Origin of the sequence: Mycobacterium sp. (assembly GCF_965229265.1) — a bacterium.
Lineage (GTDB): Bacteria > Actinomycetota > Actinomycetes > Mycobacteriales > Mycobacteriaceae > Mycobacterium.
The window spans coordinates 228,540-1,144,584 of the sequence record NZ_CBDDIY010000010.1 but is presented as its reverse complement, the minus strand read 5'-3'; the positions used below and the strand labels follow the sequence as shown (position 1 = coordinate 1,144,584).

Sequence of the window (916,045 nt, the reverse complement as noted above, 5' to 3'; positions counted from 1 at the left end):
CGAGAGCGAGAATCCGCGCACCCGGCTGACCCATTCGCTGGAGGTCGCCCAGATCGGCCGGGGGATGGCGGCACCGCTGGGCTGCGACGCCGACCTGGTGGACATGGCCGGACTGGCCCACGACATCGGCCATCCGCCCTACGGGCACAACGGCGAACGCGCGCTCGACGAGTTCGCGGCCTCCTGCGGCGGCTTCGAGGGCAACGCGCAGAACTTCCGCATCCTGACCCGCCTGGAGCCGAAAGTGCTTGACGCGCAAGGTCGCAGCGTGGGTCTGAACCTGACCCGCGCCGGGTTGGACGCCGTCACCAAATACCCGTGGTTCCGCGGGCAGCGGGGCCGCAAGTTCGGTTTCTACGAAGACGACCGTGAGTTGACGCAGTGGGTCCGCGCCGGCCTGCCGGAGCAGCGTCCGTGCCTGGAATCCCAGGTGATGGACTGGGCCGACGACGTGGCCTACTCGGTGCACGACGTCGAAGACGGCGTGATCTCGGGCCGCATCGACCTGCGGGTGTTGGCCGACGACGCCGCCGCAGCCGCCTTGGGGCGGCTGGGGGAGTCCAGCGGGGTGGGCGTCGACGACCTGGAGGCCGCGGCGCAGCGGCTGTCCCGCCTGCCGGTCGTCGCCGCGGTCGGCAAGTACGACGGCACGCTGACCGCATCGGTGGCGCTCAAGCGGCTGACCAGTGAACTGGTGGGCCGGTTCGCCTCGGCGGCGGTCACCTTGACCCACGAACTGGCCGGGCCGCAGCCGTTGACCCGTTATCAGGCAGACCTGCACGTGCCGGCGACGGTGCGCGCCGAGGTTGCGGTGCTCAAGACCCTGGCGCTGCAGTTCATCATGTCCGACCCCCGGCATCTGGAACTGCAGGCCCGGCAACGGGAACGCATTCACCGGGTGGCGCACAGGCTGCACGAGGGGGCACCGGCGACTCTGGACGCCATCTTCGTCCCGGAGTTCAACAACGCCGGCGACGATGCGGCCCGGATGCGGGTGGTCGTGGACCAGATCGCGTCCTTCACCGAAGGACGGCTGGAACGCATCGACGCGAACATCGGCGGCCCACCCGCGCTCTAGACTGTGGCGATGGCCGGTGCGCTCAGTGGGGACAGGAAGGGTCGGATCCCCGAACGCGATATCGCCGCCATCCGCGACCAGGTCCGCATCGAGGATGTCGTCGGCGACTACGTGCAGCTGCGCCGGGCCGGTGCCGACTCGTTGAAGGGCATCTGCCCGTTCCATGACGAGAAGTCGCCGTCGTTCCACGTTCGGCCCAATCACGGGCACTTCCACTGCTTCGGCTGCGGCGAGGGCGGCGACGTCTATGCCTTCGTCCAGAAGATCGAACACGTCAGCTTCATCGAAGCCGTGGAAATGCTGGCCGACCGCGTCGGCTACAACGTCACCTACAGCGGCGGTGGCACCAGCGTGCAGCGCGACCGGGGCAGCCGCAGCCGGCTGGTCGCCGCCAACGCCGCCGCGCAGGAGTTCTACACCGCCGCCCTGGACTCCGACGAGGCTGCGCCCGCCCGAAAGTACTTGACCGAGCGCAACTTCGATGCGACTGCGGCCCGGATGTTCGGATGCGGGTTCGCCCCGTCGGGCTGGGACTCGCTGACCAAGCACCTGATCCGCAAGGGCTTCGAATTCAAGGAACTCGAAGCCGCCGGGCTGTCCCGGGAGGGCAGGCGCGGCCCGATGGACCGGTTCCACCGCCGGTTGCTGTGGCCGATCCGTACCGCCAGCGGGGAAACCGTCGGCTTCGGCGCACGCCGGATCTTCGACGACGACCAAATGACCGCCAAGTACGTCAACACCCCGGAGACGGTGCTGTACAAGAAGTCCAACGTTTTGTTCGGTATCGACCTGGCCAAGCGCGACATCGCCAAGGGGCATCAGGCCGTCGTCGTCGAGGGCTACACCGACGTGATGGCCATGCACCTGGCCGGGGTCAGCACCGCGGTGGCCTCCTGCGGCACCGCGTTCGGCGACGAACACCTGGCGATGCTGCGCCGGCTGATGATGGACGACAAGTTCTTCCGCGGCGAGCTGATCTACGTCTTCGACGGCGACGCGGCCGGTCGCGCCGCGGCGCTCAAAGCGTTCGAAGGCGAGCAGAACCTGGCCGGGCAGAGTTTCGTGGCGGTCGCCGCCGACGGCATGGACCCGTGCGACCTGCGCTTGGCGCACGGCGACGCGGCGCTGCGTGACCTGGTGGCCCGGCGCACCCCGCTGTTCGAATTCGCCATCCGCACGGCGCTGGCCGAGTACGACCTGGATAGCGCGGAGAGCCGGGTGACCGCGCTGCGTCGCTGCGTGCCGATGGTCGCCCAGATCAAGGACCCCACCCTGCGCGACGAGTACGCCCGCCAGCTCGCCGGTTGGGTGGGCTGGGACGACGTGGCCCAGGTCATCGGCCGGGTCCGCGAAGAAGCCGGGCACAAGCCCGCCGCCCGCGGTGACAACCGGCGCGCGGCCCCGGCACGCCCCCGGGCCGCCGATGCCGGCGCGCGACGGCCCGACCCCCGCGATCCGACCCTGTGGCCGCAACGCGAAGCGCTCAAGTCGGCACTGCAGTACCCGGCGCTGGCTGGGCCGGTGTTCGACTCGCTGACGGTGGAGAGCTTCACCCATCCCGGCTACGCCGCGGTCCGAATGGCGATCGAAGCGGCCGGCGGGACCTCGTCGGGCGCCGCCGGTGCCCAGTGGATCGACCAGGTGCGCGAACAGGCCGGCGCCCCTGCCACCGAGAACCTGATCAGCGAGCTCAGCGTCGAGGCCATCCGGGTCGAAGACGAGGACAGACTGCCCCGCTACATCGGCGGTGTGCTGGCCCGGCTGCAGGAGGTCTGGGTGGGACGCCAGGTGGCCGAGGTCAAGTCCAAACTGCAGCGGATGTCCCCGGTCGAGCAGGGCGACGAATATCACGCCTTGTTCGGTGATCTGGTGGCGCTGGAGGCCTATCGGCGCAGCCTGTTGGAACAGGCCAGCGGCGACGACCTCACTGCATGAGCAGCAATCGCACGCTATGGTTAACGGGCAGCCTGTTTCCAGCGAAAGGTCAGATATGACTACCGCGAATACTCGTACCCGGCGTGCCGTCGCGATCGGCGCGCTCGCTGTGGCTGCTGCGGCGGTGCCGGCGATGGCCGAGCTCACGCACTCCACGGCCCCGATCACGTCGGCCGATGGCGGCACCTGCCTGGCCTGGTTCGGTTCCCGTGGCGACGGACAGTGCCTGTCGTACTCGAACAACAACGTCAGTGTGGGAACCCCGCAGCTCGGCGTCTACGGCCCTAACTCCAGCAATGGCGGCGGTATCGGTGTCTCTACCGGTCCGCTGCTGCCCGGGCAGACCATCAGCATCCCGCTGGGGTAGTCCGTATCCGTCCCGGCGGTCCGCGAGACCGACATCGGGGCTGTGATTTTTCCCCGACCCACGGATCCGTGAGGTCGATGTCGTCGTTACTCGCTCTCCGACCGCCGTGGCTGCACCACGGCGGTTTCTGCGTCGATCTCGGTGAGGGTGACCATCTTCGGATCCGGGTCGGGTGAGACCCGGTCGGCCAGCTTGCGGCGCCCGGCGTCGAGCACCGTCTTGGTAGCTGGATTGCCGGTCACTGCGCGGTAGGTGCCCACGATCTGCTCGTAGCGCCGGCGGCCCGCCTTCGAGCCCAAGACGTAGCCCACTCCCAGTGCAGCCAGAAACCGGATCACTGCGCTCCCTTCCGAAAACCTCGCCCCACCATCCTGCCTGACGCGGCGGGGTCGGCGCCCGGGCACCCGTTTTGGCGTCAGGGCCGCCCGGTAGGCTAGAGTCACTTCCCGGCCCGCAGCAGTGCAGCAGCGCTCAGCGGGAAGGTAGTCCCCTGTAGCTCAATTGGCAGAGCTTCCGACTGTTAATCGGACGGTTGATGGTTCGAGTCCATCCGGGGGAGCCAGCTTGGAATGACGAACAGTCGCGGTAACGACAACTCATCGATGACCTACGGCTGGCCGATGGGACCCATGTTCGGGTCCCCATGCCCGCTGGCGAGCAGCAGTATGCCGCCCACCGCGGCTGCCATGAATGTGGCGGCGAAGAGCACCAGCACCACCCACCGCCACGGCGTCATGGTGGCCATGCTGTCACGAAAGCGGCGGCCGGGGTTCAGTTACGGGTGTACTTATGACGGTGCTACAGCCACAGATACAGCCCCGACAGCAGCGACCACAACGCCACGCAGTACGCCTCGAAGGCCGCCCGCAGCGGAATCGGCGCGTGCCGCAGCTCCATGAAGTCCAGGCCCACCAGCCGCACCTTGATCGCGGCGATGCCCAGCACCGCGACAGCGACCAGTGAGCCGGTGCCGTGGTCGGCCCCCAGCGCCCACGACGCCAGCGTTGCGGCCACCAGGATCAGCCAGCTCACGCCGGCGCGGTTACGCATCAGGGCCCACATCAGCTCACCAGATACAGCAGTGGGTACAACACGATCCAGAGCAGGTCGACCAGGTGCCAGAAGCAGCCGCCGCCCTCGATGACCGCGAGCCGGGTGGCCGACAGCTCGGTGCGACGGGTCTGGGTGAGCATCAGCACCAGCACGACGATGCCCAGGCAGACGTGCAGCAGATGCAGCCCGGTGAGGATGAAGTAGTAGAGGTAGAAGTGATTGGCTCCGGGGCCGTACCCGGCCTGGGCCAGCGTGACGTACTCGAACACCTTGAGCGCCACGAAGATCACCCCGCAACCGATCGCCACCATCAGCGCCCGTGCGGCGGTGGCCCGGGCGCCGGTGCGGATCGCGCCGATCGCGGCTACGACGAACAGCGAGCTGGTCAGCAGCACCACGGTGTTGATCAGGCCGACGTTGACGTGCAGGGTCTTGCGGGCAGCGTCGAAAACCGCGGGTGCCTTCGACCTTTCCACCATGAAGGTGGCGAAGAAGACCGCGAACACCAGCATGTCGCCGAACAGGAACACCCAGGTGCCCTGTTCGCCCGGGATGCGGCGGGCGGGTGCCGACGGTGCGCCGGCCGCCGTCATGCTTGTTCGGCGCGTTGCTGGGCCGTGATCCCGCGCAGCAGCACGTAGGTCGTCGAGAACAGCCACAGCGTCAACGCCAGGCCGGGGATGTAGAACGCGAACACGCCATGCCAGGCCAGCGGCCCGTCGTTGAACACCACGACCACGCAGCCCGGCAGCGACAGCAGCGCCACCCAGAGGTTGAAGTAGCCGTACCAGCGGGGGAAGGTCTGCGGATCGGTGGTGTCGACGAATGCGGCGATCGCCAGGGTGATGTTCTGCACGATGATCGTGCCCACGATCCCGATGAACATCAGCCAGAACACGTCGTTGAGCGCCTGGGTGATCTCCGGCGGGCGGCTCTCGGGCCGGAACGCCGCGGCGGCCAGCACCAGGAACGGGAACAGCAGGGCCGGAACGAAGATCGTCGCCGCGAACAGCTGGGTGACCGTCAGCATTCCCCAGTGACCTTCGATGCGGCGGATGCGCAGCACGATGGTGGCCAGGAACGGCAGGGCGATCACCGAGGTCAGCAGGCAGCCGGCGATGCCGATGCGGATCCAGATCTTGTGGTCGACGAAGAAGTCGCTGACCTCCTGGGCCGACCACACCGGAGACAGCGGCGGGAACATCCGTGCCAGCCCCGAGAAACAGGTTCCGTAGAGGATGATCATGATCGTTCCGCACCATGCGCCGATGCGCTGCAGCCTGAGCTCCACGGCGGCGACGTTACTGGGGCCGCCACCGCCGCGGGGCGAGAATCAGCGAAGTTTTGTCAAAATTGCCAAAACGACTCACAGCTGCTCAGGGTGCAGCATCGCCGCCTGGCGCATCTGCTCGGGAATCCCGAACCCGTCGACCATCAGCTCGGCATAGGGCCGTAGGGTCCGGCATCGTTCGTTGATCCCGCGGGTGACGGCCTTGGCCCGCTCGGTGGACAGGAACCGGTGCTCGATGAACCACGCCTTGTCGTCCTCGATAACCGACAGCGCGTAGAGGTCGCACACCATGCCGAGGATGCGCCGGGCCTCCTCGTCCTGGCAGGCGTCGATACCGGCGACGAACGCCTCGAGCACGATTCGGTCGATGTGGGCGGTCGCGGTGTGCAGAACGTGGTCCTGCACGGAGTTGAATGCGTCAAAGGCCGCCATCTCCTTGGCCTTGCCCTGTAGCCGGCGGGCCACCGTCGAAAGCAGGTACTGCTCGCGGTCTTCGAACATCTTGACCTGCGTGCCGCGGTTGAACAGGCTGCCTTCCTCCTCGTTGTCCTGGCGGGAATCGAGGATGGTCTGCATGATCGCCTCGGCCGCAGTCCTTTTCAGCACCCGGTCGCCGGCGAAATTGGCGGCGAAGCGCACCCACTCCACCGGGCTCATGCCCTTGATGTCGTCGGCGTAGGCGGTCAGCAGTTCCTTGGCCACCAGCTGGGTCAGCACATGGTTGTCGCCTTCGAAGGTGGTGAACACGTCGGTGTCGGCTCGCAGCGCGATGAGCCGGTTCTCGGCGAGGTAGCCGGCCCCGCCGCAGGCTTCGCGGGCCTCCTGGATCGCGGCGCTGGCGTGCCAGCTGTTGGCGGCCTTGAGCCCGGCGGCGCGGGACTCCAGCTCGCGCTGTTCCTCGGCGTCGGGGCTGTCGGCGGTCTGCAGGTCGTGCAGCTTGGAGACCAGCTCGTTCTGGGCGAACTGCAGCGCATACGAGCGGGCGATCAACGGGAACAGCCGCCGCTGGTGGACCAGGTAGTCCATGATCAACACCTCGCCGCCGTCGCCTGGGGCGCTGAATTGCCTGCGCTGCAACGCGTATCGCACAGCGATGTCGAGTGCCACCCTTGCCGCGGCGGCCGCGCTGCCGCCGACGGTGACCCGGCCCCGAATCAGGGTGCCCAGCATCGTGAAGAACCGCCGGTCGGGGTTCTCGATCGGCGAGGTGTAGGTGCCGTCGGGTGCGACGTCGGCGTACTTGTTCAGCAGGTTCTCCCGCGGGACGCGGACCTGGTCGAACAGGATGCGGCCATTGTCTACGCCGGGCAGCCCGCCCTTGTACTGGCAGTCCGAGGTGGTGACGCCGGGCAGGTCGTTGCCCTGCTCATCCCGGATCGGCACGACAAGACAATGCACGCCGTGCGATTCGCCTCCGGTGATCAGTTGCGCGAAAACTGCTGCCACTCGCGCGGTTTCGGCCGCTCCGCCGATGTAATCCTTGCGCGAGGACGGGGTGGGGGAGTCGATCACGAACTCCTGGGTGGCCGGTTCGTAGGTGGCTGTCGTCTCCAGTGACTGCACATCGCTGCCGTGTCCGGTTTCGGTCATTGCGAAGCAACCCAGCAGGTCTAGGTCGATGATCCGCTGCACGTATTCCTTGTGGTGCTGCTCGGTGCCCAGGTTCTCGATGGCCCCGCCGAACAGGCCCCACTGCACACCAGCCTTGACCATCAGTGACAGGTCAGACATCGCGAGCATCTCGATGCGGGTGACCGCCGCCCCCACATCACCGTTGCCACCGTGCTCCTTGCGGAAGCCGTCCTCGGCGGCGCCGGCGGCGGCCATGATCGCCATCTGCTCGGCCACCTTTGCGCGGGCAATGGCGGTGTTGGGGGTGTAGTGCGGCCGGAAGACCTCGGTGGAGAGTTCGGCGCGCATGGCGTTCTTGACGTCTCGCCAGCGACCGTCAAGCGCGTTTCGGACATGCTCCGCAGTGGTGGTCATAGGTGAAAGTAGCCCGCCTGTTTCACCGGCAAACGTCGATGTGGCAAAGGCAGGTCAACCTGAGTAGATGTGAACCCGGCGGCCAGCGTTCAATAACGGACATGTCCGAGTACGACGCTGACACCACACCGCAGCGCGACATCGCCCTGCCGCACGACGTCGACCACTCGCACGCCGATGTCACCGGTGGTTGGTTACGGGCTGCGACGTTCGGCGCGATGGACGGATTGGTCAGTAACACCGCACTGATCGCCGGTGTGGCGGCCGGGGCAGGCCCGCAGACGGTGGTGCTCAGCGGCGTGGCCGGCTTGTTGGCCGGTGCATTCTCGATGGCGCTGGGCGAATATACGTCCGTCACGACAGCCAACGAGCAGATCGACTCCGAGGTGCGCACCGAACGGCTGGCGTTCGAGCGTCATCCGCACGCCGAGAAGATCGAACTCGTCGCCATGCTGATGGACATGGGATTGACCGAGGAGACCGCCCGCAAGGCCACCGAGGAGATCCACCTCGACGAGGAGAAGGCGGTGCATTTCCACCTCGCCCAGGAACTGGGCGTCGATCCGCGGGAGAAGCCGTCGCCGGTGGTGGCGGCGGTGTCGTCGTTCCTGCTGTTCGCCGTGGGTGCCATCATCCCGTTGCTGCCCTACCTGTTCGGTGCGCAATCGTTGTGGCCGGGCCTGGTGTGCGGCGGGGTGGGCCTGCTGGTTGCCGGGGCGGTGGCCGCACGATTTACCAAGGGCTCGCTCTGGCTGGGGGCCGGGCGGCAGTTGGCCTTCGGCCTTGTCGCGATCGCCGCGACCTATGCGGTCGGAAGACTCGTTGGCACGGTGATCTGAGTCAACAGGTAATAAGGTGACGCGGTGATCCGAAGCGTCGGGAAGCTGGGTCCGTTCAAGGTCGCCGGCGTGGTGACGTGGCGGCTGCGGTGGGACTTGGTGGCGATCCTGGTGGTCGCCGGCGTGTTGGTGCCGGTGCCTGACCCCACCCAGATCGACTACGCCGCCGCGGTGCTGTCCGTGCTGGGCATCGGTGCCTCGGTGTTCATCGGCTTCCGCAACACCATCGCCTACAACCGGTGGTGGGAGGCGCGCACCCTGTGGGGCAACATCATCATCAACTCCCGCGCCACCCATAACGGACTGTGCTCGGTCGATACCGGGTCCCCGGAGATGGGCACGGTCCTGGACCGGATGCGCCGCCGCCAGGCTCGCTACTGCTGGCAGCTGGCCGCCGAGCTACGCGGCGTCACGCCGATACCGGAGGTCGCCGAGCTGACGCCGGAGGATCCCGCCGGTATCAACGCCACCGATCTGCTGACCCGGCAGGCGGCCGATATCCAGCTGCTGTGCGCCGACGGCCGGATCGACTCGCAGGCCCGGGTAATGCTGATGACGGTCAACAGCGGGTTGGTAAGCGCGCAGAGCGGTCTGGAACGCATCCGCAATGAGCCCATCCCGGTGCACTACGAAATCTTCATCCGCGGAGTGGCCTGGTTCTTCGCGATCATGGCCTTCACCCGGCTGGACGGATCCACGCACCCGGTTGCCGGCGTGGTGATCGGCCTGCTGCTGATGGTCGTGTTCATCGGCGCCGAACGCCTCGGGCATTTCATCGAAAAGCCGATGAGCAACACCGTCTTTGACATCTCGATGTACCGCTTCTGCTCGACGATCACCGGCAACATGCTCGGCGCCGGACATCCGTTGGCTCAGCCGCGTGAAAGCGCGACGGCCACCGTCTGGATGTAGGCCCGTACCGGATCTCAGCGGTCGCCGGGGGCGGTGCCGAGATCGCCCAGCAGGCGATGCAGTGCCGCGACGGCATTGGACAGAATGTCGCGGTCTTCGTGCGAGAGCCGCTCGATGCGCGGGTCGATCACCGCGGCGCGGTCCGCCCGCACCTGCGCCAGGATCTGCTGACCCTTCGGGGTGATGCGGATGCGCACGGCGCGCGCATCGTCGGGGTCGGCGGTGCGGGCCACCAGTCCGGCGTCCTCCAGCCGGCGCACCTGCGTGGTCATCGTCGGCTGCGAGCAGTGGTCCAGCTCGGCCAGGTCGGAGATCCGCGCCTCGCCCTGGTCGTCGATCGTGCCCAGCAGCCGGGCCTGCGCCCACGGCAGCGGCAGCCGGATCCGCTGGGTGGCCAGCCGGTTGAGCCTGGCCACGACAGCGAGCAGCTCAGATCCCAGCTGGTCGGGTGGGGCGGATTCGGCGCCGGGCCGTTCTTGGATGGGCGTCGGGCTCATGCGCCCATATTTACATAGAATTACTATGTTGTCAGGTGTCCGCCGCGGTGGGTTTCCTCACAGCAAGCCTACGGGCGGCCCCGGCCCGGCAGGTCGAGCCGACTACCACGGCGTGCCGACTGGCAGAATCGGGTGATGACCGCGACGAGACCGGAGGCGCTGGAGCGGAAACCTCCCGGTCCGTCGACATCGGGCCGGCCGCTGCGTTCGCTGTCGCCGGTGGAAATGGCCCAGGCCGCCGTGATGGGGTCCCTGGCCGCCGCCCTGGCGATCATCTCGGTGGTCGTGCCGTTCGCCGGTGGTCTGTCGCTTCTGGTGACGGTGCCGATGGGCCTGCTCGGCTACCGCTACCGCATCCGCGTCCTGCTGGCCGCCACCTTCGCCGCGAGCATGGTGGCTTTCCTGATCGCCGGGATCAGCGGATTCATGGTGGTGCTCAACTGTGCCTACGTGGGCGGGCTCGCCGGCATCGTCAGGCGCCGCGGGCGCGGCACCCCGACCGTCGTCGCGGTCGGCCTGCTTGCGGGGGTGACTTTCGGCTGCTTCATCATCGCCGCACTGTCGGTGTTGGTGCGATTGCGCACCCTGACGTTTGAGGCGATGACGGCCAACGTCGACGGTGTGGTCGCGGTGATGTCGCGCTTCGAACCGTTCCGGCCGGCCGCCCAGGACGCCAAGCGGTTGTTCACCGTCGCCCTGGACTACTGGCCGGCGTTGCTGATGTTCTACGCGATCTTCTCGATCATGATCGTCACGCTGGTCGGCTGGTGGGCGCTGTCGCGGGTGCTGGATCGGTTGTGCGGGATCCCCGACGTCCACAAGCTCGAGGTCCCGGAGGAGTCCGGTCCCGTCGCGCCGGTTCCGGTCCGGCTGGTCGACGCCCGGTTCCGCTATCCCGGCGCCGACCGCGACGCCCTCACGACACTGAGCCTGACCGTCGATGCCGGCGAACACGTGGCCATCACCGGCGCCAACGGCTCCGGGAAGACCACGCTGATGCTTCTGCTGGCCGGACGGGAGCCCACCTCGGGTTCCATCGAGCGGCCCGGCGCCGTCGGGCTGGGTCGGCTGGGCGGCACGGCCGTGGTCATGCAGCACCCGGAAAGTCAGGTCCTGGGCACCCGGGTCGCCGACGACGTGGTCTGGGGCCTGCCGCCCGGAACGCACACCGACGTGGCCGAGGTGCTCGACGAGGTCGGCCTAGCCGGTATGGAGGAGCGCGACACCGGCGGACTGTCCGGCGGTGAGCTGCAGCGGCTTGCCGTGGCGGCAGCGCTGGCGCGGCGGCCCTCGATGCTGATCGCCGACGAGGTCACCAGCATGGTCGACCAGCGCGGACGGGAGGCGCTGCTCGCTGTGCTGTCCGGGCTCACCGAACACCACCGCATGGCGCTGGTGCAGATCACGCACTACAACAACGAGGCCGACACCGCCGATCGCGTGGTCAACCTCAGCGAGTCGTTGGACAACACCAACATGGTCGAGAGCGCTGCCGCACCCACCCCGACGGTGACCGCCGCCCCCAGCAGCGGTGTGCCGGTGCTGGAGCTCGACCACGTCTGCCACGAATACGCCAGCGGCACACCGTGGGCCAAGACCGCTCTGCGGGACGTCAGCTTCACCGTCAACGAAGGCGACGGTGTGCTGATCCACGGCGGCAACGGGTCCGGCAAGTCCACCCTGGCCTGGATCCTGGCCGGCCTGATCACGCCCACCACCGGCGCCTGCCTGGTGCGGGGGCGTCCCGCCGCCGACTGCGTCGGCGAGGTTGCGATCGCCTTCCAGGCCGCCCGCTTGCAGCTCTTGCGCGGCCGGGTCGATCTCGAAGTGGCCTCGGCAGCTGGGTTTTCCCCCGACGACAAGGCTCGGGTGGCCGCCGCGCTGGCCAAGGTCGGCCTCGATGCGTCCCTGGGCCGTCGGCGGATCGACCAGCTTTCCGGTGGGCAGATGCGCCGGGTGGTGATCGCCGGCCTGCTGGCCCGTTCGCCGCAGGCGCTGATCCTCGACGAGCCGCTGGCCGGTCTGGATGCTGCCAGCCAGCGCGGACTGCTGCGGCTCCTGACCGATCTGCGCCGCAACAGTGGACTGACGGTGGTGGTGATCTCGCACGATTTCGTCGGGCTGGAGGAGCTGTGCCCGCGGACCCTGCATCTGCGCAACGGCGTGTTGACGACGGCGGCGGGGGGCCCGTCGTGACGGAAGCCCGTCAGCGCCGCCCTGTGGTGCTGCTGCGCCCGGTGCCAGGCACGTCGGTCATCCATGAGCTCTGGGCGGGCACCAAACTGATTGTGGTTCTAGGGTTTTCGGCGCTGTTGGCGTTCTACCCGGATTGGGTTCCGATCGCGCTGGTGGCGATCGCCATCGCCGTCGCGGTTCGGCTGGCCCACATTCCCCGCGGCGCGGTGCCCTCGGTGCCGAAATGGCTGTGGCTGCTGCTGCTACTGGGCGGGGTGACCGCGGCGCTGGCCGGTGGGACCCCCGAGCTGCACCTGGGCTCATACGACATCGGGTTCGGCGGATTCTTGAAGTTCGTGCGCTTCACCGTCGTCTCCCTGGTGCTGGTGGCGCTGGGGGCGATGGTTTCGTGGACGACGAACGTCGCCGACGTCGCGCCCGCGGTGGCACGGCTGGGCCGCCCGCTGAAGATCTTCGGTATCCCGGTCGACGACTGGGCTGTGGCGCTGGCCCTGGCGCTGCGGGCTTTTCCGATGCTGCTCGACGAATTCCGGCTGCTCTACGCCGCCCGGCGGCTGCGGCCGCCACCGGTGCTGACCAGTCGCCGCGCCCAGCGCCGCCGGTGGGCGATCGAGTTGGTGGACCTGCTGGCGGCCGGGATCACGGTCGCGCTGCGGCGCGCCGACGAGATGGGCGACGCGATCACCGCGCGTGGCGGGACCGGTCAGATATCGGCGGCGCCGTCGGGGCCGCGCCGCGCCGACTGGGTGGCGTTGGCGGTCGCGGCGGCGGTGTGTGCGCTGTCCGTGGGCCTGCAGATGACGGTGCTCGCCGGGTTCTAGCGTGCGGCTGCGGCGTTCGCGGCGCGCTGGGCGGTAGCCAAGGTGGCCGCGACCGGCGCACGGCCGAGGAACATCTCGTCGAAGTAGGGCTTGATGGCCAGGTAGCCGGCGGCGAAGCCCGACCCGCCCGGAGCCGCGATCCGGGGGCCGTCGAGCACCGTGAAGAAGGGTGCGACGTCCACGCCCTTGGTCGACCAGTAGTCGAAGTACACCCGCTGGGCGGGCAGCACCGCGGGAATGGCCGCACCCTTGCGGCCGAGGTATTCATTGCCGCGGGTGCTGCCCAGCCAGGCCAGCACCTCGCGCACCGCCGCGGGGTGGGCGCTGGCCGGATTGCCTGCGGCGACAATGCCGTTGGTCACGCTTACCCGGCCGGCCGGCCCGCTGGGCAGCATCGCCACACCCCAGCGGAACGGCGCCTGTTCGGCGATCGGGGCCAGGTTGTAGGTGCCCGACTGGAACAGCGCCATCCGCCCCGACAGGAACTGGTTGCGGGAGAAGTCACCGTTGTCGTTGGTGTCCGAGGCCGGCGGGGCGACGTGATCGGTGTTGATCAGGTCGACGAGGTAACGGAATGCGTCGGCGGCCTGCGGGTTGTCGAAGGCGAATCGGTCCCCGTCGGAGAACACCCCGCCCGCGGAGCCGACGTAGTTGAGGTAGATGGCCTGCAGGTCGTTGGCCGCGTTGTAGCCCCACTGCCTGCCGTGGGTGAGCTTCGCGAGCAGCGGGCGCAGCGTGTCGCGGGCGGGGTCTGGGTCCCAGCGCAGGGTGTCCAGCTCGGCGGGGTCCACGCCGTCGGCGGCCAGCAGGTCGGCGTTGTAGTAGACCGCGATTCCGGCGTCGGTCAGCTGCGGCACGCCCCACAGCACACCGTTGCGGGTGAACTGGGCGACCACCGAGGAATCCCAGTCCGCACTGGGTTCGACGGCCAGCAGGCGGTGATTGTCGGCGTACGGGGCGAGGTTGGCGTTGTTGAGCCAGAAGATGTCGTCGGCACCGCCGCCGGCCACATCGGTGCGCAACGTGTCGAAGTAACTGGCGTAGGCGACGACGTTGGTGCGGACGTCGATGCCGGGGTGGGTGCGGGTGAACTCGGCGAAGGACTCCTGGTAGGCCGCCGCGACCTGCGGGTCCCACAGCCGCACCGTGATCACCGTCGCGCCGGAGGGCTCGCTGCTGCGGCCCAGCGCCCACACACAACCCACGAGAACCAGCACGACCGCGAGCAGGCAGGCGAGCAGCAGCGTCGATGAACGGGGTTTCACTCGGACCTCCGTGTGCCGAGATCGACACCAGGGTGGTCAATCCTGCTCAGACACAGCCATGGTGTCGATCTCGCGGCGATCATTTCAGGCCCGTCACCACGATGGAGCGCACGATGTGCCGCTGGAACATCAGGAACAGCACGAGCAGCGGAACGATCGCGACGGTGGTCGCGGCCATCACCAGCGTCCACTGCGCGTTGTACTGCGTCTGCAGGCCCGCGGTGGCCACCGTCAGCACCCGCCAGCGGCCGCCGCTGGTGATCACCAACGGCCACATGAATGAATTCCATTGACTGACAACGGTGATCAACGTCAGCGTCGCCAGGATCGGCTTGCTGGCCGGCAGGACCACGTGCACGATCAGGTCCAGGGTATTGGCCCCGTCCAGGCGGGCGGCGTTCACCAGGTCGTCGGGGATGCCGCGGAAGTACTCGCGCAGGAGGAAGATCGCATACGGCGAGCCGAACAGGAACGGCACCACCAGCGCCCAGAACGTGTTGCGCAGGCCGAGTTCGGCCATCATCAGATACAGCGGCACGACGGTGACGGTGGCCGGCACCATCAGCGTGGCGATGTAGACCCAGAACACGATGTCGCGGCCGGCGAACTCCAGCCGGGCGAACGCATAACCGGCCAGCACCGAGAACGTCAGCTGTCCCACCGTGATCATCGCGGTCATCAGCGCGGTGACCGCCAGCGCCCGGCCGAACCCGGCGTTGCCGAGTGCGGCGTAGTTGGCCAGCGTCGGGGGCGCCGGCAGCGCCAGCGGTGTGCCGGTGGCGAACTGCTGCGCCGAGGTGATCGAGGTGAGCAGGCCGAGCCCGAACGGGGCCATGGTGATCAGCGCACCGGCCAGCAACCCCAGGTAGATCAGCGCGTTACGTGAGGTCATAGCTGATCCGCCGACGGAAGTAGAGATGCTGGGCGATCGTCGCGCCCACCAGGATCACGAACAGCACCAACGCCATGACCGCGGCGCGCCCGATCGCCGCGGCGCCGAACGCCTCGGCGTAGATGCGATGGGCCACCAGGTCGGTGCGCCCGGCCGGGCCGCCGCCGGTCAACGCGTACACGGTGTCGAAGACCTGTGCAGCGCTGACGATGCCGGTGACCGAGACGAAGAACAGCGTCGGGCGCAGCATGGGCAGCGTGATGTGCCAGAACCGCTGCCAGCCGCTCGCGCCGTCGAGGCGGGCCGCGGCGTGGATCTGCGGCGGGATGGCCAGAATGCCGGCGAGGAAGAACAGCGTCACATAGCCGACGTTGGTCCACACCGTGACCGCCGAGACGACCGGCAGGGCCAGCCCGGGATCGGTGAGCCACTCGATGTTGCGGCCCAGCAGCGTGCTCACCGCCCCGTCGGTGGGGGCCAGGATCCAGTGCCACAGCACCGCCACGGCCAGCGGCGAGCACACCCAGGGCAGGACATAGATGGTGCGGAACGCCGCGCTGCCCGGAAGGTCACGGGCCAGCAGCGCGGCCGCGACCAACCCCAGCACGATCTGGACGGGCACCACGATCGCGATGAAGGTCAGGGTCACAAGCAGCGAGTTGCCGAAACTGGAGTCGGTGAGCACCGAACGCCAATTGTCCAGCCCGACATAGCGGATCGGGCCCAGCAGATCCCAGCGGTGCAGGCTCAGCCAGGCCACCACCAGCATCGGCAGCAGCAGGAAGCACACCACCCCGAACAGGCTCGGCGCCAGCAACGCGTACCCCAGCAGGCTCGAGCGCACACGCCGGGTCGTCACCCCAGCCATTAAAGCCGGTTGAGCGACCTGCCCGTTACGGTGGAGCGGTGAGTCCACGTGATGTCGACGCCGACTTCCTCGTCCTGCCGCGCCATGCGCTGGCCGAGGCCGCCCTGTCCGCGGCCCGCGCGGCCGGTGCCGACTACGCCGACCTGCGGATCCATGCGATCACCACCGAGATGGTGCAGCTGCGCGATGCCGAGCTGGAGAACGCGGTGACCGACCGGGAAATCGGCCTGGCCGTGCGGGTCATCGTCGACGGCACCTGGGGGTTCGCCTCGCACGCCGAACTGGCCCCCGAGGTCGCCGCCGAGACGGCGCGCCGGGCGGTGGCCGTGGCGAAGGCGCTGGCCGCGCTCAACGCCGAGCGTATCGAGCTGGCCGCCGAGCCGGTGTATGCCGAGGCCACCTGGGTGTCGACGTACGCGATCGACCCGTTCACGGTGTCGACCGCCGACAAGATCGGGTTGCTGGAGGAGTACTCGGGCCGGTTACTGGCCGCCGATGGCGTCGATCACGTCTCGGCGATGGTCGCTGCCGTCAAGGAGCAGGTGTTCTACGCCGACACGTTCGGCTCGTCGATCACCCAGCAGCGGGTGCGGATGATGCCGGTGCTGGAGGCGGTGGCCGTCGATGCGGCGGCGGGCAGCTTCGAGTCGATGCGCACCCTGGCCCCGCCGACCGCGCGCGGGTGGGAGGCGCTGGCCGGTGATCAGGTGTGGGACTGGGGCGCCGAGCTGGCCGAGCTGCCTGTGCTGCTGGCGGAGAAGGCCAAGGCGCCCAGCGTGGTGGCCGGGCCGACCGACCTGGTGATCGACCCGACCAACCTGTGGTTGACGATTCACGAATCCATCGGGCATGCAACCGAATACGATCGGGCCATCGGGTACGAGGCGGCTTATGCGGGCACCTCGTTCGCCACCCCGGACAAGCTGAACACCATGCGCTACGGCTCGCCGGTGATGAATGTGACCGCCGACCGCACCGTCGAATACGGCCTGGCCACCATCGGGTACGACGACGAGGGAGTGGCCGCTCAGAGCTGGGACCTGGTGCGCGACGGGATCTTCGTCGGCTACCAGCTGGACCGGGTGTTCGCGCCGCGGTTGGGCCAGGGTCGCTCCAACGGCTGTTCCTATGCCGATTCACCGCACCATGTTCCGATCCAGCGGATGGCCAACGTGTCGCTGCAACCCGGCGCCGAGGACCTGTCCACCGATGATCTGATCGGCCGGGTGAGCGACGGCATCTACATCGTCGGCGACAAGTCGTGGTCGATCGATATGCAGCGCTATAACTTTCAGTTCACCGGGCAGCGGTTCTACCGGATCCGGGACGGCCGGCTCGACGGCCAGCTCCGTGATGTGGCGTATCAGGCCACCACCACCGACTTCTGGAATTCGATGGAAGCCGTGGGTGGGCCGTCGACATGGCGGCTCGGTGGGGCGTTCAACTGCGGTAAGGCGCAGCCCGGGCAGGTCGCCGCGGTCAGCCATGGTTGCCCGTCGGCGTTGTTCCGGGGCGTGAATGTGCTCAACACCCGTGAGGAGGCCGGCCGATGAGCGCCAGCGAAGAGGTCAAATCGGGGTGCGGTAGGTGATCCCCGCACAGCAGGTCGTCGAACTCGCACTGGCCGCAGCGACCGCCGACGAGACGATCGTCATCGTCACCGACCGCGCCGAGGCGTCGCTGCGCTGGGCCGGCAACTCGATGACCACCAACGGGGTGTCGACCACCCGCTCCACCACCGTGATTTCCATTGTGCGCAAAGGCAATACGGCACACACGGGATCGATCCGCACCAGCGAGGTCGACCCGACGGCCATCGCCGCGCTGGTCGCCGCCGCCGAGCTGGCCGCCCACGCGGCCCCCGCCGCCCGCGACAGCACCGCGCTGCTCACTGGTGCGGGAACACCCGACGACTGGAACGAAGCCGTGCCCGAGACGGGCGCCGAGGTGTTCGCCGACGTCGCCGAGTCGCTGTCGGGCGGGTTCGCCGGCGCCGACCGGTTGTACGGCTACGCCCATCACGTGGTGGAGACGACGTTCCTGGCCACATCCACCGGGATCCGTCGCCGCTTTACCCAGCCGACCGGGACGGTGGAGATCAACGCCAAACGCGACGGCGCCAGCGCGTGGGCCGGGGTGAGTACACCGTGGTTCCTCGATGTGCCGACCGACACGCTGCTGGGGGACCTGGCGATGCGGCTGGGTTGGGCGAGCCGGACCGTCGAACTGCCGGCGGGTCGTTACGAGACGTTGATGCCGCCCTCGACGGTGGCCGACATGATGATCTACCTGGGCTGGTCGATGGACGGCCGCGGCGCCGAGGAGGGCCGCACGGCGTTGTCGGCCCCCGGTGGCGGCACGCGGGTGGGGGAGAAGCTCACCGCGCTGCCGCTGACGCTGTACTCCGATCCGTTCGCCGCGGGCCTGCAGTGTTCGCCCTTCGTCGCGGCGGCCAGCAGCTCCGAGACCGTCTCGGTGTTCGACAACGGGATGGACATCGGCCGGGTGGACTGGATCCGCGACGGCACCATCAACGCGCTGGCCTACCCGCGGTCGGCGGCTGCCGAGTTCGGCACCACCGCAGCTGTTCCCGCCGACAATCTGCTGATGACCGGTGGCACAACGGAATTGGCCGACATGGTGGCCTCCACCGAGCGCGGCCTGCTGCTGACCACCCTGTGGTACATCCGTACCGTCGACCCGACCACACTGCTGCTGACGGGGCTGACCCGCGACGGGGTGTACCTGATCGAGGACGGCGAGGTGACGGGGGCGGTCAACAACTTCCGGTTCAACGAGAGCCCGCTGGATCTGCTGCGGCGGGCCACCGAGGCGGGGGTGGCCGAACAGACGCTGCCGCGGGAGTGGGGTGACTGGGCGACGCGTGCGGTGATGCCGACACTGCGGATTCCCGACTTCCACATGTCCTCGGTCAGCCAGGCGCAATAATCGTCTGATGGCTGATGATCTCGACGCGGTGCTGACCGACCTGGTGGTGCAGTCACCGGCCGACCAACAGCGGCTGGTGGGACTGATCCGCGCGACGTGCGGCCAGACGCTGTCGCTGACGCCGCTGCCAGCACAGACTGCGGTGCATGCATCGGAATCGGATGCCGAGAAAGTGGTCGCCGATTTCACCGAGCAGTTCAGCATCGACGTGTCGGCGGTATCGGATCGACAGCGCGAGGCGCTGACCGGGGCGCTGGGTGCGGCTGCGTTCGGAGCTGTCGTGCAGATGTTCGTCGCCGACTTCCTGCCGCGGGTGCGCAACGGCCTGGAGTTGCTGGGCCTGCCGGTGAGCTGGGTGCCCGACGAGCCGGTGTGGGATGCCGGCATCGACGCCGCCGATGTGCTGTTCAACCGCCTGCTGCCGGGAGTGGCGCGGCTGCGGTCACTGGACCCGGTGACCTCGGAGGTAGTGCGGCTGCGTGGTGCCGTCGCGCACAACTGCCGGTTGTGCAAGTCGCTGCGGGAGGGCAATGCCCTCGACGCCGGTGGCAGCGAGTCGCTCTACGAGGATATCGAGCACTACGAGTCCTCCGAACTGCTGACCGACGCGCACAAGGCGGCGCTGCGCTATACCGACGCGCTGATCTGGTCCCCGGCGCGGATCAGCCCGGCGGTGGCGGCCGGTGTGCGGGAGAACTTCTCGCACGAGCAGGCCCGCGAGCTGACCCTGGACGTCATGCGCAACGCCAGCAACAAGATTGCGGTGGCGCTCAAGGCCGACGCCGCGCGCGTCGAGGAGGGGACCGAGCGCTACCTCATCGACGCGGACGGTCAGACCCAGTTCGCCTGAGCGCCGCCAGGGCCGCGTTGACGTCGTCGGCGGTGGTGGCCCACGAGCAGACGAAGCGCGCGGCCGGCTTGTGCGGGTCGGGCACGTGCACCAAGAAGTGCTGACGGACTGCGGTCAGGGCGTCGGGGGACAGGTCGACGAACACTTCGTTGGCCTCGGTCGGCGAGGCCAGGTGTAGGCCGAGGTCGGCCATTCCGGCGCTGAGCCGGGACGCCATGGCATTGGCGTGAGCAGCGCACCGTAGCCATTCGCCGTCACCGAGCATCGCCTCGAATTGGGCTGAGACGTAACGGTGCTTGCTGGCCAGGTGGCCGATCTGCTTCTGGATGAAGTCGATGCCGGGGAAGTGCTCGGGGCGGCGAACCAGGATGGCGTCACCGAACAACATGCCGTTCTTGGTGCCGCCCACGGTGACGATGTCGGCGTCTCCGATGGCACGTGCCGGTGTGATATCAAGGGCGGCAATCGCATTGGCGACCCGCGAGCCGTCGACGTGGACCAACAGGTCCAGATCGTGGGCGTGGTCGACGAACGCTGCGATCGCGTCCGGCTGCCAGACGCGGCCGTTCTCGGTGGATTGCGTGATGGTCACGATGCGGGGCTGGGAGTGGTGCACGTCGCCGCGACGGGTGATGCGCCGGTCCAGCAGGGTGGCGTCGATGATGCCGTCGTCGCTGGGCAGGGGCGCCAGGGTTGCGCCGGAGACCAGGACGGGACCGCCGGCCTCGTCGAGCAGAGAATGGGCGATGTCGCTGCACAGGATTTCGTGCCAGGGCCGGACCGCGGCGGCCAGGGCGATGATGTTGGCCCCGGTGCCGGTGAACGCGAACAGCACCTGCGCCTCCGGGGCGTCGAAGGCGCTCCGGATGACGTCGGCGGCGCGCTGGGTGATCGGGTCATGGCCGTAGGACGAGGTGGCGCCCTCGTTGGCGGAGACGAGCGCTTCGAGAGCCTTCGGATGGGCTGGGGCGGCGTTGTCGGAGGCGAAGGCGGCGGACGGGGTGGGCACCTGGTCATCGTCGCATCCCGCATCGGGTTGAGCAGAACCGTTGCTCGCCCGGGCGGCCGCCGCAACAATGTGGGCATGGCACAGGCCGAACCGCACAAGACCGACACCACGGCAGGGCTGGCACCGCTGGCCGGACGTCTCGATCAACTCGCCGAGCGGCTCGGGGTGAAGTCCGTTTTGGTGATGCGCTCCGAGCCGGATTCCATGGTGGTGGCCGCCACCGCGGGTGAGGCCACTCAGCATTACACCGTCGGCGCGGCCGGCAAGAAGGCGCTCACCGATACCGACCGGGTGCCGCTGTACTGCGAACGCGTGGTCGACGGTGACAGCGCGCTGTTCGTCCGCGATTCCCGCGACGACGCGACGTTCGCCGGAAACGAGGACGAGGTGGAGTTCGGCCTGCACAACTACCTCGGGCTGCCGATCCACGACGGTTCGGGCACGGTCGTCGGGACGGTCTGCGTGCTCGACGACTCGGCACGCGACTACACCGAGGAGCAGCGCTCCGAGCTGGCTGCGTTCGCCGGTGAGGTGGAGAACGTGGTGCGCGCCGACGACACCGCGCTGGGCTGAGCCGGTCCTGGTTCCGCCGGGACCGGGCGACATGCGACCATAGTTGCCGCACTGGGGGCGGTAGCTCAGTTGGTTAGAGCCGGGGACTCATAATCCCTTGGTCGCGGGTTCGAGCCCCGCCCGCCCTACCTCAGAGGCTGTTTTTCATGATTAGGTTTGTCGACTCATCGTTTATTCATCGCTTATACGGGCCGCCTGGGGTCCTCCGGTTGGGTTTTGATGACCTGGGCCCACGCGTTATGAACGGCAGTTAAAGCCTCCGTAGGCGAAACCGTGAGACGGGTCTGGCCTCCGAGCTGGTTCTGCCAGTCGGCCCGCGTTGGCGCGGTCGTGAAGTCGCGGAGGGCAGGCGGTCTGTTGGTAGGCCCATACCGGCGGTAGAGAGCCTCAGCTTCGGCATCGATAGCACCGATCCTGTCTAACGCCCACAGATCCCAAAGGTCGCGGGAAGCGTGTCGGTCAAACCATGTCGCTGTCTTGGACGCGGCGAAGGCGGGAAGCGTCGGCACCAACAGCACGGCGGCGGGTGCATCGGAATAACGCTGGACCAATGATCGCCGCTCCGTCGGCCACACGGTTCGGGTACGGGAGGACAGCAATTGGATCCTCACTGTCAGCCCCTCGGAGGTCCGCAGGATCGCCGCACTTGTGTCGGGAATGCTGCTGAGTGCTGGGTCCACCGTGAGTCGTCCGTGAGTACGGGCGAGTGCGCGGGGCAGAGCGGCGTCCAGGTCTGCCGCGACGGATTTCCGATCGCCGACTGCGATGAGGTCGATGTCCTCGCTCAGGCGCCCGTCCGAGAGGTGGGTGCGCGCGAGCGCCGTACCCCCGATGAAGTGAATCCTGTCGCCGACGTCCCGGCTGAGAAAGGCAAGGAGATGAGAGATGAGGTGGTCGCGCTCGACCTGTTCCGTTGCGACCCCGAATTGTTCGGCCACCGCGGTTTTTTCGTCGCTGTTCATTTCTGGGCCCAGGCTTCGGCCCGTTTCAGTGATGCAACGCGTCGTTGTTCAGCCGCCAAGGTCTGTAGGCGGCTCTGATCGCTGCGCTCGTACAGCGCCGCCACGGCGGACGGCACGTCGATCTCGGCGCCGCCTAGTCCGGGGCGGTGGGCAAGGTCCAGGATCGTCTGTTCGGGTGTGGTCACCAGTGTCGGTCCGAGCTCGGTGTCGTAGCGCTCGGCGTCGATGCCCTGAGTGTCGCGTTTGATAAATCGGACGACAGCTCTGCGGTCGGTTAACGCTATGGGGCGGTGCTGGGCAGGGGCGGCGACAATTGCGGTGGACAGGGCGCGTGGAATCGCGCCGTGCAGCCGTGCAGCGCTGATGCCCATGACGACGATGTCGGCCGGTGCATAGATTGCCGAAGCGATGCCGGCTGCCGCGGTTTCCAATCCTGGCGCCCATCCCTGCCCCACCATTGCGGGCGGCACGACCACGTAGTATCCGTCGGCGAGGCGATGGACTAGACCGCGTTCTCGGAGTCTGGCCACCTCGGCGCCAGGGTAGGCGTATGTGTGTTTCGCCTGTCTGGGGCGGAACGTGCCGAGTGGATGCGCGACGAGGCTTGGCGGTACTCCTGTGCTGTGCTTTCGCATCATCGTAAGCTCCTTAGATATGCAGATCATAGGCTAAAAACCTATGATCCGCATACCAACACCGCAGGATCAATGCGGTCCTTCTGGACCTTCGCTTCCGCACTTCTGGTGAACAGGGTCGCAAACCAGACGGCAGACGCCTCCAGATTGTCAGTGGCGTCACATACCGTCTGCTCCATGACTCTGATCGTTGCTGTAGCGACAGGAAACTTCGCGGTCCACGCCAGCGACCGTTATGTGAGTGTGCAGAAGACGCCAAGGAACCCTAGTGGCGACTGGGATGTCAACGCGAACAAGACAGTCATCGTGATGGGATCTGATTGCTGGGTCGTGTTGGGTTACACCGGCTTGGCGTACCTCGATGGAAAGCCCACCGACCAGGTAATCGCAGAGGCAATCAGCGGCTATGACGACTTATCGGGAGGGGCAGCATTTTCGCCGTGGTTCCCTGACCGACTGCCGCACTATCGCGAGATCCGGGACCGGGTTGAGAGCCGGATTGCCGCCGCCTATGCGCGCCTCCCAGCGGACGTCTCGACGAAGTATCCGACGTTGGTGCTCGCTTCAGGAGTGCAGCGCAAGGACGGTATAAGCGCGGGAGTGATGTTCCGAATAACCGTCCAAGGCAAGACTTCAGAGGCGGAAGAGCTGGCCTCAGGGCTCGCGTACAACCAGTTCTTCATTTCTGCGGTGGGAATGGTCAACGGACAGATCATCGATAAGGCGAAACATCGGATTGAAGGGTTGCAGCCGGGGACAGCTGAGGATATCCGGAACATCGCGATGGATGCGGTCATCGAGACAAGCCGAATGACTGACTTGGTCGGTAACGACGCTATGGGCGTTGTCTTGAGTAACGGCGAGCAAACGGTGGCTACTCATTTCCGACGATCAAGCTCGAAGAACCACGACGAACTCGTCCAGCGGATGAAAGAACATGAAGACACCTTCATCTACAGCGGTGTCACCGTGACTCCATACGTCCTCACACCGGGGATGATCTACGGGCCGTCAGCAGGTACTCCCGGTGGGTGGGCATCGACCTCAGGCTTCAAATTCAACTTCAGCGGGTTTGACGAGCCCGACAAGGTTGAAGGAAGGCCCGTAAAAGTTGTCTTCGCCGGCCAACCTCGCAAATCGAAGCCGTGAGCCTCGGGGTCTGTGACGCGCAGCTTTCACAGTGAACTTGAAGCCGATCCAACCAGGGAAAGTAATTTGCTTTCGAGCTGCGGACAGGCGCCCCCTTGTCCGCCGTGCTCGCCCGAGCCTCTGCGTACTCTACTTCTGCGGCACGGTTACGAAGTGAGCTGAAGACGCTCCGCTGTCGATGATCCGTCGTGCGATACCGAGCGTTCGGGAACGTATCCTCAGGGTTGATCGTTGGTGCGCACCGTTCGGTCCAGGAGATCTGCTACCTGGTTGTGGATTCGCCCGCGGCTCATGTACCGATCCTGGGTCATTGACACGTGGCTGTGCCCGAGGTGGTCGGCGCCGATGCGGGCCGACAAACCCTCATCGTCAATGAGTGTCGCGAGAGTCTTTCGGAAGCTGTGTGTAGTGGCGCCCTGGACGCCAAGCTGTTCTCTCACGGTGCGCCACTCTGCGGCGAAGTTGTTCGGGTCGCGCAAGGTTCCTGCAGTGGAGGGGAAGATCACCGCTTGCTCACCAAAGTAAGGCAGCCGACGACGCCGTCGAAGCATCGTGATCGCGAACTGCGGCAGGGGGATGGTGCGCCGGCCCGCGGCAGACTTGGTCTCGTCGACGCGGAAGATGCCCTCGCCTTTGACCCGAACTACTTTGCCAGTGACCGTCAGCAGACCGGTCTCGTCGTCGAAGTCCTCCCAGCGCAGCCCGAGCAATTCGGAGCGTCGCAAACCGGTGGCAACGAGGAGGGTGATCGGATCGACGAGGTCATGGTCTCGGCAGTAGTCGGAATTCGGCAAACGGACCAACAGGTCCCGCAGCTGGCCAGCGGTCAGAGCTGACGCACCTTTGGGCTGGCTCTTGGAGCGCAAGGGCTGAACGTCCCGGACCGGGTTTGTAGTGATCGCGCTCGCCATCACCGCGAGCTGAAGTGCGCCGCGCAGAATCGTTTTCGACTGCCTGGCCATTGTTGCCCCATGGGCGTTACGCATTGAGCGCAACGCGGCGTCGACTCGTGCAGGGGAAGATTCGCCAACGCGAAGTGCACCGATGAACTTCTTCAGCTTGGTGGTGGTGTAGCGGTAGGTCGCCATCGTCATCCGCGCGCGGCCGTCTTCCTCGAGGCGGTCGAGGTACTGGTCAACCAGGGCGGCCACTTTGGTGTCGGCGTTGATGCCGCCCTCGCTTGTGGATCGGTTGCGGTTCGCGAGTACGGCCAAGAGTTCTTCCTCAGCGAGCTTGCCGTATTGGTCGTACTGGCCGACCGGGCTCACCTTCTCCACGATGCGCGTGACGCCGTCAGTGTCGCGGTACCGACAGCGCGCCAGCCACTTACCACCGCCCTGATTGATGCGGTTGATCTTGCCATGGGTGCCTATCCGCAACGGCGGTCTACCGGCCACGGGTAAGCCATCCCGTGGGGCGGCTCCGAGGAATTAGGAGCGTCGAAAAGGGTTTCATCGAAAGCATTCCCGGCATCATCAACGAGTTGTGGACCGAACCGGCCTCGATCCATGAATGTACCGCGCGGATCTGACACGGCAGGGGAACCGCAAACACGGTCACGCAGAGTCTTGGTGCGTGTCTGGAATCCGCTCAGGGCGGTGATCGGTGACTTGTGCGGCTTCCCAGTCGCTTAGTCGGTACCGGACGTGCCTGCCAAACTTGGCATAGCGCGGTCCCGTTCCCTTAGATGCCCACTGGGCCGGCGTCTTGACCGGCAGCCCGTATCGGTCGGCAAGCTCTTGGCGGGTAATCCACCTGTCGTTGTGGGCAGTCTCCACCATGGCGACTTCTTTCACTCGTGGCCGACCACCGGAAGGCCTCCGTGTCCATGATTGATACGCCGCGAGGCTTGCGCGACGGTGAAGCGGAAATTTTGCAAGAGACGTGTCAAGGCTGTCGCCGCCCTCAGCCGCCTGCGTTACCCCCTACCGTCTGCCGCCCTGTATCAGAACATTTCCCGTTAATTCCCGGTGCTTACCAATGTATCCAAATAGTCTATGCCACAGAGCAACTCATCAATAACCGCATCAAATGACCATGGCACATTTGCACAAGGGTGTGCGAGATTGGCGGTAGCGAACGTCGCGTTCGCCGCCCGGCGGTACTGAGCGCCGAACGATCTCGGGTCCGAGAGGTGATCGACATGCTGACGATTGCCAAGCTGTCGGCCTGGTCGATCAACTACTACAACGACACTGCCCGCGCCGCCGTCGACGCCCAGAAGGCCGGCGGCGGCCTGGGGGAGTACTACTCCGAGCGCGACACTCGCACCCCAGTCTGGTTGTGCGCCGGCGATGCCCGCCGAGCGGCTGAATTGGTTGGATTGTCGGACCTCGACCGTGCCGGTGGAGAAGCCGAAACCGACACCGTGGTGCAGTGGTTGGTCGGTGGAGAATCGCCCAACGGCGCGTCGGGCCGAGGGTTCCGGAATGGCAGTGTGCATGGCTTCGATCTGACGTTCTGCGCGCCGAAGTCGGTGTCGCTGATCCGCGCCATTCGCGCAGACGACGTGACAGATAAGGCGATCGCTGACGCCCACGCGACCGCTATCTGCGAGGCGATGGAATACCTTGCAACCCATGCCGGATACACCCGCGTGCACAACCCGACGACGGGGGAGAAGGACCTCGTTCGGCTCCCCGGGTTGGTTGCGATTGCCTACCAGCACGAGACCTCCCGGGCTGGTGATCCGCACTTGCACACTCACGTCATCGTGCCCAACCGGCAAGCCCGCGACGACGGTCCGTTGGTGTCGATCGACGGCACGTCGCTCTTCCACGAAGCCAAGGCGGCAGGAGTCATCTATCAGGCGACGCTGCGCCGCGAACTTCACCGATCGTTGGGTTATGAATGGATGCCTGTCGACCCGTCAACGGGCATGGCCGAAGTCGCCGGCATCGACTCGAATAGCATTACCGCGTGGTCGCAACGCTCGTCTCAACTGCGTGAGTGGGCAGCCGGAAATCTCGCCGTGAGCGACGGGGGTGGACCGACGGCGGGGCAGCTCGCGACAGCTCAAAAAGCCACCCGCCCAAGCAAGCCAGAACAACTCGGCTGGACCGAATTACGGGCCGGGTGGCGCACCGACGGGCGCGGCCTCGGCATCGATTCCGCGGCGCATCGTCGGGCTCGCCGCGACCGACTCGCAGCGCACGGCCCCCGGTTTAATCGGCACCGGATCGCTAACGCTGCCGCCACGATCGAGAAGGCCGCGTTCACCCGCGCTGATCTCGTCGAGGTCATCGGGGCCCAGCTTCCGGTCGACACTGCACGCTCGCCGTGCGAGCTGGTCGAGGAAGCCGTGGATGAGATAGCGGTGCGGCTCACCGCCCCACGCCAGGCGCACCAGCGCGAGGGCCACGAGCGGTTCACCCTCGATCTGATCCTGGCCGAAGAAGCCGCCGTGCTCGACCTCGTCGACGCCCAAGATCCCCGGTCAATACTGTGGGGCTTGCCGAGCGACATCGACGGCTTGTCGCCGGATCAACAACGCGCAGTGGAAAACATCGCCGTCTCACCGTGGTTGGTCCAACCACTGAGCGCCCCCGCCGGAGCCGGCAAGACCACCTCCATGCGCGCACTGGCGGGCATGGCCCGTCGCCGCCGGGATAGCCGAGTCATCGTGCTCGCGCCGACAGGCAATGCGGTCGATGTCGCCGTCCGCGAAGGCGCTGGCGACACCGGCTACACGATCTCCAAAGCTCTCTACGGGCTCGACAACCGCAGCCTGACCCTGAGCCACAGCGATCTGGTGATCGTTGACGAGGCGGGCATGGTCGGCACCGACGATCTCCGCCGCCTGCTGGCCGCGACCACCGCCGCCGGGGCCAAGACAGTGTTGGTTGGCGATCAACACCAGCTGGCCCCAGTTAAGGCCCGCGGCGGCATGTTCGCCCAACTTTGCGCTGACCTGCCGTGGACGCAAAGGTTGTCCGAGGTGTGGCGGATGCTCGACCCCAAGGGGCGCGGCGCCTCACTGGCCCTGCGCGACGGCGGCCCAGCACCGGTGCGGCGCGCCATCGACTGGTACCGCGAGAACAACCGCCTGCATGCCGGAGACGAGATCGCCATGGCCACAGAAGCTTTAGAGGCCTACCGGCGCGACGTTAAGGCCGGAAAAGACAGCCTGCTTGTGTGCGACACCAAGGAGATGGCCGACGCGTTGAATCAGCGCATCCATGCCGACACTGTTGATCCGAATGCGCCCACCCTGACCGCCGCGCGTGAACACCGCATCGCGGTTGGCGACCTGATTATCAGCCGGCGCAACGACCCCACCATCGGCGTCTTACGCGCCACGGAAACGACCCAACACGCCGACCCAGTGCGTAACGGAAACCGCTGGAGCGTCTACGCCGTCGACCCCGACAACCAGCCCATCGCCGCCCGCCGCCTAACAGATGGCGCCCGCACCGTCTTCACCGGCGACTATCTACGCAATCACATCACCCACGGCTACGCCGTCACCGTCCACTCCGCACAGGGGGCCACCACCGACACCACACACGCTGTGCTGAGCGAAAACACAACCCGTGCACTGTTCTACGTCGCCATGAGTCGAGGACGCCGCGCCAACACTGCATACCTCACCGAGCTGCTCGGCGGCGACCAGCAGGCAGGTCACCACTCGCAAACCCAGCTGGACGACACGTTCCGTGGCACGGGTCAACATGCTGCCCAACTTGTTCGCGGAATCGTTGCCAACGACAGAGAACAGGCCCGCACTGCCCATGACATTGCAGCGGGGGCGCCTGGCGGCTCGGCGGATCTCGGCCACGTTTCAGCACTTCAGTCTCGACGGCTCCGGCAGATCACCTACAGCAGGCCCGCCGCACCAGAAGATTGGCAACGCAGCCGTTCGGGGGACGCAGACGAGGCCCATCGCGGGAAGAGCCAGAACCGGCAATCGGGACTGAACGACGGAGTCCAGCTCTAGACCGGGCATCCGAACGAGAACAGAGCACCAAGGGCTCCTCAACCGATACCAACACAGCGTCCGTCGACTTTCACTCCGGCCGCCTCTGCGACATGGGCGATATGCCCCGACCAACCCGACGATGGCTCCGCGAGGTGGCCGTGAGAACTTTCTTTACTGGTATCAACTGGCTCAACCGTGAGCGAAGATGGCCGCCCTGATCGGTAGCAAGGTCGTCGCACAGGTAGTTCCTTACTCGAATTGCAGAGGACGCCGACCCGCGCGACTGGAGTGCCGGAACTTGTCGGTATGCCGCCCTAGGGTGTGGTCGAGATCAAGACGATCAGAGGAGGAGGGACGATGGCAATACTTGCGACTTGTTTCAAAGATGCCTTGTCGGCCATCGAGCCGGACGAGGACAAAGAAAATGCCGCGACGGCACATGCGGAAGTACGCGACATGCTCACCGCTGACGACGGGCTGAGCAAATTGGGTATCGATCCCGTGCTGATCGGATCCTACGCGCGCAACGTATCGATCCGGCACGTCAAAGATGTAGATGTCTTCGCTCGTCTCTGGAAGGCTGACAACAGCCTTGCCCCTGGCAAGGCGCTCGACGTGTTCGAAAGAGTGCTCGCGGATGAGTACGAGGAGCGGGTAGAGCGGCAGCACCGATCTATCAAGGTCGACTTCCCTGACTTCGGCCTCACCGTCGATGCGGTGCCTGCGCGGCCTTGCGGCGACGACTGGGAAATCCCCAACAAGCCGGAGGATATGGAGCGGGCACAGTGGGTAACGACTAACCCCTTGAAGCTCAATGACCTCACGACGGAGCTCAACAAACAGTTTCTGTTGAATAGCAACGGCATCTATGTCCCCGTGGTCAAATTGGTGCGCCAGGTGCGCCGCCACTGGCTGGACAAGCAGCCCGGAGGCCTGTTTTTCGAATTGATGACGTACTGGTATTTCGAGAACGAGGAGCCTTCAGCGCAGTCGGTCGCGGAATACCTGACGCTGGCATTGGAGGGTATTGCCGCGATGCTGCCCGACGTAGCGGCGGACGGCCTGGATGATCCGGCACTGTCGGACAAGAAGATCTTGACCAAGGCGACGGCTGATGACCTTGCGGCAGCCGAGCAGAAGTTCGTCGAGGCGGCTGCCCTAGCCCGCTCCGCGTTTGACGACAACGACGACTGCAGTTCGGCAGTGAAATGGCGAGAGTTGTTTGGCACCGCATCGGACGGCGACGACGTATTCCCCCTGCCCAGCTACTGCAACGACGATGGGTCGCACAAAAAGTCCGCTGCGATAACGAGCGGCGCAACCAAGGTGCCAGCCGGGGATGACCGATACGCCTGACCGCGAACACGTTTGGGCTCTTGATAAAGAGCGCGGTGCCTTCAGGAGCGCGCTGGTCGGACTGGGTTTTTCGGACGACGGCACTGCGCTGCAGGGGCCAGTCACATGGACTGATGAGCAACAGGTTTCGCACACTGCGCGCGTCGAGGTCGTTATCACCGGCACCTTCCCCTTCGCCGCCCCGGCAGTGACCATTGTCAATGCCGGGCCAGAGTTCATGCCGACATTCCACATCGAGCGTGACGGCAAGTTGTGTCTGTGGCCAGATGACGTTCTGGTGCACGATGCGCCGTGGCGGGATCCGGCGATGTTCGTTGCCAAGGTGCGTGGTTGGTTTGCGCAAACCGCTGCCGGCTGGCCTGGCGATAATGACGCAGACCTCGAACGATACCTTCTGTCCAATCCTGATGTGATTGTCCTGTATGACAACTTGGCACTGCAGGACGACGGCTACTACCAAACCAGCAAGAGCAAGATCGGCGTCGTTACCGTTGGCGGCCTCCTAGCATGGCGGCCGAATCGCGAACGGATACGCCGTAAACGAATGCGCCGGCGCGAGCAAGACCTGCTGTGGGTGGTGGATGTCGGGCACGTCGACTGGCCGATCCGTTCATTCCAGGATCTGCAGGACGCCAGTGGACACGACTGCGAGCGAGTTCGCGGCTTGATCGCAGTCGACAGTGTCAAGTACGTGTTGGTTCGTTACCAACGGGGGGTGCGGAGTGCGGGGCTTGTTCTCGATTTCCCGAGTACGGATAACGATGGCGTGCCCCGGATAAGAGCGTGTGAAAGTGCCGACCAGAGTCTGGAAACCAGAGTGCTGCGGGCCGGTCCGGCGGCGCCAACCTACGCGGACAAGAAAGTGGCTGTCGTCGGCTGTGGCGCAATCGGTTCTCACGTGGCGGATCTGCTGTTTCGGTCCGGCGTTGCCCAACTGACACTTATCGACCCGGAGCGATATCACCCTGGCAACGTCGTCCGGCATACTGCAGATAACGCCTATGCGGGGGCGTCGAAGGTGGTCGCTGTCCGCATGCGGCTGGAGGCTACGGGCCTGGCCGTCGATAGCGTAGACATGCAAAGTGTTCTGCTTCACGATCCCGAGCAGGCGTTGGCTCTGGTAGCTGACCACGATCTGGTTGTCGATGCGACGGCCGCTGCGAAAGCCACCGCATTGCTTCGATGGGCTGCAGAGTCGACCGGCAAGAGTGTGGTGTCAGTGTGCGTCCAGCGCCAGGGTGGCATTGCTCGTGTTGATCGATTTCCGCTGCGAGACAGTGAAAGTCATCTTGAGGCCGTTGCGCATGTGCAGGGCGATGACCAGCAGCTGTACGAGCAGGGGTGCGGTAGCCCCGTCTCAACGACGCCGCCACTGGCGGTGGTCAAAGCTGCGACCACTGCGTGCCAGGTGGTGTTCGACGAACTGGCGGCAGCCCCAACACTGCCGGCCACGATGCTGGAAGTGATTGCAGTACAGGATGATGAGCCGTATACCGCGGTTGGGATGATGACATCGCGATGAAACGACTGATTACGAGGGTGCGCAAACGGAAGGCTGCTCTCCAGCTCGACGACACGGCGACGGCAGTGATACACGCTGCGGCCCAGGCGTCAACGCCCAAGGAAACCGGTGGCATTCTCTTGGGCTGGTGGGATGAAGACTGCATTGTGATTAGCGAAGCGGTTGAGGTCATCGACCCGGCTGCAACCAGCCACTCGTGGTGTCGGCGCGAAGCTGATGCGCAGCGGGCGCTCGAAGCTGCGATAGCTGCGAGTACCAACCCAGTTCTTGGTTACGTTGGCGACTGGCACTGCCATCCTGCTCCCGTCGGGGCGAGTCCCCAGGACCTCGCCGCGCTTGCCCGGTCGTCGCTGCAGTACCAACATCCACTAGCACTGATCGTCAGGCTGCCGGATGCCAGACTGATGGCGCATGCAGCGGCTCGCGGACGACAGTTGAGCGTTGAAATCCGCTACTAAACTTCTTGGCTCTGCTGGTAATACTTCCTGAGGTCGATGGCCGGGGGATTGCCCATCGCCTGCAATCTCGCCACAAGATCCACAAAGAAGCTGATCAACGATGTTTCAGTATCGCTCGTGGTGATGGTCGACGTTTCGGCGTCGCCGTAGACGACGGAAAACGATCCATCATTCAGGGCGCAGCCAAATTCGATCGTCGAGAGAGCTGCTGTTTCTTTTAGCGCATCGGCAAACGCCGTTCCGAATGGTGGCGACCAGGCTGATCTCGTGGTGACGATCCCGGCGAGAATTTGTTTCGAATCCACTTTCGTGGCAACGGTGTTGTTCATCTGCCGGATGGGTGCGCTGGTTCGCTTGAGGTCCCTTACGGACTTAGCTTTGACGCTCGCGTACGTCACGTGTGGCTTGTCGAGTTCTTGCTTTGTCTCGATAACAGCGAAAACACTTTCCGCTGGGACATACAGATTGGCGCCCTCATTGAAAACAATCGGGGAATAGTAGCGGTCGTAGATAATTATGTCGATGTACTGGCTTATCGAGCCATCATGATCGATCACGAAGCCCTTATCAACCTTGTATCGGTTGGGCAGGTACTTAGCGAGCATTTCACGCCACGCCTCCTCGGCATTATCGCCGCGGGCGTTTGGATGATCGTGCACGGAACTGGCGCCAAGCGACGCCAACAATTTTTGCTGGTGCGCTAGAAATAGCTCGCGTAGCTTGTTCTCATCGGGCATCTATTAATTTTAGCAGTTCCGTCCACGTCCAAGTGCAACGACAAAGATGTTGCGGCCTGCCTGTACTGGTGGGCGTCGCATGGCTAGATGAGAACGCAAGTTAGACTGTCTGATCGCAATTTAAGGGAGGACGCAACCTTCAGGTAGGTGATTACTGCCGGGCAAGGTCATCATCCTCGCCTGACTGTTCCGAATGTACGATACGATACGGTTGAAATAAGAGCCCTTGTTAAATGGTGATGTCGTAGATTCCGGGCTGACATATCCGATCCGGATTATGGTGCATGTAGACCATTCGATGACGATATGCTAATCTGCTGCCGTGCGCGACGAGGATGATGATCCAGTTACTCAGAAAGACCTTCACCAAGGTCAAAAGAAGATCCTGATTTGGGTTGGGATTATTGGCGCAACAGCGGCACTGATGGGAGCTCTAGTCGGTGGCAGTGCCACCATCGCATCCGGATTTATTACATCGCAGAAGTCCGACGAACGTGCAAAACAAGACTTCGCACGCAACACGAAAATTGAATTTTACGTTGAACTAAGCAAGCAGATGACGGCCATTGAAGCAGATCAACGCGAGATAAAGAGCCACTTCCGCGACAGTAAAATTGCTGACAAACTTAACACAGCTGAAGAGACCGCCGCGTTACGAAATGCGTTTCAGAAAATGGCTGCCGATACCAAGGACACCGTGGAGCTGGAGACACGCTGCGCTATCATATGCAACGAAGCGGTTCACCAAATCACTATGGGGATGTTCGCAGACGGTCGGTCCATTGGATACGTGGGAGCCGAGTACATGAATGCACTGGACGACCCGTTTGATATTGGGAACGGCGACTTTCTTCACGCGAACCTAACCACTTCCCTCCACGATATTGAGAAGAATAGTGGTGCTTTTATTGCCGAAGCCAAGCGAGATCTGGGTCTCTAACTAATCAGTACTGCAGCAGGATGGGGCGTCGGACTTGCTGGGCCGGAGACGCAGACATGTAGGCGGTGAAATGCTTCCCCGGTAAAGTCGTGCCATGTCACTCAATTCTGACGCTCAGCCCCTGAATAGCTGATGCCTTGAGACTTCGTCGAATATCGCTCTGTAGCCGCGTATGGCTTCGTCAGCGGCCTCGAGGTTTCCGGAAAATAATCCAGCCTTCAGCGGTGCCCAATCGGCTTGTTTCGCTGCGAACTCATCTTCGAGATCCTCAAGTGCACGGGACAATCCGCGCCGTGATCGATGCGTGACTCGACCAAACCAATTACCTTCGGGTCGGAGCCAGGAGGCGCGGTCGGGATTGCCGGCGTAACGTTGATTGGCGGAGTGCTGTGACACGACTCCCAGCATGACCTCTGCCGCATCGAACGCAACGTCGTATGTGTCGTCGTCGAGATACTGGTGGGCGAATAGTGGTCGCAAAATGATGTGTAGCCAGTCGGCAATCGGTGTGTGGTAATTGAATTCGCGGGCTTTCGCCAAGGCGGTCCCGGTGTCGAGGCCGTGTCTCTCCATCTGCGCCAACACCTGTGGCGTCATATCGAGACTTGAGAAGGCGGACCAAGGGTCTGCCGCTTCAACCAACGACTGCATCTTTCCGCTCATTGGTTCTCGCACCATTGTGTCAACCAGGAGCGTCTTTAAATTCGCCCATCGGTTCGGTTGACCGACACATGCGAGACCAACGACGAAAACCGCAATAAAGGGGGGGATGCGGCGGAGCTCTCCGAGATAGCCGCCGTTCAGCGGCGTCTTGAGCACCACTCCCCAGAGTGCCTGAAGCCCGGATGCCCACGGTGCCAGTGCCTCCGGGGTTTGCCCCCACCGCGCAGCCGCCTGAAGGGACCAGCAAAATGGTTCGACGGTCGGCCAGTACCGAGCGGCGATGGTTGCGACTGTCGCAATCTGCTGGTCTCTATCTCCGGCCCCGGTCTGTTCTGGAAATTGTCCGGGATCGCGGAGCGCCGTTAGCGTGCGCGCGACGTCCTGTGCGATGAGTGACGTCATCTCGATTTCGCGCTTATCGTCGCGGATCATCTCCTCGGTTAGCTGACGAAGCATCGACGGACGGTTTTCGGCTGTGGCTTCGCCAACCGATGCCTGAACGGTGGCCGGGTCCAGGGTTGGCGTACCCATCGCGGCTTCGATCGCGCGGACAAGCCTTACCGCTCGTTTGGTGTAGTTAGGGCCGAATAGGTCCACAGCTTGGTAGTCGTTGAGAGTCTTACCAGCTCCGATAGTGAGATCCGGCATCGCCGTGTCGTCGAATCGGATAGGAATCAACCAAGTGACACCTGGTTTCCGTAGTCGGACCTCTTCGACTGCGATAGTCAACTCTTCGTAGATGAATGACTTGTCCTTTTTCCAAACCTCAGCCGAGAAGCACCCTAGGAATATGACCGAATCCTTCCTAATGGCGTCGCGAATAGCGTCCTTCCAGTCGACGCCAGGTTCGAGATCGTCCTTATCCCGCCAGTAGGGGATGTTCGCCTCGGTCAGCACTTCGCAAAGGTGGTCGACCTCTTTTGCGTTCTGATGAACGTACGAGATGAAGACGTGCTTTCCTGCCTCGTCGGTTGCCACCTGCTGCCCCTGATTCTCACGCTTGTGTGACAACACGACATTATGCGATCCAGCCTCCGCTGTAATGGATTGAATCCCGAAGGCTCAATTCGGCGTGTTTTTCGGCCTTCAGCGTAAACAGTTTAGCTATGATCGCCACGCGGAAGGTTCATGGTTGGATGCCAACTGGGATTGCCCAAGAAAGGCTCCTTCCGGAGGCGATGGGTCGGGCCATGTGCCTCGAGACGAGACGGTGGCGGGAGCTTCCAACGATCTGCTCCCACATCCGGTCATCATTTATTCAGCGAGTATGAGCAGGACTCAACAGGAATGACGACGCTCGCCGAGACGGGATGTGACTCAAATCTGTTGTCCCGCAACCATAACTGACATCAGCCAGCATCGCTGAGAACCGCCCAGGAAGAATCCATTGGTCGCGGGTTCGAGCCCCGCCCGCCCTACTTCAGAGCCTGTCTTTCAAGATCAGTTTTTGAACGCTGTGACAAGAGCATCGCCGCTCGTGAAGCCGTATAACGCACAGTTCATTCAACAACCATTGAAATACTTCTAGAGGCGGTATACGCTGATCGCATGATTTCAATCAGCGTTGAAATCCTGGCTGGTGAGCCTCGCAGTAGTCACATCGCCGCCTGGCTTGGGGCGGGTGCGCTCACCGTCGGTGTGTGTGCGGCGCTGGCGAGTGGAACAGGGCTAGCCCACGGCGACACCGCGCAACCCGGCGCGGGCGGCAATGCCTCGGGCAGCAACGCCGGCCCCGCGAAGCCCGACAGCAACAGGACTCCCGGGGCGGCAACGTCCTCGGGTGGCCGAATACTGCCATCGTCCGACCTCACGGATGCGCCAAAGCGCAGAACTCCTCGGGTGCTTGCCACGGCCCACCGGCCCGGCCGGGTGTTCGCCGCGGATATTGCCGGGCGATCATCGGAAAGTTCGGCGGCGCAAGGGAATCCGTCATCGGCCAACCCCAGGCCCAGTGCGTCCCCGGAAGGGGGGACACAGCTATCGGTGCCTGGATCGACCAATAGCGTTGTGCGCGAAGCTGTTACAACGGGACCGACGGGCGCCTCGGCGGCGACCCGGCAAGCATCGCCGCAACCGACACCGGCAGAGATACCACGGCAGCCGTTGGCACCGAGTGCGGTGTTGGGCTGGGTCTACCGCGAACTGCGCTACACCCTCTTCAATCGGCCGCCCAGCATCACCGCGGTTCAACAGTCCCAGGACCCCCTGACCGGCGTCGTCGCCGGCCACATTAGCGACGGCACTCGTGACGCCGGGAGGTCGATCTACACGGTCAGCCAGCCCGACAACGCCCTCGTGCAGGTCAGCCCCGACGGGAGCTTCACACTCACTCCCGATTCCGACGTCGCTCACCGGGGAGGAACGGTCAGCTTCGCGGTGACGGCGGACAACGGCGCCGGCTGCCGGCTCTCGGGTCCACTGGGCTGGCTTCAGTCGGTAATCCATTCCGTTGCAATCAACCTCGGCATCAGTGGTCCCGACACAACTACCGCGGTAGTGACGGTCAATGTTGCGGCCACCAATCAACCGCCCGTCATCAATGGCTACACCGACAGCACGCCTGCAGGCGCCGGCACCGTCGCCGGCCAACTGCAAGCCGACGAACCCAACCACGACAGCCTCAACTTCAGCGGACCGACGACGAGCACGCTCGGGGGATCAGTGACCGTCAGCCGCGACGGCTCGTTCGCCTACGTGCCCACCGCCGAGATTCGCCACGCTGCCGCGGCCACCAACGCACCCGAGACGGCCACGACCGACAGCTTCACCGTCACCGTCGATGACGGCTACGGTGGCACCGACAGCAAGACGGTCACTGTCGCTGTCAGCCCTGCCAACGGTAATCCCACCGGCGGAGCAGTTGTCGACCTGCAGGTCGACAACATCATCGGATCCGTCACCGGATCGATCTGGGGTGTCACCGATCCCGATTCGGACTCGTTGACCTACAGCGTGAATCCGATCAGCGCGGGTGGCGGTTACGTGGATGTATTCAGCGACGGCTCCTTCACCTATAACCCCACGGCCGAACAGCGGCACGTTGCCGCCGCTTTGGGTGCGCCGTTCACCACCACCCACGACAGCTTCGCAGTCTTGGTCACCGACGGCCACGGCGGCGCTACCGCCATCCCCGTCATCGTTCCGATCGCACCGGAAGCCGACGAGCCGCCGACCGGCGAGGAGGTGTGACGCGCAATCGCGCGTGACCGTCCGCAGCACGGCGATGCGACGATGTAGCCATGACCGCAACGCTCGTCGCGAAGAATGTGGCCGGCGGATTCGCCCATCGCACCCTGTTCGATGGGGTGGACCTGACCGTGGCCCCGGGCGATGTCGTCGGTGTGGTGGGCGCCAACGGCGCTGGTAAGAGCACGCTGCTGCGGATCCTGGCCGGGGACCTGGAACCGCTCGAGGGTGCGGTCAGCATCGCCCCGGCCGACGCCTTCGTCGGCTGGCTTCCACAGGAACACGAACGGGTGCCCGGCGAGACCGTGGCCGCCTACATCGCCCGCCGCACCGGATGCGCCGATGCAACCCAGGCCATGGAGGCCGCAGCCGCCGCGCTGGCCGACCCGAGTTCTGCCGAGGGGGATCCGGCAGCGGTGTACTCGGCGGCCCTGGACCACTGGCTGGCCACCGGCGCGGCCGACCTCGACGACCGCCTGCCCGCAGTCCTGTCCGACCTGGGGCTGGACACCGAGGCCATCCGGCCGGATGCGACGCCGATGACGGCACTGTCGGGGGGACAGGCTGCGCGGGTCGGACTCGCGGCGCTGATGCTGTCACGATTCGACGTCGTGCTGCTCGACGAGCCGACCAACGATCTCGACCTCGACGGGCTGGCGCGCCTGGAGCAGTTCGTCCGTGAGCTGCGCGGCGGTGTGGTGCTGGTGAGCCACGATCGAGAGTTCTTAGCGCGCACCGTAACTCGGGTGCTCGAACTGGACATGGCCCAGAACACCGCCACCGTTTTCGGTGGGGGATACGAAAGCTATCTCGAAGAGCGGGAGGTCGGTCGCCGGCATCGGCGGGAACAGTACGAGGAGTTCGCCGAGAAGAAGGCCGACCTGGTCGCCCGCGCCCGCACTCAGCGGGAGTGGTCGAGCCAGGGGGTGCGCAATGCGATTCGCAAGGCACCTGACAACGACAAGATCCGCCGGCGCGCGGCCTCGGAGTCCAGCGAGAAGCAGGCGCAGAAGGTGCGGCAGATGGAAAGCCGGATCGCCCGCCTCGAAGAGGTAGCCGAACCGCGCAAAGAATGGGTGCTGGAGTTCACCATCGGCGCCGCGCCGCGCTCCAGTTCGGTCGTCGCGACCCTGGACGAAGCCGTTGTGCGACAAGGTGATTTCGTGCTGGGCCCGGTGTCCCTGCAGGTCGCCGCCGGCGAGCGGATCGGTATCACCGGACCCAACGGGGCCGGGAAGTCGACCCTGCTGCGGTTGCTGCTCGGCCGCCAGCAGCCCGACGAGGGCCGCGCCGGCCTGGGCGCCAGCGTCGCGATCGGCGAGATCGACCAGGCGCGAGCGGTTTTCACCGGCACCGACCGGCTGGTGGACCGGTTCGAAGCATTCGTGCCGTCCTGGCCGACGTCGGACGTGCGAACCCTGCTCGCGAAGTTCGGGTTGGCCGCCGACCACGTCGAACGCCCGGTCGACGAGCTCTCACCCGGTGAGCGGACCCGCGCCGGCCTGGCGCTGCTGCAGGCGCGGGGTACCAACGTTCTGGTGCTCGATGAGCCGACCAACCATCTCGACCTGGCCGCCATCGAGCAGCTCGAACAGGCGCTGGAGTCCTACGACGGGGCGCTGCTGCTGGTGACTCACGACCGCCGGATGTTGCAGAACGTTCGGCTGGATCGTTCCTGGGTGGTCCAGAACGGGCAGGTGACCTCGTTCACGACCGGCGCGGTCGGCTGATCGCGGCGAGTCAGGTCACTGGATCTGGCCGATCGCCGTCACCGCCTGCGTGTAGCGTCTCGCCTCGGCGGAGTGCGCCAGCGCCGGGTCGCCGTACTCGTCGGGGCGGGCGACGAAGACCGTGCCCAAGCCCAGTGCCGCGGCGGCGTCCAGGTCGTACGGGTGGGCGGCGACCAGCGCCGCGCGGCCCGGCGCGATGTCCAGAAAGTCCAGCGCCCCGAGGTAGACCTGCGGGTCGGGCTTGAACCGGCCGAACAGCTCCGCGGTGAAGTGCGCATCGAAGCGAAGGTCCAGCCGTCTGGCCAAGCCGATGACGGTCGCCATGTCGGTGTTGGACAGCGTGGCGGTCAGCGCACCGGCACGGATCACCGCCAAGCCGTCGCGGACATCGGGCCACGGGACCAACCGCTGCCACGCCGCGGCGACCCGCGCCGCGGTCGCCGCGTCCGGCGCCGGCAAGTCATACCCCTCAGCGATGGCGGCGAAGCCCGCCTCGTACTGGCCCTGCACCTTCTGCCACGGCCCGCCGCGTTGGTCGAGCGTTGAGACGCGGGTGAAGTAATCCGCCCGCCACGCCCGCGTGAGGGCGCCGGGGTCAACGTCGGGCCGGCCAAGCGCGCTCAGGTGATCCGCCACCGCGGCACGGACCGGAGTGTAGAAGTCGAGCAGCGTGCCTTGGACGTCGAACAGGTAAGCGTCGAATCGCACCGTGTTGTCCTAACACGGCGCCGGCGGGTTAGGTGTTCTGCAGTTCCCTTTTCCGCGCGTCACGAGCCAGCAGGCGGTCGCGTTGCTCTTCGAACTTGGCCACTTCGCCTTCCAACTTGGTCAGGTAGGCGGCGAGTCGCTCGCGGCGTTCATCGCCGACGGCGGTGAAGTCCGTTCGCTCGAAGATGCGCCACTTGCGCAGCGTCGGGCTGACGACCTCTTCGAGATGCTGGCGCGGATCGTAGATTCCATGCTTGGCCATCAGCACACCGTTGCGCCGGAAGTCGGGCATTCCGCGCCCGGGCATCCGGAAGTTCTCCACCACATCGGCCACAGCTTCCAGGGCCTGATCAGGCGCGACGTCCAGCGCTGCGCCACACACGTTGCGGTAGAAGATCATGTGCAGGTTCTCGTCGGCGGCGATGCGCGCGAGCATCCGGTCGGCGATCGGGTCGTCGCACACCTTGCCGGTGTTGCGGTGACTGACCCGGGTGGCGAGCTCCTGAAACGACACGTAGGCAACCGAGAGCAGGAAGTCGGTCTTGTGCCGCGCCTCTTCCTCAGGAGTGGCCGCGAAGCCGCCGGTCATGTGCGCCATGCGGGCCCGCTCCAAGGCGACCGGATCGACGGCGCGGGTGACGACGAGATAGTCGCGCAGCACGATGCTGTGCCGGGCCTCCTCGGCGGTCCACCGGCCAACCCACGTGCCCCACGCGCTGTCGAGAGAAAAATGCTGTGCCGCCTCTCGGTGGTAGCACGGCAAATTGTCCTCGGTCAGCAGGTTGGTGATCATGGCCGCTTTCGCGACCTCACTTAACTGCGACTGCTCCGGAGCCCAGTCGACACCGTCCATCGCGGCGAAGTTACGGCCGAGGTCCCAGGGCACGTAGTCGTGGGGGTGCCACTCAGTGCTTACCGACAGATGCCGGTTGAGATTGTCCTCGGCGATCGGCCCGAGTTCTTCGAGCAATTCGGAATCTGCCAACTGCCGCGACATCACACCTACCCCTGCTTTAACCAGCTGGGGCAAGTCGCCCGCGTGCCACATCTTATCCGGACGGCGAACGCTCCGCCGGACACCCCGTCCTCGTAGCGCGTGTTGCGCACCGTCGCTGGCGGCTCCACCGACCCCCGCGGCCGGCAAATTCTTGTTTCTGCGACTTTGCGGGCGGCGGCAAAGTCGCGGTCACACCGTCGCCGGCACCCGCCCCCGAGTGGCCGTTGCGCGCATCTCCTGGCGCAGGGTGGTGAAGTCGGAGATGGTCTTGGCCGCAACCGTCGCGACCGGACGGGCGTTGCGGCTGGTGGCCTCGGTCTTGGACACCATGATCACGCTGTCGATGTAGGGCTGGATGGTGGTGGCGTTCTGCACGGTGGCCACAATGACCAGCTGGAAGCCGAATTTGCGGAATGCCTGCAGCGCCTGCTGGGCGAACTGCGGATCGGATTTGGAGAACGCCTCGTCGAGCATGAGCTGTGCGAAAACCGGCTTGTTGTCGCCCCCGTCGGGGCTGGCCAGATTGAAGCTCAAAGCGCCTGCCAGGCAGAAGGCCATCAGCTTCTCCTGCTCGCCGCCGGAATTGTCGCCGGCGTTGCTGTGCGTACGGATCAGCTCCCCGGTGCGCACGTCCCATTCGGCGCAGTCGAAGGTGAACCGGTTGCGCACATCCAGGGCGTCCCGGGTCCAGGCCTTGTCCTCGGGAGCGGTCGACGCCAGCCGGTTACGCAGCTGCAGAATGTCGGCGTACTGGTCCAGAATGGCCTGCTTGTCGCCGAGCCCCACCTCGGCGATGCGCCGTGAGATCGCCCGGACGATCTCGGTCAGCTCGGCGACCGCGGTCAGGCTGCGCGGGGTGGCGCGCAGGGTCAGCCGGGTGCCGCTGTTGAACTCGACCGACCCAAGGCCTGTGTTGACCCGGTCGATCTGCTCGCTGATCCGCCGGGCCTCCTGCTCGGCCACCCGGTGCAACGTCAGGATCGCGTCGGGAGCCTGTTCGGTGACCAGCCGCATCATCCGTTCGTAGGCTTCGGGCAGTTCACGTTCGTCGATATGCCGGCACAGCGCCACGTAGTCGTGCACCCGCTCGTCGAACACATCGCTGTCGTTGGGGATGGCATCCGGGAACGCGGTGTCGAAGGTGTTGAGGATGCGGGCCAGCTCGTCGTAGGAGCGACGGCGGCTTTCGCGCAGCTGCTCGCGCTCGCGCCGGATCGCGGTGAACAGCGCGTCGCGGTGCGGTTCGGGACTGAGCACCTCCAGCGGCACCGGCACGTCGGCGGCGTAGCGGTTCAGCAGCTCGGTCAGCGGCTCGGAGACGAAGGCCGGCTCGAGGCGCTCCTGCAGCTCGAGTAGCCGGGTCCGCCGCCCGTCGAGGTCGTCGCGGCGGGTCTGGATGGCGCCGCGCCGCGTCATCAGGGTCTGGATCTGCTCCCAGCAGTCGTCGGCGCGTGCGGACAGCGCCTCGATGTCAGGATTGTCGGCCAGTAGCAGTTCGTACTGCTCACGCAGGCGGTCGGCGTGGCCGTCGGCGGTCTCGATGTCGATCTGGTTCCACTGCGGGTACTGGTCGCAGATCGCCTTGCACGCCGCGGCCCGGTCCCGCCAGCGTTGGCGCTGGGCGGCGATGTCGTCGGCGGCCCGCCGGGCCTGCTGATACGCCTCCTCGGCGCTGGCGAGGTCGACGGTCAGCGCGTCGATCTTGGTGGCGACGTCGCCCTGGTAGATGTAGTCGGCCTGTTTGAGCGGACGGCGGTCGTCCTTGATCGCCAGCCGCTCGGAGTCCTTGTAGAGGCCGGTGTCGGTGACCGCACGCCGGAAGCGGGAGAACACGTCAGGGCTGTCCACGCAGATGTGGTCGCCGGCCGCGGCGACGACGTCGGCGGCCTCGGCGGCGCACGGGTGGGTCGGGTCGACGACGAAAAGCTTGCCGGCCAACGTATTCGGCTCAGCCTCGACCGGTGCGGCCCCGACGAAACCAGCCCGGACGTGATGCAGTTGCAGGCGGCCGCCCATGTTGGTCTCGTTGACGAACCGCAGCACCGCCGCGTAGTGGGCATCGGGCACCAGCAGCCGCAGGCCCACCCCGCGCAGCACCTTCTCCACGGCCACCCGCCAGCGGCCCTGGTCGGTCCGCAGGTCCATCAGTTCGGCGATATAGGGCAGCTCACCAGGCTCGACCCCGACCGCAGCGCAGATGTGTTCGCGCATGGTGATCGCGAACTCCGGCAGGGCCGAGCCGACGTGCTCGACGCGCTTGAGTTCCTTGGCGGCGTCGTCGCGGGCGATGCGGGCTGACTTCTGGGCGTACTCGGCGTCGGTGGATGCCTCCCGGCCGCGGTCGAGCTTGGCCAGCAGTTCGGTGGCCTGCGTGCCGAGTTCGTCGCGCAGATTCCAGAAGTCGTCGGCGGTCTCGGGGATGTCGATGCCCTGCGCGGACAGCAGCGATTCGTAGGCTGCGCGCCGCCGCGACACCTGCTCGGCCTGCGCCTCGGCGCCGGCGACCTGCGACTGCAGCGGCCCTAGGTTGGCGCTGGATCCGCTGATCTGCGAGTTGAGTGAATCACCTTCGGCCTTAGCCAGATTCAGCTGGCGGGTGACGTCTTCGTACTCGTTGCCGAGCTGGTCGATGGTGGCGTCGAGCGACTCGATCTGCGGGCGGCACTGTGAAAGCCGGACATGGTCGGTGTAGGCCCGCACCATCGGCTGATCCACCAGGTCGATGATGCCCAGGTCGGAGGACTCCGAGGCGTAGCGCTGCTGGATCTTCTCGATATCGCCGAGGATCTTGCGCTTGCGCTGGGCGACGGCCAGCAGCTCGCGGGCCTCCACCAGCGGGTCGATCTGTTTGAGGGCATCGGGCAGCCGGGTCAGGCTGCTGGGCTCATCCAGCATGAATTCGCGGACGAACTGCTCCAGCCCGCCAACGCTTTTCAGCGACTTGGCCTTGCCGAGCAGCTGCTGGGCGGCATCGGAGGCCCGGATGCCGATGGTCGCGTAAAGCTGGGCGAGGTACTGGGATTCCACCTTGGTGGTGAAGCGCCACTCGTCGTCCTTGAACACGCTGGCATCAAAGCGCCCCGCCGCCCAGCGATTACAGACGTCCTCGATGTCGCGGTCGCCGTCGGCCAGCACGAAGCGGCTGGAGGAATCCGAGCGGGACTCGCCGGTCAACCATTTGAGCACCAGTCCGGTGACGGTCCGCCCGGTGTTGCTGGTGTAGGTGACGGCGACCGCCGACCAGGCGGTGCCGTCGCCGCGCAGGTACATCACCTTGCTGGCGCCGCCGTCGCTGCGCTGGCCCCAGGCCCCGCGGACGTACTTGTCGACGGTGCGCCGGCCCGCGTTGGAGCCGGCCGCCGAATTATCGCCGGAGGCATTGAAGTTGCGCCGGTTGAACGGTAGGAAGCCAAGTGAAATTGCATCCAGTAGAGAGGATTTGCCGCTGCCCGAGGCGCCGGCGATCAACGCGCCGCCGGCGCTGAACGGGATGCAGTGGTAGCCGTCGAACACGCCCCAGTTGATGACCTGCAGGCGGGACAGATGGAACTGCTCAGGCATCGAGTGCTGCTTTCTTCTGGTCCTGCTCGTCCACGTCCGCCGCGACACCGCCGCTGAGCAGCAGATCGAACTGCTGCTGCAGCTCGGTGATCACCGACGCCGTCATCACGGCGTTGATGACGGGGCTGACGGTGTAGCTGTCCTCGTCGTCGCGGGTCTTGCGCAGGATCTCCAGTGCGGTCAGTCGGGCGATGGCCCCGTCGATGCGGGCGGTGAAGGTGACCGTGTCCCGATCGACGCCGCCCGGCACCGCGGCGAACAGGCCGTGTACCTCGTCGCGACTGATCAGCACGTTCTGGTCTCCGGAGGCGCGCATCATCTGGGCCAGGTGCAGCGCCAGGATCGAGTCGTAGGTGCCCAGCGGCTCGCGACGCAAAAGCTTGGCGCCCCTTGCCGATTCGTAGCGCGCCTGCTCGACGAAGGCCACCCCGCCATTGTCGTAGGCGCCGTCGACGACGCGCAGTAGCAGGTCGAGTTCGGACAGTCGCACCGACAGTTGCGCACGGTATTCCAGCACCCAGCTGTAGAGGTCGCGATCGGCCTCGGCACTGATGTAGCGGCGGGTCAGCAGCTGTTGCAGCGCCCAGCATGCGCGGTCGGGCAGCTCGCTGACGTCGCCGTCGAACCGGGGCCGGCGTTGGTGCGGGGTGCGGGCGGTCTGGTCGACCTGGGGCAGCGAGCTGAAATCGATGTCGGCGTCGGTGCTCATACGCCGCTCCTCCTCATCGCTTCGCTCTGCATCGTCGCCGGCGGGCTCATACGCCGCTCCTCCTCATCGCTTCGCTCTGCATCGTCGCCGGCGGGCTCACGCACTTGCTCCCTGCAGGCTGGAGATCGGCTCGGTGAACATCAGGTGCGGAACCTCCATCTCGCGGTCGCGCCCGTCCAAGGACTGGAACCGCACGGTGACCGACTGGGATGCGCCGGTGGGAAGGGGCTGTTTGAGCGCCCACGACCACAGCACGATGACGTGGCCTAGGTAGGCGCCCTGCCCGTTGGCCGCCAGCAGGTCCACCGCGTCGGGCAGCGAGATCGGCCCGCCGGAGTCGATCGCGGTGTTGATCATCTCCGACATCGCCGGTGCGTCGACCTGGGTGGTCAGCGCGGCGAAGGAGGACAGGTCAACCTCGCCGTCGGCGACGTGGGCTGGTTTCGGATTGGACAGGTCACTGATCCGGAAGCTCAGCGCTCCAATCGAACTGATCGCGTGCCGGGCCAGCGGAAGTTCGATGTCGAGGCGGGAGTCGGTCAGCGAGGTCTTCAACAAGGCCCGGGCGGCGCCGATCGCGTCGCTGAGCTGACGGGCCACGCCGCGACTCTGCTCCAGGGTGCCGAACGCGGTGAACCGTTTGACCCGCTGGGCGCAGCGCTGCTGGATGCGTTCGACCTCGTCGATCTGGTGACCGACGAGCTCGAAGAAGCCGGCCATCACCTTGCGTAGCGCCGGGTCCAGCCCGGGCAGCGCCCCGGCGACCGCGGCGACGTCGGCCTCGAACTCGGCGCGCTGATCGGGATCGTTGATCATCCGCAGGAAGGCGCGGTGGCTGTCGCGGCCCTGAGAGTCCCAGGCCGCCTGATAGTCGGCATACATCTGGCGCTGGCGGTCCCGGTAGGCCAGGTTGCTGTCGATCGGCTCGTCGAGGGCGGCGGTGGCCTGTTCGATCATGGTGCCGTACTGGCCGATATCGGTGATCAGCCGTTCCATCTGCAGGGCGATGGCGTGAGCTTCGTCGTACATGTCGGTCATATCGGCGTCGCTGGGCGTGCGGTCGGCCATGGGGTCGTCACCGTCGAGGGCGTCGAGCTCGGCGTGCAGTGCCGCGATCTCGGCTTCGATCCCGGCGCGGATCCGGGCGGGGTCATTGCCCACGCGCAGGGCGATCTGCTTGAGGCGCGAGGCGATGCCATTGATCGAGCCGCCGGTGGCGATGGTGTCCTGGCGGCGCATGCCGCGCAGGAAGTCCAGCGCGCGACGTGCCTCCTGAGTCGGGTAGCACAAGTTGCGTTCAATCCCGGTGCGCTGATCGGCCACCCGGTGCAGCCAGCCTTGGCTGGCCCAGGACTTGATCAGGCCCAGGCCGGACTGCTCGCCGCCGGGGCGGCCCAGGTCGTCGAGGTCGCGCTCCAGGCGCACCACCAGCTCGGTCTCGGGAATCACCCCGCCGCTGAGGTGGCGCTCCATCAGGGTGGCGTAGAGACCGAGGTTGAGCGTGGCCAGGAGCCGGACCGTGGGGGAGCCCTGGATGTCGCGGTTGACGTCGAGAAGGTCGGCGACCGACATGGTCGTGTCGTCGTCCACTCGATCTCCTCCTCGATGTAGTTGGTCGGACGGTCCAAGATAGGCCACCGCGGCGACAGTGCGGGCGCAGGGAGACGGCGCGTCGGTGCAGCGAAACGTCGGCCGAGGCGTTTGCCGAGATGGGCTATCTCGCAGTGGTTGCACCGCACTGCGGCCGATCACGCGAAGCTCTGGTGCCAGAGTGAATATCGATTCCTGTGGTGTTCGTGAGGCTTGATCTAGCCAGCCGACGACACGCGCCGCGATCGAGGCTCGCCCGTGGGTATCCCCGGGTTGAGGCGGTAGCGCGTTTGCTCGCGGCGGGCGCCGGGGTGATTGTCGACGTGAAGGGGTCGGTCATGTTGCTGGAAAAAGAAGGCCGGATTACGCGGGCGTCACAATGCAGATTGTTGACAATTTTCTGTTGACGCTCCAGGAGGTGGGCATTAACGTTCCCTGACATGTCCTCCCGCCGACGGATGCCGTCGTTGATTGTCCTCACTACCGCCGCAATGACAGTGGTCGGCGGATGCAGTGGTTCCTCCTCTGACAACGCGCACTCCGCGCCGCCAAGCGTCATCATCCTCAGTGGAGATGGCATGGGGCCGCAGCAACGGACTGCCATCCAATACGCGCTCTACGGACTCGACGAGCGTCAGCCGATGGACGCGCTGCCGTACACGGGCTACCTCGACACCATTCCTGGCGACCCGGAATTCGCGGTCACCGATTCCGCCGCCGGGGCTACCGCATGGTCCATCGGCAAGAAAGTGCCCAACGGCACAACGGGTTTGGGCCCCAACGGGGAGAAAGTGCCGACGCTGATGGACATCGCCAGGCAGCGCGGCATGTCGACCGGATTGGTCGACGACCATGATGTCACCAACGCGACGCTTGCGGCTTTCGGGTCTCCGGTGCCTGATCGCGATCTAAAAGTCGACATCGCAAAGGGATATCTCGACAACGGCGTCGACGTGCTGTTCGGCGGTGGCGAGAAGTACTGGTACCCCGAGGGCGAGCCCGGCAAGATCCCCGACAAGGGTGAGGATGACGCCAGCGAGGGCAACACGAACCTCGTTAAGAGGGCGCAGGACCTCGGCTACCAATATGCCTATGATCAAAAGACTTTCGATGACCTCAAGGGGCCGAAGGCATTGGCGCTGGTGCAGGACAGCGCCAAACGGCGGTCCACCGAGGTCGAGGGTTATGACTATAAGACCGATCCCAACTATGTGGCGCCTGAGAAGATGGTGTCCAAAGCACTCGACATCCTTGGCAGCAACGAGAAGGGCTTCTTCCTGGTCATCGAAAGCGACGATCTCGATTCGGACGGTCACGAGCACGATGCGCAGAACATGATGCTTGCGGGCGAGTCGATGAACGAGATGGTCAAGGTGATCACCGAGTACCGGAAGGCTCACCCGAATGTCCTGCTGATCGTTACCGCCGATCACGAGACCGGCGGTATGGCGATCGAGAACGTCACCAACAACGACGGTGAGCCGGAGACCAACAGCGATCAGGTCGCCGACGACCCGGTGCCGTACTGGGCCGAAGTGCCGGAGAACATGCCGCTGCCCGGTGGCGGGGTGCCACACCGCAGCGGCCCGTTCACGATCAAGGGCACCAACCGAAAATTCAAGGTGGACTGGACGACTCCCGAGCACACCGGGACAATGGTGCCGGTGACCGCGGAGGGCCCTGGGGCAGAGAGATTCGTTGGTGTCCACCCGAATACCTACGTCTATGACGTGATCACCGAGCTATGGAGCAAAAGCTGAGCGGCCAGAACGGGGCGCTGGGGTGAGCGAGTCGTCGGCTCTTGTCGAAACCAGCGGCCTCGGCAGTGGGGGCAGTTCCATCACGTTCGAGCAGGTCAGCAAGATCTACGATGGTGAGGCGGCAAGCGGATCACGGGCAGTTGAGCGCGTCGACTTCGCCGTGGGCGCCGGGGAGTTCTTCTCGCTGCTCGGGCCGAGCGGCTGCGGCAAGACCACCACGTTGCGGATGGTTGCCGGCTTCGAGCACCCGACCTCTGGGCGAATCCTATTGGGGGACGATGACATCACGGGCACCCGCCCGGCCCGGCGACCGGTCAACCTGGTGTTCCAGGACTATGCCCTGTTCCCGCATATGACGGTCGCTGACAACGTGGCGTTCGGTCTCAAGGTCAAAGGGCTTGGCCGCCAAGAGTGTACGCAGCGAGTGACCGGCGCGTTGGCATCGATGCGCCTGACAGCGCTGGCGACCCGCCGACCGTCCCAGTTGTCGGGTGGCCAGCGCCAGCGGGTCGCACTGGCCCGTGCGCTAGTCAATCGCCCCAAAGCACTGCTGCTCGATGAGCCGCTGGGCGCACTCGACCTGCAATTACGCAAGGAGATGCAACTCGAATTGGCGCGGCTGCACCGCAGCACCGGCACGACCTTCCTCTACGTCACGCACGATCAAGAGGAGGCACTGACGTTGTCGGACCGCATCGCCGTGATGAACCAGGGACGTATCGAGCAACTGGCTGATCCCCGCACTCTCTATGAGCGTCCTGCGACGGCCTTCGTTGCGGGATTCATCGGCACCTCCAACATCCTGGTCCTCGACCGGCCGAGTCGCGTCGGGGGCAACTATGTCAGCGCGTTGGGCGCCGGCGACCGGCTCATCGCTCCGGCGATGGTGCCCTCGGTCGACGGATCGATTCAGGTGACTGTTCGCCCGGAGCGCATCTACCTGCACCCCAGCGAGGATGCCGAGGTGCCCGACGACCACAGCGCAGTGCGTGGCGTCGTGTCGGAACTGGTTTTCTGCGGATCCACCACCCACGTCACCGTCGAACTTCCGACCAGCGAGCAACTCGTCGTGCACGAATTGAGCAACGACAGCGATCTGCTCTCGATCGGTCGCGGCTCGAGAGTGCGGTTGTCATGGGCGGCCAGCAACACTCACGTCATTGGTGCAGTGGAAAAGCCGAGCCGGTGAGCCCGCCCGCTGGGTCTGGATGGGTGGACTGCCATGCCCATCTGCTAGCTGGCGTGGACGACGGACCGGAAACCGACAACCAGAGCCTGCAGATGCTCGAGGACGCGGCTGCAGGCGGTACCCGCTTGCTGTTTGTGACCTCGCACCTCGATGAGCGTTACCCATGGACGCCACAGCGGGACGACGACCTCCACAGAACATTCGAGCGGCTGCGCACGCTCGCCTCGGCGGTGCCCGGGTGTCCGGAACTGCGGATGGGCTACGAACTGGCACCCCGGCCAGGGACGCCGGAATTCCTCGCCGACCCGGCTCGCTGGCGGTTGCCCGGCACGGATGTCGTGCTGGTCGACGGGCCCGACGATATCGCTATGGAACACGATGCTGGCATTGTCGACTATGTCATGCGGGCAGTCTCGGAGGGCCTCCGGCCGATGGTCGCGCATCCCGAACGTCGCGCCTTCCTGCATCCGGGTGATCGCGACTTCGCCGACGCGCTGAAGTCCAAAGGTGCGATGTTGCAGGTTGACTCGGGTTCGTTGCTTGGGCTCGACGGGCCTGCGGTGGCCGCCGAGGCGCATCGGCTGCTTGCGGAGGGCCTCGTTGACGCCGTGGCCTCGGACGCCCATGAGGTGGGGGAGGCCGACCTGCGCCGGGTCCGCATCCAGCTGCACGAAATGTACGGGCCGGCTAGCGACGGCCTGCTCGATGGAACCAACCTGGAGGCACGATGACCACAATCTGGAACCGCAGAAGCGGGACAGCTGCCTGCGCGTCAGTCACGCTGTTGCTCGCCGCCTGCGGCGGAGGCGGCGGAGGCCACGAAAACTCCGCCAGCAAGGGCGAACTGCGCACGTTCACCTATTCGGACACCGTCGACCCGCAGATCCTCGATCCCTTCAAGAAGGCGCACCCTGATCTCGACGTGCGCACTGCGACCTTCGAAAGCCTCGACGAAGCCGCGGCCAAGATCACCTCGGGCTTCTCGACCGATGTGATCGAAGTCTGCCTCGACGAGGCGTCACCGCTGCTCGACAAGGAGCTGCTCGCGCCCATCGATACCGCCAAGCTGAGCAACTGGAAGGATCTTTCCCCCACCTTCCGTGACGCGCATGGTGTCAGCGTCGACGGCAAGGTCATCATGGTGCCCACCACGGCGGGGCCGCATGGAATCATCTACTCCACCAAGGCCTTCCCGGGTGGAGTGGATAGCTATGGCGCGCTGTTCGATCCTGCCAACAAGGGTAAGGTCGCCCTCGACGGCGGCTGGATCACCGCGCTCGCCGATACCGCCCTGGCCTCCGGTATGACCGATCCGCTTGCGATGACTGATGCGCAGGTCGAACAGATGAAGGACAAGATCCGCGGAGCCATAGCCGACGGCCAGTTTCGCACCATCGCTGAGTCCGACTCCGATATGGCCAACCTGTTCAAGTCCGGCGAAGTGGTGCTCGCCGACGGGGGACGCGGCACCGCGGAGGAGATCAACGCCAGCGGCGGCGAGGTGACCTGGGTCGCCCCCAAGGAGGGCACGCTGTCGTGGATCTGCGGGCTCGGCATCAGCGCCAAGGCCGCCAACCCCGACGCCGCGTACTCGTTCATCAACTACTACACATCCAAGCCTGCGCAGGCGATCGTGGGCGGTCTGGGCTATGTCATCACGAATCCGACTGCGCTCGAAGAGGTTCCTGAGGAACATCGCCGGACTGCAGATCCTGCCGACCTGACCGGCACTATCGCCCAGGTCGAGCCGTCGAATGCCAAGGTGTGGCGCAGCGCCTGGCAGGAAATCGAGGCGGGCGGGTGAGTGGTGCAGGCCGCTGGGGCACTGTGCTCGCGACCGCGCTCGTCGCCGTCGTGCTGGTGATTTTGGTCGGGCCCATCCTGCTGCTGGCGGTGTTCTCGTTCAACGACTCCTCGATCATTGCGTTGCCGTTCGAGGGATTCACCCTGAAGTGGTATCGCAACGCGATGACCGATCCCGATGTAGCTGATGCGTTGCGCCATTCGACAGTCCTGGCCGCAGTTGTCGCGCCGCTGTGCGTCGTTCTGGGCACCGCCACCGCGTGGGGCATCACCCGCTTCCGATTTCGAACGCGCGGCCTGTGGTCTGGTCTGGTCGGTGCGCCGCTGGTGATCCCGTGGCTGGTGATGGGTGTCAGCGGTCTGCTGCTCTTCGCGTCACTGGGCGTCGAGTTGTCGCTGCTGACGGTCGGAGCCATGCACATCGCGGTGACGTTCCCGTTGGTGACGGCGCTGGTGTCGGCTCGGCTTGTGCGTTTCGAGAAATCGCAGGAGGAGGCGGCGGTCGACCTGGGGGCCTCGCAGATGCAGTTGATGACCAAGGTTGTGCTGCCGCAGCTGGCACCGACTCTCGGTGCAGCGCTGATCTTCTCGTTCGCGTGGTCGTTCAACAACTTCGAGATCAGCTTCTTCAACGGCGGTTACGAGCAGACCTTCCCGGTGTGGGTGTACTCCGTGCTGCGCCGGTCGGACAATCTGCCCGTCGTCAACGCGGTGTCCACTGCCGTGTCCGCGATCCAGGTGGCGGTGGTCTACGGAATGTGGATGGGCCTCAAGGCTGTCAACGGTCGGCGGGGATCCGACGAGAGCCTGACCGATTTGGTCGCGGGGGGTATGCGGTGACCATGCGGTTGGAGGCTCCGGAGGTCCTGGTCGCAGAGCCCAACTTGCCCGCGACGAGACGCCGCGGGTGGCTGCCCGCGGCCTACCTGTCGGTGCCGATGACGGTGCTGGTTCTGCTGGTGCTGGTCCCGATGGCGATCCTGCTGCTGATCAGCCTCGGTATGGCCGTAGGGCGGGGCGAGAGCATCTGGTCGCTGGACGCCTACTCGAGCATCCTGACCGGCGCGCTGTACCGGAAGATCGCGATCACAACGGTGGTCATCGCCACCTCTGCGATGGTTGCGCAGCTGATCATCGGCGTGCCGTTGGCCTACGTGATGGCGTTCAAGGCGGGTCGCTTCGAGGTGCCGCTGCTCCTGGGGCTGGTGGTGCTGGACGAGCTCAATCCCGTGGTCCGCGTCTATGCCTGGCGAATGTTGTTGGGCCGTAACGGGATAATCAACAAGTTTCTGGAGTGGGTCGGGCTGATCGATCATCCGATCGACGCGCTACTGTTCAACCAGGGCACGGTAGTGGTGGTGCTCTCGACGGGGTGGATCACCTACACCGTGATCCCGCTCTACGCGGCGATGAAGGCGATCAACCCGACGCTGTTCCAGGCGGCGGCCGACCTCGGTGCGGGGTGGTGGACGATGACGCGGCGAATCCTGCTGCCGCTGGCCGCGCCGGGCATCTTCGTCGCCGTGCTGCTGGTCTACATCCCGCTCTTCACCGACTTTGCCACACCCAGCCTGGTGGGCGGCACCAGCGGCTACATGCTGGGGCAGGCGGTCAACGACTTGATCCTCCAACAGGGCGACCTGGCCCGGGGCGCGGCGTTGAGCAACCTGCTGCTGCTGGCTTCCGGGGTGGTCGCCGCGATCGCGTTCCGATTGTCTCGAATCAACAAGTTGGAGTGAACCTGTGAACCTCTTGCCTCCCGAACCCATCGCGGTTCCCGGGCCGCGCAGCGCGGAACTGCTTGCTGCGCAAGCCAAGATCTTCTACCCCGGGCTCTGGGCCGATGGTTACCCGTTCGTCGCGGCCACCAGGTCGGGCTGGACCGTCACCGATGTGGATGGCAACGAGTTCGTCGACCTGGTGAGCTCGTCGGCCTCGGTACCGGTCGGGGCTGGCCGCGCCGAGCTGGTCGAGCCCGCGGCGGCCGCGCTACTGAGCTATGGCAACGAGGACAGCCACGCGGTGTTCCACGATCTGATGCTGCCGTTGGCGTCGCGGCTGCTCGAGCTGGCGCCGAGCGGGATTACCCGCGTGGACATCTCGCTCAACGGGACGGAGTCGGTCGAGACCGCGGTCCGGGTGATGCGGCGGGCGACGGGTCGCCCCGTGATCCTCGGCTTCTTGGGTGGCTACCACGGTGAGACGACGACGACTGCGTCTCTGGGTGCCGAGCAGTCCGAGATCGGCCGGGGGCTCCGCGGTTTGGCGGGCGGATTCGTCCACGCACCGTATCCGAATGCCTACCGCAGCCCGTTCGGCGCGCCACGCGCCGCAGGGAGCGGTGACCCGACCGTCGACTTCATCCGCGACCACCTGCTGTTTCACCTCGTGGACCCGGCTGAGGTGGCCGGGGTGATTATCGAGCCGGTCCTGGGCTCCGGCGGCGTCGTGGCGCCGCCCGACACGTTCTGGCCGGCGTTGACCGAGCTCTGCAACGAGTACGGGTGGCTGCTGTGCCTCGACGAGGTGAAGACCGGGTTCGGCCGGACCGGTGCCATGTTCGCCGCGGACCTGTGGGGGCTACGTCCCGATCTGATGTGCTTGGGCAAGGCGATGGGTGGCGGCGTCATGCCGATCGGCGCGTTGCTGGGAAATGACCGTGCCCTGGGTAGTTTCGGTGACCTCTCGACTGGCAGCACTTGGTCGTGGCTGCCCGCGGCGTGCGCGGCATCGCTGGCCTACCTGGATCTGATGCAGCGCGAGGATGTGTTGGGCAACGTGCGGGGGCTGCACGACGTCGCGCTGGCCAAGCTCGGACCCTTGGTCGAGCGGATCCCACAGGTTGGCGACGTCCGGGTGCAAGGGGCGTTCACCGGTCTCGAGTTCGTCACCGACCCGGTGACCAAGCAGCGCGCCCCCGAGCTGCAGGAGGCGGTCGCCGCGGGTTGCCTCCGGCGCGGCGTCCTGGTCGCGTCCAGCACCACGAGCCTGAATATCCAGCCGTCGCTTACCATGTCGCCGCAGGCATACGCCCAAGCCCTGGACCGGGTCATCGCGGCCATCGACGAGGCCGGGTGAACGAGCGGCTGCGGGCAACCAGTGCCGCCACCCTGGCCAAAATGGCGGCCAAGGGCACACTGAAGCAACCGCCGGTGCTCGACGCCCCGCAGGGGCCGCACTCCCGGTTGGCGGGTGGCCGTGATGTGCTGGTCGCCTGCTCAAACGACTACCTCGGGCTGGCCGACGACCCACGGGTGACGGCGGCCACGGTAGCGGGGCTGCGGCGCTACGGTGCGGGGACGGCGTCGGTCCGGTTTATCTGCGGTACCTTCACCCCGCATCTCGATCTGGAGCGAGACATCGCGAACCTGGTCGGGACGTCGGCGGCGCTGACGTTCGTCTCGTGCTGGGACGCCAACGCTGCGGCGATCACCACACTGGCCGATGAGCAGACGGTGGTGTTGTCCGACGCGCTCAACCATGCGTCGATCATCGATGCAGTCCGGCTTTCGCGGGCAGGGCGCAAACTCGTCTATCCGCACGTGGACCTCGGCGCGCTCAACGAGGCATTGTCGGCACTGGGGGAGTGGGAGCGGCGCGTCGTCGTCACCGACGGTGTGTTCAGCATGGAGGGTGACGTCGCGCCCCTGGCGGATCTGATCGAGTTGTGCCGGCGCCACGACGCGGTGCTCGTCGTCGATGACTCGCACGGTATCGGTGTGCTGGGCGTCGATGGCCGCGGTACGGCTTCTGCTCAGGGCGTCTTGGGCGAGATCGACGTTCTGACAGGAACGTTGGGCAAGGCGCTGGGCGGCGCGGCAGGCGGATACGTCGCCGCGTCGACCGAGGTCGTGGAACTACTCGCCCAGGTCGCCCGACCCTCGCTGTTCTCCAATGCGCTGCCGGTGCCGACCGCCTGCGGTGCGCGCGAAGCGATCCGAATCCTGCGCACCGAGCCGCAGCGAGTCGCACGGTTGCATGAACTTGCTTCTGGTTTGCGGGCGGGGCTGCGGGCGGCGAAATTGGAGCCATTGCCGGGGGATACGGCCATCGTGCCGATCATCGTGGGTGACACGGCGAAGGCGGGCCGGATGAGTCGAGAGTTGCGGGAAGAGCACGGAGTGCTGGTCACGGGCTTTGGGTACCCGGTGGTGCCGGAGGGGGCAGCACGGCTGCGTATCCAGGCCAACGCTGGAATGACCGATATCGACGTCGCTACCCTGCTCAGGGCTATCGCCGTCGTGGCGGGCTGACCGAGGACACCGTTCGGTCAGCTGCCAACCACTATGCGTTCGAAGGCGATACGTTCGATCGCGTCTTCATCGAGCCCGATGCCCAGGCCGGGGTCGGCCGGTGCGTTGACGAGCCCGTCGGCTCCGGTGTTCAGGACATCGGCAACGCCGTGTTCGAAGGGCTCGACCGGCACTGCCTGCTCGAAGTAGGTCGTCCGGCCGAACGCCAGCGCCACGTGAAGATCGGCGGCCTGAATAGCGGTGTGGCCGTAGCTGATCAATTCGACATCAAGGCCCGACTTCGCGGCCACCCGGATCAGCTCGACCGCGGGTGTTGGCCCTCCGACGAAGGACACGTCGAACCGGACGGCGCTGAACGGCTCGAAGCGGAGGGCGTGTTCCAGCAACTCAGGGTGCCAGAATGCATCGCCGGCAGGAAGTATTGGTACGGAGCCGAACTCGTCGCGCAGAGTCCGATAATCCCGAAGCCGGAAGTCCGGTAGTGGCGCCTCGAACCACCGCGCCCCGACGGCATCGCACGCGGCGGCAACCACTCGCGCGCCGGGCAGGTCGTAGCGACCCTCCGCGTCGAACATCAGAACCAGATCTGGAAACGACCGCCGCAGGAGGTGCAGCAGGGCGGCGTCGCGCTCGGGCACGCCCCAGGCATGGATTTTCACGGCGGTATAACCGGATTCGACGAATCCGGCTAACGCCCGGGAGTATGAGTCCTCGTCGTCGTGGAGCGGCACCGACGCGTATCCGGGCAGCGACGTCGGCGTTGGGCCGCCGGCCAGCAATTCACGCAGGGGGACACCGCGGCGGCGGGCGGCCAGATCCCACAGGGCGGTGTCGATCGTCGAGCGGACGGCTGGCGGAAAGGGCGACGTTCCGCCTTCGGATACCAGGGCGTATACCTCGTCACGATCCTCGGCATCCTTGCCGACCAACCGCGGCAGCATTGATCGCAGCGTCTCTATCGGCGCACGGTCCCACATCCCAAACGTGTCGGAGTCGTAGGCGCCGATCCCGGTGTTGCCGTCGGCGTCGACGATGCGCAGCAACGTCGTCGTCGTGAAGACCGGGTCGGAAAAGGACGTGTACCGGAATCGCTCGACGTCGGGTCCCAGTGCCCATGCGTCAAGACGCGCAATCGCCGTCATATCCGGTAGATTACATTTTGTCGGCAAAATACACACTACACATTCAGTTGCTACTCTTCTGGCATGAGCGATCACGGTCCGTTGCGCCCCATCGAGGTCGGCCGGTCCTTGACCGAGGATGCCGCCGACCGGATTCGCGAGCAGATCATCCTCGGCGGATTCCGGCAGGGTGAACACCTCAAAGAGGCCCACATCGCCGAGCAACTCAACGTCAGTCGCGGTCCGGTACGTGAAGCGTTCAAGATCCTGCGCGCCGAGGGGTTGGTCGCCGAGGAGCCTCGCCGCGGGATGTTCGTGGTCAGCCTGACAGCGAAAGATGTCACCGATATCTACGGTCTGCGGGCGGCGGTCGAAGAACTGGCGGTGCGGCTGGTGTGTCGCGCCCAGGATCCGGAGGCTATCGCCACGCTGCGAGCCCGGGTGGTCGATATTGCCGAGGCGGCCGCGACCGGCGATGCCCCCGCGGTGGCCCGCGCCGACGTGGCCTTTCATCAGGCGTTGTGCACGGCGTCGGGCAACGGCCGCATCCTGGAGGTGTTTCTTCGCTACGTCCCGACGATTCGCGGGCTGCTGCGGCTCGACGAACGGATCATGCCATCGCTGGACGAGGTGGCCGGCCAGCATGAGCCGATGCTCCAGGCCATCGAGGCCGGCGACGAAGAGTTGGCGGCACAGTTGGTCAGGGACCATTCGTTGGAGGCCGGCCGTCTGCTGGTTGCGCTCCTGGGCGAGGTTGAGTAGTCGTCTCGCCGTAACCGGGAGGTTAATCCTTCTCGTAGATTGTTGACAATCTTCTGTCTGCGAAATAGTTTGGCGCCAACGTCCCGATCGGTGTGAGGAGTCATTCGTGAGAAACGCGCTGGCCATGGCGGTGATCTGTGCGGCGACGGCAATGCTGGCCGGGTGCGGCGGCGAGCCGACCGTCGCCGGTGCGGGCAAGTCCGATCCGTCCTACCCCACTTCGTCCATCACCGGCACCATCCGGCTGTACTCCTACGAGGACGGGTACGACGCCGACTATCTCCAGTCGTTCCACGAGAAGTACCCCAACATCACGCTGGACACGGCGTCGTTCGGTAGCAACGAAGAAGCGATCGCCAAGGTGAAGGCCGGCTTCCACGCCGACGTCATCAACACGTGCGTTGACGAGGGCGCACAGGAGGCTGTCGAGAAGGGCATCTACGCGCCGCTGGATACTGCCCGCCTGGAGAACTGGAACGACATCTGGCCGGCGATGAAGGAAATGCCCGGTGTCGTCTACGACGGCAAGTTCTACGTTGTTCCGGTTGACGCCGGCACCGGGGGCCTGATCTACAACGCCGACACCATCACCACGGCTCCGACATCGTGGAAGGACTTGTTCGACAAGAAGTATCGCGGGCGGGCGGCCCTCGAGGACAACGCGGTCACCGCGATCGACATCGGTGCCCTGGCATCCGGAATCACCGACCCGCTGAATATCGATGCGGCACAGCTGGACAGCGTCAAGAACTTCCTGATCGACAACCGCTCGCAGTTCCGAACCTGGTGGGGGGACCCGGGCGAGATTGCGGCACTGATCAAGTCGGGCGAGGTTGACATCGCTAGCGGATACACCAACATCGTCAAAGATCTGCAGGCAGATGGCGTCAATGTGCAGTTCGCCACGGCCAAGGAAGGCAAGACGCTGTGGACATGCGGCTACGGCATCAGTAGCACCATCGCCAGCGAGAACGTCGATGCCGCGTATGCACTGTTGAACTGGTACACCAGCCTGCCCGCACAGGTCTACGAGGCGACCAACTGGAACTACATGACGTCCAACAAAGGCATCGTCGACGCGGTGACGCCGGAGGTGCGCAAGAGCGCTTCCTTGGACACTCTGTTCGACCTCGCCGACGCCATTCCGGCCGCACCGCCGAAGAACCGCGACGCGTGGGTGAAGGCGTGGTCCGAGGTCAAGGCATCATGATCCGCCGCGGCACGTGCCAGTGAACCATGGTGATCCCGTCGCCGACCGTGCCTCCACGCTGAGTAGCGACGCCATCGCCGCGGCGGTGGATGAGCTGTTCGGTTTCCGCGGAACTGTACGGCGCCAATTCGACGGCGAACGCGACCAGACGGTACTCATCGTCGATGAGCTTGGCGCACAACGCGTTGCCAAAGCCTCACATCCCGCGGTGCCCGTCGACGAGGTGGATTTGGAGGGGCGCGCCGCGCTCTGGGCGCGCGCGGTCGACCCGGGACTGCCGGTCGCGGCGCCGCTGCACACCGTCACCGGCGCGCTGTACGGGCAAGCCGCCGGCCACGTGCTGCGCCTCTACGAGTGCCTGCCGGGAACGGCGTCACGCGACGGGGCGGCGTTGCGGCCGAGCGTGGTCAAGGAATTCGGTGCGACCGCCGCGCGCTTGGGTATGGCGCTGCGTGGGTTCTTCCATCCCGCGGCCGGGCGACGGCTGTTGTGGCACGTCGAGGCGCGTCACCGGATCGCCGACATGGCCGGTGCCGTGGCCGACCCCGCCGACCGAGTGCTGGTGCGCAACGCATTGGAAAGGTTCGAGCGCACCGTGGCGCCGGTGTGGCCGATGCTGCGCGCACAGCCCGTACATGCCGACCTCACGTTGGACAACGTGTTGCTCGACGACGCCGACCAGATCTGCGGGATCCTCGATTTCGGCGATCTGACACATACCGCGCTGGTGGCCGACATCGCCGAGGCGATGGCTTCGGTGGGGGCCACCCGCATCGGCGCCGATCTGTGGTCGACGCTTGCGCTGTTCCTCGACGGCTACACCGCGGTCAACCCGCTCGAGGCCGTCGAACGGGCCGTCCTTGCCGACACGGTCGCGGTGCGGATGGCCATCACTCTGGTGCTCTCGGCCAACCAGGCCGACCCGGATGCCGACAACTCCGCATACCTGCACAGCTGGGATAACGCGGCGCGCAACATTCTCCGCGAACTCGAAAGCGCCGATCCGGGAGATCTGTCCGCGGCATTCGGCACGCCGCCGCCGCGCCAGCCGGCCGCGACTCTGCTGAACCGGCGAGCCGCAGTGTTCGGGTCGGCGTTGGCCCCGCTGACCTACACGGAGCCCCTGATGCTGGTGCGAGGCTGCGGCGCATTACTTTTCGACGCCGACGGCCGCGAGTACGTCGATGCGTACAACAACGTGCCCGTTGTCGGGCACGGGCATCCTCGGGTGGCGAACGCCATCGCCGACCAGGCGCGGCTGCTGAGCACGAATCTGCGTTACCTACACCCGCGCGCCATCGGCTTAGCGGAGCGATTGGTCGCCACCATGCCCGCAGGGTCAGCGCTGGACACCGTGATATTTCTCAACTCCGGTAGCGAGGCGACCGACCTGGCGTGGCGCATCGCCGCGGCGGTCACCGGTCAGACCGGTGCGCTGGTCACCGACTTCGCCTATCACGGCGTCACCACCGCGACCACGGCGTTATCGCCAGAACAGTGGCGCGGCGGCTGGACTCCCGGCCATGTCGAACGCTTCGCCGTCGGCGATCCGATCGACGGTGCGGTGCGTCGGCTTGCGGCGGGCGGTCGCCGGCCGGCCGCGGTGTTCGTCGATCCGACCTACACCAGCGACGGAATCATGGTTCCGGGCCGTGACTATCACGCCGCGTTGTCCGCATCGGCCCACAGTGCCGGCGCGTTGGTCGTTGCCGACGAGGTGCAGGCCGGCTTTGGCCGGTCCGGGGATCACCTATGGTCGTTCGTCGGCGCGGGACTCACCCCCGATATCGTCACCCTGGGCAAGCCGATGGGCAACGGACACCCGGTGGCGGCGCTCATCGCGCGCCGGGCCGACGTCCAGGCACTGGCCGGGCAGACTGAGTTCTTCAGCACCTTCGCCGGGGGTCCGGTTGCCGCTGCGGCAGCGTCGGCGGTGTTGGATGTCATCGCCGACGAACGGCTGATGGAACATGCCGCGCACATGGGGGCGGCACTACGAAACCGACTGTCAGAGTGCGGGTTACCGGTGCGTGGCCGAGGTCTGCTGATCGGTGTCGAACTCGCCGATGCCGCCCACGCCGACGCGGTCCTGGACCGAGCGCGCAGAAACGGCGTGCTCATCGGCTCGACCGGCCAACGGTCCAACGTGCTCAAGGTCCGGCCGCCGCTGGTGATCACCCCGGAACAAATCGACCGGGTGGGTGCCGTCGTCGTCGATGCCATTGAAGAAACAACCAAGCAAAGGAGGGCAGATGCGTAGTCGAGAACAGTTCGAGGGGACTGATCGTTCACTGCAGCGGGCGTGGATCAAGGGTGCGGGGTTCACCGACGAGGAACTCAGCCAGCCGCTGGTGATGATCGCCAACACATACCAGGACTTCTCACCGGAAAACGCCCACTTGCGCATGGTCGTTGATGCCGTCAAGGCTGGAGTGCGGATGGCGGGCGGTACACCCATCGAGTTCAACACCTTTCATGTCACCGACAGCGAGGCGTTCGCCGCGCGCAGCATGCGCTATGTCCTGCCCAGCCGCGATGTAGTCGCCGATTCGATCGAACTCATGGCCGAGGGGCACGGTGTCGACGCGCTGGTGCTGCTGACGGGGGGCGACAAGCCCACGCCGGGGATGGTGATGGCCGCCGCTCGGCTCAATCTCCCGTCGATCCTGCTCTACGCCGGCGCTACCCGTTACGGTGTGCACCGCGGCAAGAAGCTATTCCTCGAGACCGTGTATGACGGTGTGGGGCAGGTGGTGCGTGGTGAGATCGACGGGGCGACCCTGAAGCATTGGGAGGACGAGCTTTTCCCCGGACCAGGGGCCGGAGACACCCTGACATCCGGCAACACTGCGGGGATTTACACCGAAGCACTCGGGCTTGCACTGCCGAACACCGGAACGCTGCCCGCGGGCTGCAACAAGCAGTTGCGGGCCGCTAAGTACACCGGGATGCGGATCGTCGAGCTGTTCCGCGACAATGTCCGCCCGCGGGACATCCTGACCGCCGCGGCGTTCGAAAACGCGCTGCGGGTGGCGCTGGCGGTGTCGGGATCGACGAATCTGGTTCTGCATTTCATCGCGATGGCCAAAGAGGCCGGTATCGAGCTGGACTTCGACACTATCGACAAGGTCGGACGGCAGACCCCGACGCTGGCGAAGCTGGCGCCGTCGGGACCCTGGGGCGTCACCGAGCTCGACGAGGCGGGTGGGGTACCTGCGGTGCTGCGCGAACTCGGCGATCTCATCGAGGGGTCAACAATCACGGTGTCGGGTCGCACTACTGGGGAAATTGCCGCTGCCGCAGAGAATCTCAATCCAGGCCTGCTGGCGAGCCGGGATGCGCCGCTCGCGCCGGAGGGGGCGATCTTCATCCTCCGCGGCAGCCTGGCACCCGACGGTGCGGTGGTCAAGGCATCAGGTGTGGCGCCCTCCATGTGGAACTTCGAGGGAACTGCCAAGGTCTTCGAGTCGGAGGAGGCTGCGATCGAGGCAATCCTTGGTGGCGAGGTCGTCGCAGGGACGGCGATCGTCATCCGCAACGAGGGACCGCGCGGCGGCCCGGGCATGCGCGAGATGCTCGGGGCCACTTCGGCGGTCGTGGGTATGGGATTGTCGGAGAGCGTCACGCTGATCACAGACGGCCGATTCTCTGGGGCCACGCACGGGCCGGCGATCGGATACGTCGGGCCGGAAGCAGCAGACGGCGGTCCGATCGGCTTGGTGCGCGACGGCGACCGGATCCTGATCGATCTGGCGAACCGGCGCCTCGACCTGGATGTACCCGCCGACGTCATGGACGAGCGGCGGGCCGCGTGGGTACGGCGCGCGCCGAGCGTGACGACGGGATACTTGGCCTTCTACGCAGAGCATGTGGCACCGGCCTGTCAGGGCGCGGTGATGCCGCGATGAGCAGAGGGGCACGGCGATGAGTACGCACTACGACGCGGTGATCGTGGGCGGTGGACACAACGGACTGGTCGCGGCCTTCTACCTCGCCAGGGCTGGGCTCAAGACGCTGGTGCTGGAGCGCCGGCCGTTCGTCGGCGGGGCATGTAACACCGAGGAATTCGCCCCCGGGTACCGGGCGTCGACCGGCGCCTATGTGTTGTCGATGCTGCGCGAGGCGATCTGGCAGGACATGGCATTGGAGCGGCGCGGCATTCACGTCGACCCCGCCGGCCCGACACTGAACCTCTATCCAGACGGGGCGAGCTACTACCTGGGTGACGATATGGCCGAAAACGTCGCGGCCACCAAGTACTTCTCAGAGTCCGATGCGCGAGCGTTGCCGAAGTTCGAAGACGATCTGTCCGAGATGGTGCAGGCGGTATTGCCGGTGTTCGACTGGACCGCCCCCGATCCACGGGTCAGAAGCCTCGACGACTTACGAGGACTGGCGCGGCTGGGCGGAGTCGGCATCCGCGCGCGTTCTCACCTCGACGAGTTGGCTCGGTTGTTCACCTCTAGCGCGCATTCGATACTCGCCGAGCGATTCGAGAGTGAGCACGTCAAGGCCGCCCTGGGCTGGCATGCGATCAACGACAGTGTCGCCGGCCCGTCGACGCCGGGGACGGCGTTCGTGCTGTTGCACGACCACGCCAGCGAGGAGACCGACGGCGGGGTGCGCCAGTGGGGCTTCGTACGCGGCGGTATGGGCCTACTGACCGAGGTCATGGCTGACGCGGCCAGAGAAGCAGGTGCTGATATCCGTTGCAATGCTGCGGTGCAGAACATCGTGACACGTGATGGACGAGCCATTGGGGTGCGGTTGACGTCCGACGAGGAAATAACCGCTGACCGGGTGTTGTCGAATGCCGATCCCAAGCACACATTCCTGACCCTGTGTGAACGCGCCGACTTGCCAGCTGACTTCGTCCGCCAGGTGGAGAGCTATCGGTGCATGGGGACCAGCATGAAGATCAACTTGGCACTGTCCGAATTACCTTATGTGGCAGGGCATCCGAAGGGTGGTGTGCAGCCCTACCACCGGGGCATCATGGAGGTGAACCCGTTCACCGCAGAGATGGATCTGCAGCAGGCGCAGGCGCAATACGGTCTGGCAGTGCGGGATTCCCACGTCGAGATCGTGTTCCCAACGGTGCACGACCCGTCGTTGGCCCCCGAAGGCAAGCACATCGCCACCATTGACGTGAATTCTCAACCGTTTCACCTGCGCGACGAGTCATGGGACGACATAAAGGACACCCGGGCTGACGAGGTGATTGCTCAGCTCGAAGGGCACTTTCCGGGGCTGAGCGGTCTGATCGAGCATCGTCAGGTGCTTAGCCCGTTGGACATGGAGCGCGTGATGGGCCTGAGCGGTGGGCACGCCTTACATGGTGAGATGTCGCCAGATCAGTTGCTTTTCATGCGCCCGGTCCGGGGGTGGGCGAAGTACCGCACGCCCATCGGCGGGCTGTACCTGTGTGGGGCCGGGACACATCCCGGTGGCGGCGTGACCGGTGCGAACGGCCGCAACGCGGCCAGGGAGGTGTTGCGCGACGCGAAGAGACGGCGACGACGGTGACGATGAGGCCCTTGGCTCGGGTATGAACAGTGCACACTCACGGCCCCGTTCGGCGCGCTGGCAGCGCGGCCGTCGCCGGTATTGATCCCGCCGGTAGTTCCTCTTTCATCCGCGACACCAGCAGCAGGTTGTAGCCCGCGGCTGAGGTGACGCTCCATCAGGGTGGCGTGGAAATCGAGTTTGGGCGCGGCCAGGAGCCGGACCGTGCGGTCTGGACGGGTTTGGTCACACTGGTCTCAGGAGTTTTCCTGCGCCTCGTTGGTCACAGCCCTGGGCGGCGCCGCGGGAGTTCGCACGCGACCGCGTACCCCCCCGACCCGGGCAAAGTGATGACCAAAGACCACTGTCGCCGCGTCAGAACTTTGCCAGAGTGGAATCAGCTATCGGTGAGCGGAGGCTCGGCGGGAGCGCAGGGGACAAGGGGGTCGCCATGCGTACGGCAGGCTGTTCGAGTGTATTCGCGGCGCTGGCGGTCAGTGCGGTAGCGGTCATCGGGGTCGCATCAGTGCCACCGGTGGTCGCGTTGACGGCCACGGCGCTCTTCATGGGCGGGACGGGTCATCCACTGAGCGTTCCGCAGGACACCACGGACTACATCTCGAGCTACATCCACGATGCCGACACCGGATATGTGGCGCCGTCGGGCCTGTGCACCGGCGGTTCACCCGGCTGCGCGCCGGCGGCGGTTTACACGCCTGAGCAGTTCAGATTCGATACGGGTCTGTGGGACATGCCCTTTGACGAGTCGGTTCAGGAGGGCATCGTCAATCTCGACGCGTGCCTGCGCGCAGCGCCCTGCACCGTCACCAAACCTCCGTTCACCACGACCGGCCCACCCGAGGCGCTGACCGACAGTTCCTATGTGGTGTTTGGCTATTCGCAGAGTGCGACGATCGCCGCCTACGAGAAGTACGACCTGATCGCCCACCCGCCGGCGGGCACGACGGTGAGTTTCATACTGACGTCAAATCCCAACCGGCCCAACGGCGGAATCCTCGAACGGTTCGTCGGGGTCTACCTACCCGTCATCGGTGTCAGCTTCAACGGTGCGATGACCACCAATTCGCCGCAGCCGACCCCGCTCACCACGGTCGACGTGGCGCGGCAATACGATCCGGTGTCCGACTTTCCCACCAATCCACTGAATCTGCTGGCCGACCTCAATGTCGCGTTGGGTTTTGTGTACTTTCACCCCGAGGCCGCGTACTTCGCGGTGGACGCCATCGAGCTCCAGGGCCAGTATCAGGACACCACCTACTACCTGGCCCCGGCCAAGACGCTGCCGCTGCTGATGCCACTGGAACAGATTCCGTTCATCGGACCACCTCTGGCGGCAACCCTGGATCCGCCCCTGCGGGTCTTGGTGGAGGCGGCCTACGACCGCACCATCAATCCGGGCAGCCCGACGCCGGCTAAGTACCTCTACTTTCCCAACCCGATCAAGACAGCGATCGATTTCCTGGTCGCCATTCCGACCGGGTGGGACAACGGAATTGCCGTCATCACCGGTGACCCGGCGAACCGCCCGTTCCACACCTTGCCCCAGCCCACATACGGTGTCGGCGGGCCAGCGGTGGACACCGGCGCGGTGGATCCCTATGGCCCACCGACTCCCTACGCGCCGACGCCGGCGTCAGCCACCGCGCCGCGGGCGGGCAGCCGGGACAGAGGGATGCTCGATCGGACACGGCCGGCCGTCCCGGTCGGCCAGCGCCACATGCTGCCGCGATCACGCGGTGTCGCCGAGCTGAATGGCGGCCCGTCACCGAATTCGCGCAATGGCCATTTGTCGCAGAAACCGGGCACCGGGCATTTCGCACGGTCGGGTCACCCGGCAACGGCGCAGGCGGCTGCCTGAACGGTGTCGGACCAGCGAGCTCTTTTCGTCAGGGTGCGGCTCGGTACGCCGAATACGGAGCGTCGCGGGTGTCGGTCTCGGACTAGTGACTGAAGCGTGCCACAGGGCGGCATCGAAATGGGCTTGAAGAATACCCTCGACACGTAATTCCAAACGCGCCGAGTCGGAGTTCTCGAAGGTTCGTACATGCTTCCCGTACGCCCGGGAATGTGACTGCAATGCCCGTGTTCCTGCTCAATGTCGACGGTAGCGCTGGCTGGGAAACTCGATGATCGCGGTAGATTTTTCCGCGGCCTGAGGAGCCAATAATTACCTATAAATGACGGATTACGTTTTCGACTACCAACCGGATGAGCATGTGCTTTCGGGATCACGATTCAATTAAGCTCACCGGGCTTCGCCTACCCGTGGGGGAACCCCATGCCGCGGGCGATGGCCGGGTGGCACAGCTATGGCGTCTGTCATGAGTGTGGTATCCCCAGCGAAGATATGGCGTTCTAGCTGCATGAACTGGGTGCAAGGACGGTGAGGCCGGGCCCGGTTAACTGCGTGGTCGAACCCCTGTGGCTGCCCTTGGCGATCGAGGTTGCCCGCCGCGATCGTCGCCTCCTTTCGATTATCCGAGCGGCGGAACTTAATTTGCCTTGCGTGGTGTACCTGTTTTTCCTGGTCATCGCAATATGATGGTTGACACAATCCAGGTCGCAGTCTACTGTGGGTATTAATCAGGTTTTTGGAGGATCTCATTAAGTCACCCGCAGCTAGGAAATTGCACAGCTTGCAAAGCCGTGCCCGGCTTCGGTCCATGAACCTCATGGCATTGTTTTAGCGACTTTCGCCAATCGCTGTACGCGTCGGGCATCACCGGCGACATTATTTCTCATACGGCGCTCCCTCTTTGTGATGCGTGAATCAATAGCGATTCCGCACTTTTTTGGGCCGGTAAAAGTTCGGCTCGTTCAACTTTGCGTTTAGCTCGATTGTAGGGCGCGAAGGTCATCTGCCCATACAGCGCAGTTCGGGCAAGCGCGCCAATGATTGAGGAACTGGAGCCCGCGAGACCCATAGTCCATCAACGTTTACCGGCCGATACGGCCAACAATCTCTAGAAAAACAGGAGTAAAACAATGAGAAAATACACCTATCCTTGTGCAGCAGGCATTGCGATGGTCGGAGCGGGCGCTGCGTTGGCGTTCGGGTCCGGTGCCGCGCAGGCGGCGCCTGCGATCTCGCCGGCATTGTCACCAGCGTCGAGTGTTCAGTCGACGACGGGCCTTCAGTGTCTGATGGCGGCCACAGGTTGTTCGGCTAGCAGCACGGTTGCGGCCAACACCTTTGCCTTCAGTTCGAACTCGCCCACGCCGAACATGCTGGTAGCCGCGGTGTTCGGCCCCAGCAACATCAACCAGCCGCTGTACGGCCTCATCGGGATTGCCGGACAGATCCCGATCGTCAACATCTTCATCGCCAACGGCACCAACGGGGCCGCGGGCTCGGGTGCCAACGGCGGCAACGCCGGGCTGCTCATCGGGTACGGCGGCATCGGCGGATCCGGAGCGGCGGGACTGGCCGGCGGTAACGGTGGCGGTGGCGGCCTGTTCTTCGGCAACGGCGGCAGCGGCGGTGCCGGTGGCACCAGTGCCGCGGGCGGCAACGGTGGAAATGCCGGTTCTTTGGCGCTGTTCGGCCACGGCGGTAATGGTGGCACCGGCGGGGCCGGCACACCAGGTACCGCGGGGGCAGCGGGTACCGGAACGGCAGCGGACGGAACGACTGGCACGGCCGGCACGACGACGGGCGCGACCGGGGCGAACGGTCTGAACCCGACCCCCAGTGGTGGTGCGGGTATCGAGGGAACAGTCGGCGCGACCAGCACAGTCACCGGGGGCGACGGGACTGCCGGCACTGACGGCAATCCTGGTGGTGCCGGTGGTGCCGGTGGCGCTGTGGCGGGCACTGCGCTCGTCGCGACCGGCGGGAACGGCGCTGTGGGTGGCGCAGGCACGCCCGGCGCCGATGGTGGCGTCGGCGGAGCAGGCGGCGCCTCGTCCACCACAGGGGACGGCGGCCTGGCCGTCGGCGGCAACGGCGCCAACGGCGGTAACGGCGGAACCGGGAACACCACCGGTGGTGCCGGTGGAGCCGGCGGCGCGGCGGTGAGCACGACCGGTGTCGGGACCGGCGGGACCGGCGGCAACGGCGGAAGCGGCGGAATCGGTGCGGCAGGTCAGCCTGGCGGAACCGGAAGCGCCGGCGGTGCCGGAACCAATGGTGCCAACGGCACCGCTGTAGGCGGCAACGGAACCGCGGGTGGACCCGCGGGTGTCGGCGGGAACGGCGGTCGTGGCGGGCTCTTCGGCAGCGGTGGTGCTGCGGGTAACGGCGGCACCGGCGGGACCGGCGGAGTCGGCGGAGCGGGCCAGGCCGGCGGTAATGGCGGCACGGGCGGCACGGGTGCGGCCGGTGGTACCGGCGGTAACGGCGACGTCGGCGGCAACGGCGGCGTGGGTGGTGCCGGCGGCGCCGGCACGGGCTCTGGCGGAACCGGCGTCGGTGGTACCGGCGGCACCGGTGGGTCGGGCGCCACTGGTGGTTCGGGCGGCACCGGTGGTACCGGTGGCGCCGGCGGCCCCGGTGGCACCGGCGGGACGGGTGCTGCAGGCGGCACCGGGGGAGCCGGTGGCAGCGGCGCTGCAGCCGGTACCCCCGGTAGCGGCGGGCTGTTCGGCCACATCGGCCGTACCGGCACTGCGGGTAGCAATGGCGCCACCGGTAACACCGGAGCGACCGGAGCATCCGGAGCCAACGGTGCGACCGGCAACACCGGCGCTACCGGCGCGAGCGGCACTCCCGGTGCCAACGGCACCGGCGGGGCCAACGGCGCCAACGGCGCTTCGTCCTAACCGGTAGAGCAGTGCCTCACTAGAGACATTGCAATTTCGGACGCTCGGGGCGTCGGCTACGGCCGGCGCCCCGAGTGCGCTGTCGACGCGGGCAACCCGACAGGTTTCAGCTCTGAAGGAGTGAGTAGGCGATGGACAGATTGGTCAGCGGGATGCGATACCCCGGCGCGGATCCGGGCGGGTCGCCGACCGACGACGTCGGTCGGCTGCTCCTGCACTGCGCCGATCGGCCTGGCCTGGTCGCGGCCGTCAGCTCCTTCCTGGCCAGGGCCGGGGCGAACATCATCTCGCTGGACCAGTATTCGACCCAGCAGTCCGGGGGAACATTCATGCAGCGCACCGTGTTTCACCGGTCTGGCTTGTCGGCGGTGCGCGACGACCTCGAGCGGGACTTTGTTGCGCAGGTGGCGTCGCGGTTCGATATGGCCTTCGCGCTCACCGAGGCGTGCTGGCCTAAGCGGGTGGCGATCATGGCCTCGACGGCCGACCACTGCCTGCTGGACCTGTTGTGGCGCAACCGCCGCGGCGAGCTGGACATGACGGTGGTGATGGTGATTTCCAACCATCCCGACCTGGCCGACCAGGTACGCCCGTTCGGCGTGCCGTTCCTGCATGTGCCGGCCACGGAAGGCATTCGGGCGCAGGCCGAGCAACATCTCCTGGACGCTTTGCGAGACAAGGTCGACCTGGTGGTGCTGGCTCGCTATATGCAGATCGTCACGCCCCACTTTCTGGCGCAGGTCGGTGTCCCCCTGATCAACATTCACCATTCGTTCCTGCCGTCGTTCGTCGGGGCGGCACCGTATCGCCGGGCGAAGGAGCGCGGCGTCAAACTCGTTGGCGCTACCGCTCATTACGTGACAGACGCACTCGACGAAGGCCCCATCATCGAGCAGGATGTCGTGCGAGTGGACCATCGCCACGACCTAGCGGATTTGACGCGCCTCGGTGCTGATGTCGAACGCGCCGTGCTGTCCCGGGCGGTTCTGTGGCACTGCCAGGACCGCATCATCCGAACCGGTAATCAGACCGTCGTCTTCTGATCGAGCCCTATCAGGACGCTGGCTGCGGCACTGGCGAGGCCGGCCGGCGGCGCACGATCTGCGGCCACCAGAACCACGGGCCCAGCAGTGCGGCGATCGCCGGTGTCATGAATGCCCGCACCACCAGGGTGTCGAACAACAGGCCGAGCCCGATCGTCGTCCCCACCTGGGCGACCACCACCATCGAGCTGACCGCCATCGAGATCATGGTGAACGCGAACACCAGGCCGGCCGCTGTCACCACCGAACCACTGCCACCCATCGCGCGAATGATGCCGGTATTGATCCCGGCAGGCAGCTCCTCTTTCATTCGTGCCACCAGCAGCAGGTTGTAGTCGGCGCCCACCGCCAACAAGATGATGACCGCCATCGCCATCACCATGAACTGCAGCTCCATGCCCAGGAGGTGCTGCCAGAGCAGCACTGACAACCCGAACGACGCCCCCAGGGACAGCACCACCGTTCCCACGATCACCGCCGCCGCCACGATGGCGCGCGTGATGATCAGCATGATGATGAAGATCAGCGACAGCGCGGCCACACCGGCGATCAGCAGGTCGTACTTATTGCCTTCCTGCATGTCCTTGAACGCCGATGCGGTGCCGCCCAGGTAGACCTTCGAGCCTTCCAGCGGCGTGCCCTTGATGGCCTCGAAGACGGCGTTCTTGATCGCGTCGATGCGGTTGATACCGTCGGCCGACAGCGGGTCCTCTTCATGCGAAATGATGAATCGCGCGGCATGACCGTTGGGGGAGATGAAGTTCTTGATGCCGCGCTTGAATTCGTCGTTGTCGAAGATCTCCGGTGGCAGGTAGAACGTGTCGTCGTTGAGCGAATCATTGAAAGCCGCGCCCATCGCCGATTGGTTCTCGCTCATCGCGGCCTGCTGGTCCTGCATGCCGGCCTGGCTGGCCTGCTGGGTCAGCATCATGATCCGCATCCGCTTCATCGACTCGACCGACGAACGCATCAGCGGAATCATCTGTGGCATCAGGCTATCCAGAGCATGCATGTCCGGTAGCAGTCCCTGGATGTCGTCGACCATGGTGTCGACCCCGTCCAGCGTGTCGAACACCGACCGCATCGACCAGCAGAGCGGGATGGTGAAGCAGTGCGGTTCCCAGTAGAGGTAACTGCGGATCGGGCGGAAGAAATCATCGAAGTCGGCGATGTGATTGCGCAGGTCGGCAATGTCTAGATACATCTGATCGGTCCTGGTCACCATGGAGTGCATGGTGTTGCTCATCTGCTCCATGAGGTTGATCATCTGCGTCATCGTGTTGATCGTCTGCTGCATCTGCTCACCCTGGACCAGCATGTCGGCCATCCGGTCCTGCAGGTAGGAGCGGTTCATCGTCTGGTTGGTACTGCCCATGCTCATCTGTGAGGGAATGGTGCTGTACTTCAACGGCTTTCCGGCAGGGCGGGTGATCGACTGCACGCGGCCGATGCCGGGGACCTTGGCGATGGCCTTGCTGATGCGTTCGATCACCAGGAAGTCCGCGGAGTTGCGCAGGTCCTGGTTGGTCTCGAGCAGCACCAGCTCGGGATTCATCCGGGCGATGGGGAAGTGCCGTTCGGCCGCCGCGAATCCCTCGTTGGCGGGCAGATCGGCCGGCAGGTATTTGCGGTCGTTGTAATTCGCCTGGTAGCCGGGCAGGGTGATCAGGCCGACCAGGGCGATCATGATCGTTACGAACAGGATGCCTCCGGGCCAGCGCACCACCGCTGCGCCCAGTCGACGCCAGAACCGAATTCGCATGGCCCGCTTGGGTTCGAGCAGACCGAACCGGCTGGCCACCGTGACGATCGCTGCGCCCAGCGTCAACGCCGACACCACCGCGACCACCATGCCGACGGCCAGCGGCACACCGAGGGACTTGAAGTACGGCAACCGGGTGAAGGACAGGCAGAACGTCGCCCCGGCGATGGTCATGCCCGAGCCCAGAACCACGTGGGCGGTGCCGTGGTACATCGTGTAGTAGGCGTCTTCGCGGCTCTGCCCGATGGAGCGGGCTTCCTGATACCGCCCGATCAGGAAGATCGCATAGTCGGTTGTCGCCGCGATCGCCAGCGTCACCAGCAACTGGGTCGCGAACGGCGACAGGCCGATCAGGTTGTGATAGCCGAGGAATGCCACCGCGCCGCGGGTGACGGTCAGGCCCAGGATCAGCATCACCAGCACCAGGCCGACCGTGATGATCGAACGGTAGAAGAACAGCAGCATCACGATGATCACGCCGATGGTGGTGAACTCGATGATCTTGATGCTCTTGTCGCCGGCATGCTGCTGATCGGCCTGCAGGGCGGGGCCGCCGGTCACGAAGACCTTGACGCCTGGCGGCGGCGACAAGCCGTTGACGATCTTCTGAACCGCCTCGACCGAATCGTTGCCCAGCGTCTCGCCCATGTTGCCGGCCAGAGCCACCTGGACGTAGACGGCCTTGGAGTCGGCGCTCAGCGCGCCGGCCTCGGTGAGCGGATCACCCCAGAAGTCCTGGATGTGTTGCACGTGCGCGGTGTCGGCCCGCAGCTTGGCGATCATCTCGTTGTAGAACCGGTGCGCGTCGTCACCCAGCGGCTGGTCGCCCTCCAGCACGATCATCGCCGAACTGTCCGAGTCCGACTCCTCGAACACCTGTCCTGAGCGCATCATCGCGATGACTGACGGCGCCTCCTTCGGCGACATCGACACCGCCCGCAGCTTGCCGACTTCCTCCAGCTGCGGCACCGACACGTTCAGCACAACGATCAGGCCGACCCAGCCGAGAATGATCGGCACCGCCAACCGGCGGATCCACCTCGCCAAACCCGGTCGGTGTGGCTGCTCGGCGGGGACCACGCGCTCTACGGTCGGGGTGCTCACCAGGCCCGCAAATCCTCACGTTGTCTGGCCGCGCACGGCGCATGCTGCACACAGCGGCGATTTACTTAGATAGTCATACCAGACGTCAGGGTGTCCGTGTGAGGTCGACAACGTCGACCTATCCGATGTTAGCGCCGCCGTCGGCGATGCGGTGGACGGCGTCGATGAAGGTGTCGATTTCGGTGTAGGTGTTGTAGAAGGCGAATGAGGGTCGGACGGTGGTCTCGACTCCCATGCGTCGCAGGATGGGTTGCGCGCAGTGGTGTCCGGCGCGTACCGCGATGCCTTCGGCGTTGAGGGCTTTGCCGACTTCGATGGGGTCGTGGCCGGCGAGCACGAAGGACAGCACGCTGGCTTTGTGGTCGGCGGTGCCGATCAGCCGCACCCCAGGGATGGCGGCCAACCTCGGGGTGGCGTAGTCGAGTAGGGCGTGTTCGTAGGCGGAGATGCGGTCGATGCCGATTTTCTCGACGTAGCGAATGGCCTCACCGAGACCGACGGCGTCGGCGATGTTGCCGGTGCCGGCTTCGAATTTGTTGGGCAGGCCCTGGTAGAGCGAGCGTTCGATGGTGACGTCGGCGATCATGTTGCCGCCGCCTTGCCAGGGTGGGGTTTCGGTCAACGCTTCTTCGGTGCCGTAGAGCACCCCGATGCCGGTGGGTCCGAAGATCTTGTGTCCGGAGAACACGAAGAAGTCGGCGCCGGTTTGGGAGACGTCGATGGGGATGTGCGGGATGGACTGGGCACCGTCGATGAGGACCCGGGCTCCGTAGCGGTGGCCCAGCTCGACGATCGTCTCGACCGGGGTGACCGTGCCCAGGGCGTTGGATACCTGGGTGGCCGAGACCAGTTTGGTGCGCGGACCCAGCAGGTCCTCGAACCGGCTGAGCAGCAGGTTGCCGGCATCGTCGACGGGGGCGACCTTGAGGATGGCGCCGGTCTGCTGGGCGATCATCTGCCACGGGACGATATTGGCGTGGTGTTCGAGGTTGGTGATGACGATCTCGTCACCGGGTTTGAGGTGTTTGCCGCCCCAGGCTTTGGCCACCAGGTTGATGGCTTCGGTGGTGCCGCGCACGAAGATGATCTGCTCGGCTTTGGGTGCCCCGATGAAGCGTCGTACCGCTTCGCGGGCTTCTTCGTAGGCGTCGGTGGCCCGGGCCGCCAACTCGTGGGCGGCGCGGTGGATGTTGGAGTTCTCGTGGGCGTAGAAGTAGGCCAGCCGGTCGATGACCGCGTGTGGTTTCTGGGTGGTGGCGGCGTTGTCGAACCAGATCAACGGTTTGCCGTTGACCGTTTCGGCCAGGATCGGGAAATCCGCGCGGATCGCGTGGACGTCGAAGATCTCATGGTCGTCGCGGATCTGGGGCACCGGTGCCGATAGCACCGGCGCACCGGCGGTGAAGTAGTACTTCGCCTCATCACCGCTGGGCCCTTCATCACCGCTAGGCAGGGAAGCCACCTTCGGTGCCGACAAGAAACTCAGATCCGGGATCCCCGGAACCTGCCCCGACCATCCCGGCACCGAACCCCGCGGCGCCACCGGCACCACCGGAACCGAACCAGCCAACACACCCGGCACCGTCGGTACGATCCCGGCCGGCACGGCGAACTCCTCCAGATGAGGTGGGGTGAACGGGTCGGCCACACCGGCAGCGGCGTGGCCGACCGCGGGAACGGTGCTCACATCCGGTGCGTTACCGCGTGGGGCGACCGGCACCGTCTGCGGGGGGATCGGTTCAGGCCCGGGGGAACTCGGTGTTGGCAGGGTCACCCCGGGCGCTTCAAGCAATACCGGCGGCGGCCCCAGCGGCGCTGCCCCGCCCGCGGCGCTGCCGTAGGACGCGGCGGCCGTCGTGTCGGGGACACTGCCCCGCGGGGCCGGTGGCACGCTTTGGGGAGGGCTGTCGTTGCCGGGTCGGAAACTGGTCGCCAGCAACTGGCTGGCCAGTGCGGCCAGTTCGGCCTCGCTGATCGGGAGCTCGCCTTCGGCGTCTACCGACCGATACTCACTTGTACTCATGGAACTGGTCCACCGCGACACCGTCGAGCACGGCCAGTGCGTCATCGGTGAGCACGGCCAGCGACGAGTACAGGGTCACCAGGTAGGAGGCGATCCCGGAGCGGTCGATCCCGGTGAACCGCACCGACAAGCCGGGGGCCTGCTCGCCGACCAGTCCCGGCTGGAACAGGCCGACCACACCCTGGCGCTCCTCACCGGTGCGCACCAGGATGAACTTCGTCTTGCCGTCCTCGACGGGCACCTTGTCGCTCGGGATGATCGGGATACCGCGCCAGGTGATGAACTGGGCGCCGAAGAGGTTGACCACCACCGGTGGCACACCACGCCAGGTGGCCTCACGACCGAACGCGGCCACACCCAGCGGATGAGTCAGGAAGAACGCCGGGGTCTTCCACACCTTGGTGATCAACGCATCCAGGTCGTCGGGAGTCGGGGCACCACCCAGCGGCTCGATGGTCTGCTCGGGTGTCACCTGGGACAGCAGGCCGTACTCGGCGTTGTTGATCAACTCCGACTCTTGGCGTTCCTTGATCGTCTCGATCGTCAACCGCAACTGCTGAGCGATTTGATCGTGCGGGCTCGAATACAGATCCGAGACCCGGGTATGCACGTCCAGCAACGTCGAAATCGACCGCAGCGTGATCTCACGCGGACTGGTCTGGTAGTCCACATAGGTCTGCGGCAGGGGATCTTCGAAGTTCTCCCCACCGACCTCGGCGTGAATCGCCACCCGCTCGGGATTGACCACCCGGTTGACCCGATAAATACCCGCCTCAACCGGAACCCAGCTCAATAGATGCAGCAGGAACCGCGGGGTAATCGTCTCCAACTGGGGAACGGTCTTGGTGGCATTGGCCAACTGCCGTGCGGCGGCAGCACCCAGTGCCTGCGATTCATTCTGAGCCGACGTCATCGAGATCCTCCACTTCTAGGGGTCGCGCCAATCATGAACGTACTCCGGCCCCCTGCAAAGAATTGGAACGCACCGTGATGCGAAGTCGGTCACCCCAAGCGGGCAGCGTGCCGTATGGTATTGGCATGCAACTGCACGCATCGCCGCGCTTTGATTACACGCGCTGCCTCGTCGTGCGCTTCTGTTGTTGTTGATTCTTCTGACGCCGTAATTCCCTGCGCTCAGGCCACCGCCTTCTTGGCGTGATGATCTGCGCTGCACGACGCACTCAGAGAGATCAACCCCATGGCAACGCTGTCTTTGCTCGCACCCGCACCCGCTCCCGCTGCGGTGATCGCCCAGCGGCGGGTACGGCCCACGCCCTCGACCGACCTGTCCCGGATGACCCGCTACCGCGGCGGCACGTACTCGCACACCGTCGGCACCGTTGTCTTCACCGACGGCACGTCAGCGCGCACCGATCTGATCCGGCTGAATCCCAACATCGAGGCCTACTCACTGGACTTCCGCGGAGTAGCACCGACCACGCCGTCGCGCTACCACGCCGACACCTGGTCTGCGGTACCGCATTTGCAGGCCCGCGCCCACGAAGCCGAGGTCGCCTGGATCCTGCGCAACTCCTACCCGGCCATCTCGACCACCACACTCAGCGACGATCTGCGTGCGGCCGGTTACGCCCTAGGCAGGCGCAACATCTCCGAGCACGAGGCGATCGCCGGTACCCAGGCCGCGATCTGGTATCTGACCAACGGCCTGTGCCTCGACGACCAGCCGCTCAACGTGCCCGCCCGGATCGCCAACAGCGCCGGGGCAGTCCACGTCGAATTCGACGGGGAGCGCCAGCTCGCCGGTTATGCCGCTGAGGTCTCGACCCACGACGGCGCCACCCTGACACTGCAGAAATCCCACGACGGACAGCACTGGCACGACGTCGCCGCCTCCGCCGTGACCGTGCCCGCCGGTGGTGGCCGGATCAGCAAGTTGCTCGGTGTCGGCGCCACGGTGGCTCATCAGGGGCCCGGACGCCGCGCCGGGGGATACCGGCACTACCGGCTGGTCATCGCCGGCGACGCCACGATCGCCGGCTTGACGTTTCGGCTCAACGAGTCACGGTTGTACCGCAACGCCGAACCCGTGGTCCACCTGTACAACTACCTGCTCAAGGGTGCCAGCGCGGCCCGGCGGGCGGCGGTGGTGCCAACGCTGGTGACTGCCGACGCCGGTGTCCACGACGGCCTGGTCGGCCCGTTCCGCCTGGACACCCCCGGTGTGGCTGCCGTCCGCTCTTCCGACGGATACGAGGTGGTCCGTGCCGACGGCGCCACCGTCACCAAATTCGTTGCGCCGCAGGAGGAATTTTTCCTGCGGTCCGCGTCGGAGGCCGATGCCGCGACGTTGACCGTCGAGATCCCCGGTGATCCGAGGGGATTCGGCGGCAAAGTGATCACCGGTGTGGCCCGCGACGAAGTCGCCGGTTCCTACACCCCGGTGGCGCTGGCGGTTCCCGTGCAGCTGGTGGTCGAGTTCGACCTGGACTGGGCTGCGGCGCGTCCAGTGGCGCACTCAGATCGCTGAATGCAGCGGCGGCGGGGTGCCGTGCAGCAGCGCCCGGCCGATGTGCTGGTATTTCCACCGGATCGGATCGTGCAGGGTGTGGGTGCGGGCATTGCGCCAGTAGTGGTCAAGGTTCAATTCAGCTGCCACGCTTCGTGTTCCACCGACCTCGAATAGTGCACTGGCTACGTCGTTGGCCGCCCGATCGGCCAGGATCTTCGCGCCCGCCACCGCCAGCGAGGCCTGCGCGGCTCGTTGCCCGGCGTCGAGGGGTTGGGCCCGGAACGCCGTGTCCACCGCGGCGCCGGCCACCGACAACGTGGCCTCGGCGGCTTGAACCGTCACCGCCAGTTCCCCGAATCGCTGGATCAGCAGGGGATCGTCGACTGCATTAGCGACGTTCGCCTCGAACCACGGCCGGCTCTTCTCGCGGACGAATGACGCGGCGGCTTCCAAAGCTCCCCGTGCGATGCCGACATCGATCGCGGTGTGCAACAGCTGGGCGTATGCGCCGTAACCGGTCGGTGCGTTGACCGCCGGGGCACGGGGGATGAGCGCTGCTCGCTCCACCAACACCTCATCGAAGATGACGGTGCCGCTGCCGGTCGTCCGCTGTCCCAACGCGTCCCAGTCGTCGATGATCTGTACCCCGGGACTGTCGGCCGGCAGAAATGCGATGTATTGGCCCTCGGCCAAACCGCTTTCGCCATCCGGGTCGTCGAGGCGGGTCAGCACCGCCAAGATATCGGCAAACAGCGAGCCGGTGCAGTAGTACTTGGCGCCGTCGATGCGGAACAGCCGGCCTGCCGGGCGCACCGTGGTCGCGATGTCTGCCACCGTCGGGCTGGTGCGCTCGGTCTGGGCATTGGCGATGCGGCCGCCCCGCAGCAGCCGCTCCGAATAGTGGCGGAGTTGCTCTGGTGAGCCGGCGAGGCGCAACAGATTGACGTAAACGAAGTGGCTGTGCGGTATTTGGGCGATGTTGGGGTCTGCGGCGGCCAGTATCCGAATGACGTCGGCGACAACGCTGGGCGGCAGGTCGGCACCGCCATAGGCGCCGGGCACGGTGATCGCCAGCAGACCGCTGGCGCTCAGCTGTTCGATCTGGGCGGTCGGCAGCTCACGCAGCCGGTCTCGATGGGCCGCGCCGACGGCGAAGTCGGCGGCCAGGTCGGTGGCGACGGCGAGGGCGGAGGCCGCCGAGAGGACGGGACAGGCAGAGGTCGCGGTCATGGTCGGTCAGACCGCCGCGGCCTTGACGGCGCGACTGACCTCTTGGCGCAGCCGAACGTACTCGGCGCTGCGGCGCAGTTCGTCGGGGTCGACGCCGGTTCGGGGCAGATCGACCGCCAGGTCGAGGGCAACCCGCCCGGGACGGTGGGTCAGCACCACAATGCGTGATCCCAGGAATGCCGCCTCGTCGGCGCTGTGGGTGACGAACACGGTGGTGCGGCCGGACTCGGCGCTGACCTGGCGGACGTCCTCCTGCAGGCGTTCCCGAGTCAGCGCGTCCAACGCGGCAAACGGCTCATCGAGCAGCAGCAGCGAGGTTTCCGGACGCTCGGAGGCCAGCGCCCGGGCGATCGCGACCCGCTGCTGCTGACCGCCGCTGATCTCCCAGATCTTGCGGTGCGCAATACCTTCCAGGCCGACACGCTGCAGGAGCTCGTCACGACGCTCGGCCCGGCGCTCCCGGGGGGTCCCGGCGTACTTCAGCGCCAGTTCGACGTTGCCGCCCACATTGCGCCACGGGAACAGGCGCGGCTGCTGGAACACCACGCCCGCGGTCTGGCCCGGCACCGGCCGGCGGCCCGACACCTTGACCTCGCCGTCGGTCGGCGACTCGAAGCCGGCGATCAACCGCAGTAGCGTGCTCTTGCCGCAGCCAGAGGCACCGACGAGCACCAGGAACGAGCCCGGTTCGACGTCGAGATCGACCGGTCCCAGCGCCGTCGTGGTGCCATAGCGGTGTTCGACCCGGCGGATCTGGATCCCGCCGTCGGTGTGCGCGCCCTGTGGTCCGGCGGCTGCCGGAGCGTCAGTGGCGGCTACGGCCTCACTTGGTGATGACATCGGGCAGTCCCTGGGTATAGATGGCGTCCTGGAACGTCTTCAGCGGGGCGGCCGATGGAATCTGCTTCTGCTCGGCAAGGAACTGCGAGGCGCTCTCCAGGTTGGCGGCGACATTGCCGGGGTTGCCCTGGGTGCCCAGCCACTGCGGCGACGCGACTTCCTGCGGAGTCAGGTACACACCCTGTTTGAGCTGACCCTCAACGTCGGCGGGGCTCAGGCCGATCTCGGCTGCGATGGCCTTGGCCGCCGCGGCGGGATCGTCGTGGATGACGGTCAGGGCCCGGGCCTGCTGCTTGCGCCAGACGTCGACGACCTCGGGGTGGTCCTTGGCGAAGGCGTTCGACACCGCTGCCAGATCGAGGGTCGGCTTGCCGTCCGTGGCCAGCTGACGGCTGGTGATCAGGTCCTTGCCGGTCTTGCGCAGCTGGTCCAGGGTGGGCAGCCAGGTATAGGCCGCCGCGATGTCGCCGCGTTCCCAGGCCGCCAGGATGGCCTGCGGCTGCAGGTCGATTAGCGCAACATCGTTGGGCGACAACCCGTTCTGGGCCAGCGCGGCCAGCAGGCTGTAGTGCGCGGTGGAGGCGAACGGGGTTGCCACCCGCCTGCCCTTGAGGTCGGCGATCGAGTTGATCCCGCTGCCGTTGCGGGCGACCAGCGCCTCGTTGTCGCCGGCCACGTCGAGCACGAAGGCGACGCTGTAGGGGATGTTCAGCGGTGCGGACAGCCCGCGGGCGACTGGGCTGGAGCCCAGCGCGCCGAAGTCGAGTTCCTTGGCGATGAACGCGGTGTTGACGTCGGCGCCGGAGTCGAACTTGACCCACTTGATGTTGTAGTCCGGCAGCGCATCCTCGAGCCACCGGTTGTTCTTGACGACCAGGTCCCCGCTGGGGAAGGTCTGATACCCGATGCGAAGCGTGGGCTTGCCCGCGTCCGACTTCTGATCAACCGAGCAGCCGGCCATGCCGATCATGGTGATGGCGGCGGCAGCCAGGGTGACGAGCTTCTTCAGGTTCATACCTTTCCTCTCCAGGGGACGGCGCGACGCTCGACCGAGCGCAGTAAACCGTCGATCACGAGCCCCGAGATGCCGATGGCGAAGATGCCGACGAGCACCACGGGAGTGTTGTTGTAATTGCTGGCGTCCTTGACCAGGCCGCCGATTCCGGGAATGCCGTTGAACAACTCGGCGGCGACCACCGACGAATACGCCATGCCGACCGCCAGCCGGATGCCGGTGAAGGTCTCCGGCAATGCGGAGGGAATGACGATGTCGCGCAACACGTCACGGCGGGACGCGCCGAGGGCTCGCGCGGCCTCCACCAGACTGACCGGGACGGCCACCACCGCCGCGGTGGTGGCCACCGCCGCCGGGGGCAGCGCGGCCAGCGCGAGCAGGGTGATCTTGGGTGCCTCGTCGATGCCCAGCCAGATGACGAGCAGGAAGAAATACGCCAACGGGGGCAGCGCCCGCAGAAACGTCAGCCACGGCTCGAGCACACTGCGGACCCACGGGATGGAGCCCATCAGCAGGCCGAGCACGACGCCGATGGCCACACCCACCACGACGCCGACGAAGACTCGGCGCAGGGTCATGTACAGGTGCTCCCACAGCAGGTAACCGGCGTAGCCGCGGACCCCGTCGTGGGTGGTCGAAATGTCGATGAAGGCGTGCCAGACCACGCTCGGGTAGGGCACGAAGGTCTGGTTCCAGATCCCGCTGGCCGCCGCTGCCTGCCAGAGGGCGAAGAACACCAGCAGCGACAGCAGGGGAAGGCCGACCCGGGAAAGCCACGTCGGCCATCTGCTGGCCGCCCCGGAGCCGCCCGCGGACGTACCGGGGGCGTCGGGGGGCGTGACATCGACGAACACACTCACCCGGACACCTTTGCCCGCTGGGAGGCGACTGTGAATGGCTACGCTCACCGCGAGTGAAACTCCGCGCAGGCAGTTGCGCTCACGTCGAAGCTAACCCTTTTCCTCCGGTGGGGCCGCGAGTGACATTGATGCGCACCCAGCCAAGGAGGTCCGACTGTGACGCAGCTGCACGACGGAATTGCGGTCTCAGACGCCGAGTCCGAACTGTTGCGCCGCCTGCACGAGGGTTCCCTGACCGAGATCGAGGTGGCCTGGAGCGACCCGTTCGGCCACGCCGCCGGAAAGCGCATCCCCGCCAAGCAATTCCTCGACCGTGCCCGGCACGGCTTTGCCTTCTGCGAGGCCGCGCTGGGCTGGAATACCGACGGCACCGTCATCGACGGCCTGCGGCTGACCAATTGGGATGGCGGCTACCCGGACGTGCACGCCATCCCGGACTTCTCCACGTTCAAGCTGCTGCCGTGGCGATCCGGCGTGGGCCACGTGATCTCCGACATCGTCCGCCCCGACGGCACGCCGTCGCTGCTCGACCCGCGCGGGGCGCTGCGCCGGGTGATCGCGCGGCTGGCCGCGCTGGGCTTCACCGCAAAGGTCGGTGTGGAGTTCGAGTTCTACCTGTTGGAGCCGGACGGCACGCCGATTCAGAACGACATCCACGCCTACTCGCTGGAGAACGCCAACACCCTGGATCCGGTGCTGTCCGACCTCTACGACGTCCTCGGCGTGTTCACCCGCCTGGAGGGCATCCAAACCGAGTACGGCCCGGGTCAGGTGGAGACCAACCTGGTGTACACCGACGCGCTGCAGGCTGCCGACGACGGCGCGCGGCTGAAGTACGCGGCCAAAGAGGTCGCCCGCAAGCACGGCAAGGTGGCCAGCTTCATGCCCAAGCCGTTCTCCGAGCACTCGGGAAGCTCTGCCCACCTGCATATTTCGCTGTGGCGTGACGGTGAGCCGGCGTTCGCTCCGGTGAACGGCCAGGAGAACGAGCTGGCCCTGTTCGCCATCGCCGGCCTGCTCGAGCATCTGCCGTCCATCACCTTGTTCGGGGCGCACTCGGTCAACGCCTACCGCCGCTATACGCCGGACTCGTTCGCCCCGGATACCGTCAACTGGAGCCGGGACAACCGCAGCGCGGCGGTGCGGTCGCTGGTGGAGGACCAGCCGGGCGCGACCCGAATCGAATTGCGTTCGGGCGCTTCGGATGCCAATCCCTACTGGCTGATCGCCGCGGCACTGGCCGCCGTCGTCGCCGGGTTGGAGGCGGGTCGCCCGCCGGCGCCGGCCGGGTCGGGCAACCTCTACGGCAAGGGTTCTCCGTTGCCGCAGTCGTTGGGTATCGCACTGGAATTGACCGCCCAGGACGACACCATCCAGGAGATCCTCGGCCCGGATGCGGTGCTCGACTTCATCTCGATCGCGCGCAGCGAGTGGCAGGCCTACACCAGCCACGTCAGCGACTGGGAGCGCCTGCGCTACCTGACCACCTCATGAGCGGCCCACGGTTTGGGGTATGGGCGCCGGTGTACGGCAATCACGGTGCCCGACGACACCCGGACGACCTTCCGGATGCCAGCTATCGGCGCACCCGCGACCTGCTGGTGCATGCCGAACGCCGCGGATACGACGCGACACTGGTAGCCCAGCACGTCATTCATCCCAGCGATACCGAGAACGACGTCCTGGAGACCTGGTCGACCCTGGCGGCGCTGGCCGAGGCCACCGAGCGGATTGAGTTGATCGGGGCGATCAAACCGCTGTTGTTCAATCCGCTGGTGTTCGCCAAGATCGCTGCGAACGTCGCCGATATCTCCGGCGGACGGCTATCGATCAACGTGGTCACCGGATGGTTTCTGCCCGAACTGGAGGGCCTCGGCCTCGATCCACTCGAGCACGACGACCGCTACGCCTACACCCGGCAGTGGTTGGACACCGTCGTCGACCTCTGGAGCGGCAAGCACGTCGAGATCGGTGGCCGGGGCGGACAGCAGGCCCTGGTGCGGCCCGTCCCGAAAGACGTCCCACCGGTGTATGTCGGCGGCGAATCCGAGCCGGGCCGGGAGCTGGGCGCTTCCCGCGGCGATGTGTACTTCATCAACGGCAGGCCGCTGGCGGACACCACCGCGCTCATCGAAGATCTGCGCAGCCGTCCCCGCGATCGCCAGCCCCTGCGATTCGGGTTGTCGGCCTTCGTGATTGCCCGCCCCACCGAGGCCGAAGCCAAAGCCGAAGAGGCGTATCTGCAGTCGCTGATCGACGCCGAGCAACGGCCGGAGATCTCCAGCGGCACCGACCCGAACACCGCCATGTACCAGGTGCTCGCCGGGACGCGGCGGATCGGCTCCAACGGTGGCACGCTGGCCGGCCTGGTCGGCAGCTACGAGCAGGTGATCGAGCGCATCGACGCCTTCCACGCGGCCGGGGTCGAGTTGTTCATGCTGCAATTCCAGCCGATCGAATCCGAGCTGGACCGTTTTGCCGACCACATCATCAGCCACTATCGCTGAAAGGCGTTCCACCCCTTATGACCGTCATTGCCGAGACATCCCAAGCGGCTCGCCCCGTCGCACCCCGCCCGCCGTTCACCAGTGAGCCGCTGGGCGGGACGCCTGCGCAGCGACTGAACCGGCTCGCCGCGGTGGTCGACGATCTGCGCCGCGCCGATCCCGCCGCTGAACGCGACCGCGTGCTGCAGTACGACGCCGTGGAGGCCATTCGCCGAACCGGCGTGCTGACCCTGCGGGTGCCGGCGCGCTACGGCGGGCCGGGCGGTTCGGTGCGCGACGTGCTGACCGCGGTGATCCAGATCGCCCGCGGCAGTTCCAATGTGGCGCAAGCCCTTCGGCCGCACTTCGGATTCGCCGAGCGGCTGCTGAGCAACCGTGCCGTCGAGGCCGAACGTCGGGAATGGTTCCCGCGCGTCAACGCCGGGGTGATCGTGGGCAATGCGATCACCGACGCCAAAGGCAAGACGCCCTCCGGCGCGGACACCACGCTGCTTGCCGACGGCGACGGTGTGCTCCGGCTCAACGGCTATAAGTTCTATTCCACCGGAACGCTGTTCGCCGACCTGATCGCCGTCTCGGCCAGCGACGCCCAGGGCCGCGACCTGCAGGCCATCGTGCCGGCCGGCCGCGAAGGAGTGGAGCTGTTCGACGACTGGGAGGGCTTCGGGCAGCGCACGACCGCCAGCGGTGGCACCCGGTTCACCAACGTCGAGGTGCTGCCACACGAAGTGACCACGGTCTCCGACGGCAACCATCTCGGTCACAGCACCGCGTTCCTGCAGCTGTATCTGGCCACGGTGGCGGCGGGTATCGCCGCGGCGGCCCGCGACGACGCCGTCTGGTATGTGCAGACCAAGGCGCGTCCGGCCGCCCATGCACTGGCCGACACCGCAGCCGGCGACCCCTTCACGCTGCATGCGGTGGGCGAGATCGCCGCCCACGCCTCGGCCGCCGAGGCGCTGGTGCTCAACGCCGCCGACGCGCTCGATGCGCTGGTTGACTCCGGACGCATCGACGACGCCGAGGAGTTGGCCCGGGTGGCGGTCGTCGTGGCCGAGGCCCAGTTGATCGCCGAGCGCCTGGCTCTGACCGCGGCTGAGCGGCTGTTCGACACCGGTGGTGCATCAGCGACGGCGCGCGCCCTCAACCTCGACCGGCACTGGCGCAACGTGCGCACGGTGTCCACCCACAACCCGCTGGCCTACAAGGCGCACGCGGCCGGCAACTACGCAGTCAACGGGGTCTGGCCACCGGCCAACGGGTACTTCTGATCACAGGCCGCCGAGGTCGTCGGGCACGTCGACGGCATAGGCCTGCAGGGTCGTCAGTGGGACGACCTCCACGGTCCGTTCATGGGTGCAGGCCAGCACCACCGGCGCGGCCCGGTCGTCGGCGTGGGCGCGCAGCCAGTTCAGCGCGGTGACGCACCAGCGGTCGCCGGGCACCAGGCCCGGGAAGCGGTACTGCGGCATCGGGGTCGACAGATCGTTGCCGATGGAGCGCTGGTGTTCGAGGAAGTCGGCGGTCACCACGGCGCAGATCGTGTGCCGGCCGGCGTCCTCGGGGCCCGTCGAGCAGCAGCCGTCGCGGTAGAAGCCGGTGAGTGGATCGGTTCCGCAGGGCTCCAGGGGGCCGCCGAGCACGTTGCGATCAGCCATGGGGTCAGTATCCAGGTCCCGGTTCAGTCCTCCAGCCGGGACCCACCGGGCGGCCGGTCGCGGGCACGCCACCCGCGGTAGCCGCGGTGCGCCGCCAACGCCCCGACGACGGCGGTGGCACACCAGACCGCGATTGCCGCATAGGCCAGTGGGGAAGACAGGTCCGAGATCGACGCGCCCAGGGCCGTGTACACGAATGCCCTCGGCGCCGAGCCGATGAAGGCCCCGACAGCCATCTGCCACAACGGCATTCCGAAAGCTCCGAACGCGTAAGAGGCCAGCGCGTCGGAGATGCCAGGGACGAAACGCTGGCCGACGACGGCCCACAGCCCACGCTGCTGAATCTGAGTGTCGATCCGGCGCGACCATTCGGCCCCCAGTAGGACCCGGGCGCTGTCCCGGCCGGCGCGCCTTCCGACCAGCGCAGCGATGGTCGCGGTGGCCACCGTGGAGCCCAAGGTGACGAAGGTGCCGAGTAGCGGTCCGAACAGCACTCCACTGCCGGCCGCCAGCAGCGGTCCTGGGACGAACACCGCAGCCAACACTGCCGAGACCGCAAGATAGGCAACGGGAGCGATGGGTCCGGTCGCCGACACCTCATCCCGGATGTGCGCGACGTCGATCACCCGGGAGATGGCGACGAGATAGAACAGGCCCAGTAGGAACGCGGCGAACAGCGTGAGTCGCAGAATGTGCGGCCACCGGCGAGGTGCGACGGGCAGGGGATTGTCGGCCATGCTGAGTGCCATTGTCCCCGACGGCACCGTCACCGGTCCTTCCCGGTCCCGCATTGGTTCGGTTGACTCGGGGCGATGACGGCGCGATTCCGCCCGTCGCCCCGAAGCGGGGCGAAAAGTCGTCCGCGACAATCGCAATCGATCCTCGTGCCGCTAGACCAGCGTGGTCTTGAGCGGACTGAGGTCGGTCTTCATCAGCACGACGTTGTAGTTGCCCCACAGCGACATGTTCCAGTACAGAGTGCTGACGTCGGGATCGTCGTTGTTGTCCACCAGCTTTCCGGTGCCCGACCACGGATGGATCATCGGTGCATACAACCCGGGGTAGGTCGTCGAGGTCGCGACGGTGATCGGCGCCGACCACTCGCCTTCGGGAGAGTCGGCGTAGCGCAGCTGGACGTTGTTGTTGCCGTCGCCATACATCATCACGTACTTGCCCAGATACTCGTTGTACTGCACCGACATCTCGCTGACGTTGCCGCCGGTCTTGGCGCCGAACAAGCCGCCCAGATAACCGCCTAGCACGTTGGGGTCGTTGGCCCAGTCGATGATGGGGCCGAACAGGCCTGCCGAGTGGGTGGAATCGCCGATGATCGGGGTGGCGGCGACGGGCTTACCGGTCACCCAGTCGTTGCCATTCCAGTACTGGTACTGCGACAGATCGGTGACGCTGCCGACGGCCACCCGGGAAAGATACGCCGACCCGGCCCGGCCCGACGGTGTCCCGAACGCATAGAGGTACTGGGTATCGCCGGGGGCAACCTGGTCGGCGGGCTGCAGAACATAAGCCGCCTGCTGGAAGTTCTGGTTGCCGGGGACATAGGGCTGCGACGAGCCGAACCAGCTCGCCGAGCGGATCGTGGAGGGCGCCAGCACCCACTTGTCGGTCGCCTGGTCGTAGACCGAGATCGCGGAGTAGTTGGTGGTCCACCGACCGGGGGTGTCCCACGACCTCACCGACATGTAGTTCACGTACTGCTGGTTGAGTACCGAGATCGCCGATGTCGGGATGACGGTGACCTCGGAGCCGAGGATCGGGAACAGTGCGCTGGGAGCACGCGGAATGAACTGGTAGGCATAGCCGGTTTGCAGCAGCTTCAGGCCGTTGGTCAGATTCGTGTCGGTGCTCAGCAGCAGGACATTTGAGCGCCAGTCGCCGGTCATGTTCGGTCCGCTGAAGGTGTCACCGAACGCCAACTGAATCTTGCCGGTCAGGCCGTTCTCCCACATGATGCCCAGGTCGGTGCCCCAGATGCCGAAGCCGGCGGTGTTGTTGGTCTGGGGCCAGCCGATGCCGGGATAGGCGCTGTTGACCTGGCCGGTAACCCAGCCGACCGGCGAGGACGGCAGGCTGCTCGGCGTCGAGGCCACCGCGGCCAACGCCGCGGCGTCGGCGGTCGGCGTGGTCGAAGCCGCCGGGGTGGCGGAGCCGGTGGATGTTCCACGTCGTGCCGACGCGGCCAGCCCGGACAGTGCCAGACCCGGATCGGGGGTCGGGGTGACCGGTGACTTGCCCGTGCCGCCGAGCCCGGCCGCCGACAGTAGCCGGGTGACCACCGGTGGGGCGCTGGGCTGGACCGGTGTGGCGACCGCGCTGGCCGTTAGTGCCTCCGCCGCCGGGGCCGGTATTGCGGTGGCGGCGCGAACGGCCCTGCTGGAGCCGCCGGTAGCGTCGGTGCTGCTGAGTGCGCCACCCGTCGCCGACACGGTGCTGCGTCGGGCACTCGCCTTCCCCGATGCGCGCGAGGAGGACCCGGGGGAGGCCGACGGTGTCGAGGGCTTGGCCGGCTTTGCCGACGAAGACCCGGTTGCCGACGAGCCGGGCGCCGACGGTCCCTGGGCCCTTGAGCCGGAATCGCCCGAGTCCGAGGAGTCGGCCCAGGCTGCGCCCGCGCCGCCGAAAATGGCCACCCCTACCCCGAGGGCGACCGCCAAGCCGCCGAGGCGACCCACGTATGCGGAGGCATTCTTCGTCGGACCCATCACTTCCACCCCTGTCGGATCAGTACACGTCACCGACTCCATCGCAAACCCCCCGGCATGCGTTTCCGCGAATGCGGTCAGTGCCTGACCAGACGGTACCGCATCTGGCAAACCTCATGGTTCACTCTGGCCACGAGCCGCGCAAACATCTTCACCGATCAGCGGGTCAGGAACGCGCCCATGGTGGGGATTACCCGCGGCACGCAGATAGGCCGCCACGGTGGCCCGCCCACGCTGCGGGGTGAACACCGCGGGGGGAGTAGAACACCGCATCGTCGTCGAGCAGGTCGTCGAGTTCATCGGTCTGGCCGCGCTCGATGAAGCTCAGCCAGCGCTCGATTACGCCGCCGTACGGCCGGACCGATCGCGGTGTGATGCGAACCCGGCCCGCCCGGCCGCGGTGACAGGTATTACACGTTCCTGACATCCCATCTATCAAGACTATCTAATAATGTCGTAGGATGGGTCGGGAAAGCCTGCGCGACAACGGCTATGGGTCGCGCGGCAGCGCTGCTGAGGATCGTCTGTCGAGATATGTGTCCAGTGACGGCACGATCGTCATTCCCGACGGGGTGACGGTGACATCGTTCCTCGCCGGTAATGCGGCCGCCGAGCGCGGCCGGGCCGCCTACCGCTTCGTTGATTACTCGCGCGACCGCGATGGCGCGTTCGACGAGCTGAGCTGGCAGAACCTGGAGGTGGCGGTGCGCGCGATCGCCGCGCGCCTTCGGCAGGTCACCGCACCGAACGATCGGGTTGCCATCCTGGCACCCCAGGGTTTGCACTACGTGGCGGGGTTTTTCGCTGCCATCCACGCCGGCACCATCGCGGTGCCACTGTTCGTACCCGCGTTGTCAGGTCACGCCGAACGTCTCAGGGCGGTGCTCGCCGATGCGCGTCCTCGGGTGGTGCTGACAACGACGGATGCGGCCGCAGCGGTACGGGAGATGTTGCGGGTGGTCCCGCTGGCCGACCGGCCGCGGGTGATCGCGATCGACGCTGTCCCGGCCGCATTGGCGCACGCCCTGACCGACATCGACCGGGTTGCCGACGACATCGCCTACCTGCAATACACCTCCGGATCGACCCGGTCGCCGGTGGGCGTGGAGATCACCCATCGGGCGGTGTGTACCAATGTCGCCCAAATGATCATGGCCGGTGGGCTGGACACGGGCGTTCGCAGCGTCAGTTGGCTACCGCTCTACCACGACATGGGATTGATCATGATCATGTTCCCGATGCTCTGCGGTGGTCAGATCACCCTGATGGACCCGATGGCGTTCCTGCGGCGGCCCTACCGGTGGATCCGGCAGCTTGCCGCCGAGGCGGCGCACGGCCGGACCTTCGCGGCCGCACCGAATTTCGCGTTCGCGCTGACCGCCGAACGGGGGCTGCCGCCAGCAGGTGAAGCACCGGACCTCAGCAATGTCGTCGGACTCCTCAACGGCTCCGAACCGGTGACCATGGAAGCGATCCAGAGCTTCGTCAACGCGTTCGCCCCCTACGGTCTGCCCGCGAGCGCGATCAAGCCGTCCTACGGCATGGCCGAAGCAACGCTGTCGGTGGCCAGCATCTCCCCACATGCCTGCGCATCGGCGGTACACCTGGACCGCGCTGCGCTGGGGGAGGGGCGTGCCGTTCGCGACGACGCCGGCGGACCCAGCACCGTCACGCTGGTCAGCTGTGGCCAACCAATCCCCAACGAGTCACTGGTCATCGTCGATGCCGATGCGGGAGCCGAGCTGCCTGACGGCAAGGTCGGCGAGATCTGGTTGCACGGCAACAACGTCGGGCGCGGCTACTGGGCGCGAGAGGATGAGACCCAGCGGGTCTTCGCCAACAAACTCCAGACCCGGCTGAAGTGCCGAAGCCACACAGAAGGTGTCCCGGACAACGGATGCTGGCTGGCAACGGGTGATCTCGGCGTATACCTCGACGGCGAACTGTACATCGTCGGGCGGTCGAAGGACCTCGTCATCCTCGACGGACGTAACCACTATCCCGTCGACATCGAAGAGACCGTCAGCCGGTCATCGACGGCAATTCGAGACGGCTACGTCGCGGCCTTTGCGACGGAGTCCGAGGCCCGACAGGGCGAACAGCTCGTCATTGTCGCGGAACGGGCCATCGGTTCGGGCCGGCTAGGCGTCGCCGACGTCGCCGAGGCGGTGCGTGCCGCGGTGTCGCGGATCCACCACCTGCGGGTCGCCGACGTCAGACTGGTGCCCGCCGGTTCCATCCCGCGGACGACGAGTGGGAAGCTCGCCCGCAGCGCGTGCCGAATCGCCTATATGGCAGGCGAATTCGACTGACTACTTGCTGCAGTTGACCGTGACGTAGGCGATGCCCTGGCTGCCAGCCGGGCCCGCGGTATCGATGTCGGTGACGGTGCACTGCGACAGCCCGCCATTGGGCACGCCGTTCTCGTACTGCAAGGAGACGTCATAGCCTGCGGCGTCGAGGTCGCGGATAGTGGCGGCCGCAGACTCCGAACCGGGCTCGGGGATGCTCGGTGGGTCGGCAATAGCCAAGGGCGCCAGCGTGATCGACGCACCGGCGGCGATCAATAGTGCGGCGACATAACGCAGTTCGAGCGACATCAGAGTCCTTCCTCGACGGCCGGCTCACGGGCCTGCGTCAAGGATGACAGCAAAGTCATGGCCAGACTTGCCGCTGTGCGAACGGCGGCTGAACAGGTATCGAACAGGGTATGTCCGGCGCCGCCGTCAGTGTGCGGCGTCACCGTGCGGTGTTGCGCTCACTTCCTGGCGATCCGCAGCAGCCGGAGCCGGCGGCCACGGTTGCGGCAGCGGGCGCTGGCGAACGTGCTGCGGCCACCAGAACCACCGGCCCAGAAGCGCCGCGATCGACGGGGTCATGAACGAGCGCACCACCAGGGTGTCGAACAACAGGCCAAGGGCGATCGTGGTTCCCACCTGACCGGCCACCCGCAGATCGCTGATCACCATGGAGGCCATCGTGAACGCGAACACCAGGCCGGCCGAGGTCACCACCGATCCGCTGCCGGCCATCGCCCGGATGATGCCGGTGTTCAGGCCGGCGTGGATCTCTTCTTTGAACCGTGCTACCAGCAGCAGGTTGTAGTCCGACCCCACCGCCAGCAGGATGATGACCGCCATCGCGATGACCATCCAATGCAACGGCAGCCCGATGATGTGCTGCCAGATCAGCACGGAGAGGCCGAACGAGGCGCCCAACGACAACACCACCGTGCCCACGATCACCGCGGCGGCCACCACACTTCGGGTGATCATCAGCATGATGATGAAAATCAGTCCCAGCGCGGCGATCCCGGCGATCAGCAGGTCGTAGTTGGCGCCGTGCTGCATATCCTTGTAGACCGAGGCGGTGCCACCCAGATAGACCTTTGAACCTTCCAGCGGGGTGCCCTTGATCGCCTCGAACGCGGCGTTCTTGATCTTGTCGATATGCGAGATGCCTTCCGGCGTCGCGGGGTCACCCTCGTGGGAGATGATGAACCGCACCGCTTTTCCGTCCGGTGAGACGAACATCTTCAATCCACGCTTGAATTCGGGATTGTCGAACACCTCGGGCGGCAGGTAGAACGAGTCGTCGTTCTTCGACGCGTCGAAGGCCTGGCCCATGGCGGTGGCGTTGTCCTGCATGGCCTGCATCTGATCCTGCATGCCACCCATGGTGGCCTGCATGGTCAGCATCGTCGTCTTCATTTCCTTCATGGTCGCGATCATCGGCGGCATGATCTGGACCATTTTCGGCATGAGGGTGTCGAGCTTGTCCATGTCGACGAGCATCGACGCGAGATCGTCACTGAGCGTGTCGATTCCGTCGAGAGAATCGAAGATCGACCGCATCGACCAGCAGATGGGGATGTCGAAGCAGTGCGGTTCCCAATAGAGGTAATTGCGGATCGGCCGGAAGAAGTCGTCGAAATTGGAGATGTTGTCCCGGATTTGGTTGGTGTCGGCGACCATCTGCTTGGTCTTGGTGACCATGCTGTGCGTGATACCGACCATGTCTTTGGTCAGGGCCAGCATCTGCTCCATCGTGTCGATGGTGACCTGCATCTCGTCGCCCATCTTCAGCATGTCCTTCATGCGGTCCTGCAGATAGGACATGTTCATCGTCTGGGTGGTGCCCTGCATGCTGATGATGAACGGAATCGACGTGTGCTCAATGGGTGTGCCGAGTGGACGGGTGATCGTCTGGACCCGGCCGATACCGGGGATATGGAAGATCGACTTGGCGACCCGATCCACGACCAGCATGTCGGCCGGGTTCCGTACGTCGTGGTCGGATTCGATCAGCAGCAACTCGGGATTCATCCGGGCCTGCGGGAAGTGCCGGTCGGCGGCGGCGTACCCCTCGTTGGCCGGAATGTCCTGGGGTAGGTAGTTGCGGTCGTTGTAGTTGGTCTTGTAGGACGGCAGGGCGAGCAACCCCACGAGCGCCAGCGCGATCGAGGCGACCAGGATCGGCGCGGGCCAGCGCACCACCGCGGTGCCCACCCGCCGCCAGAGGCGGGTGTTCATCCTGCGCTTGGGCTCGAACAGGCCGAATCGGCTGCCGACGGTGATGAGAGCCGGGCCCATGGTCAGGGCCGCCAACACCGCGATCAGCATGCCGATGGACAACGGGAAGCCCAGCGAGTTGAAGTAATTCAGCCGGGCGAAGTGCAGGCACAGCGTCGCGCCCGCGATGGTCAGGCCCGAGCCCAGGATGACGTGGGAGGTGCCATGGAACATCGTGTAATACGCGGTTTCGCGGTCCTCGCCGTCCAGGCGCGCCTCGTGGTAGCGCCCGATGAGGAAGATCGCGTAGTCCGTCGCGGCGGCGATGGCCAGCGTGGTGAGTAGGTTCACCGCGAACGTCGACAGGCCGATGACGTCGTTGTGCGCCAGGAACGCGATGATGCCCCTGGCCGCGGACAACTCCAGGAACACCATGACCAGGACCAGGATCGTGGTCATGACCGAGCGGTAGACCAGCATGAGCATCAGGAAGATGACGCCGATGGTCACGGCGGTGATCAACTGGACGCTCTTGTCGCCGGCGGTGTGCTGATCGTGGCTCAGCGCCGACGGGCCGGTGACATAGACCTTGAGACCGGCCGGCGGCGGATCGGCGTCGACGATCTTGCGGACAGCGTCCACCGATTCGTTGGCCATGGCCTCGCCCAGGTTGCCGGCCAGGTAGAGCTGGACGTAGGCGGCCTTGCCGTCGGCGCTCTGGGATCCGGCCGCGGTCAGCGGATCGCCCCAGAAGTCCTGGATGTGTTCGACGTGGGTGGTGTCGGCCCGCAGTTTCTGGATCAGGCCGTCGTAATAGTGGTGCGCCTCTTCGCCGAGCGGCTGGTCTCCCTCGAGCAGCAGCATCACCGAGCTGTTGGACTTGAACTCCTGGAAGTCGGCGCCGACGCGCTTCATCGCTTTGAGCGACGGGGCGTCGTCGGGGGCCAACGACACCGAATGCTGCTGGCTGACCACTTCGAGCTGCGGCACGGCGACATTGAGCACGACAACCAGGCCGAACCAGAACAGCAGGATCGGCACGGAGAACATCCGGATGAATCGGGGGATGGCGGGGTGGGCGCCGACGTGCTGATTGGTCATGCCGATTTCACCAGGCAGAAGGTCTGGGCGTTGACACCGGTGGAGGTCTTCTCATCCTTGAGCACACCGTCGACGAAGATGCGGCAGCCGATCGTGTCGGTGTCGCCCTGGGCGACGATGTTGGCGCTGGCCGCCGGGGCGGTCGTGGACAGCGTGAGCGACCACGGCAGCGTCGTGTCACGCACGATCTGCGGCTGCGCGTCGAGGTCGAGGTAGTTGATCGTCGCTACCGCACCCGCGGGGCCGAAGATCTCATAGGTGACCTGCTTGGGGTTGAACGGTTTGGTGTCGTTGGCCAAGCCGCTGCCGGGGCGCGTCAGCTCGGTCTTGCCGAACACCCCGTGCAATCGGAAGACGGCGAAACCGGCCAGCGCGACGACGACCGCGATGACCAACGGTATCCAAGCCCGCCTTAGTGCCTTGACCATAAAATCCCCGAGGAGGCTACGACGTCGACGACGCGGACAGCGCGTTGAACACTGCAGCGCCGATCGGGAGGGGGCCCGTCCGTGTCATCTCGATCCCATCTTCTCGCGCTTCTCGCGTCGCGACATGTTAGCCGATTTAACTGAGAGATTAGCCCACTTAATTGATCGGACGATACCCCCGGGTAGCTCCCGTAACCGACTCGCTTCCGGCATTCGTGCCTGAGGTCACATCCGGCCGAAGGGTGTGACGGGGCCCAACCTGCGACGGCGTCCGTGCGGCCCGTTTGGGCGCCGACGGCACGGTGCGGGAGAGCCGGATTCGGGTGTCAGGGAACCAATTGTGCCGGATGCCTGTCGCGACGGTGATTAGCTGGCCTACAATCTTGGCCATGAACGTAACGAGGCTTGCCATGGTCGCCGCTGCGGCCGTCGCCGCGCCCATCGTTTTGGCCGCGCCGTCGCACGCCGATCCGGACACCGACTTCGCCAATCAGCTGCACACCTTCGGGATCTACGGGCCTCGTGACTACAACGCGTGGATCGGCAAGATCACCTGCAAGCGATTGGCCACCGGCCTGGACAAGGATGCCTACGCCTCCGCCAAGTTCCTGGTCACCAATCTGCCGCTGGGCACCAACCAGGGCCAGGCGCTGCAGTTCCTCGGTGCGGCCATCGGCACCTACTGCCCCGACCAGGTCGGGGTGCTGCAGAGGGCGGCTATCTAGGGCGCCTGATGGCCCGCTCGGTCGACCGGACCCTGTCCGAGGACATCCCGGCCGCGCCAAACCAGGTCCGCGACCACTACGTCGACCTGTCCAACATCGCCGATGTGCATCCCCTGGTGGTGGGCGTCGAAACCCTGTCGCGCACCGAGAACGGGAACGGCTATACCCACATTTACCGGGTTCGCGACCGCATCCCGCTGGGCCCGGTGACCCTTCCGATCACCTACACGGCACAGCTGGAGGTGCCTAAGGCCGGCCCGGTGATCACGCAGGCACGCCAGTTTCCCCGGGTTCAGCTGGATGCGGTGGTCACATTCGACCCGATACCGACCGGGACCCGGCTGACCGAACGCATTCGATTCCGGGCGCCCTGGCCACTGCTCGGCATCACCGTCGGTCAGGCCGTCGCCGCACACACCGAGATGCTGGCCGGCATTCGGCGGCACTTCGATAGCTAGCCTGCGGTCTTGCCGTTGTCGACGTTGTACACCGCGCCGTGAATGGTTGAGGCGTCGTCGCTGGCCAGGAACGCGATGACCTTGGCCACGTCTTCTGGGGCCATCATTCCGCGGGGCGCGGCGATGCGCATGATGAGGTTCCAGTCGGCGTCCTCGGGGGTGGCGAAGTCGGTCACCTGCGGGGTGAGCATGCCGCCCGGGCACACCACGTTGACGCGCAGCCGGTCCTTGGTGAACTCGATGGCCAGTGCCTTGGTCAGGCCCACGAGCCCATGCTTGGCCGCGCAGTAGCCGGCCGAGTAGACCTCGCCCTCAATCCCGGCGATCGAGGCCACGTTGACGATGTTGCCGCCGACTTTCAGCAGGTGCGGAAGCGCGGCACGGCACAGATAGAACGGTCCGTTCAGATTGACCGCCAGGTCATAGTCCCAGTCCTCGTCGGCCACCTTCGCGGTGTGCCGCATCTGGTGAAACCCCGCCGCGTTCACCAACACGTCGATCCGGCCGAACCGTTCGACGCACAGGGCGACCGCATCCCGGCAGGCCTGCGCGCTGGTGATGTCCACCGACGCGTACCCACCGCCGGGAACCGATTCGAACACCGTCGCCATCCGTTCGGTGTCGCGCGCGATGCCGAACACTGTGGCCCCGCGCGCGGCGAACACCTGCGCCACCGCCGCACCCAGACCCGACGACGCGCCTGTCACCAGGGCGACCTTGCCGTCCAGTTGTGTCATGCCTCAACCCTTTCCGTCGGGATGCTCGGTTTCGATGGCCGGGCTGCTCCGCGGGCCACACCGGCCCGCATCGTCGCCGCGACGCCATCAATCAGGCATGTACGTCGCGAAGCCCCACCGCATTGCGCAGTCCTGAGCAGTTGTAGCACCCGACACACCCGACACAATCGGTGCACCGGACGCAACCCACACAAGCCGTGCAGCGGCGGCAGGCGACACAGGCCAGGCACGCCACGCACTTGCGCATCAGAACCGACAGAACGGTCAACACACTGCCGACGACGAGGGCACTGCCCGCGGTGGCGACCGAGCCGACGATGAGGGCACTGCCCGCGGTGGCGATCGAGCCGGTGACCGCCGCACTACCGGCGGTGGCGATCGAGCCGCCGACCGCCGCACTGCCGGCGGTGGCGATGGATCCGGCTACGACCGCGCTGCGGATGGTGCCGACCGACCCGGCAATGACGGCGCTGTCCGTGGTGGAGACCGAGCCGGCCACCGTCGGCGACTCGGGTGAGGTCACTACGGCAAGAGTTTTCACCGTCCGAGCATCTCAGCCCGCGGCCGGTCCTGCCGAGGCTATCGCCAAGCAGGGCGAACCCTCAGCACGTCGCGCCGTGGTTAGGTAGCGAGGAGTCTCCCGAACTGTTGCCCGGCACGTCGCGATCGACTCGGTATCTGCAGCTAGAACCGGTCGGCGAAAAAATTACGCGTACGTGACCATGTGCCCGCGGAGGGGGCGTTCGGGTCGGCGCTCGCCTTGAATTGGTACCGAGACGACGAGCACCTGATTGCAGCTGTGCCCCGAGGGGTATTGCAGGCGGGATGCTCGGCCCGGGCGGAATACGGGCCCTGACGGGGAAGGAGCAGCCATTGCGCGCATTCGACGCCGTCACTTTCGGCGGCGGGCGCATGCCAGCGCCAGGCGAATCGGCGGTCGGGACACCTGACGCGCAGTTCGAGATCTGGCGCAACGGCGTCCGGCAGGCTGCGCTGGCCCACGTCGGGCACTTCGTCGACACCCGGTGCGCCGCGCAACTGGCCGACACCGGCATCGATGTCGCCGCCGAGATCTTGGTGCAGTTCCTCAGCGGCGGCAAGTGTCTGCGGTCGACCTTCATGTACCTGGGCTGGCTGTGCGGTGCGCCAGCCGACGACGCTGCCTTGCGGGCCAGCGCGGCTCTGGAGCTGCTGCACGCTTTTGCGCTGCTCCAGGACGACGTCATGGACGACTCACCGCTGCGCCGCGGGCAGCCCTCCGCGCACGTGCAGTTCGGCCACTGGCACCGGGACAACGGGTTGTCGGGATCGCAGCGGCGGTTCGGGGCATCGGCGGCGATCCTGCTGTCGGACCTGTGCCTGGTGTGGGCCGAGCAGATGATGCGGGACAGCGGTGTCGCCGACGCGGCTTTGGCGCGGGCCTGGCGGCGGTACGACGCGATGCGCATTGAGCTTGCCGTCGGTCAATTCGCTGATGTCGCAAACGATGTCAGTGGTCTTCCCACCCTCGACGAAGTTCTCGACGTGGCGCGCCGCAAGTCCGGCAACTACACCGTGCGCCGGCCGCTGGAGATCGGCGCCGCGATGGGCGGCCGCGAAGACCTCATCGACGTCCTGGGGCAGTACGGCAACGCGGTGGGGGAGGCCTTCCAGCTTCGCGACGATATCCTGGGCGTGTTCGGTTCCCCGGCGGTCACCGGCAAACCCATCGGTGGTGACCTCGCCGAGCGCAAGGCAACCAGCGTGGTGGTGGCCGCCCACGAGATGGCCGATGCGGCCATTCGTCGCCAGTTCACCGACCTGACGAACGCCGACGATCTCGACGATGCCGACATCGCCCACTGGCGCAACCTGATCGTGGCCACCGGCGCGGTGGAATGGATCGAAGACATGATCGCCGAACGGGTAGCGACCGCGCGAGATCACGTCTGTGACAACAGAATCGACCCTTGGGTGCAGTCGGCGCTGGCCAACATGGCCGCGGTCTGCACGCTGCGGGTGACCTGATGAAGAGGAGCAATTGATGCGTACCGTACCCGGCGCGACCGGGCACGTCGTGGTGGTCGGCGCGGGCCTGTCCGGTCTGTCGGCGGCGCTGCAACTGGCCGGCCGCGGGCGTTCGGTCACCATCGTCGAGCGCTACTCGTTCCCGGGCGGGCGGATGGGGCAGTCCGACATCGGCGGCTATCGCATCGACACCGGGCCGACCGTGCTGACCATGCCCGACATCATCGAGGAGGCGTTCGACGCGGTCGGTGCCTCGATGACCGAGCACCTCGAGCTGCTGCCCGTCGACCCCGCCTACCGGGCCACGTTCGCCGACGGCAGCGCACTGGACGTGCATACCGACGGCGCGAAGATGGCCGCGGCGATCGAGGCGTTCGCCGGGCCCGAGCAGGCCGCCGGATACCAACGGCTGCGGGCCTGGCTCACCGAGCTCTACAAGCTGGAGATGAACGGGTTCATTGCCTCCAACTTCGATTCGCCGCTGTCGCTGCTGACTCCGCAGCTGGCCAGGCTGGCTGCCATCGGCGGCTTCCGGGGTTGGGAGCGGATGGTCGGCAAGTTCATCACCGACGAACGGGTGCAACGGATCTTCACCTTCCAGGCGCTCTACGCCGGCGTCCCGCCGCAGCAGGCGCTGGCCGCCTACGCGGTGATCGCCTATATGGACACCGTCGCCGGGGTGTACTTCCCGCGCGGAGGGATGCGTGCGGTGCCCGAGGCGCTGGCTGCCGCCGCGGTCGCCGCGGGGGTGCAGATCCGCTACGAATCGACCGTGACCGCCCTGGAGCGTTCCGGGTCGCGGGTGACCGCGGTGCGCACCAGCCAGGGCGACCGGATCGCTTGCGACGCTGTGGTTCTCACCACCGAACTACCGCTGACCTACCAGTTGCTGGGCCGCACCCCGCGCCGCCCGATCACGATGCGTCCCGCGCCGTCGGCCGTCGTCGTGCATGTCGGCTGCCCGGCCGTGGGCGAGCGGCTGGCGCATCACAACATCAGTTTCGGCGGACACTGGGCGCGCACCTTCGACGAGATCATCCGCGACGGTGTGTTGATGAGCGACCCATCCCTGCTGGTGACCCGTCCCACCGCCGGTGACCCGAGCCTGGCCCCGGCCGGACGTGATCTGCTCTACATCCTGGCCCCGGCGCCCAATCTCGAAGTGGGCGTGGTCGATTGGGCCTCGGATGGTGAGGCCTACGCCCGCCGGGTGGTGGCCACCGCAGCCGAGCGGCTGCTGCCCGGGCTCGCCGATGATGCCGAGATCCTCGACATCGTCACGCCTGCGGACTGGGCCCGGCAGGGAATGGCCGCCGGTTCGCCCTTCGCCCTGGCGCACACCTTCGCACAGACCGGTCCGTTCCGGCCCGCCAACACGGTGCGCGGCATCGAGAACGCGGTGCTGGCCGGTGGATCGACCGTGCCGGGCGTGGGCGTGCCCACCGCGCTGCTGTCGGGGCGGCTGGCCGCCGACCGCGTGACCGGCGTCGTCAACGACCGTTCAGCCGCACGCACCATCACCAGGTCGGGAAGCAGGTAGTGATGATTCACGCCGAGTTGCACGCCGCAGGTATCGACGACACCCGGCTGATCGAGTCCTACCGCTACTGCCGGCGTCTCAACGCTCAGCACGGTCGGACCTACTTCCTGGCCACCCGCCTGCTGGCGCCGTCGCAGCGGCCGGCCGTGCACGCCCTGTACGGGTTCGCCCGCTACGCCGACGACATCCTCGACGACATGGAATCTGACGCCGGGGTGGCCGAGCGTCGGGAGCGCCTCGACCGGTTGTCGGCGAAGTTCTTCAGCGGCACCGCTGACGCGAGCGAGCCGGTGCTGGCCGCTGTTCTGCACACCGCCCGCACCTACCGGATTCCCGTGGAGCTGTTCGACGACTTTCTGTCGTCGATGCGGATGGACCTGACCGTCACCGACTATCCCGATCGTGCCGCGCTCAACGGCTACATGCGGGGCTCGGCTGAGGTCATCGGACTGCAGATGCTGCCGATCCTGGGCACAGTCGTGCCGGCCGCCGAGGCCGAGCCGTACGCCGAAGCGCTCGGCCGGGCATTCCAACTGACCAACTTCCTGCGCGACGTCGACGAGGATCTGTCCCGCAACCGGGTCTACCTGCCGGCCGACGAACTCGCCGCCTATGGGGTGGACCGCGATCTGCTGACCTGGTGCCAGCAGAACCGCCGCACCGATCCGAAGGTGCGCGAGGCGCTGGCCGCCCAGCACGCCGTCACCCGGGAGGTCTACCGCGAGGCGCGCAAGGGGATCGCTCTGCTCGCTCCGCAGTCGCGACCCTGCGTGGCGACCGCGTTCACCCTCTACTCGGAGATCCTCGACCGCATCGAGGCCGTCGACTTCGCGGTGTTCAGCCAGCGCGCCTCGGTGGGTGTCGGCCGGCGGTTGCGGGTGTTCACCGGCGGCCTGATTCGGGCCCGGCGCGCCCGCAGGTATGGCGCCGCCTGATGGATCAGTGGCAGTACCTGATCACGGCGGGCGCCTGGCTGCTGGTCACCGCGGCTGTCGTGGTGATCGCGCGGGAATTGCTGCTATTGCCCACCGGCTTGTTGGGCAAGGCCGAATACTGGAGATCGACGGGCACGGCCGTGCTGCTGCCGTGGGAGAAGCAACGACGCTGCTCCGAGGAACGAGGAGACCGCCGGTGGTGAGTGTGGGCAATCGCGGGTTGCAGCGGGAGCAGGTGCCCGGGGCCTTCGACGTCGGTGCGCGCGCCTACGACCGGCTGGTGGGGGCCAACCCCGGCTATCACGACCACCTGCGGATCTCGGCGCGGCGGATGCGGATTCCCGACGGCGGGCGCGGGCTGCGGTTGCTCGACGCCGGCTGCGGGACCGGCGCCTCAACCGCGGCGCTGCTGCAGGCGGCGCCGCATGCCGAGATCGTCGCGGTCGACGCCTCGGCGGGCATGCTGGCCGAGGCGACCGCCAAGTCCTGGCCCGACAACGTCCGCTTCGTCCACAGCCCGATCGAGTCGATCGCCGAGGCCGGGGTGCACGGTCCGTTCGACGGCATCCTGGCGGCCTATCTGCTGCGCAACCTCGCCGATCCGGACGCCGAGCTGCGGGAGCTGCGCCAGCTGCTGCGGCCAGGGGGCACGCTGGCGGTGCACGAATATTCGGTGCGCGATTCCCGAGCGGCCAGGGCCATCTGGAACGCGGTGTGCTGGGGCATCATCATCCCGGCGGGCTGGCGGCAGACCCGTGACAGCACCCTCTACCGTCACCTGTGGCGCAGCGTGAACACCTTCGACGGCGCGGCCGGATTCCAGCGCCGGCTGGTGGCGGCGGGGTTCACCGGTGTGCACAGCGAGACGATGCCCGGCTGGCAGCGCGACATCGTGCACACCTTCCTCGCGGACGCACCGCAATGAACGATCCCCGTCGCGTCACCCACCCGGGTCCCGCGGGGCTTCGGCATGCCAGTGCGTTGCCCAGCACCCCGCGCGTCGTCGTGGTCGGCGGCGGCATCGCGGGCCTGGCGGCCGCGGCCGGGCTCGCCGAACGCGGTGTGGACGTTGAGGTGCTGGAGCGGCAGAACTATCTGGGTGGACGGGTCGGCGGCTGGACCGAGCGCCTCGACGACGGCACCGAGGTGGCCAACAACCGCGGTTTCCACGCTTTCTTCCGGCAGTACTACAACCTGCGAACGTTGTTGAGCCGCAGCGATCCCGGATTGCGGCGGCTGCGGGCCGTCGAGGACTATCCGCTGGTCGACGGCGAGGGCCGCCGCGACACCTTCCGCGGGCTGCCCAAGACGCCACCGTGGAACGCGCTTGCCTTCGCCCTGCGCAGTCCCACATTCCGGCTCCGGGATATGGTGCGGCTCAACGCTGTTGCTGCCGCACCGCTGGTCACGGTGTCGGTCCCGGAGATCTACGACCGTCTCGACGGCATCGACGCCGGAACCTTCCTGACCAACATCAACTTCCCGGTTGCCGCACGGCACCTGGCCTTCGAGGTGTTCGCACGCAGCTTCTTCGCCCGGCCCGAGCGGCTCTCGGCGGCCGAGTTGGCGACCATGTTCCACATCTACTTCCTGGGCTCCAGCGAAGGTCTGGTGTTCGACGTCGCCGAATCGAACTTCAACACCGCGCTGTGGGAACCGTTGGGGGACTACCTCAGTGGGCAGGGCGTGCAACTGCGCACCGGTGTGTCCGCCGACTCGATCAGCGTGGGTGGGGCCAGGGTCCTGCAAGTCCACGACTCGACCGGGGCGACGATCGATGCCGACGGCGTTGTGCTGGCCACCGACGTGGCGGGCCTGCAGAACATCGTGGCCGCCTCACCGGGACTGGGTGAGGACACCTGGCGTAACCAGGTGTCGGAGTTGCGCACCGCGCCACCGTTCGTCGTGCAGCGGCTGTGGCTGGACCGGCCGGTCCAAGCGGATCGTCCGGCGTTCCTGGGTACCGGCGGGCTGGAACCCGTCGACAACATCAGCGTGGTCAGCGCCTACGAGCGCGAAGCCGCCGAATGGGCACGCGCACACGGCGGTTCGGTGGTGGAGGTGCACTCCTATTCGGTGGTGGACCCGCCGCCGTTCGAAGGACTGCGGGAGCGCATGCTGGCCCGCCTGCATCAGCTCTACCCCGAGACCGCCGCTGCGGGCATCGTGCGGGAGACGCTGCTGTTGCGCGACGACTGTCCGCTGTTCTCGCCGGGTGCCTTCGCCAACCGGCCCACCGTGGACACCCCGGTGCCCGGTCTGATGCTTGCCGGCGACGGCATCCGCATCGACCTGCCGGTAGCCTTGATGGAACGAGCCGCCACCACTGGATGGTCGGCAGCCAACCGGTTGTTGGCCGGCTGGGGAGTCAGCGGGCACACGCTGCACACCGTGCCCGTGCAGGGCCGCTCGCCGGCCCTGCGCCGCCTGGCCGGCCGAGAAAGGGCCGCCCGATGAGCCTGAAAGCACGTATCTCCGCACGATGGCCGAAAGATATTCCACTGCAGGTCATTCCGAAGCTCGACTGGGCCCGGCAGCGGCCGACCTACCAGGACGCCCAACCCGGCCTCATCGACTCGGCCCTGCGCCGGGCTGCGGGAAGACCGTCCGGTAACTGGTTCGTCTTCGCCGCCAGCGCCGACGTGCGCACCGATCGGCCGTTCGGCACCAGGGTCGGCGGGGTGGAGATCGTCGCCTGGCGTGACCAGCAGCGCCGCCTGCATGTCGGGCCGGCCGCCTGCCCGCACCTGGGTGCCGACCTGGCCACCGGAAAAGTGCAGTGCGGCGGGTTGATCTGCCCCTGGCACGGCTTGCGGCTGGAAGGCGGTCGCGAGTTCGGCTGGAAGCCGCTGCCGTCCTTCGACGACGGTGTGCTGGTGTGGGTGCGGCTCGACCGGGTCGGCCAGGAGCCGCCACTGGACACCCCGGTAATCCCGGTGCGTCCGGTCGGCGCGCAGCTGGCGGCGGTGACCCGGCTGGAGGGGGTGTGCGAACCCTCCGACATCATCGCCAACCGGCTCGACCCCTGGCATGGTGCGTGGTTCCACCCCTATTCGTTCACCCAGCTCGAGGTGCTCAGCGCGCCGCCCGCCGATGCCGACGAGGATGCTGACCGCTTCCTGGTCGCGGTCACCTTCCGGATGGGGCGCCTCGGTGTCCCGGTGATCGCCGAGTTCACCGCGCCCGAGCCGCGGACCATCGTCATGCGGATCATCGACGGTGAGGGCGCAGGCAGCGTCGTCGAGACCCACGCCACGCCGATGGGCCCCGGATCGGACGGGCGCCCGCGCACCGCGGTGATCGAGGCGGTCGTCGCGCACTCCGACCGAACGGGCTTCCGGTACTCATTGCGCGCGGCACCCCTGATCACCCCGGTGATGCGGCTGGCGGCGACCCGGCTGTGGCGCGATGACCTCGCCTACGCTGAGCGCCGATTCGCCCTGCGCGACAATTCATCTGGCTAGGCGTCCCATGGTCGCCGGGGGCGAGGCCGGCGATCGCCGCGGGCTCCTACGGGGGGTGTTGACCAGGTTCAGCACCACATCGAACGGCCCTCCGTCGACCGTGATTGGCGTCGCGGCACACCCCGCACTTCCAGCGACCGGGACAAGTGACCCAACTACCCGCGACACGCGGTTAGTCTCCAGCCATGGCGAAGCGAATCGTGATCTGGGGTACCGGATTTGTCGGCCGGATGGTCATTCCCGAGGTGCTGGCCCACCCGGAGTTCGAGCTGGTCGGGGTCGGGGTCAGCAATCCGGCCAAGGTGGGTGTCGACATCGGGACGATCTGCGGTATCCCCGAAGTCGGCCTCGTGGCCACCGATGACGTCGACGCGCTGATCGCGTTGAAGCCCGACGCGCTGGTGCACTACGGGCCGACCGCGGCGCACGCCGACGCCAACATCGACCTGATCTCCCGGTTCCTGCGGGCCGGCATCGACGTGTGCTCGACCGCGATGACGCCGTGGGTGTGGCCCAAGATGCACCTCAACCCGCCGAACTGGATCGACCCGATCACCCAGGCCTGCGAGGCGGGCCAGTCGTCGTGTTTCACCACGGGGATCGATCCCGGCTTCGCCAACGACCTGTTCCCGATGACGCTGATGGGGCTGACCTCCCAGGTGCGCCTGGTCCGCGCTTCCGAGCTGCTGGACTACACGAACTACGAGGGCGACTATGAGTTCGAAATGGGGATCGGGCGCGAACCCGAGTTCAAGCCGCTGCTGGAGAACTCCGACATCCTGGTGTTCGCCTGGGGTGCGACCGTGCCGATGATCGCCTATGCCGCCGGAATCGAGCTCGACGAGATCACCACCACGTGGGAGAAATGGGTGACCCCGACCGAGCGCAAGACCGTCAAGGGCGTTATCCCGGCCGGCAACGTCGCGGCGGTGCGGTTCACCATCAATGGCGTCTACCAGGGGGAGACCCGGATTCAGCTGGAGCACGTCAACCGGATCGGCCAGGATGCCGCCCCGGATTGGCCCTCGGGCACCCAGGACGATGTCTATCGCGTCGATATCCAGGGCACCCCCACGATCTTCCAGGAGACCGCGTTCCGGTTCACCGACGGCTCCGGACGTGACGCGGCGACGGCCGGCTGCCTGTCCACGGGACTGCGCGCGCTCAATGCCGTCCCGGCCGTCAATGACCTGTCGGCCGGCTGGGTCACACCGCTGGATCTGCCCCTGATCCCGGGGCGCGGCACCATTCGCTGAGTAACGTCGTCCCCGTCCACGCCGACATCTCTGATGAATCCGATGATCGGCGCTGGGGCTACCCGTTTGCCGCGGGAAGCCCGGATTGGACGACATGACAGACCCAACGAGGCCGGCGATCGGCCTGTCCGTCGGGGCGACCATGCTGAGCGCGGTGACCCCGGAACGCTCGATCACCCGCAGGCCGGTGATCACGCTTTTCCGGCATCGCTCACCCGAGGTCGGCCTGCCGTCGGAGAACCCCCGCCTCGACGAGTCGGGCCTGGTGATCACCGACTTCGTCGACCGCGTCGGTGACCCGGTCCCCGTCGTGGCCGCCGACGGCTCGGTGCACCCCGCCGAGGCGTTGCTGGCCGACGCGCTGCGGGCGTTGGCCTACGCGGCGACCGCGGGCCGTCCTTTGCCGCCGGCCGCCGCGATCACCCACCCCGCGCACTGGCGCGCGCCGGCCGTCGACGCGCTACGCCGGGCGATTCGCCGCGTTCCCGAATGGTCGGCCGAGGAGCCGCTGCTGATCGCGGACACCGCGGCTGCGTTGACCGCGCTGCAGGCCGAACCCGGGCTCCCGGGTCGCGGCGTGGTCGCGCTGTGTGACTTCGGTGGCAGCGGCACCTCCATCACGCTGGTCGACGCCCGCCAGGCGATCGCCCCGACGGTTCGCCATCTCGACTTCTCCGGCGACCTCATCGACCAGGGCCTGCTGGCCCATGTGGTGGCCGAGCTGTCGGCCGGCGGGACGCTGGACGTCACCGGCACTTCCGCGATCGGATCGCTGACCAGGCTTCGGGCGGAGTGCCGCGCGGCCAAGGAGCGGTTGTCGACGGTGACGGTCACCGCCCTGCCCGCCGAGCTGCCCGGCTTCCGCGGCGACGTCCGGCTGACCCGTGCCGAACTCGACGAGGCGATCCGGCGCGCACTGTCCGAGCTGGTGGCCGCCGTGCAGGACACCATCACCCGGGCCGGGGTCCGGCCCGGAGACCTCGCCGCGGTGGCCTCCGTCGGCGGCGTCGCCGCTATCCCGGCGATCACCACGATGCTGTCTGAGCACCTTCGGGTGCCGGTGATCACCACTCCCCGCCCGGCCTTGACCGTCGCCATCGGTGCCGCGTTGCGGGCCGCCCGCGCGCCCGCCGACACCAGTGCCACCGCCCTTGCCCCGACCCCGGTGCTGGCTCCTGAGCCGGTGGAGCCCGGCCCCCCGACCGGCCGGGCGCTGGCCTGGTCGCAGGCGGCCGACCTGCCTGACCTGGCTCCGGTGGCCGACCGGGCGCCGGTGGGCGACCCGGTGCCGCCGGTGAGCGCGCGTCCGGAACTGGACTTCGAACCTGACCCCGCACCCGCCCAGGAGGCGGCCCCGCCGTGGTACCGGCGCCCGATGCCGGTGGTGGCCGCGGCCCTGCTGGTGATCGCCGTCGCCGGGGCCGGGACAGCGGTGGCGCTGCGCGCCGACAGCGGTGCCGCACCGGCGACGCCGACGCCGAGCATCACCACCACTCCGCAGGCCGCTCCCGCGCCCCCGGTCGACGCTCCAACCTCGGCACCCGTCGAGAATCAGGCGGTGCAGGCCACTGCGGCAGCACCGCCACCGCGCACCGTGGTGCAGGTCCCGGCGCCGGTCACCCAGACCCAGATCGTGCAGGCCCCGCCGGTCACCACCGAAGCGCCGCCACCGCCGCCGGTCACCGAGACCGAGACGACCACCGTGGTGACGACGACGGTGTCCACCCCGCCGCCGGTGACCGAGACCGCCACCGTCGCGCCGCCGACGTCGACTCAGCCGCCGTTCATCCCGACGATCCCGCCGATCCCGACGATTCCCGGGCTGCCGCAGATCTTCGTGCAACCGCCGTCACGCTGAGCGGCGGTGCTTGGCCAGCACCACGTTGGCCAGCGGGATGGACATCTGCTCGGGGGCCGCGGCGAGCCTGGCGGCCACCGCGGCCTCCAGCCGGCCGGCGAATTGCGCACCCCGCTCATCGATGGAATCCGGATTCAGCGCCGCGGCCAGCGTCGGGAAGATCGAAGCCCGAAGGAACCCAGCCCAATTCGCGCCGAACGCCTTCGCGTCGCCGTCGGCCTGGAACTGCGCCCAGAACCGGTCCTCGGCATTGAACAACTCCAGATGCTCGATCGACAGACCTTCGAACCGCCCGGACGGGGCGAACGGCGCCCGGAAGTCCTTCTCTTCGCGGCCCATCGAGGGGATGGACATGCGGCGGGCTTCCTCGGCGGTGACCAGACCTTCCTCGACGAACTGGCGCAGCGTGGTCACGATCGCGTCGAACGCGGATTTGAAGCCCGAGCCGCCGTCGGGCTCGAGCCCGACCGTCAAGACCACCAGCCGCCCGCCGGGAGCCAGTTCGCGGCCGCGGAAGGCGACGAACTCGTGCCAGTCCTCGGCGGCCTGACGGGCGTAGGCCTGCCGAGCCGTGTCGTCGGCGCTGTAGGAGATCTGCACGTGATCGGGGATGGGCATCGGGATCCGGCTCAACCAGTGCACGGCCCAGGAGCTCCAGCCCAGCACGATGCTGTCCGACGGCAGGATCTGCTGGTAGAACGAGCGGCCCACCGCCGAGGCGAAGGTGGCCCGGTCCTTGGTGAGATAGCTGTCCTGGTCCTGGCTCAGGGTGGTGAACAGTGCCGAGAAGTCGTTGTCGGCCACGTCGGTGTGCGCGACGAGGATGGCATGGTCGGGGCGGGTCCGCTTGCGCAGCACGGTGATCGCTGCCCCGATCGGCAATAGCGAGTTGTATCCGGTGGCCGCACCGTAGTCGGCGATGGTGATGGGGTGAGGCGTCCTCGGTAGTGGCACTGTTTGCGCCGCGTTCTCGAAAAGCGTTATTGCAGTGCGTAATCCGGCGGCCTGTAGTCGCGATGATGGGGTGTAGGTGGCGCTGTCCATCGGCTGCGGACGCACCACGATGCTGGACTCGGGCACGTCAGGACCGGCGGCGACGGTGCAGCAACAGCCCGACGACAACCCCCACCACCAGCATCGCTGCCAGCAGCAGCCACATCGGGGACTCCACGGTGATCCACAGGACGTGCACCCGCTGGCGGTCGCGGTTCTGGGCGATGAAGATCGCCGCCAACACCACCAGGGTGATGGCCAGCCAGTAGCGCAGGGCGAATCGCCGTACCGCGCCGCCCGGGCGCGGTGACACTTCGTCAGGGGACATGGTGACCTCCTGTCATTGCCGTCAGGAGGTGACGGTAGTCGCTGCCGGCTGGTTCGTCGGATAACTTACGCCGATGCCGATCGAGCCGGCCTTGGTGACCTGGCTGATTGGCGCCGCGGCGCAGCGCCCGGCGTGACACACTCTCGGCCATGGCCGGCGCCAAGTCCATCTCGCGCATCCTGGCGATCTCCGGGATCTTCATGATGGTGGTCGGCGGCATCGGCTTTATCGTCGTCATGGCGCTCAACGCCTTCGTACTCGACGAGTTCGACGCCTACGGCGAGGTGCCCATCCCGGGGTCCGGTCAGGTCCAGCTGCCCGCCGGTGAGGTGCAGATCAGCTTTCACACCTCGGTCACCGGGTCGCCGTCCAGCGGGTTCCCGCTGCCGGCATTACGCCTGAGCATCGTCCCGCCGGCGGGTGCCGCCGACCCGGTGCTGACCGAGAAGCACGGTGCCACAACAACGGTCAACAGTGACATGCATGCCCGGATCTGGGTCGCGCAGGTCGCCGCGGCGGGCACCTACCAGATCCGCACCGACGGACAGGTCAACGGCTACATCAACCCGCGGCTGGCGTTCGGCCGGGACAGTGATTACGACTACCTGCACTGGGTGTTCGCCGCGGTGTTCGGCTTCGGCCTGCTCGACATGATCATCTCGCTGGCGTTCCGCCGGCGGCGGGGACGCTCGCCCGAGGCCAGCCCGTTCGAGGTTCCCGTCACCACCTACCAGCCTGACCCCTACACACCGACTGACCAGGGCGTGCGGCTTGAACAGCTGAAGACGCTGGCCGCGTTGCGTGAATCCGGCGCGCTGACCAACGACGAGTTCGAGGCGGAGAAGCGCCGGATCCTCAACAGCTAGGCGTCTACACTCACCCGACGTGAGGGCTGTGAGTTGTGTGCACGGGACATTGTCGGTTGTCGAGCTGCCCGCTCCGGTGCCCGATGAGGGCCAACTGGTGGTCGATGTCCGCAGTTGCGGCATCTGCGGATCGGACCTGCACGCCAAGGATCACGCCGACGAATTGACCAGTGTCACTAATGAGGTCGGCTACGCCGACTTCATGCGCAGTGACACCCCAGTGGTGATGGGCCATGAATTTTCCGGCGAGGTCGCCGAACGCGGGCGCAAGACGCCCAAGGCGTTCAAGGTGGGGACCCGAGTGGTGTCCTTCCCGCTGGTGCGCGGCCACGGCGGCGTGCACCTGACCGGTCTGTCACCGCTGGCTCCCGGCGGCTACGCCGAGCAGGTGCTCGTCGAGGCCGCCATGACCTTCGCGGTGCCCAACGGGCTGTCCCTGGACATCGCCGCTTTGACCGAGCCGATGGCGGTTGCCCTGCACGCGGTGCGGCGCAGCGAGATCGCAAAGCGCGACACCGCGATTGTGATCGGTTGCGGGCCAGTCGGCTTGGGGATCATCTGCCAGCTCAAGGCGCTCGGGGTCGGCACCATCGTCGCCAGCGACTTCTCCCCGGGCCGTCGCGCACTCGCCGCCCGCTGCGGCGCCCACGTCGTCGTCGACCCCAAGGTGGACTCGCCCTACGAGAAGGCGGCGTCCAAGGGCGTGCTCAGTACCGCCCCGGCGCTCTACGAACTCGGCATGAGTTCCATGGAGAAGCTGCGCAAGCTGCCCCGCTGGGAGGTGCTCTACCGCGCCGCCGACGTGCTCGGCGCGGCCGGTCCGAAGCGCCCGGTGATCTTTGAGTGCGTCGGTGTGCCAGGAGTGCTCGACGGGATCATCGGTGCCGCCCCATTGAACTCTCGGGTGATCGTGGCCGGTGTCTGCATGGGTACCGACCAGTTGCGGCCGTCAATGGCCAACGTTAAAGAGGTCGACATACGGTTCGTGTTCGGATACACCCCGCTGGAGTTCCGCGACTGCCTGCACATGCTGGCCGACGGAAAACTGGACGTCTCGCCGCTGGTCACCGGCAAGGTCGGGCTCGACGGAGTCGCGGCAGCGTTCGATGCGCTGGGCGATCCGGAGACCCACGCCAAGATCCTCGTCGACCCCCGCAGCGCCGCGACCACGCCTTAGTGGCCGCGTGCGACCCATTCGTCGTAGTTCACCAGTTCGTCCCCGATGCGGGTGGTGTCACCGTGGCCGGTGTAGACGACGGTGTCGGCCGGCAGCTTGCCCAGCTTGTCCTTGATCGACCCGAGGATCGTCGGGAAATCGGAGAACGACCGCCCGGTCGCGCCCGGCCCGCCCTGGAACAAGGTGTCACCGGAGAACACCGCACCCAGCGCGGGGGCATACAGGCAGGTGGATCCGGGGGAGTGGCCGGGTGTGGCAATGGCGTGCAGCTCGATGCCGTCCGCCTTGAGTACCTGGCCGTCTTCGAGGGCGCGGAACTGCTTGTCGCCGTGCGTCGTTCGCCACAGCATCTCGTCGGCGGGATTCAGCAGGATCGGTGCGTCGAAGTCCGCACTGAGCTGGGGCGCGACGGTGATGTGGTCGTTGTGGCCGTGGGTGCACACCACCGCGACCACGTGCCGATTGCCGACCGCGTCCTCGATGGCCTTCGCGTCGTGGGCGGCGTCGATGACGATCACCTCGGAGTCGTCACCGACGATCCAGATATTGTTGTCGACTTCCCAACTGCCGCCGTCGAGTTCGAAGGTGCCGTGGGTGACCACCCGTTCGATGCCGCTCACAGCACGACCACCGAACGCAGCACCTCGCCGGCATGCATCTTGTGGAAGGCGTCTTCGATACCGTCCAGGCCGATGCGTTCGGAGACGAACTTCTCCAGTGGCAGGCGGCCCTGACGGTAGAGGCTGATCAGGGTGGGGAAGTCGCGCTCGGGCAGGCAGTCGCCGTACCACGAGGACTTCAGCGATCCGCCGCGGGAGAAGAAGTCCACCAACGGCATCTCGAGTGTCATGTCCGGCGTCGGAACACCAACCAGCACAACGGTTCCAGCCAGATCGCGGGCGTAGAATGCCTGCTTCCAGGTCTCCGGGCGACCGACCGCGTCGATCACCACGTCGGCCCCGAAGCCGTCGGTGAGGTCCTGGATGGTCTGGACCGGGTCGAGCTCGCGGGCGTTGATGGTGTGGGTCGCGCCGAAGTCGCGCGCCCAATCTAGCTTCTTGTTGTCGGTGTCCACGGCGATGATCTTCTTCGCGCCCACCAGGGCGGCCCCGGCGATCGCAGCATCGCCGACCCCGCCGCAGCCGATCACCGCGACGGTGTCGTCGCGGCCCACGGCCCCGGTGTTGACCGCCGCTCCGAGTCCGGCCATCACCCCGCAACCCAACAATCCGGCCACCGCCGGGTCGGCCTCCGGATCGACCTTGGTGCACTGACCTTCGTGTACCAACGTCTTGTCGGCAAAGGCGCCGATACCCAGTGCTGGGGTCAGCTCGGTGCCGTCGGTCAGGGTCATCTTCTGGGCGGCGTTGTGGGTGTTGAAGCAGTACCACGGGCGTCCGCGTTTGCAGGCGCGGCACTGGCCGCACACCGCGCGCCAGTTCAGGATGACAAAGTCGCCCGGCTCGACCGCGGTGACGCCCGCGCCGACCGATTCGACGGTGCCGGCGGCTTCGTGACCGAGCAGGAACGGATACTCGTCGTTGATCCCGCCCTCGCGGTAAGTCAGGTCTGTGTGGCAGACGCCGCACGCGATGACATCGACCACCACTTCGCCCGGGCCGGGGTCGGGGATGACGATGTCGACAAGCTCGACCGGGTCGCCCTTCTTACGAGAAATCACACCGCGCACTGTTTGACTCATGAGTCAAACCTTAGCGTGATGCGCCCGAAATGCCGCATGCCCGTCCCACTCTGGCGATACCGTGGAGGCTTGCTAACCGCGAGACTCGAAACCCAGACAGATCTGCTGGTCGTCGCCCGCGCAGCGTATCGCCGCGGCGATTGGGAGTCCAGCTACGCCGCGTTCTCCCGGGCCGGTGCCGTCGGCCCGTTGTCCGTCGATGACCTCGACACGATGGCGACGGCCGCGTGGCGGCTCGGACATGGCCGGGAGGCGATGCGGGTCGGCGAACTCGTCTATGTCCGGTTGACCCGGACCGACCCGGGCGCGGCGGCGACAAAAGCTGTCGAGTTGGGGTCAGCCTGGCTGGCCCGGGGTGAGCTTGCCGTCGGCCGGGCCTGGATACACCGGGCGCGGGGACTGCTCTCCGGTGCACCCGAGAGCCCCACGCTGGTGCGGCTGGCCTATCTGGAAACCATGGTGGCCGTGCTCAGCGACGATGCCGACCTGTTGAGCGATCGGTCGGCGGTGCTACGCGAGTTGTCGGCCCGGGTACCGGCGCCGGCCCCGGATCTCGGCGACCTGGTGGCCGCCGGAGAGGGTGACCCGCTGCTCGAACAGCGACTGGTGGCCGCGGCACGCGCGCTCCAGGAGGTCTACCCCGCGGTCGCCGGAGAGGCGCTGTACCAACTCGGTGACGTGCGCCGGCGCCGCGGTGATGTCGACGGCGCGCTCGCCGCGTACGCCGGCGCCCACACATTCGGCGTCGCGCCCCAGCCCGGAGCGGCCCTGTTGCGCTGCGCCCTGGGCGACGTGGACACCGCGCGGGCCGAGGTCGCGGTGGCGATCGCCACCGCTGACGCCCGCAGTCGCCCCCGTCTGCTGCGGGCGGCCGTCGAGATCGCCTTGGCGGGAGGTGATCTCGATGAGGCGCAGCGCTATCTGCGGGAGCTGGAGGCCGTCGACGCCGCCGACTTGCCGCTGCGCGGCGCGATTCTGGTGCGCCGCGGCCGCCACCACGAGGCGTTGACCGTGCTGCGCTCGGCATTGCGGGAGCACCGGATCCGGCGGTCGCCGTACGAGACCGCTCAGGTGCACCGGTGGATGGCCGAGGCGCATCGGGGTCTCGAGGCCGGGGCTTCGCAGTAGGGCGGGTTGTGCGCGGGTAGCCTGCACTCGATGTCCACGCCACTCGACCTGATCGCCGACTGGCCGGTGCCGGCCGCGTCGGCCGCGGTCGTGGGCCCCTCGGGGGTGCTGGCCACCTACGGGGACACGGCCCGGGAATTCAGGTTGGCGTCGGTCACCAAGCCGTTGGCCGCCCGTGCCGCCCAGGTGGCCATCGAGGAAGGCGTGGTTGACCTCGACTTCCCGGCGGGGCCACCCGGAAGCACGGTCAGGCATTTGCTGGCACACGCCTCCGGGCTCTCGATGCATTCCGCGCAGGTGATGGCCGAACCCGGTACGCGGCGGGTCTACTCGAACTACGGCTTCCAGGTGTTGGCGGAGACGATCGAGCAGAACGCCGGCATCGAGTTCGGCCAGTATCTGGCCGAGGGGATCTTCGAGCCGCTGGGCATGGTGGCGTCGCGGTTGGACGGCGGCGCGCCGGCAGCCGGTTTCGGTGCGGTGTCCACGGTGGCCGATCTGGCCTGTTTCGCCGGCGACCTATTGACGCCGCGCACGGTGTCGGCCCAGATGCACGACGCGGCGACCAGCGTCCAGTTTCCCGGCCTGAGCGGGGTGTTGCCGGGCTTCGGCGTCCAGCGACCGAACGACTGGGGGCTGGGCTTCGAGATCCGCGACGCCAAATCCCCGCACTGGACCGGCTCGGCCAACTCGCCGCGCACGTTCGGCCACTTCGGGCAGACCGGCACGTTTATCTGGGTGGACCCGGAGCGCGGGTTGGCGCTGGTCGTGCTGACCGCCCGGGATTTCGACGAATGGGCCAAACCGGTCTGGCCGACGCTGTCTGATGAAGTTCTGAGAGTGTACGGGCCGGACTAGCGCAACAGGCGCCTCACAAGGCACAATAAACACGCACGACACAACTGCATCCTCGGAAACACCAGGTCGTTGGGGAAGACGTCCCTCGTGGAGCCGAAGGAGAAGGTCATGCGTGCGTCGAACCAGTTCGCCGACGTGACGACTGGCGTGGTGTACATCCATGCCTCGCCAGCGGCGGTATGCCCACACGTGGAGTGGGCGTTGTCGTCGACCCTGAACGCCAGGGCGAACTTGAAGTGGACCCCGCAGCCCGCTATGCCCGGGCAGCTCCGGGCGGTGACCAATTGGGTCGGTCCGGTCGGAACCGGGGCACGGCTGGCGAACGCGCTGCGCTCGTGGTCGGTCCTGCGATTCGAGGTCACCGAGGATCCCAGCGCCGGCGTGGACGGCCAACGGTTCTGCCACACCCCGCAGCTGGGTCTGTGGAGCGGGGCGATGAGCGCCAATGGCGACACCATGGTGGGTGAGATGCGGCTTCGGTCGCTGATGGCATCGGGTGCGGACATGCTGGCTGCCGAATTGGATTCGGTGCTGGGCACCGCCTGGGACGAAGCGCTGGAGGCCTACCGCGACGGTGGCGACGGCGGCGAAGTCAGCTGGCTGAGCAGGGGAGTCGGCTAGACCGTCGGCCCGATGAGTTCGTCGGCGACCCACTGGGCCACGCCGTCGGGATAGGGATCCGACAGCCCGAGCACGAGGTGGCTGAATCCGGCCTCGATCGCCTGTGTGATCGCGCTGCGGGTGGTTGCCGGCTGGTCGTAGGACACCTGGATGTGCATCGAGCGGGTGACGGTCGCCGGGTCTCGGCCGATTTCGGTGCAGTAGCGGTCGAGCAGCGCGCTGCGGGACTGCGCGTCCTCGATGTCGCCGCCGGGAATGTTCCACAGGTCGGCGTGCTCCGCGGTAATTCGTAGCAGCCGGCTCGAGCGGCCACCGGTGATGATCGGCGGATGCGGGCGCTGGACAGGCCGTGGATTGCCGAACGCGCCGGTCAGGCGGATGTGGCTACCGTCGAAATCGAAGGGCCGGTCTTCGGTCCATAGTCGTCGGATCACGGTGAGTGCTTCGGCGAGTTCGTCCATCGACTGTGCCAGGTCGGGGTAGGGCAATCCGTGCGCGTCGTACTCGCGCCTTGCCAGCGGATGGCTGGGCCGAGAGCCGGCGCCGATGCCGAAGTCGAGCCGGCCCGCAGAGACGATGTCGACGGTCGTTGCGATCTTGGCCAGCATCGCCGGCGGGCGGAAGCGGTTGCTGGTTACTAGCAGCCCCAGTCGCAGTCGGTTGGTCTGGGCTGCCAGTGCCGACAGCAGAGTCCATCCTTCGAAAGTGGGGCCGTCGGTGTCACCGAAGATCGGCATCAGGTGGTCGAAGAGCCAGGCGTGCTCGATCTCCGGGACGACGTCGGCCGCGCACCAAACCCGCAGGATGTCGTCGTAGCTGACCTGTGACGGGGCGGTCATGATCCCGAATTGCGGGCGTGGGTTGGTCATCGAAACTCCGAGATCGGCCTACGATGGATAAACGGAACTGTGATCCGTCTGACGTTACGGAACGATGTTCCGCTTTGCAACCGGATGGAGGTGCGGTGACCGGTCGAACGACCACGGGCCCGGCGCCGCGCAAGCGGGCCGATGCCCGCCGAAACGAACAGACCCTGCTCGCGGCTGCGGCCGCCAGCTTCGTCGCGTCCGGCGTCGACGTGCCGGTGCGCGACATCGCGGCTCGGGCCGGCGTCGGCGTCGGGACCATTTACCGGCACTTCCCCACGCGGGCCGACCTCATCACCGCGGTGTACCGCCACCAGGTCGAGGCCTGCGCCGAGGCTGGGCCTGCATTGCTCGCCGAGAAGAGCTCACCGCTGGCGGCACTGACGGATTGGATTGACCTTTTCATCGATTTTTTGGTCACCAAGCACGGACTGGCTGCCGCGATGCAATCCGAGGCCGGTGCGTACGGCACCCTGCACGCGTACTTCCTGAGCCGGCTTCTTCCGGTGTGTGAACAGTTGGTCGCCGCGGCCGCCGCTGCGGGGGAAATCGTCGCCGACGTCGACGCCTATGGATTGATGCGCGGCATCGGCAACCTGTGCATCGGCGCTGAAACCGACCCCGACTACGACGCACGCCGCATGGTGCGGCTCGTCATCGCCGGTCTGCGTGCTCATCCGCACACTGGTTGAAGGCCGGTTACGGCACGGCAAGCCGGGACTGGACCGCGATGGCGACGGCGTCGCCTGCGAGTGACCGAGACCTTCCACGCACCGGGCGCATGTGCCTAGCCTGATACCCATGGTCCAGCTTCATGTCGAGAAGACGATCCCAGCACCGCCGGAGCGCGTCTTCGACTGGCTGGCAGAACCGTCGAACCTGGCCGCCGCACCGCTGGTGCTGCGGGCGGGCTGGGCGAAGAACTCACGTCCGCCCGGTGTCGGTGCGCTACGTGAGGTGATCGGGACCGGCATGTGGTTTCGCGAGGAGATCACCGCCTACGACCCGCCGCGCAGCTACTCCTACCTGATCGTCGCATCGGTTCCCGCCTTCGACCATGACGGCGGAACGATCACATTGACTCCGAACGGCAACGGCACACACGTCGACTGGGTCAGCACCTACACGCATCCGATCCGTGGCGGCGGGGCGGCGATGGAGGCCGTGAGCTCGCGGTTGCTGCCATGGAACTTCCGCGCGATCCTCGACCGCTGCGCGCGGGCGCTGGAGGGCTGAACCACGAAGGCCCGCCACCTGGTCGGTGGCGGGCCTTCGTGGTGGGGATCAGTGGCTGTGACGCACGCTGGTGTCGACGTGGGGCACGTAGACGTGCGGCTGGTTTTGCTGGTTCCAGATCACGTCGCTGAGATCGGCCTGGGCACTGCCGGCCAGCCCGAGGGCCGCCGCGACGAAACCGCTGGCGATCATTGCCGATGCTGCGAACCGCTTCATGATGTCTCCTTGTTGGTGTTAGCTGCCGGGTGTTGTTGGTGTCCCGGCTGGCGTGAGACCAACATTGCCGGATGCGGCCCTCGCGGAGAATCGGGCGATTCAGGGATTCCGTTGATGAATCGGCATCCTTCAATCGGAGGATGGCACGAAAATCTTCAGTGCGCCCGGCACCGCCGAGATCTCAGCGGGCAGCGGGCAGGCGTAGTCGCCGTCAGCGTAGGCGTTGATGCCGGGGGAGTCGACGGTGATCGTGCGGGCGCGATCGGTGCTGACCTCGTCGAGGTTGACGTGCGTGCCCTTGAACACCGTCGGGAACAACCGGATTAGCTTCGTGCGCGACGACGCGTGCACCATCGTGATATCGAGCAGCCCGTCGCGGTGATTGGCGCCCGGGCAGATCAACATGCCTCCGCCGTAGCTGCGGGTATTGCCGAAGGCCGCCAGCGTCAGATCGGTGACGATTTCGCGTTCCCCGTCGAGCACCATCCGAAATGGCAACGGCCGCAACCGATACATCTCGGCGACCATGGCCACGTTGTAGCGCATCCTGCCGTGCGGCCAGCTCATCCGGTTGACGCGGTCGCTGACCAACGAGTCGAACCCGGTGGCAGCCACTGTGCCGAACCACGTGCTGGTCCCGTCGACGCTCTGGATGTGCCCGAGGTCGACGGTCTCGAGGTGTCCGGCGGCGATCACGTCCACCGCGGCCTCCGGGTCGGCGGTCGGCAGGCCGTACTCCCGGGCGTGGTCGTTGCCGGTGCCGGCCGGGACGATGCCCAGCGGAATGTTCTTGCACGCCAACGCCTGAAGCGCCAATCGGATCACACCGTCGCCACCGATGACGACGAGCGCATCGGTGTCGTGACCGAGTGCCTCGTCCACGAGTTCGCGGGCATGGGCGGCGTCCCGGCCCACGATGCCGGTCACGTCGATGCCCAGTGCCTGAAACCGGGCCACCGCCCGCTCCGCGGCATGCGGGGCATTGCCATGACCTGACATCGGATTCGTCAGGACCGTGACATGCCTGATCATGGAATCAGCTTGCCGGGGTTGAGGATTCCCGCGGGGTCGATGGTCTGCTTGACCGCCTGCAGCACCTTGACGCCCAGCTCGCCGACCTCGGCGGTCATCCACCGGCGATGATCGGCGCCAACCGCGTGATGATGGGTGATGGTGCCGCCGGTGCGTGAAATCGCATCGGATGCGGCAACCTTGGCCGCCAGCCACTGCTCGGTGACATCACCGCGTTGGCCGGCCACGACCGTGAAGTACAGCGACGCTCCGGTGGGGTACACATGCGAAATGTGGCACATCACCAGAGCGGGCGTACCGCTTTCGGCGAGCGAAGTGGTCAGCGCCTCGGTCACGGCGGCCTTCAGCGTCCCCAGGTTGGACCAGGTGGTCGCCGTCTCCAACGTCTCGCACAGGGCCCCGGCGGCGAGCAATGAGTCGCGCAGGTACGGCGCGTCGAAGCGGCCGTGCTCCCAGGCCCGGGCCGGGGCTTCGCCCAGAGATGTCCCGCCCTGCGCCTCGAACACGGCGCGGGTTTCGGCGTGCCGGCTCTCGGTGTGCGCGGCGGTGCCCTCGAACACGGTGAGCGCCAGGCATCCGCCGGTGATGGTCTGCTCGCCGATGCTGCTGGTGGTCGCCAGGTTCACCCCGGTTTCGGCTTCGTCGGACAACCGCAGCACGGTTGCTCCGGTGCCGATCTGGGTCACCGCCCGGAGGGCGGCCGCTCCGGTGGCGAAGTCCGGGAAGGACCACGCCTCGTAGCGCACCGATTCAGGCACCGGATGCACGCGCAGCCGTACCCGGGTGATCACACCGAGAACGCCTTCGGACCCGGTGAACAGCTCGCGCAGGTCCGGTCCTGCCGCCGATTCTGGCGCGCGGCCCAGATCCAGCACCCCGACCGGCGTGACGACCGTCAGCCCCCGGATCATGTCGTTGAAGCGGCCGTACCCCGCGGAGTCCTGCCCAGAGGAGCGGGTGGCCGCATACCCGCCGATGGTGGCGAAGCGGAAGCTCTGCGGGAAATGCCCCAGCGAAAAGCCGTGCTCACCCAACAGTCGCTCGGCATCCGGTCCGGTCACGCCGGCGCCGAGTTCGGCCTGCATCGACACCGGATCCAGCCCGTGCAGTGCGTCCAGGCGGCGCAGGTCCAGCGAGACGACGGCGGCGAACTGGCCGCGGATCGGGTCGAGCCCGCCGACGACGCTGGTGCCACCGCCGAAGGGCACGACCGCGATGCCGTGCTGCGAGCAGTACCGCAGCACGGTGGCGATCTCGTCCTCGGTACCGGGAAGCAGCACCGCGTCGGGTGCGTCCTGATGGGATTGTTTGCGGCGCAACAGGTCCAACGTCGACTTGCCACCGGCGTAGAGCAGCCGGTCGCGGTCGCCGGTCCGGATGTAGCCGGCGCCGACGATTGCGCCCAGCCCGTCGCGGTGAATGTCGGTGAGCGCCGACGGGCTCACCTGCACCTCATCGATGGCCGGCGCCTTTACTTCGCTCGCGGTGACGCCGAGGGCTTGCTCGAGCAGCGTCCGGATTCCGTCGGAGAGTGGCTTGGCGGCCTCTGGATCGCCCCAGGCGTTCCAGGCCATCGGAGGGAGAAGGGTGCGGGCATCATCGCTCATGCGTTACAGTATTACAGATGCTGTCAATCAGTAACGACGAATCGGTGGATATCGGCGACCGGATCCTGGCTGCCGCGGCCACCTGCGTGCGCGATTTCGGAGTGGAGCGCGTCACCCTGGCCGAGATCGCGCGTCGGGCGGGGGTGAGCCGCCCGACGGTCTACCGCCGCTGGGCCGACACCCGCACGATCGTGGCCTCCCTGCTCACCGATCGCATCACCGATGCCTGGCGGGCGGTTCCGGCACGGGTGCCGGGCCGGCTCGGTCTGGTCGAGCGGATCGTGACGGTGGCGGGCCGGCTGCGCGACGACGAACTGATCACCTCGGTGCTGCGCTCCGCGCCCGACGTGGCGATCGTGTACATCACCGGACGACTCGGCACCAGCCAGCAGATCCTCATCGACCAGGTCGCCGACGAGTTGAGAGCGGCACAGGCCGACGGCAGCGTGCGCGCCGGCGACGTCCGCCAGCTGTCGGCGATGGTGCTGCTGATCGCGCAGTCCGCAGTCCAGTCGGCCCCGATCGTCGAACCCATCCTCGACGCGGACGCCCTGTCCGCGCAGCTGACCCACGCTCTGAACGGATACCTCGCCCCATGAGTGACCGCACCGCCCTCAACGCCGCCCGCCGCAGCACCGACCTGACCGACCTGGGTGAGGGCGGCCACGTCGACGTCGTCGTCATCGGGGGCGGAATCACCGGAACCGGTATCGCGCTCGATGCTGCCAGCCGCGGTCTGTCCGTCCTGCTGGTCGAAAAGCATGACCTGGCCTTCGGCACCAGTCGCTGGAGCTCCAAGCTGGTCCACGGCGGATTGCGCTACCTGGCCACCGGCAACGTCGGCATCGCGCGGCGCAGCGCCGTCGAGCGCGGCATTCTGATGACCCGCACCGCGCCGCACCTCGTGCACGCCATGCCGCAGCTGGTTCCGCTGCTGCCGTCGATGGGCCGCGGGCAACGTGCCCTGGTGCGAACCGGTTTCGCGGCCGGTGACGCACTGCGCGTGCTGGCCGGCACCAGATCGACCGTCCTTCCGCGTTCCCGGCGCATCGATGCCGCACAGGCGGTCGCAATGGTCCCGACCGTGCGTCGTGACGGCCTCGACGGCGGGCTTTTGGCCTACGACGGGCAGCTCATCGACGACGCCAGGCTGGTGGTGGCCGTGGCGCGTACCGCGGCCCAGCACGGCGCACGGATTCTGACCCGGGTGTCGGCGAAAGCCGCCACCGGCACCTCGGTGGACCTGGTCGATGAAGTCACCGGGGAATCGCTGGCAGTCAACGCCCGTGCGGTGATCAACGCGACGGGCGTATGGGCCGGGGAGGTCGACTCCTCGATCAGATTGCGCCCAAGTCGCGGAACGCACCTGGTATTCGACGCGACCTCGTTCGGCAATCCGACTGCCGCGCTGACGATTCCGATCCCCGGAGAGGTCAACCGCTTCGTCTTCGCGATGCCCGAGCAGCTCGGCCGGGTCTACCTGGGCCTGACCGATGAGGATGCGCCGGGGCCGATCCCCGATGTGCCCGAGCCGACCCCGGCCGAGATCGGCTTCCTGCTCGACACTGTCAACACCGCGCTCGGGGCCGCACTGCGGACCGAGGATGTGCAGGGTGCCTACGCCGGTCTGCGGCCGCTGATCGATACCGGCGAGGGCCGGACGTCTGATCTCTCTCGCGAGCACGCCGTCATCGAGTCGGACTCCGGGGTGTTCAGCATCGTCGGCGGCAAGCTCACCGAGTACCGGTACATGGCTCAGGACGCCCTCGACCGTGCGCTGGCGGCACGCTCGATCACGGCCGAGCCGTGCCGCACCCGCAACCTGCCGCTGGTCGGTGCTGCCGCCAATCCCGTTGCGACCCTTCGTACCACGAGTGAGCTTCCCGGTTCCCTGGTGGCCCGCTACGGTGCCGAGTCGCCCAACGTCATCGCCTCGGCCCGCTGCGACCGCCCGACCGCTCCGGTGGCCGACGGGATCGACGTCACCCGAGCCGAATTCGAGTTCGCCGTGACCCACGAGGGTGCGCTGAGCGTCGAGGACATCCTCGACCGGCGAACTCGCATCGGGCTGGTGGGCGCCGACCGGCAGCTGGCCGCCGGTGCTGCCGAGGAGTTGCTCGCCGCAACCAGTTAGGCGCCATCCTCGGTAGCTGGCGTGGACGGCTTCAGTGTCCAGTGCGACCATGCCCTGATGTCGAAGATCTACGAATACGTGCGTCATCCCCGCGTAGACGAGTTGCGCGCGAGCAGACCGGTCAAGACCCGTGACAGCCGCCGGCTGGACCACCCGAACGTCCTGGTCCGCTTCAACGCGAGATTCGGATTGCTGATCACCGTCACCGTCGGCACGATGTGGACCGCCTACGTGTTCACTGCACTGGCGTTGGTCGCGCTGCCTGACGCGGTCAAGCAGGGCACGTATTTCGTCGTGGTATGGCTGTCGAGCAGCTTCCTGCAGCTGGTGCTGTTGCCGATCATCATCGTCGGCCAGAACATCCAGGCCAAGTCGGCTGACAAGCGTTCCGAGGAGACCTACAAGGACGCCGAGGCGGTGCTCAAGGAGGCCGAGAAGATCCAGCAGCATCTACTCGCCCAGGACGAGGTCATTGCGGGGATCCTGCGCCAGCTCCAGAGCGCACCGCCGGCAGGCCCGGCGCCCGCGGCCAGCTGAGACGCCGGAGGCAGGTAGGCCCCGCACACAAAGCAGGCATAACCGGGCTCCGGAGTGGGCACTCAACCTCCATCGCGGAGCCGGAGGATGCCATGGCAGCCACACCAACCCTGAAAAAGGCGCTCAACCAGCGGCAGCTGAGGATGATTGCGATCGGCGGCGTGATCGGCGCCGGATTGTTCGTCGGGTCGGGGGTGGTGATCGGCGACTCCGGTCCCGGCGTGTTCATCACCTACGCGCTGTCTGGGGCGCTCATCGTGATGGTGATGCGGATGCTGGCCGAGATGGCGGTCGCTCGTCCCTCGACCGGCTCGTTCGCCGACTACTCGCGCGACGCGCTGGGCCAATGGGCCGGCTTCTCGGTCGGCTGGCTCTATTGGTACTTCTGGGTCATCGTGGTCGGCTTCGAAGCGATCGCCGGGGCGAAGATCATCGAATACTGGATCGACATCCCACTGTGGTTGAGCGCATTGGTCTTCATGGTCTTGATGACGGCGACCAACCTGTTCTCGGTGAAGTCCTACGGCGAGTTCGAATTCTGGTTCGCCGGGATCAAGGTCGCGGCGATTCTGGTCTTCATCGCAATCGGGGCCTGTTTTGTGTTCGGGTGGTGGCCGGGGAGGTCGGCAGACTTCTCCAACCTGACCAGTCACGGCGGTTTCATGCCAATGGGTGCCGGCGTGATCACCGTCGGCATCGTCACGGTGATCTTCTCCATGGTCGGACCCGAGATCGCCACCATCGCCGCGGCCGAGTCGTCAGAACCCGAGAAAGCCGTTGCGCGGGCATCTAATTCGGTCGTCGTGCGGATTCTGGTGTTCTATGTGCTCTCGGTCTTCCTGGTCGTGACGATCGTTCCGTGGAACGACGGGGGTGTGGCCGCGTCCCCGTTTGTTGCCGCCTTCAACAAGATGGGCATTCCCTACGCCGACGACATCATGAACGCGGTGGTGCTGACCGCCGTGCTGAGTTGTCTGAATTCCGGGATGTACACGGCGTCGCGGATGTTGTTCGTCCTGTCCGCTCGGCACGAGGCGCCCCAACGGCTGGTGCGGGTGACCGCTCGTGGTGTGCCGGCGAACGCCATCCTGTTCTCGTCGGTGGTCGGCTTCGCCTGTGTCATCGCCGCAGCCTTCGCCGAGGACACCATCTTCGCCTTCCTGCTCAATTCCAGTGGAGCGATCATCCTGTTCGTCTACCTGCTGATTGCCATCTCGCAGATCGTGCTGCGCTACCGCCACGGCGATGCCGAGCTGCGGCTGAAGATGTGGTTCTTCCCGTTGTTGTCGATTCTGACCATCGGCGCGATGTTGGCGATCCTGGTGCAGATGTACCTCGACGACGCGCTGCGCTCGCAGTTGCTCCTGAGCCTGTTGTCCTGGGTCGTCGTCGTGGTGCTGTTCGCCGTGACGAGGAGATTCACCGCAGATCGCCGGGCGGAGCGGCCCGCCGTCGCGGCGAACGCGCCCCGGTGATCGAGCCGGCTCAGTACCGGGTGGCGCTCTGCAACAGCGGGGGATAGACCGTCGAGGGTTCGCCGTCGACGGTGGTGCCGGCGAACTGCAGCATCGAGCGCGTCGCGCCATTGATGTCGGCCGGATAGTTCAGCGTCGGTGTCGACACCTCGTCGAGCAGTCGAAGCTGGTCGGGGGTCAGGCTCACCTCGACCGCTGACAGGTTGTCCTCGAGGTGCGACAACCGGCGCGCCCCCAGGATCGGCACGACCGTGCCCTGCCGCGCGCGCAGCCAGGCCAGCGCCGCCGCGGCCGGAGAGGTCGCAGCCGCTTCGGCGACGGCGTTGAGTGCGTCGATCACCACGAAGTCCGCGTCGCTGGGTCCGCCGACGAAGGCGGCGCGCGCGGAATCGTCGACGGTGCTCCCGCGCCGGTACTTGCCGGACAGGAACCCGTTCTTCAGCGGGCTCCACGGCACCAGCGCCATGCCCTGGTCGAGAGCCAGCGGGGCCAGCTCGCCCTCGACGGTGCGCGCCAGCAGCGAGTACTCCACCTGAAGCGCGATGAGCGGTGTCCAGCCCCGCAGCACCGCCATCGTTTGCGCCTGGGCCGTCACCCACGCCGGGGTGTTGGAGAACCCCACGTAGCGGACAGTGCCTGCACGCACCAGGTCATCGAGGGTGCGCATGGTCTCCTCGATCGGGGTGTTGCGGTCCCAGTTGTGTAGCCAGTACACGTCGAGGTAGTCAGTGTGCAGTCGGCGCAACGAGTCTCGGAGCTGGCCGAGGATCGCCGATCGGCCTGCGCCGCCGCCGTTGGGGTCGCCGGGGTGGAGGTTGGCGAAAAACTTGGAGGCCAGCACAACCCGGTCACGGCGGCCCGGGTTGGCGGCGAACCAGTCGCCGAGGATCTTCTCCGAGTGTCCGTTGGTGTAGAAGTTGGCGGTGTCGACGAAGTTGCCGCCGCGGTCCAGATACCCCGCCAGGATTCGCTCGGACTCCTCGACAGTGGTTCCGGCGCCACCGGCGTCCTCGCCAAACGTCATCGCCCCGAGGGCGAACGGGCTGACCCGCAGGCCGGAACGGCCGAGGCTGACATAGTGATCGAGTGCCATGATTGTCTCCCTTGCTGTTCTTATTGACCTCTCCATGGAAGACGAATGCGCAGTTCAGCGGTAGACCGATGCCCGCAAGCTATTGCACGATCCTGCTGATTATGGTCGGATCGCGGTATGGAGACTCGGGCGGATCAGCTGGCGGAACTCGGCGCGCTGATTGCCGCCCATGCCCGGCCCGACATGCGGACCGCCATCGACGGGCTGCTGCTGTCCACGGCGACGTCGTCGGCGGCACCGGACTACTCGTTGACGGAGCCGCTGGTCGTGGTGATCGCCCGCGGCGGCAAGCGACTGCTACTGGGCGAAGACATCTACGAATATCGCGCTGGACAGTGCCTCGTCGTCACCGCCGACCTGCCTGTCACGGGTCATTTCATCGAAACTGAGTATGGGTCAACGTCATTGGGAATGGCCTTGGAGTTGCGACCGGCGGTGGTCGCGGGTCTTCTGCTGCAAGCGCCGCCCGGGCGATGGACGCGCGGCCAGCTCGCTCACCCGGCGATGTCGACGGCCGACGCCGGCGCCGACCTGCTCGACGCCGTCGTCCGCATGATAAGACTGCTTGAGAGTCCCTCCGATGCAACGGTTTTGGCGCCGTTGATCGAACGCGAGATCATTTGGCGGTTACTCACCGGCCCGCAGGGTGACGTCGTGCGCCAGATCGGTGTTGCCGACAGCAACCTGTCCTATGTCAGCCGAGCCATCGATTGGATCAGGCATAACTACGCCGAGCCGATGCGCATCGAGCACGTGGCCCGGCTGGCGGGAATGAGCCCGTCGACGTTTCACCGGCACTTCCGTGCCGTTACGGCCATGAGCCCGCTGCAGTTTCAGAAACGCATCCGGTTACAGCAGGCGCGTTCGATGCTCGTCACGGACCCCGGCGACATCGCCGGCATCGGCCACCGGGTCGGATACGACAGCCCATCGCAGTTCAACCGGGAATACCGACGGCTCTTCGGCGTTCCGCCGGGGCAGGACGCGGTTCGCCTCCGGTCGGATGCGGCCTTCCCGAAGCGCGCGGTGATCTAAGCACCGAGACCGACGAAATGGCGCAACTTACTCGCACTTTGGCGCCCAAACGTTGGTTTGGGCGCCAAGGGCAGGTTACAGCGGGATGTTCTTGTGCCGCCCACGCCGGGCGGGGGCCTCGGCGAGCGCCTGCGTCAGCTTGCTGCGGGTGTGGGCGGGGTCGATCTTCTCGTCCACCACGCCGATCTCGATGGCGCTATCCACGCCGCCGGCGATCCGCTCGTGCTCGTCGGCCAGTTCCTCGTGCAGCGCGTCGCGCTCGTGGTCCGGCGCGGCAGCCAGCTTCTTCTTGTGCAGGATGCCGACGGCAGCCTTGGCACCCATCACCGCGACCTCGGCATCCGGCCAGGCGAACACCTTGGTGGCGCCCAGGGAGCGTGAATTCATCGCGATGTAGGCCCCGCCGTAGATCTTTCGCGTCACCAGCGTGACCCGCGGAACGCTGGCCTCGCCGAAGGCGTGCAGCAGCTTGGCGCCACGGCGCACGACACCGCCCCATTCCTGGTCGACACCGGGCAGGTAGCCGGGGACGTCGACGATGACCACCAGCGGGATCCCGAACGCGTCGCACAGGCGCACGAAACGCGCTGACTTCTCGGCACTTTCGGAGTTCAGGCAGCCACCGAGGCGCAGCGGGTTGTTGGCGATGACGCCGACGGTGCGGCCCGACAGCCGGCCCAGGCCGACGACGATCGAGGGCGCCCACTTGCCCTGGAACTCCTCGAACGGGGTGTCGGCGTCCAGCAGCGCCTCCACCAGCGGATGCACGTCGTAGGCGCGCCGCGGCGACTCGGGGAGCAGCGCGTGCAGGTCGGTGTCACCGGCTTCAGCCTTGCTGCGGTCGAAATGACCCTGCTGGGAGAACAATCCGACGAATCGGCGGCCGCGCGCGTAGGCGTCGGGCTCGTCGTCGGCGACGACGTGGCACACGCCGGACTTCTTGTGGTGGGTATCCGGGCCGCCGAGCGAGGCCATGTCGACGTCCTCGCCGGTCACGCTGCGCACCACATCGGGGCCGGTGACGAAGACCCGGCCCTCGCTGGCCATGATGACGATGTCGGTCAGTGCGGGACCGTAGGCGGCGCCACCGGCGGCGAAGCCGACCACGATCGAGATCTGCGGGATGTAGCCCGAGGCGCGGATCATGGCTTCGAAGACCAGCCCCACGGCATGCAGGGCACGCACGCCTTCGGCGAGCCGGGCGCCGCCGGAGTGCCAGATGCCCACGATCGGGCTCTGCTCCTCGATGGCGGTGTCGTAGGCGTTGACGATGTGCTGGCAACCCTCCACACCCATCGCGCCGCCCATGACGGTGCCGTCGGTGCAGAAGGCGATGGTCCGCACACCGTTGACGGTGCCGGCCGCGGCCAGCACACCCGAGCGGTCACGCTCGTGCAGCAGCTCGACGCTGCCGTCATCGAAGAATGCGCGGAGCCGAAGCATCGGGTCGCGAGGGTCGAGCGATTCGCCGACGGCCTGAGGGACCATGATCGTCATCTAAACCTCCTGTTGCGCGCGGATGTCGGTCAGCGCCTCGGTGTACCTGTTGTCAGTACTTGCCGAAAGCGATCGCGACGTTGTGACCACCGAATCCGAACGAGTTGTTGATCGCGTACTGGTAGTTGCCTGGCCGGGGTTCGCCGGCCACCACGTCCAGATCGATCTCCGGATCGAGGTTGCGCAGGTTGAGCGTGGGCGGCACGACGCCGTCCCGCAGCGCCAGCACGGTGAGGATCGACTCCACCGCGCCGACGGCACCCACCGAGTGGCCCAGCGCCGATTTGGGCGCGTAGACCGCCGGCCGGTGGTTGCCGAGCGCATTGTTGATCGCCTTACCCTCCGCGACGTCGCCCACCTGGGTGCCGGTCGCATGAGCATTGATGTGATCGATATCGGAGGGCTGCAGACCCGCGAGCTGGATCGCCCGGGTGATCGCGTGACCCGCCTGCTCACCGTTGGGGTCGGGCGCCACGATGTGGTACCCGTCCGAGGTGACCGCCGCCCCCATGATGCGCGCGAGGATGTTGGCCCCGCGCGCCTTGGCGTGCTCCTCGGTCTCGATGACCAGGAGCGCGCCACCCTCCCCGAAGACGAAACCGTTGCGATCCCGGTCGAACGGCCGGCAGGCGCCGGCCGGATCGTCGTTGGTGGTGGAGAGCACGATGCGCATCTGGGCGAAGCCGGCGATCGGCACCGCTTCGATCTTGGTTTCGACGCCGCCGCACACCGCAATGTCGGCTTCGCCGAGGACGATCTGACGCCACGCCTGGGCGATGCCCTCCGAGCCCGAGGCACAAGCCGAGACCGGGGTGATGACCCCGGCCTTCGCCTTGAGCTCCAACCCGACGGCCGCGGCCGGCCCGTTGGGCATGTACTTCTGCACGACCAGTGGTGACACCGCCCGCAGTCCCTTGGTTCGCATGTCGTCGTATGCGAACAGCATTTCCTCGGTCGACCCCATGCCGGTGCCGATCGACACCATCAGCCGTCGGGTGTCGATCTCCGGTGAGCCGGCGCTTTGCCAGGCCCGCCGACTGAGCACGGTGGACATCTTCTGCAGGTATGACAACCGCCGTAGCTCGACGCGTGTCAACTCGCTTTCGAAGTCCTCCAGCAGGTGTCCGCCGATGCGTACCGGGAGGTCGTACTCCTCGACGAACGGGTCCTCGAGTGTTCGGATACCGCTCTGTCCGTCGAGAAGGTTCTTCCAGGTGTTCTCGGCATCAACTGCCAGGGCCGTCGTCATCGCGATTCCGGTGACGACCACGTTGGGGAAGCCGCTCCCCGTTGACAGACGCGTCAATCGTGTCAACCCTGCCATTGCTTCCTGCTCGTCCTTTCCCCCCGGACCCGTCTCAGTAACGCCCGAAAGTGAGCGCCACGTTGTGTCCGCCGAACCCGAACGAGTTGTTGATCGCGTACTGGTAGTCGCCGTAGCGGGGTTCGCCCGCAACGACATCCAGGTTGATCTCCGGATCCGGTGTTTCGTAATTCAGCGTCGGTGGGATGACGCCATCGCGCAGCGCCAGCACCGTCAGGATCGACTCCAGCGCACCAACCGCACCGATCGAGTGGCCCAATGCCGACTTGGGTGCGTACACCGCGGCATGCTCCACACCGGCAACCCGGATGGCGTTGGCCTCGGCGATGTCACCGATCGACGTCGACGTGGCGTGCGCGTTGACGTGATCGATGTCCTTGGCAGACAGTCCCGCCGTCTCGATGGCGCGCTTCATCGCGTGGCCGGCCCGCAGGCCGTCCGGTGCCGGGGCCACCATGTGGAAGGCGTCCGACGTGATACCGGCACCCATCAGCCGGGCCAGCGGCTTGGCACCGCGGGCCAGGGCATGTTCCTCGGTCTCGATGATCATCATCGCGCCGGCTTCGCCGAAGACGAACCCGTCACGGTTCTTGTCGAACGGGCGTGAGGCGCCCTGGGGATCATCGTTGCGGGTCGACATCGCGCGCATCATCGAGAACGCTGCGATGGGCAACGCCTCGATGCCGCCTTCGACGCCGCCGCAGACGGCGAAGTCTGCGTCACCCATGACGATTTGACGCCAGGCGTGGGCGATGGCCTCCGAACCGGAAGAACAGGCCGAGACCGGGGTGATGACCCCGGCCCGCGCCCCGAGTTCCAGGCCGACGACCGCCGCCGCACCGTTGGGCATGATCATCTGAACGGCCAGCGGCGAGACCTTGCGGGGCCCGCCCTCGTTCATCAGGTCATAGGTTTCGACGATCTTCTCGCCGCCACCCAGGCCCGTACCGATGACCACCGAGAAGCGGTCCGGGTCGACCTCGGGGGCACCCGCGTTCTCCCAGAGCTTCGCGCCGACAAACTTCGCCATCCGCTGGACATACGACATCCGGCGGAAGTCGAGGCGACCCATGTGGTCGTCGACGGGGTCGGCGAGATGGCCACCGATACGAACCGGCAGATCCCATTTGGTGACGAAGTCGTCCTCGAGAATGCGGATTCCGCTCTCGCCGGCCAGCAAGCCCTTCCACGTGCTCTCAATGTCGCCCGCAAGCGCGGTTGTCGCGGTGACAGCAGTCACCACGACGCTGGGGAAACCGCCGTTAGCAGTGGAAGGTCTGGTCATTCCGCTGCAAACTTCTCACGCAGGGCGGCAGCAGCCTCGGGGTTCTCTTCCTCGAGCTTCTGGATGTAGGAGACGACGTCACCGACGGTGCGCAGGCCGGCGAGATCCTCATCGGGGATCTTCACGCCGTACTTGTCCTCGGTCTGCACAGCGATCTCCACCATCGACAGCGAGTCGATGTCCAAGTCGTCGACGAAGGACTTCTCCGGGGTGACCTCAGACGGCTCGATACCGGTGACCTCTTCGATGATCTCGGCGAGACCGGCGATGATTTCTTCCTGGCTGGCGGCCACAGTGTGGCTCCCTTCGTGATTGGTTGTGTTACTTCGTACTTGATCTGTTGTGTTACGTCGTAACGGTGTTGTGAACGTGCTCTATGTGATTGTTCTGGGCGGACGCCAGCTGGATTACAGCTCGGCGAGTCCGTCCAGATCTGCGGGTGCCTTGATGGCGTGCGTGGGTACGCCCCGAAGTTCTCGTTTGGCGATGCCGGTCAGAGCGCCCGCGGGCGGGAACTCGGCGATCGCTGTGACCTCTGCACCCTCGAAGAGCTGGCGCAGGGTTTGGGTGCACAGGTCCCAACGCACCGGGCGGGTCAGTTGCGCGACGAGCTTCTCCATCGCGTCTTGTCCAGAAGATACCGGCTGACCGTCGGCGTTGCTCAATAGTGTGGTCACGGGCTCGGAAACGGCCACCCCTGCTGCCGCAGCGGCATACCCGTCGAGCGCGGAGGCCATGTAGTGGGTGTGGAACGCACCGGCGGTGGCCAGCTGGCGTACCCGGGCCTTGGCCGGCGGGTCTTCGGCCAGCTTCTCCAGGGCGGCGATTGCTCCGGCGGCCACGATCTGGCCCGCGGCGTTGCGGTTGGCGGGGATCAGGTCCAGTGCTTCCAGGCGGGCCAGCACCTCGGCTTCGTCACCGCCGAGGATCGCCGACATGCCGGTCGGTTCGACGGCGCAGGCTTTGGCCATTTCCGCGCCGCGAACCGAGGCCAGCTTCACCGCGTCGTTGGGGGAGATGACACCGGCGATCGCGTAGGCCGCGATCTCACCGACCGAGTGGCCGGCCACGACCGTCTTCTTGCCGGCCAGCACGCCGCGCTTCACCAATTCGGCGTTGGCCAGCAGCGTCGCCGCTACGACCAGCGGCTGGGTGACCGCGGTGTCGGTGATCTCGTCGGCCGTGGCCGTCGTGCCGAGGCGGGCCAGGTCCAGGCCGCTGATCTGCGACCATGCTGCGATCTGGTCGGCGGCACCGGGCAGCTCTAGCCATGGGGCGAGCATGCCGGGGGTCTGGGAACCCTGGCCGGGGGCGAGCAACGCAATCACATGTTTAAGAGAACACTGTGAAACCCGTTTTTCGCGGTGTAAGAGATTATGAACCTGGTCTTAGGTTTTTGTAGGAAGTCCACAAAACTGCATGTGATGCGACTTTATTGATACCGCGCCGCTATCTGCTTACCGGTCAGATTGTGCCCGCCGGTACCGACCAGCGGTGGTGTGAGGGAGTTAACAGAGCCGTTTGCCATGGTCTGAGGTGGAGCCGGATATCCGAGTCGCCCGACGGTGGCGGCTACCCGGAGGATGTAGGCGTCGCGCGGCATCGTCGGATCCCGCCCGGTGAAGTCGGTGATGCGCTTGAGGCGGTAGCGCACCGTATTTGGATGAACGAACAGTTTTCGAGCGCACGCTTCGATGGCTCCGCCGCTGTCCAGGTACGCGTCCAACGTCTCGGTGAGCGCGGGGCCGGCATCGGCCAGCGGCCGCATGATCTCGGTGTGCAGCGCGGCGATTGCCGAGGCGTCGCCGAGTAGCGCCCGTTCCGGCAGCAGCTCGCGAGCCAGCACCGGGCGCGGAGCGCCGGTCCAGCCGACGACGGCGTTCATCCCCGAGATCGCCTCGCTGGCGCTGTGATAGGCCGCGGTCAGCATCGGCGCGGTCGGGCCGATCACCACCGGTCCGTCGGAGAACGCGGTGAGCAGATCGTTGAAGAACTTCTCGGTGGGCGAGAGCGGTCCGGAGATGATCGCGATGAGCCAGGTGCCGTGCACGTCGGCCAGCGTCGCGCGTCCGTAGCGCAGCGCGATGTCGCGCACGTCCTGGCTGGCCAGTTCCTCGCGGCCCTTCGGGGGAGTGCCGACCAGCACGGTGGCCGGGGAGGTGGTGTCCCAGTTGAGCGCGGCGGCGCGGGAGAGCAGCTCCGGGCCCGCGTCGCCGCGGACCACCGCGTCGACGACGCTGGACTCCATTCGGCTGTCCCAGGAGCCGCGGGCCTCGGCAGCGTCGGCGTACACGGCGGCCGCCGCGAACGCCAGGTCGCGGCTGTAGCGCAGGATCCCCACCGTCAACGCGGTGAGCTGCTGGTCGTTGCGGGCCAACATCGGCACGACCTCTTCGAAGAACTCCATCGTGACCCGCACCATCTCCACGGTCTGGGCCAGCGCGATCCTGCGGGTCAGCTCCTGGGGTACCAGCTCGAACGCCTGCGCCGTGTAGCCGACATCGCTGGACGGGTTGCGCAACCATTCCGCGAAGTTGACCACCGCGGCCTGCACCACCAGATGCACGCTGGCGCGCTGGGAGGCTTCCAGCTGACCGAAGAACGGCAGCCGCTCCTCCATGGCGTGCACCGCCTGGGTGGCCAGTCGCCCCGAGTACTGCTTGAGCCGGCGCAGCGTCGACTCCGGAACGTTGTCGAGCAGTTCCAGGGGCGAACGTGGCGGCTCGAACGGCGGGTTGTCGCTCACCCCTAAAATCTACGCCGGTTTTCTGGAAGATCCCGCTAAATGCCGTCGTCCGCGGGCCCACGCGACTCCGCGACAGTGCCGTTTCATCCGCGACACGCCGCGGTCAGCGGATGAAACGGCACACTCGCCCGTTAGGCGACTCCGGGGTCGCTGGTCTGCTCCGGTGCCGCCATCACGTCGTCGATCCGGTACTCCTGGGCCGCCGCGACGGCCACCGACGGATCGATCTCCCCGTCGCGGGCCAGCGCCTCGAGTACCGCCACCACCACCGACTCGGCATCGGTGTTGAAGTAGCGGCGTGCCGCGGGCCGGGTGTCGGAGAAGCCGAACCCATCGGTACCCAGCGTGACGTAGGTGTTGGGCACCCACGGCCGGATCTGCTCGGGCACCGCGCGCATCCAGTCCGATACCGCGACCGCCGGCCCGGCGGTATTGGCCAGGGCCTCGGTCACATACGGCACCCGCGCCGGGCGATCGGGATGGCGCAGCAGCTCCTTCTCGATGGCCACCCCGTCCCGGTTCAGCTCGCCCCAGCTGGTCACCGACCAGACGTCGGCGGCCACGTCCCAGCGCTCGGCGAGCAGATCGGCGGCGCGCAGCGCCTCCGGCATCGCGACCCCGGAGGCCAGGATCTGCGCGACGCTGGTCCGCTTCTGCGTCGCCGCGCGGTAGCGGTAGATCCCGCGCAGCAGCCCTTCGGGGTCGAAGTGCTCCGGCTCCGCCGGCTGGACGTAGGGCTCGTTGTAGATCGTCACGTAGAAGTAGACGTTCTCCGGGTTCTCGCCGAACATCCGCGACAGCCCGCTCTCCACGATGTAGGCGATCTCGTAGGCGAACGCCGGGTCGTAGGCCACCACCGCGGGGTTGGTCGACGCCAGCAGCAGCGAGTGCCCGTCGGCGTGCTGCAGGCCCTCACCGGTCAGCGTGGTGCGCCCGGCAGTCGCGCCGAGCACGAAGCCGCGGGCCATCTGATCGGCCGCGGCCCACAGGCCGTCACCGGTGCGCTGGAACCCGAACATCGAATAGAAGATGTAGAGCGGGATCATCGGCTCGTTGTGCGTTGAGTACGACGTGCCGACGGCGGTGAACGACGCCGTCGAGCCGGCCTCGTTGATGCCCTCGTGCAGGATCTGGCCGATCTCGCTTTCCTTGTAGGCAAGCATCAGCTCGGCATCGACCGCGGTGTAGAGCTGGCCGTTGCGGTTGTAGATCTTCAAGCTCGGGAACCACGAGTCCATGCCGAACGTGCGGGCCTCGTCGGGGATGATCGGGACGATCCGGTGTCCGATCTCCTTGTCGCGCAACAGCTCTTTGAATGTGCGCACCATGGCCATGGTGGTCGCCACATGCTGCTGGCCAGAGCCCTTCTTCAGCGGCTTGTACACATCGCGCGGCGGCAGGGGCAGCACCTTGGCCTTGGTGCGTCGCTCGGGCAGGAACCCGCCGAGGGCGCGGCGCCGGTCGATCAGGTAGCGGATCTCCGGCGCCTCCGGGCCGGGGTGGTAGTACGGCGGAAGGTAGGGATTCTCCTCGAGCTGGGCGTCGCTGACCGGGATCCGGATGGCGTCGCGGAAGTCCCGGAGATCCTGCAGGGCAAGCTTTTTCATCTGGTGGGTGGCGTTGCGGCCCTGGAAGTGGGCGCCCAGCGAGTAACCCTTGATGGTCTTGGCCAGGATCACCGTCGGCTGGCCCTTGTGCTCCAGCGCCGCCCGGTAGGCCGCGTAAACCTTGCGGTAGTCGTGCCCGCCACGCTTGAGATTCCAGATCTCGCTGTCGGTCATGTCAGCGACCAGTGCCTTGGTCCGCGGGTCGCGGCCGAAGAAGTGGTCGCGCACATAGGCGCCGTCGTTGGCCTTGTAGGTCTGGTAGTCGCCGTCGGGCGTGGTGTTCATCAGGTTCACCAGCGCGCCGTCCTTGTCGGCATGCAGCAGCGCATCCCACTCGCGCCCCCACACCACCTTGATGACGTTCCAGCCCGCGCCGCGGAAGAAGGACTCCAGTTCCTGGATGATCTTGCCGTTGCCGCGCACCGGGCCGTCGAGGCGCTGCAGGTTGCAGTTGACGACGAAGGTGAGGTTGTCCAGGCCTTCGTTGGCCGCGACCTGAATAAGGCCGCGGCTCTCGGGTTCGTCCATTTCGCCGTCGCCCAGGAACGCCCACACGTGTTGGTCGGAGGTGTCCTTGATCCCGCGGTCGTGCAGGTAGTGGTTGAACCGCGCCTGATAGATGGCGTTCATCGGGCCCAGGCCCATGGACACGGTCGGGAATTCCCAGAAGTCCGGCATCAGACGGGGGTGCGGGTAGGACGGCAGTCCGCCACCGGGGTGGCTGTGCTCCTGGCGGAAACCGTCGAGCTGGTCGGCGGTGAGCCGGCCTTCCAGGAACGCGCGCGCGTACACGCCGGGGGAGGCGTGCCCCTGAATGAACACCTGGTCGCCGCCACCGGGGTGGGCCTTGCCGCGGAAGAAGTGGTTGAACCCGACCTCGTAGAGCGCGGCCGAGGACGCGTACGTGGAGATGTGGCCGCCGACGCCCACGCCCGGTCGCTGCGCCCGGTGCACCATGATCGCGGCGTTCCAGCGGATCCAGGCGCGGTAGCGACGCTCCACGTCCTCGTCGCCGGGGAACCACGGTTCGAGTTCGGTGGGGATGGTGTTGACGTAGTCGGTGGAGGTCAGCGCCGGGATCGCGACCCGCTGCTCACCGGCGCGCTCGAGCAGGCGCAACATCAGATAGCGCGCCCGGGCCGGCCCCGACCGGGCCAGAAGATCGTCGAACGACTCCAGCCACTCCGAGGTCTCCTCGGCATCGATGTCGGGCAGATACGACGCCACGCCTTCGCGGATCACCCGGACACGATCAGATTCGGTTGGGCTGCTTGAGTTTTGGGCCAGATCATGGCGCGCGAACTCGGTGGTCAACATCAGCTCCTTAGTAGCTGGTGCAGGTTTTGCACCATCTCCTCCCTATCGTGCCGCACTTGAGGGGATACCGACGAGTAGTGCCGGGCAGGGGAACGGTGAATTTCTCGCGCCGCGCCGAGCTGGGCCGTTTGCCGGTAACCTTCCGGGCTGTGCTGATCAGAAGTGCCCGCAGGCTGCGGATCGGCGGACTGCTGGTCGGCAGTGCCGCCGCGGTGCTGGCCGGCGTGGTGGGTTGCACCACCGTGACCGGCGGAGAACCGGCGGTCAACGCGGGCGACGCACCTGCCTACCGGACGTCGGTGTCGGTGTCGGTGTCGGAATCGGCGGCCTCCTCCAGCGCTCGCGAATCCGAGCGGCAGGCCTCGTTGACCACGCAGGCCATGCACGACACCTGCGAGACCCTGTCGACCAGCAGCGCCGACGCGATCGACGCCGTCAACGCCTACGTCAGCGCGTTCAACCAGGGCGCCGCCGACGTCGCGGCCACCGAGGGACCTGCGGTGGACGCGCTCAATCAGAGTGCTGACGCGGTGGCCGGCAGCATGACCGCCGCGATCCCGCAGGAACTCACCGATGCGTTCACCAGCTGGGTCGACGGCGCCCGCGCGACGGCCAAGGCGATTTCCGCCCACGCGCCGCCGGGGGAGTTCAACAAGACCATCAAAGATCTCAATGACACCAGGTCGAATGCCTTGAGCTTGTGCGACGCGACGTACTGAATCGCACCGGACGGCGAGTAATCGCGCGCGTCGTGCGACGATAGGGCCGAGACAGCCGACCCTGATTTGAAGGAGGTTCCGACGGTGGTCGCGGAGGGTGGCCCCCCGAGCTATGCCCAGAGGCTGGGTATCCAGAAAGATCAGGTCATACAGGAGTTGGGCTGGGACGAGGACACTGACGACGACATCCGGGCTGATGTCGAGGACACCTCGGGCGGTGAACTGCTCGATGAGGACTCCGACGAAGTCGTCGACGTGGTTCTGCTGTGGTGGCGAGACAGTGACGGTGACCTCGTGGACCGCCTGATGGACGCTATCGCTCCGCTGGCCGACGACGGCGTCATCTGGGTGCTGACGCCCAAGACCGGGAAACCCGGTCACGTACTTCCGGCGGAGATCGCCGAATCGGCGCCGACCGCCGGGTTGATGCAGACCTCGTCTGCCAACCTGGGCGACTGGAGCGCCAGCCGACTGGTGCAGCCGAAGTCGAAGGCGGCCGGGAGGCACTCGTGACCGCTGAAGTCGGCACCGAGGCCCCCGACTTCACCCTCAAAGACCAGAACGGTCAACCCGTCACGCTCAGTGACTTCCGGGGCGCCAAGAACGTGCTGCTGGTGTTTTTCCCGCTCGCGTTCACCGGGATCTGCCAGGGCGAGCTCGACGAGATCCGCGATCATCAGCCCGTCTACGACAACACCGACACCGCCACCCTGGCGATCTCGGTGGGCCCCCCGCCGACGCACAAGATCTGGGCGACCCAGAGCGGGTTCCTGTTCCCCGTGCTGTCGGACTTTTGGCCGCACGGCGCGGTCGCCCAGGACTATGGGGTGTTCAACGCCGACGCCGGCTTTCCCAACCGCGGCACCTTCGTGATCGATCGGGCCGGGATCATCCGGTTCGCCGAATGCAAGCAGCCCGGCGAGGCCCGCGACCAGTCGGTGTGGACCGAGGCGCTGGCCGCGCTGACGGTCTGATCCGGATTTCCCTGTGCGCGCGGGATCCGTGTAACCTGCCCGGGCACGGGCGTGTAGCTCAGTGGTAGAGCTCTGGTTTTACACACCAGCGGTCGGGGGTTCGAAACCCTCCGCGCCCACCAATATCCGGCCAGCAGACGCTCGGCCGGTGCATGGGGACCGGCGCGATCACTGGGTGGCGGCTTGTTCCGAGTCCGGGAGCGGCGCCGAGGCGATGCCGTCGATCATCCGGCGCGCGCCGGCATCCGGCGGAATCGGCCGACCCTCGTCGTCGACTGGGGCGCCCGCCCACACCCGTAGTGCGTCCATCGCGGGGCCGAGGGCCCGTCCGCGTTCGGTGAGCCGGTAGGTCACGGTGATCGGCGGGCCCGGGTCCACGTCGCGTTCGGCCACCCCGATGGTCTGCAGTTCGGTGAGTCGCTCGCTCAAGACCCGCTTGGACAGGGCAGGCAGCGCGGCGTTCAGTTCGCTGAATCGGGCCGGGCGTTGCAGCAGCAGGTCGACGAGCAGTCCGGTCCAGCGCTTGCCGAGCAGACCGAAGACCTCCTCGGTGTACGAACAGGCTCGCAATGGTGGTCCCGCCTCAGACATGTCTTCAGGATACGAATCGGTGCCCGCTTGCAAACCTGGTTATAAAAAGTAACCTGATTGGAGTTGGGAACCATTGCCTGCCGGCGTGACGGGAGTGACAGCGTTGACCGATGAACCCGCGCTGACGACGGGGGCCGGCGATCCCGCGATCTTCGACCTCGTCATCCGCCGCGCACACGTCTTCGACGGTCGCCGGTCGCACGTCGGGCTCTACGACGTCGCGATCAACGGGACACAGATCGCCGCCGTCTCGGCCTTGTCGCTGCGAGGCGCAACAGAAGTCGATGCGGCCGCGGGCTGGGTGATGCCGGGCCTGATCGACACCCACCTGCACTTCTACGATGTCCGGGCGGTGTCCGACCCCGAATCGATGCGGGCGTTCGAGAAAGACGAACTTCCCGGCCGGCTCGAGCTGTTCCTTGCCCACGGCATCACCACCATCAAGTCGGTGGGTGATCCGACGGAGCAGATACTGGCGACCCGGGCCAGGATCGCTGCGGGTGTCTTGCGCGGCCCGCGTCTGCTGGCGACCGGCTGTGGCATCACCGGTCGCGACGGGCATCCTGCTGCCACCGTGTTCGGTCAGAATCCTTGGGCGCGAGAGCGATTCACCGGTGAGGTCGGTAGCGTCCGGCAGATGCGTGAGCTGGTGTACCACCTGGCCGACCAGGAAGTGGACGCGATCAAACTTCTCTGCGAGGGTGCGTGCGCCTGCGCCGGGCCCGCCACGTACGTGTGGCGGAATCCCGCCTTCCCGGCGGGCGTGGAGATCGTGCGGTTGCCTTCCGAGTTCCTTGAAGCGGGCATCGGCGCCGCACATGAGCGGGGGCTGAGGGTAACCGTGCACACCACCCAGCAGGTCGCGGCGCGTGAGGCCGTCACCGCCGGTGCGGACGGGTTGGAGCACGGGGTCACCGTTGAACCCATCACCGATCACTCGCTGATCGATCTGATGCTCGACCGCGGTATCACCTACACCCCGACACTGTGGGTCGACGACGCCGCGCATCCGGATGCCCGAGGGAACCTCAAGAAGGTAGCCGATGCCGGCGTCCATATCGCCCTGGGCAGCGACACCTTCTGTGGCCGCGGTCTTTTCGGGGCGAACACGCTGGAAGAGGCCGAGCTGATGGTCGCAGCGGGGATGACGCCGGAGCAGGTGCTGGTCGCAGGCACCGGTGCCGCAGCGCGCCAGTGCGTCCGCCCCGACCTCGGCGTGGTGGCGCCCGGCAAACGAGCCGACCTGATTGTGCTGGCCGCCGATCCCACCGAGGACATCGGCAACCTTCGTCAGCTCACGATGACGATCCTCGACGGCCGCATCGTCGTCGACAACCGCCAGACCTGACGGCGGCGTGACTACGGTCGGCCGACGAGAACGTGCTTCACCACCGGCATCAGCAGCAGAAGCCCGCGGGGCTCAGGCCAACTCGGCCAGGGCCTTGCGGGCCGCTTCGAGTTCGGCCTCCAGTGCGCTGACCCTGGCCGCTTGTTGCGAGCGCGCCTCCTCGATGACCTCGTCGATCGGGGCCGAGAGGTCCTCATGCAGTTCCTTGGCCGCCCGCGACACGGCGGCGGCCGCGACCGCCAGGCCCTTCGCGAGGTAGGTGCTGCCCTGCTTGAGCTCGGCGCGCCATTCACCGTCGGCGGTGCCGGTGACGGTCAGGGTCAGCTCCAAGGTCTTGGTCTTCTTGCCTGCCGCGCGCTTGGCCGGAGCCTTCATGGGCGCCGCATCGGCGGATTCGGCGATCGACGACGTGGCCGGGGCGCTCTCGACCGGTCGCAGCACGACGGGAGTGTCGGAATGGGTGTACGGCGCTTCTGGTGCCAGAGTGTCTACAGTCATCGTTGCGGGGATCTCCTCGTGAACATGGCCCGCGGTGCGCGGGCTGGACCGTGCGCCCATTAGAACACATGTTCGAGACGCTGCCAACCCGCTGGGGCCACGCGATCGCGGGTGGAGTATCCAAAGTGCTTATCTGGCAAGGGATTCGCGAACCTCGGACTATGGCGAATCCCGCCCGGGCCGGATGGCCCGGACGGGATCGGTGACGGCGACGTCGGGTGGTCCTACGGCGCGTAGCAGCGCTCGTCGCCGTTGTCGTTGAGCCAGCAGTTCGGGCTGATGAAGTGCGCGCCCGGGCCGGGGAGGTTGATGATGCAGGTGCCGTTCTCGAGGTGGTATCCGTAGCCACAGCCGTCGGCGGCGCTTGCGGTGGGGGCGAAGCCCAGGCCAAGGGCCAGGGCGCCGGCGGCGGCGGTACCGGCAAAGATTCCTGCAACGCGCTTGGTGATCCGTGCGGTCATGATGTCCTCCAAAGTGTTGTCGGGTTGTTCGGTCTGCTCGTGTTGAGCGAGGCTCGTGATGAATAGTGCGCTCGGTCACACCCGGCGTCTGTCCGCCAAGCGGACGGGACGGGGGGCGAATCTCGCGTACTCCGATCGGGGGACACCGATCGACCTCACAACCGGGAGGGCGAAGTCGAATGAACCAGTAAATCCGTTGCTAGACAACAGGATAGAGCCAGATGGCGGCTAGTCGGGTGGCCCGTAGATCGACTTGAGTTCCAGGTACGCAGCGAGGCCTTCTGGTCCCAACTCACGGCCGATCCCGCTGGCCTTCACCCCACCGAAGGGGGCCGTCGGGTCGGGCATGTAGTGGTTGATCCCCACCGTGCCCGACCGCACGCGCTGCGCAACCGCCATCCCGCGCAGGGGGTCGGTGGTCCACACCGAGCCCCCCAGTCCGTAGTCGTTGTCGTTGGCGATGCGCACCGCGTCGTCGTCGTCCTCGTAACCGATGATCGACAGGACCGGCCCGAAGACCTCCTCCCTGGCGATCGTGTCGGCGTTGTCGACGTCGGCGAAAACCGTGGGCGCTATGAACCATCCGGTGTCGAGTCCCGGTGGGCGGCCGCCTCCGGTGGTGCGTCGGGCGCCGTCACGTTCGGCGGTTGCGATGTACGCCTGGACCCGGTCGCGCTGGCGGGAGCTGGCCAGCGGACCGATCTGGGTGGCCGGGTCCAGTGAATCGCCGACGGTCAGGGATGCGGCCAGTGCAGTGACCGCCTCGACGACCTCGGTGTAACGCGAGCGTGGCGCGAGGATTCGCGACCCGATGAAGCATGTCTGGCCGTTGTTGAGAAGTGTTGCGGCAAAGAGCTTCTCGCCGATCACACTCAGATCGAGGTCGGCATCGTCGAGGATGATTGCCGCGGACTTGCCACCGAGTTCCAAGGTGACCGGACGCAACAAGTCTCCGCAGACCGCGGCGACCGCACGGCCGGCCTGGGTGGACCCGGTGAACGCGACCTTGTCGATTCCGGGGTGGGCGACCAGGTGAGCGCCCGTGTCGCGGCCACCGGGGACCACGTTGATCACCCCCGGGGGAAGGTCGGATTCGGCGACCGCCTCGGCGAACAGGACGGCGTCGAACACCGTCTCCGGTGACGGCTTGATGACGAACGTGCACCCCGCGGCCAGGCCGGGCGCGTACTTGAACGCGCCGAGCGACTGGGGAAAGTTCCACGGAATAATGGCGCCGACGACGCCGATCGGTGTCCGGGTGATGGTGGTCGAACCCCCGAGCAGCCCGCGTCGGTGGATCGTCCACGGCTCCGTGCGCGCCAGCTGCGCGTAGTAGCGCAGCAGCACCTGGGGGAAGACGGATTCCAGCTGCGTGGCGATCGAGATCGGCATGCCGTTCTGCGCGCTGACGGCACGCGCGAGGTCTCCGGCTCGCCGATCCAGGGCATCGGCAAGGGTTTCCATGGCCGCGGCCCGCTTGTCTGCCGGCCAGTGCGGCCAGCCGCTGGGATCGTCGAATGTGTCGCGGGCGGCCGCCACGGCCGCATCGACGTCGGCGGGCCCGGCCGCGGCAACGGTTCCCAACCGCTGCTCGTCGTTGGGGGAGACCACGACGATCTCCTCACCCGAACTCGGAGCGGCCCATCGGCCGCCGATCAGGAACATGTCGTGGTGGGTGCTCATGGGCCACAACGTAGTGACGCGGAGTCCGAATACCGTGCTATTCCAGTCGAATGCGCTCGAACGAGCGGCGGAAATATCCCTTCCGGGGGGCCTGCAGAAACGCACCCGCCCGGGCCAGTCGGCCCGGGCGGGATTAATCAGGAAGTCGTGGTGCTCAGTAGCAGCGCTGGTCGCCGTTGTCGTTGATCCAGCAGTTGGGGTGGCCGGGGTCGGCCTGCGCGCCGGGGCCGGGCAGGTTGACCACGCAGCTGCCGCCGTCGAGGTGGTAGCCGTAGCCGCAGTCTTGGGCGGCGCTTGCGGTGGGGGCGAAGCTCAGGCCCAGTGCCAGGGCGCCGGCGGCGACAGCACTGGCGAGAAATCCTGCGGCGCGCTTCGAGGTCTGTGCGGTCATGGTGTCCTCCGAGTTTGTGGGGCCTGCCCTGGCTGGCGAGGCACGAGATGAATACTGCGCCCGTGCCGGCCCGGCGTCTGTCCACCAAGCAGGCCCTTGCGGGGATGAACCGCGTGTACTCCGATTGGGGGACCTCGACCAGACGCGGCGCCTGCCAGACAAGCCTGGGTGATCCGGGCTAGGGGCGTGCCCTCGGTCAGCAGCAGCTATGGCGCGGTTCGTCAGCCAGATGCGCGTGCCGGCCGGGGTCGGCCCCGCCAACCGCGCCGGCGAACGCATCCAGGTCGATGCGCGCACCGCTCAGCCACGTCCCGCTGACCGCAGCCTTGTCGGCAAGCTCCGCGGGGTCGACCGCGTAGGGGTCGGCGGCCAGCTCGGTGAAATCGGCGAGCTTGCCCACCTCGATGGACCCAACGAGCTTGTCCCGGTGCAGGGTTCGGGCGGCGTCGATGGTGTGCGCGCGCAACGCCTGGTCGAGGCTGATGGCCTGATCGGCGCCGTGGACGTTGCCCGCCCGGGTGCGCCGCGTCACCGCTGTCTGAATGTTGAGCACGGGCGTCGGCGGGGACACCGACCCGTCGTTGTGCAGCGACACCACCGCCCCCGACGCCACCGCGTCGGCGAACGCCTGCCACCTGCTGCCGTGGTCGTGATCGAAGATCTGACCGTCTAGCAGCTCACCCCAGTAGTAGTACTGGAACGGCGCCATGGAGATGTGCACGCCCAGCCCCGCGGCCCGGTCGAACAGGGCTCGGGTGCCCGCCCCCAGATGTTCCAGACGCCAACGATGGTCGGTGCCGATCAGGTTGTGCCGGTTCAGCGCCGCCTCGTAGGCATCCAGGGCGAGCGTGATGGCCAGATCGCCGTTGGCGTGGAAGGCCATCTGCCAGCCGGTCGGGGCGGCGATGTCGAGGACCGCATCGAGCTGCTCGCGGGTGTAGTTCATCGATTGCGGCCCACCGGCCACCGTCGGGTCAATACCGGCGGTTCGGGTGGCGTCGGTGCTCAGGTACGGAAACGAGATCGCGATGTTGCCGATCCACGGTGAGCCGTCGGTCCACAATTTGACGCCCTGCTTGACCAGCAGTGTCTCTGCGGCGCTGAAGGTTTCGGCGTCGTTGAAGGTGGGCGTGGTCGACATCTCCCACATGCTGATCCGCAACGGGCACGACGGCGCGGCGGCCAGCGCCTCGTAGGCCGCCTTGAGCTTCGGGTCGTAAGTCATGTCGGAGGTCGAGGTGTAGCCGCCCCTGGACATCCACGCGTAGTACTCCGCGGCGCTGATCAGCGGGTTGCCCAGCTCGGTCAGGATCGGCCCGGCGACCGCCACCAGCACCGGGGTCTCGAAGCCCTGGCCGTCGAGGGAGCCGTCGGCATTACGGCCGAAGTGACCGCCGACCGGCTCGGCGGGCGGATTGACGTCCCAGCCGTAGCGCTTCATCACCGCAGTGTTGAAATACACGCCGTGGCCGGAGTTGTCGGTCACCACCGCGACCCTGCTGCCGAAGATGCGATCCAGCTCAGCGGCTTTGGGGGAGGGACGCTTGTGTAGCAACGCGTCGAAACCGGCGAACAGCAGCGGTGTACGGGGGTCGGTGCCGGCGATGGCGTCGGCGAAGACCGCTTCGACATCGGACCAGGTCGGCGCGTCCCACGGTGCAATCGACCGGGCCGGCGGCTGGGTAGCTACCCCGCTCATCACCGGATGGCTATGCGGCTCAATGAATCCCGGAACAAGGGCGGCGGCCCCGGTGTCGATCACCTCGGCGTCGGGGTGGTTGTCCCGGCACTCGTCCACCGATCCGACCGCGGCGATCCGGCCGTCCACGACCGCGACCGCATCGGCTCGCGGCTGGGCGCGATCCATGGTGATGATGGTCCCGGCCGTCAGGATCTGCTGGTTGGACATGGTCCCCCTTGGGTTGTTGTTCTGGCCTCAGACGATTGGTTGTCCCAGGCGGGCGCGGGCCCGCATGTCCCACAGGTACAGCTGGTAGCCGAAGACCCACGCGCGGTGCGGGATCAGCCGGTCGGCCAGTCGCAGCGCGCTCAGCAGCCACTCGAACCGACGCTGCCGGGCGGCACCCCACGGCAGGTGCATCATCGCGCGGAACTCCGGGGGCAGGAACCCGGTGGTGGCGAACAGGTTGAATCGGCCCAGCGTCGCACGCACCGGCCATGGCATGAATGCCATGGCGGCAACACCTTTGAGGTGCTCGCGCACCGGCGGGTCGATGCGCAGGTCGTCCAGGGACCGCTTCCAATACTCCTCGAAGGCGGCCCGGTCGGCGGGCCACATGTTCTCCCGTACCTGCAGCGTGGTACCCAGCCGGCTGGCGTCGGCATAGACCGCGTCGGCCGACGCGTCGTCCAGCGGGCCGTGCAGGAACTCGTGCTGGTCGACGTAGTAGCGGTACAGGCAGGCCGCCACCCACAGCTGCAGCTGCGGATCGAAGGCGCGGTAGGGGACCGGGCTGGTGGGCCCCGAGCGAACCTGGGCGTGGGCGGTGCCGACCGCGGCGCGGATCAGGGCCCGGTCGGCGTCGGTGCCGATGGTGGCCGCCGCCAGATAGGTGCCGGTGGTGCGGGCCCGCTTGATCGGATGCCGGTAGACGTTGCCGCTGTCCACCGGGCTCTCCAGGACCCCGTAACCGACGCCCGGACGAGCCAGCTGCATGACGATGTTGGCCGCGGGAAGTAACACCGCGGCCGGGTTGAGCAGGTCGGAAACCTGTCTCGGGCGTCGCGTCATCCCGGCCCCACCGGGGCAGTACACCACGTGTGAGAGAGTGCCGGGGTGTTTGCGCGCAGACGGTGGCGGGCCGTGGGGATCTTCACGGCCGCGCTGGCCGACGTGGTCCTGGCCGATCCGGCACGCGGCCATCCCGTCGCGGGGTTCGGTTGGTGCGCAGCCGCACTCGAAAAACTCAGCTACCGCGACAGCCGGTCGGCCGGGGTGCTGCACACCGGTGCGTTGTTGGCCGGGCTGGCCGCCGCCGGTGCGCTCGTCCAGCGACGGACACACGGTCCCGCGCTGGCGGCCGTGACCGGCGCCGCGACGTGGGTGGCGCTGGGCGGGACCTCGCTGGCCCGCACCGGCACCGCGCTGGCCGACCTGCTGGACGACGACGACATCGACGGCGCGCGAATACTGCTGCCGTCACTGTGCGGCCGCGACCCGTCGGTGCTCGACACCGACGGCCTGGCTCGCGCCGCGCTGGAATCGGTGGCCGAGAACACCTCAGACGCCCACGTAGCCCCGCTGTTGTGGGCAGCCGCCGGGGGAGTGCCCGCGGTGTTGGTCTACCGCGGGGTCAATACCCTGGATGCGATGATCGGGCACCGGTCGCCGCGGTACGCCCGGTTCGGTTGGGCCGCAGCGCGTTTGGACGATGCCGCGAACTACGTCGCGGCGCGGGTGGCCGGCGCGCTGGTGGTGGTGTGCGCACCGCTGGTCGGCGGTTCGCCGGGCGGGGCGCTGCGGGCCTGGCGTCGCGACGCGGCGCGCCACCCCAGCCCGAACGCCGGCGTGGTGGAGGCGAGCTTCGCCGGGGCGCTGGGCGTGCGACTCGGTGGCCCGACGCAGTACCGCCATCAGCTGGAAATCAGGCCGACCCTTGGCGACGGCCGGGTTCCTGGCGTGCAGGACCTGCGCCGCTCGGTACGGCTGTCGTTGGTGGTGCAGGCCGCCGCGGCCGGTCTCGCGGTGGGTCTTACTGCCGTCGGCCGTAGCGGTCGGCGAGCTTGTCCTCGACGGTGACCGGTGCCTCCGGCTTGGCGGCCGCGGCCGCGACCGCGGCGGCGTCCCGGCGGCGGGCCTGGATCTCCGAGTACACGAAATAGCCCAGCCCGATCGGGGCGACGATGCCGAACGCGATCCACTGGATCCCGTAGGACAGGAAGGGACCGGCATCCAGGCGGGGCAGCTCGGCGACGCCCAGCACGCCCGGCTGATTCTCGACCAGCTGCAGGTAGGACCCCGCCAGCGGCACTCCGGTGGTCCGGGTGATCAGGGCAGTGTCGATGGCGTAGACCTGGGTCAGGCCGTCCTCCTGGAACGGCGGCTTGTCCGCAGGTGCGGTCTCGGAGTCGCGCAGCCGCGCGGTAATCGTCACCGTCCCCGCCGGGACGGGCGCGATCTCGGGCACCTTGGACGCCTGCACCGGGCGCACGTAGCCCCGGTCGACCAGCACCGTCGGGCCGCCGTCGACCACGAACGGCACCAACACCTCGAAGGCCGGTTCGCCGCCGATCACCCGCAGCCGGGCCAGCACCTGCGCCGGCGCGACGTAGTGCCCGGTCGCTGTCACCTCGCGCCACTGTGCGTCCGGAGCCGACGAATTCTGCTGTGGCAGAAAGGTCGTCAGCGGAACCGGGGCCGCCTTCAGCGATGCCTCGATCTGGTTGTTCTCCCGGGTGGTCGTGCTGTTCTTGCCCAACTGCCAGGGCGCCAGCACGGTGAAGCACAGGTAGGCGAACGCCACCACGACCAGAGCCAGCGCCAGCCAGCCCGGCCGCAGCAGGAACGTCCAGCGCTTCATCAGCCGGTCAGCCCCTGTCCGGCCAACCGTTCGTCGACCCAGGCGTGCAGGCCGGGCAGGGCGGCCTCGATCACGGTGAAGGTCTCTTCGAAATCGGCGTGGTTGCCGTAGTAGGGGTCCTCGACATCCTGCGGGTGCGCACCCGAGCGCGGGTCGAAGGAACGCAGCAGCCGCAGCCGGTCCGGTTCCACACCCAGGTGGGTGAGCATCCGCAGGTGGTTGCGGCCCAGCGCGACCACGAGATCGGCCGCCAGGTGCTCGTCGCCGACCTGCGCCGCGCTGTGCTCGGTGGGGTAGCCGTGCTGGCGCAGGACGGTGTTGGCCCGCTCGTCGGCGCCGTCCCCGACATGCCAGTGCCCGGTCCCGGCGCTGCTCACCCGCACCAGGTTGGCCAGGCCGCGCTGGCCGATCTGGTGGGCGAACATCTTCTCGGCCATCGGAGACCGGCAGATGTTGCCCGAACAGACGAACGTCACGTGCAGGGGATCAGACACCGAGCACCTCGCGCAGGGCGGGCACGGTCGAGACGTGGGCGGCCGCGGCGTCGGCCAGGTGCGGCTCCAGGAAATCCGCCGCGCCATAGCCCCAGCCGACCACCACGGTATCGATGCCGTGCTCGGCCGCGCCCTCGACGTCGTGCGCACGGTCGCCGACCATGATAAGCCGCTCGGGCAGGGGCCGCAGCTGCTCCAGCGCGTGGGCCACCACATCGGCTTTGGCCGAGCGCGAGCCGTCGACGCTGGCGCCGGCGATCACGTCGAAGTAGTCGGACAGCCCGAAGTGCTCGAGGATGCGCCGCGCGGTCGGCTCGGCTTTCGACGTGGCGACCGCCAGGCGTACCCCGGCTGCCCGCAGGTCGCCCAGCAACTGGGGAATCCCGTCGAACGGGCTGTTCATCGCCCATCCGCGGCTGGTGTAGTCGGCGCGGTAGGCCGCGATCGCCTCGTCGGCACGCTCACCCAACCCCATGCCCAGCAGGGTCTGGTGCATCGGCGGGCCGACGATCCGACCGGCCAGGTCACCGTCGGGAACGTCGGCGCCGACCACGGCCAGTGCGTGCCGGAAACTGGCCACGATCCCTTCGGCCGAGTCGGTGAGGGTGCCGTCGAGGTCGAAGATCACCAACTGCGGTCGGGTGTCGGAGGCCGTGCGTGTCACGGCTCCATTGTCCCTGATCCTCGCGGGAAGCCGCCGGACGCCTCGGAATGGCTCTGAATGACTGCGGGCCGGCAGTGCGCACTACTGTGCTTGACGTGGCGGAGGTGCAGCGATGAGCGCTTGCGCGAAGAGCAGAAGGCCGCGATGAGCGCTTGCGCGAAGAGCAGAGGGCTGGGATGAGTGTGAAACTCGCCGAGGTGATCGCCGTGCTCGACGCCGCCTACCCGCCGGCCCTCGCGCACAGCTGGGATTCGGTGGGGCTGGTGTGCGGCGACCCCGACGACACCGTCGACACCGTGACGGTCGCCATCGACGCCACCGCGGAGGTGGTGTCGACCGTGGGTCCGCGCGGACTGCTGCTGGCCCACCACCCGCTGCTGTTGCGCGGGGTGGACACGGTGGCTGCCAGCACCCCGAAGGGCGCGCTGATCCACCAGTTGGTGCGCACCGGTTCGGCGCTGTTCACCGCCCACACCAACGCCGACTCGGCGAATCCGGGGGTGTCCGACGCGCTGGCCGAGGTCCTCGGCCTGAATGTGGACGGCGTCCTGGAGCCGGCCGCCAGCGGCTCGGACACCGATAAATGGGTGATCTTCGTGCCCGCGGCCGACGCCGAGGCGGTGCGCTCGGCGGTGTTCGCCGCCGGTGCCGGCCACATCGGGGGCTACTCGCAATGCAGCTGGGCCGTGACGGGCACCGGCCAGTTCCTGCCCGGCGCAGGCACCTCGCCGACCATCGGAACACGCGGGGCGCTCGAGCGGGTGCCCGAGGACCGAGTCGAGGTGGTGGCCCCGACACGCCTGCGTGCCCGCGTGCTGGAGGCGCTGCGCGCCGCCCACCCCTACGGGGAACCGGCGTTCGACGTGCTGCCCCTGGCGCCGCTTCCGGCACCTGTCGGGATCGGCCGGATCGGCACCCTGCCCCAGCCGCTGCGCTTCTCGGAGTTCGCCGCGCGGGTGAACGCGGCACTGCCCCGGACGACGTGGGGGGTGCGCGCCGCCGGCAACCCGGCGGCCGTGGTGTCGCGGGTGGCGGTGTGCGGCGGCGCGGGCGACTCGCTGCTGGCGGCTGCGGCCAAGGCCGGGGTCGACGCCTACGTCACCGCCGACCTGCGCCACCACCCCGCCGATGAGCACCGGCGCGGCAGCGGCGTCGCCCTGGTCGACGTTGCCCACTGGGCCAGCGAGTACCCGTGGTGTGCCCAGGCCGCGGCGCTGCTCACCCATCACTTCGGCGCGGCGCTGCCGGTCACGATCTGCGGCCTGCGCACCGACCCTTGGAACATCGAGCTCCACCCTGCGAAAGGCACATCGTGAAAGCTGAACTGGCACAGCAACATCTGCTCTACGAGCTGGCCGAGCTCGACGCCGAGCTGGGCCGCATGAAGCACCGCGCCGCCAACCTGCCCGAGCAGCAGAGCTACGAGCAGGTACAGGGCGAGCATCACGCCGCCAACGACCGGCTGGCCGCACTGAGCATCGCGATCGAGGACATCGATGCCCAGGTCTCACGCTTCGAATCCGAGATCGACGGTGTGCGCCAACGCGAGGACCGCGACCGTAAACTGCTGGACTCCGGCACCGTCAACCCCAAGCAGCTCGAGGAACTCCAGCACGAGCTGCATACCCTCGAGCGCAGGCAGGCCAGCCTCGAGGATTCGCTGCTGGAGGTGATGGAGCGCCGCGAGCAACTGGCCACCGATCAGGCCCGGGAACTGGCGAAAATCGATGGGCTGCACAATGATCTGGCCGCTGCACAGCAGGCCCGCGACGACGCACTGGCCGAGATCGACCAACAGCGCGGGCAGCGGATCTCCCGGCGGGAGGCCGTGGTGTCGGGCCTGCCAGCGGAGCTGGTGGACCTCTACGAGCGCCAACGGGCCACCGGCGGTGTCGGCGCCGGGCGGCTGCAGGGCCGTCGCTGTGGCGCCTGCCGCATCGAACTCGACCGGGGCGAGCTGGCCAGGATCTCGGCCGCACCCGACGACGAAGTGCTGCGGTGCCCCGAGTGCCGCGCGATCCTGTTGCGGGTCGGTGGGTTCGGCCAGTGAAGGTGCTCGTCGAAGCCGACGGCGGATCGCGCGGTAACCCCGGTCCGGCCGGCTACGGATGCGTGGTCTGGTCGGCCGACCACACCACCGTCTTGGCCGAGCACGGGCACGCGATCGGGATCACCACCAACAACGTCGCCGAGTACCGGGGCCTGATCGCAGGGCTGGAGGAAGCCCGCCGGCTGGGCGCGGACGAGGTTGGCGTGTCGATGGATTCGAAGCTGGTCGTCGAGCAGATGAGCGGGCGCTGGAAGGTCAAGCACCCGGCGATGGCCGAGCTTCATCAGCAGGCCCGCGCGCTGGCGTCGACCTTCGCGTCGGTCACCTACCGGTGGATCCCGCGGGCGCAGAACTCCTACGCCGACCGGCTGGCCAACGAGGCGATGGACGGCGCGATCCTGGGTGAGCCGGCCGAGCATGCGACCGTCGTCGATCCACCGGCCGGAGCCCTCGCCGTACCGCCCGCGGCCTGGACCGGCAACCAGGGCGCGCCCACCCGGCTGCTGCTGCTGCGCCACGGCCAGACCGAATTCTCCCGCCAGCGCCGGTATTCGGGGCGCGGCAACCCAGAACTCACCGACACCGGGCGCGCGCAGGCCGAGGCAGCGGCGCGGTATCTGGCGCAGGGTGGCGGGATCTCGGCGGTGGTCAGCTCGCCGCTGCAGCGGTCATACGACACGGCGACGGCAGCGGCCAAGGCGCTGGGCCTCGGCGTAGCTGTCGACGAGGATTTGATCGAAACCGATTTCGGTGCCTGGGAGGGGCTGACGTTCGCCGAAGCCAGCAAGCGGGACCCTGATCTGCACGGGAACTGGTTGCGCGACACCAGCCTGCGACCGCCGGGCGGGGAGAGTTTCGACGACGTCGCCGACCGCGTGCAGCGGGCGCGTACCCGCATCGTCGCCGAGCATCCGGGCGGCACCGTGCTCGTGGTGTCGCACGTGACGCCGATCAAGACGCTGCTGCGGCTGGCGCTGGATGCCGGCAGCAGCATCCTGCACCGGCTGCACCTTGATCTGGCCTCGCTGAGCATCGCCGAGTTCTACCCCGACGGCGGCTCCTCGGTGCGGTTGGTCAACCAGACCTCCTACTTGGGCTGAGGCGGCCGGGCTGAGCCGCTACGGCCGCAGGTGCACCCGTTCGCCGTGCGGGCCGAACAGGATGATGGCCTCCACCGGGCCGTCGACGGCGCCGAACCAGTGCGGGGTCCAGGTGCTGAACTCCACCGCTTCACCGGGGTCGATGACGAAATGCTGATCGCCGAGCATCAGCTGGAGCCGGCCGGTCAGCACGTAGAGCCATTCCTGGCCTTCGTGGGTGGGCAGCTCGGCCGGCGGGGTGCGTCGCCGCGCGCTGATGCGGATCTTGAAGGCCTGCAGTCCGCCGGCGCCGCTGTGGCGGGTCAGCGGCCAGTAGGTCACCAGGTGCCGGGTGTGCGACGGGGCTCGAACCCGCGGATCGGCCGGCGGTGGCGCCCCGAGCAGCTCGTCGGTGCTGACCGACAGCGCCGCGGCCAGCCGGGGTAGGTGGTCGAGGGCCAGCCTGCGCTTGCCTGATTCCAGCCGGCTCAGCGTCGAGACATCGATGCCGGCCCGGGAGGCGACGTCCTCGAGTGTCAGGCCGAGCCGGCCACGAAGCTCTCGGAGCCGTTTGCGCACCCGCAGGTCGATGTCGTCGTCCGCAGTCTTTGCCTGCATGGCAAAGAACGTTGCCACCTGGGCGCGGCGCCTGCAAGCTCGAGTCATGGATACCGAGCATGCGACGTCCGAGCAGCACCACGACCACTGGGAGGAGCGCTACGCGGAGAAGCCCCGGATCTGGAGTGGACGGGCCAACACCCGCCTCGTCGAAATCGTCAGCGAGCTGACCGGTTCGCGGGCCTTGGATCTGGGTTGCGGTGAGGGTGGCGACGCCATGTGGCTGGCCGAGCACGGCTGGGACGTCGTGGCCGTCGACGTCTCCAGCATCGCACTGGCCCGCGCCGCCGAGGACGCTCGAGCACGAGGTGTGCTGGAGCGCATCGACTTTCAACAACACGACCTGACGACGAGCCTGCCCGAGGGGCCGTTCGACCTGGTGTCGGCCCACTTCTTCCACAGCTTGGTGGAGATGGACCGACCTGCGATCCTGCGCCGTGCGGCCGCCACGGTGGCGCCCGGCGGCACGTTGCTGATCGTCGACCACGGTGGCGCGCCACCCTGGGCGCCCGAGGAGGTCCGCCACCACGTCTTCCTGTCGGCCGAGGAGGTGGTCGATAGCCTGGCGCTGGACCCCGAGCACTGGGAGCGGGTTCGGGTGGACAGTGTGGCGCGGACGGCAACCGGGCCGGACGGGCAGCCGGCCGAACTGCTCGACAACGTGATCCAGCTTCGGCGGAAGTGAGCGCTGGTTCGCCGAAGACAACGCGCAGGCGCTACGTTGTCTGAGCGGACGAGTTGGCCGGGCGGCCGCGGCTCACCCTTCGGGGGAGTCGAGGAAAGTCCGGACTTCACAGAGCAGGGTGATTGCTAACGGCAATCCGAGGTGACTCGCGGGACAGTGCCACAGAAAACAGACCGCCGCCGCCCTTCGGGGCGGCGGTAAGGGTGAAACGGTGCGGTAAGAGCGCACCAGCATTCCGGGTGACCGGGATGGCTCGGTAAACCCCACCCGAAGCAAGGCCAAGAGGCCGCACCTGGTGCGGCTGCGCAGGCGTTCGAGGGCTGCTCGCCCGAGCCTGCGGGTAGGCCGCTCGAGGCACCCGGCGACGGTGTGCCCAGATGGATGGTCGCCGCCGCCCTGCCGCGGTCAACCGTGGCAGGGCGGGACAGAATCCGGCTTACAGGCCAACTCGTCCGCCCTTTTGCCGTGGGCCTTTGCGTCTAGTGCGCCTTGCGCACGCTCTTGCGCAGTGCGTCGAGCGCGGCGTCCAGCTGCTCGCGGCACCTGTTAGCCAGGTCATCCTCGCGCTGGTAGAGCAGGCCGTAGGTGAACGTGTCCTCACCGGCAGCCTGCGCGGCGAGTGCCTGCTGGCTCAGGTGGGTGCGGCTGACGACACTGTCCTGGTGGTCGCCGAGCAGGGTCTGGATGGTCTTGGCCCGATCCGACACCTTGGGCTCACCGGTCGCGGCGGCGACGTAGCGCAGGCGTTTGGCGCCTTTGCGGATCCGGTGCAGCGCCTCGTCGTGGTGCTCGTCGGTGGCCCGGGCCGCGGCCTTGGCGGCCTTGCGAACCCGCCTGTAGGCCGCGTCGATGCCGACCTGCACCTGCGTCTCGCCGGCGGTGGCTTCCGGCGCTTGCGCGGCGACAAGCGCGTCCAGGGCGTCCAGCAGCCGGAAGTAGCGCGATGAGCGCATGGCCTGCAACGATCGCCGCAGACCGGCCTGGTAGCGGCGGCGTGCCCCGTCGACCAGGCGCTCGCGCACGGGGCCGCGGACCAGCTCGGGCGGCAATGCGTCCAGCGTCTCCTCGTAGCGGTCGGCGAGGACCTCGGCGTCGCGGGCCACGCCCAGCACCCCGGCCAGCTGGCGCAGCTCGTCGAGGATCCAGGCGTCGTCGGTCAGGCCGAAAGAGTCCTCCGATTCCTGCAGCAGGCTGCGGATCTTGCGGGTGACGACGCGCATCTGGTGGACCGAATCATAGGTGTCGGCCCGCACGGCACGGTCCCACACCAGCATCTGCTCGACCTGCTCGGCGACGGCCCGGTGCACCGGATCGGCCGACGGCTCCGGCCGCTCGGGGATGGCGGCCGCGGTGTCGAGCACCTTGGCCAGCTTCGAGCCATGCCCGGCGGGCGTGGCACCCGCGTCGAGCAGCCGGTTACCGAGCCGTTTAAGCAGGTCAGCGGCGCCGTCGGCCTCGCCGTCGGTCAACTCTAGTTCCCACTCGTGCCAGTGCTGCGCCTCGCCGTCGCTGCCATCGACCGGGTCGATCGCCCATGCGCTGACCTCGTCGTCGCAGAATTCGGCCAGCGCGGCGCCGTCGGCGCCGTAGAGCATGACCACGCCGCGGGTGGTCGTGATGCGTGCCACCGGCGCCACCGGCCGATCCCGCACGATCGCCAGCACGATGTCGCTGAGCTCCTCGGGCACCTCGGTCGGGCTGGCCTCCGCCTCCAACGGCGCGTGGACCTCGGTTCGCGCGTCCGGACCCGACGGCAGCTTGAGGTGCCAGCCGGCGTCGGGGCCACCCGTGCGCCGGCGCAGCGTGATCCGGTGCAGAGCCAGGTCTCGACCCGGTGTGTCGAAGTACACCGCGTCCAGAGACTGTGACGGCTGCCGCTCCACCCGTGCGACCGCGGAGAGACCTTCAAAGGACGGGAAAACCGTTGCCTCGGGAACGTCGAACTTGCTCTCCACCTCGACGTGGCGGGCTGTACCCGCAGCTCTAGCAGCCATCTTCACCTTCGCTCGCGACGATTACCGGTGGTACCCATTGCTGCACAGGGTGTCACATCCAGGTGAACACGATCCGGATCTCGGCGCAGCCGAGTGGTGAAATGCCCGCCCGAACCGAACCCGATACGCGGCGCGCCGGGGCGCAACGGCCGTACCGGCTCCACAGATCTTAAGATCTTCTTATGAGTCGCGGAACGCTTGGCACCCAAGGCCCGGGGACGCGCTTGAAACTCGAGGACTATCTCGACGCCGACGGCAATATCGTCCTGCCGCCTGAACTGACGTTGATGACCTTTCTCGACCACAATGTGCTCGAGTTCGGCGACAGCGTGGTGTACCGCTACCTCGACTACGACCACGATTCTTCGGGCAACGCCATCGAGCTGACCTGGCGCGAGCTGGGGGCGCGGCTGCGCGCGGTCGGCGCGCGGCTGCAGCAGGTGACCCAGCCCGGTGACCGGGTGGCGATCCTGGCACCGCAGGGCATCGACTACGTGGTCGGCTTCTTCGGCGCGATTCAGGCCGGCAACGTCGCCGTCCCGCTGTTCGCGCCGGAGCTGCCCGGTCACGGCGAGCGGCTGGAAGCGGTCATGTCGGACGCCCAGCCCTCGGTGGTGCTCACGACCACGGCGGCAGCCGACCGGGTGCAGAGCTTCCTGCGCAAGTCGCCACGCTCGCAGCGTCCCCGGGTGATCGCACTCGACGCGCTGCCCGAGTCCGTCGGCGCGACCTTCACACCCCCGCCACTGCACAGCGGGGATCTGGCCTATCTGCAGTACACCTCGGGGTCGACGCGCGCCCCCGCCGGTGTGGAGATCACCCACCGGGCGGTGCTGACCAACGTCGCGCAGATGATCATCTCGGTGGGGCTGGACTTCGACACCACCAGCGTCAGCTGGTTGCCGCTGTTCCACGACATGGGCCTGCTGATGATCATGTTCCCGGCGATGTTCGGCGGGCATCTGACGCTGATGTCGCCGACGGCATTCGTGCGCCGGCCCTACCGCTGGATCAAAGAACTCGCCGTCGAGGCCCAGTACGGCCGGACCTTCGCCGCCGCGCCCAACTTCGCTTTCGAACTCGCCGCGCAGCGGGGCCTGCCGCCCCGCGGCGAGGATCTCGACCTGAGCAACGTGGCCGGGCTGATCAACGGCTCCGAACCGGTCAACATCGAGTCGATCAACAAGTTCAACGCCGCGTTCGCCCCCTACGGATTGCCGTCGACCGCGGTGAAGCCCTCCTACGGCATGGCCGAGGCAACCCTGTTCGTCTCGACGATCGGGGCCGAAGATCAGGCCCGCGCAACGTATCTCGACCGTGCCGAGCTCGGCGTCGGCCGCGCTGTGCGGGTGTCGCCCGACGCGCCCAACGCCGTGCCCCAGGTGTCCTGCGGGCGCGTCGCGCGCAGCCAGTGGGCCGTTGTCGTGGACCCGGTATCCGAATCCGAACTCGCCGACGGCCAGGTGGGTGAGATCTGGCTGCACGGCGACAATGTCGGCCGCGGGTACTGGGGGCGAGATGTCGAGACCGAACGGTCGTTCCGCAACAAGCTGCAGGTGCGGCTGGACAGCGGCAGCCACGCCGACGGAGCCCCGGCCGACGCGACCTGGTTTCGCACCGGAGACATGGGCGTGCACCTGGACGGGCAGCTCTACATCACCGGCCGGATCAAGGATCTGGTGATCATCGACGGTCGCAACCACTACCCGCAGGACATCGAGGCCACCGTTGCCGCGGCCTCGCCGGCCGTGCGGACCGGGTTCGTGGCGGCATTCTCCGTGCCGGCCGAGGAAGGCGCGGGGGAGCGGCTGGTGGTCGTCGCCGAGCGCGCGCCCGGGGCGGGCAAGGCCGAGCCCGAGCCGATCGTCGAGGTGATCCGGGCGGCCGTCTCCCGCCGGCATTCGCTGCCGGTGGCCGACGTCCGGTTGGTCGCCGCCGGCGCGATCCCGCGCACCACGAGCGGCAAGCTGGCCCGCCGTGCCTGCCGCGACGAGTACCTGGCCGGCGTGTACGGGTCGCGCTAGACGCCTCGAGCGCAGCAGGTCGCTACCCGACCGGGCTGGACAGCGCGATCGGCGCTCCGGTTCGGTGGGCGATCTCGGCTTCGCTGACTCCTGGGGCCAGTTCGATCAGACACAACCCGGCTTCGGTCACATCAAGGACCCCCAGGTCGGTGATGATCCGATCGACCACCTTGCGACCGGTGAGCGGAAGGGTGTTCTCCGCCAAGATCTTCGGTGACCCGTCGCGGGTGCAATGCTCCATCAGGACGATGACGCGCCGGGCGCCGTGCACCAGGTCCATCGCGCCACCCATGCCTTTGACCAGCTTGCCCGGTACCACCCAGTTGCTGAGGTCGCCGTGCGCACTGACCTGCATCCCACCCAGGATGGCTACGTCGATCTTGCCTGACCGGATCATCGCGAAACTCGCCGACGAGTCGAAGAAGCTCGCCCCGCCCACGGTCGTCACCGTCTCCTTGCCGGCGTTGATCAGGTCCGGATCCTCCTCTCCGGCAGCGGGATAGGGGCCCAGTCCGAGTATTCCGTTCTCGGACTGCAGCACGATGTGGACGCCGGGGGACACCACCCCCGGCACCAGGGTCGGAAGCCCGATGCCCAGATTGACGTAATCGCCGTCGCGTAGTTCGGCGGCCGCGCGGGCCGCCATCTCGGTGTGGCTCCAGCCCATCACGGCGCCCCCGCTACGGTCCGCCGCTCGATGCCCTTGTCCGCGGCCTGCTCCGGGGTCAGCGCGACTACCCGGTCGACGTAGATTCCCGGCAGGTGAATGGCGTCGGCATCGAGGTCGCCGGGCTCGGCGAGCACTTCGACCTCGGCGATGGTGCGTTTGGCTGCCATCGCGCACAGCGGGTTGAAGTTGCGGGCAGCCTTGCGGAACAACAGGTTTCCGTGTCGATCACCTTTCCACGCGTGGATCAGTGCGACATCGGGTCGCAGCGCCTCTTCGCGGAGGAAGGTGTGCACGCCACCATCCCACGGCAGGCGCTCGGTGGGCCTGGCCGGAGACTTCACCGCCACCGATCCGTCCGGGGCGTAGCGGATCGGTAGGCCGCCATCGCCGATCTGAGTGCCGACCCCGGTTCGGGTGTAGAAGGCGGCGATTCCGGCCCCGCCGGCCCGTAACCGCTCGGCGAGTGTGCCCTGCGGCGTCAGCTCGATCTCGACCTCACCGGCCAGATACTGCCGCTCGAGTTCCTTGTTCTCACCCACGTATGAGGCGATGAGCCGGCGGATCTGGCGGTTTTCAAGCAGGAGCGAATTGCCCACCCCGGCGATACCGCAGTTGTTCGACACCAACGTGATATCCCGACTGCCGAGTTCAGCCAGCGCGGCGAGCAGTACGGCCGGGATGCCGCAGATTCCAAACCCACCGGTGGCCAGCATGATCGAATCGGGAATGTCGGCGACCGCCTCGGCGGCGGTGGCGACTGTCTTGTCCATGAATACCTTTCAGCGCAGGGTGGCCAGCTGGTCGAGGACGGTCTCCGGTGTCCCGGTGCCGGGGATCGTCGTCACCAGAACGTCTGTTGCCGGCACCGTGCCTCCGGATATCCAGAACTCCGGTGCAATGACGCCGACCGACGGCGAGCCCGGCTGGCCGACGATTCCGCCGGACTGCCACATGGCCAGTGACCAGTCGAAGTGGGCGGCGACGTTGGCCAGGGCGGTATAGGACTCCAGGTGCTCGGGTGAGCCGAACCTCGCCTGACGGGCGTCGAACAGAACCAGAGCCAGCGGAAGAGCTCCCAGTTGCCCCAGCCACTCGGCGATGTACATCGATGCGCTGTCGGCCCGGTCGGCGTCGACGTCATCGAGGGGATTGCCGGCCAGTCGGTGTGCCCAGTCCAGCCAGGATGCGGGCGAGGGGACGTGGAGCACCAGTGGCCGGGCGGATGTGGCGGCCACGGTGCCCAGCGACTCCAGAACCGCGGTGAGCAACCGCGGGTCGCCGAGCACCGTCCGCAGCGGATATCCGCAGCGCGAGCGCGCGCCCATCGCCTCGATCAGCTCCGGACGAGCCCCGCAATGAGCCTCGAAGACCCGGCGGATGTCGATCCACTGGGCGTCCGGATCGAGCAGACCGCGGACCTGGCCGAAATGCGCTGTCAGCGCGGCGGTGTCGGTCCACGGGATCGGCGCGCCCTGCCGGATCACCGCGGTGGAGTACTGCGCATCATCGATGAACAACGGTCGTTGCCGTCCACTGGGCGGGTCGGCGGCCAGCGTCTTCAACATCATGGTGAGTTCCTTGTCGTTAGCCGCGGATCAGGTCAGGCGGTTGACGGTCTCGCCGTACTTGGACTCCAATTCGGCGATGCGGGCCTCGAGTTTGTTGATCTTGACTTCGCGGCGGTCGGGAACCATCACGATCGGCAGCTTGTCGAGGGGCGCGGTGACGCGTTGCGGACCGTCGATGCTGTAGACCGTTGCCGTGATATCCGGGGCATCCTCGGTCCAGGTACCCCAAGATCCGTAGTAGGCAAGGTCTTTCGGTGGCTCCGCGGTGACGAAGCCCGCGCAGAACTCGGCGAACGGCTTGCCCCGCCGCAACCGTGCCTTGCGCGCCTCGACGCGGGCGGCCAGGGTCGCTGCCGCGTCGAGCCGGTAGGTGGCGGGATCGTAGCGCACCCCGAAGATCTCCTCGGCCACCTTCTGGCTGATCCGGCCCAGCTCGGCGTCGCGCACGACCGATTCCGGCAACCGCTCCAACGGATCTCCGTATCCGCCGCCGGCGCCCTGACTGATCATGTAGAGCTCGCCGTCCTTGGCGAGGTCGAACTGCAAACCCATGTGATAGGTCGAGTACCGGCCGTCCGGGAACGGCCGGGTGTTCATGACCTTCTCCATCGACAGGTCGAACGTCTTGTGGTCCCGGCGGAAATGCTCGTAGACATTGGTGCCCTTGACCATGGCCAGCGGATACGTACCGCATCCGTACCCGCCGTACATGCCGTAGATGGAGGAGAACTTCGCTCCCGAGGTCACCGTCATGAAGCCCCACTGGGGGCTGCCTTCCGCCGCGACGATCATCTCGTAACCCATGCCACCGGTGAACTTGCCGAAGCCCATGTTGTCCCGGACCAGCCGCTTGGCCACCAGCTGCATGAACGGCACCTCTTCTTCCATCACCTCCTGTTCGGCGGTGTCGGCCATGGCGCAGAACAGCGGCGAGACGGCATCCTCACCGTCGCGGAATGGCTTTGCGCCGCCGGGCATCCCGTTGAGATCGGCGCACAGATTGCCGACCATGTCACCGTGCTGGGTGATGCCTCCCCACAGGAACGTATTGATCTGATTGAACCAGTTGGCCACCACGTTGCTGTACTTGTGCGGCGTGCTGAACGACATCCGGCTGTAGAGCGCCTGCATGCAGGAGAAGCCGCGGAAGGAAGCCTGCAGCGATTGGCCCATGGGTGCGTCGTAGGACGCATCGGCCCAGCTGCCCTCGTCGGACACGATATCGATGCAGCTCATGGCGGCGGTGCAGCGCGGCAGGTCCGGCCACCAGAACGCCAGAATCGCCTGCATCATCATCGATTTCACCGAACACAGCGGTGAGTTGATGGCACGGTTGAGGATTTCTGGCCCGGTGCCGCGCAGATCGACGGTCATGTGATCACCCTTGACGGTGATGGTGCACGCAAACTTGATCAGGATGTTCTCCTTGAGCGTGCTGTCCATGAACTGATCGAACCGGTACGTGCCGTCCGGCAATTCGCTGATCCGGCGGCGCACCTCCAGGTCGACGTCTTCGACGGTCGTGCGCAGCGCAGCCACGAACGTGTCGACACCCACCTCGTCGATCACCTTGTCGACGCGCTCCATGATCTTGCGCACCGCGGTGATCTTGACCTTCAGGTCGGCGAGCTGCAGTTTGGGATCGCGAACCGAGTGCTGCAGGAACGTCAGCAGATCCCGGCGGAGCTCGCCGCGCTCGACGATCTTGAACGGGCTCATTCGCAACCCGTCGTCGAATGCCGTCTCCGATCCAGACGGCATGCCGCCGGGTTCGCATGCACCGTTCTCACCCTCGTGGATGGTCGCGGCGACCCAGGCGATGATCTCCCCGTCGCGCATGATCGGCATGATCATCGACTGGTCGGTGTTGTGCACGTTGCCGAATCGGGCGTCGTTGTGGATGAAGCCGTCACCGGGGTTGATGCCGACGGTCGGTTCGTCCTTCCAGTACTTCATGATGTAGCGGATCGGGTGGTGCAGGATCGCGCTGAATGCGATGACGCCGTGGCATGACAGGTACGAAACGTCCCCGGATCCGGTGTAGATGGCCGTGGTGAGGTCACCCCATTTGGCGCCGGGGGCGGCGCCCTGCGCCTCGCACATCTCATACCCCTCGTCGAGGGCGCCGGCGATGCGTTTGCGGATCCGTTCCACCTGCAGGCGGTCGACGCCGGCGGCGATGGCGGTCTCCTCGTGCAGGGAGCGCTCCGAAATACGGTGGCTTCGCATGATTTCCGGGTCGGGCCCGAGGAACAACGTGGTCTCGTCCATGAATTGGTCGACCCACTGCTGTTCCTCGGCCGTCAGGGTGCCTGCCGGACGTTCGTTGATGGCGGTCATGTGTGTGTCCTTTGCTCGGTTTCGGTTCAGTCCTGCAGGAACCAGACGGCGCCCTGGCTGGTGGGCTCCAGCCGCCAGCCGGGTTCGACGAGGAACGTGGTGTTTTCGGTGGTGACGATCGCCGGACCGGTGATCACCCGATCAGCGGTCAGCGCGTCCTGGTCGTAGACGGGGGTGTCGATGGGATCAGCGATGCCGATGAAGTGGGCCAGGCGAGAGCCCACCGGGGTCGCCGCGGTGCGACGTCCGCCGTCGCCGAGTGGCTCGAAGTTGACCACATCGCCGTCGACATAGGCGGCGACCCGCACCGTGTTGCAGCGGATGCCGGCTTCGGGGGCCGCCGAGGAGGCGCCGAAGCGGTGGCTGTACACGTCGCCGAACGTCTTGATGATGGCCAGCAGGTCCCCGACGCCGCCGACCCGGCGGATGTCGGGCAGTGCTACCGCCTGGGTGAGTAGCTGGTTGCCGTAGCGCATGTCCAGCTCGAGTCGGTATTTCACGTCGTCGGCCGAAAAACCCTGTCGGACAAGATCCTCGCAGCCGCGTGCCTCCAACTCGGCGATCACGGTGTTCAACTCGGCGTAATTGTCGTAGAGGGCCCGGGTGGTCGCGTTGTACATGGTGACGTGCACCCCGCGCTCGTGGAAGTGCAGCTGCTTCATGTTGCCCGCCCCGCAGGCCGAGAACACCGAGGAGAATGGTGGAGCGAGAACGCGTTTAATACCGGCGTGCCGGGCGACGCCGCAGGCGTGCAGCGGCCCGTTGCCGCCGTAGGCCAGCATGGTGAAGTCCTCGGGCAGATAGCCTCGGACCCGAAGTTCCTTGCCGATGCCGATGGCCATCTGTTCGTCGACGCCGTCCTTGATCACCCGGGCGACGTCGATGGGATCCATGTCGAGGTGGTCGCACAGCTCTTCTTCGATGGCGAACAGCGACCGCTTCGGGTTGAGCTTGATGTAGCCGTTGGCGTAGTTGTCCGGGTCGAGGTATCCCAGGAGCAAGTCGGCGTCGGTGACCGTTGGTTTGAGCCCGCCGCGGTCGTAACACGCCGGCCCGGGGTTGGAGCCCGCCGACTTCGGGCCGATCTTGACCGAGTTGTGGATGCGGTCGTAGGCCGCGATCGATCCGCCACCGGCACCGAGGGTGTCGAGGTGCACCATCGGCACCGAGACCAGCCAGCGGTCGATGGTGGGCAGGAAGTCGTAGTGCTTGACACCGCCCTCGGGTACCAGGCCGATATCGAACGAGGTGCCGCCCATGTCCGTGGCGATGACATGGCCGATTCCGGTCTCGTTCGAAAGGTGCTCGGCGGCGCCGACTCCGGCGATCGGCCCGGAGTGGATCGTCTGCAGTGCATCCGTGGAGTTCATCTGCGCCATGCCGCCGGAGTTGTGGATCACCAGCATCGGCTTGTCGTAGCCGAAGTCCCGCAGGTTGGTCGACAACTGGGCCAGCGCGTGGAACATGATCTCGTGGAGGTAGCCGTCGATGATGGTCGACGTGGCCCGCACGTACTCACCCTTGCGGCCGGACACCTGATGGCCGAGCAGCACCGGGATCGCGCCCAGCTCGTGCGGCGGGAACTCGTCGAGAATGATCTCCTGGACGGCCAGTTCGTGATCGGGGTTCTCGGTGGAGTTGACCAGTGAGACCACGATGGCCTCGGCACCGGCGTCGACCAGTTCACGCACCACGTTGCGGACGTCCTCGGGATCGAGGCGGGCCACCACCTTGCCGGCCGAGTTGATCCGCTCCTTCACCGAGCGGATCATCGCCCGCGGCACCAGCGGGTCGGGCCGTTCGGCGGCCGGCAGATTCTGCTGCATCCCGTAGTCGAGGCCCTCGCCGTAGCCGCGGCCGCGGGACAGCGGAATGGTGTCCTCGAATCCGTGGGTGACGATCGCGGCCACCTTCGGGCCGTTGCGCTCGATGAGGGCGTTGGTGCCCAGGGTGGTGGCGTAGCGCACCGAGTCCACCTCGGAAAGCACCGTAGAGCGGTCCAATCCGGCACGCTTGCAGGCCAAGTCGAGGGCGTCGTTGAAGCCGACGGCCAGGTTGTGGTGTGTGGTCAGGGCCTTGGCGTCGATGTAGATGTCGTCCCAGACGAAGAAGCAGTCGGTGAAGGTGCCACCGATGTCGACCGAAATGCGTTTCATGTGTTGATTTCTCCTGTCAGCTCAGTGCAGGTGGCCGATGGCCTTGAGCGCGGTGCCGGTTTGCGCGCGGAGCGCGGCGGTGTGTTTCTGGGCGTCTTCGCCCGGCCCGTAGTTGTGGACTTTCTCCGCGTCGAGTCCGCGTTGCTCCCACTGGGTGCGCAGCGCGGCCACGTCGACGACGATGTCGAGCAGCGGGGGATGGCCCGGGGGCAGGTACTCGCATTCGAGCTGTGTGCCGCATCCGGGGCAGTAGTACTCGAGGATCCGGCAGTAGGAGGGGTCTGGGCTAAACGTGTACTCGTAGCGGTCGGGGTCGAGTATCGGCTGGTGAATCTCGCGCGGGTCGCGGTCGTAGACCAATGTCCCCGGCTTGTAGTTCTCATGGGCAGAGCCCATGTCGTGTGCGCACACTCGGCATACCCAGCGTTCGGTGTCGAGGTCGATCACGAGATACTCGGTCATGGGTACTCGCATGGGAGCATTCCTTTCTAGCGGCTCTGAATAGCGTTGCTGTGGCGCCGTTTAGGCGTTATCGATGAGCAGGAGATCGCCGGCCGAGGTCACCTGGAAGGACCACCCGGGAAGCACTCGTGCGGTGAAGAACGAACCCTCGATGATGGCCGGGCCGATGCCGGCATGCCCGGGTTCGAGCTGGTCGAGCGCATGCACCGGTACCGTGTCGATGGTGTCGGTGGCCGAGCGCACGCGGCGCTGTCCGATCGACGGTGCCGGGGCGGTCTCGGTGACGGTGTCGCCCGCCAGGTCGGGATGCGGCAGCGCGGCGGTGGTACTCAATCGCAGCGACACCGCACAACCAGGGAAGTCGACGTCGTCGCCCGGCCGGTAGGGCAGCCAGGACACCGTGGCGTCATCGAGGTTCTCCACCAGCAGCTGCCACGACGTGTCGCACTCGGCCAGCGAATAGCCCTCCTGGAACATGTCCCGCTCGGCCCGCGTGCGCAGTGCGTCGTGGGTCTGCCGCGCCGCCTCGGCGCTGGGTTCGGTGACGATGACCTCGTAGGTCTTGCCGATGTCGGAGAACGAGATTCCGAACGCTGAAAACACCGCCGCGGTGCGCGGGATGAGGACCCGCTTCACACCGGCGAGGCGGGCCGCACCGGCCGCGCTCATGGGGCCTGCTCCGCCGAACGCCAGCAAGGTGGTATCCGCCTTGACCTGGTCGGCGAACGCGTCGGCAAGCGCCAGGAAATAGGCCTGCTCCATCCGGATCAGGGCTTCCTCCAACGAGATTCCCAGCGGGGTGGCGATCGCGTCGGTGATCGCCACCCGGGACCGGTCGGGGTCGAGGGTGAAGGTGCCGTCCAGGTACGTGTCCGGGTCCAGGATGCCGAGCAGGAGATTGACATCGGTGATGGTGGCCTGCTTGCCGCCGAAACCGAAGCAGGCCGGTCCGGGTGCGGCGCCCACCGACTGGGGGCCGACCACGATGGTTCCGTCGACCACCCTGATGACCGACGACCCGCCGACCCCGGCCGAGGACACATTGCTCAGCGGATAGGACATGGCGACGCCTTCGATGGTCCCGCGCTCGGCAATGGCCACCGCGCCGGATTCAACCACGCCGACGTCGGTTGTGGTCCCGCCGATGTCCATCATCAAGGCGTGGTCGAGTCCATACCTGCCGGCCAGTGCGGCGGTGCCTTCCAGGCCACCTCGCGGTCCCGAGGAATAGGTTTTCAGCGCAACAGATTTCGCTACTCGTGACGAAGCCCCGTCGTTGCGGTAGACCAGCAGCGGGTTGGCCACCCGGTAGTCCTTCAAGCGGCGCTCGGCTCCGTAGAGGAAGCGCTCCATGGTCGGGTGCAGGAAGGAGTTGACCACGCACGACCACACCCGGCGGGGGTGGCTGCGGTCACCGGCCAGTTCCCAGCTGTAGATCAGTGGCACCGAGCCGAGCAGGTGGCGGGGGAACTTCCGCAGCAGGATGTGGCGCAGCCGGTGCTCGTCCTCGGGCGTCGGACCGGCGACCACGATCCGCGCGGCGCCCAGGGTGGTGAGTCGGTTGATGCTCTGGACGGCGTCGAACTCGAAGGCGTCGTCATCGGCGTCGAGGGTCACGAGGCGGTTGGCGACCAGGCCTTCGAATAGCTTCTCTTCGGCCGGCGAGGTGCGCATCTGGTCGTCGAGCCCGGCGATCGAGGTGAGCACGCCGATCATCGGCCCGCGCCGTTCGACCAGAGCGTTGGTGCCCTGAGTGGTGGAGTAGCGGATGTGCTCGGTGGCGTGCAGCAGGCGGGTGAGGTCAGCGTCGCCGTAGAGCGCCGCGGAGGCCTTCTCGATGCCGGTGAACAGGCACTCGGACAGGTCGTGAGGCGTGGTCAGGGTTTTGGTGAAGGTGAAGCCAGCGCCGTCCCAGACGCAGATGTCGGTGAGGGTGCCACCGTTGTCGATGTTGATCAGAGTGCCCATGCGATGTTCCGTTCGTCTTCGCCTCGTGGGGTGCTTAACCGGATGAGGGGATGAGGCGGCGCACCAGTTGTGCGCTGTGCCACATCCGCTGCCACAACGTTGCCCACGTCTCAGCGCGGGCCGGTGTCCCAAGATGGGACATCCGGTGGGCTTTCCTGTGACGCAGATCTCGTCCACCATGGAGGCGTGACGCCGTCCAGAGGGAGGCAGTAATGCCCAACAGCGCGGCGCGGATGCTGCGGGTGGCGGCTGCCCGCGCGGACTTCCTTGAGTACGGCGGCGCCGGGTCGGCGGGAGTGTCCGACCTGGTAGCGGCATCGTGGGAGCGCAGTCAAGCGGCCGGAGTGGACGTCTCGCGACCGCACAGCGCCTTCGCCGGTGATGTCGACACCAGCTCACTGCTGATCCGCTGCGCCCAGCCGGTCCTGGCCCAGCTGGAGGCCGACACGGCCGACATGCCCCTGGTGATCGCACTGACCGACAACCGTGCCCGGGTGGTGCGCCGCATCGACAGTTCGACGGCGGTGGCCAGGCTGCTCGACCGGGTGGATCTGGCGCCCGGCTTCGACTATTCGGAGTCGACGATGGGCACCAACGGCATCGGGACCGTGTTCGAGGCTGGGCAGCCGGTCAGCGTCGTCGGCCCCGAACATTTCAGCGAGAACCTGCACCTGTTCGCCTGTACCGGGGCGCCCGTGATCGATCCGGTTACCGGCCGCGTCGAAGGCGTCCTTGACGTCTCGACACTGGCCGACGTCTGGAGCCCGGTGATGCACACGCTGGTCAAGAGCGCCGCCAAGGACATCGCACACAATCTGCTGCTGGACCGCAGCCAGTCCCAGCACGCGATCTTCGACACCTACCTGCGGGTGACGGCGCGCTCGGCGCGACAGGCGGTGTTCGCGTTCGGTGACTCCATCTTCATGGCCAACCCGGTCGCCCAGCAGCTGTTCGACGCCGATGAACAACGCACGTTGCGGGAGCACGCGACATTTCTGATGGGCGGCCGTGAACGTGCCAGCGACACCCTGGCGCTACCCGGCGGACAGCGGCTCGTGCACATCCGTGGCACGAGGATCCTGGCCGGCGCGGCGGTGGCCGGCATGGTGGTGATCGCCGACATCGTGTCGGACCGGCAGGCAGGTTCGCCGGCAGACTTCAGCGAACACCGGCTGCCGCCCATCGCGGTTGCCACGGCGCAGACCTCGCAGATTCTCGACGGTCTGAGCCGGCCGCGTGACTCGGTGGCCGCCGGTAACTCACCGGCCTGGCTTCGGGCCTGTGACGAGTTGCGCGAGGCGCTCGAACACGAGAAGCCGACGCTGGTGGTGGGGGAGCACGGGGTAGGCAAGTTCACCCTGACCGCCGAGTTGTTCCATTCCGTCTATCCCGGCGGTCGCAGTCTTTCGGTGGACGCTACCCAGCTTGGCGCCGAGGGGCCCCCCTCCGATATCCGGTCGTTGTTGAGCAGCCCCGACCAGCCCACGTTGCACATCATCCGCGACCTCGACCAGGCCAGCACGGACGGGGCCGACCGGCTCGAGGAGTACTTCTCCGCCGTCGAGCAGCTGACCGGGCCGGTGTGGGTGGTGGCCACCGTTGCCGATCCCTCCACGGCCGCTCTCGACGGGTCCGACCTGCCGTTCGGTGAGTTGCTGCATCATTTCGACGCGTCGATCGTCCTGCCGCCGCTACGGTGCCGCACCGACGATCTGCCCGCCATCACCGCCGGTTTGCTGCGCAATCTCGCGCCGCAGCGCAGAGTGCGGCTCAGTCCGGAGGCCCACCGGCTGATCGCGCGCTATTCCTGGCCGCGCAACATCGCCCAGCTGCGCGAGGCGCTGGTGCACGCGCTGCGCCGGCGGCCGGTGGGGGAGATCCAGGAACATGATCTGCCCGGTTACTGCCAGACGGTGTCGCGGCATGCGCTGACACCGCTGGAGACTGCCGAGCGCGACGCGATCGTGGCCGCGTTGCAGGACTCGAAGGGAAACCGGGTGGTCGCCGCCGCCCATCTGGGGATGTCGCGCTCCTCGCTGTACCGCAAGCTCAAGACGTACGGCATCACCGCCTAGCGCAGGCTGTTCGGCTAGCTTGCCAGTTGGCTGGTGAACTCGCCGGCCTTGTCCCAGGCGTGGCGTTCGGCGGCGAACGCCTCGGCCTGCTGGGCCCGGAACTCGGCGATGCCCTCGGCGTTGTCCCCCAGGAAGCGCTGATAGTCGGCCATCGAGAACTTGCCGTCGACGATCTCTACGTCGCCGCGTCCGGCGGCCATATCGGCCCGCAGGTCCAGTAGCTCCTCGGCGCTGACCGGATAGAACCCGATCCGGTCGAAATAGCGCAGCAGCCAAGGGGTTCCGGGTTCGAAGGACTGGGAGTTCTGCGGATGGCGGTGGTTCCACACCTGGGTGGTGCGCCCGACGAACTGGTATCCGCCAGGCCCTTCCATGCCGTAGATGCACAGGTAGGCACCGCCGATCCCGACGGCGTTCTCCGGTGTCCAGGTGCGGGCCGGGTTGTACTTGGTCGTCACCAGCCGGTGGCGCGGATCCAGCGGGGTGGCCACCGGCGCGCCAAGGTAAACGTCGCCGAGCCCGAGCACCAGGTACTGCGCGTCGAAGACGACGTCGTGCACCTGCTCGACGTCGGCCAGACCGTTGATGCGCCGGATGAATTCGATGTTCCACGGGCACCATGGGGCATCGGCCCGTACACCGTGGATGTAGCGCTGTATCGCCTCGTGGGTTGACGGGTCGTCCCACGACAGCGGCAGGCGGACGGTGCGGCTGGGGACCACCAGTTCGTCGGTGGCCGGCAGCGTTTCCTCGGTGCGTGCCAGCAGGTCGACCAACTCCGCGATGCTGAGCACGGCTGGGTCGAACTGCACCTGCAGCGACCGTACCCCTGGCGTGAGTTCGCTGACCCCGGGAATCCGGCTGGCCAGCAAGGATTCGTAGAGCACGTGCACCCGGGCTCGCATGGCCAGATCCAGCACCATGGGCCCGTACTCGACGAGCACACCGCCGTCGCCGTCGCGGCGCACGGTGACGGCGGTGCCATCGGCCCCGACGAACCGGGTCAGCACGCCGTCGTCGGCGTCGCTGGAGGTGGAGATGACCAGTGGCAGCGAGGCACGCCGGTCGGCGCCGATGCTGCCCAGCGACGGCGCGCGGTCGGCGCGGACGGGGACGAAACGCACCGTGTCGCCGGGGGCCATCTGGCCGAGTTTCCACCGGTCGCCGCGCACGACGGTGACCGGGCAGACGAAGCCGCCGAGGCTGGGCCCGTCGGGCCCGAGCAGGATCGGGGTGTCGCCGGTGAAATCCAAAGTGCCGACGCAATAGGCGTTGTCGTGGATGTTCGACGGGTGCAGGCCGGCTTCGCCGCCGTCGGTGCGGGCCCATTGCGGTTTGGGACCCATCAGGCGCACGCCGGTGCGATCGGAGTTGAAGTGCACCGTATAGTCCGTGCCGACGATCGTCTCCATGTCGGCGCGCGTGAAGAACTCCGGGGCGCCGTGCGGGCCTTCGGTGACAGCGACTTGCCAGCGGTGGCCGATCGCCGGCTGTTCGTCGATCGCGGCGCGGGCCGGCCGGGCCGACGCCGGACCGTCATCGTCGCCCGCGGTGAGCAGGTCACCGGCGCGCAGCGCGCGGCCCTCATGCCCGCCGAAGCAACCCATGGTGAATGTCGCGGAACTGCCGAGATATTCGGGCTCGGTCAGGCCTCCGGCGATCAGGACGTAGCAGCGCATGCCCGGGCCGTCGACGAAGCCCACGTCGAGCACGCCGCCGGCGGGCACGGTGACCGACTGCCACATCGGCACCGGCGTGCCATCGCGCGTCACCGGGGCGGCCGCTCCGGCAACGCAGACTCGGCCACCTTCGGGAAACCGCAGTGCCGGACCGGCTTTGGTGCACTCCAGACCGGCGGCACCCTCGGGGTTGCCAAGCACCCGGTTCCCGAGCCGGAACGACAGATCGTCCATCGGGCCCGACGGCGGCACACCCACATGCCAGTACCCCACGCGAGCGGGCCAATCCTGAACGGTGGTAAGCATTCCCGACCGCACCACCTCGATGGTTGTCATGAGTCGGTGATCACCATCCGCACCGGGGTGGGGTCGAACCCGTTGCACGGGTTGTTGATCTGCGGGCAGTTGGACACCAGCACGAGGGTGTCGGTGTCGGCGCGCACCGTCAGTGATTTGCCGGGCGCGGACAGGCCGTCGACGATACCCAGCGTTCCGTCGGCCTCCACGGGCACGTTCATGAAGAAGTTCACGTTGGAGACGATGTCGCGCTTGCCCATTCCCCACTTGGCCGCCTCGGCGAGGAAGTTCTCCGCGCACGCGTGCTGGTGGGCGGTGTGGTGGCCGTAGCGCAGCGTATTCGATTCCTTGGAGCACGCGCCGGCGATGGTGTCGTGGTTGCCCACCTCGTCGGCGACGATCGTCACCAGCGCCCGGCCGTCGGCGGCGCGTAGCACCGAGCCGGTGGTCAGAAAGATGTTGCGCTGCGCGGCGATCGTGGCTTGCGCGCTGTAGCGTCCGGTCGGATCGACGCGGTCACCGTCGACGGCATAGAACAGCGTGTCCACCGCCTGATTGCCGTGCAGGTCGATGATCTGCAGCGACTGTCCGGCCCGCAGGATGGCCGACCACGGGGAGCGGGCCGCCACGACGTCGTCAGTGATCATTGTGCTGCCGCCCAAGTGGATTCGGTGTTGAACAAGGCCCGGGAGTATTCCGGGTCGGAATTGACTGGGACGGAAAGTTCCTCGTCGGCTCGCCAGGCCACGATGTCCAACCCGGTGGTCGCGGGTTGCGGATCCAGAAGGTGGGCGGTGTTGACCACCGCGACCACGACGGGCAGGTGGATCAACAGGTCGACGGACGCGCCAGGCCCGGCCGAGCCGGTGAACGTCAGCGCACCGGAGTCCTCGACCCGTACTCCTTTGAACAGGGCCGCCGATGGTGCGACATCGCGAATGTCCATGCCGTGCTTCATGGTTGCGAGCAGCATCTTCTGCTGGCCGGCCGGTGGAAGGCCGCAGAGCAGGTCGTGGTGGCCGGAGCTGTCGGCGACGATGGTGGCCAGCAGGCGCCCCTGGTCGGAGAGCAGTGGATGGCCTACGCCGAGGTAGGCCTGCCAGGGGACCTTCATGGTGTCGGCGATGTTGAGCCGCTCCCAGGACGCGTCGGCGCGGAACAGCAACAGGTGCGCACAGGCGCCGCCGTCGGGGTCGGACAGCCGCAGGCGGGTGCCCCGTGAGACCACCCGTGAGACATACGACTCTGCAGGCACGGCCTCGGCCCAGACCAGCCGGCTGCCGTCGACGCCGTCGGGCAGGGTGGGCACCCGCATGCTGGCGGCGCTGGCCTGGGACCGCGCGTGCGAGCGGGCTCCGTCGGTTGACGCGGTGGTCATCTCGTTGCTCCTGTCCGGGCCCACGCTCGATTAACTGTCAACTGAAAGTTTTCCCAGGCGCGGTTCCCGGCGGGTGTCGCCGGTGTAACGACTGGGTTGACTGTATTTCTATCAAATGACAGGTAATGGTGCAGTGCCTGAATGCGACAATGGCCTATGCGCAGTGCGGGCCACGAGGGGCGGGGCCGTCCCCGGCTCGAACAATCTCGTCGACCGGGTAACACCGCCCGCGAGGAGATCCTCGACGCCGCCGCCGAACTGTTCACCACGATCGGGTATGCCGGGACCTCGACGCGCCGGATCGCCGACGCCGTCGGCATGCGCCAGGCCTCGCTCTACCACCACTTCGCCACCAAAGACGACATCCTGGATGCGTTGCTGGCCGGAACCGTCGACGAGGCACTGCGGCTGGCCGGCGAGCTGCTCACCCAGGATGGTTCGGCGGGGATGAGGTTGCACGCCCTGGTGGTCGCGGATTGCTCACAACTGTGTGGCAGTCGCTGGAATCTCGGTGCGCTGTATCTGTTACCGGAACTGCGCGTCGACCGGTTCGCACAATTCCGCGCCAACCGCGAGGAGTTGCGTCGCCGCTACCGGCAGCTGGCCGCTGCGGTGATCGCCGAGTGCGGTGGGAACGCCGATGCCGATGACCTTCCGTTCCGGTTGGTGGAGTCGGTGATCAACCGGCGCTCCGACAACGAGGAGTGCACACCGGAGACCCCCGCGGTGATCGCCGATGCCGCGCTCCGGATCCTAGGCTGGAATTGCTAACGTTCCGACCGTGAGCGACTATCAGACGTTGTCTTTCGAGCAGGCCGGCTCGATCGCGCGGATCGTGCTGAACCGGCCCGAGGCCGCCAACGGCATGAACGACGTCATGACCCGCGAACTCGCCGACGCCGCGGCGCGGTGCGGTGGAGCCGACACCAAGGCTGTCGTGCTGACCGGCGCCGGCCGGTTCTTCTGCGCCGGGGGAGACCTCAAGGCGATGGCGGCGTCCCCGTTGGGCCCGGGCCGATTCGTTAAGGGCATCGCCGATGACCTGCACCGGGCCATCTCGAGGTTCGCCCGGATGGACGCGGTGCTGATCACCGCGGTCAACGGGGTCGCCGCGGGCGCCGGTTTCAGCCTGGCCGCCGCGGGCGATCTGGTGCTGGCCTCCGACGGCGCGTCGTTCACGATGGCCTACACCAAGGCCGGGCTCAGCCCGGACGGCAGCTCGTCGTACTACCTGCCGCGCATTATCGGGGTGCGCCGGACCCAGGAGCTCATGCTCACCAACCGGACGTTGAAGGCCGCCGAAGCCGCCGACTGGGGTCTGGTCACCGAGGTTGTCCCCGCTGACGATCTGGAGGCTCGCGCTCAGGTGCTGGCCGAGCAGATAGCCTCTGCGGCAAAGGGTTCCGGTGCTGCGGTCAAGAAGCTGATGCTCACCACATTCGGTAGTGGGCTCGAGGAGCAGATGGAGCTGGAGGGCCGGCTGATCGCGGCGTGCGCCGACAGTGCCGACGGCCGCGAAGGTATCGACGCCTTCCTGAACAAGCGCGCGCCGGACTTCAGGTAGTCCTGGCGTCAGGAATGTCCGGCCGCAGATAACCGACGAGGCACAGGCAGATCAGGCCGGTTGCGAACAACGGCCACTGCAGCGCGACCACTGCAGCCGCTGCGAAGGCGCCGATGGTGGCGAACGAGCGCATGCGCATCAAACGTTTTACTCGAGCGGTGATGTCCTGGTGTGGCGAGCGGTCGACTGCCTCCCAGCACAGCGCCAAATAGGTCACGTTCACCGTCACGAAGACAGTCGCGTATAGGGCCACGGGAGCAGGCGCTAGGTGGGATTGGGCGATCCACTGCGTCGTGAACGGGATCAGCGATACTGCGAAGAGGTGGCCGAAATTGCACCACATAAGGCGGGGCGTGGCTCGCTGTGCATAGCTGAAGAGGTGATGGTGGTTCACCCAGACGATCGCAATGAACAAGTAACTGATCGCGTAGCTCACCCCGATGGGCCACAGTGGGAGCAAGGCGGACAAGGTCACTAATTCGGGAGCCCTGAGTTCGAGCGCCAACACCGTGATTAGTACCGCGAAGACGCCATCGGAGAACAGGCTGACGCGTTCTGGTGTGGTCTGCCGCTCGGTCATGGACCTACCGTTCCTAACTGGGCTGAATGACCCAAAATAAGTCAAGCGTTGCTTCTGGTCAACGAGAGAAGGGCTGGTGCTGCCGCCCCGCCAGGCGCATACTGGGCTAATTGGCCCATTTTATTGGGATGAATGACCCAGGTAAGGAGTCGGTATGCCGTCCGTTCACCATCGCTTCACAACTGTCGACGGCCGCCGCCTGTTCTATCGAGACGTGGGGCCGTCTGACGCGCCGACAATAGTTCTGCTACACGGCTTTCCGACGAGCTCGTACATGTTCCGTCAACTGATTCCGGCTCTTTCCGATCGCTTCCACGTGATTGCGCCGGACATGTTGGGGTTCGGACTGTCCGATGCACCGACAGTTGATGAGTTCGATTACACCTTCGACGCCCTCGCGTCGCTGACCGCCGGCCTGCTGCGCAGCATCGGTGTCGATCGGTACGCCATCTATGTCCAGGACTATGGCGCGCCGATCGGATGGCGCCTTGCGCTGGCAGACCCGTCGGCGATCACCGCTGTGATCAGCCAGAACGGCAACGCTTACGACGCCGGATTTGTCGACGATTTCTGGAAGGCGGTATGGGCCTACCGGGACCGGCCATCACCTTATACCGAGGGGCCGTTGCGTGGATTTCTGAGCCTGGAGGCCACCCGGTGGCAGTACGTCACGGGCGTGGCCGACGAGACGCTCGTCGACCCCGAAAGCTGGCACCACGACTACGCACTGCTGTCCCGTCCCGGAAACGACAAGATCCAACTTGCGTTGTTCCGCGACTACGCGACGAACCCCCCGCTGTATCCGAGGCTGCACGAGTACTTCCGTGAGAGTGCCGTGCCGCTGCTCGCCGTTTGGGGGCGGGGTGACGAGATCTTCGGCCCCGCCGGAGCGACCGCGTTCGCCGATGATCTGCCCGACGCCGAGATCCACCTGCTCGACGGTGGTCACTTTCTGCTCGAATCGGCTGTCGACCACGTCGCGGCACTGATGGTCGACTTCATGGAACGTCGGCTCGCGCGTTGAGGGCGTGAACAGGGAAAACTGCCGTAATCTAGGCCGATGTCTCCGCCGGCGCCCCACGACGATCGGCGCCTCACCATACGGGGCAGGGCCACCCGGGACAGGATTGTCGCGGCCGCAGCCGACGTCATCCTCGAGGAGGGGCTGTCGGCTCTGAACAACGAGAACCTCCGCCGGGCAGCTTCAGTGAGCGGCTCACAGCTTGCCCATTACTTCGCCGACAAACGTGCGCTGATCGCCGCAGTACTGGCCAAACAGATCGAGGTGGTGCTGGACTTCCATCGCCAGCCCAAGCTCCGGGGCCTGGAGTCACTCGATGATTTCGAAACCTGGATCGATCTCAATCTCCGTTACTTACGCCGCATTGGCTACGCCGGGACGCCGACCTATCACGCGTTGGCAGCGCAGCTGGCGAAGTCGGACGCGGAGACGCGCGCTACCCTGGCCGACGGCTACTGGGCATGGATCTCCTTCTTTGAGAAGGCTATTCAGCAGATGAAGGACCGACGGGTCCTGACTTCGAAGGCCGACCCACATCAACTGGCCGTGGTCTTGGTAGCAACGCACCAGGGGAGCGGCACGATCGCGTTCACCTATCGCCAGGAATGGCCGCTGGTCGACGGACTTCGCTTCGCGGTCAATCGGATTCGAGCCTATGCCACCGATTCCTCCCTGCGCACGCCCCGCCCCTCGCGACGGGTCCGCAGGTCCGTGCGCACCGACAGCGAACAGCTTGCCGAGCAGCGGTTCACCCGCAAAGGACTCGAGACCCGCGCGCGCATCATCGACACCACCGCCGCGTTGATGTTTCAGCGCGGAGCGACCGGAACGAGCATCGACGACGTGCGCACATCGGCGGGCGTAAGTGGATCGCAGATCTCGCACTACTTTCGGGACAAGAGTGACCTCACCCGCGAGGTCGTCGCCTCTCGTCGTCAAGCGGTCCGCGAGTATCACACCGACCCCAAATTCGGCTCGTTCGACAGTATTCGGGATCTCCAGGCGTGGGCCGATGCGTGCGTCGCAGACATCGACACGGTGTATCGGGTGGGTGGTTGCGTATATGGCTCATTGGCCGGTGAGCTGATCGACTCCGATGAGCGGATTCGAACCGACCTGGTTGCCGGGTACGACGAGTGGATCGGTCTTTTCGTCGCGGGTCTGACCGCAATGCGCGACCGCGGCGCCCTGACGCACGATGCCTCCCCGCGTCATCTGGCGGCTTGCCTGGTGATAGCGCATCAGGGCGGTGCGATGCTGACTCACGTCACCGGTGACCCGGAGCCCCTGCGCGCGAACGTCAATGCGGCCGTCGACTATGTGCGCAGCTTCGCTGCGCGGACGGCCGAGCCAAAACGCTAGCCGCTCGGTGCAGATCGGTCTGGACATTCTGGGTGGTGCAGCCCATAATAATGGGATACACAGCCCAATTAATTCCGCTCCGGAAGGTGCGCAGCATGGGTTTGGCTTGGCAGCAAGGCCCCTTGGCCGCCGGAACCATCGGCCACTTTCTCACTCCGGATCCACTTCCGGAGCGACTGCTTTTCGCCGAACCGCTGCGGCGTCGCATGAAAGTGCGTTTTGGTGAGCACTGGATCGCGCGCAGTGACGACGTGGTGCTGCTGCACGAGCCGGGCCGGTATCCGGTGGCGTATTTTCCGCGCGATGACATCGAGCCCGGAGTGCTGGCGGAGGAGGAACAACGGACCGAACACCTCGATCTCGGCGTGACGGCGTGGTTCACCGCGACCGCAGGACAGCGCAGTGTTCGGCGCGCGGCCTGGTGCCACATCGCACTTCCGGGCCATGCCGCCGTGTTGAACGGGCGCATCGCGTTCGCGTGGCGGGCGATGGATGCGTTCTATGAGGAAGACGATCGCATCGTCGGACATGCGGCCGACCCCTATCACCGCATCGACATCCGATCGACATCCCGGCACCTCGTGGTGCACGACGGGAACCGGGCTATCGCAGACACTCGTCGCCCGCATGTCCTCTACGAGTCGGGCTTCGCACCCCGCTGGTACGTGCCACGCGACGATGTCGACGAGACGGCGCTAACGCCTGTCAATGGCCAGACCTTCTGTCCCTACAAGGGTTTGGCCAGCTACTACAGCATCGGTGAGCGATCTCGCTGCGCCTGGTCATACGTCGATGCGTGGCCCGAGGTCGCAGCCGTTCGGGACTTGCTTTCGTTCGAACCCGACAAGGTCGATGTCAGGCTCGACGGGCAACGGTTACGGCTGGACCCTGGACAGACGGTGATCCCGCACGGGATCGACCGCGGGCTCGATGCCGACGAATTGTCACCTCCCTCCGGCCAACGGAAGGTGCGCACGCCGTGACCGAAGGCACGTACGACGTAATCGTGATTGGCGCCGGGCCGGTCGGACAGACCGTCGCAGATCGTTGCCGCGCAGCGGATTTGAACGTGGCGGTCATCGAACGCGAACTCGTCGGCGGCGAATGCTCGTATTGGGGATGCGTGCCGAGCAAAGCGCTCCTCCGTCCCGTGCTGGCCGTCGCCGACGTGTGGCGCGTCGACGGTGCGCGTGAAGCGGTGACCGGCGCACTTGACAGCCGCAGCGTGTTCGGCCGCCGGGATCGCTACGTGAGCAACTGGGATGACAGTGGCCAGGCGGACGCGGTGGTCGCGATGGGCGCGGATCTGTTCCGGGGACAGGGCCGCCTCGAGGGCGACCGCCGCGTGACCGTGACGTCGCCGACCGGCGAGGTTGTGTCACTGACCGCTCGCCATGCCGTGGTGATCAGTAGTGGCAGTGGCGCCGCCGTCCCGGACGTGCCCGGGTTGGACGAGGTGCATCCGTGGACCAACCGCGAGGCAACGGATTCCAGCGAGGTGCCACGCCGGTTGGCCATCGTCGGTGGGGGTGGGGTCGCGGTAGAGATGGCCACCGCCTGGCAGGGTCTGGGGTCCTCCGTCACGCTGCTCGTTCGCTCTCGCATCCTCGCGGGCATGGAACCGTTCGTCGCCGAAGAGGTCGAGCGCGGCCTCGGTGAGGCCGGCGTCGACGTGCGCACCGGGGTGAGCATCCGCAGACTGCGTCGCGACGACACGCACGGGATCATCGCCGACCTCGACGATGGCACCACTGTCGACGTCGACGAGGTGATGTTCGCGACCGGACGCACACCGCTGACCGAGGACATGGGTCTTGAGACTGTGGGCTTGATGCCGGGAACGTGGCTCGACACCGACGACACTTTGACGGTCACTGCCGTTGCAGGTGATTGGCTCTACGCCGCGGGCGATGCGAACCACCGTGCATTGCTCACTCATCAAGGGAAGTATCAGGCCCGGATCGCGGCCGCGGTGATCGTGGCTCGCGCGCGTTCCATTCCTGTCGACGCCGGCGCGTGGAGCACGTTCAGCGCGACTGCCGACACGCTGGCGGTCCCGCAGGTGTTCTTCACCGACCCCGAGGTGGGCTCCGTCGGAATGACCGAGCGAGCAGCGCGCGCTGCCGGATACCGGATTTCGGCGGTCGACGTCGAGATCGGCGACGTGGTCATGGGGGCGAAGCTCTACGCGGACGGCTACCGAGGCCGGGCGCGGATGGTCGTCGATGACAGCCGCGGCATTGCGCTCGGTGTCACCATGGTCGGGCCCGGGGTCGGCGAGATGCTGCATGCGGCCACCATCGCCGTGGCGGGTCAGGTGCCGATCGACCGCCTGTGGCACGCCGTGCCGTGTTTTCCCACTGTCAGCGAGCTTTGGCTGCGGCTGCTCGAGGCCTACCGGGATCGCGACAGCTAGAAGCTGTGCTCCTCGGCCGGGAAGGCGCCCGTCGCCACCTCTTCGGCATATTGTGTTGCCGCCCGGCGCAATTCGCCGCCGACATCACCGAAGCGCTTGACGAATTTGGCGGTCTTGCCGCTGGTGAGTCCGGCCATGTCCTGCCAGACCAAAACCTGCGCATCGCAGTTGGGTCCGGCGCCGATGCCGACGGTCGGAATCGTGAGCTTTCCGGTGATCTGGGTGGCGAGCTCGGCGGGGACCATCTCCATCACCACCGCAATCGCACCGGCTTCCTGGACCGCGATCGCATCGTGGACGGTCTGTTCGGCGGCGTCGCCGCGCCCCTGCACCCGGAAACCGCCGAGGCTGTTGACACTCTGCGGGGTGAACCCGATGTGGGCCACCACCGGGATGCCGGCGGAACTCAACGTCGCGATCTGCTCGGCAACCCGCTCTCCGCCTTCGAGCTTGACGGCGTGCGCGCCGGCTTCCTTCATGAACCGGGTCGCTGTCTGCAGCGCCTGCGCGGGCCCACCCTCGTAGCTGCCGAACGGCAGGTCGGCGACCACCAGTGCATGTTCGGCGCCGCGCACCACGCCGCGCACCAGGGGGATCAGCTCGTCGACCGAGATTTGAACGGTGGTGTCGTAGCCGTACACGACGTTGGCGGCGGAGTCGCCGACCAGCAGCACCGGAATCCCGGCCTCATCGAACGTGCGGGCGGTCGAGTAGTCGTACACGGTCAGCATGGCCCACTTGTGGCCTTCGGACTTCCACTTCTGCAGGTGGTGGGTACGAACCTTGGCGCGTGAAGCAGGGGGCACGCTGGCGGCGCCACCATAGACAGTCTGCTCAGACATCGTTGTCCCTAGTGATCGTCTCGATCGATCCTCGTGGCCCATCCGGGTCCCCGGGTTCGTTTGACGTTTTCCAGTGTGCCACCCGAGGGCGGTAGAGGTGAACGGCCGGTGAAGTGGACTTTCTCACACCGCCCTGCGGTGTCGGCGCACGGCGTTGCGGCAACGTTGCGCGATTGCTCACCGGCCTCCGGAGCGGAGACATACCATCGCATGGTGCAACATCTGCAACGGCTCAGTGGACTAGACGCCAGCTTCCTTTACCTCGAAACACCTTCGCAGCCACTGCATGTGTGTTCGGTCCTGGAACTCGACGCGTCGACAATCCCGGGCGGCTACACCTTCGACCGGCTGCGTGACGAAATGGCCTTGCGCGTCAAGGCGATACCGAGTTTCCGGGAGAAGCTGGCCAACAGCTTCCTCAACCTCGACCATCCGGTGTGGGTGGAGGACGAGGACTTCGACATCGATCGCCATCTGCATCGCATTGGCCTGCCCGCCCCCGGCGGTCGTGTCGAACTCGGCGAGATCTGCGGACACCTGGCCTCGCTGCCGCTGGATCGGCGTTACCCGCTGTGGGAGACCTGGGTCATCGAAGGGGTCGGCGGTACCGACGCCCGCGCCGGCGGACGGCTTGCGGTGCTCACCAAGGTGCACCACGCCGCCGTCGACGGGGTCACCGGCGCCAACCTGATGTCGCAGCTGTGCAGCACCGAGCCCGACGCCCCGCCGCCGGACCCGGTCGAGGACGAATTCGGTGCCACCAACCAGCTGCGGATCGCACTCGGCGGATTGGGCCGGTTCGCCACCCGCCCGATTCACCTGGCCACCAAGGTAGTCCCGGCCACGGTCAGCACGGTCGTCGACACCGTCGCGCGGGCCGTCGGTGGCCGGGCGATGGCGGCCCCGTTCGCTGCCCCGCAAACCCGGTTCAACGCCAGCATCACCGCGCACCGCAACGTCGCCTTCGCCCAGCTCGACCTCGAGGACATCAAGAAGGTCAAGAACCATTTCGGGGTCAAGGTCAACGACGTGGTGATGGCCCTGGTCTCCGGGGTGCTGCGGCACTTCCTGCTCGACCGTGGTGAGCTGCCCGAGTCGTCGCTGGTGGCGATGGTCCCGGTGTCGGTGCACGACCGGTCCGACCGGCCCGGGCGCAACCAGGTGTCGGGCATGTTCTCCAAGCTGGAGACGCAGATCGAGGATCCCGCCGAGCGGCTGACGGCGATCGCCGAGGCGAACACCACCGCCAAGGAGCACAGCTCCGCCATCGGGGCGACGCTGCTTCAGGACTGGAGCCAGTTCGCCGGCCCGGCCATCTTCGGGGTGGCGATGCGGGTGTACGCCAGAAGCCGGCTGACAGAGGCCCGGCCGGTGCACAACCTGGTGGTGTCCAACGTCCCGGGCCCGCAGATACCGCTGTATTTCCTGGGCGCCGAGGTGAGCGCGATGTATCCGCTCGGCCCGATCTTCCACGGGTCGGGACTCAACATCACCGTGATGTCGCTCAACGGCAAGCTCGACGTCGGTCTGATCGCGTGCCCGGAATTGCTGCCGGACCTGTGGGATATGGCCGATGACTTCGCGGTCGGGATGAAAGAACTGCTCGACTCGATCAAATGACCGCCTCCGGCGGGTCGGTGTGCGAGGCACCGCCGCACGACGTGGCAGCATGATTGCCATGAGGCTCTACCAACGACCGCGCGCCGTCCGCACCGCCCTGGTGCTCCCCGCCGTGGCCGCTCTCGTCGCGAGCGCCGGCTGCAGCACCATGGTGGCGGGAACGGCCGTCGTCGCCGGGCCGCAAATCGGAGCGCCGGTGCAGTGGGGCCCGTGCCGGGTGGCCGGCGGGGGTGGCGGCAACGCGCTGCCGATTCCGGCCGGCGCCGAGTGTGGCCGGATCGCGGTGCCGGTCGACTACGCCAAGCCGGACGCCGGGACCGCCGTGCTGGCGCTGATCCGCTTCCCGGCCACCGGCGAGAAGATCGGCTCGCTGATCATCAACCCGGGCGGCCCGGGGGAGTCGGGTATCGAGGCCGCGGCCAGCATCGTGGAGAACCTGCCCGCCGAGGTGCGCCAGCGGTTCGACATGGTGGGCTTCGACCCGCGCGGGGTGGCTGCCTCAACCCCGGCGCTGTGGTGCAACTCCGATGCCGACAACGACCGGATCCGGGCCGATCCGCAGGTCGACTACAGCCCCAAGGGCATCGAGCACATCGAGAACGAGACCAAGGCGTTCGTCCAGCGCTGCATCGACAAGATGGGCAAGGACTTCCTGGCCAACATCGGCACCGCCAACGTCGTGAAAGACATGGACGCGCTGCGCGCCGCGGTCGGCGACGACAAGCTGACCTACCTCGGCTACTCCTACGGCACCCGGATCGGTTCGGAATACGCCGAGGCGTACCCGGACAAGGTGCGGGCGATGATTCTGGATGGCGCCGTCGACCCCAATGCGGACCCGATCCAAGCCGACATCGATCAGGCGGCGGCCTTCCAGCAGGCGTTCAACGACTACGCCGCCGACTGCGCCAAGGATCCGTCCTGCCCGCTGGGCACCGACCCGGCCAAAGCCGTCGACGTCTACCGCAGCCTGGTCGACCCGTTGGTGAAGAAACCGTTGCCGACCGCCGACCCGCGCGGTCTGGGCTACAGCGACGCGATCATCGGCACCATCATGGCGTTGTACTCGCCGAACCTGTGGCGCCATCTCACCCAGGGGTTGACCGAGATGGAGAACGGCCGCGGCGACACCATGCTGGCGCTGGCCGATATGTACATGCGCCGTGATGCTCAGGGCCACTACACCAATGCCACCGATGCGCGTATCGCCGTCAACTGTGTCGACCAACCGCCGGTCACCGACCGTCAGAAAATCATCGACGAAGACCGCAGGATGCGTGAGGTCGCGCCGTTCATGAGTTATGGCGAGTTCACCGGGCACGCCCCGCTGAGCACGTGCGCGTTCTGGCCGGTGCCTGCGACGAGCACCCCGCATTCGGCGTCCGCGCCGGGCCTGCCGCCGGTGCTGGTGGTCTCCACGACCAACGACCCGGCCACGCCCTATCAGGCGGGTGTGGATCTGGCCAAACAATTGGGCGGCGCGCTGCTGACGTTCACCGGGACCCAGCACACCGTCGTCTTCCAGGGCAACACCTGCGTCGACAACTACGCCGCCGCTTACCTGGTCGATCTGAAGTTGCCGCCGCCGGGTGCCACCTGCTGAGTCTCGGAACCACTGAGCGCACAAGGCATTTACGTCTCCGTCAACCCTCGTTATCGAGCGGGACTGCATCTGAGATCGAGGTGTGACCGGCTCGCTGACACACCGGCGGCTCAACCGTGCGACGATGACAGCCATGGGACGCACGAGTCGGACCGGCTCGGCGCTCTTTATCTGCACCGTGCTGGCAGTCGGTGGCATGGCCCCGTCGGCCGCTGCCACTGGGGACCCCGGGGCCGGTCAGACGACGGCGCCGCAAGCCATGTGGAAGAGCTGTCACGAATTCCTCGGTGACGCCGCCGGCGACATTCCCTCCGCACGGTGCACGACCGTGCCGGTGCCCATCGATGACGCGGATCCCACTGGGCCCCAAGCGCAATTAGCGGTCATCAAGATTCCCGCCAGCGGTGAACGCATCGGTGCCCTGTTCGTGAACCCTGGCGGCCCGGGCGCCTCGGCGGTGGACTCGGCCGCCGGAATGGGCTACGCGCTGGCCGGCAGCCCGATCAACGAGCACTTCGACATCGTCGGGTTCGACCCGCGCGGTGTCGGATACTCGACTCCCCAGGTGCGCTGCCGCACCGATGCGGAGTTCGACGCGTGGCGACGCAATCCGATGGTGGACTACAGCCCGGCCGGGGTCGCCGCGATCGAGCAGTTGAATCGCGACTACGCCAAGGAATGCGCCGACAAGATGGGGACCGCGTTCCTCGCCGGGGTCGGAACAGCTTCGGCGGCAAAGGATATGGACGCCGTCCGCCAGGTGCTCGGCGACGACCAGATCAACTACCTCGGGTTCAGCTACGGCACCGAGCTCGGCACCGCCTATCTGGAGGAGTTCCCCGACCGGGTTCGCACGATGGTCCTCGACGGCGCCATCGACCCCGCGCAGGACACTTCTGACTCGATCATCCAGCAGATGACGGGATTCCAGGTGGTGTTCAACGACTATGCCGCCGATTGCGCGAAGTCCGCGGGCTGCCCGCTGGGCACCGATCCGGCGCAGTGGGTGAACCGCTATCACCAGTTGGTCGATCCGCTCGCCGTCAAACCGGGACCGGCCTCGGACCCGCGGGGCCTGAGCTATCAGGACGCGATCACCGGCACCTTCAATGCCCTCTACGCTCCCCAGTACTGGAAGTTCCTGACCAGCGGTCTGCTGGGCCTGGCCCGCCAGACCGACGCCGGGGACCTGTTGCTACTGGCCGACGAGTACGAGGGACGCGACCCCTACGGGCACTACAGCAACGGACAGGACGCGTTCAATGCGATCCGCTGTGTCGACAGCCCCACCCCGACCGATCCGGCGGTGTGGGCCGACATCGACCGGCGCACCCGCGAGTCCGCGCCCTTCCAGTCCTACGGCCAGTTCACCGGATTCGCGCCCCGGGATCTGTGCGCCTTCTGGCCGGTGCCGCCGACGTCGGCACCGCATCCGGCGTCACCCGCCCCGCCCGGCAGCGTCGTCGTCGTCTCCACCACCCACGATCCCGCCACACCGTATGAGGCCGGGGTCAACCTGGCCCGTCAGCTCAACGCACCGTTGATCACCTACGACGGCACCCAGCACACGGCGGTGTTCAACGGCAACCAGTGCGTGGACTCGGCGATCGTGAACTACTTGGTCGACAGGACCGTTCCGGGCAACCTGACCTGCTGAGAGTCAAGGCGCAGCAGCCCCGTAACACGGAATTAACACCCGCTGCATACGCTCGCGTCATGGACCGCCAGAAGGAATTTGTGCTGCGCACGCTGGAAGAACGGGACATCCGTTTCGTCCGGTTGTGGTTCACCGACGTGCTCGGCTTCCTCAAGTCGGTTGCGATCGCTCCGGCCGAGCTGGAAGGCGCCTTCGAAGAGGGCATCGGCTTCGACGGATCCTCCATCGAAGGTTTCGCCCGGGTCTTCGAATCCGACACCGTCGCGCGGCCGGATCCCTCGACGTTCCAGGTCCTGCCCTGGACCACCAGTGCCGGCCAGCATCATTCGGCGCGGATGTTCTGCGACATCACCATGCCCGATGGTTCACCGTCGTGGGCCGACAGCCGCCACGTGCTGCGCCGCCAGCTCGCCAAGGCCAGCGACCTCGGGTTCTCCTGCTATGTGCACCCCGAGATCGAGTTCTTCCTGCTCGAGCCCGGCCCGTACGACGGGTCGGTGCCGGTGCCGGCCGATAACGGCGGCTACTTCGACCAGGCCGTGCACGACTCGGCCCCCAACTTCCGCCGGCATGCCATCGACGCGCTGGAGCAGATGGGCATCTCGGTGGAGTTCAGCCATCACGAGGGTGCGCCCGGTCAACAGGAGATCGACCTGCGCTACGCCGACGCGCTGTCGATGGCCGACAACGTGATGACGTTCCGCTACGTGGTCAAGGAGGTCGCCCTCGGCGAGGGCGTGCGGGCGTCGTTCATGCCCAAGCCGTTCGCGGAGTATCCCGGCTCGGCCATGCACACCCACATGAGCCTGTTCGAGGGCGAGAACAACGCGTTCCACAGCCCCGACGACCCGCTGCAGCTCTCCGATGTCGCCAAGTCCTTCATCGCCGGCATCCTCGAGCACGCCAGCGAGATCAGTGCGATCACCAACCAGTGGGTGAACTCCTACAAGCGTCTGGTGCACGGCGGGGAGGCGCCGACCGCCGCATCGTGGGGCGCGTCGAACCGCTCGGCGCTGGTGCGGGTGCCGATGTACACCCCGCGCAAGGCCTCCTCGCGCCGTATCGAGGTGCGCAGCCCCGACTCGGCGTGCAACCCGTATCTCACGTTCGCGGTGCTGCTGGCCGCGGGGCTGCGCGGTGTCGAGAAGAACTACGTGCTGGGCCCGCAGGCCGAGGACAACGTGTGGATGCTGACCTCCGAAGAGCGCCGCGCGATGGGCTACCGGGAGTTGCCGTCCAGCCTGGGCATCGCGCTGTCGGAGATGGAGAACTCCGAACTGGTCGCCGAGGCGCTGGGCGAGCACGTCTTCGACTACTTCCTGCGCAATAAGCGCGCGGAGTGGGAGGACTACCGCAGCAACGTCACCCCGTTCGAACTGAAGGCCTACTTGTCCCTGTAGCCGGCCGCTTCCGCGCGCTAGGACAGGAGCAACCCGGGAAATCCGCGGTGCGCTACCGTCGTGCACGTGGCCAAACCAGCGACCCAGCGCCCCCGGGTGCCCGGTGTGGGTCGGCTCGGTCTGGTCGAACCGACCGCCCCGGCCGACCTGGCGACGCTGGGCTGGGACACCGACGCGCACGTGGAGTTGCTGTGGTCGCTGTCGCGGGCCCCGGACGCCGACATCGCGCTGCAGACCGTCGTGCGGCTTGCCGAGGCGCTGGGTCCCGACTGGCAGCAACTGAACGGCGCACTGCTCAAGGACCGTGGCCTGCGCGGCCGGTTGTTCGCAGTCCTGGGCTCGTCGCTGGCCCTGGGCGATCACTTGGTGGCCAACCCGCGTTCGTGGCACCTGCTCGAAGGTGCGGTGACGCTGCCCAACCCCGCACAGCTGCGCCGGTCGTTCGACGACGCCATCGCCGAGTCCGGACCGTTGGCCGCGGCGATCATGCCGCGGTTGCGCGCGCTCTACCGAGACCAGCTGTTGATCCTGGCCGCGCTCGACCTGGCGCCGACGGTGGAGAACGAGCCGGTGCTGGCGTTCTCCACGGTCGGTGAGCACCTGGCCGACCTGGCCGACGCCGCACTGGATGCCACGCTGACGGTGGCCGGCGCCTCGGTCTGCAAGGAGGGCGAGCAGCCGCCCCGCCTCGCGGTCATCGCGATGGGCAAATGCGGTGCGCGCGAACTCAATTACGTCAGCGACGTCGACGTCATCTTCGTCGGCGAGTTCGCCGATCCGCTGACCACCCGGGTGGCCGGGGAGATGATGCGGCTGGCCTCGGACACGTTCTTCGAGGTCGACGCCGCGCTGCGTCCGGAGGGCAAGCAGGGCGCCCTGGTGCGCACCCTGGAGTCCCACGTGGCCTACTACCAGCGGTGGGCCAAGACCTGGGAGTTCCAGGCGCTGCTGAAGGCCAGGCCGGCGGTCGGTGACCGGGAGCTGGGGCAGCAGTACATTGCCGCGCTGATGCCGATGGTCTGGACCGCTTGTGAGCGTGAGGATTTCGTGCCGGAGGTGCAGGCCATGCGCCGACGGGTCGAGTCGCTGGTGCCCGCCGAGGTGCGGGACCGGGAGATCAAGCTCGGCACCGGCGGCCTTCGCGACGTCGAATTCGCGGTCCAGCTGCTGCAACTCGTACACGGCCGCACCGACGATTCCCTGCATGTCGCATCGACGGTGGACGCCCTGGCTGCCCTGGGTACCGGCGGTTACGTCGGCCGCGACGATGCCGCCAACCTGACCGCGTCGTACGAGTTCCTGCGGCTGCTCGAGCACCGCCTGCAGTTACAGCGCCTCAAGCGCACGCACATGTTGCCCGCCCCCGACGACGACGAGGCGCTGCGCTGGCTGGCCCGGGCGGCGCACATGCGGCCCGACGGCACCCACGACACCCTTGGTGTGCTGCGCGAGGAGCTCAAACGGCAGAACCTGCGGGTGTCGCGGTTGCACGCCAAGCTTTTCTACCAGCCGCTGCTGGAGTCGGTCGGGCCCTCGGTGGGTTTCGCGCCCGGCATGACACCCGCCGCCGCCGAACGGCAGCTAGCGGCGCTCGGCTACGAGGGACCGCAGAGCGCGTTGACGCACTTGGGTGCGCTGGTCAATCAGAGCGGTCGCCGCGGCCGGGTTCAGTCGGTGCTGTTGCCCCGGCTGCTGGACTGGCTTTCCGACACCCCGGACCCGGACAGCGGTCTGCTGGCCTACCGGCGGGTCAGTGAGGCGCTGTCCGAACAGCGTTGGTACCTAAGCACGTTGCGCGATGAGAGTGCGGTTGCCAGACGCCTAATGCGGGTGCTGGGCACGTCGGCGTTCGTACCCGACCTGCTGATGCGCGCACCCGAGGTGATCCAGCAGTACGCCGATGGTCCCGGCGGTCCCAAGCTGCTCGACGTCGACCCCGATGCGGTGGCCAGGGCGCTGATCGCCTCGACCGCACGCCACCCCGACCCGCTGCGGGCCATCGCGGCCGCGCGCACCCTGCGCCGGCGGGAATTGGCCCGAGTAGCTTCCGCCGACCTGCTCGGCATGCTGGAAGTCACCGACGTGTGTTCGGCCCTGAGCTCGGTGTGGGTGGCCGTGCTGCAGTCGGCGCTGGAGGCGGTCATCCGGGCGAACACTCCCGCCGACGGTGTCCCGGCGCGGCTGGCGGTGATCGGCATGGGTCGCCTCGGCGGCGGCGAGCTCGGCTACGGCTCGGACGCCGACGTGTTGTTCGTCTGCGAGCCGGTCGATGGTGCCGACGAATCCCGCGCGGTGAAGTGGTCGGTGTCGGTCGCCGAGCAGGTGCGTACGCTGCTCGGAAGCCCCAGTGCAGACCCGCCATTGGAGGTCGACGCCAACCTTCGCCCCGAGGGCAGGCAGGGTCCGCTGGTGCGCACGCTGTCCTCCTATGAGGCGTACTACACCCAATGGGCGCAACCGTGGGAGATCCAGGCCCTGCTGCGCGCGCACCGGGTCGCCGGTGACCCGGACCTGGGACACCGGTTCCTGCTGATGATCGACAAGACGCGCTACCCGGCCGGGGGTGTATCGGCCGAAGCGGTCCAGGAGATCCGCCGGATCAAGGCCCGGGTGGACGCCGAACGGCTGCCGCGCGGCGCCGACCCCAACACCCACACCAAGCTCGGCCGGGGCGGGCTGGCCGACATCGAATGGACGGTGCAGCTGCTTCAGTTGCGGCACGCCCATCAGATCCCCGCGCTGCACAACACCTCGACCCTGCAGACGCTGGACGCCATCGGCGCCGCCGAACTACTCGCCGAGGAAGACGTCGACCTGCTGCGGCAGGCGTGGCTGACGGCCACCCGGGCGCGTAACGCCTTGGTGCTGGTGCGCGGTAAGGCGACCGATCAGTTGCCGGGTCCGGGCCGGCAGCTCAACGCGGTCGCGGTGGCCGCCGGCTGGCACGGCGACGACGGCGGAGAATTCCTGGACAACTACCTGCGAGTAACGCGCCGCGCAAAAGCGGTGGTGCTCAAGGTTTTCGGAAGTTAGAGGACGGCCGAGGCGGTATGGACATCGACTGGGACTTCATCAGCGACGATGAACACGAGCGGGTGGGGGCATTGCACACGCCGCTGACCGCGGCAGTGCGCCGGCTCATCGCGGCCAGCATTCGCACCGGGGCCGATGAGGAATCGATCGAGCGGGCTCGGCAGGCCATCGACGAGGTGAGCCAGCTGCTGGAGAGCGCACCGCCCAGTCGTCCGCGGCTGTTGCGGCACGCCGAGACCGGCCTGCCGGTGGTGTGGGGCAATCCCGCTGCGGGGCAGCACAATCCCATCGCACCACCGATGACGGCCCACCACGAGGGCGGCCGGTGCTGGAGCGAGTTCACTCTCGGCCCGGTCTACGAGGGGCCGCCCGGTCTGGTGCACGGTGGCATCTGCGCGCTGCTACTCGACCAGCTGCTCGGCGAAGTCGCCACCGACCAACTCAGCAAGCCGAAATTCACCGGCACGATCACGCTGAAGTATCTGCGAGGCACCCCGCTCGGGCCGCTTCGGGCCGAGGCCTGGGTGGAGCGCACCGAGGGGTACAAGACCTATGCGCGGGGGTTCCTCGCCGACGCGCAGGGACCAACCGTCGAAGCGGAGGGCGTGTTCATCATGCCGGCGTGGGCACGGGACGACGATTGGCAGGAGCGGCGCGATATGGGAGTTGCAGCGGGATGAAGTTCTATGTCAGCGTCGCCTTCTTGCAGACCAGCGAGGTCATCGAGATCGCCAAGGCGGCAGATGATCTGGGCTACGACGGCCTCGGCATTCCCGATCACGTGGTGAACCTGGAGACCTTGGCCACCCCGTATCCGTACACCAAGGACGGCGAGCGGCGCTGGCCGCCGTTCACCGACTGGCCTGACCCATGGGTACTGGTTGGCGCGCTCGCGCAGGCCACCGAGCGGCTCAAGTTCGTGACGACGGTGTACATCCCGGGGATGCGCGATCCCTATTCGGCGGCCAAATCGATTGGCACGGCCGCGTATTTGGCTGACGGTCGCGTCGAGCTCGGCATCGGGGTGGGCTGGTGCGAGGAAGAGTTCACGCTGATGGGCCAGCAGTTCGCCAAGCGTGGCAAGCGCACCGACGAAATGATCGAACTGATGCGTGCGCTGTGGCAGCCGGGCTGGACGGAATTCGACGGCGAGTTCTACAAGACTCCACGCCTGGAGATGATGCCGACGCCCCCGCACATCCCGATTTACAGTGGCGGGCTCTCCGATATCGCCCTGCGGCGCGCGGCGCGCCTCGACGGCTGGATCGGCGACCTCATCAGTCTCGATCAGGCGATCCTGCGTGTCGAGAAGTTGCGTTCGCTGCGCGCCGACAAGGGTTTGACCATGGACGGCTATCAGATCCTCACGCCGCTCACCGACGCGTTCACCATCCCGCACTACGAGCGGGCCGAGGCGGCCGGGATCACCGGCATCGTGACGATGCCGTGGATGTTCTACTGCGGTATGCATGCCCCGCTCGCCGACAAGATCGACGGATTGCGGCGCTTCCGCAAGGATCTCGCGCTGGACGCCTGACGTCAGACGGTGCCCAACCGAGCTTGTGTGCCGGTGGCAGTGGGTGACCGCTATCCCTCACCGCGGTGGGAACGGGCGGCATGCGAGCCGGTACCGTCCGCCTTCTTGCCAGTAGCCGCTCGCAGGCTGGCCTTCTTCTGTCCACCAACCTGGAGGCCGGTGGTGGTCCCCGACGGCGCGGTGGTCGCGGCCGCGGGCCGCTTGAAGCCGGCGATCGAGGCGCCGGTCACGGCGGCAGCGCGTGTTGAGGACGCTATCGAAGGGGCTGCCGGCGGGTAGAAGTGTTGCTTGGCCAGCTGTGCGATCGCAGAATCCGGGCCGAATGTTTCGCTGGCGGCGACGTAGATGACCGCACGAAGTCCGGCGATGAGGGCACGTGGGCCGGGGCCCGCCTGCGTACCGATCTCGAAGAAGTAGTTGTCGAGGTCGGAGCCGCCGAGGGTGTGCAGAGCCAGATCGGTGAGGTAGTAGGTGATTCCGGGCAGGCCGGTCAGGTAGACGCCGACGACGCCGGGGAAGTACGGATCGACCCCGCTATCGGACGATACGGCGGCCCCCCGAGAAAGGGCAGCCGATGATGGCATCGGTTGGAGAGGGGTGGCCATGTCGTTGAGGTTGGAGCCGTTGACGTAGCCGCCGTAGCCGACGGTGCCAGCCGTCTGGATGTTCTGGAGTGTTTGCTGCGTGCCCTGAATTGTTTGCTGGGCGCCTTGCGCCACGGTCTGGGCGGCTTGCTGAATCGGCGCCGCAAGGTCGGTGATCCAATTCGTGAGCGCATATCTGGCTTGGGACGCCGACACGGGGGCGTTAGCGATGGCCGTGGGGTTCGAGACTGGTGCGACAGTGATCGCGGTGGCGGCGGCAAGTGCCACCACTACGGTCGATGCTGGCAGCCGTCGAATGACCATCCAACGATCTCCTGTTCTCGTCGGGCGTTGTTTTGCTGGCTACTGCACTGATATTTGCTATGAAAGTAGCGGAGGCCCGAAGAGATGGCAATAGCTGCGATGTGAACGCACGTCGACGAACTCGCGATCGCACGTGGTGTCGTGCTAGCGACGACGGCGCGCGGCGTCCACTGTGTAAGCGCCGCCGCCGGTGAACACCAGCAGGAAGAAGGCGAAGCAGTACAGCACCGACAATTCGCCATTGTTGGTCAGCGGGATCCACCCGGCGTTGGCGTGCATGGTGAAGTATGTGAAAGCCATCGCCCCGGAGGCGATGAAAGCTGCCGCGCGCGTGAACAATCCGATGGTGATGAGAAATCCGCTGACGAACTCGATGATGCCGCCGTAGAAATCCGGCCACGACCCAACCTCGGCGGCCGGGCCGGAGGGCCAACCGAACAGCAGGCTTGCCCCGTGGCCGGCGAACAGCAAACCGAAGACGGCGCGGAAAAGACTGAGCACCGCCGGCGAGTACGAACTGAGTCGGTTATCGAGCTTCTCTGCCATGAAACCGACCCTACTAGCCGGGCGGTGGCAGTCAGCGCCTTGCGCGCGCGGCATCCAATGCGTAGGCGCCACCGCCGGTGAACACCAGCAGGAAGAAGGCGAAGCAGTACAGCACCGAGAGTTCGCCGTTGTTGGTCAACGGGATCCAGCCGGTGGGCAGGTGCTGAGTGAAGTAGGCGACAGCCATCTCACCCGATGCGATGAAAGCTGCTGCACGGGTGAACAATCCGAGTGTGATGAGGATCCCGGCGACGAGTTCGATGATCCCGGCATAGAAGCCGGGCCACGAGCCGATGGCGGCGGCGGGTCCAACCGGCCACCCGAAGAGCCAGTTCACTCCGTGGCAGGTGTAGAGCAATCCGAAGACGACCCGGAAAAGGCTGAGCACAGCGGGGGAGTAGCTAGTCAGGCGAGTGTCGAGGTTGTGGGCCATGCCCAGACCCTACTATTCGGACTGCAGTCCGGATAGTGCTCCTCCTGAGTTCACTGTGAGTTCTCTGGGAACTAACCTTCCACGGTGTCACGACCGATAGCCGTCGCTATGGTACTGGTCCATGCGGGGGATCAGTTTTGGCCGGGTGAAGCGACGTGTCTCGATCCGCGGCGTTGTGATGCTCGCGCTGACCGTGGTCGTCGGCGGCCTTGCATTCGCCACACTGCGCTATCAGCCGGCTCCACCCCCTGACGTTCCCGCCTCGAACCCGTCTACGGTCGTCGCGACGCCGACCGCGCCGCCGGCGCCCCCGGTGGTTACTCCGGTTCCGGCTTCGGCTTCGGCGGGTAAGTCCACCCCCACTGCCATCCCGCCGGCCACCAAGCCGCCGCGGCCGTAATTGCCGCCGGCATCGGCCGGATACCAGCGAGTCCACCCGCCCGGAAGTGATTGCTCACCGCCGAACGGGTGGACTCGATCAGGACTGCCGACGAATCGCTACACGTCGTAGTACAGCGCGAACTCGTACGGGTGAGGCCGGATCTGGATCGGCAGGATCTCGTTCTCCCGCTTGTAGGCGATGTACGTCTCGATCAGGTCGGGAGTGAACACGCCGCCCTCGGTGAGGTATTCGTGATCCTCCTCGAGCCGGTCGATCACCGCGGCCAGCGAGGTGGGCGCCTGCGGGATGCTGGCGGCCTCGTCCGGGGGCAGCTCGTAGAGGTCCTTGTCGACCGGGGCCAACGGCTCGATCTTCTTCTTGATGCCGTCGATCCCGGCCATCAGCATCGCCGCGAACGCCAGGTACGGGTTGCCCGAGCTGTCGGGGCAGCGGAACTCGAGGCGCTTGGCCTTCGGGTTGTTGCCCGTGATCGGGATGCGCACGCACGCCGAGCGGTTGCGCTGGCTGTACACCAGGTTGATCGGGGCCTCGTAGCCCGGCACCAGACGCTTGTAGGAGTTCACCGTCGGGTTGGTGAACGCCAGCAGCGACGGCGCGTGGTGCAGGATGCCGCCGATGTAGTGGCGGGCCAGATCCGACAGGCCGGCATAACCGGACTCGTCGTGGAACAGCGGCTTGCCGTCCTTCCACAGCGACTGGTGGGCGTGCATACCGGAGCCGTTGTCACCGAACAGCGGCTTGGGCATGAAGGTGACGGTCTTGCCGTTCGCCCAGGCAGTGTTCTTGATGATGTATTTGAACAGCAACACATCGTCGGCCGCGTGCAGCAGGGTGTTGAACTTGTAGTTGATCTCAGCCTGGCCGGCGGTGCCCACCTCGTGGTGACCGCGCTCCAGCGTGAAGCCGGCGTTGATCAGGTTGGTGGCCATCTCGTCGCGCAGATCGACGTAGTGGTCGTAGGGAGCGACCGGGAAGTAGCCGCCCTTGGGGCGGACCTTGTAGCCGCGGTTGGCCGAGCCGTCGGCCTCGAACGGCTCACCGGTGTTCCACCAGCCCGACTCGGAGTCGACCTCGTAGAACGTGCCGTTCATCTTGGAGTCGAACGACACCGAGTCGAAGATGTAGAACTCGGCCTCTGCGCCGAAGTAGACGGTGTCGGCAATTCCGGTGCTGGCCAGGTAGTTCTCGGCCTTGCGGGCGACGTTGCGCGGGTCGCGCGAGTAGGCCTCGCGGGTGAAGGGATCGTGGACGAAGAAATTCAGGTTCAGCGTCTTGGCGGCGCGGAACGGATCGATACGCGCGGTTTCGGGGTCCGGCAACAGCATCATGTCGGACTCGTGGATCGACTGGAAGCCACGCACCGACGAGCCGTCGAACGCGAGCCCGTCCTCGAACACGCTCTCGTCGAATGCGGACGCCGGAATCGAGAAATGCTGGACGACGCCGGGAAGATCGCAGAAGCGAATGTCGACGTACTCGACGTTCTCGTCCTTGATCTGCTTGATGATGTCGTCAGCGGTCTTTTCTGCCACTTACCACTCCTTCGTGCGGCCTGTCTTGCGCATGTCTAGGCACATAGGTTTGTTAACCCGCGGCTGACGCTATGAAGCTGATGTTGCCTGCCCGTCAAGGTCATGTTGCGCCAACGTTACGCATCCTAGGTCTCGGTGCGGCGGGGGGCGTCCCTTCAGGCCCGCATATCCTGGGGCCATGGCGCGTGAGATCGGATCCTGGCTGTCCGGACCCGAACCGGTCGATTCCGGTGGCGACAGCAGATATCTCGGCCAAGCGCTGGGGCTGCCTGAGACCGGCTCACGGTCGCTGGCGCGGACGGGGCGGCGGTTTGCGGCGCTGCTCGTCGACTGGCTGATCGCCTATGGGCTTGCCGCGCTGGGGATCACGTTCGGGCTGGTCACCACTGCCACGCTGTCGACTGCGGTGCTGGTGATCTGGTTCGTCCTCGGGGTGCTGTCAGTTCGGCTGTTCGCGTTCACCCCCGGTCAATTCGCGCTGGGGCTGATGGTGATTCCGGTGGACAACCGCTTGCACGTCGGAACGGGTCGCGCCATCGTGCGCGGCCTGCTTATTGCCCTCGTCATCCCGCCGCTGTTCACCGACGCCGACGGTCGGGGCTTGCAGGACCGGCTGACGGCGACCGCAGTGGTGCGGCGCTGACCAACACCTGTCACCCCGTGGTGGCATAATCGAACATGTGTTCGAGTCTTGGCGAGTCCGCGGACGATGTAGCGGTGGTGGCCGCGATCGAGGACGGCGCACGCCAGGAAGCCCGGGCAGCGGCGCGGCGCCTGGCCGCGATCGCGGAGTTGGTCCGCCGGCGGTGCGGCGACGACGACCACGCCTGGTGGGCCTGCGATGACTGGGATGCTGCGGCTGCAGAGGTTTCGGCGGCCCTGGGGGTCACCCACCATCGGGCATCGGTTCAGATGCAGCTGGCGTTGGCCCTGCGGGATCGGTTACCGCGGGTGGGTGCGTTGCTGGGCGAGGGCCTGCTCAGTTTTCGAGTCTGTGCGGCGATCGTCTGGCGGACCGACCTGATTCAGGACGCCGAGATATTGGCGCGCATTGACGCCGCGATCGCCGAGCACGCCCAGACATGGGGACCGATGTCGGATCTGGCCATGCAGCGCGCGATCGACAGCTGGGTGGATCGATATGACCCTGGGGCATTGCGCCAGAACCGAACTCGCGCGCGCGACCGGGAGATCGGCATCGGTGCCCGCTGCGCCGAGTCCGGGACCGCCGAGATCTGGGGTCGGCTGTACGCCACCGACGCCACCATGCTGGACCGGCGGCTGACGGCGATGGCGCGCGGGGTGTGCGACGAGGATCCGCGCACCGTCGCCCAACGCCGCGCCGACGCGCTGGGAGCATTGGCGGCCGGCTCGGATGGGCTGGCATGTGCCTGCGGATCACCGCAGTGCCCCGCCGCCATCGACGACGCCCGCGCGGCCGGCGTGGTGATCCACGTGCTGGCGGACGCCGACGTGCTCGATGCCGTCCCCGATCCGGCCATGTCCGGTGAGCGTCCGACCGCCGACGCCGAGCCGGCCGGTTCGCACCGAGCCGGTGGGGTGCTCACCGGGCGGGGCGGCATCGTGCCCGCCCCGCTGCTGGCAGAACTGATCCGGTCGGGTGCGAAGGTGCGCACTCTGCGCCGGCCCGGTGTGGACCCCGAGCCCGGGTACCGGCCCTCGACGGCATTGGACGAGTTCGTGCGGCTGCGCGATTTGACCTGCCGATTCCCCAACTGTGACGTCCCGGCTGAGTATTGCGACATCGACCACACCATCGCGTGGCCGTGGGGGCCCACGCACCCGTCGAACCTGAAATGCGAATGCCGAAAACACCACCTGCTCAAGACCTTCTGGCACGGCTGGCGTGATCGGCAACATCCCGATGGCACCGTCGAGTGGACCTCGCCGACGGGTAGGACCTACCTGACTCAGCCCGGCAGCCGCCTGCTCGTCCCGCGGTGGAACACCACCACCGCCGCATTGCCGCCGCTGTCTGGGAGGCCACCGGCGGCCATCGGCACCATGATGCCCACTCGACGACGAACACGGGCAGCCGAACGCGCGCGCCGGATCGCGGGCGAACGCAAACTCAACGATGTCCGGGTGGCCGAGCGGAATCGACCGCCACCGTTCTAGAGCTGGTGGCGGATCTGCCCGTTCATCATCGTCATGGTCACCTTCGCCGCGTGGATGTCATGCGGGTTGGCGTCAAAGATGTTGGCGTCCAACACGATCAGGTCGGCGAGCTTGCCCGCCTCGATCGATCCGACCTTGTCGTCCATCCGCAGTTGGTAAGCCGCGCCCATGGTGTTGGCATGGACGGCCTGGGCGACGCTGAGTCGCTGATCCTCCGGTGACAGCACCGGTGCATCTGGATTCCCGATCAGCTGGCGGGTCACCCCGATCTGGATGGAGTCGAGCGGCTTGTAGGTGGAGAAGTATCCCGCCGCCGGCCAGTCGGTGCCCAGCGAGATTCGTCCACCCGATCCGAGGACATCCTGCGGGCGATACAACAGGTCCTGGCGGGGCCGGCCATAGCGGGCGGCCATGTTCTGCAGGGTGTCGGGGTCGGCCGAGAGCCAGTTCGCCGAGAACTGGGCGACAACGCCGAGCTGGCCGAACCGCCGATTGTCGGAATCCTCGACGTACACCAGGTGGGCGATGGCATGCCGGCGGTCACGCGGGGGGTTCGCCGCGATCGCCCGCTCGATCGAATCGAGCGCCGTCCGCGCGGTGCGGTCACCACAGGCATGGACATGAACGTCGAAGCCCGCCGCGTCGACCGCACCGATCAGCTGATGCCATTGCTCTTCGCTGAACGGCGACGCCCCGACCGAATCGGGCTTGTCGGCGTAGGGCTCGATGAACCACGCGGTGTATCCGGCCTGGGTACCGTCGCCGACGATCTTCACCACGTTGACGTTGACCAGTTCGGTCGAGATCCGGCTGCGGATGTCGGTCAGCTTGGCGACCGCGTCGTCGACCGGCGGGGACTTCACGCTGTAGGAGGCCACCACGCGGAACGGCAGCGCGCTGCGCTTCTCGAGGTCGGTGTAGAGGCCGATCAATGCACCCTGGTCATCGCCGATGGGCGGCACCCCGGCGTCGAAGACCGTGGTGATGCCGGCCGCCGAGGCCTTGGGCAGCCACGTCTCGAGCAACCTCTGCATCGATTCCGCGGATATCGGCTCGACCGCGTTGACCAGGCTCAGGACGGCGTTGACCTCGAGCACGTAACCGGTCGGCACACCGTTCTCGTCGCGGGCGTAGTAGCTGAACCCGGGGATCGGATCGGCTGTGTCGCGGCTGACCCCGGCCATCTCCAGGGCCTTGCTGTTGGCCCACAGGCTGTGCCCGTCGATCGCGAAGAAGAACCCGGGCCGATCGGGAAGGATCCGGTCCAGATCGACGCGGGTGGGCCCGTCGGGGCCGAACATGTCCACGCGCCAACCGAATCCACGTACCGGGCCGTCGGGGTGGGCCCGCGCGTAGTCCTCGATCGCCGCTAGGGCGTCGTCTCCGGTGGGCACCTGCAGGTCGACACCGCTGGTCAGGAAGGCGCCCAGGAAGGGGTGGATGTGGCCCTCCACGAACCCGGGCATCAGCAGCCTGCCGCCCAGGTCGACGACCTTGGTCCGGGAGTCCGTGAGCGCCGTCGCACCCGCCTCGTCACCGACGTAGGAAATCGTGGTGCCCGTGACCGCGACGGCCTGTGCCCACGGCAGGGCGGGGGAGCCGGTGTAGATCGGCCCGCCGCGGAAAACGAAATCGGCGCTCTTCTGCGGCGCCGTCCCGGGCTTCGTGGCGCACGCACCGGCCGCACCGGCCGTTGCGGCCGCGACCGCGGTGACGGCAACCGCCCGCAGCGCCGTCCGCCGAGTCAGGCTCGCGGTCCCTATGGCGGCGAAGTGCGGTGCCCATTCGCACGCTGTACACATGTGATCTCCCCCGAAGTGTGTGTCTGTGGCCGTCGAAACCGGTCAGCGCCGGCGCACCGTGCGTTGCACACCCTTCATCTTGGCCTGAGCGGGCAACGGCCCCTTGGGCATGGCGGCCGGGCCCATCCGGGTGCCCAGCGCGGTCAGCTTCGACTCCAGCGAGTCCATCTGTTTGACCGTGATGTTGGCCGGCAGCCGGGTCAGGTGCCGCTCCAGCTTGGACAGCGGAACCTCGCCCTCGCCGTTACCGACGATGACGTCGTAGATCGGGACGTCACCGACGAGGCGGGCGGTGCGCTTCTTCTCCTGCGCCAGCAGCGGCTTGACCCGGGTCGGCGATCCCTCGGCGACGAAGATCACACCCGGGCGGCCGATCACCCGGTGCACCGCGTCGAAGTGGCCGGTGGCCGCAACGCCCGGAGTCACCCGCCACTTGCCCCGCAGGTTGTCCAGGGCCCACGCCGCCGCGCCCGTCTGGCCCTCCGCCTTGCGGTAAACCGACTTCTGCGCGCGCCGGCCGAAGATGATGAACGCCACCAACGCACCGAGCACGACACCCAGCGGGATGAGCATGTACATCGTGAATCCACCGACCAGCAGGCCGACGACCACGGCAGCGGCCACGATCAGCACAAACGCGCCGACCATGTAGGGCAGCAGCCGCTTGTCTTCCTTGCGCTGCATCTGGAACGCCTGCCACAGCTGGCTGCGTCGCTGCTTGGACGCGGCCTTGCGGGCGGCCTTCGCCTCGGCCTTGGCCGCCTTTGTCTCGGCGGTGGAACGGGATTTCGCCATAACTACCAAGAATACGGAAGCGCAATCAGCGCTGACCCGCGGTCACCTGGTCAGCTTGTGAGCGGCGGCGGCCTGTTGGTACAACCGGCCCGCCCGGTAGGAGGAACGGACCAGCGGACCGGAGAGCACCCCGGCGAATCCCAGGCCTTCGGCATAGGCGGCCAGCTCGACGAACTCCTCGGGTTTGACCCAGCGCTCGACGGGGTGATGACGCACCGAGGGGCGCAGGTACTGGGTGATGGTGACGATGTCGCAGCCGGCGCCGTGCAGATCGGCAAGCGCGGTATGCACCTCGTCGATGGTCTCGCCCATGCCCAGGATCAGGTTGCTCTTGGTGACCAATCCCGCCTGTCGGGCGGCGGTTAGCACGTCGAGGCTGCGCTGGTAGCGAAACGCCGGGCGGATCCGCTTGAAGATACGCGGCACCGTTTCGACGTTGTGCGCCAACACTTCCGGTCGCGATCCGAAAACCTCGGCCAGCTGCTGCGGGTCACCGTTGAAGTCCGGGATCAGCAACTCCACCCCGGTGCCGGGGTTGAGGGCCTTGATAGCGCGCACGGTTTCGGCGTACAGCCACGCCCCGCCGTCGGGCAGGTCGTCGCGGGCCACCCCGGTTACCGTCGCGTAGCGCAACCCCATCGCCGCGACGCTGTCGGCGACCCGGCGCGGCTCGTCGCGATCCAACTCGGCGGGTTTGCCGGTGTCGATCTGGCAGAAGTCGCAGCGGCGGGTGCACTGCTCACCGCCGATGAGGAACGTGGCCTCCCGGTCCTCCCAGCATTCGTAAATGTTGGGACAACCCGCCTCCTCGCACACCGTGTGCAGGCCTTCGCGGCGCACCAGGCTCTTCAGCGCGGTGTACTCCGGACCCATCCGCGCCCGGGTCTTGATCCACGGCGGCTTACGCTCGATCGGCGTCTCGGCGTTGCGGACCTCCAGACGCAGCAGCTTGCGGCCAGCCGGTTCAACGCTCACAGGGTCGATGCTACGTCAGTTGACACCGGCAGGCGGCCGTCGAGGGCGTCACACACCGCCTCGGCGACGCGGCCCCGGACGTCCTGCACCCCCACGTGGCGGCCGAGTTCTGCCGTTAGCGACGTCACCCCGGCATCGGAGATTCCGCACGGCACGATCGCCGAATAGGCGCCGAGGTCGCAGTCGCAGTTCAGCGCAAAGCCGTGCAGCGTCGTCCCGCGGGCTACCCGGATGCCGATCGCGGCGATCTTGCGGGCCGGGCGGCCACCGCCAGCCGGTAGCCATACCCCGGAGCGGCCGTCGACGCGGCCGGCGTCCAGGCCGTAGTCGTCACACACGCGGATCAGTGACTCTTCAAGTCGCCGAACGTAATTCAGCACATCAAGCGGCTCGCCCAGGCCGATGACCGGGTAACCGACCAACTGCCCGGGCCCATGCCAGGTGATCTTGCCGCCCCGATCGGTGTCGACCACCGGGGTGCCGTCCAGCGGGCGTTCGTGGGCTTCGGTGCGCTTGCCTGCGGTGTAGACCGCCGGGTGTTCCAGCAGCAACAGGGTATCGGGTCCGCCGGCCACCCGGGCCTCGGCCACCTCGCGCTGCAACTGCCAGGCGGCCAGGTAGTCGATGGCGCCGAGTTGGCGCACCTGCACCGCCGCTGAGCTGGATCGGATGGACTGCCGCACCCAACCAAACTACCCTTGGGCGGCCGCGGTGGCGTAGGCCAATGCCTCACCGATGGTGTTGTGGTGGAACACGAAGCCGGCCCGCTCCAGTGCGGCGGGGATCGCCCGCTGACCGCCAAGCAGACCTTCGTCGGCGAACTCGCCGAGCAGTGTGCGCAACGCGAATCCCGGCACCAGCCACGGCGTGGGCCGATTCAGGGCGCGGCCCAAGGCGGCGGTGAACTCCGAGTTGGTCACCGGCGCCGGCCCGGTGAAGTTGACCGGCCCGGCCAGGTCGTCGTTGTTGATCGCGAACAACAAGGCCCGGATCTGGTCCTCGAGGCTGATCCACGGCATGTACTGGCGTCCGCCGCCGAGCCGGCCGCCCAGGCCGAGGCCGAACAGCGGGCGCAGTCGGCCCAGTACCCCGCCGCCGGGGGAGAGCACCAGTCCGGTGCGGGCCAGCACCACCCGCACGCCGGCGTCCTCGGCGGGTAGCGTCGCCGCCTCCCAGTCGACGCACAGCCGGGCCAGGAAACCCGTTCCGGGCGGCGCGGTTTCGTCGACCACCCGGCCGCGGGTGTCGCCGTAGTAGCCCACCGCGCTGGCATTGATCAGGACCGGGACACCGGCGTCGACGACCGCAGCCGAGATCACCTCAGTAGGGGCGATCCGGCTGTCACGCAGGATCTGCTTGAACGAACCCGACCACCGCTTCTCGCCAACGTTCACGCCGCACAGGTTGATCACGGCGTCGACGCCGTCGAGCCCGGCCGGGTCGAATTCACCGCTGTCGGGATTCCAGTGCAGTTCGTCGCTGGTGGCCGGCGCGCGGCGCACGATGCGTAGCACCCGGTGATCTGCGGCGCGGAGTGCGGACACCAGCGCCGAGCCGATCAGGCCGGACGAGCCGGCGATCGCGACGGCGAGCCCGCTTGCTGGCTGGCCCATCTGATCAGAGCCCGAGGTCGGCCTCGAACGCCCCTTCTTCGAGCCGCCGCTTGACCGTGGTCAGGAATCGGCCGGCGTCGGCTCCGTCGATCAGCCGATGGTCGTAGGTCAGCGGCAGATAGCAGATCGACCGAACACCGATCGACTCGTTGCCGAACTCGTCGACAATGACCCTCGGGCGTTTGACGATCGCGCCGGTGCCCAGCATCGCCGCCTGCGGCGGTACCAGGATCGGAGTGTCGAACAGCGCGCCCTGGCTGCCGATGTTGGTGATCGTGAAGGTGCCACCGGAGAGCTCGTCAGGTTTGAGATTGCCGCTTCGGGCCCGGTCGGCGATGTCGTTGATCGCGCGGGCCAGGCCGGCCAGCGACAGATCACCGGCGTTGTGGACCACCGGGGAGAGCAGACCCTGCTCGGTATCGACCGCGAAGCCGAGGTTCTCGGCGTCGTAGTAGGTGATCTCCTTGGTGTCCTCGCTGTAGCTGGCGTTGATGTTCGGATGCGCCTTGAGGGCATCGATCACCGCGCGGGTGATGAACGGCAGGTACGTGAGGTTCACGCCTTCGCGCTCGGCGAAGCTCTTCTTCGCCTTGGCCCGCAGCGCCACGATCTTGGTCATGTCGACCTCGTGGGTCTGGGTCAACTGCGCGGTGGTCTGCAGCGACTCGCGGGTCTTCTTGGCGGTGATCTGCCGGATCCGGTTGGCCTTCTGTGTCGTGCCGCGCAGATGGGCCAGCGGCGAGGGGGCGGCCGCCGCGGGGGTGGCCGCGGGCGGTGCCGCGGCTGCAGCAGCCGCCGGTGCTGGCGCCGGCGGCGCCTTCTTGGCTTCGGCCGCGGCCAGCACGTCCTGCTTGCGGATGCGCCCGCCAACCCCGGTGCCCTTGACGGCGGCGAGGTCGATTCCGTTCTCGGCGGCCAGCTTTCGCACCAGCGGAGTGACGTAGGGGTTGCCGTCTTCGGTCGCACCGCCGGACTCCGCCGCGGGGGCGGGCGCCGCCTTGGGTTCCGGCTTCGGTTCGGGTGTGGGTTCCGGCTTGGGCTCGGCCTTGGCCTCGGGCTTCGGCTCCGGCTTGGGTTCGGGCTTGGGTTCGGGCTTGGGTGCCGGGGCGGTCGGCGCGGCGGCACCGGCGTCGCCGACCTTGGCCAGCTCGCCGCCGACCGGAACGGTCACGTCCTCTTCAGCGGTGATGCTCAGCAGGGTGCCGGCCACCGGCGACGGGATCTCGGTGTCGACCTTGTCGGTGGACACCTCTACCAGAGGTTCGTCGACGGCAACCGCGTCGCCGACCTTCTTCAGCCACCGGGTCACGGTGCCCTCGGTGACCGATTCGCCGAGTTCGGGCATGAGTACCGGCGTCGAGGATTCCGACGACTGCGGTGCTGCTTTCTCCGGCTCCGGCTCCGGTTCGGGTTCGACCTCTTCGGCGGCCGGCTCCGGCTGGGCTGCCGGCTCCTCGGCGGGCTTCTCTTCCTCGGCGGCCGGGGCAGGTGCGGACTCCGCTGCCTCGCCAGCCTCGCCGATCACCGCGAGCTCGCCGCCGACCTCGACCGTGTCGTCCTCCTGGGCGACGATCTTGGTCAGTACACCCGACGCCGGTGCGGGGATCTCCGTGTCGACCTTGTCGGTCGAGACCTCCAGCAGGGGCTCGTCGACCTCGACGGTGTCGCCCTCTTGCTTGAGCCACCGGGTGACGGTCCCCTCGGTGACGCTCTCACCGAGTGCCGGCATCTGGACGGAGACGGCCATTGTGTTGACTCCCTCGAACGGTCAGTCGTGCGGGTCGGATTTCTGGCATACCACAGCGTCGTGTACCCATCCTGTCATTGCCGGGCCGCTTGCACGCACTCAGGGCGATGTGTGTTTTCTCTGGCACCATCGATGCAAAGAACAGACGAGAGGAGTTCACCCAAGTTGGGGCTGTTCGACAGGTTCCGGCCTGCTCGCCGGGGCGAATCCGACGCGGCCGCCGATCAGCGGCATCTGCGCGAGTGGGCGGCGCAACGGACCGGGGTAGAGGCGTTCGTCGAACCCAAGACCAGCGTGACTCCGATGACGATCGTGCTGGTCGCCGCTGACGGCGAGTGGACCCGCCGGCCTTCGGGCGGTGCCACCGGCGCCCGGCGGATCGGCGAACAGCTCGCCATCCCGGTCTACGACGTGCAGAAGATCGGCTACCCGCAGCGGATGCGGGACTACGACGCGCGCCGCCGGATCGAGCGCCGCCGCGCGCTGCGCGAGGAACTCGACGAGCGTTGAGTGTCGTCTTGACACGTGCATCGTCGGGCGGGCAGGGTCAAACCCGGCCGGTACCAACGGTATGAGCTACTCATCGTCACAGTTACTCGGTGGCCACGAGCCACGAGCGGTTCGAGGGGTCTGATGGCTACGCGCTATGTCGACAGCAACGACGGCACCCGTCTCGCGGTCTATGTGGAGGGCAACCCCGACGGGCCGACCGTCGTGCTGGTCCACGGCTGGCCGGACTCGCATGTGCTGTGGGACGGCGTCGTGCCCCTGCTGGCCGAGAAGTTCCGCATCATCCGCTACGACAACCGTGGCGCCGGTTCCTCGTCGTCTCCGGCGAGGGCGTCGTCGTACAAGATGACCCACTTCGCCGATGACTTCGCCGCCGTGATCGCCGAACTGAGCCCCGACCGGCCGGTGCACGTACTGGCGCACGACTGGGGCTCGGCCGGCATGTGGGAATACGTCACGCGCCCGGAGGCCGTGGACCGGGTGGTCTCGTTCACGTCGCTATCGGGTCCGTGCGCCGACCACTTCAGCCGCTACGTCCGTGACGGACTCAAGCGGCCCTATCGACCGACGCTGTTCTCCCGCGCGCTGTCCCAGGCCGCACACCTGAGTTACATGGCGGGATTCTCGGTGCCGGTGGTGGCCCCGGCGCTGATGCGTGCCGGCGCCACCCGGCTGCGGCCCATCCTGACCCGGCACATCCCCGCCGACCATGTGCACCATGGGGACACCTTCACCTCCGACGTGGTCAACGGGCTGAAGATCTACCGCGCCAACTTTTTCCACTCACTGGCTCATGTGCGGTCCGACCGTCGCGTCGCGGTCCCGGTTCAGCTGATCGTCAACCTCGACGACCCCTACGTGCGACCCCACGTCTACGACGACACCCACCGCTGGGCGCCGCGGCTATGGCGGCGTGACATCCGTGCCGGGCACTGGTCGCCGTTCTCTCACCCGCAGGTGCTGGCTGCGGCCGTCACCGAACTGGCCGAGCACCTGGACGGCGGGCCCGCCAGTCGCGCGTTGCTGCGCGCCCAGGTGGGCCGGCCGCGAAAGTTCTTCGGCGACACGCTCGTATCGATCACCGGCGCGGGCAGCGGCATCGGGCGCGAGACCGCACTGGCCTTCGCCCGCGAAGGTGCGGAGCTGGTCGTCAGCGACATCGACGAAGCGGGCCTGGCCGAAACGGTCGCCCGGATCGGCTCACACGGTGGCCAGGCCCATCCCTACCGGCTCGACGTCGCCGACGCCGAGGCGGTCGAGCGGTTCGCCGAGGAGGTCTGCGCCACCCACGGTGTGCCCGACATCGTCGTCAACAACGCCGGAATCGGGGTGGCCGGGGCGTTCCTCGACACTCCCGCCGAGCAGTTCGACCGCGTGCTGGACGTCAATCTCGGCGGTGTGGTCAACGGATGCCGGTCCTTCGCGCGGCGCCTCGTCGAGCGCGGCACCGGCGGCCACATCGTCAACGTCGCCTCGATGGCGGCCTACGCCCCGCTGCAGTCGCTGAACGCCTACTGCACCTCCAAGGCCGCGGTCTACATGTTCTCCGACTGCCTGCGCGCCGAACTTGCCTCTGCGGGAATAGGTCTGACGACCATCTGCCCGGGTGTCGTCAACACCAACATCGTGTCCACCACCGACATCCACGCCCCGCACGGTAAGCAGGCCGCCGTACCCGGCCGGCGCGCACAGCTGGAGAAGATGTTCGAACTGCGCCGCTACACCCCGGACAAGGTGGCCAAGGCGATCGTGTCGGCGGTCAAGAAGAACAAGCCGATCCGGCCCGTCACCCCCGAGGCGTACCTGTTGTACGGCACGTCGAGGATCGCGCCGCAGGCGCTGCGCAGCAGCGCGCGGGGCACCGTCATCTAGCCGGCAGCTGCTAACCGTTCGCCGCGATGTCCTCCAGGACCGCGAACATCGTCCGCGTCGGCACCCCGGTACCGCCCTTGGGGGTGTAGCCCCACGGGCCCGACGTGTTGTAGGCCGGCCCGGCGATGTCGATGTGGGCCCACTGGACCCCCTCGGCGACGAACTCGCGCAGGTAGACACCGGCCACGAGCATGCCGGCGAAGCGCTGCGAACTGACGTTGGCCAGGTCGGCAACCGTCGACTTGAGGTCGTCTTTGAGTTCCTCGGGCAGCGGCATCGGCCAGGCGTTCTCGCCTTCGGTCTGCGAGATCCGCGCCACCCGGTCGCGGAACTCGTCGCTGCCCATCACCCCGGGAGTGCGGGCGCCCAGTGCGACGGTCTGCGCCCCGGTCAGGGTCGAGGTCTCGATCAGGTAATCCGGGTCGTCCTCGCACGCCCGCACGATCGCGTCGGCCAGGATCAGCCGGCCCTCGGCGTCGGTGTTGAGCACCTCGACGGTGATCCCGCCGTACTGGGTCAGCACGTCGCCGGGACGCTGCGCGGTCGAGGACGGCATGTTCTCGGCCATCGGCACGGTGGCGATCACGTCGATGGGCAATTCCTGCTGCGCGGCCAGCACAACGGTGGCGATCACCGCGGCGGCCCCGCCCATGTCGGAGGTCATGTGATGCATCGACGCGGCCGGCTTGATCGAGATGCCGCCGGTGTCGAAGGTGATGCCCTTGCCGACCAGCGCCACGGTCTTACTCTTCTTGCCCTTGCCGGCCTTGCTGCCCTTGTAGGCCAGCCGCACCAGGCGGGGCGGACGAGACGATCCCTGGCCGACCCCGACGATCCCGCCGAAGCCCGCCTTGGCCAGCGCCTTGTCGTCAAGCACCTCGACCTCCAGGCCGGCCGCCTCGCCCAAGGCCTTGGCGCGCTTGGCGAATTCGGCCGGGAACAGGTGGCTGGGCGGGGTGTTGACCAAATCGCGGGCGGTCGCCACGGCGGTGGCGATGGCCGCGGCGCGCGCGGCGTCCTTCTTGGCGCCGGCCGCGGTGCTCAGCGCGGTGATCTTGGCCAGGGCCGGCTCCTTCGGCGCGGTCTTGGCGCTGCGGAACTCGGTGAACCGGTAGCCGCCCAGGATCAGCCCCTCGACGGCGGCCTCCAGGTGTAGCTCCGTCAATGTCGTGACGACGGCCTCCACCCCGGACAGCGAACGCGCGGCCACCCCGGCGGCGCGCCGGATGAGGTCGGCGGGCCACTCGTCGCGCGGGGCACCCAGGCCCACGGCCAGCACACTGGCGACCGGGAGCGAGGGCACGTGCAAACGGGTCACCTGCTCGGCTCCGGCCTTGGCGCCCAGGGCGCGCAGGGCGACCTCGATCTCGCCGATCGCCTCGGCGTCGAGGAATGGGCCGCCGACAACCGCCGGCGAGCCGTTGCTCTCTGCACCGGTGACGACCGGGACGATCAGCACGGCCGAGCCCGCGCCGCGCTTGGGCAGGGAGGTCGCGACGCTGACGGTGGGTGCTGGATAACCGGGTTGGGTGCTCACGAGGATCAACCCTAGCGATGGGGGTTTACTGTTGTTGGCCGTGACCGACAATTCCGAGCTGTTGCACGGGCCCCTCGAGAGCCAACACCGCGAACTGGGTGCCACGTTCGCCCCGTTCGGCGGATGGCTGATGCCGGTGTCGTACGCCGGGACCGTCGGCGAGCACACCGCCACGCGCGAGGCCGTCGGCCTGTTCGACGTCAGCCACCTCGGCAAGGCACTGGTAGTGGGGCCGGGGGCCGCCGAGTTCGTCAACTCCGCGCTGACCAACGACCTGCGCCGGGTCGGACCAGGCAAGGCGCAGTACACGCTGTGCTGCACCCCCGACGGCGGCGTCATCGACGACCTCATCGCCTACTACGTCAGCGACGACGAGATCTTCCTGGTGCCCAACGCCGCCAACACCGCGGCCGTCGTCGCCGCCCTGCAAGAAGCTGCGCCGCAGGGTATCTCGATCACCGACGAGCACCGCTCCTACGCCGTGCTGGCCGTGCAGGGCCCGCGCTCGGCCGAGGTGCTCGACGCGCTGGGCCTGCCCACTGACATGGACTACATGGGTTACGCCGACGCTAGCTACTCCGGCGTGCCGGTGCGGGTCTGCCGGACCGGATACACCGGCGAGCACGGCTACGAGCTGCTGCCGCCGTGGGACTTAGCGCCGGTGGTGTTCGACGCACTGGCCGCCGAGGTGCGGGGCGCGGGCGGACAACTCGCCGGGCTGGGTGCCCGCGACACCCTGCGCACCGAAATGGGCTATCCGCTGCACGGGCATGAGCTGTCGCTTGACATCTCGCCGCTGCAGGCTCGCTGCGGCTGGGCCATCGGATGGAAAAAGGACGCGTTCTGGGGCCGCGAGGCGCTGCTGGCCGAAAAGGAGGCCGGCCCGCGCCGGCTGCTGCGCGGACTGCGGGCCACCGGGCGGGGCGTGCTGCGGCCGGATCTGACCGTGCTCAACGGGTCGCAGCCGGTGGGCATCACGACGTCGGGAACCTTCTCGCCCACCCTGAAAGTCGGTATCGCCCTTGCCCTCGTGGACACCGACGCCGGCATTGAGGACGGCGCGCTGGTCACCGTCGACGTGCGCGGCCGTGCGCTGGAATGTGAGGTGGTCAAACCACCCTTCGTCGAGGTGAAAACTCGCTAGCGGCCCGGTCTACAATCGCCGTATGACCAACGGCCCCCTCGAGTTCACGGTTGAGCGCAACGCAAATCCGGCGAGCGACGAGGTACGCGCCACCATTCTGGCCGACCCCGGCTTCGGTCGTTTCCACACCGACCACATGGTCTCGGTGCTCTACACCGACGAACTCGGCTGGCACGATGCGCGGGTGATGCCGTACGGGCCCATCGAGCTGGATCCGTCGGCCATCGTCCTGCACTACGCGCAAGAGATCTTCGAAGGTCTCAAGGCCTACCGCTGGGCCGACGGTTCCATCGTGTCGTTCCGGCCGGAGGCCAACGCGGCGCGGTTGCGCGCGTCGGCGCGCCGGCTGGCCATCCCGGAGCTGTCCGAAGAGATGTTCATCGAATCGCTGCAGCAGCTGATCGCCGTCGACGGGCAGTGGGTGCCGCCCGCCGGTGGCGAAGAGTCGCTGTACCTGCGGCCGTTCGTGATCGCCACCGAACCCGGCCTGGGCGTGCGGCCGGCCTCCGAGTACCGCTACCTGGTGATCGCCTCGCCGGCCGGCGCCTACTTCAAGGGCGGGGTCAAGCCGGTCAGCGTGTGGCTGTCCACCGAATACGTGCGCGCCAGCCCGGGCGGCACCGGGGCGGCGAAGTTCGGCGGCAACTACGCGGCCTCGCTGCTGGCCCAGGCCGAAGCCGCCGACCACGGCTGCGACCAAGTGGTGTGGCTCGACGCGATCGAACGCCGCTACATCGAGGAGATGGGCGGGATGAACCTGTTCTTCGTCTTCGGCAGCGGCGGCTCAGCCCGGCTGGTCACCCCCGAGTTGTCCGGCTCACTGCTGCCCGGCATCACCCGCGACTCGTTGCTGCAACTGGCCAGCGACGCCGGCTACGCCGTCGAAGAACGCAAGATCGACATCGAGGAGTGGCGCAAGGGCGTGACCGCCGGGGAGATCACCGAGGTGTTCGCCTGCGGTACGGCGGCGGTCATCACCCCGGTCTCCCACGTCAAGTTCGGTGAAGGCGAGTTCACCATCGCCGACGGCGAGTCGGGCGAGGTGACGATGGCGCTGCGTGACACCCTCACCGGCATCCAGCGCGGCACCTTCGCCGACACCCATGGCTGGATGGCCCGGCTCAGCTGAGTGCGGCCCTCCCGCCCACGCTGGCGGGATGGCGATCGGCGGGCCCGGTAGTCTGACGGCTCACCCGAGCGCCGGAGGAGCTGCAGTGTTCAAGGTCAACGAGTACTTCGATGGCGATGTCGCATCGATCGCCTTCGCGACCGCCGACGGCCCGGCGACCGTCGGCGTCATGGCGGTGGGGGAGTACGAGTTCGGGACATCGCAGCTGGAGATCATGACCGTGATCAGCGGCGCGCTGACCGTTCGGCTGCCGGGCCGCGATGACTGGGAAACCTTCGCTGCGGGAACGCAATTCACCGTGCCCGCGCAGAGCCGGTTCACGGTGCGTGCCGATGTGGAGACCGCCTACCTCTGTGAGTATCGGTAGCCTTCCCGGCAGGCTCACGGACGGATCACCAGACCGATCAGGGTCACGGTGGTCGCCACCTCGATCACCGCGCCCAACACGTCTCCGGTGATGCCGCCGAAACGGCGCGCGCAATGGGCGACCAGCAGCACGGTCAGTCCCACCGCGGCAAGCACCACCAGCGGCCCCTGCCAGACCCGGGGGGTCGCCACCACCGCGAGCCCCGCGGCAAGCACGACCCAGGCCGCGGCGACCGCGGCCGGCTGACTGCCCGCGACCAGCCCGCCCAGGGTGCTGCCCGCGGCTGCGGGCACCCCACGGCGACAGGCCAGCACCGCGGCCACCCGGCCGGTGGTCAGCGCGGTGAGGACGGCAACCGCCCCGGTCGGTCCCGACGGTGCCGCCGCGAACGCGCAGGCCTGTGCGACCAGCACCACGACGACGGCCGCCACCCCGAACGGACCCGCCGTCCCGTCGCGCATCACGCGCAGCGCCCGCTCCGGCGGGCCATAGCAGCCCAGGCCGTCGACCGTGTCGGACAGCCCGTCGATGTGCAACCCGCGCGTCATCAGCAGCACCGCGGCCACGGCCAGCACCCCGGCCAGGGTGTTGTGAGTCCCGAACGCCCACTCACCGGCCCACAGCGCCGCCGCCGCCACAGCGCCCAGCACCGCGCCCACCAACGGCAGCGCCGTCATCGTCGACCGCCCGACAGCTGCCCCGCGGGTCGGTACAGGAAGCACCGTTGCGAACGCGAAAGCAGTTGTCAGCGAACGGATCACAAGTCAGTCCGGGGTGCGTTCGGAGACGCCGGCGGCTTCGAAGGTGGCCATCGACGCCAGCGTCGCGACGGCCGCGCGCAGCATCGGTAGCGCCACCGCGGCGCCGGTACCTTCACCCAGTCGCAGGCCAAGGTCGACGATCGGCTCCAGCTCCAGGTAAGCCAGTGCCAGCGTGTGCGCCGGTTCGGTCGAGCGATGCCCGGCCTGCCACCAGGCCCGCGCCCCCGGCGCCAGCCGATCGGCGACCAGCGCTGCCGCGGTCACCACCACACCGTCGAGCAACAGGGGGGTGCGCCGCACCGCCGCCTGGGCACAGAAGCCGGCCATCGCGGCCAAGTCCGCGCCCCCGCACGTCCGCAACAGCCCGACCGGATCCGAGCGAAGCCGACGTCCCCGGTACATCGCGTCGCGCACCGCCGCGGTCTTACGCGCCCACGTCGCGTCGTCGATGCCCGTCCCGCGGCCCACCACCGCCACCGGCTCGGTGTCGGTCAGGGTCGCGATCAAAGCCGTTGCCGCCGTGGTGTTCCCGATGCCCATGTCGCCGGCGATCAGCAGATCGGCACCGGCGTCCACCTCGTCGTCGGCGATGCGCCGACCCGCCTCCAGTGCGGCGATCGCCTCGTCGGCGCTCAGCGCATCGGCCTGCGCGATGTTGCCACTGGAGCGCCGCACCTTGTGCGCGCCGATGGCCTCCGACACCGGCTTCGCACAGTCCACGGCGATGTCGACCACCCGCACCGTCGCACCCGCGATACCGGCCAGCACATTGATCGCCGCACCGCCGGCATCGATGTTGGCCACCATCTGCGCGGTCACCTCCGGCGGGTAGGCCGACACGCCGGTGCGCGCCACACCGTGGTCGCCCGCAAACACCACCACCCGGGCACGCTCGAACTGTGTTGGTGGACAAAGCCCCTGGCAGGAGGACACCCACACGGACAGGTCCTCGAGGCGGCCCAACGCACCCGTCGGCTTGGTGAGAATGTCCTGCCTGCGCTGGGCCGCTGCGGCGGCCCGGTAGTCGGGCGGTGTGACCGCGGGGAAATCCATCAGCTCGAAGCCTTCGTCGGTTTGACCCAGACCGGTAGCCCGGCAATCACCAGGACCACCTGCTCACAGCACTGGGCGAGTCGTTGATTCAGTGTGCCGAGTTCGTCGGCGAATCGCCTTCCGGACGCGGTCGGCGCTACCACGGTCAACCCCACCTCGGGGCTGACCAGGGCCAGCGGCGCGGCGAACCCGTCGACCGCGCTCACCAGCTCGTCGACGTCGGCGGTCACCGAACCGCCGTCCCAACCCCGGCGGTCCAGCGCGGCGGTCAGCCATCCGCCCAGATCGTCGACCAGGGTTGCGGCGGCGTCGTTGTCATGCAACAGCGTTGCCACATCGGTGGATTCGATCGTGCACCAGCTGCCGGGTCTACGGTCGCGGTGCGCGGCGACCCGCTGCGCCCAGGCTGGATCGGTGTCGGCGCCCGGCCCGGTCGCGATGTAGCGCACCGCAGGTTCGCCGGCGATCGCGGTCTCCGCCCATCGTGACTTGCCCGACCTGATCCCGCCGAGCACCAGCGTGCGCACTGTGTGGAATCGGCTCAGACGACTTTGGCGCCGCGCTCGACCTGAGGCCGGGGGGCGCGCATACGGCGCATCTGCGAGGCGCGGCCCGCTGCGTACAGTCCGAGCTTGAAGCCACCTTCGGTATTGTCCGGGAACTTCGCGTTGACCGCCTTGTTGACCTTGCGGCCCAGCAGCACCCCGTCGACGGCCATGACCGCCATCAACACCAGCATGGCCGGGGAGATGTAGAGCTGCACCTGCGGGACGGCCAGCATCACGAAGATCAGGAACAGCGCCGCGGGCATGAACAGGCCGAGCACATTGCGCCGGGCATCGACGATGTCACGGGCATAGCGGCGAACCGGCCCACGGTCGCGGGGGAGCAGGTAGGCCTCTTCGCCGCCCATCATCCGCTCACGGCGTTCGTTCATCGCCGCCCGGCGCTCGAGCTTGTCCGCTCGGCGCTCCTCCTTGGTCAGGGTGGCCCGCATCTCCTTGCGGCGTTTGCGGGCCTCCGCCGTCGTCATGGGGGCCGGGGCGACCGGACCGCGACGCTTGGCGGTCTCGCTGCGCTTCGGAGTGGGCCTGCCCTTGGGCGCGGTTGTACCCGGCGGCACAGCCGGCACGTCGACATCGGTCGGTTCGGCCTGCTTGGCGTCACCGTCGTCGTTCTTGCGGCCCAGCAGCTTCACGCCTGTCAGGTTACTTCGCCGCGCCGCCCGCTCGGAATGCACCTCGGCATGACCGGGCTTACCCTGCAGGAATGCGGGTGCTGATCGCGCCGGACTGCTACGGCGACAGCTTGACCGCCGTCGAAGCCGCCCAGTCCATTGCCACGGGTTGGGGGCAGGCCCGGCCCACCGACGAGCTCGTCCTGGCCCCGCAGTCCGACGGCGGGCCCGGGTTCGTCGACGTGCTGGCCAGCCGGCTCGGCGGGCGACGGACGGCGCGGGTATCGGGTCCGTTGAGCAGCGAGGTCGACGCCGAATGGGTGTACGACGCGCGAACCCATACCGCCTATATCGAGTGCGCGCAGGCGTGTGGCCTGACGCTGCTCGGCGGCGCACCCACCCCGGACACCGCGGTCGCCGCGCACAGCCGTGGAGTAGGCCAACTCGTCGGCGCCGCGCTGGATGCCGGCGCGGACACCATCGTCGTCGGCCTGGGCGGCAGCTCATGCACCGACGGCGGCCGCGGCCTCGTCGAGGCGCTCGGCGGCCTTGCCCAGGCGCGCGACAAGCTGGCCGGGGTCGAGCTCATCGCCGCCACCGACGTCGAACATCCGCTGCTGGGACCGATGGGCGCCGCCCGGATCTTCGGACCGCAGAAGGGCGCCGACCCGGCGACGGTGGAGATCCTCGAGCAGCGGATGACGGCGTGGGCCGCCCGACTCGACGCGCTCGCCGGCGACACGGTCAGCCCGCTGCCGGGAGCCGGTGCGGCCGGGGGACTGGGGGCGGCCCTGCTGGCGCTGGGCGCCCGCCGGGAATCCGGGGCGGCCGTCATCGCCGAGCACACCGGGTTGGCCGGCGACGTCGCGGCCGCCGATGTGATCGTCACCGGCGAGGGCCGGTTCGACGACCAGTCGCTGCACGGCAAGGTGGTCAGCGCGCTGGCCGGCGGGGCCGCGCGCCGGGGCACCCCGGTGGTGGTCCTGGCCGGGCAGGTCACCCTCGAGCCGGCGGCGCTGGCCGAGGCCGGCATCGCCGCGGCCTACGCCATCACCGACCACGCCGGGTCGGTGCAGCTTGCCATTGACGACGCCGCCAACCAGCTGGCCGGGCTGGCCCACGCGACCGCGGCCGATCTGCGCTGGCTGGCTCGGGAATAGCCGCCCGACAAGGTACCGTTGACCAGGTGGGCCGAATCCCCACGGGAACCCACACAGACATCTGCTTTGAGGGAGACGCAATGACTGTTTCCGATCAGTCGACCACGACCGAGACCGACACCCACGGCGCGGTCCTGACCGAGGCCGCAGCCGCCAAGGCCAAGGCGCTCCTGGACCAGGAGGGCCGCGACGATCTGGCGCTGCGCATCGCAGTCCAGCCGGGCGGCTGCGCCGGCCTGCGCTACAACCTGTTCTTCGACGACCGGACCCTCGACGGCGACCTGACCAGTGAGTTCGGCGGCGTCACCCTGACCGTCGACCGGATGAGCGCCCCCTATATCCAGGGCGCCACGATCGATTTCGTCGACACCATCGAGAAGCAGGGCTTCACCATCGACAACCCCAATGCCACGGGCTCGTGCGCCTGCGGCGACTCGTTCAACTGATTTTCTGCTCGACCCTCGACGGCCGCCCGGTCAGTACTGGGCGGCCGTTCGCAGTAGATATGAGCAGACCAGCAGCTGGTTGCCCTGGCGCAGCAGCTGCGCGACCCCCTGCTCTTCGCTACGGCCACCGCCGCGCGCCCCGGAAGTGGGGGCCACCCGCATGGTGAACAAGACCTGGGCCTGATAGCTCGACCACGGCACGATCGCGTCGATCGAGGACACCTCGGCGGCCGAGAACTGCCTGCTGAACGCATCGCTGGCCAGGCGCGCCAACGCCAGATCGGACTTGCGGTCTTTCACGCCGTCGTACATGCCGCACAAGTTGTTGCGTGCGATGACCTCGCTGTCGCCCTTGGACAGCGCGCTCAGATAGTTCTGGATCGCCGACTTGGTCGACGACTCGGTGAATGTGGTGCCCGCCGCCGTCCCCGGCCGCTCGGTGCGGATCGCCAGCACCGCCGCGACCACGACCACGACGAGCGCCAGCGCCAGCAGGCTCAGCCACAGCGCCTTGCGCCGGCGCGGCTTGGCGTAGGACACCGGCGGCGGCAGCGTCCCCGGGTACACGCCGGGATAGGGCCCCGACGGCCCCGGCGACCCTGCCGGGCCGAACGGTTCGTCGGGGTAGGGCTCCGAGTACGCCGGCTGGCCGGGAATCGGTTGACCCTGGGAGCCGCCCTGCTGGTGCGGCGGAATCGGGCCAGCCATCGATATATCTCCTGGGGTCATCAGGGCCCCGGACTTTCGGTCCCGGCCACAGCGCGGCCGATACCGGGGCCATTTGGTCGGCTCTCGTACGCAGGCTAGCGCACCGGGCTGGAAATAAACGGGCGGCGATACCCGGGTACCGTTACCTAGATTCTCTAGTGAATGAAGGGTGGACGCTCGTGACCATCGCGGTGACCGGATCCATTGCCACCGACCACTTGATGCGCTTTCCCGGGCGGTTCTCCGAGCAGCTCCTGGCCGAGCATCTGCAGAAGGTGTCGCTGAGTTTCCTGGTCGACGACCTCGTGGTGCACCGCGGCGGTGTCGCCGGAAACATGGCCTACGCGATCGGTGTCCTGGGCGGCAGCGCGGCCCTCGTCGGCGCGGCCGGGGTGGACTTCGCCGACTACCGGCAATGGCTGGAAGCCGCCGGGGTCGACTGCCGCGGCGTCCTGATCTCCGATACCGCGCACACCGCGCGGTTCGTCTGCACCACCGACGTGGACATGGCCCAGATCGCCTCGTTCTATCCAGGTGCGATGTCGGAGGCGCGAAATATCAAGCTAGCCAACGTCGTTGATGCGATCGGCACACCCGAGTTGGTGATCGTGGGGGCCAACGACCCCGACACGATGTTCCTGCACACCGATGAGTGCCGCAAGCTCGGCCTGGCCTTCGCCGCCGACCCCTCCCAGCAGCTGGCCCGGCTGTCCGGCGAGCAGATCAGAGCGCTCATCGATGGTGCGACCTACCTGTTTACCAATGACTACGAGTGGGACCTGCTGCTGTCCAAGACCGGTTGGACCGACAGCGACGTGCTGGCCCAGGTTGGCCTGCGCGTCACCACGCTCGGCGCCAAAGGTGTTGACCTGGTCCACACCGACGGCACCACCGTGCATGTCGACGTCGTCCCGGAGATCGCCCAGGTCGACCCGACCGGCGTCGGCGACGCGTTCCGCGCGGGGTTCCTGACCGGACGCAGTGCCGGGCTGAGCCTCGAGCGCTCGGCTCAGTTGGGCTCGCTGGTGGCGGTGCTGGTACTGGAGACCACCGGCACCCAGAACTGGACGTGGGACCTGGCGGTGGCCAAGACCCGGCTCGCCGGCGCCTACGGCGCCGCGGCGGCCGAGGAGATCGCCGCCGCGCTCGGCTGAGCGCCCTCGGCTAGAGCTGCACCGGGTAGTGCGGCTCGCTGATCGCCGGCGTCACGCTGTGCTCGACGAAGATCGCATGCCACAGCATGAAGATCAGCACCGTCCACAGCCGTCGGCTGTGGTCGCTGTCCCCGGCCCGGTGCTCGTCGAGCATCCGGCGCACCCCGGCGATATCGACCAGCTCGCCGGCCTGCGAGGCACCGATCGTCGCGTACGCCCAGTCCATCAGCTCACCCGAGCGCAGCCAGTGCCGGATCGGCACCGGGAAGCCCAGCTTGGCTCGGTGCAGAACGTGCGCCGGAACGATCGGCTCGAGGGCCCGGCGCAACGCGTACTTGGTGGTGGTTCGGGTGATCTTCTGGTCGAACGGCAGCCGGGAGGCCACCGCGAACACCTCGGGATCCAGGAACGGCACCCGCAGCTCCAGTGAGTTGGCCATCGTCATCTTGTCGGCCTTGACCAGGATGTCGCCGCGCAGCCAGGTGAACAGGTCCACGTGCTGCATGCGCGCCACCGGGTCCCAGCCGGTGGACTGCGCATAGATCGGTGCGGTGACATCGGTGTGCGTCCAGGCCGGGTTGAACTCGGTCAGCACCGCGCGCAGCTGCTCGTCGGAGAAGCTGCGTGCGTTGCCGTAGTAGCGCTCCTCGAGCGACAGCGAGCCCCGGTGCAGCAGGCTCTTGCCGCGCATGCCCTCCGGCAGCGGACGGGACGCCCGGCCCAGTGACTTGCGCACCGGTCGGGGAAGGTAGTCAAACGGCTTGAGCGACAACGGCTCCCGGTAGATCGTGTAGCCGCCGAAGAGCTCGTCGGCACCTTCGCCGGACAGCACCACCTTGACGTGCTTGCGGGCCTCGCGGGCGATGAAGAACAACGGCACCAGGGCGGGGTCGGCTACCGGCTCGTCGAGGTACCAGACGATCTCGGGCAGCGCGGCCACGAATTCGGCCTGGGTGACCACCTTGGTGACGTGCCGGGCACCGATCGCCTCGGCCGACGCCACCGCGACATCCACCTCGGAGAAGCCTTCGCGCTCGAAACCGGTGGTGAAGGTGATCAGCCGGGGGTTGTGCCGGATCGCCAGCGCGGCGATCGCGGTGGAATCGATCCCGCCGGACAGGAACGCCCCGACGGTGACGTCGGCGCGCATGTGCTTGGCCACCGAGTCCTCCAGGACCGCGGTGATCTCGTCGTACCGGGCCTGCTCACTGCCCGCGGCGAACGGGCGGGCGGTGAACCGGGGCACGAAGTACCGGCTCACCGTGGGCGCCTGGCCCGGCCGGATCACCGCATAACACCCCGACTCGAGCCGGCGGATGCCGCGGTGCAGTGTCTCGGGTTCCGGGACGTACTGCAGCACCGTGTAGTGCTGGACGGCCCGCTCGTCGATCCCGGTGTCCAGGCCGAGTTCGGCGGCCAGGCCAAGCAGGCATTTCTTCTCGCTGCCGACGGCGGTGCCGGCCGAGCCGGTCGCCATGAACAGCGGTTTGATGCCGAACGGGTCGCGGGCGCAGAACAGTTCTTCGTTGGTGGTGTCCCACAACGCGAAGGCGAACATGCCGCGCAGCCGGGTCAGCGACTCAATGCCCCAGTAGTGGTAGGCGGCCACGATCGCCTCGCCGTCACCGTCGGTGGCGAAGACCGCACCATGCTCGGAGCGCAACGCCTCGCGCAGTTCTAGGTAGTTGTAGATCTCGCCGTTGAACACCAGCACATAGCGGTCCGGTTCGTCGGGCGGTCCCCAGCGCAGCGGCTGATGGGAGTGCGCGATATCGATGATCGACAGCCGGTTGAACCCCAGGACGACGTTCTCGTCCGACCAGGTACCGGGTTCGTCCGGACCCCGGTGGCGCATCAGGTGCGACGCGCCGGACACCGCCTCGACCAGCTCGGAACTGACACCGGTTGCCGGGTCGGTAACCAGGGCCAGCAGTCCGCACACCGGCCCTAGTATGCCGTAACCGGCGGGGGGCGCCGACAGCGCGCCACACCCCGATTTCGGCTCCCGCTCGCCACCCCGGATCGTTGCGACATCGTCGACTCGACACCTGAATTGGAGGTGTGTCGGGCCTGGGGAACCCCCGTGGTCTACGCTGCGTAGTATTCGATTCGCGAAAAGTTCCCGCGATGAGAAAATTGCGGTTCATTAGGGCCATGAGCTGGACCTGAAACAGGAGGCGCCAAAGTGAAGACCCGCGGTTCCCGCTTCCGGGTGCTGGCGCTAGCCGTCACCTTCGGTGCGCTGGCGCTGACCCTGAGCGGGTGCAGCTGGCAGGAAGTGCTGGGCCTGGGCTGGCCCAAAGGCATCACCCCTGAAGCGCATGCCAATCGTGACCTGTGGGTCGGCTCCGTCATCGCCGCGCTGGTCGTCGGCGTCATCGTCTGGGGCCTGACCTTCTGGACCATGGCCTTCCACCGCAAGAAGAAGGGCGACGACGAGTTGCCCCGCCAGTTCGGCTACAACATGCCGCTGGAACTTGTGCTGACGGTCATCCCATTCCTGATCATCTCGGTGCTCTTCTACTTCACCGTCGTCGTGCAGGAGAAGATGACCCACCGGGACCCCAATCCCGAGGTCGTCATCGACGTCACGGCTTTCCAGTGGAACTGGAAGTTCGGCTACCAGAAGGTCGACTTCGCCGACGGCACGATGAACTACGACGGTGCCGACCCGGCCCGCAAGGCCGCGATGGTGTCCAAGCCCGAAGGCGTCGACGCCCACGGCGAGGAGCGCGTGGGCCCGGTGCGCGGCCTGAACTCCGAGGACCGTACCTACCTCAACTTCGACAAGGTCGAGACGCTGGGCACCAGCGACGAGATCCCGGTGCTGGTGCTGCCGGTCGGCAAGCGGATCGAGTTCCAGGTCGCCTCCGCCGACGTCATCCACTCGTTCTGGGTGCCGGAGTTCCTGTTCAAGCGTGACGTCTTCCCGAATCCGGAAGCCAACCACTCGGAGAACAAGTTCCAGGTCGCCGAGATCGAGGAGACCGGCGCGTTCGTCGGACGGTGCGCCGAGATGTGCGGCACCTACCACTCGATGATGAACTTCGAGGTCCGGGTGGTGTCCGCCAACGACTTCAAGGCTTACCTGCAGCAGCGCATTGCCGGTAAGACCAATGCCGAGGCGCTGCAGGCGATCAACCAGTCGCCGGTTGCGACCAGCACCCGCCCGTTCGACACCCGTCGGGGCGAGCAAGTGATCCCGCAGGCGAGCAAGTAGGGGACCGCAGATGCATATCGAAGCCAGGCTGTTCGAAATCCTGACGGCGTTCTTCGTCCTCGCCGCAGTCGTCTACGGCGTGTTGACCGCGATCTTCGGCAACGGCGGTATCGAGTGGGCCGGCACCACGGCGCTGGTGCTCACCGCCGGGCTGTCGCTGATCATCGGGACGTTCTTCCGCTTCGTGGCCCGTCGCCTCGACACTCGTCCCGAGGACTACGAGGACGCTGAAATCAGCGACGGCGCAGGTGAGTTGGGCTTCTACGCGCCGCACAGCTGGTGGCCGATCATGATCGCGCTGTCCTTCTCGACGGCCGCCGTCGGTGCCGCGTTGTGGCTGCCCTGGCTGATCGCCGCCGGCGTGGTGTTCGTCCTGGCCGCCGTCTCGGGCCTGGTGTTCGAGTACTACGTCGGCCCCGAGAAGCACTGATCCGCTCGGCGAAGGTCACAATCCAGGCGTCAGTTGGCGCCCAACGGTGTGCTGTGCGAACCTCGCCCGCCCGGTTGGGTAGGGTCTTGCCAGGGCAACGGGAGCCGTCGGCACGCTGTGTGCCAGTCCTTGGCCCGCGTGCCGCGGTGATGTAGTCGAAAGAGGACAGGCGAGCATGAGCGGGCCGAATCCGCCAGATGAGGAGTCGGGCGGTCAGCACTCGGATCAGCCGAGCGAGGAATACCGGGACGAGAGCAATACCGGCACGGGCTTTCATGCCTATTCAGCGCCGGAGTCCGAGCAGTACACCGCCGGGCCCTATGTTGCGCCCGACCCGGCGCTGTACGACTACGACAGTTACGAGCCGGGCACCGAACTGATCGACGACGTCAGCCCACCGAAGTGGCCGTGGGTTGTCGGAGTCACCGCGATCGTCGCCGCGATCGCGCTGGTGGTGTCGGTGTCACTGCTGGTGACCAGCACCGACACCAACAACCTGGCCATCCCGTCGACGACCACCACGGTCAAGCTGCCCCCGGTCCAGGACGAGATCACCACCACCGAGCCCCCGCCACCCCCGCCGCCGCCTCCGACGACCGAGGAGCCGCCGCCCCCGCCCCCCACCGAGACCGTGACGGTGACGACCGAACCGCCACCGCCCCCACCCCCGCCAGCTACGACGGAGGCCCCACCGCCCGTGACGACCACAACCGCACCGCCTCCGACGACCACCACAACGACGACGCCCGCCGGGCCGCGTCAGGTCACCTACTCCGTCACCGGCACCAAAGCGCCCGGTGACATCATCTCGGTGACCTACGTCGACGCCTCGGGGCGTCAGCGCACTCAGCGCAACGTCTACATCCCGTGGTCGCTGACGGTGACACCGATCTCGCAGTCCGACGTGGGCTCGGTGCAGGCGTCCAGCCTGTTCCTGGTCAGCAAGCTGAATTGCTCGATCACGACCAGCGACGGAGTTGTACTGTCGTCGAACCAGAACAACGCCGCACAGACAAGCTGCTGATGGAACGCGAAACTGAACTGCCGTTCTCCGGGGCGACCGACGAGGACAACCGGTCGCCGGAGACGGTCGACCGGCTCCTGGTTGGGGTCTGCGGGGCCATCTGGCTGGTGCTGCTTGCCGTCAGCGTGATTGCGATCGTCGCCTTGGTTGACATGAGCCGGGGGCATACCGTCGGTCCGGACGGCGGCAAGACGCCCTGGCTGCTGTACAGCATCATCGTCGTATCGGCGCTGATCATCGTCGGCGCGATCCCGCTGTTGATCCGGGCCAGGCGCACCGCGCTGGCCGACTCCCGGGCCGGTGCCGCACCCGCCAAGGCGCCCGTGGACCCGGTACCGCGCCCCGCTGCAGCCCCGGTGCGCCCCACCGAGGCGCCCACCGAGAAGCTGAAGGTGTTCGGGTCCACGGTAGATCCCTACGAGCGCTACCAGCCCGACTTCGCGCAGTCGTCGGCCTCCCGCCGCGCCGATCCGCTGATTCCGGCTACCCAGCTGGACCGGCTGTGGCTGCGCTGCACGGTGATGCTGACCGGTGCGATCGGTCTTGCGCTGGTCGGGGTTTCGACGGCGACCTACCTGCTCGCTGTGGACAACGAGACCGCGGCCTGGGTGGCGCTCGGCCTGGCCGCCGTCATCACTGTTGCGATGCCGGCAATCCCGGTGACCTACCTGCGCCAGTTGCATGGCGCGGTGGAGGAGTCTGTGCCGGCGGCGTGACGCCTGTTTGCCTGCGTGCCCTGTCGGCCTGAGCACGTCCCGAGTCTGTCCACCCCGGCGGTGTGGGTGCAGTAGGGGAGTGGGGCACGTCCCGAGTCTGTGCACACGGCATCGATTCTGTGCCCAGCGCGTGATTTCAGGCGGTTACCGCGATCTGGGCGCAGGCTCGATTGGCCGCACACAAAGCACACAAAGCACACAAAGCACACAAAGAAGCCCCGGGTCCGTAGACCCGGGGCTTCTTTGGTGAACTTCTAGTGCTGGCCGTTGCCGTTGGACTGGTCGTCCTGGCGCTCACGCAGGGCGGTCAGCGCCTTGAGTTCGTGAGCGTGTGCGGCTTCGTTGAGCGCGGCATCCTCGGAAGCCGGATCGGCGGTCAGGAAACTGCCGTGGCCGGGGCGGCCGCCCGAGCCCAGCTTGTTCATCCGCTTGGGCACCGCAGCGCCCTGGTACTCCAGCGGAATCGGATGGCCGTGATCATCGACCGGGCCCAGCGGCTGGTGCAGCTCGACATAGGCGCCGTGCGGCAGTCGCTTGATGATGCCGGTCTCGATCCCGTGCTCAAGCACCGCGCGGTCGCTGCGCTGCAGGCTGACCGCCCACCGGTAGGCGATGAAGAACACCAGCGGCGGCAGCACCAGCGAGCCGATCCGGCCGATCCACGTCGTCGCATTGAGCGAGATGTGGAACTTCAGTGCGATGATGTCGTTCATCGCGGCCAGGGTCCAGACCATGTAGAGGGCGATCGCCATGGCGCCGACGGCGGTGCGTGTCGGTGCGTCACGCGGACGCTGCAGCAGGTTGTGATGAGCGTCGTCTCCGGTGAACTTCTTCTCCAGGAACGGGTAGGCGATCAGCAGGAAGAAGACCAAACCCATCACCAGGGCGACCCAGAACGCCGCGGGCACGGTGTGGTGCCAGAAGTACAGCTCCCACGGCGGGAAGATGCGGGCCAGGCCCTCGGTCCACATCATGTAGAAGTCCGGCTGGCTGCCCGCCGACACCTGCGAGGGCTTGTACGGGCCGAGCTGCCAGATCGGGTTGATCTGCAGGACACCGCCCATAATGCCCAGGATGCCCAGGACCATCGCGAAGAACGCACCGGACTTCACCGCGAACACCGGCATGACGCGCACGCCGACCACGTTCTTCTCGGTGCGGCCGGGGCCGGGGAACTGGGTGTGCTTCTGGAACCACACCATCGCCAGGTGAATCCCGATCAGCGCCAGAATGATTCCCGGGATCAGCAGGATGTGCAGGGCGTACATGCGCGGGATGATGATCTCGCCGGGGAAGTCGCCGCCGAACAGCGCCCAGTGCATCCAGGTGCCGATCACCGGGATGCTCAGGGTGATCGACGACAGCGCGGCGCGCAGGCCGATGCCCGAGAGCAGGTCGTCGGGCAGCGAGTAGCCGAAGTAGCCCTCAAACATGGCCAGGATCAGCAGCAGCGAGCCGATGATCCAGTTGGCCTCGCGCGGGCGGCGGAAGGCGCCGGTGAAGAAGATGCGTGCCAGGTGCACCATGATCGCCGCGGCGAACATCAGGGCGGCCCAGTGGTGGATCTGGCGGACGAACAGGCCGCCTCGCACCTCGAAGCTGATGTCCAGCGCCGACTCGTAGGCCCGCGACATCTGGACGCCCCGCAGCGGCTGGTAGACGCCGTTGTAGGTGACCTCGGCCATCGACGGGTCGAAGAACAGGGTCAGGTAGACACCGGTGATCAGCAGGACCACGAAGGCATACATCGCGATCTCACCCAGCAGGAACGACCAGTGCGTGGGGAAGACCTTGTTCAGCTGACGCCGAACCGCGGCCGACGGGTGGTAGCGGGAGTCGATGGCGTCGCCCTGAGCAGCCAGGGCATCAGCGAGTTTCGGACTCATGATGTGCGCTCCCAGAATGCCGGTCCCACGGGCTCGATGAAGTCACCGTTGGCGACCAGATACCCGTCGGAGTCGATGGTGATGGGCAGCTGCGCCAACGCGCGCGCAGCCGGACCGAATATCGGCCGTGCGAAATGCAGTGCGTCGAACTGCGATTGGTGGCACGGGCACAGGATGCGGTAGGTCTGCTGCTCGTACAACGAAGCGGGGCAGCCCAGGTGCGAGCAGACCTTGGTGTAGGCGAACAGGTCACCGAAGTTGAAGCTCTCCTGGCCCTGACGCTTGACCACCCGCGGCATGTCCACCGGCTTGATGCGGATCAGCATCACCGGATTGCGCACGCCCAGCGCGATCTCGCCGAGCTTCTCGTGCGACTCCACCGTGGTGCCATCACCGTCGGATTCCCGCCAGGGGAACACGGTCTCCATGCCGCCGGCGTCGATGTCCTCCGGACGCATCTTGACGAACGGGGACTCGCCCGGCAGGCCGGTCGCGCGGGCCAGGTAGATGGTCTCGCCGGCGAAGCGTGGCGTCCACCCGGAGGTCCACAGCACCGCCTTCTTGCCCTCGGCGGTCGGCACGACGGGCTTCCACGGATTCTTGATCAGCCCACCGATGAAGGCCACCAGTGTGCCGGCCCCGAACGCACCGAGCCCGATGCCCAGCGACAGCCCGATCAGCTTGCGCCGCTTGACCGTCGAGCCCTCGAGCGCATCGGTGAGGTTGGCCACCACCGTCTTGCGGTCGAGTTCGGAGGACTGTCCGTCGTGGCGATCCTGAACCGAGATCTCCTCGGGAATGAACCGCTTCTGGTAGAGCACCGCGCCGATGCCGATCGCCAGGATCGACAGGCCGAAGGTCAGGCCGTAGAGCGGGGTGGCCAGGTTGTAGAGGAAGTTGCCCTTGGCGCCGTCCGGCTTGTACTCCCACGGCCAGAACAGGAACACCACCAGCAGAGCGAGCCCGCTGATACCGCCCAGGAGCAGCCACAACGCGACTCCGCGCTCGGCGCGCTTCTCGGCGCGGGTGCCCTCGACCGGCCAGCGCGGCTCCTTGAGGATGGTCTCGACGCCGTCGATCCGGCCGCCGAGTTCTACCAGCTCTTCCCGCGACATCGCCGCGAGCTGCTCGTCTGTCGGCTTGTTGACGTTCTCACTCATGCCCGTGCCCCGATCCACAGCGCCGCGGCGATCGCGGCGACCATGCCGATGATCCACATCGCCATACCCTCCGGCGCCGGCCCCAAGCCGCCGAGCCCGTACCCGCCGGGATTCGGTGTCTCAGTGGCCATCCGGACGTAGGCGACGATGTCTTTCTTCTCTTCCGGCGAGAGCTGCCGGTCGGAGAACTTGGGCATGTTCTGCGGGCCGGTCAGCATCGCGGTGTAAATCTGCGCGGGTGTGGCCGGCTCCAGCTCGGGGGCGTACTTGCCCGACGACAGTGCCCCGCCCTTGCCGGTGAAGTTGTGGCAGGAGGCGCAGTTCAGCCGGAACAGGTCGCCACCGCGGGCGACGTCGTTGCCCAGCAGTGAGTGGTCGGCAACCTGGCCGTTGGCGTCGCGCGGAACCAGCGGCCCGCCGCCGTTGGCCTGCACGTAGGCGCCGAGCGCGTCGATCTGAGCCTCATCGAAGACGGGGGCCTTGCGCGGGGCCTGTGCTTCGCCGCGCATCGCGGGCATGCGGCCGGTGGAGACCTGGAAATAGACCGCAGCCTCACCGACGCCGATCAGGCTGGGCCCGCGGCCCTGCACGCCTTGGAGATTGGCGCCGTGGCAGGTGACACAGGAGGTGTCGAACAACTGCTTACCGGTGCGCAGCAGCGCCGACTGCGATTCATCGGCGACCGCGACCTGCGGTGCGGGCGTCAGCGTGGCGGCGACACCGCCGGCCACTCCGAGACCGACCAGCAACAGCACCGCGCCGGTCAGACGGCGACGAAGCCGCCGACGCGACTTGTCACTCATCGGAGACCCGAACCGCCCCGATCTCTTGAGCATCGAACCCCTTCTCATCGGATGAAGTAGATCGTCGCGAACAGGGCGATCCACACGATGTCGACGAAGTGCCAGTAGTAGGACACGACGATGGCGGCGGTGGCCTGGGCCGGCGTGAACTTGCTCATCCGGGTGCGCAGCAACAGCAGCACGAAGGCGACGAGGCCGCCGACGACGTGCAGGCCGTGGAAGCCGGTCGCGAGGTAGAACACGCTGCCGTAGGCGCTGCCCGGGATCGTCGTGCCGTGGGTGACCAGGTGGTAGTACTCGTAGCCCTGGCCGAGGACGAAGAAGGCGCCCATTGCCAGTGTGATCGTGTACCAACGGCGCAGCCCGAAGACGTCACCTCGCTCCGCTGCGAATACACCCATCTGGCAGGTGAACGATGACGCGATCAGCACCAAGGTGACCGGGACTGCCTGATACAGGTTCAGTTCGGTCGGTGGCGGCGGCCATACCCCACCGGCCTGAGCACGGGCAGTGAAGTACATCGCGAACAGTCCAGCAAAGAACATCAGCTCACTGGAAAGCCACACGATGGTGCCAACACTGACCATATTCGGCCGGTTCAGCGAATGTACGCGCGATGTGATCGCAGTTCCCGAAGTGCCAACAGCGCTCGTCACATGAAGAAGTATGACGCTTTGTAGTTGTTGAGGTACACCCAGGGGCCGAATTAGTCATAACTGTCGTTGAACCGCCCGGTGGAGTTCCCGTCCGGCATGGGAATATCGGCACGTGACTCAGCCCGTTTCGCAGCCCGGTTCCGGCTCGTTCATTTCGTCATGGCCGCAGGTCCTGGACCGGTTGACGGCCGGAAAGGAGCTCGCGCCGGGGGAGGCCGGTTGGGCCATGGACCAGATCATGACGGGCGTCGCGACGCCGGCTCAGATCGCCGCCTTCGGCGTGTCGATGAAGATGAAGCGTCCGACGGCGGCCGAAGTGCGCGAGTTGGCCGACACGATGCTGGGTTACGCACTGCGGGTGCCGACCGAGGTGATCGGCACCGACACCGTCGACATCGTGGGCACCGGCGGTGACCGCGCCAACACCGTCAACCTGTCGACGATGGCGGCCGTCGTGGTTGCCGCGGCCGGTGTCCCGGTGGTCAAGCACGGCAACCGCGCCGCGTCGTCCAAGAGTGGTGGCGCCGACATGCTCGAGGCGCTCGGCGTGCGCATCGACCTGGGTCCCGACGAGGTGGCCCGCTGCGTGGCCGAGGTCGGCATCGGGTTCTGCTTCGCCCCGGTGTTCCACCCCTCCTACAAGTACGCCGGGGCGCCGCGCCGTGAGATCGGCGTGCCGACGGTGTTCAATCTGCTTGGCCCACTGACCAATCCGGCCAGTCCGCGAGCCGGCCTGATCGGCTGCGCATTCGGCGACCTGGCCGAGGTGATGGCCGGGGTGTTCGCCGCCCGCCGGTGCAGCGTGCTCGTGGTGCACGGTGATGACGGGCTCGACGAGCTGACCACCACGACCACCAGCACCATCTGGCGGGTGCAGGCCGGCACCATCGACAAGCTGACGTTCGACCCGCTGGGCTTCGGGTTTCCCCGGGCCCACATCGACGAGCTGGTCGGGGGGGAGGCGCAGGAGAACGCCGAGCAGGCGCGCCGGGTGCTCGCCGGCGCGCAGGGACCGGTGCGCGACGCGGTGATCCTCAACGCAGCGGGGGCGATGGTCGCCCACGCGGGGCTATCCAGCCACGCCGAATGGTTGCCGTCCTGGGAGGACGGGCTGACTCGCGCCGCCGAGGCGATCGATTCCGGGGCGGCCGAGCAGCTGCTCGCGCGTTGGGCGCGCTTCACCCAGCAACTCTGAGTCCAGCCGCTGGGTCTGCTCGGCGGCCAGCCGCGCCGAGCGTGCCGTGGCCGCCCACTGCTCCCACCGTCCCGCCGAGGCAAGGGGGGAGGCCAGACCCGTCGTCGCCGAGACGATGCGGACTCCCGGCGCGGCCAGCCAGCGGGCGATCAGCGCGGTCTCCTCGACCAGTGCGCCGCCCAGCGGGGCCGGCTGCGGCAGGACCACCTGGGCGCCGGCGCGCAGCGCCTCGACGACCGGCATCGGCGGCACCCCCTTTCGGGCGCAACCTCCCGCAGCCAGCTGGCCGTGCCGCACCACCACCAGGTGCCAGCCACTGGCACCGTCGGGCGCGGCGGCCACCAGTTCTTCGACGGCGGCCAGCGCCCGCAGCCGCTGGCCGCGCCAGAGCACGTCGATCGTGGCCGCGATGTGGTCGCGCAGCCGCGCCGCGGTCTCATAGCGGGCCCGCTCGGCCAGGTCGTTGACCTGGCCGACCGCGGCGCCGAGTGCGGAGTCGTCCAGCCCGTCGATCAGTGCGACGGCTCGCTGCGGTGCCGCGGCGTAGCCGGCCGCCGATAGTCCGCGCGGCGCTGGGCACGCGCCGATCTCGCGTTCCGGGCAGGCCGGTCCGTGCTCGGCGCCACGGCCGATGCGCGCCGTGCAGGTGCGCACGCCGGTGAACCGGGCGACGAGTTCGGCGGTGTCAGCGGCGTCGGCGCGGGACCGGAACGGACCGATCGCGCGGTCGTGCCGGGGCTGGCGCACGACCGACAACCGGGGAAACGCCTCGTCGGTCAGCACCACCCACCACCAGCGGTGCGGGAAACGGGAGCGACGGTTGTAGGGCGGGGCGTGCGCAGCCAGCAGTCGCAGCTCGCGGACACCCGCCTCGAGCGGGTGGGCGCACTCGACGTGGTCGACGGCCTGGGCCAGGCCCACCATCTCCTTCATCCGCCCGCGCGGATCGGCGCCGGTGAAGTACTGGCCCACCCGCCGCCGGAGATCGCCGGCCGTGCCGATGTAGAGCACCTCGCCGGCGGGGCCGCGGAACAGGTACACCCCCGGCCGGTGCGGCAGGTTGCGGGCCAGCACCCGCTTGCCGCGCTGGGCGTTGGAGATGTTGGGCAGGTAGCCGCGCAGGTCGGTATAGGTATGCACGCCCTGGTTACCGACCCGCTCGATCAGTGCGTGCAGCACGTCGACGGTGGCACGCGCGTCGTCGAGCGCGCGGTGGGTGGGCCGGGTCGCCGACCCGACCAGGGCGGCCAGGGTGGCCAGCCGCACGCTGGGTGCCTCTTCCCGGGTCAGGACCCGCCGCGCCAGTCGCACCGTGCACAGCACCGGCGGGCGCGGCCACCCGATCCCGCACTGTTCGGCGGCCGAGCGCAGGAAGCCGATGTCGAAGCCGGCGTTGTGGGCCACCAGGACCGCGCCGTGGGCGAACTCCAGGAACATCGGCAACACGGCCGCGATGGTCGGGGCGTCGCGCACCATCGCGGTGGTGATGCCGGTCAGCTGCACGATCTGCGGCGGGATGGCCCGCTGCGGGTCCACCAGCGTCGCGAACTCGCCCAGCACCTCACCGCCGCGGACCTTGACCGCGCCGATCTCGGTGATGGCGTCGCGAGACCCGTCGGCCGACGCGGTGGCGCGGCCGCCGGTGGTCTCCAGGTCGACGACGACGAACGTGGTGTCGCGCAGCGAGACATCGGCGGCCGGGTCGACGTCGGCGAAGCTCAGCTGCGCATCCCTCGGTGAGCCCGACACAGCCATTGACGGTAAGCAGCCACACCGACAGGACAGCGTCGCCACTCCGGGCGGCCGAACTTGTCGGAGCCTCCGGTTAGCGTGCGGCCAACTCAATGAGAGGAGACCCGTGATGGGTACGGAACCGTCCGAGCCGGTCGTCATCGACTGCGACGACTGTGCGGTGCGAGGGCCGGGGTGTCGTGACTGCGTGGTGAGCGTGCTGCTCGGCGTGCCGGAGACTTTGCTGGAGGACGAGCGAGCCGCGCTGGAAGTGCTCGCCGACGCCGGATTGGCGCCCCGATTGCGGCTGGTACCGATCCATCCGCAGCGGGGTCCGGGGCTGGCCAGTTGACGCACTGGTAGGTTGGTTGGCACGTGTGACTTCTGTGACGGGTGTGACTAGCACTCTTGTTAAATCTTCGTCTCACGTTGGACAAAGCCGATGCTGTTTCGTAACCTGTTCGAGACCTAAGGCAGCTCGATGCAGTGGCGTCGATCGCACTTAAAGGATGCGCAATCTTGAGGTTTAACCGCAGGTTCCTGACTGTTAGCGGTTTTCAACGCCCCATGGTCGGTGGGATTGCGGCGCTCACGGTCCTTTTCGCTGTTGTGTCCGGCACTGTGCACGCCGATCCGGCCGAAGACGGTGTGGCAAAGCTCAATGAGCTGTCCCGGCAGGCCGAGCAGCTCACCGAATCCATGTATTCGGCTCAGCTTGATCTTGACAAGAAGCTGCAGGTGCAGGCGGCGGCGGACCGTAAGCACACCGATGACCTGGCCGCCGCCGACGCGGCGAAGGCGCAGCTGGCTACTTATCAGGGTGCCGTCGACAAGTTTGCTGCCGCCGTGTACATGGGCGGGCGCACCGACGGTTTGAATGCCATCCTCACCGCGGAGTCCCCGCAGGGCCTCATCGACAAGATGGCCGTTCAGCGCGTCATGGCCACCGAGATGGCGGCCCAGATGCAGAGTTACCGAAAGCTCAGCCAAGAGTCGATGCAGGCCGAGGCCGAATCGGCCAAGTCCGCCGCCGACGCCAAGACAGCCGCCGAGCAGGCCGCGGCGGTCCGCGCTGACCTGCAGCGCAAGCAATCCCAGCTGCAGGTCCAGATCGCCGTCGTCAAGTCGCGCTATCAGACGCTGACTCCCGACCAGCGGACCGCGCTGGCCGCTCCCGGGCCCGTCCCGCCGCCGGAGATCCTGGCCGCACCCGCTCCGGAAGCGCTGCCGCCGCTCGAGGACGCACCCCCGCCGCCGCCGGACGCGCCGCCGGCCGCCGAGGTGGTCCCGATGGCCGCCGTCCCGGCTCCCGGCCCGTCCGGCGAACAGGCCGCCGTCGCCGTCCAGGCCGCCCTGACCCGCATCGGCGACCCGTACGTCTGGGGCGGTGCCGGTCCCAACGCGTTCGACTGCTCCGGCCTGGTGATGTGGGCCTTCCAGCAGGCCGGCATCTTCCTGCCGCACTCCAGCCAGGCGCTGGCCGCCGGCGGGCAGCCGGTGTCGATGGACCAGATGCAACCCGGCGACATCGTGAACTACTACTCGGACGCCTCGCACTCGGCGATCTACATCGGCGACGGCATGATGGTCCACGCGTCGACGTTCGGCCAGCCGGTGCGGATCGCCCCGGTGAACAACGCGCCGATCTTCAACGTCCGTCGGTACTGACGCCGGGCGCCGGCGTCCCGGGCGACTCGCTGACGTCCTGAGCATCGTGTTGGTCGCCGAGCTGCTGGTGGCGGCCAGCCTGCTCGCCACGTCCGACCCCCCGCCGTCCCCGCCGGCCGCGGCGACCATCCGGTCCGAGGCGAGCCCGCCCGTCGTGGGTGACGGCCGCACCGTGCGGTTGATCAGCCTCGGCGGGACCCGCACCGATGCGTTGCTCACCCGGATCCTCGGCGATATGGGCGGGGCGGTCGACGCCGTCGAACGGTTCTGGGGCACCGACTGGGACCACGAGATTGTCGTGATCGCGACCGACTCGCAGCCGCAGTTTGTCGCGCAAGCCGGCCTGGACCCCAACCGCCGGTGGTCGGACATCGCGGCCGTGTCGGTGGCTGACGGCGTGGATTTCGCCCGGCACAAGGCCGACGACCAGCGCATCGTGCTCGCCCCCGGCGCCGCGGACATGAGCGAGGCCGCCCTGCGGATCGTGGTGACCCACGAGCTGTTTCACCTGGCCGCCCGCGCCGACACCGCCCTGGACGCCCCGCGCTGGCTACTCGAAGGTGTGGCCGACTTCGTCGCTCGCCCGCCCACCCCGCTGCCGGCGGGCGCAGCCACCGACACCGCGCTGCCCACCGACGCCGACCTGGACACCGCCGGACCGCCGCGCGCGATGGGCTACGACCGCGCCTGGTGGTTCGCCCGGTTCATCGCCGACACCTACGGGGTCGAGTCGCTGCGCCTGCTCTACACGGCGGCGTGCGGTCCCGGGCACGGGGATCTCGCCACTGCGGTGCGCCGCGCCCTCGACACGGACATGCCCGAGCTACGCGCGCGCTGGGCGCAGTGGCTGAACCGATAGCGTAGGCGGCGATGACGCGAGTCCTGCTGGTCACCAACGATTTTCCGCCGCGGCGCGGCGGCATCCAGTCCTACCTTGAATCCTTCGTCAACCGGCTGGTGGCCGGTGGTGAGCATGAGCTCGCCGTCTATGCGCCGCAGTGGAACGGCGCCGAGGACTACGACCGCGCCGCCGCCTACCGGATCGTGCGGCACCCCGGCACCCTGATGCTGCCCGAACCCGGGGTGGACCGCCGGATGCGGGCGCTGATCGGCGAGCACGGCATCGAGACGGTGTGGTTCGGGGCGGCCGCACCGTTGGCGCTGCTGGCCGGCCGGGCCCGCGGCGCCGGGGCGCGCCGGGTGGTGGCCAGCACGCACGGCCACGAGGTGGGCTGGTCGATGCTGCCGGTTGCCCGCTCGGCTCTGCGCCGCATCGGCGACACCACCGACGTCGTGACCTTCGTCAGCCACTACACCCGCGGCCGGTTCGCCTCGGCGTTCGGCCCGAACGCGCGGCTGGAGCATCTGCCGCCCGGCGTCGACACCGATCGGTTCCGTCCGGACCGCGCGGGAAGGACCGAACTGCGCCGGCGCTACGGCCTCGGTGACCGCCCGACCGTGGTCTGTATCTCCCGACTTGTCCCGCGCAAGGGGCAGGACATGCTGATCAAGGCGCTGCCCGAGCTGCGGCGCCGAGTCGACGGCGCGACACTGGTGATCGTCGGCGGCGGTCCCTACGCCGACACCCTGCACACGCTGGCCGCCAAGCTCAACGTGGCCCATGACGTGGTGTTCACCGGTGCGGTGCCCAGCGCCGAGCTGCCGGCCCACTACGCGATGGCCGATGTCTTTGCGATGCCTTGCCGCACAAGGGGATCCGGGCTGGATGTGGAGGGCCTGGGAATCGTGTTCCTGGAGGCCTCGGCCGTCGGGGTGCCGGTGGTGGCCGGGCGTTCGGGCGGGGCCCCGGAGACGGTGCACGACGGCGAGACCGGTCGCCTGGTCGACGGGCGGTCCCACAACGAGATCGTCGAGGCCGTCGCGGCCGTGCTGAGCGACCCCGCGCTGGCCGCACGGATGGGGGAGGCCGGCCGGGAGTGGATCTGCCGGGACTGGAATTGGGCCACCCACAGCGCCCGGCTCGCCGAACTCCTGCATGGCCCCGGTCCCGCCATGTGACGATGTGCCGATGAGCCCGCCCCGAGGTGTTGTCGCCGCATTCGGCGGCCTGCTCGCGGCGGTCACGGCCGTCCTGGGGCCGGCCGGCACTGCGGCGGCCGACGACTGCCCCGACGTCGAGGTCATCTTCGCCCGCGGCACCGGTGAACCGCCCGGCATCGGCCGAGTCGGGCAGGCCTTCACCGATGCGCTGGCACCCCGGCTCGGGGGCCGGAGCCTGGACACCTACGCGGTGAACTACCCGGCCAGCCTGAACTTCCTGGCCGCCGCCTCCGGTGCCACCGACGCGTCGGCCCGCATCGCTGACATGACGGCGCGCTGCCCCCAGACCCGGCTGGTGCTCGGCGGGTTCTCCCAGGGCGCGGCCGCGGTGTCGATGCTGGCCGGGGTGCCGCCGGTGGGCGAGCGGATCGGCAGCATCGGCTCGGCCCCACCGCTGCCACCGGCCAGCGCGAACCAGGTCGCCGCGGTGGCGGTGTTCGGTAACCCGGGTGCCCGGTTCGGCACGCCGCTGTCGAGCACCGGGATATTCGCCGGCCGCGCGGTCGACGTGTGCTCGGCCGGCGACCCGATCTGCTCGGCCGGCCGCGATCGCGCCGCGCACAGCGCCTACGAGCTACCGCCGTATCCCGATCAGGCGGCCGGGTTCGTGGCCGGCCTGGTCTGAGCCGGCCAGGGCCGGGGCGTGGCCCCTACTTGGCGTAGATCGCGTCGATCTCCTCGGCGAACTTCTGCGCCACCACGTTGCGCTTGACCTTCAGCGTGGGCGTCAGCTCACCGGTCAGCACGGTGAAGTCGCACGGCAGGATGCGGTACTTGCGGATCGACTCCGCGTGCGACACATGGGTATTGGCGTCCTTGATGGCCACGTCGATCTCGGCGATCAGATCCGGGTCCACCCGCAGATCCTCGACCGAGGCCCCGGCGGGCTTGCCGTGGTGCTGCTTCCACACGTCGAACGCCTCGGGATCGATGGCGATCAGCGCGCCGATGAACGGCTGGTTGTCACCGACGGCCATGGCCTGGCTGATCAGCGGGTGCGCCCGCAGCGCGTCCTCGAGCACGGCGGGTGCGACGTTCTTGCCGCCCGCGGTGACGATGATCTCCTTCTTGCGCCCGGTGATCGACAGGAAGCCCTCGGCGTCCACGCTGGCCAGGTCGCCGGTGTGGAACCAGCCATCGACGATCGCCTCGCCGGTCGCTTTCTCGTTGCGCCAGTACCCGTCGAAGACCACGCCGCCCTTGACCAGCAGCTCGCCATCCTCGGCGACCTTCATGGAGTTGCCGGGCACCAGCTTGCCCACGGTGCCGACCTTGAGCTCACCGACCCGGTTGACCGTGATCGCCGCGCTGGTCTCGGTCAGGCCGTAGCCCTCGTAGATCGACAGGCCGACACCACGGTAGAAGTGGCCGAGGCGCTTGCCCAGCGGCGCGCCACCGGAGATCGCGGCATGGCAGTCACCGCCGAGTGCGGCCCGCAACTTGCCGTAGACCAGCCGGTCGAACACCGCATGCCCCAGCTTGAGCACCAGGTTGGGCGTCCCGGTCGCCAACGCCTCGCTGTAGGCGATCGCGGTCTTGGCGGCCAGCTCGAAGATGCGGCCCTTGCCGCTGTCGCGGGCATTCAGCTCGGCTGTGTTGTAGACCTTCTCGAATACCCGGGGCACCGACACCACGATCGTGGGCTTGAACACCTGAAGCATTGGAACCAGGTTCTTGATGTCGCTGGTGTAGCCGAGCGTCACCTTGTTGGCGAATGCGGTCATCGACAGGGCCCGGGCCAGCACGTGGGCCAGCGGCAGGAACACCAGGAGCCGTTCGTGCTTGCGCAGAAGTGTCGGGAAACACGCTGCGGCACCGCGGGTTTCGTAGAGCAGGTTGGAATGGGTCAGTGCCACGCCCTTAGGCCTGCCGGTGGTGCCCGAGGTGTAGATCAGGGTCGCCGGGTCGGTCGAGCGCAGCCCAGCCAGGCGGCGGTTCAGCTCGGCCGGGTCGGTGTTGGCCGCCGCCTCGGCCAGCTCGTCGAGGACGGTCAGCCCCGTCGACTCGATGCGCAGCGTCTTGCGCAGCGCGGGGAGTTCGTCGTGCAACTCCTTGACCATCTGAGCGTGCGCATCGGTCTCGGTGACGGCCAGCACCGCCGCCGAGTCCTCCAGCACCCAGCGGACCTGCTCGGCCGAGGAGGTCTCGTAGATCGGCACGGTGACCGCGCCGATCGACAGGATGGCGTAGTCCAGAATGACCCACTCGTAGCGGGTCGCCGACAGGATGGCCACCCGGTCCCCGGCCTGCACCCCCTCGGCGATCAATCCCAGCGCCGCCGACCGGATCTGGGCGGCCACCTCGGCGCAGGTGACGTCGACCCACGCGCCGTCGACGAGCCGTTGCAGGATCACATAGTTCGGGTCGTCGCGTTCGTGTTCGTACACGGAACTGACGACGCTGTCGTGCTCACCGATGGTGAACGGCGCCGGAACGCTGAATTCACGCACTTGTTCCCCTCGCAAAATGGCGGCTTGGTGATGTCCAGCCTAATCAACGGTGCGCCGTGGCTGTGACCGCCTTCACCGGACGGCCGGTTGACCGGCGTCACCGGCCGGTATGTGAAGCTGGTGACATGAGCAGCATCCAGATCGCCGACGAGACGTTCATCGCGGCCGATCCGGCGGCGGTGGGCCGTGCGGTCGCCGATCGGGCGAGCTGGCGGCGATGGTGGCCGGATCTGTGGCTGGAGGTCGTCGAGGACCGCGCCGACAAAGGGGTGCGCTGGACGGTGACCGGGCCGGTGACCGGCACCATGGAGATCTGGCTGGAACCGGTGCTCGACGGCGTGCTGCTGCACTACTTTCTGCATGCCGAACCGGCTGGGGTGGCGGCCTGGCAGTTGGCCAAGCTGAACCTCGCCAAACTGACCCACCAGCGGCGGGTGGCGGGCAAGCGGATGGCCTTCGGGGTCAAGTCCACCCTGGAGGCGTCGCGCCCGGTGGGGGTTGCGCCCGGCCGCTGATATCGGGTCACACCTCCGGCCGGGAGGGTACCGTTTGTGGCCGAGGCAGTCCGGCCGTGACGGGTCCGGAATTGAAGCGACGGGAATTGGCAAACAGTGGCTGACAAGACGGCGCAGACCATCTACATCGACGCGGATCCCCGCACCGTGATGGACGTCATCGCCGACATCGGTTCGTACCCCCAGTGGGTGTCGGAGTACAAAGAGACCGAAGTTCTCGAGTCCGACGACCAGGGCTACCCGCTGACGGCGCGGCTCCAGCTGGACGCCGCGGTCCTCAAGGACACCATGGTGCTGGCCTACGATTGGCCGGCCGATCGAACGTCGGTTCGCTGGTCGTTGGTTTCGAGTTCGCTGCTGCGGGCACTCGACGGTGCATACACGTTGACACCCAAAGGGTCTGGAACCGACGTCACCTATGAACTGTCCGTTGATCTGATGATTCCGATGATCGGCCTGCTCAAACGCAAAGCCGAGCGGCGGCTGACCGACACCGCTCTCAAGGACCTGAAGAAACGGGTCGAGGGCTGAGTGGAGCCAACTGCTGCCCCCGCCGACGATGCGGGCCCAACCCCTCCGGCCCGGATCAGCTTCTTCGTCGGCAAGGGTGGTGTGGGTAAGTCGACGCTGGCCTCGGCGACGGCGGTGCGCGCGGCGCTGGGCGGCGAGCGGGTATTGGCGGTCTCTACCGATCAGGCGCATTCGCTCGGTGATGTGCTCGGTGTGGCGGTGCCCCCGACCGGTGCCCGCGAACCGGTCCGGATTCTCACCGAGCAGGGCACCGACGACGCCGCGGGCGGCCACTTGGACGCGCTGGCGCTGGACACCCTGGCGCTGCTGGAAGCCCGGTGGCGGGCGATCGTCCCGTTGCTGGCCGCCAGATTCCCGGAGTCCGACCTCAAAGACCTTGCCCCGGAGGAACTCTCCACCTTCCCTGGTGTGCAGGAAGTGCTCGGCCTGGCCGAGGTGGCGGCCCTGGCCGACTCCGGGCGATGGGATTACGTCGTGGTCGACTGCGCTTCGACGGCCGACGCCATGCGGATGCTGACCCTGCCCGCCGCGTTCGCGATGTACGCCGAGCGGGGATGGCCCCGGCATCGGCGGCTGAGTGCGGCCGTCGAGAACGTCCACAGCGCAGCCACGGTGGCACTGGTCGAGACCGTCAGCGCCGCGCTCGAAGGACTGTCGGCGCTGCTCACCGACGGCGACCGGGTCGCTGCGCACCTGGTGCTCACCGCTGAACGGGTGGTGGCTGCCGAAGCGGTCCGCACCCTCGGCTCGTTGGCCCTGATGGGCGTGCGGGTAGCCGAGTTGATCGTGAATCAGATTCTGGTTCAAGATGATTCGTACGAGTACCGGAGCCTGCCCGCGCATCCGGCCTTCGACTGGTACGCCGAGCGAATTTCCGAACAGCAGTCGGTGCTCGACGAGCTCACCGCCGCGACCGGCGAGCTGCGCCTGGCGCTGGTCCCGCACCTGCCCGGTGAGCCGATCGGCCCCAAAGCGCTGGGCCAGCTACTCGACAGCGTCCGCCGCCGCGACGGCTCGGCCCCACCTGGGCCGCTTCGCCCCGTGGTGGACCGGGAATCGGGTTCGGGGCTCGATGCCGTCTACCGCATGCGGCTAGAGTTGCCCCAAATCGACTCCGGCGCGCTGACGCTGGGCCGGGTCGACGACGACCTGATCATCGGTGTCGCGGGAATGCGACGCCGGGTACGGCTGGCGTCGGTTCTGCGCAGATGCATCGTGATGGACGCGGCCCTGCGCGGCACCGAGCTGACCGTGCGCTTTCGACCCAACCCGGAGGTGTGGCCCGCGTGACCGGCCCCCACTCCGACATCGGGCCCGAGCTGCGGGCGCTGGCCCAGACCATCCTCGACCGGCTGGATCCGGCGATCCGCGCGGGCGCTGCGATGGCCGCCGGTGCCGGCGGCGGGCCGGGCAAGTGTCAGCAGGTGTGGTGTCCGGTCTGCGCACTGGCCGCGCTGGCCAACGGCGAGCAGCATCCGATGCTGACCCTGATCGCCGAGCACAGCGTGGCGCTGATGACGATGGTCCGGGCGATGGTGACCGAGACGGGGCCGGCCGAGCCGGGGCCGGACACCCCGCCGGACGGGCCGCGGCCCGATCCCGGAACCGGGGCGCCACCCCGCTACGAACACATCCCGATCGTCGTCGAGGAATAACGCCGGCGATCCGGCCACGACCTGTGGTCGGTCTATGCAGGGCTGGGTAGAGTTGGCCGAAAGCGCGCGGCCCGAGCGGGAGGCTCCATGTGGTATTGGCTGTTCAAGTATGTCTTCATGGGACCGCTACTGGCCTTCCTCGGTCGGCCGAAAATCGAAGGGCTCGAACACGTTCCGGATTCCGGCCCGGCGATCCTGGCCAGTAATCACCTGGCGGTGGCCGACAGCTTCTACCTGCCGCTGGTCGTGCGGCGGCGCATCACGTTCCTGGCCAAGTCGGAGTATTTCACCGGCACCGGCATCAAGGGCTGGTTCACCCGGTGGTTCTACACCGTCGCCGGTCAGGTCCCGATCGATCGCACCGACGCCGACGCCGCCCAGGCCGCGCTGACCACCGCGGAGCGGCTCCTGTCGCAGGGCAAGCTGATGGGCATGTACCCCGAGGGCACCCGCTCACCCGACGGCCGGCTCTACAAGGGCAAGACCGGGTTGGCCCGGCTGGCCCTGGAGACCCAGGTCCCCGTGATTCCGGTCGCGATGATCGGAACCGACGTCGTCAACCCGCCGGGGTCGAAGATGTGGCGGTTCGGCCGGGTGACGGTGCGCTTCGGCAAGCCGATGGACTTCTCGCGCTTCGACGGCCTGGCCGGCAACCGCTTCATCGAGCGCGCGGTCATCGACGAGGTCATGTACGAGCTGATGAATCTGTCCGGCCAGGAATACGTCGACATCTACGCCGCGACCCTGAAGAACAGCGACGCGGCCGAGGTGGCTACGCCGGGTACACCAGGTCAGCCACCGGCGCGGATCCCGGAGACCGCCGCGGGTTAGCGGCGGGTCGGGTGACGGTCAGCCCAGCCACGATCAGCACTGCCAGCGCCCACCACACATAGGACATCCCGAGCAGCTGGCGCCACCACGACGCCGTCTCCTCGTGGTGCTTGGGCAGCAGCTCCAGCGGAATCCACACCATCAGGGCCACCCCGACGGCGGTCACCACGGCCAGTGCGGCGTTGCGCCGGCGATAGGCCACCACGGTCGCCGTGATGACCGTCGGTAATGCCCACACCCAGTGGTGCGACCAGGACACCGGTGAGACCACCAGGCCGAACAACGCCACGCACATCAGCGCCAGCATCGGCTCGTCTCCTGACTTCCCGCCATCCGCGGGGGCGGCCGCCAGCAACCGGCGAACCGCCCAGATCGTCAGGGCCAGCACCGCGAAGCAGGCCAGCGTCCACCAGAGGAAGTGGATGCTCTTGTCGAGCCCGAGCCGCGCCAGCGCCCCGGCGATGTTCTGGTTGGTGTTCAGGGCCGCACTGCCGATCCGGTCGGTGTGGCGCACCGTGGTCGTCCAGTACTCCACCGAGTCGCGCCAGGCCAGCAGGCACCCCAGCAGGCTGGCGAGCAGGAAGGAGCCCAGCGCGGTCAGCGCGGCGCGGCCGTCGCGGCGCAGGGCGAAGTAGAGCAGGAACACCGCGGGGGTCAGCTTGAGCGCGATCGCCACGCCGAGCAGCAGCCCACGCGGCCAGGGCGTGCGGCGGGGCACGCAGTCGGCGATCACCAGGGTCATCAGCACCACGTTGATCTGGCCGAAGGCGAAGTTCGCGTCGATGGGCTCCAGATAGACCGCCGCCAGCGCCACGATGCCTGCCGCCAGCCAGCCGCGGCGCAGCCAGGCCGGCTCCCGCGTCAGCGTCGAGGCCGGCCAGACATCCAGCCGGGTCAGCACGATCCAGGTGGACACCAGCAACAGCACCAGCGTGATCACCGTGATGGAGACGCTGGCCGCGTTCAGCGACACCCAGGCGAACGGGCTGAACACGATCGCGGCCAGCGGGGGATAGGTGAACGGCAGGTCGAGCCCGATCCGGGTGGGAAAGGTCGTGTCGCCGGCGTAGAGCGGACGCCCATCCAGCCAGGCGCGCCCGCCCATCCGGTAGACGTCGATGTCGATGCGGTAGGGGATGTGCCCGAACAGCTGCCAGGCCGCATACCCCAGGCCGGCGACCACCAGCAGCTGCATCACCCGCCAGCTCGCAACGAGCCAGGGACGCGCCCGGGGCGAGGCCAGGGCCCGCCCGGCCACACTGCCCACATCGGGCGACTGCCGCATCCTCATGTCGCGACCAGACTATCGGTGCGCGCCCGACGCGCCGGAGATATCCCCGCCGCGGCGAACACATCGGCGCTCTACCGGCGTATCTTCTGTCCCCGTGCCCTTCCACCTGCACTTCGACGTCGTCGCCCCGGGGCGCGTACCGCTGATGTGGTGCCTGATCGCGTTCATCCTCACCTTTTTCGTGACCCGCACGATCGTGCGCTACATCCGCCGCAACGCCGACAACGACGCCCCCCGCAAGTGGTGGCAGCCCCGCAACATCTCCGGCGGCGGCGGGCTGCACATCCACCACGTGGTGATCGGCGTCGTGCTGGTCCTGCTCTCCGGCGTCACCATGGTGACCTTGGCCGTCGACGGGACAGTGTCGGAATTCACCGTCGCGTCAATCGTTTTCGGGATCGGCGCGGCCTTGGTGCTCGACGAGTTCGCGCTGATCCTGCACCTGGAGGACGTCTACTGGTCCGAGGACGGCCGCACCTCGGTGGACGCCGTCTTCGCCGCCGTCGCGGTGGCGGGCCTGCTGGTCATGGGGTTCAGCCCGCTGTCGTTCTTCGACATCGGCATCTGGCGTGACGACACCTCCGTGGCGGCGCGGGTCACCGTGATCGCGCTGGCCGCGTTCACCCTGGCCCTGGCGGTGGTCGTCCTGCTCAAAGGCAAGCTGTGGACCGGGCTGGTGGGCATGTTCATCACCCCGCTGCTGTTCATCGGCGCGATCCGGCTCTCCCGCCCGCACGCCCCCTGGGCGCGCTGGTTCTACCAGGACAACGGCCCCCCGACGACGATGCCGAGCGACGAAGGAGCGAGGAGAAGTCGGACAATCAAGGCGAAGAAGATGCACCGGGCGCTGGAGCGGGAGCGCTACATGCGCCGCCCGGTGGTGCAGGCCAAGCTGTGGCTGCAGCACATCATCGCCGGCGAGCCCCGCTTCCCCGAGGATGCCGAGGTGGACGCCGAACTCGACCGCGAGATCCACGCCGCACCGGCGCCCGCGCAACCCGGCGGCACTGCGGTTGCACCGCAGGTCGCGGCCGAGTCGGGATAGGGTGCGGCCGGTGCGGTATTTCTACGACACCGAGTTCATCGACAACGGCCGGATCATCGACTTGATCTCGATCGGGGTGGTGGCCGAGGACGGGCGTGAGTTCTACGCGATCTCCACCGAGTTCGACCCCGATTCCGCCGGCCGGTGGGTCCGCACCAATGTGCTGCCCAAGCTGCCGTCGCCGTCTTCGCAGCTGTGGCGGTCCCGGCGCCAGATCCGGGAGGGCCTCGAGGAGTTCTTCAACATCGACGGCGACGAGCCGATCGAGCTGTGGGCGTGGGTGGCCGCCTACGACCATGTGGCGCTGTGCCAGCTGTGGGGACCGATGACCAGCCTGCCGCCCCAGATCCCGCGGTTCACCCGTGAACTGCGCCAATTCTGGGAGGACCGCGGCTGCCCGCGGATGCCACCGCGGCCGCACGACACCCACGACGCGCTCGTCGACGCCCGGCACAACATGCGCCGCTACGTGCTGATGACCACCGGCATCGACGTCGGCGCCACACCTGCCGGCACCACTTCCCGCAGGTAGCCTGCTCCGCCGCTGGTCAAAACCCGGTGTCGCGCCCAGTTACCATGGATGGGTGAACTGGACCGTTGACGTACCGATCGAACAGCTGCCCTCGCTGCCGCCGCTGCCGGGCGATCTGCGCGGGCGCCTCGATGCCGCGTTGGCCAAGCCGGCGGTCCAGCAGCCCAGCTGGGACGCCGAACAGGCCGCGGCAATGCGGACGGTCTTGGAGAGTGTGCCCCCGGTCACCGTCCCCTCCGAGATCGAGAAGCTCTCCGGCCAACTCGCCGCCGTCGCCCGCGGCGAGGCATTTTTGCTGCAGGGCGGCGACTGCGCCGAGACGTTCGCCGACAACACCGAGCCGCACATCCGCGCCAATATCCGCACGCTGCTGCAGATGGCGGTCGTGCTGACCTACGGCTCGAGCATGCCGGTGGTCAAGGTCGCCCGCATCGCCGGCCAGTACGCCAAGCCGCGCTCGTCGGACACCGACGCGTTGGGCCTGCGGTCCTACCGCGGCGACATGGTCAATGGCTTCGCACCCGATGCCGCTGTGCGCGAGCATGACCCGTCCCGGCTGGTGCGCGCCTACGCCAATGCCAGCGCGGCGATGAACCTGGTGCGCGCCTTGACCTCCTCGGGTCTGGCCTCGCTGCACCTGGTGCACGACTGGAACCGCGAGTTCGTCCGCACCTCGCCGGCCGGTGCCCGCTACGAGGCCCTGGCCAGTGAGATCGACCGCGGCCTGAAGTTCATGAGCGCCTGCGGGGTGAACGACCGCAACCTCGACACCGCCGAGATCTACGCCAGTCACGAGGCGCTCGTGCTGGATTACGAGCGCGCGATGCTGCGGCTGTCCGAGGAGTTCCCGGTCTCGGCACCCGAGTCGCGGCTCTACGACCTGTCGGCGCACTACGTCTGGATCGGTGAACGCACCCGCCAGCTCGACGGCGCGCACATCGCCTTCGCCGAGGTGATCGCCAACCCGATCGGGGTGAAGATCGGCCCGAACATGACCCCGGAGTTGGCCGTCGAGTACGTCGAGCGGCTAGACCCGCAGAACAAGCCGGGGCGGCTGACGCTGGTCAGCCGGATGGGCAACCACAAGGTTCGTGACCTGCTGCCGCCGATCATCGAGAAGGTGCAGGCCACCGGCCACCAGGTCATCTGGCAGTGCGACCCGATGCACGGCAACACCCACGAGTCCTCGACGGGCTACAAGACCCGCCACTTCGACCGGATCGTCGACGAGGTGCAGGGCTTCTTCGAGGTGCACCATGCGCTGGGCACCCACCCCGGCGGCATCCACGTCGAGATCACCGGCGAGAACGTCACCGAATGCCTCGGGGGCGCGCAGGACATCTCCGACACCGATTTGGCCGGCCGCTACGAGACGGCCTGCGACCCGCGACTGAACACTCAGCAGAGCCTGGAGCTGGCGTTCCTGGTCGCGGAGATGCTGCGCGGCTAGCGCCGCTAGGACGCGCGGGCGGTGAAGATCCCGGCCGCGGGGTCGGCCGTGATGGTGTCGCTGGCGGTGTCGTAGTCGAACAATTCGCCGTAGCGGCCCCACCCGATGGCGGTATCGAGTTGCTGGCGGGCGTCATCGGGCCCGAACCCCCGCCGCAGCAGATCGAGGAAGAATCCGGCGCGCAGGCTGCCGTCGGACGAGGTGGCCAGGGCGCGGCAGATGGTTCGCACCAGGGGCGCCCGCTGGCGGGCTTGGGTGGCGAAGATCTGCTTGCTGGTCTGGATGTCGGCGGTGGTGAATTCCCTTCCAATCGAAGATAATTCGAGATCACCGTCGCTGACGTGGAGGAATCCGAGCATCGCGGCGGCATCGACGAGGGGCAGCAGGTCGTCGATGTCGAAGTTGAGTTCGGCGGCGATGTCGGGCAGGTCGGCGCGGCCATCCTGGGCGTACACGATCTCCACCAGCCCGGCCAGCCCGCCGACGGTGGCATTGGGCAGCGGTCTGGCTGTGGGCGTAGCGTCGACGGGTTCGGTTGTGCCGGTGACTGTTTCGATGCCGGTGAGCAGGCCGTAAAGCTTGTCGACGATGCTCTCGAAGGCCCGGGAGCGCCGATCCCTCGGCCGGTCCAGCTCGACGGCCACTTCGGCGCGGATGTGCCCGGGGTTGGCCCCCAGCACGATCACCCGATCGGCCAGCAACACCGCCTCCTCGATGTTGTGGGTCACCAGGCAGATCGATTTCGTCGGAAACTCTTTGGCACCCCACAGCGTCATCAGCTCGTTGCGCAGGTTCTCGGCGGTGAGCACATCCAGCGCCGAGAACGGCTCGTCCATCAACAACAGGTCGGGTTCGAGGACCAGTGCGCGGGCGAAGCCGACACGCTGACGCATGCCGCCCGAGAGTTCCTTGGGATAGGCCGATTCGAAGCCGTCCAAGCCGATCACGTCGATAGCCTTCAGCGCGCGCTGTCGTCGCTCCTGTGGTCCGACACCCCGGGCCGCCAGTCCGAGTTCCACGTTGTCCTGGACCGTGAGCCAGGGCATCAACGCGAACGTCTGGAACACCATCGCCGTGCCGGGGTTGGCGCCGTTGAGTTCGGTGCCGCGGTAGCGCACCGCCCCGGAGCTCGGGGCGATCAGGCCCGCGACGGTGCGCAGCAGGGTTGACTTACCCGAGCCCGAACGCCCCAGCAGTGCCACGATTTCGCCCTCGATCAGGTTCAGACTGATGTCGTCGAGCACCAGCAACGTGTCACCGGCGGCGCCGGTGAAGCTCTTGGTGACGTGGTCCAGCGAAATGATCACCTGGTCACGACCGGTCATGAGGTCACCTCCATCGAGAGATTGTCAGGCCAGCGAGTAGCGACGTTCGGACAGTGCGTACAGCCGTCGCCAGAACACCCGGTTCGTCAGTACGACAAAGAAACTCATCACAATGACGCCGATGAGGATGCGACCCCAGTCCCCGGTGGCGGTCGCCTGGGTGATGTAGGAACCCAGGCCGGTGGCGGTCAAGGTGGAGCCGTGATAGCTGACGACCTCGGCGACGATCGACGCGTTCCAGGCACCGCCGGCGGCGGTGATACCGCCGGTGATGTAGCTCGGGAATATCGCCGGCAGGACGAGCTTGCGCCACTTCAGCGCCGTGGGCAGCATCAAGTTGGCCGACGCCTCCCGCAGGTCGTTGGGGATCGCGCTGGCCCCGGCGATGACGTTGAACAGGATGTACCACTGTGAGCCCAGCGCCATCAGCAGGATTCCGCCGATGTTCAAACCGATGCCGGTAGCGATGAGTGCCGCGGTCACCAGCGGGAACAAGAAGTTGGCCGGGAAGGATGCCAGCACCTGAACGACGGGCTGGGCCAGGCGCGAGACCCGCGGATTCATCCCGATCCACACCCCGACCGGCACCCACAACAGCGTGGACACGACCAGCACCACGATCACCCGCGCGAAGGTCGCCAGACCCAGCAGCAGCGCATGGCCCACCTCGCCGAAGCCGACGCCGTCGGCGATGTAGGTGACCACCCGGAAGGCCCCATAGGCCACGACGGCGGCAACGGCGAGCGCGAACACCACATCGCCGAGCCGGCGACGGATCGGCGCTGCCCGAAGCGGCCGGTCGGCGATGCCGAACACCGACATCACCCGGTCAAGTGGCTGGATCAGGCGTCCCAGCGGCCGACCGACGACCTCCGGTATCCGCGAGCGGCGCAACACATCCAGGGTGACACTGCGCGGCGCTTCGGCGGCCTCGGACTCCTCGACGCGGAACCGTTCGGCCCATGCGGTCAGGGGGCGCCAGAACAGCACATTGACCGAGATGACGAGCACCACCATCAATGCGACGGCGAGCATCACCTTCGTGAGGTCGCCCTCGTCGCTGGCTGCCGCCACGTAGGCGCCGATACCCGGCAGGGCGAACTGGTGGCCGTTGACGCTCAACGCCTCCGAGGCGGTGAGGAAGAACCACCCGCCGCCGAAGCTCATCATGCCGTTCCAGACCAGCGGAATCATGCCCCCGGGCAGGTCAACACGCCAGAACCGTTGCCAGCGCGACAGCCGCAGCAGTCGGGATGCCTCGTCGAGGTCGCGGGGCTGGGACTTCAGCGAGTAGTAGAAGGCGAAGGTCATATTCCACGCCTGGGAGGTGAAGATCGCGAAGATCGACGCACATTCCAGACCCAGTTCGGAACCGGGGAACAGGGCGATGAAGCCGGTCACCGTGATCGACAGGAAGCCGAGGATGGGTACTGACTGCAGGATGTCGAGTACCGGGATGAGCACCTTCTCGGCGCGCCGGGAGCGCGCGGCCGCTGTTGCGTACACGAACGTGAACAGCACCGAGAGCCCAAGCGCGGCAAACATTCTCAGCAGTGATCGGGCGGCATAGTAGGGCAGGTCAGCGGGGTCGGTGGATACCGACTCCGGGGCGTGCTGGACCGTCCACGGCACGTCGGCGCTCGAACCGATCCGAATGATCAGCCACAGCAGCGCCGCGGCGCCGACGAAGACGACCACGTCGGCGACCCGGCTGGTTGCCGGACGGGCCAGGGCACCCCGGCTGGGAAACGTGGTAGACGCCATGCGCGATCACCCCTCGGACAGTGTCGACGGGCACAGAGCGGCCCAGGATCTCGTGGGTTATCCATGCCTGCCGCGCATCGACCACACCGTCGATGCCGGGTCCGCCGGGAAGCGGAAGTCAGCGGCGCGCGAGCGGCAGCCGGGCATGGTGGTGGGTACTGTTTCCCTCGCCCATGTCTGTCACCTCCGCTCGCCATCCGCTGGAATGCACCGCGCCTTTCGGCGCCGGCCAAGTAGATCGCACGTTGACGGCGGGGTCAACTCCGAATCTGCTGTGGAAGCGCTGACAACGGCGCGCGCCGACGCTGTTTCCATTCCGTTCAGCCGGTGTGCGCCAATCGTTTACCGACCGCGGGCCGGCTGGGCCGCCACCGACGCCGGTGAGGACGGCCTCGTCGACGGCCGCTCGATGATCGTCGAGGACGGCCCGCCGACCCGGTAGCGCGCACCGCGGTGTTCATCAGGCAGCCGGTCGCCATTGCCTAACAGCTTGTTGCGCAGCGTTCCCGGCGCATAATCGGATTGATAGGCCCCGCGTTCGGTCAGCACCGGCACCACGTGCTCGATGAAATCGGCGAACGTTCCCGGCGTGACCGCATAGGCGATGTTGAACCCGTCGACATCGGTCTCCGCGACCCACTCCTGCAGCGTGTCGGCAACGTGGCTGCCTGAGCCCACGATGCGCGGGCCGATCCCACCGATCTCGCCCCATTCGGCGATGTCGCGCACCGTCCACTCGCCGCCGTCGGGATCGGCGGACTGGAATGCGGTCACCGCCGACAGGATCGCGTTGGAATCGACGTTGCCGATCGGCTCGTCGAGCCCGTATCGAGCCAGATCCACTCCCATCCAGCCGGACATGAACACCAGCGCCCCTTCGGGATTGCCGTAGGACAGGTACTCGGCGTGCTTGGCGTGCGCTTCCGCGTCGGTCGCGGCGGTGACCACGGTGGTCAGGTTGAAGATCTTGGCGGCATAGGGGTCGCGGCCGGCCAGCTCGAGTTCGCGGCGAATCGTCGTAACCGTCTTGGCCAGAATCTCTTTGGTGGGTGCAGCGGTGAAGATCGCCTCGGCATTCTCGGCGGCGAACCGGACCCCGCGCGGCGAGGAGCCGGCCTGGAAGATCACCGGCGTGCGTTGTGGCGACGGCTCGGACAGGTGCACGCCGGGCACACTGAAATGGCTACCCTCATGGCCGATGTGGTGCACCTTGGCCGGGTCGGTGAACACGCCACGCTCGCGGTCGCGGCGCACCGCGTCGTCCTCCCAGGAACCTTCCCACAGCTTGTAGAGCACTTCCAGGTACTCGTCGGCGTGGTCGTAGCGGGTGTCGTGGGCGGGCTGATCGGTCTGCCCCATGTTGCGCGCGGCGGCCGGCAGGTACCCGGTCACCACATTCCAGCCGATCCGGCCCTTGGTGAGATGGTCGAGCGTGGACATCCGGCGGGCGAACGGATACGGGTGTTCGAACCCGGTGCCGGTGGTCAGTCCGAAGCCCAGGTTCTTGGTCACTAGCGCCATCGCCGACACCAGCAGCAGCGGGTCGTTGACCGGGATCTGTGCGGCGTGGCGGATTGCGGCCTCGTCGCTGGCGCCGTACACGTCGTAGGTGCCGAGCACGTCGGCGATGAACAAGCCGTCGAAGCGACCGCGTTCGAGCAGGGTGGCCAGTTCGGTCCAGTACTCGAGATCCTTGTACCGCCAGGATTGGTCGTCGGGGTGGCGCCACAAGCCGGGGGATTGGTGGGCGACGCAGTTCATGTCGAAGGCATTGAAGCGGATCACGCGGGTCACGCCTGAATGCTCGCCCACGGACCGCCCGCCGTCACGGGTTGAGCTCAAAGGGATTGTATTACGCGCGGTTACGGCGCTGCTATTGTCCGATCAACGCCTGCAGGTTGGTGCCCAGCGTCCACGCACCCGCGGCCACCAGTCCAGTCAGGATCAAGACGATCAGCACCCAGAATGTGAGCGCCCGCCGGGCGCGTTGCCGCTCCAAGATGAAGTCGGTGATATCGATACCGGCGAAATGGCTTGCCATGTTTGCATATTCATCGTCGAACGGGGCCGAATCCGGGGTGGGCTGCCAATCCGCAGGATTATGGGTCAGCGCTCGGGTGGGATTCTTGATCGGCGGTACGGTGGTGGGCTGCTCGGACAACCGGCTGTGAAACGCCGTCGCTGCGGCATGCTGGGCGGAGTTCTTCGGCGCCGGCACACGGAATTTCGGCAGCGCCAGCTCCAGGGCGATCGCATCGAGGTCTTCGGCCATCTCCTCGGCGTCGGCAAACCGGCCCCCGGGGTCGCGTGCGGTCGCGCGCGCGACGAACTCGTCGAACTGTGGCGGCACCCCGCTGATCGCGGCGCTGGGCGGCGGGACGTCGTGGTCCACCCGCTGGTAGGCCACCGTGAGCGGGTTGTCGCCGGTGAACGGTGTTGCGCCGGTGATCAATTCGTAGGCCAGGATGCCCACCGCGTAGACGTCGCTGCGGGCGTCGGCGACACCGCTGCCGACCTGCTCGGGAGACAGGTAGGCGGCGGTGCCCAGCATCACGCTGGTCGAAGTGATGCCGGCCTCGGCCACCGCGCGCACCAGCCCGAAGTCGACGAGCTTGACCTCGCCGTCGTCAGAGATCAGCACGTTCTCCGGCTTGACGTCGCGGTGCACCAGTCCGGCGTGGTGGGCCACCGCCAGACCGCCCAGCACCGGCCGCAGCACCGCCACCGCGGCGTGCGGGGGCATCGGTCCGCGCTCGCGGAGCAGTTCGCGCAGGGTGCCGCCCTCGATGAGTTCCATCACCAGGAACGGGTGGGTGGCGTCCAGACCCTGGTCGTAGACCGCGACCAACCCGGGGTCCTTGAGTCGGGCCACCGCACGTGCCTCCCGCTGGAACCGGGTCAGGAACTGGCTGTCGCCGGCGTAGCGCGCGTCCATCACCTTCAGCGCGACCGGCCGGTCCAGCCGGACGTCCAGACCGCGGTACACCGTCGACATACCGCCGGTGGCGATCTTGGCCTCGACGCGGTACCGGCCTTCCAGCAACACGCCTTCCAGGGGGTCCGACGTCACCGACACATGGTATGCCGCGCCGATAGCCCGCCCGATTCGTCGCCCCGACCGCGTGTCACCGCAGCCCCGACGGCCCTAGACTGGCTGGGTGAGCAGCATTCCGGCCGGTGACGACGTTCTTGACCCCGATGAGCCCGCCTATGACCTCCCGAAAGTCGCCGAACTGTTGGCTGTGCCGGTGACCAAGGTGCATCAGCAGTTACGGGAGGGCCATCTGGTCGCGATCCGTCGCGGTGGTGTCCCGATGGTGCCGAAGGCGTTTTTCTCCGAGAGCGGTCACGTAGTCAAGAGCCTGCCGGGACTGCTTGCGGTCCTGCGCGACGGCGGCTACCGCGACACCGAGATCCTGCGCTGGCTGTTCACCCCGGACCCGTCGCTGACGGTGACCCGGGACGGGGCGCGCGAGTCGATCAGCAACGCCCGTCCGGTGGATGCGCTGCATTCCCACCAGGCCCGCGAGGTGGTGCGGCGCGCCCAGGCCATGGCCTACTGAGCTCAGGGACCTACTGAGCTCAGGGGCCTGCCGGCACGCCTTCGGTGTCCTCGACGGTGTCGGTCTGCGGCGGGTCCTCGGGGCGTTGTAGCCAGTACCAGGCCGCCAACGCGCAGGCGGTGGCCAGCAGCACGTGCAGCCACGAATACATGCCGTGCGAGCCGTCCGGCTTGAAGATCACCATGATCCAGGTGGAGAACCCGGCGATCAGCGCGATGGCGGCCCGCGACTGTGCCAGCGCGGACAACACCGCCAGCGGCCAGGTGTAGTACCAGGGCAGCGCCGCCGGGACGAACAGCACGACGACCAGCATCGCCCACGCGATACCGGTCAGCGCCTCGCGGTCGTCGTGGCGAAACCGCCACCACAGCAGCGGAAGTGACACCGCGATGATGCCGATGCCGGCGATCCGGGTGACGTCGAGCACGGCGTAGAAGTTCACCGGGAAGAACAACCCGCCGATCGCGTTGGTGAGGTTGGCGATCGCGGTCGGAATCGTCAGCCAGTTGATGATCTTCACCGAACCGGCCAGCGCGGTCAGCCACCCCAGTCCCACCCCGGCGACCCAGGACAGCACGGCGAACACCGCGACGAAGATCGCCACCGACGCCGCCGATGCGGTGGCGAAAGCCTTTGTGGCCGAGATGTTCTTGTGGTCGCGCAGGTGGCGCATCCACACCCACACCATGAACGGTAACGCCAGCACGGCGGTTGCCTTGACCGCGACGGCGACGGCGATCAACGCCGCACCGGCGGCGTGCCGGTGGGCGAAGGTCAGCGCGATACCGGCCATCATCAGGCCGACCATCAGCATCTCGTTGTGCACGCCACCCATCAGATGAATGATCACCAGGGGATTGAGGACACAGATCCACAGCGCGACCGCGCCGTTTCCGCCGACGTGGCGGGCCACCCGGGGGGCCGCCCAGATCAACAGGGCCAGGCCCGGCAGCATGCACAGCCGCAACAACATCGTGCCGGACACCACATGGTCACCGACCAGGGTGGTGACGAACCTGGCCACCAGGATGAACGCCGGACCGTAGGGCGCGGTGGTGGTGGTCCAGATCGGACTGACGTTGTCCAGCAGGGAGTTCTGATTCTCCACCGGCCCGACGGCGTAGGGGTCGAGGCCGTCGCGCAGCAGGGCGCCCTGGGCCAGGTAGGAGTAGGTGTCGCGGCTGAACAACGGCACGCTCAACAACAACGGCGCCAGCCAGAACCCAGTGGTGACGATCATGGAGTAGTCACTGACATCGCGCCGGATGACCCGTCGGCCCATCCAGAGCCAGGCGACCAGCATCACCACCACACCGCCCCACAGCAGTACCGACGACACCACCAGCCCGTGGCCGAATCGCAGCCAGGACAGGTGCAGCGACTCCAGCAGCGGGTCGTGCAGACGGGTACTCCCGGCGCCCAGCCCGCCGAGGGTGATCAGCACCGCGCCGAGGAATCCCAGCAGGGCCGGACGGCCCTCGTCACCGGCGCCGAAGGCCACCAAACGCGCAAATCCGGTCGTCGGTGTGGTGGGGGCGGTGGCGGACATGGTCTAGGCCGACCGGTTCGCGGCCAATCTGGCGAGTTCGGCCAGGCCGGCTTTCGCCGGTGCGTTGATCGCCGCGCCCTCCAGCAGGCCCAGGGCGCGGGTGGTGAGTACTTCGATGCGGTCCTCCACCGCTGCCAGCGCTCCGACCGACTCGATCACCCCGCACAGCTGGCGCACCTGGGCGTCGGACAGGTCGGCACCCACGCCGGCGCGCAGCAGCTCGGCGCCGGCCGGATCGGATGCGGCGGCCCGCTCGACGGCCTCGGCCAGCAACACGGTGCGCTTACCCGACCGCAGGTCGTCACCGGAGGGCTTGCCCGTCACCGCGGGGTCGCCGAACACGCCGAGGACGTCGTCGCGCAGCTGGAAGGCGACTCCGAGGTCGGTGCCGAGCTCGTAGAAGATCTGCTGCACGTCGGGCCGGTCGGCGGCGGCCGCCGCGCCCAGCTGCAGGGGACGAGAGATGGTGTAGGACGCGGTCTTGAAGGTGTTGACGCGCATCGCCGAGTCAATCGACTCAGCGCCGCTGGACTCGGCCGCGATATCGAGATACTGCCCACCCAGGACCTCGGTGCGGATGTCGGACCACACCCGCTGGACGCGGCGCTGGCCGTCGACCGGCAGACCGACACCGGCGACGATGTCGTCGGCCCACACCAGTGACAGGTCTCCGAGCAGGATCGCGGCCGATCGCCCGAACTGCTCGGCGGACCCGCGCCAGCCCCGGCTGCGGTGCAGCTCGGTGAAGTGCACGTGGGCCGTCGGCCATCCGCGGCGGGTGGCCGAATCGTCGATCACGTCGTCGTGGACCAGTGCACAGGCGTGCAGCAGTTCCAGCGCCGAGAACAGCAGCATCGCATCGTCGGTCACCCGGGTGTCGGGCTCGGCGGTCACCGCGCGGTAGCCCCAGTAGGCGAACGCCGGGCGCACCCGTTTGCCACCGCGCAGGACGAAGTCCTCCATTACGGCGATGAGCTCGTCGTAGTCGGTCCCGATATAGGCCGCCGCCGCGCGGCGTTCGGCAAGGTAGCCCCGCAGTTGCTCGGTGACGGCACTGGCCAGCTCGACGGCTGACGGAGCTGCTGCTTCGACGCTCAGCGCGGCGCCCCTTTCTGTGAGTGCTACCCGGCTTGAAGTGGGTGCAACCAGAGTAGAGCGTCGGAGTGGCTTCGCCCTACCGAGGCCTGCGGAGCCTTCGCTCGGCGGGTCGCGGTGGTCGCCGGCCACTATCCTTCTCGGGGTGAACAGCACCGGGCCCGCGGGCGGCCAGCCGACGTCGGTGGTGGACCGGATCCGTGCGGTGGCGCGGGGCCAGGTGCCGTTTTCCGTCGAGTTCTACCCGCCGCGCGACGAGGTCGCCGAGGCCCGGCTGTGGCGGGCGGCGCGGTTCTTCGAGCCACTGTCGCCGGCGTTCGTCTCGGTCACCTACGGTGCCGGCGGGTCCACGCGCGACCGGACGATCCGGGTCGTCGGGCAGCTGGCGGGGGAGACGACGCTGTTGCCGGTGGCCCACCTGACCGCCGTCGGGCACAGCGTTGCCGAGCTGCGCGCGCTGGTAGGCGCCTTCGCCGACCGGGGGATCACCAATCTGCTGGCCCTGCGCGGCGATCCGCAGGGGGGCGTGCACAACGAGTGGGTCAAGCACCCCGACGGGCTGGAGTACGCCGTCGAGCTGGTCGAGTTGATCCGTAGCCTCGGTGACTTCCGGGTCGGTGTCGCCTCGTTCCCAGAGGGACATCCGCGGGCGATCGACCTCGAGCACGACACCGCCAACCTGGTCGCCAAGTTGCGAGCCGGTGCCGAGTACTCGATCACCCAGATGTTCTTCGACGTCGAGGACTATCTGCGGCTGCGCGACCGGATTGCGGCGGCCGACCCCGAGCAGGCGGCCAAGCCGATCATCCCGGGCCTGATGCCGATCACCTCGCTGGGAACGGTGCGCCGCCAGGTCGAGCTGTCCGGCTCGCAGATTCCGGCCGGCGTGCTGGACCGGCTGACCGCGGCGGCCGGCGACGGGGAGACGGAGAATCGCGACGAGGTGCGCAAGGTCGGCATCGAGCTGGCTACCGCGATGAGCCGGCGGCTGATCGACGAAGGCGCGCCCTGCCTGCACTTCTGCACGCTGAATTTCGCCCGGGCGACCAGCGAGGTGCTGGCGAACCTGGGCATGACGGTCAGCGTGTAGGCAGCCGGGTCAGTCGTCGGAGGAATCCACGGCGGCGAACCGCGGCGAGCGGTCCCGGCTGAGCCAGGCCAGCGTCCCCACGACGCCCACGACGACCAGCGTGGCCAGCCCGAGCCACAGTGCCGCGCCGGTGAACGACCGGGTGCTGGGGTCGGTGTAGCGGGCCTGCGCGCTCATCGTCGACACCACGCCGGGCTTGAGCTTCCACTCCACGATGTCGGTGTCGACGCGGTCGCCGTTGGTGGAGGTCACCTCGCCGGGGAACGACACAGTGAACTGCACGTCGGCGTCGGAGTCGGAGACGCTGGTCAGGTCTACCCGGCCCTCCAGGATCACCAGGTCACCGGCGCGTCGCAGGGAGATGTCGACGCCGGCCGCCTCCCGGTTCAGGTCGGCCAGCTGCGGCAGCTCGGCGAAGGTCAGGTTGGAGAACACCGCTTCGGAGCCGACATAGCCGTCCGAGTCGTACTTCGATACCGAGACCTTCTGGCTGAACGGCACGTTCAGGTCGAACTGGGGCCCGCTGTCGCTGGTGTCCTTGGCCTTTGCTGCGGCAATGATCTGACCCGAGACCTGGTCGTCGGGGGACACCGTGATGGAGGCATGGACGCGCACACAGCCGACCGCCAGCGGCGCCACGAGGAGCAGCAGCAACGCCAGCGCACGCAGGCGAAGACCGCGGGATCGGGTACGCACGAGGGGTATCGTGCCAGACCCGCGCCTACAGCGGCAGGCTGCGGCCCAGGATGGCGAACGCCCGCGGGTCGCCGGCGAAGTGGTAGCCGCGGATGACGTCGGTGAAACCCAGCCGCCGGTACAGCCGCCAGGCGCGGTTGGCCTCACCGCTGATCTCTGGGGTCGACAGCAGCACGTTGGCCTCGCCCCGGCCGGCCAGCAGCCGGCGGGCCAGCGCTTCGCCGAGGCCACGGCCCTGCGCGCGGGGATGGATGTGGAGCTCGGTGAGCTCGAAATAGTTGCCCATCAGCCGGCTGATCTCCTGGTCGGGCATGCCGATCCGGTGCAGCCCCGACACGACCTGCTGTTGCCACCATTGATCGGGCGCCCCGCAGTAGCCGTAGGCGATGCCCAGCAGCGGCGCGGCCCGCAGCTGCTCTGCGCTGGCCTCCTCGCCCGGGGCGGTGTCGGTCTCCACCGCCGCGACGGCCTTCCAGCCGTGCCGTCGGGTGTGTTCCATCCACATCGCCGACCGCTGGCCCTCGGTGCCGCGCGGGTATCGCATCGCGTCGACGTACACCGTCAGGGCGTCATGCAGCCGGTATTGCATATCAGTGGGCGACAGATCGATGAGGAAAGTCGCCAACGCCTCGGTGTCCTTCGTGGTCTGCGGATCGGTCATGGTTCACCGCCATTATCGGTCCGGTCCCGGCCGGCCTGTCGGGGTGAGGTGGTGACGGCCGCCTGACGTGGCGGTGGGGTTAACAGAACAACCCCTGGACACGGCTACAATCGGGTGGACCAACTAGGTGGTATGGCGCACCGTCACCTCGTATCATTTAGTTAGTTGCCCCGTAATTGCTGGGCAGTCAAGTTTTATCGGAATCGTGACCGGCCGTGTCGGCAAGGAGGGACGAATGCCACTCTCCGATCATGAGCAGCGCATGCTCGATCAGATCGAGAGCGCTCTCTATGCCGAGGACCCCAAGTTCGCCTCGAGTGTGCGGGGCGGAAATCTGCGGGCTCCCTCCACGCGCAGGCGACTACAGGGTGTCGGTCTGTTCGTGATCGGCCTGGCGATGCTCGTCGCCGGCGTGGCGTTCAAGGCCACCATGATCGGAAGTTTCCCGGTCCTGTCCGTAGTCGGTTTCGTGGTGATGTTCGGCGGCGTCGTGTTCGCGATCACCGGTCCGCGTGTCGTCGGCGGCAAGGACCGCCCGACCGGGCCGTCCTCGGCCGGTCCGCGTCAGCGTCGGGCCAAGGGTGGCGGCGGGTCGTTCACCAGTCGTATGGAGGACCGCTTCCGGCGTCGTTTCGACGAGTGAGCGGGAGTCCCTCCCACACGGGGTAGCCAGTCGGCTGCCCCGTTTTTGTTTGCCTTCCACCTGCCAGGTTGGCGGCTGCCGACACGACGGCGATGAGTCGCCGCGCGGGCGGGCGGGCCTCCAGGGCGGCTCTCGGTATGCCGCCCCACCTCGCCCCACCGACCCCTGACCAGGGAGTTTGGTGTCTTCTGTGGTGTGGCTTGGCCGCCGCACCGGATGGTTGTGGCAGAAAGTGGAGGAACTCGCCCGAAATGCACCGCCACAGTGGAGCAAAGTGGGGGAATGTGGGGTATCGTGGCGGCTAACGGAGCGACGGAAGCTCCGGGGCGGTAGGAGCAAGGAGATGTGCGCAGCATGTTTCTCGGCACCTACACACCCAAGCTCGACGACAAGGGGCGGCTGACACTGCCCGCCAAGTTCCGCGACGCACTGGCAGGAGGGTTGATGGTCACCAAGAGTCAAGACCACAGCCTTGCCGTCTACCCGCGGGCGGAATTCGAACAGCTGGCGCGGCGGGCCGCGCAGACCTCCCGGAGCAATCCGGAGGCTCGCGCCTTCCTGCGCAATCTGGCAGCCGGCACCGACGAACAACACCCCGATTCGCAAGGCCGGATCACGCTGTCCGCCGACCACCGGCGCTACGCCAACCTGAGCAAGGAATGCGTAGTGATCGGCGCGGTCGACTTCCTCGAGATCTGGGACGCCCAGGCCTGGCAGGAATACCAGGAGACCCACGAAGAGAACTTCTCCGCGGCCAGCGATGAAGCACTCAGCGACATCATTTGACCTGGCCGCCCAGCCGGAGGTGGTCCGTGCATCGTGGTCTCTGCCCGAACCGACCCTGACGTACTTCCCCAACGCCAGGTTCGGACTCTCGGACAGGGACCTCGATGCACCGGCACACCCAAGCCCGATTGGTGCGGCGGCGCACCCAGTCCTACCCGGAGGCTCCGTCGTGGTTGACGCATCCGACCACGGGCACGTCCCCGTCATGCTGGAGCGCTGCGTCGAGATCCTCGCCCCAGCGCTGACCCGCCCCGGCGCGGTCCTGGTCGACGCCACCCTCGGCGCCGGCGGCCACGCCGAGCGTTTCCTATCCACCTTTCCCGACCTGCGGCTGATCGGACTCGACCGTGACCCCGGGGCGCTGGCGATCGCCGGCGCCCGGCTGGCCCCATTCGCCGACCGGGTCACCCTGGTGCACACCCGCTACGACGGCATCGCCGATGCGTTGGCCGAAGCCGGCTGTGCCACAACGGATTCCGTCGACGGTGTGCTGTTCGATCTGGGTGTCTCCTCGATGCAGCTCGACCAGCCCGAGCGCGGCTTCTCCTACGCCAAGGACGCCCCGCTGGACATGCGGATGGACTCCGAGGCCCCGTTGACCGCCGCCGAGATCCTCAACACCTACGACCGCCGCGCGCTGACCGACATCCTGCGGCGCTTCGGCGAGGAGAAGTTCGCCCACCGGATCGCCGGGTTCATCGTCGAACGCCGGCAGCAGGCCCCGTTGTCCACCACGGCCGAACTGGTCGAGATCATCTACCGCGCCATCCCGGCACCGGCCCGCCGCACCGGCGGGCACCCCGCCAAACGGACCTTCCAGGCGCTGCGGATCGCGGTCAACGCCGAACTCGATTCGCTGAGCGCGGCCCTGCCCGCGGCCCTGGCCGCGCTGCGACCGGGTGGACGCATCGCCGTGATGGCCTATCAGTCCCTGGAGGACCGCATCGTCAAGACCACCTTCGCCGCGGCGACCGCCTCGCGCAGCCCCGAGGGTCTGCCCGTCGAACTGCCCGGCCTGGAGCCGGAATTCATCGGGATCACCCGGGGCGCCGAACGCGCAGACGCCGACGAGATCGAACGCAATCCGCGCAGTGCCCCGGTCCGGCTGCGGGCTCTGCAGCGTGTGGCTCCGGGCAACCCGGGACGGGGAGGAACAAGCTGATGAAGGTCGGGCGCAAGGCAGCCGATACGGCGGATCGCGAGGACGTCAAGGCCAAGGGGGCGCGTAAGGACGGCGCCGCCAAGAAGGGCAAGGTCGCGACGCGCTCCCGGGCCGACTCGCCGGTCCGGAGCCGACGCGGCACCGACACCGCGGCGCGGGGCGGGCGGGCTCGCGGTACGGGCTCGGCCCGGCGCCCCCACGAACCGCGCGGGCTCAAGCAGGGTCCGCAGACCGCCCCGGCTCCTCGGCCCGCCGAACGCCAGGCCCGGCCCACCAGCACCAGTCAGGCCAAGGCGCGGGCGAAGGCCCGTAAGGCCAAGGCCCCCAAGGTCGTTCGCCCGCCACTGCGGGAGCGGCTGATCGCCCGGCTGGCCACCATCGACCTGCGTCCGCAGACGCTGATGGCCAAGGTGCCGTTCGTGGTCCTGGTCATTGGGTCGCTCGGCGTCGGGTTGGCCATCACCCTGTGGCTGTCCACCGATGCCGCGCAGCGGTCCTATCAGTTGAGCACTGCTCGAGCCACCAACCAGGCGCTGTCCCAGCAGAAGGAGGCCCTGGAGCGTGACGTGCTGGAGGCCGAGTCGGCGCCGGCACTGGCCGAGGCCGCCCGCAACCTCGGCATGATCCCGTCGAAGGACACCGCGCATCTGGTGCAGGATCCGTCCGGTAACTGGGTGGTGGTGGGCAAGCCGAAGCCGGCCGAGGGGGTGCCGCCGCCACCGCTGAACAACAAGCTGCCCGACGACAAACCGGTTCCCGCACCGGCCGCGCCTGCTGCTCCCCAGCCCAAGCCGGGCAGTTCGCCGGAGGTTCCGGTGCGGCTGGTCCCGCTCAACACCCTGCCGGTGCCGGGGGCGGTGCCGCTGGCCGGGCTGCCGCCCGCCGCCGGCCCCGAGGTGCCGGTGCGCGCGCCGTCGCCCACCGACCACGTCCCGGCGGCGACCCTGCCCGGACCGGCGACCCTGCCCGGACCGGTCGCCGACGTGCCGCCCGCGCTCGTCGCGCCGCCCGCCGACGTCCCGCCCGCCGCACCGGCCGCCGTCGTCCCGCCCGCCGCACCGGTGCCCGTCGTCCCCGCACCGGTCGCGCCGGCTCCCGACGCCGTCGCGCCCGCCATGCCGGCCGTTCCGCTTGCCGGGGGCGCTCAGTGAGTCGCGCCGACAGGTCGACAGCCCGGCCGGTCAAGGCCAAGCGGCAGCGCGCCAAGGCCGTCAAAGCCGCGCCGGAGACCGGCCCGGGCCGCCCGGCCAAGGCGCGGCGCACCCGGGAACTGGTCCAGAGTGGCGTGCGCACAGCATCATTCGTGTTCCGGCACCGGGCGGGCAACATCGTCATCTTCGTCGCCCTCATGGTGGCGGCCGCCCAGCTGTTCAATCTCCAGGTCCCGCAGGCCGCGGGCCTGCGCGCCGAGGCCGCCAGCCAGCTCAAGGTGACCGACGTGGAGAAGGCGGTGCGAGGCAGCATCGTCGACCGCAGTTTCGACAAGCTGGCCTTCACCATCGAGGCCAGGGCGCTGACCTTCCAGCCGACCAAGATTCGCAAGCAGCTGGCCGACGCCAAGCAGAAGTCGCCGACGGCACCCGATCCCGACAAGCGGCTGACCCAGATCGCCACCGAGGTGGCGGGCAAGCTCAACAACACCCCCGACGCGGCGACCCTGCTGAAGAAGCTGCGCAGCAACGAGACCTTTGTCTACCTGGCCCGCGCCGTCGACCCGGCGATCGCCGACGCGATCATCAAGAAGTTCCCCGAGATCGGTGCCGAACGTCAGGACCTGCGCCAATACCCGGGTGGAGCGCTGGCGGCCAATATCGTCGGTGGCATCGACTGGGACGGCCACGGCCTGCTCGGCCTGGAGGACTCGATGGACTCCGCGCTGGCCGGCACCGACGGCTCGATCACCTACGACCGCGGTTCCGACGGCGTCGTCATCCCCGGCAGCTATCGCAACAAGCACGACGCGGTCAACGGCTCCACCGTGCAGCTCACCCTCGACGACGACATCCAGTTCTACGTCCAGCAGCAGGTCCAGCTGGCCAAGGACGTCTCCGGTGCCAAGGACGTCTCCGCCGTGGTGCTGGATGCGAAAACCGGTGAAGTGCTGGCGATGGCCAACGACAACACCTTCGATCCGAGCCAGGACATCGGCCGGCAGGCCGACAAGCAAATGGGCAACCTCTCGGTGACCTCGCCCTACGAGCCGGGGTCGGTCAACAAGATCGTCACCGCCTCCTCGGTGATCGAGTACGGCCTGTCCAATCCCGATGAGGTACTGCAGGTTCCGGGCTCCATCAACATGGGCGGCGTGACGGTCAACGACGCCTGGAACCACGGTGTCATGCCCTACACCACCACCGGCGTGTTCGGAAAGTCCTCCAACGTCGGCACCCTGATGCTCGCCCAACGGATCGGGCCGGAGCGCTACTACGACATGCTCGGCAAGTTCGGCCTGGGTCAGCGCACCGGAGTCGGACTGCCCGGTGAGAGCGCCGGCCTGGTTCCGCCCATCGACCAGTGGTCGGGCAGCACCTTTTCCAACCTGCCCATCGGACAGGGCCTTTCGATGACGCTGCTGCAGATGACGGGCATGTACCAGGCCATCGCCAACGACGGACTGCGGATACCGCCGCGCATCGTCAAGGCCGTCATCGCCGCCGATGGCACCCGCACCGAGGAGCCCCGCCCCAACGGCATCCGGGTGGTCTCGCCCGACACCGCCCGCACGGTGCGCAACATGTTCCGCTCCATCGTGCAGCGCGATCCCATGGGTTATCAGCAGGGCACCGGCGCAGCGGCGGCGGTCGACGGCTACCAGATCGCCGGCAAGACCGGCACGGCCCAGCAGATCAACCCCGCCTGCGGCTGCTACTACAGCGACGTCTACTGGATCACCTTCGCCGGCATGGCGCCCGCTGACGACCCCCGGTACGTGATCGGCATCATGATGAACGCCCCGGAGCGCAACGCCGACGGCTCGGCCGGTCACTCCGCTGCGCCGCTGTTCCACAACATCGCCGCCTGGCTGCTGCAGCGGGAGAACATCCCGCTCTCGGCAGACCCCGGCGCCCCGCTGATCCTGCAGGCCACATAGGCGGCGAGCCGCGGTTGCTGGGTAGGGTGGCAACCCGATGACCAACGCCTTGCGCCCCCGCACGACGCCGGGTCTGACGTTGCCGACGCTGGCCGCCCGGGTTGGCGCGGTGCCCGTCGCCGGCGGTGCGGCTCCCGATGTGCGGATCACCGGCATTACCCTGCGCGGTCAGGATGCCCTCGCCGGTGACCTGTTCGCCGCCCTGCCCGGCTCGTCGGCGCACGGCGCCCAGTACACCGCAACAGCCATCGAGGGCGGCGCCGTCGCGGTGCTCACCGACCCGGACGGCGTGGCCGTCATCGGCCGCACGCTCGGCGAGCCGGCGCCCATCCCGGTGCTGGTGCATCCGCAGCCCCGCTCGGTGCTGGGCGCGCTGGCCTCGGCGGTCTACGGCCATCCTTCGGACCGGGTGGTGGTCCTCGGTGTCACCGGAACGTCGGGCAAGACCACCACGACGCACCTGATCGAAGCCGGCCTGCGCTCGGCCGAGCGCACGCCCGGCTTGGTCGGAACCGTCGGGGTCCGGATCGCCGGCGCCGACGTGCCCAGCGCACTGACCACCCCGGAGGCACCGGCCCTGCAGGCGTTGCTGGCGGTGATGGCCGAACGAGGCGTCGACACGGCCGTGATGGAGGTGTCCAGCCACGCCCTGGAACTGGGCCGGGTGGACGGCATCCGCTTCGCCGCGGGCGGGTTCACCAACCTGTCGCGCGACCACCTGGATTTCCACCCGACGATGCAGGCCTACTTCGATGCCAAGGCCCGGCTGTTCGACCCGTCGTCCCCGGTGCATGCGGCCGTCTCGGTGATCTGCGTCGACGATGACGCGGGCCGCGACATGGCCCGCCGCGCCGTGGACGCGGTGACGGTCAGCGCCGACGGGCACCCGGCGGACTGGCGGGCCGAGGATGTCGTCGTCCTCGACAGCGGCGCGCAGGATTTCACCGCGGTGGACCCGGCCGGGGTACACCACCGGCTGCGGATCGGGCTGCCGGGGCGCTACAACGTCGCCAACGCCCTGCTGGCGTTGGCGATGCTCGACGCCGTCGGGGTCTCACCCGAACAAGCCGGACCGGGCCTGCGGGACGCGTCGGTCCCCGGTCGGTTGGAAGCCGTCGAGCGCGGCCAGGACTTCCTCGCCGTCGTCGACTACGCGCACAAGCCCGGTGCGCTGCAGGCGGTCCTTCAGACACTGCGCCGCCCCGGTGCCCGGCTGGCCGTCGTGTTCGGCGCCGGCGGCACCCGCGACGCCGGCAAGCGTGCCCCGATGGGTCGCATCGCCGCCGAACTCGCCGATCTGGTGGTGGTCACCGACGACAACCCGCGCGACGAGGAGCCGGCCACCATTCGGGCGGCCATCCTGGCCGGCGCCGTGCAGGCCGAGCGGGAGCCGGCGGCCGACATCGTCGAGATCGGCGACCGGCGCGCGGCCATCCGCCACGCCGTGGCCTGGGCGCGCCGCGGCGACGTCGTGGTAATCGCCGGCAAGGGCCACGAGACGGGCCAGACCGCTCACGGTCAGACCCGGCCGTTCGATGACCGCGAGGAGCTGGCGCTGGCCCTGGAATCGCGCGGGGCGCGGTCATGATCGCGCTGAGCGTCGCCCGGATCGCCGAGATCGTGGGCGGCCGGCTCGCCGACATCAGTCCCGCCGACGCCGCCGAGGCGACGGTCACCGCGACCGTGGAGTTCGATTCCCGGGCGATCACCCCGGGTGGGCTGTTCCTGGCGCTGCCGGGCGCCCGCTCCGACGGCCACGACTTTGCCGCGACCGCGATCGGCGCCGGTGCCGTCGCGGTCCTGGCCGCCCGCCCGGTAGGGGTGCCCGCCATCGTCGTGCCGCCGGCTCCGGCCGCCGACGCCGGGGCCAGCGTGCTGGAGCACGACGTGGACGGCTCCGGTGCCGCGGTGCTGGCCGCGCTGGCCGCGCTGGCGTCGGCGGTGGCCGCCGAACTGGTGGCCGGCGGGCTGCGGATCATCGGGCTCACCGGATCGTCGGGCAAGACCTCGACCAAGGACCTCATCGCCGCGGTGCTGCGCCCGCTGGGCGAGGTGGTGGCCCCGCCCGGCTCCTTCAACAACGAGCTCGGCCACCCGTGGACGGTGCTGCGCGCCACCGATGACACCGACTTCCTGGTCCTGGAGATGTCGGCGCGCCATCCCGGCAACATCGCCGCGCTGGCCGCGATCGCCCCGCCCTCGATCGCGGCGGTGCTCAACGTCGGCACCGCGCACCTCGGCGAGTTCGGTTCGCGAGAGATCATCGCCGAGGCGAAATCCGAACTGGTGCAAGCGGTCCCGGCCTCGGGTGTGGTGATCCTCAACGCCGACGACGCGATGGTGGACGCGATGGCGGGCAAGACCGCGGCCCGGGTGGTCCGCGTCGGGCAGGCGGCCAATGCCGATATCCGCGCGGTCGACATCGAGCTCGACGAGCTGGCCCGGCCTCGCTTCACGCTGCGCACCGCCGACGCGGCGGTGCAGGTGGCGCTGGCAGTGCACGGCGCGCATCAGGTCGGCAACGCGCTGACCGCCGCGGCGGTCGCGATCGAGTGCGGGGCGAGCCTGCCCCAGGTCGCCGCCGCGCTGGCCGAGGCCGGCCCGGAGTCGCGGCGCCGGATGGACGTGCGCACCCGTGCCGACGGGGTCACCGTCATCAACGACGCCTACAACGCCAACCCCGACTCGATGAAGGCCGGTTTGCAGGCGCTGGCCGTGATCGCCCGGGCGGGTAGCCGAGCCGACGATGCGGCCGAGGAACGAGGCCGAGGAGGAGCGAGGCAGGCGGGTGGAGCGGGCAGGCGGCGCAGCTGGGCCGTCCTTGGCGAGATGGCCGAGCTGGGGGAGGAGTCGATAACCGAGCATGATCGAGTCGGTCGGCTCGCCGTGCGCTTAGATATCAGTCGACTCGTCGTCGTCGGAACTGGGAGGCCCATGAGCGCCATGCATCACGGTGCAGTCATGGAGGGCTCCTGGGGTTCGGAAGCCGTCATGGTCGACGATGCCGACGCGGCCCTCGCGCTGCTGCGCGCCGAGCTGCAGCCCGGCGACGTCGTCCTGGTCAAGGCGTCGAACTCGACCGGTCTCGGCCCCCTGGCCGAGGCGCTGCTGGCCGACCCGGCGACGCCGCCCGGTGGGGATGAGCGCCGATGAGACTGATCCTCATCGCCGTCGGCATCTCGCTGGCGGTGTCGATTCTGCTGACTCCGGTCCTCATCCGGCTGTTCACCCGCCAGGGCCTGGGGCACGAGATCCGCGAGGACGGCCCGCCGAGCCACAAGACCAAGCGCGGCACGCCGTCGATGGGCGGGGTGGCGATCATCGCCGGGATCTGGGCCGGCTACTTCGGCACCCACCTGGTCGGCCTCGCGCTCGACGGCGACGGGCCGTCGGCCTCGGGCCTGCTGGTGCTCGGGCTGGCGACCTCGCTGGGCGCGGTCGGGTTCGTCGACGACCTGATCAAGATCCGCCGGTCGCGCAACCTCGGCCTGAACAAGACCGCCAAGACCGTCGGGCAGATCACCGCCGCGGTGCTCTTCGGGATCCTCGTGCTGCAGTTCCGCAACAGCGACGGGCTGACTCCGGGCAGCCCCGAGCTGTCCTATGTCCGTGAGATCGCCACCGTCACGCTGAGCCCGCTGCTGTTCGTCCTGTTCGTGGTGGTCGTCGTCAGTGCGTGGTCCAACGCGGTGAACTTCACCGACGGCCTGGACGGCCTGGCCGGCGGCAGCATGGCCATGGTCAGTGCCGCCTACGTGCTGATCACGTTCTGGCAGTACCGCAATGCCTGCGCCACCGCACCCGGACTCGGCTGCTACAACGTGCGCGACCCGCTGGACCTGGCGCTGATCGCGGCCGCCGCCGCCGGGGCCTGCATCGGCTTCCTGTGGTGGAACGCCGCGCCGGCCAAGATCTTCATGGGCGACACCGGCTCGCTGGCGCTGGGCGGCATCATCGCCGGCCTGTCGGTCACCAGCCGCACCGAGGTGCTCGCCGTGGTGCTGGGTGCGCTGTTCGTCGCCGAGGTGACCTCGGTGGTCGTGCAGATCCTGGCCTTCCGCACCACCGGGCGCCGGGTGTTCCGGATGGCCCCGTTCCATCACCATTTCGAGCTGGTCGGCTGGGCCGAGACGACCGTGATAATCCGGTTCTGGTTGCTCACCGCGATCGCCTGCGGGCTCGGCGTGGCGCTCTTCTACGGCGAGTGGCTTTCGGCCATCGGGGACTGACGTGCACGCCGGGCTCGAACCGCTGACCTCGGGGGCGCAGGTTCTGGTCACCGGTGCCGGCATCACCGGACGCGCGGTGGTGGCCGCCCTGGCAGCCCTGGACGTGCACATCCGGGTGTGTGACGACAACGTCGACGCCTTGACGGCGTTGGTTGCCAACGGTGTCGACACGATCGACCCGGCCGCGGCCGTCGCCGTGATCAGCGACTTCGCACTGGTCGTCACCAGCCCCGGCTTTCCGCCGACCGCGCCGGTGCTGGCCGCGGCCGCCGCCGCGGGAGTCCCGATCTGGGGTGACGTCGAGCTGGCCTGGCGCCTCGATGCGGCGGGTCACTATGGGCCGCCGCGACGGTGGCTGGTGGTCACCGGCACCAACGGCAAGACGACGACGACCTCCATGCTGCACGCCATGCTCGTCGCCGATGGTCGCCGTGCCGTGCTGTGCGGCAACATCGGCGACCCGGTGCTCGACGTCCTGGACCAGCCGACCGATCTGCTGGCCGTCGAACTGTCCAGCTTCCAGCTGTTTTGGGCGCCTTCGCTGCGTCCGGAGGCCGGTGCGGTGCTCAATGTCGCCGAGGATCACCTCGACTGGCACGGCGGTTTCGACGCCTATGCCGCGGCCAAGGCCAGGGCGCTGGCCGGCCACGTCGCCGTCGTCGGCCTCGACGACCCGGCCGCCGCCGCGCTGCTGCCCGCCGCGCCCGCCCCGGTCAAGGCCGGCTTCCGGCTCGGCGAACCCGCCGAGGGCGAGCTGGGCGTGCGCGACGGCATGCTGGTCGACCGGGCCTTCGCCGATGGCGTCGAACTCGCGCCGGTTGCCTCGATCGCGGTGGCCGGGCCGGTGGGTGTGCTCGACGCGCTGGGCGCCGCCGCGCTGGCCCGGGCGGTCGGAGTGCAGCCCGCGTCGATCGAGGCCGCGCTGGCCGCATTCCGGGTCGGGCGGCACCGCGCCGAGCAGGTGGCCGTGGTGGACGGGGTGGCCTACGTCGACGATTCCAAGGCCACCAACCCGCACGCCGCACAGGCGTCGGTGCTGGCCTATCCGCGGGTGGTGTGGGTGGCCGGCGGCCTGCTCAAGGGCGCCTCGGTCGACGAGATGGTCGTGCGGGTCGCGGACCGGCTGGTCGGCGCCGTGCTGATCGGCCGTGATCGCGGTGTGGTTGCCAAGGCGTTATCGCGACACGCGCCCGATGTCCCGGTCATCGAGGTGGTGACGCGGGAGGATGCTGTGGTGCATGGGACTAATGAGTCAGCTGTTACTCATGAGACTCGAGTGGTCGACGCGTCCGGTCCCGGCCTCAGCACCCGGGTGATGGCCGAGGTCGTCGTCGCCGCCGCCGGCCTGGCTCGCAGTGGCGACACGGTGCTGCTGGCACCCGCCGGCGCCTCGTTCGACCAGTTCGCCGGGTACGCCGACCGCGGTGATGCGTTCGCCGCCGCCGTACGCGCCGCGGTTCGGTAACGGTCGTGGCCTCCCTGTTGTCCCGGCTACGCCGGCGCGGTTCCGCCGATGCCGCTGACGCCGAGCAGACCCCGGACACCGACGTCGAGCCGGCCACCGAGCCGGTCGCCACCGCCAAGGCCCACAGCGGCCCTCGGTTCGAGGTGCACCGCAGGTTCGGCACCTGGCTGGGCCGGCCGATGACCTCGTTCCACCTGATCATCTCGGTCTCGGCGCTGCTAGTCACCCTCGGCCTGACCATGGTGTTGTCGGCCTCCGGCGTGCACTCCTACGACGAGGACGGCTCGCCGTGGGCCATCTTCGGGCGGCAGGTGTTGTGGACGCTGGTCGGCCTGCTCGGCTTCTGGGTCGCGTTGCGGCTACCGGTGAACTTCCTGCGCAACACCGCATTCTCGGCGTTCGCCCTTACCATCGTCATGCTGGTGCTGGTGCTCATCCCGGGCATCGGGCACGAGTCCAACGGCACCCGAGGCTGGTTCGTGATCGCGGGCCTGTCCATGCAGCCCTCGGAGCTGACCAAGATCGCGTTCGCGGTCTGGGGCTCGCACCTACTGGCGACCCGCCGGCTGGAACGGGCGTCGCTGCGCGAGCTGCTGATCCCGCTGATCCCCGCCGCGGTGATCGCGCTGGCCCTGATCGTCGCCCAGCCCGACCTCGGCCAGACCGTGTCACTGGGCATCATCCTGCTCGCCCTGCTCTGGTACGCCGGCCTGCCGCTGAAGGTGTTCCTCAGTTCACTGGGGGCCGCGGTCGCGGCCGCGGCCGTGCTGGCGGTGTCGGAGGGCTATCGCTCCGACCGGGTGCGGTCCTGGCTGGACCCTAGCGCGGATGCGCAGGGCGCGGGCTACCAGAGCCGGCAGGCGAAGTTCGCGCTGGCCAACGGCGGCGTCTTCGGTGACGGGCTGGGCCAGGGCACCGCCAAATGGAACTACCTGCCCAACGCGCACAATGACTTCATCTTCGCGATCATCGGCGAGGAACTCGGCTTCGTCGGCGCCTTCGGCCTCTTGGCGCTGTTCGGCCTGTTCGCCTACACCGGGATGCGGATCTCCAAGCGCTCGGCCGATCCGTTCCTGCGCCTGCTCACCGCCACCGCGACCATGTGGGTGATCGGCCAGGTATTCATCAACGTCGGCTACGTAATCGGCCTGCTGCCGGTGACCGGCATTCAGCTCCCGCTCATCTCCGCGGGTGGAACATCGACGGCCACAACACTTTTCATGATCGGACTGATGGCGAACGCGGCCCGGCACGAACCCGAGGCGGTGGCGGCGCTGCGCGCCGGGAGCGACGACCGGATGAACCGGGTGCTGCGGCTGCCCCTGCCCGAGCCCTACGTACCGTCGCGGGTGGAGGTGCTGCGCGACCGCTTGAGTTCCAAGCCGCAGAACGAGCGCGCGGCCAAGCCCGCCAGGACGGCCAAGAAACCGGCCAGCAAGCCCGCCAGGAAGCCGGCCCGCCAACCACACGCCGCGCGCGAACGCGCCGCATTGCCCGCCAAAACCCGGACGGCCCAGCGACCCACCCGGCGCTCAGGGCATCATGGTGACGCCGCACAACACGGCGCGCAGTATGACGGGAAACAGGGAACTGGCCGCACACGGCGGTCCCGCGCATTGGAAGGTCAGCGTTACGGGTGAGCGTCTCGGGGGTTGGCGGCGGTGCGAATCGCAGCGACTCGGGCATTAGCAGCAGGGATGGGGACGCATCGGTGTCGGTCGTTCTCGCCGGTGGTGGCACCGCCGGTCACGTCGAGCCGGCGATGGCGGTAGCCGACGCGCTGCGGGCTCTCGACCCGTCGATCCGGATCACCGCCCTGGGCACCGCGCGGGGCCTGGAGACCCGGCTGGTTCCCGACCGCGGCTACGACCTCGAGCTCGTCACCCCGGTCCCACTGCCACGCAAACTCAATGGGGATCTCGTCCGACTGCCGCTGCGGGTGCGCCGCGCGGTGCGCGAGACCCGGTCCGTGCTCGACGATGTTGCCGCCGACGTGGTGATCGGATTCGGCGGCTACGTGGCGCTGCCGGCCTACCTGGCCGCCCGGGGCGGGCCGGTGCACCGGCGCCGGGTTCCGGTGGTGGTGCATGAGGCCAATGCCAGTGCGGGCCTGGCCAACCGGGTCGGGGCCCGCACCGCCCGCCGGGTACTCGCGGCGGTGCCCGACTCCGGGCTCGAGCACGCCGAGGTGGTCGGCATGCCGCTGCGCGCGTCGATCACGGCGCTGGACCGGTCCGCGGTGCGCGCACAGGCCCGCGCCCATTTCGGCTTCGCCGACGACGCCCGGGTGCTGCTGGTGTTCGGCGGCTCGCAGGGCGCGGCGTCGATCAACCGGGCGGTGTCGGCGGCGGCGGGTGAGCTGGCCGCGGCGGGCATCTCGGTGCTGCACGCACACGGACCCAAGAACACCCTGGACCTGCCTTCGTCGCACCCCGGCGCCCCGCCCTATGTCGCGGTGCCCTACCTGGACCGGATGGACCTGGCCTACGCCGCCGCCGACCTAGCGATTTGCCGGTCCGGCGCGATGACGGTGGCCGAGGTCTCCGCGGTCGGGCTGCCCGCGGTCTATGTGCCGCTGCCGATCGGCAACGGCGAGCAGCGGCTCAACGCGCTGCCGGTGGTCGAGCCCGGCGGCGGCCTGCTGGTCGCCGACGCCGACCTGACCGCCGACTTCATTTCCCGCGAGGTGGTGGGCCTGCTCACTGATCCGGCGCGGCTGGCGGCGATGACGGCCGCTGCGGCCCGGGTCGGCCATCGCGACGCCGCGCGGCGGGTCGCCGAGGTCGCCCTGGACGTGGTGCGTGCGGCCAGGGCGGGCCGGCGATGAGCGCGTCGACCGGACCGCGGCCCTTGCCGCCGGAGCTGCAGCGGGTGCACATGGTCGGCATCGGCGGCGCCGGCATGTCCGGTATCGCGCGCATTCTGTTGGACCGGGGCGGTCTGGTGTCGGGATCCGACGCCAAGGAGTCCCGCGGTGTGGTCGCGTTGCGGGCGCGCGGCGCGGCGATCAGCATCGGCCACGACGCGGCCAATCTCGACCTGCTGCCTGGCGGTCCGACCGCAGTGATCACCACCCATGCCGCGATCCCCAAGACCAACCCCGAACTGGTCGAGGCCGGGCGCCGGGGGATTCCGGTGATCCTGCGGCCGGTGGTGCTGGCCAAGCTGATGGCCGGCTATCGCACGCTGATGGTCACCGGCACGCATGGCAAGACCACGACCACCTCCATGCTCATCGTCGCGCTGCAGCACGCCGGGATGGACCCGTCCTTCGCCGTCGGCGGCGACCTGGGGGAGGCCGGCACCAACGCGCACAACGGCAGCGGCGGCTGTTTCGTCGCCGAGGCCGACGAGAGCGACGGCTCGCTGCTGGAATACACCCCCGACGTGGCGGTGGTGACCAATATCGAGGCCGACCACCTGGATTTCTTCGGCAGCCCGGAGGCCTACACCGCGGTGTTCGACGCCTTCGTCGAACGGATCGCCCCCGGCGGTGCGCTGGTGGCGTGCGTCGACGATCCCGGCGCCGCCGCGCTGGCCGAACGCAGTGCGGCTGAGGTTCGGGTGTTGCGCTACGGCAGCGCGCCCGATCCGGAGTTGGCCGGGCGGCTGGTGGAGTGGGAACAGCACGGCACCGGGGCGGTGGCTCACATTCAGCTGGCCGGCGAGGCCCACCAGCGGGTGATGCGGCTGGAGGTGCCGGGCCGGCACATGGCGCTCAACGCGCTGGCCGCCCTGCTGGCCGCGGTCGAGGCGGGCGCCCCGGTCGACGACGTCCTGGACGGGCTGGCCGGATTCGAAGGGGTGCGGCGCCGGTTCGAGCTGGTCGGTACGGCCCACGGGGTGCGGGTCTTCGACGACTACGCCCATCACCCGACCGAGGTCCGCGCGGCGCTGACGGCGTTGCGAGCCGTCGCTCAGCAGGACCGCACCGGCCACCCAACCATCACCGGAGCCCGCAGCATCGTCGTGTTCCAGCCCCACTTGTACTCGCGGACAAAGACTTTCGCACTCGAGTTCGGCAACGCGCTGGACATCGCCGACGAGGTGTTCGTGCTCGACGTCTACGCCGCGCGGGAGCAGCCGATGGCCGGGATCAGCGGGGCCACCGTCGCCGAGCATGTCAGCGTGCCGGTGCACTACATCGCCGACTTCTCATCGGTGGCGGCGGCGGTGGCCGCGGCGGCCCGGCCGGGTGACGTCGTGGTCACGATGGGTGCCGGTGACGTGACGATGCTCGGCCAGGAGATCCTCGCGGCCCTGCAGGACAGGGCCAACACCTCGATACCCGGGCAGGATCGATGACCCAGGCCGGTGACGAGCCGCCGGCCGAGCCGGCGCCGATCCTGCCCAAACCGACATCTGGGCGGGAAAGTCCGAGTGGGGACGTGCATAACGTCGATCTCGACGACGCCGAACCCGACGCTGACCCCTCGGGCGGGGACGAGATCGCCGAGCCCGAAACCGCCGACGACGCCGATCTGGAGGGGCCCCGGCGGCGGGAACGCCGTGAACGCGCCGAGCGCCGCGCCGCCCAGGCCCGCGCGACGGCGATCGAAGAGGCTCGTCGGGAGGCCAAGCGGCGCGTCGCCGGCCCGGTGGTGGAGGCGCCCAAGCCGTTGGGCAAGCGGGCCGTTCGCGGGCTCAAGCTGTTGACCTGGCTCATCGTGCTGACGCTCGTCAGCGTCGGGCTGGGCCTGGTGCTGTACTTCACCCCGGTCATGTCGGCGCGCTCGCTGGTGGTCACCGGGATCGGGGCGGTGACCCGCGACGAGGTCATCGACGCGGCGAAGGTGCAGCTGGGCACCCCGTTGTTGCAGATCAACACCGACCAGGTGGCCGATCGGGTGGCCGGCATCCGCCGGGTGGCCAGCGCTCGGGTGCAGCGGGAGTATCCCTCGACGCTGCGGATCACCATCGTCGAGCGGATTCCGATCGTGGTGAAGGACTATCCCGACGGGCCGCACCTGTTCGACCGCGACGGCGTCGACTTCGCGACGGCACCGCCGCCGCCGGGCTTGCCCTACATCGACGTCGACAACCCCGGACCCACCGACGCTCCGACCAGGGCGGCCCTGGAGGTGATGACGGCGTTGCGCCCGGAGGTGGTGGCTCAGGTCAGCCGGGTGGCCGCACCGTCGGTGGCGTCGGTCACCCTGACACTCACCGACGGCCGCACCGTGGTGTGGGGGACCACCGACCGCACCGACGAGAAAGCCGAGAAGCTGGCGGCGCTGCTGACCCAGCCGGGCAAGGTCTATGACGTCTCCAGCCCGGACCTGCCGACCGTCAAGTGATTCGGGCCGGGGCGCTGTGACCGATCCGCCGACAAATTCGCGCCGCGACACGTCGGCGCGCCTCCCCAATCCAGGGCGGGGCGCCCATACCGTTCTGTTTGCGCGGCACTACTTGACATAACTCTAAGCCTCTGGTTGAGGTTGAGGGTTTGCCCAAACCGACGTCGCGGCACCCCGATCCCCACCAGGGAGGAAGACAGACGATGACCCCCCCGCATAACTACCTCGCCGTCATCAAGGTCGTTGGCATCGGCGGCGGCGGCGTCAACGCCGTCAATCGAATGATCGAGCAGGGACTCAAGGGCGTGGAGTTCATCGCGATCAACACCGACGCCCAGGCGTTGTTGATGAGCGACGCCGACGTCAAGCTCGACGTCGGCCGCGACTCCACCCGAGGATTGGGTGCCGGCGCCGACCCCGAAGTCGGTCGCAAGGCAGCCGAGGACGCCAAGGATGAGATCGAAGAGCTGCTGCGCGGCGCCGACATGGTCTTCGTCACCGCTGGTGAAGGTGGCGGCACCGGCACCGGCGGCGCGCCGGTGGTCGCCTCGATCGCCCGCAAGCTCGGCGCGCTGACCGTCGGCGTGGTGACCCGCCCGTTCTCCTTCGAGGGCAAGCGCCGGTCCAACCAGGCCGAGGCGGGCATCCAGGCACTGCGCGAAAGCTGCGACACCCTGATCGTCATCCCCAACGACCGGCTGCTGCAGATGGGCGACGCGCAGGTGTCGCTGATGGACGCGTTCCGTAGCGCCGACGAGGTGCTGCTCAACGGCGTGCAGGGCATCACCGACCTGATCACCACCCCCGGTTTGATCAACGTCGACTTCGCCGACGTCAAGGGCGTGATGAGCGGAGCGGGCACCGCCCTGATGGGCATCGGCTCCGCGCGCGGTGACGGCCGCGCCCTCAAGGCCGCCGAGATCGCCATCAACTCCCCGCTGCTGGAGGCGTCGATGGAGGGCGCCCAGGGCGTGCTGTTGTCGGTGGCCGGCGGCAGTGATCTCGGTCTGTTCGAGATCAACGAGGCCGCCTCGCTGGTGCAGGACGCCGCCCATGCCGACGCCAACATCATCTTCGGCACTGTGATCGACGACTCGCTCGGCGACGAGGTCCGGGTCACCGTCATCGCGGCCGGTTTCGACTCGGCCAGCCCCAGCCGCAAGCCGGTGGTCGGGGGAGCGGCTGCCGCGGGCCAGCCGATCGCCCCCGGCGCGGCGGGCAAGCTCAGCTCGTCGCTGTTCGACCCGATCGACGCCGCCAGTGTGCCGGTGCACACCAACGGCGCGACGGTGAGCATCGGCGGCGGCGACGACGGCATCTCCGACGACGACGTCGACGTGCCGCCGTTCATGCGGCACTGACGCTTTCCCCACCTCCGCGATACTGGGTTTGTGACAGTCATCCGCCGCGTGACCACCACCCGAGCCGGTGGCGTCTCGGCACCGCCGTTCGACACCTTCAATCTCGGTGACCACGTCGGCGACGACCCGGCCGCCGTCGCGGCCAATCGCGCGCGGCTGGCCGCCGCGATCGGGTTGGCCGACGACCACGTGGTGTGGATGAATCAGGTGCACAGCGCCCGGGTGGCGGTGGTCGACGAGCCGAGGTCCGATGCCGTCGACGACACCGACGCCCTGGTGACGACGACCCCGGGGCTGGCGCTGGCCGTCGTGACCGCCGATTGCGTCCCCGTGCTGATGGCCGACGCGCAGGCTGGTGTGGTGGCCGCGGTCCACGCCGGGCGGGTCGGCGCTGCCGACGGCGTGGTGCTGCGCACCCTCGAGGCGATGCTGGCCAAGGGTGCCCACGCCGAACACATCTCGGTGTTGCTCGGCCCGGCGGTCAGCGGCGCCAACTACGAGGTGCCCGAGCAGATGGCCGCCGATGTCGAAGCGCGGTTGCCCGGCAGCCGCACCACCACCTCGCGCGGCACGCCGGGCCTGGATCTGCGCGCCGGCATCGCCCGGCAGCTGGCCGGTGCCGGTGTGCGCGCCATCGACGTCGACCCGCGGTGCACGGTCGCCGACCGCAATCTGTTCAGCCACCGCCGCGCGGCCCCGACCGGGCGGCTGGCCGCCCTGGTGTGGATGCAATGACCGCCGCGACCGACCGCGAGACCGAACTCGCCACCGCGCTGGCCGCACTGCGGGAGCGCCTCGCCCGCGCGGCTCAAGCCGCCGGGCGCACCACCGACGACATCGCACTGCTGCCGATCACCAAGTTCTTCCCGGCCGCCGACGTGGCGATCCTGTGGCGGCTGGGCTGCCGCAGCTTCGGGGAGTCCCGCGAGCAGGAGGCCTCGGCCAAGATCGCCGAGTTCACCGACCTCACCGGGGCCGGAGCGGCGCAGGTGCGCTGGCACATGGTCGGCCAGGTCCAGCGCAACAAGGCCAAAGCCGTTGCGGCATGGGCGGACGCGGTGCACTCGCTGAGCGCCGCCAAAGTGGCCGCAGCATTGGACCGCGGCGCGCTGCAGGCCCTCGATGAGGGCCGTCGGAGTGCACCGCTGCGGGTGTTCGTCCAGATCAGCCTCGACGGGGACACCTCGCGCGGCGGCGTCGACGTTGCCGATCCGGCGGCCGTTGACGCCCTCTGCGCACAGGTTGCCGCGGCCGAGGGGCTGCGCCTGGTCGGCTTGATGGCGGTGCCGCCATTGGGTGCCGATCCCGACACCGCGTTCGCGGCCCTGGCCGTCGAACACCGCCGGGTCAGGCAGAACCATCCCGAGGCGACAGAGCTGTCGGCGGGGATGTCCGGTGACCTGGAGGCCGCCGTGCGACACGGATCGACGTGTGTGCGTGTCGGTACAGCTCTTATGGGACCACGTCCTCTAACGTCTCCCTGAGTAGTCACTCCAGTCACATCTTCATCACAGACACCGCGCTTCACGTTTTCCAGAAGGGTCCAGCGATGAGCACACTCCACAAGGTCAAGGCCTACTTCGGTATGGCTCCCATGGACGACTATGACGACGAGTACTACGACGACGATGACCGCGGTGCCGGCCGCGGCGCGCACCCGCGGCGCGCCGATCGGTTCGCCGACGACGACTACGAGCGGGGCTCGCGCTACGACGATCTCCATCCGCGGGCCGGTCGCGAGTACGACGACCCGCGCGAGGCCGACTACGCGCCGACGGGCGGCTTCCGTGCCCAATATGGCGACGAGCCGCGGTTCCGCCCGCGCGAGTTCGAGCACCCGCACGACATGCCCCGTTCCCGGTTCGGTTCGCTGCGCGGTTCGACCCGCGGCGCCCTGGCGATGGACCCACGCCGGATGGCCGAACTGTTCGAGGCCGGGAGCCCGATGTCGAAGATCACCACGCTGCGCCCCAAGGACTACAGCGAGGCACGCACCATCGGCGAACGCTTCCGCGACGGCCAGCCGGTGATCATGGACCTGGTCTCGATGGACAACGCCGACGCCAAGCGGCTGGTCGACTTCGCTGCCGGTCTGGCCTTCGCGCTACGCGGCTCCTTCGACAAGGTGGCCACCAAGGTCTTTCTGCTGTCGCCGGCCGACGTCGATGTCAGCGCCGAGGAGCGCCGCCGGATCGCCGAGGCGGGTTTCTACAGCTACCAGTGACCGGGGTGCAGTGCTGGCACTCCGCCGAGTAGGTAGGCTGACGGCGTCGCGCTGGGGGCAAACCAGCGATGTCGGCAATGTCACATCCGCTGTTGATTAAGGACCGGCTCTACTTGTCGCTGTTCTTCGAAATCCTTGGCTTCGTGCTGTTCGTGTTCTGGCTGCTGCTGATCGCCCGGGTGGTCGTCGAGTTCATCCGGTCGTTCAGCCGGGACTGGCACCCGCATGGGCTGACCGTCGTCGTCCTCGAAGTGATCATGACGGTCACCGATCCGCCGGTGAAGCTGCTACGTCGCCTTATCCCGCAGCTTACGATCGGCGCCGTACGGTTCGACCTGTCGATCATGGTGCTGCTGCTGGTCGCCTTCATCGGGATGCAGCTGGCCTTCAACGCGGCCGCCGCCGCGGCTTGAGTGGTGCCGCTCGTGGTGGCGGAAGATAACGCAAAACCCCGGGGCGGGCGATTAGCCACGCCGAAAAAGTGGTACGGAAAGTTTGAAATTAGCTCTTAATTATCGGTCTCAAGGGCGACCGGCGGTTCTGGTGTGACAGGATGGACGCCAGTTACAGTACGGAACGACGAACGTAAGACGCGTTCTACACTTTGCAGACCGGTTCGACCGTCCAGACCCGAGGGGGCAGATGATGCCGCTTACACCGGCCGACGTGCACAATGTGGCGTTCAGCAAGCCGCCCATCGGCAAGCGTGGCTACAACGAGGATGAGGTCGACGCCTTCCTCGACCTGGTGGAGAACGAGCTGACCCGCCTCATCGAGGAGAACTCCGACCTGCGCCAGCGGGTCGCCGAACTCGATCAGGAGCTGGCGGGAGCCCGCAGCGGCGGCGCGGTCGCGCAGCCCACCCAGGCGATCCCGCTCTACCAGCCCGAGCCCGAGCCCGAGCCAGCCCCGGCGCCGCAGCCGGCGCCGAGCAGCGCCGCCAGCGAGGAGCAGGCCATCAAGGCGGCCCGCGTCCTGGCCCTGGCGCAGGACACCGCCGACCGGCTGACCGGCACCGCCAAGGCGGAGGCCGACAAGCTGCTCGCCGACGCGCGTGCCAACGCCGACCAGATCCTGTCGGAGGCCCGCCACACCGCCGAGACCACGGTCGCCGACGCGAAGCAGCGCTCCGACGCGATGCTCAGCGATGCCCAGACCCGCTCGGAGACCCAGCTGCGGCAGGCTCAGGAGAAGGCCGACGCACTGCAGGCCGACGCCGAGCGCAAGCACTCCGAGATCATGGGCACCATCAACCAGCAGCGCACCGTCCTGGAAGGCCGGCTCGAGCAGCTGCGCACCTTCGAGCGCGAGTACCGCACCCGGCTCAAGACCTACCTGGAATCACAGCTCGAAGAGCTCGGCCAGCGCGGGTCGGCCGCCCCGGTCGATTCCGGCGCGACCACCGACGGTGGCGGGTTCAACCAGTTCAGCCGGGGCAACAACTAAGCTCCTGTCGGGCTGTGCGGCCTCAGAACCAATCTGCTTTCGAGCGGTCGGAGGGTGATCGATGCTGATCGTTGCGCTGGTGCTGGCAGTGATCGGCCTCGCGGCCCTGGTCACCGCCGTCGTCACCAGCAATGAGCTGGTCGCGTGGGTGTGCATCGCGGCCAGCGTGATCGGCGTGATCCTGCTGATCGTCGACGCGATCCGCGAACGCCAGGGTCGCCGCCTCGACGAGGCGGCCACCGCGGCCCCGGCCTCCGAACCCGAACCCGAACCCGCCGAGTCGTCGGCGACCGCGGAGACGGTGGCCTACTCCGAGACCGATGAAACCGTCGACTCGACCTATTCGACCTTCGATGCCGAATATCCCGAGGACGACTTGGCCGCCGAACAGCATCCCGACGAGTTGGTGTCCGACGAGCCGGAGTCGGACCTGCCCAGCGACGACGAGCCCGAGCTGCCGGAGCCGGCCGAAGAGGCCGCCGTCCACCCGGTCAACGAGTCCGAAACCCCCCAGTCCGACACCCCCCAGTCCGATACCCCCCAGTCCGACACCCCCGAGTCCGATACTCCCGAGTCTGGGGAGGGGCAGCCCGACGGTGACACGGCGGCCACCGACCCGACGTCGGACGAGCCAGCCTCCCGCTGACCTGCGGCGGCGTCGTCGCCGTTTCGATCTGCGCCCCCCGGGCAATCCAGCGCGCCTGCGGCTCCGAATCCCTGGACGACTACACCAGGGCCACCCAAAGGACACCATGGGCATCGAATACGCCAGCGTCGTCGACCATCCGCTCCAGGAGGTGTTCGACTGGCACACCCGGCCGGGCGCCATGCGACGACTGGTGCCGCCGTGGCAGCCCATGCGCGTCGTGGCCGAGACCGAGTCGCTGGCCGACGGGCGCGCCGTCCTCGGTCTGCCCGGTGGCCTGCGCTGGATCGCCCAGCACGATCCCGCAGGCTACGACCCGCCACGCCAGTTCGTCGACGCCCTGTCCTCGGACGGCCTGCTGACCCTGGCGCCGCGGATCATCGGCTGGTGGCGGCACACCCACCGGTTCAGTGCTGCCGGACAGGACCGCACCCGGGTGCACGACACGGTGGACACCACCGTGCCCGGAGCCGCACTGCGCGCCACGTTCGCCTACCGCCACCGCCAGTTGGCCGACGATCTCGCCGCGCACCGCGACGCTGCGCAGGCCGGTGCCGGCCAGCTGGCCGTCGCGATCACCGGCTCGTCGGGTCTGGTGGGCGCCGCGCTGGGCGCCCTGTTGACCACCGGCGGTCACCGCGTCATCCGGCTGGTTCGCCGCGATCCCGCTCGTCCCGACGAACGTCGTTGGGAACCAAGCGATCCCGCCGCCGATCTGCTGGACGGGGTCGACGCCGTCGTCCACCTGGCCGGTGAGTCCATCGCCGGACGCTTCACCGACGCGCACCGGGCGGCGATCCGGGATTCGCGGATCGAGCCGACCCGGCGGCTGGCCGAGCTGGCCGCCGCGCCCGGGCCGGGGCTGCGCACATTCGTCAGCGCCTCGGCGATCGGCATCTACGGCTACGACCGCGGCGATGCCGTGCTCTGCGAGGACAGCACCCGCGGTGACGGTTTCCTTGCTGACGTGGTCGCCGACTGGGAGGCCGCGACGGCACCGGCCGTCGATGCGGGCGTGCGGACCGTCGCGGTGCGCACCGGCATCGTCCAGGCCGCCGCGGGCGGAACGCTGCGGCTGCTGCGACCGCTGTTCGCGGCGGGTCTGGGTGGCCGGCTGGGCAGCGGCAGGCAGTGGCTGTCCTGGATCGGTCTGGACGATCTGCTCGACATCTACTACCGCGCCCTCTACGACACCAGGCTTGAGGGCCCGGTCAACGCCGTCGGCCCGAATCCGGTGCGCAACAGCGACTACACCAAGGCGCTGGCAGCGACACTGCATCGTCCCGCGGTGCTGCCGGTGCCCTCGATCGGTCCGCGGATCCTGCTCGGTGGGCAGGGCGCCCGGGAACTCGCCGAAGCCGATCAGCGGGTGCTGCCGACCAAGCTGCAGTCGTTGGGGCACCGGTTCCGGCATACGACGGTGGCCGACGCGCTGGCCCACCAGCTGGGTCACGACCCCGCGCCGGGCGTGCTGTGAGTGTCAGCCGAGCTTGCGGGCCCGCCAGGAGTGCAGGCTGCGCAGCAGCGAGTTCTTCTTGTATTCGTGACCGGCCATCCGGCCGAGGATGTCGTCGAGCGTGACGACGGCGTCGGCGATGTAGGGCCCCTTGTTGAGCATGACGCACTCGGCCCGTTCGGCCATGGCCGCGTCACTGATCTCCGCGCGCGACGGCTGTCCGGTGTTGGCGAGCTGTTCGAGCACCTGCGTAGCCCAGATCACCGGCAGATGCGCCGCCTCGCACAGCCACAGCGTCTCCTCCTGCAGCTCGGCCATTCGCTCGTAGCCGGTTTCCACCGCCAGGTCGCCGCGGGCGATCATCACCCCGACCCGGCGCCGGCGCATCGCGGTCAGCATCAGCTGCGGTAGCTGCTCGAAGGCTTGGCGGGTCTCGATCTTGAGCACCACGCCCAGCTCGGTGTCGCCGAGCCGGCTCAGCTCCTCGAAGAGCCGGATCACGTCGACGGGTTCGCGGACGAACGAGAGCTGGACGAAGTCGGCGAGCTCGGTCACCACCGGCAGGTCGGCGCGGTCCTTGTCGGTCAGCGCCGAGATCGGCAGGTCGGTGTCGGGCACGTTGATTCCTTTGCCGGCCCGCAGTTTCACCGAGCCGTGCGGCGGATGGTCGATGCGCACGTCGAGGCTGTCCTGGGCGAGGGCGATCACCTCACCGCCGAGCTTGCCGTCGTCGAAGAAGACCCGCTCGCCCACCTCGGCGTTGTCGAACACCTCGGGCAGCGTGCACCCGATCCGCGGCGGCTGGTCGTCGTCGACCGGCGCGGGGCTGCAGTCCCGGGTCAGGTGCACCACATCGCCCGCGGTCAGCCGGATGCTCTGCTCGACGGCGGGCAGCTCGCCGACGTCAGCGGCATCATGTGGGCCGGCCACCAGGACCGTCCCGGTCCCCAGGTAGGTGGTCTTCTCGGTGCTGACGATGAACCCGCCGGGTGCGGCGGCCGCCAGCAGCAGGCGACGCTTGGAGCCGCGGGTGTCGCGCAACACCACCTCGTCGCCCTCGGCGCGGCGGGCCAGCCAGTCGCCGTCGACCGGCACCGTCACCAGACCGGGTTCGGGCGGGCGGGCCGGGCGGCGGTCGTTGGTCAGCCAGCCGCGCGCGGCGGCCACCACCTGGCCCTGCGCGTTGCGGCTGGGCCGCAGCCGGGTCACCTGCGGCCCGGGCTCGAGCGGTCCGGTCCGCAGCTTCGGACCGGCGAGGTCCATCGCCACCAGGCACGGCCGCCCGGCAGCGGCGGCCGCCGCCCGCACATTGGTGGCCATCGCCTTCCACGCCGTCGCGTCGTCGTGGGCGCAGTTGATCCGGGCGATGCGCATTCCGGAGTCGATCAGGGCGCGCACCAGGGCGGGGTCGCCGGCCGCCTCGGAGGGCAGGGTCACCATGATCCGTGCGGCCCGGTCGTCGGGCGCGGGGCCCAGCAGTTCGGTGGCGTTGCGCTCGAGCAGCTGGGCGCCCCGCTCGACGTCGACGACGGCGGGCTCGCCCGGGTCCCAGCCGCGACCGCGTATCGCCGTGATCGCAGCCGAGACGAGCCGCAGGGTCGCCTGTACGTGGGCCTCGCTGCGACCCAGCGAGGACAGTCCGAGTTCGGTCAGCTGTTGCTGCAGGTCTCGCAGGTCCACCTGGCGAAGTGCCCAGTAGTGGACCAAATTGATTGCACTGCAGCGATTTTCGCGAGCCACCGGATCGATCCACGGTTGCCAGCGCAGTTCGGCGTCGGCCAGCCGGGCCAGCAGGGCATCGACCTCGTCCTGTAGTCGGTCCAGCTGGTCAGCGTCGGCGGGCATGTATACCGACGCTAGTGAGGTCAGGTTGCGATCAGGTGAACGCTTGGGGGGATGTGACTTTAGGCCTTTGCGGCCGTCGTCCAATGGCCCATGCGCGGGCGCGGATCGTCGACAACGATGACTGCATGGCACCCAGCGACACGGTCGTGCTCGACGGTGCGGGATTGCACCGCTTGGTCGATGAATTGCGCACCCGCGGTTACCGGGTGGTCGGACCCACGCTGCGCGACAACGCGATCGTGCTGGCCGAACTCGACAGCGCCGACGATCTGCCCAACGGCTGGGGCGTCGACGTCGCACCGGGCACCTACCAGCTTCGCCGCCGCGACGACCGGGCGGCCTTCGGGCACTCGTCGGGGCCGCAGTCCTGGAAGCAGTACCTGCACCCGCCACGCCAGAAGATGTGGTCCTGCGGGCCCGACGGGGTCGGCGTCGCGGACGAGCCCGAACCCAAGTACGCCTTCCTCGGAGTGCACGGCTGTGACCTGGCGGCCATCGGCGTGCTGGACCGGGTGCTCTCCGGCGACGATCATCCCGACGGATCGTATGTGGGGCGGCGCCGCCAGGCCTTCGTGGTCGCGGTCAACTGCACCGAACCGGGCCGGCTGTGCTTCTGCGCATCGATGGGCACCGGTCCGGCCTGCGACCGCGGATACGACCTGGTGTTGACCGAGCGCCTCGACGGCGCCGAACCCAGCTACGTCGCCGAGGTGGGCAGCCCGGCGGGCGCGGAGGTACTCGCCGCGGTGCCGGCCCGGGCCGCCGGGGCGGCCGAGGTGAGCGCGGCGGCGGCCGACGTCGCGGCGGCGGCGGAGAAGATGGGGCGCCAGATGCCGGCCGGGGATCTGCGGGAGCTGCTGGTCGCCTCGCGGGAGTCCCCGCACTGGTCGGAGGTCGCCAGCCGGTGCCTGACCTGTGGAAACTGCACCATGGTCTGTCCGACGTGCTTCTGCACCAGCACCTCCGACGTCACCGACCTCACCGGCGAGCACGCCGAGCGCTGGATGGAGTGGGCCTCGTGCTTCGAACTGGACTTCACCTTCGTCCACGAGGGTCCGGTCCGCACCTCCGGCCCGTCGCGGTACCGGCACTGGCTGACCCACAAGCTGTCCAGCTGGCACGACCAGTTCGGCACCTCGGGCTGTGTCGGCTGCGGACGGTGTATCGCGTGGTGCCCCACCGGGATCGACATCACCGAGGAGATGGCCACGTTCGCCCGGCTGGCGGAGAACGACGATGAGTGAGACGGTGACCCGCGGCTGGGCGCCGCGATCGTCGGCGATGGCGCCGCTGCCGTACCGGGTGCGGTCCCGGGAGGCCGAGAACGCCGACTCGGTAACGCTGTGCCTGGAGCCGGTGGCCACCGAGCTGTCGGCGCCGCGGCCGGGGGAGTTCATGATGCTCTACGCGTTCGGCGTCGGCGAGGTCGCCATCTCGGTCAGCGGCGACCCGTCCCGCTCCGACGGCACCATCACCCACACCATCCGCTCGGTCGGTGCGGTCAGCGCGGCGTTGTGCGCGGCGCAGCCGGGTACCACCATCGGGGTGCGCGGACCGTTCGGCACCAGCTGGGGTCTGGATGCCGCAACCGGGCGCGACCTGGTCATCGTCGCCGGGGGGGTGGGCCTGGCCCCGCTGCGTCCGGTGGTGCTCGGTGCGCTCGCAGACCGGGACCGCTACGGCCGGGTCGTCGTGATCGCCGGTGCCCGGTCCCAGCGCGACTTCCTCTACACCGCGGAATTGCAGCGCTGGCAAGAGGATTCGCGCCTCGAGGTACACCTGACCGTCGACGTGCCGATCCAGGGCTGGCCGGGGGAGACCGGATTCGTCACCGAACCGCTGCGGCGCCTGGCACTGGCACCCGACCGGGTGACGGCCTTTCTGTGCGGGCCGGAGCCCATGATGCGATTCGGGGCGATGGCCTTGCTGGACAAGGGAGTAGCGCCGACCGATATCCGAGTGTCGTTGGAGCGCAACATGCAATGCGGCATCGGGTGGTGCGGGCACTGCCAGCTCGGCCCGCTGCTGGTGTGCCGGGACGGTCCGGTTGTCGGCTACGACGTGGCTCGCCCGCTGCTGGAAGTCAAGGAGCTTTGAGATGCCCAGCCTTGCCGTGTGGAAGTTCGCCTCCTGTGACGGGTGCCAACTGACCCTGCTGGACTGTGAGGACGAATTGTTGACGCTGGCCGAGCAGGTCCAGATCGCGGCGTTCGCCGAAGCCTCCAGCGCGTTCGTGGGCGGCCCGTATGACCTATCCCTGGTCGAAGGGTCGATCACCACGCCCTCCGACGAGCGCCGGATCCGCGAAATACGGGAGCAGTCAACAATTCTGGTGGCCATCGGGGCATGCGCGACCGCCGGTGGCATCCAGGCGCTGCGCAATTTCGCCGATGTCGCCGAATTCACCTCCGTGGTCTATGCCCGGCCCGACTACATCCACACGCTGGCCACCTCCACCCCGGCGTCGGCGCACGTCACCGTCGACTACGAACTGCGCGGCTGCCCGATCGACCGGGGTCAGCTGCTCGACACCCTGGCGGCGCTGCTGGTTGGGCGCGAGCCGCGCCTGCCCGCGGCCACCGTGTGCACCGAATGCAAGCGGTCCGGGGTCACCTGCGTCACGGTGGCCGAGGGCATCGCCTGCCTGGGCCCGGTGACGCACGCCGGCTGCGGCGCGCTGTGCCCGCGCCACCATCGCGGCTGTTACGGCTGCTTCGGCCCGATGGCCACCCCGAACATGCCGGCGATGATCCCGCTGCTGCACCGCGACGGGCTGTCCGGCCCGCAGGTGGACCGGGTGTTCGAGACCTTCAACGTCACGGATTTCGACGCGGAACGGAACCCACGATGAGCCAGGCCCGCACCATTCGCGTCGGCGCCCTCACCCGGGTGGAGGGAGAGGGCGCCCTGCACGTCGAGCTGCGCGACGGGGTTCCCGAACGCGTCGAGCTCAACATCTATGAGCCGCCGCGGTTTTTCGAAGCCTTCCTGCGCGGGCGTGCCCACACCGAGCCACCCGATCTCACCGCGCGGATCTGCGGGATCTGCCCGGTGGCCTACCAGATCAGCGCCTGCAACGCGATCGAGGACGCCTGCGGGGTGAGCTTGGATCCCGCGCTGGTGGCATTGCGGCGCCTGCTGTACTGCGGCGAGTGGATCCACAGCCACGCCCTGCACATCTACATGCTGCACGCGCCGGATTTCCTGGCCGAGCCCGACATCATCGCGGTCGCCAGGAACCACCGGGTCGCCGTCGAGCGCGGGCTGGCGCTGAAGAAGGCCGGTAACCGGCTGATGGAGCTGGTCGGCGGCCGTTCGATCCACCCGATCAACGTGCGGTTGGGCGGGTTCTACTCGGTGCCGGCCAAGGCTGACCTGAAACCGGTGGCCGAGCAGCTGCGCCGCGCGCTCGACGACGCGCTGGCCACCGTGACCTGGGTGGCCGGCTTCGACTTCCCGGACCTGAGGATCGACCACGAGTTGCTGGCCCTGACCTCGGACCGCTACGCGATCGAGGACGGCACGATCGTCCGCAGCGCCGGAACCCCTTTTCCGGTAGCCGAATTCAGCGACCACGTGGTCGAGACGCAGGTGCCGCACTCCACGGCGCTGCATGCGACCCTGGACGGCGGGCGGCACCTCACCGGCCCGCTGGCCCGGTACTCGCTGAACGCCGCGCAGCTGACCGGGGCGGCGCGGCAGGCCGCCACGGCCGCCGGTCTGGGCGACGAGTGCCGAAACCCGTTCCGCAGCATTGTTGTTCGTGCTGTCGAGACGGTGTATGCGGTCGAGGAGGCGTTGCGGATCATCGATGCCTACGAGCCGCCGGCGCGGCCGTTCGTGGAGGTGGCGGCCCGACCGGGGGTTGGGCACGGGGTCAGCGAGGCGCCGCGCGGGCTGCTCTACCACCGCTACGAGATCGACGACCAGGGACTGATCAAGGCGGCCGTCATCGTGCCACCTACCGCCCAGAACCAGGCGGCCATCGAGGACGACCTGACTCGGGTGGTGCTGGCCGGTGCAGACCTCGACGATGCCGCACTGACGGCGATGTGCGAGCGCACCATTCGCAACTACGACCCGTGCATCTCCTGCGCCACCCACTTCCTCACGCTGACGGTGCGCCGCCGGTGACCGTGGTCGTCGTCGGGATCGGCAACGACCATCGCCGCGACGATGGGGTCGGTCCCGCCGTGGCGACCGCACTGGCCACCCACCCATTGCCCGGGGTTCGGGTGCTGACGTGTGCGGCCGAACCGACGGCGATCCTCGACGCCTGGGACGGGGCCGCGCTGGCCGTGGTCATCGACGCGGTCGCGGGCCCGGACACCGTGCCCGGCCGGGTGCGCCGGTGCACCGCGGCGGACCTCGCGGGCGCCGGCGGGATCAGTTCGCACGACCTGAGCCTGGCGCAGACCTACGAGCTGGGCCGGGTTCTCGGCCGCGCGCCGGGGTGTCTGGTCGTGGTCGCGATCGACGCGGCCGACACCGGCCACGGAACGGGCTTGAGTCCGGCGGTGGCGGCGGCGGTGCCCTATGCCGTGGAGTTGGTGCGCGCCGAGATCACCGGGCGGTCATGATCGGGTCGCGGCGAGGGACTGATCGGCGGCCCTGCCCAGGAAGCCGCGCACCAGACGCCTGAGCCGGCGGGCGGCGTCGTCGACATGATGGGTGGTGTGGGCGCGCAACTCCTCGGAATGCAGCCCGAGTTGCGCCAGATCACCGCCGCCCTCCCGGGTGCTGTCGTCATCGATCCACACGTCGAGCAACCCGTGGTCGAGCTCGGGGTGGAACTGCAGGCCCATCGCCCTGCCGAGGACGAAAGCCTGTGAGGCACGGTCGTTTCGGGCGATCTCGGTGGCTCCCGGCGGCGGGGTGAAGCGGTCGAAATGCCACTGGAACCACGGGCCGTCGGGCACCAGGTCGGGATCGCTGCTGTGCACGTGATGCCAGCCGATCTCGGGATCGGTGGAGCGCGCCACGGACCCGCCGAGGGCGGTGGCCACCAGCTGGCCGCCGAAACATACCCCGAGAACACCGGCGCCGGCGTCGACCGCTCGTCGCACGACGTCGATCTCGGTGGCCACCCACGGCAACCGGTCGTCGTAGACCGCCCAGCGCGAGCCCAGCGGCACGACCACGTCGTAACCGGTCGGGTCGGGGAAGGTGACGTCGAAGGTGGGATCGTCGGCCCGGTGCGCCGGCACCACCTCGAATGTGTCGACGTCGAAGCCGAGTTCGGTGAACGTCTCGCCGAGCAGCGCCTCGGGGGCGTTCGGATCGTTGTAGATGAACAGAACCTTGCGGGGCACGGGAATACGGTACGGCAGATGGCGCGCTACACGCAGTCCGAGGCGCCGTCGACGACTACCACCGCGCCGCTGGTGTAGCTGCTCTGCTCGGTGCACAGGAACGCGACGGCCGGTGCGACCTCGCCGACGGTGCCCATCCGCCCGGCCGGAATGTGGGCGATCTCGGCGGCGACGATCTCCGGCGCGGCGTGCATCGGCGCGGTCATCGGGGTGTCGATGGTGCCCGGCGCGACCGCGTTGACCCGGATTCCGTGCCGGGCCCACTTGACCGCCAGATTGCGGGTGACGTTGACGATGCCGGACTTGGCGGCCCCGTAACCGGGGACCAGGGGGACCGCACGCAGGGCCGACATCGAGGCAAGGTTGACCACGCTGGCCCCGCCGGGCGCGGTCGAGGCCCGCAGCGCGCGGCGCAGCGCCACGGTGAGCCGGTAGGGCCCGGTGAGGTTGACCGCGACGGAGGCGGCGAACCCCTCGGGGGTGGATTCGTCGAGTCCGCCGGGAAAGTTGGCGCCGGCGTTGTTCACCAGGATGTCGAGCACGTCGATGCCCTGCGCCAGGCTGTCAATGGATGCATTGTCGGTGAGCACAAGTTGGCGGTAGGCCATCCCGGACAGCTCGGCGTCATAGTCGGTGGCGCTGGCTCGGGTCCCGGTGACGGTGACCTCGGCCCCGGCGTCGCGGAACAACACCGCCACGGCATGCCCGATCCCGCTGGTGGCGCCGGTGACCAGGGCACGGGTTCCGGTGAAGTCGAAGCTGATCGTGGCGCTCATGAGTACCTCTCGATCTGCGTGGTCAGCCAGGCGCTCTCCCAGAAGTTGATGCTGGCGGCCAGGAGATGTTCGTGGGCGGCTCGTAGGACCGCCCGAGCGTCGCTGTTCTGGGGGCTGACCCCGGTGACGAGTTCGGCGATGTGGATGGACTCCAGTGCCCGCCCGGCCGCCAGATGGGCGCGGGCGCGGGTGACCAGGGCCTCGGTGCCGGCCAGTTCGACGAGGTCGGCGCCGACTGATTCGGGGCCCACCGGGTAGAGCTCGGTGGTCGAGCGGTGGTGGAACCAGCCGGAATAGTTCTCCCAGATCGCCCGCACGTCCCAGGCCACCTTGCCGTAGCCCTGGCCGACCTCGAGGTGCTCGGGCAGGGTGATCTCGCGCATCAGGGTCCGCACGTCTTTGCCGGCGTTCATCCCGGCCACGGTCTCGTCGTGCAGATAGCGGACGGCATCACGCAGCCGGGTCAGTTCGGCGTCGATCCGCTCGGCGCCGGTGATGGGCTCGAAGTGTCCGGTGAGCAGGATCTCGGGCTGTAGACGGCGGACCCGTTCGATGGTGTCGATCACCGTCAGCGCGTCGCGGTAGCGATCTCCGCGCATGGTGACCAGGTTCGGGATGTGACCGAAGACGGGTCCGAAGGTATTGCTGCACAGGCAGATTCGCTCCTCCGGTAGCCACACCACCAGGGAGTCGGTGGTTTCCCCGCCCGGGGTGGCGATCAGCTCGAACCGCCGGTCGCCGACCTGAAGCGTCATCTGGTCCTCGACGGTGAGGTCGGCGGTGGCGGTGCTCTGCGGTGGCAGTTTGCGGCCGAAACGGGCCTGGATCGCGGCGATACCCGCGGCGAGCCGGCCGGAGAATGCGAAGGCGCTGCGGTTGGCGCGGTAGGGCAGCAGCCGCTCGTTGTCGTCGCGCCAGGACTCCCAGTTCGCCTGTGCGACAACCGTGGTGTCTGGATCGCGCAGCGTGTCCAGGCCGCCGACGTGGTCGTAGTGGCCCTGGGTGATCAGGATGTAGCGCACCGGTGAGGAGTCCACCGCATCGAAGTTGGCTCGGTGCACCGGGCCCTCGAAACCCATGCCGGTGTTGACCACGACCCGCCCGTCGGAGGTGGTGAGCAGGTAGGAGTTGGTCAGCCCGGGGGAGCACCAGATCCCGGGTGCGACGCGTTCGGCGTGTTCGGCAGTCGCCGGGCGCATGGCGTCGGCGCCGGGACGGCTGCGGTAGATGGGCTCCACGGTCACCTCGTCATATCTCGGGGTCACATCTCGGGCTGGACGTCGAAACGCTGGAAGTAGAAATCGAATCGGGCCCGCAGCTCCTCGGGGCGGACCCCGAAATGACCGGTGAGGTCGTAGGGGATCGTGCCCTTGGCGCCGCGCCGGTTGTGATCGACATAGGCCTGGAATCGGTTGGCCACCTTGGGCCCGATCTCGACTCCAGCGCGCCGGTAGAAATCCTCGAGCACCGGCATTTCGTTGCCGTTGAGGTGGTGGAAGCCGATGTCGACGCTGCGCTCGGCTGCCACCAGATCACGGTCGCGCACGCAGGCGCTCAGCAGGCGATGGATCCGGTCGGTCCAGTACTCGACCAGCCAGTCGGGCTCGATGCTGTTGCGGCGCAAGCGATCCGAGTACGCCATCATGGTGATGGCCGACTGGATCACCGCGACCGGATCGCGGTGGGTGAAGGCGACGGTCGCGTCGGGGAACGTGGTCGTCAGCGGACCCAGTTGCTCGGCGTGCTGCGGCGACTTGAGCACCCAGGTGCGTGGCCCGCGCAGGAACGTCAGAGCCTGCAGCACCGTCTTGAGGTAGCCATAGTGGCGGGTTTGGTCCAGGCCGAGATAGAAATCGCGCCAGGCTGGCACCCGGGCGTGCCATTCGAGCACGTAACCGGCCATGTCGAGGTCGAGCAGTTCCACCTCCTCCTCGATGGCTTCCGGAAAGCGGTCGTGCATTGCGGCCACGTACGGGGTGGTGGCCATCAACGCCTGGTGTTCGGCGTTGGCCCGGGCATAGCGGGGATCGATCCCGAACACGTCGGGTCCCTGTCCGCGGGCGGGAATCGGCTCCTCGCTTTCCCAGTACGGCAGCGCGCGCCGGCGCGGGTCCTGCGCGATCAGGTTGACCAGGTGCGTCGTCCCGGACCGCGGCATGCCCACCACGATCAGCGGCGCCTCGATCGGGATGGACCTGATCTCGGGATACCGCGTGAGCAGGTCGGTCAGCGACAGCCGGTTGCGCAGCCGGCGAACGATCCTGGCGCGCAACGTACTTCGGCTGAGCTGGCGTAGTCCGGTGTCGGACTCGATGGCGGCGACGTGCGCGGCGAGCCGGCCGGCGAATCCGTCGTTGTCGGCGAGGTCGTCGGCCCCCGCCTGGCTGGCGGCTTCGGTGAGCATCGCCTCGATGTCGAAGGTGACCGCCCGCGCCTCGGTGTAGTCCAGGATCTGGCGCTGGGTGCCGGTCAGCACCGGCGCGGTGAGGTCGTCGAGGTTGAGCGGCTCCGTCGACGCCATCACCACACCCCTTGTGAACGTCGAATATTCGACGTACCGTTCGGAAATATGACGCTCAAGGTAGACCCTGCCGACCGCGTGGGTCAAGCGTCCTCGTCCCCGCCCACCGAGCGGGTCATCGCCGTCATGGAGATGCTGGGCGCCGATCCGGGCCGGCGTTTCTCGCTGGCTGAGATCACCCGCAGCCTCGACATCAGCCGGGCCACCGGCCACGCCATCCTCGCCACGCTGGCCGCACACGACTGGGTGGTCCGGGATCCCGGTAGCGCGAAATACACCTGGGGGCCGGCGATCGCCAGCCTGGCCAAGCCCGCCGACCTGCACCTGTTTCGCGGCGAGCTGGAAGAACTGGCCGCCGCGACCGACACCCAGGTGTACCTGGCCCGGCGGGAGGGGAACAGCCTGCTGATCGTGGATGTGGCTGGGGAGACGCTGACCGCCCCGCGGATCGGGCGGGGCACCAGGACGCCGTTTGTGGCGCCGTTCGGGCGCGACTATGTGGCGTGGTCGAGCCCGGAGTCCCAACGCGCGTGGCTCGAGGCGATCGGCGCGCCCAGCGCGGCGTTACGCGCGCGAATCATCGCGGTCCTCAACGAAACCCGCCACCGTGGGTTCGTCGTGGAACGCCTCACCCGGGAGTACGTCCGAGTCTATTCGGCGCTGCGCGCACTCGGCGGCGACGGCGAGGTGGACGCGATCACCGCGCAACTCGCCCGGGCCTTCGCCGATCTCAGCGTGATCGACGTCCTGCCCGGGGAGCTGGGCGACGGCCTCACCCACCGCATCGCCACGGTCTCGGCGCCGATCACCAATGCCGATGGTGTGGTGACGATGTCGGTCACCGCGGCCCCGTTCGCCGCGCTGGACGCACCGGCCATCGCCTCGCTCGGGCAGCGGGTCCGGGCCACCGCGACCGCCATCGGAGGCCGGCTGAGCCGCTACGGGGATCAGGGGTAGGCCCGTCGGCGGAGGTACCCTGGAGCGCAGCAAGCCGCGCGATCGCGTGGCGCGACAGGTGGGACATGAAGGCGTTGTGCACCGCCCTGGTATGGGTGGTCGTGGCTGCCCATTTCGCGTTTCTGATCTACCTGCCCAGCGGGGGTTTCCTGGCGCTGCGCTGGCGCCGCAGCATCTGGCTGCACGTGCCGGTCGTGCTGTGGGGGATCGGCAGCGTGGTGCTGCACTTCTGGTGCCCGCTCACCGCGCTGGAGCAGTGGGCGCGTCCGCGCGCCGGCATGGCGCCGCTGGGCTCGGCCGGGTTCATCGACCACTACATCACCGGCGTCATGTATCCCTCCGGCGGCACCGGCTACGCCCAGGCGGCGGCCTTCCTCGCCGTGGTGACGTCGTGGATCGCCTACGCGGTCACCTCGGGCCGCGGACGGCCGACGTCCGCGCCGGACCAGCCCTCGGCACGCCAGCACACCCAGTCGATCTCCACCAGCGCGCCCACCGCCAGCCCGGTGGTGCCCACGCAGGTCCGGCTCGGCAGCCGGTCGGGAAACCACGGCGCGTAGGCGGCGTTGAAGGCGGCGTAGTCCGACCAGTCGGTCAGATAGGCGCGGACCGACACCACGTCGGCCAGCCCGCCGCCGCACAGTTCGGTGACCCGGAGCAGATTGGTCAGCACCTGCTCGGTCTGGGTGGCCACGTCGTCGCCGACGAGAGCCCCGGTGGTGTCGGTCGGCATCTGCCCGGTGACGTAGAGGGTCGGTCCGGCCGCGGTCGCGTGGGCGAACGGTGCCACGGCGGGCGGCACACCGTCGGCCGGGGTGAAGGTGAACGCCTGGATGCCGCTGCTCATGCCGGCCGATTCTGCCAGCGCGGGAAGCAGCGCTTGTCAATGCGGGCGTGCACCCCCTGGCGCTGATCGACGACCTGGGTCACGGTGAAGTCCACCGCCACCGACATGAACGAATAGGCGTCGGCGCGGGACAGCCCGAAGTGGCGCCCCAGCAGATCGAGCGCGCGCAATGTGGCGCTCTTCATCGCCGCGTCCAGGCTGTCCCCGAAGCCGTGCACCAGCAACTCGGTCGCGGTCTCCAGCACCGGCACGGTGAACGGCAGGTCGCGGCGAATCGTCACGCGCAGCAATCCGTTCAGCGACGACTCCAGGGCGGTTCCGCTGACCTCCCCATCACCCTGGGACACGTGCGGATCGCCGAGCGACAACAGCGCACCGGGCACCTGCACCGGGTAGTACATCCGGCCGCCGGCGCCGATCCGCCAGTTGTCGACGTTGCCGCCGTGGTCCCCGGGCGGCACCGAGGACACCCGCACCGGCTCGGCCGGGGCGACACCCATGGTGCCGAAGTGCGGGCGCAGCGGTACGACGACGCCGGGAAGCGCGGGCTGGCGGCTGGTGGGGTCGGGCGCCACGATGGTGCCGGGTTCGTTGGCCAGCGGGGTCGCGGTCCAGTCGTAGCCGAACAGGGCGCGGCCCAGCAGCGCGTCGACGTCCAGTTCGTAGACGGTGACCCGCTCGACGGGGATCTCGTTGTACAGATACCCCCAGTGCCCGGCGAGGTTGGAGCCGTAGGGCAGCCGCGGGGTGGCCTCCAGGATGTCGACCTGTAACACGTCGCCGGGGCGAGCCCCGGCGACGGCGATCGGGCCGGTGAGGATGTGCGGGCCGGGCCCGCGGTCGCTGACGTCGGCGAACAGCTGCGAAATGCCTTCGTCCATCAGCAGATCCGGCGCATCGCCGGCGTGGTGGGTCACTGCCTCGATGGCCACCAGATCACCGGAATCGACGGTGATAGCGGGCGTCTGCCGCGGGTCGAAGTACCCCCAGTGCACCGTCTGAGCCGTCGCCGGAAGGTGGTGCACCGTCATAAGCGTCAGATCATGCCAACAAAGCCGGCCCGGCGCGCGGTGAGAACGGCCCGCTCACACCGGGTGGTAGCGGCGCTCAGGCCGGCCCGCCCCGTACTGCAGCCGCAGCCCCAGGGCGCCGGTGCGTAGGAAGTACTCGAGATAGCGCCGGGCGCTGACCCGGGAGATGCCCACCAGGTCAGCGCATTCGGCCGCCGACACCTCACCGGCCCCGCGGACCGCGTCGAGCACCAGCCGGCCGGTCTCGGCGCCGAGTCCCTTGGGTAGCGGCGCCGGTTCATCGCCGGTCGGCGGGCGCCCGAACAGGGTGTCGACGAAGTTCTGGTCGATGCCCTGGGCGGAGCCCAGCGCGTCGGCGCGGGTCGCGAACGACGCCAGCTTCGTTCGCAGCTGCTCGAACTCGAATGGCTTGATCAGATAGTCGGCGGCACCGCCGTCGAGGGCACCGCCCACGGTGTCCAGTTCCCGTGCGGCGGTGATCATGATGACGCCCACCGGATCGCCCTGGGCACGCAACCGCTGCAACACCTGCAGGCCGGTCATGTCGGGCAGGTAGACGTCGAGCAGGATGAGGTCGGGCCGCAGCCGGTTCGCGGCGTCGAGCGCGGCCGCTCCGGTGTGGGCCACCTCGACGGTGCGGAATCCGTCGATGCGGTCGACGAACCGGCGGTGGATGTCGGCGACCATGAAATCGTCGTCGACGACGAGCACCTCACGCATGACTGACCGATTCGATCCGCGGCAGCCGCGCGACGAACACCGCACCGCCACCGGCGCCGTCACGCACATCGGCGGTGCCGCCGTGCTGGGCGGTGATCAGCCGGACCAACGCCAGGCCGATGCCGCGGCCACCGGTAACCTCCGGTTTGGAGGTCACGCCCCGGGAGAAGATCTGGCCGCGTTGGTCGTGCGGCACACCGGGTCCCGAGTCGGCGACGGTGATGAGAAGCCCGTCGGCGTCGTCGATGTGTACGGTGACGCGGGCCTCAACTGTGCCCTCCGAGGCGTCGACGGCGTTGTCGATCAGGTTGCCCAGCACGGTGATGACGTCGGTGGCCAGCGCCGGACTCAGCGTGCTCAGGTGCGAATCGTCGGCCAGCTGCAGCGACACGCCGCTCTCGGCGGCCAGCGTGGTCTTGGCGATCAGCAGGGCGGCCACGGCGGGATCTGAAATCCGTTGGGTGACAGTATCATTGATCTCGGCGCGGCGACGCGTCAGTGCGCCCACCAGGTCGCGCACCGAGTCGTACTCGCCCAGCTGAACCAGCCCGGAGATGGTGTGCAGCTGGTTGGCGAACTCGTGGGTCTGGGCGCGCAGCGTGTCGGTCACGCTCTTGTGTGAGGACAGCTGGCCCTGCATGGAGGCCAGTTCGGTGCTGTCACGCATGGTGGTGACGGTGCCGATGCGCTGGCCCTGGCTGGTGGCCGCCCGCCGGTTGAGCGCCAGCACCCGGTGCGGTGTGGCGATCACGACGTCATGACCGTCTTCGCCGGAGAGCAGGAAGTCGGCCACCGCGGGGTCGATGCCGGCCTCCCGCACGGCGCGGTTGACCGCGTCGGCGCCGATCCCGAGCAGCTCCTGGGCGCTGTCGTTGACGACGGTGATCACCCCGTCGGTGTTCACCCCGATCACGCCCTCACGGATGCTGTGCAGCAACGCCTCCCGGTGCTCGGCCAGTCCGGCGATCTCGGCGACCTCGAGGCCGCCGGTATGGCGTTTGATCCGGCGCGACAGCAGCCAGGACGCGACCAGACCCAGCGCCGCGCCGAGGCCGAGGTAGACCAGCAGCCGTTCACCGGCACCGCTGAGCAGTTGCCACACCGAGGGATAGGGCTCACTGACCGACACCACCGAGAGCACCCGGCCGTCGGTGGACAGGATGGGGACCTGACCGACGAGCGCGTGGCGGCCGTCGACGTCGAGGTCGCCGAACCAGGCCCGGCCCTCCACGACGCGGCTGGGGCCGAAGTCGGCCCGTTGCCCGACCCGCGACGGGTCCGAGGACACCCGCACCAGCCCGGCCGGATCGATCAGCTCGGCCAGGCCGGCCCCGGACAGGGCCACCGCCCGGTCGACGTCGGGTGCCAGTAGCCGCGCGGCGAACGGATCGGCGTAGCGATCCCGCACCAGTGGGGTCGAGGCGACGTTCTCGGCGACGGCGATCATCCGCTGCCCGCGTACGTCGCGGAACTCCTTGCTCGACTGGGCAACCGACACCGCCGCCACCGCGATCAGCACGACCGCCACCACGAGCAGCTGGAACACCAGGAACTGGCCCGCCAGGCTCCGGCCGCTACGCATCAGCGATGACCACAACGACCACAACTTCCTTTACGTCCCAAAGGGTGACCTGCGTCACTTCTGACTACCAGTATTGCTGACTATCACAGGCAGGCGAACTCTTCCGACGACGAAATGGGGTCGACGAATGGTGCGACGACACGCGAAGCGGCTCGTGGTGGTCGCCACCGCGCTGGCCGTGACGGTGCTGCTCGCCGGCTGCGGTGTGACGCGCGGCGACGATCCGTCGGGTCTGCACCGGCTGCGCATGATGGTGCCCAACAGCCCCGGTGGCGGCTATGACCTGACCGCGCGGACGGCGGTGAAAATCATGGAGGACCAGGACATCACCGGCCGCGTCGAGGTGTTCAACGTGCTCGGCGCCGGCGGCACCGTCGCGATGGCCCGCCTGATGAACGAGCGGGGCAACGGTGACTTGATGATGACCATGGGCCTGGGCGTCGTCGGCGCCACCTATACCAACGGGTCCAAGATCAAGGCCTCCGATGCGACGGCCATCGCCAAGTTGATCGAGGACCCCGGGGCGATCTTCGTTCCCGCCGATTCGCCGTTCAAAACGGTGGGCGACTTCGTCGCGGCCTGGAAGGCTGATCCGAGCAGGGTCACGATCGGCGGCGGCTCCTCGCCGGGCGGCCCCGATCACCTGTTCCCGATGGAAGTTGCAAAGAAGGTCGGCATTGACCCGAAACAGGTCAACTTCATCACCTATGACGGCGGCGGGGACCTGCTGACCGCGCTGCTCGGCAAGAAGATCACCGTAGGAACCTCCAGCCCTGGCGAGCTCATCGACCAGATCGAGGCGGGCGAGCTGCGGGTGCTCGCGGTGTCCAGTCAGGAACGCGTCGAGGGTATCGATGCGCCGACGCTCAAGGAGGCCGGTATCGACCTCACGTTCGCCAACTGGCGGGGAGTCCTTGCGCCGCCGGGCATTTCCGACGATGCGAAGGGTGCGATGGTCAAAGCGCTCGAAGAGCTGCACGGCACTGCGCAGTGGAAGGAGGCGTTGGTCAAGAACGGCTGGACGGACGCCTTCGTCACCGGTGCTCAGTTCGAACAGTTCCTCACCGATCAGGACAACCGGGTCTCGTCGACCCTGACCGAACTGGGGCTGCTGTGAGCATCGACGACAGGCAAAGCGAGGCTCGCACGCCCGACTACGCGCAGTACATCGTGGTCGCCGTCCTGGTACTCGTCGGCGGATTCCTGGTCTACAGCGGACTGACGCTGGACGAGGGCTTCGCCAAGGTGGATCCCGTTGGGCCCAAGTTTTTTCCGCTGATCGTCGGCGTCGCGGCGCTGGCGCTGGCGGTGATCTTGGCCGTCGCGATCCCGCGCGGCAGCAGGGGTGAGGCCGACGCCGGTGAGGACATCGATCCCGAAGCGCCGGGGGATTGGCGCACCGTAGGTCTGCTGGTCGCGATGTTCGTCGCGATGATCCTGTTGGTTAACCCGCTGGGGTGGGTGATCACGAGTGCACTGTTCTTCGCCGGTGCGGCAACGGTTCTGGGCGCCAAGCACTACGTGCGCAACGTCGTCATCGGTGCGGCACTGGCCCTGGCCAGCTTCTACGCGTTCTACTCCGGGCTCGGAATCCCGCTGCCCGCAGGCATCTTGGACGGGATTCTGTAATGGACAGCTTCAACTGGCTGCTGCAAGGGTTCGCCGAGGCGGCGACCCCGATGAACCTGCTGTACGCCGTGATCGGGGTGCTGCTGGGCACCGCAGTAGGTGTGCTGCCCGGTATCGGACCGGCCATGACGGTGGCTCTGCTGCTTCCCATCACCTACAACGTCAGCCCCAGCGCGGCGTTCATCATGTTCGCCGGCATCTTCTACGGGGGCATGTACGGCGGATCCACCACGTCGATCCTGCTGAACACGCCGGGGGAGTCGTCGTCGGTGATCACCGCCATCGAGGGCAACAAGATGGCCAAAGCGGGCCGGGCCGCGCAGGCGTTGGCCACCGCGGCCATCGGCTCATTCGTGGCCGGCACCATCGGCACGGTGCTGCTGGCCGCCTTCGCGCCGGCGATCTCGCGGTTCGCCGTGACCCTCGGCGCTCCGTCGTACCTGGCGATCATGCTCTTCGCGCTGGTGGCGGTGACCGCGGTACTGGGCTCCTCGAAGCTGCGCGGCGCCATCTCCTTGGTGCTCGGCCTGGCGATCGGCATCGTCGGCATCGACTTCCTGACCGGCCAGCCGCGGGCCACGTTCGGTATCCCGCAGCTCTCCGACGGCATCGACATCGTCGTGATCGCGGTCGCGATCTTCGCTGTGGGAGAGGCACTCTGGGTGGCCGCGCATCTACGGCGCAGGCCTGCCGAGGTGATCCCGGTGGGCCGGCCGTGGATGGGCCGCGACGACTGGCGGCGGTCCTGGAAGCCGTGGCTGCGCGGCACCGCGTTCGGGTTCCCGTTCGGTGCGCTACCTGCCGGCGGTGCCGAGCTGCCCACATTCCTGAGCTACATCACCGAGAAGAAGCTGTCCAAGCATCCCGAGGAATTCGGACGAGGCGCCATCGAGGGGGTGGCCGGACCCGAGGCGGCCAACAATGCTTCGGCCGCCGGCACCCTGGTGCCGATGCTGTCGCTGGGTCTGCCGACCAACGCCACCGCAGCGGTCATGCTCACTGCGTTCGTCTCCTACGGGATTCAGCCCGGGCCAACGCTATTCAGTAAGGAGCCGCTGCTGATCTGGACGCTGATCGCCAGCCTGTTCATCGGCAACTTCCTGCTGCTGGTGCTCAACCTGCCGCTGGCGCCGCTGTGGGCCAAGCTGCTGCGCACGCCGCGGCCGTACCTGTATGCCGGCATCTTGTTCTTCGCCACGCTCGGGGCGTTCGCGGTGAACATCCAACCGCTGGACCTGGCACTGCTGCTGCTGTTCGGGCTGCTGGGTCTGCTGATGCGCCGGTTCGGCCTCCCGGTACTGCCGCTGATCATCGGCGTCATCCTGGGGCCGCGCATAGAACGCCAATTGCGCCAGAGCCTGCAGCTCGGCGGGGGCGAGTGGTCGAGCCTGTTCACCGAGCCGGTCGCCATCGTGACCTACGCATGCATGGCGGTGCTGCTCGCCATCCCGCTGGTGCTGCGTCTCCTGCACCGCGACGAAGAGACGCTGTTGGTCGTCGAGGACGACAAGGATCAGCGAGAGAAGGCGCAGGCATCATGATTGTCATCGGATACACCAACGACCAGTTCGGCATGGCGGCGCTGGATGCCGGCATCGCCGAGGCCGCGCTGCGCGACACCGATCTGCTGGTGGTCAACTCGACACCGGGGGACTCCTACATCGACGCCGCGTTCGCCCAGCCCGGGCAGGTGCGTGACATCGAGGAACGCTTGCGCGACTGCGGGCTGCGTTACGAGCTGTCCCAACCCGTCGGGGTGTACGCCGCCGACGCGCTGCTGGAGGCGATGGATCGGCCCGACGCCGAGCTGCTGGTGATCGGCCTCAAGCACCGCAATCCAGTCGGCAAACTGCTCCTCGGCAGTGTCGCGCAGCAACTGCTGGTCGAATGCCCAAAACCTGTGCTCGCGGTTAAGCCTGGCTAATACCGAATAATGGATGTCATGGACATCACCGGATCGGTCTGGTTCATCACGTGTGCGGTCATTCTCGGGTTGTTCATCTTCGACTTCTACGCCCACGTGCGGGTCCCACACGAACCGACGTTCCGCGAGTCGGCCATCTGGTCGGCGGTGTACATCGGCCTGGCGGTGGTCTTCGGGTTCGTCGTGTGGTGGCTCTGGGGTGGGGAGTTTGCCGGCGAGTACTTCGCCGGCTACGTCACCGAGAAGGCGCTGTCCGTCGACAACCTGTTCGTGTTCACCGTGATCATGGCCTCGTTCGCGGTTCCCCGGGCGTTCCAGCAGAAGCTGCTGCTGATCGGCATCGTGATGGCGCTGGTCATGCGGGCGGGGTTCATCGCGGTCGGTGCCGCCGCCATCAACAGCTTCAGCTGGGTGTTCTATCTGTTCGGTCTCTTCCTGGTGCTCACCGCCGTCAAGCTCGCGAAGGAGGCCGGCCACGAGAAGGAGGTCGAGCAGGAACGCGATAGCCGGATCATCAGGTTGGTGCGCCGGTTCGTGCCGACAACCGACGACTATGACGGCGACAAGTTCCTCACCAAGCTCGACGGCAAGCGGGCCGTCACGCCGATGTTGTTGGCGCTCATCGCGATCGGGTTCACCGATGTGCTGTTCGCACTGGATTCGATTCCGGCGATCTACGGGTTGACCGAGGAGCCCTACATCGTCTTCACCGCCAACGCCTTCGCCCTGATGGGGTTGCGCCAGCTGTACTTCCTGATCGGTGGGCTGCTGGACCGGCTGGTGTACCTGTCCTACGGGCTGGCGCTGATCCTGGCGTTCATCGGGGTGAAACTGGTGCTGCACGCGCTGCACGAGAACAGCCTGCCGTTCATCAACGGCGGCGAGCACGTGGCGGTGCCGGAGATCTCGACGGGCATGTCGATCGGGGTGATCGCGGTGGTGCTGGTGATCACCACGGTCGCCAGCCTGGTCAAGACCAGGGGACAGGCCAAGCTGAGCTAGAGCGCCTCCCGTACGCACTGCCGAAGCCAGCGATGCGCACCGTCGGCGTCGTGGCGGGGATGCCACGCCATGCTGATCGTCAACGGCGGCAGGTCGAGCGGGATCGAGAAGCTGGTGAGGTTCAGCGCTTCTATCGCGTAGCTCCCCAGCCCGGCCGGCATCATCGCGACGAGGTCACTACTGCGGACGAGGAACAGGCCGCCTGCGGGAGTGGGAGCGCACACCGCGACGCGTCGTTGCAGGCCGTGCTCGGCGAGCAGTTCGTCAACCGGGCCGCGGAGCCGCCCCCGGCGCGAAAACACCACATGCTCGGCGTCGGCGAAGCGTTTGACGGTGACGCGTCGCTTGGGGAGAGGATGTCCCGCACGCACGACGCCGATCATTCGATCGATCATCAGACCCTCGACCCGAATCTCCGGGTCGAGATGGCTTGTCTGGCCGACCTCGAGGTCCACGCTGCCGTCACGCAGCGAGTGGGTGTCCTCATGGCTCTCGCCGACGAAGCGCACGATCACGTCTGGGGCTTCGGCTCGCACTCGTGCCAGCAACCGCTCGGCCAGCGTGCTGAGCATTCCGATGTCGCCGATCTGCAGCGAGAACGTGCGCGACAACCGACGCGGTTCGACGGCTTCGGGTGGCGCGAAAAGCGTTCGGGCGCGCTCGATCACGTCGTGAACGTCGGCCTGCATCGCCAGTGCCCGAGGGGTGGGCACCATCTGCCGGCCGGCCCGCACCAGCACGGGATCGTCCAGCCTGCGGCGTAACCGGGCCAGCGTGCGGCTCATCGCCGGCGCCGAAGTATGGAGCCGCTCGGCGGCCAGGCCGACGCTGCGTAGCTCGAGCAGGGCGTCGAGTGCCAGCAGCAGGTTCATGTCCAGGTCGTAAGTGGATTCCATCTCAGATAATCCTCACCTATCAATGATGCACTGGTGGCAATCCACTCTCAGGGATACGTTGAGGTCATCGCACTGATTGGAAGGAACCCACTATGACCAATTCCCTGACCTCTACTCCGGTTTCGGTTGTCCTGCAACGTCTTTTGTCGCTCGAGCTCGTCGGTGACGAAGCCATCGTGGCAGCGGTGCTTGACGCGCCGCGCTCGCCGTGGGATCTCGATGCTGGCCAGCGTGCCGAAATGTTCAAGGACGTCTACATGTCCGTGTCCGGCGCCGGCGGCCAGCTGCTCTACCTGCTGGCCCGGGCAACCGGTGCCCGTAACGTCATCGAGTACGGCACGTCGTTCGGGGTGTCGACGATCCACCTCGCGAGCGCCGTCCGCGATAACGGCGGCGGCACGGTCATCACCACCGAACTGCAGCAGGACAAGGCTGACGCCGCCTTGGCCAACTTTGCCGAAGCCGGTGTCGCCGATCTGATCGAGCTGCGCCGCGGCGACGCTCGCGAAACACTGGCGGAGGTGCCATGGGTGCCGGACCTGGTGCTGCTGGACGGCTGGCCCGACCTGGCGATCGATGTGCTGCGGGTGCTCGAGCCGAATCTGCGCGCCGGCACCCTGATCCTGATCGACGACGTGACTGCCGACTTCGGCCGCGACGTCCACGGGCCGCTGCTGGAATACCTCGGCGACCAGGCCAACGGCTACGCGACGATGACGTTGCCGATCGCCGACGGCATTCAGATCGCCGTCCGGCTGTGAGTGAACGCACTGAGCTGGTCGCCTGTCCGTCTACTGTTAACGATGAGTCGGTGAGTGGGTTTGCAGGGATTCGACCGCCGCGTAATGAGGTGTTACTTCTCGGACTGGTCGACTGAGTGCCACTCGAACGTGTTCATCAAGCGGTGGTCGCGCCGCTCCGCCGGAAGCCAGCTTCTCAGCAGTCGACGCAAATCGTGCCGCGACAGCCTGGCCCGCAGTCCACACGCCGGCGTGCTGCACCGCCGCTCCAGTTGCTTGCCTCGGTGCTACAGCGCCCGCTCGGTTGCGGGAAAGCGAAGCTACCTCGGCGGCCAGCGCTGAACACCGGACCGCCACCGTCCTGAGGCTTTCGGGGTCCACATCCAGCACGGACATGAATCAAACGCGAACGTCCCAAGACGAAACGGCCAGTCACTTCGCCTGGGCACGGGGCGAGCACGCCGATGCCAGCATCTTTGATGGAGCCCGCGGGAGTCGAACCCCCGAATCCCAACGCACGAAAAGTGTCCGAGGGGGGACTTGAACCCCCACGCCCGTTAATAGGGCACTAGCACCTCAAGCTAGCGCGTCTGCCATTCCGCCACTCGGACATCGCCCCTGGACGCGAGTCCGGGAGCAGCTAAGGCTAACGGATGGGAGACCGCAGCCCAAAATGGGCCCCAAACGGCTCGGTTCCCTCGCCGAACGTAACGCCCGGGTGGCATTTGCCGCCGATTTGCGCCCTGGCGTTACATTCGGCGCCGCAGCCCAAAGACGCCGCACTAGGCGGCGGGCAGCCGTCCGGCGATCTGGCCGGCGATCGTGGCCGCGGCCGCGGTGGGACCGTCCAGGCTGCATGCTTCGACATCGACCGCGACATTGCTGTGCACCGTCAACGCGCGTTGGCAGGCCCACTGCTGCGGGCTGCGCTGCACCCGCGACACCGCCAGCACGTCGTGGTCGGTGCTGGTCGGGCCCACCGACCACACCTGGTCGGGGCCGATCGGCTGGGCGTAGTTGAGCTGGCGGTTCGAGCAGCCGGCCCACCCGCGCTGGGAAGCCGCGAAGAAGTCGTCGGCCGCCTGCGCGCTCGGGAACAACACCACGGCCTGCACGGCGTAGTGCGACCACGCCGGCGCGGTCGGGGGATCCCGCAATACCTGGCCGTGGATGGCCGTCGACCCGCTGCCGGCATAGACGCCCTGCTGCGCCGCCCCCGCGACGGCCAGGCAGTTCACGTCGGCGAAGTGGGCGCTGTCGTTCCACGCCTTGTCGACGTCGGTGGTGACGACAACGTCGTCGTTGGACAGGGCGGTGCCGACGTCGGGGGCCGACAGCAGCAAGCCGGGCAGGGCGTCCGCCGTCGTCAGCGGTGCCCGTTCGACCGGCATCGCGCTGCCTACCGTGGTGGCCGTGCATCCGCTGATCGAGAGACACAGCGCTGCCGCGATCACGGGCAGGCGGTAGGTCACCGGTAAATCAAACCCCATATCGGCGTGTTGCGCGAGTGGTTGAAGGGAAATTTGTGATAATGCCCGACCTCCGCGCCCGCGGGGCCGCGGCGCCAGTGGTAGGAAGGGGGACTGTGACTCAACCCGTCGACGAGGTGGTCGACCTCGTCAGCGCCCTCATCCGGTTCGATACCTCCAACACCGGTGACCTGGCGACCACCAAAGGCGAAGCCGAATGCGCCCGGTGGGTGGCCGAGCAGCTCGGTGAGGTCGGTTACCACACCGAGTACCTGGAGTCCGGCGCACCGGGACGGGGCAACGTCTTCGCCCGACTCGCGGGCGCCGACCCCAGCCGCGGAGCGCTGCTGATCCACGGCCACCTCGATGTGGTCCCCGCCGAACCCGCCGACTGGAGCGTGCACCCGTTCTCCGGCGCCGTCGAGGACGGCTATGTCTGGGGCCGCGGCGCGGTCGACATGAAAGACATGTGCGGCATGATGATCGCGGTCGCCCGGCACTTCAAGCGCGCCGGCATCGTCCCGCCCCGCGATCTGGTGTTCGCCTTCGTCGCCGACGAGGAACACGGCGGCACCTACGGTGCGCAGTGGCTGGTGGACAACCGGCCCGACCTGTTCGAGGGCATCACCGAGGCCATCGGCGAGGTGGGCGGCTTCTCGTTGACGGTCCCGTGCAAGGACGGCGGGGAACGCCGCCTGTACCTGATCGAGACGGCGGAGAAGGGGCTGTCCTGGATGCGGCTGACCGCCCGCGGTCGCGCCGGGCACGGCTCGATGGTGCACGACGACAACGCCGTCACCGCGATCGCCGAGGCCGTCGCCCGGCTGGGCCGCCACCAATTCCCGCTGGTGCTCACCGATTCGGTGGAACAGTTCCTCACCGCGGTCGCCGAGGAGACCGGCTACAGCTTCGACCTCGACTCGCCGGACCTGGACGGGACCATCGCCAAGCTCGGCGGCATCGCCCGCATCGTCGGCGCGACACTGCGCGACACCGCCAACCCCACCATGCTCAAGGCCGGCTACAAGGCCAACGTCATTCCGCAGACCGCCGAGGCCGTGGTGGACTGCCGGGTGCTGCCCGGGCGCAAGGAAGCCTTCGAGCGTGAGGTCGACGAGCTCATCGGCCCCGACGTCACCCGCTCCTGGGAACGTGACCTGCCGTCGTATGAGACGACGTTCGACGGCGATCTGGTCGAGGCGATGAACTCCGCGCTGCTGGCCGCCGACCCGGAAGCCCGCACGGTGCCGTACATGCTCTCCGGCGGTACCGATGCGAAAGCCTTTGCCCGCCTTGGTATTCGATGCTTCGGTTTCATTCCGCTGCGACTACCGCCGGAGCTGGACTTTGCGGCGCTGTTCCACGGCGTCGATGAGCGGGTACCCGTGGAATCACTGCAGTTCGGCACCCGAGTACTCGAGCACTTCTTGAGAAACTGCTGACCTACCCGAAAGGACTGGCTGCCATGGCCTTTGACTACAACCCCTACGATTTCCTGCCCGAGCTGCCCGGTTTCACGCTGACCAGCACCGACATCACCGACGGCCAGCCGCTGGGCAACGCACAGGTCAGCGGCATCATGGGCGCCGGTGGCGAGGACGTCTCGCCGCAGCTGAGCTGGTCGGGATTCCCGGAGGAGACTCGCAGCTTCGCCGTCACTGTCTTCGACCCGGACGCCCCGACCGCGTCGGGTTTCTGGCACTGGGCGGTGGCCAACCTGCCCGCCACCGTGACAGAGCTGCCGTCGGGGGTCGGCGACGGATCGCTGCTGCCCGGCGATGCCCTGACCCTGGTCAACGACGCCGGCGCGCGTCGATTCATCGGTGCCGCCCCGCCAGCCGGTCATGGCTACCACCGCTACTTCGTGGCCGTGCACGCCCTGAACGTGGAGAAGCTGGAACTCTCCGAGGACGCCAGCCCGGCCTACCTCGGCTTCAACCTGTTCATGAACGCGATCGCCCGCGCGGTCATCCACGGCACCTACGAACAGAAGTAGCCCACCCGTCGCGAGCAGACGCAGAATCGCACGAACCCGGCTCGCAGAGTGCGATTCTGTGTCTGCTCGCGGGGGCTTAGCGCGTCGCAGAGCCGACGGCGTCGCTCAGTGACGCGAAGCCGCCGGCGTGCAACCGCGCGGCGATGCCGTCGTGAATCTGCTTGGCCCACAGGCCGCCGCCGTAGATGAACCCGGTGTAGCCCTGCAGCAGTGCGGCCCCGGCGGTGATCCGCTCCCACGCGTCGTCGGCGGTCTCGATGCCGCCCACGCTGATCAGCACCAGTCGGCCACCGACGCGGCCGTACAACCGGCGCAGAACCTCGAGGGAGCGGCGGGCGACCGGTGCCCCGGAGATTCCACCCGGGCCCAGCTCGTCGACGCCGGGGGTGCGCAGGCCGGCCCGCGAGATCGTGGTGTTGGTGGCCACGATGCCGGCCAGCCCCAGCTCCACGGCCAGGTCGGCGACGCCGTCGACGTCCTCGTCGGACAGGTCCGGGGCGATCTTCACCAGCACCGGGGTCGTCGTTTCGGCCAGCACCGCCGACAGGATGGGGCGCAGCGAGGCCACGGCCTGCAGATCCCGCAGCCCGGGGGTGTTGGGGGAGCTGACGTTGACCACCAGGTAGTCGGCCAGCGGACCGAGCAGCCGCGCGCTGGCGCGGTAGTCCTCGGCGGCGTGCTCGGGCGGGGTGACCTTGGACTTGCCGATGTTCACCCCGATCGGCACGTCGGGATGGTGGCGGGCCAGCTGCAGCGCCAGCTGCCCGGCGCCGTGGTTGTTGAAGCCCATCCGGTTGAGCAGCGCCCGGTCCTGGGCCAGCCGGAACAGCCGGGGTTGGGGGTTGCCCGGCTGCGGCTGGGCGGTCACGGTGCCCACCTCGGCGTAGCCGAACCCCAGCGCCCCCCAGGCATTCAGGCCGATACCGTCCTTGTCGAACCCCGCCGCCAGCCCGAGCGGACCGGGGAACCGCACCCCGAACACTGTGCTCGCCAGCACCGGGTCCTGCGGCGCCAGCCGGCGGCGCAGCTGGCTGCGGGCGGCCTCGGTGGCCGTCGCGGCACGCATCGCCCCGAACACCAGCGTGTGGATGCGTTCGGGGGGCACCAGGAACAGTGCCCGCCGCAGCGCGGCGTACATCACAGCTCGGGTTGGTCGGCGAGTTGGCCGCTGAGGCGAGATTTCTTGCGCCGCAACAGAACCCGTCGACTGCCATCGGTGTAGAGCCGGACCCGGGTCAATTCCCAGCCGCGGTACTCCGCCTCGATGGACAGCCGGGTCGAGGCGCTGATCCGGGTCACATCCGGCGGCAGCCGCAGCGGGATCCACTCATAGTCGTCGGAGAGCTCGACTTCCCAGCTCGCCGGCATCGGGCCGCGGTGCGCCGTGCTCACCGGGCACCGGCCGCGTCGCGGATGACCTGCACCCCGGCACCGGAGCCCGACACGACGTAGAGCGTGCCGGACGCATCGTCGAAGGCCAGTGAGTTCGGTTGCTGCACGGTCGGGTAACGCACCTTTTCCACGGGTATGCCAGTCGCCAGATCGTAACCAATCACGACGTTGGCCGCGGTCTGGGAAACCCAGGCCAGATTTCGCGATCCGGCCAGCCCGTAGGGAGCCTGCGGAACCGGGAACGCCTGCCGCTCGATCAGCGGGTCGACGCCGAACACCAGCAGCTGTCCGCCGCGGGTGTCGACCACCAGCACCCGGCCCACCGGGTCGGCGGCGATGGTGGTGGCGCTCTCCCCGGCGCGCAGGGCCTGCTGGATCTTGCCGTCGCTGTTCAGCGACGTCACCGAGGTCTGCCCGCGGTCGAGGACCACGGCATTGTTGCCGTCGGCGACGATCGCGTCGACGCGGGCGAACTCCTTGGCCTTCTCGGCGACCGCGCTGTCCGAACCCAGCGTGTAGACGGTGCCGTCGGCGCTGCCGAGCACCAGCCGGCCATCGGCACGCCGGGCGATCGCGGTGAAATCGGTGCCGGATTCTTCGCTGACGTCCACTCGCGCGGCGTTGCCGGTAGCCAGATCGACGGTGAAATAGCCACCCCGTGTCGACAGATACACCGACCCGCGCTCGTCGCCGGCGATCGCGGTGGCCGGGCCGGGCAGCGTCACATCGCGGCGCGCCCCCGACGGGCCGAACAACGCCAGCGTCGCCGCCGACTGCGGCTCGGCCGCCGGGGTGAAGACCACGAGCGAATGGGTGCGGTCATCGACGAGGGCCGATTGCGGGCGCCCGCCCAGCGGCAGCAGTTGGCCCACCGGTCGGGTAGTTGCTGGTGGGGACACCGCGGGCAGTGCGGGTTCGATCGTCGGCGGGGGTGCGGTCAGGGGATTGGAGGAGCATCCGGCCACCGCAGCGCCAAGCACCAGCAACATGGCGATCGACCTGCGTAAACCGCCCCTGTTAGTGAGCTCTGGCAACGGGTAACCCCTGCACGTGTTCAAGATCGAACGATTGGGTCGTTCACTGTCGATCACGAATTCTAGGTGCCCGCGGTGCAGACAAATCGCCGCATATGTCTACTCCTTCGCCGTAACTGACGTTATGGTTGCTGCATGACGCTGGCCGCAACCCCGCAGTCCGACGGACGAGAGTTTGCTATCGAGGACATCTCCACCGGTATGTTCGGCAGCGGATTCGGCCACCTCGGCGACGGCCGCAGCTTCTCCTTCCGGGTCCACCGCGGCCAGCTCGTCGTGGAGGTCTACCACCCGCGGGTGGCCGGACCGGTACCGCACGAGGAAGACGTGGTCGCCACCGCGACCCGCAGCCTCGCAGACTTCGACATCGACGACGAGCGCAGCCTCACCGCCGCCGTCCGGGATGCGGTGGCCGCCGCCCAGCCGGTGCCGCGCCCGACCCGCTGAACCCCAGTTCCATCCGCTACGGTCAGCGGCGTGGATGTCACGCCCATGTCCTGGTTGCAGGTTGTCGTACTGTCGATCGTGCAAGGGCTGACGGAATTCCTGCCCGTTTCATCCTCGAGCCACCTGGCGATCGTGTCGCGGGTCTTCTTCTCCGGCGATGCCGGCGCCTCCTTCACCGCGGTGTCCCAGCTGGGCACCGAGGCCGCGGTGCTCATCTATTTCGCCCGCGACATCGGCCGCATCCTCAAGGCCTGGTTTAACGGCATCTTCGTCAAGGCGCACCGCGACAACGTCGATTACCGGCTGGGCTGGTACGTCATCATCGGCACGGTGCCGATCGTCGCGCTCGGTGTGCTCTTCAAAGATGTGATCCGCTCCGACGTTCGCAATCTGTGGGTGATCGCCACGGCCATGCTGGTGTTCTCCGGCGTGATCGCCGCCGCCGAGTACTACGGCAGGCAGACCCGCCACGTCGAGCAGCTCACCTGGCGCGACGGCCTGGTGGTCGGGTTCGCCCAGTGCCTGGCGCTGGTACCGGGGGTGTCCCGGTCCGGATCGACCATCAGCGCCGGCCTGTTCCTGGGTCTCGACCGCGAGCTGTCCGCGAGATTCGGCTTCCTGCTTGGTATCCCGGCCGTGCTGGCTTCGGGGCTGTTCTCGCTGCCCGACGCCTTCCACCCCGTTACCGAGGGGATGAGCGCCACCGGGGCCCAGCTGGTGGTCTCGGTCGTCATCGCCTTCGTCGTCGGTTTCGCGGCGATCACGTGGCTGTTGCGCTTTGTGGCCAGCCACGTCATGTACTGGTTCGTGGGCTACCGGGTGGTGCTGGCCCTGGTGGTCATGGCACTGCTGAGCACGGGTGTGGTGGCCGCCGGATGACCGTCATCCTGCTGCGCCACGGCCGGTCGACGTCGAACACCGCCCACACCCTGGCCGGCCGCACCGAAGGCGTCGAACTCGACGACAAGGGCCGCGCCCAGGCCGAGGGACTCGTCGAACGGGTTCAGGGCCTGCCCATCAAAGCGCTGGTGCGCTCCCCGCTGCTGCGCTGCCGGCTCACCCTGGAGCCGCTGGCCGCCGAACTGGGTCTCGAGCCGGTGATCGACGAGCGGCTCGCCGAGGTCGACTACGGGCAGTGGACCGGCCGCGCACTGAAGGACCTGCTCAAGGAGCCGCTGTGGTCGGTGGTGCAGCAGCAGCCCAGCGCCGCGGTGTTCCCCGAGGGGGAGGGTTTGGCCCAAGTCCAGGCCCGCGCGGTCGCCGCGGTGCGTGAGCACGACCGGCGCCTGGCCGACGAACACGGCGCCGACACACTGTGGATCGCCTGTACGCACGGCGATGTGATCAAGGCGGTGGTGGCCGACGCGCTCGGTACGCACCTCGACAGCTTCCAGCGCATCACCGCCGACCCGGCCTCGATGAGCGTGATCCGCTACACCCCGGTCCGTCCATTTGTGGTGCACGTCAACCACACCGGTGCGGCACTGGCGTCGGTGCTGAGCGCGCCGCCACCGGCGGACGGCCAGAAGTCCGGTGACGACGCCGTCGTCGGCGGCTCCACCGACTAGATAGATTCCGCGCGCCGCCGCCCGCCGAATTACGGCTCAGCTGCATCTGCCGGTATTTTGGAACCAACCATGGCCCGCGCAATTCACGTCTTCCGCACACCCGACCGATTCGTCGCCGGGACCGTTGGGCAACCCGGAAACCGGACGTTCTACCTGCAGGCGGTGCACGACAGCCGGGTGATCTCCGTCATCCTGGAAAAACAGCAGGTCGCGGTCCTGGCCGAGCGGATCGCCGCGCTGCTCGTCGAGATCAACCGCCGGTTTGGCACGCCCCTGCCGCCGGAGGCCGACGTCGAAGACCTCAGCCCCCTGATCACCCCGGTCGACGCCGAGTTCCGGGTCGGCACGATGGGGCTGGGCTGGGATTCGGAGGCCCAGACCGTGGTTGTGGAACTGCTTGCGGTCACCGACACCGAATTCGACGCCTCGGTGGTGCTCGACGACGCCGAGGAGGGGCCGGACGCGGTGCGGGTGTTCCTCACCCCCGAGTCGGCCCGCCAATTCGCCGCCCGTTCGCATCGGGTCATCTCGGCCGGACGTCCACCCTGCCCGCTCTGTGACGAGCCGCTCGATCCCGAGGGGCACATCTGCGTGCGCACCAACGGATATCGGCGCGGTGCGCTCGGCGGGATCGACGACGATCTGGACTCGTGACGAGCACCGACGACGCGTCCGACCGTGAGGCGTTGCGCTGCGGCGAGCTGAACGTCCTGGGGCGCCTGCGTACGGCGAGCAACGCGACGTTCCTGTGTGAGGCGCTCTGGGTCGGCCGCACCGTGCACTGCGTCTACAAGCCGGTCGCCGGCGAGCAGCCGCTATGGGACTTCCCCGACGGCACCCTGGCCGGCCGCGAACTGGGCGCCTACCTGGTCTCCGCGGCCTTGGGCTGGAATATCGTGCCCTACACCATCATTCGCGACGGGCCTGCCGGGGTCGGCATGCTGCAGCGCTGGGTCGACCAGCCCGGCGACGACGATGACACCGAGCCGACCGGTCCCGATCTGGTCGACCTGTGCCCACCCGGATCGGTTCCGCCGGGCTATCTTTCGGTGCTGCGCGCCTATGACTACGCCGGCAACGACGTCGCGCTGGTGCACGCTGACGATCCGCGGCTGCGGCGGATGGCGGTGTTCGACGTGATCGTCAACAATGCCGACCGCAAGGGCGGCCACATCCTGGCCGGCGTCGACGGGCGGCTGTACGGCGTCGACCACGGCGTGTCGCTGCATGTCCAGGACAAGCTGCGCACGGTGCTGTGGGGCTGGGCGGGCAAGCCCATCGATGACGAGACGCTGGAATCGGTTTCGGCTCTCGGCGAACAACTCAGCGGCCCGCTGGCTGAGGAACTGCGCGACCACATCACCGCCGCGGAGATCGCCGCGCTGCGCCGCCGGATCCGGACGCTTTTGAAGGAACCCGTCATGCCCGGCCCGGATCGGCACCGGCCCATTCCCTGGCCGGCGTTCTAGGCGCTCGGCTGCCAGTGCAGGATGCCGCCGTCGGCCATCAGCGACATGTGTAACCGCCCGCCGGCGAGCCGGAATCCCCGCACGTAACCCAGCGCGCTGGCAACCTTCGTCTCCAGCGACGGCTGGGGACAGCCCATCTCCGTCATGGCGATGGGACCGAAGGTCAGTCGGCCGGAATCCGGCGTTGACGCGGTGGCCTGCCAGGTGGCGCTGCCCTGATTGCAGTCGATGCGGAAGGCGGCGTGGCCGTCGGTACCGAAGGAGACCGTGTACTTCGACGGGTCGGCCACGGCGGTGGTGCCCTGCTCGTCGCTCATCGACTCCAGACTCACTAAACGCCAGCTGGTTCCGTCCAGCGGATGGGACGGATGGGGCGTCGTGGCGCACCCGGACAGCACCAGCACCGCGCCGGCAAGGACCGACATCAGGCGCATCTGCTGCAATCTACCCGCGGGGGCGCGCGGCGGCGGCCATCATGATTCGGCGATACTGGCTAGGTGAGCATGACCGACGCGGAACTGGCCGCCGACTTGGCCGAGGAGGCCGGCCGGTTGTTGCTGTCGGTCCGCGACGAAGTCGGCTTCGACTTTCCGCCCGCGCTCGGTGACGCCGGCGACGTGCGGGCCAACGCGCTGATCCTGCGCCGGCTGCGCGCCGAGCGGCCCGGCGACGCGGTGCTCTCCGAAGAGGCGCACGACGATCTCAAGCGGCTGGGCGCCGACCGGGTGTGGATCATCGACCCGCTCGACGGCACCCGGGAGTTCTCCACGCCGCACCGGCCGGACTGGGCGGTGCACGTGGCGCTCTGGCAGCGCAACGGAGGTCCGGACGGGACCATCACCGACGCCGCCGTCGCGCTGCCGGCGATCGGCGAGGTGCACCGCTCCGACACCGTCATTGCGCCGCCCCCGCCGCGGTCGGGTCCGATCCGGATCACCGCCAGCGCCAACCGGCCACCGGCGGTGCTGTGGCGCCTGCGTGATCGTCTGGACATCGAGTTCGTCCGCATCGGCTCGGCCGGCGCCAAGGCGATGGCGGTGGTGCGCGGTGACGCCGATGCCTACATCCACGCCGGCGGGCAGTGGGAGTGGGATTCGGCCGCGCCGGCCGGGGTGCTGCAGGCGGCCGGCCTGCACGCCACCCGCATCGACGGCTCGCCGCTGCGCTACAACCAGCCCGACCCGTACCTGCCGGATCTGCTGATGTGCCGCCCGGAAGTGGCCGACCTGTTGCTCGACGCGATGTGGCTGGCCAGCTGAGCCGCCCTGGGGTGGGAATGCGCGGGCGGTTTTCGTTGTTCGGATGGCGAGTATGCCGGTCCCTCTCACCACTCGGAGCGCCGTGACGAGCGAACCCCTTAGAGTCGACGCCATGCAGTCGTGGCCGGCAGTCGACATCCCGCAGCTCCCCGGTCGCGGGCCGGCCCTTCGGCTCTACGACAGTGCCGACCATCAGGTCCGCCCGAGTGCCCCGGGCCAGACCGCGACGATGTACGTCTGCGGGATCACCCCCTACGACGCGACCCACCTCGGGCATGCCGCCACCTACCTGGCCTTCGATCTGGTGTACCGGGTCTGGCTCGACAGCGGGCACGCCGTGCACTACGTGCAGAACGTCACCGACGTCGACGACCCGCTGTTCGAGCGGGCCAATCGCGACGGCATCGACTGGCGCGACCTCGGCGCCCGGGAAACCCAGCTGTTCCGTGAGGACATGGCCGCGCTGCGGGTGTTGCCCCCGCACGACTACGTCGCCGCGACCGATGCCATCGGCGAGGTGGTGGAGCTGGTCGAGAAGATGCTGGCCTCCGGGGCGGCCTACGTGGTCGAGGACGCCGAGTACCCCGACATCTACTACCGCGTCGAAGCCACCGAGCAGTTCGGGTACGAGTCCGGTTATGACCGCGACACCATGATGCGGCTGTTCGCCGAGCGGGGCGGCGACCCGGACCGGCCGGGCAAGGCCGATCCGCTCGACGCGCTGCTGTGGCGTGCGGCCCGGCCCGACGAGCCCAGCTGGCCCGCCCCGTTCGGCCTCGGCCGGCCGGGCTGGCACGTCGAGTGTGCGGCGATCGCGTTGAGCCGCATCGGTTTCGGCATCGACGTGCAGGGCGGCGGCAGTGATCTCATCTTCCCGCACCACGAGTTCTCGGCCGCGCACGCTGAATGTGTCACCGGCGAGCGGCGATTCGCGCGGCACTATGTGCACGCCGGCATGATCGGCTGGGACGGACACAAGATGTCCAAGAGCCGGGGCAACCTGGTGCTGGTGTCGGCGCTGCGCGCCCAGGGTGTGGATCCGGCGGCCATCCGGCTGGGTCTGCTGGCCGGGCACTATCGCAGCGACCGGTACTGGAGCGATGCGGTGCTCGACGAGGCCACCGCCCGGCTGTACCGCTGGCGTAGCGCCGCCGCGCTGCCCGCCGGACCCGACGCCGCCGACGTCATCGGGCGGCTGCGCCAGTACCTTGCCGACGACCTGGATACCCCCAAAGCGCTTGCCGCCGTGGATGGGTGGACCACAGATGCGTTGGAGTACGGCGGCCACGACGAGGCGGCACCCGCCGCGGTCGCGGCGGCGGTCGACGCCCTGCTCGGAGTGCGTCTGTAGGGGTCATCACGGGCCCATACCCGGTGGGGTAACTTGGCGGCCATGAGTTCCGTCAACAACAACGTCGTCTTCATCACCGGCGGCGCCCGCGGCATCGGCGCCGACGTGGCGCGCCGGCTGCGGCGCAAGAATGCCAAGCTGGTCCTGACCGATATCGATGCCGAACCGCTGGCCGCGCTGGCCGCCGAACTCGGCGAGAGTCACGTGCTCACCGCGGTCGCCGACGTGCGTGACCTCGCCGCCATGCAGGCGGTGGCGGATTCGGCGGTGGAGCGCTTCGGCGGCATCGACGTGGTGGTGGCCAACGCCGGAATCGCCACGTACGGATCGGTTCTGCAGGTCGATCCGGAGGCATTCAAACGGTTGATGGACATCAACGTGCTCGGCGTCTTCCACACCGTGCGCGCTACCCTGCCCTCGATCATCGAGCGCCGCGGCTACGTGCTGATCGTGTCCTCGTTCGCCGCCTATACCGCCGCACCGGGGCTGGCGTCGTATCACGCGTCGAAGGCCGCCGTCGAACACTTCGCGAACGCGCTGCGCCTCGAGGTGGCCCACCGCGGCGTCGACGTCGGTTCGGCGCACATGTCGTGGATCGACACCCCGATGGTCCAGGACGCCAAGAGCGACCTGTCCAGCTTCGCCGAGATGCTCTCGAAGTTGCCGAACCCGTTGGGCAAGACCACCGATGTCGCCGCCTGCGGTGCGGCGTTCGTCAAGGGCATCGAGGGACGCAAGCGCCGGGTGAACGTGCCCGGCTGGGTCGGGGCATTCCGCTGGCTGCGCCCGATCCTGTCAACCCCGGTGGGGGAGCGGCCGATCAATGCCCTGACACCGGTCATCCTGCCGAAGATGGACGCCGAGGTGGCCGCACTGGGCCGCTCGACGAGTTCCCGGCTGGAGGGGCTGGAGACCAGCTAGCTCACAGTGCGACGACGCCGTACTTGCCCACCTGGGCGCTGAGGAACCGCAGTTGGTCGGTCGCCGAGCCGAGTGTCTGGTCGATGGCCGTCAGCCGGGCGGCGTAGTGGGCGATCGGGTACTCCGCCGTCACGCCGATACCGCCGTGCATCTGGATGGACTCCTGGGCGATGTGGCGACCGGAGCGCCCGATCTGCAGCTTGGAGCGTGCCGCGACGACGGGGTCGAGCCGGCCATCGGAGATGCACATCGCCGCGTAGTAGTTCATGCTGCGGGCCAGCTCCAGCGAGACGTACATGTCCGCGGCGCGCTGGGTGAGCGTTTGGAATGTCTTCAGTGGCACGCCGAACTGCTTGCGCGACTTCAGGTACTCGGTCGTCAGCCGCAATGATTCGTCCATCGCGCCGACCGCCTCGGCGCACAGCGCCGAGGAGTAGCGGATGAGCGTCGCGTGGATGCGCTCGCTCACGTCGCCCCCGGCGCCCAACGGTTGGGCCGGCGCGGCGTCGAACTCGATGTCCGCGCCGCGCAACCCGTCGAACGTGCGGTAGGGGTGCCGGGTGACCGCCGCCCCGTCGACCAGGAACAGGCCGACCCCCCCACCTGGCAGCCCGGCGGTGACGACCAGCACGTCGGCCGAATCGCCCGCCAGCACCGGGTTCTTACGCCCGGTGACGGTCCAGGAATCACCGAGTTTGGTTGCGCGGGTGGAGAGTTCGTCCAATCCGCGCAGATCCTTCTCGGCGTGGGCCAGCGCGAGCAAGCGTTCGCCGGCGGCGACGTCGTCGAGCAGTGCGCGTTGCTCGGCGCTGCCGAGTTCGGCGATCACCCCACCCGGGATCAGCGCCGCGGCCGCGACCGGTTCGGGCGCCAGCCGGCGTCCGATCTCGGTCATCACCACCAAGATCTCGATCTGGCCCGACTCCTCGGGCTCGAAACCGAGGCCCAGGATGCCGATCTCGGCCAGCTGACGCCACACGTCGCGGCTCCACCCAAGATCGGAGTCGACGATCTTGTTGCGGCTCTCGGTGTCGTAGCTTCGGGCGAACACCTCCCGCGCGGTGTCGGCGAGGAGTTGCTGTTCTTCGGTCAGGTCAAAGTTCATGGCCGGCCCTCTCCGTCTCTCATGTCACAGTCCCAGGATCGTCGAGGAGATGATGGTGCGCTGAACCTCGTTGCTACCGCCGTAGATCGAGGTCTTGCGGTAATTGAGGTACTTGGGTGCGGCGTGTTGCGCCCACTCCGGTGATTCGATTCCGGGGCCGCCGTCGAGTGGCAGCGCGTCCGGTCCGGCGACCTCGACGAGCAACTCGGTGACGGCCTGCTGCAACTGGCTGCCGCGCAGCTTGAGGATCGACGACGCCGGGTTGGGCTTGCCCGACCCCTCGTCGCCGCTGACCCGCAGCTGGGTGAGCTCCAGTGCCAGCAGCTCGTTCTCGATCTCGGCGACCTTGGACGCGAACAGCGGGTCCTCGAGCAGGGTTGTGCTGCCCACCCGGGTCTGCGCGGCGCGCTCCTTCACCTCGGCGAGCCACACCTTCGTGGTGCCGATGCGGGCGATGCCGGTGCGTTCGTTGGACAGCAGGAACTTGGCGTACGCCCAGCCCTGGTTCTCCTCGCCGACGAGTTGGTTGACGGGCACCCGGACGTCTTCGAAGAAGACCTCGTTGACCTCGTAGCTGCCGTCGATCAGCTTGATCGGGCGCAACGTGATGCCCGGTGTGGACATCTCGACCAGGATGAACGAGATTCCGGCCTGCTTCTTCGGGGCGTCGGGATTGGTGCGGGCCAGTACGAAGATCCAGTCGGCGAACTGCCCGAGCGTGGTCCAGGTCTTCTGGCCGTTGATGACGTACTCGTCGCCGTCCCGGATCGCGGTGGTGCGCAGCGACGCCAGATCGGAGCCGGCCTCGGGCTCGGAGAACCCTTGGCACCACCAGATGTCGAGGTTCGCGGTGGCCGGCAGGAAGCGTTCCTTGATTTCTTGCGACCCGAAATGGGCGATCACCGGGCCGACCATGCTGGCGTTGAACGCCAGCGGCTCCGGCACGCACGCCAGCCGCATCTCGTCGGCCCAGATCTGGCGCTGTAGCGGGGTCCAGTCCTTGCCGCCCCACTCGACCGGCCAGTTCGGCACACCCAGGCCGGCCTTGTTCAGGATGCGCTGGGTGGTGATGGCGTCGTCGGGGTAGCGCAGGGTCTCGGTACGAGCGCGCTCCCGGATGTCGGCGGGGACCTGCGTGGTGAAGAACTCGCGCAGCTCGTCGCGGAACTTCGCGTCCTCGTCGCTCAGTGCCAGTCTCACGATCCGTCCTCGATTCGGTTGGTACTCGCCGGTATCAGAGTGCACGTTAGCGCAGGCCGACCAACTGGTCGGCAGGACCCCTGGGTGAACCGCGCGTGTCAGTAGGTCGCGATAGAATTCGAACATGCGTTCGATAAATGTGGCCCTGGACGCGCTCGACGCGGCAGTCGAGCTGCTGGGCGCCGCCGACATCGACGAACTGCCCGCCCCGGAGCGGTTCGCCGCGATCGAACGCCTGGAGAATGCGCTGCGCCGTCAGGTCGCCGTCTCGCATGCCCACATCACCCATCTAGAACGTTACGAGGGCTGCCCGCCGGTGGAGATCGTGCTGGCCGACGTGCTGCGGATCAGCCGCACCGCCGCGCGCCGCCGGGTGCGCGATGCCGAACAGCTCTCACCTCGCAACGCGTTGACCGGTGAGCGGTTGCAGCCGCTGCTGCCGGCCACCGCGAAGGCATGGGACGCGGGACTCCTGGACGGCGAGCATGTGAAGGTCATCCAGCGATTCTTTCGGGAGCTTCCCGGCCATGTCGGTCCGGTCGAGGTGGAGCGGGCCGAACGTGCCCTGGCCGAGCATGCGCAGAATCTGCGACCCGATCAGCTGGAGAAAGTCGCCCACCGGTTGAGCATCCACCTGAACCCCGACGGCAGGTTCTCCGACGAAGATCGGGCGCGCAAACGTGGCTTCTCCTGGTGCGGTGGCCAGCGAGCCGACGGTATGAGTGTCGGGAGACTCGTCGCCACGCCCGAGTTGCGGGCGATGCTCGAGGCGCTGTTCGCCAAGAACGCCTCGCCGGGCATGTGCAACCCGGATGGCCCCGAACAGCCCGACTTTCGTGGTCTGGGCCAGCGCCAGCACGACGCGCTGGCGGACCTAGTGCGCGGCCGGCTGGGCGACCCCAAACTCGGCCAGCACAACGGTCTTCCTGTCACGGTGATCGTGTCCACGACACTGCAGGACCTGCAGGCCGGTGCCGGCCACGCGGTCACCGCGGGCGGCACCCTCATCCCGATCTCCGAGCTGATCCGCATGGCCACCCCGGCCTACAACTATCTCGCGGTGTTCGACGGTGTGACTGGGAAGGCGTTGTGGCTCGGGCGTTCCAGGCGCCTCGCGTCGGCCGACCAACGAATTGTGTTGCTGGCCAAGGATCGTGGGTGTACGGCACCGGGATGCACCGCATCTGGCTATGCCAGTCAAGTCCACCATGCAGCCAAAGACTGGAAAGCCGGCGGCAACACCGACATCGACGACCTCACCTTGGCCTGCAAATGCGACAACCTGCTGGTGGAGAACGGCGGCTGGACCACTAGGAAGCTGCCGAACGGTGACACGCAGTGGAGTCCACCGCCTGAGGTACCACTCATCGGCGGCACCAATACCTATCACCACCCGGAACGGCTCCTGGGCGACGAGGACGACCCGTGACTGGGGTCAGCCCCGGAAGCCGGGCCCGCGGCGGCGCAGGTAGCGCTCGAACTCGGCAGCCAGTGCATCGCCGTCGACCTTCGACAGCGCTTCGTTCACGTCCACCTCGGCATCGCCGCGCTGTTCGAGGGAGGCCACGTAATCGGCGATCTCTTCGTCCTCCGCGGTCATCTCGGTGACGGCCAGCTCCCACTCCTCGGCTTGGGCGGGCAGATCGGCCAGTGGCACCTCGATGTCGAGCACGTCCTCCACGCGGCGCAGCAGCGCGACGGTCGCCTTCGGGTTGGGCGGCTGGGATACGTAGTGCGGAACGGCGGCCCAGAACGTCACCGCCGGAATGCCGGCCGCAACGCAGGCGTCCTGGAACACCCCGGCGATCCCGGTAGGCCCCTCGTACCGGGTCTCCTCGAGGCCGAAGAACTTCGCCGATTCGGGGGAGTACGCCGCTCCCGAGACCGGCACCGGGCGGGTGTGCGGGGTGTCGGCCAGCAGGGCGCCCAGGATCACCACGGTGTCCACGTTGAGCTTGTCAGCGATGGCGAGCAGTTCGGCGCAGAACGTGCGCCACCGCATGTTTGGCTCCACTCCGTGCATCAACACGATGTCGCGGTCCGAACCCGGCGGCCGGCAGTGTGAAATCCGCATCGACGGCCACACCAGCTCGCGGGTCACACCGTCGACTTGGCGGATCACCGGGCGATTCACCTGGTAGTCGTAATAGGCCTCGTCGTCAATTTCGATGATCGTGTCGGCTTCCCAGATGGCGTCCAGATGCTCGAGCGCGTCGCTGGCCGCGTCGCCGGCGTCGTTCCAGCCCTCGAAAGCCGCAACAATGATCGTGTTCTGCAATTCGGGCAGGTCCGGGCCTTTCTCGTCGCCGTAGTTCGCCGGGGTCACGAGTTCAGCCTAAGGCTTGCTCGGCCGCGATGAGCCGTCTCGGACCGACTACCCTGGTCCAGTGAGTGGCGCCGAATACCCGGGCTACGGAACCGGCATCCCGGATCCCCTTGCCCGGCGGGGAACGATGGGAGGCGGGGCGTTGGGCTCGCCGTCGCCGGCCCGGACATCCCCGGGACGAAATACGTTCGGCGGCAATCTCGTTAGCGATGATGACTGCAGCATTGCCGACAACGAGTTAGGCGTCCAGACGTCGATCGGGTGACGAAGTAGACTTTTCTGGTCGAGAGGCGTTGCAACGGGTCCGGTGATGAGCCGGAATCCGCCACGCTCGGCAGAGTCAAGGACGCCTTCCGTTGAGGAAGGAGCGCACGTGAAGGCCCCTGAGCCCGAAATCTCTGAGCCGGAAATCTCTGAGTCGGACATCTTCGTGCCGAACATCCGCCCGGACTGCACCGACGAACTGACCGCAACGCTGCGCCAGCGGATCATGGTCATCGACGGCGCGATGGGCACAGCGATCCAGCGGGACCGGCCGGACGAAGCCGGTTACCGCGGTGACCGGTTCATGGAGTGGCCCACCGCGCTTCAGGGCAACAACGACCTGCTCACCCTGACGCAGCCGCAGATCATCTCCGGTATCCACCGTGAATATCTCGAGGCGGGCGCCGACATCCTGGAGACCAACACGTTCAACGCGAACGCGGTCTCGCTCTCTGACTACGGCATGCATGAGCTGGCCTACGAGCTGAACTACGCGGGCGCCGCGCTGGCCCGAAAGGCCTGCGACGAGTTCAGCACCGCGGACAAGCCCCGCTACGTGGCGGGCGCTATCGGGCCGACGACGCGGACCGCGTCGATCTCGCCGGACGTCAACGACCCCGGAGCCCGCAACGTCTCTTACGACCAGCTGGTCGCCGCCTACCTCGATGCGGCCAGCGGCCTCGTCGACGGGGGAGCCGACCTCCTCATCGTCGAGACGATCTTCGACACGCTGAACGCCAAGGCCGCGGTGTTCGCCATCGAGACGCTGTTCGAGGAGCGTGGACGCCGCTGGCCGGTGATCATCTCGGGCACCATCACCGACGCTTCCGGGCGCACGTTGTCGGGTCAGGTCACCGAGGCCTTCTGGAACTCCATCCGGCATGCCAGGCCGCTCGCGGTCGGGCTCAACTGCGCACTGGGCGCCCCGGAGATGAGGCCCTACCTCGCCGAGCTGTCGCGGATCGCGGACACCTTCGTGTCCTGCTACCCGAACGCCGGGCTGCCTAACGCCTTCGGCGAGTACGACGAGTCCCCGAAACGCCAGGCCGGCTACGTCGCCGATTTCGTCGAGGGCGGGTTGGTCAATCTGGTGGGCGGGTGCTGCGGCACGGCGCCGCCGCACATCGCTGAGATCGCGAAGGTCGTCGAGGGCAAGCCGCCGCGTGAGGTGCCGCAGATCCCGGTGGCCACCCGACTCGCCGGGCTCGAGCCGCTCAACATCACCGACGATTCCCTGTTCGTGAACATCGGCGAGCGCACCAACATCACCGGCTCCGCCCGGTTCCGCAACCTGATCAAGGCGCAGGACTACGACACCGCGTTGTCGGTTGCCCTGCAGCAGGTCGAAGCCGGTGCGCAGGTCATCGACATCAACATGGACGAGGGCATGATCGACGGCATCGCCGCGATGGACCGGTTCACCAAGCTGATCGCGGCCGAACCGGACATCAGCCGCGTCCCGGTGATGATCGACTCGTCCAAGTGGGAGGTCATCGAGGCGGGCCTGAAGAACGTTCAAGGCAAGCCGATCGTCAACTCGATCTCGCTGAAGGAGGGCGAGGAGAAGTTCGTCCGCGAGGCCCGGCTGTGCCGCAAGTACGGTGCCGCCGTCGTGGTGATGGCCTTCGACGAGCAGGGTCAGGCCGACAACTTGGAGCGCCGCAAGGAAATCTGCGGTCGCGCCTACCGGGTCCTGACCGAAGTCGGCTTCCCGGCTGAGGACATCATCTTCGACCCGAACTGCTTCGCGCTGGCGACCGGCATCGAGGAGCACGCGACCTACGGGATCGACTTCATCGAGGCCTGCGCCTGGATCAAGGAGAACCTCCCCGGGGTGCACATCTCCGGCGGCATCTCGAATGTGTCGTTCTCGTTCCGGGGCAACAACCCGGTCCGCGAGGCGATCCACGCGGTGTTCCTGTTCCACGCCATCAAGGCCGGCCTGGACATGGGGATCGTCAATGCCGGTGCGCTCGTGCCGTATGACTCGATCGAGCCCGAGCTGCGGGACCGCATCGAAGACGTCGTCCTGAACCGCCGCGAGGACGCGGCCGAACGGCTGCTGGAGATCGCCGAGCGGTACAACAAGTCGGACGGACCCGACGACTCCAAGGTTGCGGAGTGGCGATCTTTGCCGGTGCGCGAGCGGATCACCCACGCCCTGGTCAAGGGCATCGACGCCAACGTCGATGCCGACACCGAGGAATTGCGGGCCGAGATCGCCGCCGCTGGAGGGCGGCCGATCGAGGTGATCGAGGGTCCGCTGATGGACGGCATGAACGTCGTCGGTGACCTCTTCGGCGCGGGAAAGATGTTTCTGCCGCAGGTCGTGAAGTCGGCTCGAGTGATGAAGAAGGCCGTGGCCTACCTGCTGCCCTACATCGAGGCCGAGAAGGTGGAGTCCGGTGCCGCGGTTGGCAAGGACACCAACGGCACCATCATCATGGCGACCGTCAAGGGTGACGTCCACGACATCGGCAAGAACATCGTCGGGGTTGTCCTGCAGTGCAACAACTTCGAGGTGATCGACCTCGGGGTGATGGTGCCTGCCCAGAAGATCCTGGATGCGGCCAAGGAGCACGACGCCGACATCATCGGGCTCTCCGGGCTGATCACGCCGTCCCTGGACGAGATGGTCAACTTCGCCGTCGAGATGGAACGCCAGGGCCTGCAGATTCCGCTGCTGATCGGTGGCGCCACCACCTCGCGTGCTCACACGGCAGTGAAGGTGGCGCCGCGTCGTTCCGGACCGGTGGTGTGGGTCAAGGATGCGTCCCGTTCGGTGCCGGTCGCCGCCGCACTGCTGGACGACAAGCAGCGGGGCGCCCTGTTGGAGGCCACCGAGGCGGACTACGCGTCGCTTCGCGAACGGCACGCCCAGAAGAACGAGCGGCCGATGTTGACGCTCCAGATGGCCCGCGCCAATCGCACGCCGATCGAGTGGGACGGCTACGCGCCACCGGTACCCGCCCAGGGTCTGGGAGTACGAGAATTTCTCGACTACGACCTGGCCGAACTGCGCGAATACATCGACTGGCAGCCGTTCTTCAACGCCTGGGAGATGAAGGGCCGCTTCCCCGACATCCTGAATAACCCGGTCTCGGGTGAGACAGCCCGCAAGCTGTACGACGACGCCCAGGAGATGCTCGACACCCTGATCAAGGAGAAGTGGCTGACGGCCAACGGGGTGATCGGGTTCTTCCCCGCTAACGCAGTGGGCTCGGGGGGCGAAGACGTCGAGGTCTACACCGACGAGACCCGCACCGAGGTGCTGACCACACTGCACAACCTGCGCCAACAGGGCGAGCACCGCGACGGCATCCCGAACCGGTCCCTGGGCGACTTCATCGCCCCGAAAGACACGGGTCTGCAGGATTACGTCGGTGCGTTCGCCGTCACCACGGGTCTCGGCAGCCACGTCAAGATCGCCGAGTTCAAGGCGGCCAACGACGACTACAGCGCGATTCTGCTGGAGTCGCTCGCCGACCGGCTGGCAGAAGCCTTCGCCGAACGGATGCACCAACGAGTCCGCACAGAGTTCTGGGGGTTCCAGCCCGACGAGCAGCTGGACAATGAAGCCCTGATCGCCGAGAAGTACCGGGGAATTCGCCCGGCCCCCGGCTACCCGGCCTGCCCGGAGCACACCGAGAAGGTGACGCTGTGGGAGCTGATGGACGTCAAAGAGCGGACCGGCATTGAGCTGACCGAGTCGATGGCGATGTGGCCCGGCGCGGCGGTCAGCGGCTGGTACTTCTCACACCCACAGTCGCAGTACTTCGTGGTCGGCCGGTTGGCCCAGGACCAAGTCGCCGACTACGCCAAGCGCAAAGGCTGGACGCTGAAGGAAGCTGAGCGCTGGCTCGGCCCCAATCTCGGCTACAACCCGGAGGACTGAAGTCCGCGCTGGCCCCAGGCGTTTCGCGGGAGGAAACGGTCCCTGAGGACCCGGTTGTTGGTCAGGACGAAGCTCAGCCGGGATTTCCGTTGCCTCCCTTGGTGCCGTTCGTCCCGCCGGGGACGCCGCCGGTCCCGCCGGATCCACCGGTCCCAGCTCCGCCGGGCGTGCCGTCGCCGCCGCCTCTCGGACCGCCGTTGCCGCCTTTGCCGCCACCGCCCCCGTTAGCGCCGCTGCCGGTGCCGGATAACCCGGTGCCGCCATTGCCACCGCCGCCGCCGTTGCCGCCTGATCCTCCGTTGGCGCCCCTGCCACCGGTTGTCCAGAAGGGAACCGAGGCTCCGCCGCCGCCGCCGGTGCCGCCGTAGCCGCCGGTGCCGCCGGTGCCGCCGCCGCCGCCGGTGCCGGTGGTGCCGTTGCCGCCGTTGCCGCCGGTGCCGCCGTTGCCGCCATTGCTTGCGGCGCCGCCGTTGTATCCGTCGCCGGTGTAGCCGATACCTCCGTAGCCGCCGTTGGCCCCGTTGCCGCCGTTGCCGCCGTTTCCGCCGGTGCCCCCGTTGGTGCCGTTGCCGCCGTTGCCGCCGTCTCCTGCGGCACCCGCGGCGCCGGCATTGCCGCCGTTGCCGTAACTCTTGTCGGTGACGACACCGCCGCCGTTGCCGCCGTTGCCGCCGTTGCCGCCGTTTCCGCCGTCGCCGTCGTTGCCGTTGAGGCCGGTGCCGCCGTTACCGCCGCGTCCACCGCTGGTGCCGGAGCTGCCCTTACCGCCCGGGTAACCGTCACCTCCCCCTGCGTAGCCTGCGGTGCCGCCGTCGGAGCCGTTGCCGCCGTTGCCGCCGTCGCCGCCGTCACCGCCCTTGAAGCCGGTTCCGCCAGTTCCGCCGTTTCCGGCGGTTCCGGCATTTCCGGCGTTGCCGCCGTCGTGGCTGCTGTTCTCCGAGGCTTTGGCGCTGCCGCCGTTTCCGCCGTTTCCGCCGTTGCCGGCGTTGCCGCCGTTGCCGGTCACCCCGGTCGCGCTGACGCCACCGTTGCCGCCGGCACCGCCATCAGCACCGTTGCCGGCGTTTCCGCCATTGCCGCCGCTGAAGAACTGGCTGTAGTTGCCGGCACCGCCGTTTCCGCCGTTGCCACCGTCTCCGCCCTGGCCGCCGTTGCCGCCGTTGCCGGTGGTGGCGGTGCCGCCGTTGCCGCCGTTGCCGGCGGTGCCACCGGCGCTGCCGGCGCCGCCGTAGTATCCGTCGTGGGCATAGCCAACACCGCCGTTGCCGCCGTCGGCGCCGTTGCCGCCGTTACCGCCGGTGCCACCGTTTCCGCCGTTGCGGCCGTTTCCGCCGGCCCCGCCGTCTCCCGCGTTGCCCGCGGTTCCGGCATTGTTGCCGTCTTGGTAGTTGGTGTCGGTCACGGTGCCGCCCGCGTTGCCGCCGTTGCCGCCGTTGCCACCGTTTCCGCCGTCGCCGTCGTTGCCGTTGAGTCCTGCGCCGCCGTTGCCGCCGGTGCCGCCGTTGGTGCCGGAACTGCCGTTGCCGCCGCTGTAGGGCCCCAAGAACTCGCCGGCGTAGCCAGCGGTGCCGCCATCGGAGCCGTTGCCACCGTTGCCGCCGTCGCCGCCGTCGCCGCCCTTGAAGCCGGTGCCGCCGTTGCCGCCGTTACCGGCGGTTCCGGCATTTCCGGCATTTCCGCCGTAGTGGCTGCTGTTCTCCGAGGCTTTGGCATCGCCGCCGTTTCCGCCGTTTCCGCCGTTGCCGGCGGCACCACCGTTGCCGGTCACCCCGGTCGCGCTGACGCCACCGTTGCCGCCGGCACCGCCATCAGCACCGTTGCCGGCGTTTCCGCCGTTGCCGCCGCTGAAGAACTGGCTGTAGTTGCCGGCACCGCCGTTCCCGCCGTTGCCGCCACCGCCGCCCTGGCCGCCGTTTCCGCCGTTGCCGGTGGTGGCGGTGCCGCCGTTGCCGCCGTTCCCGCCGGTGCCACCGTCACTGCCGGCGCCGCCGTAGTATCCGTCGTGGGAATAGCCAACACCGCCATTGCCGCCGTCGGCGCCGTTTCCGCCGGTGCCGCCGGTGCCGCCGTTTCCGCCGTTGCGGCCGTTGCCGCCGGCCCCGCCGCTTCCGCCGTCTCCCGCGGTTCCGGCATTGTTGCCGTCTTGGTAGTTGGTGTCGGTCACGGTGGCACCGCCGTTGCCGCCGGCACCGCCGTTGCCACCGTTTCCGCCGTCGCCGTCGTTGCCGTTGAGTCCTGCGCCGCCGTTGCCGCCGGTGCCGCCGTTGGTGCCGGAACTGCCGTTGCCGCCCTTGTACGGGCCGAGGAATTCCCCTGCGTAGCCAGCGGTGCCGCCGGTGGAGCCGTTGCCACCGTTGCCGCCGTCGCCGCCGTCGCCGCCCTTGAAACCGGTGCCGCCGTTGCCGCCGTTGCCGGCGGTTCCGGCATTTCCGGCGTTGCCGCCGTCGTGGCTGCTGTGTTCTTGATCGGTGGTGCCGCCGCCGTTTCCGCCGTTTCCGCCGTTGCCGCCGGCCCCGCCGTTGCCGGTGAGCCCGGTGGCGCTGGTGCCGCCGTTGCCGCCTTGGCCGCCATCAGCGCCGTTGCCCGCGGCGCCGCCGTTGCCCCCGGACAGAAACTCACCGTAGTTGCCGGCTCCGCCGGCGCCGCCCGAGCCGCCCGAGCCGCCCGAGCCCCCATTTCCGCCGTTTCCGCTGCCGGCGGCTAGGCCACCGGAACCGCCCTGGCCGCCAGCGGTGCCGTTCGTGCCGTTATTGCCGTTGTAGCCACCGGTGAAGTTGAACACCCCGACGCCGCCGTTGCCGCCGCTGCCACCGGTGCCGCCGTTTCCGCCTGCGCCGCCGTTCCCGCCATTCCCGGTGTTATAGCCGACACCGCCGTCGCCGCCCGTGCCGGCATTGCCGGCCGCGCCGCCCAGGCCGCCGTCGCCTCCGCCGTTGCCACCGTTTCCGCCGAAGCCGGCATTTCCGCCGGCCCCGCCGATACCGCCGTTTCCGCCGCCGACTCCGATCTGGCCGCCGTTACCCCCGCGGCCGCCCTTGCCGCCGTTGGCGCCGGTGCCGCCGTTCCCGCCGGGAGTGCTGCCGCTCGTTTCGGCGCCGAGGCCGCCCCAGCCCCCGCCGCCACCATCGCCGCCGGCGCCGCCATTCCCTGCGGCGCCGGTGCCGCCACCCCCGTTGCCGCCGTTGCCGCCGGTGGCGCCGTCGCCGCCAGCACTTGCGGTTCCGCCGTCAGCGCCGTTGCTGAGACCGCTGAAGCCAGCGCCGCCGGCCCCGCCGCCGCCACCGCTACCGCCACGGCCGCCGCTACCGCTACCCGTGCTGACGCCGCCGTTTCCGCCGTTGCCGCCGCCGCCGCCATTGCCGGTCGTGCCGGCTTGCCCCAACGCGGCGCCGCTGACGCCATTGGCGCCGCCGGCGCCACCGGCGCCGCCGTGGCCGCCCAGGCCGCCCCCGCCCGCGTTGCCGCCGTTCCCGTTGCCGTTGGTCGTGCCGCCATTGCCCCCGGCTCCGCCGGCCGCACCGTTGCTGCCGTTACCGCCGTTGCTTCCGTTGCTTCCGGCCCCCGGGGTATACGTATCGCCGTTTCCGCCGTTTCCGCCGTAGCCGCCGTAGCCGCCCGCACCACCGGCGCCGCCGTTGCCGCCGCTGACGGCATACCCCATGCCACCATTTCCGCCGTTACCTCCGGCTGCGGCCTTTCCGGCGTCACCGCCGGCACCACCGGCGTTGCCTCCGGTGCCACCGTTGCCGGCGTTACCGCCCACACCGGCGGCGCCACCGTTACCGCCGAGAGCGCCTCCGAGGCCCGCATCGCCGCCGATGCCGCCATTACCACCGATGGCACCGTCGCCGCCGGCACCGCCATTCGTCTGATATCCGCCCTGGCCGCCGTCGCCACCATTACCGCCGCGGCCGCCGAGTCCACCGTCGCCGCCGTTGCCGCCGACACCGGAAGTGCCGGCGCTCCCGCTGGTACCGCCGCCGGCGATGCTGCCCGCGGCTCCGCCGCCGCCGGCATTACCTCCCGTACCGCCGTCGCCGCCGTTGCCGCCTGCGGTGCCGTTCCCGCCCTTTCCGCCTGCTGTTCCTCCGTTACTGATGCCGTCCGTTCCGGGTGTTCCGTTCGTACCGGCACCACCGTTGCCCCCGGCGCCGCCGCCGGCGCCGTTGCCGCCGTTGCCGCCGTTGCCGGCGACTCCGCCATTTGCGGCGCCACCGCGACCACCGGTGCCTCCCGAGCCGCCTGCGTAGCCCTTGTTGCCGGTGCTGCCCGCCGCGGCACCGGCCTGGCCGCTGGCGCCAACTCCGCCGTTGCCGCCATCGCCCCCGCGTCCGCCGATGCCGCTCGCGCCAGCGGTCCCGCCGGTTCCAGCCCCGGTGCCTGCCGCCCCCGCACGGCCTGCATCGCCGCCGTCGCCACCTGTGCCGCCATTGGATCCGGCCGCACCGTTGTTCCCTCCGGCGTCGCCGCCCGTGCCGCCGTTTCCGCCGTAGCCGCCCTGGCCGCCGCTGCCTCGGGTTCCGCCGGTCCCGGCGCTTCCGCCGTTACCGCCCGTGCCGCCGTTGCCACCGGCGTATCCATTGCCACCGGCGCCGGTCGTCGGCGTGACTCCATGGGCACCCGCGCTGCCGTTCCCGCCGTTGCCGCCGTTGCCGGCTGCTCCTGCGGTGCCCGCGGTGCCACCGGCACCACTTCCGCTACCCGCCGTTCCGCCATCCCCGGCATTGCCGCCATTGCCACCGGCACCGCCACTGAAGCCCACGGTTCCGGTGTTGGCGGCGGCGTTGCCGCCCTTGCCGCCGTTGCCGCCGTAACCACCTTGGCCGCCGCTGCCCCGAGTGCCGCCGAGACCGGCGCTGCCGCCGTTGCCGCCAGCGCCGCCGTTGCCGCCGCTGAACCCGTTGGTTCCATTACCGCTGCCTTCGGTAGTTCCGGCAGCTCCCGCGCTGGCGTTGCCCCCGTTGCCGCCGTTGCCCGCCACCCCGGCGGCGCCTGCAACGCCGCCCTTTCCGGTTCCCGAACCGGCGGCGCCGCCGTTTCCGGCGTTGCCGCCGTTGCCTCCGGTCCCACCGTCGAAGCCGACGCCGGTACTAGCGGCGCCGTTGCCGCCACGGCCGCCATAGCCGCCTGCTCCGCCCTGGCCGCCGTTGCCCCGGGTGCCGCCATCCCCGGCGTTGCCGCCATCTCCGCCGTTGCCGCCGTTGCCGCCGGCGTATCCGCTGGTGCCGTCGCCGGTGCCCGAGGCTCCGTTGGCGCCTGCCGACCCGAAGCCGCCGTTGCCGCCGTTGCCGGCTACGCCGGCCGTGCCGGCTGTGCCACCGGTACCTGTACCGGTGCCCGCCATGCCGCCGTTTCCAGCGTTGCCACCAGTGCCGCCGTCGCCGCCGTCGAAACCGGCAGCACCCGTATTGCTACCGGCGTTGCCGCCACCGCCGCCCTGGCCACCATTGCCGCCCGAGCCGCCATTGCCGCGGATGCTGCCGACCGCTGCAGCGCCGCCGTTTCCGCCGTTTCCGCCGTTTCCGCCGTTGTATCCCTTGGTTCCGTTGCCGGTGATCACCCCGACGCCGGCGGCGCCCAGGCCTCCGTTGCCTCCATTGCCGCCCGTGCCGGCGGTTCCGCCTACGCCCGCACCACCGTCGGCGGCCGAACCGGCGCCGCTACCGCCGTTGCCGCCGGTACCGGCATTGCCCCCATTGCCCCCATCGCCGCCGTCGAACCCGTCGCTACCGCTGATCGATGCGCCGGTCCCACCTTTTCCGCCGGTGCCGCCGTTGCCGCCCTTGCCGCCGGCCCCGCCGGCGCTGTCCACACCCGCAAGGGCGCTGCCCGCGCCGGCTCCACCGGCGCCGCCATCTCCGCCACGGCCGGCCGTGCCGCCGTGACCGCCGGTGCCGCCCTTTCCGCCGAGGGGCGTCTGCGCGGTCCCTGCCGCCCCCGTCGCGCCGTTGCCGCCGGCTCCGCCGCTGCCGCCGGCTCCTGCGCTCCCGCCGTTGCCTCCGGCACCATCGGTGCCGGAGGCAGCGCTGCCCGCACCAGTCCCGCCCAGACCGCCGCTACCGCCCTGACCGCCGTTGCCGCCGTTGCCGGCGTCACCACCAGCTTCCCCGTCAGCTCCGGCGTTGGCGCCGTTGGCGCCCTGGTAGCCGGTGCCGCCAGCGCCGCCGTTGCCGGCGTTGCCGCCCTTGCCACCCGCGCCGCCAGCTCCGTCGATACCGGCCGGGGCGCCGTGCCCACTGGTTCCAGCCGCTCCGCCAGCACCACCCTGACCGCCCGCGCCGCCTCGGCCGCCGTCGCCGCCGTCACCGGCGTTGAGGGAGCTGGTGGAACCCGCGAGTCCGGTGCCGCCGTTGCCGCCCTGTCCGCCGTTGCCCGCAGCGCCGCCAACCCCGCCCGAACCACCGACGCCCGTGGAACCGCCACCGTTGCCACCTAGGCCGCCATTGCCGCCGTCGCCGCCCCCAGTCGCGCTGGTTCCGTCGCCACCCGGCTGCGTCGCATCGATCCCGTTCGTGCCGGCAGCACCTGCGCCTCCAGCGCCTCCGGAGCCGCCGTTGCCCGCACCGCCTGCGTCGCCGCCCCTGCCGCCTCGGCCGCCGTTGCCGCCGTTGCTCGATGCGGTCGAGGTGCCCCCACTTCCTCCGGAGCCGCCGTTGCCGCCGTTGCCCGTGGTCGTTCCGCCCGCACCGCCGTTGCCACCAAGGCCACCCGCGCCACCGGCCGCGCCACCCTTGCCGCCTTGACCGCCCTTGCCCCCGTTGCCGACTGATCCGCCATTGCCGCCGTTGCCACCGGTGCCTCCGGCCCCGGCCACGGTGGCGCTGTCAGCGCCGTTGCCGCCACTACCGCCATTGCCCGCAAAGCCGACGACGGCGGCCCCGTGGGCCCCGATAGCGCCGTTGGCGCCGCCCGATCCACCGGTTCCTGCCGCGCCGCCGTCGCCTCCGGCGCCTGCGTTTCCGGGGTTTCCGCCGGCGCCCCCGTCACCGCCTTGGGGCGTGTTGGCGTCGCCGGCCCCGCCCGCGCCACCATCGCCAGGGGTGCCGGCCGCACCACCCTGACCACCCGCACCGCCGGTGCCATTGGCACCGGCTCTACTGATGACAAACATGATCCGACCGCTGCCCGCGTTGCCTCCCGCGCCGCCCGCACCGCCGTCGGCCCCATCACCGCCATCCGCCCCGGCGCCGCCCTTGCCACCTGGAGTGGCAGCGTCGGCGCCGGACGTACCTGTGCCGCCGTTGCCGCCCTTGCCGCCGACACCTCCCGCGCCGCCGGTGCCGCCGGCGCCGAAGATCATGCTGCCGTTGCCGCCGCTGCCGCCGCGCCCGCCCTTGCCACCGGCCGTGCCATCGGCACCCGGTCCACCCGCGTTGGCGCCTGAAATCCCAGCTCCGCCAGCACCGCCCGCACCGCCGCTGCCGCCGTCACCGGATACCGACAACGCTCCAGCGTTGCCGCCGTTACCGCCGCTTCCGCCAATACCCGACGGTGTGGTCGACGCGGCCCCGGCCCCGCCATTGCCCCCGTTGCCGATGAACAAACCACCGGACCCGCCATTACCCCCGGCGCCGTCATTGACGCCGGCGACCCCCGCACCGCCGTCGCCCCCTCGGCCGAACCAGCCGGCTGACCCGCCGCTCCCGCCGTTATAGCCAATCCCGCCGCTGCCGAAGATCCCACCGTTTCCACCCGAGCAGGCGATACCGCTGGTGCACGTCTCGGCGGTCCAGGAGAATCCGTTGCCGATCAAGATCCCGCCGTCGGGATGCTCGGCGGTGCCATTTCCGAACAGCCAGATCCCGCCGGCGCCGACGGCGGGAACTGACGATGCGGCCGCTCTGTTCGGCGCGGCTACTGGGGCGTTAGTCCGACTCGCGACATTAGGCGAGCTTGGGTCGACCGGATCGGTCGTCGAGGCGGGGGAGGCTGCGACCCTGCGGCCCGACTTGCCGACCAAGTCGCGCCGAACCAGTCCCAACGCGGCCATCGGTTGTGCTGACGATCCCGGAGCATCACCGTCATCCGAAGCCGGAGCGACCGTTGCGGCGCCGGATGGAACTGGCTGCCCCGTGAGGGCATCCGACGCCCCAACTTGAGCGGCAACGACGGACCCGGCGGCCGGCGTCGCAGAGCCGGAATTGGCTTTCCGGGGCTGCCCCGCGACGGCAACGCCTGATTTTGCTGTGGGTACGGTCGCGGCAACGCCGCTGTGCGAATCCGTGCGTGCCCGTGCCGAATGCGGCGTCGGCTTCGATGAGTTCGCTGACGACGCTGCGCCGCCCGACCCAGCAGAACCAGCAGAGCCAGCAGAACCTGCCGAACCGGTGGAGTCGGCATAGGCCAAAGCCGGGAGCGCCAAAATGCCCGCACCGACACCAAGGGCTATGGCCAGTGCCCCCACCCGGCCCACATACTTCGCATGGTCAGGATCGGCCGCCCTGACGGCGCCGGTGACCGCCTGCAACACCTGAATGTGAAGGCCGGCGCCGGATGCGCGGTGTCGACCGCCCATGGTGGCGCGATGACGACCTGGTCCGTCAGCGTGCGCTGGCGACGGTGTGGCGGAAGCAGTCGGAGCGGCATAGAAACCGATATCCGCAGGAAAATCCGCGTTCAATTGTCTTTCCCCCACCAGGACTGGCATACGTAGATGTCGGATCGAAGTCAACCAGTTCTACAGCCTCGACAGGGAGCGCGCGGTCCGTTTGAGAAATAACTGACGAGCCGCTTCGAGGGCGCGAGGTTTCGTGATATACCTCACGGGCCGCGTCGAGGGGCAAGACAGGGTTCGGGGGCTTCGTGGTTGCTGGGGGTATCCCAGCAGACTGCTACGGGGTGTCTGTGGCCGCTGTCGGGGTCGTTGCCGTGGTCATGAGACTTTGCCCGCAAAAGGGCTCGCCGATCCGGGTGGCCCATGGAGGTCGCTGATGTGCGCAGATAACGTCTCCCGTCGAGCCCGACGGGCGATAGGCGGTAAGCATCGGGCGACACCAGGCTCACTGCGGATGATCGACGACGGAGCAGGGGGCTGGTCCATGGCACGGGCGACCCCCTCGGCGCACTTTGTGGGCCGCGTCGGCGCGCTGGCCATCGCTCTTGGTGTCGGCGTTGTCATCGCGGAATTTCCGGCCAGCGCCGCGGCGGACACCGAGTCAGCGAACGGGGCGGGTTCGACGCACCATGCTGACTCAAGCCATTCCGCCACGGGTACGGCCAAGCCGCGGACCGGGGCGGGGTCTCGCGCTTCCCTCCAGAGTCCGGATGCCCCGACGGATTCCGGTGATTCAGCATCTGGCAATGCATCCGGTGTCCCGAACGGTGGGCTGGGTTCGAATCGGCGAGCAGGTGTTGGCCGCCTCCAGATCGACGATGTCAATCGAGACCGAGGTAGCGGTAATCAGGGTGCCCGCGGCGCCGCCGCCGCCACCCCGGCCGGTGGTGCGTCCGCCATTACCCGGTCGGCGGCCGGCGATAGTGGTGTTTTGTCGCCGGCGGCGTCAGCCGAACACGATGGCGCAGAGCGGGTGTCTGACGAGGGTGCAGGCGACAGCGTTATATCCGACGGTGCGGCCGGCGCAGAGGTGGGGACTTTTGAGCCACCAGTGATGACGCCGGCGCCGCCGCAGGGCGAAGTGTCTGGCACGGACGGTGTGTCGGACCCCGCTGAGCGCAGCGGCCCTCTGCCGGCGAACACGGCGTTGGAGTGGGCGTCGCGGGCGATAGTTGCGGCGGGTCTGGTCAGGCGCGAATCACGCACCGGTGTGTCGAGGGTTGCGCCCGCGGCGTCGGTAGACACGGGGGAGACGCTCGACCCGCCAGCCACACTCCCCGCGGCCATACCCGCACCGCGTGATCCGGTCTCCACATTCATTCAGTTTCTCGTCGGTGACGGCACCGCTGACCACCCCGACGCCGGCATTCTGTGGGGCAATGGCTACAGCTTCACCAGCTATGGCGGCGTCTGCACCTCGGGGGCTTGCAACGGAGGCAACGCTGGCCTGTTCGGCAACGGCGGTGCTGGCTTCAACGGGGGCAACGGTGGCGCGGCCGGATTGTTCGGTAACGGCGGTGCCGGTGGTGCCGGCGTCACCGGCATCAACAGTGGAGCGGGCGGCGACGGTGGTCGGGCCGGCCTATTCTTCGGCGATGGCGGCGCGGGCGGTGACGGCGCCGCGGCGAGCGACCCGACCGGCGATGGTGGCGCGGGCGGCCACGGTGGTGCTGCCGGCCTGTTGTCGGTGCGCGGCTCGGGAGGTGCGGGCGGAGCGGGTGGCGCCAGTGGTGTTTCCGGCGGCTCCGGCGGGCGCGGCGGCACGGGCGGTGACGCCGGACTATTCGGTACAGGTGGTCATGGCGGTGTCGGCGGCGCCGGCGCGAATGCGGGCGGCTCGGGCGGTGACGGTGGACATGGCGGCATCGTCGGTGGTGATGGCGGTGACGCAGGACGAGGTGGTCTAGCCACCCTCGACACCGGAAATCGGGGTAGCTCCGGCATCGGTGGTGCCGCGGGGGCGCTGTTCGGAAACGCTGGATCCGATGACCTGACCGGGCGAGCGGCGCTCTCGGCCGCTGCGCAGCCGGATCCCTACTCCGGAAACGCCCTGGCCATCATCATCATTGCCGCCCGGGGCGCAATCACGACAGCGCTCGAGATTCTCATTTCGGACAAGGCCGACTGGCTTCCGGCGAACATGGTCAATCTCGTCGCGGACGTCGGTTACAACCTCCTGCTCAATATCGTGGTCGGATACTGGCCGGGAGTCATCAACGCACTGAACGAGCTCATCTACAACCCGGGTGGCAACTTCGGTGACGCGCAGTTCCTTCCTTTCGTTGCCGACACAGTCGCGGCCGCGCTCGCCCCCGACGGTGAAGTGCCCAGCCCGCTCAACCAGACCATCGGCAACGCCGTGGCTTATCTGATCGAACAGACACTCGGCAACCCGGTCATCCAGCAGGGGATTGCGTACACGGTATTCGTCCAGATCCCGCCGTTCACCGCCACGGGACTTACCACGTGGATCAGCAACCTCATCAATTACGGCGCCACCGGTGCGATCGTCTACCTGCTGAACAACGGCGTGCTGCCCGGTCTTGTCCAGTTCTTCGGAAGCCCTGCCGTCCAAGTCCAGATCGGCACGGCTCTCGCGGGCACGGTCAATGTCCTGCTGGGCCAGATAACGCCCGATTTCGTGCCCGACCCTCCGCTGCAAACGCCTGCGCTCGCAACATATGTCGGCGAGATGGTGGCTACCGCTCTGCTCGGCGAGGGCAACCCCAACATTCCGGGTGTTGCGGCGCTCATTTCCAGCGATGTGGCCTACTTCCTGGCCGGGATCGCGACTCCGTTGAGCACCCTCATCGGCACGACCTACCAACAGTTCATGCTCTACCCCGGGGTCAACACCTTCCTTGCGACGACAGCCGTTAACGCCGTGCTTGACGCCCTGGATCAGACACTGCTGCCGGTCGATTCGATCGTGGCCCCGGTGCAGGCAGTCGTCACGCAGGCGACGAGCTCGTTCCTTGGGAACACTGCACTGGTCGGTGCGATCGGCAACTTCGTTACGCGATTGGCCACTGATCTCGCCGGCAATCCCACGATGCAGGCACTCGCAAGTCAGACGGTCGCCGACATGGTCTCCCAGATGCTCGGCGGAAGCCCACTCGCTGTGAGCGTCGGCGGGCAGATCGGTACGACGGTCGCGGGCTTGATGGGCGATTCGAACTTCACCGGCGCCGTGACCAACGCGATTGTGTCGCTGATCAGCGGCCTCAACAATCCCACTATCGTCGGCGCGATCGCCACAGCGGTGGGTGGCATTGCCGGAAACCTGGTCGGCCCCGACCCACAGCCCATCATGGACCAGATTCAAGCCGCGGTGGCAGCGCTGACTCAGGACCCTGCCTTCAAGACGGTGTTGAATGACGACGTCACATCGGTGGTGCGCACCTTCCTGAGCACTCAGGGATTCTGGAATGCGTTGGGCAATGGGCTCTCCGGTCTGGTCATCCGCCTCGCCGGCGACACCACCGTGCAGAACAATGCCGCTCAGGCGGTCGCCATCATGATCGCGGACATGTTGCCCGGCAACCCCATCGCTCAGGCTGTCGGTTCCGCAGCCGGCGATGCTGTTAGCAGCCTGTTGGCCAATTCCCGGTTTGCAGATTCCGTCGGCCAGCTCCTCGGATCGCTGCTGCCGACGTTGTTCGGTCAGCCCGGGGTACCCGATGCATTGGCCGTTGCCGCAGGTCAATTGGCGGTCGCCGCCCTCAACGGCACCCTGCCGGATGTCCTTCCTGACGTGCTGGCGGCACTGCAGGCCAACACGGACATTGTCGATGCTGTCGGTGTAACGGTGGCCGACGCGGTTACGGCCCTGTTGAATCCCTCCATTCTGCAGGGTGTGAGTCTGGCTCTGTCGGGGCTGATAACCGATCTCCTCGGTGATCCCGACGTCCAGTCGTATGCCAGCCAGCAGGTCGCCGCAGCGGTGTCCGCGGCATTAGGTGGCGGCACTCTGGGCGCCCTGATCGGTGACGCCGCCGGGGGCGCAGCGACCCAGATCATGGGCATACCGGCCCTCGGTACCGTCCTCACTGGAGTCGTCACTGTGCTGTTCGACTTCTTCGGCCGGCCGGATGTGATCCCGACGTTCGCGGCGGTTGCGGAGCAGTTCGCATCCTCGGTCGTGTCGGGGGAGGAGGACGTCAACTCCGCACTTACGGTGGCGTTGCTCGCCTTACAGGACAGCACCGCGATCCTCGGGGCGATCAGAATGACCGTGACGGACACCGTCGAGACGCTACTGGGCAACTCCGAGCTGTGGACCGGTCTCGGTCTCGCGTTGACTGACTTGATCAATGATGTGGGCACCGATCCTGCCGTTCAGCAGGCTGCGAGTGCGGCGGTGGCAGAACTGGTGGCGGGACTGTTGCCCGGCATCCCCGTGGCGGCCGTGATTGGCAATGCGGTCGGTGATGCGGTGGCGACGTTCCTGGCAGCCCCCGGTGGGACGGCAGGCCTGGCCTTGTGGGTAGGCGGCCTACTGCCGGACTTGTTGGGCCAGCCAGGTTTAGTGGCGGCCGTTGCTGGCGCGGTGGGTGTGGCCGCAGAGCACTTGGTGGCTGGTGAGCCGACGGCCACGGTGGTCGATGATCTGATTGCGGCGTTGCAGGCCAGTACTGCGGTGTCGGATGGGTTGGGGGCGTTCACCACTGACGCGCTCAATGGGTTGCTGGGCGATGCATCGTTGTGGAATGCATTGGGAATAAGCCTTTCTGGTTTGATCACCACGTTGGGTACTGATCCGGGCGTTCAGCAGGCTGCGGGTGCGGCGGTGTCGGAGTTGGTGGCGGGACTGTTGCCCGGCAACCCGGTGGCGGCGGTGATTGGTGATGCGGTCGGTGACGCGGTGGTGGGGTTGTTGGCTTCGCCTGGTGTGGTGGCGGGGTTGGCTCCGCTGATTGGTGGGTTGTTGCCGGATTTGTTGGGTCAGCCGGGTTTGGTGGCGGCGGTTGCTGGTGCGGTGGGTTCTGCGGTGTCGGGGTTGGTGGCGGGTGAGTCGACGGCCACGGTGGTTGATGATCTGATTGCGGCGTTGCAGGCCAGTACTGCGGTGTCGGATGGGTTGGGGGCGTTCACCACTGATGTGCTCAATGGGTTGTTGGGTGATCTGACGTTGTGGAATGCGTTGGGCCAGCAACTCACTGACCTGATCACCACGTTGGGTACTGATCCGGGCGTTCAGCAGGCTGCGGGTGCGGCGGTGTCGGAGTTGGTGGCGGGACTGTTGCCCGGCAACCCGGTGGCGGCGGTGATTGGTGATGCGGTCGGTGACGCGGTGGTGGGGTTGTTGGCTTCGCCTGGTGTGGTGGCGGGGTTGGCTCCGCTGATTGGTGGGTTGTTGCCGGATTTGTTGGGTCAGCCGGGTTTGGTGGCGGCGGTTGCTGGTGCGGTGGGTTCTGCGGTGTCGGGGTTGGTGGCGGGTGAGTCGACGGCCACGGTGGTTGATGATCTGATTGCGGCGTTGCAGGCCAGTACTGCGGTGTCGGATGGGTTGGGGGCGTTCACCACTGACGTGCTCAATGGGTTGTTGGGTGATCTGACGTTGTGGAATGCGTTGGGCCAGCAACTCACTGACCTGATCACCACGTTGGGTACTGATCCGGGCGTTCAGCAGGCTGCGGGTGCGGCGGTGTCGGAGTTGGTGGCGGGACTGTTGCCGGGTAGTCCGGTGGCGGCGGTGATTGGTGATGCGGTCGGTGACGCGGTGGTGGGGTTGTTGGCTTCGCCTGGTGTGGTGGCGGGGTTGGCTCCGCTGATTGGTGGGTTGTTGCCGGATTTGTTGGGTCAGCCGGGTTTGGTGGCGGCCGTTGCTGGCGCGGTGGGTGTGGCCGCAGAGCACTTGGTGGCTGGTGAGTCGACGGCCACGGTGGTTGATGATCTGATTGCGGCGTTGCAGGCCAGTACTGCGGTGTCGGATGGGTTGGGGGCGTTCACCACTGATGTGCTCAATGGGTTGTTGGGTGATGCATTGTTGTGGAATGCGTTGGGCCAGCAACTCACTGACCTGATCATCACGTTGGGTACTGATCCGGGCGTTCAGCAGGCTGCGGGTGCGGCGGTGTCGGAGTTGGTGGCGGGACTGTTGCCGGGTAGTCCGGTGGCGGCGGTGATTGGTGATGCGGTCGGTGACGCGGTGGTGGGGTTGTTGGCTTCGCCTGGTGTGGTGGCGGGGTTGGCTCCGCTGATTGGTGGGTTGTTGCCGGATTTGTTGGGTCAGCCGGGTTTGGTGGCGGCGGTTGCTGGTGCGGTGGGTTCTGCGGTGTCGGGGTTGGTGGCGGGTGAGTCGACGGCCACGGTGGTTGATGATCTGATTGCGGCGTTGCAGGCCAGTACTGCGGTGTCGGATGGGTTGGGGGCGTTCACCACTGATGTGCTCAATGGGTTGTTGGGTGATCTGACGTTGTGGAATGCGTTGGGCCAGCAACTCACTGACCTGATCACCACGTTGGGTACTGATCCGGGCGTTCAGCAGGCTGCGGGTGCGGCGGTGTCGGAGTTGGTGGCGGGACTGTTGCCGGGTAGTCCGGTGGCGGCGGTGATTGGTGATGCGGTCGGTGACGCGGTGGTGGGGTTGTTGGCTTCGCCTGGTGTGGTGGCGGGGTTGGCTCCGCTGATTGGTGGGTTGTTGCCGGATTTGTTGGGTCAGCCGGGTTTGGTGGCGGCGGTTGCTGGTGCGGTGGGTTCTGCGGTGTCGGGGTTGGTGGCGGGTGAGTCGACGGCCACGGTGGTTGATGATCTGATTGCGGCGTTGCAGGCCAGTACTGCGGTGTCGGATGGGTTGGGGGCGTTCACCACTGACGTGCTCAATGGGTTGTTGGGTGATGCATCGTTGTGGAATGCGTTGGGCCAGCAGCTCACTGACCTGATCACCACGCTGACCGCCAATCCCGAAGTCACCAGTTACGCAGGTGATTTTGCCGCTCAATTCGTGACCGGAGCGTTGTCGTCGTTCCCGCCGGATGTCGCTCAGGCGATAGGCTCGGCGGTCGGAAACGCGGTGGCTCAGTTGCTGTCCATCCCCGCCTTCGGCGAAGGCTTGGCCGCTATCGTCGGGATGGTGTTACCGACGTTGCTCGGCCAGCCAGGAGTGGTCGACACGTTGGCAACTGTGGCCGGGCAACTGGTCAGCTCCGTCGTCGGTGGAGACGACATCAGCGCGGCTGTGCAGGAAGCGATTGCGCAACTGGAATCCGATGCTGAAGTCCTGTCAGCCGTCGGTACAACCATCTCCGCGGCCCTCGACATCCTGCAGACGACGATCTTGGACGCTCCCGCGTTCCAGCAGGGCCTTGGCACCATCGTCACCGGTGTCGTCAACCAACTGCTCGGCAGCCCGGCAATCGTGGCCTATCTCGCCGAGGCGCTGGGTGCACCGTGGGCCGACCTCTTGTCGGTGTTCAACGATCCGGTGGTCGTCCAGACGCTCGCCGGCGCGCTCGGGGCGACGGTCACCAACCTGCTGGCATTCCCAGGTGTCACGACCGCGCTTGTCGCAGCCTTGAACCTTGCCGTGGACGACGTGCTCTCCGGGGCCGGCACATCGGCCGCGTTGTCGGACCTGGTGGCGTCGCTCCAGGCCGCCGCCGCTTTCCAGGCGGCCGTCTACAGCGCCATTCCGACCACCGTCGCGACGGTCTTCGGAGAACTTGCGGTACGCCAAGCGACGGCCTCGGCACTGGGTGACATGGTCGTTGATCTGCTGAAGGAAGCCGGGATTTCCATCGGATTCCTCGATGCGCTTGCCGGACGGATGGCCGACTCGGCGGCGCAGTACCTATTGGCACAAACCGCCGCGTGGAACCTGGGCTCGACCATATTGGAGGACATTCTCCTCGGGAAGGTTGCCCTGAGTGGCAGCGCGATCCTCGGCATCGTCATCGACCAACTACGCGCCGAGCCGGCCCTCCAGATTGCCGTCGGTTACGCGTTGGGCGCCGGAATCGGGTACGGGTTGTTCGGCGACAACGTCTTTGGGTGGTTGGTGTTCGTGGGCACCGGGTCCAGCATGGCCGTCAGCGTCGTCACGGCGGTCGCGCTGCTGAATTTCTTCTCGGGGTTGTCCCAACTCCTGCCCGGCTCCCCGTCCGGCACACTGACGCTGAGTGCCGCGGCGAGCCCGACTGGCATCGGGCATAGTGCCCGGATCTCGATGGCATCCGACTATTACGTGCTGCGTGTGACCGGCCCGTCGGATGCGAGTTCTGCCGATTCCGTCGTCGACCCCGACAGTCGACTCGCGTTGATCGATCTGGCGGTCGATGTGACGGAGGCGACATTGGATTCTGTCAGTGTCCGAATGACTTTCGACACCACGGCGAACAGCGGCCCCACTCCCGTCGCGCCACTGCTCGTCGACCTCACGTTCCCGGTCGACGTGCTGTTCCCCGCCCAGGGACGAGCGTTCGTTGCGCCAAGTCAGACCGGTCGGCGCCGGTGGACGAACAGCACCGCCGGCCTTTGAGCGTGTAATCTTGGCGCTGGCGGCAACTGCTGTGCCAGTACGCCCCGGGCCATGTCCATCAGAGCGGTGATTGTGGGGGAACTGTCGTGCGCGCAGTGCTGTTCGACATGGATGGCACTCTGGTCGACTCTGAGAAACTCTGGGACATCTCGTTGCAAGAGCTCTGTCGGCGGCTCGGCGGTGATTTGACCCCCGAGGTCCGCGACGCCACCGTCGGCGGCTCGGCCGAAGGCGTGATGCGGATCGTGTATACCGATCTCGGCTTGGAGCTCGACCCTGCTCACATGGCTCAGTCGGCGGACTGGCTGCACGACTACACCGCGGAGCTGTTCGACGGCGGCCTGCCATGGTGCGAGGGGGCCCGCGAGTTGCTCGATTCTCTTGCCGAAGCGGCCGTCCCGATGGCGTTGGTCACCAACACTCGCCGCGCGCTCGCGGAGCGGGCCCTGAACAGCATTGGTCGCCATTATTTCTCGGTGAGCGTGTGCGGCGACGAGGTTGCTCGGGCCAAGCCGGCCCCCGACCCCTACGAGCGTGCCGCGACGCTGCTGGGCCTCGATCCCGGTGATTGCCTGGCGATCGAAGACTCCGTCACCGGAGCCGCCTCGGCCGAGGACGCCGGCTGCCCGGTGTTGGTGGTGCCCAACGACGTAGAAGTGCCCGTCACGCCTCGCCGCCGCCACGTTTCATCGCTGAGCGCGCTGGGCATTCCGCAGCTGCGCAATATTCACGCGGAGCTACGGCTCGGACTCGGAGAGCGGTCGGCCTGAGACTGCTCGCTGATATCGCCGTGGCGGGGCTCTGATTGTGCCATCGTAGTTGCCACCAGAGGTTTCGCAGTGCTGCGGAAAGGACTTCCCATGGCCGGCCAGGGCCCCCTCGACCAAACTCCGTCCGCGATCACCGATGAGGATTTCTCCTCGGGCGGCACGGCAATCCGGATTGCGTCGGTAGCAGCGTTGGGCGGCCTGCTTTTCGGCTACGACAGCGCGGTCATCAACGGCGCCGTCGACTCGATCCAGGAAGACTTCGGCATCGGCAACGCCGAACTCGGTTTCGCCGTCGCCTCGGCGCTCCTGGGTGCGGCCGCCGGGGCGATGTCCGCCGGCCGGATCGCCGATCGCATCGGCCGCATCTCGGTCATGAAGATCGCCGCGGTGTTCTTCCTGATCAGCGCCTTTGGCACCGCGCTGGCGCCAAACGTCGCCACGGTCGTCGTCTTCCGGATCGTTGGTGGTATCGGTGTCGGCATCGCATCGGTGATCGCGCCGGCCTACATCGCCGAGACCTCGCCGCCGCGAATCCGGGGCCGGCTGGGTTCGTTGCAGCAGCTGGCGATCGTGTCCGGCATCTTTCTGTCCTTCGTGGTCAATTGGATTCTCCAGCACATTGCCGGCGGGCCGAACAAGGAGCTGTGGTTCGGGCTCGACGCATGGCGATGGATGTTCCTGGCGATGGCCCTGCCTGCGGTCCTCTACGGTGCCCTGGCCTTCACCATCCCGGAGTCGCCCCGTTATCTCGTTGCCACCCACAAGATTCCGGAAGCCCGCAAGGTGCTGAGCATGCTGCTGGGCGAGAAGAACCTCGAGATCACCATCAGCCGCATCCAGGAGACACTGGAACGCGAGGACAAGCCGTCCTGGCGCGATCTGCGGAAGCCGACCGGTGGCCTCTACGGCATCGTCTGGGTCGGCCTCGGGTTGTCGATCTTCCAGCAGTTCGTCGGCATCAACGTGATCTTCTACTACTCCAATGTGCTGTGGCAGGCGGTGGGCTTCGACGCCGACCAATCGGCGATCTACACCGTGATCACCTCGGTGGTCAACGTAGCGACGACCCTGATCGCCATCGCGCTCATCGACAAGATCGGGCGCAAACCGCTGCTGCTCATCGGTTCGTCCGGCATGGCCGTCACCCTGATCACCATGGCGGTCATCTTCGCCAACGCCACGCTCGTCGACGGCAAGCCAAACCTGCCCGGCGCCTCGGGTGTGATCGCATTGATCGCGGCCAACCTCTTCGTCGTCGCATTCGGCATGTCGTGGGGTCCGGTGGTCTGGGTGCTGCTCGGCGAGATGTTCCCGAACCGCATCCGCGCGGCCGCGCTTGGGCTGGCAGCCGCCGGGCAGTGGGCGGCGAACTGGTTGATCACGGTCACCTTCCCCGGGCTGCGTGAACACCTGGGCCTGGCGTACGGGTTCTACGGGGTGTGCGCCATCCTGTCCGGCCTGTTCGTGTGGAAGTGGGTCATGGAGACCAAGGGAGTCTCGCTGGAGGACATGCACGCCGAGCTGGTGCCCGAGGTAAAGCCCGAGCGCGCTTGATGGCGGCTGGGACTTCGTCGATGGGCGTAGGCGCCGCGGACACGATCTATCGAGGCGGCACCATCGTGACGATGGTCGAGGGCCGGCCACACGTGGAGGCGGTGGCGGTCGCCGCGGGCCGGATCCTGGCGGCCGGATCCGAGGCCGACGTGATGGCCACCGCGAGCGACGGGACCAGGATCGTCGAATTGGCGGGCCACACCCTGATGCCCTCGTTCATCGACGCGCACGGCCACTTCATGAACGCGCCCCAGGTGGTGACGTGGGCGAATGTCCAGGGGGTCCCCGCCGGACCGGTTACCGCGGTTGCTGACGTGGTGGCCGCCCTGCAGGAGCATGTGCGCCGACGTGGATTGAAGCCCGGCGACTGGGTCATCGGCTACGGCTACGACCGGTCCAACCTGGCTGAACAGCGCGAGCTCACCGTCGACGACCTTGACCCGTTCTTCCCCGACAACCCCGTGCTGTTGATCCACAGCTCCAACCACGGGGCGGTACTCAACAGCGCAGCCTTCGCCAAGGTCGGCTATGACGCGAACACCGAGACACCGCCCGGCGGGGTGATTCTGCGCAAACCGGGCACGACCGTGCCGGCCGGCCTGATCATGGAGACGGCGTTCCTGCCGATCTTCGCCAACATGCCGCAGGCCAGCGAGCAGGAGCGGCTCGACACCCTGGACCAGGCCCAGCAGATCTACGCCCGCGTCGGTGTGACCACGTGCCAGGAAGGTGCCACCAACGCCGCCGATGTGGCGTTTCTGCGTAAGGCCGCCGGACAGGGGCTGCTCTACCTGGATGTGGTGTCGCTGCCGTTCGTGTTCGACATCCCCGAGCTGGTCAAGCAGTGGGCACCGGATTTCCGGGGCGGACCGATGGAACTGCCCGACGATGCCCGCTCGGCCTTCGGCGTCTACCGCGATCACCTCAAACTGGCCGGTATCAAGCTGGTGCTGGACGGATCGCCGCAGGGCAAGACCGCGTACTGGACTGCGCCGCTGCTGACCGACGGTCCGGGCGGCGAGAAGGACTGGCGGGGCGAACCCACCCTGCCCCCCGAGGTCATCACGGAGGCCGTGGGCGAGATCTACGCCAAAGGCATCCAGATCTTCATGCACGCCAACGGTGATGCCGCGATCGACCTGGCCATCGAGGGGTTGCGGGCGGCCGGCGCACACGCCGGAGATGGCCAGCGCCCCATCGTGATTCACTCACAATGCATGCGTCCCGAGCAGCTCGACGCCTACGTCGAACTCGGCATCAACCCCAGCTTCTTCACCGCCCACACCTTCTACTGGGGTGACGAACACCTCGCCAACCTCGGGCCGCAACGCGCAGCTTTCCTCAGCCCGATGGCCTCGGCGATCGGCAAGGGCCTGCACTGCTCCAACCACACCGACTTCTCGGTCACCCCGATGGAGCCGATGCGGGTGATGTGGTCGTCGATCATGCGGACGTCGAAGCGGGGGACGCCGATCGGACCCGACGAGCGGATCGACATCTGGCAGGCGTTGCGGTCGCTGACCATCGAGGCGGCCTGGCAGATCTTCGAAGAGGATCGCAAGGGCACCATCGAGCCCGGCAAGCTGGCCGATCTGGTGATCCTGGACGCCAATCCGCTTGCCGTCGACACCGACGAGCTGCTGACCATCGGTGTTGTGGAGACCGTCAAGGAAGGCGCGACGGTCTACCGGGCGGGCTGAGCCTTACGGGACGTCGGTGTACTGCCAGGTGGCGCCGGTGGTGGAGAACGTGAAGCCGTTACCGGTCTGCTCGCTCAGGCAGGAGATGCCCACCTCCTGCGCAACATTGCAGCGGAAGCCCGCCGCGGCGAGGATCTTGTTGAACGGCAAGGTTTTTGGCGTTCCGGTCGGTGGTTTGAACTGATCGGGGCTCACCGAGGCGAACTGCGGGTCGCCGAGCGTGCGCACCACGATGGCGTTCGGGGGCAGGCTCTGGCCGGCGTCGTCGGTCACGGTCTTGGGCGCCCCCTGAACGGCGATGGCCGACGTTCCCGTGCTCGACTGGCAACCGGCCCAGGTGCGCGGCACGATCACGCAACGCCAGCTGCCGCTCGGGCTGGTGAAATAGTAGCCGGATCGGGTGTCATCGATCCGGCTGTAGTAGTCGAACGCATTGACCAGTTTGTCGTTGCTGGGGCGCGTAGATGCCGTAGGAGCCGGAGGTGGTGCGGTTTGCTGGCCGGTTTCATCGGTGGTGACGATCGGGTTCGAACAGGCGCTCAGCGCCAGGGCGACGATCGCCGTGAACGCTGACCGCCGGAATCCGCCCACAGCAGGGCAGCCTAGTCGCCGACCGGAAACCGCCGTGACGGCGCATCGGCACGCATGGAACAATCGCAGGCCGTGAAGACCTTCGAGGAGTTGTTCGCCGAACTGGGGGAGCGTGCCCGCACGCGCCCCGCGGGCAGCGCCACCGTCGCCGCGCTCGACGCGGGCGTACACACCCTCGGCAAGAAGATCATCGAAGAGGCCGGTGAAGTATGGCTGGCCGCCGAGCACGAGCCCGACGAGGCCCTGGCCGAGGAGATCAGCCAGCTGCTGTACTGGACCCAGGTGCTGATGCTCGCCCGTGGGCTGACCCTCGACGACATCTACCGCAAGCTTTAGGTGGCTACCATGTTGCGTGTTGCCGTCCCGAACAAGGGGGCGTTGTCCGAGCCTGCCGCCGAGATCCTGGCGGAAGCGGGGTACCGGCGGCGTACCGATCCCAAGGACCTGACCGTCATCGACCGGGCGAACGGGGTCGAGTTCTTCTTCCTGCGGCCCAAAGACATCGCGATCTATGTGGGTTCCGGGCAGCTCGACTGCGGCATCACCGGCCGCGACTTGGCCGCCGAATCCGACGCCCCGGTAACCGAACGGTTGGCGTTGGGTTTCGGGTCCTCCAGTTTCCGGTACGCCGGTCCCGCCGGGCAGGAGTGGGCGGTCGAGCAGCTAGCGGGCAAGCGCATCGCGACCGCGTATCCGAATCTGGTCCGGAAAGATCTGGCGGGCAAGGGAGTTGACGCGACCGTCATCCGACTGGACGGCGCTGTCGAGATCTCGATCCAGCTGGGTGTCGCCGACGCCATCGCCGACGTGGTGGGTTCGGGGCGCACGCTGAGTCTGCACAATCTGGTGGCGTTCGGTGAGCCGCTGTGTGATTCGGAGGCGGTGCTGATCGAGCAGGCCGGCAACGGTGACGATCCCAACCGCGCCGCGCGCGATCAGCTGGCCGCCCGGGTGCAGGGCGTGGTGTTCGGCCAGCAGTACCTGATGCTCGATTACGACTGTCCGCGTTCGGTACTGGAACGCGCCACCGAGATCACCCCCGGCCTGGAGTCGCCGACCATCGCGCCGTTGGCCGATCCGGATTGGGTGGCGGTCCGCGCCCTGGTGCCGCGCCGCGACGTCAACGCGATCATGGACGAACTCGCAGCGATCGGGGCGAAGGCGATTCTGGCCTCCGACATCAGGTTTTGCCGGTTCTGATTCGTTCGTCGGGGACCTTGCGGCGGTGTTAGCGTCGTTAACGACACCATCGCTCGAAGGGCTGCCATGAACTACGTGCTTCTCGCTCTGCTGTTCGCGCTCCTCATCGGCATCGTGGCGGGTCTGCGCGCGATGACACCGCTGGCCGTCCTGGCCTGGGGCGCCATGCTCGGCTGGATCAACCTCACCGACGCCCCGCACGGAGTCTGGTCGTCGTGGCTCGGCAATGTCATCGCGGTCGCGGTGTTGAGCATCCTCGCCGTCGGCGAGTTGGTGACCGATCAGCTACCCAAGACTCCGAGCCGCAAGGTGCCGGCGCAATTCGGCGCGCGGCTGGTGATCGGAGCCTTGGCCGGTGCGGTGATCGGCACGCCGTTCGGGCACATCTTCAGTGCGATCGGTGCGGGCATCATTGGTGCGGTCCTCGGAACGATGGGGGGCGCGCAGGTCCGGGGCGCGATCGCCAGGCAGTTCGGTGATGATCGGCCCGCTGCGCTGATCGAGGACGCCGTCGCGATCATCGGCGGGTTTCTCATCGTGTACCTGGCCGGCGTGAGCCTGGCATGACGACGCCGGTGGGCAGCAGCGGAGCGACCAGGTTCGACGCGATCATCGTCGGGGCCGGACAGGCCGGACCACCACTGGCGGGCCGGCTCACCGCCGCGGGCCAGACCGTCGCCGTGATCGAGCGGAAGCTCGTCGGCGGAACCTGCGTGAATTCCGGCTGTATACCCACCAAGACGCTGGTGGCCAGCGCGCACGCCGCCCACACCGCCCGCCGCGGCGCCGACTACGGGGTGTCCACCGGCGCGGTCAGCGTTGACATGACGAAAGTTAAGGCGCGCAAGGACGACATCATGCTCGGCGACCGCAGCGGCGTCGAGTCCTGGCTGGAAAACATGCCGGGCTGCACGTTGATCCGCGGCCACGCCCGCTTCGAAGACCCGCACACCCTGCGCGTCGGCGACGAGGTCCTGGCCGCTGACCGGATCTTCCTCAACGTCGGTGGCCGCGCCGTGGTGCCTGACCTGCCGGGACTGGCCGACATCGACTACCTCACCAATGTCGGGATTCTCGAGCTGGACACCCTGCCCGAGCACCTGGTGATCGTCGGCGGCAGCTACATCGGGCTTGAGTTCGCCCAGATGTATCGTCGGTTCGGTGCGCGGGTCACCGTCCTGGAGCGGGGGCCGCGGCTCACCCCACGCGAGGACGGGGACGTCTCCGCGGCGATCGCCGAGATTCTCACCGCCGAGGGCATCAGCGTGGTGACCGGTGCCGACGCATTGCGATTCAGCAAGCGGGACAGCGGATTCGAGGTTGTCCCGCGCGACGGTGCGGTCCCGATCGCCGGCTCGCACCTGCTGGTGGCGGTGGGGCGCAGGCCCAACACCGACGACCTGGAGCTGCAGCGCGCCGGAGTCGAGGTCGACGCCCGCGGATACATCGTCGTCGATGATCAGTTGCGGACCACGGCCGATCACATCTGGGCGATGGGGGACTGCAACGGCAAGGGCGCCTTCACCCACACCTCCTACAACGACTTCGAGATCGTGGCCGCCAACCTGCTCGACGACGATCCGCGCCGGGTCAGCGACCGGGTGCCCACCTATGCGCTCTACATCGATCCGCCGCTGGGGCGGGCCGGGATGACCGTCGATCAGGTTCGGGCGTCGGGTCGGCGGGCGCTGGTCGGCCGGCGACCCATGACCCGCGTCGGCCGCGCGGTGGAAAAGGGTGAGACACAAGGGTTTATGCAGATCGTTGTCGACGCCGACACCGAAGAGATCCTGGGTGCGGCCATTCTCGGAGTCGGCGGTGATGAGGTCATCCATTCGATCCTGGACGTCATGTCCGCCGGGAAGCCCTACACCGCGATCTCGCGGACCATGCACATCCACCCGACGGTCAGTGAGCTGGTGCCGACCATGCTTCAGGAGATGACCCCGCTGCAGTAGCGGTGGAACTCAAGGCCCCTGTTCGGCGAGTTGGCAGGCGATGAGTGAACGGGACAGACCCCGCAACGTGCGAGGGTTCATGCCGGTGAGGTCCGCCCACCGGTCGAGTCGGTACGTGACGGTGTTGGCATGCAGGTGAACGGACTTCGCGGTCTTGGCAATGGACATGTCCGCCGAGGCGAAGGACCGGACGGTCTCGGCCAGATGCGGGTGAGCGCGAGAGGCCTTGACCGCAGGCTCGAGAAGATCGTGGAGTCTGTCGCGTCCGGCGATCACCAATGCCTCCAGCCAGTTGTCGGCGAACCTCGCGGCAGTGTCGACCCCGGTTGTGCTACCCAGGGCCAGATGTGCGTCGGTGAGGCTTGCGTGGGCGCCGGCGATGCCGCGTCGTGCCATGCCTATTCCGAGTCGTCCAATGCTTAGTCCCTGTTCAACGAGACGGGTCCAGGACTCGGGGTCGGGGGGTTGGGCGAGAAGTTCGAAGCGTCCTTCGCCGGCCGCCCGTGCGACGACGGCGACCTGGGCTGACGTGATGGCGGTGACTGACTCGTAAGCCACGTCGGGCGAACTGTGCTCGGGTGGGCGCCAGTCGCATGCGACAAAGCTGCCCGACGGGTCAAAGCCGAGCTTGGCAGCGACCAGAGTGGCTTCCGGGTGGGTCTCGGGGTCCTCGAGCAGCTGGAAAAACTGGTGCGCCAACGTGATTCTGCCGGCGTCGAGTTCTCGGGCCACCCTGCTGTGCGCTCGAGCCATCGCCTCGGTGGTCCGGCTGGTCGCGACGAACATCAGCCGGCCGAGTTCCGGCAGCACCACGTTTGCTGATGTCGTCGCCTGCTCGGCGATGAGGTTCCAGATTTCCTGATCACCCGCCTGGTAGGCCGCGATCACTGCATCTATGGGCACACCCTGTGAAGCACGTTGAGCAGCGAGGTTGCTGGCCTTCGCCAACTCGGCATCGCTGAGTTCTCGGTGTTCGGCAAGCGCGGTCAGTCGTATTCGTAGCTGCTCGGCGACGTGGGCGGTATGCGTATGGCGGGGTACGACGGCATATGCCGGCAGTGCCGACCGGATGCCGTCGGTGAGGTGGCGCGCGGTCGCGGGTAGTTGATCGATGAGCTGGGTGCACAGCGAACGCACGAAGGACCACTCCGGGCGGGATTCGTGATCTTCACTAGGCACAGGCACCTCCGAGTGCGTTTTTTGCGGGACTTGTCGATTGCTACGCGGACGTATCTCACACAGACTTGGGTGTTATCACGAAGTGGTCAACGAATGGATTACATCAGAACATGGGCGCAGTCCAGAGCGCTTCGGCGCGCGATGCATCACCGCCGAGCCGACAAGCTAGCCCCCTCGAGGAGCGGTACGACCTGGAGGATGGCACCGTCCAGCTCAGTGGTTTGCAGGCTCTGGTCAGACTGCCGCTGGACCAGCGTCGACTCGATCTGCGCCGCGGACTCGACACGAGCATCTTCATCTCAGGCTACGAGGGCTCCCCGCTCGCCGGTCTGGATCTGCAGCTCACCCGGCAGTCGGCCCGGCTGGCAGACCATCGCGTGGTGTTCAGTCCCTCGGTCAACGAGGAACTCGCCGCATCGGCGGTGCAGGGCAGCCAGCTTGCATCGGCGTCACCGGACCGGCTGGGGGACGGTGTGACCGGCATCTGGTACGGCAAAGCGCCCGGCCTGGACCGAGCGACCGACGCCATCCGGCACGGCAATCTCGGTGGAACCGACCGCCAGGGCGGCGTCCTCGCGCTTGTCGGCGATGATCCGACCGCGAAGTCGTCGACAGTGCCGAGTAGCTCCGAGCCGGCCATCGCCGAACTCGGAATGCCCTGCATCGTGCCGGCTGATCCACAGGACATTCTCGACCTCGGGTTGCATGCCATCGCGATGTCGAGGTCGTGCGGATTGTGGGTCGCGATGAAGCTCGGCACCAACGTGGTGGACGGATCGAAGGAACTGGTGGTCCACCCGCGCCGGGTCATGCCCGTCGAACCTGATCGGCTCTTCGACGGTCGCGAGTTCGAACACACGGTGACCGCCCAAATGCTGCAACCCACACTCGGTCAGCTCGAAGCCACCCAGGTGAGGCAGCGGATGGAACTGGCGCGACGATACGCCGCGGCCAACCAGATTGACCGGATCGTCGGCGACCTCAGTGCAACCATCGGTGTGGTATGTGCCGGCGGCACCTATTTGGAAGTGCGCGAGGCCCTTTCGGCGATCGGCATTGACGCAGGCGCCATCTCCACCGGTGGCGTGCGGGTGCTGAAACTCGGCATGGTCCATCCGCTCGAACCGGGCGTCGTGTCCGAATTCGCGCGGGGGCTGACCGAGATCCTGGTGATCGAGGAGAAGAAGGCGTTCATCGAACTCGCGGTCAAGGACCTGCTCTACGGAATCCCGAACGCGCCAGGTGTGTTCGGCAAACGGAATGCCGATGGTACGGAATTGTTCCGCGCCGACGCGGACCTACCGGCGGACTACATCGCGCCCCGCCTAGCCGCCGCCCTTGTTCGGCACCGCGGCGACTCACCCGCCCGGCAGTGGCTCGACCAGCAGCAGCGAATTCGCCGCGCACCAAAGATGCTGCCGATCCTGCAACGAACCCCGTATTTCTGTTCAGGCTGTCCGCACAACAGCTCAACGCGAGTGCCGGGCGGCGCGCTTATCGGCGGAGGCATCGGCTGCCACGGGCTGATCACGTTCCTGCCCAAGGAACGGGTGGGCAGCAGCATCGGGCTGTCCGCTATGGGCGGGGAAGGTGCTGCATGGACGGGAATGTCGCCATTCGTCAGACAGCGACACCTGATCCAGAACCTCGGTGACGGGACTTTTCACCACTCGGGGTCGCTCGCGATCCGCGCTGCGATCGCTGGCGGAGCGAACATCACCTACAAGATCCTGTACAACGACACGGTCGCCATGACTGGCGGCCAAGAAGCGGTCGGCAAGATGGGTGTTCCGCGGCTGGTCGACGAATTGCTCGCCGAGGGTGTGAAGAAGGTCGTCATCACCAGCACCGCCCCGAAGGACAGCCGCCGCGCCTTCGGACGGATGCGTCGTCTGCCGGGCAACGTCAGCATCCGCCACCGCGACGAGCTCATCGAGGTTCAAGAAGAGCTGGCGGCGATCGACGGTGTCACCATCCTGATACACGAGCAGGAATGTGCCACCGAGTTGCGCCGTAAACGCAAGCGCGGACTTATCGAGACGCCGCCGCAGCGGATCGTCATCAACGAGCGGGTGTGCGAGGGCTGTGGAGACTGCGGAGACAAGTCCAACTGCTTGTCGGTCCAACCGGTCGACACCGAATTCGGTCGAAAGACCCAGATCCACCAGGCTTCCTGCAATCTCGACTTCTCCTGCATCAAGGGTGACTGCCCGTCCTTCGTCGAAGTCCGACCGCACACCTCTCACGGCACGCCGCTCTCAGCGCCCGTCGAGCGACTTCAGGCATCGGATCTTCCGGCGCCGATTCCCGTCGTGCGGGCCGCCGATTTCTCGATGCGGATCACTGGCGTGGGCGGGACAGGGGTCGTCACCGCCGCCCAGGTCATCACCGCCGCCGCGACTCACATGGGACTCAAAGTCACGGGGCTCGATCAGATCGGACTCGCGCAAAAGGGCGGTGCGGTGGTTTCGGACGTTCGAATCTCATCCGCACGGGGGTCCGGGAGCAACCGGATCGGCATGGGCGGCTGTGACCTCTATCTCGGGTTCGACAGCCTCGTGGCTGCGGCGCAGAGCAATCTCGACGTCATCGCACCAGGGCGCACCTATGCGGTGGTCTCGACCTCGGTCACTCCCACCGGAGCCATGGTCACCGACATCCACACCCAATATCCAGAGATTCAAGACCTGATCGACCGCATCGAATGGGCCGGCTCCCGGCCGGAGAACATCTTCGTCGACGTCGGAAAGCAGCTGGGTAAACCGTTCGACGGTGACCAGTTCGCCAACATCTTCCTTCTTGGAGTCGCGGTTCAGGCTGGCCTGCTGCCCGTTGATCCCGATGCCATCGAGTGGGCGCTGACCCTCAACGGCGTGCAGGTCGAGACCAACCAGCAAGCCTTCCGACGGGGACGGCGGTTTGTCGTCGACGGGGTCCGGGGAATTGGTCGCGACACCGGCGCAGCCGGCAGCGCGCGTCAGCAGGCAGTTGCGGAGATCGCGGCGGTCGTCGACAGCTCCCGCAGTGCCGGACTAGAGAAGACGCTGAGCCGCAACATCTCTGAACTCATCGCCTATCAGAACAAGGCCTACGCGAATCGCTACGCAGTCGCTGTCGAGGGAATGCGGCTGGCCGAAACGCGAGCGTCGGGGTCCAGCACCGTGACCGAGGAGTACGCCCGGCAGCTGTACAAGGTGATGGCCTACAAGGACGAGTACGAGGTCGCGCGCCTTCATCTCGACCCCCACCTCGCGCAGCAGATCCGCGACCAGTTCGGTGCGGAGGCTCGATTCTCGTTCCTGCTGCACCCGCCGATCTTTCGCGCCCTGGGGTTGGATCGCAAGATCAAGCTCGACGCCCGATGGGCGACCGCGGCATTCAGGCTGCTCTACGCGCTGCGCTTGCTCCGGGGAACTGCTTTCGACATCTTCGGAATCGGCGAGGTCCGACGTGCCGAGCGCGCGCTGATCACCGATTACCTGCAGGCCGCCGACACCGCGGCAGCGCTGCTTACCCCGGCCAACGCCGATCTGATTCTCGAACTCATCTCGTTGCCGGAGTGGGTGCGCGGATACGAGCAGATCAAAATGAGCTCGCTGCAGACCTACTATTCCCGGCGAGCCGACATCATCGAACGCCTGACGGCGAACGTCGCGACGGCCGCCCAGTAGCCCCCAGGCCTGTGTTGCGCACCCCGTCGTCGATCACCCAAGGAATCCCATGACCAATGCCGCCGAGTCCATTCAGAGTCGCTACACCCCAGGCGAATACGGCATCGACGTCGATCGATCCACCATCTGCTTTCAGGGTGCATCATTGTGGGGACTGATGGCCGTGCGAGGAGAATTCAAGCACTTCGCCGGCACTGGGCGATTGCGGGACGACGGCAGCGTCACCGGTCAGCTCGACATCGAGGTAGCTTCCCTGCACACAGGAATCGCCAAACGCGACAGGCACCTCACCTCGCCAGATTTCTTCGACGCCGACCGGCACCCCGTCATCACCCTCACGGTGGCCGACCTGCGTCTCCTACCGTCCGACAATGTTGCCCTCGAGGGAAAACTGCAGGTCAAAAACGTTGTAGAGCAGGTAACGCTCCTTGCCGCGCTGGATGCGCCGAACAGTCGTGCAGTGCACTTCAACTGCCGAACAAGATTGGATCGCACCGTATTCGGCATCTCTACCAACCAACTCGGCATGGTCTCGGACAACGTGGTGATCGACGCTCACCTGCGCTGGACGCGCTCTGCCTGACTGCCCGGACCCGCGCTCGAAAGGCAAACGACTGCCGTGCCCACGTCATCACAGAACACGAATCATCCACGGGTCATGTGGCGCCCCACCCCGGAGGAGGCGCGAAACTGTCGACTCGCACAGTTCCTGCAATGGTCCTGCACGCACAAGGACGTGCGTGCCGCAACGTACCGGCAAGCATGGGAGTGGTCCGTCGGGGACCCGTCGAGCTTCTGGTCGGCGGTGCGCGAATACTTCGATGTCATCGGTGACGGCTTCGAAGGCGCGGCGTTGACCATCGACGCCATGCCGGGAGCCAGTTGGTTTCCCGGGACTCGGCTGAACTTCGCCGAGAATGTGCTGCGCTACGCGTCGACCCCGGAGTTCGCCGACACGACGGCCATCATCGGCCTGAACGAAACGAACGAAGAGTCACGCGTCAGCTGGGGTGAACTCGCCGCGCAGGTCGCCGCAGTCGCCAGCGTATTTCGTGGCCTGGGCATCGGACCGGGGGACTCGGTAGCGGCGGTATTGCCGAACATTCCCGAGGCCATAGTGGCTCTATTGGCGACGGCGGCCGTCGGCGCCGTGTGGACGGTCAGTTCGCCGGAACAGGCCCCGCGGGCGATCCTTGATCGGCTTTCGCAAGTTCAGCCGAAACTGTTGATCGGGTCAGCGGGGTATCGATTCGGCGGCAGGGACATTCAGTGCATGAGGCAACTGAATCAGTTGCGCTCCCAGCTACCCTCGGTACAGCACTGTGTCCTGGTTGGCGACGCCGCCGAGACGGACAGTCCCGACCCGGACATCCGCGGATGGCTCGACTTCCGCTCCCTGACGGCGCAGAAGGCGGCACCGCACTACGAACGGGTCGGATTCGACCACCCGCTGTGGATCCTGTTCACCTCTGGGACAACAGGTCTGCCGAAGGGAGTTGTGCACGGCCATGGTGGAATCACTCTCGAAGCGCTGAAGAGTGGGGCACTCAACCACGACATCGGTGTCGGCGACATCTATTACGTCGCTGCGAACACCTCATGGATGGTGTGGAACGTGCTGCTGTGCAACATGGCCTGTGGTGCCACAGTTGTGACCTATGCCGGGTCGCCGGTTTTCCCCCACGTCGATCGCCAGTTCGAGATTCTTGCGCGGACTCGCGCAACGAAGTTCGCCACCGGCGCCGCGTACCTGACGCGTGTGCAGCAACAGATGACCACGTCACCCCGCGATATGTGGGACCTGAGTGCGCTCACCCAGATCCTCTCGACGGGATCCCCGCTCCCCACCTCGACGTGGGAATGGGTACATGAGCACGTCAAACAGCGCGTCCACCTTGGCTCCTCGTCCGGGGGTACCGAGATTTGCAGCGCCTTCATCGGCCTGAATCCGCTTGACCCGGTGTACCTGGGTGAAGTTCAGGGGCCCGCTCTCGGCGCGGCTGTCGAGTCATGGGATCCCCTTGGGCAGCCACTGGTCGGCCAGGTCGGCGAGATGGTGATCAGACGATCCATGCCCTCGATGCCGGTGCGCCTCCTCAACGATGACGACGGATTGCGCTACCGTGCGGCCTACTTCGAACGCTTCCCGGATGTCTGGACACACGGGGACTGGGTCACAGCGACGTCGCGCGGCGGATTCATTGTTCACGGTCGAAGTGATGCGACCTTGAACCGCTCCGGTGTGCGATTCGGAAGCAGCGACATCTACAGCGCACTCGAAGACGTCCCTGAGGTGCTCGACGCGCTCGTCGTCGGCGTGGAGTCCGAAACGGCGGGCGACTACTACATGCCCCTCTTTGTCGTTCTCGCCAGCGGTGAGATCCTCGATGACCTTCTGCGGGAGAGAATTCGGACAACCATCCGCCGTAACGCTTCGCCACGTCACGTTCCGGACGAGATCGTCCAGGTGCCGGCGGTTCCGGTCACGCACACTGGCAAGAAGGCCGAAGTGCCGGTCAAGCGGATCCTGCAAACGTCATCGAGCCTCACTGCAACGGTATCGCGCAACTCTTTGTCCAACCCTGAGGCTGTGGACTGGTATATCGCCTTCGCTCGTAGTCGAGCCGCCGGTCGGGAGCGGGACGATTAGGAAGCTGACAAACGCTCGTTCGAGCTTCCACGTGGGTGGCCGTGCCGGCCGTCCTAGGCTGGGCACATGCCCAAGAACCGTCAGGAAGTTCCCCTTGCCCAACGCAGGAGGCTCATCGTGGACGAGGCCCGGCGGCAGTTCTCGGACACGGGCTATCGCGGCACTACGGTGACGTCAATCGCCAAAGCGCTCGACCTCACCTCGGCGGCGATTCACTGGTACTTCCCCACGAAGGACGACTTGTTCGCGGCGGCCTTCGTCGCGATATTTCAGGAGGCGACGGCGCGGGTGTTGTCGCACCTCGAATCGCAAGACGATCCGAGGGGAGAGCTGATCGGGGTGCTCGAGGAGATGCATCCGTATAAGGGGCTGTTCCGGGAAGCCTACGAGCGGATGACGTCCTCTGCGTCGTTGCGTGGGACCTACGCCGAGGTGATGGATTGGGTTGACCAGCGACTCATCGCCGCTATCTCTCGCCGGGCTCCAGATGCAGACGTCGGCCTGTTGACCGATACGGCACACGTCCTGCTGGAAGGCCTGCTGATCAGCGTTCGAGAGGTCGACCGGCCGATGGCAGAGATGATCGACCTTCTGATCGACCCCCTTGCCGCAGCTGCAGCCGCACGTTCACGGCAGTCCGAATGACGCATTGACTGTGAGCCACCTCTCATGGCATTCTCTTAACTCATAGTTAAGAGAGCGCACGCTCACCCGCGCGCACCGAAGAGAAAGCGATCGCAGTGGTCTCCCCAGTCAAACTTGCCCACGTCGTCCTACGGACCGGCGATATCGAGCGCATGACGCAGTGGTACGTGCACGTCTTGGACGGGCGCGTCGTATTCGCCAACGACGCGCTGGCGTTCATCACCTACGACGACGAGCACCATCGAGTGGCGCTCCTCAATGCCGGCACGACCGAGCACCCAGGGCCGACGCACTGCGGGCTTGAGCACGTCGCCTTCACCTATGCAGAACTCGGCGATCTGCTCGACAGCTACCAGCGACTCAAGCAAGACGACATCGCACCGTACTGGTGTATCAACCACGGACCCACCACTTCGATCTACTATCGCGATCCCGACAACAACCAGATCGAGTTGCAGATCGACAACTTCGACACCGAGGAAGCCCTCAAGGAGTTCTTCGACTCCGGCGCTTTCGCGGCCAACCCCATCGGGGTGGAGTTCGACCCCGACGAACTGCATGCGCGGCTGCGCGCCGGCGAGCCGATCAGCGATCTGGTCAAGCAGTCCGGCAAGCCGGTTGCACTCAACGAGGTCCCGTGATGGCCACCGATACGCCCGTCGTCATCGTCGGTGCCGGGCCAGTGGGGTTGGCCACCGCTTATGTTCTGGGCCGGCACGGAGTGCCAAGCCTGGTGTTGGAGAAGTTCGACGGAGTCAATCCCCATCCGCGAGCACACGTGCTCACGTTGCGCACGATGGAGATACTGCGTGAGTGGGGACTTGCCGACAAGGTCCGCGACGAAGCCGTTGGTCCCGAGTGGAAAAATGTGGTGTGGCGGAACACTTTCAGCGGAGAAGAGTTCGGCCGCATCGTTCTTCCCGCGGAGTCACAAGAGCACACCGACTTCGTGTCACCGACTGTGACGACCTCATGCGCCCAAGACCGAGTCCAACAGATCCTGCTCGACGCCGTGTGCGAGCAAGGAATTGCCGAGGTCCGATTCGGCACCGAGGTCACCGATATCGAGGACAAGGGCGATCTGGTTCACGTCCAGCTCCGGAACGGCAACAGTGTGTTCGAAAGTGTGACCGCTCGGTATGGCGTTCTGGCCCACGGCGCATCGGGCGTGCTGCGTGATCGGCTGGCTATCGACATGGACGGTATCCCCGAGTTCGGACGCCAGATCAACGTCTACTTCCACGCGGATCTCTCGCGCTGGACCGATGACGACCCGGCCCTGCTGGTCTGGTTGCTGAATACAGTTGCCCCTGGCGGGCTGATCGGCATGGATGGAAAACGGCGGTGGACGTTCAACTTTGGCTACGACCCAGAGGTCGAGACCGTCGCCGATTACACGTTCGAGCGCTGTGCCGATCTGGTCCGCAAAGCGATCGGAGTCGCCGACATCGACGTTGAGGTGCAGTCGATCGGCACGTGGCGGCTGGCGTCCCGCATCGCCCGCATCTACCGCTGTGGCAACATCTTCCTGGCCGGTGACGCCGCACATGAGTTCCCCCCTACCGGCGGACTCGGCATGAACACCGGCATCGCTGACGCTGACAACCTTGCCTGGAAGCTGGCCGCGGTGCTCACCGGATGGGCCCCGGAATCACTGCTCGGGACCTATGAAGGCGAACGAAAGCCGGTCGCTGTGAGCAATGCCGAGTTCAGCGTCAACAATGCGATCAAGATGGCCGAGTGCGGGTTGGGTCCCACCACCGAATCCATCGCCGCGCTGCTCGAAAGTGACGACCCAGAGACCGCCCGTGCAGAGCGGGCACGTCTGGCCGAAGCCATTCCGCGGCAACGTGATCACTTCGGATCCATCGATCAGGAAATCGGCCACATCTATGGGAACGATTGCGCGCCCACCGCGGCGATCTATCCGGACAGCCACGGTGTTGAGGGAGGGCGTCCGGCGCACCGATGGGTCACCCGGGCAGGGGTGAAAATCTCCACCCTCGATCTGACCACCAGCGGGTTCACTCTGATCACCGGACCTGATGGGGTGGCGTGGGCGGAGTCGTTCCAACACGTGGCCAACGGAGTGCCCCACGAAGTAGTGGTGATGGGCCGCGACATCGACACTGGCGGTGAGGATCCCTTCGGCATCGGTGACCACGGTGCCATTCTGATCCGTCCCGACGGGCACATCGGCTGGCGTACCGAAGCCCGCTCCGACAGCCCGGTGGTCGAACTGACGCTGGCGCTGGACAAGATCTTCGGCGCCCGTCAGCTCACCAGCTGAGCGGCAAGGCAACATGCCGCCCGCGTACCGGCATCGCAGGAATCGGCCGTCGGCCAGCAGCAACGGAAGGGAACAAGTATGCGTATCTATTCCACCAGCGCGGGTATCGCCACGGAGCGTGAAGCGGGTCGGATGGCGGTGCTCGATCTGTCGTACCCCGATATCGGGGCAGTACTGAAAGGTCCAGGCCTGCAGGCCATCGAAGCCGCAACGGTCAGAACCACCGTGACTCCAGACGAGGTCGAGATCTACGCGCCGGTCGCACGTCCCGGCAAGATCCTCATCATCGGCTACAACTACCCCAGTCACGGAGACGAAGTTCGCGAAGCCCGCGGCGACGTCAAGCTCCCCGAGGAACCGAACTTCCAGATCGTCGCGGGCTCGGCAGTGGTTGGGCCGTACGCACCGATCACATTGCCCAAGATCGCGGGCGGGAAGGTCGACTACGAAGGTGAAGTCGCCGTGGTGATCGGACACGTGGCCAAGGACGTCCCGTCGGAGCAGGCGTGGTCCCGCGTTGCCGGGTTGACGGTCATCAACGACGTGTCCGCCCGCGACATCCAAGGGCGAGCCATGAGCGGCGACCTCACCGTGTCGATCGGGACCGCGAAAAGTTTCGACAGCTTCAAACCTATGGGGCCCTGCCTGGTCACCGCGGATGAATTCGAGCCGACAAACCTCGACCTGGGTCTGATCACGCGCGTGAACGGAGAGATGCGACAGAACGACCGCACCGGCACCTGCGTCCATTCGATCGCAAAGCTGGTTTCCTATCTCTCCACGTTCACCACCTTGGAGCCTGGCGATGTCATCTGCACCGGAACCCCCAGGGGCGTCGGCTACTTCTCCGGCCGCTTCCTCCAGTCCGGCGACGTCGTCGAGGTCGAAGTAGGCCGAATCGGAACCATCCGAAACACCGTCCTAGCGCCATAGTTCACCGAAATCCCCACATCCGGCAAGCGTCAATGCTTCCTTGTCCGCCCGCGCGTGTCCTGCTTGATCCGCCCAGGAGCGGCCAACGCCAACGCCGGCTAGAAGAAAGTCGCAACACCTTTGACAATCCACGCATTCGACCTGTTCGCACTCCGCGAAGAGCACGAAGCTCTGCGAGAGGCGATTCGCGCCTTGGCAGAAAAGGACATCGAGCCTTTCGCCGCCGACGTCGACGAAAACTCACGGTTTCCGGAGGAGGCCCTCAGTGCCCTGAACACCTGGGGTTTCAACGCGATCCACGTGCCCGACGAGTTCGGTGGGCAGGGGGCGGATTCGGTGGCGGCTTGCATCGTCATCGAGGAAGTGGCACGTGTCGATGCCTCGGCCTCCCTCATTCCCGCGGTGAACAAACTCGGCACCATGGGGTTGATACTCAACGGCTCCGACGAACTGAAGCACCACGTGCTGCCTGCCATCGCAGGCGGCGAGATGGCGTCCTACGGCCTTTCGGAACGTGAGGCCGGCTCCGACGCGGCGGCCATGCGGACGCGTGCCCGCCCAACGGCTCACGGATGGGTACTCAACGGCGCAAAGGCTTGGATCACCAATGCCGGCAGATCCACCTGGTACACCGTCATGGCGGTAACAGATTCCGACAGCGGCGCGAACGGCATCTCGGCATTCATGGTTCATAAAGACGATCCGGGATTCTCGGTCGGCAACCACGAGCGCAAGCTCGGCATCAAAGGCTCTCCAACGGCCGAACTGCACTTCGACCAGTGTGAGATCCCCGGCGATCGCATCATCGGCGCACCCGGAACTGGATTCAAGACCGCACTGCAAACCCTTGACCACACCCGCCCCACCATCGGTGCCCAGGCCGTGGGCATCGCGCAGGGCGCACTGGACAAGGCTGTCGCCTACGTCAAGGAGCGCAAGCAGTTCGGCAAGCCAATTGCTCGATTTCAAGGCGTGGAGTTCATGATTGCCGATATGGCGATGAAGATCGAAGCCGCCCGCCTCATGGTCTACACCGCGGCAGCACGCGCCGAACGCCGCGAAGGCAACCTCGGATTCATCTCCGCAGCAGCAAAGTGCTTCGCTTCGGATGTGGCCATGTCCGTGACCACCGATGCGGTCCAGCTTTTCGGCGGCGCCGGGTACACCCGTGACTTCCCCGTGGAGCGAATGATGCGCGACGCCAAGATCACCCAGATCTACGAGGGAACCAATCAGATTCAGCGTCTCGTGATGTCGCGTGCCCTACTGCGCTGACGGGAAAGCCGTAGCCACCGGACACCACGTGCTCAGCCGAGAGGAGACAGAGCGTGACAGGTCCCTCGCCGCCATCAACTGATGCACCAGCACATTCCGGTCGCGTGCGCGCCGCTACCGGCACAGCACCCATCGAGACCGAAGGCCGAACCGCTGTCGAGAAGGCATGTGTGTTGTTGTCGGCATTCAGTCATCATCCTGACGGCGTGATTGGAGTCAGTGAACTCGCGCGACGGTCGGGGTTGACCAAATCTACGGCATTTCGACAGCTCAACATACTCGAACGGGCCGCCATGGTAGAACGCGTCGGACGCGGCTACCGAATCGGCCGCGGAATCAAAGCGCTGGCCCACGGCGCGATAGAACACGAGCACACCACGTTGATCGCAGAGCTCACACCTTATCTTGTAGAGGCGTTCGAACACGCCAGGCAGACAGTTCAACTCGGTGTTCTCGATGGGGATGACATCGTCTTTCTTGCCACCATCCGGGGACACCACACCCTGGCTACACCAAACCACCCGCGGTTACGGTTGCCCGCGCACACCACCGCGGGGGGTAGGTTGCTGCTTGCTTACCGCGGGACGCCGCTCCCGGCCGTCGGCACTGCGCACCTGTTACGAAGACAGTCAGTCGCATTCGATATCGGCGACACTGACACGAGGGTCTGCTGTGTTGCTGCTGCCATCACGACCTCTTCCTACGGACCACCTCTGGCATCGATATCGATCTGCGCGCCCACCGGCACCTCACTAGCCGCGGCCGCCAATATTCTCATCCATATTTCGCGAGTTGCATCCAGACATCTCAAGGCCAGCCTCGCCAACCTTGGTTAACGGCCCGCGGTGCTGATCCCGCTGAGGTGACTGCGTGACTGCAACTTCCGATCAGCACTAGTCACGGCGACGTCGTCGCCCGACCCACTGCGTGCGGTCGCATTCCCCGCACACTCCGCCCCTGACGGATCCGTCGAGGCGGCGCTCGAGCCGGAAACCAGTGTGCCATCCTGCGGCACAACATGTTTCGGATTTGTGCGACCTAAGTCACGATCGACCCATGATTGAGGCACGCACCACCGATGTCAGGTACTCGCCGAATCCCTAACACCGGCGGAAGTAACTGGATCTCGCCGAGGTCGACGACCTGGCGGCAAGTTATCGACACGTGTAAGAGCCTTCGCTCCAGGCGATCACGTTGCTCACAACCCAAGGAAACTCTCATGCCATATTCGACCAACCGGCATCCGCGAGGAATGGCAAGGTACGGCGTCTGCCGACACAGAGGCGCGAAAGCTGTAGCTCCTACCAAGAGGACTTCGCGTTGCCCTGCCTTCTGCTCGTTAGCACGCGTACTAGTGGCATTAGTCGCAGTCGGGTGCGCCATTCCCGCCATGTCGGCGCCGGCGGCGCGGGCAGAGCCCGACTGCCCGCCGAACATCGGGTATCAGCCGGAATGCGCCTACCGCCCGTTCTACACCCCGCCCAGCCCGCTGCCTGACGGGGTCGCAGGCGACATCATCCGAAGCGAGCCGTCCCGCATCTCGCTCGACCCCGCTGGCCACGGCGAGTACGCCGGTTCGGGGACACGGATCATGTACCGAAGCACGGACGGCCGTGGCCAGCCGGTGGCCGTGTCGGGAACCTATATCGAACCGAAACGTCCATGGGTCGGAAGCGGCCCACGGCCACTTATCGCCTTCGCCCCCTTCTATCAAGGGCTAGGTGATCAATGTGCGATCTCCCGACTCCTCAGTGAAGGCACCTTCCACTACGGTGGATTCCTCGATTTCGTCTTCTACTTCGAAGCGGGTTTCATCGCGACGATGCTCGACCGCGGATTCGCCCTCGTCATCACCGACTACCAAGGCACTGGAACTTACGGTCCCCCCACCGCCGGCGTCCGGATCCCCACCGCGCACGCCGTCCTCGATTCCGCGCGCGCAGCCCAGCGCCTGCCCGGAACATCCCTGGCGCCTGACGGACCCGTCGCATTCTGGGGTTATGGTCCCGGCGGCACCGCGGCCGGCGCGGCGGTGGAGATGGCTCCTGGCTATGCCCCCGACCTCAACGTCGTCGGGGCTTGGATCGGGGCGCCGATGGCGGATCCCATGCTCAGCATGGACTACGCCGATGGATCGGCGATGGTCGCCACCATCGGCTACGCCCTGAACTCATTTGTTGCTGCGTTCCCCGAGGCCGAGCCCGTCCTCAAGCAAGCTCTGACCCCGCGGGGTTTGGACTTCCTGAACAAGACCCGATACGAGTGCGCCGACGAAGTGATCCTCAAATTCCAGTTTCGGCATCTCCAGCCATATTTCAGCCAGGAAATACCTCAGATGTTCTCCGCCGAACCTGTCAGGTCGATGCTGGGAGCGCAACGATTGGGCTCACTCAAACCCGCGGCGCCGGTGAACATCGACATCAACAGATTCGACCCGCTCAACCCCTGGGTGGGTGCACGACAACTCGCCGCAGACTGGTGCGCAAGGGGCGCGGACGTCGAATTCTGGACCAACCAGCAGCCGCCGTTCCTGAACAAGGTGGCCGTGAATCACCTCCTCACCTACTTCGTCGACGGAGAACGCGGATTGCAATGGATCACTGACCGTTTCAACGGCCTACCCACCACTCCCAACTGTGATCGACTGCCTGCCTTGGAGCTACCTGGCGAGTAGACGGGACGACCGTCCGCGCACCCACCGCGAGCCAGGAACGCTTCGCCGAACTCGCGGCGCTAGGGGGCGCGTGTCGGTTCCGAGTGGCAGGCTTACCGCGGGACGGGCGTGGTTAGAGGGCAACCGGCGCCGCGTCAGCGACCGGGTGCCGTCGTATCGGGTCTACGTCGATCCGCCGATGACCAGGATCGGCCGGGCAGTGAGGTCTGAGAAACACGGCATCGTGCAGATCGACGCCGACGCCGAAGAAATCCTGGGTGCGCCTATCCTCGGCGTCGGCGATGACGAGGTCATCCACTCGATCCTGGACATCATGACCCCGCTGCAGTAGCGCCCTGCAGCGCAATCCGGCCGGCCATGAGCTGGCGGGTCACGGTGGCGACCCGACGGCCGAGGTGCGCAGCGGTGCGCAGGTCGGCATCGTGCAGCCCAGCCGATTCCGCGTCGACGTCGGTGGCAGCTCCTGCACCCAGCCAGAATCCGAGCCGGTTGAGGTCGAATTCGCTTGCACCGCTGGCATTCCAGCCCGCCGTCAGCCCGAGGTTGACCCAGTGCATGTGGTGCTGGGCGGCGAACACGGCCAGCGCGCTGAGGGTCTGCAGCTTGTCGCCGGCCTTGGCCCCGGAGTTGGTGAAGCCGGCGCCGACCTTGTCGCGCCATGTCCCGTCCATGCAGCGACGGCCGGTGCGCTCGGCGAAGGCCTGGAAGCCGGCCGACACGTTGCCCATGTAGGTCGGGCAGCCGAAGATGATCGCGTCGGCGCCGTCGAGGGCGGCCCAGTCGTCATCGGTGAGGCCGTCGACGGAGATGGTGCGCACCGCGGCGCCCCCGGCCCGGGCGCCGTCGGCAACGGCACCGGCCAGCGTTGCGGTGTGGCCGAAGCCAGAGTGGTAGGCGACCACGACGCTCGGTGTGGTCATGGCCGCGTCCGGGCGTACACCGTCTCGGCGACCTCGCGGTAGCGCTGCTGCCAGTCCGGCAACGCCGCACCGGACAGGTGGGCCTCCAGGCGGTCGAGGTAGGCATGGGTGCCGGGCCGGAAGCCGTTGGCGTTGGGCACCCCGAGCCCGCGATGGGTGAACCGCAGCAGGGTGCCGTCGCCGTCGCGGCGCAGTTCGTAGCGCACCACCCCCGGTTCGACGATGCGCTGATTCCATTCGTGTTCGAAGACGTGTGGCGGGTCCCAGACCAGGATTCGGCCGGTCATTGTCTTCAGCTCGGCCGCGATCGGGGGTGCGGATGGCACCATCTCGATGGTTCCGCCCTCGCGGCCGTCGATCGTGGTCTGGCCCATCCAGTGTGCGCGTTCGGCGGGATCGGTGATGGCCGCCCACACCCGTTCGACGGGGTGGGGCAACCGTCGCTCGAAAGTCAGTACAGCGCGGTCGTTTTCGATGCTGAGCCGGCCCTCGCGGCTGGTCATAAGTCCTCCTGGGCATTGATGTGCAGGTGGCGTTCGAGTGCGTCGAGGTGGTCGGTCCACAACTGCCGGTAGCGGTTGATCCAGCCGTCGACGGCGACGAGTCCGTCGGCGCGCAGCGCGTAGATCCGGCGCTGGGCGTCGGGGCGGACTTCGACCAGCCCGACCTCCCGCAGGATGCGCAGGTGCCGCGACACCGACGGCTGGGTCAGCTCTGGTAGGGCGGCGACCAGTTCGCCGGCGGTCCGGTCGCCGGTGGCCAGCGTGTCCAGTAGCACCCGCCGGCTGGGTTCGGCGATCGCCTCGAAGACGTCCATGGCGCTAGTATTGCAGCGCTTCTATATAGACGCAAGCAAATATTAGCGGCGCTGCACCAACAGGGTCTGGGCCGAGGTCCCGATGAATCCGTCCCGGTCGAACAGTTCGGCGGTGGTGACGCCGATCCCGTCCGGCCCGATCGAACCGCGGGCGCGCAATCCGAAATCCGCTCCGGTCGGCAGCCGATGTAGATGCACGGCGGTGTCGGTGTTCATGAATACGAACTGCTCCGGATCTATCGCTGCGCCAACACCATTGGCGGAATCGACCACCATGGTCAGCCGTTGCAGCGCGGTCGTCGGCTCGTCGTCGACCAGGCCGACCAGCGGGGTCAGCCAGTAGACGGCGCTGGCCCCGTCGTCGTACTGCGGTCGCCACTGCACCGAGTCGATGTAGCCGCCGGCGTCCTTCCACTGCAGGGCCAGGGGAGCCGTGGGGCCCTCCACCAGCGGCGGAAAGCGGTCGGTCACAGCGTCCCGGGTGTCGGAGGTGGCCAGCGCCCACGCCGTGACGCGGGCGACCGGACGGTCGGCCGACATCTCCGCCGACAGCATCGAGATGCGACTGCCCGGTCGGTCCACCCGGACCCGAACCCGCAACTCGCTCACCGGGATCGCGCCGAGGATGTCGAGCGTCAGGCGTCCGATTCGCATACCGGGCGCCAACCGCTCCTCGATGGCCTTGGTCAGCAGCGCCAGCGGCGGGGAGCCGTGCTGGATTTCCGGTGTCCAGTTGCTGCGGGTGTGGTCGGTGGAGGCGAACACCACGGCGTCGCCGTCGCTGCCCACCCGGCGGTAGTAGCACTCGGTCATGCGGCCGGCTCGCTGTGCAGGGACTCCGGCCAGCCCGGGTAGGGCGGCGGCGTGCCACCGTAGGCCGGGCACAACGCCTGGTGGCTGCACCAGTTGCACAGCCGCGACGGGTTGGGCCGGAAATCGCCCGTGGCGCCAGCGGATTGGATCGCCCGCCAGATCGCCATCAGGGTCTTCTCGAAACGCAGCAGCTCGTCGAGATCGGGCGCGTAGTCCAGCAGCTGCCCGTCGGCGAGGTAGATCAACCGCAGTCGGGTGGCCAGCACGTCGCGCGACCGCAACAGTGCGACCGCGTAGAACTTCATCTGGAACAGTGCCTTGAACTCCGCCAGCGCCCGGGCCGCCGGCGGCGCCTTGCCGGTCTTGTAGTCGACGACCCGCAGCTCACCGGAGCCAGCCACGTCGATGCGGTCGACGTAGCCGCGCAGCAGGGTCCCGTCGGCCAGTTCGACCTCGATGCGCTGCTCGCAGCTCTGCGGGTCGAACCGGGTGGGATCCTCCAGCCGGTAGTAGCCGCTCAGCAGCGCGCGTGCTTCGGTGACGAGTTGGGTGCGCTGATCGTTGGTCAGGTCCGCGGCAAGGTCGGGATGGTCGGCCAGCACCCGCTCGGCGGCCGGGTCGACCAGCGACAGCGCGGTCAGCGGCCCGCGATCGGCGGCCGGCAGGCCGTAGAGCTGCTCGAGGGCGGCATGCACCACCGAGCCGCGCAGCTGGGCCGTCGACGGTGGTTCGGGCAATCGATCGATGGCCCGGAAGCGATACAACAGCGGGCACTGCTTGAAATCGGCGGCCCGCGACGGCGACAGCGCGGGGCGCGGACGTTGCGCTGGCCCGCCATCGGTGCTGCCAGAAGTCATCCACCAACCCTAGGGCCCGGCGCCGACAACCGGACGGCACGAGCAGCGGCGAGTCCCGCTATGGCAGGCTGAACGGCTGTGACCGACACCCGTCCGATGAGCGCCAGCGAAGAGGACGATCCCACCCGTCCGACCGGTCCCTTCGTCATCGGGGATCGCGTCCAGCTCACCGACGCCAAGGGCCGTCACTACACGATGATCCTGACCCCGGGCGGCGAGTTCCACACCCACCGCGGCGCGATCGAGCACGACGCGGTCATCGGCCAGCCGGAAGGCAGCGTGGTCAAGTCGACCAGCGGCGACGCGTTCCTGGTGCTGCGGCCGCTGCTGATCGACTACGTCCTGTCGATGCCGCGCGGAGCCCAGGTCATCTACCCCAAGGACGCCGCGCAGATCGTGCACGAGGGCGACATCTTTCCTGGCGCCCGGGTGCTGGAGGCCGGGGCGGGCTCGGGAGCGCTGACCTGCTCGCTGCTGCGTGCGGTCGGTCCTACGGGGCAGGTGATCTCCTACGAGGTCCGCGACGACCATGCGGTGCACGCCCAGCGCAACGTGGCCACGTTCTTCGGCCGGTCACCGGAGAACTGGCAGCTGATCATCGGCGACCTGGTCGACTCCGAGCTCGACGAGGCCTCTGTGGACCGCGCCGTGCTGGACATGCTCGCCCCGTGGGATGTGCTCGACACCGTGTCGCGGCTGCTGGTGCCGGGCGGGGTGCTGATGGTCTACGTGGCCACGGTGACCCAGCTGTCCAAAACGGTGGAGGCGCTGCGCGAACAGCAGTGCTGGACCGAACCGAGGGCATGGGAGACGCTGCAACGCGGCTGGAACGTCGTCGGACTGGCGGTGCGCCCCCAGCACAACATGCGGGGCCACACCGCGTTCCTGATCTCGGCGCGGCGGTTGGCGCCCGGGACTCTCACCCCGACACCGCTGCGCCGCAAGCGGCTTGCGCCGTAGTCAGTCGTCGTCGCTGCGGCGCAGGCTTCGCCGCGCCGACAGCAGCTCGATCTCCGGGCGTGCGGCGACCAGCCGCTCGGCGGCGTCGAGAACCTCCACCACATGGGCGCGGTCCCCAGCCACGACGGCCATCCCGATGCCGGCCCGCCGGTGCAGGTCGGCGGATCCGGTTTCGGCCGCCGACACGGCGAACCGCCGCCGCAGCTCGGCGACGATCGGGCGGACCACGGCCCGCTTCTCCTTCAACGAGTGGACGTCACCGAGCAGGACGTCGAACTCCAGCCACCCGATCCACATGTCACGGGGGCGGGGACGGGCTTGGCGGCGGTTGGCCGGCCGGGCTCGGGCTCGCCGCGCTGGCCCCCCGGGCGTTGCCGAACGCCAGCAGCATGTCGGCGGTCTCCCGGGACAGCTGCCAGCCGCCGCCGACGGGATGAAACTCCATCGGGAACGTGAAGCCGCCGGGGTTGGCCGCATTCGACGTGGTGACGTTGACCGTGGCCAGCGCATCGCCCGCACGCCGATCCGACCACCGGATCTCGTCGGCGGTGAACGTCAGCGGGGTGAAGCCGCCGTCGCGCAGGGCGGCGGCGAACGTGTCGATGGTCGCCGCGTCGTCGGGGGTGGTGGCTTCGACGAGCGTCAGTTTGTCTGTGCCCCGCACCGCCGGGTCGGCCAGCCGGTAGAGCACATCGGTCAGCGCCTCGGGGGCCGGCAACTGCGCGGCGTCGACCGGCGGCTGCCCCAGGGCCCCCGCCGCGGACTGTTCGATTGGACTCGGCGCGGACTTCGACTCGCTGTGGTCAGAACACCCCGACAGCCCGAGCGCCGCCACAATAGTGGCGGCGCTCAGAACTGCGGACAGGGTGTGACGCATCCAGCGGAGACTCAGCCGGCTCCCTGCATCAGCATTAGCGCCGACTGCTTGGTCAGCTGCCAGCCGCTGGGGCTGGGGCCCTCGACGAATTGGATGCTCTGGGTCGCGGCCTGACCGTTGGGCGCCGTCGCGGTGACGTTCGCCGTCGCAGTCGGGCCTTCCTGGTCGATGTCGGCGACGTTGAAGCTCAGTGGGAGCAGGCCCTTGGCCGATGCGTTGTTGAATGCACGGTCAGCGGCGATGCCCTCGATGCGGCCCAGACCGAACTGGATGTAGGAGGCCTTGGAGCCGGAGAAGGACCCGCCGCCCTGGATGCCGTTCAGGGTGTCAACCAGCTGGGCCTGGAGCTCGGGTGCCGGCGTCTGCGGCATGGGCACGCCGAAGACGACGGGTTGTACGGCCGGCGAGGCGGCCGGGGAGCTGAATGCAACCGAGGTCACACCGGCGGCAACGCCCCCGACGATCGCGGCGGCGGCAACGCCCGTGGCTAGCAGTTTCAGGGTCACGGCTGTCCTTTCGTTCGGCCCGACTCAGTAAGAGGTTAACAGTGTTGCCAGTGTGTCGAATTCCCTGAACGCACATGATTCTGATTGGGCCGGTAGCGTTGAGGTATCCACCGCACCAACTCTCGGGTGTGGGAGAGGAGCGCAACATGAGTGAGGCACAAGAGCCACAACTGTCCAGCGAGGATGCTGCCGAACTGGAGCAGCTGCGCCGCGAGGCGTCGGTCCTGCGTGAGCAGCTCGAGAACGCAGCGGGACAAGGCAACGCCCGCAGTGCTCGTGATGTACATCAGCTCGAGGCGCGGATCGACTCGCTGGCGGCGCGCAACGCCAAGCTGATGGACACCCTCAAGGAGGCGCGCCAGCAGCTCCTTGCGTTGCGTGAAGAGGTGGATCGCCTGGGTCAGCCGCCGAGCGGCTACGGCGTCCTGCTCGGCGCCCACGACGACGACACGGTCGACGTGTTCACCTCCGGCCGCAAGATGCGGCTGACCTGCTCGCCCAACATCGACGTCAAGGCGTTGAAGAAGGGCCAGACCGTTCGGCTCAACGAAGCCCTCACGGTTGTCGAGGCGGGCACCTACGAGTCGGTGGGCGAGATCAGCACGCTGCGCGAGATCCTCGCCGACGGTCATCGCGCGCTGGTCGTCGGGCACGCCGACGAGGAGCGCATCGTGTGGCTGGCCGAGCCGCTGGTGGCGTTCGAGGACCTGCCCGAAGAAGTGGCCGACGAACTCGACGACGACCTGCGGCCGCGCAAGCTGCGTCCCGGCGATTCGCTGCTGGTCGACACCAAGGCCGGTTACGCCTTCGAGCGCATCCCGAAGGCCGAGGTCGAAGATCTTGTCCTGGAAGAGGTCCCCGATGTCGCCTACAGCGACATCGGTGGTCTGACCCGCCAGATCGAGCAGATCCGCGACGCCGTCGAGCTGCCGTTCCTGCACAAGGAGCTCTACCGCGAGTACTCGCTGCGCCCACCCAAGGGTGTGCTGCTCTACGGCCCTCCCGGCTGCGGTAAGACGCTCATCGCCAAGGCGGTGGCCAACTCGCTGGCCAAGAAGATGGCCGAGGTGCGTGGCGAGGACGCCCGCGAGGCGAAGTCCTACTTCCTCAACATCAAGGGTCCCGAGCTGCTGAACAAGTTCGTCGGCGAGACCGAACGGCACATCCGGTTGATCTTCCAGCGGGCCCGGGAGAAGGCGTCGGAGGGCACTCCGGTGATCGTGTTCTTCGACGAGATGGACTCGATCTTCCGCACCCGCGGCACCGGTGTGAGTTCCGATGTCGAGACGACGGTCGTGCCCCAGCTGCTCAGCGAGATCGACGGCGTGGAGGGGCTGGAGAACGTCATCGTCATCGGTGCCTCCAACCGCGAGGACATGATCGACCCGGCGATCCTGCGGCCGGGCCGCTTGGACGTCAAGATCAAGATCGAGCGGCCGGATGCCGAAGCGGCACAGGACATCTTCAGCAAGTACCTCACCGAGAACCTGCCGGTCAACGCCGACGATCTGGCCGAGTTCGATGGCGATCGCGGGCAGTGCATCAGGGCGATGATCGAGAAGGTCGTCGACCGGATGTACGCCGAGATCGACGACAACCGATTCCTGGAGGTCACCTACGCCAACGGTGACAAGGAAGTCATGTACTTCAAGGACTTCAACTCCGGGGCGATGATCCAGAACGTCGTGGACCGCGCCAAGAAGTACGCGATCAAGTCGGTTCTGGAAACCGGGCAGCGGGGTCTTCGGATCCAGCACCTGCTGGACTCGATTGTCGACGAGTTCGCCGAGAACGAGGATCTGCCGAACACCACCAACCCCGATGACTGGGCACGGATCTCGGGCAAGAAGGGTGAGCGGATCGTCTACATCCGCACGCTGGTCACCGGCAAGAGCTCCAGCGCCAGCCGGGCCATCGACACCGAGTCGAACCTCGGTCAGTACCTGTAGTCACAGGGCCGGGCCCGCAGGCCCGGCCCCCTGGCTCAGGAGCTCGGCTGGACCGGGTTGTCGGTGTTGTGCAGGTACCACAGGCCGTCGTCGGCTTGCCCGCAGAACCACCACTTGTAGACCGCGTCCTCGTGGAAGTCGGCCAGCCGCAGTCCGGGCCCGTCCGCTTCGCATTGAGCCTGGGTAGCCCAACTCCAGGGAATGCCGTTGTCGGGATCCACCAAGATGATGTCGGTGGCGTTGGCGATGCCGGCTGCGTTGGCCAGTCCGAGTGCGACGGCCGCTGTGATGAACACCGTCTTCTTCATTGGCTTCATGGGCACGTCCCGTTCTAGCGAGTGACATCGATATGAGAATTTGCTACCGATGCGGGCAGCGAACGAAAGTGTACGGGCGGTTCTGCCGTTGTGCTGGGCGGACGCCGAGCGTGCGGATCAGACCTGTAGCGAGTAGCTGTTGGTGAAGTTGTCCTGGGTGACGTGGGCGTCGCGGGTCGTGGTGTCGACGCTCAACCGCTCGGTCAGGATCCGGGTTTCGTAGCGCCAGCCTTCCGGCAGGGTCAACCGCGGCCCGAGTCCCGCCAGGTCGTCCAGGCCCAGATTCGGGTCGACGATCTGGCTCCAGGTCTGCATGACCCAGCGCTGCCCCTGTGCGTCGACGAGTTCGAAGACCGGCCGCCCGGCGTCGAAGTGGAACACCGTCTTGCGGTCGACCGGGTTGGGTGAATAGGGCGCGGGATTCATCGACGACAGCTTCACGGTGGCCTGGCGCATCATGTCGATACCGCCGAATGTCTTGATCTCGTGCTGATCCGGTGCCTTCTCGATGCTGCTCATCAGCCAGTAGCGGGGCCCGTTGAGCAGGGCCGCGACCGCGCCGTTCTCCTTGGCCAGCGCGTCGGCGTCGAGTTTCTCCCACAGTTCGGCCGGGCAGTCGTTGAGCGGAAAGGTGTTGTAGACGGTGGCTTCCGGCCCGTCGTCACCGGCGGTGACCAGCAGCACCTCGCCGTATCGCTTCCCAAAGATGTCATTCGGTTCTGTCATGGGTTTCCTCCATCTCCAGATAGGCGTCGCGGCCGGCCAGGCTCACCGCCACGTCGGCGATCAACGGGTCGAAGAACCGCTGCCGGTAGAGCGGGTCGACGCTGGTGCTGACGGTGAAATACAGCCCCGAGAGTACGGCCACGAACAGAGACGTGTGCACCACGGTCTGGGGAACCGGCACATGGATGCCGAACCACGTTCCCGCACAGGGTGGTTCACCCACCGGACAGTGCGTCTCGGCCGACCACAACACGGTGACGTCGTCGGGAATCGCGATCACGCCCAGCGCGACGAAGAAGATGAACAGTCCGGTGGTGAAGAACACCACCTGGATGGCCTGGGAGACCACCATCACCGCGACCACGTTGATCTGTTCGGCGAACGACAGCGGAGTCCGGGCCGGTTCGGCGCATCCCGCCAGCGGGGTGCCGGCCAGCAGGTCGGCGGTGTCGCCCTGGCCGGACCGGTCCTCGCGCAGCGCCGCCACCTCGTCGCGAATGGTGACGACCATGAACGCGATGGCCACCAGTGACAGGAATCCGATGGTGTGCCAGAGTCTTTCGCGACTCATCCGCGCCGACAACTGCCACAGCTCGCCGGTGAAATACACCACCACCGTCAGCATCAGCAGCGGCAACGCGCGGCTCATCAGCGTCCCGAGGGCGCCGAACTGCACCCAGGCGAAGCGGAACGCCCACAACACGATGGATCCGATGCCCAGGTAGGTCAGCCAGACCGCCAGGACAGCAATCACACCGAACCCGGCGACCTCGGCCGCTGTCAGGCCCGTCCAGCCCCGGTCGGCCAGCGGGAAGCCGATCACGAACAACGCCATCACCGACAGCGCGGCACCTCGGCGGCCCGCCTCGCTGCGGGTGGTCCCGGCCCGGTGCAGCAGGTACAACACGAACGGCGCGGCCGCCAGCACGACGGCCATGACGCCGAGCCGGACCACGGTGCCGGGCTCGGCGCCCCCCTCGCTGATGTCGGCCACCAGCGTCGTCAGCGCGATGAGCGCGCCGATCGCGCTGACCACCGGGGCGGAGCGCTCGATCAACGCCCGCGAGCGGACCCGCCGGGTCAGCACCAGCGGCAAGCCGCGTCCCAGGAACCATTCGTGGATGGCCCGGGAATCGGTCGCAGTCATCTCAGCGTGCCGGCAGCGACGAGCGGTACCGGCGGCGTGCGACCAGGGTGAGGCGCAACTCGTCCAGGAGCGGATCGATGAACTGCGCGCGGTACTCCTTGTCGGTCACCGTCTTAGCCGACAGATACATGAACGTGATGGCGGTGAGCATCATGGTGGTCTGGATCAGCGGGTCCGGAATGGGCAGCGTCATGTCGAGGAAGGTGCCGTCGCTGCGGCCGCTGCCGCGGGTCCAGGCGTCCAGCACTTCCGGGCTGACGACGATGAGGCCGAGCACGCCGAAGATCAGCCCGGTCGCGAGTGCAACGGCGAGCACCTGACCGACCTGCGATGCGGTGATCACGAACACCACATTGGCGCGTTCGGCCCGGGAGAGCGGGTCGATGCCGGGTTTGTCGGCGATGTCCGCGAACGGAGTGTCGGCCAAGCGGTCCTGGTCCTCGGGCTCCGGCTCGGGGGAGGCCAGGACCGGACGGACCCGCTCCAGGGTGTGCGAGACCAGGAACGCCGCGGCGATGAGGAACAGGAAGCCGACCGCCACCCACAGCCGGGTGCGGCTGATCATGGTCGCCATCAGCCACACATAGGTGTTGAAGAACACCAGGAAGGTCAGGAGCACGACCGGCAATGCGCGCACGAACATCCCGCTGACCAGGGCCAAATTCGACAGTGTGTCGCGGGCGGCCCAACCCAGGATGGAGCCGACGCCCGTCGCCGTGGCCACCAGGATGGCGACGAGGCCGATCACCGTCAGGGCGACGTTGATCAGCTGCCGCTGACTGGGCCCCCCGAAGATCGCACCCAGGGCGATCACGACCAACGAGGCGTTGGCGGCCACTCTGCGTCCGCGCCCGCTGTCGATCCGGGAGACGAGCCACCCGACGGCGCCCGCCAGTGGCAGCACCAACGTCAACAGCGCGAGGACGAACCCTTCGGAGACGGTCGGGCGGCCGTTGATGTCGATGGTGTGTTTGCCCGACAACGCCACCACCAGGATCGAGTTGGCGGCGACCAGCGCGGCACCGGCCAACGCCGGCGCGGAGCGGGTCCACACTCCGCGGACCAAGGCGCCGCGCCGCACCACGGCAGGCAGGCCTCGGACGAGAAACCAACGCTCGGCGGCGAAGCGGTCCGGTGCTGTCATCGTGATTGTGGCTCCGATGTGGAGGCTTTTGGGTGAGGTCACCCTAGCGGGAAGTCCTGTAGTCCACCGGTGAGGCGCGTAACTGGCCCCGCTAGGCTTGCCGGCATGCAACGGATTATCGGGACTGAGGTCGAGTACGGCATCTCCTCGCCGTCCGACCCGACCGCCAATCCGATCCTGACCTCCACGCAGGCGGTGCTGGCGTACGCCGCGGCGGCCGGCATCCAGCGTGCCAAGCGCACCCGCTGGGACTACGAGGTGGAGTCGCCGCTGCGCGATGCCCGCGGGTTCGACCTGAGTCGCGCCTCGGGGCCACCGCCGGTGGTCGACGCCGACGAGGTCGGTGCCGCCAACATGATCCTGACCAACGGGGCGCGGCTCTACGTCGACCACGCCCACCCGGAGTACTCCGCGCCGGAGGTCACCGATCCGTTGGATGCGGTGATCTGGGACAAGGCGGGCGAACGGGTGATGGAAGCCGCCGCCCGGCACGTGGCCAGCGTCCCCGGTGCGGCCAAGCTGCAGCTCTACAAGAACAACGTCGACGGCAAGGGCGCGTCCTACGGGTCGCACGAGAACTACCTGATGAGCCGGCAGACGCCGTTCTCTGCGGTGATCGCCGGCCTGACGCCCTTCATGGTGTCCCGGCAGGTGGTGACGGGTTCGGGTCGAGTCGGCATCGGGCCGTCCGGTGACGAGCCCGGGTTCCAGCTGTCCCAGCGCGCCGACTACATCGAGGTCGAGGTCGGGCTGGAGACCACCCTCAAGCGCGGGATCATCAACACCCGGGACGAGCCGCACGCCGACGCCGACAAATACCGCCGGCTGCACGTCATCATCGGCGACGCCAACCTCGCCGAGACCTCCACATATCTCAAGCTGGGTACCACGTCGCTGGTGCTCGACCTGATCGAGGAAGGCCATCAGCACGGCCTTGACCTGTCCGACCTGGCGTTGGCCCGGCCCGTGCACGCGGTGCACGTGATCAGCCGGGATCCGTCGCTGCGGGCCACCGTGGCGCTGGCCGACGGCCGTGAGCTCACCGCGCTGGCCCTGCAGCGCATCTACCTCGACCGGGTGGCCAAGCTGGTCGACGCCCGCGATCCCGACCCCAAGGCGTCGGCCGTCGTGGAAACCTGGGCCCACGTGCTCGACCTGCTGGAACGCGACCCGATGGAGTGCGCCGAGCTGCTCGACTGGCCCGCCAAACTGCGGCTGCTCGAGGGCTTCCGGCAGCGGGAGAACCTCAGCTGGTCGGCCCCGCGGCTGCACCTGGTCGATCTGCAGTACTCCGATGTGCGGCTCGACAAAGGCCTCTATAACCGGCTGGTGGCCCGGGGGTCGATGAAACGCCTGGTCACCGAGCAGCAGGTGCTCGACGCCGTCGACAGCCCGCCGACCGACACCAGGGCCTATTTCCGCGGGGAATGCCTGCGCCGATTCGGCGCCGACATCGCCGCGGCGAGCTGGGATTCGGTCATCTTCGATCTCGGCGGTGATTCGCTGGTGCGGATCCCGACGCTGGAGCCGCTGCGTGGCAGCAAGGCCCACGTCGGGGCGTTGCTCGATTCCGTCGACAGCGCAGCGGAACTGGTGGAACAACTGACGACCTGACGTTCGTTAGAGGGAGCAATGCCGGTCGCGACCGGTAGTGTGGAGGAACCGGCGACCCGGGCCAGATGGCGCGACACAGTTGCCGATGACGAGCAGGAGGCAGCGATGGCTCAAGAGCAGACCAAGCGTGGCGGCGGTGGCGGCGAGGACGACGACCTCAGCGGCAACGCTGCCGGCGGCCAGGAGCGTCGCGACAAGCTCGCTGAGGAGACCGACGATCTGCTGGATGAGATCGATGACGTCCTCGAGGAGAACGCCGAGGACTTCGTCCGGGCATACGTCCAAAAGGGCGGACAGTGACCTGGCCCTTCTCTGATCGCCTGGCCACTAATTCACCCCTGACTGATCTTTCGTCGTTTTCGGAGTTCCTGCGGCGGGCTGCTCCGCAACTGCTGCCGATGGGTGCCGGCGACGGTGTCGGGCTGCCCGGTGACGCGCTGCCGCACGGCACCACGATCGTCGCCCTGAAATACCCGGGCGGGGTGCTGATCGCTGGGGACCGCCGCTCGACGCAGGGCAACATGATCGCCGGGCGCGACGTGCAGAAGGTCTACATCACCGACGACTACACCGCCACCGGCATCGCCGGAACAGCGGCGATCGCCGTCGAGTTCGCCCGGCTCTATGCCGTCGAGCTGGAGCACTACGAGAAGGTCGAAGGCGTCCCGCTGACGTTCCGCGGCAAGGTCAACCGGCTCTCGACGATGGTGCGGGGCAACCTCGGCGCCGCGCTACAGGGCTTCGTGGCACTGCCATTGTTGGTCGGTTACGACCTCGACGAGGCCAATCCGCAAGCGGCGGGGCGCATCGTGTCGTTCGACGCCGCCGGCGGCTGGAACATCGAAGACGAGGGCTACCACTCGGTGGGCTCCGGCTCGATCTTCGCCAAATCGTCGATCAAGAAGCTGTATTCCGCTGTCACCGATGCGGATTCGGCGCTGAAGGTGGCCGTCGAGGCACTCTATGACGCCGCCGACGACGATTCGGCCACCGGCGGCCCCGACCTGGTGCGCGGGATCTTCCCGACGGCGGTCACCATCGAGGCCGACGGTGCGGTCGAGGTGGCCGTGGACCGGATCTCCCGGCTGGCCCGTGAAGTGATCGAGAAGCGTTCGGCGACCAACACATTCGGCCCCGGCCCGGGTCCGAGCAACGAAGCACCTCGGGTGGACTAAGTGAGCTTCCCCTATTTCATCTCGCCTGAACAGGCGATGCGTGAGCGTTCCGAGCTCGCACGCAAGGGCATTGCCCGCGGCCGCAGCGTGGTCGTGCTCGCCTACGACTCCGGCGTGCTGTTCGTCGCGGAGAACCCGTCGCGGTCCTTACAGAAGATCAGCGAGCTCTACGACCGGGTCGGTTTCGCCGCCGTCGGCCGATTCAACGAGTTCGACAATCTTCGGCGCGGAGGCATCCAGTTCGCCGACACCCGCGGCTACGCCTACGACCGCCGCGACGTGACCGGGCGCCAGCTGGCCAACGTCTACGCGCAGACCCTCGGGACCATCTTCACCGAACAGGCCAAGCCCTACGAGGTGGAGTTGTGCGTGGCCGAGGTGGCCAACTTCGGTGAGACTAAACCCCCTGAGCTGTACCGCATCACCTACGACGGGTCGATCGCCGACGAGCCGCATTTCGTCGTCATGGGTGGCACCACCGAGCCGATCATCACCGCGTTGAAGGAGTCCTACTCCGAGAACGCCGAACTCGGCGATGCCGTGCGGATCGCCGTCGAGGCATTGCGCGCCGGCATCACCAGTGCGGCCGGCAGTGCCACCCCGGCGGCCGAGCCGCGGGTGTTGGCCCCGGCCACACTCGAGGTCGCGATCCTGGATGCCGGCCGGCCTCGGCGTGCGTTCCGGCGCATTACCGGCGCGGCCCTGGATGCGCTGCTGCCCAAAGCGGAAGCTGCGCCGGCCGACGGCGACAACGCGGGTTAGCACCGCGCGTCGCAGGCAGTGTGGAAGCGATGACGGTGCCTGGGCGATTCTGGGTCGCGGTGATAGCGGTGGTCGTGTTGAGCGGCTGTTCCAGCGGTACCGGCTCGCCGGCTGCCGAATCGCGGACGCCGTCACCGGTGACAGCGGATGCCCGCGACACCCCCGACACCGCGTCGCCGGCCGACGATGACCCCTCGGAGATCCCGCAGATCGACGAAAATGCTTATGTCAGTGGCGGTTTCGCTGCAGAGGGTGCCGGGGGACTGGGCACCGTGGGCTACGGCTGGGTCGACGACTCGGGCTCCGTAGTCGGACATATCACGGTCGATCACCTGGTGCGCGACACCAGCAGCCCGGACGTGGTCGACAGCGACCACGTGGACTTCCAGGCCACCGCCAACTTTCCGGTGCCACCCCACCCGCAGGTCCCGGTGCTCAAGACGACCGGAAACGTCGACGTCGCACTGATCGGCCCGGTCGATGACAACATTTCACCCGTCGTGGAACTGTCCGACGGCACCCGGCTGACTGCCACCGACTATGCCGATGCCGGTGAGATCACGGTGGGGCAGCGGGTCTGTCACAGCGGCCAGAACGAGCTCACGGCGACGATGCACGAAGTGTGCGGCCAGGTCGTCGAGGTCGGCGCGACCTCACACTGCGTACCCGACAACGGATCCAGCTCCTGCGTGGTATCCGTGCACACCCCTGACGGGTATCCCGGTGACCACGGCGATTCCGGCGCCGCGGCCTACACCTACAACCCGGACGGCACCATCACCATCGTCGGCACGTACAAGAGCGCCAACTCCGGCGACGGTGTCGGACAGTTCGAACCGACCTACGCGGCAATCGAGGTCTTCGGCGGTCACCCGTACACCACCCGGGATCTGCCGAGGTAGCCGCGTGTCAGCGCGATACCGGCGGTACCTCAACTCTGGTGCCGAACCAGCCCGTTCATCATGGTCATGGTGACGGTGGACCGATGAATGTCGTGCGGGTCGACCTCGAAGATGTTGGTGTCCAACACGATCAGATCGGCTCGTTTGCCCACTTCCAGCGAGCCCACCTGGTCGTCGAGACGGAGCTGGTAGGCGGCGCCCATCGTGTTGGCATGCACCGCCTCGGCGACACTGAGTCGCTGATCCGCGGGCGCCAGAATCGGGGCGTCCGGTGTGCCGGTGAGCTGACGGGTCACGCCGACTTGGATGGCATCGAGCGGTTTGTAGGTGGACAGGTAGGCCGAGGCGGGCCAGTCGGTGCCCAGCGAGATGCGACCGCCGGATCTGAGGATCTCCTGCGGGCGATACAGCAGCTCCTGCCGTGGCCGGCCGTACCGGTCGGCCAGGCTCTGCAAGGTGCTCGGGTCTCCGGAGAACCAGTTGGCTGAAAACTGACCGATCACACCGAGCTTGGCGAACCGCGTGCTATCGGGGTCCTCAACATAGACCAGGTGGGCGATGGTGTGTCGGCGGTCGCGCGCAGGATTCGCGGCGATCGCCGCCTCGATGGAATCGAGACCGGTCCGGGCTGTGCGCTCACCGCACGCGTGGATGTGGACGTCGAATCCGGCGGCGTCCACGTCGCGGACCAGTTGGTGCCATTGCTCCTCGGTGAACGGTGACGCGCCGATCGAATCCGGCTTGTCCGTGTAGGGGTCGATGAGCCAGGCGGTGTACCCCTCCTGCGTCCCATCGCCGATGATCTTCACGACGCCGACGTTGACCAGATCGGTCGAGATTCGGCTACGGATATCGGTCAGCTTGGCCACCGCGTCGTCGACAGGCGGAGATTTCACGCTGTAGGAGGCGACCACCCGGAAGGGCAGGGCGCCGCGCTCGTCCAGGTCGGCATAGAGGCCGATCAGGGTTTCCTGGTCATCTCCGATGGGGGGCACGCCGGCGTCGAAGACCGTGGTGATACCGGCCGCCGATGCCTTGGGTAGCCACGATTCCAGCAGCGTCAGCATGGATTGCGCTGATATCGGTTCGACGGCGTTGACCACGTTCAGCAGCGCGTCGACCTCGAGGACGTAGCCGGTGGCGTCGCCATGGCTATCGCGGGCGTAGTAACTGAAGCCGGGCACCGGGTCTGGGGTGTTGCGATTGATGCCCGCCATCTCCAGCGCCGTGGAGTTGGTCCACAGACTGTGGCCGTCGATGGCGAAGAAGAATGCGGGCCGATCGGGCAGTATCCGGTCGAGCTCGGTTCGGCCGGGACCGTTCGGGCCGAACATGTCTACCCGCCAACCGAACCCACGTACCGGGCCGTTGGGGTTCTCGCGCGCGTAGGCGGCGATCGCCGCCAGTGCCTCCTGGCCGGTGGACACCTGCAGGTCGACACCACTGCTGAGGAACGCACCCAGGAAAGGGTGGATATGTCCCTCCACGAAGCCGGGCATCGCCAGCTTCCCACCGAGGTCGACGACCTTGGTGTTCGGGCCGGCCAGTGCCATGGCACCGACTTCGTCGCCGACATAGGCGATCCTGTTGCCCGTTACCGCCACCGCCTGTGCCCACGGCTGTGCGGGTGACACGGTATAGATGCGCCCGTTGCGAAATACGAAGTCCGCGTTGTTGTTTGCGACAGCGGCCGGCTGCTTCGCGCAGGCCGCGGCGGTCGCCGCGATAGCCGAGACGGCGGCGGCTCGCAGCGCCGTCCGTCGGTTCAGAACTTTGCCCGATTCCAGGGCGCTGAAGTGCGGCGCCCATTCACAAGCAGTGCACACGGTGTCCTCCGAACCCGAGAGCGCCTTCCTTCGTGCGCCGCCCGCCCGGACGCTAACACGCGTGAACAGCGCCGGGAGGACCGCCGAGCGAAAATAAACTCCGCCCGACCGGAACGTAACGTGCCGGTGACCGGCGCCGAAGTCGCCACTTAACTGACGTGCTCGATAGTTTGCGGCTATGCTCTTCGTCGACTCAAGTGGAGGGGAAGGTTCACGGCCGATGAAGAAGATCCCGATCGTCACTACGGTTGGCTTGACGGTCATCTCGGTGGCCCTCGCCGGCTGTAGTGCTTCGACGAAGACGGCACCGACTGTGACAAGTTCGGCATCGTCGTCCACGTCGTCTACCGCCACGACCTCGGCGAGACCGGCTCTTCCTGCCGGCCCGAACACGACGATCAACGATTACATCAACGAGAACAAAATCGCTGAGACGCCGATCAAGCCGGATGATCCCGGCACGCCCAACTTCGACTTCCCGTTCCCGCCGGGATGGAGTTCCGCCGGTGACCAGACGCCGGAGTGGGCCTATGGCGCAATCGTTTACGACAAGCCAACCGATCCCGCCGATCCGCCGACCATCATCGCGATCGCCTCGAAATTGGTGGGCAACGTCGACCCGGCGAAGATCCTCGAGTACGCCCCGGGCCAGCTGGAGAACCTGCCGGACTTCAAGCCACTGGGCGATCCCGACAAGAGCACGCTCAGTGGCTTCGACGCCATCCAGTCGGCCGGCACCTACACCTACAACGGTAAAGACCGAGTTGTCGCGCAGAAGACTGTGGTCATCCCCGGCAAGGACGCCCTCTTCGTGTTGCAGCTCAATGCTGATGCCCCGCAAGGGGAGGAGAACGTGGTGATCGACGCAGCCAAGATCATCGATGAGCAGACCAAGATCACCCCGTAGGAGAAGCAGCGACATGAGAATCCGACCGAGGTCATCCAATCTGCTTGCCGCAGCGATCTGCAGCGGTCTGGTGCTGCTGTCCGCTCCGGTGCTCAGCGCACCGATCGCGTCGTCGGCTACCTGTCCGGGCGGCAGCATTCTCGATCCGACGACAGGAACGTGTTGGTCGCAGAACGCGCCCAGCAACAGCTACGGCGGATCAGGGAACATCCCCTGCCTACCAGGCCGGGTGGGACTGTGCCTCGGTGCCTTGCAGAACACGCCGATCCCCGGCGCCGCTCTGAAGCCCGCTCCGCCTCCGGGGCCGGCGCCGCGTAGCTCCTGGCCGTAACGACGCCCCGAGGTAGCCGCTCAGCCTGTCCGGATGTGTGCGCGGTCGCCGATGATGACCGCCAGGATGTTGTGCCAGGCCTCCGATGGTTCGGTCAGTACGTCGCTGTGCGCTGACGGTCCGGTCATCGGTGCACCGGTGAGCCGTCGTCCGGCTGCCAGCCGCACGACGCCGGGCATCCGGTCCGGGTCGGCGCCGTGCGAGCCGAACGGGATGCCCTGGACCAGGCTGATGGGGTCGCCGGGGGCGGTCATCGAGAACCGCAGGACCGCGGGGTTGCGGTTGTGCCAGTCCTGCGGATTGCGCACACCGACACCCGCTCCGGCGGCCTCCACATAGATCACCCGGTCCGCAGTGAGCCCGAACCGCTCCGCGGTGCCGACGATCGACCCGCCGTAGGAATGGCCGATGTAGGTGACCGGGGTTGACCCGGCCCGGCGTTCGACGTCCTCACTGAACGCAACCAGCCGCGGAGCCATCTCCAGGGCGTAGCGCGCGTCGGCCGCGTCCGCCACGCCCGCCATCAGCGGGCCGGTGGGGAAGCGACCACCCAGGTAATTGATCATTGCGACGTCCCCACCGGATCCTGCGACGAACCGCCGCGCGGTCGCCACGTCGTCGGCCGATCCCTCGAACGTCGTGTTGAGCCCGGGCACCAGCACGCCGATCGCACGCGCCCGACCCAGATCGCCGGACAACTCGATGAAGGACTCCCGGCTCGGGTCGAAGGCCAGGATCTGCCTGGGCACCCGGCGTTCCCGGTCGACCGGGTCGGGCACGTCGGCAAGCAGGCCGCTGTAGTACTCGAAGCGACGGCGGGCATTGCGGTCGTGGGCGGCGATCGCGACGGCGCGCATCGCCGGATCGGTATGCAGTGCCGCCCACAGCCGTTCGGCGTCGGCCGGGCTGAGGGTGGGCGGGATGGCCGCTCGCAGCTTGTCCTCGTCGGGCCGGTCGAGGGTGCGCCGCTGGTCGAGGATCGCGTTGGCGATATTGATCCGGTTGGCCGCAATGCGGGTCTCCCACGGAACGCCGTCGGTGTTGCCGACGGCCTGCGGCGCCTGTTCGATGAGCTGCCTGCGGTCGGCGGGCGACATCGCCGCGACCTGTGCGGCGATGCTGTCCTGGCTCATTCGCGGCCAATTCATCACCGGGTCACCGGCGACCCCGGCGGGCCGCACCCCCGCCGGTGCCGGCTGCGCCGCTGCGAAGGCCCCGTCGATCGCCCGGGCGGCCTCGACGTCGACGGTGTTGAGCCTGGCCAGCGCCGACCGCAGGGCCCGGGTCAGTTCGCGAGCCCGCGCCTCGAGCATGGCCCGGGCCGCCGAGTCCGATCCGCCGCTGCAGGCCACCAGCAGTGCGGTCGGGTGCGCGGCGGGCAGCACGGTTGCGTCCTCGTCAATGCGGCAGCCCTCCCGCCGCACGTCGTCCACCACGCCCAGAACCCGGTCGCGGGCCGAGGCGACGGCGACGGCGGCATCGCGGGCCTCGGCCGCGGCCAGGACCAGCGTCCGGCACACCCGGCGCAGTTCCGCGGTGGTCGCAGCGAGCGCCTGCTGCGCCGCGCCGGCGGTCGCACCCCTGAACGCTTCGGCCCCGCCCGCCGCCGCGGCGTCGATCTCCTCGGCCCGGGTCTGCAGCCGGCCGGCCGCGCTGTCCCACTCGTCGGCCAGTTCGGTCAGCGCGTCGGGGCGCCAGGCCTGCACCTGGGCGACGGTCGGCCCGGTCACCGCGGTCGCAATCGCTGGGCGGTCCCGTCGTCGGCGGCGATCAGGGCGTCGACCGATCGCCCGGCCAGCCGGACCCAATCGTGTACGGCCGTACCGAGTCGGCGCACGTCGTCGGCCGCTCTCGGGGGCCCATTCAGGCCGGTGAGCGCCGATCCGGGCAGGGCGGGTCCCACCGACACCGGGATGACCGGCAGCTCGTCGGCGGCGCGCGTCACGCGCTGGACGACGGCGCTCACCGCGGCGACATCCACGGCGACGGGCTCGGGCACGGTTCATGCTGGCACGCAGGGTGGCCGCGGTGTTTCGGCAATCCACAGCGACCCGAAGACGTTTCACGCACCGCTACCGCACAGCAACCAGTAGGCTCGATGTTGTGCAGCGAAGAATCATGGGCATCGAAACCGAGTTCGGTGTCACCTGCACGTTCCACGGCCATCGCCGGCTCAGTCCAGACGAGGTCGCCCGGTATCTGTTCCGTCGGGTCGTGTCGTGGGGCCGCAGCTCGAACGTGTTCCTGCGCAACGGCGCGCGCTTGTACCTCGACGTGGGCAGCCACCCCGAGTACGCCACCGCCGAGTGCGACAACCTGATCCAGCTGGTCACTCACGACCGTGCTGGTGAGCGGGTGCTCGAAGACCTGCTCATCGACGCTGAGCAGCGCCTGGCGGACGAGGGCATCGGCGGCGACATCTACCTGTTCAAGAACAACACCGATTCCGCAGGAAACTCCTACGGCTGCCACGAGAACTACCTGATCGTGCGCGCCGGCGAGTTCTCCCGGATTTCCGACGTGCTGTTGCCGTTCCTGGTCACCCGCCAGCTGATCTGCGGCGCCGGCAAGGTGCTGCAGACGCCCAAGGCGGCCACGTTCTGTCTGAGCCAGCGCGCCGAGCACATCTGGGAAGGCGTCTCCAGCGCGACGACCCGGTCCCGTCCGATCATCAACACCCGCGACGAGCCGCACGCCGACGCCGAGAAGTACCGCCGGCTGCACGTGATCGTCGGTGACTCCAACATGTGCGAGTCCACGACCATGCTCAAGGTCGGGACCGCCTCGCTGGTGCTGGAGATGATCGAAGCCGGGGTGGCGTTCCGCGATTTCTCGCTGGACAACCCGATCCGCGCCATCCGCGAGGTCAGCCACGACCTCACCGGACGCCGGCCGGTCCGGCTGGCCGGCGGGCGGCAGGCCAGCGCCCTGGACATCCAGCGCGAGTACTACGCCCGGGCCGTCGAGTACCTGCAGACCCGTGAGCCCAACACCCAGATCGATCAGGTCGTCGACCTGTGGGGTCGCCAACTCGACGCCGTCGAGAGCCAGGATTTCGCGAAGGTGGACACCGAGATCGACTGGGTGATCAAGCGCAAACTGTTCCAGCGCTACCAGGACCGCTACAGCATGGAGCTGTCCGACCCCAAGATCAGCCAGCTCGACCTGGCCTACCACGACATCAAGCGTGGCCGCGGGGTGTTCGACCTGCTGCAGCGCAAGGGGCTGGCGACCCGCATCACCACCGACGAGGAGATCGAGGCCGCCGTCGACACCCCGCCGCAGACCACCCGGGCCAAGCTGCGCGGCGAGTTCATCAGCGCGGCTCAGGAAGCCGGCCGCGACTTCACCGTGGACTGGGTGCATCTCAAGCTCAACGACCAGGCGCAGCGCACGGTGCTGTGCAAGGACCCGTTCCGATCGGTCGATGAGCGGGTCAAGCGCCTAATCGCCAGCATGTGAGTGGCGCGCCGCACGAGCGGCGCGGCCATCCCGGCTAAGGTTTTCAAAGTGGCGACATCCAAGGTCGAGCGGCTGATGAATCTGGTCATCGCGCTGCTGTCCACCCACGGCTACATCACCGCCGAGCGGATCCGTTCGAGCGTGGCCGGCTACGCCGACAGCCCCAGCGATGAGGCGTTCTCCCGGATGTTCGAGCGGGACAAGAACGAACTGCGCGATCTGGGCATCCCCCTGGAGACGGGCCGCGTTTCGGCGTTCGACCCCACCGAGGGGTACCGCATCAACCGCGACGCCTATGCGCTGCCCGACATCGAGCTCACCGGGGAGGAGGCCGGCGCCGTCGCCGTGGCCACCCAGCTGTGGCAGTCACCGGAACTGATCACCGCCACTCAGGGCGCGCTGCTCAAACTCCGGGCGGCCGGCGTCGACGTCGATCCCGACGCCGCGGTTGCCATCGCCACCGCCTCGGGTCCGCCCGGGCTGCGTGGTTCCGAGGACGTCCTGGGAAACCTGTTGTCCGCCATCGATTCCGGTCAGCCGGTGCAGTTTCGGCACCGATCACTGCCCACCGACCCCTACACCGTGCGCACCGTCGAGCCATGGGGTGTGGTCACCGCCAAGGGGCGCTGGTATCTGGTCGGGCATGACCGCGACCGCGACGCCACCAGGACGTTCCGGATCTCGCGTATCGAGGCCACGGTCACCACCGTCGGACCGCCGGGATCGGTGAACAGGCCCGACGGGGTAGATCTGCGGGCGATCGTCGACCGCGCGATCGGGGAGGCGCCCAGCGGTGTGCAGGCCAGCGTATGGGTCGCCGAAGGCCGGGCGATGTCGTTGCGCCGCATCGGCGTATCGCAGGGGCCGCGCACCATCGGCGGGCGGCCCGGCGACGTGATCGCCGTCGACATCGGCACCCGCGACCGGCTGGCCCGCGAGGTCGCGGGGCACGGGGCCGACGCGCTGGTCTTGGAACCGGCGTCGCTGCGCGCGGATGTGCTGGCGCGGTTGCGGGCACAGGGGGAGTACGCGTGAGTCCGGTCTCGACCCGCCTGGTCCGGCTGCTCAACATGGTTCCGTACCTGAAGGCCAACCCCAGCATCACCTACGACGAGGCCGCCGCCAATCTCGGCGTGACCCGCAAGCAACTCCAGCAGGACCTCGACCAGTTGTGGATGTGCGGCCTACCGGGCTACGGGCCGGGTGACCTGATCGACTTCGAGTTTTCCGGGGACACCATCAAGGTGACCTTCTCGGCCGGCATGGACGAGCCGCTGCGGCTGACCTCGCCGGAAGCCACCGGCTTGCTGGTCGCGTTGCGTGCGCTGGTCGACATCCCCGGGGTGGTCGACCCGCAGGCGGCGCTGAGCGCGATCGCCAAGATCGAGTCGGCGGCGGGCACGGTCGGTCACGACCACACTCATTCGGCGGCGGCGGTCGAGGAACCGGCGCCCATCGAAAGCGAGGCCGCGGCGGCCGTGCGGGCGGCCGTGCGCGGCAGTCGCGCGGTGTGCATCGAGTACTACTCGGCGTCCCGCGACATCCTGTCGAGCCGGGTCGTCGACCCGATCCGGGTGGTGCTGGTCGGTGATCACAGTTATCTGGAGGCGTGGTCGCGCGAAGCCGAGGGAGTGCGGCTGTTTCGGTTCGACCGCATCGTGGAGGCGACCGTGCTCGACGAGCCGGCGGCGGCGCCGGAACCGGCGGTGCAGGCCGGCCCGGACACCTCGCTGTTCGACGCCGACCCCGCGCTGCCCGCCGCGACCCTGCTGGTGGCGCCGACGGCGTCCTGGATGCTCGAGTACTACCCGATGCGGGTCCTCGAGGTGATGGGGGACGGCTACTGCACGGCGGCGATGACCTACGCCTCCGAAGAGTGGATGACCCGGGTACTGCTGGGATTCGGCGCCGACGTGCGGGTGCTGGGACCCGAATCGCTGGTCACTCGGGTGCGTGCGGCCGCGGAGGCAGCACTGGCGGCCTACGCCGCCCTGGCCGGCTGAGCCGCGTCCGGGCTCGTCAGCGGGGCGGTGGGGTAGCATCGAGGCAACGTCTGGAGGTGACCAAATTGGGTGCTCTACAACCGTGGCACTGGCTGATTCTCATCGCCGTGGTCGTGCTGCTCTTCGGGTCGAAGCGGTTGCCTGATGCTGCTCGCTCGCTTGGCAAGTCGATGCGCATCTTCAAGTCCGAGGTCAAGGAACTGCAGAACGACAACAAGGCGGAGACGCCCGTACAGCCCGTGCAGCCACCCACCCAGGTGCAGTCCGAGCGAGTCGAAGCCCCGGTGACCCCGCCGACGGCCCCGAACCACTCCGACGCCAAACCGGCCTGAGCCCGACGACGAACCGGCGCCCAGCGCCCGTAGTGAGCCGCTGCCGTGCGCACCCCTAGATTCCTCTCGCGGCTGGACCCCCGGCAACGCCGTAGCCGTGTCAACCCGGACGGGACGATGTCCCTTGTCGACCACATCCGGGAGTTGCGGACCCGACTGCTGATCTCGCTGGGCGGCGTCGCGCTGACCACGATCATCGGCTTCCTCTGGTACAGCCACGGCTTCCTCGGTGTGGAGAGCCTCGGGGAGTGGCTACGCGAGCCCTACTGCTCGCTGCCCCAGTCGGCCCGCGCCGACATCAGCGCCGACGGCGGCTGCCGACTGCTGGCCACCGCGCCGTTCGACCAATTCATGCTGCGGCTCAAGGTTGGCCTGACCGCGGGCATTGTGCTGGCCTGCCCGATATGGCTGCACCAGTTGTGGGCCTTCATCACCCCCGGCCTGTACCGCAACGAGCGCCGGTTCGCGTCGGTGTTCGTGTTCTTCGCCGCACTGCTGTTCGTGTCCGGGACCGTGCTGGCCTACTTCGTCTTGTCCAAGGCCCTGCACTTCCTGCTGACGGTCGGCAGCGACGTCCAGGTCACCGCGCTCTCCGGTGACCAGTACTTCGGCTTCCTGATCAACCTGCTGCTGATCTTCGGCGTCAGCTTCGAATTCCCGTTGCTGATCATCATGCTCAACATGATCGGCATGTTGCCCTACGCCAAGCTCAAGGCGTGGCGCCGCGGCCTGATCTTCGGGGTGTTCGTCTTCGCCGCGTTCGCCACACCCGGCTCGGATCCGTTCTCGATGCTGGCTCTCGGCTTGGCGCTGACCGTCCTGCTCGAGTTCGCCATCCAGGTCGCCCGGTTGCACGACCGTCGCAAGGCCAAGCGGGAGGCCCAGGCCGAGATCCCCGACGACCAAGCCGCGCCCATCGAGGCACCGACTCCGGTGGCCGCGCCAGTGAGCTACGCGGCACAGCATGACGACATCACCTGAACTGGCTCGGTTCGCCGAGCTGCTGACGTTTCGGCTCGACCCCTTCCAGATTCAGGCCTGTGAGGCGCTGGAGCGCGGCCACGGCGTGCTGGTCTGCGCGCCGACCGGTGCGGGCAAGACGGTGGTCGGGGAGTTCGCGGTGCACCTGGCGTTGGCCGCCGGCCGGAAGTGCTTCTACACCACCCCGATCAAGGCGCTGAGCAATCAGAAGCACAACGACTTGGTGCGTCGCTACGGCGCGGAGCGCATCGGCCTGCTGACCGGCGATCAGTCGATCAACGGTGACGCCCCGGTGGTGGTGATGACCACCGAGGTGCTGCGCAACATGCTGTACGCCGGTTCGGATGCGCTGCATGGGCTTTCGCATGTGGTGATGGACGAGGTGCACTTCCTGGCCGACCGGATGCGCGGCGCGGTGTGGGAGGAGGTCATCCTGCACCTGTCCGAGGACGTGCGGCTGGTCAGCCTGTCGGCCACGGTGAGCAACGCCGAGGAGTTCGGCGGCTGGATCCAGACCGTCCGCGGCGACACCACCGTCGTCGTCGACGAGCACCGGCCGGTGCCGCTGTGGCAGCACGTGCTGGTCGGCAAGCGGATGTTCGACCTGTTCGACTACGACAGCAGTCCCGACCGGACCGGCCGCCAGCACCTCGTCGATCCCGACCTGATCCGCCACATCGCCCACCGGCGGGAAGCGGAACGGCTCACCGACTGGCAGCCCCGCCGGCGCGGCCCCGGCCGTCCGGGCGGGGGACCGGGCCTCTACCGCCCGCCCTCGCGTCCCGATGTCATCGCCGCCCTCGACCGCGAGGGTCTGCTTCCCGCCATCACGTTCATCTTCTCCAGGGCCGGCTGCGACGCCGCGGTCAAGCAGTGCCTGCGCAGTTCGCTGCGGCTGACCAACGACGAGGACCGTGGCCGCATCGCCGAGGTGATCGACCGCCGCTGCGGCGATCTGGCCGATGCCGATCTGGCGGTGCTGGACTACTACGAGTGGCGTGAGGGGCTGCTGCGCGGGCTGGCCGCCCACCACGCCGGGATGTTGCCGGTGTTCCGGCACACCGTCGAGGAGTTGTTCACCGCGGGGTTGGTCAAGGCGGTCTTCGCGACCGAGACCCTGGCGCTGGGCATCAACATGCCGGCCCGCACCGTGGTGCTGGAGAAGCTGGTGAAGTTCAACGGGGAGCAGCACCTGCCGCTGACCCCGGGCGAATACACCCAACTCACCGGGCGCGCGGGACGCCGCGGCATCGACGTGGAGGGCCATGCCGTGGTCCTGTGGCACCCCGACGTCGAACCCGCCGAGGTTGCCGGGCTGGCCTCCACCCGGACCTTCCCGCTGAAGAGTTCCTTTGCGCCGTCGTACAACATGACGATCAACCTGGTGAACCAGATGGGTCCCGAACAGGCTCATCAACTGCTCGAGCGCTCGTTCGCCCAGTATCAGGCCGACCGGTCGGTGGTCGGCCTGGTGCGGGGCGTCGAGCGCGGCGAGAAAATGCTCGACCAAATCGCCGCCGAGATGGACTGGGATCGGCGCGAACACCCGGTGCCGGAACCCGCGGTGCTCGACTATGTGCGATTGCGCGCCAAGATCGGCGAACGCGAGCGCGCCCAGTCCCGAGCATCGCGGCTGCAGCGCAGGCAGGCCGCCAACGATGCGCTGTCGGGGCTGCGCCGGGGCGACATCATCAACATCACCCACGGGCGACGTGGTGGGTTGGCGGTGGTCCTGGAGGCGGCGAACGACGCCGACGACCCCCGGCCGCTGGTGCTGACCGAAGACCGTTGGGCCGGAAGGATTTCCTCGACCGACTACCCAGGTGCGGCGGCTCCCCTCGGGACGATGTCGCTGCCCAAGCGGGTCGAGCACCGCCAGCCCAGGGTGCGCCGCGACCTGGCCTCGGCGCTGCGCTCGGCGGCAGCTGGGCTAGTTGTGCCGTCGGGTCGTACCCGCCGCCGCGCTGCGGGCGACGACCCGCCCGATATCGACCCTGAGCTGGCGGCGCTGCGGGAGGCGATGGGTAAGCACCCGGCGCACCGGATGGCCGATCGGGAGGCCAAGGTGCGGATCGGGGAGCGCTACCTGCGGGTGGAGCGCGACAACGAACAGATCCGCGGGAAGGTCAACGCGGCGACCAACTCACTGGCCCGCACGTTCGACCGGATTCTGGGGCTGCTGACCGAGCGCGGTTTCGTCGAGACCGGCGGCCCGGACGACCAGCCGCGGGTGACCGACGACGGGCGGCTGCTGGCCCGGATCTACAGCGAGAGCGATCTGTTGGTGGCCGAATGCCTGCGGTCAGGCACCTGGAAGGGACTTGCCTCCGCCGAACTGGCCGCGGTGCTCTCGGCGGTGGTCTTCGAATCCCGGGGCGGGGAGGGGCCGACGCCGGTCCATGCGATCGAGATGCCGACCCCGAATGTGCGGCGGGCGCTGGCCGACACCCGACGGATTTCGGGCCAGCTGCGCGCCGACGAGAACCGGCATCGAATCGCGCCGTCGCGGGAACCCGACGGCGGCTTCGTCGCCGCCGTCTACCACTGGGCGACCAGCGGCGACCTGGCCGCCGCGCTGGCGGCCTCCGATGTCGCCGGGGCGGGCACGCCATTGTCGGCGGGCGATTTCGTGCGTTGGTGCCGGCAGGTGCTCGACCTGCTCGACCAAGTCCGCAACGCCGGGCCCGATGCCGGTTTACGGAGCGCCGCAAAACGCGCCATCGACGACATCCGGCGCGGCGTCGTCGCTGTTGATGGCGGGTAGGGTGATGCAAACGCTACGGTGGGAGCGGCGAATAGCTACCAGATCAAGGAGAGACGATGAGCGGACCGCAGGGATCTGACCCTAATCCCTGGCAGGCTCAGCCCGCGCCGGGTCAGGATCAGCCTGCCCCCAGCTCGGAGCAGCCCCCGGCAGGGGCGCCGTCCTGGCAGCCACCGGAGCAGCCGGCCGGCGAGACCCCGGCCTGGCAGCCCGGCGGGGAGACCCCGGCGTGGCAGCAGCCGACCAATGAGCCCCCCGCTTGGCAGCCGCCCGCCTACACCCAGCCGCAGTACCCGCAGTACGGCCAGCAGCCGCCCCAGGGCTACCCGCAGCAGCCCTACCAGGCTCCCGCCGAGTACAACCCGGCCGCCTACGGTCAGCCGCAGTACGGTCAGCCGCAGTACGGTCAGCCCGGCCAGTACGGCCAGCCGCAATACGGCCAGTACCCGCAGCCCGGCCAACCCGGACAACCGGGGCAGCCCGGCCAGCCCGGACAGTTCGCCCCGTACCCGCAGCCCGGCGGTGAGGAAGCCAACAAGCGTTCGACGGCCGTGATCGGCACGGTCGTCGGTGTGCTGGCCGCGATCGTCGTCGCCGTCGTGCTGGTCCTCGGGTTCTGGAAGCCCGGTTTCTTCGTCACCACCAAGCTGGACATCAACAAGGCCCAGCAGGGCGTGCAGCAGATCCTCACCGACGAGACCAACGGTTACGGTGCCAAGGGCGTCAAGGACGTCAAGTGCAACAACGGCCAGAACCCGACGGTCAAGAAGGGTGACACGTTCACCTGCGAGGTGAGCATCGACGGCACCAAGCGTCAGGTGACCGTGACGTTCCAGGACGACAAGGGCACCTACGAGGTCGGCCGGCCCAAATAGCCGCTCGGCGGCGTCGTGTGCTCAAGTAGCGAGCCGGCGCGCTCAGTCGGGCAGCGCGTCCAGCGCCCGCTGTAGCCGCGCGATCGACGAACCCACGCCGTAGGTCTGAGCCAGTTCGGCCACGCGGGCGGGGTCGGCGGCCGCCAGCGGCAGTCGGTCATCGGCGGTGGAGAACCGCACCGGAGCGTCGCGGGCCACCTGAACCACCGGCCCGGCCGCCTCGATGTAGTCGGTCGCGGCCAGCAGCTTGGTCCGGAAAGCCTTGGACAGCGTGGATTTCGGATCATGCGCGGCGGCCAGGATGTCCTCCAGCGAGCCGTACTGCGCCAGCAGGGTGGCGGCGGTCTTCTCGCCGACGCCCGGTACGCCCGGCAGGCCGTCGGAGGGATCGCCGCGCAGCAACGCCAGTTCCGCGTACGCCGGCCCGGCCCGGTGGGCGGGGACGGCGTAGCGCTCGGCCACCTCGGCCGGCCCGAACATCGTCGCGTTGGACAGTCCGCGGCCCAGATAGAGCACCCGCACGGCGACCGGGTCGTCGGTGACCAGTTGCAGCAGGTCGCGGTCACCGCTGACGACCACCACCGGATCACGCCGCTCGGCGGCGGCCAGCGTACCCAGGACGTCGTCGGCTTCGTAGCCGGGTGCGCCCGCGGTGGCGATGCCGAACGCGTCGAGTAGCGCCATAATGATGTCGACCTGGGGGCTCAGCTCGTCGGGCACTTCTTCGAGATCCGGTTCGCCACTGGGATTTTCCGCCGCGACGCGATGGGCCTTGTACGACGGGATCAGGTCGACCCGGAACTGCGGGCGCCAATCCAGATCCAGGCAGACCACCAGCCGGCCCGGGCGTTCCCGGCTGACCAGGGTGGCCACACTGTCGATGAACCCGCGCACCGCGTTGACCGGGCGGCCGTCGGGGGCGGTGATCGACGACGGCACACCGAAGAACGATCGAAACCACATGCTCGCGCCGTCGAGCAGCAACACCGGTGCAGCCATGCCAGCCATCCTGCCAGGAGGGTTGCGGGCACCGTCGCCGATCGCGTCCCGGTGAGCCGGCGGCTAGCCTGGCTCTCATGAATGCCAGCCGTTTCAGCAGCGATGTCTATGCCCGCCGCCTGGCCGCCGCGGCGGCCGCGACGGCCGACGCCGGGCTGGCCGGCCTGGTCATCACGCCGGGCTACGACCTGCGCTACCTCATCGGTTCGGCGGCCCAGACCTTCGAGCGGCTCAGTGCCCTGGTGGTGCCCGCCACCGGTGAGCCGACCGTCGTGGTGCCGCGCCTGGAACTTGCGGCGCTGAAGGAATCCGCCGTTCTCGACCTCGGTGTGGCCGTGCAGGACTGGGTCGACGGGGACAATCCGTACGAGGTGGTGGCCGACGCCCTGGGGGGGCACGCCAGGGTCGCGGTGACCGACTCGATGCCCGCGTTGCACCTGCTGCCGCTGGCACAGCGGCTGGGCGCGGTGCCGGTGCTGGCCACCGACGTGCTGCGCTCACTGCGGATGATCAAGGATCCGGCCGAGATCGACGCGCTGCGCAAGGCCGGCGCCGCGATCGACCGGGTGCACGCCCGGGTCCCCGAGTTCCTGGCGCCCGGCCGCACCGAGGCGCAGGTCGCCGCCGATATTGCGAAAGCGATTGTGGCCGAGGGCCATTCCGAGGTGGCCTTCATCATCGTCGGCTCCGGGCCGCACGGCGCGGACCCGCACCATGAATGCTCGGACCGGGTGCTGCAGGCCGGTGACATCGTCGTCGTCGACATCGGCGGTCCCTACGATCCCGGCTACAACTCCGACTGCACCCGCACCTACAGCCTGGGTGAGCCCAGCGCCGAGATCGCCGAACAGTACGCGGTGCTGCAGCGCGCTCAGGCGACCGCGGTCGCGGCGGTGCGGCCCGGGGTGAGCGCCCAGCAGGTCGACACCGCCGCCCGCGACGTGCTCGCCGACGCCGGTTTGGCCGATTACTTCGTGCACCGCACCGGACACGGGATCGGGCTGTCGGTCCACGAGGAGCCCTACATCGTCGCCGGCAACGACCTGGCGCTGGCCGAGGGCATGGCGTTCTCGGTGGAGCCGGGGGTCTATTTCCCTGGTCGCTGGGGTGCGCGGATCGAGGACATCGTGATCGTCACCGCCGACGGCGTGGAGTCGGTCAACCACCGCCCGCACGACCTGATCGTCGTACCGGTCTAACCCTTGGCGCGGTCCAGCAGATCCGAGGAGCCGAGCACTCGCTCGATGTGGACCTCGATGACCACACGGCGCGGGTTGACCCGGGGGGTGCGGTAGCGCTGGGCGTAGCGCAGTTCGGCATCGCGGATCGCGGCAGGATCACGGTTCACGCTGGCCCGCCCCTCCAGCGACAGCCAGCGGGCGCCGTCGACCTGGGAGAGCACCCCGACCCCGGACCGTTCGGCGTTGACCGCCTTCTGCGATCCGTCGGTGGTGATCACCCGGGCGATGTGGGTTTTGGGGTCGAAGGTGAACCCGACGGCCACCACGTGCGGCGAGTTGTCGGAGCGCAGGGTCGTCAGCATCGCGAGGTGGCGCTCGGTGAGGAATGCCAGTGCATCGCTGGTCAGCCGGGTTGTTAAGTTCGCCATCAAGCTCCACGCTAGCGCAGTGGATAATCAGCGGCTGTGAGTGACACGGGGCCCGGGCCGGTCGTGATCTTCGGCGGCCGCAGCGAGATCGGCGTCGAACTCGCCGCGCGGCTGGCCCCCGGCGCGACGGTGGTGCTGGCCGCCCGGGGCGCCGACCGCCTCGGCGAGCAGGTCAGCGCGGTGCGCGAGGCCGGTGCCACGGCCGTGCACACCGTCGAATTCGATGCCGACGACCTGACCTCGCACGCTCTGATGGTGCAGCGCTTGATCGCCGAGTACGGGCCGATCGGCACCGCGGTGCTGGCCTTCGGCATCCTCGGCGACCAAGCCCGCGCCGAGACCGACGCCGCGCACGCCGTCGCGATCGTGCACACCGACTACGTCGCGCAGATCAGCCTGCTCACTCATCTGGCCACCGCGATGCGGTCCGCGGGCCGGGGAGCGCTGGTGGTGTTCTCGTCGGTGGCGGGGGTGCGGGTGCGCCGCGCCAACTACGTCTACGGCTCGGCCAAGGCCGGCCTCGACGGGTTTGCCTCCGGGTTGTCCGATGCGTTGCACGGCAGCGGGGTGCGGCTGCTGATCGTGCGGCCCGGGTTCGTCATCGGCCGGATGACCCGCGGCATGGACCCCGCGCCGCTGTCCAGCACACCCGCGCAGGTTGCCGAAGCGACGGCCCGTGCGCTGGCGAAGGGCCGGCGCACGGTGTGGGTGCCGTGGGCGCTGCGGCCGATGTTCTTCGGGATGCGGCTCTTGCCGCAACCGGTGTGGCGGAAGCTGCCCCGATGATCGTCGTGGTCGGCATCGGCGCCGACGGACTTGCCGGGCTGTCCGAGCAGTCGCGGAGCGAATTGCGCAGGGCCACTGTCATTTACGGATCACAGCGCCAGCTCGACCTGCTGGACGGCAGCATCGCCGCCCCACGGCGCTGCTGGCCCTCGCCGATGCTGCCCGCCCTGGAGCGTCTGCTCGACGACGCCCCCGCCGGCGATATCCACGTGGTGGCCAGCGGTGATCCGCTGCTGCACGGCATCGGTGGCGCACTGATCCGCATCCACGGCGCCGCCCGGGTGCGGGTGCTGCCGGCGGTGTCGTCGGTGACGCTGGCCTGTGCCCGGCTGGGCTGGGCGGCTCAGGACACCGAGATCATCAGCCTGGTCACCGCGCCGGTGCACACCGCCGTGCGCCGCGGCGGTCAGGCGGTGGTGCTGTCCCGCGATGCTGGAACACCGGCCGAACTGGCCCGGCTGCTCACCGAAAATGGCCGGGGTGCATCGGAATTCACCGTTCTCGAGCAACTCGGCGGACCGTCGGAGCGGGTCCGCACCCGGGCCGCCGACGCCTGGGCCGCCGCCGCGCCGCACGATGTCGACGCCCTGAACGTCATCGCTGTGCGCTACCTGCCCGACGAACGGGTCGGTCAGGTGCTGCCCGACGACGCGTTTCGCCACGACGGCCAGATCACCAAGCAGACCATCCGCGCGGTCACCCTGGCGGCTCTCGCGCCGCGGCCCGGGCAACTGCTATGGGACGTCGGGGCAGGGTCCGGCAGCATCGCCGTCGAATGGTGCCGCAGCGCAACCGGTTGCCGGGCGGTGGCGTTCGAAGCCGACGCCCAGCGCCGGGAGCGGGTCGTCGCCAACGCGCAGGCGTTCGGCGCGACCGTCGACAGCCGTGGGTCAGCCCCCGAGGATTTCCGCGGTGCGCCGCACCCGGATGCGATCTTCGTCGGTGGCGGGCTCACCAAGCCCGGACTGCTGTCGGCGTGCGTCGACCACCTGCCCAGCGGCGGCCGCCTGGTCGCCAACGCGGTGACCGCAGAGTCCGAAGCACTTCTGGTGGAATGGCATTCACGCCTCGGTGGCGAGCTGCGGCGATTCCAGCACTACCGCGGTGAGCCGCTCGGCGGGTTCACCGGCTGGCGCCCGGCGATGCCGATCACCCAGTGGTTGGTGCAGACCCTGTGACGGTCTACTTCATCGGCGCCGGGCCCGGCGCCGCCGACCTGATCACCGTGCGCGGGCAGCGGCTGCTGCAGCGCTGCCCGGTGTGCCTGTACGCCGGCTCGATCATGCCGGAGGATCTGCTGGCGTTCTGCGCACCGGATGCCAGGGTGGTCGACACCGGCCCGCTGACGCTGGATCAGATCATCGACGAACTCGCCGCCGCTGACGCCGCCGGCCACGACGTGGCCCGCCTGCATTCCGGCGACCCGTCGATCTACAGCGCCGTGGCCGAGCAGTGCCGCCGCCTCGACGCGCTGGGCATCGGCTACCAGATCGTCCCCGGCGTACCGGCTTTCGCGGCGGCCGCCGCGGCGCTGGGCCGCGAACTGACGGTGCCCGGCGTCGCGCAGACCGTCACGTTGACCCGGGTGGCGACGTTGTCCACCGCGATGCCCGACGGTGAGGATCTCGACACGCTGGCGAAGGCCGGCGGGACGCTGGTGATCCACCTGGCCGCCCACCGGATCGACGCGATCGTGCCGCAACTGCTGGCGGCCGGGTACCGGCCCGACGCCCCGGTCGCCGTCGTCGCCTTCGCCAGCTGGCCGCAGGAGGTGGTCCTGCGAGGCACGCTCGCGGGCGTTGCGGCACAGATGCACGACGCGTCGATCACCCGCACCGCGGTGATCATTGTCGGGGATGTGCTTGCCGCCGAGGGATTCACCGACAGCTACCTGTATTCCTCCGGGCGCACTCGGGGCAGCAGGCACTGATGCCGGTCCTGCTGCTCGGCGGAACGGGCGAGGCCAGGTCGCTGGCGGCGCGGCTGCATCCGGGCACCGCGATCGTCAGCTCGCTGGCCGGCCGGGTGCCCGACCCCGTCCTGCCCGTCGGGCCGGTCCGCATCGGCGGCTTCGGCGGGGTGGCCGGGCTGAAACAGTGGTTGCGCGACAACGCGATCAGTGCGGTCGTCGATGCCACCCACCCGTTTGCGGCCACCATGACCGCCCACGCCGCCCAAGCCTGCGCCGACCTCGCGCTGCCGCACCTGGTCCTGGCTCGCCCGTCCTGGGATCCGGGGGACGCCATCGTCGTGGGTTCGGACGCTGAGGCCGCCGACACCGTTGCCCGACGGGGTTATTCGCGGGTGTTCCTGACCACGGGTCGCTCCGGGGTTGCGCCGTTCACCGCCAGCGATGCGTGGTTTCTGATCCGGGTCGTGACCCCACCGGACCCCGATGTGTTGCCGCCCCGGCACGAGGTGCTGCTCTCGCGCGGCCCGTACGGCTATCACGACGAGTGCACTCTGTTGCGGGACAACGGCATTGACGTTCTGGTGACCAAGAACAGCGGGGGAGCGCTCACCGAGGCCAAGCTGGCGGCCGCCCGAGACCTCGGCGTGGCGGTGGTGATGATCGACCGCCCGGCGCTGCCGCCCGGTGTGGCGACCGTCAGCACCGTCGAGCAGGCAGTCGACTGGGTGCGACGGCTGGCCTGACAATGCCCGCGGGCTCAGACCTTGGACGTCCGCTTGCTCGCCGCCGCCGCGTCGGCTTCCCGGGAGTAGTGCGGGTCGGTCGCCAGGCGACTGTGCCTGCGGCCGTGGATGAAGTAGACGACCAGACCGAGCAGCATCCAGATGCCGAACCGGATCCAGGTCCCGGCCGGCAGATTCAGCATCAGGTACAGCGCCGCGAGGACGGCCAGCACGGGGACCACGGGAACTCCCGGGCACCGGAACGCGCGCTGGAGATCCGGCCGGGTGCGCCGCAACACGATCACTCCGATGGCGACGAGGACGAAGGCGAACAGGGTGCCGATGTTGACCAATTCGGCCAGCGCCGTCAACGGCACGAACGTCGAGATCAGGGCGACGACAATTCCGGTCAGCATGGTGGTGCGCACCGGGGTGCCGAACCGGGGGCTGACTTTCGCGAACGTCGCGGGCAGCAGCCGGTCGCGGCTCATCGCGAAGAACACCCGGCTTTGGCCGAGCATGAGGATCATCATGACCGTCGTGAGCCCGAACAGGGCGCCGACGGAGATGACGTTGGCGTAGCCGGGGTGGCCGACCGACCGGAATGCCTCTGCCAGTGGGGCGTCGACCTTGATATCGGTGTACTTGACCATTCCGGTGACGACGAGGGACACCGCGACATAGAGGACGGTGCAGATGCCCAGGGAGGCGAAGATACCGATCGGCATGTCGCGCTGCGGCTTCTTGGTCTCCTCGGCCGCGGTGGCGACGATGTCGAAACCGATGTAGGCGAAGAACACCAGGGCAGCTCCGGTGAAGATGCCGCTGATTCCGAACGCGCCGGGTGCCAGTCCCAGGTCCTGCAGCAGCGACGGGGTGGCTTGCCCGCCCGAGGCCGCCGGCGAACCGGACGGCGGGATGAACGGGGAGTAGTTGGCGGTCTTGATGAAGAACGCGCCGGCCACGATGACTAGCAGGACGATGCCCACCTTGATGACCACGAACACGAGGTTGACCTGCGAGGAGATCTTGATCCCCAGGCAGAGGACGGCGGTGAGGATCAGCACGATGGCGGCGGCGACGAGGTTGTGCCCGTCGCCATAGGCGAAGTCCGGGATGGTGATTCCGATCCCTTTCATCACGTCGGCGAAGTAGCTTGACCACCCGACCGCGACCGTGCTGGCGCCCAACCCCAGCTCCAGGATCAGATCCCATCCGATGATCCAGGCGACGAGCTCGCCCAGGCTGGCGTAGGAGAAGGTGTAGGCCGAGCCGGCCACCGGAACGGTGCTGGCGAACTCGGCGTAACACAGCGCGGCCAGGGCGCAGGCAATGCCGGCGAACACGAATGACAATGCGATCGCCGGACCGGCCTTCTCACCGGCGGCCTCTCCGGTCAGCACGAAGATGCCGGTGCCGATCACCACCCCGACACCGAACACCGTCAACTGCAACGGGCCCAGTTCTTTTCGCAGTTGATGCTCGGATTCCTCGGTGTCGGCGATGGACTGTTCGACCGACTTGGTCCGTGTGAGGTTCATTGCGCTCCACCTGTCGCCTCGGCGCCGCGTCACCCCCCGACCCACCGGCGCAACGGCTTGGGGAGAAGTGCCCACGCCGGAGCAGACCCAAACCGATTGCGGCGAACGTGGTGTCGCCAGGCAGATCGCGCTGGGTCGGACTCAGGACGGATAACGCCGCGGGGTGAACACCGTGTCGCCCTGCCACTGGGTCTGCGACGAGCCGACGATCAGCAGGCATCGCATGTCGACGTCGGCCGGGTCGAGATCGGCCAGCCGCACCACCCGCACCGATTCGGCCGGCCCGGCCACGTCGCGGCCGATGACCACCGGGGTACCGGGCTCGCGGTGCTCGAGCAGCAGGTCACGCATGGCCCCGACCTGCCAGGTCCGGCTCTTGGACGCCGGGTTGTAGATCGCCAGCACCAGATCGGCGGCGGCCGCCGCCGACAGCCGCGCGGCAATGATCTCCCAAGGCTTGAGCCGGTCGGATAGCGAGATCACCGCATAGTCGTGCCCTAGCGGCGCTCCCACCCGGCTGGCCACGGCCTGAGCGGCCGTCATCGCCGGGATCACCCGGACCGCGACATCGGGCCATTGTTTGGCTTCTTCGAGCACGGCGGTGGCCATCGCGAACACCCCCGGATCCCCGGAAGAGACCACCGCGACGGCCCGGCCCTGTTCGGCCAGCTCACAGGCCAGTCGCGCGCGGGCCGGCTCGTCGGTGTTGTCACTGGGGTGACGCACCTGGCCGGCGCGCAATGGAATTCGGTCCAGGTAGGGTCCGTAGCCGATCAGATCGGTGGCAGCCGCCAGCTCCTGGCGGCTCTGCGGGGTCATCCAGTCCACATCGCCGGGGCCCAGGCCCACCACCGCGACGCCACTGGTCACCGGCCTGGCCACCCGGCCGCCGGGGACAACCGCAATCGAGAAGTAGGGCACCGTGTCGATGTCGACCTCGGCGGCGGGCAGCACCCGTTGCGCGTCGGTGCTCGCTCGCTCGACGTAGAACGCCTCGCCCAGCCGGCCCGCCATCGAAAGTGCTTCCCGGACTTGCGGATACGTGCGGCCCAACTTCATCACCACCGCGGCGTCGGCGTCGGCCAGCCGGCGGGCCAGCTCGCGCACCGGCATGGTGCCCGGCAGCACCGACAGCACCTCGTCACCGGTCACCAGGGGGGTAGCGATGGCCGCCGACGCCGCGCTCACCGACGTGACCCCCGGAATGATCACTGCCTTGAAGCGCTCGGTCAGCCGGGTGTGCATGTGCATATAGGAGCTGTAGAACAGCGGATCGCCCTCGGCCAATAGCGCGACGTCGCGTCCGGCGTTCAAGTGCGCGGCGATCCGGGCGGCCGCCTCCCGGTAGAAGTCCTGCATCGCACCGGCGTAGCCGCCGGGATGCTCGGTGGTCTCGGTCGTCACCGGATAGACCAGGTGCTCCTCGATCTGGCCGGCCCGCAGATACGGCTCGGCGATGCCCCGCGCGATGCTGCGCCCGTGTCGCGCGCTGTGGTAGGCCACCACGTCGGCCGCGCCGATGATCCGCGCGGCCTTGACCGTCACCAGTTCCGGATCGCCGGGGCCGAGGCCCACGCCGAACAGGGTTCCGCTCATTCGCGCTCACTCGCAATCGCATTGACCGCGGCCGCCGCCATCGCGCTGCCGCCGCGGCGGCCCCGCACCACCAGGTACTCCATCCCGCGCGGCCGCTCGATCAGCTCGTCCTTGGACTGCGCGGAGCCGACGAAGCCCACCGGGCCGCCGAGCACCGACACCGGCGCGGGCACGCCCTCGTCGATCAACTCCAGCAGTCGGAACAGGGCCGTCGGAGCGTTGCCGATCGCCAGCACCGCTCCGTCCAACCGGTCGGCCCATAACTCGACCCCCGCGGCCGAGCGGGTCGTCGCCCGTCGCGTGGCCAACTCCGGGGCGCGCGGATCGGCGACCAGTGACACCACTTCGTTGCCCGCGGGCAGCCGGGCAGCGGTAATGCCCGCCGCCACCATCGACGAGTCGCACAGAATGGGTGCCCCGGCAGCCAGCGCGGCATGGGTCGCGGCGACGACCCCCGGGGTGAAGCCCACGTGCTGGGTGAGGTCGACCTGTCCGCACGTGTGGATCAGCCGGACCACGACCCGCGCCACATCGTCGGGAAACGGGCTCAGATCGGCCTCGGCGCGAATCGTCGCGAACGACTGCCGGTAGATCTCGGCGGCGTCGCGAATGTAGTCGAGCACCCGATCACCCTACGACCCGCGGGTCAGCGCCTGGAATCCGTCTCCGGTCGCCACCATCACCCGGCCGTCCGGCTGGCTGCCGCACGCCCGCTCGCATCCCACGTAGTGGACGTGCCCGTCGACCGCATCCTCCCGCGCCACCCGGCTGGCCTCGGCCCGCACGTCGGCCAGCGATTTCGCGCAGCCGGGACTGCCCACGCAGGAACTCACCGCCAGCCACGGCGAGGACTCGTCGAACACCAGCCCCAGCGGGGCCAGCACCCGAAGCGCGGTGTCGGCCACGCCCTCGGCCAGGTCGAACACCAGCAACGATCGCCAGGGCGTAATGACCACCGGTGCGTCGATCGCGGCGACGAACTCGGCCTGTCTGGCCTGCAGCACCCCCAGCCGAACACCCGCGCCCAACGCCACCCGGCTGTCGTCCTGGCCTATCCAGCCGACCGGCGGTCGCAGCAGCGGTAGCCAGCTGGCCCCGGCTGGCGCGGTGGCATGCCAATCCGACACCAGTGCTGCCGGGTCATCCAATTCGGCTACCCGCCAAGCCTTTCCACGCACCTGCACGAACCGGCGGGCCACCGCGATCAGCGTCTCGACCACGTCGGCCGGCTCGAGCCGGATGCCGGTGTCGCGGCCGGCCACCAGCAGTGCCACGCCGTCGGGCAGCACGTGCACCCCGACATCGGCGGCCAGGCCCGAGATGTCGCCGCGGCCGTCGTCGATGCCGAACAGGAATCGTCCGGGCAGTCCGGCCAGCTCCGGGGTGGCCTGGATCGCGGTGTCGAGTTCACGAACCCAGGGCCGTACGTCGGCCAGGCCGCCGGCACGCCCCGACAGCGGCGAAGCGACGATATTGCGCACCCGCTCGTGGGTCGGCGAGGGCAGCAGGCCGGCAGCGGCCGCCGCTTCGGCAACGGGGGCCGCGTCGCGGACACCGCGCAGCTGCAGGTTGCCGCGCACGGTCAGTTCGATAGTGCCGTTGCCGAACTCGGTCGCCGCCTGAGCCAGCGTCGCCAGCTGGGCCGCGCTGATCATCCCGGCCGGTAGTCGCAACCGGGCCAGTGCGCCGTCGGCGGCCTGGTGTACCTGCAGGGCACCGGGGCAGGCGTCGTCGTCGCGCATTCTGGGCACCCGTCCACGGTACGGGCGGGAGCGCGGCCTCATCGGTAGGTGTGGTCGTCGACGACCTCCGCAACCGTCCGCAGGGCGCCGCCGAGCCGGTTGACCTCGACCGAACCCAGCGCCAACCGCAGCGCCCGCGGGGTATGCCCGGTGGTGGCGAACGGTTCGGCGGTGGTGGCCGCGATGCGGTGCTCCAGCAGGTCGGCGACCACGCGGTCGGGGCGGACGTCGGGCGGCAGCGGGAGCCACAGCATGTAGGACGACGGGTGGCCGACCAACTCGTGACCGGCCAGGGCGTCGCGGGCGATGGCGTTTCGGTGCCGCGCGTCGCTGCGTTTGGCGGCTTCGAGGCGGGCGACGGTGCCGTCCTCGAGCCAGGCCGTGGCGATCGCGGTCACCATTGGGGGAGTGTTCCAGGTGGTCGCTCGGATGGCCCGCTCGATCGGGGCGACGAGATCAGCTGGTGCGCTGAGGAATCCGAAGCGCAGGCCGGTGGCGACGCTCTTCGACAGCCCGGAGACGTAGACCGTCGACTCCGGTAGCAGGGCCGCCAGCGGTGGTGGCGGGTTTTCGGCCAGGAAGGCGTAGGCGGCGTCTTCGATGACGAGCAGACCGTGCCGGCGGGCGATGTCGACCAGTCGTTCGCGCCACTCCGGCGGGCTGATCCAGCTCAGCGGGTTGTGCATGGTGGGCATCGTGTAGATGGCCCGCACCGATTCGGAGGTGCACAGTCGTTCCAGCGCATCGAGATCGGCGCCGTCAGCGGCCGCGGGCAGGGGGACCAGCTCCAGGAGCTGCGCCTCGGCGAGCACCTTGAATCCCGGATAGGTCAACGCGTCGACGGCCACCACGTCGCCGGGCTTGAGCGCGCCCAGCACAGCGACCGCCAGCCCATGCTGGGCGCCGCTGACGATCAGGACGTGTTCCGGGTCGACACGCAGGCCACGGTCTCGCAGGTGCTCGGCGACCACCGAGCGTTCGTGGGGCTGGCCCGCATGCGGCTGGTAGCGCAGCAACGCGGCGACGTCACCGCGGGCAGCCAAGTCCCGCAACGCCGTTCGTAGCAGGTCTGCCTGCTCGGCCAACGCGGGGCTGTTGAAGTTCATGTCGACGACGTCGGCGGCGATGGCGGGCTGGTCGATACCGTGCGTCGGCGGCACCGTCAGGGCCCGCACGAATGTCCCCCGGCCGGTTTCCCCGCTGACCAACCCCAACGCCGCCAGCTCGGCGTAGACGCGCGACGCCGTTGCCAGGGCCAGGCCCTCGCGGGTGGCCAGTTCGCGGTGCGTGGGTAGCCGGGTTCCAGGCGCCAGCCGGCCGGTGCGGATGTCGGCGGCCAGCGCGTCGACGACCCGGCGATAGCGTGCGCGCCCCATCCCGAGATTGTATCCATGACAATTCTTTGATTGTTCTGCATTGGCTCCGTACGGTCGCCGCATGCACATCGCGATCCTCACCTTCGACGGCTTCAACGAGCTCGACTCGCTCATCGCCTTCGGCGTGCTCAACCGCATCCGCGACGTGGATTGGCGGGTCTCGATTGCCAGTCCCGACAAGCGGATTCACTCGATGAACGGGCTGGTGATCGACTCCCACATCGGCCTGGACGAGGCCGCCGCGGCCGATGCGGTGATCGTGGGCAGCGGCGCGCGCACCAGAGAGGTCGTTGCCGACCAGGATCTGATGGCCAGCCTGCGGCTGGAGCCGTCGCGCCAACTGCTCGGTGCGCAGTGCTCGGGCACCCTGGTTCTGGCCACCCTCGGGTTACTCGACGGCGTTCCCGCGTGCACCGATCTGACCACCAAGCCGTGGGTGCAGGCCGCGGGCGTCGACGTGCTCGACCAGCCGCTGTTCGCCAAGGGCAACGTGGCCACCGCGGGCGGATGCCTGTCGTCGGCCTATCTGGCCGGCTGGATGATCGCCCGGCTGCGCGGTGTGCAGGCCGCCGAAGACGTCCTGCACTACTTCGCGCCGGTCGGCGAGAAACAGGCCTACGTCGCAACGGCGATGGCCGCCATCACGCCGTATCTGACCGCCGCGGTGACCGCGGTCTAACCGACCCCAGCCGGCTGTGCAGCAACGACATTGGGTGCCACGGCAGGGGAGTAGCCCGACGCGTCGCCTGCTACGACCCGGCTCGGCTGCCCGTGCACGTCGACCGGGATGTCCCGGGCGCCGCAAGTTGGCGTTGCGCTCAGTCCGCTTCGCGAGGCGAGTGGCTAGCCCGACCGGAACATGCTGTGCAGCAACGGTATCAGACGTTCACTACCCATACGGTGTCGTCTCCTTGATTGGCCACGTACAGGTGAGTGCCGTCGCTGCTGAGAGCCACGCCGTACGGTTTGCTGCCTGTAGCGATAGTGCTCACGACAGGGTTGGCAGGGTCGGTGAAGTCGATCTTCGACACCGTGTTATCACCGTTATTGGCGACATAGACTTTCGTTCCATCTGAGCTAACGACCACGGCGACCGGAGAACTGCCAACCGCGATAGCCCCACCCACCTGGCTATTGTCAGTGGTGTCAAATACCCGGACCGCGCCGCCGGCCCGGTCGACGACGTAGAGCCTGTTGCTTCCAGCCACCGGATTGACGGCAACAGCAAATGGCTCAGTGCCTGCCCCGGAGATGTTCGCGAAAGTCCCAGGGGCGTTGGTGGCCATAACGGCCACCGCGCCGGCTGTGGATAAAGCGATGTAGAGACTGGACCCGTCTTTGTTCAGCGCCATGCCCGCTGGGCCGCCAGCCAGCGCATAATTCGCGACGTCATCGTTGGTTGACCAGACAGTTAGAAAATTGCCGTCGACGGTGCTGGCGTAACCGACAGTTTCGTCGGGACTCAGCGCGGCCCCGCCTGCGATGTCTCCAGCGGGAAGGTACCAACCCTGTAAGGAGGCACCGTTTGTCCACGTGAGTACGCCGCATGCACCGCCGGGGGCTCTGCATGACGCTGCGATGTGGGTGAGCCCAGCTGCTATCGAGTAGGGAATCACAACACTGCCGTACAAAACGGCAGTATTGACAGAGTTGTCGCTTGTATTAATGCGTGAAAAGCGCGCTATGCCAGGGTCAGCCACGTAGAGGGTTGCCCCGTCGGGACTCATTGCGATCCCTTGGGGGGCAGATCCTGCTGGCAGCGCGATGATGACGGCGGTCGTCGACGCGGCGCCGTTGGAGCCGGGTTGTCCTTGCGAATTGGGACCGATTCCGTTTCCGCCGGCGCCACCTTGACCGCCTGTTGCGAGAATCAGGGAATTGGCGCGGGCATCTCCGCCATTGCCGCCGTCGCCCCCATCGGTGTTAGCGGCTGTGCTGGTACCGCCTTGGCCGCCGTTACCGCCGGTGGCCGTTCCCGTGGTCGAGGTGTTGATTGCCTTGCCGCCGTTGCCCCCGTTTCCACCTTGGCTGCCTGTGCCGCCGTTTCCGCCGGTACCGCCGGTGGCGGGGCTTGACGTGGCGGAGGTGGCGTCGCCGCCTTGGCCGCCGTTGCCACCGTTACCGGTCGCACCTTGGAGTCCGCCGGTGCCGGTGCCGGGCGTACCGCCAAAGCCGCCGTGGCCGCCTTCACCACCGTTCGCGCCGATCCCGCCGGTCAGGTCGTTGCCGCCGTGGCCGCCAGCACCGCCGGTGCCGCCGGTTCCGCCGTTGCCGGAATGACCATTGCTACCGGTTGTCGAGCCGGCGCCGCCGGTTCCGGCGTTGCCGCCTTGGCCGCCGGTGCCGCCTTGGCCGCCTTGCCCGCCGGCAACGCCGGGGTTGGCGCTGTTGTTGGCACCCTGGCCGCCGGTGCCACCGACCCCGCCGACCCCGCCGTTACCGCCAGCGCCGCCGGCACCCTGACTACCGCCGCCACCGTTGCCGGCGGCGCCGCCGGTTCCGCCTTGACCGCCATTGCCGCCGGTGGCACCGCTACCGCCGATGGCGCCGATTCCTCCGGTGGCGCCTGCTCCGGCGTTGCCGCCGTTGCCGCCAACACCGCCGGTTCCGCCGTTGCCGGAATGACCATTGCTACCGGTTGTCGAGCCGGCGCCGCCGGTTCCGGCGTTGCCGCCTTGGCCGCCGGTGCCGCCTTGGCCGCCCTGGCCGCCGGCAACGCCGGGGTTGGCGCTGTTATCGGCACCCTGGCCGCCGGTCCCACCGACCCCGCCGACCCCGCCGTTACCACCGGCGCCGCCGGCACCTTGGGTGCCGCCGCCACCGTTGCCGGCGGCGCCGCCGGTTCCGCCTTGGCCGCCATTGCCACCGGTGGCACCGCTACCACCAATGGCGCCGATCCCACCCGTGAGGCCTTGGCCCGCGGCCCCGCCAGCACCGCCAGCACCGCCGGTTCCGCCGTTGCCGGAATGACCATTGCTACCGGTTGTCGAGCCGGCGCCGCCGGTTCCGGCGTTGCCGCCTTGGCCGCCGGTGCCGCCTTGGCCGCCTTGGCCGCCGGGGACGCCGGGGTTGGCGCTGTTGTCGGCACCCTGGCCGCCGGTGCCGCCGACCCCGCCGGTGCCGCCGTTACCACCGGCGCCGCCGGCACCTTGGGTGCCGCCGCCACCGTTGCCGGCGGCGCCGCCGGTTCCGCCTTGGCCGCCATTGCCGCCGGTGGCACCGCTACCGCCGATGGCACCGATTCCTCCGGTGAGGCCTTGGCCCGCGGCCCCGCCAGCACCGCCAGCACCGCCGGTTCCGCCGTTGCCGGAATGACCATTGCTACCGGTTGTCGAGCCTTGTCCGCCGGTTCCGGCGTTGCCGCCGGTCCCGCCGGTGCCGCCTTGGCCGCCTTGGCCGCCGGGGACGCCGGGGTTGGCGCTGTTGTCGGCACCCTGGCCGCCGGTGCCGCCGACCCCGCCGGTGCCGCCGTTACCACCGGCCCCGCCGGCACCTTGGGTGCCGCCGCCACCGTTGCCGGCGGCGCCGCCGGTTCCGCCTTGGCCGCCATTGCCGCCGGTGGCACCGCTACCGCCGATGGCGCCGATTCCTCCGGTGAGGCCTTGGCCGGCGGCCCCGCCGTTGCCGCCGACACCGCCGGTTCCGCCGTTGCCGGCATGACCATTGCTACCGGTTGTCGAGCCTTGTCCGCCGGTTCCGGCGTTGCCGCCGGTCCCGCCGGTGCCGCCTTGGCCGCCTTGGCCGCCGGGGACGCCGGGGTTGGCGCTGTTGTCGGCACCCTGGCCGCCGGTGCCACCGGTGCCGCCGTTACCGCCAGCCCCGCCGGCACCTTGGGTGCCGCCGCCACCGTTGCCGGCGGCGCCACCGGTTCCGCCTTGGCCGCCATTGCCGCCGGTGGCACCGCTACCACCAATGGCGCCGATCCCACCCGTGAGGCCTTGGCCCGCGGCCCCGCCGTTGCCGCCGACACCGCCGGTTCCACCACTACCGGAATGACCATCGCTACCGGTTGTCGAGCCGGCGCCGCCGGTTCCGGCGTTGCCGCCCGTCCCGCCGGTGCCGCCTTGGCCGCCTTGTCCGCCGGGCACGCCGGGGTTGGCGCTGTTGTCGACACCCTGGCCGCCGGTGCCACCGACCCCGCCGACCCCGCCGTTACCACCGGTGCCGCCGGCACCCTGACTACCGCCGCCACCGTTGCCGGCGGCGCCGCCGGTTCCGCCTTGACCGCCTTTGCCGCCGGTGGCACCGCTACCGCCGATGGCGCCGATCCCACCGGTGGCGCCTGCTCCGGCGTTGCCGCCGTTGCCGCCAACACCGCCGGTTCCGCCGTTGCCGGAATGACCATTGCTACCGGTTGTCGAGCCGGCGCCGCCGGTTCCGGCGTTGCCGCCTTGGCCGCCGGTGCCGCCTTGGCCGCCCTGGCCGCCGGCAACGCCGGGGTTGGCGCTGTTATCGGCACCCTGGCCGCCGGTCCCACCGACCCCGCCGACCCCGCCGTTACCACCGGCGCCGCCGGCACCCTGACTACCGCCGCCACCGTTGCCGGCGGCGCCGCCGGTTCCGCCTTGCCCGCCGTTGCCACCGGTGGCACCGGTGCCACCAATGGCGCCGATTCCTCCGGCGGCGCCTGCTCCGGCGTTGCCGCCGTTGCCGCCGGTGCCGCCGGTTCCGCCGTTGCCGGCATGACCATTGCTACCGGTTGTCGAGCCGGCGCCGCCGGTTCCGGCGTTGCCGCCGGTGCCGCCGGTGCCGCCTTGGCCGCCTTGGCCGCCGGGCACGCCGGGGTTGGCGCTGTTGTCGGCACCTACACCGCCGGTGCCGCCGGTTCCGCCGACCCCGCCGTTACCGCCAGCGCCGCCGGCACCTTGAACCCCGCCGATGCCGTTGCCGGCGGCGCCACCGATACCGCCTTGTCCGCCATTGCCACCCGTGGCACCGGTGCCACCAATGGCACCGATCCCACCGGTGGCGCCCGCTCCGGCGTTGCCGCCGTTGCCGCCGATACCGCCGGTTCCGCCTGTTCCGGCATGGCCGGTGGTGCCGGTTGTCGAGCCGGCGCCGCCGAGTCCGGCGTTGCCGCCTTGTCCGCCGGTGCCGCCTTGTCCGCCTTGTCCGCCGGGCACGCCGGGGTTGGCGCTGTTATCGACACCCGCACCGCCGGTCCCACCGGTGCCGCCGACCCCGCCGTTACCACCGGCCCCGCCGGCACCCTGACTACCGCCGCCACCGTTGCCGGCGGCGCCGCCGGTTCCGCCTTGACCGCCGTTGCCGCCGGTGGCACCGCTGCCACCAATGGCGCCGATCCCACCGGTGGCGCCTGCTCCGGCGTTGCCACCAGCACCGCCGACACCGCCGGTTCCACCACTACCGGAATGACCATCGCTACCGGTTGTCGAGCCGGCGCCGCCGAGTCCGGCGTTGCCGCCGGTCCCGCCGGTGCCGCCTTGGCCGCCTTGTCCGCCGGGCGCGCCGGGGTTGGCGCTGTTATCGACACCCGCACCGCCGGTCCCACCGACCCCGCCGGTTCCGCCGTTACCACCAGCGCCGCCGCCACCCTGACTACCGCCGATGCCGCTGCCGGCGGCGCCACCGATACCGCCTTGACCGCCATTGCCACCCGTGGCACCGCTGCCACCAATGGCACCGATCCCACCCGTGAGGCCTTGGCCGGCGGCCCCGCCGTTGCCGCCGACACCGCCGGTTCCACCACTACCGGAATGACCATCGCTACCGGTTGTCGAGCCGGCGCCGCCGAGCCCGGCGTTGCCGCCCGTCCCGCCGGTGCCGCCTTGGCCGCCTTGTCCGCCGGGCACGCCGGGGTTGGCGCTGTTGTCGACACCTTGACCGCCGGTGCCACCGACCCCGCCGACCCCGCCGTTACCACCGGTGCCGCCGGCACCCTGAACCCCGCCACTGCCGCTGCCGGCGGCGCCACCGGTACCGCCTTGTCCGCCATTGCCACCCGTGGCACCGCTACCACCAATGGCGCCGATCCCACCCGTGAGCCCTTGGCCCGCGGCCCCGCCGTTGCCGCCGACACCGCCGGTTCCGCCATCGCCGGAATGGCCTGCGGTGCCGGCTGCGCCGGTTCCGCTTCCGGCGGCTCCAGCGTTACCGCCCGTCCCGCCGGTTCCACCCTGACCGCCCGTGCCACCAGCGACACCGGAATTGGTGCTGTTATCAGTGCCTACGCCACCCGCACCGCCGGTGCCGCCGGCCCCGCCGTTGCCACCAGCGCCATTGGTGCCGCCAGCCCCAGCTTTGCCGCCGGCACCGCCTGCTCCACCAGCCCCGCCGGTTGAGCCAGTCGCTCCTGGTGTAGTGGCGTCGGCGCCGTTTGCGCCCTTTCCGCCGTTGGCGCCGTGCCCGCCGCTGCCGGCCTTACCGGCGGTGGCCGCGGTGCCGGTGCCGCCACCAGCTGCGCCGCCGGCACCGGCGTTACCGCCGTTGCCACCAGCCCCGCCGGCCGCCCCCGGGGTGGTCGCGTCCGCGCCATCCGCGCCGTCGGCACCGTTTCCGCCGTTGCCACCTGAGCCATTGGCCCCGCCGGTGCTCGCGGCGCCGCCGGCCCCGCCGGCCCCGCCGCGTCCACCGCTGTAGCCGGGCTGTCCCGCGTTGGCGCCGTTTCCGCCGTTCCCGCCGGCACCCGCGTCACCGCCGCCGACCGCGTTCCCGCCAGCGCCGCCGGCGCCTCCGTCAAAGCCGTGTACGGCGTCGGCATTCCAGCCGTCTCCGCCGTCTCCGCCGTCTCCGCCGACCCCGGTGGTTCCCTTGGTCCCAGCCGCGCCGGCGGCGCCGCTGCTGCCGTTGGGTCCGGTTCCGCCGGCACCTCCGGTTCCACCCTGGCCCGCGTTGCCGGCTGCTCCGCCGTTGCCGCCGCCGCCACCGGTGCGAGTCTCGACATCCCCGTCAGCGCCGTCGCCTCCGCTGCCTCCCGAACCGGAATTGCCGCCGGCTGCTCCGGCGCCACCGACACCGTTGGCTCCGGTGCTGGTCAGCAGGAACAGAATTCGGCCGCTACCGGCATCGCCACCGGCCCCACCCGCGCCCCCGGCGCCACCGTCGCCACCGGCCCCGCCGCTGGCGCCGGCACCGTTGTTGACCCCGGTCACTCCGCCTGCCCCGTCGGCCCCGGCTCCGCCGGCTCCACCGGCTCCACCGGCGCCGCCTTGGCCGCCGGCCCCACCCCGGCCGATCAGCACACTGCCCCAACCGCCGGCTCCACCGGCTCCGCCGGACCCGCCGGCAGTGCCCTTTGTGCCTGCTGCGCCAGAACTTTCGCCGTCGTTGCCGGGGGTGCCCGCCCCGCCGGTACCGCCATCGCCACCGGCGCCACCCTTGCCGAACACCGACAGCAGTCCGGCATGACCGCCGCTACCGCCCGCACCACCTGTGGCCCCGGCAGTCACGGCGGACGCACCGGCTCCGCCGTTGCCGCCGTTGCCGGCGAGCAGTCCGCCGCGCCCGCCGGCGCCGCCGGCACCGCCGTTGATCCCCGCCCCGCCGTCACCGCCATCACCGAACCAGCCGGCTGCGCCACCGTTCCCGCCGTTGAACCCGTTGCCGCCGTTGCCAAAAAGGCCGCCGTTCCCGCCTGTGCAAGAACTACCCGCGGTGCAGGTGCTGGACGTGTACGAGTAGCCGTTACCGATCAACAACCCGCCATCGGGATGGGCGGCGGTGCCGTCACCGACCAACAACACCCCACCCACACTCCACTGCGGGATTGCGACTGCCGCCGTCCCCGACCTGCTGGCGACGGCGGAATCCCACTCCCGGCGTGCTGCACCGGCCGCCGCCCATAGATACGGTGCCGTCGATGGCCCGTCTGGCCCACCGCTGGCCTGACCGGCCAACCCCAACCATGCCAACACCGGGGGCACGGCACGTGGTGAAGCCACCGCTCGCGAGCGCGCCGCCGCCGGCACCGCTTTGGCCACCGGCGGATTCGACACGGCAGCCGCAGACTCCGATCCTGGCGTCACTAGATCAGTCGCGGTCGGCACCGACCCCGAGCCCCCCACACCGGCGTGCTCCTCGACCGCCACCGACGCCTCGGCCGGCGCGCCATCGGGACCGGGTGCGGAGGCAGTCCGCGACGAACTCGACGCCGACGAATCACGGTGGCGCTGCGCGGAGGCCCGACCTGAACCTGCGCCCCGTGCAGTGCGGGCCGAACGTGTCGAACCTTCGTCGGCAGCGCCCCCGGCCGGGGAAGTCGCAGTGTGGGACCGCGTCGTTGACCCGGCCTGCGACGTTCCCGCACGCGCCGATGAGCTAGCCGAAGGGGATGACGAGCCTTCCGCCGACGACGAGCCCGATCCGGATGAGGGGGTACCGTCGGCAAACGCGACTGCGGGCCAGGCAGCTATTGCTGCTCCGACGCCCATCGCCACCGCCAACCCGCCGACGCGGCCCACGTACGATCCAGCGCGCATCCAAATCCCCCACTTCGCTGAGTCACCCCAATGGGCCGGGAGTTTTGCATAATCTGAGCGACCGCGAAGGATTTCGACATTTCCACCAGGTGAATTTTTGCCGTCCAGTCAATTCGGCGGCCCGTGGCGCGCTGTGAGATGAGGCTGCCCTGACAATGCCCTAACCTGCATCGCACCGCGAACGGCGGGTGCAACCGCCGCCGATACGCCGATCGATCCCGAGCCCGCCCTCCGGGATGCCCCACACGAGTTACTCGGACACTCGATCGTCGCGATCGCGACAACTCGATCTTTGCTAAGCCAAATCAGCGGCCCACCCGTGAAGGATGGATCCACCCCGCTAACCAGCGTCAGCAGCTGGCGCGGGACTCGGCCCTCAGGTGGCTCAGCTAACCCCAGCCGGCTGGCTAGCAACGACGTCGGGTGCCACGGCAGGGGAGTAGCCCGACGCGTCGCCTGCCACGGCCCGGCTTGGCTGCCCGTACACGTCGACCGGGATGTCGCCCGATAGCGTCACCCGCCGCAGGAACCGCGGCTGATCGTCGTAGTCGGCCACGCCGTAGTGCTGGGTAGCGCGGTTGTCCCATACCGCTAGGTCACCGACCCGCCAGTTCCATCGCACGGTGTTCTCCAGCCGGGTGATGCGGTTCTGCAGCAGCGCGAACAGTGCCGCCGACTCGCCGGTGCCCAGGCCTACGAACCGCTTGACAAAGTTGCCCAGCAGCAGCACCCGCTTGCCGGTTTCGGGATGCACCCGCACCACCGGATGCTCGGTCTCGTAATAGTCGGACTGGAACTCGGCGCGGTACTCCCGAGTCTCCTCGGTGAGCGCGTCGACGTTCTCGGCCTCGTCGGCGGCGTAGTCGTAGAGGTTGGTGTGCGTGGCCCACAGGTTCTCGGCCAGCGCCCGCAATGGCGGCGGCAGCTGGTCGTAGGCGGCCTCGGTGGACGCCCACGCGGTGCTCCCGCCGTAGCTGGGCAGCGTCACCGCGCGCAGCAGCGACGCCTTGGGCACCCGGTCGACGAACGTGACGTCGGAATGCCAGGAATTGGCCCTGCCGAATCGGGAGTCGATGGGCAAGACCGTATCGCCGCGCGAGGTGACGGTCGGGTGCGCGATGGTGGGCACTCCGAGCAACCCGGCGAACGCCACCTGGGCGTCGTCGTCGAGGTGGTGCTGATCGCGGAAGAAAATGACCTTGTGGTCGAGCAGGGCAGTGCGGATGGCCTCGACCGTGACGGGGTCGAGATCGCCGCCGAGGTGCACACCGGAGATCTCCGCACCGATGTGGGCGCCGAGCTTCGAGACGTCGAGAGAAGGGGACATGATCTCGATCGTTTCGGTGCGCCGCAGGTCCGTACACCTTTCGACTAGGCGAGATCCGAATAGGTCGCTGCCCCGGCCGTACGGTACGAATGGGGGGTGTCTCCCGCCGTGCTGCTGCTGTCGACGTCCGACACCGATCTGATCACCGCGCGGGCCAGCGGTGCGGGCTACCGCTGGGCGAACCCGGCGCGGCTGGTCGACGGCGAGCTGGTGGAGCTTCTGGACGGCACCGACGTGGTGGTGATCCGGATCCTGGGTGGCTACCGGGCCTGGCAGGACGGTATCGACACGGTGGTGGCCAGCGGGTTGCCGACCGTCGTCGTCAGCGGCGAGCAGGCCCCCGACGCCGACCTGATGGAACGCTCCACCGTGCCCGCCGGCATCGCCATGCAGACCCACATTTACCTGGCCCAGGGCGGCATCGACAACCTGCGTCAGCTGCACGCCTTCCTGGCCGACACCCTGTTGATGACCGGATTCGGCTTCACCCCGCCCGCCCCGATGCCGGCCTGGGGTGTGCTCGAACCCCGCTGCGAAGGTTGCGACGGCTGTGGGCTGGAGCGCCCGACGGATTCCCGGCCCACGATCGCGGTGCTGTACTACCGCGCGCAGCAACTGGCGGGCAACGTCGCCTACATCCGCGCGATGTGTACCGCGATCCGGCAGGCCGGCGGTCGGCCGCTGCCGGTGTATTGCACCTCGTTGCGCACCCCGGAACCCGAGCTACTCGAGCTGCTGTCCACCGCCGACGCGATGGTGGTCACGGTGCTGGCCGCAGGCGGGGCCCGCCCTGCGGCGGCCGGCGCGGGCGAAGACGATGACAGTTGGAACGTCAAACATCTTGCCGCCCTTGATGTTCCGATCCTGCAGGGGCTGTGCCTGACCAGCTCGCGCGCCACCTGGGCGGACAACGACGACGGACTGAGCCCGTTGGACGTGGCCACCCAGGTTGCAGTGCCCGAGTTCGACGGCCGGATCATCACGGTGCCGTTCTCGTTCAAGGAGATCGACTCCGACGGGTTGATCTCCTATGTGCCGGACCCGGAGCGCTGCGCCCGGGTCGCCGGACTGGCCGTCAACTACGCAAACCTACGCCGGGTCGGCGCGGCAGACAAGCGGCTGGCCCTGGTGTTCTCGGCGTACCCGACCAAGCACTCCCGGATCGGCAACGCGGTCGGGCTGGACACCCCGGCCAGCGCCGTGGCCCTGCTGCACGCCCTGCGCCAGGCCGGCTACCGCATCGGCGACATCCCCGGGGTCGAAGCCCACGACGGGGATGCCCTGATGCACGCGCTCATCGAACGCGGCGGCCAGGATCCGGACTGGCTGACCGAGGGCCAGCTAGCGGGCAACCCGATCCGCATCCCGGCGGCACGCTACCGCGAGTGGTTCGCGACGCTGCCCGCCGAGCTCACCGACGCGATGGTGGCCCACTGGGGCCCGCCTCCCGGCGAGCTGTTCGTCGACCGCAGCCACGACCCGGACGGCGAGATCGTCGTCGCCGCAATCCAATCCGACAACATCGTGATCCTGGTCCAGCCGCCCCGCGGGTTCGGGGAGAACCCGGTGGCCATCTACCACGATCCGGATCTCCCGCCCAGCCACCACTATCTGGCCACCTACTTCTGGGTGCGTCACGGATTCGGCGCGCACGCGGCCGTGCATCTGGGCAAGCACGGCAATCTGGAATGGCTGCCCGGCAAGACGATCGGCATGTCGGCGTCCTGCGGGCCCGATGCCGCACTCGGCGACCTGCCGCTGATCTACCCATTCCTGGTCAACGACCCGGGGGAGGGCACGCAGGCCAAGCGCCGCGCCCACGCCACCCTGGTCGACCATCTCATCCCCCCGATGGCGCGTGCCGAAAGCTACGGCGACATCGCCCGGCTGGAACAGCTGCTCGACGAGCACGCCAACATCGCCGCGCTCGACCCGGGCAAGCTACCCGCCATCCGCCAGCAGATCTGGACGCTGATGCGGGCGGCCAAGATGGACCACGACCTGGGCCTGGCCGAGCGTCCCGAGGACGACTCCTTCGATGACATGCTGTTGCACGTCGACGGCTGGCTCTGCGAAATCAAGGACGTCCAGATCCGCGACGGCCTGCACATCCTCGGCGCGGCCCCGGCCGGGGAAGCCCAACTCGACCTGGTGCTGGCGATCCTGCGGGCCCGCCAGCTCTTCGCCGGCGAACAACACCTGCCCGGTTTGCGTCAGGCACTGGGGCTGGCCGAGGACGGCAGCGACGAGCGGACCGCCGTCGACGAGGCCGAGCACACCGCCCGCGACCTGCTGGCCCGGCTGCAGGCCACCGGCTGGGATGCCGACCGGGTCGACGAGCTCACCGATCGGGATGCGGTTGCGCGGATTTTGCGGTTCGCCGCCACCGAGGTGGTACCGCGGTTGGCGGGCACGGCCGCCGAGATCGAGCAGGTGCTACGGGCGCTGGAGGGCCGGTTCATCGCGGCCGGACCGTCCGGATCACCGCTGCGCGGCCTGGTCAACGTGCTGCCGACCGGGCGCAACTTCTACTCGGTCGACCCCAAGGCGGTGCCCTCGCGGTTGGCCTGGGAAACCGGTGTGGCGATGGCCGATTCGCTGCTGGAGCGCTACCGCGCCGACCACGGTGACTGGCCGCGCTCGGTCGGACTGTCGGTGTGGGGCACCTCGGCGATGCGCACCGCCGGCGACGATATCGCCGAAGTGCTTGCGCTGCTGGGTGTCCGGCCGGTCTGGGACGACGCGTCCCGGCGGGTCGTCGACCTGGAGGTCATCTCGCCGGCCGAGCTGGGCCGGCCCCGCATCGACGTCACGGTGCGGATCTCGGGGTTCTTCCGGGACGCCTTCCCGCATGTCGTCACCATGCTCGACGATGCCGTGCGGCTGGTCGCCGACCTCGATGAGGCCGCCGAGGCCAACTACGTGCGCGCCCACACCCAGGCCGACCTCACCGAGCACGGCGACCACCGCCGCGCCACCACCCGGATCTTCGGTTCCAAGCCGGGCACCTATGGGGCGGGCCTGTTGCAGCTGATCGACAGCCGCAACTGGCGCGACGACGCCGACCTGGCCGAGGTGTACACGGCGTGGGGCGGGTTCGCCTATGGCCGCGGGCTGGACGGCAAGGCCGCCGCCGACGACATGGCGATCCAGTACCGCCGAATCGTGGTGGCGGCCAAGAACACCGACTCCCGCGAGCACGACATCGCCGACTCCGACGACTACTTCCAGTACCACGGCGGCATGGTCGCGACCGTGCGGGCGCTGACCGGCAAGGCTCCCGCGGCCTATATCGGCGACAACACCCGCCCCGACGCGGTGCGCACCCGCACTCTCGCCGAGGAGACCACCCGCGTCTTCCGCGCCCGGGTGGTCAACCCGAGATGGATGGCCGCGATGCGCAGGCACGGCTACAAGGGCGCCTTCGAGATGGCCGCCACGGTGGACTACCTCTTCGGCTACGACGCCACCGCCGGAGTCATGGCCGACTGGATGTATGAGCAGCTCTCCGAGAAGTACGTCCTGGACCCGGAGAACCGCAAGTTCATGGATGAGTCCAATCCATGGGCGCTGCACGGAATGTCGGAGCGGCTGCTGGAGGCCGCCGGCCGGGGCATGTGGGAGAACCCGGACCCCGCGACGCTGGACGGGCTTCGGCAGGTGCTGCTGGAAACCGAAGGTGATCTCGAGGCGCGCTAGTTCGGCGGGCAGGAGCGAACCGACTCGGGGAAGCTACCCGGGGAAGCTACATTGTGGGCATGGCTCTGACATTCGCCGACGTCATCAAGGCGAAGTACGTTTCGCTGACCACCTTCACCAAGGACGGCACGCCCAAGCCGACCCCGATCTGGGTCGCACCCGACGGCGATCGGGCGCTGGTGATCACCGAGAAGAATGCCTGGAAGGTCAAGCGCATCCGCAACACCCCACGGGTCACGGTGGCGATCTGCGACATGCGGGGCAACGTCAAGAGTGAACCGGTGGAGGCGATCGCGACCGTGCTCGACGAAGGCCAGACCGACCGCGTGTACCGCGCGATCGGCAAGCGCTACGGCATCGTCGGGCAGGTGTTCAACTTCTTCAGCAAGCTGCGCGGCGGAGCGAACCGCACGATCGGCCTGGAATTGCGGGCGGCCTAGCCGCTCGCGCCGCAGAACTCACAGGGTCCTATAAGACTTGCCCGGAACCCCGTTGAGCAGCGACTCGTTGACAGGTACATGGTGATGCGGACGTTCCTGGCCTACGCGCTCGTCGAGCTGGCGGTTCTGGCCCTGCTGACCTGGTCGGTCGGGCTCGGCTGGACGCTGCTCATTCTGCTGGCGACCTCGGTGATCGGCGTCGCGTTGGCCGGTTCTCAGGTCAAGCGGCAGATTCGGCGGCTGCAGCAAACCCGCACCAACCCGCAGGGCGCGGTCGCCGACGGCATGCTGGTCGCATTGGGCACCGTGCTGGTCTTCATCCCCGGGCTGGTCACCACCGCGCTCGGCGCGCTGATGCTGCTGCCGCCGACCCGCAGCGCGGTACGCCCGCTGGCCGGCATGCTGCTCACCCGCGGCATCGCCCGCCGGGTCACGGTGGTGAACCTGGCCGCACCGGGCTATGCCCGCCGCGTCGACTACATCGACGGCGAGGTCGTCGAGGAGCAGGTTTCCGGTCCCGTCCACGAGGCCAACATCGTCCGGCGCTCGACGGTCTACCGCGAGTTCTGACCCTGTGCGGCCGCCCCGGGTGACCGGGGCAGACTGACCACCGTGACCACACTGCTGCTCAACGGACGGGTGCACAGTCCGTCGCACCCGGACGCCACCGCGATGGCGGTGCGCGACGGCGTCGTCGCCTGGCTGGGCAGCGACGATGTCGGGCGCTCCCAGTTCGGCGACGCCCAGCTCGTCGACCTCGACGGCGCCTTCGTCGCTCCCGCGTTCGTCGACAGCCACATCCACCTGACGTCCACCGGTTTGCTGATCACCGGGCTAGACCTGACCGCGGCCACCTCCAAACAGCACTGCCTGAGTCTGGTCGCCGAGCACGCCGCGACCCATCCCGGCCAGCCGATCTGGGCCCACGGCTGGGACGACACCGGCTGGCCGCGCGATGACGTGCCCAGCACCGAGGAACTCGACGCCGTCGTCGGCGCCGTGCCCGCCTACCTGGCCCGTGTCGACGTCCACTCCGCGGTGGCCTCGACGGCGCTGCGCGAATTGGTCGCCGGCCTGCCCGCCGTCGCCGGGTTCGACCCGCTCCGGCCGCTGTCGGCCGAGGCCCACCACCTGATTCGCGGCGAGGCCCGCCGACTGCTGACCTGGCAGCAGCGAGCGGACGCCCGTCGGGCCGCGTTGGACGCCGTGGCCGCGGCGGGCATCGTCGCCGTGCACGAATGCGCCGGTCCCGATATCGGCGGGGCCGACGACTGGCAGGAGCTGCGCGCCACCGCCCACGGTGTCGAGGTCGTCGGCTACTGGGGTGAAGCGGTGTCCAGCGCGGCCCAGGCTCGCGCCCTGATCGAGCAGACCGGGGCCAGGGGACTGGCCGGTGACCTGTTCGTTGATGGTGCGCTGGGGTCGCACACCGCGTGGCTGGGTGAGCCCTACGCCGACGCGCCGCACTCCACGGGCAACTGCTATCTGGACGCCGACGCCGTCGCCGAGCACCTGCTGGCGTGCACCGAGGCGGGTGTGACGGCGGGGTTCCACATCATCGGTGACGCCGCCGTCGCCGCCGTCGTCGACTCCCTGGAACGCACCGTCGAGCGATTCGGCACACCCGCGGTGGCCCGCTGCGGACACCGGCTCGAGCACCTGGAGATGGTCACCCCCGAACAGGCCGCCAAGCTCGGCCAGTGGGGCGTGGTGGCCAGCATGCAACCCAATTTCGACGCGTTGTGGGGCGGTGAGGACGGCATGTACGCCCACCGTCTCGGGATCGGCAGAGCCGCCCAGCTCAACCCCTTCGCGCTGTTAGCATCGGCAGGCGTGCCCATGGCGTTCGGCTCAGATGCCCCGGTGACCAGCATGGATCCCTGGGCGACGGTGCGCGCGGCCAGCCATCACCACACCCCGGCAAGTGCGGTCTCCGTGCGGGCGGCATTCGCCGCCGCCACTCGAGGTGCCTGGCGGGCGGCCGGGGTGCGCGACGGCCTGACTGGCACGCTGGTGGCTGGCGCCCCGGCCTCGTATGCGGTGTGGGAGGCCGCCGGCGGCTCGGCCGAAGCGTTGGACCTCGATGTCAGCGCGCCGGCCAACGCCGTACAGCGCTGGTCCACCGATCCGCGCTCGCGGGTACCCGCGCTGCCCCGGCTGGACCCCGGTGATCCGCTGCCACGCTGCCGCCAGACCGTGCACCGAGGTGTCGTGATCCATGGCTGACGTCGAGACGGCTGGCAGCGACACGGCGGACGTCGAGTCCAGGGCGCCCGGGCGCACCGCCCGGCTGCGCACGTGGTTCACCGTGGCGCTGCCACCGCGGATGATCCGGCTGCTGGTCACGGTGACCGCGGGTCTGCTGCTGTGCATCAGCTTCCCGCCGATCGGGTGGTGGTGGTCGGCGGTACCGGCACTCGCGCTGCTGAGCTGGGTGCTGGTACACCCGAAGACCACGATGGCCGGCGGGTTCGGCTACGGATTTCTGTTCGGGCTGGCGTTCTACGTTCCGCTGCTGCCGTGGATCAGCGGGCTGGTCGGCCCGGTGCCGTGGTTGGCGCTGGCGGCCATGGAGGCGACATTCCCGGCGATGTTCGGGTTGTTCGCGGTTGTCGTTCGGCGCCTGCCGGGGTGGCCACTGTGGTTGGCGCTGCTGTGGTCATTGCAGGAGTGGCTGAAATCCAATGTACCGTTCGGTGGATTTCCCTGGGGGGTAATCGGTTTCGGTCAGACCAATGGACCGTTCCTGTCGCTGGTCCAGCTCGGCGGTGTGCCGTTGCTGTCGTTCGCGACGGTGCTGCTGGGTACGTCGCTGGCCGCGCTGGTGCTGGAGATCGCCCGCTGGTGGCAGCACAGCGGCACGGCCACCCGCAGCGAGCATCCCGCCGTCGCGGGTCTACTGGTGCCGGGTTTGTGCATCGCGGCGGTTCTGCTGGGCACCGCGGTCGCCGCCCCGCAGGTGCGCCGCGCCGGTAGCGGCGCGGGCAACGAGCCGACCGTCACCATCGCCGCCGTGCAGGGCAACGTTCCGCGGCTCGGACTGGACTTCAACAGCCAGCGCCGCGCCGTGCTGGACAACCACGTCCGCGAGACCGTGCAGCTGGCCGACGACGTGCGCGCGGGCAAGGCGCCGCAGCCGCAGTTCGTGGTGTGGCCGGAGAACTCGTCGGACATCGACCCGATGACCAACACCGACGCCGCCCAGCAGATCAGCGTCGCCGCGCAGGCGATCGGCGCGCCGATCCTGGTCGGCACCGTGCTGGCCCGCCCGGACTGGACGCCGGACAACCCCGCCGCGTCGAACACCGTCATCGTCTGGGATCCGGTCACCGGCGCGGGGGAGCGCCACGACAAGCAGATCATTCAGCCGTTCGGCGAATACCTGCCCTGGCGGAGCTTCTTCAAGCACCTGTCCTCGTATGCCGACCGGGCCGGGTACTTCGTCCCCGGTACCGGATCGGGCGTCGTACACGCCGCCGGTGTGCCGGTCGGGGTGGCCACCTGCTGGGAGGTCATCTTCGATCGCGCGCTGCGCGAATCGGTGCGCAACGGCGCTCAGGTGCTCACGGTCCCCACCAACAACGCCACCTTCGACCAGAACATGAGCGAACAGCAGCTGGCGTTCGCGCGGGCGCGCGCCGTCGAGCACGACCGTTATGTGGTGGTCGCCGGTACCACGGGGATCAGCGCCGTGATCGCGCCGAACGGCAGCGAGGTCGCCCGCACCCAGTTCTTCACGCCGGCCTATCTGGACTTCTCCGTACGCCTGAAAACCTCCCAGACCCCGGCCACCCGGTGGGGCCCGTTCGTGCAATGGGCGCTGGTAGGAGCCGCCGTTGCCGTCATTTTTGCGGCCATACTGCACAATGGTTGGTTCATGCGCCCGTTACGCCGGCGGCGGCGGGCACGGGACGTCGTCAGCGTGTCCGAGGCCGGAGACGACGTCGACAGCCCGCCGGAGCAGGTCGATTCATTGTCGGCCCCGGCCGGGCAGCACGATAAAGGAGAGTCATGAGCAACCAGGGCACAACGGGCTCCGAGAGGGGCTCCGAGCGCCCCAGCCAGCGCACCCTGGTGATCATCCCGACGTTCAACGAGCTGGAGAACCTGCCGCTGATCCTGGGCCGGGTGCACAAGGCATGTCCGGATGTTCACGTGCTGATCGTCGACGACGGTAGCCCCGACGGGACCGGGGCGCTGGCCGACGAGCTGTCGCTGGCCGACCCCGACCGGGTGCACGTGATGCATCGCACCGTCAAGGACGGCCTCGGGGCCGCCTACCTCGCCGGTTTCGCCTGGGGGCTGGGACGGCAGTACAGCGTGCTGGTGGAGATGGATGCCGACGGCAGCCATGCCCCCGAGCAGCTCTATCGACTTCTCGACGCGATCGACAAGGGAGCGGATCTGGCGATCGGTTCCCGCTACGTCGAGGGCGGCACCGTCCGTAACTGGCCCTGGCGGCGGCTGGTGCTCTCCAAGACCGCCAACACTTATTCGCGGGTGCTGCTCGGCGTGGGGATCCACGACATCACCGCCGGCTACCGTGCCTACCGGCGCGAGGTCCTGGAGAAGATCGACCTGTCAGCGGTCGACTCCAAGGGTTATTGCTTCCAGATCGACCTGACCTGGCGCACCATCAACAACGGCTTCACCGTCGTGGAAGTGCCGATCACCTTCAGCGAACGCGAACTCGGGGTGTCGAAAATGAGTGGTTCCAACATCCGCGAGGCGATGGTCAAGGTTGCCCAGTGGGGCGTCGGCGGACGCCTGGACCGGGCCCGCGGCGTCGTTCGCTAAGGCCCGGGCCGCGTTCAGCTGCCGCGGCGCTTGGTCTTGATCAGGTCCAGCCGCTCCTTGAGCAGCTCCTCGAGCTCCTCCACCGAGCGCCGCTCCAGCAGCATGTCCCAGTGGGTGCGCGGCGGCTTGACCTTCTTGGGTTCCGGCAGATCGCCGTCGATCAGGGTGCCGTCCATGCCGTTCTTGCAGGGCCAGGTGCCCGGGATCTCGGCGTCGTCGGCAAACGGGACGTCGAATTCCTCGCCGTTCTCGGTGCGGTACCGCGCGATCTGACGCGGCGCCAGGTCGTGGTTGCGGTCAGTCTCGTAGCTCACGGCTCCGAGCCGGCTGCCTCTCAGGACACGATCAGCCATCGTCAACATCTCCTCAAAACGCGATATGAAGTCCGGTTAATGAACGCAGGACTGCTCGCCCCAGTTCCCGACTCGACCCCTCATGCTACCGGGATCACTGCGGGAACCCGTCTACAGTCTCAAGGCGTGACGCGTCGTTCCCGCTCGCAGCCGTGCCGGTGGTGCGGCCGCGAGGTAGCCGACGCCGGGATGGGGCGGCGCAGACAGTACTGCCGCCAGTCGTGCCGACAGCGCGCCTACGAGCAGCGGGCGATGGTGAAGGGCAGCTCGATCCCGGAGGACGCCGTGGTGTTGTCCGCCGACGAGGCGGCCGAGCTGTCCGATCGGGTTTATCAGGTGCGCTGCGCTGCCGAGGACGTCGCGACCGCGATCGACGAGGGCGCCGCCACCGACGAGCTGCGCGAGTTGTGCGACGCCCTGGTTCGGGCCGCCAAGGCCGCCGACGGATGGCGCTGACGGCGCGCTGAGGCCGGCGCCCTTTTCGTCATCACGAATCAAACCCTTACCGGGCCGGGTGGGTGTTCCTAGGGTCGAATGTCGCGACGGCTTCGGGCTGTCGCATGCCCATCACCTGTCTGCCACGTGCACCAAAAGGACTCACACCGTGACCACGCCCGCCGCACCGGCCACCGCGCCGGTCCTGCCGGCGGGCACCCGCTCAGCCACCCCGCGCCGCAACCGCAAGTGGACGATCGCGCGGTGGGCCTCACCGGTCGTCCTGCTGGTGCTGTGGCAACTGGGCAGCGCGCTCGGGCTGATTTCGCAGGATGTGTTGCCGGCACCGTCACTGATCGCCGAGGCGGGCGTGGAACTCATCCGCAACGGCCAGCTCGCCGACGCACTGGGCGTGTCCGGTGTGCGGGTGGTGGAGGGCCTGCTGCTGGGCGGGATCATTGGCGTAGGTCTTGGCACCGCGGTCGGTTTGTCCCGCTGGACCGAGGCGACGGTCGACCCACCCATGCAGATGCTGCGGGCCTTGCCCCATCTCGGCCTGATCCCGTTGTTCATCCTGTGGTTCGGTATCGGCGAGCTTCCCAAGGTGCTCCTGGTGGCCCTCGGCGTGAGCTTCCCGCTGTACCTGAACACCTTCTCCGCGATCCGGCAGGTCGACCCCAAGCTGTTCGAAACGGCTGATGTGCTTGGCTTTTCGTTCCGACAGCGATTCAGCAACATCATCATTCCGAGTGTGGCGCCGCAGGTGCTCGTCGGTCTGCGCCAGTCGTTGGCGATCGCCTGGCTGACGCTGATCGTCGCCGAACAGATCAACGCCGACAAGGGCATCGGCTTCCTGATCAACAACGCCCGCGACTTCCTGCGCATCGACATCATCATCTTCGGTCTGGTTGTCTATGCGCTGCTGGGGATCGCAACCGACGCCGTGGTGCGCGCGATGGAGCAGCGAGCCCTGAGGTACCGGTCATGACCGTGACGTCCGAGCGGAAGACCGGAATTGCCGCGCAGCTGCGGCACATTGACAAGTGGTACGGCGAGCAGCAGGTACTGCAGGACGTGTCACTGACCGTCGGTGCCGGGGAGATCGTCGCGCTCGTGGGCCGCAGCGGTTCCGGCAAGTCCACTGTGCTGCGGGTGCTGGCCGGGCTGTCCAGCGACCACACCGGCGAGCGGGTGGTGGCCGGTCCACCGGCGCTGGCGTTTCAGGAGCCGCGGCTGTTCCCGTGGCGCACCGTGCAGACCAATGTGGGCTACGGATTGACCCGGTTCCGGCTGCCACGCAGCGAGGTAACGGCACGCGCCCAGCAGGCACTGGCCGATGTGGGCCTGGCCGATCGTGCCGATTCCTGGCCCCTGACCCTGTCCGGGGGTCAGGCGCAGCGGGTGTCGCTGGCCCGGGCGCTGGTCGCCGAGCCCGAGCTGCTGCTGCTCGACGAGCCCTTCGGCGCGCTGGATGCGCTCACCCGGCTGAGCATGCATGCGTTGCTGCTCGAGCTGTGGCGCCGCCACGGGTTCGGGGTGTTGCTGGTCACCCACGACGTGAACGAGGCAGTGGCACTGGCCGACCGGGTGCTGGTACTCGAAGCCGGCCGCGTGGTGCATGCGACCGAGATCACCGACCCGCGGCGGCCGACCGGCAATCCGTCGGCGCAGACCGAGAATCACCGTGTCGAGCTGCTCGAGCAGCTCGGCGTACAGATCTGATCAGGAGTTAGCTTGCATCCCAAAGTAATTCGTCGCCTGGTGGTCGCATTCGCCGTGCTCGGCCTGCTGTTGACCGGCTGCGTATCCCGGCAGGAGAACGCCGGTGTGGCCAAGGCGCCGGAGAGTGTTCCGTTGACCGAATTGTCGGGCCTGACTCTGCAGGTGGGCGACCAGAAGGGCGGGACGGAGTCACTGTTGCGGGCCGCCGGGGCGTTGGAGAACCTCCCGTACCAGATCGCGTTCTCCACGTTCACCTCCGGACCGCCCCAGGTGGAGGCCGCGACGGCAGGCAAGATCGACTTCGCCATCACCGGCAACACCCCGCCGATCTTCGGTGCGGCCTCGGGTGCCAAGGTCAAGGTGGTCTCGGCCTACAACGGCGGCGGCGTCGGGGACCAGATCCTGGTCCGGGCGGACTCGCCGATCACCTCGGTGGGCGACCTGCGCGGCAAGAGCATTCTGGTGGCCAAGGGCAGTTCGGCCCACGGCAACGTGCTGGGCCAGCTGGACAAGGCGGGATTGACACCGGCCGACGTGAAGCTGGTGTTCTTGCAGCCGGCTGACGCGTTGTCGGCGTTCCGGGCCGGTGAGGCCGACGCGTGGGCGATCTGGGATCCCTACACCGCGCAGGCCGAACAGCAGTTGCCGGTTCGGACCATCGCCCAGGCCAAGGGGGTGACCAACGGCTATTGGTTCGGGGTGGCCTCCGACGTGGCGCTGGCGGACCCCAAACGCAACACGGCACTGTCCGATTTGCTGGTGCGCTTCGCCAAGGCCTGCAAGTGGGCCCAGGACCATCCGCAGGAATGGGCCCAGAAGTATGCCGCCGCAGTGGGGTTGGACCCCAAGGTCGCCGAGGTGTCGCAAGGCCGCAGCCTGCGGCTGCCGACGGCACTGAGTGACGAGGTGGTGGCCTCCGAGCAGAAGATCGCGGATTTGTTCGCGTCGTCGGGACAGATTCAGTCCGCCCCCGATTTCGCCAAGTGGGTCGACCGTCGCTACGCCGACGTGCTCGAGCCGAACCTGATCAGCGCAAACTAGGAGGCGTCGTGCCCGCAAAGTTCTTTTGGTTCCTGCCGACCAACGGCGACAGTCGCTCGATCGTGGGAGCCTCGCATGCGTCGTCGCATCACACCATTCCCGATGGATACCGGGCACCGTCGCGCCGGTACTTGGCCGAGGTGGCGCGAGCGGCCGACCGGCTGGGTTTCGAAGGGGTGCTCACGCCGACCGGAACTTGGTGCGAGGACGCGTGGTTGACGGCCTCGGCGTTGCTCGCCGAGACGGAACGGCTGAAGTTCCTGGTGGCATTCCGACCCGGTCTGGTTCCGCCGACGCTGGCCGCGCAGCAGGCCGCGACCTTCCAACGATTCTCCGACGGCCGGTTGCTGCTCAATGTGGTCAGTGGTGGCGATGACTCCGAACAGCGGCGCTTCGGTGACTGGCTCAGTCACGACGAACGCTACGCCCGCACCGGCGAATTCCTGCAGATCGTCAAGTCGGTCTGGGGTCAGGAGTCGGTCGACTTCGAGGGGGAGTACTACAAGGTGCGCGACGCCCGGGTGTCCGCGCCGCCGAACCCGTTGCCGGAGTTTTACTTTGGCGGCTCATCGGCCGCGGCGCTGCCGATCGCGGCTGAGCATGTCGACGTCTACCTGACGTGGGGCGAACCCCCGCAGGCCGCGGCGGCGAAGATCAACGAGGTGCGAGCGCTCGCGCAGGCGCGCGGCCGCACACTGCGGTTCGGTATCCGGCTGCACACCATCACCCGTGACACCTCTGCAGCCGCGTGGGCGGTCGCCGAGGAACTGGTGAGCGAGCTGACGCCCGATCAGATCGAACAGGCCACCAAGCTGCATTCACGCTCGGATTCCGAGGGCCAGCGTCGGATGACCGCGCTGCACGGTGGGCGCGTCGACAAACTGGAGATCTACCCGAACCTATGGGCCGGCGTCGGACTTGTTCGCGGGGGCGCGGGCACGGCCCTGGTCGGCAGCCACCAAGAGGTCGCCAACCTCATCTGGGAGTACCACTCCGTCGGCTTCGACGAGTTCATCCTGTCCGGCTACCCCCATCTGGAAGAGGCCTACTGGTTCGCCGAAGGCGTGCTGCCGATCCTGCGCGCCAAGGGAGTACTGGCCACCTAATCCGCCTCGCCGCTTCCGCAAACGAAATAGGCTCGTCAGCGCTCGGTCAGCGGAATTCCTCGGCACTGGCCTCGATCCAATCCGAGAGCCACGTCTGCGGTGGCGTATCCAGCAGCTCGCCGGGCATCAACCATTCGTATATCTCGGCGTAGGTGCGGTTGGCGGAGTAATCGATCCGTCGGTTGAGCATCGACGGCCTGAGTTCGTCGAAGCTGTCCAGGCCCATCGAGGCGACCATCTGAGCGGCGCTGGCCACCGTCGCCCGCTGGAAGTTGGCCACCCGGTCGATCTTGTCGGGGACATAGAGCGCTCGGGCCAGCTCCTGGTCCTGGGTGGCCACACCGGTGGGGCACCGGTTGGTGTGGCATTTCATGGCCTGGATACATCCGACCGCGAACATCATCGCGCGGGCGGACAGGGTGAAGTCAGCGCCCTGGATCAGGCGCCGGACGATGTCGAATCCGCTGGCCACCTTCCCGGACGCGCCGATCTTGATGTGACTGCGCAGGCCGGTTCCGACCAGGCAGTTGTGCACCAGCATCAGGCCGTGAGTCAACGGCATACCGACGTGGTCTTCGAATTCCTGTGGCGCCGCGCCGGTTCCGCCCTCGGAGCCGTCGACGATGATGAAATCGGGGGTGATGCCGGTGTGCAGCATCGCCTTGCAGATCGACAAGAATTCAGTGCGGGCGCCGATGCAGAGTTTGAACCCGACCGGCTTGCCGCCGGACAGTGCGCGCAGCGTGGCGACGAAATGCATCAACTCCGCGGGAGTATGGAAAGCAGTGTGCGCGGGTGGCGACACCACGGTCTGCCCGATCGGCACGCCACGGGTGGCGGCGATCTCGGCGGTCACCTTGGCGCCGGGCAGCACGCCACCCAGCCCCGGTTTGGCGCCCTGCGACAGCTTGATCGAGATTGCCTTCACCGCCGGCAGATTGGCCTTCTCCTCGAACAGGGCGGCGTCGAAGTGTCCGTGGGCGTCGCGGCAGCCGAAATAGCCGGAGCCGATCTCCCAGATCAGGTCGCCGCCATGCTTGAGGTGGTGCGGGCTGATCGCGCCTTCGCCGGTGTCGTGGGCGAACCCGCCGCGGGCGGCGCCGCCGTTGAGTGCCTCGATGGCGTTGCCGGACAGCGCCCCGAAGCTCATCGCCGAGACGTTGAGCAGTGCGATGTCATAGGGCTGCGTGCAGTCCGCACCGCCGAGGCGAACCCGGGGAGCCAGATCCGTCGCGATCCGGGCTCGCAGCGAATGGCGCAGGAATTCATACCCCACGGCGTTGACATCGCGTTCGGTCCCGAACGGTTCGTCACCCTTGGTGCCCTTCGCCCGGCTGTAGACCATGGTGCGGGTCTCCCGGTCGAACGGGGCGCCGTCGGTGTTGGACTCGATGAAGTACTGCTGAATCTCGGGGCGGATCAGCTCGGCCGCGAAGCGGGCGTGACCCAGCACGGGGTAGGCCCGCAGAACCGAGTGTTTGGTCTGCACGAGATCCCAGGTGCCCAGGACGGCCAACGCCGCGACGGCCGCCGCCAGCACCCACCAGCCGTCCTGGGCGATGAATGCCAGCGCGCCGAGCGCGAGTGCCGCCGCCCAAAAGGCAGACACGATCAACAGCCTCGTCATGTGACCCCCCGAAGGTCTCAACCCGGGCTGCTGCCGGGATGGGCGAAATGCCTGCGAGGCGTCATTCTGGCATCACCTATGATCGTCACTTGCGTCGCATCCGTGTCGCGAACAGCCCGGCAGCCAAAAGGAGAGTCTCGCCGCGTGGGTGAGCAACCCGTCGACTTGTCGCAGGAGTCGTTGACCGAGGCCGTCAGCGCGGCCCGCCATGCCTTTGACCAGGCCGCCGACCTCGATGCGTTGGCCCGCGCCAAGACCGAGCACCTCGGCGACCGCGCGCCGCTGGCCCTGGCCCGCCAGGCACTGGCGACCCTGCCCAAGGACGACCGGGCCGATGCCGGCAAGCGCGTCAACGTTGCCCGCGCCGAGGCCCAGCGCGGCTACGACGAGCGCCTGGCGGCGCTGCGCGCCGAGCGGGACGCCGCGGTTCTGGTGGCCGAGGCCGTCGACGTCACGCTGCCCTCCACCCGTCAACCGATCGGAGCGCGCCACCCGATCACGATCCTGGCCGAGCACATTGCCGACACCTTCGTCGCGATGGGCTGGGAGCTGGCCGAGGGCCCCGAGGTCGAAACCGAACAGTTCAACTTCGACGCGCTGAACTTCCCGCCCGACCATCCGGCCCGCAGCGAATCGGACACCTTCCACATCGCGCCGGAAGGGTCGCGGCAGCTGCTGCGCACCCACACCTCTCCGGTGCAGGTGCGCACCCTGCTGGACCGTGAGCTGCCGGTCTACATCGTCTCGATCGGGCGTACCTTCCGCACCGACGAGCTCGACGCCACCCACACCCCGGTCTTCCACCAGGTCGAGGGCCTGGCCGTCGACCGCGGCCTGACCATGGCACACCTGCGCGGCACGCTGGACGCCTTCGCCCGCTCCGAGTTCGGCCCGGGCGCGCGTACCCGCATGCGACCGCACTTCTTCCCGTTCACCGAACCGTCGGCCGAGGTGGACATCTGGTTCCCCAACAAGAAGGGCGGCCCCGGCTGGGTCGAGTGGGGTGGCTGCGGCATGGTGAACCCGAATGTGTTGCGCGCCGCGGGGATCGACCCGCAGGAGTACTCCGGCTTCGCGTTCGGTATGGGGCTGGAACGCACCCTGCAGTTCCGCAACGGCATCCCCGATATGCGTGACATGGTCGAGGGCGACGTGCGGTTCTCGCTGCCGTTCGGGGTTGGGGTCTAATGCGTCTTCCCTACAGCTGGTTGCGCGAGGTCGTCCAGCGCGGCGCCCCCGGGTGGGACGTGCAGCCCCACGATCTGGAACGGGCGCTGATCCGGGTTGGCCACGAGGTCGAGGACATCATCACCCTGGGACCGGTAAGCGGGCCGCTAACCGTGGGCCGGGTCACCGAGATCGAGGAACTCACCGAGTTCAAGAAGCCCATCAGGGCCTGCAAGGTCGACGTCGGCGAGCAGCAGGACCGTGACATCGTCTGCGGTGCAACGAACTTCGCCATCGGCGATACCGTGGTCGTGGCGTTGCCCGGAACCACGCTGCCGGGCGATTTCTACATCGCCAGCCGCAAGACCTACGGCCGGCTCTCCGACGGAATGATCTGCTCGGCCGCCGAACTGGGCCTGGGCTCCGACCAGTCCGGGATCCTGGTGCTGCCGCCGGGCACCGCCGAGCCGGGCGAGGACGGGATCGCCGTACTCGGCCTCGACGACGTGATCTTCGACCTGGCGATCACCCCGGACCGCGGCTACTGCATGTCGGTGCGCGGCATCGCCCGGGAGATCGCCTGCGCCTACGACCTGGACTACGTCGATCCGGCCGACATCGCAGCACTGCCCGCCGAGGGGCCGGCGCTGCCGGTGACGATCGAGGCCGGCACCGGTGTCAGCCGGTTCGCGCTGCGTCCGGTCACCGGCATCGACCCGAAGGCGCAGTCGCCATGGTGGCTGCGCCGCCGGCTGATGCTCTCGGGCATCCGGCCGATCTCGCCGGCCGTCGACGTCACCAACTACGTGATGCTCGAGATCGGTCACCCGATGCATGCCCACGACCGCAGCCGCATCAGCGGTGAGTTCATCGTCCGGTTCGCCCACCCGGGCGAAACCGTCGTCACCCTCGACGACGTCGAACGCACCCTCGATCCCGGTGACGTGCTGATCGTCGACGACGTCGCGACCGCCGCGATCGGCGGCGTCATGGGTGCGGGCACCACCGAGATCGACGACGACTCCACCGACATCCTGCTGGAGGCGGCGGTCTGGGACCCCGCGACGGTGTCGCGCACGATCCGTCGGCTGCACCTGGTCAGCGAGGCCGGCCGGCGCTACGAGCGCGCTGTCGATCCCGCGATCTCGGTCGCCGCGGTGGACCGCTGCGCTGCGCTGCTCGCCGAGATCGCCGGCGGCACCGTCGAGCCAAGGCTGACCGACTGGCGTGGCGACCCGCCGCGCGAGGACTGGTCGCCCGCCCCGGTGCGGATGCGTTTCGACCTGCCCGACCGGATGGCCGGCGTCGAGTACGAGGGCGGCGCCGCGTTCAACCGGCTGACCCAGGTCGGGGCTCGCGTCGTCGAGGACGACGCCGACCCAACCATCCTCGTGGTGACCCCGCCGAGCTGGCGACCCGATCTGGTGCAGCCCGCCGACCTGGTCGAGGAGGTGCTGCGCCTGGAGGGACTGGACAAGATCCCCTCGGTGCTGCCCACTGCGCCCGCCGGCCGCGGGCTCACGGCGGGGCAGAAGCGGCGCCGTGCCGTCGGCAAGTCACTGGCCCTGTCCGGATACGTCGAGGTGCTGCCGAGCCCGTTCCTGCCGGCCGGGGTTTTCGACACGTGGGGGCTTGCCCCCGACGACTCCCGGCGATCCGTGGTGTCGGTGCTCAACCCGCTGGAGGCCGACCGCCCGCACCTGGCCACCACGCTGCTGCCGGCCTTGCTGGAAGCGTTGTCCCGCAACGTGTCCCGCGGATTCGTCGACGTCGCGCTGTTTTCCATCGCGCAGGTCGTGCACCCGACCGAGCAGACCCGCCGCCTCGAGCTGATCCCGACGCACCGCCGGCCGACCGAGGGCGAGATCGCCGAGCTCAACGAGTCGCTGCCGGACCAGCCCGTGCACGTCGGTGCGGTGCTGACCGGGCTGCGCGAGCCGCGCGGACCGTGGGGCCCGGGGCGCCCGGTGGAGGCCGCCGACGCGTTCGAGGCGGTCCGGGTGATCGCCCGGGCGTGCGGTGTCGACGTGACGTTGCGGGCCGCCCAGCAGCTGCCGTGGCATCCGGGCCGCTGCGCCGAGGTCCTCGTCGCCGACAAGGTCGTCGGCCACGCCGGCCAGCTGCACCCGGCGGTGATCGAACGTGCCGGACTGCCAAAGGGCACCTGCGCCATCGAGGTCAACCTCGATGGGGTGCCGATCACCGAGACGCTGCCCGCGCCGCGGGTGTCGCCGTTCCCGGCGGTCTTCCAGGACGTCAGCCTGGTGGTGGCCGTCGATGTCCCCGCCCAGGCCGTGATCGACGCGGTGCGCGACGGGGCCGGCGAGCTGGTGGAGGACGTCGCGCTGTTCGACGTCTACACCGGCCCGCAGATCGGGGAGGACCGCAAGTCGCTGACGCTGGCGCTGCGGTTCCGAGCCCCCGACCGGACGCTGACCGAGGACGAGGCCAGCGCGGCGCGCGATGCCGCGGTGGCCGCGGCCGCCGAGCGTCTCGGCGCCGTCCAGCGCCGCTGACCCCTGCGCCCCTGCCGGGCTCCCGGCCTCCCAGATCGCCCAAACCGACAAACGGGCGAACTTGTGCGAGTAGATCGCGCCATTGCGTCGATCTCGACCAAGAATGAATTTGCATTGCACTGCATAACCATGCAGAATCGCGGGGTGACTTCGGTGGCGATTGCCGGTGCCAGCGGCTATGCCGGTGGCGAGATCCTGCGTCTTCTGCTCGGGCATCCGGCCTATGCGGACGGGCGGCTGAGCATCGGCGCGCTCACCGCCGCCGCCAGCGCGGGCACCCAACTCGGCGCACACCATCCGCACCTGCTGCCGCTGGCCGGCCGGGTGCTCGAGCCCACCGATGCGGCCGTCCTCACCGGGCATGACGTGGTGTTCCTGGCCCTGCCGCATGGTCACTCGGCAGCGCTGGCCGAACAACTTGGCGGGAGCACCGTCATCATCGACTGCGGCGCCGACTTCCGGCTCACCGACGCCGACGACTGGCAGCGCTTCTACGGCTCCCCGCACGCCGGCAGCTGGCCCTACGGTCTGCCCGAACTGCCCGGCGGCCGGGAGAAACTGCGCGGTGCCACCCGCGTCGCGGTGCCCGGCTGCTATCCGACCGCCGCCCTGCTGGCACTGCTGCCCGCGGTCGCCGAGGATCTCGTCGAGCCGGCTGTCACCGTCGTGGCGGTCAGCGGTACCTCCGGTGCCGGCCGGGCCGCCAAGGTCGACCTGCTGGGCTCGGAAGTGATCGGCTCGGCGCGGGCCTACAGCATCGCCGGCGCGCACCGCCACACCCCCGAGATCGCCCAGGGGCTGCGTGCCATGACCGATCGGAACGTCACCGTCTCGTTCACCCCGGTGCTGATCCCCACCTCCCGCGGGATCCTGGCCACCTGCACCGCGCGGACCACCGCCCCGCTGTCGCAAATCCGCGCCGCCTACGAAAAGGCTTACGACGCAGAACCGTTCATTCACCTGCTGCCGGAGGGTCAGCTGCCCCGCACCGGCGCGGTGATCGGCAGCAACGCCGCGCAACTGGCCGTGGCGGTGGACGCCGACGCCGGCGTCCTGGTAGCGGTCTGCGCGATTGACAACCTCGTGAAAGGCACCGCCGGTGCGGCCGTGCAATCAATGAACCTCGCCCTGCGCTGGCCGGAAACCGAAGGACTGTCGATCGTGGGAGTGGCGCCGTGACCCTGGCTGATAGCACGAAATTGGTTCGGACCCAGGGGGTTACCGCGCCCGCCGGGTTCCGTGCCACCGGCATCGCGGCCGGGATCAAGAAGTCCGGTGCACTGGACCTGGCCCTGGTGTTCAACGAAGGCCCCGACTATGCGGCCGCCGGGGTGTTCACCCGCAACCAGGTCAAGGCCGCCCCGGTGCTGTGGAGCCAGCAGGTGCTCACCACCGGCCGGCTGCGCGCGGTCCTGCTGAACTCCGGCGGTGCCAACGCCTGCACCGGGCCGGCGGGGTTTCAGGACGCGCACGCCGCCGCGGAGGCGCTGGCCGCCGAGCTGTCGGACTGGGGCACCGAGACCGGACCGATCGAGGTCGCGGTCTGCTCGACCGGCCTGATCGGGGACCGGCTGCCGATGGACAAGGTGCGCAGCGGGATCACCGAGATCGTCCACGAACTCGGCGGTGGGCTCACCGGCGGCGAAGAGGCCGCCCGGGCCATCATGACCACCGACACCGTGCCCAAACAGGTTGCGCTGCACCATACTCCCGCGTCGGGGGAGAACTGGACGGTCGGCGGCATGGCCAAAGGTGCCGGCATGCTGGCGCCGTCGCTGGCCACCATGCTGGTGGTGCTGACCACCGACGCCGTCGCCGATTCGACCGCGCTGGACACCGCGCTGCGCCGGGCCACCGCCAAGACCTTCGACCGTCTCGACGTGGACGGCAGCTGTTCCACCAACGACACCGTGCTGCTGCTGGCCTCCGGCGCCAGTGAGATCAGGCCCAGCCAGCACGATCTGGACGCCGCCGTGCTGCGGGTGTGCGACGACCTGTGCGCACAGCTGCAGGCCGATGCCGAAGGCGTCACCAAGCGCATCGCGATCACCGTCACCGGCGCACCCAGCGACGACGACGCGGTAACGGCCGCGCGGATCATCGCGCGCGACAGCCTGGTCAAGACGGCGCTGTTCGGTTCCGACGCGAACTGGGGCCGGGTGCTGGCCGCGGTCGGGATGTCACCGTTCACGCTTGACCCGCAACGGATCTCGGTGTCATTCAACGGCTTCCCGGTATGCATCGACGGGGCCGGCGCACCCGGTGCCCGCGATGTCGACCTGGCGGGCGCCGACGTCGACGTCACCGTCGACCTGAGACTCGGCGACGGTCAGGCGACCATCCGCACCACCGATCTCTCACACGCCTACGTCGAAGAGAACTCGGCCTACAGCTCATGACCGCCACCGCCACCAAAGCCGCGGTGCTCGCCGAGGCGCTGCCGTGGCTCACAGCGCTGCACCGCAAGATCGTCGTCGTCAAGTACGGCGGCAACGCCATGACCGACGACCGGCTCAAGGCCGCCTTCGCCGCCGACATGGTGTTCCTGCGCAACGTCGGCGTCCACCCGGTCGTGGTGCATGGCGGCGGGCCGCAGATCAGTGCGATGCTCAAACGACTCGGCATCCCGGGCGAATTCAAGGGTGGCTTCCGGGTCACCACGCCCGAGGTGCTCGACGTCGCGCGGATGGTGTTGTTCGGTCAGGTCGGTCGTGAGCTGGTGAACCTGATCAATGCCCACGGCCCCTACGCAGTCGGGATCACCGGCGAGGACGCTCAGTTGTTGACCGCGGTGCGCCGCGGCGTCACCGTCGACGGGGTGCTCACCGACATCGGTCTGGTTGGCGACGTCGATCACGTCAACACCACCGCTGTGCTGGATCTCATTGCCGCCGGCCGTATTCCGGTGATCTCGACGATCGCCCCCGACGTCGACGGGGTGGTGCACAACATCAACGCCGACACCGCCGCGGCGGCCGTGGCCGAGGCGCTGGGTGCGGAGAAGCTGCTGATGCTCACCGACGTCGAAGGTCTCTACACCCGCTGGCCCGACCGGGACTCACTGGTCAGCCAGATCAACACCGCCGACCTGGCCGAGCTGTTGCCCAGTCTGGAGACCGGCATGATCCCCAAGATCGAGGCCTGCCTGCGGGCAGTCGAGGGCGGCGTCCCCAGCGCGCACGTCATCGACGGCCGGGTCGAGCACTGTGTGCTGGTGGAACTGTTCACCGACGAGGGCACCGGAACGAAGGTGGTGAGCCCGTGAATACCGAAGCGGTTCAACAGCGTTGGCAATCGGTCATGATGGACAACTACGGCACCCCGCCGGTCGCACTGGCCAGCGGCGAGGGTGCGGTCGTCACCGACGTCGACGGCAAGTCCTACCTCGACCTGCTCGCCGGTATCGCGGTCAACGTCCTCGGCCACCGCCACCCCGCGGTCATCGAGGCCGTCACCACCCAGCTGAACACGCTGGGACACACCTCGAACCTGTATGCCACCGAACCCGGCGTCGCGCTGGCCGAGGCACTCGTCGACCAGCTCGGCGCCGATACCGGCGCCCGGGTGTTCTTCTGCAACTCCGGCACCGAAGCCAACGAGGTCGCCTTCAAGATCACCCGGTTGACCGGGCGGACCAAACTCGTTGCCGCCCAGGGCGCCTTCCACGGTCGCACGATGGGCTCGCTGGCGCTGACCGGCCAACCCAGCAAGCAGGCCCCGTTCGAACCGCTGCCCGGCTACGTCACCCACATCCCGTACGGCGACGTCAACGCACTGGCCGACGCGGTCAGCGACGAGACCGCCGCCGTATTCCTCGAACCGATCATGGGGGAGGGCGGCGTCGTCGTCCCGCCGGCGGGGTACCTGGTCGCCGCGCGGGAGATCACCAGCCGCCACGGCGCCCTGCTGGTCCTCGACGAGGTCCAGACCGGGGTGGGGCGCACCGGCGCGTTCTTCGCCCACCAGCACGACGGCATCACCCCCGATGTGGTGACCCTGGCCAAGGGGCTGGGCGGGGGATTGCCGATCGGGGCGTGCCTGGCCATCGGGCCAGCCGCCGGCCTGATGACACCGGGCTTGCACGGCAGCACATTCGGCGGCAACCCGGTGTGCACCGCGGCCGCGCTGGCGGTCCTGCGGGTGCTGGCCGCCGAGGATCTGGTCGAACGCGCCGACGTGCTCGGCAAGACGCTGAGCCACGGCATCGAAGCACTGGGCCACCCGCTGGTCGATCACGTCCGCGGCCGCGGCCTGCTACGCGGTGTCGTGCTCACCGCCCCGCAGGGCAAGGCCGTCGAAACCGCCGCCCGCAGCGCCGGATTCCTGGTCAACGCCGCCGCCCCCGACGTGGTCCGGCTCGCGCCGCCGCTGATCATCACCGAAGCCCAGATCGACAGCTTCCTGACGGCGCTGCCGACGATCCTTGACGAGGCCCAGATATGAGCACGGTGCGGCATTTCCTGCGTGACGACGACCTGACGCCCGCCGAGCAGGCCGAGGTGCTGGCGCTGGCCGCCGAGCTCAAGAAGAACCCGATGAGCCGGCGCCCCCTTGAGGGCCCGCGCGGGGTCGCGGTGATTTTCGACAAGAACTCCACCCGCACCCGGTTCTCCTTCGAGATCGGTATCGCCCAGCTCGGCGGGCACGCCGTCGTGGTCGACGGCCGCGCCACCCAGCTCGGCCGCGAGGAGACCCTCGAGGACACCGGCCGGGTGCTGTCGCGCTACGTCGACGCGATCGTGTGGCGCACCTTCGCCCAACAGCGCCTGGCCGCGATGGCCTCGGCGGCAACGGTTCCGGTGATCAACGCACTGTCCGACGAGTTCCATCCCTGCCAGGTGCTGGCCGACCTGCAGGCGCTGGCCGAACGCAAGGGGTCACTGGCCGGGCTGCGGATGACCTACTTCGGTGACGGTGCCAACAACATGGCGCACTCGCTGATGCTGGGCGGGGTGACCGCCGGGGTGCACGTGACCATCGCCGCGCCGGCCGGATTCGAGCCGCACCCGCTGTTCGTCGCCGCCGCTGAGCGGCGGGCACAGCAGGCCGGTGCCACGGTCAGCCTCACCACCGACCCGGTCGCCGGCGCCAAGGGCGCCGACGTGCTGGTCACCGACACCTGGACGTCGATGGGGCAGGAGAACGACGGCCTGGATCGGGTCGGGCCGTTCCGGCCGTTCCAGCTCAACGCGGGCCTGCTTGCTCATGCTGACTCCGAAGCCGTTGTGCTGCATTGCCTTCCGGCACATCGCGGCCAAGAGATCACCGACGAGGTGATCGACGGCCCGCACAGCGCAGTGTGGGACGAGGCCGAGAACCGGCTGCATGCCCAGAAAGCGCTGCTGGTGTGGCTGCTGGAGCAGCGATGAGCGCTTGCGCGAAGAGCCGAGGGCAGCGATGAGCGCTTGCGCGAAGAGCCGAGGGCAGCGATCCCGATGAGCACTGAAGTCAGCTCCACCCGCGCTGGCCGGCAGGCCAAGATCGTGGCGATCCTGTCGTCCCAGTCGGTGCACAGCCAGGGCGAGCTCGCGACGTTGCTGGCCGACGACGGCATCGAGGTCACCCAGGCGACTCTGTCGCGCGACCTCGAGGAGCTCGGCGCGGTCAAACTGCGGGGTGCCGACGGCGGCGTCGGGGTCTACGTGGTGCCCGAGGACGGCAGCCCGGTGCGTGGGGTCGCCGGCGGCACCGAACGGGTCACTCGCCTGCTCGCCGATCTGCTGGTCTCCACCGACGCCAGCGGTAACCTTGCCGTGCTGCGCACCCCGCCCGGGGCGGCGCATTATCTTGCCAGTGCGATCGACCGGGCAGCGTTGCCCGACGTCGTGGGCACGATCGCCGGCGACGACACCATCTTCGTGGTGGCCCGCGAGCCGATGACCGGCGCGCAACTGGCCACCATGTTCGAGAACATCCGTTAACCAGCCCGAACAACAAAGGAGCACTTCATGTCCGAACGCGTCATCTTGGCGTATTCCGGCGGTCTGGACACCTCGGTGGCCATCAGCTGGATCGGCAAGGAGACCGGCCGTGAGGTGGTGGCCGTTGCCATCGACCTCGGCCAGGGTGGTGAGGACATGGAGGTGGTCCGCCAGCGTGCCCTCGATTGCGGTGCCGTCGAGGCCGTCGTCGTCGACGCCCGTGACGAGTTCGCCGAGCAGTACTGCCTGCCGGCCATCCAGTCCAACGCCCTCTACATGGACCGCTACCCGCTGGTGTCGGCGCTGAGCCGGCCGCTGATCGTCAAGCACCTGGTCGAGGCGGCCCGCGAACATCGGGGCGGCATCGTCGCGCACGGCTGCACCGGCAAGGGCAACGATCAGGTCCGCTTCGAGGTGGGGTTCGCCTCGTTGGCACCCGATCTGGAGGTGCTGGCTCCGGTCCGCGACTACGCCTGGACCCGGGAGAAGGCCATCGCCTTCGCCGAGCAGAACGATATCCCGATCAATGTCACCAAGCGTTCGCCGTTCTCCATCGACCAGAACGTGTGGGGCCGCGCGGTGGAAACCGGCTTCCTGGAGCACCTCTGGAATGCGCCGACCAAGGACGTCTACGACTACACCGAGGATCCGACGCTCAACTGGAACACCCCCGACGAGGTTATCGTCGGCTTCGAGAAGGGGGTGCCGGTCTCCATAGATGGGCGCGGCGTTTCCGTCTTGGAGGCCATCGTCGAGCTGAATCGGCGGGCGGGCGCCCAGGGGGTCGGCCGGCTCGACGTCGTCGAAGACCGTCTGGTCGGCATCAAGAGCCGCGAGATCTACGAGGCGCCCGGCGCGATGGTGCTGATCACCGCGCACACCGAGCTCGAGCATGTGACGCTGGAGCGTGAGCTGGGCCGATTCAAGCGGGGGACCGACCGCAAGTGGGGAGAGCTGGTGTACGACGGACTGTGGTTCTCGCCGCTGAAGCGATCGCTGGAGGCGTTCGTCGCCGACACCCAGAAGCATGTCACCGGTGAGATCCGGATGGTGCTGCACGGCGGCCACATCGCCGTCAACGGCCGGCGCAGCCCGACGTCGCTCTACGACTTCAACCTGGCCACCTACGACGAGGGCGACACGTTCGACCAGTCGTCGGCCAAGGGCTTCGTGCACGTGCACGGCCTGTCGTCGAAAATCGCCGCGCGCCGGGATTTGGGCTTGTGACCACCCCGCCCCATTCGCGAGCGTGCGTGTCGGTACGGCGACACGCCGCCGAAGCGAGACATTCACGCACGCTCGCGGATACGAAGTCGTGAGCACCAACGAGGGCTCGCTGTGGGGTGGGCGGTTCGCCGACGGGCCGGCGCCGGCGCTGGCGGCGCTGAGCAAGTCCACCCACTTCGACTGGGTGCTCGCTCCCTACGACGTCGCGGCGTCCAAGGCGCACGCCAAGGTGCTGCACAGTGCGGGGCTGCTGACCGAGGAGCAGCGCGACGGATTGCTGGCCGGCCTGGACAGCCTGGGCGCCGACGTCGCCGACGGCAGCTTCACGCCGCTGGCCAGCGACGAGGATGTACACGGCGCGCTGGAGCGCGGTTTGATCGACCGGGTCGGCGCCGACCTCGGCGGGCGGCTGCGGGCCGGCCGGTCGCGTAATGACCAGGTGGCCACCCTGTTTCGGATGTGGCTGCGCGACGCCATGGGTCGCGTCGCCGATGGCGCCCTCGAGGTGGTCTCGGCGCTGGCCACCCAGGCCGCCGCGCACCCGGCCGCGATCATGCCGGGCAAGACCCACCTGCAGGCCGCCCAGCCGGTACTGCTGGCCCACCACCTGCTCGCGCATGCCCATCCGCTGCTGCGCGACGTGGACCGTATCGTCGATTTCGACCGGCGTACCGCGGTGTCCCCGTACGGCTCCGGTGCACTGGCCGGCTCGTCGCTGGGGTTGGACCCCGACGCCATCGCCGCGGAGCTGGGATTCACCGCGGCGGCCGAGAACTCGATCGACGCGACAGCCGCCCGCGATTTCGCCGCGGAGGCCGCGTTCGTGCTGGCCATGATCGCCGTCGACCTTTCCCGGCTGGCCGAGGACATCATCCTCTGGAGCACAACCGAATTCGGCTACGTGACCCTGCACGACGCATGGTCGACCGGTAGTTCGATCATGCCGCAGAAGAAGAACCCCGACATCGCCGAGCTGGCCCGGGGCAAGTCCGGGCGGCTGATCGGCAATCTCACCGGCCTGCTGGCCACCCTCAAAGCGCAGCCGCTGGCCTACAACCGCGACTTGCAGGAGGACAAGGAACCGCTGTTCGACTCGGTGGGACAGCTGGAGCTGGTGCTGCCCGCGATGGCCGGGCTGGTCGCCACCTTGCGCTTCGACACCGAGCGGATGGCCGCGCTGGCGCCGGCCGGTTACACGCTGGCCACCGACGTCGCGGAATGGCTGGTGCGGCAGGGTGTTCCGTTCCGGGTGGCGCATGAGGCCGCCGGGGCGGCGGTGCGCACCGCCGAGGGGCGCGGAGTCGGGCTCGAGGCGCTGACCGACGACGAGCTGGCCCAGATCAGCCCGGCGCTGACACCACAGGTGCGGCAGGTGCTCACCGTCGACGGGTCGGTCTCCTCCCGCGATGCCCGCGGTGGGACGGCGCCGGTGCAGGTGGCAAAGCAACTCGCCGTTGTGCGCGAGACCGCGGACAGGTTGCGGCTGCAGCTGCGGTGAGTAGCACGGGTGCGGGCGGGGGATACCGCAGCGACAGTTCCGTGAATTGTGGTCGCCGATCCTGATCTGTGGCCGCGTTGCCGCGTCGGGCTTGAGCGTGAACAGCCGCGCGCCTCACTGAGCGTTGGCCGGTGCTTGCGGAATCCGGAGCATCGCTACCGGCGCTGCGCCGGGGATGCCATCGATCACCCCACGCTCTTCGAATCCCGACCGTAGGTAGAGCCGACGGTTGGCGGGGGTCGAGGACTCCAGGTAGGCGTACTGCCGACCCGCGTCAACAACGGCGAGATGGGTGGCCAACAGTCGGCTGCCGACGCCGAGGCCACGGGCTGCCGAGGACACCCCGATCTGGCCCAGGTACCAGTGCGGCACCGATGGGCGGGTGCGTTCCATCCGGAACAGGATGCGGGCCGCGGGGATCAGCCCCCGCACGCCCAGCGCTTCGGCGAAGCGGGGGAGTTCGAGCAGATGCCGCCACGTGGAGCCCCGCAGTGACCCGGGTGCCTCCCACGCGGCGGCTCCGACCACGACTCCGTCGCTATCCCGCACCGCGATGTCGACGGCGCCGGCCGGGTGGGGCCCGGAGCGCAGGATCGCAAGGAACAGGGTGGTCAGCCGTTCGCGTCGGCGATCGCAGGGTGGAAGGATGGCGGCCATCACTGGATCGTCGATGAAAGCTTCGGCGAGAATGACTGCGGCACTGGGCAATTGGTCAACACTGGCGCGAGTGATTGAGATCATGCTGACTCCTTCGGTAGAATGGTCCGGGTGGATACATTTCCACCGTAGCGGACGACGCCGGATGGGAAGGACGTGATGTGAGCAATCAGTCACCGCGGCGGGAGTACCTGCCGATCGACGAACGCCGGGAACGTCTCCTGAATGCGGCCGTTGACGTGATGGTGGCCGACGGGGCCGACGCGGTGTCGCTGCGTTCCGTGGCCGCCCGGTCGGGCGTGGCGCATCGGGTCGTGCACTACGCGTTCGGCTCGAAGGCGGAGTTGGTGTCGGCGATCCTCACCCGCGAGTCGGCTCGCCGCATGGCGCTGTTTTGGGATGTGCCCTTACCGCACGGTTCGTTGGAAGACGCGATTGCGCACTGCCTTCGCATGCTGGCCGCGGACCTGCGGGAAAGCCCCGAGCGTCATCAGGCGATGGCAGACCTGGCCTCGGGCGCCCGTGCCGACGCGCAACTGTCCGCGGCTGCCCGGGCTGAATCGGACGCCTACCATGCGGCCATCGTGGCGCGTCTCGAGGAATGGTGTACCTCGGTCGACCGAAGGTTGGTCATCCCGATCGACGTGGCGGCCGCCACGGTGCTGGCCGCCGCGAGCGGGCTGGTCGACTGGTGGCTCACGTGCCGTGACGACACAATCCTGGAGCCCGTCATCGCGCAACTTGGCGCCGCGTTCCGGGAGGTCGCTGTTCCGGTGTGATGCGAGGAAGTGTCAACTTGCCCACCACGACGAGGGCGATACGTTCGGCCACTGGCGACTCCGTCCCATCCGCGAGCGTGCGTGTCGGTACAGCGACACGCCGCTGACGCGAGACGTTCGCGCACGCTCGCCGGGGCCGCATGGCGCGCCGCCCGGCCCTATAGTCTTCGGCCATGGCCAGCAGGGGTCCCGGGTTGGGGTACGAGCTTTTTCGCCAGCGGCAGTTCACCGAACTGTGGTCGGCAAATCTGATCCTGACCCTCGGCTTGGTGATGCTGATGCTCGGCGTCGCCTGGGAGATGACGACGCTGACCGACAACCCCGTGTTGGTCAGCATGGTGCAGACGGTGATGAGTCTGCCGTTCGTGTTCTTCAGCGTTCCGCTGGGCGTGGCCAGCGATGCGGTGGGGCATCGCACCATGCTGTTGGCCTCGCAGGCCTGGATGCTGGTGATAACCGGCGTGATGGCCGTCATCGCGCTGTCCGGAGGGGTGGACTTCACCCCGCTATCGGTGCTGTCGCTGCTGTTCCTCATCGGGGTGGGGCTGGTGGCCCAACAGTCGGCGTGGAAGCCGTTTCTGCACGACTTCGTCCCGGAGGACAAGCTGGTCGCCGCCATCTCCTTCAACTCGCTGAGCAACAAGATCTCCCAGACCCTGGGACCCATCCTCGGCGGCTACCTGATGGGCCTGGCCGGTGCGGCAGTGGTGTTGTTCACCAGGGCGCTGTCGCACGTACTGATGATCATCACGTTGATTCGGTACCGCAACATTTCCCCGGCCCGCGCCCACGAGGCCGAGCAGTCCACTCCGGGGCGACGATCGCTGCGCGAGGGCTGGAATGCCCTGCGACGATCTCCACAGCTGTACGGCCCGATGATCCGTTGCGCCATCCAGATGGGCCCGTGCGCGGGGGTGCTGGCGTTGCTGCCGCTGGAGGCGAAGGAGAATGTCCAGACCGGGGCCATCGGGTTCGGCGGGCTGTTGGCGGCATTGGGCATCGGAACCACCGCGGGCGTGTCCCTGATGCCCCTGCTGCAGCGCCACATCCGGCTCAACATCATGACGACCGTCGCGGTGGCCGCCTTCGCAACCGCTGTCATCGGCATCAGCCGGTGGGACAGCATGGCGCTGGACGCATCGTTTCTGCTCGTGTTCGGGTTCTCCTGGAGTGTGCTGAGCGTCAGTCACCAGTTCGCCGTCCAGACGCGGGCACCGAAGGACATGCGCGGGCTGATGACGTCGATCTACTCCCTGGTCCAGCAGGGGGCGATGGCACTGGGCAGTTTCGGCTTCGGCGTGATCGCACACCAGGCCGGTGTGAGCCGCAGCATCCTGATCGCGGGAATCATCGCGGCGTTCGGTCTGCTGTTGGTTCGGTTCTACCCGATGCCGGAAGTCGAAGCCGAGGCGTCAGCCGCCTGACTCGATCAGGTCGGACAACTCCAGCCACCGGTTCTCCTTGTCGACCACCTCGGCCTCCAGCGCGCGCAACTCCTGGGTCAGCGCGCTGATGCCCACATGATCGGACTGGTCGTGCTCGGCCAGCTCGACGTGTTTGGCATTGACCCGTTCGGACAGCTTCGCCAGTGCGCGGTCCAGTGCCGCGACTTCCTTTTCCACACTGCGCAATTCGGCACCGGAAAGGGCCGGCTGGGCGGTCGATTCGCGACTCGACGAGGCCGTCGCGCTGACCCCTTCGTGCCGGCGGGCGGCGATGCGCAGATACTCGTCGACACCGCCCGGCAGGTGGCGCAGGTGACCGTCGAGAATCGCGTACTGCTGATCGGTGATCCGCTCCAGCAGGTAGCGGTCGTGGGACACCACGATCAGTGTGCCCGGCCAGGAGTCCAGCAGATCCTCGGTGGCCGAGAGCATGTCGATGTCGACATCGTTGGTCGGCTCGTCGAGCACCAGCACGTTGGGCTCCTCGAGCAGGGTCAGCATCAGTTGCAGGCGACGGCGTTGCCCGCCGGAGAGCTCACCCACCCGGGCTGAGAGCTGGTCGCGGCGAAAACCCAAGCGCTCCAGGAGTTGCGTTGGCGTCATCTCCTTGCCTTCGACCAGGTAGCCGGCCTTGAGCCGGCCGATCACCTCGCGCACCATGTCGCCGGCGATCTCGGTGAGCCGGCTGGACTGCTGGTCGAGCATCGCCAGGCGGACGGTCTTCCCGCGTTTGACGCGCCCGGTGTCCGGGTCCACGGTCCCGGCGATCAGGCCGAGCAGCGTCGACTTACCCGCGCCGTTGGCACCGACGATGCCGGTTCGCTCACCGGGACCGATTCGCCATTCGATGTCGCGCAGCACCGGCTTGCCGGCATAGGACACCGACACGTCGAGCAGGTCGATGACGTCCTTGCCCAGCCGCGCGGTCGCCAGCTTGGCCAGTTCGACGTTGTTGCGTAGCGGCGGCACATCTTCGATCAGCTGATTGGCCGCCTCGATGCGGAACCGGGGCTTGGACGTGCGGGCCGGGGCCCCGCGCCGCAGCCAGGCCAGTTCCTTGCGCATCAGGTTCTGCCGCTTGGCTTCCGAGGCCGCCGCGACCCGGTCCCGCTCGACCCGTTGCAGCACGTACGCCGCGTACCCGCCGTCGAACGGTTCGACGATCCCCCCGGATGCAGTGGAGTGCACCTCCCAGGTGGTGTTGGCGACCTCGTCGAGGAACCAGCGATCGTGGGTGACGATCAGCAGGCCACCGGCGTTGCGGGGCCAGCGCTGTTTGAGGTGCTCGGCCAGCCAGGTGATGCCCTCGATGTCGAGGTGGTTGGTCGGCTCGTCCAGGGCGATCACATCCCAGTCGCCGATCAGCAGCGCCGCCAGCTGCACCCGGCGACGCTGACCGCCCGACAGCGCCGACACGCTTAGCTGCCAGTCGATGTCGGACACCAGACCGGTGACCACGTCGCGGATGCGGGGATTGCCCGCCCACTCGTGCTCGGGCAGATCGCCGACGAGCACCGTGCCCACGGTGGCGTCCGGAGGCAGGGTGTCGGCCTGGTCCAGTGCGACCACGCGCAACCCGCCGCGCCGGGTCACCCGTCCTCCATGGGGGGTGATCTGCCCGGTGAGCATTCCCATCAGGCTGGACTTGCCGTCGCCGTTGCGTCCGACGATGCCGATCCGCGCGCCCTCGTTGACGCCCAGCGTCACGGACTCGAAGACGACCTGAGTCGGATACTCGAGATGGAGGGCTTCGGCGCCGAGCAGGTGTGCCACTGATATGACCCTAGTGGGGGCCGAAAGCCGGGACTGGGGTGCGGTCGCAAACCGGCCGGCCGGACACCGGCCTTGTGCCATGATGTGCAGGCTGTCGGGGCCTCACGCAGCAACGATGGCGGACAGGGGAGCAGCCGTGGATCTGAACTTGTCGGCGGTCACCAGGCCGATGGAGCGCTTGATGGCCACCGCGCAGAACGGTTTCGAGGTTCTGCGCTGGGGTGGGTTGGAAACCGGCGTGGTGCCCTCGCCGTTCCAGATCGTCGAGAGCAAATCGATGTACAAGCTCCGGCGGTACTTTCCGCCGGACAACCGGCCAGGTCAGCCGCCGGCCGGGCCGCCGGTGCTGATGGTGCATCCGATGATGATGTCGGCCAACATGTGGGATGTCACCCAGGAGGACGGTGCCGTCGGCATCCTGCACGCCGCGGGTATCGATCCGTGGGTGATCGACTTCGGCTCACCCGACGAGATCGAAGGCGGGATGGAGCGCACCCTGACCGACCACATCGTCGCGCTCAGTGAGGCCATCGAAACCGTCAAGGAGGCGACCGGCCAGGGTGTGCACCTGGTCGGCTACTCCCAGGGCGGCATGTTCTGCTACCAGACCGCCGCCTACCGCCGGTCCAAGGACATCGCCAGCATCGTGGCGTTCGGTTCTCCGGTGGACACCCTGGCAGCGCTGCCGATGGGCATCCCGCCGAACTTCGGTGCCGTGGCCGCCGACTTCATGGCCGATCACGTCTTCAACCACATGGACGTCCCGGGGTGGCTGGCCCGCACCGGTTTCCAGATGCTCGATCCGCTCAAGACCGCCAAGGCGCGCATCGACTTCCTGCTTCAGCTTCACGACCGCGAGGCTCTGCTGCCGCGTGAACAACAACGGCGGTTCCTCGACAAGGAAGGCTGGATCGCCTGGTCCGGTCCCGCGATCTCCGAGCTGCTCAAGCAGTTCATCGCCCACAACCGGATGATGACCGGCGGCTTCGCCATCAACGGCCAGCTGGTGACGCTGACCGACATCACCTGCCCGGTGCTGGCGTTCATCGGGGAGGTCGACGACATCGGCCAGCCCGCATCGGTGCGGGGCATCAGGCGCGCCGCGCCGACCGCCGAGGTGTACGAGGCGATGATCCGGGCGGGCCACTTCGGTCTGGTCGTCGGATCCAAGGCCGCCACCACCTCGTGGCCGACGGTGGCGGGATGGGTGCTGTGGCTGTCCGGCCAGGATTCGCGCCCGGTCAACATCGCACCCATGCAGGAGAGCGACGGCGAACCCTCAGAGTCGGGCGTGGCGCTGAGTTCGCGGGTCATGCACGGGGTGGCGGAGGCCTCGGGCCTGGCGCTGTCGCTGGCCCGGGGTGCGGCCGAGGCGGTGGTCAACGCCAACAAGTCGGTGCGCACCCTGGCCGTCGAAACCGCCCGCACCTTGCCGCGGTTGGTCCGGCTCGGCCAGATCAACGACCACACCCGCATCTCGTTGGGCCGCATCATCGACGAGCAGGCCGACGGCGCCCCCAACGGGGAGTTCCTGCTCTTCGACGGGCGCGTCCACACCTACGAAGCGGTCAACCGCCGGATCAACAACGTGGTGCGCGGCCTGATCGCGGTCGGTGTCCGGCAAGGCGTCCGGGTCGGTGTGCTCATGGACACCCGACCGTCGGCGCTGGTGGCGATCGCAGCGTTGTCCCGGCTGGGGGCCGTCGCGGTCCTGATGCCGCCGGACGCGGACCTCGCCCAGGCCGTCCGGCTGGGCGGGGTCACCCAGATCATCACCGACCCCGGCAACCTCGAGGCCGCGCTGCGGCTGCCGGTGCAGGTGCTGGTCCTCGGCGGCGGTGAATCTCGCGACCTCAACCTGCCCGCCGGCAGCGACGTCATCGACATGGAGCAGATCGACCCCGACGCCGTGGAGTTCCCGGGCTGGTACCGGCCGAACCCGGGATTCGCCCGCGACCTGGCTTTCATCGCGTTCAGTACCGTCGGCGGCGAGGTGGTGCCCAAGCAGATCACCAACTACCGCTGGGCATTGTCGGCGTTCGGCACCGCGTCGGCGGCCGCCCTGGGCCGCAGCGACACCGTGTACTGCCTGACCCCGCTGCACCACCAGTCCGGGCTGCTGGTCAGCCTGGGCGGCGCGGTGGTGGGAGGCGCGCGGATCGCATTATCGCGGGGTCTGCGCCCGGACCGCTTCCTGGCCGAGATTCGCCAGTACGGGGTGACCGTCGTGTCCTACACCTGGACGATGCTGCGCGACGTCGTCGACGACCCGCACTTCAGCCTGCACGGCAACCACCCGGTTCGGCTGTTCATCGGCTCGGGTATGCCGACCGGACTGTGGCAGCGGACCGTCGACGCCTTTGCCCCAGCCAACATTGTGGAGTTCTTCGCCACCACCGACGGGCAGGCGGTGCTGGCCAACGTGGCGGGCGCCAAGGTCGGCAGCAAGGGCCGCCCGCTGCCCGGGGCCGGGCAGGTCGAGTTGGCCGCCTACGACGCCGGCGACGACCTGATCCTGGAGGGCGAACGCGGGTTCGTCACGGTCGCCGAGCCCAACCAGGTCGGTGTGCTGCTGGCCCGCCCGTGGGGGCCGATCGACCCGACGGCGTCGGTCAAGCGCGGCGTCTTCGCCCCCGGCGACACCTGGATCTCCACCGAATACGTGTTCCGGCGGGACGCCGACGGCGACTTCTGGCTGCTCGGGAATCGGCCTATGTTGATCCGCACCGAGCGCGGGGTGGTGTTCCCGGAGCCGATCACCGATGCGATCAGCCGCATCGCGGCTGTCGACACCGCCGCGACGTATGGGGTGGAGGTGTCCGGCGGCATGATCGCGGTCACCGCCATCACCCTGCGGCCCGGGGCGACGGTCACCGTCGCGGATCTGACCGACGCGGTCGCCGCGATCCCGGTGGGGCTGGCGCCGGACCTCGTGCACGTGGTGCCGGAGATCCCGCTCAGCGCGACCTACCGGCCGACGGTGTCGGCGTTGCGGGCCGCCGGGGTGCCCAAGGCGTCGCGTAACGCTTGGCAATGGGACCCCGATACGGGGAAGTACAAGCGCTTCGTGGCGTCGGCACGTGCCCAGCTCTGCGGTACGCAGGATTGAGCTTCTGCCCAGGTCGTGCGGCGCTGTTAGGCTCGCCGATAGTCACAGGTGCCCACGCCTCGGAGGATTGCATGACAGCGCAGACCGTTACACGTCACTGGCGTCGCGCCGTCCGCGGCACGGCGGTCGGTGCACTCACCGCTGGTCTGTTGGCCGGATTCGGTTCGGTGCAGGCGCTCGCTGATCCGGGCACCACCACCCCCGCGACGCCCTCGGCGACCGCGAATTCCGACTCCGGGGTGCCCCAGTTCCAGAGCGCCGATCAGATGTTGTTGTTCATCGACCAGGAGTACGACCAGGGCGCCAGCGGCGGCCAGCTGTCGAATCTGATCAAGCAGGTGATGAAACTGCGGGCCCAGGGCATCAAGCCGTCGAGGACCAACATCGCCGAGATCCAGAACGCGCTGCAGTACCGCCCGAACCAGCGACCGCTGATCGACGCGTTGCAGGACACGCTGGGCTACCAGCAGAAGATCTATGCCCAGCTGCAGATCCTGCAGCAGGCACAACAGGCGCAACAGAACAATGCGGTGATGGGCGCTGGTCAGATGCCCAGCGACGGTAATCCGGCCATCGGTGGCAGTGCCCCGGCCGCTCCCATGCCACCGAGCCCGTAGTCCGCGCCGTGCTCGACGACACGCTGCTGACGATCCTGGTGTGCCCGGCCGACCGCGGCCCGCTGGTGCTCATCGATGACGAACTTCTCTACAACCCCCGGCTACACAAGGCCTACCGCATCGACGACGGCATCCCGGTGTTGCTGGTCGACGAGGCCGTCGACGTCGGGCCCGAGGAGCACGAGCGCCTGATGGCGCGGTCGGGCTCCTGATCCTGGCTACAGTTCCGGCAGCTGCCCGGTGAGATAGTGCTGAAGGTTCGGCGCGATCGTCTCGGCGACCCGCTCGGCCGGCAGTGACGCGAAGGGTTCGACCCCGACGATGTAGCGCGCTACCACCACCCCCAGAAGTTGAGACGCCACGAACTGCACCCGCAGCGGCCCGCTGCCCGGCGGGTTGTCGACGCGCGGGGCGACCTCGGCGGTGACCACCTCCTGCAGGAACGACCGGATCAGGCTGACCTCGGAACCCGCCAACAGCGATCGCAGGGTGGCGAGAAGACCCGTTCCCATCTCGGAGTCCCACAGCGGCAACAGGATTGACGGCAACACCCGGCCGAGGTCCTCGACGGGTGTTTCGCGCAGCGGCCCGAGCACCACCATGGGGTCGATCGGGATGTTGATAGCCGCGGTGAACAACTGCTGCTTGGTGCCGAAGTAGTGGTGCACCAGGGCCGAGTCGACGCCCGAGGCGGCGGCTATCCCGCGGATCGAGGTCTTGTCGAAACCATTGCGGGCAAACAACTCTCGTGCGCTGTGCAGGATCCGGTCGCGAGTATCGGAGACGCCGCGCGGCCGACCCGGTCGCTTGGCGTGCGCGGTCACGGAGTCCGCCGGCGCAGGGTCGCCGCGGCCAGCGCCAGGGCGAGCAGCGCGAAACCGAGCACCACCAGCATGTCGCGCACGGCGATGCCGGTCAGCGTGGTGTGCGCACTGACCTGCTGCAGGGCGTCGAGCGCATAGCTGGCCGGCATCGCGTTGCTGATCCATTCCAGCCAGGTCGGCATCTGGTGACGTGGCACGATGATCCCGGCCAGCAGCAACTGCGGGACGATGACGACCGGCATGAACTGCACCGCCTGAAACTCGGTGCGGGCGAACGCGCTTGCCAGCAGTCCAAGCCCGACGCCGAGAACCGCGTTGATCACTGCGATGACGAATACCCACAGTGGGCTGCCCTTGGTGTCGAAGCCGAGCAACCAGAACGACACCACGCAGGCCAGGATCGCCTGGGCGGCAGCGGCGATCGAGAACGCGGTGCCGTAGGCGGCCAGCAGGTCCAGGCGGCGCAACGGCGTGGTGAGGATGCGCTCCAGCGTGCCCGAGGCTCGTTCGCGCTGCATGGTGATCGAGGTGATCAGGAACATCACGAACAGCGGGAACAGGCCGAGCAGGATCAGGCAGGCCGTGTGGAACGGCGAGACCCTGCCAGGCACGGTGGGCACGTCGGCGAACATGAAGTACATCAGGGTGATCACGGCACTGGGGACCACCAGAATCATGGCGATGCTGCGGTGATCGCCGCGCAGCTGGCGCAGGATGCGGGTGGTGGTCGCCAGGTACGCGCCCAGATAGGTACGGAGACTCAGCCGGCCGTCGCTGCGGTGCTGTGCCTGATGACGAAAAGGAACGCTTCCTCCAGTGACGTGCATCCGGTCTCCTCACGTAGGCGGTCGGGGGTGGTGTGGGTCAGCAGCCGGCCCTCCCGCATGAGCAGCAGATCGGCACAGTGGTCGGCCTCGTCCATCACGTGGCTGGACACCAGCAGCGTGGTGCCGCGGCGGGCCAGTGCGTGGAACTGGGCCCACAGGTCGACGCGCAGCACCGGGTCAAGGCCGACGGTCGGTTCGTCGAGCACCAGCAGGTCGGGCTGGCAGACCAGCGCGCAGGCCAGCGACACCCGGGCGCGCTGGCCACCGGAGAGGTTGCCGCAGTAGGCCCCGGCATGGTCGCGCAACCCGACATCGTCGACCGCCGCATCGGCGGCCGCCGGGGGCGCGCCATAGAGCGCCGCGAAGTAGCGGACGTTGTCGATCACCCGCAGATCGTTGTAGACGGTCGGGTCCTGGGTGACGTAGCCGACCCGGCGGCGCAGGGCGGGGGAGCCGGCCGGGTGGCCGAGAACGGTGACGGTTCCCGCGGCCACGATCTGGGTGCCGACGATGCTGCGCATGAGGGTGGTCTTGCCGCAGCCGGACGGGCCGAGCAGCCCGGTCACGGTGCCGCGGGCGATCAGCACCGAGAAATCGTCCAGGACGGTGCGTCTGCCGCGGATCACCCGCAGGTGTTTGACGTCCACCGCGGCATCGACGTCGCCGGCAAGTAATTCATCACGAGATGAACTCATCACCCGATGAATAATCCTCTTCGGGCGCCACCCGGTCAACGTTTCGGGCAGAATCACCTCCGGTGAGCGCCGAGTTGCTGGACACCGACCCGGTAACGGCAGCCCGACTGCTTCTCGGCGGTGTGATCAGCTGCCGCGGCGTCAGCGCGCTGATCGTCGAGGTCGAGGCCTATGGCGGTCCGCCGGACGGGCCCTGGCCGGATGCCGCCTCGCACTCTTTTCGCGGCCCGGGGACGCGCAACGCGGTGATGTTCGGACCTGCTGGCCGGCTCTACACCTACCGCAGCCACGGCATCCATGTCTGCGCCAACGTCACGTGCGGCCCGGCGGGCACCGCCGCGGCGGTGCTGTTGCGCGCGGCCGCGATCGAGTCGGGCCTGGACACGGCCCAGGTCCGCCGCGGGCCAGCGGTCCGCCCGAGCGCCCTGGCGCGCGGCCCCGGCAACCTGTGCTCGGCGTTGGGCATCACGATGGACGACTACGGTCTCGACCTGTTCGGCACCGCATCGCCGGTGACGCTGCGACTCGGTGACGGCGGGCCGGACACCGCCGGGCCGCGAGTCGGGGTGTCGCAGGCGGCGGATCGGGAGTGGCGGTTGTGGCTGACCGGCCGTCCGGAAGTGTCGGCCTACCGACGCAGTCCCCGCGCCCCAACCCCGGGCGCGAGCGACTGAGCCCAGGCCATACGGGAGGATCGACGCATGAGTGACGCTTGCGGAGCGAATCAAGTGCAGACGTGCACGACGATCCTGGACGAGTTGAGCTGGCGCGGACTGATCGCCCAGTCCACCGATATCGACGCGCTCGCCGCGGCGGCGCTGCAACCACCGATGACGGTCTACGCCGGGTTCGACCCGACCGCGCCGAGTCTGCATGCGGGAAACCTGGTGCCGTTGCTCACACTTCGGCGCTTCCAGCGCGCCGGTCACCGACCGATCGTGTTGGCCGGCGGGGCGACCGGGATGATCGGTGATCCTCGCGACACCGGCGAGCGGACGTTGAACACCGGCGACACGGTGGCTCAGTGGGCGGAGCGGATCCGTGGCCAGCTCGAGCGGTTCGTCGATTTCGACGACTCACCCAGCGGCGCCGTCGTGGAGAACAATCTGGACTGGACCGCACGGCTGAGCGCGATCGACTTCCTGCGCGACGTCGGCAAGCATTTCTCGGTCAACGTGATGCTCGACCGAGACACGATCCGGCGGCGCCTGGACGGAGAAGGCATCTCCTACACCGAGTTCAGCTACATGCTGTTGCAGGCCAACGACTACGTGGAGCTCAACCGGCGGTACGGCTGCTCGCTGCAGATCGGCGGTTCGGACCAGTGGGGCAACATCATTGCCGGGGTGCGGCTGGTCCGTCAGACGTTAGGTGCGACGGTTCACGCGCTGACCGTGCCGTTGGTCACATCGGCCGACGGCACCAAGTTCGGCAAGTCCACCGGCGGCGGAAGCCTGTGGCTGGACCCGGAGATGACCAGTCCGTACGCCTGGTACCAGTACTTCGTGAACACCGCCGATGCCGACGTCATCCGGTATCTGCGCTGGTTCACCTTCCTGTCGGCCGACGAACTCGGTGAGCTCGAGGAGGCCACCGCTAGCCGGCCGCACGAGCGCGCGGCGCAACGCCGGCTGGCCCGGGAGCTGACCACCCTGGTGCACGGCCAGGCCGCAACCGAGGCGGTGGAACACGCCTCGCAGGCCTTGTTCGGGCGCGGGGAACTGGCCCAGCTCGACGAGGCGACCCTGGCCGCGGCGTTGCGGGAGACCTCGGTGGCCGAACTGGGACCGGGCAGCCCCGACGGCATCGTCGACCTGTTGGTGGCGACGGGCCTGTCGGCCAGCAAGAAGGAAGCCAAACGCACCATCGGCGAGGGCGGAGTGTCGGTCAACAACGTGAAGATCGACAGCGACGACTGGGTGGCACAACCGTCCCACTTTCTGCACGGCCGCTGGCTGGTGCTGCGCCGAGGGAAGCGGAATGTGGCTGGGGTACAGCGCGTTTGACGCCTGCTGTTGGTCTGGAAACCCGCGTTTAGCAGGCGATTTGACTCCCAGTTAGCACTCACGTAACTTAATCCACGTCGCCGCGACGCGGTCAGCCCACAGAGCGCGACGGCAACTTCGAGGAATACTCCCGGACTCCGGGGTGTTCCAACTGTCCGCCCTACCACACGTGGCGAAAGTCGCGGGGTTGGTTTGCGCGGCCGGTGAAGGTGCCGGGTGTGTTGTTTGAGAACTCAATAGTGTGTTTGGTGGTTTTTGTTTGTTGTTTTTGGCCGCTCATGTGGGGGACTTCCCGTCTTCCTGTTGTGTGGGTGGTTGTTTTTTTGATGCCAGTTTTTGGTGTCTTTTTGTTAGGTCAGATTTTTCTGATTCGGATTCTGCCTCGTTTGGTCGAGGGGTTTTTGTTTGGAGAGTTTGATTCTGGCTCAGGACGAACGCTGGCGGCGTGCTTAACACATGCAAGTCGAACGGTAAGGCCTTTCGGGGTACACGAGTGGCGAACGGGTGAGTAACACGTGGGTGATCTGCCCTGCACTTTGGGATAAGCCTGGGAAACTGGGTCTAATACCGGATACACCCTGCTGGTCGCATGGCCTGGTGGGGGAAAGCTTTTGCGGTGTGGGATGGGCCCGCGGCCTATCAGCTTGTTGGTGGGGTGATGGCCTACCAAGGCGACGACGGGTAGCCGGCCTGAGAGGGTGTCCGGCCACACTGGGACTGAGATACGGCCCAGACTCCTACGGGAGGCAGCAGTGGGGAATATTGCACAATGGGCGCAAGCCTGATGCAGCGACGCCGCGTGAGGGATGACGGCCTTCGGGTTGTAAACCTCTTTCAGTAGGGACGAAGCGCAAGTGACGGTACCTATAGAAGAAGGACCGGCCAACTACGTGCCAGCAGCCGCGGTAATACGTAGGGTCCGAGCGTTGTCCGGAATTACTGGGCGTAAAGAGCTCGTAGGTGGTTTGTCGCGTTGTTCGTGAAAACTCACAGCTCAACTGTGGGCGTGCGGGCGATACGGGCAGACTGGAGTACTGCAGGGGAGACTGGAATTCCTGGTGTAGCGGTGGAATGCGCAGATATCAGGAGGAACACCGGTGGCGAAGGCGGGTCTCTGGGCAGTAACTGACGCTGAGGAGCGAAAGCGTGGGGAGCGAACAGGATTAGATACCCTGGTAGTCCACGCCGTAAACGGTGGGTACTAGGTGTGGGTTTCCTTCCTTGGGATCCGTGCCGTAGCTAACGCATTAAGTACCCCGCCTGGGGAGTACGGCCGCAAGGCTAAAACTCAAAGAAATTGACGGGGGCCCGCACAAGCGGCGGAGCATGTGGATTAATTCGATGCAACGCGAAGAACCTTACCTGGGTTTGACATGCACAGGACGCCGGCAGAGATGTCGGTTCCCTTGTGGCCTGTGTGCAGGTGGTGCATGGCTGTCGTCAGCTCGTGTCGTGAGATGTTGGGTTAAGTCCCGCAACGAGCGCAACCCTTGTCTCATGTTGCCAGCACGTAATGGTGGGGACTCGTGAGAGACTGCCGGGGTCAACTCGGAGGAAGGTGGGGATGACGTCAAGTCATCATGCCCCTTATGTCCAGGGCTTCACACATGCTACAATGGCCGGTACAAAGGGCTGCGATGCCGTGAGGTGGAGCGAATCCTTGTAAAGCCGGTCTCAGTTCGGATCGGGGTCTGCAACTCGACCCCGTGAAGTCGGAGTCGCTAGTAATCGCAGATCAGCAACGCTGCGGTGAATACGTTCCCGGGCCTTGTACACACCGCCCGTCACGTCATGAAAGTCGGTAACACCCGAAGCCGGTGGCCTAACCCCTTGTGGGAGGGAGCCGTCGAAGGTGGGATCGGCGATTGGGACGAAGTCGTAACAAGGTAGCCGTACCGGAAGGTGCGGCTGGATCACCTCCTTTCTAAGGAGCACCACGAGTATCAGGCCCGCCCACATCGTGTGGGGGTTCGGTGATCTGGTCGATTCGTTGGATGGGCCTGGCCTGTAGTGGGTTTCAGGTTCTGGTGCACGACAAACGAAACAAACATTCTGTGTCTTTGCTGCTTTGGTGGTGGGGGTGTGGGGTGGCTGCTGAACACACTATTGGGCTTTGAGACAACAGGCCCGTGCCCGGGGTTTCGGGTGGTGTCACCGTTGGGTGGTATCGGCGTGTTGTTGCCCTGCTTTGGTGGTGGGGTGTGGTGTTTGATTTGTGGATAGTGGTTGCGAGCATCTAGCACGCAGGTGATCAGTGCCTCCTTTTGGGGGGTGGTGGTTGGTTGTGTGTTGATGTGCAATTTCTTTTTTCGAATTGGTTTTTTGTGTTGTAAGTGTTTAAGGGCGCATGGTGGATGCCTTGGCATTGGGAGCCGATGAAGGACGTAGGAGGCTGCGATAAGCCTCGGGGAGCTGTCAACCGAGCGTTGATCCGAGGATGTCCGAATGGGGAAACCCGGCACGAGTGATGTCGTGTCACCCGCATCTGAATATATAGGGTGCGGGGGGGAACGCGGGGAAGTGAAACATCTCAGTACCCGTAGGAAGAGAAAACAAGTAAGTGATTCCGTTAGTAGTGGCGAGCGAACGCGGAGGATGGCTAAACCGTATGCATGTGATACCCGGCAGGGGTTGTGTGTGCGGTGTTGTGGGGCCTGTCTTCTCAGATCTGCCGGTCTGGGCAGCAGTCAGAAAAGAATGTGTTAATCGAAGTGGCCTGGGATGGTCTGCCGTAGTGGGTGAGAGCCCCGTAGGTGAAAACATGTTCTCTGCTGTGATGGGTTCCCGAGTAGCAGCGGGCCCGTGAAATCTGCTGTGAATCTGCCGGGACCACCCGGTAAGCCTGAATACTTCCCAATGACCGATAGCGGATTAGTACCGTGAGGGAATGGTGAAAAGTACCCCGGGAGGGGAGTGAAATAGTACCTGAAACCGTGTGCCTACAATCCGTCAGAGCCCTCCTTCGTGGTGGGGTGATGGCGTGCCTTTTGAAGAATGAGCCTGCGAGTCAGGGACATGTCGCGAGGTTAACCCGGGTGGGGTAGCCGTAGCGAAAGCGAGTCTGAATAGGGCGTATCCACACAAGAGTGTGTGGTGTAGTGGTGTGTTCTGGACCCGAAGCGGAGTGATCTACCCATGGCCAGGGTGAAGCGCGGGTAAGACCGCGTGGAGGCCCGAACCCACTTAGGTTGAAGACTGAGGGGATGAGTTGTGGGTAGGGGTGAAAGGCCAATCAAACTCCGTGATAGCTGGTTCTCCCCGAAATGCATTTAGGTGCAGCGTTGCGTGTTTCTCACCGGAGGTAGAGCTACTGGATGGCCGATGGGCCCCACAGGGTTACTGACGTCAGCCAAACTCCGAATGCCGGTGAGTCTAAGAGCGCAGCAGTGAGACGGCGGGGGATAAGCTCCGTGCGTCGAGAGGGAAACAGCCCAGATCGCCGGCTAAGGCCCCTAAGCGTGTGCTAAGTGGAAAAGGATGTGCAGTCGCAGAGACAACCAGGAGGTTGGCTTAGAAGCAGCCACCCTTGAAAGAGTGCGTAATAGCTCACTGGTCAAGTGATTGTGCGCCGATAATGTAGCGGGGCTCAAGCACACCGCCGAAGCCGCGGCAACGACCTTGTGTCGTTGGGTAGGGGAGCGTCCTGCATCCGGTGAAGCCGCAGAGTGATCTAGTGGTGGAGGGTGTGGGAGTGAGAATGCAGGCATGAGTAGCGATAAGGCAAGTGAGAACCTTGCCCGCCGAAAGACCAAGGGTTCCTGGGGCAGGCCAGTCCGCCCAGGGTGAGTCGGGACCTAAGGCGAGGCCGACAGGCGTAGTCGATGGACAACGGGTTGATATTCCCGTACCCGTGTGTGAGCGCCCATGATGAATCAGGGGTACTAACCGCCCAAAATGTGCGTTACCGATCACCTTCGGGTGTGAGGAGTGCACACGCTGCGCGGGACCTTCTCTGGTAGTAGTCAAGCGATGGGGTGACGCAGGTAGGTAGCCGTACCAGTCAGTGGTAATACTGGGGCAAACCCGTAGGGAGAGCGATAGGTAAATCCGTCGTTCACATATCCTGAGAGGTGATGCATAGCCGAGTGAGGCGAATTCGGTGATCCTCTGCTGCCAAGAAAAGCCTCTAGCGAGCACACACACGGCCCGTACCCCAAACCAACACAGGTGGTCAGGTAGAGAATACCAAGGCGTACGAGTGAACTATGGTTAAGGAACTCGGCAAAATACCCCCGTAACTTCGGGAGAAGGGGGACCTCCTACTGTCATGGCACTAGCTGCCGGCAGCGGTGGGGGGTGGCACAAACCAGTGAGAAGCGACTGTTTACTAAAAACACAGGTCCGTGCGAAGTCGCAAGACGATGTATACGGACTGACGCCTGCCCGGTGCTGGAAGGTTAAGAGGACCGGTTAACCCGTAAGGGTGAAGCTGAGAATTTAAGCCCCAGTAAACGGCGGTGGTAACTATAACCATCCTAAGGTAGCGAAATTCCTTGTCGGGTAAGTTCCGACCTGCACGAATGGCGTAACGACTTCTCAACTGTCTCAACCATAGACTCGGCGAAATTGCACTACGAGTAAAGATGCTCGTTACGCGCGGCAGGACGAAAAGACCCCGGGACCTTCACTATAGCTTGGTATTGGCGTTCGATACGGTTTGTGTAGGATAGGTGGGAGACTGTGAAACTCACACGCCAGTGTGGGTGGAGTCATTGTTGAAATACCACTCTGATCGTATTGGACTTCTAACTTCGAACCGTATATCCGGTTCAGGGACAGTGCCTGGTGGGTAGTTTAACTGGGGCGGTTGCCTCCTAAAATGTAACGGAGGCGCCCAAAGGTTCCCTCAACCTGGACGGCAATCAGGTGTTGAGTGCAAGTGCACAAGGGAGCTTGACTGCGAGACCTACACGTCAAGCAGGGACGAAAGTCGGGACTAGTGATCCGGCACCCCCGAGTGGAAGGGGTGTCGCTCAACGGATAAAAGGTACCCCGGGGATAACAGGCTGATCTTCCCCAAGAGTCCATATCGACGGGATGGTTTGGCACCTCGATGTCGGCTCGTCGCATCCTGGGGCTGGAGCAGGTCCCAAGGGTTGGGCTGTTCGCCCATTAAAGCGGCACGCGAGCTGGGTTTAGAACGTCGTGAGACAGTTCGGTCTCTATCCGCCGCGCGCGTCAGAAGCTTGAGGAAACCTGTCCCTAGTACGAGAGGACCGGGACGGACGAACCTCTGGTCCACCAGTTGTCCCACCAGGGGCACCGCTGGATAGCCACGTTCGGACAGGATAACCGCTGAAAGCATCTAAGCGGGAAACCTTCTCCAAGACCAGGCTTCTCACCCTTTTAGAGGGATAAGGCCCCCCGCAGACCACGGGATCGATAGACCAGACCTACAAGCACCGCAAGGTGTGCAGGGAACTGGCACTAACCGGCCGAAAACTTACAACAACCAAAACAAAACACCATTGATTCGGTTAAGTAAGAACACACACGACGCCCGCAACCACACCACACACCACAACACCCACCCCACCACCAAAAACCAGGGCCACAAATAAAATAAAGTTACGGCGGCCACAGCGGCAGGGAAACGCCCGGACCCATCCCGAACCCGGAAGCTAAGCCTGCCAGCGCCGATGATACTACCCAACACGGGTGGAAAAGTAGGACACCGCCGAACACAATTTAAGTCCCGAGCCCCCCACATCATGTGGGGGGCTCGGGCATTTTCTTGACTAATGACAGCCCGGCCCCACGAGAAATCGGGGGCCATTTTTAATGGTTCGCGCACATTCCGCGCACGAAATTCGAAAATCCGAATTGTGACCGCCGCGCAACTGCCCGTATCCTTTGTGGGTGGTCGACGACAGGCAAGGTAATTCCGGCGGGCGCCCGCCGCGTCGTCCGGCTGGAGCCGGCGGTGGCGGTGGCGGTGGCGGCCGTGATCGCCGCGGCGCCAACGCCCCGCATCGCTCGGGACCGGGACGAGCCCGGCCGGCGCAGCCCCAGCACGGCGACGATCGCGACGCTGCCGGGGCGCGCCCGAGCGGTCCGGCCATTCCGGCGTCGATCGAAGCCAAGCAGCTCGCGCCTGAAATCCGCGGTGAGCTTTCGACTTTGGACCGTGCGACCGCCGACACGGTGGCCCGTCACCTGGTTGCGGCAGGAGAGTTGCTCGACGAGGATCCGCAGGCGGCACTCGAACACGCCCAGGCCGCCCGGGCCCGCTCGGGGCGCATCGCCGCCGTGCGTGAAGCGGTCGGGATTGCCGCTTATCAGTGCGGCGACTGGGCCCAGGCGCTGTCGGAGTTCCGGGCTGCCCGCCGAATGGGTAGCAAGTCCGAACTGCTCCCGCTGATCGCCGATTGCGAGCGCGGCGTGGGGCGACCCGAACGTGCCATCGAACTGGCGCGCGGCCCGGAGGCGGCTCGCCTGACCGGCGACGACGCCGACGAGATGCGAATCGTTGCCGCCGGCGCCCGCGCCGATCTGGGCCAGCTGGAGCAGGCGCTGGCCCTGCTGACCAGTCCGCAGCCCGATCCGACCCGCAGCGGCTCGACCGCGGCGCGGCTCTTCTACGCCTACGCCGAGACGCTGCTGGCGCTGGGTCGCGGCGACGACGCACTGCAATGGTTCATCCACGCCGCCGCGGCCGACATCGACGGCGTCACCGATGCCGAAGACCGGGTCGGCGAGCTGGCCTGACATGACAACCCTTGCCCGGCAACATGATTGCTTGCTACTGGACCTGGACGGCACGGTGTTCCGCGGTCATGAGCCGACCGAAGGGGCCATCGGCGCCCTCGAGGCCACCCAGACCCGCAAATTGTTCGTCACCAACAATGCCTCCCGGGCGGCCGAGGAGGTGGCCGAGCATCTGCGCGAACTCGGCTTCACCGCCGATGCGGCCGACGTGGTGACCAGCGCCCAGAGCGCTGCCGGGCTGCTGGCCCGGCAGCTTCCGGCGGGGTCGAAGGTCTTGATCGTCGGCACCGAGGCGTTGGCCGAGGAGATCTCGGCGGTAGGGCTGCAGCCGGTGCGGCTGTTCTCCGACGACCCCGTCGCGGTCGTCCAGGGGCACTCGACGTCCACCGGCTGGCCCGACCTCGCCGAGGCAGCGCTGGCCATCCGGGCCGGGGCGTTGTGGGTGGCCGCCAACGTCGACCGCACCCTGCCGACCGAGCGGGGGCTGTTGCCTGGGAACGGGTCGATGGTCGCGGCACTACGCACGGCCACCGACGCCGAGCCTCAGGTGGCCGGCAAACCGGCTCCCGCCCTGATGCGAGATGCCCTGGCCCGCGCGACGTTTGACGCTCCGCTGGTCGTGGGCGACCGTCTCGATACCGACATCGCCGGAGCCAACGCCGCGGACCTGCCCAGCCTGATGGTGCTGTGCGGGGTCAGCACGGCCGCCGACGTGGTGCACGCCGTGGCTGACGAACGCCCCACCTACATCGGCGCCGACCTTCGCGATCTGCACACCCCGACCGACACCCTGGCGGTGGCCGAGCACCCGGCCTGGCGCGTCGACGTCGCTGACGGTGCGGTGACGGTCGTGGCCACCGGTGCCGACCCGGGCCCGGATGGCCTCTCCGTGCTGCGGGCCACCGCGCGGGCGGTATGGGATGCCGACGCGGCGACGCCGCTGGAGGTGCGCGCCGGTGACGACGCCGCGCGCGTCGCCCTGCAACGCTGGTCCCTGCTGAGCGACCCCGCGCACGCTTGACGGGCGGCTGTGTGAGAAGCGGCGTCAGGGTTTCGATCGGTGGATCGGCCGGTGGCCCTGCCGCGGGTGAGCCGCAGCCGACCAGCGCCGCAGCGGATGCGGCGGCCAGCAGCCTCGGGTGATGTGCGCCGCGATCATCGCTTGGGGCCCTCCTGGTCGGCAGATACCTCGATGATCGTCTTCCCGGCACCGCGTCGGTGCCGCGCGAACGCGTCGACCGCTGCGGCAAGCGGCCGCACCGCACCGATGAGAGGTTTGAGGCGTCCGTCCCGCACCCGATGGGCGAGCTCCGTCAGCTGGGTGCGGTCGGGTTCGACAACGAAGAACACGGCGCGCCCGTTCCTCGGGTGCGACGTCGGCGGCGCCGCGATCGTGACGAGGGTTCCGCCGTTGCGGACCAAAGCCATTGACCGTTCGAGGATTTCGCCCCCGATGACGTCGAGGACCACGTCCACTTCACCGATATCGGCCATGCGGTCGGCGTCCAGATTCAGGAAGGCCGACGCGCCAAGCCCCAGCACGGTGTCGCGGTCGCCGGCGCGTCCGGTGCCGATCACCCGGGCGCCCACCTCACGCGCTAGCTGGACGGCGATCGACCCGACCGCGCCGCCGGCGCCGTGAACCACAATGCTCTGACCGGCGCTGAGCCGGGCATGGACGAACAACGCTTGCCACGCCGTCAATCCCGAGATCGGCAGCGCGGCGGCCACGGTGTGGTCGATGTCGGCGGCCAGCGGGGCGAGGTTACGGGCTTCGACGGCGGTGTATTCGGCCAGCGTGCCGTTGCGGGCCCAATCGGCGAGGCCGAAAACCCGTTGGCCCACAGTGAGGCCGGTGGTGCCGTACCCCAGTTCGACGACGACTCCGGACAGCTCGTGCCCGGGGACGGTGGGTGCGCGGTCGCGGCCGGCCCGGTCGGTCCAGGTGGCTGGCCAGTCGAGTTCACCGGGGGTGAAGCCAGCGGCGTGGACACGCACGATGACGTCGTTCTCGGCGGCGTGGGGATAGGGCAACTCGGTCAGGACGAGCCCGGCGACGCCGGCGTCTCGGCTCTGGGCGGTCATGGCGTGCATGTCAGTCCTCGCATTCGTGGGGTGCACCGAACCGGTCAGCTCGGCCACGCCGAGCCGAGGACGCGCTCGACGGTGGTGACGCGCCGGAAATCGGGAAGGAAATGCTCAACCACGTCGGAGTTCACCGTCCCGATCGTCGTCTGTGGCCGGTCCTTGAAACCGTCGAAGTAGGCGCGCAGGAACTCGTTCTTGAAATCGCCGCGCGGATGTTCGGCGAGGATTTCACTGACCCGATCGGCGTCGAGAAAGTCCACACCGTAACCGACCACGTCGGTCAGGACGCCGAGATGCGTCGCGGCGATCTCGGGACCCATGCGGGCCGGAATGCCCGGTGTGGTGTGGAGCGCGATGGCCGCCCACACGGTGTCCGCTGCGGCGGCGGAGAATCCGTGCTCGAGCAGGAACCGGCGCCCGTGGTCAGCGCCGTCCACTTCGAATCGTTGCTCGGCGTCGGCGAAGGGCCTCACCAGAAATAGACGCGGGCGGAGTGGTGGTAGAGCAGCGGGCCGGTCGTTTCGGCGACGAGGCGGGTGGACTCGGCCACCGCCGCGGTCTCGGGGATGTGCACGCCCGCTATGACGTCTGACATGACGGCTGCCCCTTTCTGGTGCTGGTTCCTGAAGTCCATGCTCGCGGCAACCGGGGGACGGGCACAGCCGCAATGCGGCCACGAATCCCTCAGATGCGGACGGCGAAACCCCGCGGGCAGCGCTGGTCCCTGCTGAGCAACCCGGATCGGCTAGCGTGAACGGTGACATGAGCACCGACCCCGAACAGATTCGCGCCGATATCGAGGCCGCGCTGGCCGAGCTTCCCAGCGTCGGCTCGGACGATGCCGACGTCACCGGCGTCGACATCGACGCCCTCGGTCAGCGGCTCGAAGAGGCGCACCAAATCCTGGTCCGTGCGCTGGAATCGGTGGAGAAGGGCTGAGTTCGCGCATGACGCGGCGTGCCCGGGTTGACGCTGAGCTGGTCCGGCGTGGGCTGGCGCGGTCGCGCCAGCAGGCCGCTGAACTCATCGGGGCCGGCCGGGTCAGCATCGACGGCATGCGGGCGGTGAAACCGGCCACCGCGGTGTCGGTCACCGCGAACCTGACCGTCGAGGCGGGCGAGGAGCGGACCTGGGTTTCGCGCGGCGCCCACAAGCTCATCGGTGCGCTGGACAGCTTCGGCGTCGAGCCGCGCGGTCGGCGCTGTCTGGATGCCGGCGCCTCCACCGGAGGCTTTACCGAGGTCTTGCTCGATCGCGGCGCGACCGAGGTGGTGGGCGTCGACGTCGGCTACGGACAGCTGGCCTGGTCGCTGCGTTCGGATCCGCGGGTCACGGTGATCGAACGGACCAACGTGCGTGACCTCACCCCCGAGTCCATCGGCGGGCCCGTCGACCTGGTGGTGGCCGACCTGTCGTTCATCTCGCTGGCCACGGTGCTGCCCGCGCTGACCGCCTGCGCGTCGGTCGACGCCGATATCGTTCCCATGGTGAAGCCACAGTTCGAGGTGGGCCGGGACCTGGTCGGCGCCGGTGGTGTGGTGTCGGACCCGGCGCTGCGGGCCAGCGCGGTGCTGGCCGTCGCGGCGCGCGCCGAGGGGCTGGGTTGGCAGACCGTGGGGGTCACCGCGAGCCCGCTGCCCGGGCCTTCGGGCAATGTCGAATACTTCCTATGGCTGCGTGCCCGCACCGAACGCGGGCTGCACGGAGACGAACTGGACGCCGCGGTGCGCCGCGCCGTCGCGGAAGGACCGCAATGACTGGTGAGCGGGTAATCCTGCTCGTCGTACACACCGGCCGTGACGAGGCCACCGAGACGGCACGTCGAGTAGAAAAGGTGTTGGGGGACAACGGAATCGGATTGCGTGTGCTCTCCGCCGAGGCTGTCGACCGCGGCGAGCCGCGCCGGGACCGCGCCGCCATGTGGTCGCTTGGAGCCGATACCGAGGTGGTCGACGCCGACGCAAACGCTGCCGTCGGCTGCGAATTGGTACTGGTGCTGGGTGGGGACGGCACGTTCCTGCGGGCCGCCGAACTGGCCCGTAATGCCGAGATCCCGGTGCTGGGTATCAACCTCGGCCGCATCGGCTTCCTGGCCGAGGCCGAAGCCGAGGCCATCGACACCGTCCTCGAGCACGTCATCGCCCGCAACTACCGGGTTGAACAACGGATGACCTTGGACATCGCGGTGCGGGCCGACGGCGAGGTGATCGCCCGCGGCTGGGCACTCAACGAGGCCAGCCTGGAGAAGGGTGCCCGGCTCGGCGTGATCGGCGTCGTCCTGGAGATCGACGGCAGGCCGGTGTCGGCGTTCGGCTGTGACGGGGTGCTGGTGTCGAGCCCCACCGGCTCGACCGCCTACGCGTTCTCGGCCGGCGGGCCGGTGGTCTGGCCCGATCTGGAGGCGATGATCGTGGTGCCCAACAACGCGCACGCGTTGTTCGCCCGCCCGATGGTCACCAGCCCGCACGCACTGATCGCCATCGAGATCGACGCCGACAGCCATGAGGCACTGGTGTTCTGCGACGGCCGCCGCGAGATGCGGGTGCCCCCCGGCGGGCGCCTGGAGGTGACCAAATGCACGACACCGCTGAAGTGGGTGCGGCTGGACAGCGCGCCGTTCACCGACCGCCTGGTGCGCAAGTTCCGCCTGCCGGTCACCGGCTGGCGGGGGCAGTGAGACGGCGATGCTGTCCGAGATCCGGATCGGGTCACTGGGGGCGATCAGCGCGGCGACCGCCGAGTTCGACCGCGGTCTGACCGTTCTCACCGGCGAAACCGGCACCGGCAAGACCATGGTGGTGACCGGTCTGCACCTGCTCGGCGGTGCGCGCGCCGACCCCACCCGGGTGCGATCCGGCGCGCCGCGAGCCTCCGTTGAGGGGCGGTTCAGCACCGCCGAACTCGACACCGCCACGGCGGCCCAGATCGACGAGATCCTGGACTCGTCGGGTGCCGATCGCGACGACGATGGCAGCGTCATCGCGCTGCGGACCGTCAGCCGTGACGGTCCGTCGCGCGCCTACCTGGGCGGACGCAGCGTGCCGGCCAAGTCGCTGACCACCTTCACCACCGGGCTGCTGACGCTGCACGGCCAAAACGACCAGCTGCGGCTGATGCGTCCCGAGCAGCAGCGCGCCGCGCTGGACCGCTTCGCCGCGGTCGACGCCAAGCTCGAGCGGTACCGCAAACTACGCGACCAGTGGCAGGTCGCCCGTCGCGACCTCGTCGACCGGACCAACCGCGCCCGGGAGCTGGCCCAGGAGGCCGACCGGCTGAAGTTCGCGCTGACCGAGATAGACAGCGTCGACCCGGGCCCGGGCGAGGACGAATCCCTGGTGGCCGACATCCGGCGGCTCTCCGAACTCGACGCGCTGCGCGAAGCCGTCGCCGGTGCCCGCGCCGCGCTGACCGGGTCGGTCGACGACGTCTCCGACGGCCAGCCGAGCTCGGCGACCGACACCCTGGGCCGGGCGGTGGCGCTGCTGGAATCCACCGACGATTCCGCGCTGAGCGCGCTGGCCGGTCAGCTTGCCGACGCGCTGACGGTCGTCGGCGATGTCGCCCGTGAGCTGGGTGGCTTCCTGGGCGACCTGCCCGACGATGCCAGCGCGCTGGAGACCAAGCTGGCCCGCCAGGCCGAACTGCGCAGCCTCACCCGCAAATACGCCGCCGACGTCGACGGTGTCCGCGCGTGGGCGCAACAGTCGCGGGAGCGACTGGCCCAGCTCGACGTCTCCGAGGATGCGCTGGCCGGGCTGGCGCGCCGTGTCGAGGAATTGGCCGGGCAGGTCGCCGGTGCCGCCCTGGAGTTGTCCAAGGCCCGCACCAAGGCGGCCAAGGGACTGGCCAAGGCGCTCACCGCCGAGCTCGCCGGGCTGGCCATGGCGCAGGCCGACTTCACCGTCGCGGTGTCGCCGATGCCGGCCCGCGACGACGACAGCGCGCCGCTGCGGCTGCCCTCCGGGGAGCTGGTACATGCCGGTGGTGAGGGCATCGACCTGGTCGAGTTCGGCTTCACCGCGCACCGCGGCACCGACGTGCTGCCGCTGAACAAGAGTGCATCCGGCGGTGAGCTGTCCCGGGTGATGCTGGCGCTGGAGGTGGTGCTGGCCGCCTCGGCGGAGGGCACCACCATGGTGTTCGACGAGGTGGACGCCGGGGTGGGTGGACGTGCGGCGGTGCAGATCGGGCGTCGGCTGGCCCGGCTGGCGCGCACCCACCAGGTCATCGTCGTCACCCACTTGCCGCAGGTGGCTGCCTACGCCGACAGCCACCTGGTGGTCGACAGTGCGGGCAGCGGGGCCAGCGAGGTGCGTCGCCTGGACACCGAGCAGCGGGTCGCCGAGCTGGCGCGCATGCTGGCCGGTCTGGGGGAGTCCGACACCGGTCGCGCGCATGCTCGGGAGCTGCTGGAGGCCGCCGAGCAGGAGCGGGCCGCCCCCTAGCGGAGGCGGTGGTCTCAGTTCAGCCGGATCACCGCGGCGTAGCCGTCGTGATCACCGGTGGTGGTGCGCCCGGACAGTTCATTGTCCAGCTCGACCATGCCCAGATCCGTTGCCCCGCTGGCCACCAGGGCATCACGGACGGCGTCGCGGGCGCGGCTGAACGACACGTACACGTGGGTCGGGATGATGTACACCAGTCCGGTGCTCTCGCGACTGAACGAGGCGGTCCACACGAAGCCGGTGCCGTCCGGGCCCGGCGCGGGACCGAACACCCGGCCGTGGTCGTTGGTCAGCAACCAGTGCGCGTCGGCGAAGGCCTGCAGCGGCGTAGTCGGCTGCTGGCCGTAGCTGACGCCGTCGATGACACCGAAATACCCCGAGGCGTGGATGGCCTGGGCCGGGAAGCCGGCCGCGGCCATCGCCGCGTTGAGCTTCGTGGCGGACTCTTCGGCGGTGGTGGACGTTGGGTCGACGATGATGACGTTGATCGGTTGGTACAGGGTGATGAACGGAAAGCCTTGGCTGGGCCAGTTGGCGGCATCCCCGCCGGCTGCCAGCATCCATTTGCCGATGTCTCCGTACGGTGTCTGAGCCATCTCCCCGGGACGGGGATGGATCGCGTCGGCGCCGACGAGGAAGTCGTGCACGTCGTCGAGCCACTTGCCGACGATCGCGGCGATGTCCGGGGGTGGCGGCGCGGTCCGCACGGGTGGCCGGGGAGCGGGCCGGGCGATGCCGACGCCGGGTGCGCGGCGCGCCGAGGCGAGCGCGACCGCCGCCGTCGCATCCGCTGGAGGTTCGACAGGTGTTGCGGGAGTGGGTCGCATGGCGCCCAACCGGGCGGTCGCAGCGGCGATGCGCGGCGGAGTTGGGCGAGTCCGCGCCGCCGGCGACGAGGGTGCGGTTGGGCCGTGATGGCCGACGGCGCGCGGCGCTGAGTGCGACGACGCGTCGGAGTGGTTCGGGCGTGGGCCGGAGTCGTCGGCGTGCGCGACGCCCTGGCCACCGACCAGTGCGGCACCCAGGCCCAGCGCGACGAATGCCCCACTGACCCACGGCGCAGGCGTTGCTGCAGTCATCTCGGCCACCCCCAGGACTAGTTAGCTGACCGTACCCGTTTCCGGGGTTACGGGCCGGAGGGTGCCTGCGGCCGAACCGTGTTACTTCTGTGACGCAATGTGACTTGTGGGGCCAGAGTTACGGCGCGCCTCCGCGGATATCCACTCCGGCGCCGACAGAATCGGCCCATGAAGATGTCAGCGCTTCTCTCGCGTAATACCGGTGCACGGCCAGGCGTGACGGGTACGGCCCGCGTCGACCGCGACATCGACCGCCTGCTGCGCCGGGTCGGGCCGGGCGACATCGTCGTCCTGGACATTCTCGACCTGGACCGGATGACTGCTGACGCCCTGGTGGATGCGAACGTCGCCGGGGTGGTCAACGCCTCGCCGTCGATCTCGGGCCGCTACCCGAACCTCGGTCCCGAGGTGTTGGTGGCCAACAACATCACCCTGATCGACAGCGCCGGCCCGGAGGTCTTCAAGAAGATCAAGGATGGCGCCAAGATCCGGCTGCACAACGGCGGGGTGTATTCCGGGGATCGTCGGCTGGTGCACGGTGTGGAGCGCAGTGAGGAAGAGATCGCCGACCTCATGCACGACGCCAAGACCGGGCTCGTCGCGCACCTGGAGGCCTTCGCCGGCAACACCATCGAGTTCATCCGCAGCGAAAGCCCGTTGCTGATCGACGGTATCGGCATCCCGGACATCGATGTCGACGTCTACCGGCGTCACGTCGTAGTCGTCTCCGACGGCCCGGGCGCCGAGGACGACCTCAAGGCGCTCAAACCGTTCATCAAGGAGTACCAGCCAGTGCTGGTCGGAGTCGGCGGCGGCGCCGACATCCTGCAGAAATGCGGCCACCGGCCGCAGCTGATCGTCGGCAACCCCGACACGATGAGTGCCGAGGTCCTCAAGAGCGGGGCGCAGGTCGTGCTCCCCGCCGACGCCGATGGGCACGCGAGCGGCTTGGAGCGCATCCAGGATCTGGGTATCGGGGCGATGACCTTCCCGGCCGCCGGATCAGCTGCCGACCTGGCGCTGCTGTTGGTCGATCACCACGGGGCGGCGCTGATCGTCACCGCCGGCCACTCGGCAAACATCGAGGACTTCTTCGACCGGTCCCGTCAGCAGAGCGCGCCTTCGACGTTCCTCACCCGACTCAAGGTCGGCGAGAAACTCGTCGACGCGAAAGCCGTTGCCACCCTGTACCGCAACCACATCTCCGGTGGCGCCATCGCCATGCTGATTCTGGCGGTGCTGGTGGCGATCATTGCCGCCCTGTGGGTGTCGCGGGCCGACACGTTCGTCATCGACTGGATTGTGACGTACTGGAACCGCTTCTCGCTGATGGTGCAGAGCTGGGTGACCTAGGCGTCGAGCAGAAAGGCTCATCGCTGTGATTTCACTACGCCACCATGCCATTTCGCTGGCAGCGGTGTTCCTCGCACTGGCCGTCGGGGTGTTCCTGGGGTCTGGAGTGCTGTCCGACCCGTTGATGTCCGGATTGCGCGGAGACAAGCAGGACCTCAACAAGCAGATCACCGCGCTCACCGACCAGCGCAATGCACTGAACGAAAAGCTGAGCGCCACCAACGATTTCGACACCCAGATGGCGAGCCGGATCGTGCGCGACGCACTGGCCGGCAAATCCGTGGTGCTGTTTCGCACCCCGGATGCCGACGGTGACGATGTGGAGGCGATGAGCCGGATCGTGGGGCAGGCCGGGGGCGTGGTCACCGGCACGGTCACGCTGACCCAGGAATTCGTCGACGCCAACGCGGCCGAGAAGTTGCGTTCGGTGGTGAACTCCTCGATCGTGCCGGCCGGGGCGCAGCTGAGCACCGCGCAGGTCGATCAGGGCTCCCAAGCCGGTGATCTGCTGGGCATCGCCCTGTTGATCAACCGCAACCCCGACGTCAAGCCCGCCGACGACACCCAGCGCGACACCGTACTGGCCGCCCTTCGTGACACCGGCTTCCTGACCTACTCCGCTGATCGCATCGGCGCTGCCGACACCGCCGTCGTCGTCACCGGTGGAGCGCTGGGCGACGACGCCGGCAACCAGGGCTCCACGGTGGCCCGATTCGCCGCGGGCCTCGCCCCGCACGGCTCGGGAACGGTGCTGGCCGGCCGGGACGGGTCGGCCACCGGAACCTCGGCGGTGGCGGTGGCTCGCGCCGACGCCGGCATGTCCGCCGCAGTGACCACCGTCGACGACATCAGCTCCGAGTCCGGCCGCATCACCACCGCGCTGGCCCTGCAGAACCTGATCCGGGGCGCACCGAACGGGAAGTTCGGCACCGGTCCCGGCGCGACGTCGATCACCGTTGCGCAGTAGGTGCGGCGGTAGCAGGGCCGGGGGAGTAACCCAGAGGTAACCAAGCCCACGGGCGTGTTAGCGCCGCCTTGTCGGTGTCGGTGTTAGGGTGAGATTCCGTGGGTCGGCAGGCCCCAGCTAGTTCAAGCGATCCCCTGCCCGTCGTCACGGAGGTTGCTCTTGCCACCACTGCGTAAGCACCCGCAGACCGCTACCAAGCACCTCTTCGTCAGCGGCGGAGTCGTTTCTTCTCTTGGCAAAGGTCTCACCGCGAGCAGCCTCGGTCAGTTGCTGACCGCGCGCGGGCTGCAGGTGACCATGCAGAAACTCGACCCGTACCTCAACGTGGATCCCGGGACGATGAACCCGTTCCAGCACGGTGAGGTCTTCGTCACCGAGGACGGCGCGGAAACCGATCTCGACGTCGGCCACTACGAGCGCTTCCTGGACCGAGATCTGTCCGGGTCGGCCAATGTGACCACCGGTCAGGTGTATTCGCAGGTGATCGCCAAGGAGCGCCGGGGGGAGTACCTCGGTGACACCGTGCAGGTGATCCCGCACATCACCGACGAGATCAAGCGCCGCATCATGGCCATGGCCGAACCCGACGCGCAGGGCAACCGCCCCGACGTGGTGATCACCGAGATCGGCGGCACGGTCGGCGACATCGAGTCGCTGCCGTTCCTCGAGGCTGCGCGGCAGGTTCGCCACGAGGTCGGCCGGGACAACTGCTTCTTCTTGCACGTGTCGCTGGTGCCCTACCTGGCGCCGTCGGGTGAGCTCAAGACCAAGCCCACTCAGCATTCGGTGGCCGCGCTGCGCAGCATCGGTATCAGCCCGGACGCGCTGATCCTGCGCTGCGACCGCGACGTGCCCGAACCGCTGAAGAACAAGATCGCGCTGATGTGCGATGTCGACATCGACGGGGTGATCTCGACCCCGGACGCGCCCTCGATCTACGACATCCCCAAGGTTCTGCACCGCGAGGAGCTCGACGCCTACGTGGTGCGCCGGCTCAGCCTGCCCTTCCGCGACGTCGACTGGACGCAGTGGAACGACCTGCTGGGGCGGGTGCACGAGCCCAAGGAGACCGTGCGAATCGCGTTGGTGGGCAAGTACATCGACCTCTCCGATGCGTACCTGTCGGTGGCCGAGGCGCTGCGCGCGGGCGGATTCGCTCACCGGGCGAAGGTGGAGATGCGCTGGGTGGCCTCCGATGACTGCGAGACCGACTTCGGGGCGGCCGCCGTGCTCGACGATGTGCATGCGGTGCTCATCCCCGGTGGGTTCGGTATCCGCGGCATCGAGGGCAAGATCGGCGCCATCCGCTACGCCCGCCATCGCGGGCTGCCGGTATTGGGGCTGTGTCTGGGGCTTCAGTGCATCGTGATCGAGGCGGCCCGGTCGGTGGGGCTGGCCGAGGCAAACTCAGCCGAATTCGATCCGGGCACACCGGATCCGGTGATCTCGACGATGGCCGATCAACGCGACGCGGTGGCCGGCGAGGCCGACTTGGGCGGCACCATGCGCCTCGGTGCCTACCCCGCGACCCTGGACGCGGGATCCATTGTGGCGCAGGCGTATCAGTCCACCCATGTCTCGGAACGCCACCGCCACCGCTACGAGGTCAACAACTCCTATCGCGACCGGATCGCCGAGAGTGGTCTGCGGTTCTCGGGGACCTCACCCGACGGGCATCTGGTCGAGTTCGTCGAATACCCGCGGGAGGTCCACCCGTTCCTGGTCGGCACGCAGGCCCACCCGGAACTGAAGAGCCGGCCCACCCGTCCGCACCCGCTGTTCGTGGCGTTCGTGGGCGCGGCCATCGACTACAAGGCCGCCGAGCGGTTGCCGGTGGAGATTCCCGAACAACACCCCAACGGCAAGGAGCACCCCGACAAGGCGGCGGTGTCGCTGGCCGAGCAGTCCTCTCGTGGCTGAGCACGATTTCGAGACCGTCTCCTCCGAAACGCTTTACCGCGGAAACATTCTCGCCCTGCGGGCCGATCAGGTCCGGATGCCCGGCGGCAACACCGCCAAGCGCGAGGTCGTCGAGCACTACGGTGCCGTGGCCGTGGCCGCCGTCGATGACGCCGGCCGGGTGGCGATGGTCTACCAGTATCGACATCCGATCGGGCGTCGGTTGTGGGAGTTGCCTGCCGGGCTGCTCGACGAGCCGGGCGAAGACCCGGCGGCCGCCGCCGCGCGGGAGCTGCGCGAAGAGACCGGACTCACCGCCGAGCGCTGGAGCGTGCTGGTGGATCTGGTGTCCTCCCCGGGGTTCAGCGACGAGGCCTTGCGGGTGTACCTGGCTCGCGGCCTGACCGATGTCGGGCGTCCGGACGGCGACGACGAAGAAGCCGACATGACGGTGGACTGGGTGGACATCGCCGACGCGGTGCGGTGGGTGCTGGCCGGAGACATCGTGAATTCGACTGCGGCCGCAGGCATTTTGGCGGTGCACGCGGTCATCGTGGATGGCAAGCCGACTCGTCCGGTCGACGCGCCGTGGCCGGATCGCCCCAGAGCGTTCGCCGCCGGGAAGGCCGGCCCATGACGGGTCCCTCCGCTCCTGCCGTTCCAACTACGGGTGCGGCTCTCGACGACCAGCTGCAGGGCTACCTCGACCACCTCACCATCGAACGCGGCGTCGCGGCCAACACCATCAGCTCCTACCGGCGCGACCTGCGCCGCTACGCCGAGCACCTGCGGTTGCGCGGCATCGAGGACTTGACCAAGGTCACCGAGAACGACGTCAGCGACTTCCTGGTGGCGCTGCGCCGCGGCGATCCCGACACCGGTGTGGTGCCGCTGTCGGCGGTGTCGGCGGCGCGGGCGCTGATCGCGGTGCGCGGATTTCACCGGTTCGCCGCGGCCGAGGGGATCATCGACATCGACGTCGCCCGGGCCGTCAAGCCGCCCACCCCGAGCCGTCGGCTGCCCAAGAGCCTGACCCTCGACGAGGTGCTCGCGCTGCTCGAGGGGGCCGGCGGGGACAGCCCGTCGGACGGGCCACTGACGCTGCGTAACCGTGCGCTGCTGGAACTGCTGTATTCCACCGGCGCGCGGATCTCGGAGGCTGTCGGCCTGGATGTCGACGATGTCGACACCGAAGCCCGCTCGGTGCTGCTGCGCGGCAAGGGCGGCAAGCAGCGGCTGGTACCCGTCGGGCGACCGGCCATCGCGGCGCTGGACGCCTACCTGGTGCGGGGCCGCCCCGAACTGGCGGGCCGTCGCCGCGGGCTCGGGTCGTCCCCGAGTCGCTCCGCTCCTGCCCCAGGCCCGGCAATCTTCCTCAACGCCCGCGGCGGCCGGCTGTCTCGGCAGAGCGCCTGGCAGGTGCTGCAGGACGCTGCCGAGCGGGCTGGGGTCACCGCGGCGGTGTCGCCGCACACGCTGCGCCACTCGTTCGCCACCCACCTCCTCGACGGCGGAGCCGACGTCAGGGTGGTGCAGGAGCTGCTGGGCCACGCGTCGGTGACCACGACGCAGATCTACACCCTGGTCACCGTGCACGCCCTGCGCGAGGTCTGGGCCGGCGCACACCCGCGGGCATGATGTCGCGGGTCTGCCGTTGCCGAGGTCGACACACCGTTAGACTTTCGCGGATGTTCGCCACGCCGCCGATTCGCCTGATCCCGGGGGGCCCGGCGTGACCGACGAGGCAGACGGCGACGCACCGATCGGTCTCACCGGCCGCCCACCCCGCAAGATCCCCGACCCGCAACCGTTGACCTCGCACGGGCCTGCCCGGGTGATCTCGATGTGTAACCAGAAGGGCGGCGTCGGCAAGACCACCTCCACGATCAACCTCGGGGCGGCGCTGGCCGAGTACGGCCGTCGGGTGCTGCTGGTCGATCTCGACCCGCAGGGCGCGCTGTCGGCGGGTCTGGGGGTGCCGCACTATGAGCTGGCCTCCACTGTGCACAACCTGATGGTCGAACCCCGGGTCAGCATCGACGAGGTGCTGATCAACACCCGGGTCAAGAACCTGGACCTGGTGCCCAGCAACATCGACCTGTCGGCGGCCGAGATCCAGCTGGTCAACGAGGTCGGCCGGGAGCAGACCCTGGCCCGCGCGCTGCATCCGGTCATCGATCGCTACGACTACATCCTGATCGACTGCCAGCCGTCGCTGGGCTTGCTCACGGTCAACGCGCTGGCCTGCTCCGACGGGGTGATCATCCCCACCGAATGCGAGTACTTCTCGCTGCGCGGCCTGGCGCTGCTCACCGACACCGTGGACAAGGTGCGCGACCGGCTCAACCCGCGCCTGGCGATCAGCGGGATCCTGATCACCCGGTTCGACACCCGCACCGTCAACGCCCGAGAGGTGATGGCCCGCGTGCTGGAGCGCTTCGGCGACCTGGTGTTCGACACCGTCATCACCCGCACCGTGCGCTTCCCCGAGACCAGTGTCGCCGGCGAACCCATCACCACCTGGGCTCCGAAATCGCTTGGTGCGCAGGCATATAGGTCGCTGGCCCGCGAGGTCATCGACCGCTTCGGCAAGTGAGCGATCAGCCGGCGCCGGAGAAGGGCTTCCGCGTCACGCTGACGAACTTCGAGGGTCCGTTCGACCTGCTGCTGCAGCTGATTTTCGCCCATCGGCTCGACGTCACCGAGGTGGCGCTGCATCAGGTCACCGACGAATTCATCGCCTACACCCGCGAAATCGGCCCGGTGCTCGAACTCGACGAGACCACCACCTTCCTGGTGATAGCCGCCACACTGTTGGATCTCAAGGCCGCCCGACTGCTGCCGGCCGGGGAGGTTCACGACGAGGAGGATCTGGCGCTGCTGGAGGTGCGCGACCTGCTGTTCGCGCGGTTGCTGCAATACCGCGCGTTCAAACACGTCGCGGAGATGTTCGCCGAGCTGGAGGCCGCTGCACTGCGCAGCTACCCGCGGGCGGTCGCGTTGGAGGACCGCTTCGCCGACCTGCTTCCCGAGGTCATGCTGGGTGTCGACGCCGAGAGCTTCGCTCAGATCGCGGCCGCGGTGTTCACCCCGCGCCCGGTGCCGACCGTGCGTACCGACCACCTGCATGCATCGCAGGTGTCGGTGCCCGAGCAGGCCGAGCTGATGCTGGCTTTCCTGGAGAGCCGGGGCGTGGGGCATTGGGCGTCGTTCAAGGAGCTGGTGGCCGACTGCGACGAGCCGATCCAGATCGTCGGGCGGTTCCTGGCGCTGCTCGAACTGTATCGGGCCAGGGCGGTAGCATTCGAGCAGATAGAACCACTTGGTGTGCTCCAGGTTTCGTGGACCGGAGACCGGTTGGTGAACGAAGAGCTGGTCAGAGCCGAGTGGGAAGAAGAGTAGAACCAACCATGACCGACGATGCAGGCGAACTACCCGACCTCGATCTGGGTATCGATGTCGCCGACGCCGAGCTCGACGACGGCGAACTCACCCGGGTGCTGGAGGCGCTGTTGCTGGTGGTCGATACCCCGGTGGCGGCCCAGACGCTGGCCTCGGTGACCGAGCAGCCGCTGTACCGCATCACCGCCAAGCTCGAGGGCATGGCTGCCGAGCTGGCGAGCCGCGATAGCGGCATCGAGCTGCGCGAGGCCGGTGGTGGCTGGCGGATGTATACCCGGGCGCGGTTCGCGCCTTATGTGGAGCGGCTGCTGCTGGACGGGTCGCGGTCCAAGCTGACCCGGGCGGCGCTGGAGACACTGGCCGTGGTCGCCTACCGCCAGCCGGTCACCCGGGCGCGGGTCAGCGCGGTGCGCGGTGTCAACGTCGACGCGGTGATCCGGACCCTGGTGGCGCGTGGGTTGATCACCGAGGCCGGTGCCGACGAGGACACCGGTGCGACGATGTTCTCGACCACCGAGCTGTTCCTGGAGCGTCTCGGGTTGTCGTCGTTGACCGATCTGCCCGATATCGCGCCACTGTTGCCCGATGTCGACGTGATCGATGACCTCAGCGAAAACCTGGAGTCCGAGCCACGTTTCGCCAAGCTGTCCGGTGGCGCCGCCACCGACCAGAAAGTCTCGTTCGATGTGGATACCGATGCCTGATAACGAAGGGGTGCGGCTACAGAAGGTCTTGTCGCAGGCCGGAATCGCCTCGCGGCGGGTCGCCGAGCGGATGATCCACGATGGTCGGGTGAAGGTCGACGGGCATGTGGTGACCGAGATGGGTACCCGCGTCGACCCTGCCACCGCCGACATCCGGGTCGACGGCGCGCGGGTGATCCTCGATGACGCGATGGTGTATCTGGCGCTGAACAAGCCGATCGGCATGCAGTCGACGATGTCGGACGACAAGGGCCGGCCCTGCGTCGGCGACCTGGTCGAGCACCGGGTGCGCGGCAACAAGAATCTGTTTCACGTCGGACGGCTGGACGCCGATACCGAGGGTTTGCTGCTGCTGACCAATGACGGCGAGCTGGCGCACCGGCTGATGCACCCCTCCTATGAGGTGCCCAAGACCTATTTGGCGACGGTAACCGGTTCAGTGCCAAGGGGTCTGGGGAAGACCCTGCGCGCGGGTGTCGAGCTGGAGGACGGTCCGGTCAAGCTGGACGACTTCGCGGTGGTCGATGCGGTGCCGGGAAAGACATTAGTGCGGGTCACGCTGCATGAGGGCCGCAAGCGGATCGTGCGCCGGCTGCTCGCCGAGGTCGGCTATCCGGTGGAGGCGCTCGTGCGCACCAACATCGGCGAGGTGGCTCTCGGCGACCAACGGCCGGGCAGCCTGCGCGCGTTGACCCGCAAGGAAGTCGGCGAACTGTACAAGGCGGTAGGTCTGTGAGTGGTGTGGTGGTGGCGGTCGACGGTCCGGCCGGTACCGGAAAATCGTCGGTATCACGCGGATTGGCGCGCGCCCTGGGCGCCCGTTACCTCGATACCGGGGCGATGTACCGGATCGTGACGCTCGCGATGCTGCGCGGTCGGATCGACCTGACCAACCCCGAGGCGATCGCGGCGGCGGCCGACGTGCCGCTGTCGGTGGGCTACGACCCCGACGTCGACCGCGCTTACCTTGCCGGCGAGGATGTTTCGGCCGAGATCCGCGGTGACCAGGTGACCCGTGCGGTGTCGGCGGTGTCGGCGGTGCCTCAGGTCCGCACCCGGCTGGTAGCACTGCAGCGGGAGTTGGCCTCGAGTCAGGAAAGCGTCGTCGTCGAGGGTCGCGACATCGGCACGGTAGTACTGCCGGATGCCGATGTGAAGATCTTCCTGACCGCGTCGGCCGAGACCCGGGCGCGGCGGCGCAACGACCAGAACGTCGCCGCCGGCTTGCCCGACGATTATCAGACCGTGCTGGCCGACGTGCGCCGGCGTGATCATCTGGACTCCACCCGTGCGCTGTCCCCGCTTCGGCCCGCCGAGGACGCTGTGATCGTGGATACCAGCGAGATGACCGAGTCGCAGGTGGTGGCTCACCTGCTCGACCTGGTCGAGCAGCGAAGCGGAGTAGTGCGATGACCGAGGACGGCACCTGGTCCGACGAGGCCGACTGGGAGATTCCCGAGGGATTCGTCGAGGGCGAGGACGGCGAGGAGTTCGCGCCGCCGCCGGTGGTGGCCATCGTCGGGCGGCCCAACGTCGGCAAGTCGACGTTGGTGAACCGGATTCTGGGCCGGCGGGAAGCCGTTGTGCAGGATCTGCCGGGAGTTACTCGCGACCGGGTGTCCTACGACGCGTCCTGGACCGGGCGGCGTTTCGTGGTGCAGGACACCGGCGGCTGGGAGCCCGACGCCAAGGGTCTGCAGCAGTTGGTCGCCGACCAGGCGTCGGTGGCGATGCGCACCGCCGACGCGATCATCCTGGTGGTCGACGCGACGGTCGGTGCGACCAGCGGTGACGAGGCGGCCGCGCGGATTCTGCGCCGCTCGGGCAAGCCGGTGTTCCTGGCGGCCAACAAGGTTGACAACGAGAAGGGTGAGTCCGACGCCACGGCGTTGTGGTCGCTGGGGCTGGGTGAGCCGCACCCGATCAGTGCGATGCACGGCCGCGGCGTGGCCGACCTGCTCGACGAGCTGGTCGCCGAGCTGCCCGAGGCGTCGGCGGTCGGTCCGGTCGCCGGGGGACCACGCCGGGTGGCGTTGGTCGGCAAGCCCAACGTCGGCAAGAGCTCGCTGCTGAACCGGCTGGCCGGGGCGGAGCGCTCGGTGGTGCACGATGTCGCGGGCACCACGGTGGATCCAGTGGACTCGCTGATCGAATTGGGCGGCAAGACATGGCGATTCGTCGACACCGCGGGATTGCGCAAGCGAGTCGCGCAGGCCAGCGGGCATGAGTTCTACGCCTCGGTGCGCACGCACAGCGCGATCGACTCCGCCGAAGTGGTGGTCGTGCTGATCGATGCGTCGCAGCCGCTGACCGAACAGGACCAGCGAGTGCTGACGATGGTCATCGAGGCGGGCCGCGCGCTGGTGCTGGCCTTCAACAAGTGGGATCTGGTCGACGAGGATCGGCGCTTCCTGCTCGAACGCGAGATCGACCGGGAACTGGCGCAGCTGCAGTGGGCGCCGCGGGTCAACATCTCGGCCAAGTCCGGGCGGGCGGTGCAGAAGCTGGTTCCGGCGATGGAGACGGCGCTGGCATCGTGGGATGCCCGCATCTCGACCGGGCAGCTCAACAACTGGCTCAAGGAAGTGGTCGCGGCCACGCCGCCGCCGGTGCGCGGCGGCAAGCAGCCCCGCATCCTGTTCGCCACCCAGGCCACCGCGCGTCCGCCGACGTTCGTGCTGTTCACCTCGGGTTTCCTGGAGGCCGGCTATCGGCGGTTCCTGGAGCGCCGGCTGCGCGAGACGTTCGGTTTCGAGGGCACCCCGATCCGAATCAATGTCCGGGTGCGCGAGAAGCGCGGGGCCAAACCGCGCTGATTCGGCGGGTTCGCAGGCTCCTGGTGGCGTGCGCACAGTAGATTGCCAGTCATGGAGTTTGCTGAGTCGTGGTTATCAGGGCGTCGGGTGATGTATGGGATTGCCGGTCTGGTGATCGCGGTGGCGCCCGCGGTCGCGGTGTTCGCCGACGTCTCGGGCGGTTCGACGCCGCGGGTGCTGGCCTGTGAGGAGACCGATACCGAGGACAGTTTCTCGATGAACTGCGCGCCGTCGGTGGTGCCGGACGTCAGCGACAACCTGACCGAGGCGGAGGTCGCCGAGCCGGGGTGGAACGCCGTCCCCGGTGGCGGTGGGGGCGCTCCCACGCCGCACGGTGGTGGCGGCTTCAGCGGCGGTGGCGGTGGCGGGGGCCACGGCGGCCACTGAGGCCGGCCGGCTCAGGACGTAAGCCAGGCGCGCGATCCGTAGGTGTCGAGGTGAACGACCTCCTCGACGGGCTTGCGGGTGGTCGGGCCGTAGCGCCCGCGCGGCCAGCCGAGCGGGACCACGCACACCGGGGTGACCGACAACGGGAGGCCCAGGATCTTGCGCGCCGAGGTGACACTCCACAGCGGCAGCGTGATCAGCGAGGCCCCCAGGCCCATCGCCCTGGCGGCCAGCAGCAGGTTCTGCACGCTGGGGTAGATCGAGCCGAAGAACGACGACTCCGCGACGAACGGCGAAGGCAGGTAGGGCGGGCGCATGCCGCCGCGCAAGCACGGCACCACCAGGACCGGGATCTCGCTGAAATGGTCGACCTGCCACTGCACCGCCCGCAGGATCTTCTCCATGGATTCGTCGCCGCTGGCCAGCCGCTTGCCGATGCCGCCGTACAACGACCACGCCTGGCGGTAGCGCTTCCCGAGCTGATCACGGACGTGCTGGTCCTTGACGACGAGGAACTCCCAGTTCTGGCCGTTGGATCCGGTGGGCGCCCGCAACGCCAGTTCGATGCATTTCAGGACGACGGCGTCGTCGACCGGGTCGGGCTTGACCCGCCGGATCGCGCGCTGGGTCATCATCGCCTCGAGCAGTGGCATGTCCAGGGCGGCCAGGGCCGCGTCGGTGCTCGGGATGGGATTCGGTGCCTGCGTCATACCCACCGAGGCTAGGGGGCGGGCCGGGTTTGTGGGTGGGAGAGCTGTAAGTGGTTGGGAGTGGCTGCTTTTCGGTGGCGTGCGCCCGCGCCGCCGGTGGCCGGTGGTGAGCCAGATAGGGTGCCTTGGTGTCGGTTTCCCACATGATCGTCATCGTTCTGGCCGGCATGGGAGCCGGTGCGATCAATTCGCTGGTCGGTTCGGGCACGCTGATCACTTTCCCGACGTTGGTGGCGCTGGGATACCCGCCGGTGACGGCGACGATGTCCAACGCGATCGGCCTGGTGGCCGGCGGGGTGTCTGGGACGTGGGGGTACCGCAAGGAGCTGTCCGGGCAGTGGGATCGGCTGCGCTGGCAGATCCCGGCGTCGCTGGTCGGTGCGGCCATCGGGGCGTTCCTTCTGCTGCATCTGCCGGAGAAGGTGTTCACCAAGATCGTGCCGGTGCTGCTGGTGGCTGCGTTGGTGCTGGTGGTGATCGGGCCGAGAATCCAGGCCTATGCCCGCGCGCGTGCCGAGGCGGCCGGGCGTTCTGCCCACCACGTGTCGCCCAAGCGGATGGCGGCGCTGGTGGCCGGTACCTTCGCCGTCGGTATCTACGGCGGGTACTTCACCGCGGCGCAGGGCATCTTGCTGATCGGGGTGATGGGCGCGCTGCTGCCCGAGGACATGCAGCGGATGAACGCCGCCAAGAACCTGCTGTCGCTGCTGGTGAACATCGTGGCGGCGGTCGGGTACACGGTGGTGGCGTTCGACCGCGTCAGCTGGGCAGCGGCCGGGCTGATCGCGGCCGGATCGCTGGTCGGCGGGTGGCTGGGCGCGCACTACGGGCGGAAGCTGTCGCCGAGTGTGCTGCGCGCGGTGATCGTGGTGGTGGGTCTGATCGGGCTGTATCGCCTGTTGATGGTGTGACACCCGTGCCGATTCGGGATCGCGGCGGGGGCTACGGTAGGCTTTCGATCTGCTGCCGGGGATCCCGGACAGCGCCGCGGGCTGTGGCGCAGCTTGGTAGCGCACTTGACTGGGGGTCAAGTGGTCGCAGGTTCAAATCCTGTCAGCCCGACAGAAGAAGTAGCAGTTCAGAGGCGGTTTCGGAGAAATCCGGGGCGCCTTTGGTGGGCGGTATAGGGGCGTGGAGGGCAACCCGCGCAGGTGGGGACATCAAGCCCGGCCGCGGCAGTCAATACCTGCGAGAACACGCGGATGCGGTCCGGGCCGTAATTGGTACTGGGTGTGCGTGATTTACGTCAGCAGGATGTCGGCAAGGGATGCGGTCGTGACGAAGACGCGCGCCGCTGCGGCGAGCTCATCGTCCAACGTAACGAGCGCGTCGGCCTGTAGCTGGGTCAGCACGATGTACTCGACCTGGTGGATGTCTGACCAGTTCAGTTTGTTGGCCAGCCGCCAAGCGTGGTCCTCCAGCGATCGGTCGCCGAGGAACCGGATCCGGAGGCCACGGATATCGTCGAGAATCTTGCGGCCTGCGCGTTCGTCGATCTCGCCGCGGCGCACCGACTGGTAGACAAGCGTCAGTGCCTGCGAGCGCAGCAGCGTGGGTGCGGTCAGGCTGTGTTGCGTTGGGATGACAGCGTTATCGGTGGCGAGCTTGATGGCCGCTGGTGCATCGATGACGAACGTGGACATTCCCTCACCAGCGGTTGGTTCATCGCTGGTCTGCCGGCTGACCTGCAGTCGTACCCGCACGTGATCGCCGTCGTCGATCCCCTCGGCTCGACGTAGCGCGATCTTCAGTGGGACGAGGTAGACCCCGTCTTTGGGAATCAGTGACGTGGTCACCGCGGTGGTGCCGATGCGCACCTGAGCGGGGATGACGCCCCAGCCGTAGGTGAGCTCGCCATGGTGAGCGTGAAGGAAATCATCGACATGGGCGGGTGTAGTGACGAAGAAATACGGCGCGGGGCCGCGCCACTGGAAGACTTCGGCCTCGAACTCCCAGTCCACAGCCATCACGCTAACGGCGCTGAAGCCTCAGTGCCCGTGGAATCGAGCGGTACCCTCGTTCTGATCCACCTGATCTGTCCTCGCCGTTTCGAGTCGTCACGCGAGTTGAGGGATCGAATAGGTTGCCATCCATCGCGTTTCGACCTCCGCGGGGCCGAGGTTGCCGAGGTAGCTGTGGCGCCGTCCATCTCGCTCGAGTGCTTCAGCGCTGCCCGAGTGCAGCGACTTCGTCCTAGCGGACGGTTCAGGCCTGCGACACCGTGCCGAGGTGAGCGTGCAGCGGCCGGGTCATGATGTCGCGGTGCTTGATGCGCTGGCCCGTGCGGTCATCGACGAGCCTTTCCGTGATCAGCCGCACACCGCAGAGAACGAACAGCCAGGCGATGTTGTAGATCCACACCCAGCCGATCGTGATCCAGGAAATCGCTGGCACCAGCCAGCCGAAGCCGCACATCAGCACCGCCAGGATCTGGGTCAGCGCGATGGCGATGACCAGCGGCGCCGCAGGGAAGGGCCGCAGGAAGAACCAGCGTTCGCTGCGGGTGACGAACAACAGCAGATGTCCGCCGGCGACCAACTGGAGGAAGACCACCGTCTGTAGATGTGATTGGTCGAACAGGCCAAAATACTGCCGCAGGTCTGAATCGGACAGCACCCCCATGCCGATCAGCAGTAGCCCGAACGACTGCACGACCGAGAAGAAGCCGAGAACGGCCGAAATACTCAGCAACCGCGGCATTTTCCAGCGGATTGGACGTTCGCTGATCGGCGTGTTGTCGTAGGCGATGGTCATGATGGGAATGTCGTCGAGGAGCGATATGAGCACGATCATGATTGCGGTAAGCGGCTGGAAGCCCAGCGCGATCGTCGACAGCACCACCAGGAACATGATGTCCATGGTCAATGCCACACGGTAGATCGTGTAGCTGGTGATCCGTCCGAAAATCCGCCGGGCCTCGTCGATCGCGCTGTTGATCACCGACAGGCCAGGGGCGGTGAGGATCAATGCCGCTGCGCCACGGGCGGCGTCGGTGGCCCCCGACACCGCCGTTCCGCAGTCGGCCTGCTTGAGCGCCGGCGCATCGTTGACACCGTCGCCGGTCATCGCCACGAGGTGGCCGCGCGCCTGCAACGACTTCACAATCGCGTATTTGTGCTCGGGGAACACCCGGGCGAAACCGTCAGCCTTCTCGATCGCGTCGGCGATCGCCGGTGGCACGTTGTTGGGATCCATGTCCTTGGGGAACGCATCTGCGGCGGCAATGAGATTGGTCCCCATACCGAGCTGGCGGGCGGTCTCGCGGGCGATCGCGATGTCGTCACCGGTGACCATCATCACCCGCACACCTTTGGCATTGACCATATCGATCGTCTGTTTGGAATCGTCGCGCGGCGGATCGAACATCGGCAGGATGCCGAGGATCACCCACGTTGTGCCGCCATCCTCGGAGCGCGCGACGCCGAGCGCGCGGTACCCCTTCGCGCCGAGCCGCTCGACGGTCGTCGCGACCTTGGTGGCATCTGCAGCGGAAACCCCTGCCAGATCGGCGATCACCTGCGGCGCACCCTTGGAGACGACGATCGTCTTGCCTTGGCCGTCGCTGACCGTCGCCGCCGTACGCTTGGTCACCGGGTCGAACGGTAGGAAGTTGGTCTGCTTGTACGCCTTGAGCGCGTTCTGATCCTTCAGCGCGTCGATCACCGCGGTGTCGATCGCATCCCGGTCCTCGATCCTCGAGGCGAGCGCGGCGGCGAGGATAACCTCCTGCGGGTCTGTCGACGCAAACAAGATTGGCTCGTCGAGCTTGAGCTGGTTCTTCGTCAACGTCCCGGTCTTGTCCGAACAGAGGATATCGACGCCCGCCATTTCCTCGATCGCGTCGAGTCGAGAGACGATCGCCTGCTGTTTCGACAGCGCCAGTGCGCCGAGCGCCATGGTGATCGAGAACACCGCCGGCATCGCCACCGGGATCGATGCGACCAGCAGAATCAATACGAACTGCAGAATGGCGAGCGCATTGCTGAGATCCCAATCGTCTGCAACGACGATGTCGTGGTAGACGCGGAAGGCCACCATGATCGCGGCGAGCACCACGGCCAGGACGATCAGGAAATTGCCGATCTGGAACATCGCCTTCTGGGCGTGACTGGTCGAGCCGGCGCCGGCCACCAGTTTTGCCGTCCTGCCGAAGAAGGTGTTGGAGCCGGTGGCGATGACCACTGCCACCATTTCGCCCTGCTTGACGACGCTGCCGGCGAACGCCTCGTCACCGATCCTCTTCGCCACCGGCACCGACTCGCCGGTCAGGGCCGCCTGATCGATGGCCGCGAACTCGCCCGAGACCATCCGCAAGTCGGCCGGCACGATCATGCCCAGGCGGATCTTGACGATGTCGCCCGGCACCAGGGTCGCTGCCTCGATGGGCTGCCAGGTCCCGTCGCGCAGTGCCGTCGCCTCAGGCGCCAGGCCTTTCTTCAGCGCGGCCAACGCGTTTGACGCCTTCATGTCCTGCCACAGGTCGAGGCTGGCGTTGAAGATCAACAGCGCCGCGATGATGATGAAGTCCTGCCAGTGACCCAGGATTGCCGAGACCAGAGCCGCTGCCTCGATCATGTAGGCGATCGGGCCCCGGAAATACCCGACAACTTTGGAAAGGCGACTCTGCTCCTTCTCGACGATGGCGTTCGGCCCATACTGGGTCAGCCGCTGCCTAGCCTCGGCGCTGCTCAAACCCCGGTCGGCGTCGACGTGGAGTTTGGTGAGAACCAGTTCGACCGGCATCTTCTCCAGGTCGTCGGCGGCAGCGGATCCACCCTTCTCGCCAGCCCCGTCTTGCTGCACAACGTCAACGGCCATTCGGCATCTCTGCCCTGCTGCCACGCTTACCGAGCAATGCGTTCTTCGCTTCTGCCAGTTCGGCTTTGGCTGCGGCACTGACGACCGGATAGTGGGGATTCAAGGCCCGCAGTGTTTCCAGCAGCACCGCCGAGGTGGACAGGTGACTGAACCACTTGTGGTCGGCCGGAATGACATGCCACGGCGCCCACTCGGTGCTGGTGTGAGTCAGCATCTCTTGGAAGGCCACCTGATAGGCGTCCCAGAACGCGCGCTCGTGCAGATCGGCGGCAGAGAACTTCCAGTTCTTCTCCGGTTCTTCGATGCGCTCGAGGAAGCGGCGTTGTTGTTCGTCCTTGGAAACGTTGAGAAACAACTTGACGATCACCGTCCCGTTGTCGCTGAGATATCGCTCCCAGTCGTTGATTTCGCGATACCGCCGGTGCCAGAGTCCGTCTGAATTCAGCACCGCGGTGCGTGGCCACAGCATCTCTGGATGCACTCGGGTGACAATCACGTTCTCATAGTGGGACCGGTTGAACACGGCAATACGGCCCAACTCGGGCAATACCGTCTGGTGACGCCAGAGGTAGTCGTGCGCGCGTTCGGTCGCCGAGGGGGCCTTGAAGCTGTGCACGTCGACGCCCTCGGGATTGAGTCCGCTCATCACATGCTTGACGGTGCCGTCCTTGCCCGCCGCATCAATTGCCTGCAGAACGATCAACAGTGAGCGGTCAGCTTGGGCAAGGAACCGATCTTGGAGATCGAACAGGGCCGCGGTCGCCTCGGCCAACTCGGCCAATCCGCCTTGCTTGGCGAGTTCCTTGTCGTGGCGACCGGGATCGAAGTCCTCGGCCAAGTCAACCTTCGAACCGGGTTGAACTACGGTGGCCTCTGCCAACATCTTCCAGTTCACCGACAACGTCGTCCTCACGGTTTGCTCCTGACGGATCGGGCAGCCCGCCCGCGGGCGTGGACTCGATGTGACCACAGGTCCTCGCCGGGCAATCAGGGCCCTAAGTCCTCAAATCGGCGTCAGCCGTCACTGCGGGCTACACCCGTCGACGGCGCAGCCGGCTTCGCTGGTACCTGTCCGCTCAGCAGACTCTCGGAAAACTTTCGGCGACTTGCGGGCAACTGGTTGAACCAGTTGTCAAGCTGCGTTATGGTCGGCGCACTGATGGCCGTGGGTCGTCCAACAGGTTGGGGGTCGCTGTGTCGGTTCGGAATGAAAAGTTGCTGCGCAGCCGTCGGGAGCCACTGCCGGTCGTGCGTTGGCTTCAGATCGGCGCCGCGACCGCGGGAATGGGTCTGGCCTTGGCTGCCGCCCCCGGGACCGCTTTCGCCGACGACGGCGCCGCCGGCGCGACGTCGACCCACCAGAATGCCTCCACGAGTGCCGGCGAGCATCGCGGACTAGCTTCGGCTCGGCGTTCGGTCAGCGCTTCGAAGACCACCGCCGGCACCTCGCGGGTGCCGAGCGCGAGCACTCCACGATCGGCGGCCGCTGTCGTGCGGCAACCAGCGGCGGCCGCGAGTTCGGAGCTTGACTCCGAGACGGTCGCGGCCAGCAGTGAACTGGCCGGGCCTGCCACGGTCGTGGCCACCGCAACCACCGCCAGATCCACCGGGGCCTCGGCGAGGGCCGTGACCCGGGCGACGCCGGCCGACGCGGCGGCCTCGACCACCGCCGACGCGAAGGTCCCGACCGCCGCCGACGCGGCGGTCTCGACTGTCACCGCGCACGCCGTCGCGGCCCAGGCGGATCCGTTCGGTGACCTCGCGGCGTTCTTCGGCTTGCCCGGTGCACCGGCCACGTCTGCCCCCAGTCTCGGGGCGTTCCCGATCCTGCTTCGTCTGACGTTGGACGACTTGGTCAGCGGAACCGGGCCGGCCGCGGTAACCGATCCCACCGCGGTGGTGACCGGCCTCTTCAACCAGGTGCTGCGGACCGATCCCACCAGCGCCGAACTGCAGAACTATCTCGGCATCTTCCAGCTGACCGGCGTCAATGGAGTCGTCGCCGGGCTGTACAGCTCAACGCTCTTCCGTCAGACCGAAGTGAACAACTACTACCTGGAACTGCTCTCGCGCAACGCGACCAGCCGGGAACTCGCCTTCAACACAACGGCATTGATGTGGGGCATGCCAGAGCCGCTGCTCGTCGCATCGATCGCCGGAAGCCCGGAGTTCTACGACGCCAGCAGCGCGGGCGGTGGCCCCCTGGGGCCGATGCCGTCGGCGACGGCCTACGTCGACAACCTCTACCGGACCCTGCTCGGCACCACACCCGACGAGGCTGTGGCAGCGGCCTACGTTCAGCAGCTGCAAGCCGGACTCCCCATCGGATTGGCCGCCTTGCAGTTCGTCACCTCCGATGTATTTCGGCAGGCGAAGGTCCAGGAGATCTACTCGGTACTCGGCGAGACGGCCACCCAGGCCCAGATCAATTCCGCTGTGCAGAACTGGTATTGGGACGGCGGCCTGGCCGGGATCGCGACCGCGCTGTTGGCCACGTCGAGCAACGCCACCCGGATCGAGGCCGGGCAGGTCGTCCTGCCGGACATGACGGCGGTCGGCCAGCTCCAGCAGCTGCTGCTGGCGGCGTACACCTCAGATCCCGACGGCTTCGTCAAGACCCTCAACAGTCTGCTCAACGTCGACGCGAACAACCCCTGCACCGCGACGAGCACGACCTGCAACCAGGCCCTCTACGCCTTGCTGACCGGCGGCGGTGTTGACCGTGGCCTCCTCAACGGTGCACTGACCGTCACCACGGGCAGCGCACCGGTCGCTACGCTGATCCCCACCCAGAACGAGATCGACCTGGAGAAGTCGCTGAAGCGCGTGCTGCAGGATCCGGTCGCCCTGGCGGCCGATTTCGCGGGTGGGGTAGTCACGCCCGGTGGCGGTATGCCGGTGCTCACCGCGGACAATGGCACTTACATCGTCGACGGCCACCATCGATGGTCAGTCATCTACCTGGTGAATCCCAGCGCCCAGGTCACGATCACCGACATCGGCTACGTCCCCAACCCGCAAACCGCCCTCAAAGAAGCCCAAATCGGCGTTGTCGCCCAATTGGGATATCTCAAGGTCTCCGCCGGCGGCGGCATCAACGTGTATACCGTCGATCGCTCGGTGTTCGACGCCTCGACCGCGACGTGGATCAACGAGGGGGCCCAGAAGGCCGAGGTGTTGGCCGTGTTCCGCAAGAACCTGGGTATCCCCGACACCGCCACTGAGGCCGAGCAAATCACCGCGATCCAGAACTACCTGTGGACCAACGTGCAGCGGATGCGGGCGCTCAACGCCCCCATCCCGGACGCCACGAGCCGCGAGGTGATGCCGCAAGTCGACCCGATTCAGCCGATCCTGGCTTATCTGGGCAGCGGATTGCTGAGCTATTCCTTCCCGGTCATCTCCTACCTCGGCTGATCCTCCCCGGACCGTCTCCACTCGATCAGCCCGGCGAGCAGGTGCCCGAGATTCGCGGCGGTGATCGCACCGGGTTGCAGCATCTCTTCCATGGCGACCCCGGTCGAGATGGCGACGAAGAGCCTTGCCAATTCGGCTAATTGATTGCTCGGCAAGTTGGCGCCGGAACTCTCGACCACCCGTAAGGCCTGTTCGGCGGCCGCTCGGCTGCGTGTCACGAGCCCTTCGCGCAGCTGAGGATCGCGCACCGCGCGAAGCCAGTACTCGAAGAACACCAGATGGTACGAGTGCTGTTCGTGGATCGAGTCGAGCATCGATTGGCTCAGCGCCTCGGTGATGGTGCCCACATCGTCGCCGCTGTCGAATGCGGTGGCGATCAGTGCGCTGCGGCGCTCGAACTGGCGATCAAGCAAAGCCAGGAACAGTTCGTCTTTCGACCCGAAGTTGGAGTACACCGCACCCTTGGTGAAGCCGGCCGCCTGGCCGATGGCGTCGATGGTTGCGCCGGCGAACCCCTGGGCGGCGAAGACCTCCAGTGCGGCATCCAGGATCCGTTCCCGAACCTCGTCACGGGTCGGTCGCACGCGCGGTTTGACAGTCGCCATGGGCATCAGCATACTCGTGGGTATCCACTGGATACCAGTCGGTATCCAAATGCCCACGGCGTGGTGAGCGCGGACACTACTGCTTGGCTCCAGGCGGCTCACCCGACAGGACCGTAAAAGCTCAGGAAAGAAGCCGCACCTCATGCACACATCGGTAGCGACCGACGCGGTCATCACCGCGGCGGGGTTGCGCGTCGACGGGGAACATGGCCCGCTCTTCACGGGTGTCGGATTGTCCGTCCCCGCTGGACTGCACGTAGTACAACTGCCCGGCGGCCACGCGCAGGCGGCGCTGCTGTTGGCCTTGGCTGGCCGACTCGAGCCCACCGCCGGCGTTGTATCAGTCTGTGGCGCAACCGATCCGCGTGCCATCCGACGCCACTGCGCCGTCGCCGTCTTCCGTGACATCGACGAACTCGAAGAGGCGGTCACGGTCGCGGTGGTGCTCGCCGAACAGCGGCGATGGTTGTCACCGTGGTATTCCACGGTCCCCGCCAGCGCGGGCTACGACCGACTGGTGCAGGTGTTCGGCGACATCCCGGCTCCGAGCCCGCAGACCTACATCAGCGACCTGTCGGACCTGGAACTCTTCCTGCTGCGAATCACCCTGGCGCTGCTGTCCGAGCGTCCGATCTTGGTCGTCGGCGATCTCGAGCAGGTGCGCGACACCGAGCGGCGCGAGCAGGCGGCGCAGCGACTCAGCGCGATCGCTGAGACTCGCACTGTCGTGGTCGGTCTGACCAATCCGCTCGGAGCCGATGCCCCCGAGCATGTTCTGCACGATCTTCGTGACCTGATGGGAGGGCAGTGAAGTGCTGACGGTGCTTGCATTCGGTTCGGAGGCAAAGCGTTTCGTTCGCAGCAAGCTGGGTCGGATCGGCCTGGTGCTACTGGTTCTGATGCCGTTGGTCTATGGCGCGCTCTACCTGTGGGCGTACTGGGACCCGTTCGGGCACGTCAACAAGATGCCCGTGGCCCTGGTCAACTCTGATCGTGGGGCGGTGGTGGCGGGGGAGGAGGTCAATGCCGGCGAGCAGATCGCCAACAGCCTGACCGCCGACGGTGGACTCGACTGGCATGTCGTCGACCCCGCCGAAGCGCGCAGCGGTGTTCAGCACGGCAAGTACTACTTCATGCTCGAACTGCCACCCGACTTCAGCCAAGCCATCGCATCACCGATCACAGGTCAGCCGAAGCAGGCCCAGCTGGTGGCGACCTACAACGATGCCAACAATTACATCTCCAGCAGTATCGGACACACCGCGCTCGAGCAGGTTCTGAACGCGGTCTCGACCCGGATCTCCGGTCAAGCCGTCAACCAGGTCCTCTCCGTGGTGGTGTCGTCCGGGGCGGGCATCAAGGAGGCCGCACACGGGGCCGCCCAGCTCGCCGACGGTGCGGCTCGTGTTGATGACGGGGCCGGTCGGCTGTCTTCCGGGCTCGACCGGGCTCGCAGTGGCTCGGCTGAACTGGCCACCGGTGCCGGGCAACTCTCGACGGCCATCAACCAGGCCACCGACCCGCTCGTCACCCTGACCAAGGCGCTCGCGCAGGTCAAGGGCACCGATGAAGGACTCGACCAGGGTGTGGCGGCGCTGCGCCAGGCGACTGATCAGCTCGACAGCATCGCCGACACCCAGGACGGCGCTGCCAAAGCGCTCACCGTGGTCATCGACCAACTTTCCACCAGTTCCGACCCGGTGGCCGCCGGTAGCGTGGGTGCGCTGCGGGGAGTGCGAGATCAACTGCAACAGCATCAGTTCACCCCCCAGATTCGCCAGCAACTCAGCAATGCCGAAGACTCGGCGATTGCGATGACCTCGGTCTTGCGCACCCCCGGCAGCCCCGTGCAGAACGCGCTCGACGACGTCGGCCGCACCGGCCAAGACCTCACCGACAAGCTGTCGCAGCTTCGCGACGGAGCCAAACGACTCGCGACCGGCAGCGCGCAGTTGAGTTCTGGCATCACACAACTCGACGACGGAGCTGGCCAACTGAAGAGCGGCACCAGCCAATTGCGCTCGGGTTCAGCCGAATTGTCGGCCAGGCTCAGCGACGGCGCGGGACAGTTGCCGACCTGGACCCCCCAGCAGAAGGATGCCATTGCCCAGACCATCGGTGCCCCCGTGCAACTGGCGTCCTCGCACGAGAACGCGGCCCCGAACTTCGGTACCGGCATGGCACCCTTCTTCATCACCCTCGCGCTGTTCTTCGGAGCGCTGATGTTGTGGATGGTGCTGCGTCCGCTGCAGACCCGGGCGGTGGCCGCCGAAGTGCATCCGCTGCGCGTGGTGTTGGCCAGCTACCTGCCGGCGGCCGCACTGGCCTGTTGCCAGGCGATCGTCCTGTACGCCGTGGTGCGATTCGCGTTGGGCCTGCACGCCGCCCATCCGGTCGTCATGCTCGGCTTCATGATCCTGATCGGCGTCGCGTTCACCGCTGCGGCCCAGGCGATCAACGCCTTCGCCGGGCCGACGCTGGGGCGGGTTCTCCTGATGGCGCTGCTGATGGTCCAGTTGGTCAGCGCCGGCGGGCTGTATCCGGTGGAGACGACATCGCGGCCCTTCCAGGTGGTGCATCAGTTCGACCCGATGACCTTCGGCGTGAACGGCCTGCGGCAGCTCGTCCTGGGCGGCATCGACTATCGACTATGGCAGGCGGTCGTTGTGCTCGCCGCCATCACCGCGCTCGGGTTGCTCGTCTCGGCCCTGTGCGCGCGGCGCGACAGAACCTGGAAGGTCAAGACACTGATACCGGCCATCAAACCCTGAGTGGTTAGGCAGCCCTCACAGGAGCATCGATTTTCCACGCGGCGGCGCCGAGGGCCAGTATTGTCGTTGGCGTCAACGCCGCTATGCGGCCTGGACTGGCCCTCGACACCTGATCGGAGTGATTGCCGTGGCCGATCGATGCCTGGCCAGACCCTGCGCCACACCGCACGTGTGGCTGGGGGCATGCGCGGTCACCCTCGGCGTCGGTGCGGCGTTGGCCGCCGCATCGGGGGTTGCCCACGCCGACAGTGCTGACTCGGCGGGCGCGGGGCGCAACACAGCAAGCGCCCACTCCGCCCGACCGGGGACCGGAACGGCCGACGCCAGAACCGCGTCGTCCAGCCGGATCGCAAAGCCTGCTGTGAAGGCCCGGCAGAATGCCGCAGCAGTGGCCACATCCGCGCCCCACGGTGCGACCGCCGCGACCGAGACCCGACAGGTCCGTGTGCGGACGCAGGCCGCCCAACTGTCCCTCTTGAACGACGTCAATGTCGCGGTCCAAACACTGACCGGACGCGTGCTGATCGGCAACGGTACCGACGGGACAACGAACGCGGAAGGCGTGGGCGGAGCAGGCGGCCCGGGGGGGTGGCTGTACGGCAACGGCGGCAACGGCGGCAACAGCACTGCGTCGGGCGTCGTCGGTGGTGCCGGCGGTGCGGCAGGGCTGTTCGGGAACGGTGGTGCCGGCGGCACGGGTGGCTGGGGTGCGGCCGGTGGTGCCGGCGGTACCGGGGGAGTGCTCTACGGCAACGGCGGGGCCGGTGGTGCCGGGGGTCCGGTCGGAGTCGGCGGGGCGGGCGGCGACGCGGTGCTCTTCGGCACCGGCGGCGCCGGTGGTGTGGGCGGTGAAGTCGGTCAAGGTGGAACCGGCGGCCGGGGCGGTCTGCTGCTCGGCGCCGGCGGCGACGGTGGTGCCGGTGGGGTGCTGGGCGCCGGCGGCGCCGGAGGCCGCGCGGGCCTGTTGGGGCGCCAGGGCAATTCGGGCGCCGCGGGCGGCCTTCCGACGATCGGTTTGACGTACACGACAACGAACGACTACGCCACAGTCATGGCCTCGGTTGGCGGCAGTCCGCAAGTCCCGGTCGAAATCGACACCGGGTCAAGCGGATTCATGATCCCCACCACACAGGTTACCGACATCAACAGTTTGGGCCCGGCCGTCGGCTCGGGCATGATCCCCTACGGCGACTGGGGTCGTTTCTACTACACCGTCTACAACACACCGGTGTCGTTTGGCAACGGTATCGTCACCGCGCCAACCGATATCGGCGTGATCACCTGCGTGTACGAGTACCTACCTCAGACCGGTGGTGGCTCGGCCTGGCAGGAAGTACCGCAATCGGAGTGGGGGGACCCGCAGTACGGCATCAACGCCATCATGGGGATTGGCAGTGTCGCGGATACGGAAACGGGTCTCGCGACGCCGGTCCTCGCCCTTCCCGACCCGATGAACGGCGGCCTGCTCTACGACCTGCCGGCCGGCCAGCTGACGTTTGCATCGCCGGAGACCACACCGTCGGGGACCTCGGTGACCGGGTGGTGGTACACCACGCTGAGCACACAGGTCACTTCCGCGAAAGGCGATTCGCTAAGCCCGATACCTAGCGGTCCAGTGACGATCGACAGCGGCGGGATAGGTGGCGGTGTCCCGCGCAGCTATCTGCCGTCGGACCTCAGCTATCTCCAGGTCAACGATCGACTCCCGGTCGGGACGAGCATCTCGGTGTACACCGATGACGGTACGACTCTGCTGTACACCATGACGGTCAGCGAAACTGACTGGAGTTCCGGCAACGGCCCAACCGTCTGGGAGAACAACCTCGGTGCCAACACCGGAATGTATCCGTTCTTCCAGGGCCCGCTCTACTTCCAGTACGGCCCCACCGAGGACGGCACGGTGTACTTCGAATTCACCCCCACCACCGGGGTGTAGTTTCCGGGCGCCCCGGTGCCCTGTGGACCCGGTAGCCAGGCGGCGACTTTCGCACCCGCAAAATGGCAACAAATACCGACATACCGTTGTCGCGAAGCTATCTGACGCTGATGGCATGAACGAGAACGCGAACATGATGAATACAGGCTCGGCCGCTGCGGATGCGGCGCTCGCGGTGTGGTTGGCGATGTGGAACACCGACAGTGCGATCGCTCGTCGGATCTGCAGCGCGGATTTTCGGATTCACTTCCTGATTTCCGAGACCGATGGTTCGAACCCGGGCGACGACGTCTTGGGCCCGGACAGTTTCGTACGATTCCTGGATTCCTATCGCCAGCACCATCCGGATGCGGTGTTCACCGAGGTCGCCCGGGCCGTGGACGGTGCGCACGGGCGGATGCTGTGGAACGTGCAGGACGGGGACGTTACCGCGGGCGGAATCGACGTCTTCGACTTCACCGAGGGCGGACTGATCCGCGAGGTGTGGTCGGTGGGCGGGACGCGGGCACACCTGACCTGAGACCGGGGAGACTCACAGCCATGAGGAGAGCCGAGCGGTTGTACGCGCTGGTCGATCTGCTGCGGGGATCACGCCGGCCGTTATCGGCCGCTCGGCTCTCGGAGGAATTCGAGGTGTCGAAGCGCACGATTGAGCGTGACATCCAGTCTCTGCAGCTCGCGGGGGTCCCGATCTATGCCGACTACGGGGTGTCGGGCGGGTATTCGATCCTGCGGGAACACTCCCTGCCGCCGCTGAATCTCTCGGTACCGGAGTCGCTGGCGGTGCTCGCTGGACTTGGTCTGTTGGAGAACTCGCCGTATGGTGCGGCGGCGCGCCGGGCGCGGGCCAAGATCCTCGCGATCAGCCGCGAGGATCAGCTCGCGCCAGTCGATGAGGCGTTGGCGTCGATGTTCGTCATCGACGCCGAGCCGTCGTCGGAGGCGGCGATCCCGCTGATTCCCGAGGCGATCGCCGCGCGCCGTGTCCTACGGCTGGACTACACCTCCGAGGACGGCAAGACCCACACCACCCGTGACGTGGAGGCGATGGGTCTGCTGCGCGGGGGAGATTCGTGGATGTTCGTGGGATGGTGTCGGCTGCGCGAAGGCATTCGCGGATTTCACCTCGACCGCATCCGGCGCCTGGAGATCACCACAGAGGTGTTTCCCGAACGCGATCCTGCGGTGCTGGACGCGGATCTGTCGCGGTGGCGCACCCGGCGGCTCGGCTAGGTCCGGTCCGGGCAGGACGGCGACGCATACGAGTGGCCCCCGCCCGCGCAGCGGCCGCCCGAGGTACCCGTGTTGTTCTCTGGTGTCGCGGCCGACGCCGGCAATGAAACGGCTGGCGAATATCGCCGAAACAGCGGCGTGGATCGGTGCCGGGCGACCGATGATGGCGCTGGCACCCTTACGGCGGGAACATGGGCGAGGAGATCAATGCGATGCGGACCGTCTTTCACGAGAAGCTCGATGAGCTCTCCGCCCAACTCGGTCAGATGTGCGGCCAGGCGGGGCTGGCGATGAAGAATGCCACCCACGCCCTGATCGAGGCTGATCTGTCCGCCGCTGAACAGGTCATCAGCGACCACGACCAGATGGTGGCCATGCGGGCCAGCGCCGAGCAGGCCACGTTCGCGCTACTCGCGCTGCAACAGCCGGTTGCCGGTGACCTCCGGGCGGTCTTCAGCGCGATCCAGATCATCGCCGACACCGAACGCATGGGCGCCCTGGCTGTCCATGTGGCCAAGATCGCCCGACTGCGCTACCCTGACCACGCGGTGCACGGTGAGGTCAGCGACTGCTTCGTCGAAATGGGAAGGCTCGCAGTCGGTCTCGGTGAAAGTGCCCAGCAGGTTCTGCTGACCGGCAATCCGGCGGAAGCCGCGCATCTGCGCGAGCAGGATAGCGCGATGGACGACCTCTACCGCCGCCTGTTCGAGCTGCTGATCAGTCCCCTGTGGGGGCACACCATACTCGCTGCGGTCGATACAGCCCTGCTCGGTCGCTTCTACGAACGCTTCGCCGACCACGCCGTGGAGGTCGGCCGACGGGTCGTCTTCATCGCCACCGGCACGCTGCCCGACGAAGACGATATCGCCACCTACTAACTGGTGAAGCAACCTGACCAGTAGGCGACCAGACGGCGACGGAGCCCAACCGCTGCCGGAACGGGACTACCGTCGGTGGTGCCGCACGATCACGTCAACGAGCGCGATAGGAAACCACCATGGCTGACCTCAACGAACTGGTCGACGAAGCCGCAAAGGAACTGCTCAAGGCGATCAGGGATCAAGCTCCGAAAGCCAGTGACTCCAAGTTGCTCAACCTCGCACAGGCATTCTCACTCGTCGTCTCCGCAGAGACCACCGTCGAATTGGTGGAGGAGGACGACAGCTGGGGGGTCGGGGAGGATGAGCAGGATCAGGTACCGCTGCAGTAAGCACCCAAGCCGGTGGCTTCCGAGCGTCGCATTGAACGTCTCGGTCACCACAAGCAGCGGCGCCAGATCGGCTGCATTGCCCCATATTCGGGCATCATGTCGTCCCGCCGATTGATGCGAAGCACCGCTGCCGGCAGAGTGTCACGGCGCCACGACCGCAGTGACGGCAGTCGTCACCGTCGCCAGCTGCAAGCCGGATCGTTGGTCGGGAAGAGGGAATGAAGGCCGGCGTCGCCACGGCTGAGCACGGCATGTATCTCAACGGATCCGCCCGCGCGTTGATCGGTGCCGGTGCTGACGCGACGCTGGTCACCCTCAACCCCGACGGCAGCCCGCAGGTCTCGGTGGTCTGGGTGGCGCTACGTCCCGCGGCCGATGGCGATGAACTGGTGATGGCTCTTCTCAACGAATACCGCAAGACGCGCAACATTCGTCGCGACGGACGGGTCGCGGTCACCATCCTTGCCCCCAAGATTGCGGGCCAGCCGACGCCATACCTGTCCATCACCGGTACGGCCCGACTCGTCGAGGGGGGAGCCCCCGAACTGGCCGCCGAGCTGGCCGAGGCGATGCTCGGGTCGAGTGAGCACTTCCCGCCGCCCGACGCGGGGCCGGGATTCGTCACCCGCATCCGGATCGACAACGTCGGCGGGACCTACCCGCCCGATCCCCATCCGTGACCCGACGAGGACGGTAGGGCATCCCCGGCAGCACGTAGGAACGTGCGGGTAGGCGCAAATCGACCCGCCGGGAAGTAATTTCGGCACCGTCGCGGCATCGGCGGGCAGAACGCGATCACCCTCCCTTCGGCCGCACACCGGTCGGGGGCTGCCGACAGCAGCCGACATCAGGTTTTTACGCGGCGGATTCGCTCGGGCAACATGAAACTTATTCACTTTCGGTGATAGTCATTGCTCACCCGCGAGTTCCCTCTCGTACAAGCCGTGTTGGGTCGTCCTTTGGAAACTGCCCCCAGCTCGGTGCGCGCAGCGTGGCGTGCTGCTCTCCCCGCTCCTTCGAGTGCCCTGAATGAGCGCGCCCCGACACCTAGGAGATCCCGATGACGACCACTTCGGAAACCGTTGACGCCCCAATCGATGTGGGCGACGGAGACCAGGCGCTGGCGAAGGGCAGTATCTCGCTGTCCGGCGTCCTGTTCGTATCGATCGCTACGATGGCCCCCGGCGCTGGATTGGCCTATGCGATCATGACCGGTTCGTTGTTCGCCGGGGGTGCCCTGCCGCTGGCGGTTGTTGGCGCGACGATCGGCTGTGTGCTGGTCGCGGTCGGTATCGGCCAGATGGCCAAGCACATATCCACAGCCGGCGGTCTCGGCGCGTACGTCGGCCGCGCCTTCCACCCCGCGCTGGGCTTCGTCGTCGCGTTCTGCGCGCCGATGTTCTACCTGGCTGCGTTGCCGTACCTGATGCTGGTCTTCGGGAATCTGGTTGCCGCCGCCGTGTTCCCCGGGGGCGGAACGGCTTACAAGATAATGTGGGTGGTCGCCGGATTGGCCTGTCTGTTGTTCTCGGGTGCGCTCAACTACTTCGGTGCCGCGTTCAGCACCAAGGCCGGCGTGATCCTGGGATCCGTGGAAATCCTGGTTCTTCTCGTCTTGAGTGTGCAGATGATCGTCGTTTCCGGCGGAAACAACTCCGTTTCGGTCTTCACCACCGAGCACGCCAACGCCGAAGGGTTCGGCGGCATGGCGGGTGTGATCGCAGGGTCGGTATACGGCTTCTTAGCCTTCATCGGATTCGAGGCCGGCGCACCGCTGGCAGCCGAAACCAAGAACCCCAAGCGCAACGTTCCCCGCGCCATCATCTGGTCGGCGGTCATCGTCGGTCTCTTCTATATCCTCGGCAGCTATGCAGCGTCGACGTACTTCGGCGCCGACAAGCTGTTCGACTTCATGACGTTCAATCAGGGCGATGGCTGGATCGGGATGGCCAAGAACCTCTGGGGCGCAGGCTGGATCATTCTGCTGCTCGCGCTACTCAACAGCTCGATCGCCTGTGCCAACGGCGCCTCCATGGGCGGCACCCGGCACATCTGGGCAATGGCGCACGCCGGAACCATCCCGGCGATCTTCGCCAAGACCCACCGCAAGTGGAAGTCGCCGGTGACCGCGATTTACTTCATGTTCAGTGTCGGTGCCGTTGCCGCCGTGATCGGCGGGTTGCTCTGGGGGCCGATCCTGTCCTTGGGGCTCTTCGGGACGATCATCGCGGTCATTGCGCTGCCGGTTCATATGCTGGCGGCGCTGTCCTGCCCGGTGTACTACTGGCGTTACCGGCGCAGCGAGTTCAAGTTCCTTGTGCACCTGGTTATCCCGGTGTTGGGTGTGCTGTTCTTGATCCCGGGCTTCTTCGTCGGCGCGGGCATTCCGGTCTTCAGCTTCGTCGCGCCGTTGAGCTGGCCGATCAGCCTGGCCGCGCCGATCTCGTTGGCGGTCTATGTCCTGGCGTTCGCGATCATGGCCTACCTGTTGGTCAAGAAGCCCGAGGCGCTGAAGGCCCTCTCCGACCACGGCCATACCGGGGAGGACGCGATTGCTGCAGACGATCTGGTGCACGCCCACCACCACCCGCACCCCCACGTAGCTGTGGTGGAACCGGACGTTGCGCTGGGAGCTGGCTGACGCGAGCGGGGGTCGCCCAGGTCCGGGCGACCCCCGCCCGTCCCCGGAGCGCCGCGCTGGCTACTCGAGGAACGTCTCGAGATAGGCCAGCGCGGCGCGCCGCAATTCGGCAAGCGCCACCTTGTCACCGTTGGGGTCGGTGCGGAACGCGATGTCGAATCCCTTGTCGAGCATCCCAATAAATGTCTGTGCCATCAGGTAGCGGGGGATCCTGGGGGCGTCGCTGCGCAGCGCGGTGACCCCGTTGCACAGGTATGCCGCGAGCGCATCGTCGTGAGCTCGGTTGACCTGGACCATCCGTCCGGAGAACTCCGGTGAGAACCAGAGCACGCGGAACCCGGCGACCCCGTCGCCGGCGAGGACAAAAGCGATGAGCGCGTCGATGCCTGCCGCCGCCGTCGTCCGCCAATCGGGCCCGGCCAAACTGAAACCGGCCTCGTCAAACCGCTCGTCGAGATCGACAAGACCCTGGATCAGGACCTCTTCGAGAAGAGCGTCACGGTCGGTGAAGAAGTTGTACAGCCAGCCCACCGATATCCCTGCGCGAGCTGCGACGGCAGTGGTGGTGACGGCACTGGATCCAGCGGTGACCAGCAGATCGTTGGTGGCGGCAAGGACTCGATCCATCTTTTCCTGGCTGCGGGCCTGGGTCGCCTGACGCGACGCTCCCGCGTTCTGCGCGATCGGCAACATCAGATCCCGAAGGCGCGCTGCCGAACCAGGCGATGTGAGCGGCGCGGATCCGCGGCCGCGCCGTGCAGTGTTCAGTTGATGAACAGCTCCGACCATGGTGCTCTCTACGCTCCCTTGCGCCCCGACATTTTCACCTGGCGTTCTTGCCGTCAACCAGGAAACTTACCGACAGGATGTCTTCTGCGCAGCAGGGAGGTCAAACGGGGCCCACACCTGGGTGTGGGCCCCGTTTGGGCCGGCGGGCCGTCGATTGTGATTACACCGAGGCGCCCTGAGGCGTTTCGGCCGCGAGCGTGTCGAAGTGCACCGCGTCGCGCAGTTGTGGGTTGAGATGATTCTCGTTAGAGGTGAGCGCGTCGAAGTCGTACTGTTGCCCGCCAAGTTCAGGGCGGATCACCGACAGCGGATCAAGGAAGTCACTGACGTAGCCGACGGCCGCACCGCCCATTTGGTAGCCCATGATTTTGAGGATGTCGTCGTCGAGGGTTTTGGCGATTTCTAGTGGGGTGGATAGGTATTGGTTTTCTTCTTGGCGTACCCAGCCGACGGCGTAGGTGATGTTGATGCCTTGGCGGATCATGTTGGAGACGTTGGGTGCTGCGGAGTGGTAGACCTTGCCGGTGTAGAAGAACACCGAGCCTTTGGGCATGACCGCGCGTACTTCGTCGGCGGTGGTGTAGTCCGAGCCCTGTTTGTCGAAGACTTTGTGGGAGCCGGGGATTACTCGGGTGGCGCCGTTTTCTGTGGTGAAGTCGGTCATGGCCCAGATGGTGTTGCATTGCACGTCGTAGTCCTCGGGGAAGGGGAAGAAGTCCCATGCCAGCTCGTCGCGGTGCAGCGGTTGGGCGGTCTCTCCGGGGTAGACGCTGATGATCTGGGTCAGGTGTAGTTGGTAGGCGGTGGCTTTTTTGAGCATCTCGGCGGCGACGGCCAGTACCAGCGGGTGCATGACCAGCTCTCGTGAGGCCGGTGAGCGGGCGATCAGCGCACCGGTGCGCCGGGTGAGTCGTCCGACGAAGTCGTCGCGACCGTTGGGGGTGTCATCGATGTATTCGTCGAGTTCCTCGGCGATCTGGTCCATCAGCTCTGGTGGGACCAGGTTGTCGACGATGACGAACCCGTCCTCGCGCAACGCCGCTGCGACTTGCTCCATGGTCGCAGTGTTGGGCAAGTGATACTTCTCGCTCATCTCTCATCTCCTGGGGGAAAACGGGTTTGCGTGGGTTCAGGACTTCACGGCGATCGCGGTGATCTCGATACGTTGCTCGGGGTGCGCCAGCTCGGTGACGCCGACCAGGGTCTGGCTGGGAGCTTGGTCCCCGAAGGCCTCGGCTAGCAGCGGCGCGACACCGAAGAACTCTGTTGCACTGGTGGCATAGACCGTCAGCGCGACGAGGTTCGCGAAGGTCAAGTCCTCGGCCTCGAGCAACTTCCGGAGAATGTCGAGGATGAAGACGGTCTGCTTCTCCATCGAGCCGATGCCGTGCACGATGAACTCGGGGTCGCCACCGGTGAAAGGCGCGATGCCGGAAAGATAGAGCGTGTCGCCAGCCCAGACGTTCTGGGTGAAGCCCAGCTTCTTGAAGACGACCTGGTCGAGGTATCCGACCTCGGGGTTACTGTATGAGATTGCCATCACACGGACTCCTTGACGGGAGTGGGGGTTTCGGCATTGACCATGGCTTCACGGAACATGTTCTGTCCGTCGCGGTCGACGTGGTTGGAGGTCTGGGTGAGTGCCGCGAAGTCGTACTGCTGTTTGCCGAGTTCGGGCCGGACCGCGGCGAGTGGGTCGAGGAAGTCGCTCAGATAGCCCATCGCAAGACCGCCCATTTGGTAGCCCATGATTTTGAGGATGTCGTCGTCGAGGGTTTTGGCGATTTCTAGTGGGGTGGATAGGTATTGGTTTTCTTCTTGGCGTACCCAGCCGACGGCGTAGGTGATGTTGATGCCTTGGCGGATCATGTTGGAGACGTTGGGTGCTGCGGAGTGGTAGACCTTGCCGGTGTAGAAGAACACCGAGCCTTTGGGCATGACCGCGCGTACTTCGTCGGCGGTGGTGTAGTCCGAGCCCTGTTTGTCGAAGACTTTGTGGGAGCCGGGGATTACTCGGGTGGCGCCGTTTTCTGTGGTGAAGTCGGTCATGGCCCAGATGGTGTTGCATTGCACGTCGTAGTCCTCGGGGAAGGGGAAGAAGTCCCATGCCAGCTCGTCGCGGTGCAGCGGTTGGGCGGTCTCTCCGGGGTAGACGCTGATGATCTGGGTCAGGTGTAGTTGGTAGGCGGTGGCTTTTTTGAGCATCTCGGCGGCGACGGCCAGTACCAGCGGGTGCATGACCAGCTCTCGTGAGGCCGGTGAGCGGGCGATCAGCGCACCGGTGCGCCGGGTGAGTCGTCCGACGAAGTCGTCGCGACCGTTGGGGGTGTCATCGATGTATTCGTCGAGTTCCTCGGCGATCTGGTCCATCAGCTCTGGTGGGACCAGGTTGTCGACGATGACGAACCCGTCCTCGCGCAACGCCGCTGCGACTTGCTCCATGGTCGCAGTGTTGGGCAAGTGATACTTCTCGCTCATCTCTCATCTCCTCCGTTGTGTGCCACGTCGGCACCCGGTGAAGAAAGTGAATAATATTCAGGTTTCGGGAATGTGTACCGAGGTTTCAAGCGCAAAAATGCTCGAAGCGGTGCCGGCGCGGCGGTGGCGCTCGCGGCCACCGGCGTAGAGCCCTACGGCGCCGGGCAAGGTGAACGCAACCTGTCTCGCGCGTGACGGTTCGGCGATGCGCCCGGCGATTCGCCGTCGCGCCACGCCCGGCGCAGGCTATGAATCAGTGGTGAGCACTCACCACGTGAACCTGACCCCGCAGGAAACCTCGTTGATCGACCAGACACATCCCGCCGTTCTGGAGCGTCTGGACGAGAAGGCACTGAAGGAACTGCAGAGCCGGCTCAGGACCGCACGCGAGAAGAACTTCACGCTGTTGCGCCGCCGGGGCGCTGCCCGGGTGGAAGCCGAGGGTGCCCGTGGCGCCGCCCAGCCTGCCAACGAGAAGCGCGGTGAAAAGGTCGAGATCATCGACGAGGCGCTGGCGCGGGTCGGCCAGCGCCTCGAGGCCTTCGGCGACGCCGAGTAGCGCCTACCGTGTAGCGCGTCCGATGACGAGTGGGCGGACGATGGCCGGCATCCCGTGCCAGACGGCCTCATCGGCCTCGACGCGGAATCCGCTGTTGCGCATCAGCTCCGCCGTGGCGCGATTGCACTCGCAGCCGCCCGCGAAGGCCCGCCACGGTCGCAGGAGTGTGTCCTGGCACGCCGTGAGAAACCGCGAGCGTGCCCGGACATGTTCGATGAACAGCAGCTGGCCCTCTGGGCGCAGGATGCGTGCGATCTCACCCAGGGCCCGTTTCGGGTCGCCCACGGTGCACAGCACCAGCGTCGATACGACGGTGTCCACCGACGCGTCGGCCAGTGGCAGCTGTTCGGCGGAGGCGTCGAGGAGTTGCGCGGTGCGGCCCTGCCGTTCCAGGCGCCGAGCCAGTTTCCGGCGCATGCCGGGCTCGGGTTCGGTGAGCACGAGTTCGTCGACCGCGTCGCGGTAGTGGGCGGCATTCAGCCCGGTCCCGGCGCCGAGTTCCACGACGCGGCCATAGGCCTGGGCCAACAACGTCTGCCGATGCCTCCGCATGCCGGCGATCTCACCCAGCCAGAGAAACGGGTCGTAGAGCACGGCCATGATCCACAGCCAGGTGGCGTACCGCGAGGTGGTGGCGGGCTTGGAGCGTGGTTCGGTGTGGGCGATATCGGCCATACCGGGAACCTACGAGTGACTCTGCGGGCCGCGCATCGCCCATGGCGGCCATCTGTGGTTGATGGCCGATATCGGCTATCTCACAGCAGGCCCAGCCGCGCGGCTTCGGCGACGGCGGCCGTACGCGAGGTGCGGCCGAGTTTGCGGCGGATGTTGGCGACGTGGCGGTGGACGGTGTGCGGACTGAGCACCAGCTGCTCGGCGATTTCGCGATCACCGAGGCCACGCGCCACGCAGGCGAGGATCTCGCGTTCGCGACCCGACAGCGCAACCGCGTCGACGGCTGTGGGTGACGCGTGCTGTGGTGTCAGCGCCTGCCGGCACGCGCGGGCCACCGAATCGACGTCGCCGTGCCACGGAAAGTGCGAGCTGCCTTGCAGCGGAATGAATGCCGCACCGGGAATCGCGGCGGCGACCTCACGGCCGAGCCGGTAGGGCACGGCCCGGTCGGCACGGCGGTGCACCACCAGCGTCGGCTGGCTGATGAGGGGAAAGCAGGCCCGGACGTCGAGGCGATAGACCAGACCCAAGAGCGCAGCGGCGGTTTCGGCGGTCGCCGATTCGCGCTGCACCCGCGCAAAGCGTTCGTGCTCGGCGGCATCGGCGCCGCCGAGGAAGATATCGCTGAGCACCCGCGAGCCCAGGCCCCAATGAGCCTGTACCGCACCGACAATCGCCTCCGCGACACCCGGGGGCGTCAGCGCGTCACCCCGGGGGTAGGAGCCGTAGAGCACCAGACGCTGCACGCGCTCCGGATATGCGGCGGCGAAGGCGACGGCGGTGCAGCCGCCCGACGAACCACCGATGAGGGACACCCGATCGAGTTCGAGTTCGTCGAGCAGCGCGCGCAACGTTGCGACCTCGCCGTCGAGGGTCAGATCCGATTCGTGCACGGTGCGATCCGACATGCCGACGCCGAGGCGGTCGTAGCGGATCAGGGTGTGGTTCTCGGCGACACCCTCCCAGAAGCGCCGAACGCTCTCGCTTTGCCAGTCGAGTTCGAGATGGCTCACCCACCACGCCGGAGCCACCAATGCCGGGCCGGTTCCGCGCACCTGGTAGGCCACCCGCCGGGTACCCAGCGGCAGGAAGCGGATCTCGGACGTGACGGACATCGCCTCGAGCCTACGACGACCCGACCGGTCAGAGAGCCCCGATTACCAGAGTGCGAGTTGGTTGGCCGAGGCCTTCCTGGCATCACGGTCACGACGCCACGGGGGAGGAGGTACCCGCATCGGCCACCAGAACCAACGCCCGAGCAACGCGGCGATGGCCGGCGTCATAAACGATCGCACGATCAGCGTGTCGAAGAGCAAGCCGAGGGCGATCGTCGTGCCGATCTGGCCAAGCACGACCAGGTCGCTCAAGGCGAACGAGGCCATGGTGAAGGCGAACACCAATCCGGCGGCGGTCACCACCGAGCCGCTGCCGGCCATGGCGCGGATCATGCCGGTGTTCATTCCGCCGTGGAGTTCCTCCTTGAAGCGGGACACCAGCAGCAGGTTGTAGTCCGAGCCCACTGCTAGCAGCAGGATCAGGGCAAGGGGCAGCACCACCCAGTACAACGGGATGCCCAACAGGTACTGCCACACCAGCACCGACAATCCGAGCGAGGCGCCCAGCGACAGCGCGACGGTGCCCACGATGACCAGCGCGGCGACCAGGCTGCGGGTGATGAACATCATGATCAGCATGATCAGGCTCAACGAGGCGATGGCGACGATGATCACGTCGTACTTGGCCATCCCCTGGATGTCCTGGTAGGTCGATGCGGTGCCGCCGATGTAGATCTTGGAACCGGCCAACGGCGTGCCCTTGATGGCCTCCTGCGCCGCATGGCGGATCGCCTCGATATGTGAAATCCCGGCTGGTGTCGCGGGATCCACGTCGTGGGTGATGATCATCCGCGCGGCCTTGCCGTCCGGGGACAGGAACAGCTTGAGCCCGCGCTGGAATTCAGGGTTGGTGAACGCCTCCGGCGGCAGGTAGAAGGAATCATCGGTCTTCGACGCGTCGTAGGCCGCACCGAGCTGGGTGGAGTTTTGCAGTGCCGCCTGGGTCTGGTCGTAGATCCCCGACGTGGTCGCATAGTTGGTCATCGTCAGGTCGCGGTTGGTCTGCTGATTGTCGATCTGCGGGGGGATCAGCGCGAGCAGCTTGGGCTGCAGCTCATCGAGCTTGCTGATGCTCGCCGACACATTGCTCAACTGGTCGGTCAGGGCGTCGATGCCGTCCAGTGCGTCGAACAGCGACCGGAACGCCGCGCACACCGGGATGTCGAAACAGTGCGGCTCCCAATAGAAGTAATTGCGCATCGGCCGGAAGAAGTCGTCGAAGTTGGCGATCTTGTCCCGCAGGTCCTGCGCGGTGGCCACCGTCTGCTTGAACGCCTCGCTCTGGTCGTGGGTCACCGCGCTGGACTGTTGTTGCAGGGCAAACTGCTGCCGCAGGATGTCGATCGACTGGTTGATCACGTCGACCTGCTTGACCAGATCGTTGGCGCGGGCCTGCTGATAGGGCAGGTTCTGGATCTGGGCCGCGCTCTGGGCGCTGATCTGGAACGGGATCGACGTGTGGTCCAGGGGAGTACCCAGCGGCCGCGTGATGGACTGCACTTGGGCGATGCCGTCGGTGTGGAAGACGGCCTTGGCCACCCGCTCGAGCAGGATCATGTCGGTGGGATTGCGCAGATCGTGGTTGGTGTCGATCATCAGCAGCTCGGGGTTGAGCCGCGCCTTGGAGAAGTGTCGCTCGGCGGCGGTGTAGCCGACGTTGGAGGGCGCCCGAGCCGGCAGGTACTCGCTGACGTCATAGCTGGTCTTGTAGCCGGGCAGGGCCAGCAATCCGATGAGTGCGATCCCGATGGTGGTGGCCAGGATCGGCCCGGGCCAACGGACGATCGCCGTGCCGATGCGCCGCCAGCCACGTTTGGCCGTCTGCCGCTTGGGATCCAGCAGACCGAACCGGCTGCCGATCGCGATCACGGCCGGAGCCAGCGTCAACGAGGCCACCAGCGACACCAGCACGCCGATCGCGGCGGGCACACCCAGGCTCTGGAAGTACGGCATCCGGGTGAAGCTCAGGCAGTACACCGCGCCCGCGATGGTCAGTCCGGAACCGAGGATCACGTGCGCCGTGCCGCGGTACATGTCGTAGAACGCGGTCTCGCGGTCGTCGCCGACGTTGCGCGACTCGTGATAGCGGCCGAGCAGGAAGATGACGTAGTCGGTGCCGGCGGCGATCACCAGCAGCGTGAGGATATTCGTCGAATACGTTGACAGGCCGATGAATCCGGAATTGGCCAGAAACGAGACGACCCCGCGAGCCGCGGACATCTCGACGAGCACTGTGACCAATGCCAGGGCCATGGTGATGACCGAGCGGTAGACGATGAGCAGCATCACCGCGATGACGCCGACCGTCAGCAGGGTGACCTTGGTGGTGCCCTCGTTGCCCACCTCGAACTGGTCGGTGATCTGCGGGGCCGCGCCGGTGACGTAACCCCGCACACCCGGTGGGGCAGGCGTCGTGGCGACGATCTTGCGCAGCGCGTCGACCGATTCCAGCGACAGCGCCTCGCCCTGGTTGCCGGCCAGGAACACCTGGACGTAGGCGGCCTTGCCGTCGGTGCTCTGCGAGCCCGCCGCGGTCAGCGGATCACCCCAGAAGTCCTGGACGTGCTGCACGTGGGTGGTGTCGCTCTCGATCCGCTTGACCAGATCGTCGTAGTAGCGGTGGGCCTCGGCACCGAGCGGTTGATCGCCCTCCAATACGACCATCGCCGCACTGTCGGAGTCGAACTCGCCGAACTTCTCGCCGATCCGCTTGAACGCCTGCAACGACGGTGAATCCGGCGAACTGAGCGCGACGTTGTGCGCTTCGCCGACGACTTCGAGTTGGGGCACCAGCGCGTTGGTGAGGGCGGCGACCGCGACCCAGAACAACACGATGGGGACCGCGAGCAACCGGATCGTATGGGCAACGGTGCTTTTCGGGGGCTGAGGTGGCGCTTCGTGGCGTGTGGTCATCCCGATTTGTCCAGGCAGTAGGTATAGGCGTTCAGGGTGCTGACCGTTCTCTCGTCCTTGACCACATCGTCGATCTTGATCCGGCAGCCGATTGAGTCACTGTTGCCCTGCGCCTGAACGTTGACGAAGACGGCCGGCTGGGTGGTCGTCGTGTCGTAGGACCACGGCAGGCTCGCACCTTCGACGTGTTGCGGTTGGGCGTCGATGTCCAGGTAGCTGATGCTGGCCACGGTTCCTGGCGGCCCGAAGACCTCGAGCACGACGTGCTTGGGATTGAACGGTTCGGTCTGGTCCAGACCGGCGCCCCTGGTGGAGGTGACGTCGTGCGAGCCGAAGATGCCGTGCAGGCGATACACCGAGAACGCCGCCACGGCGACCACCACCACCGCCACCAGTATCATCCAGCGTCGACTCAGCCCGCGACGGAGCGAAACCCGCTGCATCCGTGACCCTTTCGACGCGCCCTGACCCAACGGAACGGCGGTAACAGTCCGAAGGCTGCCCCGTGGATGTCAACCAAGTTGACAGTACGGTACCGGACCGGACTCCACAACACGTAGTTCATGGCTCGCGCCGGGTCAGTCCGGGAAGGATCACGTTGTCGACGAGGTCGTGCACGGTCTGCGGTGTTGGGGCTCGGCCGGCCAGGACCGTGCGGAAGATCAGATAGCCGGGCAGCACGTCCCAGAGATCCTTGGTGATCGCCGATGGCTCGATCTCACCGCGGGCAACGGCCTGGGCAAATACGTCCTCCATGAGCGCCTGACGCTGGTCGAGGAATTGGTCCTGCATCATCGCGTGGAGCTCTGCGCTGCGGGAGGTCTCCACCAACACGGCTCGGATGGTGCCGGCGTGCGCGGCAACATGTGCGCGGATGGCTTCCCCGAGCTGCAGCAGGTCACCGCGCAGGGAGCCGGTGTCCGGACGGGCGGCGACGTGCCGGGTGCCCTCGGAGAACGCTGCGAGCACCAGCTCGGCCTTGGTCGGCCAGCGTCGGTAGATCGTGGCCTTGCTGGCCCGGGCTGTGGTGGCCACCGCATCGACGGTGAGGCGGTCGTAGCCGTGCTCCTGAAGCAGCTGCAGCGTCACGGCTAACAGCTCAACCTCCCGCGACGACCACGGGCAGTCCGCGTCGGTCTCGGAGCTTCGGTTCACGGGCCCTCCAGGGAAGCAATCGACGGCGTAAGGGTGAGTATCCGGCATGCTCGCCCATGATCGGAGGGAACCTGCTCGGGTGCTATTTCTCTCGGGACGACGTCTCTCAGCTACGCGCCGACACCGTGCGCACCGCGTCCTCAGCTGAGGATGCGGTGCGCCTCCCGCAAGCCACTCCGATAGGCGCCGTGCACGGTGGCGAAGTGCTCCGCGTCGGTTGCCTCGCCCGCGAACAGTATTCGGCCGGTGGCGGGTTCGGCTAACGCCCGCTGGTCCTCCGGGCTCGACCCTACGGCCAGGAAGCTGTACGAGCCGCGCGCGTACGGGTCACTCGCCCACCGCGTCACCATCGCGGCCCGCGGTGCGGGCGCGTCCAGCGCGGCGCGTAGCTCCTCAATGCATGCGTTGTCGGACAACGCTTCCCGCCCGCGCGCCGCGGATCCACCACGCAAGCCGATCAGCACCGGGCCGGCGCCGAAGGTCTCGCCGTTGACCAGTACCGGTACGGGCTGATCGGCGCCGGCAAGCCCGAGTACGTCGGGGGATCGCGGCCAGAACGGATCAGTGAACGCGAGGACGACCTTGTTGAGCACCCCGAACCCCAGCCTGGCGATCGCCGCCCGCTTGGTCGCGGCAAGGGGCGGATCGAACCCGATCGTGCCCGCCTTGAGCACGCCGAGCGGGACGGTCACGATCACCCGGTCGGCGGTCATCACTGCGCGTGTGGTGTCCAGCCGAACGCCGCTGCCGTCGTCGGCGATGTGCGTGACCTCGGTGCCGGTTCGGATGGTGAGCCCGGCGGCCAGCTCCCGGATCAGCTGCTCGTAGCCCAGCGGCAGGATCATGTCCGGGCCGTCGAACTGCCCCTCGGAACCGAACCAGCGCAGCGACAGCTCACCGGGATCGGCGGCATAGTCGGCGGCGATATCGGTGGCGATGTGCCAGGCGATCAGCGGATCCCGCGGGTCGGTCAGCTCAGTCAACGCGCCGCTCAGCGATGCGTCGGGGCGGGCGTCTTCGGTGCGCGCCTCAACCTCGCGCAGCACCTGCTGCCAGTCCCGGGCCGCGGCCTCGCGGCGTGCGGCGCCGACTTCGTGATGGGTGTCGAAGACCACGACGTTGTCCCAGTCGGTTTCGACTGTCGGCGCTTCGGCGGTAGCGGCAAGTCCGACAAGGGGATTGCCCACCGTGCCGTGGATCCAGGCTGCCCCCAGATCTATCGGGACGCCCAGTGAGCTATCGGTCCAAATTCGGCCGCCGATCCGCTCACGAGCCTCGAGCACGGTCACCGCCATGCCGCCGTCGGTCAGCTGCCGTGCGGCGGCGAGTCCGGCGATGCCCGCACCGACCACCACGACGTGTTCGCGGGGACGGGATCCCCTCGCGGCGCAACCGGGAGCGGCCAACGCCGCGGCCAGTACCGCGGCCCCGCGGTTGAATCCGCGGCGGGAGAACATCAGCACGACCCCGAGGCTAGGCGGGGCCAACCCTGTCGCAGGGAGCAATCGCCGTTCGGGGCAGCCTCAGCGGCAGCAGTTGGGGTCCAGAACCGCGCACAACGCGGCGACGGCGTCGAGGTGTGGCCGGTGGTAGACGTTCATGCCACGCCGGTCGGACTCGACCAGGCCGGCCTTACGTAGTTGCGTGAGGTGGTGGCTGGCCGTCGATTCGGTCAGCCCGAGTGCGGCGGCCAGATCTCCACTGTTCTCCTCGCCGGCCGCCGAACTGAACAGGAACGACATGATCTTCACCCGGGCGGGATCGGCGAGTGCCTTCAAGCGCAGCGCGACCTGCAGGGCGTCGGCGTCGCTCATCGGGCCCGCGGCGACGGGGGCGCAACACACCGGCGCAGAGATGTCGACCATCGGCAGCGTCTTCGGCATTCACCCATAGTGCCAGAATCTTGGCATATATCCAAAAGGTCGCCATCATGGGCTCACCACACCAATTCGACATATGTCTCACAAGCCGGGAGGATCATCATGTCTCGAGCCCAACTCGCCCTCAATGTCGACAACCTTGACGAGGCGATCACGTTCTACTCCAAGCTTTTCGGCGCCGAGCCGGCCAAGGTCAAGCCCGGCTACGCCAACTTTGCGATCGCCGAACCGCCGCTCAAACTCGTCCTGCTGGAGAACCCCGGCAAGGGCGGCACCATCAACCATCTCGGTGTCGAAGTGGAGTCCAGCGAGAAGGTGCACGCCGAGATCGCCCGGCTGGCCGGCGAAGGGCTGTTCACCGACGAGGAGATGGGCACTACGTGCTGCTTTGCAACCCAAGACAAGGTGTGGGTGACCGGGCCGGCGGGGGAGAAGTGGGAGGTCTACACCGTGTTGGCCGACTCGGAGACCTTCGGCTCCGGCCCCGCGCACCTGGACCCCGAGGCCGTTGGCGGTCCGTGTTGTGGAACGGCCGGCGAAGCCCCTGAGCAGGGCGCTCCGTCGTGCTGCTGACCGGGCGGTGACTCGACGGGCTGTTCACCGACCGTTCGTTTGTGTTCGAGTTTGATTCTTGTCAATATCGATGTATGTCGAATCAAGAGTCCGCGTGTTGCCAGGTGGCGCCGTTGGTGGCCGAACCGCTGAGCGCGCGGGCCGCGGTGGAGATGGCAGCCAAGTTCAAGGCGTTGTCGGATCCGGTGCGGTTGCGGCTGCTGAGTTCGGTGGCCAGCCACGCCGGAGGCGAGGCGTGCGTGTGTGACATCTCGGCCGGGGTGGACGTATCCCAGCCGACGATCTCCCATCACCTCAAGGTGCTGCGCGACGCGGGCCTGCTGACCTCGCAGCGGCGAGCATCGTGGGTGTACTACGCGATTGTCCCCGAAGCCCTGACGGCCTTGTCCTCGTTGCTGAGTGCGGGCGCCGACGCCGCGGCACCGGCGGGGGTGCCGGCGTGACCGGCCGCACGGCGACCGGTGACGCGGCGGTGGTCGCAAAGCTGTCCACCCTCGACCGGTTCCTGCCGGTGTGGATCGGCATCGCCATGGCCGCCGGACTGCTCCTGGGACGGATGATCCCCGGCCTGGGGCAAGTGCTTTCGGCTGTCGAGATCGATGGCATCTCGCTGCCCATCGCGCTGGGTCTGCTGATCATGATGTACCCCGTACTGGCGAAAGTCCGCTACGACCGCCTCGACTCGGTGACAGCAGATCGTAAGATGCTGATCAGTTCCCTGGTGCTGAACTGGATCATCGGGCCGGCGCTGATGTTCGCCCTGGCCTGGCTGATGTTGCCGGATCTACCCGAATATCGCACCGGCCTGATCATCGTCGGACTCGCTCGCTGCATCGCGATGGTCATCATCTGGAACGACCTGGCCTGCGGCGACCGGGAGGCCGCCGCGGTGCTGGTGGCACTCAACTCGGTGTTCCAGGTCGTGATGTTCGCGGGGCTCGGGTGGTTCTACCTGTCGGTGCTGCCGGGCTGGCTCGGCCTGGCCACGACCACGATCGACACCTCGCCATGGCAGATCGCCAAGTCGGTGCTGATCTTCCTGGGCATCCCACTGCTGGCGGGCTTCCTGACCCGGCGCTACGGCGAAAGGGCCAGGGGCCGTGAGTGGTACGAGTCGACATTCCTGCCCAAGATCGGACCGTGGGCGCTCTACGGGTTGCTCTTCACCATCGTCATCCTGTTCGCGCTGCAGGGCCGGCAAGTCATGGCACATCCGCTGGACGTGGTCCGGATAGCACTGCCGTTGTTGGCCTACTTCGCCATCATGTGGGGCGGTGGATACGCCCTAGGCGCCGCGCTCGGCCTGGGCTACGAACGCACCACCACCCTGGCGTTCACCGCGGCAGGCAACAACTTCGAGCTGGCCATCGCCGTCGCCATCGCCACCTACGGCGCCGCCTCCGGCCAAGCCCTAGCTGGAGTGGTAGGTCCGCTCATCGAGGTGCCGGTCCTGGTCGCCCTGGTCTACGTATCCCTTGCCCTGCGCTCGCGCTTCGCCGCCCACCGGGCTCCGGCCTGACCGTCAACCGAAAGGGATTCCCGCACATGTCTTCTCGGCCCTCCGTACTGTTCGTCTGTGTGCACAATGCCGGCCGATCCCAGATGGCGGCCGGGTTCCTGACCCACCTCGCCGGTGACGCCATCGAGGTTCGCTCGGCCGGCAGCGCTCCCGCTGCGGCCATCAATCCCGCGGCTGTCGCGGCGATGGCCGAGATCGGCATCGACATCTCCGATCAATCACCCAAGATCCTGACCGGCGACGCGCTGGAGTCGTCGGACGTGGTCATCACCATGGGCTGCGGGGACACCTGCCCCGTCTTCCCCGGGGTCAGCTACCGGGATTGGGAGCTACCCGACCCGGCGGGCAAGGACGTCGAGGCGGTCCGCCCGATCCGCGACGAGATCAAGACTCGGGTCCAAGCCCTGATCGCCGAACTCCTGCCCGCCGCCGGCTCGGTTTCTTCGCCGGCCTGACCTAGCTGGACAGCAACCCGGCTCGGGCCGCGTTGAGGGTGACTCGGGCGGACTGAGTGATCAGGGCCTCGTCGATAGGGTCGCCGGTGGTGACCATCCGGTAGAACAGCGGCGCCCGGAACGTGGTCAGCAGTGCGGCGACGTCACAGTTGGCGGGCAGCTCACCGCGGTCGATCGCCTGCGTGACGGTCGGAATAGCGCGCAGCGCCTGCTGGTCGAAGTAGCGTCGGGTCGCTTCGCTGAGCCGAGCCGACTGCAGGCCTGCGGTCAGGACGAACGCCGCGATGTGTCGACCGACGCCGGTATTGAGCACCTCGGCCAGTTCCCGGCCGAGCGCGAGCAGGTCGGTCTCGATGCTGCCCGTGTCGGGAACCGGCAGCGCCTGCAGCGACCACTCGGTGAGCGCGTCGAGCAGCAGGTCGTCGAGGGTAGGCCAGCGGCGGTAGACGGTGGTCTTGTGCACGCCGGCGCGGGTGGCCACCGCCTCGACGCTGAGCGCCGCATACCCGCTGTGGATGAGTTCCTCGAGGGTGGCGGCCAGGATCGCCTCACGGACCCGGGCGCTGCGGCCGCCGGTGCGGACACCCCGATTCATCTGCTGATTCACCGGTTATCGCCTCCTGGTGTTGCGTTAGATGTCGGCGTGTGCCAGGCTCATGTTATCGCAACATACCGTTGCAATAACTGGGAGTCGCCATGCGGATCGTTTTCGACACCGACGAATCGTTCTCCTTCGAGACCTTGCGTGCGATCGGATACGCCACCTACGGCGGGGCCGACATCGGTGAGGTCATCACCACCGCCGAACGCATCACGCCCGGGGATTGGGAGTCCTGGTACCGGGAGTGGCGCGCGCTGGCCGACCGCACCGCCGCCATCGCCGATGCCTGCGCCGCCGGCGGGCACCCGGTCAGCGCCAACAGCGCCTACCTGCGAGCGTCGAACTACTACCGGACCGCCGAGTTCTATCTGCGCGACGATCCGCGCGGCGATCCCCGCGCCGCGGACACCGCTGCCCGCGCGATCGAGACCTTCCGGGCCGCCGCCGACGTCCAGCAATACTGGAGGCGAGTGCAAATCTCCTACGCGGGAATCGAATTGGAGGGCTACTACCTCAACGTCAGCGGGGCCGAATCCGGCCCTACGCTGCTGGCGCACGGTGGATTCGACTCGACGGTGGAAGAGATGTACTTCGCCGTCGGTGAGGCCGCCCGCCGGTACGGCTGGAACTGCTTGATCTTCGAAGGGCCCGGCCAGGGCAGTGCGCTGCGGAAGCACAACCTGCCGTTTCGATACGACTGGGAAGCGGTGATCACCCCGGTCGTGGACTTCGCGAGCGCCCTTCCCGGTGTCGATCCCGCCCGCATCGCGCTACTCGGTATGAGCATGGGAGGCTACCTCGCTCCGCGGGCCGCGGCCTTCGAACCGCGAATCTCGGCGTGCATCGCCTACGACGGCGTCTTCAGCATGGCGGCGGCCATGCCGAAACTCGATACACCCGAACATGATCCGCTGCCGCGCTCGGTGCTCATGGACGCCATGATCGCCGGCCGGGCGCAGGCCCCGACGGGACTGCGGTGGGTCCTGTCCAACGCGCTGTGGGTGTTCGGCGTCAGCACGGGCCAGGAACTGCTGGACGAGGTTGCCAAGTACGACCTCACCGACGTCGCGGCTCGGGTCACCTGTCCGACCCTGGTCTGCGAAGCCGAGGACGACCAGTTCTTCCAGGGCCAGCCGGCGATGCTCTACGACGCGTTGCGCTGCCCGAAGACCATGCTGCGCTTCACCGCCGCCGAAGGCGCCGGCGAACACTGCCACGAGGGCGCGCTGACCCTGTTCCATCAGCGCATGTTCGACTGGCTCGACGACACCCTCAGGGCGTGAAGCACTTGGGGGAGAGGAGAAAACGATGAAGGCGATCCGGCTGCACGAATTCGGTGGCCCCGAGGTCCTGCGCTACGAGACGGTGCCGGTGCCCGAGCTGCGGCCAGGGGAGGTGCTAGTCCGCGTCCACGCCGTGGGAATCAATCCCCCCGACTGGTATCTGCGGGACGGCTACCGGCACTCGGAGTTGCCCGCCGAGCTGAGACCCTCGATCCCCTTGCCGGCCATCCCGGGCTCGGACGTGTCGGGTGTCGTCGAGGCTGTCGGCCCCGACGTACGGGGCTTCGCTCCCGGCGACGAGGTCTTCGGCATGCTCCGCTTTCCCAGCTTCGGCGACAGCGCCGCCTACGCCGAATACGTCGCGGCTCCCGCGCGCGACCTGGCCGTCAAGCCCGCCGGGATCAGTCACGAACACGCCGCAGGGGCCGCGATGTCCGGGCTCACCGCGTGGCAGTTCCTGATCGAACTGGGGCACGGCGAACCGAACCCGCTGCAACCGCAGACGCATCGCCCGGTGCCGCTCGAGGGCGCCACGGTCCTGGTCAACGGCGCCGCGGGCGGGGTGGGGCACCTCGCGGTGCAGTTGGCCGCGTGGCGGGGCGCGCACGTGATCGCGGTGGCGTCGGGCAGGCACGGACGATTCCTGCGTGACCTCGGCGCCGCCGAGGTGCTCGACTACACCAAGGACCGGCCCGAGGAGGTCGCACGCGACGTGGATCTGGTCCTCGACACGCTCGGCGGCTCAGCCACCGGACGTTTCCTGTCCACACTCAAACGCGGCGGCGCCTTGTTCCCGGTCTTTCCCGGCTTCTCAGATGCCGAGGCGGCCGCGCAGCAGGGGATTACGGTCTCGATGACCCAAGTGCGTTCCAATGGAACGCAATTGGCCGAACTTGGCCGCGTGCTCGACGCCGGCACCGTACGCGTGGCGATCGACAGCACCTATCCGCTCGCCGACGCGCGCGCGGCACACGAGCGCGCCGCCCACGGGCACATCCAGGGAAAGATCGTGCTCACCGCGGTGTAGGCGGTCGGCCGCGAGTACGCCGTTACGGCCCAACGAGGTGCGAAAATTGCTGCGCGCTGGGTTATGTTGGATCCTCAGCCGTCGGGGGACGGACTCGCACTGCGTCCGGTATCGAAGTGAGGACTCGGCGTATGAAAACACATCGACTGACCCGCCAGATCGCGCTCGTCGCCGGCGGGCTCGCGATCGTCGGTATGGGCACGTTAACCGCATGCGGCAAGGGCGAGAAGGAGGCGCCGTCGTCGACCACGACGCCGCCAAGTTCGAGTGCGCCCGCAACCACCAGTGAGAGCGCTCCGGCACCGGTGCCCACCGAGAAATCCGGCTCCGAGGGCGGGGGAAACTCCTTCAGCCCGACGGTTAAGGCGCCGCCCGCCCCGACCGCCATTCCCGGCAACAACTAGGCCGCGGAATCCTTTCTAGGACAGCATGATCGACGGGAGCGTACCGGCGGGCGCGCCGGAGGCCAGGCCCGCGAAGTAGGCGCCCGACCACATCCACAGGCCGGCCTGCAACCGCAGTGAGCTGCGGCCGACAGCGGCATCGCCGTCGGCGTAGGCGGTCATGCTGGCCAGCACGGCAGCCTTGGTGACCATCAAGTAGGCCGAGCTCAGGTCGACCAGGGCGGTATACGACACGGGGGAGAACCCGGCTTGGGCCAGCCCCTCCCACACGAACCGACCGGCCCCGGTGGCGCTCTGCAGCACAGTGGTCCACATCGCCATCTCTGCCCAGCCCAGGTTGGTCGGGGCGTCGAGCTTGCCCAGCGCGCCGTCGTAACGGGTGGCGAGCTCCAGCGGGAACGCGGTCGAGTTGCACGCCAGGAACCCCTGGCAGCTCAGCGTGTCCTGCATCGAGGGGACGCCGGCGGGCGGGTGTTCCAGCACGACGTCCAGGTAGCCCCGGTTGTACCCGTACAGCGCCAGCAGCAGCGGCACCGAGGCATGCGCCACCGTCGTCACCAGCCAGGGGTCGGCCTCCGCCGCCGCGGTCAGCCCCGTCGCGAGCGCGTCGAAGAGCCGAATGCCGATCGCCGCCGGGCTCAGATCGAACGCCGGAGGCACGATCTGCGGCAGCGACACGGTCGCGGTGCCGCTGAGATTGTCGCGCAGCCAAATTCCCCCGAAGTACCCCGACGCGGCCAGGTTGCCCAGCAGCGACCGCACCTGCTGCGGCTGAATCTGGTCCTGCGCCAATGCATCGAGACTGGCAACGGCCAGGTCGCCGAAGAAGAACCGCGCACTGTCGGCGGGATCGCCACCGGCGGCCACGTAGTTGCCGGCAAAGCCGTTCATGAAGTCGGGTGACACCGTGAACGACCACCCCTTCACCACCGGCATCGGCGGCAGCGTGACGGTGACCGTGGAGCTGAGACGGGTTGGTGCCGAGACGGTTTCAGCGGACCGGGCGGCCGGGCGCGCGCTGTGCGCCGTCGCCGGCGGTGCCGGGCGGCGGTCCTGGCTGCGCGCGGCGATGGTGCGCACCGCCGGGGTCGCCGCCCGCGCCGGCGATCGATGCGCCTTCCCCGGGGAGGGCCGCGCCGAGCTGGCCGAGGATGCCGGGGAGCCCGTGGCGTCATCGGCCGATGCCACCGCGGATCCGGTCAACAGAGCCGCGCCCACTCCCACCGTCACCGCGATTCCGCCGACATACACCGACGCCCGCATAGAACCTCCCGGGCAATTGCCTCTTCGACTGCTTGCCTGCAGAGGGTATCAGTTCAGCAAATATTGACGGCGCCGTTCGGCGGGTGGCCCGCGGCGCTAGCCGTCCAGCTCGGCGCGGACGTGTGCCACCGTGTCCTCGTCGCACAGCCCCAGGCCATGGGCCAACTCTGCGGCTTGCGCCGCATCGGCCACCAGATGCAGCGGAGTGCCTTCGGCGCGAAGAACCTCAGCGTGCTCGCGGAGCCGGCTGTTGCGGTCCTCGTCGTCGCCGCCCACCTGCCGGATGAGGATCAGCGCGGCGCGACCGGGAAACTCCCGGGCCAGCTCCGCGTAGACCACCGGATCGCGCTGACCGCTGTCGCCGATCAGCACGAAGCGCATCCCCGGATAGGCCTCCAACAGGCGCCGGACGGCCGAGCGCTTGTGCTCGGCCCCGCTGCGGCGCAGATAGCGTTCGGTGGGACCCCAGTCGGTGAGGAACATTGGGCCCGGCGGGAAGTCACGCACCTCGACGAAACGCTCCAGCATGGGATAGAAGGACCAGCTTCCCGTCGAGACGTAGAAGAACGCCGGCTCGGGCCTGCGGTTGCCGCTGCGGGTGGGCACTCCGCGGGCCAGTCCCCGGTAGAACGCGGCCATACCGGGGATGGCGCTGCGCTGGTCGGCCTCGCGCAGCAGCGTCCTGGCCACCATGGTCAACCCCTCGGTCAGCCCGGTGAGCAGGATGGTGTCGTCGATGTCGGAGATCACCAGGAACGGCGCCGCCAGCGACGGTTTGACCACCCAGCCGCCACCGGTGGCCGGCTCATCACCCTCGATCGATGTGGCGATCGCTTCGGCGGGATGCCAGCCGACGCGCAGCTTAGGAACCGGCAGTGCGAAGGTGGCGAATCCGTGGCTGTCGGTGACGTCGGCTGCGCGGTGTCTGCCGATGCGCAACTCCACCTCGCTCCCGACGATCGGCAACGCGGCATGACGGCGGACGTTGCTCTGCGCGACATCCCAGTACGGGATGCGGCTGTCGCCGGGCAGTTCCGGGGCTTCCATCACCCGCACCCGCACCTTGGCCACGTCGTCGGCTACGAAGCCCCGGTAGACGACCACCGAGACACCCCGGAACGCCCCCGATTGCAGCTTGCGGTCGCGGCGGCGTTCGGTGAGCTTGCCCTCCAGCCCGGCGACCGCGGCGGCCGTTTCCGGGCTGCGCAGCTTCGCGTTCAGTTCCGAGGTGATCCGCCGGGGCAGTCGAGGCATGGGGTCTAGAGTACGAACACTTCCTTTGTGGGATCGATGGAACTGCCCGACAGGTCGGCGAGTATGGCGGTGTAGCCGGGCCGGTGCGGATCGCGATCGTAGTAGAGGTATCCGGTGGAGCGTTCATAGACGAATTGGCTGGTGTAGTTGGCGGTTCCGCCGCCGGTGAACCGGGCTCGGTCAACTACGTCGACGGACGAGGACTTCGCCCCGGCCAGCGCGGCCTTGTCGATCACGACGATGTCGTGATCGTGTCCGTCGGCATCGAGCAGCGGCGCGTCTTTCTTGCTGGCGAACGCGCGGTCGAGGATGTAGGTATCGGTGGAATCAGTCCCGTGCAGTGACGACGGCGAACTGGAGTACACCCACGTCCCTCCGGGGATCACGCTGTCGCTGACCCCGTCGGAGGCGCCGAAGACGTAGACATCCAGCGATACCGCCTCGGGAATGTTGGTGAACTGGCCGGCAGCCTCGTCATTGGGATAGGTGAAGAATCCGTAGACCCCGTTCGCGTCGGCGGGAAACCCGTCGAGCACCGCCGCGGTACGCAGCGCGACGGGATAAGGCGTGGACGCCGGGCCGGAGACCGAGTCCTTCCAGAAGGTGAAATTGCCGTCCGTGGAGTATTGAGTTCCGTTGTAGGCGTAGGGATATGTCGTCCCCGACGATCCGTACTGGACGAAATCCTGGAAGGAGGCCGGGACCCATCCGGTGGTGTTCATGTTGATGTTGGCGGGTGGCTCGGTGGACTGTTGTGCCCACACCTTGTCCGGCCCGATGATTCGGCTGACCGTTGTCGGCGGGTAGGGCGACCACGGTGTGGTGCCGCTCCACACCAGATCGGAGTACGGCCCGCCGGCTGCCGTGAGCTGACTGACGACGGTGTCGAAATCGTTGAATCCGTAGGTCTTACCGTCTTGCGCACCGGACCACGTGGCACCGTTGAGGTGGAACCGGAACTGGATCGGCAGCGACCACTCATCGATATACGAAGTATCGATGGTGTATTGGTAGCCGCCGTCGGCCGCGTAGTAGTTGTATTCCAGGAAGCTGTAGTTCTGGAAGGAGTTACCGGCTGTCGGCGCGGTCGGGTCGAACGCGTCCACTCCGCCCGGCGAACTCACCGGCAGGGTGAATCCGGTGGAACCCTGCACGATGTAGATCCGGTTCTCCGGAGAGCCTGCCGGGGCGGTGCCGAGGGCGAGGGTCACATTGGTGGTGTCCCCGGCCTGGACCGCGACCGGCTGGAAGTCGGCCGGGATGCTGTAGTTGCCGGACGTGGTCAGGTTGTACACCCAGATCGTCTGGCCGGAACTGTTGTGGATCGTGATCGATGGAGCGGCCGCGGCAGCCGAACACCCGCTGCTGGACTTGGTGCCGTTGGGGCAAGCCGTTCGGCGCCAGGTCACGCCGGTCAGCGTCGCGTTCTGCAGGTCTGCCCCCGACAGGTTCGCGAAGCTCAGCACTGCGTCGGTGAGATTTGCCGCCGACAGATCGGCACCTGTCAGGTCGGCTCGGGTGAAGTTCACGTTCGTCAGATCCGCACCCGACAGATCGGCGCCGGCCAGGCTCGCCCCGAAGCAACTCTTGCCGGCGACGCACTCCACCCCCGGTGTGAGGGAGGGAAAGAAGGTGCGCCGCACCAACAGCAGCCCGCCTTCGAGGAAGTCGGTGACCGGACTGGCTGGCAGTCGCGACAGGAAGTTGGCGACGGAGTTGAAGGCGCGTCCCAGCACTGCGGCGACGACGCGCTCGCCCGGGAATGTCGCTAGGGACCAACAACTTCCACACGTCGCGACGCTATTCGATGGGGTCGTCGGAGCGCCGACGGGGGGTGGGACCGGGGTCGGCTGGGATGCCTCGGCCGGTGCGAGCGGCGCGGGTCTGGTCCGAGGCGCCGCCGCCGCTACCGGCCTGGGCGTGGCACGCGTGGGCACCGCGGCGGCCGGGGAGCGCTGCGCATCGGAGCGTGCCGCGGACCGGGCCGAGGTAGAGGCCGGTCGGGTGTTTCGCGCCGAGTGCGCGACGGAAGCCCCGGAGTGTGAGGGCCCGACCGCGGACGAAGTCGATCCGCCACCAGGGGCGTCGGCGGCCGCGACCCCAGCGGCGTGCGGTGCCGTCAACGACAGCCCGGCCGCGAACACCGCGGCACCCACACGCGCGCCAGTCCTGACCAACGTCATCAGCTACCCCCGAGCCATACGGTTCTTTGCTGAAGGACTCTAGCCGGGGTCGCCCCGGCATCCACTGATCGGGGGACAACGGGTTTCATCCCCGCCATCCCCCAGCCGCCCGATACCGCCGAGGCCTGCGGTCGAGCAGAGTCGGTCAGGACAACGGTCGAACCACGGACGAGGGAGTGCAGTCATGGCGACAAAGGGTTGGATCGCCCGGTTCCTGGAGCACGCCGGCAGCCTGAGCGGGGCGACGCCGCTGGCACCGATCGATGCCGCCTACGGCACTGCCTGGTGGGGTCCGGCCGGGGACGAGGGATTCGCCAGGAGCGCCGGGCGTCTGCCGCTGGTGGCCGCCGCTCACCTTCCGGTGTTCTGAGCCGCCCGGGATGAGAAACTCGGTCATGGACCCGCTCGTCTCGAATGTCTCGGACACCGCCCGCTGGGTGGCGGCCTATCGAGCCGGGGAGTCGGCCCGCCCCGATGCGCTGTTCCATGACCCGCTCGCCGACCGCCTGGCCGGCCAGCGAGGCCGCGCCATCGCCGCCGCCGCGCCGCGCCGCGTCCGCGACGGGTGGTGGCTGGTGGCCCGCACCAAGGTCATCGACGACCTGATCGCACATGCGGTCGCCGAGGGGTGCGACCGCGTACTCAACCTGGCCGCCGGGCTGGACACCCGGCCCTACCGGCTCGACCTGCCGCCAGAGCTGAGCTGGGTGGAGGCGGATCTACCGGAGCTGATCGCGGAGAAGGACCACGTACTGGCCGAGCAGACTCCGCGCTGTCGGCTGACGCGGCACGCCGTCGACCTGGCCGACCCGCGTGCCCGCGACAGCTTCCTCGACGACGCCCTGGCCGGGGCCGCCAAGGCGTTCGTTTTGACCGAGGGGCTGCTGATGTACTTGGCGGACAGCGACGTCGCGGGACTGTCTGGTGCTATACAGCGCCCCGAAATTATCTGGTGGACTTTCGATTTCGCTTCGCCGGGGCTGCGGGCGACGATGAACACCAAGACTGCCGGCCTGTTGCGGAACGCGCCGTTCATATTCGCACCGGCCAATGGGGTGGCGTTCTTCGAGGAGCTCGGCTGGTCTACGGTCGTGGTGGAGTCGGTGCTGACGGCGGCCCACCGGTTTCACCGGCTTCCGCCGCTGCTGCGGCTGATGGCGCGACTGCCCCAGCCTGATCCGCGCCGGCCGGGTAACCGGCCGTGGAGCGCGGTGGCCTGCGTGACCCCAGCCGCCGGTTCACGCCAGTAGCGGGTTGATCGCCGCGCGGGGCACCAACACCTGAGTCGCACCGGCCGCCTCGGGCAGCAACTCGCCCTGGCTGAAGAAGAAGATCACGCCGTCGTTGGTGATGGCGAAGTCCTGGTAGTTCGCCGGGTCCAGGCCGGCGCTCGGATCGATCGTCACGTCCTGGCCGGTCTGCTTCTGCAGCTGCGAGAGTACGAGGGGGAAGACCACCTTCAGCGGATCGGCGCCCGGCTGCCACAGGGTTTCGTAGGTGATCGGCCTGCGATAGGCCTGGTCCCAGTTGAACGCCTTGTACAGGGTTGTCGGGTGCGCCCCGCCGACGTTCTCGTAGGTCTGCAGAACCACGGACTGGGTGCCCCGCGGCGGGATCGCCGAGCTGTAGGTGGTCGCGGTGGTGTCCAGCTCGTAGGGCATGTCCCGCTGTGCCGAGCCCTTGGCCACATTGAGGAACCCATCGCGGCTCTGGCTCACGTAGTCGGCCACCGACTTCAGGTCGGGGTAATCGCTGGGGAAGCTGATGCTGACCTGGTAGGCCGGGTCGGACAGCTGGATCTGGCAGACCTGGCCGGTGTCGACCCCCTTGAGGTCGGCGCAGTAGTTCCTAGGGGCCGCCGCCGCGATCCCGGGAGAGCTCGCGACGGTCACCGCCGTGACCAGCGTCGCCATCGTCAGCATCCGCATAACCGCAGCTCCTTCGTTCACCGGGACGGCCCGAACACACACCCGCCGATGACAAACTGTAGGACACGCCGCCTATCGGGCGGCCTGGTCAGCGCAGGGCGGCCCGGCCGCGGATGCGGCCCAGGACCACCAACATCAGCAACGTCACCAGCAGCAGCACCGTGGTGGCGGCGGCCGCCTGAAACGCCTGGCCGCGGTCGGTCAGCCCGAAGATGGTGACCGGCAGCGTCTTCCACGTGGCCGGATAGACCATCACGGTGGCACCGAGCTCACCCATCGACAGGGCGACGGCCAGACCGGCGGCCGCACCCAGTGCCGGTAACAGCAGCGGCAGCGTGACCCGGAACAGCACCCGGGCCGGCCCGGCGCCCAGCGATTCGGCGGCCTGACCCAACGCCGGGTTCAGCCGGTCCAGTGCGGCCGAGACGGCGCTGAAGGCGAAGGCCAGCACCAGCACGAAGTGGGCCAGAATGACGATCCAGCGGGTTCCGCCCAGGAGCAGCGGGCGGGCGTTGAATGCGATCAGCAGACCCAGGCCGATGGCGACCGAGGGCACCGCGATCGGCAGGTGGAAGACCGCGTCGGTCACCCGGCTCAACCAGCGGGGCGCCTCCCGCGACGCGATCGCGGCCCAGGTTCCCAGCACCAGGGCCAGCCCACCGGCGATGACCGCGGTCTGCAGACTCACCGACAGGCTGGCCAGATCATCCCCGGACAGCGCCTGATCGAAGCGGGTGAACCCCAGCCCGGACGGTAGCGGGCCGTTCCACGAACCGGCCAATCCGGCCAGCACCACGGTGGCCAGCGGGGCGACGAACACGATCATCACCACGAGCGTGAAACCGGCCAGCACCAGGATTCGACTTCGTCTGCTCCACAACAACATTGGTCTAGTCCTCTCGGCTTCCGCGTGTTGTCAACCGGGCGAAGACCATCCGGTAGGCGATATACAGCGCCAGCGAGAGGACGATCTGGACCGTCGCGATCACCGCCGCGCCGGGCAGGTCGAACGTCACGATGCCGCGGGTGTAGATCAGCACCGGCAGGGTGATGACGCCTTTGGCCCCGGTGAACAGCACGATGCCGAACTCGTTGAGCGTCAACAGCAGAACCAGGCTGCCGCCGGCCATCAGCGCCGGCCAGGCCTCCGGCATGATCACGCTGCGCAGCACCCGCACCGGCGAGGCGCCCAGGCTTGCCGCGACATCGAGTTGCTGACGGGGCAGCAGTGTGAACGCCGCCAGCAGTGGGCGGATCACGAACGGGGTGAAGAACGTGATCTCGGCCGCGATGATCCCGGCTGGGGTGTAGAGGAAATCCAGTGCGGGAGAGCGCTGCCCGGTGATGCTGGAGATCAGCGCGTTCACCGCCCCCGCGCTGCCGTAGAGAAACGTGAACGCCAGCGTGATCAGAAACGACGGCAACGCCAGGATCGTGTCGATGAGCCGGCCGACGAGCGACGAGCCCGGAAAGGGGACAAATGCCAGCACGATTGCCAGGAAGGTGCCCAGGACCAGGCAGCCGGCCGTCGAACTGACGGCTATGGCCACCGTCCGCCACAGCGCCGACCGGAACGCCTGCGAGCCCAACACCGAGGTCCAGGTGCCCAACCCGAAGCCGCCGTCGCGAAGCCTCGCCGACTCCAGGCAGACGCGCACCAGCGGATAGACGGCCACGACGAGCACAATGAGCACCGGCGGCACTGTCCACAGCACCGGGCGTAGCCGTCTGAGGGGCGGACGCGCCGGGGCCTCGGTGGCCGGTTCCGGGCGATCGAGCAGGACCGTCATCGGCGGACCTGGACCAGCACACCGGCCGGTTGCGGAAAGCGCAGTCCCACTTCGGTACCCAGGGGATAGTCGGGGTGGCCGGGTGCGTCGACCTCGATCAGCCGGTCGGGCAGCCCGTTGACCGACAGCACCACTCGGGTCGTCGCCCCCCGCCACACCGCGGCGTTGACGTTGGCGCGCAGTGCTTCCGGGTGGCCGAGGCCGACGATCTGCAGCGCGTGCGGGCGGATGCACAGCAGCGCCTGCGATCCGGGCGCCCAGTCGACCTTGCCGACCGCGGGTTGGGGTGCCTCCGCGCTGACGGTCTTGTGCGCGATGCTCACCAGGGCCGAGGTTCCGATCACCCGTCCTACGGTGCACGGAATCAGGTTGGCGCCGCCGAGGAAGGCGGCCGTGAAGCTGGTCGGCGGGCGCTTCCAAAGGTTCTCGGCGGAGTCGACATCCATCAGCCGGGCCTCATTCATCACCACGATGCGGTCGGCCAGGGCCAGGGCCTCGGCCTGGTCGTGGGTGACGTAGAGCATCGCGGTCTGTGGCAGCGCCTCCTTGAGTTGCTGCAACTCGGTGAGCATCGACTGACGCAGCTGGGCATCCAGTGCTGCCAGCGGCTCGTCGAGCAGCAACACCCTGGGCCGGATCGCCAGCGCCCGGGCGATGGCCACCCGCTGCTGCTGGCCGCCGGAAAGCTCACGCGGCAAACGCTTTCCGTAGGCGGACATGCCCACCATGTCGAGCGCCTCGGCAACGCGGGGCCCGATCTGGCTGCGCGGAACGCGGTGCGCCTTCAGCCCGAACGCCACGTTCTCGGCAACCCGCATGTGCGGGAACAACGCGTAGGACTGCAGCACCACGCCGATACCGCGCTTAGCCGGCGGCAGGTCTGTCACGTCGTGCCCGTCGAGCCGGACGATCCCGGATGTCGGCCGCACGAACCCGGCGAGCGCGTTGAGCGCGGTCGACTTGCCCGAACCGCTGGGGCCCAGCAGTGCGACCGTCTCGCCCGTCGCGACCTTGAGGTTGAAGTCGATCAACGCGTGGGTGGTCTTCTTGGCGCGCCCGTAGGCCACCCCGACGCGATCGAACGTGATCGCGGGGGCGGCCTCGGGTGTCGGCGTCTGCTGCGCGGCCGCGATCCGGGGAGAGGAACTGACGCCGATGTGCTTCACGTCAGCTCCCGGTGGCCTTCTGGTAGGCGGCGACGTCGGCGTCGAGGTCGGCGAGCACCGCATTCCAGTCCGGTGTCCACATCTGCACGCCGTCGAGCAGACCGGTCGGGGTGTTCGGATCCGGCGACCCGCCGGACGCCTTCGCGATCGAATCCTTGACCGGGATGCCCAACGCGTCGGTGGCGACCGTCTTCTGGACGTCGTCGGAGATCAGGAAGGCCAGCAGCTTCTTGGCCTCATCGGCGTGTGGTGCGCCCTTGGTGACACCCGCGACATAGGGCAACGCGACCGTAGTGCGGCTGTGGTCGGCCATGGCGGGGAAGAAGATGATGAACTTCGACCCGTCGTCCTTGATCGAGCCGAGGTTCATCTGGACGTCGCCGTTGGCCACCAGCAGTTCGCCGTTGCTGACCTTGGGCTGCAGCTTGCCGGTGGACGACGACGGTCCGACGTTGTTGGCCTGCAGCTTGCCCAGATAGTCCAGGGCGCCCGGCTTACCCATCAGGTGTTGCAGCAGCACCAGCACGGCGGTGCCGTCACCGGCCTGGCCTGGGGTCGAATACTGCAGCTTGCCTTTGAACTCCGGCTTGAGCAGGTCCTCCCAGCTGGCCGGCTGCGGGTTGGCACCCGGGTTGGCGATGAAGCTCAGCGCGTTGTTGACGATCGCCACGTAGTTACCACCGGGGCCCACCAGGTCGGTCGAGACGCCGGTGGTGTCGGCGCCGCTGGGCTGCAGCAGCCCGGACTTGTCGGCCTTCTGAATGAATGGGGGCAGGGTGACCAGCAGGTCGGCCTGCGGGTTGGACTGCTCCTTCTCCACCCGGGACACGACCTCACCGGAGCCGGCTTCGACGACGTTGACGTTGATGCCGGTGTCCTTGGTGAATTTCGCGAACTCCGACTTGTACCAACTGCCCAGGCCGTCGGCGCTGTAGACGGTCAGCGTCGCGCCGCTGCCGGATCCGGATGAGCCGGTGCCACCGCAGGCGGCCGCCAGGGTTGCGGCGGCGGCGATCGTCACCGCCAGTAGGGATTTGCGAATGTTCATCAGTGCCTCTCGTTTAGCTCTGGTTGTCAGCGGAATTGCAGAACAAGGTCGGCGAACTCGGTGACCGTGGACACGACGTGGGTGGCGCCGGCCTCGCGCAGTTGCTGCTCGTCGTGGGCACCGGTGAGCGTCCCGGCGGCGATCGCGCAGCCGGCCCGCAGGGCGCTGTCGACGTCGCTGCTGGTGTCGCCGAGCGCGGCGACGTTGCCGACTCCATCGGCCTGCAGGCGCATCAGCGCGGTCAGGATCAGGTCGGGGTAGGGGCGGCCGCGCACACCGTCACCGGGTGCCAGCGCGAGATCGGCCAGCGACTGCCAGCCCAGGGCGGCCAGCAGCTTGCCCTGCGTGACCGCGCTGAAGCCGGTGGTCAACGCCACCTTCACCCCGGCGCCGCGCAGGGTGGTGATGGCATCGGCCGCGCCGGGGATCGGGCGGGCATTGCCGCCGTCGATGAGATCGGCATAGGCGGTCTCGAAGGCGCGGTTGGCCTGCTGGGCCCGGTCCTCGTCGCCGAACAGGACGCGGAACACCGCGATCTTGGACTGGCCCATGGTGTCGAGCACGTACTGGCGGGCGTGGTCGCGCTCGTCACCGCTGTCCGGCAGGCCCGCAGCGGTGGCGGCGGTCTCGAAGGCCGCCACCACCAGTCCGTCGTCGGCGACGGTGGTGCCGGCCATGTCGACCACAGCCAGTTGAATGACGTTGTGCACCATGAGTTCCCTCCGTTAGGGGTGTCAGAGTCCGATGAGTTCTGCGGTGTGTTCGGCGATCGCGGGAGCCAGTGTCATGCCGCGGCCACCCGGGCCGGTGATCACCCAGACCCCTTCGCCGGCCTGCCGGCGGCACACCAGATCGCCGGGGTCGGCGCACTGGCTGTAGACGCCAGCCCAACGCTGCCGGATCGCCGGTAGCGGACGGCCGAGGAACTCTTCGACCAGGCCGGTCAGGTAGGTATAGGGGGCTTCGTGGACGTCGAACCCGAACGGTTCGGCATATTCATGGGTGTCGCCTATCGTGAGCCCGCCGTGCAGCCGCTGGACGCACAGCAGTTGCATGCGGTGAGTCTCGGCAACTGGATCCTGGGGTTCGTTGCCGCACAGGTCATTCAGGGCCGACCCGGCGTAGCCGGGGTAGTACCGGAAGCTGTCTCCGTCGGCGATGGCGGTGGTGAGTGCCTCGCCGAGCGGTTCGGTCTGCATCATCTGCAGCCGCACCCGCCGGACCGGCAGGTCGCCGGCGACCTCCCGGGTCAGCCCGCCGTGCGCGGCGCCCGGGCACAGCAGCACCAGATCACTCCGATAGGTACGGTCCCGGTCATCGCGGACGACGCCGCCGTCGACGGACCTGGCCTCGGCACCGGGTACGAAGGTGTAGCGGCCGGTGGCCTCGAGGTGCGCGCGGATGGCCGGCAGCGCCTGCCGCGACTCCACCGCAGCGTCGCGCGAACAGTGCAGTGCGGCAATGAACTTCCCGCGTAGTGCGGGATTCACGGCACGTACCCGCTCGGGCTCGAGGACGCTGAACCCGCGGCGGTCGGCATCCGGACGGCGGGCGACCTCCTCGGCCACGGCCACCTCGCGCGGTGAGCGCAACAGGGTCAGCGACCCGGCCGGGCGGAAACCGACTCCGGGTACCCGCGCGGCGACCGCTTCCCATAGCTCGCGGGCGCGAAGCGCGGCCTCGAGCTCGAAGTCCGCCCGTCCGGAGACCCAGACCAGTCCGAAGTTGCGGACGGTGGCGCCCCGGGCTTCGACCTCACGCTCCAGCTGTATGACGGTGTGGCCGCGGTGCACGGCCTCCCAGGCATGGGTGGTCCCCAGCACCCCGCCACCCACGATGGTCACCCGCATGAGCACTGAGGCTCCACACCCCGAACGTCGGGGTACCGACGGCCCGGTTTTGCTTGCCTGAACAGAAGATTAACGATTGGTATAGACCAATTTGAGGTAGTCTGCGGGCGTGACGAGCACCGAATTCTCCGTGGTTCTGGCCGACACCGCCGACCTGTTGCGCTCCCTGCGCGGGGTGTGGGACGAGGACGCTGTCGACGACCTGGACCACGCGTTGCAGGCTGCCACCCGGGCCGTGGAAGACGGCGCCGACGACGAGCTGGTGCTGGCCGCCGCGCTCCACGACCTGGCCCACAGCCCACGGTGCGATGTGCCTGACCGCGAACGCCACGACGTGGCCGCCCGCGACTGGCTGACGCCGCGCTACGGCGCCCGGGTGGGGTGGCTGGCCGGAGCCCATGTTGCGGCCAAGCGCTACCTGGTGGCCACCGAGCCCGGGTACGCCGACGGGTTGTCGCCGACCTCGCTGCTGTCGTTGCGGGAGCAGGGTGGCCCGGCGGTGGACGACGAAATGGTCTGTCACCCTTGGTGGCCCGATGCGCTGCGGCTGCGCCATTACGACGACGCCGCCAAGGTTCCCGGCGCACCCGCGGTAAGCATCGACGACGTCCTCGTCGTCGCCGAGCGGGTACTGCGCCGGCGGTGAGCAAGGCCCACGGCGTCCGCACCGGTCTCGACGAACTGCTGGCCGACCTGGTCGAGGGCGACCCGGTACCGGCCGAGCGAGAGCTGGCGGCGCGTTTCGGCGTCGCGCGGGAGACCGTCCGCCAGGCGCTGCACGAGCTGCTGCTGGAAGGGCGGGTGCAGCGCCGCGGCCGGGGCACCGTCGTAGCGAAACCCAAACTGACCCAACCACTGTCGTTGCGCTCCTACACCGAAGGCGCCGAGCGGATGGGGCGCAAGCCCGGCCGCATCCTGGTGACCTGGGAGGACGTCGAGGCCACCGCGGAGCTCGCGAGCGGACTCGAGATCCACATGGGGGAGCCGGTCATGCACCTGGAGCGGGTTCTGCTCGCCGACAACGAACGGATTGGGCTGGAGAGCACTTATCTGCCGGCCTTTCGGTTCGCCGGGCTCTACGACACCTTTGACCCGGCGACATCGCTGTACGCCGCGATCCGGGCCACCGGTGTGCATTTCGCGTCCGCGGAAGAGCGGATCGAGACGATCCTGGCCACCCCCCGGGAGGCGGGTCTGCTGCTGACGACGACGGCCATGCCGATGTTGCACCTGCGGCGACGCTCGCTGGACAGTCAGGGCCAACCCATCGAGGTGGTCCGGGCGCTGTATCGGGGTGATCGGGTCGCCTTCCAGACCACGCTGGTGGACGACTGACTCAGCGCCGCCAGAAGTCGTACCGGTCGCGACCGGGCTTGAATCCCGCGGCCTCGACGATGTCGACCGCCAGCTCGAAGCGGTTGCCCACCGTATAGGGATCGTGCGCGTCACTGCCGAAGGACACGGCATCCCCACCGGCCTGCGCCCACCACCGCACCAGATCGACTGAGGCCAGCGGGCTTCGGGTGTTGATCTCCAGGGCCCGACCCGACCCGGCCAGGGCGCCGAACGCGGTGCGGTAGCCGTCCTCGAACTCGTCCTCGCGGTAGTCGCCGGCCCGGGCGGGCCAGTACCGGCGGGCATAATCGCAGTGGGCCAGCACCCCGAACGCCGCGGGGCTTTCCACCAGCCTCAGCAACTCATCGAAGTAGCGGCGCATCAGTTCGCGGGCATCGAGCCGGCCGAACAAGGTGGCGTCCACGAACTGGAGTTCGCCGTCGTACTCGATGGCGTGCAGGCTGCCGAGAACCCGGTCGAAGTCGCCGGAATCGAGCACCGCGGCAACGCTATTCGAGAACAGGTGGGGCTCGCCCGCCTCGATTCCGGACAGGATGCGTAACTGCGGGAACAGCTCTCGGCACCGAGCCAGGTCGGCTGTGTATCCGGCAACGTCGAACGGCTCGACCCGCGGACGGGAACCCACCGCGTGGCCGCGGTGGTTGCCGGCGTCGTCGTGCCCCCACCCGGTGAAGTCGACGTGCTCGGTGAAGGCCAGGCCCGGCAGGCCGCGCTCCACGGCACGGGCGCAGGCCAGCTGCATCGTCGAGGTCTCCGGGGTGTCCCAGGACCAGCGGGAGTGCACATGGTGATCGGTTGGCAGCATCAGAGAACTCACAGACCCATCAGGGATTCGATCGGGCCGCGCGCGAAGTACAGCACGAAACCGGCGGCCACGATCCACAGCAGCGGTCGGATCTCGCGCGCCTTGCCCGCGGCCGAGCGCACCACGACCCAGGTCACGAAACCGACGCCGATACCGTTGGCGATCGAGTAGCTGAACGGCATGACCGCGACGGTGAGCACGACCGGCAGGGCGACGGAGAACTCGGACAGTTCGACGTGGCGCAGCTGGGAGAACATCATCGTGCCGACGATCACCAGTGCGGCCGCGGCCACCTCAGTGGGCACGATCTGGGCCAGCGGCTCGACGAACATCGCCGCCAGGAACAGCGTCCCGGTGACGACGTTGGCCAGTCCGGTGCGCGCGCCTTCCTCGATGCCGGTGCCGGACTCGATGAACACCGTATTCGACGAGGCTGAGGTGGCACCGCCGACCACCGCTCCGGCGCCCTCGACGATCAGCGCCGACCGCAGGCGCGGGAAGTTACCGTGCGCGTCGGCCAAACCCGCGGCCCGGGACAGACCGGTGAACGTCCCCATCGCGTCGAAGAAATTCGCGAACACCAGGGTGAACACCAGCATCGTCGCGGCCAGGACCCCGATCCGGTCGAAACTGGCGAAGCTGAACTCGCCGACCAACGACAGGTCGGGCAGCGCGACGGGCGAGCCGGACAGTGTCGGCACCGACAGCGCCCAGCCGCCCGGGTGCTCGGTCGCCGACCCCAGCTGCCAGATCGCCTCGATGACGACCGCGACGACGGTGCCGGCCACCAGCCCGAGCAGAATGCCGCCGCGAACGCGCCGAACCACCAGGACACCGGTGACGAGCATGGTGAAGATGAACACCACGGTGGGAACGGTGCCGATCGACCCGTGCCCGCCGCTGCCGAGCCCGACCGGGGGAGAAGGCAACCCGGTGGAGGCGATGAAGCCGGCATCGACCAGGCCGATGAACATGATGAACAGTCCGATGCCCGCCGTGATCGCCAGCTTCAGTTGCATCGGGACCGCATCAAAGACCAGCCGGCGCAACCCAGTGACCGCCAGCGCGACGATGATCAGGCCGTTGATCACGACCAGGCCCATCGCCTCCGGCCACGTCACCGTCCCGACGACGGTGGTGGCCAGAAACGAGTTGATGCCCAGCCCGGCCGCGAACGCGAACGGCAGCCGGGCGATCAGCCCGAACAAGATGGTCATGGCCCCGGCGGCCAGCGAGGTGGTGGCCGACACCTCCGCGAAGTCGAGCTTGTTGCCCGCGACGTCGGTGGCGCCGGACAAAATGATTGGGTTCAGCACGACGATGTAGGCCATCGCGATGAATGTCACCAGGCCACCGCGGATCTCCGCGCCGACCGTCGACCCGCGGGCGGTGATCTCGAAAAAGCGGTCGAGACGATTCACCCCTCGCACCCTAGGGTCAGCGCCCCGATTCACGCGAGCGGGCCTCCTTCAGCAGATCGAAGGAGGCCCGCAGGTCGTGCGGGAGGTCAGTCCCGCCAGGGTGAACCCGGCGTCGGGGTCCAGGGGGTGATCAGATCATTCGTACTCGTGGGTGCGAATGATCCCGATTCGTTGCCCCGGGTGATCTCGCCGCCGTTCGGGCCCGGTGCCAGCGGCATCCCGCCACTGTTGGCGAGGTGGTGCGAATTGGCCAATTCGACGGCCTGCATCTCGGCGGTGTTGTGCGCCACGCTCAGCGCCACCATGGCCAGCAGTGCGGCAGCACCGATGCCGAATGCGGCCCGCCGCGTCGAACATGCAGTGATATTCATGGCTTACCTCTCAGTTATCGGGATTTCGGTTGGGCGGAGAACTCAGAACCAGATCATCTGCGTTCCTTTCCGGGCGGTCGGGGTGTGTGCTGTGGGCACACCACGACTATCGGCGTTCCCGGACTCGGCCGGTATCGGCCGAAACGCCCCTGACGTCGATGATTGCGCCTCCTTCGATCGGAGGATCCCGCCGGATTCGGCGGCGACGTTCGGCGGCCATTCGGGGTCGCCGGGCGCATCCGGCGCCTAATGCGTGACGGGCGCCTAATGTGTGACCGATGATGCGACCACCGGTGTCGACGTTGCCGAGTTGATCCATTGGGCCCGGTCGCGATAGCGAGCCGATTCGGATCGGTGGTGGCCGACCACTGGTCGGTGTTCGCTGTGATCGCCGCGCTGGTGGTGGCCACGGCGATGCTATGGGTATGGCGCCGGCCGGGTTCGGACGACGAACGGGTCGAGATCTCGACGGTCGTCGGATGGTCGCTGGCGCTGGTGGTGCCGCCCTCGGTCTATGTGCTGGCCGTGGCGTCGGGTTTGAGCGTGGAGGCGGCGATCTTCACCGCGCTGCTCGCCGCTGCCGTGGTGCTCTGGATCTTCAGCCTGGTCGACGAATTCGTCCCGGCACTGGTGGCCGTGGTGGCGGCATTGTTCATCGGTCTGGCGCCGGCCAATGTGGCCCTAGGCGGATTCGCCTCCCCGAGTCTGCTCCTGCTGCTGGGGGTGTACGCCCTGTCGGCGGTGATCGGTTCGTCCGGGCTGAGCTACCGGCTGATCCTGCGGCTCCTGCTGCGCCTGCCCGACAAGCCGTTCTGGCATCAGGTGACGCTGTTGGGCTCCGGCTACGCCCTGTCGCCGCTCATGCCATCGGCCAATGCGCGGCTGTCTCTGCTCACGCCGGTGTTCCGGGACATGGCCGCCGGCCTGAAGCTGCCGCCGCGCGGCCCGGCGATCACTGGCCTGCTGGCCGCCATGTTCGGTGGGGCGCTGCTGTTCTCGCCGATGATGGCGACCAGCAAATCGTCCAACATCGCGGCGCTGACGTTCCTGCCGCCGCAGGCCCAGGCCGAGTTCAGCGGAGTGTTCTGGTTGGTGGCCGCGGCCGTGGCGGCGCTCGGCATGACCGCGGCTCACCTGCTGGTGCTGCCGCGGTTGTTCCCGTCCGGGTCGCAGGTGCCGCTGCCGCGCGCCGAGATGCGGCAGAAGGTCGCCGATCTGGGGCCGCTCAGGCCGGCCGAATGGGTCGCCGCCGGAAGTTTCGTCTTCTTCCTGGTCGGCAGCGCCACGGTGCCGTGGCACCACGTCAAACCGCCGTATCTGGCCGGCTGTGTGCTGCTGGGCCTGCTGGTGACCGGAACGCTGCTGCGCAAGGACTTCCAACGTCAGCTGGACTGGCCGATGATCTTCTTCCTGCTCGGGATCGACAGCATGATGCGCATCATGGGTTACCTGGGGCTGGAAGCGGCGTTGGCGCGGGCGATGCGTCACGCCTTCGACATGGTCGACGGGCGGATCGGGCTCTTCATCCTGGCCACCCTCGGTGTGACGTTGTTGGTGCGGCTGGTGCTGCCGGTGACTGCGGGCATGCTCACCACCGTGGTCATCCTGCTGCCGGTCGCGACGGCCCAGGGCATCCATCCGTGGATCTGCGTGTTCTGCGCGGCGGTGTTCAGTGACATTGCCTTCTTCCGGCACCAGGGCACCAACGGCCTGCTCCAGATCCGGGCCGACGGATTGTTGGCCGAGGCCGACGAGCGCGGTTTCCTGCGCTACAACATGCTGATGAACGGTGCCCGCGTTGCGGTCGTCTACGCCTCGATCCCGTGGTGGGAATGGCTGGGCCTGCTCTGATGAAACTGCTCAAGAATCTGCTCATCGGCGCCTGCATACTGAGTTTCCTTGTGTTGCTTGGCATTTTCAACGCGACCAAACCCCGGATCCTGGTGCTGCAGTCCGGCTCGCAGGAGTCGCCGTGGGTGCGTGAGGTGGACCGCGGCATGCGGCAGGCGCTGGGGGCCAACCGGCGTCCGGTCAGCGTCGAGTGGGTGTACATGGCCGCGACCTCCCCAGCGAGCACCAGGCGGGTCGAGGAGGCTGCCGCTGAGGCGCACCGGGCCATCGGCCGGGTCAATCCGGATGTCCTCATCGCCGTCGATGACGAGGCGAATTCGTTGGTCGCGCGCGACTACGTGGGCCGGGCAAGCCCGCGCATCCTCTACGTCTCACTGGATCGGCCGCCGTCGGAGTACGACTATGTGGGGGCTCCGAACGTCTCGGGCATTGCCGAACAGTTGCCCTGGACCGCCATCCGGGATGCGGTGACTCAGCTCTATCCCGGGCCGAAGCGGACCGTGGCCCTGATCGGCGTCGACACCGCCACCGGCCGGGCCGAGATGGCGCAGGCACACGAATTCGATTGGGGCCCTGTGACACTCGGTGGCACCGCGCTGGTATCGACGGCCGGTGAGTGGCGTGACTTCGTAGGCCGCAGCGCCGCAGCCGATGTGCTGCTGGTGCTCAGCACCCAGGACCTCCCGGACACCGGAGGTGTGGTGCTGACGGCAGCCGACGTCAGCAGGTGGACCCAGGACCACGCGGTGCCGCTGCCGATCGGCACTCAGGTGGATTTCGTCGAGGCCGGCGGTGCGCTCAGCTTCGCGCCGCCACCGGATGACTTCGGCCAGAGGGCCATTGGGTTGGCGCTGGACTGGCTCGACGACCGGGACACCCCTGGCCCGCCGCCGCCGGTGCAGTCGTCGCACTTCGAGGTGGCCCTGCGCCAGGGTCGGTTGGCCGAGCGCGGGATCACAGTGCCGCCGATCTACATCGAAGCCGCCAGGGAGAACGGCACGCTACTGGACTGAGGGGGCGGGAGCCGCGGTCAACGGAATGGTGACGGTGCCCTGGCAGGCCCCGCTGGCGATGGTGGTGGTGAAGGTGCCGGCCAGCGATCCGTCCGGCTGCGGGGTGTAGGTGGTCACCGAGTTCGCCGGGTCGTAGGTGATCGTCCCGTCCGGAAGCCCGCAGTCCCAGCGCCAACTGTTGGACCGCGACCATTGCGATCCGGTCCACTCGAAGGTGGTGCTTTGGGCGACGTTGTCCTTGGGGGTCGGCCCGTCGACCACCGAGGCGATGCACGCCCCGGACGAGCAGTCCGTGGTGATCTTGTAGGAGGCGGTGTAGGGGGTCTCTGGCTGGGAGGCCGCGATGCTGGTACCCGACTTCTGGTCGGTGTGAAAGGTGATCTTGTACCAACCGCCCCAGAACGGGGTCTCGTCGGCTTGCGCGGCGGGCGCGGCGGCGAGCACGCCGGCGAGCACGGCAACCAGGGACATCCAGCGGCCGGAACGGTTTCTCCTCATGCCCGAATACCGTGGCCGAAGTGACGGATGTTACAGATCTGGTGAACTTCGGCGCGCTGACGTGCGAAGAGCGCACGCCAGCGCACCCACGTTGGCGGCATCAGCCGAAGTACTGCTCGTTGCCCGTCGGGTAGCCGCCGCCGTCCGTCGCGATGTGAACGTGGGTGTAGTGATTGGCGTCGTCGCCGCCGAGGTTGGGCATCAGATAGGGCTTACCGGTGCGGGAGTACATGATTCGCCGCCAGATCACGTGGTTGAGTGACAAGCGGTCGGCGTTGGTGAGGGCGAAGGCAGCGATCCGGTCGCCGAGCTCTTTGCCCGCCGGTGTCTGGTAGTTCGGGATCATCACGTCGATCGCCAGGCCCATCGGATGCCACCTCAGCGCATCGGCCCGCACGCCCCCGATGCTGTGGATCTCCGGGAAATAGGCGCTGATGAGTCGCTCGGCGAGGATCGTCTTGACCTGCAAGCCCCGCTCCGGGGCGATGCCGAGGGGCAGCGCGCGCAGGGCGCTGCGATTGACGGCGCTTCGACTGGCGACCAGTTCCGCCTGGGACAGCGCGATGTAGTGCGTGCCGGCCGGGCCGATGGAGCGGTCGAGGGGGCCGGCGGCCACCAGCTCCGCACAGCATTCGACGTCGGCCATAGTGCCTTTGCTGGGCAGAGCGCCGGTGCTGGAGGTGAGTATGGCGGCCACCGGTAGCGCGGCGAGCGCGACCACGGCGACCGACCACCGTCGCCGGGGCTTGGCTAACCGATGCTTGCCCACGCGCGGCACTTTACCTGGACCGTTACGCCGTCAAGACGTTCTTTCGCTATCTCCGGTTCGGGCCTCAACCCGGCCCGGCGGCCGCGCGACGTTGCTGTGACACCGGGCTGCGCTCACGGACCCGGCGGGTCGGAGTCGCCAGTTAGAACGCCCTGAACTGGGTGTTCATCTTCTGTTCACCGAACCGAACTCATACCGATACCATTGGTGTTTCAGTTCGCTCCGGCCCCGCCCGCGTGGACCCAAGGGCGCCATTTATTTCTTGAATCGGCCGGCGAATCCGCGCAGCGGAAGGTCGGAACTAGTGAGAAGTCCCGGCGGTGCGGCCACCACCGAGGCGATCGCATTGAGGGCGGGCAGACCGGTGACGGTCATCCCGATCGACGCGAACGACGCCGGATTGGACAGGTCGATACCGGGCTTCGGGAAGATCATGTGCTTGTTGTAGATGTAGGGGTCGCCGGTGATCTGGGTGATGTAGCAGCCCTTGATGTCCCAGCTGGGATCGGTGTGCGGGGTCATCTGCCACTCCAGATGCGTCTCCACCTTCGGCACGCCGTCTACCAGGCCCTGATATTTGAGGTAGTTGCCGCCCAGCGATCCCTTGGGTAGCTGATACCACCCGAGATCGACATCCTTGGTGCAGGCGCCCAGCTCGTAGCTGAACGTGACCTCGTCGAGCTGCAGATCGAAACAGTCGGCCATCATCAGCACGCTGTCGGCGAAGACCCGGGTGTACTTCTCGAGCATGCCGGGTAGTGCCGGGTCGTCAACCGGCAGGCCGTAGCCGACCTCCTTCCAGGTGTCCGCCGAGTGATGACAGGACACGTCCACCGACTCGATGGTGGTGACGTTCTCGATCTCGGCGACATCGGCCGAGCACACCACGCCCAGGATCTGATTGACACCGGGATTCATGCCGGTGCCGTAGAACGTGGAATTGCCCTTCTCGCAAGCCTCTTGGAGCAGCTGCGAGACCTTCTTGCCGGAGGGGTGCGGGTGATTGGTGTCGCGGTGCCAGCCGGTGATCCAGTCGGCGGTGGTGACGACGTTGATGCCGGCCTCGAGCACCTTGACGTAGAGGTCCTCGTCGGGGAACACGCCGTGGAAGGTCAGCACGTCGGGCTTGGCGGCGATGATCTCCTCGACCGACCCGGTCGCGGTCACGCCGAGCGGTGCCAGCCCCACGATCTCGCCGGCGTCACGACCGATCTTGTCCGGGGTGTAGCAATGCAGGCCGATCAATTCGAGATCGGGATGGTTGCCGATCCGCTTGATCATCTCGGTGCCGACATTGCCGGTCGCCACCTGGAACACCCGAATGGGTTTGTTGGCTGACACTTTCGTTCTCCTCAGTGATCGACTGCTGCGGCGGCTGTGCTGGTGTCCGGATAGAACTGCTTGGCCCACTGGCGAATTGCGGTGAAGCCCTCATACTCCGCGGTGGCCAGGGCGGGTCGGTCGGTGTAGCGCTGGTGCTGCCAGATGGCGATGTCGGCGGCGAACTGGTCGATCACCATCTGGCCGAACTCCTGCGCCTTGGTCTCGGCCTTGGGGCTGTCCTGGCCGGGCACCCGGCCGATGTACACCATGAAGCGCACGTCGCAGGTGCGGTCGTCTACTGGCGTGACTGCCGAGATGGTCCGGTTGTCCACCATGCCCCAACTCTTGGTCACCGCGACTCCGAGCCCGGCGTTGATCGCCTCTACACCGCTGTTGACGTCGTCGATAACCTGGCCTTCGTCGCCTTCGAAGGTGATCGTGAAATCGACGTAGGACACCGGCGTGTCGAAGTCGTGGCGGGTGAACAGGGGCACGATGGGCGTCTGGTGCACAAACTTGAAATGGGCGAAGTCCACCCCGTTTTCGAGCACGTACTGCGGATGCAGTTCCAGCTGGGGCCGGTAGAGCCGGGCCTGGGGGTAGTAGTCGTCGGCGCTGCTGTCGTCACCGAAATCGGCGAAGATGTCGGGCACCTCGAAGAACGGGTCGCGGCCCCGCTCGTCGTGCCAGATGTAGACCGAGGCGTTGCGCTCAACCACGGGATACGTGGGAATGCGGCGCCCGCGATTGGGCCGGTCCTGGTAGGGGATGCATACATTGCGCCCGCCGAGGTCCCACTGCCAGCCGTGGAAGGGACACTGGATGACCTCGCCGACTACCTGGCCGCCGTATCCGAGGTGCGCTCCGAGGTGTTCGCAGTAGGCATCCATCACCGTCACTGCACCCGACTGCGCCCGCCAGGCGACCATCTCGCGGTCGAAGTACGTCATCCGGTGGACGTCGCCCACGGCGATCTCATCGGACCACGCGACTTGGAACCAACCGGTGGGCTTCATCGACAGGGGCGGTTTCGCCATGGGCGCGAGTCTAGGAACAATTCATAGAAGCGTCAATGAAACACTCGGCCCGGCTACGATCCCGTTGTGGCGGAAGCGGACAGTGCGCGGCGACGACCGAACCGGCGGGGTTCGGCGACGCGGGAGAACCTGCTCGAGGCCGCCCTCGCTGCGCTGGCCTCCGGCGACCCCGGTGCGGTGTCGGCCAACCGCATCGCCAAGGAGATCGGTGCGACCTGGGGCACCGTGCAGTACCAGTTTGGTGATACCGACGGTTTCTGGGCCGCGGTGTTGCGCCATACCGCCGAGCGACGGGCCAACATCTTCGCCCCACCCGACCCGTCTGCGAGCCTGCGTGAGCGGGTGGCCGGCATCATCGACACGCTCTACACCGGGCTGACCAACCGGGATTCCCGTGCGATCGAGAACCTTCGTGCGGTGCTTCCCCGCGATTACGCCGAACTGGAACGGCTCTACCCGCAGACTGCCGCCGAACTGTTCTCCTGGGGGCAGGGCTGGCAAGAGACCTGTCAGAAGGCCTTCGCCGATCTGCACGTGGATCCGGACCGGGTGCGTGAGGTGACCTGGCTGATCCCCGGCGCGATGCGCGGAATGGCTTCGGAGAAGCAGCTAGGCACCTACTCCGACCTTGACGCTGCCCGGCGCGGACTGACCAATGCGATCGTGGCCTACCTCGACGACGGCCGGCGATAGATTCACGCGCCGGCCGACGTTCTCGCGAGGTGCCAATCGACGAATGCGTCAATTGGCGGGCGGGGAGCCGCACGGGCTGTTTGAATTCGGGCTAGCAAACCGGCGAGAACGAGGGGGCTAGCGGTGCTGAGGGAACGGGTGACGGCGGGCAGTGCACGCCATATCGGTCGGGTCGGTGGGCTTGCGGTGGTACTCGGAGCGGGCGTGGCGATCTCGTTCATGCCGTCGGTGGCCGCCGCCGATACCGCGGGTTCTCCCGGCGCGACGAACTCGGGCCCGTCGGCCTCGGGGCCGAAAGCCGCGGCACATTCGAACCGGGACGGTGCGCGTGCGCGGCAGTCACCCACCACGAAGGTGTCGCCAGGGGCCAACCGGGTGCGGGCGGTGAAGCCCACTGCGGCCGCGACCCGTGCTGCCGCGAGTTCGCCGGCACCGGGCATCCCGGATTCGGGGGCGGCGGTGTGGGCGCCGGAGGCGGTGACGCGGCGTGAAATCGGCGCCGGCCCAGCTCGCGCCGAGCAGACCGCACGCCGTCAACAGGTCAACCTGGCCTCAGCGGTAAACGAATGGACTTCTAGTGTCAGCGATTTCGTCGGAAGCCTGGTGGGCAACGGGACCGCCGAACATCCCAACGGGGGCCTACTCATCGGCAACGGATTCAGCTGGGATGCCACGACGTGCACCGGGGGGATCGCGTGCACTGGTGGTAACGGCGGGTTGCTCGGCAATGGCGGTAATGGCTGGAACGGTGGCAACGGCGGCGCCGCGGGCTGGTTCGGAAACGGCGGCGTCGGGGGCGACGGCCTGACCGGACAAGCGGGCGGGAATGGCGGCAGCGGTGGACTTTTCGCCGGTGACGGCGGCAACGGCGGCGCGGGCGGCGCCGGTGCCGTGGCCCAGGACACCGGTGCCGGCGGATCGGGCGGGGCGGGCGGTAACGGTGGTAGCGCCGGACTGCTCTCGCTGCAGGGCAACGGGGGAGCCGGCGGCGTCGGCGGGGTGGGCGCGGACGGTGCCGGGGGCGACGATGGCCAGGTTTCGGGCAGCGACGGCGAAGACGGCGGATCCGGTGGTGCCGGTGGCGCGGGCGGCAACGGCGGTGCTGGCAGCCTGGTGTTCGGCTTCGGTGGCAATGGGGGCGCGGGGGGCGTTGCCGGTCGCGGTGCCGCCGGCGGCCGGGGCGCCGATGGCGCACCCGGCGCATCGGCCGGCGCGGCCGGCCAGATCGGTGGCGGCGGCGGAAATGGCGGCTCGGGTGGCGCCGGCGGCGCCGGCGGTAACGCCGGAGCGGGACGAATCCTGTTTCTGGCGAACAACGCCGGCGTCAACGGTGTGGGAGGCACCGGCGGCAATGGCGGCGCGGCCGGCGCCCCTGGTGACGGTGGCGACGGCGCCGACGGCCTAGCCGCGGGCAATATCGACGGCGGTGACGGTGGCGATGGCGGTGATCCGGGCGTGGCGGGTAGCGGCGGCGCCGGCGGACAGTCTGGAGTGGGTGGCCGGGGCGGCGGTAACGGCGGTGGCGGTGTCTCCGGCCAGGTGCAGACCAACCGGGTGGGCAACGGGGGTCGTGGCGGCGACGGTGCCGACGGCGTCAACAGCGGTGACAGCGGCGGCAATGGAGGTAATGGCGGCGCCGGTGGGCTGATCGGCAACGGGGGCGACGGTGGCAACGGCGGCACCGGCGCCGATGGGGTCGACGGTGCGACCGGGGTCGACGGCGATACCGGCGGCAATGGCGGCAATGGTGGCTCCGGCGGCAATGGCGGCGCGAGCCGAGGCAATGGCGGCAATGGCGGCGCGGCCGGCGATGCCGGCCACGGGGGCCAGGGCGGTGCCGGCGCTCTCGGTGTACTCGGCACCGATAACGGCGACGGCGGTCATGGTGGGCGCGGCGGTGGCGGGGGCATCGGCGGAACCGGTGGTGACGGCGGCAACACCGCCGCGGGCGGCGTCAACGGCAGCGGCGGCCGGGGCGGGAACGGCGGCAACGCCGGTGCCGGCGGTAGGGGTGGCGACGGGGCCGTCGCCAGCGGGGACAAGGGCAGGGGCGGCGACGGTGGTGACGGCGGCGATCCCGGCGTGCACGGGACCGGCGGCCTCGGCGGTGCGATCGGCACCGGTGGTACCGGCGGCACATCGGGCGCCGGCGGCCACGACGGCAGCTCGGTGACAGCGGGCGGCGACGGCGGTGATGGCGGTGACGGCTCCGGTTCGGCTGCTCCGGGTGACGCGATAGGTGCCAGGGGCGGAAATGGCGGCAATGGCGGCGCCTACGGCAACGGGGGTAACGGTGGTGACGGCGGCGGCGTCAGCCCTAACGGGGCACTGGATATCGGTGATACCGGCGAGGGCGGTGCTGGCGGCCGTGGCGGCAGCGGTGGGTCCCTGGGCGGTAACGGTGGAACCGGTGGCGCCGGGGGTGGTGCTTCGCGTTATGCGACGGGGACGGGCGGCGCCGGCGGGGGCGGCGGCGTTGCCTACAACGGGACCGGCGGAGCGGGCGGAGTCGGCGGCAGTGCCACCGGGAGCCTCGAGAAGGAGGGCAAATACACCCTGGTCGGTGGCGATGGCGGCCTGGGCGGGCCTTCCTTCGGCGGCGCCGGCGGCGCTGGTGGCTCTGGCGGGGCCGTGACCCTGCGATCCCTATTCGAGGCCACAGAAGGGACGTTGACCGGTGGAGACGGCGGTACCGGCGGCAGCGGCACGGTCGTTGGCGGTGTAGGTGGTGACGGCGGCGGGGTGACGTCGAGCGTTGCTCGAGCGACCGTCCAGGGCGGCGCTGGTGGAAACGGCGGAATCGGCAGTGATGGCTTCTCGCCGTCCACCGGGGACGGTGGCAACGGTGGCGATGGCGGCGACGTCGTTGTCGAAAACACAGCCACGGCAACGGGCGGTACCGCCGGGCTCGGGGGCGCCGGCGGCACCCTGGGTCACGACGGTCAGCCTGGCGCCCAGGGCACCGTCGAGAAGTACCAACACTGACCCGTCGGCGAGCATGCCGTCGGCAGCTACGGCGACGCCGACGGCGTGACGCTGACGATCAGCCGCTCAGTCGGCCTTGGCGATCAACCGCTCCAGCGCCGCACGGTCGGGTGCGAGCAGTTCGGCGATGCGCGCCTGATTCACGTCGGCGACCAGGATCTCGCCGACGTCCTTGTGCACGTCGCTGAAGATGCCATGGGCCTTCATCTTGTCGGCTTGGTAGACGTTGTCCTCGGTCGGCGTCACGTAGTAGACGGCGTCGGCCTTGAACCGGTGCACCATCCACAGGTGGATGACCGTCATCAACCGCTTCTGGCGCAGCTTCTCGGCATAGGTGTTCTGATCGCGCACCTGCAGAATGCTGCGGCCATGCCGATCCTTGATCGGGTCGAACACCACGTCGGCCAGTTTCTCGCCGTCGGCGTCACCGTAGATGCCCAGCTCCAGGACGTCGGAGCCGGCCCGCCGCGGCCGTAACGTCACCCGCAGCTTCTCGCCGAGCTGATAGTGCTCGCTCCACAGCGCCAGCCACTCTTCGAGCAGCTTCTTGGGGACCTCGGTCTGCACCAGATGCTGGTGCTGGGTCGAGCCTTTACCCATCGACTTGGTGGTGGCGGTGCGTCCCGAGGACGCCGCCAGCGCAGCATCGCTGCGGGGTCCGCCGACCAGCGTTTGCGGTGTGCGGTAAGGCGATTCGACCAGACGCATCTTGCGCTGCAATCGGGCCAGCGCCAGCATGCCGTCCTGGCGCAGGGCGGTGGCGAACTCCTCGGCGGCGACACCGTCGATCTGGTGGCCGCCATAGGTCATGAAGTTGAAGACGAAGCCCATCTTGCCCAGTTCTTCGGGGAAGGCCCGCATCTCCTCGTCGCTCATCCCGGTGGTGTCCCAGTTGAACGAGGGGGACAGGTTGTAGGCCAGCATCTTGTCCGGGTACACCGCGTGCACGGCGTCGGCGAATTCGCGGGCGTCGGCCAGGTCGGCAGTCTTGGTCTCCATCCACAGCAGGTCCGCAAACGGCGCCGCGGCAAGGGATTTCGCGATCGCGTACGGGATGCCGCCGCGCACCTGGTAGTAACCCTCGGGCGTCTTGGCGCGCTCGGGGTCCCACGGCGCGTCCACCCCGAGTTCACGGGCCTTCTCCCGGGCGGCGTACAACGACGCCGTCTTGGCGAACTCGCGCCACTGCCCGACGCTCATCTCCAGGGGCTCGCCCTCGCTCTCGCGGAAGGCCACGAGTTCGGCGACCGCACCGCCGTAGGTGTCCAACCCGGCGTCGTCCTGCCAGGCGTCGACGAACTTCGACTCGACCTTGTCGAACAACGCATCCAGGGAGTGCTCGCGGTGATCGCGCCAGGCGGCGGCCTGTTCGGCGATCAGATCGAAGATGCCCTGACGCTGCAGCCACACGTCGGCGGCGGCGTACTCGCCCTCGGGCAGTGCGTACAGCAGGTGCCCGTTGAGCTCGGTGACGCCGGCCTCATAGAACCGCCGCACCATCGCCAGGAAACATGCCTTGTACGGCGGGACCTTCAGGTTGGTCGCCCCGAGCAGGAACGGCTGGTCGCGCTCGTCGGCGCGGCTGTCGATCAGGTTGGCCGCCTCGGCGTCGGTGCGCGCGACGATGATGCCCGGCACCCCCATGATGTCGAGCTGGAAACGGGCGGTGTTGAGCCGTTTGAGCTGCTCGTCGGAGGGCACCAGAACCTTGCCGCCCTGATGCCCGCACTTCTTGGTGCCCGGGCGCTGATCCTCGATGTGGTAGCCCGGCACACCGGCCTCGACAAAACGACGAATCAGGTTGCGCACGTGCGGGTCTCCGCCGTGTCCGGTGTCGGCGTCGGCGATGATGAACGGCCGGTAGTCGACGGCAGGCGTGGCGGCACGCTGATCGTCGGTCATCTGCAGGCGCAGATACTGCTGGTTGCGGTCGGCGGTCAGCAGGGCCCGCACCAGCCCGGCCGCCTCATCGGGCACCTGACTGAGCGGATAGCTGGCGAGGTCGGGACCGGGATCCTCGGTCGTGGATCCCTTGGCCGATGTTGCCCACCCGCCGAGGTAGATCCCCTCGATGCCCATCCGCTTCATCGTGACCGCCTGGCCGGGGGAGTACGGGCCAAAGGTGGTGATGCTCTTCTTCACGGCGAACAACTCGCGTAATCGCTTGTGGAAGGCGGTGGCGGCTCCTCGCGCCACGGCGTAGTCGACCGGGATGGTGCCGCGCTGTTCGACGACCTGCCGAGCGGTGTAGAGGCGGGTTATCCCGTCGAACCGCGGGCTGTCGAAGTAGCGCTGCGTCTCGGCGACGTCGCGTTCCAACGGTGACTGCGTTTCGGAGTCCGCTTCGATGATGGACATGGGGTCTCACGCTCCTCGCTGAGCTGGTATCCGCGCAGGCGCTGTTCGGTCGGGCGGCATTGTCGATTATCCCGACTCCACCGTCAGCTGGAGTGCGTTTGGGGCCAGTTCGGGATAGTCACGCGCGGACGCACCGGCCAATGCGGAACCGGCCGGAAGGGGATTGTCCCCGATCTCGGCCGGCGGTATTCGGTCAGCAAAGCCGCGGCGCTACATCTGTCAGAGAATTCGGAGTCTTCTGAAACTGCCCTGCTCGGACCTCGGATCGGCCTGGATGCCAGCATGTTCGGCGTCGGACACGCTGGCCGCACTTATTAACGAAGGAGCCAGTTATTTTGTGTAACCGAGCTTATGGCGAATTGTGGAGGTGGCTGTTCCCACATTCGAAAATCGGGTACATTCCTGTGGTCCGTCGCACTGACCCGGGGCCGGTGTGACGGGGACCTTACGCTTCGGGTCGGGGGAAGGAGGCGGCATGTTCGGCGGTCGGCGGCGCCATGACCACGACCCCAAGCAGATCGGGCGGCCAGCCCGGTGAGCGTGCACGACCGGCCCCCGCTGAAGATCGCGGGCGTGACCTTCCTCGTTGTGCTGGCTGCGGTCTGCACGCTGGTCTATCTCCAGTTCCGCGGCGACTTGACGCCGAAGGCACCGCTGACGATGGTGTCCGACCGGGCGGGGCTGGTCATGGACGCTGGTTCCAAGGTCACCTACAACGGCGTGGTGATCGGCCGGGTGGGCAAGGTGGCCAGCGCAGAGCGTGACGGGAAGACCATCGCGCACGTGACGCTGGACGTCGATCCCCGCTATCTGGCCAGTATCCCGGCCAACGTGCACGCCGATATCAAGGCCTCCACGGTGTTCGGTAACAAGTACGTCGCGCTGACGACGCCCAAGAACCCGTCGGCGACCCGGCTCAGCAGTTCCGACGTGATCACCGCCTCGACGGTGACCACGGAGTTCAACACCCTGTTCGAGACCATCACCTCGATCGCCGAGAAGGTCGACCCGATCAAGCTCAATCTGACCCTGTCCGCGACCGCCGAAGCATTGAGCGGGCTGGGGGCCAAGTTCGGCAGGTCGATCGTCAACGGCAACGCCGTCCTCGACGACGTGAACCCGCAGATGCCGCAGATCCGCTACGACATTCAACGGCTGTCCGACCTCGCCGACGTCTACACCAAAGCCAGCCCGGATCTGTGGGATGCCCTCGACCATGCGGTGATCACCGCGCACTCCCTCAACGCTCAGCAGAACGATATCGACGCCGCCCTGCTGGCCTCGGTCGGATTCGGCAACACCGGCGCTGACATCTTCGAGCGCGGCAGCCCCTACCTGCTGCGTGCGCTCTCGGACCTGGTGCCGACCACTGCGTTGCTGGACACATACAGCCCGGAACTCTTCTGCGCCCTGCGCAATGTCGCCGAGGCGACCCCTGCGGCTCTGGAAGCGTTTGGCGGCAACGGCTATTCGCTGAGCACCGTCACCGAGATCCTTGGCGCGCCCAATCCCTACGTCTACCCCGACAACCTGCCGCGGACCAACGGCCGGGGCGGCCCGGGCGGGGCGCCGGGATGCTGGCAGAAGGTCGACCGCAATTTCTGGCCGGCGCCCTACCTGGTGGTCGACGACGGCGCGTCGATCGCCCCGTACAACCATTTCGAGCTGGGTCAGCCACTGCTCACCGAGTACGTGTGGGGACGACAGGTCGGGGAGAACACGATCAACCCCTGACGACGTCGATTGCGTTACGTTGCAGTGTGTTTGACGCCGTGCGGGGTTATCTACGCAGGCAGTGGTGCGGGATCGGCTGGCGCGGGCGGGATTTCGGCACTCACCGGCACGATGTCACCGGCAGGTGCGGGGGGCAGGTCAGGCGCGGGCGCGTCGACGGCGTCGACGAAGACCGGAGCATCCGGCGGCGGAGGCGCGTCCGGGGCCGGCGGTGCAAGCGGATCCTGCATTTCGTCGGCGACCATCGGCAGGTACATGTGGTGGGTGAACTGAGGCTGGTAGGCGCCGCCGCCACCGACCCGGACACCCCCGCCCTCACCGCTGGAAACGGGGGTGCCATCGGGCAGTGTCACGGCGGTGTGCCGGCTGTTCCAGCCGATCACCAATGAGTTCGGCGCGGTCCCGTAATGGAACCCGCGGGCCAGGAGAGCGGACTCTTCATTACCGGTATGAAAGCGGCTACCGAAGGCGGGCCTGCCGGTGGCCACATTGGACACCCAGGACGCCAGGCCCGAACAGTCGGTGCCAGCCGGGCTGTCCCCACCGGGGACATACGGCGTACCTGACACCTGACTGATCAGCGTCATCAACGTCGCGATTGCAAACATGTACCCGAAAGTAACAACCGATTTGCGCCGTTACCAAAGTCTGTGCTTTCCATCACGTTTCGCAAAATCGAATGGCTCATACAACAAAAACGCTAAGAAATTAGAACACATTCAGCTTCGCAGGCTTTGCGCGGTTGGCGAATTAACCTGATGTGCAATTACTTTCGCGATTTCATGCGGTCGGTGGCGCGCAGGAGGCGCGGCCAGCCCTAAACCGGTGGTGCAGCATCTCGTGATGTGCCCGAGACCACTTGATCGATTCAGGCGAGCTGAAACCGTCGCCTCGCTGTGACCGCCGACATGAGCGGCGCCGAAGCGGCCAATCGCCACCTGAAACCACACCGGGTGAGGAGGATGAAGCGATGCGCGAATACCTCAAGTTCTACATCGACGGCCAGTGGGTCAAGCCCGTCGAGCTGAAGACGCTGGACGTCGACAACCCGGCCACCGAACAGGTCACCGGCACCATCGCGATCGGTTCGAGCGCCGACGTGGACAACGCGGTCACGGCCGCGCGCAGGGCCTTCGCCGACTGGTCGCAAACCTCCCGCGAGCAGCGCCTCGATGTATTGCAGGCGCTGATCGGCGAGTACCAGAAGCGCGCCGGGGATCTCGCCGAGGCCGTCACCGAGGAAATGGGTGCACCGCCTTCGCTGGCGGCCGGCCCGCAGGTCCAGATGGGACTCGGGCACCTGGTGACGGCCATCGACATCCTGAAGAACTTCTCGTTCGAGACCCAGCACGGAGCCACCCTGGTGGTCAAGGAACCGATCGGCGTGTGCGGTCTGATCACCCCATGGAATTGGCCGATCAATCAGATCGCCTGCAAGGTCTTCCCGGCCCTGGCGGCCGGCTGCGCCATGGTGCTCAAGCCATCGGAGGTCGCCCCGTACTCCGGGCAGATCTTCACCGAGGTCATCGAGGCCGCCGGGGTACCGGCGGGGGTGTACAACATGGTCTTCGGCGACGGCCCCGGTGTGGGGGTGGCGCTGGCGAGCCATCCCGGCATCGACATGGTCTCGTTCACCGGGTCGACCCGCGCCGGTATCGAGGTGGCGCGCAACGCCGCACCGACGGTCAAGCGGGTGGCCCAGGAACTGGGGGGTAAGAGCCCCAACATCGTGCTCGACGACGAGGCGTTCGCCCAGAGCGTCGCGGCCGGGGTCGCGGTGATGATGATGAACTCCGGGCAGAGCTGTAACGCACCGTCGCGGATGCTGGTGCCCAAGTCCAGGATGGACGAGGCCGTGACCGTGGCCAGGGCCACCGCGGCCGGGGTCACGGTGGGTGATCCGTCGGACACCTCGGCGATCGGCCCGGTGGCCTCCCGGGTGCAGTTCGACAAGGTCCAGGGGCTGATCCAGAAGGGCATCGATGAGGGGGCCACGCTCGTCGCCGGCGGCCCCGGCCGCCCGGACGGGCTGTCCACCGGCTACTACGTGCGCCCCACGGTGTTCGCCGACGTCAGCAACGACATGACGATCGCCCGGGACGAGATCTTCGGGCCGGTGCTGTGCATGCTGGGCTATGATGACCTGGATCAGGCCGTCGAGATCGGCAACGACACCGACTACGGGCTGTACGGCTACGTGTCGGGAGCCGATCTGGACCAGGCCCGCGCGCTGGCGCGCCGGATCCGGGCCGGCGCGGTGGCCATCAACCACGCCTTCGACATCAATGCACCGTTCGGTGGCTACAAGCACAGCGGCAACGGGCGTGAGTGGGGCCAGGAGGGCTTCGAGGAATACCTGGAGACCAAGGCGATGCCGGGCTACGCGCCGGCCGGCGCGGAAGGCTGACCCGAGCCACCCGTTAGCATCGGCGGTCATGCGGGTGCTGGTGCAGCGGGTCACCTCGGCGTCGGTGACGGTGGACGGCGCGGTGGTCGGGGCGATCCGGCCACCGGGGCAGGGCCTGCTGGCACTGGTCGGTGTCACCCATTCCGACACCGAGGCCATCGCGCGCAGGCTCGCCGAAAAGCTTTGGCAGTTGCGTATTCTCGACGATGAGCAATCCGCTGCCGATGTCGGCGCGCCAATTCTGGTGGTCAGCCAGTTCACGCTCTACGCCAATACCGCGAAAGGTCGCAGGCCGACCTGGAACGCTGCGGCACCCGGGCCGGTGGCCGAACCGCTGGTCACGGCATTCGCCGAAACACTGCGTGAGCTGGGGGCCACCGTCGGCACCGGCGTGTTCGGTGCCGATATGCAGGTGGAACTGGTCAACGACGGGCCGGTCACGGTGATGCTGGAGCTGTGAGACCCGCTCATCCGATTTGTTACCGGTCCGCGCCCTGCCGTCCACATCGGACGTGAGAACGTAGAAGCCTTATGCACACGCACAATTTCGTCACGTACGAGGAATTCGGCCGCCGGTTCTTCGAAATCGCGGTGACCGAGGAGCGTGTGGCTGCGGCACTGGCCGAGATCGCCGGCGACGAGTTCGAGATGGGCCCGATGGCCCAGGGGCCCGCGGGCCTGGCCCGGGTCACCGCGAAGGTGAAGATCCAGCAGCCCACCGCCCGGCGAACCGTTGGCGACACGCTGACCTTCAACATCCGCATCCCGCTGCTGCTGGAATTGCTCGTCGACCTGCGGGTGGACAAGCAGCGGTTCAAGGTCGACGGCGACATCGCGTTGCGCGCCACGGCCCGCGCCGCCGAGCCGCTGCTGCTGGTCATCGACGTGGCCAAACCCCGCCCCTCCGACATTGCGGTCCACGTGACATCGAAGTCGGTGCGCGGGGAGATCCTGCGCATCGTGGCCGGCGTCGACACCGAGATCCGCCGATTCATCGCGGCATATGTCGCCGAGGAGATCGACAGCCCGGCGTCGCAGCAGGCCAAGGTCATCGACGTCAGCGAGGCCGTCGCCTCGGCCTGGGACTGACCGGCAGCGCCGGCGCGGTGAACGCGCGGTGGCGCGTCAGTGAACGCCCGCCAACCGGGATCTTTCGCGAATCCGGGTAATCCGAAGCGATGACCCGCTTGAGTGGTACCCGATGACCGCCACCGACGCCGAGCACTGCACCGTGGCGCGGCAGCGCGCGGGCACCCGGGCCCGCCGGCTCACCCTGGTGCGCCGCGCCGCGATAGCGGTCTGGGTCGCCACAGTCGTATTACTCACGGCGACAACCGGTTTGGCATTCAACCGGGAGCTGGTGCTGGTCTACATCTGCACCGGTCTGCTGGCCGCCAGCATCGGCAGGCGCCAGTTGCTGCTGATCGTGCGCGACTGGCTGCCGTTCGCACTGGTGCTGGTCGTCTACGACCTGAGCAGGGGAGCGGCGCATCTGATCGGCACGCCCACCCAATGGCTCTGGCAGCCGGCGGTGGACCGGTGGTTGTCATTCGGCGCGGTGCCGACGGTATGGCTGCAGGAACACCTGAAGATGCCTTCTCCGCCCTGGTGGGAGGTGGTGATCAGCACCGTCTACATGTCGTTTTTCATCCTGCCGTACGCGGTGGCGGCGGTGCTCTGGCTACGCGACCGCGCCCTGTGGAGGGCCTTCGTCCGGCGCTTCGTGGCGCTGTCCTTCGCCGCACTGGCCATCTACGCGGTGCTGCCCGCTGCCCCGCCGTGGGCGGCCGCGCGCTGCGGGCCCGGCGACGTCGCCGGCGGCCCCGCCGAGCCGGCGTGCATGTTCCGGCCCGGTCCGGCCGGCGAAGGCCTGCTGGGCCCGATGCGCACCCTGCATGCTGGGGCCAACGACTTCGTGGAGCGAATCTCCAGCCGGGGCTTCGGCACACTGCACCTCGACGTGGCCCGCGCCCTGCTCGACGAGGGCCAGGCCAGCGTCAACCTGGTGGCCGCGATCCCGTCGTTGCATGCGGGCCTGTCGGCGATGATCGCTGCGTTCCTGTGGGCTCGGGTGGCTCGCCGGTGGCGGCCGCTGCTGGCCGGGTATGTGGCCGCCATGGCGTTCGCCCTGGTGTATTCGGCCGAGCACTACGTCATCGACATCCTGCTCGGCTGGGTGCTGGCGGTCACGGTGACACTGGTCGTCCGCCGCGTCGAACGCCGATCAGCGGCGCGGTCGGCGGGTGAGGTTCAGTGGCCTGCCGACGGCGCTGAGCTGGGTGAGAATGTCCTCGACCCGGGCCCGGGGAACCTCCGCGCGCCACTCGGGCAGGCTTCCGGTCAGGTGCAGGGTGCCGGGGTCGAACATCAGGCTCGTCAGGGTCAGGCCGCTGGCCAATTCGGGTAGTCGCACCGGATAGGGCGGCAGGCGGGTAGGTAGCCGCCAGCGGCGCCGGCCGGTCCACACGGCGCGCGGATGCAGCCACAGGGTGGAGTCGTCCAGGTTCACCTCGATCTCGACGCTGCCCAGCCGGGGGTGGCGGGCCCATCGCAAGCGGGCCAGGCCGTCGTCGCCCACCTGACCCGACAACCTCGGAAGAGCGGCACGCAAGACCTGGTCGAAGGCGTGCGTCGACACCTCCAGGCCGACATCCACCGGTGCGGCCACCAGCACCGGCGGCACCCCGGGCCGCAGCTGGACATTGTGCAGAACGACCGTAGCCCGTTCGAAATGCCTTGTTTCCCAACGGATGTTAGTGGCCGCGACCCGCACGTCGTTGAGCTGGCCGACGGCGAGGTGCCGGATGTCGAGGCGCGAATCGAACTCGGTGACCGTCAGCGTGATGTCCTCGTCGTCCAGCCGCACGGTCAGGGTGCGACCCACCACCAGGCGCCGGACCGACATGAACAGGGTCCGATAAGCCACCGCCACCCCGGAGTTCACCGGCAGTGCCGCCGCCGTCGACCACACCGAGGACAGCAGGTCCAGTGGCCGCAGCAGATCCCAGCGGGTCAATCCGAGCGAGCGCGCCATAGAGCTACCCATCCTGCTCGGTCGGCTCGGCGCGGCGCAACAGTTTGTGATCCGCGAGCACGGGTATAGCTGCGATCGATGACCTCGGTGGTGATAGTGGGAAGCGGGTTCACCGGTTTCGAGTGTGCGCGCCGGTTGCAGCGGCTGGTCCGCCGTCACGGCGCCGACGTGGATATCACGATCATTTCGCCGACCGACTACATGCTCTACACGCCGCTGCTGCCCGATGTGGCCGGTGGCGTGGTCGACGCCCGGTTCGTCACCATTCCGCTGGCCGGCACGCTGGGCGGGGTGCGGGCGGTGCGGGGCCGGGTCGAGCAGGCTGACCTCGCGGCACACACGCTGACCTACACCGACCCCGAAGACCGCCGCCACGAGGTGGCCTGGGACCGATTGGTGCTCACCCCGGGCTCGGTGACGCGGCTGTTCGACATCCCTGGCCTGGCCACCCACGCCCGCGGCCTGAAGTCCGCCGCCGAGGCGCTCTACCTGCGTGACCACGTCCTCGAACAGCTGGAACTAGCCACCATCGATGACGGTCCGGCCGTCGCCGCCGGCCGGCGCACCGTGGTGGTCGTGGGCGCCTCGTATTCCGGCACCGAACTGGTGGCCCAGCTGCGCGCGCTGGCCGACGCGGCGGCGCGCCAGAGCGGCTTCGACCCGGGTTCGGTGCGTTTCCTGTTGCTCGACCTGGCCGAGCAGGTGATGCCGGAGGTGGGCGCGAAACTCGGCAGGGCCGCGATGGACGTGCTGCGCGCCCGCGGCATCGACGTGCGGCTGGGTGTCACGCTGACCGAAGTGCACCCGGATCACGTTGTGCTCAGCGATGATTCACGAGTCGACACCCGCACGGTGGCCTGGGTTACCGGGGTGACCGCCGCGCCGTTGATCGCGGCGCTCGGGCTGCCCACCGAGAAGGGACGGTTGACCGTGGGCGTCGGCCTGGCCGTGCCCGGCCATCCCGACGTCTTCGCCGCCGGTGATGCGGCCGCCGTCCCCGACCTGACCCGGCCGGGTGGCATCACCCCACCCACCGCGCAGCACGCGGTCCGTCAGGGCAAGGCGCTGGCCCGCAACGTCGCCGCCAGCCTGGGACTGGCCACGGCCAAGGACTATCGGCACCGCAACATGGGCCTGGTGGTGGACCTCGGCCCGCGCCACGCGGTGGCCAATCCGCTCAATATCGCGCTGACCGGGTTCCCGGCCAAGGTCGTAACCCGGGCCTACCACCTGTACGCAATTCCGCGTGCCGTCAACCGCTGGGCGGTCGGCCTGGCCTACCTCACCGACCTGATGTTCCCGCGCACCGTGGTGTCGATGGGGCTTTCGACGAGCGAGGACGCGCAGTTCTCGGCCAGCGAAGGCATCCCGATGCCCAAGGCCGACTGATTACAGGTCCAGCTCCAGATGGCCGCCCTCGGGCGCGCGTGACACGCAGATCAGCATCATCGAGTCCGCGCGCTCGGGCTCGGTGAGCAGGGTATCCCTGTGGTGCACAACGCCATTGGTGACGCGGGTGCGGCAGGTACCACAGAAGCCCTGCTGGCACGAATACGGCGCGGCCACCCCGGCGCGCTGCAGGGCCGACAGCAGTGTCTCGTCGGGTCCCACGGTCAGCGTGGTGGCGGTGGAGGCCACCGTGACCATGAAGCTGGAGCCGTCGACCACCGGGGGTGCGGCAAACCGCTCGAAGTGCAGTTCCACGTCGGCCCGGTCGGCCAGCCGCCGGCTGATCGCGGTCAGCATCGGCGCAGGCCCGCAGGTGTAGACCGTCGTGCCATCCGGGCAGTCGCCCAACAGATCGTCGGCGGTGGGCACGCCGTCGACGTCGTCGGTGCGGACCTGCACCCGGTCACCGAAACGGCGCAGCTCGTCGAGAAACGGGAGGGACTGCTCGCTTCGACCGGCATAGATCATCGACCAGTCGACACCGGTGCGCTGGGCCAGCCTGAGCATCGGCAGGATCGGAGTGATGCCGATGCCGCCGGCGATGAACCGCAGCCGCCGGGACGGCGAACCGTAACCGGGAACGGCCAGCGGGAACGCGTTGCGGGGGCCACCGGTCTGCACCGTCGCACCCACGGGAAGGCCGTCGTGCACCTCGATCGAGCCACCACCGCCGTCGGGGATTCGGCGCACGGCGATCCGGTAGGCGGTGCGCACGCCCGGATCGCCGCACAGCGAATACTGTCGGATCCGCCCGCTGGGCAGGCGCAGGTCCAGGTGCGCCCCCGGATGCCAGCGCAGCAGGGGCCGGCGGTCCGGTGCCGACAGGGTCAGCGCGACGACGTTCTGGTCGCGAGCGACCACCCGCCGCTCAACGACCTGCAGGGTCAGGGTGCGATCGCGCTCCGGCGGCGGGGCGGGGCGGCGCAGGACACCATTGAGCGCCCACATCCCGGTGACGGTCGCGTCGGCCAGGCGGAGCAGCACGTCGTGACGGCTCCATCCCAACGCGCCTGGAGGCGCATCCGGCCCGGTCACCGGTGCGCGGCGCGGGCGGCGGGAGAACTGGCCAGGTAGGCCACCGCCTGCGCGGTCGAGCCCACCTCCTGCGGCGAAAACCCCGGGCGGAAATAGGTCAGAGTGGTCCTGCCGAACAGGGTGCGGTACTGGGGGAGCAGCCCGAGCTTGGAATCTCGGGCCCGCAGCCGCTGCGTCTGCCACCAGCCCAACCGCGCCTGGGGATCGGTCCGGCACAGATACCAGACACCGCGCTGGAAGAACCCGGCCAACATCGTCACCGCCAGCGCCATCGACCGGATCCGGTCGAGGTAGCTGTCGTGGAAGTACACGGCTACGTCGTGGGCGACGTGGCGGTGCTCCACTTCTTCGCTGCCGTGCCAGCGGAACACATCGGCCATGGTCGGGTCGGCATTGTGCTCATCCCAGGCGCAGTTGAGGGCGAAATCGCCCAGCACCGCGGTGTAGTGCTCGATCGCCGCGATCAGCCACAAGCGGTCGCAGAGGTGATTGAACCTGCGCCGCGGGTCGGTGGCGGTGCCGGGCGACAGGACGTGGGCGAAGACATGGTCGACCTGCCGCAGGATCGGCGCCGGATCGACCCCCCGGGCGATCATGAACTCCTGCAGGATCTTCTCGTGGGTGTCGGCGTGGGTGGCCTCCTGGCCGATGAAGCCCCGCATGTCCTCGGCCAGCCGGGAGTCCTTCACCAGTGGCAGCGCCTCGTTGTAGGTGGCCACGAACCAGCGTTCGGCGGCGGGCAGCACGACATTGAGCAGCCCGATCATGTTCGAGGCGACCGGGTGTCCGGGAATCCAGTGCAACGGCACGTCGGTCAGGTCGAAGGCGACCCTACGCGCTTGGATCTGCACCGGGCCCGGATCGATCTCGTCACCGACGTGGCCTGGACGCACCATGCCAGAACCTCCCCAGTTCGCGGGTCCCGACTGCGGAGAAGTCTAACCGAGCGGCAGTGTCAGCCGACCTGAGTGGGGGTGACCGTGACGACGCCGGGCGCACCGGCGGTCGGCCGGCCGCCGCCGTCGGCAGGAATCGGAGGCGCGCTGCCGACGGAGGTGGCCGGGGGCGCATCGGGCTGGGCGGCCGCGGTGCAGTTCAGCATCAGCTGCATCTTGCCGCTGGCCAGGAATTTCTGGCTCTGCACGATGCACTTGGCCTGCGGCACTTCGCTGCCCACCGAGCCGCCGAACACCGTCGACACGCCCTGGGCGTGCAAGATCGCGACCGCCTTGTAGTAGGGCTCGCCGAGGATGTTCAGGGTGCCGCCGGCGTTGGGGTCGGCGCTACTGGATCCCATGCTGAGGGCGGCCGCTGCCGAACCCGCAGCAAGCGCGCCGGCGGCCACCAGGATGAGCCTTTTCACTCCAACCTCCGTCTGTGTCTTCGGTCGAACATAGCGCAGAACGCGTGGAGAACTCGTCTGAGCAGATCCCACCAGCCTCTTGCGACCTCTATCGTCACAACCGGTGCCGGATGTTTCATCGGGGTGCGCCGAGGTCGACGTTTTGGCGCGATGTACTCGCACTTTCACGCCCAATCGTTGGTTTGGGCGTGAAGCGAACGCGGGGGTCAGCCGCCGTTTCCGCGCAGGATCTCCTCGGCGCACCGCAGCCGGGTGTGGCCCGTTTCCTGCATGCAGATCCGAACCGGAGACTCGTTCTCCACCGGTAGTGGGGCCGCGGGCGACGACGTCACCAGCGGATTGGGGATCACGTCCTGCTGCAGCGACCACAGATAGCGGTTGGTGAACTGCAGCCGGGCGCAGTACGCGGTGGCCCCGTCGGCGGTGGTGCCGGTGGCACCCGGCTCACTGCAGTTCGACCCGATCACCGCGGTCGGAGCCTGCTCGACGGTGCTGGTGACGACGCTGCTGCTGGTGGGCGTGGTCGTCGTGGTCGTCGTAGTCGTGGTGGTGGTGGCCGGTGGTGGTGGCGGCGGTGCGGCCTCGCTGGCTGTCGTGGTGGTGGCTGTAACAGTGCCGTCGGCGGCGACGGTCTCACCGCGGTCGCGACCGGCGACGAACGCGACCGCGACCACCACCAGCAGCAACACGAGCAGCGCGGGCAGGAGCACCGCGGGCCGCAGCCAGGACCTGCTGGGCGGCGCCGGCGGCTCAGTGCCCAGCGGCGAGGCATCGGTGATCGGCGTCAACCGGGTGGCATTGCCATCGGCGTCGGCCAGGACGTCACCGGCCAGCGGCGTGGTGATCTGGTGGCCCAGCGCACGCGCGAAGTCCACGCACCGGTCGTAGCGGTCGGCTGGATTCTTCGCCAGCGCCTTGCCCAGTGCGGGGTCGAGGTTGGCCAACTCGGGACGGCGCTCGGCCAAGCTGGGCGGTGAGGCCGTCAGGTGCTGGCTGATCACCACCGCCGGGTTGGAGTGTTGGAAGGGCGGCTGGCCGGTCAACAGGTGATAGGCGGTGGCGGCCAGGGCGTACTGGTCGGCGCGGCCATCCAGGTCGCGGCCCATCAGCTGTTCGGGGGCGGCGTAGGACACCGTGCCCACCGTCATGTTCGTCTGGGTCAAGCCGCTGGCGTCATTCGACCAGCGAGCAATTCCGAAGTCCGCCAAAAGAATTCGCTCCTCGCCGGACTCCTGCCTGGACACCAGGATGTTGGCGGGCTTGACGTCGCGGTGCAGCAGATGGCGTTGGTGGGCGTAGTCGAGCGCCTCGGCGACCGCGGTGACGATGTTGAGCACTTCACGCTGCGGCAGGCCGTTGGGGTACTTCCGGAGCAGGTCGGCGGCATCGGTGCCGTCGACGAAGTCCATGGCGATCCACAGCTGGCCGTCGAATTCGCCGCGATCGTGCACGCCCACGATGTGCGGGTGCCACAGCGTCGCGGCCATTTCCGCCTCGCGATCGAACCGCGCCCGGTACTCGGCGTCGTTGCTGACCGAGGGTGGCAGCACCTTGAGCGCATCGCGGCGGGGCAGCCGCGGGTGCTGGGCGAGGTAGACCTCGCCCATGCCACCTGCCCCGAGCAATCGCAGGATGGTGTAGCCCGCGAATGTCTCGCCCTCGGCCAACGGCATGGGTTGATCCTACAAATGTCCAGGCGGATCGGGTCCGGGGCGCGCGCGGGCCGTCAGCCGACGCTGACGCCCAGGTCCCGGCGCCCGTCGGGCTCGGCGTAGCGAGCCAGGCAGTCGCGGGTGCTGGTGTGCAGCGGCGCCAGCGCGCTGTCGGTGACACCCAGGACCCGCAGGCACGCGTCGGCGACGTGCCGCGGCAGCGCTGTGCGGTCGGGCTGCGGGGGATGGGTCCACATGTTGACCAGCGACTCGACCAGCCGGAACGGCAGGTCGGCGGCATCGTCGGCAATACCGGTGACCGCCAGGATGGCCCGGCTCAGGTCCAGGTAACCCAGCCGCAGCCGTTCGCGTTCGGTCCAGAACGTCGCCAGCCGGGCTTCGCGCAGTTCCGGCAGGAGGTACAGCGCACCGAGGTTCCAGCGCGAGGTCAGCAACTGGGCACCGTCGAAGGCGGCCAGCGCGTGCAGACGCTGCTCCGCCGACAGCGGGGGATCGACCTGCCGCAACGCCGACAGGAACCCCAGCGTCGGGGTGACGGTCTGGTGCAGCAGCGCCGAGAGCAGCTCGTCCTTGGTCTTGAAGTAGTGGTAGAGCGACGCCTGCCGGATGCCGACCGCCTCGGCGATGGCCCGGGTGGACGTGCTGGCGTAGCCGCGGGTGGTGAACAGTTCCGCCGCGGCGTCGAGGATCTCCTCCCGAGCGGTCGTGCCGGGCCTGCGTCGTTCGGTCAAGCGCGGGCGCCCCGCCCGCGTCGTCGCCATGTGTCCGATGGTTACCCACACCACCTGCGAAAAGACAGGGCTCGGGATTTTCTGTCACACGACAGAAACGCGGGATACCTATCGGTTACGCCACGGCAAGGTTTGGTTACGCCAGCGATACCCACGGCGACACCGGGGCCGCAAAACTGTCAATCGACAGGCTGATGGCTCACCGCTGAGCGCATCCTCGCGACCTTCTCACCTCACGGGAGACTCTCCGATGGCGAGCGCCGCAAGTGTTGCGCTGCGACCCGACGCCCCGGCGGCGACGCCGGACGGCGACGTGGTCGCCGCGGTCGACGATCTGCGCGTCACCTTCCGCCGCAACGGACGGGACGTACACGCGCTGCGCGGCGTATCGCTGCGCATCACCCCCGGTGAGATCATCGGGCTGGTCGGCGAATCCGGTTCAGGTAAAAGCGTGCTCGGCTTCAGCATGCTCGGCCTGCTCGGTGCCGGCGCCAAAACCGAGGGCAGCGTGCGGATCTGCGAGACCGACATGCTCAGCGGGGCGGCCAAGCAACTGCGCAAGGTCCGCCGCCTGGACCTCGGCGCGGTGTTCCAGGACCCGATGACATCGCTGAACCCCACGATGCGGATCGGCAAGCAGGTCGAAGAGGTGGCCGGCAGCAGCGCCGAGGCGCTCAAACTGCTGACCGCGGTCGGCATCCCCGAGCCCGAACGGCGAATGCGGGCCTACCCCCACGAACTGTCCGGCGGGCTGCGCCAGCGGGTGATGATCGCCATCGCGGTGGCCGGTGACCCCGAACTGATCATCGCCGACGAACCCACCACCGCACTCGATGTCACCGTGCAGGCCCAGGTGCTCGCCCTGCTGCAGCGGCTGCGCGCCGAGATCGGCTGCAGCATCGTGCTGATTACCCACGACCTGGGTGTCGCCGCCCAGATCGCCGACCGCATCGCCGTCCTCTACGCCGGCCGAATCGCTGAAATCGGACCCACCGCAGAGGTTCTCGCCGCCCCCGCGCACCCCTACACGCACGGGTTGCTGCAGTCGCGGCTGACCCTGGACACCGCCCGCGACCGCCCGCTGGCCGCCATGGCCGGCCAGGTCCCCAGCCCGAGCGCGCCACTGCCGGGGTGTGCCTTCGTGCCGCGGTGCGCCCTGGCCCGACCGGAGTGTTCGACCACGCCGCCGGTCCCGGTCGCGGTCGCGGAGAACCGGGTCAGCGCCTGCATCGTCGCGTCCGACGAGATGCGGGCCGAGCTGGCCGCGGTCATCGCTGCCGAAACCGAGGCATTCGCCGACCGGCAGGACACGGCCGAGCAGCCGCCGGCCGTCGACGCCCGCGCCGTCACCAAAGCCTTCACCGTGCGCCGCCGCTGGCTTGACCGCTCGGCGCCCAAGCAGAGCAAACTCCAGGCGCTGCGCGGAGTGTCGCTGACCGTCGCGCACGGCGAATCCGTGGCCCTGGTCGGTGAGAGCGGCTCGGGCAAGTCCACCCTGCTGCGCATCATCGCCGGGCTGGAGACGGCCACCTCCGGCCAGATCGAGCTGGCCGGCGACCAACGCCCGCAGATGGTGTTCCAGGACGCCGGCGCCTCGCTGACGCCGTGGCTGTCGGTGGGCGAACTGATCGGAGAGCGGTTGCGCGGCACCGACATGTCGCGTTCCCAGCGTCGTGACGCCGTCGCCGCGGTGCTCGAGCGCGTCGGCCTGCCCGCTGAGGTGGTGAAGTCGCGGGCCGCCCAGCTGTCCGGCGGTCAGCGCCAGCGGGTGTCGCTGGCGCGGGCGACGGTGATCCCGCCGCAGGTGCTGCTGTGCGACGAGCCGACCAGCGCCCTGGACGTCTCGCTCGCGGCGTCGGTGCTCAACCTCATCGGGGAACTGCGCCGGAGCCTGGACATGTCGGTGGTCTTCGTGACGCACGACCTGTCGGTGGCCCGGGTGGTGGCCGACCGCATCGCGGTGATGTACCTGGGCCGAATCGTCGAGATCGGGCCCGCCGAGGACGTCATCGGACGCCCGACCCATCCCTACACCCAGGCGCTGGTCGATGCGATCCCCGATCTGGGCCGGGACTGCCGGGTGCTGGCCGGCGAACCGGCCAGCCCACTGTCCCCGCCTACCGGATGCGCCTTCCACCCCCGGTGCCCCATCGCCATCGACACCTGCAGCGACAGTGAACTCGACGTGCGGCTGGAGGGCATTCCGGGCAGCCCCCATCAGGTCGCCTGTATCGAACGAAAGGCGCGCTGATGGCCATCGCACTACCGGTACCGGCGCTGCTGCGCAGCCGCGAGAAGCGGATGCTGGCGTTGGCAGGAGATCGTGCGACGGTGCTCAATTGGCTGGGCGTGTCGTTGATCCTGCTGGTCACCCTCGTTGCGGTCGCGGTGCCGGTGCTGGCCCCGCACGACCCGCTGATACCGGTAGGCATGCCGCTGCAGGCACCCGGCAAGGACGGTTTCCTACTGGGCACCGACAGCGTCGGGCGCGACATCTTGAGCCGGGTGCTCTTCGGCATCCGCTCCAGCTGGTTCGCCGCGCTCGTGGTGGTCGCGGTGGGACTGCTGATCGGCGGGCTGATCGGGCTGATCGCCGGGGCGGCCGGCGGCTGGCTGGACGCCACCCTGATGCGCATCACCGACGCGTTTCTCTCCCTTCCTGCACCGGTTCTCGCGATTGCGGTGGTCGCCGCGCTCGGACCGGGCTTCGTGCACACCCTGATCGCGGTGTCGATCGTGTGGTGGCCGTTCTACGCCAGGCTCGTTCGCGGGGAGATCGCCCGGTTGAAGGCGCGCCCGCACGTCGAGGCCGCCCGGCTGGCCGGCGTCGGACCCATCCGGGTTGCGGTGCGCCATCTGCTGCCCGGCGCGGTGCCCAACGCGCTGGTCGCGGCGAGCCTGGACCTCGGGACGCTGATCCTGACGCTGGCCGCACTGTCCTTCCTGGGGCTGGGCCAGTCGGCGCCGGCTCCCGAACTCGGCGCCGACGCCGCCCGCAACCTGAGCTACTTCCTGCAGCAGTGGTGGGTCCCGGTGATGCCCGGCCTCGGGGTGCTGGTCCTGGCGCTGATCGGCAATATCGCCGGCGACAGCCTGCGCAACCTGATGAAGACGAGCTAGGAGGCAGTCGATGAAGACGTTCGTCGCCTCTCGGGTGGCGGCCATGGCGGCCATCCTGGTCGCCCTGACCGCGGTGATGTTTGTGCTGCAACATATTTCGCCGCTGGACCCGGTGAAGGCCCAGATGGGCGCGCAGGCCTCGGCCAGCGCGGTCGCCGCTCGCCGCGAGGCGCTGGGCCTCAACGACCCGATATTCACCCAGTTCTGGCACTACCTCACCGGCGCGGTGCAGGGCGACCTCGGAACGTCCTACCGGACAAGGCATCCGGTGGCCTCCGACCTTGGCTCGTTCTTCCCGGCCACCCTGGAGCTCGCGCTCTACGGCCTCGGCATCGCGTTGCTGCTGGCGGTGCTGCTGGCCTTCAGCACCACCCTGAAGTGGCGGGGATCGGCTGTGCTGCGCGGCATCCTGTTCACCGGCTCGTCGGCGCCGATGTTCCTGCTGGGCATCCTCGGGCTGATCGTCTTCTACCAGAAGCTGGGCTGGGTGCCGGCCAACGGACGCATCGGGATCAGCAACCCGCCGACCGGTCCCACCGGCCTGCTGACCGTCGACGGGCTGCTGGCCGGACGCTTCGACGTCGTCGCCGACGCACTGCACCACCTGATCCTGCCCGCGCTGGTGATCGCGCTGGGCCCGGCGGTGGCGATCGGCCGGGTGCTGCGCTCGAGCCTGCTCAGCGACATGGACAGCGACTACGCCCGCACCGCGCGGGCCAAGGGCCTCTCCGAGGGCCGGATCGTGGCCGAGCATGTGCTGCGCAACTGCGTCGGCTCCGCGTTGTCCATGACCGGCCTGCAGGTGGGACTGATGTTCTCCGGCGTGCTGGTAGTCGAGCAGGTCTTCGGCTGGCCGGGCATCGGTCAGTACATCGCCCAGAGCATCCCCGTCGCCGACTTCCCGGCCATCGCTGGCGTGACGCTGATGCTCGGTGCCCTCTACGTGTTCATCAATACGGCCGTTGACCTGCTCCAGGCCGCCGCAGACCCCCGCATCGCAGTTACAGGAGGATGAATCTGGTGCCGAAACAGCCACTGATCGTGGGCAACCCCGTTCTGGTCGTCGTGGACATGCAGGAAAGCGGCGGGATGCCCGCCGACGAGATGGGCATCGCCCACATGCCCGGCTACGACGGCCGCATCGAGGTGGCCGAGCGGTTGATCGCATCCGCGCGCACCGCGGGGATCCCCATCGTGTTCTTCCAAGAAGTGCACCGGCCCAGCGGCATCGACTTCGGGCGTGAACTCGACGGCACCGAAGGTGCGCACTGCATCGACGGCAGGCCCGGCACCCCGCTGCACCCGCGGCTGCTCCCGGACTTCGACGGGCCCAACCACGAGTTCCACATCGTCAAGCGGCGCTACTCCGGTTTCATCGGAACCGAATTCGAGATCGTGTTGTCCGGGCTCAAGGCCGACACGTTGATCCTCGTCGGTGGCCTGACCAACGTCTGCGTGCACTACACCTTCGCCGACGCACACCAGCGCGACTTCTATGTGCGGGTGGTCTCCGACTGCGTCGGCGGCTCCTCGGTTCCCGCGCACGAAGCCGCCCTCGAGGCCATGGAATACCTCCAGGCGGGCGCGGTGCGCACCAGCGATGAGATCCTCGCCGCCTTCTCGTCTATGACCACCCCCGTTCTCGAAGGAGCCGCTCGATGAAGAAAATCCGTACCCTCGTCGCGATCGCCGCTACCGCGGCCCTCACCGTGACCGCCTGCGGCGGATCCAATTCGGGCGGCACCAGCACACCCAACGCGGCGCCGACCGACAAGGTGCTGCACCTGTCGTTCCTGCAGGATCCGGGCCAGCCGCCAGACCCCGATATCTACTACGCGGGACAGGGTTTGCTGCTGACCACGAACACCTACGAAGGCCTGCTGCAGTACAAGGCCGGCACCGACAAGCCGGAACTGCAGCCGCTGCTGGCCACGGAGTGGACCGCCTCACCGGACAACAAGGTCTACACCTTCAAGCTGCGCGAGGGCGTCAAGTTCCACGACGGCACCCCGTTCACCTCCGCCGCGGTCAAGGCCTCCTTCGACCGGCGCGCGGCAGTGAACCAAGGACCCGCCTACATGGTCACCGACATCGACTCGGTCACCACACAGGGTGACTACGGTGTCACCGTCACCCTCAAGGCACCCAACTCCGCGTTCCTGGACTACCTGGCGTGCCCGTACGGGCCCCGCATGCTCAGCCCGGAGGGCCTGAAGAAGAACGCGGGCAGCGACAATGCGCAGAGTTACCTCACCAACCACGATCTGGGCACCGGCCCCTACACGCTGACCGCCGCCGAGGTCGGCTCGAAATACGAGCTGACATCCTTCCCGGAGTACTGGGGTACCAAGCCCTATTTCGAGAAGGTGGAGCTCCCGGTGATCACCGACGTGTCGGCGCAGCAGCTGCAATTCAACAACGGTCAGCTCGCGGCGATCCTGCATGACCTGCCGTCCTCGGCGGTGCAGTCCTACCTGGACAACAAGTCGTTCGCGAACTACTCGCTGCCGACCATGATGTCGAACTTCGTCTACATCAACCCGAAGAAGGGAATGATGACCGACGCCAAGAACCGCAACGCGGTGATGCAAGCCGTCGAAGTCGACGAACTGGTCAAGCAGACCTACTTCGGCCGCGGCAAGAAAGCCGAGCAGATCTACCCGCCGAACGTGATGGCCCCCGAGTTCGGCAAGCAGTCGGTGACCCATGATCCGTCCGTGCTCAGCGGGATCGCGGCGGGTCTGCCTGCCGACCAGAAGGCCGTCACCATCGGCTACGACTCGTCGAACCCCGATAACCAGTTGATCAGCAACCTGCTTCAGACTCAGCTGGCCGCGGCCGGACTGACAGCCAAGGTGCAGGCCTATCCGACGTCGGAGATCTACGGGTGGGTCGGCGGCGACGGGCAGTCCGCGCCGGAGATCATGACCTATCTCGGGTGGCCGGACGCGCCGTCGCCCTACACCTGGGGCCACATCTCCTGGGATGCCGACGGTGGCCTGAACTTCTTCGGCTGCTCGGCGCCCCCGATCACCGACGCACTGGCCAAGGGTCTGCCGACCGGTTCGGACGCGGACTTCTCCGCGGCCGGCGAGGAAGCGGTCAAGACGGGTTGCTGGCTCAACATCGCTGACGTCAACGACTTCATGGTCGCTCAGCCCTGGCTCAAGGGTGTCGAGCAGGCACACGTCGTGACCGACCCGAACTCGCTTCGCCTGGCCGCGCTGTCGGTCGGATAGCCCGATGGTGCTGGGAGACGGCGTGGGAAAGGCCGGGGTTCGTCGGATCGTCCTGCTGACACTGGGCTGGGAGGAGTTGCCCAAGTCGGTGTCGGTGTACGGGGCGCCGCCGGAATTGCGGATGCGGGAGCCGGTGCCGGGTGTGCTGTTGCAGACCGACGGCGGTTGGGTGTTGCTCGACACCGGCTTCAACACCGCCCTGATCCGGGATCCGGCGCTGTACCGGCGGTTCTTCCCGACCGTCGAGTACATCCCGGTGCTGCCCGGCCCGGGTGAGCCGATCGAGGAGTCGTTGCACGACATCGGGATCGACGTCGACGACATCCACGTCGTCGCGCTGTCGCACCTGCATCACGATCACTCCGGCGGCCTGAAGCTGTTCGCCGGTAAGGTTCCCGTCCACGCCCAACGGCGCGAGCTGGAATACGGTCTGTCGAATCATCCCGAGCCGGAACACCATGCGATCAACCGCATCGACTTCGACGACCCGCGTATCGACTGGGTGCTGGCCGACGGTGAAGCGCAGATCGCGCCGGGGATCACCGCGGTACCGACCTACGGGCACACGCCCGGGCACCAGAGCTTCGTGGTCGACCTCGACGGGTCGGTGGGCGGCGGGGGATTCGTGTTCGCGTTCGACGCCGCCGACCTGACCGAGAACATCGAACACGAGCTGGCCATCGGCGGATTCATCGATGTCGACCCGGCCGACACGGTGGAGCCCATCCGGCGGCTGAAGAGGCTGGCCGCCGACAAAGGCTACGAACTGGTTCCCGGGCACGATCCGCACGTCTGGCCGGAGCTGACCCACCGGTTCGAAGAGCGGTTCGGCCCGGTGCGGCCGCGGTGAGTGCGTTCGCCGTCGACCACGTGATCCGCGCTCCGCGCGCGGTGATCGACGGGGTCGTCCAGCCTGCCGCAATCGGGTTGGCCGACAGCATGATTCGAGTCATCGGCGAGCTGGACGCGGTGTTCGACAGCACGGCCGAGATCGTCCTGGGGCCAGATGTGGTGCTGCTGCCCGGCTTGGTGGACACCCACGTACACATCGACGAGCCAGGAACCGATTGGGAGGGTTTCGCCTCTGCCACGGCGGCGGCCCTGGCCGGTGGCATCACCACCGTGGTGGACATGCCGCTGGACAGTGAGCCGGTGACGACGACGGTCGCCGCCCTGGCGGCCAAACGGTCAGCGGCCGAAGAGATGTGCCGCGTCGACATCGGGTTCTGGGGCGGCATCATCCCCGACAACCTCGCGGCGTTCGGCGAGCTGGCCGCCGCCGGGGTGCTCGGATTCAAGTGCTTTCTCTCCGAATCCGGCAACCCGCACTTCCCGCCGCTGCACCCCGAGCAGTTCCGCCGGGCGATGGGCGTGGTCGCCGAACTCGACTCGGTGCTGCTGGTGCACGCCGAAAGCGCCCGGGTGCTCGAGGGCTGCCCGCCCGCGGCGGGCCGCGACTACGCGGCCTTCCTGGCGTCGCGGCCCGACGCCGCCGAGGAAGACGCCGTGCGCATGGTGCTCGACGGTGTCGCCGAGACCGGCGCCCGCGCCCACATCGTGCACGTCTCAAGCGCCCGGGTGCTGCCGATGATCGCGCAGGCCAAACGTGCCGGACTTCCGGTGACCGCCGAAACATGTCCGCATTACTTGACTTTCGCCGCCGAGGATATCGCCGACGGCGACACGGTGTTCGCCGCTTGCCCGCCGATCCGCGGCGCCGCTAACCGCGAGCTGCTGTGGGCTGCGCTGGCCGACGGCACGCTGGACATGGTGGTCTCCGATCACTCGCCGTGTGCCGTGGAACTGAAAGATCTCGACGGCGGCGACTTCGGCCGCGCGTTCGGGGGGATCAGTTCCCTGCAGTTGGCCCTGCCCGCGCTGTGGACCCGGGCCCGCGATGCCGGGTTCGGGCTGAGCGACCTCTGCCGGTGGATGGCCCAGGCGCCCGCGGAGCTGGCCGGCCTGCCCGATCGCGGGCGGATCGCCGCCGGACGGCGCGCCGACTTCTGCGTGTTCGACCCCGACGCCCAGTGGGTGGTGCGCGTCGAGGACCTGCTGCACCGGCAGCCCGTCACCCCCTACGACGGGGTCACGCTGACCGGTGCGGTGCGGCAGGTGTGGCACGGTGGCCGCCTCGCCGGTGAGGACAGCCGCGGCGAGTTGGTGTCCGCCCCGGCCCGTACCAGGCAGCCGGTATGAGGATCCTGGTGCTCAACCCCAACACATCGGTGACGATGACCGCCGAGATCGCCGCCGCTGCCCGGGCCGCGGCCGCGCCGGACACCGAAATCGATACGGCGCAGCCGTCTTTCGGGGCGGTCGCCATCGACTCGGCGGCCGAGAGCTATCTGTCGGCGGTGGGGGTCATGGACGCGATCGCCACCCGGCTGGCGGCGGGAACCTTCGACGCTGATGCGGTGGTGCTGGCCGGTTTCGGTGAACACGGCAAGGACGCCCTGCAGGAGATGCTCGAGGTCCCGGTGCTCGACATCGCCGAAGCCGCCGCCCACGTCGCGCATCTCATCGGCAGGCGGTTTTCCGTCATCACCACACTGGCTCGCTCGATCGCCCCCATCGAAGACCGGTTGCTGCTGGCCGGGTTGGCTTCGCATTGCGCCTCGGTGCGGGCCTGCGGTCTGGGCACCGCGGAGGTCGACGCCGACCCGGACGGCGCGGTGGCCGCGATCGTCGCCGAAGCCGAACGTGCGGTGCGCCAGGACGGGGCCGACGTCATCTGCCTGGGCTGTGCCGGGATGGCCGGTGTCACCGCGGCGATCTCCGATGCTCTCGGGGTTCCGGCCGTCGACGGGGTGGCCGCCGCGGTGGGGCTGGCCCAGATGCTGGTGGGTCTGCGGTTGAGCACCAGTAAGGTCGGGGCGTACGCGGCAGGTCCGGACAATGCCCGCACCCACTGGCCACTGTCACGGGCGTTGGGCACATGACCATCGAGCGGGATGCGGGGCTGGATCTGGCCTGCCGTGCCGTCGGCGGCAGCGTCGTGGCGGCCAGCGACGAGTCGTTCGGGTTCAAGGAACGCCTGATCGACCCGGCACCGCCGAGCTTCACACCAGGAACCTTCGACCTGCGCGGTGAGGTGGTTGACGGCTGGGAAACCCGGCGGCACGCGCCCGCCGGCGACTGGGCGATCGTCCGGCTCGGGGTGCCGGGGCGGCTGCGCAGCATCGACGTCGACACCCGGTTCTTCACCGGCAACCATCCCACCGGCGCAGCACTGTACGGCGCCACCCTAGCGCTGGCCGACGACCCGTGCGACCCCGGCGTGCCGTGGCGGCAGCTGGTCGGCCCGACACCGCTGAAAGCAGACGCGCACAACGTGATTGCGGTCGACGACCACCGCCGTTACACCCACCTGAAGCTGGTGATCGCCTCCGACGGCGGGGTGGCCCGGTTGCGGGCCTACGGCGATCCTGTGCCCGACCCGGCGCTGTGGTCGGGTGTCACCGTCGAGGTGTCGGGAATCGAGCAGGGCGGGCGGGTCGAGCATTGCAGCGACACCTTCTACTCCGATGCCCGCGCCCTGATCGCCGCCGACCGGCCCCACAACATGGGCGCGGGCTGGGAGGCTCGGCGCCGCCGCGATATCGGACCCGACACCCACGACGCGGTGACGATCTCGTTCCTGACGCCGACCGACCTGCACCGCGTGGAGATCGACACCTCCTACTTCGTGTTCAACGCCTCCCGCGCGGTGTGTGTTCGCGGTACCCGCGACTGCCCGCGTTCCGGACGGCCCTGGTGGGCACTGTCCTACGACGAGGTGGTGCTGCCCCGCACCCGGCTTCTGGCCGACGCGCGGCAGGTGTTCGCGGTGGACGTCCCCGGTATCACCGCGATCAGGGTGCAGGCCTACCCCGACGGCGGCATCGCCCGGATCCGCGCGCTGGGCCGCCCCACCGAAGCCGGGATGCACCAGCTGCACGCCCGATGGGAGGCGGCCCGATGACGCCGATGGTCGCCGAGTGCGCCGGGCTGTGGCGACGCACGCTGCTCATCGAGGCCGACGGTTCACGAGACACCGGGACCAACGTCGTGTGGCTGCAAGGCATCTCGACATTCGTCGATGTGCGCGGGCCGGGGGCGGGCTTCGCCGGTCGGCTCGATCAGCGCGTCGACGTCTTCGAGTGGAACCGGCTCGTCGACCTGCAGCCGGCTGGCCCACCCGACGCCGGTCGGATGCGGTGGGACGGCGACACCCTGGTCGAAGTGGGCGTGCACGCCGACTACACCGAGCACTGGCACCGGGAGGGCGGCCCGATTCACCCGTGCTGGGGTTTGGTGCTATCGGCTCCCGAGGGTGGGATCGCCATCCTGGTCCGTGTCGGCCAACGCTTCGGCTGGGCCCACCGGCATCTGGGCGAGGCAGCGGCATCGCTGGGTGTGATCGATGAACGTGGCTGGCGGATCACCGATTCCACCAGCGTTGACCGAGTCGGTGCGGCGTTGCACCCCCGGTTGGCAGCAGGACAACTACGAGTCGACGACGACATCGCATGGGACGTCAGGGAAAGCGAAGGAAGCGTGACACTGTGAGTGGGGCGACATCATTTCAATCGGTTCCGGTCATCGATATCAGCGGGCTGCGGTCGCCTGATCGCGCGGATCGCGACCGGGTCGCGGGCGAACTCGGCGCCGCCGCCCGCGACGTCGGGTTCTTCTACGTCTCCGGAACCGCCGTCAGCGACGAACTGTTCGGTCGGCTGCTGGCCGCGACCAAGCAGTTCTTCGCGCTGCCGATGGAGGAGAAGATGCAGTCCTACATCGGTCTGTCGACCTGCCACCGTGGCTACGTGCCGGTGGGTGAGGAGGGCCTCTACGGCGACAAGGCCGATCTGAAGGAGGCATTCGACACCGCCCTGGATCTCCCCGCCGATGATCCCGACCATCTGGCCGGCAACCCGATGCTCGGACCCAACGTGTGGCCCGACCTGCCCGGCTTCGCTGAGACGGTCACCGAGTACTACCAGGCGGTGCTCGCGGTGGGTCAGGATCTGTTGTGGGCGTTCGCCGTAGCGTTGGGCGAGGACCCCGATACCTTCACCAGGCATGCCACCAAGACGCCCAGCCAGCTGCGGCTGATCTACTACCCGTACAACCCGGAGGCGCAGGACGCCCAGGGTATCGGGGCGCACACCGACTACGAGTGCTTCACGCTGCTCAAGCCGACCGCTCCCGGACTCGAGGTGCTCAACGGCGCGGGGGAGTGGATCGACGTCCCGCCGATCCCCGGCACTTTCGTGGTCAACGTCGGCGATCTGCTGGAGCTGTGGACCAACGGCGCGTTCGTCGCGACGTCGCACCGGGTCCGCAAGGTCAAGGAGGAGCGCTACTCCTTCCCGCTGTTCTTCAACGTCGACTATCACACGGTGGTGGAGCCGTTGCCGCAGTTCGCCGCTGCCGACGGCCCAGCCCGCGCACCGCTGGTGGCCGGCGAGCACCTGTTCGCGCAGACCGCCCAGACCTTCGCCTACCTGAGGTCGCGGCTGGACCGCGGGGAGTTGGTGTTGCCGGCGGGTTCCTTGGAAATCGGAACGTTCGGTCAGCAGGCGCTGCAGGCCAGAAACTGACCATGCCGGCCGCAGTGATGCGTTAGCATCCGGCTGACCAGCGATGACGTTGGCAGATGAGCGGGGGCGCCGGTGGTCCGACTGTCGGGGGCACTGTCGGGTGGAAGCCGGCTGCGGTCATTGGGATTCCAGTCGAAACTGCTGATCATGCTGCTCATCGTGAGCGTGATCTCGGTGCTGATCGCCGGGCTGATCGGCTACGTCTCGGGCACGACGTCGCTGCGCAACGCCGAATACCAACGGCTGACCCAGCTTCGGGAGTCACGAGCGCGCGAGATCACCTCGTTCTACGCCGACATCACCGACGCGGCGTCGATCGTCACCCACGGCACCCAGACGATCGCCGCCGTCAACGAATTCAGCAAGGCGTTCAACGAACTTCAGACGACGCCCCTGCCACCCGAGGCCAGGCCGGCGGTGGACAAGTACTACTCGACCGTGTTCGGACCGACCCTGGCCGACCGAACCGGCCAGCCCGTGGACGCGTCGCTGTTCATGCCGACCTCCAACGCGGCTACCTACCTTCAGTACGAGTACACCGTGCCCGCCCGCGGGGATTTCGACGCGTCGGTGAAGGTCAGTTCGGCCGGGGATCCCAGCGCATGGTCGGCGGTCAACGCCCGCTACCAACCGTTCTTCGCCGATCTGACCCAGCGGTTCAAGTTCGACGACGCGATGATGCTCGATACCCAGGGCAATGTGGTCTACTCCGCCTACAAGGGTGTCGACCTGGGCGCGAACATCACGAGCGGCCTCTTCAGCACGACGGCCCTGGCCGCCACCTACCGCAAGGCCCTGCAGGCGACATCGGTGGATCAGACCTTCATCAGTGACTTCGAGCGTTACGCCCCGTCCTACGGCAGGCCGACCCAATGGGTGCTCTCACCGATCGGCCGGGACGGGACCATCGCTGGGGTGCTCGCGCTGCAGCTGTCCCTCGACGAGGTGAACGACGTGATGACCGGGCACGGGCGGTGGGTCGAGGACGGCCTGGGCCAGTCCGGGGAGACCTATCTCGCCGGGCCGGACAAGCTGATGCGGTCGGTTTCCCGCGAACTGCTCACCGACCCCAAGCATTACGTCGAGGAGGTGACCGCCGACGGCACGCCCGACGACATCGCCAACCGCGAGGTCGCGGTCAAGGGCAGCGTGCTGCTGCAGCCGGTGGACAAGCTGGCGGTCAACCGGGCACTGGCGGGCGAGACCGGCGTCACCACCGCCAGCGACTACATCGGCCCCGAAGCCCTGGTTGCCTACGCGCCGCTGGACATACCGGGCCTGGACTGGGTGATCGTGGCCAAGATCGACAAGTCCGAGGCGCTGGCCCCGGTCACCACGTTCGCCCGCAACATCGCCTTGTCGACGGCCGCGATCGTGGTCGCGGTGTCGCTACTGGCGCTGCTGTTCAGCCGCATTCTGACCCGCCCGATCAAGAGTCTGGCCACCGCCGTGCGCCGCGTCGCCGGCGGCGAGCTCGGGGTGAGTGTGCCGGTCACCGCCAAGGACGAAATCGGCGAGCTGGCTTCGGCATTCAACGACATGAGCGCGAGCCTGCACACCAAGCAGCAGCTCATCGAGGAGCAACGGCGAGAAAACGACGAGCTGCTGGCCAGCCTGATGCCCGAAGCGCTTGCCCGGCGCTACCGGGAGGGCGAGGAGAACATCAGCACGCACTACCGCGACGTGTCGGTCATCTACGCCCAGCTGCTCGGGTTCGACGAGTACTCCCGCTCGATGGCCAAAGAGGATTCGGTCGCCATGCTGAACTCGCTGGCCGAGGCGTTCGACGAGGCGGCCGAGCGCAACGGGGTCGAACGGGTGCGCAGCATGCAGGACAACGGACTGCTGGCCACCTGCGGTGTGGTCGTGCCGCGCGTCGACCACGCCAGCCGGACCATCGCGTTCGCCAACGAACTGACCGACATCGTGCAGCGGTTCAACGATCAGCACGATGCCCGGCTGGCCATCCGGGCCGGGATCGACAGCGGACCGGTGACCAGCGGTCTGGTCGGCCAGCGCTCGAAGATCTATGCGCTGTGGGGTGAGGCCGTCGACCTGGCCAACCGGGTGCACGCCGCGACCAAGTCGCCGGGTGTGTTCGTCAGCGACCGGGTGCATGAGGCGGTCGTGGGCATCTATTCGTTCTCCGACGCCGGGACCGTGAGCGGAGCCAAGGGCACCGAGCCGGTCTGGCGCCTGGATGTGGGAACCCGGCAGTCGGTATGAGTGGCATGACCGCGCAGCCGTGGTTCTGGCCGGCACTGGGCATCGTCGTCGGCCTGCCGCTGGCGCTGCTGCTGCTCAATGAGCTGCACGGAGTGCTGGTGCGCCGGGGCAGTGCCTATGCCACACCGGTTGGGCTGCTGCGCAACTGGGTGTTGCCCGCGTGCGCGGTGTATCTGCTGATCGCTCAGCTCGAGCACGCCGACGTCGACGCCACCTGGTCGAAGATCGCTGCCACGGTGTTCGGGTTCCTGATCATGCTACTGCTGTTGTCCGGCGCCAACGCGGCGCTGTTCGGGGCGGCCCGCGCCGGCAGCTGGCGGGAGCGGCTGCCCGGCATCTTCATCGATCTGGGCCGGCTGGTCTTGATCATCATCGGTATCGCGATCCTGCTGTCCTGGGTCTGGGGGGCCAATATCGGCGGCCTGATCGCGGCGGTCGGGGTGACGTCGATCGTCATCGGCCTGGCCGTGCAGACCGCTGTGGGTCCCGTCATCGCGGGCTTGCTGCTGCTGTTCGAGCAGCCGTTCCGCATCGGCGATTGGCTGGATACCGCGGCCGCCAAAGGCCGCGTGGTCGAGGTGAATTGGCGTGCCGTGCATATCGACACCGGAAACGGTATCCAGGTGGTGCCCAATGCCATGCTGGCGACCGGCTCGTTCACCAACCTCAGCCGGGCCCAGGGCGCTGTCTTCCAGTCCACGGCCACCCTCGCCTTCGGTGCCGACGACCCACCGGGTGCGGTAGCGGCCGCCCTGCTGTCGGTGGCTAACGGTGTGCCGACGCGGCTGCCCAGGTCCTCGGCCAAGGTGGTGGCGCTCGGGGAGGCCAAGTACAAGGTGTCGGTGCCGGTCGCCTCCCCGGCGGAGGAATCCCGCACCAAGGCGCTACTGCTGCACCGCGCCTGGTATGCCGCGCAGCGGGCCGGCCTGCATCTCGACGGTACGACACCGAAACCCAAGGCCGCCAGGGCGTATGTCGATGCCCAGGTACAGCGGATCGCCGTGTCGATGGGTCTTGGGGAGGAGGCGGTCACCGCGATGTCGGGGCGCGGACGTCAATTGCTCTTCGCCGAAGGGGAAGTCATCCAGCCGGTGAACAGTGTTCCGGAGTCGGTCGGTTTCATCACGGTCGGATCGGTGGGCTTGATCGTCTATGCCGAGGACGGCCGCGAGCTGTCGCTGGGCACCCTGGGCGTCGGGGACTACATCGGCGGCACCTCGCTGACCCGTCAGCGGATGCTCACCGGGGTGGTGGCGCTTACCGATACGACCATCGTGGCTGTGCACCGCGACGCGATGAATGCCGTTGTGCAGCACAATCCCCGGCTCGCGCGCCAGATCGGCGAGGTCATCGAGATGCGCCGCAGGGCGGCGACCGAAGCGCTCGCCGAGGCCGCCGCGGGCGTTCGCTAGCGTCCCGAGTCGGAAATTCGCTTCTACCTTCATGACTTCACCGAGGCTGTCGTTAGCGCGTAAAAGTCCGCGAGTAACCAGCACGATTACGACAGCCTCGCAGTAACGAGGGGCAGGCGCGACACACTAGCCGATTCACTCTTATTCGCGCCCCAGCTGGCCAGGGTGCTCAGCGCGGCATCGATCGCGTCGAGCGCCTCACCCACCTCAATCGCAAGCATGTTGGATAACGTTGCCCGCCTGAGGGATCGCGCTTACCGTAGGCGCCGCGCGGCCCGCGTCTCGATCGCATCGATGGTCAGTGCCCGCCGTGTCAGCACCCAGCCGGACCCGACGCGCGCATAGTCGTCGTCGTAGCGCACATACCACACCAGGTCGGCGATCCCGTCCGATCTCCTGCTCCAGTGATGCGCGGTCGCCGCGATACGTCCCTGTGCGACATCGGGATTCGCGCCGGGGGAGTACACCTCGGAATTGATGGCGTGATGCGTTCTGCCAGCGCCGGCCGCCGCGCCCAGCGCCTCCCGAAGGGCGGCAGGCCCGCGATGAAAACGGACCGGGTCCAGGACATCCGGTGGCTCCGGTAGCACCAACTCGCCGTCGGCGGCGAACAATCCGATCACCGACTCGACGTCGCGATCATCCACAGCGGCGGCGTAGCGGTGCACCAGCTCCGATACCGCCAGTCGGTCGGCCAGCGAAAGACTCACGGCCGCAACCCGAGCCGCTGCGCACACGCCGACAGCGCGTCCTTGGCCTCCTCGAGATCGGTGACCGGCGGCATCGCCAGCACCAGCCGGCCGGCGCCGGCCTCGGCAAGGCGTCCGGCTCGCTCCGCGTCGACCTTGGTCACCAGATGACCCAGCGACAACTCGAGGGCCCCTGGATCGCGTCCGGCCTCCTGCGCGGCGTCGCGCATCTCGGTCACCAGTGCCGCCAGCTGCGCGCCGGCCACCCCCAGCGGTTGGAAGCCGTCGCCGAAGCGCCCCGCCCGCCGTGCGGCGGCCCGGCTGTGCCCACCGATGTGGACCGGTAAACGTTCGCCGGCAATCGGTTTCGGATAACACATGGCATCGTCGAAATCGAAGAACTCCCCGTGATGGCTCACACCGTCCGGATGGTCGGCCCACAACGCCCGCAGCACCGCCAGCTGCTCGTCGGCGCGGCGGCCGCGGCTGTCGAAATCCGCGCCGCACGCCTGGACCTCCTCGCGCAACCACCCCACCCCGACGCACAACCGCAGCCGTCCGCCGGACAACGCATCGAGGGTGGCGGCCCGCTTGGCCAGCACCACCGGGTGATGGTTAGGCAGCACCAGGACTCCGGTGGCCAGCCCCAGCGTGCTGGTCTGCCCGGCGAGAAACGCCAGCATATCCAGCGGATCGGGCACCGGACAGTCGGCGCCCAGCTCGACCCGCCCGGAGGCGTCATAGGGATAGACGCTGTGGTAGCGCGTCATGAGCACCGTGTGCTCGACGGCCACGATCGACTCGAAACCGCAACTCTCGAGATGGCGGGCGAACCCGGCGATCCACACCGGGTCGGCGGTGACCCCGGCCGAAACGGGGGCGACGACGGCGACCTTCACCGGGTGAGGCTAACCCGCCCGATCAGGATCGCCCTGGCTCAGTCCCGCCAGGTGAGGTTCGGCCAGCAGCAGATCCAGGAACACCACGTGGCCCTTCAGCAGTTTGCGCCGTGCCTGCGCCACCGGGAACCAGCCCACCCGGTCCAACTCGGGGAACTCCTGCATTCGCCCCGAACCCCTGGGCCATTCCAGGGTGAAGGTATTGCTGCGCGCCCCGGCGATGTCGAGGTCGGCGCCGACCGCGAACACCGTCAGCACCTTGCCGCTGGGCTGCTTCACCGGATCGAAGTCCGTGCGCGGACCCGGCGGCACCGGATAGCCCAGCTCCTCGGCGAATTCACGCCGCGCGGCCTCCCACGGGTCGTCGTCGGGTTCGTATTCGCCCTTGGGAATCGACCAGGCGCCGTCGTCCCTGCGCGCCCAGAACGGCCCGCCGGGGTGACCGATCAGCACCTCGACCACGCCATCGGAAACCCGGTACAGCAGCACCCCGGCGCTAAGTTTGGGCATCGCCTAATCCGGCCGGGGTGCGGTTGCCTCATGCAGCGCCGAGGCCAGCGCCGCCGCCCGGGCATCGGTCAGCACGTCCTCCAGCAGCAGCGGGGTGCCGTCCGGCCCGGTCAGCGGAACCCGCCAGTTCGGATACTCGTTGGTGGTGCCGGGCTGATTCTGGGTGCGCCGGTCGCCCACCGCATCGGTCAGCGCCAGCGCCAGCAGCCGCGACGGGGTGCGAGCCAGATACCGATACAGCCCCAGAATGACGTCGGCTTCGTCGGCGTCGGCCCCCAGCAGCCCGACCCGGCGCAACTCGGCCATCCAGGCCGCCTGCTCGGCGCGATCGTCGGCCAGCTCGTCCTCGGCCGGGCGGGTGAGCAGGCCCAGCTGGTGACGCAACCGGACGTGTTCGCCGGCCAGATAGCCCGGCGTTGGCGGCAGGTCATGAGTGGTCACCGACGACAGGCACAACTCGCGCCAGTGCTCTGCGGCCAGCGGCCCACCGTGGCCGTCGCGGTCCAGCTCGAACCACAGAATGGAGGTGCCCAGCACCCCGCGCGCATGCAGGTACTGACGCACCCACGGCTCCACCGTGCCGAGGTCCTCGCCGACGACGACGGCACCGGCCCGATGGGCCTCCAGGGCCACGATGCCGATCATCGCGTCGTGGTTGTAGCGGACGTAGGTGCCCTCGGTCGGGGCCGCCCCCCGGGGAATCCACCACAGCCGGAAGAGCCCGATGATGTGGTCGATGCGCACCCCGCCGGCATGTCGCAGGATCGCCGCGATCAGCGCCCGAAAGGGTTGGTAGCCAAGCTCTTCGAGCTGATCGGGCCGCCAGGGCGGCTGCGACCAGTTCTGGCCGAGCTGATTGAACTCGTCCGGTGGCGCACCCGCGGTGACGCCGCGGGCCAACACATCCTGCAAGGCCCACGCATCGGCACCGTCGGGATGTACCCCGACCGCCAGGTCGTGCATGACGCCCAGTGCCATGCCGGTGCGCACCGCCTGCGACTGCGCGGCGGCCAGCTGATCGTCGAGTTGCCACTGCAGCCATCGATGGAAATCGACCGCCCCGCAGTGCCGTTCAGCGAAGTCCACCACCTCCGGGTTGGCCGGGTGCTGCACGGCCGCCGGCCAGTCGTGCCAGTTCCCGCCGTACCTCTCGGCCAGCGCGCACCAGGTGGCGAAATCGTCGAGCGCGCGTCCCTCCCGCTCCTTGTACGCCTCGAAGGCCAGCTGCCGGCCCGCCGACCGCGGCACCCGGTAAACCATCTTCAGCGCCGAGCGCTTGGCCGCCCACACCCCGTCGCGGTCGATCCCGTCATGCTTGCGGGCCCGGGACTGGATGTCGGCCCGCAACTTCCACACCCGGCCACGCTTGGGCAGGTAGCCGAACTCGGGGATGGCCTCGACCCGCAGATACAGCGGGTTACTGAACCGCCGGGACGTCGGTAGGTAGGGGGAGGGCTCCATCGGTGCGGTCGGCGCCGCCGCATGCAGCGGATTGACCAGCACGTAGCCGGCCCCGTGGCGGGCGCCGGCCCACACCGCCAGGTCGGCCAGATCGCTGAGATCGCCGATACCCCAGGAGTTCTTGGACCGCACACTGTAGAGCTGGGTGGCCACCCCCCAGAGCCGGCGGGCGCCCAGCCGCGGCGGCAAACCCAGCCAGGCGGGGGTGACGATCAAGGCCGTGCTGGTCTCCTCGCCCCCGGAGCTCAGGTGCACCCGGTGGTATCCCAGCGGCAGGTCCGCCGGCAGCACGAACGTGGCCTCACCCACCAACCTGCCGTCGAGTTCGAACGGCGGGGTGAAGTTGTCGGCCTGGCGCATGCCGGTGCGCACCGTGCCGTCCTCGAGCCGCACCCAGACATGCGCCGGGTCGCCGTGGGTAACATGCACCCAGAACGACGTCTCGGCGTCGGAGCGACCGACGATCGTGGGCGGCAGCGACCGCGACCAGTACCGGCGATCGATGTCGGCCAGTGCGGCAGCGCGACCCTCCTCGGTGCCGGCCTCCACACCCAGCCCGGCCAGCACCGCCACCAGCGTGGTCTCGCCGACGGTGACGTATCGCCCCGTCCAGTCGTGGTACTCGGTGGCCACGCCGAATCGGTGGGCGAGCTCGGCCAGCGACGGGTCCAGCTGTGTCATGGCTGTCATCTTGCTTGGTTCCCCGCATTCGCGTGCGGTACGGACCCGGGTACGGCGGTCCGACCGTGCGTCTCGGCTCGCGTAACCTGGCCCCACATGAGCGTTGAAGGGCTCGACGCGCGAAACCGCCGGGCCCGGGTGGCGGCGGCCGGACTGTTCCTGACCAACGGCGCGCTGTTCGCCAACCTGTTGCCGCGCTACCCGGAGATCAAAGCCGAGCTCGGAATGTCCAATACCGCTTTCGGTTTGGCGGTGGCGGCGTTCTCGGCGGGGGCGTTGCTGACCGGCCCCACCGCGGCCGCGCTGATCCGGCGGTTCCGGTCCTCGGTTGTCGCCGTCGCGGGCAGTGTGCTGATCGCGGTGTTCACCCTCGCCGCCGGCCTGGCTCCCACCGGGGTGACACTGGCGGCGGCACTGTTCTTCGCCGGCGCGGCCGACTCGGTGACCGACGTCGCGCAGAACGTGCACGGGCTGCGGGTCCAGCGTCACTACGGCCGGTTCATCATCAATTCCCTGCACGCCGTCTGGTCATCGGGCGCGGTCCTGGGCGGGCTGATCGGAGCGGGCGCGATCTATCTCGGCATCCCGCGGGCGGTGCAGTTGTCGGCCTCCGGCGTGGTGTTCAGCGTGGTCTGCCTCGTCGGTTACCGCTACCTGCTGCCCGGACCGGACCACGGCGGGGCCGACCAGCGCACGGCCGACGGTGTCGTGCCGAGGGCGGGACGCGCCGTCTACCTGGTGCTGGCGGCGCTGATCGCGATCGCGATCGCCGGTGCGGTCATCGAGGATGCGGGCAGTTCGTGGGCCACCCTGTACCTGCACGATTCGCTGGCCGCCCCGGCCGCGGTCGCCGCGCTGGGATACGTGGCGGTGGTCGGGTTCCAGTTCATCGGCCGGCTGCTCGGCGACCGCATGGTCGACCGGTTCGGTCAGCGGGCGGTGGCCCGGACCGGCGGCCTGACCATCGTGCTCGGGATGGGCCTTGCGCTGGCGTTCCCGAGCATCCCCGGCACCATCGCGGGGTTCGCCGCGGCGGGGCTGGGCTCGGCCACCCTGGTGCCGGCGGCGATGCACGCCGCCGACGAACTGCCCGGACTTCGAGCCGGTACCGGCCTGACGGTGCTGACCTGGCTGATGCGGGTCGGATTCCTGTCCTCACCCATCGCCGTCGGCGCGATCGCCGACGGGGTGTCACTGCGGGCGGGGCTGCTGAGCGTGCCGATCGCGGGCCTGGCGGCAGTGGTGCTGGCCCGGGTCCTCAGCCCACGGCACCCGACAGCTCGATCGTGAGCACACCGGCGATGATCAGCGCGATGCCGCCGACCATCATCGGGGTCAGCGGCTCGGCGAACAGCACTCGCGCGATGACCGCCACCAGGGCCACTCCGGCCGCCGACCACACGCCGTAGGCGACGCCGACGGGCATGCCCAGCGACAGGGTGACCGACAACAGGGTGAACGCCGCGACGTAGCCGATCACGACGGGCGCGATCCAGATCTTCTTGCGGAAGCCGTCCGAGGCGCGCAGCGACATGGTGGCGAACACCTCGATGAGGATCGCGCCGGCCAGCGTCAGCCACATCATCAGGGGGTCTCCTCGCCGGCCGGGTGCCGCGATCCGAACTCGACCATCAGCACCCCGGCGATGATCAGCCCGATACCGGCGATGATCGGCGTGGTGAACGGGTCGCCGAAGATCAGCGCCGCCAGCACCGCCGTCGCCGCCGTTCCCAACGCACCCCAGATTCCGTAGGCCACCCCGACCGGCATACCGGCCCGCAACACCATGGTGAGGAAGTAGAACGAGGACACGTAGCCCACAACCACGACGACCAGCCACGCCGAGTGATCCTGGGCCGCGCGCAAGGACAAGGTGCCGCTGATCTCGGTGCCGATGGCAGCCAGCAGCAGAGCCCACCTCCGCACCCGCCACCTCCGTCGCTGAGAACAGCCCGGCCAGAATAGCCCGGGGTGCCGATGTGGCTGCGCTCATACCTGGCCGGCCGGGTGAGCGGGAAGACCCCAACAGCAGCGGTCGCAACCACTACCCGTCGGTAACGTGGACGGGTGGTGTCTTATTCGCCGATTCCGCGCGTCGCGGGCGGGCAGGAGCGAGGAGAACGATGACAGCGGATGCGAACATTCGGCCGGTTGTGGACCGACCCGTGGTGCAGACCGGTTACGGGCCACTGCGCGGCAGCGACGACGGCCTGGTCAAGACGTGGAAGGGCGTCCGCTACGCCGCCGCGCCGGTCGGGGAGCTGCGTTGGCGTGCGCCCCAACCACCGCAGCCCTGGACCGACGTCGTCGACGCCACCACGTTCGGCCCGGTCAGCCCGCAACCGCGCAGTCCCATCCCGATGGGGCTGGGCACCCGCGCCGACGAGGACTGCCTGTTCCTCAATGTGTGGGCGCCGTCGGGCGCGTCGGCCGACGCCGCCAAGCCGGTGATGGTGTGGGTGCACGGCGGGGCTTACATCTTCGGGTCCGGTAGCCAGCCGCTCTACGACGGGACGGTGCTGGCCAGCGGGTCCGACGTCGTTGTCGTCACGATCAATTACCGGCTCGGCGCGCTGGGCTTCCTGGACCTGTCGGCGTCGGGGTTCGACAGCAACGTCGCGCTGCGCGACGTGCTGGCCGCGCTGCGCTGGGTCCGCGACAACATCGCCGGTTTCGGCGGCGACCCGGACCGGGTGACGTTGTTCGGCGAATCGGCCGGCGCCGGGATCGTGACCACCCTGCTGGCCGTGCCCGAGGCGGCGGGGTTGTTCTCCCGCGCCATCGCCCAGAGTTCGCCGGCCACATCGGTCTACGACCGCAGCCGGGGAGCCGCGGTCGCCGACCTGGTGCTGCAACGGCTCGGGATGACCGCGCAGGAAGCCCACCGCGCCCCGGTCGACGCCCTCGTCGACGCCTCGGCGCACGCGTTCGACCACGTGCCGACGGCCACTCCCGGTCGGCTCGCGTTCGCGCCGACCGTCGACGGGGACCTGGTCCCGGACTATCCGGTGACGATCGCTCGGGCCGGCAAGACCCATCCGGTGCCGCTGCTGATCGGCACCAACAAGGACGAGGCGGCGCTGTTCCGGTTCATGCGCTCACCGCTGATGCCCATCGCGCCCAAGGCAATTCGCACCATGTTCGAGGAGATCGCCGACGACCAGCCGGGTCTGCAGATTCCCACCGAGGAGCAGATCGGCTCGGCGTACCCGGCCCGGCGGGCCCGCACCCGCAGCCTGGGGGTGGCCAGCGACGTCGGCTTCCGGATGCCCACGGTGTGGTTCGCCGAGGGGCACAGCGCCGTGGCGCCGGTCTACCTGTACCGGTTCGACTGGGCGACACCGGTGTTCAAGCTGATCCGGCTCGGTGCCGCGCACGCGACCGAGTTGATCTACGTGTGGGGCAACCTGGTGTCCGGCGCGCGCGATGTCACCTTCAAGCTCGGCGGACTGAAGACCGGCGAGGCGCTGTCGCACCGGATGCGCACCCGCTGGACCAACTTCGCGGCCACCGCGACACCGACCGGGCCCGACGGCGAGCCGCAGTGGACGCCGTTCCGCACCGACAGCCGGGCCACCCTCGTCATCGACGGGGCCGACGAACTCGTCGACGACCTGGACCGTCAGGTTCGGCTGGCCTGGGGTGATCAGGTGCTCAGCTTCCGCTGAGCGACGTTCTTGACGCCGTGTCTAACAAGGCCCCCGGATCGAGCTACACTCGCCCGCGGGAGGTGTCAAAGTGGACCGAATCGGAGAACTGCTGTCCGTTCTCCCGCCGCCGATGCGCGAGCCGGTGTTGTTCGCGATCCCGTTCTTCGTGCTGCTGCTGACCATCGAGTGGACGGCCGCACGCAAGCTGGAACGGCTGGTCGACGCAGAGGACCGGCCCGCCTCCGGGGCGTACCTGGCCCGCGACGCGCGGGCGTCGATCTCGATGGGCCTGGTCTCGGTGGCGACGATGGGCGTCTGGAAGTTCCTGGCCCTGCTCGGCTATGCCGCCCTGTACGCCTACGTTGCCCCGTGGCACCTGTCTGCCACCCAGTGGTACACGTGGGTGATCGCCATTGTCGGGGTGGACGTGCTGTTCTACTTCTACCACCGCATCGCCCACCGGGTCCGGCTGATCTGGGCCACCCATCAGGCCCACCACTCCAGCCGCTACTTCAACTTCGCGACCGCGTTGCGCCAGAAGTGGAACAACTCCGGCGAGATCATCATGTGGATGCCGTTGCCGCTGTTGGGTGTTCCGCCGTGGATGGTGTTCACCAGCTTCTCGATCAGCCTGATCTACCAGTTCTGGATCCACACCGAGCGGATCGGCACACTGCCGCGGCCATTCGAGTTCATCTTCAACACGCCGTCGCACCACCGGGTGCACCACGGCATGGATCCCGAGTATCTGGACAAGAATTACGGCGGCATCCTCATCGTGTGGGATCGCCTGTTCGGGTCGTTCCAGCCCGAACTGTTCCGCCCGCACTACGGGCTGACCAAACCGGTGAACACGTTCAACATCTGGAAGCTGGAAACCCACGAATACGTGGCGATCGCCCGCGATGTGCGCTCGGCCGCCCGCTGGCGGGACCGGCTGGGATACATCTTCGGTCCGCCGGGCTGGCAGCCCGCCGGGGCGGCTCGCCAGACTGCCGCTGCGCAGGGGTAGTCGAAATCGGTGCCGTCACCGAGGATGGAGTTCATGGAGGTCAAGGAAGTCCTGCTCCCCGGCGTTGGGCTGCGGTACGAGTTCGACAACGCCGACGGCAATCGAATCGGTGTGATCGCCCGCCGGGGCGGTGATTTCGAAGTCGTCGTCTACGCCGCCGCCGACCCCGATCAGGCTCGGCCGGTGTTCCGGCTGACCGACGAGGAAGCCGACGCCCTGGCCCAGATCCTCGGTGCACCGCGGATGGTGGAACGCTTCGCCGACCTGACCAAAGAAGTGCCCGGCCTCGACGCCGGCCAGGTGGAGATCGTCTCGGCGTCGCCGTTCGTCGACCGGCCGTTGGGCGAGACCAAAGCGCGGACCCGCACCGGGGCCTCGATCGTCGCGATCGTGCGCGACGAGGAGGTGCTGGCCTCACCCGGACCCGACGCGGTGCTGCACGCCGGCGACGTGCTCGTGGTGATCGGCACCGCGGACGGTATCTCCAGAGTCCGGCGCATCGTCGACCAAGGCTGACGCCGTGGCCGTGTCGGTGGCGCTGCTCCTCGAACTCGGCGTCATCCTCACCGTCTTGACCATTCTGGGTTCGGTGGCCCGCCGGTTCGCGCTATCGCCGATCCCGCTGTACCTGCTGGCTGGGCTGGCGCTGGGCAACGGCGGTATCGCGCCGGTGCCCGCGGCGGGGGAGTTCGTGTCGACCGGCGCCTCGATCGGCGTCGTGTTGCTGCTGCTCACCCTGGGTCTGGAGTTCTCGATCGGCGAGTTCGCCGCCAGCATGCGACGCCACCTGCCCTCGGCCGGAGTGGACCTGGTTCTCAACGCCGCCCCTGGGGCGATCGCCGGCTGGCTGCTGCACCTGAACGTCGTCGGCATCCTGGCGATGGCCGGCATCACCTTCATCTCCTCGTCCGGGGTGATCGCCCGGCTGCTCAACGACCTGGGCCGACTCGGTAACCGGGAGACCCCCGCGGTGCTCTCGGTGCTGGTCCTCGAAGATTTTGCGATGGCGGCCTATCTGCCGCTGCTGGCCGTGCTGGTCGCCGGCGGCACCTGGTGGCAGGCCCTGCTGTGGATGGTCGTGGCGATATGCGCCCTCGGCGCGGCGTTCGCGGCCTCCTACCGGTGGGGCCACCACGTGGGGCGGCTCATCTCGCACCCGGATGACGAGCAGTTGCTGCTGCGCATCCTCGGGCTCACGCTGATCGTGGCCGCCGTCGCCGAGCATCTGCACGCGTCGGCAGCCGTCGGCGCGTTCCTGGTCGGGCTGACGCTGACGGGGGAGACCGCCGATCGCGCCCGCGCCGTACTGACCCCGCTGCGCGATCTGTTCGCGGCGGTGTTCTTCGTGGCCATCGGGTTGGCGGTGGACCCCGCCGACCTGGTGCCGATGCTGCCGGTGGCGCTCGCGCTGGCCGTCGTCACGGCCGCCACCAAGATCGCCACCGGCGTCTACGCGGCCCGCCGGGACGGGGTGGCCCGGCCAGGTCAGCTGCGCGCCGGCACCGCGCTGATCGCCCGCGGCGAGTTCTCGCTGGTCATCATCGGATTGGCCGGCGCGAGCACGGCCGGGGTGGCCACCGTGATCGGCTCGGTCGCCACCCCGTATGTGTTCGTGTTGGCGATCATCGGGCCGCTGCTCACGCGGTTCGCGAGGTAGTGCGGCCCGCTCGTGGCACCATGCTGGGGTGCAGACCGTTTTCGACCGCAGCGTCAACCCTGATCTGATCGCACGGGCGCTGGCGCGCGCCTCCTTCGGATCGATGTGGCTGGACATCCCCCGGCCCGAGTACCCGCCGCTGACCGGCGGCATCAGTTGCGACCTGTTGGTGGTCGGCGGCGGCTATGCGGGCCTGTGGACCGCGCTGCACGCGATCGAACGCAACCCGGGCGCGCGGGTGGTGCTCATCGAGGCCGAGCGCGTCGGCTGGGCGGCCTCGGGCCGCAACGGCGGATTCGTCGAGGCCAGCATCACCCACGGCGCGGAGAACGGGAAATCCCGCTGGCCGACCGAGTTCGACCAGCTCGAGCGGCTCGGTCTGGCCAATCTCGACGGTATGCAAGCCGATATCGACAAGCACGGCATGAAGGTGGACTGGGAACGCACCGGCATGCTGTCCGTCGCCACCGAACCGCATCAAGTCGACTGGTTGCGCGACGGCGCCGAGGACGGGCACGGCCGGTTCCTCGATCAGACGGCGGTGCGCGACGAGGTGGCCTCGCCGACCTATCTGGCCGGACTGTTCGCGCCGGACACCTGCGCGATCGTGCATCCCGCGCGGCTGGTCTTCGAGCTGGCCCGGGCCTGCGCCGAGGCCGGTGTGCAGATCTTCGAGCACACCGCGGCGGTGTCGGTCGACCGCCAGCGCGCCGGTGTGCAGGTCGGCACCGCCGCGGGCGTGATCGACGCGGATCAGGTTGTCCTGGCCACCAACGTCTTTCCCAGCCTGCTCAAGCGCAACCGGCTGCACACCGTGCCGGTGTACGACTACGTGCTGGCCACCGAACCTCTCACCGAGGCACAACTGGACCGGATCGGGTGGCGCTCCCGGCCGGGCATCGGCGACAGCGGCAACCAGTTCCACTACTACCGGCTGTCGGCCGACAACCGGATCGTCTGGGGCGGCTATGACGCGGTCTACCACTACGGACGGCGCGTCGACCCGATGTATGAGGACCGGCCCGAGACCTACCGCAGGCTCGCGGCGCATTTCTTTATCACCTTCCCGCAACTCGACGACGTGCGATTCAGTCATCGGTGGGCCGGTGCGATCGACACCAACACCCGCTTCTGTGCGCACTGGGGGCTGGCCGGCCGCGGCCGCATCGCCTATGTCAACGGGTTCACCGGCCTGGGTGTGGGGGCAGCGCGGTTCGCCGCCGACGTCTGCCTCGATCTGCTGACCGGCCATCCCACCGAGCGCACCGAACTGGAGATGGTCAACCGCAAGCCGTTGCCCTTCCCGCCCGAACCGATCGCCTCCATCGGTATCCAGACCACCCGGTGGTCACTGGACCGGGCCGACCACAACGCCGGGCGGCGCAACATCTTCCTGAAAACCCTGGATCGCCTGGGCCTCGGATTCGATTCCTGACCTGTTCGGTTCGGGGTCACCCGAATGTTCCTTACGTGTTCACCACAACCCCTCCGGGGGCTGCCCTTCCTGATTAGGCTCGGCGACGCGGGCGTATGACGCGTGCGTCAATTAGGAGGAAGTCATGGGAGACACACTTACCGAAGGACAGAAACTGGGGCTGGGCGACTCGCTCACGTCCAACAACGGGGCCTACACCCTGACACTGCAGGAGGACGGCAACCTCGTCCTCGCCGCACGCGGGGATGCGGTGTGGGCCAGCGGCACCAATGGCCAGAACGTGGTGCGCGCCGAGGTCCAGACGGACGGCAATTTCGTCATCTACACCGCGGACAAGCCGATCTGGCATTCCGACACCAAGGGCAAGAAGAACGTCAAACTCGTGGTGCAGGATGACCGCAACGTGGTGCTCTACGCCGCCGACGGGCCGGCCTGGTCGTCACGCACCGAGACCGACGCCCCGCCGCCCGTCGAGGAGGTCGTCGAAGAAGAGGTGGTCGAGGTCGCTCCGGCGGCCGCCGAAGAGCCGGCTCCGCCGCCACCGCCGCCCCCGCCGGCACCGCGCACCTACACCGTGGTCTCGGGTGACACCCTCTGGGCGATCGCCGAACGGTTCTACGGCGACGGCAACCGTTACCCAGAGATCGCGGCCGCCAGCGGCATCGACAACCCGGATCTGATCCACCCGGGGCAGGTCGTCACCATCCCCTGATCGGAGTCCTGCGGCGACGGCGCGGGTACGCAATAGTGCGTTGGTAACGATTGGACATCGACACCGATACACAGTCGACACACTATTGCGACCGCGTCGTTGACGGGTCGCCGACCGATCGGGGTGTAGGGTGACTCGCTTACTTCGAGGTTTTGTCATCGCCGCCGCCGCGGCCGCGGGCCTGTGCTCGCCGCTGGCGCCGATCGCGCAGGCAGATCCCGCCGTCGTCGTCTACCCCGGCATGGAGATCCACCAAGACAGTAACGTCTGCACCCTCGGTTATGTCGATCCCGTCGCGCGGATCGCGTTCTCGGCCGGGCACTGCCGGGGTAGCGGCCCGGTCACCGACAAGGACGGCCACTACATCGGCATGGTGTCGGTATCCCGGGACAACACCCCCGACGGCGCCGTGGTGCGTACCGACGAGGTGATCTCCGACTACGAGACGATCGGGCTGGCCGCCGATGTCGCGGTCAACAACATCCTGCCCGGCGGCCGCCAGCTGGTGGCCGATCCCGCCGCGCCGCTGGCCGCCGGCCAGCCAGTGTGCCATTTCGGCGTGATCACCGGCGAGAGCTGCGGCTCGATCGAGCGGGTCAACAACGGCTGGTTCACCATGGAGAACGGTGTGATCAGCCGCAAGGGCGATTCCGGCGGCCCGGTCTACATGCTGACCGACAACAACAAGGCCGTCATCATCGGGCTGTTCAACAGCACCTGGGGTCAGCTGCCCGCCGCGGTGTCCTGGCAGGCCACCGGCCAGCAGATCCGCGAGGATACCGGCGTGATCAGCGTGGCCGCCTCGCAGCAGACCGCCGGCACCCAGCAGAACTAAGGCGTCAGCGCGAAGACCGGGATGCCCGGCCCGGCGGCGCGCAGCTCGTCGGCGGTGGAGTGTGGGGTGAGTCCGGCGATATGCCCCTTGACCTCCCAGTACCACCGGTCCAGATACCGCTTCAGCAGCGCGGGCTTGGCCTCGTCGGCCACCTCGGTGAGGTGTACCGACGTGCGGCGCCAGCGCGGGCCCAGTTCAACCATCCCCGCCGCGCGCGCGTTGCGCGCCCACTGAGTGTCGCCGCGGGGTGACACCAGATAGTCGACGCCGTCGACGCGCAGCACGTTGACCACCACCGTGCGGATCGCGCCCGACGTGCGGCCGCGCACCCGCAGCGCGCGGGTGCCGGCGATGCTGATTCCGGCCTCGGCCAGGCGCCGAATGACGGCGTTGCCGATTCGCGCGCCGGTGGTGGGCCGGTCGTAGCGCATTGTCATGTTCCTCCTCGAATTGTTGAGAGCACCGCTCTTGTTTTGAGCGTGGCAGGTCGGGTGTCGAAAATCAAGAGCAGTGATCTCGGCCATGCGAGACTCGGCGGGTGGGCAAACGGCAGGAAACCCGGCAGCGCATCGAGGCGCAGATCATCGAGCTCGGCCGACGTCAGTTGGCCACCGAGGGGGCGGCCGGACTGTCGGTCCGCGCGATCGCCCGCGACCTGGGCATGGTCTCCTCGGCGGTCTACCGCTATGTCGCCAGCCGCGACGAGCTACTGACCCTGCTACTCGTGGATGCCTACTCAAACCTGGCCGACGCCGTGGACCGGGGCCGGGAGCAGGCCGGCGGCGGGTGGCGGGCCGATCTGACGGCGATCGCGCACGCCATGCGATCGTGGGCGCTCGGTCAGCCGGCCTGCTGGGCGCTGCTGTACGGCAGCCCCGTCCCCGGCTATCACGCACCGGCCGAGCTGACCACCGGGCCGGGCACCCGCGTCGTCGGCGCGCTGTTCGACGCGGTGGCCGGCGGGGTGGCCGCCGGGGACATCGCCCTGACCGATCAGCAGGTGGCACAGCCGATGTCGGCGGATCTGGCCCGGGTGCGCGCGGAGTTCGGTTTCCCCGGCGACGACGCCCTGGTGATCAAGTGCACCACCGTGTGGGCCGTCGTCGTCGGCGCGATCAGCCTCGAGGTATTCGGTCAGTACGGTGCGGACACCTTCACCGACAAGCGGGCGCTGTTCGACGATCAGGTGCGGCTGGCCGTGGACCTGCTCGCCGCCGGGCAGCCGAACTAGAACACGTTCTAGCCACACCGGCGGCCCGGGGATATCCTCGAACCCGATGACCAGCCAGACACCTGTCCAGATTGCGTGGGTCACCCGCGATCTCGACGCCACCGAGGCGGCGCTGACCACGCTGCTCGGGGCCAAGAAGTGGATCCGCATGCCCGACGTGCATTTCGGGCCCGACACCTGCGTGCACCGCGGCGCCCCGGCCGACTACCACGCCGACATCTCGCTGAGCTACGCCGGCGACACCCAGCTCGAGCTGATTGCCCCGACACGCGGGGACAGCATCTACACCGAGTTCCTCGCCGAGAGCGGTCCCGGCCTGCACCACATCTGCGTGGAAGCCGCCGATCCCGACGCCTTCGAGGCCGCCCTCGCGGGCGCCGGCCCGGCCTCCTCGGTCGTCGCCCGCGGCACGATGCCCGGCGGCATGCAGTTCGCCTACCTGTCCGCCGCCGCGGCCGGGGTGCCTTACCTGGAAATCGCCTACATCCCCGCCGAGATCCAGACGTTCTTCGACTATGTGAAACAGGAGCAACAATGAGTGGCCTCGACATCCCCGCGACCGTCAAGTCCTCCGACGTCACCGCGTGGTCCGATGACGTCGACGTCGTGGTGATCGGATTCGGCATCGGCGGCGGGTGCGCGGCGGTCACCGCCGCCGCCGCGGGCGCGCGGGTCCTGGTACTGGAACGCGCCGCCGTCGCCGGCGGAACCACCTCGATGGCGGGCGGGCACTTCTACCTCGGTGGCGGCACCGCCGTGCAGCAGGCGACCGGGCACAGCGACAGCGTCGAGGAGATGTACAAGTACCTCGTCGCCATGTCCCGCGAACCCGAACACGACAAGATTCGCGCCTACTGCGAGGGCAGCGTCGACCACTTCAACTGGCTCGAAGAACTGGGCATCGCCTTCGAACGCAGCTACTACCCGGAGAAAGCCGTCATCCAGCCCAACACCGAGGGCCTGATGTTCACCGGCAACGAGAAGGTGTGGCCGTACAAGAACATCGCCGTGCCGGCCCCGCGTGGGCACAAGGTGCCGGTGCCCGGCGACACCCAGGGCGCGGCCATGGTGATCGACCTGCTGCTCAAGCGGGCCGCCGAATTGGGTGTGCAGATCCGCTACGAGACCGGCGCGACGAACCTGATCGTCGACGACGATGACGCCGTCGTCGGGGTGTCGTGGAAGCACTTCACCGAGACCGGCGCGGTCCGCGCCAAGGCGGTGGTGATCGCCGCGGGCGGATTCGTGATGAACCCCGACATGGTGGCCGAATTCACCCCGAAGCTCGCCGAGAAACCGTTCGTGCTGGGCAACACCTACGACGACGGGCTGGGCATCCGGCTGGGCGAATCCGTCGGGGGCGCAACCAAACACATGGATCAGGCGTTCATCACCGCACCGGTCTACCCGCCCTCGATCCTGCTGACGGGCATCATCGTCAACAAACTGGGTCAGCGATTCGTCGCCGAGGACGGCTACCACTCCCGCACATCCGGATACGTGATGGACCAGCCCGACAGTGCGGCATACCTGATCGTCGACGAAGACCACATGCAGCGCCCGGAGTTTCCGCTGATCACCTTCATCGACGGGTGGGAGACCGTCGAGGAGATGGAGGCCGGACTGGGCATCCCGGCGGGCAACCTCGTCGCGACGCTGAATCGCTACAACGAGTACGCCGCCAACGGTGAGGACCCCGATTTCCACAAGCAGCCGGAATTCCTTGCCCCGCAGGACAAGGGGCCGTGGGGTGCCTTCGACCTGACGCTGGGCAAGGCGATGTACTCGGGCTTCACGGTCGGCGGTCTGGCCACCGACGTCGACGGGGAGGTGCTGCGCGAGGACGGCAGCGTCATCCCGGGCCTGTACGCGGCGGGGGCCTGCGCGTCCAACATCGCCCAGGACGGCAAGGGTTACTCCAGTGGCACGCAGCTGGGGGAGGGGTCGTTCTTCGGCCGGCGGGCCGGCGCGCATGCGGCGGCGGCAGCCAAGGCGCACTGACGCCAAACCGGTTGTGCGGCAGGCTAACTGCTGACGGGCTGGGGCGGCAGGTCCAGCTCCCAGCGGCCGCCGCCGAGGAGGCGCAGATGGTGGTCGTGGTGTTGCTCGACGGTGCTGCGGTGGGTGACGGAGACGACGATGCACTCCGGTAGCCGGGTGCGCAGCAGACGATAGAGCGCGTACTCCTGGCCTTCGTCGACCGCCGAGGTGGACTCGTCGAGGAACACCGCACGGGGTTTGGCGAGCAGTACCCGGGCGAACGCGATGCGCTGCTGCTCGCCCGGCGAGAGGACCGTGGACCAGTCGGCCACCTCGCCGAGCCGGCCGCCCAGGTGGCCCAGCGCCACGTCATCGAGCGCGGCGGAGAGTTCGGAGTCAGGGACGGTCGATTCGACCGCTGGGTAGGACAGCACCGCGCGCAGATCGCCGAGCGGGACGTAGGGCACCTGGCACAAGAACATGGCGCCACCGTCGGGCCGGCGCACGGTGCCCGAGCTGTACGGCCACAGCCGGGCGATGCTGCGTAACAGGGTGGTCCGCCCGCATCCCGACGGCCCGGTGATCACCAGTGCCTCACCCGGTTCCAGCCGCAGGTTCAGTCCGTCGATCAGGTGCTCGCCGTCGGGTCGGCGAACCTCGACATCGCGTAACTCGACCGCGCCGTCGCGGCTGTGCTCGGTCGCCAGTCGGGGTAGCGCCCTGGCCTTCTCGTTGGCGTCGACCAGTCCGTCGAGGCGAATGATGGTGGCGCGGTAGGCCGCGAACGAGTCGTACACACTGCGGAAGAAGGCCAGCGAGTCGTGGATGTTGAGGAACGCGCTCGAGGACTGGGTCACGTCACCGAAGCTGATCTGCCCGGCGAACAATCGCGGCGCCTGGACCACCAGCGGCAGCGGCGTAATGACTTGGCTCATCGTCTGATTCCAGCCCAGCAGGTAGAGGCTGCGGACCACGAACGCGCGATAGTTGGCGATGATCGCTGCGAACCGCGACGCCAAGATCCCGCGTTCGGCGCGCTCTCCGCGATAGAAGCCGATCGCTTCGGCCGCGTCGCGCAACCGGATCAGCGCGTAACGGAAGGCGGCGTTGGTCAGCTCATTGCGGAAGCTCAACAGGATCAACGGCTTTCCGATCCAGAACGCGACCACGGTGGCAATCGCGACGTAGCCCAGCACCAGCCAGAACAGGGCATGACCCAGGGTGAGGCCGAAGAAGGTCAGCGGACCCGACAGGCCCCACAGGATCGGGGTGAACGACACCACCGACACCAGCGAGTTGATCGCCCCGAACAACAGCGTCGTCGAGGTGCCGACGGTGGGTGAATTGGTCTCCGGCCCGGTGCAGGTGGTCAGGATGTCAATGTCCATCTGGATGCGCTGGTCGGGGTTGTCGATCGGGGTGTCGATGAACCGGCCGCGATAGTAGGCCTGTTCGCCGAGCCAGTCCCCGGTCAGCCGGTCGGTCAGCCACACCCGCCACCGAATGATGAAGCGCTGCATCAGATAGATATCGATGATCTGGCGGCTGATGTAGACGCCCGCGATCAGCGCGAAAGTGAGGATGGCGAGCCAGAAGCCGCGCACCCCGGAGTCGCGCACCGCGTCGTTGCCGGCCCCCGCGCCTTCGAAAGCCACCTGCAGCGAGGAGTACAGGTCATTGCTGTAGTAGCTGAGCAGCACGTCGAGGCGTACTGCGACCATCGTCGAGAACAGCAGCACGCCCAGCCACGCCCAGACCGCCACGCTGGAGCGCCCGCGGAAGTACCCGCCGGTGATACGCCAGAACTGGCGGCCCCAGGTGGTGTAGCGGGCCAGCAGGACCAACGCGAGCAGCGACAGCACCGCGCTGATGGACCACGCCTTGGCTACCCACAGCAGCGAGAGCGGGATCTCATTGCTCCAGTCCAGGGAGGGCTTGTACATCTCCACGGGCCGAGCATTTCAGCAACCCGTTGCGGGCGGGCTCGATTACCCGACCGCGCGGTCGATCAGACCGGTGCGGGCTCGTTCCCCTCGACCAGGCCCAGCCGCCACTCGCCCTCGCCCAGCAATTCCAGGTGCTTGCCGTGGTGCTGCTCGACGGTGCTGCGGTGGCTGACGCTGACCAGGATGGTGTTCGGCAACTCGGTACGGACCAGGTCATAGAGGGCGAACTCGAGACCCTCGTCGAGCGCGGAGGTCGACTCGTCGAGGAAGACCGCCTTGGGTTTGGTCAACAGCACCCTGGCGAACGCGATGCGTTGCTGCTCGCCCGGGGAGAGCACCTTGGCCCAGTCCTGGACCTCGTTGATCCGGATGGTCAGGTGCGACAACGCCACCTGGGCCAACGCGCGCTGGACGTCCTCGTCGGGGATCTCGCCGGAGTTCGCCGGGTAGGACACCACCGTGCGCAGGTCGCCCAGCGGCACGTAGGGCATCTGGGACAGGAACATTGTGGCGTGGTCCTCCAGCGGGCGGCACAATGTGCCCGAGGTGTAGGGCCACAACTGGGCGAGGCTGCGCAGCAGGGTGGTCTTGCCCGCGCCCGACGGCCCGGTGATCACCAGCGTCTCGCCCGGCTCCAGGCGCAGGTCGAGCGGGTCGACCAGTTGACTGCCGCTGGGCGTGCGCACCTCCACCTGCTTGAGCTCGACCGAACCGTCATGGGTGGCGATGGTGGTCAGCTTGGGAAGTTCGCGGGCCTCGGCGTTGGTCTCCACCAGCCCGTGCAGGCGGATGATCGCGGCGCGGTAGCTGGCGAACGAGTCATAGGAGTTACGGAAGAACGACAGTGAGTTGTGGATGCTGCCGAATGCGCTGGAGGACTGCGTGACGTCGCCAAGGTCGATCTGGCCGGCGAACAGCCGCGGCGCCTGGATGACCAGCGGCAGCGGGTTGATGATCTGGCTCATCGACAGGTTCCACCCGGTCAGGGCGATCGTGCGGTTCACATACCGGCGGTAGTTGGCGATGATTTCGGCGAACTTGGCGCGCAGCAGTCCACGCTCGGCATCCTCGCCGCGGTAGAACCCGACCGCCTCGGCCGCGTCACGCAGCCGCACCAGGGCATAGCGGAAGACGGCGTTGGTGAGCTCGTTGCGGAAACTCAGCCGGATCAGCGGATGGCCGATCCAGAACGCGATGATCGTCGCGAAGGTGACGTAGATCAGCACCACCCAGAACAGGGCGTGGTTCAAGGTGATGCCGGCAAAGGTCAGCGGACCGGAGAGGTTCCACAGGATCACGGTGAACGAAATGACGGTCACCAACGAGTTGATGGCGCCGAACAGCAACATGTTCGAGCTGCCGATCATCGGCTGGTTGGGCGAGGCGCCCACACCGGTGGTGAAGATGTCGATGTCCTGCTGGATGCGCTGGTCGGGGTTGTCGATGTCACTGTCGGTGAACCGGGTGCGGTAATAGGCGTGATCGTCGAGCCAGTCGCAGGTGAGCCGGTCGGTGAGCCACACCCGCCAGCGGATGATGAAACGCTGGGTCAGGTAGATGTCGAGCATCGCCGTGCTGATGTAGATCGTCGCCAGGATGCCGAAGATGATCAGCGCCGTCCAGAAGCCCCGCACACCGGAGTCCCGGACCTCGGCGTTCCCGCCGCCCGCACCCTGGAACGCCACCTGCAGCGCCGTGAACAGGTCGTTGCTGTAGTAGCTCAGCAGCACGTCGATGCGCACCGAGATGATCGTCGACAGCAACAGCACACCGATCCACACCCACACCTTGATGCTGGCCCGGCCCCGGAAATAGTCGCTGGTGATCCGCCAGTACTGGCGGCCCCACACCGTGTAGCGGGCCAGCAGAACCAGCACCACCAGGCTTACGACGGCACTGATCGCCCACGCCTTGGAAATCCAGATCAGGGACGGGACGAGCTCGTGTCCCCAGTCCATGGACGGCTTGAACTTCTCCAACGCGTTCTCCTCGTGCGGCGGCGTCGCAGACGACGACCGATCCGGTGGCTTTCCCGGCGAACCTACCCTTGCTGCCCGGCAAAGGCGCGCGTCCGCTCCAGAAGCCGAGCGAAATGTCACTCGAGTGCCCCGATCCACCGGGCAGGCCCGGGCTGGCCGGTGCTGGTTTACCAGGCGCCGCCGGTACCGTTGACGCGTGGCGAAAACTCGCAAAGACAGCGCTGCCGGGCCGGGCCGCATCAGCCGGGGCTTCTGGCGCCTGCTCGGTGCCAGCACCGAGAAGACCAAAGCCGAGTCGATGGCCGAGGTGAACGCCTCGGCCGAGTTCGACGAGAAGGCCAAGGGGCTCGACGACGACCAGTTGCGCAAAGCCGCGAAGCTGCTCGAACTCGGCGACCTCGCCGCGTCCGCCGACATCCCGCAGTTCCTGGCGATCGCCCGCGAGGCCGCCGAGCGCACGACCGCACTGCGTCCGTTTGACGTTCAGCTGCTCGGGGCGCTGCGCATGCTCGCCGGTGACGTCATCGAGATGGCCACCGGCGAAGGCAAGACGCTGTCCGGGGCGATCGCCGCCGCCGGCTACGCGCTGGCCGGGCGCAACGTCCACGTCGTCACCATCAACGACTACCTGGCCCGCCGCGACGCCGAGTGGATGACACCGCTGATCGAGGCGATGGGGTTGACGGTCGGCTGGATCACCGCCGAGTCGACCGCCGAGCAACGCCGCGCCGCCTACCAGTGCGACGTCACCTATGCCTCGGTCAACGAGATCGGCTTCGACGTGCTGCGCGACCAGCTGGTCACCGATGTCGCCGACCTGGTGTCGCCGAACCCGGACGTGGCGCTGATCGACGAGGCCGACTCGGTGCTCGTCGACGAGGCATTGGTGCCGCTGGTGCTGGCCGGGACCACCCATCGCGAGACCCCGAAGGTCGAAATCGTGCGCCTGGTCGGCGAACTGGTGGCGGCGTCGGACGCCGAGTACTTTGCCACCGACGCCGACAGCCGCAACGTGCACCTCACCGAGGCCGGCGCCAAGAAGATCGAAGCCGCCCTCGGCGGTATAGACCTGTACTCCGAGGAACATGTCAGCACCACGCTGACCGAGGTCAACGTCGCCCTGCACGCCCACGTGTTGCTGCAGCGCGACGTGCACTACATCGTCCGCGACGGCGCCGTCGCGCTGATCAACTCCTCCCGCGGCCGGATCGCCTCGCTGCAGCGCTGGCCCGACGGCCTGCAGGCGGCCGTCGAGGCCAAGGAGGGCATCGAGACCACCGAGACCGGCGAAGTGCTGGACACCATCACGGTGCAGGCGCTGATCAACCGCTACCCGACGGTGTGCGGAATGACCGGTACCGCGCTGGCCGCCGGTGAGCAGCTGCGCCAGTTCTACAAGTTGGCCGTCTCGCCGATCCCGCCGAACACCCCCAACATCCGAGAGGACGACGCCGACCGGGTCTACATCACCGCGGCGGCCAAGATCGAGGCCATCATGGAGCACATCAGCGATGTGCACGCCACCGGCCAGCCGATCCTGGTCGGCACCCACGATGTCGCCGAATCCGAGGAACTGCACGAACGGCTGCTGCGCCGCGGAGTGCCCGCGGTGGTGCTCAACGCCAAGAACGACGAGGAAGAGGCCGTCGTCATCGCCGAGGCCGGCAAGCTCGGTGCGGTCACCGTCTCCACCCAGATGGCCGGCCGCGGCACCGACATCCGGCTGGGCGGCTCCGATGAGACCGATCATGAGAAGGTGGCCGAGCTGGGCGGGCTGCACGTCATCGGGACCGGCAGGCACCTCACCGAGCGGCTGGACAATCAGCTGCGCGGCCGCGCGGGCCGCCAGGGCGACCCGGGCTCGTCGGTGTTCTTCGCCAGCTGGGAGGACGACGTCGTCACCGCCCACGTGGAAGCGGCGAAACTGCCCACCGAGTGCGACGAGACGGGCCGCATCACCAGTCCCAAGGCCGCCACGCTGCTCGACCACGCCCAGCGGGTGGCCGAGGGCCGGCTGCTCGACGTGCACGCCAACACCTGGCGCTACAACCAGCTGATCGCCCAGCAGCGCGCCATCATCGTCGAGCGGCGCAACACCCTGCTCAGCACGCCGGCGGCGCGCAACGAGCTCAAGGACCTCTCCCCGGAGCGCTACGACGAACTCGCCGAGAAGGTCTCCGAGGAACGGCTCGAGGTGATCTGCCGGCAGATCATGCTGTTCCATCTGGACCGGGGGTGGGCCGACCACCTCGCCTATCTGGCCGACATCCGGGAGAGCATCCACCTGCGCGCCCTGGGCAGGCAAAACCCGCTCGACGAGTTCCACCGGATGGCCGTCGACGCATTCGCGCACCTGGCCGCCGACGCGATCGAGGCGGCGCAGCAGACTTTCGAGACCGCCAACGTGCTCGAGGAAGAGCAGGGCCTGGACTTGTCGAAGCTGGCGCGGCCGACGTCGACGTGGACCTACATGGTCCACGACAACCCGCTCAACGACGACACCCTGTCGGCGCTGAGCCTGCCCGGGGTGTTCCGTTAAGTTCATGCCATGACCACGCCGGAGCAGCGGGGCCGGGTGCTGACCATCCCGAACGTGCTGAGCGTGATTCGGCTCGCCCTGGTGCCGGTGTTCCTGTACCTGCTGCTGGCCACCCACGCCTACGCGCTCGCCGTGGCGATCCTGATGTTCAGCGGCTTCTCCGACTGGGCCGACGGAAAGATCGCCCGGCTGGTGGCCAACCAGTCGTCCCGGCTCGGTGAGCTGCTCGACCCGCTGGTGGACCGGATCTACATGCTGGCCGTCCCGCTGGGCTTCGGGGTGGCCGGCATCGTGCCGTGGTGGCTGGTGGCCACGTTGATCGGACGCGACGTGGTGCTGGCCGCGACGCTGCCGGTGGTTCGCAGCCGCGGACTGACCGCGCTGCCGGTCACCTACATCGGCAAGGCCGCGACGTTCGCGCTGATGTCCGGCTTCCCGCTGGTCCTGCTGGGGCAGTGGGACGCGACCTGGAGTCGTGTTGTCGGCGCGTGCGGCTGGGGATTCGTGATCTGGGGCCTTGGCATGTACCTGTGGTCGGCGGTGCTGTACCTGCTGCAGGTGCGCCTGGTGGTGCGCACGCTGCCCAAGGCCGGGCCCAACCGCGATGCCCGCACCCGCTGACCCCGCGCTGGGCGGCTACGACCCGCAGGCCGGGCGCGCCAACCAACAGAATGCGGCGAACCGCATCCCGCTGCCCTCGCTGCTGCGCTCGCTGCTGACCGAACACCTCGACCCCGGATACGCCGCGGCCGCCGCCGAACGCCGACGCACCGGGCGCTCCCGGGCACCGGCCGCCGACCGGGCCTGGCAGGCGCTGGCCGCTCTGCTGATCGCCGTGGTGTTCGCCGCGGCGGTGGCTCAGGCGCGCTCCACCGCCCCCGGCGTGAGCGCCGCCCAGCAGGTGCTGGCCGCCAGCGTGCGCTCGGCGGAGGGCACCACCGACCGGCTCACCCAGCGCCGCGACGAGCTGGCCAGCCAGGCCGACGACATCCAGCGTCGCCAGCTGCGCGACGACGCCACCGGCCGCGAACTGCTCAGCGGGCTGGATGCGCTGAGCCTGGCCGCCGCCACCACCGCGGTCATCGGCCCGGGGCTGGCCGTCACCGTGACCGACCCGGGGATGGGCCGCGACCTCACCGACGTCTCCAAGCAGCGGGTCCCCGGCAGCCGACAGGTCATCCTGGATCGCGATCTGCAGCTCGTGGTCAATGCGCTGTGGGCCAGTGGCGCCGAAGCGATCTCCGTCGGCGACGTGCGGATGGGACCCAACGTGACGATCCGGCAGGCGGGCGGTGCCATCCTGGTCGACAATCATCCCATCGCCAGCCCCTATACCATCCTCGCGGTGGGACCGCCCAACACCATGCGGGACACCTTCGACCGCAGCAGCGGACTGCACCGGCTGCGGCTGCTCGAAGCGTCCTACGGGGTGGGAGTCAGTGTGAGCAGCGGCGACGGCCTGTCGCTGCCGGCAGGTACCGCGCGGGAGATTAAATTTGCCAAGCAGATCGGGAGCTGACGGGCACCATGGGCGGCGCGATACGAGGGACCTCACGGAAATGAACCGGCAGACATGATCGGAATCGCCGCACTCGTTGTCGGCATCGTGCTGGGCCTGGTGTTCCATCCGAGCGTCCCCGAGGTCATCCAGCCCTACCTGCCGATCGCCGTCGTCGCCGCCCTGGACGCGGTGTTCGGCGGCTTGCGGGCCTACTTGGAGAAGTTCTTCGACGCCAAGGTCTTCGTCGTCTCCTTCGTGTTCAACGTCCTGGTCGCCGCCCTGATCGTCTATGTCGGCGACCAGCTCGGCGTCGGCACCCAGCTGTCCACGGCGATCATCGTCGTGCTCGGCATCCGGATCTTCGGCAACGCCGCTGCGCTGCGCCGCAGGTTGTTCGGGGCCTGAGATGACCGGCGGCGCTGGCCAGGATGAACCGACCGCCGATGGTGGTGAGCCCGGGCGCCACGAACTGCCGCCCGAGGCGCCGGCGCATGAACCCCGCAGCCGCGCGCAGCTGATGTTCGGCGGGCTCGCGGTGCTGCTGTGCCTGGTGCTCGGCGTGGCCATCGCCACCCAGGTCCGCCAGACCGAATCCGGCGACGCGCTGCAGACCGCGCGCCCGGCCGATCTGCTGGTGCTGCTGGGCTCGTTGCAGCAACGCGAGGCCGCGCTGAACACCGAGGTCGCCGAGCTGCAGCGCACCCTGGCCGCGATGCAGGCCGCCGGCACCAGCGACCAGGCGGCCATCCAGAACGCCCAGGCCAGGCTGGCCGCGCTGTCGATCCTGATCGGCACCGTCGCCGCGACCGGGCCTGGAGTCACCATCAGCATCGCGGACCCGGGGCCGGGCGTGGCACCCGAAACCATGCTCGACGTCATCAACGAACTGCGGGCCGCCGGCGCCGAGGCGATGGAGATCCGCTCGGGCCAGCAGGCGGTGCGGATCGGTGTGGACAGCTGGGTGGTCGGCAACCCCGGCGCCCTGGTCATCGACTCGCAAACTTTGAGCCCGCCGTATTCTGTTCTGGCCATTGGTGATCCACCCACCCTGGCGGCAGCGATGAACATCCCGGGCGGAGCCGTCGACAGCGTCGAACGGGTCGGCGGGCGGATGACCGTCACCCAGGCCGACCGGGTGGACATCACCACCTTGCGGCAACCGAAAGCGCGCCAATACGCTCAGCCCGTCAAATGAGCGTCCGACACCTGCCCGACACCGAGGAGCACTGTGAGCGAAATCCCAGCCGACCTGCGCTACACCGCCGAGCACGAGTGGGTGCGCCGCACCGGTGACAACACCGTGCGCGTCGGGATCACCGACTTCGCCCAGGCCTCCCTCGGCGACGTGGTGTATGTGCAGTTGCCCGACGTCGACAGCAACGTCACGGCCGGCGAATCGTTCGGTGAGGTGGAGTCCACCAAGTCGGTCTCGGACCTGTACGCGCCGGTGTCGGCGAAAGTGATTGCCGTCAACAGCGATCTGGACGCCAACCCGGGCCTGGTCAACTCCGATCCGTACGGCCAGGGGTGGCTGTTGGACCTTCAGGTGGACGGCGATACCCTCGAAGACGGGTTGGCGGCGCTGCTGGACGCAGATGCCTATCGGGACACAACGACCGAATGAGATTGCTAGGGTGCATGCCAACCACCGATCCGGCGGTGGTGGGCACAACGACGACCACTGCGCGGTACGGTCGACGTAAGTGATTGTGAGGCGTACGGGTGGCCTTGTGCGGGCACCCCGCCAAGTATCGCCACGGCAGCCAGTGAGGAGCAGCGGGTGACCGACAAGGACCAGAACTCTGGGGCAGACCAGGTGTCTGAGGAAGTCACCGTGGAGACGACATCCGTCTTCCGCGCGGACTTCCTCAACGAGCTGGACGCCCCGGCCAGTTCCGGCAGCGAGAGCGCGGTCTCCGGGGTGGAAGGCCTCCCGGTGGGCTCGGCGCTGCTGGTCGTCAAGCGCGGGCCGAACGCTGGCTCGCGGTTCCTGCTCGACCAGCCGACAACCTCGGCCGGTCGCCACCCGGACTCCGACATCTTCCTCGACGACGTGACGGTCAGCCGTCGCCACGCCGAGTTCCGCTTGGACGGCAACGAATTCCAGGTGGTCGACGTCGGCAGCCTCAACGGCACCTACGTCAACCGTGAGCCGGTGGATTCGGCGACGCTGGCCAATGGCGACGAGGTACAGATCGGCAAGTTCCGGCTGGTGTTCCTGACCGGCCCGAAGCCGGCCGACGACGACGGTGCACCCGGGCGCTAGTGCCGGCGATGAGCGCTCGCGCGAAGAGCTGATGACACAGCCCGACAGTCCCGCGCTTGCCGGGATGTCCATCGGAGCGGTCCTGGACCTGCTGCGACCGGACTTCCCGGATGTGACGATCTCCAAGATCCGGTTCCTGGAGGCCGAGGGTCTGGTCACACCCGAGCGCAGTGCATCGGGGTATCGGCGGTTCACCGCCTACGACTGTGCCCGGCTGCGTTTCATCCTGACCGCCCAGCGCGATCAGTACCTGCCGCTGAAGGTGATCAAGGCCCAGTTGGACGAGCTGCCCGGCGGCGAGCTGCCTCCGGTCGGATCGCCTTACGGCGTACCGCGTTTGGTGACGGTGCCCAGCGAAGGCCCCGCGGCCGTCCCCGGAGCCGACGGCGACGGCGTGGCGTCGGTGGCCCGCACGCAGGTGCGGCTGAGCCGGGAAGATTTGCTGGCGCGGTCCGGGGTGGGCGAGGACCTGCTCACCGCGCTGTGCCGGGCCGGGGTGATCACCACCGGACCTGGCGGGTTCTTCGACGAGTACTCAGTGGTGATCGCCCAGTGCGCGCGGGCGCTGGCCGATTATGGTGTCGAGCCCCGGCATCTGCGGGCGTTCCGGTCGGCCGCCGACCGGCAGTCCGACCTGATCGCCCAGATCGCCGGCCCGGTCGGCAAGGCCGGCAAGACCGGCGCCCGCGACCGCGCCGACGACCTGGCCAGGGAGGTGGCGGCGTTAGCGATCACGCTGCACACGTCGCTGATCAAGTCCGCTGTACGAGACGTTCTCGACCGCTGAGGACTAGACTCCGAATGACTGCATCGCTCGTTGCGCAGTCACGCGGTCGGAACTCGGACGCGGCGCCACAACCAGCGCGGAGGTCAGACACAGATGGGTGAGGTTCGTGTGGTCGGCATTCGTGTCGAGCAGCCCCAGAACCAGCCGGTGCTGCTGCTGCGGGAATCTGACGGTGACCGCTACCTGCCCATCTGGATCGGCCAGTCGGAGGCGACTGCCATCGCCCTCGAACAGCAGGGTGTCGAGCCCGCGCGGCCGCTGACCCATGACCTGATCCGAGATGTCATTGCTGCGCTTGGCCATTCACTCAAAGAGGTGCGCATCGTCGATCTGCAGGAGGGCACCTTCTACGCCGACCTGATCTTCGACCGCGACATCAAGGTCTCGGCGCGGCCGTCGGACTCGGTGGCGATCGCGCTGCGGATGGGTGTGCCGATCTATGTGGAGGAGGCGGTGCTGGCCGAGGCCGGGCTGCTGATTCCCGACGAGGGTGACGAGGAATCCGGCGGCGCGGTCCGCGAAGACGAGGTCGAGAAGTTCAAGGAATTCCTCGACAGCGTCTCCCCGGACGATTTCAAGGCCACCTGAGCGGGTATCCCGAACGAGCCGGCAGGCAGCTCCCGCGGAGACCAAGATCACGGATGATCACGGATGCGTCTCACTTGGTCGGTGGCGGTTCGACACGCGCGGTGGATGACGCGGAGCATGCCGCAGGAGCGCCATACTTTGATCACGACGACGAGCACGACTGCCCGTCGAGAAGCGTATGCTCGTGAGACTCGAACTCGGGCAATCGCGGTTGGTGGAGCGGTCAGCGGGGCCATTGAGTTCGAACGGCGAGAGGAAGCATCGTGGGCGAGCAGCCACGTCAGGGACAGCTGGACCTTGCTGACACGGCGTCTGGTTCCGAAAGCCGTTTCGAGGCGGACTCGCCCGCAGGTGGCCCGGTGAGCCAGCCGGTGCAGGCCGGTCTGTTCCCCGACGATTCGGTTCCCGACGAACTGGTCGGATACCGCGGCCCGAGCGCCTGCCAGATCGCCGGAATCACCTACCGGCAGTTGGACTACTGGGCCCGTACCTCGCTGGTGGTGCCCTCGATCCGCGGCGCGGCCGGCTCCGGCAGCCAGCGGCTGTACTCCTTCAAGGACATCCTCGTTCTCAAGATCGTCAAGCGTCTGCTCGACACCGGCATCTCGCTGCACAACATCCGCGTGGCCGTCGATCACCTTCGCCAGCGCGGTGTGCAGGACCTGGCCAACATCACCCTGTTCTCCGACGGCACCACCGTGTACGAGTGCACCTCCGCCGAGGAGGTCGTCGACTTGCTGCAGGGCGGCCAGGGCGTGTTCGGTATCGCGGTCAGCGGAGCCATGCGCGAGCTGACCGGCACCATCGCGGACTTCCCGGGCGAGCGTGCCGACGGCGGCGAATCGATCCCGGCTCCCGAAGACGAGCTGGCTTCGCGGCGCAAGAGCCGCGACCGCAAGACCGGCTAACGCCGACACCTGCCCGCCGGTACGCCCGCGGGTCTGCGCGCGGTTAGAATCGACGCTGTATCGCCCTCGTGCGGGAGAGTTCGTGGCAGCCAGTCACGGACGCCGAAGGAGCAACACCTCTCCGTCAACCTCTCAGGCACCCGGACCGCGCGTGGCCACGATGCCTCTGGAAAGCGGTGACCCCTGCGGTCACCCGCCCATGGGGAAAGGCCTTGTTCGCCTGGTTGGCGGACCGGCCGAATCTCTCAGGCGCCCGGAACGGGTGGACGACAGAGGGGGAGGACGCCGCTGACGGCTGCGTCCGCCAAGTCAGGAGCCCCCGAAGTGTCCGACCACACCCAGCCCCGTTCCAACCCTGGTTTCACAGATCGCCACATCGGGCCCGATGCCGAGGCCCTGAACACCATGCTCGACGTCATCGGCGTCGCCTCACTCGACGAGTTGGCCGGCAAGGCGCTGCCCGCGGGCATCCTCGACGCGCTGCGATCCGACGGCCTGGCGCCGGGGCTGGATCAGCTGCCTGCCGCCGTGAGCGAGCACGAGGCGCTGGCCGAGCTGCGGGCGATGGCCGACAGCAACACCATCGCGGTGTCGATGATCGGGCAGGGCTACTACGACACGCTCACTCCGCCGGTGCTGCTGCGCAACATCCTGGAGAACCCGGCCTGGTACACCGCCTACACGCCGTATCAGCCGGAGATCAGCCAGGGTCGGTTGGAGGCGCTGCTGAACTTCCAGACCATGATCGCCGATCTCACCGGCCTGGAGGTGGCCAACGCCTCGATGCTCGACGAGGGCACCGCCGCCGCCGAGGCGATGACGTTGATGCACCGCGCCTCGCGCGGTTCGTCGAACCGGCTGGCCGTGGACTCCGATCTGTTCACCCAGACCGCGGCCATCCTGGCCACCCGCGCCGAACCGCTGGGCATCGAGATCGTCACCGCCGACCTGCGGGGCGGTCTGCCCGACGGCGAGTTCTTCGGGGTGATCGCCCAGCTGCCCGGGGCCAGCGGCCGGGTGAGCGACTGGTCCAAGCTGGTCGAGCAGGCCCACGAACGCGGCGCACTGATTGCACTCGGCGCCGACCTGCTGGCGTTGACCCTGGTTGCCCCGCCCGGCGAGATCGGCGCCGACGTGGCCTTCGGCAGTGCGCAACGATTCGGTGTGCCCATGGGATTCGGCGGCCCGCACGCCGGCTATCTGGCCGTGCACTCCAAGCACGCCCGGCAGTTGCCGGGCCGGCTGGTCGGCGTGTCGGTGGACGCCGATGGGTCTGCGGCCTACCGGCTGTCGCTGCAGACCCGCGAACAGCACATCCGTCGCGACAAGGCGACCTCCAACATCTGTACCGCTCAGGTGCTGCTGGCGATCATGGCCGCGATGTACGCCAGCTACCACGGCCCGGACGGGCTGACCGGCATCGCCCGCCGGGTGCACGGCCACGCCCGCTCGCTGGCCGCGGGCCTGAGCGCGGCGGGTGTCGAGGTGGTCTACGACACGTTCTTCGACACCGTGCTGGTGCACGTGCCCGGCCGGGCCGCCGCCGTGCAGGCCGAGGCCAAGGGCCGCGGGATCAACATCTGGCGGGTCGACGCCGACCACGTGTCGGTCGCCTGTGACGAGGCCACCACCGCCGAGCAGGTCGCGCTCGTGCTCGAGGCGTTCGGCGCGGTGTTGGCCGGTGACTATGCCGGACCCGAAATCGATTCGCGGACAACGCCATTCCTGACCCATCCGGCGTTCCACCGGTACCGCACCGAGACCGAGATGATGCGCTACCTGCGCAGCCTGGCCGACAAGGACATCGCGCTGGACCGCAGCATGATCCCGCTGGGCTCGTGCACGATGAAGCTCAACGCCGCCGCGGAGATGGAGTCGATCACCTGGCCGGAGTTCGGCCGCCAGCACCCATTCGCCCCGGCCGGCGACACCCCCGGTCTGCGCAAGCTGATCGCCGATCTCGAGGGCTGGCTGACCGGCGTCACCGGCTACGACTCGATTTCTTTGCAGCCCAATGCCGGATCGCAGGGGGAGTACGCGGGTCTGCTGGCCATCCGGGACTATCACGGCGGGCGGGGCGAGAGCCACCGCGACGTGTGCCTGATCCCGTCGAGCGCACACGGCACTAACGCCGCGTCGGCGGCGATGGTGGGGATGCGGGTGGTCGTGGTGGCCTGCCGTGAGAACGGTGACGTCGACCTCGACGACCTGCGCGCCAAGGTTGCCGAGCACGCCGAGAAGCTGGCCGCGCTGATGATCACCTACCCGTCCACGCACGGGGTGTACGAGCACGACATCGAAGAGATCTGCGCGGCGGTGCACGACGCCGGCGGCCAGGTCTACGTCGACGGTGCCAACCTCAACGCCTTGGTGGGCCTGGCCCGGCCCGGCAAGTTCGGCGGCGACGTCAGCCACCTGAACCTGCACAAGACGTTCTGCATCCCGCACGGCGGCGGCGGCCCCGGCGTCGGCCCGGTGGCGGTGCGCTCGCATCTGGCCCCCTACCTGCCCGGCCACCCGCTGGCCGAGGAACTTCCGCACGGGCACGTGGTGTCCGCGGCGCCCTACGGCTCGGCGTCGATCCTGCCGATCACCTGGGCCTACATCCGGATGATGGGCGCCACGGGGCTGCGGGAGGCCACCCTGACCGCGATCGCCTCGGCCAACTACATTGCCCGCCGGCTCGACGAGTACTACCCGGTGCTCTACACCGGCGAGAACGGCATGGTCGCCCATGAGTGCATCCTCGACCTGCGGGGCATCACCAAGGCCACCGGCGTCACCGTCGACGATGTGGCCAAGCGATTGGCGGACTTCGGTTTCCACGCCCCGACGATGAGCTTCCCGGTGGCGGGCACGCTGATGGTCGAGCCGACCGAGAGCGAGAGCCTGGCCGAGGTGGACGCATTCTGCGAGGCGATGATCGCCATCCGCGGCGAGATCGACAAGGTCGGCTCGGGGGAGTGGCCTGTTGACGACAATCCGCTGCGGGGCGCTCCGCACACCGCCGAATGCCTGCTGGTCGACGAGTGGACGCATCCCTACACCCGCGAGCAGGCGGCCTACCCATTGGGCAAGGGTTTCCGACCCAAGGTATGGCCGCCGGTGCGCCGCATCGACGGTGCGTTCGGCGACCGTAACCTGGTGTGCTCGTGCCCGCCGGTGGAGGCGTTCGCCTAGAACACATCGAGTCAGAGCTGAGCGCGACGATGCCCACCGGATCGTCGCGCTCAGTTCTGACTGGATGCCTGATACCGTCACGGTGTGCTGCCCGCCAGTGTTCGCCAGTGGCAAGAAGGTGGTCGGATGCTGTCCACCCCCGCGGGTTCGGTGTTCGTCCGGTCCTCGCCCGGAGACGGGCCGACGGTCCTTCTCCTGCACGGCTTCCCGTCGAGTTCCTACGACTTCCGTGGTGTGGTCGACCGCCTGGGTGGCCGGGCCTGGCTGACGCTGGACTTCCTCGGCTTCGGGCTGTCCGACAAGCCCCGTCCACACCGCTACAGCCTGCTCGAGCAGGCCGATATCGTGCAGCAGGTGGTGGCCGACGCCGATCCGGGTCCGGTGGTGCTGCTGGCCCACGACATGGGCACGTCGGTGGCCACCGAGCTGCTGGCCCGCGACCTGTCGGGCTCGCTGCCGTTCGAGCTGCAACGCGCCGTGCTCACCAACGGCAGCGTGATCATCGAACGGGCCAGCCTGCGGCCGAGTCAGAAGATTCTGCGCGGCCCGTTCGGGCCGGTGTTCTCCCGGCTGACCAACGAGCGCGGATTCCTGCGCGGCTTCGCCAAGTTGTTCAGCCCCACCCATCCGCTATCCGAGCAGGAAGCCCAGGCGCAGTGGGCGCTGCTGGCCCGCGACGACGGTCACCGGATCCTGCACCTGCTGTGCGCCTACCTCAACGAACGGGTCCGCTTCGCTCCGCGCTGGCACGGCGCCGTCCGCGACTGGGACAAGCCGCTCGGATTCCTCTGGGCCACCGGCGATCCCGTCGCCACCACCGAAGTGCTTGCCGGCCTGCGTGAGTTGCGCCCCGCCGCCGAGGTGATCGAGCTGCCCGGCATCGGTCACTACCCGCAGATCGAGGTGCCCGACGCGTTCACTGCCGGCGCGCGGAAGCTGCTGCAGCTCGACTAGGACAGCATCGTGGTGATGGCGGTGGCCAGATCCGGGGAGTCTGAGGCCGCGACGTTCTGGTAGGTGCCGCCGGAGGCCTGCGCAACCGCCTCCCACGTCGCGCGATCCTGATCGTCACCGAGGTCGATGACGTTGATCGCGACCGGCTTGGCCGGGTCGACCGCCGACTTCACGTAGGCCTCCAGACCCGGCCCGTCCAGGGACTGGTCGGTGTGCGGGCCCTGGGTGATCACCAGCACCGAGTTGCCCTGTCCCTGACGGAAGTTGGCCAGGGCGTCACCGTAGACCAGCCGCAGCGTCGTGAACGACACCCCGCCGGAGCCGGACGGGGACAACCCGTCCAGGCTGCTGCTCAGCGCACCCGTGCGGGGCTGACCGGCGACCTGGTCGGTCAGCGGTCCCGTCGGAACCACCGAGCGACCCTCGACACCGTTGAACGTCCACAGGCCCACCGCGGCGTTGCTGGGCAGCGCGCCGATCCGGTTGTCCAGCGCGGTCACCACGTTGGCCAGCCGCGGCTTGCCGCCCTCGTCACCGGACATGGCCTGGTCGAGCATGATCGTGGTCGCCGAACCGGTGGCTGGAGTGGCCACCGCGGCGGCCAGGGTGGCGCGCACGGAGTCGTCGCCGGCGGACAGCGGCGCGCCCAGCTGCGGGAAGCCGACGACGTCGTTGCCCGGCGGGGTGGTGCCTTCGGCCCGGAACCCGGCCTTGGCCAGCTCGCCGAGCTGCTCGGGTTTGCGCATGAACCGGGCGAATTCGCTGGCGGCGCTCACCTGCTCCTCGGACAGCCACGTCCCGGCCAGCAGCACCGTGGGATAGTCGGCCATCGCCACCGGCCCCGGCGGCAGCCATTCGGCGACGCTGTTCTTGGCGTCGGGCAGCGACGCGGTCCGGGCGAACAGCTGCTGTTCGGTGGTGGCCACGGCATGCACCGGCGCGGCGGCCGGGTCACCGGAGTCCAGCAGCGCCTTCCACGCCGTGTCGGCGGTGGTGTCGGCCAGCTTCGGCTGCCCGGCCATCAGGCTGTTGACGGCGCCCAGACCGGCGGTGGCCGGTGCATCCGGCGGGGCCGAGGCCACCGCGACGGCCTCGGCGGTTAGGTAGGTGGCGTCGGCATCGGCAACGGTGGGCAACGCAAGCCGCAGCGATCCCCAGCCGGGCAGGTTGGGGTCCAGCGCGGTCGGGTTGGTCTGCAACCCCGGTAATGCGCCCCAACCCTGCTGGGCCAGTGCGTCTTTGAGCTGGGGCCGGGCCGCGAGCACCACCGGCGAGGTGACCAGGGAACGGGCGTCGCTGACGACTTCCTTGCCGGCCGCCGCCTGCAGCCGGGCCGCTGCGATGGAGCTCGCCGGGACCCACAGGGCCGGCCGTTCACCGAGGTCACCCGGCCAGTCGGAGACGAATCCGTCGACCACTCGGTCCGAATCGGCGGCGGTCACAACCATTTTCACGCAACGGTCACCGATCGGGGTGGCGACGGCGTTGAAGCTCTCGGCGAGCGTGGTGACATTGGCCGCGATCGACGGGTCGGCGACCACGGCAACATTGGTGGTGCCGTCGAGGCATTTCTGGGCGGCCTCGGTCGAGCGGTGCGACAGCACGTTGCCGAAGAACCGCCACAGGATCACCGCACCGACCACTACCACGACGGTGATCAGCGCGGCGATCACCCCGAGGCTCACCCCCCGACGGCCGCTGGCGCTGCGGTGCCCGCCGTCGGCAGCTCGGCGGCGCCGGCCGGTCTGGCCCGTCGACGGGGTCGCGGCGAAGGCGGTGGTGCGTTCCTCGTCGGGCTCGACATCCGAATAGCCGCCGTCGGCGTCCGGGTAGTCGCCGGCGCCCTCGTAGTCGGCGCCCTCGTAGTCGGCGTCCTCGTACTCGGCATCGTCATAGTCGTCGAAGCCGGTGCGCTCGTCGGCAGGCTCGTCCGGTTCGCCGAAGGAATCCCCGGGACCGGGTTTGCTGTGCCTGCCCATGGCGGTGCCTAATCCTCTTTCGTCGAACGGTCATTCCGGTGCGTGCGCCAGACCCCGCACGAGTCTAGCGATCAGCGGTTCGCCGCAGGTCTGCGCCGAACCGGGCCCAGGGTCAGGCGCCGACGCTGGCCTTGTACTCCCGGCGCCGCCGATGCAGGATCGGCTCGGTGTAGCCGTTGGGCTGGGAGGTGCCGGCCAGGATCAGTTCCTGAGCGGCCTGGAAGGCGATGCTGCCGTCGGGGTCGGGGGCCATCGGACGGAACTCCGGATCCCCGGCGTTCTGCTCGTCGACCACCGCGGCCATCCGGCGCAGGCTGGCCTTGACGTCATCGGAGGTGATGACGCCGTGCCGCAGCCAGTTGGCCAGCAGCTGGCTGGAGATCCGCAGCGTGGCCCGATCCTCCATCAGCGCGACGTCGTGGATGTCGGGCACCTTCGAACAGCCCACGCCGGCGTCGATCCAGCGGACGACATAGCCCAGGATCGACTGACAGTTGTTGTCGACCTCTTCGTGGATCTCCTCCGGAGACCAGGCCAGCTCCTTGGCCAGCGGGATGGTCAGCAGCTCGTCGAGCGTGGTGCGGCGCCTGCCGGCCAACTCCTGGTGCACCTCGTAGACATCGACCAGGTGGTAGTGCATGGCGTGCAGGGTCGCCGCCGTCGGCGAGGGCACCCACGCCGTGGTGGCACCGGCGCGGGGCTGGCCGATCTTCTGCTCGACCATGGCGGCCATCAGATCGGTCATCGCCCACATGCCCTTGCCGATCTGGGCCCGGCCGGAGAAGCCGGTGGCCAGGCCCACGTCGACGTTCTGGTCCTCGTAGGCCAGGATCCACGGCTGGGTCTTCATGGCGCCCTTGCGGATCATCGGGCCGGCTTCCATCGAGGTGTGGATCTCGTCGCCGGTGCGGTCGAGGAAGCCGGTGTTGATGAACGCGACCCGCTCGGCGGCGGCCTTCACACACGCCTTGAGGTTGGCCGAGGTGCGCCGCTCCTCGTCCATGATGCCGACCTTGATGGTGTTCTGCGGCAGGCCCAGCACGTCCTCGACACGGCTGAACAGCTCACAGGTGAACGCGACCTCGTCGGGGCCGTGCATCTTCGGCTTGACGATGTAGATCGAGCCGGTGCGGCTGTTCTGACCGTTGAGCCCGTGCGTCGCGATCAGTGTGGTGAACAGCGCGTCCTGGATGCCCTCGAACACCTCATTGCCGTCGGCGTCCACGATCGCGTCGTTGGTCATCAGGTGCCCGACGTTGCGGACGAACAACAGGCTGCGGCCGGGCAGCGTGAACGACCCCGACGCGTCCGGCGCCTGGTAGGAGCGGTCGGCGTTGAGCACCCGGGTGAACGTCTTGCCACCCTTGGTGACCTCCTCGGCCAGGTCACCCTTGTTCAAGCCCAGCCAGTTGCGGTAGCCCAGGACCTTGTCGTCGGCGTCGACGGCGGCCACCGAGTCCTCGAAGTCCATGATCGTGGTGATCGCCGACTCCAGCACGACATCCTTGATGCCGGCGGCGTCGGTAGACCCGATCGGCGACTCCGGGTCGATCAGGACCTCGATGTGGAGGCCGTGGTTGGCCAGCAGCACCGACCAGGCGGGGGAGCCGAGCTCCCCGGTGTAGCCGACGAACTTCTCCGGGCTGGCCAGGCCGGTGACCTCGTCACCCTGGGCGATCTCCAGGACGCCTTCGACGACGGATAGGCCGGTGACCTCGTGCCATGATCCGGTGGCCAGCGGCACCGCCTGGTCGAGGAAATTGCGGGCGTAGGCGATGACCTTGTCGCCGCGAATCTTGTTGTAACCGGTCCCGGCCGCGGCGCCGTCCTCGTCGCTGATGACGTCGGTGCCATAGAGCGCGTCGTACAACGAGCCCCAGCGGGCGTTGGCGGCGTTGAGCGCGAAGCGGGCGTTGAGGATCGGGACCACCAGCTGCGGGCCGGCGGTGGTGGTGATCTCGTCGTCGACACCGGCGGTGGTGATGGTGAAGTCCTCGGGCTCCGGCAGCAGGTAGCCGATGTCGGTGAGGAACTGCTGGTACTCACCGGCGTCGATGCCGCCGATGATGCGCTGCCGGTGCCACTTGTCGATCTGGGCCTGCAGCTCGTCGCGGCGCGCGAGCAGGTCCTGGTTCTGCGGCGTCAGGTCGGCGACGACCTTGTCGACCCCCGACCAGAAGCTGTCCGGGTCGATGCCGGTGCCGGGCAGCGCCTCGTTGGTGATGAAGTCGTACAACGCCTGCGCCACACGCAGGTTGCCCACGGGCACGCGATCGGTCATTGGTCCTCCCTCACGACAATCAATTCATATTACCCGCAGGTAGGGGGGTCTCCGACACAGCGTCGTAGGCCAGAAGCCGTTGGCACCGTGACAGCAGCGCCCGGCGCAGCGGGCCGGCTCGTTCGGTGATGACTCCCTGGCGTCGCACGTATTCCGCTCGCCCGGCGGGTTCCTCCACCGCGATCGGCTCAAACCCGAAGGCGCGCAGGTCATAGGGCCCGGCACGCATGTCCAGCTCGCGGGCCTGGGCGGCCAGCTGCAGGCAGTCCACCCGCAGCTCCGACTCGACCAGCGGGCCGAGTTTGTAGCACCACTTGTAGAGGTCCATGTTGGCGTGTAAACAGCCAGGCTGCTCCCAGTCGCTCTGCGTGGCCCGTGTAGGCACCCCGCGGTTGAGCGGCGCGGCGGCCGGGGTGAAGAACCGGTAGGCATCGAAGTGGGTGCAGCGCAACGGCATCGATTCGACGACGGCGTCGGTGCCGGCCGGGCCCAGCCGAAGTGGCACCCGGTCGTGGCGGACGGCATCGGTGCGGTACACCATCGCCCATTCGTGCATGCCGAAACAGCCGAGCTGCGGGGCGCGCTGCGCGGTGGCCCGCAGCAACCCGGCCACGAAGGACACCGTGGGCAGTCGCGACCGCAGATGATCGGGGCTCACGCTGACTCCGCCGGCGCTGGCCTGGTAGCCGGCCCGGCCCAGGTACGCCGCGGCCGACGGGCCGGCCAGCACCGTGCCGAAGCCCGGGTGCCACACCTTGAGCTGGCGCGGTCGCAGGCTGTAGTAGGTGAACAGGAAATCCCACACCGGATGAGCGTCGCCGTGGCGGGTGCGTTGCTCGTGGGGTCCGGTGAACGCCTCGACGCGGGACCGGTGTTCGGCAGCGCGGGCGGTCCAGTCCGCTTCGGCCAGAATCCGTCCTGGTCGGTCAGGCACGGTGCATTCCGTCGCGCACCGTGCCGACCAGGTCTTCGACCAGATCTTCCAGCGCGACCATCGCGCACACGCTGCCGTCGGCGGCGGTCACCAGCGCCAGGTGGCTGTTGTCGCGGCGCAGCAGCGACAGTGCGTCGGGCAGCGGCATGTCGGCGGACACCCGGGGCAGTGGGCGCACCACCGACCCGTCGACAACCGAGTCGGGCCGGTCGATCTGGGACAGCACATCCTTGATGTGCAGATAACCCAGCACGGCGCCGTCGGTGCCCACCACGGGGAACCGCGAATAGCCGGTGTCGGTGAGTGCCTTCTCGACCGCGCGTACGGTCGGACCGCGGCCCGGGCCGTCGACCGGTACTGCGCGGATCTGGGCCAGCGGCACCGCGACGTCGTTGACGACGCGATTACGGATCTGCAGGGCGCGGGTCAGCCGCAGGTGTTCCTCGGGGTCGAGCAGGCCCTCGGACCGGGACTCGGCGATCATCTCGGCGAGCTCGACGGTGGACACCGTCACATCGAGTTCGTCCTTGACCTCGACGCCGAACATCTTCAGCGTGGTGTTGGCCGCCCAGTTGTAGAACCCGATGAACGGCCGCACGGCCCGGACGTAGACCAGGTAGATCGGCACGACCAGCATGGCCGTCTTCTCGGGCCCGGCGATGGCGATGTTCTTGGGCACCATTTCACCGAGCAACACGTGCAGCGTCACCACCACGGCCAGCGCGACCAGGAACGACACCGTGTGCAGGACCGCGTCGGGCACGCCCACCAGATCGAACGGCTTCTCCAGCAGGTGGGCGACGGCCGGCTCGCCGACCCGGCCCAGCAGGATGGAACACACCGTGATGCCCAGCTGGGCCCCGGCCAGCATCAGCGACAGCTGCTCACCGGCCCGCAGCACGGTGACCGCGCTCTTCTTGCCCTGTTCGGCCAGGCCCTCCAGCCGGTCCCGGCGGGCCGAGATCAGGGCGAACTCCGAGCCGACGAAGAAGGCGTTGGTCGCCAGCAGGGCCAGGGTGAGTAGCACCCCGAAGATGTCGGTGCCCATCACCGCTGCCCGCCCTCGGTGTCGTCGCGGCGACCGAGCTCGGTGAGGACCAGCTGGTCGATGCGCCGGCCGTCCATCTCGACCACGGTGGCCCGCCAGTGCACCGGGTCGTCGAGCGGGCCGTCGGGGTCGAAAGCCGCCAGCTCGACCGATTCGCCGGGCTCCGGGATGTGTCCGAGCTTCTCGAGCACCAGCCCGCCGATGGTTTCGTACTCACCCTCCGGGGCCCGGAAGCCGGTTGCCTCGGCGACCTCGTCGATGCGCAGCAGCCCGGTGACCCGCCATCCCAACCCGGACTTCTGGACGTCGGGGGTGGAGTCGTCGTGCTCGTCTCGGACATCGCCGACGATCTCCTCGATCAGGTCCTCGACGGTGACCATCCCGGCGGTGCCGCCGTACTCGTCGACGATCAGGGCGGTCTGCAGCCCGTTGGCCCGCACCTGGGCCATCAGGGCGTCCCCGTCCAGGGTGGAGGGCACCGTCGGCACCGGGATCGCCAACGCCCGCAGCGGGGTGGTCGCCCGTGTCTCGTGCGGCAGGGCGAACACCTGCTTGATGTGCACGATGCCGATCGTTTCGTCGAGGTCGCCCTCGACGACAGGGAACCGGGAGAAGCCGGTGTCGTCGGCGGCGGCCACCAGATCGGCGACGGTGTCGTCGGCCTGCAGCACCTCGATCTCGGTGCGCGGCGTCATGAATTCCTCGGCGATCCGGGAGCCGAACTGCAAAGACCGGTTGACCAGCGCGGCGGTGACCTTGTCGAGCGAGCCGTGTTCGGCCGAACTGCGGACCAGCGAACCGAGCTCCTGCGGTGAGCGCGCCGAGCGCAGCTCCTCGGCCGGTTCGATCCCCAGCCGGCGCAGGATGCCGTTGGCGGTGCCGTTGGTGAGTTTGATCACCGGGGTCATCACCAGCGAGAACGCCAGCTGGAATCCAGCGGTGGCCCGCGCGGTCGGCACCGGCCGCGCCACCGCCAGGTTCTTGGGCACCAGCTCGCCGAACACCATCGACAACGACGTTGCGATCAGGATGGCCAGGGCCAGCGAGATCCCCGGGACCGCGGTGGCCGGCACGTGCAGGGCGTCCAGCACCGGATCCAACAGCCGCGCCAGCACCGGTTCGGCGAGGTAACCGGTGGCCAGGGTGGTGATGGAGATGCCGATCTGGGCGCCGGAGAGCTGGAAGGACAGGGTGCGATGTGCGCGCTGCACGAACTTGTCGCGCCGGTCACCGCTGCGGGCGTTGGCGTCGACCGTGCTGCGTTCCAATGCGGTCAGGGAGAATTCGGCGGCGACGAACAGGGCTGTGCCAAAGGTCAGAACAGCGATCGCCAACAGGCTCAGCAACGTGAAAACAACGCTCACGATGCCCTCGATAACGTGCTGCCGGGCCGGGTGCCCGGCCGACTAGTGGAGGGTTCGGCGTCGGCCTCGTCGGCTGGCCGCTCGTCCGGGGCAGCCCGCTCCGCGGGGGCCTCGACGGGTGCCTGCGGCACGGGATCCCTTTCCTCGTCGGGGGTCAGAATGAATCCCCATGGTAGCGGCTCGGTGGTCGTGCCCGGAGGTCACCAGCCCGCCGGCAGCGGATGCCCCTCGGCGAATCCGGCGGCCGACTGCACCCCCAGCACCACCCGTTCGTGCAGTTCGGCGATGGTGGCCGCACCCACGTAGGTGCAGGTGCTGCGGACCCCGGAGGTGATGTGGTCGAGCAGGTCTTCCACGCCGCCCCGCTCGGGGTCCAGCGCCATCCGCGAGGTGGAGATGCCCTCTTCGAACAGGGCCTTGCGTGCCCGGTCGAAGGCATTGTCGGCGCTGGTGCGCGCGGCCACCGCCCGTTTGGAGGCCATCCCGTAGCTCTCCTTGTAGGGCCGGTTGTCCCGGTCGCGCATCAGGTCACCGGGGGATTCGTAGGTGCCGGCGAACCAGGAGCCGATCATCACGTTCGACGCGCCGGCCGCCAGCGCCAGTGCCACATCGCGGGGATGACGCACCCCACCGTCGGCCCAGACATGCCCACCGAGTTCCCTTGCCGCGGTGGAACATTCGAGAACAGCGGAGAACTGCGGGCGCCCGACACCGGTCATCATCCTGGTGGTGCACATCGCGCCGGGGCCGACCCCCACCTTGACGATCGAGGCGCCGGCGCCGATCAGGTCGCGGGCGCCCTCGGCGGAGACGACGTTGCCGGCCGCCAACGGGATGCCCAGGTCCAGCGACGCCACGGCTTTGATCGCCTCGAGCATCTTGCGCTGGTGGCCGTGGGCGGTGTCGACCACCAGGACGTCCACGCCGACCTCGGCCAGTGCCTGGGCCTTGGCTGCCACGTCGCCGTTGATGCCGACGGCCGCGGCGATCCGCAGCCGGCCTTTGGCGTCGACGGCAGGGGCGTAGATGCCGGCGCGCACCGCGCCGATGCGGGTGAGCACGCCGGCCAGCGTGCCGTCGGCTTCGGTGAGCACGGCCACGTCCACCGGGGCGTGTTCGAGGAGTTCGAACACCGCCCGCGGGTCGGTATGGGCGGGCGCGGTGACGAAGTCGCTGACGGCGATGTCGCGCACCCGGGCGAAGCGGTCGACGCCAGCGGTGGCGGCCTCGGTGACCAGGCCGATCGGGCGGCCCTCGAACAGCACCACGGCCGCGCCGTGCGCCCGTTTGTGGATCAGGGCGACCGCGTCGGAGACGGAGTCCTCGGGCCCGAGCACCACCGGGGTATCGGCCACCAGGTCGCGGCTCTTGACGAACTCGACGGTCTGCGTGACCGCGTCGATCGGCAGGTCCTGGGGCAGCACGACGATGCCACCACGGCGGGCGACCGTCTCGGCCATCCGGCGGCCGGCGACCGCGTTCATGTTGGCCACCACGACCGGGATCGTCGTGCCAGTGCCGTCGGAGGTCGACAAGTCGACATCGAACCGGGACGCCACGTCGGATCGGTTCGGGACGATGAAGACGTCGTCGTAGGTCAGGTCGTACGGAGGCCGCTGGTCGTCGAGAAAGCGCACCCGATCAGCCTAGTGCGCACGCCAGGTCAGGCCTGCACCTCGCTGCGGTCACCGCTCCACAGCGTGTGGAAGCGCGCGGCCGGGTCGGCGTCGACGCGCCCGTAGGTGTGCGCGCCGAAGAAGTCGCGCAGCCCCTGGGTCAGCGCCGCGGGCAGCCGCTCGGTGCGCAGCGCGTCGTAGTACGACAGCGACGAGGCGAAGCCGGGGACCGGGATACCGAGCTCGGTGGCCTTGACCACGACGCGACGCCAGCTGTCGATACCCGCCTCGACCGCGTCCCGGAAGTATGGCGCGGCGATGAGCGTGGCCAGCTCGGCGTTCTCGTCGTAGGCCTCCTTGATCCGGTTGAGGAACTTGGCCCGGATGATGCAGCCGCCGCGCCAGATCGTGGCCATGTCGCCGAGGGTGATGCCCCAGTCGTACTCGGCGCTGCCGGCCTGGATCTGATTGAAGCCCTGGGCGTAGGCGATGATTTTCGAGGCGTACAGCGCTTTGCTGACGTCATCGATGAATTGCGCTGCGTCCGTGGGCTGTTCACCCAAATCGCCGGAGGCCAGGCCGGTGGTGGCCTTGCGCTGGGGGACCGAGCCGGACAGCGCGCGGGCGAATACCGCCTCGGCGATACCGGTCACCGGAACCCCGAGGTCCAGGGCCGACTTGACCGTCCAGCGGCCGGTGCCCTTCTGCTCGGCCTCATCGACGATGACGTCGACCAGCGGCTTGCCGGTCTTGGCATCGGTCTGGCGCAGCACCTCGGCGGTGATCTCGATCAGGTAGCTGTCCAGGTCGCCTTTGTTCCATTCGGCGAAGATCTCGGCGATCTCAGGTGCGCTCAGGCCCAGCCCGTCGCGCAGCAGCTGGTAGGCCTCGCCGATGAGCTGCATGTCGGAGTATTCGATGCCGTTGTGCACCATCTTGACGAAGTGGCCGGCACCGTCCGGGCCGATGTGGGTGCAGCAGGGGACGCCGTCGACGTGTGCGGAGATCTCCTCGAGCAGCGGGCCCAGGGACTTGTAGGACTCCGCGGGCCCGCCCGGCATGATCGAGGGCCCGTTGAGGGCGCCTTCCTCGCCGCCGGAGATGCCCGCCCCGACGAAGTGCAGGCCGCGCTCGCGCACCGCCTTCTCCCGGCGGATGGTGTCGGTGTAGAGCGCATTGCCGCCGTCGATGATGATGTCGCCCGGCTCGAAGACCTCACAGAGTTCGTCGATCACCGCGTCGGTGGGATCGCCGGCCTTGACCATGATGAGGGCGCGGCGCGGGCGTTCCAGGGCGGCGGCGAACTCGGCCATCGACTCGGTGCGCACGAAGGTGCCCTCGGCGCCGTGGGCGGCGAGCAGGGCATCGGTCTTGGCGACCGAGCGATTGTGCAACGCGACGGTGTAGCCGTGATGGGCGAAGTTGCGCGCGATATTGGAGCCCATCACCGCCAAACCTGTGACGCCGATCTGCGCGGTGCCGTCCGTGCTGTCCGTCTGCGATGAGCTCATCAAGCGCCTTTCAGTTGTTAATGATTCAGTTGTAATGGTGTGGCACAGAAACTTTCACGATAGGAATAGTCTATGTAGCTCGGTCAGCCACGGCACCGCGACCGCGAGCGTCGGGACCACCAGCACGGTGGCGGCCGCGACGTAGGCGCCCAGCGAGAGCCACCCGCTGTTGGGTCGTCCGGAGAGTCGGCGTACCCGGATCACCGTGCTGGGCCCGCCGGCTGCCAGCGCGCCCGAGGGTGTCGGTCCGGCCGCGCAGGCGACCAGCGCGCGAGCCAGGGGAGCGGGGCCCGCGGTGCGCACCGCGGCGTCGTCGGCGAGCAGCTCGACGAGCAGCCGAACCGCGGCCAGTGCGCTGCCGCTGCGGACGAAGCGGGGAAAAGCGGTGTGCACGGCGATGAACGCCTCCAGCACCAGATCGTGGCGAGCGCGCAGATGGGCGCGCTCGTGGCTGAGGATCGCCACCAGTTCGGCGTCGCTGAGGGCGGCCAGGGTGCCTTCGCTGAGCACCACCCGGCTGCGTACCCCGGGCAGGCAGTAGGCCAGCGGCTCGGACACGTGCAGCACCCGCAACCCGTTCATCCCATGGCGGCAGTCCCCGAGCAGGTCGACCACCATGCGGTGGTGCGCCCGGCGCCGGCGAGTGGCCACGGCGACCTGCACACCCGCCAGGATCAGGCGCGCGCCGATCAGCAGGGTAACGGTGAAGACCAGGACATAGCCCAGCCAGAGCGGCCAGCCGAGCGCCGCGATTTCGCTGGTGATCGTCGCGGTCGGCCGGCCGTCGGGTCCGGGGGCGAACAGCCGGGCGGCGATAGCGAGACCGGCACTGAACGCGGACAGTACTGCGGCGACAGCGATCGACTGCCACAACACGATTGCCGCTCGAGGCGCCCGCATTGGCCACGACGCCCGCGCCAGCACCGCCGGCACGGGGCCGACGAGCGTCAAGGCGAGGAGAGTGAAGGCCAGCGCGGACACGCTGCCATTTTCCCTCAGGTCAGGGGTGCGCCGCCAGTGGGCCAGGGTGAACGGTGTTTGGCTTCCAATTCCGACAGTGCCCGGCGCAGTGCGGCGGCCTCGTCGGCGCCGACCCGCTCGACGAAATGGACCAGCGCGGCCTGGCGGCCACCGGAGTCAGAGGCCTGGTCCAGGGCGTCGACCATCAGACCGGCCACCAGCTCATCGCGGCCGTGCACCGGGGCATACTGGTGGGCTCGGTCGTCGCGGATCTGGGAGACCAGGTTCTTGCGCGCGAGCCGTTGGAGCACCGTCATCACGGTGGTGTAGGCGAGATCCCGTTCCGCACAGAGCGCCTCATGGACCTGGCGGACCGTCAACGGCTCGCCTGCGGCCCACAGATGGTCCATCACCGCGCGTTCAAGTTCGCCGAGACGAGTCAACTTGGGCATTTCCGTTCATCTCCGTTGCTGTGAGTCAAGGGTACTCCCGGTTACTACCGCGCGTCGTATCCAACTTTGCGGGTTAACTCCCGGCGGCACCGTCGGTGTTCCCGGGCTTTTGCCTGGTTACCCGAAAATCGCAGGCCACCGGCCACGACACCGCCCTAGTTGTGACAGCACTCACATAAGGCAAGGCTGTACTGACCACTGTAACTTATGGTTAGGCTTACCTAAATTACAGAGGAGGTGCCGTGACCACAGCCGTGGTGGACCCGTTGATCAGCACCATGACGATTCGCCGCATGGTGCCTCTGCACGAATCCAGCCGTCGGCTGCGCCGGCTGAGCCCGGACGCTCCCCGGGTGCACGGCGTGGCCGTCTTGGCCGACCTCTCCCGGCGGCGGTGGTGGCCGCTGGAGTCGGTGCTGACCACCGACCGGCTGGCCGACATGTTCGAGGCCGCGGCCGCCGAACTCGGCAATCGTCGCGCCGTCGCCCACCAACTGGCGGCCACCTTCACCCATGCCGTGTTGGGCCGGGTTGTGACCCTGCTGGTGCTCGAGGGCCGGGCCTGGGACGCCGGGCCCGGAAATCTGTGGATGCACGTCGACTCCGAGGGGGCGATCGACTGGACGGCGGTGGTGGACCCCACGCTGCGGGTGCTGCCCGACGATCCGGCCACCTCCGACGTCGTCCGGCTGCCCAACGAGCCCGCCCTGGCCACCTGGATGGCGCACCGCTGCCATCGCTCGCTGGCGCCGATTTTCGACCAGCTGTACCAACTGAGCCGGGGCGCGCTGACCCAGGCGGCTATGTGGCAGATGGTCGGCTCGGCCGTGATCATCACCGCCACCCAGGTGCCGCTGCTCACCGGCGGTGGCGAGCTCACCTCTATGCGGCGAGGTCAGGCGGTTCTCGATGCGCTCGCCGGGTTCGGCCTGCCCGTGCGTGCGTTGGGCCCGCCGGCGCGTAGGCCTTGTAACTTAGGCAAGCCTTGCCTAGTGTAAGAACATCGAACGAGCGGACCGCGCCGGAGTCCTGAGGGCTGCAGAGACCCCCGGTCCATCCCGAGGACGGGCCCCGCGTTTCACACGCGGGGTCCGTCCCTCATTCGGGCCGGCCGGCTGGTGTAAACACAGATGCGTGCAATCAGAGCCCACGCCAACCGAGCTGATCGATTTCGCCGCCCCCTTCGACGCGCAGCTCGGCCTGGTGTTCACCGAGCTGACCCCCGACGGCGCCAAGGCGCAGCTGGAGGTGTTGCCCAAGCTGCTGCAGCCCGTCGGCATCGTCCACGGCGGTGTCTACTGCGCGATGGTCGAGTCGATGGCCAGCTCGGCAGCCTACGTCTGGCTTGCCGCCAACGGCGGCGGCAACGTCGTGGGGGTCAACAACAACACCGACTTTCTGCGGGCCATCACCGAGGGCACCGTCTACGGTGTCGCGGAGCCGGTGCATCGCGGCCGGCGCCAGCAGCTGTGGCTGGTGACGATCCGCGACGACAAGGACCGCCTGATCGCCCGCGGTCAGGTGCGGTTGCAGAATCTGGAGCCCGAGCCGCCGCCGCGCTAGGCATCCCCGTCGATCTGCCCGCAGCCGCCACTCATGGCAGGATCGCGCTCTATGCGACTCACACCGCATGAAACCGACCGGCTGCTGATCTCCTACGCCGCCGACCTCGCCCGCCGGCGGCAGGCACGTGGGCTGAAGCTGAATCACCCCGAGGCGGTCGCGCTCATCACCGACCACGTCCTGGAAGGCGCGCGCGACGGCCGGACCGTGGCCGAGCTGATGGTCAGCGGCCGCGACGTGCTCTCCCGTGCCGAGGTGATGGAGGGCGTGCCCGAGATGTTGCACGACGTGCAGGTCGAGGCCACCTTCCCGGACGGCACCAAGCTGGTCACCGTCCACCACCCGATCCCGTGAGCCTCTGGAGGGCAGCATGATTCCCGGCGAGGTCTTCCTCGGCGACGGCGATATCGAGATCAACGCCGGCGCCCCCCGTATCGAGTTCGACATCGTCAACACCGGCGACCGGCCGGTGCAGGTCGGCAGCCATGTGCATCTGCCGCAGGCCAATGCCGCGCTGTCGTTCGATCGCGCGGCCGCCCACGGACACCGGTTCGATATTCCCGCCGGAACCGCGGTGCGCTTCGAACCCGGTGTGGCGCAGCGGGTTCGCCTGGTGCCACTGGCGGGTTCACGTGAGGTGCACGGCCTGAGCCTGAACCCGCCCGGAAAGCTGGACCGCCAGTGACCGCGCTCTCGCGGGCGCGTTACGCCGCCCTGTTCGGCCCCACGACGGGCGATCGCATCCGGCTGGCCGACACCGACCTCATCGTCGAAATCACCGAAGATCGCAGCGGTGGGCCCGGTCTGGCCGGCGACGAAGCGGTCTTCGGTGGCGGCAAAGTGCTGCGCGAGTCGATGGGCCAGGGTCGGGCCACCCGCGCCGACGGCGCCCCCGACACCGTCATCACCGGTGCGGTGATCATCGACTACTGGGGAATCATCAAGGCCGACATCGGAATCCGTGACGGGCGCATCGTCGCGATCGGCAAGGCGGGCAACCCCGACATCATGTCCGGCGTGCACCCCGACCTGGTGGTGGGCCCGTCGACGGAGATCATCGCCGGTAACGGCCGCATCCTCACCGCCGGCGCCATCGACTGCCACGTGCACCTGATCTGCCCGCAGATCATGCAAGAAGCCATCGGCGGCGGCATCACCACCATCATCGCCGGCGGTACCGGGCCCGCCGAAGGCTCCAAGGCCACCACCGTCACGCCCGGCGGCTGGCACCTGGCGCGGATGCTGGAGTCGATGGACTCTTGGCCGCTCAACGTCGCACTGCTGGGCAAGGGAAATACCGTCAGCCACGAGGCCATGTGGGAGCAATTACGTTGCGGTGCAGCCGGTTTCAAACTGCACGAGGACTGGGGTACCACTCCGGCGGCGATCGACGCCTGCCTGACGGTGGCCGAGGCGGCCGGGGTGCAGGTCAACATCCACACCGACACGCTCAACGAGGCCGGCTTCGTCGAGGACACCCTGGCCGCGATCAAGGGCCGCAACATCCACGCCTATCACACCGAAGGCGCCGGCGGTGGGCACGCACCCGACATCATCACCGTGGCCGCCGAGTCCTACGTGCTGCCCAGTTCCACCAATCCGACCCGCCCGCACACCGTCAACACCCTCGACGAGCATCTCGACATGCTGATGGTCTGCCATCACCTCAACCCCGCCGTCCCCGAGGACCTGGCGTTCGCCGAAAGCCGCATCCGGCCGTCGACCATCGCCGCCGAGGATCTGCTGCACGACCTGGGCGCGATCTCGATGATCGGCAGCGACGCCCAAGCCATGGGCCGCATCGGTGAGGTGGTGCTGCGCACCTGGCAGACCGCCCACGTGATGAAGCGCCGGCGCGGCGCCCTGGAGGGCGACGGTGCGGCGGACAACAACCGGGTGCGCCGCTACGTCGCGAAGTACACCATCTGCCCGGCCGTCACCCACGGGATCGACCACGAAGTCGGCTCGGTGGAGGTCGGCAAGCTGGCCGACCTGGTGCTCTGGGAACCCGCGTTCTTCGGTGTGCGCCCGCATGCGGTGATCAAGGGCGGCATGATCGCCTGGGCGGCGATGGGCGACGCCAACGCCTCGATCCCCACCCCGCAGCCGGTGCTGCCGCGCCCGATGTTCGGTGCCGCACCGGCCGCCGCGGCGGCGACCTCGGTGCATTTCGTCGCCCCGCAGGCCATCGAGGACGGCTTGGCCGACCGGATCGCGGTCAACCGGAAGCTGGTCGCGGTCGGCAACGTGCGGGCGGTCGGGAAGGCCCAGATGCCACTCAACGACGCCCGGCCGCGCATCGAGGTCGACCCCGACACTTTCACCGTCCGCATCGACGGCGAGGTGTGGGCCGAACAACCCGCCACCGAACTTCCGATGGCACAGCGCTACTTCCTGTTCTGATGGCTACGCATTCCCCGTCGCTGAGCACCCTGCTGACCCTGTCCGATTCGCGGTTGCCGACCGGGGGACACGTGCACTCCGGCGGCGTGGAGGAGGCGGTGACCAGCGGCCTGGTCGTCGACCTCACCACGCTGGAGGCCTATCTGCGCCGCCGCATCCGCACCAGCGGCTTGGTTGGCGCCTCCATCGCGGCCGCGGTGCATCGCGGTGATCTCACCGACGCCGACGCCGACGCCGAAACCGATGCCCGCACACCGGCGCCGGCGGCCCGGCAGGCCTCGCGCGCGCAGGGCCGCGGGCTGCTGCGGCTGGCCCGCCGGGTCTGGCCGGCCCCGGCCCAGGACTGGGGTTGGGACGCGCTGGGGGCACGGCCGCACCTGGCCGTGACGGCGGGCCGGGTCGGCATGGTCAGTGGGATGGACCCCGAGCAGACCGCGCTGTCGACCGTCTACACCACGATGACCGGCACGGCCACCGCCGCTCAGCGGCTGCTGGCACTCGACCCGACCGATGTCGCGGCCCTGACGTTCACCCTGGCCCCGCTGTGCGAACAGACCGCCCACGACGCGGTCGCCGGGCCGGCCGACCTGTCCGACCCACTGCTCGACGAGCTGGCTCAGCGCCATGCTCAGCGTGAGCGTCCACTGTTCTTCTCCTGAAAGAAGCACCATGCCACCACATTTCATCTCTTCTGGTTCGGCGGGCGAACCGCACACCCATGCCGACCGTCCGAAACGCGTCCGCCTGCCCGGTGAGCCGCTGCGCATCGGCATCGGCGGACCGGTCGGCTCCGGGAAGACGGCTCTGGTGGCCGCGCTGTGCCGACAGCTGCGCGACGAGCTGTCGCTGGCGGTGCTGACCAACGACATCTACACCACCGAGGACGCCGACTTCCTGCGCCGGCACGCCGTGCTTCCGGACGACCGGATCGCGGCCGTCCAGACCGGCGGCTGCCCGCACACCGCGATCCGCGACGACATCACCGCCAACCTCGACGCCATCGACGACCTGATTGCCGCTCACGATCAGCTGGACCTGATCCTGGTCGAATCCGGCGGGGACAACCTGACCGCGACGTTCTCCTCGGGGCTGGTCGACGTGCAGATCTTCGTCGTCGACGTGGCCGGCGGCGACAAGGTGCCCCGCAAGGGCGGACCGGGGGTGACGTTCTCCGACCTGTTGGTGGTCAACAAGACCGATCTGGCTCCGCTGGTCGGCGCTGACCTCGACGTGATGCGCCGCGATGCCGGCAAGGTCCGCGACGGTCGCCCGACCGTGCTGATCTCACTCACCGAGGATCCGGCTGCCTCCCCGGTACTGACATGGGTGCGTGAGCAGCTGCGCGTCCACCAACCGGCCTGAGTATCCGTGCGGTCCGATGTCCTCGTGGTGGCGCAGCCGGGACTGCTGCCCCGCATCGAATGCCACGGCGGAATCGCCGCCCGGGGCACCGAACCGGACACCGTGCACCTGGTGTCGAAGGCTGCCACCCCATTGGGCGGTGACTCCATCGCGATCCGGGTCGTCGTGGAACCCGGTGCGCGCCTGCGGCTGCGCACCGCGGCAGCCACCATCGTGTTGCCCGGCGCGGGCAGCCGGGAATCATGGGCCCGTTGGGATCTGGAGGTCGGCGGCGAACTCGACGTCGACCCGGAGCCGACGGTGGTGGCCGCCGACGCGCGCCATCTCAGCGAGGTCCGGGTCTGCCTGGCCGGCGCGGCCCGGCTGCGGATCCGCGAGCGGGTGCAGATCGGCCGCTCCGGTGAGAGCGAGGGGTGGTGGAGCGGCGCCCTGCACGCCGACGCCGACGATGTTCCGCTACTGCGGCACCGGGTGGAACTGGGGCCGGGCTCAGTGGCCGACGACGCCCTCGGCACCCCGCTGGCCGTGGTGAGCGAACTGCACTATCCCGAGCCGGCCACGGACGCCGCCGGGACCACCATGGCGCTGGCCGGCGGCGGCAGCATCTCGACTTGGCAGGGCGCGCGGCTCTACTCGTGACGGCCAGCCAGCGACAGCGCCAGCCTGGCACCGCCGAGCGGACTTGTTTGCAAAGATGCTGTGCCGCCGTGTAATTCGGCTTGCTGGGCGACTAGCGCCAAACCCAGTCCCGATCCGGAGCGGGACGCCGTCGAGCCGCGGGAGAACCGCTCGAAGACGGCGTCGCGCTCATCTTCGGGGACTCCGCTGCCGTTGTCGTCGATGGTGATCTGGACCCCGTCGACTGAGCTGGCCACCGCCAGCCGCACCTCGGTGGCTCCGCCGTGCTTGACCGCATTGGCGATCGCGTTGTCGATCACCAGCCGCAGCCCGACCGGCAGTCCGACCATGAGCACGGCCGGTGACGGTACCAGCGACGCCTTCAGGTCCGGGTAGATGCGTTCGGCATCATGGGCGGCGCGGTCGAGCAGCTCGGTGACGTCGAACGGGACGAAGTCGTCGGCGGTGGTGAGTTCACCCTGGGCCAGGCGCTCCAGCGCGGTCAGAGTGGCCTCGATGCGGCTCTGGGTGCGGATGACGTCGCCGATCACCTCGTTGCGCTGGTCGGCAGCCAGGTCCAGGGTGGCCAGCACCTCAAGGTTGGTGCGCATCGCGGTCAGCGGGGTGCGCAGCTCGTGGGAGGCCACCGCGGCGAAATCCCGCGCCGACTCCAGCGCCGCCCTGGTGCGGGCCTGCTCGTCGCCGATGCGGGCCAGCATGCCCTCCACGGCCTCGGCGATCTCGACGGCCTCCTTGACCCCCCGCACCTGCACCTCGTCGGGATTGGACTGCGCGTTGATGGCGCGGGCCTGCTGGGCCAGCACCCGGAACGGGTTGATCATGATCAGCGAGATCAGCCAGCCGACGACGACGGTGCCGGCGATGACCCCGGCGCAGATCAGCAGCACCCGCAGGTGCAGCTCGGCGATCCGGCGCTGGGTCTCGGCCAGCGGCGCGCCGAGCGCGATCGACGCGCCGGCCACCGAGAAGGTCCGCACCCGGTACTCGACGCCGTCGATGGTGGTGTTGGCATAGCCGTTGCCCAGCTCGGGCAAGACGATGTCGGCGGGCACCGACATCGCCAGCCCACCGCCCACCCGGACCGTGCGTACCAGGTTGCCGTCCGGGGTGGGCGTGCCGACCCCGCCGGGGCCGGCGGTGGACAGCAGGGAACTGAAGTCGCCGAGGCTGCTGACCGAGTCCAGCCGGCGGTCGAGCTGGCTGTACTGGTCGTGGGTGACGCCGACCCACACCCAGGTGCCCAAGGTGAGAACCAGCACGACTACCGACAGCGCCGCAACGATGACGATGGTGCGCAGCGAGAGCATGCGGTTGGGCAGCCGCTGCAGCACGCGGTAGACGATCTCGTCGGGCTTCACCACCACGGCCAAGCACCTGGACTCGGCGTGCGGTGCAGGCGGGCGAACATCACGCCGACCACCCTATGGTGCCGGCCGCGCCCCGCTGAGTGCGACGCGGTCAGGCCACGCCGGGAGCCAACGGGCGCTGACCGAGTCCGCAACGAGCACGGAAATCGGTCGACGGCTGCCGGATCCCATCCAGGTCGGCCCGAACCTGCGGGTTGGCGTCCAGGTACTGCTGGGTCTGCGCGCCGATCTGAGCCTTGGGCAGCCCCTGCAGTCCGGTGAAGAACCCGTTGACGTCGGGGTGGGTGAACAGATAGGCGGACATGGCCGCCGACACGCCGGCCATGATGCCGGTCATGTCGGCGGTGGTGCAGTTGGGCGGCGGCGGGTCGGCCGCGGCGGGGCCCGCCACGCTCAGCAACACCGCGCCGGCGCCAACCGCTGCCGCAGCTGCACGACGCACGGTACGACGTGATGTCATCGGGCCCCCTCGCTATGAGTATGTCTTCGCCGATCATGCTAGGGCAGCATGTGGGCGTCCAGTGTGATTTCGCGTGCGCTCACGGCCAATTCCCAGCGCACGCAATGGCTCACGCCTCAGGAGGCGGCTTTCTCGTCCTCCACCGTCGCGGCGATCTCTTCGAGTTGCTCGATCCGTGTCCGCGCATAGGCCTGCTGTTCGGTGATGGTGAGCTGGCCGCGGTGGCTGCCGATGAACGTGCTGATCCAGGACATGGCGGTGGTGAGACGCGCCTTGAACCCGACCATGTAGATCAGGTGCAGGAACAGCCAGGCCAACCAGGCGAAGAAGCCACTGAATTCGATCTTGCCGACCTTGGCGACTGCCGAGTATCGGGAGATGGTGGCCATGGAGCCCTTGTCGAAGTACTCGAATGGCTCCCGCGCGGCCGGGTCGGCGCCCTTGAGCTCGGCCTTGATCAGTTTGGCGGCGTAGCGGGCGCCCTGGATGGCGCCCTGGGCCATCCCGGGAACTCCCTCGACGAAGGCCATGTCGCCGACGACGAACACGTCGGGGTGGCCGGGGACGGTCAGGTCGGGCAGCACCTTGACCCGGCCCGCGCGGTCGATCTCGGCCCCGGATTGGTCGGCGATCTGCTTGCCCAGCGGGCTGGCCGACACGCCGGCAGACCACACCTTGGTGGCGCACTCGATGCGGTCGATCGTGCCGTCGGTGCGCTTGATGCTGATGCCGTTGCGATCGACGTCGGTGACCATTGCGCTGAGCTGGATCTCGACACCCAGCTTCTCCAACCGGGCCGCCGCCTTCTTACCGAGCTTCTCACCCATCGGAGGCAGCACCGCGGGGGCGGCGTCGAGCAGGATCACCCGCGCCTTGGTGGAGTCGATGTGGCGGAAGGCGCCCTTGAGCGTGTGGTCGGCCAGCTCGGCGATCTGACCGGCCATCTCCACGCCGGTGGGGCCCGCGCCGACGACGACGAAGGTCAGCAGCTTCTCCCGGCGAACCGGATCGCTGGACCGTTCAGCCTGCTCGAATGCACCCAGGATGCGACCACGCAGCTCCAGAGCGTCGTCGATGGATTTCATGCCCGGCGCCCACTCGGCGAAGTGGTCGTTGCCGAAGTAGGACTGGCCGGCGCCGGCGGCCACGATCAGCGTGTCGTAGGGGGTGCGGTAGGTGTGGCCCAGCAGGATCGAATCGACCGTCTTGCTGGCGAGGTCGATGTTGGTCACCTCGCCGAGCAGCACCTGGCAGTTCTCCTGGTCACGCAGCACCACCCGGGTGGGCGGGGCGATCTCGCCTTCGGAGATGATGCCGGTCGCCACCTGGTACAGCAGCGGCTGGAACAGGTGATGGGTGGTCTTGGCGATGAGCTTGATGTCGACGTCGGCCCGCTTGAGCTTCTGGGCGGCGTTCAGCCCGCCGAAGCCGGATCCGATGATGACGACCTTGTGCTTATCCGACGGAGTCGCACCGGGGTGGGTCATTGTTGCTCGCTCCTCAACGACGTGCGCGGGACAACCCCTACGGTAGTCGCCCCGCGGGCAGACTTCGCATCAGTCCCCGCTAGGACGACGTGATGTGTGCCACCGCAGCCGCTAGGAACCCAGGCTCCCGGGTTGGTGCCCCGGCGACGGCGGTGACGCGGCAGGCGTGACGGGCGCCGTCAGCCGAAGTTGGCGAGCGCGCCGCGTCCCACGTGCACGGTCTGGCCGGTGATGTGCCGGGCCGGCGGAGTGGTCAGGAACAGCGCCAGGCGGGCGATCTCCGCCGCCACCGACGGCGGCGTCGAGGACAGCCCGTCGTAGGACGGCTCGGCGCTGCGGCCGCAGGCCACCGTGTTGATGGTGATACCCCGGGTGCCGAAGTAGTCGGCCTGTCCTGCAGTCCAATTCGACAATGCCGCCTTGACGGCGGCATCCGCGCTGCCTTCCCGGGGGTTCTCCGGGACGACGGTCACGATGGATCCGCCGGAGCGCAGGTGATCGCCGATGTTCTGCACCAGCAGCACAGCCGACAGGACGGTGGCGTCCAGTGCGGTGCGCCATGCACTGGCGGTGTCGGGCAGCGTGTACGTCCGCGGGTCGCCGCCGGCCCAGGCCGGGGCGGGCACGTGGACGATGGTGTCGAGGTGATGCGGGAACTCGGTCCGGGTCTCGGCGAGTGCCGCCGGGTCGGTGCTGTCGCACACGATCGCGTCGACCTCGAGTTCCTTGGCGGCCACCTCGAGATCGTCGCGGCGGGCGCCGCTGATGACGACTCGGTGGCCGGCATCGCGGAAGCCTTCCGCGATGGTGCGACCCAATTCGGTATCACCGCCGGTGACCAGCACATCCATCGCCATTGACCTCCTCGTGGCACGCCATGGGCGAGATCCCATGCGAGTTGGCGTCGATCGGAAGGAAATGTTACTGGACAGTAGCTACAGGTGCTAATGCGGTAACGACACGATCCGGACACGACGTGCCGATTCGCCCTAGGGTGTGACGGATGAGGCGGAGCGGCGCACGCAGGTCAGCGCCTCCGTTGCCCCGCTGGGTGTACGCCGCGGCGGCCCTGGGCGCCGCGTTCGTGCTGCTGCCGCTGGTGTCGATGGCGGCCAGGGTGGACTGGACGCATTTCTGGGCACTGGTCACCAGCACGGCCTCACAAGCGGCCCTGCTGCTGAGCCTGCGCACCGCGGCGGCCAGCACGGCACTGTGCCTGCTGCTGGGCGTGCCGATGGCCCTGGTGCTGGCCCGCAGCGACGGACGGCTGGTCCGCACCCTGCGTCCGTTGATCCTGCTGCCGCTGGTGCTGCCACCGGTGGTCGGCGGCATCGCCCTGCTCTACGCATTCGGTCGGGTGGGTCTGCTGGGGCACTACCTGGAAGCCGCCGGGATCCGGATCGCGTTCACCACGACCGCGGTGGTGCTGGCGCAGACGTTCGTGTCGCTGCCGTTCCTGGTGATCGCGTTGGAGGGGGCGGCGCGAACGGCCGGGGCGGACTATGACGTCGTGGCCTCGACGCTGGGGGCGACCCCGGGGACCGTGTGGTGGCGGGTGACCCTGCCGCTGCTCGCACCGGGCCTGGTGTCGGGTGCGGTACTGGCCTTCGCCCGCTCGCTGGGTGAGTTCGGCGCGACGCTGACGTTCGCCGGATCGCGGCAGGGCGTCACCAGGACATTGCCGCTGGAGATCTATCTGCAGCGCGAGAGTGATCCGGACGCCGCTGTCGCGCTGTCCCTCCTGCTGGTCGTAGTGGCCGCGGTGGTCGTGCTCGGGCTCGGTGCGCGCCGGTTGTCCGGCTGGACCGGCAGGTGAGCCCCGATGGCTGAGCTGCAGTTCGCGGCCACGGTGACCCGGCGGCAGCTCGATGTCGCATTCCAGGTCGGGGCCGGGGAGGTGCTGGCGGTGCTGGGCCCCAACGGGGCCGGGAAGTCAACGATGCTGCACGTCATCGCCGGTCTGCTGCAGCCCGATACGGGCGTGGTGCGGGTCGGCGGGCGGACCCTCACCGACACCACGGCCGGCGTCCAGATGGCCACCCATGGGCGACGGGTGGGTCTGCTGATGCAGGATCCACTGCTGTTTCCCCACCTGAGCGTGCGGGCCAACGTCGAGTTCGCGCCGCGCAGCCACGGGACCGGGCGGGCGCAGGCCCGCCGGGAGGCCGCAGCGTGGCTGGACAACGTCGGCCTGGCCGAGTTGGCCGGGCGCAAGCCCCAGCAGTTGTCCGGCGGGCAGGCACAGCGGGTGGCGATCGCCCGGGCACTGGCCGCCGAACCGGAGGTCCTGCTGCTCGACGAACCGCTGGCCGGTCTGGACGTGGGCGTTGCGGCGTCGGTGCGGGGCCTGCTGCGGTCGGTGGCGTCGGCCGACGGTCGCGCCACCGTCCTGGTCACCCACGACCTGCTCGACGTGCTGACCCTGGCGGACCGGGTGCTGGTGCTGGAGGCGGGCAGGGTCGCCGAGATCGGTCCGGTCGGCGACGTCCTGGCCGCGCCACGCAGCGTCTTCGGCGCGCGCATCGCCGGGGTCAACGTGGTTCGAGGCGTGCTGGCCGGATCGGCGGCCGTGCGCGCCGCGAACGGAACGCTGTGGCACGGCAGGCAGGCCGAAGACCTGTCTGTTGGGGCCGCCGCCGTCGCGGTGTTCTCGCCGGCCGCCGTCGCGGTGTACCGCGAGCTGCCGCACGGCAGTCCGCGCAACAGCGTGCAGGTCTGCGTCGGGGAGTTGGACGCCGACGGTGCCCGGGTGCGGGTGCGGGGCGAGGAGCAGTCCGACGGCTCGCCCGGCTTGGCCGCCGACATCACCGCCGACTCTGCGGCCGCGCTTCGGCTCGGCGCGGGCGATCGGGTGTGGTTCACCGTCAAGGCTCAAGAGGTTGCGTTGCACGCCGCGGCGCGGCCGGCTGTGGACTCGCTGGGAACCTGACCTGCCCACAGGCGGGCGCCCCGCCCAGCTACCCGCCCACGACCTGCGTGAATGCCGAAATTTGTGGGCTGGTCACAGCCCCGTTGGGTGCCACATCGTGAGCAGGCCACACTTGCGTCACGGCTGTAACACGGTAGGTTCATCGCCATGACGCAGCCGGACCCGATTTCGCGACGCCCGGGCCTGTGGACGGCGTTCGCGGTCACCGCGGTGACCGCCGCCAGCGCTGTCACGATCGCCCTGCCGTCGACGTCGGCGCTCGCGGATCCCGCGACACCGACACCCACGACGACGGCCGCCCCGGCCGCACCCGTCGCCCCGGCCGCGCCGCCGGCAACCGAGGTTCCACCGGCACCGGTGGACCCGAACGCGCCGGCGCCCGCACCGGTGGATCCCAACGCACCGGCGCCCGCACCGGTGGACCCGAACGCACCGGCGCCCGCACCGGTGGACCCCAACGCGCCCCCGCCCGCACCGGCGCCGGCACCTGAACCGGGCCGCGTGGACAACGCCACCGGTGGATTCAGCTACCTGCTCCCGGCCGGCTGGACGGTGTCGGACGCCTCGCGCCTCAACTACGGTCAGGCGCTGCTGAGCAAGCAGACCGCACCGGCAGAGAACGGCCAGCCCGCGCCGACGGCCAACGACACCAGCGTCATCCTGGGCCGGCTCGACCTGAAGCTGTTCGCCGGCGCCGAACAGGACAACAGCAAGGCCGCGATCCGGCTGGCCTCGGACATGGGCGAGTTCTTCATGCCGTTCCCCGGGGTGCGGATCAACCAGCAGAGCGGTGCGCTGCAGGCCGGTGACATGCCCGGTTACTTCTCGTCCTACGAGGTGAAGTTCACCGACACCACCAAGCCCAACGGTCAGATCTGGGCCGGCGTGGTAGGCACCGTTGCACCCAACGCTCCCAAGGAGCTGCGCAACCAGCGCTGGTTCGTCGTGTGGCTGGGTACCGCGAAGGATCCGATCGACCCTGCCGCCGCCAAGGCGCTGGCGGAGTCCATCCGGCCGTACTCGCCGCCGCCTCCGCCCGCTCCGGATCCCAACGCACCGGTTGTCGACGCCCCGCCGCCGACCGCGGGTGGCCGGATTCCGCTCGGGGTGCCGGTTCCGGTGGAGACACCGGTTCCCGGAATGACACCTGGCACGTAGGTGATCGTGGCCGTTTCGACCGGTCATTCGTTACCTGACGGCGGTATACCAAAGAGATAGCGGCCAGCATCGACGCTGGCCAGCGACTCGGAGGAGACCGTGATGGACGTGCTGGCAGCGACCGAGTTCCTCGCCCGTTCAACGACACTGACCAGTGTCGGCTGGATCGGCTACATCATCATCGGCGCGCTCGCCGGCTGGATTGCCGGCAAGATCGTCAAGGGCGGTGGCTCGGGCATCCTGATGAACATCGTCATCGGCGTGATCGGCGCCCTCATCGGTGGCTTTCTGCTGAGCTTCTTCCTGAACACCGCCGGCGGCGGCTGGTGGTTCACGCTGTTCACCGCGATCCTGGGTTCGGTGATCCTGTTGTGGATCGTCGGCATGGTGCGCAAGCGCTAGCCGGCAGCCGGGTCAGCCGTCGGCCTCGAGCGGCACTCCGTCGAGGCGGGCGGCCACGTCGGACAGCGGCCGCCGCGGCGTCGCCGGCAGCGGGTCGGCGTTGAGGGCGGCCCACCCGACCCGCAGCAGCATTTGCGGAAAGCCGTCGCCGCCAAGCAGTTTCGTCCGGACCTCGTCGCGGGTGGCCGCGATCTCGAGCGGTTCGGTGAGCGGGCAGCTGGCCAATCCCAATGCCGTGGCCGTCAACAGCACCACCCCGGTGGCCTCGCCCGCGCGTAGCAGCGCGAGCGGGTCATCGGTGGGTGTGGCCAGCACCAGCACCACGCCGGCGTCATCGCGAGCCTCCACGCCGCTGGGCTGATTCAGAACCGGATTGGCGAACACCCGCGCCGGGAATCTGCCCTGTCGCTGCGAGGCGGGGGTGTTGCGGGCGGGCACTCCGGCCGGAGTGCCGTGCCGGCCGCTCCACATCGACAGTTCGGCCAGATACTCCGGGTCGCTGATGTGCTCCCGCACGGCGTGCGCGACCACCTGCGCCAGGTCGCCCACCTCCTCCACCCGTCGCAGGGCGACGCCCGCGCGCGCGGCGCGCGCGGCCATCAGCGCGATGTCGCCGCTGGGGACCGGCCAGGAGGAGAACCATCGCCGGTCGGTGCGCCGTCGCGGTATCGCTGCGGCCAGCGCGATGTCCTGCTCGTTGAGCGCCGGCCCGATGATCTGCACGCTGGCCAGGTGATCGGGATCGGCCGGGTTGGGAAAGCGGTGGACCTCGCAGGCCCAGCCGAGAGCCGACAGGGCGACGGTGAAGTGTTGCAGCGCAACGCCGCAGCTGAGCATCAAATCGCGCCGGCCCGGATCGATGCGGGGCAGGTGCCGGGCCGGGTCGGCGTAGAGGTGGACGCTCTCCTCACCGACTCGCCAGCGCCACGGCTGGGAATTGTGCACCGATGGTGCGCGGACCGCCAGCGCCAGCGCCGCTTCGACGGTCGCCTTGTCGGGCAGTTCCTTGTCCATGCTCGCTCCTTGCCGAACCAGTCGTTATCCGTTCCACCGTCACACCGAATTCCGGTCGGGCACAGGCTCCGAAAGGCCCCGATCGGGTGCCATAGGTCCCTTGCCGGGCGGGGCGCGCTCGCGGCTGCGGGACCGGCGTTGCACGATGGGGGGATGCCGACTCGACCGACCACCATGCGCGCCTGGCGGGTGCGCCGGCCCGGCCCGATGCGAAGCGGGCCGCTGGAGTTGGACATCGCGGCCGCAGTGCCGGAGCCGGCTGCCGGCGAGCTGCTGGTCGCGGTGCGCGCCTGCGGCGTGTGCCGCACCGATCTGCACGTCACCGAGGGCGACCTCGCGGTGCATCGCCCGCACGTGACGCCCGGCCACGAGGTGGTTGGCGAGGTTGTCGGGATGGGGCCGGATGTCGGCGAGGGTTTCGCGGTGGGGGACCGGGTGGGCATCGCCTGGCTGCGCCACACCTGTGGGGTGTGCGACTACTGCCGGCGCGGCGCCGAGAATCTGTGCCCGAACTCCCGCTACACCGGCTGGGATGCCGACGGTGGCTACGCTGACTTTGCCACTGTGCCTGCTGATTTCGCGCACCGGCTGCCGGCGGGCTACACCGACAGCGAGTTGGCGCCGCTGCTGTGCGCCGGGATTATCGGCTACCGTTCGTTGCTGCGCGCCGAGCTTCCGGCCGGGGGGCGGCTGGGCCTGTACGGGTTCGGCGGTAGTGCCCACATCACCGCGCAGGTCGCGCTGGCCCAGGGTGCGGAGGTCCACGTCATGACACGGGGTGCCGACGCGCGGGAGTTGGCGCTGGCCCTCGGTGCGGCCTCGGCGCAGGGGGCGGCCGACCCGCCGCCGGTCAAACTCGACGCCGCCATCCTGTTCGCTCCGGTGGGCGAGCTGGTGCTGCCGGCCCTGGAGGCGCTGGATCGGGGCGCAACGCTGGCGATCGCGGGCATCCACCTCAGTGACATTCCGCCGTTGAACTATCAGCGGCATCTGTTCCAGGAACGCCAGGTCCGGTCGGTCACGTCGAACACGCGCGCCGACGCCCGGGAGTTCCTGGCTTTCGCCGCGCGGCATCACATCGAGGTGACGACCCCGGAATATCCGCTGGCACAGGCCGACCGGGCATTGACCGACCTGGCCGAGGGGCGCATTGCCGGCGCCGCGGTGCTGGTGCCCTGAGCGTCTCAGAGCGCGGCGAGTACCCCGCGTAGTTCGGCGGCGAGGCTGCCGCGGCCGTGGCGATACAGCGGCCCGGCGCCGTCGGAGAGCATCATTCGCAACCGAGCCATGCCGCGGGCGCGCACCGGACGCGGGGAGTGCAGCAGCAGCGTGATGTCGTCGACCACGTCTCGGCAGAGGGTCAGGCGCTCGGGGTGCACGGGGATGCGGGCGGAGTAGACCGCACGGGCATGGTCCATGTCGGCCACGGCGTGCCGAAGGGTGTGGGCCAGCGCCTCCCGTTCCTCGGTGGAGGTCAGCCGGGCCATGTGCAGAGCCAGCGGGCTGCCGGGCAGCGGCACGATCCCGGCCTCGACGTCCCGGTCGAGGCGGCCGGCGAACACCCGGGATCGCAGCCGGGTGGCCAGGGTGGCGCGGGGGTGAACATCGGCCGAACGGGGCGCCTCGTAGCTACCCTCGGCCTGGATATTGGTGTGAAAATCGTTGTGCCCCATGGGCGTTTCCTGTTCCGAGTCAGCCTCTTCGCCTTCTCTGATGACCAACTAAAACGCTACACCGGTCGCGCGTGACCAGTCAAGTTGATTTACCGGTCACGCGCTTCTATGGTGGTGGTATGACGCCGGCATCGGGTGACTGGGCGGGAGACGCCGAGTCCAAACCGGCACCCGGGCCGCTGGCCCGCGTGCAGGCACTGGTCAACACCATCGACCTGGAATCCGGTGCCGACCGGCTGGCCCAGCCCGTCGATGCCGACCCGTGGCTGCGAACCCACGGTCTGCGCAGGCACGGCCAGGCACCCAGCGCCGAGGAGCTGGACGTCATCCGCGCGGTGCGGGAGGCGCTGCGCGCCATGCTGCTGCACAACGCCGGCGGCCCAGTGCCGACCGCCGAACAGCTCGCGCCGCTGAGCCGGATCACGCAGGCCGCCGTCGCCCGCGTGCAGCTCGGCGCCGACGGCACCGTCCGGGTGGCCGCCGATCACGCCCTCGACTCCGTCGACGGCTGGCTGCTCGCACTGCTGTTGGTGGTCTGCGACGCGCAGCGCGACGGAACCTGGACGCAGCTGAAGGCGTGCGGCAACGACGACTGCCGATGGGCGTTCTACGACCGCTCCCGCAACCACGGCGGAACCTGGTGCGACATGGCCTCGTGCGGCAACAAGCTGAAGAACCGAGAGTTCCGGGCCCGGCGCGGCCGGCGCTGAGCGGCGCTCAGGTCAGGTCGACAGGTGCCATACCAGCGCGGCCGCCAGGGCACCAAGGCCATTGAGTGACCAGTGCAGCGCGATCGGCGCGATCAGGCTGCCGCTGCGCCGCCGAAGCCAGGTGAACACGAAGCCGGCGGCGCCGGTGGCTATGACGGCCATGGTGACCCCGGCGAGCATACCGAAGACGCCTCCGCCGAAGATTCGGGTGAAACCGACGTTGCTGCTGGTCAATCCCAGCGACGTGGTGATGTGCCACAGGCCGAACAGCAGCGAGCCGGCCGCGGCCACCCCGCGAAAGCCCCAGGCCCGGTCGAGCGCACCGTGCAGTACCCCGCGGAAAGCGAGTTCCTCGGGGATGACGGTCTGCAGCGGGATAATGATCATCGAGGCGACCAGTGCCCCCGACAGGGTGGCGTAATGGTTGTTCAGGAACAGCGGCCGAGTCCAGGGCAGCAGCGCCCCGACGGCGATGACGGTCAGGACCAGCAACACCGCCCCGGCGGCGTACAGCGCGCCGGATTTCCAGTGTTCGCGGCCCAGTCCCAGCTCGGCCCAGCCCAGCCCTCGTGAGCGCACCAGCAATAGCAGGCCGACCGCCGCGGCGGGCACCACGGCGACGTTGGCCCAGGGCGTGGTGAAGTGGGCGATCAGGTTGGTGATGGCCAGCATCACGACGACGATGCCGATGTCGACGTAGACGCGGAAGTGGTGCAGCGCGGCCAACTGGGCTACCGACGCCGGCGGCCCGGCGTCATCGAGGAGCGCGGGGTGGGGTTGCGCGACCGCCGCGCTCAGATCAGACATTTGCTCTCTATTGTACGCGCGCCCAAGAGCCAGGCCGGGCAACTATTCGTTGTCACCGCCGGTAGCTGCGGTGGCAGCGACCGACGAGTCGATCTGTACTTCGCGGGCACCGGGCCACACCCAGTCGCGCACCTCGGGGATGTCGTCGCCGTGGGCCCTGGTGTACTCGCGCGCGGCCAGCCGCTTGTCCACCATCTGCTGGCGCAGCGTGGCGCAGGTGGAACCCAGGCCCGGGACGCGGTCCACGACGTCGATGACCAGGTGGTAGCGATCCAGGTCGTTGAGCATCACCATGTCGAACGGCGTGGTGGTGGTGCCCTCCTCCTTGTAGCCGCGGACGTGGATGCGGCTGTCGTTGCTGCGCCGGTAGGTCAACCGGTGGATCAGCCAGGGGTAGCCGTGGTAGGCGAAGATGACGGGCTTGTCCGGGGTGAAAATCATGTCGAACTCGCGGCTGGACATCCCGTGCGGATGTTCGGTGTCGTCCTGCAGTCGCATCAGGTCGACGACGTTGACGAAGCGGACTTTCAGCTCCGGCAGGTGCTGACGCAGCAGGTCCACGGCCGCGAGTGCCTCCAGGGTCGGGACGTCACCGGCGGCGGCGATCACCACGTCGGGGTCCTCGCCCAGCGTCTCGTTGCCGGCCCATTCCCAGATGCCCACGCCGCGGGTGCAGTGCGCGATCGCCTCGTCCATGGTGAGGAAGTTGGGGTGCGGCTGTTTGCCGGCGACGACGACGTTGACGTACTGGCGTGAGCGCAGGCAGTGGTCGTAGGTGGACAGCAGGGTGTTGGCGTCCGGCGGCAGGTACACCCGCACGACCTCGGCGCGCTTGTTCACGACATGGTCGATGAATCCGGGGTCCTGGTGGCTGAAGCCGTTGTGGTCCTGCCGCCACACATGGCTCGACAGCAGGTAGTTCAGGCTGGCGATCGGCCGCCGCCACGGGATGTGGTCGGTGACCTTGAGCCATTTGGCGTGCTGGTTGAACATCGAGTCGATGATGTGGATGAAGGCTTCGTAGCAGTTGAACAGGCCGTGCCGGCCGGTCAGCAGATACCCCTCCAGCCAGCCCTGGCACTGGTGCTCGGACAGCATCTCGACCACGCGCCCGGCACGGACCAGGTGCTCGTCGACCTCGGGGGAGAAGAACTCGGCGTTCCACTGTTTACCGGTGACCTCGAACACGGCTTGCAGCCGGTTCGAGGCGGTCTCGTCCGGCCCGAAGATCCGGAAGTTGTCCGGGTTGAGCCGGATCACCTCGGTCAGCCACTGCCCGAGTACCCGGGTCGCTTCGGCGATGGTGGCACCCGGCGCGGGCACGTCGACGGCGAAGTCACGGAAATCCGGCAGCCGCAGATCCTTGAGCAGCAGCCCGCCGTTGGTGTGCGGATTCTCGCTCATCCGCAGCTGGCCCGGCGGCGCCAGGGCCGCGATCTGCGGGTCCAGCTTGCCGTCGGCGTCGAACAACTCCTCGGCCCGGTAGGAGGCCAGCCAGTCGGCGAGCACCTGCAGGTGCTCGGGGGTGTCGCGGGCGCTGGCCAGCGGGACCTGGTGGGCGCGCCAGGACCCGGTGGTCTTCTTGCCGTCGATATACGCCGGGCCGGTCCAGCCCTTCGGGGTGCGGAACACGATCATCGGCCAGGCCGGGCGCTCGTCGCCGGGCTGGGCCTTGATCTCAGCGATGGTGTCGAGCACCTCGTCGAGCAGCGCGGCGAACCGGCGGTGAGCGTCGGTGTGATCGGTTGCGCCTCCGGGCCCCGCGGTGTCGGGCACATCGAAGAAGAAGGGCAGGTGCCCGTAGCCGATCATCAGGCTGCGCAGTTCGTCTTCGGGGATGCGGGCCAGCACCGTCGGGTTGGCGATCTTGTAGCCGTTGAGATGCAGGATCGGCAGCACCACACCGTCGTGGGCGACGTTGAGGAACTTGTTGGAATGCCAACTGGTGGCCAGCGCGCCCGTTTCGGCTTCGCCGTCACCGACGACGGCGACGACCAGCAGGTCCGGATTGTCGAAGGCCGCGCCGTAGGCGTGCGACAGCGCGTACCCCAGCTCGCCGCCCTCGTGGATGGATCCCGGTGTCTCCGGGGCCACGTGCGAGGGGATGCCACCCGGGAACGAGAACTGACGGAATAGCCGGCGCAGCCCTTCGGCGTCCTGGGTGATGTCGGGGTAGGTCTGGCTGTAGGTGCCGTCCAGATAGGCGTTGGCCACCAGACCGGGGCCGCCGTGGCCGGGCCCGGTGACGTAGATGGTGGACTGCTCGCGCTCCTTGATGGCGCGGTTGAGATGGGCGTAGAGGAAGTTGAGTCCCGGCGTGGTGCCCCAGTGACCCAGCAGCCTCGGCTTCACGTCCTCCCGCGACAGCGGCGTCCGCAACAGTGGGTTATCCAGCAGATAGATCTGCCCGACCGACAGGTAGTTGGCCGCCCGCCACCAGCCGTCGAGCTGGGCGATGGTGTCGTCACTGACCGGCGCGCCCCCGGATGGTCGCCAGGCAACAGTCCTTGTCGGGTCCATAACCTCCATCAAACCCCGAACCGGGCGGCCGTGCCTGTGGGGCACCGTTTGTTCACACGCGGTTCCCACCCTTCCTGGTGTCCGGGGCGACTCGATTACGCTGACCGACGTGCTGGGCTTCGCGTTGCCGCAATTCGGTGAATCCGCCCACGCCGACGTGGCCCGATTCGCCTCGACCGCCGAGCAACTCGGCGCCGACAGCCTCTGGGTGGGTGACCGACTGCTCGCGGCGGTGGATCCGTCGGTCGGCTACGGCGGCGCCGATACCATCCCGGAGAACTTCCGGGCCTGCCTGGACCCCTTCACCGCCATTGCCGTCGCCGCGACAGTGACGACGTCGGCGCGGCTGGGCTTCAGCGTGCTGGTGGCGCCGTGGTATCCGCCGGTCCAGCTGGCCCGCCAGCTCACCAGCCTCGACGTGGTGAGCCGTGGCCGGTTGCTCCCGGGGTTCGGTATCGGCTGGTCACCGGAGGAGTACCAGGCCGCCGGCGCCCCGTTCGCCGGCCGCGGTGGCCAGCTCGACGAGTGCCTCGATGCCCTTGAAGCGCTGTGGATGACCGACCCCGTCGAGTTCCGGGGTGATCGCGTCAGCATCCCGCCGTCGTGGGTGGGCCTCAAACCGGTCCAACGGCCGCGCCCGCCCATCTACTTGGGGGCATGGTCGGCCGCCGGGGTGCGCCGGATCGGTCGCCGCGCCGACGGGTGGCTCGCCGTCGTCGGCGTCCCCGGTGGGGTCCGCGTCGACGTGCTGGATGCCCAGCGCCGGGCGATCGACGACGCCGCACACGCGGCCGGGCGCGATCCGTCCGCCATCCACACCCACGTCCGTATCAACGTCAAGGCCGGTACCCCGGTCGAGCAGGTCGGAGATGCTGTGAAATTGTTGCGGGACAACGGCTATCACGATGCCTTTGTCGACATGCTGTATGCGGTCGTCGGTACCGACGCGCAGCTCGAGTGGGTCGAGCGGCTGCTGGCGGTGGACGCATGAGTTGCCCTGTGTCAAGCCGCCCGGTGTTGTTCTTGGTTGAGCAGTATTTGGAGGGCGCGATGTTTGGCGGGGTCGTAGGCGATTTCGTCTTGCCAGCAGTGCCAGATGATGTAGAGCCAGGCGCGAGCGAGGATGCGGACGGCGTGGGGGTGGTCGTGTCCTCGGGCGATAGCGCGGGTGTAGACGTCGGCGGCCCAGGGGTTGGCGCGTCTGCTGTCGCCGGCGAAGTCGGTGACAGCGTCCCGGAGTTGTTTGTCTGCAGCCCAACGGAATCCGACGTGTTTGACTTTGCCGGACTGGCGGGTGGAGGGCGCGACACCGGCCAGGCAGGCCAACGATTCGGGGGTGGGGAAGCGGGCGCGGCAGTCCCCGATCTCGCTGAGCAGTCTGGCGGCACGCACGGTGCCCGAGCGGGGCAGGGACGTGAAGATGTGCGCGTCGGCGTGGGCGGCGAGTTGGTCGGCGATGCTGTCGTCGAGGACGGCGATCTGGGCGTTGAGCGCGGTCAGGGTCGCGACGAACGCACCGGTGATCGCGGCGCCGGTGACCTCGTTGGTGGCGCGGGGAGCAGCGGTCAATCGGCGGTGCAGCTCGCGGGGATCAGTGCGGCCGCTGTAGCCGACGCCGGCCAGCCAGGCGCTCAGGCGGGTGACCGAGAGCCAGTCGGCCCGTTGCTGGCAGTCGAAGCGGGCCAGGAACGCCAGGCTGATCGGGCTGTCGATCGCGGCGAACAGGCCCACGGCACCGGGAAACACGATCTTCAGATGTGCGCGCAGCTGGTTGGCCACCGCGACCCGGTGGGCGACAAGGTCTTTGCGGGCACGACAGGTCTGGCGCAGGGAGACGGTGGCCGGGGTGTCGGGCAGCAGCGGGGCCAGCCGTGCTCGGTCGGTGCGCAGAGTGTCGGCCAGCACGAACGCGTCGAAGCGGTCGTCCTTGTTGCCGGCCGAACCGTAGCGGCCGCGCAGGTTCTTGACCTGGTTGGGGCTGATCACCACGACCGTGACACCGGCGTCGAGCAGGGTGTCCACGACCGGCCCGTCCGGGCGTTCGATCGCAACCTCCCGCACGCCGGCGCGCTCGAGCACGGCGAGCAGCTCGCGCAGTCCGGCCGCGTTGTGAGTGATCGTCTTGCGGGTGACTTCGCGGCCCTTGGCGTCGACGATCGACAGAGCGTGATCGTCACGCGCCCAGTCGATGCCGCAGGTGATGCCGTTGACGGGTTCCGTCGGCAGGGTGTTTCGGGCAGACTTCATGACAGCCTCCTCGCTGCTAAGCCCAGTGGGGAGGCACCCTCGTGTGGTACCGGGGCACGACTGCTCGTTCGCTCACTGTGCGGCGCTCGGAGGCGCTTAGCCCTGTCGACGGTCGGCGTGCCCCGGGTAACCGCTGGCCCCCGCAGAACTCATGCTGGACGTCAGATGCGTCGAGCAAGCAGGGCGATGAACCAGCAGCCACCTCGGGTGCATCGGCAATCCATCCAAGATCACCGACACACCGGATGGTGCACCAGAAAACCCTCGACGAAGACTACCGACACGAGGATGGTGCACCAGTGAGCGCTGCCGAAGCCCTGCTCGCCTCGGTGCGGGTGCTGGATCTGTGCGAGGGCAGCGGTGACGGGGTCACCCGGCTGCTGGCCGACCTGGGCGCCGAGGTCATCAAGATCGAGCCGCCCGAGGGCAGCCCCGCCCGGCATGCGCTGCCGGCCCTGGACGGGGTGAGCATCCCGTTCGCGCTGCGCAACGCCAACAAACACAGCGTGGTGCTCGATCCCGCCGACGAGGCGGACCGGCGGCGGTTCTTCGAGCTGGCCAGCGGTGCCGATATCGTCGTCGACAGCGGAACACCCGGGCAGACGGCGGCGTTCGGCACCTCCTGCGCCGAGCTCGCCGACCGGTTCGAGCACCTGGTGACGATGTCGGTCACCGACTTCGGCACCGCGGGCCCGCATGCGTCCTGGCAGGCCACCGACGCGGTGCTGTACGCCATGTCGGCCGCGTTGTCCCGTTCCGGTCCGACCGTCGGCACCCCGGTGTTGCCGCCGGACGGCATCGCCTCGGCCACCGCCGCGGTGCAGGCAACGTGGGCGGTGCTGGTCGCCTACTTCAACAGGTTGCGTTGCGGCACAGGGGATTACATCGACTTTTCGCGGTTCGACGCGGTGGTCCTGGCCCTGGATCCGCCGTTCGGCACCCAGGGTCAGGCCGCGACTGCGCGCAACACGGCCGAGCGCTGGCGCGGCCGGCCGAGAAACCAGGACGCCTACCCGATCTTCGCCTGCCGCGACGGGTACGTGCGCCTCTGCGTGCTGGCCCCGCGGCAGTGGCGCGGGATGCGGGCGTGGCTGGGGGAGCCGGCGCAGTTCCAGGATCCCCGGTTCGACTCCATCGCCGCCCGGACCAGGGCGTTCGGCGAACTCGCCGAGTTGATGGCCGCACTGTTCGCCGATCGTACGATGGCGCAGCTGGTCGCCGAGGGCCAGGCGCACGGGGTGCCGATCGCCGCGGTGCTGGCCCCCTCGGATGCGCTGCACTCCGAGCACCTGGGCGCGGTGGGTGCGCTGACCGACACCGAGTTGGCACCCGGTGTCACCGCCCGCGTCCCGGTCGGCTACTGGGTCGTCGACGGCGCTCACGCCGGCTACCGAACCTCGGCTCCGCAACCCGGGAGCAGTGACAGCCGTTGGCAGACAACACCATTCGCTCCACCCCCGACCGCGTCGCCCGGGCGTCGACCACTGGAGGGTATCCGGGTCCTGGACCTCGGGGTGATCGTGGCCGGCGGCGAGTTGAGCCGGCTGTTCGCCGACCTGGGCGCCGAGGTGATCAAGGTCGAGAGCTCGGCCTACCCGGACGGGCTGCGTCAGAAGCGGGAGGACCAGCAGATCAGCGAGTCCTTCGCCCGGGCGCACCGCAACAACCTGGGGTTGGGCCTGGAGCTGCGCAGCCCCGCCGGCGCCGAGCTGTTCGGCCGGCTCGTCGGCGCATCCGATGCCGTGTTCGCCAACTTCAAACCCGGAACCCTACCTGCGCTGGGGTTCCCCTACGAGCGTCTGCGCGAACTCAATCCGGGCCTAGTGCTGGCCGAAAGCAGCGCCTTCGGTGACACCGGGCCCTGGAGCAGGCAGATGGGGTACGGCCCGCTGGTGCGCGCCACCATCGGGGTGACGCGGTTGTGGACCTCGCCGGAGGAGCCATCATCCACCGCGCGGCATGCGTTCTACGACGCGACGACGATCTTCCCCGACCACGTCGTCGGACGGATCAGCGCCATCGGTGCCCTGGCCGGGCTCATCCGGCGGCAGCGCACCGGGGCCGGTGCGCGCCTGCACGTCTCGCAGGCCGAGGCGGCGATCAACCAACTCGACACCCTCTATGTCACCCTGGCCGCCGAGGCCGCCGGCGCCGGCCGGGTCGATCCCGACGCCGCCACGCACCGGGTACTGGCGTGCGCCGGGGACGACGAATGGTGTGTGGTCTCGATCAGGTCGGACGCCGACCGGCAGGCCGTCGCCACGCTGCTCGGCGGGCCGGCGGAGCTTGATGCCGCGCTCGCCGACTGGGTGGGCGCTCGCACGCCGCGTGCGGCCGCCGAGGCCCTGCAGGCCGCCGGGGTGCCCGCCGGGCCGATGTACCGCGCAGAGGACGTACACGCCGACCCCCAGCTTCAGCTGCGAAACGTGTTCAGCGACATGGTGCATCCGTTGCTTCCCGCCGCGTTGCCCACTGAGGCCGGCCCGGCACAGTACCGGCACATCCCGCCGGCGCCGCAGCAGCCGGCACCGTTGCCGGGTGCCGACACCAGGAAGGTCTGCACCGACGTCCTCGGCATGGACGCCGTGGAGATCGACGGCCTGATCGCCGACGGTGTGCTGTTCGCGGCCGAGGCCGACCAGAGAACCGGAGTGAGCAGATGACCACCAGGGCACGGCTCTTCATCGACGGGCGTTTCCGCACCGCTGATCACACCGAACCGGTGCTGGAGGCGGCCACCGGGGAGTTACTGGGCGAGGGGGCCAGCGCCACCGAGGCCGATGTCGACGCCGCGGTGGCCGCCGCCCGCGCCGCGCTGCCGGAATGGCAGTCCGCCTCACCGGACCACCGGGCCGAGATCCTGACCGCATTCGCCGACGCCCTGGACCAACGGGCCCGCAGCACAGCCGAATTGGTGACCCGCGAGAACGGCATGCCGATGTCGCTCTCACGCGGGGCCAACGGGCGCTTCCCGGCCGCCCTGGTCCGCTACTACGCGCAGTTGATCACCCAGACGCCGATCGAGGAGATCCGGCCGAGCATGATCGGGCACACCATCGTGCGCCGCGAGGCGGTCGGGGTGGTCGCGGCGATCGTGCCGTGGAACTATCCGCAGGCACTGGCGGCGTTCAAGCTCGCGCCCGCGCTGGCGGCCGGATGCACGGTGGTGCTCAAGGCCGCACCCGAAACCGCGTTGGACGCCCTGGTGTTCGCCGACGCGGCCGAGGAAGCAGGGCTGCCGCCCGGCGTGCTCAACATCGTGCCGGGTGGAGCGCAGGCCGGTGCCTACCTGGTGGCCCACCCCGGGGTGGACAAGGTGACCTTCACCGGCTCGACCGCCGCGGGCCGGATCATCGGCGAGGTGTGTGGGCGCCTACTGCGCCCGGTCACCCTCGAACTGGGCGGCAAGTCCGCGGCGATCATCCTCGACGATGCCGATCTGGACGCCACCATCAAGGGGCTGCGCAACGCGTCGTTCGTCAACAACGGCCAGACCTGTCATCTGAGTTCGCGGATCCTTGCTCCGCGGTCGCGCTACGAGGATGTGCTGGCAGCGCTGGTCGACATGGTCAACGGACTGAAGGTCGGCGATCCGCTGGACACCTCGACCGACATCGGTCCGCTGGTCAGTGCGCGCCAGCGTGACCGGGTGCTCGGCTATATCGCCGCAGGAACCACCAGTGCGGCCAAACTTGTTGTGGGCGGCTCGATTCCACCTGATCAGCCGCGCGGTTGGTTCGTCGCACCGACGGTGTTCGCCGATGTCGACAACAACGATCGGATCGCCCAGGAGGAGATCTTCGGTCCGGTGCTCGCGGTGATTCCCTACGACGGCGACGAGCAGGCCATTGCGCTGGCCAACGACAGCGAGTTCGGCCTGGCCGGGACGGTGTGGTCCACCGACGACGAACGGGCCACCGAGGTGGCCCGGGCGGTGCGCACCGGAACCATCGGCGTCAACGACTACCAGCTGGACTTCCGCGCGCCGTTCGGCGGGGTCAAGTCCAGCGGCATCGGCCGCGAACTCGGGCCCGAGGGGCTGGAGGCGTTCTTCGCGGTGAAGTCGATCTACCGGGTTGGGCCCGCCGACCGCTGATCAACAGCGGCCGAGTGGCCACTTACGGCACGGTTTTCGGTCGTTCTCGTGTCGTAGGTGGCCACTCGGCCGAGAAGGCTAGCCGCCGGTGCCGATGCAGCCCACGCCGTTGACGCAGCCGCCTCCACCGCCGGGGCCGCCGCCGCCACTGCCGACGCCGGGAATGGTGCCGCTGCCGCCACCGGGGCCGCCGCTGCCGGTCGGGCCGCCGGGGATGCTGCCGCCGCCGCCACCGGGTCCACCGCTACCGGTGGGACCGCCCGGGATGCTGCCGCCGCCACCGCCAGCGCCGCCGCTACCGGTCGGGCCGCCGGGGACGCTGCCGCTACCGCCTTCGGTGCCGCCGGGGGCGGTCGTGGTGTCGGTGGCGGACGGGCTGGTGGTCACGGTCACTTCAGCCGATGTCGGCGACGTCGAACTGCTTTCCGAACCGCCGCCGTCGCTGCTCCCGCAGCCGATGGCCAGCGTCAGCATCGCGGCACCGCCGAGCAGGCCCACCGTGGTTCTGGAAAATCGTCTCGATCCGAGAGGCATGCGGCCCTCACTTCCTTGTTAGGGGACATCACGGCGTACCCGCCGCGGGCGCGAACAAACCCTGCGCCGCCCCTAGCGCCGCCGACCTCAGTCGCGGGCGAATGCCGCCGCGGCCTCCCGCTCCAGATCCAGGTATTGGTCGGCGCCGACGTCGACACCGACTCCGAGGATGCGACCGCCGGTGAACGGGAACCCCGGTGGGTAGGACCGGCTGACCGGATCGGCGCTGTCGTAGCCCACGCACAGCCCGTCCCCGCACAGGGTGAACGGCCCGATCTGCGCCCGCATCGGCCCCTCGGCCACAACCTGTTGCCCCACATACAATTTCGCCATCCCCAGCGATTCCATGTGCTCGCCGGCGCCATCGCGGACGAACTCCACTCCCAGCGTCAGCTGGCCCGTGTCGAGTTCGGGGGAGACGAAGGTCTGTTCGGGTTTGATACCGAGGAAGTTGTAGACGTAGTGCAGTTTGCGATCCTTGATGAACAGCGTGTGCCCGCCGAATCGGGAGCCGTGGGCGAAGATCACGCCCTGCGACTGCGGGGTCACCTCGACGTCGGCGAGAATCTTGTAGGAGCGGCCGCGGATGTTGACCGCGGTCGACTCCGGCACCGGTGAGGTGTCGGGGAAGTAGATGTAGCGCGATCGGGGCGGTTCGCCCTGCGGCCGGACGTCGCTGATCTGCTCGATTGCGGGGCGGTCATCAAGCGGCAGAACGAAATTCGCCTCGGCCTCCTCGAACCACGCGTCGATGAGTTCCTGCAGTTTCTCTGGGTGCTGGTCGGCGACGTTGCGCGCCTCGGCGCGATCGGAGTCCACGTGATAGAGCTCCCAACGGTCGGCGTCGAAATGGCCCTTGCCGCTGATCGGTGCGTGCAGGGCCGCGGCTTTCCAGCCGTCCTGCCAGATCCCGCGGGTGCCCAGCATCGAGAAGTACTGCCGCTTCTTGGTCGTTGGCGCGTGGGCGTCGTCGAAGCTGTAGCGCATCGACACCCCGTTGAGCGGGTACTGCTCGACTCCCCGGTAGGCGGTGGGCATCTGCAGTCCGACGGCATCGAGGATGGTCGGGACGATGTCGGTGCAGTGGTGGTACTGGTGCCGCATCTCGCCCTTGGCCTTGATGCCTTTGGGCCAGTGGATGACCAGCGGGTCGCAGGTGCCGCCGGCGTACTGCGCATAGCGTTTGAACATCTGGAACGGGGTGGAGAACGCCACTGCCCAGCCGGTCGGGTAGTGGTTGTAGGTGTCCGGTCCGCCCAGCTCGTCGAAGTACGACATGTTCTCCTCGAGGCTGTCGGGATAGCCGTTGAAGAACTTGTTCTCGTTGACTGACCCGTTGGGTGTGCCCTCGCCGGAGGCGCCGTTGTCGGCGCAGTACAGGATCAGCGTGTTGTCCAGCTGGCCGGTCTTCTCCAGATAGTCGACGATGCGACCGACCTGAACGTCGGTGTACTCCGAGAACCCGGCGAACACCTCGGCCATTCGGCAGAACAGCCGCTTCTCATCGTCGTTGAGCTCGGCCCACGGGCGCACATAGTCGTCCTTGTTGGCCACATCGTCGGGCATCGGGTTCAGCGGGGTCAGCTCGGTGCCTTCGGGAAGCACTCCGCGCTCGATCATCCGGGCCAGCGCCCACTCCCGGTAGGCCTCGTAGCCGTCGTCGAAGACGCCCTTGTACTTGTCGATGTACTCCTGCGGGGCATGGTGGGGCGCGTGGTTGGCACCCGGACAGAACCACATGAACCACGGCTTGGATGGGCTCGAGGAGCGGATGTCGCGCAGCATCCGCAGCGCCTGGTCGGCGAGATCCTTGGAGAGGTGGTAGCCCTCCTCGGGGGTATACGGCGGCTCGATGAAGTGGTTGTCCTCGACGAGGTCCGGATACCACTGGTTGGTCTCGCCACCCAGGAAGCCGTAGAAGCGGTCGAAGCCTTTGGACAGCGGCCACTCCGAACGACTGCCCCCGGCCGACAGGTCCTCGACGGGCACGTTGTGGTTCTTACCCAGCCACATGGTGGCGTACCCGTTGTCCTGCAGGACCTGTCCGATGGTGGCGCACTCGGCGGGTAACCGGCCGGCCGCCCCGGGAAAGCCCATCGAGCCTTCGGTGATCGAGGCGCAGCGGTTCACGTGGTGGTTGCGTCCGGTCAGGAAGGTGGACCGGGTGGGTGAGCACAGCGCGGTGGTGTGCCATTGGGTGTAGGTGACGCCGTTGTCGGCCAGCCGGTCCAGGGTCGGCATGGCGATCCGCCCGCCATAGGGTGACCAGGCTGCCTGGCCGGTGTCGTCGTAGAGGACGATCAGGACGTTGGGCGCGCCCTCGGGTGCCTTCTTGAGTTCGTAGGGCGTCCAGTCGGGGACCGAATCCCTGATGTCGAGCTTGATGACTCCGCGAAATGGTTCGGTCACGGTGGCTCCTCCCAACATCGGCAGCACGTTCCTCGGCTGCGATGCGGACATGCTTGCACCGGCTGCGGCGGGGCGCAGATGAACGTGGAATCCGTCATTACCGACTTTCGGCCTGTTATCGGCCTGATGTTTGACATTGTGTCAACACTCTTCAACGATGGCCCTGTGGGCGGAGCAGTGACCGACAAGAAATTGCGCACCCGCGCTGTTCTGCTGGTGGCCTTGCAGGAGCTACTGCTCGACCGGACAGTGGGAACCGTCTCGGTGCCGCAAGTGGTGGCCAGGGCCGGCGTGGCGCAGGGGACGTTCTATTCGCACTTCGAGTCGCTGTCCGTTGCCACCCAGGCCATCGGCGGCCTGTTGATCGGCGAACATATCCGTGCCCTGGAAGTCGCGACCGCCGGTGCCGCCGATCAGGCCGATCTTGTCGCCCGCACAACGCGCCAGACGCTCACCCTGCTGGCCGCCAACCGTGATGTCGGAAGACTGCTGTTCGACTCGGGCCTGCCGGCCGACGGTCTCATCGGGGGCTTCCACATCCACCTGCGTGAGGACGTCCAACTCGGCGTGACCCGGAGCGAGTTCCGAGTAGCCGACTTGGACGCGACCTGCAGCATCTTCGCCGGCGCAGTGATGGGCACGTGCCTGGATCTCTACCGCGGCCGCCTCTCCCGGGACTCCATCCCGATCGTCATCGCCGAGTTGCTGCGGCTGCTGAACGTCAATGCGCGCAAAGCGCACCGCTTGGCGAACGCCACCCATGAGTTCGTGCCATGGCGCCCATTGCCACTGTCGGACGTCGAAATCTGAGGCACAGCGGCGGCTTCGATCGATGGTCCGTCGGCTCGAAATGACAAAGTGTCAATGAGTGGCTAATGTCCGTCCCTGTGGGGATCACGATGAGCCTGGGCTGGCTGAGGCGCCACGCGTCGGTGCGGGGGATTGTCATGACCGTGCTGGCACTGATCGTCGCGGGCTTGGCGATCGCGACACTGTGCTACCAGCCCCGCCCCATCGTCGACGTCTCAAGCATTCCAGCGACGACCACTGCACCCGCGGTCGATGTTGCGGCGCCCGTTGTCCCGCCGTTGGGTGTCTTTCACGTTGAATGCGTCATGGCGCCAACCGATTTGCCTTGGCTTCCGCATGCGATGATTTTTGACCCGACGCAGCGACCAGGGGCATAGCCGCAACGCTTCGAGATGTACAGCACAGATCCGCCACGCCCGTTGGTGCAGAGAGCTTTTGAGACGTCATGACCCGCTCCGAATCCAAGTATTGACAGATTGTCATTTCTAGGCGACGATTCGGGTTGTGGGGGGACGAATCAGGTCAGCTGGGGCGCGGTATCTGCACGGCCACCTCGTCGAGGCATTACGGAATTGCCACCCGCCCAAAGCTGTTCGCCCGTCATTGGGCCACCGATGCGCACTGGCCCAATTGTGTTGCGACGGTGTTCATTCTTTCCTGGTCGCTCATGTCGTTGAAAGGTTTCCCGATGGTGTCGTCGTCGTCCGTTCGTCGTAGTGTGTCTCGTTCTGTTGTGACGGGTGTGTTGGATCGGCCTGTTGTGGGGCGGGTGGGTGGTTTGGCATTCGCTCTTGGGGTGGGTGCGGTGATTGTGGCGGTGCCGGCGGTGGCGTTTGCCGATGACGGGTCGGGTTCGGGGTCGTCGGGATCGTCGGTGTCAGCAGGGCCGTCGGTGTCGAAGGGTGTGAAGGCGGGTTCGGCGCGGGCCTCGTCGGTGTCGGCGGGGCGGGTGTCGCCGCGGTCGAGTGTGGCCGGATCTCGTGGTACGGCGGTGTCGGCCCGCGCGGCGGCGGCGGTCGATGTGGCCTCCTCGGTGCGCGCACAGGTGACGCCGAAGTCGGTGGCAGCGGTGAGCTTGCCGGCGCCGGGGACCGTGGTGGGGTTCTTTGTCGGCAATGGCACTGCCGATCATCCTGATGCCGGGATCTTGCTGGGTAATGGTTATAGCTGGACGGCGCAGACCTGCCCGTCGGGGGCGTGCACCGGTGGCCGGGGCGGGTTGATCGGCAATGGCGGCAACGGTTTTGGTGGCGGCAACGGTGGTGCGGCTGGTTGGTTTGGTCGCGGTGGTGACGGTGGTGCCGGTATCGATGGTGGTGTCGGTGGTAATGGTGGCGCGGGTGGTTTGTTGGCCGGTGATGGTGGCACCGGCGGCAGTGGTGCTAGCGCCACCGCGGTCGGCGGCCGTGGTGGTAACGGCGGTAACGGCGGCAACACCGGTGTCCTGTCGCTGTGGGGCAGCGGTGGTGCCGGTGGTGATGGCGGCCAGGGAGCCGCCGGCACTGTGGCCGAGACTGCCGGTGGCCCTGGTGGTATCGGCGGTGCCGGTGGTGATGGTGGTCGTGGTGGTGCGGGCAGTTTGATCCTGGGCCGCGGTGGTGACGGTGGCACCGGCGGCGGCGGTGGTGCCGGTGGAACTGGGGCGGCTGGCAGCAACGGCCAGGATGCCACCGAGGCCGGTGCCAGGGGTGACGATGGTGACGATGGTGGTAATGGCGGTGCCGGTGGTGCCGGTGGCGCTGGTGGTCAAGCCGGCGCTGGTGCGGCGTTGGTGGTGTTCCAGCGCAAGGGAATTGGCGGTAACGGTGGCAATGGCGGTACCGGTGGAGCAGCCGGTGCGGCCGGTGATGGTGGTGCCGGCGGTGCCGGAGACGCCGAGAACCTCGACGGTGGCAACGGCGGCAACGCCGGCAACCCAGGAACTCCCGGCAACGGCGGAGCCGCCGGCCTGGCCGCAACCGGCGGCGCAAACGGACAGGCTGGCACGACTGGGGCTGCAGCCACCAGCGGTCTCGGTGGTGACGGCGGCAACGGCTACGACGCTGCCGCCGACCCCACCGCTACAGCCGGAACCAACGGCGGCAACGGCGGAACCGGCGGTACCGGCCGCATCGGCGGAAACGGTGGAAACGGCGGCAACGGCGTTCAAGCCGAGCTGGCCCCGGCGATCATTTCTCGCATTGCGCTGAGTTCGTTTGGCTATGGAATAGCGGTCAGTTCCGACGGCGCCCGCACCTATGCCGCCTTGCCGGGCGGCAATGCACTGGCGGTGATCGACACCGATTCAACCAGTCCCACCTACAACACGGTGATCGCCACCATAACCGTGGGTAACGGTCCGCGCGAGGTAGCGGTGACACCTGATGGCAATGCTGTTTACGTCACCAACTACAAGGCCAAGACGGTCTCGGTGATCGACACCAAACAAGGCAGCCCCACCCAGAACACTGTGATCAAGACCATCGATGTGGGGACGCAGCCTTTCGGTATCGCGATCGGTGCGAATAATCGCGCGTACGTGGCCAATAGCGGCTCCGGCTCGATCTCGGTGATCGATACAGATCCGAACAGTCTCAACTACAACACCGTCGTCAAGACCATCGCCGTCACCGGGTATCCGAACAGCATTGCGCTCAGTTCTGACGGCACCCGCCTCTATGTCAATGACTCCGGCGGCAAGACCGTCTCGGTGCTGGATGTGTCGAAGAACTACGAATCCGTCGCCACTATCACCGTTAGCACGTTCCCGAACCAGGTGGCGGTGAGCCCCAGCACGCCGCGCCTATACACCACCAGTCAGCTGGCCAACGACGTGACCGTCATCGATACCACCACCAATCGGGTCATTGAACAGTTCCCAGCCTCCGTCCCTGCTGGTTTGGTGGTCAGTCCCGACGGGAATCGGCTTTACCTCGGAAACCAAGACAAGAACACGTTGTCGGTGATCGACACCGACCCGGCAAGCCCGACCTACAACCAGACGATCGCGACAGTCGAACTCGGCGGCTCCATGTTCAGGCTGGCGCTCAACTCCGACGGCAGCCTCCTCTATGTCACCGATTACACGAACAGCGAAGTGTTGGTCATCGACACCACATCGACCACGCCGGCCGGCAACGGCGGCAAGGGCGGCAACGGCGGCAACGGATCATCGTCCGCCGGGGATGCCGCCGGCGGCGACGGTGGTGACGGCGGTAGCGGGGGAGTTGCTGGTACGGGTGGAAACGGCGGCACGGCAACGGCATTGGGCAATGCGATCGGCGGCAACGGCGGCAATGGCGGCGACAGCTCTAGCAGCGACACCGATGGCGGTGACGGCGGCGACGGTGGCGATGCGTCGAGCACCGGGGCCGGCACTGCTACCGGAGGCTTGGGCGGCAACGGTGGCACCGGCGGGCCCGGTGGCGCCGACGGCACCCCAGGTGAGAACGGAAATCCCGCAGCAGCAGACTGATTCAGTCCAGAGATTCCCAGAAGTCGGACAGCGCCTTCGCCCCGCGGACCGGGTCCTCCAGCATCCACCAGTGACCCAGACCCTCGAGTTCCACGGTGCGGGCCCCGGCCCGCTCCGCGGCGCGCCGGCGGGTGTCGTCGCCACCGATGAATGGGTCGGCGGTGGCCAATAAGGACAGTCCCGGCCGGGCAGCCGCATTGGCCAGTGTGCGGCTGGCTTCGGCCATCGCAGGCTGGGTGGCGGAACGGTAGAGCGCCAGAATTGCCCGGCCCATCTCGGGTCCCTGGCCGGCGGCCAGCTCGGCCGCGACCTCGTCCGGTATGCCGAGGGCCGCCATCTGTGCGGCACGGTCGGCCAGGGAGCCTCCGACCATCGACTCGATCAGTTCCTCGCCGGCCCCAGGCGTCTGCCAGACCTGCGCCAAGTCGTGCCAGACGTAGTCGGGGTCGAACAGCCCGACCACGTCACTGGCCCAGCTGCGCACCAGCTCCGGCCGATGCATGACCAGGTTGACGACGTGCCCGCCGCCCCAGTCGTGGCCGACCAGGTCGACCGGGGTGTCGAACGCCGCCAGCTCTGCCTCCAGCCAGTCGCGATAGGCCAGGAACGTTGCCGGGAAATCGCCCGGCAGCGGCGCGCCGAAACCTGGCGGGGACAGCCGTACCACGTCGTCGCGGCCGAGAACCCGCACCAGCGGGCCCCAGATCGCGTCGGTTTCCGGATTACCGTGCACGAGGACCACCGTCATACCGACATCCTGGCACCGGCCACCGAGGCACACGGCACAGACCGCCAGATCGGCGGCAACGCCCCCGGTGCTAGGTTTTGACAGGCGTCAAACGCCCAGTCGACTCCAGGAAGGACCGCCGATGGACTCTCGGACTCCGGTATTGGTCGGTGTCGGGCAGGTCAACCAGCGCGCCGACGCGCCCGAGATCGAGCCCGTCGACCTCATGGCCGAGGCGGCCCGGGCCGCCGCCGACCCGCGGGTGCTGCAGGCCATCGACACGATTCGGGTGGTCAACCTGCTGTCGTGGCGCTACCGCGACCCCGGCCTGCTGCTGGGCGAGCGGATCGGTGCCGCCGGCGCCGCGACCCGCTACTCCGGGGTTGGCGGGAATACCCCGCAGTCGCTGGTCAACCAAGCCTGCCTGGACATCCAGCAGGGCCGGGCCGACGCCGTGCTGCTCGCCGGTGGCGAAACGTGGCGCACCCGAATGAAACTGCGCGCCAAGGGAATCAGACCTGACTGGACCCGGCAGGATGAGACCGTGCCGGTGCCGCCGGGCGGCGAGGACGTCCCGATGTCCGGCCCGGCCGAGGACCGGATCGGGCTGGACCGACCCTCCTTCGTCTATCCGCTCTTCGAGCAGGCGCTGCGGATCGCCAACGGCGAGAGTAGCGATGAGCACCGCCAGCGAATCGGGACGCTGTGGGCCCGATTCAGCCAGGTGGCGGCGGGTAACCCACACGCCCGGAGCCGGGAGGCGCTGACCGCCGAGCAGATCTGGCAGCCGAGCCCGGACAACCGGATGATCAGCTGGCCCTACCCGAAGCTGATGAACTCCAACAACATGGTCAACCAGGCCGCCGCGATCATCCTCTGCTCCGTGGAGAAGGCGACCTATCTGCAGATCCCGCGCGACCAGTGGGTTTTCCCGTACGCGGGTACCGATTCACACGACACCTATGCGGTGGCCGAACGGGCCGAGCTGCACCGCTGCCCGGCAATCCGGATCGGCGGAGGCCGGGTGCTGGAACTGGCCGGCGTCGGCGTCGACGACATCGATTACGTCGACATCTATTCCTGCTTCCCGTCGGCGGTACAGGTGGCGGCCAACGAGCTGGGCCTGCCCACCGACGACCCACAGCGACCGTTGACCGTGACCGGCGGGCTGACCTTCGCCGGCGGCCCGTGGAACAACTACGTCATGCACTCCATCGCGACTATGGCCGAGTTGCTGCGAGCCAACCCCGATGCCCGCGGTCTGATCACGGCCAACGGCGGTTACCTGACCAAACACAGCTTCGGGGTCTACAGCGCCACCCCGCCGCCCGCCGATTTCCGCTGGGAGGATGTCCAGCCGGTCGTGGATCGCGAACCCACCCGCACCGCGCTCGTCGAATGGGACGGCGACGGCACGGTGGAGTCGTGGACCACCCCGTTCGACCGGGACGGTCGCCCGGAGAAGGCCTTCCTGGCCGTGCGCACCCCCGACAATGCCCGCACCCTGGCCCTCATCGACGATCCGGAGGCTGCCGCGGCGACCGTGCGGGACGATATCGCGGGAGCCAAGGTGCGCGTGCACGCCGACGGCCGCGCCAGCCTGCTCTGATCGGCGCCGGTAATACGCCTCGTGGCGCAGGCTCACCCTGAACGCCCCCGGTATACCGTGACCCGGTGATGTGGCGAACGATCGCGGCCCTGTCGGCGCTGTGGTGCGTACTGATCGTCGTACCGGCGCTGATCGCCGCGCGAGTGCTGGCCCAGAGCGCCCCCGGCACGGTCAAGGCATGGGTGTTGGGCAGCTGGATCGTCGGCTATGTTGCTCAGTTCGTTGTGTTTCTTGCTATTTCGCGCCGATCGCCACGCTCGGTGCTGCTCGGCTGGTTCGTCGCTTCGATAGTGCCGTGGGCCGCGGACTGGACGGCGCCGGTGTCACTGTGGTGGCTGGTGCTGTGGGCGGCGGTGGCCATCGGCTACGCGACGTGGCTGGTTGTCCAGGTGTCGCGGGTCGACCGCCTGCGTGCCGGCGGGCAGCGCGGCACCGGGGTGGTGCTCGCGGTCATCAGGCCGACGTTCAACGTGGTAGCCACCAAGGACTCCAGCCGCCGCGTGCTGCGGCTGCGGGTCGAAAGCGCCGACGGCTCAGCGGCTTACGAAGCACGCCTGACCGCGACGTTCACCCTTGGCGAGATTCCCGAGCCCGACGACAGGGTCGCGGTCCGCATCGATCCGGCACGACCGGACCACATCGAACTGATCGAGGACGAACCGCTGCAGCGGGCTTGCCCGCCGCCTGCCGACCTCGACCCGGAGGTCGCCGACCAGTTGCGCAAACTGACGACCATGCGTGATCGCGGTGACCTCACCGACGCCGAGTTCGCCACGGCACGAAAGCGGCTGCTGGACTGGTGATCAGCCCGCGACGCGTCGGCGGACGTCGTCGTCGATCCAGACCCGCGCCAGCGCGGCAGCCAGCGGCGCCACCGCCCACCCGGTGAGGCCGGCCAGCTCGGTCGGGTCGCGCGGAAGTCCCAGGTCGGCCGCGGCGTCCAGGGCGCGGGGGTCGAAGTAGGGGCGCACCCAGGGCCAGACGTCCTGCACCTCGCGCAGAAAGATGTCCGCGACGGTGTCGCCGATGCCGGCGAACTGCTTGAGCAGCTGTTTGGCCGACCGGACGTCGGGCTTGCTGATCCTGGCCAGGCCACGCAGGTCGCCGTGGTACTCCTGGTCGACGCGGGCGGCGATGTCGGTGAGCCGAGTGGCCGAACTCTCGTCATAGCGGACGTAATGGGCGCGGCCGAACGCGTCGATCATCGTGTGCCGCTCGGCGGCAAGCACCGCACGCGGGGTACGCAGGCCGGCGCCGAACAGTTCGGTGGCGGCGCGGGCGGCCACGGCGGCGTCGATCGGCTTGCTGGCCAGCATGCACAACACCAGCAGCTGGAACAGCGGCATCGGGGTGTCCCGCAGGGTGATCCCTGCCTCGGCGGCATAGGTTCTGCCTGCTTCGCGCAGCAGGCGGCGGACGGTTTCGGTCGCGCTACGGGTCTCCATCACGGCTGCTTTGCCCGGCCGGCCCGGCGGCAAACCGGATCATTTCGGCGGCAAGGATCTTGCGTAGTCGACGCCGCGGGTGACCCAGCTGTGCAGTTGACGGCCCGTTCGCAGCCCGGTGCCGACGACGCGGACCCAGCCGCGGGTCTCCCGCCCGGCCATGATCATCGGCTCAACGTGCTGGCGCGCCAGCACAGCGGCGGTGTCCTCCGGCGGCACGCGCACCATCAGCCCACCGCGCCCGCTAACAGCGACCGCCATGTTGCCGTCGATCAGGAAGGCCAAGCCGCCGAACATCGGCTTCTCCTCGACGGCGCGTTCAGCGGCGAGGAGTTCCCGGATCCGGTTCGCCAATTCCTCGTCGTAGGCCACGCGACGCTCCCTTCCATCCAGTGCGATTGTGGCCCGCGAGTGGGACGTGCGTCAGCGCTTCGTATCGCGCCAGGCGACCAGCTTCTCGACCGTGCCGAGGTCGTATTGACCCCCGGAGGCGCGAACCTCGGTATGGAATAACGTCGCTCCCGCCGCCAGGTAGTCGTCTGCCGATTGCGGATCGGTCCACAGCGTCGAGCGCTCGATGTCACTGTCGGCACGCCCGAATCCAGCGGCCAGCTCGGCGAGGCGGGCACTGGCCTCCCGGTAGGAGTCGATGGGCAGGAAGGTGTGCCAGATATCGGCGTGGCGTGCGACGGCGGGCAGCGTCCGCTTGGGGCCGGATCCACCGATCAGGATCGGGATCTTGCGCAGCGGTGCCGGCTGCAACAACTCGAGCCGGCGCTCGATGCGCAGCAGGCCCTCGTCGAACAGGTCGGCTCGGGATTTGACCGTCCCGAAGTCGAAACCGTACGTGGTGTAATCCTTCTCGTACCAACCGGCGCCGACGCCAAGGATGGCCCGCCCGCCGCTGATGTGGTCGACGGTGCGCGCCATGTCGGCGAGCAGGTCCGGATTGCGGTAGCCCATGCCCGCAACCAGCAGTCCCAGCTCGGCACGCGTGGTGATCTCTCCCCAGGATGCCAGCGCGGTCCAGCCCTCGAAGTTGTTCACGTCGGGCTGGACGTCGGCCAGTACCACCTTCGCGTCGGCGATCGACTCGATGAACGGCGCATGGAAGTGGTCGTAGCCGAAGATGACGTCCACCCCGATTTCCTCGGCATGCAGGACGGCCTGGCGCCAGGTGGCGTAGTCAGGGGTCTCGGCTGGCTGGATCTGTACGGCGATACGCACGGGATAGGTCACTCCCGCCACAAACCGGATACCCCTCGATTTATTCCGCGAGCAGACGCAGAATCGCACGGATCCTCTCGAATTCGTGCGATTCTGCGTCTTGTCGCGGCGGGTCAGGCTGCGGTCGTCACCGCCTCAGCGGCCGGCTCGAGCGCCTGCGCAACGATCTCGGCGACGTCGGTCATCGGCTTGACCGTCAGCGCCTCGAGCACCTCGGCCGGCACGTCGTCCAGGTCGGGCTCGTTGCGCTGCGGGATGAAAACCGTTGACAATCCGGCGCGTTGGGCCGCCAGCAGCTTCTGCTTGACACCACCGATGGGCAGCACCCGGCCGTTGAGCGTGACCTCACCGGTCATTCCGACATCGGAGCGGACCTGCCGCCCGGTGGCCATGGACACCAGCGCCGTCACCATCGTCACACCGGCGGACGGCCCGTCCTTGGGCACCGCGCCGGCCGGCACATGCACGTGGATCTTGCGGTTCAGCGCCGCGGGATCCACGCCCAACTGCTCGGCATGGCTGCGGACGTAGGACAGCGCGATCTGCGCCGACTCCTTCATCACGTCACCCAACTGCCCGGTCAGCTGAAGTCCGGCCTCGCCGTCGGTCGACCCGGCCTCGATGTAGAGCACATCGCCACCCAGGCCGGTCACAGCCAGGCCGGTGGCGACACCGGGCACCGCCGTGCGTTCGGCCGACTCCGGCATGAACCGTGGCCGTCCCAGGTACTCGACCAGGTCGGGCTCGTCGATGCGCACCGGCGCGTCGCTGGAGTCCAGTTTGGTGGTGACCTTCCGCATTGCCTTGGCCAGCAGCCGCTCGAACTGACGCACACCGGGTTCACGGGTGTAGTCCGCGGCGATCTTGCGCAGTGCCGCGTCGGTGACCGTGACCTCCTCGGCGGTCAGCGCCGCGCGCTCAGCCTGCCGGGGCAGCAGGTAGTCGCGGGCGATGGCGACCTTGTCGTCCTCGGTGTAGCCGTCGATCTGAACCAGCTCCATGCGGTCCAGCAGCGCCGACGGGATGTTCTCGATGACGTTGGCCGTCGCCAGGAACACCACATCGGACAGGTCGAGATCCAGGTCGAGGTAGTGGTCGCGGAACGTGTGGTTCTGCGCCGGGTCCAGGACCTCCAGCAAGGCAGCCGACGGGTCGCCGCGGTAGTCGGAGCCGACCTTGTCGATCTCGTCGAGCAGTACGACCGGGTTCATCGAGCCGGCCTCGCCGATCGCGCGGACGATCCGGCCGGGCAGCGCGCCGACGTAGGTGCGCCGGTGCCCGCGGATCTCGGCCTCGTCGCGCACGCCACCCAGGGCGACGCGAACGAAGTTGCGGCCCAACGCCCGTGCCACTGATTCACCCAGCGACGTCTTGCCGACCCCGGGCGGGCCGGCCAGCACCATCACCGCGCCGGAGCCGCGGCCGCCGACGACCTGCAGACCGCGTTGGGCCCGACGGGTGCGCACGGCCAGGTACTCGACGATGCGGTCCTTGACGTCGTCCAGGCCGTGGTGATCGGCATCGAGTATGTCTCGGGCGGCCTTGAGGTCGGTCGAGTCCTCGGTGCGGGTGTTCCACGGCAGGTCCAGGACGGTGTCGAGCCAGGTGCGGATCCAGCCGCCCTCGGGGCTCTGCTCGCTGGAGCGTTCCAGCTTGCCGACCTCGCGCAGCGCGGCCTCCCGGACCTTCTCCGGCAGGTCGGCCGCCTCGATACGCCCGCGGTAGTCATCGGATCCGTCGGGTTCGCCTTCGCCCAATTCCTTGCGAATGGCGTTGAGCTGTTGGCGCAGCAGGAACTCTTTCTGCGTCTTCTCCATGCCCTCGCGGACGTCCTGGGAGATCTTGTCGCTGACCTCGACCTCGGCCAGATGCTCGGCGGTCCAGTCGATCAGGACCCGCAGGCGGGCGGCCACGTCTTCGGTCTCCAGCAGCTGACGCTTCTGGACGTCGGACAGGTACGACGCGTAGCCGGCGGTATCGGCCAACGCCGACGGGTCGGTGATCTTGTTGACCACGTCGACGATCTGCCAGGCCTCACGGCGTTGCAGCATCGCCAGCAGCAGCTTCTTGTACTCCGCGGCGAGTGCCTTGGTGTCCTCGTCTGCCTCGGCCGCGGTGATCTCGTCGACCTCGACCCACAGCGCCGCGCCCGGCCCGGTGGTTCCGGAGCCGATGTGGGCGCGGGTCTCACCGCGCACGACGGCAGCGGCGCCGCCGCCGGGTAGGCGACCCACCTGCACGATCGACGCGATGACGCCATGGGTGGGGTAGCGATCGTCCAGGCGTGGGGCGATCAAGAGCTTGCCGGTGGGGGTGGCCTGCGCCGCGTCCACCGCGGCACGGGCGGCGTCGTCGAGTTCGATCGGCACCACCATTCCAGGCAGCACGATCGGCTCGCTGACGAAGAGCACCGGCACAGATGTGGCTTCAGCCATCAAATCCTCCAAAGTTCAGTCTGATCGGCTCAACCCTGGTGGCTGCTGCTTTGTTCCCGGCGCATCGCACAAAGCAGCGAGCCTGCCGCCGGGGGGTGGCGACAGGCTCGCTGTTGTTGTGGTGCGCTGGACTAGCCAGCGGTGGGGGTGGCGCCCAGGACCCGCTGCATATCCGGGATCATCTGCTGCAGCTGCTGTCCCCAGTAGCCCCAGCTGTGGGTGCCGTTGGCCGGGAAGTTGAACACGCCGTTGCGTCCACCCGCGGCCAGGTAGTTGTCCATGAAGGTCTTGTTGGTGCGCAACGTGAAGCCCTCCAGGAACTGAGCGGCCATCAGGTTGCCGCCGCCACCGGAGGTGTCCAGATCCGACGGCGTACCGGTGCCGCAGTAGATCCAGATCCGGGTGTTGTTGGCGACCAGCTGGTTGATGTTGACCATCGGATCGTTGCGCCGCCACGCCGGGTCAGACGACGGACCCCACATGCTCTGCGCGTTGAAGCCGCCCGCGTCGTTCATCGCCAGACCGATCAGCATCGGCCACCAGCCCTCGGAGGGGTTGAGGAAGCCCGACAGCGACGCGGCGTAGGTGTACTTCTGCGGGTAGTAGATGGAGTAGGTCAGCGACGCGCTGCCCGCCATCGACAGGCCAACGACGGCGTTGCCGTTGGGGTCCACCCCGTAGTTGGTGGCCAGGTAGGCCGGCAGCTCCTGGGTCATGAACGTTTCCCACTTGTAGGTGTAGTTCTGACCGTTGCCCTGCGACGGCTGGTACCAGTCGGTGTAGAAGCTGGACTGACCGCCGACCGGCATGACCGTGGACAGGCCCGAGCCGTAGAGCCACTCGAAGGCGGGGGTGTTGATATCCCAGCCGTTGTAGTCGTCCTGGGCGCGCAGGCCGTCCAGGAGGTAGACGGCGTGCGGTCCGCCACCCTGGAACTGGATCCGGATGTTGCGGCCCATCGCCGCCGACGGGACATCCAGGTAGAGCACGGGCAGCCCGGGCTTGGAGAAAGCGGCCGCTGTCGCCGAACCGCCGACAACGCCGATCAAGCCGGGCAGGAAGAGTGCGGCCACGGTGGCTGCGGCCAGGCGGCGCAACCACGTGCCTCGCATCAATTCGACGATCTTCATGACGACAACATCACCTTTCGTACGTGATTCACTAGCGATCAACAGCTGTGCCTGCGTAGCTAATCACGCAGCGACGGGCCGCCCCGGTACGCGAGACGGTGCGCCAAGTCGCGGTTCGCTAACGATAAGGCGACGCCCCGGACTCGGGATCTTGGTAAATACCAGCCACTTTGATCGCGATCCCGGCGCCGGTGATGACTGTTGACGTGCGAAGACACAGTCCGCCACGGGGGGATTGCCGGGTCGGCGATAACGGTGCGATCACGCTCCAGCAACGAACAGCCATCGCCTCACCGGTGTGGCACGGTGAAGTGATGGACGATCCGTTCGATCTGCAGCGCTTCGTTGACGCCCAGGATCGCGTCTACGACAGGGTGCTCGCCGAGCTGCGCGCGGGCGCCAAGCGCGGTCACTGGATCTGGTTCGTGTTCCCACAACTGGCCGATCTCGGAAGCAGTTCCACGGCAAAGCTTTTCGGGATCAGGTCGTTGGCGCAGGCGCGGGCCTACCTGGCGCACCCGGTGTTGGGGCCGCGGCTGCGGGAATGCGCCCGGCTGGTGAGTGCGATCGAAGGTCGGTCGGCTCAGGACATCTTCGGCTGGCCCGACAACCTCAAAGTGTGCTCGTCGATGACGCTGTTCGCCCGGGCCACCGACGACAACGCCGACTTCCTGGCGGTACTGGACAAGTTCTACGGCGGCCGGCAGGATCCGCGGACGCTGGAGCTGCTCTCGTACTAGTCCACCGGCCGCAGGATCAGCCAGCCCTGCGGCGGAACCACCGCCTGCTCGACAATGTCCGCCGGCGGCGCGGCGGTGCCGCCCAGCAGTTGGACCCGGCCTCCGGTCAGCTCGGTGACCGGCAGTTGCATCGGGGAGTCGTCGATGTTGAGCGCGACGATCAGCGCGTCGTCGCCGAGGCGGGTTTCGTAGGCGTAGGTGCGGTTGTCCAGGCTCAGGGCGGTGGTGGTGGCCCGGTGCAGCCAGGGATTGCGGCGGCGCAGGCCGATCAGATATTGGTGCAGGTTCCAGATCTCCCGGCCGGCGGCGTCCGGCTGCGGTGGCGGCGCGCCGAACTCGGGGCGGACCGCGTCGTCACCGCCGGCCCGGTCCTCCTTGACGCCCCGGTACCCGAGTTCGTCGCCGGCGTAGACGGTGGGCACACCACCGGTGGTGAACAGCAGCACCAGGGCGTGCGCCACCTGCTCGGCACGCTCCAGCCGGCTGGCGATGCGGGTCACGTCGTGGTTGCCGATGAACGTCAGCGGCGCGAACCGGGACAGAAAATCGTTGTGGCGCTGCAACGCCCAGTCCAACTCGTGAAAGTTTCCGTCGTTGAGGCTGCTCCAGATCGCCTTCCACAGTTCGTACTGGGTCACCGAGTCGACGCCGGAACCGTCGACGAAAGCGGTGTAGTCGCCGTGGATGACTTCGGCGACGAACCACGCGTCGGGGTGGGATTGGCGCACCCGCGGAAGCACAGTCGCCCAGAACGATTCGGGTACGGCGTAGGCCGCATCCAGGCGCCAGCCGTCGGCACCGCGACTCAGCCAGTGGTTCATCACGTCCACCGTGTAGTCGATGACGGCGGGGCTGCGGTGGTTGAGGGTGATCAGCTCGTCGTGGCCCTCGAAGGTGTGGAAGTGCCCGGGGCGGCCGCGAAACCACGTCGCCGAGTCCGGGTCGTCATCGTCGACTGCGCGGCGGTAGCGCTCGAAATCGGTTCCGACATGGTTGAAGACGCCGTCGAGCAGCACCCGCAGGCCGCGCCGGTGTGCCTCGTCGACCAACCGGTCGAAGTCGGCGTCCTCGCCCAGCCGCGGGTCGATGCGGTAATGGTCGGTGGTGTCGTAACCGTGGGTGCGCGAGGCGAACAACGGGCCCAGGGCGATACCCGACGTGCCCAGTTCCACGGCGTGGTCGAGCCAGTCGACGATCCGGGTCAGCCGGTGTTCGTTCGGGCCAGGCGCTTCGAGCGCGGGGAAGGCGCCGACGAACCCCAGGGGGTAGACGTGCCACCAGATCGCGTGGCGCACCCAGTCCGGCCCGCTCATCGGCGAAACCTCGCTGCGTACAGGCCCATCATCTCGTCGCGGTACTCCCACGCCGGCCCGTCGGCCACCAGGTGCGGGGCCACCGTGGTGATCGGCAGCGCCGCCACCGGTGGCAGCGGCATCTGCCAGTCGGTCAGCCACTGGGTCAGCTGTGCGCCGGAGGCCGCAAAAACGATGCGGCCCAAGCCGACCCACGCGTGCGCGGCGGCGCACATCGGGCAGTGCTCGCCGGAGGTGTAGACGGTGGCGTCGGCGCGCTCGGCGGGCGAGAGGTTGCTCACCGCCCAGCGGGAGATCGCCAGCTCGGGATGTGCGGTGGCGTCGCCGCCGGCGACGTGGTTGTGATCCTCGAACCGGATACGGCCCTGCGCGTCGACCAGGATCGACCCGAAGGGTTCGTCGCCGGCCGCCAACGCGGCGCGGGCGAGTTCGACGCAGCGGCCGAGCCGCCGGATGTCCTCGTCGGTGATCGCCACGCTGACTTACTCTACGCAGCCGGGGGTGGTGTGCCGCCGAGGCGCAGCAGCCGCGACGGGTGCAGCGAGCGAGCGGGCCGGCCGCGGGCCAGCGGGTAACAGGCAAGCCCGACGAGGGCCGCGCAGAGGTGTCCGACCTGGGTGAACATCGGGTGGACGGTGAGGACCGCGATGCCGGCACCGCCCAGTACCAGCGCCAGATACAGCCAGCGCCACGGCCGGGCGATGCGGTAGGTCAGCAGGCCCATGATGCCGACGACGACGTAGCTGACCCCGATGTCGCGCGCGTTGAGGTACCTCGGGGAGACCGCCGCCTCCTGGATCTGCCAGTACAGGAAGCCCTCGCTGAGATAGGTGGCCACGACGTGGGCGATCAGCCCGGCGATCACGAAGCGCACCGAGCCGAGCCAGCGTTCGGCCGGGGCCAGGAACAGGCAGAACACCACGACGTACGGCCACCACACGAAGCCGTCGATCCACAGCAGGCTGGTGATCAGCACCCGGACCGGTTCGGAGGCCAGGTGGTGCAGGTTGGTCGAGTCCCGGCGCAGCAGTCGCAGCAGATGCCACCGCGGCAGCAGGTGCTGGACGGCGGTCGTGGTGAACAGCACGGTCAGCCAGGTGAAGGTCACCGGTGCGTCGCCTATGAAGTGCGCGACCTTTTGCGGCCAACCGTGACGGTGCGCCGCGGCCGGCGACGCCTGGATCGACCCGTCGTGCACGTGTCGACCTTACGTCGGCCTTAGGTCTGCCGGGGTCTCAGCCGCCGCAGCAACTCTTCTCGAACACCTCCAGCCGGCAGGCGCACGACGCCAGGACCGGGACATCGGCGCGGGCCTTGGCCAGGTCGAGTTGGTGGCCGATGATTTGGGCCTCGGCGGTGCGGCCCAGCCGCTGCAGGCATTCGTGATAGCCGTGCAGGCTCCACACATTGCCGGGATGCTGGCAGGGCCGGCTCAGCGTCGGATCCAGCCCGAGGTCGGCGGCATACACCGCGGCTGCCTCCTCGATGTGCCCCTGCTCCATCAGCAGCGCGCCGTAGGCGTGCCGGGTGGGCTGCATCCAGCCCCACGGTTCGTCGTAGGGCAGTGCGTCATCGCGGTGGATTGCCAGTCGCAGGTGGTCGAAGGCCTCGTCGTAATTGCCTTCCCGATAGGCGATCTCACCGTCGAGCATGGCCGCGGCCACGGCCAGGATGTCGCGGCTGGTGTTGTTGAACAGGTAGCGCGACTCGGGGACCCGGGCGTAGGCCTGGACGAATGCCTCCCGCTCGGCGGCGGCCTGGGCCAGCTGCCCTTTCGCGGCATGGGCAACGCCGCGGCCGTAGTGGATGGTAGCGGTTGTGCTGCAATACAAGTCGGGGTCATCGGGCAACGGCTCGGCGATCAGCTCGTCCCAGCGCCCGAACCTGATCAGCACGTGCACCCGCAGCGGGACGAACGCTTCCAGCCAGTCGGCCATCGGCGGGGATTGGATGGACAGCAGCTCGTGGGTCAGTTGTCCGGACAACTCGTCGGCGGCGGCCAGGGCGATCTTCGATTGCCCGGCGAACATCGCCGAGTAGACGACGAAGTGCAGGTCGTGCGCCCGGTACAGCGAGTAGAAGTTCAGGGGGCCGTCGTGCTCGACGAAGCGCCGGTCGGCCCGCACCGCGGCGTGGTTGGCCAGCACCGAGTCCCGGTACTGCCCGCAGAGCACGTCGATGTGGGACGGCATGTGCTGCAGGTGACCCGCGTCGGGGACCAGGCCGCGCAGCAGGTCGGCGGCCGGCAAGGCATCTTCGGGATGGGCCGACATCTCCATCGCGTGGATGTAGAGGTGCAGGACGCCGGGGTGCGCCCGGCCGACGTCGGTGGTCAGCGCATGGTCCAGCAGCCGTTTGGCCTCCACCACCCGTGATCCCGGTGCCGGTTGACCGGTTGTGGTGTCCCACAACGCCCATGCGGTGAGGTTCACCAGTGCGTCGGCGGCCAGCGCCAGTACGTCGACGTCGTCGGGGTAGGCGCTCGCCAGCTCGGCCATGGCCTCGGCGTAGGCGGTGTGGCCGGCGGCAAGCGCCTCGGCGTCGTCGGGGTCATCGGTGGGGAAGCGGGTGGCCAGCGCAGCGATCAGGGCCTGCTCCACGACGCTGGCGCGGCTTCTGGCGGCCAGCTTGAGCTCCATCCGGGCCCGGGCCAGTGAGGCCGCCAGGTCGACCGGGTCGAAGACGTCCCAGGCCTTGTTGTAATTGGGCCCGATCGCGTACGCGATACCCCAGCGGGCGATCGCCAGGTCGGCGTCGAGCGCCAAGGCGCGCTCGAAGCAGGCGATCGCTTCCTCGTGGTTGAAGGCGTAGGCCCACACCAGACCCCGATCGAACCAGATCTGCGCCTGGGGCGAGGGGGTGTCGACGGGACGGTGGTAGTCCCCGAGGTCGTAATACGGCTCGGTGTCGCCGAGCGGAACTGCCATGTCGCTCACCTTAAATCACCGGGGCCTGCGCCCGCGAGCAGACGCAAAGTCCCACCAGTACGCGACTTTTCGGGCGATTTTGCCTCTGGCCGAGCCAAACCCTAGTGGCCGGCCACGATATCGGCTTCGTCGACGGTGACCGGCTCCTTGGCTGCGGGCAGCAGCGAGTAGGCCAGGCACACCACGGCGAAGAACAGGTAGCCCAGCGCCACTTGGGGATTGGCGGCCCACGAGATCTGCGGGGCGTGGATCAGCCCGACGAACGACAGCGCGGCGGCCACCACCGAGGCCAGCGCGGCGTAGCGGAATTTCTTCTCGAGGATGAACGTCACCATGGTGCCCAGCAGCAGCCCGACCAGGATCGCGCCCTCACCGAGGGTCTGCAGCCCGTCGTAGACCACCCCGGCCCCGCCGAGGGCGTCCATGCCGACCTTGGCCGCCGACGTCCCGGCGGCGTTGAGCGCGTTGTCGATCAGCCCGCTGGCCCACTGGGCCAGGTTGGGCAGCAGCGCGGCGACGACGGCCACCGCATGCAGCCGCGGCACGGCCTGGAACGCCTGGGCCCCGATCAACAGCCCGATGTAGAGCAGGATCGGCACGATCGCCGGCACCGGCAGCAGCGCGGCCAGCACGCCGAATAACCCGAGGAAGCACAGCAGGCCGACCATCACGCCGCTGGCCAGCGAGTAGCCGGCCCGCCCGCCGGCGTCCTTCCAGCCGGGGTGTCCGATATAGACCGCGGGCGGGAACGGCGAGCCGAAGGCCGATCCGATCACGGCGCCGGCCCCGTCGGCCAGCAACACACTGCGCAGGTTGTAGTTGTCACCGGCGGCGGCGGCGCTCTCGACGTTGCTCATCGCCTCGGTGAAGTTGTAGACGCCCAGTGGGATCGCCGTGCCCAGCAGCGGGGCCAGGTGCGCCAGGCCGGAGAACAGCAGGTCGATGCGCAGGTCCGGGACGCCGATCGCGATGTCGGAGATCGCCTGGCTGACATCCGGTGCCGACATGAAGCCGCCGATCCAGCCGATCGCGGTGCCGACCAGCAGTGCGACCAGGCCGACCGGGATGTTCCCGGGCAGCTTCACATCGGTGAAGAAGCCGATCAGGATGATGGCCAGCACCGGCAGGCCGATCCAGGCCGCCTCCCACATCTGCGCCGCGGGCCGCATCGAGATGAACGTGATCGAAATGCCGGCCAGGGTGCCCAGCATGGCCGCGCGGGGGGTGAGCCTGCGGATGTAGGGGCCGACGAATCCGCCGATGATGACGATGACACCGATCATGAACGCCCACGCCAGACCCGACTTCCACGCCTCGATCGGGTCCTTGGTCGCCAGGTAGACGGGCAGCATGACGACGAAGACCACGATGAACATGTGCGGCACGCTGGGCCCGTACGGCAGGGCGGTGACGTCGGTCCGGTTCTCCCGCTGCGCCAGTCGCCTGGCCAGGAAGGTGTAGTAGAGGTTGCCCAGCACCAGAGCCACCCCGAGCGCCGGCAGCACCGTGCCGAGCACGTCGTCGGCGGGTAGTTTGACCACGCCGATCATCAGGGTGGTCAGCGTCAGGACGTTGACCAGGATGTTGAAGCCCAGACCGAAGAACGCGTTCAGATCGCCGCGGGTCCACCAGGCGAGTTTCCCGTCGGCCGGGGGCGAGGGGGCGGGCTGGGCGGTGACGTCGGTGCTCATCTGACGACCTCCTGGCATCGGGACAGCGGTGCGCGGCCCGAGCCGGTCTCGTCCGTCGCTACCTGCACATTCTCGCCGCCCGCATTCCGAACAGAGAACGGCTGTGTGTCAATCGTGTTAGCCGCTCGGCGGGACGGCGGTTAGACACCCTGGAGGCACCGTGTTCTAGTGCAGGGGTGCTGGAATTCACCGTCGAGGACCTGTCGGCCGACGACATCGAGCGGCTGCGCGCGATCTATGAACCGCTGGCGGAATCGGTGCGCGACCTGGTCGACGCCACCATCCGGACCGAAGCCGATGCCGAGACGGTCGCGACGGTGAAGGCCGACATCGACGCGGCGGTGGCCCGACTGCGCAGCCGCCAGATCGACGGCGCCTTCGGGGTGCGGCGCACGACCTCGGGGCAGAGCATCAGTTGGGGTAACGCCGTCATCGGCATCCGCAACGCCCTTGCCCCTCCACTGGTGATGCACCGTGAGCCGGACGGCCGGCGTTGGACAGACTTCCACCTGGGCGCGGCCTACGAGGGCCCGCCCGGGCACGTGCACGGCGGGGTGTCGGCGTTGATCCTCGACCACGTCCTCGGCGAGGCGGCCAGCCCCGACGCCAAACCCCGCTTCACCGGGAGCATCACGATGCGCTACCTGCGGGCCACCCCGTTGGGGCCGCTCCACGCCGAAGCCGCAATCACCCGCGTCGACGGCGTGAAAACCTTTTGCGCCGGCCATATCTCGGATGCCGAGGGCATCACCGTGGAGGCTGAGGGCGTGTTCATCACACCCCGCTGGCTGCGGTAGGCGACTACTGCTTGCCCATCGCGAGCTTGAGCCGGTCCGCCGGGGTGATCAGATGGTCGTGGTTGTCGTCCCCGATGTCGATCTGCACCCAGTCGATCCGTCCGGTGAATTCATTGCCGGTGGGCCCGTAGTCCGGTGACGCCGGCGATCCCGTGTCACGTCCGACGTCGCAGGCCTCGTCGGCCGAGAAGCCCATCGGGATGGTGATTTCCACCCGGCCGGTGCCGACCGCCTTGCCGTCGTGGTACAGGGTGACGGTGCCGCCTTTGGCCAATCCGCCACCGTCGTAAGCGAATTCCATGCGCACCTGGTGCTTGCCGGCCGGCAGCGGCTGGTCGGCGGCGATGATGAAGTACTGGATGCCGAAGAAGTTGTAGCAGTACTTGAGCCGCCCGTCGTGGACGTAGAGAGCCCACCCGCCGACCTGCCCGCCCTGGGTGCAGATCACCCCGGCGGCGCCGCCTTCGGGTACGACGACGTCGGCGGTCACCGAGTGCGATTTGTTCTTGATGTTGAGCACGCAGCTTTCGCTGACCCGCATGCCGTCGAAGAGCAGCTGACGGGTGCCCCTAATCAGCTGAGGTCGGCCGGCGATATCGGGATTGATCCGCTCGAAGGACCGGTCATCGAGCGGCACGACGTTGTACTTCACCGCCTCAATGAGCCAAAGTCGTTGCAGCTCGGCAAGTTTCTCCGGGTTCTCGACCGCGAGGTTGCGCGCCTGGGTCCAGTCGTCCGGGCCGTAGAGTTCCCAGACGTCGGCGTCGAACGCCGGGGGAGTGTCGACCTTCCACGGGGTGCGATGCTTGGTGCACGCCGTCCAGCCGTTGTGGTAGATGCCCCGGTTGCCCATGATCTCGAAGTACTGCACGACGTGCGATTCGGGAGAGTCAGCGCCGCGCAGCGTCGGCAGCATGCTCACCCCTTCCAGGGGTGCCTGCGCAATACCGTTGACGCTCAACGGCGCCGGGATGCCGGCGGCCTCTAGGATGGTCGGCGCGACGTCGATGACATGGTGGAACTGGTTGCGCAGCGAGCCGTTGTCGCCCAGGCCGTTGGGCCAGTGCACGATGGTGCCGTTGCGGGTGCCGCCCCAATGCGAGGCGACCTGCTTGGTCCACTGGTATGGCGTGCACAGGGCGTGGGCCCAGCCGACCGCGTAATGGTTGTAGGCCTCCGGGGTTCCGAAGTCATCGATCTTGGACAGCAGGAAATCGGTGGTCTCAATGCCCGCCATGCCGTTGAGCACGGCCATCTCGTTGAAGCAGCCGACCGGGGTGCCCTCGGCGGAGGCCCCGTTGTCGCCGATGATGTAGTAGATCAGCGTGTCCTCGAGGACCCCGAGGTCGGCCAGCGTGTCGACCACCCGGCCCACCTCGTGGTCGGTCTGCTCGAGGAAGCCCGCGTAGATCTCCATCTGCCGGGCCAAGACCGGCTTGAGGTCGTCGGGCATGTCGTCCCAGGCCGGGATCTCGTCGTGGCGGGGGGTCAGCTCGGCGGTCTTGGGAATGACGCCTAGCTTCTTCTGCCGGGCAAAGATCTTCTCCCGCAAGGCGTCCCAGCCCTGGTCGAACTTCCCGCGATACTTGTCCGACCACTGCGCCGGCACGTGATGCGGGGCGTGGGTGGCGCCGGGGGCGAAGTACATGAAGAACGGCTTGTCGGGCATCAGCGCCTTCTGCTGGCGCACCCAGGTGATCGCGTGGTCGGCCAGGTCCTCGGTGAGGGTGTAGCCCTGCTCGGGAGTGCGGGGCGGCTCGACCGGCGTCGTGCCCTCGTACAGCCCCGGGTAGTACTGGTTGGCCTCGCCACCGATGAACCCGTAGAAGTATTCGAACCCGGATCCGGTGGGCCACTGGTGGAACGGGCCGACCGGGGAGACCTCCCAGACCGGGACCTCGTGGCACTTGCCGAACTGCGCCGTCGAATAGCCGTTGAGCTTCAGGGTTTCGGCGATCGGCGCCTTGTTTTTGGGCCGGATGCTGCTGTTGCCGGGGGCCGAGGTGGCCATCTCGGTGATCGCGCCCATCCCGACCGAATGATGGTTGCGCCCGGTCAGTAACGCCTGGCGGGTGGGCGAGCACAGCGCGGTGGTGTGGAACCGGTTGAGTTTGACGCCACTTCCGGCCAGTCGTTCGGCGACCGGGGTGTTGCAGGGTCCGCCGAAGGCCGACGAGGCCGCAAAGCCGACGTCGTCGATGAGCACGATGAGGACGTTCGGTGCGCCCGGTGGGGGGCGCAGCGTGGTGATCGGCGGGTAGCTGGTGTCGGGGTCCTTGGCGTCATAGGTGGTCAACCCGACGTGCTGGGTGTCGGGGATCGGCAGGACGTCCCGGCGGACCCGGGGCGCTTCGGCGGTGACGGGGGACGCGGGTGACTTGCCGGCGGTCTTCGTGGCCGGCTTGGCGGATTTGACGGGTTTGGTTGCCTTGCCGGCCTTGGAACCGGCTGCGCGCTGTGACGACGATTTCGCCATCGGTCCTCCTAAGCGATACGGCGACCACGTCTGGATCTCCGAAGCGGGCGCAAGCCTACGCCGCGCATCGGCGCGCCAAGCGGGATCAACACGGTTCGCCGCAGGGCTTGGCCGGGTAGGTTCCCAGCAATGGAGAAGGTGATTGTCACGCTGCGCACGGATGCCGCCGACGACGACTGGGCCGGGCAGCTCCGCGGCCCGGTGGCTGAGGAACTGCTCGATCTGGGCCTGCCGGGGCTGGTGGTTAACGTCCGCGACGCCGATGTCCGCGATTCACTGATGACGCTCACCACGTTGGATCCGCCGGTGCAGGCCCTGGTCAGTCTGTGGACCCAGCAGTACTACGGCGAGCAGGTGACCGCGGCGCTCGACCTGCTCGCTCGGCGGGCCCAGCACGTCGCCGCCTACCTGGTCACCGAATCCGCTCCGCTGCCGCCGCCCCCGACACCGCTCGGGCAGCGGGCACCGGCCCTGGCCAACATGGCGTTGTTGCGCCGGCCCGCCGACATGGACGAACCGACCTGGTTGGGCCGTTGGCACCGCGACCACACCCGGGTGGCGATCGAAACCCAGTCGACCTTCGGCTACGTGCAGAACTATGTGGTGCGCCCGCTCACCCCGGATGCTCCGGTGATCAACGCGATCGTCGAGGAGCTGTTCCCGAACGAGGCGGTCAGCAGCCTGCACGCGTTCTTCGGGGCGGCCGACGACGCCGACCTGCGCAGCCGCATGGAGCAGATGGTCGCCAGCACAGCGGCGTTCGGCGCCAACGTCAACATCGATGCGGTGCCCACCAGCCGCTACGTATTCCGGAGCCCCTTCCAGAGCGCTGCGGTATGACCACCCTCCACGACGCCGTTGCGTTGGCCAGCGCCGATCAGGGCCTGGCGGTGGTGTCGACGCTGCGCGCCGACCAGACCATCCAGGCGTCGCTGGTCAACGCCGGAATCCTGGCCCACCCGGCCACCGCGGAACCGGTGTTGGCCTTCGTCACCTATGGGCGGGTCAAGCTGGCCAATCTGCGGGCCCGCCCGGCGGTGGCGGTGACGTTCCGCGACGGCTGGCAGTGGGCGACCGTCGAGGGCCGCGCCGAGCTCGCCGGGCCCGCCGATCCCACCGATTGGCTGGGCTGGCCTGGACAGCTCCGGTTGTTGCTGCGTGACATCTTCACCGCTTGCGGTGGCACCCACGACAATTGGGACGAGTACGACCGGGTGATGGCCGAGCAGGGGCGCACCGCAGTGTTGGTGACGCCGACCCGCGTGTACAGCAACGGCTGAGTCTCACTTGCCGGGCTGTGCACACCGCGGGGGATGCCGAGCCGGTTAATCTCCTGCGCGTGACGTTGCTCATCGACGACGAGAACCGGGTTCGCACCCTCACCTTCAATCGCCCCGATGCCCTCAACGCTTTCAACGAGGCGCTCTATGACGCGACCACTGAGGCGTTGCTGGCCGCGGCCGACGATCCCGAGGTCGCCGTCGTCCTCATCACCGGCGCCGGGCGCGCGTTCAGCGCCGGCCAGGACCTCGGCGACATGCAGGCCCGCATCAGCGATGCCGACTTCGCCGCGGGCAAGCACGGCTTCCCCGGCATGATCGATGCCCTGACACGGTTCCCCAAACCGCTGATCTGTGCGGTCAACGGGGTTGGCCTCGGTATCGGCACGACCATCCTCGGCTATGCGGACCTGGCCTTCATGTCCACGACGGCTCGGCTCAAGTGCCCGTTCACCAGCCTCGGCGTGGCTCCCGAAGCCGCCTCGTCATATCTGTTGCCGCAGTTGATCGGTCGGCAGAACGCCGCCTGGCTGTTGATGTCCTCGGAGTGGGTCGATGCCCAGGAGGCGTTGCGGATGGGCCTGGTCTGGCGGGTGTGCGAGCCCGACGAACTGATCGCGCAGGCCCGCAAGCACGCGGATGTCCTTGCCTCCCGACCGATCCCGAGCCTTATCGCGGTCAAGCAGACCATGGTGGAGCCGACTCGCGCGGAGATCGCCGCGGCCGCGGCCCGCGAATACGCGCATTTCGAGCAGCTGATGGGCGCGGCCGCCAACGCCGAGGCGCTGGCCGATTTCCATCGCGGCCGATCCTAGGGTCAGCCCGCCAGCGCCGGCGACCGGGCGTCGGACGCGGCGAAATACGCCTCGATGATGGCCCGCACGGTGCGACGGCACCGCCCGCAGTCGTGCCCGGCGCCGCAGGCCGCCGCGACCTGCTTGGACGTCGATGCTCCGCCGGCGACCGCCTCGGCTACCGCCTGACTGGTAGCGCCCGCGCACAGGCACACATACATCAGCGCTCACCTCTCGCCGCAGGATCCGGTCCGCTTATATTAGTGCAGACTAACCTTAGTTAGGCGGACCTACAACACTCCGGCATTTCAGACTGAGCACGACCCGTCTTGGGCTTGCACTAGGGTGATTCGAGCCGCTGTTTCACGCAGCCCGTTGACCGCTGACCTGGGGTAGGAGACGTCATGCAAGGTGATCCGGAAGTCCTGCGACTGCTCAACGAGCAGCTGACCAGCGAGCTGACGGCGATCAATCAGTACTTCTTGCACGCCAAGATGCAGGACAACTGGGGCTTCACCGAACTGGCCAAGCACACCCGCGAAGAATCCTTCGACGAGATGCGCCACGCCGAGGCCATCACCGACCGCATCCTGCTTCTCGACGGCCTGCCCAACTATCAGCGACTCGGTTCGCTTCGCGTCGGGCAGACTCTGCGCGAACAGTTCGAGGCCGATCTGGCGATCGAGTACGAGGTGGTCGCCCGGCTCAAGCCGGCCATCATCGTGTGCCGCGAGAAGCAGGACTCCACCACGGCCGTCCTGTTCGAGGGGATCATTGCCGACGAAGAGCAGCACATCGACTACCTCGAGACCCAACTCGAGCTGATGGACAAGCTGGGCGTGGAGCTGTACTCCGCGCAGTGTGTGTCGCGACCGCCGAGCTGATCGGGAGACCTCTGCGTCGCCGGTGAAAATAGGCAGTCATGACGAATCCGGCCGCCTCCGCGACCGCGGCCGATCCGGAGTCCAGTAGCGCGCGGATCAGCCCGCAGCGCCGGAATCTGATCTTCGTCGCGGTGCTGCTCGGGATGCTGCTGGCCGCGTTGGACCAGACCATCGTGGCGACCGCCTTGCCGACGGTGGTGGCTGACCTCGGCGGCGCCGGCCACCAGTCGTGGGTGGTGACGAGCTACCTGCTGGCCTCGACGATCACCACTGCCGTCGTCGGCAAGCTCGGTGATGTGTTCGGCCGCAAAGCGGTCTTCGGCGCGTCGATCGTGTTCTTCTTCGCCGGTTCGGTGTTGTGCGGGCTGTCGACATCGATGTCGATGCTGGTGGCCTCGCGCGCCCTGCAGGGCATCGGCGGCGGCGCGATCATGGTGACCTCGATGGCCGTCATCGGCGAGGTCATCCCACTGCGGGAGCGCGGTCGCTATCAGGGCGCACTCGGCGCGGTCTTCGGGGTGACGACGGTGATTGGGCCGCTGCTGGGCGGATTCTTCACCGATCACCTGTCCTGGCGGTGGGCGTTCTGGATCAACGTGCCCGTCGCCGTGGTCGTCTTCATCGTCGCGGTCGTCGCCATTCCGACGCTGGCCCGCTCGGCCCGACCGGTCATCGATTACGCCGGGATCGTCTTCGTCGGGCTGGGCGCCTCAGGTCTGACCCTGGCCACCAGCTGGGGCGGCATCACCCACCCGTGGACCTCGCCGACGATCATCGGTCTGTTCGCGGCCTCGGCGCTGGCACTGGCGATCTTTGTCTGGGTGGAACTGCGGGCCACCGAACCGGTGCTGCCCATCCGGCTGTTCGCCAGCCCGGTGTTTAGCGTGTGTTGTGCACTGAGCTTCGTCGTCGGCTTCGCCATGCTCGGCGCACTGACGTTCCTGCCGACGTTTATGCAGTTCGTCGATGGCGTGTCGGCGACGGTGTCGGGCCTTCGCACGCTGCCGATGGTGGCGGGGCTGCTCATCACGTCGACCGGCAGCGGCGCGCTCGTCGGCCGCACCGGCCGGTACAAGATCTTCCCGGTGGTGGGCACCGCGGTGATGGCCGTCGCGTTCGTGCTGATGTCGCGAATGGGTGCCACCACCCCGATCTGGGAGCAGTCGCTGTATCTGTTCCTGCTCGGCATGGGCATCGGCCTGTGTATGCAGGTGCTCGTCCTGACCGTGCAGAACACCGTCAACTTCGAGGACCTCGGCGTCGCCACGTCCGGTGTGACGTTCTTCCGCACCATCGGCAGCTCGTTCGGCGCGGCGATCTTCGGGTCGCTGTTCACCAACTTCCTGTCTGACCGCATCGCCCCGGCGCTGGCAGCTGGGGGCGCACCGCCCGCCGCGGCGGACTCGCCCAAAGCGCTGCACCAGCTTCCGGCCGAGATGGCCGCGCCGATCGTCAACGCCTACGCCGACTCGCTGGGAACGGTGTTCCTGTGCGCGGCGCCGGTGGCCGCGGTTGGTTTCATCCTCGCGCTGATGCTCAAAGAGGTACCGCTGCGCGAGATGGACGACGTGCTGGCCGTCGATCTGGGGGAGGGCTTCGGCATGCCCTCGGCAGAGACACCCGAGGAGATCCTGGAGGTGGCCGTCGGCCGGATGATGCGCGACTCGCCGGACTTGCGGCTGCGGTCGCTGGCGCAGCGCCCCGACTGCCAACTCGATGTCGCCGGACTGTGGGCGCTGCTCCAGATCTACCGCAACAAGCAGGTGTTCGGCTCGGCACGGCTCACCGAGATCGCCGAGCGGCTCCGGGTTCCCGCTGAGGTACTCGAACCGACCTTCGACCGGTTGGCTGCGGCAGGTTATGCCTTGCGCACCGGCGACGAGCTATGGCTGACCCAGCCCGGCGCGCGCGAGGTGGACGCGGTCTCGGCGGCGCTGGTGCGCAAAATCGTTCACCGCCTTGCCAAATCCACCGCCTTCGAGGGCAGACCGGACCGCAATCAGGTGGAGGCAGCACTGGAACGTATCGCCCACCGGATGTTGGTCCAGCGTGAATGGGACCGCGACGAGATGTGGGCACCGGCCCACACCACGCCGAAAAACTAGAACGTGTTCCAGATTTTCTTTCTGCGGCGTAGCATCGCGCCATGAGCCGAATCGGAAACTTCGCCGACGACGACGTAGCTGGCTGGGTCGTCAAATCCCCGGACCTTGGCACGGCCATGGCGGCATTCAGCAGCGCGGTCTACAGCGACAAGAACCGGCTCCCGCTGCGGGTCCGCGAAATCGCCCGGGCCGTCATCGCCCTCGACAACGAGTGTGTGCTCTGCCAGAACACCCGCGACGCCGACGGCCCCGCGGCCGGAGTCGACGAGGATCTCTACGACCACGCCGCCGAATGGCAGACCTGGCCCGGCTACACCGAACAGGAACGCATCGCTGCTGAGTTCGCCCACCGGTTCGGCACCGACCATGTGAACATCAAGTACGACGAGGACTTCTGGGAGCGTGCCCACGAGCACTTCTCCGACGAGCTACTGACCGACCTGACGATCTCGTGCGCGATGTGGGTCGGCATGGGCCGGATGCTGAGCACGCTCGACGTCGGTCAGGCCTGCAAGCTCACCCTGCCCAGCCGCGCCTAGCGGCGGGGATTCCCGGCACGTCTCGGGCGCGGTCGGCAGAATGGCTGCCATGACCACTCTGGAATCCGACGGGGTGGACACCGTCGTCGGAACCGTCGTCAACCCGGCCGGCCTGACGCACGCCAAGACCGTGCCGCTCCACCGCACCAACGCGTTCGCCGATCCCGGGTTGGGCGCCAGCCCGGTGTGGCACGGGTTTGCCATCGACCGTGCCGGCATCGCGTTCAGCGAGGGCATCAGCGTCGTCGGCGATGAACGGATCCGCATCGACCTCGACGCGCTGCGCGCGATCGGCGACGGCCTGGCCTGGGCGCCCGGGGCGTTCTTCGACCAGGACGGACAACCCGTCCCGGCCTGCGCGCGCGGAACACTGACGCGCATCGAGGCCCGGTTGGCCGATGCGGGCCTGCGAGCCTCGGTCGGGCACGAGATCGAATTCCTGCTCGTCGACCCCGACGGCAACCGGCTGCCCGGGAACCTGTGGGCACAGTACGGGCTCGCCGGGGTACTCGAGCACGAAGGCTTCGTGCGCGATGTGACCGTCGCGGCCACCGCTGCCGGGGTCGGGATCGAGCAATTCCATCCCGAGTACGGCCTCAACCAGTTCGAGATCTCGTTGACACCGCGGACCCCGGTGGCCGCCGCCGATCAGCTGATCCTGGCCAGGATCATCATCAGCAGGGTGGCCCGACACTACGGAATGCGCGTCAGCCTTTCCCCGGTGCCGTTCGCCGGCAGCGTGGGCTCCGGTGCGCATCAACACTTTTCACTGCGCCGCGGCGAGGCGCCGCTGTTCTCCGATGGCAGCGGAGCCCAGGGTATGACCCCGGAGGGGGAGGCTGCCATCGGCGGGATCGTCGCCGGGCTGCCCGAGGCGCAGCTCATCTTCTGCGGCTCGATCGTGTCCGGACTGCGGATGCAGCCGGGTAACTGGGCCGGCGCCTACGCCTGCTGGGGCACCGAGAACCGGGAGGCGGCCGTGCGGTTCCTGCGGGGCGGACCCGGCAACCCGTACGGCGCCAATGTCGAGGTGAAAGTTGTTGATCCATCGGCTAACCCGTACTTCGCCACCGCGGCGATCCTCGGCCTGGCCCTCGACGGGATCGAACGCCATGCCGCGCTGCCCCCGGAGACCCCGGTGGATCCGGGCACGCTGAGCGCCGCCGAACGTGCCGCTGCCGGCACCGTGGCGTTGTCCACCGATCAAGCCGAGCAGATCGCGGCACTGGACGGCTCGGCTCGCATCCGCGCCATCCTCGGCGACCCGGCAGTCAACGCGCTGGTGGCCGTTCGGCGCTACGAGCACGAGACCTATTCGCACCTGGACCCCGAGCAGCTCACCGACAAGTTCCGGATGGCTTGGAGCCTGTAGTGGTTACTGCGGCAGGTCGAAATGCACCCACGTCGAGGCGCCGACGGGTCCGACGCACTGCAAGGGGATACCGGGGACCTGCTGCTCCAAGGTGTTGGCGGCCAACCGCTCCTGGGCGGTAGTTCCCGGAGTGGCACACGGCAACGACACCTGCGCCTCGCCGATCAGGGGCCCGGTCGGGACCCAGACACCGTTCGCGGAGCAGACGAGGGTGTTGCGGCCGGAGTCCAGGCCGAAGACAAACGATATGCGAGGTGTGCAGGGTGTGCCGCCGACGACGCCCTGGGCCACATTGGGTAGGCAGTCCGCCGAATTGCACGATGTCGCCGAGGATTCCCCGGCCAGCGGTAGCGTCGTGGCGATCACGGCGCACGCGATCAGCGGTGCGGCGATGGTGCGCATGTCTGTCCCCTCGAGGATCGGGTCGAGCCTGCAGGCGGGTTCAGCGTAGCTCTGAGGCCGCGGCGGCGAGTGCTGTTTGCTCGTGGGGGGCTCACCGCGATGCGCGCGGTGCGGCCCGCCCCGGCCGGCCTCAGACCAGCCCGGTGGCGTCGAACATCCAGGAGGTGTCGGCGCTGGCCAGTTGCTCCATCCAGTCCGCCGGAGCGTGGTTGACCAGGCCGCCGAAATCCCAGTAGTCCTTCCACACCGTGATCTTGCCGTCCTGCACCTTGTGCACGGTGACGAACTGCAGCACCGTGCTCTCGCCGGTGGGCCAGTTCCAGGTCTCGGAATGCTCATACATGGTGTCGACACCGTTGCTCACCAGCACACCGTCGTGATTCTCGTAGCCCGACAGCGATTCCAGCCCGACCTTGAGTCGCTTGACGATGTCCTCGGGTCCGCGGGCCGCCGCGACCGGGCCGACCGGCATGTCGACGTAGATGCAGTCCTGCGACAGGAAGGTCTTGACCGCCTCCCAATCGCGTCGCGACAGCGCGTTCCACATTCCCAGCACCGTCTCGGCGACGCCGGTGGGCACCGCCTGGATGTCAGTTGGCATGGGCCAGCTCCGATTCCGTCGTTGTTCCCGGCGCGGGGGTGGACCGGCCGACGCGCAGGAAGCTCCCGGTGCGCTCGGTGCCGAGCGCCGGCGTGGGGACGCCGTCGCGGACGACAGTGCGGCCGCCGATCAGGACCAGCTCGACGGCGTCGTCGTTGCGATTGACCATCCGGGGCAGGCCCGCGTACTGCTCGACGGGCTCCTCGGCGTAGTCGTCGAGACGGGCGTCGAGGTGTTCGGGATCCACCACGACGAGATCGGCGCGGTCGCCGACCCGCAGATGGCCGGCGTCGATCTGGTACCAGTCGGCCAGTTCTCCGGTCATCCGGTGCACGGCCTGCTCCAGCGTCAGGAAGGGGTGTCCGCTGCGTTCGGCGTCGCGGACGTGGCGCAGCAGCCGCAGCCCGTAGTTGTAGAACGCCATGTTGCGCAGGTGCGCACCCGCGTCGGAGAAACCCATCTGGATTCCGGGATCGGCGGCCAGCTTCTTGAGCACCTCGGGGCGGTGGTTGGAGATCGTGGTGCGCCACCGCAGCTTGGTGCCGTGTTCGAGCACGAGGTCCAGGAACGCGTCGACCGGATGCAGTTCACCGCGATCCAGGCCGACCTGTCCGAAGGATTTCCCGACCACCGATTCGTCCGGGCAGCCGACGATCTCGGCGTCGAAGAAGTCGCGATGCCACACCCGGACGCCGAACTTGGTGTCGTAGTCCTTGCGGAACTGGCGGCGGTAGTCCTCGTCGGCCAGTAGCGCATTGCGTTCGACCTCGTCGCGCAGGTGTAGCGCGGCAGCCCCGGAGCCGAACTCCTCGAAGACCACCAGGTCGATGCCGTCGGCGTAGACCTCAAACGGAACCGGCAAGTGCTGCCAGCGGAAGTCGCCGCCAAGTGCGTTCACCGCACGGGCCAGTGGGCCCAGCAGCAGGATGGCCAACGGATTGGACTTGACGTCAGCCGCCGAGAGCAGGCTGGTCTTGAGCTTCTTGCGCAGTGTCGGAAGCGACTGTGCCACTTGGGAAGCCAAGTTCAGTGGGTTCTGGATGTCCGGTCCGGACTGCAGCACCCGGCCGCGCTTGCGCACCAGCGACTTGAGCCGGCGCAGCTCGCGCGGCTTGGCGTACGTCGACGGCAGGGTCCGCGACCGACAGGTCTCCCCGTCGATCTTGTCGAACAGCAACTGCATCGAGGACAGGCCGACGAAACCCGCATTCAGGGCGTCGGCGAGCATTCGCTCCATCTCGGCCTGCTCGCTCGCGGTGGGTCGGACGTCCTTTCGGGTCGCGCGGTCCAGTCCCATGGTGGCGGTGCGCATGTCGGAATGGCCGATGAACGCGCCGATGTTGGGGCCCAGCGGACGCGACTCGAGGGCTTGGATGTACTGCTCGGCATTGCTCCATGTCTTGGCCTCGTCGACGGCCTGGATGACATGCTCGCGCGGAATGGCCTCGACCCGGCCGAACAGGTCGCCAGCCTCGGCACCGTCGACGTAGAGCGTCGACAGCGAGCACGATCCCAGCAGCACCGTCGTGACGCCGTGGCGCACCGACTCCGGCAGGCCCGGACCGCCGAGCACCTCGACGTCGTAGTGGGTGTGGATGTCGACCATCCCGGGCAACACCCACTTGCCGGCGGCGTCGATGATCTCCGGACAGCCGGTCTCGTCCAGCGGATGCGGGGTGACCGCCGCGATGCGGCCGTGCCGAATGCCGATGTTGCGGATCGCGGAGGGAGCTCCCGTCCCGTCGAACCACCGGCCATCGCGGATGATCGTGTCGTAGGTCACGACTGTCCATAGAACCGGTCGGCGCAACAGGTGTCAACGATTTAGTTAACACTTTCCTTGATCTGTTAACTCGGGGCGCGGGCGCCGTCAGGCTTCGTGTCCCGGTTCGAGGTCTTTGACGTCGGCGAAGGTGACCAGATCACCGAACCGGTCGGGCGCGCTGCCGGCCACCGGCTCGGTCAGATGCCCGACGTGATCGCCGAGATCGAACCGGTCGAGGATCCGGCCGACGAACCAGGCGGCGGCATCGACGAGGATCGGCAAGCCCTCGGGACCGTCCCGCCACGCACAGCGGCCGAACTTGTCGATCCGGTCACCGGTCGTACTGCCGAACAGCCGGGCCAGGTCGCGCCGATCCTTGGCCAGCAGGTGCACCGCCAGGTGCGTCGCCCCGACGTCGGCCACCCGGAAGGTGTGGTTCTTCTTGGACAAGCCGACCAGGAACCGGGACGGGGCGATCGACACCTGGCTGCTGAACCCGACCAGACATCCCGCGCGGTCGTCGCCGACGCGGGTCGTCACCACGAACATCGGATAGTCCAGCAGGGCGACCACCCGCTCGAACGCCTGGGAACCGGGCAGAACCTCATCCTGTGTCACGCGTGCACCTCCGTTGTCGATCGTTGGCGTCTGCGCACGGGTACCCCGCAGGCGCATACTCGCGGAGGTGACTCCGTTACAGCGCTACATCGCCGAAGAGATCGCCACCGATCACGTCGACGGTCTGCTCAGCCGTCGGGAGGCGCTACGCCGGCTGGCTCTGCTGGGCGTGGGCACCGCCGCGGCCAGCGCCTTGATCGCCGCGTGCGCGACCACGTCGACGACGGTCTCGTCCTCGTCGGCCCCGCAGCCGACCACCTCGCCACCGCCCGGGATGGCCACCGCACAGCCGACCACCCCGGTGAGCTGGGGCGGTCCGCGCGGGCAACTCCAGGGCAGCTGGGCGCAGGCGACCACGCCGCGTGGCGCGGTGCTGGTCATCCACGAGAACAAGGGGCTCAATGACTGGGTGCGTTCGGTGGCCGGACGGCTGGCCGGGGTCGGCTACTCGGCGCTGGCCATCGATTTGCTCTCCGAGGAGGGCGGCACCGCCACCTTCACCGATCCGGCGGCTGCGACCGCGGCACTGGGCACGATCGCGCCGGAGCGATTCATCGCCGATCTGAGGTCCGGCCTGGACGAGGTCCAGCGCCGCGCCCCCGGCCGCAAGCTCGGCGTGGTCGGATTCTGCTTCGGCGGGGGACTGGTGTGGCGGCTGCTGGCCGCCGGTGAGCCGCGCCTGTCTGCCGCGGCCCCCTTCTACGGCCCGCTGCCCGACAATCCGAACTTCTCCGGCTCGAAAGATGCTGCTGTGCTGGGCTTTTACGGTGCGCTCGACCAACGGGTCACCTCCGCTGAACCGGCTGCGAAGGCGGCGCTCGACCAGGCCGGCCTGGTCAACGATCTGGTCATCGAACCCGACGCCGACCATGCGTTCTTCAACGATTCCGGTCCGCGTTACAACGCCGCCGCCGCCGACGACGCCTGGACGCGCCTGCAGGACTGGTTCACCCGGCACCTGAGCTGAGCCGTCCATCGCAGGCCCGGCCGGTGCGGAGTTCACCGCGTGTTCAGGACGCCGCCGGGCGGGCGTCGCCACGCGCACATCGCCGCGGGATCAGATACGGCCATGATGAGGGTCGCGCAAGTCGCGAACTTCTACGGCCCCCGATCCGGTGGCTTGCGCACGGCGGTCGACCGGTTGGGCGCCGAATACTGCGCCGCCGGCCACGAAGTGTTCCTCATCGTCCCGGGACCGGCGGCCATCCGGACCGTGCTGGCCAGCGGTGTCACGCGAATAACTGTGCCCGCCAGACAGATTCCCTTCACCGGAGGATATCGGGCGGTGATGCCTGCGCCGGTGAGTGCGCTGCTGGAGCAGCTCGCCCCCGACGCGGTCGAGGTGTCGGACCGGTTCACCCTGCGTTCCCTGGGCGGGTGGGGTGCCCGGCACGGCGTCACCACGGTGATGATCTCTCACGAGCGGCTTGACCGGCTGACGGGTCAGATCATGCCCAAGCCGCTGGCTCGCCGGATCGCCGACCTGGCCAATCGCAGGACCGCCGCCAACTACGACACGGTGCTATGCACGACGGACTTCGCCCGCGAAGAATTCGACCGGATCGGCGCCACCAACGTGATGACCGTGCCGTTGGGGGTCGACCTCGAGGTGTTTCACCCCAATCGGTTCTGCACCCACACCCGAAACCGCTGGGCCGCTCCGCATCAGGTGCTATTGGTGCACTGCGGTCGGCTCTCGGTGGAAAAGCGCGCCGACCGCAGCATCGATGCCCTTGCCGCCCTGCGTGATTCGGGGGTGGATGCGAGGCTGGTGATCGCCGGTGACGGTCCGATGCGGGCACGGCTGCAGCGGCAGGCAGCCCGATTGCCGGTGGATTTCACCGGATTCATCGAGTCACGCGATGCCGTGGCCACGCTGCTGGCCTCCGCCGACGTGGCGTTGGCCCCCGGACCGCACGAGACATTCGGGCTGGCCGCGCTGGAGGCGTTGGCGTGCGGGACCCCGGCCGTGGTGTCGCGCACCTCGGCGCTGGCAGAGATCCTGAGCCTCGACAGTGGCGCATGCGCCGACAACGATCCCCACGCCATCGCCCAGGCGGTCGCCGGCGTCATCGATCGGCCCGAACAGCAGCGGCGGTTCTGCGCCCGGCGGCGGGCCGAAACCTTCACCTGGCCGCGGTCGGCCGCCGGCATGCTGACGGCGCTGGGCGGTTTGGCGCACGGCCGCGACGGGAACGCCGTGCAGTGACGGTGCCGCATCAGCGACCCGCTCAACGAAGGAGCCCAAAGATGGCCACGAATACGACCGTCTGGATCGTCATCGCTGTCATTGCCGCGCTGATCGTCGTCGCGGCGCTGGTCTGGGTGGGCCGCAATCGCCAACTCGCTCGTCGCCGGGCGCAGGCCGAGGAGATCCGCGACGCGGTTCGCCACGACGAGATCAAGGTGGCACGTCGCGAGGCGCTGGCCGACGAGACGGCCGCCAAAGCGCGCGCCGCCCAAGCCGAGGCCGAGGCCAAGGCCGCCGAGGCGGCTCGCTTGCAGGAGAACGCGCAGAAGCATCGCAGCCAGGCCGCCGAGCATCGCGAAGATCTCGACGAACGCCTCTCGCGGGCCGACTCGCTGGATCCCGACGCCACTATCGACGCCGAGCGGGCGACCGCCGAGCCGCAGGTCGTGCCGTCAGCCGACCATGTGGGCGGCCGCACCCAGACTGACCGGTAGCTCGGCCCAGCCGCGCAGCACTCGGGTGTCGCGGCGGGTACCGAGGCCGGCCAGGGTGACGTCGGGGAAGTGCGTGAAGAAACGGCGCAGCCCGACTTCGCCCTCGGCCCGCGCCAGCGCCGCGCCCAGGCAGAAGTGCCTGCCGCCGGAGAACGCCAGATGCCTTCCGGCATTGGGTCTTTCGACGTCGAAGCGGTGCGGGTCGTCGAAGACAGCGGGGTCACGATTGGCCGCGGCCAGATAGATCACGACGGTTTGGCCCGCACGCACCGGCGCACCGGCCACTTCGGTGTCCGTGCGCGCCACCCGCGCCGAGAGCTGCACCGGCGACTCCAGGCGCAAAATCTCCTCGACGGCGTTCGGCCATAGCGCCGGGTCGGCAGCCAGCTTGGCCAGCTGGTCCGGGGCGTTCAGCAGCAGCCGAATTCCGTTGCCCAGCAAGTTCACTGTGGTCTCGAACCCGGCCGCGAGCACCAGCCCGGCGACCGCTTGCAGCTCGGTCTCATTGAGCAGGGCGCCGTTGTCGGAGGCGCCGATCAGCTGGCTCATCACGTCGTCGCCGGGGTGCTCCCGCAGGCCGCGCAGATGCTCGGCGAGCCAGGAGCTGAATCCCGCGATGCCGTGGTGCACGCGCTGGTATTGCGACCAGGACAGGCCGATGTCGATGCTGGGAGCGGCGAGCTCGCCGAACTCCAGGATGCGCGGCCGGTCGGCGTCGGGGACCCCGAGGATGTCTCCGATGATCGAAACCGGCAGCTGTGCGCAGTACCGCGGCACGATGTCGACAACGCCGGGACCTTCGGCCAGCCGGTCCAGCAGTTCGTCGGCGGTGCCCTCCACCCGGTCGCGCAATCCGGCCACCGCTCGGGTGGTGAACACCGAGGACACCGTCTTGCGGTAGCGAGTGTGCTCGGGTGGTTCGACGGCCAGCAGCGATGGCGGCCGCAGTGGGTGCAGTAGATCGTCGCGGGTGCGCCGCTCCAGCCAGCGCAGCGGCGCGGGCAGGCTCGCGCCCAGGGTGATCACCCGGAAATCCTCGGAGCGCAGCAGGTCGTGGGCCACCGCGTGGTCGACGGTCAGGTAGCCGATCCGCGAGCGCACCATCGGCCCCTGGGCCCGCAATTCGTCGGCGAATGAGACCGGGTCGGCGCGTACCGCCGGGTCGGCCAGCAGCCGTGCCTGTGGATCGCCGCGCCGGGCCGACCAGCCGGCCACCGCCCGAACCACCCCGTGCATGGCGAACCAGTGCAACCGCTGCTTCATCGTCGCCTCCTCCGCGGGTTCGTCTTCTTCACGCTACGAGCGAGCCGGGCGGGGCGCCACAGCCTCAGGACGGCGGGGTCCAGCTCACCGGCAGGCGTTTGATGCCGTGGATGAACGCCGAGAGCAGCATGGCCGGCTCCTCGGTCACCTCGATATCGGGTATGCGCCGGTGGAGCTCCTCGAACAGCACCGCGATCTCCCGCCGGGCCAGGTTGGCGCCCAGGCAGAAATGCGCGCCTCCGCCGCCAAATCCGACATGGTGATTCGGGTTGCGGGTGACATCGAAGCGCCACGGGTTGTCGAATTTGTCCTCGTCGCGGTTGGCCGAGGCGTACCACATGGTGACCTTGTCGCCCTCGGCCATGCGAACCCCACTCAGCTCGACCGGACGGGTGACGGTGCGACGCATGTAGATCACCGGCGAGGCCCATCGGACGATCTCCTCGACGGCGCTGCCGGTGATCGCGTCGAAGTCGCCCCACCACAGGCCGCGCTGCTCCGGGTAGCGGGTCAGCGCCAGCACTCCGTGGCTGATCGCGTTGCGGGTGGTCTCGTTGCCGGCGACGGCCAGCAGGATGAAGAACGAGGCGATCTCGGCAGAACTGAGCCGCTCGCCGTCGACGTCGGCGGCCACCAGCGCGGTGGTCAGGTCGTCACGGGGGTGTGCGCGTCGGTCCTCGGCCAGCGCGGTGGCGTAGGCGCCGATGTCCATCGCCACCTTGAGGAACTCGTCGAAGTCGGTGGTCAGGTCGGGGTCGCCGAAACCCAGGATGATGTTGGTCCAGTGAAAGATCTGATCATGGTCGTCCTCGGGAATGCCCATCATGTCGCAGATCACCTGCAAGGGAAGCGGACCGGACAACTCGGCGACCAGCTCACCGTGACCGTCCGGGTGCTTCTCGATCAGCGCCGAGACCAGCCGGTGGGCCCGATCGCGCACGGAGGCCTCGGTGCGGGCCACCACCTTGGGTGTGAAGGCGCTGCGCACGATGTTGCGCAGCCGGGAGTGCCGCGGGTCGTCGAGGGCGATCATCGAGCCGAAGTATTCGGCGACCTCGGGGATCTGGTCGGCGATCGTGATGTTGGGGTAGGAGCTGAAGATGTCGGGATGGCGGCTGGCGAAGAAGACGTCGTCGAGCTTGGTCAGTGCCCAGTGGCCCGCGCCCTGGGGCACACCCTCCATCTCGACTTCGTGGAAGAACGTGATCGGAGCCTCGCGACGCAGGGTGGCGAATGCGCCGTCGCGGACGGCGTCGTCGAGCTCCCAGAACTCGAAAGTGCCCAGGTTGATGTCGCCCAGCGCAACGTCAGGCGGCTGTTGACCGTTGACTCGAGTGGCGATGGCCATGTGAATCCGTCCCGTCGTCGTCGATGACTACGAGGTTAGAGTCCGCCGGCGGCGGTCGTGATCGTTTGCGAATTCGGGCAAGCTTGCCCGTGACGGCGACCGCGGCTGCGAGGACAGGGGTGTGCTGAATGAACCTTCCGGCACTGGAATGCTCGGCGTGCGGGCGCGAATTCGATGTCGCCGAGCTGGTGTGGCGCTGCCCGTGTGGCGGGCTGCTCGACGTCAGCCGGTGCTGGCGTCCGCAGCGGGGCGACGTGTTGCCGGTGGCGCCGGACCCGGCCATCACGCTCGGGGAGGGCGGCACGCCCATCATCGAATCGCGCTCCCTCCCGGGATGCCGATTCAAGCTCGAATTCTTCAGTCCCACACTGTCCTTCAAAGACCGCGGCGCGGTTGTGCTGGCAACTCTGGGCGCCCGCCTCGGAGTCGGCAAGGCGGTGGTGGACAGCAGCGGCAACGCCGGGACGGCGGCGGCCGCGTATTTCGCCCGGGCGGGCATCGCGTGCGAGGTGCTGGTACCCGCGTCGACCTCGGCGGAGAAACTGGCCCAGATCCGGGCGCACGGCGCCACTCTGACGTTGGTGACCGGCAGCCGGGCCGACGCCGCCGCGGCGGCGGCGCGGATCGCGAAGCGGCCCGGGGTGTTCTACGCCAGCCACGTCTACCATCCGTACTTCGTGCACGGGGTCAAGACCTACGGCTACGAGATCTGGCAGCAGAGCGGGCAGCGGCTGCCGTCGGCGGTGCTGGTTCCCGTCGGCAACGGGACCCTGCTGCTGGGCTGCTATCTGGCGTTCGCCGAACTGGTCGCCGCCGGCCTGGCCGAGCGGATGCCGGCCCTGCTGGGCGTCCAGGCGGCCGGCTGCGCACCGCTGGCCGCGGCAGTGCACGGCGAGCGGCATCCGGCCCACCCCACCGTGGCCGAAGGCATCGCGATCAGCGCGCCGGCGCGCACCGAACAGATCCTGGCGGCGGTACGGGCCAGTGGCGGCACGATCGTGGCGGTGGACGACGACGCGATCGTCGCCGGCCGGCGGGCGCTTGCCGGCGAGGGTCTATTCGTGGAGCCGACTGCGGCGGTCTGCTACGCCGCGGCGGCCACCGCCGCGACACGATCCGGGCCCGGCTGGCAGCAGGTGCGCGACTGCCTGTCCCGCGGTGACGTCGTCATCCCGCTGTGCGGTGCCGGGCTCAAGCATCCCGGTGATTGAAGCCCGTGCATTGGGGAACGCCTCCCGGATGGCTACCTACCGAGTGAGCGACCCGCGCGGCCACGTCGTCAGCACCAAGGACATCGACAGCGCCGAGGACGCACACGCCTGGTTCGTCGACACCCAGGCCGACAACTCCGAGCTGGGTTGGCGGATGGAAGTCGAGCAGGACGGCGAGTGGCGCTTCTTCGACGACAGCGAAGGCAGCAGCGGGAACTGACCGCTCAGGCCAGCGACCAGCCCATGGTGCGGGCGAATTCGGCCGCGTCGCCGGAAATGGTGCCCAGCTTGTGAGACGCCTCGATGTAGCCGCGGACCATCGGCATGAAGTTCATCGGGTTGTAGGCGTCCTCTTCGTAGCTCCACAGCCCGTCGCCGGCGTACTTAAGTACCGAAATGTTGGGCTCCTCATGGATGCTGCCGTCGCCGGGATCGCGCATCCGGTTCTGAAACTCGCAGATGACCCAGCCCTTGTCGACATCGATGGAATGCCACGTCGACGGGAACAGCGGCATCTCGGTGCCCGGAAAGGTGTTCATGGTCTTGACGATCCAGGTGCGGATCGCCTCACGGCCCCGGAACGTGCCGTAGGAGTGCTCGATGTAGACGGCATCCTCGGTGAACTGGTCGGCGAACCGCGACCAGTCCCAGCTCTCGCCGATGCCGACGACGACCTGCTTGTGCTCCTCGAACGCCGACTCAAGTTCTTCGCGTGACCATTGACCCATGCACCGGTTGTATCAAACCGGTGCAGACCGCGGCCGGGATTCAGTCGTTCTCAACAACTTTCTTGATCCGCTCCAGGGTGGTGCGCATGTCGCGGATGTTGCGGCGGCCGCGCAGAAACCCGGCGAACAACCAAAACACCCGTATCGGCGCAGACTGGTTGAGCCGGAAGGATTCTGTGACGTCGGTCCCGTCGGCCGTGGGGGCGAGCCGGTAGTGCCAGTTGTTCACCGCAGTCTCGCCGGCGAGCACGGCGAACCCGAATTCGCGCCCCGGCTCACAGGCGGTGACCCGGCAGGTGGTCCAGTACACCGGGCCGATCTCGTTGCGGCGGACGTGGCCGCGGAACTTGGCGCCCAGCGCCGGGCCGGTGGCGCCGTCGAGCCATTCGGACTCGAACACCTCGGGCGAGAACTCGCCGGTCTTGGTGACGTCGGCGATGAGATTCCAGATCTTGTCTGCCGGTGCGGCCATGTGCACGGTCACGGAGCCTTCCATGACCGTGATGCTAGACCCGGCGGGCAGGAGCGCAGCGACCCGGGAAATTGACCCGGCGGGCAGGAGCGCAGCGACCCGGGAAATCAGGCCGATGTGACGTGCGGGATCTCCGGCTGGAGGAATACGTCGTTGAGGGTGACGGTGCGCAGGTTGCGCGACCGGATGATCTCGACCAGCGCGGGATAGACGTGGGTGACCGGTAGGTGGTTGAGATGGCCGATGACGATGTTCTGCTGGATGAAGTACTGGTCGGCCATCTTCACGATGTAGTCCTCGGCCACCGGCGTCGAGTCGGCCAGCGACCCCGACCACAGGGTGGGGACCCGGTAGCCCAGGTCGGCGGCTACGGCGTCGACATCGTCGTTGTGATTGCCGTACGGCGGCCGGAAGTACGGCGTGGCGTCGGCTCCGAACGTCGCCCGCAGGAACCGGTCGTTGCGGCGCAACTGGTCGACGACATCGTCTTTGCTCAGCGTGGTCAGGTCCGGATGCGACCAGGTGTGGTTGCCGAGCTGGATCTGGCCGGAGTCCACCAGCGGCCGCAACAGGGCGGCGTTGTCGCGCCACGAGTCGTAGACGCCGTTGACGAAGAACGTCAGCCGGATACCGGTGTCCTTGGCCAGCTGGGTGTAGAGGCGAACCACCTCCGAATTGACCCCGTCGTCGACGGTGAGCGCCAGCAGGTCCCCGTTGCCGGGCAGCTTGGTCAGCTCGCCGCCTCCGGGCAGCGGGATGCGATTGATCGGCGGTGGCGGCGGCAGCAGCGGCGCGGCCCCGACCGGCGGTGGCGCTGGCTTGGCAACCGGTTGCGTACTGGCCCTTGACATTCCGAGTGCACTGGAGGCGCCCACTAGTCCGGCCGATGCGAGCAGCCCGACGACGAATTGGCGCCGGCTTACCTCGGGCACATCCCCACCCACGGGCCCGAAGTCACATCTGCAACACCAGTCACACACCCAGGCTAAGCTCCCAGGCCCCGCAATCCCGGCACATCCGCCACTGTGTCGCCGCGGGAACCCGGCTACGGTGGCGAGGTGGGCGCTGTGACGATCCGGTTCGGGGTGAGCCTGGGGACCGCGACCCCGGTGGCGGAGCTGCCCGGCATCGTCGACCGGCTCGACTCCGCCGGCGTCGACTCACTGTGGTTCTCCGAACTGGTCTACACCCCGGCGGTGGACCCGTTCGCCGGCATGGCCTACACGCTGGGCCGGTCCACCCGGCTCAAGGTAGGCACGTCGGTGGCGGTCCTGCCCGGACGCAACCCGGTCTTGGTCGCCAAGCAACTGGTGTCGCTGGCGGCCCTGGGCCCCAAGCGGGTGCTGCCCGCGTTCGGGCTGCGCCCGGCATCAGCGGCCGAGCGGGATCTGTTCCCGGTACCCGACGGGCAGCGCGCGGCGGTGTTCGACGAGGCCCTTGAGGTCGTGCGGGCGCTGCTGACCGGTGACGAGGTCACCTTCGCCGGGCGGTTCTTCCAGGTCACGGGCGCCGCGCTGGAGATCCGTCCACCCGCGCCGGTGGACATCTGGCTCGGCGGATCGGCGCCGGCTGCATTCCGGCGAATAGGCCGGCTCGCCGACGGCTGGCTGGGCAGCTTCCTCACCGTTGACGAGGCCGGCGCCGCCCGGCACAGCATCGAGCAGGCCGCCGCTTCGGCCGGCCGCGCGATCGAGCCCGATCACTACGGGCTGAGCCTGGCCGTTGCCGATGGTGCGGTGCCCACCGAGATCGCCGCCGCCGTCCGCTCCCGCCGGCCCGACGTCGACCCGGCCGACCTGGTGGCCGCCGACTGGGCTCAGCTGCACCGCCAACTCGACGGGCTCATCGAGGCCGGGCTCAGCAAGTTCGTCATCCGCCCCGTGGGCCCGGCGCCGGCCGAGGAGTTCATCGACCGTTTCATCGACGAGCTGCTGCCCCGACAGAATTGATTAATGCCGCGGTTCTGGGCCCGCGGTAGGTTTGTTGACGTCGAAAGAACGGCGGCAGAGGAGCCTGCAATGTCGAATCACTTCACCGGTCTGAGCCTGGGTCCGCCGCTGGGAGACCAACGCCTTGACCTGTGTGACCTCTATGCGTTCACCTCCCCGGCCGACCCGGCCCGCACCGTCTTGATTCTGAACGCCAACCCGAATGCCGACGCGCTGCATCCCGAGGCCATCTACCGGCTGGCGATCGACAACGACGGCGACCTGCGCAACGACATCGCCTTCAGCTTCGTCTTCTCCGAACCCGATGACGGCCGCCAGACCGTCGATGTGTACCTGGCGGTCGGCGACGAGGCCGAATCGCCACTTGCCTTGGGCGAGAAGATCTTCGAGGCCGTCGAGGTGTCATTCGGACCGGAACCCAACATCGCCCGCGCGGATAGCATCACCTTCGCCGCCGGCGCTCGCAGTGACGCGTTCTTCTTCGATTTCGACGGCATCAAGAATCTCTTCGACACCACCGGTGGCCGCAACTTCACCGCCCCGCACCTGGGTGGCACCTCGCCGTGGACCGGCGTCGACTCCAACACCGAAGCCAACGTGTTCTCGATCGCGATCGAGTTGCCGACAGCCGAACTTGGCGCCGACCCCGACATCAGGATTTGGGGCCGGTGCAGCCTGTGGCGCGACGGCGAGCTCGTCCACGTCGACCGTGCCGGTCATCCGTCGGTGAGCAGTTTCTTCAACACCGACGACACCAAGGAGGAGTACAACGCCAGCGAGCCGGTCCACGACCGGACCCGCTGGATCGGGCAGTTCATCCACCTGATGGGCCACACCGGAAACTACAGCCGCGACGAGGCCATCGAGGCGATCGACGCCGAGGGCACGCTGCCCGACATGCTGACCTACAACCCGGCCGAGCCCGCGCAGTACCCCAACGGCCGGGTGTTCACCGACGACGTCATCAACTATCGGCTGGCGTTCCTGACCAAGGGTGACTGCCCGCCGACCGGGCTGTCACCACACACCGACACCCTCGAGGTCTTCCCGTACCTGGGCCCGCCGCACCCGGCCGGCTAGGCCGGAGCTAGCGACCCGTGCAGTAAGACCGGGTGGCGACGTCGAGCGCCTCGGTGTACAGGCCGTCGAACTGCCGTTCACCGGCCACCTCCGTCTTCGCCGCGGCCAGCGCGTCGGGGCATGCCGGCGACTGCAACACCGGCCACTGCAGGGCGATCTGGCTGACCATCTGGTGGTTGAGCCCGTCGATGATCGACCGGGAATCCGCCAGATCCGGTGCTACAGCCGGAGCCGTCGATGGATCGAACTTCCAGTCGGCGAACCGGCGGTACTCGATGCCCTCGGTGGCGTTGATCTGGTTGGTGAAGATCGCGGTGACGTAATCGGTTGCCACACCCTTGGATTCGGCATCAGCCGACACCGCGGCCAGCACCTGCTGCACCCGGGCCGGGTCGGTGATCGGTCCACCGGTCAGCCACTTGTTGGCGGCCACCGCATCTGCGGTCTGCAGGCGCTGGGCTGCGGCGTCGACGAGATCGTGCAACGGGTCGGCGGAGTCGGCGACGGCCGGTCCGGCCGTCGCGAGCGCCAGCACCGTCATCACCGTCGCGCCGCCGAGCGCCAGGGGAGTAGTCATGGCGCCTATCCTGCCCGGCCGCAAGCCGCGCCACGCGCTTGGTGTCGATTCAGCTCGGCTGATCCCCGGGCTGGGAATCAGCCGACCGGGCCGGCCGCCAACACCAGGCTGCCGGTCTGCGGGTTTCCGGCCCGGTCCAGCCAGGTCAACGTGATGGTGTCACCCGGGCGGTGGCTGTCCATCACCGACGACAGGTCCGAGGCAGAGTTGATCGTGACACCGTCGACCGCAGTGATGACGTCACCGCTCATCAAGCCGATGGTGCGGGCCGGAGTGTCCGGAAGTATTTGGCGCACAACGGCACCCGCGGGCCCGCCGGCCACCGCGTCGGCGATGCCGACACCGATGAAGGCGGTGTCGCCGATGTGGACGGTTCCGCCGCCGACACCGGAGCGGATCTGGCCCGCGACCCCGAGCGCCCGGTCGATCGGGATGGCGAACCCTTCGCCGCCGTGCACGTCGCCCATCCGGTAGGTCAGTGTTGCCGCGACGGTGACGCCGACCACCTGGCCGGTGCTGTTGACCAGCGGTCCGCCCGAATCACCCGGGCGGACGTCGGCGGCGACCCGGATCAGGTCGGTGAGTTCGCGTGAGCCGCCGCCGGACTCGTCGGAGGCGCGTACCGATGCACCCAATTGGGTGACGGCCCCCGGCGAGAAACTCGGGGCGCCCCCGGCCCCGCCGGCGTTGCCGATGGCCGCGATCGGATCACCCACCGCCAGGGTCGAGGAGGTGCCCAGCGACGCGACGGGCAGGCCCTCGGCGCCGCGCATCCGCACCAGGGCGATGTCGTTGGTGCGGTCATAGCCGATCACGTCGACGGGGTAGGTGCGGCCGTTGGCCAGACTCGTGGCGGTGATCTGGGTCGCCCCCTCGATCACGTGGTTGTTGGTCAGCACCTCGCCGTTCGAGTCGAGCACGATGCCGGTGCCGGCGCCGACGGCACCCTGATAGTCCAGGGTGGTGTTGATGTCGACCAGACCCGGGGTGACTTGGCCCAACACTGCCGACTGATCCAGCGGGGCCAGCGGCACCGGAATGAATCCGGGTGCGGGCGAGGCCTGGGCCGGCGCCGCGAACAGAGCCCCTACGAGCAGCAGGGCGGCCGCACATGGCGCCAGCCGGCGTCCAAGGCGGGGTGGAAGCTGTGCGTCCATATCTCAACTTTGCCTGAAAAGCGCCGCATATGGCATTCGGATGCCATTTGGCGGCGTGCGAGGTTGCTGACGGAAATGTCACTGTTTGGTGGGTCACACATGTGGGCAGTCCCTGCAGAGCAAACCACGCGGCTGAAGCGCAGCCACCCTAACCGGCCCGCAGGGGTCCAGGAGGCAAGACATCGTGAGCACCCCGCAACGCTCCGAGGAGCCAACTGACCAGCCTGTTCAGCTTGGCGGACAGGACGGCAAACCCGAGCCCGGTGACAGCGCGAAAGCCAAGGCGAAAGAAATGGCCAAAGCCTACGAGGACCGTCCGACCGCGGTCCTCCCCGGCTCCGACGGCACCGTCACAGGCACAGCCATCAACGAATGGCTCGATGACGAGGGACAACCGATATACGGTCGCGACGCGGAGAAGACAGACCCCGGCCAAGGCTGAGCACAGCGTCTACACAGTTTGCTCAAGTGGGTAGCTACTGAATAGTCACGTAGGCTACCGGGGTCACGTCACCAGGGGAGTGTTGGCCGGTTCCGCGGGGGTGGGTCGGGTAGCAGACGCAAGAACAGGACCAAAATGTCAGATACACCCTCGAATACCAGGCAGATGGAGCCGCACTTCTCCGACGTGCAGCACCACTACGATCTGTCCGACGACTTCTACCGGCTCTTCCTGGACCGGACCCAGACGTACAGCTGCGCCTATTTCGAACGCGACGATCTGACGCTGGAAGAGGCGCAGATCGCCAAGATCGACCTGTCTCTGGGCAAGCTCGGCCTGCAGCCCGGCATGACACTGCTCGACATCGGCTGCGGCTGGGGCGCCACCATGTTGCGCGCCTTGGAGAAATACGACGTCAACGTCATCGGGCTGACCCTGAGCAAGAACCAAGCTCTGCATGTTCAGCAACTGTTCGACGACTCCGACAGCCCGCGATCCAAGCAGGTGCTGCTGGAGGGCTGGGAGCAGTTTCACGAGCCGGTCGACCGGATCGTCTCGATCGGGGCGTTCGAACACTTTGGGTTCGACCGCTACGACGCCTTCTTCAAGATGGCCTACGATTCGCTGCCCGCCGACGGAGTGATGTTGTTGCACACCATCGTTCGGCCCGGCGCCGAGGAGTTCGAGGCCCGCAACGTGCCGATCACCATGCGCCACCTCAAGTTCTTCAAGTTCATCATCGACGAGATCTTCCCCGGCGGTCAGCTGCCACACGTATCGGTGGTTGAGGAGCACGCCGTCCGTGCCGGCTTCGCGGTTAACCGGGTCCACCCACTGCGCTTGCACTACGCCCGCACGCTGGATCACTGGGCAGCGGCGCTGCAGGCCAACGAGGAAGAGGCGGTCGTCCTGCAGTCGCGGGACGTGTTCGACCGCTACATGAAATACCTCACCGGCTGCGCCGAACTGTTCCGCGACGGCTACACCGACATCTGCCAGTTCACCCTGGCCAAGGGCTGACCGGTCGCCGCCAGCCCTTGGCTTCACCACACCGGGTGAACGGGTGCACCACCGGCGCATCCCCCAGGTGCGCAGCGCGATGTCGCATCCGACGCTAGGCCCCGCTTGGCCGAGCGTCCCGGGCCCAAGGGCCAGAGTTCGTAGGGCCGTTGGTCCCCAAGGTGTTAGCATGCGCGCGTCATCATGGCCGCTGGTGAGGAGATCGATTTGGTCCGCGCGTGGGTGGCCGCTGGTGCGGCGCTGGCCATGGCGATGAGCGCGCTGGCCAACGCCGCCGCGGCGACGGCCGACCCGACGACGGTGTACATGTTCGGCCGCTGTTACGACCCGAGCCAGCCGCTCGAGGAAAAGCCGCAGCGCGTTGTGTACGGGTGCGATTCGACCAGCATCATGGAAGATATGGCCTGGAGTTCCTGGGGAGCCGACGGCGCCCAGGGCGCTGGAACTGACAATGCCGTTGAATGCCAACCGAATTGCGCTCAGGGCCAGCACCTCTTCAACCCGATCGTGGTCCATGCGTGGAACCCGGCCCCCGCCGGGCGGCCGGGCTGTCCCGACAATGTGGCGTTCTATTCCGATTTCACAGTTGCCTATCCCGCCGGTGTTCCGCCGTGGGTGGTCCCCGGTACGAACTGGGGTTCGGACGTCGAATACACCTACGTCGATGGCATGCCGGCCGTGCACTACTTTGACCAGCACCCCTTCAGCTGTACCCCGTTGACCTGAGGTAATGCCCGCCGCGACCGGCCTGCGTTGCAGACCCAGCCGCCCGACCAGGGCGCGATCTATCTCAACTTCGACGTCCCGGGGGTGCTGGACACCCCGAAGTACTTCCGATCGATCCGCGCGGCCCTGGCCGCCGGCGGCTGGGCCGAAGCGATGCCGCCGAACCCGCACCCCGGCGGTGCCACCTTCGCCAGGAACGGGGTGACGGTCATCTTCTACCGCAATTCCGATCTGGCCGACCGGGCCACCATGCAGATCTACGGGCAGTGCCGCGACACCAGCGACCACCGGGCGGACCGCACGGGCTGGGTGGACATCACCGCCGCGCGGCACCGGTGACCGTCGCGCATAGCATCTGACCTGCACGAACAACCCAGGTCCCGAAAAATCGGGACTTTCGTCCCCGGCGTGCCGGGCCTTCTAGCCGTGTGTGGTACGGCCAGTCACAGATAGGCTGCCGACATGACCTACGTGATCAGCAGTGCGTGCGTTGACGTCAAGCACAAGGCATGCATGAAGGAATGCCCGGTCGACTGCATCTACGAAGGCGACCGGACCATGTACATCAACCCGGACGAGTGCGTGGAGTGCGGCGCCTGCCGGATCCTGTGCGAGGTTGACGCCATCTACTTCGAGTCAGACCTGCCCGAAGAGGAGAAGAAGTTCCTGGCCGACAACGCCGCATTCTTCACCGAGATCCTGCCCGGCCGCGATGCCCCACTGGGAAATCCCGGCGGCTCATACGAGTTGGGGTCCGTCGGGGTCGACACCCCGATGGTGGCCGCCCTGCCGCCCCAGCAGGATTGACCGGCAGGTCAACGCTTTTCGTAGCGGCCGGTCTTCTCACCGATCCTGATCCGATACACACAGGCCTCCGCGGCACCGGCCGCCGCGGAGGCCGTTCCATGCGGCGGGCCGCTGGTGCTGCTGGCCATCAAGGGCATGAGCCGGTCCATGAGCAGCTGCATCCCGGCCTGCGCCTGATCGCCGTGCAACTCCTCGAAGGTGCCCCAGGCGATCACGCTGCGCCAGTTGGACAGGTCGTCGACGTGCTCGACTTCGAAGCACACCTGCGGATGCGCGCGCATGGCGTGCAGTTTGGTGCCGCCGATCGAGTGCCCGTAGACGCAGTCACCGTCGTAGACGTAGGTCGTCGGGACGACATATACCCGACCGTCGCCGATACACCCGATACGGCCGATCACCTCGCTGTGCAGCAGATGGTCGATCTGGCGCTGATTGAGTTCGCCCAACATCCCTTGACTATCGGTCACATCGACGTCGGCGCCGCCGCATCGGCGAACTCGCAGAACGCCGCATACGCGCGGGCGCCGTACACGGTGGCCGGCCCGCCGTGCATCGTGATCGCCACCCCGATCGCCTCGGCCGCCTCCTGCTTGCTGGCGCCGGCGCGGACCGCCGCGCGGGCATGCGAGGCGATGCATCCGTCGCAGCCGTGGACCACCCCGATGGCCATCGCCATGAGTTCCTTGACCTTCGCCTCGAGCGCGCCCGCACCCAGCGCCGCCCCGCTCATCTCGTTGAACGCGCGGTACACATCGGGGATCATCTGCCGCAGCGCGCGGTGCTGGGGGCGTAGATCGTCGAGAATCTCGTGGGAGTGGCCATGTTCCATGTCCGCAACCCTATACCGGGTCGGGTATTGCGAGATGGACTTTTGGCGACCTCTGCCGGCTAATCCGTCGTTACCGCATCGTCGCCGAACCGCGATCGGGTCGCGCTCGTTCGCTGGTATACCGCAGTGCGGGTAGGCTCCACCAAGGTCGATGACGACCGTGCTGTCCCGGTTCGCTTCCGGTGCTCTCAGCGAAGTACCGCAGCTAGGCATTCGTGCCTGGGTGAATGTTGCACGACGCCGGAAGTCAGGGCAGGAGAGGAGCTCATTTGGACACCGTCCTGGGATTGTCGATGACCCCGACGACCGTCGGACTCGTTCTGGTCGAAGGCGACGGGGTGGCCGGCGCCACCAAGGTCCACGACGCGTTCGAGGTGCGCCGCGGCGGGTTCAGCCCGGTCACCACCTCGGAATTCGTGGCCGAGGCGCTGTCACGCACCCAGGCCATCGCCGGGGGCCAGCGCCTGCAGTCCATCGGGGTGACCTGGAGTGACGACGCCTCGGTCGAGGCCTCACTGCTTCTCGACTCGTTGGCCGACTCCGGTTTCGACAACGTGGTGCCCATCCGGCTGCCGGAGGCCACCGAAGCGTTCGCCCGCGGTATCGGCGAGGTGATCGGCGCCGATGTCACCGCGGTGTGCGTCGTCGAGCCCGACGCCGTCGTCGCGCTGGTTGTCGACGCCACCGAGAATGCGGTGCACACCGCCGTGAGCTACGACCTGCAGACCGAACAGGATCTGATCGGCTGGCTCACCGAGCTGATGGCTCGTGATGGTTGGCAGCCCGACGGCCTGGTACTGCTGGGCTCGGGGGATGAGTTCGACGCGATCGCCCGCGAGCTGGAGCAAATTCTGGGCATCCCGGTGCTCGCACCCGCCGAGGCCGAGCTGGCCCTGGCCCGGGGAGCCGCGCTGGCCTCGGTGAACAGCATCGGCCTGTTCGACGATCCGGTGTTCGCCTTCTCGGCCCCGCCCGCCCCGCGACGCACTTCTTCGGCCGCGCATCGCGCCCCGTTGGCACTGCTGGTTGGCGGCGTCGTGGCATTCGTGGTGTCGGCCTCGGTCGCGGTGGGGCTGGAACTGCTCCCCGATCGCGGGGTGCGTGCCGAGCATCGCGAGGTGGTCAACACCGCCGAGACCCCGGCCCTGAAGCCGGCCGCTGTTCCGTCGGCCCCCGCCCCGCCCCCACAGGTGCTTCCCACCCCGGCTGAACAGGCGTTGCCGGCTGAGCCGCCGGCGACCATGTCCGCACCGGTCCCCGAGCAGGCAGCGGAACCGGCCATGACGATGAATCCGACCGAACCCGCACCCGAGGCGCCACTGGCCGACGCATCGGCAGATCCGGCCGCCGCGGCACCGGTGGACGCCGCCGTCGTGCCGCAGGCGCCCGCCCAGGCCGCCGTTCCTCCGGTTTCCGAGGCCAAGCCGTCGCTGCGGACCCGCATCCTGGAGCGGCTGGCCGACCTGCGCTCCGACCCCGCACCCGGCGGCTAACATCCGGTTTCGCTGACACGCGGCCGAGCTGCGCGCTCGGCGGCTGGTGCACTGCAGTAGCTGCTTGTGCCCGCATGTTCGGTGGCGCAGCTGGGCCGAACAACTAGACTGGCACTTTGCTGTTCGCCCAGAGGACGGGACCCATGGCCAGAGCATTTCGACGAGCAATCGCCGCCGCCGGTATCGCGGTGCTCGCAACGGCGGCTTCCGTGCACGTCAGCACCGCTGCGATGGCTCCCTCGATCGGTGGCGCCACCATCGCCTCGGTCCAGCCCACCAACGGCCAGCTGGTCGGGGTGGCTCACCCGATCGTCGTGACGTTCACCAAGCCGGTGGTCGACCGCTGGGCGGCGCAGCACGCCATCACCGTCACCTCACCGGCGGACGTGGCGGGGCGCTTCGAGTGGCTCGACGACAGCACGGTGCAGTTCGTGCCCGACCAGTTCTGGCCGGCCCACTCCGAGATCACCATGATGGCCGGCGGAGTTCCGCGGACCTTCGGCACCGGCTCGACGGTGCTCGGCGTCGCCGATATCTCCGCCCACACGTTCACTGTCAGTATCGACGGCCAGGTGGTTCGGCAGATGCCCGCGTCGATGGGCAAGCCCCGTCATCCCACTCCCGTCGGCAGCTTCGCGGTCCTGGAGAAGCAGTCCTCGGTGGTCATGGACTCCCGCACCATCGGCATTCCGCTCAGCGATCCCGAGGGTTACAAGCTCACGGTGGCCGACGCCGTCCGGATCACCTGGGGTGGGGTCTACGTGCACTCCGCGCCGTGGTCGGTCGGCTCACAGGGCTACGCCAATGTCAGCCACGGTTGCATCAACCTCAGCCCCGACAACGCCGCCTGGTACTTCGACCAGGTGAACATCGGCGATCCGGTTGTTATCAACGCCTGATCGCGCACTGCCCCAGTGCTTTTCACGCCTTCGCGGCATGCAGGTTTTTGGCGGTCGGTGAAGTCGCCACGGAGGCGGGATCGGGGTAGGTCCGCAACACCCGGTCGGCGGTTCCCGGTGTGGTCACGCCGAACCAGTAGTGCTCGTTCTTGAAGTGATGCAGCCGGTGGTCACGCCAGATCACCCGGTAGAAGGCGGATTTCGGCTTGTAGTCGGTGTGCACCAGGTAGTGGCACCATTCGTAGACAAGTCCGACGGTCAGGATCACCACCAGGAAGGTCAGCCCCATCCCGGTCCGCGGGAACACCCATACGGCGATGACCACGGCCGAGACCAGTGCCCCGATCAGCGATTGCAGCGGGATGAATACCAGCGTGGTGTCCCGCGGGGCGACGTGGTGTTCGCGATGCTTGCGCGCCAGCAGGGAATCGAGGGTGAGCCGCCCGACCCGGCGCGGGCGCCAGTGCAACACGAAGACATGAATGGTCCACTCGAAGAACGGGAACAACACCGCGGTTGCCAGCGGTACCACCGCATCGGTGAGCCGCCAGTCGCCGACGGCGATCCGGGCGATTACGGCCGCCGCGAGTCCGGCGGACAGCAGCCACGGTGACGGATGGCGCCAGAACTCGCGGCCCGCGTCGGCCAGCGTGGCACCGCGACGGTGGGTGGTGGTGTCGCTCATCGGCTTTCCTCCAGGGCGGTCAGTGCCGCGACCAGTGCGGTGGTTGCGGGTTCGAGAAGCTGTCTTGCGGCGGTGTCGGCGGCGGCCGGGTCGCCTGCGGTGATGGCCCGGGCCAGCCGCCGGTAGGCCTCGGTGTGGCCGACCTCGGCGGCCATCAGCGTGGCCAGCGCCGGCAGGGCCGGTTCGTAGGCCGCTCGTAAGGTGTTGAACATCAACCGAAATGCGATGGAATCGGCGCCATCGACGACGTGATCCCAGAACGTGAGTGCATAGCGCTGCTGCTCGACTGGGTCCTCGGCGGCGACCAGTGCGTCGATCGACGCGTCCAGCCGCTCGGCGAGTCCGGGCGCGCGGCGCAGGGCGGCCAGCTCGGCCACTTTCGGACCGTTGTGGAGCCGGGCCTGGAGAATGCTGCGGGCCACCGAGAGGTCCAGCTCACCTTTGCGCAGCAGCAGCCGGGGGAGCAGGTCCAGGCCGGCGTGGCGGCGGAAGTCGCGCACGGTGGTGGCGTCGCCCTGGCGTACCTCGACCAGGCCGGCGGCGGCCACGCGTTTGAGTGCTTCGCGGACCGCCGGCCGGGATACTCCGAGCACCTCGGCGAGCCGGCGTTCGCTGGGCAGGGATTCCCCCGGTTGCATCTCTCCGCTGAGGACGTCGGCGAGGATCTGCTCGAAGACGTCCTCGGGGACGGACCGCCGGTGGACCGGCTGCAGTGCCATGGCCCCAGCATGGCCCCCCATCGGTCAGAGGTCAAGTGGTCATACCAGTGCTGTTTTACGCCCAAACCGACATACGGGCGCAGAAGTGCGAGTAAACGCCGCCGTTTCGTCGATCTCGGCGCGGCCGGACCCTACTTGGGGTGACGTGCGGTGAACCGCAGGGTGACCTCGTCGGCGACCTTCACCGACCCCATCAACACCGAGTACGGCTTCACCCCGAAGCGCGTCTGGACCACCGGCACCTCGGCGGAGATCACCCAGACCGCGCCGGCGTCTTCGACGGCCAGCTCGACGCTCTGCGGTTGGGAGGTGCCGTGGATCTCGACGGTCCCGTCCAGCCGGTAACCGGCGTCGGTCTTGGTGACGGTGTCGGCGGCGAACCGGATCTGCGGGTGCTTCTTGGCGTCGAGCGCCTTGAGTGCGTTGGATCGCACCACGCCCTTCTCCGGTCCCGACAGCGGCGTCACGCCACCCTCGCCCTTGAGGACCTGCAGAGAGTCCACGTCGACGATCAGTTCGGCCGAGACCGGTTCACCGCCATCCCACTGCACGCTCGCGCGCCAGGACGCCATTGCGATGGTCAGCCGGTGGCCCATCTTGGCCGCGGGGCCGGCGACTCCGGTGAATATCTGCAGTTCGCCTTCGGCGGCGGTCAGTGTCCAGGGCGTATCGGTCACGCCTCGACTGTATCGGCATGTGCGACAGGGCTCTTGCCCGCACTGGTACCGGTGTAGTCGACCTGCCAGTGTTTGATGCCGTTGAGCCAGCCCGACCGCAGCCGCTCCGGCTTGGCCAGCGGGGTCAGGTCGGGCATGTGATCGGCGATCGCGTTGAACATCAGATCGATGGTCATCCGGGCCAGGTTTGCGCCGATACAGTAGTGCGCGCCGGTGCCGCCGAACCCGACGTGCGGGTTCGGATCACGAAAGACGTTGAACGAGAACGGATCCTCGAACACCTCTTCGTCGAAGTTCGCCGAGCGGTAGAACATCACCACCCGCTGGCCCTTCTTGATCTTCACGCCGGACAGCTCGGTGTCCTCCAACGCGGTGCGCTGGAAGGAAGTCACCGGGGTGGCCCACCGGACGATCTCGTCGACCGCGGTCTTCGGCCGCTGCGCCTTGTAGAGCTCCCACTGGTCCGGGAAGTCGGTGAAGGCCGTCATGCCGTGGGTGATCGAGTTGCGGGTGGTCTCGTTGCCGGCCACCGCCAGCAGGATCACGAAGAAGCCGAACTCGTCATCGGAGAGCTTGTGTCCTTCGACATCGGCCTGGACCAGCTTGGTCACCAGGTCATCGCGCGGGTTGGCGGTCCGATCGGCAGCCATCTGCATGCCGTACATGATCAACTCGCCGGCAGCGCCGGTCGGATCGTTGCGGGCGAACTCGGGGTCCGCTTCGCCGACCATCTGATTGGACCAGTCGAACAGTTTCTTTCGCTCGTCCTGCGGAACGCCCATCAGATCGGCGATGGCCTGCAACGGCAGCTCACAGGAGACCTGCTCGACGAAGTCTCCGGACCCCTCCGCGGCGGCGGCCTTGACGATCGCCTCGGCGCGCGCGGCCAGATCGGCACGCAACGTCTCGACGGCCCGCGGGGTGAATGCGCGCGAGACGATCTGGCGCAGATGGGTGTGATGCGGCGCGTCCATGTTGAGCAGGATGAACTGGCCGGTGTCCTTGTGGGACACGGCCGAATTGTCCGGGTAACGCGGCAGGGCGGTGTTCTCCAGGCTGGAGAAGATGTCGCTGCGTCGCGAGATCTCCTTGACGTCCTTGTGCTTGGTGACGACCCAGTAGCCGTCGTCGTCGAAACCGCCGATACCTCGCGGTTGCTCGTTCCACCAGATCGGTGCGATGCGGCGCAGTTCGGCCAGCTCCTCGACGGGTAATCGCTCGTTGTTCAGATCGGGGTCGGTGAAATCGAAACCGGGGGGCAGGGTGGGGCTAGGCATGAACAGCGGACCTCCGTACGACGTCTTCTAGTGCCCGTGGTCCATGCCTACACCACGTGCGGAGTGCTCGGTGGCGGGTTTCGGAAACTTATAACTGAAACGTGTTCTAAGTCGGTGCGGTCGGCGATCCGATGGCGTGCGCGGTGTCTTCGTCGGCGGGCAGGAAGGCCTCGATGCTCAGCTCCGCGGCCGTGAGATCCAGTGCCGTGCCGAAGGTGGTGACCGTGGAGATGAACCTCAGCAGCACGCCGTCGAGCCGGTACAGCTCGAGGGGAACCGCGACGCCGCCGAGGTCTGCCGGCCCGTCCGAGCCGCCCGGATAGGACTCGAGTTCGGCCAGCAGGGCTACCCGCTGTGCCGACGCACCGGCGGCGGCCTCGCGGCGCAACCGACTCAGCAGGTGGTGTCGCCACTGAGCGAGATTGCGGATTCGGGGAGCCAGCCCCTCGGGGTGCAGCGCGATCCGCAGCGCATTAGGCGTGTCCAGCAGCTCGGCGGCAACCCCGTAGAGCAGTGTGGCGGTGCCCGAATTCACTTGCACCACATCCCAGTTGCGGTCCACGGCCAGGCACGGGTAGGGGTCGTAGGCGGCCAGGACACGGTCGACGCCGGCGCGCACCGCCGCCATGCCGGGATCGCTCAGCGGCCGTTCCGAATGCGCCGGCGCCAGCCCGGCGGCCAGCAACAGCTGGTTCACGTCGCGCGGGGGCGCCTCCAGCACGGTGGCCAGGCGCAGCACCATCGCGCGGCTGGGCGTCGACCGACCGCTCTCGACGAAGCTGACGTGGCGCGCCGACACCGCGGCCCGTAACGCGAGGTCGAGCTGGCTGAGGTGCCGCCGTCGCCGCCAGTCCCGCAGCAGTTCACCGAATGCCGTGCCGCCCACAGGGCCCAGCATCGCCCAGGTGCGGTCGTGACGCCATTACCTGGCAGGTAATTGCCTCACCCACCCCGGTCGGGGAGCGTGGATCCCATGGCAGCGACCAGCGATCAGCAACCGATCCCGCGGTGGCTTCGGTTCGTGATGACATGCGACCGGGCCGGCTCGGCGTGGTTCATCGGCGCCGGGTTTTTCCTGGCCCCGCTGCTGGCCCTGGTGACGCCGTGGCCCGCACTCACCGTGGCGATTTGGGTGGCCATCGCGGTGGCCGGGCTGTGGCTGGGGCTGCTCGGGGTCGCGATGGCCACCGGGCTGGCGATGGTGCTGCGCTCGAATGCGGAGGTCCCCGAAGACGTCTGGCGATCGATCGTGAACTATCCGACCCGGCCGGATCGGGTTAGCCGCCCGACTTGGTCGTCGTCGGGGTGACCGAGGTGGTGACCGTCACGGTGGTGGTGCTGACGGTCGTCGTCGCGCTCGCCGACGTGCTCGCACCGGATGAGGTGCTGCTCGACTCCGAGAAGGTCGGCTGCTTGAACTCGATCCACGAATCGCGGTAGATGACGTCGTCGCCCTCCGACACCACGAACTGGGTAGGCGAGACCGCGTAGGTGACACCGTCGTTGGTGGCGATCAGGGTGCCATCGGAGCTACGGGTGATCGCGATGTGCAGGGACGCGTCGTCGCTGAGCCGCACACCGCGGTACTCCAGGCCGCCGTCGCGGTTGACGCAGATCGCGACCAGCGAGCGGGTGGTGCGCCCGTAGGCCATCAGCGTCTGGTTGTCGTCACAGCGGGCCCCGGTGTTCACATAGCCCTTCGAGTCCGCCTGGTAGGAGGCGGCGGCTCCGGACGTGGCCGTGGCCGTCGTGGTGGCCGCCGTCGCGGTCGACGTGGGGGCGGCCTGCGCGACGGGAAGGGCATCGGAGGCCCCGGATGTCACGGTGACACCGACGACCAGCCCGACGGCCGTCAGCACGCCGCCGGCGCCCAGCCAGGCCAGCAATCGGGCCGCGGGCGCGGTGGCGGGTTCAGCAGGCTGGCGCGGGTCGGCAGCGGACATCGGATTCCTCGGTCTGCAGGGGCGTGGCACACCCAACCCAACCACCTCAGGTGACGATTTCGGCGCTGGTGCGGCGGCGTTTCCCCGACGAATTGCCCAACTGCGCGGTGACTACCCTCGGACGGGTGCAGGCGCAGCGGCTGATCTTCACCGGACACATCGCCGGTTTCGGCACCGCCGCCGGGGTTCGGCTGGTCGTCGGATGCTGGGACCAGTCACCGTTCGGCTCGTTCACCGACGTGATGGTGCAGACCGCCGCCGACGAGCGCATCCTGCTTGCGCCCAGCGCCGAGGTGGCCGATTTCGTGGCCTCGACCTACCGCTTCGACCGCGTGGAACTGGGGTCGGTGACCGCGGGGCTGTCCGCCGATCGGCTCGACGTCGCCGCCCCCGGGCTGGCCGTGCGCATCGCGATCGGCGGGCCGGCCCCGCTGGACCGGCTGCTGCGGTTGGTGCCCGCCCGGCTGGCCACCGCGCCCTGGTGGCTCGCCGCCATCGACCCGATCGCGGCGCGCATCGTGCCCGGTGTGCACACCGCGGGCAGCGCCGGAAACGGTCGCCGGGAGTATTACGGTGTGCGGCGTTCCCGCCGCGTCGTGGGCGCCCACGGCAGCTTCGAGGGTCGCGACCTCGGCGAGGTGGCGCCGCTGCTGCCGCCGGTGGGGTTCGGGTTCTCCTCGGCGCCGCCGGCTCCGCAGATCGTGTCCGTGACGACGACGATCGATATGCCCGCGTCAGCTCTCGGGTGACACCGGGGTCGACTCGGGGGTCAGCACCGCCCACAGCAGGCGCGCCGCGTGCCGAGCGGTGTCGTCGGGAACGATCGGGATGCCGATGGCGGGCTGCTCGGCGGGTGATCCGCTGATGTGTTCCACCAGCGCCACCGCCAGCGACCGCAGCTTCACATTGGATTCGTGGCTGGCCCGGCGCAGCGTCGCCCACGCGGTGTCGGCATCGCAACCGAGCCGGCCCATGATGGCGCCCTTGGCCTGCTCGATGGCTCCGCGCGACTGCAGCACCGCCAGCATGTCGGCGATTGCGGTGCCGTCCTGGGTGCCCGCCGACAGCATCGCCGCGAAGACCAGCTGCTCGTAGCCGATGAGCGTCGTCACCGTGGCGGCGGTGGCGGGCCGGTTCAGGGCGGCCGACAGCACCACCGTGCCGTCCGCCTTCCAGACTCCCGGCACCGCGACCGCGCCCTGGATGTCGCGCCACGCCTCACGGTGTTCGGGGGCGCGTGCCTGCATGGCTTCCAGCGTCAACTCCGGCCAGCGGTCATCGGACCATAGATCCAGCGTCAGCACCGGGACCTGATGGGCGAACGCATCGATCACCGGACCGCCGAGCCCGGCAATCTGGGCGGCGACGATCTCGCCACCGAGCCCACGGGCGGCCAGCACCGCCATCTCATCCTCGTCGAGGCGCCGGTCGTGGACGGTCACCGCCAGCCCGACGGCGTCGGGCAGGTCGCGGTGGACCCGCTCGAGGATTCGTTCGAACAACTCGCTCTGCTGGGCCTGATCGCGGGGATGGAACTCCGGGACGGGCATGGTGCGCCTCACTCCTTGGTGACGACGGTGGCGACTCGGTCCAGGCCGGAGATCCCGAGCAGCGTCCTGATGGGTCCCGCCGAGGCCACGATCATGGTGAGCTCGGTGGTGGCGGCCACGGCGAACAGCGCACGGACGGCGGCACTGTCGCAGTAGGTGACTGCGGCCAGGTCGACGGTCAGCGTGGGGGCACCGGCGGCTGCGGTGGCCATCACATTCTGGAACTCGGCGACATTGGCCAGATCGATGTCACCGGCGGCGACCACGCGGGCCGAGTCCAGGCCGGGAGCCGCCGTGACCTGGAATTGGGCCTCGGTCATGAGCGCAACTCCTCGGGCGTCTCGACGGTGGTTCCATGTTCGGTGGCGTTGTCGGGCGAAGCTCTCCGGCAGCCATTGGCGGAAACGATGATTCGCGGACGGCCGTTACCGACCGAGGTCAGTACAACTTTAGGCCGGAGCCCGGCCGTGTTTCGGCGCGCTTCATCCACCAGCGATCTCCCGTCGTCCTTTTCCCGCCCCCCGACGACGCAATCGCGGCAGCTTATCAAGCCGATCGCCGGGTCAAGCAACGTGCGGAGCCGAAGTCGCGGGGCAATGTCGCGTGCCTGGTCACTTTGCCCGCCTTTACGGTTTCTCCCGAAGTGCCCCGGTCCAAGCCGTTAGGCTCTGCGCAGGGCCGGCGGGGGCACAGGGCCCTGCGGCCAAGACCTAGAGGGTGGAAGATGCTCCGCGAATTCGTCATCGCAGCAGCCGTCGTCGGCACCGCATTGGGGGTGGCGCCGACGGCCGTCGCCGACGAGCCGCATGGTCCGTTTCCCGGTGACCCACCCGGGATGAGCTACGACGCCTATCTGAGCGCGCCGTGCTATCGCTGGGACCGGTTCGTGTTCGGGCGCGGCCCGGGCGGCGAACCGCTGGCGTGCCACTGGATTCCCGGACAGTCACCCATCGGCATGGACCGGCCACCGGAGGGCGTCGGCTTCTGGGTGCTCTCGCCCAAGATCTACGGCGTGCAGCAGGTCGGCGCGCCCTGCCCGGGCTCGCAGGCGGCTGCCCAGTCTCCCGACGGCCTGCCCATGCTGTGCCTGGGTGCGCAGGGCTGGCAGCCGGGATACCTGACGGCGGGCGACTGGGGTAACGGGAGTTCGTTCGTCCCGGCCGGCTAGCGTGCGCGCGTCGCCGGCCGGGAACGACCGGGCTCAGACGGCCGCGGCGGCCTCGTTGGCCTCTTCAAGCCGACCGCTGGCCTCGAGGTACTCCTGCACCCAGCGCTCGATCACCCCAGAGGTCTTCTCTACCTTGGTGAACTGACCCACGACCTGACCGACGGGGTTGAACGCGACGTCGACGGTCTCGTTGGGGAACCGGCTCGTGGCGGCCACCGCCATACCGGAGACCATGTACTGCAACGGCATTCCGAGCGGCTCGGGGTTGCCCGGCGTCTGCCAGGCCTCGGTCCAGTCATTCTTCAGCATCCGGCAGGGCTTGCCGGTGAACGAACGGCTGCGCACGGTGTCGCGGCTGGACGCCTTCACATAGGCGGCCTGCTGCACCGGGGTGTTCTCGGCCTCTTCGACCATCAGCCACTGGGAGCCCGACCACGCGCCCTGGCAGCCCAGCGCCAGCGCCGCAGCGATCTGGTAGCCGCTGCCGATACCACCGGCGGCCAGCACCGGTCGCGGGGCGACCTCCTTGACGACCTGCGGCCACAGCACGATCGAACCGACCTCACCGCAGTGGCCGCCGCCCTCACCGCCCTGAGCGATGATGATGTCGACGTCGGCCTCGGCATGCTTGCGAGCCTGGGCCGGGGAGCCGCACAGCGCGGCGACCTTGCGGCCCGCGTCGTGGATGTGCTTGATCATGTCGGCCGGCGGGGTGCCCAGCGCGTTGGCGATCAACGTGACCTTGGGGTGCTGGAGAGCCACCTCGACCTGGGGGGTCGCAGTCGCCTCGGTCCAGCCGAGCAGTTGCAGGGCGTTGGAGTCGGCATCCTCGACCGGCACGCCGTGGTCGGACAGGAGCTTCTTGGCGAAGTCGAGATGCTGCTGGGGCACCATCGACTGCAGCATCTTGGTGAGCTCGTCGGTGGACATGTTGGCGTCCATGCCCTCGTACTTGTTGGGGATCACGATGTCGACACCGTAAGGATGGTCGCCGATGTGCTCATCGATCCACTTCAGCTCGATCTCGAGCTGTTCGGGCGTGAAACCGACCGCGCCGAGGACACCGAAGCCGCCGGCCTTGCTGACGGCCACGACGACGTCGCGACAGTGGGTGAACGCGAAGATGGGAAACTCGATACCGAGCTCGTCGCAGAGGGCAGTGTGCATGAAACCGGCTCCTTAAGCAGGGCATGTCCGTTAAGCAGGCATGGTCAGACTGGAACGTGTTCTAGTTTAGTACGACGGGGACGCGCCAGTTCCAGGTATCCGGCATCGGCGACCCGACGAATGACTATCGACTCACCCATCCGGGTCGGAGCACCAGGAACGCCCCGAGGAGTACCGTCGACCGTGTGCTCGGTGGGAGCACCGATCGATGATGGGGTTCATCATGGTCCGAACCCGGCGCATCGCGACGATCGCGGTGGCTGCAGCCGCACTGGCGGTGGCACTGGCGCCTGTGGCCGCCGATGTTCTCGACATGCCGGCAACGGCCAATAGTGCCGCACCCGATTGCGTGAACGGTGTGGTCCCGCTGAATCCCTACGTGGTCAATTGCAACCTGCCGCCGCGTGGACGGCAGGTAATTGGCGCCGCCCCGGACGCCGGGGCGATCATCGCCTGCCGCCACGTGCCGATCTGCATCTCGTACTACGTGAACTATCCCGGCACCCTGCTGGTGCCGGGATACCGTCCCTAGGGCTTCGAGCCGACCCCGCTGCGTCCGCCGACCACGAACGAACCGGCCACGACGAGCACGCCGATGACGGCCAGCGGAATCGACCAGGTGCGCCGCTGCGACACCGACGACTGGCACTGCGCCACGTAATCGGTGTGGGGGACAACCTCATTGAGGATCGGCACGTTGGCAACGGTCTTGCTGTTCGCCTCGCGCGCACCGGACAGGTCGGCCGACAGGGCGTTACCGCACCCGATGTTGCCGCCGTTGCCGTCCGAGGTGGAGACCGGCAGCAACAACGCAATCACACCGACCACGAGCAGGGCCGCACCAACCGCCAAGACCAAGCGACGCACTGTCACGTCTGTTCTCCTTCACATCCGCCGAATCGGTGCGCTGTCTACCCGGACACCGCGGCGGCCAAACGCAGCCGTCGACGGCTACGGCGCGGTGTAGAGGGCGACCTCGGAGACCAGCGGCAGGTCCAGGGTGGTGCGGATACCCGGTGGCGCGGCGATCACCGCGGGGATCGCGTTGACGATGCGGCCGGCGGCGGCCGCGATGGCGGCGTAGTTGTGGTCGCCCTTCTTGCTCGTGGGGCAGATGTCGACGACGTAGGACGGCTCGCCGGTGATCTGCACCCGGTAAGACCCGCCGGGTTGGGCCGGCTGGGCCCAGTCCGGGCGCAGGTCCTCGCGGAGCCGGGTGACGTGCTCGACGACGATCGCTGCTTGGTCGCCGACCATGCCGTTGATCTCGAAGCGCACGGCGGCGACCCCGCCCTTGGGGATGTGGCCGGCGGCGATGTCGAAGGCTTCGGGCGCAGGCTCGCGTTCGTAGCTCTCGGTGATCGAGGTCAGGGAGATGTTGAGGCCGGCGGCCAGCTGGCGGATCCCGCAACCCCAGGCGATGCCGAGCACGCCCGGCTGAAACAGCATGGGCACCTCGTCGAGCGCCTGGCCGAATCCCATGACCTCGAACATGACGGTGGCGCCGTCGTAGGTGGCGTAGTCGGCGATCTCCATGCAACGCACCTGCTGGATGCTCTGACAGGTGCTGGCGAAGGCCAGGGGGATCAGGTCGGTGATGAAGCCCGGGTCGACGCCGTTGATGTAGATGCTCGAATCACCCGCTCGCCCAGCCTCTTCCAACGGCTCGATGTACTTGTCTGGCATCACCCCCCAGGGGTACTGCAGCACGCCGGGAGCCGAGCCCACCACGTTGATGCCGGCGGCCAGGATCTTGCGGACGTCGGCCATCGCCTGGGGCATGCGGTTGTCGCCCATCGCGCAATAGACCGCACACTCGGGCTCGGTAGCCAGCACGGTATCGAGGTCCTTGGTCGCGTGGATCCCGGTCGTCACATCCAGGCCGGCCAGCTCGCCCGCGTCCTTGCCCACTTTCTCGTCGGTGGAGACGCACAGCCCGGTGAGCTCGAACGCCGGGTTTTCGATCAGCTCGGATAGGGCTATCCGGCCCACGTTTCCGGTGCCGATGTGGGCAACGCGGATGGCCATGGAGTCTCCTCACGCTCGGGTCTGGGGTGCGTTCAGTATGCGCACTCGGCAGCAAAACTGGAACAAGTTCTACTTTTGAAACCCCTGCGGTAGCCTGTCGGCTCATGGGACGCGTAGACGACAAAGTGGCCATCATCACCGGTGGCGCACAGGGGATGGGTGCCGCCGACGCGCGGATGCTCGTCGCTGAGGGCGCCAAGGTGGTGATCGGGGACATCCTCGACGACAAGGGCAAGGAGCTGGCCGACGAGCTCGGTGACGCCGCCCGCTACGTACACCTCGACGTCAGTGACGCCGATCAGTGGCAGGCCGCCGTCGAGCTCGCGATCACCGAGTTCGGCAAGGTCAATGTGCTGGTGAACAATGCGGGCATCGTGCAGGTCGCGCCGCTGAAGTCGCTCGACGTCGAGCGCTGGAAGAGGGTCCTCGACGTCAACCTGACCGGCGCGCTGCTGGGTATCCAAGCTGTCCTGCCGTCGATGAAGGAGTCCGGTGGCGGCTCGATCATCAACGTGTCGTCCATCGAGGGCATGCGCGGTGCGGCCTGGGTGCACAGCTACGTCGCATCGAAGTGGGGTCTGCGCGGGCTGACCAAATCGGCCGCGCTCGAGTTGGCCCCGGACAACATCCGGGTCAACTCGGTGCATCCCGGCTTCATCCGCACGCCGATGACCAAGCACCTGCCCGACGACATGGTCAGCGCCCCGCTGGGCCGTCCGGGCAAGCCGGAAGAAGTGGCCACCTTCATCGTGTTCCTGGCCAGCGACGAGTCGTCGTTCTCCACCGGTTCGGAGTATGTCGTCGACGGCGGATTGATCACCGACGTACCGCACCGCGCTATGTGACGGTCCGGCTTCAGCCCCTGCCGTTGCGTCGGGCTCGCAGCGCAAGGGAGCTGAACGTCGCACCCAGGGCGGCCCGCCCCAGGGCCGGGAAGTGGCCGATAGCGTTCGCCGCGCCACCCCGACGGCCGGGGATGGTCAGGTGCAGCACCGGCCAGTCGTTGGCGGCGGCCTTGGCCGCCAGGCCGCTGCGCGGGTTCACCGGGCGGGGGTGGCCCACCAACGACATCAGCGCGGCATCCTCGTCGCCGTCGGCGTAGAAGTAGCTGCGGGCCAGATCGACGTCGTTGTCGGTGCAGAATCGCTGTACCGCGGCGGCTTTCTGCCGTCCCCACACGATCGGCTTGGTGACCGAGCCGGTCAACAGCCCGGCGTCGTCGAGCTCGAAGGTGTTGCACACGACGTGGGTGATGCCCAGCGCGCGGGCCACCGGCTCGGCATGGATGGTCAGCGCCGAGGAACTGAGCACCACGGTGTGGCCGCGGTCTCGATGTGCGGAGACGATCTCGCGCATCAGCGGGTAGACCCGTTGGGCCACCTGCTCGGCGAACAACCGCTCGCCGATCTGGTCGAGTTCGGTCAGGGACTCACCGCGCAGATAGCCCGCCGCCCGGACCAGCAGCCGCTCGAACTGCATCCGGCCGAGTTTGTAGCGCAGCGATGCTTCGACCACCCCGAGGACCTCACCGATCCTGGCCTGGCCGCGGCGAATTCGGTCACTGGCGTGCGCGGTGGCGGTGAACCCTGCCACCAGAGTCCCGTCCAGGTCGAAGAACGCCCCGATCCTCGGACCGGACGGGCTCTGGGCGATCTGTGCCAGCGGATCCGATGTCAGCGTCACCTCACCATCATGGCTGAGCATCACGGGAATGCGGCGCGGCGTCGGGCGTTGGACAGGCACATGAAACTCAACGACGCCGCGCGCAACCTGATCGGGTCCGGTGCCGACGCCACCCTGGTGACCCTCAACCCCGACGGCAGCCCGCAGGTGTCGCTGGTGTGGGTGGCCGTCGAGTCCACCGCCGACGGTGACGAGTTGGTCGTCGGTCATCTCTCGGAGCACAAGAAGGTGCGCAACGTCCGCCGTGACGGCCGGGTGGCGCTGACCATCGTCTCGCCCGAGCCGGGCGAGGTGATGCGCCCGTACCTGTCGGTGACCGGGACCGCCCGCATCGTCGACGGCGGGGCCGCGGAGGTCCTGCGGGAGCTGGCCGCGGTGATGATCAAGGCCGACGGCGTGCCGTTTCCGCCCGACAACGCGCCACCCGGGTACCTCACCCGCATCCGCATCGACTCGGTCGGCGGCGTCGGGCCCTGGACAAGCTGAGCGCAGATGTCTAACCGCTGCGCTCGGCGGTGTCGTGCGCGGCGGCTTCCAGTTCCTCTTCCCACGCACCCTCGTCGCGCCCGAGCGCGATCGTCGCCGCGGCCATGGCTCCCACCGCGATGGCCAGCACCGCCGCGGCCGGTTTGCTGACCGCCAGGTGCTCGCCCAGTACCACCTCACCCAGCAACACCGCGACCATCGGTTCGAGCACCAGCATCGCCGGCACCGAGGCCCGCAGGGAGCCGGCGTGGAACGCCGACTGCTGTAGCAGGGTCGCGAGCACGCCAACGGCGATCAGCACGTACAGCGCCGGCGAGGTCACCACGCGCAGCAGGCTGCCTTCCCGCACGATCTGCATGACCAGCTTGGTCAGCACCGCCACCACGCCGAACAGCACGCCGACCCCCACCGCCAGCAGGATCGCGCGGCGCCAGTCCGAGAACCGGACCGCCACCGCCAGACAGCCCGCCACGAACGCCAGACTGATCCCGGCCACGACCAGAGCGGGCAGCTGCGAACTTTCGTAATCGCCGGGCTTGGTCCGGGCCAGCGACACGAACACCCCCAACGCCACCGTCAGCAGCACCGCCCATCCCCATTCGGCGCGGGTGACGCGCCGGTGGGCCAGTCGGGCGCTCAGCGGTAACGCGAACAACAGCGCCGACACCAGCAGCGGGGCGACCAGCAGCAGTGAGCCGTACGCCAGCGCAACGGCTTGGAACGCGTACCCGGTCACTGCGGCAGCGGTGCCCGCCCACCACAGCCGCCGGCGCAGCAGGGTCGAGACCATCACGGTGCTGACGCCCTGATCGCGAGGGACGTCCATGGTGGCCCGCTGACGGACCACGATGCCGACGGCGGCGAACACCGCACCGGCGAGGGCGGCTGCCACGACGAGCGCGTGCTGCAGCAATGTCCGTCCCTTCCGATCGGTTACGCCGGTGCCGATGCCTAGACCCGACCCTAAGGCAAGCCGGGTGCGCGTGAGTGTCAGCGCACCTGGACGACCACCGGGGTGCCGTTGTACCCGGTGACCCTGACCCAGGCCGGGGCCGGGCCGGAACCCGGCACCCGCCCCGTGATCTCGACGGTCTCGCCGGGGAACACCGTGACGTAGTTGTCGTCGTACTCGATCGGCAGGATCTCGTCGGCCAGCGGGCTGGACAACAGCTCGGCCCGCTCAAAGAAGGCGATCCGCGGGGTCGGGTTGTGCAGGCTGATCGTGACCTCGCGGCCCGCGTCGGCGCCACCGCGGGCGCTGACGTCCAGGGGCACCTTAGGTAGGTAGTTCAGCGCGGTCATGTCGGCCCAGCTGACCTGTTTGGAATCGAAGGCCGCGTCGTTGCTCGGCGGCCCGACGTCGTCGACCTGGCGGGATTGCCAGTACACGTTGTCGGCGACCACGGCTCCGGTGTCGTCGAGCAGTTCGCAGCGGACGAAGAACACCGGTGAGTCGGGCGGGCCGGGCGGCAGCGTCATCGCCTGCACCGCTGCGCCGGCATCGACGGTGACGTCGTCGGCCGACCGGTCGTCGCGCAGGGCACCCTTCAGGTCGTAGGTACGCACCCGCACGCGCAGGTTCGTCTTGGTGTCGGGGGTCTGGTTGACGACGCTGACCTTGGCCTGTCGGTGATTGCCGGTCGCGTAGGAGTCAAAGACCACCGACAGCGGCCGCAAGCCCTTCTTGGCGCCGTAATAGGCCCCGCCGGGACGCAGGTAGTAGTCGAAAATGTTGCCGAAGAACGAGGGCCAGTGGCTGTTGAGCATCCAGTAGATGGTCATCTTGTGCCCGTCCCAGCCGTTGGCGGCGAACGACTCGAACTGCGCGCGGGTGGCCTCGTAGTGCGCCAATTGCGCCTTGTCGGCGAACATCTGGGCGCTGGTCGATCGGCCGTAACGCCGGTCGATAACCCGCTGGATGTTGATCAGCCGCGAGTTCTGCGGCCCCGACCCGGCATGGAAGAACCAGGTGTCGTTGATCGGCCACAGCTTGTCCGGCGGGATGAACTCTCGCAGGCTCGCAAACGGCGGGATGTGCTCGTTGTCGCCCTGCTCGGCCGACGCCCCGCGGGCCGCGCCGTAGCGGCCGCTGAACCAGTAGGACGGCGGACGCCAGCTGTAGGGCCCGGCCATCTGAATGCCGTCCCACAGGGCCTGGCCGTCGGCGTCGCGGTTCAACGACGACACCGTGTCGACGGTGGCGTTCTGCCAGTGCAGGTCGGTCAGGATCTGGTGGTAGTCAGCCAGCACCTCGGCCGGCGGGCGCCCGTCGCTGGCGTTGGCCCAGACGAACACCGAGGCATGCGACCGCAACATGTCGATCTGGGACCGCATGCTCTCCTGGGCGACCCAGCGGTCCTCGTCATCCCACTGCTGCCACTTCTCCCACTGGTTGCAGCACATCCAGCCGTACATCAGCGGGATGCCCAGCTCGTCGGCCATCTCGACGAAGCGTTGCGAGGAGATCTTGGATTCCAGCCGCAACATATTCAGCCCGAGGTCCTTGACGTAGCCCAGGATGGCCGCGTCCCGGTCGGGGTCGTACTTGTAGAGCAGATCGGGTGTGTAGGTCGCCCCGCGAACCAGGAAGTTCTTGCCGTTGACCTTCAGGTAGAAATTGCCACCGGTGCCCAGTTCGGCGAAGGTGTCGTCGGCGTCGCGGCCCTGGGTGATGGTGCGGATGCCGAACTTCAGCGTCGAGGTCTCGGTGACCTCGCGGTTCTGGATGAATTCCAGGCGCAGGTCGTATAGGTCGGGTTTGCCCATGGTGTAGGGCCACCACAGATCGGGGTGGTCGACCGTCAGCGCGGCGAAGCGGTCCGGGCGCAGCGTGACCTCCCGCTGTTCGCCGGCCGCCAGTGACACCGGCTCGTCGACGTGGATGGGGGCCTTGCCGTCGCGGGTGATGGTCGCCCGCAGCACGCCGCGGACCCGGCCGGCGGAGTAGTTGTGCAGCGTCGTGTAGACGGTCAGCCGGGCGCTGTCGGTGTCGGGCAGCGGCAGGTCGGTGTTGACCGTCGCCGCACCGATCGAAACCGGTCCGGATGTCCTGAGGTACACCGGTTTCCAGATGCCCGCATTGCGATCCGGCACGAACGAGTTGCCGTTGGCCGGGTTCTTGTCCGAGCCCTGGTAGCCCAGATAGCGCCAGTTGATCCAGTCGTACCAACTGTCGGCCAGTTCGACCCCGTTGACGTCCTGGATGGCCCGTTCTGGGGTCACCTTGACGGCCAGGGTGTTGGGTTTGCCCGGCTCGAGCCATCGCGTGACGTCGAGCGCGTGGTCGTTGTACATGCCGACGATCTGGCGGTTGTCGGCGACCCGGTGACCATTGAGCCAGACCTCGGCGCGGTAGTTGATCCCGGGGAAGTCCAGTACATAGGTGGGGTAATCCGACGGCGCGGTGAACGTGGTCCGGTACCACCAGTCCTGTTTGTAGAGGTCCTGCGGGACCTCCTCGAGCAGGTTCTTCCCGTAGTAGAGATTCGGGTACACGCCGTCGTCCTGGAGGGTCTGCAGGACGGTGGCCGGCATCCGGCGCACCGGGTGCCAGGCGGAGTCGTCGTAGCCGGCACCCGAGATCGCCGCCCCGTCGGCGGGCAGCCCGAGCGCCGTGGACAGCTTCCAGCCGGTGGACAGTTCGATGTTCTGCGCCGGGTGCGGCGCCGGTCCGGCGAACATCCGCACATCGCCGGCACACACCAGCAGGAGCACGACGGCGACGATCGCCCCGAAGGTCTTCGCCACCGTCCCAGAACTCCTCGTGTCTTCAGGTGCGGCAGGACAGCGCACAGGTAACCGGGCAGCTGCCGCGCGTTCATCTTGGCAGAGCCGCGGCGCGTCCGTCGCCCCCGGTTTGTGTAAGACGCGGCACAGACATCGGCCCCAACCTGGCGCTGGCTGAGGGCGGTCCGCTGGTCAGGGCCCGATATCGACGCCGTCTCGGCGTGGACGCCGCCGAACTCAGGCTGCCGTTCTACGCTTACGCCATGACCGATCACGACCGCGCCGCCGCCCGCCGCGAGATTGCCGATGCCCTGCTGACCGCGCTCGAGCGCCGGCACGAGGTGCTCGACGTCATCGTGGATTCGAGCGACCGGGCTTCGGCTGTCGACGCCATCACCGCACTGTTAGGCACCTCACGCCTGGGCAGTGAAGCTGTCATGGGGATGTCGTTCGACCAGCTGACCAAGGACTCCCGGCGGCGCATCGCCACCGAACTCGACGACCTCAACAGCCAACTGTCCTTCACCCGCGCCGAGCGCCCGGCCAGTTCCGACGACAGCCTGCAACTGCGCCCCTTCTCCCACGAAGCCGATCGGGACATCTTCGGCGTCCGCACCCAGGAGGTCGGCGCCGCCGGCGACGGTTCGGGAGCCCCCGCCGGTGATCTGGACGATGAAATCTCCTCGGCGCGTGATCGTCTGAGTGCCGAGGAGGCGGCCTGGTTCGTCGCCGTCGACGGCGAACACAAGGTCGGCATGGTGTTCGGCGAACTCGTCGACGGCGAGGTCAACCTGCGGATCTGGATTCACCCCGAGCATCGGAAGAAGGGCTACGGCACCTCGGCGCTGCGCAAGTCCCGCTCGGAGATGGCCGCCGCGTTCCCCGCGGTGCCGTTGGTGATCCGGGCGCCGGGCGCCGCACCGCGCTGACCCGCCCTGCGTACCCTCGCACGGTATGAGTACGCGCGCGGGAATCGTGGTCACCGGCACCGAAGTCCTGACCGGACGCGTTGCCGACCGCAACGGGCCGTGGGTCGCCGACCGGCTGCTGGAGCTGGGTGTCGAGCTGGCCCACATCACCATCTGCGGTGATCGCGCCGCCGACATCGAAGCCCAGCTGCGGTTCCTGGCCGCCGAGGGGGTCGACCTGATCATCACCAGCGGCGGCCTGGGGCCGACCGCCGACGATATGACCGTCGAGATGGTGGCCCGCTTCAGTGGCCGCGAGCTGGTGCTGGACGCGGACCTGGAAGCCACGATCGCCGACATCCTGAAGAACCTGATGGCCCGCTACTCGCGCGTGGATTTCGACGCGGTCCTCGCGGCCAATCGCAAGCAGGCGATGGTCCCGGTGGGCGCCCACATCATCGACCCGGTCGGGACCGCGCCGGGAGTGGTGGTACCCGGCACACCGACGGTGGTCGTTCTTCCCGGCCCGCCGCGCGAACTGCAGGCGATGTGGGCGGCGGCGGTGGCCAGCGAGCCGGTGCAGCAGGCGATCGCCGGCCGGACGGTCTACCGTCAGGACACCGTGCGCATGTTCGGCCTGGCCGAATCGGGGCTGGCCGAGACGCTGCGGGAGGCCGAACGCGACATTTCCGGGTTCACCAACCTGGAGATCACCACCTGCTTGCGGCGCGGCGAGGTCGAGATGGTCACCCGCTACGAGCCGCAGAGCGCCGACATCTACCGGCAGCTGATGGACCTGGTGCGCGACCGGCACGGCTCGACGCTGTTCTCCGAGGATGGGTCGCTGGTCGACGATCAGGTGGCCACCTTGCTCGCGGGTCGGCGGATCGCAACGGCCGAATCCTGCACAGCCGGACTGCTCGCCGCCCGGCTGACCGAGCGCCCCGGCTCGTCTGCCTACGTCGCGGGTGCGGTGGTGGCCTACTCCAATGACGCCAAGGCCGGCGTGCTCGGTGTCGACCAGGCACTCATCGAGGCGCATGGGGCGGTGTCCCAGGAGGTGGCGGAGGCGATGGCGGCGGGAGCGTTGCACCGCTTCGGCGCCGACACCGCGGTCGCGATCACCGGGATCGCCGGGCCCGGTGGGGGAACACCGGCCAAACCGGTGGGCACCGTCTGGTTCTGTGTGATGCTGGCCGACGGTAGGACGGTTACCCGGTCGCTGCGGTTGCCCGGTGAGCGTGCCGACATCCGGGAGCGTTCCACCACGGTGGCCATGCATCTGCTCCGGCGGACGTTGCTCGGGCTGGACGAGCCCGGCTAAGCCAGCCGGATGGCCGTGCCCCGGACCGCTGCGTCGTCGTGATGTCCCGGCGCGACGACTGGGTCGGCGGTCTCGACGGGGTTGCACAGTGCGAACATCCGGGCCCCGAGATCGACCAGTTCGACGATGATCTCGACCCGGTCGAGACCCGCGTCGAGTGCTTGATCGAGCAGCATGATGATGTCGTCGCGGCAAACATCGGCGGCGTCGACTGGGGCACCGGAATCGTGCGCCTTCCGGGCCGTGTGGATCATCCGCCAGGCGTACTTCCGCTCGTCGAGGTCGTTCATCGGTGCACCCTTTCGGCGGCGGTGCGGCGACGTGGCCGTCGGTGCACCTGTTGCGGTGGTTTCGCCTTCACCCTGCCCGGCGCCGCGGCCGCCGCCCAGGGACTTGTGGCCCACACCTAGGGGGGCATAGGGCATAACAAACAGACCAATGGTCGAAACACACATGAACACACGGCGCAATTGCCGGCCTCGGTTGCATTCACTGACGTACCGTAAAACGGTCCCATTCAGCGCGACCCAAATTGGGGGAGAGCTTTCATGCGAAAATTCGTTTTGGGTATTGCAGCCGCAGGCATGATCGCCGGTTCACTGGCCGGTGCGCAAACATCCAATGCAGCCGCCACCAACAATGCGACCCCTTCCACGCCGAACAATTCGGCGCCGTATATCAGCGCGCTGGATTGCCAGGGCTCCACGGGCAACATGGGCTGCGGCGCGGGCTTCTACTGGCGTGACGGCTGGCGCGGCTGGGGCTGCTACCCCTGCTGAGCTGAGCACCACCGCGCTGTGATCACCCGATAGCAACCACTGCACCCGAACGGAAGACTTCGCCATGAACCCTCGTCGTCTCGGTGGCCTCACCGCCGCCGCGTTGCTGTCCGTGGGCCTGTCGGCTGGTGCCGGCCTGGCCGTGGCATCGCCCGATGACTACACCGTTTTGCTCATCGACCCCAATGTGGTGACCGACTCGCAGGCCTACACCCCGGGGCCGCCGACCCTGAATCCGGGCGGTCAGCCCGGGGCGATGACGGTCTACACCCATCGCGACGGCCGCACGATCACCGATACTGTCTGGGTGCTGACCGACCCGGGCGCCGCCTCAGGCGCGATCGATCAGGCAAAGGGCCTCACCCCGGTCGGGAACCAGAAGACCGTCTCGGTTCCGGTGGGGTCGGGCGGACAATTGGTCACCGGAACCTCGCCCGACGGGACGCGGTCGGTGAGCGTTCTGTATTTCACCGAGGGCAATGCCGCGTCGTCGATCGAATTCACCGGTCCCGAAGGCGATCCGGTGCCCTCGGATTTGGTGATCGAGATGGGGCAGCAGCAAGACGCGTTGATCAAGAGCCAGCTGGGCACCTGAGCGCACCTCAGTAGCGACGCACAACCCGCGATCCGTCACGGGTTTTCGTCGCGGTCCCAGATCTCGAGCATCGTATTCAGAATGTGTTCGGCGCGGCCCATTCCGGCGAGGTGGCTTTCACCGGGCAGCTGGTAGAGCTCGGCGTCCGGGAGACGGGAGACCACGTGCCGGCCGTGTGCGAACGGCACGATGTGGTCGCGGTCGCCGTGCCACCACCGGATCGGGACCTTGACCTCATCGAGGCGGAACCCCCAATCGCGGGCGAAGACCACGATGTCGGCGAACGGTGCTGCGAGTTGCTTGCGGCTGCCGTTGAGCAGGTCGTCGAGGAACATGGCCTTGAACTCGGGCCGCACCAGCATCTTGCGGTCCGCCTCCGGTGAGATCCCGGCGTAGATCAGCAGGGCCGGTTCGGCCACCGGCCTGACCAACCGGATCATGGTGCTGGCGGCGAGGCGGATCGGGCCGCCGGCGACCTCGATGATCGGAGCCGCGAAGGTCCCCAACTTCATCAGTCCGCCGCCGATGGCATCCGGTCCGACGGTGGGTGCCACCCCGCCGAGTACGCCGGCCGCCACGATCCGGTCGGGCATCGCGGCCGCGCAGGCCAGGGTGTACGGCCCGCCTCCGGAGAGCCCGACCACCGCCATCTTCTCCACGCCCAGGGTGTCGGCGATCACCGTCATGTCGGCGGTGAAGGCCAGCACGTTCTCGTATTGGAACGGGGTGGACGACCCGATGCCGGGCCGGTCGATTCCGATCAGCCTGACATTGTGCTGTTCGGCGAAGACGCGTGCTTCCATGGGGATCTGGCGGCGGGCCCCCGGAGTGCCGTGCAGCCAGAAGACGGCCCGGCCCTGGGCGGCACCGAATTCGGCGAAACCGATCCGGCGGTCATCGCCGACGGCGATGCTGCCTTCCAGTTTGGGACGCGCGATAGCGACAACCATCGGCACAGTCTGTCACGCGGGGCAGCGGGCGCTGCTCGGTTCGACCGAAGGCCGGCCGCCCCAGCCGGCCTCAGGACACGGGTGCGCCGAGCCAGCCCGGCGGGCGCCGCTGGATCCAGGGCATGGCCTGCTCGAGCTGGGCCGCCAGTTGCAGCAGGACCGTCTCGTCGGGTGCCATCAACTGAACACCGATGGGCAGGCCGTCCTCGGTGACGGCCAGCGGAAGCGAGATGGCTGCCCAGCCGGTCACATTGGCCATGCACGTCCACCCGGTGTGGGCGAACTCGATGTCGAAGAAGGCCCGGGTGGTCCCACGGGGCTGGTCCAGCACGCCGTACGACGGTGGCGGCGCGAGCAGCGCGGGCACCAGCAATACGTCGTGGGCCGCCATACCCGCGACGAACTGGCGGGTTTGGGCGTGGATGGCCTCGATCGCGCCGGCGTAGTCGATACCTAGGGTGGTGAATCCTTCCCGCATCATCACCCAGCTGCTCGGCTCGAACTCGTCTTCGCGTGGGTCGCGGCCCAGATGTGCCTTCGCCAGGTTGTACAGCCCGACGTTGCTGACGTTGTGCAGGACGGCGATCGCGTCGGCGACGGCGTCGGCGTCGAAGGCGGGCGCCCCGGGTTCGATCCGGTGGCCCAGCGCCTCGAGGGCGCGGCCGGTGGCATCGACGGCGGCCGCGATGCGTTGATCGGTGGCCGGCGCGGGGAACGGTGAGTGCGTGGCGATCAGGATCCGCTGCGAGGCCGGCGTCTGTTCGATGGCGCGCAGGAAAGGCAGGTCGGGCGGCGGGGCGCTGTAGGGGTCGCCGGGCGCGGCCCCGGTCACCGCGTCGAGCAGGGCGGCGCTGTCGCGGACCGTCCGGGTCAGCGCGTGCTCGACGGCCAACCCTTCGAGCAGGTGCCCGGCCGGCGCGAACGAGGTGCGTGCGCGCCGCGGCTTGAGGCCGACCAGGCCGCAGCAGGCCGCGGGTATGCGGATCGACCCGGTTCCGTCACCCCCCGAGGCGGCCGGAACGACGCCGGCAGCCACCGCCGACGCCGACCCGCCGCTGGAGCCACCCGGTGTGATGGCGGCCGACCACGGGTTGACGGTGGGGCCGAACAGCGACGGCTCGGTGGTGCAGTGATTGCCCCACTCTGGGGTGTTGGTCTTGCCGAACACCAGCAGCCCGGCGGCCAGATAGCGCTCGACGATCCATGCGGTGTGGGTGGCGATATGGGTGCGCAATGCCCGGGATCCCATCGCCTCGCGGGCACCGGTCAGGGAGGCGCCGAGGTCCTTGAGTAGGAACGGGACGCCGGCCAGCGGGCCAGCTTCCCCGGCGCGCAGCACCCCCGACTCGTCGAGGGCGAGCGCCTGGCTACGGCCCCGTTCGAACAGGTCGGTGATGACGGCGTTGAGGCTGCGCGCACCGTCCAGCCGGGTGATCGCGGCGTCGAGCAGCTCCGTTGCCGATATCTCTCCGGAGGCGGCGAGCTCCGCCTGTCCGATGGCATCGAGGTCCGCGAGTTCAGCGGCCAGTTTCACATCCATTGTCACGGATCCTTGCCGCCGTTGCGTCCGGCGGCAAGCCGGGACGAAAAGATCAGTTGCCGCCGGGGGAGACGAGTTCGCTCGACGAGTTCTGCGCGTTGGCGGCCTGCTCGGCGGCGGCCTCCTTGGCGGCCTGTTCGTCCTCGGCGGCTTTCTCGGCCTGGCCCTCGGGGCTGGCCAGCGAGTTGCCGGACTGGGCGGCCGTCGCAAGCTTGGCATTGCAGTTCAGGTAGAGCAGCACCGTGTCGGTGACGGGCGAGAAGTTGTCGCCCTTGAGCCACGGCGCGGATTGTGAGCGGGTCACCACACAATCACCCTGGCCGACCGCATCGCCGACCGCGGAGGCGATCACCGCCTTCTTTCCCGCACCGCTGATGGCCGAGGAGGCATCGGAATAGGACTGCCCAGCGTAGGCATCGGCCTGCGCAACACCGGAACCCCACGCGAGCGACATCGCACCCAGAGCGATACCGCCCAGTCCGAGTCGAATGAGCTTGGTCATGGCGATCGTCCTTACGCTTGTCTCGACATGCTGCGTCACTGTCGCCGGGACGCGAAAACACAGGTTAGAACCACTGTCTGGCAAGTAGCTGGGGGATCGCTGATGTCGTGCTGGCAGCCGGACCGCCGGCTCTTTGCCTGCCGGAATCCCGTTCGTCACTTCGCCGAAAACGTCTGGTCGGGCCCGCGGGGTTGACTGGGCGCATGCCAGAATCTACGACCCTCGGGGCATCAGACTCCGAAACCGCTTCTGCTGTAACAACAGACGACGAGACCCTGCCGGGCGAGGCGGCCGACCGGGAACGGCCGGAACCGCGGCTGAACATCGTCATCCGTCAGGTCCTCGAGCGTCAGATCGCGGCCGGGCAGGCGCTGAGCAGCCAATTGCTCAATGCCGCAACGGATGTCACCACGGCCATCGCCCACGCCCCGGCAACCTTCGCCGGAGCGATCCAAGAGGGCGACACCATCGGCACGGCCTGGACGCGAACCGGCACCGACGTGCACGGGGTGGCCGACGACGCCGGCGGGCGGGTGCGTACCGCCCTCGTCAGCTACATCGGCCATCAGGCCACCCTGCCGGTCGCTGTCCTCGGTTGCGTCGGCGAGATCGCCGGGTCGCTGGCCTCCGCTCAGGGCACGGTCGCGGGCTCGGCTCTCGACGGCGCCTTCGCCGTGGCGGCCGCCGCCACGAGCGGCGACAACGTCCGCCAGGCGGTCGGCCGCAACATGGGGGACGTTCGGGCCACCGCCGTCGCTGCCAGGTGTGACCTCGACGATTCGGTGAAGCGGGCCGGGCTGGAGGTGCGGCAGGCCGTGGGCGGGGATCTCGAACCGCTGGTCGCCGCGATCACCGGCGCGGACGAGGATTGTTGACGGACAACGAACTTCAGGTGACCGACAGCACACCGGCGCGCGTGTCGCCGCGGCCGGCAGCGGGTGGCTGGCACAGTGGAGCCATGACACAGAGTCGACGACGGTCGCGCTCTTGGCGCCACCCGCTGTCGCTGGGGTTCGAGGCCCATCGCGGGTTGCTGCTGCTTCGGCTGCACTGGCACGAGCGCAGTACCCGGCGTTCGGTGTCGTCAGGCACCGGCTCGCCTTCCCGCTGAGCGGGCGCTCGGCGCGGCTGGGCCGGGAAAGTTTGGGATCGGTAGCCGAGAACACTGGCTGTACTTCCTTCGTGACGGTGCCACCGAGGCGCCGCACGAGCGAAGGGAATACACGTGAAGCGAGTTCTCGCGGTCGGTGTCGGCGTGATCGCCTCCAGCATGCTGCTGATGGCCTGCTCCGACAACAACAGCAGCGGCAAGGGCACCGTCTCGGCGACCGGTTCCGCGCCGGCCAGCTCTGCGGTGGCCACCGGCGGCAAGACGTCGGTCAAGGTCGAGGGAAACGACCTGCAGGGCCTGGACCTGAACACGGTGACGTGCGTCAAGCAGGGCGGAACGATCAACATCGCCAGTGGAGCGATCGGTGGCCAGCAGGGGCTCGGTGTGGTCATGACCGACGGGTCGCCGCCGAAGGTGCAGTCACTGGGGATGGTCGTCGATGGCAACGCACTCGCGGTAAGCGACACCATGGGAGTCAAGACCGGTTCTGCGGACGTGAAGGTGGACGGCACCACCTACACGATCATCGGTGAGGCGGCCGGCGCCGACATGAAGAACCCGATGGCCGGGATGATCACCAAGAAGTTCGAGATCAGCGTCACCTGCAGCTAGTGACGGGTGGCCACCGTGAAGGACGGCGGACGTGCCGAGCACGTCCGCCGTCTCGGCGCCTGCGCCGGCTCCGGTCGACTTATGATCCAGCGGTGTCCATCACCGGTGAGCTGCAGCAGGCTCGTCGGCTTGCCCTCGCCGCCCAGGAGGAAGCGGCCAAGGAGCTGCTGCTGTCGCTCCTGCCGGAGATCGAACGCGACGGTCGCGACGACCTGGCACTCGAGGTCTTTGCCCAACTCGGCGAAATCTACCTCACCAGAACGGCCTACGACGGTGCCCGGGAGTGCCTGCGGCGGATGGCCGATTGCCTTGCGCAGCTTGCGTCGGGACCCGAGATCGACCATCTGATCGCCCGCTACACCCTGCGGGCCGGCTTCCTGCGTACCGGTTTGGCCGCAGCTGCCGGCGATCACGAGGACGCCGTGCGAGAACTTGCCGGTCTGCGCGACGACCCGACCGCCGGCCGGTTCGCCGATCTGGAGGCCGAACAGCGCCACCTATCGACCCTGGCCGCGGTGTTGTGCGCGACCGCGCTGTGCGACGACGATCTGCACGTATCGGCGGCGGCGCTGTGGTGCACCATCATTCCGGTCGTCGACGAGCTGACCGGCGGATCCGATGAGGCAGACCAGCTGCTGGTTGCCGCCGGCATCGCCTACGGCAGGTTCTGCGTCGAGACCGGCCGGCTGGCCGAGGGTGAGCGGTGGCTGCACCGGGCGGGCGCCCGGGCGCAGCACCGAGGGTGGGAATTGTATTGGGCACGCGCCGAACTCGAGAGTGCCGCGGCGGCCTGGCTGCGCGGCGACCACGAGTCCACCGAGCGGCTCGTCGGGTCGGCGTACCCGGTCATCGCCCGCCACTCACGTGCCCACGACGTCGCCCGGTGCTGGTTGTACTTCGGGCTGACCCGATTGGGAGTCGGCTGGCTGGAAGAAGCCGACGAATCCTGGGGGCACGCCGAGACGCAGTGGCGAGAGCTGGGTCGCCCGCTGCACATCCATCGCATTCTGGTGCAGCGCAGTTGGATCTCGGTATTCCGCGGTCGCTTCGCCGACGCCATCGACCAGGTGGCGCAGGCCCGCAGTTTCCTCGACAGCTGGCCGCGATCGAGTTGGTTGCAGTACGCCAGGCTCGACGATCACCTCGGCTCGATCTGGCGGGCCGACGCCCTGGCGGACTTGAACTTCGACGGTATCGGCGATCCGTCGGACAATTGGCTGCAAGTCCAGGAACGTCAGGAGACATCGCTGGGTGTCACTCGGTTCGACGCCGGAAGTGAGCGGCACCGCAGCGCGCGCAGCAAGCTGGAGCAGGCTGCCGAACTCAAGATTCCTGCTGCCCTGGCCGTCGATTCCGTGCGCTTCGCCATGACCGATGCGGATGCCCGCTGGCGTTGGGCATCGCAGGTCTCGGCGCGGATGCTGGCCGGGGCCTTCTCGGTGGCATGGGAGTGGGAGAACGACACCCTGCTTAGTGAACTTATCGAATATCATTGTGCACGGGGAACATTCGACCACGAGCCACTCGCCGAAAGTGGTGGTTGGGATTCTCCGGCCACCATGACTGTTCCGGTCGACGTCACTGCCGACGAAGCGCTGGCCGCCGGCGGGCATCAGGTCGACGCGCTGACCTTGACGACGCTGGGGCCGCTGCCACCCCTGCAGATGGACCCCGGTGGCACACCCATCCTGGTGCGTTACCGCGCTCTGGCGCACGAGCGCTACGGCCAGGCCGTGACGTCCGGCGGCCCCGTCTGGTCGACCTGGCCGTGAGTGCCGCCCCGGTCACCGCGCTCGTCCTGCGTTTCGCCGACCTCGGCGTGGCGACCTATGCCAGCCTGCGCGTCGTCGGCCGGCCCGACCGCACCGTGACCTGGGTGGTGCACGAGCCGATCGTATTGGCCGCACTCGAGGAACTCCGGGCCGCGTTGCCCGACCCCGATGGCGCCGAAACCCTGGGCGAGGCCCTCGATCGGGCGCTGACCCGCGGCCCGCTGAGCACCACCCGGGGCGAGCTGACGCTCGCCTACATCCTGGGGGTGCTGCTGATATCCGCGCCGGCCTGGCAGCTGATCGCCGAAGCGGAGGGCAGGAGCGAAGCGACCCGGGAAATGGCGTGCGCCGCCGATCCGCGGCCGGTGCTGTTCGTCTCACCGAGCGCCCGGTTAGCCCGCATCCCGTGGGGTCTGCTGGCATTGCCGCTGACCGGGCCCAGTCCCGAGGAGCTGGTCGCCGCCCGAAAGGCTGCCGTCACCTTCGTGGGTACTACGGCCGCCCGCATCCCCTGGCAGCTGGCCGACATCGACAGTGCCACCGCGGGTATTCGCCTGATGGAGCTTGCCGACGTGGTGCTGGCGGTGCCGCCCAACATCGTGCACGCAGCGCCCGCGACGGCGCGCTGGCACGAAAGGCAGGGCGCTGCTGCTCTTCTCGTGATCGACCCGCGCGTTCCGGGCCAGCGCCCGGATTCGCCGCTCGGCTCGGTCCTGGGCCGGCCGTCGATCCAGGCTCCGCTGGCACGACATTTCGAGAAGCTCCTGGCGCAGCGTCGGGTGCTGCCCGAGGTCGGCACCGCGGTGGAGTTGTTCCGCCGCGGCGACGCCGACCGGGGCTGGCTGTCGACGCTGCTGGACCGTGCCCCGAGCCGGCTGCTGTACGTCGGCCACGCCAGCGCCGCCGACCGGGCGCACGGCTACGCCGATCGGGCCGCCCTGCATCTGGCGTGCACATCGGCCGTCGACGGTGCCGCCGAGCCGGTCGGCGATCACCGGCCACTGCTCGCCGCCGACCTGATGGCGGCGCGGCTGCCGATCCCGCCCCGGGTGGCTCTGCTGGCGTGCGGTTCCGGCGGCGACTATCAGTTCGACGAGGCGACCGGTCTGGTCGCGGCGATGGTGCTGTGCGGCGCCGAACTGGTCACCGCGACATTGTGGTCGCTGCCCACGACCGCCGGGTACCGCCGGTTCACCGGCCGGGCTGACGACCCGATGGCCGAGGTCGTCATCGCTGTCGACGAGGCGCACGAGGCGCGCGATGCGGTGGTGACCCTCAACCGCTGGCAGCGCGACCGGATGCGCCGGTGGCGCGACGGTGACCTCGCAGCCAACCCGCTGTACTGGGCCGCGCTGGTCACCTTCGCCGTCGGCGGTGCCCGGTGAACGGCTCACGCCGGGGGCAGGCACACCGCGATCGTGGACTCGTCCTGGGGATAGAAGTAGGTGTCGACGATGCTGCCGGGGGCGATCTTGTCCAGCGAGCCCGCGGGCACCAGGGCGGTTTCGCGGGCCGGAAACTGGCCCCCACCCGCGCGGGTGACCATGAGGTCCAGTTCGACTTCCCGGTAGTCCGCGCGCTCGCGACCGGTGGGTCGCATGCCCGTCACCACGCCGCTCGACCGCGTGCCGTAACGGATCAGGTCCAGCTGGTCGTGGGTCAGCACCCCCTTGCGCAGCAGTGTGCGGTCGAAAGCCGCCCGCACCGCGACGACGTCGTCGGCCAGCGCCAGCCGGTCACGCGCGTCGGGATCGAACGACACCAGCAGGATCACCCCTGGCCGCAGCGCCGCCACCACCGCGTCGCCGTGGGTGTGGCACAACCGGCCGGTGAACCGCTGGCCCGCAACACTTTCCACCTCGATGACGACGACGGGCTCATCGGAATCCGCCACGGTGCGCACGGTGCCGACACCGATCGCCCGGGGATTGCCTCGTCTGTTCCCGCGGGGCGGGCACGGTGGCTGCCCGCCGAGTCCGGCGGCGACGATGATGGACGCGAGTGCGATGGCGGAGACGACGACGATGGCGCCCAGCAGTGCATCAGACATGTCCGGCAGCGTGCCCGCCGTCACCGGCTACCGAACCCAACTTTGGACCGGCCTTATCCTGTCCCAGTGAATGCCGGTTCGGATATGGTCACCGCCCTGGACACGGCACAGCCGCGTCGGGCCGTGATCGATCGTGCCTGGCGTGCGATCGGACCGGGGGTGGAACTGCTCAGCGCCGACGACGGCGGACCGCTGCGCCGCACGGTGAAGCGGATCATCGACCCGCTCGTGCTGCGGCTGCGCGCCAACGCCGCCTTTTCGGCCCCGTTCGTCGACGCCGCCGTCGCGGCGGCGATGACAGACCTCATCCTCGATCACGCCGACCAATTGCGCTCCGCGACAGCGTGGTTCGATCTGATGAAGCGGGAACGCCGTCGCCTTCGCATCACCACCGGCAACGCCCAGGACCTGTACTTTCCGGTGTGCTTCGAGTTGGCGGTGATTAGCGGAGCACCCGGCGTCGACGGCCTGTCCCTCGCGGCGGCGGCTTTGCACACCGTGCACGACGACCGCGACCGCACTGCCGTCGAGGTACTCAACCGGTACCTGGCCGATCCCCAGGTGCTGACCACGCTGGCAGCCCAGGTGCAGCGCAGCTGGGCCGACGTGCGAGCCGGCGACAGCATCAGCGGACCGTTCCTGGCCGGTCTGACCACCGTCCTGGGCGATGCCGAGGGACACCGCGGAGTCGTTGCCCGCCAACGGGTGTGGTCGGCGTTGATCGCCGATGCGACCCCCTACAACCTCGGCGCCCACGCGCACACCGAGCCGTCCCGGTTGCCGTGGTCGATCGTCGATCTCGGGCTGGCGTCGGTGGTGCCGCTGCGTCCGCCGGCAGTATGCGGCGAGGCCGAGCGGGACCGGCCGCTGGACCGCAGCGTGGTGGACCGGGTGCGCGCCACGCTGCGCCGCGCACTGGATCGCGACGAACTGCCCGACGTGCCGCTGTTGTGCGCCGAGGAGGTCGACCGCGCCTGCGCCCCTTGGGGTTTGCTGGGGGAGGACAAGCAGGCCGCCCTGGTTGCCGGTATCGAGGTGGCCGGCGAGTTGGCGCCGCTGCAGGAGCACGCGCCGACGCGTTACGGTCTGGCGGCCACGATCCAGGCCAGGCTGCGCAAGGAGGCCTATGTGCTGCACGCCCGGCGGCTGCTGGCCGGCGATGCCCCAGTGCACCCCCGCCAGCGTCAGGTCGCCGACGAGCTGGGCTGCTTCGCCCGGCCCTACCTGAGCCGGCTGTGGGCCCGGCTGCACGGCCGTGACGTGTGGCAGGAGCCTTGCGACGACGTCGAGGATCTGCGCGCACTGCTGGAGGGGGTGGCCCGATCGGTCAGCCTGGATCACCGGCAGCGGATCAAGGCGATGCTGGAAATGCAGGTGCCGCAATGAAACTGGTCACCGAGTCCGGGTTATGGCGGATCGGCCCCGAGGTCGCCGCGGTGCCGCTGGCCGCGGTGGTCGAGGCCGACGGCGCGGTGCTGGCATGGACGGTCGATCAGCCGTCCGACGCCTCAGGTGCACAGATCACCTTCACCGACGTCACGCGGGCCGACTGGCTCTGGCGGCTGGTCGGAGAGGCGGGCCACCGGGCGGTCGCCGCGGCGATCAGCGCCGTGCCGCCGGACCGGCCGGCGGGCATCGACCTGCCGGGGGTTGAGGTGGGCCCAACCACGCTGGACGGGCTGCGCCGGCTGGCCCTCGGGCACTGGCTGCGCCGATGGTGGCCGGCCAGCATCCGCGACGGCATCGCCGGGCTCGACCCGGCGCTGCTGGACGCCGAGATCGCGGTCGCCACCGCGGCCGCCGAGGATTTCCTCGGGGAGGACACGCTGGATTCCGGGATCGCCGCGCTGTTGACGCCGCATGCCACCGCCCTGGCCGCGCACGCGCGCCGCGGTGATCCGCGGGTGCGAGATCTGGTGGCCCGCTGCGCTGAGCTGGCCGAGGATTACGGCGTGAGTGGCCCGGGTTGGGCCGAGCTGGTCGACGCGCTCGAGGCGTCGACCGTCGTGCCCGCCAGCCAGGACGACTATGCACTGGCAGCCGGCACGGGCGTCGGGCCGGAGCCCGCCGGGCTGATCGCCCGCGGGGTCGGGTCGATGGCCTGGTCGGCCGTGCCCGCCGGGGTGTTCGATGCCGCCGACGACACGGTGGCGTGGGCGGTGGGCACCGATGATTCCGACGCGGTCGCGGCGGTGCACACCGCGGTTCTCGGCCCCGGTTCGCCGGCCGGCCTGCCGGTCGTCCTGCGCTGCGGCACCATCCGGGGCAGCGGCACGCTGGACGACGCGGGCCGGGCAAGGCTGGAACTGCGCGATCCGGGGGCCGAACCGGTGACCGCCAGCGCCGCCTGGGATCAGGACTGGTCGGCGACCACGGTCACCGTGGGGGCCGCGGTCGACGAGCCCGCGCAAGCCCGTCGGCGGGTGCGGCTGTTGGCCCGGCGCCGGCTGGCCGAACCCGCCGCCGACGCCTACCTCGCCGAGATCCTGGCCGCCGAGGCCGATTACTGAGGCTAGGGGGCCAGCGGCGACGGGGGACCCGGCTTGGCGTTGGCCGCGTCGCGCCGCCGGGCGGCCATCCCGGCCAACGCCTCGAAGACCACACGGTGGGCGGCGTTGACCGTCAGCTCGGCATGATCGTAGGCCGGCGCGACCTCCACCACGTCGACCCCGGCGACGTCGTGCTCGTAGCACAGCCGCCGAACCATCCGCAGCAGGTCGGCGCTGGTGATGCCACCGGGTTCCGGGGTGCCCGTGCCCGGCGCGTGGGCCGGATCCAGGACGTCGATATCGACTGATACATAAAGCTTGTCGGCCTTGGCGAGCGCTTCGCCGACGGCGCGGTCCATCACTGTTTTGAAGCCGTCGTCCCAGATCTCCTGCATGGTGTGCCAGGTCATGCCTTGTTCCTGCATCCACTCGAAGGTGTCCTGGGGCGGCCAGTAACCACGCAGGCCCACCTGGACGAAATGGGTTCCCGGCACCGCTCCGGACTCGATCAGGCGGCGCATCGGGGTGCCGTGGCTGGCCAGGTTCCCGTCGATGATGTCGGCGGTGTCGGCGTGGGCGTCGAAGTGCACGATCCCGACGTTGCCGTACCCGTGGAAATCCGCGACGGCGGTGGCGGCCGGCCAGGTGATGGAGTGGTCACCGCCGAGGATCACCGGCACGATGCCGCGCGAGGCCACGGTGTGGACCCGTTCGCGAATGTTGGCGTGGGACTGTTCGGTCAGGCCGTGGGGGCACCACGCGTCGCCGAAATCGACGACCTCGAGCCAGTCGAAGATCTCCAGACCCAGATCCATGTGGTAGGTGCCGGGTTCGTAGGCGGTGGACCGGATCGCCCGCGGGCCGAACCGGGCACCCGGCCGGTTGGTGGTGGCCACGTCGAACGGCGCCCCGACGATCGCGACGTCGGGCTGCCAGGAGTCCAGTTGTTCGGGTTCGGTGAGGAAGGGCCGGTTGCCGAACGATGCCACACCGGCGTACGGCAAATCCAACTGCTCGGCCATGCCGGGCGGCAGTTCGCGGTTGGGTTTGTGGTCATGGCCGGAACTCATTGCGCAGACGATACCGCCGCTGCATCCCCGATGCGGCCCCCTGTGGTCAGGGCAGCGGGGTGTCGTAGTCGTCGGTCTCGTCGCCGCAGATGCTGAGGTTGGGGCGAACGACGTAGTGGGCCTGGTTGCCGCCGCAGCGGCGGGCCTCATACATCGCGGTGGTCGCCAGCGCGATGATCTCGTCGAGCACATCATGGGGCGGGTGTTCGACAAGTGGGCGCAGCGGCGTGCTGACCACGCCGACGCTCGCGGCCATGCCGGTCGGCGTCGCGGCCAGCGCACCGAGGATGCGGTCGATCAGCGGTGACGGATCCGGGGTGGTGAACGTGTCGGCGACGAAGTACTCGGCCTCGCTGACGTGGGCGACGATCGCGTCGCGGCGTACCGTCTCGCGAAGCGCCTGGCCGGCCGCCACCCGAGCCCGGTTACCGCCGCGGTTCCCGGCCATGCTGACCATGGCCGCAAAACTGTCGATGTTGACCACGGCGACGACGAGGTAGCGGTCGTCGTCACGGTTGCGGGAGGCCAGCAGCGTCGCGGCCTGCAGGTAGAACGAGTCGCGGTTGAGCAGGCCGGTCAGCGGTTCGATCGCATCCGCCCCGTCCTCGGTACCGGTCAACCACACCACCAGCCGGCAGGAGAACGCGGCGAACACATAGAGCAGCAGGATCAGGGCCACCCCGGCCAGCGCCAGGGCGAGATCGCTTGCGGCGATGCGCACCGCGAGGGACAACACCATGACGGTGGCCACGGTCATGGTGAAGCTCAACAGCCGAAGGCCGTGGAGCAGCGCCGTGTAGCCGATGATCAACGCGAACGACGTCGAGCCGAGCAGCCCGTACATCGGATTCACCGGCGCGATGCAGCCGGTCGGGATGACCACGGTGGCGATCACCACCAGGACCGCCGATTCCGTCCTGGTGGGCCAGCGGTGCCGCAACCAGATGACTGCTGACACGAAACAACACACGGTGATCGCGCCCAGCAGCACTCGGGCGCCCGACCAGTGCAGTTCCGCCGAGCTCCCGATCGTGGACAACTCGACCAGGCCGAGGGTGACCATGACTACCGCGATCACCCGGGAGGTATAGGTTTGCGCGCCACGCGCGGCCAGCAGGGCGGTGAGGGTGTAGTACTGGTTCGCGGTATGGGCGGTGAACAGCGACCTCATCAACCATCCCCTCACTGGTCGCATCGTTGCCCCGTCGGCCAGCAACGATCGAAAAGGCGATCTAGCGGTCCCGGCCACCGAGCCTAGCGAAGGCCGTCTGTGCTGGCCAGTTCCCGTTGTACGGGTTTTGTCGGCGGCGACAATTTCATTCGCTTGGCGAACGATCCCGCCGGTGAACCGACACCGCGTAGTCGCCGTCGGCGAAGGGTTGGCGATCCCAGGTCGCCCAGCGGTCGGCGAGCACCAGGCCGGCCTGCTCGGCCAGCAGGTCGTACCGCTGCAGCGACAGGCGGTCCGGACGCAGGCTGAACCCGGCGACCAGCACGCCGCCCGGCGTCAGTCGCTGCGCGAGTTGGCCGAGCACCCGTTCCTCGGTCCCGGGCTCCAGGAAGATCATCACGTTGCCGGCTAGGAGCACGAGGTCGAACTGATCGGGCACCACCCGCCCCAGTTCGGCCAGGTCGGCCTCGATCCACCGCAGTTGTGGGGCCTTGGCCCGTGCTGCGGCCAGCATCCGGTGGTCGGCGTCGACGCCGAGCACGGGTGTCCCGCGCCGGTCCAGTTCGATCGCCACCCGCCCGGTGCCGCAGCCCGCGTCGAGCACCGATGTGCCACCCGATTCCTGCAGCAGGGCCACGGCTAGGTCCGCCTCGCCGTGGATGTTGTGACCCGCGGCCGCCAATGTCGTCCACCGCGCGTCGTAGTCGTCACCACGCGGCGCCTCGGAATTCTGCCAGCGGGTGCTCACGGCCTCATCCTGACAGAGCTCGCCACGTCCCGGTCACGCCGCAACGACGACGGTCAGGTCGTCGCCGTCGCGTTCGATCCGCATCCCGGCCCGGCGGGCGACCGCGGCGACGGCCGCCGCGTCGTCCGGCTCGGCGCGGGTGGCCGCCAGGGCACGGGCCAGCCGCCCCTTGTGCGCCTTGTTGAAGTGGGTGACCACGCTGCGCCGGCCGTCGGGGTGCTCGGCCAGCACGTCGACGCGGACGGCGCCGGGTACCTTGCCCAGCGCCGCGTAGGAGCCCGAGCGCAGATCCACCACCAGTTCGGTGGCCGCGATCTCGGCCAGGACCGGCTCGAGCACCGGACGCCAGCGGGCGGCCAGGGTCGGTTTACCGGGCAGCTTCGACGACGCCGACAAGCGATAGGCCGGTACGTGTTCGTCGGCGCGCAGCAGGCCGAACAGGGCCGAGCCGACGGCCAGCCGGGCGTGGGCCCGGGCGGCGGCGGCACCACGAAGCGAGCTGACGTCGAGCGCGTCGTAGAGCACCCCGGTATAGCGGTAGATCGCCGGCAGCGTGGGTGCGCTCAGCAGCGCGGCATTCCGCTCGATCTCGGCATCCTGGGCCGCCGAGATGCCCAGGGCTCGCCGGCTCGCCTCCGGATCACCGGCCAGGGCGACCAGCTCGGCCACCAGCTCGGCGCGCAGCGGCCTCAGCGCCGGGCTGCCCAGTTCGTCCAACCGCAGCGGAGGTCCATCGCCGCCGCTGCGTTTGGTCTCCGAGGGGGGAAGCAGCACGATCACGACGCAGACGCTAGCGCGGGGGAGTCGGCCACGTACGCTCGGCCACCCGGCGGTGGGCCGGCCCGGCAGACCGCCGCACGGCAGCCTACTCAGCCGTAGGCCAACAGCAGCGGCACCCGCTGCTCGGCACTGGTCAGCGACCCGTGGTGGCCGATCAGCGCCGATTCCGCGGGCTCGACTGCCCGCCGCACCAGTGCCGCCCGGTCTTTGGCGGCCGCCACCACATCACCGATGCGGGGCAGCACCCGGTCGTCCACCCGGCCGCCGAACCAGCCGGCTGCGATCGCCTCGTCGCGGGAGACGACCCAGGCCTGCCGGCCGAGCATTTCGCGCCAAGTCGCCAGCACGTCCGCGGCGGCGCCGTCGCTCACGTAGACGTGGCGCGCCCGCGGCTCGCCGCCGACGGCGCTCACCCCGTCCAGGAGGGCCGCGGCGCCGTCGATGTCGACGGTCTCGGCGGGGTCGACCGACACCATTCCGTGGTCGGCGACGACGGCCAGCAGCGCCCCGCCCGGCAGTGCCTCCACGATGGACTCGACCAGCCGGTCGACCTGTCGCAACTGCATGCGCCAGGCGGGCGAGCCGGGCCCATACAGGTGACCCACCAGGTCCAGATCTGCGTGATAGCCATAACAGAAGCCGCCGGCGACGACGGTGGCACTGACTTCCGCGGCCAGGTCGCCGAGGCCGTGCACCCCGATGTAGCGGGCGCCGCGCAGCACCGCGCGAGTCAGGCCGGAGCCGTTGAACTGCGCACCGGAAACGACGCTGACGGCGATTCCCGCCGCGGACGCGGTCTCGAAGGTGGTCCTCAGTGGTTGCACCTGCTCGGGTACCGCCACCTCACGCAGATCTTCACCCCACGGATGTGGACGCCACCGCAGCGCGTTGACCACGCCGACATCGGGCAGCCGGAAGGAATAGCCCACCATGCCGTGACCACCCGACGGGCAACCGGTACCGACCGCGGCGAGGCCGGCGGCGGTGGTGGACGGAAACCCCACGTGCAGCGTGGGCCCGCGCAGGCCGGCCAGCACCGGTGCATCCTCGGTGTGCGCGTCCAGCAGTTCGGCGCCCAACCCGTCGATGAGCAGCACACAGGCACCGGCCACCCGGTCGGGCAGGCTGATACGGGGTTGGGCGCCGGGTACGCCCATCGCCGCCAGCACCGAGGGCACCACGTCGGCGAGATGTGCGCTATCCACATCGGGGCGGGGCAGCTGCATGACGCCGAGCCTGCCACACCGCTCAGGGTTTGCCGAAGCCGGCTTTCGCCAAGATCTGCTGGCCGGATGGACCGGTCACCAGATCGACGAACTTGGTTGCCAGACTGGCGTTTCCGGCCTGCGCGAGGACGGCGATCGGATAGGTGTTCACCGCACCGGACGACTCGGGGAAGGGTACCGCGGTGACTTTGTCGCCGGCGCTCGCGGCATCGGTGACATAGACCAGACCGGCGTCGGCCTGTCCGCTTGTCACCTTGTTCAGCACATCGGTCACCGACGATTCCTCGCTGACCGGGGTCAGCGTCACGCCGGTCTGGTTCTCGACCTTGCGGGTCGCCGCGCCGCAGGGCACCTGCGGGGCACACACCACGACGTCCAGGCCGGGTTTGGTCAGATCACGAAAAGAACTGATGCCCTTGGGATTACCCGGTGCGACGGCGATAGTCAGGGTGTTGGACGCGAAGTTCACCGGGGATCCGGTCAGTAGTGCGGCCTTGGCGGCTTTGTCCATGTTGGTGGTATCGGCCGAGGCGAAGACGTCGGCGTGGGCGCCCTGGGTCAGCTGGGTGACCAGATCCGAGGAGCCGGCAAACGAAAACTCCACCGCTGCACCAGGATTGTCCTTACTGAACTGATCACCGATCGCGGTGAACGTCTTCTTGAGCGACGCGGCGGCGAAGACCACGATCTTCGTGTGCTCGGCTGAGGGCGGTGGCGCCGATTCCCGTGCCGAGCCACAGCCAGCCAACGCGGCGACGAGCACTCCGGCGGCCAGCGCCGCCAGGGGTCGCCGGCTCATGCTTCGCCCGGGGTTTCGACGATCACCGTGGTGGCCTTCACGACGGCGACCGCGACGCTGCCGGGCTCGAGCTTCAACTCGTGTACGGCCTCGGTGCTCATCAACGAGACGACGGTGAACGGTCCGCACTGCAGTTCGACCTGAGCCATCACCGTGTCGGTGACCACCCGGGTGACCAATCCGGCGAACCGGTTGCGCGCCGAGCTGGCGATCGACAGCGGGTCCTTCGGCGTGGTGGCGGCGTGCGTCCGCGCGAAGGCGGCAAGCGCGGCACCGTCGATGGTCTTGCGTCCCGACTCGTCGCTGCCCACCGGCAGGTTCCCGTCCTCGATCCACCGCCGGACCGTGTCATCACTGACGCCGAGCAACTCGGCAGCCTCTCGAACTCGCAGCATCGGCATGAGGGAATCCTAATGGACATCAAGCCGCATCCGCGGACTGATAGGGGGAAATGGTCCGCAGATGCGTGTGCGGAATGCGGGTGTGCGGCCCCGGTGGTGCGGCCATAGGGTGTGTCGGTGCTACTCATCCGCGCCGCGGCATTGGCGGCCGCACTGGCGATCTTCCCGCCCGGCCCGGCCGTCGCCCAGGCGGACCCGAACACCTTGTGGACCATCGTCCACGACCGGTGCGTTGCCGATGAACAGCAGCATCACGATCCGGCGCCCTGCTCACGCGTGGACCTGAGCCTCGGCGAGGAACGCGGGTACGTCGTCTACAAGGACGATGTCGGGGACCGCCAATACCTGCTCATGCCCACTGCCCGGATGGCCGGTATCGAAAGCCCCGCGCTGCTCGAACCGGGGACCACGAATTATTTCGCCGAGGCCTGGCAGGCTCGCTCGTTCGTCGAGCAGCGAGCCGGCGGCACGATTTCGCGGGACTGGATGAGCCTGGCGATCAACTCGGCGGTATCGCGGACGCAGAACCAGCTCCACATCCACATCGACTGCCTGCGGGCCGACGTCCACGAGGCGCTCAACGCGTCGGCCACCCAGATCGGCCCGATGTGGACACCCCTGGCCGTCCCGCTGGCCGGGCACACCTACTGGGCGATCGCCGTCCCGGGCGCCGACTTGGCCGCCAACCCGTTCACCGTGCTTGCCGACGGGCTCCCCGGGGCACGTGCCGACATGGGATCGCACACGCTGGTGGTGGTCGGCACCACCGACACCGCCGGCCAGCCCGGCTTCGTCATGCTGGCCGACCGGGCCAACGGGGAGACCGGCGAGCAGGCTGGCGGTGAGGAGCTGCAGGACCACGACTCCTGCCCGGCACCGATGGCGGCGACGGGCGCCACCGCGAAGTAGCCCGGTCGCGCTCGAATCATCGCGAGTATGCGGCCGTCGGCGCCAGCAGAGGCTGCTCAGTAGGGCGGCAGCTGCCCGTTACCGGATTGTCCGGCCATCCCGTTGAGCGTATCGAGGTAGTGGCGCAGCTGAAGTTGTGCCATCAGCGGCCCGGGGGTGGCGGGCGGCTGGGCGTCGGTCAGCGTCCACGGTTGGCAGCCGTCGGTCTTGAACGTGGCGTCGCCCGGATCGAGCTGGATGACCTGTGGTTTCTTGGTCAGCCCGTTGTCCAGCGTCGTCTGGCCGTCAGGTCCGCCGACCCGTTTCCAGTAGCACGCGGCGCCCTCGACCGGCCCCGCCGTCGCATACGTGCCCGGCACGATGTCGACGCCTATCTTGTAGGTGCCGGCCTGATCGATACTTGATTTCGGGCCGCCCGGTGGCGGGGACGCCGGTGTCGTCGTCGCCGATCCCGAGGTGGGAGGCGTCGAGGGCGAGGGGGCGGAGGTGGCCGGCGCAGTTGTGGCCGGATCAGTGGTCGGCGTCGGCGTCGGCGAGGTCGGGTCGGCCACCGCGGCATCGGCCGTTGCCAGACAAACCGCCACAGCCAACGCTGTGGCGGCGATCACGTTCGTCGCTCTACCCACGTCACCAAGGGTACCCGCGGACCCTTCACCACCAGTGCGCAACCGTGAACCCGGCCGCGACTCGGGCCTTGCGGCAACAGAATGCTCTGCAGCCCAGTGGTTTTCAGCCGGACAGTAACCGGCCAGCGACTTTGAACCGGCCGACATGCTGCGGCGGCGCCACGGAATCGTGATCGGAGGGTGTGGTAGGACGACCGAGGTGCGGCTAGGCGGTCTTGCTCAGCAGCGGCAGCAGGAAGCGGCGGCGATTGAGGACGGCGTCGTCGAACTCGTGCTCGGCCTCGGCCACCGAAGCGACGACGGGGAAGGTGACATCGGCGTCGCGCGCCCGAAGGCGCCGGTTCACGACATCACTGGCGACGAGAGCCCACTCCACACCCACGGCGTTGCAGAGATCGTCGACTTCGGAGAGTAACCGGATCGACTGCGGAGTAAACGTGCTCACGCCGCTGAGATCGAGGACGAAGGGAGTGTCGGCGAGGACCATCCGCTTGGCGCATTCGGTGACGCGGTCGATGTTGGCCGAATCGATGCGCCCGCTGACCGCGACAACCGTTGCCATGTGCCGGAAATGGGCGCGGACGTGGGCTCCCCGGTAGTCCACAGCAGGGTTTCCGTACCGCGACGTGAAGCTCGTCATGTGCTGCCCCATTTCGGTCATGTAGCGCGAATGGCGGCCTCTCGGCTGCCTCAACCTGACCTGAACGTTATGCCGCAAATTTAAGGTCACCGGGAGCGGCGGCTAAAACTCTGTTAAGAACCAACTTTCACTCTCGGACCCGACAGCGGGCAACTCCGCCTCGATTCGGCCGGTCTGAGCGCGTTGATTCGGCTGCCCGGACGGCTAGCGCAGTGCGGGCAGAACGTCGTCGGTCAGCAGCTGGACCGACTTCCATGCCTCGTCGATCGGCATGCCTCCGACCAGGGGGTGCATGACGATCGGGCCGTAGGTCTTCGACTCGCGAACCTCGCTGATCAACTGGTCGGGGGTGAGGAATCGGTACCGGCCCGAGGCGCGCACCTGCTCCAGGGTCTGCACGCCGGGCAGGTGCATCGAGGAGCGGGACGGGTCATCGGACCACCGCCCATAGGTGACCGCTTCCCACAGAATGTGCCCGCCCAGTTCGGCCCACGCCCGCTCGGGGTCCTCGTGCAGATAGATCATCCCGCGGTTGACCGCGGGTGGCATGAGGACGAACGGCTCCATCCCGGCCGCCCGGCACAACTCGGCGTAGTACTCGGCGAGGTCGGGTCGGTGATCGGGCAGGCTGAGCGGCAGACCGAATCGCACCGCCCGGCGGACCGTCGCGCGCACCCCGCCGCCGAGGTACAGCGGCGGATGCGGCCTCGACCAGGTGCCTGAGACCACGCCGGCGGTGGGGTCGGTCCAGGCCGTCAGCATGGCCTGCAGCGCCTGGTCCATCAGTTCCCCCCGGCGGGTGAAGTCCACGCCGAGGGCTTGGTACTCCACCTCCCGGTAGCCCAGGCCGACGGTGGTGTGTAGCCGCCCCCGGCTCATGGCGTCGACCAGTGCGATGTCTTCGGCCATCCGGACCGGGTTCCAGAGCGGTGCGAGCGCACAGTCGATGCTGGCGAAGATGTTGGCGGTGCGGGACAGGAACATCCCGGCGATCATCACCGGGTTGGCGCTCCAGGCGTGGCCGGTGATGTGGTGTTCGTCGACGCTCACGGCAGCGATCCCGTGCCGGTCCCCGAATTGCGCCAACTCCAGTGCGGCGGAGAGTAATTCACCCTGCACACGGGGGTCACCGCCGGGGGAGGCAAAGTTGAACCGGAGAATCGCGAGCATCAGAGCACTGTATTGGTGCCGTTGCGCCAAACTCGATGCGAACGGGTCACGATTTGGCCGCTGTCGGCGGTCGAGCGGTTGCCTGTCGGTGCCCGCCGCTACGGTGGCGCCGTGCGCGAGGACGCGGCCGCAGTCAGGACGGCGCTGCAGTGGCTGGGGGTGTGGATCATTGCGACGGCGCTGCTGGCGCTGATGGGGCTGCTCAACCAGGCGGTGTGGGCGCTGGCCGTGATCGGCGCGCTGATCACGGTGGTCTGCGCCTGGCGGGCGTTAGTGGCGTGGCTGGATCACCGCAGGGCGGCGCGACGCGACGCGCTCTACCGCGCCTCCGGGCAGGCCGCCGTCGACGCGATGACCGGTGTGGAGTTTGAGCACTACGTGGCGGCGGTATTGCGCGGAACTGGATACAGCGTTGAACTCACCAGGGCGACTGGCGATTTCGGCGTCGATCTGATTGCCACCCGGGACGGGGTACGCACCGCGGTGCAGTGCAAGCGGCAGAACCGGGTGGTCAACGGCGCGGCCATCCAGCAGGTGGTGGCCGGTGCGGCCGTGCACGACTGCACCGCCACCATGGTGGTGACCAACCACCGCTACACCCGGGCAGCCGCCCAACTGGCCGAGGTGCACGGCTGCGTGCTGGTCGACCGCATCCGTCTGGCGCGATGGTCCCGCGCTCCGTTGCGGCGTCAGCCGATGAAACGGTCGCGGTAGGCCCGCAGCCGCTCGGCCACCTCGCCGGGGTCCAGTCCCACATCGGCGAGGTCGTAGATGACCTCGCCGTGCCGCCCGCGTGGATGCTCGGCGATGAAGTCCGCCATTGCCGAGCGCACGTCGTCGTCGTAGGGCTGGGCGGCCAGCGCGTAGATCTTCGACAGCGTGCCCTGCTCGTCGGCCATGAAGTCGGTGAATCGCACGTCGATCGACTGGTCGGCCGGCAGCACGTCGCGGTCGCGCAGGCAGCCGCTGAACAGGTCGTCGGCCCGGTCCAGCCAGTACCGTGCGATCTTGGCGGGATCGGGTGCGGCGCATGCCATCCGGGATGCGTAGGCGATCATGGTGACCATCGACCGGGTTACCTCCACCGGATCGCGATGCGTCACAACGAAGGTCGCGTCGGGGAAGGTGGCATACAGGGTGGGGAACTGTTCGAGGTGCTGGGGTGACTTCAACACCCACCGGGTGCCGCCCCGCAACCACTGCATGGCCCGCAACTGGCGCTTGAGGTGAGCGTAGGACGGCCCCTGGTCGTGCGACTTGTAGTGCGCCGCGAATGTCGGCAGGTAATAGGTGGTTTCGAAGAGCATGCCGGAGATGTCGTTGGCCAGCAGCTGGATCTCCTCATGCGCATGGTCGACGGTCATGTCGTGCATCCGCTTGAAGTCCGGCATCGTGGTGTCGACCAGGTCGAGTCCGGCCGAACATCGGTCTCGGCGAGCCTGCACTTCCGGCGGGCAGGAGCGTAGCGACTCGGGAAAGGGCACGGCGTCGTCGGCGGCGGGGAAGGGTTCCAGGCTCTCCCAGTACGGCAGGTAACGCAGGTTCGGATCGGCGCCGATCAGGTTGTGCAGGTGGGTGGTGCCGGTCCGCGGGAGACCGCAGATGATGATCGGCCGTTCGATGGCGATATCGTCGATCTCGGGGTGCGCGGCGAGCAGCGCCTCAAACCGGAGCCGGTTGATCAGATTGCCGACGAGTTGCTCGAAGACAACCGCTACGCCGACGTCGGAGAGTCCGGCTTCTTCCCGCAGCGACCAGCACAGCACATCCAGTCGCTCGCGGAAATCGTTGTCTCCCCAGCGATCCAGTCCGGTCCGTTCGGATGCGGCGGTCAGCATCGCCTCCGGCGTCAGCTCGAGGACGGCCCCGTAGTCGGCCAGCGCCGCCCGCATCGGCCGCGCGGCCTCGGGAAAGACGGGGTGGGCGAGGTCGGTGAATCTGACCGGCTTGGGCCGCTCCGCGCCGGTGGTCATGCCCTCAGCTCCGCCACATCCACGACCCGGCAGCGGGGCCGCTGCGGGGTGTGCTCCGGCAGGAACCACCGCAGCCAGATCAACCCCTTGGTCCGCCCGGCCGTCGAGACCCAGTTGGGCTGGCCGGGGTCGGTGTCGCTGACGACGATCCGCCAGGATCCGTCGGGCTCGTAGCTGACATGCGCGCCGTTGATGGTCACCCGTTCGTAGCTGTAGTCGTAGGTGTGCAGGAACGGGTTCCACAGGCACAGGTTCCAGAACACGCAGGGCGGTGACATGCCCTCGATGACGAGCGCCTGCCCGGGCTGCAGCTCGTAGGCCCCCATCGCGTAGGCGGCGTCGCCGGCTGCCCACCCGTAGGTCTGCTGGGGGACCGGGTACGGTTCGGCGATCTCGTTGGGCGGCTCGACCCGGACCGGGATGAATGAGACCTGTTCGTTGATCCAGACCTTGGCGGCACGCAGGCGACGGATGAGGTCGGCGCGGTCGTCGTGCTTGCGGGCCGGCCGGTCGACCGCTTCGATCTTCCACTGCACGCGCCGGTCGGTCTCGGGGTTGTCCAGGTAGTCGCGGGTCAGGGCCACGACGGCATCGGATTCGAGTTTCAGCCAGGCCCCGGGCTGTGGGTCGGGGCTGATCGTGAACTCGAAGTTGCCGTCGTCGTCGAACTCCAGGCTGCGGTCGTTCATCGTCCCGACGATCCGATTGCTGTAGTGCCCGTCGTCCGGGCCGCCGTAGACGGTGATGGACAGGTAGACGGAGTCGCCCCGGTTGCCGGTCACCCGGTAGGTGCGGTTGGGGTCGATGGGGGCGAGTTGGTAGAACGCGTCGGAGTTGTCCCCGCCCCATCGCTGGTAGGGCCCGATCACGTCGACGAACCGCGGATTGGCCTTGTCGCCCCAGACATAGGCGTCCACGGCGACCCGCAGCAGGCTGAAGGTGAGCCGGTACCCGTCGAGGATGTCGGCCTCCTCGAGCGGGGGATCGGCGGTGAGGACCTTGCGCTCGATCGCGCCGAGCTCGTCGAGCAATTCGTGAAACGCCGTCGACAGGTCGTCCTGGGTCATCGTCCTTCTTTCTCTCGGACTTGCACTCCCTGCATGACCAGGGAGCAGAGGGTGTCGACCAGGTGGTCGGTGTCGCCGCGGCCGTCGACCAGCACGCCGTAGAACGTGGTGCCGATCAGCACGCTGAACAGGGTGTCGGTGTCGACATCGGCACGGACGACGCCCTGCTGCGCGCCGGCACGCACCAGCGCCGCCAGCTCGGCGCGGATCATGTCGTCGAGCAATTGCTGTGTGCGGATGTGTAATTCGGTGTCTCGGCGCCGTTCGGCGAGGATCCCCATGGTCGCGGCTTCCACCACCGGCTCGCGCCAGAAGGCGGCGGCTCGGTGGGCGAATTCGCGTAGGTCGGTCTCGAAGTCGCCGGAGCGGACCAGTGTCTCCCCGCCGGCGGCGGTACCGAACGCCGCCTCGAAGACCACGTGGGCCTTCGAGGGCCAGCGTCGGTAGATGGTGGGCCGGCTGACCCCGGCCCGGCGGGCGATCGACTCCATCGACACCTGGTCGTAGCCGACCTCGGTGAGCAGGAGGCGGGTGGCCGCCATGATCGCCTCGTGGGTGCGCGGATCGCGGGGCCGGCCGCGGACCGGCTCCCGGCCGGTCGCCGGGACGTCGCGATTCGGAACCGTCACCGGAATTATGTTCCGTGACGTCACGTAAACTGTCAATGCCCGGTCTTACCCGTTTCTGACCCGTGGCCCGACCCCATGGCCGCCGCCCCGGTGGGCCCATAGCCTGAAACCACGGCGCCTGGTGAACCACACGACGACACGGCTCGTGTCAACGAAACAGCCTGGTCCCGACCTGGGAGGTCATGTCATGCGTTGGTTGCACACCGCGATCCGATCACTACTAGTGCTAATGGCCACGGCCGCACTGGCTTTGGGCGTCGCCAGCCCGCCTGCGGCGCTCGCTGACGACCAGTTGAACTTCACCGGCACCACCTTGAGCGGTGCCCCGTTCAACGGCGCCAGCCTGCAGGGAAAGCCGGCGGTCCTGTGGTTCTGGACGCCCTGGTGCCCGTTCTGCAATCAGGAGGCGCCCACCGTGAGCCAGGTGGCAGCGGCCAATCCGAAGGTCACCTTCGTCGGGGTCGCCGCCCGGGCCGACGTCGCCCAGATGGAGGGCTTCGTCTCGAAGTACAACCTGAACTTCACCAACCTCAACGACGCCGACGGGTCCATCTGGGCCCGCTTCAGGGTGCCGTGGCAGCCTGCCTACGTCTTCCTGCGTCCCGACGGGACGTCGACGTTCGTCAACAACCCGACCTCGGCGATGTCGGAGCAGGAGCTCAGCGACCGGGTCCAAGCACTCCAGTCCTGAGGTCGACCACACGTGGACGGAAGTCTGACCGGGCTGGCGCTGGCCGCGGGCATGGTAGCCGCGCTCAATCCGTGTGGGTTCGCCATGCTGCCGGCCTATCTGACCCTCGTCGTGCGCGGTGACGGCGCGACGGCGGGCCGGGCCACGGCGGTGGGACGCGCACTGGTCGCCACTGCGGCGATGGCGCTGGGGTTCCTTGCGGTCTTCGGGGCGTTCGGCCTGCTGACCGTGTCGGTCGCCTCGACGGTGCAGCGCTACCTGCCCTACGTCACGATCGTCATCGGCATTGCGCTTGTCGCCCTTGGCATCTGGCTGTTGTGTGGCCGCGAGCTCAGCGTGTCGGGCTGGCGTCCCGGTCAGCGCTGGGCGCCGAGCGCGCGGCTGGGGTCGATGTTCGGCTACGGCGTGGGCTATGCGATCGCATCGCTGTCATGCACCGTGGGGCCGTTCCTGGCAGTCACCGGCAGCGCCCTGCGCACCGGGTCGGCACTCGACGGTGTGCTCGTCTACGCCGCCTACGCCGCCGGCCTGGCGTTGGTGGTGGGCGTGCTAGCCGTCGCGGTGGCGCTGGCCAGTACCGCGCTGGTCGACCGGATGCGCCGCCTGCTGCCCTACGTCAACCGGATCAGCGGCGCGGTCCTGGTGGTGGTGGGACTCTACGTCGGGTACTACGGCCTCTACGAGGTTCGGCTGTTCAGCGACAACGGCGATCCGGCCGATCCGGTGATCACCGCCGCGGGCCGGGTGCAGCGGGTGCTGGCCGGCTGGGTGTACCGCACCGGCTGGTGGCCTTGGGCGCTGGCGTTGGCCGTGCTGGTCGCAGCGGCCGCTGCGCTGGTGTGGGCACGGCGCCGCAGCAGGCGTCCGCTGTGACAAGCCGGTCCTCTGCGGCGACGTGCGCTTCCGCTAGTCGCATAGCCAGCGTCGATATACTCCGCAGCACATCCGAGACAGGGAGATGAACCGATGACGAAACATCCGGTGCGAACGTGGGGGGCCGCCGCCGCAGCGGTGCTGGCCCTCAGCGGCGTTCCTGCGGCGATCGTGACGATTCAGCCCAGCGGGGAGGCGCACGCCGACGTATGCGCCAGCGCCGGCCGGCGGGTCACAGTCAGTGGTTGTGCGGACTTGGGCGAAGTGATGGCCCCGTACGTGCCACCACCGGCGTACTACGCTCCGATGCCCGAGGACTACCCGCCGCCGCCCCCGCCCCCGCCGCCGCCAGTCAACGGTTGCGTGGGCTGGAACGGCCGCTGGGTCAACGCCTCCGCCTGCAACTAGCTCCCAATCACGACGAAACCCCGCGGGCAACGCCCGCGGGGTTTCGTTTTGCGCAGATATCAGGCCAGGTCGAAGCGATCGCTGTCCATGACCTTGACCCACGCCGCGACGAAGTCCTTGACGAACTTCTCCTTGGCGTCGTCCTCGGCATACACCTCGGCGACCGCCCGCAGTTGCGAGTTCGACCCGAACAGCAGGTCCACCCGGCTGGCGGTGTACTTCTGCGCACCCGTCGCGCGGTCGGTGCCCACGTAGGTCCCGTCGTCAGCCGGTGCCGGTGCCCACTTCGTGCTCATGTCGAGCAGGTTGACGAAGAAGTCAGGCGTCAGGGCGCCCGGCTTGTCGGTGAGCACACCCAGCTTCGTGCCGCCGAAGTTGGTGTCCAGCGCCCGCAGGCCGCCGATCAGGACCGTCATCTCCGGAGCCGACAGCCCCAGCAGATTGGCCCGGTCGATCAGCTGGTACTCGGCCGGAAGGCTGAGCCCCTTGCCGACGAAGTTGCGGAAACCGTCGGCCTTGGGCTCCAGGTACGAGAACGACTCGACGTCGGTCTGCTCCTGGGTGGCATCGCCGCGACCCGAGGAGAACGGCACCTCGATATCGAAGCCGGCAGCCTTGGCGGCCTTCTCGACACCCACATTGCCGGCGAGGACAACCAGGTCGGCGAAGGAAACGGTGACCCCCGCACTGGACTGGATGTCTTCCAGCTTGCCGATCACCTGGGCCAGGTCGTCGGGTTCGTTGGCCTCCCAGCCCAGCTGCGGCTGCAGCCGGATCCGGCCGCCATTGGCACCGCCGCGCATATCGCTGTCGCGGTATGACGAGGCGGCCTTCCAGGCCGTCGACACCAGCTGCGGCACGGTCAGACCCGAGTCGGCAATGGCAGCCTTCAGGGTGGCGACGTCGGCGTCGGACAGCGGGGTGCCGGCCGGGACGACGTCCTGCCACACCCATGTCTGCTGTGGCTTCAGGGGTCCGAGATAGCGGACGACCGGGCCCATGTCGCGGTGCAGCAGCTTGAACCAGGCCTTGGCGAATTCCTCGGCGAGCTCATCGGGATGATCGAGCCAGCGGCGGGTGATCTTCTCGTAGATCGGGTCCATCCGCATGGCCAGGTCGGTGGTCAGCATCGACGGGTGGGTCTTGCCTTCGCCCTGGGCCATCGGCACCGAGTTGGCCCAGCCGTCGTTCTTCGGCTTCCACTGATTGGCGCCGGCGGGGCTCTTGGTCAGCTCCCACTCATTGCCGTACAGGATCTCCAGGAAGCTGTTGTCCCACTTGGTGGGGGTGTGGGTCCAGGTCACCTCGATGCCGCTGGTGAAGGCGTCGTTGCCGACACCCGTGCGGGTGGGGTTGGCCCAGCCCAGACCCAGCTGCTCGAGCGGGGCCGCCTCGGGCTCGGGCCCGATCACGTCGGCATCGCCGTTGCCGTGGGTCTTGCCGAACGTGTGGCCGCCGACGATCAACGCAGCGGTTTCCACGTCGTTCATCGCCATCCGGCCGAACGTCTCGCGGATATCGATGGCCGCCCCCACCGGGTCCGCAACACCTTCCGGGCCTTCGGGGTTGACGTAGATCAGACCCATATGGCTGGCACCGAGGGGGTTTTCCAGCTTGGTCCGGTCACCGTCGGTGCCGGCGTAGCGGTCCTGCGAGCCCAGCCACTCGTGCTCGGCGCCCCAATAGATGTCCTCTTCGGGCTCCCAGTAGTCGGGTCGGCCGAAAGCGAATCCCGCGGTCTTGAAGCCCATGTGCTCGAGGGCCCGGTTGCCGGCGAACACGATCAGGTCCGACCACGACAGCTTCTTGCCGTACTTCTTCTTGACCGGCCACAGCAGTCGGCGCGCCTTGTCCAGGCTGGCGTTGTCGGGCCAGCTGTTCAGCGGGGCGAAACGCTGCATGCCCTTGCCGCCGCCGCCGCGACCGTCCTGCACCCGGTAGGTGCCGGCGGCGTGCCAACTCATCCGGACGAAGAAGGGGCCATAGTGACCGAAGTCGGCGGGCCACCAGTCCTGCGAGTCGGTCATGACGGCGTCGACATCGCGGGTCAGCTGATCGAAGTCGAGCGTCTGGACGGCGGCTCGGTAATCGAAGTCGGCGCCCAGCGGATTGATGACGTCAGGATCCTTCTGCAGGATCTTCAGGTTGACCGCATTGGGCCACCAGTCCCGGTTGCTGCCGCCCTCGACGGGGGGCTTGATGCGCATCGGGCAACCGCTTTCGGCCGGCTCGGTTTGAGCCTCTCCAATCGGGGGAGTTTCCTCAGGCACTGCTGTTCCTTTCGGGAGTGGTGAATTGGGCTGCGATCACGGCTGTGGTCGCGACGGTTGCTGGGCCAGGCAGTCCGGGCAGTAGCCCCAGTAGATGACCTCGGCCTCGTCGAGGATGAACCCGCTGTCCTCGGACGGAGTCAGGCAGGGTGCTTCGCCGACGGCGCAGTCGACGTCGGCGATGGTGCCGCACGTGCGGCACACGACGTGGTGGTGGTTATCGCCCACTCGGGCCTCGTAGCGGGCGACCGATCCGGAGGGCTGGATGCGCCGGACCAGCGCGGCGGCGGTGAGCGCGTGCAACACGTCGTAGACCGCCTGGCGAGATACCTCCGGCAGGGCTGCCCGCACCGCGCCGAAGATCGTCTCGGTGTCGGCGTGTGGGTGGGCGTGCACCGCCTCGAGCACCGCGACCCGAGGCCGGGTGACCCGGAGTTCAGCTGCACGCAGCTGGTCGGCGAAATCCGACATGGAGGTCACGATGCGATAGTCGTCCCTTTTCTGGAATGAGTCAAGAGTTTGTTGGGATTGATTCGGTGAACTTCTGCCCCGCTTCCCGGCCCGTTCCGCGTGCGGTGAACACCCTCGGGGAAACGGGCAATCCCGTGACCCCGACGGTACCGCCGACGACGGCCGGCGCAGCCGGATTCGGCGACAGCCCGCGGCGGTCGGGCAGCGTGTGGGCGATAACCGGCCATCGGTATGGTGATGCTCTCGGCGGACCGCGTTTGGCGGCCATCGTGGCCCGCGCCCCGGGGGAACCAGTCGTCTCATCAGGAGAAGTTTCGTGCCCCTCAACACCGTCGCGCTCGAACTCGTGCCGCCCAACACCGATCGAAGTCCGGACGAGATCCTGGCCGAGGCGCGCAAGGTCGCGCGGCTCTCCGCCGAGACCGGCCTGGAGGGCCGCATCCGGCACGTGATGATCCCGGGGATGATCGCCGAGGACGACGACCGTCCCATCGAGATGAAGCCCAAGCTCGATGTGCTCGACTACTGGTCGCGCATCGTGCCGGAATTGCCCGGTATGAAGGGCCTCTGCACCCAGGTCACCGCGTTCATGGATGAGCCCACGCTGCGCGCGCGGCTGTCCGAGCTGCTCGAGGCGGGCATGGAGGGCATCGTCTTCGTCGGGGTTCCCCGCACCATGAGCGACGGCGAAGGCGGCGGCGTCGCACCGACCGACGCGCTGGAGATCTACCGCGACCTGGTCCCCAACCGGGGCGCGATCCTCATCCCGACTCGGGACGGCGAACCCGGCCGGTTCGGCTTCAAGTGCGGGCGCGGGGCCACCTACGGCATGACCCAGCTGTTGTATTCCGATGCCATCGTCGGGTTCCTGACCGATTTCGCCCGCGACACCGACTACCGGCCGGAGCTGCTGCTGTCGTTCGGGTTCGTGCCCAAGGTGGAGACCACCGTCGGACTCATCGAGTGGTTGATCCAGGACCCGGGCAACTCCGCCGTCGCCGCCGAACAGGAATTCGTGCGCACACTGGCGGCCAGTGAGCCGGAGGTCAAGCGGCGGCTGCTGGTGGACCTGTACAAACGCATCATCGACGGAGTCGCCGACCTCGGATTCCCGCTGAGCATCCACTTCGAGGCCACCTACGGCATGTCGCGACCCGCGTTCGACACCTTCGCCGAGATGCTCGCGTACTGGTCGCCGCCCGGCTCCGCCCCGTAGCGTCTACGCCAGTGAAAACGCTGATCGACTTCGACAACGCGCCGGTCTTCGCTATCCCGGCCCGGCCCGGCTATCCCGGGTTCGACGGGTGTGAGGGCATGCTGATCGAAGGCCCGCAGGGCTGGGGTGAATTCAGCCCGCCCCGAACCAGCTCCGATCAGGCCGCCGCGCGCTGGCTGACCTCCGCGGTCGAGGGCGGCACGGTCGGCTGGCCGGATCCGGCCCGGGGCCGGGTGGCGGTTGCGGTGCCGGTGCCGGCGGTGGATGCGGACAGTGCGAGGGCCATCACCGCGGCGAGCGGGTGCCGTAGCGCCGATGTGCGAGTCGTTGGCAGTGCTGATCGGCTTTCCGAGGATGTCGCCCGGCTCGCGGCAGTGCGTGACGCCCTCGGCCCGGGCGGCGCGATCCGATGCCGGACCGCCGGGATGTGGGACGTCGACACCGCGGCGGCGGTGATCCCGGTTCTGGACCGGGCGGCCGGCGGTCTGGAATTCGTCGAGCAGCCGTGCGCAACGGTGGCGGAGCTGGCGGCGGTCCGGCTGCGGGTCGATGTGCGCATCGCCGCGGATCTGGCGCAGTTGGACGCCCGCAACGCGACGCGACAGGCGTTGTCCGAGGCCGCCGACATCGCAGTCCTGACGGTCGGCCCACTGGGCGGGGTTCGGCGCGCGCTGCGGGTGGCCGAAACCTGCGGGCTGCCGGGTGTGGTGAGCTCGGCGCCGGGCACCACCATCGCGCTGGCCGGCGGACTGGCGCTGGCCGGCGTATTGCCCGAACTCGAGTTCGACTGCGGGCTCGGCACGGTCTCGGTGCTCGCCGGCGACCTGGTGTCGCAGGCCCGTTCACTGACTCCGGCCGACGGCTACCTGCCGGTTGCGCCCATGCCGCCGGCGCCCGACCGGGACCGTTTGGCGCAGTTCGCGGTGCGCGACCCCGACCGGATTGCCTGGTGGCGCAATCGATTACAGAGCGTGTCGCAGCTGGTCTGAGGTGATGCGGGGGGACTTGTTCGGGCTAACGACGGCGCCACGCGGCGAAGGCCAGGCCCGCACCGATCACGACGATGACCGGCCCGAGCACTGACCACGTCGTGGTGTTGCTCATCGGACTGCCCTGCACGGCCCCGAAGCCCTGCAGCGTGAACAGCAGCCCAAAAAGTGCGACCAGCACCCCCAGGATTCCGACGGCATGGCGCATGATCAGCTCCTCTTCCCGCTCGGCAGGGCCGTCGATACCGCCCGCATCACGGCCCGGCGCACCTTGAGCGCGCCCGACTCCGCGGCGCCACCGATTGGCGACCGGTTCGGCGGATCCAGTTGCAGCGCATCACCTTCGGTGATCCACCCGGCCCGGGTCACCGTGCCGTAGACCCCCAGGCAGCGCCGCGAATGAGCGGCGATGGTCCGGGTGATCTGCCTGTCCCGCTTGAGCTCGGGCTGCTCGTGGGACGGCATGACGCAGCGAATCGTGGGGATCAGCGGCTGCAGGTCGGCGTGCGGCGCGTGCAGCGTGCCGCCGCACCAGTCCCATTCCGGATGTGCCGAGGCGGCGGGGGAGTCGACGACGATCGTCGGGCGGAATCGCCGGACGTCGAAATCCGAGTCCGGTGCCAACGCGGCCATGGTGGCCAGGCTCTGCTCGGTGATCACGTGCACCGGATAGGCATCGACGTAACTGCCGACGGGGGTGGCATACCGGCTGATCTCGGCGAGCTTGCGGACCGGGAACATCGACAGGTCCGGCAGCGGCTCGTCGTCCTCGAGCCCGAAGATGGCGCGCAGGTCGGCCTTGGTGGACATCGGTCCGCGGTACTGGTCGCGGCGGTCGAGCGGCGGCAGGGCCCGCAGTTCGACGCGATGGTTGAGATAGGTCGACAACGCCTCGTGCACCCCGGGATCGGAACTGCTCACCTGGCTGCCGTCGGGAAAGCCGATGATGACCTCCGGAGCCCGACCGGGGCCGGCGTCCGGCGGCGGTGTCTGCGCGTAGCGCGCCGTGCACCACAGCAGGCCGGGCAGACGCTTGGCGCCGGTCGTCGCGTCGCCCTCGATGTCGCGAACAGCCCAGGTCCGGTCGGCGTGCAGCCCCAACTCGCCGATCTGCGCTTCGTCGAGGCGCTCACCCAGCATCGATTTCACCGGGTAGCGCCAGATCGACCTGATACGGCCCGCGGGGATCATGGCCTCAGCCTAGGGCCGCCCGCGCCCGGAAAGCGACAGCTGTGGGCCGGCGAAAACGACCTGGCTTCAGCCCGGCCCCATGCCGATGGGACGATGGAGCGGCGACTTTGCAGCACGAAAGGCACCGATGTACGACCAGACCACCACCGGGTGGGACACCAGCCACGATCCGCACGACGTGGGATTTCGCATCGATCCGGTGCTGGCCCGCAGCTGGCTGCTGGTCAACGGGGCGCACCAGGACAAGTTCGCCGCGGCGGCGCGCTCGCGCGCCGACATCGTTGTGCTCGACATCGAGGACGCCGTCGCGCCCAAGGACAAGTCCGCGGCCCGCGACAACGTCGTGAGCTGGCTGGGCGCGGGCAACACCGACTGGGTGCGGGTCAACGGGTTCGGCACCCCGTGGTGGGCAGATGACCTGGCGATGCTCGCCGGGGCCAGGGTCGGCGGGGTGATGCTGGCGATGGTGGAGTCCGTCGACCACGTCACCGAGACCGCCAAGCGGTTGCCGAATATCCCGATCGTGGCCCTGGTCGAGACGGCGCGCGGGCTGGAGCGGATCACCGAGATCGCGGCCGCCAAGGGCACCTTCCGGCTGGCCTTCGGCATCGGCGATTTCCGCCGCGACACCGGCTTCGGCGAGAACCCCGCCACCCTGGCCTATGCGCGGTCGAGGTTCACCATCGCGGCCAAGGCCGCCCATCTGCCGGGGCCGGTCGACGGCCCGACCGTCGGGTCGAGCGCGCTCAAGCTCAGCGAAGCAACCGCTGTGTCGGCGGAGTTCGGCATGACGGGCAAGATCTGCCTGACGCCGGACCAGTGCGCGACGGTCAACGAGGGCCTGGCGCCGTCACAGGAAGAGATCGCCTGGGCCAAAGAGTTCTTCGCCGAGTTCGAGCGTGACGGGGGTGAGATCCGCAACGGTTCGGATCTGCCCCGTATCGCACGCGCCAACAAGATCCTCGACCTGGCGCGGGCCTACGGTATCGAGGTGTCGGAGTTCGACGACCAGGCGGTGCACGTGACCGCGCCGTCGGACACCTATCACTACTGAGTTTCTGACGTAATCGTGACCGATGGCCCCGGCGGCCATCCGGCGGGAACGCCGCTCCGAACTACCCGTGCATCACCCACATCAGCACGGGGAGCTTTCGGGAGCAGCGCATGAACTCACGAGTGTCCGAACTTGCAGCGTCGCAGGGCGATGCCATCGATTCGCGCTATCACCCCTCGGCTGCGGTGCGGCGTCAGTTGAACAAGGTCTTTCCCACGCACTGGTCGTTCCTGCTGGGGGAGATCGCCCTCTACAGCTTTGTCGTGCTGCTGATCACCGGTGTCTATCTGACCCTGTTCTTCGATCCGTCGATGACCGAGGTGACCTACAACGGCGTGTACCAGCCGCTGCGGGGTATCGAGATGTCGCGGGCCTACGCCTCGGCGTTGGACATCAGTTTCGAGGTGCGGGGCGGCCTGTTCGTCCGCCAGATCCACCACTGGGCGGCGTTGATGTTCGCCGCGGCGATCATGGTGCATTTGGCCCGGGTGTTCTTCACCGGGGCATTCCGTCGCCCGCGTGAGGCCAACTGGGTCATCGGCTCGCTGCTGCTGATCCTGGCGATGTTCGAGGGTTTCTTCGGCTACTCGCTGCCCGACGATCTGCTGTCGGGCACCGGCATCCGGGCCGCGCTGTCGTCGATCACCCTAGGTATCCCACTGATCGGCACCTGGATGCACTGGGCGTTGTTCGGTGGCGACTTTCCGGGGACCATCCTCATTCCGCGGCTCTACGTCGTCCACGTGCTGATCTTCCCGGCAATCATGCTGGCGCTCATCGGGATTCACTTGGCCATGGTGTGGTTTCAAAAGCACACCCAATTCCCCCGCCCGGGTGCGACCGAGCAGAATGTCGTGGGCGTGCGGGTCATGCCGGTGTTCGCCATCAAATCCGGGGCGTTCTTCGCGATGATCGTCGGGCTGCTCGGGCTGATGGGTGGCTTACTGCAGATCAATCCGGTCTGGCAGCTCGGCCCGTACAAGCCCTCGCAGGTGTCGGCGGGCAGCCAGCCCGACTTCTACCTGATGTGGACCGACGGGTTGATCCGGTTGTGGCCGGCCTGGGAGCTCTACATCGGCCACTACACCGTCCCCGCGGCCGTCGCGGTCGCCGTGCTGATGGGCCTGATCTTCCTGTTGCTCATCATGTATCCGTGGATCGAGAAACGGGTGACTGGGGAATCGAAAAGCGGTGGGGCGCATCATAACTTGTTGCAGCGGCCCCGCGATGCCCCGGTGCGCACCGGTGTCGGGGCGATGGCGATCGCGTTCTATATCGTGCTGACCTTCAGTGCGATGAACGACATCATCGCCTACAAGTTCCACGTGTCACTCAACGCGACAACCTGGATCGGGCGCATCGGCATGGTGGTGCTGCCCCTGATCGTGTTCTTCATCGCCTACCGCTGGGCGATAGCACTGCAACGCAGCGATCGTGAGGTGCTCGAACACGGTGTGGAAACCGGCATCATCAAACGGCTCCCGCACGGCGCCTACGTCGAGATCCATCAGCCGTTGGGCCCCGTCGACGACCACGGCCATCCGATTCCGCTGGACTACCAGGGCGCCCCGGTGCCCAAGCGGATGAACAAGCTGGGGTCGGGCGGCGCACCGGGCAGCGGAGGTTTCCTGTCCGCCGACGCCCCCGCCGAGCAGCGGGCCCTCGCCGAGGCGGCCGAGGCCGCCGAACGCCGGGCGATTGCCGTCCTGCGGGACCGCCAGGATCGCGACGGGTCGCCGAACTGAGGCGGACCTACAGCTCGACCGGCATCGGGTAGACGCCCCAGATGTCGTCGCAGTACTCGGCGATCGCGCGGTCGGAGGAGAACTTCCCGCTGCGGGCGGCGTTGAGGATCGACATCCGCGACCAGGCGTCGGCGTCCAGCCAGGCGGAGCTGACCCTGGCCTGGCAGTCGACGTAGGACCGGTAGTCGGCCAGGACCAGGAACGGGTCGTGGTGAATCAGGTTATCCACCACGGGCCGAAGGATATCGGTGTCACCGTGGGTGAATGTGCCGTCCAAGATCAGCTCGAGCACTTCGGCCAGTTCCTGGTCACGTTCGACGTAGCTGGCAGGACGGTAGCCGTCGGCCTGGATCCGCTCGACCTCTTCGACGGTCAGCCCGAACAGGAAGAAGTTCTCGGCGCCGGCCTCCTCGCGGATCTCCACGTTGGCCCCATCGAGGGTGCCGATGGTCAGCGCACCGTTCATCATGAACTTCATGTTGCCGGTGCCGGAGGCTTCCTTACCGGCGGTGGAGATCTGCTCAGAGAGGTTGGCCGCCGGGTAGATCAGGTGGGCGTTCTGCACGTTGAAGTTCGGCAGGAACACCACTTTCATGAAGCGGTTGACGTCGGGATCGTTGTTCACCGTCGCGCCGACGGCGGTGATCAGTCGGATGATCCGTTTGGCCATGAAATAGCCGGGCGCGGCCTTGCCGCCAAAGATAAAGGCGCGAGGCGCGATCGCGAAACCCGGGTTGCGCTTGAGCCGGTTGTAGAGGGTGATGATGTTCAGGACGTTGAGGTGCTGACGTTTGTACTCGTGGATCCGCTTGACCTGAATGTCGAACATCCAGGTGGGATCCAACTCGATGCCGGTGGTGGAGTGCACGAACTCGGCGAGCCGCTTCTTGTTGGCGCGCTTGACCTCTCGCCAGCGTTGCCGGAATGCCGGGTCCTCGACGTAGTTCTCGAGCTGGCGTAGCCGATCGAGTTCGGTCAGCCAGCCGTCGCCGATCGTCTCGTCGAGCAGGCCGCGCAGCCCGGGATTGGACAGCGCCAGGAAGCGACGCGGTGTCACGCCGTTGGTGATGTTGCCGAAGCGTTCCGGCCACATCTCGTAGAAGTCTTTGAGCACACTGGCTTTCAGCAGTTCGGAATGTAGCGCCGCGACCCCGTTGACGGCATGGCTGCCGACGGTGGCCAGGTGGGCCATCCGAACGCTCTTGCCGCCGTCCTCGCCGATCAGCGACATCCGACGCAGCCGGTCCTCGTCGCCGGGGAACCTGTCGCGCACCTCGTCGAGGAAGCGTTCGTTGATCTCGTAGACGATCTCCAGGTGCCGGGGCAGGGATTCGGAGAAGATGCCCAGCGGCCAGGTCTCCAGCGCCTCGGGCAGCAGCGTGTGGTTGGTGTAGGCGAACGTCGCCAGCGTGATGTCCCAGGCCGCGTCCCAGGTCAGGTGGTGCTCGTCGATGAGCAGCCGCATCAGTTCGGCCACCGCAATCGACGGATGGGTGTCGTTGAGCTGGATCGCCCACTTCTGCGGCAGCGCCTCGAGCGGAAGGCCGGCCCGGTCGGTGTGGATGCGCAGGATGTCCTGCAGCGAGCACGACACGAAGAAGTACTGCTGCTGCAACCGCAGCCGCTTGCCCGCATCGGGCTCGTCGTTGGGGTAGAGGACCTTCGAGACCTTCTCGGCGACGACCTCGTCCTCGACCGCCTTGTAGAAGTCGCCGGTGTTGAACGCCTCCAGGGCGAAGGATTCGACGGACCGGGCGCTCCAGAGCGTGAGCGTGTTGCACGTGTTGACGCCGTAGCCCTGGATCGGCGTGTCATAGGACACCCCCTTGATGACCTGCTGCGGGATCCACCTGACCCGATGGTGACCGGCCAGATCCTCGTACTGCTCGGTGTGCCCGCCCCAGTTCACGATGTAGCTGGCGTCCGGCTTATCGATCTCCCACGGGTTTCCGCGCACCAACCAGTTGTCGGTCTTCTCGACCTGCCACCCGTTCTGGATCTCCTGGTCGAAGATGCCGAACTCGTAGCGGATGCCGTACCCGATCGACGGGCGCTCCAGGGTTGCCAGCGAGTCGAGGTAGCAGGCGGCCAACCGACCCAGGCCGCCGTTGCCCAGTCCGGGCTCCTCTTCGCAGGCCAGGATCTCGTCGAGTTCCTGACCGAGCTCGGCCAGTGCCGCGCGGGCCTGGGCCTCGATACCCAGGTTCAGCAGGTTGTTGCCGAGTTGCGGACCCATCAGGAACTCAGCCGAGAAGTAGCACGTCACCTTGTTGGACAGGTCGAGCCAATCCTGGGTGGTCGCCATCCAGCGCTGTTGCATGCGGTCGCGTACCGCCAGCGCGAGCGCACGGTAGTAATGCTCGGCCGTGAGCGCGGCGGCGGGCCGGGCGATCGAGTAGGTGAGGTGGTCGCTGATCGCGCGCCGCAGCGCGTCTGCCGACAGGCCGGTGCGGCTGTGCTCGTGCGGCCGGCCCGCGCCCTGCCCATCGTCGGGGTCGGCGACTTCACCCGGCGCGGTGTTCACGACATCGGTCATTGCCTGCTCCCTGTTCCCAGACCACTGCTCGATCCGATTGCGGACCCGAAGTCTGGCATCACCGTGTTGCGGCAAGGCGAGGTCCACGAGTCGCTCCCGTGAACTATCGCTCATCAGCGTGCGCGGCGCGCGCCAAGGAATCCAGGGTCGGGCAGTGGGCAACTGTCAGTGTCTTGCCGCGCCAGCCGAATGGGGGCTATACAGTTTTGCAGAACTGTTTACTGCCGCATATCGGCGCCGCGACAAGATCGGACACGACAATGACGTCGACAGTGGAAGCGGGCGGCCAGCTCGTCGGGTTGGCCCGGGGGATGCGTGACCTCGTTGCGGCGCAGGCCGCCGCATCGGAGAGGCAGCGCACCTTGACCCCGGCGATCGTCGACGAGATGTGGGCCAGCGGTCTGATGTCGGCGTTCAATCCCGCCGCGGCGGGCGGGGTGGAACCCAGCTTCGGCGAGATGATCGAGACCTGGATCGAGATGGCGTGGCAGGACGGGTCCTTTGGCTGGGTCGGGATCGCCAACCTGCCCTCGGCATTCGCCGTGGCGGCCTACCTGCCCGACGCGGGCTTCGCTGAGGTCTTCACCGCCCACGACAACCACGTCACGATGGGTGGGCAGTTCTTCCCCAACGGGCAGGGCATCGCGGTCGACGGCGGCTACCGGCTGACCGGATCGTGGAGCTTCGGCTCGGGCACCGGGCACGCCGAGTACGTCTGCGCCGGTTTCTTCCCGATGGTCGACGGTCAGCCGGTGATGGGACCGGGCGGACTGCCCGACATGCAGGTGGCAGTGATCCCACGCGAGCAGGTCGTCTTCAAGGATGGCTGGCATGTGCAGGGCCTCAAGGCCACCGGCTCCTACGACTATGGCGTCGAGGACGTGTTTGTTCCGGAGCACCGGACGTTCCCGCTGTTCTCCACGGTGCCGCACCGGGGTAGCTCGGCGCCCACCCGGATGGGCCTCATGCCGGTGACGGCGGCCGGTCACGCGTCGTGGGCGCTCGGTGTGGCCAAGAGCATGCTCGATGATGTTCAGGAACTCGCCGCGACCAAGTTTCGAATGAGCGACATGGCTTCGCTGGCGAGCCGGCCGACCTTCCAGAAGGATCTGGCCCACCATGTGGCGGCATGGCGCGCGGCACGGCTGCTGGTGCTCGATGCCTTCGGCACCGCCGAGGCTGCGGTGGCCGCCGGCGGCGAGCTGACCCCGATGCTGCGCGCGGACATGCGGGTGGCCGCGGTATATGCCACCGATGTTGCGCGGGGCGCCGCCGAATGGGCGCATCTGGCCGCCGGCACCACCTCGATCCGGGAAGGCAGTCGGCTGGAGCGCGGATTCCGCGACATCTACACCGGCACCCAACACGCGTTCATCAGCGAGAAGGTGGCCATGGACGCTGCGCAGATCTGGCTGGGCATCATCGAGGACCAGCCCGGGCTCTAGGCGGCCCACCGCACCGCTCTGCCTGCGGGCGACGCGCCATACCGACAGATGGCATTGCCAGGCGACGGAACGCCGGAGTTGTGACAATCTGTCACCCGCATGAGACTTGGCACCACGGCGGTTGCCAGGAAGCGGGGTGTGGGTGTCGGCAATAACACGTGAGGCCGGGTTGCCGGGTCCAGATGATGGTCGGATGGGCACGACTCCGGCGCTGCTGGACCACATGGCGATCGCCTTCGCCGATCACCCTGCCCTGATCGCGCCGGACCGCAGCTTTACCTACGCCCAGCTGCGCGACGAGGTTCGTAGCACCGCGGCGGCGATGATCGGGCTCGGCGTGGCCCACGGTGACCGGGTGGCGCTGTGGGCGCCGAACACCTGGCACTGGGTCGTCGCCTCGTTGGCCGCGCACTATGCCGGCGCCGTCCTGGTGCCGCTGAGCGTCCGCTACACCGCCGAAGAGGCTGCCGACATCCTGTCCCGCACGTCTGCGTCGGTGCTGATCGCGATGAGCGGGTTGCCGGCCGCTGACCAGGTGATCGGGCAGGACCGCGCTGCCCTTCCCGCGCTGCGCCACATCATCCGCACCCCGCTCGACGACACCACCGCGGGTTCGGGCGACGATACGTGGGAGCATTTCCTGGCCGGCCCCTGGGCGCCTCGAACAGAGGTCGACGCCCGTGCTGCGGCGGTGGGGCCCGGGGACGTGGCCGACATCCTGTTCACCTCCGGCACGACCGGGCGCAGTAAGGGAGTGGTCTGCGCGCATCGGCAGTCCTTGTCCGCCTCGGCCGCGGGGGCGGCCGCGTGCGGGCTGACCAGCGCGGACCGCTATCTGTGCATCAACCCGTTCTTCCACTGCTTCGGCTACAAGGCCGGCATGCTCGCCGGCCTGCTCAGCGGGGCAACCCTGGTGCCACAGCTGCGGTTCGACCCCGAGCTGGCCATGGCGACGATCGCCGAACAGCGCATCACCTTCGTCACGGGCCCCCCGACGGTGTTCCAGACGATCCTTGACCATCCGGAGCGAGCGAACTACGACTTGAGCTCGCTTCGGTTCGCCTTCACCGGTTCTTCGACCGTGCCCATCGCGCTCGTCGAGCGGCTACAGCGTGAACTCGACGTCGACGTCGTACTGACCGGCTACGGGTTGACCGAGGCCAACGGGTTCGGTACCGCCTGCCAGTACAGCGACGACGCCGTCACCGTGGCCACCACCTGCGGTCGGCCGATCGCCGGTTTCGAAATGCGGATCGACTCCGCCGCCCATTCGACCGGCTCCGACGGTGTCGGGGAGGTGTTGCTGCGCGGGCCCAACGTGATGCTGGGGTACCTTGACGACCCGGCAGCCACCGCCGAAGCTATCGACGCCGACGGCTGGCTGCACACCGGTGATATCGGCACCCTCGATGAGGCCGGCAACCTGAGGATCACCGACCGGCTCAAGGACATGTACATCTGCAGCGGGTTCAACGTCTACCCGGCCGAGGTGGAGCAGGTCCTTGCCCGACTCCCCGGCGTCGCTCAGGCCGCTGTCGTCGGGGTTCCCCATTCGGTACTCGGCGAGGTCGGCCGGGCCTTCATCGTCACCCAGCCGGGTGCGACGCTCGACCAAGCGTCGGTCATCGCCTGGACCCGCAAGCACCTCGCGGATTTCAAGATTCCCCAGTCCGTCGCGTTTGTCGGGGAGCTCCCGCGCAACGCCAGCGGCAAGGTGATGAAATCGCGGCTGCGGGAACGCGGTTACGCCGTCGACGGGAATGCCGAGAGGCCATGCGAGATCGTCGCCCCGGGTCTGGGTGGACCCCCGGTGGGATCGGTGGAGAACTGGGTCGCCGACGCGTGGCAACTCCTGCTGAACATCACCCGACCCGGCCGGTTGGACAGGTTCACCGACCTTGGCGGGGGCTCCCTGACGGCGATCGCCTTCTCCCGGATGCTGGCAACCCAATTCGGCGTGACGATGTCGCTGGACCGGCTCGCCGAATGCCCGACCATCGCCGAACTGGTAGCCAACCTCGAACCCGGAAGCAGTGAACAACGCGCACCTGTCGTCACACTGAGGGCCGATGAGTCGGGGCCGGTGTGTGTCATGGCGCCCGGCATCGGCGGGCACGCCTGGGTGTACGCCCCGCTGGCCGCGGCACTCGACGGCCCCTGCGACGTGGTCGCCCTGAGTTTCATGGATCTGTACCAGGACTCGGCAGAACAGCTGCGGGGCCGGATCCGGTCGGCGGCACTGACGGTCGCGCGCCAGGCGGCTGCCGCGGGTCGTCCGGTCGTCGTGGTCGGGTATTCCTTCGGCACCATGGTCGCCGTTGACCTGGCCCGCTGCCTGGACGAGCAGGGTGTGGCGGTCGCGCAGCTGCTGCTGCTGGACCCGAGTCCGCTGGGGTCCAGTCGCCCGTGCTGGGTCGACACCTACCTGGAGGAGCTGACCAGCCCCGCCGACACTGCCAGCGGCGCGGTGCTGTCCGCGGCCGCCCACCAGCTCGAAGCGGACATCACCGTGGTGGCCAGCGCGCTGTACGACGCGTACATGGACGGGTCGATCCGTCTTCCCGCCAGCCGGGTAGCGTTGCTTCGGACGCGCGAAATGGTCGGCAAATATGGCTCTGACGCAACGATTTTCGGAACCGATCCGTCGACGATCGAGTGGACGACCGTGGATATCGGTCACCTCGCTCTGATCCGCCTGCCCGGCGTCAACGAGGTTGCGCGCTGGGTGGATGACCAGCTTGCCAACGTTGTCGTGGTCGCTTCGTTGAGCGACTTCGGTGGGCCAACGCCGGCAAGCCGGTCCTGATCGCAATCATCGGGTTCGTCCGCGCCCGGAATTACCGGCATTTTCCGCGCGCCGCCGGGCACCCGGCACTACAGTCAGCAAGCTATGACCGACTGGTCCGATCCGCGGCTACCGAGCCATCGATCGAGCCCCCGACAGCTCAAGCGGATGAGCCGTGATTTCGCCGGTGTCGGTGTCGGCATCCCGCCGGAGCGTCTGCAGCAGATCGCCAAGGGCGAGTCGGCTACCGACGACGAACTCGTCGACGTCACTTTCGCGCTGACCGCGACGCAGCTGCTCAGCGAGCAGCGGCGATCGAAACGTGGCCGCGCCCAACGCCGATGCGTTCACTGGCTGATTATCGGCGCCGGCGTGCTCATCGCGCTGAACGTGCTGCTGTGCCTGGGGTTGGCGCTGTTCATCCTGACCCAGCACACAACTCCGTACTGATCAGCCGACCACGTGCTCGTCGGCGACGTCGAGTGCCTTGTCCAGGATCGCCAGCCCCTCGGCGACCTCGGCGTCGGTGATGTTGCACGCCGGGACCGCGTGGATCCGGTTGAAGTTGGCGAAGGGCAGCAACCCGCCGGATTTGCAGGCGGCCAGCACCGCATTCATCGCCGGGCTGGAGCCGCCGTAGGGGGCCAGCGGCTCACGGGTCTGCTGGTTGGCCACCAGCTCGATCGCCCAGAACACGCCGAGGCCACGAACCTCGCCGACCGACGGGTGGCGCTGGGCCAGCTCGCGCAGACCGGGGCCGAGCACCTGCTCGCCGATCCGGGCAGCGTTGGCCACCATGCCCTCGTCCTCCATGGCGTTGATCGTCGCCACTGCGGCGCCGCAGGCCAGCGGATGCCCCGAGTAGGTCAGCCCGCCCGGGTAGGCGCGATCGGCGAACGTCGCATAGATCGCGTCGTTGATGGCCACGCCGCCGAGCGGCACGTAGCCGGATGTCACGCCCTTGGCGAAGGTCATCAGGTCCGGCACCACGTCAAAGTTCTGGATTGCGAACCACTTTCCAGTCCGCCCGAACCCGGCCATCACCTCATCGGCGATGAAGACGATGCCGTGCCGGTCGCAGATCTCCCGCACGCCGGCCATATATCCGGGCGGGGGCACCATGATGCCCGCCGTGCCGGGCACGGATTCCAGGATGATCGCCGCGATCGATGCCGGGCCCTCGTGGGCGATGAGCCGCTCCAGGTAGTCCAACGCTCGCTGCGACTCCTGCTGCTCGTTCTCGGCGAAGAACGACGACCGGTACAGGAACGGACCGTTGAAGTGCACGACGCCGCTGCTGGCGTAATCGTTGGGGTAGCGCCGCGGGTCGCCGGTGAGGTTGATCGCGGTGTCGGTGCCACCGTGGTACGAGCGGTACCTGGAGAGCACCTTGTAGCGGCCGGTGTGCAGGCGGGCCATCCGCACTGCATGCTCGACGGCGTCGGCACCGCCGTTGGTGAAGAACACCCGGTTCAAGTCACCGGGGGTCCGCTCGGCGATCAGCCGGGCGGCTTCGGACCGGGCGGCATTGGCGTGCTGCGGTGCGATGGTGCACAGCTTGGCGGCCTGCTCGGCGATGGCGGCGACGACCTTCGGATGCTGATGCCCGATGTTGGTGAACACCAGCTGCGAGGAGAAGTCGAGCAGCTTGTTGCCGTCACCGTCCCAGACGTAGGAGCCGTCCGAAGCCACGATCGTCATCGGCTTGATCTGGGCCTGCGCCGACCAGGAGTGGAACACGTGCTGCCGGTCGAGTTCGTAGGTCCGGGCGGCTTCGGCGCGGGCGGTGTCGATGTCCTGGCCGTTGGGCAGGACATGGGACTGGGTAGCAGTCATATGCGTGTGTGCCTCTTTCTAGCTCAGTGGTTCTGCGGGAAGCCGAGGTTGATACCGCCGTGGCTGGGATCGAGCCACCGTGTGGTGACCACCTTGCCACGGGTGAAGAAGTGCACGCCTTCGGTGCCGTGGGCATGGGTGTCGCCGAACAGCGAACTCTTCCAGCCGCCGAAACTGTAGTAGGCCGTCGGAACCGGGATCGGCACGTTGATGCCGACCATGCCGACCTCGACCTCGTTCTGGAAGCGCCGCGCGGCCCCGCCGTCATTGGTGAAGATCGCGGTGCCGTTGCCGTAGGGGTTGGAGTTGATCAGCGCCAGCGCCTCGTCGTAGGTGTCGACCCGCAGCACTGAGAGCACCGGCCCGAAGATCTCGTCGGTGTAGACGCTCATCTCCGGGGTGACGTTGTCGATCAGGGTGGGTCCCAGCCAGAAGCCGTCTGCTTCCCCGTCGACCTGGGTGCCGCGGCCGTCGACGACGATGGTGGCGCCGTCGGCTTCACCCGCGTCGATGTAGGAGGCGACCTTGTCGCGGTGGGCCTTCGTCACCAGCGGGCCCATGTCGGTGTTGCGGGTACCGTCGCCGATCTTCAGTGTCGTGGTGCGCTCGGCGATCTTGGCGACCAGCTCGTCGGCGATCGGTCCGACCGCGACTGCCGCCGAGATCGCCATGCAGCGCTCACCGGCCGAACCGAAGCCGGCGTTGACCATCGCGTCGGCGGCCAGGTCGAGGTCGGCGTCGGGCAGGATCACCGCATGGTTCTTGGCGCCACCCAGGGCCTGCACCCGCTTGCCGTGCAGGGTCGCGGTCGAGTAGATGTACTGCGCGATCGGGGTCGAGCCGACGAAGCTGACGGCCTTGATGTTCTTGTTGGTCAGCAGCTCGTCGACGGCGACCTTGTCGCCCTGCAGCACGTTGAACACTCCGGCCGGCAGCCCGGCCTCGGCCCACAGGTTGGCGATCCACAGCGCGGCCGACGGATCCTTCTCAGAAGGCTTGAGCACCACGGTGTTTCCGGCGGCGATGGCGATGGGGAAGAACCACATCGGCACCATCGCGGGGAAGTTGAAGGGGCTGATGACGGCCACCGGGCCGAGCGGCTGGCGGATCGAGGCCACGTCGACGTTGGTCGACGCGTTCTCGGTCATCCCGCCCTTGAGCAGATGCGAGATGCCGCAGGCGAATTCGACGACTTCCTGACCCCGGCTGACCTCACCGAGGGCGTCGGAGAGCACCTTGCCGTGTTCGGCGGTGATGATCGCGGCCAGCTCTTCCTTGCGGGCGTTGAGCAGCTCCCTGAAGGCGAAGAGCACCGTCGTGCGCTTGGCCAGCGAGGTGTCGCGCCAGGCCGGGAACGCGGCGGCCGCGGCGGCGATAACTGCCTGCGCGTCGGCGACGTCGGCCAGCGCGACCTGGCCGGTGATCTGACCGGTGGCGGGATTGGTGACCGGCGCGGTGCGGTCACTGCTGCCGGCGAAGTTCTTCCCGTCGGCCCAGTGGCCGATGGTGCGGACGCGGGTGTTGGGCGCAGTGAGGGTCATGCTGTCGATTCTCGCGGCTGGCACCACCCATCCGTGCCGACGATATGTAAGCAATTCGCCGTGAACTCTTACACTATGTAAATGCAGCTGACGCTCCACGACATCTTGGACCTGCCGACGGTCCGGGCCGGCGACCCTGAGGTGGTGTGCTCGGGGCCGCTGGATCGACCGGTGCGCTGGGTTCACGTCAGCGACCTGCCAGACCTGTCGGGCCTGCTGACCGGGGGCGAGCTGGTCCTGACCACCGGGCAGGCGCTGGCGGACCCGGCCCGCCGCGACGCCTACCTGCCGGGCCTAGCCGCCGCCGGTGCGGTGGGGGTGGTGGTCGAGCTCGGGCTTCACATCGATGTGGTGCCGGAATCGGTTCGGGCCATCGGCGCGGCGCTGGCGCTTCCGGTGATTGCCCTGCACCTCCCGGTCCGCTTCGTGGAGGTCACCGAGGACGTCCACCGCCGGATCGTTGCCGATCAGTACGCCGAGGTGGCCTACGGCCAGCGGGTACACGAGGCATTCACCGCGCTGAGCATGCAACGCGCCTCGATCGACCAGATCGTGAAGGCCGCGGCGGAGATGCTCGATACGCCGATCGTGCTCGAGGACCTCAACCGGCAGGTGCTGGCGTTCGACGGGCGGTCCGTACCGGTGTCGGTGCTGCTCGGCGACTGGGAGCGGCGGTCGCGACTCAGCGCCGACGGTGCGTGGACGGCCTGCCGGGTCGGCCCCTATCGGGAGGAGTGGGGCAGGCTGATCGCCCCGCGGATCGCTGAGGCCGACGGGCGGACGGTGATGACGCTCGAGCGCGCGGCGCAGGCGCTGGCCCTGCACCGGATGGTCGAACAGAACCGCAGTTCGCTGGAACTGCGCGCGCAGAGCGGCCTGGTCGACGACCTGCGCCGGGGCCGGATCGTCGATGAGGCCGAGGCGACCGCCCGGGCTCACGCGCTGGGGCTGCGGCCGGCGCTGACCTACGTGCCACTGGCGGCCCGGCTGTGGGAGGCGGCCGGCGCCGACCAGGTGGTGGTCCAGCAGCGGCGGGTGCGCACGCTCGACGCGATCATGCATACCGTCCGCGCCGCCGGTCACACCGGCCTGGCCGCGACCCGCGATGACGGCCAGATCGACTTGGTGCTGGCGCCGCAGCGTGCCAGCGGCCAGACCGGCTCGCTGGAAGAGGTTCTGGGTGACGTCTGCTCGGCGATCCGCCGGTCGATCACTCGCGTGGACGGGGTCAGCGAGTGCGTGATCGGGGTGGGGCCCGAATCCAGCCGGCTCATCGACGCCGTCGGCGGCCTGCGCGAGGCGGGCCACGTCGCCGAGGTTGCGATGTCGTTGCCGTTACCCTTGCACGACAAGCCTTTTCATCGCGCCGCCGATGTACGCCTGCGGGGTCTGCTGTCGCTCATCCGATCCGATCCGCGAGTCCAGGCATTCGCCGAGACGGAACTGGCCGGGTTGCTGGCCCATCGCGCCACACACGGTGACGAGGCGTTCGACCTGCTGCGCGCATTCCTGGATGCCGGCGGCAACAAGGCCGAGCTTGCCCGCACCTTGCACATGTCGCGCCCCACGCTGTACTCCCGGTTGGACGCACTGCAACGAATCCTCGGGCTGGACCTCGATGACGCGGAGTCCCGGACTTCGCTGCACGTGGCGATGCTCATTCTGAATCCGGCGGGGGAGTAGCGCGCTGCACCCGGAACTACTGTGTGGCCGGCGCCTCGGCGGTTCGCCGTTCGTCTTTCAAACGTTCCTTGCTGCGCAGCAGCCGCAGCAAGGTCACCAGCACCAGACCGCCGACGACGTTGCCGGCCAGGGTGTAGCCGAACCAGCCCAGCCAGTCGAGATAGCCGAACGGCGCCGCGCCGGTGGCCAGCGCACCGAAGATCAGGAGCGAATCCAAGATCGAATGAAACAGCTGGAGGCCCGCCAGCAGGAAGGCCCCGGCCACCGCAGCCGCGATCTTGCCGGGCATCGAGTCGGTGCCGTGCTGCATGCGCGTCATCAACGTGATGGCCATCCCACCCAGCACGGCCAGCGCCACGTTCTGCACCGATGGCGGCGCGGTCGCGAAATGCCCTGCGGACTCCACGGTTTGCGCATGGAGTTTCGGTAGTGCGGTGATGATCAGCCACATGATGACCCAGCCGCCGACGAGGTTGGCCACCAGCGTGCCGCTCCACAACTTCCCCAGCTGTGCCAGGCTGGCCCGCTTGGCTGCCACCGTCGTGACTGGTACCAGGAAGCCCTCGGTGAACAGCTCGCTGCGGCCGAGCAGCAAGGCGAGGAATCCGATCGAGAACGCCAGGCCCGCGAGCAGCTGATTGTGTGTCTCGTGCAACACGCTCAGGTAGGCGAGCACGCCCATCGCGACCTCGGTTCCGCCGAAGAAGCCGGTGATCAGAACTTCCCGCCAGCTTCGGTGCAGACGCTGGCTACCTTCGTCGACCATCCGGGTGAAGGCGTCTTCGAGTTCGTCCTCGATGGGACTATCGGACTCGCCGAGTTGGCGCTGGCTCGTTTCGCTCACGACGGTCCTCTAAGTCGACGGTGTCGGACCGTACGGGGTACCCGCGCGTGGCGCCGGCGACACGGTGGGGCGGCGGTCCACTCGTTGCGTCGTGTCGGCGGGCTCGCCGGGGACCCGGGTTTCAGGAATTTGCCAACGCCTGCCGCGGCGGCGAGGCGTTGCTGCGGGTCGCCGATCACCGGCCCCGAAGGCGGGTGCCGGGCGCCCCGGTGAACGGACCGTCAACCCGATGGCGGGCCACCGGGAAATGGCAACTGATCGGGCAACAGACGGCACCACTTCGGACACCGTTGCGTCACGGTTCGGCTAAAACCCCTGCTCACCTCGCGGGCGTGGTGAGCAGGGGTCCGCTGTTTGCTGTAGAAGTTACAGAAGTGACCTCTGTGGTCGGGGGAGTTTTGCTCTCGAGGCGTTCCCGGCGCGAGGAGTAAGTCGTGGGCCGGCGGTGCGACGCAACGTCACCGCGGTCCCGGAGAGGTGGAGATGATGATGATTAAACGGTTGTCCGTATTTGCAATCGCCCTGGCGATGCTGTTCGCCATCCCCGGTCTGGTGTCGCCCGCCAATGCCGCGCCGGTGAGCCGCGACCAGTACGTCAAGATCGTGATCGATCGCGGGCTTGCCCAGCGCGGAGTGCCGTACTCCTGGGCCGGTGGGGACATTACCGGTCCGACCCTGGGCAAGGGAACGGGCGCGACGACCGTCGGATTCGACTCTTCGGGCCTGATCCAGTACGTGTATGCCGGTGTCGGGGCCAAGCTGCCGCGGTCCTCGGGTGACATGTACAAGGTGGGCGAGCACGTCACGGCGGATCAGGCGCTTCCGGGCGACTTGATCTTCTACGGACCGGACGGCACGCAAAGCGTGGCCATGTTCTTAGGCAACGGACAGATGCTGGAGGTCACCGACACCGTCGTAGCGGTATCGCCGGTGCGCACCGCCGAGATGGCGCCCTACCTGGTTCGCGTCATCGCCTAGCCCGACGTGGTGTCGAGCTGCAATCGCGCAACAAACCGAGCTGACCACCGCCCACACCCGAACAGCCGGGTGCGGCCGGTGGTCAGCCCCGTCTATGCCTAGGCGCAGTCGGTGCACACCATGCTGGCAGCATCCGCCAGCCGGCTGCGGTGATGCACCAGAAAACAGCTGCTGCAGGTGAACTCGTCAGCCTGCTTGGGAATCACCCGCACCGTGAGCTCCTCGTCGGAGAGGTCGGCGCCGGGCAGCTCGAAGGATTCCGCGACATCGCTTTCATCGACGTCGATCACGGCCGTAGCCGCGTCCTTGCGCCGACCTGCCAGGTCTTCCAGCGATTCTTCCTCAGGCTCGGCCTGGGTGCGCCGGGGGGCGTCGTAATCAACCGTCATGGTCCGTGCCTTTCAGATCGTTCCGCGTGCAACTGTGGCGTCAACGCGGCCGAATGCGACATTGTTCCCGATCCCGGCGCTCGCTAAACACCGGTTTTCCGCCCGATCAGTCCCGCCACCCCTCTGCGGCCTGTTCCTCGAAGGTCCGGTCGATCCTTTCGAACCTCCGCCGGATCGACTCCCGCGAGTTTCGGTGTGGCAATACATAGAGCCGATTGGCCTCGACAGCGTCGGCCGTCAGCCGCGCGACCGCCGTGACGTCGAGCACCACGTCGTCGGTGACATGGTCTGACAGCGAAGCATTCTCGGCTGGCTGCGCGGTGTCCCCGGCCCGGCTCCGCTGGGAATTGGCGGACAGATTCGTGTCCACCAGCATCGGACACAGCACCGAGACTCCGATGCCGTCGCCGCGCAACTCACGCGACAACGTCTCGGCCAGGGCGACCACACCATACTTGGCAACGCAGTACGGACCGAGCCCGACGTTGGCGACCAGTCCCGCGAACGACGCTGTGAACAGGATGTGCCCACCGTCGCGCTGGTCTCGTAACCGGGGCAGGAACACCTCAACCCCGTGGATGGGGCCCCACAGGTCGATGTCGATCAACCAGCGCCAGTCGTCGTGGGTCATGTCCGCGACGGGGCCAGCCAGGGCGACGCCGGCGTTGTTGAACACGATGTGCACTGCGCCGTGAAGCCCGAATGCCTCGTCGGCGAGGTTCTCGACGTCCTCGATGCGGCGGACGTCGCACACCACGCCGTGCGCGGTGAATCCGTCGGCTCGAAGGCCCGACACCGCATCGTCGAGTGCGCTTCGGTCGACATCACCGAGCACGACGCGGGCGCCGCGCTGGGCGAATTCCCGTGCTGCGGCCAGTCCGATACCGCTGGCGCCGCCGGTGATCACCGCCGCCCGGCCCTCGAAACTCTGCACGGCGGAGAACATAGCGCAGTGCACGCCCAAGGTGTCGGATCAAGGACGCCAGAGCGATTCCTGAGCCACGCTGGCGACCAGCGTGCCGTCATGACGCTGAATCGAGCCGCGTGCCAGGCCCCGCGCGTCGCTGTGACTCACGGCGACGGCGTCGTACAGGTGCCACTGGTGCGGATCGGTCGGGCGGTGCAGCCACAGCGCATGGTCGAGGCTGGCGGCGCCACCGGGACCGGGGGAGACCGCCCCAGGTGGGCGCGCCGAGGACACCAGGCCGATGTCGGAGATGAACGTCAACGCGCACGCGTGCAGGAGTGGGTCGTCTTCGACGGGTTCCCGGCTGCGAAACCAGAACGGCTGGTGAGGCCAATCGTCGGGTCTGCCGGGCGGAACCCGGATCTCGAAGTGATCAGCCCACTGTTCGCGCAGTGCTGTGACCGACGTCGCCTCGGCCAGCGGCGTCGTGGGCCGTTCCGGGCGCTGCCAGTCGGTAGTGGTCTCGGGCTGGTGAAAGGACGCCATCATCTCGAAGATCGCCGAGCCGTCCTGCGCGGCGGTGACCCGGCGGGTGTTGAATGAGCGCCCGTCACGGGTGATCTCCACGGTGAACTCGATATCGACGCCGATCCGGCCGCCCCTGATGAAGTACGCATGCAACGACTGCGGGATACGCGCGGGATCGACGGTGGCGCCCGCAGCCGCCAGCGCCTGCGCGGCGATCAACCCGCCGAACAACCGGGGGCCGACCCCCAATGCCGCCGACGTCCGGAAAGACCCGGCGTCATCGTCGAGCCGGACCAGCTCGGCGATCCAGCTCGCCATGTTCTCCCCGCGGTAGTGGTGGTCGAAATCGAATTCACGATAGCCGTTGGTGCCGCGGCGGGAGCCGGCAGTTGCCGGCGTCGCCGTGCTTAGACTGCGCTCATGGATCGCGGCCACAGCGACGCCCCCGAGGGGCTGCTGCGCATCGAGGACTGTCTGGACCCCGACGGCGGCGTGGTGTTGCCACCGGGTGTGACGCTCATCTCGCTGATCGAGCGCAATGTCGCCAATGTTGGTGATTCCGTTGCCTATCGGTACATCGACTACAGCCATTCATCGGACGGTCAGGTCTCCGAATTGACCTGGGCGCAGCTCGGCCGCCGCCTGCTGGCCGTCGGCGCCCAGGTCCAACAGGCTGCGGCCCGGGGTGACCGGGTGGCCATCCTGGCCCCGCAGGGTCTGGACTACATCACCGGGTTCTTCGGGGCGATCAAGGCCGGAACCATCGCCGTGCCGTTGTTCGCGCCTGAGTTGCCCGGTCACGCCGAGCGCCTCGGCACCGCACTCGGTGATTCCGAGCCGGCGCTGGTGCTGACCACCTCGGCCGTCGTCGACGGCGTCACGGCGTTCCTGGCGAAGCTCCCGGTGAGTCGACAACCGCGGGTGCTGGTCATCGACGACATCGAGGACTGCGCCGGAGACGGGTTCGTCCCCATCGACATCGACGTCGACGATGTATCACACCTGCAGTACACCTCGGGGTCGACCCGCCCCCCGGTGGGAGTGGAGATCACCCACCGAGCCGTCGGGACGAACCTGATCCAGATGATCCTGTCGATCGATCTGCTCGATCGAAACACCCACGGCGTCAGCTGGTTACCGCTTTACCATGACATGGGGCTGTCGATGATCGGATTCCCCACGGTCTACGGCGGGCATTCCACGCTGTTGTCGCCAACCGCGTTCGTCCGCCGCCCGCAGCGCTGGGTGCACGCTCTGTCGGCTGGCTCCCGCGAGGGCCATGTCGTCACTGCCGCACCGAATTTCGCGTATGAATGGACCGCACAGCGCGGCCTGCCCGACGCCGGTGACGACGTCGATCTGAGCAATGTCGTGATGATCATCGGTTCCGAGCCGGTCAGCATCGACGCGATCAGGACGTTCAGCGCGGCGTTCGCACCACACGGGTTGACCCCTACGGCGTTCAAACCGTCCTACGGCATCGCCGAGGCGACGCTGTTCGTCGCCACGATTGCTCCGACGGCCACCCCGACGGTGGTCTATGTGGACGGCGTGGAGTTGGCGGCCGGGCGTGCCGTGGTGGCCGCACCCGGGGATCCCGATGCCGTCGAACAGGTTTCGTGCGGTCAGGTCGCCCGCAGCCTGTGGGCGGTGATGGTCGACCCGGAAACCGGCCGGGAGTTGCCCGACGGCGAGGTGGGCGAAATCTGGTTGTCCGGCCACAATATCGGCCGCGGCTACTGGGGACGGCCCGAGGAGACACTCGAGACATTCGGCGCCGAGTTAACCGCGCGGTGCAATGCAGGCAGTCACGCCGAGGGAACGCCCCCGGCCGCGAAGTGGCTGCGTACCGGCGATCTGGGTTTCTATCTCGACGGCGAGCTTTATGTGACCGGGCGTATCGCGGATCTGCTGACCATGGACGACCGTACCTACTATCCCCACGACATCGAGTCGGCCGCAGCGGCCGCCTCCCCGCTCGTCCGGCGAGGTTATGTCACGGCATTTTCCCTGCCCGCCAACGAGATCCCCGACTTCGATACCGACGGTTCCGCCGAGCAGCTGGTGATCATCGCCGAGCGGGCTGCGGGTACCAGCCGTGCCGACCCGCAGGCCGCGATAGCGGCGATCCGGGCCGCGGTAAAGGAGCGCTACGACATCGCCGCTGCCCGTGTTCACCTGGTGCCGGCGGGGACGATTCCGCGGACCACCAGCGGCAAGCTGGCCCGCCGTGCCTGTCGCTCCGCGTATCTCGCCGGGCAACTGGCCGCACACTGACCATGTCTGCGTCCTGGCTGGCCGCCGGCGCCGTCCTCACCGTGGCCGCGGCCGTGTGGGTGTCGGTGCCGGCGGCCTCGGCCGGTGGCCCCTCCGGCTCGCTGAAGGTCTGTACCACCGGCGATTACCGTCCGCTGACCTACCGCGATCCGGTCACCGGGCAGTACAGCGGCATCGACATCGACATGGCCGTCGACCTCGCCGCCCACCTCGGACGTGAGCCGGCTTTCGTCGCGACCACCTGGTCCACGCTGTCGAGGGACCTGGCAACCCCGGGAAAATGCGACATCGCTATGGGCGGGATCACCGACACCCCGCAGCGCCGCCGGATCGCCGAATTCACCGAGCCCTATCTGTCCGGCGGGAAGGTGCCGTTGACGTCGACCGCCGCCGCCGACCGATTTTCCTCGATCGATCAGATCGACCAGCCGGGCGTACGGGTGATCGAAAACCCCGGCGGCACCAACGAGCAGTTCGCCCGGGCGAGCTTCCCCGCCGCCGACATCACGATCTGGCCCGACAACACCACGATCTTCGATCAAGTGGCGGCCGGAAACGCCGACGTCATGGTCACCGACTCAATCGAGGCGATCTACCAGTCGTCGCGGAATCCCGGGCTAGTCGCGGTGCGCCCGGATGCGGCCTTCACCGCCGAGCTCAAGGCTTACATGCTGCCGCCGGGAAGCCCGATCCTCGGGCAGGCGGATGCCTGATTGCGCCAGGCGCTCCATGACGGCACCTTCGCCCGCAGCTATGAGCGCTGGCTGGGCAGTCCCGCCCCTACCGCTGCGAGTTAGGGCGCCCGCCGGGTTAGATTCAGCGTCCCCGCCATCGGGGCGCGCGTTTCTCCCGCCAGGCTTGCAGGCCTTCGCCGACGTCCTCGGTGGCACCGGCGACTTTGCGCATCACCTCACCGAAGCGCACCGACTCGATCCAGCCCATGTCGGCGGTGCGCCAGGCCACCTCCTTGGTGGCCCGCTGCGCCAGCGGGGCCGCCGCGGTGAGGATGCGCGCCCACGCACGAGCCTCGGCGAGCAGGTCCTCGGGTTCCACCAGTTTCCACACCAGGCCGATTTCCTTGGCCCGCTCGGCCCCGATCGGCTTGCCGGTCAGGAGCAGCTCCATGGCATTCGCCCAACCGACGCGGTGCGGCAGGCGGATGGCCCCGACGATCGTCGGGACACCGAGGGAAACTTCGGGAAAGGCGAAGCTGGCCGCGGTGGAGGCGATCACGAAGTCACAGAACAGCACCCCGGTGAGCCCGTATCCCACGCAGGGCCCGTGGACCGCCGCGATGGTCGGCTTGAAGAGTTCCATACCGGACTCGAACGAGTTGATGGTCGGCTTCTCCCAGAACGTACCGCCGAAGGTGCCGACAGAACCTTCACCGTCTTTGAGGTCGGCACCGGCGCAGAACGTATCGCCATGCGCGGTCAGGATCGCGACCCAGGCTGCTTCCTCGTCGCGAAACCGATCCCAGGCCGCGTTGAGGTCCTGACGTAGTGCGCCGTTGATGGCGTTGCGCGCCTCGGGGCGGTTGAGGGTGATGGTGGCAACGTGATCGTCCAGCTCATAGGTGACGAGGCTCATCGCTGCACTCTAGTTTTGCCGCACCCCGGGCGGGATCGGCCTCCGGGGCAACAACAGCAATAAAGTTTTGGTAACGGCCATATTGTTTGCTGGATTTACACGATCTTGATTGTTAGCGAGCAAATTGTCGGTTTCTGGTGGTTCCAAATTGTCGCCTGGGCCTGTCCAGCAAACTTTTCTCTGTTACGGATAGGGAAAATCATCCGTTCGCGTTGATGAACGGCGAGACATGAGCGCAGGTAGTTGGTAATTTTCGAATGCGACAAATAGGAGGCCGTGGCAGGGATAGCTGTTAGCCAGCGAACCCGAATTGCTAGGCCACCGCCATTGATCGGGGGGGGGTCGGGGATGTCAGCAGAAACCCATCGGTCAGGCGCATCTGTGTCCCTAGGTTGCGGAAAAGCCAATACCGGCTCCTATGCCGGTTGCGTGGGTCGGGTCGGCGCGTTGGCGCTGGCATTGGGCATCGGAACGGCACTGGTCGGGCTCGGCACCGCACACGCCGATACCGGCGCCGGTGCTGACTCGTCGCCATCGGCGACGTCGTCGCAGGGGGGTTCGGCCACCGGCGGCACCGGGCGTCCCGCGCGGGTCCCGTCGTCCTCGCCGGGGAGGACGACGTCCGCCCGCGATGTGCGCTCGTCACGTTCGGTGGCCGGTGCTGACTCGGCAGCCCAGCCCCCGCGTGCGGCGGCTGCGCGGGCCGCGGTGCCGAATCGGGATTCAACGAGTGCGAACGCCGACCCGGTGGTGGCACCACCGGCCCGAGCGATCAGCAGCCAGGTCGCCACTGCCGCTGCGGAGGCACCGGCGGCGGCCGCCACCGCGGCGGCGCCGGCGGCGGCGAACAGCGTTGTGAGTGCCCCGGACCTCAGTGGCGCGTGGTCAGCCCTGGAGAACCTGGTGCACAGCATCAAGCTGCCCGCCCCGCCCCCGACTCCCCAGCTCTTGATGACTCTGCTGGCGTGGACACGCCGGGAGCTGGAGTCCCTGTTCGGCTTCACGGCCGCCAGCGCCGGTGGGCCGGTGGCATACTCGGAGACCATCACCGCGACCGATGCGGCGGCAACCGGGACCACCACCGTCACGATTGAAGCGGAGACGATGACGGTGGCCCCGGCCAAGGCCGGGTCCACGTTCTCCGACGTCGCGGCATCGGGGCGCAAGGCGCTCCTGCTGTCGACGAATTCGACTGCGTCGAAGACTCTTTCGCTGCCGTCTTCGACGAGCCTGGTCATCAGGGCTCGAGGTGACCAGTACAACGGTGCTCCGACCATGACGGTTTCGATCGACGGCAAGGTGGTTGCCACCACGTCGGTGACGTCAACCACGTGGGCCGACTACACCGTCCCGGTCTCGCTGGCCGCCGGACAACACACCATTAGCATCGCGTTCACCAACGACCTCCGGCAGTCAGCAGCCAAGGACCGCAACCTGCGCCTCGACAAGATCACGGTCGTGGCGGGTGCGACTAACCCGTCGACTCAGGCACCGCCCTACTTCCAGGCGGCGGACTGGCTGTGGAAGCCGATCCCGTCGAACCCAGTCCTGGCCACCAATAGCGCAACCTGGGTGAGTTATCTGGCCGCGGCGGGCGCCAAGCACGTGACCAATCTCTATGAGTACGGCGTCACCCTGGTTCCGTCCTCGGCGATCACCAGTTCGACGCCCCGATACGACGTCACGTTCACCGAGCCGTGGGGCAGCGACCCCGTCGGTTCCTACACCGTGCCAATCCCGCTGGGAACCAAAGTGCCCACGGGTTCGGATGGTCAGATCGCCGTCCTCGACCCCACCACAGGCAAGGCATTCGGCATCTGGCAGGCCAAGTACAACAGTGCCACCAACACCTGGTCGGGCGCGTGGGGCGGGGTGACCGATCTCAACGGCAACGGCGTCGATCAATCGGGCTCGGCGACCGGCACCAACATCGCTCGCTATGCCGGAGTCGTCACCGCAGCCGAGTTCACCACCGCGCTGGCCGCCAACTCCGGGATCAACCACGCGCTCTTCATTTCCAGTAATCTCGCCGGTTCACTGTTCACCGGCCCGGCCACCAAGTCGGACGGCACCAACATGGCCGGGGTGGCGGTTCCCATCCCCGAGGGCACCCGAATCCAGCTCGACCCGTCCCTCGACGTCGACGCCATTCCCGGCCTCACAGCCGCCGAGAAAGTGATCGCCAAGACGCTTCAGACCTATGGTGCCTATGTGGGCGACCAGGGCGGCGCGGCGATGGCCGTGAGCTTCGAGCTGGTCTCCGACGCAACCTCGGCGATGAACCCCGGGGCGGTGTGGTCTAACGCCGGGCTGTCGTGGGACTACTACGACATGAGCAAGATTCCCTGGTCAAAACTACGGGTGCTGGCGAACTGGGACGGGTCGGCGGGAGCCTGATCAACTGCGCCCGAGAGCGATCCGGGCACTGGGGTCGGCGACCGCTGTGACCATTGAGGTGCCGAATGCGCCTGCTTCGTCGAACAGGGTGGCATTGCCCACCGATATGCCGTTGGCGGCGTAGCGGTTGTCGGCCCGCACCCCGAGGAACTCGCTACGGGGAAGGCGGGCCAGAGCCACGGTCAGGTCGCCGTTGAGGAAACCGATCCCATTGGTGCCCAGATGCGTCACCAGATGGGTGACCGCCTCGGCGACGATCACGGCCCGGACGAACGGGGTGGCCTCAAGCCCGGCTACCGCGTCCAGCCCACGGTGGTAAGCACACTTGGGCTCGGTGTTCTGATGCTGCGGGCCCATCGGGCTCCACTCCACATCGGGGCTGCCCAGGTAGACGACATCGTCGGCGGGGGTGCTCAGGTCCGGCGGGGTGAACGTCGCCTCCGACTCCCATACCTGACCGGCCGGCGCCTGAGACTGCCGGTACTGCAGCAGCGTGGCGCGTGCCACGATCCAGTCGTCCTGCATGATGTCGCATTCGGCCGTGCGCATGCGCTGACCAAGCCGGACCAATCGGGTCTGGGTGCGGGTCGGGACCGCGCGGGCTGGTTTGAGCAGCTCGATGGTCAGCCGGGTGGGGGTGAACCCGAGGGCGCCGTACTTGCGTTCCAGGGTCGAGGCTGCCAAGCCCGCCAGGGCGGGCCCGCAGAGCGCACCGTCGGCCCAGCTAGGGGTCGCCGCCGGGGTGGGCCGGAAGACTCCGTTGCCCTGTTCGACGAAATACGCGGACCGGGTGCCGGTGCCCGGTGCCAGGGTTAGGTCGTCGTCGTAGATCACCGCGGTGCTGCTCATGATGGCCGCTCCTCGAAAGCGAAAGTAGGGGAGTCGCCGCTTTCTTGACGACTCACCGAGGAACTATGCCGGGCCCCACCGCTCTCCGGTGTCCGCCGATCGGAGGTACTCCGAGATGATTGTGCTGTCCTCCGATCGGGGGACAGCGCCGACCGGTCAGGCTTCCAGCCTGGCCCTAATGGTGGAAATACGGTGTCGCAGATCGTGTTCGGTGATCACGCCGCGGGCCACCAGCGAATGCGCGAGCGCGACCAACTGGTTTTCGGGATAGGGCAGCGCGGAGTAGCGCGTCGCGCAGAGCGTGTCTTCCTCGTCGCGGCGCTGCGTGAACGTCGGGACGTCGGGGGCGGCGCACGCGGCTCGGTCCAGAGCGTCGCACAGCCCATCGAGGCTGGTCTTCCACGGTGGTACCGGATTCTCGACGCCGTGCTTGGCGGCCATGACCGGCCACACCTGGTTGCGTTCCACGATCTGGTCGAGCGTCGCGATGTCGGTGGCGGCGGCCCGGGGGTGTGCGGGGGACTCACTCATGGCGGATGGCTCTCGAACTCAGTCGCCGACAGGATGGATCGCGGGCCGGGTGTCGGTGACGACATTCGTCGTCACGCCGGGCTTCGGCAGGGCAACGCCGATCAGGCAGTCACGGGTGATGATCTCGGTCAGCTCATCGACACCCCAGCCGTCGGTGCCGTCGGGGCGCATCGGCATCACCATGAACCGGTGTTTCTGGTTGGAATCCTGCACCCGGACCTCGACGTCGTCGGATAGGTACAGACCGAACTCTGCGAGTACCTGCCGCGGCCAGCGAACCAGCCGTCGCCGGTAGTTGGGTGTGCGGTACCACTCGGGCGAGTTGCCCAGGATGGGGCGCGGGTAGCAGGAACAGAGGGCGCAGACAATCACGTGGTGGACGGTCGGAGTGTCCTCGAGGATCTGAAACGCCGTAAAGTCGCTGGGGGTGCCGAAGCCGGTTGGCTCGAGCCAGTCGACGCCAACCTCCTTGCTGGCCGTCATCGGTTCGGCCAAGGCGAGTGATTTGAATTCCGGTTCCGCCCAGGCCCGGGCCACCAGTCGGGCGGCCGGAGTCGGGCCGATCTGCTCGGCGAACTCGGTGAAGCGGCGGTGCTCCTCGGCGGTGAATATGCCCTTCTCGATGCATAATTCGCGCAGCGCGATCTCGAGCACCTCGAAGTCGGTAATCTCATCGACCATCGGCTTGACGGTGCGGTCGTGGTCGTGGTCGTGGTCGTGGTGGTGGTCGTGATCTGACATATCGATCCGTTCCTTCAGCCGGCGGCGCGTAGCCAGTGCTCGGGAATCTCGGTGCGCAGGGTGTCGGTATCCGTTCCGGTATAGCCGTCCCAGAGCTCGGCCATGGGGAATCGGACGACGTAAAACCATTCGGGACGGGCATCGGTGCGATCCCAAGTCTCGTCCTCGGCAGCCGGACTCTCATACGCCACCGCGTCGATCACGCCTGCGGCGCCACGGGCATATTCCGGAGTGCGGGTGTAGAACAGCACGGGCAGTTCCCGCACCACGACGGCGTCGCCGACCGAGAACTTCGGCTCCCCGGCCTGGCCCGCATAGACCTGCGGGTCGCCCTTGCCGACCGCGTGCACATGATGGCGGTTGCGCGTGACCTGGGATCCGTCGCCCACGAACTTCGATTGTGCTTTCAGCGTGTTGCCGTCGAGGCCGCCGGTGTAGCGCTCCTTGACCTCGGCCATCCGCTCACTGAGTTCGGTCAGGCCGATGTGGTGCTTCTCGACCAGTACCCGCGCCACCGCGAGCAGCCAGCGACCGTAGTAGGGCAGACCCAGGTAGACCGCCCGTCCCACGTCGACATTGCCGATGCGCCGCCGCTCCTCGGAGAGCCATATCCCGCGCCAGGCAAGGACCTCGCAGATCACGTAGGTCATGTGCTCCCAGTACTCGTAATCCTTGTTCTCGTACTTGAGCGGTGCGTCGGGCTCACCGCCGACGTCATGTACCGGCTTGAGATAGGCGCCCAATCGGGCGTGATCGATCAGATCCGGAGTGGGAGCATCCGGCAGCTCCGGATAGGCGGATTTGAGGCGGGCCACCAATTCCAGCTGGTTGGCGCGTTCGGCGGCGGTACTCACTGGCGGCCCCCTTTGCGGGATTCCCGTGAACCCGGGCTGGATGCACGCCACCCCGGCGGCTTCAGGCTTCGACGAGTCCCAAGCTAACACTGCCGGCACCCGCAGCTACCAGAATCAGCAGTTTCGGAACTGCGAAAGTGATTGGGAGTCAGCACTTCTGACACTTGCGTCAATTGGGTACTCAGGCATAACCCAATGCCGTGTTCTCCGCACGGATGCGCACGGTCAGCACCAGCGCGTTGGCCACGCTGAACACGATGGCGGTGACCCAGGCGGAATGGACCAATGGCAGTGCCGCAACCTCGGCGGCAACCGCGGTGTAGTTGGGATGGTGCAACAACCGGTAGGGACCCCGGCGGACCAAAGGTGCGCCCTTGATCACGATCAGCCGGGGATTCCAGTGCTTTCCGAGCACCGACACGCACCACCACCGCATCCCGGTGCTCGCCGCCACGACGGCGACCATCGGCCAGCCCAACCAGGGCAGGAACGGGCGGTGCATCGTGGCGACCTCGACGACGCAGGCCACCAACAGCAGGCCGTGCATGACCACCATCACCGGGTAGTGCCCGCGCCCGAATTCCCGGCCGCCCTGGGCGAAAGACCATGCCGCATTGCGTCGGGACACGACGAGCTCGACCAGGCGCTCGGCGCCGATGGCAAGGATGAACAGGTAGTACACCATGGGGACCCCTCACCAACCGAGCAGCAGTAGTTCGAAGCTGAAGCCCGGGCCCATCGCCAACATCAGTCCCAACGATCCTTCATCCGGAGCCGTGGCGATGGTGCGATCCAGGACATCGAGCACCGAGGCCGAGGAGATATTGCCGTTGTCCCGCATTGATTGCCAGCTGTGCGCAAGCGCCTCCGACGGCATGCCGACCGCGTTGGTGATCGCGTCGAGAACCTTGGGTCCGCCGGGATGACACACCCACGTCGAGATATCGGACGTGGCCAGTCCGTGGTCAGCGAGGAATCCGTCGACTTCCGCGGCGAGATGATCGTCGGCCATCTTCGGGACGTCGCGTGACATCACCAACTGGAACCCGCTGGCGCTGACGTTCCACCCCATCACGTCGATGGTGTCGGAGAAGAGCCTGCTGCGGGTGGCCAGCACCCGCGGCCCCGGAGAAACGGGCAGGCCGGTCGGAGCCCGGTCGGCTCCGGCGGCGACCACTGCAGCCGCGCCGTCGCCGAACAGGCACACTCCGATCAGTGCAGGGATCGACGTGTCGTCCCGCTGCAAGGTCAGCGAGCACAGTTCGACCGACAGCAGCACCGCCACATGGTGCGGGTAGCCACGCAGGTAATCGTGGACGCGGGCCAGTCCGGCGGCACCGGCCACGCAGCCGAGACCGAACAGCGGTATCCGCTTGACGTCGGGTCGAAGTCCTACCCGGGAGGCGATCCGGGCGTCGATGGTCGGCACGGCCACCCCGGTGCTCGACACCGTGACGATCGCGTCGACTTCGTCGGGCCGCAGGTGGGCGTTCTCCAGAGCTGAAAGCAGCGCCTGCTCACCGAGTTCCACCGCCACCTCCAGGTATGCCGCGTTGGCTTCGGTGAAGCCGCTAAGGCTCGGGTAACGCTCGATGGGCAATGCCAGGCTGCGGTGTTCCACCCCACTGGTGCGGGCGAAGCGGGCGAATCCGGGCTCGGCGAAGTCGGTGAGCTGCTGGGCCACCTCGTCCTGGTTGTAGCGATGCGCCGTGAACGCGACGGCGGTACCCGCAATGCGCGGGTCACCCCGCTGGGGGACGGAGATGGCGTTCACGGATCGGGAAAAAGCGGTATCTGTCATGCGGGGTGTAACGCCGTCGGGTTCGAAATAAAATTCCGAAAAGACCGCTCCGTGAAATATCGCACAGCCGAGCCAAATTGCTAATATATTCGGTATAACTCCAGTTCACGACCAGTTTTCTGAGTAATTCAGAATGGGCACATTAATGGCGGCTGAGAATTCACAGGAACGTCGCCCAAACTGGCAATTGAATTTGCGCGGGCTGGACGAATGCTGAGAGTGGACGGGCCGTGGAGCGTGACCCGTGAGCGTGATCAGATCCGCGAGCACGAGGTACGCCGAACCCTGCCTCGTGGGTTGCACGGCAAACCGATTGACCGGCGTCGAGCAACCGGCCGCGTGGGCACTACGTTGCTGCCGACCCGACCGCCACCGACGGCGTCGACATGGTCGAGCGTTGGCAAGCGCAGGCTCGACAGGTCGCTTCGGTTGCCGCGGAGCGCGACGAACAGCGCAGTGCCGCAGAGACTCCCGTAAGGGTCGAGCAGCCCGACGTGGCGGCAGCGAGGCCGTTGTGCGGTTCGGGCGGTCGATCCGGAGGGGGCCGAGTTTGTGGAAAAAGGTGTACAAAAGTTCCAGTTACCTTAGGATCGCTAGCGGCACAGCAAATTGAACAGCAAATTGGGGGAGGAATGCCACCATGAAGAACACCATCCAGGCCGCATTGATCGCCGGCATCGTCAGCGCCGGCACATGGGCATTGGCCGGTGCGCCCGCAGCACTAGCCGCGCCGCTCAACGATCCGAACGGCCTGTGCCAATTCCACGATGACAAGGGCAACTGCTGGGTTGCGGCCAGCGGCCCGTCGCGCGACATGAACATGGTTTTCCCGGCGAGCGATCCGCAGGAACAGGCGATCGTCGATTACCTCACCAAGGTGCAGAACGACTTCGGTGACGCCACGGAGCTGGGAACCTTGGACGCACCCAGACCGGCGCAGGCATTGGATGTGACCAGCACCGGTTACACCTCAGGCACGCCGGCGACGGGCACCAGGACCACCGTGCTGAAGGTCTACCAGAACCTCGGCGGCGCACATCCCGCCACCTGGTACAAGGCCTATGCCTACAGCAATGCGGCCAAGGCCCCCATCACGTTCGCCACCCTGTTCCGGCCCGGCACGCAACCGCTCACAACGATTCTGCCGATCGTGGAGCAGCAGTTGAGCGCCACCGCCGGCCAGCCGATCACGATCGCTCAAGACGCCGGACTCGATCCGGCCAACTACCAGAACTTCGCGATCACCAACGACGCGGTCATCTTCTTCTTCGACCAGAACCAGATCCACCCGGCCTTCGAAGCCACCGAAGTATCGGTACCCCGCACCGCGATCGCCGACGTACTCAGCCCCGGCATCTGATCCACGGCCCGGCCGGCGCCGGCTTCGGCCTATCGGCCAAAACCGGCGTCGCGCAGGGCCTGGGCCAGCGCGCCCGAGGGGCGGTTCGCTTCGGGCCGTGCGGCGTTGCCGCCGCGGGGCGGCTTGCGCCGATCACCGCGGACGGCTTTGTCGCCGGCGCGCTCGGGGCGCTTGGCCTGGTCGCGCTTCGGTTCGTCATTCAGCCGCAGGCTGAGTCCGATGCGCTGCCGCTCCACGTCGACATCGAGGACCTTTACCCGCACCACCTGACCCGACCGCACCACCTGGTGCGGGTCGGAGACGAACTTGTCCGACATCGCCGAGACATGCACCAGGCCATCCTGGTGGACGCCGACGTCGACGAACGCTCCGAAGGCCGCGACATTGGTGACGACCCCTTCGAGCACCATGCCGACCTCGAGATCGGCCACCTTCTCGACCCCGGCGGCGAACGTCGCAGAGGAGAAGGCCGGCCGCGGGTCGCGGCCCGGCTTCTCCAGCTCAGCGAGGATGTCGGTCACCGTCGGAACGCCGAATCGGTCGTCGGCGAAGTCCGCCGGCCGCAGCGACCGCAACGAACGTTCATTGCCGATGAGTTCGGCGAGCGTCACTCCGGAGCGGTCCAGAATGCGGCGGACCACCGGGTAGGCCTCCGGGTGCACGCCGGACGCGTCGAGCGCGTCGTCGCCGCCGCGGATCCGCAGGAACCCTGCGCACTGTTCAAAGGCTTTGGGCCCCAGCCGCGGAACGTCCAGCAACGCGCCGCGGTTGCGGAACGGTCCGGTATTCTCCCGATAGGCGACGATGGCCTCGGCCAGCGTTTCCGAGACGCCCGACACCTTCGCCAACAGCGGCACCGAGGCGGTGTTCAGGTCGACACCCACGGCGTTCACCGCGTCCTCCACCACCGCGTCGAGGCTGCGGGCGAGCGTGCCCGGAGTGACGTCGTGCTGGTACTGCCCGACACCGATCGACTTCGGCTCGATCTTCACCAGTTCGGCCAGCGGATCCTGCAGTCGGCGCGCGATCGATACCGCCCCGCGAACCGTGACGTCCAAGGTTGGCAGTTCCCGGGCGGCGTAGGCGGACGCCGAGTACACCGACGCGCCCGCCTCGCTGACCATTGCCTTCACCGGGGCGGCGGCTCCCGAGGAGCGGATATCGGCGATGAGCTCGGTCGCCAGCGCGTCAGTTTCCCGTGACGCCGTGCCGTTGCCGATTGCGATCAGCTCCACACCGTGCCGGGCTACCAGCGCACCCAATGTGGCCTTTGCCGAATCCCATTGCCGCTGCGGCTGGTGCGGATAGATGGCGCAGGTTTCTAGCACCTTGCCGGTGCCATCGACCACGGCGACCTTGACACCGGTGCGAAAGCCCGGGTCAAGCCCGAGGGTGGTGCGGTTACCCGCGGGCGCGGCCAGGAGGAGGTCTTTGAGGTTCTTGGCGAACACCGCGACGGCGTCCTCTTCGGCGCGCTGGCGCAACCGAAGACGGGCATCCACCGCCGCCGAGATCATCAGCCGAGTCCGCCACGCCAATCGGACCGTGGTTGCCAGCCACGGTGTCGCCGCCGCCTTGGCCGCCAGGTCGATCCCGAGCGCCTGGGCGACCATCACCTCGTAGACGTCGTCGTCGCCGCCGTCGAAGCGCAGCGACAGGGCTTGTTCCTTCTCGCCCCGCATCACCGCGAGCACCCGGTGCGAGGGCATGCTCTCCAGCGATTCGGCGAAATCGAAGTAGTCGCGGAACTTCTGGGCTGCAGGTGTTTTCGCGGACTCCTCGGAGTAGGGGGCGGTGCGCAGCGTGCCGTCGGCCCAGAACTTGGTCCGGACGACCCCCACCAACTCGGCGTTCTCGGCGGCCCGTTCGATGATGATGTGCCGGGCGCCGTCGAGGGCCGCCGTCGCGTCGGTGACCTCCTCGGTCAGGAAGTCGGCTGCTGCGGTTTCGGGGATCAGTGCCGGATCGGACAAAAGCTGGTCGGCCAGCGGCTCCAGGCCCGCTTCCCGCGCGATCTGGGCCTTGGTGCGCCGCTTGGGCTTGAACGGCAGGTAGATGTCCTCCACGCGGGATTTCGTGTCGGCGGTGAGTAACGCGGTCCGGAGTTCGTCGGTGAGCTTGCCCTGCTCTTCGATGGAGGCCAGCACGGCCGCACGTCGTTCGTCGAGTTCGCGCAGGTAACGCAACCGCTCCTCGAGGTCCCGCAATTGGCCGTCGTCGAGGCTGCCGGTCGCCTCCTTGCGGTACCGCGCGATGAACGGGACGGTCGCGCCTTCGTCGAGCAGTCGCACAGCCGCAGCCACCTGGACCTCGGCTACAGCGAGTTCTTCAGCGAGACGCGTATTTACAGGCTTGACGGTTGGGCTCGAAGTCACGCCGAGACCCTACCGAACCTCTCCGACGAGGCGGGCATTTGGGCGCGGTGTGCCGGAGTGCATCGGGTAGCCGCGGCGGGCAGCGGCTACCCGATGAAGGACTCCTTGATCTCTGTGGGCCCGAACGGCCAGGTGCGCTCGGCCTTGGCGTAGATCAGGAAGGCGACGCAGCCGATGGCGATCCAGCACAGCGACAGGCCGATCGACAGCCACGTCGCCGAGATATAGATGTAGATCCACCCGGCCAACGCGACGATCGTGGGCACCGGGTAGAGCCACTGGCGGTAGGGCCGGGGAAGATCCGGCTGGCGGCGGCGCAGCACGATGATCGCGGCGACCTGCGCCAGGGACTGGATGATCACCAGCGTCGCCACCGCGGCGTTGATGATGGTCGTCAGCGTGAACAGCGACCCGACGATGGTGATCGCCCCCATGGCCAGCACACCCGCCGTCGGCAGATTCAGTCGCGGGTGCAGCGTGCCGAATACGGGCAGGAAGACTTTGTCCCGGGCGGCTTCGAACGGCACGCGTGAGCCGCCGAGTAGACCCGCAAAGACTGAACCGATGGCCGCGACGACGATGAGCACGGTCACCACCCGTGCGACACCGGACCCCCAGGCCTGTTCAAGCACGGTCGAGGCGACCGAGGAGGCGCTTTTCAGCTCATCGAGGGGAACCGAGCCCAGCACACCGATCTGCAGCAGGAAGTACAAGCTCATGATCCCGACGATCGACAACACGATGGAGACCGGAATGGTGCGGCCCGGGTCGCGCATCTCCGCGCCCAGATACGCGGTGGTGTTGTACCCGAGGTAGTCGTAGATCGCGATGATCAGACCCGCGCCCAGGCCCGCCCAGAAACTGCCACCGCCGAAGCTGAAGGCCCCCGGGGTGAAGGCAAAGGCCTGCGCGGCGCTGAAGTGCCAGAACGCGGCCACAATCGTGGTGAGCACGGCGACCAGCATGACGACGAAGAGCACGGTGGTCAGCTTGCCGATCTGCCCGATCTTGCGGAACAGCGCCACCATGATCAACAACGTGATGCCTACTCCGATGATCTTTCCCAACGCGGTGTTTCCCGATTCGCCGGAAACGCCCGGAATGAGATAGCCGAGGTACTGGACCAGGCCGATGATGCCGGTGGACATGATCAGCGGAATGAAAAGCACGGCGCTCCAAACGAACAGGAACGGCATCAAGCGCCCGGTACGGTATTGAAACGCTTCGCGCAGGTAGATGTAGGTGCCCCCGGCGCCGGGCATCGCCGCACCGAGTTCCGCCCAGATCAGGCCATCGGCCAGGGCCAGGATCGCGCCGATAATCCAGCCGAACATCGCTTCGGGGCCGCCGACCGTGGCGACCATCGCAGGAATCGTCACGAACGGGCCAATGCCGCACATCTGGGTCATGTTGATCGCGGTTGCCTGCACGGGTCCGATCGTGCGTTCGAGGGCGGGCTGCCCAGTCACGGCCGCCCCGGATTGCGGGGGAGTGATGGATGAACTCACGGCGTACCTCCCACTATTGTTAGGAAAGTTTCTTAACATAAATCGGACGGACTGTGGAAGGCTTCGTTTGTAAAATTCCCGCGACTGGAAACGGAGGTTGGCGGCAGTGGACGGCCCCAGGGCACCGCAGGCAGGCACTCCGGCGCACATGCGCGTACTCAATCAGCGGTTGGTGCTGAACCGACTCCGTCAACACGGTCAGGCAACGCGACCGATGATCGCTGCGGGTACGGGCTTGTCCAAACCAACTGTGGGACAGGCGCTTTTGGATCTCGAACAGTACGGTCTGGTGTGCGCGACGGGTCGCAGCGCCGCCAAGCCCGGCCGGGCAGCGGTGATTTACCGCGCATCGCCGGAAGCGGGCCACATCGTTGGTGTCGACATCGGGCGACATGTGATCCATGTTGCGGTGGCCGACCTGGACGGCACGATCGTCGCGCGCCTGGAGTACGCGAACCGCAGCCGGTCCGGCAGCGCCCTGCTGCGGGCGGTGGTCGAGACCGTCCACCGTGCGATCGCCGAGGCCGGCCTCAACCGCGACGACATCGTCGTGACCGTGCTAGGCACCCCGGGCATTCCCGACGCCGCTGCCGGAACCGTATCTCGCGCGCCGAACCTGCCCGGCTGGGAACGGCGCGGCCTCCTGCATGAGCTGGTGGTGGCGCTCGGCGAGAACGGATCGGAGGTTCTGGCCGAAAACGACGCGAACCTGTGCGCAGTCGGCGAACACGCGCGGGGCGCGGCGCAAGGCGTCGACGTGGTCGCCTGCCTCACCGTCGGAACCGGGATCGGGATGGGGATACTGTTCGGCGGCAAACTTTTTCGTGGCGCGCACGGCGCCGCCGGCGAGATCGCTGACCTGCCGTACGGCGATCTTCCGGCAGGTGTGGCCGACCACCGGCCCGGGCCGGTGGAAGTGGTGGCCGCCGCTCAAGCGGTCGTGTCGGCCGCCCATGGGGCGGGGCTGAGCACGCCGTCGGCCAAGGCCGTGTTCGATCTGGCCCGCCGCGGTGACCGGCGCGCGTTGGCCGTCGTCGCCGACGAGGCCGCCAAGCTCGCCCACGTCGTCTCGGTGGTGACCGCCGTGCTCGACCCCGGTGTGATCGTGCTCGCCGGGGGGATCGGACAGAACGCTGACCTGCTCGCCGGGCCCATGCATCGCGAGTTGACGGCCAGGATCCCACGCGTGCCCGACATTGTCGGTGGTCACCTCGGCGACGACGCGGTCCTCGTCGGAGCCGTCGCCACAGCCATGGATACGGCCTGGGAACTGGTTTTCGAGCGCCGGGTACTGAGCCGGTCGACCAGTCAGGCCTAGGACCCGCCCGCAAGAGTTCGAGTCATCCTTCGCATAAGGATTGGGCGGTAGCCGGATTCGCGGCACAGTCGATCCATGACGACCACCGCCGACCAGACCGATCTCGCAACCCGCCAGCCGGCTCGAATCTCCCGCCTCGACGTACCTGAGGTCGAGGAGCTTCGCAATCAAGCCGTCAAGGGCTTCTTCACCCGCCAGCAGCGCGAAGAAGGCTTGACGTCCAATTGGTTTCGCGCACTCTCGCTCAACGAAGACGACCTGGGCCGGCTCAATGCCTATCTGCTTCCACTGCTGGGCACCGACGATCGTGGCGGCCTGACAGCGCGGGAACGTGAAGTGATCGCGACCGTCGTGTCGGGAGAGAACCGGTGCGCCTACTGCCACACCAACCACGCGAACAAGCTCGGAAAGGTCGCCGGTGACTGGTCGTTCGGCCAGCGCGTGGCGATCGATCATCACCAGGTGCGCGAACTCACCGAACGTGAGCGCGCGCTGGCCGACCTTGCCGTCGCGGTGAACAACAACCCGCAGTCGATCCGCGACGAGGACTTCGACCGGCTCAGGCACGTGGGGCTCGATGACCACCTCATCCTGGAGGCGATCTCGATTGCGGCCTTCATCGGCGCCACGAACCGGATCGGAATTGCCCTGTCGGTACCGCCGAACCCGGAATACACCGGTGTGCCGGCGCACTGACCACGAACACCCGGCCGACTCCGCAGTCGCCGGGGTAGGGCGCCGGTAGTGGCACCTGGCTCTGAACTTGGGATCGGTAGCCCAGAGCGACTTCTTGACTTGCGGTGACGACGCCACAGCGGCGGCGTTCATCGAAAGGAAGAAGTCCATGAGGATTGTCCCGGCGAGCATTGCGCACCACATTGACCGGATTGATCGCCAGCGGAGCCTGGCAATCGGGATCAGCAGCGCCGCGCTGGCGTTCTGGTCCGCCTACCGGGTGTTCTGGTCGGTGTATCTGGCGTTGACCTACGACTTTGTGTTCGGGTCGCTGATCGTGCCGACCATCGTGTGGGGTGTCATCGCCGTGGTCGCGACGGTCACCGCAGTCGCGTTTCTCACCCGGTACGCAAAGGGCCCAGTCGTCGGCGATACGGAGCGGCGCCAGGTCTAGCAGGTGCGCGGACCGACCGCGGGTGGCCACAATGGTCGGGGGTCAACCGACCCGCTCGGCCGTCTCCGCCGCCAGCGAGGGGAGGCTTGTCATGAGCCAACCGGCGATCCTGGTCACCGGGATGTCGGGGGTGGGGAAGTCGACCGCACTGGCCGGGCTCGCCAGGCGCGGCTTCGACACGGTCGACACCGATGTCGGTCCGTGGATCCGCCCGGTCGATGGAGAGCCGCTCTGGTGTGAGCCCCTGATCGAGGAACTGCTGCGCAGGCCCCGGCGCACAGCGCTGTTCGTCCAGGGCACCGTCGCCAACCAGGGCCGCTTCTACGACCGATTCCAGGCCGTCGTCTTGCTGAGTGTTCCACCGTCGGTCATCTTCGAACGACTGGCCGCGCGCACCACGAATGCGTTCGGCAAGACACCGGCCGAACGGCGTCGGATCGGCCGCGACATCGCCGAGGTCGAGCCGCTGTTGCGGTCGGCGGCCACCCATGAGATCGACACTCGGCTTCCGTTGTCGCAGGTGGTTGAGGCGCTCGCGCAGATCGCCCGGCGGATGAGCCCACCCGGGCACCCGGCTGGCTAGCCGGACGCAGCGATGTTGTGCCTGACCGCGGGGACGATCTCGTGCATCCAGCGCTGGGCCTGCGGTCCCGGCTGGCCGGCGCGTAGATAGATGAGGCCAGCTGCGTCGTAATCGATTACCGCTGAAGTCAGTTCATCGATCCATTGGGCGGGGGAACCGCCGACCCAGCGACCGTCCTCGTCGCGGGGCCTGGATATCGCGCGGTCGGTGATCTGACCGCCGACGTTGTAAACGGTGACCACACTGGACGGATCCCGACCCGCTGCGCGGGCGGCTTCGTCGATGAGCGGGCGTGATCTGGCCACCAGGGGGCTGCGCCAATCCGCGGCGTGGGCGGGTATCCAGCCGTCGGCGAGTCGGCCGGTCACCGCCAGCGAGCGGGGGCCCTGCGAACCCGTCCAGATCGGGGGTGTCGGCTCCGGTGACGGGTCGGCGGCGCGGAGTTGGTAGAAGTCCCCGTCGTAGTCCACCGGGCCGCCACCGCCGGTGAGCGCACGCACGACGCTGATGGTCTCTTCCATGGCCCGGACGGATTCGGATGGTGAGCGCGGTCGCACGCCCAGGCGGGCCAGTTCGTCCCACAAACTTCCCGCGCCGACACCGAGAATGACGCGGCGGCCGGAGAGCGCGGACAGCCCTGAGACGGTACGCGCGAGCAGGGGAGCAGATCTGATGCCGATGTTGGTGAGGTTGACCACGCCGCTGATCCGCCGCGTCGCACCCAGGATCATCCCGAGCGCGGCGTAGGCGTCGACCCGGTCGGCGTAGTTGGGGTGATCGGAGATCGAGAGCAAGTCGAGACGGGCGGCCTCGCCTGCCGTGGCGTCGGCGAGCAGACCGGGCGCGTCTGCCAGGCCGGGTTCCAGGCCCAGCCCGAACAGCACCGAGGTCAGCACCCCACCGGTCTATTCCAGAACAGTGTTCGTGTCAACTCGAACGCTGATCGTCAACGAGCTAGGCTGGCCCCGTGACATCGCCTCCCCAACGGCGACGGGCCGCGCGCCACCACCAGCCGGTGGGTGACGATGCCCGAGCCCCTCGCCGCGGACCGTCGGCCGGCCGCAAGCAGTCCATCACCGTGGCGGCGATCGTCGAGAGCGCATTGGGCATCGTCGAGCGCGAGGGGTACGACGCCCTGACCATGCGGCGGGTTGCCGGTGCGCTGGAAACCGGACCCGCATCGCTCTACGCGCACGTCGTCAACAAAGACGATCTCGACGATCTCCTGATCGGCCACCTCTGCGCTGAAATCGAACTCCCGCAACCGAATCCGGACAGGTGGCGAGAGCAGATCGTCGGCGTGTGCACTCAGATCCGCGATCAGTATCGTCGTTACCCCGGCATCTCCGGCGCGGCGCTCACGATTGTCCCGACGAATCTGGACACCCTGCGGGTCAGCGAAGGCATGCTCGCCATCATGCTGGCGGGCGGAGTCGAACCGCAGACGGCCACCTGGGCGATCGACGCCCTGATCCTCTACGTCAACGCCTTCTGTCTGGAAACCTCGCGCGTCGACCGTCGCATCGACACCGAGGGCCGGGCCCTCACCCGCGAGACGCTGGTCCGCCGGTTTGAGTCGTTGCCCGATTCTTTCCCATACACCAGGCGCTATGCGGCCGAGTTGACGTCGGGTAGCGCATTGGACCGCTTCGAGTTCACCGTGAACCTCATGGTGGACGGTGTCCCGGGCCGCGAATAGCCGGGCCCGGTCCTGAAACGATCGCCGGGTATCCGCCGATAGCACGGGTGGAGGCGACGCTGCACGCCCGTGACCACCCATGGGATCTGTGGGACGATGCCTCTACGCCGCGCCCTGACCTGACGGGCGCGGCAGCCGCGTCTTCGCCGGCACAGCGGTGCCGCGGGCGCAACAAGAGAGGACCGGCGATTCATGGCCGATAGGCACCACCCCAGCGCGCGAGCCAGCGCCTTCAGACTCACGATCGCCGGTTTGACTGTGGGTGCCGCGCTGGTCGGGACCGCGGTCCCTGCCGGAGCGGATCCGGCTGTGCCGGTCCCCACACCGGTGCCCGCAGATCCGGTCGCACCCGCGCCGCCGGCGGATCCGGCCGCGGCGATTCCCGGTCAGCCCGACCCGGCGGCCGCGCCTCCGCCGCCGGGCGGTCCGCCGTCCGTTCCCGAGATCGCCAACCCGGTATACGGCTCCGGCCAGAACGGATCCGGGGTGTTCGGGACGCTCAAAGATCTCTGGCACCAAGCTCGTGATCCCTATTACGGCCCCGAGGAGACTCCCGGGTCGGTCAGCGGGTCGCTCGCGCCGCCGTCCGGTGCGGGTCCGGCGCCGCCGCTACCGCCCGGCTACGTGTCCTTCAATGCCCCGGGCTCGGAGACCGCTCCAGCGTCGACGGGCACCGGTGGGACCCCGGCCGCGGGTGGTCCGGCTCTGCCGCCCGGCTACTACCCGCTCACTGGGCCGCCCCCTCCTGGCTACGAGTTCGCAACGCCGGGGCAGCCGGCGGCGGCACCCCCGCCAACGACTACGGTTCCGACCCCCTGACGGGGGGCGGGCGCGTCTTCGGGCATCGGCCGGGGATTCGCCGGACGATGTTCTGGTTATATTTGCTAAGTAACACGCTTGCCATCTCAACGTTGGAGTCGCGCTCATGAACGTGATCAGGAAGTTGCTGCCGGCCGTCGTCATCGCGGGTGGGTTGGCCGCAGGTGCGTTGGGCCTGGGAGTCGCCCCGGCGAGCGCTGACCCAGCTCCGCCGCCGCCCGCGCTGGGCGAGGAGCCGCCGAATTGGGCGCCGGCCAAACCCGCCGAGGTGTGGAACGGCCAGCCCGTCGTGTGGACATCCGGTTGGGGTGGACGCTGGGGTGTGTGGATCAACGGGGGATTCATCACGCTGTCGGCCAACCCAGTGACCAACGGCGGCTGATCAACCCGCCCAGGTGCGTCTGCCGCGTCACAAAAATGCCCCTTCGCAGCCTCCTAGGGTGGATACTGCGATACGGACCGCTATATAGTTAGTTCGCTTAAGGGATCGGGATCGCGCTGCTGGTTCGGTGCACCCGACCCGGCAGATCAATCGACTGGTGATGGGCAGGAGAACGATGACTGGACTGAAGCGTCGCGTGAAGCTGGCGGGTCTTGCGCTCAGTGCGGCGGCGGTGGCGAGCGTCATCTCGGCCGGTCCGGCCCTCGCCGATGCCAGTGACGACTACCCGATCCCGCACCGGATCATCATCACCAACTGCGACGTCGAGCAGTACATGGCGGCCGCCCGTGACACCAGCCCGGTGTACTTCGAGCGGTACATGATCGACCGGAGCAACCGCCCGGCCGACGTGCAGCAGTTGGCCTTCGACCGGATCCACTGGTTCTTCTCTCTCGATGCTGCCGCCCGCCGGCAGTACTCCGAGGACACCGCGACCAATGTCTACTACGAATTTGTCGCCACCCGCTGGGGGAACTGGGCCAAGCTGTTCTTCAACAACAAGGGCGTGGTAGCCAAGGCTACCGACGTCTGCATGAATTACCCCCCGGGTGACATGTCGGTCTGGGACTGGCCCGTCGCCGGATAAGCGCTGAGCACTAGGACCGGCGCAATTCCCGGTCGATAAACGGCCTGGCGGCAATAGATCACGCCGACCAGAAACTGTGACATCGACGCACCGGTGGATAACCTTCAAAACACCTGTGCGCCATATCGTTTAGAGTGCTCCGGACGCTCATGCACGGCCGAGACCACGTGTCGTTGATATAGTTTGCCGGATGCGGGGGTGGGGATCGCGAGCCGGCCTGTCGGCGGGTGTTGTTGTGCTGCTTGCGGGACAGATCGTTGCCGCGCCCCCCGCGCGAGCGGATACGGACACCTTCGATGTCGGATTGAGTTGGCACAACTGTGATGGCTGGGTGTCTACCGCGAAAGTGCCCACCGCCCAATGCACGACGGTGACTGTCCCCGTCCAGTGGAACGACGCCGACACTTCGACTGCCGAGCCGGTGAATCTGGCGGTCATTCGGGTGCCAGCGACGGGCAAGCGCATTGGCACCATCATCTCCAACCCGGGCGGCCCCGGCATCTCCGCGGTCGATGTGATGGCCAGGTTCGCGGCGAAGTTGGCTCCGACCGAAATCGGGAAACGGTTCGACCTCGTGGCATTCGATCCGCGGGGCGTTGGGCACTCGACGCCCGAACTGCGTTGCCGGACCGATGCGGAGATCGATGAGGACCGCCGTGAACCCGAAGTGGACTTCAGCCCGGCTGGGGTGCAACACATCGAAGACCAACGCCGCGAGCTCGCGCAACAGTGTCTGCAGCGGGTGGGGGAGTCGTTGCTTGCCTCAATGGGTACCGAAGACACTGCTCGCGATATGGACGCAGTGCGGGCCGCACTCGGTGAAGAGCAGATCAACTTCTTCGGCTACTCCTATGGCACCCGCCTCGGTACCGCCTACGCCGAGCAATTCCCTAACCGGGTGCGCGCGATGATGCTCGACGGCGTTGTCGACCAGAACGTCGACCCGCTCGAAGAAGAGAGAGTCTCGGCCGCGGGATTCCAGGAGGCGTTCGATGCGTACGCCGCCGATTGCGCGACATTGCCGACGTGTCCGGTGGGAACCGATCCAGCCTTGGCCACCCGTCGCTTCCATGAGTTGATCGACCCATTGGTTGGCACGCCGGCCGCGACTGCCGACCCGCGCGGGCTGAGTTACGGCGACGCCAAGACCGCCGCGGACGCGGCTCTGTACAACGCCGAGGACTGGGACACCCTGACCGCCGGCTTGGACGCGCTCGCCCACGGCAGGAACGCTGACGCCCTCTTGCAGCTTGCCGACGACTACGACGAGCGGGACGCCGACGGCCATTACGCCACCCTGCAGGATGCATTCCACGCGGTGCACTGTATGGACACCAGCTACCCAGCCGACCCGGCCGTCTGGATCGACAATGACCGACAGATTCGCCAGATGTCGCCCTACGAGACCTATGGCCCGTTCACCGGCGACGCCCCGCGACCACTCTGCGTCTTCTGGCCGGTCAAGCCGACGACGGTCCAGCACCCGGTGACCTCGCCGGGGCCTGGCAAGGTCGCCGTCGTATCGACAACCGGCGACCCGGCAACCCCTTACCAGGTCGGAGTAGACGTGGCCGCTCAGCTCGGCGCCCCGCTGATCACCTACCGGGGCGCCCAGCACACCGTCGCGTTCACCGGTGAGCAATGCGTCGACTCGGCGTTGGTGGCATTCTTCGTCGACGGCGTGCAGCCCCCTGCCGACCTGCACTGCTGATCGGGCCTGCTACGGCGTGACGGTCGGGGTCAGGATGCGCTGAGAATCTTGATCGCGAAGATAAGGGTATCGCCGGGTTGAATCCCAGCGGCAGGCTGACCCTGGGGGTAACCGTCCGCCGGAACCATGGCGACCGCGACGGTAGATCCGACCTTCTGCCCGGCGATGGCCTTCTGGAAGCCGGGCACCACGCCGTCGAGGGAGAACTCGGCGGGTTCGCCACGTTGGTAGCTGCTGTCGAAGACCGATCCGTCGCGCCCGTTGACACCCATGTAGCAGACGGAGACGCTGGCCGTCGGGGCGACGACCGGTCCGGCACCGGCCTGCAGGGTGTGCACCTGGGTCTCGGTCACGCTGAATGGCGCACTGACCTTCACGATCGGCGCCGAGGTGTCGGTGGATCCGGTGACCGCGACGCTGCCGGTCGCGCCCGGAAGTGTCCACTCGGGTGCGCCCGCGTTCGCCGGTGCCGTGGTGGGGCACGTGCTGTCCGGTCCAGCCGCCTCGGTAACTGAGGAGGCGACCACATCGGCGGTCGACGGCTTGCTCGCCGACGGTGTGCCGGCGTTGGAGCCGCATGCAGCCAGTGCCAGGGCGACCGAGACGGCACAGGTGCCGAGGGCGGCCGTGGAAGAGACGCGAGAAAAGTTCACGGCCGTAACGCTACAGCCGCATGACGTGGGTCACGCTGCCAACCCCTCGGCCCCTGACATCACCAAAAAGTCTTGGCCAGCGCCGAACTCATTCTCAGCAAAGCTTCAGTAGTCACAGGGAAGCTGTATTCAGGCCCCGCAAGGCATATATGCAGTCGTCTGGAGAAAGAGAAACCGAAACGCGATGAACGACAGGTCAGGGAATTCGCCACAGGAAAGCCATCACCAGTGGCGACCGAAAGAGCCTGTGGCTAGCTCCAACTCGAACACTTGGCGTCATGACGGGTATCAATACCGTTACGAAGATGCCGAAACAACCCGCATGTATCTCCCGCCTTTGGGATCCCATCCGCAGATGCCTAACTCATTCCAGGGCCGACCTGCACAGCAAAAACCGCGCCAGCGAGGTAAGTCGCGAGTCGGCGTGCTGGTGTGCGGTACCGCGGCCGTAGCCATGGTGGCCGGTGCCGCCGCGGCGGTCGCAGTAGTCGATCATTCCGGACGTCCGACACCCAACGGACTGATCGCAGCGGCATCGTCGGCCCCGAAAGCGGCACCCGTGGCCGGCCAGCCCACCGGCTCGGCACCTGCTGGTTCGGTCGAGCAAGTGTCGGCCAAGGTCTTGCCCAGCGTGGTGAAACTCCAGATCACTAATGGTCAACAGCGAGAAGAAGGCTCGGGGATCGTGCTGAGCTCCGACGGATTGATCTTGACCAACAACCACGTTGTCGCCGCGGCCGCCCAGGCTGCCGGCGGCCAGGGTCCGATGGCCGCTGACCTGGCTCCCGGCGGGCAGCTTCCCGGCCTGCCGAAGGGTCTGTTCCCCGGTGGGCAGCTGCCGGGTGACGGCCAGGGCGGGCCCGACGGTTCGGGCGGCAGATCGTCCGGCCAGACGGCTGGCGGACTGGATGCGACGGTGACCTTCTCCGATGGCCGCACGGTGCCGTTCACTGTGGTGGGGGCCGATCCGGCCGACGACATCGCTGTGGTCCGGGCCCAAAACGTTTCCGGGCTCACGCCAATCACCCTTGGTTCATCGAAGGACTTGAAGGTGGGCCAGAACGTCGTGGCCGTCGGATCGCCGCTGGGTCTGCAGGGGACCGTGACGACCGGCATCATCAGTGCGTTGGATCGTCCGGTGGCCACCGGTGACGAACAGACCGGCCAGCATTCGGTGATGAGCGCCATCCAGACCGACGCGGCCATCAACCCCGGTAACTCCGGCGGTGCGCTGGTCGACATGAACGGTGACCTGATCGGGGTGAATTCGGCGATCGCATCCCTTGGCGGCGGCCAGGATTCGCCGGGCGCGCAAAGCGGGTCAATTGGTCTTGGCTTTGCCATCCCGGTGGATCAGGCCAAACGGATTGCCGACGAATTGGTTTCAACCGGAACGGTTCAGCACGCCTCGCTTGGTGTGCAGCTCAGCTCGGACGACAGCGGGCAGGGAGCGACGGTTGCAGGAGTCGCCGATGGAAGCCCGGCCGCGACAGCGGGCCTGCCGAAGGGCGCGGTTATCACCAAGGTTGACAACCACGTGATCGACGGCCCGGAGTCCCTGGTGGCCGCCATCCACTCCAAGGCGCCGGGAGACGACGTCACCGTGACCTACGACGACCCGTCGGGAAGTTCACACACGGTGCAGGTAACCCTCGGTCAGATGCAATCCTGACGCCATCAGCCGATCGGCCGCCAGGCGCCCAGAACGGCCTCTCGGTACCAGCCAGACCGGTTGCGGATCTGGACCCCGGGAACGTTCTGGGCGTCGACGCGGCTGTCGATGATGTGTTGGTCATCGATGAAGATCACCACATGCGAAGCCTCGCTGGGGTTTCCATTGGGGTGCAGGAAGATCAGATCGCCTGACTCGAATGGGCCTTCGGCAGGAATGTGGTTGCCCATCGGACCTGCGGTGCCGGCGAACTGCTTGTGCACATCACCGCCGAACTTGATGCCCAACCCGTAGTTGTAGACCCAGGCGGTGAAATTGGAGCAGTCCAACCCGGGGCCGCTATCCCAGGCGGTCGCTCCGCGGGGAGCATCGGAGTCCGGATTCTCTTCAGCAGCACCAGAATTCGTTGAGCTGGGTGGATTCCAGCCCGGAATGTGATGGTGTCGGTACTGCAGTCCGAGTGGGTTGTCGGGAGCGGCGATGTAGCGCATCGCCACCGCGAGGATGCGTTCCCGCTTCCACGTCGTGGCGTCGCAGCCTGAGTCCAGCGGTATGACGGGCGGCGGTAGGGCGCTGGCCCGAGGTCCCCAGCCGCCGTTCAGGTAGCGGCCCTGCGCATCGGTGCTGTACCAGCGGTCGGGGGAGACCGGGGTCTGGGGCAGCTGGTCTCGGCCGGCGAAATCCGATGTCAGCGATTCCCAGCTGCACGAGAATGCGTACGGGGTTCCGGTGTCGGCGCTGGAGTAGGCCGCGGTACCGGCAGCGAGTGCCGAAAACGCGACACAAACGGCAGTCAGGGTCAGGACAAGTGACTTCGCCCGGTGCGTCAATAGACCCTCAGCTCATTGGAGGTGTGCGCTGGCGAAGCGATCCTAGGCCGTGATCGGCAGGACCGCGGCGAATCGACCGCGGTGGCCCGGCTCGTGATCGCTAGCGGAGGGTTTCGATGCCAGCCAACAAGATTTCGATGCCCGCGAGGAATTGCTCGCGGTCGTCGTGCTCGGGCAGCTGCTGGGCCATCTGGTGCACGAACGGGTACTGCACCTTGTCGTATTGCGCCCACCGGGACGCGATCGTTTCGAGGAACGCTGACCGATCCCGCTCCCGGGGGGCCAATTGCATGACCGCGGCGTACTGCGCCGCCAGGCCGAGGATGAAGCTCACCAGCGCAGACGAAGAATTGAACTGTGCGTCCTCGGCGACCCCGAAGGCATGGAGCTGCCCGCCGACGCCCTCCCAGATGCGCAGCATCGCCGCCTGCCAGGGTTTGCGGGCAAGTTGGGCGCCGACCCACGGGTGCGCGTCGATCGCGTCGAATACGACGACGGCAATGGCACGGATGGCTTCTCGCGGCTCGGCGTCGCCGACCACGTCGGTCATGACTCGCGCGATGACGGTATCGGCCGCCGCGGCTAGGAGGTCATTCTTGTCGGCGATGTGCCAGTAGATCGCTCCGCTTCCGGTGGCCAGGCGAGCGGCAAGGGCACGGAAGGTCAGCGCGTTCTCGCCCTCAGAGTCGAGGATGTCGATCGCAGCCTCGACGATTCGCTCTTTGGATAGTGCGTCGGCACGTCGTTCGGCTCGCTGGGGCTTGGTCGCCATGTCGACCATCTTGACATGATTGGAACGTTGTTCCAAGATGCTTCTTGGAACAACGTTCCACTGCTCGCTGAAAGGTGCTTCATGACGACTCCCATCGCCATCGTGGGCGCAGGTCTGGGCGGACTGACACTTGCTCGCGTGCTACACGTAAATGGCATCGCAGCAACCGTTTACGAGGCCGACAGCTCGGAGCAGGCACGCGTGCAGGGTGGCCAGCTCGACATCCACGAGCATGATGGACAACGCGCGCTGGAGGCGGCCGGACTGACCGACGCGTTTCGCGCGATCGTTCACGAGGGTGGCCAGGCCTCCCGGGTGCTCGATCGGCACGGCACAGTGCTGGTCGACCAACCCGACGACGGGACGGGCGGACGTCCCGAGGTGTTGCGCGGTGACTTGCGGCAAATCCTGCTGGATTCACTGCCGCCGGAAACGGTCCGCTGGGGCCACAAGCTCGTCGAGGCCCGTGCCCTCGCCGGCGGCCGTCACGAATTGACCTTCGCCGACGGGGCGACCGCGACAACGGCGCTGCTGGTGGGTGCCGACGGTACCTGGTCGAGGGTCCGGGGGCTGCTTTCGACGGCCGAGCCGCAGTACGTGGGAACGGTGGTGGTTGAGACTTACCTGTTCGACGTCGACGTGCGTCATCCCGCGGCAGCCCAAGCAGTCGGTGGGGGAGCGATGTATGCGCTTGCGCCGGGGAAAGGGATCATTGCCCACCGCGAAGCGGGGTCAGTCATTCACACCTACGTCATGCTGACACGCACCGCCGACTGGGTCGCCGCTATCGACTTCACCGACGGTGCCGCTGCGGCCACTCGTGTCGCCGTCGAGTTCGCTGGTTGGGCAAGTGAACTCACCGCGCTGATCACCGACGGCGACACCGCGCCGGTCCCGCGCATGCTGCACACCCTCCCGAACGGGCATCGCTGGCAGCGCAATCCCGGGGTGACGTTGCTCGGCGACGCCGCCCACCTGATGCCACCGTCGGGCGACGGTGCGAACCTGGCGATGCTCGACGGTGCCGAACTGGGCGAGGCGATCGCCCGCCACCCGCACGAGATCGAGACGGCGCTAGGCCGATACGAAGACGGAATGTTTCCGCGCAGCCACGCATTGGCTATTGAGGCGCACGAGACGCTTGATCGCTGCATCGGCGACCGGGCTCCTTCGGGACTGCTCGAACTCTTCGCCGGGGTGGCCTGAATCGCGCCGACGCAGTCGCTACGAGATGGGCAAAGTCATCGAAAGGCGATAGCCGCCTGCGGTTTCCTCAGCGCACAGCGAACCGCCGAGCAACTCCGCACGTTCCCGCAATCCCAATAGCCCATGTTGGGAGCTGGGCAACTGTTCGGGCGCTCGAGTGGGCTTGGTATTGACGAGTATCACGCTCACCTGCCGCGAGTCGATCCGCAGGGCAAGGGTGGCGGTAGCTCCCGGAGCGTGCTTGGCGATGTTGGTCAGCCCTTCCTGCACTGCGCGGTAGACCGCGCGCTGGACTGGCGCCGGCGGCGTGAAACCGGCGGGGTTCTCGGCGTCGATCACGGTCGACACGTGCGACCCGGCAACCAGGGATTCGATGTCGGCGATGCCCGGTTGCGGCACGAGATCGACGGTCGGCCTGCCGGTCGGTCGCAGCACGCCCACCATCTCCCTGAGTTCGTCCAGGGTGCGCACGCTGAGCGTGCGGATGGTCCGGGCAGCCTCACTCGATGCCGGGTCGGTAGCGGTCACCTGTAATGCGCCGGCTTGCACAGCGATCAGGCTGACTTGGTGAGAGACAACATCGTGCATCTCTCGGGCGAGTGCGGAGCGTTCCTGGGCCAGGGCCCGCTCGATGATCAGCTCGTGTTCGTGCCGACGGGCCTGCTCGATCTCGGCCAGCTTCTCCGAGAGATCGGTACGCACCGAGATGAGCATCCCCAGCCAGACCGGCGCGGCCGTGAAGATGGTCGCGTACACCAGGTCCAACACCGTGTCCACGCCCGAGTAGGAGCGATCCCACACTGCGGTGAAACAGACGAAGAATGCAGCAGCGCACAAGATGATGCGGTGGCGCGGGGGCTGCCGCTCAGCCACGGTGAACAACGCGGCGAGCGCTGCGATGACGACGCTGGATGCCGCCAGAGCGGGAAGTGTCAACGCGAACACCAGGTAGGGCGCCCGTTTGCGGAACAGCAGGGCGGTTACCGCGACTGCGGCCAGCACGATGTGGCTGGTGGTGACGGCGTCGTCGTCCAGAATCGACCCGACGGCATCGGCGCCGGCGAAGACGATCACTGCGCATTCGATCAGGATCCGCCGGGCGACGGAGCCTGGCGCCACGGTCAGCATGGGTCGTCGAGCAGGCGGGCCCGCTGCGCGATTATCGCCGCCTCGACTCGCGATTTGACGCCCAGCTTTGCCAGCACCGAACTGACCTGGTCCTTTACCGTTCCCACACTCGAGTACAGGGCAGCGGCGATCTCGCCGTTGGAACGGCCCTTCGCGAGAAGACGCAGCACCTCGGTCTCCCGGTCGGTCAGTCCGCGGATGGATCCGACCGCTTCCGCGTCGGGACGGTCACCCAGGTAGCCCGCGATGACCTTGGGGCTGATCTTCTCCGACAGCACCAGCCCGCCGGCAGCCAGACTGCGCACGATGTGCGGAAGCTGCTCGGGGTCGGTGTCCTTGAGCAGGAATCCGGCCGCACCGAGGCGCAGCGCGGACGCGATGTAGTCGTCGGCGTCGAACGTGGTCAAGACCGCGACGGTCGGCGGGCTGGCTAGTGCTTGCAGCTCCCGCAGTACACCGAGACCGTCTTTGCCCGGCATGCGGATGTCGAGCAACACCACGTCCGGCCTTCGCTCGGTGATCACCCGCACGGCTTGCACCCCGTCGCAGGTACCGACCACGTCGATGTCGTCGGCCGCCGACAGGATCAGCTCGAAACCCGACCGGATCAGAGCCTCGTCGTCGACGATGATGACCTTCAGCACCTGCCCTCCTCGGAGTGAGCCGATATGTGTGGTACGAGCTTATTGGCTAAATCGGGGACATCACTGTGACCGGTCCAGCCGCAGTCGACTGGCTGGCGACAAGCAGCCAGCCGTCGGGTCGTTGACCGGGTCTCGAGCCCTGCCAGCCGCCGCTCACCCGTCCCACCGTCTAGGCGACTGACTGGCCGTTTCTGGCCGGTCGGAGGATGGACTGTCCCGGGACGCCGCCTCGATCATGAAAGCGCGTGCCGGCACCGACCTCAGCGCCTGGAACCGGTCGTCGGACGCGGGATCCGAGGAGTGCACACCAATGCTGGACTGGCCATTGTTGAGTGGTCCTTTGCCCCTGACGATCCAGATCGGTGCGGCGATCGCCGGAGCGTGGCTGCTGATCAGGATGGCGCTCGCGCCACGTTCCCCGCTGGTGAAGATCATCAGCTGTGTCGCCTACGTCACGGGCGCCGCCGTCGTCACGCTGGTCGGTGACCACTTGGCGCGCAATGTGTGGGCATTGTTCCCGGACCGGATACCGCTGGTGGTGCTCCTGTGGGCGGGCGGCGCTGTCTTCACCCTGTGTATGGCAGCATCGCTGGCCACGGTCACCAACCGCTGGACGGTCAGCACCGGGTTGGTGGTCGCCTCGGTGATCGTGGTCGCCGCCTGCGCCAATCAGGTCAATGCGGTCTTCGGCGCCTACCCGACCCCGCGCGATGCACTGGGTATCGCCCGCCCCGACGATGTCGCGCTGCCCGCGGTTCGCCCGCACCCCCTCGACCCGGTGCGGACCCACCCGCTGGAGCGATCCTGGAGTCCGCCACCGGGCCTCGGGTTCTCCGGAAAACTCACCTCGGCGGACATCCCGGGGGCGGCGTCAGGTTTCGTGGCTCGCCGGGCCAAGATCTACCTGCCGCCGGCCTATTTCAGCGATACGCCACCACGTCTGCCGGTGCTGGTGTTGCTGACGGGGCAGCCGGGGACCCCTCAGGACTGGATCAGCGCCGGAAGGCTACCGCGCATCATGGATGCCTTCGCCCGCGCTCACCGAGGGCTGGCGCCGGTGGTGGTGGTTCCGGATCCCACCGGTGGCCCGTTGCGCGACCCGCTGTGCCTGAACTCTCCGCTGGGCAATGTCGACACCTACCTCGCCACCGATGTGCCCGCCTGGATAAGGACCAACCTCACGGTCGACCCCAGCCCCACCAGCTGGGCCGTTGCCGGGGCCTCCTACGGGGGCACCTGCGCGCTGCAGCTGGCCACCAATCACTCCGAGGTGTATCCCAGCTTCATCGACATCGCGGGCTCGGCTGAACCCACGCTCGGTGACCGCCAACGCACGGTCGTTGCCGCCTTCGGCGGCAACGACGCGGCATTCAACAAGGTCAACCCGCTGGATCTGTTGAAGGCGCGCCGGTATCCGCGCAGTGCGGCCGCCATCGTCGTCGGTTCCAGCGATCACGACACGCTCGGTGACGCGCAACGGGTGCACGAGGCGACCGCGGCCGCCGGTATGGAAAGCCACCTCACTGAGTTACCCGGTGCCCACGATTGGCGGGTGTTCGCCGCGGCCCTGGCCAAGGAACTTCCCTGGCTGGCCAAGCGCGTGAACCTCATCGACTGACACCAATGCCGGATCATCCACCGACAGGAGCATGCCATGCCCGATAGCCGCACAGCGGGCCCTCGCCGCGGACCGGGGTCGGCGCGGTTGCGCCTGCTGTGGTCTTTCGCCGCCCCGCACCGTCGCACTCTGCTGATCGGAGCGGTCCTGGGGCTGTTCGCCTCGGCCGCCGGCCTGGCGACACCGATGATCACCAAGGTGGTGCTCGACTCGTTGGGCGCGCGCGCGTCGCTGACCGTGCCGGTGTTCGCCCTGGTGGCCTTGCTGATCCTCAGCGCGGTGATCCGCTGCGCGCAGGCAATCCTCCTCGGCGTCGTGGGGGAGCAGATCGTTCTCGAGGCGCGCGAGACCATGATCCGAAGGCTGTTGCGTGCCACCGTGCAGGCCGTCAGCAGCCGGCCGCCAGGGGAGCTGGTCACGCGGGTCACGTCCGATTCGGTTCTGCTGCACGAGGCCGCCTCGACCAGCGTCGTCGGCCTGATCAACGGAATGGTGATGTTGGTCGGCACCCTGGTGCTGATGGGTGTGCTCGACCTGCCTCTGCTGGCCACCACCCTGGGCGCGATCGTGGTGGTGGCAGTGGTGTTTCTGCTGTTGATGCCAGGGGTGGCCGACGAACGCCAAGCTGCCCAACATCATCTGGGCCGGGTCGGCGGAGCACTCGAGGCGACGTTGCGCGCGATTCGCACGGTGAAAGCCAGCCGTGCCGAGGACCGTCAGTCCGATCGCATCATCGAATCGGCCAAGGCGGCAAATCATCACGCCGTGCGCGCGGTACGTCGTGAGTCGATTGCCGAGATCTTCGCCTGGGCGGGTGTCGATCTGGCGATCATCGTGATCCTCACGGTGGGCGCCTGGCGCGTCAGCAACAACGCAATGGAACTCTCGAGCCTCATCGCGTTCCTGCTCTACGCATTCGGCTTGATGGATCCGGTCACCGAATTGTCGACCAACGTCACCACGTTGCAGACGGGAGTGGCCGCGGCTGGGCGCATCCGTGAAGTCGAACAGCTCGAGACCGAGACCATCGCCGCCGTCCAGCCGCCGCCCACCACGGTGAGCACCGGCGATCACCCGGTGCTCGAAATACGCAGTGTCTCAGCGGGCTATGGCACCCGTGGCCAAGCGGTGCAGGACGTGGACTTCGTGATCCCGCGCCGCGGCCACACGGCGATCGTCGGCCCCTCGGGAGCGGGGAAGACGACGGTTCTGTCGTTGATCATGCGGTTTCTGGAACCGCAGCGGGGTCAGCTGTTGCTCGACGGCGTGCCCTACTGCGCGCTCACCCACGAGGACGTCAGGAAGAAACTGGCGTTCGTCGAGCAGGAGACGCCGATTTTGCCGGGCAGCATCCGGGAGAACCTGCTCTTCACGTTCGATGAGGCAACCGAGCGCGAGCTGCACCGAGCCCTCGGCGAAGTCGGGCTCGCCGACGACCTTGCCGCCATGGCGAACGGACTGGATACCGATCTGACGTCGTCGTCGATCTCTACCGGTCAACGGCAGCGTATTGCCCTGGCACGCGCGATCATCCAGCCCTCCGCGGTGCTGGTCCTCGATGAGGCGACCGCGCACGTCGACGGTCTCAGCGAGGCGGCCATTCACGAGTGCCTCCGATTGCGGGCCCAGGTCCAGGCGGTTGTCACGGTGGCGCACCGCCTTTCGACGGTGGTTGATGCCGACACGATCATCGTCATGCAGGACGGCCGGGTCCGGGCGCAGGGCACTCACTCAGAGCTGTTGGTGGTGGACGAGCTCTACCGGGATCTGGTCGCGTCGCTGCGCATGTCCAGCGACTAGCTCTACTCGGTGACCGGGAAGCCCCGCGTATCAGCCGGGTGACGGACAGTCGCAGTCTGTCGGGGGATTTCGCTGATTGGGCTACCGCGCCAGGCTGATGACGCCGGATTGTCCCTTCTGAATCTGCCGAGGACTACATGAGACGAATGGCGTCAGCATTAACGTCGATCACCGCCGCCCTGCTGAGTCTGGTTGCCGGCAACGGCATCTCCCGCGCTGGTCTGGACAATCAACTCAGCGTCGTCGACGGCCAGGGGCGGACCATGACGGTGCAGCAGTGGGACACCTTTCTCAACGGTGTTGTGCCACTGGATCGAAACCGGTTGACTCGGGAGTGGTTCCATTCCGGCAAGGCAGAGTTCACCGTGACGGGCGACAACGCCGACCAGTTCTCAGGAACCCTGCAACTGGGCTACCAAGTGGGTTTTCCGTGGTCGCTGGGCGTCGGTGTCAACTTCAGCTACACCACACCCAATGTGCTGCTCGACAAGGTGTCGGTGGCTCCCCAGCAGTTCAACCCATTGGGCTCGGTGATCACCCCGAATCTGTTTCCCGGGGTGTCAGTCAAGGCGGATCTGGGCAACGGCCCGGGTATCCAGGAGGTGAATACCTTCGCTGTGGATGTGAAGGGCGCCAACGGCACCGTGGCGGTATCCAACGCGCACGGCACCGTGACCGGCGCGGCCGGCGGAGTGTTGCTGCGCCCCTTCGCCAGACTGATCTCCAAGGCCGGTGACAGCGTCACCACCTACGGTGACGCGTGGAACATGGACTGAGTGGCGATCGCGACGCCTCGTCAGTAATCCCAGACCGTCGGGACGCACCGGAACACGTCGCCGGCCGTCGCGACTCGGCAGACCGAGGGGAACGGAAGGTGCGTGGCTATCAGCGACTCACCGGTCGCCGCCAGCTCGCGCAGCAGGCCGATCCGTACTCGGGCCGCCTCTTCGGGGTCATGCTCGAATCCGTTGTGCCACTCCGGGTTCTCGAAGCCGGGTGCGAACACAGCGTCGCCGGCGAAAGTCAGCCGGTCAGCACCCGAAGCCAACCGGACCACGCTGTGTCCGGGGGTGTGACCGCCGGTGCGGCAGACCAGCACCCCGGGTGCGACCTCATACTCCGTTTCGAATGGTGTGAGGCGGTCGCGGTATTCGTTGAGGAACCGCGCGGCGACCGAGCACAGGACGTCGGGCACCGGCTGTGGCATGTCGGTGCGGGAGAAGTCGGGCGAGGCCCAGAACTCGGCTTCGGCAGCCGCCAGGTGGATCCGCAAATCGGGACGCAATTGAGTCTTGAGTCCCTCGGCGAGCAGCCCGCCGACATGGTCCATGTGCAGGTGGGTCAGCACCACGTCGGTCACAGAAGCCGGATCGATTCCGGCGGCGTGCAGCCGCATGGCCGTCTGCCCAGCCCGGGGGAAGTCAGGGAATTCCAGGCCAAGCCCGGCATCGACGAGGATGGTCCGATCGCCGCTGCGCACGACGACCACATTCAGTGGCCAGTCGAGCACGTCGGGCGGCAGGAACATGTCGTTGAGCCAGGTTCCCAGCGCGGCCGGGTCGGCGTTCGTCGCCAGCGTCGTGGCCGTGATCGGCAGTATCCCATCACTGATCACCAGCACGTCAATGTCGCCGACCCGCAACGCATATCGGGACGGGACCAACTCGTCGGCCACCGTCCCCGTGAATTCTGCAATGCTGTCCAAACTCATGGTTTCCTCCTGCGCGGTCTGCCCGAGGGCGTCGGTGAATGAACCTGTTGATCGGGCTAACGTCGCCCGGCGGCGAAACGCATCCAGCGGTCAGTCCGCGATAAAGGGACCTACTCAACGCCTCGCCGCCCGACGGGCATCCCCGTGGAGCAGCTTCTCTCCGGTGAGATAGATCACTTGACAATTCTGGAATCGCACTCGGCGATCCCCACTTGTAGCTGGCAGCAGCCACCTCTGAACAGAAGCGATGGCGCGGCAGACCCAGGGACGGGGAACATCATGAGCGCATCACGGCTGGCCCGCAGTGCGAAAGCAGCCCAGGCGGCGATCTTCACCGCATTAGCGCTAACCGGCGTTGTAGCCGGCCCGGTGGCGACCGCCAATGCGGCCGACGACTCGTGCGCCGCCGTTGAGGTGGTCTTTGCCCGCGGCACCTTCGAGGCGCCGGGTGTTGGAGCTACCGGGCAAGCCTTCGTCGATGCTCTGAGTGCCCGGTTGCCGGGCAAGACGGTTCAGGCCTATGGGGTGAACTACCCGGCATCACTGAACTTCGGGCAAGCGGTCGACGGCGTCGCCGACGCCGCCAATAAGATCCAGGCGATCACCGCGGAGTGCCCGGCCACCAAGATCGTGCTCGGCGGTTACTCGCAAGGCGCCGCGGTGGCCGGTTACACCACGTCCAGTGCGGTACCGGCTGGTTACAGCCTGCCGGCCAGCATCTCCGGCCCGATGCCCGCGTCGGTCGCTTCGCATGTCGCGGCGATTGCCCTCTTCGGCACCCCGGACGACTGGTTCCTCGGTCTGGCTGATCGCAGCGCGCCTCCGATCAGCATCGGTGACCTCTACGCCGGCAAGACGATCCAGCTGTGCGCGGCAGGTGACCCGGTCTGCTTCCCAGGTGGACTGGATCGTTCGGCCCACAGCTCGTACAAGACCAACGGGATGACCGATCAGGCAGCCGACTTCGTGGTCGGCAAGCTGGGCGGTCCAGCCCAGGCCGCGACGGTGGTCCAAACCGCCGCCGAAGTTGGCCCCGGCAACTAACCATCCGAAACGCCGGAAGCCTGTCCCCGAGGACAGGCTTCCGGTGTTTCTGAGTACTCACTGTGGGGTCAGCCGGCGGTCCACGGTTCGCGAGCGAAGATCTCTTCGACCATCGGGCGGAAGAACTCCAGCGGCCGGTTGTCGAATCGCACATCGAAGCAGTTCTGGTCGTAGTTCTCGCAAAACTCTACGCAATCGTCGAACCACGGGTGTGAGCGGTACTTCTCGCGGGCGTCTCGGACGCCGCCCATATGGGGCGCGTAGTAGTACTGCTGGAATTCGGGGTGCACCTTGACGATCCACGCCATGCGCTCCGAAACGTAAGGAGCGACGACAGCTGCGGCGAATGCCCCGTGTGCGTGCGGTGCGTAGGTGTCACCGATGTCGTGCAGGAGTGCCGCCACGACGTACTCGACGGGTCGTCCGTCGTCGAAGGCCCGAGTCGCCGACTGCAACGAATGCTCCAGCCGGCTGATCGGATAGGCCTGCTGGCCATCGGCGAGGGCCTCGACCAGCGAGAGGACGCGGGGAATGAGACCAGCGTTATTTGCCGCCTCGGCGCGCTCGATGAGGGCGTAGTCTTCCGCGGTGCCCTGCGCCATCGTGCGGTAGGTCGCACGTGTCTGCGTGCTCATGGCCGACTCCTCTCGCTGCGTTCCCGATCAAACCTAGCCGCGGCGTGTTTCGGTGGCGTATCGGCGGGGGAGTGGAGTTTGCGAGTATTCGATGCATGGAGTTGGACTGGCGGGCGATGAATTTTGCGAATTGGGAGTCGCGGGTGCCCCTGCACCTCGCACCCGACGGCTATGACCTCGCCCGCTTCGACGATCCCCAACAAATCTCGAGTGTGGTGGCCTATGACCTGCCGCGGCTGGGACGCCTGGATGACCTGGACGTCGTGCATCTGCAATGCCACATCGGCACCGACACGCTCTCACTGGCCAGGCTGGGGGCGCGTTCGGTCACCGGACTGGACTTCTCTCCCAGGGCGATCTCGGCAGCCCGTCAGCTTGCACAGCGCAGCGGCAATGAGGTCCGGTTCGTCGAATCCGACGTATATGACGCGGTGACTGTACTGGGTTCAGGCACTTACGACCTGGTGTACACCGGTATCGGTGCGCTGTGCTGGATGCCCGACGTCCTGAGGTGGGCTGAAGTGATCGCTGAGCTGTTGCGACCCAACGGTCGGTTGTTCATGCGCGAAGGTCACCCGATGCTCGAAACGCTGAGTGAATCCAGACCGGACGGCCTGCTGGTCGTGCAATACCCCTATTTCGAAACCACGGGAACGGTGTTCACCGAGGAGACCAGCTATGCCGGCAGCGGTCGCGTGGCTGCGCCGCAGTCAGTCACCTTCAACCACGGTCTGGGGGAGATCTTCACGGCATTGACCGCGGTCGGCTTGACGGTGACGGGGCTCGAGGAACACCGGGAACTGCCGTGGAATGCCCTCGGCGAGGCGATGATCGAGAGCGCCGACTACGAAGGCGAGTATGTGCTTGCCCACGAGCCTGAACGATTGCCCCTGACCTACACGATTCAGGCGCGCAAACTCTGATGGCGTGGGCGCCGTCTGCACGTCGATAGCCGATGTGCGGCAATGCCGATGACGGAGGTCATCCGGTGGATTAGACCCGACTGCTGCTGTCGAGTGCTTCGAGAACGGCCTGACCGTTGGTTCTCGCCCATTCGGTCAGCAAGACACGTTGATCAGCTGTAGGTCGCATCGATGAAACGGGCACGCACCGCGGCCGTGGAAATCGGACAGGTGTCATGGCGGCCACCAACGCGGTACCGAATCGCGGCGAAGCGCTCGTAGAGCCAGTCGCGTGTCGCCGGCGGAATGGCATACCCGACGAGCGCCAGTCTCCACCAGCCGCCGAGATAGGCCGCAACGTGCAGCAGCGCCCCAGACCTAACATCGACCGACTCGTCGGGCCGTCCCGCGCTTTGGACGAAGACAGCGGAATCCACGCCCCGCAGTTCGCCGTGACGCGCGGCGACGCCGCGGGCGAATTCGCTGTCGAGAGAGGCGAATTGTAGGGATCCGTCGTGGTCAAATCGAAGAATCGTGCGTACCGCGCTATTGCACACGCCGCACACACCGTCGTACAGCAGAACGGGGGCGACTGGTGGGCCGTCTATCGCACTCACGAAAACTCCCAACACAGAAGTGTGGTCTCTGATCCATTATTCCCGCGCGTGGGCCCGCGCGACATTCCACACTTGACATGTCAGTCTTGTCCTGTGAGGGTGGATCTGACAGCTACCAGGGAGCCGCCAAATGCCCATCCTTCCGTGGACTGCACCGAAGCGATCCGCCCCATGCAGGGGCGAGATGGTCGCGATCGCCTCGCGATTCCAGCTCCGAGAATGGCGTGACGTCGTGCCGTTTTTTGTGGCAGCCTTGAAGATTCGTCGGCAGATGCTGAGATCGCCTGGTGTGGTTGGTGTCTCGCTGATTGCGAGACTACTTGGAAAGACGTTCTACACTCTGTCGTCATGGGACGACCGCGAGTCGCTCGACTCGGCCGTCGCCGGCCAACCTCACCGTGAGGCAATGCGACGGTTTAGCGCGCGCACCACGAGTTCGTTGTTCGCGTTTTGGTCGATGTCGGCAACCGAGCCTCACCCAACGTGGTCGGACGCACATCGTCGGCTCGCCGAGGAAGCCCGAACACACCGCGACCGAGACGGGCTATGAGTGTCTCGTCGGTCGCTTGCGCCGCGGCGCACCAGCACGCATGACGTTCGGCCCTAGCAACCCCATGTCCAGGCCCGCACTCTTGTCGGATGGCATTCCTGGGCAAGGCCGCGGTCGTGGCGGGCATGGCGGCAATCGGCTATGCGGGCTGGGTCCGTCCTCGGATGTGGCGCTGGGGCGCAACCGACCAGGAAGTCGAAACACCCTATCCCGGAGTGGATTTGGTCCCGGGTGGCGAAAGGGCGGCGACGATGGCGGTGACGATCGACGCGCCGCCGAATGCAGTGTGGCCGTGGCTTGTCCAGATGGGCGGCGACCGCGGAGGCTGGTACTCCTGGGACCATCTCGACAACGGGGGACGTCCCAGCGCTGATCGGGTTCACCCCGAGTGGCAGAACTTGGCCCTCGGCGACTACGTGAAGTACTGGACCCGGGGCGCCGCGGTGGACGCGTGGGAGGTCGCGGCTTTGGAGCCGCAGCACTTCTTGGGCCTGCGTGCGCTGTACAACCTGCGAGGCCGCAAGCTCGACCCGAAAGAGCCTCGCCCCTCGGCCTATGTGGAGGGACTATGGGGCTTCCTCGTGCGGGGCACGGCTGACGGTCGGACCCGCCTGGTCATCGGCGGCTACCAAGCCCTGCGACCACGGTGGCTTGGCCGCGTGGTCTTCTACTGGTTCTATGTGCCGGTCACCTGGGTCATGCAGGCGCGCATGCTGGTCGTGCTTAAACGCAACATCGAACGAACAGCCTGGCGGGCATCACTGCCGATCAGTTCGTAGGAAACCGCGCTGTCGGCGGTGCTTAACGATGACGTTTCGATCGAAAGGATGCGGGGTAACCTGCGCCAACGTCGCTGTACGCCGCCGTCGGACCGCTAGCCAAAGGACAGCTCATGATCCCGTTCATCTGCCCGACCTGCGGGCGCTTCGATATCGACAACTTCGATTGCGCGTCGTGCGTCAGCCCAACCAACGACGACGCGGCAGCGGCGTAACTCCGATTCCCACGGCAACTCCCTGACAACGGTCAGCTGGATTCGCCTGCTCTCACGGGTGCAGGTTCCACTGTCCGACGTCGGAGGCCAGGGCGTCGTTGACGTCGACTTCGAGGCCGCCGACAAGCGGGCCGGGGTTCGATGCCGTGCTCACCACGCGTTGGTAGAGAACTGCGCCGGGATGCACCCGGTTGCCCGACCATGCCTTGGTTTGCCAGGCCCACCAGCGGCCGGGCGTGCTCGACCTTCCGATCACGCCGTCGGCCGCGGCCCACTCGCACGTGTCGATGCCGCCGTAAATCCCGGTGCGCTGGACTCCGAGTACCGAGTTGATGCCGCGGAACCACGGCAGGGCAAGGCGGTTCCACGTGTCCCGGTTGATGTCCTCGTCGATGGTGAAGAAGATCGGCGCACTCTGGCCCCCGCCTGCCGCGGTGTGCAGCTGCCAGGCGGTCCGAGCGTCGGCGATGCCGCCGGCGTAGCCTCGCGTGAAGTCCGAGGGCGCCGTTCCTCCTGGTTTGCCATATTGGTAGTTGCTGACGATCACCAAGCCCGCGGCAGTCAGGGACTGGGCGTAGGGCAAGGTGATCGGCTTAGCGCCGAACGACGAGCCGGGGCGTGACGTCGAAACGTAATTGACCACCCCGGAGTGGCCGGCTGCGCGGATATCCTGTGCGGGGATCTGTTTGGCGGCGAAGTCGATCAACGTCGGAGCCGCGGCCGCCGCAATGGGCGTGCCGGGACCCAACGACGCCGCACCCAGCCCTGCCACCGCCGCGGCGAAGCGCAGCGCATCACGCCGGGTGACCGTACGCGATTGTCGTAGCGCAGCCGGAGGCCAATCGTGCATCGCGCGATGCTAACGGTGTGACTGATGTTATCGGTGTACCCACGCTGGCTTGTGTTGGTATTCGATCCCAAAATGAGCTCGGTCCGTTACCCCCGGCCCCAGAATGCCGGCACGGGCCCGCGGGGGAGCCACGGTCACGGACATCCAGTTCCCGGCTCCGCCGGCGTCGTCGGGTAACACTCGGTTGTTTGTCGAGGTGGCCGCGGCTCGTGTGCCGGGCCTTCCCTGCCAAGCGGGGTTCCTCGGCGTAGCCGCGGCACACGACGCGCGCGTAGCTCTGCTATCGGGTCGCATCACCGCGATGGTAGCCCGATCGCGAACGTTATCGGTCAGCTATTGTCCCAACGTGACCGAGGTGATTCTCGCCCGTGCGCTTACCGTTCTTCCCCGAGAGGTGGAACAGGTGCCCGCGCCTCCCATCCCCGTGGTTGATGCACCGTATGCCCTCCGAGTGGCCACTGCGTCCGACGCCACGATGGTTTCTGAGTGGATGAACCGGCCGCATCTCGCGCAGGCATGGGAGTACGACTGGCCAGTCGAACACTGGCAGCGACATCTGACGGCGCAGCTGGACGGTGCCTATTCGTTGCCGCTGATTGCCAGCCTCAACGGAGTCGCCGGTGGCTACCTCGAACTCTATAGGGCGGCAAAGGATTCGATTGCACCCTGTTATGACGCCGACCCGTACGATCTCGGGCTGCACGCCGCGATCGCCGACCTGCACGCACTCAACCGTGGACTGGCGCCGCGTCTGCTACCTCGGATCATCGCCAGCCTGTTCGGAACCGAACAGCGTTGTCGCCGTGTCATGTTCGATCCGGATCACCGAAACACCGGGGCTCGGCGGTTGTGCGAATTCGTCGGATGTCGGTTTCTCGGCGAGTACGACATGGCGAACCGGCGGATGGCGCTCTACGCGTTCGAACGACCGACCAGCTCGGCATAGCCGGCAAAATCCGGTTTCAGTCCGGCGGCGACGAGTTCCCACAAGACTTCGTCCGTCCCACCACCCACTCGTGCCAACTTCATGTCCCGCCACCATCTGCCGAGGGGAGTCTCGTCGACCAGAAAGCCTGAGCCGCCGAAGATGTGCAGGCACTCGCCGGCGACTTCTTCGCCCAACCGTGCGGCAGTGACCTTGATACCCGCGGCGGTCCGCAGGTCGAGGCGGCCTCCTGCGGCGATCCCGTCGAGGCCGTGTCGGAGCAAAGCAACGCGCGCGGACAGGTCGGCGATCCGCAACCTCAGCGCTTGATGTTCGAAGAGTGTATGGCCGAACTGCTTGCGGGTCATCATGCGCGCCAGTGTGATGCCGATGGCCTTCTCGCAGGAGGCGGCTACTTGCGCCGCCACCGACAGGCGTTCGTGGGCCAAGCCCCAACTGATTGCCGCGAGCCCCGTGCCTGAGCGAGCTACCAGCGCCTCCTGCGGCACCCATGTGTCGATGTGGACGGCCGCGGTATTCAGTGGTCCCGCGCTGAGTTTGCGATAGGGCTGACGCACTTCGGCGTCGGCGATCGGAACGGCAATCAACGCGACGTTGCCGTGTCGACTTGCGGGGTCGTGGTCAACGCTGCGGGCGACGACCATGATCTGGTCGGCGATGGGCGATAGCGAGACGAATTTCTTGGTTCCGCGCACTTCGAATCCACTATCGCACTGACGAATCGTGGTCTCGCAGTTCTGCAGATCCGAGCCGCCGGATTCTTCGGACGCGCCGATGCACAGCACCGCTTCACCGTCGATGGCGCGCTCGCAGATGTCGCGCAGGTAATCGGATCGGGCGAAGCGACGCAGGATCGCGATTGCCGAATCGTGCAGGCTGACCCCCACCGCAATGCCGGCCGACATCTGATCGCCGAGGGCTGACGCCAGCGCAATCAGTTTGGCGAGATCGACTTGGGTCTGAGACGGCTCACCCCATTTGTGCCGAAAGACCCCGGACTTGCCCAGATGCTCGATCAGATGACGTGGAAACCGTTCCGTGGCTTCGGCATCGGCGGTCCAGATAGCCACCTGTTCGCCGAAGGCGGCTGCCAGCAGGTCGGAGTACTGGCTCATGAACTCGCCGATTCGAACTGGCGCTGCACTTCCAGGCGGCGCAACTTGCCAGATGAGGTGCGTGGCAATGACCCGGGCGCTAATAGCACGACGTCGGCGGGAGCAACCCCGCACACCGCGGCAACCCGTTGGGCGACCGCGCTGCGGGCGGCAGCTTCGTCACGACCGCGGAACTCGGCGGCCACCACCAACCCGGTACGCGCCGTGCCAGTCGGCGTCCCGATCGCTACGACCGCGCCCTCCCGTATCCCTGGAATCTGGGCGACGACGTGTTCGACTTCAGTGGGGAAGATATTGCGTCCCGCGATCGAGATAATCTCTTTGGCTCTGCCGCAAACAACCAGCCCGTCGTCGGTGAGATACCCGAAATCACCCGTCGGGAACCAGCTGTCGCTGCCGATCGGATCGTGACCGAGATAACCGCTCATCAGGGATGTTCCGCGGATTTCGATATGTCCGACGCCGGCTGGGGCATCGTCCGCCGGTACGCTCCGGATCTGCATGCCGTTGATCGGCGGCCCGAGGATCGCGTGCTGCTTCCTGCCGGTGCGGCCGCCCTGCTCGTCCACCAGGAGGCCGGTGCCGGCAGCCGGCATGGTGACAGCACAGGTGGCCTCGGCCAGGCCGTACGCGGGCGTCGCGGCGGATGCACGATAGCCGAAGCGACTCAGGGCAGTTGCGAAGCGGCCGAAGCCGTCGCAGTCGATCGGCTCGCCACCGTTGATCGCGATTCGAACGTTGCCGAGGTCGACTTCTCCGACTCGGCTGGCGTACTTGCCGATGAGGTTGTAAGCGAAATTTGGTCCGGCGGTGATTGTTGCCCTGCTCTCAGATAGCCATCTCAACCACCGAAATGGCGACGCCGCGAATGCCGCCGTCGGCGCCAACCACAGTGGGATGCCGGCGACTGCCGAAGTGATCAAGCACGTCAGCCCCATATCGTGGTACAGCGGCAGCCACAGGCAACCTGTGTCGTCATTGGCATCAACACGCAACCGGTCGATCAAGCCGCGGACGTTGCTGAGCACCGCGTCCGCCGAGAGCGCGGCTGTTCGGGGGTAGCCGGTAGACCCGGCCGTGCCCTGAAGAACCGCGATCTCGTTGTGCGCATGGGCAACTGGTGCCGACCGGTGACGGCAGATCTCCGATACGTCGTGCACCGCCACGGGTGAACCGGCGGCGCGCAGCAGGTTGAGCTCAGCCCCGTGGCTGAACACGGTGCGTGCACCGATGTCGTCAAACCGCCGCAGTGTGGCGGTCGCCCACTGGGCTGCATCGGCACCGCGGGTCATTGCGGGCAGGATGGACATACTGCGTCCGGAGATCAGTGCACCGAACATGGCGGCGACAAGGTCGATTGTGGGTTCACCGATGAGACCAACGAAGGTGCTATTGGTCGCGTCGAAGAACGCGGCCGCCTGCTGTGCGCGCGCATGCACATCGCCCCACGCGTAGGGCCGCCAGGCGTCGGCTTCGCGGTCGAGGACCACCAGTTCGCCGGCCGACGACATCATGGCCTCGGTCAGCGCCGTTGCAAGTGCGTTCATCCCAGCGTGCTGTTCTGGATGGCCGCGTCCAGGTCGCCAAGTGTGTTGCAGGCCAACAACTCTTCCTCCGACAACACGATGCCGAGCTTCTCCTCGATGGCGACCATGCCAACCGCGAACGCCACCGAATCGAGTCCCACCTCATCGATGAGGTGGGACTCCGAGGTAAACCGCGACACGTCGATCTGAAGGTCTTCGCGCAGGATGGTCGCCAGTTCGCGACTGATGGTCGGTGAAGTCATGGCAGGGAAGGCTACGCCATCAACTATGGTGAGGCTACCCTTAGTTGGTGCCCGGCCGCACCGGTGGGCCCCCGACCAGGGTGAAGCCCGGGAAATGCGCGGAGCTGGTCACTACCTAGTATAGCTAATTGTGGTTAGGCATACCTATTGAAACTTAGGTAAGTCTCAGCTAACCTCCGACGGCGGTGGCACCCCGTCACTTGACCCAATAGGAGATTCCGTGCACTCAACGCTTCGCCTCAGCCTCGCCGAGGCCGATGTCATGTCCAGACCGGCACCCTCACCGCGGCGGGTGAACGCGTTCGCTGCCGCGGGCGCGGCGATGGTGACCGCAGGCGCTCTGGCCATCAGTCCGATCGCGCCGTCCCTGCCCGCCGAGTTGTCCTTGCCTGCCGTTCAGAAGCGAGCGATCGAGCTGGCGGCATTGTCGGCTACCGCGTCGCCGATCACGGTGTACTCCCAAGTTCTCACCAACACGGTCACCAACCTGTCGGCCTTGGGCCAGGCGATCGCGGCCGACCCGCTTCCGATCCTGTCCCAGGTCCTGCGCAACCAGCTCGGCTACGCCGAGGAAATCGGAGGCGCTATCGCAGGGATCCCCGCGGGTTGGCAGACGTACAGCGAAGGTCGCGGCGCGACGTTCCTGACCAATTTCCAAACCGCTCTTTCCCAGGGCAACACCGCCGCCGCGGTGAACTACTTGAGCAGCTACATCTTGTACGGCCTGCAGGCCACGGTGACACCGATTTACAACGCCATCCTCACCTATACCCCGCGTGGCGGGACCGTGGCGAATCCGGGCATTCCGCAGCAGATGGCGCAGAATTTTGCGAATGCCGTTGGCGCACTGTTCAGCACCACCACGTTCATCAGCGGCGTCTTCCAGTCGGGTTATGGCATGGCGCTGGGCACCTTGGCGGCAGCGGGAGAGGGCATCGCCGGTATTGCTCAGGCAGTCGAGGCCGGCGATCCGGTCGGCGCGTTCAACGCGGCGGTCAACTTGCCCGGTCTCGTTGTCAACGCCTTCCTCAATGGGTGGCAGCATCCCCAGTCGGCCGCGCCGTTCCCCGCGTTGCTGACCTACATCCCGGTTGCCCCGCCGACCGACCCGGACAACGGCGTCACCCGCACCGGCGTCTCGATCGGTCTCCTCGGACGGCTGCTGGTGACTATCCCGCAGGCGATCGCTGCGGCCATCACGCCAGTAACGGCCGCACCGGCCAGCAGCGCCGTCGCAGCGACCGCCTTGGCTACGGCAGAGCCGACCCAAACCACCGAGGCGACCGCCAGTGCTCCGGAGGCCACCGCAGCGTCCACCGGAGCCGCGGATACTGAAGCCACGACCACCGAAGCCGTGGAAAGTGCTGCGCCCAGCCGGGCTTCGCTGTCGCGTGTCGCCAGCGCCAGTGCGGCAAAGAAGGCCGCCGCTGCCTCGTCCGCCGCGGACAAGACCGGCGGGGACGAGACCGCCGCGGACAAGGCCGGCGCCGGCTCTGACGGCACCGCCTCCGCCGGTGCGAGGAAGGCGGCCGGCAGCGGGCACAGTGCTCGAAGCGCGGCGTCGTCGAACTCATCGGGCTCATCGGCCTCTGAGTAATGGCGTGCGAGGGCCGGATCCCTGCTTCTGGGGGTCCGGCCCCCCACAGTGTGGATCCAGGGACCGCCGAATAGACAGGTGATCAATGACCGATGTGACCGCGTCGTGGTCGTCAAGCGCGGTGGCCGGCTGGACCGAGTTACCGAAGGGCGTGGCACCTGCGGAGGCGGTGGCGCAATTGGTCGCCCTGCTGCCGGAACCAGACGCGACCGACTATCTCGCCTATGAGCAGGACGGCTGCTGGACGCTGGCCATCGGTGCCCGCGTCGCCATCGAACTCGATGGCACGGAGTGCCGCATCGCGGACGGTGCGACGCGTGTGGCGTATTCCTGGAGCGGACGCCCCGCTCAGGTATTGGCCGAGGCGCTCGACACCACGTTGGCCGACGACGAACCGGCGTTCGGCTGGATCGCGTTTGAGCTGGGCGCTCACCGGCATGGCCTGTCCGAGAAGATCCCGGTGGGTACGCCGCTGGCCAGAGTCTTTGCGCCCCGCAGCCGTGTGATGGTGTCCGCCGACGGTATTGGTGTTCTCGATGGCGACGAGCAGCTGCACGCGGCAATTCGGGCGTTGCGGCCGGGCCGGCTCAGCGGACACGCTGGCGTTGTGGACGTCAGTGTCGACCACACCCGATACCGTGATCGCGTCGCGACCGCGATCGGCGAAATCCAGCACGGCCGCTACCAGAAGGTGATCCTGTCCCGCACCGTCGATGTACCCTTCGACGTCGACTTTCCCGCGACCTACAGCCTGGGTCGCCGACACAACACGCCCGCTCGGTCATTTCTCTTGAATCACGGTGGAATTCGTGCCCTGGGGTTCAGTCCCGAGGTGGTGGTGACGGTGCGCGGTGACGGTGCGGTGATGACCGAACCGCTGGCCGGCACAAGGGCATTCGGCCGTGGTGTCAACGACGACCGAGCGGCCCGCGAGGATCTGGAGTCGGACGCCAAGGAGATCGTCGAGCATGCGCTGTCGGTTCGCACTTCGATGTCGGAGATGGCCGATATCGCCCAGCCGGGTAGCGTCGCGGTTACTGACTTCATGACCGTACGGGAACGTGGCAGCGTTCAGCACCTGGGCTCGACCGTCGGGGCCAGGCTGGATCCGTCCTATGACCGAATGGACGCGCTGGAGGCACTGTTTCCGGCGGTGACGGCATCTGGCATTCCGAAAGAACCTGGGATGGAGGCAATTCTGCGCCTCGATGACATGCCGCGTGGCCTGTACTCGGGGGCCGTCGCGATGTTCACGCCCGATGGTGGGCTGGATGCGACGCTCGCGCTTCGCGCGGTTTACCAGACTGACTCCAGAACCTGGTTGCGCGCAGGGGCGGGCATCATCGCAGCATCGTCACCCGAACGTGAATTTGAGGAGACCTGCGAGAAGATGGAATGCCTTGCACCCCATCTTGTTCCGCGCGTCGACTAACTCGGTTCACGCCCCCAATTGTGCGACGATGGTGCGCTTGTCGACTTTCCCGACCGCTGTCGTCGGCAACGCCACCAGTGACGCGACCATGTCCGGACGGCAGTGCACTGCGACCCCGCGGGCGTCGAGGAACTCATGGAGTTCGGTTAGCGAGACCGGACTGTCGCGGAAAACGATTGCAGCGCAGATTTTCTCACCAAGATAAGGATCGGGCAGGCCCACCGCGGCCGCCGCGGAGACAGCGGGGTGGGTCAGCAGATGGCTTTCGAGGTCGAGAGCGGAGACAGTCTCGCCGGCACGCACGATGACATCCTTGATCCGGCCGGTGACCTCCAGGTAGCCGTTGGCGAACCGGCGCACCAGATCGCCGCTGCGGTAGAAGCCGTCCGGGGTGAACGACCGCTGGTTCTCTGCCTCCGCCCGGAAGTACCCGTTGATGGTGTATGGCCCGCGCACCAGCAATTCTCCTGGTTCACCGTCGGGCACCTCGACACCGGTGTCGTCGACGATGCGAAGCTCGTCGTGCTCGGCCAGCGGACGTCCTTGGGTGTGCTCAATGATCTCCGGCGAATCGTCGAGCCTGGTGTAACACAGCAGGCCCTCGGCCATCCCGAACACCTGCTGTAGCCCAGGGGTGAGTGTCGACCGTATCTGCCGGGCATCATCAGCAGCCAGTTTGGCACCGCCTACTTGCAGCAACCGCAGGGTGGTCGGGCGCTGCTCCTCCCATTCCCAGGCCTGTGCCCACAGCCGCGCCAGCGCGGGTACCAGCGCCGTGGCGGTGACCCCGTGGCGGGCAATCATTGCGAATGCCGCCTCCGGGCTGGGATCTGGTCCGAACACCACGGTCGCACCGACCGCCATCGCGCCGAGCAGCCCGGGACAGGCGAGCGGGAAGTTGTGGCCGGCCGGCAGAGCAACCAGATAGACATCCGCGCTGCTCAGGTGGCACAGCCGCGCGCTTGCCGTGGCGTTGTAGACGTAGTCGTCGTGCGTGCGGGGAATCAGCTTCGGGGCGCCGGTGGTCCCGCCGGAGACCAGTAGCACGGCTGGGCTGGAGGTGTCCGGGCGTAGCTGCGGTGGTCGTCCGTCGCCGGCGCACAGCTGCGACCAGCACGGGTGCGGACCCGCGTCACCGTCGACGATGATGTGCCGCAACTGTTGCGTGTGCCGCTGCAGCCGCTCGGCCATGGCCCGGTAGTCGAACCCGGCGTCGGTGCCGATGATGATCCCTACCGCGCCGCTGACGTCGAGGAAGTGCGCTAACTCCGCGTCGCGGTGGCCGGGCAGGCACAACACCGGCAGGGCGCCCGCGCGCAGGAGCCCGAACAGCGCGATCGCGAACTGGCAACTATTGGGCAATTGCACCAAGACGCTGTCCCCCTCGCTGATTCCCAGCGCGAGAAGTCCGGTGGCGGCGGCATCGGCCCGCCGGTCAAGTTCGGCGTAGGTCAAGCGGATCCCATCGTCGATGACTGCCGGACTGTCCGGCCAGCGCGCCGCAGCGGACCGCAGGATCTCATCGAGGGGTTCGCCGGCCCAATAACCCGACGTGCGGTAGCGCGTCGCTCGGTCCGAGGGGAAAGGGATGAAACCGGTCATTGTGCTCCTGGCGTAGGGGTGTCCGCGCACAGAGCATAGGGTAGCCTTCCCAAAGTTAGGTGAGGCTGTTCTGAAGGAGGAGGCTACAGTGACCGCGGCTGAGGCGGCCATGATCACCGACCGGATCGCTGACGTGCTCGGCATCGACTGCGCCGATATCGACCCGGACGGTGATCTGATCGCACAGGGCCTGGACTCGATCCGGATGATGGCACTGGCAGGGCGCTGGCGCCGCGCGGGTTTTGACGTCGACTTCGCCCGGCTCGCCGCCGCGCCGTCGGTGCGGGCCTGGGCTGAGTTGCTGACGTCAGCCGACCCCGCCGAGCCGGCTCCGGTCCAGCCGCAGCCGGCCGATGGTGCACCTTTCCCGATGGCGCCCATGCAGCACGCGATGTGGATCGGCAGGCACGGCGACCAACAGCTTGGTGGCGTGGCCGGGCATCTCTACGTGGAGTTCGACGGTGCGGCGGTGGACCCCGAACGCATCCAGCACGCGGCCACAGCGTTGGCGGCCCGCCATCCGATGTTGCGCGTCGAGTTCCTGCCCGACGGTACCCAGCGCATCTGCTCCCCACCGGACCCGTACCCACTCGCGATCGTGGATCTTCGCGGGTTCGACACCGCAACGGTTGAGCAACGGCTGGCCGAGATCCGTACAACGAAGTCGCAGCAGCAGCTGACCGGACAGGTATTTGAGCTGACGTTGACGCTGCTACCCGGTGAGCGCAGCCGACTGCATGTCGACCTCGATATGCAGGCCGCGGACGCGATGAGCTATCGGACGTTGATGGCCGATCTCGCCGCGCTGTACCGCGGGGGCGTACTCGACGAAATCGGCTACACCTATCAGCGTTACCGCCAAGAAGTTTCACCATCGGACAAGTTCGAGGCCGATCGGCTGTGGTGGGCGGGCCGCTTGCCCGAGCTGCCCGACGCGCCGGCTCTGCCGCTGGTTCCCGCAACCCAACAGAGCGAACCGCATCGATCGGGACGTCGCTGGCATTGGCTGGATCCGCGGACGCGGGATGCACTCTTCGAACGCGCCCGAAGGCACGGGGTGACGCCCGCGATGGCGCTGGCCGCCTCGTTCGCCGACACCGTCGCCAGCTGGTCAGCCGAACCCCGATTTCTGCTCAACATCCCGCTTTTCGGCCGGGAGCCGCTGCATCCCGACATCGACAAGGTGGTCGGCGACTTCACCTCATCGCTATTGCTCGACGTCGATCTCGTCAACGCGGACACCCCTACCCAGCGGGCCCGGGTGTTGCAGCAGACCATGCACGAGGCAGCGGCGCACGCGTCGTATCCCGGTCTGTCGGTGCTGCGTGACCTCGGCCGACACCGGGGAACACAGGTGCTCGCGCCGGTCGTCTTCACCAGTGCCCTCGGCCTGGGCGAACTGTTCGCGCCCGATGTAACAGAACAATTCGGCAGACCCGACTGGATCATCTCGCAGGGACCGCAGGTCTTGCTCGACGCTCAGGTCACCGAGTTCGACGGCGGCGTCCTGCTGAACTGGGATATCCGGGAGGGCGCGTTTCGTCCGGGCGTGATCGACGCGATGTTTGCCCACCACATCGACGAGGTGCAGCGCCTGGCAGATGACGACGACGCGTGGGAGGGCCCCCGGTTGCCACTGTTGCCGTCGTCGCAGCGCGCCGTCCGGACTGCATTGATCTCCAGCACCGCACCGAGCGGAAAGATGTTGCACGACGGGTTTTTCGACACCGCCGCGCAACAGCCCGAGGCACCCGCGGTGTTCAGCAGCATGGGCGATCTCACCTACGCGCAGCTGCGCGAACAGGCGCTGGCGGTGGCCGCCGCGCTGCGGGCAGCCGGGCTTCCCGACGGGGGAACGGTCGCGGTACTCGGACCCAAGACCGTTGAACAGGTACCCGCGCTGCTCGGTATCCATGCCGCCGGGGCGGCCTACCTGCCGATCGGTGCTGACCAGCCGGCCGACCGCGCGCAACGGATCATCGCAACCGGGGCGGCGGACATCGCGCTGATCTGTGGCAGCGAGTTGCCTGCCGTACCGGTTCCCGCCTTGACGGTGGCTGACGCGATCGCCCGCGGCGCCGGCACTGAAACAGCATGGCATAGTGGCGATCCGGACCGCCTTGCCTATGTGCTGTTCACCTCGGGTTCCACCGGTGAGCCCAAAGGCGTCGAGGTCACTCACGACGCCGCGATGAACACCGTCGAGTTCATCACCGGACATTTCGCGCTCGGGCCACAGGACCGGTGCCTGGCGCTTTCCACGCTGGAGTGCGACATCTCGGTGTTGGATGTCTTCGCCACGTTGGCCAGCGGCGGCGCAATCGTAGTCGTCGACGAAGAGCATCGACGCGACCCCGATCACTGGGTGCGCCTCATCGAACGCCACTGCGTCACGGTGCTGCACTTCCTGCCCGGCTGGCTGGCGATGTTGCTCGACGTGGCCGGCCCCCTCCCATCTGTCCGGGTGGTGCCGACCGGTGGCGATTGGGTTACCCCAGCAATGGCGCGGCGGTTGCGCGATCGCGCCCCCGCGGTCCGGTTCGCCGGCCTCGGTGGCGCTACCGAGACGGCGATTCACAACACGATCTGCGAGGTAATCGACGTCCCCGAGCCGTGGACCGCGATCCCATTCGGAAAGCCGTTGCCGAACAACCGTTGCCGTGTGGTGAGCGCTGCCGGCGCTGACTGCCCGGACTGGGTAGTCGGCGAGCTCTGGATCGGGGGGCGCGGTATCGCCCGCGGGTATCGCGGCAGGCCCGATCTGACCGTCGAGCGGTTCGTCGAGCATGACGGCGCCACCTGGTATCGCACCGGCGACCTTGCGCGCTATTGGCCAGACGGGACGTGCGAATTCGTCGGGCGAGCCGATCATCGGGTCAAGATCAGCGGCTACCGCGTGGAACTCGGCGAAGTGGAGGCGGCGCTGCACCGACTGCCCGGCGTGTCGGGTGCCGTCGCCGTGACCACCCCCCTCAGGGCCGGTTCGCAGGACCGGTTGGTCGCGGCTGTCGAACTGGCCACCGCAGGAGTGACAAGTGAGTCGCTTCGGAAACTCTTGCTCAAAGACCTTCCAGCGCATATGGTTCCGCAGCACATCGAGGTGCTGGACCGGATTCCCTACACCGTCGGCGGAAAGGTCGACCGCACCGCGGTGGCCCGACGTCTGGCCGCCACCGCCGAGCCCTCGGGTGGGCACCGCCCCCCGTCCGGGCCACTGCAGTTCGCGCTTTCCGCGATCGTGGGCGAGGTGCTCGGCGTGGCCCAACTTGGTGCCACCGACGACTTCTTCGCGCTCGGCGCCGACTCCGTGCTGGCCACCACCGTGGTGGCGCGGATCCGCCAACGGTTGCATGTCGCGGGCATCAGCGTCGCCGACATCTTCGCCGCTCGCACCGTCGAAGCCTTGGCCCACCGCCTCGTCGAGCTCGACCCCCCCGATCGGCTCGCAGCTATCGCCGAGCTCTACCTCGAAGTGGCCGACATGGACACCGCCGACGTCGCCTTGGCGCTCACCCGGAGATCACATGACTGACACCCTTGCCGACCCGTTCGATCAGCAGCGTCTGGAGCTGTTGCGCCAGAGGCTGGCTCAGCGGGGCCTGGCGAGCCAGCCGGAGGCGACGGCCGGCCCGACGGCCATGTCCGACGGACAGCGGCGGATGTGGTTCGTCCATTCCATCGACAGCACCGGCGCGCTGCTGAACGTGTGTGTTTCGCATCGGTTGACAGGTGTCCTCGACTCACACCGGTTACACGCTGCTGTCAACGCGGTCGGAGCGCGGCACCCGATCTTGCGTACGACTTACCACACCGGTGCTGACGGTGAACCGCAGTCGTCCGTCCACGACGACCTCGAGCCCGGCTGGTCCGAGCACGACCTCTCCGAACTCAGCCCGCAAGCGCGCGGCCTGCGGCTAGAGGTCCTCGCGCAACGTACCTTCACCACGGCATTCGACCTGAGCGCGGAGGCTCCGTTACGAATCACTCTGGCCCGCACCGGGTTCGATGAGCACGTGTTGTTGCTGGCGGCCCACCACATCGCCTGGGACGACGCCTCGTGGCGGGTGTTTTTCGCCGACCTCACCCGCGCCTACCAGGACGGCGCGCTCGCGCCGGCGGCGACTCCCGAACCACCGGTCTCCGGCACCGACGACGCGGACGTGGGTTATTGGCGCACGCTGCTCGCCGACCCGCCCGAACCACTGGAGCTTCCCGGCCCCAATGGCTCCGCGGTGCCTTCTCAGTGGCGGGCCGAGCGGCACACCACCCGATTGGATGCCCACACCGTCGATGCGGTGACCACGCTGGCCCACCAGACCGGGGCGACGCCCTACATGGTGTTACTGGCCGCATTCTCGGCCGTGGTGTATCGCTACACCCACACCGACGATTTCCTGGTCGCCGCACCGGTCCTCAACCGCACCTCAGATGATGTCATCGGCTACTACGGCAACACCGTCGCGCTGCGCATGCGGCCGAGCCGCTGGTGCAGCTTCGGCGATTTGGTCGCGGCCGCGCGCGACACCGCCATGGGTGCCTTCGCCCATCAGCGCGTCAACCTCGACCGGGTGGTACGTGAACTCAACCCCGATCGCCGCTACGGCGTGGAGCGGATGGCGCGGGTGGGCTTCGGCATGCGGGAGCCGGACGGCGACGGCTTCAACCCACCGGGCATCGAATGCCGGCGCACCGATCTGCGCAGCCAGTTCGCCCAGCTCCCATTGGGATTCATGGTCGAGTTCACCGGTGGGGAAGTGGAGGTGGAGGTCGAATACCTCACAGAAATGATCGACGCCGCGCTGGCCCGCCAAATGCTGAAGAGCTTCGTCGTCCTTCTCAACGACGCCCTATCCCAACCGGATTGCGTGCTGGCCGACCTCAAGCTGCTCGATGACGCCGAGAGCGCATGGCTGGTCCAGGTCTCGCGCGGTGAGGACTTCGAAAGACCGGCCATGACACTCGGTGACCTGATCGCCGATCAGGCGGTGCGACAGCCCGATGCGACCGCCGTCGTCTACGAGGGACGCCACTACAGCTACCGCGACATCAACGACGCAGCCAACCGCCACGCGCACTGGTTCGCGGCGCAGGGCATCGGCGCCGAAGACCGGGTTGCGGTGCTGCTGGACAAGTCGCCCGAACTCGTGATCACCTCACTGGGCATCGCCAAGGCGGGCGCTGTCTACCTGCCGGTCGATCCCGAGTACCCACCCGATCGCATCGCCTACATCCTCGCCGACGCCGACCCCAAGATGGTCGTCCGCGAGCCGATCACCGGGACCGAAGGCTATTCGCCCGCCGCACCCGAGCCGTCGAGCCTGGCCCGACCGGTCGGTCCGAACAACACCGCGTACCTGATCTACACCTCCGGGTCGACCGGCATGCCCAAAGGTGTACCCGTCCCGCACCGGCCCGTCGCCGACTATTTCCGGTGGTTCGCCCAGGAATACCGCATCGGTCCTGACGATCGGCTGCTGCAGGTCGCCTCACCGAGTTTCGACGTGTCGATCGGCGAGATATTCGGGGTGCTGGCTCAGGGCGCTCGACTGGTTATCCCACGCAGCGACGGGCTACGTGACATCGGGTATCTCACCGATCTGCTGCACCGCGAAGCTATCACCTCGATGCACTTTGTCCCGTCTCTGCTGGGCCTGTTCCTGTCGCTGCCCGGCGTCGAACAGTGGCGGACCCTGCGCAGGGTGCCCATCGGTGGTGAAGCGCTTCCCGGCGAGCTCGCCGACAAGTTCCATGCCACCTTCGACGCGCTGCTGCACAACTTCTACGGGCCGACCGAGACGGTGATCAATGCCTCCCGCTACAAGGTGCAAGGCAGGCAGGGCTCCCGCGTGGTGCCGATCGGCACACCCAAGATCAATACGCAGATCTATCTCCTCGATGAAGCGCTGCGGCCCGTCCCGGTCGACGTCATCGGCGAGATCTACATCGGTGGTACGCAATTGGCGCATGGCTATCACCGCCAGCCGGGGCTGACCGCCGAACGTTTTGTTGCTGACCCGTTCAACCCGGGTGCGCGCCTCTACCGCTCCGGCGATCTGGCCCGGCGGAACCGTGACGGCGACCTGGAGTTCGTGGGCCGTGCGGACGAGCAGGTCAAGATCCGCGGCTTCCGCATCGAGCTCGGCGAGGTGGCTGCCGCCGTCACTGTCGACCCGAGCGTCGCCAACGCGGTGGTGGTTGCCACCGACCTACCGCAGCTTGGCAAGAGCCTGGTTGCCTATCTCGCTCCGGCCGCCGGTGAAGACGTCGACGTCGAGCGGATCAGGGTCAGGGTGGCCGCGGCCTTACCCGACTACATGATCCCGGCCGCCTACGTCGTTGTCGACGAGATTCCGGTGACCGCCAACGGCAAACTGGATCGGGCGGCGCTGCCGGCCCCCGAGATCGGACCGGTGGTCGAGTACCGGGCACCGGGCACCGAGACCGAGCGCACGGTTGCCGCGTTGTTCGCGCGGTTGCTCGGCGCCGACGAAGTGGGCTGTGACGATTCGTTCTTCGGTCTCGGCGGGCACTCGTTGCTAGCGACCAAGCTCGTTGCAGCGATTCGGGAGGGCTGCGGTGTCGACGTCAGTGTGCGTAACGTCTTCGAAGCGGGAACCGTCGGTGACCTCGCCGCACTGATCGACGATCTGCTCGCGAGCCGCTCAAACCCGTCCCGGCCGCGGCTTGTCGCGGCCCATGAGGGAAGCCCGCGGTCTGCCTTGTCGGCCGCGCAGCTGCGGAGCTGGTTCCAGTACCGCGTGGACGGCCCGAGCCCGGTGAACAACATTCCCTTCGCCGCCCGGTTGACCGGACCTGTCGACATCGAAGCACTGGTCGCCGCCGTCGGGGACGTGATCGCGCGCCACGAGATCCTGCGGACGGTCTATCGGGAGATCGACGGTGTGCCCCATCAGGTCGTCGAGAGCGGTGACGCCGCCGGGGTGAGGCGCCTCGACGGACCGGATGAGCAGTGGCTGACAAACCAACTCGACGAGGAGCGGGCGCATCGCTTCGAACTCGAGGACCAGTTGCCGATCCGCGTTGCCGTGTTGACTGCACCAGGAGAATGCGTGCTGTCGATGGTCGTGCATCACATCGCGGCTGACCACTGGTCAGCCGGAGTGCTGTTCAGTGATGTACTGGCCGCATACCGTGCCCGGCGCGCGGGCACCGCACCGTCCTGGCAGCCTCTGCCGGTCCAGTACCGCGACTACGCGGCCTGGCAGATCCAGTTGTTGTCCAATACCGACCTGATGGACACCCAGCGACAGTTCTGGGTGCACCAACTCGACGGCCTGCCGGAGGACACCGGACTTCGCCCGGATCTCCCGCGGCCGTCGATGGCTGGCGGCGCCGGAGCGGCCATCCCGCTCCGGTTCGACGCCGGTGTCCGAAAGCGGCTCACCGCATTGAGCCGCGAGCTGGGCATCACCGAGTTCATGCTCCTGCAGACGGCCGTCGCCATCGTCCTGCACAAGGCCGGTGGTGGCACCGACATCCCGCTCGGTACACCGGTCGCCGGCCGAACTGACACCGAACTGGACAGCTTAGTCGGCTTTTTCGTCAACATCCTGGTGCTGCGTAACGATCTGTCGGGCAATCCGTCCCTGCGGGAATCGCTGCTGCGCGCGCGGGAGACGGCACTGGCGGCCTATGCCAACTCCGACCTTCCGTTCGACAGGGTGGTCGACGCGGTGAACCCGGTGCGGTCGTTGTCGCGCAACCCGCTATTCCAGGTGGTCGTCCACGTCCGCGAGGAGCTTCCCGAACGCCAACTGATCGAGTCCGGACCCAACGGGGAAACCTGCTTCACCGCACTAGAGCCCACCTTCGATGTGGCCCACGCCGATCTGAGTGTGAACTTCTTCGTCGGTGACGACGGTTACCGTGGGCATCTCATCTACCGCACTGAGCTGTACCACCCGTCGACCATGCAGCGGTTCGCCGATTGGCTGACCCAGGTCGTTGAGGCATTCGCATCCAGTCCAGACACCAGGCTGCGTGACGTCACCCTGTTGGGTGCCAGCGAGCAGAAGCAGGTGCTCGAGCAGAGTCGGGGCCCGAAGTCACCCGCGGATCGACCGCGGACTGTGCCGGGTCTGCTCGAGGCCAGTCGGGCGTGGGACAGCGACCGAGTTGCGCTGCGGTGTGGTGAGCAGCAACTCGATTACCCTGCACTGCATCACCGTTCGGATCGGTTCGCGCACTTGCTCGTGCGCCACGGAGTAGGCCCCGGCTCGCTGGTCGGAATGTCGATGCGCCGCGGGATCGGCCTCGTTGTAGCGCTGGTCGGGATCATGAAAGCCGGCGCCGCCTTCTTCCCGTTGGATCCCACCTACCCGAGGGCCCGTAAGCAGTTCATGCTCGACGACGTCGCGCCTCCGGTGGTGGTCGTCACCGCCGAAGCCGGTGCGTCTATGCCCGTGACCGACGGGGTCACACTGATTTCCATGGATGATCCGGCGATCCAGCTGGAACTGGACGCCGCAGATCCGGTTGGCCCCCTTCCTCCGCCGCACCCGGACGACCCGATGTACCTGATGTTCACTTCGGGATCCACCGGGAAACCGAAGGGCGTGGTGGGGACCCACCGCGCGATGAGCACACGATTGACCTGGCAGTTGGAGCATTATCCGGTGTCTGGCAACGACATCCGGCTGGCCCAGGCGCCGATGACCTTCCTCGAAGGTTGTATCGAGACACTCGCCGGGCTTGCTGCCGGGTCGACGCTGATCATCGCCGACGATGTCGAGCATCGCGATGCCGAGGCACTGGCCCGGTTGATCGAGCGACATTCGGTCGTCCAGGTCACCGGAGTCGCTAGCCTGGTGTCCGCGCTCGTCGACAGCGCGCCCGATGTCGTGCGGTCGCTGCGCAGGCTGGTGTGCTGCGGCGAGCCGGTGAGTGTCTCGCTGTTGCAGCGGCTGGTCGCGTGCGTGGGCGACAGCTCGACAGTCGAACTGCTCAACGCCATCGGCGCCACCGAGACCTCCGGTGCGCTGATCCGCGGTCCGCTCGATCTCCCCGCGCCCAAGATCGGCAATCCGATGGAGGGCTCGCAGGTCTACCTCCTCGATGATGCGCTGGCCCCGGTGCCGGCGGGGGTTGTCGGCGAGCTGTATTACGCGGGAGAACAAATCGCCCGCGGGTACTGGAAGCAGCCGGGCTTGACTGCCACTCGGTTCATTCCTAATCCCTATGCCGCCGAGCCGGGCTCACGCTTCTACCGAAGTGGCGATCGTGCACGCTGGACCGAGGACGGCAGACTCGAGTTCGTCGGCCGCACCGACCACCAGGTGAAGGTGCGGGGATTCCGGGTGGAGCTGGCCGAGGTCGAAGCCGCGCTGAAGGCGGCCGACGGGGTAGCCGTCGCGGCCGCGCGTACCTGGGACGGGCCCAGTGGAGCCAGCCTGGCCGGGTACGTGGTGCCGCACGAGCCGGTGGCAGATCCGGGAGCGTTTGCCGCGGCGGTACGCGTGTCGGTCGCTGCGGCGCTGCCGGGCTACATGACACCGGCGACAATCTCGGTGCTCGACGTGATGCCCACCACGGAGTCCGGCAAGCTCAACCGGCCCGGGCTTCCGCGGCCCGAAGTGCACACCACCGGTGCGAGCGAGCCGGCCCGAACCGACACCGAGCGGGCGGTCGCCGCGACGATGGAACAACTGCTCGACGTGGCCGAAATCGGCAGGGAAGACGACTTCTTCACGCTCGGCGGAGACAGCATCTTGTCGGTGCAATTGGCCGCACGGATGCGGGCCGCAGGCTTACCGGTCGAGCCCCGGACGATCTTCGAACACCCCACCGTGGCGACGCTGGCCGGTGCTATCGACAACGGGGTGCACGCCGGACCACGTGAGAGCGGCGCCGACACCAGGCACCAGCCGATGACTGTGTCGGGACTATCTGCGGGTGATCTGGCCGCGCTGAAGTCGTCGTGGTCGAAGGCGCGCCCCTCGTGACCTCCGCTGATATCGAGGATGTCCTGGCGTTGTCGCCGCTCCAACTGGGGCTTTACTCACACGCAACGCTGATCGGAACCGACGCCGAGGACCCCTACGTCATCGCGATGACCGCCGATGTGGCCGGGCCGCTCGATGCCGCACTGTTGCGCGACTGCGCATCGGCGATGCTGGTCCGCCATCCCAACCTGCGCGCCAGCTTCTGGCACCAGGACGTGCCGCGGCCCGTACAGATCGTGCCCACCACGGTGGACCTGCCGTGGCGACGCGAGCACGCGGCGGACGACCTCCAGGCCGCCGAACTCGAGCAGCTGGAACGCAGTAGACCGTTCAGCTTGCACGATGGTCCGTTGATCCGCTTTCTGCTCATCGAGTTACCCGAGCTGCGGTGGCGGCTGGTGGTCACCGCTCACCACATCGTCATCGACGGCTGGTCGTTGCCGGTCTTCATCGGCGAGATGCTCACGCTGTACCGCATCGGTGGCAATGCCGATACGCTGCCCGCACCACGGCCCTACCGCGACTACATCGGCTGGCTAGCCGAGCGTGATCCTCAAGCCGGCGAACAACTCTGGCGTCAACACCTCGCGGGGCTTCCGGGTCCGACCATGCTCTCGCCTGCATTGGGCGGCGGCGGTTCGGGGCTGCCCAAGCGCACCGAGCTCACGCTGCCCGGGCCCGAGACCGATCGATTGGCCGCAGCAGCCCGCTCTCGGGGCATCACTCTCAACACACTGATGCAGATGGCCTGGGCGTTGATTCTGTCGCGGCTGACCGATCGTGCCGACGTCGTGTTCGGCGTCACCGTGTCCGGACGTCCCCCCGAACTCGCCGGTGTGGAGACCATGGTCGGGCTGTTCATCAACACGCTCCCACTACGGGTTCGTCTGGATGCGAACAGCACTGTTGCCCAGCAATGTTCATCCCTGCAGCGGGAGGCCGCCAAGCTGCGTGACCACAGCTACCTGACACACTCCCAGCTGCGGGCCATGGCCGGGGTCGGCGAGATGTTCGACACGCTCCTGGTCTACGAGAGCTTCCCGCCTGCCGGCGTGGTCGGCGGTCAGGATTTTGCGGCGGGGGAGGTCCGGTTCCGCCCGGCCGCGATGGAGAGCCTGACTCACTTTCCGGTCACCGTCGCCGCCTACCGCAACACCGCCGAGCTGACGCTGCTGGTGGAAGTCACCGACAATGCGCTGGGCATGATGACTCCGGACACACTCGGCCGGCGAGTGCTGCAGACGATGCGCCGGCTGATCGACATGTGGGACCGGCCCATGGGCCGGGTCGCGATCCTGCTCCACGGCGAAGCCATCGCGCTCAGCGTGCCCGTTCGCTCCGTCGCGGCCGGCGGCGGAGTAGCCAGTAGATTCGCTGAAATCGCTGCTGCACAGCCTGATTCGATTGCCCTACGGTGGGACGATGGCCAGTTGAGTTACGGCGACCTGCATGAGCGGTCAGATCGGCTCGCCGGACTTCTCGCCGATTCCGGCGTGCGTGGCGAAACCCCGGTCGCCATTCGGCTACCGCGCGGTGTGGACTACGTGGTCGCGATGCTTGGTGTGCTCAAGGCGGGTGGCCTGTATGTGCCACTCGACCCGTCGATGCCGAGCGGCCGGGTCGACTCGATACTGGCCCAAACCGGCACCCGGCTCATCATCGACGAGGACATCGTCGCCGCGGCGTGCACCGCGCCGAGATTCTCGACACCGGCGAAGCCGGGCCAAGCCGCCTACGTGGTGTTCACGTCGGGCACGACCGGAGAACCCAAGGGCGTCATCGGAACTCATCACGGGTTGCTGGCCTACATCGATGACCATGCCGAGCGAATGCTGGCCCCGGCGGCCGAGCGGCTCGGCAGGCCGCTGAGGATTGGCCATGCTTGGTCGTTCACCTTCGACGCCGCCTGGCAACCGCTGGCCGGACTGTTGTTCGGCCACACCGTGCACCTGATCGCCGAAACCGACCGCCGAGACGCCGAAGCACTTGTCAGCGTCATCGATCGACACGGTATCGACATGCTCGACGTCACTCCATCGTTGTTCACCAACCTACGCCAGGCGGGGCTGTTGGATCACGGCACGCTGTCCGTGCTCGCCCTGGGCGGCGAGGCGGTGGGGTCGGTGGACTGGACCGACATCAGGAAGGCCTGCGCTGGGGACCTGTTCGCCGCCCACAACTGCTACGGCCCGACAGAGACGACCGTCGAAGCCGTCGTGGCCGCGATCACCGATCACGACGCACCGGTGATCGGCTATCCGACTCGATCGTCAGCAGCTGTGGTGCTCGACTCGTGGTTGCAGCCGGTTCCGGACGGGGTGGTGGGCGAGCTGTACCTAGCCGGAGAACAGGTGACCCGGGGCTACCTTGGACGTCCCGCCGAGACCGCGGCACGGTTCGTCGCCGCGCCCGGCGGTGGCCGGATGTACCGGACCGGGGACTTGGTGCGCCGTGACCGCGACGGTGCGCTGGTTTTCATCGGCCGGGCTGACGCCCAGATCCAGATTCGCGGCCATCGCGTCGAGCCGGGGGAGATCGAGGCGGTGCTCGAAGAAGTGCCCGGCGTGCGGCATGCTCACGTGGCCGTGCACCGGCAGGTGACCGGGCCCAGGCTCATCGCCTACGTTGCCGGTGACGTGGCCGCGACCGACCTGCGGCCACTACTGCGGAACCGACTGCCGCGCTATATGCTTCCTCATCGACTGGTTGTCGTCGAAGCCATTCCGTTGACCGCCAACGGCAAGGTCGACGAGACCACGCTGGCCGCCGCCGCAGCGAGCGCAGACGACATGCCGGAGTCGCCCGCAACCGCGACCGAAGTCGCTCTCGGGCAGGCAGCCGCCGAACTGCTCGGCCTCGACACCGTCGACATCGATGCCGACTTGCTGGAGCAGGGCCTGGACAGTATTGCCGCACTGTCGCTGGTCCAGATCGCTCGCCGCAACGGACTGTCGCTGCGGGCACGGCTGGTTCTGGACTGTGGTTCGCTGCGCGAACTGGCGGCCGCGGTGGACAAGGACGCCGCGGAGGAGATCGCCGCTGGAGCGGAACCACAGGGACCGATCCCGGCTCTGCCCGCTGCACACTGGCTCTACGAGTATGGCAATCCACGGCGGTTGTCGCAGATAGAAGCGATCCGACTGCCTCCCGACGCCACTTACCGCCGATTGCGCACATTGTTGGACGGCATCGCCGCCGGACATGAGATGTTCCGCAGCCGACTGGACCTCTCGACGATGACGTTCCTGCCGGCGCAGCGCCAGACGATCCCGCTAGCAGAGGTGGTGGTCTCCGGTGACCTCGCCGACGCAGTCAGCGAACACGCGGCCGCCGCGATCGAACGATTGGATCCCGAGCGCGGATGGTTGACCGAAGCGCTCTGGCTGCACGGTTCCGGCGACGCCGGCGTGCTCGTCCTGGTCGTTCATGTGTTGGCGATGGACCCCGGCTCCTGGCGCATCGTGCTCGGCGAGGTGATGGCCAACTGGTCCGCGGCCGGAGCCGGTGAACGTGGCCCGGTCAGCGGGGAGCGGGTCAGCTACCGTCGGTGGGCGCATTCACTCGCCGAGCGCGCGACCGAACTCGACACCGTCGACTTCTGGCTCGCCCAACTCGGGGGCGAGGATCCTGCCCTGGGGGCCAGACGAATTCGACCAGGTGTGGACCGCTTCGGTGACCTCACGATCACCGTGACAGTCACCGAAGCGGACACTACTACCGCACTGCTGCGTGGCCCGGCACCGATCCAAGACGTGCTGGCCGACGCGTGCGCCCGACTGATCGCCTGCTGGCGTAACCGGCGCGGCCAGGTTTGCCCGACGCCGCTGGTGGCGCTGGAGACACACGGACGACCGGACGCCGACGATACGGTCGGCCTACTCAGCGCCATCTATCCGCTGCGCATTCGGCCTGGTGCGCCGATGCCCGAGATATCCGGGCTGCCAGGTGACTACGCGCTGCTGCGCTACCTACGCGGCGACACCGCCCAACGACTCCGCGGATACCCCGGCCCCCAGGTGTTACTCAATTACCTTGGCCGGCTGGACCTGGACGCCGGTTCGCTCCTTGACCGTGGACTGCTCGCCCGTGTCCCGATCATGACCGAACCGGAGGTCGCTGTGCGCCACGAGCTGACCCTGGTCGCGGCGGTCGCTGGCGGCAAGCTGGTCACCCAGTGGCGAACGCTGCCGACGATCTTCAGTGATGCGGATGTGGCTGCACTGCAGAGCATCTGGCACGACATACTCCAGGAATTGGCAGGGGTGAATCGATGACGGATCGCCTGGCGATCGTCGGTGCGGGAGCTAAGGCGGTGGCGGTGGCGGCCAAGGCCGCGACGCTGCGGGAAATGGGAGTGGCCACCCCGGAAATCGTGGCCCTCGAGCGCTCCTCGGTCGCGGCCAACTGGCGATCGGACGGTGGCTGGACCGACGGCCAGCATCGGCTGGGCACCAGCCCGGAGAAGGATGTCGGCTTCCCGTACCGATCGGCGATCCTGCCTGGCCGAAATGGGGAAGTCGACCAGCGAATGACGCGGCTGAGTTGGCAGTCCTACCTGGTGTCAACTGGACGTTTTGCGGAGTGGATCGACCGCGGCAAACCCGCTCCAACGCACGAAAACTGGGCGAACTATATGCGCTGGGTCGCCGATGCAGCGGGGCTGAATGTTGTTCTCGGCGAGGTTGTGCGGCTGTCATTGGACGGAACATCATGGAGGCTGCACACGCATGACAACGTCATCACCGCCGACGCGGTGATGATCACCGGACCCGGTCAGGCGGATCGATCGGTGTTGCCCGGGCATCCGCAGGTCCTCTCCATCGCCCAGTTCTGGCATTTGGCCGCGGACGGTAGGCGCATCGATGCCGAGCGCGTTGCGGTGATCGGCGGCGGCGAAACGGCCGCGTCAATGCTCAATGAGCTGTTCAAACACCGAGTCTCCACGATCACCGTAATTTCCCCGCAGGCCACGCTTTTCACCAGGGGGGAGAGTTTCTTCGAGAACCGGATGTTCAGCGACCCGACCGATTGGGCCGGGCTGACCCACACCGAGCGGCGCGACATGATGGCGCGGACCGACCGCGGAGTCTTCTCGGCCCGGGTGCAGGACTCGCTACTGGCCGACGACCGTATCCGGCACTTGCGCGGCCGCGTCGCGCACGGTGTCGCCGCCGGCGACCGGATCCGCATCACCTTGCACACTGACCGCCACGGCGAACGGATGGAGACCGTCCACGGGTTCGATCTGGTGATCGACGGATCGGGCGCGGACTCGCTCTGGTTCTTGCCGCTGCTTGGCCAGGACGTACTGGACTTGCTCGAGGTCAGGCTGAACGGGCCGCTGAGTAGCGACCGGCTGCAGCAGGCGATCGGCGACGATCTTGCCCTTGTCGACGTGCAGCCCAAGCTATTTCTCCCGAATCTGTCTGGACTCACCCAGGGTCCCGGATTTCCCAATCTGAGCTGTCTGGGCTTGTTGTCCGATCGCATCCTCGGGTCTCGATGGTCCGCACACCCACCTACTACGAATGGGAGACGAGTTGAATACCAACCCCTTTGATGATGAGGACGGACGCTTCTTTGTGCTCATCAACGATGAGGAGCAGCACAGCCTCTGGCCGGCATTCGCCGAGATTCCCGCGGGCTGGCAGCGGGTATTCGGCGATGCGAGCCGTGCCGATTGCGTGTCGTTCGTCGAGCAGAACTGGTCCGACATTCGCCCGAAGAGCTTGCGCTGAGCACTCGACAGTCAGGCAGGCGCAAGGTCCGCGTACACAACTCGAGAAGGACAGGAGCATTCCTCATGAGTAGCCAGGGTGCCGGCAATGGGCACGCCACGGCGAGCGCCGTGCCGGCGACTCCGTTCGATTCACCTGTGGCGGCATCGCGGCACGTCCCATCAGGGGGAGGCGGATGACGGCGCCGATTTGGCTCGCCTCGCCACCAGAGGTCCACTCAGCGCTGCTCAGCGCTGGCCCCGGCGCCGGGGTACTGCTGGCAACCGCCGCGGCATGGCAAGCCCTGAGCACCGAATATCTCACGGCTGCAGCAGAACTCACTCAGATTCTCGCCACAGTTGCGGCGGGAGCGTGGCAGGGCCCTAGCGCCGAGCGGTACCTCACCGCCCACGCCCCGTTTCTGGCGTGGCTGGAACAGGCGGCCGCGGACAGTGCAGCTGCGGCCGCTCAGCACCGCGTCGCCGCCGCGGCCCACTCCACTGCACTGGCCACGATGCCGACCCTGCCCGAATTGACCGCCAACCACAGCCTGCACACGGCGCTGATGGCTACCAACTTCTTCGGCATCAACACGATCCCGATTGCCGTGAACGAGGCCGATTACGTGCGGATGTGGATCCAGGCAGCCACCACGATGAGTGTTTACCAGGCTGTCTCGAGTGTCGCCCTGGCTGCCGTGCCGACGACGGTGCCGGCTCCGACGATCGTCGTGCCGACAGGGGAGTCGGCGACAGCGTGGGCAACGGCGGGTGCGGCTGCCGCCCAGGCTCGAGCCGGCGAATCCGGTGCCGCCCTGGACAGTTCGAACATCATCGTTGAGCTGCTGGAGTCTTACATCAAATCGCTCCCAGACGGTGACCTCATCTGGGACTTCCTCACCCACCCGGTATCCAGCCTCCAGCAGATCATCGTCGATTTCCTGACGAATCCAGTCCAAGCACTGCAAACCTGGGGCCCGTTGCTATCGGCACTGCTGTACCAGGCGATACTCCAACCGGTTGGGTGGACCACATGGGGCCTGGTGTTGGCCTCACCGCTGTTGCTTCCGATGCTGCTTGGTGCGGCGCTTCCCTTGCTCGGTCTTCTGGCGATCCCGCCGACCCTGTCCGGTCCGGCGCCTGCCCCCGCCGCACTCGCGCCAGCCCAGCCACACCAGCGCGGTCTTTGGCCCGTCTCGACGACGGCACCGGCCGCACCAACTGCCGCGCCTGCCGCACCGGTAGCCAGCGGTGCTCCTGCTGCACCCGCGGGATCTGCGGCGCCGGCACCCCTCACGCAAAGCGTTCTCTATGCAGTCGGCCGCACCGACCCTGACGATGGGCCGGGCCCCACGTTGATCGAAGGCAGCGGGAGCAAGGCGCTGGCCTCGGAAGCGGCGCCGGCAGCTGCCGCGGCGGTGGTCTCGACGCAGTCCAGTGCACGGGCCAAACGCCGCCGCGCCCAGCGGATCAAAGAACGCGGTCACCGCAACGAATACATGTCTCTCGACGCCGACAGCGACAGCGCGCCACCGCCGGAGCCGGTCGCGCATCCGACCACGTCGTCATCCCGCCGAGGGGGAGGTCCGATCGGGTTCAGCGGCGCCATAACCAGCGGACGGCGCACCGAGGTCACCCCAGTGGGCTTGACCGAACGCGCCACCGATCCGTACGACGAGCGCCCGACCATGCCGATGCTCCCCACCAACTGGGACGACGACGCCGGCGATGCGGTACCCCACCAGGAATGACTGTCGGTAGTCCTGGCGGTCGTGGCGACCCTACCGATGTCCTTGTGAGGCCCACCCGCCGGCGACGAGGTCACTTATTAGGTTAGGGTACGCTAACTCGTAGGCTCGAAGTGGAGGACTCCGACATGGGACGAGGTTTCCAAGGCGCTGTGCTGCGCGGCTTCGGGGGGCGCGATCACGTCGCAACGGTGGTGAAGACCGAACACATAGCCCCGCATTGCATCCGGATCACCATGTCGTCGCCGACGCTGTTCGATGACATCAGTGTGGGGCCGACGGCATGGCTGCGGTTCTGGTTTCCCGACCCAGCCGGCAGTAGCTCGGAGTTCCAGCGCGCTTACACGATTGTGTGGGCCGAACCCGACGCCGGCCGGTTTGCCGTCGATGTGGTGCTGCACGCGCCGGCCGGGCCGGCCTGCACATGGGCCGCCAAGGCTCAGGCGGGCATGACCATCCCGGTGGTGGCACTGGGTTCGTCCCGGTTCGAGGTGCCCGAGGAGCTTCCGGCCGGCTTCCTGCTTATCGGGGATTCGGCGTCCATCCCAGCGATCAATGCGATCGTGGCCGCGCTGCCGGCAGACGTGCCCATCGAGGTGTACCTGGAACGCCACTGCGACGAGGATGAACTCATCCCGCTCACCGAGCATCCGCGGCGTCGGCTGCACTGGGTGACCAGATCCGATGACGCCGCGCTCGCGGCGGCGATCGAGGACCGGGACTGGTCGAACTGGTCAGCGTGGGCGGGGACCGAAGCCGGTGCGCTCAAGCACGTGCGAAAGCGTTTGCGAGACAGCTTCGGGTTCCCGAAGACCGACTTCCACGCGCAGGCGTATTGGACGCAGGGTCGCGAGATGGGCACCCACCGCACCGACGAGACGACGACGCCCGCGCCGGCGCTTCCAGCACCGGTCCAGCCCACCGCCGCCAAGGGCCAGTGGCGCTCCCAGGCGGGCAAGAACCTCTTGGCGTCCGTGAAATCGAAACTGGTCGTCGCCGGTGTGCTGCAGGCACTGCTGACCCTGCTGCAGCTGGCTCCGTTCGTGGTCCTGGTCGAGTTGGCTCAGCTGTTGCTCACCGGCGCCGCCCAATCCCGGATCTGGGATACCGTGACCGCGTTCGTGGTCCTGCTGGCCACGGGCACGACGCTGGGTGCGGTCCTGGTGCTGTGGCTGCACGTGGTCGAGATGCGCTTCAGCGCGCAGGTCCGCCGCCGGTTGCTGGACAAGCTGGCGCGAATGCCGTTGGGTTGGTTCACTGATCGCGGGTCGGGCCCGGTCAAGAAGCTGATCCAGGACGACACTCTCTCGCTGCACTATCTGGTGACGCACGCAGTCTGCGACGCGGTCGCGGCGGTGGTCGCGCCGATAGCGGTGTTGGTCTACCTTTTCTCGGTCGACTGGCGGATGGCGCTGATCCTGTTCCTCCCGATCCTCGTCTACGTCGTCACCACGTGGACCATGGTGTATCAGAGCGGCCCGAAGATCGCCGAGGCTTCGCGGTGGGCCGAACGCATGAACGCTGAATCAGCGGCATTCCTGGAGGGTCAGCCGGTGATTCGGGTGTTCGGCGGTGCGGCGGCTTCCTCGTTCCGCCATCGCCTGGACGACTACATCACCTTCCTCAACGAGTGGCAGCGGCCGTTCATCGGCAAGAAGACCTTCATGGATCTGGTGACCCGGCCGAGCACGTTCCTGTGGCTCATCGTCACGGCAGGAACCTGGTTCGTCGTCGCAGGCTGGATGACGCCCGCGACGCTGCTGCCGTTCCTGGTGCTGGGCACCACCTTTGGCGGCCGACTGTTGGGCATCGCCTACGGGTTGGGCGGCATCCGGGAAGGGACGCAGGCCGCCAGGCGGATTGCAGTGACGCTGGAGGAGAACGAACTGAGCACCCGCACCGAGGATGCACCGTCGTCAGCCCCCGCCGGTGTGAGGTTCGACGGTGTCAGCTTCGGCTACCGTCCGGGGGTCTCGGTCATCCGCGACGTGACCCTATCCCTGAGGTCTGGCACAGTCACCGCGCTGGTCGGCCCGTCCGGCTCGGGCAAGTCGACGCTGGCGGCGCTGCTGGCCCGGTTCCATGACGTCGATTCCGGCTCAATTCGCATCGACGGCCGCGACATCCGCACGCTAACCCCCGACGAGCTCTACACCCGCGTCGGATTCGTCTTCCAGGACGTTCAGCTCGTGGCGGGCACCGTCCGCGAGAACATCGCACTCGCCCGTCCGGAAGCCGGCATCGCCGACATCGAGTGCGCCGCGCAGAACGCGCAGATCCACGGCCGGATCCTACGGCTGCCGAATGGGTATGACACGGTTCTGGGGGCCGACAGCCAGCTGTCCGGCGGCGAAAAGCAACGGCTGACCATCGCCCGGGCCCTGCTCGCCGACACCCCGATCCTCATCCTCGACGAGGCGACTGCCTTTGCCGATCCGGAAGCGGAATATCTTGTGCAACAGGCCTTGAGCTCCCTGATCCAGAACCGAACTGTTCTGGTGATCGCGCACCGCCTGCACACCGTCACCAGCGCCGACCAGATCGTCGTCCTAGACCACGGCCGGATCGCGGAGGTCGGCACCCACACCGCGTTGCTGGCCGCCGACGGTCGCTACCGCCGCCTGTGGGAGAGCCGATCCGCCGGCACACCCGCGCCGACCGGCGCCCTGATCCGTGAGGCCACCCCATGATCGGCACCCTGATTCGGCTGATCCCCAGCCAGAGCCGCGGCCAGATCACCAACTACGCAGTGCTCTCACTCGTTTCGGTCGTCCTGCGTGCCTCCAGTGCACTGCTATTGGTTCCGCTGCTGGCCGCACTGTTCGGCCGCTACCCCGCGGACGCCCTGCCCTGGGTCGGCGCGCTCACCGCGGTGACTGCGGGCGGTTGGGTGATCGACATGATCTTGGCCCGCGTCGGTTTCGGCATTGGGTTTACGCTGGCTGACACGACTGCGCACGCCATGGCCAACCGCCTGACCGCGGTTCCATTGCGCTGGTTCACCGCCGACAACATCGCAGCCGCCCGGCAGGCCATCGCGGCCAGCGCGCCGGTCCTCGTCGGCTTCGTCGCCAACCTCCTCAGCCCGTTCCTCGGTGCGCTGCTGCTGCCCGCCGCGATCACCATCGGGTTGTTCTTCGTCTCCTGGCAGGTCGGGGTCGCCGCCGCGATCGCACTACCGTTCCTGCTCGGTGCGCTCGCCGCCACCCTGCGCCTGGTCCGCACCGCCGATGCTGCCGACACCGACGCGCACAGTGCACTCACCGAGCGACTGGTGGAGTTCGCGCGCACCCAGCAGGCGTTGCGGGCCAGCCGTCGGGTCACGGCCGCCCGGAGCCAGACCGGACAGGCCATCACCGCCGTGCGCGGAGCGACCCTGCGGCTGTTGTTGTTCCAGATCCCCGGGCAGCTACTGTTCAGCGTGGCCAGCCAGGTTGCGCTGATCCTGCTGGCGGGCACGATCACGACGCTGACGCTGCGCGGGCAGATCAGCCCGCCCGAGGCGGTGGCACTGCTGATCGTGATGGTGCGCTTCCTCGAGCCGTTCACCGCGCTGGCGGATCTGTCCAGCGCGATGGAGTCCTCGCGGGGCATGTTGGCCCGGCTCAACGCCATCACCACCGCACCGCTGCCCGAGCGGTCCAAGCGCGGCGGGCCGCCATCAGGTCAATCGACATCTCCCAGAATCGAATTCCGCGCCGTGAGCTTCGGTTACCAGGGATCGGAGGTACTTACGGACCTCACCTTCGCCCTCGAACCCGGAAGCACCACCGCGATCGTCGGCCCGTCCGGCTCGGGCAAGAGCACCATCTTGTCGCTGATCGCTGGGCTGCACCCGCCCGAGCGGGGACAAATCCTGGTGGACGGCATCGATGCCGCCGACATCGACCCCGACGCCCGGCGCGCGCTGGTCAGCGTGGTGTTTCAGCATCCCTACCTGTTCGACGGCACGATCGCGGACAACATCCGCGTCGGACATCCCGAAGCCGACGACGAGGAGATCCACCGAGTGATGGCGCTGGCTCGCGTGGACGAGATCGTCGAACGCCTCCCCGACGGTGCGCTGTCGGCGGTCGGGGAAGCCGGTGGCGCCCTGTCGGGGGGCGAACGCCAGCGCGTCAGCATCGCGCGGGCGCTGGCAAAGCCGGCTGGTCTGCTGCTGATCGACGAGGCAACCAGCGCGCTGGACAACGAGAACGAGGCATTGATCACCCAGGCGATCAACGATGATCCGCATCCGCGGACCCGCGTTATCCTCGCCCACCGGCTCGACGCCGTGCGCCACGCCGACCATGTTCTGTTCGTGGACGGCGGCGCGGTGGTCGAACAGGGCAGCATCGAGGAACTCACGGCACTCGGCGGTCGTTTCGCCGAGTTCTGGCGGCAGCAGGAGAGCAGCGCCGGTTGGCAGCTCACCGCGGACACCTCCGGCCGGGTATGAGCGTTCTCGCTGTCGCCAGGCGGGTGTGGATTCCGCTTGTCCTTGTGGTGGTGGTCGCGGCGGGCGCCTTCGCCGTGTCGCGGGTGCGGGGCATCTTCGGCTCCCATCAGCTGCCGACGTACGCCGGCAGCATGTCCGACGAGAAGCGCAAGTCCGACCCGAAACGGGTTGTCTACCAAGTGTTCGGTCCGCCTGGAACGGTGGCTGATATCAACTATCTCGACGACGCGGGCACCCCCCACCAGGTGAACTCGGTGACGTTGCCATGGTCGGTCGAGATCGTCACCACCGCCCCGGCCATGGCGGGAAATGTTCTTGCCCAGGGCGACAGCGATTCGATCGGGTGCCGCATCACCGCCGATGGAGAGACCAAGATTGAACGGACAACGACCGACGTGAGCGCCTACGTCTATTGCTTTGTGAAGTCGGCATGACGCCGTCGTCGTCACGCCGAGAGCCGACCACGCTAGCCCGCTGGATTCGCCGCTTGGCGGTCCCGATCATCCTCGGTTGGCTGGGGCTGGTGGCACTGGTCAGTACCGCTGTGCCACCACTGGAAACCGTCGCCCAGCTTCGGTCGGTCCCGATGAGCGCACCGGATGCGCCGTCGGTGCAGGCGATGACGCAGATGGGCCGGGTCTTCGGAGAGTCCGAGTCGGACAGCTTCGCGATGATCGTGCTCGAAGGCGACCAACCTCTGGGCACTGATGCCCATTCCTACTACGACGGCTTGATCCAGAAACTGCGGGCCGATCCCAGTGTTACGCACGTCCAGGACTTCTGGGGCGATCCCCTGACGGAGGCCTCGGCGCAGAGCGCCGACGGCAAGGCGGTCTACGTTCAGTTGAACCTGGCCGGCAACGTGGGCACGACCGAGGCCAACGAGTCGGTCGCCGGGGTTCGCAAGGTGGTGGCCGACACCGCGCCACCGCCGGGGGTCACGACCTATGTCACCGGCCCGGCCGCGCTGCAGGCCGATATGAACCATGCTGGCGAGCGCAGCATGGCCAAGATCGCAGTCGTCACCTTCGCGGTGATCATCGCGATCCTGCTGTTCTTCTACCGCTCGATCGTGACCGTGGGGCTGCTGATCGCGATGGTGCTCGTCCAAGTGGCGGCCGCGCGCGGAATCGTGGCAGCGCTCGGCTACGCGAATGTCATCGGCCTGTCGACCTTCGCCGTCAATCTACTTGTGTCACTGGCTATCGCGGCGGGAACTGACTACGCGATCTTCCTCGTCGGCCGCTATCAAGAGGCCCGCCAGGCCGGCGCCGACCCGGAAGCGGCGTACTACGAGATGTTCAACGGCACGGCGCACGTCGTGCTGGGATCCGGCCTGACCATAGCCGGTGCGACCTTTTGCCTGAGCTTCACGCGCATGCCGTACTTTCAGTCACTGGGGCCACCGTGCGCGGCCGGCATCGTGGCCGGCGTCGTGGTCGCGTTGACGCTGGGCCCGGCCATCGTCACCGTGGCCAGCCGATTCGGGCTGCTCGAGCCCAAGCGCCACATGCGAATCCGCATGTGGCGCAAGGTTGGCACCGCCATCGTGCGGTGGCCGGGGCCGATTCTCACCGCTTCGGTTGCCGTCGTCATCCTCGGGCTCGCTGCTCTACCTGGATACCGCACCAGCTACAACGACACCCGCTACATCCCCCAGGACATCCCCGCCAACGCGGGCCTGCAGGCCGCCGACCGACACTTCAGCCAAGCCCGGATGAACCCTGAAATCCTGTTGATCGAAGCCGATCACGATCTGCGCAACTCCGCCGATTTCCTGGTGATCGACAAGATCGCCAAGGCGGTGTTCCGGGTTCCTGGCATTGCGCGGGTGCAGACCATCACCCGGCCCGACGGCATGCCCATCGCCCACACTTCACTGCCGTTCCTCGTCAGCATGCAGAACGTCGGCATGGTGCAGAACATGAAGCTGATGAAAGACCGGATGGCCGACATGAAGCGGCAGGCCGAGGAGATGGGCACCACCGTCGCGACGATGAAGCGGATGTATGCCCTGATGACCCAGCTGACCGGCGTTACGCACGACCTGGTCGGACAGACAGCCGAACTGCAACAGATTGTCCATGAGTTGCGCGACCGAATCGCCGATTTCGACGATTTCATGCGACCAATCCGCAACTACTTCTACTGGGAGCCGCACTGCTACGACATCCCGCTCTGCTGGTCGTTCCGCTCGGTGTTCGACACCCTTGACGGGGTCGACCGCATGACGGGCACCATGGACAAGGTCGTGGTGAACATGACCGAGATGGACCGTCTCATGCCGGAGATGCTCGCGCAGGTTCCGCCGATGATCACGACCATGGAAAACATGCGTCAGATGATGCTGACGACTTACAGCACGATGTCGGGCATGTGGAATCAGCTCGACGAACTGAGCCAGAACTCGACGGCGATGGGTAAGGCATTCGACGACGCCAAGAACGACGACTCCTTCTATCTGCCGCCGGAAGTGTTCGACAATCCCGACTTTCAGCGCGGCATGCGCAGTTTCGTATCACCGGACGGCAAGGCGGTACGTTTCATCATCTCCCATCGTGGCGATCCCGCCTCGCCCGAGGGCCTTTCACACGTCGAGCCGATAAAGCTTGCGGCGATCGAAGCGGTGAAGGCCACACCGCTGGAGGACGCCAAGGTTTCTCTGGCGGGCACGGCAGCCACCTTCAAAGACATGGCCGATGGATCGAAATACGATCTGCTGATCGCCGGAATCGCCGCGCTCTGCTTGATCTTCATGATCATGGTCGTGATGACCCGAAGTCTCGTCGCTGCCTTGGTCATTGTCGGGACAGTGCTGGTGTCGTTGGGCGCGTCGTTCGGGCTGTCGATCCTCTTCTGGCAGTACATCTTCGGTATTGAACTGCACTGGCTGGTGTTAGCGATGTCGGTGATCGCCTTGCTGGCCGTCGGATCGGACTACAACTTGCTGCTGGTGTCCCGGTTCAAGGAGGAGTTGCCGGCCGGCATCAAGACCGGCATCATCCGCGCGATGGGTGGCACCGGCAGCGTCGTCACCGTGGCCGGTCTGGTGTTCGCCGCGACCATGTCGTCGATGGTGGTCAGCGACCTGCGCATCATCGGTCAGATCGGCACAACGGTTGGACTTGGACTGTTGCTGGACACCTTGGTGGTGCGGTCCTTCATGACACCGTCTATCGCCGCTCTGCTGGGCCGGTGGTTCTGGTGGCCGATCAATGTCCGAACCCGGCCCATCCAACCTCGTCACAGGGTCGTCGGGAGTGGCACCACAGATCAGAACACCCGGGTTTGATCGGGCCTGGTCATGGGGCGATATTGGCCTTGACGTCGGTACTGCGTGCCTACACATCGGGTGTGATGTCGCTGCCGGAGCCTTTGATCGAAGCCTTGGCGCGGTTCTGTGGCTGCACGGTCTTCTTCCCGCGCACAAAACCGGTGGCCGAGACCGTCGCAGACAGTAGCGAGCTCTCGCCGGCGATAAACGGATGAAAGCCGACGCCGGCACCGCCGCGACCCTTGACTGGGATGTCGGCGACCTCGGTTACTTTCCAGGCTTTTTCGGATGTCGAGAGGATCGCCTCGCCGTTCTGGCACGTGAGTGGGAGCGCAGCAATCACCTCATCGTTGTCACCCGCCAACTTCACCCCGGCGACACCGTTGCCCGCCGCGCCCTGGGGGTTCACCGCGGCGGGGTCGATTCGCAGCACCTTGCCTCGTCGCGTCACTAATGCCAGATGCGATCCCGGCGCCATTACCCCGGAGCTCAGCAGCCCGGTGATGTCCGGCGCCACCGGGATATCTCTGATCTTGTAGGGCAGCCCGCTACCGGTGGTGAACTTGATTCGCCCGTCGGTCCACACCGCCCAGCCCAGTCCCGAGGTCAGCAGCTCGCCGTGGCTATCGGAGAAGACGCCCCGGTCGTCAAGTCGCCACGCGGGGTTGGATTTACGTTCGCGGGAGCCTTCGTCGGCGTTCGATGCAATCGGGGTGGCATCGAAGTCCAGCACGGTGCGACGGTCGAATTCAGCGCCCTTGAACAGCTTCGCGGTCTCGACCAGCTCGTTGTCGATCACCACTCGGCGCGCGTCGGGGTTGGCCACCAGCTCGGTGAGTTCGGCGAACTCGGCGTCCAGCTTCTCGGCCTCGGCCTGCAGCTCGATGACGTCGAGCTTGGTCAGTCGCCGAAGCTGCAGCCCCAGGACATAATCCGCCTGTTCCGCGTCGATCGCGAATCGTTCCTGCAAACCACGGCGGGCATCATCGACGGTGTCGGATCCGCGAATAACGGCCACAGCGGCATCGATATCCAGGTGAATGGTCATCAGGCCAGCCACTAGATGGCGCCGTGCGGTGACCTTCTCCAATCGATACTCGCTGCGGTGCAGCACCACCGAGTCGCGCAGACGCAGGAATGCGGAAATCAGCTCGCGCACCGACCACCAGCGTGGCACCCGGTCCTCGTCGAGGGCGACCAGGCTGGCCGCGAACGTCGACTCGAGCGGTGTCAGGGCGAGCAGCTGCTCGCGGATCTGCTCAGCGCTGTGGCCGCGTTTGGCGGTGACGACAATGCGCAGCCCGTTGCGGCGGTCGGTCAGGTCTGACATGTCCGCCACGCCGGACATCTCGCCGGACTCGACCAGAGTCCGGATCCTTTCCTGCACGGTATTACTTGCGACACCGGGGGGCAGCTCGGTGATGATGACGTTTTTCCCGTCGATGGAAACCGTGCCACGTACTGTGAACGCACCGCGGCCGGTGGTGATGTACTCGCGCAGGCCAGCTGTTCCAACCACAGTTGCGCCGCTGCCCCAGTCGGGGCCAGGGATGAGCTTGACCAGCCTGTCGTCGGTCATGTTGGGGGTCTTCAGCAGCGCCCGGCACGCTGCCATGACCTCGCGGGGATTGTGCGCGGGAACCTTGGTGGCCCACCCTTCGGCGATGCCGACGGCGCCGTTGCACAGCAGCACCGGCCACTGGGCCGGTAGCACGGTTGGTTCGATCCACTCGCCGTCGAACGTCGGCACCATCGGCACCGCGTGGTCGGCGAGTTCGGCCGTCAAGGCTGCGCCAGGTGCGGACAACCGCATCTCGGTGTAGCGGTCAGCGGCTGGGATATCACCCTGTATGCGCGGGAAAGCTCCCTGTCCATCAATGACTTTCACGCGCTGGAACTCAGCAGCCATCAGCGCCGCCGCACCGTACATCGACGCGCCGCCGTGCGGGTGCAGGTTGCCGGTGACCGCCGAGCAGACCTTCGAGGATTTCTGCGGTTTGTTGCCGGGGAGCAGTCTGGAGTCGTACATCTGGTACAGCAGCCGCCGTTGGCCGGGTTTGAGCCCGTCGAACGCGGACGGGATGGCGCGGTCGCTGACGCTGTACAGCGCGAAGATCAGCTGGTAGCGATTCCAGTAGTCGTCGGCGCTCTGCTCGAGGACCAGGTCGGGATTCTGCTCAGGGATGTCCAAGATGGCGGTCACGTCGTACTCCTAGTCGAGGTCGAGGGCCGAGGTGTCGACGCGGGAAGCGACGTCGGCCATCCACGAGCGCCGGCCCTCTGGTGGCCCGCCAAATAGGGTGTGGTGCAGCTTTGGGTCGCCGTCATCGAGGTGTACTCGAATCACGGTGCGCCGCTGCGGATCCAGAACGGTATTCCAGAAATCGTCGGCGTCCATCTCACCGAGACCCTTGTTTCGCTGCAGCTCCACCTTGCGGTTTGAGGTGGCCTTCATCTGGGCCACGGCAGCATCGCGTTCGGACTCGTCTTGGCAGTAGATCCGCTGCTGACCGTCCTTGACCACGAACAGCGGCGGCAACGTCACGTACACCATGCCGGCCTTGACGAGCGGCCGGTAGAAGTCCAGGAACATCGAGATGAGGCTCGAGTTGATGTTGCCGCCGTCCGGGTCAGCGTCGGAGGCGAACAGAATCCGGTCGTACCGACACGACTCCGGATCGCAGTTGTCGCGCACTCCGCAACCCAGGATGCGTTCGATCGAATCGAACTCGTCCTTGATCCGGGCTTTGCTCACGGTGAAGCCATAGACGTTGGGCGGCTTGCCTTTGAGCGGGAAGGCTGCCTGGAAGGTGGCGTCGCGGGCGGCCTTGATGGTGCCCAACGCCGAGTCGCCCTCGCACAGGAACAGCTCCGCTCCCGACCCGCGGCCACTTTCCCGGCTGGGTAGCAGCTTGGGCGGCAGGGACAGGTTTGTGCCCAACCCCTTCGCTTTTGAGGCCGCGCGGGAGCGGGCTTTTGCGCCCTCGGCGCTGCGCCGTGCCCGCGCCGATTCCAAGGCCAATTTCGTCCAGTGCAGTACCGCGTCGCCATTGCCGGGGTTGGCGGCCCAGATAGTGACGCTGCGCGCCACGTCGGGGGCCATCGCCACGTTCAGTGAGCGCGAGGACACGGCGGTCTTGGCTTGGGAGTCCCATGCCACATCGGGTGCGCGGGTGTCCACGGCTAGTGAAGTGACTGCGGCGAAATCTTGTGCCTCCGGGCCATCCTCGCCTTTGGCCAGGCCCAGATCCCGGATGCGGGACGCTCTGTCGGCCAGCGCTTCGGACAGCCCCTTCACCGCGGCTGTCAGATGCGACCCGCCACCGGGGGTACGCACGGTGTTGCAGAACGCGGCGACCGTAGGCGGTTCGGCGGGCCCTGCCGTCAAGGACCACCGGAAGGGGGTGGGGCCACGGCCGGTGGTGTATTCCCCGCGGCCCTCCACCACGGCGCGTACGCCTGGCACAGGCGTTCCGGCGGCGGCGCACATGAGGTCAAGGAGGGTATCGGTGCCCCACGGGCCGCCGAACGGCTCGCGCAACTCGGGCCGGATCTCGTCGCCGGGCCAGCCTTCGTCGACGACGACCAGGTGCACCCCCGGGGACATCCGCGCAGCGGCGTGCGCCCGCAGCAGAACCTCGTTGATGTCCACGCTGGAGTCCGGTACCACGATCGGGTCGAACAAGATGCGCACTTCTGTGCCGTGTGCATCCGGTCTCCGGTTGCTCACGCCGCGTAGCTTCTGCGTATCAGAGCGGGTGAAGGTGGCGGTCGGGTCGAAGTCCTTGCCGTCGAACACTCCCGGGTAGCCACCGCCGAAACTCTGCAGGTACGTTCGTCCGGCCCGGTATACGGTCACGTCAGTGCGCGCGGAGATGAAAACCGCCGCGGCCGCGCCGATTCCGTTCAGTCCAGCACCCGTGCTGGCTGCGTCGGTGTGTGCAGAGAACTTGCCGCCCGCCCGCGCGGTACCCAGTGTCTTGACGATGCCGTTCTTCCCGGTCACCGGATCGGAGTCGACCGGCAAGCCGCGGCCGTCGTCGGCGACGCTGACCGATCCGTCGGCATGCAAGGTGATCGTCACACACGACCCGCCGTGGCTGGGATCAGCGACCTCTTCGATCGCGTTGTCGACCAACTCACGCAGCGCGGTGTTGAGCACGTCCAGTCCGAGGTTGACCGCCGGGCGCAGGCGCGTGTGCTGGACATCGTCGAGTTCGGTGATGTCAGCCGCGGTGTAACTCACTGCTCGTCCTTTTGCGTCAAGGCCGGGGGACGGGCGGGCTCACATGCGGGCCCCACCGGCTCCCCACTCGGCATGCACGGGTGTGCCGCCGAAATAGTAGTCGGCAGGCATGACATCTTCGCGGAGCCGCGTCGGGGCACCAACAGATTCTGCGGAACGTCATCCTGTGAGAGGAACTCGACCAGGCGGAGCCTTTACAGACACCTGTTGCGAATGATACCGACGAGGGCTGACAGTAACGATAGAAGAGCGTTACCGCCGGACAGGACGGACACGACCTGATCAGGAGCCTGGCCGCAGTGCGCCCCACCCCGGCGCAAGTTCGATCGCCATCATCCTCGTCCAGACGACCCGCGCGGTCATACTCCACCCGATGGCTCCAGGGCACGTCCGAACCCGTCGAGGGCGAGCGCGGCGCCACCATGAGCAAACTCATCGCCCGCGCCGTCGCCCGTGGAGAGATCCCAACGGCCGAGTTGCGCAGCTACCTACCGACCTGCTTGGCCACGATTGTTGGTCACGTCGGCACCCCTGACTGACGAAGCCATTGAGGAGATTGCGGACACGGTGTTCTGGGTGAGGTTGGGCAGTTACGGGACAAGTCGACGACTGCGGGCTATGGGGACCCTGCCAGTACCCGTACTGCGGGGATCTCCTTGGCGCCCCGAATACCCCCTAAGGTTCCGTGCTGGCGGCTCCTGAAAAAAGGACCGAACGGGATAGACGCGTCGTCGACGTGGGCACTACATGAAGAGGTAGCGCCCCACCACGGCGCCGACCCCCGCAAACAGGTTGTACTTCTGTCCTGCCTGACCAGTAAGGAAGGCGACACATGGCGAACATCCAATTCGCAACACATGCAGAACGTTTCGATCTGAGCGGTAAGCGCGGCCTCGTCACGGGGGGCACCAGGGGCATCGGGATGATGATCGCGCGCGGGCTTCTGCAGGCGGGTGCCCGCGTGGTCATCAGTTCACGCGACGCCGAAGCGTGCGCTCAGGCGCAGCAACAGCTGTCCGAATTCGGCGACGTCTGCGCGGTCCCCGCCGACCTGTCCCGGCATGAGGAGTGTGACCGCCTCGCTGATCTCGTCACAGCCGAGTCTGGGAGTCTCGACATCCTCGTCAACAATGCAGGTGCAATGTGGGACGAGCCGTTGGCGACGTTCCCGGATGCGGCCTGGGACACAGTCATCGACCTCAACCTCAAGTCGCCGTTTTGGCTTGTGCAGGCGCTGCTCCCGGCGCTTCGCAGCGCTGGGACCGCCGACGATCCCGCCCGGATCATCAACGTTGGCAGCATCGCCGCCATACACATTCCTGCGCGGCCCAACTACTCGTACTCCAGCAGCAAGGCTGCGCTGCATCAACTCACCAGAGTGCTCGCCAAGGAACTGGGCCCGCAGCACATCACAGTGAATGCGGTGGCGCCGGGACCGTTCCCGTCGACAATGATGGCTGCAACTCTGGACGAGCTCGGCGAGGCGATCGCAGCGTCGGCGCCGCTGCGCCGGATCGGCCGCGACGACGACATGGCGGGGGTGGCCGTATTCCTCGCCAGCCGGGCGGGCGCTTACCTGACGGGCGCCGTCATCCCCGTCGATGGCGGGATCGCCACGACCGCGTGAGCCCGCCCTTCGTTTGCGACGCGGCCTACGGTAGGGGGATGGATGCCACGCTTGATCTGCGCACCGAAATACGAGAATTTCTAAGGTCGCGTCGCGCCCGCATCGCGCCGGAGATGACGGGCCTGCCCGCCTACGGCGGTAGGCGTCGGGTCAAGGGTCTCCGTCGAGAAGAGGTAGCGCTGCTCGCTGGGGTATCGGTTGAGTATTACGTGCGCATCGAGCGCGGCAGCCTGTCGGGCACGTCAGAGGGTGTGCTCGAGGCGCTGGCCACGGCCCTACAGCTCAACGAAGCCGAGCGTGATCACCTGTTCCATCTCGCACGCCAGTCCGCACCCGGCGGTCGACAGCGCCGCAAGCCTCCCGCGACGGTGCGTCCTGAACTGCAGGAGGTGCTCGACGCCATTACCGCCGCGCCGGCGTTGATCCGCAATAGTCGCTTCGACGTGCTCGCGATGAATCACCTTGGTCGCGCACTCTATTCGCCGATGCTGACCGACCCGCGACGACCCGCCAACGCAGCGCGGTTCGTGTTCTTGAACCCCGGCGAGGCCGAGAAGTTCTTTGTCGACTATGACCAGGTGGTGCGGAATGCGGCTGCGATATTGCGTATGGAAGCCGGCCGTAATCCCCACGACGGGGAGCTCATCGCTTTAGCGCGCGAATTATTAACGTGCAGTGAGCTATTCCGCCAGCACTGGCAATCCCAGGACGTGCGGCTGCACGGAAACGGGAGCAAGCGGGTAAACCATCCGGTGGTGGGCCTGCTCGACTTGAACTTCGAGTCCATGGATCTGCCCACCGACCCTGGCCTGCAGTTGAATATCTACACCGCGCCCGCGGGAGGGACAACCGCCGACAACCTAGCCGAGTTGGCCTCGTGGGCCAGTCAAGAACCGTTGACCTCCGAGGTTCATGCACACAGCCGATAGTCCGGGATGAGGCACCGAAAGCTAGCCACTTGACCAATTGTCCGCTAGCAGACAGTATTGTCTGGTGCCTGACAATCTAACTTCGGCTCACGAGGACACGATCGGTGCGTGGACGAAACGGTGCTACCTTGCCGCACGAGCCGCCATGGAGAACGCCCTCAGGCCCCATGGTCTCGGAGCAACCCAGTGGTACGTGCTGTACCAACTCGTCAGCGCGGGTCCGACCAGACAGCGTGAGTTGCAGCGCATCCTTCAGGTCGAACGCGCGACGCTCAGTGCTGTCGTTGGCACATTGGTGCGCAAAAAGCTCATCGAGCAGGTACCCGACACCGTCGATCAGCGACAGAAGCTCCTGCGCATCACTCCTGCGGGAGAAACGCTGTGGCATGACCTGCCCGACTTGGCCCAGATCCATTCGGTGGCATTCGCCGGAATCGACGACGCACTCATCGAAGTCGCCGTGCGGGTGTTACGGACTGCCACTGAGCGACTCGAATCCCTTTCGCGAGAGGCGAAGTGACCCATGAAGATTCTTGTGACCGGTGCGACCGGACTGGTCGGCGCTCGACTGTTACCACGCCTGGTGGCCGACGGCCTGGACTGCCATGCCCTGGTACGCCGGCCAGGATCGGCGCCCGCCGGGGTCACAGAGGTGATCGGAGACCTCTTCACCATCGGGTCACTGACGGCGGCGTTGGAGAATGTATCGGCGGTCATCCATCTCGCGGCAGCGTTCCGTACGCCGGACACCGGGCTGATCTGGAAGACGAACGTCGAAGGGACCCGCAACCTGATCTCGTCGGTTCAGCAGTACGCATCCAAAGCCCGTTTCATCATGGCGAGCACCGCACACGTCTACGGCCCCGCAGGCACGCGACCGGGGCGCGAAGACGACGTGGTCGATCCAGTGCAGGCCTACCCGGCAAGCAAACTCGTAGCTGAAAACGATGTGCGCAGAAGCGGATTGACATGGTCGATCCAGCGGTACGGATTCGTCTACGGAGATCGCGACGGCCACCTGGACTCGCTACCCGACCTCGCTCCGCGAGCCGGGTTGCACCCGGCCTCGCGGATGAGCTTGATCCATCATCGCGATATCGCCACCGCGACGCGCCTCGCCCTGACCGGCGAACTGGACGGGCACGTCGTCAACATCACCGATGAGGCGCCGACATCACTGTACGAACTCGTCGAGCTGGCAGGGGGAGTCATGGAGCCGTCGTCGGACGCACTGGTCAACCCGTGGAATCTGCAGATGGACGGCGCACTGGCGCGCCGGCTGGGCTTCCGACCCACCGTTCGCACCATCCATCATGCTGTCGAGCAGGGTGCGCTCTAGATTCCCCGAGCTGCCTTATCCCTACGGCTCAGAATGGGCCGCCAACTTGGATACCCTGATTGACCTCGTCGATCGCCTGCTGGGTGAGGCTCAGCGCCGCAACGCGATGGCCGCCTTTGTCCGCGGTGGCTGCCTCCAGCTCGTTGACTGCAGCCTGCAGATACCCGTTACCGGAGACCATCGCAGGTCCGAACTGCGGCGGCGGAGGCGGGAATTCGCCATCGGAAGGTCCGCCGGCGAATTGGATGCCCAGGTTGACCTGCTCGATGGCCTGTTGGGCCAAGCCGATGGCCGCCACACGGTGCCCACCCTTGTCATCCTGGGCGGCTTGCAGCGAACCTATTGCCTGCTGCAGGTCGTTTCGAGCGGCGTACATGTCAGGTTGGTCGGCGTGAGCGGTACCCACTCCGATGGTGGCCAGGGCTATCGCCGTCACGAATGTGGCAGTGGTCAACCGGGACTTCACGCTGTGCATCTCGGGGATGTCCTTCCATCGGGTTTGCTCGGCCACGATGATGGCACCCGTGGCTGTGAGGCTCCTTTGCATAACCTTCGAAAATGCTAAGCCGAGGATACAGTGACCCACCATGTTCGATCCCGCCGCATTCCGCCCGACATGCAGCAGCGAATCCGATGCGATGAGGCAGGGGAGGGCTGCGGCCTGCTGGCCAGATCGTCACCACGCCTGGGCCGGATCTGGTATTAGCGCTGCGGCATAGATGTTTGCTGACTGCCCGATGGGTCTGCGACACACCGACGGATGAATCATGCTTCGAGGAAAGGCGATGGTCCGGCACCCGCTCGCAGGTTCGGCGCGCGGTGGGGAAGGGTCGTCGCGGGACTACTGAGGGGTTCCGGGCGCCGCCAACCACCCGGTGCTCATGCCCACGGCGTTGTGACGGTTCATGCGACGCTGCTGAAGATGGCGATAACCAATCCGGCCAGGGTCAGCACCCCAACCAGCACCGCGGCGGCGATCGCCCGGCTCCTTCGGTGCCGTCGTACGTCGTAGATCGCCATCGCGATGGCGGCGAAGATCAACCCGGCATAGGCTGCCAGCCCCACTGTTAACCCCGCCGTTGACGCGGCGCTGGCCAGGGTCGCGTTGTGCACGCCGTGAGCCTACGGCCCGGGCAGAAGCATCGCGCACAGGCAACCCGCCCTCTGTGATTCCGTGTCCGCTCGTGCTGCCGGCTCGCGGCGCGTTCTATGGGTAGTTTTGGCGGTGTCGCGGCCCCAGCGTCGATGCCGCCTTCGGCGAAGCGCAGCAGTGCCTGATGGCGCTTGTCGATGTCGTGGGTGCGCAGGCGGCCGTCGGTGAGGCTGTCCAGGCGCAGATTGTTGGAGTACGTATGCAGGGTGGCGGCTACCAGGTGCAGGTAGGCGTCGAAGATGGCCTCTTCGCGGGCCGCAGGGAGCAGGGCCAGCTCCCAGTTCTCGTCGAGGACCCGTCCCCCCAGCGGGGTGAAGTCGTCGCACGCCGGCCAGGAACCGGGGAGTTCGCGAAACCCGGCGCGTCCTACGAAATACTCCGGCAGGAGGTCTCGGGCGACATCGCTTGCATAGTGTGGACGGCCGAAACGGCGGACAACCGATTCGAGGTCGCCAGCGACACTTTCGTCGTTCAGAACGGAAAGATCGCGGCGCAGACTTTTACGGGCAAGATCTCGCCGAAACGCTGACCTGGCGCGATCGGACGCCACAAACTGGGCCGAGTCCGCCAGCGCGAATGTCCGTAATCCCTTGTGGCCGCGGTCAGGCCAGCGGCTTGAATGCCTCGGCCAACGCCCGGTAGGCGTCGAGTCGCTCCGGACCGCGCGGCATTCCGAAGTCGGGGACGATCACCTCGTCGACGCCCTCGTCGCGCCAGGTTGCCGCGGCCTCGGCGACTCGCGCCGCCGGCCCATAGACCACCGGTTGCGGCGACGATTCGGCGATCGCCTTCGCCTTCGCCTCCGCTTCAGGTGAATCGGTGACTATCACCAGGGCCTGCGTGGAGCGCCACACCGTGGCCGGATCGCGGCCTTCCTTTTCACATGCCGCATCCAGCGCCGCCGATCGTTCGCCGAACCCACCCGGTGCCGACCACTGATTCCACTGCTGGGCGTGCCGCGCGATCAGCCGCAACATCCGTCCACCCGTCCCGCCGACCAGCAACGGTAGCGGTGACTGCACCGGCTTCGGCTCACACAGCGCGTCGGCCAGTTGGTAATACTGCCCTTCGAATGTCGTCGTCTCGTTCGCCAGTAGCCCAGTGATGACGGCCAGCCCTTCAGCGAAGCGGTCTACCCGCTCCTTGGGCTCACCTAGCTCCAAGCCGTACTGCTCGTGTTCGGTGTCTTGCCAGCCGGCGCCGAGCCCGAGCGTGAAGCGTCCCTTGCTGATCCGGTCGACCGTCACCGCGAGGTTCGCGAGCACTGCCGGGTGCCGGAACGTCATCGACAGCACCAGGTTGGCCAGCCGGATGTTCGACGTGCCGGTGGCCAGTGCGGCCATGACGGCGGTGGCCTCCAGCCAGTCGCTCGTCCGGCCAGGCTTATCGCCCGGGGACATGAAGTGATCGGCAACATAGAGCGCATGCCAGAACCCGTCGTCGGCGAACTGTGCCAGTTCGAGCACTTCGTCCCACGGTTGAGTCGTCGACGGCCACACGGAGAATCGCACTCCGTCAGTCTAGGGAGCAACTGCAGAGCGCGGCCATGTTGGCAGCATTCGGTAGGTTACTGGTAATCCGCCATATTCGGTTCCGGCGTATTCCTGCAGTCCGCCGGCCGGATTGTCATGCTCCAGTAGGCGCACCGATGGCACCATCGCTATCGAGTAGGGTCCCGGACTCAGACGTTCACTTCAATGGCTCGGGGGTGAAGGTGACGTCGACTCCACCGACGGTCATCGTCACCTGACCTTCGATCACCATCACCTGCGCCGAGACTCGTCGGTCGACGGTGTGGGCCAGTTGCTGTACCGGTGGGTGCGGTATCTGCACCACCGTCAGGTTCGGCAGTCCCGCCACTTTGGGACCGACGGTGCGCCACCAGGTGGCCACGCCGGCGGCGAACGGAAACAGCACCACCTCGTCGGCCTGTCCGGCTGCCTTGTTCAGGGCTCGTTCATCAGGCTGGCCGACGTTGATCCACTCGAGGCTCCGGCCCGTGTAGTCGGCGATCCGCAGGTCCGGCACGCCTGTGGTGGACAGCCCCGGCCCGAACGTCAACTCGCCGTCGATGTCAGCGAGTCGGTGAGCGCGCAGCCCAAAAGCCAATAACCGCACCACCATCCGCTCATCGGTCTCACTGGGATGGCGGGCTACGGTGAGCGAGTGATCGGCGTAGTAACCGTGGTCGACATCGGACACACCAAGTTCGACTTTGAATACGGTTGCAGAAAGGGCCACGTCATAGTGTCTACCCTGGTGGCGTTCCCCGAACAAGCAGGTCACCTCGGGTTGCCGGGCGTCGCGCAAGCTGCGGGAGCAGGCACCGCTGTCTTCGGGCTCGACCACCGACGGCGGCAGATGAAGAAAATGGCGACATTTACTGGTAATCCTGCATATTCGATTGCTGCATATTCTCCGTTCACAGCTGGTGTAGCCGACTGAGACCGCGCACGTATAGGCGAGATGACCAAGCGTTTGATTGACCTCGATGACGACCTGTTGGCCGCCGCGCAAAAGGAACTTAGGACGTCCGGCGTATCAGATACCGTCCGCATCGCGTTGCAGCAGGCCGCAGCGGCGTCTGCACGCGGTCGCCAGATCGCATGGTTGAAGTCTGGCGGTATGGGGGAGATGACTGACCCTGGCAAACGAGGTGATGTGTGGCGGTAGTAGCGCGGTATCGCATCGACACCAGTGCCGCGGCACTGATGACAAACCCTGAGGTCGCTCAGCTTGACGCCGAGGCGCTCTACAGCGCCCGGACCGCCGCGGACTACGCGCAGATATGGTCAGATCGCCGCCTCGCATACGAATACCTGCCGACCAACAACGAACACTGGCAGGCGGCGTTGGACGCGCAGCGATCGCTGGCCGGCACTCGTCGTCATCGTGCCGTCGGCATGGCCGACCTACTGATCGCCACCCTTGCCAACGCCCATGATGTGACACTGCTGCACTACGACGCTGATTTCGAGATCGCTGCCGAGGTATTGCCCTTCCAGCATCGGTGGGCGTTGGAACGGGGCACTGTCAGTTAGGTCAGGGCAGGGTGTGACGGAGTTGAAACCCGTTGGTGTGCAGTGCAATATGCAGTAGTCGACTTGACATAATGTGGCTTATCGGCAAAAACTCTACCTGGGCAGACGCTGCGAGGCGCCAGCCGTCTGATCCGAAACTAGTTGACAGCAATCCGGGAAAACCTCAGAGCTGTCCGACTTCTTGCCCACTGCGCTCCGGAACCATCCGACAGCCGCCCGCCAGGTCTTCCCATGCGTATGCGCCTATTCGGCCGGCGAACCCGCGGCGCTGAGCTGAATCCGCGGCTACCGCGCCCCAGAAACAAAACCCCGCCGCGGTCAATTCGTCACTGTGACGATATCGCCCCGGCGCGGCTCCCGGTACGTGCCCGGCCCGGGGCCGTCGGAGGACCACTGTCGTCGTCGACGCCATTTCCGACGAAATCCGTTTCAGTGCAAGCGGTTTAACCTTTTTTACCCACCACTGCCCGATGTTTCGTGCTGGCTCAATTCGTCACTGTGACGTTACTTCACCGCTCCCGCCCAATTTTTGCCGTACCGGGATGGCGCGCCAGGTCGCGCCTGCTCTGTATTGTGTACTTGTAATGAATATACATTAATTGCGCTACGGCGAGTCGAGGGGTTGGAAATGGGCACAGGCAAGGTGACAGCGCGTCCAGAGGCGCCCAATGTGGTCATGATCGTGTTGGACGACCTCGGCTATGCCCAGCTCGGCTGCTACGGATCGAACATCCGAACCCCGGCCATTGATCGTCTGGCCCGTAACGGACTCAGGTACAACCGATTTCATGTCACCGGGCTGTGTTCGCCGTCGCGAGCCGCGTTGCTCACCGGCCGAAACCATCACTCGGTGGGGATGGGCTTCCTTGCCGACATCCCGACTGTCCATCCCGGCTACACCGGTAAGATTCCGGCCTCCGCGCCGACGTTGCCGCGTGTACTGCGGGATTCCGGTTGGAGCACCATGGCTGTCGGGAAATGGCATCTGGCACCGCGCGGCGAACGGACGAGTGCCGGTCCGTTCACCCGCTGGCCGTTGGGGCTCGGGTTCGAGCGCTACTACGGCTTTCTGCTCGGCGACGCCAATCACTGGGACCCGCAACTGGTACGCGACAACACCTACCTCGATGGTCCTGATGTTCGCCCGGCGGATTACCACTTGACCGAGGACCTCACCGATGAGGCGATCAAGATGGTCGTCAGCCAGCAGCAGTCGGCACCTGGCAAGCCGTTCTTCCTCTACTTCGCCACGGGAGCCATGCACTCCCCGCATCATGTCCACAAGGAATGGGCCGACGCCTACGCGGGGCAGTTCGATATCGGATGGGACGCGTGGCGAGATGAGGTGTTCGCGCGGCAACTCGCCGAGGGTGTAGTACCTGCAGGCACCACGCTCACCGAGCGGCCCGAATGGGTCCCGGCCTGGGCTCGCCTCACCGCGGCTGAACGCGCCGTGTACGCACGGATGCACGAGGTGTACGCGGGCTTTCTCAGTCATACCGACAGCCAGATCGATCGGTTGATCCGCACCCTCGAAGGACTCGATGTCCTGGACAACACGCTCCTTCTCATCATGTCCGACAACGGGGCTAGCGCCGAAGGAGGTGTGGCGGGCACCAGCAACGAACACCGTTTTACCCACCGGGTACCGGAGTCGCCGGCCGACAACCTCGATCGCCTACCGGACTGGGGCGGCAAGGCGGGTTATCCGCACTATGCCTGGGGCTGGGCCTGGGCCGGCAATACCCCCTTCCGGCTGTGGAAGCGGTATGCCTGGCTAGGCGGTACGCGCGTCCCGCTGATCGTGCACTGGCCGCGCGGTATCGGTGACGGCGGCGCCGTGCGCCCGCAATTTGCCCACGCTATCGACGTCATGCCAACGGTTCTGCAGGCCTGCGGAATTGAGCTGCAATCGGCCCCTTCCAAAACCTCGGACAGCGCCGTGCACGGGGCGAGTCTGTTGCCCACTTTCCACGACGCGGCGGCCCCCGCCCCCCGGTCCACCCAATACTTCGAAGTCGTGGGATCCCGGTCGATCATCGACGATGGATGGAAGGCCACAACCGATCACGTGAGCCAAGGCGTGATGGACGAGGAGGCACTGCTGGACGGTAGCCGGGACTTCGCCGTTGATCGGTGGTCGTTGTTCCGGGCCGACGATTTCGCCGAAGCACACGACGTGTCCGCGGAGCACCCGGACGTGGTGTCGCGGTTGACCGACCTGTGGAACGCCGAGGCCGCTCGCTATGACGTGCTGCCACTGACCGATTCGCTGGTGGCACGAGCCGCGGAGATGGTGTGGCCAGAGTTCCCGCCCGGTCAGCGCGTGGTGTTGCGGCCTTCGGGCGGACCGGTAGTCGATGAGGCGCTGCCCCTGCTGTACAGCCGACTGTCCGCTGACGTCGATGTCCCCGCCGAAAGCGCCAACGGTGTGTTGTTCGCTATCGGCAACTGGACCGGGGGGCTGGCGGCGTTCGTGATCGAATACAGACTCCACATTGAAATCGCCGCCCCGGGTGGCAATATCCGCGTGCGAGCCGATCGGCTACTCACCCACGGACGCCACAGCGCCGGTTGTCGGTTGCATCGCCTCGACGGCGAAACCCGAGTGGAAGCGGTGATCGACGACACCGTCGTCGGCTCTGCGGTGGCCCCGGTGACGCTGCCCCACGTCTGGCAGCATGGCGGGACATCGTTGCTGCTGGGGCGAGATCAGGGGCTTCCGGTATGTGATGGCTATCAACCACCGTTTGCCTGGAACGGTCAACTGCACTCGGTGACAGTCGAATCCGATCTGGACTCGCTGCCAGGTCGGGATCTGCTCAGGGCGGCGCTCAAATCCGACTGAAGGCGCTCCCTCAGGGCTGTATCGCTTCCAGGGTGCCCACCGACGCCGGCGCGCAGATGACCGCGCTCAGCGAATCGATGAGGTCGGATACGAAGACCCTGGTGGGCAGGGTGGCGGCTTCAGCTTTCAGTTGGCGTTGGCGGTCTGCCAGGGTATTGAGGCAGCTTGTGTAGACAAAACGAAGACGCGCCGTGGCGACGGCGTCGGGGAGATGCGAAAGCTGTTGCCAGATTAGCTGATTGAGGCGCTGGCCGTTCCCGGTCAACAAGGGGTCGGCCAGAATCCACGCATGCCCGCCTATTTCGCCGTAGCCGTGGAACAGTAGCTGAGCCACCAGCTCGACATGTCGCTCCCCGCGCTCGATGCTGCTCACCTGAGGGACAACCAAGGCCTCGAGGAGGCCCCTGAGTTCGACCGGTCGACCGTCCGCCAACACTTCGTCAAGAAGTCGTCCGCGTTCCTCCTCGATGCGTTCGAGGCGATCCTCGAGAATCGCCCTGATCAGGACCTCTTTGGACCCGAAGTGGTAGTTCACCACCGCGGCATTGCTTTGCCCGGCTGCGACTCTGATCTCGTTGAGGCTGACCGCAGCGATCCCCCGGTCGGCGAACATTGTCTCCGCGACGGTGATGAGCTTGATACGTGTCGCTTCGCCGCTGCTGTTGCGGCCACGCTTGCGCAACGGCTCCCGTGTGCGTTCCGACTCCGAGGGCATCGCCCGATAGTACGCATTCCCCGGTCCTCAATATATAATGATGTCTCATTACTTATTTGCTTCGCTACAGGAAAGTCAGGGTGCGCAATGCGGGCCGAGCTGGTCTCCCTGGCGCTGGTCATCGCCGTGTCGCCGGCCTCGGTGATTCCCGCGATCCTGATGCTGCACACGCCCCGTCCACTGGCGTCGGGATGGGCGTTCGCCGTGGGGTGGACATTCTCGCTGACGTTCGCCACCGGGCTGTTCGTTGGACTCTCCGAGAACCTGCCTGACCCCGGCGGTCCCCCACCGCAATGGATCCGACCCGCAACGCTGGCATTGGCAGTGCTCCTGGTCGTCGCCGGCCTTGTTACCTGGATGCGGCGGGGGCGGAGTGCACGTACGCCCGTATGGCTGCGGGCGCTGGACACTCTCAGCCCGCTACGGGCCGTGGCAGCAGCACCGGTTCTGGTTTCCCTGAATCCCAAAGTGTTCTCCGCCTGCGCCGCAGGCGGTTTCAGTATTGGCGCCACCACGCACGCTGGCCTGACCCGGTGGGCGGATGTGGGCCTTTTCGTCCTGCTGGCGAGCGTGACGGTGATACTGCCGGTGCTGAGCTATGCCATCTGGCGTGAGCGCATGGACCAACCCCTGCAACAGCTAAAAGTCGCCCTGGAGCGTCATAGTGCCGCGATCCTCGCGGTGATTCTCATTGCCGTGGGCCTGGTGTTGTTGCTGCAAGCAGCTTGATGACACTGCCCCTAACAGGGAGGAGAAAGCCTGTGCCTGAACCAAAGTTGCACCATCCGAGCCGACGGCTGGTGGCTTTCCAGAAGCTCATGCTGCTGGTTACATCCAAGTCAGGCGGCGCGCCCGCGGTAGACAGGACACGCAAGATCACCCAAACGACGGAGGCGCTCCAGCGACGGGTGCGCGGCGTCGAGGAGACCACCGCCACGGTGGCCGGCGTGCCCGTTCGATGGTTTCGCCCGGCCCGGGCGAACGCAGGGTTGATCTTCCACGTCCACGGCGGCGCATTCGTCGCCGGCAGTTCGCTCGCGGCCCGCGCCCACAGCGGGCTGGTCCGATCCCACGGTGCGGAACTGGTCAGTGTTGATTACCGACTTGCACCGGAGCATCCGTTTCCCGCGGCGCTGGACGATGTGTGGGCGGTCTACTCGGAGGCAGCGCGTGACCGGCCCACGGTCATTGTTGGAGAGTCCGCCGGCGGTGGACTGGCCATGTCACTGGTAAGGCGAGTGCTCGACCAAGGTGGTAACACGCCGAAAGCCCTGGTGGCCATGTTCCCCTGGGCAGACCTGACCAACAGTTCCGACAGCTTCGTGCGGAATGAACACCTGGATATGCTGTCCCGCAAAGGCCTTTCGCGCAGCGCCGTGGCCTATGCTGGTGACCAAGATTTGCGAGATCCGCTGGTGTCCCCGCTCTACGGCTCCTTTGTCGACTTTCCCCGCACCTTGATCGTCGTCGGCACCCACGACTGTTTGCTCGACGACTCCCGTTACGTCTCGACACGCATGCACGCCGCCGGGGTAGACGCCACACTCGTCGAGATAGCCGGCGGGTTCCACGGGTTCATCCTGATGCCTGCGCCTGAATCCCAGAAGGCTCGGCGCCAGATCTCATCCTTCGTCGGTGCGGCCCTGCATGATCGATGAAGGCTTACGAGTTACTCCCCCGGCGCTACTCGCCCGTCGCCCCCGTCTGATTCGTCACAGTGACGGATTGTGTTACAGGGCAACATCTCCAAACACTCGCCGCGGTGGACCGATCAGTTCGCGACGTTGAACGCCTTGATCACCTTGGTTGGCGTCACCCTGACGACGAGCTCACCGGGCACCGCGTTTCGGCGGCCGAACTCCTCAGCGCGCTCGGTGCCCATGTACCGGCCGCCGATCCGGGTTGCGGTGTCGAGCAGTTCATCGGCTTCCTCGCCGAGCTCAGCGATGCCTTGGACCTGAACGAACGAGAACGGCGGACTCTGATCATCGACGCACACCACCACCCGCGGATCGCGCTGTAGTGCGCGCCCTTTGGCGGTGTCCTTGCCGGTGTTGAAGACGAGCTGCTGTCCATCGACGATGAACCAGATCGGCGCCACCAAGGGTCGGCCGTCGGCGGCGACGTATCCCAATTTGCCTGTGCGGGTTCCTTCGGCCAGGAACGCGATCACGTCGTCAGAGAGTTGGACCATGACCACCAGCGTAGGACGGCCGCAGCGTGCGGGAGCGGCATCCAGTTCAAGCAGCCGGCCCTACCGCTTTTGCTTGCCCGCCGCCGACGACACGTTCAGCTGGACGGCCGCGTGGATGAGCGCGGTCAGCGCCTCCTCGTCGACAAAGTCACCTTCGTGAAAGTCGATGGCGCGGCGGGTGTTTCCGTCAAGACTGACATTGAACAGACCAGACGGATCGTCCAGTGACGCTCCCTTGGCGAAGGTCAACTTGACCACATTCTTGTATGTCTCACCGGTGCAGATAATGCCGGCGTGCGACCAGACCGGCACACCCCGCCACTTCCACTCTTCGACAACCTCGGCGTCTGCCCGCAGGATCATGTCTCTGATCCGGGCGAGCATCTCTCCCCGCCAATCGTCGAGCTCGTCAATTCTGGCATCGATCAACTCCGCGGCAGAGGCGCCATCGTTTCCCTCCATGCCACGGGATTACCACTCCGCGCGAGTCAGAAAACGGACATTGAGCCGAAAACAGGCGTCGGCCGACCACGATTTTGAATTCTGGCCTGCGGAGCGGTATCTTTTCCGGCGGCCCAGAATCGTTCCGGAAAGCAGAAGATGCGTACCCATTACAGAACCCGCGGCTTCGCTACCCGTCCGCAACGGGGTCTTCGTTCGCATCGTGTGCTGCGTCCCATGGCCGGCCAGTGCTTCGAGATCGACATCAACCTCGAGGGCAGCCGGTGGCTCATCCGGATTCCCGAGATCAATGATGCGACAGAGGCCAACAGCCGCGCCGAGGTCGAACTCGCCGCGCGTGAGTGCATCGCCGCCCGCACCGGTATTCCCCTGGGATACATCTCGGTGTGGGCCCGCGACTGAGTTCAAGCCCGACATACCGCAGCGCAACTCGCACAAGACCGGCGCCGCGACGCCGGTCGCGCCAGACCGCTACGCCGACTGACCTTTATTCGGGTCCCGAATCGGCTCGCGCGAGCGCACGGCCTGCTCGCTGATCCGCAACGCGACCAGCACGTCGACGGCGGTGATCACCAGTCCCGCGTAGTACATCCACTTCAAAGTCGGGTCGGGCTGCGCGGCGAAGTACACGATCAGGAAGATCGGCCCGACGATGCCGAAGACGAAGCACATCGCCTGAACGCGCAGGTACACCCAGAATGACTGCATCGTCACTGCGGGCCGCGAGCAACCGGCCGATTGTCCTCGGAACTCCACTGGGACCACGACCCGGGGAACAGCGCCGCGTCTCGACCCGACGCCGTCAGCGCCGCGACTGCCACCGCCGCGGTGATACCGGATCCGCAGTAGACCCCGACCGGGCCATCGGCCCCGACGCCACGGTCGGTCAAGAGCGCCTCTAACTCGCCGTCCGCCACGAAGGTCTCATCGCCGCCGAGCAGGGCGGTACTCGGCAGGTTCCGCGCCCCGGGAATGTGACCGGCCACTGGATCAACCGGCTCCACCTCACCGCGGAAACGTTCCGGCGCGCGGGCATCCAGCAGCGGTCCCGCGGCCACTTCATCGGCAGTTAGCGTCGGTAATGCACCGGCGTAGAGGTCCTCGTGAGTGACCGTCACGTCCCCAGGCTGCGGGTCAACCGGGCCGGTCTCGAGGCTGCCATCGACAGCCTTCCAGGCTGACAGACCGCCGTCGAGGATGCGGACGCCGGTCAAACCGGCGGCGGTCAGCACCCACCACGCCCGCGCGGAGCCGGCCCGATTCCAGTCGTCGTACACCACGACCGGGTGATCGCGGCGAACCCCCCAGCGCCGGGCCGCGGCCTCAACGGCCTGTCCCGACGGCAGTGGATGGCGCCCACGACCGGTAACAGCGTGGTCGGTCAGCTCGTCCTCCAGCGACACATACACCGCGCCGGGAAGGTGGCCCTGCAGGTAGGCGCTGTGGCCGTCAGGCTCAGACAGTTGCCAGCGCACGTCGAGGATCGTCGGCGGCTCGGCGGTCGCCATACTGGTGATCAGCTCCTCGGCGGTGATCAACACGTCAGCGCGCCGCGCCATCGGATCTCCTTCGTCTCGTTTGTCGCTTACCTGGACTTCACCGATTCTGCCCCCGGCATCGAGAGAGCAGAGAAACAGGTAGTCAACCTGAGAAAATGCTGGAATCGAGTAGTGCACTACGCGTGCGGCGCTTCACGCCAGCAGATTAACTTTGCAACTAGACGTCAAGTCGAATCACGGATCCCGGTCAGGGGGAACCCGGGATTGCCTGAGGGATCGCAGCACGACTGGGGGGTGTGATGCGGTCGGCAGGCAACGCTGGGGAAGGCGTGGAACCCCTTCCCCGGCGGCCGTGATCTTTCTTTTCTCAGATGCCGGCTCTCAAACGTCGACCGGAATCGGCGTCAGATTGTCGAGAAACCACTCGCGGGCCAGTGCCGCCACCTGCTCGAGCGCGCCCGGCTCTTCGAATACATGCGTGGCGCCGGCAACGACAGCGAGCTGACACTTCGCGGGGATTTGCGCAGCCGCCTGTCGATTGAGTTCCAGCACCATCTCGTCACGGCCCCCGACGATGAGCAGGGTCGGCGCGTTGACCCGGGTCAGTCGGCTTCCCGCCAAATCTGGCCGGCCGCCGCGGGAAACCACCGCAGCGATGTCGATCTGTGGATCAGCGGCCGCCCACAGCGCAGCGCCGCCACCGGTACTTGCGCCGAAGTAGCAGACCGGCAATCCGGCGGTGCCGTCTTGGCTTCGCAACCACACCGTCACACCGATCAGGCGCCTGGCCAGCAGTTCGATGTCGAACACGTTGGCCCGGTCGCGTTCCTCGGCCGGCGTGAGGAGGTCGAACAGCAGCGTCGCGAGTCCCGCCGACACCAGCACGTCGGCCACGAACCGGTTGCGCGGGCTATGTCTGCTGCTGCCGCTGCCGTGGGCGAATACCACGATGCCGCGCGGCTGTGGTGGAACCCTCAGATGGCCCGCCACCACGACGTCATCGACGGGAACAAGGACTTGGTCGTCACGCAAGAGCTGCTGTCCGGGCATGCCACCCCTTCCCTTCGGTCGAAGGCTACGTCGGGCCCACGGCACCGCTCTGGAGTCCATCGCCCGTGATGGGCAGGGCCTAACGGCCCTAGAACGGCGGGCCGCCACGGCCAACGACATCGGCGGATCCACCTCAGCCCGTGGTGACAGAAAGCCAAGGGCATCAAGGTATATCGATACGCCAGCTGCGACGAGGTGCTGAGCCTGGCCGGCGTCGGTAGGGTCAGCGAGGTGACCAACGCAGCGGCCTTTACCCAAGACGGGCGGCCGCGTGTCCGCGGCCTGGGCATCACCCTGCCCGGCGAAACCGGCCCGCTCAACGCGATCACCGACGTGCCCGGCGTCGAGGTCGGGGTGACCACCCTGGTGGCCGGGGACGGGCCGCTGGTGGTCGGCCACGGTCCGGTCCGCACCGGGGTCACCGCGATCCTGCCCCGAGGCCGCGCCGGAGTCGGGCAGCCGTGCGCGGCAGGCTGGTTCTCCCTCAACGGCAACGGCGAGATGACCGGGACAACCTGGATCGAGGAATCCGGCGCCTTCAATCTTCCTGTCCTGCTGTCGAACACCCACGCAGTCGGTGCCTGTCACACGGGGGCCATCTCCTGGGTGAACCGGGTAAACCCGGTTTTGGCGCGTCAGTGGCTCCTGCCGGTCTGCGCCGAGACATGGGACGGCTACCTCAACGACATCAACGGCGGCCATGTCCGCCCCGAACATGCCGAATCCGCGCTTGACAGTGCCGTCGGCGGGCCGGTGCCCGAAGGCTCGGTCGGCGGCGGAACGGGCATGAACTGCTATGAGTTCAAGGGCGGCAACGGGACTGCGTCGCGGGTGGTGTCCTACGGCCGGCACCGCTTCACCGTCGGGGCGTTCGTCCAAGCCAATTTCGGGGCCCGCCACGAACTCACCATCGCCGGACGGCATGTCGGCCCGCGGCTGGCCGCCGAGAATCAGCTGGCCGGCGACTGGTTCGAGCACGACCTCAACCGTCCACCGCCCGGCGCGGGTTCGGTGATCGCGATCATCGCCACCGACGCGCCACTGCTGCCCGGCCAGTGCAAGGCCCTCGCCCGGCGCGTCCCGCTGGGCCTGGCTCGCACCGGCACCACCGGCAGTCACTTTTCCGGCGACATCTTCCTGGCCTTCTCCACCGCCGAGGCACCCGACCTCGCCAGCCGATTCCCGATCGGCGAGGTGGCCGACGACGAGTTCGGGCGGTTGAGCTTCCTGCCCTGGGGGCGGATGGACGACTTCTACACTGCCGTGGTGCACAGCGTCGAGGAAGCCGTGCTCAACGCCCTGGTGGTCAACACCGACATGACCGGCCGCGACGGGCACCGCTCCCCCGCACTGCCGCACGACCAGGTGCGCGAGCTGCTCTGAGTCAGATGCTCAGCCTGGGAACCGCATCGGCGCCGCCGAAGTCGATCTGCGCCGCCGGATTGGCGATCGCGGTGACCAAACCGGTGCCGAACGGGCCGGCGTCGTCGAAAAGGGTACCGGCGCCAACCGAGATGCCATCGCAAACCCAGTGCGAATCAGCCTGCACACCAATGTATTCCGACTGCGGCAACCGCGACAGCGCGACGGTTAGATCACCGTTGATGTATCCGATGCCCTTGGTTCCGAGGTGGCTGACCAGACTGGTGGCCTCGGCGACGACGACCGTTCGCACAAACGGCGTGATGCCGTGTCCGGCCACCACGTCGATGGGGCTGTGGTAAACGCGCTTGCGCGACGTGTTCTGATGCACCGCCCCGTTCGGATTCCATCCTTCGGCATCGCTGCCGATGAAGAAGACGTGCGGTTGGACCGTTGGCGGAGCGTCGAACACGGCATCGACGACCCACTCCTGTCCCGGCGGCGGCGCCGACTGGCGGTACTGCACCAGCGTGGCGCGAGCGACGGTGACCTCGCCCTGGACAACGTCGCATTCGGCGTTGCGTACCCGGTGGCCGTCCCGGACGAGCCTCGAGCGGACCGTCGTCGGTAGTCGGCGTGCCGCTTTGAACAGGTCGACCGTGAGCCGTGCGGGCAGGAAGCCGTCCACACCGAACCGCTGCTCGAGGTGCCACGCGGCCAGACTGACCACCGCCGGGCCGTTGAGCATGTCGTCGCCCCAGCGGCTTCGGGCGTTCTCCGTCGGATGGAAGGCATCGTCAGAGTCGAGAATGAAATGCGCCGGTCGCATGGCCATCCGCGCATCCTCGCACAGGGCCAACCCGAGTCGGCAGCCGGATTCTTAGACGACATAATCATGCGGTCGGGTCGGGAATGACATCAGGAGGCCAGTTGTCGGATCGCGAGGCCACCGTCCCCCCGACGGGACCCGCCCCGGTGTACGGCCGGCCCGGGTTGCTCGTGGCGACGCTGAGCATCGTCGCGCTCACGGTCGCGGTCCTGCAGACCGGCGTCGTGCCGGTACTGGGCGTGATCGCCACGCAGCTGCACGCCTCCCCGCTCGACGTGAGCTGGGCGGTTACCGCCAATCTGCTCGCCGCGGCGGCCACCACGCCGCTGATCGGCCGGCTGGCCGACCTGTACAGCAAGAAGCGGGTCCTGCTGGTCGTATTGGCGGTCGTGCTCGCCGGCTCGCTGCTGGCGGCCCTGACCTCGTCGCTGCCCCTGCTCATCGGCGCGCGCGTACTGCAAGGAGCGTCGTTCGCGCTCTACCCGATCGGGGTGTCGATCCTGCGTGAGGAACTCTCGCCGGACCGGCTGATGCCCGCCATGGCCGTGCTGTCGGGCACTCTCGGCTTCGGCGGCGGAATGGGCCTGGTGGTGACCGGTCTGCTGATGCGCGGCGACGCCGGCTACCACCGGGTGTTCTGGTTGACCACGACGTTCTCTGTCCTGGTGCTGGTCATCGCGGCCCTCGTCATACCCGGTCGCCCACGCAGCTCGCACGGGTCCGTCGACTGGGCCGGCGCGGTAGGCCTGGCGATCGGCCTGTCCGCGGTTCTGCTGGCGATCACCCAGGGCAACAGCTGGGGCTGGGGGTCAGCCCGCACCGTGGGCTGCGGCGCCGCGGGTGCGGTGGTGCTCGGGTGCTGGTGGTGGTGGGAACGCCGCTGTGCGCAGCCCCTGGTGTCGACGGCGATGCTGTCCCGCCGCCCGATCCTGTTGACCAACATCGCCACCGTCCTGGTCGGGATGGGGCTGTATTTCGCGTTCCTCGGTCTGACCGACTTCGTTCAAGCGCCGGTCAGCACCGGCTACGGCTTCGGTGCGACGGTGTTGAGGGCCAGTGTGGTGTTCCTGCTGCCGGGCGCGATCGCCGGCTTTATGACGGCGGTGGCCAGTGGTCGCTACATCGACCGCTTCGGCGCCCGCACCGTCTTGGTGGTCGGTGCGGCCGCGGGGGTGACCGGATTCATCTTGCTGGCCGTTCTGCACGACGAGCCGTGGCAGGTGATCGCGGCAGGCGTCCTGGCCAACGCCTACATCAGCCTGGCGTACGGGGCCCTGCCCGCGCTCGTCGTGCGTGAGGTCGAGGCCGGCGAGACGGGTGTCGCCACGAGCATGAACGCAATCGCGCGAACGGTCGGCAGTGCGATGGCGGCGGCGATCGTCGGCGTGCTGCTGGGCCGTTCACAGCATGGCTACACCCCGGAGAGCAGCTTCACCATCATCTTCGCGCTCGGCGCGATCACCGCTGCCGGTGCGATGGTCCTCATCGCCGCCACCCGGGCGCGACTGCGGCCGATGGCATCACTTGACGACGTCGCCGAATCCCGCGCCATGAACCACGAGTGGGGCTGATCCGCTTTCAGCCCAGCTGCACCGGGTATGCCGCGGCGGTGCCGGGCTGGTATCAACGGTGCTGACCCTGATAGGAACGGACGTATTGTGGCCATCTCGCCGAAGAAGGACTCACTGGACTCGATCAGCCGGACCCTGGCCCAGGTGATGCGGTTGAGTGGCAGTCGGTCGATGTTCGCCCGTCAGGCCGCCGCGGCCGGGGTTGTCCTGACCCAACCGTCTTACGTGTTGTTGCGCTTGCTCATCGACGTCGGCCCGCTGGCGATGGGTGCGCTGGCGCGTGCCGCCCATATGGATGTCGGCATGGCGACACGACAGGTGAGCTCCCTGGTCGATGCGAAACTGGTGACACGCGAACCGGATCCCGTTGATGCACGGGTCTCCTTGGTGGCCGTCACCGAGAAGGGGCGCCAGGTGGCCGGGTCCCTGCAAGATGTCCGGCGTCGGCATCTGCAGCGTGCGCTGTCTGGCTGGCGGGCCGCCGAACTGGCCGAGTTCGATGGCATGCTGCGTCGGTTCCTGGAAGACTCGGTCGGCACCCCGATCGACGAGAGCTGAGCCTCGCTACCCAGCGCGCAGTTCCTCGACGCACGCAGCGAGCCGTTCATCATCGTCGGGATCTTCGGGGCCCACGATCGCGGGTAAGACGATGCCGTCAGCGACCTGCCCGAAGCGCTGGCGAAGCAGGCCCGGCAGCTGGTCGTAGCGACCGCTGATGAGCAACTGGTCGAGCACGTCATCATCGAGCACCATCGGGAGGTCACTGAATCGCCGCGCCTTGACCAACGCCCGTAACCGGTCGGGCAGGTCGAGCAGTCCGCGCCGCTCGAGCGCGGGCGCGTACGACGGCGTCGAGTACAGGAAGGCCAGCATGCCGCGTTGGCGTTCCCGCTCGCGGTCGACCGCGCCGTCGTCGGCGCCGGTCGCGATCGCTGCCGAGGCGATGATCGACGGCCGGTCGGCACGTTGGACCGCAGCGGCCCCCCGCTGGAGCGCGGGCCGCACCACACCGGTCAGGAAGGCCGGGTCGGAGTTCGTGGAATGAGTTACCACGCCGCGAGCCAGCTCGCCGGCCAGCTCGCACATCCCGGGGTTGACCGCGCCCAACCAGATGGGCGGAACCGGCACCGCACTGGGCCCGGGATTGAAGTAGGGCTGCATGCGGGTCAGGCGGTACGTCGGGCCTCGATAGTCCAGAGGCTCACCCGTCCTGAACACCGTGAACAGAGCATGCAGCGCGCCCAGATAGTCCTTCATCCGTGCGCGCGGATCGCTCCACGGCATCCCGTAACGGCCCTGGATGTTCTGCTTGATCTGGCTGCCCAAGCCCAGCTCGAATCGTCCTTCGGACATGGTCGACAGGTCCCAGGCCGCGTAGGCCACCAGCGTCGGGCTCCGCACGAACGCCAGCGTGACCGCGGTGCGGACCGTCATCCGCGTGCTGTGCTCGAGCGCGAGGAGCGCCACCGCGAGCGAGTCGTGGATGGTCTCGGCGACGTGCAGGCCGTCGAACCCCAGCCGCTCGACTCGCCGGGCGTAACCACCAACCCCACTCAGCGGCAACTGCGGGTCCAAAGCGGCATACACCTTCATCGGCGTCACACCCTACCAGTTACTTGACATTGTCAATCGTCCTTCCGTAGCTTTCGGTCATGGGCGGCGCGCGCTTCTACTTCGACTGGGGCAACTACGTCACCATGCTCCGGCTGCTGCGAACCGAGCCGAACCGCACGCGACGCCGAAAGCTGCTCGCCGCATTCCTCGTCGGCGTTCCGGCGATGGTCGTCATCCACGCGGTGTGCTTCGCTCTCGATCCCGTCCTGTTCCCCTCATTGCGCCGTACCCAGGTACGTGCGCCGGTGTTCTCGGTGGGTCATGCCCGAAGCGGAACCACGTATCTGCACCGACTGATGGCCTACGATGACCAATTCAGCGTGGTCCTGATGTACGAGATGCTGTTTCCGTCGTTGCTGGAGAAACGACTGCTGCGGGCGCTGTTTCGCCTCGACGCAACCATGCTGGGAAAACGCCTGCGCCACCGGATCGAAGCCGCCGAGCGGCGCGCCTTCGACGACACCAACGACATGCACCGCACCGGATTCTTCGCCGCCGAGGAGGACGACTTCCTGCTCACCTGGTCGCTGGCGTCAGGCGCCTGGATCGTGATGTTTCCCTATATGGGGCAGCTGGACTTCTACCACGTCGACCGCTGGACAGAACGCAAGCGCCGGCGGTTGATGTCGTTCTACAAGGAATGCGTACGACGCCAGCTCGCCCTCAACGGCGGCGGCACCCACCTGAGCAAGAACCCGACGTTCTGTGGTCGGGTGGAGTCGCTCATCGAGGCCTTCCCCGATGCGAAATTCATTGTGCTGATGCGCAATCCGTACGAGACGATCCCCAGCCTGCTCAAGATGATGCAGACCACCTGGAATCTCAGGGGGCGTGACCAGGAGCTGATCAGCGAGTCGATCCGCATCCTGGCCGACCAGTCGTTCGACACCTACCGCCATCCGCTCGAGGTGGTGGCCAGACATCCGGAGATTCGGTCCTGCGTGGTGGACTACCGAGATCTGATCAGCGAGCCGGCGGCCACGATGCGCCGTGTCTACGACGATCTCGGGCTGCGACTGCCCCCGGCACTGATCGCGGCGATCGAGGCCTCGCACGGTCAGGGCCACGAAACCACCCACCAATACAGCCTCGCTGAATTCGGCCTCGATCCGCAGGCCATCCATACCCAGCTGGCGGACCTGTTCGACCAATTCGGTTGGGACAACGAAGGAGAACACGTCGGTGTCAACTGAGCGTGCCGCCGCCGAACTACGGGCGGCCTGGGACGAGCTGATCGCCGGCCTGAGCCGGGCGCGGGACGCCATCGACTCCCCTGAGCTGCATGCCCCGCCCGGCAGTGACCGGGTGCTGGCCGAGGGCTACCGCTACCTCCTCGGCTTCACATTCGGGGCCATCGAGCGGGCATTCGGCGAGGATCCGGCATTCCCCTACTTCCGGCGGGCGATCCAGCCGGTGGACAAGGCCACCATCGACAATGCCGACGCGTTGTACCTGTCGGCCGCGATCGACGGCGAGCGGGCCTATCGGATTTCGGGGACGCTGGTCTCGCCCCGGCCGCAGTACCTCATCTTCGAGGCGCACTCGGCCTACGCCGGTGACTCCGGAAGTCTGATGGAGCTGAGTCCGGCCCACCGGATGATCACCGGATCACTGGACAGCACCGACTTGCGCGTCGACGACGACGGCCGCTTTGAGATCCTGGTCGGCCCGCAACCGCCCGCCGGATACAGCGGCAACTTCCTGTGTTCGCGGCAACTCAGCGAGAATGGTTCCGGCACAGCGCAATACCTCATCGCCCGCGTGCTCTTCCACGATTGGGAGAACGAGGTCTCCCCCGAGCTGCACATCGAACAGGTCGGAGGCGAAGGCGCCCATCCGCCCCCGATCGACCCGGCGTCGGCGGCCGACCGTATGCGCCGCGCCGGCCAGATCGTCGAGAACCAGATGAAATTCTGGAACGAGTTCTACGACCTGGTCCTGGAGGCGCACGGCGACCGGAACGGCGACGGGGTGTCGTTCATGCCGCGCAATGGCCTCAACGCACCGGCCCGCGCAAACGTAGCCACCGGTGGCGGCCAGAGCACCAACGTCTACGCGGGCGGCGTGTTCGACCTCGACGCCGACGAGGCCCTCCTGATCGAGATCAGCATTGCCGTCGAACCGGCCTACAGCGGCTTCCACCTGAGCAACCTCTGGGGAGAGTCGCTCGATTACGCCAATCACCAGACCAGCCTCAACGGGTTCCAGGCTGAGGCCGATGAGGACGGCGTCATCCGCTACGTCGTGGCCCACTCCGACCCCGGGGTGCCGAATTGGCTGGACACCACCGGCCAACGCACGGGCTTTCTGAGCCTCCGGTGGACCTATGCGCAGGCGCCGGAAAGCCTGCCCGAGGTTGCCGTCAGAACAGTGACTTTCGAGGGTCTGCGCCAGCACCTGCCCGCGACCACCCGCCGGGTCGACGCGGCGGAACGCACCAGCACGATCGCGATCCGGCAGGCCCACGTCCAGCGTCGCTACCGGCAGTACTGAACCGGCGGCACTCAGGCGGTGACCCGGTCGACCAACTCGCGGGCCAGGGCGAACGCCGACGTCGCAGCCGGTGACGGCGCGTTGCGCACGTGCGACACATCGCCGTCACGGGAGATCACGAAGTCGTCGACCAGTGCACCGTCGCGGCCGACCGCCTGCGCCCGCACACCGGCATGGGAACTGCCATCCAAGTCATCGAGCGACAGGCCCGGCAGGTAGCGCGCCGCGGCAGTGACGAAGGCGCGCCGGCTGGCGGCCATCCGGATCTCGTCGAGCCCGACCCGCCAGTACCGGCGGCCCACCCGCCAGGTCCCCGGCCAGGTCAGCGTGTCCCAGGAGTCGTTCCAGCTCCACCGGCGCAGCGAATAGCCGTCCCGGGCGGCGACCATCATGGCGGTCGGCCCGAGGGTGATATCGCCGGTGATGTGTTTGGTGATGTGCACGCCGAGGAACGGAAGCTCCGGATTGGGCACCGGGTAGACCATCCCATTGAGCCGGGAATGGTCGGCGCGCTTGAGGCCGAGGTAGGCCCCGCGAAACGGCACGATCTGCGGATCGCGCGGCGCGCCCGAACCCCGGGCCAGCCGGTCGGACCACAGTCCCGCGCACGCGATGACCCGCCGCGCCCGCACCGGCCCGTCGGCAGTCTGCAGTCTCGGGGGCGCTGCCGCTTCGATCGCGTTGACCGCCGTACCGAACCGGACGGTGACCCCGGCCGCGGTCAGTTCGCCGACCAGCGCCCGCGCTACCGCCGCGTAGTCGACGATGCCGGTGTTAGGGGCGTGAAGAGCTTGCACACCAACGGCGTTGGGTTCGACCTCGCTGATTTCCCCGGCGCTGATCCGGCGCAGCCCCGGCACGGCATTGGCGATCCCGCGCTCGTGCAGATCATCCAGACGGCCCAGCTCGTCAGGTGACACCGCGACGATCAGCTTGCCGCACCGTTCGTGCGCAATGGCATTGTGCTCGCAGTACTCATACATCAACCGGGCGCCCTCGACGCAGAGCCGGGCCTTGAGCGAGCCCGGCTGGTAGTAGATGCCGCCGTGGATCACCCCGGAGTTGTGTCCGGTCTGGTGCTGGGCCGGTTGGGTCTCGCGCTCGAGAATCAGGACCGAGTCGGCGGGGCGGCGCCGCATCCATTCCCGCGCCACGGCCAAGCCGACGATGCCCGCCCCGACGACGGCCAGGTCATATGTCGGCGTTGTCATCGCCCTCGCTGGTGGCCACCGCTCGCAGCATGTGGGTCCGCCGTTGCTCAATGGCCCGACCGAACTCCTGCAGCAGCAGCGGGTTTTCCTCCACAATCTCCTCGATGTGCTCACGCCCGACCGAGACCATGGTGACCTCGTCGACCGCGTAGGTCGAGCCGATCACCGGTTGTCTGGTCAGGGTGCTCTGACCGATGAACGAGCCCGCTTCGAGGGTGCTGACGATCACCTCCGAACCGTCCTCGGCGGTGGCGGTCAGCTGGACCTGACCGGCGACGATGAAGTTCATGCCGGTAGGCACCTCGCCCGAACGTTGGACGAGCTCGCCGGCGCCGAAGCGCTCGAATCGGGCGTGCTTGGCTAGTTCCTGCTGCTCCTCACGGTTGAGGCGAAGGATGGGTGCCACCGTGGAGCGGATCGCCGCGGCGATCCGCTCCGGGGTCGAGAAGCCGTCGTCGGCCTCATCCAGGTGCAGATCGGCCCGGCGAGACGAATACCAGACCCAGCGAAGGAATGTCGCTTTCGCCTTACCGTCGTCGGCCGGCGTGCGCAGCGGAATCTTGGTCTGATACTCCTTGGCCCCCAACGGAACCGCTGAGGGGGTGCGGTCGGGGTGGCATTGCGGCAGCTCCGAGGCCACCCGCACCAACATCGCGCACACCTCATCCGGGGCGTCGTCGATCGAGAAGACACTCGTCACCGAAATGGTGTGCCGTTCTGGCGGTCGGCTCAGGTTGCTGAACGATGCGCCCGCCAGCACCGAGTTCGGGGTGATCTGCAGCCCGGTGCCCGTCTCGAGATGAACTGCACGCCAGTTGACTTCGACGACGCGGCCTTTGGCGGCGGGCGTGTCGAGCCAGTCGCCGATCTTGAAGGGCTGCTCGAAGAGCATGAGCAATCCGGAGATGATCTGTCCGACGGAGTTCTGCAGTGTCAGGCCGACGACGATCGAGGTGACGCCGAGCGCGGTGAACAGGCCCTTGACGTTGGCACCCCAGATGTAGGCGAAGATCATCGCCACGCCGATCGCGATCAGCAGAAACCGAGCCACGTCGAGGAAGATGCCCGGGATGCGTTTGCGCCAGCTGCCATCTGGGGCGCTCTGGAACACCGCGGCGTTGATCCCGGACAACATCAGCACCAGTACGACGAAAGCAAGCAGGGTGCCGACCATGCGCACCGACGTGGCACTCGAGGGGATCTGGCTGGCTTCGATCATCAACAGCAGCAGTGCACCCAACGGCAGCAGGTAGTTGCGCAGCAAGGTGACCGGCTTGGCCAGGAAGCTGTTTCGCCGCCGCAGCGCATGCTGCCACTCGGTGAGCAACACCAGCCCCAACGGCAGTCCGATGGCGATGCCGACGGCCCAGTAGAACCAGGCCGAAGTGAAGACGTCGGCCATCAGTCGTCCTCCGACACTCGCCAGACCTGCTGGGAATTACCGTTCACCGTGACCGTTCCGGCTTCGGTGAACGCCAGGGTATCGCGCAGCGCCTCGTAGACCCGGGCGGTGACGTAGATTCCTGCACTCGGGGAGCCGTCTTTGACCTGATGGGCCAGATTCACCGCGTCGCCCCACATGTCGTAGACCACCGAGGGACTGCCGACCAGCCCACTGCCGACATCCCCCGAGTCGATGCCGGCGCGCAGGCCCAGCGCCGTGCCCGCCTCGTTGTTGAACCGCTCGATGATGCGGTCACAGTCGAGGGCGAATTCCACCGTCCGGCGGGCGTTGTCCAGCCGAGGCACATTGAGCCCGCAGCTGGCCAGGTACCCGTTGCGCACCGTGTTCACTCGCTCGATACCCAGATGCGTCGCAGCGGCGTCGATCTGGCGCATCAATTCGTTGCTCAAGGCCAGGTAGTCATTGGGGCTCAGCTGAGACTGCAGCCGGTCGACGCCGAGAAGGTCGGCGTAGATGACCGTGACATTGTGGTGTTCGGTGGCGATCGTCTCCTCACCCTGGCGGAAACGCTCGACCACAGGTTCGGGCATCAGCGACTTGAGCAGTTCATCATTTTCTTGCCGCTGCTGTTTGAGCAGGTCGTCCTTGACCGTCAGGCTACGGCTCATCTCGTTGAACGCCTCTGTCAGATCTCCGATCTGATCCCGGGTCTCGACCGGAATGGCGACGTGGTAATCACCGGCGGCGATACGCTGCGCACCCTCCTCGAGTCGCCGGATTGGGCGCACGAAAACCTGCGCGAGGTAGACGGCCAGCACACAGACGGTGAAGATCATCCCGACGGTGGTCAGCACCATCGTGCGGGTGAACGAGGATTCGCGTGCAAACGCCTCGGCGATGTCAACCTTGGCGATGATGATCCACTGCAGCTCTGAGTCATTCTGCGCGAGCGGTGAATAGGACATCAGGGCCGGGTTGCCCAAGTAGTCCTTGTTGATCGTGGTGCCGCTCTCGCCCCGTTGGGCATTCGCGGTGGCCTGCGTCGAGACCGGCTGCACCAGCGTGGTGCCGCCCAACCGGATCGCCATCTCCGGGATATCGCCGGGTGTGCCGGCCGCGATCACCTCGCTCTTGTACCGCTGCGGATCTTCCAGGAACAGGCGAGAGTCCGAACGCATCAGCCCATCGGGTCCAACCAGGAAGGTCTCCCCGGTGGCTCCCAAACCGGCCTCGGACCACTTCTTGTCGAAGGTCATCAACCGGTTGACCTTCGAGATCGGGTACTGCAATGCCAACACACCCTGGGTGCGGCCGTTGGTCACGATCGGGGCGAGCATCCAGGCCGTGGGTTGCATCTGGGCCGGCTGGTAGAACTCGAAGTCGGTGAAGCCCACGTAGTCGACCGAATTCGCCGACATCGCCTTCAGATAGGCAGGATGAAGCTTGGATCCGGCGAACGGGCCGGTGACGATATTCGTACCGAGGTCAACGCCTTTGTAGGCGCTGTAGACGACGTTGCCGTAAGCGTCGAGCAACAGCGCGTCCTGGAACTCGAACCGGGTCACGATCTCCCGGAAGAACTCCTGGTAGTGCGCGTTGGCCGCCGACCACTTGCTGCCGTCGTGGGCGTCGTCCATGGCGATCGCGGCAGCGTCGTTGGGTAGGCGCGCGGTGTAGTTCGCCTGCAGGTAGCGCTGCGCGTTCGAGGTCGGCAGGAGTGCTGCCGGATCCAACTGACTACCGGCCTGCTTGTTGGTCTGCGCGACGAAGTTGTTGTAGTAGTCGGTCACGCCCTGCCACTGCTGCGGGCTGATCGCCGCATCGGCCAGTTGGTTGAAGCCAGCGGTGAAATCCGCCAGCGCGTCTACGGTGTTCGACCCGTGGCTATAGATGACGAGCGAGTTCCGCAAGTCCTGGAACTCTCCCTGGAGTGCGCGGGACTGTGCTTCTCGGATCTCGGTGAGCCGGGCGAACACCGCGGTGCGCAGCGAGGTTCGCCCGACTTCGAAGGCGATGGCTCCGACTACCGCGGCGGCCAGGATGGTGCACAGCACCAGCATCACGATCAGCTTGGACTGGATGCTCACCCGCGCCAGCAACCGATTGCGTCGGAACCGGTCTAGCATCCGCGGCTTCACCGCCGCGGGCTTTGGTTCCGACGCGACCTGATCACTCACGTGCGTCATCGGCACCCCTTCGCGGTCACACCCGCAGCTAACCGGCCCCGGTGCAGATTAGCAGCAATATGTGGCAAATGAGGCGGGCGTGGCTGCTGAGACCCGGTGAGGTTGCCGCCCGTTCCGCGGGACCCCTGCTTGAGCAGGGCGGTGACACGTGTTCGGATGACTCTCGTGGATACGACGTACGAAGGCACCCAGCGCGAGACAAGCACCGAAAAAGGCGTTCTGCGCTACCACGAGGCCGGTGACGGCCCGCCGCTGCTGCTGCTGCACGGCTCCGGCCCCGGCGTGACCGGCTGGCGCAACTACCGCGGCAACCTGGGGGTCTTCGCCGAACATTACCGCTGCCTGGTGCTGGAGTTCCCCGGCTTCGGGGTCAGCGACGACTTCGGCGGCCACCCCATGCTCGACGCGCAAGCCGCGGTCCCGGCCTTCGTCGACGCGCTCGGGCTGGACCGGGTCGACATCATCGGCAACTCGATGGGCGGCGGCGTGGGGATCAACTTCGCGATCAACCATCCCGACCGAGTCGGCAAGCTGATCACCATCGGCGGTATCGGTACCAATATCTACAGCCCCGGCCCCAGCGAGGGCATCCGGCTGCTGCAGGAGTTCACCGAGGACCCCACCCGGCAGCGGCTCATCGACTGGCTCAACTCGATGGTCTACAACCCCGCACTGGTCACCGAGCAACTGATCGAGGAACGGTGGTCGTTGGCCACCGACCCCGAGACGCTGGCCGGCGCTCGCCGGATGTACGGCAAGGCCGCCTTCGCGGCGATGATGAAGATGATGCGCAACGCCGATTTCCCGCTGCCCTGGGCGATCATGCACAAGGTCAAAGCCCCCACCCTGCTGACGTGGGGCCGCGACGATCGGGTCAGCCCGCTGGACATGTCGTTGATCCCGATGCGCACGATCCCCAACGCCGAGCTGCACGTGTTCCCCAACTGTGGGCACTGGGTGATGATCGAGCAGAAGCAGGCCTTCGAAGCGACCGCGCTGAGTTTCCTCCAGCGGGGTTAGGGCGGGGTTACCGCTGACCAACGTCACGTCTCGGCCCGCCGAACGGCTTGGAAGTGGTTGGTAGCCAGACAGATCCGTTTTCCTCCTTCTTGGTCTCCACGTCGGCCATCTGATCGGCGAAGGTCTTCGAGGACAGTAACCCGGCTAGCTCCCAACGCTTTTCGAGAGGTGCAGGCCACTTCCCGGTACAGACCTCCAAGGTCACCGTCGGGTGCGCCACATGCGGCGAGCCCGCCGCGCCAGGACAGCGCCGGACGGCTGGATTTGCTCGCCGGCATCACGGTCAACACCCGGGCCACTTCGGCGATGCTGATGAGGCGACTTTGCACTGGAGTGAGCCGTTTCTGACGGTTCGGTGAATCTGGCCCGCTGATCGGGACAACCCAACCTGCTGCCAGGAGCACCCGTCCACCATGGACATCACACACCTGACAGACAAGGATTACTCATGACCACTCGGGTGATCGACAAGACCATGGAGCTGGCCGACCAGCTGCGCGAGCAGGCGGTCGAGGCCGAGAAGATCGGCAAACTCACCGACGACACCGTCAAGTACATGAAGGCCGCCGGTCACATCCGACTCCTGCAACCCGCCGTCCACGGCGGCCTCGAGGTACATCCGCGGGAGTTCGCCGAGACGGTCATGGCGCTGGCCGCGCTCGACCCCGCCGCGGGCTGGATCAACGGTGTCGTCGGCGTGCACCCCTACCAGCTGGCCTACGCCGATCCGCGAGTCGCCGAGGAGATCTGGGCCGACGACGTCGACACCTGGGTCGCCTCCCCCTACGCCCCTCAGGGCATCGCCAAGCCGGTCGACGGCGGCTACATCTTCAACGGTCGGTGGCAGTTCAGCTCCGGCACCGACCACTGCGACTGGATATTTCTCGGTGCCATCAAGAGCGACGCCGATGGCAAGGTGGTGATGCCGCCGCAGATGCTGCACATGATCCTTCCGCGCAAGGACTACACCATTGTCGAGGATTCCTGGGACGTCGTCGGGCTGCGCGGTACGGGCTCCAAGGACGTCATCGTCAAGGACGCCTTCGTGCCCGACTACCGGGTGATGGACGCGTTCAAGGTGATGGACGGCTCGGCTCAGCGCGAGGCCGGCATGACCGACACCCTCTACCTGATGCCGTGGTCGACGATGTTCCCGCTGGGCATCTCCTCGGCAACGATCGGCATCTGCGAAGGGGCACTGGCCGCGCATCTGGACTACCAGCGTGAGCGGGTCAGCGCCGCCGGAACCGCGATCAAGGACGACCCCTACGTGATGTACGCGATCGGCGAGGCCGCCGCCGACATCAACGCCGCCCGTCAGGAGATCCTGGCCAACGTCGACCGCATCTACGACATCGTGGATTCGGGCAAGCAGGTGTCCTTCGCCGACCGCGCGGCCGGGCGGCGCACCCAGGTCCGGGCGGTGTGGCGTGCGGTCAGCGCGGTGGACGAGATCTTCGCCCGGTCCGGGGGCAATGCCATGCGAATGGACAAGCCGCTGCAGCGGTACTGGCGCGATGCGCACACCGGGATGGCGCATGCCATCCACGTGCCGGGTACTACCTACCATGCCGCCGCGTTGAGCTCCTTCGGCGTCGAGCCGCAGGGCCCGCTGCGGGCGATGATCTGAGCGGGACCGGACCGGTGAGCCTGTTCAAGAGCCTCGGCTACGTCACCATCCACACCGCCGATATCGATCGATGGCGCCAATTCGCTTTCGGTGTCTTGGGATTCGCCGAAGGTAAGGGACCCGATCCGACGGCGCTCTATCTGCGCATGGACGAGCGAGCCGCCCGCATCATCGTGGTGCCCGGCGACGGCGACCGGATCGCCACTGTGGGCTGGGAAGTCCGCGACCACGCCGCGCTCGAGCAGGTGAAGACGGTGCTCGACGGCGCCGGAGTGCCCTATCGGCAACTGTCACAGTCTGAAGCCGACGACCGTAGAGTCGAGGAAGTCGTGGCCTTCGACGACCCGGCCGGCACGCATCTGGAGGTGTTCCATGGCGCGGTGCTCGACCACAGCCCAGTGATCACACCATTCGGCGCCCGATTCGTCACCGGCGACCAGGGGCTCGGCCATGTCGTGCTACCCGCGCTTGACGCGCCCGGCCTGTTCGACTTCTACACTGGGGTACTGGGTTTCGTGTCTCGCGGAGCGTTCCGCGTTCCGCTGCCCAAAGAGTTCGGGCCGATTCGGATCCGCTTTCTCGGCATCAACGAACGCCATCACAGCCTGGCGATCGCCCCGGCAACCCACCAGCGCGACCCAGGACTGATCCACATGATGGTGGAGGTCGACGAACTCGACACGGTCGGGGCGGCGCTCGACCGGATCGCCGCGGAGGGATTCCAGCTGTCGTCCACGCTGGGCCGGCACACCAACGACAAGATGGTGTCGTTCTACGTCCGAGCGCCCGGCGACTGGGACATCGAGTTCGGCACCGGCGGGCTGAGGATCGACGAGAACCATTACACCGCCGAGGAAATCACCGCCGACAGTTACTGGGGTCACAAATGGGTAGGCGACCTGCCAGCCGCCATGCAGCCCTGACATGAGCGCCGACATATATCCCGTCCCGGCCTCCTCAGTAGGAAGTTGGGATCACGAGGCCGATGTGGTGATCGCCGGCTATGGCGTCGCCGGTGCGACCGCGGCGGTCGAGGCGGCGCGCGCAGGCGCTGATGTGCTGGTGCTGGAACGAGCCGGCGCCTGGGGCGGTGCGGCGGCACTGGCGGGCGGGTTCATCTACCTAGGCGGCGGCACCCCGCTGCAAACCGCCTGTGGTTTCAGCGATTCTCCTACCAACATGGCCGCATTCCTCAACGTGGCGATGGGACCGGGTGCCGACGAGGAACGCATCGCCGACTATTGCGCCGGAAGTGTCGCCCACTTCGAGTGGCTGGTGGGTTGTGGGGTGCCGTTCAAGCCGGAGTTCTTCGCCGAGCCGGGCTGGGAACCACTGGGCGATCAGGGTCTGATGTATAGCGGCGGCGAGGACGCCTACCCGTTCAACGCCATCGCCGAACCGGCGCCGCGCGGGCATGTGCCGATGATGCAGAACAAGAAGCAAGGCCAGGCGAGTGCGGGCTTCATGCTGATGAAGCCACTTGTAGAGACGGCAACCAACCTCGGTGTGCGGTCGGTCTACGACGTACGCGTCCGCGCGCTCATCGTCGAGTCCGACGGCACAGTGGTCGGCATCACTGCGCGGCAGTACGGCACCGACATTGCGATCCGAGCCCGGCGCGGCGTGGTATTGGCCACCGGTAGCTTCGCCTACAACGAATCAATGATGACCCGATTCACACCGAGGATTGCCGGCAGGCCGATCTCGGCGGTGGAACAGCATGACGGGCAAGGGATTCGGATGGCCCAGGCGCTGGGCGCCGACCTGGCCCATACGGACGCCACCGAGGTCGCGTTCTTCGTCGATCCACAGCAGCTGGTGCGGGGCATCCTGGTCAACGCGCGAGGACAGCGCTATATCGCCGAGGACACCTACCCCGGCCGCGCGGGGCAGCACACCCTCTACTACCAAGACGACAAAGCCTTCCTGATCATCGACGAGCAGGGCCAGGAAGAGGCCCTGGCATCGCAAACACCAAAACTCATTCTGCGTAAACCGAAGTGGGTGTGCGAGACGGTGGCCGAACTCGAGGCCGAGATCCGTCTTCCTCCTGGAAGCCTGCAGGATACGGTGGCGCGCTACAACGAAGGTGCGGCCCGTGGTGAGGACCCGCTGTTGCACAAGAAACCTCGGTGGCTGCGACCGCTCGGCAGCCCGATCGGAGCCATCGATCTGCGGCACAGCACCGGCGGATTCAGCCTCGGCGGGTTGCGTACCAACCTGTCGGCCGAGGTGTTACATGTCAGCGGAGAGCCGATCCCAGGCCTGTACGCGGCCGGCCGCTGCACCGCTGGTCTGGCGGCATGGGGTTATGCCAGTGGAATCTCGCTCGGGGACGGTAGCTTCTACGGTCGTCGCGCCGGTGGCACCGCAGCACGCGGATAACGGAGCACCGATTTGCCCGTCGACCCCGATATCGCTGAGATCCTCGACACGCTGTACCCCAATCAGAATGGAGGCCACTGACATGCCCGATTTCGACGAAACGGTTGACGTCGTCGTAGCCGGTTCCGGCGGCGGCATCACCGGCGCCTATACCGCCGCGCGGGAGGGCTTGTCGGTGACCCTGGTCGAGGCCACCGACAGGTTCGGCGGAACGACGGCCTACTCGGGCGGCGGTGGCATGTGGTTCCCATGCAACCCGGTGTTGCAGCGCGCGGGTAGCGACGACACAATCGACAAGGCGCTCAACTATTTCCATGCTGTCGTCGGTGACCGCACCCCCCGGGACCTGCAGGAGACCTACGTCCGCCGCGGTGCCACCCTGATCGAATACCTGGAGGCCGACGACAATTTCACGTTCACCGTGCTGCCTTGGCCCGACTACTTCGGCAAGGCCCCCGATGCCCGGGCCGACGGGCTCCGCCACATCGTCGCCGCACCCATCCGCGGTGACCGACTGGGCCAATACGCCGGTACAGTGCGCGGGCCGCTCGACCACGACCGCCTCGGCACACCCGCCCCCGACAAGCTCTTCGGCGGCCGCGCCCTCATCGGCAGGTTCCTCGCGGCGCTGAGCGGCTATCCCGACGCCGCCCTGTACCGCAACACCGAGTTGACCGATCTCATAACCGACGACGGCCGGGTGACCGGAGCCGTGGTGCGCCGAGACGGCCACACTGTGCGCATCGGCGCCCGGCGCGGAGTGCTGTTGGCGGCGGGCGGATTCGAGCACAACGACCGGTTGCGCGAAACCTTCGGCGTACCCGGAGATTCCGCGGACAGCATGGGCTGCCCCGGCAACACCGGCGCGGCGCTCGAGGCGGCGGTCCGGGCCGGTGCCGCCACCGACCTGATGGACCAGGCGTGGTGGTCACCGGGACTGACCCACCCCGATGGGCGCTCGGCGTTCGCGTTGTGGTTCACCGGCGGCATCTTCGTCAACGAGGCCGGCCAGCGGTTCGTCAACGAATCCGCAGCTTACGACCGGATCGGCAGGCAGATCATCGCCGAGATGGAGAGCGGAAGTCTCCGCGTGCCGTTCTGGATGGTCTACGACGACCGTGAGGGCGAGGTCCCGCCGGTCAAGGCGACGAACGTGTCGATGGTCGACACGGAGGAGTACCGATCCGCCGGACTATGGCGCACCGCAGCCACATTGGCCGAGTTGGCGGCGGTGATCGGCGTGCCGGCCGACGCTCTGGAGCAGACCGTCGCCCGTTACAACCAGCTGGTTGCCGACGGCGCCGACACCGACTTCGGCCGCGGTGACGAAGCCTACGACCGGGCGTTCTCCGCTGGCGAGCCGCCGCTGGTGCCGATCACGACCCCTCCCTTTCACGCCGCAGCATTCGGCCTGTCCGATCTGGGGACCAAGGGCGGGTTGCGCACCGATACCCGGGCCAGGGTGCTCGACCACACCGGTGCGCCGATACCGGGTCTTTACGCCGCGGGCAACACGATGGCTGCGGTCAGCGGCACCACCTATCCCGGCGGCGGGAACCCCATCGGGGCCTCGATGCTGTTCAGCCACCTGGCCGCCCTGGACATGGCCGAGCGCGCCGTCAGGCCTGCTTGACCAGCTTGAACGGCATGTTGATGTACAGCGGCAGGCTGCGGCCGCAGGCGCCGCCCAGCCCGGTCGTCTCGTCCTGGCCCGCGAGGATATTGGAATTCGGGTCGGTCTGATCACCGCCCGGGGTGATCCCGTGGAACCGGTACACCTGGAAGCCCGGGGCCGACGTGCCATCCTGGCACGGCATCCAGTTGTCGATGGTGCGTTTGACGTACCAGTCGCCACCGGTCTGGTAGATAGGCGCGGTCCAGCCGAGGTCGCTGCTGACGGTGCCGGTGCACTCAGTGGGATAGCTGCACACCGTTGAGATCGTCCAGATACTGCGCACGCTGCGCTCGTCATGGTAGACGTCGTTGGTGGTGGCCCATTCGCCGTTGGAGGTGGCGACGAATGTGCCGTTGAGGGCCCACTTGTCGGAGGCCGAGGCGGTCGCGGGAGACAGCACACCAGCGACAACGGCGGCGGTGAGCGCCGCAGCGCTCACCAACGTCCGCGACGTACTCATCGCCCTTCTCCCTTCAGCCGTCATGTCGTCGGCAGCAGATCCTTCCACGAGCGTTCACCACCGCCCTGCACCAAATCGGTCTGGCGGAACACGTTGCCTTCCGGGGTGGCGTACTGGCCCGTCGTCGGGTCGTACGTGGCGATCGCGACCGACGGTCCTCCTGCCGTGCCGGGGGTGAACGCGCTCGGCGCGACTCCGGGTCCGCCCTGGTCGACCGGAGCCAGATCAGGGATGGGCTGCGGTGCAGGCGCTTCCGGAGCGGGCGGCGCGTCGCCAGCCGGGGGCAGCTGAGCGGCGGCGGGCGCCAGCGGCGCCCCCTCCACCGGTGGGGGTGCTGGCGCCGCCGGCGGCGGCCCTGGTGGCATCGGTGTGCCCTGCAGGGGTCCGTAGATATGGTCCTGGAAGGTCGTCCGATCGTCGGGCGGAATGCCCTGCGCGACAAGGCTGGGGTCGATCGGGTTGGGTCCGGTCGCGTGTTGGCGCATGGCCAGCGGTTCGTAGGGCTTGTCGCTGTCGCAGATCTCCACGGTGGGCGCACGCTTGCCGGGCCGATCCTGGCAGGGATAGTTGCGGGCACCGCGGACGGCGATCGGCGAATCCTGCGGCAGCTTGCAGTACAGGCCGTCCGGGGTGTCGGCATCGGACAGGTCCGACGGCGAACGCCACGACGAGGGCGGCAGGAAGCCGACGGTGCAGGCCGGCGGATCGTTGAGGGTCAGCGTGAAATCACCCAGCGTCATACCCGTCGGGTTGTTCAGCGGAGAGCCGACCGCCTGGATGGAGGCGATATAGGGCGGCAACAACACCAGCAACTGTTCCAGCGACGCGTGATAGGTCACCGCCACCTGCCCCACTGTCGTGAGATTGGCCAGCAGCACCGGCAGAGTCGGCTTCACCTGGTTCAGCAGCGCGGAGGCCTCGTCGGCCGCACCGGGCCCGTTGGCCAGGATCGCGCGCCACTGCGGGTCGTTGGTGTTGAGCTGGTCGGTGATACCGGCCAGGCTGCGTGACCAGGTCCGGATCGCGTCGGTGGAGGCCAGCTGGCCGTCGAGCAGCGGACGGCTGTCGTCGACCAGGGTGCGGGCTTGGTCGGCGGCACCGCTGAAATCCGCCGCCAGGCGCGACGAAGAATCCATCAGCGTGCTCAGGTCGTCCCCGGCTCCGTTGAGACCCTTGAAGGCATCGTTGAGCAGATCGGTCAGCCGCTCCTTGGGAATGCTCTTGAGCAGCAGGCTCACCTGGTCCAGCATCGGGCCGACGGCCTGGGGAACCGTCGCGTTCTCGACCGGAATCACCGAGCCGTTCTGCAGATAGGGACCCGAGTCGGTCCGCGGCACCAAATCGACGTACTGCTCACCGACCGCGGACACACTGAGCACCCGGGCTTGCAGATCCGCCGGCACCTTCGGCGAGGTGTCCAGCGACAAGATCGCCTCCGCACCGCTGCGGGTGGGACGCACCTCAGTGACCCGGCCCATCTGCACACCGCGATACGTCACGTTCGAGAACTGATAGAGCCCACCGGTTCTGGGCAGTTCGAGCTTGACGGTCATCCTGCCGATGCCGAGCAGAGTCGGCGCCTGGAGATAGGTCACCACCATCACCCCGATGCCGATGACGGAGGCGATCGTGAAGATGATGAGCTGATTACGAACGAAGCGCGTCAGCATCAGTTACCACCCTCGTCCTGCGGCGCCTGTTCCGGGGCCGGACCCGGCAACGGTCCGGTGCCCGTGCCCGGTGCCGGTTGCGTGGCGCCCGTCAGCGCTGCCGACGGGGCCGCCGCCGGGGCCGGGTCCACCAGTGGCGGGATGTCGGCCACCTGCGTCGGGGGCGGCCCGCTGAACGGCGCGTTGAGCGGATCGTAGGTGTAGGTCGCGTACCACGGATCTCCCGGTGCTGGAACGAGTTTCGCGTTCTCGTCGCCCCAGCGCGTACCCAGGAAGAGGGTCTTCTTCAGCCGCGGCACGGTCAGGTCGAAGACGATGAACTGATTCAGGTAGTCACCCCGGATCGCCCGGTCGATCGTCGCCTGGGTGTAGGGGAAAGTCGGGAAATAGGCCAGTGCGGTGTCCAGCTTGGGGCCGACGTCGGCCAATGCTTTCAGGGTGGGCTCCAGGTTCTGCAAATTGCGGACCAGATCGGCCTTGGTGTCGTTGACCAGGCCGGTGGCCAGGTTGCTGAAGTCGCGGAACTTCTCCAGCGCGGTGATGATGCGCGGGCGCTCCTTGATCAGCACGTCGAGTGCGGGCGGGATCCGGTTGAGCGCGTTGGTGAGCACCTCACGCTGCCCGGCGAACGTGCCGGCCAGCCGGTTCAACGAGTTCACCGCCTCGTTGATGCTGTCACGCTGATCGGCCAGCAGCCCGACGAAATCGTTGAGCTGGGTCAGCAAGTCGCGGATCTTGTCTTCCCGGCCGTTCACCGCCGCGCTGAACTCGTGGATGATGTCGCCGATCTGGCCCAATCCCCCGCCGTTGACGACCACCGACAGCGCCGACAGCGTTTGCTCGGTGGACGGATACGTCGAGGAGCGGTTCAGGCCCAGCGTGGCACCGGGCTGCAGGACTCCGCTTGGGTTCTGCCCCAACGGCGGATTGAGCGCAAGATGCATCGAGCCGAGCAAGCTGGTCTGCCCGACCGTCGCCACCGCGTTGGCCGGGATGACCACGCCGGGCATCACCGATACCTCGACGTCGGCGTGCCAGTCCGACACCGTCATCTTGCCCACGCTGCCCACCACGACATCACCGACCAGAACCGGTGAATTCGATTCCAGCTGACCGATATTGGCCAGCTCGACGTGATAGCTCGTCGAGCCCTTGTCGTGGCCGACCGTACCCGGCAACGGCAGCGAGTTCAGTCCGCCGAAACTGCAACCGGTGGCTGTCACCGCAACACATGAGGCGGTCACCACCAGCCGGCGCACCGAGCCACGACGCATCATGATGGCGGATTCCCTTCAGCGGGTGCCGGCGCGGGGGGCGGCGCAGATTCGGCGGGAAGCAGCATGCCCTCGATGTTGGTCGGTGGTGGAGCCGCCGGCCCGACCGGCACACCCGGCGGGATCGGCGCGCCGGGGAACAACGCCGGCGACGGGTCGGCGGGCAATCCGCCGGGAGCGTAAGAGCCCGGTGTCGTGTTGGGCGGAGCCCCCCAGCCGGCCGGTGGCGGCACATCGCCGTTGTAGCCGGTGTAGGCCGACACCGCCGGCGGGATCTCCGCGGGTCCCATGCTCGCGCCGGAGCCGCCCGGTGCCAGCGCCGGATCCGTGTAGAGCAGCTTGTCCGGACTTGTCGACTTGCCCAGGTAGGCGTTGAACGGGAACGGCAGGTAGTTGAAGTTCAGCAGCCGCAGTGCCGGCCCGAGGTACTGGGCGCACACCTTGCCCGTCTCGGCCGATGTGGCGTTCTCCACCGCCGCGATCGCCCCGCAGATCACCTGGATGGGGCTGGAGAAGTTGGCCAGCGCGAACGCGCCCAGCGCCGACTGGCTGTCGGGGTTGTAGATGTTGTAGGCGTTGCCGATCGCGTTGGGTGCCACGTGCAGCAGGTTCTCGACGACAAGCTTGTTGTTGGCGAGGTTCTGGGTGACCACGCCAAGCCGCTGGATCTGCTCGGCGGTCTGGTTGCGGCTGCCGGCGATGAACCGCTGCACGTCGACCACGGCGCTGGACAGGTTGGTCAATGCCCCGTCCAGATCCGACCGCGAGCCGTCGACAACGCTGCTCAGACTTGCCAGCCGGTCCTGGAACTGGACGATTTGGGTGTTGCTGTCGCGCAACGCGGTGACGAAGGTCTGCAGGTTCTTGACGGTATCGACGATGTTGCCACTGCCGTCGGCCAGTACCCGGCTGACCCCAGAGAGCTGGGCGATGGTGTCGCGCAGCTTCTCCCCGTTGCCGTCCAACGCGTTGGCCGCGCTGTCGATGAAGCGGCCGACGGATGTGTTCGACACGTCGCCGCCGGTCGGCCCCAGATCGGTGGCCAGGCGCGTCAGCTGGGTCTTGACCTCGTCCCATTCCACCGGAATCGCCGTACGGTCCAGCGGGATTACCGCACCGTCGGTCATCTTGGGTCCGCGGTCCTCATAGGGCGGGGTGAGCTGCACGTAGCGCGCGCCCACCACGTTCTGCGCGACGATGACGGCCTCGGCGTTGGCCGGGATGGGCACATCCCGATCGACGGCGAGCACCATCTTGGCCTTGGTCCCCTGGGCCTGGATGGACTTGATCGTGCCGACCTTCACGCCGGCCACTCGTACCTCGTCGCCCTGGTAGATCGCCGTGGCGCTGGTGAAGTACGCGGTGATGGTGTTGGGCTTGAAGAATGCCTGACGAACCAACAGCGCGATTCCGCCGACGATCAGCACGGCCAGCACCGCGGCCACGGCAACCGTCAGTCGCTTGCGAGACATCATGGCTGCCCCCATCGCTCATAAGGCTGAGGTATTCCGTTGTAGGGGAACGGGAACTCGGCGCGTGGTCCGGCGTTGTCGGGCGGCTGGCCGGCGTCGGTACCGCGCCGGAAGCCCAACGCGTAGTCGAAGAACGGCTGCAGTGTCTGCGCCGGGTTCAGGTTGCCGACGAAGGCGTTGTAATAGAAGCCGTTGTTGACCGCCTCGGCCTGGGTCAGCTGGAACTTGGCCAGACCCTTCATGGCCTTGGTGATGTTGTCGTTGTTCTTCTCCAGCATCGCGGTCACCGCGTTGAGTTTCTCCAAGGCCGGCGCAAGTTCTTTCTCGCTGTCCGCCACCATGCCGCTGAGCTGCTTGGACAGCGCCGAGGTGTTGGCCAGCAGGTTGACGATGGCGTAACGGCGTTGCTGCAGGACACCGATCAGGTCGTTGGCATTGAGCAGCAGGGTGTTCACCTGCTGGCTGCGCTCGGAGAGAATGTTGGTGACGTTCGAGGCGCTCTTGAGCAGGCTGGCCAGTGATTCGTTGCGCTCGTTGATCATCCGCGACAACTTGCTCAGCCCGTCGAAGGTGGGACCGAGCTGAGGGCTGATCCGATCCAGGGTGTCTGACAATGTGTCCAGCGACTGGTTGATGGCTGCGGTATCGGTGTCGGCGGTGTTGGCAGTGAAATCCGAGAGCGACTGGGTTAGCGAGTACGGCGATCCGGTACGCGACACCGGGATCACGTCGGTCGACCGCAGCGTTCCCTTACCATTGGATTCCAGCGTCAGAATGCGCTGGCCCAGCAACGTTCCGGTGCGGATGTGGGCGGTGGTGTCCGAGCCGAGCCGAACGGTGCCCTTGACGTTGAAGGTCACCAGCGCCTTGCCATGGTCCAACGTGACATCCGAGACCGTGCCCACGGTCACCCCGGACACCTTGACGTTGTTGCCCGGCTGCAGGCCGCCGGCCTCGGTGAACAGCGCCTGATGCCGGACGGCCGTGGCCAGCGACACCAGCCGTTCGGGCGAGAGCCCGATGGTGATGACAAGCAGGATCAGGGTCAGGCCGATGAAGCCCGACCTGATCAGCGAGGATCCACGGTATTTGAGCATCAGGGCTCCGAGCACCTTCCAGTGTGTTGGACGAGCCAGGGGAAGTAGGCGGTACGGCCCTGCAGGTCGCTCACACGTAGCGACAGTCCGCACAGGTACTGGTTGATCCAGCTGCCGTACGAGCCCAGGCGAACGACCTTGCGGTAGTTGGCGGGCGCCTTCTGGATCGAGATGTCGAGCAGTTCCTTGTCCTGGTCGAGTAGCGGAGCCAGCCGGCCGAGCTGGTCGACGGTGCCGGCCAGCGGTCTGCGCGCCTGGTTGAGCAGGTCGGTGAGCGAGGCGGTTCCGTTGTCCAGCGCGGTGACGGCATCACCGATCGGGTCCTTGTCGGCGGCGAGCTGGGTGACCAGATTCTGCAGCTTGTCGACGGTGCCGGAGAACTTGTCGCCGTCCTTGGCGATGGTGGCGACCACCGTGTTGAGGTTGTCGATGAGTTGTTGCACCGTCTGGCCGTTGTCGGCCAGCGCTTTGGTGAACGACGAGGTCTTGGAGAACAGTGACTCGATGTTGCCGTCCTGGCCCTGCAGGATCTGGATCAGTGAGTTGGTGAGTGCGTTGACGTCCTGCGGATTCAGGCCCTGGACAACGGGTTTCAGTCCGCCGAGCAGCAGGTCTAGATCCAGGGCCGGCTCGGTGCGGTCCACCGGAATTTGGGAGCCCGGCGGCTGGATCTTGGCCGATCCTGGGCTGTCGACCAACTCCAGGTAACGGTCGCCAACCAGGTTGAGGTAGCGCACCGTCGCCTTGGTGCCCGAGGTGAGCACGATGTCCCGGTCAGCGCCGAAGTCGACGACGACCTTGTTGTCGGGTTGCAGTGCCACGTCCTTGACGGTGCCGACCCGAACCCCGGCCACCCGAACCGAGTCACCGGGCTTCAGGCTGGAGGCGTCGGTGAAGACGGCCGAGTAGCCGTTCTCCGACCCGGACCGGTACTGGCCGAAGATGGCGAACAGAACTCCGGTGAGCAGCAACATCACGATGCCGAAGACGCCGATCTTGGCCATCGTCTTCCACAGGGCGGTCATCCCGGTTGTCCGATCTGCGCGGTGTTACGGGGCGGCCCGTCCAGCGGTCCGAACAGGGCTTGCTTGAGCCCGTCGGAGTTGAGCAGGATGCCCTGGTTGCCGTACTGCGCCGGGTTGGCACCGATATCGGCGACCACGAACGGCGGGCTGGTCTCGAACGGCACCTTGGGCATGTCCGCACATTGGGGGCCGCCCTTGGCGGCGACCTTGGGCAGGTTGCCCGGATACCGGTAGCGCTCGCGGCCGAGGAAGAACGACTGCAGCAGAACGGCGCCGGGCAGCGGAAGTCCCGGGCCGGTGGCCAGCGGGATCAGGCCGCCGATACCGCAGGTGAGTGCGGCGTTGTACTGGTTGAGCAGGTCGGTGGTGGGCACCAGCAGACGCAGAACGTCGGTCAGTGGTTGGCGGTTGGCGCTGAGCACCTCGGTGCCGACATCGGCCAGGCCGATCGCGCTGACCAGCAGGGCGTCGAGGTTCTTGTCCTGGTCGACGATGGTGTCGCTGATCGAGGTCGCGTTGCTCACCGTCTTGAGCAGGTCCGGAGCCGCGTCAGCGTAGGCATCGAACACCGTTGGAGCGATGGCGATTTCGTGATTCAGCGTGTCGAGGCTTGGGTTGAGCTTGGCCAGCGCGGTGTCGAGGTCGACCAGGGTCTGGCCGAACTTGTCGCCGCGGCCGTTCAGCGATTTGGCGATCGCGCCCAGGGTCTGGTTGAGCTTGGCGGGTTCGATCTGCGAGAGCACCGAGACCAGCTGCTGGAAAACCGTGTTGATCTCGACGGTGACATGCTTGCCCTCGATCACCTGCCCGGCCCGCAGCGACTGAGCGGACGGATCCGCCGGCGGCAGAAGCTCGACGAACTTCGATCCGAATACCGTGGAGGAGGTGATGTCGGCTGCCACGTTCGCCGGAATCGCGTTGACCAGGCCCGGGTCGATTGCCAGGTGCAGCGCCGCTTTGCCGTCGGGCAGCGAGTCGATGGAGGACACCTTGCCGACCTGGGCGCCATTGAGTTTGACCTTGGCTTCCGGGTACATCACCAGCCCGGCGCGCTGGGAGATCACGGTCACCGGAATGGTTTTGGTGAAACTGTCCTGGAACAGACCGACCGCCAGCGCGACGACAGCGATGATGGCCACCACGGTCGCCAATCCGGCGAGCGGGCGCACGATACCTGTTTTCATCGGGCTCCTCGGCTATCCGGACAGGTTGAAGTTGCCGTTGGAGCCATAGATGGCCAGTGAGATCAGCAGGGTGACCGAGACGACCACGACCAACGAGGTACGGACCGCGTTACCGACCGCGACCCCGACCCCCGAAGGCCCACCAGCAGCGAAATAGCCGAAGTAGGTGTGGATCAACAAGATTGTGATCGCCATCAAGATCGCCTGCAGAAACGACCACAACAAGTCGATCGGGTTCAAGAACGTATTGAAGTAATGGTCGTAGAGCCCACCAGACTGCCCGAACACCACCACCGTGGTGAACTGCGATGCCACAAAACTCAAGATCACCGCGATCGAGTACAACGGCGTGATCGCCACCATCCCGGCCACAATCCGCGTGGAGACCAGATATTCAATCGGCGGGATACCCATCGTCTCGAGCGCGTCGATCTCTTCGTTGATCCGCATCGCCCCCAACTGAGCGGTCACCCCCGCCCCGAACGTCGCGGCCAACCCGATCCCCGCCACCACCGGCGCCGAAATCCGCACGTTGATGAACGCCGCCAAGAACCCAGTCAACGCCTCGATCCCGATATTGCCCAACGAGCTATACCCCTGAACCGCGATCGTCCCACCAGCAGCCAGCGTCAAGAACCCGACGATGACCACCGTGCCGCCGATCATCGCCAGCGTGCCGGCTCCCATCGAGATCTCAGCGATCAACCGGATGATCTCCTTGCGGAAATGCACCGTCGCGTGCGGCGTACCCCGCAACGCCCGCCCGTAGAACAGGGTGTGATCCCCGATCCGGGAGAAAAAGCTGACCGGCCGCTCAACCTGCTTGGCGAACCGGGGGTATGCCCCGCGCAACGTGATCATCGTGCCCACGCCATCACCGCGTCGTCATCCTGATGCCGATGGCCGTGACCACCACATTGATCACGAACAACGCCATGAACGCGTACACCACCGTCTCGTTGACCGCGTTACCCACCGCCTTGGCCCCACCACCGGTGATCGTCAACCCCCGATAGCAGGCCACCAGCCCCGCAATCAACCCGAACAACAGCGCCTTGACACACGAGATGACCATCTCTGGCACCCCGGTCAACAACGTGATCCCCGCTGCGAACGCCCCAGGATTGACATCCTGAACAAAGACCGAAAACACGTAGCCACCCAGAATCCCGATGATCACCACCAGGCTGTTGAGCAACAACGCCACCAATCCCGAAGCCAACATCCGCGGAGTCACCAACCGCTGCACCGGATTGATGCCCAACACCTCCATCGCGTCGATCTCCTCACGGATCGTGCGCGACCCCAGATCCGCACACATCGCCGTCGCCCCCGCACCGGCCACGATCAACACCGTCACCATCGGGCCCACCTGGGTCACCGCACCAAACGCCGCGCCCGCCCCCGACAGATCCGCAGCACCCAACTCCCGCAACAAAATATTGAGCGTGAAACTCACCAACACCGTGAACGGAATCGCCACCAACAACGTCGGCGCCAACGACACCCGCGCCACAAACCACGACTGCTCCAAAAACTCCCGCCACTGAAACGGCTTGTGAAACACAAACCGCACCGCATCCGCCGACATCGCGAACAACCCACCAATAGCCTGCATCGGACCCGACACACCGCTACGAAGAGCAATGCCAGGCGACCAACGATCTGCTGCGCGATTAGTCATTGGTGTGTTCAGAACCTCCACCATCGTCGTGGTCATCGACCCAGCGTCACGACACGAACCGGTCCAAAACTGGAACGTGTTTCAATGGCGCCAACGCAGATTAGTTCACTTGCCGTCCAACCGGAAGCGAATCCCAGCAATCGAGACCGCGCGTGCCGCGAATCCGAGATCGGCAGCCATCGTGAACGTAGACGTCGCACAATGAGCCGACCGTCCCACCATCCGAACAGGAGCAGACCCGTCATGGCGACCTTGCAGCGTTACACCGACCGTCGCGTGCTGATCACCGGCGGTGGGTCCGGGATCGGCCAGGCCTGCGTGCTGCGCATCCTCGACGAGGGCGGGCGGGTGGTGGCCGCCGACATCAGTGAGTCCGGCCTGAAGGACACGACAGCCAAGGCCGGCACCACTGACGGCCGACTGGCCACGCTGGTGATGGACGTAGGCAGCGAGGATTCGGTGAAAGCCGGTGTCAGCGAGGCGATCTCTACCCTCAGCGGTATTGACACACTGGTCAACGTGGCCGGCATCCTGCGCTCGGCGCACTTTCTGGACACGAGTCTGGCCGATTTCGAGCAGGTGCTGCGGATCAACCTGGTCGGCACCTTCCTGGTGACACGAGAGGCGATTCCAGCGCTGCGCGCCGGCACTGCGCCGGCAGTGGTGAACTTCAGCTCGACCTCGGCGGCGTTCGCTCATCCTTATATGTCGGCGTACGCCGCGTCCAAAGGCGGCGTACAGGCGATGACGCATGCGCTGGCAGCCGAATTCGCCGCCGACGGCATCAGGTTCAACTCGGTGCAGCCGGGCTCGATCTCGTCTGGGATGACCGACGGGACCGGCGAGTCGAAACAAAGCGTGGGCCCCGGACTTCCCGAGGACGTCAATTACAAGCTATTCGGCAGGGTCGCCCCGCTGCTCCCGCTCCCCGACGGGGCTATCTTCGCCAAACCCGAAGCCGTGGCCGCAGTTGTCGCAATGCTCGGCAGCCCCGACGCCTACTTCGTCTCGGGCACCGAGGTGCGCGTCGACGGCGGCGCCCACATGTGATTCAGGCGCTGATCCCGGCGGTCAGAATGGCTGCCAATTCGCGATAGGCGGCGGCGTCATCCAGACCGGTCGCCGCGCGCACAGTTCCCTGCTGGATGCGCACCATGGTGGCCGCGGCCAGGTCGGCGGCAAATGCCGCATGGACGTCGCGGAACTCCCCCGCCGACACGCCTTCGGCGATCAACTCGCTGACCCGCCCGGCGGCGATGGCGGTGTTCTGCCCGTAAACCGCCCGCGCCGGCGCGAAGGCGTCGAGATCGGCCATGAACCGCTCGGAGGCGGCACCGAGGGCAGCACCCACGGCGGTGAGATAGGCGGTGATGCGGCCCCGGGCACCGCTGACGCTGGCTATCCGGGACTCCACATCGTCGGTCGCGCGACGGAAGAAGTGGACGGTGACAGCCTGTACCAACTGCTCTTTGCTCCCGGCCAAGGTGTAGAGCGTCCCCTTCGAGCAGCGCAGCCGAGTGGCGATCTCCTCGACCGTCAGATGAGCAAAGCCTTCGGCGAGGAACAGCGTTAGCAGCGCGTCGAACAGCTCCCCGCGGCGTCGGGTCCCAAAACTCGTGACGGCGGCCATGCACCGGATGCTACCGCGAGATAGTACTTTCAGACGTAACTCAGTACCGTCGGCAGTACCAGTCTGGAAGGCCGCCCATGCCCGTCGATCGCCTCCTGCCCAACCGGGACGCTATGGATCTCATCGCGTTGACCCAAGAGATCGGCGACAAGGTGCTCAGTCCGATCGTCGACGAACACGAACGCACCGAGCGCTATCCCGAGGGGGTGTTCGCGCAGCTGGGGGCCGCCGGCCTGCTGAGCCTTCCGCAACCCGAGGAGTGGGGCGGCGGGGGCCAACCCTACGAGGTGTACCTGCAGGCCCTCGAGGAGATCGCCGCCCGATGGGCCGCTGTCGCGGTCGCGGTGAGCGTGCACAGCCTGTCGTGCCATCCGCTGCTCACGTTCGGCACCGACGAGCAGAAGCAACGCTGGCTGCCCGGCATGCTGTCGGGCAGCCAGATCGGCGCCTACAGCCTGTCCGAACCGCAGGCCGGCTCGGATGCCGCAGCGCTGCGTTGCGCTGCGACCCCAACCGACGCCGGCTACGTTCTCAACGGCTCGAAGGCGTGGATCACCCATGGCGGGCGCGCCGACTTCTATAACGTCTTCGCCCGCACCGGGGAAGGCAGTCGCGGAGTGTCGTGCTTTCTCATCCCTGCCGACCAGCCGGGCCTGAGTTTCGGCAAGCCCGAGGAGAAGATGGGCCTGGCAGCCGTGCCGACCACGTCGGCCTTCTACGACAACGCGGTGGCCGACACCGAACGTCGGATCGGCGCCGAGGGGCAGGGGCTGCAGATCGCGTTCAGCGCATTGGATGCCGGCCGACTCGGTATCGCCGCCGTGGCTGTCGGGATTGCCCAGGCCGCCCTGGACGAGGCAACCGCGTATGCCAACGAAAGGACCACGTTCGGCCGCAAGATCATCGACCACCAGGGGCTGGGTTTCCTGCTGGCCGATATGGCGGCCGCGGTGGCCGGCGCCCGCGCCACCTACCTCGACGCCGCCCGGCGCCGCGACGCCGGCCAGCCCTACTCCCAGGCCGCCAGCATCGCCAAGCTCATCGCCACCGATGCGGCGATGAAGGTGACCACCGATGCCGTCCAGGTACTCGGCGGCGCCGGCTACACCCGCGACTACCGCGTGGAGCGCTACATGCGCGAAGCCAAGATCACCCAGATCTTCGAGGGAACCAACCAGATCCAGCGCCTGGTTATCGCGCGTGGGCTCACGACCGCCTGATACGGGGTTAGGATCCGACCCATCGACACCCGCGTCAAGGGTGCCGTCCCATCGAAAGCCGCGCTCACAACCCGGGGCTGACGAGCGATTCCATTGCAAAATTCATAAATCGTTGCGGAATCGGTTGCGAACGGCACGCAAATCCGTAATCGTTTAGGGGCGGACCGGCCGGGTTCATCGGCCGCCCGCGGGACTAAGGAGGACGGGCCCTGACCGATACCGGCGCCACCGCCACCCAGCAGACGACCACAGACCCCGGATCCAAGCGCGCCCCCGTCGTCGAGATCGATCACGTCGTCAAACGCTTCGACGACTACGTCGCCGTCGCCGACGCCGACTTCACCATCGGTGCCGGCGAGTTCTTCTCGATGCTCGGGCCGTCCGGCTGTGGGAAGACCACCACGCTGCGCATGATCGCCGGCTTCGAGAGCCCCACCGAAGGCGCGATCCGACTCGAGGGGGTCGACGTATCCCGGGTGCCACCCAACAAGCGCAACGTCAACACGGTGTTCCAGCACTACGCCCTCTTCCCACACATGACCGTGTGGGACAACGTCGCTTACGGCCCGCGCAGCCAGAAGAAGGACTCGGCCACTGTTCGCAAGAGTGTCGACGAGATGCTCGAGGTGGTCCGGCTCACCGATTTCGCCAAGCGCAAGCCCGCCCAGCTCTCCGGCGGTCAGCAGCAGCGCGTCGCGCTGGCCAGGGCGTTGGTCAACTACCCCAGCGCCCTGCTGCTGGACGAGCCGCTTGGCGCGCTGGACCTCAAGTTGCGTCATGTCATGCAGTTCGAACTCAAGCGCATCCAGCGCGAGGTCGGTATCACGTTCGTCTACGTCACCCACGACCAAGAAGAGGCGCTCACGATGAGCGACCGGATCGCGGTGATGAACGCCGGCAATGTCGAACAGATCGGCACGCCCACCGAGATCTACGACCGACCCGCGACCGTCTTCGTCGCAGGGTTCATCGGCCAGGCCAACCTCTGGCACGGCCGCCAAACCGGGCGAGCCAACCGCGACCACGTCGAGGTGGAGGTACTGGGCACCAAGCTCAAGGCGCGCCCCGGCGACACCACCATCGAGCCGGGCGGTCAGGCAACGCTGATGGTCCGCCCGGAGCGGGTCCGGGTGTCCATGGATCAACCCACCGGCGATGTCGCCTCGGTGCGGGCCAAGGTCGTCGACCTCACCTTCCAGGGTCCGGTACTCCGGCTGTCGCTGGCCGGTGCCGGTGACGCCCCGATCGTGGCCCATGTCGGGCCCGAACAGAATCTGCCGTTGCTGCGCCCCGGCGACGATGTCTACGTGTGCTGGTCGCCGGACGCCTCCCTGGTGCTGCCTGCGGCCGACATCCCGACGACCGAAGATCTCGAGGAGATGTTCGACGACTCCTAATCGTCCGGGTCGACCCGCCCACCCGACCACAGTGTTTTGATCAGACGACCTCCCGGCTCCCCCGCTTATACGAAAGGCACCACGGCACATGGCCAATCAGATCGATCCGCGGACCCTCGCCTCCCTTGCATCCCGACGTCGGTTCATCGGGGGCGGCGCGGCCGCCGCTGCGGCGCTGGTCTTGGGCCCGTCCTTCCTCGCCGCGTGTAGCAAGTCCGACACCTCATCGAATTCGGCCAGCGGGTCGGCCGCCCCCTCCGACGATGGCTCCCCGGCCAGCGGGAAACTCCGCATCTCGAACTGGCCGCTGTACATGGCCGACGGGTTCGTCGCGGCCTTCCAGACCGCCACCGGCCTGACCGTTGATTACAAAGAGGATTACAACGACAACGAGGAGTGGTTCGCCAAGAACAAGGAGCCGCTCTCGCGTAAGCAGGACATCGGCGCCGACCTGGTGGTCCCCACTCAGTTCATGGCAGCCCGCCTCAACGGCCTGGGCTGGCTCAACGGCATCAGTGAAAGCCGCTGGACCAACAAGAAGAATCTGCGCCCAGACCTGCTCGACTCCAAGGCCGACCCGGGCCGCAAGTTCAGCGCACCCTACATGTCCGGAATGACCGCGCTGGCCTACAACCGGGCCGCGACCGGCCGCGACATCACCAAGATCGACGACCTGTGGGATCCGGCGTTCAAGGGCAAGATCAGCCTGCTGGCCGACACCCAGGACGGCCTCGGCATGATCATGCTGTCGCAGGGCAGTTCGGTCGAGGATCCGACGATGGAAGGCGTCCAGAAGGCCGTCGACCTGATCAAGGAACAGAAGGACAAGGGCCAGATCCGCCGGTTCACCGGCAACGACTACGCCGACGACCTGGCCTCGGGCAATGTCGTTATCGCCCAGGCGTATTCCGGTGACGTGGTGCAGCTGCAGAAGGACAACCCGGACCTGAAGTTCGTCGTGCCAGACACCGGCGGCACCACCTTCGTCGACACCATGGTGATCCCCTACACCACGCAGAACCAGAAGGCCGCCGAGGCGTGGATCAACTACGTCTACGACCGGGCTAACTACGCCAAGCTGATTGCCCACACCCAGTACGTCCCGGTGCTCTCCGACATGACCGACGAACTGAACAAGATCGATCCGGGCCTGGCCTCCAACCCGCTGATCAACCCGCCCAAGGAAACCCTGGACAAGCTGAAGACCTGGGCCGCGCTCACCGATCAGCAGACCTCAGACTTCAACAAGGCTTACGCCGAAGTCACCGGCGGCTGACGCGATGGCCGGTGTAGCCAGCAGCAACCGGCAGCGGAGCAAGCTCGCTCCGTACCTGATGATCCTGCCCGCGCTCGCGTATCTCGGGATCTTCTATGTGGTGCCGTTCATTTCGCTGTTCCGCACGTCGCTGTCGACGATGGGTGGATCGATCTACCTGCCCAAGCTCACGTTCGCCTGGGACTTCAGCAACTACGGTCATGCGCTGAGCGAGTACCGCGAACAGATCCTGCGCTCGTTCGGTTACGCACTGACGGCGACCATCCTGTGCGCACTGCTGGCGTTCCCGCTGGCCTACGTGATCGCGTTCAAGGCCGGTCGGTACAAGAACCTGCTGCTCGGGTTGGTAATCCTGCCGTTCTTCGTGACGTTCCTGATCCGCACCCTGGCGTGGAAGACGATCCTCGCCGACGACGGCTGGGTTGTCCACGCGCTGGGTACGGTCGGATTGCTGCCGTCCGACGGGCGGCTGCTGTCGACCAGCTGGGCCGTGATTGGTGGCCTGACCTACAACTGGATCATCTTCATGATCCTGCCGCTGTACGTCAGCCTGGAGAAGATCGACGCCCGCCTGTTGGAGGCCTCCCGCGATCTGTACGCCACCAATCGGAGGATGTTCGGCAAGGTGATCATGCCGCTGGCCATGCCGGGTGTGCTCGCCGGCAGCATGCTGGTGTTCATCCCGTCGGTCGGCGACTTCATCAACGCCGACTACCTGGGCAGCACCCAGACCCGGATGATCGGCAACGTCATCCAGAAGCAGTTCCTGGTAGTCAAGGACTATCCGGCGGCCGCCGCCTTGAGCTTCGTGCTCATGGCGCTGATCCTGGTCGGTGTGCTGCTCTACACCCGGGCTCTGGGCACGGAGGACCTGGTATGACGACCGAAGCCGGCGCGGCGATCGCCCAGACGATCGACCACGGCGGGCTGGCCAAGCCGGGCCGCAATATCCGCGGGACGTTCAAGCTCGGCGATGTGGCCCTGCGCATCATCGCCGGGCTGGTCCTGGCTTACCTGTTCCTGCCGATCCTGGTGATCGTGATCTTCTCGTTCAACAAACCGGCGGGTAAGTTCAACTACACCTGGCAGGGCTTCACGCTGGACAACTGGGCCGATCCGTTCAAGTATCCGGCCCTGACCGACGCTCTGAAGTTGAGCCTCAACGTCGCCTTCGTCTCGACGATCATCGCCGTGGTACTGGGCACTCTCGTCGCAATTGCGCTTGTGCGGCAACGCTTTCGGGGAAGCAAGGCGGTCGATACATTCCTGGTGCTGCCGCTGACCTCACCCGAGGTGGTGATGGGCGCCTCGCTGCTGACCCTGTTCCTGGACCTGGGCTGGGCGACCGGGTACACCACAATCTTGATCGCCCATGTGGCCTTCGAGATCAGCTTCATCGCGATGACGGTGCGCGCACGAATCCGTGGCTTCGACTGGACCCTGGAGGACGCGTCACTGGACCTGGGCGCAAGTTCCACCCGGACGTTCTTCAAGGTGACGCTGCCGCTGATCGTGCCGGGCATCGTGGCGGCCGCGATGCTGTCGTTCGCCCTGTCACTGGACGACTTCATCATCACCTACTTCGTCAGCGGCTCGACGGTGACATATCCGCTCTACGTCAACGCGGCGGTGAAAGCCGCTGTGCCGCCTCAGATCAACGTGCTGGCTACCGCGATCCTGATCGCCAGCCTGATCCTGCTCGGGGTGGGAACGCTCTACCGGCGCAAGCGCGATACCTGACCCGACACGCGAACTCACCCGTTGACGCCGGTAACCGCGCTCCATACGGCATTCTTGGCGGGTGAGCGTCGAGACCATCCTGGAGTCCATCCCGCCACTGGCGGTGTATCTGATCGTCGGGCTGATCATCGGCCTGGAGAGCCTGGGTATCCCGCTGCCCGGTGAGATCGCGCTGGTGAGCGCGGCGCTGCTGGCTTCGCGACACACCCTCGACATCGATCCGGTATGGGTGGGCGCTTCGGCCACCATCGGTGCCATCGTCGGCGACACGATCGGATACACCATCGGCCGGCGGTTCGGCATGCCGCTGTTCGAGAAACTGGGTCGACGCTTCCCGAAGCACTTCGGGCCCGGCCACGTGGCACTGGCCAAGCAACTCTTCTCCCGCTGGGGGGTCTGGGCGGTGTTCTTCGGCCGGTTCATCGCGCTGCTGCGAATCCTGGCCGGCCCGCTGGCCGGCGCGCTGCGGATGCGCTATCGCTACTTCCTGGCCGCCAACGCGACCGGTGCGTTGTGCTGGGCCGGCGGCACCACCGCGGTGGTCTACTACCTGGGCCTGGCCGCCGAGAAATGGCTGTCGCGGTTCTCCTGGATCGCACTGGTCATCGCGATCGGCATCGGCATCGGCATGACCCTGTTGCTCAAGGAGCGCACGCGCAGCCTGATCGCCCAACTCGAGTCCGAACACGACTGGGAGACCCTGCGCCATCCGGAGTGAGGGCGCCGAACGTAACCTCAGGGCAGCGAATCGGCTCCGCGACCGCCGTGGCGTTACGCCCGCGGTCGGGGCCGGCTCGCACCTCCGTTTGCCCCGAGATGATCCGGGGAACCCCAATTGTCATGGCCGACAATACGATGCACGGTGCCGTGCAGGCAGCCACGGAAACCCGGGCATTCGAGTACGCCGCCAGGGCTGGGTACAGCACCAGCGGCGTTCTGCATCTGCTGGTCGCCTACATCACGCTGCAGCTGGCGTTCGGTACCGCAGGCAACGCCGACCAGTCCGGCGCGCTGGCGACACTGGCCGCTCAGCCCGGCGGTGCGGTGGCCCTGTGGATCACCGCGGTCGGCCTGATCGCCCTGGCCCTGTGGCGTCTGGCCGAGGCCGTCGTCGGCTCGCATCCGACCGAACCCGGCTCCGAACATGACGGCGCACACCGCCTGTTCGACCGCGTCAAGTCGGTCAGCCTCGCCGTCGTGTACGCCGGAATCGCGCTAGCCGCAACACGGTTCGCCTCTGGCGGGGGTCAGTCGAACAGCGCACAGAACACCAGCCTCACCGCACGGCTGATGCAGACGGGCGCGGGCAAGGCGCTGCTGCTGATCGCTGCCGCGGTCATCATCGCGGTCGGCGCCTACCACGTGTACAAGGGGGTGTCCACGAAGTTCGAGAAGGACCTCAAGATTCCGGGCGGCCCGGTCGTGACCCCGCTGGGTATCGCGGGCTATTCCGCCAAAGGCGCCGTTCTCGGCGGCGCGGGAATCCTTCTAGTGGTGGCCACCCTGACCGCCGATCCTGCCAAAGGCGCCGGATTGGATGCCGCGGTCAAGAGCCTGGGCCAGGCACCGTTCGGCAAGTTCTTGCTCATCGCCGCGGCGATCGGTTTCGCCGCCTACGGCGCCTACTGCTTCGTCCTGGCCCGCTTCGCGCGGATGTAGCCGGCCCTACTGCGCGAAGTAACGCAGCCGGCTGATCGCACCGCCCCCGGCGGCGAGTTCGGCGATGAGCACCCCTGGTGTCGAGCCGTGCAGCGATGCCGTGACCGACGAGCCCGCCCCGAGCACCTTGGTCCACGACTGTCCGGCGAGTTCGGCGCTGAGGGCACCGAATTTCATGGGTTCCCGTTCCCCGCGGGTGATGACGGCTGCCGGTGCCAAGGTCCGCCACGCCCCCAGCTGGTCACCGGTGGTGATCGCGCCGAGGAAAGCGCGCACCGTGCGCTTGCCGCGGAACCTGGGACCACGGAAACCGCTCGCAAAACCCACTGATCCGCGCAAGCCCTGATTGCGTATCAGGGCGCGGGTCAGCTCGAGCGCCTGCGGGCCGGCCGCCACCCCATTGCCGGCGAACTGCAGAACCATTGCCGGCAGCTCCCAATAGGCGCGGAGGCGCTCGATCCGCCACTGCTCGGCCACGGCGCGCAGGTCGTAGCGCAGCACAGCCGGGATGCGCATGGTCACCGTCGATCCCATGCCGACTTCGAGCACCACATCCCTGATGACCGTGGAGTCCGAGACGACGTCGCCGTTGTGGTGGAACACAATCCTGCGCGGGGCGATGAAGGTGTCGTAGAACCGCCCGATCCGGAGCGCCCCGACGTGGGGCCGGGACCCCACCGGATCCTCGATTCGCCCGTCATCGGTGAACAATCCCACCCAGCCGGCCCGGTCGTTGGCGGCAGCCAGCTTCGGCGACCGGTCGACAATGTCGACGAAAACCGAAGGAGGCGTGGACATCAGGCGCTGTGTACCAGATCGACACCGCGGCTTCGCAGGTCGTCCAGCGCCTGGGCGGTCGAGCCGGGCGCGACACCGGCAGTCAGATCGACCAGAACGCGGGTCGTGAATCCTGCGCGGGTGGCATCTGCGGCGGTTTGGCACACGCAGTAGTCGGTGGCGATGCCGGCGATGTCGACCTCGTCGACGCCGCGCGCACGCAACCACTGCTCCAGCGAGGTGTGATCGGTGGCGCCTTCGAAGCCGCTGTAGGCGGCGGTGAACGCCCCCTTGTGGAACACCGCCTCGAACGGCGCGGTGTTCAGTTCCGGGTGGAAGTCGGCGCCGTGGGTCCCCGCGACGCAATGGTGCGGCCAGGAGTCGACATAGTCGGGATCCTCGGCGAAGTGGGCGCCGGGATCAACGTGGTAGTCCTTGGTCGCCACCACATGGTCGTAACCGTGCGGGCTGGCCAGTAATGCGTTGATCGCCCGGACTACGTCGGTTGCGCCGTCGACGGCCAGCGACCCTCCTTCGCAGAAGTCGTTCTGCACGTCGACGATGATCAGCGCCCGCATCCGTTCACCGTATCGGCAGATGCCGAGCCGTTCTACCGGGTCGGTGCGGCCGCCCTCGGAGGTCAGCCCGCAGCAGTACAGTGAGACCCGCCGAATCGCCAGACGAGGACCGACCGAGTACATGACACTGTTCGACTTTTTCCAAGCCGAGGAACTGCCGGTTCCGGCGATCACGCCCACCCAGGCCCGCGATATCGCCAAGACGCACTTCGGGGTCGAGGCCGAGGTCACCGCGCTGGGCAGCCAGCAGGACGCCAACTTCCTGCTCCACGGTCCCGGCGGCGAGCCCGTCGGGGTGCTAAAGATCGCCAACCCGGTGTTCAGCCGACTCGAGCTGCAAGCACAGGATGCGGCCGCGGCCTACATCTGCCAGACCGAGGCGGGGGTACGGGCGGCGACCAACGTCGAGCTGCCCGGGGTCCCGCCGATCGCCGAACTGCGTAACGACGACGGCACGGTGCTCTACGCCCGGATCATCACGTACCTGTCCGGCGGCACGATGAGCGGCCAGCACTACGTCACCCCGGTGCGTGCTGCTGCGTTGGGCAGCCTGGCGGGGCGGACCGCGCGGGCGTTAGCCGGCTTCGGCCATCCAGGCGTGGATCGCGTCCTGCAGTGGGATCTGCGGCATGCGCAGCGCACCGTCGAGGTGCTCGCCCAACACGTCGAAAATGCCCAGCAGCGCCAGGCCGTCGAGGCCGCGGCGGAGGCGGCCTGGCGGGTGGTCGCAGACCTGGGCGAGGACCTGCCGGTGCAGGTGATTCACGGCGATATCACCGACGACAACGTGGTGTGCAGCTCGCCGCAGACCGGTCAGGTGCCCGACGGCATCATCGACCTGGGTGATCTGACCAGGTCGTGGACCGTGGGGGAACTCGCGGTCGCGGTGTCCTCGCTGCTGCGCCACGAAGGCGGCGAACCTGCCGCCACCCTGCCCGCGATCGCCGCGTTCCACGCGGTCCGCCCGCTGGGAACCGCCGAGATCGAGGCGTTGTGGCCCCTGGTGGTGTTGCGCGCCGCGGTCCTCGTGGTCAGCGGTATCCACCAGGCGGCGATCGACGCCGACAACGCGTATGCCAACGACGCCCTGGATTACGAGTGGCGGATCTTCGAGCGGGCCACCGAACTGCCGGTCGAGGTGATGACCGCCCAGATCCGCGAGTGGCTGGGCGGCACGCACGACACCGAAGCTCCGGTCGCCGAAGCCGCGCTGATCGGCGGACTCGCTGCCGGCGCGGTCGTGCGGCTCGATCTGTCGGTGGAATCCGATGCGATGGACGGCGGTCGCTGGCTGGAGGCACGCTACGAGGACGCGCTGGCCGGGCAGGCCCTGGCCGACGGTGCCGTCGCCGTCGCCACGACATTCGGACAACCGCGGCTCACCCGCTCGCGACTGCTGAGCGCGGAGTCGTCGGCCACCGTCGGCACCGGTATGGACGTGTGGCTGGCAGCGCCGATGCCACTTACCGCACCGTGGGCCGGCGTGCTGGAGGCCGCCGACGGCGACACCATCACCCTGGCCGGCACGGCGGGGACGGTGCACGTGCGTGGCGCGCTGAGCGAGGTTGGTGTGAAGGCCGGCGACTCCGTCGCCGCGGGCGCCGCCCTGGGTACCGCGGACGGCCGGGTGTGGATCCAATTGCGCAGGCAACCTGCGGCTGGGCCGGTGCCCGACTTCGTCCGACCGGAATACGCGGCGGGCTGGCTCAGCCTGGTCGAGGACCCCAGTGCCCTGGTCGGTCTGCCCCCCGTACCGCCGACGGCCGATGACAGCGAGGCGCTGTGGCGTCGGCGGGCGCACTCGTTTGCCACCGTGCAGGAGCACTACTACCGCAACCCGCCGCGCATCGAACGGGGCTGGCGCGAGCACATGGTGGCCACCGACGCCCGCAGCTACCTCGACATGGTCAACAACGTGGCGATTCTGGGCCACGGTCATCCCGTGCTGGCCGACGCGGTCGCACGCCAGTGGCGACGGCTCAATACCAACTCGCGGTTCAACTACGGATCGGTGGTGGAACTCTCGGAGCGGCTGGCGGCGACCCTGCCCGACCCGTTGGACACCGTATTCCTGGTGAACTCCGGCTCGGAGGCCGGTGACCTGGCGCTGCGGCTGGCCATGGCGACCACCGGCCGCCATGACGTGGTCGCGGTGGCGGAGGCCTACCACGGCTGGACGTATGCCACCGACGCCATTTCGACGTCGGTGGCCGACAACCCCAACGCGCTGGCCACCCGGCCCGACTGGGTCCACACCGTGCCCTCCCCCAACGCCTACCGCGGGGAACATCGCGGCCCGGATGCGGCGCGGTACGCCCCCGAAGCCGTCGCGATCATCGAAGAGCTTGTCGCGCAAGGACATCCACCGGCCGCGTTCATCTGCGAGCCGTTCTACGGCAATGCCGGCGGGATGGCGCTGCCCGACGGGTACCTGCGGGCGGTGTACGACGCGGTCCGCGCCGCCGGGGGCCTGGCGATCGCCGACGAGGTGCAGGTCGGCTACGGCCGCACCGGCCGCTGGTTCTGGGCCTTCCAGCAGCAGGAGGTCGTGCCCGACATCGTCACCGTGGCCAAGGCCATGGGTAACGGCCAGCCGCTGGGCGCGGTGATCACCACCCGCGCGATCGCCGAGAAGTACCGCACCCAGGGCTACTTCTTCTCCTCCGCGGGCGGCAGCCCGGTGTCGTGCGTGGTCGGCCTGACGGTGCTCGACATGGTCGAGAAGGAAGGCCTGCAGGAGAACGCGCTGACCATCGGCGACCACATGAAGGCCCGCATCGAGGCATTGGCCACCCGGCATCAGCTGATCGGCACCGTGCACGGCAGCGGGCTCTACATGGGTATCGAGCTGGTGCGGGACCGCAACACGTTGGAGCCCGCGGCCGAGGAGACCGCCGCGATCTGCGAGCGGATGCGCGAACTCGGGGTCATCGTGCAACCTACCGGGGACCGGCAGAACGTGCTGAAGGTCAAGCCGCCGATGTGCATCACCCACGAGTCGGCGGACTTCTTCGTCGACACCCTTGATCGGGTGTTATCGACCGGCTGGTGAGCGCGGGGCGCGAAGGCTAGACGGTCGCCGGCGGGAGCAGGTGGGCGTACGGGGCGGACCCGTCCCCTCCGGCCCAGCACGGCTGCGAACTGATCGCGCAGGACATCGGGTTCGCCGTCCCGGTGCCTTCGTACTGGTACTCGATGGTCCACAGGAGCTGAGGATCGCTGGTGGCGCGCCACTGCATGACCACGTCATAGGCATCGCCGGAGAAGATGTTCCACTCCGTTTCGTAAACAGCGGAGTCACCGGGCTGCAGGACGAAGTTGTCCGGCGGGCCGGACACGATGCCGTTGTAGGTGCCCTGATACCGAGGTCCGTAGTAGCCGTTGATCAGCGCCACGCCCGTATCGTTTCTGATGTATTTGGCGATCGTGCCGATCCCCTGGACGGGTGCATTCGGGTCGTCACCGACGCGCACGGTGACCGTGCGGCTGCCGGCGGTCGGGTCGAAGATGTTGTGTCCGCCGTCGTCGACGGTGACCGTGAACGAGTCGTAGACGAAGTCCGGTCCGGGGGTGTAAGTCCAGGTCCCATCGGCGTTGATGGTCGCGGTGCCCTTCGTCGGGGCCTGAGTCACGGTGTATTTGACCTGTGCCCCTTCGGGATCGATCACATTGACGGCGCCCAGCACCTGACCGTTGGCACGCATTACGTACTCGTACGATTTGGCGGTGGGGGTCTGATCGAACAGGTTGCGGCGCACCAACAGCAACGCACCCTGCAAGAGGTCGGTCACCGGGTTGGTGCCCAGCCGCGACAGCACCGTCTGCACCGAATCCAGCCAGCCGTTGACGGCGATGTTGGCCTGCTGCGGGGTGGCGATCGATGGCCACGGCAGCGCGACGTCGGCCACGAGGTTTGCCTGGGCCTTCGCCGTTGCCGCGTCGGACAGCCCGACGGAGGCGGTGTCGGCGCTGACCGTCGTGTTGGCGGCCACCGGGCTGGCCACAGCTGGCCTGTTCGGATGCCCCCGGCGGGCGAAACTACTCACGACGACGGATTTGACGGCAGGCTCGCCCTCGCTCGCAGCGGCGGCGACAACCGTGGCGGCAGCACTCGGCCCTGACCCTGCTGGCTTAGCTGCGGCCGCAGAGCGTGACTGCGCACCGGCGAGCGGCGAGTCGGTTGCACGGCTCGACCGTGCCGAGTGGGCCTGCCCCGCCGACGCGGCACGATGATTTCCGGGCGCTGCATGACTCGTTGCTGAGGAGTCTGCGGAACCGGCATCGGCGGCCGCCAGTCCCTGGGCCTGTGGACCCAGTATCGACAGACCCACAGCGACCGCCGCGGTACCCACACCGGCACCAATCCTCGACAACGTCACCGAACACACCTCTCCTAAACCGACCAACGCTAAGAATGCCCGCCGAAGCTAGCACACCTCCAGCAACTGGTCCAACCAGTTGCTGGGCAGGGACCCGCATTGGGCGTCGATAGGCGATGGTGGGATGGTTGTGGGGTGGAGTTAGCGCCAATCCCCCGCTCGGGGACCGTGTCGGATGCGGTGTACACCCGCCTCGTCGAGGAAATCCTCAGCGGCCGATGGCCGGCCGACCGGTCAGCCCCCTCCGAACGTGATCTGGCCCTCGCACTCCAGGTCAATCGCCATTCGGTGCGCGAGGCGCTCAAACGCCTCCAGCAGGCGGGCCTGGTGCAGATCGGCCAGGGCGGCAACAGCCGGGTATTGGACTGGCACACCAACGCCGGGTTGGACATGCTCGCCGCGCTGACCGCAGCCGGGGTCGTGCCGCTGATCACGGCCGTGCTCGATACGGCCGTGATGCGGCGCACCGTCGGCACCCATGCGGCACGTCTGTGTGCACTGCGGGCCGACGAACAGCAACTGGCGGCAGTGTCCGCCGCCGCGGCGGACTATCCGGAATCCGGCGATATCAACACCTTCCGCGACGCGGACCTCGTCCTGTGGACCGCGATTATCATCGGCTCCGGCAACATCACCTACCGACTCGCGCTCAACACTCTCGTCCGCTCCATCGACGAGATCGGGCGTGAGTTCTACGTCAACCTCGACGCCGATGCGTTCATGGATCGCCAAATACATCTCGACCTTGCCGCAGCGCTGGCCCGGCGTGACGCCGATTCAGCGGAAGCCATCGCCTACAAATCGCTGTCGCCCTTGATCAATATGCTCTCCCCCGAGCCCCCGGAGTAGTTCCCAGCGAGTTCTGCTAGCGCTCAGGGCGGGGTCGGAGGACGCCCCCCGCGGGCGGCCAGCCAGTCCCGCTGCTCGTGCACAAAGTGCGCATCGACCGTCGCGCCGTGGCCGGGAACATAGATCGCCTCGGGCCCGCCCAGGTCCAGGACCCGATCCAACGCGGACGGCCACCTCCGCACATCCGAGCCCGCATCGATCGCCGGATCGCCGGACTGCTCGACCAGGTCTCCGCAGAAGACGACGGTGCATTGCCCCGGCGAGCGGGGCGCGACCACGACAACGAGATCGTGGTCGGTATGGCCCGGGCCGGGGTGTTCGACGTGCACGCCCCGGCTGCCGAGGTCGACCTCGGCGATGGTCACGATGTGATCGGGGGCGCGCACACCGTCGATGGCCCGGTCCACCTGCGTCGGGTCGGCCCCGTACTCCAGGGCGTGCGCGCGAACCTCACCGGTGTGCGTGGTCAGCGCGGTGGCGACCGCGGCCGGTGCGTAGATCTGGGCCTTACCGAAGCCCGCCGAGCCCAGTATGTGGTCGAAGTGGTGATGGGTCAGCACCACGTGGGTGACCACCCCACCGGCTAGCACAGACACATCATCGGCAATGTTGCCCGCTTCGAGAAGCGTTGTGCCGCAATCGATCAACAGGACTCCACGGGTCCCAACGACCAGTCCGACAGTGACGTCGAGGAACGGCAACCGACAGCGGTGAACACCGTCGGACAGCGCTTCCCAGTGATAGTGCATCACCGCGAAAATAGTCCATGTCCAGCGGCGCGGATGGGTACTTACGTTGCACTGTGTAGCTAATCGAATTATAGTCCAGACACATGTCCAGACAGCTCGCCGCCACCGTTCGGGTACTTCCACGATGACATACGCGAGCCCAGCGGCTCAGTCGGCCGCCTCGGTCATGGACATTCCAGGAGTGTGAGTATGCGTATTGCGTTGCTGTCCTACCGCAGCAAGACCCACTGTGGCGGGCAGGGCGTCTACGTTCGACACCTCAGCCGCGGGCTGGTGGAACTGGGCCACGACGTCGAGGTGTTTTCCGGCCAGCCCTACCCGGAGCTGCTCGACCCCCGGGTCCGACTGACCGAGGTGCCCAGCCTCGACCTGTACCGCGAACCCGATCCGTTCCGGGTGCCTCGGCCCAGCGAGATCCGCGACCAGATCGACGTGCTGGAACTGGCGACCATGTGGACCTCCGGATTCCCCGAGCCGCGCACCTTCAGTCTGCGTGCCGCGCGCCTGCTGGGGCAGCGCCGCGACGAGTTCGACGTCGTGCACGACAACCAATGCCTGGGAACCGGACTCCTCAGGATCGCCCAGACAGGTCTGCCCGTCGTGGCGACCGTGCACCACCCGATCACCCGTGATCGCGTGCTGGACCTCGCCGCGGCCAAATGGTGGCGAAAGCCGTTGGTGCACAGATGGTATGGCTTTGCACAGATGCAGAAGCGGGTTGCTCGCAAGATTCCCGACCTGCTGACCGTGTCGTCGTCGTCGGCCACCGATATCGCCGACGATTTCGG

General features: G+C 67.7%; 811 protein-coding genes, 5 tRNA genes, 3 rRNA genes, 1 other RNA gene, 12 pseudogenes and 2 riboswitches (2 of these 834 only partly in view). Of the genes and pseudogenes, 471 read left to right on the top strand and 361 right to left on the bottom strand.

Annotated elements, in window-relative coordinates:
• The 3 genes in view from ADBZ9K_RS07445 to ADBZ9K_RS07435 are tightly spaced (at most 55 nt apart) and all read left to right on the top strand, a layout consistent with a single transcriptional unit that may run on beyond the window.
• A protein-coding gene (locus ADBZ9K_RS07445) for a deoxyguanosinetriphosphate triphosphohydrolase (protein ID WP_526619450.1) crosses the window boundary here: on the top strand, positions 1-1,078 show its 3' portion. Its footprint begins 191 nt before the window's first position; 1,078 of the gene's 1,269 nt are visible here — the last part of the coding sequence; its start codon lies off the left edge, out of view; its stop codon occupies positions 1,076-1,078.
• A gap of 9 nt (positions 1,079-1,087) precedes the next feature.
• A complete protein-coding gene (gene dnaG / locus ADBZ9K_RS07440) occupies positions 1,088-3,013 on the top strand; it encodes a DNA primase (protein ID WP_526619449.1) in 1,926 nt (641 codons plus the stop codon).
• Positions 3,014-3,068: 55 nt separating this feature from the next.
• Entirely contained in the window at positions 3,069-3,380 is a 312-nt protein-coding gene (locus tag ADBZ9K_RS07435) for a DUF7155 family protein (protein WP_526619448.1), read from the top strand.
• 86 nt (positions 3,381-3,466) lie between these two features.
• Here ADBZ9K_RS07435 and ADBZ9K_RS07430 read toward each other — a convergent pair whose 3' ends face one another.
• A complete protein-coding gene (locus ADBZ9K_RS07430) occupies positions 3,467-3,718 on the bottom strand; it encodes a hypothetical protein (protein ID WP_526619447.1) in 252 nt (83 codons plus the stop codon).
• A 148-nt stretch (positions 3,719-3,866) separates the two neighbouring features.
• On the opposite strand from ADBZ9K_RS07430, the gene ADBZ9K_RS07425 reads away from it, so the two are divergent.
• A tRNA-Asn gene (locus ADBZ9K_RS07425) sits at positions 3,867-3,942 on the top strand.
• Between the two features lie 45 nt (positions 3,943-3,987).
• On the opposite strand, the gene ADBZ9K_RS07420 is transcribed toward ADBZ9K_RS07425, so the two are convergent.
• From ADBZ9K_RS07420 to ADBZ9K_RS07400, 5 genes are all read right to left on the bottom strand, one after another.
• A complete protein-coding gene (locus ADBZ9K_RS07420; protein WP_526619446.1) occupies positions 3,988-4,125 on the bottom strand; it encodes a hypothetical protein in 138 nt (45 codons plus the stop codon).
• Between the two features lie 53 nt (positions 4,126-4,178).
• Positions 4,179-4,442: a cytochrome C oxidase subunit IV family protein gene (locus ADBZ9K_RS07415; protein WP_526619445.1), complete on the bottom strand. Its 264-nt coding sequence runs from the start codon at positions 4,440-4,442 to the stop codon at positions 4,179-4,181.
• Positions 4,442-5,026, bottom strand: a complete 585-nt coding sequence (locus tag ADBZ9K_RS07410; protein ID WP_526619444.1) for a cytochrome c oxidase subunit 3 — start codon at positions 5,024-5,026, stop codon at positions 4,442-4,444. The genes ADBZ9K_RS07415 and ADBZ9K_RS07410 overlap by 1 nt, the downstream gene beginning before the upstream one ends.
• On the bottom strand, positions 5,023-5,679 hold the full coding sequence (locus ADBZ9K_RS07405; protein ID WP_526620806.1) for a hypothetical protein: 657 nt from the start codon (positions 5,677-5,679) through the stop codon (positions 5,023-5,025). Before ADBZ9K_RS07405 ends, ADBZ9K_RS07410 begins: the two co-directional genes overlap by 4 nt.
• Before the next feature lie 120 nt (positions 5,680-5,799).
• Positions 5,800-7,710 carry an acyl-CoA dehydrogenase family protein gene (locus ADBZ9K_RS07400; protein ID WP_526619443.1) on the bottom strand — a complete coding sequence of 637 codons (1,911 nt, stop codon included), beginning with the start codon at positions 7,708-7,710 and terminating at the stop codon, positions 5,800-5,802.
• Positions 7,711-7,811: 101 nt separating this feature from the next.
• Between ADBZ9K_RS07400 and ADBZ9K_RS07395 the strand changes: the two genes are divergently transcribed.
• Positions 7,812-8,549: a VIT1/CCC1 transporter family protein gene (locus ADBZ9K_RS07395; RefSeq protein ID WP_526619442.1), complete on the top strand. Its 738-nt coding sequence runs from the start codon at positions 7,812-7,814 to the stop codon at positions 8,547-8,549.
• A gap of 24 nt (positions 8,550-8,573) precedes the next feature.
• Complete coding sequence (locus ADBZ9K_RS07390) at positions 8,574-9,461, top strand: bestrophin family protein (RefSeq protein ID WP_526619441.1); 888 nt, start codon at positions 8,574-8,576, stop codon at positions 9,459-9,461.
• A gap of 14 nt (positions 9,462-9,475) precedes the next feature.
• Here the strand turns inward: ADBZ9K_RS07390 and ADBZ9K_RS07385 are convergent, their stop codons facing one another.
• Entirely contained in the window at positions 9,476-9,958 is a 483-nt protein-coding gene (locus ADBZ9K_RS07385) for a MarR family winged helix-turn-helix transcriptional regulator (RefSeq protein ID WP_526619440.1), read from the bottom strand.
• Between the two features lie 135 nt (positions 9,959-10,093).
• Here ADBZ9K_RS07385 and ADBZ9K_RS07380 point away from each other — a divergent pair, with 135 nt between their 5' ends.
• The gene (locus ADBZ9K_RS07380) at positions 10,094-12,154 is read left to right on the top strand and encodes an ATP-binding cassette domain-containing protein (protein WP_526619439.1); all 2,061 of its coding nucleotides are present in this window, start codon (positions 10,094-10,096) and stop codon (positions 12,152-12,154) included.
• The gene (locus ADBZ9K_RS07375; protein ID WP_526619438.1) at positions 12,151-12,975 is read left to right on the top strand and encodes a CbiQ family ECF transporter T component; all 825 of its coding nucleotides are present in this window, start codon (positions 12,151-12,153) and stop codon (positions 12,973-12,975) included. The genes ADBZ9K_RS07380 and ADBZ9K_RS07375 overlap by 4 nt, the downstream gene beginning before the upstream one ends.
• Here the strand turns inward: ADBZ9K_RS07375 and ADBZ9K_RS07370 are convergent.
• From ADBZ9K_RS07370 to ADBZ9K_RS07360, 3 genes are all read right to left on the bottom strand, one after another.
• Positions 12,972-14,240 (bottom strand): ABC transporter substrate-binding protein, encoded by a 1,269-nt coding sequence (locus ADBZ9K_RS07370; protein WP_526619437.1) that lies wholly within the window; start codon positions 14,238-14,240, stop codon positions 12,972-12,974. The two genes, ADBZ9K_RS07375 and ADBZ9K_RS07370, sit on opposite strands and share 4 nt — an antisense overlap.
• A gap of 79 nt (positions 14,241-14,319) precedes the next feature.
• Positions 14,320-15,132 carry a carbohydrate ABC transporter permease gene (locus tag ADBZ9K_RS07365; RefSeq protein ID WP_526619436.1) on the bottom strand — a complete coding sequence of 271 codons (813 nt, stop codon included), beginning with the start codon at positions 15,130-15,132 and terminating at the stop codon, positions 14,320-14,322.
• Positions 15,119-16,000, bottom strand: coding sequence for a carbohydrate ABC transporter permease (locus ADBZ9K_RS07360; protein ID WP_526619435.1), 882 nt, complete (start codon positions 15,998-16,000; stop codon positions 15,119-15,121). The genes ADBZ9K_RS07365 and ADBZ9K_RS07360 overlap by 14 nt, the downstream gene beginning before the upstream one ends.
• A gap of 38 nt (positions 16,001-16,038) precedes the next feature.
• On the opposite strand from ADBZ9K_RS07360, the gene ADBZ9K_RS07355 reads away from it, so the two are divergent.
• Genes ADBZ9K_RS07355 through ADBZ9K_RS07345 form a run of 3 tightly spaced genes read left to right on the top strand, consistent with a single transcriptional unit; the run spans position 16,039 to position 19,799 of the window.
• Positions 16,039-17,553 (top strand): metallopeptidase TldD-related protein, encoded by a 1,515-nt coding sequence (locus ADBZ9K_RS07355; RefSeq protein WP_526619434.1) that lies wholly within the window; start codon positions 16,039-16,041, stop codon positions 17,551-17,553.
• Positions 17,554-17,587: 34 nt separating this feature from the next.
• Positions 17,588-18,949, top strand: coding sequence for a metallopeptidase TldD-related protein (locus ADBZ9K_RS07350; protein WP_526619433.1), 1,362 nt, complete (start codon positions 17,588-17,590; stop codon positions 18,947-18,949).
• A 7-nt stretch (positions 18,950-18,956) separates the two neighbouring features.
• Entirely contained in the window at positions 18,957-19,799 is an 843-nt protein-coding gene (locus tag ADBZ9K_RS07345) for a carboxymuconolactone decarboxylase family protein (RefSeq protein ID WP_526619432.1), read from the top strand.
• Here the strand turns inward: ADBZ9K_RS07345 and ADBZ9K_RS07340 are convergent.
• Positions 19,765-20,808, bottom strand: a complete 1,044-nt coding sequence (locus ADBZ9K_RS07340; protein WP_526619431.1) for a threonine aldolase family protein — start codon at positions 20,806-20,808, stop codon at positions 19,765-19,767. The genes ADBZ9K_RS07345 and ADBZ9K_RS07340 overlap by 35 nt on opposite strands.
• A gap of 75 nt (positions 20,809-20,883) precedes the next feature.
• On the opposite strand from ADBZ9K_RS07340, the gene ADBZ9K_RS07335 reads away from it, so the two are divergent.
• Entirely contained in the window at positions 20,884-21,381 is a 498-nt protein-coding gene (locus ADBZ9K_RS07335; protein ID WP_526619430.1) for a GAF domain-containing protein, read from the top strand.
• A gap of 54 nt (positions 21,382-21,435) precedes the next feature.
• Positions 21,436-21,509, top strand: a tRNA-Ile gene (locus ADBZ9K_RS07330).
• A 54-nt stretch (positions 21,510-21,563) separates the two neighbouring features.
• On the opposite strand, the gene ADBZ9K_RS07325 is transcribed toward ADBZ9K_RS07330, so the two are convergent.
• Together ADBZ9K_RS07325 and ADBZ9K_RS07320 are read right to left on the bottom strand one after the other, a co-directional pair.
• The gene (locus tag ADBZ9K_RS07325) at positions 21,564-22,343 is read right to left on the bottom strand and encodes a nucleotidyl transferase AbiEii/AbiGii toxin family protein (protein WP_526619429.1); all 780 of its coding nucleotides are present in this window, start codon (positions 22,341-22,343) and stop codon (positions 21,564-21,566) included.
• A complete protein-coding gene (locus tag ADBZ9K_RS07320; protein ID WP_526619428.1) occupies positions 22,340-22,819 on the bottom strand; it encodes a type IV toxin-antitoxin system AbiEi family antitoxin in 480 nt (159 codons plus the stop codon). The genes ADBZ9K_RS07325 and ADBZ9K_RS07320 overlap by 4 nt, the downstream gene beginning before the upstream one ends.
• 336 nt (positions 22,820-23,155) lie before the next feature.
• Here ADBZ9K_RS07320 and ADBZ9K_RS07315 point away from each other — a divergent pair, with 336 nt between their 5' ends.
• Positions 23,156-24,127, top strand: a complete 972-nt coding sequence (locus tag ADBZ9K_RS07315) for a hypothetical protein (RefSeq protein WP_526619427.1) — start codon at positions 23,156-23,158, stop codon at positions 24,125-24,127.
• Positions 24,128-24,345: 218 nt separating this feature from the next.
• Here ADBZ9K_RS07315 and ADBZ9K_RS07310 read toward each other — a convergent pair whose 3' ends face one another.
• Positions 24,346-25,524: a site-specific integrase gene (locus ADBZ9K_RS07310; RefSeq protein ID WP_526619426.1), complete on the bottom strand. Its 1,179-nt coding sequence runs from the start codon at positions 25,522-25,524 to the stop codon at positions 24,346-24,348.
• 746 nt (positions 25,525-26,270) lie between these two features.
• Between ADBZ9K_RS07310 and mobF the strand changes: the two genes are divergently transcribed.
• The 4 genes from mobF to ADBZ9K_RS07290 all read left to right on the top strand — a co-directional run bounded on the left by mobF (position 26,271) and on the right by ADBZ9K_RS07290 (position 32,381).
• Complete coding sequence (mobF, locus tag ADBZ9K_RS07305) at positions 26,271-29,063, top strand: MobF family relaxase (protein ID WP_526619425.1); 2,793 nt, start codon at positions 26,271-26,273, stop codon at positions 29,061-29,063.
• Positions 29,064-29,402: 339 nt separating this feature from the next.
• The gene (locus ADBZ9K_RS07300; protein ID WP_526619424.1) at positions 29,403-30,401 is read left to right on the top strand and encodes an SMODS domain-containing nucleotidyltransferase; all 999 of its coding nucleotides are present in this window, start codon (positions 29,403-29,405) and stop codon (positions 30,399-30,401) included.
• Positions 30,385-31,923 carry a ThiF family adenylyltransferase gene (locus tag ADBZ9K_RS07295; RefSeq protein WP_526619423.1) on the top strand — a complete coding sequence of 513 codons (1,539 nt, stop codon included), beginning with the start codon at positions 30,385-30,387 and terminating at the stop codon, positions 31,921-31,923. The genes ADBZ9K_RS07300 and ADBZ9K_RS07295 overlap by 17 nt, the downstream gene beginning before the upstream one ends.
• Positions 31,920-32,381 carry a Mov34/MPN/PAD-1 family protein gene (locus tag ADBZ9K_RS07290; protein ID WP_526619422.1) on the top strand — a complete coding sequence of 154 codons (462 nt, stop codon included), beginning with the start codon at positions 31,920-31,922 and terminating at the stop codon, positions 32,379-32,381. The genes ADBZ9K_RS07295 and ADBZ9K_RS07290 overlap by 4 nt, the downstream gene beginning before the upstream one ends.
• Here ADBZ9K_RS07290 and ADBZ9K_RS07285 read toward each other — a convergent pair.
• A complete protein-coding gene (locus ADBZ9K_RS07285) occupies positions 32,378-33,118 on the bottom strand; it encodes a DUF6602 domain-containing protein (protein ID WP_526619421.1) in 741 nt (246 codons plus the stop codon). The genes ADBZ9K_RS07290 and ADBZ9K_RS07285 overlap by 4 nt on opposite strands.
• Positions 33,119-33,440: 322 nt before the next feature.
• On the opposite strand from ADBZ9K_RS07285, the gene ADBZ9K_RS07280 reads away from it, so the two are divergent.
• Entirely contained in the window at positions 33,441-34,058 is a 618-nt protein-coding gene (locus ADBZ9K_RS07280; protein ID WP_526619420.1) for a hypothetical protein, read from the top strand.
• Between the two features lie 114 nt (positions 34,059-34,172).
• Here the strand turns inward: ADBZ9K_RS07280 and ADBZ9K_RS07275 are convergent, their stop codons facing one another.
• On the bottom strand, positions 34,173-35,735 hold the full coding sequence (locus ADBZ9K_RS07275; protein ID WP_526619419.1) for a TIR domain-containing protein: 1,563 nt from the start codon (positions 35,733-35,735) through the stop codon (positions 34,173-34,175).
• 793 nt (positions 35,736-36,528) lie between these two features.
• Positions 36,529-36,654: a hypothetical protein gene (locus ADBZ9K_RS07270; RefSeq protein ID WP_526619418.1), complete on the bottom strand. Its 126-nt coding sequence runs from the start codon at positions 36,652-36,654 to the stop codon at positions 36,529-36,531.
• 170 nt (positions 36,655-36,824) lie between these two features.
• Between ADBZ9K_RS07270 and ADBZ9K_RS07265 the strand changes: the two genes are divergently transcribed.
• Entirely contained in the window at positions 36,825-37,910 is a 1,086-nt protein-coding gene (locus ADBZ9K_RS07265; RefSeq protein WP_526619417.1) for a cadherin-like domain-containing protein, read from the top strand.
• 50 nt (positions 37,911-37,960) lie between these two features.
• Complete coding sequence (locus ADBZ9K_RS07260) at positions 37,961-39,637, top strand: ABC-F family ATP-binding cassette domain-containing protein (protein ID WP_526619416.1); 1,677 nt, start codon at positions 37,961-37,963, stop codon at positions 39,635-39,637.
• A gap of 15 nt (positions 39,638-39,652) precedes the next feature.
• Here the strand turns inward: ADBZ9K_RS07260 and ADBZ9K_RS07255 are convergent, their stop codons facing one another.
• The 5 genes from ADBZ9K_RS07255 to ADBZ9K_RS07235 all read right to left on the bottom strand — a co-directional run bounded on the left by ADBZ9K_RS07255 (position 39,653) and on the right by ADBZ9K_RS07235 (position 47,184).
• Positions 39,653-40,345 carry a haloacid dehalogenase type II gene (locus ADBZ9K_RS07255; RefSeq protein WP_526619415.1) on the bottom strand — a complete coding sequence of 231 codons (693 nt, stop codon included), beginning with the start codon at positions 40,343-40,345 and terminating at the stop codon, positions 39,653-39,655.
• A gap of 28 nt (positions 40,346-40,373) precedes the next feature.
• Positions 40,374-41,342: an acyl-ACP desaturase gene (locus ADBZ9K_RS07250; protein ID WP_526620805.1), complete on the bottom strand. Its 969-nt coding sequence runs from the start codon at positions 41,340-41,342 to the stop codon at positions 40,374-40,376.
• A 189-nt stretch (positions 41,343-41,531) separates the two neighbouring features.
• The gene (locus tag ADBZ9K_RS07245; protein WP_526619414.1) at positions 41,532-44,903 is read right to left on the bottom strand and encodes an ATP-binding protein; all 3,372 of its coding nucleotides are present in this window, start codon (positions 44,901-44,903) and stop codon (positions 41,532-41,534) included.
• Positions 44,896-45,612: a DUF4194 domain-containing protein gene (locus ADBZ9K_RS07240; protein WP_526619413.1), complete on the bottom strand. Its 717-nt coding sequence runs from the start codon at positions 45,610-45,612 to the stop codon at positions 44,896-44,898. Before ADBZ9K_RS07240 ends, ADBZ9K_RS07245 begins: the two co-directional genes overlap by 8 nt.
• Before the next feature lie 96 nt (positions 45,613-45,708).
• Complete coding sequence (locus ADBZ9K_RS07235; RefSeq protein ID WP_526620803.1) at positions 45,709-47,184, bottom strand: DUF3375 family protein; 1,476 nt, start codon at positions 47,182-47,184, stop codon at positions 45,709-45,711.
• A 509-nt stretch (positions 47,185-47,693) separates the two neighbouring features.
• Between ADBZ9K_RS07235 and ADBZ9K_RS07230 the strand changes: the two genes are divergently transcribed.
• Genes ADBZ9K_RS07230 through ADBZ9K_RS07195 form a run of 8 tightly spaced genes read left to right on the top strand, consistent with a single transcriptional unit; the run spans position 47,694 to position 56,207 of the window.
• The gene (locus ADBZ9K_RS07230) at positions 47,694-48,962 is read left to right on the top strand and encodes an alkaline phosphatase (RefSeq protein ID WP_526619412.1); all 1,269 of its coding nucleotides are present in this window, start codon (positions 47,694-47,696) and stop codon (positions 48,960-48,962) included.
• 22 nt (positions 48,963-48,984) lie between these two features.
• Complete coding sequence (locus ADBZ9K_RS07225; protein ID WP_526619411.1) at positions 48,985-50,151, top strand: ABC transporter ATP-binding protein; 1,167 nt, start codon at positions 48,985-48,987, stop codon at positions 50,149-50,151.
• Positions 50,097-50,882: a CpsB/CapC family capsule biosynthesis tyrosine phosphatase gene (locus ADBZ9K_RS07220; RefSeq protein ID WP_526619410.1), complete on the top strand. Its 786-nt coding sequence runs from the start codon at positions 50,097-50,099 to the stop codon at positions 50,880-50,882. Before ADBZ9K_RS07225 ends, ADBZ9K_RS07220 begins: the two co-directional genes overlap by 55 nt.
• The gene (locus ADBZ9K_RS07215) at positions 50,879-51,955 is read left to right on the top strand and encodes an ABC transporter substrate-binding protein (RefSeq protein WP_526619409.1); all 1,077 of its coding nucleotides are present in this window, start codon (positions 50,879-50,881) and stop codon (positions 51,953-51,955) included. The genes ADBZ9K_RS07220 and ADBZ9K_RS07215 overlap by 4 nt, the downstream gene beginning before the upstream one ends.
• Positions 51,952-52,794: an ABC transporter permease gene (locus ADBZ9K_RS07210; RefSeq protein WP_526619408.1), complete on the top strand. Its 843-nt coding sequence runs from the start codon at positions 51,952-51,954 to the stop codon at positions 52,792-52,794. Before ADBZ9K_RS07215 ends, ADBZ9K_RS07210 begins: the two co-directional genes overlap by 4 nt.
• 2 nt (positions 52,795-52,796) lie before the next feature.
• Positions 52,797-53,693, top strand: coding sequence for an ABC transporter permease (locus tag ADBZ9K_RS07205; RefSeq protein WP_526620801.1), 897 nt, complete (start codon positions 52,797-52,799; stop codon positions 53,691-53,693).
• A 4-nt stretch (positions 53,694-53,697) separates the two neighbouring features.
• Positions 53,698-55,032, top strand: coding sequence for a class-III pyridoxal-phosphate-dependent aminotransferase (locus ADBZ9K_RS07200; RefSeq protein ID WP_526619407.1), 1,335 nt, complete (start codon positions 53,698-53,700; stop codon positions 55,030-55,032).
• The gene (locus ADBZ9K_RS07195) at positions 55,029-56,207 is read left to right on the top strand and encodes an aminotransferase class I/II-fold pyridoxal phosphate-dependent enzyme (protein ID WP_526619406.1); all 1,179 of its coding nucleotides are present in this window, start codon (positions 55,029-55,031) and stop codon (positions 56,205-56,207) included. The genes ADBZ9K_RS07200 and ADBZ9K_RS07195 overlap by 4 nt, the downstream gene beginning before the upstream one ends.
• Before the next feature lie 17 nt (positions 56,208-56,224).
• On the opposite strand, the gene ADBZ9K_RS07190 is transcribed toward ADBZ9K_RS07195, so the two are convergent.
• Positions 56,225-57,349, bottom strand: a complete 1,125-nt coding sequence (locus ADBZ9K_RS07190) for a mandelate racemase/muconate lactonizing enzyme family protein (protein WP_526619405.1) — start codon at positions 57,347-57,349, stop codon at positions 56,225-56,227.
• Positions 57,350-57,412: 63 nt separating this feature from the next.
• Here ADBZ9K_RS07190 and ADBZ9K_RS07185 point away from each other — a divergent pair, with 63 nt between their 5' ends.
• The 5 genes from ADBZ9K_RS07185 (at position 57,413) to ADBZ9K_RS07165 (ending at position 64,826) form a co-directional block, all read left to right on the top strand.
• On the top strand, positions 57,413-58,090 hold the full coding sequence (locus tag ADBZ9K_RS07185) for a GntR family transcriptional regulator (protein WP_526619404.1): 678 nt from the start codon (positions 57,413-57,415) through the stop codon (positions 58,088-58,090).
• A 106-nt stretch (positions 58,091-58,196) separates the two neighbouring features.
• Positions 58,197-59,300 carry an ABC transporter substrate-binding protein gene (locus tag ADBZ9K_RS07180; protein WP_526619403.1) on the top strand — a complete coding sequence of 368 codons (1,104 nt, stop codon included), beginning with the start codon at positions 58,197-58,199 and terminating at the stop codon, positions 59,298-59,300.
• Between the two features lie 13 nt (positions 59,301-59,313).
• Positions 59,314-61,560: an aminotransferase class III-fold pyridoxal phosphate-dependent enzyme gene (locus tag ADBZ9K_RS07175; protein WP_526619402.1), complete on the top strand. Its 2,247-nt coding sequence runs from the start codon at positions 59,314-59,316 to the stop codon at positions 61,558-61,560.
• Positions 61,553-63,208, top strand: a complete 1,656-nt coding sequence (gene ilvD, locus ADBZ9K_RS07170) for a dihydroxy-acid dehydratase (RefSeq protein ID WP_526619401.1) — start codon at positions 61,553-61,555, stop codon at positions 63,206-63,208. Before ADBZ9K_RS07175 ends, ilvD begins: the two co-directional genes overlap by 8 nt.
• Before the next feature lie 16 nt (positions 63,209-63,224).
• Positions 63,225-64,826 carry a phytoene desaturase family protein gene (locus ADBZ9K_RS07165; RefSeq protein ID WP_526619400.1) on the top strand — a complete coding sequence of 534 codons (1,602 nt, stop codon included), beginning with the start codon at positions 63,225-63,227 and terminating at the stop codon, positions 64,824-64,826.
• Between the two features lie 37 nt (positions 64,827-64,863).
• Here the strand turns inward: ADBZ9K_RS07165 and ADBZ9K_RS07160 are convergent.
• A pseudogene (locus ADBZ9K_RS07160) lies at positions 64,864-64,956 on the bottom strand (hypothetical protein); the annotation flags it as partial.
• A gap of 300 nt (positions 64,957-65,256) precedes the next feature.
• Between ADBZ9K_RS07160 and ADBZ9K_RS07155 the strand changes: the two are divergent.
• The 3 genes from ADBZ9K_RS07155 (at position 65,257) to purU (ending at position 70,630) form a co-directional block, all read left to right on the top strand.
• Positions 65,257-66,684, top strand: a complete 1,428-nt coding sequence (locus ADBZ9K_RS07155) for a PE-PPE domain-containing protein (RefSeq protein WP_526619399.1) — start codon at positions 65,257-65,259, stop codon at positions 66,682-66,684.
• A gap of 1,367 nt (positions 66,685-68,051) precedes the next feature.
• Positions 68,052-69,587, top strand: coding sequence for a PGRS repeat-containing protein (locus ADBZ9K_RS07150; protein ID WP_526619398.1), 1,536 nt, complete (start codon positions 68,052-68,054; stop codon positions 69,585-69,587).
• Positions 69,588-69,739: 152 nt separating this feature from the next.
• Positions 69,740-70,630: a formyltetrahydrofolate deformylase gene (gene purU / locus ADBZ9K_RS07145; RefSeq protein WP_526620799.1), complete on the top strand. Its 891-nt coding sequence runs from the start codon at positions 69,740-69,742 to the stop codon at positions 70,628-70,630.
• A gap of 10 nt (positions 70,631-70,640) precedes the next feature.
• On the opposite strand, the gene ADBZ9K_RS07140 is transcribed toward purU, so the two are convergent.
• The 3 genes from ADBZ9K_RS07140 to ADBZ9K_RS07130 form a co-directional block, all read right to left on the bottom strand.
• A complete protein-coding gene (locus ADBZ9K_RS07140; RefSeq protein WP_526619397.1) occupies positions 70,641-73,496 on the bottom strand; it encodes an MMPL/RND family transporter in 2,856 nt (951 codons plus the stop codon).
• Positions 73,497-73,614: 118 nt separating this feature from the next.
• Positions 73,615-75,519, bottom strand: coding sequence for a family 2A encapsulin nanocompartment cargo protein cysteine desulfurase (locus ADBZ9K_RS07135; protein ID WP_526619396.1), 1,905 nt, complete (start codon positions 75,517-75,519; stop codon positions 73,615-73,617).
• On the bottom strand, positions 75,506-76,432 hold the full coding sequence (locus tag ADBZ9K_RS07130; protein WP_526619395.1) for a family 2A encapsulin nanocompartment shell protein: 927 nt from the start codon (positions 76,430-76,432) through the stop codon (positions 75,506-75,508). Before ADBZ9K_RS07130 ends, ADBZ9K_RS07135 begins: the two co-directional genes overlap by 14 nt.
• Before the next feature lie 294 nt (positions 76,433-76,726).
• Between ADBZ9K_RS07130 and ADBZ9K_RS07125 the strand changes: the two genes are divergently transcribed.
• Positions 76,727-78,007: a thioester domain-containing protein gene (locus ADBZ9K_RS07125; protein WP_526620797.1), complete on the top strand. Its 1,281-nt coding sequence runs from the start codon at positions 76,727-76,729 to the stop codon at positions 78,005-78,007.
• Here ADBZ9K_RS07125 and ADBZ9K_RS07120 read toward each other — a convergent pair.
• Genes ADBZ9K_RS07120 through ADBZ9K_RS07105 form a run of 4 tightly spaced genes read right to left on the bottom strand, consistent with a single transcriptional unit; the run spans position 77,996 to position 81,934 of the window.
• Positions 77,996-79,219, bottom strand: coding sequence for an SfnB family sulfur acquisition oxidoreductase (locus ADBZ9K_RS07120; RefSeq protein WP_526619394.1), 1,224 nt, complete (start codon positions 79,217-79,219; stop codon positions 77,996-77,998). The two genes, ADBZ9K_RS07125 and ADBZ9K_RS07120, sit on opposite strands and share 12 nt — an antisense overlap.
• Before the next feature lie 6 nt (positions 79,220-79,225).
• Positions 79,226-80,059, bottom strand: coding sequence for an ABC transporter ATP-binding protein (locus tag ADBZ9K_RS07115; protein WP_526619393.1), 834 nt, complete (start codon positions 80,057-80,059; stop codon positions 79,226-79,228).
• Entirely contained in the window at positions 80,043-81,074 is a 1,032-nt protein-coding gene (locus ADBZ9K_RS07110) for a taurine ABC transporter substrate-binding protein (protein WP_526619392.1), read from the bottom strand. The genes ADBZ9K_RS07115 and ADBZ9K_RS07110 overlap by 17 nt, the downstream gene beginning before the upstream one ends.
• Entirely contained in the window at positions 81,071-81,934 is an 864-nt protein-coding gene (locus ADBZ9K_RS07105) for an ABC transporter permease (protein ID WP_526619391.1), read from the bottom strand. The genes ADBZ9K_RS07110 and ADBZ9K_RS07105 overlap by 4 nt, the downstream gene beginning before the upstream one ends.
• A gap of 156 nt (positions 81,935-82,090) precedes the next feature.
• Between ADBZ9K_RS07105 and ADBZ9K_RS07100 the strand changes: the two genes are divergently transcribed.
• From ADBZ9K_RS07100 to ADBZ9K_RS07090, 3 genes are read left to right on the top strand one after another with little or no spacing between them, the layout of a single operon-like run.
• Positions 82,091-83,428, top strand: coding sequence for a glutamine synthetase family protein (locus ADBZ9K_RS07100; RefSeq protein WP_526619390.1), 1,338 nt, complete (start codon positions 82,091-82,093; stop codon positions 83,426-83,428).
• Positions 83,425-84,441 (top strand): LLM class flavin-dependent oxidoreductase, encoded by a 1,017-nt coding sequence (locus ADBZ9K_RS07095; RefSeq protein ID WP_526619389.1) that lies wholly within the window; start codon positions 83,425-83,427, stop codon positions 84,439-84,441. Before ADBZ9K_RS07100 ends, ADBZ9K_RS07095 begins: the two co-directional genes overlap by 4 nt.
• A 17-nt stretch (positions 84,442-84,458) precedes the next feature.
• A complete protein-coding gene (locus tag ADBZ9K_RS07090; RefSeq protein WP_526619388.1) occupies positions 84,459-85,712 on the top strand; it encodes an acyl-CoA dehydrogenase family protein in 1,254 nt (417 codons plus the stop codon).
• Here the strand turns inward: ADBZ9K_RS07090 and ADBZ9K_RS07085 are convergent, their stop codons facing one another.
• The 3 genes from ADBZ9K_RS07085 to ADBZ9K_RS07075 all read right to left on the bottom strand — a co-directional run bounded on the left by ADBZ9K_RS07085 (position 85,713) and on the right by ADBZ9K_RS07075 (position 88,393).
• Positions 85,713-86,099, bottom strand: coding sequence for a DUF2237 family protein (locus tag ADBZ9K_RS07085; RefSeq protein WP_526619387.1), 387 nt, complete (start codon positions 86,097-86,099; stop codon positions 85,713-85,715).
• 23 nt (positions 86,100-86,122) lie between these two features.
• Entirely contained in the window at positions 86,123-86,836 is a 714-nt protein-coding gene (locus tag ADBZ9K_RS07080) for a TVP38/TMEM64 family protein (RefSeq protein ID WP_526619386.1), read from the bottom strand.
• Between the two features lie 153 nt (positions 86,837-86,989).
• Positions 86,990-88,393: a DUF4185 domain-containing protein gene (locus ADBZ9K_RS07075; RefSeq protein WP_526619385.1), complete on the bottom strand. Its 1,404-nt coding sequence runs from the start codon at positions 88,391-88,393 to the stop codon at positions 86,990-86,992.
• On the opposite strand from ADBZ9K_RS07075, the gene ADBZ9K_RS07070 reads away from it, so the two are divergent.
• Together ADBZ9K_RS07070 and ADBZ9K_RS07065 are read left to right on the top strand one after the other, a co-directional pair.
• A complete protein-coding gene (locus tag ADBZ9K_RS07070; RefSeq protein ID WP_526619384.1) occupies positions 88,386-88,907 on the top strand; it encodes a hypothetical protein in 522 nt (173 codons plus the stop codon). The two genes, ADBZ9K_RS07075 and ADBZ9K_RS07070, sit on opposite strands and share 8 nt — an antisense overlap.
• A gap of 373 nt (positions 88,908-89,280) precedes the next feature.
• A complete protein-coding gene (locus ADBZ9K_RS07065) occupies positions 89,281-91,131 on the top strand; it encodes an AMP-binding protein (RefSeq protein WP_526619383.1) in 1,851 nt (616 codons plus the stop codon).
• Here ADBZ9K_RS07065 and ADBZ9K_RS07060 read toward each other — a convergent pair whose 3' ends face one another.
• The 3 genes from ADBZ9K_RS07060 to ADBZ9K_RS07050 form a co-directional block, all read right to left on the bottom strand.
• Positions 91,132-91,419, bottom strand: coding sequence for a hypothetical protein (locus ADBZ9K_RS07060; RefSeq protein ID WP_526619382.1), 288 nt, complete (start codon positions 91,417-91,419; stop codon positions 91,132-91,134).
• Positions 91,420-91,545: 126 nt separating this feature from the next.
• On the bottom strand, positions 91,546-94,431 hold the full coding sequence (locus tag ADBZ9K_RS07055; protein WP_526619381.1) for an MMPL/RND family transporter: 2,886 nt from the start codon (positions 94,429-94,431) through the stop codon (positions 91,546-91,548).
• Positions 94,428-94,859 (bottom strand): MmpS family transport accessory protein, encoded by a 432-nt coding sequence (locus ADBZ9K_RS07050; protein WP_526619380.1) that lies wholly within the window; start codon positions 94,857-94,859, stop codon positions 94,428-94,430. Before ADBZ9K_RS07050 ends, ADBZ9K_RS07055 begins: the two co-directional genes overlap by 4 nt.
• 389 nt (positions 94,860-95,248) lie before the next feature.
• Here ADBZ9K_RS07050 and ADBZ9K_RS07045 point away from each other — a divergent pair, with 389 nt between their 5' ends.
• Together ADBZ9K_RS07045 and ADBZ9K_RS07040 are read left to right on the top strand one after the other, a co-directional pair.
• Positions 95,249-95,584 carry a DUF732 domain-containing protein gene (locus tag ADBZ9K_RS07045; protein ID WP_526619379.1) on the top strand — a complete coding sequence of 112 codons (336 nt, stop codon included), beginning with the start codon at positions 95,249-95,251 and terminating at the stop codon, positions 95,582-95,584.
• 8 nt (positions 95,585-95,592) lie between these two features.
• Complete coding sequence (locus tag ADBZ9K_RS07040) at positions 95,593-96,042, top strand: SRPBCC family protein (protein WP_526619378.1); 450 nt, start codon at positions 95,593-95,595, stop codon at positions 96,040-96,042.
• Here ADBZ9K_RS07040 and ADBZ9K_RS07035 read toward each other — a convergent pair.
• Together ADBZ9K_RS07035 and ADBZ9K_RS07030 are read right to left on the bottom strand one after the other, a co-directional pair.
• A complete protein-coding gene (locus ADBZ9K_RS07035; protein WP_526619377.1) occupies positions 96,039-96,779 on the bottom strand; it encodes an SDR family NAD(P)-dependent oxidoreductase in 741 nt (246 codons plus the stop codon). The genes ADBZ9K_RS07040 and ADBZ9K_RS07035 overlap by 4 nt on opposite strands.
• 91 nt (positions 96,780-96,870) lie before the next feature.
• Positions 96,871-97,302: a hypothetical protein gene (locus ADBZ9K_RS07030; RefSeq protein ID WP_526619376.1), complete on the bottom strand. Its 432-nt coding sequence runs from the start codon at positions 97,300-97,302 to the stop codon at positions 96,871-96,873.
• A gap of 302 nt (positions 97,303-97,604) precedes the next feature.
• On the opposite strand from ADBZ9K_RS07030, the gene ADBZ9K_RS07025 reads away from it, so the two are divergent.
• The 9 genes from ADBZ9K_RS07025 to ADBZ9K_RS06985 all read left to right on the top strand — a co-directional run bounded on the left by ADBZ9K_RS07025 (position 97,605) and on the right by ADBZ9K_RS06985 (position 107,839).
• On the top strand, positions 97,605-98,786 hold the full coding sequence (locus ADBZ9K_RS07025) for a polyprenyl synthetase family protein (RefSeq protein ID WP_526619375.1): 1,182 nt from the start codon (positions 97,605-97,607) through the stop codon (positions 98,784-98,786).
• Between the two features lie 16 nt (positions 98,787-98,802).
• Entirely contained in the window at positions 98,803-100,326 is a 1,524-nt protein-coding gene (crtI, locus tag ADBZ9K_RS07020; RefSeq protein ID WP_526619374.1) for a phytoene desaturase family protein, read from the top strand.
• Between the two features lie 2 nt (positions 100,327-100,328).
• Positions 100,329-101,261: a phytoene/squalene synthase family protein gene (locus ADBZ9K_RS07015; RefSeq protein ID WP_526619373.1), complete on the top strand. Its 933-nt coding sequence runs from the start codon at positions 100,329-100,331 to the stop codon at positions 101,259-101,261.
• On the top strand, positions 101,261-101,464 hold the full coding sequence (locus ADBZ9K_RS07010) for a hypothetical protein (protein WP_526619371.1): 204 nt from the start codon (positions 101,261-101,263) through the stop codon (positions 101,462-101,464). The genes ADBZ9K_RS07015 and ADBZ9K_RS07010 overlap by 1 nt, the downstream gene beginning before the upstream one ends.
• Positions 101,461-102,186, top strand: coding sequence for a class I SAM-dependent methyltransferase (locus ADBZ9K_RS07005; RefSeq protein ID WP_526619370.1), 726 nt, complete (start codon positions 101,461-101,463; stop codon positions 102,184-102,186). The genes ADBZ9K_RS07010 and ADBZ9K_RS07005 overlap by 4 nt, the downstream gene beginning before the upstream one ends.
• Complete coding sequence (locus tag ADBZ9K_RS07000) at positions 102,183-103,718, top strand: FAD-dependent oxidoreductase (protein WP_526619369.1); 1,536 nt, start codon at positions 102,183-102,185, stop codon at positions 103,716-103,718. The genes ADBZ9K_RS07005 and ADBZ9K_RS07000 overlap by 4 nt, the downstream gene beginning before the upstream one ends.
• Complete coding sequence (locus tag ADBZ9K_RS06995; RefSeq protein WP_526619368.1) at positions 103,715-104,725, top strand: DUF5914 domain-containing protein; 1,011 nt, start codon at positions 103,715-103,717, stop codon at positions 104,723-104,725. Before ADBZ9K_RS07000 ends, ADBZ9K_RS06995 begins: the two co-directional genes overlap by 4 nt.
• Positions 104,726-104,910: 185 nt before the next feature.
• Positions 104,911-105,981: an NAD(P)H-dependent amine dehydrogenase family protein gene (locus ADBZ9K_RS06990; RefSeq protein WP_526619367.1), complete on the top strand. Its 1,071-nt coding sequence runs from the start codon at positions 104,911-104,913 to the stop codon at positions 105,979-105,981.
• Positions 105,982-106,075: 94 nt separating this feature from the next.
• A complete protein-coding gene (locus tag ADBZ9K_RS06985; protein WP_526619366.1) occupies positions 106,076-107,839 on the top strand; it encodes an Hsp70 family protein in 1,764 nt (587 codons plus the stop codon).
• Here ADBZ9K_RS06985 and ADBZ9K_RS06980 read toward each other — a convergent pair.
• Together ADBZ9K_RS06980 and ADBZ9K_RS06975 are read right to left on the bottom strand one after the other, a co-directional pair.
• Positions 107,831-108,919 (bottom strand): class I SAM-dependent methyltransferase, encoded by a 1,089-nt coding sequence (locus tag ADBZ9K_RS06980; protein WP_526619364.1) that lies wholly within the window; start codon positions 108,917-108,919, stop codon positions 107,831-107,833. The two genes, ADBZ9K_RS06985 and ADBZ9K_RS06980, sit on opposite strands and share 9 nt — an antisense overlap.
• 1 nt (position 108,920) lies before the next feature.
• Positions 108,921-109,160, bottom strand: a complete 240-nt coding sequence (locus ADBZ9K_RS06975) for a DUF1049 domain-containing protein (RefSeq protein WP_526619363.1) — start codon at positions 109,158-109,160, stop codon at positions 108,921-108,923.
• Positions 109,161-109,309: 149 nt separating this feature from the next.
• Here ADBZ9K_RS06975 and ADBZ9K_RS06970 point away from each other — a divergent pair, with 149 nt between their 5' ends.
• Complete coding sequence (locus ADBZ9K_RS06970) at positions 109,310-110,026, top strand: SHOCT domain-containing protein (protein ID WP_526619362.1); 717 nt, start codon at positions 109,310-109,312, stop codon at positions 110,024-110,026.
• A 19-nt stretch (positions 110,027-110,045) separates the two neighbouring features.
• Positions 110,046-111,203, top strand: a complete 1,158-nt coding sequence (locus ADBZ9K_RS06965; RefSeq protein WP_526619361.1) for a zinc-binding dehydrogenase — start codon at positions 110,046-110,048, stop codon at positions 111,201-111,203.
• On the opposite strand, the gene ADBZ9K_RS06960 is transcribed toward ADBZ9K_RS06965, so the two are convergent.
• Positions 111,200-111,823 (bottom strand): MBL fold metallo-hydrolase, encoded by a 624-nt coding sequence (locus tag ADBZ9K_RS06960; protein ID WP_526619360.1) that lies wholly within the window; start codon positions 111,821-111,823, stop codon positions 111,200-111,202. The two genes, ADBZ9K_RS06965 and ADBZ9K_RS06960, sit on opposite strands and share 4 nt — an antisense overlap.
• Positions 111,820-112,905 (bottom strand): S-(hydroxymethyl)mycothiol dehydrogenase, encoded by a 1,086-nt coding sequence (locus ADBZ9K_RS06955; RefSeq protein WP_526619358.1) that lies wholly within the window; start codon positions 112,903-112,905, stop codon positions 111,820-111,822. Before ADBZ9K_RS06955 ends, ADBZ9K_RS06960 begins: the two co-directional genes overlap by 4 nt.
• Positions 112,906-112,974: 69 nt before the next feature.
• Here ADBZ9K_RS06955 and ADBZ9K_RS06950 point away from each other — a divergent pair, with 69 nt between their 5' ends.
• The 3 genes from ADBZ9K_RS06950 to ADBZ9K_RS06940 all read left to right on the top strand — a co-directional run bounded on the left by ADBZ9K_RS06950 (position 112,975) and on the right by ADBZ9K_RS06940 (position 115,512).
• The gene (locus ADBZ9K_RS06950; RefSeq protein WP_526619357.1) at positions 112,975-114,033 is read left to right on the top strand and encodes a tetratricopeptide repeat protein; all 1,059 of its coding nucleotides are present in this window, start codon (positions 112,975-112,977) and stop codon (positions 114,031-114,033) included.
• A 30-nt stretch (positions 114,034-114,063) separates the two neighbouring features.
• Positions 114,064-114,891, top strand: a complete 828-nt coding sequence (locus ADBZ9K_RS06945; RefSeq protein ID WP_526619356.1) for a serine hydrolase domain-containing protein — start codon at positions 114,064-114,066, stop codon at positions 114,889-114,891.
• Between the two features lie 108 nt (positions 114,892-114,999).
• Complete coding sequence (locus ADBZ9K_RS06940; RefSeq protein WP_526619355.1) at positions 115,000-115,512, top strand: DUF3145 family protein; 513 nt, start codon at positions 115,000-115,002, stop codon at positions 115,510-115,512.
• Here ADBZ9K_RS06940 and ADBZ9K_RS06935 read toward each other — a convergent pair.
• Positions 115,509-116,381: an LLM class flavin-dependent oxidoreductase gene (locus tag ADBZ9K_RS06935; protein ID WP_526619354.1), complete on the bottom strand. Its 873-nt coding sequence runs from the start codon at positions 116,379-116,381 to the stop codon at positions 115,509-115,511. The genes ADBZ9K_RS06940 and ADBZ9K_RS06935 overlap by 4 nt on opposite strands.
• Before the next feature lie 95 nt (positions 116,382-116,476).
• Here ADBZ9K_RS06935 and ADBZ9K_RS06930 point away from each other — a divergent pair, with 95 nt between their 5' ends.
• Genes ADBZ9K_RS06930 through ADBZ9K_RS06920 form a run of 3 tightly spaced genes read left to right on the top strand, consistent with a single transcriptional unit; the run spans position 116,477 to position 117,614 of the window.
• A complete protein-coding gene (locus ADBZ9K_RS06930; RefSeq protein WP_526619353.1) occupies positions 116,477-117,070 on the top strand; it encodes a TetR/AcrR family transcriptional regulator in 594 nt (197 codons plus the stop codon).
• Positions 117,048-117,134 (top strand): excalibur calcium-binding domain-containing protein, encoded by an 87-nt coding sequence (locus ADBZ9K_RS06925; RefSeq protein ID WP_526620795.1) that lies wholly within the window; start codon positions 117,048-117,050, stop codon positions 117,132-117,134. The genes ADBZ9K_RS06930 and ADBZ9K_RS06925 overlap by 23 nt, the downstream gene beginning before the upstream one ends.
• 45 nt (positions 117,135-117,179) lie before the next feature.
• Positions 117,180-117,614 carry an SRPBCC family protein gene (locus ADBZ9K_RS06920; RefSeq protein ID WP_526619351.1) on the top strand — a complete coding sequence of 145 codons (435 nt, stop codon included), beginning with the start codon at positions 117,180-117,182 and terminating at the stop codon, positions 117,612-117,614.
• A 48-nt stretch (positions 117,615-117,662) separates the two neighbouring features.
• On the opposite strand, the gene ADBZ9K_RS06915 is transcribed toward ADBZ9K_RS06920, so the two are convergent.
• From ADBZ9K_RS06915 to ADBZ9K_RS06905, 3 genes are all read right to left on the bottom strand, one after another.
• On the bottom strand, positions 117,663-117,830 hold the full coding sequence (locus ADBZ9K_RS06915; RefSeq protein ID WP_526619350.1) for a hypothetical protein: 168 nt from the start codon (positions 117,828-117,830) through the stop codon (positions 117,663-117,665).
• A gap of 129 nt (positions 117,831-117,959) precedes the next feature.
• Positions 117,960-118,862, bottom strand: a complete 903-nt coding sequence (locus ADBZ9K_RS06910; RefSeq protein WP_526619349.1) for a diacylglycerol kinase — start codon at positions 118,860-118,862, stop codon at positions 117,960-117,962.
• Complete coding sequence (locus ADBZ9K_RS06905; RefSeq protein ID WP_526620793.1) at positions 118,859-120,436, bottom strand: FAD-binding oxidoreductase; 1,578 nt, start codon at positions 120,434-120,436, stop codon at positions 118,859-118,861. The genes ADBZ9K_RS06910 and ADBZ9K_RS06905 overlap by 4 nt, the downstream gene beginning before the upstream one ends.
• Positions 120,437-120,486: 50 nt before the next feature.
• Here ADBZ9K_RS06905 and ADBZ9K_RS06900 point away from each other — a divergent pair, with 50 nt between their 5' ends.
• The 4 genes and pseudogenes from ADBZ9K_RS06900 to ADBZ9K_RS06885 form a co-directional block, all read left to right on the top strand.
• Positions 120,487-121,068, top strand: a complete 582-nt coding sequence (locus ADBZ9K_RS06900; protein ID WP_526619348.1) for a TetR/AcrR family transcriptional regulator — start codon at positions 120,487-120,489, stop codon at positions 121,066-121,068.
• Positions 121,065-122,603 carry a glycerol-3-phosphate dehydrogenase/oxidase gene (locus tag ADBZ9K_RS06895; protein WP_526619346.1) on the top strand — a complete coding sequence of 513 codons (1,539 nt, stop codon included), beginning with the start codon at positions 121,065-121,067 and terminating at the stop codon, positions 122,601-122,603. The genes ADBZ9K_RS06900 and ADBZ9K_RS06895 overlap by 4 nt, the downstream gene beginning before the upstream one ends.
• 57 nt (positions 122,604-122,660) lie before the next feature.
• Positions 122,661-123,140 carry a DUF1003 domain-containing protein gene (locus ADBZ9K_RS06890; RefSeq protein WP_526619345.1) on the top strand — a complete coding sequence of 160 codons (480 nt, stop codon included), beginning with the start codon at positions 122,661-122,663 and terminating at the stop codon, positions 123,138-123,140.
• Positions 123,141-123,232: 92 nt separating this feature from the next.
• A pseudogene (locus ADBZ9K_RS06885) lies at positions 123,233-124,609 on the top strand (amino acid permease); the annotation flags it as partial.
• Between the two features lie 16 nt (positions 124,610-124,625).
• On the opposite strand, the gene ADBZ9K_RS06880 reads toward ADBZ9K_RS06885, so the two are convergent.
• Positions 124,626-125,708, bottom strand: a complete 1,083-nt coding sequence (locus ADBZ9K_RS06880; protein ID WP_526619344.1) for an aldo/keto reductase — start codon at positions 125,706-125,708, stop codon at positions 124,626-124,628.
• Positions 125,709-125,825: 117 nt separating this feature from the next.
• Between ADBZ9K_RS06880 and ADBZ9K_RS06875 the strand changes: the two genes are divergently transcribed.
• Positions 125,826-126,743, top strand: coding sequence for a helix-turn-helix domain-containing protein (locus ADBZ9K_RS06875; protein WP_526619343.1), 918 nt, complete (start codon positions 125,826-125,828; stop codon positions 126,741-126,743).
• Positions 126,744-126,818: 75 nt separating this feature from the next.
• On the opposite strand, the gene ADBZ9K_RS06870 is transcribed toward ADBZ9K_RS06875, so the two are convergent.
• The 7 genes from ADBZ9K_RS06870 to aceE form a co-directional block, all read right to left on the bottom strand.
• Positions 126,819-128,240: an acyl-CoA carboxylase subunit beta gene (locus ADBZ9K_RS06870; RefSeq protein ID WP_526619342.1), complete on the bottom strand. Its 1,422-nt coding sequence runs from the start codon at positions 128,238-128,240 to the stop codon at positions 126,819-126,821.
• A gap of 52 nt (positions 128,241-128,292) precedes the next feature.
• A complete protein-coding gene (gene kasB, locus ADBZ9K_RS06865) occupies positions 128,293-129,546 on the bottom strand; it encodes a 3-oxoacyl-ACP synthase KasB (protein WP_526619341.1) in 1,254 nt (417 codons plus the stop codon).
• Positions 129,547-129,598: 52 nt separating this feature from the next.
• Entirely contained in the window at positions 129,599-130,849 is a 1,251-nt protein-coding gene (gene kasA / locus ADBZ9K_RS06860; protein WP_526619340.1) for a 3-oxoacyl-ACP synthase KasA, read from the bottom strand.
• Positions 130,846-131,142, bottom strand: a complete 297-nt coding sequence (gene acpM, locus ADBZ9K_RS06855) for a meromycolate extension acyl carrier protein AcpM (RefSeq protein WP_047331275.1) — start codon at positions 131,140-131,142, stop codon at positions 130,846-130,848. Before acpM ends, kasA begins: the two co-directional genes overlap by 4 nt.
• 114 nt (positions 131,143-131,256) lie before the next feature.
• Positions 131,257-132,177: an ACP S-malonyltransferase gene (locus ADBZ9K_RS06850; protein WP_526619339.1), complete on the bottom strand. Its 921-nt coding sequence runs from the start codon at positions 132,175-132,177 to the stop codon at positions 131,257-131,259.
• Between the two features lie 104 nt (positions 132,178-132,281).
• A complete protein-coding gene (locus tag ADBZ9K_RS06845; protein WP_526619338.1) occupies positions 132,282-133,595 on the bottom strand; it encodes a PucR family transcriptional regulator in 1,314 nt (437 codons plus the stop codon).
• A gap of 131 nt (positions 133,596-133,726) precedes the next feature.
• Complete coding sequence (aceE, locus tag ADBZ9K_RS06840) at positions 133,727-136,516, bottom strand: pyruvate dehydrogenase (acetyl-transferring), homodimeric type (protein WP_526620791.1); 2,790 nt, start codon at positions 136,514-136,516, stop codon at positions 133,727-133,729.
• A 131-nt stretch (positions 136,517-136,647) separates the two neighbouring features.
• Here aceE and ADBZ9K_RS06835 point away from each other — a divergent pair, with 131 nt between their 5' ends.
• From ADBZ9K_RS06835 to ADBZ9K_RS06820, 4 genes are all read left to right on the top strand, one after another.
• Complete coding sequence (locus tag ADBZ9K_RS06835; RefSeq protein WP_526620789.1) at positions 136,648-137,238, top strand: Rv2240c family protein; 591 nt, start codon at positions 136,648-136,650, stop codon at positions 137,236-137,238.
• Between the two features lie 84 nt (positions 137,239-137,322).
• Positions 137,323-137,751: a DUF3052 family protein gene (locus ADBZ9K_RS06830; RefSeq protein WP_526619336.1), complete on the top strand. Its 429-nt coding sequence runs from the start codon at positions 137,323-137,325 to the stop codon at positions 137,749-137,751.
• The gene (locus ADBZ9K_RS06825; protein ID WP_526619335.1) at positions 137,748-138,212 is read left to right on the top strand and encodes a peroxiredoxin; all 465 of its coding nucleotides are present in this window, start codon (positions 137,748-137,750) and stop codon (positions 138,210-138,212) included. The genes ADBZ9K_RS06830 and ADBZ9K_RS06825 overlap by 4 nt, the downstream gene beginning before the upstream one ends.
• 47 nt (positions 138,213-138,259) lie before the next feature.
• A tRNA-Val gene (locus ADBZ9K_RS06820) sits at positions 138,260-138,334 on the top strand.
• Between the two features lie 46 nt (positions 138,335-138,380).
• On the opposite strand, the gene ADBZ9K_RS06815 is transcribed toward ADBZ9K_RS06820, so the two are convergent.
• Positions 138,381-138,803 (bottom strand): winged helix-turn-helix transcriptional regulator, encoded by a 423-nt coding sequence (locus ADBZ9K_RS06815; RefSeq protein WP_526619334.1) that lies wholly within the window; start codon positions 138,801-138,803, stop codon positions 138,381-138,383.
• 85 nt (positions 138,804-138,888) lie between these two features.
• Here ADBZ9K_RS06815 and ADBZ9K_RS06810 point away from each other — a divergent pair, with 85 nt between their 5' ends.
• Positions 138,889-140,151: an amidohydrolase family protein gene (locus tag ADBZ9K_RS06810; protein WP_526619332.1), complete on the top strand. Its 1,263-nt coding sequence runs from the start codon at positions 138,889-138,891 to the stop codon at positions 140,149-140,151.
• Positions 140,152-140,223: 72 nt separating this feature from the next.
• On the opposite strand, the gene ADBZ9K_RS06805 is transcribed toward ADBZ9K_RS06810, so the two are convergent.
• The 6 genes from ADBZ9K_RS06805 to ADBZ9K_RS06780 form a co-directional block, all read right to left on the bottom strand.
• Positions 140,224-140,649 carry a DUF6319 family protein gene (locus ADBZ9K_RS06805; RefSeq protein WP_526619331.1) on the bottom strand — a complete coding sequence of 142 codons (426 nt, stop codon included), beginning with the start codon at positions 140,647-140,649 and terminating at the stop codon, positions 140,224-140,226.
• 224 nt (positions 140,650-140,873) lie between these two features.
• Complete coding sequence (locus ADBZ9K_RS06800) at positions 140,874-141,110, bottom strand: hypothetical protein (RefSeq protein ID WP_526619330.1); 237 nt, start codon at positions 141,108-141,110, stop codon at positions 140,874-140,876.
• A 228-nt stretch (positions 141,111-141,338) separates the two neighbouring features.
• Positions 141,339-142,793: an aldehyde dehydrogenase gene (locus ADBZ9K_RS06795; protein WP_526619329.1), complete on the bottom strand. Its 1,455-nt coding sequence runs from the start codon at positions 142,791-142,793 to the stop codon at positions 141,339-141,341.
• Positions 142,794-142,947: 154 nt separating this feature from the next.
• Positions 142,948-143,184, bottom strand: coding sequence for a hypothetical protein (locus ADBZ9K_RS06790; protein WP_526619328.1), 237 nt, complete (start codon positions 143,182-143,184; stop codon positions 142,948-142,950).
• A gap of 196 nt (positions 143,185-143,380) precedes the next feature.
• On the bottom strand, positions 143,381-145,093 hold the full coding sequence (locus ADBZ9K_RS06785) for an amidohydrolase (protein WP_526619327.1): 1,713 nt from the start codon (positions 145,091-145,093) through the stop codon (positions 143,381-143,383).
• Positions 145,094-145,120: 27 nt separating this feature from the next.
• Positions 145,121-145,936, bottom strand: a complete 816-nt coding sequence (locus ADBZ9K_RS06780; protein ID WP_526619326.1) for an oxygenase MpaB family protein — start codon at positions 145,934-145,936, stop codon at positions 145,121-145,123.
• Between the two features lie 72 nt (positions 145,937-146,008).
• Here ADBZ9K_RS06780 and ADBZ9K_RS06775 point away from each other — a divergent pair, with 72 nt between their 5' ends.
• Positions 146,009-146,944, top strand: a complete 936-nt coding sequence (locus ADBZ9K_RS06775) for a cobalamin biosynthesis protein (protein ID WP_526619325.1) — start codon at positions 146,009-146,011, stop codon at positions 146,942-146,944.
• Here ADBZ9K_RS06775 and ADBZ9K_RS06770 read toward each other — a convergent pair.
• Genes ADBZ9K_RS06770 through ADBZ9K_RS06760 form a run of 3 tightly spaced genes read right to left on the bottom strand, consistent with a single transcriptional unit; the run spans position 146,898 to position 148,883 of the window.
• Positions 146,898-147,725, bottom strand: coding sequence for an SURF1 family cytochrome oxidase biogenesis protein (locus ADBZ9K_RS06770; protein WP_526619323.1), 828 nt, complete (start codon positions 147,723-147,725; stop codon positions 146,898-146,900). The two genes, ADBZ9K_RS06775 and ADBZ9K_RS06770, sit on opposite strands and share 47 nt — an antisense overlap.
• On the bottom strand, positions 147,725-148,219 hold the full coding sequence (locus ADBZ9K_RS06765) for a low molecular weight protein-tyrosine-phosphatase (RefSeq protein WP_526619322.1): 495 nt from the start codon (positions 148,217-148,219) through the stop codon (positions 147,725-147,727). The genes ADBZ9K_RS06770 and ADBZ9K_RS06765 overlap by 1 nt, the downstream gene beginning before the upstream one ends.
• Entirely contained in the window at positions 148,212-148,883 is a 672-nt protein-coding gene (locus tag ADBZ9K_RS06760) for an HAD-IA family hydrolase (RefSeq protein ID WP_526619321.1), read from the bottom strand. The genes ADBZ9K_RS06765 and ADBZ9K_RS06760 overlap by 8 nt, the downstream gene beginning before the upstream one ends.
• A 176-nt stretch (positions 148,884-149,059) precedes the next feature.
• Here ADBZ9K_RS06760 and ADBZ9K_RS06755 point away from each other — a divergent pair, with 176 nt between their 5' ends.
• From ADBZ9K_RS06755 to ADBZ9K_RS06745, 3 genes are read left to right on the top strand one after another with little or no spacing between them, the layout of a single operon-like run.
• A complete protein-coding gene (locus ADBZ9K_RS06755) occupies positions 149,060-150,199 on the top strand; it encodes a Nif3-like dinuclear metal center hexameric protein (protein ID WP_526619320.1) in 1,140 nt (379 codons plus the stop codon).
• The gene (locus tag ADBZ9K_RS06750) at positions 150,196-150,933 is read left to right on the top strand and encodes a zinc ribbon domain-containing protein (protein WP_526619318.1); all 738 of its coding nucleotides are present in this window, start codon (positions 150,196-150,198) and stop codon (positions 150,931-150,933) included. The genes ADBZ9K_RS06755 and ADBZ9K_RS06750 overlap by 4 nt, the downstream gene beginning before the upstream one ends.
• On the top strand, positions 150,930-152,033 hold the full coding sequence (locus ADBZ9K_RS06745; protein ID WP_526619317.1) for a bifunctional RNase H/acid phosphatase: 1,104 nt from the start codon (positions 150,930-150,932) through the stop codon (positions 152,031-152,033). Before ADBZ9K_RS06750 ends, ADBZ9K_RS06745 begins: the two co-directional genes overlap by 4 nt.
• Before the next feature lie 18 nt (positions 152,034-152,051).
• Here the strand turns inward: ADBZ9K_RS06745 and relB are convergent, their stop codons facing one another.
• Positions 152,052-152,630, bottom strand: a complete 579-nt coding sequence (gene relB / locus ADBZ9K_RS06740) for a type II toxin-antitoxin system RelB family anti-toxin (protein ID WP_526619316.1) — start codon at positions 152,628-152,630, stop codon at positions 152,052-152,054.
• 46 nt (positions 152,631-152,676) lie between these two features.
• Between relB and ADBZ9K_RS06735 the strand changes: the two genes are divergently transcribed.
• Both ADBZ9K_RS06735 and rnpB read left to right on the top strand, forming a co-directional pair.
• Positions 152,677-153,315: a class I SAM-dependent methyltransferase gene (locus ADBZ9K_RS06735; protein ID WP_526619315.1), complete on the top strand. Its 639-nt coding sequence runs from the start codon at positions 152,677-152,679 to the stop codon at positions 153,313-153,315.
• Positions 153,316-153,364: 49 nt separating this feature from the next.
• Positions 153,365-153,770, top strand: an RNA gene (gene rnpB, locus ADBZ9K_RS06730) — RNase P RNA component class A.
• Between the two features lie 24 nt (positions 153,771-153,794).
• Here rnpB and ADBZ9K_RS06725 read toward each other — a convergent pair.
• Positions 153,795-155,309 carry a CYTH and CHAD domain-containing protein gene (locus ADBZ9K_RS06725; protein WP_526619314.1) on the bottom strand — a complete coding sequence of 505 codons (1,515 nt, stop codon included), beginning with the start codon at positions 155,307-155,309 and terminating at the stop codon, positions 153,795-153,797.
• A 182-nt stretch (positions 155,310-155,491) separates the two neighbouring features.
• Between ADBZ9K_RS06725 and ADBZ9K_RS06720 the strand changes: the two genes are divergently transcribed.
• A complete protein-coding gene (locus tag ADBZ9K_RS06720) occupies positions 155,492-157,333 on the top strand; it encodes a fatty acyl-AMP ligase (protein WP_526619313.1) in 1,842 nt (613 codons plus the stop codon).
• A 22-nt stretch (positions 157,334-157,355) separates the two neighbouring features.
• Here ADBZ9K_RS06720 and ADBZ9K_RS06715 read toward each other — a convergent pair whose 3' ends face one another.
• Genes ADBZ9K_RS06715 through ADBZ9K_RS06685 form a run of 7 tightly spaced genes read right to left on the bottom strand, consistent with a single transcriptional unit; the run spans position 157,356 to position 166,497 of the window.
• The gene (locus ADBZ9K_RS06715) at positions 157,356-158,000 is read right to left on the bottom strand and encodes a 3-oxoacid CoA-transferase subunit B (protein ID WP_526620787.1); all 645 of its coding nucleotides are present in this window, start codon (positions 157,998-158,000) and stop codon (positions 157,356-157,358) included.
• The gene (locus ADBZ9K_RS06710; protein ID WP_526619312.1) at positions 158,000-158,773 is read right to left on the bottom strand and encodes a CoA transferase subunit A; all 774 of its coding nucleotides are present in this window, start codon (positions 158,771-158,773) and stop codon (positions 158,000-158,002) included. Before ADBZ9K_RS06710 ends, ADBZ9K_RS06715 begins: the two co-directional genes overlap by 1 nt.
• 9 nt (positions 158,774-158,782) lie before the next feature.
• Positions 158,783-159,571 (bottom strand): hypothetical protein, encoded by a 789-nt coding sequence (locus ADBZ9K_RS06705; RefSeq protein WP_526619310.1) that lies wholly within the window; start codon positions 159,569-159,571, stop codon positions 158,783-158,785.
• Positions 159,572-159,598: 27 nt separating this feature from the next.
• Positions 159,599-161,911, bottom strand: a complete 2,313-nt coding sequence (locus tag ADBZ9K_RS06700) for a hydantoinase B/oxoprolinase family protein (protein WP_526619309.1) — start codon at positions 161,909-161,911, stop codon at positions 159,599-159,601.
• 26 nt (positions 161,912-161,937) lie between these two features.
• The gene (locus tag ADBZ9K_RS06695) at positions 161,938-164,067 is read right to left on the bottom strand and encodes a hydantoinase/oxoprolinase family protein (RefSeq protein WP_526619308.1); all 2,130 of its coding nucleotides are present in this window, start codon (positions 164,065-164,067) and stop codon (positions 161,938-161,940) included.
• Between the two features lie 21 nt (positions 164,068-164,088).
• Positions 164,089-164,541, bottom strand: coding sequence for an acetone carboxylase subunit gamma (locus tag ADBZ9K_RS06690; protein ID WP_526619306.1), 453 nt, complete (start codon positions 164,539-164,541; stop codon positions 164,089-164,091).
• A gap of 48 nt (positions 164,542-164,589) precedes the next feature.
• Positions 164,590-166,497, bottom strand: a complete 1,908-nt coding sequence (locus ADBZ9K_RS06685; protein WP_526619304.1) for a hydantoinase/oxoprolinase family protein — start codon at positions 166,495-166,497, stop codon at positions 164,590-164,592.
• 212 nt (positions 166,498-166,709) lie between these two features.
• Between ADBZ9K_RS06685 and ADBZ9K_RS06680 the strand changes: the two genes are divergently transcribed.
• Entirely contained in the window at positions 166,710-168,572 is a 1,863-nt protein-coding gene (locus ADBZ9K_RS06680; protein WP_526619302.1) for a sigma-54-dependent Fis family transcriptional regulator, read from the top strand.
• Between the two features lie 14 nt (positions 168,573-168,586).
• On the opposite strand, the gene ADBZ9K_RS06675 is transcribed toward ADBZ9K_RS06680, so the two are convergent.
• From ADBZ9K_RS06675 to ADBZ9K_RS06665, 3 genes are read right to left on the bottom strand one after another with little or no spacing between them, the layout of a single operon-like run.
• Complete coding sequence (locus ADBZ9K_RS06675; protein ID WP_526619300.1) at positions 168,587-170,587, bottom strand: 5-oxoprolinase/urea amidolyase family protein; 2,001 nt, start codon at positions 170,585-170,587, stop codon at positions 168,587-168,589.
• On the bottom strand, positions 170,584-171,195 hold the full coding sequence (locus ADBZ9K_RS06670) for an urea amidolyase associated protein UAAP2 (RefSeq protein WP_526619299.1): 612 nt from the start codon (positions 171,193-171,195) through the stop codon (positions 170,584-170,586). Before ADBZ9K_RS06670 ends, ADBZ9K_RS06675 begins: the two co-directional genes overlap by 4 nt.
• Complete coding sequence (locus tag ADBZ9K_RS06665; protein WP_526619297.1) at positions 171,192-171,926, bottom strand: DUF1989 domain-containing protein; 735 nt, start codon at positions 171,924-171,926, stop codon at positions 171,192-171,194. The genes ADBZ9K_RS06670 and ADBZ9K_RS06665 overlap by 4 nt, the downstream gene beginning before the upstream one ends.
• Positions 171,927-172,067: 141 nt before the next feature.
• Here ADBZ9K_RS06665 and ADBZ9K_RS06660 point away from each other — a divergent pair, with 141 nt between their 5' ends.
• Positions 172,068-172,697: a TetR/AcrR family transcriptional regulator gene (locus ADBZ9K_RS06660; protein WP_526619296.1), complete on the top strand. Its 630-nt coding sequence runs from the start codon at positions 172,068-172,070 to the stop codon at positions 172,695-172,697.
• A 10-nt stretch (positions 172,698-172,707) separates the two neighbouring features.
• Positions 172,708-173,490 (top strand): enoyl-CoA hydratase/isomerase family protein, encoded by a 783-nt coding sequence (locus tag ADBZ9K_RS06655; RefSeq protein WP_526619294.1) that lies wholly within the window; start codon positions 172,708-172,710, stop codon positions 173,488-173,490.
• Here ADBZ9K_RS06655 and ADBZ9K_RS06650 read toward each other — a convergent pair.
• Positions 173,483-174,070, bottom strand: a complete 588-nt coding sequence (locus ADBZ9K_RS06650; RefSeq protein WP_526619293.1) for a TMEM175 family protein — start codon at positions 174,068-174,070, stop codon at positions 173,483-173,485. The genes ADBZ9K_RS06655 and ADBZ9K_RS06650 overlap by 8 nt on opposite strands.
• A 154-nt stretch (positions 174,071-174,224) precedes the next feature.
• Here ADBZ9K_RS06650 and ADBZ9K_RS06645 point away from each other — a divergent pair, with 154 nt between their 5' ends.
• From ADBZ9K_RS06645 to ADBZ9K_RS06630, 4 genes are read left to right on the top strand one after another with little or no spacing between them, the layout of a single operon-like run.
• A complete protein-coding gene (locus ADBZ9K_RS06645) occupies positions 174,225-175,094 on the top strand; it encodes an alpha/beta fold hydrolase (protein WP_526619291.1) in 870 nt (289 codons plus the stop codon).
• Between the two features lie 36 nt (positions 175,095-175,130).
• Complete coding sequence (locus tag ADBZ9K_RS06640; RefSeq protein WP_526619289.1) at positions 175,131-176,453, top strand: TetR/AcrR family transcriptional regulator; 1,323 nt, start codon at positions 175,131-175,133, stop codon at positions 176,451-176,453.
• Between the two features lie 32 nt (positions 176,454-176,485).
• Positions 176,486-177,436: a DUF427 domain-containing protein gene (locus tag ADBZ9K_RS06635; RefSeq protein WP_526619288.1), complete on the top strand. Its 951-nt coding sequence runs from the start codon at positions 176,486-176,488 to the stop codon at positions 177,434-177,436.
• Complete coding sequence (locus ADBZ9K_RS06630) at positions 177,433-178,869, top strand: dihydrolipoyl dehydrogenase family protein (protein ID WP_526619286.1); 1,437 nt, start codon at positions 177,433-177,435, stop codon at positions 178,867-178,869. The genes ADBZ9K_RS06635 and ADBZ9K_RS06630 overlap by 4 nt, the downstream gene beginning before the upstream one ends.
• Here the strand turns inward: ADBZ9K_RS06630 and panB are convergent.
• A complete protein-coding gene (gene panB / locus ADBZ9K_RS06625; RefSeq protein ID WP_526619285.1) occupies positions 178,866-179,711 on the bottom strand; it encodes a 3-methyl-2-oxobutanoate hydroxymethyltransferase in 846 nt (281 codons plus the stop codon). The genes ADBZ9K_RS06630 and panB overlap by 4 nt on opposite strands.
• Before the next feature lie 222 nt (positions 179,712-179,933).
• On the opposite strand from panB, the gene ADBZ9K_RS06620 reads away from it, so the two are divergent.
• From ADBZ9K_RS06620 to ADBZ9K_RS06590, 7 genes are all read left to right on the top strand, one after another.
• Positions 179,934-181,331, top strand: a complete 1,398-nt coding sequence (locus ADBZ9K_RS06620; protein WP_526620785.1) for a WS/DGAT/MGAT family O-acyltransferase — start codon at positions 179,934-179,936, stop codon at positions 181,329-181,331.
• A gap of 58 nt (positions 181,332-181,389) precedes the next feature.
• Positions 181,390-182,934, top strand: coding sequence for an alpha/beta fold hydrolase (locus tag ADBZ9K_RS06615; RefSeq protein ID WP_526619284.1), 1,545 nt, complete (start codon positions 181,390-181,392; stop codon positions 182,932-182,934).
• 124 nt (positions 182,935-183,058) lie between these two features.
• Positions 183,059-184,591, top strand: a complete 1,533-nt coding sequence (locus ADBZ9K_RS06610; protein WP_526619283.1) for an alpha/beta fold hydrolase — start codon at positions 183,059-183,061, stop codon at positions 184,589-184,591.
• A gap of 59 nt (positions 184,592-184,650) precedes the next feature.
• On the top strand, positions 184,651-185,991 hold the full coding sequence (glnA, locus tag ADBZ9K_RS06605) for a type I glutamate--ammonia ligase (RefSeq protein ID WP_526619282.1): 1,341 nt from the start codon (positions 184,651-184,653) through the stop codon (positions 185,989-185,991).
• A gap of 60 nt (positions 185,992-186,051) precedes the next feature.
• Positions 186,052-189,024 (top strand): bifunctional [glutamine synthetase] adenylyltransferase/[glutamine synthetase]-adenylyl-L-tyrosine phosphorylase, encoded by a 2,973-nt coding sequence (locus tag ADBZ9K_RS06600; protein ID WP_526619280.1) that lies wholly within the window; start codon positions 186,052-186,054, stop codon positions 189,022-189,024.
• Positions 189,025-189,041: 17 nt separating this feature from the next.
• The gene (locus tag ADBZ9K_RS06595; RefSeq protein WP_526619279.1) at positions 189,042-189,704 is read left to right on the top strand and encodes a PaaI family thioesterase; all 663 of its coding nucleotides are present in this window, start codon (positions 189,042-189,044) and stop codon (positions 189,702-189,704) included.
• A complete protein-coding gene (locus ADBZ9K_RS06590) occupies positions 189,701-190,561 on the top strand; it encodes a TIGR03619 family F420-dependent LLM class oxidoreductase (protein ID WP_526619278.1) in 861 nt (286 codons plus the stop codon). The genes ADBZ9K_RS06595 and ADBZ9K_RS06590 overlap by 4 nt, the downstream gene beginning before the upstream one ends.
• A 50-nt stretch (positions 190,562-190,611) precedes the next feature.
• On the opposite strand, the gene ADBZ9K_RS06585 is transcribed toward ADBZ9K_RS06590, so the two are convergent.
• From ADBZ9K_RS06585 to ADBZ9K_RS06575, 3 genes are all read right to left on the bottom strand, one after another.
• Positions 190,612-191,436, bottom strand: a complete 825-nt coding sequence (locus tag ADBZ9K_RS06585; protein WP_526619277.1) for a hypothetical protein — start codon at positions 191,434-191,436, stop codon at positions 190,612-190,614.
• A 177-nt stretch (positions 191,437-191,613) separates the two neighbouring features.
• Positions 191,614-192,015: a DoxX family protein gene (locus tag ADBZ9K_RS06580; RefSeq protein WP_526619276.1), complete on the bottom strand. Its 402-nt coding sequence runs from the start codon at positions 192,013-192,015 to the stop codon at positions 191,614-191,616.
• Between the two features lie 31 nt (positions 192,016-192,046).
• The gene (locus ADBZ9K_RS06575; protein ID WP_526619274.1) at positions 192,047-192,448 is read right to left on the bottom strand and encodes a DoxX family protein; all 402 of its coding nucleotides are present in this window, start codon (positions 192,446-192,448) and stop codon (positions 192,047-192,049) included.
• 145 nt (positions 192,449-192,593) lie between these two features.
• Here ADBZ9K_RS06575 and ADBZ9K_RS06570 point away from each other — a divergent pair, with 145 nt between their 5' ends.
• A complete protein-coding gene (locus ADBZ9K_RS06570) occupies positions 192,594-192,848 on the top strand; it encodes a hypothetical protein (RefSeq protein ID WP_526619273.1) in 255 nt (84 codons plus the stop codon).
• Between the two features lie 98 nt (positions 192,849-192,946).
• On the opposite strand, the gene glnA (ADBZ9K_RS06565) is transcribed toward ADBZ9K_RS06570, so the two are convergent.
• Positions 192,947-194,383, bottom strand: a complete 1,437-nt coding sequence (gene glnA / locus ADBZ9K_RS06565) for a type I glutamate--ammonia ligase (RefSeq protein WP_526619272.1) — start codon at positions 194,381-194,383, stop codon at positions 192,947-192,949.
• A gap of 178 nt (positions 194,384-194,561) precedes the next feature.
• On the opposite strand from glnA (ADBZ9K_RS06565), the gene ADBZ9K_RS06560 reads away from it, so the two are divergent.
• Together ADBZ9K_RS06560 and ADBZ9K_RS06555 are read left to right on the top strand one after the other, a co-directional pair.
• The gene (locus ADBZ9K_RS06560) at positions 194,562-195,026 is read left to right on the top strand and encodes an RDD family protein (RefSeq protein WP_526619271.1); all 465 of its coding nucleotides are present in this window, start codon (positions 194,562-194,564) and stop codon (positions 195,024-195,026) included.
• A 35-nt stretch (positions 195,027-195,061) separates the two neighbouring features.
• Positions 195,062-196,522, top strand: coding sequence for an HNH endonuclease signature motif containing protein (locus tag ADBZ9K_RS06555; protein WP_526619269.1), 1,461 nt, complete (start codon positions 195,062-195,064; stop codon positions 196,520-196,522).
• Here the strand turns inward: ADBZ9K_RS06555 and ADBZ9K_RS06550 are convergent.
• From ADBZ9K_RS06550 to sucB, 6 genes are read right to left on the bottom strand one after another with little or no spacing between them, the layout of a single operon-like run.
• Positions 196,519-198,324: an amidohydrolase gene (locus tag ADBZ9K_RS06550; protein WP_526619267.1), complete on the bottom strand. Its 1,806-nt coding sequence runs from the start codon at positions 198,322-198,324 to the stop codon at positions 196,519-196,521. The genes ADBZ9K_RS06555 and ADBZ9K_RS06550 overlap by 4 nt on opposite strands.
• 42 nt (positions 198,325-198,366) lie before the next feature.
• Positions 198,367-199,119 (bottom strand): DUF4191 family protein, encoded by a 753-nt coding sequence (locus ADBZ9K_RS06545; RefSeq protein WP_526619266.1) that lies wholly within the window; start codon positions 199,117-199,119, stop codon positions 198,367-198,369.
• A gap of 42 nt (positions 199,120-199,161) precedes the next feature.
• Entirely contained in the window at positions 199,162-200,094 is a 933-nt protein-coding gene (gene lipA / locus ADBZ9K_RS06540) for a lipoyl synthase (RefSeq protein WP_526619265.1), read from the bottom strand.
• Positions 200,091-200,777, bottom strand: a complete 687-nt coding sequence (gene lipB / locus ADBZ9K_RS06535) for a lipoyl(octanoyl) transferase LipB (RefSeq protein WP_526619264.1) — start codon at positions 200,775-200,777, stop codon at positions 200,091-200,093. Before lipB ends, lipA begins: the two co-directional genes overlap by 4 nt.
• 9 nt (positions 200,778-200,786) lie before the next feature.
• On the bottom strand, positions 200,787-201,707 hold the full coding sequence (locus ADBZ9K_RS06530) for a TIGR01777 family oxidoreductase (protein ID WP_526619263.1): 921 nt from the start codon (positions 201,705-201,707) through the stop codon (positions 200,787-200,789).
• A 4-nt stretch (positions 201,708-201,711) separates the two neighbouring features.
• A complete protein-coding gene (gene sucB / locus ADBZ9K_RS06525; protein WP_526619262.1) occupies positions 201,712-203,454 on the bottom strand; it encodes a 2-oxoglutarate dehydrogenase, E2 component, dihydrolipoamide succinyltransferase in 1,743 nt (580 codons plus the stop codon).
• Positions 203,455-203,619: 165 nt separating this feature from the next.
• Between sucB and ADBZ9K_RS06520 the strand changes: the two genes are divergently transcribed.
• The gene (locus ADBZ9K_RS06520; RefSeq protein ID WP_526619261.1) at positions 203,620-203,964 is read left to right on the top strand and encodes an oxidoreductase; all 345 of its coding nucleotides are present in this window, start codon (positions 203,620-203,622) and stop codon (positions 203,962-203,964) included.
• A gap of 123 nt (positions 203,965-204,087) precedes the next feature.
• A complete protein-coding gene (locus ADBZ9K_RS06515) occupies positions 204,088-205,836 on the top strand; it encodes an SDR family oxidoreductase (protein ID WP_526619260.1) in 1,749 nt (582 codons plus the stop codon).
• Positions 205,837-205,846: 10 nt separating this feature from the next.
• Here the strand turns inward: ADBZ9K_RS06515 and ADBZ9K_RS06510 are convergent, their stop codons facing one another.
• Positions 205,847-207,373, bottom strand: coding sequence for a leucyl aminopeptidase (locus tag ADBZ9K_RS06510; protein WP_526619259.1), 1,527 nt, complete (start codon positions 207,371-207,373; stop codon positions 205,847-205,849).
• Positions 207,374-207,413: 40 nt separating this feature from the next.
• Between ADBZ9K_RS06510 and gcvT the strand changes: the two genes are divergently transcribed.
• The 3 genes from gcvT (at position 207,414) to ppnP (ending at position 210,013) form a co-directional block, all read left to right on the top strand.
• Complete coding sequence (gcvT, locus tag ADBZ9K_RS06505; protein ID WP_526619258.1) at positions 207,414-208,517, top strand: glycine cleavage system aminomethyltransferase GcvT; 1,104 nt, start codon at positions 207,414-207,416, stop codon at positions 208,515-208,517.
• Positions 208,518-208,539: 22 nt separating this feature from the next.
• Positions 208,540-209,646, top strand: a complete 1,107-nt coding sequence (locus ADBZ9K_RS06500) for a branched-chain amino acid aminotransferase (RefSeq protein WP_526619256.1) — start codon at positions 208,540-208,542, stop codon at positions 209,644-209,646.
• Positions 209,647-209,731: 85 nt separating this feature from the next.
• Complete coding sequence (gene ppnP, locus ADBZ9K_RS06495; RefSeq protein WP_526619255.1) at positions 209,732-210,013, top strand: pyrimidine/purine nucleoside phosphorylase; 282 nt, start codon at positions 209,732-209,734, stop codon at positions 210,011-210,013.
• Positions 210,014-210,027: 14 nt separating this feature from the next.
• Here the strand turns inward: ppnP and ADBZ9K_RS06490 are convergent, their stop codons facing one another.
• From ADBZ9K_RS06490 to ADBZ9K_RS06475, 4 genes are read right to left on the bottom strand one after another with little or no spacing between them, the layout of a single operon-like run.
• Entirely contained in the window at positions 210,028-210,774 is a 747-nt protein-coding gene (locus tag ADBZ9K_RS06490; protein WP_526619254.1) for an adenosylcobinamide-GDP ribazoletransferase, read from the bottom strand.
• Positions 210,775-210,777: 3 nt separating this feature from the next.
• Positions 210,778-211,827, bottom strand: coding sequence for a nicotinate-nucleotide--dimethylbenzimidazole phosphoribosyltransferase (gene cobT, locus ADBZ9K_RS06485; RefSeq protein WP_526619253.1), 1,050 nt, complete (start codon positions 211,825-211,827; stop codon positions 210,778-210,780).
• Entirely contained in the window at positions 211,827-212,354 is a 528-nt protein-coding gene (locus ADBZ9K_RS06480; RefSeq protein WP_526619252.1) for a bifunctional adenosylcobinamide kinase/adenosylcobinamide-phosphate guanylyltransferase, read from the bottom strand. The genes cobT and ADBZ9K_RS06480 overlap by 1 nt, the downstream gene beginning before the upstream one ends.
• Before the next feature lie 14 nt (positions 212,355-212,368).
• Positions 212,369-213,025, bottom strand: a complete 657-nt coding sequence (locus tag ADBZ9K_RS06475) for a DUF3043 domain-containing protein (protein WP_526619251.1) — start codon at positions 213,023-213,025, stop codon at positions 212,369-212,371.
• Positions 213,026-213,096: 71 nt separating this feature from the next.
• On the opposite strand from ADBZ9K_RS06475, the gene ADBZ9K_RS06470 reads away from it, so the two are divergent.
• Together ADBZ9K_RS06470 and ADBZ9K_RS06465 are read left to right on the top strand one after the other, a co-directional pair.
• A complete protein-coding gene (locus tag ADBZ9K_RS06470; RefSeq protein ID WP_526619250.1) occupies positions 213,097-214,164 on the top strand; it encodes a glycerate kinase in 1,068 nt (355 codons plus the stop codon).
• An 80-nt stretch (positions 214,165-214,244) separates the two neighbouring features.
• The gene (locus ADBZ9K_RS06465) at positions 214,245-214,610 is read left to right on the top strand and encodes a HesB/IscA family protein (protein WP_526619249.1); all 366 of its coding nucleotides are present in this window, start codon (positions 214,245-214,247) and stop codon (positions 214,608-214,610) included.
• 30 nt (positions 214,611-214,640) lie between these two features.
• Here ADBZ9K_RS06465 and ADBZ9K_RS06460 read toward each other — a convergent pair whose 3' ends face one another.
• A complete protein-coding gene (locus tag ADBZ9K_RS06460; RefSeq protein ID WP_526619247.1) occupies positions 214,641-215,318 on the bottom strand; it encodes an Rv0361 family membrane protein in 678 nt (225 codons plus the stop codon).
• Between the two features lie 179 nt (positions 215,319-215,497).
• Here ADBZ9K_RS06460 and ADBZ9K_RS06455 point away from each other — a divergent pair, with 179 nt between their 5' ends.
• A complete protein-coding gene (locus ADBZ9K_RS06455; protein WP_526619246.1) occupies positions 215,498-216,472 on the top strand; it encodes a carbohydrate kinase family protein in 975 nt (324 codons plus the stop codon).
• Positions 216,473-216,482: 10 nt separating this feature from the next.
• Here ADBZ9K_RS06455 and asnB read toward each other — a convergent pair whose 3' ends face one another.
• Positions 216,483-218,414, bottom strand: coding sequence for an asparagine synthase (glutamine-hydrolyzing) (asnB, locus tag ADBZ9K_RS06450; protein WP_526619245.1), 1,932 nt, complete (start codon positions 218,412-218,414; stop codon positions 216,483-216,485).
• A 243-nt stretch (positions 218,415-218,657) separates the two neighbouring features.
• Between asnB and ctaC the strand changes: the two genes are divergently transcribed.
• The 4 genes from ctaC (at position 218,658) to ADBZ9K_RS06430 (ending at position 221,862) form a co-directional block, all read left to right on the top strand.
• Positions 218,658-219,692, top strand: coding sequence for an aa3-type cytochrome oxidase subunit II (gene ctaC / locus ADBZ9K_RS06445; RefSeq protein ID WP_526619244.1), 1,035 nt, complete (start codon positions 218,658-218,660; stop codon positions 219,690-219,692).
• A gap of 10 nt (positions 219,693-219,702) precedes the next feature.
• Positions 219,703-220,122 (top strand): aa3-type cytochrome oxidase subunit IV, encoded by a 420-nt coding sequence (ctaF, locus tag ADBZ9K_RS06440; protein ID WP_526619243.1) that lies wholly within the window; start codon positions 219,703-219,705, stop codon positions 220,120-220,122.
• Between the two features lie 175 nt (positions 220,123-220,297).
• Positions 220,298-221,146 (top strand): MmpS family transport accessory protein, encoded by an 849-nt coding sequence (locus tag ADBZ9K_RS06435; RefSeq protein ID WP_526619242.1) that lies wholly within the window; start codon positions 220,298-220,300, stop codon positions 221,144-221,146.
• Positions 221,146-221,862 (top strand): DUF2561 family protein, encoded by a 717-nt coding sequence (locus ADBZ9K_RS06430; protein ID WP_526619241.1) that lies wholly within the window; start codon positions 221,146-221,148, stop codon positions 221,860-221,862. Before ADBZ9K_RS06435 ends, ADBZ9K_RS06430 begins: the two co-directional genes overlap by 1 nt.
• A 254-nt stretch (positions 221,863-222,116) precedes the next feature.
• Here ADBZ9K_RS06430 and qcrB (ADBZ9K_RS06425) read toward each other — a convergent pair whose 3' ends face one another.
• Genes qcrB (ADBZ9K_RS06425) through ctaE form a run of 4 tightly spaced genes read right to left on the bottom strand, consistent with a single transcriptional unit; the run spans position 222,117 to position 226,367 of the window.
• Positions 222,117-223,748: a cytochrome bc1 complex cytochrome b subunit gene (gene qcrB, locus ADBZ9K_RS06425; protein ID WP_526619240.1), complete on the bottom strand. Its 1,632-nt coding sequence runs from the start codon at positions 223,746-223,748 to the stop codon at positions 222,117-222,119.
• Entirely contained in the window at positions 223,745-224,908 is a 1,164-nt protein-coding gene (gene qcrA, locus ADBZ9K_RS06420) for a cytochrome bc1 complex Rieske iron-sulfur subunit (protein WP_526619239.1), read from the bottom strand. Before qcrA ends, qcrB (ADBZ9K_RS06425) begins: the two co-directional genes overlap by 4 nt.
• On the bottom strand, positions 224,905-225,744 hold the full coding sequence (gene qcrC, locus ADBZ9K_RS06415) for a cytochrome bc1 complex diheme cytochrome c subunit (RefSeq protein WP_526619237.1): 840 nt from the start codon (positions 225,742-225,744) through the stop codon (positions 224,905-224,907). The genes qcrA and qcrC overlap by 4 nt, the downstream gene beginning before the upstream one ends.
• 11 nt (positions 225,745-225,755) lie before the next feature.
• Complete coding sequence (gene ctaE, locus ADBZ9K_RS06410) at positions 225,756-226,367, bottom strand: aa3-type cytochrome oxidase subunit III (RefSeq protein WP_526619235.1); 612 nt, start codon at positions 226,365-226,367, stop codon at positions 225,756-225,758.
• 112 nt (positions 226,368-226,479) lie between these two features.
• Here ctaE and trpD point away from each other — a divergent pair, with 112 nt between their 5' ends.
• Positions 226,480-227,562 (top strand): anthranilate phosphoribosyltransferase, encoded by a 1,083-nt coding sequence (trpD, locus tag ADBZ9K_RS06405; RefSeq protein WP_526619233.1) that lies wholly within the window; start codon positions 226,480-226,482, stop codon positions 227,560-227,562.
• Here trpD and ADBZ9K_RS06400 read toward each other — a convergent pair.
• Positions 227,500-229,317, bottom strand: a pseudogene (locus ADBZ9K_RS06400) (DEDD exonuclease domain-containing protein); the annotation flags it as partial. The gene trpD and the pseudogene ADBZ9K_RS06400 overlap by 63 nt on opposite strands.
• 106 nt (positions 229,318-229,423) lie before the next feature.
• On the opposite strand from ADBZ9K_RS06400, the gene ADBZ9K_RS06395 reads away from it, so the two are divergent.
• The 5 genes from ADBZ9K_RS06395 to ADBZ9K_RS06375 all read left to right on the top strand — a co-directional run bounded on the left by ADBZ9K_RS06395 (position 229,424) and on the right by ADBZ9K_RS06375 (position 233,647).
• Entirely contained in the window at positions 229,424-229,645 is a 222-nt protein-coding gene (locus tag ADBZ9K_RS06395; RefSeq protein WP_526619231.1) for a hypothetical protein, read from the top strand.
• A gap of 167 nt (positions 229,646-229,812) precedes the next feature.
• The gene (gene ripC / locus ADBZ9K_RS06390) at positions 229,813-230,961 is read left to right on the top strand and encodes a peptidoglycan hydrolase RipC (protein ID WP_526619229.1); all 1,149 of its coding nucleotides are present in this window, start codon (positions 229,813-229,815) and stop codon (positions 230,959-230,961) included.
• Positions 230,962-231,007: 46 nt separating this feature from the next.
• A complete protein-coding gene (locus tag ADBZ9K_RS06385) occupies positions 231,008-231,820 on the top strand; it encodes a hypothetical protein (RefSeq protein ID WP_526619227.1) in 813 nt (270 codons plus the stop codon).
• A gap of 11 nt (positions 231,821-231,831) precedes the next feature.
• Positions 231,832-232,980 (top strand): glycosyltransferase family 4 protein, encoded by a 1,149-nt coding sequence (locus tag ADBZ9K_RS06380; RefSeq protein WP_526619225.1) that lies wholly within the window; start codon positions 231,832-231,834, stop codon positions 232,978-232,980.
• Positions 232,981-232,990: 10 nt separating this feature from the next.
• Positions 232,991-233,647 carry a cutinase family protein gene (locus ADBZ9K_RS06375; protein ID WP_526619223.1) on the top strand — a complete coding sequence of 219 codons (657 nt, stop codon included), beginning with the start codon at positions 232,991-232,993 and terminating at the stop codon, positions 233,645-233,647.
• 25 nt (positions 233,648-233,672) lie between these two features.
• Here ADBZ9K_RS06375 and ADBZ9K_RS06370 read toward each other — a convergent pair whose 3' ends face one another.
• Entirely contained in the window at positions 233,673-235,472 is a 1,800-nt protein-coding gene (locus tag ADBZ9K_RS06370; RefSeq protein WP_526619221.1) for an AMP-dependent synthetase/ligase, read from the bottom strand.
• Between the two features lie 125 nt (positions 235,473-235,597).
• Here ADBZ9K_RS06370 and ADBZ9K_RS06365 point away from each other — a divergent pair, with 125 nt between their 5' ends.
• From ADBZ9K_RS06365 to ADBZ9K_RS06345, 5 genes are all read left to right on the top strand, one after another.
• Positions 235,598-235,987, top strand: coding sequence for a polyketide cyclase / dehydrase and lipid transport (locus ADBZ9K_RS06365; protein WP_526619219.1), 390 nt, complete (start codon positions 235,598-235,600; stop codon positions 235,985-235,987).
• Between the two features lie 96 nt (positions 235,988-236,083).
• Entirely contained in the window at positions 236,084-236,518 is a 435-nt protein-coding gene (locus ADBZ9K_RS06360; RefSeq protein ID WP_526619217.1) for an SRPBCC family protein, read from the top strand.
• A complete protein-coding gene (locus tag ADBZ9K_RS06355) occupies positions 236,519-237,808 on the top strand; it encodes an ArsA family ATPase (protein WP_526619215.1) in 1,290 nt (429 codons plus the stop codon).
• On the top strand, positions 237,805-238,173 hold the full coding sequence (locus ADBZ9K_RS06350) for a hypothetical protein (RefSeq protein WP_526619213.1): 369 nt from the start codon (positions 237,805-237,807) through the stop codon (positions 238,171-238,173). The genes ADBZ9K_RS06355 and ADBZ9K_RS06350 overlap by 4 nt, the downstream gene beginning before the upstream one ends.
• 87 nt (positions 238,174-238,260) lie before the next feature.
• Positions 238,261-239,004, top strand: a complete 744-nt coding sequence (locus ADBZ9K_RS06345) for a lysophospholipid acyltransferase family protein (protein ID WP_526619211.1) — start codon at positions 238,261-238,263, stop codon at positions 239,002-239,004.
• On the opposite strand, the gene ADBZ9K_RS06340 is transcribed toward ADBZ9K_RS06345, so the two are convergent.
• On the bottom strand, positions 238,946-240,295 hold the full coding sequence (locus ADBZ9K_RS06340; protein WP_526619209.1) for a glycosyltransferase 87 family protein: 1,350 nt from the start codon (positions 240,293-240,295) through the stop codon (positions 238,946-238,948). The two genes, ADBZ9K_RS06345 and ADBZ9K_RS06340, sit on opposite strands and share 59 nt — an antisense overlap.
• Before the next feature lie 145 nt (positions 240,296-240,440).
• On the opposite strand from ADBZ9K_RS06340, the gene ADBZ9K_RS06335 reads away from it, so the two are divergent.
• From ADBZ9K_RS06335 to ADBZ9K_RS06325, 3 genes are read left to right on the top strand one after another with little or no spacing between them, the layout of a single operon-like run.
• Positions 240,441-241,340: a hypothetical protein gene (locus ADBZ9K_RS06335; protein ID WP_526620783.1), complete on the top strand. Its 900-nt coding sequence runs from the start codon at positions 240,441-240,443 to the stop codon at positions 241,338-241,340.
• 10 nt (positions 241,341-241,350) lie between these two features.
• Positions 241,351-241,872 carry a polyadenylate-specific 3'-exoribonuclease AS gene (locus tag ADBZ9K_RS06330; RefSeq protein WP_526619207.1) on the top strand — a complete coding sequence of 174 codons (522 nt, stop codon included), beginning with the start codon at positions 241,351-241,353 and terminating at the stop codon, positions 241,870-241,872.
• Positions 241,873-241,924: 52 nt separating this feature from the next.
• Positions 241,925-243,322: a class II 3-deoxy-7-phosphoheptulonate synthase gene (locus ADBZ9K_RS06325; RefSeq protein ID WP_526619205.1), complete on the top strand. Its 1,398-nt coding sequence runs from the start codon at positions 241,925-241,927 to the stop codon at positions 243,320-243,322.
• A gap of 5 nt (positions 243,323-243,327) precedes the next feature.
• Here the strand turns inward: ADBZ9K_RS06325 and ADBZ9K_RS06320 are convergent, their stop codons facing one another.
• From ADBZ9K_RS06320 to ADBZ9K_RS06305, 4 genes are all read right to left on the bottom strand, one after another.
• On the bottom strand, positions 243,328-244,647 hold the full coding sequence (locus tag ADBZ9K_RS06320; RefSeq protein ID WP_526619203.1) for an ABC transporter ATP-binding protein: 1,320 nt from the start codon (positions 244,645-244,647) through the stop codon (positions 243,328-243,330).
• A 24-nt stretch (positions 244,648-244,671) separates the two neighbouring features.
• On the bottom strand, positions 244,672-246,411 hold the full coding sequence (locus ADBZ9K_RS06315) for an ABC transporter permease (protein ID WP_526619201.1): 1,740 nt from the start codon (positions 246,409-246,411) through the stop codon (positions 244,672-244,674).
• A 342-nt stretch (positions 246,412-246,753) separates the two neighbouring features.
• On the bottom strand, positions 246,754-248,205 hold the full coding sequence (locus ADBZ9K_RS06310) for an LLM class flavin-dependent oxidoreductase (protein WP_526619199.1): 1,452 nt from the start codon (positions 248,203-248,205) through the stop codon (positions 246,754-246,756).
• A gap of 79 nt (positions 248,206-248,284) precedes the next feature.
• Entirely contained in the window at positions 248,285-249,487 is a 1,203-nt protein-coding gene (locus ADBZ9K_RS06305; protein ID WP_526619197.1) for a protein kinase domain-containing protein, read from the bottom strand.
• Between the two features lie 82 nt (positions 249,488-249,569).
• On the opposite strand from ADBZ9K_RS06305, the gene ADBZ9K_RS06300 reads away from it, so the two are divergent.
• Positions 249,570-249,974, top strand: coding sequence for an Rv2175c family DNA-binding protein (locus tag ADBZ9K_RS06300; protein WP_526619195.1), 405 nt, complete (start codon positions 249,570-249,572; stop codon positions 249,972-249,974).
• Between the two features lie 19 nt (positions 249,975-249,993).
• On the opposite strand, the gene ADBZ9K_RS06295 is transcribed toward ADBZ9K_RS06300, so the two are convergent.
• Both ADBZ9K_RS06295 and idsA2 read right to left on the bottom strand, forming a co-directional pair.
• Entirely contained in the window at positions 249,994-251,523 is a 1,530-nt protein-coding gene (locus ADBZ9K_RS06295) for an alpha-(1->6)-mannopyranosyltransferase A (RefSeq protein WP_526619193.1), read from the bottom strand.
• Positions 251,524-251,526: 3 nt separating this feature from the next.
• Positions 251,527-252,585: a bifunctional (2E,6E)-farnesyl/geranyl diphosphate synthase gene (gene idsA2, locus ADBZ9K_RS06290; protein ID WP_526620782.1), complete on the bottom strand. Its 1,059-nt coding sequence runs from the start codon at positions 252,583-252,585 to the stop codon at positions 251,527-251,529.
• A gap of 178 nt (positions 252,586-252,763) precedes the next feature.
• On the opposite strand from idsA2, the gene ADBZ9K_RS06285 reads away from it, so the two are divergent.
• A complete protein-coding gene (locus ADBZ9K_RS06285; RefSeq protein ID WP_526619191.1) occupies positions 252,764-253,708 on the top strand; it encodes a methylenetetrahydrofolate reductase in 945 nt (314 codons plus the stop codon).
• Positions 253,709-253,717: 9 nt separating this feature from the next.
• Here the strand turns inward: ADBZ9K_RS06285 and ADBZ9K_RS06280 are convergent, their stop codons facing one another.
• Together ADBZ9K_RS06280 and ADBZ9K_RS06275 are read right to left on the bottom strand one after the other, a co-directional pair.
• A complete protein-coding gene (locus tag ADBZ9K_RS06280) occupies positions 253,718-254,413 on the bottom strand; it encodes an LppM family (lipo)protein (RefSeq protein WP_526620780.1) in 696 nt (231 codons plus the stop codon).
• A 16-nt stretch (positions 254,414-254,429) separates the two neighbouring features.
• Complete coding sequence (locus ADBZ9K_RS06275) at positions 254,430-255,029, bottom strand: GNAT family N-acetyltransferase (RefSeq protein ID WP_526620778.1); 600 nt, start codon at positions 255,027-255,029, stop codon at positions 254,430-254,432.
• 271 nt (positions 255,030-255,300) lie between these two features.
• On the opposite strand from ADBZ9K_RS06275, the gene ADBZ9K_RS06270 reads away from it, so the two are divergent.
• The 21 genes from ADBZ9K_RS06270 (at position 255,301) to ADBZ9K_RS06170 (ending at position 278,892) form a co-directional block, all read left to right on the top strand.
• Positions 255,301-255,708: an SCO2097 family morphological protein gene (locus tag ADBZ9K_RS06270; RefSeq protein ID WP_526619189.1), complete on the top strand. Its 408-nt coding sequence runs from the start codon at positions 255,301-255,303 to the stop codon at positions 255,706-255,708.
• Between the two features lie 354 nt (positions 255,709-256,062).
• The gene (gene mraZ / locus ADBZ9K_RS06265) at positions 256,063-256,494 is read left to right on the top strand and encodes a division/cell wall cluster transcriptional repressor MraZ (protein WP_163803919.1); all 432 of its coding nucleotides are present in this window, start codon (positions 256,063-256,065) and stop codon (positions 256,492-256,494) included.
• Complete coding sequence (gene rsmH, locus ADBZ9K_RS06260) at positions 256,469-257,656, top strand: 16S rRNA (cytosine(1402)-N(4))-methyltransferase RsmH (RefSeq protein ID WP_526619187.1); 1,188 nt, start codon at positions 256,469-256,471, stop codon at positions 257,654-257,656. Before mraZ ends, rsmH begins: the two co-directional genes overlap by 26 nt.
• Positions 257,656-258,807 (top strand): cell division protein FtsL, encoded by a 1,152-nt coding sequence (ftsL, locus tag ADBZ9K_RS06255; RefSeq protein WP_526619185.1) that lies wholly within the window; start codon positions 257,656-257,658, stop codon positions 258,805-258,807. The genes rsmH and ftsL overlap by 1 nt, the downstream gene beginning before the upstream one ends.
• The gene (locus ADBZ9K_RS06250; protein WP_526619183.1) at positions 258,804-260,747 is read left to right on the top strand and encodes a peptidoglycan D,D-transpeptidase FtsI family protein; all 1,944 of its coding nucleotides are present in this window, start codon (positions 258,804-258,806) and stop codon (positions 260,745-260,747) included. Before ftsL ends, ADBZ9K_RS06250 begins: the two co-directional genes overlap by 4 nt.
• A gap of 37 nt (positions 260,748-260,784) precedes the next feature.
• Positions 260,785-262,335 carry a UDP-N-acetylmuramoyl-L-alanyl-D-glutamate--2,6-diaminopimelate ligase gene (locus ADBZ9K_RS06245; RefSeq protein ID WP_526619181.1) on the top strand — a complete coding sequence of 517 codons (1,551 nt, stop codon included), beginning with the start codon at positions 260,785-260,787 and terminating at the stop codon, positions 262,333-262,335.
• Positions 262,332-263,900, top strand: coding sequence for a UDP-N-acetylmuramoyl-tripeptide--D-alanyl-D-alanine ligase (locus ADBZ9K_RS06240; protein ID WP_526619179.1), 1,569 nt, complete (start codon positions 262,332-262,334; stop codon positions 263,898-263,900). Before ADBZ9K_RS06245 ends, ADBZ9K_RS06240 begins: the two co-directional genes overlap by 4 nt.
• On the top strand, positions 263,897-264,976 hold the full coding sequence (gene mraY, locus ADBZ9K_RS06235) for a phospho-N-acetylmuramoyl-pentapeptide-transferase (RefSeq protein ID WP_526619177.1): 1,080 nt from the start codon (positions 263,897-263,899) through the stop codon (positions 264,974-264,976). The genes ADBZ9K_RS06240 and mraY overlap by 4 nt, the downstream gene beginning before the upstream one ends.
• Position 264,977: 1 nt before the next feature.
• Positions 264,978-266,441 (top strand): UDP-N-acetylmuramoyl-L-alanine--D-glutamate ligase, encoded by a 1,464-nt coding sequence (gene murD / locus ADBZ9K_RS06230; RefSeq protein ID WP_526619175.1) that lies wholly within the window; start codon positions 264,978-264,980, stop codon positions 266,439-266,441.
• Between the two features lie 14 nt (positions 266,442-266,455).
• Entirely contained in the window at positions 266,456-268,081 is a 1,626-nt protein-coding gene (gene ftsW, locus ADBZ9K_RS06225) for a putative lipid II flippase FtsW (protein WP_526620776.1), read from the top strand.
• A gap of 44 nt (positions 268,082-268,125) precedes the next feature.
• Entirely contained in the window at positions 268,126-269,268 is a 1,143-nt protein-coding gene (murG, locus tag ADBZ9K_RS06220) for an undecaprenyldiphospho-muramoylpentapeptide beta-N-acetylglucosaminyltransferase (RefSeq protein WP_526620774.1), read from the top strand.
• Entirely contained in the window at positions 269,265-270,746 is a 1,482-nt protein-coding gene (gene murC, locus ADBZ9K_RS06215) for a UDP-N-acetylmuramate--L-alanine ligase (protein ID WP_526619173.1), read from the top strand. Before murG ends, murC begins: the two co-directional genes overlap by 4 nt.
• Positions 270,743-271,738 (top strand): cell division protein FtsQ/DivIB, encoded by a 996-nt coding sequence (locus ADBZ9K_RS06210; protein ID WP_526619171.1) that lies wholly within the window; start codon positions 270,743-270,745, stop codon positions 271,736-271,738. The genes murC and ADBZ9K_RS06210 overlap by 4 nt, the downstream gene beginning before the upstream one ends.
• A gap of 203 nt (positions 271,739-271,941) precedes the next feature.
• The gene (ftsZ, locus tag ADBZ9K_RS06205) at positions 271,942-273,099 is read left to right on the top strand and encodes a cell division protein FtsZ (RefSeq protein WP_526619169.1); all 1,158 of its coding nucleotides are present in this window, start codon (positions 271,942-271,944) and stop codon (positions 273,097-273,099) included.
• 30 nt (positions 273,100-273,129) lie between these two features.
• Positions 273,130-273,834, top strand: coding sequence for a peptidoglycan editing factor PgeF (gene pgeF, locus ADBZ9K_RS06200; protein WP_526619167.1), 705 nt, complete (start codon positions 273,130-273,132; stop codon positions 273,832-273,834).
• Entirely contained in the window at positions 273,831-274,583 is a 753-nt protein-coding gene (locus tag ADBZ9K_RS06195; protein WP_526619165.1) for a YggS family pyridoxal phosphate-dependent enzyme, read from the top strand. The genes pgeF and ADBZ9K_RS06195 overlap by 4 nt, the downstream gene beginning before the upstream one ends.
• Positions 274,584-274,648: 65 nt before the next feature.
• Complete coding sequence (locus ADBZ9K_RS06190) at positions 274,649-275,323, top strand: cell division protein SepF (protein WP_526619164.1); 675 nt, start codon at positions 274,649-274,651, stop codon at positions 275,321-275,323.
• Between the two features lie 113 nt (positions 275,324-275,436).
• Complete coding sequence (locus ADBZ9K_RS06185) at positions 275,437-275,736, top strand: YggT family protein (protein ID WP_526620772.1); 300 nt, start codon at positions 275,437-275,439, stop codon at positions 275,734-275,736.
• A gap of 232 nt (positions 275,737-275,968) precedes the next feature.
• On the top strand, positions 275,969-276,769 hold the full coding sequence (gene wag31, locus ADBZ9K_RS06180) for a DivIVA-like cell division protein Wag31 (protein ID WP_526620770.1): 801 nt from the start codon (positions 275,969-275,971) through the stop codon (positions 276,767-276,769).
• 61 nt (positions 276,770-276,830) lie between these two features.
• Positions 276,831-277,415: a hypothetical protein gene (locus tag ADBZ9K_RS06175; RefSeq protein ID WP_526620942.1), complete on the top strand. Its 585-nt coding sequence runs from the start codon at positions 276,831-276,833 to the stop codon at positions 277,413-277,415.
• 106 nt (positions 277,416-277,521) lie between these two features.
• The gene (locus tag ADBZ9K_RS06170) at positions 277,522-278,892 is read left to right on the top strand and encodes a TIGR01777 family oxidoreductase (protein WP_526619163.1); all 1,371 of its coding nucleotides are present in this window, start codon (positions 277,522-277,524) and stop codon (positions 278,890-278,892) included.
• A gap of 3 nt (positions 278,893-278,895) precedes the next feature.
• Here ADBZ9K_RS06170 and ADBZ9K_RS06165 read toward each other — a convergent pair whose 3' ends face one another.
• A complete protein-coding gene (locus tag ADBZ9K_RS06165) occupies positions 278,896-280,716 on the bottom strand; it encodes a pyruvate kinase (RefSeq protein ID WP_526619161.1) in 1,821 nt (606 codons plus the stop codon).
• A gap of 125 nt (positions 280,717-280,841) precedes the next feature.
• Between ADBZ9K_RS06165 and ADBZ9K_RS06160 the strand changes: the two genes are divergently transcribed.
• The 5 genes from ADBZ9K_RS06160 to ADBZ9K_RS06140 are packed head-to-tail and all read left to right on the top strand — an operon-like array spanning position 280,842 to position 285,296.
• Entirely contained in the window at positions 280,842-281,960 is a 1,119-nt protein-coding gene (locus ADBZ9K_RS06160; protein WP_526619160.1) for a 4Fe-4S dicluster domain-containing protein, read from the top strand.
• Positions 281,953-282,813, top strand: a complete 861-nt coding sequence (locus tag ADBZ9K_RS06155; protein ID WP_526619158.1) for an FAD/NAD(P)-binding protein — start codon at positions 281,953-281,955, stop codon at positions 282,811-282,813. Before ADBZ9K_RS06160 ends, ADBZ9K_RS06155 begins: the two co-directional genes overlap by 8 nt.
• A gap of 1 nt (position 282,814) precedes the next feature.
• Complete coding sequence (locus tag ADBZ9K_RS06150) at positions 282,815-283,567, top strand: NADH-quinone oxidoreductase subunit B family protein (RefSeq protein ID WP_526619156.1); 753 nt, start codon at positions 282,815-282,817, stop codon at positions 283,565-283,567.
• Positions 283,564-284,850 carry a Ni/Fe hydrogenase subunit alpha gene (locus tag ADBZ9K_RS06145; RefSeq protein ID WP_526619154.1) on the top strand — a complete coding sequence of 429 codons (1,287 nt, stop codon included), beginning with the start codon at positions 283,564-283,566 and terminating at the stop codon, positions 284,848-284,850. The genes ADBZ9K_RS06150 and ADBZ9K_RS06145 overlap by 4 nt, the downstream gene beginning before the upstream one ends.
• The gene (locus ADBZ9K_RS06140) at positions 284,847-285,296 is read left to right on the top strand and encodes a hydrogenase maturation protease (RefSeq protein ID WP_526619152.1); all 450 of its coding nucleotides are present in this window, start codon (positions 284,847-284,849) and stop codon (positions 285,294-285,296) included. The genes ADBZ9K_RS06145 and ADBZ9K_RS06140 overlap by 4 nt, the downstream gene beginning before the upstream one ends.
• Here the strand turns inward: ADBZ9K_RS06140 and ADBZ9K_RS06135 are convergent.
• The 4 genes from ADBZ9K_RS06135 to ADBZ9K_RS06120 form a co-directional block, all read right to left on the bottom strand.
• Positions 285,291-286,028, bottom strand: coding sequence for a type 1 glutamine amidotransferase (locus ADBZ9K_RS06135; RefSeq protein ID WP_526619151.1), 738 nt, complete (start codon positions 286,026-286,028; stop codon positions 285,291-285,293). The two genes, ADBZ9K_RS06140 and ADBZ9K_RS06135, sit on opposite strands and share 6 nt — an antisense overlap.
• A 26-nt stretch (positions 286,029-286,054) precedes the next feature.
• A complete protein-coding gene (locus tag ADBZ9K_RS06130) occupies positions 286,055-286,804 on the bottom strand; it encodes an SDR family NAD(P)-dependent oxidoreductase (protein ID WP_526619150.1) in 750 nt (249 codons plus the stop codon).
• Positions 286,801-288,003, bottom strand: a complete 1,203-nt coding sequence (locus ADBZ9K_RS06125) for an alkyl sulfatase dimerization domain-containing protein (RefSeq protein ID WP_526620768.1) — start codon at positions 288,001-288,003, stop codon at positions 286,801-286,803. The genes ADBZ9K_RS06130 and ADBZ9K_RS06125 overlap by 4 nt, the downstream gene beginning before the upstream one ends.
• 62 nt (positions 288,004-288,065) lie before the next feature.
• Positions 288,066-289,325, bottom strand: a complete 1,260-nt coding sequence (locus tag ADBZ9K_RS06120) for a sulfotransferase (protein ID WP_526619149.1) — start codon at positions 289,323-289,325, stop codon at positions 288,066-288,068.
• A gap of 48 nt (positions 289,326-289,373) precedes the next feature.
• Here ADBZ9K_RS06120 and ADBZ9K_RS06115 point away from each other — a divergent pair, with 48 nt between their 5' ends.
• Positions 289,374-290,282, top strand: coding sequence for a helix-turn-helix domain-containing protein (locus tag ADBZ9K_RS06115; protein ID WP_526619148.1), 909 nt, complete (start codon positions 289,374-289,376; stop codon positions 290,280-290,282).
• A 65-nt stretch (positions 290,283-290,347) separates the two neighbouring features.
• Positions 290,348-290,626, top strand: a pseudogene (locus ADBZ9K_RS06110) (DUF2784 family protein); the annotation flags it as partial.
• Positions 290,627-290,682: 56 nt separating this feature from the next.
• Here the strand turns inward: ADBZ9K_RS06110 and ADBZ9K_RS06105 are convergent.
• The 4 genes from ADBZ9K_RS06105 to ADBZ9K_RS06090 are packed head-to-tail and all read right to left on the bottom strand — an operon-like array spanning position 290,683 to position 294,462.
• Positions 290,683-291,129 (bottom strand): RidA family protein, encoded by a 447-nt coding sequence (locus ADBZ9K_RS06105; protein ID WP_526619147.1) that lies wholly within the window; start codon positions 291,127-291,129, stop codon positions 290,683-290,685.
• The gene (locus ADBZ9K_RS06100) at positions 291,126-292,160 is read right to left on the bottom strand and encodes an acetamidase/formamidase family protein (protein ID WP_526619145.1); all 1,035 of its coding nucleotides are present in this window, start codon (positions 292,158-292,160) and stop codon (positions 291,126-291,128) included. Before ADBZ9K_RS06100 ends, ADBZ9K_RS06105 begins: the two co-directional genes overlap by 4 nt.
• A gap of 54 nt (positions 292,161-292,214) precedes the next feature.
• Complete coding sequence (locus tag ADBZ9K_RS06095; protein WP_526619144.1) at positions 292,215-292,880, bottom strand: response regulator; 666 nt, start codon at positions 292,878-292,880, stop codon at positions 292,215-292,217.
• Entirely contained in the window at positions 292,873-294,462 is a 1,590-nt protein-coding gene (locus ADBZ9K_RS06090; protein WP_526619143.1) for a sensor histidine kinase, read from the bottom strand. The genes ADBZ9K_RS06095 and ADBZ9K_RS06090 overlap by 8 nt, the downstream gene beginning before the upstream one ends.
• 127 nt (positions 294,463-294,589) lie before the next feature.
• Between ADBZ9K_RS06090 and ADBZ9K_RS06085 the strand changes: the two genes are divergently transcribed.
• The 5 genes from ADBZ9K_RS06085 to ADBZ9K_RS06065 are packed head-to-tail and all read left to right on the top strand — an operon-like array spanning position 294,590 to position 299,017.
• Positions 294,590-295,579: a Bug family tripartite tricarboxylate transporter substrate binding protein gene (locus ADBZ9K_RS06085; protein ID WP_526619142.1), complete on the top strand. Its 990-nt coding sequence runs from the start codon at positions 294,590-294,592 to the stop codon at positions 295,577-295,579.
• A complete protein-coding gene (locus tag ADBZ9K_RS06080) occupies positions 295,576-296,091 on the top strand; it encodes a tripartite tricarboxylate transporter TctB family protein (RefSeq protein ID WP_526619141.1) in 516 nt (171 codons plus the stop codon). Before ADBZ9K_RS06085 ends, ADBZ9K_RS06080 begins: the two co-directional genes overlap by 4 nt.
• Positions 296,091-297,632 (top strand): tripartite tricarboxylate transporter permease, encoded by a 1,542-nt coding sequence (locus ADBZ9K_RS06075; protein WP_526619140.1) that lies wholly within the window; start codon positions 296,091-296,093, stop codon positions 297,630-297,632. The genes ADBZ9K_RS06080 and ADBZ9K_RS06075 overlap by 1 nt, the downstream gene beginning before the upstream one ends.
• Positions 297,629-298,015: a universal stress protein gene (locus ADBZ9K_RS06070; RefSeq protein ID WP_526619138.1), complete on the top strand. Its 387-nt coding sequence runs from the start codon at positions 297,629-297,631 to the stop codon at positions 298,013-298,015. Before ADBZ9K_RS06075 ends, ADBZ9K_RS06070 begins: the two co-directional genes overlap by 4 nt.
• An 18-nt stretch (positions 298,016-298,033) precedes the next feature.
• A complete protein-coding gene (locus ADBZ9K_RS06065; RefSeq protein ID WP_526619137.1) occupies positions 298,034-299,017 on the top strand; it encodes a TerC family protein in 984 nt (327 codons plus the stop codon).
• On the opposite strand, the gene ADBZ9K_RS06060 is transcribed toward ADBZ9K_RS06065, so the two are convergent.
• A complete protein-coding gene (locus ADBZ9K_RS06060) occupies positions 299,014-299,913 on the bottom strand; it encodes a LysR substrate-binding domain-containing protein (protein ID WP_526619136.1) in 900 nt (299 codons plus the stop codon). The genes ADBZ9K_RS06065 and ADBZ9K_RS06060 overlap by 4 nt on opposite strands.
• A 92-nt stretch (positions 299,914-300,005) precedes the next feature.
• Between ADBZ9K_RS06060 and ADBZ9K_RS06055 the strand changes: the two genes are divergently transcribed.
• On the top strand, positions 300,006-300,674 hold the full coding sequence (locus ADBZ9K_RS06055; protein WP_526619134.1) for an O-methyltransferase: 669 nt from the start codon (positions 300,006-300,008) through the stop codon (positions 300,672-300,674).
• 504 nt (positions 300,675-301,178) lie between these two features.
• Here ADBZ9K_RS06055 and ADBZ9K_RS06050 read toward each other — a convergent pair.
• Positions 301,179-301,264: transfer RNA gene (locus ADBZ9K_RS06050), tRNA-Leu, on the bottom strand.
• Between the two features lie 171 nt (positions 301,265-301,435).
• Positions 301,436-302,125, bottom strand: coding sequence for a sensor domain-containing protein (locus ADBZ9K_RS06045; protein ID WP_526619133.1), 690 nt, complete (start codon positions 302,123-302,125; stop codon positions 301,436-301,438).
• Positions 302,126-302,184: 59 nt separating this feature from the next.
• Here ADBZ9K_RS06045 and ADBZ9K_RS06040 point away from each other — a divergent pair, with 59 nt between their 5' ends.
• Both ADBZ9K_RS06040 and ADBZ9K_RS06035 read left to right on the top strand, forming a co-directional pair.
• Entirely contained in the window at positions 302,185-303,564 is a 1,380-nt protein-coding gene (locus ADBZ9K_RS06040; protein WP_526619132.1) for a M20/M25/M40 family metallo-hydrolase, read from the top strand.
• 23 nt (positions 303,565-303,587) lie between these two features.
• Positions 303,588-304,118, top strand: a complete 531-nt coding sequence (locus ADBZ9K_RS06035; protein ID WP_526619131.1) for a YbhB/YbcL family Raf kinase inhibitor-like protein — start codon at positions 303,588-303,590, stop codon at positions 304,116-304,118.
• Between the two features lie 76 nt (positions 304,119-304,194).
• On the opposite strand, the gene ADBZ9K_RS06030 is transcribed toward ADBZ9K_RS06035, so the two are convergent.
• Genes ADBZ9K_RS06030 through ADBZ9K_RS06020 form a run of 3 tightly spaced genes read right to left on the bottom strand, consistent with a single transcriptional unit; the run spans position 304,195 to position 306,499 of the window.
• Positions 304,195-305,256 carry a quinone-dependent dihydroorotate dehydrogenase gene (locus ADBZ9K_RS06030; RefSeq protein WP_526619129.1) on the bottom strand — a complete coding sequence of 354 codons (1,062 nt, stop codon included), beginning with the start codon at positions 305,254-305,256 and terminating at the stop codon, positions 304,195-304,197.
• Complete coding sequence (locus ADBZ9K_RS06025; RefSeq protein WP_526620766.1) at positions 305,256-305,486, bottom strand: DUF5703 family protein; 231 nt, start codon at positions 305,484-305,486, stop codon at positions 305,256-305,258. The genes ADBZ9K_RS06030 and ADBZ9K_RS06025 overlap by 1 nt, the downstream gene beginning before the upstream one ends.
• 20 nt (positions 305,487-305,506) lie before the next feature.
• Positions 305,507-306,499 carry a YncE family protein gene (locus ADBZ9K_RS06020; RefSeq protein ID WP_526619128.1) on the bottom strand — a complete coding sequence of 331 codons (993 nt, stop codon included), beginning with the start codon at positions 306,497-306,499 and terminating at the stop codon, positions 305,507-305,509.
• 180 nt (positions 306,500-306,679) lie between these two features.
• On the opposite strand from ADBZ9K_RS06020, the gene ADBZ9K_RS06015 reads away from it, so the two are divergent.
• From ADBZ9K_RS06015 to ADBZ9K_RS05995, 5 genes are all read left to right on the top strand, one after another.
• A complete protein-coding gene (locus ADBZ9K_RS06015) occupies positions 306,680-306,991 on the top strand; it encodes a hypothetical protein (protein WP_526619127.1) in 312 nt (103 codons plus the stop codon).
• 45 nt (positions 306,992-307,036) lie between these two features.
• A complete protein-coding gene (locus ADBZ9K_RS06010; RefSeq protein ID WP_526620765.1) occupies positions 307,037-307,870 on the top strand; it encodes an undecaprenyl-diphosphate phosphatase in 834 nt (277 codons plus the stop codon).
• Complete coding sequence (locus tag ADBZ9K_RS06005; RefSeq protein WP_526619126.1) at positions 307,867-308,559, top strand: histidine phosphatase family protein; 693 nt, start codon at positions 307,867-307,869, stop codon at positions 308,557-308,559. Before ADBZ9K_RS06010 ends, ADBZ9K_RS06005 begins: the two co-directional genes overlap by 4 nt.
• Before the next feature lie 69 nt (positions 308,560-308,628).
• Positions 308,629-309,213: an Rv2134c family protein gene (locus ADBZ9K_RS06000; protein WP_526619125.1), complete on the top strand. Its 585-nt coding sequence runs from the start codon at positions 308,629-308,631 to the stop codon at positions 309,211-309,213.
• Positions 309,210-310,028, top strand: coding sequence for an Rv2133c family protein (locus ADBZ9K_RS05995; RefSeq protein WP_526619124.1), 819 nt, complete (start codon positions 309,210-309,212; stop codon positions 310,026-310,028). The genes ADBZ9K_RS06000 and ADBZ9K_RS05995 overlap by 4 nt, the downstream gene beginning before the upstream one ends.
• On the opposite strand, the gene ADBZ9K_RS05990 is transcribed toward ADBZ9K_RS05995, so the two are convergent.
• Positions 310,025-310,462 carry an META domain-containing protein gene (locus tag ADBZ9K_RS05990; protein WP_526619123.1) on the bottom strand — a complete coding sequence of 146 codons (438 nt, stop codon included), beginning with the start codon at positions 310,460-310,462 and terminating at the stop codon, positions 310,025-310,027. The genes ADBZ9K_RS05995 and ADBZ9K_RS05990 overlap by 4 nt on opposite strands.
• A 63-nt stretch (positions 310,463-310,525) precedes the next feature.
• Here ADBZ9K_RS05990 and ADBZ9K_RS05985 point away from each other — a divergent pair, with 63 nt between their 5' ends.
• The 3 genes from ADBZ9K_RS05985 (at position 310,526) to ADBZ9K_RS05975 (ending at position 313,559) form a co-directional block, all read left to right on the top strand.
• Positions 310,526-311,287 (top strand): 3'(2'),5'-bisphosphate nucleotidase CysQ, encoded by a 762-nt coding sequence (locus tag ADBZ9K_RS05985; RefSeq protein ID WP_526619121.1) that lies wholly within the window; start codon positions 310,526-310,528, stop codon positions 311,285-311,287.
• A gap of 112 nt (positions 311,288-311,399) precedes the next feature.
• Positions 311,400-312,638 carry a cysteine--1-D-myo-inosityl 2-amino-2-deoxy-alpha-D-glucopyranoside ligase gene (gene mshC / locus ADBZ9K_RS05980; RefSeq protein WP_526619120.1) on the top strand — a complete coding sequence of 413 codons (1,239 nt, stop codon included), beginning with the start codon at positions 311,400-311,402 and terminating at the stop codon, positions 312,636-312,638.
• A 42-nt stretch (positions 312,639-312,680) separates the two neighbouring features.
• Complete coding sequence (locus ADBZ9K_RS05975) at positions 312,681-313,559, top strand: SDR family NAD(P)-dependent oxidoreductase (RefSeq protein ID WP_526619119.1); 879 nt, start codon at positions 312,681-312,683, stop codon at positions 313,557-313,559.
• Between the two features lies 1 nt (position 313,560).
• Here ADBZ9K_RS05975 and ADBZ9K_RS05970 read toward each other — a convergent pair whose 3' ends face one another.
• Together ADBZ9K_RS05970 and ADBZ9K_RS05965 are read right to left on the bottom strand one after the other, a co-directional pair.
• Complete coding sequence (locus tag ADBZ9K_RS05970; protein ID WP_526619118.1) at positions 313,561-314,664, bottom strand: acyl-CoA dehydrogenase family protein; 1,104 nt, start codon at positions 314,662-314,664, stop codon at positions 313,561-313,563.
• A 24-nt stretch (positions 314,665-314,688) separates the two neighbouring features.
• Positions 314,689-315,864, bottom strand: a complete 1,176-nt coding sequence (locus ADBZ9K_RS05965; RefSeq protein WP_526619116.1) for an acyl-CoA dehydrogenase family protein — start codon at positions 315,862-315,864, stop codon at positions 314,689-314,691.
• 124 nt (positions 315,865-315,988) lie between these two features.
• On the opposite strand from ADBZ9K_RS05965, the gene ADBZ9K_RS05960 reads away from it, so the two are divergent.
• Positions 315,989-317,293: an HNH endonuclease signature motif containing protein gene (locus ADBZ9K_RS05960; protein WP_526619115.1), complete on the top strand. Its 1,305-nt coding sequence runs from the start codon at positions 315,989-315,991 to the stop codon at positions 317,291-317,293.
• Positions 317,294-317,299: 6 nt separating this feature from the next.
• Here ADBZ9K_RS05960 and ADBZ9K_RS05955 read toward each other — a convergent pair whose 3' ends face one another.
• On the bottom strand, positions 317,300-318,190 hold the full coding sequence (locus ADBZ9K_RS05955; protein WP_526619114.1) for a PAC2 family protein: 891 nt from the start codon (positions 318,188-318,190) through the stop codon (positions 317,300-317,302).
• A gap of 61 nt (positions 318,191-318,251) precedes the next feature.
• On the opposite strand from ADBZ9K_RS05955, the gene ADBZ9K_RS05950 reads away from it, so the two are divergent.
• Both ADBZ9K_RS05950 and metH read left to right on the top strand, forming a co-directional pair.
• Positions 318,252-318,455, top strand: a complete 204-nt coding sequence (locus ADBZ9K_RS05950; RefSeq protein ID WP_526619113.1) for a hypothetical protein — start codon at positions 318,252-318,254, stop codon at positions 318,453-318,455.
• Between the two features lie 45 nt (positions 318,456-318,500).
• A complete protein-coding gene (metH, locus tag ADBZ9K_RS05945; RefSeq protein WP_526619112.1) occupies positions 318,501-322,349 on the top strand; it encodes a methionine synthase in 3,849 nt (1,282 codons plus the stop codon).
• A 73-nt stretch (positions 322,350-322,422) separates the two neighbouring features.
• Here the strand turns inward: metH and ADBZ9K_RS05940 are convergent, their stop codons facing one another.
• A complete protein-coding gene (locus tag ADBZ9K_RS05940) occupies positions 322,423-330,339 on the bottom strand; it encodes a PE family protein (RefSeq protein ID WP_526619111.1) in 7,917 nt (2,638 codons plus the stop codon).
• A gap of 1,774 nt (positions 330,340-332,113) precedes the next feature.
• On the opposite strand from ADBZ9K_RS05940, the gene ADBZ9K_RS05935 reads away from it, so the two are divergent.
• The 4 genes from ADBZ9K_RS05935 (at position 332,114) to ADBZ9K_RS05920 (ending at position 343,406) form a co-directional block, all read left to right on the top strand.
• Positions 332,114-339,382: a beta strand repeat-containing protein gene (locus ADBZ9K_RS05935; protein WP_526620940.1), complete on the top strand. Its 7,269-nt coding sequence runs from the start codon at positions 332,114-332,116 to the stop codon at positions 339,380-339,382.
• An 86-nt stretch (positions 339,383-339,468) separates the two neighbouring features.
• A complete protein-coding gene (locus tag ADBZ9K_RS05930) occupies positions 339,469-340,152 on the top strand; it encodes an HAD family hydrolase (RefSeq protein WP_526619110.1) in 684 nt (227 codons plus the stop codon).
• 90 nt (positions 340,153-340,242) lie between these two features.
• Positions 340,243-341,706, top strand: coding sequence for a sugar porter family MFS transporter (locus ADBZ9K_RS05925; RefSeq protein ID WP_526619108.1), 1,464 nt, complete (start codon positions 340,243-340,245; stop codon positions 341,704-341,706).
• Between the two features lie 20 nt (positions 341,707-341,726).
• Complete coding sequence (locus tag ADBZ9K_RS05920; RefSeq protein ID WP_526619106.1) at positions 341,727-343,406, top strand: amidohydrolase; 1,680 nt, start codon at positions 341,727-341,729, stop codon at positions 343,404-343,406.
• Positions 343,407-343,409: 3 nt separating this feature from the next.
• Here the strand turns inward: ADBZ9K_RS05920 and ADBZ9K_RS05915 are convergent, their stop codons facing one another.
• Positions 343,410-343,997, bottom strand: a complete 588-nt coding sequence (locus ADBZ9K_RS05915; RefSeq protein ID WP_526619105.1) for a hypothetical protein — start codon at positions 343,995-343,997, stop codon at positions 343,410-343,412.
• A gap of 54 nt (positions 343,998-344,051) precedes the next feature.
• Here ADBZ9K_RS05915 and ADBZ9K_RS05910 point away from each other — a divergent pair, with 54 nt between their 5' ends.
• From ADBZ9K_RS05910 to ADBZ9K_RS05895, 4 genes are all read left to right on the top strand, one after another.
• Entirely contained in the window at positions 344,052-344,333 is a 282-nt protein-coding gene (locus ADBZ9K_RS05910) for a phosphoribosyl-ATP diphosphatase (RefSeq protein ID WP_135426399.1), read from the top strand.
• 9 nt (positions 344,334-344,342) lie between these two features.
• A complete protein-coding gene (gene hisG / locus ADBZ9K_RS05905) occupies positions 344,343-345,197 on the top strand; it encodes an ATP phosphoribosyltransferase (RefSeq protein ID WP_526619104.1) in 855 nt (284 codons plus the stop codon).
• Between the two features lie 66 nt (positions 345,198-345,263).
• The gene (locus tag ADBZ9K_RS05900; protein ID WP_526619103.1) at positions 345,264-345,764 is read left to right on the top strand and encodes a DUF4126 domain-containing protein; all 501 of its coding nucleotides are present in this window, start codon (positions 345,264-345,266) and stop codon (positions 345,762-345,764) included.
• Positions 345,761-347,155: an FAD-containing oxidoreductase gene (locus ADBZ9K_RS05895; protein ID WP_526619102.1), complete on the top strand. Its 1,395-nt coding sequence runs from the start codon at positions 345,761-345,763 to the stop codon at positions 347,153-347,155. The genes ADBZ9K_RS05900 and ADBZ9K_RS05895 overlap by 4 nt, the downstream gene beginning before the upstream one ends.
• 9 nt (positions 347,156-347,164) lie before the next feature.
• On the opposite strand, the gene ADBZ9K_RS05890 is transcribed toward ADBZ9K_RS05895, so the two are convergent.
• On the bottom strand, positions 347,165-348,334 hold the full coding sequence (locus ADBZ9K_RS05890; protein WP_526619101.1) for a PucR family transcriptional regulator: 1,170 nt from the start codon (positions 348,332-348,334) through the stop codon (positions 347,165-347,167).
• A gap of 110 nt (positions 348,335-348,444) precedes the next feature.
• Between ADBZ9K_RS05890 and ADBZ9K_RS05885 the strand changes: the two genes are divergently transcribed.
• From ADBZ9K_RS05885 to ADBZ9K_RS05835, 11 genes and pseudogenes are all read left to right on the top strand, one after another.
• A complete protein-coding gene (locus ADBZ9K_RS05885) occupies positions 348,445-352,005 on the top strand; it encodes an indolepyruvate ferredoxin oxidoreductase family protein (RefSeq protein WP_526619100.1) in 3,561 nt (1,186 codons plus the stop codon).
• Between the two features lie 49 nt (positions 352,006-352,054).
• Positions 352,055-352,588 carry a YceI family protein gene (locus ADBZ9K_RS05880; RefSeq protein WP_526619099.1) on the top strand — a complete coding sequence of 178 codons (534 nt, stop codon included), beginning with the start codon at positions 352,055-352,057 and terminating at the stop codon, positions 352,586-352,588.
• 75 nt (positions 352,589-352,663) lie between these two features.
• On the top strand, positions 352,664-354,655 hold the full coding sequence (locus tag ADBZ9K_RS05875) for an acetoacetate--CoA ligase (protein ID WP_526619098.1): 1,992 nt from the start codon (positions 352,664-352,666) through the stop codon (positions 354,653-354,655).
• A gap of 66 nt (positions 354,656-354,721) precedes the next feature.
• Positions 354,722-355,300, top strand: coding sequence for a TetR/AcrR family transcriptional regulator (locus tag ADBZ9K_RS05870; protein ID WP_526619097.1), 579 nt, complete (start codon positions 354,722-354,724; stop codon positions 355,298-355,300).
• 95 nt (positions 355,301-355,395) lie between these two features.
• Positions 355,396-355,941, top strand: coding sequence for a VOC family protein (locus tag ADBZ9K_RS05865; protein ID WP_526619096.1), 546 nt, complete (start codon positions 355,396-355,398; stop codon positions 355,939-355,941).
• A complete protein-coding gene (locus ADBZ9K_RS05860; protein WP_526619095.1) occupies positions 355,941-357,590 on the top strand; it encodes an FAD-dependent oxidoreductase in 1,650 nt (549 codons plus the stop codon). The genes ADBZ9K_RS05865 and ADBZ9K_RS05860 overlap by 1 nt, the downstream gene beginning before the upstream one ends.
• Before the next feature lie 132 nt (positions 357,591-357,722).
• Positions 357,723-358,523, top strand: coding sequence for a fumarylacetoacetate hydrolase family protein (locus tag ADBZ9K_RS05855; protein ID WP_526619094.1), 801 nt, complete (start codon positions 357,723-357,725; stop codon positions 358,521-358,523).
• Positions 358,524-358,643: 120 nt separating this feature from the next.
• Positions 358,644-359,798: an acyl-CoA dehydrogenase family protein gene (locus tag ADBZ9K_RS05850; RefSeq protein WP_526619092.1), complete on the top strand. Its 1,155-nt coding sequence runs from the start codon at positions 358,644-358,646 to the stop codon at positions 359,796-359,798.
• A 53-nt stretch (positions 359,799-359,851) separates the two neighbouring features.
• Positions 359,852-360,634 carry an IclR family transcriptional regulator gene (locus ADBZ9K_RS05845; protein ID WP_526619091.1) on the top strand — a complete coding sequence of 261 codons (783 nt, stop codon included), beginning with the start codon at positions 359,852-359,854 and terminating at the stop codon, positions 360,632-360,634.
• Positions 360,635-361,188: 554 nt separating this feature from the next.
• The gene (locus tag ADBZ9K_RS05840) at positions 361,189-362,472 is read left to right on the top strand and encodes a lipase family protein (protein WP_526620763.1); all 1,284 of its coding nucleotides are present in this window, start codon (positions 361,189-361,191) and stop codon (positions 362,470-362,472) included.
• Between the two features lie 112 nt (positions 362,473-362,584).
• Positions 362,585-362,791: pseudogene (locus tag ADBZ9K_RS05835) on the top strand (pyruvate/2-oxoglutarate dehydrogenase complex dihydrolipoamide dehydrogenase); the annotation flags it as partial.
• Here ADBZ9K_RS05835 and ADBZ9K_RS05830 read toward each other — a convergent pair.
• From ADBZ9K_RS05830 to ADBZ9K_RS05810, 5 genes are read right to left on the bottom strand one after another with little or no spacing between them, the layout of a single operon-like run.
• Complete coding sequence (locus ADBZ9K_RS05830; protein ID WP_526619090.1) at positions 362,784-363,392, bottom strand: flavodoxin family protein; 609 nt, start codon at positions 363,390-363,392, stop codon at positions 362,784-362,786. The pseudogene ADBZ9K_RS05835 and the gene ADBZ9K_RS05830 overlap by 8 nt on opposite strands.
• Positions 363,389-363,895 (bottom strand): SRPBCC family protein, encoded by a 507-nt coding sequence (locus tag ADBZ9K_RS05825; protein WP_526619089.1) that lies wholly within the window; start codon positions 363,893-363,895, stop codon positions 363,389-363,391. The genes ADBZ9K_RS05830 and ADBZ9K_RS05825 overlap by 4 nt, the downstream gene beginning before the upstream one ends.
• Entirely contained in the window at positions 363,892-364,209 is a 318-nt protein-coding gene (locus ADBZ9K_RS05820; RefSeq protein WP_526619088.1) for an ArsR/SmtB family transcription factor, read from the bottom strand. The genes ADBZ9K_RS05825 and ADBZ9K_RS05820 overlap by 4 nt, the downstream gene beginning before the upstream one ends.
• Positions 364,210-364,251: 42 nt before the next feature.
• On the bottom strand, positions 364,252-365,022 hold the full coding sequence (locus ADBZ9K_RS05815; protein ID WP_526619087.1) for an acyl-CoA thioesterase domain-containing protein: 771 nt from the start codon (positions 365,020-365,022) through the stop codon (positions 364,252-364,254).
• Positions 365,019-365,879 carry a RecB family exonuclease gene (locus tag ADBZ9K_RS05810; RefSeq protein WP_526619086.1) on the bottom strand — a complete coding sequence of 287 codons (861 nt, stop codon included), beginning with the start codon at positions 365,877-365,879 and terminating at the stop codon, positions 365,019-365,021. The genes ADBZ9K_RS05815 and ADBZ9K_RS05810 overlap by 4 nt, the downstream gene beginning before the upstream one ends.
• 96 nt (positions 365,880-365,975) lie before the next feature.
• Here ADBZ9K_RS05810 and trmI point away from each other — a divergent pair, with 96 nt between their 5' ends.
• Complete coding sequence (trmI, locus tag ADBZ9K_RS05805; RefSeq protein ID WP_526620761.1) at positions 365,976-366,839, top strand: tRNA (adenine(58)-N(1))-methyltransferase TrmI; 864 nt, start codon at positions 365,976-365,978, stop codon at positions 366,837-366,839.
• Here trmI and ADBZ9K_RS05800 read toward each other — a convergent pair whose 3' ends face one another.
• The 3 genes from ADBZ9K_RS05800 to ADBZ9K_RS05790 are packed head-to-tail and all read right to left on the bottom strand — an operon-like array spanning position 366,840 to position 368,222.
• Complete coding sequence (locus ADBZ9K_RS05800; RefSeq protein ID WP_526619084.1) at positions 366,840-367,136, bottom strand: DUF503 domain-containing protein; 297 nt, start codon at positions 367,134-367,136, stop codon at positions 366,840-366,842.
• Position 367,137: 1 nt separating this feature from the next.
• Entirely contained in the window at positions 367,138-367,716 is a 579-nt protein-coding gene (gene lppK / locus ADBZ9K_RS05795; protein ID WP_526619083.1) for a lipoprotein LppK, read from the bottom strand.
• Between the two features lie 11 nt (positions 367,717-367,727).
• Positions 367,728-368,222 carry an MTB12 family secreted protein gene (locus tag ADBZ9K_RS05790; RefSeq protein WP_526619082.1) on the bottom strand — a complete coding sequence of 165 codons (495 nt, stop codon included), beginning with the start codon at positions 368,220-368,222 and terminating at the stop codon, positions 367,728-367,730.
• Between the two features lie 146 nt (positions 368,223-368,368).
• Between ADBZ9K_RS05790 and arc the strand changes: the two genes are divergently transcribed.
• Complete coding sequence (gene arc, locus ADBZ9K_RS05785) at positions 368,369-370,171, top strand: proteasome ATPase (protein WP_526619081.1); 1,803 nt, start codon at positions 368,369-368,371, stop codon at positions 370,169-370,171.
• A gap of 35 nt (positions 370,172-370,206) precedes the next feature.
• Here arc and ADBZ9K_RS05780 read toward each other — a convergent pair whose 3' ends face one another.
• From ADBZ9K_RS05780 to ADBZ9K_RS05765, 4 genes are all read right to left on the bottom strand, one after another.
• On the bottom strand, positions 370,207-370,488 hold the full coding sequence (locus tag ADBZ9K_RS05780; protein ID WP_526619080.1) for a hypothetical protein: 282 nt from the start codon (positions 370,486-370,488) through the stop codon (positions 370,207-370,209).
• 117 nt (positions 370,489-370,605) lie between these two features.
• Complete coding sequence (locus ADBZ9K_RS05775) at positions 370,606-371,214, bottom strand: hypothetical protein (RefSeq protein ID WP_526619079.1); 609 nt, start codon at positions 371,212-371,214, stop codon at positions 370,606-370,608.
• A complete protein-coding gene (locus tag ADBZ9K_RS05770) occupies positions 371,198-372,361 on the bottom strand; it encodes a hypothetical protein (RefSeq protein ID WP_526619078.1) in 1,164 nt (387 codons plus the stop codon). The genes ADBZ9K_RS05775 and ADBZ9K_RS05770 overlap by 17 nt, the downstream gene beginning before the upstream one ends.
• 1 nt (position 372,362) lies before the next feature.
• Positions 372,363-373,505: a hypothetical protein gene (locus tag ADBZ9K_RS05765; RefSeq protein ID WP_526619077.1), complete on the bottom strand. Its 1,143-nt coding sequence runs from the start codon at positions 373,503-373,505 to the stop codon at positions 372,363-372,365.
• Between the two features lie 105 nt (positions 373,506-373,610).
• On the opposite strand from ADBZ9K_RS05765, the gene dop reads away from it, so the two are divergent.
• The 5 genes from dop to ADBZ9K_RS05740 all read left to right on the top strand — a co-directional run bounded on the left by dop (position 373,611) and on the right by ADBZ9K_RS05740 (position 377,958).
• The gene (gene dop / locus ADBZ9K_RS05760; protein WP_526619076.1) at positions 373,611-375,119 is read left to right on the top strand and encodes a pup deamidase/depupylase; all 1,509 of its coding nucleotides are present in this window, start codon (positions 373,611-373,613) and stop codon (positions 375,117-375,119) included.
• A 105-nt stretch (positions 375,120-375,224) separates the two neighbouring features.
• On the top strand, positions 375,225-375,419 hold the full coding sequence (locus ADBZ9K_RS05755; protein ID WP_099247286.1) for a ubiquitin-like protein Pup: 195 nt from the start codon (positions 375,225-375,227) through the stop codon (positions 375,417-375,419).
• Positions 375,416-376,294 (top strand): proteasome subunit beta, encoded by an 879-nt coding sequence (gene prcB, locus ADBZ9K_RS05750; RefSeq protein WP_526619075.1) that lies wholly within the window; start codon positions 375,416-375,418, stop codon positions 376,292-376,294. Before ADBZ9K_RS05755 ends, prcB begins: the two co-directional genes overlap by 4 nt.
• Positions 376,295-377,056, top strand: a complete 762-nt coding sequence (prcA, locus tag ADBZ9K_RS05745) for a proteasome subunit alpha (RefSeq protein ID WP_526619073.1) — start codon at positions 376,295-376,297, stop codon at positions 377,054-377,056. It begins immediately after the preceding gene.
• Between the two features lie 29 nt (positions 377,057-377,085).
• Complete coding sequence (locus ADBZ9K_RS05740) at positions 377,086-377,958, top strand: chymotrypsin family serine protease (RefSeq protein WP_526619072.1); 873 nt, start codon at positions 377,086-377,088, stop codon at positions 377,956-377,958.
• A 29-nt stretch (positions 377,959-377,987) separates the two neighbouring features.
• Here ADBZ9K_RS05740 and ADBZ9K_RS05735 read toward each other — a convergent pair whose 3' ends face one another.
• Positions 377,988-379,784, bottom strand: coding sequence for an amidohydrolase (locus ADBZ9K_RS05735; RefSeq protein ID WP_526619071.1), 1,797 nt, complete (start codon positions 379,782-379,784; stop codon positions 377,988-377,990).
• Between the two features lie 220 nt (positions 379,785-380,004).
• Between ADBZ9K_RS05735 and lpqN the strand changes: the two genes are divergently transcribed.
• On the top strand, positions 380,005-380,691 hold the full coding sequence (lpqN, locus tag ADBZ9K_RS05730; RefSeq protein ID WP_526619069.1) for an envelope biogenesis lipoprotein LpqN: 687 nt from the start codon (positions 380,005-380,007) through the stop codon (positions 380,689-380,691).
• A 351-nt stretch (positions 380,692-381,042) separates the two neighbouring features.
• Here the strand turns inward: lpqN and ADBZ9K_RS05725 are convergent, their stop codons facing one another.
• Positions 381,043-382,752: an alpha/beta hydrolase gene (locus ADBZ9K_RS05725; RefSeq protein ID WP_526619067.1), complete on the bottom strand. Its 1,710-nt coding sequence runs from the start codon at positions 382,750-382,752 to the stop codon at positions 381,043-381,045.
• Entirely contained in the window at positions 382,749-383,021 is a 273-nt protein-coding gene (locus ADBZ9K_RS05720; protein ID WP_526619065.1) for a DUF7162 family protein, read from the bottom strand. The genes ADBZ9K_RS05725 and ADBZ9K_RS05720 overlap by 4 nt, the downstream gene beginning before the upstream one ends.
• A 104-nt stretch (positions 383,022-383,125) precedes the next feature.
• Between ADBZ9K_RS05720 and pafA the strand changes: the two genes are divergently transcribed.
• The 7 genes from pafA to ADBZ9K_RS05685 all read left to right on the top strand — a co-directional run bounded on the left by pafA (position 383,126) and on the right by ADBZ9K_RS05685 (position 391,439).
• Complete coding sequence (pafA, locus tag ADBZ9K_RS05715) at positions 383,126-384,484, top strand: Pup--protein ligase (protein ID WP_526619064.1); 1,359 nt, start codon at positions 383,126-383,128, stop codon at positions 384,482-384,484.
• A 48-nt stretch (positions 384,485-384,532) separates the two neighbouring features.
• Positions 384,533-385,519 (top strand): helix-turn-helix transcriptional regulator, encoded by a 987-nt coding sequence (locus ADBZ9K_RS05710; RefSeq protein WP_526619062.1) that lies wholly within the window; start codon positions 384,533-384,535, stop codon positions 385,517-385,519.
• Entirely contained in the window at positions 385,516-386,487 is a 972-nt protein-coding gene (locus ADBZ9K_RS05705; protein WP_526619061.1) for a helix-turn-helix transcriptional regulator, read from the top strand. The genes ADBZ9K_RS05710 and ADBZ9K_RS05705 overlap by 4 nt, the downstream gene beginning before the upstream one ends.
• 65 nt (positions 386,488-386,552) lie before the next feature.
• On the top strand, positions 386,553-386,819 hold the full coding sequence (gene tatA, locus ADBZ9K_RS05700) for a Sec-independent protein translocase subunit TatA (protein ID WP_526620759.1): 267 nt from the start codon (positions 386,553-386,555) through the stop codon (positions 386,817-386,819).
• Positions 386,820-386,936: 117 nt separating this feature from the next.
• Positions 386,937-387,800, top strand: a complete 864-nt coding sequence (gene tatC / locus ADBZ9K_RS05695; RefSeq protein ID WP_526619059.1) for a twin-arginine translocase subunit TatC — start codon at positions 386,937-386,939, stop codon at positions 387,798-387,800.
• Positions 387,784-390,564: a DEAD/DEAH box helicase gene (locus tag ADBZ9K_RS05690; protein WP_526619058.1), complete on the top strand. Its 2,781-nt coding sequence runs from the start codon at positions 387,784-387,786 to the stop codon at positions 390,562-390,564. The genes tatC and ADBZ9K_RS05690 overlap by 17 nt, the downstream gene beginning before the upstream one ends.
• A gap of 56 nt (positions 390,565-390,620) precedes the next feature.
• Positions 390,621-391,439 (top strand): DUF4333 domain-containing protein, encoded by an 819-nt coding sequence (locus ADBZ9K_RS05685; protein WP_526619056.1) that lies wholly within the window; start codon positions 390,621-390,623, stop codon positions 391,437-391,439.
• 42 nt (positions 391,440-391,481) lie between these two features.
• Here ADBZ9K_RS05685 and ADBZ9K_RS05680 read toward each other — a convergent pair whose 3' ends face one another.
• A complete protein-coding gene (locus ADBZ9K_RS05680) occupies positions 391,482-392,438 on the bottom strand; it encodes a 5'-3' exonuclease (protein WP_526619054.1) in 957 nt (318 codons plus the stop codon).
• Positions 392,439-392,515: 77 nt separating this feature from the next.
• On the opposite strand from ADBZ9K_RS05680, the gene ADBZ9K_RS05675 reads away from it, so the two are divergent.
• Complete coding sequence (locus tag ADBZ9K_RS05675) at positions 392,516-393,637, top strand: M24 family metallopeptidase (protein ID WP_526619053.1); 1,122 nt, start codon at positions 392,516-392,518, stop codon at positions 393,635-393,637.
• Here ADBZ9K_RS05675 and ADBZ9K_RS05670 read toward each other — a convergent pair.
• On the bottom strand, positions 393,634-394,047 hold the full coding sequence (locus ADBZ9K_RS05670; protein WP_526619052.1) for a F420-dependent biliverdin reductase: 414 nt from the start codon (positions 394,045-394,047) through the stop codon (positions 393,634-393,636). The two genes, ADBZ9K_RS05675 and ADBZ9K_RS05670, sit on opposite strands and share 4 nt — an antisense overlap.
• Before the next feature lie 36 nt (positions 394,048-394,083).
• On the opposite strand from ADBZ9K_RS05670, the gene dprE2 reads away from it, so the two are divergent.
• The 4 genes from dprE2 to ADBZ9K_RS05650 are packed head-to-tail and all read left to right on the top strand — an operon-like array spanning position 394,084 to position 397,488.
• Positions 394,084-394,833, top strand: coding sequence for a decaprenylphospho-beta-D-erythro-pentofuranosid-2-ulose 2-reductase (gene dprE2 / locus ADBZ9K_RS05665; RefSeq protein ID WP_526619051.1), 750 nt, complete (start codon positions 394,084-394,086; stop codon positions 394,831-394,833).
• On the top strand, positions 394,830-396,011 hold the full coding sequence (cbiE, locus tag ADBZ9K_RS05660; protein ID WP_526619050.1) for a precorrin-6y C5,15-methyltransferase (decarboxylating) subunit CbiE: 1,182 nt from the start codon (positions 394,830-394,832) through the stop codon (positions 396,009-396,011). The genes dprE2 and cbiE overlap by 4 nt, the downstream gene beginning before the upstream one ends.
• The gene (cobM, locus tag ADBZ9K_RS05655) at positions 396,008-396,763 is read left to right on the top strand and encodes a precorrin-4 C(11)-methyltransferase (protein WP_526619049.1); all 756 of its coding nucleotides are present in this window, start codon (positions 396,008-396,010) and stop codon (positions 396,761-396,763) included. Before cbiE ends, cobM begins: the two co-directional genes overlap by 4 nt.
• Positions 396,763-397,488: a cobalt-precorrin-6A reductase gene (locus ADBZ9K_RS05650; protein WP_526619048.1), complete on the top strand. Its 726-nt coding sequence runs from the start codon at positions 396,763-396,765 to the stop codon at positions 397,486-397,488. Before cobM ends, ADBZ9K_RS05650 begins: the two co-directional genes overlap by 1 nt.
• A 14-nt stretch (positions 397,489-397,502) precedes the next feature.
• Here the strand turns inward: ADBZ9K_RS05650 and ADBZ9K_RS05645 are convergent, their stop codons facing one another.
• The 5 genes from ADBZ9K_RS05645 to ADBZ9K_RS05625 form a co-directional block, all read right to left on the bottom strand.
• Entirely contained in the window at positions 397,503-399,008 is a 1,506-nt protein-coding gene (locus tag ADBZ9K_RS05645) for an amino acid permease (protein WP_526619047.1), read from the bottom strand.
• Between the two features lie 141 nt (positions 399,009-399,149).
• Positions 399,150-400,604: a precorrin-2 C(20)-methyltransferase gene (locus ADBZ9K_RS05640; protein WP_526619046.1), complete on the bottom strand. Its 1,455-nt coding sequence runs from the start codon at positions 400,602-400,604 to the stop codon at positions 399,150-399,152.
• Entirely contained in the window at positions 400,601-401,227 is a 627-nt protein-coding gene (locus tag ADBZ9K_RS05635; RefSeq protein ID WP_526619045.1) for a precorrin-8X methylmutase, read from the bottom strand. The genes ADBZ9K_RS05640 and ADBZ9K_RS05635 overlap by 4 nt, the downstream gene beginning before the upstream one ends.
• 9 nt (positions 401,228-401,236) lie before the next feature.
• The gene (gene cobG, locus ADBZ9K_RS05630) at positions 401,237-402,355 is read right to left on the bottom strand and encodes a precorrin-3B synthase (RefSeq protein WP_526619044.1); all 1,119 of its coding nucleotides are present in this window, start codon (positions 402,353-402,355) and stop codon (positions 401,237-401,239) included.
• A gap of 29 nt (positions 402,356-402,384) precedes the next feature.
• Positions 402,385-403,722, bottom strand: coding sequence for an aminotransferase-like domain-containing protein (locus ADBZ9K_RS05625; RefSeq protein WP_526619043.1), 1,338 nt, complete (start codon positions 403,720-403,722; stop codon positions 402,385-402,387).
• 61 nt (positions 403,723-403,783) lie between these two features.
• On the opposite strand from ADBZ9K_RS05625, the gene ADBZ9K_RS05620 reads away from it, so the two are divergent.
• Complete coding sequence (locus ADBZ9K_RS05620) at positions 403,784-404,401, top strand: DJ-1/PfpI family protein (protein WP_526619041.1); 618 nt, start codon at positions 403,784-403,786, stop codon at positions 404,399-404,401.
• Between the two features lie 199 nt (positions 404,402-404,600).
• On the opposite strand, the gene ADBZ9K_RS05615 is transcribed toward ADBZ9K_RS05620, so the two are convergent.
• Together ADBZ9K_RS05615 and ADBZ9K_RS05610 are read right to left on the bottom strand one after the other, a co-directional pair.
• Positions 404,601-411,623, bottom strand: coding sequence for a YncE family protein (locus ADBZ9K_RS05615; protein ID WP_526619039.1), 7,023 nt, complete (start codon positions 411,621-411,623; stop codon positions 404,601-404,603).
• Positions 411,624-412,545: 922 nt separating this feature from the next.
• Entirely contained in the window at positions 412,546-413,487 is a 942-nt protein-coding gene (locus ADBZ9K_RS05610; protein WP_526619037.1) for a TauD/TfdA dioxygenase family protein, read from the bottom strand.
• 96 nt (positions 413,488-413,583) lie between these two features.
• Between ADBZ9K_RS05610 and cobN the strand changes: the two genes are divergently transcribed.
• The 6 genes from cobN (at position 413,584) to ADBZ9K_RS05580 (ending at position 422,423) form a co-directional block, all read left to right on the top strand.
• Entirely contained in the window at positions 413,584-417,186 is a 3,603-nt protein-coding gene (cobN, locus tag ADBZ9K_RS05605) for a cobaltochelatase subunit CobN (protein ID WP_526619036.1), read from the top strand.
• Between the two features lie 59 nt (positions 417,187-417,245).
• Positions 417,246-417,626 carry a PPOX class F420-dependent oxidoreductase gene (locus tag ADBZ9K_RS05600; protein WP_526619034.1) on the top strand — a complete coding sequence of 127 codons (381 nt, stop codon included), beginning with the start codon at positions 417,246-417,248 and terminating at the stop codon, positions 417,624-417,626.
• 84 nt (positions 417,627-417,710) lie between these two features.
• Positions 417,711-418,196: an FxsA family protein gene (locus tag ADBZ9K_RS05595; protein WP_526619033.1), complete on the top strand. Its 486-nt coding sequence runs from the start codon at positions 417,711-417,713 to the stop codon at positions 418,194-418,196.
• Between the two features lie 42 nt (positions 418,197-418,238).
• A complete protein-coding gene (locus ADBZ9K_RS05590) occupies positions 418,239-419,852 on the top strand; it encodes an amidohydrolase (protein WP_526619032.1) in 1,614 nt (537 codons plus the stop codon).
• Positions 419,845-421,641: an apolipoprotein N-acyltransferase gene (lnt, locus tag ADBZ9K_RS05585; protein WP_526619031.1), complete on the top strand. Its 1,797-nt coding sequence runs from the start codon at positions 419,845-419,847 to the stop codon at positions 421,639-421,641. The genes ADBZ9K_RS05590 and lnt overlap by 8 nt, the downstream gene beginning before the upstream one ends.
• Entirely contained in the window at positions 421,638-422,423 is a 786-nt protein-coding gene (locus tag ADBZ9K_RS05580; RefSeq protein WP_526619029.1) for a polyprenol monophosphomannose synthase, read from the top strand. Before lnt ends, ADBZ9K_RS05580 begins: the two co-directional genes overlap by 4 nt.
• Positions 422,424-422,437: 14 nt before the next feature.
• Here the strand turns inward: ADBZ9K_RS05580 and ADBZ9K_RS05575 are convergent, their stop codons facing one another.
• Positions 422,438-422,776, bottom strand: coding sequence for an RNA polymerase-binding protein RbpA (locus ADBZ9K_RS05575; RefSeq protein ID WP_526619028.1), 339 nt, complete (start codon positions 422,774-422,776; stop codon positions 422,438-422,440).
• Between the two features lie 126 nt (positions 422,777-422,902).
• Here ADBZ9K_RS05575 and ADBZ9K_RS05570 point away from each other — a divergent pair, with 126 nt between their 5' ends.
• From ADBZ9K_RS05570 to ADBZ9K_RS05550, 5 genes are all read left to right on the top strand, one after another.
• Positions 422,903-423,232 carry a hypothetical protein gene (locus tag ADBZ9K_RS05570; RefSeq protein WP_526619027.1) on the top strand — a complete coding sequence of 110 codons (330 nt, stop codon included), beginning with the start codon at positions 422,903-422,905 and terminating at the stop codon, positions 423,230-423,232.
• Between the two features lie 184 nt (positions 423,233-423,416).
• Positions 423,417-424,199, top strand: coding sequence for an ABC transporter permease (locus ADBZ9K_RS05565; RefSeq protein ID WP_526620757.1), 783 nt, complete (start codon positions 423,417-423,419; stop codon positions 424,197-424,199).
• Entirely contained in the window at positions 424,196-424,933 is a 738-nt protein-coding gene (locus ADBZ9K_RS05560) for an ABC transporter ATP-binding protein (protein WP_526619026.1), read from the top strand. Before ADBZ9K_RS05565 ends, ADBZ9K_RS05560 begins: the two co-directional genes overlap by 4 nt.
• Before the next feature lie 12 nt (positions 424,934-424,945).
• Positions 424,946-425,974 (top strand): ABC transporter substrate-binding protein, encoded by a 1,029-nt coding sequence (locus ADBZ9K_RS05555; RefSeq protein ID WP_526619025.1) that lies wholly within the window; start codon positions 424,946-424,948, stop codon positions 425,972-425,974.
• Positions 425,975-425,982: 8 nt separating this feature from the next.
• Positions 425,983-427,080, top strand: a complete 1,098-nt coding sequence (locus tag ADBZ9K_RS05550; RefSeq protein ID WP_526619023.1) for an LLM class flavin-dependent oxidoreductase — start codon at positions 425,983-425,985, stop codon at positions 427,078-427,080.
• Positions 427,081-427,126: 46 nt separating this feature from the next.
• On the opposite strand, the gene ADBZ9K_RS05545 is transcribed toward ADBZ9K_RS05550, so the two are convergent.
• The gene (locus ADBZ9K_RS05545) at positions 427,127-428,707 is read right to left on the bottom strand and encodes an FMN-binding glutamate synthase family protein (protein WP_526619022.1); all 1,581 of its coding nucleotides are present in this window, start codon (positions 428,705-428,707) and stop codon (positions 427,127-427,129) included.
• A 144-nt stretch (positions 428,708-428,851) separates the two neighbouring features.
• Here ADBZ9K_RS05545 and pheS point away from each other — a divergent pair, with 144 nt between their 5' ends.
• The 10 genes from pheS (at position 428,852) to argH (ending at position 441,036) form a co-directional block, all read left to right on the top strand.
• Positions 428,852-429,895: a phenylalanine--tRNA ligase subunit alpha gene (gene pheS, locus ADBZ9K_RS05540; protein WP_526619021.1), complete on the top strand. Its 1,044-nt coding sequence runs from the start codon at positions 428,852-428,854 to the stop codon at positions 429,893-429,895.
• Positions 429,895-432,390: a phenylalanine--tRNA ligase subunit beta gene (pheT, locus tag ADBZ9K_RS05535; protein WP_526619019.1), complete on the top strand. Its 2,496-nt coding sequence runs from the start codon at positions 429,895-429,897 to the stop codon at positions 432,388-432,390. The genes pheS and pheT overlap by 1 nt, the downstream gene beginning before the upstream one ends.
• A gap of 129 nt (positions 432,391-432,519) precedes the next feature.
• Complete coding sequence (argC, locus tag ADBZ9K_RS05530; protein ID WP_526619018.1) at positions 432,520-433,569, top strand: N-acetyl-gamma-glutamyl-phosphate reductase; 1,050 nt, start codon at positions 432,520-432,522, stop codon at positions 433,567-433,569.
• Positions 433,566-434,789, top strand: a complete 1,224-nt coding sequence (gene argJ, locus ADBZ9K_RS05525) for a bifunctional glutamate N-acetyltransferase/amino-acid acetyltransferase ArgJ (protein WP_526619017.1) — start codon at positions 433,566-433,568, stop codon at positions 434,787-434,789. Before argC ends, argJ begins: the two co-directional genes overlap by 4 nt.
• Positions 434,786-435,655: an acetylglutamate kinase gene (gene argB / locus ADBZ9K_RS05520; protein ID WP_526619016.1), complete on the top strand. Its 870-nt coding sequence runs from the start codon at positions 434,786-434,788 to the stop codon at positions 435,653-435,655. The genes argJ and argB overlap by 4 nt, the downstream gene beginning before the upstream one ends.
• Positions 435,652-436,833 (top strand): acetylornithine transaminase, encoded by a 1,182-nt coding sequence (locus ADBZ9K_RS05515; protein ID WP_526619015.1) that lies wholly within the window; start codon positions 435,652-435,654, stop codon positions 436,831-436,833. The genes argB and ADBZ9K_RS05515 overlap by 4 nt, the downstream gene beginning before the upstream one ends.
• Positions 436,830-437,759, top strand: coding sequence for an ornithine carbamoyltransferase (gene argF, locus ADBZ9K_RS05510; protein ID WP_526619014.1), 930 nt, complete (start codon positions 436,830-436,832; stop codon positions 437,757-437,759). The genes ADBZ9K_RS05515 and argF overlap by 4 nt, the downstream gene beginning before the upstream one ends.
• Positions 437,760-437,825: 66 nt before the next feature.
• Positions 437,826-438,311 (top strand): arginine repressor, encoded by a 486-nt coding sequence (locus tag ADBZ9K_RS05505; RefSeq protein WP_526619012.1) that lies wholly within the window; start codon positions 437,826-437,828, stop codon positions 438,309-438,311.
• Between the two features lie 27 nt (positions 438,312-438,338).
• Positions 438,339-439,538, top strand: a complete 1,200-nt coding sequence (locus tag ADBZ9K_RS05500; protein WP_526619010.1) for an argininosuccinate synthase — start codon at positions 438,339-438,341, stop codon at positions 439,536-439,538.
• Positions 439,539-439,626: 88 nt separating this feature from the next.
• Positions 439,627-441,036, top strand: coding sequence for an argininosuccinate lyase (gene argH / locus ADBZ9K_RS05495; RefSeq protein WP_526619008.1), 1,410 nt, complete (start codon positions 439,627-439,629; stop codon positions 441,034-441,036).
• A 114-nt stretch (positions 441,037-441,150) separates the two neighbouring features.
• Here the strand turns inward: argH and ADBZ9K_RS05490 are convergent, their stop codons facing one another.
• A complete protein-coding gene (locus ADBZ9K_RS05490; protein ID WP_526619007.1) occupies positions 441,151-441,777 on the bottom strand; it encodes a GNAT family N-acetyltransferase in 627 nt (208 codons plus the stop codon).
• Positions 441,778-441,854: 77 nt separating this feature from the next.
• On the opposite strand from ADBZ9K_RS05490, the gene ADBZ9K_RS05485 reads away from it, so the two are divergent.
• Positions 441,855-442,472, top strand: coding sequence for a TetR/AcrR family transcriptional regulator (locus ADBZ9K_RS05485; RefSeq protein ID WP_526619005.1), 618 nt, complete (start codon positions 441,855-441,857; stop codon positions 442,470-442,472).
• A gap of 173 nt (positions 442,473-442,645) precedes the next feature.
• Positions 442,646-443,896: an MFS transporter gene (locus ADBZ9K_RS05480; RefSeq protein ID WP_526619004.1), complete on the top strand. Its 1,251-nt coding sequence runs from the start codon at positions 442,646-442,648 to the stop codon at positions 443,894-443,896.
• On the opposite strand, the gene ADBZ9K_RS05475 is transcribed toward ADBZ9K_RS05480, so the two are convergent.
• The gene (locus ADBZ9K_RS05475; RefSeq protein ID WP_526619003.1) at positions 443,885-445,690 is read right to left on the bottom strand and encodes an ABC-F family ATP-binding cassette domain-containing protein; all 1,806 of its coding nucleotides are present in this window, start codon (positions 445,688-445,690) and stop codon (positions 443,885-443,887) included. The two genes, ADBZ9K_RS05480 and ADBZ9K_RS05475, sit on opposite strands and share 12 nt — an antisense overlap.
• 169 nt (positions 445,691-445,859) lie before the next feature.
• Between ADBZ9K_RS05475 and ADBZ9K_RS05470 the strand changes: the two genes are divergently transcribed.
• From ADBZ9K_RS05470 to ADBZ9K_RS05460, 3 genes are all read left to right on the top strand, one after another.
• Positions 445,860-448,799 carry an alpha/beta fold hydrolase gene (locus ADBZ9K_RS05470; protein ID WP_526620755.1) on the top strand — a complete coding sequence of 980 codons (2,940 nt, stop codon included), beginning with the start codon at positions 445,860-445,862 and terminating at the stop codon, positions 448,797-448,799.
• 71 nt (positions 448,800-448,870) lie between these two features.
• Entirely contained in the window at positions 448,871-449,416 is a 546-nt protein-coding gene (locus ADBZ9K_RS05465) for a hypothetical protein (RefSeq protein WP_526619002.1), read from the top strand.
• A gap of 8 nt (positions 449,417-449,424) precedes the next feature.
• Complete coding sequence (locus ADBZ9K_RS05460; protein ID WP_526619001.1) at positions 449,425-449,628, top strand: Trm112 family protein; 204 nt, start codon at positions 449,425-449,427, stop codon at positions 449,626-449,628.
• Between the two features lie 6 nt (positions 449,629-449,634).
• Here ADBZ9K_RS05460 and ADBZ9K_RS05455 read toward each other — a convergent pair whose 3' ends face one another.
• Genes ADBZ9K_RS05455 through ADBZ9K_RS05445 form a run of 3 tightly spaced genes read right to left on the bottom strand, consistent with a single transcriptional unit; the run spans position 449,635 to position 451,765 of the window.
• Entirely contained in the window at positions 449,635-450,240 is a 606-nt protein-coding gene (locus tag ADBZ9K_RS05455) for a TetR/AcrR family transcriptional regulator (RefSeq protein ID WP_526619000.1), read from the bottom strand.
• Positions 450,237-451,067: an ABC transporter permease gene (locus ADBZ9K_RS05450; protein ID WP_526618999.1), complete on the bottom strand. Its 831-nt coding sequence runs from the start codon at positions 451,065-451,067 to the stop codon at positions 450,237-450,239. The genes ADBZ9K_RS05455 and ADBZ9K_RS05450 overlap by 4 nt, the downstream gene beginning before the upstream one ends.
• Positions 451,001-451,765, bottom strand: a complete 765-nt coding sequence (locus ADBZ9K_RS05445) for an ABC transporter ATP-binding protein (RefSeq protein ID WP_526618998.1) — start codon at positions 451,763-451,765, stop codon at positions 451,001-451,003. The genes ADBZ9K_RS05450 and ADBZ9K_RS05445 overlap by 67 nt, the downstream gene beginning before the upstream one ends.
• 59 nt (positions 451,766-451,824) lie before the next feature.
• Between ADBZ9K_RS05445 and ADBZ9K_RS05440 the strand changes: the two genes are divergently transcribed.
• The 7 genes from ADBZ9K_RS05440 to ADBZ9K_RS05410 all read left to right on the top strand — a co-directional run bounded on the left by ADBZ9K_RS05440 (position 451,825) and on the right by ADBZ9K_RS05410 (position 461,497).
• The gene (locus ADBZ9K_RS05440) at positions 451,825-452,436 is read left to right on the top strand and encodes a DNA-3-methyladenine glycosylase (RefSeq protein WP_526618997.1); all 612 of its coding nucleotides are present in this window, start codon (positions 451,825-451,827) and stop codon (positions 452,434-452,436) included.
• Positions 452,437-452,463: 27 nt separating this feature from the next.
• Complete coding sequence (gene tyrS / locus ADBZ9K_RS05435; protein WP_526618995.1) at positions 452,464-453,768, top strand: tyrosine--tRNA ligase; 1,305 nt, start codon at positions 452,464-452,466, stop codon at positions 453,766-453,768.
• Positions 453,769-454,170: 402 nt separating this feature from the next.
• Positions 454,171-455,692, top strand: a 16S ribosomal RNA gene (locus ADBZ9K_RS05430).
• A gap of 403 nt (positions 455,693-456,095) precedes the next feature.
• Positions 456,096-459,219 (top strand): 23S ribosomal RNA (locus tag ADBZ9K_RS05425).
• Between the two features lie 118 nt (positions 459,220-459,337).
• Positions 459,338-459,451, top strand: a 5S ribosomal RNA gene (rrf, locus tag ADBZ9K_RS05420).
• Together the 16S, 23S and 5S rRNA genes form the textbook arrangement of a ribosomal RNA operon.
• 176 nt (positions 459,452-459,627) lie before the next feature.
• On the top strand, positions 459,628-460,476 hold the full coding sequence (locus ADBZ9K_RS05415; protein WP_526618994.1) for a tetratricopeptide repeat protein: 849 nt from the start codon (positions 459,628-459,630) through the stop codon (positions 460,474-460,476).
• A gap of 1 nt (position 460,477) precedes the next feature.
• Complete coding sequence (locus ADBZ9K_RS05410) at positions 460,478-461,497, top strand: HAD-IIA family hydrolase (protein ID WP_526618993.1); 1,020 nt, start codon at positions 460,478-460,480, stop codon at positions 461,495-461,497.
• A 134-nt stretch (positions 461,498-461,631) separates the two neighbouring features.
• On the opposite strand, the gene ADBZ9K_RS05405 is transcribed toward ADBZ9K_RS05410, so the two are convergent.
• Together ADBZ9K_RS05405 and ADBZ9K_RS05400 are read right to left on the bottom strand one after the other, a co-directional pair.
• Entirely contained in the window at positions 461,632-462,570 is a 939-nt protein-coding gene (locus tag ADBZ9K_RS05405) for an NADP-dependent oxidoreductase (RefSeq protein ID WP_526618992.1), read from the bottom strand.
• Positions 462,571-462,605: 35 nt separating this feature from the next.
• Positions 462,606-463,159 (bottom strand): annotated as a pseudogene (locus ADBZ9K_RS05400) (HD domain-containing protein).
• Positions 463,160-463,326: 167 nt separating this feature from the next.
• On the opposite strand from ADBZ9K_RS05400, the gene ADBZ9K_RS05395 reads away from it, so the two are divergent.
• The 4 genes from ADBZ9K_RS05395 to recN are packed head-to-tail and all read left to right on the top strand — an operon-like array spanning position 463,327 to position 467,009.
• The gene (locus tag ADBZ9K_RS05395; RefSeq protein ID WP_526618990.1) at positions 463,327-463,503 is read left to right on the top strand and encodes a hypothetical protein; all 177 of its coding nucleotides are present in this window, start codon (positions 463,327-463,329) and stop codon (positions 463,501-463,503) included.
• An 8-nt stretch (positions 463,504-463,511) separates the two neighbouring features.
• Positions 463,512-464,321 (top strand): TlyA family RNA methyltransferase, encoded by an 810-nt coding sequence (locus tag ADBZ9K_RS05390; protein ID WP_526618989.1) that lies wholly within the window; start codon positions 463,512-463,514, stop codon positions 464,319-464,321.
• On the top strand, positions 464,318-465,241 hold the full coding sequence (locus ADBZ9K_RS05385) for an NAD kinase (RefSeq protein WP_526618988.1): 924 nt from the start codon (positions 464,318-464,320) through the stop codon (positions 465,239-465,241). The genes ADBZ9K_RS05390 and ADBZ9K_RS05385 overlap by 4 nt, the downstream gene beginning before the upstream one ends.
• A gap of 7 nt (positions 465,242-465,248) precedes the next feature.
• Positions 465,249-467,009: a DNA repair protein RecN gene (gene recN, locus ADBZ9K_RS05380; RefSeq protein ID WP_526618986.1), complete on the top strand. Its 1,761-nt coding sequence runs from the start codon at positions 465,249-465,251 to the stop codon at positions 467,007-467,009.
• A 14-nt stretch (positions 467,010-467,023) separates the two neighbouring features.
• Here the strand turns inward: recN and ADBZ9K_RS05375 are convergent, their stop codons facing one another.
• Positions 467,024-468,088, bottom strand: coding sequence for a hypothetical protein (locus tag ADBZ9K_RS05375; protein ID WP_526618984.1), 1,065 nt, complete (start codon positions 468,086-468,088; stop codon positions 467,024-467,026).
• A gap of 168 nt (positions 468,089-468,256) precedes the next feature.
• On the opposite strand from ADBZ9K_RS05375, the gene steA reads away from it, so the two are divergent.
• The 12 genes from steA to ADBZ9K_RS05315 all read left to right on the top strand — a co-directional run bounded on the left by steA (position 468,257) and on the right by ADBZ9K_RS05315 (position 479,616).
• Positions 468,257-469,441, top strand: a complete 1,185-nt coding sequence (gene steA, locus ADBZ9K_RS05370) for a putative cytokinetic ring protein SteA (RefSeq protein WP_526618983.1) — start codon at positions 468,257-468,259, stop codon at positions 469,439-469,441.
• 25 nt (positions 469,442-469,466) lie between these two features.
• Positions 469,467-470,408 (top strand): copper transporter, encoded by a 942-nt coding sequence (locus tag ADBZ9K_RS05365; RefSeq protein ID WP_526618982.1) that lies wholly within the window; start codon positions 469,467-469,469, stop codon positions 470,406-470,408.
• Between the two features lie 168 nt (positions 470,409-470,576).
• The gene (gene pyrG / locus ADBZ9K_RS05360; protein ID WP_526620753.1) at positions 470,577-472,328 is read left to right on the top strand and encodes a CTP synthase; all 1,752 of its coding nucleotides are present in this window, start codon (positions 470,577-470,579) and stop codon (positions 472,326-472,328) included.
• Entirely contained in the window at positions 472,321-472,944 is a 624-nt protein-coding gene (locus tag ADBZ9K_RS05355) for an NUDIX domain-containing protein (RefSeq protein ID WP_526618981.1), read from the top strand. The genes pyrG and ADBZ9K_RS05355 overlap by 8 nt, the downstream gene beginning before the upstream one ends.
• Positions 472,941-473,945 (top strand): site-specific tyrosine recombinase XerD, encoded by a 1,005-nt coding sequence (xerD, locus tag ADBZ9K_RS05350; protein ID WP_526618980.1) that lies wholly within the window; start codon positions 472,941-472,943, stop codon positions 473,943-473,945. Before ADBZ9K_RS05355 ends, xerD begins: the two co-directional genes overlap by 4 nt.
• Positions 473,946-474,039: 94 nt before the next feature.
• Positions 474,040-474,903 carry a ParA family protein gene (locus tag ADBZ9K_RS05345; protein WP_135428322.1) on the top strand — a complete coding sequence of 288 codons (864 nt, stop codon included), beginning with the start codon at positions 474,040-474,042 and terminating at the stop codon, positions 474,901-474,903.
• Positions 474,900-475,709, top strand: a complete 810-nt coding sequence (locus ADBZ9K_RS05340) for a segregation/condensation protein A (RefSeq protein ID WP_526618979.1) — start codon at positions 474,900-474,902, stop codon at positions 475,707-475,709. The genes ADBZ9K_RS05345 and ADBZ9K_RS05340 overlap by 4 nt, the downstream gene beginning before the upstream one ends.
• 8 nt (positions 475,710-475,717) lie before the next feature.
• Positions 475,718-476,413 carry an SMC-Scp complex subunit ScpB gene (scpB, locus tag ADBZ9K_RS05335; RefSeq protein WP_526618978.1) on the top strand — a complete coding sequence of 232 codons (696 nt, stop codon included), beginning with the start codon at positions 475,718-475,720 and terminating at the stop codon, positions 476,411-476,413.
• Positions 476,406-477,149: a pseudouridine synthase gene (locus ADBZ9K_RS05330; RefSeq protein WP_526618977.1), complete on the top strand. Its 744-nt coding sequence runs from the start codon at positions 476,406-476,408 to the stop codon at positions 477,147-477,149. Before scpB ends, ADBZ9K_RS05330 begins: the two co-directional genes overlap by 8 nt.
• Positions 477,146-477,826 carry a (d)CMP kinase gene (cmk, locus tag ADBZ9K_RS05325; protein ID WP_526618976.1) on the top strand — a complete coding sequence of 227 codons (681 nt, stop codon included), beginning with the start codon at positions 477,146-477,148 and terminating at the stop codon, positions 477,824-477,826. Before ADBZ9K_RS05330 ends, cmk begins: the two co-directional genes overlap by 4 nt.
• Positions 477,823-479,229 (top strand): ribosome biogenesis GTPase Der, encoded by a 1,407-nt coding sequence (der, locus tag ADBZ9K_RS05320; RefSeq protein ID WP_526618975.1) that lies wholly within the window; start codon positions 477,823-477,825, stop codon positions 479,227-479,229. The genes cmk and der overlap by 4 nt, the downstream gene beginning before the upstream one ends.
• A gap of 51 nt (positions 479,230-479,280) precedes the next feature.
• On the top strand, positions 479,281-479,616 hold the full coding sequence (locus ADBZ9K_RS05315; protein WP_526618974.1) for a hypothetical protein: 336 nt from the start codon (positions 479,281-479,283) through the stop codon (positions 479,614-479,616).
• An 11-nt stretch (positions 479,617-479,627) separates the two neighbouring features.
• Here ADBZ9K_RS05315 and ADBZ9K_RS05310 read toward each other — a convergent pair whose 3' ends face one another.
• Positions 479,628-480,326 carry a nitroreductase family protein gene (locus tag ADBZ9K_RS05310; RefSeq protein ID WP_526618972.1) on the bottom strand — a complete coding sequence of 233 codons (699 nt, stop codon included), beginning with the start codon at positions 480,324-480,326 and terminating at the stop codon, positions 479,628-479,630.
• A 143-nt stretch (positions 480,327-480,469) separates the two neighbouring features.
• Between ADBZ9K_RS05310 and ADBZ9K_RS05305 the strand changes: the two genes are divergently transcribed.
• On the top strand, positions 480,470-481,237 hold the full coding sequence (locus tag ADBZ9K_RS05305) for a sulfite exporter TauE/SafE family protein (RefSeq protein WP_526620751.1): 768 nt from the start codon (positions 480,470-480,472) through the stop codon (positions 481,235-481,237).
• Positions 481,238-481,314: 77 nt separating this feature from the next.
• Positions 481,315-481,388, top strand: a tRNA-Pro gene (locus ADBZ9K_RS05300).
• 179 nt (positions 481,389-481,567) lie between these two features.
• Here ADBZ9K_RS05300 and ADBZ9K_RS05295 read toward each other — a convergent pair.
• The 4 genes from ADBZ9K_RS05295 to ADBZ9K_RS05280 all read right to left on the bottom strand — a co-directional run bounded on the left by ADBZ9K_RS05295 (position 481,568) and on the right by ADBZ9K_RS05280 (position 486,730).
• Complete coding sequence (locus tag ADBZ9K_RS05295; protein ID WP_526618970.1) at positions 481,568-482,287, bottom strand: type II toxin-antitoxin system VapC family toxin; 720 nt, start codon at positions 482,285-482,287, stop codon at positions 481,568-481,570.
• Between the two features lie 244 nt (positions 482,288-482,531).
• Positions 482,532-485,069, bottom strand: coding sequence for a plasma-membrane proton-efflux P-type ATPase (locus ADBZ9K_RS05290; RefSeq protein ID WP_526618969.1), 2,538 nt, complete (start codon positions 485,067-485,069; stop codon positions 482,532-482,534).
• A 64-nt stretch (positions 485,070-485,133) separates the two neighbouring features.
• The gene (locus tag ADBZ9K_RS05285; RefSeq protein WP_526618968.1) at positions 485,134-486,057 is read right to left on the bottom strand and encodes a PPK2 family polyphosphate kinase; all 924 of its coding nucleotides are present in this window, start codon (positions 486,055-486,057) and stop codon (positions 485,134-485,136) included.
• Between the two features lie 346 nt (positions 486,058-486,403).
• Positions 486,404-486,730 carry a hypothetical protein gene (locus tag ADBZ9K_RS05280; protein WP_526618966.1) on the bottom strand — a complete coding sequence of 109 codons (327 nt, stop codon included), beginning with the start codon at positions 486,728-486,730 and terminating at the stop codon, positions 486,404-486,406.
• A gap of 40 nt (positions 486,731-486,770) precedes the next feature.
• Here ADBZ9K_RS05280 and ADBZ9K_RS05275 point away from each other — a divergent pair, with 40 nt between their 5' ends.
• On the top strand, positions 486,771-488,561 hold the full coding sequence (locus ADBZ9K_RS05275) for a hypothetical protein (RefSeq protein WP_526618964.1): 1,791 nt from the start codon (positions 486,771-486,773) through the stop codon (positions 488,559-488,561).
• Here ADBZ9K_RS05275 and ADBZ9K_RS05270 read toward each other — a convergent pair.
• On the bottom strand, positions 488,549-489,178 hold the full coding sequence (locus tag ADBZ9K_RS05270) for a TetR/AcrR family transcriptional regulator (protein WP_526618963.1): 630 nt from the start codon (positions 489,176-489,178) through the stop codon (positions 488,549-488,551). The genes ADBZ9K_RS05275 and ADBZ9K_RS05270 overlap by 13 nt on opposite strands.
• Before the next feature lie 130 nt (positions 489,179-489,308).
• Between ADBZ9K_RS05270 and ADBZ9K_RS05265 the strand changes: the two genes are divergently transcribed.
• The 9 genes and pseudogenes from ADBZ9K_RS05265 to ADBZ9K_RS05225 all read left to right on the top strand — a co-directional run bounded on the left by ADBZ9K_RS05265 (position 489,309) and on the right by ADBZ9K_RS05225 (position 498,957).
• Positions 489,309-489,977, top strand: coding sequence for a hypothetical protein (locus ADBZ9K_RS05265; protein ID WP_526618962.1), 669 nt, complete (start codon positions 489,309-489,311; stop codon positions 489,975-489,977).
• A 1-nt stretch (position 489,978) separates the two neighbouring features.
• Positions 489,979-491,937 (top strand): YhgE/Pip family protein, encoded by a 1,959-nt coding sequence (locus ADBZ9K_RS05260; RefSeq protein ID WP_526618961.1) that lies wholly within the window; start codon positions 489,979-489,981, stop codon positions 491,935-491,937.
• 469 nt (positions 491,938-492,406) lie between these two features.
• A pseudogene (locus ADBZ9K_RS05255) lies at positions 492,407-493,873 on the top strand (PecA family PE domain-processing aspartic protease); the annotation flags it as partial.
• A gap of 115 nt (positions 493,874-493,988) precedes the next feature.
• Positions 493,989-494,393, top strand: a complete 405-nt coding sequence (locus ADBZ9K_RS05250; RefSeq protein ID WP_526618960.1) for a nuclear transport factor 2 family protein — start codon at positions 493,989-493,991, stop codon at positions 494,391-494,393.
• Positions 494,394-494,413: 20 nt separating this feature from the next.
• Positions 494,414-495,106, top strand: a complete 693-nt coding sequence (locus ADBZ9K_RS05245) for a helix-turn-helix transcriptional regulator (RefSeq protein WP_526618959.1) — start codon at positions 494,414-494,416, stop codon at positions 495,104-495,106.
• A 212-nt stretch (positions 495,107-495,318) separates the two neighbouring features.
• Positions 495,319-495,984, top strand: a complete 666-nt coding sequence (phoU, locus tag ADBZ9K_RS05240; protein ID WP_526620749.1) for a phosphate signaling complex protein PhoU — start codon at positions 495,319-495,321, stop codon at positions 495,982-495,984.
• A gap of 119 nt (positions 495,985-496,103) precedes the next feature.
• Positions 496,104-496,316 (top strand): hypothetical protein, encoded by a 213-nt coding sequence (locus ADBZ9K_RS05235; RefSeq protein ID WP_526618958.1) that lies wholly within the window; start codon positions 496,104-496,106, stop codon positions 496,314-496,316.
• Between the two features lie 251 nt (positions 496,317-496,567).
• The gene (locus tag ADBZ9K_RS05230; RefSeq protein WP_526620747.1) at positions 496,568-496,996 is read left to right on the top strand and encodes a PPOX class F420-dependent oxidoreductase; all 429 of its coding nucleotides are present in this window, start codon (positions 496,568-496,570) and stop codon (positions 496,994-496,996) included.
• A gap of 380 nt (positions 496,997-497,376) precedes the next feature.
• Complete coding sequence (locus ADBZ9K_RS05225; protein WP_526618957.1) at positions 497,377-498,957, top strand: amino acid permease; 1,581 nt, start codon at positions 497,377-497,379, stop codon at positions 498,955-498,957.
• A gap of 60 nt (positions 498,958-499,017) precedes the next feature.
• Here the strand turns inward: ADBZ9K_RS05225 and ADBZ9K_RS05220 are convergent, their stop codons facing one another.
• From ADBZ9K_RS05220 to ADBZ9K_RS05205, 4 genes are all read right to left on the bottom strand, one after another.
• Positions 499,018-499,650, bottom strand: a complete 633-nt coding sequence (locus ADBZ9K_RS05220) for a TetR/AcrR family transcriptional regulator (RefSeq protein WP_526618956.1) — start codon at positions 499,648-499,650, stop codon at positions 499,018-499,020.
• A 256-nt stretch (positions 499,651-499,906) separates the two neighbouring features.
• A complete protein-coding gene (locus ADBZ9K_RS05215) occupies positions 499,907-500,839 on the bottom strand; it encodes a phytanoyl-CoA dioxygenase family protein (RefSeq protein WP_526618955.1) in 933 nt (310 codons plus the stop codon).
• 36 nt (positions 500,840-500,875) lie between these two features.
• Positions 500,876-501,286 (bottom strand): RidA family protein, encoded by a 411-nt coding sequence (locus ADBZ9K_RS05210; protein ID WP_526618954.1) that lies wholly within the window; start codon positions 501,284-501,286, stop codon positions 500,876-500,878.
• On the bottom strand, positions 501,286-502,224 hold the full coding sequence (locus ADBZ9K_RS05205) for a phytanoyl-CoA dioxygenase family protein (RefSeq protein WP_526618953.1): 939 nt from the start codon (positions 502,222-502,224) through the stop codon (positions 501,286-501,288). The genes ADBZ9K_RS05210 and ADBZ9K_RS05205 overlap by 1 nt, the downstream gene beginning before the upstream one ends.
• 259 nt (positions 502,225-502,483) lie before the next feature.
• Here ADBZ9K_RS05205 and ADBZ9K_RS05200 point away from each other — a divergent pair, with 259 nt between their 5' ends.
• Positions 502,484-502,783 carry a hypothetical protein gene (locus ADBZ9K_RS05200; protein WP_526618952.1) on the top strand — a complete coding sequence of 100 codons (300 nt, stop codon included), beginning with the start codon at positions 502,484-502,486 and terminating at the stop codon, positions 502,781-502,783.
• A 3-nt stretch (positions 502,784-502,786) separates the two neighbouring features.
• Here ADBZ9K_RS05200 and ADBZ9K_RS05195 read toward each other — a convergent pair whose 3' ends face one another.
• The 7 genes from ADBZ9K_RS05195 to ADBZ9K_RS05165 form a co-directional block, all read right to left on the bottom strand.
• On the bottom strand, positions 502,787-503,458 hold the full coding sequence (locus ADBZ9K_RS05195; protein WP_526618950.1) for a class I SAM-dependent methyltransferase: 672 nt from the start codon (positions 503,456-503,458) through the stop codon (positions 502,787-502,789).
• Between the two features lie 80 nt (positions 503,459-503,538).
• On the bottom strand, positions 503,539-504,573 hold the full coding sequence (locus ADBZ9K_RS05190; protein ID WP_526618949.1) for an alpha/beta fold hydrolase: 1,035 nt from the start codon (positions 504,571-504,573) through the stop codon (positions 503,539-503,541).
• 42 nt (positions 504,574-504,615) lie between these two features.
• On the bottom strand, positions 504,616-507,486 hold the full coding sequence (locus tag ADBZ9K_RS05185; RefSeq protein WP_526618947.1) for an MMPL/RND family transporter: 2,871 nt from the start codon (positions 507,484-507,486) through the stop codon (positions 504,616-504,618).
• Positions 507,483-507,929 (bottom strand): MmpS family transport accessory protein, encoded by a 447-nt coding sequence (locus ADBZ9K_RS05180; RefSeq protein WP_526618946.1) that lies wholly within the window; start codon positions 507,927-507,929, stop codon positions 507,483-507,485. The genes ADBZ9K_RS05185 and ADBZ9K_RS05180 overlap by 4 nt, the downstream gene beginning before the upstream one ends.
• A gap of 118 nt (positions 507,930-508,047) precedes the next feature.
• Positions 508,048-508,689 (bottom strand): TetR/AcrR family transcriptional regulator, encoded by a 642-nt coding sequence (locus tag ADBZ9K_RS05175; RefSeq protein WP_526618945.1) that lies wholly within the window; start codon positions 508,687-508,689, stop codon positions 508,048-508,050.
• 92 nt (positions 508,690-508,781) lie between these two features.
• On the bottom strand, positions 508,782-510,098 hold the full coding sequence (locus tag ADBZ9K_RS05170; protein WP_526620745.1) for a flavin monoamine oxidase family protein: 1,317 nt from the start codon (positions 510,096-510,098) through the stop codon (positions 508,782-508,784).
• A gap of 66 nt (positions 510,099-510,164) precedes the next feature.
• Positions 510,165-510,524, bottom strand: coding sequence for an Rv2640c family ArsR-like transcriptional regulator (locus ADBZ9K_RS05165; protein ID WP_526618944.1), 360 nt, complete (start codon positions 510,522-510,524; stop codon positions 510,165-510,167).
• Positions 510,525-510,623: 99 nt separating this feature from the next.
• On the opposite strand from ADBZ9K_RS05165, the gene ADBZ9K_RS05160 reads away from it, so the two are divergent.
• From ADBZ9K_RS05160 to arsB, 3 genes and pseudogenes are all read left to right on the top strand, one after another.
• Positions 510,624-511,094 carry an ArsI/CadI family heavy metal resistance metalloenzyme gene (locus ADBZ9K_RS05160; protein WP_526618943.1) on the top strand — a complete coding sequence of 157 codons (471 nt, stop codon included), beginning with the start codon at positions 510,624-510,626 and terminating at the stop codon, positions 511,092-511,094.
• Positions 511,095-511,168: 74 nt separating this feature from the next.
• Positions 511,169-511,537, top strand: coding sequence for an ArsR/SmtB family transcription factor (locus tag ADBZ9K_RS05155; protein WP_526618941.1), 369 nt, complete (start codon positions 511,169-511,171; stop codon positions 511,535-511,537).
• Positions 511,534-513,068: pseudogene (gene arsB, locus ADBZ9K_RS05150) on the top strand (ACR3 family arsenite efflux transporter). Before ADBZ9K_RS05155 ends, arsB begins: the two are co-directional and overlap by 4 nt.
• Before the next feature lies 1 nt (position 513,069).
• Here the strand turns inward: arsB and ADBZ9K_RS05145 are convergent.
• Complete coding sequence (locus ADBZ9K_RS05145; RefSeq protein WP_526620744.1) at positions 513,070-513,663, bottom strand: TetR/AcrR family transcriptional regulator; 594 nt, start codon at positions 513,661-513,663, stop codon at positions 513,070-513,072.
• A gap of 101 nt (positions 513,664-513,764) precedes the next feature.
• Between ADBZ9K_RS05145 and ADBZ9K_RS05140 the strand changes: the two genes are divergently transcribed.
• The 3 genes from ADBZ9K_RS05140 to ADBZ9K_RS05130 all read left to right on the top strand — a co-directional run bounded on the left by ADBZ9K_RS05140 (position 513,765) and on the right by ADBZ9K_RS05130 (position 516,383).
• Positions 513,765-514,952, top strand: a complete 1,188-nt coding sequence (locus ADBZ9K_RS05140; protein WP_526618940.1) for an alpha/beta hydrolase family protein — start codon at positions 513,765-513,767, stop codon at positions 514,950-514,952.
• A gap of 25 nt (positions 514,953-514,977) precedes the next feature.
• Complete coding sequence (locus ADBZ9K_RS05135; protein WP_526618939.1) at positions 514,978-515,979, top strand: NADP-dependent oxidoreductase; 1,002 nt, start codon at positions 514,978-514,980, stop codon at positions 515,977-515,979.
• A 131-nt stretch (positions 515,980-516,110) separates the two neighbouring features.
• Positions 516,111-516,383, top strand: a complete 273-nt coding sequence (locus ADBZ9K_RS05130; RefSeq protein WP_526618938.1) for a hypothetical protein — start codon at positions 516,111-516,113, stop codon at positions 516,381-516,383.
• Between the two features lie 15 nt (positions 516,384-516,398).
• Here the strand turns inward: ADBZ9K_RS05130 and ADBZ9K_RS05125 are convergent, their stop codons facing one another.
• On the bottom strand, positions 516,399-517,319 hold the full coding sequence (locus ADBZ9K_RS05125; protein WP_526618937.1) for a hypothetical protein: 921 nt from the start codon (positions 517,317-517,319) through the stop codon (positions 516,399-516,401).
• Here ADBZ9K_RS05125 and ADBZ9K_RS05120 point away from each other — a divergent pair.
• Positions 517,291-517,713 carry a hypothetical protein gene (locus ADBZ9K_RS05120; RefSeq protein ID WP_526618935.1) on the top strand — a complete coding sequence of 141 codons (423 nt, stop codon included), beginning with the start codon at positions 517,291-517,293 and terminating at the stop codon, positions 517,711-517,713. The genes ADBZ9K_RS05125 and ADBZ9K_RS05120 overlap by 29 nt on opposite strands.
• Positions 517,714-517,742: 29 nt before the next feature.
• Here the strand turns inward: ADBZ9K_RS05120 and ADBZ9K_RS05115 are convergent, their stop codons facing one another.
• Positions 517,743-518,900 (bottom strand): phosphatase domain-containing protein, encoded by a 1,158-nt coding sequence (locus ADBZ9K_RS05115; RefSeq protein WP_526618934.1) that lies wholly within the window; start codon positions 518,898-518,900, stop codon positions 517,743-517,745.
• Positions 518,901-518,905: 5 nt separating this feature from the next.
• Entirely contained in the window at positions 518,906-520,636 is a 1,731-nt protein-coding gene (locus ADBZ9K_RS05110; RefSeq protein WP_526618933.1) for a pentapeptide repeat-containing protein, read from the bottom strand.
• A 631-nt stretch (positions 520,637-521,267) separates the two neighbouring features.
• Between ADBZ9K_RS05110 and ADBZ9K_RS05105 the strand changes: the two genes are divergently transcribed.
• Positions 521,268-521,453: a hypothetical protein gene (locus tag ADBZ9K_RS05105; protein ID WP_526618931.1), complete on the top strand. Its 186-nt coding sequence runs from the start codon at positions 521,268-521,270 to the stop codon at positions 521,451-521,453.
• Positions 521,454-521,478: 25 nt separating this feature from the next.
• Positions 521,479-522,333 (top strand): class I SAM-dependent methyltransferase, encoded by an 855-nt coding sequence (locus ADBZ9K_RS05100; RefSeq protein WP_526618930.1) that lies wholly within the window; start codon positions 521,479-521,481, stop codon positions 522,331-522,333.
• On the opposite strand, the gene ADBZ9K_RS05095 is transcribed toward ADBZ9K_RS05100, so the two are convergent.
• The 7 genes from ADBZ9K_RS05095 to ADBZ9K_RS05065 all read right to left on the bottom strand — a co-directional run bounded on the left by ADBZ9K_RS05095 (position 522,322) and on the right by ADBZ9K_RS05065 (position 528,865).
• Positions 522,322-523,011 (bottom strand): esterase, encoded by a 690-nt coding sequence (locus ADBZ9K_RS05095; RefSeq protein ID WP_526618929.1) that lies wholly within the window; start codon positions 523,009-523,011, stop codon positions 522,322-522,324. The two genes, ADBZ9K_RS05100 and ADBZ9K_RS05095, sit on opposite strands and share 12 nt — an antisense overlap.
• 88 nt (positions 523,012-523,099) lie before the next feature.
• Entirely contained in the window at positions 523,100-523,897 is a 798-nt protein-coding gene (locus tag ADBZ9K_RS05090) for an ABC transporter permease (protein ID WP_526618928.1), read from the bottom strand.
• A gap of 4 nt (positions 523,898-523,901) precedes the next feature.
• Entirely contained in the window at positions 523,902-524,801 is a 900-nt protein-coding gene (locus ADBZ9K_RS05085) for a 2-aminoethylphosphonate ABC transporter permease subunit (RefSeq protein ID WP_526618927.1), read from the bottom strand.
• Entirely contained in the window at positions 524,798-525,958 is a 1,161-nt protein-coding gene (locus tag ADBZ9K_RS05080; RefSeq protein WP_526620742.1) for an ABC transporter ATP-binding protein, read from the bottom strand. Before ADBZ9K_RS05080 ends, ADBZ9K_RS05085 begins: the two co-directional genes overlap by 4 nt.
• Before the next feature lie 10 nt (positions 525,959-525,968).
• A complete protein-coding gene (locus ADBZ9K_RS05075) occupies positions 525,969-527,015 on the bottom strand; it encodes a 2-aminoethylphosphonate ABC transporter substrate-binding protein (RefSeq protein ID WP_526618926.1) in 1,047 nt (348 codons plus the stop codon).
• A 26-nt stretch (positions 527,016-527,041) separates the two neighbouring features.
• On the bottom strand, positions 527,042-527,728 hold the full coding sequence (locus tag ADBZ9K_RS05070; protein ID WP_526618925.1) for a phosphonatase-like hydrolase: 687 nt from the start codon (positions 527,726-527,728) through the stop codon (positions 527,042-527,044).
• Positions 527,729-527,749: 21 nt separating this feature from the next.
• Positions 527,750-528,865, bottom strand: coding sequence for a TIGR03364 family FAD-dependent oxidoreductase (locus tag ADBZ9K_RS05065; protein ID WP_526618924.1), 1,116 nt, complete (start codon positions 528,863-528,865; stop codon positions 527,750-527,752).
• Positions 528,866-528,974: 109 nt separating this feature from the next.
• Between ADBZ9K_RS05065 and ADBZ9K_RS05060 the strand changes: the two genes are divergently transcribed.
• Complete coding sequence (locus ADBZ9K_RS05060; RefSeq protein ID WP_526618922.1) at positions 528,975-529,511, top strand: HD family phosphohydrolase; 537 nt, start codon at positions 528,975-528,977, stop codon at positions 529,509-529,511.
• Positions 529,508-530,200, top strand: coding sequence for a GntR family transcriptional regulator (locus ADBZ9K_RS05055; protein ID WP_526618920.1), 693 nt, complete (start codon positions 529,508-529,510; stop codon positions 530,198-530,200). Before ADBZ9K_RS05060 ends, ADBZ9K_RS05055 begins: the two co-directional genes overlap by 4 nt.
• Position 530,201: 1 nt before the next feature.
• Here ADBZ9K_RS05055 and ADBZ9K_RS05050 read toward each other — a convergent pair whose 3' ends face one another.
• The 3 genes from ADBZ9K_RS05050 to ADBZ9K_RS05040 all read right to left on the bottom strand — a co-directional run bounded on the left by ADBZ9K_RS05050 (position 530,202) and on the right by ADBZ9K_RS05040 (position 532,818).
• Positions 530,202-531,038 carry a PHP domain-containing protein gene (locus tag ADBZ9K_RS05050; protein ID WP_526618918.1) on the bottom strand — a complete coding sequence of 279 codons (837 nt, stop codon included), beginning with the start codon at positions 531,036-531,038 and terminating at the stop codon, positions 530,202-530,204.
• On the bottom strand, positions 531,035-532,447 hold the full coding sequence (locus ADBZ9K_RS05045; RefSeq protein ID WP_526618917.1) for an NCS2 family permease: 1,413 nt from the start codon (positions 532,445-532,447) through the stop codon (positions 531,035-531,037). Before ADBZ9K_RS05045 ends, ADBZ9K_RS05050 begins: the two co-directional genes overlap by 4 nt.
• An 86-nt stretch (positions 532,448-532,533) precedes the next feature.
• On the bottom strand, positions 532,534-532,818 hold the full coding sequence (locus ADBZ9K_RS05040; RefSeq protein ID WP_526618916.1) for a hypothetical protein: 285 nt from the start codon (positions 532,816-532,818) through the stop codon (positions 532,534-532,536).
• A gap of 357 nt (positions 532,819-533,175) precedes the next feature.
• Here ADBZ9K_RS05040 and ADBZ9K_RS05035 point away from each other — a divergent pair, with 357 nt between their 5' ends.
• Both ADBZ9K_RS05035 and ADBZ9K_RS05030 read left to right on the top strand, forming a co-directional pair.
• Positions 533,176-534,669, top strand: coding sequence for an SLC13 family permease (locus ADBZ9K_RS05035; RefSeq protein WP_526618914.1), 1,494 nt, complete (start codon positions 533,176-533,178; stop codon positions 534,667-534,669).
• On the top strand, positions 534,651-535,682 hold the full coding sequence (locus tag ADBZ9K_RS05030) for a hypothetical protein (RefSeq protein ID WP_526618913.1): 1,032 nt from the start codon (positions 534,651-534,653) through the stop codon (positions 535,680-535,682). The genes ADBZ9K_RS05035 and ADBZ9K_RS05030 overlap by 19 nt, the downstream gene beginning before the upstream one ends.
• On the opposite strand, the gene ADBZ9K_RS05025 is transcribed toward ADBZ9K_RS05030, so the two are convergent.
• From ADBZ9K_RS05025 to ADBZ9K_RS05010, 4 genes are all read right to left on the bottom strand, one after another.
• Positions 535,671-536,180 carry an Rv2253 family sensor-like surface protein gene (locus tag ADBZ9K_RS05025; RefSeq protein WP_526618911.1) on the bottom strand — a complete coding sequence of 170 codons (510 nt, stop codon included), beginning with the start codon at positions 536,178-536,180 and terminating at the stop codon, positions 535,671-535,673. The genes ADBZ9K_RS05030 and ADBZ9K_RS05025 overlap by 12 nt on opposite strands.
• A 100-nt stretch (positions 536,181-536,280) precedes the next feature.
• On the bottom strand, positions 536,281-536,949 hold the full coding sequence (locus ADBZ9K_RS05020) for a VldE C-terminal domain-containing protein (protein WP_526618909.1): 669 nt from the start codon (positions 536,947-536,949) through the stop codon (positions 536,281-536,283).
• A gap of 255 nt (positions 536,950-537,204) precedes the next feature.
• Positions 537,205-538,230 carry an NAD(P)H-dependent amine dehydrogenase family protein gene (locus ADBZ9K_RS05015; RefSeq protein WP_526620740.1) on the bottom strand — a complete coding sequence of 342 codons (1,026 nt, stop codon included), beginning with the start codon at positions 538,228-538,230 and terminating at the stop codon, positions 537,205-537,207.
• Between the two features lie 71 nt (positions 538,231-538,301).
• Positions 538,302-539,309, bottom strand: a complete 1,008-nt coding sequence (locus tag ADBZ9K_RS05010) for an aromatic ring-hydroxylating oxygenase subunit alpha (protein WP_526618908.1) — start codon at positions 539,307-539,309, stop codon at positions 538,302-538,304.
• Between the two features lie 66 nt (positions 539,310-539,375).
• Here ADBZ9K_RS05010 and ADBZ9K_RS05005 point away from each other — a divergent pair, with 66 nt between their 5' ends.
• Together ADBZ9K_RS05005 and ADBZ9K_RS05000 are read left to right on the top strand one after the other, a co-directional pair.
• Entirely contained in the window at positions 539,376-540,002 is a 627-nt protein-coding gene (locus tag ADBZ9K_RS05005; RefSeq protein ID WP_526618906.1) for a TetR/AcrR family transcriptional regulator, read from the top strand.
• Between the two features lie 204 nt (positions 540,003-540,206).
• Entirely contained in the window at positions 540,207-542,987 is a 2,781-nt protein-coding gene (locus tag ADBZ9K_RS05000; protein ID WP_526618905.1) for a GTP-binding protein, read from the top strand.
• A gap of 66 nt (positions 542,988-543,053) precedes the next feature.
• On the opposite strand, the gene aceA is transcribed toward ADBZ9K_RS05000, so the two are convergent.
• Entirely contained in the window at positions 543,054-545,345 is a 2,292-nt protein-coding gene (gene aceA / locus ADBZ9K_RS04995) for an isocitrate lyase ICL2 (protein ID WP_526618904.1), read from the bottom strand.
• Positions 545,346-545,879: 534 nt separating this feature from the next.
• Between aceA and ADBZ9K_RS04990 the strand changes: the two genes are divergently transcribed.
• Positions 545,880-547,079, top strand: coding sequence for an MCE family protein (locus ADBZ9K_RS04990; RefSeq protein ID WP_526618903.1), 1,200 nt, complete (start codon positions 545,880-545,882; stop codon positions 547,077-547,079).
• Positions 547,080-547,129: 50 nt separating this feature from the next.
• On the opposite strand, the gene ADBZ9K_RS04985 is transcribed toward ADBZ9K_RS04990, so the two are convergent.
• Positions 547,130-547,687, bottom strand: coding sequence for a peptidoglycan endopeptidase (locus tag ADBZ9K_RS04985; RefSeq protein WP_526618902.1), 558 nt, complete (start codon positions 547,685-547,687; stop codon positions 547,130-547,132).
• Between the two features lie 362 nt (positions 547,688-548,049).
• On the opposite strand from ADBZ9K_RS04985, the gene ADBZ9K_RS04980 reads away from it, so the two are divergent.
• The 5 genes from ADBZ9K_RS04980 to ADBZ9K_RS04960 all read left to right on the top strand — a co-directional run bounded on the left by ADBZ9K_RS04980 (position 548,050) and on the right by ADBZ9K_RS04960 (position 553,909).
• Entirely contained in the window at positions 548,050-549,486 is a 1,437-nt protein-coding gene (locus ADBZ9K_RS04980) for an aldehyde dehydrogenase family protein (protein WP_526618901.1), read from the top strand.
• A 28-nt stretch (positions 549,487-549,514) separates the two neighbouring features.
• A complete protein-coding gene (gene dtd, locus ADBZ9K_RS04975) occupies positions 549,515-549,946 on the top strand; it encodes a D-aminoacyl-tRNA deacylase (protein WP_526618899.1) in 432 nt (143 codons plus the stop codon).
• 71 nt (positions 549,947-550,017) lie between these two features.
• Positions 550,018-550,575, top strand: a complete 558-nt coding sequence (locus ADBZ9K_RS04970) for a hypothetical protein (RefSeq protein ID WP_526618897.1) — start codon at positions 550,018-550,020, stop codon at positions 550,573-550,575.
• A gap of 112 nt (positions 550,576-550,687) precedes the next feature.
• Positions 550,688-551,893: a phosphatase PAP2 family protein gene (locus ADBZ9K_RS04965; protein WP_526618896.1), complete on the top strand. Its 1,206-nt coding sequence runs from the start codon at positions 550,688-550,690 to the stop codon at positions 551,891-551,893.
• Between the two features lie 705 nt (positions 551,894-552,598).
• Positions 552,599-553,909, top strand: coding sequence for an NAD(P)/FAD-dependent oxidoreductase (locus tag ADBZ9K_RS04960; protein WP_526618895.1), 1,311 nt, complete (start codon positions 552,599-552,601; stop codon positions 553,907-553,909).
• On the opposite strand, the gene ADBZ9K_RS04955 is transcribed toward ADBZ9K_RS04960, so the two are convergent.
• From ADBZ9K_RS04955 to ADBZ9K_RS04935, 5 genes are all read right to left on the bottom strand, one after another.
• Complete coding sequence (locus ADBZ9K_RS04955) at positions 553,910-554,917, bottom strand: PDR/VanB family oxidoreductase (RefSeq protein WP_526620738.1); 1,008 nt, start codon at positions 554,915-554,917, stop codon at positions 553,910-553,912.
• An 83-nt stretch (positions 554,918-555,000) separates the two neighbouring features.
• The gene (locus ADBZ9K_RS04950) at positions 555,001-555,900 is read right to left on the bottom strand and encodes a metal-dependent hydrolase (protein ID WP_526618893.1); all 900 of its coding nucleotides are present in this window, start codon (positions 555,898-555,900) and stop codon (positions 555,001-555,003) included.
• 59 nt (positions 555,901-555,959) lie between these two features.
• Positions 555,960-556,367 (bottom strand): hypothetical protein, encoded by a 408-nt coding sequence (locus tag ADBZ9K_RS04945; protein WP_526618892.1) that lies wholly within the window; start codon positions 556,365-556,367, stop codon positions 555,960-555,962.
• Between the two features lie 206 nt (positions 556,368-556,573).
• Positions 556,574-558,040: a serine/threonine-protein kinase gene (locus ADBZ9K_RS04940; RefSeq protein WP_526618891.1), complete on the bottom strand. Its 1,467-nt coding sequence runs from the start codon at positions 558,038-558,040 to the stop codon at positions 556,574-556,576.
• Between the two features lie 53 nt (positions 558,041-558,093).
• Positions 558,094-558,801, bottom strand: a complete 708-nt coding sequence (locus tag ADBZ9K_RS04935; RefSeq protein ID WP_526618889.1) for a TetR/AcrR family transcriptional regulator — start codon at positions 558,799-558,801, stop codon at positions 558,094-558,096.
• A 220-nt stretch (positions 558,802-559,021) separates the two neighbouring features.
• Here ADBZ9K_RS04935 and ADBZ9K_RS04930 point away from each other — a divergent pair, with 220 nt between their 5' ends.
• From ADBZ9K_RS04930 to ADBZ9K_RS04870, 13 genes are all read left to right on the top strand, one after another.
• Positions 559,022-561,022: a dipeptide ABC transporter ATP-binding protein gene (locus tag ADBZ9K_RS04930; RefSeq protein ID WP_526618888.1), complete on the top strand. Its 2,001-nt coding sequence runs from the start codon at positions 559,022-559,024 to the stop codon at positions 561,020-561,022.
• Positions 561,022-561,891 (top strand): ABC transporter permease, encoded by an 870-nt coding sequence (locus ADBZ9K_RS04925; RefSeq protein WP_526618887.1) that lies wholly within the window; start codon positions 561,022-561,024, stop codon positions 561,889-561,891. The genes ADBZ9K_RS04930 and ADBZ9K_RS04925 overlap by 1 nt, the downstream gene beginning before the upstream one ends.
• Before the next feature lie 10 nt (positions 561,892-561,901).
• Entirely contained in the window at positions 561,902-562,906 is a 1,005-nt protein-coding gene (locus tag ADBZ9K_RS04920) for an ABC transporter permease (protein ID WP_526618886.1), read from the top strand.
• 5 nt (positions 562,907-562,911) lie between these two features.
• Entirely contained in the window at positions 562,912-563,553 is a 642-nt protein-coding gene (locus ADBZ9K_RS04915) for a cysteine hydrolase family protein (RefSeq protein ID WP_526618885.1), read from the top strand.
• A complete protein-coding gene (locus ADBZ9K_RS04910; protein WP_526618884.1) occupies positions 563,550-565,130 on the top strand; it encodes an ABC transporter substrate-binding protein in 1,581 nt (526 codons plus the stop codon). The genes ADBZ9K_RS04915 and ADBZ9K_RS04910 overlap by 4 nt, the downstream gene beginning before the upstream one ends.
• A gap of 4 nt (positions 565,131-565,134) precedes the next feature.
• Complete coding sequence (locus tag ADBZ9K_RS04905; protein ID WP_526618883.1) at positions 565,135-565,980, top strand: N-acyl homoserine lactonase family protein; 846 nt, start codon at positions 565,135-565,137, stop codon at positions 565,978-565,980.
• Positions 565,977-567,329 (top strand): allantoinase AllB, encoded by a 1,353-nt coding sequence (gene allB / locus ADBZ9K_RS04900; protein ID WP_526618881.1) that lies wholly within the window; start codon positions 565,977-565,979, stop codon positions 567,327-567,329. Before ADBZ9K_RS04905 ends, allB begins: the two co-directional genes overlap by 4 nt.
• The gene (locus ADBZ9K_RS04895; RefSeq protein WP_526618880.1) at positions 567,326-568,072 is read left to right on the top strand and encodes an aspartate/glutamate racemase family protein; all 747 of its coding nucleotides are present in this window, start codon (positions 567,326-567,328) and stop codon (positions 568,070-568,072) included. Before allB ends, ADBZ9K_RS04895 begins: the two co-directional genes overlap by 4 nt.
• Positions 568,069-569,094, top strand: a complete 1,026-nt coding sequence (locus ADBZ9K_RS04890; protein WP_526618878.1) for an allantoicase — start codon at positions 568,069-568,071, stop codon at positions 569,092-569,094. The genes ADBZ9K_RS04895 and ADBZ9K_RS04890 overlap by 4 nt, the downstream gene beginning before the upstream one ends.
• Complete coding sequence (locus ADBZ9K_RS04885) at positions 569,091-569,681, top strand: hypothetical protein (RefSeq protein ID WP_526618876.1); 591 nt, start codon at positions 569,091-569,093, stop codon at positions 569,679-569,681. Before ADBZ9K_RS04890 ends, ADBZ9K_RS04885 begins: the two co-directional genes overlap by 4 nt.
• Positions 569,678-570,715 (top strand): isopenicillin N synthase family dioxygenase, encoded by a 1,038-nt coding sequence (locus ADBZ9K_RS04880; protein WP_526618874.1) that lies wholly within the window; start codon positions 569,678-569,680, stop codon positions 570,713-570,715. The genes ADBZ9K_RS04885 and ADBZ9K_RS04880 overlap by 4 nt, the downstream gene beginning before the upstream one ends.
• A gap of 72 nt (positions 570,716-570,787) precedes the next feature.
• A complete protein-coding gene (locus ADBZ9K_RS04875; RefSeq protein WP_526618872.1) occupies positions 570,788-572,941 on the top strand; it encodes an adenylate/guanylate cyclase domain-containing protein in 2,154 nt (717 codons plus the stop codon).
• Between the two features lie 5 nt (positions 572,942-572,946).
• Positions 572,947-574,353: a mechanosensitive ion channel domain-containing protein gene (locus tag ADBZ9K_RS04870; RefSeq protein WP_526618871.1), complete on the top strand. Its 1,407-nt coding sequence runs from the start codon at positions 572,947-572,949 to the stop codon at positions 574,351-574,353.
• A 254-nt stretch (positions 574,354-574,607) separates the two neighbouring features.
• Here ADBZ9K_RS04870 and ADBZ9K_RS04865 read toward each other — a convergent pair whose 3' ends face one another.
• The 4 genes from ADBZ9K_RS04865 to malQ are packed head-to-tail and all read right to left on the bottom strand — an operon-like array spanning position 574,608 to position 578,593.
• Positions 574,608-575,063 (bottom strand): nuclear transport factor 2 family protein, encoded by a 456-nt coding sequence (locus ADBZ9K_RS04865; protein WP_526618870.1) that lies wholly within the window; start codon positions 575,061-575,063, stop codon positions 574,608-574,610.
• The gene (locus tag ADBZ9K_RS04860) at positions 575,060-575,941 is read right to left on the bottom strand and encodes an LLM class F420-dependent oxidoreductase (protein WP_526618869.1); all 882 of its coding nucleotides are present in this window, start codon (positions 575,939-575,941) and stop codon (positions 575,060-575,062) included. Before ADBZ9K_RS04860 ends, ADBZ9K_RS04865 begins: the two co-directional genes overlap by 4 nt.
• 9 nt (positions 575,942-575,950) lie before the next feature.
• Positions 575,951-576,451: an NUDIX hydrolase gene (locus ADBZ9K_RS04855; protein ID WP_526618868.1), complete on the bottom strand. Its 501-nt coding sequence runs from the start codon at positions 576,449-576,451 to the stop codon at positions 575,951-575,953.
• 3 nt (positions 576,452-576,454) lie between these two features.
• Positions 576,455-578,593, bottom strand: coding sequence for a 4-alpha-glucanotransferase (malQ, locus tag ADBZ9K_RS04850; RefSeq protein ID WP_526618866.1), 2,139 nt, complete (start codon positions 578,591-578,593; stop codon positions 576,455-576,457).
• A 96-nt stretch (positions 578,594-578,689) separates the two neighbouring features.
• On the opposite strand from malQ, the gene ADBZ9K_RS04845 reads away from it, so the two are divergent.
• Positions 578,690-579,883: an MFS transporter gene (locus tag ADBZ9K_RS04845; RefSeq protein ID WP_526618864.1), complete on the top strand. Its 1,194-nt coding sequence runs from the start codon at positions 578,690-578,692 to the stop codon at positions 579,881-579,883.
• On the opposite strand, the gene ADBZ9K_RS04840 is transcribed toward ADBZ9K_RS04845, so the two are convergent.
• A complete protein-coding gene (locus tag ADBZ9K_RS04840) occupies positions 579,852-580,175 on the bottom strand; it encodes a DMT family transporter (protein ID WP_526620736.1) in 324 nt (107 codons plus the stop codon). The two genes, ADBZ9K_RS04845 and ADBZ9K_RS04840, sit on opposite strands and share 32 nt — an antisense overlap.
• 2 nt (positions 580,176-580,177) lie before the next feature.
• Positions 580,178-580,519 carry a DMT family transporter gene (locus tag ADBZ9K_RS04835; protein WP_526618863.1) on the bottom strand — a complete coding sequence of 114 codons (342 nt, stop codon included), beginning with the start codon at positions 580,517-580,519 and terminating at the stop codon, positions 580,178-580,180.
• A 197-nt stretch (positions 580,520-580,716) separates the two neighbouring features.
• On the opposite strand from ADBZ9K_RS04835, the gene ADBZ9K_RS04830 reads away from it, so the two are divergent.
• From ADBZ9K_RS04830 to ADBZ9K_RS04800, 7 genes are all read left to right on the top strand, one after another.
• Entirely contained in the window at positions 580,717-582,261 is a 1,545-nt protein-coding gene (locus ADBZ9K_RS04830) for a carboxylesterase/lipase family protein (protein WP_526618862.1), read from the top strand.
• 70 nt (positions 582,262-582,331) lie between these two features.
• The gene (locus ADBZ9K_RS04825; RefSeq protein WP_526618861.1) at positions 582,332-583,255 is read left to right on the top strand and encodes a sterol desaturase family protein; all 924 of its coding nucleotides are present in this window, start codon (positions 582,332-582,334) and stop codon (positions 583,253-583,255) included.
• A 33-nt stretch (positions 583,256-583,288) separates the two neighbouring features.
• Complete coding sequence (locus tag ADBZ9K_RS04820; protein ID WP_526620734.1) at positions 583,289-583,771, top strand: cation:proton antiporter regulatory subunit; 483 nt, start codon at positions 583,289-583,291, stop codon at positions 583,769-583,771.
• A gap of 4 nt (positions 583,772-583,775) precedes the next feature.
• The gene (locus ADBZ9K_RS04815) at positions 583,776-584,912 is read left to right on the top strand and encodes a cation:proton antiporter (protein ID WP_526618860.1); all 1,137 of its coding nucleotides are present in this window, start codon (positions 583,776-583,778) and stop codon (positions 584,910-584,912) included.
• 28 nt (positions 584,913-584,940) lie between these two features.
• Complete coding sequence (locus tag ADBZ9K_RS04810; protein WP_526618858.1) at positions 584,941-586,347, top strand: NAD(P)/FAD-dependent oxidoreductase; 1,407 nt, start codon at positions 584,941-584,943, stop codon at positions 586,345-586,347.
• 124 nt (positions 586,348-586,471) lie between these two features.
• Complete coding sequence (locus ADBZ9K_RS04805) at positions 586,472-587,059, top strand: LysM peptidoglycan-binding domain-containing protein (RefSeq protein ID WP_526618857.1); 588 nt, start codon at positions 586,472-586,474, stop codon at positions 587,057-587,059.
• A gap of 130 nt (positions 587,060-587,189) precedes the next feature.
• Positions 587,190-587,894, top strand: coding sequence for an Rv1815 family serine proteinase (locus ADBZ9K_RS04800; protein ID WP_526618856.1), 705 nt, complete (start codon positions 587,190-587,192; stop codon positions 587,892-587,894).
• On the opposite strand, the gene ADBZ9K_RS04795 is transcribed toward ADBZ9K_RS04800, so the two are convergent.
• A complete protein-coding gene (locus ADBZ9K_RS04795; RefSeq protein ID WP_526618854.1) occupies positions 587,891-588,331 on the bottom strand; it encodes a nitroreductase family deazaflavin-dependent oxidoreductase in 441 nt (146 codons plus the stop codon). The two genes, ADBZ9K_RS04800 and ADBZ9K_RS04795, sit on opposite strands and share 4 nt — an antisense overlap.
• A 101-nt stretch (positions 588,332-588,432) precedes the next feature.
• Here ADBZ9K_RS04795 and ADBZ9K_RS04790 point away from each other — a divergent pair, with 101 nt between their 5' ends.
• From ADBZ9K_RS04790 to ADBZ9K_RS04780, 3 genes are read left to right on the top strand one after another with little or no spacing between them, the layout of a single operon-like run.
• Entirely contained in the window at positions 588,433-589,125 is a 693-nt protein-coding gene (locus tag ADBZ9K_RS04790; RefSeq protein ID WP_526618853.1) for a TetR/AcrR family transcriptional regulator, read from the top strand.
• A gap of 46 nt (positions 589,126-589,171) precedes the next feature.
• Entirely contained in the window at positions 589,172-589,663 is a 492-nt protein-coding gene (locus ADBZ9K_RS04785; RefSeq protein ID WP_526618852.1) for a VOC family protein, read from the top strand.
• The gene (locus tag ADBZ9K_RS04780; RefSeq protein ID WP_526618851.1) at positions 589,660-591,126 is read left to right on the top strand and encodes an FAD-binding protein; all 1,467 of its coding nucleotides are present in this window, start codon (positions 589,660-589,662) and stop codon (positions 591,124-591,126) included. The genes ADBZ9K_RS04785 and ADBZ9K_RS04780 overlap by 4 nt, the downstream gene beginning before the upstream one ends.
• Positions 591,127-591,149: 23 nt before the next feature.
• Here the strand turns inward: ADBZ9K_RS04780 and ADBZ9K_RS04775 are convergent, their stop codons facing one another.
• Both ADBZ9K_RS04775 and ADBZ9K_RS04770 read right to left on the bottom strand, forming a co-directional pair.
• A complete protein-coding gene (locus tag ADBZ9K_RS04775) occupies positions 591,150-593,054 on the bottom strand; it encodes an ABC transporter ATP-binding protein/permease (RefSeq protein WP_526618850.1) in 1,905 nt (634 codons plus the stop codon).
• Between the two features lie 59 nt (positions 593,055-593,113).
• A complete protein-coding gene (locus ADBZ9K_RS04770; RefSeq protein WP_526618848.1) occupies positions 593,114-595,030 on the bottom strand; it encodes an ABC transporter ATP-binding protein/permease in 1,917 nt (638 codons plus the stop codon).
• 196 nt (positions 595,031-595,226) lie between these two features.
• Between ADBZ9K_RS04770 and secA2 the strand changes: the two genes are divergently transcribed.
• The 12 genes from secA2 to ADBZ9K_RS04710 all read left to right on the top strand — a co-directional run bounded on the left by secA2 (position 595,227) and on the right by ADBZ9K_RS04710 (position 607,753).
• Positions 595,227-597,569, top strand: a complete 2,343-nt coding sequence (gene secA2, locus ADBZ9K_RS04765; protein WP_526618847.1) for an accessory Sec system translocase SecA2 — start codon at positions 595,227-595,229, stop codon at positions 597,567-597,569.
• A 9-nt stretch (positions 597,570-597,578) separates the two neighbouring features.
• Positions 597,579-598,190 carry a CDP-alcohol phosphatidyltransferase family protein gene (locus tag ADBZ9K_RS04760; RefSeq protein ID WP_526618846.1) on the top strand — a complete coding sequence of 204 codons (612 nt, stop codon included), beginning with the start codon at positions 597,579-597,581 and terminating at the stop codon, positions 598,188-598,190.
• Entirely contained in the window at positions 598,174-599,088 is a 915-nt protein-coding gene (locus tag ADBZ9K_RS04755) for a DUF881 domain-containing protein (protein ID WP_526618845.1), read from the top strand. The genes ADBZ9K_RS04760 and ADBZ9K_RS04755 overlap by 17 nt, the downstream gene beginning before the upstream one ends.
• 54 nt (positions 599,089-599,142) lie before the next feature.
• Complete coding sequence (locus tag ADBZ9K_RS04750; RefSeq protein WP_526618844.1) at positions 599,143-599,475, top strand: small basic family protein; 333 nt, start codon at positions 599,143-599,145, stop codon at positions 599,473-599,475.
• A gap of 1 nt (position 599,476) precedes the next feature.
• The gene (locus tag ADBZ9K_RS04745; RefSeq protein WP_526618843.1) at positions 599,477-600,265 is read left to right on the top strand and encodes a DUF881 domain-containing protein; all 789 of its coding nucleotides are present in this window, start codon (positions 599,477-599,479) and stop codon (positions 600,263-600,265) included.
• A gap of 33 nt (positions 600,266-600,298) precedes the next feature.
• Positions 600,299-600,694, top strand: coding sequence for a glycine cleavage system protein GcvH (gcvH, locus tag ADBZ9K_RS04740; RefSeq protein ID WP_526618842.1), 396 nt, complete (start codon positions 600,299-600,301; stop codon positions 600,692-600,694).
• Between the two features lie 156 nt (positions 600,695-600,850).
• Positions 600,851-601,336 carry a glycogen accumulation regulator GarA gene (gene garA, locus ADBZ9K_RS04735; RefSeq protein WP_526618841.1) on the top strand — a complete coding sequence of 162 codons (486 nt, stop codon included), beginning with the start codon at positions 600,851-600,853 and terminating at the stop codon, positions 601,334-601,336.
• A gap of 31 nt (positions 601,337-601,367) precedes the next feature.
• The gene (ftsR, locus tag ADBZ9K_RS04730; protein ID WP_526618839.1) at positions 601,368-602,123 is read left to right on the top strand and encodes a transcriptional regulator FtsR; all 756 of its coding nucleotides are present in this window, start codon (positions 601,368-601,370) and stop codon (positions 602,121-602,123) included.
• A 93-nt stretch (positions 602,124-602,216) separates the two neighbouring features.
• On the top strand, positions 602,217-602,711 hold the full coding sequence (locus ADBZ9K_RS04725; RefSeq protein WP_526618837.1) for a bifunctional nuclease family protein: 495 nt from the start codon (positions 602,217-602,219) through the stop codon (positions 602,709-602,711).
• A gap of 263 nt (positions 602,712-602,974) precedes the next feature.
• The gene (locus tag ADBZ9K_RS04720) at positions 602,975-603,619 is read left to right on the top strand and encodes a MerR family transcriptional regulator (RefSeq protein ID WP_526618835.1); all 645 of its coding nucleotides are present in this window, start codon (positions 602,975-602,977) and stop codon (positions 603,617-603,619) included.
• Positions 603,620-603,680: 61 nt separating this feature from the next.
• Positions 603,681-603,777: riboswitch (glycine riboswitch) on the top strand.
• Positions 603,778-603,902: riboswitch (glycine riboswitch) on the top strand.
• 41 nt (positions 603,903-603,943) lie between these two features.
• Positions 603,944-606,799 carry an aminomethyl-transferring glycine dehydrogenase gene (gene gcvP, locus ADBZ9K_RS04715; RefSeq protein ID WP_526618833.1) on the top strand — a complete coding sequence of 952 codons (2,856 nt, stop codon included), beginning with the start codon at positions 603,944-603,946 and terminating at the stop codon, positions 606,797-606,799.
• 126 nt (positions 606,800-606,925) lie between these two features.
• Complete coding sequence (locus ADBZ9K_RS04710; protein WP_526618831.1) at positions 606,926-607,753, top strand: alpha/beta fold hydrolase; 828 nt, start codon at positions 606,926-606,928, stop codon at positions 607,751-607,753.
• Here the strand turns inward: ADBZ9K_RS04710 and ADBZ9K_RS04705 are convergent.
• The 9 genes from ADBZ9K_RS04705 to ADBZ9K_RS04665 form a co-directional block, all read right to left on the bottom strand.
• Positions 607,750-609,732 (bottom strand): vWA domain-containing protein, encoded by a 1,983-nt coding sequence (locus ADBZ9K_RS04705; protein ID WP_526618830.1) that lies wholly within the window; start codon positions 609,730-609,732, stop codon positions 607,750-607,752. The genes ADBZ9K_RS04710 and ADBZ9K_RS04705 overlap by 4 nt on opposite strands.
• Before the next feature lie 112 nt (positions 609,733-609,844).
• On the bottom strand, positions 609,845-612,013 hold the full coding sequence (locus tag ADBZ9K_RS04700) for a malate synthase G (RefSeq protein WP_526618829.1): 2,169 nt from the start codon (positions 612,011-612,013) through the stop codon (positions 609,845-609,847).
• Between the two features lie 19 nt (positions 612,014-612,032).
• On the bottom strand, positions 612,033-612,947 hold the full coding sequence (locus ADBZ9K_RS04695) for a 3-methyladenine DNA glycosylase (RefSeq protein ID WP_526618828.1): 915 nt from the start codon (positions 612,945-612,947) through the stop codon (positions 612,033-612,035).
• The gene (locus tag ADBZ9K_RS04690; RefSeq protein WP_526618826.1) at positions 612,940-613,995 is read right to left on the bottom strand and encodes a CBS domain-containing protein; all 1,056 of its coding nucleotides are present in this window, start codon (positions 613,993-613,995) and stop codon (positions 612,940-612,942) included. Before ADBZ9K_RS04690 ends, ADBZ9K_RS04695 begins: the two co-directional genes overlap by 8 nt.
• Positions 613,995-615,359, bottom strand: a complete 1,365-nt coding sequence (locus tag ADBZ9K_RS04685) for a CNNM domain-containing protein (protein WP_526618825.1) — start codon at positions 615,357-615,359, stop codon at positions 613,995-613,997. Before ADBZ9K_RS04685 ends, ADBZ9K_RS04690 begins: the two co-directional genes overlap by 1 nt.
• Before the next feature lie 200 nt (positions 615,360-615,559).
• Complete coding sequence (locus ADBZ9K_RS04680; protein ID WP_526618823.1) at positions 615,560-616,996, bottom strand: GuaB1 family IMP dehydrogenase-related protein; 1,437 nt, start codon at positions 616,994-616,996, stop codon at positions 615,560-615,562.
• A 26-nt stretch (positions 616,997-617,022) separates the two neighbouring features.
• The gene (gnd, locus tag ADBZ9K_RS04675) at positions 617,023-618,486 is read right to left on the bottom strand and encodes an NADP-dependent phosphogluconate dehydrogenase (RefSeq protein WP_526618821.1); all 1,464 of its coding nucleotides are present in this window, start codon (positions 618,484-618,486) and stop codon (positions 617,023-617,025) included.
• A 54-nt stretch (positions 618,487-618,540) separates the two neighbouring features.
• A complete protein-coding gene (locus tag ADBZ9K_RS04670) occupies positions 618,541-619,467 on the bottom strand; it encodes a M56 family metallopeptidase (protein WP_526618820.1) in 927 nt (308 codons plus the stop codon).
• A gap of 14 nt (positions 619,468-619,481) precedes the next feature.
• Complete coding sequence (locus ADBZ9K_RS04665; protein WP_526618818.1) at positions 619,482-619,898, bottom strand: BlaI/MecI/CopY family transcriptional regulator; 417 nt, start codon at positions 619,896-619,898, stop codon at positions 619,482-619,484.
• Between the two features lie 242 nt (positions 619,899-620,140).
• Here ADBZ9K_RS04665 and ADBZ9K_RS04660 point away from each other — a divergent pair, with 242 nt between their 5' ends.
• The 8 genes from ADBZ9K_RS04660 to ADBZ9K_RS04625 all read left to right on the top strand — a co-directional run bounded on the left by ADBZ9K_RS04660 (position 620,141) and on the right by ADBZ9K_RS04625 (position 625,865).
• Complete coding sequence (locus ADBZ9K_RS04660) at positions 620,141-620,896, top strand: iron reductase (protein ID WP_526618817.1); 756 nt, start codon at positions 620,141-620,143, stop codon at positions 620,894-620,896.
• Positions 620,897-621,032: 136 nt separating this feature from the next.
• Positions 621,033-621,461: a PaaI family thioesterase gene (locus ADBZ9K_RS04655; protein ID WP_526618816.1), complete on the top strand. Its 429-nt coding sequence runs from the start codon at positions 621,033-621,035 to the stop codon at positions 621,459-621,461.
• Between the two features lie 51 nt (positions 621,462-621,512).
• The gene (locus ADBZ9K_RS04650) at positions 621,513-621,815 is read left to right on the top strand and encodes an urease subunit gamma (RefSeq protein ID WP_526618815.1); all 303 of its coding nucleotides are present in this window, start codon (positions 621,513-621,515) and stop codon (positions 621,813-621,815) included.
• Between the two features lie 16 nt (positions 621,816-621,831).
• Positions 621,832-622,146 carry an urease subunit beta gene (locus ADBZ9K_RS04645; protein WP_526618813.1) on the top strand — a complete coding sequence of 105 codons (315 nt, stop codon included), beginning with the start codon at positions 621,832-621,834 and terminating at the stop codon, positions 622,144-622,146.
• Positions 622,143-623,864, top strand: a complete 1,722-nt coding sequence (locus tag ADBZ9K_RS04640) for an urease subunit alpha (protein WP_526618811.1) — start codon at positions 622,143-622,145, stop codon at positions 623,862-623,864. Before ADBZ9K_RS04645 ends, ADBZ9K_RS04640 begins: the two co-directional genes overlap by 4 nt.
• A complete protein-coding gene (locus ADBZ9K_RS04635) occupies positions 623,864-624,523 on the top strand; it encodes an urease accessory protein UreF (RefSeq protein ID WP_526618809.1) in 660 nt (219 codons plus the stop codon). Before ADBZ9K_RS04640 ends, ADBZ9K_RS04635 begins: the two co-directional genes overlap by 1 nt.
• Positions 624,524-624,533: 10 nt before the next feature.
• Positions 624,534-625,226: an urease accessory protein UreG gene (gene ureG / locus ADBZ9K_RS04630; RefSeq protein ID WP_526618807.1), complete on the top strand. Its 693-nt coding sequence runs from the start codon at positions 624,534-624,536 to the stop codon at positions 625,224-625,226.
• A gap of 6 nt (positions 625,227-625,232) precedes the next feature.
• Positions 625,233-625,865: an urease accessory protein UreD gene (locus ADBZ9K_RS04625; protein WP_526618805.1), complete on the top strand. Its 633-nt coding sequence runs from the start codon at positions 625,233-625,235 to the stop codon at positions 625,863-625,865.
• On the opposite strand, the gene ADBZ9K_RS04620 is transcribed toward ADBZ9K_RS04625, so the two are convergent.
• The 4 genes from ADBZ9K_RS04620 to ADBZ9K_RS04605 all read right to left on the bottom strand — a co-directional run bounded on the left by ADBZ9K_RS04620 (position 625,856) and on the right by ADBZ9K_RS04605 (position 630,036).
• The gene (locus ADBZ9K_RS04620; protein WP_526620732.1) at positions 625,856-627,172 is read right to left on the bottom strand and encodes a sensor histidine kinase; all 1,317 of its coding nucleotides are present in this window, start codon (positions 627,170-627,172) and stop codon (positions 625,856-625,858) included. The genes ADBZ9K_RS04625 and ADBZ9K_RS04620 overlap by 10 nt on opposite strands.
• 151 nt (positions 627,173-627,323) lie before the next feature.
• Entirely contained in the window at positions 627,324-627,692 is a 369-nt protein-coding gene (locus tag ADBZ9K_RS04615) for a hemophore-related protein (protein ID WP_526618803.1), read from the bottom strand.
• A gap of 116 nt (positions 627,693-627,808) precedes the next feature.
• Positions 627,809-629,179, bottom strand: coding sequence for a type II NADH:quinone oxidoreductase Ndh (ndh, locus tag ADBZ9K_RS04610; protein ID WP_526618800.1), 1,371 nt, complete (start codon positions 629,177-629,179; stop codon positions 627,809-627,811).
• Between the two features lie 179 nt (positions 629,180-629,358).
• Positions 629,359-630,036: an SDR family oxidoreductase gene (locus ADBZ9K_RS04605; RefSeq protein WP_526618798.1), complete on the bottom strand. Its 678-nt coding sequence runs from the start codon at positions 630,034-630,036 to the stop codon at positions 629,359-629,361.
• 146 nt (positions 630,037-630,182) lie between these two features.
• On the opposite strand from ADBZ9K_RS04605, the gene ADBZ9K_RS04600 reads away from it, so the two are divergent.
• From ADBZ9K_RS04600 to ADBZ9K_RS04585, 4 genes are all read left to right on the top strand, one after another.
• Positions 630,183-630,995 carry an ABC transporter permease gene (locus ADBZ9K_RS04600; RefSeq protein WP_526618797.1) on the top strand — a complete coding sequence of 271 codons (813 nt, stop codon included), beginning with the start codon at positions 630,183-630,185 and terminating at the stop codon, positions 630,993-630,995.
• A gap of 6 nt (positions 630,996-631,001) precedes the next feature.
• Positions 631,002-632,108 (top strand): sulfate/molybdate ABC transporter ATP-binding protein, encoded by a 1,107-nt coding sequence (locus tag ADBZ9K_RS04595; RefSeq protein WP_526618795.1) that lies wholly within the window; start codon positions 631,002-631,004, stop codon positions 632,106-632,108.
• Positions 632,109-632,255: 147 nt separating this feature from the next.
• Positions 632,256-633,266, top strand: a complete 1,011-nt coding sequence (locus tag ADBZ9K_RS04590) for an APA family fibronectin-binding glycoprotein (protein ID WP_526618793.1) — start codon at positions 632,256-632,258, stop codon at positions 633,264-633,266.
• A gap of 102 nt (positions 633,267-633,368) precedes the next feature.
• Entirely contained in the window at positions 633,369-633,668 is a 300-nt protein-coding gene (locus ADBZ9K_RS04585) for a GlsB/YeaQ/YmgE family stress response membrane protein (protein ID WP_526618792.1), read from the top strand.
• Between the two features lie 12 nt (positions 633,669-633,680).
• Here the strand turns inward: ADBZ9K_RS04585 and ADBZ9K_RS04580 are convergent, their stop codons facing one another.
• Positions 633,681-634,682 (bottom strand): nitroreductase family protein, encoded by a 1,002-nt coding sequence (locus ADBZ9K_RS04580; RefSeq protein ID WP_526618791.1) that lies wholly within the window; start codon positions 634,680-634,682, stop codon positions 633,681-633,683.
• 153 nt (positions 634,683-634,835) lie between these two features.
• On the opposite strand from ADBZ9K_RS04580, the gene ADBZ9K_RS04575 reads away from it, so the two are divergent.
• Positions 634,836-635,861, top strand: a complete 1,026-nt coding sequence (locus tag ADBZ9K_RS04575) for a zinc-binding alcohol dehydrogenase family protein (RefSeq protein WP_526618790.1) — start codon at positions 634,836-634,838, stop codon at positions 635,859-635,861.
• Between the two features lie 5 nt (positions 635,862-635,866).
• On the opposite strand, the gene ADBZ9K_RS04570 is transcribed toward ADBZ9K_RS04575, so the two are convergent.
• A complete protein-coding gene (locus ADBZ9K_RS04570) occupies positions 635,867-636,355 on the bottom strand; it encodes a hypothetical protein (RefSeq protein WP_526618789.1) in 489 nt (162 codons plus the stop codon).
• Positions 636,356-636,474: 119 nt separating this feature from the next.
• Here ADBZ9K_RS04570 and ADBZ9K_RS04565 point away from each other — a divergent pair, with 119 nt between their 5' ends.
• Entirely contained in the window at positions 636,475-637,065 is a 591-nt protein-coding gene (locus ADBZ9K_RS04565) for a CGNR zinc finger domain-containing protein (RefSeq protein WP_526618788.1), read from the top strand.
• A 12-nt stretch (positions 637,066-637,077) separates the two neighbouring features.
• On the opposite strand, the gene ADBZ9K_RS04560 is transcribed toward ADBZ9K_RS04565, so the two are convergent.
• On the bottom strand, positions 637,078-637,872 hold the full coding sequence (locus ADBZ9K_RS04560) for a CPBP family intramembrane glutamic endopeptidase (RefSeq protein WP_526618786.1): 795 nt from the start codon (positions 637,870-637,872) through the stop codon (positions 637,078-637,080).
• A gap of 42 nt (positions 637,873-637,914) precedes the next feature.
• Entirely contained in the window at positions 637,915-640,392 is a 2,478-nt protein-coding gene (locus ADBZ9K_RS04555) for a phosphoketolase family protein (protein ID WP_526618784.1), read from the bottom strand.
• A 109-nt stretch (positions 640,393-640,501) separates the two neighbouring features.
• Between ADBZ9K_RS04555 and ADBZ9K_RS04550 the strand changes: the two genes are divergently transcribed.
• Positions 640,502-641,383, top strand: coding sequence for a TIGR03619 family F420-dependent LLM class oxidoreductase (locus tag ADBZ9K_RS04550; RefSeq protein WP_526618783.1), 882 nt, complete (start codon positions 640,502-640,504; stop codon positions 641,381-641,383).
• An 11-nt stretch (positions 641,384-641,394) separates the two neighbouring features.
• Here ADBZ9K_RS04550 and ADBZ9K_RS04545 read toward each other — a convergent pair whose 3' ends face one another.
• Positions 641,395-642,639, bottom strand: coding sequence for an IS110 family RNA-guided transposase (locus ADBZ9K_RS04545; protein ID WP_526617886.1), 1,245 nt, complete (start codon positions 642,637-642,639; stop codon positions 641,395-641,397).
• A gap of 299 nt (positions 642,640-642,938) precedes the next feature.
• Here ADBZ9K_RS04545 and ADBZ9K_RS04540 point away from each other — a divergent pair, with 299 nt between their 5' ends.
• Complete coding sequence (locus tag ADBZ9K_RS04540) at positions 642,939-645,302, top strand: CaiB/BaiF CoA transferase family protein (protein WP_526618781.1); 2,364 nt, start codon at positions 642,939-642,941, stop codon at positions 645,300-645,302.
• The gene (locus ADBZ9K_RS04535) at positions 645,299-646,735 is read left to right on the top strand and encodes an aldehyde dehydrogenase (protein ID WP_526618779.1); all 1,437 of its coding nucleotides are present in this window, start codon (positions 645,299-645,301) and stop codon (positions 646,733-646,735) included. Before ADBZ9K_RS04540 ends, ADBZ9K_RS04535 begins: the two co-directional genes overlap by 4 nt.
• 78 nt (positions 646,736-646,813) lie before the next feature.
• On the opposite strand, the gene ADBZ9K_RS04530 is transcribed toward ADBZ9K_RS04535, so the two are convergent.
• Both ADBZ9K_RS04530 and ADBZ9K_RS04525 read right to left on the bottom strand, forming a co-directional pair.
• Complete coding sequence (locus ADBZ9K_RS04530; protein ID WP_526620730.1) at positions 646,814-647,209, bottom strand: hypothetical protein; 396 nt, start codon at positions 647,207-647,209, stop codon at positions 646,814-646,816.
• Positions 647,210-647,356: 147 nt separating this feature from the next.
• The gene (locus tag ADBZ9K_RS04525) at positions 647,357-649,696 is read right to left on the bottom strand and encodes an arylsulfatase (RefSeq protein WP_526620728.1); all 2,340 of its coding nucleotides are present in this window, start codon (positions 649,694-649,696) and stop codon (positions 647,357-647,359) included.
• A gap of 60 nt (positions 649,697-649,756) precedes the next feature.
• Here ADBZ9K_RS04525 and ADBZ9K_RS04520 point away from each other — a divergent pair, with 60 nt between their 5' ends.
• From ADBZ9K_RS04520 to ADBZ9K_RS04510, 3 genes are all read left to right on the top strand, one after another.
• Positions 649,757-650,488, top strand: coding sequence for a TetR/AcrR family transcriptional regulator (locus ADBZ9K_RS04520; protein ID WP_526618777.1), 732 nt, complete (start codon positions 649,757-649,759; stop codon positions 650,486-650,488).
• A 77-nt stretch (positions 650,489-650,565) separates the two neighbouring features.
• Positions 650,566-650,865: a hypothetical protein gene (locus tag ADBZ9K_RS04515; protein WP_526618775.1), complete on the top strand. Its 300-nt coding sequence runs from the start codon at positions 650,566-650,568 to the stop codon at positions 650,863-650,865.
• Positions 650,866-651,266: 401 nt separating this feature from the next.
• Entirely contained in the window at positions 651,267-653,942 is a 2,676-nt protein-coding gene (locus tag ADBZ9K_RS04510; protein WP_526618773.1) for a beta-propeller fold lactonase family protein, read from the top strand.
• Between the two features lies 1 nt (position 653,943).
• Here the strand turns inward: ADBZ9K_RS04510 and ADBZ9K_RS04505 are convergent, their stop codons facing one another.
• Positions 653,944-654,690 (bottom strand): alpha/beta fold hydrolase, encoded by a 747-nt coding sequence (locus ADBZ9K_RS04505; protein ID WP_526618772.1) that lies wholly within the window; start codon positions 654,688-654,690, stop codon positions 653,944-653,946.
• 121 nt (positions 654,691-654,811) lie between these two features.
• Between ADBZ9K_RS04505 and ADBZ9K_RS04500 the strand changes: the two genes are divergently transcribed.
• Positions 654,812-656,278, top strand: a complete 1,467-nt coding sequence (locus tag ADBZ9K_RS04500; protein WP_526618771.1) for an acetyl-CoA acetyltransferase — start codon at positions 654,812-654,814, stop codon at positions 656,276-656,278.
• Positions 656,279-656,346: 68 nt separating this feature from the next.
• Positions 656,347-657,081 (top strand): SHOCT domain-containing protein, encoded by a 735-nt coding sequence (locus tag ADBZ9K_RS04495; RefSeq protein ID WP_526620726.1) that lies wholly within the window; start codon positions 656,347-656,349, stop codon positions 657,079-657,081.
• Here ADBZ9K_RS04495 and ADBZ9K_RS04490 read toward each other — a convergent pair whose 3' ends face one another.
• The 5 genes from ADBZ9K_RS04490 to ADBZ9K_RS04470 form a co-directional block, all read right to left on the bottom strand.
• Positions 657,082-657,723, bottom strand: a complete 642-nt coding sequence (locus tag ADBZ9K_RS04490) for an endonuclease (protein ID WP_526618769.1) — start codon at positions 657,721-657,723, stop codon at positions 657,082-657,084. It abuts the gene before it with no gap.
• Positions 657,724-657,762: 39 nt separating this feature from the next.
• Positions 657,763-658,095 (bottom strand): TfoX/Sxy family protein, encoded by a 333-nt coding sequence (locus ADBZ9K_RS04485; RefSeq protein ID WP_526618767.1) that lies wholly within the window; start codon positions 658,093-658,095, stop codon positions 657,763-657,765.
• 51 nt (positions 658,096-658,146) lie between these two features.
• Positions 658,147-658,962 (bottom strand): LLM class F420-dependent oxidoreductase, encoded by an 816-nt coding sequence (locus ADBZ9K_RS04480; protein ID WP_526618766.1) that lies wholly within the window; start codon positions 658,960-658,962, stop codon positions 658,147-658,149.
• A gap of 101 nt (positions 658,963-659,063) precedes the next feature.
• On the bottom strand, positions 659,064-661,385 hold the full coding sequence (lon, locus tag ADBZ9K_RS04475; protein ID WP_526618764.1) for an endopeptidase La: 2,322 nt from the start codon (positions 661,383-661,385) through the stop codon (positions 659,064-659,066).
• A 131-nt stretch (positions 661,386-661,516) separates the two neighbouring features.
• A complete protein-coding gene (locus tag ADBZ9K_RS04470; protein ID WP_526618763.1) occupies positions 661,517-662,515 on the bottom strand; it encodes an alpha/beta hydrolase in 999 nt (332 codons plus the stop codon).
• A 314-nt stretch (positions 662,516-662,829) separates the two neighbouring features.
• Here ADBZ9K_RS04470 and ADBZ9K_RS04465 point away from each other — a divergent pair, with 314 nt between their 5' ends.
• Positions 662,830-663,255, top strand: coding sequence for a DUF1810 domain-containing protein (locus tag ADBZ9K_RS04465; RefSeq protein ID WP_526618761.1), 426 nt, complete (start codon positions 662,830-662,832; stop codon positions 663,253-663,255).
• Here the strand turns inward: ADBZ9K_RS04465 and ADBZ9K_RS04460 are convergent.
• From ADBZ9K_RS04460 to ADBZ9K_RS04440, 5 genes are all read right to left on the bottom strand, one after another.
• Positions 663,252-664,568, bottom strand: coding sequence for an alpha-amylase family protein (locus ADBZ9K_RS04460; protein WP_526618760.1), 1,317 nt, complete (start codon positions 664,566-664,568; stop codon positions 663,252-663,254). The genes ADBZ9K_RS04465 and ADBZ9K_RS04460 overlap by 4 nt on opposite strands.
• Positions 664,565-665,044: a nucleoside deaminase gene (locus tag ADBZ9K_RS04455; protein WP_526618758.1), complete on the bottom strand. Its 480-nt coding sequence runs from the start codon at positions 665,042-665,044 to the stop codon at positions 664,565-664,567. Before ADBZ9K_RS04455 ends, ADBZ9K_RS04460 begins: the two co-directional genes overlap by 4 nt.
• An 11-nt stretch (positions 665,045-665,055) precedes the next feature.
• On the bottom strand, positions 665,056-665,766 hold the full coding sequence (locus ADBZ9K_RS04450) for a rhomboid-like protein (protein ID WP_526618757.1): 711 nt from the start codon (positions 665,764-665,766) through the stop codon (positions 665,056-665,058).
• Positions 665,767-665,803: 37 nt separating this feature from the next.
• Positions 665,804-667,495, bottom strand: coding sequence for a tetratricopeptide repeat protein (locus ADBZ9K_RS04445; RefSeq protein WP_526618756.1), 1,692 nt, complete (start codon positions 667,493-667,495; stop codon positions 665,804-665,806).
• Between the two features lie 101 nt (positions 667,496-667,596).
• Positions 667,597-669,186 (bottom strand): regulator, encoded by a 1,590-nt coding sequence (locus ADBZ9K_RS04440; RefSeq protein ID WP_526618755.1) that lies wholly within the window; start codon positions 669,184-669,186, stop codon positions 667,597-667,599.
• A gap of 176 nt (positions 669,187-669,362) precedes the next feature.
• On the opposite strand from ADBZ9K_RS04440, the gene ADBZ9K_RS04435 reads away from it, so the two are divergent.
• A complete protein-coding gene (locus ADBZ9K_RS04435) occupies positions 669,363-669,983 on the top strand; it encodes a PaaI family thioesterase (protein ID WP_526618754.1) in 621 nt (206 codons plus the stop codon).
• A gap of 4 nt (positions 669,984-669,987) precedes the next feature.
• Here ADBZ9K_RS04435 and ADBZ9K_RS04430 read toward each other — a convergent pair whose 3' ends face one another.
• Entirely contained in the window at positions 669,988-672,459 is a 2,472-nt protein-coding gene (locus ADBZ9K_RS04430) for an arylsulfatase (protein WP_526618752.1), read from the bottom strand.
• 129 nt (positions 672,460-672,588) lie between these two features.
• Between ADBZ9K_RS04430 and ADBZ9K_RS04425 the strand changes: the two genes are divergently transcribed.
• The 3 genes from ADBZ9K_RS04425 to ADBZ9K_RS04415 are packed head-to-tail and all read left to right on the top strand — an operon-like array spanning position 672,589 to position 674,554.
• Positions 672,589-673,299: an EthD domain-containing protein gene (locus tag ADBZ9K_RS04425; protein ID WP_526618751.1), complete on the top strand. Its 711-nt coding sequence runs from the start codon at positions 672,589-672,591 to the stop codon at positions 673,297-673,299.
• The gene (locus ADBZ9K_RS04420; RefSeq protein WP_526618750.1) at positions 673,296-673,739 is read left to right on the top strand and encodes a TIGR03618 family F420-dependent PPOX class oxidoreductase; all 444 of its coding nucleotides are present in this window, start codon (positions 673,296-673,298) and stop codon (positions 673,737-673,739) included. Before ADBZ9K_RS04425 ends, ADBZ9K_RS04420 begins: the two co-directional genes overlap by 4 nt.
• A 59-nt stretch (positions 673,740-673,798) precedes the next feature.
• Complete coding sequence (locus tag ADBZ9K_RS04415; RefSeq protein ID WP_526618749.1) at positions 673,799-674,554, top strand: enoyl-CoA hydratase/isomerase family protein; 756 nt, start codon at positions 673,799-673,801, stop codon at positions 674,552-674,554.
• Between the two features lie 2 nt (positions 674,555-674,556).
• Here the strand turns inward: ADBZ9K_RS04415 and ADBZ9K_RS04410 are convergent, their stop codons facing one another.
• A complete protein-coding gene (locus tag ADBZ9K_RS04410) occupies positions 674,557-674,754 on the bottom strand; it encodes a (2Fe-2S)-binding protein (protein ID WP_526618748.1) in 198 nt (65 codons plus the stop codon).
• A gap of 183 nt (positions 674,755-674,937) precedes the next feature.
• Between ADBZ9K_RS04410 and bfr the strand changes: the two genes are divergently transcribed.
• The 4 genes from bfr to ADBZ9K_RS04390 are packed head-to-tail and all read left to right on the top strand — an operon-like array spanning position 674,938 to position 679,433.
• Positions 674,938-675,417 carry a bacterioferritin gene (gene bfr / locus ADBZ9K_RS04405; RefSeq protein ID WP_526618747.1) on the top strand — a complete coding sequence of 160 codons (480 nt, stop codon included), beginning with the start codon at positions 674,938-674,940 and terminating at the stop codon, positions 675,415-675,417.
• Between the two features lie 38 nt (positions 675,418-675,455).
• Entirely contained in the window at positions 675,456-677,522 is a 2,067-nt protein-coding gene (locus ADBZ9K_RS04400) for a DHA2 family efflux MFS transporter permease subunit (RefSeq protein ID WP_526618746.1), read from the top strand.
• 41 nt (positions 677,523-677,563) lie between these two features.
• Positions 677,564-678,061 carry a carboxymuconolactone decarboxylase family protein gene (locus tag ADBZ9K_RS04395; RefSeq protein ID WP_526618745.1) on the top strand — a complete coding sequence of 166 codons (498 nt, stop codon included), beginning with the start codon at positions 677,564-677,566 and terminating at the stop codon, positions 678,059-678,061.
• A gap of 40 nt (positions 678,062-678,101) precedes the next feature.
• A complete protein-coding gene (locus tag ADBZ9K_RS04390) occupies positions 678,102-679,433 on the top strand; it encodes a type I glutamate--ammonia ligase (RefSeq protein WP_526618744.1) in 1,332 nt (443 codons plus the stop codon).
• 3 nt (positions 679,434-679,436) lie between these two features.
• On the opposite strand, the gene ADBZ9K_RS04385 is transcribed toward ADBZ9K_RS04390, so the two are convergent.
• The 4 genes from ADBZ9K_RS04385 to ADBZ9K_RS04370 form a co-directional block, all read right to left on the bottom strand.
• Positions 679,437-679,835, bottom strand: a complete 399-nt coding sequence (locus ADBZ9K_RS04385) for a hypothetical protein (RefSeq protein ID WP_526618742.1) — start codon at positions 679,833-679,835, stop codon at positions 679,437-679,439.
• Positions 679,836-679,965: 130 nt separating this feature from the next.
• Positions 679,966-680,436: a nuclear transport factor 2 family protein gene (locus ADBZ9K_RS04380; protein ID WP_526618741.1), complete on the bottom strand. Its 471-nt coding sequence runs from the start codon at positions 680,434-680,436 to the stop codon at positions 679,966-679,968.
• Positions 680,426-682,219, bottom strand: a complete 1,794-nt coding sequence (locus ADBZ9K_RS04375; RefSeq protein ID WP_526618739.1) for an N-acyl-D-amino-acid deacylase family protein — start codon at positions 682,217-682,219, stop codon at positions 680,426-680,428. The genes ADBZ9K_RS04380 and ADBZ9K_RS04375 overlap by 11 nt, the downstream gene beginning before the upstream one ends.
• A gap of 87 nt (positions 682,220-682,306) precedes the next feature.
• Positions 682,307-682,750 (bottom strand): flavin reductase family protein, encoded by a 444-nt coding sequence (locus ADBZ9K_RS04370; protein WP_526620724.1) that lies wholly within the window; start codon positions 682,748-682,750, stop codon positions 682,307-682,309.
• 136 nt (positions 682,751-682,886) lie between these two features.
• Between ADBZ9K_RS04370 and ADBZ9K_RS04365 the strand changes: the two genes are divergently transcribed.
• From ADBZ9K_RS04365 to ADBZ9K_RS04355, 3 genes are all read left to right on the top strand, one after another.
• Complete coding sequence (locus ADBZ9K_RS04365) at positions 682,887-683,786, top strand: dienelactone hydrolase family protein (protein WP_526618737.1); 900 nt, start codon at positions 682,887-682,889, stop codon at positions 683,784-683,786.
• Positions 683,787-683,891: 105 nt separating this feature from the next.
• The gene (locus tag ADBZ9K_RS04360) at positions 683,892-685,028 is read left to right on the top strand and encodes a glycosyltransferase (RefSeq protein WP_526620722.1); all 1,137 of its coding nucleotides are present in this window, start codon (positions 683,892-683,894) and stop codon (positions 685,026-685,028) included.
• A 41-nt stretch (positions 685,029-685,069) separates the two neighbouring features.
• Positions 685,070-685,504 carry a hypothetical protein gene (locus tag ADBZ9K_RS04355; RefSeq protein WP_526618736.1) on the top strand — a complete coding sequence of 145 codons (435 nt, stop codon included), beginning with the start codon at positions 685,070-685,072 and terminating at the stop codon, positions 685,502-685,504.
• Here ADBZ9K_RS04355 and ADBZ9K_RS04350 read toward each other — a convergent pair.
• Both ADBZ9K_RS04350 and ADBZ9K_RS04345 read right to left on the bottom strand, forming a co-directional pair.
• Positions 685,463-686,767: a cytochrome P450 gene (locus ADBZ9K_RS04350; protein WP_526618735.1), complete on the bottom strand. Its 1,305-nt coding sequence runs from the start codon at positions 686,765-686,767 to the stop codon at positions 685,463-685,465. The genes ADBZ9K_RS04355 and ADBZ9K_RS04350 overlap by 42 nt on opposite strands.
• Positions 686,768-686,831: 64 nt before the next feature.
• Positions 686,832-688,115 carry a cytochrome P450 gene (locus ADBZ9K_RS04345; RefSeq protein WP_526618734.1) on the bottom strand — a complete coding sequence of 428 codons (1,284 nt, stop codon included), beginning with the start codon at positions 688,113-688,115 and terminating at the stop codon, positions 686,832-686,834.
• 128 nt (positions 688,116-688,243) lie between these two features.
• On the opposite strand from ADBZ9K_RS04345, the gene ADBZ9K_RS04340 reads away from it, so the two are divergent.
• The gene (locus ADBZ9K_RS04340; protein WP_526618733.1) at positions 688,244-689,326 is read left to right on the top strand and encodes a pyridoxal-phosphate dependent enzyme; all 1,083 of its coding nucleotides are present in this window, start codon (positions 688,244-688,246) and stop codon (positions 689,324-689,326) included.
• A gap of 28 nt (positions 689,327-689,354) precedes the next feature.
• Positions 689,355-689,546, top strand: a complete 192-nt coding sequence (locus ADBZ9K_RS04335; RefSeq protein ID WP_526618731.1) for a hypothetical protein — start codon at positions 689,355-689,357, stop codon at positions 689,544-689,546.
• A 4-nt stretch (positions 689,547-689,550) separates the two neighbouring features.
• Here the strand turns inward: ADBZ9K_RS04335 and ADBZ9K_RS04330 are convergent, their stop codons facing one another.
• The 3 genes from ADBZ9K_RS04330 to ADBZ9K_RS04320 all read right to left on the bottom strand — a co-directional run bounded on the left by ADBZ9K_RS04330 (position 689,551) and on the right by ADBZ9K_RS04320 (position 691,458).
• Entirely contained in the window at positions 689,551-690,054 is a 504-nt protein-coding gene (locus ADBZ9K_RS04330; RefSeq protein WP_526618730.1) for a nuclear transport factor 2 family protein, read from the bottom strand.
• A gap of 40 nt (positions 690,055-690,094) precedes the next feature.
• Positions 690,095-690,550, bottom strand: coding sequence for an SRPBCC family protein (locus tag ADBZ9K_RS04325; protein WP_526618729.1), 456 nt, complete (start codon positions 690,548-690,550; stop codon positions 690,095-690,097).
• An 83-nt stretch (positions 690,551-690,633) separates the two neighbouring features.
• A complete protein-coding gene (locus ADBZ9K_RS04320; protein ID WP_526618728.1) occupies positions 690,634-691,458 on the bottom strand; it encodes a polysaccharide deacetylase family protein in 825 nt (274 codons plus the stop codon).
• Between the two features lie 135 nt (positions 691,459-691,593).
• On the opposite strand from ADBZ9K_RS04320, the gene ADBZ9K_RS04315 reads away from it, so the two are divergent.
• Together ADBZ9K_RS04315 and ADBZ9K_RS04310 are read left to right on the top strand one after the other, a co-directional pair.
• Positions 691,594-692,475: a TIGR03854 family LLM class F420-dependent oxidoreductase gene (locus tag ADBZ9K_RS04315; RefSeq protein WP_526620720.1), complete on the top strand. Its 882-nt coding sequence runs from the start codon at positions 691,594-691,596 to the stop codon at positions 692,473-692,475.
• A gap of 69 nt (positions 692,476-692,544) precedes the next feature.
• On the top strand, positions 692,545-693,555 hold the full coding sequence (locus ADBZ9K_RS04310) for a DUF4331 family protein (RefSeq protein ID WP_526618727.1): 1,011 nt from the start codon (positions 692,545-692,547) through the stop codon (positions 693,553-693,555).
• 7 nt (positions 693,556-693,562) lie between these two features.
• Here ADBZ9K_RS04310 and ADBZ9K_RS04305 read toward each other — a convergent pair whose 3' ends face one another.
• Together ADBZ9K_RS04305 and ADBZ9K_RS04300 are read right to left on the bottom strand one after the other, a co-directional pair.
• On the bottom strand, positions 693,563-694,132 hold the full coding sequence (locus ADBZ9K_RS04305) for a chorismate mutase (protein ID WP_526618726.1): 570 nt from the start codon (positions 694,130-694,132) through the stop codon (positions 693,563-693,565).
• A gap of 77 nt (positions 694,133-694,209) precedes the next feature.
• On the bottom strand, positions 694,210-695,289 hold the full coding sequence (locus ADBZ9K_RS04300; protein WP_526618725.1) for a S1C family serine protease: 1,080 nt from the start codon (positions 695,287-695,289) through the stop codon (positions 694,210-694,212).
• Between the two features lie 184 nt (positions 695,290-695,473).
• On the opposite strand from ADBZ9K_RS04300, the gene ADBZ9K_RS04295 reads away from it, so the two are divergent.
• From ADBZ9K_RS04295 to fdxA, 5 genes and pseudogenes are all read left to right on the top strand, one after another.
• The gene (locus ADBZ9K_RS04295; protein ID WP_526618724.1) at positions 695,474-695,731 is read left to right on the top strand and encodes a hypothetical protein; all 258 of its coding nucleotides are present in this window, start codon (positions 695,474-695,476) and stop codon (positions 695,729-695,731) included.
• Positions 695,732-695,866: 135 nt separating this feature from the next.
• Complete coding sequence (locus ADBZ9K_RS04290) at positions 695,867-696,751, top strand: cyclopropane mycolic acid synthase family methyltransferase (protein WP_526618722.1); 885 nt, start codon at positions 695,867-695,869, stop codon at positions 696,749-696,751.
• A 183-nt stretch (positions 696,752-696,934) separates the two neighbouring features.
• Positions 696,935-697,477: a hypothetical protein gene (locus ADBZ9K_RS04285; protein WP_526618721.1), complete on the top strand. Its 543-nt coding sequence runs from the start codon at positions 696,935-696,937 to the stop codon at positions 697,475-697,477.
• 36 nt (positions 697,478-697,513) lie between these two features.
• Positions 697,514-697,816: pseudogene (locus ADBZ9K_RS04280) on the top strand (lipoprotein LppJ family protein); the annotation flags it as partial.
• Between the two features lie 123 nt (positions 697,817-697,939).
• Positions 697,940-698,284, top strand: a complete 345-nt coding sequence (gene fdxA / locus ADBZ9K_RS04275; protein ID WP_526618720.1) for a ferredoxin — start codon at positions 697,940-697,942, stop codon at positions 698,282-698,284.
• An 8-nt stretch (positions 698,285-698,292) separates the two neighbouring features.
• Here the strand turns inward: fdxA and ADBZ9K_RS04270 are convergent, their stop codons facing one another.
• Together ADBZ9K_RS04270 and ADBZ9K_RS04265 are read right to left on the bottom strand one after the other, a co-directional pair.
• On the bottom strand, positions 698,293-698,733 hold the full coding sequence (locus tag ADBZ9K_RS04270) for a pyridoxamine 5'-phosphate oxidase family protein (protein ID WP_526618719.1): 441 nt from the start codon (positions 698,731-698,733) through the stop codon (positions 698,293-698,295).
• 14 nt (positions 698,734-698,747) lie between these two features.
• The gene (locus ADBZ9K_RS04265) at positions 698,748-699,113 is read right to left on the bottom strand and encodes a carboxymuconolactone decarboxylase family protein (RefSeq protein ID WP_526618718.1); all 366 of its coding nucleotides are present in this window, start codon (positions 699,111-699,113) and stop codon (positions 698,748-698,750) included.
• Positions 699,114-699,340: 227 nt separating this feature from the next.
• Here ADBZ9K_RS04265 and ADBZ9K_RS04260 point away from each other — a divergent pair, with 227 nt between their 5' ends.
• Together ADBZ9K_RS04260 and ADBZ9K_RS04255 are read left to right on the top strand one after the other, a co-directional pair.
• Positions 699,341-700,606, top strand: coding sequence for a DUF7159 family protein (locus ADBZ9K_RS04260; protein ID WP_526618717.1), 1,266 nt, complete (start codon positions 699,341-699,343; stop codon positions 700,604-700,606).
• Between the two features lie 143 nt (positions 700,607-700,749).
• Positions 700,750-701,505 (top strand): L,D-transpeptidase, encoded by a 756-nt coding sequence (locus ADBZ9K_RS04255; protein ID WP_526618716.1) that lies wholly within the window; start codon positions 700,750-700,752, stop codon positions 701,503-701,505.
• Between the two features lie 22 nt (positions 701,506-701,527).
• On the opposite strand, the gene ADBZ9K_RS04250 is transcribed toward ADBZ9K_RS04255, so the two are convergent.
• From ADBZ9K_RS04250 to ADBZ9K_RS04230, 5 genes are all read right to left on the bottom strand, one after another.
• Positions 701,528-702,190 carry a sterol desaturase family protein gene (locus ADBZ9K_RS04250; protein WP_526618715.1) on the bottom strand — a complete coding sequence of 221 codons (663 nt, stop codon included), beginning with the start codon at positions 702,188-702,190 and terminating at the stop codon, positions 701,528-701,530.
• Positions 702,187-702,909 carry a FadR/GntR family transcriptional regulator gene (locus tag ADBZ9K_RS04245; protein WP_526618714.1) on the bottom strand — a complete coding sequence of 241 codons (723 nt, stop codon included), beginning with the start codon at positions 702,907-702,909 and terminating at the stop codon, positions 702,187-702,189. Before ADBZ9K_RS04245 ends, ADBZ9K_RS04250 begins: the two co-directional genes overlap by 4 nt.
• Positions 702,910-703,040: 131 nt before the next feature.
• Positions 703,041-703,586 (bottom strand): YceI family protein, encoded by a 546-nt coding sequence (locus ADBZ9K_RS04240; RefSeq protein WP_526618713.1) that lies wholly within the window; start codon positions 703,584-703,586, stop codon positions 703,041-703,043.
• A complete protein-coding gene (locus tag ADBZ9K_RS04235; protein ID WP_526618712.1) occupies positions 703,583-704,863 on the bottom strand; it encodes a cytochrome P450 in 1,281 nt (426 codons plus the stop codon). Before ADBZ9K_RS04235 ends, ADBZ9K_RS04240 begins: the two co-directional genes overlap by 4 nt.
• A gap of 106 nt (positions 704,864-704,969) precedes the next feature.
• Complete coding sequence (locus ADBZ9K_RS04230) at positions 704,970-705,761, bottom strand: helix-turn-helix domain-containing protein (RefSeq protein ID WP_526618711.1); 792 nt, start codon at positions 705,759-705,761, stop codon at positions 704,970-704,972.
• 75 nt (positions 705,762-705,836) lie between these two features.
• On the opposite strand from ADBZ9K_RS04230, the gene ADBZ9K_RS04225 reads away from it, so the two are divergent.
• On the top strand, positions 705,837-706,172 hold the full coding sequence (locus ADBZ9K_RS04225) for a hypothetical protein (protein WP_526618710.1): 336 nt from the start codon (positions 705,837-705,839) through the stop codon (positions 706,170-706,172).
• On the opposite strand, the gene ADBZ9K_RS04220 is transcribed toward ADBZ9K_RS04225, so the two are convergent.
• Positions 706,141-706,806: a hypothetical protein gene (locus ADBZ9K_RS04220; protein WP_526618709.1), complete on the bottom strand. Its 666-nt coding sequence runs from the start codon at positions 706,804-706,806 to the stop codon at positions 706,141-706,143. The genes ADBZ9K_RS04225 and ADBZ9K_RS04220 overlap by 32 nt on opposite strands.
• A gap of 50 nt (positions 706,807-706,856) precedes the next feature.
• Between ADBZ9K_RS04220 and ADBZ9K_RS04215 the strand changes: the two genes are divergently transcribed.
• Positions 706,857-707,555: a hypothetical protein gene (locus ADBZ9K_RS04215; RefSeq protein ID WP_526618708.1), complete on the top strand. Its 699-nt coding sequence runs from the start codon at positions 706,857-706,859 to the stop codon at positions 707,553-707,555.
• On the opposite strand, the gene ADBZ9K_RS04210 is transcribed toward ADBZ9K_RS04215, so the two are convergent.
• Positions 707,541-708,356, bottom strand: a complete 816-nt coding sequence (locus ADBZ9K_RS04210; protein ID WP_526618707.1) for an ANTAR domain-containing protein — start codon at positions 708,354-708,356, stop codon at positions 707,541-707,543. The genes ADBZ9K_RS04215 and ADBZ9K_RS04210 overlap by 15 nt on opposite strands.
• 8 nt (positions 708,357-708,364) lie before the next feature.
• On the bottom strand, positions 708,365-708,676 hold the full coding sequence (locus ADBZ9K_RS04205) for an STAS domain-containing protein (protein WP_526618706.1): 312 nt from the start codon (positions 708,674-708,676) through the stop codon (positions 708,365-708,367).
• A gap of 404 nt (positions 708,677-709,080) precedes the next feature.
• On the opposite strand from ADBZ9K_RS04205, the gene ADBZ9K_RS04200 reads away from it, so the two are divergent.
• Complete coding sequence (locus tag ADBZ9K_RS04200; RefSeq protein ID WP_526618705.1) at positions 709,081-709,524, top strand: hypothetical protein; 444 nt, start codon at positions 709,081-709,083, stop codon at positions 709,522-709,524.
• Positions 709,525-709,557: 33 nt separating this feature from the next.
• On the opposite strand, the gene ADBZ9K_RS04195 is transcribed toward ADBZ9K_RS04200, so the two are convergent.
• Positions 709,558-710,691: a nitronate monooxygenase gene (locus ADBZ9K_RS04195; RefSeq protein ID WP_526618704.1), complete on the bottom strand. Its 1,134-nt coding sequence runs from the start codon at positions 710,689-710,691 to the stop codon at positions 709,558-709,560.
• Positions 710,692-710,899: 208 nt separating this feature from the next.
• Here ADBZ9K_RS04195 and ADBZ9K_RS04190 point away from each other — a divergent pair, with 208 nt between their 5' ends.
• The gene (locus tag ADBZ9K_RS04190) at positions 710,900-711,223 is read left to right on the top strand and encodes a hypothetical protein (RefSeq protein ID WP_526618703.1); all 324 of its coding nucleotides are present in this window, start codon (positions 710,900-710,902) and stop codon (positions 711,221-711,223) included.
• On the opposite strand, the gene ADBZ9K_RS04185 is transcribed toward ADBZ9K_RS04190, so the two are convergent.
• Entirely contained in the window at positions 711,220-711,564 is a 345-nt protein-coding gene (locus ADBZ9K_RS04185) for an aminopeptidase (RefSeq protein WP_526618702.1), read from the bottom strand. The genes ADBZ9K_RS04190 and ADBZ9K_RS04185 overlap by 4 nt on opposite strands.
• Positions 711,565-711,642: 78 nt before the next feature.
• Entirely contained in the window at positions 711,643-712,719 is a 1,077-nt protein-coding gene (locus ADBZ9K_RS04180; protein WP_526618701.1) for an NAD(P)H-dependent amine dehydrogenase family protein, read from the bottom strand.
• Positions 712,720-712,823: 104 nt separating this feature from the next.
• On the opposite strand from ADBZ9K_RS04180, the gene ADBZ9K_RS04175 reads away from it, so the two are divergent.
• A complete protein-coding gene (locus tag ADBZ9K_RS04175) occupies positions 712,824-713,564 on the top strand; it encodes a glucose 1-dehydrogenase (protein WP_526618700.1) in 741 nt (246 codons plus the stop codon).
• A 10-nt stretch (positions 713,565-713,574) separates the two neighbouring features.
• Here ADBZ9K_RS04175 and ADBZ9K_RS04170 read toward each other — a convergent pair whose 3' ends face one another.
• The gene (locus ADBZ9K_RS04170) at positions 713,575-714,423 is read right to left on the bottom strand and encodes an HAD family hydrolase (protein WP_526618699.1); all 849 of its coding nucleotides are present in this window, start codon (positions 714,421-714,423) and stop codon (positions 713,575-713,577) included.
• A 39-nt stretch (positions 714,424-714,462) separates the two neighbouring features.
• Between ADBZ9K_RS04170 and ADBZ9K_RS04165 the strand changes: the two genes are divergently transcribed.
• On the top strand, positions 714,463-714,888 hold the full coding sequence (locus ADBZ9K_RS04165; protein ID WP_526620718.1) for a PPOX class F420-dependent oxidoreductase: 426 nt from the start codon (positions 714,463-714,465) through the stop codon (positions 714,886-714,888).
• 10 nt (positions 714,889-714,898) lie between these two features.
• On the opposite strand, the gene ADBZ9K_RS04160 is transcribed toward ADBZ9K_RS04165, so the two are convergent.
• Both ADBZ9K_RS04160 and ADBZ9K_RS04155 read right to left on the bottom strand, forming a co-directional pair.
• On the bottom strand, positions 714,899-715,801 hold the full coding sequence (locus tag ADBZ9K_RS04160; protein WP_526618698.1) for a DMT family transporter: 903 nt from the start codon (positions 715,799-715,801) through the stop codon (positions 714,899-714,901).
• Between the two features lie 77 nt (positions 715,802-715,878).
• Positions 715,879-718,635 carry a glycoside hydrolase family 2 protein gene (locus ADBZ9K_RS04155; RefSeq protein ID WP_526618697.1) on the bottom strand — a complete coding sequence of 919 codons (2,757 nt, stop codon included), beginning with the start codon at positions 718,633-718,635 and terminating at the stop codon, positions 715,879-715,881.
• A gap of 242 nt (positions 718,636-718,877) precedes the next feature.
• On the opposite strand from ADBZ9K_RS04155, the gene ADBZ9K_RS04150 reads away from it, so the two are divergent.
• The gene (locus ADBZ9K_RS04150; RefSeq protein WP_526618695.1) at positions 718,878-719,543 is read left to right on the top strand and encodes a GNAT family N-acetyltransferase; all 666 of its coding nucleotides are present in this window, start codon (positions 718,878-718,880) and stop codon (positions 719,541-719,543) included.
• Positions 719,544-719,568: 25 nt separating this feature from the next.
• Positions 719,569-720,846 carry a competence/damage-inducible protein A gene (locus ADBZ9K_RS04145; RefSeq protein WP_526618694.1) on the top strand — a complete coding sequence of 426 codons (1,278 nt, stop codon included), beginning with the start codon at positions 719,569-719,571 and terminating at the stop codon, positions 720,844-720,846.
• Here the strand turns inward: ADBZ9K_RS04145 and ADBZ9K_RS04140 are convergent.
• Positions 720,843-721,136, bottom strand: coding sequence for a hypothetical protein (locus ADBZ9K_RS04140; RefSeq protein ID WP_526618692.1), 294 nt, complete (start codon positions 721,134-721,136; stop codon positions 720,843-720,845). The genes ADBZ9K_RS04145 and ADBZ9K_RS04140 overlap by 4 nt on opposite strands.
• A gap of 258 nt (positions 721,137-721,394) precedes the next feature.
• Between ADBZ9K_RS04140 and ADBZ9K_RS04135 the strand changes: the two genes are divergently transcribed.
• Together ADBZ9K_RS04135 and ADBZ9K_RS04130 are read left to right on the top strand one after the other, a co-directional pair.
• Complete coding sequence (locus ADBZ9K_RS04135) at positions 721,395-721,625, top strand: hypothetical protein (RefSeq protein WP_526618690.1); 231 nt, start codon at positions 721,395-721,397, stop codon at positions 721,623-721,625.
• Positions 721,626-721,689: 64 nt separating this feature from the next.
• Entirely contained in the window at positions 721,690-722,220 is a 531-nt protein-coding gene (locus ADBZ9K_RS04130; RefSeq protein WP_526618689.1) for a hypothetical protein, read from the top strand.
• Positions 722,221-722,255: 35 nt separating this feature from the next.
• On the opposite strand, the gene ADBZ9K_RS04125 is transcribed toward ADBZ9K_RS04130, so the two are convergent.
• The 3 genes from ADBZ9K_RS04125 to ADBZ9K_RS04115 form a co-directional block, all read right to left on the bottom strand.
• Positions 722,256-723,170 (bottom strand): alpha/beta fold hydrolase, encoded by a 915-nt coding sequence (locus ADBZ9K_RS04125; RefSeq protein ID WP_526618687.1) that lies wholly within the window; start codon positions 723,168-723,170, stop codon positions 722,256-722,258.
• 70 nt (positions 723,171-723,240) lie between these two features.
• Positions 723,241-724,710 (bottom strand): amidase, encoded by a 1,470-nt coding sequence (locus ADBZ9K_RS04120; RefSeq protein WP_526618686.1) that lies wholly within the window; start codon positions 724,708-724,710, stop codon positions 723,241-723,243.
• Between the two features lie 52 nt (positions 724,711-724,762).
• Entirely contained in the window at positions 724,763-725,212 is a 450-nt protein-coding gene (locus ADBZ9K_RS04115; protein ID WP_526618684.1) for a hypothetical protein, read from the bottom strand.
• Between the two features lie 203 nt (positions 725,213-725,415).
• On the opposite strand from ADBZ9K_RS04115, the gene ADBZ9K_RS04110 reads away from it, so the two are divergent.
• The 4 genes from ADBZ9K_RS04110 (at position 725,416) to ADBZ9K_RS04095 (ending at position 730,092) form a co-directional block, all read left to right on the top strand.
• Entirely contained in the window at positions 725,416-726,087 is a 672-nt protein-coding gene (locus tag ADBZ9K_RS04110; RefSeq protein WP_526618682.1) for a hypothetical protein, read from the top strand.
• Between the two features lie 350 nt (positions 726,088-726,437).
• A complete protein-coding gene (locus tag ADBZ9K_RS04105) occupies positions 726,438-726,935 on the top strand; it encodes a lipoprotein LpqH (RefSeq protein ID WP_526618681.1) in 498 nt (165 codons plus the stop codon).
• Positions 726,936-727,027: 92 nt separating this feature from the next.
• A complete protein-coding gene (locus ADBZ9K_RS04100; protein WP_526618680.1) occupies positions 727,028-728,707 on the top strand; it encodes a hypothetical protein in 1,680 nt (559 codons plus the stop codon).
• The gene (locus tag ADBZ9K_RS04095) at positions 728,698-730,092 is read left to right on the top strand and encodes a CHAT domain-containing protein (RefSeq protein WP_526620716.1); all 1,395 of its coding nucleotides are present in this window, start codon (positions 728,698-728,700) and stop codon (positions 730,090-730,092) included. Before ADBZ9K_RS04100 ends, ADBZ9K_RS04095 begins: the two co-directional genes overlap by 10 nt.
• Before the next feature lie 5 nt (positions 730,093-730,097).
• Here the strand turns inward: ADBZ9K_RS04095 and ADBZ9K_RS04090 are convergent, their stop codons facing one another.
• Positions 730,098-730,757 (bottom strand): hypothetical protein, encoded by a 660-nt coding sequence (locus ADBZ9K_RS04090; protein ID WP_526618678.1) that lies wholly within the window; start codon positions 730,755-730,757, stop codon positions 730,098-730,100.
• Positions 730,758-730,841: 84 nt separating this feature from the next.
• Between ADBZ9K_RS04090 and ADBZ9K_RS04085 the strand changes: the two genes are divergently transcribed.
• Positions 730,842-732,143 (top strand): hypothetical protein, encoded by a 1,302-nt coding sequence (locus ADBZ9K_RS04085; protein ID WP_526620715.1) that lies wholly within the window; start codon positions 730,842-730,844, stop codon positions 732,141-732,143.
• The gene (locus tag ADBZ9K_RS04080) at positions 732,140-733,267 is read left to right on the top strand and encodes a hypothetical protein (protein WP_526618677.1); all 1,128 of its coding nucleotides are present in this window, start codon (positions 732,140-732,142) and stop codon (positions 733,265-733,267) included. Before ADBZ9K_RS04085 ends, ADBZ9K_RS04080 begins: the two co-directional genes overlap by 4 nt.
• A gap of 2 nt (positions 733,268-733,269) precedes the next feature.
• Here ADBZ9K_RS04080 and speB read toward each other — a convergent pair whose 3' ends face one another.
• The 7 genes from speB to ADBZ9K_RS04045 form a co-directional block, all read right to left on the bottom strand.
• Positions 733,270-734,268: an agmatinase gene (gene speB / locus ADBZ9K_RS04075; RefSeq protein ID WP_526620713.1), complete on the bottom strand. Its 999-nt coding sequence runs from the start codon at positions 734,266-734,268 to the stop codon at positions 733,270-733,272.
• A gap of 94 nt (positions 734,269-734,362) precedes the next feature.
• On the bottom strand, positions 734,363-735,487 hold the full coding sequence (locus ADBZ9K_RS04070) for a diguanylate cyclase domain-containing protein (RefSeq protein ID WP_526618675.1): 1,125 nt from the start codon (positions 735,485-735,487) through the stop codon (positions 734,363-734,365).
• A 145-nt stretch (positions 735,488-735,632) separates the two neighbouring features.
• A complete protein-coding gene (locus tag ADBZ9K_RS04065) occupies positions 735,633-736,235 on the bottom strand; it encodes a class I SAM-dependent DNA methyltransferase (protein ID WP_526618673.1) in 603 nt (200 codons plus the stop codon).
• A gap of 33 nt (positions 736,236-736,268) precedes the next feature.
• Entirely contained in the window at positions 736,269-737,015 is a 747-nt protein-coding gene (gene yaaA, locus ADBZ9K_RS04060) for a peroxide stress protein YaaA (RefSeq protein ID WP_526618672.1), read from the bottom strand.
• Between the two features lie 89 nt (positions 737,016-737,104).
• The gene (locus ADBZ9K_RS04055) at positions 737,105-738,241 is read right to left on the bottom strand and encodes an alkaline phosphatase family protein (protein ID WP_526618670.1); all 1,137 of its coding nucleotides are present in this window, start codon (positions 738,239-738,241) and stop codon (positions 737,105-737,107) included.
• Positions 738,242-738,263: 22 nt separating this feature from the next.
• Complete coding sequence (gene modA, locus ADBZ9K_RS04050) at positions 738,264-739,040, bottom strand: molybdate ABC transporter substrate-binding protein (protein ID WP_526618669.1); 777 nt, start codon at positions 739,038-739,040, stop codon at positions 738,264-738,266.
• Positions 739,037-739,441, bottom strand: coding sequence for a TOBE domain-containing protein (locus ADBZ9K_RS04045; protein WP_526618667.1), 405 nt, complete (start codon positions 739,439-739,441; stop codon positions 739,037-739,039). The genes modA and ADBZ9K_RS04045 overlap by 4 nt, the downstream gene beginning before the upstream one ends.
• Positions 739,442-739,558: 117 nt before the next feature.
• Between ADBZ9K_RS04045 and ADBZ9K_RS04040 the strand changes: the two genes are divergently transcribed.
• The gene (locus ADBZ9K_RS04040) at positions 739,559-740,350 is read left to right on the top strand and encodes a CDP-diacylglycerol diphosphatase (protein WP_526618666.1); all 792 of its coding nucleotides are present in this window, start codon (positions 739,559-739,561) and stop codon (positions 740,348-740,350) included.
• Positions 740,351-740,406: 56 nt separating this feature from the next.
• On the opposite strand, the gene ADBZ9K_RS04035 is transcribed toward ADBZ9K_RS04040, so the two are convergent.
• From ADBZ9K_RS04035 to ADBZ9K_RS04025, 3 genes are all read right to left on the bottom strand, one after another.
• Positions 740,407-740,976 carry an Rv1352/Rv1906c domain-containing protein gene (locus tag ADBZ9K_RS04035; RefSeq protein WP_526618664.1) on the bottom strand — a complete coding sequence of 190 codons (570 nt, stop codon included), beginning with the start codon at positions 740,974-740,976 and terminating at the stop codon, positions 740,407-740,409.
• Positions 740,977-741,181: 205 nt separating this feature from the next.
• Positions 741,182-741,616, bottom strand: a complete 435-nt coding sequence (locus tag ADBZ9K_RS04030; RefSeq protein ID WP_526618663.1) for an STAS domain-containing protein — start codon at positions 741,614-741,616, stop codon at positions 741,182-741,184.
• Between the two features lie 204 nt (positions 741,617-741,820).
• Positions 741,821-742,789, bottom strand: a complete 969-nt coding sequence (locus ADBZ9K_RS04025; RefSeq protein WP_526620711.1) for an LLM class flavin-dependent oxidoreductase — start codon at positions 742,787-742,789, stop codon at positions 741,821-741,823.
• Between the two features lie 108 nt (positions 742,790-742,897).
• Here ADBZ9K_RS04025 and ADBZ9K_RS04020 point away from each other — a divergent pair, with 108 nt between their 5' ends.
• Entirely contained in the window at positions 742,898-743,500 is a 603-nt protein-coding gene (locus ADBZ9K_RS04020) for a restriction endonuclease (protein WP_526618661.1), read from the top strand.
• Here the strand turns inward: ADBZ9K_RS04020 and ADBZ9K_RS04015 are convergent.
• The 3 genes from ADBZ9K_RS04015 to ADBZ9K_RS04005 are packed head-to-tail and all read right to left on the bottom strand — an operon-like array spanning position 743,476 to position 746,455.
• The gene (locus tag ADBZ9K_RS04015) at positions 743,476-744,759 is read right to left on the bottom strand and encodes a sulfotransferase (protein WP_526618660.1); all 1,284 of its coding nucleotides are present in this window, start codon (positions 744,757-744,759) and stop codon (positions 743,476-743,478) included. The two genes, ADBZ9K_RS04020 and ADBZ9K_RS04015, sit on opposite strands and share 25 nt — an antisense overlap.
• Positions 744,756-745,826 carry a DUF1214 domain-containing protein gene (locus tag ADBZ9K_RS04010; protein WP_526618658.1) on the bottom strand — a complete coding sequence of 357 codons (1,071 nt, stop codon included), beginning with the start codon at positions 745,824-745,826 and terminating at the stop codon, positions 744,756-744,758. Before ADBZ9K_RS04010 ends, ADBZ9K_RS04015 begins: the two co-directional genes overlap by 4 nt.
• Positions 745,823-746,455, bottom strand: coding sequence for a TetR/AcrR family transcriptional regulator (locus tag ADBZ9K_RS04005; RefSeq protein ID WP_526618656.1), 633 nt, complete (start codon positions 746,453-746,455; stop codon positions 745,823-745,825). The genes ADBZ9K_RS04010 and ADBZ9K_RS04005 overlap by 4 nt, the downstream gene beginning before the upstream one ends.
• A gap of 229 nt (positions 746,456-746,684) precedes the next feature.
• Here ADBZ9K_RS04005 and ADBZ9K_RS04000 point away from each other — a divergent pair, with 229 nt between their 5' ends.
• From ADBZ9K_RS04000 to ADBZ9K_RS03990, 3 genes are all read left to right on the top strand, one after another.
• A complete protein-coding gene (locus ADBZ9K_RS04000) occupies positions 746,685-747,146 on the top strand; it encodes a protein disulfide oxidoreductase (protein ID WP_526618654.1) in 462 nt (153 codons plus the stop codon).
• Between the two features lie 12 nt (positions 747,147-747,158).
• Entirely contained in the window at positions 747,159-748,019 is an 861-nt protein-coding gene (locus ADBZ9K_RS03995) for a cytochrome c biogenesis CcdA family protein (protein ID WP_526618653.1), read from the top strand.
• Between the two features lie 93 nt (positions 748,020-748,112).
• The gene (locus tag ADBZ9K_RS03990) at positions 748,113-748,427 is read left to right on the top strand and encodes a hypothetical protein (protein ID WP_526618652.1); all 315 of its coding nucleotides are present in this window, start codon (positions 748,113-748,115) and stop codon (positions 748,425-748,427) included.
• Positions 748,428-748,486: 59 nt separating this feature from the next.
• Here ADBZ9K_RS03990 and katG read toward each other — a convergent pair whose 3' ends face one another.
• Both katG and ADBZ9K_RS03980 read right to left on the bottom strand, forming a co-directional pair.
• Positions 748,487-750,697 (bottom strand): catalase/peroxidase HPI, encoded by a 2,211-nt coding sequence (gene katG / locus ADBZ9K_RS03985; protein WP_526618650.1) that lies wholly within the window; start codon positions 750,695-750,697, stop codon positions 748,487-748,489.
• Between the two features lie 36 nt (positions 750,698-750,733).
• Complete coding sequence (locus ADBZ9K_RS03980) at positions 750,734-751,168, bottom strand: Fur family transcriptional regulator (RefSeq protein WP_526620710.1); 435 nt, start codon at positions 751,166-751,168, stop codon at positions 750,734-750,736.
• A gap of 316 nt (positions 751,169-751,484) precedes the next feature.
• On the opposite strand from ADBZ9K_RS03980, the gene ADBZ9K_RS03975 reads away from it, so the two are divergent.
• On the top strand, positions 751,485-752,384 hold the full coding sequence (locus tag ADBZ9K_RS03975) for a mycobacterial-type methylenetetrahydrofolate reductase (RefSeq protein WP_526618649.1): 900 nt from the start codon (positions 751,485-751,487) through the stop codon (positions 752,382-752,384).
• A gap of 11 nt (positions 752,385-752,395) precedes the next feature.
• Positions 752,396-753,373, top strand: a complete 978-nt coding sequence (locus ADBZ9K_RS03970; RefSeq protein ID WP_526618647.1) for an o-succinylbenzoate synthase — start codon at positions 752,396-752,398, stop codon at positions 753,371-753,373.
• A gap of 25 nt (positions 753,374-753,398) precedes the next feature.
• Here ADBZ9K_RS03970 and ADBZ9K_RS03965 read toward each other — a convergent pair whose 3' ends face one another.
• Both ADBZ9K_RS03965 and ADBZ9K_RS03960 read right to left on the bottom strand, forming a co-directional pair.
• On the bottom strand, positions 753,399-753,581 hold the full coding sequence (locus tag ADBZ9K_RS03965) for a hypothetical protein (protein ID WP_526618646.1): 183 nt from the start codon (positions 753,579-753,581) through the stop codon (positions 753,399-753,401).
• A gap of 2 nt (positions 753,582-753,583) precedes the next feature.
• A complete protein-coding gene (locus ADBZ9K_RS03960; protein ID WP_526618645.1) occupies positions 753,584-754,564 on the bottom strand; it encodes an MOSC domain-containing protein in 981 nt (326 codons plus the stop codon).
• A gap of 127 nt (positions 754,565-754,691) precedes the next feature.
• On the opposite strand from ADBZ9K_RS03960, the gene ADBZ9K_RS03955 reads away from it, so the two are divergent.
• Both ADBZ9K_RS03955 and qcrB (ADBZ9K_RS03950) read left to right on the top strand, forming a co-directional pair.
• Positions 754,692-755,618, top strand: coding sequence for an HpcH/HpaI aldolase/citrate lyase family protein (locus tag ADBZ9K_RS03955; RefSeq protein WP_526618644.1), 927 nt, complete (start codon positions 754,692-754,694; stop codon positions 755,616-755,618).
• A gap of 110 nt (positions 755,619-755,728) precedes the next feature.
• On the top strand, positions 755,729-757,363 hold the full coding sequence (gene qcrB, locus ADBZ9K_RS03950; RefSeq protein WP_526618643.1) for a cytochrome bc1 complex cytochrome b subunit: 1,635 nt from the start codon (positions 755,729-755,731) through the stop codon (positions 757,361-757,363).
• Between the two features lie 7 nt (positions 757,364-757,370).
• Here qcrB (ADBZ9K_RS03950) and ADBZ9K_RS03945 read toward each other — a convergent pair whose 3' ends face one another.
• Positions 757,371-759,899, bottom strand: coding sequence for a glycogen/starch/alpha-glucan phosphorylase (locus ADBZ9K_RS03945; protein ID WP_526618641.1), 2,529 nt, complete (start codon positions 759,897-759,899; stop codon positions 757,371-757,373).
• A 260-nt stretch (positions 759,900-760,159) separates the two neighbouring features.
• On the opposite strand from ADBZ9K_RS03945, the gene ADBZ9K_RS03940 reads away from it, so the two are divergent.
• From ADBZ9K_RS03940 to ADBZ9K_RS03925, 4 genes and pseudogenes are all read left to right on the top strand, one after another.
• Positions 760,160-761,344 carry an acyl-CoA dehydrogenase family protein gene (locus ADBZ9K_RS03940; RefSeq protein WP_526618640.1) on the top strand — a complete coding sequence of 395 codons (1,185 nt, stop codon included), beginning with the start codon at positions 760,160-760,162 and terminating at the stop codon, positions 761,342-761,344.
• 193 nt (positions 761,345-761,537) lie between these two features.
• Positions 761,538-763,082, top strand: a pseudogene (locus ADBZ9K_RS03935) (FadD3 family acyl-CoA ligase); the annotation flags it as partial.
• Entirely contained in the window at positions 763,062-764,150 is a 1,089-nt protein-coding gene (locus ADBZ9K_RS03930; RefSeq protein ID WP_526620708.1) for a thioesterase domain-containing protein, read from the top strand. The pseudogene ADBZ9K_RS03935 and the gene ADBZ9K_RS03930, both read left to right, overlap by 21 nt.
• An 84-nt stretch (positions 764,151-764,234) precedes the next feature.
• The gene (locus ADBZ9K_RS03925; protein WP_526618638.1) at positions 764,235-764,579 is read left to right on the top strand and encodes a hypothetical protein; all 345 of its coding nucleotides are present in this window, start codon (positions 764,235-764,237) and stop codon (positions 764,577-764,579) included.
• Here ADBZ9K_RS03925 and ADBZ9K_RS03920 read toward each other — a convergent pair whose 3' ends face one another.
• Together ADBZ9K_RS03920 and ADBZ9K_RS03915 are read right to left on the bottom strand one after the other, a co-directional pair.
• Complete coding sequence (locus tag ADBZ9K_RS03920) at positions 764,580-765,965, bottom strand: aminotransferase family protein (protein WP_526618637.1); 1,386 nt, start codon at positions 765,963-765,965, stop codon at positions 764,580-764,582.
• 23 nt (positions 765,966-765,988) lie between these two features.
• Complete coding sequence (locus ADBZ9K_RS03915; RefSeq protein ID WP_526618635.1) at positions 765,989-767,506, bottom strand: CoA-acylating methylmalonate-semialdehyde dehydrogenase; 1,518 nt, start codon at positions 767,504-767,506, stop codon at positions 765,989-765,991.
• 81 nt (positions 767,507-767,587) lie between these two features.
• Between ADBZ9K_RS03915 and ADBZ9K_RS03910 the strand changes: the two genes are divergently transcribed.
• A complete protein-coding gene (locus ADBZ9K_RS03910; protein ID WP_526618633.1) occupies positions 767,588-769,189 on the top strand; it encodes a PucR family transcriptional regulator in 1,602 nt (533 codons plus the stop codon).
• Positions 769,190-769,205: 16 nt separating this feature from the next.
• On the opposite strand, the gene ADBZ9K_RS03905 is transcribed toward ADBZ9K_RS03910, so the two are convergent.
• Positions 769,206-770,033, bottom strand: a complete 828-nt coding sequence (locus tag ADBZ9K_RS03905; protein WP_526618632.1) for a formate/nitrite transporter family protein — start codon at positions 770,031-770,033, stop codon at positions 769,206-769,208.
• 483 nt (positions 770,034-770,516) lie between these two features.
• Between ADBZ9K_RS03905 and ripD the strand changes: the two are divergent.
• Positions 770,517-771,005, top strand: a pseudogene (ripD, locus tag ADBZ9K_RS03900) (NlpC/P60 family peptidoglycan-binding protein RipD); the annotation flags it as partial.
• A gap of 104 nt (positions 771,006-771,109) precedes the next feature.
• Here the strand turns inward: ripD and ADBZ9K_RS03895 are convergent.
• From ADBZ9K_RS03895 to ADBZ9K_RS03885, 3 genes are all read right to left on the bottom strand, one after another.
• A complete protein-coding gene (locus tag ADBZ9K_RS03895; protein ID WP_526618630.1) occupies positions 771,110-771,400 on the bottom strand; it encodes a DUF4193 family protein in 291 nt (96 codons plus the stop codon).
• A 106-nt stretch (positions 771,401-771,506) separates the two neighbouring features.
• Positions 771,507-772,334 carry an SDR family oxidoreductase gene (locus tag ADBZ9K_RS03890; protein ID WP_526618628.1) on the bottom strand — a complete coding sequence of 276 codons (828 nt, stop codon included), beginning with the start codon at positions 772,332-772,334 and terminating at the stop codon, positions 771,507-771,509.
• A 39-nt stretch (positions 772,335-772,373) separates the two neighbouring features.
• A complete protein-coding gene (locus ADBZ9K_RS03885; RefSeq protein ID WP_526620706.1) occupies positions 772,374-773,153 on the bottom strand; it encodes an acyl-CoA thioesterase in 780 nt (259 codons plus the stop codon).
• 102 nt (positions 773,154-773,255) lie between these two features.
• Between ADBZ9K_RS03885 and ADBZ9K_RS03880 the strand changes: the two genes are divergently transcribed.
• A complete protein-coding gene (locus ADBZ9K_RS03880) occupies positions 773,256-775,112 on the top strand; it encodes a fatty acyl-AMP ligase (RefSeq protein ID WP_526618626.1) in 1,857 nt (618 codons plus the stop codon).
• A 2-nt stretch (positions 775,113-775,114) separates the two neighbouring features.
• The gene (locus ADBZ9K_RS03875; RefSeq protein WP_526618624.1) at positions 775,115-775,825 is read left to right on the top strand and encodes a transporter substrate-binding domain-containing protein; all 711 of its coding nucleotides are present in this window, start codon (positions 775,115-775,117) and stop codon (positions 775,823-775,825) included.
• Between the two features lie 103 nt (positions 775,826-775,928).
• Here the strand turns inward: ADBZ9K_RS03875 and ADBZ9K_RS03870 are convergent, their stop codons facing one another.
• Complete coding sequence (locus tag ADBZ9K_RS03870) at positions 775,929-776,702, bottom strand: enoyl-CoA hydratase/isomerase family protein (protein ID WP_526618623.1); 774 nt, start codon at positions 776,700-776,702, stop codon at positions 775,929-775,931.
• Between the two features lie 429 nt (positions 776,703-777,131).
• Between ADBZ9K_RS03870 and ADBZ9K_RS03865 the strand changes: the two genes are divergently transcribed.
• The gene (locus tag ADBZ9K_RS03865) at positions 777,132-779,099 is read left to right on the top strand and encodes a carbohydrate-binding domain-containing protein (RefSeq protein ID WP_526618621.1); all 1,968 of its coding nucleotides are present in this window, start codon (positions 777,132-777,134) and stop codon (positions 779,097-779,099) included.
• Here the strand turns inward: ADBZ9K_RS03865 and ADBZ9K_RS03860 are convergent, their stop codons facing one another.
• From ADBZ9K_RS03860 to ADBZ9K_RS03835, 6 genes are all read right to left on the bottom strand, one after another.
• Complete coding sequence (locus ADBZ9K_RS03860; protein ID WP_526618619.1) at positions 779,100-779,948, bottom strand: acyl-CoA thioesterase domain-containing protein; 849 nt, start codon at positions 779,946-779,948, stop codon at positions 779,100-779,102.
• 156 nt (positions 779,949-780,104) lie between these two features.
• A complete protein-coding gene (locus ADBZ9K_RS03855; protein WP_526618617.1) occupies positions 780,105-780,479 on the bottom strand; it encodes a thiocyanate hydrolase in 375 nt (124 codons plus the stop codon).
• A gap of 18 nt (positions 780,480-780,497) precedes the next feature.
• On the bottom strand, positions 780,498-781,220 hold the full coding sequence (gene scnC / locus ADBZ9K_RS03850) for a thiocyanate hydrolase subunit gamma (RefSeq protein ID WP_526618616.1): 723 nt from the start codon (positions 781,218-781,220) through the stop codon (positions 780,498-780,500).
• Between the two features lie 14 nt (positions 781,221-781,234).
• Positions 781,235-782,074 (bottom strand): SH3-like domain-containing protein, encoded by an 840-nt coding sequence (locus ADBZ9K_RS03845; protein WP_526618614.1) that lies wholly within the window; start codon positions 782,072-782,074, stop codon positions 781,235-781,237.
• 181 nt (positions 782,075-782,255) lie between these two features.
• Positions 782,256-782,759, bottom strand: coding sequence for an isoprenylcysteine carboxyl methyltransferase family protein (locus tag ADBZ9K_RS03840; protein WP_526618612.1), 504 nt, complete (start codon positions 782,757-782,759; stop codon positions 782,256-782,258).
• Between the two features lie 9 nt (positions 782,760-782,768).
• Complete coding sequence (locus ADBZ9K_RS03835) at positions 782,769-783,875, bottom strand: type III polyketide synthase (protein WP_526618611.1); 1,107 nt, start codon at positions 783,873-783,875, stop codon at positions 782,769-782,771.
• A 640-nt stretch (positions 783,876-784,515) separates the two neighbouring features.
• On the opposite strand from ADBZ9K_RS03835, the gene ADBZ9K_RS03830 reads away from it, so the two are divergent.
• Positions 784,516-785,235 carry an esterase gene (locus tag ADBZ9K_RS03830; protein ID WP_526618609.1) on the top strand — a complete coding sequence of 240 codons (720 nt, stop codon included), beginning with the start codon at positions 784,516-784,518 and terminating at the stop codon, positions 785,233-785,235.
• Positions 785,236-785,264: 29 nt separating this feature from the next.
• Here the strand turns inward: ADBZ9K_RS03830 and ADBZ9K_RS03825 are convergent, their stop codons facing one another.
• Positions 785,265-787,610 carry a Tex family protein gene (locus ADBZ9K_RS03825; protein WP_526618607.1) on the bottom strand — a complete coding sequence of 782 codons (2,346 nt, stop codon included), beginning with the start codon at positions 787,608-787,610 and terminating at the stop codon, positions 785,265-785,267.
• An 86-nt stretch (positions 787,611-787,696) separates the two neighbouring features.
• The gene (locus tag ADBZ9K_RS03820; RefSeq protein WP_526618605.1) at positions 787,697-789,118 is read right to left on the bottom strand and encodes an amino acid permease; all 1,422 of its coding nucleotides are present in this window, start codon (positions 789,116-789,118) and stop codon (positions 787,697-787,699) included.
• Between the two features lie 250 nt (positions 789,119-789,368).
• On the opposite strand from ADBZ9K_RS03820, the gene ADBZ9K_RS03815 reads away from it, so the two are divergent.
• The 4 genes from ADBZ9K_RS03815 (at position 789,369) to ADBZ9K_RS03800 (ending at position 792,148) form a co-directional block, all read left to right on the top strand.
• Complete coding sequence (locus ADBZ9K_RS03815; RefSeq protein WP_526618604.1) at positions 789,369-790,436, top strand: ROK family protein; 1,068 nt, start codon at positions 789,369-789,371, stop codon at positions 790,434-790,436.
• A gap of 75 nt (positions 790,437-790,511) precedes the next feature.
• Positions 790,512-791,132: a peroxidase-related enzyme gene (locus tag ADBZ9K_RS03810; protein ID WP_526618603.1), complete on the top strand. Its 621-nt coding sequence runs from the start codon at positions 790,512-790,514 to the stop codon at positions 791,130-791,132.
• A 148-nt stretch (positions 791,133-791,280) separates the two neighbouring features.
• Positions 791,281-791,565: a hypothetical protein gene (locus tag ADBZ9K_RS03805; protein ID WP_526618602.1), complete on the top strand. Its 285-nt coding sequence runs from the start codon at positions 791,281-791,283 to the stop codon at positions 791,563-791,565.
• Between the two features lie 91 nt (positions 791,566-791,656).
• The gene (locus tag ADBZ9K_RS03800; RefSeq protein WP_526618601.1) at positions 791,657-792,148 is read left to right on the top strand and encodes an AAA family ATPase; all 492 of its coding nucleotides are present in this window, start codon (positions 791,657-791,659) and stop codon (positions 792,146-792,148) included.
• Here ADBZ9K_RS03800 and ADBZ9K_RS03795 read toward each other — a convergent pair.
• Complete coding sequence (locus ADBZ9K_RS03795) at positions 792,145-793,044, bottom strand: LLM class flavin-dependent oxidoreductase (RefSeq protein WP_526618600.1); 900 nt, start codon at positions 793,042-793,044, stop codon at positions 792,145-792,147. The two genes, ADBZ9K_RS03800 and ADBZ9K_RS03795, sit on opposite strands and share 4 nt — an antisense overlap.
• Positions 793,045-793,226: 182 nt before the next feature.
• On the opposite strand from ADBZ9K_RS03795, the gene ADBZ9K_RS03790 reads away from it, so the two are divergent.
• The 5 genes from ADBZ9K_RS03790 (at position 793,227) to ADBZ9K_RS03770 (ending at position 797,405) form a co-directional block, all read left to right on the top strand.
• Entirely contained in the window at positions 793,227-793,847 is a 621-nt protein-coding gene (locus ADBZ9K_RS03790; protein WP_526618599.1) for a TetR/AcrR family transcriptional regulator, read from the top strand.
• A 192-nt stretch (positions 793,848-794,039) separates the two neighbouring features.
• The gene (locus tag ADBZ9K_RS03785) at positions 794,040-794,666 is read left to right on the top strand and encodes a hypothetical protein (protein ID WP_526618597.1); all 627 of its coding nucleotides are present in this window, start codon (positions 794,040-794,042) and stop codon (positions 794,664-794,666) included.
• Between the two features lie 106 nt (positions 794,667-794,772).
• Entirely contained in the window at positions 794,773-795,048 is a 276-nt protein-coding gene (locus ADBZ9K_RS03780; protein WP_526618596.1) for a hypothetical protein, read from the top strand.
• A gap of 175 nt (positions 795,049-795,223) precedes the next feature.
• A complete protein-coding gene (locus ADBZ9K_RS03775; RefSeq protein ID WP_526618595.1) occupies positions 795,224-795,694 on the top strand; it encodes a DUF5078 domain-containing protein in 471 nt (156 codons plus the stop codon).
• 190 nt (positions 795,695-795,884) lie between these two features.
• Entirely contained in the window at positions 795,885-797,405 is a 1,521-nt protein-coding gene (locus ADBZ9K_RS03770) for an alpha/beta fold hydrolase (RefSeq protein WP_526618594.1), read from the top strand.
• A 29-nt stretch (positions 797,406-797,434) separates the two neighbouring features.
• Here the strand turns inward: ADBZ9K_RS03770 and ADBZ9K_RS03765 are convergent, their stop codons facing one another.
• Positions 797,435-798,058: an FKBP-type peptidyl-prolyl cis-trans isomerase gene (locus tag ADBZ9K_RS03765; protein ID WP_526618593.1), complete on the bottom strand. Its 624-nt coding sequence runs from the start codon at positions 798,056-798,058 to the stop codon at positions 797,435-797,437.
• A gap of 427 nt (positions 798,059-798,485) precedes the next feature.
• Between ADBZ9K_RS03765 and ADBZ9K_RS03760 the strand changes: the two genes are divergently transcribed.
• The gene (locus tag ADBZ9K_RS03760) at positions 798,486-799,730 is read left to right on the top strand and encodes a S1C family serine protease (protein ID WP_526620704.1); all 1,245 of its coding nucleotides are present in this window, start codon (positions 798,486-798,488) and stop codon (positions 799,728-799,730) included.
• Between the two features lie 5 nt (positions 799,731-799,735).
• Here the strand turns inward: ADBZ9K_RS03760 and ADBZ9K_RS03755 are convergent, their stop codons facing one another.
• A complete protein-coding gene (locus ADBZ9K_RS03755; protein WP_526618592.1) occupies positions 799,736-800,560 on the bottom strand; it encodes an NlpC/P60 family protein in 825 nt (274 codons plus the stop codon).
• 100 nt (positions 800,561-800,660) lie between these two features.
• Entirely contained in the window at positions 800,661-801,332 is a 672-nt protein-coding gene (locus ADBZ9K_RS03750; protein WP_526618591.1) for a TetR/AcrR family transcriptional regulator, read from the bottom strand.
• A gap of 81 nt (positions 801,333-801,413) precedes the next feature.
• Here ADBZ9K_RS03750 and ADBZ9K_RS03745 point away from each other — a divergent pair, with 81 nt between their 5' ends.
• Positions 801,414-802,538 carry an FAD-dependent oxidoreductase gene (locus ADBZ9K_RS03745; protein WP_526618590.1) on the top strand — a complete coding sequence of 375 codons (1,125 nt, stop codon included), beginning with the start codon at positions 801,414-801,416 and terminating at the stop codon, positions 802,536-802,538.
• Positions 802,539-802,556: 18 nt separating this feature from the next.
• Here ADBZ9K_RS03745 and ADBZ9K_RS03740 read toward each other — a convergent pair whose 3' ends face one another.
• Both ADBZ9K_RS03740 and ADBZ9K_RS03735 read right to left on the bottom strand, forming a co-directional pair.
• Positions 802,557-803,657 (bottom strand): sensor histidine kinase, encoded by a 1,101-nt coding sequence (locus ADBZ9K_RS03740; RefSeq protein WP_526618589.1) that lies wholly within the window; start codon positions 803,655-803,657, stop codon positions 802,557-802,559.
• A gap of 2 nt (positions 803,658-803,659) precedes the next feature.
• Positions 803,660-804,310 carry a response regulator transcription factor gene (locus ADBZ9K_RS03735; RefSeq protein ID WP_526618587.1) on the bottom strand — a complete coding sequence of 217 codons (651 nt, stop codon included), beginning with the start codon at positions 804,308-804,310 and terminating at the stop codon, positions 803,660-803,662.
• A 235-nt stretch (positions 804,311-804,545) separates the two neighbouring features.
• Here ADBZ9K_RS03735 and ADBZ9K_RS03730 point away from each other — a divergent pair, with 235 nt between their 5' ends.
• The 3 genes from ADBZ9K_RS03730 to mspA all read left to right on the top strand — a co-directional run bounded on the left by ADBZ9K_RS03730 (position 804,546) and on the right by mspA (position 808,504).
• Positions 804,546-805,928, top strand: coding sequence for an alpha/beta hydrolase (locus ADBZ9K_RS03730; RefSeq protein ID WP_526618585.1), 1,383 nt, complete (start codon positions 804,546-804,548; stop codon positions 805,926-805,928).
• A gap of 36 nt (positions 805,929-805,964) precedes the next feature.
• Complete coding sequence (locus tag ADBZ9K_RS03725) at positions 805,965-807,728, top strand: ABC transporter ATP-binding protein (protein WP_526618583.1); 1,764 nt, start codon at positions 805,965-805,967, stop codon at positions 807,726-807,728.
• A 146-nt stretch (positions 807,729-807,874) separates the two neighbouring features.
• Entirely contained in the window at positions 807,875-808,504 is a 630-nt protein-coding gene (mspA, locus tag ADBZ9K_RS03720) for a porin MspA (RefSeq protein ID WP_526618581.1), read from the top strand.
• Positions 808,505-808,524: 20 nt separating this feature from the next.
• Here the strand turns inward: mspA and ADBZ9K_RS03715 are convergent, their stop codons facing one another.
• Positions 808,525-809,439, bottom strand: a complete 915-nt coding sequence (locus ADBZ9K_RS03715) for an MBL fold metallo-hydrolase (RefSeq protein ID WP_526618579.1) — start codon at positions 809,437-809,439, stop codon at positions 808,525-808,527.
• A 279-nt stretch (positions 809,440-809,718) separates the two neighbouring features.
• Here ADBZ9K_RS03715 and ADBZ9K_RS03710 point away from each other — a divergent pair, with 279 nt between their 5' ends.
• Positions 809,719-810,483 (top strand): cutinase family protein, encoded by a 765-nt coding sequence (locus tag ADBZ9K_RS03710; RefSeq protein ID WP_526618577.1) that lies wholly within the window; start codon positions 809,719-809,721, stop codon positions 810,481-810,483.
• Positions 810,484-810,551: 68 nt separating this feature from the next.
• On the opposite strand, the gene ADBZ9K_RS03705 is transcribed toward ADBZ9K_RS03710, so the two are convergent.
• The gene (locus ADBZ9K_RS03705; RefSeq protein WP_526618575.1) at positions 810,552-811,118 is read right to left on the bottom strand and encodes an HD domain-containing protein; all 567 of its coding nucleotides are present in this window, start codon (positions 811,116-811,118) and stop codon (positions 810,552-810,554) included.
• Between the two features lie 95 nt (positions 811,119-811,213).
• Between ADBZ9K_RS03705 and ADBZ9K_RS03700 the strand changes: the two genes are divergently transcribed.
• The gene (locus ADBZ9K_RS03700) at positions 811,214-812,041 is read left to right on the top strand and encodes a class I SAM-dependent methyltransferase (protein WP_526618574.1); all 828 of its coding nucleotides are present in this window, start codon (positions 811,214-811,216) and stop codon (positions 812,039-812,041) included.
• Positions 812,042-812,193: 152 nt separating this feature from the next.
• Here ADBZ9K_RS03700 and ADBZ9K_RS03695 read toward each other — a convergent pair whose 3' ends face one another.
• Positions 812,194-812,628 carry a thiol-disulfide oxidoreductase DCC family protein gene (locus ADBZ9K_RS03695; RefSeq protein ID WP_526620703.1) on the bottom strand — a complete coding sequence of 145 codons (435 nt, stop codon included), beginning with the start codon at positions 812,626-812,628 and terminating at the stop codon, positions 812,194-812,196.
• A 648-nt stretch (positions 812,629-813,276) separates the two neighbouring features.
• Here ADBZ9K_RS03695 and ADBZ9K_RS03690 point away from each other — a divergent pair.
• Positions 813,277-813,966, top strand: a complete 690-nt coding sequence (locus tag ADBZ9K_RS03690; RefSeq protein ID WP_526618572.1) for a hypothetical protein — start codon at positions 813,277-813,279, stop codon at positions 813,964-813,966.
• 267 nt (positions 813,967-814,233) lie between these two features.
• Here ADBZ9K_RS03690 and ADBZ9K_RS03685 read toward each other — a convergent pair whose 3' ends face one another.
• Positions 814,234-815,031: a glycoside hydrolase domain-containing protein gene (locus ADBZ9K_RS03685; protein ID WP_526618570.1), complete on the bottom strand. Its 798-nt coding sequence runs from the start codon at positions 815,029-815,031 to the stop codon at positions 814,234-814,236.
• A 301-nt stretch (positions 815,032-815,332) separates the two neighbouring features.
• On the opposite strand from ADBZ9K_RS03685, the gene ADBZ9K_RS03680 reads away from it, so the two are divergent.
• Positions 815,333-815,977 (top strand): GNAT family N-acetyltransferase, encoded by a 645-nt coding sequence (locus ADBZ9K_RS03680; protein ID WP_526618569.1) that lies wholly within the window; start codon positions 815,333-815,335, stop codon positions 815,975-815,977.
• Here the strand turns inward: ADBZ9K_RS03680 and ADBZ9K_RS03675 are convergent.
• The 3 genes from ADBZ9K_RS03675 to ADBZ9K_RS03665 are packed head-to-tail and all read right to left on the bottom strand — an operon-like array spanning position 815,944 to position 818,908.
• Entirely contained in the window at positions 815,944-817,092 is a 1,149-nt protein-coding gene (locus ADBZ9K_RS03675; protein ID WP_526618568.1) for an acyl-CoA dehydrogenase family protein, read from the bottom strand. The genes ADBZ9K_RS03680 and ADBZ9K_RS03675 overlap by 34 nt on opposite strands.
• A complete protein-coding gene (gene mbtM, locus ADBZ9K_RS03670; protein ID WP_526618566.1) occupies positions 817,089-818,639 on the bottom strand; it encodes a long-chain-fatty acid--ACP ligase MbtM in 1,551 nt (516 codons plus the stop codon). Before mbtM ends, ADBZ9K_RS03675 begins: the two co-directional genes overlap by 4 nt.
• Complete coding sequence (locus ADBZ9K_RS03665) at positions 818,636-818,908, bottom strand: acyl carrier protein (RefSeq protein ID WP_526620701.1); 273 nt, start codon at positions 818,906-818,908, stop codon at positions 818,636-818,638. The genes mbtM and ADBZ9K_RS03665 overlap by 4 nt, the downstream gene beginning before the upstream one ends.
• A 193-nt stretch (positions 818,909-819,101) precedes the next feature.
• Between ADBZ9K_RS03665 and ADBZ9K_RS03660 the strand changes: the two genes are divergently transcribed.
• Positions 819,102-820,478 (top strand): hypothetical protein, encoded by a 1,377-nt coding sequence (locus tag ADBZ9K_RS03660; RefSeq protein ID WP_526618565.1) that lies wholly within the window; start codon positions 819,102-819,104, stop codon positions 820,476-820,478.
• Between the two features lie 85 nt (positions 820,479-820,563).
• The gene (locus ADBZ9K_RS03655) at positions 820,564-821,910 is read left to right on the top strand and encodes a salicylate synthase (protein WP_526618564.1); all 1,347 of its coding nucleotides are present in this window, start codon (positions 820,564-820,566) and stop codon (positions 821,908-821,910) included.
• Between the two features lie 6 nt (positions 821,911-821,916).
• Here the strand turns inward: ADBZ9K_RS03655 and ADBZ9K_RS03650 are convergent, their stop codons facing one another.
• Positions 821,917-823,512, bottom strand: a complete 1,596-nt coding sequence (locus ADBZ9K_RS03650; protein WP_526618563.1) for a (2,3-dihydroxybenzoyl)adenylate synthase — start codon at positions 823,510-823,512, stop codon at positions 821,917-821,919.
• Between the two features lie 109 nt (positions 823,513-823,621).
• On the opposite strand from ADBZ9K_RS03650, the gene ADBZ9K_RS03645 reads away from it, so the two are divergent.
• From ADBZ9K_RS03645 to ADBZ9K_RS03600, 10 genes are all read left to right on the top strand, one after another.
• Entirely contained in the window at positions 823,622-827,044 is a 3,423-nt protein-coding gene (locus ADBZ9K_RS03645) for a non-ribosomal peptide synthetase (RefSeq protein ID WP_526620699.1), read from the top strand.
• The gene (locus ADBZ9K_RS03640; protein WP_526618562.1) at positions 827,037-833,474 is read left to right on the top strand and encodes a non-ribosomal peptide synthetase; all 6,438 of its coding nucleotides are present in this window, start codon (positions 827,037-827,039) and stop codon (positions 833,472-833,474) included. Before ADBZ9K_RS03645 ends, ADBZ9K_RS03640 begins: the two co-directional genes overlap by 8 nt.
• Positions 833,471-837,748, top strand: a complete 4,278-nt coding sequence (locus ADBZ9K_RS03635; RefSeq protein ID WP_526618560.1) for an amino acid adenylation domain-containing protein — start codon at positions 833,471-833,473, stop codon at positions 837,746-837,748. The genes ADBZ9K_RS03640 and ADBZ9K_RS03635 overlap by 4 nt, the downstream gene beginning before the upstream one ends.
• Positions 837,745-839,034, top strand: coding sequence for an NADPH-dependent L-lysine N(6)-monooxygenase MbtG (gene mbtG, locus ADBZ9K_RS03630; protein ID WP_526618559.1), 1,290 nt, complete (start codon positions 837,745-837,747; stop codon positions 839,032-839,034). Before ADBZ9K_RS03635 ends, mbtG begins: the two co-directional genes overlap by 4 nt.
• Positions 839,015-839,212, top strand: coding sequence for an MbtH family protein (locus tag ADBZ9K_RS03625; protein WP_526618558.1), 198 nt, complete (start codon positions 839,015-839,017; stop codon positions 839,210-839,212). Before mbtG ends, ADBZ9K_RS03625 begins: the two co-directional genes overlap by 20 nt.
• Before the next feature lie 175 nt (positions 839,213-839,387).
• A complete protein-coding gene (locus ADBZ9K_RS03620) occupies positions 839,388-840,941 on the top strand; it encodes a PPE family protein (protein ID WP_526618556.1) in 1,554 nt (517 codons plus the stop codon).
• A 125-nt stretch (positions 840,942-841,066) separates the two neighbouring features.
• Positions 841,067-843,628 (top strand): ABC transporter ATP-binding protein/permease, encoded by a 2,562-nt coding sequence (locus tag ADBZ9K_RS03615; protein ID WP_526618555.1) that lies wholly within the window; start codon positions 841,067-841,069, stop codon positions 843,626-843,628.
• The gene (locus ADBZ9K_RS03610) at positions 843,625-845,379 is read left to right on the top strand and encodes an ABC transporter ATP-binding protein (protein WP_526618554.1); all 1,755 of its coding nucleotides are present in this window, start codon (positions 843,625-843,627) and stop codon (positions 845,377-845,379) included. Before ADBZ9K_RS03615 ends, ADBZ9K_RS03610 begins: the two co-directional genes overlap by 4 nt.
• Positions 845,376-845,813: an MmpS family transport accessory protein gene (locus tag ADBZ9K_RS03605; protein ID WP_526618553.1), complete on the top strand. Its 438-nt coding sequence runs from the start codon at positions 845,376-845,378 to the stop codon at positions 845,811-845,813. The genes ADBZ9K_RS03610 and ADBZ9K_RS03605 overlap by 4 nt, the downstream gene beginning before the upstream one ends.
• The gene (locus tag ADBZ9K_RS03600) at positions 845,810-848,671 is read left to right on the top strand and encodes an MMPL/RND family transporter (protein ID WP_526618552.1); all 2,862 of its coding nucleotides are present in this window, start codon (positions 845,810-845,812) and stop codon (positions 848,669-848,671) included. The genes ADBZ9K_RS03605 and ADBZ9K_RS03600 overlap by 4 nt, the downstream gene beginning before the upstream one ends.
• A gap of 49 nt (positions 848,672-848,720) precedes the next feature.
• Here the strand turns inward: ADBZ9K_RS03600 and ADBZ9K_RS03595 are convergent, their stop codons facing one another.
• Together ADBZ9K_RS03595 and ADBZ9K_RS03590 are read right to left on the bottom strand one after the other, a co-directional pair.
• Positions 848,721-850,856: a DNA gyrase subunit A gene (locus ADBZ9K_RS03595; RefSeq protein ID WP_526618551.1), complete on the bottom strand. Its 2,136-nt coding sequence runs from the start codon at positions 850,854-850,856 to the stop codon at positions 848,721-848,723.
• Between the two features lie 9 nt (positions 850,857-850,865).
• Positions 850,866-852,899, bottom strand: coding sequence for a toprim domain-containing protein (locus tag ADBZ9K_RS03590; RefSeq protein WP_526618550.1), 2,034 nt, complete (start codon positions 852,897-852,899; stop codon positions 850,866-850,868).
• An 832-nt stretch (positions 852,900-853,731) separates the two neighbouring features.
• Between ADBZ9K_RS03590 and ADBZ9K_RS03585 the strand changes: the two genes are divergently transcribed.
• From ADBZ9K_RS03585 to ADBZ9K_RS03570, 4 genes are all read left to right on the top strand, one after another.
• Positions 853,732-854,526 (top strand): SDR family oxidoreductase, encoded by a 795-nt coding sequence (locus ADBZ9K_RS03585; RefSeq protein ID WP_526618549.1) that lies wholly within the window; start codon positions 853,732-853,734, stop codon positions 854,524-854,526.
• 38 nt (positions 854,527-854,564) lie between these two features.
• Positions 854,565-855,455 (top strand): helix-turn-helix domain-containing protein, encoded by an 891-nt coding sequence (locus ADBZ9K_RS03580; RefSeq protein ID WP_526618548.1) that lies wholly within the window; start codon positions 854,565-854,567, stop codon positions 855,453-855,455.
• Between the two features lie 145 nt (positions 855,456-855,600).
• Positions 855,601-855,975, top strand: coding sequence for a MarR family winged helix-turn-helix transcriptional regulator (locus ADBZ9K_RS03575; RefSeq protein ID WP_526618547.1), 375 nt, complete (start codon positions 855,601-855,603; stop codon positions 855,973-855,975).
• Positions 855,976-855,978: 3 nt separating this feature from the next.
• Complete coding sequence (locus ADBZ9K_RS03570) at positions 855,979-856,794, top strand: NAD-dependent epimerase/dehydratase family protein (RefSeq protein WP_526618546.1); 816 nt, start codon at positions 855,979-855,981, stop codon at positions 856,792-856,794.
• A 28-nt stretch (positions 856,795-856,822) separates the two neighbouring features.
• On the opposite strand, the gene ADBZ9K_RS03565 is transcribed toward ADBZ9K_RS03570, so the two are convergent.
• Both ADBZ9K_RS03565 and ADBZ9K_RS03560 read right to left on the bottom strand, forming a co-directional pair.
• Positions 856,823-857,305 (bottom strand): hypothetical protein, encoded by a 483-nt coding sequence (locus ADBZ9K_RS03565; protein ID WP_526618545.1) that lies wholly within the window; start codon positions 857,303-857,305, stop codon positions 856,823-856,825.
• A 392-nt stretch (positions 857,306-857,697) separates the two neighbouring features.
• On the bottom strand, positions 857,698-857,907 hold the full coding sequence (locus ADBZ9K_RS03560; protein WP_526618544.1) for a hypothetical protein: 210 nt from the start codon (positions 857,905-857,907) through the stop codon (positions 857,698-857,700).
• 164 nt (positions 857,908-858,071) lie between these two features.
• Between ADBZ9K_RS03560 and ADBZ9K_RS03555 the strand changes: the two genes are divergently transcribed.
• Positions 858,072-858,476, top strand: a complete 405-nt coding sequence (locus tag ADBZ9K_RS03555) for a hypothetical protein (protein WP_526618543.1) — start codon at positions 858,072-858,074, stop codon at positions 858,474-858,476.
• Between the two features lie 73 nt (positions 858,477-858,549).
• Here the strand turns inward: ADBZ9K_RS03555 and ADBZ9K_RS03550 are convergent, their stop codons facing one another.
• Together ADBZ9K_RS03550 and ADBZ9K_RS03545 are read right to left on the bottom strand one after the other, a co-directional pair.
• Positions 858,550-859,458, bottom strand: coding sequence for an LLM class flavin-dependent oxidoreductase (locus tag ADBZ9K_RS03550; protein ID WP_526618542.1), 909 nt, complete (start codon positions 859,456-859,458; stop codon positions 858,550-858,552).
• A gap of 178 nt (positions 859,459-859,636) precedes the next feature.
• On the bottom strand, positions 859,637-860,188 hold the full coding sequence (locus ADBZ9K_RS03545) for a YaeQ family protein (protein WP_526620697.1): 552 nt from the start codon (positions 860,186-860,188) through the stop codon (positions 859,637-859,639).
• A gap of 422 nt (positions 860,189-860,610) precedes the next feature.
• Between ADBZ9K_RS03545 and ADBZ9K_RS03540 the strand changes: the two genes are divergently transcribed.
• Both ADBZ9K_RS03540 and ADBZ9K_RS03535 read left to right on the top strand, forming a co-directional pair.
• A complete protein-coding gene (locus tag ADBZ9K_RS03540; RefSeq protein ID WP_526618541.1) occupies positions 860,611-860,988 on the top strand; it encodes a PIN domain-containing protein in 378 nt (125 codons plus the stop codon).
• A gap of 628 nt (positions 860,989-861,616) precedes the next feature.
• Positions 861,617-863,836, top strand: coding sequence for an arylsulfatase (locus ADBZ9K_RS03535; protein WP_526618540.1), 2,220 nt, complete (start codon positions 861,617-861,619; stop codon positions 863,834-863,836).
• Positions 863,837-863,846: 10 nt separating this feature from the next.
• On the opposite strand, the gene ADBZ9K_RS03530 is transcribed toward ADBZ9K_RS03535, so the two are convergent.
• Positions 863,847-864,551 (bottom strand): TetR/AcrR family transcriptional regulator, encoded by a 705-nt coding sequence (locus ADBZ9K_RS03530; RefSeq protein WP_526618539.1) that lies wholly within the window; start codon positions 864,549-864,551, stop codon positions 863,847-863,849.
• Between the two features lie 87 nt (positions 864,552-864,638).
• Here ADBZ9K_RS03530 and ADBZ9K_RS03525 point away from each other — a divergent pair, with 87 nt between their 5' ends.
• Both ADBZ9K_RS03525 and ADBZ9K_RS03520 read left to right on the top strand, forming a co-directional pair.
• Entirely contained in the window at positions 864,639-865,280 is a 642-nt protein-coding gene (locus ADBZ9K_RS03525) for a GAP family protein (protein WP_526618538.1), read from the top strand.
• 71 nt (positions 865,281-865,351) lie between these two features.
• A complete protein-coding gene (locus ADBZ9K_RS03520) occupies positions 865,352-866,209 on the top strand; it encodes an alpha/beta hydrolase (RefSeq protein ID WP_526618536.1) in 858 nt (285 codons plus the stop codon).
• 113 nt (positions 866,210-866,322) lie between these two features.
• On the opposite strand, the gene ADBZ9K_RS03515 is transcribed toward ADBZ9K_RS03520, so the two are convergent.
• Complete coding sequence (locus ADBZ9K_RS03515; protein WP_526618535.1) at positions 866,323-866,745, bottom strand: PPOX class F420-dependent oxidoreductase; 423 nt, start codon at positions 866,743-866,745, stop codon at positions 866,323-866,325.
• Between the two features lie 60 nt (positions 866,746-866,805).
• Positions 866,806-867,207 (bottom strand): DUF1801 domain-containing protein, encoded by a 402-nt coding sequence (locus ADBZ9K_RS03510; RefSeq protein ID WP_526618533.1) that lies wholly within the window; start codon positions 867,205-867,207, stop codon positions 866,806-866,808.
• 216 nt (positions 867,208-867,423) lie between these two features.
• Here ADBZ9K_RS03510 and ADBZ9K_RS03505 point away from each other — a divergent pair, with 216 nt between their 5' ends.
• Positions 867,424-867,609, top strand: coding sequence for a long chain fatty acid-CoA synthetase Faa4p (locus ADBZ9K_RS03505; RefSeq protein ID WP_526618531.1), 186 nt, complete (start codon positions 867,424-867,426; stop codon positions 867,607-867,609).
• A 69-nt stretch (positions 867,610-867,678) separates the two neighbouring features.
• Here ADBZ9K_RS03505 and ADBZ9K_RS03500 read toward each other — a convergent pair whose 3' ends face one another.
• The 3 genes and pseudogenes from ADBZ9K_RS03500 to ADBZ9K_RS03490 form a co-directional block, all read right to left on the bottom strand.
• Positions 867,679-867,915: a hypothetical protein gene (locus ADBZ9K_RS03500; protein WP_526618530.1), complete on the bottom strand. Its 237-nt coding sequence runs from the start codon at positions 867,913-867,915 to the stop codon at positions 867,679-867,681.
• 2 nt (positions 867,916-867,917) lie between these two features.
• Positions 867,918-868,766: a sulfurtransferase gene (locus ADBZ9K_RS03495; protein ID WP_526618529.1), complete on the bottom strand. Its 849-nt coding sequence runs from the start codon at positions 868,764-868,766 to the stop codon at positions 867,918-867,920.
• Positions 868,767-869,087: 321 nt separating this feature from the next.
• Positions 869,088-869,738: pseudogene (locus tag ADBZ9K_RS03490) on the bottom strand (dienelactone hydrolase family protein); the annotation flags it as partial.
• 249 nt (positions 869,739-869,987) lie between these two features.
• Between ADBZ9K_RS03490 and ADBZ9K_RS03485 the strand changes: the two are divergent.
• A complete protein-coding gene (locus ADBZ9K_RS03485) occupies positions 869,988-871,139 on the top strand; it encodes a DmpA family aminopeptidase (RefSeq protein WP_526618528.1) in 1,152 nt (383 codons plus the stop codon).
• 1 nt (position 871,140) lies between these two features.
• On the opposite strand, the gene ADBZ9K_RS03480 is transcribed toward ADBZ9K_RS03485, so the two are convergent.
• Complete coding sequence (locus tag ADBZ9K_RS03480) at positions 871,141-871,953, bottom strand: acyl-CoA thioesterase domain-containing protein (RefSeq protein WP_526618527.1); 813 nt, start codon at positions 871,951-871,953, stop codon at positions 871,141-871,143.
• Positions 871,954-872,048: 95 nt separating this feature from the next.
• On the opposite strand from ADBZ9K_RS03480, the gene ADBZ9K_RS03475 reads away from it, so the two are divergent.
• Positions 872,049-873,518 carry an MFS transporter gene (locus ADBZ9K_RS03475; RefSeq protein WP_526618526.1) on the top strand — a complete coding sequence of 490 codons (1,470 nt, stop codon included), beginning with the start codon at positions 872,049-872,051 and terminating at the stop codon, positions 873,516-873,518.
• 87 nt (positions 873,519-873,605) lie between these two features.
• The gene (locus ADBZ9K_RS03470) at positions 873,606-874,076 is read left to right on the top strand and encodes a MarR family winged helix-turn-helix transcriptional regulator (protein WP_526618525.1); all 471 of its coding nucleotides are present in this window, start codon (positions 873,606-873,608) and stop codon (positions 874,074-874,076) included.
• A 6-nt stretch (positions 874,077-874,082) separates the two neighbouring features.
• Here the strand turns inward: ADBZ9K_RS03470 and ADBZ9K_RS03465 are convergent, their stop codons facing one another.
• The gene (locus tag ADBZ9K_RS03465; RefSeq protein ID WP_526618524.1) at positions 874,083-875,111 is read right to left on the bottom strand and encodes a TIGR03617 family F420-dependent LLM class oxidoreductase; all 1,029 of its coding nucleotides are present in this window, start codon (positions 875,109-875,111) and stop codon (positions 874,083-874,085) included.
• Positions 875,112-875,170: 59 nt separating this feature from the next.
• On the opposite strand from ADBZ9K_RS03465, the gene ADBZ9K_RS03460 reads away from it, so the two are divergent.
• Entirely contained in the window at positions 875,171-876,325 is a 1,155-nt protein-coding gene (locus ADBZ9K_RS03460; RefSeq protein ID WP_526618523.1) for a sulfotransferase, read from the top strand.
• Complete coding sequence (locus ADBZ9K_RS03455) at positions 876,315-877,625, top strand: DUF1214 domain-containing protein (RefSeq protein ID WP_526618522.1); 1,311 nt, start codon at positions 876,315-876,317, stop codon at positions 877,623-877,625. The genes ADBZ9K_RS03460 and ADBZ9K_RS03455 overlap by 11 nt, the downstream gene beginning before the upstream one ends.
• 11 nt (positions 877,626-877,636) lie before the next feature.
• Here the strand turns inward: ADBZ9K_RS03455 and lhgD are convergent, their stop codons facing one another.
• Genes lhgD through ADBZ9K_RS03440 form a run of 3 tightly spaced genes read right to left on the bottom strand, consistent with a single transcriptional unit; the run spans position 877,637 to position 882,427 of the window.
• Complete coding sequence (lhgD, locus tag ADBZ9K_RS03450; protein ID WP_526618521.1) at positions 877,637-878,836, bottom strand: L-2-hydroxyglutarate dehydrogenase; 1,200 nt, start codon at positions 878,834-878,836, stop codon at positions 877,637-877,639.
• Complete coding sequence (locus ADBZ9K_RS03445; RefSeq protein WP_526618519.1) at positions 878,817-880,238, bottom strand: mechanosensitive ion channel domain-containing protein; 1,422 nt, start codon at positions 880,236-880,238, stop codon at positions 878,817-878,819. The genes lhgD and ADBZ9K_RS03445 overlap by 20 nt, the downstream gene beginning before the upstream one ends.
• Positions 880,238-882,427, bottom strand: coding sequence for an adenylate/guanylate cyclase domain-containing protein (locus ADBZ9K_RS03440; protein ID WP_526618517.1), 2,190 nt, complete (start codon positions 882,425-882,427; stop codon positions 880,238-880,240). The genes ADBZ9K_RS03445 and ADBZ9K_RS03440 overlap by 1 nt, the downstream gene beginning before the upstream one ends.
• 165 nt (positions 882,428-882,592) lie before the next feature.
• Here ADBZ9K_RS03440 and ADBZ9K_RS03435 point away from each other — a divergent pair, with 165 nt between their 5' ends.
• The 5 genes from ADBZ9K_RS03435 to ADBZ9K_RS03415 all read left to right on the top strand — a co-directional run bounded on the left by ADBZ9K_RS03435 (position 882,593) and on the right by ADBZ9K_RS03415 (position 889,095).
• Positions 882,593-883,447, top strand: a complete 855-nt coding sequence (locus ADBZ9K_RS03435; RefSeq protein ID WP_526618516.1) for an alpha/beta fold hydrolase — start codon at positions 882,593-882,595, stop codon at positions 883,445-883,447.
• A gap of 448 nt (positions 883,448-883,895) precedes the next feature.
• Positions 883,896-885,077: an acyl-CoA dehydrogenase family protein gene (locus tag ADBZ9K_RS03430; protein ID WP_526618515.1), complete on the top strand. Its 1,182-nt coding sequence runs from the start codon at positions 883,896-883,898 to the stop codon at positions 885,075-885,077.
• Positions 885,078-885,091: 14 nt separating this feature from the next.
• Positions 885,092-886,000 (top strand): VOC family protein, encoded by a 909-nt coding sequence (locus ADBZ9K_RS03425; protein ID WP_526618514.1) that lies wholly within the window; start codon positions 885,092-885,094, stop codon positions 885,998-886,000.
• A 1-nt stretch (position 886,001) separates the two neighbouring features.
• Positions 886,002-887,462, top strand: coding sequence for an FAD-dependent oxidoreductase (locus ADBZ9K_RS03420; protein ID WP_526618512.1), 1,461 nt, complete (start codon positions 886,002-886,004; stop codon positions 887,460-887,462).
• A gap of 82 nt (positions 887,463-887,544) precedes the next feature.
• The gene (locus tag ADBZ9K_RS03415; RefSeq protein ID WP_526618511.1) at positions 887,545-889,095 is read left to right on the top strand and encodes an FAD-binding protein; all 1,551 of its coding nucleotides are present in this window, start codon (positions 887,545-887,547) and stop codon (positions 889,093-889,095) included.
• Here ADBZ9K_RS03415 and ADBZ9K_RS03410 read toward each other — a convergent pair.
• The 9 genes from ADBZ9K_RS03410 to ADBZ9K_RS03370 are packed head-to-tail and all read right to left on the bottom strand — an operon-like array spanning position 889,082 to position 899,003.
• Positions 889,082-889,597 carry an Rv2253/PknI dimerization domain-containing protein gene (locus tag ADBZ9K_RS03410; RefSeq protein ID WP_526618510.1) on the bottom strand — a complete coding sequence of 172 codons (516 nt, stop codon included), beginning with the start codon at positions 889,595-889,597 and terminating at the stop codon, positions 889,082-889,084. The genes ADBZ9K_RS03415 and ADBZ9K_RS03410 overlap by 14 nt on opposite strands.
• 20 nt (positions 889,598-889,617) lie before the next feature.
• A complete protein-coding gene (locus ADBZ9K_RS03405) occupies positions 889,618-891,267 on the bottom strand; it encodes an MCE family protein (protein WP_526618509.1) in 1,650 nt (549 codons plus the stop codon).
• Positions 891,267-892,544 (bottom strand): MCE family protein, encoded by a 1,278-nt coding sequence (locus ADBZ9K_RS03400; protein ID WP_526618508.1) that lies wholly within the window; start codon positions 892,542-892,544, stop codon positions 891,267-891,269. Before ADBZ9K_RS03400 ends, ADBZ9K_RS03405 begins: the two co-directional genes overlap by 1 nt.
• The gene (locus ADBZ9K_RS03395; RefSeq protein WP_526618507.1) at positions 892,541-894,016 is read right to left on the bottom strand and encodes an MCE family protein; all 1,476 of its coding nucleotides are present in this window, start codon (positions 894,014-894,016) and stop codon (positions 892,541-892,543) included. Before ADBZ9K_RS03395 ends, ADBZ9K_RS03400 begins: the two co-directional genes overlap by 4 nt.
• A complete protein-coding gene (locus ADBZ9K_RS03390) occupies positions 894,013-895,110 on the bottom strand; it encodes an MCE family protein (RefSeq protein WP_526618506.1) in 1,098 nt (365 codons plus the stop codon). Before ADBZ9K_RS03390 ends, ADBZ9K_RS03395 begins: the two co-directional genes overlap by 4 nt.
• Complete coding sequence (locus ADBZ9K_RS03385; RefSeq protein ID WP_526618504.1) at positions 895,110-896,135, bottom strand: MCE family protein; 1,026 nt, start codon at positions 896,133-896,135, stop codon at positions 895,110-895,112. The genes ADBZ9K_RS03390 and ADBZ9K_RS03385 overlap by 1 nt, the downstream gene beginning before the upstream one ends.
• On the bottom strand, positions 896,132-897,319 hold the full coding sequence (locus ADBZ9K_RS03380) for an MCE family protein (RefSeq protein WP_526618503.1): 1,188 nt from the start codon (positions 897,317-897,319) through the stop codon (positions 896,132-896,134). Before ADBZ9K_RS03380 ends, ADBZ9K_RS03385 begins: the two co-directional genes overlap by 4 nt.
• A 12-nt stretch (positions 897,320-897,331) precedes the next feature.
• On the bottom strand, positions 897,332-898,180 hold the full coding sequence (locus tag ADBZ9K_RS03375; RefSeq protein WP_526620695.1) for an MlaE family ABC transporter permease: 849 nt from the start codon (positions 898,178-898,180) through the stop codon (positions 897,332-897,334).
• 13 nt (positions 898,181-898,193) lie between these two features.
• On the bottom strand, positions 898,194-899,003 hold the full coding sequence (locus tag ADBZ9K_RS03370; protein WP_526620693.1) for an MlaE family ABC transporter permease: 810 nt from the start codon (positions 899,001-899,003) through the stop codon (positions 898,194-898,196).
• A gap of 243 nt (positions 899,004-899,246) precedes the next feature.
• On the opposite strand from ADBZ9K_RS03370, the gene ADBZ9K_RS03365 reads away from it, so the two are divergent.
• The gene (locus ADBZ9K_RS03365) at positions 899,247-900,053 is read left to right on the top strand and encodes an SDR family NAD(P)-dependent oxidoreductase (protein WP_526618502.1); all 807 of its coding nucleotides are present in this window, start codon (positions 899,247-899,249) and stop codon (positions 900,051-900,053) included.
• Between the two features lies 1 nt (position 900,054).
• Here ADBZ9K_RS03365 and ADBZ9K_RS03360 read toward each other — a convergent pair whose 3' ends face one another.
• Complete coding sequence (locus tag ADBZ9K_RS03360; RefSeq protein WP_526618501.1) at positions 900,055-900,633, bottom strand: TetR/AcrR family transcriptional regulator; 579 nt, start codon at positions 900,631-900,633, stop codon at positions 900,055-900,057.
• Positions 900,634-900,710: 77 nt separating this feature from the next.
• Between ADBZ9K_RS03360 and ADBZ9K_RS03355 the strand changes: the two genes are divergently transcribed.
• The 7 genes from ADBZ9K_RS03355 (at position 900,711) to ADBZ9K_RS03325 (ending at position 907,925) form a co-directional block, all read left to right on the top strand.
• Positions 900,711-901,853: an acyl-CoA dehydrogenase family protein gene (locus tag ADBZ9K_RS03355; protein WP_526618500.1), complete on the top strand. Its 1,143-nt coding sequence runs from the start codon at positions 900,711-900,713 to the stop codon at positions 901,851-901,853.
• A gap of 284 nt (positions 901,854-902,137) precedes the next feature.
• On the top strand, positions 902,138-903,250 hold the full coding sequence (locus ADBZ9K_RS03350; protein WP_526620691.1) for an ABC transporter ATP-binding protein: 1,113 nt from the start codon (positions 902,138-902,140) through the stop codon (positions 903,248-903,250).
• 88 nt (positions 903,251-903,338) lie between these two features.
• Positions 903,339-904,526, top strand: a complete 1,188-nt coding sequence (locus ADBZ9K_RS03345) for a polyamine ABC transporter substrate-binding protein (RefSeq protein WP_526618499.1) — start codon at positions 903,339-903,341, stop codon at positions 904,524-904,526.
• A 4-nt stretch (positions 904,527-904,530) separates the two neighbouring features.
• On the top strand, positions 904,531-905,406 hold the full coding sequence (locus ADBZ9K_RS03340) for an ABC transporter permease (RefSeq protein ID WP_526618498.1): 876 nt from the start codon (positions 904,531-904,533) through the stop codon (positions 905,404-905,406).
• Positions 905,403-906,266: an ABC transporter permease gene (locus ADBZ9K_RS03335; RefSeq protein WP_526618497.1), complete on the top strand. Its 864-nt coding sequence runs from the start codon at positions 905,403-905,405 to the stop codon at positions 906,264-906,266. The genes ADBZ9K_RS03340 and ADBZ9K_RS03335 overlap by 4 nt, the downstream gene beginning before the upstream one ends.
• A gap of 61 nt (positions 906,267-906,327) precedes the next feature.
• A complete protein-coding gene (locus tag ADBZ9K_RS03330) occupies positions 906,328-906,984 on the top strand; it encodes a VTT domain-containing protein (protein WP_526618495.1) in 657 nt (218 codons plus the stop codon).
• A gap of 122 nt (positions 906,985-907,106) precedes the next feature.
• Positions 907,107-907,925, top strand: a complete 819-nt coding sequence (locus ADBZ9K_RS03325; RefSeq protein ID WP_526618493.1) for a DUF1206 domain-containing protein — start codon at positions 907,107-907,109, stop codon at positions 907,923-907,925.
• Positions 907,926-907,931: 6 nt separating this feature from the next.
• On the opposite strand, the gene ADBZ9K_RS03320 is transcribed toward ADBZ9K_RS03325, so the two are convergent.
• Positions 907,932-908,723, bottom strand: a complete 792-nt coding sequence (locus ADBZ9K_RS03320; RefSeq protein ID WP_526618492.1) for a ketosteroid isomerase family protein — start codon at positions 908,721-908,723, stop codon at positions 907,932-907,934.
• Positions 908,723-909,280: an isochorismatase family protein gene (locus tag ADBZ9K_RS03315; protein ID WP_526618490.1), complete on the bottom strand. Its 558-nt coding sequence runs from the start codon at positions 909,278-909,280 to the stop codon at positions 908,723-908,725. Before ADBZ9K_RS03315 ends, ADBZ9K_RS03320 begins: the two co-directional genes overlap by 1 nt.
• A 121-nt stretch (positions 909,281-909,401) precedes the next feature.
• On the opposite strand from ADBZ9K_RS03315, the gene ADBZ9K_RS03310 reads away from it, so the two are divergent.
• Positions 909,402-912,332 carry an aminotransferase gene (locus ADBZ9K_RS03310; protein WP_526618488.1) on the top strand — a complete coding sequence of 977 codons (2,931 nt, stop codon included), beginning with the start codon at positions 909,402-909,404 and terminating at the stop codon, positions 912,330-912,332.
• 16 nt (positions 912,333-912,348) lie between these two features.
• Here ADBZ9K_RS03310 and ADBZ9K_RS03305 read toward each other — a convergent pair whose 3' ends face one another.
• Complete coding sequence (locus tag ADBZ9K_RS03305) at positions 912,349-913,326, bottom strand: cadherin-like domain-containing protein (protein ID WP_526618487.1); 978 nt, start codon at positions 913,324-913,326, stop codon at positions 912,349-912,351.
• 501 nt (positions 913,327-913,827) lie between these two features.
• Between ADBZ9K_RS03305 and ADBZ9K_RS03300 the strand changes: the two genes are divergently transcribed.
• Entirely contained in the window at positions 913,828-914,508 is a 681-nt protein-coding gene (locus ADBZ9K_RS03300; RefSeq protein ID WP_526618486.1) for a FadR/GntR family transcriptional regulator, read from the top strand.
• Positions 914,509-914,531: 23 nt separating this feature from the next.
• Here the strand turns inward: ADBZ9K_RS03300 and ADBZ9K_RS03295 are convergent, their stop codons facing one another.
• Positions 914,532-915,257: an MBL fold metallo-hydrolase gene (locus ADBZ9K_RS03295; protein WP_526618485.1), complete on the bottom strand. Its 726-nt coding sequence runs from the start codon at positions 915,255-915,257 to the stop codon at positions 914,532-914,534.
• A gap of 189 nt (positions 915,258-915,446) precedes the next feature.
• Between ADBZ9K_RS03295 and manT the strand changes: the two genes are divergently transcribed.
• Positions 915,447-916,045 carry the 5' end (the start) of an MMP alpha-(1->4)-mannosyltransferase gene (gene manT / locus ADBZ9K_RS03290; protein ID WP_526618484.1) on the top strand. The gene runs 673 nt beyond the window's last position, so 599 of the gene's 1,272 nt are visible here — the first part of the coding sequence; the start codon lies at positions 915,447-915,449; the stop codon falls past the right edge of the window.

Bases quoted from the DNA above. Each gene is read 5' to 3' on its own strand.
- dnaG (WP_526619449.1), top strand. From the start codon at position 1,088: ATGGCCGGTGCGCTCAGTGGGGACAGGAAGGGTCGGATCCCCGAACGC.
- ADBZ9K_RS07435 (WP_526619448.1), top strand. From the start codon at position 3,069: ATGACTACCGCGAATACTCGTACCCGGCGTGCCGTCGCGATCGGCGCG.
- ADBZ9K_RS07420 (WP_526619446.1), bottom strand. From the start codon at position 4,125: ATGGCCACCATGACGCCGTGGCGGTGGGTGGTGCTGGTGCTCTTCGCC.
- ADBZ9K_RS07415 (WP_526619445.1), bottom strand. From the start codon at position 4,442: ATGTGGGCCCTGATGCGTAACCGCGCCGGCGTGAGCTGGCTGATCCTG.
- ADBZ9K_RS07410 (WP_526619444.1), bottom strand. From the start codon at position 5,026: ATGACGGCGGCCGGCGCACCGTCGGCACCCGCCCGCCGCATCCCGGGC.
- ADBZ9K_RS07405 (WP_526620806.1), bottom strand. From the start codon at position 5,679: ATGATCATCCTCTACGGAACCTGTTTCTCGGGGCTGGCACGGATGTTC.
- ADBZ9K_RS07400 (WP_526619443.1), bottom strand. From the start codon at position 7,710: ATGACCACCACTGCGGAGCATGTCCGAAACGCGCTTGACGGTCGCTGG.
- ADBZ9K_RS07395 (WP_526619442.1), top strand. From the start codon at position 7,812: ATGTCCGAGTACGACGCTGACACCACACCGCAGCGCGACATCGCCCTG.
- ADBZ9K_RS07385 (WP_526619440.1), bottom strand. From the start codon at position 9,958: ATGAGCCCGACGCCCATCCAAGAACGGCCCGGCGCCGAATCCGCCCCA.
- ADBZ9K_RS07380 (WP_526619439.1), top strand. From the start codon at position 10,094: ATGACCGCGACGAGACCGGAGGCGCTGGAGCGGAAACCTCCCGGTCCG.
- ADBZ9K_RS07365 (WP_526619436.1), bottom strand. From the start codon at position 15,132: ATGACCTCACGTAACGCGCTGATCTACCTGGGGTTGCTGGCCGGTGCG.
- ADBZ9K_RS07360 (WP_526619435.1), bottom strand. From the start codon at position 16,000: ATGGCTGGGGTGACGACCCGGCGTGTGCGCTCGAGCCTGCTGGGGTAC.
- ADBZ9K_RS07345 (WP_526619432.1), top strand. From the start codon at position 18,957: ATGGCTGATGATCTCGACGCGGTGCTGACCGACCTGGTGGTGCAGTCA.
- ADBZ9K_RS07335 (WP_526619430.1), top strand. From the start codon at position 20,884: ATGGCACAGGCCGAACCGCACAAGACCGACACCACGGCAGGGCTGGCA.
- ADBZ9K_RS07325 (WP_526619429.1), bottom strand. From the start codon at position 22,343: ATGAACAGCGACGAAAAAACCGCGGTGGCCGAACAATTCGGGGTCGCA.
- ADBZ9K_RS07315 (WP_526619427.1), top strand. From the start codon at position 23,156: ATGACTCTGATCGTTGCTGTAGCGACAGGAAACTTCGCGGTCCACGCC.
- mobF (WP_526619425.1), top strand. From the start codon at position 26,271: ATGCTGACGATTGCCAAGCTGTCGGCCTGGTCGATCAACTACTACAAC.
- ADBZ9K_RS07300 (WP_526619424.1), top strand. From the start codon at position 29,403: ATGGCAATACTTGCGACTTGTTTCAAAGATGCCTTGTCGGCCATCGAG.
- ADBZ9K_RS07295 (WP_526619423.1), top strand. From the start codon at position 30,385: ATGACCGATACGCCTGACCGCGAACACGTTTGGGCTCTTGATAAAGAG.
- ADBZ9K_RS07290 (WP_526619422.1), top strand. From the start codon at position 31,920: ATGAAACGACTGATTACGAGGGTGCGCAAACGGAAGGCTGCTCTCCAG.
- ADBZ9K_RS07285 (WP_526619421.1), bottom strand. From the start codon at position 33,118: ATGCCCGATGAGAACAAGCTACGCGAGCTATTTCTAGCGCACCAGCAA.
- ADBZ9K_RS07270 (WP_526619418.1), bottom strand. From the start codon at position 36,654: ATGACGGATTCCCTTGCGCCGCCGAACTTTCCGATGATCGCCCGGCAA.
- ADBZ9K_RS07260 (WP_526619416.1), top strand. From the start codon at position 37,961: ATGACCGCAACGCTCGTCGCGAAGAATGTGGCCGGCGGATTCGCCCAT.
- ADBZ9K_RS07250 (WP_526620805.1), bottom strand. From the start codon at position 41,342: ATGTCGCGGCAGTTGGCAGATTCCGAATTGCTCGAAGAACTCGGGCCG.
- ADBZ9K_RS07245 (WP_526619414.1), bottom strand. From the start codon at position 44,903: ATGCCTGAGCAGTTCCATCTGTCCCGCCTGCAGGTCATCAACTGGGGC.
- ADBZ9K_RS07240 (WP_526619413.1), bottom strand. From the start codon at position 45,612: ATGAGCACCGACGCCGACATCGATTTCAGCTCGCTGCCCCAGGTCGAC.
- ADBZ9K_RS07235 (WP_526620803.1), bottom strand. From the start codon at position 47,184: ATGTCGGTCGCCGACCTTCTCGACGTCAACCGCGACATCCAGGGCTCC.
- ADBZ9K_RS07230 (WP_526619412.1), top strand. From the start codon at position 47,694: ATGACAGTGGTCGGCGGATGCAGTGGTTCCTCCTCTGACAACGCGCAC.
- ADBZ9K_RS07220 (WP_526619410.1), top strand. From the start codon at position 50,097: ATGGGCGGCCAGCAACACTCACGTCATTGGTGCAGTGGAAAAGCCGAG.
- ADBZ9K_RS07215 (WP_526619409.1), top strand. From the start codon at position 50,879: ATGACCACAATCTGGAACCGCAGAAGCGGGACAGCTGCCTGCGCGTCA.
- ADBZ9K_RS07205 (WP_526620801.1), top strand. From the start codon at position 52,797: ATGCGGTTGGAGGCTCCGGAGGTCCTGGTCGCAGAGCCCAACTTGCCC.
- ADBZ9K_RS07190 (WP_526619405.1), bottom strand. From the start codon at position 57,349: ATGACGGCGATTGCGCGTCTTGACGCATGGGCACTGGGACCCGACGTC.
- ADBZ9K_RS07185 (WP_526619404.1), top strand. From the start codon at position 57,413: ATGAGCGATCACGGTCCGTTGCGCCCCATCGAGGTCGGCCGGTCCTTG.
- ilvD (WP_526619401.1), top strand. From the start codon at position 61,553: ATGCGTAGTCGAGAACAGTTCGAGGGGACTGATCGTTCACTGCAGCGG.
- ADBZ9K_RS07165 (WP_526619400.1), top strand. From the start codon at position 63,225: ATGAGTACGCACTACGACGCGGTGATCGTGGGCGGTGGACACAACGGA.
- ADBZ9K_RS07155 (WP_526619399.1), top strand. From the start codon at position 65,257: ATGCGTACGGCAGGCTGTTCGAGTGTATTCGCGGCGCTGGCGGTCAGT.
- ADBZ9K_RS07150 (WP_526619398.1), top strand. From the start codon at position 68,052: ATGCTGGTAGCCGCGGTGTTCGGCCCCAGCAACATCAACCAGCCGCTG.
- purU (WP_526620799.1), top strand. From the start codon at position 69,740: ATGCGATACCCCGGCGCGGATCCGGGCGGGTCGCCGACCGACGACGTC.
- ADBZ9K_RS07135 (WP_526619396.1), bottom strand. From the start codon at position 75,519: ATGAGTACAAGTGAGTATCGGTCGGTAGACGCCGAAGGCGAGCTCCCG.
- ADBZ9K_RS07130 (WP_526619395.1), bottom strand. From the start codon at position 76,432: ATGACGTCGGCTCAGAATGAATCGCAGGCACTGGGTGCTGCCGCCGCA.
- ADBZ9K_RS07120 (WP_526619394.1), bottom strand. From the start codon at position 79,219: ATGACCGCGACCTCTGCCTGTCCCGTCCTCTCGGCGGCCTCCGCCCTC.
- ADBZ9K_RS07115 (WP_526619393.1), bottom strand. From the start codon at position 80,059: ATGTCATCACCAAGTGAGGCCGTAGCCGCCACTGACGCTCCGGCAGCC.
- ADBZ9K_RS07110 (WP_526619392.1), bottom strand. From the start codon at position 81,074: ATGAACCTGAAGAAGCTCGTCACCCTGGCTGCCGCCGCCATCACCATG.
- ADBZ9K_RS07095 (WP_526619389.1), top strand. From the start codon at position 83,425: ATGAGCGGCCCACGGTTTGGGGTATGGGCGCCGGTGTACGGCAATCAC.
- ADBZ9K_RS07090 (WP_526619388.1), top strand. From the start codon at position 84,459: ATGACCGTCATTGCCGAGACATCCCAAGCGGCTCGCCCCGTCGCACCC.
- ADBZ9K_RS07085 (WP_526619387.1), bottom strand. From the start codon at position 86,099: ATGGCTGATCGCAACGTGCTCGGCGGCCCCCTGGAGCCCTGCGGAACC.
- ADBZ9K_RS07080 (WP_526619386.1), bottom strand. From the start codon at position 86,836: ATGGCCGACAATCCCCTGCCCGTCGCACCTCGCCGGTGGCCGCACATT.
- ADBZ9K_RS07065 (WP_526619383.1), top strand. From the start codon at position 89,281: ATGGGTCGGGAAAGCCTGCGCGACAACGGCTATGGGTCGCGCGGCAGC.
- ADBZ9K_RS07060 (WP_526619382.1), bottom strand. From the start codon at position 91,419: ATGTCGCTCGAACTGCGTTATGTCGCCGCACTATTGATCGCCGCCGGT.
- ADBZ9K_RS07055 (WP_526619381.1), bottom strand. From the start codon at position 94,431: ATGACCAATCAGCACGTCGGCGCCCACCCCGCCATCCCCCGATTCATC.
- ADBZ9K_RS07050 (WP_526619380.1), bottom strand. From the start codon at position 94,859: ATGGTCAAGGCACTAAGGCGGGCTTGGATACCGTTGGTCATCGCGGTC.
- ADBZ9K_RS07045 (WP_526619379.1), top strand. From the start codon at position 95,249: ATGAACGTAACGAGGCTTGCCATGGTCGCCGCTGCGGCCGTCGCCGCG.
- ADBZ9K_RS07040 (WP_526619378.1), top strand. From the start codon at position 95,593: ATGGCCCGCTCGGTCGACCGGACCCTGTCCGAGGACATCCCGGCCGCG.
- ADBZ9K_RS07035 (WP_526619377.1), bottom strand. From the start codon at position 96,779: ATGACACAACTGGACGGCAAGGTCGCCCTGGTGACAGGCGCGTCGTCG.
- ADBZ9K_RS07025 (WP_526619375.1), top strand. From the start codon at position 97,605: ATGCTCGGCCCGGGCGGAATACGGGCCCTGACGGGGAAGGAGCAGCCA.
- crtI (WP_526619374.1), top strand. From the start codon at position 98,803: ATGCGTACCGTACCCGGCGCGACCGGGCACGTCGTGGTGGTCGGCGCG.
- ADBZ9K_RS07015 (WP_526619373.1), top strand. From the start codon at position 100,329: ATGATTCACGCCGAGTTGCACGCCGCAGGTATCGACGACACCCGGCTG.
- ADBZ9K_RS07010 (WP_526619371.1), top strand. From the start codon at position 101,261: ATGGATCAGTGGCAGTACCTGATCACGGCGGGCGCCTGGCTGCTGGTC.
- ADBZ9K_RS07000 (WP_526619369.1), top strand. From the start codon at position 102,183: ATGAACGATCCCCGTCGCGTCACCCACCCGGGTCCCGCGGGGCTTCGG.
- ADBZ9K_RS06995 (WP_526619368.1), top strand. From the start codon at position 103,715: ATGAGCCTGAAAGCACGTATCTCCGCACGATGGCCGAAAGATATTCCA.
- ADBZ9K_RS06990 (WP_526619367.1), top strand. From the start codon at position 104,911: ATGGCGAAGCGAATCGTGATCTGGGGTACCGGATTTGTCGGCCGGATG.
- ADBZ9K_RS06985 (WP_526619366.1), top strand. From the start codon at position 106,076: ATGACAGACCCAACGAGGCCGGCGATCGGCCTGTCCGTCGGGGCGACC.
- ADBZ9K_RS06975 (WP_526619363.1), bottom strand. From the start codon at position 109,160: ATGTCCCCTGACGAAGTGTCACCGCGCCCGGGCGGCGCGGTACGGCGA.
- ADBZ9K_RS06970 (WP_526619362.1), top strand. From the start codon at position 109,310: ATGGCCGGCGCCAAGTCCATCTCGCGCATCCTGGCGATCTCCGGGATC.
- ADBZ9K_RS06955 (WP_526619358.1), bottom strand. From the start codon at position 112,905: ATGAGTCAAACAGTGCGCGGTGTGATTTCTCGTAAGAAGGGCGACCCG.
- ADBZ9K_RS06945 (WP_526619356.1), top strand. From the start codon at position 114,064: ATGTCCACGCCACTCGACCTGATCGCCGACTGGCCGGTGCCGGCCGCG.
- ADBZ9K_RS06940 (WP_526619355.1), top strand. From the start codon at position 115,000: ATGCGTGCGTCGAACCAGTTCGCCGACGTGACGACTGGCGTGGTGTAC.
- ADBZ9K_RS06935 (WP_526619354.1), bottom strand. From the start codon at position 116,381: ATGACCAACCCACGCCCGCAATTCGGGATCATGACCGCCCCGTCACAG.
- ADBZ9K_RS06920 (WP_526619351.1), top strand. From the start codon at position 117,180: ATGGTCCAGCTTCATGTCGAGAAGACGATCCCAGCACCGCCGGAGCGC.
- ADBZ9K_RS06915 (WP_526619350.1), bottom strand. From the start codon at position 117,830: ATGAAGCGGTTCGCAGCATCGGCAATGATCGCCAGCGGTTTCGTCGCG.
- ADBZ9K_RS06910 (WP_526619349.1), bottom strand. From the start codon at position 118,862: ATGATCAGGCATGTCACGGTCCTGACGAATCCGATGTCAGGTCATGGC.
- ADBZ9K_RS06905 (WP_526620793.1), bottom strand. From the start codon at position 120,436: ATGGCCTGGAACGCCTGGGGCGATCCAGAGGCCGCCAAGCCACTCTCC.
- ADBZ9K_RS06900 (WP_526619348.1), top strand. From the start codon at position 120,487: ATGCTGTCAATCAGTAACGACGAATCGGTGGATATCGGCGACCGGATC.
- ADBZ9K_RS06895 (WP_526619346.1), top strand. From the start codon at position 121,065: ATGAGTGACCGCACCGCCCTCAACGCCGCCCGCCGCAGCACCGACCTG.
- ADBZ9K_RS06890 (WP_526619345.1), top strand. From the start codon at position 122,661: ATGTCGAAGATCTACGAATACGTGCGTCATCCCCGCGTAGACGAGTTG.
- ADBZ9K_RS06880 (WP_526619344.1), bottom strand. From the start codon at position 125,708: ATGGCACTCGATCACTATGTCAGCCTCGGCCGTTCCGGCCTGCGGGTC.
- ADBZ9K_RS06875 (WP_526619343.1), top strand. From the start codon at position 125,826: ATGGAGACTCGGGCGGATCAGCTGGCGGAACTCGGCGCGCTGATTGCC.
- ADBZ9K_RS06870 (WP_526619342.1), bottom strand. From the start codon at position 128,240: ATGACGATCATGGTCCCTCAGGCCGTCGGCGAATCGCTCGACCCTCGC.
- kasA (WP_526619340.1), bottom strand. From the start codon at position 130,849: ATGACCAGACCTTCCACTGCTAACGGCGGTTTCCCCAGCGTCGTGGTG.
- ADBZ9K_RS06815 (WP_526619334.1), bottom strand. From the start codon at position 138,803: ATGTCTGAGGCGGGACCACCATTGCGAGCCTGTTCGTACACCGAGGAG.
- ADBZ9K_RS06805 (WP_526619331.1), bottom strand. From the start codon at position 140,649: ATGACTGTAGACACTCTGGCACCAGAAGCGCCGTACACCCATTCCGAC.
- ADBZ9K_RS06800 (WP_526619330.1), bottom strand. From the start codon at position 141,110: ATGACCGCACGGATCACCAAGCGCGTTGCAGGAATCTTTGCCGGTACC.
- ADBZ9K_RS06795 (WP_526619329.1), bottom strand. From the start codon at position 142,793: ATGAGCACCCACCACGACATGTTCCTGATCGGCGGCCGATGGGCCGCT.
- ADBZ9K_RS06790 (WP_526619328.1), bottom strand. From the start codon at position 143,184: ATGACCGCACAGACCTCGAAGCGCGCCGCAGGATTTCTCGCCAGTGCT.
- ADBZ9K_RS06785 (WP_526619327.1), bottom strand. From the start codon at position 145,093: ATGTCCAACCAGCAGATCCTGACGGCCGGGACCATCATCACCATGGAT.
- ADBZ9K_RS06780 (WP_526619326.1), bottom strand. From the start codon at position 145,936: ATGACGCGACGCCCGAGACAGGTTTCCGACCTGCTCAACCCGGCCGCG.
- ADBZ9K_RS06770 (WP_526619323.1), bottom strand. From the start codon at position 147,725: ATGAAGCGCTGGACGTTCCTGCTGCGGCCGGGCTGGCTGGCGCTGGCT.
- ADBZ9K_RS06755 (WP_526619320.1), top strand. From the start codon at position 149,060: ATGAGTGTGAAACTCGCCGAGGTGATCGCCGTGCTCGACGCCGCCTAC.
- relB (WP_526619316.1), bottom strand. From the start codon at position 152,630: ATGCAGGCAAAGACTGCGGACGACGACATCGACCTGCGGGTGCGCAAA.
- ADBZ9K_RS06735 (WP_526619315.1), top strand. From the start codon at position 152,677: ATGGATACCGAGCATGCGACGTCCGAGCAGCACCACGACCACTGGGAG.
- ADBZ9K_RS06725 (WP_526619314.1), bottom strand. From the start codon at position 155,309: ATGGCTGCTAGAGCTGCGGGTACAGCCCGCCACGTCGAGGTGGAGAGC.
- ADBZ9K_RS06720 (WP_526619313.1), top strand. From the start codon at position 155,492: ATGAGTCGCGGAACGCTTGGCACCCAAGGCCCGGGGACGCGCTTGAAA.
- ADBZ9K_RS06715 (WP_526620787.1), bottom strand. From the start codon at position 158,000: ATGGGCTGGAGCCACACCGAGATGGCGGCCCGCGCGGCCGCCGAACTA.
- ADBZ9K_RS06710 (WP_526619312.1), bottom strand. From the start codon at position 158,773: ATGGACAAGACAGTCGCCACCGCCGCCGAGGCGGTCGCCGACATTCCC.
- ADBZ9K_RS06705 (WP_526619310.1), bottom strand. From the start codon at position 159,571: ATGATGTTGAAGACGCTGGCCGCCGACCCGCCCAGTGGACGGCAACGA.
- ADBZ9K_RS06700 (WP_526619309.1), bottom strand. From the start codon at position 161,911: ATGACCGCCATCAACGAACGTCCGGCAGGCACCCTGACGGCCGAGGAA.
- ADBZ9K_RS06695 (WP_526619308.1), bottom strand. From the start codon at position 164,067: ATGAAACGCATTTCGGTCGACATCGGTGGCACCTTCACCGACTGCTTC.
- ADBZ9K_RS06690 (WP_526619306.1), bottom strand. From the start codon at position 164,541: ATGCGAGTACCCATGACCGAGTATCTCGTGATCGACCTCGACACCGAA.
- ADBZ9K_RS06685 (WP_526619304.1), bottom strand. From the start codon at position 166,497: ATGGGCACTCTGATCAACATCGACAACGGTGGCACCCTCACCGACATC.
- ADBZ9K_RS06680 (WP_526619302.1), top strand. From the start codon at position 166,710: ATGCCCAACAGCGCGGCGCGGATGCTGCGGGTGGCGGCTGCCCGCGCG.
- ADBZ9K_RS06675 (WP_526619300.1), bottom strand. From the start codon at position 170,587: ATGACAACCATCGAGGTGGTGCGGTCGGGAATGCTTACCACCGTTCAG.
- ADBZ9K_RS06670 (WP_526619299.1), bottom strand. From the start codon at position 171,195: ATGATCACTGACGACGTCGTGGCGGCCCGCTCCCCGTGGTCGGCCATC.
- ADBZ9K_RS06665 (WP_526619297.1), bottom strand. From the start codon at position 171,926: ATGACCACCGCGTCAACCGACGGAGCCCGCTCGCACGCGCGGTCCCAG.
- ADBZ9K_RS06660 (WP_526619296.1), top strand. From the start codon at position 172,068: ATGCGACAATGGCCTATGCGCAGTGCGGGCCACGAGGGGCGGGGCCGT.
- ADBZ9K_RS06650 (WP_526619293.1), bottom strand. From the start codon at position 174,070: ATGACCGAGCGGCAGACCACACCAGAACGCGTCAGCCTGTTCTCCGAT.
- ADBZ9K_RS06645 (WP_526619291.1), top strand. From the start codon at position 174,225: ATGCCGTCCGTTCACCATCGCTTCACAACTGTCGACGGCCGCCGCCTG.
- ADBZ9K_RS06640 (WP_526619289.1), top strand. From the start codon at position 175,131: ATGTCTCCGCCGGCGCCCCACGACGATCGGCGCCTCACCATACGGGGC.
- panB (WP_526619285.1), bottom strand. From the start codon at position 179,711: ATGTCTGAGCAGACTGTCTATGGTGGCGCCGCCAGCGTGCCCCCTGCT.
- ADBZ9K_RS06615 (WP_526619284.1), top strand. From the start codon at position 181,390: ATGAGGCTCTACCAACGACCGCGCGCCGTCCGCACCGCCCTGGTGCTC.
- ADBZ9K_RS06610 (WP_526619283.1), top strand. From the start codon at position 183,059: ATGACAGCCATGGGACGCACGAGTCGGACCGGCTCGGCGCTCTTTATC.
- glnA (WP_526619282.1), top strand. From the start codon at position 184,651: ATGGACCGCCAGAAGGAATTTGTGCTGCGCACGCTGGAAGAACGGGAC.
- ADBZ9K_RS06595 (WP_526619279.1), top strand. From the start codon at position 189,042: ATGGACATCGACTGGGACTTCATCAGCGACGATGAACACGAGCGGGTG.
- ADBZ9K_RS06590 (WP_526619278.1), top strand. From the start codon at position 189,701: ATGAAGTTCTATGTCAGCGTCGCCTTCTTGCAGACCAGCGAGGTCATC.
- ADBZ9K_RS06580 (WP_526619276.1), bottom strand. From the start codon at position 192,015: ATGGCAGAGAAGCTCGATAACCGACTCAGTTCGTACTCGCCGGCGGTG.
- ADBZ9K_RS06575 (WP_526619274.1), bottom strand. From the start codon at position 192,448: ATGGCCCACAACCTCGACACTCGCCTGACTAGCTACTCCCCCGCTGTG.
- ADBZ9K_RS06560 (WP_526619271.1), top strand. From the start codon at position 194,562: ATGGCGCGTGAGATCGGATCCTGGCTGTCCGGACCCGAACCGGTCGAT.
- ADBZ9K_RS06555 (WP_526619269.1), top strand. From the start codon at position 195,062: ATGTGTTCGAGTCTTGGCGAGTCCGCGGACGATGTAGCGGTGGTGGCC.
- ADBZ9K_RS06550 (WP_526619267.1), bottom strand. From the start codon at position 198,324: ATGTGTACAGCGTGCGAATGGGCACCGCACTTCGCCGCCATAGGGACC.
- ADBZ9K_RS06545 (WP_526619266.1), bottom strand. From the start codon at position 199,119: ATGGCGAAATCCCGTTCCACCGCCGAGACAAAGGCGGCCAAGGCCGAG.
- ADBZ9K_RS06530 (WP_526619263.1), bottom strand. From the start codon at position 201,707: ATGGGCCAGCCAGCAAGCGGGCTCGCCGTCGCGATCGCCGGCTCGTCC.
- sucB (WP_526619262.1), bottom strand. From the start codon at position 203,454: ATGGCCGTCTCCGTCCAGATGCCGGCACTCGGTGAGAGCGTCACCGAG.
- ADBZ9K_RS06515 (WP_526619260.1), top strand. From the start codon at position 204,088: ATGGCTACGCGCTATGTCGACAGCAACGACGGCACCCGTCTCGCGGTC.
- ADBZ9K_RS06500 (WP_526619256.1), top strand. From the start codon at position 208,540: ATGACCAACGGCCCCCTCGAGTTCACGGTTGAGCGCAACGCAAATCCG.
- cobT (WP_526619253.1), bottom strand. From the start codon at position 211,827: ATGGATTTCCCCGCGGTCACACCGCCCGACTACCGGGCCGCCGCAGCG.
- ADBZ9K_RS06470 (WP_526619250.1), top strand. From the start codon at position 213,097: ATGCGGGTGCTGATCGCGCCGGACTGCTACGGCGACAGCTTGACCGCC.
- ADBZ9K_RS06465 (WP_526619249.1), top strand. From the start codon at position 214,245: ATGACTGTTTCCGATCAGTCGACCACGACCGAGACCGACACCCACGGC.
- ADBZ9K_RS06460 (WP_526619247.1), bottom strand. From the start codon at position 215,318: ATGGCTGGCCCGATTCCGCCGCACCAGCAGGGCGGCTCCCAGGGTCAA.
- ctaF (WP_526619243.1), top strand. From the start codon at position 219,703: ATGCATATCGAAGCCAGGCTGTTCGAAATCCTGACGGCGTTCTTCGTC.
- ADBZ9K_RS06435 (WP_526619242.1), top strand. From the start codon at position 220,298: ATGAGCGGGCCGAATCCGCCAGATGAGGAGTCGGGCGGTCAGCACTCG.
- ADBZ9K_RS06430 (WP_526619241.1), top strand. From the start codon at position 221,146: ATGGAACGCGAAACTGAACTGCCGTTCTCCGGGGCGACCGACGAGGAC.
- qcrB (WP_526619240.1), bottom strand. From the start codon at position 223,748: ATGAGTCCGAAACTCGCTGATGCCCTGGCTGCTCAGGGCGACGCCATC.
- qcrA (WP_526619239.1), bottom strand. From the start codon at position 224,908: ATGAGTGAGAACGTCAACAAGCCGACAGACGAGCAGCTCGCGGCGATG.
- qcrC (WP_526619237.1), bottom strand. From the start codon at position 225,744: ATGCTCAAGAGATCGGGGCGGTTCGGGTCTCCGATGAGTGACAAGTCG.
- ADBZ9K_RS06395 (WP_526619231.1), top strand. From the start codon at position 229,424: ATGGGTACGGAACCGTCCGAGCCGGTCGTCATCGACTGCGACGACTGT.
- ADBZ9K_RS06380 (WP_526619225.1), top strand. From the start codon at position 231,832: ATGACGCGAGTCCTGCTGGTCACCAACGATTTTCCGCCGCGGCGCGGC.
- ADBZ9K_RS06375 (WP_526619223.1), top strand. From the start codon at position 232,991: ATGAGCCCGCCCCGAGGTGTTGTCGCCGCATTCGGCGGCCTGCTCGCG.
- ADBZ9K_RS06365 (WP_526619219.1), top strand. From the start codon at position 235,598: ATGAGCAGCATCCAGATCGCCGACGAGACGTTCATCGCGGCCGATCCG.
- ADBZ9K_RS06345 (WP_526619211.1), top strand. From the start codon at position 238,261: ATGTGGTATTGGCTGTTCAAGTATGTCTTCATGGGACCGCTACTGGCC.
- ADBZ9K_RS06340 (WP_526619209.1), bottom strand. From the start codon at position 240,295: ATGAGGATGCGGCAGTCGCCCGATGTGGGCAGTGTGGCCGGGCGGGCC.
- ADBZ9K_RS06335 (WP_526620783.1), top strand. From the start codon at position 240,441: ATGTGGTGCCTGATCGCGTTCATCCTCACCTTTTTCGTGACCCGCACG.
- ADBZ9K_RS06320 (WP_526619203.1), bottom strand. From the start codon at position 244,647: ATGACCGGTCGTGACCAGGTGATCATTTCGCTGGACCACGTCACCAAG.
- ADBZ9K_RS06315 (WP_526619201.1), bottom strand. From the start codon at position 246,411: ATGGCGTCTACCACGTTTCCCAGCCGGGGTGCCCTGGCCCGTCCGGCA.
- ADBZ9K_RS06295 (WP_526619193.1), bottom strand. From the start codon at position 251,523: ATGTCCGCCACCGCCCCCACCACACCGACGACCGGATTTGCGCGTTTG.
- ADBZ9K_RS06270 (WP_526619189.1), top strand. From the start codon at position 255,301: ATGCCACTCTCCGATCATGAGCAGCGCATGCTCGATCAGATCGAGAGC.
- mraZ (WP_163803919.1), top strand. From the start codon at position 256,063: ATGTTTCTCGGCACCTACACACCCAAGCTCGACGACAAGGGGCGGCTG.
- rsmH (WP_526619187.1), top strand. From the start codon at position 256,469: ATGAAGCACTCAGCGACATCATTTGACCTGGCCGCCCAGCCGGAGGTG.
- ftsL (WP_526619185.1), top strand. From the start codon at position 257,656: ATGAAGGTCGGGCGCAAGGCAGCCGATACGGCGGATCGCGAGGACGTC.
- ADBZ9K_RS06245 (WP_526619181.1), top strand. From the start codon at position 260,785: ATGACCAACGCCTTGCGCCCCCGCACGACGCCGGGTCTGACGTTGCCG.
- ADBZ9K_RS06240 (WP_526619179.1), top strand. From the start codon at position 262,332: ATGATCGCGCTGAGCGTCGCCCGGATCGCCGAGATCGTGGGCGGCCGG.
- mraY (WP_526619177.1), top strand. From the start codon at position 263,897: ATGAGACTGATCCTCATCGCCGTCGGCATCTCGCTGGCGGTGTCGATT.
- murC (WP_526619173.1), top strand. From the start codon at position 269,265: ATGAGCGCGTCGACCGGACCGCGGCCCTTGCCGCCGGAGCTGCAGCGG.
- ADBZ9K_RS06210 (WP_526619171.1), top strand. From the start codon at position 270,743: ATGACCCAGGCCGGTGACGAGCCGCCGGCCGAGCCGGCGCCGATCCTG.
- ftsZ (WP_526619169.1), top strand. From the start codon at position 271,942: ATGACCCCCCCGCATAACTACCTCGCCGTCATCAAGGTCGTTGGCATC.
- ADBZ9K_RS06195 (WP_526619165.1), top strand. From the start codon at position 273,831: ATGACCGCCGCGACCGACCGCGAGACCGAACTCGCCACCGCGCTGGCC.
- ADBZ9K_RS06190 (WP_526619164.1), top strand. From the start codon at position 274,649: ATGAGCACACTCCACAAGGTCAAGGCCTACTTCGGTATGGCTCCCATG.
- wag31 (WP_526620770.1), top strand. From the start codon at position 275,969: ATGCCGCTTACACCGGCCGACGTGCACAATGTGGCGTTCAGCAAGCCG.
- ADBZ9K_RS06175 (WP_526620942.1), top strand. From the start codon at position 276,831: ATGCTGATCGTTGCGCTGGTGCTGGCAGTGATCGGCCTCGCGGCCCTG.
- ADBZ9K_RS06170 (WP_526619163.1), top strand. From the start codon at position 277,522: ATGGGCATCGAATACGCCAGCGTCGTCGACCATCCGCTCCAGGAGGTG.
- ADBZ9K_RS06165 (WP_526619161.1), bottom strand. From the start codon at position 280,716: ATGCCCGCCGACGCTGACCAGCTGGACCGACTACAGGACGAGGTCGAT.
- ADBZ9K_RS06160 (WP_526619160.1), top strand. From the start codon at position 280,842: ATGGCACCCAGCGACACGGTCGTGCTCGACGGTGCGGGATTGCACCGC.
- ADBZ9K_RS06155 (WP_526619158.1), top strand. From the start codon at position 281,953: ATGAGTGAGACGGTGACCCGCGGCTGGGCGCCGCGATCGTCGGCGATG.
- ADBZ9K_RS06150 (WP_526619156.1), top strand. From the start codon at position 282,815: ATGCCCAGCCTTGCCGTGTGGAAGTTCGCCTCCTGTGACGGGTGCCAA.
- ADBZ9K_RS06145 (WP_526619154.1), top strand. From the start codon at position 283,564: ATGAGCCAGGCCCGCACCATTCGCGTCGGCGCCCTCACCCGGGTGGAG.
- ADBZ9K_RS06130 (WP_526619150.1), bottom strand. From the start codon at position 286,804: ATGAGCGCCACGATCAGCTTCGACTTCACCGGAACCCGTGCCCTGGTC.
- ADBZ9K_RS06125 (WP_526620768.1), bottom strand. From the start codon at position 288,003: ATGCGCCCGGCGACTGCCGAACACGCCGAACGCGTCGCACCCGGGATC.
- ADBZ9K_RS06120 (WP_526619149.1), bottom strand. From the start codon at position 289,325: ATGGCGTCGACGGAGCCGCTCAACCTCGACGACCTCACCGCGCCGGTG.
- ADBZ9K_RS06115 (WP_526619148.1), top strand. From the start codon at position 289,374: ATGACGCTCAAGGTAGACCCTGCCGACCGCGTGGGTCAAGCGTCCTCG.
- ADBZ9K_RS06105 (WP_526619147.1), bottom strand. From the start codon at position 291,129: ATGAGCAGCGGCATCCAGGCGTTCACCTTCACCCCGGCCGACGGTGTG.
- ADBZ9K_RS06100 (WP_526619145.1), bottom strand. From the start codon at position 292,160: ATGACGGTGCACCACCTTCCGGCGACGGCTCAGACGGTGCACTGGGGG.
- ADBZ9K_RS06095 (WP_526619144.1), bottom strand. From the start codon at position 292,880: ATGCGTGAGGTGCTCGTCGTCGACGACGATTTCATGGTCGCCGACATC.
- ADBZ9K_RS06090 (WP_526619143.1), bottom strand. From the start codon at position 294,462: ATGCGTAGCGGCCGGAGCCTGGCGGGCCAGTTCCTGGTGTTCCAGCTG.
- ADBZ9K_RS06085 (WP_526619142.1), top strand. From the start codon at position 294,590: ATGGTGCGACGACACGCGAAGCGGCTCGTGGTGGTCGCCACCGCGCTG.
- ADBZ9K_RS06075 (WP_526619140.1), top strand. From the start codon at position 296,091: ATGGACAGCTTCAACTGGCTGCTGCAAGGGTTCGCCGAGGCGGCGACC.
- ADBZ9K_RS06070 (WP_526619138.1), top strand. From the start codon at position 297,629: ATGATTGTCATCGGATACACCAACGACCAGTTCGGCATGGCGGCGCTG.
- ADBZ9K_RS06065 (WP_526619137.1), top strand. From the start codon at position 298,034: ATGGACATCACCGGATCGGTCTGGTTCATCACGTGTGCGGTCATTCTC.
- ADBZ9K_RS06060 (WP_526619136.1), bottom strand. From the start codon at position 299,913: ATGGAATCCACTTACGACCTGGACATGAACCTGCTGCTGGCACTCGAC.
- ADBZ9K_RS06055 (WP_526619134.1), top strand. From the start codon at position 300,006: ATGACCAATTCCCTGACCTCTACTCCGGTTTCGGTTGTCCTGCAACGT.
- ADBZ9K_RS06040 (WP_526619132.1), top strand. From the start codon at position 302,185: ATGCCCGACCTCCGCGCCCGCGGGGCCGCGGCGCCAGTGGTAGGAAGG.
- ADBZ9K_RS06035 (WP_526619131.1), top strand. From the start codon at position 303,588: ATGGCCTTTGACTACAACCCCTACGATTTCCTGCCCGAGCTGCCCGGT.
- ADBZ9K_RS06030 (WP_526619129.1), bottom strand. From the start codon at position 305,256: ATGTACGCCGCGCTGCGGCGGGCACTGTTCCTGGTGCCCCCCGAACGC.
- ADBZ9K_RS06025 (WP_526620766.1), bottom strand. From the start codon at position 305,486: ATGCCGGCGAGCTGGGAAGTCGAGCTCTCCGACGACTATGAGTGGATC.
- ADBZ9K_RS06020 (WP_526619128.1), bottom strand. From the start codon at position 306,499: ATGTTGCTGGTGCTTGGCGCTGCGGTGGCCGGATGCTCCTCCAATCCC.
- ADBZ9K_RS06015 (WP_526619127.1), top strand. From the start codon at position 306,680: ATGACGCTGGCCGCAACCCCGCAGTCCGACGGACGAGAGTTTGCTATC.
- ADBZ9K_RS06010 (WP_526620765.1), top strand. From the start codon at position 307,037: ATGTCCTGGTTGCAGGTTGTCGTACTGTCGATCGTGCAAGGGCTGACG.
- ADBZ9K_RS06005 (WP_526619126.1), top strand. From the start codon at position 307,867: ATGACCGTCATCCTGCTGCGCCACGGCCGGTCGACGTCGAACACCGCC.
- ADBZ9K_RS06000 (WP_526619125.1), top strand. From the start codon at position 308,629: ATGGCCCGCGCAATTCACGTCTTCCGCACACCCGACCGATTCGTCGCC.
- ADBZ9K_RS05990 (WP_526619123.1), bottom strand. From the start codon at position 310,462: ATGCGCCTGATGTCGGTCCTTGCCGGCGCGGTGCTGGTGCTGTCCGGG.
- mshC (WP_526619120.1), top strand. From the start codon at position 311,400: ATGCAGTCGTGGCCGGCAGTCGACATCCCGCAGCTCCCCGGTCGCGGG.
- ADBZ9K_RS05975 (WP_526619119.1), top strand. From the start codon at position 312,681: ATGAGTTCCGTCAACAACAACGTCGTCTTCATCACCGGCGGCGCCCGC.
- ADBZ9K_RS05970 (WP_526619118.1), bottom strand. From the start codon at position 314,664: ATGAACTTTGACCTGACCGAAGAACAGCAACTCCTCGCCGACACCGCG.
- ADBZ9K_RS05960 (WP_526619115.1), top strand. From the start codon at position 315,989: ATGCGTTCGATAAATGTGGCCCTGGACGCGCTCGACGCGGCAGTCGAG.
- metH (WP_526619112.1), top strand. From the start codon at position 318,501: ATGAGCCGGAATCCGCCACGCTCGGCAGAGTCAAGGACGCCTTCCGTT.
- ADBZ9K_RS05940 (WP_526619111.1), bottom strand. From the start codon at position 330,339: ATGGCCGCGTTGGGACTGGTTCGGCGCGACTTGGTCGGCAAGTCGGGC.
- ADBZ9K_RS05925 (WP_526619108.1), top strand. From the start codon at position 340,243: ATGGCCGGCCAGGGCCCCCTCGACCAAACTCCGTCCGCGATCACCGAT.
- ADBZ9K_RS05920 (WP_526619106.1), top strand. From the start codon at position 341,727: ATGGGCGTAGGCGCCGCGGACACGATCTATCGAGGCGGCACCATCGTG.
- ADBZ9K_RS05910 (WP_135426399.1), top strand. From the start codon at position 344,052: ATGGAACAATCGCAGGCCGTGAAGACCTTCGAGGAGTTGTTCGCCGAA.
- hisG (WP_526619104.1), top strand. From the start codon at position 344,343: ATGTTGCGTGTTGCCGTCCCGAACAAGGGGGCGTTGTCCGAGCCTGCC.
- ADBZ9K_RS05900 (WP_526619103.1), top strand. From the start codon at position 345,264: ATGAACTACGTGCTTCTCGCTCTGCTGTTCGCGCTCCTCATCGGCATC.
- ADBZ9K_RS05895 (WP_526619102.1), top strand. From the start codon at position 345,761: ATGACGACGCCGGTGGGCAGCAGCGGAGCGACCAGGTTCGACGCGATC.
- ADBZ9K_RS05885 (WP_526619100.1), top strand. From the start codon at position 348,445: ATGGGCGCAGTCCAGAGCGCTTCGGCGCGCGATGCATCACCGCCGAGC.
- ADBZ9K_RS05880 (WP_526619099.1), top strand. From the start codon at position 352,055: ATGACCAATGCCGCCGAGTCCATTCAGAGTCGCTACACCCCAGGCGAA.
- ADBZ9K_RS05875 (WP_526619098.1), top strand. From the start codon at position 352,664: ATGTGGCGCCCCACCCCGGAGGAGGCGCGAAACTGTCGACTCGCACAG.
- ADBZ9K_RS05870 (WP_526619097.1), top strand. From the start codon at position 354,722: ATGCCCAAGAACCGTCAGGAAGTTCCCCTTGCCCAACGCAGGAGGCTC.
- ADBZ9K_RS05860 (WP_526619095.1), top strand. From the start codon at position 355,941: ATGGCCACCGATACGCCCGTCGTCATCGTCGGTGCCGGGCCAGTGGGG.
- ADBZ9K_RS05855 (WP_526619094.1), top strand. From the start codon at position 357,723: ATGGCGGTGCTCGATCTGTCGTACCCCGATATCGGGGCAGTACTGAAA.
- ADBZ9K_RS05840 (WP_526620763.1), top strand. From the start codon at position 361,189: ATGTCGGCGCCGGCGGCGCGGGCAGAGCCCGACTGCCCGCCGAACATC.
- ADBZ9K_RS05830 (WP_526619090.1), bottom strand. From the start codon at position 363,392: ATGACCACACCGAGCGTCGTGGTCGCCTACCACTCTGGCTTCGGCCAC.
- ADBZ9K_RS05825 (WP_526619089.1), bottom strand. From the start codon at position 363,895: ATGACCAGCCGCGAGGGCCGGCTCAGCATCGAAAACGACCGCGCTGTA.
- ADBZ9K_RS05820 (WP_526619088.1), bottom strand. From the start codon at position 364,209: ATGGACGTCTTCGAGGCGATCGCCGAACCCAGCCGGCGGGTGCTACTG.
- ADBZ9K_RS05815 (WP_526619087.1), bottom strand. From the start codon at position 365,022: ATGACCGAGTGCTACTACCGCCGGGTGGGCAGCGACGGCGACGCCGTG.
- ADBZ9K_RS05810 (WP_526619086.1), bottom strand. From the start codon at position 365,879: ATGACTTCTGGCAGCACCGATGGCGGGCCAGCGCAACGTCCGCGCCCC.
- trmI (WP_526620761.1), top strand. From the start codon at position 365,976: ATGAGCGCCAGCGAAGAGGACGATCCCACCCGTCCGACCGGTCCCTTC.
- ADBZ9K_RS05800 (WP_526619084.1), bottom strand. From the start codon at position 367,136: ATGTGGATCGGGTGGCTGGAGTTCGACGTCCTGCTCGGTGACGTCCAC.
- lppK (WP_526619083.1), bottom strand. From the start codon at position 367,716: ATGCGTCACACCCTGTCCGCAGTTCTGAGCGCCGCCACTATTGTGGCG.
- arc (WP_526619081.1), top strand. From the start codon at position 368,369: ATGAGTGAGGCACAAGAGCCACAACTGTCCAGCGAGGATGCTGCCGAA.
- ADBZ9K_RS05780 (WP_526619080.1), bottom strand. From the start codon at position 370,488: ATGAAGCCAATGAAGAAGACGGTGTTCATCACAGCGGCCGTCGCACTC.
- ADBZ9K_RS05775 (WP_526619079.1), bottom strand. From the start codon at position 371,214: ATGACAGAACCGAATGACATCTTTGGGAAGCGATACGGCGAGGTGCTG.
- ADBZ9K_RS05770 (WP_526619078.1), bottom strand. From the start codon at position 372,361: ATGACTGCGACCGATTCCCGGGCCATCCACGAATGGTTCCTGGGACGC.
- ADBZ9K_RS05765 (WP_526619077.1), bottom strand. From the start codon at position 373,505: ATGACAGCACCGGACCGCTTCGCCGCCGAGCGTTGGTTTCTCGTCCGA.
- dop (WP_526619076.1), top strand. From the start codon at position 373,611: ATGCAACGGATTATCGGGACTGAGGTCGAGTACGGCATCTCCTCGCCG.
- ADBZ9K_RS05755 (WP_099247286.1), top strand. From the start codon at position 375,225: ATGGCTCAAGAGCAGACCAAGCGTGGCGGCGGTGGCGGCGAGGACGAC.
- ADBZ9K_RS05740 (WP_526619072.1), top strand. From the start codon at position 377,086: ATGACGGTGCCTGGGCGATTCTGGGTCGCGGTGATAGCGGTGGTCGTG.
- lpqN (WP_526619069.1), top strand. From the start codon at position 380,005: ATGAAGAAGATCCCGATCGTCACTACGGTTGGCTTGACGGTCATCTCG.
- tatC (WP_526619059.1), top strand. From the start codon at position 386,937: ATGTCCCTTGTCGACCACATCCGGGAGTTGCGGACCCGACTGCTGATC.
- ADBZ9K_RS05690 (WP_526619058.1), top strand. From the start codon at position 387,784: ATGACGACATCACCTGAACTGGCTCGGTTCGCCGAGCTGCTGACGTTT.
- ADBZ9K_RS05685 (WP_526619056.1), top strand. From the start codon at position 390,621: ATGAGCGGACCGCAGGGATCTGACCCTAATCCCTGGCAGGCTCAGCCC.
- ADBZ9K_RS05680 (WP_526619054.1), bottom strand. From the start codon at position 392,438: ATGGCTGCACCGGTGTTGCTGCTCGACGGCGCGAGCATGTGGTTTCGA.
- ADBZ9K_RS05675 (WP_526619053.1), top strand. From the start codon at position 392,516: ATGAATGCCAGCCGTTTCAGCAGCGATGTCTATGCCCGCCGCCTGGCC.
- ADBZ9K_RS05670 (WP_526619052.1), bottom strand. From the start codon at position 394,047: ATGGCGAACTTAACAACCCGGCTGACCAGCGATGCACTGGCATTCCTC.
- cbiE (WP_526619050.1), top strand. From the start codon at position 394,830: ATGATCGTCGTGGTCGGCATCGGCGCCGACGGACTTGCCGGGCTGTCC.
- ADBZ9K_RS05650 (WP_526619048.1), top strand. From the start codon at position 396,763: ATGCCGGTCCTGCTGCTCGGCGGAACGGGCGAGGCCAGGTCGCTGGCG.
- ADBZ9K_RS05645 (WP_526619047.1), bottom strand. From the start codon at position 399,008: ATGAACCTCACACGGACCAAGTCGGTCGAACAGTCCATCGCCGACACC.
- ADBZ9K_RS05640 (WP_526619046.1), bottom strand. From the start codon at position 400,604: ATGAGCGGAACCCTGTTCGGCGTGGGCCTCGGCCCCGGCGATCCGGAA.
- ADBZ9K_RS05625 (WP_526619043.1), bottom strand. From the start codon at position 403,722: ATGGGGCGCGCACGCTATCGCCGGGTCGTCGACGCGCTGGCCGCCGAC.
- ADBZ9K_RS05620 (WP_526619041.1), top strand. From the start codon at position 403,784: ATGCACATCGCGATCCTCACCTTCGACGGCTTCAACGAGCTCGACTCG.
- ADBZ9K_RS05610 (WP_526619037.1), bottom strand. From the start codon at position 413,487: ATGTCCCCTTCTCTCGACGTCTCGAAGCTCGGCGCCCACATCGGTGCG.
- ADBZ9K_RS05600 (WP_526619034.1), top strand. From the start codon at position 417,246: ATGGCTCTGACATTCGCCGACGTCATCAAGGCGAAGTACGTTTCGCTG.
- ADBZ9K_RS05595 (WP_526619033.1), top strand. From the start codon at position 417,711: ATGCGGACGTTCCTGGCCTACGCGCTCGTCGAGCTGGCGGTTCTGGCC.
- lnt (WP_526619031.1), top strand. From the start codon at position 419,845: ATGGCTGACGTCGAGACGGCTGGCAGCGACACGGCGGACGTCGAGTCC.
- ADBZ9K_RS05580 (WP_526619029.1), top strand. From the start codon at position 421,638: ATGAGCAACCAGGGCACAACGGGCTCCGAGAGGGGCTCCGAGCGCCCC.
- ADBZ9K_RS05575 (WP_526619028.1), bottom strand. From the start codon at position 422,776: ATGGCTGATCGTGTCCTGAGAGGCAGCCGGCTCGGAGCCGTGAGCTAC.
- ADBZ9K_RS05560 (WP_526619026.1), top strand. From the start codon at position 424,196: ATGACCGTGACGTCCGAGCGGAAGACCGGAATTGCCGCGCAGCTGCGG.
- ADBZ9K_RS05545 (WP_526619022.1), bottom strand. From the start codon at position 428,707: ATGACGAGGCTGTTGATCGTGTCTGCCTTTTGGGCGGCGGCACTCGCG.
- pheT (WP_526619019.1), top strand. From the start codon at position 429,895: ATGCGTCTTCCCTACAGCTGGTTGCGCGAGGTCGTCCAGCGCGGCGCC.
- argC (WP_526619018.1), top strand. From the start codon at position 432,520: ATGCAGAATCGCGGGGTGACTTCGGTGGCGATTGCCGGTGCCAGCGGC.
- argB (WP_526619016.1), top strand. From the start codon at position 434,786: ATGACCGCCACCGCCACCAAAGCCGCGGTGCTCGCCGAGGCGCTGCCG.
- argF (WP_526619014.1), top strand. From the start codon at position 436,830: ATGAGCACGGTGCGGCATTTCCTGCGTGACGACGACCTGACGCCCGCC.
- ADBZ9K_RS05505 (WP_526619012.1), top strand. From the start codon at position 437,826: ATGAGCACTGAAGTCAGCTCCACCCGCGCTGGCCGGCAGGCCAAGATC.
- ADBZ9K_RS05500 (WP_526619010.1), top strand. From the start codon at position 438,339: ATGTCCGAACGCGTCATCTTGGCGTATTCCGGCGGTCTGGACACCTCG.
- ADBZ9K_RS05490 (WP_526619007.1), bottom strand. From the start codon at position 441,777: ATGATCTCAATCACTCGCGCCAGTGTTGACCAATTGCCCAGTGCCGCA.
- ADBZ9K_RS05480 (WP_526619004.1), top strand. From the start codon at position 442,646: ATGGCCAGCAGGGGTCCCGGGTTGGGGTACGAGCTTTTTCGCCAGCGG.
- ADBZ9K_RS05470 (WP_526620755.1), top strand. From the start codon at position 445,860: ATGGAGCGCTTGATGGCCACCGCGCAGAACGGTTTCGAGGTTCTGCGC.
- ADBZ9K_RS05465 (WP_526619002.1), top strand. From the start codon at position 448,871: ATGACAGCGCAGACCGTTACACGTCACTGGCGTCGCGCCGTCCGCGGC.
- ADBZ9K_RS05450 (WP_526618999.1), bottom strand. From the start codon at position 451,067: ATGCACGTCACTGGAGGAAGCGTTCCTTTTCGTCATCAGGCACAGCAC.
- tyrS (WP_526618995.1), top strand. From the start codon at position 452,464: ATGAGTGACGCTTGCGGAGCGAATCAAGTGCAGACGTGCACGACGATC.
- ADBZ9K_RS05410 (WP_526618993.1), top strand. From the start codon at position 460,478: ATGACAACCCTTGCCCGGCAACATGATTGCTTGCTACTGGACCTGGAC.
- ADBZ9K_RS05405 (WP_526618992.1), bottom strand. From the start codon at position 462,570: ATGCACGCCATGACCGCCCAGAGCCGAGACGCCGGCGTCGCCGGGCTC.
- ADBZ9K_RS05395 (WP_526618990.1), top strand. From the start codon at position 463,327: ATGAGCACCGACCCCGAACAGATTCGCGCCGATATCGAGGCCGCGCTG.
- ADBZ9K_RS05390 (WP_526618989.1), top strand. From the start codon at position 463,512: ATGACGCGGCGTGCCCGGGTTGACGCTGAGCTGGTCCGGCGTGGGCTG.
- ADBZ9K_RS05385 (WP_526618988.1), top strand. From the start codon at position 464,318: ATGACTGGTGAGCGGGTAATCCTGCTCGTCGTACACACCGGCCGTGAC.
- recN (WP_526618986.1), top strand. From the start codon at position 465,249: ATGCTGTCCGAGATCCGGATCGGGTCACTGGGGGCGATCAGCGCGGCG.
- ADBZ9K_RS05375 (WP_526618984.1), bottom strand. From the start codon at position 468,088: ATGACTGCAGCAACGCCTGCGCCGTGGGTCAGTGGGGCATTCGTCGCG.
- steA (WP_526618983.1), top strand. From the start codon at position 468,257: ATGAAGATGTCAGCGCTTCTCTCGCGTAATACCGGTGCACGGCCAGGC.
- xerD (WP_526618980.1), top strand. From the start codon at position 472,941: ATGACGGGTCCCTCCGCTCCTGCCGTTCCAACTACGGGTGCGGCTCTC.
- scpB (WP_526618978.1), top strand. From the start codon at position 475,718: ATGACCGACGATGCAGGCGAACTACCCGACCTCGATCTGGGTATCGAT.
- ADBZ9K_RS05330 (WP_526618977.1), top strand. From the start codon at position 476,406: ATGCCTGATAACGAAGGGGTGCGGCTACAGAAGGTCTTGTCGCAGGCC.
- der (WP_526618975.1), top strand. From the start codon at position 477,823: ATGACCGAGGACGGCACCTGGTCCGACGAGGCCGACTGGGAGATTCCC.
- ADBZ9K_RS05315 (WP_526618974.1), top strand. From the start codon at position 479,281: ATGGAGTTTGCTGAGTCGTGGTTATCAGGGCGTCGGGTGATGTATGGG.
- ADBZ9K_RS05310 (WP_526618972.1), bottom strand. From the start codon at position 480,326: ATGACGCAGGCACCGAATCCCATCCCGAGCACCGACGCGGCCCTGGCC.
- ADBZ9K_RS05305 (WP_526620751.1), top strand. From the start codon at position 480,470: ATGATCGTCATCGTTCTGGCCGGCATGGGAGCCGGTGCGATCAATTCG.
- ADBZ9K_RS05290 (WP_526618969.1), bottom strand. From the start codon at position 485,069: ATGCCGGTCGAACTGGTTCTCACCAAACTCCACGTCGACGCCGACCGG.
- ADBZ9K_RS05270 (WP_526618963.1), bottom strand. From the start codon at position 489,178: ATGCTGATGCCCATGGCGACTGTCAAACCGCGCGTGCGACCGACCCGT.
- ADBZ9K_RS05265 (WP_526618962.1), top strand. From the start codon at position 489,309: ATGCACACATCGGTAGCGACCGACGCGGTCATCACCGCGGCGGGGTTG.
- ADBZ9K_RS05250 (WP_526618960.1), top strand. From the start codon at position 493,989: ATGAACGAGAACGCGAACATGATGAATACAGGCTCGGCCGCTGCGGAT.
- ADBZ9K_RS05245 (WP_526618959.1), top strand. From the start codon at position 494,414: ATGAGGAGAGCCGAGCGGTTGTACGCGCTGGTCGATCTGCTGCGGGGA.
- phoU (WP_526620749.1), top strand. From the start codon at position 495,319: ATGCGGACCGTCTTTCACGAGAAGCTCGATGAGCTCTCCGCCCAACTC.
- ADBZ9K_RS05235 (WP_526618958.1), top strand. From the start codon at position 496,104: ATGGCTGACCTCAACGAACTGGTCGACGAAGCCGCAAAGGAACTGCTC.
- ADBZ9K_RS05230 (WP_526620747.1), top strand. From the start codon at position 496,568: ATGTATCTCAACGGATCCGCCCGCGCGTTGATCGGTGCCGGTGCTGAC.
- ADBZ9K_RS05225 (WP_526618957.1), top strand. From the start codon at position 497,377: ATGACGACCACTTCGGAAACCGTTGACGCCCCAATCGATGTGGGCGAC.
- ADBZ9K_RS05220 (WP_526618956.1), bottom strand. From the start codon at position 499,650: ATGTTGCCGATCGCGCAGAACGCGGGAGCGTCGCGTCAGGCGACCCAG.
- ADBZ9K_RS05215 (WP_526618955.1), bottom strand. From the start codon at position 500,839: ATGAGCGAGAAGTATCACTTGCCCAACACTGCGACCATGGAGCAAGTC.
- ADBZ9K_RS05210 (WP_526618954.1), bottom strand. From the start codon at position 501,286: ATGGCAATCTCATACAGTAACCCCGAGGTCGGATACCTCGACCAGGTC.
- ADBZ9K_RS05205 (WP_526618953.1), bottom strand. From the start codon at position 502,224: ATGAGCGAGAAGTATCACTTGCCCAACACTGCGACCATGGAGCAAGTC.
- ADBZ9K_RS05195 (WP_526618950.1), bottom strand. From the start codon at position 503,458: ATGGCCGATATCGCCCACACCGAACCACGCTCCAAGCCCGCCACCACC.
- ADBZ9K_RS05190 (WP_526618949.1), bottom strand. From the start codon at position 504,573: ATGTCCGTCACGTCCGAGATCCGCTTCCTGCCGCTGGGTACCCGGCGG.
- ADBZ9K_RS05185 (WP_526618947.1), bottom strand. From the start codon at position 507,486: ATGACCACACGCCACGAAGCGCCACCTCAGCCCCCGAAAAGCACCGTT.
- ADBZ9K_RS05180 (WP_526618946.1), bottom strand. From the start codon at position 507,929: ATGCAGCGGGTTTCGCTCCGTCGCGGGCTGAGTCGACGCTGGATGATA.
- ADBZ9K_RS05175 (WP_526618945.1), bottom strand. From the start codon at position 508,689: ATGCCGGATACTCACCCTTACGCCGTCGATTGCTTCCCTGGAGGGCCC.
- ADBZ9K_RS05170 (WP_526620745.1), bottom strand. From the start codon at position 510,098: ATGTTCTCCCGCCGCGGATTCAACCGCGGGGCCGCGGTACTGGCCGCG.
- ADBZ9K_RS05165 (WP_526618944.1), bottom strand. From the start codon at position 510,524: ATGCCGAAGACGCTGCCGATGGTCGACATCTCTGCGCCGGTGTGTTGC.
- ADBZ9K_RS05160 (WP_526618943.1), top strand. From the start codon at position 510,624: ATGTCTCGAGCCCAACTCGCCCTCAATGTCGACAACCTTGACGAGGCG.
- ADBZ9K_RS05155 (WP_526618941.1), top strand. From the start codon at position 511,169: ATGTCGAATCAAGAGTCCGCGTGTTGCCAGGTGGCGCCGTTGGTGGCC.
- ADBZ9K_RS05145 (WP_526620744.1), bottom strand. From the start codon at position 513,663: ATGAATCGGGGTGTCCGCACCGGCGGCCGCAGCGCCCGGGTCCGTGAG.
- ADBZ9K_RS05140 (WP_526618940.1), top strand. From the start codon at position 513,765: ATGCGGATCGTTTTCGACACCGACGAATCGTTCTCCTTCGAGACCTTG.
- ADBZ9K_RS05135 (WP_526618939.1), top strand. From the start codon at position 514,978: ATGAAGGCGATCCGGCTGCACGAATTCGGTGGCCCCGAGGTCCTGCGC.
- ADBZ9K_RS05130 (WP_526618938.1), top strand. From the start codon at position 516,111: ATGAAAACACATCGACTGACCCGCCAGATCGCGCTCGTCGCCGGCGGG.
- ADBZ9K_RS05125 (WP_526618937.1), bottom strand. From the start codon at position 517,319: ATGCCGGTGGTGAAGGGGTGGTCGTTCACGGTGTCACCCGACTTCATG.
- ADBZ9K_RS05115 (WP_526618934.1), bottom strand. From the start codon at position 518,900: ATGCCTCGACTGCCCCGGCGGATCACCTCGGAACTGAACGCGAAGCTG.
- ADBZ9K_RS05105 (WP_526618931.1), top strand. From the start codon at position 521,268: ATGGCGACAAAGGGTTGGATCGCCCGGTTCCTGGAGCACGCCGGCAGC.
- ADBZ9K_RS05100 (WP_526618930.1), top strand. From the start codon at position 521,479: ATGGACCCGCTCGTCTCGAATGTCTCGGACACCGCCCGCTGGGTGGCG.
- ADBZ9K_RS05095 (WP_526618929.1), bottom strand. From the start codon at position 523,011: ATGCGGATGCTGACGATGGCGACGCTGGTCACGGCGGTGACCGTCGCG.
- ADBZ9K_RS05090 (WP_526618928.1), bottom strand. From the start codon at position 523,897: ATGTTGTTGTGGAGCAGACGAAGTCGAATCCTGGTGCTGGCCGGTTTC.
- ADBZ9K_RS05085 (WP_526618927.1), bottom strand. From the start codon at position 524,801: ATGACGGTCCTGCTCGATCGCCCGGAACCGGCCACCGAGGCCCCGGCG.
- ADBZ9K_RS05075 (WP_526618926.1), bottom strand. From the start codon at position 527,015: ATGAACATTCGCAAATCCCTACTGGCGGTGACGATCGCCGCCGCCGCA.
- ADBZ9K_RS05070 (WP_526618925.1), bottom strand. From the start codon at position 527,728: ATGGTGCACAACGTCATTCAACTGGCTGTGGTCGACATGGCCGGCACC.
- ADBZ9K_RS05065 (WP_526618924.1), bottom strand. From the start codon at position 528,865: ATGCGGGTGACCATCGTGGGTGGCGGGGTGCTGGGGACCACCCATGCC.
- ADBZ9K_RS05040 (WP_526618916.1), bottom strand. From the start codon at position 532,818: ATGAATATCACTGCATGTTCGACGCGGCGGGCCGCATTCGGCATCGGT.
- ADBZ9K_RS05030 (WP_526618913.1), top strand. From the start codon at position 534,651: ATGGCTGGGCCTGCTCTGATGAAACTGCTCAAGAATCTGCTCATCGGC.
- ADBZ9K_RS05025 (WP_526618911.1), bottom strand. From the start codon at position 536,180: ATGAGGAGAAACCGTTCCGGCCGCTGGATGTCCCTGGTTGCCGTGCTC.
- ADBZ9K_RS05015 (WP_526620740.1), bottom strand. From the start codon at position 538,230: ATGATCAAGCGGATCGGCAACCATCCCGATCTCGAATTGATCGGCCTG.
- ADBZ9K_RS05010 (WP_526618908.1), bottom strand. From the start codon at position 539,309: ATGGCGAAACCGCCCCTGTCGATGAAGCCCACCGGTTGGTTCCAAGTC.
- aceA (WP_526618904.1), bottom strand. From the start codon at position 545,345: ATGTCCATCATCGAAGCGGACTCCGAAACGCAGTCACCGTTGGAACGC.
- ADBZ9K_RS04985 (WP_526618902.1), bottom strand. From the start codon at position 547,687: ATGTTTGCAATCGCGACGTTGATGACGCTGATCAGTCAGGTGTCAGGT.
- ADBZ9K_RS04980 (WP_526618901.1), top strand. From the start codon at position 548,050: ATGCGCGAATACCTCAAGTTCTACATCGACGGCCAGTGGGTCAAGCCC.
- dtd (WP_526618899.1), top strand. From the start codon at position 549,515: ATGCGGGTGCTGGTGCAGCGGGTCACCTCGGCGTCGGTGACGGTGGAC.
- ADBZ9K_RS04970 (WP_526618897.1), top strand. From the start codon at position 550,018: ATGCACACGCACAATTTCGTCACGTACGAGGAATTCGGCCGCCGGTTC.
- ADBZ9K_RS04965 (WP_526618896.1), top strand. From the start codon at position 550,688: ATGACCGCCACCGACGCCGAGCACTGCACCGTGGCGCGGCAGCGCGCG.
- ADBZ9K_RS04960 (WP_526618895.1), top strand. From the start codon at position 552,599: ATGACCTCGGTGGTGATAGTGGGAAGCGGGTTCACCGGTTTCGAGTGT.
- ADBZ9K_RS04955 (WP_526620738.1), bottom strand. From the start codon at position 554,917: ATGTGGGCGCTCAATGGTGTCCTGCGCCGCCCCGCCCCGCCGCCGGAG.
- ADBZ9K_RS04950 (WP_526618893.1), bottom strand. From the start codon at position 555,900: ATGGTGCGTCCAGGCCACGTCGGTGACGAGATCGATCCGGGCCCGGTG.
- ADBZ9K_RS04940 (WP_526618891.1), bottom strand. From the start codon at position 558,040: ATGCCGTTGGCCGAGGGCGAGACATTCGCGGGCTACACCATCCTGCGA.
- ADBZ9K_RS04935 (WP_526618889.1), bottom strand. From the start codon at position 558,801: ATGGCGACGACGCGGGCGGGGCGCCCGCGCTTGACCGAACGACGCAGG.
- ADBZ9K_RS04930 (WP_526618888.1), top strand. From the start codon at position 559,022: ATGGCGAGCGCCGCAAGTGTTGCGCTGCGACCCGACGCCCCGGCGGCG.
- ADBZ9K_RS04925 (WP_526618887.1), top strand. From the start codon at position 561,022: ATGGCCATCGCACTACCGGTACCGGCGCTGCTGCGCAGCCGCGAGAAG.
- ADBZ9K_RS04920 (WP_526618886.1), top strand. From the start codon at position 561,902: ATGAAGACGTTCGTCGCCTCTCGGGTGGCGGCCATGGCGGCCATCCTG.
- ADBZ9K_RS04910 (WP_526618884.1), top strand. From the start codon at position 563,550: ATGAAGAAAATCCGTACCCTCGTCGCGATCGCCGCTACCGCGGCCCTC.
- ADBZ9K_RS04905 (WP_526618883.1), top strand. From the start codon at position 565,135: ATGGTGCTGGGAGACGGCGTGGGAAAGGCCGGGGTTCGTCGGATCGTC.
- ADBZ9K_RS04895 (WP_526618880.1), top strand. From the start codon at position 567,326: ATGAGGATCCTGGTGCTCAACCCCAACACATCGGTGACGATGACCGCC.
- ADBZ9K_RS04890 (WP_526618878.1), top strand. From the start codon at position 568,069: ATGACCATCGAGCGGGATGCGGGGCTGGATCTGGCCTGCCGTGCCGTC.
- ADBZ9K_RS04885 (WP_526618876.1), top strand. From the start codon at position 569,091: ATGACGCCGATGGTCGCCGAGTGCGCCGGGCTGTGGCGACGCACGCTG.
- ADBZ9K_RS04870 (WP_526618871.1), top strand. From the start codon at position 572,947: ATGACCGCGCAGCCGTGGTTCTGGCCGGCACTGGGCATCGTCGTCGGC.
- ADBZ9K_RS04855 (WP_526618868.1), bottom strand. From the start codon at position 576,451: ATGCCCAAACTTAGCGCCGGGGTGCTGCTGTACCGGGTTTCCGATGGC.
- malQ (WP_526618866.1), bottom strand. From the start codon at position 578,593: ATGACACAGCTGGACCCGTCGCTGGCCGAGCTCGCCCACCGATTCGGC.
- ADBZ9K_RS04845 (WP_526618864.1), top strand. From the start codon at position 578,690: ATGAGCGTTGAAGGGCTCGACGCGCGAAACCGCCGGGCCCGGGTGGCG.
- ADBZ9K_RS04840 (WP_526620736.1), bottom strand. From the start codon at position 580,175: ATGTGGCTGACGCTGGCCGGCGCGATCCTCATCGAGGTGTTCGCCACC.
- ADBZ9K_RS04830 (WP_526618862.1), top strand. From the start codon at position 580,717: ATGACAGCGGATGCGAACATTCGGCCGGTTGTGGACCGACCCGTGGTG.
- ADBZ9K_RS04820 (WP_526620734.1), top strand. From the start codon at position 583,289: ATGGAGGTCAAGGAAGTCCTGCTCCCCGGCGTTGGGCTGCGGTACGAG.
- ADBZ9K_RS04805 (WP_526618857.1), top strand. From the start codon at position 586,472: ATGGGAGACACACTTACCGAAGGACAGAAACTGGGGCTGGGCGACTCG.
- ADBZ9K_RS04795 (WP_526618854.1), bottom strand. From the start codon at position 588,331: ATGACAATGCGCTACGACCGGCCCACCACCGGCGCGCGAATCGGCAAC.
- ADBZ9K_RS04785 (WP_526618852.1), top strand. From the start codon at position 589,172: ATGACCAGCCAGACACCTGTCCAGATTGCGTGGGTCACCCGCGATCTC.
- ADBZ9K_RS04780 (WP_526618851.1), top strand. From the start codon at position 589,660: ATGAGTGGCCTCGACATCCCCGCGACCGTCAAGTCCTCCGACGTCACC.
- ADBZ9K_RS04760 (WP_526618846.1), top strand. From the start codon at position 597,579: ATGACCACGCCGGAGCAGCGGGGCCGGGTGCTGACCATCCCGAACGTG.
- ADBZ9K_RS04755 (WP_526618845.1), top strand. From the start codon at position 598,174: ATGCCCGCACCCGCTGACCCCGCGCTGGGCGGCTACGACCCGCAGGCC.
- ADBZ9K_RS04750 (WP_526618844.1), top strand. From the start codon at position 599,143: ATGATCGGAATCGCCGCACTCGTTGTCGGCATCGTGCTGGGCCTGGTG.
- ADBZ9K_RS04745 (WP_526618843.1), top strand. From the start codon at position 599,477: ATGACCGGCGGCGCTGGCCAGGATGAACCGACCGCCGATGGTGGTGAG.
- ftsR (WP_526618839.1), top strand. From the start codon at position 601,368: ATGACACAGCCCGACAGTCCCGCGCTTGCCGGGATGTCCATCGGAGCG.
- ADBZ9K_RS04725 (WP_526618837.1), top strand. From the start codon at position 602,217: ATGGGTGAGGTTCGTGTGGTCGGCATTCGTGTCGAGCAGCCCCAGAAC.
- ADBZ9K_RS04710 (WP_526618831.1), top strand. From the start codon at position 606,926: ATGCTGTCCACCCCCGCGGGTTCGGTGTTCGTCCGGTCCTCGCCCGGA.
- ADBZ9K_RS04705 (WP_526618830.1), bottom strand. From the start codon at position 609,732: ATGGGCAGGCACAGCAAACCCGGTCCCGGGGATTCCTTCGGCGAACCG.
- ADBZ9K_RS04700 (WP_526618829.1), bottom strand. From the start codon at position 612,013: ATGACCGATCGCGTGCCCGTGGGCAACCTGCGTGTGGCGCAGGCGTTG.
- ADBZ9K_RS04690 (WP_526618826.1), bottom strand. From the start codon at position 613,995: ATGGGCACCGACATCTTCGGGGTGCTACTCACCCTGGCCCTGCTGGCG.
- gnd (WP_526618821.1), bottom strand. From the start codon at position 618,486: ATGAGCTCATCGCAGACGGACAGCACGGACGGCACCGCGCAGATCGGC.
- ADBZ9K_RS04665 (WP_526618818.1), bottom strand. From the start codon at position 619,898: ATGCCCAAGTTGACTCGTCTCGGCGAACTTGAACGCGCGGTGATGGAC.
- ADBZ9K_RS04650 (WP_526618815.1), top strand. From the start codon at position 621,513: ATGCGACTCACACCGCATGAAACCGACCGGCTGCTGATCTCCTACGCC.
- ADBZ9K_RS04645 (WP_526618813.1), top strand. From the start codon at position 621,832: ATGATTCCCGGCGAGGTCTTCCTCGGCGACGGCGATATCGAGATCAAC.
- ADBZ9K_RS04635 (WP_526618809.1), top strand. From the start codon at position 623,864: ATGGCTACGCATTCCCCGTCGCTGAGCACCCTGCTGACCCTGTCCGAT.
- ureG (WP_526618807.1), top strand. From the start codon at position 624,534: ATGCCACCACATTTCATCTCTTCTGGTTCGGCGGGCGAACCGCACACC.
- ADBZ9K_RS04620 (WP_526620732.1), bottom strand. From the start codon at position 627,172: ATGCTCTCGCTGCGCACCATCGTCATCGTTGCGGCGCTGTCGGTAGTC.
- ADBZ9K_RS04615 (WP_526618803.1), bottom strand. From the start codon at position 627,692: ATGACATCACGTCGTACCGTGCGTCGTGCAGCTGCGGCAGCGGTTGGC.
- ndh (WP_526618800.1), bottom strand. From the start codon at position 629,179: ATGACCCACCCCGGTGCGACTCCGTCGGATAAGCACAAGGTCGTCATC.
- ADBZ9K_RS04605 (WP_526618798.1), bottom strand. From the start codon at position 630,036: ATGGCGATGGATGTGCTGGTCACCGGCGGTGATACCGAATTGGGTCGC.
- ADBZ9K_RS04600 (WP_526618797.1), top strand. From the start codon at position 630,183: ATGAGGCGGAGCGGCGCACGCAGGTCAGCGCCTCCGTTGCCCCGCTGG.
- ADBZ9K_RS04595 (WP_526618795.1), top strand. From the start codon at position 631,002: ATGGCTGAGCTGCAGTTCGCGGCCACGGTGACCCGGCGGCAGCTCGAT.
- ADBZ9K_RS04590 (WP_526618793.1), top strand. From the start codon at position 632,256: ATGACGCAGCCGGACCCGATTTCGCGACGCCCGGGCCTGTGGACGGCG.
- ADBZ9K_RS04585 (WP_526618792.1), top strand. From the start codon at position 633,369: ATGGACGTGCTGGCAGCGACCGAGTTCCTCGCCCGTTCAACGACACTG.
- ADBZ9K_RS04580 (WP_526618791.1), bottom strand. From the start codon at position 634,682: ATGGACAAGGAACTGCCCGACAAGGCGACCGTCGAAGCGGCGCTGGCG.
- ADBZ9K_RS04575 (WP_526618790.1), top strand. From the start codon at position 634,836: ATGCCGACTCGACCGACCACCATGCGCGCCTGGCGGGTGCGCCGGCCC.
- ADBZ9K_RS04570 (WP_526618789.1), bottom strand. From the start codon at position 636,355: ATGGGGCACAACGATTTTCACACCAATATCCAGGCCGAGGGTAGCTAC.
- ADBZ9K_RS04565 (WP_526618788.1), top strand. From the start codon at position 636,475: ATGACGCCGGCATCGGGTGACTGGGCGGGAGACGCCGAGTCCAAACCG.
- ADBZ9K_RS04560 (WP_526618786.1), bottom strand. From the start codon at position 637,872: ATGTCTGATCTGAGCGCGGCGGTCGCGCAACCCCACCCCGCGCTCCTC.
- ADBZ9K_RS04555 (WP_526618784.1), bottom strand. From the start codon at position 640,392: ATGGACCCGACAAGGACTGTTGCCTGGCGACCATCCGGGGGCGCGCCG.
- ADBZ9K_RS04545 (WP_526617886.1), bottom strand. From the start codon at position 642,639: ATGAAGTCTGCCCGAAACACCCTGCCGACGGAACCCGTCAACGGCATC.
- ADBZ9K_RS04535 (WP_526618779.1), top strand. From the start codon at position 645,299: ATGACCACCAGGGCACGGCTCTTCATCGACGGGCGTTTCCGCACCGCT.
- ADBZ9K_RS04530 (WP_526620730.1), bottom strand. From the start codon at position 647,209: ATGCTGACGCTGGCCATCGGCTGCGGGAGCAGCGACGGCGGCGGTTCG.
- ADBZ9K_RS04525 (WP_526620728.1), bottom strand. From the start codon at position 649,696: ATGTTGGGAGGAGCCACCGTGACCGAACCATTTCGCGGAGTCATCAAG.
- ADBZ9K_RS04520 (WP_526618777.1), top strand. From the start codon at position 649,757: ATGAACGTGGAATCCGTCATTACCGACTTTCGGCCTGTTATCGGCCTG.
- ADBZ9K_RS04505 (WP_526618772.1), bottom strand. From the start codon at position 654,690: ATGACGGTGGTCCTCGTGCACGGTAATCCGGAAACCGACGCGATCTGG.
- ADBZ9K_RS04500 (WP_526618771.1), top strand. From the start codon at position 654,812: ATGGACTCTCGGACTCCGGTATTGGTCGGTGTCGGGCAGGTCAACCAG.
- ADBZ9K_RS04495 (WP_526620726.1), top strand. From the start codon at position 656,347: ATGTGGCGAACGATCGCGGCCCTGTCGGCGCTGTGGTGCGTACTGATC.
- ADBZ9K_RS04490 (WP_526618769.1), bottom strand. From the start codon at position 657,723: ATGGAGACCCGTAGCGCGACCGAAACCGTCCGCCGCCTGCTGCGCGAA.
- lon (WP_526618764.1), bottom strand. From the start codon at position 661,385: ATGGCTGAAGCCACATCTGTGCCGGTGCTCTTCGTCAGCGAGCCGATC.
- ADBZ9K_RS04470 (WP_526618763.1), bottom strand. From the start codon at position 662,515: ATGAAGATCGTCGAATTGATGCGAGGCACGTGGTTGCGCCGCCTGGCC.
- ADBZ9K_RS04465 (WP_526618761.1), top strand. From the start codon at position 662,830: ATGGACGATCCGTTCGATCTGCAGCGCTTCGTTGACGCCCAGGATCGC.
- ADBZ9K_RS04460 (WP_526618760.1), bottom strand. From the start codon at position 664,568: ATGAGCGGGCCGGACTGGGTGCGCCACGCGATCTGGTGGCACGTCTAC.
- ADBZ9K_RS04445 (WP_526618756.1), bottom strand. From the start codon at position 667,495: ATGGCAGTTCCGCTCGGCGACACCGAGCCGTATTACGACCTCGGGGAC.
- ADBZ9K_RS04440 (WP_526618755.1), bottom strand. From the start codon at position 669,186: ATGAGCACCGACGTCACCGCCCAGCCCGCCCCCTCGCCCCCGGCCGAC.
- ADBZ9K_RS04430 (WP_526618752.1), bottom strand. From the start codon at position 672,459: ATGGCGAAATCGTCGTCACAGCGCGCAGCCGGTTCCAAGGCCGGCAAG.
- ADBZ9K_RS04425 (WP_526618751.1), top strand. From the start codon at position 672,589: ATGGAGAAGGTGATTGTCACGCTGCGCACGGATGCCGCCGACGACGAC.
- ADBZ9K_RS04420 (WP_526618750.1), top strand. From the start codon at position 673,296: ATGACCACCCTCCACGACGCCGTTGCGTTGGCCAGCGCCGATCAGGGC.
- ADBZ9K_RS04410 (WP_526618748.1), bottom strand. From the start codon at position 674,754: ATGTATGTGTGCCTGTGCGCGGGCGCTACCAGTCAGGCGGTAGCCGAG.
- bfr (WP_526618747.1), top strand. From the start codon at position 674,938: ATGCAAGGTGATCCGGAAGTCCTGCGACTGCTCAACGAGCAGCTGACC.
- ADBZ9K_RS04400 (WP_526618746.1), top strand. From the start codon at position 675,456: ATGACGAATCCGGCCGCCTCCGCGACCGCGGCCGATCCGGAGTCCAGT.
- ADBZ9K_RS04395 (WP_526618745.1), top strand. From the start codon at position 677,564: ATGAGCCGAATCGGAAACTTCGCCGACGACGACGTAGCTGGCTGGGTC.
- ADBZ9K_RS04390 (WP_526618744.1), top strand. From the start codon at position 678,102: ATGGCTGCCATGACCACTCTGGAATCCGACGGGGTGGACACCGTCGTC.
- ADBZ9K_RS04385 (WP_526618742.1), bottom strand. From the start codon at position 679,835: ATGCGCACCATCGCCGCACCGCTGATCGCGTGCGCCGTGATCGCCACG.
- ADBZ9K_RS04380 (WP_526618741.1), bottom strand. From the start codon at position 680,436: ATGCCAACTGACATCCAGGCGGTGCCCACCGGCGTCGCCGAGACGGTG.
- ADBZ9K_RS04370 (WP_526620724.1), bottom strand. From the start codon at position 682,750: ATGTTCGTGGTGACGACCCGCGTCGGCGACGACCGCGCGGGATGTCTG.
- ADBZ9K_RS04360 (WP_526620722.1), top strand. From the start codon at position 683,892: ATGAGGGTCGCGCAAGTCGCGAACTTCTACGGCCCCCGATCCGGTGGC.
- ADBZ9K_RS04355 (WP_526618736.1), top strand. From the start codon at position 685,070: ATGGCCACGAATACGACCGTCTGGATCGTCATCGCTGTCATTGCCGCG.
- ADBZ9K_RS04350 (WP_526618735.1), bottom strand. From the start codon at position 686,767: ATGAAGCAGCGGTTGCACTGGTTCGCCATGCACGGGGTGGTTCGGGCG.
- ADBZ9K_RS04345 (WP_526618734.1), bottom strand. From the start codon at position 688,115: ATGGCCATCGCCACTCGAGTCAACGGTCAACAGCCGCCTGACGTTGCG.
- ADBZ9K_RS04340 (WP_526618733.1), top strand. From the start codon at position 688,244: ATGAACCTTCCGGCACTGGAATGCTCGGCGTGCGGGCGCGAATTCGAT.
- ADBZ9K_RS04335 (WP_526618731.1), top strand. From the start codon at position 689,355: ATGGCTACCTACCGAGTGAGCGACCCGCGCGGCCACGTCGTCAGCACC.
- ADBZ9K_RS04330 (WP_526618730.1), bottom strand. From the start codon at position 690,054: ATGGGTCAATGGTCACGCGAAGAACTTGAGTCGGCGTTCGAGGAGCAC.
- ADBZ9K_RS04325 (WP_526618729.1), bottom strand. From the start codon at position 690,550: ATGGAAGGCTCCGTGACCGTGCACATGGCCGCACCGGCAGACAAGATC.
- ADBZ9K_RS04310 (WP_526618727.1), top strand. From the start codon at position 692,545: ATGTCGAATCACTTCACCGGTCTGAGCCTGGGTCCGCCGCTGGGAGAC.
- ADBZ9K_RS04305 (WP_526618726.1), bottom strand. From the start codon at position 694,132: ATGACTACTCCCCTGGCGCTCGGCGGCGCGACGGTGATGACGGTGCTG.
- ADBZ9K_RS04300 (WP_526618725.1), bottom strand. From the start codon at position 695,289: ATGGACGCACAGCTTCCACCCCGCCTTGGACGCCGGCTGGCGCCATGT.
- ADBZ9K_RS04290 (WP_526618722.1), top strand. From the start codon at position 695,867: ATGTCAGATACACCCTCGAATACCAGGCAGATGGAGCCGCACTTCTCC.
- ADBZ9K_RS04285 (WP_526618721.1), top strand. From the start codon at position 696,935: ATGGCCGCTGGTGAGGAGATCGATTTGGTCCGCGCGTGGGTGGCCGCT.
- fdxA (WP_526618720.1), top strand. From the start codon at position 697,940: ATGACCTACGTGATCAGCAGTGCGTGCGTTGACGTCAAGCACAAGGCA.
- ADBZ9K_RS04270 (WP_526618719.1), bottom strand. From the start codon at position 698,733: ATGTTGGGCGAACTCAATCAGCGCCAGATCGACCATCTGCTGCACAGC.
- ADBZ9K_RS04265 (WP_526618718.1), bottom strand. From the start codon at position 699,113: ATGGAACATGGCCACTCCCACGAGATTCTCGACGATCTACGCCCCCAG.
- ADBZ9K_RS04260 (WP_526618717.1), top strand. From the start codon at position 699,341: ATGTTGCACGACGCCGGAAGTCAGGGCAGGAGAGGAGCTCATTTGGAC.
- ADBZ9K_RS04255 (WP_526618716.1), top strand. From the start codon at position 700,750: ATGGCCAGAGCATTTCGACGAGCAATCGCCGCCGCCGGTATCGCGGTG.
- ADBZ9K_RS04250 (WP_526618715.1), bottom strand. From the start codon at position 702,190: ATGAGCGACACCACCACCCACCGTCGCGGTGCCACGCTGGCCGACGCG.
- ADBZ9K_RS04245 (WP_526618714.1), bottom strand. From the start codon at position 702,909: ATGGCACTGCAGCCGGTCCACCGGCGGTCCGTCCCCGAGGACGTCTTC.
- ADBZ9K_RS04235 (WP_526618712.1), bottom strand. From the start codon at position 704,863: ATGCCTAGCCCCACCCTGCCCCCCGGTTTCGATTTCACCGACCCCGAT.
- ADBZ9K_RS04230 (WP_526618711.1), bottom strand. From the start codon at position 705,761: ATGCTGGGCCCTGTGGGCGGCACGGCATTCGGTGAACTGCTGCGGGAC.
- ADBZ9K_RS04225 (WP_526618710.1), top strand. From the start codon at position 705,837: ATGGCAGCGACCAGCGATCAGCAACCGATCCCGCGGTGGCTTCGGTTC.
- ADBZ9K_RS04220 (WP_526618709.1), bottom strand. From the start codon at position 706,806: ATGTCCGCTGCCGACCCGCGCCAGCCTGCTGAACCCGCCACCGCGCCC.
- ADBZ9K_RS04210 (WP_526618707.1), bottom strand. From the start codon at position 708,356: ATGCCCGTCCCGGAGTTCCATCCCCGCGATCAGGCCCAGCAGAGCGAG.
- ADBZ9K_RS04205 (WP_526618706.1), bottom strand. From the start codon at position 708,676: ATGACCGAGGCCCAATTCCAGGTCACGGCGGCTCCCGGCCTGGACTCG.
- ADBZ9K_RS04200 (WP_526618705.1), top strand. From the start codon at position 709,081: ATGCTCCGCGAATTCGTCATCGCAGCAGCCGTCGTCGGCACCGCATTG.
- ADBZ9K_RS04195 (WP_526618704.1), bottom strand. From the start codon at position 710,691: ATGCACACTGCCCTCTGCGACGAGCTCGGTATCGAGTTTCCCATCTTC.
- ADBZ9K_RS04190 (WP_526618703.1), top strand. From the start codon at position 710,900: ATGATGGGGTTCATCATGGTCCGAACCCGGCGCATCGCGACGATCGCG.
- ADBZ9K_RS04180 (WP_526618701.1), bottom strand. From the start codon at position 712,719: ATGGCCATCCGCGTTGCCCACATCGGCACCGGAAACGTGGGCCGGATA.
- ADBZ9K_RS04175 (WP_526618700.1), top strand. From the start codon at position 712,824: ATGGGACGCGTAGACGACAAAGTGGCCATCATCACCGGTGGCGCACAG.
- ADBZ9K_RS04170 (WP_526618699.1), bottom strand. From the start codon at position 714,423: ATGCTCAGCCATGATGGTGAGGTGACGCTGACATCGGATCCGCTGGCA.
- ADBZ9K_RS04165 (WP_526620718.1), top strand. From the start codon at position 714,463: ATGAAACTCAACGACGCCGCGCGCAACCTGATCGGGTCCGGTGCCGAC.
- ADBZ9K_RS04150 (WP_526618695.1), top strand. From the start codon at position 718,878: ATGACCGATCACGACCGCGCCGCCGCCCGCCGCGAGATTGCCGATGCC.
- ADBZ9K_RS04145 (WP_526618694.1), top strand. From the start codon at position 719,569: ATGAGTACGCGCGCGGGAATCGTGGTCACCGGCACCGAAGTCCTGACC.
- ADBZ9K_RS04140 (WP_526618692.1), bottom strand. From the start codon at position 721,136: ATGAACGACCTCGACGAGCGGAAGTACGCCTGGCGGATGATCCACACG.
- ADBZ9K_RS04135 (WP_526618690.1), top strand. From the start codon at position 721,395: ATGCGAAAATTCGTTTTGGGTATTGCAGCCGCAGGCATGATCGCCGGT.
- ADBZ9K_RS04130 (WP_526618689.1), top strand. From the start codon at position 721,690: ATGAACCCTCGTCGTCTCGGTGGCCTCACCGCCGCCGCGTTGCTGTCC.
- ADBZ9K_RS04125 (WP_526618687.1), bottom strand. From the start codon at position 723,170: ATGGTTGTCGCTATCGCGCGTCCCAAACTGGAAGGCAGCATCGCCGTC.
- ADBZ9K_RS04120 (WP_526618686.1), bottom strand. From the start codon at position 724,710: ATGGATGTGAAACTGGCCGCTGAACTCGCGGACCTCGATGCCATCGGA.
- ADBZ9K_RS04115 (WP_526618684.1), bottom strand. From the start codon at position 725,212: ATGACCAAGCTCATTCGACTCGGACTGGGCGGTATCGCTCTGGGTGCG.
- ADBZ9K_RS04110 (WP_526618682.1), top strand. From the start codon at position 725,416: ATGCCAGAATCTACGACCCTCGGGGCATCAGACTCCGAAACCGCTTCT.
- ADBZ9K_RS04090 (WP_526618678.1), bottom strand. From the start codon at position 730,757: ATGTCTGATGCACTGCTGGGCGCCATCGTCGTCGTCTCCGCCATCGCA.
- ADBZ9K_RS04085 (WP_526620715.1), top strand. From the start codon at position 730,842: ATGGTCACCGCCCTGGACACGGCACAGCCGCGTCGGGCCGTGATCGAT.
- ADBZ9K_RS04080 (WP_526618677.1), top strand. From the start codon at position 732,140: ATGAAACTGGTCACCGAGTCCGGGTTATGGCGGATCGGCCCCGAGGTC.
- speB (WP_526620713.1), bottom strand. From the start codon at position 734,268: ATGGCCGAGCAGTTGGATTTGCCGTACGCCGGTGTGGCATCGTTCGGC.
- ADBZ9K_RS04070 (WP_526618675.1), bottom strand. From the start codon at position 735,487: ATGAGGTCGCTGTTCACCGCCCATACCGCGAACCAGTACTACACCCTC.
- ADBZ9K_RS04055 (WP_526618670.1), bottom strand. From the start codon at position 738,241: ATGCAGCTGCCCCGCCCCGATGTGGATAGCGCACATCTCGCCGACGTG.
- modA (WP_526618669.1), bottom strand. From the start codon at position 739,040: ATGAGCCGGCGACCCCTGGCGGCGCTGGCCGCCGGAGTGCTCGTCGCC.
- ADBZ9K_RS04045 (WP_526618667.1), bottom strand. From the start codon at position 739,441: ATGCCGATGCTGCGAGTTCGAGAGGCTGCCGAGTTGCTCGGCGTCAGT.
- ADBZ9K_RS04030 (WP_526618663.1), bottom strand. From the start codon at position 741,616: ATGACGAGCTTCACGTCGCGGTACGGAAACCCTGCTGTGGACTACCGG.
- ADBZ9K_RS04015 (WP_526618660.1), bottom strand. From the start codon at position 744,759: ATGACCACCGGCGCGGAGCGGCCCAAGCCGGTCAGATTCACCGACCTC.
- ADBZ9K_RS04010 (WP_526618658.1), bottom strand. From the start codon at position 745,826: ATGACCCAGGACGACCTGTCGACGGCGTTTCACGAATTGCTCGACGAG.
- ADBZ9K_RS04000 (WP_526618654.1), top strand. From the start codon at position 746,685: ATGGCCACGGCCGCACTGGCTTTGGGCGTCGCCAGCCCGCCTGCGGCG.
- ADBZ9K_RS03990 (WP_526618652.1), top strand. From the start codon at position 748,113: ATGACGAAACATCCGGTGCGAACGTGGGGGGCCGCCGCCGCAGCGGTG.
- ADBZ9K_RS03980 (WP_526620710.1), bottom strand. From the start codon at position 751,168: ATGTCGGATTTCGCCGACCAGCTGCGTGCAGCTGAACTCCGGGTCACC.
- ADBZ9K_RS03965 (WP_526618646.1), bottom strand. From the start codon at position 753,581: ATGCGCCATGCCGTCGGAATCCTGGGGGTGCTGGTCGCACTTTTTGGG.
- ADBZ9K_RS03960 (WP_526618645.1), bottom strand. From the start codon at position 754,564: ATGATCCCCGCGGGCCGTATCAGGTCGATCTGGCGCTACCCGGTGAAA.
- ADBZ9K_RS03955 (WP_526618644.1), top strand. From the start codon at position 754,692: ATGTACGACCAGACCACCACCGGGTGGGACACCAGCCACGATCCGCAC.
- qcrB (WP_526618643.1), top strand. From the start codon at position 755,729: ATGAACTCACGAGTGTCCGAACTTGCAGCGTCGCAGGGCGATGCCATC.
- ADBZ9K_RS03945 (WP_526618641.1), bottom strand. From the start codon at position 759,899: ATGACCGATGTCGTGAACACCGCGCCGGGTGAAGTCGCCGACCCCGAC.
- ADBZ9K_RS03940 (WP_526618640.1), top strand. From the start codon at position 760,160: ATGACGTCGACAGTGGAAGCGGGCGGCCAGCTCGTCGGGTTGGCCCGG.
- ADBZ9K_RS03930 (WP_526620708.1), top strand. From the start codon at position 763,062: ATGAAATCGCGGCTGCGGGAACGCGGTTACGCCGTCGACGGGAATGCC.
- ADBZ9K_RS03925 (WP_526618638.1), top strand. From the start codon at position 764,235: ATGACCGACTGGTCCGATCCGCGGCTACCGAGCCATCGATCGAGCCCC.
- ADBZ9K_RS03920 (WP_526618637.1), bottom strand. From the start codon at position 765,965: ATGACTGCTACCCAGTCCCATGTCCTGCCCAACGGCCAGGACATCGAC.
- ADBZ9K_RS03915 (WP_526618635.1), bottom strand. From the start codon at position 767,506: ATGACCCTCACTGCGCCCAACACCCGCGTCCGCACCATCGGCCACTGG.
- ADBZ9K_RS03910 (WP_526618633.1), top strand. From the start codon at position 767,588: ATGCAGCTGACGCTCCACGACATCTTGGACCTGCCGACGGTCCGGGCC.
- ADBZ9K_RS03895 (WP_526618630.1), bottom strand. From the start codon at position 771,400: ATGACGGTTGATTACGACGCCCCCCGGCGCACCCAGGCCGAGCCTGAG.
- ADBZ9K_RS03885 (WP_526620706.1), bottom strand. From the start codon at position 773,153: ATGGCGAGCTGGATCGCCGAGCTGGTCCGGCTCGACGATGACGCCGGG.
- ADBZ9K_RS03880 (WP_526618626.1), top strand. From the start codon at position 773,256: ATGGATCGCGGCCACAGCGACGCCCCCGAGGGGCTGCTGCGCATCGAG.
- ADBZ9K_RS03875 (WP_526618624.1), top strand. From the start codon at position 775,115: ATGTCTGCGTCCTGGCTGGCCGCCGGCGCCGTCCTCACCGTGGCCGCG.
- ADBZ9K_RS03870 (WP_526618623.1), bottom strand. From the start codon at position 776,702: ATGAGCCTCGTCACCTATGAGCTGGACGATCACGTTGCCACCATCACC.
- ADBZ9K_RS03860 (WP_526618619.1), bottom strand. From the start codon at position 779,948: ATGAGCAGCACCGCGGTGATCTACGACGACGACCTAACCCTGGCACCG.
- ADBZ9K_RS03855 (WP_526618617.1), bottom strand. From the start codon at position 780,479: ATGAGTGAGTCCCCCGCACACCCCCGGGCCGCCGCCACCGACATCGCG.
- scnC (WP_526618616.1), bottom strand. From the start codon at position 781,220: ATGTCAGATCACGACCACCACCACGACCACGACCACGACCACGACCGC.
- ADBZ9K_RS03840 (WP_526618612.1), bottom strand. From the start codon at position 782,759: ATGGTGTACTACCTGTTCATCCTTGCCATCGGCGCCGAGCGCCTGGTC.
- ADBZ9K_RS03835 (WP_526618611.1), bottom strand. From the start codon at position 783,875: ATGACAGATACCGCTTTTTCCCGATCCGTGAACGCCATCTCCGTCCCC.
- ADBZ9K_RS03830 (WP_526618609.1), top strand. From the start codon at position 784,516: ATGAAGAACACCATCCAGGCCGCATTGATCGCCGGCATCGTCAGCGCC.
- ADBZ9K_RS03810 (WP_526618603.1), top strand. From the start codon at position 790,512: ATGACGACCACCGCCGACCAGACCGATCTCGCAACCCGCCAGCCGGCT.
- ADBZ9K_RS03805 (WP_526618602.1), top strand. From the start codon at position 791,281: ATGAGGATTGTCCCGGCGAGCATTGCGCACCACATTGACCGGATTGAT.
- ADBZ9K_RS03800 (WP_526618601.1), top strand. From the start codon at position 791,657: ATGAGCCAACCGGCGATCCTGGTCACCGGGATGTCGGGGGTGGGGAAG.
- ADBZ9K_RS03785 (WP_526618597.1), top strand. From the start codon at position 794,040: ATGGCCGATAGGCACCACCCCAGCGCGCGAGCCAGCGCCTTCAGACTC.
- ADBZ9K_RS03780 (WP_526618596.1), top strand. From the start codon at position 794,773: ATGAACGTGATCAGGAAGTTGCTGCCGGCCGTCGTCATCGCGGGTGGG.
- ADBZ9K_RS03775 (WP_526618595.1), top strand. From the start codon at position 795,224: ATGACTGGACTGAAGCGTCGCGTGAAGCTGGCGGGTCTTGCGCTCAGT.
- ADBZ9K_RS03770 (WP_526618594.1), top strand. From the start codon at position 795,885: ATGCGGGGGTGGGGATCGCGAGCCGGCCTGTCGGCGGGTGTTGTTGTG.
- ADBZ9K_RS03750 (WP_526618591.1), bottom strand. From the start codon at position 801,332: ATGGCGACCAAGCCCCAGCGAGCCGAACGACGTGCCGACGCACTATCC.
- ADBZ9K_RS03745 (WP_526618590.1), top strand. From the start codon at position 801,414: ATGACGACTCCCATCGCCATCGTGGGCGCAGGTCTGGGCGGACTGACA.
- ADBZ9K_RS03730 (WP_526618585.1), top strand. From the start codon at position 804,546: ATGAAAGCGCGTGCCGGCACCGACCTCAGCGCCTGGAACCGGTCGTCG.
- ADBZ9K_RS03725 (WP_526618583.1), top strand. From the start codon at position 805,965: ATGCCCGATAGCCGCACAGCGGGCCCTCGCCGCGGACCGGGGTCGGCG.
- mspA (WP_526618581.1), top strand. From the start codon at position 807,875: ATGGCGTCAGCATTAACGTCGATCACCGCCGCCCTGCTGAGTCTGGTT.
- ADBZ9K_RS03715 (WP_526618579.1), bottom strand. From the start codon at position 809,439: ATGAGTTTGGACAGCATTGCAGAATTCACGGGGACGGTGGCCGACGAG.
- ADBZ9K_RS03710 (WP_526618577.1), top strand. From the start codon at position 809,719: ATGAGCGCATCACGGCTGGCCCGCAGTGCGAAAGCAGCCCAGGCGGCG.
- ADBZ9K_RS03705 (WP_526618575.1), bottom strand. From the start codon at position 811,118: ATGAGCACGCAGACACGTGCGACCTACCGCACGATGGCGCAGGGCACC.
- ADBZ9K_RS03700 (WP_526618574.1), top strand. From the start codon at position 811,214: ATGGAGTTGGACTGGCGGGCGATGAATTTTGCGAATTGGGAGTCGCGG.
- ADBZ9K_RS03690 (WP_526618572.1), top strand. From the start codon at position 813,277: ATGGCATTCCTGGGCAAGGCCGCGGTCGTGGCGGGCATGGCGGCAATC.
- ADBZ9K_RS03685 (WP_526618570.1), bottom strand. From the start codon at position 815,031: ATGCACGATTGGCCTCCGGCTGCGCTACGACAATCGCGTACGGTCACC.
- ADBZ9K_RS03680 (WP_526618569.1), top strand. From the start codon at position 815,333: ATGGTAGCCCGATCGCGAACGTTATCGGTCAGCTATTGTCCCAACGTG.
- ADBZ9K_RS03675 (WP_526618568.1), bottom strand. From the start codon at position 817,092: ATGAGCCAGTACTCCGACCTGCTGGCAGCCGCCTTCGGCGAACAGGTG.
- mbtM (WP_526618566.1), bottom strand. From the start codon at position 818,639: ATGAACGCACTTGCAACGGCGCTGACCGAGGCCATGATGTCGTCGGCC.
- ADBZ9K_RS03655 (WP_526618564.1), top strand. From the start codon at position 820,564: ATGACCGATGTGACCGCGTCGTGGTCGTCAAGCGCGGTGGCCGGCTGG.
- ADBZ9K_RS03650 (WP_526618563.1), bottom strand. From the start codon at position 823,512: ATGACCGGTTTCATCCCTTTCCCCTCGGACCGAGCGACGCGCTACCGC.
- ADBZ9K_RS03645 (WP_526620699.1), top strand. From the start codon at position 823,622: ATGATCACCGACCGGATCGCTGACGTGCTCGGCATCGACTGCGCCGAT.
- ADBZ9K_RS03640 (WP_526618562.1), top strand. From the start codon at position 827,037: ATGACTGACACCCTTGCCGACCCGTTCGATCAGCAGCGTCTGGAGCTG.
- mbtG (WP_526618559.1), top strand. From the start codon at position 837,745: ATGACGGATCGCCTGGCGATCGTCGGTGCGGGAGCTAAGGCGGTGGCG.
- ADBZ9K_RS03620 (WP_526618556.1), top strand. From the start codon at position 839,388: ATGACGGCGCCGATTTGGCTCGCCTCGCCACCAGAGGTCCACTCAGCG.
- ADBZ9K_RS03615 (WP_526618555.1), top strand. From the start codon at position 841,067: ATGGGACGAGGTTTCCAAGGCGCTGTGCTGCGCGGCTTCGGGGGGCGC.
- ADBZ9K_RS03610 (WP_526618554.1), top strand. From the start codon at position 843,625: ATGATCGGCACCCTGATTCGGCTGATCCCCAGCCAGAGCCGCGGCCAG.
- ADBZ9K_RS03605 (WP_526618553.1), top strand. From the start codon at position 845,376: ATGAGCGTTCTCGCTGTCGCCAGGCGGGTGTGGATTCCGCTTGTCCTT.
- ADBZ9K_RS03600 (WP_526618552.1), top strand. From the start codon at position 845,810: ATGACGCCGTCGTCGTCACGCCGAGAGCCGACCACGCTAGCCCGCTGG.
- ADBZ9K_RS03585 (WP_526618549.1), top strand. From the start codon at position 853,732: ATGGCGAACATCCAATTCGCAACACATGCAGAACGTTTCGATCTGAGC.
- ADBZ9K_RS03580 (WP_526618548.1), top strand. From the start codon at position 854,565: ATGGATGCCACGCTTGATCTGCGCACCGAAATACGAGAATTTCTAAGG.
- ADBZ9K_RS03575 (WP_526618547.1), top strand. From the start codon at position 855,601: ATGGAGAACGCCCTCAGGCCCCATGGTCTCGGAGCAACCCAGTGGTAC.
- ADBZ9K_RS03570 (WP_526618546.1), top strand. From the start codon at position 855,979: ATGAAGATTCTTGTGACCGGTGCGACCGGACTGGTCGGCGCTCGACTG.
- ADBZ9K_RS03555 (WP_526618543.1), top strand. From the start codon at position 858,072: ATGGCGCTTGTCGATGTCGTGGGTGCGCAGGCGGCCGTCGGTGAGGCT.
- ADBZ9K_RS03535 (WP_526618540.1), top strand. From the start codon at position 861,617: ATGGGCACAGGCAAGGTGACAGCGCGTCCAGAGGCGCCCAATGTGGTC.
- ADBZ9K_RS03530 (WP_526618539.1), bottom strand. From the start codon at position 864,551: ATGCCCTCGGAGTCGGAACGCACACGGGAGCCGTTGCGCAAGCGTGGC.
- ADBZ9K_RS03525 (WP_526618538.1), top strand. From the start codon at position 864,639: ATGCGGGCCGAGCTGGTCTCCCTGGCGCTGGTCATCGCCGTGTCGCCG.
- ADBZ9K_RS03515 (WP_526618535.1), bottom strand. From the start codon at position 866,745: ATGGTCCAACTCTCTGACGACGTGATCGCGTTCCTGGCCGAAGGAACC.
- ADBZ9K_RS03510 (WP_526618533.1), bottom strand. From the start codon at position 867,207: ATGGAGGGAAACGATGGCGCCTCTGCCGCGGAGTTGATCGATGCCAGA.
- ADBZ9K_RS03505 (WP_526618531.1), top strand. From the start codon at position 867,424: ATGGCCGGCCAGTGCTTCGAGATCGACATCAACCTCGAGGGCAGCCGG.
- ADBZ9K_RS03500 (WP_526618530.1), bottom strand. From the start codon at position 867,915: ATGCAGTCATTCTGGGTGTACCTGCGCGTTCAGGCGATGTGCTTCGTC.
- ADBZ9K_RS03495 (WP_526618529.1), bottom strand. From the start codon at position 868,766: ATGGCGCGGCGCGCTGACGTGTTGATCACCGCCGAGGAGCTGATCACC.
- ADBZ9K_RS03480 (WP_526618527.1), bottom strand. From the start codon at position 871,953: ATGGCCATGCGACCGGCGCATTTCATTCTCGACTCTGACGATGCCTTC.
- ADBZ9K_RS03465 (WP_526618524.1), bottom strand. From the start codon at position 875,111: ATGAAGGTGTATGCCGCTTTGGACCCGCAGTTGCCGCTGAGTGGGGTT.
- ADBZ9K_RS03460 (WP_526618523.1), top strand. From the start codon at position 875,171: ATGGGCGGCGCGCGCTTCTACTTCGACTGGGGCAACTACGTCACCATG.
- lhgD (WP_526618521.1), bottom strand. From the start codon at position 878,836: ATGACAACGCCGACATATGACCTGGCCGTCGTCGGGGCGGGCATCGTC.
- ADBZ9K_RS03445 (WP_526618519.1), bottom strand. From the start codon at position 880,238: ATGGCCGACGTCTTCACTTCGGCCTGGTTCTACTGGGCCGTCGGCATC.
- ADBZ9K_RS03440 (WP_526618517.1), bottom strand. From the start codon at position 882,427: ATGACGCACGTGAGTGATCAGGTCGCGTCGGAACCAAAGCCCGCGGCG.
- ADBZ9K_RS03430 (WP_526618515.1), top strand. From the start codon at position 883,896: ATGACCACTCGGGTGATCGACAAGACCATGGAGCTGGCCGACCAGCTG.
- ADBZ9K_RS03420 (WP_526618512.1), top strand. From the start codon at position 886,002: ATGAGCGCCGACATATATCCCGTCCCGGCCTCCTCAGTAGGAAGTTGG.
- ADBZ9K_RS03415 (WP_526618511.1), top strand. From the start codon at position 887,545: ATGCCCGATTTCGACGAAACGGTTGACGTCGTCGTAGCCGGTTCCGGC.
- ADBZ9K_RS03410 (WP_526618510.1), bottom strand. From the start codon at position 889,597: ATGAGTACGTCGCGGACGTTGGTGAGCGCTGCGGCGCTCACCGCCGCC.
- ADBZ9K_RS03405 (WP_526618509.1), bottom strand. From the start codon at position 891,267: ATGCTGACGCGCTTCGTTCGTAATCAGCTCATCATCTTCACGATCGCC.
- ADBZ9K_RS03400 (WP_526618508.1), bottom strand. From the start codon at position 892,544: ATGATGCGTCGTGGCTCGGTGCGCCGGCTGGTGGTGACCGCCTCATGT.
- ADBZ9K_RS03395 (WP_526618507.1), bottom strand. From the start codon at position 894,016: ATGATGTCTCGCAAGCGACTGACGGTTGCCGTGGCCGCGGTGCTGGCC.
- ADBZ9K_RS03390 (WP_526618506.1), bottom strand. From the start codon at position 895,110: ATGCTCAAATACCGTGGATCCTCGCTGATCAGGTCGGGCTTCATCGGC.
- ADBZ9K_RS03385 (WP_526618504.1), bottom strand. From the start codon at position 896,135: ATGACCGCCCTGTGGAAGACGATGGCCAAGATCGGCGTCTTCGGCATC.
- ADBZ9K_RS03380 (WP_526618503.1), bottom strand. From the start codon at position 897,319: ATGAAAACAGGTATCGTGCGCCCGCTCGCCGGATTGGCGACCGTGGTG.
- ADBZ9K_RS03375 (WP_526620695.1), bottom strand. From the start codon at position 898,180: ATGATCACGTTGCGCGGGGCATACCCCCGGTTCGCCAAGCAGGTTGAG.
- ADBZ9K_RS03370 (WP_526620693.1), bottom strand. From the start codon at position 899,003: ATGACTAATCGCGCAGCAGATCGTTGGTCGCCTGGCATTGCTCTTCGT.
- ADBZ9K_RS03365 (WP_526618502.1), top strand. From the start codon at position 899,247: ATGGCGACCTTGCAGCGTTACACCGACCGTCGCGTGCTGATCACCGGC.
- ADBZ9K_RS03360 (WP_526618501.1), bottom strand. From the start codon at position 900,633: ATGGCCGCCGTCACGAGTTTTGGGACCCGACGCCGCGGGGAGCTGTTC.
- ADBZ9K_RS03355 (WP_526618500.1), top strand. From the start codon at position 900,711: ATGCCCGTCGATCGCCTCCTGCCCAACCGGGACGCTATGGATCTCATC.
- ADBZ9K_RS03345 (WP_526618499.1), top strand. From the start codon at position 903,339: ATGGCCAATCAGATCGATCCGCGGACCCTCGCCTCCCTTGCATCCCGA.
- ADBZ9K_RS03340 (WP_526618498.1), top strand. From the start codon at position 904,531: ATGGCCGGTGTAGCCAGCAGCAACCGGCAGCGGAGCAAGCTCGCTCCG.
- ADBZ9K_RS03335 (WP_526618497.1), top strand. From the start codon at position 905,403: ATGACGACCGAAGCCGGCGCGGCGATCGCCCAGACGATCGACCACGGC.
- ADBZ9K_RS03325 (WP_526618493.1), top strand. From the start codon at position 907,107: ATGGCCGACAATACGATGCACGGTGCCGTGCAGGCAGCCACGGAAACC.
- ADBZ9K_RS03320 (WP_526618492.1), bottom strand. From the start codon at position 908,723: ATGTCCACGCCTCCTTCGGTTTTCGTCGACATTGTCGACCGGTCGCCG.
- ADBZ9K_RS03315 (WP_526618490.1), bottom strand. From the start codon at position 909,280: ATGCGGGCGCTGATCATCGTCGACGTGCAGAACGACTTCTGCGAAGGA.
- ADBZ9K_RS03310 (WP_526618488.1), top strand. From the start codon at position 909,402: ATGACACTGTTCGACTTTTTCCAAGCCGAGGAACTGCCGGTTCCGGCG.
- ADBZ9K_RS03295 (WP_526618485.1), bottom strand. From the start codon at position 915,257: ATGCACTATCACTGGGAAGCGCTGTCCGACGGTGTTCACCGCTGTCGG.